This is a genomic window from Erythrobacter sp. JB1-7, assembly GCF_057365015.1.
The window spans coordinates 1,254,380-2,167,364 of record NZ_CP200291.1; the positions used below are offsets into that span (position 1 = coordinate 1,254,380).

Annotated in this window: 881 protein-coding genes, 9 tRNA genes and 21 pseudogenes (2 of these 911 cut by a window edge); 467 read left to right on the forward strand and 444 right to left on the reverse strand. The window is 57.7% G+C overall.

The genetic code is table 11. The annotated features are described in order from the left end of the window. Positions 1-82 carry the 3' portion of a hypothetical protein gene (locus AC0V6W_RS06015; RefSeq protein WP_486148147.1) on the forward strand. It extends 1,940 nt beyond the left edge of the window, so 82 of the gene's 2,022 nt are visible here — the last part of the coding sequence; its start codon lies beyond the left edge, outside the window; the stop codon is at positions 80-82. Here the strand turns inward: AC0V6W_RS06015 and AC0V6W_RS06020 are convergent. The 3 genes from AC0V6W_RS06020 to secE all read right to left on the reverse strand — a co-directional run bounded on the left by AC0V6W_RS06020 (position 75) and on the right by secE (position 1,105). Beyond that, positions 75-263 carry a hypothetical protein gene (locus AC0V6W_RS06020; protein WP_486148149.1) on the reverse strand — a complete coding sequence of 63 codons (189 nt, stop codon included), beginning with the start codon at positions 261-263 and terminating at the stop codon, positions 75-77. The genes AC0V6W_RS06015 and AC0V6W_RS06020 overlap by 8 nt on opposite strands. A gap of 34 nt (positions 264-297) precedes the next feature. Next, the gene (nusG, locus tag AC0V6W_RS06025; protein ID WP_486148151.1) at positions 298-834 is read right to left on the reverse strand and encodes a transcription termination/antitermination protein NusG; all 537 of its coding nucleotides are present in this window, start codon (positions 832-834) and stop codon (positions 298-300) included. A gap of 61 nt (positions 835-895) precedes the next feature. Continuing rightward, positions 896-1,105: a preprotein translocase subunit SecE gene (secE, locus tag AC0V6W_RS06030; protein WP_486148153.1), complete on the reverse strand. Its 210-nt coding sequence runs from the start codon at positions 1,103-1,105 to the stop codon at positions 896-898. Positions 1,106-1,768: 663 nt separating this feature from the next. Between secE and AC0V6W_RS06035 the strand changes: the two genes are divergently transcribed. Further along, complete coding sequence (locus AC0V6W_RS06035; protein WP_486148155.1) at positions 1,769-3,307, forward strand: alanine/glycine:cation symporter family protein; 1,539 nt, start codon at positions 1,769-1,771, stop codon at positions 3,305-3,307. A 94-nt stretch (positions 3,308-3,401) separates the two neighbouring features. Here the strand turns inward: AC0V6W_RS06035 and AC0V6W_RS06040 are convergent, their stop codons facing one another. The 7 genes from AC0V6W_RS06040 to AC0V6W_RS06070 all read right to left on the reverse strand — a co-directional run bounded on the left by AC0V6W_RS06040 (position 3,402) and on the right by AC0V6W_RS06070 (position 8,458). Then, positions 3,402-3,551: a hypothetical protein gene (locus AC0V6W_RS06040; RefSeq protein WP_486148157.1), complete on the reverse strand. Its 150-nt coding sequence runs from the start codon at positions 3,549-3,551 to the stop codon at positions 3,402-3,404. Positions 3,552-3,657: 106 nt separating this feature from the next. Then, positions 3,658-3,807 (reverse strand): hypothetical protein, encoded by a 150-nt coding sequence (locus AC0V6W_RS06045; protein ID WP_486148159.1) that lies wholly within the window; start codon positions 3,805-3,807, stop codon positions 3,658-3,660. 170 nt (positions 3,808-3,977) lie between these two features. Next, positions 3,978-4,967: a hypothetical protein gene (locus tag AC0V6W_RS06050; protein ID WP_486148161.1), complete on the reverse strand. Its 990-nt coding sequence runs from the start codon at positions 4,965-4,967 to the stop codon at positions 3,978-3,980. Positions 4,968-5,040: 73 nt separating this feature from the next. After that, positions 5,041-5,895, reverse strand: a complete 855-nt coding sequence (locus AC0V6W_RS06055; RefSeq protein ID WP_486148163.1) for a ricin-type beta-trefoil lectin domain protein — start codon at positions 5,893-5,895, stop codon at positions 5,041-5,043. Between the two features lie 106 nt (positions 5,896-6,001). Continuing rightward, complete coding sequence (locus tag AC0V6W_RS06060) at positions 6,002-6,808, reverse strand: hypothetical protein (protein ID WP_486148165.1); 807 nt, start codon at positions 6,806-6,808, stop codon at positions 6,002-6,004. A 44-nt stretch (positions 6,809-6,852) separates the two neighbouring features. After that, complete coding sequence (locus tag AC0V6W_RS06065; protein WP_486148167.1) at positions 6,853-7,611, reverse strand: hypothetical protein; 759 nt, start codon at positions 7,609-7,611, stop codon at positions 6,853-6,855. Between the two features lie 46 nt (positions 7,612-7,657). Next, positions 7,658-8,458 (reverse strand): hypothetical protein, encoded by an 801-nt coding sequence (locus AC0V6W_RS06070; protein ID WP_486148169.1) that lies wholly within the window; start codon positions 8,456-8,458, stop codon positions 7,658-7,660. A 134-nt stretch (positions 8,459-8,592) separates the two neighbouring features. On the opposite strand from AC0V6W_RS06070, the gene AC0V6W_RS06075 reads away from it, so the two are divergent. Continuing rightward, positions 8,593-10,386, forward strand: a complete 1,794-nt coding sequence (locus AC0V6W_RS06075; RefSeq protein WP_486148171.1) for a bifunctional helix-turn-helix transcriptional regulator/alpha/beta hydrolase — start codon at positions 8,593-8,595, stop codon at positions 10,384-10,386. A gap of 80 nt (positions 10,387-10,466) precedes the next feature. On the opposite strand, the gene AC0V6W_RS06080 is transcribed toward AC0V6W_RS06075, so the two are convergent. After that, a tRNA-Trp gene (locus AC0V6W_RS06080) sits at positions 10,467-10,542 on the reverse strand. A gap of 147 nt (positions 10,543-10,689) precedes the next feature. On the opposite strand from AC0V6W_RS06080, the gene AC0V6W_RS06085 reads away from it, so the two are divergent. Continuing rightward, a complete protein-coding gene (locus AC0V6W_RS06085; RefSeq protein WP_486148173.1) occupies positions 10,690-11,451 on the forward strand; it encodes a leucyl/phenylalanyl-tRNA--protein transferase in 762 nt (253 codons plus the stop codon). Here AC0V6W_RS06085 and AC0V6W_RS06090 read toward each other — a convergent pair. The 4 genes from AC0V6W_RS06090 to AC0V6W_RS06105 all read right to left on the reverse strand — a co-directional run bounded on the left by AC0V6W_RS06090 (position 11,388) and on the right by AC0V6W_RS06105 (position 14,003). Next, positions 11,388-11,966 (reverse strand): DUF2155 domain-containing protein, encoded by a 579-nt coding sequence (locus AC0V6W_RS06090; protein ID WP_486148175.1) that lies wholly within the window; start codon positions 11,964-11,966, stop codon positions 11,388-11,390. The two genes, AC0V6W_RS06085 and AC0V6W_RS06090, sit on opposite strands and share 64 nt — an antisense overlap. Positions 11,967-11,972: 6 nt before the next feature. Then, positions 11,973-12,413, reverse strand: coding sequence for an NADH:ubiquinone oxidoreductase subunit NDUFA12 (locus AC0V6W_RS06095; RefSeq protein ID WP_486148177.1), 441 nt, complete (start codon positions 12,411-12,413; stop codon positions 11,973-11,975). Between the two features lie 316 nt (positions 12,414-12,729). Beyond that, a complete protein-coding gene (locus tag AC0V6W_RS06100; protein WP_486148179.1) occupies positions 12,730-13,278 on the reverse strand; it encodes a DUF192 domain-containing protein in 549 nt (182 codons plus the stop codon). Beyond that, positions 13,275-14,003 (reverse strand): regulatory protein RecX, encoded by a 729-nt coding sequence (locus AC0V6W_RS06105; RefSeq protein WP_486148181.1) that lies wholly within the window; start codon positions 14,001-14,003, stop codon positions 13,275-13,277. The genes AC0V6W_RS06100 and AC0V6W_RS06105 overlap by 4 nt, the downstream gene beginning before the upstream one ends. A 243-nt stretch (positions 14,004-14,246) precedes the next feature. Here AC0V6W_RS06105 and AC0V6W_RS06110 point away from each other — a divergent pair. Next, positions 14,247-15,993 (forward strand): annotated as a pseudogene (locus AC0V6W_RS06110) (fatty acyl-AMP ligase). Between the two features lie 356 nt (positions 15,994-16,349). Here AC0V6W_RS06110 and AC0V6W_RS06115 read toward each other — a convergent pair. After that, a complete protein-coding gene (locus AC0V6W_RS06115; RefSeq protein WP_486148183.1) occupies positions 16,350-17,951 on the reverse strand; it encodes a TIGR00341 family protein in 1,602 nt (533 codons plus the stop codon). A 258-nt stretch (positions 17,952-18,209) separates the two neighbouring features. Here AC0V6W_RS06115 and AC0V6W_RS06120 point away from each other — a divergent pair, with 258 nt between their 5' ends. The 3 genes from AC0V6W_RS06120 to AC0V6W_RS06130 are packed head-to-tail and all read left to right on the forward strand — an operon-like array spanning position 18,210 to position 20,582. Then, positions 18,210-19,442 carry a toxic anion resistance protein gene (locus tag AC0V6W_RS06120; RefSeq protein WP_486148185.1) on the forward strand — a complete coding sequence of 411 codons (1,233 nt, stop codon included), beginning with the start codon at positions 18,210-18,212 and terminating at the stop codon, positions 19,440-19,442. A 9-nt stretch (positions 19,443-19,451) separates the two neighbouring features. Next, the gene (locus AC0V6W_RS06125; protein WP_486148187.1) at positions 19,452-20,273 is read left to right on the forward strand and encodes a hypothetical protein; all 822 of its coding nucleotides are present in this window, start codon (positions 19,452-19,454) and stop codon (positions 20,271-20,273) included. 6 nt (positions 20,274-20,279) lie between these two features. Next, positions 20,280-20,582 (forward strand): polyhydroxyalkanoic acid system family protein, encoded by a 303-nt coding sequence (locus AC0V6W_RS06130; RefSeq protein ID WP_486148189.1) that lies wholly within the window; start codon positions 20,280-20,282, stop codon positions 20,580-20,582. 56 nt (positions 20,583-20,638) lie between these two features. Here the strand turns inward: AC0V6W_RS06130 and AC0V6W_RS06135 are convergent, their stop codons facing one another. The 3 genes from AC0V6W_RS06135 to AC0V6W_RS06145 form a co-directional block, all read right to left on the reverse strand. Continuing rightward, the gene (locus AC0V6W_RS06135; protein WP_486148191.1) at positions 20,639-21,466 is read right to left on the reverse strand and encodes a class I mannose-6-phosphate isomerase; all 828 of its coding nucleotides are present in this window, start codon (positions 21,464-21,466) and stop codon (positions 20,639-20,641) included. Continuing rightward, positions 21,463-22,635 carry a mannose-1-phosphate guanylyltransferase gene (locus tag AC0V6W_RS06140; RefSeq protein ID WP_486151473.1) on the reverse strand — a complete coding sequence of 391 codons (1,173 nt, stop codon included), beginning with the start codon at positions 22,633-22,635 and terminating at the stop codon, positions 21,463-21,465. Before AC0V6W_RS06140 ends, AC0V6W_RS06135 begins: the two co-directional genes overlap by 4 nt. 99 nt (positions 22,636-22,734) lie before the next feature. Then, positions 22,735-23,469, reverse strand: a complete 735-nt coding sequence (locus tag AC0V6W_RS06145) for an energy transducer TonB (RefSeq protein ID WP_486148193.1) — start codon at positions 23,467-23,469, stop codon at positions 22,735-22,737. 200 nt (positions 23,470-23,669) lie between these two features. Between AC0V6W_RS06145 and AC0V6W_RS06150 the strand changes: the two genes are divergently transcribed. Continuing rightward, positions 23,670-26,831 (forward strand): ATP-binding protein, encoded by a 3,162-nt coding sequence (locus AC0V6W_RS06150; RefSeq protein WP_486148195.1) that lies wholly within the window; start codon positions 23,670-23,672, stop codon positions 26,829-26,831. Positions 26,832-27,342: 511 nt separating this feature from the next. Here AC0V6W_RS06150 and AC0V6W_RS06155 read toward each other — a convergent pair. From AC0V6W_RS06155 to AC0V6W_RS06165, 3 genes are all read right to left on the reverse strand, one after another. Continuing rightward, a complete protein-coding gene (locus AC0V6W_RS06155; protein ID WP_486148197.1) occupies positions 27,343-30,897 on the reverse strand; it encodes a TonB-dependent receptor in 3,555 nt (1,184 codons plus the stop codon). Positions 30,898-31,260: 363 nt separating this feature from the next. Beyond that, positions 31,261-32,214, reverse strand: coding sequence for an isopenicillin N synthase family dioxygenase (locus AC0V6W_RS06160; protein ID WP_486148199.1), 954 nt, complete (start codon positions 32,212-32,214; stop codon positions 31,261-31,263). A 41-nt stretch (positions 32,215-32,255) separates the two neighbouring features. Next, positions 32,256-33,509 carry a NupC/NupG family nucleoside CNT transporter gene (locus AC0V6W_RS06165; protein WP_486151475.1) on the reverse strand — a complete coding sequence of 418 codons (1,254 nt, stop codon included), beginning with the start codon at positions 33,507-33,509 and terminating at the stop codon, positions 32,256-32,258. 164 nt (positions 33,510-33,673) lie between these two features. On the opposite strand from AC0V6W_RS06165, the gene AC0V6W_RS06170 reads away from it, so the two are divergent. Continuing rightward, positions 33,674-34,465 (forward strand): queuosine precursor transporter, encoded by a 792-nt coding sequence (locus AC0V6W_RS06170; RefSeq protein WP_486148201.1) that lies wholly within the window; start codon positions 33,674-33,676, stop codon positions 34,463-34,465. On the opposite strand, the gene yihA is transcribed toward AC0V6W_RS06170, so the two are convergent. The 6 genes and pseudogenes from yihA to AC0V6W_RS06200 form a co-directional block, all read right to left on the reverse strand. Beyond that, a complete protein-coding gene (yihA, locus tag AC0V6W_RS06175; RefSeq protein WP_486148203.1) occupies positions 34,456-35,136 on the reverse strand; it encodes a ribosome biogenesis GTP-binding protein YihA/YsxC in 681 nt (226 codons plus the stop codon). The two genes, AC0V6W_RS06170 and yihA, sit on opposite strands and share 10 nt — an antisense overlap. A gap of 2 nt (positions 35,137-35,138) precedes the next feature. After that, a complete protein-coding gene (gene yidC / locus AC0V6W_RS06180; protein WP_486148205.1) occupies positions 35,139-36,965 on the reverse strand; it encodes a membrane protein insertase YidC in 1,827 nt (608 codons plus the stop codon). Positions 36,966-37,033: 68 nt separating this feature from the next. Beyond that, a pseudogene (yidD, locus tag AC0V6W_RS06185) lies at positions 37,034-37,242 on the reverse strand (membrane protein insertion efficiency factor YidD). A gap of 31 nt (positions 37,243-37,273) precedes the next feature. Then, a pseudogene (gene rnpA, locus AC0V6W_RS06190) lies at positions 37,274-37,639 on the reverse strand (ribonuclease P protein component); the annotation flags it as partial. A 557-nt stretch (positions 37,640-38,196) separates the two neighbouring features. Further along, positions 38,197-38,331, reverse strand: a complete 135-nt coding sequence (gene rpmH, locus AC0V6W_RS06195) for a 50S ribosomal protein L34 (RefSeq protein ID WP_082701027.1) — start codon at positions 38,329-38,331, stop codon at positions 38,197-38,199. A 194-nt stretch (positions 38,332-38,525) separates the two neighbouring features. After that, a complete protein-coding gene (locus AC0V6W_RS06200; protein WP_486148207.1) occupies positions 38,526-39,518 on the reverse strand; it encodes an alpha/beta hydrolase in 993 nt (330 codons plus the stop codon). A 249-nt stretch (positions 39,519-39,767) separates the two neighbouring features. On the opposite strand from AC0V6W_RS06200, the gene AC0V6W_RS06205 reads away from it, so the two are divergent. Both AC0V6W_RS06205 and AC0V6W_RS06210 read left to right on the forward strand, forming a co-directional pair. After that, on the forward strand, positions 39,768-41,264 hold the full coding sequence (locus tag AC0V6W_RS06205; RefSeq protein ID WP_486148209.1) for a YifB family Mg chelatase-like AAA ATPase: 1,497 nt from the start codon (positions 39,768-39,770) through the stop codon (positions 41,262-41,264). A gap of 67 nt (positions 41,265-41,331) precedes the next feature. Next, complete coding sequence (locus AC0V6W_RS06210) at positions 41,332-42,195, forward strand: hypothetical protein (RefSeq protein ID WP_486148211.1); 864 nt, start codon at positions 41,332-41,334, stop codon at positions 42,193-42,195. A 46-nt stretch (positions 42,196-42,241) separates the two neighbouring features. Here AC0V6W_RS06210 and recQ read toward each other — a convergent pair whose 3' ends face one another. Continuing rightward, positions 42,242-44,038 carry a DNA helicase RecQ gene (recQ, locus tag AC0V6W_RS06215; RefSeq protein WP_486148213.1) on the reverse strand — a complete coding sequence of 599 codons (1,797 nt, stop codon included), beginning with the start codon at positions 44,036-44,038 and terminating at the stop codon, positions 42,242-42,244. A gap of 240 nt (positions 44,039-44,278) precedes the next feature. Here recQ and AC0V6W_RS06220 point away from each other — a divergent pair, with 240 nt between their 5' ends. After that, entirely contained in the window at positions 44,279-44,779 is a 501-nt protein-coding gene (locus AC0V6W_RS06220; protein WP_486148215.1) for a hypothetical protein, read from the forward strand. 65 nt (positions 44,780-44,844) lie between these two features. On the opposite strand, the gene AC0V6W_RS06225 is transcribed toward AC0V6W_RS06220, so the two are convergent. Continuing rightward, positions 44,845-45,396: a winged helix-turn-helix transcriptional regulator gene (locus tag AC0V6W_RS06225; RefSeq protein WP_486148217.1), complete on the reverse strand. Its 552-nt coding sequence runs from the start codon at positions 45,394-45,396 to the stop codon at positions 44,845-44,847. A 176-nt stretch (positions 45,397-45,572) separates the two neighbouring features. Here AC0V6W_RS06225 and AC0V6W_RS06230 point away from each other — a divergent pair, with 176 nt between their 5' ends. Then, entirely contained in the window at positions 45,573-45,935 is a 363-nt protein-coding gene (locus AC0V6W_RS06230; RefSeq protein ID WP_486148219.1) for a DUF8200 family protein, read from the forward strand. Positions 45,936-46,243: 308 nt separating this feature from the next. On the opposite strand, the gene AC0V6W_RS06235 is transcribed toward AC0V6W_RS06230, so the two are convergent. The 3 genes from AC0V6W_RS06235 to galE form a co-directional block, all read right to left on the reverse strand. Then, a complete protein-coding gene (locus AC0V6W_RS06235; protein WP_486148221.1) occupies positions 46,244-46,852 on the reverse strand; it encodes an HAD family hydrolase in 609 nt (202 codons plus the stop codon). A gap of 95 nt (positions 46,853-46,947) precedes the next feature. Further along, complete coding sequence (gene ykgO, locus AC0V6W_RS06240) at positions 46,948-47,073, reverse strand: type B 50S ribosomal protein L36 (RefSeq protein ID WP_007165381.1); 126 nt, start codon at positions 47,071-47,073, stop codon at positions 46,948-46,950. 102 nt (positions 47,074-47,175) lie between these two features. Beyond that, the gene (galE, locus tag AC0V6W_RS06245; protein WP_486148223.1) at positions 47,176-48,204 is read right to left on the reverse strand and encodes a UDP-glucose 4-epimerase GalE; all 1,029 of its coding nucleotides are present in this window, start codon (positions 48,202-48,204) and stop codon (positions 47,176-47,178) included. 134 nt (positions 48,205-48,338) lie between these two features. Here galE and AC0V6W_RS06250 point away from each other — a divergent pair, with 134 nt between their 5' ends. The 3 genes from AC0V6W_RS06250 to AC0V6W_RS06260 all read left to right on the forward strand — a co-directional run bounded on the left by AC0V6W_RS06250 (position 48,339) and on the right by AC0V6W_RS06260 (position 50,973). Then, positions 48,339-48,974 (forward strand): DUF4136 domain-containing protein, encoded by a 636-nt coding sequence (locus AC0V6W_RS06250; protein ID WP_486148225.1) that lies wholly within the window; start codon positions 48,339-48,341, stop codon positions 48,972-48,974. 8 nt (positions 48,975-48,982) lie between these two features. Then, positions 48,983-50,119, forward strand: a complete 1,137-nt coding sequence (locus AC0V6W_RS06255) for a M14 family metallopeptidase (protein WP_486148227.1) — start codon at positions 48,983-48,985, stop codon at positions 50,117-50,119. Positions 50,120-50,298: 179 nt separating this feature from the next. Then, positions 50,299-50,973 (forward strand): DUF4197 family protein, encoded by a 675-nt coding sequence (locus tag AC0V6W_RS06260; RefSeq protein WP_486148229.1) that lies wholly within the window; start codon positions 50,299-50,301, stop codon positions 50,971-50,973. Here AC0V6W_RS06260 and AC0V6W_RS06265 read toward each other — a convergent pair. The 3 genes from AC0V6W_RS06265 to AC0V6W_RS06275 form a co-directional block, all read right to left on the reverse strand. Then, positions 50,970-51,401: a cytidine deaminase gene (locus AC0V6W_RS06265; protein ID WP_486148232.1), complete on the reverse strand. Its 432-nt coding sequence runs from the start codon at positions 51,399-51,401 to the stop codon at positions 50,970-50,972. The two genes, AC0V6W_RS06260 and AC0V6W_RS06265, sit on opposite strands and share 4 nt — an antisense overlap. Then, positions 51,398-52,045, reverse strand: a complete 648-nt coding sequence (locus AC0V6W_RS06270; RefSeq protein ID WP_486148234.1) for a glycoside hydrolase family 25 protein — start codon at positions 52,043-52,045, stop codon at positions 51,398-51,400. The genes AC0V6W_RS06265 and AC0V6W_RS06270 overlap by 4 nt, the downstream gene beginning before the upstream one ends. Positions 52,046-52,155: 110 nt before the next feature. Beyond that, on the reverse strand, positions 52,156-52,668 hold the full coding sequence (locus AC0V6W_RS06275; protein WP_486148236.1) for a UPF0262 family protein: 513 nt from the start codon (positions 52,666-52,668) through the stop codon (positions 52,156-52,158). Positions 52,669-52,814: 146 nt separating this feature from the next. On the opposite strand from AC0V6W_RS06275, the gene AC0V6W_RS06280 reads away from it, so the two are divergent. The 4 genes and pseudogenes from AC0V6W_RS06280 to AC0V6W_RS06295 all read left to right on the forward strand — a co-directional run bounded on the left by AC0V6W_RS06280 (position 52,815) and on the right by AC0V6W_RS06295 (position 56,928). After that, complete coding sequence (locus AC0V6W_RS06280; protein WP_486148238.1) at positions 52,815-54,323, forward strand: replicative DNA helicase; 1,509 nt, start codon at positions 52,815-52,817, stop codon at positions 54,321-54,323. Positions 54,324-54,425: 102 nt separating this feature from the next. Beyond that, the gene (gene rpoZ / locus AC0V6W_RS06285) at positions 54,426-54,770 is read left to right on the forward strand and encodes a DNA-directed RNA polymerase subunit omega (protein WP_486148240.1); all 345 of its coding nucleotides are present in this window, start codon (positions 54,426-54,428) and stop codon (positions 54,768-54,770) included. A gap of 218 nt (positions 54,771-54,988) precedes the next feature. Then, a pseudogene (locus tag AC0V6W_RS06290) lies at positions 54,989-55,719 on the forward strand (ParA family protein). A gap of 126 nt (positions 55,720-55,845) precedes the next feature. Beyond that, the gene (locus tag AC0V6W_RS06295; protein ID WP_486148242.1) at positions 55,846-56,928 is read left to right on the forward strand and encodes a DUF3667 domain-containing protein; all 1,083 of its coding nucleotides are present in this window, start codon (positions 55,846-55,848) and stop codon (positions 56,926-56,928) included. Positions 56,929-57,009: 81 nt separating this feature from the next. On the opposite strand, the gene ftsH is transcribed toward AC0V6W_RS06295, so the two are convergent. Both ftsH and AC0V6W_RS06305 read right to left on the reverse strand, forming a co-directional pair. After that, entirely contained in the window at positions 57,010-58,971 is a 1,962-nt protein-coding gene (ftsH, locus tag AC0V6W_RS06300; protein ID WP_486148244.1) for an ATP-dependent zinc metalloprotease FtsH, read from the reverse strand. A 101-nt stretch (positions 58,972-59,072) separates the two neighbouring features. Further along, entirely contained in the window at positions 59,073-59,717 is a 645-nt protein-coding gene (locus AC0V6W_RS06305; protein ID WP_486148246.1) for a TetR/AcrR family transcriptional regulator, read from the reverse strand. Between the two features lie 120 nt (positions 59,718-59,837). On the opposite strand from AC0V6W_RS06305, the gene AC0V6W_RS06310 reads away from it, so the two are divergent. Genes AC0V6W_RS06310 through AC0V6W_RS06325 form a run of 4 tightly spaced genes read left to right on the forward strand, consistent with a single transcriptional unit; the run spans position 59,838 to position 64,185 of the window. Beyond that, positions 59,838-60,953, forward strand: coding sequence for an ABC transporter permease (locus AC0V6W_RS06310; protein WP_486148248.1), 1,116 nt, complete (start codon positions 59,838-59,840; stop codon positions 60,951-60,953). 14 nt (positions 60,954-60,967) lie between these two features. Continuing rightward, positions 60,968-61,702 carry an ABC transporter ATP-binding protein gene (locus tag AC0V6W_RS06315; RefSeq protein WP_486148250.1) on the forward strand — a complete coding sequence of 245 codons (735 nt, stop codon included), beginning with the start codon at positions 60,968-60,970 and terminating at the stop codon, positions 61,700-61,702. Between the two features lie 38 nt (positions 61,703-61,740). Further along, positions 61,741-62,754 (forward strand): efflux RND transporter periplasmic adaptor subunit, encoded by a 1,014-nt coding sequence (locus tag AC0V6W_RS06320; protein ID WP_486148252.1) that lies wholly within the window; start codon positions 61,741-61,743, stop codon positions 62,752-62,754. 3 nt (positions 62,755-62,757) lie between these two features. Further along, complete coding sequence (locus tag AC0V6W_RS06325; RefSeq protein WP_486148254.1) at positions 62,758-64,185, forward strand: efflux transporter outer membrane subunit; 1,428 nt, start codon at positions 62,758-62,760, stop codon at positions 64,183-64,185. On the opposite strand, the gene AC0V6W_RS06330 is transcribed toward AC0V6W_RS06325, so the two are convergent. Next, positions 64,182-64,631 (reverse strand): MaoC family dehydratase, encoded by a 450-nt coding sequence (locus AC0V6W_RS06330; protein WP_486148256.1) that lies wholly within the window; start codon positions 64,629-64,631, stop codon positions 64,182-64,184. The two genes, AC0V6W_RS06325 and AC0V6W_RS06330, sit on opposite strands and share 4 nt — an antisense overlap. A gap of 5 nt (positions 64,632-64,636) precedes the next feature. Then, the gene (locus AC0V6W_RS06335) at positions 64,637-65,719 is read right to left on the reverse strand and encodes a CaiB/BaiF CoA transferase family protein (RefSeq protein WP_486148258.1); all 1,083 of its coding nucleotides are present in this window, start codon (positions 65,717-65,719) and stop codon (positions 64,637-64,639) included. Between the two features lie 111 nt (positions 65,720-65,830). Between AC0V6W_RS06335 and AC0V6W_RS06340 the strand changes: the two genes are divergently transcribed. The 4 genes from AC0V6W_RS06340 to wecB all read left to right on the forward strand — a co-directional run bounded on the left by AC0V6W_RS06340 (position 65,831) and on the right by wecB (position 69,346). Further along, complete coding sequence (locus AC0V6W_RS06340) at positions 65,831-66,289, forward strand: glucuronosyltransferase (RefSeq protein WP_486148260.1); 459 nt, start codon at positions 65,831-65,833, stop codon at positions 66,287-66,289. After that, entirely contained in the window at positions 66,235-66,768 is a 534-nt protein-coding gene (locus AC0V6W_RS06345; RefSeq protein WP_486148262.1) for a glycosyltransferase, read from the forward strand. The genes AC0V6W_RS06340 and AC0V6W_RS06345 overlap by 55 nt, the downstream gene beginning before the upstream one ends. Positions 66,769-66,899: 131 nt before the next feature. After that, positions 66,900-68,210 (forward strand): UDP-N-acetyl-D-mannosamine dehydrogenase, encoded by a 1,311-nt coding sequence (gene wecC, locus AC0V6W_RS06350; RefSeq protein ID WP_486151478.1) that lies wholly within the window; start codon positions 66,900-66,902, stop codon positions 68,208-68,210. Continuing rightward, positions 68,207-69,346, forward strand: a complete 1,140-nt coding sequence (gene wecB / locus AC0V6W_RS06355; protein WP_486148264.1) for a non-hydrolyzing UDP-N-acetylglucosamine 2-epimerase — start codon at positions 68,207-68,209, stop codon at positions 69,344-69,346. The genes wecC and wecB overlap by 4 nt, the downstream gene beginning before the upstream one ends. Positions 69,347-69,364: 18 nt before the next feature. Here the strand turns inward: wecB and AC0V6W_RS06360 are convergent, their stop codons facing one another. Then, positions 69,365-69,901: a hypothetical protein gene (locus AC0V6W_RS06360; RefSeq protein WP_486148266.1), complete on the reverse strand. Its 537-nt coding sequence runs from the start codon at positions 69,899-69,901 to the stop codon at positions 69,365-69,367. Between the two features lie 346 nt (positions 69,902-70,247). Between AC0V6W_RS06360 and AC0V6W_RS06365 the strand changes: the two genes are divergently transcribed. The 3 genes from AC0V6W_RS06365 (at position 70,248) to AC0V6W_RS06375 (ending at position 74,367) form a co-directional block, all read left to right on the forward strand. Continuing rightward, entirely contained in the window at positions 70,248-70,880 is a 633-nt protein-coding gene (locus AC0V6W_RS06365) for a polysaccharide biosynthesis/export family protein (protein WP_486148268.1), read from the forward strand. A 7-nt stretch (positions 70,881-70,887) separates the two neighbouring features. Next, on the forward strand, positions 70,888-73,101 hold the full coding sequence (locus AC0V6W_RS06370) for a GumC family protein (RefSeq protein WP_486148270.1): 2,214 nt from the start codon (positions 70,888-70,890) through the stop codon (positions 73,099-73,101). An 84-nt stretch (positions 73,102-73,185) separates the two neighbouring features. After that, positions 73,186-74,367, forward strand: coding sequence for a glycosyltransferase family 4 protein (locus tag AC0V6W_RS06375; protein ID WP_486148272.1), 1,182 nt, complete (start codon positions 73,186-73,188; stop codon positions 74,365-74,367). On the opposite strand, the gene AC0V6W_RS06380 is transcribed toward AC0V6W_RS06375, so the two are convergent. Beyond that, a complete protein-coding gene (locus AC0V6W_RS06380; protein WP_486148274.1) occupies positions 74,364-75,296 on the reverse strand; it encodes a glycosyltransferase family 2 protein in 933 nt (310 codons plus the stop codon). The two genes, AC0V6W_RS06375 and AC0V6W_RS06380, sit on opposite strands and share 4 nt — an antisense overlap. Next, complete coding sequence (locus tag AC0V6W_RS06385) at positions 75,286-76,656, reverse strand: O-antigen ligase family protein (RefSeq protein WP_486148276.1); 1,371 nt, start codon at positions 76,654-76,656, stop codon at positions 75,286-75,288. Before AC0V6W_RS06385 ends, AC0V6W_RS06380 begins: the two co-directional genes overlap by 11 nt. A gap of 152 nt (positions 76,657-76,808) precedes the next feature. Here AC0V6W_RS06385 and AC0V6W_RS06390 point away from each other — a divergent pair, with 152 nt between their 5' ends. From AC0V6W_RS06390 to AC0V6W_RS06415, 6 genes are all read left to right on the forward strand, one after another. Next, the gene (locus tag AC0V6W_RS06390) at positions 76,809-77,078 is read left to right on the forward strand and encodes a spike base protein, RCAP_Rcc01079 family (RefSeq protein ID WP_486148278.1); all 270 of its coding nucleotides are present in this window, start codon (positions 76,809-76,811) and stop codon (positions 77,076-77,078) included. A gap of 23 nt (positions 77,079-77,101) precedes the next feature. Continuing rightward, complete coding sequence (locus AC0V6W_RS06395; protein WP_486148280.1) at positions 77,102-79,093, forward strand: hypothetical protein; 1,992 nt, start codon at positions 77,102-77,104, stop codon at positions 79,091-79,093. A gap of 144 nt (positions 79,094-79,237) precedes the next feature. After that, positions 79,238-80,224 carry an oligosaccharide flippase family protein gene (locus AC0V6W_RS06400; RefSeq protein ID WP_486148282.1) on the forward strand — a complete coding sequence of 329 codons (987 nt, stop codon included), beginning with the start codon at positions 79,238-79,240 and terminating at the stop codon, positions 80,222-80,224. 70 nt (positions 80,225-80,294) lie between these two features. Continuing rightward, entirely contained in the window at positions 80,295-80,708 is a 414-nt protein-coding gene (locus AC0V6W_RS06405) for a hypothetical protein (RefSeq protein ID WP_486148284.1), read from the forward strand. Next, positions 80,705-81,484, forward strand: coding sequence for an FkbM family methyltransferase (locus AC0V6W_RS06410; protein WP_486148286.1), 780 nt, complete (start codon positions 80,705-80,707; stop codon positions 81,482-81,484). Before AC0V6W_RS06405 ends, AC0V6W_RS06410 begins: the two co-directional genes overlap by 4 nt. 11 nt (positions 81,485-81,495) lie before the next feature. Further along, the gene (locus tag AC0V6W_RS06415; RefSeq protein WP_486148288.1) at positions 81,496-82,227 is read left to right on the forward strand and encodes a glycosyltransferase domain-containing protein; all 732 of its coding nucleotides are present in this window, start codon (positions 81,496-81,498) and stop codon (positions 82,225-82,227) included. Here AC0V6W_RS06415 and AC0V6W_RS06420 read toward each other — a convergent pair. From AC0V6W_RS06420 to rfbB, 3 genes are read right to left on the reverse strand one after another with little or no spacing between them, the layout of a single operon-like run. Continuing rightward, a complete protein-coding gene (locus AC0V6W_RS06420) occupies positions 82,224-83,006 on the reverse strand; it encodes a hypothetical protein (protein WP_486148290.1) in 783 nt (260 codons plus the stop codon). The genes AC0V6W_RS06415 and AC0V6W_RS06420 overlap by 4 nt on opposite strands. Next, entirely contained in the window at positions 82,996-83,628 is a 633-nt protein-coding gene (locus AC0V6W_RS06425) for a class I SAM-dependent methyltransferase (RefSeq protein WP_486148292.1), read from the reverse strand. Before AC0V6W_RS06425 ends, AC0V6W_RS06420 begins: the two co-directional genes overlap by 11 nt. 3 nt (positions 83,629-83,631) lie before the next feature. Next, the gene (gene rfbB, locus AC0V6W_RS06430) at positions 83,632-84,699 is read right to left on the reverse strand and encodes a dTDP-glucose 4,6-dehydratase (protein ID WP_486151480.1); all 1,068 of its coding nucleotides are present in this window, start codon (positions 84,697-84,699) and stop codon (positions 83,632-83,634) included. A 219-nt stretch (positions 84,700-84,918) separates the two neighbouring features. Here rfbB and AC0V6W_RS06435 point away from each other — a divergent pair, with 219 nt between their 5' ends. Next, the gene (locus AC0V6W_RS06435) at positions 84,919-86,088 is read left to right on the forward strand and encodes a nucleotidyltransferase family protein (protein ID WP_486148294.1); all 1,170 of its coding nucleotides are present in this window, start codon (positions 84,919-84,921) and stop codon (positions 86,086-86,088) included. Beyond that, entirely contained in the window at positions 86,081-87,724 is a 1,644-nt protein-coding gene (locus tag AC0V6W_RS06440) for an ABC transporter ATP-binding protein (protein WP_486148296.1), read from the forward strand. The genes AC0V6W_RS06435 and AC0V6W_RS06440 overlap by 8 nt, the downstream gene beginning before the upstream one ends. On the opposite strand, the gene AC0V6W_RS06445 is transcribed toward AC0V6W_RS06440, so the two are convergent. From AC0V6W_RS06445 to AC0V6W_RS06470, 6 genes are read right to left on the reverse strand one after another with little or no spacing between them, the layout of a single operon-like run. After that, complete coding sequence (locus AC0V6W_RS06445; RefSeq protein ID WP_486148298.1) at positions 87,721-88,005, reverse strand: PqqD family protein; 285 nt, start codon at positions 88,003-88,005, stop codon at positions 87,721-87,723. The genes AC0V6W_RS06440 and AC0V6W_RS06445 overlap by 4 nt on opposite strands. Positions 88,006-88,007: 2 nt before the next feature. Then, positions 88,008-88,847, reverse strand: a complete 840-nt coding sequence (locus AC0V6W_RS06450) for a hypothetical protein (RefSeq protein ID WP_486148300.1) — start codon at positions 88,845-88,847, stop codon at positions 88,008-88,010. A gap of 56 nt (positions 88,848-88,903) precedes the next feature. Next, positions 88,904-89,086, reverse strand: a complete 183-nt coding sequence (locus AC0V6W_RS06455; protein ID WP_486148302.1) for a hypothetical protein — start codon at positions 89,084-89,086, stop codon at positions 88,904-88,906. Continuing rightward, positions 89,083-90,984 carry an asparagine synthetase B family protein gene (locus AC0V6W_RS06460; protein ID WP_486148304.1) on the reverse strand — a complete coding sequence of 634 codons (1,902 nt, stop codon included), beginning with the start codon at positions 90,982-90,984 and terminating at the stop codon, positions 89,083-89,085. The genes AC0V6W_RS06455 and AC0V6W_RS06460 overlap by 4 nt, the downstream gene beginning before the upstream one ends. 7 nt (positions 90,985-90,991) lie before the next feature. After that, the gene (locus AC0V6W_RS06465) at positions 90,992-91,696 is read right to left on the reverse strand and encodes a hypothetical protein (protein WP_486148306.1); all 705 of its coding nucleotides are present in this window, start codon (positions 91,694-91,696) and stop codon (positions 90,992-90,994) included. A 32-nt stretch (positions 91,697-91,728) separates the two neighbouring features. Then, positions 91,729-92,142, reverse strand: coding sequence for a methyltransferase domain-containing protein (locus AC0V6W_RS06470; protein WP_486148308.1), 414 nt, complete (start codon positions 92,140-92,142; stop codon positions 91,729-91,731). 157 nt (positions 92,143-92,299) lie between these two features. Between AC0V6W_RS06470 and AC0V6W_RS06475 the strand changes: the two genes are divergently transcribed. The 15 genes and pseudogenes from AC0V6W_RS06475 (at position 92,300) to AC0V6W_RS06545 (ending at position 104,532) form a co-directional block, all read left to right on the forward strand. Continuing rightward, positions 92,300-92,590 (forward strand): hypothetical protein, encoded by a 291-nt coding sequence (locus AC0V6W_RS06475; RefSeq protein WP_486148310.1) that lies wholly within the window; start codon positions 92,300-92,302, stop codon positions 92,588-92,590. Positions 92,591-92,959: 369 nt separating this feature from the next. Further along, positions 92,960-94,039, forward strand: a complete 1,080-nt coding sequence (locus AC0V6W_RS06480) for an O-antigen ligase family protein (protein WP_486148312.1) — start codon at positions 92,960-92,962, stop codon at positions 94,037-94,039. Between the two features lie 242 nt (positions 94,040-94,281). After that, on the forward strand, positions 94,282-94,659 hold the full coding sequence (locus AC0V6W_RS06485) for a hypothetical protein (RefSeq protein WP_486148314.1): 378 nt from the start codon (positions 94,282-94,284) through the stop codon (positions 94,657-94,659). Between the two features lie 193 nt (positions 94,660-94,852). After that, entirely contained in the window at positions 94,853-96,022 is a 1,170-nt protein-coding gene (locus AC0V6W_RS06490; RefSeq protein WP_486148316.1) for an acyl-CoA dehydrogenase family protein, read from the forward strand. Next, on the forward strand, positions 96,019-96,393 hold the full coding sequence (locus tag AC0V6W_RS06495) for a hypothetical protein (RefSeq protein WP_486148318.1): 375 nt from the start codon (positions 96,019-96,021) through the stop codon (positions 96,391-96,393). The genes AC0V6W_RS06490 and AC0V6W_RS06495 overlap by 4 nt, the downstream gene beginning before the upstream one ends. A gap of 5 nt (positions 96,394-96,398) precedes the next feature. Then, positions 96,399-96,767, forward strand: a complete 369-nt coding sequence (locus AC0V6W_RS06500; RefSeq protein WP_486148320.1) for a DUF6163 family protein — start codon at positions 96,399-96,401, stop codon at positions 96,765-96,767. Next, entirely contained in the window at positions 96,764-97,126 is a 363-nt protein-coding gene (locus tag AC0V6W_RS06505) for a hypothetical protein (protein ID WP_486148322.1), read from the forward strand. The genes AC0V6W_RS06500 and AC0V6W_RS06505 overlap by 4 nt, the downstream gene beginning before the upstream one ends. Continuing rightward, positions 97,123-98,730, forward strand: coding sequence for a carboxyl transferase domain-containing protein (locus AC0V6W_RS06510; protein WP_486148324.1), 1,608 nt, complete (start codon positions 97,123-97,125; stop codon positions 98,728-98,730). Before AC0V6W_RS06505 ends, AC0V6W_RS06510 begins: the two co-directional genes overlap by 4 nt. Before the next feature lie 55 nt (positions 98,731-98,785). Beyond that, positions 98,786-99,654 (forward strand): annotated as a pseudogene (locus AC0V6W_RS06515) (ATP-binding protein); the annotation flags it as partial. 60 nt (positions 99,655-99,714) lie between these two features. Next, on the forward strand, positions 99,715-100,641 hold the full coding sequence (locus tag AC0V6W_RS06520) for an acyl-CoA carboxylase biotin carboxyl carrier protein subunit (RefSeq protein ID WP_486151482.1): 927 nt from the start codon (positions 99,715-99,717) through the stop codon (positions 100,639-100,641). A 253-nt stretch (positions 100,642-100,894) separates the two neighbouring features. Beyond that, positions 100,895-101,422, forward strand: a complete 528-nt coding sequence (locus AC0V6W_RS06525) for a hypothetical protein (protein ID WP_486148326.1) — start codon at positions 100,895-100,897, stop codon at positions 101,420-101,422. Positions 101,423-101,492: 70 nt separating this feature from the next. Continuing rightward, positions 101,493-101,873, forward strand: a complete 381-nt coding sequence (locus AC0V6W_RS06530; RefSeq protein ID WP_486148328.1) for a hypothetical protein — start codon at positions 101,493-101,495, stop codon at positions 101,871-101,873. Between the two features lie 55 nt (positions 101,874-101,928). After that, positions 101,929-102,618, forward strand: a complete 690-nt coding sequence (locus AC0V6W_RS06535; RefSeq protein ID WP_486148330.1) for a C39 family peptidase — start codon at positions 101,929-101,931, stop codon at positions 102,616-102,618. After that, positions 102,618-103,127, forward strand: coding sequence for a hypothetical protein (locus AC0V6W_RS06540; RefSeq protein ID WP_486148332.1), 510 nt, complete (start codon positions 102,618-102,620; stop codon positions 103,125-103,127). The genes AC0V6W_RS06535 and AC0V6W_RS06540 overlap by 1 nt, the downstream gene beginning before the upstream one ends. A 43-nt stretch (positions 103,128-103,170) precedes the next feature. Beyond that, entirely contained in the window at positions 103,171-104,532 is a 1,362-nt protein-coding gene (locus tag AC0V6W_RS06545; protein ID WP_486148334.1) for a transporter, read from the forward strand. A 457-nt stretch (positions 104,533-104,989) separates the two neighbouring features. Here the strand turns inward: AC0V6W_RS06545 and AC0V6W_RS06550 are convergent, their stop codons facing one another. Beyond that, positions 104,990-105,622: an NAD(P)-dependent oxidoreductase gene (locus tag AC0V6W_RS06550; RefSeq protein ID WP_486148336.1), complete on the reverse strand. Its 633-nt coding sequence runs from the start codon at positions 105,620-105,622 to the stop codon at positions 104,990-104,992. A 115-nt stretch (positions 105,623-105,737) separates the two neighbouring features. Between AC0V6W_RS06550 and AC0V6W_RS06555 the strand changes: the two genes are divergently transcribed. From AC0V6W_RS06555 to AC0V6W_RS06565, 3 genes are read left to right on the forward strand one after another with little or no spacing between them, the layout of a single operon-like run. After that, positions 105,738-106,664 (forward strand): LysR family transcriptional regulator, encoded by a 927-nt coding sequence (locus AC0V6W_RS06555; RefSeq protein WP_486148338.1) that lies wholly within the window; start codon positions 105,738-105,740, stop codon positions 106,662-106,664. A 52-nt stretch (positions 106,665-106,716) separates the two neighbouring features. Next, entirely contained in the window at positions 106,717-107,115 is a 399-nt protein-coding gene (locus AC0V6W_RS06560; protein WP_486148340.1) for a DoxX family protein, read from the forward strand. Beyond that, complete coding sequence (locus AC0V6W_RS06565; RefSeq protein WP_486148342.1) at positions 107,112-107,558, forward strand: MarR family winged helix-turn-helix transcriptional regulator; 447 nt, start codon at positions 107,112-107,114, stop codon at positions 107,556-107,558. Before AC0V6W_RS06560 ends, AC0V6W_RS06565 begins: the two co-directional genes overlap by 4 nt. A gap of 118 nt (positions 107,559-107,676) precedes the next feature. On the opposite strand, the gene AC0V6W_RS06570 is transcribed toward AC0V6W_RS06565, so the two are convergent. Then, positions 107,677-109,027, reverse strand: a protein-coding gene (locus tag AC0V6W_RS06570; RefSeq protein WP_486148010.1) for an IS3 family transposase whose coding sequence is annotated in 2 segments (ribosomal slippage) — positions 107,677-108,691 and positions 108,690-109,027 — 1,353 coding nt in all. Because the reading frame shifts where the segments join, the coding sequence is not laid out codon by codon here. On the opposite strand from AC0V6W_RS06570, the gene AC0V6W_RS06575 reads away from it, so the two are divergent. From AC0V6W_RS06575 to AC0V6W_RS06590, 4 genes are all read left to right on the forward strand, one after another. Next, positions 109,002-109,712 carry an amidase family protein gene (locus AC0V6W_RS06575; RefSeq protein ID WP_486148344.1) on the forward strand — a complete coding sequence of 237 codons (711 nt, stop codon included), beginning with the start codon at positions 109,002-109,004 and terminating at the stop codon, positions 109,710-109,712. The two genes, AC0V6W_RS06570 and AC0V6W_RS06575, sit on opposite strands and share 26 nt — an antisense overlap. Further along, complete coding sequence (locus tag AC0V6W_RS06580; RefSeq protein ID WP_486148346.1) at positions 109,709-110,113, forward strand: RidA family protein; 405 nt, start codon at positions 109,709-109,711, stop codon at positions 110,111-110,113. Before AC0V6W_RS06575 ends, AC0V6W_RS06580 begins: the two co-directional genes overlap by 4 nt. Positions 110,114-110,149: 36 nt before the next feature. Then, a complete protein-coding gene (locus tag AC0V6W_RS06585) occupies positions 110,150-110,851 on the forward strand; it encodes a hypothetical protein (RefSeq protein WP_486148348.1) in 702 nt (233 codons plus the stop codon). A 90-nt stretch (positions 110,852-110,941) separates the two neighbouring features. After that, on the forward strand, positions 110,942-112,078 hold the full coding sequence (locus AC0V6W_RS06590; RefSeq protein WP_486148350.1) for a glutathione S-transferase family protein: 1,137 nt from the start codon (positions 110,942-110,944) through the stop codon (positions 112,076-112,078). Between the two features lie 89 nt (positions 112,079-112,167). Here the strand turns inward: AC0V6W_RS06590 and AC0V6W_RS06595 are convergent. After that, a pseudogene (locus AC0V6W_RS06595) lies at positions 112,168-113,031 on the reverse strand (SMP-30/gluconolactonase/LRE family protein). A gap of 3 nt (positions 113,032-113,034) precedes the next feature. Beyond that, on the reverse strand, positions 113,035-114,354 hold the full coding sequence (locus AC0V6W_RS06600; protein ID WP_486148352.1) for an oxidoreductase: 1,320 nt from the start codon (positions 114,352-114,354) through the stop codon (positions 113,035-113,037). 371 nt (positions 114,355-114,725) lie between these two features. Between AC0V6W_RS06600 and AC0V6W_RS06605 the strand changes: the two genes are divergently transcribed. Genes AC0V6W_RS06605 through AC0V6W_RS06615 form a run of 3 tightly spaced genes read left to right on the forward strand, consistent with a single transcriptional unit; the run spans position 114,726 to position 116,038 of the window. Next, on the forward strand, positions 114,726-115,067 hold the full coding sequence (locus tag AC0V6W_RS06605) for an ArsR/SmtB family transcription factor (protein ID WP_486148354.1): 342 nt from the start codon (positions 114,726-114,728) through the stop codon (positions 115,065-115,067). A 1-nt stretch (position 115,068) separates the two neighbouring features. Beyond that, positions 115,069-115,494 carry an SRPBCC family protein gene (locus tag AC0V6W_RS06610; RefSeq protein WP_486148356.1) on the forward strand — a complete coding sequence of 142 codons (426 nt, stop codon included), beginning with the start codon at positions 115,069-115,071 and terminating at the stop codon, positions 115,492-115,494. Next, positions 115,484-116,038 (forward strand): DUF4287 domain-containing protein, encoded by a 555-nt coding sequence (locus tag AC0V6W_RS06615; RefSeq protein ID WP_486148358.1) that lies wholly within the window; start codon positions 115,484-115,486, stop codon positions 116,036-116,038. Before AC0V6W_RS06610 ends, AC0V6W_RS06615 begins: the two co-directional genes overlap by 11 nt. Positions 116,039-116,184: 146 nt before the next feature. On the opposite strand, the gene AC0V6W_RS06620 is transcribed toward AC0V6W_RS06615, so the two are convergent. Beyond that, positions 116,185-116,685 carry an L-2-amino-thiazoline-4-carboxylic acid hydrolase gene (locus tag AC0V6W_RS06620; RefSeq protein WP_486148360.1) on the reverse strand — a complete coding sequence of 167 codons (501 nt, stop codon included), beginning with the start codon at positions 116,683-116,685 and terminating at the stop codon, positions 116,185-116,187. 644 nt (positions 116,686-117,329) lie between these two features. Between AC0V6W_RS06620 and AC0V6W_RS06625 the strand changes: the two genes are divergently transcribed. Both AC0V6W_RS06625 and AC0V6W_RS06630 read left to right on the forward strand, forming a co-directional pair. Continuing rightward, positions 117,330-118,520, forward strand: a complete 1,191-nt coding sequence (locus AC0V6W_RS06625) for a serine hydrolase domain-containing protein (protein ID WP_486148362.1) — start codon at positions 117,330-117,332, stop codon at positions 118,518-118,520. Between the two features lie 128 nt (positions 118,521-118,648). Further along, positions 118,649-119,146, forward strand: a complete 498-nt coding sequence (locus AC0V6W_RS06630; protein WP_486148364.1) for a hypothetical protein — start codon at positions 118,649-118,651, stop codon at positions 119,144-119,146. A 339-nt stretch (positions 119,147-119,485) separates the two neighbouring features. Here the strand turns inward: AC0V6W_RS06630 and AC0V6W_RS06635 are convergent, their stop codons facing one another. Beyond that, positions 119,486-119,746 (reverse strand): helix-turn-helix transcriptional regulator, encoded by a 261-nt coding sequence (locus AC0V6W_RS06635; protein WP_486148366.1) that lies wholly within the window; start codon positions 119,744-119,746, stop codon positions 119,486-119,488. After that, positions 119,676-120,167 (reverse strand): hypothetical protein, encoded by a 492-nt coding sequence (locus AC0V6W_RS06640; protein ID WP_486148368.1) that lies wholly within the window; start codon positions 120,165-120,167, stop codon positions 119,676-119,678. The genes AC0V6W_RS06635 and AC0V6W_RS06640 overlap by 71 nt, the downstream gene beginning before the upstream one ends. A gap of 348 nt (positions 120,168-120,515) precedes the next feature. Here AC0V6W_RS06640 and AC0V6W_RS06645 point away from each other — a divergent pair, with 348 nt between their 5' ends. Beyond that, a complete protein-coding gene (locus tag AC0V6W_RS06645) occupies positions 120,516-121,103 on the forward strand; it encodes a transglycosylase SLT domain-containing protein (protein WP_486148370.1) in 588 nt (195 codons plus the stop codon). A gap of 28 nt (positions 121,104-121,131) precedes the next feature. On the opposite strand, the pseudogene AC0V6W_RS06650 reads toward AC0V6W_RS06645, so the two are convergent. Beyond that, positions 121,132-122,348: pseudogene (locus AC0V6W_RS06650) on the reverse strand (tyrosine-type recombinase/integrase). Positions 122,349-122,514: 166 nt separating this feature from the next. Continuing rightward, positions 122,515-122,601 (reverse strand) — tRNA-Leu (locus AC0V6W_RS06655). A gap of 209 nt (positions 122,602-122,810) precedes the next feature. On the opposite strand from AC0V6W_RS06655, the gene AC0V6W_RS06660 reads away from it, so the two are divergent. Beyond that, positions 122,811-123,779 (forward strand): complex I NDUFA9 subunit family protein, encoded by a 969-nt coding sequence (locus AC0V6W_RS06660; protein ID WP_486148372.1) that lies wholly within the window; start codon positions 122,811-122,813, stop codon positions 123,777-123,779. Between the two features lie 12 nt (positions 123,780-123,791). On the opposite strand, the gene AC0V6W_RS06665 is transcribed toward AC0V6W_RS06660, so the two are convergent. Both AC0V6W_RS06665 and purU read right to left on the reverse strand, forming a co-directional pair. Continuing rightward, a complete protein-coding gene (locus AC0V6W_RS06665; protein ID WP_486148374.1) occupies positions 123,792-124,682 on the reverse strand; it encodes a dienelactone hydrolase family protein in 891 nt (296 codons plus the stop codon). Between the two features lie 90 nt (positions 124,683-124,772). Further along, positions 124,773-125,654, reverse strand: coding sequence for a formyltetrahydrofolate deformylase (purU, locus tag AC0V6W_RS06670; RefSeq protein ID WP_486148376.1), 882 nt, complete (start codon positions 125,652-125,654; stop codon positions 124,773-124,775). A gap of 158 nt (positions 125,655-125,812) precedes the next feature. On the opposite strand from purU, the gene AC0V6W_RS06675 reads away from it, so the two are divergent. Further along, positions 125,813-126,223, forward strand: a complete 411-nt coding sequence (locus AC0V6W_RS06675; RefSeq protein ID WP_486148378.1) for a UrcA family protein — start codon at positions 125,813-125,815, stop codon at positions 126,221-126,223. On the opposite strand, the gene AC0V6W_RS06680 is transcribed toward AC0V6W_RS06675, so the two are convergent. The 3 genes from AC0V6W_RS06680 to AC0V6W_RS06690 form a co-directional block, all read right to left on the reverse strand. Next, entirely contained in the window at positions 126,197-127,243 is a 1,047-nt protein-coding gene (locus AC0V6W_RS06680) for a GGDEF domain-containing protein (RefSeq protein ID WP_486148380.1), read from the reverse strand. The genes AC0V6W_RS06675 and AC0V6W_RS06680 overlap by 27 nt on opposite strands. Positions 127,244-127,476: 233 nt before the next feature. Further along, on the reverse strand, positions 127,477-128,205 hold the full coding sequence (locus tag AC0V6W_RS06685; protein WP_486148382.1) for a helix-turn-helix domain-containing protein: 729 nt from the start codon (positions 128,203-128,205) through the stop codon (positions 127,477-127,479). Positions 128,206-128,338: 133 nt separating this feature from the next. Then, positions 128,339-129,604 carry an aspartate kinase gene (locus tag AC0V6W_RS06690; RefSeq protein ID WP_486148384.1) on the reverse strand — a complete coding sequence of 422 codons (1,266 nt, stop codon included), beginning with the start codon at positions 129,602-129,604 and terminating at the stop codon, positions 128,339-128,341. 80 nt (positions 129,605-129,684) lie between these two features. Here AC0V6W_RS06690 and ubiG point away from each other — a divergent pair, with 80 nt between their 5' ends. Next, positions 129,685-130,434: a bifunctional 2-polyprenyl-6-hydroxyphenol methylase/3-demethylubiquinol 3-O-methyltransferase UbiG gene (gene ubiG, locus AC0V6W_RS06695; protein ID WP_486148386.1), complete on the forward strand. Its 750-nt coding sequence runs from the start codon at positions 129,685-129,687 to the stop codon at positions 130,432-130,434. Here ubiG and AC0V6W_RS06700 read toward each other — a convergent pair. The 4 genes from AC0V6W_RS06700 to AC0V6W_RS06715 all read right to left on the reverse strand — a co-directional run bounded on the left by AC0V6W_RS06700 (position 130,431) and on the right by AC0V6W_RS06715 (position 133,172). Beyond that, complete coding sequence (locus tag AC0V6W_RS06700; RefSeq protein WP_486148388.1) at positions 130,431-131,474, reverse strand: glycerophosphodiester phosphodiesterase; 1,044 nt, start codon at positions 131,472-131,474, stop codon at positions 130,431-130,433. The genes ubiG and AC0V6W_RS06700 overlap by 4 nt on opposite strands. Beyond that, positions 131,453-131,800, reverse strand: a complete 348-nt coding sequence (locus tag AC0V6W_RS06705) for an ArsC family reductase (protein ID WP_486148390.1) — start codon at positions 131,798-131,800, stop codon at positions 131,453-131,455. Before AC0V6W_RS06705 ends, AC0V6W_RS06700 begins: the two co-directional genes overlap by 22 nt. Further along, a complete protein-coding gene (ruvC, locus tag AC0V6W_RS06710) occupies positions 131,797-132,282 on the reverse strand; it encodes a crossover junction endodeoxyribonuclease RuvC (RefSeq protein ID WP_486148392.1) in 486 nt (161 codons plus the stop codon). Before ruvC ends, AC0V6W_RS06705 begins: the two co-directional genes overlap by 4 nt. A 143-nt stretch (positions 132,283-132,425) precedes the next feature. Continuing rightward, positions 132,426-133,172 (reverse strand): YebC/PmpR family DNA-binding transcriptional regulator, encoded by a 747-nt coding sequence (locus tag AC0V6W_RS06715; RefSeq protein WP_486148394.1) that lies wholly within the window; start codon positions 133,170-133,172, stop codon positions 132,426-132,428. A gap of 46 nt (positions 133,173-133,218) precedes the next feature. Here AC0V6W_RS06715 and AC0V6W_RS06720 point away from each other — a divergent pair, with 46 nt between their 5' ends. Further along, positions 133,219-133,959, forward strand: a complete 741-nt coding sequence (locus tag AC0V6W_RS06720; RefSeq protein WP_486148396.1) for a CPBP family glutamic-type intramembrane protease — start codon at positions 133,219-133,221, stop codon at positions 133,957-133,959. Between the two features lie 62 nt (positions 133,960-134,021). After that, a complete protein-coding gene (locus tag AC0V6W_RS06725) occupies positions 134,022-134,666 on the forward strand; it encodes a hypothetical protein (RefSeq protein WP_486148398.1) in 645 nt (214 codons plus the stop codon). Positions 134,667-134,669: 3 nt separating this feature from the next. Here AC0V6W_RS06725 and AC0V6W_RS06730 read toward each other — a convergent pair whose 3' ends face one another. Next, entirely contained in the window at positions 134,670-134,906 is a 237-nt protein-coding gene (locus AC0V6W_RS06730; protein ID WP_486148400.1) for a DUF2312 domain-containing protein, read from the reverse strand. 107 nt (positions 134,907-135,013) lie between these two features. Beyond that, entirely contained in the window at positions 135,014-135,337 is a 324-nt protein-coding gene (locus AC0V6W_RS06735) for a DUF1244 domain-containing protein (RefSeq protein ID WP_486148402.1), read from the reverse strand. An 82-nt stretch (positions 135,338-135,419) separates the two neighbouring features. Between AC0V6W_RS06735 and pyk the strand changes: the two genes are divergently transcribed. Next, positions 135,420-136,901, forward strand: a complete 1,482-nt coding sequence (pyk, locus tag AC0V6W_RS06740; protein ID WP_486148404.1) for a pyruvate kinase — start codon at positions 135,420-135,422, stop codon at positions 136,899-136,901. Between the two features lie 26 nt (positions 136,902-136,927). Here the strand turns inward: pyk and AC0V6W_RS06745 are convergent, their stop codons facing one another. From AC0V6W_RS06745 to AC0V6W_RS06775, 7 genes are all read right to left on the reverse strand, one after another. Then, complete coding sequence (locus AC0V6W_RS06745) at positions 136,928-138,103, reverse strand: hypothetical protein (protein ID WP_486148406.1); 1,176 nt, start codon at positions 138,101-138,103, stop codon at positions 136,928-136,930. 110 nt (positions 138,104-138,213) lie between these two features. Continuing rightward, positions 138,214-138,429 (reverse strand): hypothetical protein, encoded by a 216-nt coding sequence (locus AC0V6W_RS06750; protein ID WP_486148408.1) that lies wholly within the window; start codon positions 138,427-138,429, stop codon positions 138,214-138,216. Positions 138,430-138,474: 45 nt separating this feature from the next. After that, positions 138,475-139,542 carry a C1 family peptidase gene (locus tag AC0V6W_RS06755; protein WP_486148410.1) on the reverse strand — a complete coding sequence of 356 codons (1,068 nt, stop codon included), beginning with the start codon at positions 139,540-139,542 and terminating at the stop codon, positions 138,475-138,477. Then, positions 139,508-141,100, reverse strand: a complete 1,593-nt coding sequence (locus AC0V6W_RS06760) for a serine/threonine-protein kinase (RefSeq protein ID WP_486148412.1) — start codon at positions 141,098-141,100, stop codon at positions 139,508-139,510. Before AC0V6W_RS06760 ends, AC0V6W_RS06755 begins: the two co-directional genes overlap by 35 nt. Beyond that, a complete protein-coding gene (locus AC0V6W_RS06765) occupies positions 141,097-142,278 on the reverse strand; it encodes an FHA domain-containing protein (RefSeq protein WP_486148414.1) in 1,182 nt (393 codons plus the stop codon). The genes AC0V6W_RS06760 and AC0V6W_RS06765 overlap by 4 nt, the downstream gene beginning before the upstream one ends. A gap of 13 nt (positions 142,279-142,291) precedes the next feature. Further along, complete coding sequence (locus AC0V6W_RS06770; protein ID WP_486148416.1) at positions 142,292-143,965, reverse strand: hypothetical protein; 1,674 nt, start codon at positions 143,963-143,965, stop codon at positions 142,292-142,294. Positions 143,966-143,970: 5 nt separating this feature from the next. Beyond that, positions 143,971-144,576, reverse strand: coding sequence for a hypothetical protein (locus tag AC0V6W_RS06775; RefSeq protein WP_486148418.1), 606 nt, complete (start codon positions 144,574-144,576; stop codon positions 143,971-143,973). 319 nt (positions 144,577-144,895) lie between these two features. On the opposite strand from AC0V6W_RS06775, the gene AC0V6W_RS06780 reads away from it, so the two are divergent. Further along, a complete protein-coding gene (locus tag AC0V6W_RS06780; RefSeq protein WP_486148420.1) occupies positions 144,896-145,273 on the forward strand; it encodes a hypothetical protein in 378 nt (125 codons plus the stop codon). Positions 145,274-145,275: 2 nt separating this feature from the next. Next, complete coding sequence (locus AC0V6W_RS06785; RefSeq protein ID WP_486148422.1) at positions 145,276-146,472, forward strand: hypothetical protein; 1,197 nt, start codon at positions 145,276-145,278, stop codon at positions 146,470-146,472. 16 nt (positions 146,473-146,488) lie between these two features. Here AC0V6W_RS06785 and AC0V6W_RS06790 read toward each other — a convergent pair whose 3' ends face one another. Continuing rightward, complete coding sequence (locus AC0V6W_RS06790; protein ID WP_486148424.1) at positions 146,489-146,980, reverse strand: ECF-type sigma factor; 492 nt, start codon at positions 146,978-146,980, stop codon at positions 146,489-146,491. A 159-nt stretch (positions 146,981-147,139) separates the two neighbouring features. Here AC0V6W_RS06790 and AC0V6W_RS06795 point away from each other — a divergent pair, with 159 nt between their 5' ends. After that, the gene (locus tag AC0V6W_RS06795; RefSeq protein WP_486148426.1) at positions 147,140-149,605 is read left to right on the forward strand and encodes a serine/threonine protein kinase; all 2,466 of its coding nucleotides are present in this window, start codon (positions 147,140-147,142) and stop codon (positions 149,603-149,605) included. On the opposite strand, the gene gltX is transcribed toward AC0V6W_RS06795, so the two are convergent. From gltX to AC0V6W_RS06825, 6 genes are all read right to left on the reverse strand, one after another. Continuing rightward, a complete protein-coding gene (gltX, locus tag AC0V6W_RS06800) occupies positions 149,602-150,927 on the reverse strand; it encodes a glutamate--tRNA ligase (RefSeq protein WP_486148428.1) in 1,326 nt (441 codons plus the stop codon). The genes AC0V6W_RS06795 and gltX overlap by 4 nt on opposite strands. Positions 150,928-150,969: 42 nt before the next feature. Next, the gene (locus AC0V6W_RS06805; RefSeq protein WP_486148430.1) at positions 150,970-151,404 is read right to left on the reverse strand and encodes a DNA-directed RNA polymerase subunit beta'; all 435 of its coding nucleotides are present in this window, start codon (positions 151,402-151,404) and stop codon (positions 150,970-150,972) included. Positions 151,405-151,514: 110 nt separating this feature from the next. Beyond that, a complete protein-coding gene (locus AC0V6W_RS06810) occupies positions 151,515-152,222 on the reverse strand; it encodes a hypothetical protein (RefSeq protein WP_486148432.1) in 708 nt (235 codons plus the stop codon). A gap of 126 nt (positions 152,223-152,348) precedes the next feature. After that, positions 152,349-156,656 carry a DNA-directed RNA polymerase subunit beta' gene (rpoC, locus tag AC0V6W_RS06815; protein WP_486148434.1) on the reverse strand — a complete coding sequence of 1,436 codons (4,308 nt, stop codon included), beginning with the start codon at positions 156,654-156,656 and terminating at the stop codon, positions 152,349-152,351. 121 nt (positions 156,657-156,777) lie between these two features. Continuing rightward, positions 156,778-160,965, reverse strand: a complete 4,188-nt coding sequence (gene rpoB / locus AC0V6W_RS06820; RefSeq protein ID WP_486148436.1) for a DNA-directed RNA polymerase subunit beta — start codon at positions 160,963-160,965, stop codon at positions 156,778-156,780. A gap of 392 nt (positions 160,966-161,357) precedes the next feature. Beyond that, positions 161,358-162,032 carry a hypothetical protein gene (locus AC0V6W_RS06825; protein ID WP_486148438.1) on the reverse strand — a complete coding sequence of 225 codons (675 nt, stop codon included), beginning with the start codon at positions 162,030-162,032 and terminating at the stop codon, positions 161,358-161,360. Between the two features lie 213 nt (positions 162,033-162,245). Between AC0V6W_RS06825 and AC0V6W_RS06830 the strand changes: the two genes are divergently transcribed. The 7 genes from AC0V6W_RS06830 (at position 162,246) to rplL (ending at position 165,750) form a co-directional block, all read left to right on the forward strand. Then, positions 162,246-162,377, forward strand: coding sequence for a hypothetical protein (locus AC0V6W_RS06830; RefSeq protein WP_486148440.1), 132 nt, complete (start codon positions 162,246-162,248; stop codon positions 162,375-162,377). A 27-nt stretch (positions 162,378-162,404) separates the two neighbouring features. Then, on the forward strand, positions 162,405-162,950 hold the full coding sequence (locus AC0V6W_RS06835; RefSeq protein WP_486148442.1) for a DUF2975 domain-containing protein: 546 nt from the start codon (positions 162,405-162,407) through the stop codon (positions 162,948-162,950). Further along, positions 162,950-163,177, forward strand: coding sequence for a helix-turn-helix domain-containing protein (locus tag AC0V6W_RS06840; protein ID WP_486148444.1), 228 nt, complete (start codon positions 162,950-162,952; stop codon positions 163,175-163,177). Before AC0V6W_RS06835 ends, AC0V6W_RS06840 begins: the two co-directional genes overlap by 1 nt. Before the next feature lie 75 nt (positions 163,178-163,252). Beyond that, the gene (locus AC0V6W_RS06845; RefSeq protein ID WP_486148446.1) at positions 163,253-164,071 is read left to right on the forward strand and encodes a hypothetical protein; all 819 of its coding nucleotides are present in this window, start codon (positions 163,253-163,255) and stop codon (positions 164,069-164,071) included. Beyond that, a complete protein-coding gene (locus AC0V6W_RS06850; RefSeq protein WP_486148448.1) occupies positions 164,061-164,480 on the forward strand; it encodes a hypothetical protein in 420 nt (139 codons plus the stop codon). The genes AC0V6W_RS06845 and AC0V6W_RS06850 overlap by 11 nt, the downstream gene beginning before the upstream one ends. A gap of 290 nt (positions 164,481-164,770) precedes the next feature. Beyond that, positions 164,771-165,286, forward strand: coding sequence for a 50S ribosomal protein L10 (gene rplJ, locus AC0V6W_RS06855; RefSeq protein WP_486148450.1), 516 nt, complete (start codon positions 164,771-164,773; stop codon positions 165,284-165,286). A gap of 86 nt (positions 165,287-165,372) precedes the next feature. Continuing rightward, a complete protein-coding gene (gene rplL / locus AC0V6W_RS06860; RefSeq protein ID WP_486148452.1) occupies positions 165,373-165,750 on the forward strand; it encodes a 50S ribosomal protein L7/L12 in 378 nt (125 codons plus the stop codon). Positions 165,751-165,971: 221 nt separating this feature from the next. On the opposite strand, the gene AC0V6W_RS06865 is transcribed toward rplL, so the two are convergent. Together AC0V6W_RS06865 and AC0V6W_RS06870 are read right to left on the reverse strand one after the other, a co-directional pair. Continuing rightward, positions 165,972-167,057 carry a transporter gene (locus AC0V6W_RS06865; protein ID WP_486148454.1) on the reverse strand — a complete coding sequence of 362 codons (1,086 nt, stop codon included), beginning with the start codon at positions 167,055-167,057 and terminating at the stop codon, positions 165,972-165,974. A 57-nt stretch (positions 167,058-167,114) separates the two neighbouring features. After that, complete coding sequence (locus AC0V6W_RS06870; protein WP_486148456.1) at positions 167,115-167,486, reverse strand: hypothetical protein; 372 nt, start codon at positions 167,484-167,486, stop codon at positions 167,115-167,117. Positions 167,487-167,827: 341 nt separating this feature from the next. Between AC0V6W_RS06870 and AC0V6W_RS06875 the strand changes: the two genes are divergently transcribed. The 4 genes from AC0V6W_RS06875 to AC0V6W_RS06890 all read left to right on the forward strand — a co-directional run bounded on the left by AC0V6W_RS06875 (position 167,828) and on the right by AC0V6W_RS06890 (position 173,418). Further along, positions 167,828-169,219 carry an MATE family efflux transporter gene (locus tag AC0V6W_RS06875; protein WP_486148457.1) on the forward strand — a complete coding sequence of 464 codons (1,392 nt, stop codon included), beginning with the start codon at positions 167,828-167,830 and terminating at the stop codon, positions 169,217-169,219. 128 nt (positions 169,220-169,347) lie between these two features. Then, positions 169,348-169,635, forward strand: a complete 288-nt coding sequence (groES, locus tag AC0V6W_RS06880) for a co-chaperone GroES (protein WP_486148458.1) — start codon at positions 169,348-169,350, stop codon at positions 169,633-169,635. 122 nt (positions 169,636-169,757) lie between these two features. Then, positions 169,758-171,413 (forward strand): chaperonin GroEL, encoded by a 1,656-nt coding sequence (groL, locus tag AC0V6W_RS06885; protein ID WP_486148459.1) that lies wholly within the window; start codon positions 169,758-169,760, stop codon positions 171,411-171,413. Between the two features lie 160 nt (positions 171,414-171,573). Next, positions 171,574-173,418 (forward strand): DUF885 domain-containing protein, encoded by a 1,845-nt coding sequence (locus tag AC0V6W_RS06890; RefSeq protein ID WP_486148461.1) that lies wholly within the window; start codon positions 171,574-171,576, stop codon positions 173,416-173,418. A 105-nt stretch (positions 173,419-173,523) separates the two neighbouring features. Here the strand turns inward: AC0V6W_RS06890 and AC0V6W_RS06895 are convergent, their stop codons facing one another. Continuing rightward, positions 173,524-175,887, reverse strand: coding sequence for a DUF305 domain-containing protein (locus tag AC0V6W_RS06895; protein ID WP_486148463.1), 2,364 nt, complete (start codon positions 175,885-175,887; stop codon positions 173,524-173,526). A gap of 301 nt (positions 175,888-176,188) precedes the next feature. Between AC0V6W_RS06895 and AC0V6W_RS06900 the strand changes: the two genes are divergently transcribed. Further along, on the forward strand, positions 176,189-177,259 hold the full coding sequence (locus AC0V6W_RS06900) for a serine hydrolase (RefSeq protein WP_486148465.1): 1,071 nt from the start codon (positions 176,189-176,191) through the stop codon (positions 177,257-177,259). A gap of 109 nt (positions 177,260-177,368) precedes the next feature. Here the strand turns inward: AC0V6W_RS06900 and AC0V6W_RS06905 are convergent, their stop codons facing one another. Further along, positions 177,369-177,695, reverse strand: coding sequence for a hypothetical protein (locus AC0V6W_RS06905; protein ID WP_486148467.1), 327 nt, complete (start codon positions 177,693-177,695; stop codon positions 177,369-177,371). Between the two features lie 258 nt (positions 177,696-177,953). On the opposite strand from AC0V6W_RS06905, the gene polA reads away from it, so the two are divergent. Then, positions 177,954-180,797 (forward strand): DNA polymerase I, encoded by a 2,844-nt coding sequence (gene polA, locus AC0V6W_RS06910; RefSeq protein ID WP_486148469.1) that lies wholly within the window; start codon positions 177,954-177,956, stop codon positions 180,795-180,797. A 16-nt stretch (positions 180,798-180,813) separates the two neighbouring features. Here polA and AC0V6W_RS06915 read toward each other — a convergent pair whose 3' ends face one another. Further along, entirely contained in the window at positions 180,814-181,413 is a 600-nt protein-coding gene (locus AC0V6W_RS06915) for a hypothetical protein (protein ID WP_486148471.1), read from the reverse strand. A 20-nt stretch (positions 181,414-181,433) separates the two neighbouring features. Beyond that, entirely contained in the window at positions 181,434-183,737 is a 2,304-nt protein-coding gene (locus AC0V6W_RS06920; RefSeq protein ID WP_486148473.1) for a CDC48 family AAA ATPase, read from the reverse strand. Between the two features lie 590 nt (positions 183,738-184,327). Here AC0V6W_RS06920 and AC0V6W_RS06925 point away from each other — a divergent pair. The 3 genes from AC0V6W_RS06925 to AC0V6W_RS06935 are packed head-to-tail and all read left to right on the forward strand — an operon-like array spanning position 184,328 to position 186,183. After that, entirely contained in the window at positions 184,328-185,035 is a 708-nt protein-coding gene (locus AC0V6W_RS06925) for a CoA transferase subunit A (RefSeq protein WP_486148475.1), read from the forward strand. After that, positions 185,035-185,688 carry a CoA transferase subunit B gene (locus AC0V6W_RS06930; protein WP_486148477.1) on the forward strand — a complete coding sequence of 218 codons (654 nt, stop codon included), beginning with the start codon at positions 185,035-185,037 and terminating at the stop codon, positions 185,686-185,688. The genes AC0V6W_RS06925 and AC0V6W_RS06930 overlap by 1 nt, the downstream gene beginning before the upstream one ends. A 24-nt stretch (positions 185,689-185,712) precedes the next feature. Then, the gene (locus AC0V6W_RS06935) at positions 185,713-186,183 is read left to right on the forward strand and encodes a DUF2269 family protein (RefSeq protein WP_486148479.1); all 471 of its coding nucleotides are present in this window, start codon (positions 185,713-185,715) and stop codon (positions 186,181-186,183) included. 18 nt (positions 186,184-186,201) lie between these two features. Here AC0V6W_RS06935 and AC0V6W_RS06940 read toward each other — a convergent pair whose 3' ends face one another. The 7 genes from AC0V6W_RS06940 to hisS all read right to left on the reverse strand — a co-directional run bounded on the left by AC0V6W_RS06940 (position 186,202) and on the right by hisS (position 194,981). Next, positions 186,202-187,416 carry a hypothetical protein gene (locus tag AC0V6W_RS06940; RefSeq protein ID WP_486148481.1) on the reverse strand — a complete coding sequence of 405 codons (1,215 nt, stop codon included), beginning with the start codon at positions 187,414-187,416 and terminating at the stop codon, positions 186,202-186,204. 439 nt (positions 187,417-187,855) lie between these two features. Next, the gene (gene metK / locus AC0V6W_RS06945) at positions 187,856-189,103 is read right to left on the reverse strand and encodes a methionine adenosyltransferase (protein ID WP_486148483.1); all 1,248 of its coding nucleotides are present in this window, start codon (positions 189,101-189,103) and stop codon (positions 187,856-187,858) included. A 74-nt stretch (positions 189,104-189,177) separates the two neighbouring features. Beyond that, positions 189,178-190,848: an apolipoprotein N-acyltransferase gene (gene lnt / locus AC0V6W_RS06950; protein WP_486148485.1), complete on the reverse strand. Its 1,671-nt coding sequence runs from the start codon at positions 190,846-190,848 to the stop codon at positions 189,178-189,180. 3 nt (positions 190,849-190,851) lie between these two features. Beyond that, on the reverse strand, positions 190,852-191,496 hold the full coding sequence (locus tag AC0V6W_RS06955; RefSeq protein ID WP_486148487.1) for a DUF4167 domain-containing protein: 645 nt from the start codon (positions 191,494-191,496) through the stop codon (positions 190,852-190,854). A 224-nt stretch (positions 191,497-191,720) separates the two neighbouring features. Continuing rightward, positions 191,721-192,560 carry a peptide chain release factor N(5)-glutamine methyltransferase gene (gene prmC, locus AC0V6W_RS06960; RefSeq protein ID WP_486148489.1) on the reverse strand — a complete coding sequence of 280 codons (840 nt, stop codon included), beginning with the start codon at positions 192,558-192,560 and terminating at the stop codon, positions 191,721-191,723. Next, positions 192,557-193,624 carry a peptide chain release factor 1 gene (gene prfA, locus AC0V6W_RS06965; RefSeq protein WP_486148491.1) on the reverse strand — a complete coding sequence of 356 codons (1,068 nt, stop codon included), beginning with the start codon at positions 193,622-193,624 and terminating at the stop codon, positions 192,557-192,559. Before prfA ends, prmC begins: the two co-directional genes overlap by 4 nt. A 103-nt stretch (positions 193,625-193,727) precedes the next feature. Then, the gene (gene hisS, locus AC0V6W_RS06970) at positions 193,728-194,981 is read right to left on the reverse strand and encodes a histidine--tRNA ligase (protein ID WP_486148493.1); all 1,254 of its coding nucleotides are present in this window, start codon (positions 194,979-194,981) and stop codon (positions 193,728-193,730) included. 137 nt (positions 194,982-195,118) lie between these two features. Between hisS and ppa the strand changes: the two genes are divergently transcribed. After that, positions 195,119-195,646 (forward strand): inorganic diphosphatase, encoded by a 528-nt coding sequence (gene ppa, locus AC0V6W_RS06975; protein ID WP_486148495.1) that lies wholly within the window; start codon positions 195,119-195,121, stop codon positions 195,644-195,646. Positions 195,647-195,709: 63 nt separating this feature from the next. Here ppa and AC0V6W_RS06980 read toward each other — a convergent pair whose 3' ends face one another. Then, positions 195,710-196,105, reverse strand: a complete 396-nt coding sequence (locus AC0V6W_RS06980) for a hypothetical protein (protein ID WP_486148497.1) — start codon at positions 196,103-196,105, stop codon at positions 195,710-195,712. Positions 196,106-196,407: 302 nt separating this feature from the next. On the opposite strand from AC0V6W_RS06980, the gene lptB reads away from it, so the two are divergent. The 3 genes from lptB to ctrA all read left to right on the forward strand — a co-directional run bounded on the left by lptB (position 196,408) and on the right by ctrA (position 199,610). After that, a complete protein-coding gene (lptB, locus tag AC0V6W_RS06985; RefSeq protein ID WP_486151484.1) occupies positions 196,408-197,178 on the forward strand; it encodes an LPS export ABC transporter ATP-binding protein in 771 nt (256 codons plus the stop codon). 9 nt (positions 197,179-197,187) lie between these two features. Next, a complete protein-coding gene (gene rpoN, locus AC0V6W_RS06990) occupies positions 197,188-198,708 on the forward strand; it encodes an RNA polymerase factor sigma-54 (protein ID WP_486148499.1) in 1,521 nt (506 codons plus the stop codon). Between the two features lie 206 nt (positions 198,709-198,914). Continuing rightward, a complete protein-coding gene (ctrA, locus tag AC0V6W_RS06995) occupies positions 198,915-199,610 on the forward strand; it encodes a response regulator transcription factor CtrA (RefSeq protein WP_298305869.1) in 696 nt (231 codons plus the stop codon). Between the two features lie 221 nt (positions 199,611-199,831). On the opposite strand, the gene AC0V6W_RS07000 is transcribed toward ctrA, so the two are convergent. Further along, positions 199,832-201,067: a mechanosensitive ion channel family protein gene (locus AC0V6W_RS07000; RefSeq protein WP_486148502.1), complete on the reverse strand. Its 1,236-nt coding sequence runs from the start codon at positions 201,065-201,067 to the stop codon at positions 199,832-199,834. Between the two features lie 105 nt (positions 201,068-201,172). Between AC0V6W_RS07000 and trmB the strand changes: the two genes are divergently transcribed. Next, positions 201,173-201,877: a tRNA (guanine(46)-N(7))-methyltransferase TrmB gene (gene trmB / locus AC0V6W_RS07005; protein ID WP_486148504.1), complete on the forward strand. Its 705-nt coding sequence runs from the start codon at positions 201,173-201,175 to the stop codon at positions 201,875-201,877. A gap of 29 nt (positions 201,878-201,906) precedes the next feature. Continuing rightward, positions 201,907-202,659, forward strand: coding sequence for a DUF3592 domain-containing protein (locus AC0V6W_RS07010; protein WP_486148506.1), 753 nt, complete (start codon positions 201,907-201,909; stop codon positions 202,657-202,659). 37 nt (positions 202,660-202,696) lie between these two features. Here the strand turns inward: AC0V6W_RS07010 and AC0V6W_RS07015 are convergent, their stop codons facing one another. After that, entirely contained in the window at positions 202,697-204,958 is a 2,262-nt protein-coding gene (locus AC0V6W_RS07015) for an NADP-dependent malic enzyme (protein WP_486148508.1), read from the reverse strand. Between the two features lie 158 nt (positions 204,959-205,116). Between AC0V6W_RS07015 and mutS the strand changes: the two are divergent. Continuing rightward, a pseudogene (gene mutS / locus AC0V6W_RS07020) lies at positions 205,117-207,737 on the forward strand (DNA mismatch repair protein MutS). Between the two features lie 24 nt (positions 207,738-207,761). Next, a complete protein-coding gene (locus AC0V6W_RS07025) occupies positions 207,762-208,403 on the forward strand; it encodes a hypothetical protein (RefSeq protein ID WP_486148510.1) in 642 nt (213 codons plus the stop codon). Here the strand turns inward: AC0V6W_RS07025 and AC0V6W_RS07030 are convergent. The 4 genes and pseudogenes from AC0V6W_RS07030 to gluQRS all read right to left on the reverse strand — a co-directional run bounded on the left by AC0V6W_RS07030 (position 208,315) and on the right by gluQRS (position 210,977). Then, positions 208,315-209,184 (reverse strand): 3-hydroxyacyl-CoA dehydrogenase NAD-binding domain-containing protein, encoded by an 870-nt coding sequence (locus AC0V6W_RS07030; RefSeq protein WP_486148512.1) that lies wholly within the window; start codon positions 209,182-209,184, stop codon positions 208,315-208,317. The genes AC0V6W_RS07025 and AC0V6W_RS07030 overlap by 89 nt on opposite strands. A 95-nt stretch (positions 209,185-209,279) precedes the next feature. Then, a pseudogene (locus tag AC0V6W_RS07035) lies at positions 209,280-209,854 on the reverse strand (cob(I)yrinic acid a,c-diamide adenosyltransferase). A gap of 43 nt (positions 209,855-209,897) precedes the next feature. Further along, positions 209,898-210,131 carry a hypothetical protein gene (locus tag AC0V6W_RS07040; protein ID WP_486148514.1) on the reverse strand — a complete coding sequence of 78 codons (234 nt, stop codon included), beginning with the start codon at positions 210,129-210,131 and terminating at the stop codon, positions 209,898-209,900. Between the two features lie 24 nt (positions 210,132-210,155). Continuing rightward, positions 210,156-210,977 carry a tRNA glutamyl-Q(34) synthetase GluQRS gene (gene gluQRS, locus AC0V6W_RS07045; RefSeq protein ID WP_486151486.1) on the reverse strand — a complete coding sequence of 274 codons (822 nt, stop codon included), beginning with the start codon at positions 210,975-210,977 and terminating at the stop codon, positions 210,156-210,158. 149 nt (positions 210,978-211,126) lie between these two features. Between gluQRS and AC0V6W_RS07050 the strand changes: the two are divergent. Next, positions 211,127-211,719, forward strand: a pseudogene (locus AC0V6W_RS07050) (HNH endonuclease). A gap of 333 nt (positions 211,720-212,052) precedes the next feature. Here the strand turns inward: AC0V6W_RS07050 and kynU are convergent. The 7 genes from kynU to dksA all read right to left on the reverse strand — a co-directional run bounded on the left by kynU (position 212,053) and on the right by dksA (position 217,807). Then, positions 212,053-213,270: a kynureninase gene (gene kynU / locus AC0V6W_RS07055; protein ID WP_486148516.1), complete on the reverse strand. Its 1,218-nt coding sequence runs from the start codon at positions 213,268-213,270 to the stop codon at positions 212,053-212,055. Then, positions 213,267-213,893 carry an arylformamidase gene (kynB, locus tag AC0V6W_RS07060; RefSeq protein WP_486148518.1) on the reverse strand — a complete coding sequence of 209 codons (627 nt, stop codon included), beginning with the start codon at positions 213,891-213,893 and terminating at the stop codon, positions 213,267-213,269. Before kynB ends, kynU begins: the two co-directional genes overlap by 4 nt. Further along, entirely contained in the window at positions 213,893-214,684 is a 792-nt protein-coding gene (locus AC0V6W_RS07065) for a tryptophan 2,3-dioxygenase (RefSeq protein ID WP_486148520.1), read from the reverse strand. Before AC0V6W_RS07065 ends, kynB begins: the two co-directional genes overlap by 1 nt. Positions 214,685-214,724: 40 nt before the next feature. Further along, positions 214,725-215,108, reverse strand: coding sequence for a DUF4112 domain-containing protein (locus AC0V6W_RS07070; RefSeq protein ID WP_486151488.1), 384 nt, complete (start codon positions 215,106-215,108; stop codon positions 214,725-214,727). A 52-nt stretch (positions 215,109-215,160) separates the two neighbouring features. Then, a complete protein-coding gene (locus tag AC0V6W_RS07075) occupies positions 215,161-216,570 on the reverse strand; it encodes an ABC transporter substrate-binding protein (protein WP_486148522.1) in 1,410 nt (469 codons plus the stop codon). A 202-nt stretch (positions 216,571-216,772) separates the two neighbouring features. Further along, positions 216,773-217,150, reverse strand: a complete 378-nt coding sequence (locus AC0V6W_RS07080; protein WP_486148524.1) for a PilZ domain-containing protein — start codon at positions 217,148-217,150, stop codon at positions 216,773-216,775. 198 nt (positions 217,151-217,348) lie between these two features. Continuing rightward, positions 217,349-217,807 carry an RNA polymerase-binding protein DksA gene (gene dksA / locus AC0V6W_RS07085; RefSeq protein ID WP_486151490.1) on the reverse strand — a complete coding sequence of 153 codons (459 nt, stop codon included), beginning with the start codon at positions 217,805-217,807 and terminating at the stop codon, positions 217,349-217,351. Between the two features lie 316 nt (positions 217,808-218,123). On the opposite strand from dksA, the gene AC0V6W_RS07090 reads away from it, so the two are divergent. Then, positions 218,124-218,453 carry an SEL1-like repeat protein gene (locus tag AC0V6W_RS07090; RefSeq protein WP_486148526.1) on the forward strand — a complete coding sequence of 110 codons (330 nt, stop codon included), beginning with the start codon at positions 218,124-218,126 and terminating at the stop codon, positions 218,451-218,453. Positions 218,454-218,456: 3 nt separating this feature from the next. On the opposite strand, the gene AC0V6W_RS07095 is transcribed toward AC0V6W_RS07090, so the two are convergent. The 5 genes from AC0V6W_RS07095 to AC0V6W_RS07115 all read right to left on the reverse strand — a co-directional run bounded on the left by AC0V6W_RS07095 (position 218,457) and on the right by AC0V6W_RS07115 (position 221,682). Beyond that, entirely contained in the window at positions 218,457-219,593 is a 1,137-nt protein-coding gene (locus AC0V6W_RS07095) for a GNAT family N-acetyltransferase (RefSeq protein ID WP_486148528.1), read from the reverse strand. Beyond that, positions 219,590-220,249, reverse strand: a complete 660-nt coding sequence (locus AC0V6W_RS07100) for a glycerophosphodiester phosphodiesterase family protein (RefSeq protein WP_486148530.1) — start codon at positions 220,247-220,249, stop codon at positions 219,590-219,592. The genes AC0V6W_RS07095 and AC0V6W_RS07100 overlap by 4 nt, the downstream gene beginning before the upstream one ends. Positions 220,250-220,316: 67 nt before the next feature. Next, entirely contained in the window at positions 220,317-220,772 is a 456-nt protein-coding gene (locus tag AC0V6W_RS07105; protein WP_486148532.1) for a RidA family protein, read from the reverse strand. After that, positions 220,769-221,398 carry an HAD family hydrolase gene (locus AC0V6W_RS07110; RefSeq protein ID WP_486148534.1) on the reverse strand — a complete coding sequence of 210 codons (630 nt, stop codon included), beginning with the start codon at positions 221,396-221,398 and terminating at the stop codon, positions 220,769-220,771. Before AC0V6W_RS07110 ends, AC0V6W_RS07105 begins: the two co-directional genes overlap by 4 nt. Further along, positions 221,395-221,682 (reverse strand): DUF3572 domain-containing protein, encoded by a 288-nt coding sequence (locus AC0V6W_RS07115; protein ID WP_486151492.1) that lies wholly within the window; start codon positions 221,680-221,682, stop codon positions 221,395-221,397. Before AC0V6W_RS07115 ends, AC0V6W_RS07110 begins: the two co-directional genes overlap by 4 nt. Positions 221,683-221,739: 57 nt before the next feature. Here AC0V6W_RS07115 and AC0V6W_RS07120 point away from each other — a divergent pair, with 57 nt between their 5' ends. From AC0V6W_RS07120 to spt, 3 genes are all read left to right on the forward strand, one after another. Then, the gene (locus tag AC0V6W_RS07120; RefSeq protein ID WP_486148536.1) at positions 221,740-222,108 is read left to right on the forward strand and encodes a response regulator; all 369 of its coding nucleotides are present in this window, start codon (positions 221,740-221,742) and stop codon (positions 222,106-222,108) included. A gap of 137 nt (positions 222,109-222,245) precedes the next feature. After that, the gene (locus AC0V6W_RS07125) at positions 222,246-222,488 is read left to right on the forward strand and encodes an acyl carrier protein (RefSeq protein WP_486148538.1); all 243 of its coding nucleotides are present in this window, start codon (positions 222,246-222,248) and stop codon (positions 222,486-222,488) included. 14 nt (positions 222,489-222,502) lie between these two features. Next, on the forward strand, positions 222,503-223,750 hold the full coding sequence (gene spt, locus AC0V6W_RS07130) for a serine palmitoyltransferase (RefSeq protein WP_486148540.1): 1,248 nt from the start codon (positions 222,503-222,505) through the stop codon (positions 223,748-223,750). Positions 223,751-223,765: 15 nt separating this feature from the next. Here spt and AC0V6W_RS07135 read toward each other — a convergent pair whose 3' ends face one another. Then, positions 223,766-224,386 (reverse strand): YqaA family protein, encoded by a 621-nt coding sequence (locus AC0V6W_RS07135; RefSeq protein ID WP_486148542.1) that lies wholly within the window; start codon positions 224,384-224,386, stop codon positions 223,766-223,768. A 263-nt stretch (positions 224,387-224,649) separates the two neighbouring features. On the opposite strand from AC0V6W_RS07135, the gene AC0V6W_RS07140 reads away from it, so the two are divergent. The 18 genes and pseudogenes from AC0V6W_RS07140 to AC0V6W_RS07225 all read left to right on the forward strand — a co-directional run bounded on the left by AC0V6W_RS07140 (position 224,650) and on the right by AC0V6W_RS07225 (position 239,692). After that, positions 224,650-225,108, forward strand: coding sequence for a hypothetical protein (locus AC0V6W_RS07140; RefSeq protein ID WP_486148544.1), 459 nt, complete (start codon positions 224,650-224,652; stop codon positions 225,106-225,108). Then, positions 225,105-225,266 carry a hypothetical protein gene (locus tag AC0V6W_RS07145; protein WP_486148546.1) on the forward strand — a complete coding sequence of 54 codons (162 nt, stop codon included), beginning with the start codon at positions 225,105-225,107 and terminating at the stop codon, positions 225,264-225,266. Before AC0V6W_RS07140 ends, AC0V6W_RS07145 begins: the two co-directional genes overlap by 4 nt. Before the next feature lie 56 nt (positions 225,267-225,322). Then, the gene (locus AC0V6W_RS07150) at positions 225,323-226,429 is read left to right on the forward strand and encodes a DNA-packaging protein (protein ID WP_486151494.1); all 1,107 of its coding nucleotides are present in this window, start codon (positions 225,323-225,325) and stop codon (positions 226,427-226,429) included. Positions 226,430-226,470: 41 nt separating this feature from the next. Further along, positions 226,471-227,637, forward strand: coding sequence for a phage portal protein (locus AC0V6W_RS07155; protein ID WP_486148548.1), 1,167 nt, complete (start codon positions 226,471-226,473; stop codon positions 227,635-227,637). Next, positions 227,634-228,041: an HK97 family phage prohead protease gene (locus tag AC0V6W_RS07160; protein WP_486148550.1), complete on the forward strand. Its 408-nt coding sequence runs from the start codon at positions 227,634-227,636 to the stop codon at positions 228,039-228,041. The genes AC0V6W_RS07155 and AC0V6W_RS07160 overlap by 4 nt, the downstream gene beginning before the upstream one ends. 84 nt (positions 228,042-228,125) lie before the next feature. Continuing rightward, positions 228,126-229,298 (forward strand): phage major capsid protein, encoded by a 1,173-nt coding sequence (locus AC0V6W_RS07165; RefSeq protein ID WP_486148552.1) that lies wholly within the window; start codon positions 228,126-228,128, stop codon positions 229,296-229,298. A gap of 183 nt (positions 229,299-229,481) precedes the next feature. Further along, a complete protein-coding gene (locus tag AC0V6W_RS07170) occupies positions 229,482-230,033 on the forward strand; it encodes a head-tail connector protein (RefSeq protein WP_486148554.1) in 552 nt (183 codons plus the stop codon). A 167-nt stretch (positions 230,034-230,200) separates the two neighbouring features. Further along, the gene (gene gp17 / locus AC0V6W_RS07175; protein WP_486148556.1) at positions 230,201-230,587 is read left to right on the forward strand and encodes a tail completion protein gp17; all 387 of its coding nucleotides are present in this window, start codon (positions 230,201-230,203) and stop codon (positions 230,585-230,587) included. Positions 230,588-230,601: 14 nt separating this feature from the next. Beyond that, positions 230,602-231,009, forward strand: coding sequence for a phage major tail protein, TP901-1 family (locus AC0V6W_RS07180; RefSeq protein WP_486148558.1), 408 nt, complete (start codon positions 230,602-230,604; stop codon positions 231,007-231,009). Beyond that, positions 231,006-231,320, forward strand: a complete 315-nt coding sequence (locus AC0V6W_RS07185; protein ID WP_486148560.1) for a gene transfer agent family protein — start codon at positions 231,006-231,008, stop codon at positions 231,318-231,320. Before AC0V6W_RS07180 ends, AC0V6W_RS07185 begins: the two co-directional genes overlap by 4 nt. Further along, positions 231,317-231,514 carry a phage tail assembly chaperone gene (locus tag AC0V6W_RS07190; RefSeq protein ID WP_486148562.1) on the forward strand — a complete coding sequence of 66 codons (198 nt, stop codon included), beginning with the start codon at positions 231,317-231,319 and terminating at the stop codon, positions 231,512-231,514. Before AC0V6W_RS07185 ends, AC0V6W_RS07190 begins: the two co-directional genes overlap by 4 nt. After that, on the forward strand, positions 231,507-232,079 hold the full coding sequence (locus AC0V6W_RS07195; RefSeq protein WP_486148564.1) for a tail tape measure protein: 573 nt from the start codon (positions 231,507-231,509) through the stop codon (positions 232,077-232,079). Before AC0V6W_RS07190 ends, AC0V6W_RS07195 begins: the two co-directional genes overlap by 8 nt. A 14-nt stretch (positions 232,080-232,093) precedes the next feature. Beyond that, positions 232,094-234,418: a DUF2460 domain-containing protein gene (locus AC0V6W_RS07200; RefSeq protein ID WP_486148566.1), complete on the forward strand. Its 2,325-nt coding sequence runs from the start codon at positions 232,094-232,096 to the stop codon at positions 234,416-234,418. Next, entirely contained in the window at positions 234,415-235,221 is an 807-nt protein-coding gene (locus tag AC0V6W_RS07205; RefSeq protein WP_486148568.1) for a DUF2163 domain-containing protein, read from the forward strand. Before AC0V6W_RS07200 ends, AC0V6W_RS07205 begins: the two co-directional genes overlap by 4 nt. 3 nt (positions 235,222-235,224) lie before the next feature. Then, complete coding sequence (locus tag AC0V6W_RS07210; protein ID WP_486148570.1) at positions 235,225-235,647, forward strand: NlpC/P60 family protein; 423 nt, start codon at positions 235,225-235,227, stop codon at positions 235,645-235,647. A 203-nt stretch (positions 235,648-235,850) separates the two neighbouring features. Beyond that, positions 235,851-237,833, forward strand: a complete 1,983-nt coding sequence (locus AC0V6W_RS07215; RefSeq protein ID WP_486148572.1) for a phage tail protein — start codon at positions 235,851-235,853, stop codon at positions 237,831-237,833. A 16-nt stretch (positions 237,834-237,849) separates the two neighbouring features. Next, positions 237,850-238,314: a DUF2793 domain-containing protein gene (locus AC0V6W_RS07220; RefSeq protein WP_486148574.1), complete on the forward strand. Its 465-nt coding sequence runs from the start codon at positions 237,850-237,852 to the stop codon at positions 238,312-238,314. A 201-nt stretch (positions 238,315-238,515) separates the two neighbouring features. Beyond that, positions 238,516-239,692 (forward strand): annotated as a pseudogene (locus tag AC0V6W_RS07225) (OmpA family protein). A 1,587-nt stretch (positions 239,693-241,279) separates the two neighbouring features. Here the strand turns inward: AC0V6W_RS07225 and queC are convergent. From queC to AC0V6W_RS07255, 6 genes are all read right to left on the reverse strand, one after another. Then, a complete protein-coding gene (gene queC / locus AC0V6W_RS07230) occupies positions 241,280-241,978 on the reverse strand; it encodes a 7-cyano-7-deazaguanine synthase QueC (protein ID WP_486148576.1) in 699 nt (232 codons plus the stop codon). Between the two features lie 46 nt (positions 241,979-242,024). Continuing rightward, on the reverse strand, positions 242,025-242,450 hold the full coding sequence (locus AC0V6W_RS07235; protein ID WP_486148578.1) for a DUF3617 domain-containing protein: 426 nt from the start codon (positions 242,448-242,450) through the stop codon (positions 242,025-242,027). Positions 242,451-242,516: 66 nt separating this feature from the next. Further along, a complete protein-coding gene (gene hslO, locus AC0V6W_RS07240; RefSeq protein ID WP_486148580.1) occupies positions 242,517-243,443 on the reverse strand; it encodes an Hsp33 family molecular chaperone HslO in 927 nt (308 codons plus the stop codon). A gap of 82 nt (positions 243,444-243,525) precedes the next feature. After that, positions 243,526-244,482, reverse strand: coding sequence for an ornithine carbamoyltransferase (gene argF, locus AC0V6W_RS07245; protein ID WP_486148582.1), 957 nt, complete (start codon positions 244,480-244,482; stop codon positions 243,526-243,528). After that, on the reverse strand, positions 244,482-245,681 hold the full coding sequence (locus AC0V6W_RS07250; RefSeq protein WP_486148584.1) for an acetylornithine transaminase: 1,200 nt from the start codon (positions 245,679-245,681) through the stop codon (positions 244,482-244,484). The genes argF and AC0V6W_RS07250 overlap by 1 nt, the downstream gene beginning before the upstream one ends. A 143-nt stretch (positions 245,682-245,824) precedes the next feature. Next, complete coding sequence (locus AC0V6W_RS07255) at positions 245,825-246,610, reverse strand: cold-shock protein (RefSeq protein WP_486148586.1); 786 nt, start codon at positions 246,608-246,610, stop codon at positions 245,825-245,827. 353 nt (positions 246,611-246,963) lie between these two features. Here AC0V6W_RS07255 and AC0V6W_RS07260 point away from each other — a divergent pair, with 353 nt between their 5' ends. Further along, entirely contained in the window at positions 246,964-247,395 is a 432-nt protein-coding gene (locus tag AC0V6W_RS07260) for a protein tyrosine phosphatase family protein (RefSeq protein WP_486148588.1), read from the forward strand. Positions 247,396-247,402: 7 nt separating this feature from the next. Here the strand turns inward: AC0V6W_RS07260 and AC0V6W_RS07265 are convergent, their stop codons facing one another. Next, the gene (locus AC0V6W_RS07265; RefSeq protein ID WP_486148590.1) at positions 247,403-248,857 is read right to left on the reverse strand and encodes an amidohydrolase; all 1,455 of its coding nucleotides are present in this window, start codon (positions 248,855-248,857) and stop codon (positions 247,403-247,405) included. A 41-nt stretch (positions 248,858-248,898) separates the two neighbouring features. Here AC0V6W_RS07265 and AC0V6W_RS07270 point away from each other — a divergent pair, with 41 nt between their 5' ends. The 3 genes from AC0V6W_RS07270 to AC0V6W_RS07280 are packed head-to-tail and all read left to right on the forward strand — an operon-like array spanning position 248,899 to position 251,926. Next, positions 248,899-249,321 (forward strand): hypothetical protein, encoded by a 423-nt coding sequence (locus AC0V6W_RS07270; RefSeq protein ID WP_486148592.1) that lies wholly within the window; start codon positions 248,899-248,901, stop codon positions 249,319-249,321. A gap of 11 nt (positions 249,322-249,332) precedes the next feature. Further along, the gene (locus AC0V6W_RS07275) at positions 249,333-250,307 is read left to right on the forward strand and encodes a sterol desaturase family protein (protein ID WP_486148594.1); all 975 of its coding nucleotides are present in this window, start codon (positions 249,333-249,335) and stop codon (positions 250,305-250,307) included. 23 nt (positions 250,308-250,330) lie between these two features. Then, positions 250,331-251,926, forward strand: coding sequence for a GMC family oxidoreductase (locus AC0V6W_RS07280; protein WP_486148596.1), 1,596 nt, complete (start codon positions 250,331-250,333; stop codon positions 251,924-251,926). Between the two features lie 175 nt (positions 251,927-252,101). Here AC0V6W_RS07280 and amt read toward each other — a convergent pair whose 3' ends face one another. The 12 genes and pseudogenes from amt to AC0V6W_RS07340 all read right to left on the reverse strand — a co-directional run bounded on the left by amt (position 252,102) and on the right by AC0V6W_RS07340 (position 264,648). Then, positions 252,102-253,505, reverse strand: coding sequence for an ammonium transporter (amt, locus tag AC0V6W_RS07285; RefSeq protein WP_486148598.1), 1,404 nt, complete (start codon positions 253,503-253,505; stop codon positions 252,102-252,104). Between the two features lie 15 nt (positions 253,506-253,520). Further along, positions 253,521-253,859 (reverse strand): P-II family nitrogen regulator, encoded by a 339-nt coding sequence (locus AC0V6W_RS07290; protein ID WP_486148600.1) that lies wholly within the window; start codon positions 253,857-253,859, stop codon positions 253,521-253,523. 212 nt (positions 253,860-254,071) lie between these two features. Then, on the reverse strand, positions 254,072-254,632 hold the full coding sequence (locus tag AC0V6W_RS07295; RefSeq protein ID WP_486148602.1) for a pyridoxamine 5'-phosphate oxidase family protein: 561 nt from the start codon (positions 254,630-254,632) through the stop codon (positions 254,072-254,074). Positions 254,633-254,652: 20 nt separating this feature from the next. Then, entirely contained in the window at positions 254,653-255,522 is an 870-nt protein-coding gene (locus AC0V6W_RS07300) for an alpha/beta fold hydrolase (RefSeq protein ID WP_486148604.1), read from the reverse strand. Positions 255,523-255,559: 37 nt separating this feature from the next. Next, positions 255,560-257,092 (reverse strand): peptide chain release factor 3, encoded by a 1,533-nt coding sequence (locus tag AC0V6W_RS07305; protein ID WP_486148606.1) that lies wholly within the window; start codon positions 257,090-257,092, stop codon positions 255,560-255,562. Positions 257,093-257,111: 19 nt separating this feature from the next. Continuing rightward, positions 257,112-259,514: a phenylalanine--tRNA ligase subunit beta gene (gene pheT, locus AC0V6W_RS07310; protein WP_486148608.1), complete on the reverse strand. Its 2,403-nt coding sequence runs from the start codon at positions 259,512-259,514 to the stop codon at positions 257,112-257,114. Then, positions 259,511-260,662 (reverse strand): phenylalanine--tRNA ligase subunit alpha, encoded by a 1,152-nt coding sequence (pheS, locus tag AC0V6W_RS07315; RefSeq protein ID WP_486148610.1) that lies wholly within the window; start codon positions 260,660-260,662, stop codon positions 259,511-259,513. The genes pheT and pheS overlap by 4 nt, the downstream gene beginning before the upstream one ends. Before the next feature lie 65 nt (positions 260,663-260,727). Then, complete coding sequence (locus AC0V6W_RS07320; RefSeq protein ID WP_486148612.1) at positions 260,728-261,651, reverse strand: helix-turn-helix domain-containing protein; 924 nt, start codon at positions 261,649-261,651, stop codon at positions 260,728-260,730. Between the two features lie 189 nt (positions 261,652-261,840). Next, complete coding sequence (gene rplT / locus AC0V6W_RS07325) at positions 261,841-262,200, reverse strand: 50S ribosomal protein L20 (protein WP_486148614.1); 360 nt, start codon at positions 262,198-262,200, stop codon at positions 261,841-261,843. 142 nt (positions 262,201-262,342) lie between these two features. Next, positions 262,343-262,546, reverse strand: coding sequence for a 50S ribosomal protein L35 (rpmI, locus tag AC0V6W_RS07330; RefSeq protein ID WP_486148616.1), 204 nt, complete (start codon positions 262,544-262,546; stop codon positions 262,343-262,345). 399 nt (positions 262,547-262,945) lie between these two features. Next, positions 262,946-263,713 carry a preprotein translocase subunit SecD gene (locus tag AC0V6W_RS07335; RefSeq protein WP_486148618.1) on the reverse strand — a complete coding sequence of 256 codons (768 nt, stop codon included), beginning with the start codon at positions 263,711-263,713 and terminating at the stop codon, positions 262,946-262,948. Between the two features lie 129 nt (positions 263,714-263,842). Continuing rightward, positions 263,843-264,648, reverse strand: a pseudogene (locus AC0V6W_RS07340) (inositol monophosphatase family protein). An 80-nt stretch (positions 264,649-264,728) separates the two neighbouring features. Between AC0V6W_RS07340 and AC0V6W_RS07345 the strand changes: the two are divergent. The 4 genes from AC0V6W_RS07345 to AC0V6W_RS07360 all read left to right on the forward strand — a co-directional run bounded on the left by AC0V6W_RS07345 (position 264,729) and on the right by AC0V6W_RS07360 (position 267,955). Then, the gene (locus tag AC0V6W_RS07345; RefSeq protein WP_486148620.1) at positions 264,729-265,235 is read left to right on the forward strand and encodes a tetratricopeptide repeat protein; all 507 of its coding nucleotides are present in this window, start codon (positions 264,729-264,731) and stop codon (positions 265,233-265,235) included. Positions 265,236-265,436: 201 nt separating this feature from the next. After that, positions 265,437-266,369 (forward strand): helix-turn-helix domain-containing protein, encoded by a 933-nt coding sequence (locus AC0V6W_RS07350; RefSeq protein WP_486148622.1) that lies wholly within the window; start codon positions 265,437-265,439, stop codon positions 266,367-266,369. A gap of 280 nt (positions 266,370-266,649) precedes the next feature. Further along, complete coding sequence (locus AC0V6W_RS07355; protein ID WP_486148624.1) at positions 266,650-267,585, forward strand: ribose-phosphate pyrophosphokinase; 936 nt, start codon at positions 266,650-266,652, stop codon at positions 267,583-267,585. An 85-nt stretch (positions 267,586-267,670) separates the two neighbouring features. After that, positions 267,671-267,955, forward strand: coding sequence for a ribose-phosphate pyrophosphokinase (locus tag AC0V6W_RS07360; protein WP_486148626.1), 285 nt, complete (start codon positions 267,671-267,673; stop codon positions 267,953-267,955). A gap of 12 nt (positions 267,956-267,967) precedes the next feature. Here AC0V6W_RS07360 and AC0V6W_RS07365 read toward each other — a convergent pair whose 3' ends face one another. Beyond that, a complete protein-coding gene (locus AC0V6W_RS07365) occupies positions 267,968-268,627 on the reverse strand; it encodes a hypothetical protein (protein WP_486148628.1) in 660 nt (219 codons plus the stop codon). Between the two features lie 389 nt (positions 268,628-269,016). Then, positions 269,017-270,045 (reverse strand): class II fructose-bisphosphatase, encoded by a 1,029-nt coding sequence (gene glpX / locus AC0V6W_RS07370; protein ID WP_486148630.1) that lies wholly within the window; start codon positions 270,043-270,045, stop codon positions 269,017-269,019. A 166-nt stretch (positions 270,046-270,211) separates the two neighbouring features. Here glpX and AC0V6W_RS07375 point away from each other — a divergent pair, with 166 nt between their 5' ends. Continuing rightward, a complete protein-coding gene (locus AC0V6W_RS07375) occupies positions 270,212-270,796 on the forward strand; it encodes a hypothetical protein (protein ID WP_486148632.1) in 585 nt (194 codons plus the stop codon). A 26-nt stretch (positions 270,797-270,822) separates the two neighbouring features. Here AC0V6W_RS07375 and AC0V6W_RS07380 read toward each other — a convergent pair whose 3' ends face one another. Further along, positions 270,823-272,145, reverse strand: a complete 1,323-nt coding sequence (locus AC0V6W_RS07380) for a homoserine dehydrogenase (RefSeq protein WP_486148634.1) — start codon at positions 272,143-272,145, stop codon at positions 270,823-270,825. A gap of 175 nt (positions 272,146-272,320) precedes the next feature. Further along, the gene (locus tag AC0V6W_RS07385; RefSeq protein ID WP_486148636.1) at positions 272,321-273,145 is read right to left on the reverse strand and encodes a hypothetical protein; all 825 of its coding nucleotides are present in this window, start codon (positions 273,143-273,145) and stop codon (positions 272,321-272,323) included. 567 nt (positions 273,146-273,712) lie between these two features. Between AC0V6W_RS07385 and AC0V6W_RS07390 the strand changes: the two genes are divergently transcribed. From AC0V6W_RS07390 to AC0V6W_RS07405, 4 genes are all read left to right on the forward strand, one after another. Further along, a complete protein-coding gene (locus AC0V6W_RS07390) occupies positions 273,713-274,306 on the forward strand; it encodes an energy transducer TonB (protein ID WP_486148638.1) in 594 nt (197 codons plus the stop codon). A 75-nt stretch (positions 274,307-274,381) separates the two neighbouring features. Further along, on the forward strand, positions 274,382-275,170 hold the full coding sequence (locus AC0V6W_RS07395) for a MotA/TolQ/ExbB proton channel family protein (RefSeq protein ID WP_486148640.1): 789 nt from the start codon (positions 274,382-274,384) through the stop codon (positions 275,168-275,170). A gap of 142 nt (positions 275,171-275,312) precedes the next feature. Continuing rightward, positions 275,313-275,849, forward strand: coding sequence for an ExbD/TolR family protein (locus AC0V6W_RS07400; RefSeq protein ID WP_486148642.1), 537 nt, complete (start codon positions 275,313-275,315; stop codon positions 275,847-275,849). Positions 275,850-275,890: 41 nt separating this feature from the next. Further along, positions 275,891-276,334: an ExbD/TolR family protein gene (locus tag AC0V6W_RS07405; RefSeq protein ID WP_486148644.1), complete on the forward strand. Its 444-nt coding sequence runs from the start codon at positions 275,891-275,893 to the stop codon at positions 276,332-276,334. Positions 276,335-276,516: 182 nt separating this feature from the next. Here the strand turns inward: AC0V6W_RS07405 and AC0V6W_RS07410 are convergent, their stop codons facing one another. The 7 genes from AC0V6W_RS07410 to AC0V6W_RS07440 form a co-directional block, all read right to left on the reverse strand. Further along, positions 276,517-279,009, reverse strand: coding sequence for a ligase-associated DNA damage response DEXH box helicase (locus AC0V6W_RS07410; protein WP_486148646.1), 2,493 nt, complete (start codon positions 279,007-279,009; stop codon positions 276,517-276,519). 42 nt (positions 279,010-279,051) lie between these two features. Next, positions 279,052-279,945: a DUF2059 domain-containing protein gene (locus tag AC0V6W_RS07415; RefSeq protein WP_486148648.1), complete on the reverse strand. Its 894-nt coding sequence runs from the start codon at positions 279,943-279,945 to the stop codon at positions 279,052-279,054. 62 nt (positions 279,946-280,007) lie between these two features. Then, complete coding sequence (locus tag AC0V6W_RS07420; protein WP_486148650.1) at positions 280,008-280,631, reverse strand: hypothetical protein; 624 nt, start codon at positions 280,629-280,631, stop codon at positions 280,008-280,010. A 45-nt stretch (positions 280,632-280,676) separates the two neighbouring features. Next, positions 280,677-281,078, reverse strand: coding sequence for a DUF1801 domain-containing protein (locus tag AC0V6W_RS07425; protein WP_486148652.1), 402 nt, complete (start codon positions 281,076-281,078; stop codon positions 280,677-280,679). Between the two features lie 15 nt (positions 281,079-281,093). Continuing rightward, entirely contained in the window at positions 281,094-282,509 is a 1,416-nt protein-coding gene (gene pgmG, locus AC0V6W_RS07430; protein WP_486148654.1) for a phosphoglucomutase/phosphomannomutase PgmG, read from the reverse strand. A gap of 138 nt (positions 282,510-282,647) precedes the next feature. Next, the gene (locus AC0V6W_RS07435; RefSeq protein WP_486148656.1) at positions 282,648-282,980 is read right to left on the reverse strand and encodes a J domain-containing protein; all 333 of its coding nucleotides are present in this window, start codon (positions 282,978-282,980) and stop codon (positions 282,648-282,650) included. 4 nt (positions 282,981-282,984) lie between these two features. Next, on the reverse strand, positions 282,985-283,845 hold the full coding sequence (locus AC0V6W_RS07440) for a division plane positioning ATPase MipZ (protein WP_486151496.1): 861 nt from the start codon (positions 283,843-283,845) through the stop codon (positions 282,985-282,987). A 102-nt stretch (positions 283,846-283,947) separates the two neighbouring features. Here AC0V6W_RS07440 and panC point away from each other — a divergent pair, with 102 nt between their 5' ends. The 5 genes from panC (at position 283,948) to AC0V6W_RS07465 (ending at position 288,741) form a co-directional block, all read left to right on the forward strand. Next, entirely contained in the window at positions 283,948-284,835 is an 888-nt protein-coding gene (gene panC / locus AC0V6W_RS07445; RefSeq protein WP_486148658.1) for a pantoate--beta-alanine ligase, read from the forward strand. Between the two features lie 114 nt (positions 284,836-284,949). After that, positions 284,950-285,023 (forward strand) — tRNA-Gly (locus AC0V6W_RS07450). A gap of 135 nt (positions 285,024-285,158) precedes the next feature. Then, positions 285,159-286,061, forward strand: coding sequence for a sulfate adenylyltransferase subunit CysD (gene cysD / locus AC0V6W_RS07455; RefSeq protein WP_486148660.1), 903 nt, complete (start codon positions 285,159-285,161; stop codon positions 286,059-286,061). After that, positions 286,061-287,977, forward strand: a complete 1,917-nt coding sequence (cysN, locus tag AC0V6W_RS07460; RefSeq protein ID WP_486148662.1) for a sulfate adenylyltransferase subunit CysN — start codon at positions 286,061-286,063, stop codon at positions 287,975-287,977. Before cysD ends, cysN begins: the two co-directional genes overlap by 1 nt. Before the next feature lie 26 nt (positions 287,978-288,003). Then, positions 288,004-288,741, forward strand: coding sequence for a 3'(2'),5'-bisphosphate nucleotidase CysQ (locus tag AC0V6W_RS07465; protein ID WP_486151498.1), 738 nt, complete (start codon positions 288,004-288,006; stop codon positions 288,739-288,741). Here AC0V6W_RS07465 and AC0V6W_RS07470 read toward each other — a convergent pair. The 8 genes from AC0V6W_RS07470 to pepN all read right to left on the reverse strand — a co-directional run bounded on the left by AC0V6W_RS07470 (position 288,721) and on the right by pepN (position 298,572). Beyond that, positions 288,721-289,341, reverse strand: coding sequence for an OmpA family protein (locus AC0V6W_RS07470; RefSeq protein ID WP_486148664.1), 621 nt, complete (start codon positions 289,339-289,341; stop codon positions 288,721-288,723). The two genes, AC0V6W_RS07465 and AC0V6W_RS07470, sit on opposite strands and share 21 nt — an antisense overlap. A 28-nt stretch (positions 289,342-289,369) precedes the next feature. Then, positions 289,370-291,259, reverse strand: a complete 1,890-nt coding sequence (locus AC0V6W_RS07475; RefSeq protein ID WP_486148666.1) for a cation:proton antiporter — start codon at positions 291,257-291,259, stop codon at positions 289,370-289,372. A 78-nt stretch (positions 291,260-291,337) separates the two neighbouring features. After that, positions 291,338-291,889, reverse strand: coding sequence for an adenine phosphoribosyltransferase (locus tag AC0V6W_RS07480; RefSeq protein ID WP_486148668.1), 552 nt, complete (start codon positions 291,887-291,889; stop codon positions 291,338-291,340). Between the two features lie 140 nt (positions 291,890-292,029). Further along, complete coding sequence (locus AC0V6W_RS07485; RefSeq protein WP_486148670.1) at positions 292,030-292,884, reverse strand: cytochrome c1; 855 nt, start codon at positions 292,882-292,884, stop codon at positions 292,030-292,032. A gap of 48 nt (positions 292,885-292,932) precedes the next feature. Further along, positions 292,933-294,312, reverse strand: a complete 1,380-nt coding sequence (locus tag AC0V6W_RS07490; protein ID WP_486148672.1) for a cytochrome b — start codon at positions 294,310-294,312, stop codon at positions 292,933-292,935. A gap of 54 nt (positions 294,313-294,366) precedes the next feature. Continuing rightward, a complete protein-coding gene (gene petA / locus AC0V6W_RS07495) occupies positions 294,367-294,942 on the reverse strand; it encodes a ubiquinol-cytochrome c reductase iron-sulfur subunit (RefSeq protein WP_486148674.1) in 576 nt (191 codons plus the stop codon). 230 nt (positions 294,943-295,172) lie between these two features. Beyond that, positions 295,173-295,925 carry a peptidoglycan editing factor PgeF gene (gene pgeF, locus AC0V6W_RS07500; protein WP_486148676.1) on the reverse strand — a complete coding sequence of 251 codons (753 nt, stop codon included), beginning with the start codon at positions 295,923-295,925 and terminating at the stop codon, positions 295,173-295,175. Beyond that, positions 295,918-298,572 carry an aminopeptidase N gene (pepN, locus tag AC0V6W_RS07505; protein WP_486148678.1) on the reverse strand — a complete coding sequence of 885 codons (2,655 nt, stop codon included), beginning with the start codon at positions 298,570-298,572 and terminating at the stop codon, positions 295,918-295,920. The genes pgeF and pepN overlap by 8 nt, the downstream gene beginning before the upstream one ends. Before the next feature lie 52 nt (positions 298,573-298,624). Here pepN and AC0V6W_RS07510 point away from each other — a divergent pair, with 52 nt between their 5' ends. Continuing rightward, entirely contained in the window at positions 298,625-299,425 is an 801-nt protein-coding gene (locus AC0V6W_RS07510; protein ID WP_486148680.1) for a Rossmann-fold NAD(P)-binding domain-containing protein, read from the forward strand. Here the strand turns inward: AC0V6W_RS07510 and AC0V6W_RS07515 are convergent. Next, positions 299,402-300,322, reverse strand: coding sequence for a DMT family transporter (locus AC0V6W_RS07515; protein ID WP_486148682.1), 921 nt, complete (start codon positions 300,320-300,322; stop codon positions 299,402-299,404). The genes AC0V6W_RS07510 and AC0V6W_RS07515 overlap by 24 nt on opposite strands. Further along, complete coding sequence (locus AC0V6W_RS07520) at positions 300,319-301,338, reverse strand: threonine aldolase family protein (RefSeq protein ID WP_486148684.1); 1,020 nt, start codon at positions 301,336-301,338, stop codon at positions 300,319-300,321. The genes AC0V6W_RS07515 and AC0V6W_RS07520 overlap by 4 nt, the downstream gene beginning before the upstream one ends. 50 nt (positions 301,339-301,388) lie before the next feature. Between AC0V6W_RS07520 and AC0V6W_RS07525 the strand changes: the two genes are divergently transcribed. Next, positions 301,389-301,694 carry a GNAT family N-acetyltransferase gene (locus tag AC0V6W_RS07525; protein ID WP_486148686.1) on the forward strand — a complete coding sequence of 102 codons (306 nt, stop codon included), beginning with the start codon at positions 301,389-301,391 and terminating at the stop codon, positions 301,692-301,694. Between the two features lie 27 nt (positions 301,695-301,721). Here AC0V6W_RS07525 and AC0V6W_RS07530 read toward each other — a convergent pair whose 3' ends face one another. The 3 genes from AC0V6W_RS07530 to AC0V6W_RS07540 are packed head-to-tail and all read right to left on the reverse strand — an operon-like array spanning position 301,722 to position 305,055. Continuing rightward, entirely contained in the window at positions 301,722-303,323 is a 1,602-nt protein-coding gene (locus tag AC0V6W_RS07530; RefSeq protein ID WP_486148688.1) for a PH domain-containing protein, read from the reverse strand. Then, a complete protein-coding gene (locus AC0V6W_RS07535) occupies positions 303,320-303,850 on the reverse strand; it encodes a PH domain-containing protein (RefSeq protein ID WP_486148690.1) in 531 nt (176 codons plus the stop codon). The genes AC0V6W_RS07530 and AC0V6W_RS07535 overlap by 4 nt, the downstream gene beginning before the upstream one ends. A 32-nt stretch (positions 303,851-303,882) precedes the next feature. Further along, positions 303,883-305,055 (reverse strand): acyl-CoA dehydrogenase family protein, encoded by a 1,173-nt coding sequence (locus tag AC0V6W_RS07540; protein WP_486148692.1) that lies wholly within the window; start codon positions 305,053-305,055, stop codon positions 303,883-303,885. A gap of 110 nt (positions 305,056-305,165) precedes the next feature. Here AC0V6W_RS07540 and AC0V6W_RS07545 point away from each other — a divergent pair, with 110 nt between their 5' ends. Next, positions 305,166-305,816 carry a glutathione S-transferase family protein gene (locus AC0V6W_RS07545; RefSeq protein WP_486148694.1) on the forward strand — a complete coding sequence of 217 codons (651 nt, stop codon included), beginning with the start codon at positions 305,166-305,168 and terminating at the stop codon, positions 305,814-305,816. Next, the gene (locus AC0V6W_RS07550) at positions 305,816-306,580 is read left to right on the forward strand and encodes an SDR family NAD(P)-dependent oxidoreductase (RefSeq protein WP_486148696.1); all 765 of its coding nucleotides are present in this window, start codon (positions 305,816-305,818) and stop codon (positions 306,578-306,580) included. Before AC0V6W_RS07545 ends, AC0V6W_RS07550 begins: the two co-directional genes overlap by 1 nt. A 10-nt stretch (positions 306,581-306,590) precedes the next feature. Here AC0V6W_RS07550 and AC0V6W_RS07555 read toward each other — a convergent pair whose 3' ends face one another. Both AC0V6W_RS07555 and AC0V6W_RS07560 read right to left on the reverse strand, forming a co-directional pair. Further along, the gene (locus tag AC0V6W_RS07555; protein ID WP_486148698.1) at positions 306,591-307,889 is read right to left on the reverse strand and encodes a spinster family MFS transporter; all 1,299 of its coding nucleotides are present in this window, start codon (positions 307,887-307,889) and stop codon (positions 306,591-306,593) included. Further along, complete coding sequence (locus AC0V6W_RS07560; RefSeq protein WP_486148700.1) at positions 307,870-308,625, reverse strand: SDR family oxidoreductase; 756 nt, start codon at positions 308,623-308,625, stop codon at positions 307,870-307,872. Before AC0V6W_RS07560 ends, AC0V6W_RS07555 begins: the two co-directional genes overlap by 20 nt. A gap of 164 nt (positions 308,626-308,789) precedes the next feature. On the opposite strand from AC0V6W_RS07560, the gene AC0V6W_RS07565 reads away from it, so the two are divergent. The 3 genes from AC0V6W_RS07565 to AC0V6W_RS07575 all read left to right on the forward strand — a co-directional run bounded on the left by AC0V6W_RS07565 (position 308,790) and on the right by AC0V6W_RS07575 (position 314,161). Continuing rightward, a complete protein-coding gene (locus AC0V6W_RS07565; protein WP_486148702.1) occupies positions 308,790-310,079 on the forward strand; it encodes an aromatic ring-hydroxylating oxygenase subunit alpha in 1,290 nt (429 codons plus the stop codon). Between the two features lie 227 nt (positions 310,080-310,306). Continuing rightward, positions 310,307-312,754: a TonB-dependent receptor gene (locus AC0V6W_RS07570; protein WP_486148704.1), complete on the forward strand. Its 2,448-nt coding sequence runs from the start codon at positions 310,307-310,309 to the stop codon at positions 312,752-312,754. A 177-nt stretch (positions 312,755-312,931) separates the two neighbouring features. Further along, positions 312,932-314,161: an aromatic ring-hydroxylating oxygenase subunit alpha gene (locus tag AC0V6W_RS07575; protein ID WP_486148706.1), complete on the forward strand. Its 1,230-nt coding sequence runs from the start codon at positions 312,932-312,934 to the stop codon at positions 314,159-314,161. 61 nt (positions 314,162-314,222) lie between these two features. On the opposite strand, the gene AC0V6W_RS07580 is transcribed toward AC0V6W_RS07575, so the two are convergent. The 3 genes from AC0V6W_RS07580 to AC0V6W_RS07590 form a co-directional block, all read right to left on the reverse strand. After that, on the reverse strand, positions 314,223-315,806 hold the full coding sequence (locus AC0V6W_RS07580; RefSeq protein WP_486148708.1) for a sodium:solute symporter family transporter: 1,584 nt from the start codon (positions 315,804-315,806) through the stop codon (positions 314,223-314,225). 39 nt (positions 315,807-315,845) lie between these two features. Then, a complete protein-coding gene (locus tag AC0V6W_RS07585) occupies positions 315,846-316,094 on the reverse strand; it encodes a hypothetical protein (RefSeq protein ID WP_486148710.1) in 249 nt (82 codons plus the stop codon). Positions 316,095-316,276: 182 nt separating this feature from the next. After that, complete coding sequence (locus tag AC0V6W_RS07590; protein ID WP_486148712.1) at positions 316,277-317,224, reverse strand: SDR family oxidoreductase; 948 nt, start codon at positions 317,222-317,224, stop codon at positions 316,277-316,279. A 141-nt stretch (positions 317,225-317,365) separates the two neighbouring features. Here AC0V6W_RS07590 and AC0V6W_RS07595 point away from each other — a divergent pair, with 141 nt between their 5' ends. Together AC0V6W_RS07595 and AC0V6W_RS07600 are read left to right on the forward strand one after the other, a co-directional pair. Next, a complete protein-coding gene (locus AC0V6W_RS07595) occupies positions 317,366-318,367 on the forward strand; it encodes an NADP-dependent oxidoreductase (protein ID WP_486148715.1) in 1,002 nt (333 codons plus the stop codon). Then, positions 318,364-318,915, forward strand: a complete 552-nt coding sequence (locus tag AC0V6W_RS07600; protein WP_486148717.1) for a nuclear transport factor 2 family protein — start codon at positions 318,364-318,366, stop codon at positions 318,913-318,915. The genes AC0V6W_RS07595 and AC0V6W_RS07600 overlap by 4 nt, the downstream gene beginning before the upstream one ends. Positions 318,916-318,928: 13 nt before the next feature. On the opposite strand, the gene AC0V6W_RS07605 is transcribed toward AC0V6W_RS07600, so the two are convergent. Further along, positions 318,929-319,342 (reverse strand): PaaI family thioesterase, encoded by a 414-nt coding sequence (locus tag AC0V6W_RS07605; RefSeq protein ID WP_486148719.1) that lies wholly within the window; start codon positions 319,340-319,342, stop codon positions 318,929-318,931. An 88-nt stretch (positions 319,343-319,430) separates the two neighbouring features. Here AC0V6W_RS07605 and AC0V6W_RS07610 point away from each other — a divergent pair, with 88 nt between their 5' ends. Beyond that, on the forward strand, positions 319,431-321,023 hold the full coding sequence (locus tag AC0V6W_RS07610; RefSeq protein WP_486148721.1) for a fatty acid--CoA ligase: 1,593 nt from the start codon (positions 319,431-319,433) through the stop codon (positions 321,021-321,023). Positions 321,024-321,043: 20 nt separating this feature from the next. On the opposite strand, the gene AC0V6W_RS07615 is transcribed toward AC0V6W_RS07610, so the two are convergent. Continuing rightward, entirely contained in the window at positions 321,044-322,678 is a 1,635-nt protein-coding gene (locus AC0V6W_RS07615) for an FAD-dependent oxidoreductase (RefSeq protein WP_486148723.1), read from the reverse strand. 87 nt (positions 322,679-322,765) lie between these two features. Between AC0V6W_RS07615 and AC0V6W_RS07620 the strand changes: the two genes are divergently transcribed. Together AC0V6W_RS07620 and AC0V6W_RS07625 are read left to right on the forward strand one after the other, a co-directional pair. Further along, entirely contained in the window at positions 322,766-323,554 is a 789-nt protein-coding gene (locus tag AC0V6W_RS07620) for an SDR family NAD(P)-dependent oxidoreductase (RefSeq protein WP_486148725.1), read from the forward strand. Between the two features lie 142 nt (positions 323,555-323,696). Next, a complete protein-coding gene (locus AC0V6W_RS07625; RefSeq protein WP_486148727.1) occupies positions 323,697-323,996 on the forward strand; it encodes a hypothetical protein in 300 nt (99 codons plus the stop codon). Here AC0V6W_RS07625 and AC0V6W_RS07630 read toward each other — a convergent pair. After that, on the reverse strand, positions 323,993-324,811 hold the full coding sequence (locus AC0V6W_RS07630; protein ID WP_486148729.1) for an SDR family NAD(P)-dependent oxidoreductase: 819 nt from the start codon (positions 324,809-324,811) through the stop codon (positions 323,993-323,995). The two genes, AC0V6W_RS07625 and AC0V6W_RS07630, sit on opposite strands and share 4 nt — an antisense overlap. A 161-nt stretch (positions 324,812-324,972) precedes the next feature. Here AC0V6W_RS07630 and AC0V6W_RS07635 point away from each other — a divergent pair, with 161 nt between their 5' ends. The 3 genes from AC0V6W_RS07635 to mobA are packed head-to-tail and all read left to right on the forward strand — an operon-like array spanning position 324,973 to position 326,287. Next, positions 324,973-325,389, forward strand: a complete 417-nt coding sequence (locus AC0V6W_RS07635; protein ID WP_486148731.1) for a nuclear transport factor 2 family protein — start codon at positions 324,973-324,975, stop codon at positions 325,387-325,389. Positions 325,390-325,403: 14 nt separating this feature from the next. Continuing rightward, positions 325,404-325,745 carry a putative quinol monooxygenase gene (locus AC0V6W_RS07640; RefSeq protein ID WP_486148733.1) on the forward strand — a complete coding sequence of 114 codons (342 nt, stop codon included), beginning with the start codon at positions 325,404-325,406 and terminating at the stop codon, positions 325,743-325,745. 26 nt (positions 325,746-325,771) lie between these two features. Next, the gene (mobA, locus tag AC0V6W_RS07645) at positions 325,772-326,287 is read left to right on the forward strand and encodes a molybdenum cofactor guanylyltransferase (RefSeq protein ID WP_486151500.1); all 516 of its coding nucleotides are present in this window, start codon (positions 325,772-325,774) and stop codon (positions 326,285-326,287) included. 14 nt (positions 326,288-326,301) lie between these two features. On the opposite strand, the gene AC0V6W_RS07650 is transcribed toward mobA, so the two are convergent. Continuing rightward, entirely contained in the window at positions 326,302-327,300 is a 999-nt protein-coding gene (locus tag AC0V6W_RS07650; RefSeq protein ID WP_486148735.1) for an NADP-dependent oxidoreductase, read from the reverse strand. A 122-nt stretch (positions 327,301-327,422) separates the two neighbouring features. On the opposite strand from AC0V6W_RS07650, the gene AC0V6W_RS07655 reads away from it, so the two are divergent. The 12 genes from AC0V6W_RS07655 to AC0V6W_RS07710 all read left to right on the forward strand — a co-directional run bounded on the left by AC0V6W_RS07655 (position 327,423) and on the right by AC0V6W_RS07710 (position 339,508). Continuing rightward, the gene (locus AC0V6W_RS07655) at positions 327,423-329,561 is read left to right on the forward strand and encodes a molybdopterin-containing oxidoreductase family protein (RefSeq protein ID WP_486148737.1); all 2,139 of its coding nucleotides are present in this window, start codon (positions 327,423-327,425) and stop codon (positions 329,559-329,561) included. Positions 329,562-329,589: 28 nt separating this feature from the next. Next, entirely contained in the window at positions 329,590-330,603 is a 1,014-nt protein-coding gene (locus AC0V6W_RS07660) for an NADP-dependent oxidoreductase (protein WP_486148739.1), read from the forward strand. Continuing rightward, a complete protein-coding gene (locus AC0V6W_RS07665) occupies positions 330,600-331,376 on the forward strand; it encodes a ThuA domain-containing protein (RefSeq protein ID WP_486148741.1) in 777 nt (258 codons plus the stop codon). Before AC0V6W_RS07660 ends, AC0V6W_RS07665 begins: the two co-directional genes overlap by 4 nt. Further along, on the forward strand, positions 331,373-331,753 hold the full coding sequence (locus AC0V6W_RS07670) for a limonene-1,2-epoxide hydrolase family protein (RefSeq protein ID WP_486148743.1): 381 nt from the start codon (positions 331,373-331,375) through the stop codon (positions 331,751-331,753). The genes AC0V6W_RS07665 and AC0V6W_RS07670 overlap by 4 nt, the downstream gene beginning before the upstream one ends. Positions 331,754-331,842: 89 nt before the next feature. Further along, on the forward strand, positions 331,843-333,117 hold the full coding sequence (locus tag AC0V6W_RS07675; RefSeq protein WP_486148745.1) for a cytochrome P450: 1,275 nt from the start codon (positions 331,843-331,845) through the stop codon (positions 333,115-333,117). 4 nt (positions 333,118-333,121) lie between these two features. Continuing rightward, a complete protein-coding gene (locus AC0V6W_RS07680; RefSeq protein ID WP_486148747.1) occupies positions 333,122-334,204 on the forward strand; it encodes an acyl-CoA dehydrogenase family protein in 1,083 nt (360 codons plus the stop codon). 14 nt (positions 334,205-334,218) lie between these two features. Continuing rightward, positions 334,219-334,644, forward strand: coding sequence for a Zn-ribbon domain-containing OB-fold protein (locus AC0V6W_RS07685; protein ID WP_486148749.1), 426 nt, complete (start codon positions 334,219-334,221; stop codon positions 334,642-334,644). Further along, entirely contained in the window at positions 334,641-335,813 is a 1,173-nt protein-coding gene (locus AC0V6W_RS07690) for a thiolase family protein (RefSeq protein ID WP_486148751.1), read from the forward strand. The genes AC0V6W_RS07685 and AC0V6W_RS07690 overlap by 4 nt, the downstream gene beginning before the upstream one ends. A gap of 3 nt (positions 335,814-335,816) precedes the next feature. Continuing rightward, a complete protein-coding gene (locus tag AC0V6W_RS07695; RefSeq protein WP_486148753.1) occupies positions 335,817-336,587 on the forward strand; it encodes an SDR family NAD(P)-dependent oxidoreductase in 771 nt (256 codons plus the stop codon). 1 nt (position 336,588) lies between these two features. Continuing rightward, a complete protein-coding gene (locus tag AC0V6W_RS07700) occupies positions 336,589-337,344 on the forward strand; it encodes a ThuA domain-containing protein (protein WP_486148755.1) in 756 nt (251 codons plus the stop codon). 25 nt (positions 337,345-337,369) lie between these two features. Continuing rightward, positions 337,370-338,578, forward strand: a complete 1,209-nt coding sequence (locus tag AC0V6W_RS07705; protein WP_486148757.1) for an acyl-CoA dehydrogenase family protein — start codon at positions 337,370-337,372, stop codon at positions 338,576-338,578. A gap of 27 nt (positions 338,579-338,605) precedes the next feature. Further along, positions 338,606-339,508, forward strand: coding sequence for an SDR family oxidoreductase (locus AC0V6W_RS07710; protein ID WP_486148759.1), 903 nt, complete (start codon positions 338,606-338,608; stop codon positions 339,506-339,508). 198 nt (positions 339,509-339,706) lie between these two features. On the opposite strand, the gene AC0V6W_RS07715 is transcribed toward AC0V6W_RS07710, so the two are convergent. Both AC0V6W_RS07715 and AC0V6W_RS07720 read right to left on the reverse strand, forming a co-directional pair. Further along, a complete protein-coding gene (locus AC0V6W_RS07715) occupies positions 339,707-340,183 on the reverse strand; it encodes a hypothetical protein (RefSeq protein WP_486148761.1) in 477 nt (158 codons plus the stop codon). Between the two features lie 143 nt (positions 340,184-340,326). Beyond that, a complete protein-coding gene (locus AC0V6W_RS07720) occupies positions 340,327-341,949 on the reverse strand; it encodes an AMP-binding protein (RefSeq protein WP_486148763.1) in 1,623 nt (540 codons plus the stop codon). Between the two features lie 136 nt (positions 341,950-342,085). Between AC0V6W_RS07720 and AC0V6W_RS07725 the strand changes: the two genes are divergently transcribed. Beyond that, positions 342,086-342,895, forward strand: coding sequence for a helix-turn-helix transcriptional regulator (locus tag AC0V6W_RS07725; RefSeq protein WP_486148765.1), 810 nt, complete (start codon positions 342,086-342,088; stop codon positions 342,893-342,895). A gap of 258 nt (positions 342,896-343,153) precedes the next feature. Here AC0V6W_RS07725 and AC0V6W_RS07730 read toward each other — a convergent pair whose 3' ends face one another. Together AC0V6W_RS07730 and AC0V6W_RS07735 are read right to left on the reverse strand one after the other, a co-directional pair. After that, positions 343,154-345,205 (reverse strand): tetratricopeptide repeat protein, encoded by a 2,052-nt coding sequence (locus AC0V6W_RS07730; protein WP_486148767.1) that lies wholly within the window; start codon positions 345,203-345,205, stop codon positions 343,154-343,156. A 384-nt stretch (positions 345,206-345,589) separates the two neighbouring features. Then, complete coding sequence (locus AC0V6W_RS07735; RefSeq protein WP_486148769.1) at positions 345,590-346,126, reverse strand: VOC family protein; 537 nt, start codon at positions 346,124-346,126, stop codon at positions 345,590-345,592. Positions 346,127-346,232: 106 nt separating this feature from the next. Here AC0V6W_RS07735 and AC0V6W_RS07740 point away from each other — a divergent pair, with 106 nt between their 5' ends. The 3 genes from AC0V6W_RS07740 (at position 346,233) to AC0V6W_RS07750 (ending at position 349,025) form a co-directional block, all read left to right on the forward strand. After that, the gene (locus tag AC0V6W_RS07740) at positions 346,233-347,657 is read left to right on the forward strand and encodes an aromatic ring-hydroxylating oxygenase subunit alpha (protein ID WP_486148771.1); all 1,425 of its coding nucleotides are present in this window, start codon (positions 346,233-346,235) and stop codon (positions 347,655-347,657) included. After that, positions 347,657-348,427 (forward strand): SDR family NAD(P)-dependent oxidoreductase, encoded by a 771-nt coding sequence (locus AC0V6W_RS07745; protein WP_486148773.1) that lies wholly within the window; start codon positions 347,657-347,659, stop codon positions 348,425-348,427. The genes AC0V6W_RS07740 and AC0V6W_RS07745 overlap by 1 nt, the downstream gene beginning before the upstream one ends. Positions 348,428-348,560: 133 nt before the next feature. Next, a complete protein-coding gene (locus AC0V6W_RS07750; RefSeq protein WP_486148775.1) occupies positions 348,561-349,025 on the forward strand; it encodes a hypothetical protein in 465 nt (154 codons plus the stop codon). Positions 349,026-349,064: 39 nt separating this feature from the next. On the opposite strand, the gene AC0V6W_RS07755 is transcribed toward AC0V6W_RS07750, so the two are convergent. The 7 genes from AC0V6W_RS07755 to AC0V6W_RS07785 all read right to left on the reverse strand — a co-directional run bounded on the left by AC0V6W_RS07755 (position 349,065) and on the right by AC0V6W_RS07785 (position 355,234). Continuing rightward, positions 349,065-349,451, reverse strand: coding sequence for a nuclear transport factor 2 family protein (locus tag AC0V6W_RS07755; protein WP_486148777.1), 387 nt, complete (start codon positions 349,449-349,451; stop codon positions 349,065-349,067). Positions 349,452-349,479: 28 nt separating this feature from the next. Continuing rightward, the gene (locus tag AC0V6W_RS07760; protein ID WP_486148779.1) at positions 349,480-351,726 is read right to left on the reverse strand and encodes a M3 family metallopeptidase; all 2,247 of its coding nucleotides are present in this window, start codon (positions 351,724-351,726) and stop codon (positions 349,480-349,482) included. 342 nt (positions 351,727-352,068) lie between these two features. Beyond that, a complete protein-coding gene (locus tag AC0V6W_RS07765) occupies positions 352,069-352,299 on the reverse strand; it encodes a biotin/lipoyl-containing protein (RefSeq protein ID WP_486148781.1) in 231 nt (76 codons plus the stop codon). Next, on the reverse strand, positions 352,300-353,286 hold the full coding sequence (locus AC0V6W_RS07770) for an alpha-ketoacid dehydrogenase subunit beta (RefSeq protein WP_486148783.1): 987 nt from the start codon (positions 353,284-353,286) through the stop codon (positions 352,300-352,302). Continuing rightward, on the reverse strand, positions 353,286-354,254 hold the full coding sequence (locus AC0V6W_RS07775) for a thiamine pyrophosphate-dependent dehydrogenase E1 component subunit alpha (protein ID WP_486148785.1): 969 nt from the start codon (positions 354,252-354,254) through the stop codon (positions 353,286-353,288). Before AC0V6W_RS07775 ends, AC0V6W_RS07770 begins: the two co-directional genes overlap by 1 nt. A 46-nt stretch (positions 354,255-354,300) precedes the next feature. Further along, positions 354,301-355,065 carry an SDR family NAD(P)-dependent oxidoreductase gene (locus tag AC0V6W_RS07780; RefSeq protein WP_486148787.1) on the reverse strand — a complete coding sequence of 255 codons (765 nt, stop codon included), beginning with the start codon at positions 355,063-355,065 and terminating at the stop codon, positions 354,301-354,303. 94 nt (positions 355,066-355,159) lie between these two features. Continuing rightward, positions 355,160-355,234: transfer RNA gene (locus AC0V6W_RS07785), tRNA-Thr, on the reverse strand. Between the two features lie 91 nt (positions 355,235-355,325). Here AC0V6W_RS07785 and AC0V6W_RS07790 point away from each other — a divergent pair. The 9 genes from AC0V6W_RS07790 to AC0V6W_RS07830 are packed head-to-tail and all read left to right on the forward strand — an operon-like array spanning position 355,326 to position 363,225. After that, complete coding sequence (locus AC0V6W_RS07790) at positions 355,326-355,475, forward strand: hypothetical protein (protein ID WP_486148789.1); 150 nt, start codon at positions 355,326-355,328, stop codon at positions 355,473-355,475. A gap of 37 nt (positions 355,476-355,512) precedes the next feature. Then, positions 355,513-356,199, forward strand: coding sequence for a 2,3-diphosphoglycerate-dependent phosphoglycerate mutase (gene gpmA / locus AC0V6W_RS07795; RefSeq protein ID WP_486148791.1), 687 nt, complete (start codon positions 355,513-355,515; stop codon positions 356,197-356,199). Between the two features lie 13 nt (positions 356,200-356,212). Continuing rightward, positions 356,213-356,704, forward strand: a complete 492-nt coding sequence (purE, locus tag AC0V6W_RS07800; RefSeq protein WP_486148793.1) for a 5-(carboxyamino)imidazole ribonucleotide mutase — start codon at positions 356,213-356,215, stop codon at positions 356,702-356,704. Beyond that, the gene (locus AC0V6W_RS07805) at positions 356,701-357,777 is read left to right on the forward strand and encodes a 5-(carboxyamino)imidazole ribonucleotide synthase (protein ID WP_486148795.1); all 1,077 of its coding nucleotides are present in this window, start codon (positions 356,701-356,703) and stop codon (positions 357,775-357,777) included. Before purE ends, AC0V6W_RS07805 begins: the two co-directional genes overlap by 4 nt. A 31-nt stretch (positions 357,778-357,808) precedes the next feature. Further along, positions 357,809-358,306: a dihydrofolate reductase gene (locus tag AC0V6W_RS07810; protein WP_486151502.1), complete on the forward strand. Its 498-nt coding sequence runs from the start codon at positions 357,809-357,811 to the stop codon at positions 358,304-358,306. Positions 358,307-358,312: 6 nt separating this feature from the next. Next, a complete protein-coding gene (locus AC0V6W_RS07815; protein ID WP_486148797.1) occupies positions 358,313-359,251 on the forward strand; it encodes a bifunctional riboflavin kinase/FAD synthetase in 939 nt (312 codons plus the stop codon). After that, positions 359,248-362,292: an isoleucine--tRNA ligase gene (gene ileS / locus AC0V6W_RS07820; RefSeq protein ID WP_486148799.1), complete on the forward strand. Its 3,045-nt coding sequence runs from the start codon at positions 359,248-359,250 to the stop codon at positions 362,290-362,292. Before AC0V6W_RS07815 ends, ileS begins: the two co-directional genes overlap by 4 nt. After that, positions 362,289-362,822 (forward strand): signal peptidase II, encoded by a 534-nt coding sequence (lspA, locus tag AC0V6W_RS07825; RefSeq protein WP_486148801.1) that lies wholly within the window; start codon positions 362,289-362,291, stop codon positions 362,820-362,822. Before ileS ends, lspA begins: the two co-directional genes overlap by 4 nt. Further along, on the forward strand, positions 362,815-363,225 hold the full coding sequence (locus tag AC0V6W_RS07830; protein ID WP_486148803.1) for a DUF3035 domain-containing protein: 411 nt from the start codon (positions 362,815-362,817) through the stop codon (positions 363,223-363,225). The genes lspA and AC0V6W_RS07830 overlap by 8 nt, the downstream gene beginning before the upstream one ends. Positions 363,226-363,266: 41 nt before the next feature. Here AC0V6W_RS07830 and AC0V6W_RS07835 read toward each other — a convergent pair whose 3' ends face one another. Next, positions 363,267-364,568, reverse strand: a complete 1,302-nt coding sequence (locus AC0V6W_RS07835; RefSeq protein WP_486148805.1) for a hemolysin family protein — start codon at positions 364,566-364,568, stop codon at positions 363,267-363,269. A gap of 189 nt (positions 364,569-364,757) precedes the next feature. Between AC0V6W_RS07835 and AC0V6W_RS07840 the strand changes: the two genes are divergently transcribed. After that, entirely contained in the window at positions 364,758-365,450 is a 693-nt protein-coding gene (locus tag AC0V6W_RS07840) for a YiaD family glycine zipper/OmpA-like lipoprotein (protein WP_486148807.1), read from the forward strand. Between the two features lie 52 nt (positions 365,451-365,502). Here AC0V6W_RS07840 and AC0V6W_RS07845 read toward each other — a convergent pair whose 3' ends face one another. After that, the gene (locus AC0V6W_RS07845; RefSeq protein ID WP_486148809.1) at positions 365,503-366,285 is read right to left on the reverse strand and encodes a 3'(2'),5'-bisphosphate nucleotidase CysQ; all 783 of its coding nucleotides are present in this window, start codon (positions 366,283-366,285) and stop codon (positions 365,503-365,505) included. Between the two features lie 135 nt (positions 366,286-366,420). Between AC0V6W_RS07845 and sucC the strand changes: the two genes are divergently transcribed. After that, positions 366,421-367,635: an ADP-forming succinate--CoA ligase subunit beta gene (gene sucC / locus AC0V6W_RS07850; RefSeq protein WP_486148811.1), complete on the forward strand. Its 1,215-nt coding sequence runs from the start codon at positions 366,421-366,423 to the stop codon at positions 367,633-367,635. A 62-nt stretch (positions 367,636-367,697) separates the two neighbouring features. Here the strand turns inward: sucC and AC0V6W_RS07855 are convergent, their stop codons facing one another. Continuing rightward, positions 367,698-368,618, reverse strand: coding sequence for a DUF6265 family protein (locus tag AC0V6W_RS07855; RefSeq protein ID WP_486148813.1), 921 nt, complete (start codon positions 368,616-368,618; stop codon positions 367,698-367,700). 271 nt (positions 368,619-368,889) lie between these two features. On the opposite strand from AC0V6W_RS07855, the gene AC0V6W_RS07860 reads away from it, so the two are divergent. The 4 genes from AC0V6W_RS07860 (at position 368,890) to AC0V6W_RS07875 (ending at position 372,524) form a co-directional block, all read left to right on the forward strand. Beyond that, on the forward strand, positions 368,890-369,636 hold the full coding sequence (locus AC0V6W_RS07860) for an electron transfer flavoprotein subunit beta/FixA family protein (RefSeq protein WP_486148815.1): 747 nt from the start codon (positions 368,890-368,892) through the stop codon (positions 369,634-369,636). A 29-nt stretch (positions 369,637-369,665) separates the two neighbouring features. Continuing rightward, positions 369,666-370,598 (forward strand): electron transfer flavoprotein subunit alpha/FixB family protein, encoded by a 933-nt coding sequence (locus AC0V6W_RS07865; RefSeq protein WP_486148817.1) that lies wholly within the window; start codon positions 369,666-369,668, stop codon positions 370,596-370,598. A 100-nt stretch (positions 370,599-370,698) separates the two neighbouring features. Continuing rightward, positions 370,699-371,580, forward strand: a complete 882-nt coding sequence (locus tag AC0V6W_RS07870) for an energy transducer TonB (protein WP_486148819.1) — start codon at positions 370,699-370,701, stop codon at positions 371,578-371,580. A gap of 14 nt (positions 371,581-371,594) precedes the next feature. Then, positions 371,595-372,524, forward strand: coding sequence for an energy transducer TonB (locus AC0V6W_RS07875; RefSeq protein ID WP_486148821.1), 930 nt, complete (start codon positions 371,595-371,597; stop codon positions 372,522-372,524). Here AC0V6W_RS07875 and AC0V6W_RS07880 read toward each other — a convergent pair. The 8 genes from AC0V6W_RS07880 to AC0V6W_RS07915 form a co-directional block, all read right to left on the reverse strand. Further along, positions 372,505-373,224, reverse strand: coding sequence for a sigma-70 RNA polymerase sigma factor region 4 domain-containing protein (locus AC0V6W_RS07880; protein WP_486148823.1), 720 nt, complete (start codon positions 373,222-373,224; stop codon positions 372,505-372,507). The genes AC0V6W_RS07875 and AC0V6W_RS07880 overlap by 20 nt on opposite strands. A gap of 96 nt (positions 373,225-373,320) precedes the next feature. Continuing rightward, on the reverse strand, positions 373,321-373,794 hold the full coding sequence (locus AC0V6W_RS07885) for a hypothetical protein (RefSeq protein ID WP_486148825.1): 474 nt from the start codon (positions 373,792-373,794) through the stop codon (positions 373,321-373,323). A 61-nt stretch (positions 373,795-373,855) separates the two neighbouring features. Beyond that, a complete protein-coding gene (locus tag AC0V6W_RS07890) occupies positions 373,856-375,151 on the reverse strand; it encodes a DUF445 domain-containing protein (protein WP_486148827.1) in 1,296 nt (431 codons plus the stop codon). A 62-nt stretch (positions 375,152-375,213) separates the two neighbouring features. Beyond that, positions 375,214-378,705 carry an efflux RND transporter permease subunit gene (locus AC0V6W_RS07895; RefSeq protein WP_486148829.1) on the reverse strand — a complete coding sequence of 1,164 codons (3,492 nt, stop codon included), beginning with the start codon at positions 378,703-378,705 and terminating at the stop codon, positions 375,214-375,216. Further along, the gene (locus tag AC0V6W_RS07900) at positions 378,702-379,967 is read right to left on the reverse strand and encodes an efflux RND transporter periplasmic adaptor subunit (RefSeq protein ID WP_486148831.1); all 1,266 of its coding nucleotides are present in this window, start codon (positions 379,965-379,967) and stop codon (positions 378,702-378,704) included. The genes AC0V6W_RS07895 and AC0V6W_RS07900 overlap by 4 nt, the downstream gene beginning before the upstream one ends. A 278-nt stretch (positions 379,968-380,245) precedes the next feature. Beyond that, positions 380,246-380,515 (reverse strand): GlsB/YeaQ/YmgE family stress response membrane protein, encoded by a 270-nt coding sequence (locus AC0V6W_RS07905; protein ID WP_486151504.1) that lies wholly within the window; start codon positions 380,513-380,515, stop codon positions 380,246-380,248. 107 nt (positions 380,516-380,622) lie between these two features. Continuing rightward, positions 380,623-380,922 (reverse strand): CtrA inhibitor SciP, encoded by a 300-nt coding sequence (gene sciP, locus AC0V6W_RS07910; RefSeq protein ID WP_486148833.1) that lies wholly within the window; start codon positions 380,920-380,922, stop codon positions 380,623-380,625. Beyond that, positions 380,919-381,302: a hypothetical protein gene (locus tag AC0V6W_RS07915; protein WP_486148835.1), complete on the reverse strand. Its 384-nt coding sequence runs from the start codon at positions 381,300-381,302 to the stop codon at positions 380,919-380,921. Before AC0V6W_RS07915 ends, sciP begins: the two co-directional genes overlap by 4 nt. Before the next feature lie 203 nt (positions 381,303-381,505). Here AC0V6W_RS07915 and mnmA point away from each other — a divergent pair, with 203 nt between their 5' ends. Continuing rightward, a complete protein-coding gene (gene mnmA, locus AC0V6W_RS07920) occupies positions 381,506-382,690 on the forward strand; it encodes a tRNA 2-thiouridine(34) synthase MnmA (protein ID WP_486148837.1) in 1,185 nt (394 codons plus the stop codon). Here the strand turns inward: mnmA and AC0V6W_RS07925 are convergent. Next, on the reverse strand, positions 382,687-383,001 hold the full coding sequence (locus AC0V6W_RS07925) for a hypothetical protein (RefSeq protein ID WP_486148839.1): 315 nt from the start codon (positions 382,999-383,001) through the stop codon (positions 382,687-382,689). The genes mnmA and AC0V6W_RS07925 overlap by 4 nt on opposite strands. 113 nt (positions 383,002-383,114) lie before the next feature. On the opposite strand from AC0V6W_RS07925, the gene AC0V6W_RS07930 reads away from it, so the two are divergent. The 4 genes and pseudogenes from AC0V6W_RS07930 (at position 383,115) to rfbD (ending at position 386,675) form a co-directional block, all read left to right on the forward strand. After that, on the forward strand, positions 383,115-384,248 hold the full coding sequence (locus tag AC0V6W_RS07930) for a serine hydrolase domain-containing protein (RefSeq protein WP_486148841.1): 1,134 nt from the start codon (positions 383,115-383,117) through the stop codon (positions 384,246-384,248). An 81-nt stretch (positions 384,249-384,329) separates the two neighbouring features. Next, the gene (gene rfbA / locus AC0V6W_RS07935; RefSeq protein ID WP_486148843.1) at positions 384,330-385,229 is read left to right on the forward strand and encodes a glucose-1-phosphate thymidylyltransferase RfbA; all 900 of its coding nucleotides are present in this window, start codon (positions 384,330-384,332) and stop codon (positions 385,227-385,229) included. Then, positions 385,226-385,770: pseudogene (gene rfbC / locus AC0V6W_RS07940) on the forward strand (dTDP-4-dehydrorhamnose 3,5-epimerase). Before rfbA ends, rfbC begins: the two are co-directional and overlap by 4 nt. Then, a complete protein-coding gene (rfbD, locus tag AC0V6W_RS07945) occupies positions 385,767-386,675 on the forward strand; it encodes a dTDP-4-dehydrorhamnose reductase (protein ID WP_486148845.1) in 909 nt (302 codons plus the stop codon). The pseudogene rfbC and the gene rfbD overlap by 4 nt, the downstream one beginning before the upstream one ends. Before the next feature lie 6 nt (positions 386,676-386,681). Here rfbD and AC0V6W_RS07950 read toward each other — a convergent pair whose 3' ends face one another. Together AC0V6W_RS07950 and pdxH are read right to left on the reverse strand one after the other, a co-directional pair. Further along, positions 386,682-387,515, reverse strand: a complete 834-nt coding sequence (locus AC0V6W_RS07950) for a PhzF family phenazine biosynthesis protein (RefSeq protein ID WP_486148847.1) — start codon at positions 387,513-387,515, stop codon at positions 386,682-386,684. A 31-nt stretch (positions 387,516-387,546) separates the two neighbouring features. Continuing rightward, positions 387,547-388,218: a pyridoxamine 5'-phosphate oxidase gene (gene pdxH, locus AC0V6W_RS07955; RefSeq protein WP_486148849.1), complete on the reverse strand. Its 672-nt coding sequence runs from the start codon at positions 388,216-388,218 to the stop codon at positions 387,547-387,549. A gap of 265 nt (positions 388,219-388,483) precedes the next feature. On the opposite strand from pdxH, the gene AC0V6W_RS07960 reads away from it, so the two are divergent. Genes AC0V6W_RS07960 through fabI form a run of 3 tightly spaced genes read left to right on the forward strand, consistent with a single transcriptional unit; the run spans position 388,484 to position 391,452 of the window. Further along, positions 388,484-389,518, forward strand: a complete 1,035-nt coding sequence (locus AC0V6W_RS07960; RefSeq protein ID WP_486148851.1) for a DnaJ C-terminal domain-containing protein — start codon at positions 388,484-388,486, stop codon at positions 389,516-389,518. Between the two features lie 48 nt (positions 389,519-389,566). Continuing rightward, positions 389,567-390,598 (forward strand): YihY/virulence factor BrkB family protein, encoded by a 1,032-nt coding sequence (locus tag AC0V6W_RS07965; protein ID WP_486148853.1) that lies wholly within the window; start codon positions 389,567-389,569, stop codon positions 390,596-390,598. Positions 390,599-390,645: 47 nt separating this feature from the next. Continuing rightward, complete coding sequence (fabI, locus tag AC0V6W_RS07970) at positions 390,646-391,452, forward strand: enoyl-ACP reductase FabI (protein WP_486148855.1); 807 nt, start codon at positions 390,646-390,648, stop codon at positions 391,450-391,452. A 45-nt stretch (positions 391,453-391,497) separates the two neighbouring features. Here fabI and AC0V6W_RS07975 read toward each other — a convergent pair whose 3' ends face one another. From AC0V6W_RS07975 to AC0V6W_RS08015, 9 genes are all read right to left on the reverse strand, one after another. Beyond that, entirely contained in the window at positions 391,498-392,706 is a 1,209-nt protein-coding gene (locus AC0V6W_RS07975; protein ID WP_486148857.1) for a hypothetical protein, read from the reverse strand. Between the two features lie 11 nt (positions 392,707-392,717). Further along, complete coding sequence (locus AC0V6W_RS07980) at positions 392,718-394,775, reverse strand: GumC family protein (RefSeq protein ID WP_486151506.1); 2,058 nt, start codon at positions 394,773-394,775, stop codon at positions 392,718-392,720. A 96-nt stretch (positions 394,776-394,871) separates the two neighbouring features. Further along, the gene (locus AC0V6W_RS07985; RefSeq protein ID WP_486148859.1) at positions 394,872-395,642 is read right to left on the reverse strand and encodes a polysaccharide biosynthesis/export family protein; all 771 of its coding nucleotides are present in this window, start codon (positions 395,640-395,642) and stop codon (positions 394,872-394,874) included. Continuing rightward, positions 395,642-397,063 (reverse strand): O-antigen ligase family protein, encoded by a 1,422-nt coding sequence (locus AC0V6W_RS07990; protein WP_486148861.1) that lies wholly within the window; start codon positions 397,061-397,063, stop codon positions 395,642-395,644. The genes AC0V6W_RS07985 and AC0V6W_RS07990 overlap by 1 nt, the downstream gene beginning before the upstream one ends. Positions 397,064-397,160: 97 nt before the next feature. After that, complete coding sequence (gene fcl, locus AC0V6W_RS07995) at positions 397,161-398,129, reverse strand: GDP-L-fucose synthase (RefSeq protein ID WP_486148863.1); 969 nt, start codon at positions 398,127-398,129, stop codon at positions 397,161-397,163. 20 nt (positions 398,130-398,149) lie between these two features. Beyond that, positions 398,150-399,271, reverse strand: a complete 1,122-nt coding sequence (gene gmd, locus AC0V6W_RS08000) for a GDP-mannose 4,6-dehydratase (RefSeq protein WP_486148865.1) — start codon at positions 399,269-399,271, stop codon at positions 398,150-398,152. Beyond that, positions 399,271-400,029: a glycosyltransferase family 2 protein gene (locus AC0V6W_RS08005; protein WP_486148867.1), complete on the reverse strand. Its 759-nt coding sequence runs from the start codon at positions 400,027-400,029 to the stop codon at positions 399,271-399,273. The genes gmd and AC0V6W_RS08005 overlap by 1 nt, the downstream gene beginning before the upstream one ends. Before the next feature lie 70 nt (positions 400,030-400,099). Continuing rightward, positions 400,100-401,344: an O-antigen ligase family protein gene (locus AC0V6W_RS08010; protein WP_486148869.1), complete on the reverse strand. Its 1,245-nt coding sequence runs from the start codon at positions 401,342-401,344 to the stop codon at positions 400,100-400,102. Positions 401,345-401,364: 20 nt separating this feature from the next. Beyond that, the gene (locus AC0V6W_RS08015; RefSeq protein ID WP_486148871.1) at positions 401,365-402,795 is read right to left on the reverse strand and encodes a hypothetical protein; all 1,431 of its coding nucleotides are present in this window, start codon (positions 402,793-402,795) and stop codon (positions 401,365-401,367) included. Positions 402,796-402,983: 188 nt separating this feature from the next. On the opposite strand from AC0V6W_RS08015, the gene AC0V6W_RS08020 reads away from it, so the two are divergent. The 4 genes from AC0V6W_RS08020 to AC0V6W_RS08035 are packed head-to-tail and all read left to right on the forward strand — an operon-like array spanning position 402,984 to position 406,715. Then, a complete protein-coding gene (locus AC0V6W_RS08020) occupies positions 402,984-404,054 on the forward strand; it encodes a glycosyltransferase (RefSeq protein ID WP_486148873.1) in 1,071 nt (356 codons plus the stop codon). Beyond that, on the forward strand, positions 404,054-405,211 hold the full coding sequence (locus AC0V6W_RS08025) for a glycosyltransferase family 4 protein (protein WP_486148875.1): 1,158 nt from the start codon (positions 404,054-404,056) through the stop codon (positions 405,209-405,211). Before AC0V6W_RS08020 ends, AC0V6W_RS08025 begins: the two co-directional genes overlap by 1 nt. Continuing rightward, entirely contained in the window at positions 405,208-405,984 is a 777-nt protein-coding gene (locus tag AC0V6W_RS08030; protein WP_486148877.1) for a sulfotransferase family protein, read from the forward strand. Before AC0V6W_RS08025 ends, AC0V6W_RS08030 begins: the two co-directional genes overlap by 4 nt. Then, positions 405,981-406,715, forward strand: a complete 735-nt coding sequence (locus tag AC0V6W_RS08035) for a hypothetical protein (protein ID WP_486148879.1) — start codon at positions 405,981-405,983, stop codon at positions 406,713-406,715. Before AC0V6W_RS08030 ends, AC0V6W_RS08035 begins: the two co-directional genes overlap by 4 nt. 4 nt (positions 406,716-406,719) lie before the next feature. Here AC0V6W_RS08035 and AC0V6W_RS08040 read toward each other — a convergent pair whose 3' ends face one another. Both AC0V6W_RS08040 and AC0V6W_RS08045 read right to left on the reverse strand, forming a co-directional pair. Then, positions 406,720-407,532, reverse strand: coding sequence for an O-methyltransferase (locus AC0V6W_RS08040; RefSeq protein ID WP_486148881.1), 813 nt, complete (start codon positions 407,530-407,532; stop codon positions 406,720-406,722). Between the two features lie 39 nt (positions 407,533-407,571). After that, positions 407,572-408,831 (reverse strand): lipopolysaccharide biosynthesis protein, encoded by a 1,260-nt coding sequence (locus AC0V6W_RS08045; RefSeq protein ID WP_486148883.1) that lies wholly within the window; start codon positions 408,829-408,831, stop codon positions 407,572-407,574. A gap of 233 nt (positions 408,832-409,064) precedes the next feature. Here AC0V6W_RS08045 and AC0V6W_RS08050 point away from each other — a divergent pair, with 233 nt between their 5' ends. After that, positions 409,065-410,366, forward strand: coding sequence for an exopolysaccharide biosynthesis polyprenyl glycosylphosphotransferase (locus AC0V6W_RS08050; protein WP_486148885.1), 1,302 nt, complete (start codon positions 409,065-409,067; stop codon positions 410,364-410,366). A gap of 33 nt (positions 410,367-410,399) precedes the next feature. After that, the gene (locus AC0V6W_RS08055; protein WP_486148887.1) at positions 410,400-411,413 is read left to right on the forward strand and encodes an SDR family NAD(P)-dependent oxidoreductase; all 1,014 of its coding nucleotides are present in this window, start codon (positions 410,400-410,402) and stop codon (positions 411,411-411,413) included. Positions 411,414-411,423: 10 nt separating this feature from the next. Here AC0V6W_RS08055 and AC0V6W_RS08060 read toward each other — a convergent pair whose 3' ends face one another. The 9 genes from AC0V6W_RS08060 to AC0V6W_RS08100 all read right to left on the reverse strand — a co-directional run bounded on the left by AC0V6W_RS08060 (position 411,424) and on the right by AC0V6W_RS08100 (position 418,927). Beyond that, on the reverse strand, positions 411,424-412,137 hold the full coding sequence (locus tag AC0V6W_RS08060) for a hypothetical protein (protein ID WP_486148889.1): 714 nt from the start codon (positions 412,135-412,137) through the stop codon (positions 411,424-411,426). A gap of 91 nt (positions 412,138-412,228) precedes the next feature. Then, a complete protein-coding gene (locus AC0V6W_RS08065; RefSeq protein WP_486148891.1) occupies positions 412,229-412,750 on the reverse strand; it encodes a demethoxyubiquinone hydroxylase family protein in 522 nt (173 codons plus the stop codon). A gap of 4 nt (positions 412,751-412,754) precedes the next feature. After that, positions 412,755-413,222, reverse strand: a complete 468-nt coding sequence (locus tag AC0V6W_RS08070; RefSeq protein ID WP_486148893.1) for a disulfide bond formation protein B — start codon at positions 413,220-413,222, stop codon at positions 412,755-412,757. A gap of 18 nt (positions 413,223-413,240) precedes the next feature. After that, entirely contained in the window at positions 413,241-414,578 is a 1,338-nt protein-coding gene (locus tag AC0V6W_RS08075; RefSeq protein ID WP_486148895.1) for a S41 family peptidase, read from the reverse strand. Positions 414,579-414,712: 134 nt separating this feature from the next. Beyond that, entirely contained in the window at positions 414,713-415,978 is a 1,266-nt protein-coding gene (locus tag AC0V6W_RS08080; RefSeq protein WP_486148897.1) for a murein hydrolase activator EnvC family protein, read from the reverse strand. Between the two features lie 19 nt (positions 415,979-415,997). After that, positions 415,998-416,420: a 23S rRNA (pseudouridine(1915)-N(3))-methyltransferase RlmH gene (locus AC0V6W_RS08085; protein WP_486151508.1), complete on the reverse strand. Its 423-nt coding sequence runs from the start codon at positions 416,418-416,420 to the stop codon at positions 415,998-416,000. A gap of 27 nt (positions 416,421-416,447) precedes the next feature. Next, entirely contained in the window at positions 416,448-416,807 is a 360-nt protein-coding gene (rsfS, locus tag AC0V6W_RS08090) for a ribosome silencing factor (protein ID WP_486148899.1), read from the reverse strand. A 156-nt stretch (positions 416,808-416,963) separates the two neighbouring features. Beyond that, positions 416,964-417,620 carry a nicotinate-nucleotide adenylyltransferase gene (locus AC0V6W_RS08095; RefSeq protein WP_486148901.1) on the reverse strand — a complete coding sequence of 219 codons (657 nt, stop codon included), beginning with the start codon at positions 417,618-417,620 and terminating at the stop codon, positions 416,964-416,966. Positions 417,621-417,640: 20 nt separating this feature from the next. Further along, positions 417,641-418,927 (reverse strand): glutamate-5-semialdehyde dehydrogenase, encoded by a 1,287-nt coding sequence (locus tag AC0V6W_RS08100; protein WP_486148903.1) that lies wholly within the window; start codon positions 418,925-418,927, stop codon positions 417,641-417,643. Positions 418,928-419,270: 343 nt separating this feature from the next. Between AC0V6W_RS08100 and AC0V6W_RS08105 the strand changes: the two genes are divergently transcribed. From AC0V6W_RS08105 to AC0V6W_RS08120, 4 genes are read left to right on the forward strand one after another with little or no spacing between them, the layout of a single operon-like run. Continuing rightward, positions 419,271-419,579, forward strand: coding sequence for a hypothetical protein (locus AC0V6W_RS08105; RefSeq protein ID WP_486148905.1), 309 nt, complete (start codon positions 419,271-419,273; stop codon positions 419,577-419,579). 25 nt (positions 419,580-419,604) lie between these two features. Continuing rightward, positions 419,605-420,102, forward strand: a complete 498-nt coding sequence (locus tag AC0V6W_RS08110; protein ID WP_486148907.1) for a M23 family metallopeptidase — start codon at positions 419,605-419,607, stop codon at positions 420,100-420,102. A gap of 4 nt (positions 420,103-420,106) precedes the next feature. Continuing rightward, positions 420,107-420,355 carry a M23 family metallopeptidase gene (locus AC0V6W_RS08115; RefSeq protein WP_486148909.1) on the forward strand — a complete coding sequence of 83 codons (249 nt, stop codon included), beginning with the start codon at positions 420,107-420,109 and terminating at the stop codon, positions 420,353-420,355. Positions 420,356-420,395: 40 nt separating this feature from the next. Then, positions 420,396-420,797 carry a bactofilin family protein gene (locus tag AC0V6W_RS08120; RefSeq protein ID WP_486148911.1) on the forward strand — a complete coding sequence of 134 codons (402 nt, stop codon included), beginning with the start codon at positions 420,396-420,398 and terminating at the stop codon, positions 420,795-420,797. A 186-nt stretch (positions 420,798-420,983) separates the two neighbouring features. On the opposite strand, the gene AC0V6W_RS08125 is transcribed toward AC0V6W_RS08120, so the two are convergent. The 4 genes from AC0V6W_RS08125 to AC0V6W_RS08140 form a co-directional block, all read right to left on the reverse strand. Further along, the gene (locus AC0V6W_RS08125) at positions 420,984-422,690 is read right to left on the reverse strand and encodes a long-chain-fatty-acid--CoA ligase (RefSeq protein ID WP_486148913.1); all 1,707 of its coding nucleotides are present in this window, start codon (positions 422,688-422,690) and stop codon (positions 420,984-420,986) included. 132 nt (positions 422,691-422,822) lie between these two features. Then, the gene (locus AC0V6W_RS08130; protein WP_486148915.1) at positions 422,823-423,677 is read right to left on the reverse strand and encodes a cell cycle transcriptional regulator TrcR; all 855 of its coding nucleotides are present in this window, start codon (positions 423,675-423,677) and stop codon (positions 422,823-422,825) included. 122 nt (positions 423,678-423,799) lie between these two features. Beyond that, complete coding sequence (locus AC0V6W_RS08135; RefSeq protein WP_486151510.1) at positions 423,800-424,888, reverse strand: glycosyltransferase family 4 protein; 1,089 nt, start codon at positions 424,886-424,888, stop codon at positions 423,800-423,802. 14 nt (positions 424,889-424,902) lie between these two features. After that, on the reverse strand, positions 424,903-425,886 hold the full coding sequence (locus AC0V6W_RS08140) for a UDP-2,3-diacylglucosamine diphosphatase (RefSeq protein WP_486148917.1): 984 nt from the start codon (positions 425,884-425,886) through the stop codon (positions 424,903-424,905). Between the two features lie 269 nt (positions 425,887-426,155). Between AC0V6W_RS08140 and AC0V6W_RS08145 the strand changes: the two genes are divergently transcribed. Next, positions 426,156-426,758 (forward strand): hypothetical protein, encoded by a 603-nt coding sequence (locus tag AC0V6W_RS08145; protein ID WP_486148919.1) that lies wholly within the window; start codon positions 426,156-426,158, stop codon positions 426,756-426,758. Positions 426,759-426,786: 28 nt separating this feature from the next. On the opposite strand, the gene AC0V6W_RS08150 is transcribed toward AC0V6W_RS08145, so the two are convergent. After that, positions 426,787-427,818 (reverse strand): NAD(P)H-quinone oxidoreductase, encoded by a 1,032-nt coding sequence (locus AC0V6W_RS08150; RefSeq protein WP_486148921.1) that lies wholly within the window; start codon positions 427,816-427,818, stop codon positions 426,787-426,789. Positions 427,819-427,965: 147 nt separating this feature from the next. On the opposite strand from AC0V6W_RS08150, the gene AC0V6W_RS08155 reads away from it, so the two are divergent. The 6 genes and pseudogenes from AC0V6W_RS08155 (at position 427,966) to AC0V6W_RS08180 (ending at position 436,194) form a co-directional block, all read left to right on the forward strand. After that, positions 427,966-428,187 carry a DUF1192 domain-containing protein gene (locus AC0V6W_RS08155; protein WP_486148923.1) on the forward strand — a complete coding sequence of 74 codons (222 nt, stop codon included), beginning with the start codon at positions 427,966-427,968 and terminating at the stop codon, positions 428,185-428,187. A gap of 133 nt (positions 428,188-428,320) precedes the next feature. After that, the gene (clpA, locus tag AC0V6W_RS08160) at positions 428,321-430,669 is read left to right on the forward strand and encodes an ATP-dependent Clp protease ATP-binding subunit ClpA (protein ID WP_486148925.1); all 2,349 of its coding nucleotides are present in this window, start codon (positions 428,321-428,323) and stop codon (positions 430,667-430,669) included. A 129-nt stretch (positions 430,670-430,798) separates the two neighbouring features. After that, positions 430,799-432,898: a prolyl oligopeptidase family serine peptidase gene (locus AC0V6W_RS08165; RefSeq protein ID WP_486148927.1), complete on the forward strand. Its 2,100-nt coding sequence runs from the start codon at positions 430,799-430,801 to the stop codon at positions 432,896-432,898. 37 nt (positions 432,899-432,935) lie between these two features. Beyond that, entirely contained in the window at positions 432,936-433,967 is a 1,032-nt protein-coding gene (locus AC0V6W_RS08170; RefSeq protein ID WP_486148929.1) for a ligase-associated DNA damage response exonuclease, read from the forward strand. A 54-nt stretch (positions 433,968-434,021) separates the two neighbouring features. Next, positions 434,022-435,631 (forward strand): annotated as a pseudogene (locus tag AC0V6W_RS08175) (cisplatin damage response ATP-dependent DNA ligase). Positions 435,632-435,681: 50 nt separating this feature from the next. Next, positions 435,682-436,194: a DUF1993 domain-containing protein gene (locus AC0V6W_RS08180; RefSeq protein ID WP_486148931.1), complete on the forward strand. Its 513-nt coding sequence runs from the start codon at positions 435,682-435,684 to the stop codon at positions 436,192-436,194. On the opposite strand, the gene AC0V6W_RS08185 is transcribed toward AC0V6W_RS08180, so the two are convergent. The 4 genes from AC0V6W_RS08185 to AC0V6W_RS08200 are packed head-to-tail and all read right to left on the reverse strand — an operon-like array spanning position 436,187 to position 439,951. Next, positions 436,187-436,753 (reverse strand): gamma carbonic anhydrase family protein, encoded by a 567-nt coding sequence (locus tag AC0V6W_RS08185; protein WP_486148933.1) that lies wholly within the window; start codon positions 436,751-436,753, stop codon positions 436,187-436,189. The two genes, AC0V6W_RS08180 and AC0V6W_RS08185, sit on opposite strands and share 8 nt — an antisense overlap. Next, positions 436,750-437,298, reverse strand: a complete 549-nt coding sequence (locus tag AC0V6W_RS08190; protein ID WP_486148935.1) for a GNAT family N-acetyltransferase — start codon at positions 437,296-437,298, stop codon at positions 436,750-436,752. The genes AC0V6W_RS08185 and AC0V6W_RS08190 overlap by 4 nt, the downstream gene beginning before the upstream one ends. Next, on the reverse strand, positions 437,291-438,286 hold the full coding sequence (gene hemB / locus AC0V6W_RS08195) for a porphobilinogen synthase (protein WP_486148937.1): 996 nt from the start codon (positions 438,284-438,286) through the stop codon (positions 437,291-437,293). The genes AC0V6W_RS08190 and hemB overlap by 8 nt, the downstream gene beginning before the upstream one ends. A gap of 45 nt (positions 438,287-438,331) precedes the next feature. Continuing rightward, complete coding sequence (locus AC0V6W_RS08200) at positions 438,332-439,951, reverse strand: peptidoglycan DD-metalloendopeptidase family protein (protein ID WP_486148939.1); 1,620 nt, start codon at positions 439,949-439,951, stop codon at positions 438,332-438,334. A 209-nt stretch (positions 439,952-440,160) separates the two neighbouring features. Between AC0V6W_RS08200 and AC0V6W_RS08205 the strand changes: the two genes are divergently transcribed. The 6 genes from AC0V6W_RS08205 (at position 440,161) to AC0V6W_RS08230 (ending at position 445,699) form a co-directional block, all read left to right on the forward strand. Then, a complete protein-coding gene (locus tag AC0V6W_RS08205) occupies positions 440,161-442,845 on the forward strand; it encodes a helicase-related protein (protein ID WP_486151512.1) in 2,685 nt (894 codons plus the stop codon). Positions 442,846-442,883: 38 nt separating this feature from the next. Beyond that, positions 442,884-443,207, forward strand: a complete 324-nt coding sequence (locus AC0V6W_RS08210; protein WP_486148941.1) for a S4 domain-containing protein — start codon at positions 442,884-442,886, stop codon at positions 443,205-443,207. A 19-nt stretch (positions 443,208-443,226) separates the two neighbouring features. Further along, positions 443,227-443,565 (forward strand): ferredoxin FdxA, encoded by a 339-nt coding sequence (gene fdxA / locus AC0V6W_RS08215; RefSeq protein WP_486148943.1) that lies wholly within the window; start codon positions 443,227-443,229, stop codon positions 443,563-443,565. Between the two features lie 265 nt (positions 443,566-443,830). Then, entirely contained in the window at positions 443,831-444,364 is a 534-nt protein-coding gene (locus AC0V6W_RS08220; RefSeq protein WP_486148945.1) for a CarD family transcriptional regulator, read from the forward strand. 132 nt (positions 444,365-444,496) lie between these two features. Beyond that, positions 444,497-445,300, forward strand: coding sequence for a head GIN domain-containing protein (locus tag AC0V6W_RS08225; RefSeq protein WP_486148947.1), 804 nt, complete (start codon positions 444,497-444,499; stop codon positions 445,298-445,300). A gap of 66 nt (positions 445,301-445,366) precedes the next feature. Then, complete coding sequence (locus tag AC0V6W_RS08230) at positions 445,367-445,699, forward strand: hypothetical protein (RefSeq protein WP_486148949.1); 333 nt, start codon at positions 445,367-445,369, stop codon at positions 445,697-445,699. On the opposite strand, the gene AC0V6W_RS08235 is transcribed toward AC0V6W_RS08230, so the two are convergent. Further along, positions 445,696-446,649 carry an L-threonylcarbamoyladenylate synthase gene (locus AC0V6W_RS08235; RefSeq protein ID WP_486148951.1) on the reverse strand — a complete coding sequence of 318 codons (954 nt, stop codon included), beginning with the start codon at positions 446,647-446,649 and terminating at the stop codon, positions 445,696-445,698. The genes AC0V6W_RS08230 and AC0V6W_RS08235 overlap by 4 nt on opposite strands. Positions 446,650-446,738: 89 nt before the next feature. On the opposite strand from AC0V6W_RS08235, the gene AC0V6W_RS08240 reads away from it, so the two are divergent. Continuing rightward, positions 446,739-448,481: an acyl-CoA dehydrogenase family protein gene (locus tag AC0V6W_RS08240; RefSeq protein ID WP_486148953.1), complete on the forward strand. Its 1,743-nt coding sequence runs from the start codon at positions 446,739-446,741 to the stop codon at positions 448,479-448,481. Positions 448,482-448,493: 12 nt separating this feature from the next. Continuing rightward, complete coding sequence (locus AC0V6W_RS08245) at positions 448,494-449,324, forward strand: DUF815 domain-containing protein (protein ID WP_486148955.1); 831 nt, start codon at positions 448,494-448,496, stop codon at positions 449,322-449,324. A 9-nt stretch (positions 449,325-449,333) separates the two neighbouring features. On the opposite strand, the gene AC0V6W_RS08250 is transcribed toward AC0V6W_RS08245, so the two are convergent. Then, a complete protein-coding gene (locus tag AC0V6W_RS08250) occupies positions 449,334-450,824 on the reverse strand; it encodes a PQQ-dependent sugar dehydrogenase (protein WP_486148957.1) in 1,491 nt (496 codons plus the stop codon). A 100-nt stretch (positions 450,825-450,924) separates the two neighbouring features. On the opposite strand from AC0V6W_RS08250, the pseudogene AC0V6W_RS08255 reads away from it, so the two are divergent. Both AC0V6W_RS08255 and AC0V6W_RS08260 read left to right on the forward strand, forming a co-directional pair. After that, positions 450,925-451,421: pseudogene (locus tag AC0V6W_RS08255) on the forward strand (GAF domain-containing protein). Positions 451,422-451,590: 169 nt separating this feature from the next. Further along, positions 451,591-452,517 (forward strand): glycine zipper 2TM domain-containing protein, encoded by a 927-nt coding sequence (locus AC0V6W_RS08260; protein WP_486148959.1) that lies wholly within the window; start codon positions 451,591-451,593, stop codon positions 452,515-452,517. A gap of 35 nt (positions 452,518-452,552) precedes the next feature. On the opposite strand, the gene AC0V6W_RS08265 is transcribed toward AC0V6W_RS08260, so the two are convergent. From AC0V6W_RS08265 to hemE, 10 genes and pseudogenes are all read right to left on the reverse strand, one after another. Further along, the gene (locus AC0V6W_RS08265) at positions 452,553-453,476 is read right to left on the reverse strand and encodes a ParB/RepB/Spo0J family partition protein (protein WP_486148961.1); all 924 of its coding nucleotides are present in this window, start codon (positions 453,474-453,476) and stop codon (positions 452,553-452,555) included. Positions 453,477-453,579: 103 nt separating this feature from the next. After that, complete coding sequence (locus AC0V6W_RS08270; RefSeq protein ID WP_486151514.1) at positions 453,580-454,356, reverse strand: ParA family protein; 777 nt, start codon at positions 454,354-454,356, stop codon at positions 453,580-453,582. A 41-nt stretch (positions 454,357-454,397) separates the two neighbouring features. After that, positions 454,398-455,030 carry a 16S rRNA (guanine(527)-N(7))-methyltransferase RsmG gene (rsmG, locus tag AC0V6W_RS08275; RefSeq protein ID WP_486148963.1) on the reverse strand — a complete coding sequence of 211 codons (633 nt, stop codon included), beginning with the start codon at positions 455,028-455,030 and terminating at the stop codon, positions 454,398-454,400. Positions 455,031-455,032: 2 nt separating this feature from the next. Next, a complete protein-coding gene (gene mnmG / locus AC0V6W_RS08280) occupies positions 455,033-456,919 on the reverse strand; it encodes a tRNA uridine-5-carboxymethylaminomethyl(34) synthesis enzyme MnmG (RefSeq protein ID WP_486148965.1) in 1,887 nt (628 codons plus the stop codon). 72 nt (positions 456,920-456,991) lie between these two features. Then, positions 456,992-458,279 (reverse strand): annotated as a pseudogene (mnmE, locus tag AC0V6W_RS08285) (tRNA uridine-5-carboxymethylaminomethyl(34) synthesis GTPase MnmE). A gap of 38 nt (positions 458,280-458,317) precedes the next feature. Next, a complete protein-coding gene (locus AC0V6W_RS08290; RefSeq protein WP_486148967.1) occupies positions 458,318-458,590 on the reverse strand; it encodes a DUF6489 family protein in 273 nt (90 codons plus the stop codon). A 6-nt stretch (positions 458,591-458,596) separates the two neighbouring features. After that, positions 458,597-459,085 carry a BLUF domain-containing protein gene (locus AC0V6W_RS08295; protein WP_486148969.1) on the reverse strand — a complete coding sequence of 163 codons (489 nt, stop codon included), beginning with the start codon at positions 459,083-459,085 and terminating at the stop codon, positions 458,597-458,599. A 54-nt stretch (positions 459,086-459,139) separates the two neighbouring features. Next, a pseudogene (rho, locus tag AC0V6W_RS08300) lies at positions 459,140-460,403 on the reverse strand (transcription termination factor Rho). A gap of 236 nt (positions 460,404-460,639) precedes the next feature. Further along, entirely contained in the window at positions 460,640-461,083 is a 444-nt protein-coding gene (locus tag AC0V6W_RS08305) for a CopD family protein (RefSeq protein WP_486148971.1), read from the reverse strand. A gap of 7 nt (positions 461,084-461,090) precedes the next feature. Next, entirely contained in the window at positions 461,091-462,110 is a 1,020-nt protein-coding gene (gene hemE, locus AC0V6W_RS08310; protein WP_486148973.1) for a uroporphyrinogen decarboxylase, read from the reverse strand. Positions 462,111-462,455: 345 nt separating this feature from the next. On the opposite strand from hemE, the gene AC0V6W_RS08315 reads away from it, so the two are divergent. From AC0V6W_RS08315 to AC0V6W_RS08360, 10 genes are all read left to right on the forward strand, one after another. Beyond that, the gene (locus tag AC0V6W_RS08315) at positions 462,456-463,301 is read left to right on the forward strand and encodes a pyruvate, water dikinase regulatory protein (protein ID WP_486148975.1); all 846 of its coding nucleotides are present in this window, start codon (positions 462,456-462,458) and stop codon (positions 463,299-463,301) included. Beyond that, complete coding sequence (locus tag AC0V6W_RS08320; RefSeq protein ID WP_486148977.1) at positions 463,298-463,921, forward strand: Maf family protein; 624 nt, start codon at positions 463,298-463,300, stop codon at positions 463,919-463,921. Before AC0V6W_RS08315 ends, AC0V6W_RS08320 begins: the two co-directional genes overlap by 4 nt. Beyond that, positions 463,918-464,787 (forward strand): shikimate dehydrogenase, encoded by an 870-nt coding sequence (aroE, locus tag AC0V6W_RS08325; protein ID WP_486148979.1) that lies wholly within the window; start codon positions 463,918-463,920, stop codon positions 464,785-464,787. Before AC0V6W_RS08320 ends, aroE begins: the two co-directional genes overlap by 4 nt. 26 nt (positions 464,788-464,813) lie before the next feature. Then, on the forward strand, positions 464,814-465,416 hold the full coding sequence (gene coaE, locus AC0V6W_RS08330; protein ID WP_486148981.1) for a dephospho-CoA kinase: 603 nt from the start codon (positions 464,814-464,816) through the stop codon (positions 465,414-465,416). 71 nt (positions 465,417-465,487) lie between these two features. Next, complete coding sequence (dnaQ, locus tag AC0V6W_RS08335) at positions 465,488-466,192, forward strand: DNA polymerase III subunit epsilon (RefSeq protein ID WP_486148983.1); 705 nt, start codon at positions 465,488-465,490, stop codon at positions 466,190-466,192. A gap of 62 nt (positions 466,193-466,254) precedes the next feature. After that, positions 466,255-466,818, forward strand: a complete 564-nt coding sequence (gene hpf / locus AC0V6W_RS08340; protein WP_486148985.1) for a ribosome hibernation-promoting factor, HPF/YfiA family — start codon at positions 466,255-466,257, stop codon at positions 466,816-466,818. 160 nt (positions 466,819-466,978) lie between these two features. Beyond that, positions 466,979-467,440 (forward strand): PTS sugar transporter subunit IIA, encoded by a 462-nt coding sequence (locus AC0V6W_RS08345; protein ID WP_486148987.1) that lies wholly within the window; start codon positions 466,979-466,981, stop codon positions 467,438-467,440. Next, on the forward strand, positions 467,430-467,921 hold the full coding sequence (locus AC0V6W_RS08350) for a PaaI family thioesterase (RefSeq protein ID WP_486148989.1): 492 nt from the start codon (positions 467,430-467,432) through the stop codon (positions 467,919-467,921). The genes AC0V6W_RS08345 and AC0V6W_RS08350 overlap by 11 nt, the downstream gene beginning before the upstream one ends. A 7-nt stretch (positions 467,922-467,928) precedes the next feature. Then, the gene (locus AC0V6W_RS08355) at positions 467,929-468,270 is read left to right on the forward strand and encodes a DUF1491 family protein (protein WP_486148991.1); all 342 of its coding nucleotides are present in this window, start codon (positions 467,929-467,931) and stop codon (positions 468,268-468,270) included. 196 nt (positions 468,271-468,466) lie between these two features. Then, positions 468,467-469,138, forward strand: coding sequence for a cell wall hydrolase (locus AC0V6W_RS08360; protein WP_486148993.1), 672 nt, complete (start codon positions 468,467-468,469; stop codon positions 469,136-469,138). Positions 469,139-469,201: 63 nt separating this feature from the next. Here the strand turns inward: AC0V6W_RS08360 and xth (AC0V6W_RS08365) are convergent, their stop codons facing one another. From xth (AC0V6W_RS08365) to AC0V6W_RS08375, 3 genes are all read right to left on the reverse strand, one after another. Further along, the gene (gene xth, locus AC0V6W_RS08365) at positions 469,202-470,011 is read right to left on the reverse strand and encodes an exodeoxyribonuclease III (protein WP_486148995.1); all 810 of its coding nucleotides are present in this window, start codon (positions 470,009-470,011) and stop codon (positions 469,202-469,204) included. Positions 470,012-470,081: 70 nt separating this feature from the next. Next, on the reverse strand, positions 470,082-470,411 hold the full coding sequence (gene erpA / locus AC0V6W_RS08370; protein WP_486148997.1) for an iron-sulfur cluster insertion protein ErpA: 330 nt from the start codon (positions 470,409-470,411) through the stop codon (positions 470,082-470,084). 63 nt (positions 470,412-470,474) lie between these two features. Next, positions 470,475-470,906 (reverse strand): CBS domain-containing protein, encoded by a 432-nt coding sequence (locus AC0V6W_RS08375; RefSeq protein ID WP_486148999.1) that lies wholly within the window; start codon positions 470,904-470,906, stop codon positions 470,475-470,477. A 130-nt stretch (positions 470,907-471,036) separates the two neighbouring features. On the opposite strand from AC0V6W_RS08375, the gene AC0V6W_RS08380 reads away from it, so the two are divergent. Then, on the forward strand, positions 471,037-471,351 hold the full coding sequence (locus AC0V6W_RS08380; RefSeq protein WP_486149001.1) for a hypothetical protein: 315 nt from the start codon (positions 471,037-471,039) through the stop codon (positions 471,349-471,351). Positions 471,352-471,381: 30 nt separating this feature from the next. On the opposite strand, the gene AC0V6W_RS08385 is transcribed toward AC0V6W_RS08380, so the two are convergent. Genes AC0V6W_RS08385 through AC0V6W_RS08395 form a run of 3 tightly spaced genes read right to left on the reverse strand, consistent with a single transcriptional unit; the run spans position 471,382 to position 474,096 of the window. Next, positions 471,382-471,984, reverse strand: a complete 603-nt coding sequence (locus AC0V6W_RS08385) for a DUF2497 domain-containing protein (RefSeq protein ID WP_486149003.1) — start codon at positions 471,982-471,984, stop codon at positions 471,382-471,384. 34 nt (positions 471,985-472,018) lie between these two features. Then, on the reverse strand, positions 472,019-473,494 hold the full coding sequence (locus AC0V6W_RS08390) for a TolC family outer membrane protein (RefSeq protein ID WP_486149005.1): 1,476 nt from the start codon (positions 473,492-473,494) through the stop codon (positions 472,019-472,021). Continuing rightward, the gene (locus AC0V6W_RS08395) at positions 473,491-474,096 is read right to left on the reverse strand and encodes a protein-L-isoaspartate O-methyltransferase family protein (protein WP_486149007.1); all 606 of its coding nucleotides are present in this window, start codon (positions 474,094-474,096) and stop codon (positions 473,491-473,493) included. The genes AC0V6W_RS08390 and AC0V6W_RS08395 overlap by 4 nt, the downstream gene beginning before the upstream one ends. Positions 474,097-474,285: 189 nt before the next feature. On the opposite strand from AC0V6W_RS08395, the gene fumC reads away from it, so the two are divergent. The 3 genes from fumC (at position 474,286) to AC0V6W_RS08410 (ending at position 477,830) form a co-directional block, all read left to right on the forward strand. Continuing rightward, positions 474,286-475,719 (forward strand): class II fumarate hydratase, encoded by a 1,434-nt coding sequence (gene fumC / locus AC0V6W_RS08400; RefSeq protein ID WP_486149009.1) that lies wholly within the window; start codon positions 474,286-474,288, stop codon positions 475,717-475,719. Positions 475,720-475,822: 103 nt separating this feature from the next. Further along, positions 475,823-477,073: a sensor histidine kinase gene (locus AC0V6W_RS08405; protein ID WP_486149011.1), complete on the forward strand. Its 1,251-nt coding sequence runs from the start codon at positions 475,823-475,825 to the stop codon at positions 477,071-477,073. Continuing rightward, positions 477,063-477,830, forward strand: a complete 768-nt coding sequence (locus tag AC0V6W_RS08410; RefSeq protein ID WP_486149013.1) for a LytR/AlgR family response regulator transcription factor — start codon at positions 477,063-477,065, stop codon at positions 477,828-477,830. The genes AC0V6W_RS08405 and AC0V6W_RS08410 overlap by 11 nt, the downstream gene beginning before the upstream one ends. A 130-nt stretch (positions 477,831-477,960) precedes the next feature. Here the strand turns inward: AC0V6W_RS08410 and AC0V6W_RS08415 are convergent, their stop codons facing one another. Continuing rightward, positions 477,961-478,269: a UrcA family protein gene (locus AC0V6W_RS08415; protein ID WP_486149015.1), complete on the reverse strand. Its 309-nt coding sequence runs from the start codon at positions 478,267-478,269 to the stop codon at positions 477,961-477,963. Between the two features lie 239 nt (positions 478,270-478,508). Between AC0V6W_RS08415 and AC0V6W_RS08420 the strand changes: the two genes are divergently transcribed. From AC0V6W_RS08420 to AC0V6W_RS08430, 3 genes are all read left to right on the forward strand, one after another. Continuing rightward, positions 478,509-478,781, forward strand: a complete 273-nt coding sequence (locus AC0V6W_RS08420) for a hypothetical protein (RefSeq protein ID WP_486149017.1) — start codon at positions 478,509-478,511, stop codon at positions 478,779-478,781. Positions 478,782-478,899: 118 nt separating this feature from the next. After that, on the forward strand, positions 478,900-479,640 hold the full coding sequence (locus AC0V6W_RS08425; protein ID WP_486149018.1) for a metallophosphoesterase family protein: 741 nt from the start codon (positions 478,900-478,902) through the stop codon (positions 479,638-479,640). A gap of 138 nt (positions 479,641-479,778) precedes the next feature. Next, positions 479,779-479,967, forward strand: a complete 189-nt coding sequence (locus tag AC0V6W_RS08430) for a hypothetical protein (protein ID WP_486149019.1) — start codon at positions 479,779-479,781, stop codon at positions 479,965-479,967. 115 nt (positions 479,968-480,082) lie between these two features. On the opposite strand, the gene rpsI is transcribed toward AC0V6W_RS08430, so the two are convergent. From rpsI to AC0V6W_RS08455, 5 genes are all read right to left on the reverse strand, one after another. Next, positions 480,083-480,613, reverse strand: a complete 531-nt coding sequence (gene rpsI, locus AC0V6W_RS08435; protein ID WP_486149020.1) for a 30S ribosomal protein S9 — start codon at positions 480,611-480,613, stop codon at positions 480,083-480,085. Beyond that, entirely contained in the window at positions 480,613-481,092 is a 480-nt protein-coding gene (rplM, locus tag AC0V6W_RS08440; RefSeq protein WP_486149022.1) for a 50S ribosomal protein L13, read from the reverse strand. The genes rpsI and rplM overlap by 1 nt, the downstream gene beginning before the upstream one ends. A gap of 211 nt (positions 481,093-481,303) precedes the next feature. Beyond that, positions 481,304-481,981, reverse strand: a complete 678-nt coding sequence (locus AC0V6W_RS08445; protein WP_486149024.1) for a hypothetical protein — start codon at positions 481,979-481,981, stop codon at positions 481,304-481,306. 92 nt (positions 481,982-482,073) lie between these two features. After that, complete coding sequence (gene cutA, locus AC0V6W_RS08450; protein ID WP_486149026.1) at positions 482,074-482,403, reverse strand: divalent-cation tolerance protein CutA; 330 nt, start codon at positions 482,401-482,403, stop codon at positions 482,074-482,076. Next, positions 482,400-483,491, reverse strand: a complete 1,092-nt coding sequence (locus AC0V6W_RS08455) for a COX15/CtaA family protein (RefSeq protein WP_486151516.1) — start codon at positions 483,489-483,491, stop codon at positions 482,400-482,402. The genes cutA and AC0V6W_RS08455 overlap by 4 nt, the downstream gene beginning before the upstream one ends. Positions 483,492-483,632: 141 nt before the next feature. Here AC0V6W_RS08455 and AC0V6W_RS08460 point away from each other — a divergent pair, with 141 nt between their 5' ends. The 4 genes from AC0V6W_RS08460 (at position 483,633) to AC0V6W_RS08475 (ending at position 486,164) form a co-directional block, all read left to right on the forward strand. Beyond that, on the forward strand, positions 483,633-484,007 hold the full coding sequence (locus AC0V6W_RS08460) for a MerC domain-containing protein (protein ID WP_486149028.1): 375 nt from the start codon (positions 483,633-483,635) through the stop codon (positions 484,005-484,007). A 42-nt stretch (positions 484,008-484,049) separates the two neighbouring features. Then, entirely contained in the window at positions 484,050-485,036 is a 987-nt protein-coding gene (thiS, locus tag AC0V6W_RS08465; protein WP_486149030.1) for a sulfur carrier protein ThiS, read from the forward strand. A 103-nt stretch (positions 485,037-485,139) separates the two neighbouring features. Continuing rightward, a complete protein-coding gene (locus AC0V6W_RS08470) occupies positions 485,140-485,670 on the forward strand; it encodes a hypothetical protein (protein ID WP_486149032.1) in 531 nt (176 codons plus the stop codon). Further along, the gene (locus tag AC0V6W_RS08475; RefSeq protein WP_486149034.1) at positions 485,667-486,164 is read left to right on the forward strand and encodes a hypothetical protein; all 498 of its coding nucleotides are present in this window, start codon (positions 485,667-485,669) and stop codon (positions 486,162-486,164) included. Before AC0V6W_RS08470 ends, AC0V6W_RS08475 begins: the two co-directional genes overlap by 4 nt. Before the next feature lie 28 nt (positions 486,165-486,192). On the opposite strand, the gene AC0V6W_RS08480 is transcribed toward AC0V6W_RS08475, so the two are convergent. The 3 genes from AC0V6W_RS08480 to AC0V6W_RS08490 form a co-directional block, all read right to left on the reverse strand. Beyond that, on the reverse strand, positions 486,193-488,034 hold the full coding sequence (locus AC0V6W_RS08480) for an AMP-dependent synthetase/ligase (protein ID WP_486151518.1): 1,842 nt from the start codon (positions 488,032-488,034) through the stop codon (positions 486,193-486,195). 207 nt (positions 488,035-488,241) lie between these two features. Beyond that, positions 488,242-490,005, reverse strand: a complete 1,764-nt coding sequence (ggt, locus tag AC0V6W_RS08485; RefSeq protein WP_486149036.1) for a gamma-glutamyltransferase — start codon at positions 490,003-490,005, stop codon at positions 488,242-488,244. Between the two features lie 10 nt (positions 490,006-490,015). Beyond that, the gene (locus AC0V6W_RS08490; protein ID WP_486149038.1) at positions 490,016-491,080 is read right to left on the reverse strand and encodes a quinone-dependent dihydroorotate dehydrogenase; all 1,065 of its coding nucleotides are present in this window, start codon (positions 491,078-491,080) and stop codon (positions 490,016-490,018) included. 328 nt (positions 491,081-491,408) lie between these two features. Between AC0V6W_RS08490 and AC0V6W_RS08495 the strand changes: the two genes are divergently transcribed. The 13 genes from AC0V6W_RS08495 to AC0V6W_RS08555 all read left to right on the forward strand — a co-directional run bounded on the left by AC0V6W_RS08495 (position 491,409) and on the right by AC0V6W_RS08555 (position 502,402). Then, complete coding sequence (locus tag AC0V6W_RS08495; protein WP_486149040.1) at positions 491,409-492,440, forward strand: AraC family transcriptional regulator; 1,032 nt, start codon at positions 491,409-491,411, stop codon at positions 492,438-492,440. Beyond that, positions 492,437-494,281: a DUF885 domain-containing protein gene (locus AC0V6W_RS08500; RefSeq protein ID WP_486149042.1), complete on the forward strand. Its 1,845-nt coding sequence runs from the start codon at positions 492,437-492,439 to the stop codon at positions 494,279-494,281. The genes AC0V6W_RS08495 and AC0V6W_RS08500 overlap by 4 nt, the downstream gene beginning before the upstream one ends. 174 nt (positions 494,282-494,455) lie before the next feature. Next, entirely contained in the window at positions 494,456-495,379 is a 924-nt protein-coding gene (locus AC0V6W_RS08505; protein WP_486149044.1) for an AraC family transcriptional regulator, read from the forward strand. 77 nt (positions 495,380-495,456) lie between these two features. Then, the gene (locus AC0V6W_RS08510; protein ID WP_486149046.1) at positions 495,457-495,927 is read left to right on the forward strand and encodes an SUF system Fe-S cluster assembly regulator; all 471 of its coding nucleotides are present in this window, start codon (positions 495,457-495,459) and stop codon (positions 495,925-495,927) included. 37 nt (positions 495,928-495,964) lie between these two features. Then, the gene (gene sufB, locus AC0V6W_RS08515) at positions 495,965-497,428 is read left to right on the forward strand and encodes a Fe-S cluster assembly protein SufB (protein WP_486151520.1); all 1,464 of its coding nucleotides are present in this window, start codon (positions 495,965-495,967) and stop codon (positions 497,426-497,428) included. Beyond that, on the forward strand, positions 497,425-497,958 hold the full coding sequence (locus AC0V6W_RS08520) for an endonuclease domain-containing protein (RefSeq protein WP_486149048.1): 534 nt from the start codon (positions 497,425-497,427) through the stop codon (positions 497,956-497,958). Before sufB ends, AC0V6W_RS08520 begins: the two co-directional genes overlap by 4 nt. Then, a complete protein-coding gene (locus tag AC0V6W_RS08525) occupies positions 497,958-498,485 on the forward strand; it encodes a hypothetical protein (protein WP_486149050.1) in 528 nt (175 codons plus the stop codon). The genes AC0V6W_RS08520 and AC0V6W_RS08525 overlap by 1 nt, the downstream gene beginning before the upstream one ends. Further along, positions 498,472-499,239, forward strand: a complete 768-nt coding sequence (gene sufC, locus AC0V6W_RS08530; RefSeq protein WP_486149052.1) for a Fe-S cluster assembly ATPase SufC — start codon at positions 498,472-498,474, stop codon at positions 499,237-499,239. The genes AC0V6W_RS08525 and sufC overlap by 14 nt, the downstream gene beginning before the upstream one ends. A gap of 17 nt (positions 499,240-499,256) precedes the next feature. Further along, complete coding sequence (locus tag AC0V6W_RS08535; protein WP_486149054.1) at positions 499,257-499,565, forward strand: hypothetical protein; 309 nt, start codon at positions 499,257-499,259, stop codon at positions 499,563-499,565. A 2-nt stretch (positions 499,566-499,567) separates the two neighbouring features. Next, positions 499,568-500,323, forward strand: coding sequence for a SufD family Fe-S cluster assembly protein (locus AC0V6W_RS08540; protein ID WP_486149056.1), 756 nt, complete (start codon positions 499,568-499,570; stop codon positions 500,321-500,323). Further along, the gene (locus AC0V6W_RS08545) at positions 500,320-501,552 is read left to right on the forward strand and encodes a cysteine desulfurase (RefSeq protein ID WP_486149058.1); all 1,233 of its coding nucleotides are present in this window, start codon (positions 500,320-500,322) and stop codon (positions 501,550-501,552) included. The genes AC0V6W_RS08540 and AC0V6W_RS08545 overlap by 4 nt, the downstream gene beginning before the upstream one ends. Beyond that, entirely contained in the window at positions 501,549-502,049 is a 501-nt protein-coding gene (locus AC0V6W_RS08550) for an SUF system Fe-S cluster assembly protein (protein ID WP_486149060.1), read from the forward strand. Before AC0V6W_RS08545 ends, AC0V6W_RS08550 begins: the two co-directional genes overlap by 4 nt. Next, entirely contained in the window at positions 502,049-502,402 is a 354-nt protein-coding gene (locus tag AC0V6W_RS08555; RefSeq protein WP_486149062.1) for a HesB/IscA family protein, read from the forward strand. Before AC0V6W_RS08550 ends, AC0V6W_RS08555 begins: the two co-directional genes overlap by 1 nt. On the opposite strand, the gene AC0V6W_RS08560 is transcribed toward AC0V6W_RS08555, so the two are convergent. The 3 genes from AC0V6W_RS08560 to AC0V6W_RS08570 all read right to left on the reverse strand — a co-directional run bounded on the left by AC0V6W_RS08560 (position 502,399) and on the right by AC0V6W_RS08570 (position 504,617). Then, positions 502,399-503,373, reverse strand: coding sequence for a hypothetical protein (locus AC0V6W_RS08560; RefSeq protein ID WP_486149064.1), 975 nt, complete (start codon positions 503,371-503,373; stop codon positions 502,399-502,401). The genes AC0V6W_RS08555 and AC0V6W_RS08560 overlap by 4 nt on opposite strands. Before the next feature lie 76 nt (positions 503,374-503,449). Beyond that, the gene (locus AC0V6W_RS08565; protein WP_486149066.1) at positions 503,450-503,722 is read right to left on the reverse strand and encodes a hypothetical protein; all 273 of its coding nucleotides are present in this window, start codon (positions 503,720-503,722) and stop codon (positions 503,450-503,452) included. Positions 503,723-503,918: 196 nt separating this feature from the next. Further along, positions 503,919-504,617, reverse strand: coding sequence for an EI24 domain-containing protein (locus AC0V6W_RS08570; RefSeq protein WP_486149068.1), 699 nt, complete (start codon positions 504,615-504,617; stop codon positions 503,919-503,921). Positions 504,618-504,738: 121 nt separating this feature from the next. Here AC0V6W_RS08570 and AC0V6W_RS08575 point away from each other — a divergent pair, with 121 nt between their 5' ends. Next, positions 504,739-505,743, forward strand: coding sequence for an adenosine kinase (locus tag AC0V6W_RS08575; RefSeq protein WP_486149070.1), 1,005 nt, complete (start codon positions 504,739-504,741; stop codon positions 505,741-505,743). A 318-nt stretch (positions 505,744-506,061) separates the two neighbouring features. On the opposite strand, the gene purD is transcribed toward AC0V6W_RS08575, so the two are convergent. Beyond that, positions 506,062-507,339: a phosphoribosylamine--glycine ligase gene (purD, locus tag AC0V6W_RS08580; RefSeq protein WP_486149072.1), complete on the reverse strand. Its 1,278-nt coding sequence runs from the start codon at positions 507,337-507,339 to the stop codon at positions 506,062-506,064. Between purD and xseA the strand changes: the two genes are divergently transcribed. The 4 genes from xseA (at position 507,338) to AC0V6W_RS08600 (ending at position 511,243) form a co-directional block, all read left to right on the forward strand. Then, on the forward strand, positions 507,338-508,858 hold the full coding sequence (gene xseA / locus AC0V6W_RS08585) for an exodeoxyribonuclease VII large subunit (protein WP_486149074.1): 1,521 nt from the start codon (positions 507,338-507,340) through the stop codon (positions 508,856-508,858). The two genes, purD and xseA, sit on opposite strands and share 2 nt — an antisense overlap. Before the next feature lie 10 nt (positions 508,859-508,868). Continuing rightward, positions 508,869-509,072 carry a DUF2093 domain-containing protein gene (locus tag AC0V6W_RS08590; protein ID WP_486149076.1) on the forward strand — a complete coding sequence of 68 codons (204 nt, stop codon included), beginning with the start codon at positions 508,869-508,871 and terminating at the stop codon, positions 509,070-509,072. 11 nt (positions 509,073-509,083) lie between these two features. Continuing rightward, positions 509,084-510,019 (forward strand): M23 family metallopeptidase, encoded by a 936-nt coding sequence (locus AC0V6W_RS08595; RefSeq protein WP_486149078.1) that lies wholly within the window; start codon positions 509,084-509,086, stop codon positions 510,017-510,019. A gap of 162 nt (positions 510,020-510,181) precedes the next feature. Continuing rightward, on the forward strand, positions 510,182-511,243 hold the full coding sequence (locus tag AC0V6W_RS08600) for an esterase-like activity of phytase family protein (RefSeq protein ID WP_486149080.1): 1,062 nt from the start codon (positions 510,182-510,184) through the stop codon (positions 511,241-511,243). 2 nt (positions 511,244-511,245) lie between these two features. Here AC0V6W_RS08600 and rpmB read toward each other — a convergent pair whose 3' ends face one another. Then, a complete protein-coding gene (gene rpmB, locus AC0V6W_RS08605; protein WP_486149082.1) occupies positions 511,246-511,533 on the reverse strand; it encodes a 50S ribosomal protein L28 in 288 nt (95 codons plus the stop codon). A 150-nt stretch (positions 511,534-511,683) separates the two neighbouring features. Between rpmB and AC0V6W_RS08610 the strand changes: the two genes are divergently transcribed. The 3 genes from AC0V6W_RS08610 (at position 511,684) to AC0V6W_RS08620 (ending at position 513,754) form a co-directional block, all read left to right on the forward strand. Next, on the forward strand, positions 511,684-512,139 hold the full coding sequence (locus AC0V6W_RS08610) for a nucleoside deaminase (RefSeq protein ID WP_486149084.1): 456 nt from the start codon (positions 511,684-511,686) through the stop codon (positions 512,137-512,139). A gap of 90 nt (positions 512,140-512,229) precedes the next feature. Then, a complete protein-coding gene (locus AC0V6W_RS08615; protein WP_486149086.1) occupies positions 512,230-513,381 on the forward strand; it encodes a lipocalin-like domain-containing protein in 1,152 nt (383 codons plus the stop codon). Between the two features lie 220 nt (positions 513,382-513,601). Beyond that, entirely contained in the window at positions 513,602-513,754 is a 153-nt protein-coding gene (locus AC0V6W_RS08620; RefSeq protein WP_486149088.1) for a hypothetical protein, read from the forward strand. 30 nt (positions 513,755-513,784) lie between these two features. On the opposite strand, the gene AC0V6W_RS08625 is transcribed toward AC0V6W_RS08620, so the two are convergent. The 14 genes from AC0V6W_RS08625 to AC0V6W_RS08690 form a co-directional block, all read right to left on the reverse strand. Continuing rightward, the gene (locus tag AC0V6W_RS08625) at positions 513,785-514,495 is read right to left on the reverse strand and encodes a ribonuclease T2 family protein (protein WP_486149090.1); all 711 of its coding nucleotides are present in this window, start codon (positions 514,493-514,495) and stop codon (positions 513,785-513,787) included. Further along, the gene (locus tag AC0V6W_RS08630) at positions 514,492-514,935 is read right to left on the reverse strand and encodes a hypothetical protein (RefSeq protein ID WP_486149092.1); all 444 of its coding nucleotides are present in this window, start codon (positions 514,933-514,935) and stop codon (positions 514,492-514,494) included. The genes AC0V6W_RS08625 and AC0V6W_RS08630 overlap by 4 nt, the downstream gene beginning before the upstream one ends. A gap of 27 nt (positions 514,936-514,962) precedes the next feature. After that, complete coding sequence (locus AC0V6W_RS08635; RefSeq protein WP_486149094.1) at positions 514,963-515,412, reverse strand: hypothetical protein; 450 nt, start codon at positions 515,410-515,412, stop codon at positions 514,963-514,965. Then, on the reverse strand, positions 515,409-516,275 hold the full coding sequence (gene nadC, locus AC0V6W_RS08640) for a carboxylating nicotinate-nucleotide diphosphorylase (RefSeq protein WP_486149096.1): 867 nt from the start codon (positions 516,273-516,275) through the stop codon (positions 515,409-515,411). Before nadC ends, AC0V6W_RS08635 begins: the two co-directional genes overlap by 4 nt. A 186-nt stretch (positions 516,276-516,461) precedes the next feature. Next, positions 516,462-517,259, reverse strand: a complete 798-nt coding sequence (locus tag AC0V6W_RS08645; RefSeq protein WP_486149098.1) for a LytR/AlgR family response regulator transcription factor — start codon at positions 517,257-517,259, stop codon at positions 516,462-516,464. Next, positions 517,228-518,550: a sensor histidine kinase gene (locus tag AC0V6W_RS08650; RefSeq protein WP_486149100.1), complete on the reverse strand. Its 1,323-nt coding sequence runs from the start codon at positions 518,548-518,550 to the stop codon at positions 517,228-517,230. Before AC0V6W_RS08650 ends, AC0V6W_RS08645 begins: the two co-directional genes overlap by 32 nt. Positions 518,551-518,711: 161 nt before the next feature. Further along, a complete protein-coding gene (locus tag AC0V6W_RS08655) occupies positions 518,712-519,713 on the reverse strand; it encodes a M48 family metalloprotease (protein ID WP_486149102.1) in 1,002 nt (333 codons plus the stop codon). Then, positions 519,713-520,429 (reverse strand): DsbA family protein, encoded by a 717-nt coding sequence (locus AC0V6W_RS08660; protein WP_486149104.1) that lies wholly within the window; start codon positions 520,427-520,429, stop codon positions 519,713-519,715. The genes AC0V6W_RS08655 and AC0V6W_RS08660 overlap by 1 nt, the downstream gene beginning before the upstream one ends. A 45-nt stretch (positions 520,430-520,474) precedes the next feature. Beyond that, on the reverse strand, positions 520,475-521,860 hold the full coding sequence (locus AC0V6W_RS08665; RefSeq protein ID WP_486149106.1) for a M48 family metalloprotease: 1,386 nt from the start codon (positions 521,858-521,860) through the stop codon (positions 520,475-520,477). 90 nt (positions 521,861-521,950) lie between these two features. Then, positions 521,951-524,071 (reverse strand): PAS domain-containing protein, encoded by a 2,121-nt coding sequence (locus AC0V6W_RS08670; protein WP_486149108.1) that lies wholly within the window; start codon positions 524,069-524,071, stop codon positions 521,951-521,953. A 168-nt stretch (positions 524,072-524,239) separates the two neighbouring features. Continuing rightward, positions 524,240-524,680, reverse strand: a complete 441-nt coding sequence (locus AC0V6W_RS08675; RefSeq protein WP_486149110.1) for a DUF2141 domain-containing protein — start codon at positions 524,678-524,680, stop codon at positions 524,240-524,242. Further along, positions 524,677-525,453 carry a sterol desaturase family protein gene (locus AC0V6W_RS08680; protein ID WP_486149112.1) on the reverse strand — a complete coding sequence of 259 codons (777 nt, stop codon included), beginning with the start codon at positions 525,451-525,453 and terminating at the stop codon, positions 524,677-524,679. The genes AC0V6W_RS08675 and AC0V6W_RS08680 overlap by 4 nt, the downstream gene beginning before the upstream one ends. Positions 525,454-525,555: 102 nt before the next feature. Next, positions 525,556-526,086, reverse strand: a complete 531-nt coding sequence (locus AC0V6W_RS08685; RefSeq protein ID WP_486149114.1) for an MmcB family DNA repair protein — start codon at positions 526,084-526,086, stop codon at positions 525,556-525,558. A gap of 64 nt (positions 526,087-526,150) precedes the next feature. Further along, entirely contained in the window at positions 526,151-526,531 is a 381-nt protein-coding gene (locus AC0V6W_RS08690; RefSeq protein WP_486149116.1) for a hypothetical protein, read from the reverse strand. 165 nt (positions 526,532-526,696) lie between these two features. Between AC0V6W_RS08690 and AC0V6W_RS08695 the strand changes: the two genes are divergently transcribed. Then, positions 526,697-526,773: transfer RNA gene (locus AC0V6W_RS08695), tRNA-Arg, on the forward strand. Positions 526,774-526,976: 203 nt separating this feature from the next. Here the strand turns inward: AC0V6W_RS08695 and AC0V6W_RS08700 are convergent. Next, positions 526,977-527,837, reverse strand: a complete 861-nt coding sequence (locus AC0V6W_RS08700; RefSeq protein ID WP_486149118.1) for a helix-turn-helix transcriptional regulator — start codon at positions 527,835-527,837, stop codon at positions 526,977-526,979. 319 nt (positions 527,838-528,156) lie between these two features. On the opposite strand from AC0V6W_RS08700, the gene AC0V6W_RS08705 reads away from it, so the two are divergent. Genes AC0V6W_RS08705 through AC0V6W_RS08715 form a run of 3 tightly spaced genes read left to right on the forward strand, consistent with a single transcriptional unit; the run spans position 528,157 to position 529,606 of the window. After that, positions 528,157-528,564: a nuclear transport factor 2 family protein gene (locus tag AC0V6W_RS08705; protein ID WP_486151522.1), complete on the forward strand. Its 408-nt coding sequence runs from the start codon at positions 528,157-528,159 to the stop codon at positions 528,562-528,564. A 30-nt stretch (positions 528,565-528,594) separates the two neighbouring features. Continuing rightward, entirely contained in the window at positions 528,595-529,278 is a 684-nt protein-coding gene (locus AC0V6W_RS08710; protein WP_486149120.1) for a type 1 glutamine amidotransferase domain-containing protein, read from the forward strand. Further along, the gene (locus AC0V6W_RS08715) at positions 529,202-529,606 is read left to right on the forward strand and encodes a helix-turn-helix domain-containing protein (RefSeq protein ID WP_486149122.1); all 405 of its coding nucleotides are present in this window, start codon (positions 529,202-529,204) and stop codon (positions 529,604-529,606) included. The genes AC0V6W_RS08710 and AC0V6W_RS08715 overlap by 77 nt, the downstream gene beginning before the upstream one ends. Before the next feature lie 21 nt (positions 529,607-529,627). Here the strand turns inward: AC0V6W_RS08715 and AC0V6W_RS08720 are convergent, their stop codons facing one another. The 6 genes from AC0V6W_RS08720 to AC0V6W_RS08745 form a co-directional block, all read right to left on the reverse strand. After that, positions 529,628-530,506 carry a hypothetical protein gene (locus tag AC0V6W_RS08720; protein WP_486149124.1) on the reverse strand — a complete coding sequence of 293 codons (879 nt, stop codon included), beginning with the start codon at positions 530,504-530,506 and terminating at the stop codon, positions 529,628-529,630. 117 nt (positions 530,507-530,623) lie between these two features. Next, positions 530,624-531,475, reverse strand: a complete 852-nt coding sequence (locus AC0V6W_RS08725; RefSeq protein ID WP_486149126.1) for a hypothetical protein — start codon at positions 531,473-531,475, stop codon at positions 530,624-530,626. Positions 531,476-531,519: 44 nt separating this feature from the next. Beyond that, positions 531,520-532,170 carry a LamG-like jellyroll fold domain-containing protein gene (locus tag AC0V6W_RS08730; protein WP_486149128.1) on the reverse strand — a complete coding sequence of 217 codons (651 nt, stop codon included), beginning with the start codon at positions 532,168-532,170 and terminating at the stop codon, positions 531,520-531,522. A 105-nt stretch (positions 532,171-532,275) separates the two neighbouring features. Further along, complete coding sequence (locus AC0V6W_RS08735) at positions 532,276-533,949, reverse strand: MAC/perforin domain-containing protein (RefSeq protein WP_486149130.1); 1,674 nt, start codon at positions 533,947-533,949, stop codon at positions 532,276-532,278. A gap of 187 nt (positions 533,950-534,136) precedes the next feature. Continuing rightward, positions 534,137-535,282 carry a hypothetical protein gene (locus AC0V6W_RS08740; protein WP_486149132.1) on the reverse strand — a complete coding sequence of 382 codons (1,146 nt, stop codon included), beginning with the start codon at positions 535,280-535,282 and terminating at the stop codon, positions 534,137-534,139. A 102-nt stretch (positions 535,283-535,384) separates the two neighbouring features. Continuing rightward, on the reverse strand, positions 535,385-536,584 hold the full coding sequence (locus AC0V6W_RS08745; protein ID WP_486149134.1) for an RICIN domain-containing protein: 1,200 nt from the start codon (positions 536,582-536,584) through the stop codon (positions 535,385-535,387). A 461-nt stretch (positions 536,585-537,045) separates the two neighbouring features. Between AC0V6W_RS08745 and AC0V6W_RS08750 the strand changes: the two genes are divergently transcribed. From AC0V6W_RS08750 to AC0V6W_RS08770, 5 genes are all read left to right on the forward strand, one after another. Next, positions 537,046-537,693, forward strand: a complete 648-nt coding sequence (locus AC0V6W_RS08750) for a LuxR C-terminal-related transcriptional regulator (protein ID WP_486149136.1) — start codon at positions 537,046-537,048, stop codon at positions 537,691-537,693. A 1-nt stretch (position 537,694) separates the two neighbouring features. Beyond that, the gene (locus AC0V6W_RS08755) at positions 537,695-539,578 is read left to right on the forward strand and encodes a sensor histidine kinase (RefSeq protein WP_486149138.1); all 1,884 of its coding nucleotides are present in this window, start codon (positions 537,695-537,697) and stop codon (positions 539,576-539,578) included. A 269-nt stretch (positions 539,579-539,847) separates the two neighbouring features. Then, positions 539,848-540,054 carry a hypothetical protein gene (locus AC0V6W_RS08760; RefSeq protein ID WP_486149140.1) on the forward strand — a complete coding sequence of 69 codons (207 nt, stop codon included), beginning with the start codon at positions 539,848-539,850 and terminating at the stop codon, positions 540,052-540,054. A 354-nt stretch (positions 540,055-540,408) separates the two neighbouring features. Then, positions 540,409-541,602 carry a tyrosine-type recombinase/integrase gene (locus AC0V6W_RS08765; protein ID WP_486149142.1) on the forward strand — a complete coding sequence of 398 codons (1,194 nt, stop codon included), beginning with the start codon at positions 540,409-540,411 and terminating at the stop codon, positions 541,600-541,602. Then, positions 541,599-542,798, forward strand: coding sequence for a tyrosine-type recombinase/integrase (locus tag AC0V6W_RS08770; protein ID WP_486149144.1), 1,200 nt, complete (start codon positions 541,599-541,601; stop codon positions 542,796-542,798). Before AC0V6W_RS08765 ends, AC0V6W_RS08770 begins: the two co-directional genes overlap by 4 nt. Positions 542,799-543,003: 205 nt before the next feature. On the opposite strand, the gene AC0V6W_RS08775 is transcribed toward AC0V6W_RS08770, so the two are convergent. The 3 genes from AC0V6W_RS08775 to AC0V6W_RS08785 form a co-directional block, all read right to left on the reverse strand. Beyond that, on the reverse strand, positions 543,004-543,279 hold the full coding sequence (locus AC0V6W_RS08775; protein WP_486149146.1) for a hypothetical protein: 276 nt from the start codon (positions 543,277-543,279) through the stop codon (positions 543,004-543,006). Between the two features lie 384 nt (positions 543,280-543,663). Next, a complete protein-coding gene (locus AC0V6W_RS08780) occupies positions 543,664-545,169 on the reverse strand; it encodes a hypothetical protein (RefSeq protein ID WP_486149148.1) in 1,506 nt (501 codons plus the stop codon). Positions 545,170-545,239: 70 nt separating this feature from the next. Continuing rightward, on the reverse strand, positions 545,240-545,488 hold the full coding sequence (locus tag AC0V6W_RS08785) for a hypothetical protein (protein ID WP_486149150.1): 249 nt from the start codon (positions 545,486-545,488) through the stop codon (positions 545,240-545,242). A gap of 155 nt (positions 545,489-545,643) precedes the next feature. Between AC0V6W_RS08785 and AC0V6W_RS08790 the strand changes: the two genes are divergently transcribed. From AC0V6W_RS08790 to AC0V6W_RS08805, 4 genes are all read left to right on the forward strand, one after another. Then, entirely contained in the window at positions 545,644-546,867 is a 1,224-nt protein-coding gene (locus AC0V6W_RS08790) for an HlyD family secretion protein (protein WP_486149152.1), read from the forward strand. Positions 546,868-546,876: 9 nt separating this feature from the next. Then, positions 546,877-548,994 carry a peptidase domain-containing ABC transporter gene (locus AC0V6W_RS08795; protein ID WP_486149154.1) on the forward strand — a complete coding sequence of 706 codons (2,118 nt, stop codon included), beginning with the start codon at positions 546,877-546,879 and terminating at the stop codon, positions 548,992-548,994. 758 nt (positions 548,995-549,752) lie between these two features. Continuing rightward, positions 549,753-550,004, forward strand: a complete 252-nt coding sequence (locus AC0V6W_RS08800; protein ID WP_486149156.1) for a hypothetical protein — start codon at positions 549,753-549,755, stop codon at positions 550,002-550,004. A gap of 157 nt (positions 550,005-550,161) precedes the next feature. Then, complete coding sequence (locus tag AC0V6W_RS08805) at positions 550,162-550,488, forward strand: hypothetical protein (protein WP_486149158.1); 327 nt, start codon at positions 550,162-550,164, stop codon at positions 550,486-550,488. A 337-nt stretch (positions 550,489-550,825) separates the two neighbouring features. Here AC0V6W_RS08805 and AC0V6W_RS08810 read toward each other — a convergent pair. The 3 genes and pseudogenes from AC0V6W_RS08810 to AC0V6W_RS08820 form a co-directional block, all read right to left on the reverse strand. Then, positions 550,826-551,745, reverse strand: a pseudogene (locus AC0V6W_RS08810) (transposase); the annotation flags it as partial. Between the two features lie 65 nt (positions 551,746-551,810). Further along, positions 551,811-552,188: a serine hydrolase domain-containing protein gene (locus tag AC0V6W_RS08815; protein ID WP_486149160.1), complete on the reverse strand. Its 378-nt coding sequence runs from the start codon at positions 552,186-552,188 to the stop codon at positions 551,811-551,813. 44 nt (positions 552,189-552,232) lie between these two features. After that, on the reverse strand, positions 552,233-554,041 hold the full coding sequence (locus tag AC0V6W_RS08820; RefSeq protein ID WP_486149162.1) for a serine hydrolase domain-containing protein: 1,809 nt from the start codon (positions 554,039-554,041) through the stop codon (positions 552,233-552,235). Between the two features lie 164 nt (positions 554,042-554,205). Here AC0V6W_RS08820 and AC0V6W_RS08825 point away from each other — a divergent pair, with 164 nt between their 5' ends. Together AC0V6W_RS08825 and AC0V6W_RS08830 are read left to right on the forward strand one after the other, a co-directional pair. Next, the gene (locus AC0V6W_RS08825; RefSeq protein WP_486149164.1) at positions 554,206-555,804 is read left to right on the forward strand and encodes a winged helix-turn-helix domain-containing protein; all 1,599 of its coding nucleotides are present in this window, start codon (positions 554,206-554,208) and stop codon (positions 555,802-555,804) included. A gap of 323 nt (positions 555,805-556,127) precedes the next feature. After that, positions 556,128-556,955, forward strand: coding sequence for a DUF3626 domain-containing protein (locus AC0V6W_RS08830; RefSeq protein WP_486149166.1), 828 nt, complete (start codon positions 556,128-556,130; stop codon positions 556,953-556,955). 103 nt (positions 556,956-557,058) lie between these two features. Here the strand turns inward: AC0V6W_RS08830 and AC0V6W_RS08835 are convergent, their stop codons facing one another. Then, positions 557,059-558,174, reverse strand: a complete 1,116-nt coding sequence (locus AC0V6W_RS08835; RefSeq protein WP_486149168.1) for a DUF4238 domain-containing protein — start codon at positions 558,172-558,174, stop codon at positions 557,059-557,061. A gap of 771 nt (positions 558,175-558,945) precedes the next feature. Between AC0V6W_RS08835 and AC0V6W_RS08840 the strand changes: the two genes are divergently transcribed. From AC0V6W_RS08840 to AC0V6W_RS08850, 3 genes are all read left to right on the forward strand, one after another. After that, positions 558,946-559,353 carry a hypothetical protein gene (locus AC0V6W_RS08840; RefSeq protein ID WP_486149170.1) on the forward strand — a complete coding sequence of 136 codons (408 nt, stop codon included), beginning with the start codon at positions 558,946-558,948 and terminating at the stop codon, positions 559,351-559,353. Between the two features lie 78 nt (positions 559,354-559,431). Next, a complete protein-coding gene (locus AC0V6W_RS08845) occupies positions 559,432-559,968 on the forward strand; it encodes a type IV secretion system DNA-binding domain-containing protein (RefSeq protein ID WP_486149172.1) in 537 nt (178 codons plus the stop codon). A 91-nt stretch (positions 559,969-560,059) separates the two neighbouring features. Beyond that, positions 560,060-561,411, forward strand: a protein-coding gene (locus AC0V6W_RS08850; protein ID WP_486148010.1) for an IS3 family transposase whose coding sequence is annotated in 2 segments (ribosomal slippage) — positions 560,060-560,396 and positions 560,396-561,411 — 1,353 coding nt in all. Because the reading frame shifts where the segments join, the coding sequence is not laid out codon by codon here. 84 nt (positions 561,412-561,495) lie between these two features. On the opposite strand, the gene AC0V6W_RS08855 is transcribed toward AC0V6W_RS08850, so the two are convergent. From AC0V6W_RS08855 to AC0V6W_RS08870, 4 genes are all read right to left on the reverse strand, one after another. Then, complete coding sequence (locus AC0V6W_RS08855; protein WP_486149174.1) at positions 561,496-562,215, reverse strand: acylneuraminate cytidylyltransferase family protein; 720 nt, start codon at positions 562,213-562,215, stop codon at positions 561,496-561,498. A 49-nt stretch (positions 562,216-562,264) separates the two neighbouring features. Next, the gene (locus AC0V6W_RS08860) at positions 562,265-563,476 is read right to left on the reverse strand and encodes a hypothetical protein (RefSeq protein WP_486149176.1); all 1,212 of its coding nucleotides are present in this window, start codon (positions 563,474-563,476) and stop codon (positions 562,265-562,267) included. A gap of 122 nt (positions 563,477-563,598) precedes the next feature. After that, positions 563,599-564,654: a LacI family DNA-binding transcriptional regulator gene (locus tag AC0V6W_RS08865; protein WP_486149178.1), complete on the reverse strand. Its 1,056-nt coding sequence runs from the start codon at positions 564,652-564,654 to the stop codon at positions 563,599-563,601. Between the two features lie 161 nt (positions 564,655-564,815). Continuing rightward, the gene (locus AC0V6W_RS08870) at positions 564,816-566,021 is read right to left on the reverse strand and encodes a M20 metallopeptidase family protein (RefSeq protein WP_486149180.1); all 1,206 of its coding nucleotides are present in this window, start codon (positions 566,019-566,021) and stop codon (positions 564,816-564,818) included. Between the two features lie 224 nt (positions 566,022-566,245). On the opposite strand from AC0V6W_RS08870, the gene AC0V6W_RS08875 reads away from it, so the two are divergent. Both AC0V6W_RS08875 and AC0V6W_RS08880 read left to right on the forward strand, forming a co-directional pair. Further along, on the forward strand, positions 566,246-567,337 hold the full coding sequence (locus AC0V6W_RS08875) for a diacylglycerol/lipid kinase family protein (RefSeq protein ID WP_486149182.1): 1,092 nt from the start codon (positions 566,246-566,248) through the stop codon (positions 567,335-567,337). Positions 567,338-567,351: 14 nt separating this feature from the next. Next, on the forward strand, positions 567,352-568,251 hold the full coding sequence (locus tag AC0V6W_RS08880) for a hypothetical protein (protein ID WP_486149184.1): 900 nt from the start codon (positions 567,352-567,354) through the stop codon (positions 568,249-568,251). A gap of 9 nt (positions 568,252-568,260) precedes the next feature. Here AC0V6W_RS08880 and AC0V6W_RS08885 read toward each other — a convergent pair whose 3' ends face one another. Continuing rightward, positions 568,261-568,788 carry a DUF2141 domain-containing protein gene (locus AC0V6W_RS08885; protein ID WP_486149186.1) on the reverse strand — a complete coding sequence of 176 codons (528 nt, stop codon included), beginning with the start codon at positions 568,786-568,788 and terminating at the stop codon, positions 568,261-568,263. 263 nt (positions 568,789-569,051) lie between these two features. Between AC0V6W_RS08885 and rpe the strand changes: the two genes are divergently transcribed. The 8 genes from rpe (at position 569,052) to AC0V6W_RS08925 (ending at position 577,455) form a co-directional block, all read left to right on the forward strand. Next, the gene (rpe, locus tag AC0V6W_RS08890) at positions 569,052-569,714 is read left to right on the forward strand and encodes a ribulose-phosphate 3-epimerase (protein WP_486149188.1); all 663 of its coding nucleotides are present in this window, start codon (positions 569,052-569,054) and stop codon (positions 569,712-569,714) included. Further along, positions 569,672-571,606, forward strand: coding sequence for a heparinase II/III family protein (locus AC0V6W_RS08895; RefSeq protein ID WP_486149190.1), 1,935 nt, complete (start codon positions 569,672-569,674; stop codon positions 571,604-571,606). Before rpe ends, AC0V6W_RS08895 begins: the two co-directional genes overlap by 43 nt. A gap of 9 nt (positions 571,607-571,615) precedes the next feature. Then, positions 571,616-573,238: a bifunctional phosphoribosylaminoimidazolecarboxamide formyltransferase/IMP cyclohydrolase gene (purH, locus tag AC0V6W_RS08900; protein WP_486149192.1), complete on the forward strand. Its 1,623-nt coding sequence runs from the start codon at positions 571,616-571,618 to the stop codon at positions 573,236-573,238. Between the two features lie 267 nt (positions 573,239-573,505). Next, on the forward strand, positions 573,506-573,697 hold the full coding sequence (locus tag AC0V6W_RS08905) for a hypothetical protein (protein ID WP_486149194.1): 192 nt from the start codon (positions 573,506-573,508) through the stop codon (positions 573,695-573,697). Positions 573,698-573,700: 3 nt separating this feature from the next. Beyond that, positions 573,701-574,384 carry a peptide-methionine (S)-S-oxide reductase MsrA gene (msrA, locus tag AC0V6W_RS08910; protein ID WP_486149196.1) on the forward strand — a complete coding sequence of 228 codons (684 nt, stop codon included), beginning with the start codon at positions 573,701-573,703 and terminating at the stop codon, positions 574,382-574,384. Positions 574,385-574,416: 32 nt separating this feature from the next. After that, positions 574,417-574,917 carry a Fur family transcriptional regulator gene (locus AC0V6W_RS08915; protein ID WP_486149198.1) on the forward strand — a complete coding sequence of 167 codons (501 nt, stop codon included), beginning with the start codon at positions 574,417-574,419 and terminating at the stop codon, positions 574,915-574,917. A gap of 138 nt (positions 574,918-575,055) precedes the next feature. After that, on the forward strand, positions 575,056-576,993 hold the full coding sequence (gene dxs / locus AC0V6W_RS08920) for a 1-deoxy-D-xylulose-5-phosphate synthase (RefSeq protein ID WP_486149200.1): 1,938 nt from the start codon (positions 575,056-575,058) through the stop codon (positions 576,991-576,993). Positions 576,994-577,002: 9 nt separating this feature from the next. Next, positions 577,003-577,455 carry a hypothetical protein gene (locus tag AC0V6W_RS08925; protein WP_486149202.1) on the forward strand — a complete coding sequence of 151 codons (453 nt, stop codon included), beginning with the start codon at positions 577,003-577,005 and terminating at the stop codon, positions 577,453-577,455. Here the strand turns inward: AC0V6W_RS08925 and AC0V6W_RS08930 are convergent. After that, positions 577,448-578,626, reverse strand: coding sequence for an MlaA family lipoprotein (locus tag AC0V6W_RS08930; RefSeq protein WP_486151524.1), 1,179 nt, complete (start codon positions 578,624-578,626; stop codon positions 577,448-577,450). The genes AC0V6W_RS08925 and AC0V6W_RS08930 overlap by 8 nt on opposite strands. A 205-nt stretch (positions 578,627-578,831) precedes the next feature. Here AC0V6W_RS08930 and AC0V6W_RS08935 point away from each other — a divergent pair, with 205 nt between their 5' ends. Beyond that, the gene (locus tag AC0V6W_RS08935; RefSeq protein ID WP_486149204.1) at positions 578,832-579,629 is read left to right on the forward strand and encodes a crotonase/enoyl-CoA hydratase family protein; all 798 of its coding nucleotides are present in this window, start codon (positions 578,832-578,834) and stop codon (positions 579,627-579,629) included. A gap of 3 nt (positions 579,630-579,632) precedes the next feature. Next, entirely contained in the window at positions 579,633-580,457 is an 825-nt protein-coding gene (locus tag AC0V6W_RS08940; protein WP_486149206.1) for an alpha/beta hydrolase, read from the forward strand. On the opposite strand, the gene AC0V6W_RS08945 is transcribed toward AC0V6W_RS08940, so the two are convergent. Beyond that, positions 580,454-581,128 carry an NnrU family protein gene (locus tag AC0V6W_RS08945; protein WP_486149208.1) on the reverse strand — a complete coding sequence of 225 codons (675 nt, stop codon included), beginning with the start codon at positions 581,126-581,128 and terminating at the stop codon, positions 580,454-580,456. The genes AC0V6W_RS08940 and AC0V6W_RS08945 overlap by 4 nt on opposite strands. A 36-nt stretch (positions 581,129-581,164) precedes the next feature. Continuing rightward, positions 581,165-581,608: a PaaI family thioesterase gene (locus AC0V6W_RS08950; protein ID WP_486149210.1), complete on the reverse strand. Its 444-nt coding sequence runs from the start codon at positions 581,606-581,608 to the stop codon at positions 581,165-581,167. 98 nt (positions 581,609-581,706) lie between these two features. On the opposite strand from AC0V6W_RS08950, the gene AC0V6W_RS08955 reads away from it, so the two are divergent. Continuing rightward, entirely contained in the window at positions 581,707-582,051 is a 345-nt protein-coding gene (locus tag AC0V6W_RS08955) for a winged helix-turn-helix transcriptional regulator (RefSeq protein ID WP_486149212.1), read from the forward strand. A 35-nt stretch (positions 582,052-582,086) separates the two neighbouring features. On the opposite strand, the gene AC0V6W_RS08960 is transcribed toward AC0V6W_RS08955, so the two are convergent. Together AC0V6W_RS08960 and AC0V6W_RS08965 are read right to left on the reverse strand one after the other, a co-directional pair. Continuing rightward, positions 582,087-582,587, reverse strand: a complete 501-nt coding sequence (locus AC0V6W_RS08960; RefSeq protein ID WP_486149214.1) for an FKBP-type peptidyl-prolyl cis-trans isomerase — start codon at positions 582,585-582,587, stop codon at positions 582,087-582,089. A gap of 40 nt (positions 582,588-582,627) precedes the next feature. Further along, the gene (locus AC0V6W_RS08965) at positions 582,628-584,292 is read right to left on the reverse strand and encodes a peptide MFS transporter (RefSeq protein WP_486149216.1); all 1,665 of its coding nucleotides are present in this window, start codon (positions 584,290-584,292) and stop codon (positions 582,628-582,630) included. A 241-nt stretch (positions 584,293-584,533) separates the two neighbouring features. Here AC0V6W_RS08965 and AC0V6W_RS08970 point away from each other — a divergent pair, with 241 nt between their 5' ends. Both AC0V6W_RS08970 and AC0V6W_RS08975 read left to right on the forward strand, forming a co-directional pair. Then, entirely contained in the window at positions 584,534-584,872 is a 339-nt protein-coding gene (locus tag AC0V6W_RS08970; protein ID WP_486149218.1) for a GntR family transcriptional regulator, read from the forward strand. Between the two features lie 233 nt (positions 584,873-585,105). Continuing rightward, positions 585,106-585,387, forward strand: a complete 282-nt coding sequence (locus AC0V6W_RS08975; protein ID WP_486149220.1) for an integration host factor subunit beta — start codon at positions 585,106-585,108, stop codon at positions 585,385-585,387. 7 nt (positions 585,388-585,394) lie between these two features. Here AC0V6W_RS08975 and AC0V6W_RS08980 read toward each other — a convergent pair whose 3' ends face one another. Beyond that, positions 585,395-587,101: a cation:proton antiporter domain-containing protein gene (locus tag AC0V6W_RS08980; protein WP_486149222.1), complete on the reverse strand. Its 1,707-nt coding sequence runs from the start codon at positions 587,099-587,101 to the stop codon at positions 585,395-585,397. Between the two features lie 51 nt (positions 587,102-587,152). Between AC0V6W_RS08980 and AC0V6W_RS08985 the strand changes: the two genes are divergently transcribed. The 3 genes from AC0V6W_RS08985 (at position 587,153) to AC0V6W_RS08995 (ending at position 589,571) form a co-directional block, all read left to right on the forward strand. Then, a complete protein-coding gene (locus AC0V6W_RS08985) occupies positions 587,153-587,275 on the forward strand; it encodes a hypothetical protein (RefSeq protein ID WP_486149224.1) in 123 nt (40 codons plus the stop codon). Continuing rightward, positions 587,255-587,341, forward strand: a tRNA-Leu gene (locus AC0V6W_RS08990). Before AC0V6W_RS08985 ends, AC0V6W_RS08990 begins: the two co-directional genes overlap by 21 nt. A 208-nt stretch (positions 587,342-587,549) precedes the next feature. Beyond that, positions 587,550-589,571, forward strand: a complete 2,022-nt coding sequence (locus tag AC0V6W_RS08995) for an ATP-binding protein (RefSeq protein WP_486149226.1) — start codon at positions 587,550-587,552, stop codon at positions 589,569-589,571. A 54-nt stretch (positions 589,572-589,625) separates the two neighbouring features. Here the strand turns inward: AC0V6W_RS08995 and AC0V6W_RS09000 are convergent, their stop codons facing one another. Next, positions 589,626-589,874 carry a hypothetical protein gene (locus AC0V6W_RS09000; RefSeq protein ID WP_486149228.1) on the reverse strand — a complete coding sequence of 83 codons (249 nt, stop codon included), beginning with the start codon at positions 589,872-589,874 and terminating at the stop codon, positions 589,626-589,628. A gap of 446 nt (positions 589,875-590,320) precedes the next feature. Between AC0V6W_RS09000 and AC0V6W_RS09005 the strand changes: the two genes are divergently transcribed. Beyond that, positions 590,321-590,674: a hypothetical protein gene (locus AC0V6W_RS09005; RefSeq protein ID WP_486149230.1), complete on the forward strand. Its 354-nt coding sequence runs from the start codon at positions 590,321-590,323 to the stop codon at positions 590,672-590,674. Here the strand turns inward: AC0V6W_RS09005 and AC0V6W_RS09010 are convergent. The 10 genes from AC0V6W_RS09010 to AC0V6W_RS09055 form a co-directional block, all read right to left on the reverse strand. Beyond that, on the reverse strand, positions 590,671-591,186 hold the full coding sequence (locus AC0V6W_RS09010; protein ID WP_486149232.1) for a hypothetical protein: 516 nt from the start codon (positions 591,184-591,186) through the stop codon (positions 590,671-590,673). The two genes, AC0V6W_RS09005 and AC0V6W_RS09010, sit on opposite strands and share 4 nt — an antisense overlap. 1 nt (position 591,187) lies before the next feature. Then, the gene (locus AC0V6W_RS09015) at positions 591,188-591,694 is read right to left on the reverse strand and encodes a hypothetical protein (RefSeq protein WP_486149234.1); all 507 of its coding nucleotides are present in this window, start codon (positions 591,692-591,694) and stop codon (positions 591,188-591,190) included. A gap of 822 nt (positions 591,695-592,516) precedes the next feature. Continuing rightward, positions 592,517-593,158, reverse strand: a complete 642-nt coding sequence (locus tag AC0V6W_RS09020; protein WP_486149236.1) for a hypothetical protein — start codon at positions 593,156-593,158, stop codon at positions 592,517-592,519. Beyond that, entirely contained in the window at positions 593,151-593,708 is a 558-nt protein-coding gene (locus AC0V6W_RS09025) for a hypothetical protein (RefSeq protein WP_486149238.1), read from the reverse strand. Before AC0V6W_RS09025 ends, AC0V6W_RS09020 begins: the two co-directional genes overlap by 8 nt. A 274-nt stretch (positions 593,709-593,982) precedes the next feature. After that, complete coding sequence (locus AC0V6W_RS09030) at positions 593,983-595,404, reverse strand: DNA primase family protein (RefSeq protein ID WP_486149240.1); 1,422 nt, start codon at positions 595,402-595,404, stop codon at positions 593,983-593,985. Next, a complete protein-coding gene (locus AC0V6W_RS09035) occupies positions 595,404-596,435 on the reverse strand; it encodes a bifunctional DNA primase/polymerase (RefSeq protein WP_486149242.1) in 1,032 nt (343 codons plus the stop codon). Before AC0V6W_RS09035 ends, AC0V6W_RS09030 begins: the two co-directional genes overlap by 1 nt. Before the next feature lie 17 nt (positions 596,436-596,452). Continuing rightward, positions 596,453-596,707: a helix-turn-helix transcriptional regulator gene (locus tag AC0V6W_RS09040; RefSeq protein ID WP_486149244.1), complete on the reverse strand. Its 255-nt coding sequence runs from the start codon at positions 596,705-596,707 to the stop codon at positions 596,453-596,455. Positions 596,708-596,958: 251 nt separating this feature from the next. Next, positions 596,959-597,207: a helix-turn-helix transcriptional regulator gene (locus tag AC0V6W_RS09045; RefSeq protein WP_486149246.1), complete on the reverse strand. Its 249-nt coding sequence runs from the start codon at positions 597,205-597,207 to the stop codon at positions 596,959-596,961. A gap of 135 nt (positions 597,208-597,342) precedes the next feature. Continuing rightward, on the reverse strand, positions 597,343-597,687 hold the full coding sequence (locus tag AC0V6W_RS09050; RefSeq protein WP_486151526.1) for a DNA cytosine methyltransferase: 345 nt from the start codon (positions 597,685-597,687) through the stop codon (positions 597,343-597,345). A 32-nt stretch (positions 597,688-597,719) separates the two neighbouring features. Next, complete coding sequence (locus AC0V6W_RS09055; RefSeq protein ID WP_486151528.1) at positions 597,720-598,613, reverse strand: DNA cytosine methyltransferase; 894 nt, start codon at positions 598,611-598,613, stop codon at positions 597,720-597,722. Positions 598,614-598,696: 83 nt separating this feature from the next. Here AC0V6W_RS09055 and AC0V6W_RS09060 point away from each other — a divergent pair, with 83 nt between their 5' ends. Then, on the forward strand, positions 598,697-599,695 hold the full coding sequence (locus AC0V6W_RS09060; protein WP_486149248.1) for a PDDEXK family nuclease: 999 nt from the start codon (positions 598,697-598,699) through the stop codon (positions 599,693-599,695). Positions 599,696-599,768: 73 nt separating this feature from the next. Then, a complete protein-coding gene (locus AC0V6W_RS09065) occupies positions 599,769-600,716 on the forward strand; it encodes a trypsin-like serine protease (RefSeq protein ID WP_486149250.1) in 948 nt (315 codons plus the stop codon). A gap of 28 nt (positions 600,717-600,744) precedes the next feature. Here the strand turns inward: AC0V6W_RS09065 and AC0V6W_RS09070 are convergent, their stop codons facing one another. After that, on the reverse strand, positions 600,745-601,887 hold the full coding sequence (locus AC0V6W_RS09070) for a tyrosine-type recombinase/integrase (RefSeq protein ID WP_486149252.1): 1,143 nt from the start codon (positions 601,885-601,887) through the stop codon (positions 600,745-600,747). A gap of 350 nt (positions 601,888-602,237) precedes the next feature. Between AC0V6W_RS09070 and AC0V6W_RS09075 the strand changes: the two genes are divergently transcribed. The 4 genes from AC0V6W_RS09075 (at position 602,238) to AC0V6W_RS09090 (ending at position 606,985) form a co-directional block, all read left to right on the forward strand. Then, on the forward strand, positions 602,238-602,936 hold the full coding sequence (locus AC0V6W_RS09075) for a PilZ domain-containing protein (RefSeq protein WP_486149254.1): 699 nt from the start codon (positions 602,238-602,240) through the stop codon (positions 602,934-602,936). Positions 602,937-603,065: 129 nt separating this feature from the next. After that, positions 603,066-604,709, forward strand: a complete 1,644-nt coding sequence (locus tag AC0V6W_RS09080) for an NAD(P)/FAD-dependent oxidoreductase (protein ID WP_486149256.1) — start codon at positions 603,066-603,068, stop codon at positions 604,707-604,709. A 21-nt stretch (positions 604,710-604,730) separates the two neighbouring features. Then, entirely contained in the window at positions 604,731-605,177 is a 447-nt protein-coding gene (locus AC0V6W_RS09085; RefSeq protein WP_486149258.1) for a GtrA family protein, read from the forward strand. Positions 605,178-605,185: 8 nt separating this feature from the next. Further along, on the forward strand, positions 605,186-606,985 hold the full coding sequence (locus AC0V6W_RS09090; protein ID WP_486149260.1) for a hypothetical protein: 1,800 nt from the start codon (positions 605,186-605,188) through the stop codon (positions 606,983-606,985). A gap of 10 nt (positions 606,986-606,995) precedes the next feature. Here AC0V6W_RS09090 and msrB (AC0V6W_RS09095) read toward each other — a convergent pair whose 3' ends face one another. From msrB (AC0V6W_RS09095) to AC0V6W_RS09110, 4 genes are all read right to left on the reverse strand, one after another. Continuing rightward, on the reverse strand, positions 606,996-607,508 hold the full coding sequence (gene msrB / locus AC0V6W_RS09095) for a peptide-methionine (R)-S-oxide reductase MsrB (RefSeq protein WP_486149262.1): 513 nt from the start codon (positions 607,506-607,508) through the stop codon (positions 606,996-606,998). Between the two features lie 79 nt (positions 607,509-607,587). After that, a complete protein-coding gene (locus AC0V6W_RS09100; RefSeq protein ID WP_486151530.1) occupies positions 607,588-608,928 on the reverse strand; it encodes a cytochrome P450 in 1,341 nt (446 codons plus the stop codon). Between the two features lie 93 nt (positions 608,929-609,021). Next, on the reverse strand, positions 609,022-610,308 hold the full coding sequence (locus tag AC0V6W_RS09105; protein WP_486149264.1) for an ABC transporter permease: 1,287 nt from the start codon (positions 610,306-610,308) through the stop codon (positions 609,022-609,024). Further along, complete coding sequence (locus AC0V6W_RS09110; RefSeq protein ID WP_486149266.1) at positions 610,305-611,327, reverse strand: ABC transporter ATP-binding protein; 1,023 nt, start codon at positions 611,325-611,327, stop codon at positions 610,305-610,307. The genes AC0V6W_RS09105 and AC0V6W_RS09110 overlap by 4 nt, the downstream gene beginning before the upstream one ends. Positions 611,328-611,373: 46 nt before the next feature. Here AC0V6W_RS09110 and queG point away from each other — a divergent pair, with 46 nt between their 5' ends. Beyond that, positions 611,374-612,447, forward strand: a complete 1,074-nt coding sequence (queG, locus tag AC0V6W_RS09115) for a tRNA epoxyqueuosine(34) reductase QueG (protein WP_486149268.1) — start codon at positions 611,374-611,376, stop codon at positions 612,445-612,447. Here the strand turns inward: queG and AC0V6W_RS09120 are convergent. The 5 genes from AC0V6W_RS09120 to AC0V6W_RS09140 all read right to left on the reverse strand — a co-directional run bounded on the left by AC0V6W_RS09120 (position 612,431) and on the right by AC0V6W_RS09140 (position 621,387). Continuing rightward, positions 612,431-613,672 (reverse strand): NAD(P)/FAD-dependent oxidoreductase, encoded by a 1,242-nt coding sequence (locus AC0V6W_RS09120; RefSeq protein WP_486149270.1) that lies wholly within the window; start codon positions 613,670-613,672, stop codon positions 612,431-612,433. The two genes, queG and AC0V6W_RS09120, sit on opposite strands and share 17 nt — an antisense overlap. Before the next feature lie 64 nt (positions 613,673-613,736). After that, positions 613,737-618,455 carry an NAD-glutamate dehydrogenase gene (locus AC0V6W_RS09125; protein ID WP_486149272.1) on the reverse strand — a complete coding sequence of 1,573 codons (4,719 nt, stop codon included), beginning with the start codon at positions 618,453-618,455 and terminating at the stop codon, positions 613,737-613,739. Positions 618,456-618,633: 178 nt separating this feature from the next. Then, positions 618,634-619,629, reverse strand: coding sequence for an LLM class flavin-dependent oxidoreductase (locus AC0V6W_RS09130; protein WP_486149274.1), 996 nt, complete (start codon positions 619,627-619,629; stop codon positions 618,634-618,636). Next, on the reverse strand, positions 619,626-620,612 hold the full coding sequence (locus AC0V6W_RS09135) for a tetratricopeptide repeat protein (RefSeq protein ID WP_486149276.1): 987 nt from the start codon (positions 620,610-620,612) through the stop codon (positions 619,626-619,628). The genes AC0V6W_RS09130 and AC0V6W_RS09135 overlap by 4 nt, the downstream gene beginning before the upstream one ends. A 13-nt stretch (positions 620,613-620,625) precedes the next feature. Beyond that, a complete protein-coding gene (locus tag AC0V6W_RS09140) occupies positions 620,626-621,387 on the reverse strand; it encodes an alpha/beta hydrolase (protein ID WP_486149278.1) in 762 nt (253 codons plus the stop codon). A gap of 59 nt (positions 621,388-621,446) precedes the next feature. Between AC0V6W_RS09140 and AC0V6W_RS09145 the strand changes: the two genes are divergently transcribed. The 3 genes from AC0V6W_RS09145 to AC0V6W_RS09155 all read left to right on the forward strand — a co-directional run bounded on the left by AC0V6W_RS09145 (position 621,447) and on the right by AC0V6W_RS09155 (position 624,279). Beyond that, entirely contained in the window at positions 621,447-623,102 is a 1,656-nt protein-coding gene (locus AC0V6W_RS09145) for an alkaline phosphatase D family protein (protein ID WP_486149280.1), read from the forward strand. 90 nt (positions 623,103-623,192) lie between these two features. Beyond that, positions 623,193-623,885, forward strand: a complete 693-nt coding sequence (locus tag AC0V6W_RS09150; RefSeq protein ID WP_486149282.1) for a hypothetical protein — start codon at positions 623,193-623,195, stop codon at positions 623,883-623,885. 70 nt (positions 623,886-623,955) lie between these two features. Then, on the forward strand, positions 623,956-624,279 hold the full coding sequence (locus AC0V6W_RS09155) for a hypothetical protein (protein ID WP_486149284.1): 324 nt from the start codon (positions 623,956-623,958) through the stop codon (positions 624,277-624,279). Between the two features lie 82 nt (positions 624,280-624,361). Here AC0V6W_RS09155 and AC0V6W_RS09160 read toward each other — a convergent pair whose 3' ends face one another. The 3 genes from AC0V6W_RS09160 to AC0V6W_RS09170 are packed head-to-tail and all read right to left on the reverse strand — an operon-like array spanning position 624,362 to position 625,384. Further along, positions 624,362-624,553 (reverse strand): helix-turn-helix transcriptional regulator, encoded by a 192-nt coding sequence (locus AC0V6W_RS09160; protein WP_486149286.1) that lies wholly within the window; start codon positions 624,551-624,553, stop codon positions 624,362-624,364. Between the two features lie 13 nt (positions 624,554-624,566). Continuing rightward, entirely contained in the window at positions 624,567-625,211 is a 645-nt protein-coding gene (locus tag AC0V6W_RS09165) for a hypothetical protein (RefSeq protein WP_486149288.1), read from the reverse strand. Next, complete coding sequence (locus AC0V6W_RS09170) at positions 625,208-625,384, reverse strand: hypothetical protein (RefSeq protein ID WP_486149290.1); 177 nt, start codon at positions 625,382-625,384, stop codon at positions 625,208-625,210. The genes AC0V6W_RS09165 and AC0V6W_RS09170 overlap by 4 nt, the downstream gene beginning before the upstream one ends. Before the next feature lie 299 nt (positions 625,385-625,683). On the opposite strand from AC0V6W_RS09170, the gene AC0V6W_RS09175 reads away from it, so the two are divergent. The 3 genes from AC0V6W_RS09175 to AC0V6W_RS09185 all read left to right on the forward strand — a co-directional run bounded on the left by AC0V6W_RS09175 (position 625,684) and on the right by AC0V6W_RS09185 (position 628,381). Next, positions 625,684-625,854, forward strand: coding sequence for a hypothetical protein (locus AC0V6W_RS09175; protein WP_486149292.1), 171 nt, complete (start codon positions 625,684-625,686; stop codon positions 625,852-625,854). 138 nt (positions 625,855-625,992) lie between these two features. Beyond that, positions 625,993-628,008, forward strand: a complete 2,016-nt coding sequence (gene thrS / locus AC0V6W_RS09180) for a threonine--tRNA ligase (RefSeq protein ID WP_486149294.1) — start codon at positions 625,993-625,995, stop codon at positions 628,006-628,008. A gap of 22 nt (positions 628,009-628,030) precedes the next feature. Next, entirely contained in the window at positions 628,031-628,381 is a 351-nt protein-coding gene (locus tag AC0V6W_RS09185) for a hypothetical protein (protein ID WP_486149296.1), read from the forward strand. Here the strand turns inward: AC0V6W_RS09185 and AC0V6W_RS09190 are convergent. Both AC0V6W_RS09190 and AC0V6W_RS09195 read right to left on the reverse strand, forming a co-directional pair. Continuing rightward, positions 628,378-629,136 (reverse strand): DUF1223 domain-containing protein, encoded by a 759-nt coding sequence (locus AC0V6W_RS09190; RefSeq protein ID WP_486149298.1) that lies wholly within the window; start codon positions 629,134-629,136, stop codon positions 628,378-628,380. The two genes, AC0V6W_RS09185 and AC0V6W_RS09190, sit on opposite strands and share 4 nt — an antisense overlap. A gap of 267 nt (positions 629,137-629,403) precedes the next feature. Beyond that, positions 629,404-630,420: an agmatine deiminase family protein gene (locus AC0V6W_RS09195; protein ID WP_486149300.1), complete on the reverse strand. Its 1,017-nt coding sequence runs from the start codon at positions 630,418-630,420 to the stop codon at positions 629,404-629,406. Positions 630,421-630,466: 46 nt separating this feature from the next. Between AC0V6W_RS09195 and glnE the strand changes: the two genes are divergently transcribed. The 8 genes from glnE to AC0V6W_RS09235 all read left to right on the forward strand — a co-directional run bounded on the left by glnE (position 630,467) and on the right by AC0V6W_RS09235 (position 641,121). Continuing rightward, positions 630,467-633,226: a bifunctional [glutamate--ammonia ligase]-adenylyl-L-tyrosine phosphorylase/[glutamate--ammonia-ligase] adenylyltransferase gene (gene glnE / locus AC0V6W_RS09200; protein WP_486149302.1), complete on the forward strand. Its 2,760-nt coding sequence runs from the start codon at positions 630,467-630,469 to the stop codon at positions 633,224-633,226. Continuing rightward, positions 633,219-633,692 (forward strand): peroxiredoxin, encoded by a 474-nt coding sequence (locus AC0V6W_RS09205; RefSeq protein ID WP_486151532.1) that lies wholly within the window; start codon positions 633,219-633,221, stop codon positions 633,690-633,692. Before glnE ends, AC0V6W_RS09205 begins: the two co-directional genes overlap by 8 nt. Before the next feature lie 6 nt (positions 633,693-633,698). Then, the gene (locus AC0V6W_RS09210; protein ID WP_486149304.1) at positions 633,699-634,502 is read left to right on the forward strand and encodes a ferritin-like domain-containing protein; all 804 of its coding nucleotides are present in this window, start codon (positions 633,699-633,701) and stop codon (positions 634,500-634,502) included. A gap of 194 nt (positions 634,503-634,696) precedes the next feature. Beyond that, positions 634,697-635,401 carry a M23 family metallopeptidase gene (locus tag AC0V6W_RS09215; protein WP_486149306.1) on the forward strand — a complete coding sequence of 235 codons (705 nt, stop codon included), beginning with the start codon at positions 634,697-634,699 and terminating at the stop codon, positions 635,399-635,401. Positions 635,402-635,663: 262 nt separating this feature from the next. Beyond that, positions 635,664-637,202, forward strand: coding sequence for an acyl-CoA synthetase (locus AC0V6W_RS09220; RefSeq protein WP_486149308.1), 1,539 nt, complete (start codon positions 635,664-635,666; stop codon positions 637,200-637,202). Continuing rightward, positions 637,202-638,494: a cytochrome P450 gene (locus tag AC0V6W_RS09225; RefSeq protein WP_486149310.1), complete on the forward strand. Its 1,293-nt coding sequence runs from the start codon at positions 637,202-637,204 to the stop codon at positions 638,492-638,494. Before AC0V6W_RS09220 ends, AC0V6W_RS09225 begins: the two co-directional genes overlap by 1 nt. 193 nt (positions 638,495-638,687) lie before the next feature. After that, positions 638,688-639,347, forward strand: a complete 660-nt coding sequence (locus AC0V6W_RS09230; protein ID WP_486149312.1) for a YqiJ family protein — start codon at positions 638,688-638,690, stop codon at positions 639,345-639,347. Positions 639,348-639,459: 112 nt separating this feature from the next. After that, on the forward strand, positions 639,460-641,121 hold the full coding sequence (locus AC0V6W_RS09235) for a flotillin family protein (RefSeq protein ID WP_486151534.1): 1,662 nt from the start codon (positions 639,460-639,462) through the stop codon (positions 641,119-641,121). Between the two features lie 72 nt (positions 641,122-641,193). Here the strand turns inward: AC0V6W_RS09235 and galU are convergent, their stop codons facing one another. Next, a complete protein-coding gene (gene galU, locus AC0V6W_RS09240) occupies positions 641,194-642,072 on the reverse strand; it encodes a UTP--glucose-1-phosphate uridylyltransferase GalU (RefSeq protein ID WP_486149314.1) in 879 nt (292 codons plus the stop codon). A 196-nt stretch (positions 642,073-642,268) separates the two neighbouring features. On the opposite strand from galU, the gene murA reads away from it, so the two are divergent. Next, the gene (gene murA / locus AC0V6W_RS09245) at positions 642,269-643,552 is read left to right on the forward strand and encodes a UDP-N-acetylglucosamine 1-carboxyvinyltransferase (protein ID WP_486149316.1); all 1,284 of its coding nucleotides are present in this window, start codon (positions 642,269-642,271) and stop codon (positions 643,550-643,552) included. On the opposite strand, the gene AC0V6W_RS09250 is transcribed toward murA, so the two are convergent. The 4 genes from AC0V6W_RS09250 to AC0V6W_RS09265 form a co-directional block, all read right to left on the reverse strand. Then, positions 643,549-643,785, reverse strand: coding sequence for a ribbon-helix-helix domain-containing protein (locus AC0V6W_RS09250; RefSeq protein ID WP_486149318.1), 237 nt, complete (start codon positions 643,783-643,785; stop codon positions 643,549-643,551). The genes murA and AC0V6W_RS09250 overlap by 4 nt on opposite strands. After that, the gene (locus AC0V6W_RS09255; RefSeq protein WP_486149320.1) at positions 643,782-644,006 is read right to left on the reverse strand and encodes a TIGR03643 family protein; all 225 of its coding nucleotides are present in this window, start codon (positions 644,004-644,006) and stop codon (positions 643,782-643,784) included. Before AC0V6W_RS09255 ends, AC0V6W_RS09250 begins: the two co-directional genes overlap by 4 nt. 55 nt (positions 644,007-644,061) lie before the next feature. After that, complete coding sequence (phbB, locus tag AC0V6W_RS09260; protein WP_486149322.1) at positions 644,062-644,784, reverse strand: acetoacetyl-CoA reductase; 723 nt, start codon at positions 644,782-644,784, stop codon at positions 644,062-644,064. A 188-nt stretch (positions 644,785-644,972) separates the two neighbouring features. Further along, on the reverse strand, positions 644,973-645,656 hold the full coding sequence (locus AC0V6W_RS09265) for a hypothetical protein (RefSeq protein ID WP_486149324.1): 684 nt from the start codon (positions 645,654-645,656) through the stop codon (positions 644,973-644,975). A 454-nt stretch (positions 645,657-646,110) separates the two neighbouring features. Between AC0V6W_RS09265 and AC0V6W_RS09270 the strand changes: the two genes are divergently transcribed. From AC0V6W_RS09270 to AC0V6W_RS09290, 5 genes are all read left to right on the forward strand, one after another. Next, entirely contained in the window at positions 646,111-646,518 is a 408-nt protein-coding gene (locus tag AC0V6W_RS09270; protein WP_486151536.1) for a DUF3576 domain-containing protein, read from the forward strand. A 45-nt stretch (positions 646,519-646,563) separates the two neighbouring features. Next, complete coding sequence (gene leuS / locus AC0V6W_RS09275) at positions 646,564-649,071, forward strand: leucine--tRNA ligase (protein ID WP_486149326.1); 2,508 nt, start codon at positions 646,564-646,566, stop codon at positions 649,069-649,071. Next, positions 649,071-649,613, forward strand: a complete 543-nt coding sequence (gene lptE, locus AC0V6W_RS09280; protein ID WP_486151538.1) for an LPS assembly lipoprotein LptE — start codon at positions 649,071-649,073, stop codon at positions 649,611-649,613. Before leuS ends, lptE begins: the two co-directional genes overlap by 1 nt. Beyond that, on the forward strand, positions 649,610-650,650 hold the full coding sequence (holA, locus tag AC0V6W_RS09285) for a DNA polymerase III subunit delta (RefSeq protein WP_486149328.1): 1,041 nt from the start codon (positions 649,610-649,612) through the stop codon (positions 650,648-650,650). Before lptE ends, holA begins: the two co-directional genes overlap by 4 nt. A gap of 167 nt (positions 650,651-650,817) precedes the next feature. Then, a complete protein-coding gene (locus tag AC0V6W_RS09290; RefSeq protein WP_486149330.1) occupies positions 650,818-652,221 on the forward strand; it encodes a sugar transferase in 1,404 nt (467 codons plus the stop codon). A 16-nt stretch (positions 652,222-652,237) separates the two neighbouring features. On the opposite strand, the gene AC0V6W_RS09295 is transcribed toward AC0V6W_RS09290, so the two are convergent. From AC0V6W_RS09295 to AC0V6W_RS09305, 3 genes are read right to left on the reverse strand one after another with little or no spacing between them, the layout of a single operon-like run. Continuing rightward, positions 652,238-652,846 (reverse strand): LptA/OstA family protein, encoded by a 609-nt coding sequence (locus tag AC0V6W_RS09295; protein ID WP_486149332.1) that lies wholly within the window; start codon positions 652,844-652,846, stop codon positions 652,238-652,240. Position 652,847: 1 nt separating this feature from the next. After that, the gene (lptC, locus tag AC0V6W_RS09300; RefSeq protein WP_486149334.1) at positions 652,848-653,513 is read right to left on the reverse strand and encodes an LPS export ABC transporter periplasmic protein LptC; all 666 of its coding nucleotides are present in this window, start codon (positions 653,511-653,513) and stop codon (positions 652,848-652,850) included. 10 nt (positions 653,514-653,523) lie between these two features. Further along, positions 653,524-654,159, reverse strand: a complete 636-nt coding sequence (locus tag AC0V6W_RS09305) for a ribonuclease D (RefSeq protein ID WP_486149336.1) — start codon at positions 654,157-654,159, stop codon at positions 653,524-653,526. 84 nt (positions 654,160-654,243) lie between these two features. On the opposite strand from AC0V6W_RS09305, the gene AC0V6W_RS09310 reads away from it, so the two are divergent. After that, positions 654,244-654,930 carry a uracil-DNA glycosylase gene (locus tag AC0V6W_RS09310; RefSeq protein WP_486149338.1) on the forward strand — a complete coding sequence of 229 codons (687 nt, stop codon included), beginning with the start codon at positions 654,244-654,246 and terminating at the stop codon, positions 654,928-654,930. Positions 654,931-655,190: 260 nt separating this feature from the next. Here the strand turns inward: AC0V6W_RS09310 and AC0V6W_RS09315 are convergent, their stop codons facing one another. The 8 genes from AC0V6W_RS09315 to AC0V6W_RS09350 form a co-directional block, all read right to left on the reverse strand. Continuing rightward, a complete protein-coding gene (locus tag AC0V6W_RS09315) occupies positions 655,191-655,571 on the reverse strand; it encodes a dihydroneopterin aldolase (RefSeq protein ID WP_486149340.1) in 381 nt (126 codons plus the stop codon). Then, positions 655,568-656,398: a hypothetical protein gene (locus AC0V6W_RS09320; RefSeq protein ID WP_486149342.1), complete on the reverse strand. Its 831-nt coding sequence runs from the start codon at positions 656,396-656,398 to the stop codon at positions 655,568-655,570. The genes AC0V6W_RS09315 and AC0V6W_RS09320 overlap by 4 nt, the downstream gene beginning before the upstream one ends. Continuing rightward, the gene (locus AC0V6W_RS09325) at positions 656,399-657,730 is read right to left on the reverse strand and encodes a carbohydrate porin (RefSeq protein ID WP_486149344.1); all 1,332 of its coding nucleotides are present in this window, start codon (positions 657,728-657,730) and stop codon (positions 656,399-656,401) included. A gap of 279 nt (positions 657,731-658,009) precedes the next feature. After that, the gene (locus AC0V6W_RS09330) at positions 658,010-659,461 is read right to left on the reverse strand and encodes a glutamate synthase subunit beta (protein WP_486149346.1); all 1,452 of its coding nucleotides are present in this window, start codon (positions 659,459-659,461) and stop codon (positions 658,010-658,012) included. A gap of 102 nt (positions 659,462-659,563) precedes the next feature. Continuing rightward, entirely contained in the window at positions 659,564-664,228 is a 4,665-nt protein-coding gene (gene gltB / locus AC0V6W_RS09335) for a glutamate synthase large subunit (RefSeq protein WP_486149348.1), read from the reverse strand. Positions 664,229-664,502: 274 nt separating this feature from the next. Next, the gene (locus tag AC0V6W_RS09340; protein ID WP_486149350.1) at positions 664,503-665,951 is read right to left on the reverse strand and encodes a hypothetical protein; all 1,449 of its coding nucleotides are present in this window, start codon (positions 665,949-665,951) and stop codon (positions 664,503-664,505) included. A gap of 57 nt (positions 665,952-666,008) precedes the next feature. Next, a complete protein-coding gene (locus AC0V6W_RS09345) occupies positions 666,009-667,271 on the reverse strand; it encodes a TIGR04063 family PEP-CTERM/XrtA system glycosyltransferase (protein WP_486149352.1) in 1,263 nt (420 codons plus the stop codon). A gap of 2 nt (positions 667,272-667,273) precedes the next feature. After that, on the reverse strand, positions 667,274-668,017 hold the full coding sequence (locus AC0V6W_RS09350) for a class I SAM-dependent methyltransferase (RefSeq protein ID WP_486149354.1): 744 nt from the start codon (positions 668,015-668,017) through the stop codon (positions 667,274-667,276). A 152-nt stretch (positions 668,018-668,169) separates the two neighbouring features. On the opposite strand from AC0V6W_RS09350, the gene AC0V6W_RS09355 reads away from it, so the two are divergent. The 4 genes from AC0V6W_RS09355 (at position 668,170) to AC0V6W_RS09370 (ending at position 671,661) form a co-directional block, all read left to right on the forward strand. Then, entirely contained in the window at positions 668,170-668,406 is a 237-nt protein-coding gene (locus tag AC0V6W_RS09355) for a hypothetical protein (RefSeq protein ID WP_486149356.1), read from the forward strand. Next, positions 668,403-669,797, forward strand: coding sequence for a DUF5935 domain-containing protein (locus tag AC0V6W_RS09360; RefSeq protein WP_486149358.1), 1,395 nt, complete (start codon positions 668,403-668,405; stop codon positions 669,795-669,797). The genes AC0V6W_RS09355 and AC0V6W_RS09360 overlap by 4 nt, the downstream gene beginning before the upstream one ends. Before the next feature lie 125 nt (positions 669,798-669,922). After that, complete coding sequence (locus tag AC0V6W_RS09365; RefSeq protein WP_486149360.1) at positions 669,923-670,372, forward strand: MaoC family dehydratase; 450 nt, start codon at positions 669,923-669,925, stop codon at positions 670,370-670,372. Between the two features lie 107 nt (positions 670,373-670,479). Continuing rightward, on the forward strand, positions 670,480-671,661 hold the full coding sequence (locus AC0V6W_RS09370; protein ID WP_486149362.1) for an acetyl-CoA C-acyltransferase: 1,182 nt from the start codon (positions 670,480-670,482) through the stop codon (positions 671,659-671,661). Positions 671,662-671,777: 116 nt separating this feature from the next. On the opposite strand, the gene AC0V6W_RS09375 is transcribed toward AC0V6W_RS09370, so the two are convergent. Further along, on the reverse strand, positions 671,778-672,116 hold the full coding sequence (locus AC0V6W_RS09375) for a hypothetical protein (RefSeq protein ID WP_486149364.1): 339 nt from the start codon (positions 672,114-672,116) through the stop codon (positions 671,778-671,780). Between the two features lie 241 nt (positions 672,117-672,357). Here AC0V6W_RS09375 and AC0V6W_RS09380 point away from each other — a divergent pair, with 241 nt between their 5' ends. After that, a complete protein-coding gene (locus AC0V6W_RS09380) occupies positions 672,358-672,951 on the forward strand; it encodes a DUF4126 domain-containing protein (RefSeq protein ID WP_486151540.1) in 594 nt (197 codons plus the stop codon). On the opposite strand, the gene AC0V6W_RS09385 is transcribed toward AC0V6W_RS09380, so the two are convergent. Further along, positions 672,948-675,041 carry a PQQ-dependent sugar dehydrogenase gene (locus AC0V6W_RS09385; RefSeq protein WP_486149366.1) on the reverse strand — a complete coding sequence of 698 codons (2,094 nt, stop codon included), beginning with the start codon at positions 675,039-675,041 and terminating at the stop codon, positions 672,948-672,950. The genes AC0V6W_RS09380 and AC0V6W_RS09385 overlap by 4 nt on opposite strands. A 472-nt stretch (positions 675,042-675,513) precedes the next feature. On the opposite strand from AC0V6W_RS09385, the pseudogene AC0V6W_RS09390 reads away from it, so the two are divergent. Both AC0V6W_RS09390 and AC0V6W_RS09395 read left to right on the forward strand, forming a co-directional pair. Next, positions 675,514-675,666 (forward strand): annotated as a pseudogene (locus tag AC0V6W_RS09390) (TonB-dependent receptor plug domain-containing protein); the annotation flags it as partial. Between the two features lie 198 nt (positions 675,667-675,864). Further along, positions 675,865-677,118 carry a TonB-dependent receptor plug domain-containing protein gene (locus tag AC0V6W_RS09395; RefSeq protein ID WP_486151542.1) on the forward strand — a complete coding sequence of 418 codons (1,254 nt, stop codon included), beginning with the start codon at positions 675,865-675,867 and terminating at the stop codon, positions 677,116-677,118. Between the two features lie 3 nt (positions 677,119-677,121). Here AC0V6W_RS09395 and AC0V6W_RS09400 read toward each other — a convergent pair whose 3' ends face one another. Next, complete coding sequence (locus AC0V6W_RS09400; RefSeq protein WP_486149368.1) at positions 677,122-678,195, reverse strand: DUF1176 domain-containing protein; 1,074 nt, start codon at positions 678,193-678,195, stop codon at positions 677,122-677,124. Between the two features lie 55 nt (positions 678,196-678,250). Next, a complete protein-coding gene (locus AC0V6W_RS09405; RefSeq protein WP_486149370.1) occupies positions 678,251-679,522 on the reverse strand; it encodes a polyhydroxyalkanoate depolymerase in 1,272 nt (423 codons plus the stop codon). A gap of 362 nt (positions 679,523-679,884) precedes the next feature. On the opposite strand from AC0V6W_RS09405, the gene AC0V6W_RS09410 reads away from it, so the two are divergent. The 3 genes from AC0V6W_RS09410 to AC0V6W_RS09420 all read left to right on the forward strand — a co-directional run bounded on the left by AC0V6W_RS09410 (position 679,885) and on the right by AC0V6W_RS09420 (position 682,876). Next, on the forward strand, positions 679,885-681,615 hold the full coding sequence (locus AC0V6W_RS09410) for an ABC transporter transmembrane domain-containing protein (RefSeq protein ID WP_486151544.1): 1,731 nt from the start codon (positions 679,885-679,887) through the stop codon (positions 681,613-681,615). Positions 681,616-681,673: 58 nt separating this feature from the next. Continuing rightward, a complete protein-coding gene (locus tag AC0V6W_RS09415) occupies positions 681,674-682,531 on the forward strand; it encodes an undecaprenyl-diphosphate phosphatase (RefSeq protein WP_486149372.1) in 858 nt (285 codons plus the stop codon). A 90-nt stretch (positions 682,532-682,621) separates the two neighbouring features. Further along, positions 682,622-682,876, forward strand: coding sequence for a hypothetical protein (locus AC0V6W_RS09420; RefSeq protein ID WP_486149374.1), 255 nt, complete (start codon positions 682,622-682,624; stop codon positions 682,874-682,876). A gap of 44 nt (positions 682,877-682,920) precedes the next feature. Here the strand turns inward: AC0V6W_RS09420 and phhA are convergent, their stop codons facing one another. Beyond that, positions 682,921-683,859 carry a phenylalanine 4-monooxygenase gene (phhA, locus tag AC0V6W_RS09425; RefSeq protein ID WP_486149376.1) on the reverse strand — a complete coding sequence of 313 codons (939 nt, stop codon included), beginning with the start codon at positions 683,857-683,859 and terminating at the stop codon, positions 682,921-682,923. Positions 683,860-683,955: 96 nt separating this feature from the next. Between phhA and ppk2 the strand changes: the two genes are divergently transcribed. Beyond that, the gene (ppk2, locus tag AC0V6W_RS09430; protein WP_486151546.1) at positions 683,956-684,690 is read left to right on the forward strand and encodes a polyphosphate kinase 2; all 735 of its coding nucleotides are present in this window, start codon (positions 683,956-683,958) and stop codon (positions 684,688-684,690) included. 98 nt (positions 684,691-684,788) lie between these two features. On the opposite strand, the gene AC0V6W_RS09435 is transcribed toward ppk2, so the two are convergent. The 6 genes from AC0V6W_RS09435 to AC0V6W_RS09460 form a co-directional block, all read right to left on the reverse strand. Then, positions 684,789-685,628, reverse strand: coding sequence for an HTD2 family dehydratase (locus tag AC0V6W_RS09435; RefSeq protein WP_486149378.1), 840 nt, complete (start codon positions 685,626-685,628; stop codon positions 684,789-684,791). Between the two features lie 10 nt (positions 685,629-685,638). Further along, complete coding sequence (locus AC0V6W_RS09440) at positions 685,639-686,865, reverse strand: acetyl-CoA C-acetyltransferase (protein ID WP_486149380.1); 1,227 nt, start codon at positions 686,863-686,865, stop codon at positions 685,639-685,641. Further along, the gene (locus tag AC0V6W_RS09445) at positions 686,866-688,107 is read right to left on the reverse strand and encodes a CoA transferase (RefSeq protein ID WP_486149382.1); all 1,242 of its coding nucleotides are present in this window, start codon (positions 688,105-688,107) and stop codon (positions 686,866-686,868) included. A 214-nt stretch (positions 688,108-688,321) separates the two neighbouring features. Beyond that, a complete protein-coding gene (locus AC0V6W_RS09450) occupies positions 688,322-689,527 on the reverse strand; it encodes an acyl-CoA dehydrogenase family protein (protein ID WP_486149384.1) in 1,206 nt (401 codons plus the stop codon). Between the two features lie 134 nt (positions 689,528-689,661). After that, a complete protein-coding gene (locus tag AC0V6W_RS09455) occupies positions 689,662-689,904 on the reverse strand; it encodes a hypothetical protein (RefSeq protein WP_486149386.1) in 243 nt (80 codons plus the stop codon). Further along, positions 689,894-690,277: a hypothetical protein gene (locus tag AC0V6W_RS09460; protein ID WP_486149388.1), complete on the reverse strand. Its 384-nt coding sequence runs from the start codon at positions 690,275-690,277 to the stop codon at positions 689,894-689,896. The genes AC0V6W_RS09455 and AC0V6W_RS09460 overlap by 11 nt, the downstream gene beginning before the upstream one ends. Before the next feature lie 163 nt (positions 690,278-690,440). Between AC0V6W_RS09460 and AC0V6W_RS09465 the strand changes: the two genes are divergently transcribed. Genes AC0V6W_RS09465 through AC0V6W_RS09475 form a run of 3 tightly spaced genes read left to right on the forward strand, consistent with a single transcriptional unit; the run spans position 690,441 to position 692,660 of the window. Next, positions 690,441-691,394: a right-handed parallel beta-helix repeat-containing protein gene (locus AC0V6W_RS09465; protein WP_486149390.1), complete on the forward strand. Its 954-nt coding sequence runs from the start codon at positions 690,441-690,443 to the stop codon at positions 691,392-691,394. A 28-nt stretch (positions 691,395-691,422) separates the two neighbouring features. After that, complete coding sequence (locus AC0V6W_RS09470; protein ID WP_486149392.1) at positions 691,423-692,175, forward strand: hypothetical protein; 753 nt, start codon at positions 691,423-691,425, stop codon at positions 692,173-692,175. Then, complete coding sequence (locus AC0V6W_RS09475) at positions 692,175-692,660, forward strand: hypothetical protein (protein WP_486149394.1); 486 nt, start codon at positions 692,175-692,177, stop codon at positions 692,658-692,660. Before AC0V6W_RS09470 ends, AC0V6W_RS09475 begins: the two co-directional genes overlap by 1 nt. 6 nt (positions 692,661-692,666) lie before the next feature. On the opposite strand, the gene AC0V6W_RS09480 is transcribed toward AC0V6W_RS09475, so the two are convergent. The 3 genes from AC0V6W_RS09480 to xth (AC0V6W_RS09490) are packed head-to-tail and all read right to left on the reverse strand — an operon-like array spanning position 692,667 to position 695,046. After that, positions 692,667-693,194, reverse strand: coding sequence for a GNAT family N-acetyltransferase (locus tag AC0V6W_RS09480; protein WP_486149396.1), 528 nt, complete (start codon positions 693,192-693,194; stop codon positions 692,667-692,669). Continuing rightward, positions 693,191-694,261 (reverse strand): GTP cyclohydrolase II, encoded by a 1,071-nt coding sequence (ribA, locus tag AC0V6W_RS09485; RefSeq protein ID WP_486149398.1) that lies wholly within the window; start codon positions 694,259-694,261, stop codon positions 693,191-693,193. The genes AC0V6W_RS09480 and ribA overlap by 4 nt, the downstream gene beginning before the upstream one ends. Further along, positions 694,258-695,046, reverse strand: a complete 789-nt coding sequence (gene xth, locus AC0V6W_RS09490; protein WP_486149400.1) for an exodeoxyribonuclease III — start codon at positions 695,044-695,046, stop codon at positions 694,258-694,260. Before xth (AC0V6W_RS09490) ends, ribA begins: the two co-directional genes overlap by 4 nt. A 130-nt stretch (positions 695,047-695,176) precedes the next feature. On the opposite strand from xth (AC0V6W_RS09490), the gene AC0V6W_RS09495 reads away from it, so the two are divergent. Continuing rightward, positions 695,177-696,631, forward strand: a complete 1,455-nt coding sequence (locus AC0V6W_RS09495) for an alkaline phosphatase (RefSeq protein ID WP_486149402.1) — start codon at positions 695,177-695,179, stop codon at positions 696,629-696,631. 304 nt (positions 696,632-696,935) lie between these two features. On the opposite strand, the gene AC0V6W_RS09500 is transcribed toward AC0V6W_RS09495, so the two are convergent. From AC0V6W_RS09500 to pabB, 5 genes are all read right to left on the reverse strand, one after another. Further along, the gene (locus AC0V6W_RS09500; protein ID WP_486149404.1) at positions 696,936-697,634 is read right to left on the reverse strand and encodes a LolA family protein; all 699 of its coding nucleotides are present in this window, start codon (positions 697,632-697,634) and stop codon (positions 696,936-696,938) included. A gap of 105 nt (positions 697,635-697,739) precedes the next feature. Continuing rightward, positions 697,740-697,907 (reverse strand): 50S ribosomal protein L33, encoded by a 168-nt coding sequence (gene rpmG / locus AC0V6W_RS09505; RefSeq protein ID WP_007165948.1) that lies wholly within the window; start codon positions 697,905-697,907, stop codon positions 697,740-697,742. A 142-nt stretch (positions 697,908-698,049) separates the two neighbouring features. Next, positions 698,050-698,466: an alternative ribosome rescue aminoacyl-tRNA hydrolase ArfB gene (gene arfB / locus AC0V6W_RS09510; protein ID WP_486149406.1), complete on the reverse strand. Its 417-nt coding sequence runs from the start codon at positions 698,464-698,466 to the stop codon at positions 698,050-698,052. Continuing rightward, positions 698,456-699,250 (reverse strand): RluA family pseudouridine synthase, encoded by a 795-nt coding sequence (locus tag AC0V6W_RS09515; protein WP_486149408.1) that lies wholly within the window; start codon positions 699,248-699,250, stop codon positions 698,456-698,458. The genes arfB and AC0V6W_RS09515 overlap by 11 nt, the downstream gene beginning before the upstream one ends. Next, positions 699,247-701,076, reverse strand: a complete 1,830-nt coding sequence (gene pabB, locus AC0V6W_RS09520; RefSeq protein WP_486149410.1) for an aminodeoxychorismate synthase component I — start codon at positions 701,074-701,076, stop codon at positions 699,247-699,249. The genes AC0V6W_RS09515 and pabB overlap by 4 nt, the downstream gene beginning before the upstream one ends. A gap of 103 nt (positions 701,077-701,179) precedes the next feature. On the opposite strand from pabB, the gene AC0V6W_RS09525 reads away from it, so the two are divergent. Next, a complete protein-coding gene (locus AC0V6W_RS09525) occupies positions 701,180-702,754 on the forward strand; it encodes a helicase HerA-like domain-containing protein (RefSeq protein WP_486149412.1) in 1,575 nt (524 codons plus the stop codon). 4 nt (positions 702,755-702,758) lie between these two features. On the opposite strand, the gene AC0V6W_RS09530 is transcribed toward AC0V6W_RS09525, so the two are convergent. From AC0V6W_RS09530 to AC0V6W_RS09560, 7 genes are all read right to left on the reverse strand, one after another. Further along, positions 702,759-703,850, reverse strand: a complete 1,092-nt coding sequence (locus tag AC0V6W_RS09530; RefSeq protein WP_486149414.1) for a glutathione S-transferase family protein — start codon at positions 703,848-703,850, stop codon at positions 702,759-702,761. A gap of 78 nt (positions 703,851-703,928) precedes the next feature. Then, positions 703,929-705,440, reverse strand: coding sequence for a sensor histidine kinase (locus AC0V6W_RS09535; RefSeq protein ID WP_486149416.1), 1,512 nt, complete (start codon positions 705,438-705,440; stop codon positions 703,929-703,931). A 10-nt stretch (positions 705,441-705,450) separates the two neighbouring features. Then, on the reverse strand, positions 705,451-706,194 hold the full coding sequence (locus AC0V6W_RS09540; protein WP_486149418.1) for a response regulator: 744 nt from the start codon (positions 706,192-706,194) through the stop codon (positions 705,451-705,453). Between the two features lie 158 nt (positions 706,195-706,352). Next, the gene (locus AC0V6W_RS09545) at positions 706,353-707,102 is read right to left on the reverse strand and encodes an EF-hand domain-containing protein (protein ID WP_486149420.1); all 750 of its coding nucleotides are present in this window, start codon (positions 707,100-707,102) and stop codon (positions 706,353-706,355) included. 317 nt (positions 707,103-707,419) lie between these two features. Next, a complete protein-coding gene (locus AC0V6W_RS09550) occupies positions 707,420-707,815 on the reverse strand; it encodes a cupin (RefSeq protein WP_486149422.1) in 396 nt (131 codons plus the stop codon). Positions 707,816-707,823: 8 nt separating this feature from the next. Further along, positions 707,824-708,210: a VOC family protein gene (locus AC0V6W_RS09555; RefSeq protein WP_486149424.1), complete on the reverse strand. Its 387-nt coding sequence runs from the start codon at positions 708,208-708,210 to the stop codon at positions 707,824-707,826. Positions 708,211-708,380: 170 nt separating this feature from the next. Continuing rightward, positions 708,381-710,195, reverse strand: a complete 1,815-nt coding sequence (locus AC0V6W_RS09560; RefSeq protein WP_486149426.1) for an aminopeptidase P family protein — start codon at positions 710,193-710,195, stop codon at positions 708,381-708,383. Between the two features lie 110 nt (positions 710,196-710,305). Here AC0V6W_RS09560 and AC0V6W_RS09565 point away from each other — a divergent pair, with 110 nt between their 5' ends. Next, positions 710,306-712,534: a S9 family peptidase gene (locus AC0V6W_RS09565; protein WP_486149428.1), complete on the forward strand. Its 2,229-nt coding sequence runs from the start codon at positions 710,306-710,308 to the stop codon at positions 712,532-712,534. Next, the gene (locus AC0V6W_RS09570; protein ID WP_486149430.1) at positions 712,531-712,938 is read left to right on the forward strand and encodes an acyl-CoA thioesterase; all 408 of its coding nucleotides are present in this window, start codon (positions 712,531-712,533) and stop codon (positions 712,936-712,938) included. The genes AC0V6W_RS09565 and AC0V6W_RS09570 overlap by 4 nt, the downstream gene beginning before the upstream one ends. A gap of 11 nt (positions 712,939-712,949) precedes the next feature. Here the strand turns inward: AC0V6W_RS09570 and AC0V6W_RS09575 are convergent, their stop codons facing one another. Next, the gene (locus tag AC0V6W_RS09575; protein ID WP_486149432.1) at positions 712,950-714,548 is read right to left on the reverse strand and encodes a sensor domain-containing diguanylate cyclase; all 1,599 of its coding nucleotides are present in this window, start codon (positions 714,546-714,548) and stop codon (positions 712,950-712,952) included. Between the two features lie 344 nt (positions 714,549-714,892). On the opposite strand from AC0V6W_RS09575, the gene AC0V6W_RS09580 reads away from it, so the two are divergent. Further along, positions 714,893-715,999 carry a substrate-binding domain-containing protein gene (locus tag AC0V6W_RS09580; protein WP_486149434.1) on the forward strand — a complete coding sequence of 369 codons (1,107 nt, stop codon included), beginning with the start codon at positions 714,893-714,895 and terminating at the stop codon, positions 715,997-715,999. 21 nt (positions 716,000-716,020) lie between these two features. Here the strand turns inward: AC0V6W_RS09580 and AC0V6W_RS09585 are convergent, their stop codons facing one another. The 5 genes from AC0V6W_RS09585 to AC0V6W_RS09605 all read right to left on the reverse strand — a co-directional run bounded on the left by AC0V6W_RS09585 (position 716,021) and on the right by AC0V6W_RS09605 (position 723,344). Beyond that, positions 716,021-716,956 (reverse strand): sugar-transfer associated ATP-grasp domain-containing protein, encoded by a 936-nt coding sequence (locus tag AC0V6W_RS09585; RefSeq protein WP_486149436.1) that lies wholly within the window; start codon positions 716,954-716,956, stop codon positions 716,021-716,023. A 1-nt stretch (position 716,957) separates the two neighbouring features. Beyond that, positions 716,958-718,106, reverse strand: coding sequence for a 7TM domain-containing protein (locus AC0V6W_RS09590; protein ID WP_486149438.1), 1,149 nt, complete (start codon positions 718,104-718,106; stop codon positions 716,958-716,960). Next, positions 718,096-719,283: a hypothetical protein gene (locus tag AC0V6W_RS09595; protein WP_486149440.1), complete on the reverse strand. Its 1,188-nt coding sequence runs from the start codon at positions 719,281-719,283 to the stop codon at positions 718,096-718,098. The genes AC0V6W_RS09590 and AC0V6W_RS09595 overlap by 11 nt, the downstream gene beginning before the upstream one ends. Before the next feature lie 958 nt (positions 719,284-720,241). Then, on the reverse strand, positions 720,242-722,632 hold the full coding sequence (locus tag AC0V6W_RS09600; protein WP_486149442.1) for an FtsK/SpoIIIE family DNA translocase: 2,391 nt from the start codon (positions 722,630-722,632) through the stop codon (positions 720,242-720,244). A 136-nt stretch (positions 722,633-722,768) separates the two neighbouring features. Then, positions 722,769-723,344: a thiamine phosphate synthase gene (locus tag AC0V6W_RS09605; RefSeq protein ID WP_486149444.1), complete on the reverse strand. Its 576-nt coding sequence runs from the start codon at positions 723,342-723,344 to the stop codon at positions 722,769-722,771. Here AC0V6W_RS09605 and AC0V6W_RS09610 point away from each other — a divergent pair. Together AC0V6W_RS09610 and AC0V6W_RS09615 are read left to right on the forward strand one after the other, a co-directional pair. Further along, positions 723,328-723,990, forward strand: coding sequence for a YggS family pyridoxal phosphate-dependent enzyme (locus tag AC0V6W_RS09610; RefSeq protein WP_486149446.1), 663 nt, complete (start codon positions 723,328-723,330; stop codon positions 723,988-723,990). The two genes, AC0V6W_RS09605 and AC0V6W_RS09610, sit on opposite strands and share 17 nt — an antisense overlap. Further along, entirely contained in the window at positions 723,987-724,442 is a 456-nt protein-coding gene (locus tag AC0V6W_RS09615; protein ID WP_486149448.1) for a hypothetical protein, read from the forward strand. Before AC0V6W_RS09610 ends, AC0V6W_RS09615 begins: the two co-directional genes overlap by 4 nt. A 56-nt stretch (positions 724,443-724,498) precedes the next feature. Here the strand turns inward: AC0V6W_RS09615 and AC0V6W_RS09620 are convergent, their stop codons facing one another. The 3 genes from AC0V6W_RS09620 to AC0V6W_RS09630 all read right to left on the reverse strand — a co-directional run bounded on the left by AC0V6W_RS09620 (position 724,499) and on the right by AC0V6W_RS09630 (position 731,981). Continuing rightward, positions 724,499-727,207 carry a TonB-dependent receptor plug domain-containing protein gene (locus AC0V6W_RS09620; protein WP_486149450.1) on the reverse strand — a complete coding sequence of 903 codons (2,709 nt, stop codon included), beginning with the start codon at positions 727,205-727,207 and terminating at the stop codon, positions 724,499-724,501. A gap of 256 nt (positions 727,208-727,463) precedes the next feature. After that, on the reverse strand, positions 727,464-730,223 hold the full coding sequence (locus AC0V6W_RS09625; protein WP_486149452.1) for a [protein-PII] uridylyltransferase: 2,760 nt from the start codon (positions 730,221-730,223) through the stop codon (positions 727,464-727,466). Positions 730,224-730,262: 39 nt separating this feature from the next. Next, positions 730,263-731,981 carry a class I adenylate-forming enzyme family protein gene (locus AC0V6W_RS09630; RefSeq protein ID WP_486149454.1) on the reverse strand — a complete coding sequence of 573 codons (1,719 nt, stop codon included), beginning with the start codon at positions 731,979-731,981 and terminating at the stop codon, positions 730,263-730,265. A gap of 210 nt (positions 731,982-732,191) precedes the next feature. Here AC0V6W_RS09630 and lgt point away from each other — a divergent pair, with 210 nt between their 5' ends. From lgt to AC0V6W_RS09645, 3 genes are all read left to right on the forward strand, one after another. Then, positions 732,192-733,103 (forward strand): prolipoprotein diacylglyceryl transferase, encoded by a 912-nt coding sequence (gene lgt, locus AC0V6W_RS09635; RefSeq protein WP_486149456.1) that lies wholly within the window; start codon positions 732,192-732,194, stop codon positions 733,101-733,103. Continuing rightward, positions 732,998-735,121 carry a class I SAM-dependent methyltransferase gene (locus tag AC0V6W_RS09640; protein WP_486149458.1) on the forward strand — a complete coding sequence of 708 codons (2,124 nt, stop codon included), beginning with the start codon at positions 732,998-733,000 and terminating at the stop codon, positions 735,119-735,121. Before lgt ends, AC0V6W_RS09640 begins: the two co-directional genes overlap by 106 nt. Positions 735,122-735,197: 76 nt before the next feature. Beyond that, the gene (locus AC0V6W_RS09645; protein WP_486149460.1) at positions 735,198-735,629 is read left to right on the forward strand and encodes a DUF2147 domain-containing protein; all 432 of its coding nucleotides are present in this window, start codon (positions 735,198-735,200) and stop codon (positions 735,627-735,629) included. A gap of 21 nt (positions 735,630-735,650) precedes the next feature. Here the strand turns inward: AC0V6W_RS09645 and AC0V6W_RS09650 are convergent, their stop codons facing one another. From AC0V6W_RS09650 to AC0V6W_RS09660, 3 genes are all read right to left on the reverse strand, one after another. Continuing rightward, positions 735,651-737,189 (reverse strand): ABC transporter permease/substrate-binding protein, encoded by a 1,539-nt coding sequence (locus tag AC0V6W_RS09650; RefSeq protein ID WP_486149462.1) that lies wholly within the window; start codon positions 737,187-737,189, stop codon positions 735,651-735,653. After that, positions 737,189-737,959, reverse strand: a complete 771-nt coding sequence (locus AC0V6W_RS09655) for an ATP-binding cassette domain-containing protein (protein ID WP_486149464.1) — start codon at positions 737,957-737,959, stop codon at positions 737,189-737,191. The genes AC0V6W_RS09650 and AC0V6W_RS09655 overlap by 1 nt, the downstream gene beginning before the upstream one ends. Positions 737,960-738,064: 105 nt before the next feature. Continuing rightward, entirely contained in the window at positions 738,065-739,498 is a 1,434-nt protein-coding gene (locus AC0V6W_RS09660; RefSeq protein WP_486149466.1) for a sensor histidine kinase, read from the reverse strand. A gap of 173 nt (positions 739,499-739,671) precedes the next feature. Here AC0V6W_RS09660 and AC0V6W_RS09665 point away from each other — a divergent pair, with 173 nt between their 5' ends. Both AC0V6W_RS09665 and AC0V6W_RS09670 read left to right on the forward strand, forming a co-directional pair. Continuing rightward, positions 739,672-740,301, forward strand: coding sequence for a lysophospholipid acyltransferase family protein (locus AC0V6W_RS09665; protein WP_486149468.1), 630 nt, complete (start codon positions 739,672-739,674; stop codon positions 740,299-740,301). Positions 740,302-740,379: 78 nt separating this feature from the next. Next, positions 740,380-741,048: a hypothetical protein gene (locus AC0V6W_RS09670; RefSeq protein WP_486149470.1), complete on the forward strand. Its 669-nt coding sequence runs from the start codon at positions 740,380-740,382 to the stop codon at positions 741,046-741,048. Positions 741,049-741,068: 20 nt separating this feature from the next. On the opposite strand, the pseudogene AC0V6W_RS09675 reads toward AC0V6W_RS09670, so the two are convergent. The 5 genes and pseudogenes from AC0V6W_RS09675 to AC0V6W_RS09695 all read right to left on the reverse strand — a co-directional run bounded on the left by AC0V6W_RS09675 (position 741,069) and on the right by AC0V6W_RS09695 (position 747,564). Next, positions 741,069-741,856: pseudogene (locus AC0V6W_RS09675) on the reverse strand (M50 family metallopeptidase). A 2-nt stretch (positions 741,857-741,858) separates the two neighbouring features. After that, on the reverse strand, positions 741,859-743,043 hold the full coding sequence (locus AC0V6W_RS09680; RefSeq protein ID WP_486149472.1) for an AI-2E family transporter: 1,185 nt from the start codon (positions 743,041-743,043) through the stop codon (positions 741,859-741,861). Between the two features lie 77 nt (positions 743,044-743,120). Continuing rightward, positions 743,121-745,691, reverse strand: a complete 2,571-nt coding sequence (gene gyrB / locus AC0V6W_RS09685) for a DNA topoisomerase (ATP-hydrolyzing) subunit B (protein ID WP_486149474.1) — start codon at positions 745,689-745,691, stop codon at positions 743,121-743,123. A gap of 174 nt (positions 745,692-745,865) precedes the next feature. Continuing rightward, the gene (locus AC0V6W_RS09690) at positions 745,866-746,471 is read right to left on the reverse strand and encodes a hypothetical protein (protein ID WP_486149475.1); all 606 of its coding nucleotides are present in this window, start codon (positions 746,469-746,471) and stop codon (positions 745,866-745,868) included. 247 nt (positions 746,472-746,718) lie between these two features. Then, the gene (locus AC0V6W_RS09695) at positions 746,719-747,564 is read right to left on the reverse strand and encodes a PIG-L family deacetylase (RefSeq protein WP_486149476.1); all 846 of its coding nucleotides are present in this window, start codon (positions 747,562-747,564) and stop codon (positions 746,719-746,721) included. 118 nt (positions 747,565-747,682) lie between these two features. Between AC0V6W_RS09695 and AC0V6W_RS09700 the strand changes: the two genes are divergently transcribed. Next, complete coding sequence (locus AC0V6W_RS09700) at positions 747,683-749,248, forward strand: class I adenylate-forming enzyme family protein (RefSeq protein WP_486149477.1); 1,566 nt, start codon at positions 747,683-747,685, stop codon at positions 749,246-749,248. 596 nt (positions 749,249-749,844) lie between these two features. Here the strand turns inward: AC0V6W_RS09700 and AC0V6W_RS09705 are convergent. Next, on the reverse strand, positions 749,845-750,171 hold the full coding sequence (locus AC0V6W_RS09705; protein ID WP_486149479.1) for a UrcA family protein: 327 nt from the start codon (positions 750,169-750,171) through the stop codon (positions 749,845-749,847). Between the two features lie 225 nt (positions 750,172-750,396). Between AC0V6W_RS09705 and guaA the strand changes: the two genes are divergently transcribed. The 8 genes from guaA (at position 750,397) to AC0V6W_RS09745 (ending at position 756,675) form a co-directional block, all read left to right on the forward strand. After that, entirely contained in the window at positions 750,397-751,983 is a 1,587-nt protein-coding gene (gene guaA / locus AC0V6W_RS09710) for a glutamine-hydrolyzing GMP synthase (protein ID WP_486149481.1), read from the forward strand. A 98-nt stretch (positions 751,984-752,081) separates the two neighbouring features. After that, on the forward strand, positions 752,082-752,696 hold the full coding sequence (locus tag AC0V6W_RS09715) for a YceI family protein (RefSeq protein ID WP_486149483.1): 615 nt from the start codon (positions 752,082-752,084) through the stop codon (positions 752,694-752,696). Between the two features lie 18 nt (positions 752,697-752,714). Then, positions 752,715-753,242, forward strand: a complete 528-nt coding sequence (locus AC0V6W_RS09720; protein WP_486149485.1) for a metal-dependent hydrolase — start codon at positions 752,715-752,717, stop codon at positions 753,240-753,242. Continuing rightward, positions 753,220-753,558 carry a hypothetical protein gene (locus tag AC0V6W_RS09725; protein ID WP_486149487.1) on the forward strand — a complete coding sequence of 113 codons (339 nt, stop codon included), beginning with the start codon at positions 753,220-753,222 and terminating at the stop codon, positions 753,556-753,558. Before AC0V6W_RS09720 ends, AC0V6W_RS09725 begins: the two co-directional genes overlap by 23 nt. After that, on the forward strand, positions 753,524-753,934 hold the full coding sequence (locus AC0V6W_RS09730) for an endonuclease III domain-containing protein (protein ID WP_486149489.1): 411 nt from the start codon (positions 753,524-753,526) through the stop codon (positions 753,932-753,934). The genes AC0V6W_RS09725 and AC0V6W_RS09730 overlap by 35 nt, the downstream gene beginning before the upstream one ends. Further along, positions 753,928-754,584 (forward strand): endonuclease III domain-containing protein, encoded by a 657-nt coding sequence (locus AC0V6W_RS09735; protein ID WP_486149491.1) that lies wholly within the window; start codon positions 753,928-753,930, stop codon positions 754,582-754,584. The genes AC0V6W_RS09730 and AC0V6W_RS09735 overlap by 7 nt, the downstream gene beginning before the upstream one ends. A 105-nt stretch (positions 754,585-754,689) precedes the next feature. Next, positions 754,690-755,664 carry an NAD(P)H-dependent flavin oxidoreductase gene (locus AC0V6W_RS09740; protein WP_486149493.1) on the forward strand — a complete coding sequence of 325 codons (975 nt, stop codon included), beginning with the start codon at positions 754,690-754,692 and terminating at the stop codon, positions 755,662-755,664. Between the two features lie 321 nt (positions 755,665-755,985). Beyond that, positions 755,986-756,675 carry a hypothetical protein gene (locus tag AC0V6W_RS09745; protein ID WP_486149495.1) on the forward strand — a complete coding sequence of 230 codons (690 nt, stop codon included), beginning with the start codon at positions 755,986-755,988 and terminating at the stop codon, positions 756,673-756,675. A 181-nt stretch (positions 756,676-756,856) separates the two neighbouring features. Here the strand turns inward: AC0V6W_RS09745 and AC0V6W_RS09750 are convergent, their stop codons facing one another. Beyond that, on the reverse strand, positions 756,857-757,312 hold the full coding sequence (locus AC0V6W_RS09750; RefSeq protein WP_486149497.1) for a hypothetical protein: 456 nt from the start codon (positions 757,310-757,312) through the stop codon (positions 756,857-756,859). A gap of 97 nt (positions 757,313-757,409) precedes the next feature. Further along, positions 757,410-757,628 (reverse strand): zinc-finger domain-containing protein, encoded by a 219-nt coding sequence (locus AC0V6W_RS09755; protein ID WP_486149499.1) that lies wholly within the window; start codon positions 757,626-757,628, stop codon positions 757,410-757,412. A 94-nt stretch (positions 757,629-757,722) separates the two neighbouring features. Here AC0V6W_RS09755 and AC0V6W_RS09760 point away from each other — a divergent pair, with 94 nt between their 5' ends. The 12 genes from AC0V6W_RS09760 to AC0V6W_RS09815 all read left to right on the forward strand — a co-directional run bounded on the left by AC0V6W_RS09760 (position 757,723) and on the right by AC0V6W_RS09815 (position 770,287). Then, positions 757,723-758,676 (forward strand): ABC transporter ATP-binding protein, encoded by a 954-nt coding sequence (locus AC0V6W_RS09760; RefSeq protein ID WP_486149501.1) that lies wholly within the window; start codon positions 757,723-757,725, stop codon positions 758,674-758,676. A 50-nt stretch (positions 758,677-758,726) separates the two neighbouring features. After that, positions 758,727-759,710, forward strand: a complete 984-nt coding sequence (locus tag AC0V6W_RS09765; RefSeq protein WP_486151548.1) for an MBL fold metallo-hydrolase — start codon at positions 758,727-758,729, stop codon at positions 759,708-759,710. Between the two features lie 310 nt (positions 759,711-760,020). After that, complete coding sequence (gene nadB / locus AC0V6W_RS09770; RefSeq protein ID WP_486149503.1) at positions 760,021-761,676, forward strand: L-aspartate oxidase; 1,656 nt, start codon at positions 760,021-760,023, stop codon at positions 761,674-761,676. Further along, on the forward strand, positions 761,673-762,422 hold the full coding sequence (locus tag AC0V6W_RS09775) for a hypothetical protein (RefSeq protein ID WP_486149505.1): 750 nt from the start codon (positions 761,673-761,675) through the stop codon (positions 762,420-762,422). The genes nadB and AC0V6W_RS09775 overlap by 4 nt, the downstream gene beginning before the upstream one ends. Positions 762,423-762,447: 25 nt before the next feature. Further along, positions 762,448-763,383 (forward strand): TraB/GumN family protein, encoded by a 936-nt coding sequence (locus tag AC0V6W_RS09780; RefSeq protein WP_486149507.1) that lies wholly within the window; start codon positions 762,448-762,450, stop codon positions 763,381-763,383. Between the two features lie 61 nt (positions 763,384-763,444). Next, entirely contained in the window at positions 763,445-764,359 is a 915-nt protein-coding gene (locus tag AC0V6W_RS09785) for an alpha/beta fold hydrolase (RefSeq protein WP_486149509.1), read from the forward strand. Positions 764,360-764,852: 493 nt separating this feature from the next. Next, the gene (locus tag AC0V6W_RS09790; protein WP_486149511.1) at positions 764,853-766,934 is read left to right on the forward strand and encodes a ribonucleoside-diphosphate reductase subunit alpha; all 2,082 of its coding nucleotides are present in this window, start codon (positions 764,853-764,855) and stop codon (positions 766,932-766,934) included. A 156-nt stretch (positions 766,935-767,090) separates the two neighbouring features. After that, positions 767,091-767,438, forward strand: a complete 348-nt coding sequence (locus AC0V6W_RS09795) for a PilZ domain-containing protein (protein ID WP_486149513.1) — start codon at positions 767,091-767,093, stop codon at positions 767,436-767,438. 121 nt (positions 767,439-767,559) lie between these two features. After that, the gene (locus AC0V6W_RS09800; RefSeq protein ID WP_486149515.1) at positions 767,560-767,745 is read left to right on the forward strand and encodes a hypothetical protein; all 186 of its coding nucleotides are present in this window, start codon (positions 767,560-767,562) and stop codon (positions 767,743-767,745) included. A 30-nt stretch (positions 767,746-767,775) separates the two neighbouring features. Further along, positions 767,776-768,066 carry a hypothetical protein gene (locus tag AC0V6W_RS09805; RefSeq protein WP_486149517.1) on the forward strand — a complete coding sequence of 97 codons (291 nt, stop codon included), beginning with the start codon at positions 767,776-767,778 and terminating at the stop codon, positions 768,064-768,066. Positions 768,067-768,276: 210 nt separating this feature from the next. After that, positions 768,277-769,320 (forward strand): ribonucleotide-diphosphate reductase subunit beta, encoded by a 1,044-nt coding sequence (locus AC0V6W_RS09810; RefSeq protein WP_486149519.1) that lies wholly within the window; start codon positions 768,277-768,279, stop codon positions 769,318-769,320. 13 nt (positions 769,321-769,333) lie between these two features. Continuing rightward, positions 769,334-770,287, forward strand: a complete 954-nt coding sequence (locus AC0V6W_RS09815) for a BstA C-terminal domain-containing protein (RefSeq protein ID WP_486149521.1) — start codon at positions 769,334-769,336, stop codon at positions 770,285-770,287. Positions 770,288-770,422: 135 nt separating this feature from the next. On the opposite strand, the gene AC0V6W_RS09820 is transcribed toward AC0V6W_RS09815, so the two are convergent. Together AC0V6W_RS09820 and AC0V6W_RS09825 are read right to left on the reverse strand one after the other, a co-directional pair. Continuing rightward, entirely contained in the window at positions 770,423-770,779 is a 357-nt protein-coding gene (locus AC0V6W_RS09820) for an endonuclease domain-containing protein (RefSeq protein ID WP_486149523.1), read from the reverse strand. 61 nt (positions 770,780-770,840) lie between these two features. Continuing rightward, entirely contained in the window at positions 770,841-771,524 is a 684-nt protein-coding gene (locus AC0V6W_RS09825; protein ID WP_486149525.1) for a hypothetical protein, read from the reverse strand. Positions 771,525-771,867: 343 nt separating this feature from the next. Between AC0V6W_RS09825 and AC0V6W_RS09830 the strand changes: the two genes are divergently transcribed. Then, positions 771,868-772,137 (forward strand): hypothetical protein, encoded by a 270-nt coding sequence (locus tag AC0V6W_RS09830; RefSeq protein WP_486149527.1) that lies wholly within the window; start codon positions 771,868-771,870, stop codon positions 772,135-772,137. 15 nt (positions 772,138-772,152) lie between these two features. Here the strand turns inward: AC0V6W_RS09830 and AC0V6W_RS09835 are convergent, their stop codons facing one another. The 4 genes from AC0V6W_RS09835 to AC0V6W_RS09850 form a co-directional block, all read right to left on the reverse strand. Continuing rightward, entirely contained in the window at positions 772,153-772,518 is a 366-nt protein-coding gene (locus tag AC0V6W_RS09835; RefSeq protein ID WP_486149529.1) for a DUF4870 family protein, read from the reverse strand. A gap of 108 nt (positions 772,519-772,626) precedes the next feature. Further along, positions 772,627-773,154, reverse strand: a complete 528-nt coding sequence (locus AC0V6W_RS09840) for a thermonuclease family protein (protein WP_486149531.1) — start codon at positions 773,152-773,154, stop codon at positions 772,627-772,629. Positions 773,155-773,235: 81 nt separating this feature from the next. Further along, the gene (locus AC0V6W_RS09845) at positions 773,236-773,415 is read right to left on the reverse strand and encodes a hypothetical protein (RefSeq protein WP_486149533.1); all 180 of its coding nucleotides are present in this window, start codon (positions 773,413-773,415) and stop codon (positions 773,236-773,238) included. A 152-nt stretch (positions 773,416-773,567) separates the two neighbouring features. Continuing rightward, positions 773,568-773,918, reverse strand: coding sequence for a BufA1 family periplasmic bufferin-type metallophore (locus AC0V6W_RS09850; protein WP_486149535.1), 351 nt, complete (start codon positions 773,916-773,918; stop codon positions 773,568-773,570). A gap of 188 nt (positions 773,919-774,106) precedes the next feature. Between AC0V6W_RS09850 and argB the strand changes: the two genes are divergently transcribed. From argB to AC0V6W_RS09875, 5 genes are all read left to right on the forward strand, one after another. Continuing rightward, the gene (gene argB / locus AC0V6W_RS09855) at positions 774,107-775,027 is read left to right on the forward strand and encodes an acetylglutamate kinase (RefSeq protein WP_486149537.1); all 921 of its coding nucleotides are present in this window, start codon (positions 774,107-774,109) and stop codon (positions 775,025-775,027) included. A gap of 122 nt (positions 775,028-775,149) precedes the next feature. Then, positions 775,150-775,440 carry a YggT family protein gene (locus AC0V6W_RS09860; protein WP_486149539.1) on the forward strand — a complete coding sequence of 97 codons (291 nt, stop codon included), beginning with the start codon at positions 775,150-775,152 and terminating at the stop codon, positions 775,438-775,440. Positions 775,441-775,446: 6 nt separating this feature from the next. Then, complete coding sequence (gene folD, locus AC0V6W_RS09865; protein ID WP_486149541.1) at positions 775,447-776,340, forward strand: bifunctional methylenetetrahydrofolate dehydrogenase/methenyltetrahydrofolate cyclohydrolase FolD; 894 nt, start codon at positions 775,447-775,449, stop codon at positions 776,338-776,340. Beyond that, a complete protein-coding gene (locus tag AC0V6W_RS09870; protein ID WP_486149543.1) occupies positions 776,337-777,101 on the forward strand; it encodes a hypothetical protein in 765 nt (254 codons plus the stop codon). The genes folD and AC0V6W_RS09870 overlap by 4 nt, the downstream gene beginning before the upstream one ends. A 59-nt stretch (positions 777,102-777,160) precedes the next feature. Continuing rightward, on the forward strand, positions 777,161-777,787 hold the full coding sequence (locus AC0V6W_RS09875) for a MarC family protein (RefSeq protein WP_486151550.1): 627 nt from the start codon (positions 777,161-777,163) through the stop codon (positions 777,785-777,787). 4 nt (positions 777,788-777,791) lie between these two features. Here AC0V6W_RS09875 and AC0V6W_RS09880 read toward each other — a convergent pair whose 3' ends face one another. Both AC0V6W_RS09880 and AC0V6W_RS09885 read right to left on the reverse strand, forming a co-directional pair. Continuing rightward, complete coding sequence (locus tag AC0V6W_RS09880; protein ID WP_486149545.1) at positions 777,792-778,403, reverse strand: LON peptidase substrate-binding domain-containing protein; 612 nt, start codon at positions 778,401-778,403, stop codon at positions 777,792-777,794. A gap of 18 nt (positions 778,404-778,421) precedes the next feature. Next, positions 778,422-779,348, reverse strand: a complete 927-nt coding sequence (locus AC0V6W_RS09885; RefSeq protein ID WP_486151552.1) for a tetratricopeptide repeat protein — start codon at positions 779,346-779,348, stop codon at positions 778,422-778,424. 235 nt (positions 779,349-779,583) lie between these two features. Between AC0V6W_RS09885 and AC0V6W_RS09890 the strand changes: the two genes are divergently transcribed. Continuing rightward, positions 779,584-779,658 (forward strand) — tRNA-Gly (locus AC0V6W_RS09890). Positions 779,659-779,709: 51 nt separating this feature from the next. Here the strand turns inward: AC0V6W_RS09890 and AC0V6W_RS09895 are convergent. The 3 genes from AC0V6W_RS09895 to AC0V6W_RS09905 are packed head-to-tail and all read right to left on the reverse strand — an operon-like array spanning position 779,710 to position 781,143. Then, positions 779,710-780,222 carry a hypothetical protein gene (locus AC0V6W_RS09895; protein WP_486149547.1) on the reverse strand — a complete coding sequence of 171 codons (513 nt, stop codon included), beginning with the start codon at positions 780,220-780,222 and terminating at the stop codon, positions 779,710-779,712. Positions 780,223-780,224: 2 nt separating this feature from the next. After that, the gene (locus AC0V6W_RS09900; RefSeq protein ID WP_486149549.1) at positions 780,225-780,521 is read right to left on the reverse strand and encodes a hypothetical protein; all 297 of its coding nucleotides are present in this window, start codon (positions 780,519-780,521) and stop codon (positions 780,225-780,227) included. Between the two features lie 46 nt (positions 780,522-780,567). Next, positions 780,568-781,143 carry a hypothetical protein gene (locus tag AC0V6W_RS09905; protein WP_486149551.1) on the reverse strand — a complete coding sequence of 192 codons (576 nt, stop codon included), beginning with the start codon at positions 781,141-781,143 and terminating at the stop codon, positions 780,568-780,570. A gap of 552 nt (positions 781,144-781,695) precedes the next feature. Here AC0V6W_RS09905 and AC0V6W_RS09910 point away from each other — a divergent pair. Next, positions 781,696-783,780 (forward strand): TonB-dependent receptor, encoded by a 2,085-nt coding sequence (locus tag AC0V6W_RS09910; protein WP_486149553.1) that lies wholly within the window; start codon positions 781,696-781,698, stop codon positions 783,778-783,780. An 84-nt stretch (positions 783,781-783,864) separates the two neighbouring features. Here the strand turns inward: AC0V6W_RS09910 and AC0V6W_RS09915 are convergent, their stop codons facing one another. Continuing rightward, on the reverse strand, positions 783,865-785,040 hold the full coding sequence (locus AC0V6W_RS09915; RefSeq protein WP_486149555.1) for a saccharopine dehydrogenase family protein: 1,176 nt from the start codon (positions 785,038-785,040) through the stop codon (positions 783,865-783,867). Between the two features lie 583 nt (positions 785,041-785,623). On the opposite strand from AC0V6W_RS09915, the gene AC0V6W_RS09920 reads away from it, so the two are divergent. Continuing rightward, complete coding sequence (locus AC0V6W_RS09920) at positions 785,624-787,486, forward strand: vanadium-dependent haloperoxidase (RefSeq protein WP_486149557.1); 1,863 nt, start codon at positions 785,624-785,626, stop codon at positions 787,484-787,486. Positions 787,487-787,557: 71 nt separating this feature from the next. Here AC0V6W_RS09920 and dcd read toward each other — a convergent pair whose 3' ends face one another. The 4 genes from dcd to putA form a co-directional block, all read right to left on the reverse strand. Then, positions 787,558-788,112, reverse strand: coding sequence for a dCTP deaminase (dcd, locus tag AC0V6W_RS09925; RefSeq protein WP_486149559.1), 555 nt, complete (start codon positions 788,110-788,112; stop codon positions 787,558-787,560). An 88-nt stretch (positions 788,113-788,200) separates the two neighbouring features. Then, positions 788,201-789,583 (reverse strand): YncE family protein, encoded by a 1,383-nt coding sequence (locus AC0V6W_RS09930; protein WP_486149561.1) that lies wholly within the window; start codon positions 789,581-789,583, stop codon positions 788,201-788,203. Next, a complete protein-coding gene (locus AC0V6W_RS09935; protein ID WP_486149563.1) occupies positions 789,529-790,068 on the reverse strand; it encodes a hypothetical protein in 540 nt (179 codons plus the stop codon). Before AC0V6W_RS09935 ends, AC0V6W_RS09930 begins: the two co-directional genes overlap by 55 nt. Before the next feature lie 40 nt (positions 790,069-790,108). Continuing rightward, the gene (gene putA, locus AC0V6W_RS09940; RefSeq protein WP_486149565.1) at positions 790,109-793,264 is read right to left on the reverse strand and encodes a bifunctional proline dehydrogenase/L-glutamate gamma-semialdehyde dehydrogenase PutA; all 3,156 of its coding nucleotides are present in this window, start codon (positions 793,262-793,264) and stop codon (positions 790,109-790,111) included. 155 nt (positions 793,265-793,419) lie between these two features. Between putA and AC0V6W_RS09945 the strand changes: the two genes are divergently transcribed. Continuing rightward, positions 793,420-793,716 (forward strand): YciI family protein, encoded by a 297-nt coding sequence (locus AC0V6W_RS09945; protein WP_486149567.1) that lies wholly within the window; start codon positions 793,420-793,422, stop codon positions 793,714-793,716. 17 nt (positions 793,717-793,733) lie between these two features. Here AC0V6W_RS09945 and mtnP read toward each other — a convergent pair whose 3' ends face one another. Together mtnP and AC0V6W_RS09955 are read right to left on the reverse strand one after the other, a co-directional pair. Further along, on the reverse strand, positions 793,734-794,597 hold the full coding sequence (gene mtnP, locus AC0V6W_RS09950) for an S-methyl-5'-thioadenosine phosphorylase (RefSeq protein ID WP_486149569.1): 864 nt from the start codon (positions 794,595-794,597) through the stop codon (positions 793,734-793,736). A 51-nt stretch (positions 794,598-794,648) separates the two neighbouring features. After that, complete coding sequence (locus AC0V6W_RS09955) at positions 794,649-795,368, reverse strand: glutathione S-transferase family protein (protein ID WP_486149571.1); 720 nt, start codon at positions 795,366-795,368, stop codon at positions 794,649-794,651. Between the two features lie 190 nt (positions 795,369-795,558). On the opposite strand from AC0V6W_RS09955, the gene AC0V6W_RS09960 reads away from it, so the two are divergent. The 4 genes from AC0V6W_RS09960 to AC0V6W_RS09975 are packed head-to-tail and all read left to right on the forward strand — an operon-like array spanning position 795,559 to position 800,467. After that, a complete protein-coding gene (locus AC0V6W_RS09960) occupies positions 795,559-796,986 on the forward strand; it encodes an aldehyde dehydrogenase family protein (RefSeq protein WP_486149573.1) in 1,428 nt (475 codons plus the stop codon). Positions 796,987-797,016: 30 nt separating this feature from the next. Next, positions 797,017-797,790 (forward strand): M48 family metalloprotease, encoded by a 774-nt coding sequence (locus tag AC0V6W_RS09965; protein ID WP_486149575.1) that lies wholly within the window; start codon positions 797,017-797,019, stop codon positions 797,788-797,790. Positions 797,791-797,796: 6 nt separating this feature from the next. Continuing rightward, on the forward strand, positions 797,797-799,170 hold the full coding sequence (locus AC0V6W_RS09970) for a phosphotransferase (RefSeq protein ID WP_486149577.1): 1,374 nt from the start codon (positions 797,797-797,799) through the stop codon (positions 799,168-799,170). A 10-nt stretch (positions 799,171-799,180) separates the two neighbouring features. After that, positions 799,181-800,467, forward strand: coding sequence for an acyl-CoA dehydrogenase family protein (locus tag AC0V6W_RS09975; RefSeq protein ID WP_486149579.1), 1,287 nt, complete (start codon positions 799,181-799,183; stop codon positions 800,465-800,467). On the opposite strand, the gene AC0V6W_RS09980 is transcribed toward AC0V6W_RS09975, so the two are convergent. The 6 genes from AC0V6W_RS09980 to AC0V6W_RS10005 all read right to left on the reverse strand — a co-directional run bounded on the left by AC0V6W_RS09980 (position 800,464) and on the right by AC0V6W_RS10005 (position 805,780). Continuing rightward, entirely contained in the window at positions 800,464-801,189 is a 726-nt protein-coding gene (locus tag AC0V6W_RS09980; protein WP_486149581.1) for a sigma-70 family RNA polymerase sigma factor, read from the reverse strand. The two genes, AC0V6W_RS09975 and AC0V6W_RS09980, sit on opposite strands and share 4 nt — an antisense overlap. Then, the gene (locus AC0V6W_RS09985; RefSeq protein ID WP_486151554.1) at positions 801,186-803,309 is read right to left on the reverse strand and encodes a flagellar biosynthesis protein FlhA; all 2,124 of its coding nucleotides are present in this window, start codon (positions 803,307-803,309) and stop codon (positions 801,186-801,188) included. Before AC0V6W_RS09985 ends, AC0V6W_RS09980 begins: the two co-directional genes overlap by 4 nt. Before the next feature lie 355 nt (positions 803,310-803,664). Next, positions 803,665-804,435, reverse strand: coding sequence for a transglycosylase SLT domain-containing protein (locus tag AC0V6W_RS09990; protein ID WP_486149583.1), 771 nt, complete (start codon positions 804,433-804,435; stop codon positions 803,665-803,667). 153 nt (positions 804,436-804,588) lie between these two features. Next, complete coding sequence (locus tag AC0V6W_RS09995) at positions 804,589-804,870, reverse strand: flagellar protein FlgN (protein WP_486149585.1); 282 nt, start codon at positions 804,868-804,870, stop codon at positions 804,589-804,591. A gap of 64 nt (positions 804,871-804,934) precedes the next feature. Further along, a complete protein-coding gene (locus AC0V6W_RS10000) occupies positions 804,935-805,237 on the reverse strand; it encodes a flagellar biosynthesis anti-sigma factor FlgM (RefSeq protein ID WP_486149587.1) in 303 nt (100 codons plus the stop codon). A 78-nt stretch (positions 805,238-805,315) separates the two neighbouring features. Beyond that, on the reverse strand, positions 805,316-805,780 hold the full coding sequence (locus tag AC0V6W_RS10005; protein WP_486149589.1) for a flagella basal body P-ring formation protein FlgA: 465 nt from the start codon (positions 805,778-805,780) through the stop codon (positions 805,316-805,318). Between the two features lie 270 nt (positions 805,781-806,050). Here AC0V6W_RS10005 and AC0V6W_RS10010 point away from each other — a divergent pair, with 270 nt between their 5' ends. Continuing rightward, the gene (locus tag AC0V6W_RS10010; protein ID WP_486149591.1) at positions 806,051-807,166 is read left to right on the forward strand and encodes a GGDEF domain-containing protein; all 1,116 of its coding nucleotides are present in this window, start codon (positions 806,051-806,053) and stop codon (positions 807,164-807,166) included. Between the two features lie 31 nt (positions 807,167-807,197). Here AC0V6W_RS10010 and AC0V6W_RS10015 read toward each other — a convergent pair whose 3' ends face one another. Then, a complete protein-coding gene (locus AC0V6W_RS10015; protein WP_486149593.1) occupies positions 807,198-807,629 on the reverse strand; it encodes a hypothetical protein in 432 nt (143 codons plus the stop codon). After that, entirely contained in the window at positions 807,626-808,324 is a 699-nt protein-coding gene (locus AC0V6W_RS10020) for a MotA/TolQ/ExbB proton channel family protein (protein WP_486149595.1), read from the reverse strand. The genes AC0V6W_RS10015 and AC0V6W_RS10020 overlap by 4 nt, the downstream gene beginning before the upstream one ends. Before the next feature lie 308 nt (positions 808,325-808,632). On the opposite strand from AC0V6W_RS10020, the gene flgB reads away from it, so the two are divergent. From flgB to AC0V6W_RS10095, 15 genes are all read left to right on the forward strand, one after another. After that, complete coding sequence (flgB, locus tag AC0V6W_RS10025; protein ID WP_486149597.1) at positions 808,633-808,977, forward strand: flagellar basal body rod protein FlgB; 345 nt, start codon at positions 808,633-808,635, stop codon at positions 808,975-808,977. Positions 808,978-808,980: 3 nt separating this feature from the next. Then, positions 808,981-809,391 (forward strand): flagellar basal body rod protein FlgC, encoded by a 411-nt coding sequence (gene flgC, locus AC0V6W_RS10030; RefSeq protein ID WP_486149599.1) that lies wholly within the window; start codon positions 808,981-808,983, stop codon positions 809,389-809,391. Between the two features lie 2 nt (positions 809,392-809,393). Next, positions 809,394-809,798: a flagellar hook assembly protein FlgD gene (locus tag AC0V6W_RS10035; protein ID WP_486149601.1), complete on the forward strand. Its 405-nt coding sequence runs from the start codon at positions 809,394-809,396 to the stop codon at positions 809,796-809,798. 33 nt (positions 809,799-809,831) lie between these two features. Next, complete coding sequence (locus AC0V6W_RS10040) at positions 809,832-810,644, forward strand: flagellar hook-basal body complex protein (protein ID WP_486149603.1); 813 nt, start codon at positions 809,832-809,834, stop codon at positions 810,642-810,644. Positions 810,645-810,657: 13 nt separating this feature from the next. After that, positions 810,658-811,407, forward strand: a complete 750-nt coding sequence (locus AC0V6W_RS10045; protein WP_486149605.1) for a flagellar basal body rod protein FlgF — start codon at positions 810,658-810,660, stop codon at positions 811,405-811,407. A 25-nt stretch (positions 811,408-811,432) separates the two neighbouring features. Further along, positions 811,433-812,224 carry a flagellar basal-body rod protein FlgG gene (flgG, locus tag AC0V6W_RS10050; RefSeq protein WP_486149607.1) on the forward strand — a complete coding sequence of 264 codons (792 nt, stop codon included), beginning with the start codon at positions 811,433-811,435 and terminating at the stop codon, positions 812,222-812,224. Continuing rightward, on the forward strand, positions 812,224-812,943 hold the full coding sequence (locus AC0V6W_RS10055) for a flagellar basal body L-ring protein FlgH (protein ID WP_486149609.1): 720 nt from the start codon (positions 812,224-812,226) through the stop codon (positions 812,941-812,943). Before flgG ends, AC0V6W_RS10055 begins: the two co-directional genes overlap by 1 nt. Before the next feature lie 20 nt (positions 812,944-812,963). Continuing rightward, on the forward strand, positions 812,964-814,076 hold the full coding sequence (locus AC0V6W_RS10060; protein ID WP_486149611.1) for a flagellar basal body P-ring protein FlgI: 1,113 nt from the start codon (positions 812,964-812,966) through the stop codon (positions 814,074-814,076). Beyond that, on the forward strand, positions 814,076-814,393 hold the full coding sequence (locus AC0V6W_RS10065) for a rod-binding protein (RefSeq protein WP_486149612.1): 318 nt from the start codon (positions 814,076-814,078) through the stop codon (positions 814,391-814,393). The genes AC0V6W_RS10060 and AC0V6W_RS10065 overlap by 1 nt, the downstream gene beginning before the upstream one ends. Before the next feature lie 9 nt (positions 814,394-814,402). Beyond that, entirely contained in the window at positions 814,403-815,743 is a 1,341-nt protein-coding gene (gene flgK, locus AC0V6W_RS10070) for a flagellar hook-associated protein FlgK (protein ID WP_486149614.1), read from the forward strand. A 20-nt stretch (positions 815,744-815,763) separates the two neighbouring features. Further along, entirely contained in the window at positions 815,764-816,681 is a 918-nt protein-coding gene (locus tag AC0V6W_RS10075; protein ID WP_486149616.1) for a flagellin N-terminal helical domain-containing protein, read from the forward strand. Positions 816,682-816,733: 52 nt separating this feature from the next. Then, on the forward strand, positions 816,734-817,597 hold the full coding sequence (motA, locus tag AC0V6W_RS10080) for a flagellar motor stator protein MotA (protein WP_486149618.1): 864 nt from the start codon (positions 816,734-816,736) through the stop codon (positions 817,595-817,597). A 14-nt stretch (positions 817,598-817,611) separates the two neighbouring features. Next, entirely contained in the window at positions 817,612-818,580 is a 969-nt protein-coding gene (locus AC0V6W_RS10085; protein WP_486149620.1) for a flagellar motor protein MotB, read from the forward strand. 64 nt (positions 818,581-818,644) lie between these two features. Continuing rightward, positions 818,645-821,074: an HAD family hydrolase gene (locus tag AC0V6W_RS10090; protein WP_486149622.1), complete on the forward strand. Its 2,430-nt coding sequence runs from the start codon at positions 818,645-818,647 to the stop codon at positions 821,072-821,074. Beyond that, positions 821,071-821,886, forward strand: coding sequence for a class I SAM-dependent methyltransferase (locus AC0V6W_RS10095; RefSeq protein ID WP_486149624.1), 816 nt, complete (start codon positions 821,071-821,073; stop codon positions 821,884-821,886). The genes AC0V6W_RS10090 and AC0V6W_RS10095 overlap by 4 nt, the downstream gene beginning before the upstream one ends. A gap of 238 nt (positions 821,887-822,124) precedes the next feature. Here AC0V6W_RS10095 and AC0V6W_RS10100 read toward each other — a convergent pair whose 3' ends face one another. Beyond that, a complete protein-coding gene (locus AC0V6W_RS10100) occupies positions 822,125-822,943 on the reverse strand; it encodes a flagellin N-terminal helical domain-containing protein (protein ID WP_486149626.1) in 819 nt (272 codons plus the stop codon). Between the two features lie 361 nt (positions 822,944-823,304). On the opposite strand from AC0V6W_RS10100, the gene AC0V6W_RS10105 reads away from it, so the two are divergent. The 18 genes from AC0V6W_RS10105 (at position 823,305) to AC0V6W_RS10190 (ending at position 839,640) form a co-directional block, all read left to right on the forward strand. Then, on the forward strand, positions 823,305-824,732 hold the full coding sequence (locus AC0V6W_RS10105) for a sigma-54 interaction domain-containing protein (RefSeq protein WP_486149628.1): 1,428 nt from the start codon (positions 823,305-823,307) through the stop codon (positions 824,730-824,732). Beyond that, complete coding sequence (gene fliE, locus AC0V6W_RS10110) at positions 824,729-825,082, forward strand: flagellar hook-basal body complex protein FliE (protein WP_486149630.1); 354 nt, start codon at positions 824,729-824,731, stop codon at positions 825,080-825,082. Before AC0V6W_RS10105 ends, fliE begins: the two co-directional genes overlap by 4 nt. Before the next feature lie 3 nt (positions 825,083-825,085). Continuing rightward, positions 825,086-826,807 carry a flagellar basal-body MS-ring/collar protein FliF gene (gene fliF, locus AC0V6W_RS10115; protein ID WP_486149632.1) on the forward strand — a complete coding sequence of 574 codons (1,722 nt, stop codon included), beginning with the start codon at positions 825,086-825,088 and terminating at the stop codon, positions 826,805-826,807. Further along, a complete protein-coding gene (gene fliG / locus AC0V6W_RS10120) occupies positions 826,804-827,862 on the forward strand; it encodes a flagellar motor switch protein FliG (protein WP_486149634.1) in 1,059 nt (352 codons plus the stop codon). The genes fliF and fliG overlap by 4 nt, the downstream gene beginning before the upstream one ends. Beyond that, entirely contained in the window at positions 827,849-828,502 is a 654-nt protein-coding gene (locus AC0V6W_RS10125) for a FliH/SctL family protein (RefSeq protein ID WP_486149636.1), read from the forward strand. The genes fliG and AC0V6W_RS10125 overlap by 14 nt, the downstream gene beginning before the upstream one ends. Positions 828,503-828,510: 8 nt before the next feature. Further along, a complete protein-coding gene (locus AC0V6W_RS10130; protein WP_486151556.1) occupies positions 828,511-829,860 on the forward strand; it encodes a FliI/YscN family ATPase in 1,350 nt (449 codons plus the stop codon). After that, positions 829,850-830,290: a hypothetical protein gene (locus AC0V6W_RS10135; RefSeq protein WP_486149638.1), complete on the forward strand. Its 441-nt coding sequence runs from the start codon at positions 829,850-829,852 to the stop codon at positions 830,288-830,290. Before AC0V6W_RS10130 ends, AC0V6W_RS10135 begins: the two co-directional genes overlap by 11 nt. A gap of 71 nt (positions 830,291-830,361) precedes the next feature. Next, complete coding sequence (locus tag AC0V6W_RS10140; RefSeq protein ID WP_486149640.1) at positions 830,362-832,443, forward strand: hypothetical protein; 2,082 nt, start codon at positions 830,362-830,364, stop codon at positions 832,441-832,443. Further along, positions 832,392-832,976: a flagellar basal body-associated FliL family protein gene (locus tag AC0V6W_RS10145; protein ID WP_486149642.1), complete on the forward strand. Its 585-nt coding sequence runs from the start codon at positions 832,392-832,394 to the stop codon at positions 832,974-832,976. Before AC0V6W_RS10140 ends, AC0V6W_RS10145 begins: the two co-directional genes overlap by 52 nt. Next, entirely contained in the window at positions 832,973-833,959 is a 987-nt protein-coding gene (locus AC0V6W_RS10150; protein ID WP_486149644.1) for a FliM/FliN family flagellar motor switch protein, read from the forward strand. The genes AC0V6W_RS10145 and AC0V6W_RS10150 overlap by 4 nt, the downstream gene beginning before the upstream one ends. Beyond that, the gene (fliN, locus tag AC0V6W_RS10155) at positions 833,956-834,378 is read left to right on the forward strand and encodes a flagellar motor switch protein FliN (RefSeq protein ID WP_486149646.1); all 423 of its coding nucleotides are present in this window, start codon (positions 833,956-833,958) and stop codon (positions 834,376-834,378) included. The genes AC0V6W_RS10150 and fliN overlap by 4 nt, the downstream gene beginning before the upstream one ends. Beyond that, positions 834,375-834,755 carry a flagellar biosynthetic protein FliO gene (locus AC0V6W_RS10160; RefSeq protein WP_486149648.1) on the forward strand — a complete coding sequence of 127 codons (381 nt, stop codon included), beginning with the start codon at positions 834,375-834,377 and terminating at the stop codon, positions 834,753-834,755. Before fliN ends, AC0V6W_RS10160 begins: the two co-directional genes overlap by 4 nt. Beyond that, entirely contained in the window at positions 834,685-835,518 is an 834-nt protein-coding gene (gene fliP, locus AC0V6W_RS10165) for a flagellar type III secretion system pore protein FliP (RefSeq protein ID WP_486149650.1), read from the forward strand. The genes AC0V6W_RS10160 and fliP overlap by 71 nt, the downstream gene beginning before the upstream one ends. A 14-nt stretch (positions 835,519-835,532) precedes the next feature. Then, positions 835,533-835,805: a flagellar biosynthetic protein FliQ gene (locus AC0V6W_RS10170; RefSeq protein ID WP_486149652.1), complete on the forward strand. Its 273-nt coding sequence runs from the start codon at positions 835,533-835,535 to the stop codon at positions 835,803-835,805. A gap of 34 nt (positions 835,806-835,839) precedes the next feature. Continuing rightward, on the forward strand, positions 835,840-836,640 hold the full coding sequence (locus tag AC0V6W_RS10175) for a flagellar biosynthetic protein FliR (protein ID WP_486149654.1): 801 nt from the start codon (positions 835,840-835,842) through the stop codon (positions 836,638-836,640). Continuing rightward, on the forward strand, positions 836,637-837,776 hold the full coding sequence (locus AC0V6W_RS10180) for an EscU/YscU/HrcU family type III secretion system export apparatus switch protein (RefSeq protein WP_486149656.1): 1,140 nt from the start codon (positions 836,637-836,639) through the stop codon (positions 837,774-837,776). Before AC0V6W_RS10175 ends, AC0V6W_RS10180 begins: the two co-directional genes overlap by 4 nt. A 30-nt stretch (positions 837,777-837,806) precedes the next feature. Beyond that, the gene (gene fliD / locus AC0V6W_RS10185) at positions 837,807-839,243 is read left to right on the forward strand and encodes a flagellar filament capping protein FliD (RefSeq protein ID WP_486149658.1); all 1,437 of its coding nucleotides are present in this window, start codon (positions 837,807-837,809) and stop codon (positions 839,241-839,243) included. Between the two features lie 19 nt (positions 839,244-839,262). Beyond that, positions 839,263-839,640 (forward strand): hypothetical protein, encoded by a 378-nt coding sequence (locus AC0V6W_RS10190; protein ID WP_486149660.1) that lies wholly within the window; start codon positions 839,263-839,265, stop codon positions 839,638-839,640. Between the two features lie 16 nt (positions 839,641-839,656). Here the strand turns inward: AC0V6W_RS10190 and AC0V6W_RS10195 are convergent, their stop codons facing one another. Further along, a complete protein-coding gene (locus AC0V6W_RS10195; RefSeq protein ID WP_486149662.1) occupies positions 839,657-840,565 on the reverse strand; it encodes an alpha/beta fold hydrolase in 909 nt (302 codons plus the stop codon). A gap of 48 nt (positions 840,566-840,613) precedes the next feature. Then, the gene (nhaA, locus tag AC0V6W_RS10200) at positions 840,614-841,759 is read right to left on the reverse strand and encodes a Na+/H+ antiporter NhaA (protein ID WP_486149664.1); all 1,146 of its coding nucleotides are present in this window, start codon (positions 841,757-841,759) and stop codon (positions 840,614-840,616) included. 244 nt (positions 841,760-842,003) lie between these two features. Between nhaA and AC0V6W_RS10205 the strand changes: the two genes are divergently transcribed. Then, positions 842,004-842,558, forward strand: a complete 555-nt coding sequence (locus AC0V6W_RS10205; RefSeq protein ID WP_486149666.1) for a flavin reductase family protein — start codon at positions 842,004-842,006, stop codon at positions 842,556-842,558. 110 nt (positions 842,559-842,668) lie between these two features. On the opposite strand, the gene AC0V6W_RS10210 is transcribed toward AC0V6W_RS10205, so the two are convergent. Both AC0V6W_RS10210 and AC0V6W_RS10215 read right to left on the reverse strand, forming a co-directional pair. After that, a tRNA-Leu gene (locus AC0V6W_RS10210) sits at positions 842,669-842,755 on the reverse strand. A gap of 160 nt (positions 842,756-842,915) precedes the next feature. After that, a complete protein-coding gene (locus tag AC0V6W_RS10215) occupies positions 842,916-844,064 on the reverse strand; it encodes an MJ0042-type zinc finger domain-containing protein (RefSeq protein WP_486149668.1) in 1,149 nt (382 codons plus the stop codon). A gap of 166 nt (positions 844,065-844,230) precedes the next feature. On the opposite strand from AC0V6W_RS10215, the gene ftsE reads away from it, so the two are divergent. Genes ftsE through AC0V6W_RS10235 form a run of 4 tightly spaced genes read left to right on the forward strand, consistent with a single transcriptional unit; the run spans position 844,231 to position 847,180 of the window. Beyond that, positions 844,231-844,977: a cell division ATP-binding protein FtsE gene (ftsE, locus tag AC0V6W_RS10220; RefSeq protein ID WP_486149670.1), complete on the forward strand. Its 747-nt coding sequence runs from the start codon at positions 844,231-844,233 to the stop codon at positions 844,975-844,977. A 3-nt stretch (positions 844,978-844,980) separates the two neighbouring features. Then, a complete protein-coding gene (locus AC0V6W_RS10225) occupies positions 844,981-845,952 on the forward strand; it encodes a cell division protein FtsX (protein WP_486149672.1) in 972 nt (323 codons plus the stop codon). Between the two features lie 10 nt (positions 845,953-845,962). Continuing rightward, a complete protein-coding gene (locus tag AC0V6W_RS10230) occupies positions 845,963-846,493 on the forward strand; it encodes a YdcF family protein (RefSeq protein WP_486149674.1) in 531 nt (176 codons plus the stop codon). A 30-nt stretch (positions 846,494-846,523) separates the two neighbouring features. Continuing rightward, entirely contained in the window at positions 846,524-847,180 is a 657-nt protein-coding gene (locus AC0V6W_RS10235; RefSeq protein WP_486149676.1) for a lysophospholipid acyltransferase family protein, read from the forward strand. 30 nt (positions 847,181-847,210) lie between these two features. Here AC0V6W_RS10235 and AC0V6W_RS10240 read toward each other — a convergent pair whose 3' ends face one another. Next, positions 847,211-848,119 (reverse strand): prephenate/arogenate dehydrogenase family protein, encoded by a 909-nt coding sequence (locus AC0V6W_RS10240; protein WP_486149678.1) that lies wholly within the window; start codon positions 848,117-848,119, stop codon positions 847,211-847,213. Then, positions 848,116-849,216 carry a pyridoxal phosphate-dependent aminotransferase gene (locus tag AC0V6W_RS10245; protein WP_486151558.1) on the reverse strand — a complete coding sequence of 367 codons (1,101 nt, stop codon included), beginning with the start codon at positions 849,214-849,216 and terminating at the stop codon, positions 848,116-848,118. Before AC0V6W_RS10245 ends, AC0V6W_RS10240 begins: the two co-directional genes overlap by 4 nt. Before the next feature lie 84 nt (positions 849,217-849,300). On the opposite strand from AC0V6W_RS10245, the gene metX reads away from it, so the two are divergent. From metX to metW, 3 genes are read left to right on the forward strand one after another with little or no spacing between them, the layout of a single operon-like run. After that, complete coding sequence (gene metX, locus AC0V6W_RS10250) at positions 849,301-850,398, forward strand: homoserine O-acetyltransferase MetX (RefSeq protein ID WP_486149680.1); 1,098 nt, start codon at positions 849,301-849,303, stop codon at positions 850,396-850,398. Beyond that, positions 850,395-850,829, forward strand: coding sequence for a GNAT family N-acetyltransferase (locus AC0V6W_RS10255; RefSeq protein WP_486149682.1), 435 nt, complete (start codon positions 850,395-850,397; stop codon positions 850,827-850,829). The genes metX and AC0V6W_RS10255 overlap by 4 nt, the downstream gene beginning before the upstream one ends. 2 nt (positions 850,830-850,831) lie before the next feature. Next, positions 850,832-851,419 carry a methionine biosynthesis protein MetW gene (gene metW / locus AC0V6W_RS10260; RefSeq protein ID WP_486151560.1) on the forward strand — a complete coding sequence of 196 codons (588 nt, stop codon included), beginning with the start codon at positions 850,832-850,834 and terminating at the stop codon, positions 851,417-851,419. A 4-nt stretch (positions 851,420-851,423) separates the two neighbouring features. Here metW and AC0V6W_RS10265 read toward each other — a convergent pair whose 3' ends face one another. Both AC0V6W_RS10265 and AC0V6W_RS10270 read right to left on the reverse strand, forming a co-directional pair. Continuing rightward, positions 851,424-852,122, reverse strand: a complete 699-nt coding sequence (locus AC0V6W_RS10265) for a hypothetical protein (protein ID WP_486149684.1) — start codon at positions 852,120-852,122, stop codon at positions 851,424-851,426. 77 nt (positions 852,123-852,199) lie between these two features. Continuing rightward, positions 852,200-852,592 (reverse strand): VOC family protein, encoded by a 393-nt coding sequence (locus tag AC0V6W_RS10270; protein ID WP_486149686.1) that lies wholly within the window; start codon positions 852,590-852,592, stop codon positions 852,200-852,202. A gap of 84 nt (positions 852,593-852,676) precedes the next feature. Between AC0V6W_RS10270 and AC0V6W_RS10275 the strand changes: the two genes are divergently transcribed. The 5 genes from AC0V6W_RS10275 (at position 852,677) to AC0V6W_RS10295 (ending at position 857,464) form a co-directional block, all read left to right on the forward strand. After that, the gene (locus AC0V6W_RS10275; RefSeq protein ID WP_486149688.1) at positions 852,677-853,039 is read left to right on the forward strand and encodes a hypothetical protein; all 363 of its coding nucleotides are present in this window, start codon (positions 852,677-852,679) and stop codon (positions 853,037-853,039) included. Positions 853,040-853,113: 74 nt separating this feature from the next. Beyond that, a complete protein-coding gene (locus AC0V6W_RS10280) occupies positions 853,114-853,599 on the forward strand; it encodes a hypothetical protein (protein WP_486149690.1) in 486 nt (161 codons plus the stop codon). Positions 853,600-853,695: 96 nt separating this feature from the next. Beyond that, complete coding sequence (locus AC0V6W_RS10285; RefSeq protein WP_486149692.1) at positions 853,696-854,367, forward strand: glutathione S-transferase family protein; 672 nt, start codon at positions 853,696-853,698, stop codon at positions 854,365-854,367. 297 nt (positions 854,368-854,664) lie between these two features. Beyond that, positions 854,665-855,078, forward strand: a complete 414-nt coding sequence (gene msrB / locus AC0V6W_RS10290; protein WP_486149694.1) for a peptide-methionine (R)-S-oxide reductase MsrB — start codon at positions 854,665-854,667, stop codon at positions 855,076-855,078. Between the two features lie 118 nt (positions 855,079-855,196). Then, positions 855,197-857,464: a transglycosylase domain-containing protein gene (locus tag AC0V6W_RS10295; protein ID WP_486149696.1), complete on the forward strand. Its 2,268-nt coding sequence runs from the start codon at positions 855,197-855,199 to the stop codon at positions 857,462-857,464. A 57-nt stretch (positions 857,465-857,521) separates the two neighbouring features. Here the strand turns inward: AC0V6W_RS10295 and AC0V6W_RS10300 are convergent, their stop codons facing one another. From AC0V6W_RS10300 to hflK, 3 genes are all read right to left on the reverse strand, one after another. Continuing rightward, positions 857,522-859,057: a Do family serine endopeptidase gene (locus AC0V6W_RS10300; RefSeq protein ID WP_486149698.1), complete on the reverse strand. Its 1,536-nt coding sequence runs from the start codon at positions 859,055-859,057 to the stop codon at positions 857,522-857,524. Between the two features lie 184 nt (positions 859,058-859,241). Beyond that, on the reverse strand, positions 859,242-860,078 hold the full coding sequence (gene hflC, locus AC0V6W_RS10305) for a protease modulator HflC (protein ID WP_486149700.1): 837 nt from the start codon (positions 860,076-860,078) through the stop codon (positions 859,242-859,244). A gap of 2 nt (positions 860,079-860,080) precedes the next feature. Beyond that, positions 860,081-861,274 carry a protease modulator HflK gene (gene hflK / locus AC0V6W_RS10310; protein WP_486149702.1) on the reverse strand — a complete coding sequence of 398 codons (1,194 nt, stop codon included), beginning with the start codon at positions 861,272-861,274 and terminating at the stop codon, positions 860,081-860,083. 95 nt (positions 861,275-861,369) lie between these two features. On the opposite strand from hflK, the gene AC0V6W_RS10315 reads away from it, so the two are divergent. The 4 genes from AC0V6W_RS10315 (at position 861,370) to AC0V6W_RS10330 (ending at position 867,247) form a co-directional block, all read left to right on the forward strand. Beyond that, positions 861,370-862,377, forward strand: coding sequence for an Mrp/NBP35 family ATP-binding protein (locus AC0V6W_RS10315; protein ID WP_486149704.1), 1,008 nt, complete (start codon positions 861,370-861,372; stop codon positions 862,375-862,377). A gap of 3 nt (positions 862,378-862,380) precedes the next feature. Next, positions 862,381-864,666 carry a molybdopterin cofactor-binding domain-containing protein gene (locus AC0V6W_RS10320; RefSeq protein ID WP_486149706.1) on the forward strand — a complete coding sequence of 762 codons (2,286 nt, stop codon included), beginning with the start codon at positions 862,381-862,383 and terminating at the stop codon, positions 864,664-864,666. 79 nt (positions 864,667-864,745) lie between these two features. Then, positions 864,746-865,780 (forward strand): ferrochelatase, encoded by a 1,035-nt coding sequence (hemH, locus tag AC0V6W_RS10325; protein WP_486149708.1) that lies wholly within the window; start codon positions 864,746-864,748, stop codon positions 865,778-865,780. Between the two features lie 60 nt (positions 865,781-865,840). Next, a complete protein-coding gene (locus AC0V6W_RS10330; RefSeq protein ID WP_486149710.1) occupies positions 865,841-867,247 on the forward strand; it encodes a cytochrome P450 in 1,407 nt (468 codons plus the stop codon). Positions 867,248-867,479: 232 nt separating this feature from the next. On the opposite strand, the gene AC0V6W_RS10335 is transcribed toward AC0V6W_RS10330, so the two are convergent. Then, on the reverse strand, positions 867,480-867,650 hold the full coding sequence (locus AC0V6W_RS10335) for a DUF1674 domain-containing protein (RefSeq protein WP_486149712.1): 171 nt from the start codon (positions 867,648-867,650) through the stop codon (positions 867,480-867,482). Between the two features lie 55 nt (positions 867,651-867,705). On the opposite strand from AC0V6W_RS10335, the gene AC0V6W_RS10340 reads away from it, so the two are divergent. Then, positions 867,706-868,953, forward strand: coding sequence for an RsmB/NOP family class I SAM-dependent RNA methyltransferase (locus tag AC0V6W_RS10340; protein WP_486149714.1), 1,248 nt, complete (start codon positions 867,706-867,708; stop codon positions 868,951-868,953). Here the strand turns inward: AC0V6W_RS10340 and msrA (AC0V6W_RS10345) are convergent. After that, positions 868,950-869,495 carry a peptide-methionine (S)-S-oxide reductase MsrA gene (gene msrA / locus AC0V6W_RS10345; RefSeq protein ID WP_486149716.1) on the reverse strand — a complete coding sequence of 182 codons (546 nt, stop codon included), beginning with the start codon at positions 869,493-869,495 and terminating at the stop codon, positions 868,950-868,952. The genes AC0V6W_RS10340 and msrA (AC0V6W_RS10345) overlap by 4 nt on opposite strands. Positions 869,496-869,657: 162 nt before the next feature. On the opposite strand from msrA (AC0V6W_RS10345), the gene AC0V6W_RS10350 reads away from it, so the two are divergent. The 3 genes from AC0V6W_RS10350 to folK all read left to right on the forward strand — a co-directional run bounded on the left by AC0V6W_RS10350 (position 869,658) and on the right by folK (position 872,785). Continuing rightward, positions 869,658-870,503: a class I SAM-dependent methyltransferase gene (locus AC0V6W_RS10350; RefSeq protein WP_486149718.1), complete on the forward strand. Its 846-nt coding sequence runs from the start codon at positions 869,658-869,660 to the stop codon at positions 870,501-870,503. Between the two features lie 919 nt (positions 870,504-871,422). Further along, positions 871,423-872,301 (forward strand): N-carbamoylputrescine amidase, encoded by an 879-nt coding sequence (gene aguB, locus AC0V6W_RS10355; RefSeq protein WP_486151562.1) that lies wholly within the window; start codon positions 871,423-871,425, stop codon positions 872,299-872,301. A 16-nt stretch (positions 872,302-872,317) separates the two neighbouring features. Further along, on the forward strand, positions 872,318-872,785 hold the full coding sequence (gene folK, locus AC0V6W_RS10360; RefSeq protein WP_486149720.1) for a 2-amino-4-hydroxy-6-hydroxymethyldihydropteridine diphosphokinase: 468 nt from the start codon (positions 872,318-872,320) through the stop codon (positions 872,783-872,785). A 92-nt stretch (positions 872,786-872,877) separates the two neighbouring features. On the opposite strand, the gene AC0V6W_RS10365 is transcribed toward folK, so the two are convergent. Continuing rightward, positions 872,878-873,387 (reverse strand): PEP-CTERM sorting domain-containing protein, encoded by a 510-nt coding sequence (locus tag AC0V6W_RS10365; RefSeq protein WP_486149722.1) that lies wholly within the window; start codon positions 873,385-873,387, stop codon positions 872,878-872,880. Positions 873,388-873,688: 301 nt separating this feature from the next. After that, the gene (locus tag AC0V6W_RS10370) at positions 873,689-874,198 is read right to left on the reverse strand and encodes a PEP-CTERM sorting domain-containing protein (protein ID WP_486149724.1); all 510 of its coding nucleotides are present in this window, start codon (positions 874,196-874,198) and stop codon (positions 873,689-873,691) included. A 222-nt stretch (positions 874,199-874,420) separates the two neighbouring features. Between AC0V6W_RS10370 and AC0V6W_RS10375 the strand changes: the two genes are divergently transcribed. The 8 genes from AC0V6W_RS10375 (at position 874,421) to AC0V6W_RS10410 (ending at position 884,092) form a co-directional block, all read left to right on the forward strand. Then, on the forward strand, positions 874,421-875,971 hold the full coding sequence (locus tag AC0V6W_RS10375) for a tetratricopeptide repeat protein (protein ID WP_486149726.1): 1,551 nt from the start codon (positions 874,421-874,423) through the stop codon (positions 875,969-875,971). Between the two features lie 173 nt (positions 875,972-876,144). Further along, a tRNA-Lys gene (locus AC0V6W_RS10380) sits at positions 876,145-876,220 on the forward strand. A 479-nt stretch (positions 876,221-876,699) separates the two neighbouring features. Continuing rightward, positions 876,700-877,314: a DUF1826 domain-containing protein gene (locus tag AC0V6W_RS10385; RefSeq protein ID WP_486149728.1), complete on the forward strand. Its 615-nt coding sequence runs from the start codon at positions 876,700-876,702 to the stop codon at positions 877,312-877,314. 76 nt (positions 877,315-877,390) lie between these two features. Beyond that, positions 877,391-879,583 (forward strand): TonB-dependent siderophore receptor, encoded by a 2,193-nt coding sequence (locus tag AC0V6W_RS10390; protein ID WP_486149730.1) that lies wholly within the window; start codon positions 877,391-877,393, stop codon positions 879,581-879,583. 18 nt (positions 879,584-879,601) lie between these two features. Next, positions 879,602-880,327 (forward strand): ABC transporter ATP-binding protein, encoded by a 726-nt coding sequence (locus AC0V6W_RS10395; protein WP_486149732.1) that lies wholly within the window; start codon positions 879,602-879,604, stop codon positions 880,325-880,327. Next, on the forward strand, positions 880,324-881,754 hold the full coding sequence (locus AC0V6W_RS10400) for a DUF3526 domain-containing protein (protein WP_486149734.1): 1,431 nt from the start codon (positions 880,324-880,326) through the stop codon (positions 881,752-881,754). Before AC0V6W_RS10395 ends, AC0V6W_RS10400 begins: the two co-directional genes overlap by 4 nt. Then, positions 881,751-883,025: a DUF3526 domain-containing protein gene (locus tag AC0V6W_RS10405; protein WP_486149736.1), complete on the forward strand. Its 1,275-nt coding sequence runs from the start codon at positions 881,751-881,753 to the stop codon at positions 883,023-883,025. Before AC0V6W_RS10400 ends, AC0V6W_RS10405 begins: the two co-directional genes overlap by 4 nt. Further along, entirely contained in the window at positions 883,022-884,092 is a 1,071-nt protein-coding gene (locus AC0V6W_RS10410) for a M14 family metallopeptidase (protein WP_486149738.1), read from the forward strand. Before AC0V6W_RS10405 ends, AC0V6W_RS10410 begins: the two co-directional genes overlap by 4 nt. A 63-nt stretch (positions 884,093-884,155) precedes the next feature. Here the strand turns inward: AC0V6W_RS10410 and AC0V6W_RS10415 are convergent, their stop codons facing one another. From AC0V6W_RS10415 to AC0V6W_RS10425, 3 genes are read right to left on the reverse strand one after another with little or no spacing between them, the layout of a single operon-like run. Beyond that, positions 884,156-884,284 carry a hypothetical protein gene (locus tag AC0V6W_RS10415; protein WP_486149740.1) on the reverse strand — a complete coding sequence of 43 codons (129 nt, stop codon included), beginning with the start codon at positions 884,282-884,284 and terminating at the stop codon, positions 884,156-884,158. Then, positions 884,281-884,646 (reverse strand): DUF6702 family protein, encoded by a 366-nt coding sequence (locus AC0V6W_RS10420; protein ID WP_486149742.1) that lies wholly within the window; start codon positions 884,644-884,646, stop codon positions 884,281-884,283. The genes AC0V6W_RS10415 and AC0V6W_RS10420 overlap by 4 nt, the downstream gene beginning before the upstream one ends. Continuing rightward, entirely contained in the window at positions 884,643-887,105 is a 2,463-nt protein-coding gene (locus AC0V6W_RS10425) for a M1 family metallopeptidase (RefSeq protein ID WP_486149744.1), read from the reverse strand. The genes AC0V6W_RS10420 and AC0V6W_RS10425 overlap by 4 nt, the downstream gene beginning before the upstream one ends. 178 nt (positions 887,106-887,283) lie before the next feature. Between AC0V6W_RS10425 and AC0V6W_RS10430 the strand changes: the two genes are divergently transcribed. Together AC0V6W_RS10430 and AC0V6W_RS10435 are read left to right on the forward strand one after the other, a co-directional pair. Continuing rightward, positions 887,284-887,589: a DUF4212 domain-containing protein gene (locus AC0V6W_RS10430; protein ID WP_486149746.1), complete on the forward strand. Its 306-nt coding sequence runs from the start codon at positions 887,284-887,286 to the stop codon at positions 887,587-887,589. 12 nt (positions 887,590-887,601) lie between these two features. Then, positions 887,602-889,377, forward strand: coding sequence for a sodium:solute symporter family protein (locus AC0V6W_RS10435; RefSeq protein WP_486149748.1), 1,776 nt, complete (start codon positions 887,602-887,604; stop codon positions 889,375-889,377). 42 nt (positions 889,378-889,419) lie between these two features. Here AC0V6W_RS10435 and AC0V6W_RS10440 read toward each other — a convergent pair whose 3' ends face one another. Beyond that, entirely contained in the window at positions 889,420-889,848 is a 429-nt protein-coding gene (locus AC0V6W_RS10440) for a VOC family protein (protein ID WP_486149750.1), read from the reverse strand. A gap of 354 nt (positions 889,849-890,202) precedes the next feature. Here AC0V6W_RS10440 and AC0V6W_RS10445 point away from each other — a divergent pair, with 354 nt between their 5' ends. The 3 genes from AC0V6W_RS10445 to AC0V6W_RS10455 are packed head-to-tail and all read left to right on the forward strand — an operon-like array spanning position 890,203 to position 893,322. Then, complete coding sequence (locus tag AC0V6W_RS10445; RefSeq protein WP_486151563.1) at positions 890,203-890,862, forward strand: glutathione S-transferase family protein; 660 nt, start codon at positions 890,203-890,205, stop codon at positions 890,860-890,862. A gap of 40 nt (positions 890,863-890,902) precedes the next feature. Continuing rightward, the gene (dapE, locus tag AC0V6W_RS10450) at positions 890,903-892,060 is read left to right on the forward strand and encodes a succinyl-diaminopimelate desuccinylase (protein ID WP_486149752.1); all 1,158 of its coding nucleotides are present in this window, start codon (positions 890,903-890,905) and stop codon (positions 892,058-892,060) included. A gap of 5 nt (positions 892,061-892,065) precedes the next feature. Next, on the forward strand, positions 892,066-893,322 hold the full coding sequence (locus tag AC0V6W_RS10455; protein WP_486149754.1) for a dicarboxylate/amino acid:cation symporter: 1,257 nt from the start codon (positions 892,066-892,068) through the stop codon (positions 893,320-893,322). Between the two features lie 3 nt (positions 893,323-893,325). On the opposite strand, the gene AC0V6W_RS10460 is transcribed toward AC0V6W_RS10455, so the two are convergent. Genes AC0V6W_RS10460 through dapB form a run of 4 tightly spaced genes read right to left on the reverse strand, consistent with a single transcriptional unit; the run spans position 893,326 to position 896,177 of the window. Further along, positions 893,326-893,583 carry a hypothetical protein gene (locus AC0V6W_RS10460; RefSeq protein WP_486149756.1) on the reverse strand — a complete coding sequence of 86 codons (258 nt, stop codon included), beginning with the start codon at positions 893,581-893,583 and terminating at the stop codon, positions 893,326-893,328. After that, entirely contained in the window at positions 893,583-894,233 is a 651-nt protein-coding gene (gene nth / locus AC0V6W_RS10465) for an endonuclease III (RefSeq protein WP_486149758.1), read from the reverse strand. Before nth ends, AC0V6W_RS10460 begins: the two co-directional genes overlap by 1 nt. Before the next feature lie 10 nt (positions 894,234-894,243). Then, positions 894,244-895,416, reverse strand: a complete 1,173-nt coding sequence (locus AC0V6W_RS10470) for a M48 family metallopeptidase (protein WP_486149760.1) — start codon at positions 895,414-895,416, stop codon at positions 894,244-894,246. Positions 895,417-895,439: 23 nt separating this feature from the next. Next, on the reverse strand, positions 895,440-896,177 hold the full coding sequence (gene dapB / locus AC0V6W_RS10475) for a 4-hydroxy-tetrahydrodipicolinate reductase (protein ID WP_486149762.1): 738 nt from the start codon (positions 896,175-896,177) through the stop codon (positions 895,440-895,442). A 34-nt stretch (positions 896,178-896,211) separates the two neighbouring features. Here dapB and AC0V6W_RS10480 point away from each other — a divergent pair, with 34 nt between their 5' ends. Together AC0V6W_RS10480 and AC0V6W_RS10485 are read left to right on the forward strand one after the other, a co-directional pair. Next, entirely contained in the window at positions 896,212-896,943 is a 732-nt protein-coding gene (locus tag AC0V6W_RS10480) for an NAD-dependent deacylase (protein WP_486151565.1), read from the forward strand. An 18-nt stretch (positions 896,944-896,961) separates the two neighbouring features. Next, positions 896,962-897,288 (forward strand): hypothetical protein, encoded by a 327-nt coding sequence (locus AC0V6W_RS10485; protein ID WP_486149764.1) that lies wholly within the window; start codon positions 896,962-896,964, stop codon positions 897,286-897,288. A 66-nt stretch (positions 897,289-897,354) separates the two neighbouring features. On the opposite strand, the gene yaaA is transcribed toward AC0V6W_RS10485, so the two are convergent. From yaaA to mutM, 5 genes are all read right to left on the reverse strand, one after another. Continuing rightward, positions 897,355-898,143, reverse strand: coding sequence for a peroxide stress protein YaaA (yaaA, locus tag AC0V6W_RS10490; RefSeq protein ID WP_486149766.1), 789 nt, complete (start codon positions 898,141-898,143; stop codon positions 897,355-897,357). 54 nt (positions 898,144-898,197) lie between these two features. Next, positions 898,198-898,971: a HesA/MoeB/ThiF family protein gene (locus AC0V6W_RS10495; RefSeq protein ID WP_486149768.1), complete on the reverse strand. Its 774-nt coding sequence runs from the start codon at positions 898,969-898,971 to the stop codon at positions 898,198-898,200. Between the two features lie 213 nt (positions 898,972-899,184). Beyond that, positions 899,185-900,645: a chromosomal replication initiator protein DnaA gene (dnaA, locus tag AC0V6W_RS10500; RefSeq protein WP_486149770.1), complete on the reverse strand. Its 1,461-nt coding sequence runs from the start codon at positions 900,643-900,645 to the stop codon at positions 899,185-899,187. Between the two features lie 445 nt (positions 900,646-901,090). Further along, positions 901,091-901,351, reverse strand: a complete 261-nt coding sequence (gene rpsT / locus AC0V6W_RS10505) for a 30S ribosomal protein S20 (protein ID WP_486149772.1) — start codon at positions 901,349-901,351, stop codon at positions 901,091-901,093. A 161-nt stretch (positions 901,352-901,512) separates the two neighbouring features. Beyond that, positions 901,513-902,328 carry a bifunctional DNA-formamidopyrimidine glycosylase/DNA-(apurinic or apyrimidinic site) lyase gene (mutM, locus tag AC0V6W_RS10510; protein WP_486149774.1) on the reverse strand — a complete coding sequence of 272 codons (816 nt, stop codon included), beginning with the start codon at positions 902,326-902,328 and terminating at the stop codon, positions 901,513-901,515. Positions 902,329-902,511: 183 nt separating this feature from the next. On the opposite strand from mutM, the gene AC0V6W_RS10515 reads away from it, so the two are divergent. Then, entirely contained in the window at positions 902,512-903,267 is a 756-nt protein-coding gene (locus AC0V6W_RS10515) for a class I SAM-dependent methyltransferase (RefSeq protein WP_486149776.1), read from the forward strand. A gap of 49 nt (positions 903,268-903,316) precedes the next feature. Continuing rightward, positions 903,317-904,882, forward strand: coding sequence for a 2-polyprenylphenol 6-hydroxylase (gene ubiB / locus AC0V6W_RS10520; protein ID WP_486149778.1), 1,566 nt, complete (start codon positions 903,317-903,319; stop codon positions 904,880-904,882). An 8-nt stretch (positions 904,883-904,890) separates the two neighbouring features. Here ubiB and AC0V6W_RS10525 read toward each other — a convergent pair whose 3' ends face one another. Next, the gene (locus AC0V6W_RS10525; RefSeq protein ID WP_486149780.1) at positions 904,891-905,301 is read right to left on the reverse strand and encodes a DUF4345 family protein; all 411 of its coding nucleotides are present in this window, start codon (positions 905,299-905,301) and stop codon (positions 904,891-904,893) included. 203 nt (positions 905,302-905,504) lie between these two features. Between AC0V6W_RS10525 and AC0V6W_RS10530 the strand changes: the two genes are divergently transcribed. Together AC0V6W_RS10530 and dut are read left to right on the forward strand one after the other, a co-directional pair. Continuing rightward, complete coding sequence (locus tag AC0V6W_RS10530; RefSeq protein WP_486149782.1) at positions 905,505-907,223, forward strand: bifunctional phosphopantothenoylcysteine decarboxylase/phosphopantothenate synthase; 1,719 nt, start codon at positions 905,505-905,507, stop codon at positions 907,221-907,223. Continuing rightward, complete coding sequence (gene dut, locus AC0V6W_RS10535; RefSeq protein ID WP_486149784.1) at positions 907,220-907,678, forward strand: dUTP diphosphatase; 459 nt, start codon at positions 907,220-907,222, stop codon at positions 907,676-907,678. The genes AC0V6W_RS10530 and dut overlap by 4 nt, the downstream gene beginning before the upstream one ends. A gap of 96 nt (positions 907,679-907,774) precedes the next feature. Here the strand turns inward: dut and AC0V6W_RS10540 are convergent, their stop codons facing one another. The 4 genes and pseudogenes from AC0V6W_RS10540 to secB all read right to left on the reverse strand — a co-directional run bounded on the left by AC0V6W_RS10540 (position 907,775) and on the right by secB (position 911,892). Continuing rightward, entirely contained in the window at positions 907,775-908,470 is a 696-nt protein-coding gene (locus tag AC0V6W_RS10540) for a DUF4136 domain-containing protein (protein WP_486151567.1), read from the reverse strand. A 217-nt stretch (positions 908,471-908,687) separates the two neighbouring features. Further along, complete coding sequence (trpS, locus tag AC0V6W_RS10545) at positions 908,688-909,707, reverse strand: tryptophan--tRNA ligase (RefSeq protein WP_486149786.1); 1,020 nt, start codon at positions 909,705-909,707, stop codon at positions 908,688-908,690. A 1-nt stretch (position 909,708) separates the two neighbouring features. Continuing rightward, positions 909,709-911,324, reverse strand: a pseudogene (gene murJ / locus AC0V6W_RS10550) (murein biosynthesis integral membrane protein MurJ). A 43-nt stretch (positions 911,325-911,367) separates the two neighbouring features. Continuing rightward, positions 911,368-911,892 (reverse strand): protein-export chaperone SecB, encoded by a 525-nt coding sequence (secB, locus tag AC0V6W_RS10555; RefSeq protein ID WP_486149788.1) that lies wholly within the window; start codon positions 911,890-911,892, stop codon positions 911,368-911,370. A gap of 289 nt (positions 911,893-912,181) precedes the next feature. Here secB and AC0V6W_RS10560 point away from each other — a divergent pair, with 289 nt between their 5' ends. Further along, positions 912,182-912,838, forward strand: coding sequence for a Tim44/TimA family putative adaptor protein (locus AC0V6W_RS10560; protein ID WP_486149790.1), 657 nt, complete (start codon positions 912,182-912,184; stop codon positions 912,836-912,838). A 63-nt stretch (positions 912,839-912,901) separates the two neighbouring features. Then, positions 912,902-912,985, forward strand: the beginning of a protein-coding gene (mltA, locus tag AC0V6W_RS10565) for a murein transglycosylase A (protein WP_486151569.1). It continues 1,125 nt past the right edge of the window; only the first 84 of its 1,209 coding nucleotides appear in the window; it begins with the start codon at positions 912,902-912,904; the stop codon falls past the right edge of the window.

Sequence of the window (912,985 nt, forward strand, 5' to 3'; positions counted from 1 at the left end):
AGTGAGGCCAGGTGGCGGCGTTGCCGAAGGGTATGACGACACCAAAACCTTCGAGATTCTGCTGCGCGCGCGGATCAAGTGATCCGCTGCAATTCATGAGCGGGCGTCTTCATCCCCTTGGTACGGCTGGTGAGATGGAATTTCCCGCACAGCTCACAGGTATAGGCGCGCAGTTTGAACGGCGCTTTGCCCGCCGCCAGTTCAGCCGCCTCGCGCGTGGCGAAACGTTTTTTGCGATTGCAGATGCCGGGCCGGGTTTTCATCAGGGACGGGTTTTCACTCGGCCCGCATCCCCGCTTACTTGACCAGTTCGACCTGTTCAAAATCAAGCTCAACCGGGGTGGCCCGGCCAAAGATCGACACGCTGACTTTGACTTTCGCTTTGTCGAAATCGAGCTCTTCGACCACGCCGTTGAAGCTGGCAAACGGACCGTCCAAAACTTTGACCTGATCGCCGATTTCGTAATCGACCGTGATGTCCTGCTTGGGCGCGGCTTTCGCTTCCTCGACACCGCCAAAATAGCGCGCGGCTTCTTTTTCGCTGATCGGTTGCGGCTTGTTGTTATTGCCCAGAAATCCGGTGACTTTGGGCGTGTTTTTCACAAGGTGATAGACATCGTCGTTCATCCGCAATTTCGCCAGCACATAGCCGGGCATGAATTTGCGTTCGACCTGAACCTTTTTGCCGCGCTTGATTTCGGTGACGGTTTCCACCGGCACTTCAACCTCTTCAACGCCTTCGGACAGGCCAAGCCGCTCCGCTTCGGAAAGAATGGCTTCTTTCACTTTGTTTTCGAAGCCCGAATAAGCGTGGATGATGTACCAGCGAGCCATGTTAAGTCCTTGAAATACGTTTTGATATTATGTGTTTGATGAGGTTGCCGGGATCTGCCGATCAGGCCAGCGTCAACAGCGTTTTGACAACAAAGTTGAACAGGCTGTCGACGCCCAGAAAGAACAGCGACAAGATCACCATCAGGATGAACACGAAAATCGCGGTGCGCACCGTCTCTTCGCGCGTGGGCCACACGACTTTGCGCGTTTCAGAGCGCACTTCGTTGACGAATTGCGGAACGCTCGTCTTGGTTTTCTTCTCTTCGGCCATGGGCGCCGCCTTTGTCCTGTCAGTCTGTCGTGCTCACCGGCAGCAAAGCCTGTTTGCTGCCAACACCACCAAAGTCTTCGAGGTAGGGTCCATCGCCGCCGGGGACAAGATCGCCGGGTGGCTTTAAACGCTACCAATGTCGGAATTGAGCGCCGTAATATGGCGCGCAGTGCCGGAAAGCAAGATGTGTTTTGCGGGCGTTAGCGTTTGAGTTCGCTTCGCGCGTTTTTGTTTAGTGTTCGCTTCGGCTCACGAGCCGGGGCGTTCTTGTTTCTGTTCGCTATTGCTCACGCCAGACCACCCCGAGTTTTTGTTGGGTGCGCCCTTGGCATCCGCCAAGGGCTTGCCGGGCCGCCCCACCTCCCCGCCCGTCCACCAAGGGTTCCATAGGATATGGTGGACGGGCGGGGAGGTGGGGTGGCCCGGTCGTGAGCGATAGCGAACACTAAACAAAAAAACGTCCGGCGTGAGCGTAAGCGAACACAAGCAAGAACACCGACCCAACAAAAATGTAACACCGCCCTTCGCGTCACGCGCTGCGCAGATTGAGGGCTGGTCAAGCGCCGCGACCCGCTTTAGCGTGCAGCGCTTTCAAACATACCGCGCCTTAGACGCGGTTTGCTAAGCACTTTAGGGTCAGCATTTTTCAGGGGACTTCAAACAATGGCAGCCAATCCAGCGGAGGCGATGAGCCTGATTGACCGCGTGACCAATATCTCGGACTTTATCTGGGGCGGCACGTGGAACGGGGAAGCTCTGCCATGGCTATCAATTGGCGGCCAACCGATCCCGCCCATGGTCCTGATCCTTTTGGGCATTGGCCTTTACATGATGGCCGGCCTCAAATTCTATCCGCTGCGCCAATTGGGCGGCGCCTTTGCCGGCCTGTTCAAAAGCCGCAAAGGTGATGGCGACGGGGAAATCTCTCCTTTTGCCGCGCTTTCCACCGCGCTTTCGGGGCAAGTGGGCACAGGCAATCTTGCAGGGGTTGCCACGGCCATCGCTCTGGGCGGTCCGGGTGCGATTTTCTGGATGTGGATCACCGCGCTGATCGGCATGGCGCTCGCCTTTGCCGAAGGGTCGCTGGCGATCCGCTACCGCGAAAAAACCTCCGATGGCACCTATCGCGGCGGCCCGATGAGCTACATCATGCTGGGCCTTGGCCCCAAATGGACATGGCTTGCCATCCTGTTTTGCATCGGCACTTTGTTCTCCGCATTGGTGACCGGCAATTCGATCCAGGCCAATGCGGTCGCCGATGGCCTGAACGAATTGTTCGGCATTGAAGAAGCCGTGGGCGGCGCAATCGTTGCTGTGGCAGTGTTCGTCGTGATTATCGGCGGGATCAAATCCATCGGACGCGTCGCAGAAAGCGTCATTCCGTTTATGGCTGCCGCCTATATTGTGATGGCGATAACCGCGTTGCTGCTGAATTTTCAGGACATTCCTGCAACATTCGGCCTGATCTTCCACGGCGCTTTTAACTTTAAATCGGCCACTGGCGGGTTCCTTGGCGCAGCGATCATGCTGGCCATCCGCGCAGGGGTGGCGCGCGGGCTGTTCTCTAACGAAAGCGGTCAGGGTTCCACCCCGATCGCTCACGCTGTGGCGCAGACCAATGATCCAGAACAGCAAGGCCGCATGGCGATGCTCGGATGTTTCATCGACACCATCGTCATCTGCACCATGACAGCTTTGGTGATCCTGACCGTTCAGGGCGATTTCACCGGCGGCGGCCAGGCGGTCGCGCATGCGTGGAATTCGGACCTGGAAGGGTTCGCCATGACCAGCGGCGCCTTTGCCGCGGCATTCCCGGTTGAGATCGCCAGCATTCCGCTGGGCACTTTAATCGCATCTGTCGCGCTGATCGTCTTTGTGTTCACCACGCTGCTTACGTGGAGCTATTATGGTGAGCGCGCGATCACGTTCATCTATGACCGGGTGCCCGGATCAACCCGCGGCGGTGAGAAAATCCTGCACATCATCTGGCGCGTGCTGTGGTGCGTGGTGATTTACCTGGGATCAACGCTCGATCTGACACTGGTTTGGCGTCTGGGCGATATCTCCAACGCGGCAATGGCGCTGCCGAACCTTGTCGCACTCGTCCTGCTGTCGGGCGTGGTGTTCAAGCTGGCGCAGGGCGACAAGAAAGCGGGCAAGGATTTCCGCGCTGACACTCCGGAGGAGCCGCTCGAATATTAACCCGCTCCTTTGAGCAGCAGGCACAAAAAACGCCGGGGCCTTTCGCAGGCTCCGGCGTTTTTCGTCGGGGGTGACTGTAAAATTTGAGTGGTGGTCAGCTCCGGCCAAACCAGCGTTCGAGCAAGCCTGGCTCTGCCATCGGGCGCACGCGGCCATGCTTGAGGCGGCGGATGGTGGCATCGGTGTGCGGGCGCGGCTGATTCCAGCGGTCTGGCGCCGATGATCGGATCGTGGCCGATGTCATAGCGTTGATTCCTTTGCGTTTTAGCGTTTAATCACTTGCTAGGTACAAATACGCTGGCGAAATTTGGTTCCGAAAAAAGTGCCGCCAAAGCGTTTCCTGTCCGCGATCAGTTGCGGCGAAACAGGCGCTCCAAAAAGGTCGGCTGATACATGGATTGCACTTTGCCATAAGCGCGCAGGCGCAGTGCAGGATCAACCGGCGGGCGCGGGCTGTTCCAGGTGTGCGGGCGCGAAGAACGAATGGTTGCTTGTGTCATGTGCAATTCTCCATTGGCAAGATTGCCGGATCACCAAAGGCTGCCCTTCGGTTCGGCGATGATTATGCACGGGTGGTCTGGCGTAAAGCTGAGCGAGGTGGTTAGCCTGCGTTCAGGTTTGTTGCAGATTGCCTGAATGGAAAGGCGGCGCAGACGCGCGGTGCAGCGCGTCAGGACGTCAATCGGCCCAGCAGATTGTAATGCAGGCGTTTGGCAACATCGCTCGCATCGCGATTGGCATCGGACACGGTGGTGTGCACGATCCCCCCGGCGCGCGGCGTTACGATATGGATATAGGTGCCAAAATCCGAAGGCGCTTTGCGCAAATAGTGCGTCTCGCCATTTTCTTCGAAGGGCTCATAGCTTGAATATTCATGCTCTGATTTTTGGCCCGGCACTGGTTTGAAAATGTTGAACGCAGCGGTCCGCCGGCCTGCAACGCCGTCCTCGATCATTTCCCACGCGCAGGTCGATAGACCGCGCGCGCCTGTCATGGCGCTGGCGGCAGATCCTGCGCCAAAGGCCAGCTTGATATCGCTCTCGCTCCACACCTCGCACGCTTTGAAAGGCACCGCCAATTCGCGCCTTTGCGCGGTGATTTGCGGCATATCGCCCATGCGCCGCGCGATTTCATCAGCCGCAGGGCGCATAATCGCGGCATTGGTTTTGAAGCCCGTATAGCTCATAAAAACGAGCTTATCGTCTTGCTCAAAACTGTAGGCAAAGGGCAGCGGATTGCCAAAAGCGGTGTCATTGAGCACCGCCGCATTCGCGCCGGGGCCGCTTTGCGGTTCAAGCACGGGGTCGATATCCATATTATAGCGGCGCTGGGACACAGGCCGGGCATCGGCCAGATCTTCAATCGTCACCTCGATTGCAAATCCGGCATTGTAAGCCCAGCGGCATTTGGTGTTGGAAACCTCGCGCCGGGTAAGCTCATAACTGGTGCGCACACTGGCAATGATCGTTTCATCTTGGACAAAGGGGCATGGGCCAACTTCGCGCATTTCAGAATTGTCTCCGACGGCATCGGCAAACGCGATCGGCGTGTCTGTCAATTTCGCATCGCCAGAGGATGACGCGTTGGACGCATTGGCAGATTGGTCCGAACCGCAAGCAGCAAGGGCCATGATGAGAAGAAGGCTAAATCCTGCGCGCATATATTGTCTCTTTTTTGGTGTTTGAAAAATGGGATCAGCCGCCCATCAACAGCCGCCCATCAACAGGGAGGCATCAAATCGCGACGCACATTTCACTGGGAAGGCTTTTGGTGCCGCGTCGCCGGTAGAAGTTTTCTCCGACGCCCGTCAGGTTTGACAGGTTCACGCTCAAAACCTTGGGATCGCGCAGGCAAATATACCCCGCGCCAAGCGAATGCAGTTTTGCGGTGAGCATCATGGTGCCATGCGCGTCTTTGCGAATTTTGCGCTTCATCGTGACATCGGCGCTGATGGTGGCAGTGCAGCCATTGGCAAAAACCGATGTGGCCCGGTGCATGACAAGCGTTTTGCGGCGATTGATCTTGTCCGCATAAGGCAGGCGCTGGTTGATCATGTCGGTGATGAGGCCCAGATTTGGCCGCACCAGGCCGTCAAAAACCGCACAATCCTGCTGATCCTTGCTCGTCATCCGCCATGTGATCATGTCGGAATTTGACCGGCAATCGGCATTGAGCGAAATGACCGATCCGCTTTCGATAGTGCTCCCCTCTATTCGGAAACACATCCCTGCATTTTCGCGCGCATTGATAGTGCCAAAGGCCGTATCGCGCCGCCAGGTGCGCATTTCGGTGCCCCCTGCCCCGCAGCTCCACAAATGAATGCGATTGCCCCGCCCCCAGCCGCCGCTGGCCTTGTGCAGGCATTTGCTTGGAAAAGCTTCATTGGAAATCTCGCCCGTGCGCGCATTGTAATTCCATTGCTGCTGCGCCCGGCCGCCCGGATCGCAGTTTTCAATCCGCACCCGCGTGCCATTATTGCCATCGGGCACGCCAAGGCATTTCGACATATCGAACGCGCTGCGGATGTAATCCGCCTTGGCCTGATGCGCGGTGGCGGCAGGGATGGCCCCAATTGTGAAAAGAGCCATGCCAGCAATTGCTGCGGTTCTAAGGCTTTGGATCATCCGGTTACCCTTTCGAATGTGACGTCTGGTTTTGGCGCTTGGATTTGGCGCGCAGGCTGCGCAATGCTGATTATTGGACGGCAGGCCGCCGGACGGTGCTGGCGATACAGATGTCGGCGTTAAACGGCTGAAGGCGCGGGCCGCCTTTTTTGTAATCAATCCCGCCAATCATCGTTCGGCTGCTGGCGTGGGATGAAATGCTGGTGTCTGACAGGCCGCTGATCTGAATATCGCCATCCAATTTTTCGAGGCGAAAGGTGTTGTCAGGCCCGCAGCGACTGGACGGCGGCGAGGCGAATTCAGGGATCCGCAAGCGCACGGTCACGCCGCCCGTGCTGCGCCGTCTGCACACGCGCTGCCCGGCGCAATCCAGTTCCTGCGCCCAGACATGGAGCGAAACCATCGCGCCTTTCCCATCGGGAAACCGCGCAGTGTATTCGGCATCATCGGGGTTGGCATAGACATGCACCCACAGCTGGGTTTCGTCAGTGGGGCGCCTGTCGCGGGCGGTAAAGACATGCTGGCCCGCCTTTACCGGGAAATTGCGCCTGCCGCCCACAAGGCCGCCTTTGTTGATCCCGTACAGTTCCGTGCCGCTGAAATTGTGGCGATGATATTGCCGCCCTTTGGCAAGGTCATGCGCGCTGAGTTCAATATACATTGCGTGCAATTCGCCCACGCCGTCCCTGTCGCCTGCTTCCAGCACTTCAAGCCGGTTGAGATTGCGCACTTCGATCCGGTAAATATGCTCGCCCGAACCCAGAGTGTGATTGGAGCTTTTCTCTCCTGAAAAAGCGGGCAAAGGCGCAAAAGCAAGGCTGGCCGCCGCCGCTGCGAGCAGGCTGCGCGGTGCAAGATTGGGCTTTACGGCGATCATAAACGCCTCCTGTTGAATGCTGCTGGGCTGTACGGGGCGAGAATTTACCGAGTGGTCGACGCGACGCAGATCTGGCCGCTTTGCATCGACAGGCGCACCGCATCTTTTGCGCCGCGAGCGATCAATTTGCCGGAATGGCTGTTGCTTGCCTCGCTATTCACCGGGATCCTGCCGCGCCCCCCGCCTCTATTGCGCGGTTGCAGAGCCATTTGCGCCCCGTTCACCGCCGAGATTTGATAGGTATTCTGCGCCGAGCAGCGATTGGAACGCCATTCAGGAACAGGCACGCTGACATTGTAGGTGAGCGTGCCGGTGCTGCCCCTGTTGCAGACGCGATCTCTGAAACAATCCAGTTCGCGCGCGGCCACGGTTATCTGAAAATTGAGCATCCGTTCATCCGAACCGGGCGCGCGTGATGGGCGCGTGTGGATCCACAGATCATAGGTATCGAGAGTTTCCGGCGACAAACGATCAAGCGAAACCCTATCGCCCAGCTGCACATTGATCGTATTGCGAAGCGATCGCGGACCGCCATTCACCTGGAGGAACGGATTGACCTCGCGCACTTTGTGAAACTGGCTGTTTGGCCCGGACAAGGTGATGTCGATATAATACAGCTCGCTCGTGCCTTCGTCATCGCCGACCGACGTGGTGAGAAAATTCTCAAGCGTGCGCAGTTCAATCCGCCACACATCCTCGCCCGACGCCATCGTGTGATTGTGCGTTTTTTCCTGCGCATTGGCGGGAGACATCAGCGCCAGGATGCATGAAGCTGCAATCCATTTTGCGGTTTTGCCAATCATCGCTGTATTCTCCTGATGAAATCTATGAAAACTGGGAGGCACGCCCTCATTTGCTGGTCGAAGCGATGCAGATCTCGCCCGATTTGAGGAACATTTGCGGGGCTCTGCGAGCGGACGCGCGCTCTATGTTCCAACCCTCGGCAGGTTCGCCGGTGGCGCGGGCGCGCACTTCGATTTCATCCGCTTGCGCTTCGAAATCAAACGTGTTGGCAGCCACACAGTGAGAGGAGCGGACAGAGGGAGCAGGAACGGTGAATTGATAGGTGTATTCGCCGTAATATCCGCGCTTGCACACGCGTTTGCGAAAACAGCTCAGCTCGCGGGTTTTGACCGTGACTGTAAAGAAGATCATCGGCGGCAAATCCGCGCTTTCGCGAAATTGGCGGGTGTGGACCCACAAATTGTAAGTTGAGCTGGGACGGCGGACCAGTTCGACCTTATCGCCGCGGCGCGCCGGCACATAAGCGCGGTTTCCCGCCCGATCATTGACCGCCAGATTGATCGCGGTTTCTTTCACCGCATCGTATTGATTTTCAGTCTCGACGGGCCGCCTTATCGCTAAGCGACTCGATTCAAAATATTCGTCGGCGAGAATGATTTCGACCGAATGCAATTCGTCCTTGTCATCGGAATCCGCGTTTTCGATCAGCAGCACTTCGTCATAATTGCGCAGTTCCACTCGCCAGACATCGATCCCAGAAGGCATGGTCTGATGCTCGGTCTTTTCCTGCGCAAGCGCCGCCCCCGATGGAATTGCCACCGCAAGACCCGCTGCCGCTGCTGCCCCCGTCCAAGCCGAAGCCAAAGCCAATTTGTGAAAGATCAAATGTCCAACTCCCCCGGTCACGGCGCGATGTAGAACATGATTGAATTAGGCCCGCATGCCCCAATTGGGGTATGACGTGCAGGCGCGATGCGCGTATTTCAGCATAGGAAATTGAAACAAATAGGTTTTCAGGTTCGCAAATTGGGGGCTCAGGGGTGCATAGCGCAGAGAAAAGCGGTTATTCGATGCTGATCGATGCGATTTATGACACGGCTCTGACCCCTGAAAATTATCTGAAATTTGCCGAAGTTTGGGACGATAATATCGTTGAGCCCATGCTGGCCGCGAATGATCTGGACGCAGCGAGCGAAGTTGATCTGGACATACTCAAACAGCACTTTGAGCGGGCACTTAAAGTGTTTGAAAAAACCAAAGTGAAACGCGAAGATCTGGTTCAGGGCTTTCTTGATGACCAGAAATTCGCCGCTGCTGTCACGCGGCTGGATGGCAGTCTGATCGCTGGCAACACCGCGTTCAAACAGCGTTTTGGGCTGGAGATTGGCAAATCGCTGTTCGACCATGCGCAAAAATTGCAGCCTTCCAGTGAGAGCATCGCGGCGGGCCAAAGTAGATCCGGCCAAAGCAGTTCTCGTCAAAGCAATTTGGGCGACATTGAAACAGCCGGGCACACGTCTTCGCGGCCGGTCACAGCTGCGCTTTACCTGCTGCCCGATGGCAAAGAGACCATCATCATCATCGAGCATCTGAAACGGCATGAATTTGCTGATATCGAGGCGGAAACGGTGTTGCTGGTCAAATCGTGCCATGCCGAATGGGCCAGCAGCGGCGCGCGGGTGCTGGAACAGTCCTTTGGCTTTACCAAAGCGGAAATGGACATCGCCCGCAGCCTGTATGAAGGGCGCAAAAGCAGCGAGATTGCCTCGGAACGCGCGCGATCAATCACGACTGTCCAAAAACAGATCAAATCGCTTTTGAGCAAAGCGCAGGTTTCCAGCCAAAGCGAATTTATCAGCCTTGCCATTGGCCTGATGCATGTGATCGACATCGCGCCAAAACTCCACCGCGACAAGGCCGAGCAAGGCCATCACGAGGACAGCTTCAGGAACATCGCCCTGTTAAGCGTGCGGCGCGATCGGTTGCTGCAATTTGCCCATTATGGGCACAATGATGGCGATCCGGTGCTGTTTTTGCACGGCCACACATCATCGGCCGTGCCGACCGATGCGATTTTCAAATCCGCAGTCAGCCATAACCTGCAAATCATCGCACCGTGCAAGCCAGGCGTGGGGCAATCATCAGCGGATGATGGCGCGTTCCGCCCCATGGCGTTTATCGAGGAATGCCTGCATCTGCTTGACCACTTGCAGATCGACCGCGCCGCGCTGGCAGGGCACGCCATGTGCGGGGTCTATGCCGTGCATGCAGCAGAGCGGTTCCCGGACAGGTTCAGCGCTGCCGGCCTGTTTGATACCGGCATCCCGATGACAGTGCAGGCCCAGTTTGAAGATATGCCAGAGGCCAGCCGCCGCATTTTCCTCGCAGCAAAAAACACGCCCGATCTGCTTTACGCGCCGTTCGCTTTTGCTGCGGCATCGGCGACTAAGGATGATGCAGGCCACCGCGCTTTCATGAAAAGCCAGTTCGCCGAATCGCCCAATTGCACCGCATTGCTAAAGCATCCGCATATTTACGAGCCTGCCAGCAAAGCGATGTCCGATTATATGAGCACACCGCGCAGGTCAGTGGATGAACTGATTTACTGGACAAGCGACTGGACCCGGGCAGCACGCAATGTCGCGGCGCAAATGCCTTTGTCCTTCATCCAGAGCGAGCTGCACGAATGGATCAGTTTTGGCCGCATTGCCGCTTTTTGCGAAACCGTGCCGGGCGCGCAATGCCGAGTGATCGCAGGGTCTGGCGAATTGTTCACCTTTGATCGGCCAGCGGCCTTTTGCAGCGCGCTCGCAGAACTGACCCGCGCAGGCTAACCTTAACCCATCAAAGCCTGCAAGCGGGCATTCCCGGCGCGCAATGCGGGTGCCAACAGAAGAGAAATATGAGTGGTTGGTGGCAGGGGCACAGAGACTCGAACTCTGGACCTTCGGTTTTGGAGACCGACGCTCTACCAGCTGAGCTACGCCCCTACATTGCGGCAGCGCTCTATAATGCGGATGCGGCTGTGGCAACACTTGTTTCGCGCTGGGCTTTGCAGCTGAGCGCGTTTGGGATCAGCGCGGCCATAGCAAAAGGCCCCTAGCCGCGCCCGGCCAAGCTGATACACTCGCATTACCATGCATGCCCCCGTGAACGCTGCTATCCCTGTTGAAACCCTACTGCTTGCCTATCGCAGCGGGATTTTTCCCATGGCCGATGCGCGCGATGATCTGGAAGTGTTCTGGGTGGAGCCGCGCGACCGCGCGATCCTGCCGCTGGACCGGCTGCATGTGTCCAAATCTCTGCGCAAGGTTGTGCGCTCAGATCGCTATATCGTCACGATGGACACCGCATTCGAAGCCGTCATGCGCGAATGTGCAGCGCCGCGTCCCGGCCATCCCGACACCTGGATCAGCGACCGGATCATTGCGAGCTATTCAGCATTGCACCGCGCCGGGCATGCGCATTCCATCGAATGCTGGATAAACGAGGATCGCGGCCCAAAAGCACGTGGCGGCGAAGAAGGCGCGCCCGAAGAAGATGGGGCCCCGCCCCGGCTGGTCGGCGGATTGTACGGCGTATCGTTTGACCGGGTGTTTTGCGGCGAAAGCATGTTCAGCCGCGCAGACAATGCCAGCAAGGTCGCTTTGTGCTGGTTGGTGGCGGTGATGCGGCGCGCGGGATTTGGCCTGCTCGATTGCCAGTTTATGACCGATCACCTTTCGAGCATGGGCGCGGTGGAAATGCCGCAGCAAATGTATCTGAAAGGCCTTGCGCGCTGCCGGGGGGAGCCGATTTTGCAGCTGCGGCAGGCATTTGATGAATTTTCGCGGGCTCAGCCAGAAGGGGCTTCATCGCCCGGAAAACGCATCGCGCAATCCTTAACCCAGACATCGTAAATCGGGTGCTCAACCACATTAAGGCTGGGCGAATGTTTGAACAGCCAGCCTGAAAAAGCGCGCGTGCGCTCCTGTTGCCCGCGTTCGAGCACATCGACCTGAACAAAAGCGCCGGTTTCCTGCGGCATTTCCCAAGGCGCGGTGCGTTCGCATGCGGCCAGAGTGATGGAGACGGGGCCTTCCTCGCGGGTTTCGCCCGGGCTCATTTCCAGATCGATGGAGACATTGTTGCGCTTGTTCAAAAGGCCAATGGTGGCAACCCGCTCTGCCATCGGGGTCGCGCCATCGCTGGCAGCAATCACATCGGGGGCGGGCTCTTCATCATCGGATGGTTCTGCACTGGATGGTTCTGCATCGGCCGCAGAAGTTGCAGCCGGTGTTTCGCCAGTGGCCTCCGGGGTCTCAGCCTGTGCTGCTTCAGTTTCAGCCTCAGGCGCGTCGTCTGAACAAGCGGCCAACATGCCCGCAAGGCCCAGCATCGCAGCGAAAGGGAAGTAACGCACGCGCATCGTCATCACGCTTTAGGCGTTGCCGCCCGCTGCATCCTCATCAGGCGACCACGCTTCGTAATCGCCCACAGCGCCCGCGCGTTTGCCGCCGCGTTCCAGCGCGCCTTGCGGCCGGTAGGCAGATGCCGTCCCGGTTGCGTTGGGAGTGTAATCCACTTCCCAGATTTTCGCAGGCGGCAAATGGCTTTCAGGTACATCATCAAATGCGCCATGCAGCCAGCCATGCCATTCAGCCGGCACGCGGCTGGCATCATTGGCGCCGTCATACATGACCCAGCGGCGTTCGCGCTGAATGTAAGAGCCATTGGCAGGCGCGCCCGATTTTGTTTTCGCGCGGTAATATTTGTTGCCCTGCGCATCAGTGCCGACATGCTCGCCATTGCGCGAAGACCACAAATGCGTGCCGATGGTTGCCCCATCCCACCAGGTGAAGATTTTGCCTAAGATTCCCATGAGGAGCGGTTAGAGCGATTTGAGTTCAGCTTCAAGCGCGGGAATTGCGGAGCGCGCAGTTTGGGAGATCATCTGTGTGCGCATGCTTTCCCAGCCGGGAGTCTTTTGTTTTATGTTCGCTTCGCTCACGCCGGACCACCCCGCCTCCCCGCCCGTCCACCATATTCTATGGAACCCTTGGTGGACGGGCGGGGAGGCGGGCGGTCCGGCCAAGCTCAGGCGGATGCCTGAGCGCACCAAACAAAAAACTCCCGGCAGTGAGCGTTAGCGAACTTAAAACAAGAACACCCCCTGCGCTAACCAAACAAAACGCGCCCTACCCCTCGGGCGCATCCCACGTCACGGTATCGCCGGGTTCAATCCCAAGCTCTTCTGCCAGCCCGCCGCGGATTTCCAGCACTGCTATCGCCAGGCCGGCCGATGGCACCGAATCGAGTGAATAGGGCACCGTGTTGGCGGCGATATTGGTGATTTTGCCATCCGGACCAACAAAGATAATGTCGAGCGGCAAAGGCGTGTTTTTCATCCAGAAACTGCGCTGCTGCGGCGTGTCTGTGGGGAAAATCATCGCTTCATCATCGGCCAGTTCGGTGCGGAACATCAGCCCGCGCGATTGCGCCTCTGGCGTGTCGGCCAGTTCGGTCTCAAACGTGATGGTCTCATCGCCGCCTGTCACGGTGGCAGGAATGATGCGCAGGTTCGACACCGGGTGGCGGCGTTCTTCGGTGGTGGCGCTATTTTCAGCGCCAGCGGCCTGTGTGCTTGATGAAGTCTGCGACAGCGCAGCGCCGGTCTCAGCGGGCGAACACGCGGTCAGCGGACCTGCGGCAAGCGCGAGGGCTGCGATTGCTCCTGCCAATTTCACCACAATCCGCTCTCCTGTCCTTTTTCTTGCGCTTCCAGCGTTTCTGCCTCGCTCAGCCATTCTTCAATATCCTCAATCCGCGATGCATCCAGAATGAACCGCACATGGTCAAACACATGGCCTGCGCGCAGCATCGCCGCAATCTGTTTATCGCGCAGTTTTTGCGCCGCCTGCATGCTTTCGTGGTCGCGCGCGCTCTCATCCTCATCCGCGCGCGCATCAGCCGAAAAGGGGCCAAAGCGGCGTTTTTTCGCCAGCAAGATTGCGGCTCTGCGCGCTTCGGCTTCGTGCGGGGCATGCGCCTCGCGCACGGGTTCTTCAACGCCTGCCGCCCACAAAGCCTGCTCCACGCGCCGCGCGCCATATCCGCGCCCTGTCAGATCGCGCGATTTGGCCCGGGCATAGGCATCATCATTGACATAGCCCAGCTCAATCAGCCGGGTGACAAGCCCCGTCACATCCAGATCAAGCGTGCGCCCATCGCCATCGTCCGCCACCCCGCGCTCCCGAATTTTGCGCGCGAGATAGCTTTCCAGCTTGGCTCCCGTTGTCGCAAACCTGGCTGCATAGGATAGCCCCAGATCGCGCAAGGCGGTTTCATCAAGGGGTTTGCGTTTCTTGGGCGTTTGGGAACGGCGATTGGTCTTGCGGCCTGCCGCCCTGCCAGCTCCCGCCTTACCATCTGCGCCATCTGCGCCAAATCCGCCGCTTTCCTCATCATCCATCGCGTGGTTCCTTACTCGCGGCCAGACCCCAGAACTGACCATCCAGCCATGGCCGCATCGCCCAGACACGCGCTACCAAACGAAGACAAATTGCTTTTATGTGAAACCATTTCGCCTTATTCGTGCCACAGTCCTTCTGAAATGGGAGGATTAAGGATCGCATCGCGCCATTATGGCGCGGGAAAAAGAGATAGGATAGGGCGCTCTTGGCAGCGTCGTAAGCTACGGGTATCGTTAGATAAAATGACCGACGCCGCATTGAAGCCGACGCCGAACGATTGCGATTTGCCGCGCATCCGCGCCAAATTTGCGACCTTTAACGACGCGATAGATTACGCCGCGCGCTCTCAAAAAGGGCTCAATTTTCACGACATGCGTGGAAAACTTGAACGGGTCTATCCCTTTGCCGAATTGCGCGAAGATGCGCTGGAAATGGCGCGCCGGATGATTGCCGCGGGCATCAAACGCGAAGACCGCGTGGCGCTGATCGCGGAAACCGGACCGGAGTTTGCCGCCTTGTTCTGCGCCTGCGTCTACACAGGCGCATGGCCCGTGCCGCTGCCTTTGCCCACCACTTTCGGCGGCAAGGACAGCTATATCGATCAATTGAGCGTCCAGCTGGAAAGCTGCGATCCCGTTATCCTGCTTTACCCCGAAGAAATCGCCGATCTTGCCGGTGCAGCGGGCCAGCGTCAGGGATGCCAAAGCGAGACGTGGGAGCAATTTGCAACCCGCGATGCGCCCGCTTGCGATCTGCCTGCCGCATCTTCAGATGATATCTGTTATTTGCAATATTCCTCCGGCTCCACTCGCTTTCCCCAAGGGGTCGCGGTGACGCATGAAGCGCTGCTGCACAATCTGTATGGCCATTCCACCAGCATGCAATTGCGCGACAATGAACGCTGCGTCAGCTGGCTGCCGTGGTATCACGATATGGGGCTGGTCGGCTGTTTCCTGTCGCTGATCGCCAATCAGGTGTCGGGCGATTATCTCAAACCCGATGCCTTTGCGCGCCGCCCGCTCGCATGGCTTGATATGATCAGCGCCAATGAAGGCACAACGATCTCTTATTCGCCCACATTCGGCTATGACATTTGCGCGCGCCGCATTTCCAGCCAGTCCAATGTCGCAGAACGCTTTGACTTGTCGCGCTGGCGGCTGGCGGGCAATGGCGCGGATATGATCCGGCCCGATGTCATGCAAAGCTTTGTCAACGCCTTTGCCGATGCCGGGTTCAAAGCCGCGGCTTTTACTCCCTCTTACGGTCTTGCCGAAGCGGTTCTGGGCGTCACCGTAATGCCGCCGGGCGAAGGGATCCGGGTGGAACTGGTCGAAGAAGAGCGCCTCTCCGGCACTCCGCGCGATCTGTCGCGCCCCGCCCGGTACCGCGCCATCGTCAATTGCGGAAAACCCATGCCCGATATGGTCGTCGAGATCAGAGGCGAAGACGGCGCACCGCGCGGCGATCACCAGATCGGCAAGGTCTGGTGCAAAGGGCCAAGCGTGATGCACTCCTATTTCCGCAACCAAGAAGCTACCGATGATTGTCTGGTCGCTGATGATGCGGGACAGACATGGCTGGACACCGGCGATATGGGTTATCTGGCCGATGGCTATCTGTTCATCGTGGGCCGCGCGAAAGATATGATTATCATCAATGGCAAGAACCATTGGCCGCAGGATATCGAATGGGCGGTGGAACAATTGCCCGGCTTTAACCACGGCGATATTGCCGCGTTCTCAATCGAGACCGACAATGGCGAAGAAGCGCCCGCCGTGCTGGTGCATTGCCGCGTATCGGACCCGGAAGAACGGGTGAAACTGCGCGAGCAGATCTCCGACAAAGTCCGCTCTGTCACCGGCATGAGCTGCGTTGTCGAACTGGTCCCCCCGCACATTGCCGCGCACATCATCGGGCAAGCTGAGCCGCGCAAAAGCGAAAAAGCTGTATCTGGCCGGTGAGATTGTGCCGCTGGAGCTTGCGGCTTAGTTTTCTGCGCACCCCGGCGGGGTGCGATTTCCTCGCTCATTGCGATCATAGATCGCATCGCTGCGGGCGGGCCGTCGCCCTTTGGCTCGCTCGCGCTCGCGTTTCTTTTTGCGCACCCCATCCGGGGTGCTGTTTCCTCGCATAAGCTCGGGCGGGCGGTCGCCCTTTGGCTCGCTCGCGCTCGCGTTTCTTTTGTGCGCACCCCATCCGGGGTGCGATTTCCTCGCTCAGTGCGATCTTAGATCGCATCGCTGCGGGCGGGCGGTCGCCCTTGCGGCCCTTTGGGCCGGGATGGTCTTTTTGCGCACCCAATCCGCGGCCTCCGGTTTATTCGGCGAAAGCCGCTTGGCTCAGCCTCATTCCCCCAGCTCGCCCCATTCGGCGCGCAAGGGGCCAAAGCCGGGTTCAAACTCCACAGACACCCCGCGTTCGGCAAGGATCGCGCTCGCGCGTTCGGCTGTCTCTGCATCGCCTACAAGCACAATCGGCACATCCACACGGGCACTTGCCCATTCGATGACGCTTAGCGCCTTGGCCCCGTCCATGCTTGGCCCCTCTTCGCCAAATGCAATCACATCCGGCAGGCTCGCCAGCGGCGGAAGCAATTCGACCGTCCATTCCGGCTCTGTTGCCGCAATCCGCATTTCCAGCGCGCGATAGGCGGCCAAGGTTGCGCCTTCGAGACGCTGCGCGCGCACCATGGCCTTGCGCCGGGTCCGGTCAACCAGCACATCATCCTCGCTGACCCCGGCCACCAGAGCGAGGCGCTGCGCCAGATCTTCTGCCCGCGCGAGCGCCGCCTCTTCCTCATTCGCGCGCGCGGCGGAAAGCTGCGCTTGCTGCGCGGCAGACGCGCTGGTGCCGACCTGAAACTGGCTCAATGTCAATTCAACCGGGCGGCCCAAACGCTCTGCCAAAGCGGCTTCGATCTCACCTTCAATTTCGGGCTTTACCGCAGGGGTGTAGATCGTAGAGCCGACCAGCAGCGGATCGCTGCGAAAATCAACGTCCACGCGCGACACTTCGGAATCGGTGGCAAAGCGTTCGGTAATCTCGCTGCGCACGATGCGCTGCGCGTTGGCTTCCCATGCGATTTGTTGCAGCGAATAAGCAAGCGGAACGGCCAGCGCTATAAACACGACGATCACGGCAAGGCTTTGTGCCTGCGTCTGCCCTTTGGAAAGGCGGGTGCGAAACCCATACAGCCGCGCCATCGCCAATGCGGTGAGCGCGATGGTGATAAGGTTGGTCACATAAAGCAGCAGCGCGCCTGAAAACACCGTCCAATTCAGCGTCGCAAGGCCAAATCCAACTGTAGCGAGCGGCGGCATCAGCGCGGTTGCAATCGCCACGCCCACAATGGTCCCTTCGCGCCCGCGGATCATCGCATAGGCGCCGGCAAGCGCGGAAAACAGCGCGACGAACAAATCGAACAGATTGGGCTGCGTGCGCGCCGCGATTTCCGGCGTAATCGTCTGAATGGGCGAAACAAACACCAGCGCACCTGTCAGCAAAATCGCCAAAAGACTGCCCCACAGCAGGCTGCGCGCGGATTGTTTGAGCCATTGGAAATCGCCAATCGCCAGCGCAAATCCCAGCCCCATAATCGGGTCCATCAACGGCGATAAGAGCATCGCCCCGATCACCACGGCAGGCGATGAAAGCAGCAGACCCAGCACCGCAATGCCGGCGCTCATCGCGGTCATGAACAGGTATCGTTCGGACAAAGCGCATTCGGCGCGGCGTTTCTCGATCACTTCGCCCTGATCAATCGCGCCGATAACTTCTTCGTGCCACCAGCTTTTGAGTGATTTAGCGATCTTCTGATACGGCGATTGCTCGCCCAGCGCCGCCGCCGCCGATGCACCTGGCGTGCCGTTTGACGGGATCGGCGTGTATCCGGATGATGAAGGCACGCGCGGGGCGGCCTCAGGCGTGGTGTCGGTTTTGTCAGTCACTCAAATTGTCAACCATGTGAGCTGCTGGAATGGATGGCGTAATCATCACACTTAGCCGCGCGAAGGGGCAAAGGCCAACAGTTACGCGCGTTGCCACCGGCCAAGCTCCATTCGGGCAGCGCAATCAACAATGGACGCAGCCCCGCCTTCCGCGCTAGTCTCACTTGAAAGCTGTGTTTTAGATACCTAATACAGCAATATAGGTTGAGCGCCGCAAAGCATGGCCACATGACGCGCGGATAAGGGAGCCAAAGCTGCATGACGAGTGAGACATCGCCAGATCTGAACATCGCGACAAAAACCAAAACCGCGACCGATTTTGAGCTGACCCCGCCCGATCCGGTGCCCGTGGTTGCGCCTGAACAGGCGGCAGGATTGGTCCCGGTTTCAGCGGAAGAGAAATCCAAGCTGGACGTGAAAGTCGATGCGTTTGTCACCGAGCTTATCTCGCAAGATGCCAATTCGCCCGCTTTTGGCGAAAAGGTCGATCAGATCACGCGCATGGGTCAGGAACAGATCCGCGCCGCCGCCGCGCATTCAAACCGCTTCCTTGATCGCCCGGTGCGCGCGATGGACTCAGACAGCTCTGTCGGCAGCGATCTGGCGGAACTGCGCCGCACCGTCGAAGATCTTGATCCAGGCCGCAAAGGCAAATTGCTATCCCCGCGCAAGCTGTTCGGCATCATCCCGTTTGGAAGCAAGCTGAAGAATTATTTCGACAGCTACACCTCTGCGCAGGGGCATATTCAGGCGATCCTTGAACGGCTGGAAGGCGGCAAGAAAGAGCTGCATCTGGATAACGCTGCGATCGACACCGAACGGCAAAAGCTGTGGGAAGCGATGGGCGAATTGGAACAGATGATCCACATCGCCAAGGCGCTGGACGCAAAACTCGAAGCCAAAGCGCTGGAGCTGGACGCTTCCGATCCTGAAAAGGCGAAAGCTTTGCGGGAAAGCGCGCTGTTCTATGTGCGCCAGCGCACGCAGGATTTGCTCACCCAGATGGCGGTCAGCGTGCAGGGTTACCTCGCGCTTGATCTGGTGAAGAAGAACAATGTTGAACTGGTCAAAGGCGTTGACCGCGCATCCACCACCACGGTTGGCGCATTGCGCACTGCGGTGACCGTGGCGCAGGCGATGACCAATCAGAAACTTGTGCTTCAGCAGATCACTTCGCTCAATCAGACAACGTCGGACATTATCGACAGCACCAGCACGCTGCTGCGCGAACAGACCGGGCAAATCCACGAACAGGCGGCCGCTTCCACAATCCCGCTGGAAACGCTGCAACGCGCATTCCAGAACATCTATGACACGATGGATGAAGTGGACGAATTTAAAGTCCGCGCGCTTGATAGCATGAAGCAGACGGTGAATGTGCTGACCGATGAGGTGGAGAAATCCAAAGGCTATATCGCCCGCGCAGAGGGCCAGGCGCAGGCACAGGCCAAAGTGGCAAGCGAACCTTCGCTGCTGGCGCTGGATAGCTAGGCCCCCATTATGCCGGACAGCACGCGGGACAGCGATCAGATATTAAGCGCAGCGGGCACATCCTTGCGCACCCAGCGCGATGAAGGCGGCACGCACCGCCCCGGTGTAGGCGGCAAGAGCATTGGCAAGGGATCGGCGCAGGCCAAGATAAAGCACTGGATGAAACGCGGCGCTTATCTGGCCGCTGCGCTGATGGCGATCTTTGTTGCGACTGGAGTGTTCGCCTCGATTTTCGGCGCGATCGGTTTTTGGGGCGTGATGGCCCTTGTGCTTGCTGTTATCGTCGCGTTCGGAGTGTTTGCTTTTGCTCCCACACCCAAACCGCCAAAACGATCTGAGCTTAAAAAAGGCAATCCCAAACAAATGGTTGCCCGCGTCGAACTGTGGCTGGAAGCGCAGCGCGATGCCTTGCCCGCCCCCGCCGCTGCGATTATCGATCAGATGGGCATTCAACTGGATGCGCTGGGCGCTCAGCTTGAAAGCATGGACGATGCGCACCCCGCCATGGCCGAAGTGCGCGAGCTGGTTGGCGAATACATCCCGGAGACGATAGACAATTACCTTAAAGTCCCTGCGCATTTGCGCGGCGAGGACCATGCAGGCGGAACCGCTGATGACAGGCTCACCACAAGCCTCGCCAAAATCTCGGGCGAGATTGACCGGGTGACCCGGCGGCTCGCCGAAGGGGCGCTGGATGATCTGGCGATCAAATCGCGCTATCTCGATTACCGCTATGGCGGGGACGAGCTGATCGCCGATATGACAGGTTCGCCCGACACCGGCGTGCCTTTGCCCGATTTCTCCGCCACGCCGACCAAGCAGCCGCGGTAGGCCTGTATGCGCGTCACCCTCCCCCATTCGCTTGGCCGCGAAGAAGTGCGCCGCCGTATGCACGCCCACGCGCATGAAATCGCCGATCACTTTCCGCGCGGCATGGCAACGGTGGAAACCGACTGGCAAAGCGAAGACGTGATGGCGCTGCTGATTACGGCGGCGGGCCAGCGCATCCCCGGCACCATTGAAGTGTTTGACGAAAGCGTCGCGATAGAAATGGAATTGCCGCCCATGCTGGGTTTCCTGCGCGGCACATTGGAACGCGCGGTTAAAAGCAATGGCGGCAAATTGCTCGAAAAAGACTGATCGTTTTGGCCGGTCGTCTTGTCCGGTTGTCTGGGGCACCCTTATGAGGATTACGCCTAAGCGGTCCAGCTCAGCAAAGTTACCCTCGCGCGGGTGAAATCGACCGCTGCAAGGCTGGGCGCATAAAGACAGTGGCCTGACCCAGCAGGCGGCTCTTCACTGCCCGCAATCCCAATCTCGCCTTCCAAAGGCAGCACCAGAACGCCGCCGCGATAATTTTCACGCAAAGCCTCGCTTGGTGTGCCCACCACCCGGTCCAGCCGGAAATGTGCTTCATTCACAAGGCATTGTTCATCGCGTGTCACGCGGCCGCGATGGCGCTGGGCGTAGGGACCGCAATCGGCGACCGCCATCGCGCGGTCCAGATGCAGATCGCGCGGGCGGCCATAATCATAGAGCCTGAACGTCGTGTCGCTGTTCTGCTGCACTTCGACCAGCGATAGCCCCGGCCCGATGGCGTGAACGGTGCCTGCGGGCAGATAGAACACATCGCCTTTGCCTGCATCGTGCCATTCCAGCAGCTGCTCGATAGAGCCATCAAGCGCGGCGGCGGCCACAGCATCAGGCGTATATTCCTGCTTGAACCCAATGGCCAATTGCGCGCCCGGCTCTGCATCCAAAACCAGCCAGCATTCCTCTTTCCCCGCTTCACCCGGCAGAGCGTTTGCGCTGCTGGGGTGGACCTGAACGGAGAGTTTTTCGCTGGTGAACAGATATTTGACCAAAAGCTGATCGCACTGTGGGATGGGATCAAACCAGATCTCGCCAATGCGTTTGCCCGGCGGGGCGGCAAAAGGCGCGGGCAAGGCATCTCTGCCCCACACCTTTTCCACCTGGGTGGTGTCCAGCCACCGGGCTGATGTATCGGCGGGCACGCGGGTCACTTTGATGGCGATCCTGCGGGGGATTTAACTCCGCTTGCACCCGGTAATTTGCCCACACGCTGCGCGCCATCGCGGGTTGTGACGAGCACTTCGCCGCCCGACACAATGATGCAGATATCCTCCAGCCCCACGGCAGAAACCCGCGCGCCATCGCTATAGGCAAGGACATTGCGGCACCCATCAAAATCCGCTGGGCCGCGCGCGGTGTTACCGTTTTCGTCGGTGCTAATATCGTTGCTGGCACCATTCGCGGCACCGCTCGCGCCATCTTCGCTTTTGGAAAGCGCATCCTGCATCGCGGCCCAATTGCCGATATCCGACCAGCCCATATCGGCAGGCACCATGGCCGCGCTCTCGGTGTTTTCCATGATGGCATAATCAATGGACTCGCCCTTAATCGCTTCAAATTGCGCCCTATCGGGGTGAACTTGCGCGCCGTTACGCTCGGCCCCGGCAATCGCGGCGGTGACGCGGCGCGCCATTTCGGGGCGGTGCCGGGCGAGCTCTTTCATCAAAGTGCCCGCCTGAAAGGCAAAGATACCGCCATTCCAGCTGTATTCGCCGCTTTCCAGATAGCTTTTGGCGCGCTCCAGATCGGGCTTTTCAACGAATTGCGCAATCTCATATCCGCCGGGAAGTTCCCCGCCGCGGCGCAAATAGCCATAGCCTGTTTCGGGATGCTCCGGCGTAATCCCGAACGAGACAAGCCGCCCCTGACGGGCAAGCTGAGCCGCCGCGTGCGCCGCCTCTCGAAAAGCAGCCGTGTTGGCGATGTGATGATCGCTGGGGCACACCAGCATCACCGCTTCATCAGGCAGCATGGCAGCCGCCAGCGCAATCGCAGGCGCGGTGTTGCGCGCGGCGGGTTCGACAATGATGGTGTGCCCGGCCCCGTGCATTTGCGCAGTGATCGCATCGCAATGCTGGCCGCCTGCCACCACGATAGGCTGCGCGAAATCAGCAGCATCGCCTGCCCCGCCCGCTCCCGCCATTCCCGCTCCAGCCCCGCCTGCTCCGCCCACGCGCGCAATCGCCTGTTTAAACAGGGTCGCATCACCGATCAAAGGCAGAAACGGTTTGGGATGCGCAGGGCTGCTAACCGGCCACAGCCGGGTGCCGCTGCCACCGCACAGGATAACAGGATAGATCGCATCCGCGTGCGCGCCCATATCGAGCAGGCCCATATCCGGCGAACTGTTCACATGCTTCTCCTGAATGTGTGAACGATATCAGCAATTTGCAAAGTTTTTGCTAAGGTCTTCAAAACACTAAAACCATCTTTGGCGCCAGTAATAGGGCGCTGGAACCAGATTGCCAGCCCGATCGGTGGCGGGGCGGAACCGCAGGCGTTCTTCAATCAGGCGGCAAGTGATCGCATCGGCTTCTGCATCAGGGCTGGCGCGGTAGACAGAGCATTGGCTGGCCCGGCCATCCACGCTCACAATGACGCGCACGATCACCTCTGTCCCGCGCCGGGCGCTGCGACCGCCCGCTGGTACGGGATAATCGCGCGCATTGTTGATGCTGCCAGAAATATGCTCCGGTTTGGAGGCAATCGCATTGCCCTGCCCGCTGCCGCGCTGGCCGCTTCCCGTGCCCGTCCCGCGGCCATCAGCGCCGGTCCCCACACCCGCATCGCGCGCGCCCGATCTGGTCGCGGTTCCGGTGGAGGATGCCTTGGGCGCAGGCTTGGGTTCAGGCAGGCGCACTTTGGGCGGAGGCGCGGTGACAGGCTGGGGCACAGCTTCCTTGCCCGGATCGCCCTGCGCGCCTTCGTCAGGTTCAGGCTCAGCCGGAGGAGGCGGCGGGGGATCAGGCTCTGCCACCGAGACAGTAACGGTCAATGCCGATGCAACCTGCTGCTCAACCGAGGCGGTCATTTCAGGAGCAAAGACCCGCGCCAGCCCATAAAGCGCCGCGACATGCACCGCCAGCAGCACCAGCACGAGCGGCCAGCGAATGCGCTTTTTGCGTGTTCCATAGCGTGTGACGCGCTTTGCCAACCTTGTGCCTCCTATCCCTTGGCGCTTTGCCTAACCGTGGGCCTGACCGTGTGCCCAAAATGTGGGCCGGATTTGCCCGGCTTATCGCACAGCGCAGACCCATCCAATCCAATTCGGACCAAAACGGCGGCACTTGCGCCCGAAACCTAGCCGGACTGTCTATACAAAGGGATGCAAGTTTATCGATGGAGCGTAAAATCGTGCTAAGACACGATAAAGATACAGACCCTCTGGACCGCGATCTCGTGGTTGCAGATAGGCCGCCTTATGGCGGATATGCTGGCCCGGTCTATCAGGCCTCCCGGCACGGCGGATATGACACCGGGGCGAGATATGCGGGCGCTCCGGCTGGCAAAGGCGCGCTGATCGGCCTTGGCCTTCCCGATGCACGCAGCATCCTTATCGCGATTGTCTGCGCTTTCGTGAGTTTTGCGCTTGCATCAATTTCTTTAAGCGCGGCGCGCGTTGGCGATGGCTCTCTTGCCACGGTATGGCTTCCGGCCGCGGTTGCCGCTGCGTTCCTGCTGCGATTGCCGCTCAAGAACGAGCTGCCATTTTTTGCAGGCCTGTTTTCCGGTATCTATTGCGCCGATGTGATGGCCGGTTTCAGCTCCCTCTCATCGGCTGTTTTCGCATTGGCCAATGTTGCAGAGGCAGTGGTCGCTGTCAGTTTGATCCGGCGATTCTGCGGTCCCCATCCTGCCGTCACCAAAATCCGCGATCTTGGGATGATCTTGTGGTTCGGCGCATTGATAAGCCCGCTTGCATCCACTGCCATTGCCGCGGCCAGCATGGCGGTTGATCTGGGACTTACAGGCCCCGCGCTTATCAATCAGGCGATCAATTGGTATCTCGCCCATGGGCTGGGCATTGTTTTGCTGGTCCCGGCGATCCTGCTGCTGGGTGATCTGTGGCGGCGGCGGTTTGTGCTGGGCACTGCTGAATTGTTCGAGGCTTTGGCGCTCATCACCTTTGGCCTTGCAGCAAGCTATGCCGTCTTTGCCCAGAACGCCTATCCGCTGCTGTTTGTGATCCCGGTCATCACTTTGTTCCATGCCTTCAGAGTGGGCGCGCTTGGCACGGCCTTGTTCGTGGGCGCCCTGTCTGTTCTGGCATTTACCATGACGTCGATGGGGCTTGGCCCCATTTATGAGGCAAGCGGCTCACCGGCATTGCGCAATCATGTGCTTCAGGCATTTATCGCGGCCAATTTCCTCACCGGCCTGCCTGTTGCGGCGGCGCTTGCCGGGCGCAAACGCATGATTGACCAGCTGGAACACGGCAAACAGCAGCTTGATATTCTGGCAAACAATATCTCCGATGCGGTCTTGCATTACGATCTCGATGGCATTTGCACCTATGCCTCGCCATCGGTTCGCGGCGTGTTGGGGGAGGATCCCGCCCGCTTTCTCGGCGCGCGCTTTGCTGACAATATGCACGAGGATGCGCGCGATCGGATCGCCAAAGCGGAACGTCAATTGCTATCAGGCGTATCGCAGAACGAGCGCTTTACCTATCGCCGCTTCCTTGACAGCGAAGATGGCAGCCCTGTCTTTATCGAGGCGGAATGCGCGATTGTTCAGGGGCGCGGCGGTATAACCCGCGAAGGCATGGTGATTGCCGCGCGCGATGTAACCCAGCGGGTGGAACTGGAATTGCTGCTGACCCGTGCGCGCCGCCATGCTGAAAATGCGGCGCGGTCCAAATCAGAATTTCTCGCCAACATGAGCCACGAAATCCGCACGCCTATGAACGGCGTTCTGGGCTTTGCAGAATTGCTGCTGCAATCCGAGCTGGAAGAAGACCAGAGGCGTCAGGCGGAAATGATTGTCCAGTCGGGCCGCTCAATGATGATGCTGCTGAATGATGTGCTTGATCTGTCGCGGATCGAAGCGGGGCAGATCGCGATTGATAACGCGCCGGTGGATCTGGATGCCACAATCGCCGAATGCGCGGCCCTGCATCAGCCGGCTGCGCTTAAAAAAGGGCTGGAGATTGCGCTCGAATGGCCTGACGTTGCGGCCAATGATTGCGATGACACGCCCCGCGCGGTCATGCCGTGGGTGATGACCGATGCCTTGCGGCTGCGCCAGATTGTCCTCAACCTCATCGGCAATGCGATCAAATTCACCCAGTCGGGCACTATCACGATCAGCTGCCGCAGCGATGGCGATGAATTTTCGATCAGCGTTGCAGATACAGGGATCGGGATCAGCAACCAGCGGCTCGATATGATTTTCAATCCCTTTACCCAGGCCGAAGGGGACACCGCGCGCAGATTTGGCGGCACCGGGCTTGGCCTGTCGATCAGCCGCCAGCTGGCTGATTTGCTGGGCGGACGGATCGAAGTCACCAGCGAAGTGGATGTGGGATCATGCTTCACTCTGGTGCTGCCCGCCTCGCACGCGGAACCATCGGAAGAACCAAGCGAGCCTGAGCCGGAAACAGAGTATGACGTACTCGAAGAATTGCCGCATCACGCGCGCATCCTGCTTGCCGAAGATCACGATGTGAACCGCATGCTCGCGCGCGAAATGCTCGAACGCTGCGGCCAGACGGTTGCAGTGGCGCATGATGGCAATGAAGCCATATCCATGGTGATGGACAGCGTGATGCGCGGCTCTCCCTATGATCTGGTGCTGATGGATATGCAGATGCCGGGCTGCGATGGCTATGATGCGACGCGCGCTATCCGCGCAGAGGGGATAACGCCGGATCAATTGCCGATTGTCGCGCTGACGGCCAATGCCTTTCCCGAAGATGTTACCGCCGCACGCAAAGCGGGGATGCAGGCGCATCTGGCAAAACCGATGGTGTTTTCAGACCTCGCGCGGGTGCTGCAGCGGTGGCTGCCCACGCGCATTGTGGAACCCGGCGAAGAAAATGCAGAGAACATGGAATACGGCCCACCATCCAGGCCGCGCGACGAAGCAAGCAGCGGACCGGACAGATCCGAAGTGATCGATCTGCTCCATGCCTCGCGCGCGGAAAACCGGGCGAAATCCGCTGCTGCTGAGCAGTCTGCACGCAAGCATTCGCCCGCTTTGATCAAACGCTGGGTGGAACGCCGCGAGGAAGCGGTGGAGGCGGTTCGCGCAGCCCTCACGCATGACCACCTTAATGGAGAGCCAAGCGAAGCGCCCGCGCGCGAAGCTTTGGCAAAACTGATCCACAAACTGGCCGGAACCGCCGCGATGTTTGATGAGCCTGAACTGGGCGATCAGGCCTCGGCCTTGGAAAATGCGCTCAGGATGGAGCTTGATCCGAAAATTCAGGAAGCGCTGGCGTTTGAACTGCTGAGCCTCGCTGATGATGCGGCAGAGGATATGGCGCAGTCCAGCGCGGGCAGCGGGGCGCCCTAGGCTGGCCGGATGCTGCCTTGGTGGGTTGCAAGCGGGGCCGGTCGCAAACTGGGGCGGTGGCGTTCTTCGCCGGTGGCAAGCTCAGAGCGGCCAGCAGAGGGCATTCGAAGGGCCGCCGCCGGGGCTCGCGGGTTTAGACAAGCCGCCGCCCGCGCGTGCCTAGCAGCGCGCTTTACCGCCAATCGCTTTTGCAGGCCCTTTGCGCTGGCCTTTGACTGGATAGCTCCGCGCGCGGCCTCACCTACCCTCACAGCCAGACGGCTAGCATGCCGCATCACGGCCAAACACAACGCCCAATTGCGCATTGGCCCATTGCGCTTTGGCCCGTCGTGCCTTGGCCCATTTCGCCCCGGCCCATTACACACCGGCCCATTACACACCGCCCCATTTCGCACACCCAAAACAAAGCGGCTCCAAAACAGGACCGCCCAAAACAGAACCGCCCAAAACAAAAACGGCGAGGCCCGCTAAGGCCTCGCCGCTTGTGCTCGGTCAATCGAAACGCGCCGAATTAGAATTCGTAGCGAACGCCGATTTGAATGCGCCATGCCGATGGGTTGATCGCGATGAAGTTCTGATCATCGGGGTTGAAACCGCCGATTACATATCGACCCTGCGCATCAACATCATCAACAGTGATTGTGTCTCCAGGGTTGTCGGGATCATCAACAGTCAAGCCAAAGTCTGCAACGTCCACAAGACCATTGAAGCCGCCGCGCGAACGCAGAATGTTAGCACCATCATCGATGAAGTTCAGGAAGTTCGCAAAATCAGCGAACACTTCGAGCCGGTCATCGGCGATGCCGGTCAGGCTGCCAATGAAGGGAAGTTCCTGGCTGAAGCGCCAGTCCAGATCAATGTGCCAATCATTGCGGCACGTGTTGCGCCGGATTGTCTCGCCCGGAGTGAAATCACAACCTGATGCTGCAACGTAGTCGATCGTATCCTGGACCGCCGCTGCCTGGCCAGCCTGAAGAGCTGCGATTTGAGCGGCGCTGAAACCCTGTCCGCTAAAGTCAGTCAGATTGGCATCATTCACACCAGTCGGCACATAGAGCAGGGCGTTGTCATTGCCCGATGCGCTGTCAGCGAACACGCCTCCGCCATCGAATGTCAGGCTGTAAGGACGCCCTTCGCGTGCCCGGAAAAAGATGCCGAGGCTGGTGTCGTATCCGTCAAAGAATTGCTCCCGGAAATTGACCGCCGCTGTGAAGTTGTGGCGGGTTTCTGTGGTTGCAGTCGATACTGCGGGATCCTGACGATCAAACGCGGCGGTTGCATCGAACGATGATGTCGCGGTTGATGACTGGTTGTTGCGGGCATTGCTCGAATCGGTGAAGGCATAGCCGAACTGCACCCGTGTCGAACCGCCGCTGGTGATCAGACCGCTGTCGAACTGCTTGCTCAGCGCGATTGACACTGAGTGCGATTCTGCACGGCGGCCATTGGTCAGCTGGATGTTGTCATCGCGGCTGGTGTTAAAGCAATCCGCCGTCAGGCCCGTGTAAACAGGCGGCGTTCCGCCCGTGCCTTGCAGCACCGCGTTACACCCTGCAGCGGTCGCATCAACAGCCTGATAGATCGGACGACCATCGACGGTGAAGCCGCCATTGGTGCGAATGTCCGGTGCCTGGCTGAGATCGACAAAGTTCAGCGTGTTGTTGAAGCGCGAATAGATATAATCGAGCTGCAAGTCCCAGTCTGAGAAAAACCCGCTTTCCGCGCCGAATGTGGTTTGGAACGCCAGGCTGGCGCGCGTCACAGTCGGGATGTCGAAATCGGGATCGGTGGACTGAATGTCAGCGCCGCCTGCCCCTGCAATCGCAGCACCGGCATCAATCGCGCATTGCGGGAAGCCGATGAACTGGCCGTTCTGCACAACTTGCAATTGGCCGGTAACCGGATCAACCGGCACTGCGCCTGCGCATTCCGGGCTAAAGCTGCTGCCATTGGCAGAAGAGAAGCCATTGTTCGAAAACGCGTTTGAGAAATAGACCACCGGATCGCCGCCAGAAAAGACGCCGACGCCGCCTGTCAGACGGCTGTTTGAGAAGAAGCCGTCATTGTCGAATTCATAGGTCGCCGACAGACGCGGCAACACAACCGGGCCAAGCCGGCCGAACGAATTGGCATTGGTAAAGCCATACCGGTCGATAAAGGCCTGGTTCGCGCGCGGTGCATCGCCGTCATACAGCTGGACGCGGACACCGGCATTGACTGACAATTGATCGGTCGCTTGCCATTCATCCTGCGCGTAAACCGAATAGATCCGGCGGCTGAATGTGGCTGCTGCGTTGTTGATATCGCCATCAACGCCCGCTGCGATGGTGAAACCACCCAGCGCGCCGCCGGTGGACAAATCATCGCGGTTGCCAAACACGCTTGAGAAGAAGCCGGGCGCAACCAGACCTTGTTCAAACGCATCGAGATTTTCAAAGAAGATCGTGCCGGTCGCGTTGATTGCGAACAGGTTGAACACTTCCAGATCGTTGACCTCGGCGCCGAATTTCAGGAAGTGGCCGCCGCCTGCTTCGTAATTGACCTGGAACCGGGCCTGATCGATTTTCTGGTCGAGCTGGTTGGCCGAACGGAAAATGCCGGGGCCTGTTGCAAGCGCGCCGAATTGTCCGAGGCCATTGCCGTTGGCATCGGTTCCAAATACCGTGCTGCCTTCGTTATCCAGACCAACGACCAGACGCGGGGTCGGGTTGTCTGATTGCGCTTCGCCAAAGCCAAGCGGGCCTTGAACATCGCCAACTTCTGACCGGCTGACGCGCAGTTCGGTGGAAAGGCTGTCGCTCCACTGCGAATACAGACGCACCGAGTAATAATCGGAGATTGTACCCTCGTCCTCGAACGAGTTGATCCCGCCCAATTCGCCGCCGCCAAAGTCAGCTTCGATATTGGTTTCTTCAAGCCGCTGATAGGTTGCCTCAAGCCGGTGATCGTCAGAGATGATGGCATCGAGACGGCCGAAATAGCGCACATTGCCTTCGGGCAGAGTGGTCGGATAAGCACCGATGTCCTGGCCGTAAACGTCGCGCGCGATTTGCGCGAAACGATCAAGCTGAGCGGTGGTCGCGAAGTTGGCCTCGTTGGTGAAACCGCCGCCAAAGGGACCGAAATTGTTGCCCTGCGTAAGGTCAGCTTCTTCATAACCGAACGAGAAGAACAGGCGATCAGGGATGATCGGGCCATTCAATGTCACGCCCCAGCGCTTTTCTTCGCTGGCGTTCAGCGGTGCGCCGTCAATTTCGTTGGCGAACAGGCCATCATCGAAATAGGTGATGAAAGCCGAACCATGAAATTCGTTCGAACCCGCTTTGGTGACGGTGTTGATAAGACAGCCGGTGAATTCGGAATATTCCACGTCGAACGGAGCGAACTCAACCGAGATCTGCTCAATCACGTCAAATGGCAGCGGCAACGAGTTGCGCGCGGCAAAGGGCGTGCCGTTCAGGCCGAAGGTGTCGGACTGGACGATGCCGTCAACGGTGAAAGTGTTGGTCCGGTCATTGCCGCCAAGGCAGGAGATACGGTCAACATCGTTGTTCTGTTCAAGGCTGACACGCGGGTCGATGCGGATGATGTCGCGCACGTCGCGCGTGATCGAAGGGAAGGATTCCAGCGTTTGCGTATCAAACGCGGTACCCGGACCCACAGCAACCTGGCTGGCGCGGGCGCGCGCGCCGGTCACGATGATGGTGTTGCCTTCCGCGCTTTCGTTCAGCGTAAAAGTGTAGCCGACATTGCCCGAGATATTGGTGAAGACGTCTTCGATGGTCTGGCCTTCAAAACCCGGCGCAGTGACAGTGACGGTGTAAGGACCGCCCGGTTGCAACGACTGGATACGGAATGTGCCGTTGCTGCCGGTGCTCGATGTGCGCTCTGCCCCGGTGCGGGTGTCAGTGACGACGACGGATGCATCGGCAAGCGGATTGCCACTGGCGTCAGTGACTGACCCTTCGACGCCTGAAGTAATCTGCTGCGCTGCTGCGGGAGCAGCGATAGTGGCGGCGGCGGTGAGCGATACGACGCTGGCTGCCAGGAGGTACTTAATTTTCATGTATAGGCCCCTAAACACGATGGAGAGAGAGTGTGATGCAGCCCCCCTAGGAGCGCTCCGCTTCGGAAAAGCGACGGTTTTGTGACAAGTGTGTGACACTCGCCGGGGCGCGGATTGAGAGCGGGTCGCAATACCAATCCATCCACAGGCTAAGGCTTGGATTCCCGTGGGTTATTGGCCCTGTGTTGCAGCCGCGCCACGAAATAAGGATATTTGCGCAGGGGCTGATCTGGCAGCGATGGACCGTTGCCAACGGGCGGCGGGGCGAGAACAGACCGATTTTGCGCCGATTTTGATGCAGCCGCGGCCCTTCAGCTTGCTGGAGTCGCAAACTTATATCCGCCGCGATTCGCCCACGGGGGTTTAAGCCAGATTGATCTCGCGCAGGCGCTGCATCAGGAAATCGTGCGAACTGATCGCTTCAGGCGGTGTGTCCCAGCAGCCATCGCCGGTGCAATTGGGCAGCGGATCAATCCAGAAATCCGGACGGAAATGGAGGAAGAACGGCATCGAATAACGCGACCGCCGCGCCGCATCACCGCTGGGGTTCACCACCCGGTGCGTGGTCGATACCAGCCGGCCATTGGTCAGCCGTTCCAGCATATCGCCCACATTGATAACCAGCGCGCCTTCCTGCGCTTCTACCGCGTGCCAATCGCCCGATTTGGTGAGCAATTCGAGGCCCGCCTCTTCTGCGCCCAGCAGCAATGTGATCGTGTTGATATCGCCATGCGCTGCCGCTCTGATCGCGCCATCGGGCGCATCGGGGCCAAGCGGCGGGTAATGCAGCAGGCGCATCACCGAATTGCCGTCTTGAACCGTGGCGGCAAAGAAATCGCGCGGCAGATCCAGATGCAGCGCTATCGCTTCGAGAACGCGCGCGCCTGCAGCTTCAAAGGCAGCGTATAATTCGCGGAAAATCGCTTCGAACCCGTCAATCTCGTCTGGCCAGATATTGGGAGCCATAAATTCGGACAATTCGTGGCCATGGGGCAGGTCGCGCCCGACATGCCAAAACTCCTTCAGGTCAAATACGCTCGCATCCTTGGCCTTTTCGGTGCCGAACGGAGTGTATCCGCGCGCGCCGCCGCCGCCATCCAGCTTGTAACTGCGTTTGAGCTGGTCAGGCAGCGCGAAAAACTCTTTCGAGGCGGCCTCTGCTTTGGCGATCAGATCGGCAGGGATGCCGTGATCGCGAACCACGGCAAAACCGACATCGGCAAAGCTGCGGCCCAATTCATCGGCAATATCTTCGAGCGGACGGTTCAGCGAGACGCTGGCGATTTGCACAGAAGGGGTCTGGGAAGATGCAGTCATAAGTGTCTTTTAATAGAGAGGCTAACCTTCTGCAAATAGGTCTAAAACGGCAGGAATAAACTGGCCAGCGCCGCGCTCATCAAATTGGCAAGCGAACCTGCGGCCAAGGCTTTCAGCCCCAGCCGTGCAATGACCGGGCGCTGATTGGGCGCGAGCCCGCCTGTCACCGCCATCTGGATCGCGATGGAGGAGAAATTGGCAAAGCCGCACAGCGCAAAGGTGATGATATTGCGGCTGCGCTCCGTCAAACCTTCGACCGCGCCCAGTTCGATGAACGCCACAAATTCATTCAGCACAATTTTCGTCCCGAACAATCCGCCTGCGATCTGCGCCTGCTCCCAATCCGAAATGCCGATCAAGAACATGACAGGCGCAAAGACAAAGCCGAACATCTGCTGGAAGGAGATATCGGGATAGCCGAACCAGCCGCCGATCCCGCCCAAAATACCGTTTGCCAGCGCGACGAGCGCGACAAACACCATCACCATCGCGCCAACGGCCACAGCCAGTTTGACGCCGGTGGTGGTGCCTTGCGCGGCGGCCTCGATAATATTGGCGGGCTTTTCGCCTTCTTCGAAGGTTTCCGATACGGTCACGTCTTCAAGCTGTTTGTCATGAGCTGCGGCCTCGACCGGATCATCGGGCATGATGATTTTGGCCATCAGGATGCCGCCGGGCGCTGACATAAAGGCAGCCGCGAGCAGATAGGGCACGGCCTCATCACCCAGAAACGATGCGTATCCCGCCAGAATGGTGCCTGCCACGCCCGCCATGCCGACGCACATCAACGTGAACAGGCGCGAAGGCGGCAAGCTGGCGAGGTAAGGCCGCACGACCAGCGGGCTTTCCGATTGGCCGACAAAGATATTGGCTGCGCTGCCCAGTGCTTCGACTTTGCTGATGCCGGTGATCCAGCCAATCGCCCCGCCCAGCCAGCGCACCAGCCGCTGCATAATGCCCAGATAATAAAGGATCGACACCAATGCTGCAAAGAACACGATGACGGGCAGCGCCGCGATCAGGAATGTGTTGGCAAACGGGTTTGCGCCCATTGGGCCAAACAGCGTCTCTATCCCTTTCACGGAATAGCCAAGCAGCGCGATCACGCCGTCAGACAGGAATTTGATCACAAGCGCGCCAATATCGGTGCGCAGCACCAGCGCGGCCATCACAACCTGCAAGGCAAAGGCGGATGCGACAACGCGCAGATTTATATTGCGTTTGCCCGATGACAGCAGAAACGCGATGGCAAGGATCGCTGCGATCCCCGCGATAGAATTGAGATAGGGTAGAATGGCTGTGCTTCGCCGCCCGTGCGGGCCGCGCCCCCGATATTGTGTATCCCGAAGGCGCAGGGGTGGCATTTTGGGGCGATGCTGGCAAGCATATCGTCGTGCAAAGCGGGATGAAGTGTTGTTGGCCGCTTTCTTTTTCGCAAAGCTCTGCCTAACCTTGCGCGATGAACGAACCTTCTAACGTGCCTGCCAGCGGGCCATCCAGCGGCTCACCCAATGACCCCTCTGGCGGCACGACCGCCTTTGCCCCTTATGACAACACAGATGGCCCTGTGGTCCATGTGCCGGCGGGTCTGTTTGCCTTTTTAATCCTGTATGGCGGGATGACAGTGCTGGCAGGTGTGGTTGCCTTCAAACAGGTGCAATTGGTACCGAGCGAGCTGGCCGTGGAATCGGGCATTTTCCCGTTCCTGCTGCTGGTCGTTATCTCCAGCACAATCTCGCAATTGTATGGCCGCGCCATGGCGACCCGGCTGGTGTGGTGGGGATTTGTGCCGCTCGCCTTGTCAGCGGCGCTGATCTATCTGGTTTTGAGCCTGCCTGCCTCTGCTGAAATGCTCGAATTTCGCGCCGAAGATCTTGCCGCGTTTGAACGCGTGTTGGGCCAGACCCCGCGCATTTTGATGGCAGGTCCGGCGGCATACATCACGTCACTTTTGCTCAATATCTGGATATTTGACCGGCTGCGCGGCAGCGGGGATGCGACCACATTTGGCCTGATGATCCGGGGCGCGATTGCTTCTGCGCTCAGCCAGGCATTCGATTCGGTGATTTTCATCACGCTGGCGTTTTACGGCGAATTTGACATCACCAATCTGATGATCGGCCAAGTGCTCGCCAAAGTGACGCTGTCGATTGTGCTGGTGCCGTTCCTGATTACATTCGGCGTGCGGCTGGCGCGGTGGCTGGATGATCGCCAAGCCGCATCGCAGCAACGCGAAAGGGATCAGGGCTGATCGAACCACCCCTCGCCCAGGGCATCGGCTACCAGAGCGGCTCTTAACGCCTCGATGCCCATGCCTTTTTCCGCGCTGGTCAAATGGAGCTGCGGAAAAGCGGCGGGATGCGTTTTGGCTTCTTCTGCGACTTTGCCTGCGACCCGTTCCAGATCAGACGCTTTGATCTTGTCCGTCTTGGTCAGCACCACGCGGTAACCCACGGCGGCCTCATCAAGCATTTTCATCATCTCGCGGTCGACATCTTTAAGCCCGTGGCGGCTATCAACCAGAACCAGATTGCGCGCCAGAACCTGCCGCCCGCGCAGGTATGATCGCACCAGCTTCTTCCATTTATCAACGACCGATACCGGCGCCTTGGCAAAGCCGTATCCGGGCATATCGACCAGCCGGAACTGGGTGGGTTCGCCCACTTCGAAGAAATTGAGCTCCTGCGTACGGCCCGGCGTAACCGATGCGCGCGCGATAGCCTTGCGCCCGGTCAGCGCGTTCAAAAGAGAGGATTTGCCCACATTGCTGCGCCCGCAAAAGGCGATTTCGGGCACGGTGGGATCGGGCAGAAATTTAAGCTGCGGCGCGGACAGCAGGAAATCCACTCGCCCTGAAAACAGGCGCGAGGCACGCTTTTCGCGCAAAACCTGCGCGCGCTCTTCATCCGCCTCGCCCGTCATGCTTACGCCTTGCTGTCCGCTTCGTCGGCATCCGACTTTGCTTCAGGCTTTTCCTCAGACTGGGCCTCAGCCTTGGCCTTTTCAGCCTCGCGGGCTTTCTCCGCCTTCTCTTTTTCCGCCGCCGCTTTCAATTGCGGGTGCTTGGAATAAAGATAGGTTTGCTGCGCCAGCGTGAGGATGTTCGAGGTCACCCAGTAAAGCAGCAGGCCGGATGCGAATGTCGCCATAACGAACATCAAAATCCACGGCATGATGTTGAAAATCTGCTGCTGCATCGGGTCCATCGTCGATGGGTTCATCTTGAACGTCAGCCACATCGTCACGCCCAGCAGCACTGCCAAAACGCCAATGCCAAGGAAGCCGGTGACCTCAAACGGCAACAGGCCAAACAGGTTGAGCAAAGTCGCCGGATCAGGCGCGGTCAGATCGCGGATATACAGGAACGGTTCGTGCCGCATCTCAATCGAGAGGATCAGAACCTTGTAAAGCGCAAAGAAGATCGGGATCTGGATAATCAGCGGCAGACAGCCCGCCAGCGGATTGACCCCTTCATCCTTGTACAGCTTCATCACTTCTTGCTGCTGCTTTTGCTTGTCGTCCTTAAAGCGTTCCTGGATCGCTTTCATTTTGGGCTGCACGGCTTTCATCTGCGCCATGGAAGAAAATTGCTTTTGTGCAATCGGGAACAGCGCCCCGCGAATAATGAATGTGAGCGCGATGATCGCAAGGCCGAAATTGCCGATCAATCCGTGCAAAGTGGTGAGCAGCCACAGCAGGGGCTTTTCAAACCATTCAAACCAGCCCCAGCTGATTGCTTTGCCGAAATAGGTGATGCCGGTCTCTTCGTAGGCATCAAGGACCGAGCTTTCTTTCGCTCCGGCATAAAGCTGGGTGGATTGCTCAGCCGAACCGCCCGCTGGCACTGTCTCCGCCTCATATGTGACCCCTGCGAGGAACAGATTGTCACCCAGCGAACGGAAACCGTAACTCGCCACATCGCCTGCCCCCGGCACCACCGCGCCCAGCCAGTAATTGTCCGAATAGCCGAGCCAATTGGGCATTCCTTCGGGCTTCCAGCGGCCAAGCTCTGTCAGTTCTTCGTAAGTATGCGGGTCTTGCAATGTCCCGCCGAACACTCCGATCGGCCCAGCATGGGCGATAATCTGATCGGGCGTCGCGGTTGTGCTGGTGCGAGTGATATAGGCAGAAGGCTGCACAATCACCGCGCCCTCGCCTGCATTCTCAACCTTTTGCGTGGCCGAGATCATGAACTGATCGTCAATCTCATAACGGATCGACAAAACCGCGCCGCTGCCTGTGGTATGAGTAAGCGTAACGGGCGTTTCCGGTGTCAGCGTGTCGCCATCGGCCTGCCACAGCGTGTCGCTGGGCAAACGCTCACCTTCGACGATAAAGCCGAATTCAGCGAAATACTGCCCCTTGGTGCGCGCCGGGCTGAACAATTGGACGGGCGGCGCGTCTTTTTCGACTGTCTGGCGATAATCAATCAGCGTGATGTCATCAATCTGCGCGCCAACCAGATTGATTGAGCCTTCGACGCGCGGCGCTTTGATCTTTACGCGGGTGTCGCTGGTCAGCGCCGTTTGCAGATCCACCGGCCCTTTGGGCGCGCCAGCTGCATCCAGATCACCCCCCGGCAGATCACCGGCAGCCGTCGCATCGCCCGATTGCGCGGCACCGGCGTCTTCATCAACCACCGCAGCGGTCACCGATGCTTCGGGATAGAAGAAGCGCATGCCCAGATCCCAGCCCAAAATCAGCAGGCCGGAAAGCACGACGGCGAGGATAAGATTGCGTTGATTGTCCAAGATTGAGCCCGTTTATCTGTAGCGCGTGAGTGTATTATATAGGTATGACAGCTGCCATTCCCAACCCTTTATGGAACCGGATCATGCCCGCTTCCCCCCAAGGGTGACAGCGCCCTATACGCTTTGCAGCCAGCCATCCACCCTTGATCGCGCCATGTTTCTGCAAAGCCTGAATGGCGTATTCGCTGCAAGAGGGGGCAAAGCGGCACGTTGGCGGGATAATCCGCGATGGGCCAAGCTGCCAGCCGCGCGCAATCCAGATAAGAATGTGCTTCATGTGTCGGTCTTTTTGGGGCGCGATTGCCATGCCGGGGTCGGCGTGGCCGGCTTCGGGGACCATCCCCCTTACCCTCACCAGCGCGCACCAATGCGGCGGCCAGTTCATCGGCCAGCTTCGCAAAATCGCGCTCCACCCCGCCAGCCCGGCCAATCAGGACATGATCGTGGCCCGCCAGCCCCTTATCCGGCAAAGCATCGCGCAAAAGCTCGCGAAAGCGCCGCTTCATCCGGTTGCGCACAACCGCATTGCCGATCTTCTTGGTAACCGTGATACCGTAGCGCACCCCCGCCCCGCCATTGCGCCGGGTCAGCAGCACAAAGCCAGGCCGCGCATTGCGCAGGCCCTTATTGGCAGCAAGAAAATCAGCGCGTTTGGTAAGAACAACGGGTGTCATGGCGAACAGGTAGCGCAAGAATGCGGTGATAAGGGAGTCATTAGTTTGGCGAAGGCGCATCCGGGCGTTTGTTTGTTTGAGTCCCTCAAGCGCCGGGCGCGGGCCATCCGGCCCGCTTGGCTACGCGGCATAAGCCGCGACGGGCGGTCGCCCTTGCGGGCCTGCGGCCCGAACCATTCCAAGCCAACGATAAGAGCGCCAAGAACATTGGTGTTTTTGTTTTGCGAAGGCGCATCCGGGCGTTTGTTTGTTTGGCCCCTCAAGCGCCGGGCGCGGGCCATCCGGCCCGCTTGGCTACGCGGCATAAGCCGCGACGGGCGGTCGCCCTTGCGGGCCTGTGGCCCGAACCATTCCAAGCCAACGATAAGAGCGCCAAGAACATTAGTGCTAGCGATTGGCCCGGGTGGCGGAGCACGGCGCGTAGCGCCGCAAGGGCGACCGCCCGCCCGCAGCGGGTGCAGCTTGCTGCACGTCTAGCGAGGACGCGCGCCCGGATGGGCGTGCGGAAAACGAAAGATTCACCGAGGACGAAAGCGCGGATGCGCTTTCGAAAAAAGTTACGCCGTCAGTTTTTTACGGCCGCGGCGGCGGCGGGCGCGCAGCAATTTACGGCCACCCACTGTGGCTTTGCGTGCGAAGAAACCGTGGCGACGTTTGCGCACGAGATTGCTTGGCTGGAATGTCCGCTTCATTTCGTCCTCGAATATCTGGTTCGATACCGTCACCTTGCACACGGGTGCAAAAGGGCAAGTACCGGGAAAAACGACCGCGCAGCAGGCCTGCCAAAACGATCAAATCAGGTGCGCGCGGTTATGGGATGGTTGGGGCAGAGTCAAGCAATAGGTGAAGCAGGAGCGCGTGCATTCCCCCCGCATATGCGCGCTTTTCAAAGCGGGCGTGCCGCCGCGATGTGAGCGGTGAACAAGTGTTCGTAGCTGATAACAGGCGCAGAGACAGCCACGAATACAGGCGCGGCGGCGTTCTTGGCCCCGGCTTTCTGGACTTCAGATTTCTGGACCTCAACCTTTTGCGCAACGCTTTGATCCCAGGCACTGCCTGTGTTCCGGCGTTCCTTCACCCAAGCGCGCATTTCATCGCCATTCAGCCATAAAGCGCTGTTATGCGGCACCGAATTGGTCATCGCGTAAAAATCGCGCGCGCGCCGTTCGCTCATGCCCATTTCGACATAATAATCGAGATAAAGGCGGTTTTCCGGCGCGTTGGGAGCGAAATCATCAGGCTCGCGCCCATAGGCATCGCGCCAGGAATGGACCGCAAATTCGGCCCTGTCGTCAATTTTGCGGGTTGCACCTGCAAGGAACAATTCCACCGCGCCAGACCGCACCGATCCGCCAGCGGGCACATGGGTGGAAATTCCGGCGGCTCTGATCCGGCGGCCCAGCGCCAGATTGGCCAGATCATGGCTGGTGCCCGGTGCCTCGATCAGCTCAAGCACTTTGAGATCGGGAAAATCGCGCAGCATGGCATCAAAATGCGCAGGCGCGGCGGCATCGGTTGATCCCATCATTGCTGCGCGGGTGTTATCGAGAACCTGAAACGGGCCATATTGCGCAGCAATCTGCGGAGCCCGGCGCGGCGTAACTGGCGCGCTGTAACGGGCCGCATCGCGCAGAACGGTGGTGGTCTGCGTGGTGATAACACCGCCGATAATCTCGGTTGTGGTGGTGGTGATGGTGGATTGCGGCGCGCTTGCCGACAGCAAGCTGCGCGGATCGGCATCTTCCACCCGCACCCAGCTTTGCGTGGCCGCGTCCCATTCTTCGACCCAGCGTTCGGAATGCAGCGTGCGCGCGCCGGCCCGATTTTCACTGGCCTGAATTGCGCTGTCATGAACTGCGTCGTTTTGGGCCGAAGCCAAAGAAGACGGCAGCATGATCGCAAGACATAGAAAAAGGCGAGTGAGCGTTTTCATCAAGGGGACAATGCCCCCGCGCCCTTTTAAGAAGAGCGAAGTTTTATGCTTGCGAATGTATTACGGCATTGTGCCTAATGAGGCGTTTACGATTGCTCAATTAACCGCCGCCGCCTTTCAATAACATGATGTTAATCGCGCGATTTGCGCGGGCGCGGCTACACGGGACGGAAACGGATAAGGGGGCAAAGCCACGTGGTAGCGCTGGTGGAAACGGTTGCGTATCTGGGCCTTGAGGCGCGCCGGGTCGAAGTGCAATGCCAGGTTGCGCCCGGAATGCCGCGATTTTCCATCGTCGGCCTGCCCGATAAAGCGGTGAGCGAAAGCCGCGAGCGCGTGCAGGCAGCGCTGGCGGCGATGGGGCTGGCGCTGCCGCCCAAACGGATCACGGTCAATCTGTCGCCTGCCGATCTGCCCAAGGATGGATCGCATTATGATCTGCCGATTGCGCTGGCTTTGCTGGGCGCGATGGGGATCACCGATGCGGAGCAATTGGGCGATTGGATCGCGGTGGGCGAATTGGCGCTGGATGGCAGAGTGGTCGCATCCCCCGGCGTTTTGATCGCTGCGCTGCATGCAAGCGAGGCGGATAAGGGGCTGATTTGCCCGCTGGATCAGGGATCAGAAGCAAAGTGGGCAAGCGGCGTGCCCGTGCTGGCGCCGCGCGATCTGTCCGGCTTGCTCGCGCATCTGAAAGGCGACAGCGTGCTTGCCGAGCCAGAACGCGGCGCGGTAAAAGATGGCCCGCCTGCGGCCGATCTGAAACAGGTCAAGGGGCAGGAAAGCGCCAAAAGAGCCCTGGAAATAGCAGCAGCAGGCGGGCACAATCTGCTGATGATGGGGCCGCCGGGATCGGGCAAAAGCCTGCTCGCATCCTGCCTTGCCGGGATCCTGCCCGAGCTTACCCCGACAGAAGCGCTGGAAGTGTCGATGGTGCAATCGGTGGCGGGCACGCTGGAAGCGGGCACGATCAGCCGCGCGCGCCCGTTTCGCGCGCCGCACCATTCAGCCAGCATGGCGGCGCTGACAGGGGGCGGGTTGAAAGTACGCCCCGGCGAAGTGAGCCTTGCGCATCTTGGCGTGCTGTTTCTTGATGAACTTCCCGAATTCCAGCGCCCCGTGCTCGATTCGCTGAGGCAACCGCTGGAGACGGGCCAGGTCGATGTGGCGCGCGCCAATGCGCATGTGACGTTTCCCGCACGTGTCCAATTGATCGCCGCGATGAACCCGTGCCGCTGCGGCCATGCGGGCGAAGCGGCCAATATCTGCGCGCGCCATCCGCGCTGTGTGGGCGAATATCAGGGGCGATTGTCTGGCCCGCTGCTCGACCGGATCGATTGCCATGTCGAAGTGGCAGCCGTCAGCGCCATGGACCTTGCCATGCCGCCCCCGGCAGAAGGCAGCGCGGACGTTGCGCGCCGGGTTGCAGCTGCGCGGGCGCTGGCTACGGCGCGCGGGGTGCGCTCCAATGCGGAACTGGAAGGCGATGCGCTCGAAACCCATGCCGCCCCCGATGAGGAAGGGCGCGCTTTGCTGATGCGCGCGGCGGAAAAGCTGCGCCTGTCCGCACGCAGCTACACCCGCATGCTGCGCGTGGCGCGCACGATTGCCGATCTTGCAGGGGCAGACCAGATCGCCCGCGAGCACATTGCCGAGGCGCTGAGTTACCGGCAGCGCGCCGCTGTTCGGTAACACTGCCCGGCAAACCGCCGCATATCCGCTGCCATTTCCTGCGCGCATGGTCTAAGCCCGCGCCGCCATGCCTGCGTCTTCTTCACCCGCGTCCTCTTCACCCATTCCCTTGCCGGGCCAGGCGTCCTCATCAAGCCCCGCATCCCGCGACGCGCGCCCAGACACGCTCAAAAAGCGCGTCATCGGCATCACCGCCACGATCATCGCCGAAGTGCTGGTGATTGCGCTGCTGTTCACGCTCAGCTGGAATTTGGCAGGCGGCGAGGAGGAAAGCGCCAAGGTCACCACCATTGCGGCCAGCAATATCTCCAGCGAGACACCCGAAGAGGCTGCCGAGCCTGAGCAAGCCGCGCAGCCCGAAGAGCAATCAGTCCAGCAGCCCCAAAACCAACCGCGACCGCAACCTGAGCCGCAACCCAATCCGCTCCCGCTATTGCCCCTTCCCCGGCCAACACCCACGCCGGCACAAGCAGCGCCCCCACCGCCGCGCGCCCAGCCGTCTCCACCCTCGCCGCCCCCTGCGCCAAAACCTGCGCGAAAACCTGCTCAGGGCCCGCCCGCGCGCACTTATGGCCCGCCCAATACCGGCGGCTCCAGCGCCAATGACAGCCGCCGCGTTGGCACTGCGCCCAATGGCGAACCGCTTTATGCCGCGCGCTGGTACCGCGAGCCCACACGCCAGGAACTCGCAGGCTATCTCTCCACCGCCACCGGCCCTGCGACCGCGCTGATCGTGTGCAGGACCGTGCCCGATTTCTATGTTGAGGATTGCCAATTGCTCGGCGAAAGCCCGCGCGGTTCGCAAATCGGTCGCGCAGTGCTGGCCGCTGCATGGCAATTTCGCGTGCGCCCGGCGGTTGTGGGCGGGCGCAGCCAAGTGGGATCATGGGTGCGGATCAAGATCGACTACACCCGCGCGGTTTCTCGTTAAGAGGCGCTCGTTAAGAGGCTCTCGCCAAGCCCTAAACAGCGCCGCCCTAGACAGCCTGAGCGGCAAAATCGCGTACCACTTCGACGAACGCCCCGCCCCAATTGTCGAGCTTTTTCGCGCCCACACCGGAGATTTGCCCCATCTCGCGCAAAGTCTCTGGCCTGCTCGCCGCCATATCGCGCAGCACGCTGTCGTGAAAAATCACATAAGCGGGCACATTGTGTTCCTGCGCGAGGGATTTGCGCCGTTCGCGCAAGGCATCAAACAGCGGATCGCCCACCGGATTGGCGGTGTTTTCTCCGCGCGCGCCTCTGCTCTTGCGCTTTTTCTTGGGCGGCTCTGCGATCAAGACGGGCCGCTCGCCTTTCAGAACATCGCGCGCATCCCCGCCCAGCGCCATGCCGCCATGCTCGGTTGGCACCAGCATTTCATGCGCCATCAGCGCGCGCATAACCGGGCGCAGCATCGGCGCATCCTCCCCGCTCAGAATGCCGAACACCGACAAAGCATGATGCCCGCGCTGCATCACTTTTTCATCATCGCGGCCCAGCAGAACCTTTTCGACATGGCCGATCCCGAAACTCTGCCCGGTCCGGTAAACCGCCGAGAGCAGCTTTTGCGCAATCTCGCTCACATCCAGAACGCGCGGCGGATCAAGGCAATTGTCGCAATTGCCGCAAGTCTCACCGGGCTGCTCGCCGAAATGTTTGAGCAAAATGGCCCGGCGGCAGCTGGCTGCTTCCACCAATCCCGCCAGCGCATTCAACCGCGCGCGTTCAGCAGGCAGGCGCGCTTCCTCGATATCGGCCAGCCATTGGCGCGCGCGCGAAAAATCGCTCGCTCCCCAAAATAACTGCGCGATTGCCGGGTCGCCATCGCGGCCCGCGCGGCCCGTTTCCTGATAATAAGCCTCGATGGATTTGGGCAGCCCTGCATGAACGACAAAGCGCACATCGGGTTTATCAATCCCCATCCCAAAGGCGATGGTGGCGGCCATCACCATATCTTCAGAGCGCACAAATTCCGCCTGCACGCGCGCGCGTTCCTCTGGCGGCAGGCCTGCATGATAAGCGCCCGTTGGCCGCCCTGTTGCCGCCAGTTTCGCGGCCAAATCCTCAGCCGCTTTGCGGCTGTGCGTATAGACAATGCCTGCACCCGGCGTGCGGCTGACGAAATCGGCGATTTGGCGCGCGGTGTTTTCGCGCGCGGCAATGCGGTACGTGATATTAGGCCGGTCAAATCCGGCCACCACCATACCTTCATCAGGAATGCCCAATTGTTTGAGGATATCCGCGCGCGTCACTTCATCCGCTGTCGCTGTCAGCGCAAGGCGCGGGACGGTTTCAAACGCATCAAGCACCGGGCGAAGACCGCGGTAATCGGGGCGAAAATCATGCCCCCATTCCGATACGCAATGCGCTTCATCAATGGCGAACAGGCTGATGGGAACCTCGCCCAAAAGCGAACGGAACGAAGGCGTCGTCGCGCGTTCGGGCGCGACATATAACAGATCAAGCTCGCCGCTGCGCAGCCGGTCCAGCGTTTCAGCGCGGTTGTTATCTGCCGAAGTGAGCGATGCGGCGCGAATGCCCACCGCGCGCGCCGCGCGAATTTGATCGTGCATCAGCGCAATCAGCGGGGAGACCACAATGGCCGTGCCCGGCAGCGCGAGCGCGGGGATTTGATAGCACAAGGATTTGCCCGCCCCTGTCGGCATCAGCGCCAAAGTGGGCGCGCCCGCCACGATCCGCGCAATCACCGCCTCTTGCTGGCCGCGAAATCCGGGAAACCCGAATGAATCGCGCAGGATTTCGTGAATTGAAGGAAGAGTGCCTGCATCCATCGCGCAAGCCTATCCGATCCGCCCCGCCATTACAGCCGGGCGATGCGATGAAAAGCGAGTTATCCCGCCGCTTTTTTTGGGAGGGGTCGTCATTTTGAGGGAGGCAGGCGCATGGCGGGCACCGGGCGGGCACCGGGCGGGCGCGGGGCGTATCAGGCGCATTGGCCAAACAGCGCATTGACTTGACCAATGCGCCTGATCACAACCGAATTTACATTTTTGTAAACGTGGGGCGGGGCGATGAAATTTCTATTTTTGGCCGTATGTGCGGCTTTGCTTGCGGGAATATCTCAGGAAGCATCGGCATCAACACGGCTCAAATTCTGCAACGAGACGGGTTCTTCCATCTGGATTGCCGGGGCCGAACAGCAACCGCCAGAATTCCCCAAACCCGGGCAGGACAAAAACTGGCGATTGGTCGGGTGGATGAAACTGGACACTGGCGATTGTTCCGGCACGCACTTTCTAGTGTCGACTGGCTGGGATTTCTGGGTGTCTGTTTCAACCATGCGCAATGGGAAACTGGTCGCCAAGAATTACAATCGATCTGATTTTATCAAGCGCAAAGACCCGTTGAAGAAAATGTGCTTGAGCCCTTCGACACGCCGGTTCAACTGGTTGATGACCACAACTGAATTGCAGACATGCCGAAAGGGCGACCAGATGGTAGCGACATCGTTTGGAATTGTCGGAGGCGGTTCACTGTTTAAAACGCAGGATGCGACAATAACGCTGGAATAGGCATCACGCCGGAATAAACGCGGGCCATAATATTCCCGCTGGCTAGATTAGCCGGGTAGACCGGCCTAGCCCGCTGCTTTTTTCGCTTTGCCCAGTTCCACCACATCGCCATTGCCGCTGCCTGGCAGCGGGACAGCGATGGTGCCGTCGGCGCGTTTGCCCAGATCTGCCTTTTTGATGAGGTTGAGATCGGTGTGTTCCAGAATGCGGCCATCATGCGACAGGACCGATACCGATGATATTGGCAGCCGGTCCTGATCGTCGACCAGAACGGGGTCTTCGGCAACAAAATCGCTGCTGTATTTCTGGCCCCACAACCGCAAAGCGATCATCGAGGGAAGCAAATCGAACCCTTTTGCAGTGAGGCGGTATTCCACTTTGCGGCGATCATCTTCGCATGGTTCGCGTTTAAGGATGCCGTGATCGACCAGTTTGGCGAGCCGGTTGGACAGGATATTGCGGGCGATTCCCAATTCGGTCAGGAATTCCTCGAAATGTTTGAGCCCGTTAAAGCTGGCGCGCAGGATCATAAATGACCAGCGTTCCCCCATAACTTCAAGCGCTTGCGGCAGACCGCATTCGCACAAATCGCGCAGTGGCTCTCTTATTTCACCCATAATAATCCTTTCCCCAGCGTAAAGCTTAACCTGTTTTCCGGGGCGCATGCAAAAAATATTCAGTTTTAGGTTGCAACTTAAAACCCAATCACATAGGTAGTGATTCGCAACTGGTTTTGATATGAAACCTTTTGTTCAAAAGTTCAATGCTCCCCCTTGGAATAAAGGAAAACGTGATGTCCCTCTCCCCCTCACTCCCCCGCTCCCTGCCGTCGTTTGGCCGCGTGCTGATCTTTGCTTCGGCTCTGGTTTATACCGGCGCGACCTTTGGCGTGGCGACCAGTTCCACTGCCGCCATCGCGAAATCGGATGGCCCCTATTACACCGCAATGCTGGCGCAGCCTGCAGGCGAAAACCGCGCTGTGGCAGGCGGCGTTGCCTGGGCGTGCAAAGACAATATGTGCGTCGCCAATAAAGGCACCTCTCGCCCCATGCGCATCTGCCGCGGCCTGGCGCGCGAATTTGGCGAAGTGACAAGCTTCACCGCCAAAGGCAAAACCTTGGAAGCGGACAAGCTGGCGAAATGCAACGGCAATTGATGTGACCGAGTGCTGACAAACGGCCGCTCGCTTCTCTCCATCGCGAACGGCCGGCCATGACCCCGGTGCGCCCATTCCCCAGATGCGCACCGGGGTTTTTTGTGCGCGCTGACAGGTGGGCGATGGTTGGTGAAGGAGCGCTTGGGGGGTGTGAACGGTGTGGGATGTGTAAGCGCGGGGAGCGTGTGAGCGCTTGGAGGCGTGTTCTTTTATTACAAATGTAGGAAATTTTCAGGCAGCCAAGGTTTGCGGCCAAAGCCGTCATTCCCCACTCCAAATTGGGGCCTGATTAGAATGTGTTTGGTCAACTAAGAAACCAGAAACCCCGCCTCTACAAGCTGCCTCTCCAGCGCCTTTGCCGAGGTAAAAAGATGCGCATCCCAGCCGCGGTTTTTCGCCGCTTTGATGTTGTCGGGATTGTCATCGGTAAAGAACAATTGCGAGCCTTTTCGCCCACTTCGGCTTTCGGTGATTTCGTATATCCTGGGATCAGGTTTCGCGACCTTTTCAGTGCCCGAAACAATGATATCATCGAACAGATCAAAGACAGGCTGAGAGGGGCGAAAACCGTCCCAGAACTCCTCGCCGAAATTGGTGAGACCAAACAGCGGAACCCTGGCATCAGACAAGCGCTGCACCAGCTCAAGACTGCCGGGAACAGGCCCCGGAACCGTCTCGTTAAAGCGCGCAGCATAGGCGCGAATAAGCGCTTCGTATTGCGGGAAAAGCGCGATACGCTCAGGCAGCATATCCGCCAGAGAGCGGCCGCGATCATGTTCGAAATGCCAGGCTTCGGTGACGACATTGTCGAGGAACCAATCAAGCTGTTTTGGATCATCAATCAGCTTTGCAAACAAGTGGCGCAGGTTCCATTGAAACAGCACCCGGCCCACATCAAAGACAACCGCTTTATCCATTCCGCTCCCTCAAACAGCGACGGCCCGCACTCCGGTAAAAGGAGGCGGGCCGCTGAAACCTGAAACCGCTTATCCAAGCGGCCTTTCGCGCTCAATTATCCCTGACGGGCTTTGAAGCGGCGATTGGTCTTGTTGATGACATAAGTGCGCCCACGGCGGCGGATCACGCGGCAATCGCGGTGGCGGTTTTTCAGCGACTTGAGGCTGTTGCGGATTTTCACAGGGCTTACCTTTTGCGAATGGGTCAAATAAAAAAGCGCCAAGCAACCGGCCCGGCGCACTTCAATCTCAGCTGGGCCAGTTAGGTGCTCTGCCAGAAATGGTCAAGCATTCTCGCGGATTTCGGTCAATTTACGCTCCCAAGCGAGAGCATGCGCAATAATCGTATCAAGATCGGCGTGTTTTGGCTCCCAGGGAAGGGTCGCCCGGATACGCGAAGGGTCTGACACCAGCGAATCGGGATCGCCTGCGCGGCGCCCTTCGATGCGGCGGTCGATCTGTAAATTGGTCACGCGGTCCACCGCATCGAGAACTTCAAGCACGGAGAACCCCCGGCCATACCCGCAATTCATGGTGAGCGAACGCTGAGGCTGATCCATCAAAGCCTCAAGCGCAAGGACATGAGCGGCGGCCAGATCGCTCACATGGATATAATCGCGCACACCCGTGCCATCGGGGGTGTCGTAGTCGGTTCCGAATACGCTGACACTGTCCCGCTTGCCCAGCGCAGCTTCAACGGCGACTTTGATAAGATGCGTCGCGCCAGCTGTTGATTGCCCGCTCCGCGCGCGCGGATCAGCGCCGGCCACATTGAAATACCGCAAGGCGCAGAAATTGAGCGGATGCGCAGCGACCGTATCGCCCAGCATCTGTTCAGTCATAAGCTTAGACCAGCCATACGGATTGATCGGCTGGCGCGGCGTGTCTTCCGTTACGGGAGAAACTTCGGGTATGCCATAAGTCGCAGCCGTCGATGAAAATATGAAATGCGGCACACCCGCTTTAACCGCAGCCTCGATCAAAGCGCGGCTTTTGACGGTGTTGTTGTGGTAATATTTAAGCGGGTTCTCGACGCTTTCCGGCACCACAATTGAGCCTGCAAAATGCATCACCGCCTTGCAATCATGCTTGGCGAAGATTTGCGCCAGCAAAGCTGCATCCTCAATATCGCCTTCATAAAGCGGCACTGTGTCAGGCACCGCAAACCGAAAGCCTGTGGTAAGGTTGTCGATCACCACGACGGGCCAGCCCGCATCGCTCAAGGCGAGGACGGCATGGCTGCCAATATAGCCCGCTCCGCCAGTAACGAGGACACAGGGCTTGGTGGATTGCGTGTTTGAATGTGTCGTCATGCGGAACCGCTTATCAGAAATGCACTGCAAAAGAATGAAAGCCTTGGAAAAACATGTAATGTTTGGGATGCATTATACGGTTTTGCGGCGGGCCTGTGCTAGTCTTAAAAGACCAACAGAAAGGGATTCGCACCATGTCCTTCACCAAGAAACGCCCCTTGACGATCTTCGCCGCAATCGTAGCGACCGGATTGGCAGGCTGCGTCAGCACTTACACCGGCCCTGTCGAAGTCACCCGCTTTGTGGCTGAAAACCCCGCAGGGCTTGGTCAAGGTCCGATCCGCATCGAGTTTGCCAATGACGAACTCAAGTCGGAAACCCGTCAGGCCTTTGCCGCTGCGATAGCGCAGGAATTGTCGGAGCAGGGATATGATGTGCAACTCGTCACTCCGCCTGAAGGTATCGGCGCAGCGCACGTGGCAAGCGTTGATACGGCGCGCAATTCCATTGCCTCGGCAGGCAGGTCGCGCGGTCCCGTCAGCGTGGGTGTCGGCGGGGGAACAGGAGGGTTTGGCGGCGGTGTTGGCCTCGGGCTGGGGATCAATCTGGGCGGCGGCCAGCGCGGGCCCAACGCGGTTACTGATCTGTCCGTGCGCATCACAAATGCAACCGGGGCAACCCTTTGGGAAGGCCGCGCGCAGCAGGCGATCTCGGTCAATTCAGACTATGCCGACGTCGACGCCAGTGCACAGGCCCTAACCAAAGCCTTGTTCCGCGATTTCCCCGGCGGTAATGGCGAGACTATCAGCGTCGACGTCGACGACCTTTAAGGGACATTATGACCGCTATTGCCATCGATGCCGCTTTTGACAGCGGCAATATCGAAGTGCTCTCAATCGAAGGCAGCACCGCTCACCTTGCCATCTGCAAGGACAACTTGTCGCAATTTGCACAGTGGTTTCATTTCCGAGTGACAGGCGGCGCTGGCGAAGAGCTGGAATTGAAAATTACAGGCCTCAACAAATCCGCTTATCCTGGCGGCTGGCCGGGCTATGATGCGTGCGTATCGGAAGATCGCGAATATTGGGCGCGTGCAGCCAGCAGCTTTGACAAAGACGAAGCAGAAGGCACACTCACAATCCGCTACACGCCAGCCTCAAACATTGCCTATTTCGCTTATTTTGCGCCTTATCCGATTGAGCGTCACCACGATCTGGTGGCAGAGGCAGCGGCAAGCGAAGGGGTGGAGGTTACCCGGCTTGGCACAACGCTTGAGGGCCGTCCGCTTGATATGCTGAGCATGGGCGAAGGTGAGACAAAAGTGTGGCTCTATGCTCGCCAGCACCCTGGCGAAACACAGGCCGAATGGTGGATGGAAGGGGCGCTGGAATGCCTCACCGATCCCACCGATCCGGTGGCGCGGGCATTAAGGCACAAATGCCGGCTGTTCATCGTGCCCAATTGCAATCCTGATGGGTCTGCCCGCGGACATTTGCGCACCAATGCGATCGGCACCAATTTGAACCGCGAATGGGCCAATCCTTCTGCTCAGAAATCTCCCGAAGTGCTCGCAATCCGCAACGCCATGGACGACAGCGGCGTTGATTTCGCGATCGATGTGCACGGCGATGAAGCCATCCCCGCCAATTTCCTCGCAGGGTTTGAAGGCATTCCATCATGGAGCGAGGAACAAGGCGCACAATTCTATCGCTACCAGCGCATCCTTGATCGGCGCACGCCCGATTTTCAGACCAAGTTGGGCTATCCCAAGACAGCTGCGGGCAAAGCCAACTTGGGGATCAGCACCAATCAGGTGGCAGAACGTTTTGGTGCCTGCGCCATGACACTGGAAATGCCTTACAAAGATCTGACCGATTTCCCGGAGCCGGAGCAGGGATGGTCACCGGAGCGCTGTAAAATGCTGGCGCGCGACTGCCTGGCGGCATTGGCCGAATGGCTTGAGGCAAGCGAATAGACCAGCAACACAATTTACCATTTCTGGCAGGCGATGTTCATACTGGCGGGCTGGCATTGTGATATAGCACCTCTTGAGAAGATAGAGGGAGAGACGCTGTGCCACATTCAAAACTACACACACCAATTCACAGGCGAGCCATTCTGGCGGGCATTGGCATGGCAAGCGGAGCACTTGTGATGCCCGCGGCCGCCCATGCCCAAAGCCTTGGCGACATTTTGGGTGGCAGCAAATCGAAAGGCGATAGCGGGCTTGGCCTGTCGTCGCTGCTGGGCAAGGCAACTGACAATGCGCTTGATGATTTGGCGCAGCCCGGCGCCTTTTTCAACGATCAAGATATTCGTATCGGTCTGCCTTTGCTGGGCAAACTGGGCGGCGGATCGAAAGCCGGCGGCGGGGGATTGCTTGGCACTGTCCTTGGAGCAGGCTCGAAGCTGGCGGGCCTTCCGGGACTTGATGGCATTATCCGCGGCATCAATGATGGCGCAGGCGTAGCCGCTGGCGAGGCCAAACCGATCTTTCGCGAGGCAATTGACGGTCTGTCGTTCAGCGATGCCCCCGGCATCATCAAGCAGAACGACGGCGGCACGCAATATCTGAGGCAATCATCGAACGACAGCCTACTCGAAAAGCTTTTGCCACTGGTCGACAGCGCTCTTGGCGATGCGGGCATTCATGGCCAGATCGAGAAACTGGGCGCACAGTCCAGCCTTATCAGCCAAGCAGGGTTGAACCGCGAAAGCGTCAATAAAACTGTCACCGATCAGGGTTTGGACGGCATTTTCAAATATGTCGGCAAAGAAGAAATCGCCTTTCGCAAGAACCCGCTAAAAGGTCTTGGCGGCATTTTCTAAGCGAGACTTTCGGGGCCAAAGGCATGCGGGAGCAGGTCGGACAAATGCACTGTGCGCACTTGATCTGCGCCCACACAGAATATGACCGGATCGCTCCCGCCTAATGCCGCCAATTCATGCAGGATCTGGCGGCATCGCCCGCACGGCGTAATCGGTTCACCAGCGCCTTTATCATCCGGTCCAATGACCGCAACGGCTACCAGCCCGCCACGCCGACCTTCCCCAAAAGCGCGCGAAACCGCCACCGTTTCCGCGCATAGCGCAAGCCCATAGCTGGCATTTTCAACATTGCTGCCAGTAATCACTGCGCCATCGTCGAACAACAAAGCCGCACCCACCTGATAATCGGAATAGGGCGCATAAGCATTATGCGAAGCATTGCGCGCTGCTGCAATCAATGCGTCGCGTTGACCGATATCAAAGCTCATTTTTGCACCACCACCCATTCAAGCGGCTCATCAGCCGCAGCGCTATGATATTGACTGTTCGCACTCCATAAGAGCCAGGGCCGCCCGGCGTAATCCGGCCGCGCCCTGTCGCGCATCAGCCATAAATCACGCTCAATACTGCGCGCGGTGCGATGACGCTGTTCAAACGCTTCGCCAATTTTCAGAATTACGGGTTTTCCCGCATGCATCTCGATCTGATTGACCAATGTCATCAGCTCGCTTTCGACCGCAGCATCGCTAACCGCTTTGGGGCAATCGCTTGCCAATCGTTTGAGCTCGATGGCAGGCGGCAACAATTCTGGGCTGCGCGGGACCATCTGAGTAAAATAAGCGCTTTGCATATCGGCAGAAATGCAAGGGTTAAAGGAAACGACAACGCCAATTTTCACCTTTGTGCGCGATGCCCGCGCGTATCTATCGGCAAAATCATCATCCAGCGCGCGTGATTGTTGTTCAAGGCGCAGATACACAAATTGTGCGCCAATGGCCGAAAGCGCGGCGTATTGCATGCCCTCCGGCTCTGATGGAATGACGACACCCTGCTCGGGGTATAATGCGGTGTCAGGCCGCCATTCGCGCATGTCAATCCACAGCCATGCTGCAAAAATGATCGCAACAAGCACTCCCGCAGCAATGGTCAGCCAGATTAGCCTGAACCACCGGCTCTGAGTTGTTTTGCGCTTGGAACGCGCACGAGGGCGCTTGGTTTGGGAAGAAACAGCCAAAGCCCGCCCTACCCTTTGATATGAAGAACGCAGATCAGCGTGAACAAACGGCGTGCTGTTGCGAAATCAGTTTCGACCTTGCCCTCAAGCCGTTCCAGCAAAAGCCCAGCAGAGCTGTTGTGTATCCCTCGCCGGGCCATGTCGATCGTCTCGATCTCCGCCGGTGTGGCTTTGCGGATGGCCTGGTAATAGCTGTCGCAAATAGCAAAATACTCGCGGATCGGACGGCGGAACCGCGCCAATCCGATCAGCAACGTCTCGAGCGGCTCTTCGGCTTCACTGCTGATATCCATGGCCAACCGGCCATCGGTTACCCCAAGATGCAGCCTGTAGGGTCCATTGGCACCGCGCTCTACACTTCGCACAGGTTTGAAGGTGTTTTCCTCAATCAAGTCATAGATCGCCACACGGCGTTCTTGTTCGACATCCGCGTTGCGCCAAAGGATCGTCTCTTCGTCAAGAGCGATATGAGCAATCCGGTGCGTTCCGGCAGCAGAGGAATCGGGCGGCAGAGTGGCCATGGACAAAGCTCTTCGCAGATCGGGTGGCCACACTTCAAGCTCTTCGCGAAACCATCCCCGCAATCCACAAGGTTTTGGCCGAGCGAAAAAATAAATTCTCTGCCTTTCCCTTGCATCAAACGACTGGCTGCGCGCATCAAGAGCGAATGCCTGAAACCGAAATTCTATCGATCGTCCCGGCCGAAAATGACGCCGTGCGCAAGCTTCCCTCCAATCTTGAAGCGGAAGCTGCGTTTTTGGGCGCGGTGTTGATCGACAACCGTGTGATCGAGGAGCTTCAAGCGCCGATTCGCGCTGATCATTTCTTCGAACCGCTGCATCAACGCATTTTTGAGCGGGTTTTGACTTTGCTCGAACGCAACGCGACCGCATCGCCTGTAACCTTGCGCCCCTATTTCGAAGCGGACGAAGCGTTGAAAGAGCTGGGCGGTCCAAGCTATCTGGCGAAACTCACCGCAAGCGGCGCTGGCCTGCTTGCCCCGCGTGAACTTGCCCAGCAGATTTACGATCTGGCGTTGCTACGTGAATTGGTGAGCGTCGGGCGCGGGCTGGTCGAAGGGGCGCTTGATACGTCGGAAGAAACCGATCCAATGGACAGGATCAGCCAAGCCGAAGCCGATCTGTTCAAAGTCGCAGAAGGCGCTGCCACAGGCAAAGAGGCATCAAGTTTCCGCACTGCCGCGCTCGAAGCCATCAAAATGGCCGAAGCTGCGATGAATTCAGGCGGCGGGCTTTCGGGCAAGACGACCGGGCTCGATTCGATTGATCGCAAGACCTCGGGCCTGCATAATTCCGACCTTATCATCCTTGCTGGTCGTCCAGGCATGGGCAAAACATCTCTTGCGACCAATATCGCATTCAATTGCGCTGAGGCGCATTTGAATTGGCAACATGATGGCGGCGATCACAATTACGGCGCACCCGCGGCCTTTTTCAGCCTAGAGATGAGCGCAGACCAACTCGCCACCAGGATTTTGGCGGAGCAAGCGGAAATCAGCTCAGAAGCGCTGCGCAGCGGTAAAATGAGCCGAGAGGATTTTCAGCGTCTATCTTTCGCCAGCCAGCGATTGTCCGATCTGCCCTTGTACATTGATGATACGCCGGCGCTTACCATTGGTGCGCTGCGCACGCGCGCCAGGCGGTTGAAGCGGCGGCATGACATAGGATTGATCGTGGTTGACTACCTCCAGCTGTTGCAAGGCTCTGGCCGCGCAAACGACAACCGCGTAAACGAGATTTCAGAAATTAGCCGGGGGCTGAAAACCCTTGCGAAAGAACTCAGCGTACCGGTTATCGCGCTATCACAGCTCAGCCGGGCCGTGGAACAGCGAGAAGACAAGCGCCCGATGCTGTCCGATCTCAGGGAATCAGGCTCGATTGAGCAGGACGCTGATATGGTCTGGTTCGTCTACCGGGACGATTATTATCTCGAAGCGATCAAACCCGATTTCCCAACTGAGAATTCCAGCCCCGATTCGGTTGAGAAATATCGGGCCTGGGAAGAAAAATACGAGGAGCTGAAAAACCGCGCCTCGGTCAATATCGCCAAACAACGCCATGGCTCAACCGGCAACGTCCCACTGCATTTCCAAAGCGAATTCACCAAATTCACCTCGCCCAATCTCAAAGACTATTCCGAATGGGGCTTTGAATGATAGGAAACAAGACTGGCCGCCTGAACGCGGCATTTTCTTGACTTTTCCCGCCGATATCATAGTTGAGGCTCTCTCCTAAAGTTTCAGAAAGACATTTCGCCCATGGCACGCGTTACCGTTGAAGATTGCGTCGACAAGGTTCCAAACCGTTTCAACCTTGTGTTGCTGGCAGCCCAGCGCGCACGCGAAATCTCGGGCGGAAGCGAGCTGACGATTGATCGTGATCGCGATAAAAACCCGGTTGTGGCCCTTCGCGAAATTGCCGATCAAACGGTACGGCCGAAAGATCTGCAGGAATCGCTCGTCACGGGTCTTCAAAAGATCCTCCCTGATGATGAAGATGATGCCGATGAAATCGGCTCGCTCAGCCAGTCGGCCGAAGCTTTGCGCATCACAGCATCCGCACCCACTCGCTCAACGTCGATTGGCGCTGATTACGAAGGTTGAAGGATCACGACACGCCGGATCATTTCGGCATGAAAGGCTGCCTGACCGGGCGGCCTTTTTCATTTTGGGACGCACACGCTTTTTTGTGCAACATCTTTCGGTTGTTGCTTAGTAGCGTGGCGATGAATAGCGGAACGGCGGCCTCTTGATCTAGCGCGCTGCCAATATCCGCCCAAACAACGTCACACTTCACGCAAAGGACTGAGCAGCTAAATCCCATGGCATCGATTGCGGTCTACAGTGTCAAAGGCGGCGTGGGTAAGACCACTTTTGCAGTCAATCTAGCCTGGTGTGCCGCCAACATTTCCCGCCGCAAAACGCTGTTATGGGATTTGGATGCGTCAAATGGATCAGGATTTCTGCTCGGAATTGACCCCCAGAAAAAACGCGCTGCAAAGTCTGTTTTTTCTGGGCAGCGCGATCTAGCCAAATACATCCAACCAACGCAATACAGCAACCTTTCCCTGCTCCCCGCCGATGAGAGCATTCGCACCTTGGATCGTCAGTTCAACAAGCTGGGCAAAAAAAACGACTGGCAAAGCTGAACTCTGCGCTTGCAAAAGATTACGACAGGATCATTTTCGATTGCCCGCCTGTGCTGAATGAAATCAGCGGTCAGGTGATGCGTGCGGCAGATTTGGTTATCGTTCCTCTGCCCCCCTCACCTCTGTCCACCCGGGCATTTGAAATGGTCGTTGCTGAAGTCCGCGGCAGCGGCAAAAAACACCCGCCGATCCTGCCTGTGCTATCCATGGTGGATATGCGGCGCAGCCTTCACAAGCAGGCGCGAGAAGAAAATCCCAGTTGGCCAATCATCCCTCTTGCCAGCGCGATTGAGCAATGCGCGGTCACACGCAAACCGGTTGGCGCTTTTGCACCGCGCTCAATAGCCGCACGCGGTTTCGCCCAATTGTGGACTGCGATTGAGCGCAAATTGGCGATAGGCTGAGACTTGGCTGTACAGATTGCGGCTGATTAAAACCATCCATCGACTCGCGCGGTCTGGATAAGCTCGTAGCCTCCCCCTATACCGCGCACGTGCGTGAACATCGCACAGGGGCAAGGGCGCAAAGAAATGGCTGATATTGCAGAAGGTGTTGGCGGCGTTGCCGAAGGCGCACTCTTAAGCGCGGCAGTTGAACCCGATAACGGTGATCCAACCTCGCCTGAAGGAACCGAAACCTGTCCGAATTGTCGGGCTAACGCCGGCGGCGCGTATTGCTGGAACTGCGGCCAGAAGCTGCACGTTCATCGCACTTTGCGGGCAATCGGCCATGACCTGATGCACGGTGTGCTGCATCTGGATGGCAAGCTGTTTACGACGCTGCCGGTACTAGCTTTCAAGCCCGGTGAGCTCACGCGGCGATACGTCGAAGGCGAGCGTGCAAAGTTCGTCAGCCCCATCGCAATGTTTCTCTTCAGCGTTTTTGCGATGTTCGCTGTTTTCCAAATGCTCGGCCTGTCGGTTCCAGCCGACTTGGATGGAGACCTTGGTGCCGAGGGAGTGAGTCAGTATCCTGAGCAGTTTCTGGTGCAACAGGAAAAGCAGCTGAAAACCGAGCTGGCTGAGCTAGAGCCGGGCGCAGAGGGCTATGAAGCGAGCCGCCAAGAAACAGAAGCTGCGCTCGCAGCTACCCGGGAGTTTCTCGAGCAAGTGCAGAGTCCTGCGACCGATCCAGGCGACAATTCGATCAATCTACGCGACATGGAGGTCAACCTTACAGGGATTGAGCAACTGGATAGGGGGCTCATCGAAAAGTGGCAGAGAAATCCGAGCCTTATGCTCTATAAATTGCAGGCAAACGGATACAAGTTCAGCTGGTTGCTGATCCCACTCTCGCTGCCCACCATGCTTCTCCTATTCTTGTGGCGACGACAATTTCACGCTTACGATCACACGGTTTTCATCACCTACTCACTGAGCTTTATGTCTCTGTTATTTATTGCGCTTTCGTTCGTCGGCGCAGCTGGTCTTGATTTGAACTGGGTGCTGACTGCCTTCGCCATCATCGCGCCGCTGCACATCTACAAGCATTTGCGCAATGCCTATGGCTTGTCCCGATTTTCCACCATGTGGCGCTTTGTCGGCCTTTTGTTCGGAATAATGTTCGTGTTGATCGGATTTCTGCAGGTGCTGTTTCTCCTCGGCGCTTTCTGACATCTGTGCAGTCGCCGGAAGCGTCCAAAGAGAAAGGCGCCGGATCACTCCGGCGCCTTTCTTACCTTTTCGAAATCTCGACTAAGCGCCCTGAGGGGCTTCGTCGCCGTTTGAGCCAAACCGCTTGCCTGCCTTGGGTATAGCTGACCCATGTGTTGGAATGCTTGAAACCGGACCAGCGGGCGCATCAGGACGATCAAATTTCCCTGTGTCCAGCAAGACCTTGATCTCCTCGCCCGACAAGGTCTCGTATTCAAGCAGCGCTTGAGCCAACAATTCAAGCTGATCGCCGTGTTTCTTCAGCAAATCGGTCGCACGCTTATGTGCGCTTTCAACCAAGTCTTTGATTTCGGCGTCAATCATCTTGTTGGTTTCTTCGCCGGCCATTGTGCGCGCGGTTTGCCCCATGCCGAGATAGCCTTCTTGGCTCTGCTCATATTGCAAGGGACCCAGCTTTTCAGACATGCCCCATTTGGTGACCATGTTCCGAGCAAGATCGGTGGCGTATTGGATATCGGAAGACGCGCCCGAACTAACCTTGTCGTGGCCGAAAATAAGTTCTTCAGCCACGCGTCCACCCATGCTGACCGACAGGTTCGCGTGCATTTTATCGCGGTGATAAGAATAGCTGTCGCGTTCCGGCAGACGCATGACCATACCCAGGGCGCGACCGCGCGGGATGATCGTGGCCTTGTGAATTGGGTCTGACGCTTCTTCGTGGACAGAGACAATCGCATGGCCAGCCTCATGATAGGCGGTCATTTTCTTCTCATCATCGGTCATCACCATGGAGCGGCGCTCTGCGCCCATCATGACTTTGTCTTTTGCATCCTCAAACTCTTGCATCGCCACAAGACGCTTGTTCCGGCGCGCAGCCAGCAAAGCAGCCTCGTTCACCAGATTGGCCAGATCAGCGCCTGAGAAGCCCGGTGTTCCGCGCGCAATCGTGCGCGGCTTCACATCCGGGGCCAACGGCACTTTTTTCATGTGTACGCCGAGAATTTTCTCGCGGCCTTCAATATCGGGAATGGGCACCACCACTTGGCGATCAAACCGGCCGGGACGCAGCAAGGCAGGATCCAAAACATCTGGCCGGTTGGTGGCCGCGATGATGATGATGCCTTCATTGGCTTCGAAGCCATCCATTTCGACGAGCAGCTGGTTCAAGGTTTGCTCACGCTCATCGTTGGAATTGCCGAGCCCGTGGCCACGCGAACGGCCAACTGCGTCAATCTCATCAATGAACAGAATGCAGGGCGCGTTTTTCTTGGCCTGTTCGAACATGTCGCGCACACGGCTTGCACCAACGCCAACAAACATTTCAACAAAATCGGACCCTGAGATGGTGAAGAAGGGGACACCCGCTTCGCCGGCAATAGCGCGGGCCAGTAGTGTTTTACCGGTACCAGGTGATCCAACCAACAAAGCGCCCTTGGGAATTTGACCACCCAGTTTGGAAAACCGCTGAGGATCTTTCAAAAACTCAACAATCTCCTGCAATTCCTCGCGCGCTTCATCAATACCTGCAACGTCATCAAATGTGACGCGTCCCTGGCGTTCGGTGAGCATTTTTGCTTTCGATTTGCCAAAACCCATAGCGCCGCCACCGCTGCCCTTTTGAACCTGACGCAAAGCGAAAAAGGCGATCCCAAGGATTAGGATAAAGGGCAGCGAATTAATGAGTATGTAGGCGAGCAGGCTGGTCTGTTCCCGGGGACGCCCGGTAAAATCGACATTGTTTTTTTCCAGCAGCCCAGTCAGCTCGGTGTCGGTCGGAACTGGGATCGTCTGGAAAGGCTCATCATTCGTGAGAGTCCCGGTGATCCGATCCTCACCCAACTGCACATCTTTCACTCGGCCCTCAGTAATGGCGTCACGAAACTCAGAATAGCGAATTTCCTGCCCAGCGGGCTGGCCTGAATTGGTGAACAAGGAAACTGCCAACAGCAGAGCGAGGAATATACCGCCCCAAATCATCAGCTGTTTCACCCACGGGTTCTGGCCCTCAGGAGGTTGCTGGTTCGGATCGTTCTGGTCGCTCATCTAAAGTGATTCCTTTCTCAGAACATCAATGTAGGATTAGGCGCGTGAATGGCAAGATAACGTGACGTATCCGTTAGGGGGCGGTTTCCGTCAAAGCAGACCTATTTGCCGCCATAGGCAGCCAAAAACACACTCACCGCGCCTGCGATCCTGCGGTCTCGATCCTTTTTTGAGATGGTCTCGCCGAAGCGATATTCGAGATCACCCATGCCTTTGCATAAAGAGACAAACTGTTCAGCAGCAAGCGATGGATCATCAATATTCAGCTCGCCAGACGCATCAGCATAGGCCAACAATTCGCTAAACGCGGCTTTCATGCGCCAAGGTCCTGCTTCCAGAAAAGCACGGGCAATGTTCGGATGGTCCTGCGTCTCGGCGGCAATACGATGTTCGAATCGGCGCATTTCCGGGCGCATCAGAAAATCGCACATGCTTTCGCCGATCACCTCTAAACGCTCGCGCATACTGCCTGGCGGCAAAGCATCAAGCGAGAAAAGCCCGCTCATCCTCGCGCATTCCAGTTCGACAGCGGCAGCGAACAAAGCCTGCTTATCTCCAAAGTGATTGTAAACCGTTACTTTAGAAACGCCCGCATCTGCAGCGACTTGCTCAATCGCGGTGGCAGCAAATCCGTGCTTGAAGAAATGCTGTGCCGCTGCAGCTATAATGGCACGCCGTTTGGCGCTATCTACAGGTCGGCCAAGCTTTTTAGCAGGCGGCAGGGATACATTCTGAGACATGGTCATTGACAAACTGTACGGCGGCGTTCAATTAAACGCTTCCGTTCAATAATAGCATTTGCTCCTGCGTTCTCAACCCCAACCCTTCGCCAAAGGTTCCCCGTCGTGCTCTGGATCGCCATTAGAATGCTTACAGGAGATCCGCAGAAATTCTACGGGCTCCTTTTCGGCATTGGCTTTTCAACGCTGTTAATCACCCAGCAGCTCACGATCTTCGTAAATCTTATCGAACGCGGCGCGAGCGGTGTGTACAACGCTCCAGAGGCAGAAGTGTGGGTTATGGACCCGGTCAGCCGCACGACCGAGGTGAATTATGCCATGCCTTCGACCGCTCTTGATGAAGTTCGATCGGTGGAAGGGGTGGAATGGGCTGTGCCGCATTTGCGCGCGACGGCGTCAGTTCGAACCAGCACGGGTGATTTGGAAGGCGTGAACATCGTCGGCGTGGATGACTCGACGTTGATCGGATTGCCCGAACGGCTGATCGAAGGCGACCGGCTGACCCTTTCCCAGCCAGACAGTGTCTTGATTGATGATACAGGCATTTCGAAGCTGTTCGAAAACGGTGAAGACCCCATTGGTCAAAGGCTGGAGTTGAACGACCAGCGCGCAGTTATCCGCGGTATCGCTGACTCAATCCCGGCATTTACGGGGCAGGTGACGTTATACACTAAATATAGCCGAGCGCTTAACTACGTGCCGGGAACCCGTAACCGGCTGACGTTTGTCCTCGTGGGTGTCGGTGAGGGAGAAACGCCGGAAAGTTTGTCCAACCGCATTTCGCAGCAAACCGGATTAAAAGCTCTGCCTCGCGAAGATCTGGCAAGGTCAGGAGTTGATTTCATTATCGAGAATACAGGGATCCCGCTCAATTTCGGGATCACGGTGGCTCTTGGATTTATAGTCGGCGTCGCGATTGTTGGCCTAACTTTCAGCCTATTCATTCGCGACAATATCAAACAGTTTGGTGCGCTAAAAGCGATCGGTGTCACCAATTCGAAGATTGCGACTATGGTCGTGGCACAGGCCGCATTGGTCGGATCTGTCGGCTATGCGATGGGCGTCATCGGCACCGCAGTTTTTGTCTGGGGCTTTTCGGGAGACCCCACTTTCAAAGGTTTCTATATCCCATGGCAAATCCCCTTAATCAGTCTGGTCGCCGTTGTTGTTATCTTGGCGATGACTGGTTGGATTTCTCTTCGTAGCGTTATGCGAACAGAACCTGCCTCGGTCTTCAGGTAAAGATCGCAGAGCATATGCATACGCCATCAGACAATCCCGCTAAAACAGCATCCTCAGCGATCAGCGCGCGCGCGATTGTGCGCGATTTTCAAGCTGGGCAATCAACTATTCGGGTTCTGCACGGGATTGATACCGATATACGCTCCGGCGAAATGACGTTTGTCGTTGGCGAAAGCGGCTCTGGCAAAACCACGCTCATTTCGATCATGTGTGGAATTTTGTGGCCTACTGAGGGCGAAGTGCAGGTTTTTGGTACGGATATCTATGCCCTTTCCGACACGCAATTGGTCAATTTCCGTCTCGAAAATATCGGCTTTATTTTCCAGCAATATAATCTCATCCCAAGCATTGATGCCGCCGCAAACGCGGCTGTTCCGCTGATCGCAAAAGGCATGGAAATCGGGCGCGCGCGGCGCAAAGCCACGGAATTGCTCGATGCGCTGAATATTGCCGATCAGGCAGACAAGTTGCCGCGCCAGCTTTCGGGTGGTCAACAGCAACGCGTCGCCATCGCCCGTGCGCTGGTGCACGAACCCCGATTGGTGGTTTGCGATGAGCCAACTGCTGCGCTCGATGCGCGGTCTGGCCGGAAGGTCATGGACCTGTTGCGCGATGTGGCGGTTTCACAAGACCGCGCCTGCATCATCGTCACGCATGACAACCGCATCTTCGATCTGGCGGACCGTATTCTGGTGCTCGAAGATGGGCGCATCACGCATGATGGTTCAGATATGCCCGATGGCCACTAAATCCCTTCCATTTATCGCCAGCACCTCTTGAGGACACCATGTCGCTTCTTCCCCAAAATCTTAGCTTTTCCAGGCAGATCTTGCCCGTTCTCGCATTGATCGGTCTTGTCTTGGCGACGTTATACGTTTTGTCTGGACTGCCCGACCGGGAAAACACCCAGCCGCAGGCGGAGCCTCCCAAGGCATCCGGCTCTCTGGCCAATTCGGCGCGGGTTGCTGGTGTTGGTCTGGTCGAACCATCGAGCGAGATCATCGATATCGGCAGTGCTTTGTCGGGACTTGTCACAGATGTGCGCGTGGAACCGGGGGATAGAGTGGAGAAAGGCCAGCCGCTATTTGTTGTTGATGATCGCGCAGTACGATCTCAACTGACAGAAGCGAATGCCGCCATTGAAGAAGCAAAAGCAGCAATTTCAGAAGCACAAACCGCGCGCAACACTGCACGGCGCCAATTGGCACTCTATCGCGCCCTCGACGATCCGGCCGCTGTCAGCCAGGCAGAAATCATCCAAGCAGAGGGAGAGGAGCGCGCTGCAGCCAGCCGCCTCAATTCTGCACGCGCGCGCCTGTCGGCAGCCCAAGCTCGATCTGGCAGCGCCAAAACAGAGCTGAGCCGACTGACTGTCCGCGCTCCGATTGCCGGCGAAATCCTGGCGGTCAACATTCGCGCAGGCGAATTTGTCGCAACACAGGGCGGCGCGAGCGCGCCCTTTATTCAGATGGGCGAGACAATGCCGCTGCATGTTAGAGTCGATATCGATGAAAATGAGGCGGTTCGGGTAAAAATTGGTGCACCTGCCACTGTGTCACCGCGCGGCGCGGCTGACTTGCAGATCGAAGCTGAATTCGTGCGTGCAGAGCCGCTAGTGGTACCCAAGAGGCAGCTGACCAACAGCGCGGCTGAGCGTGTTGATGTCCGTGTCCTCCAAGTAATTTATGCTCTCCCCCAAACCGATAGCTTCCGTGTAGGCCAGCAGGTTGATGCCTTTATCGCTGCCCGCGAAACAAGCAGGTCCGGCAGCGATGCATCCAAGCAAAGCGGGGACGAATGAGTCATGCGCACGCTCGTAATTTTGCTCGCATCAATCAGTCTTGCCGGATGCGTCGCGGGGCCCGCGCCCAAAATCGCGACACCTGCGCCAGATCTTGGCACGGAGTATTACTTCAGCGTGCCCGCCGATACCAATGCAACACTTGCCGATCTCTTGCCAGGCGGCGATCCTGCGTATCAAGCGCTTTCCAGCGCAGCACTAGAAGGCGCGCCTACACTGGCAGAGGCGGCAGGCCGCGTAGAGGCAGCGAGAGCGGGTGTGCGCGGCGCGGCGGCGGCGCGTCTGCCTAATATCACAGCCGATGCCTCAGTTACGGGCAACCGGATTAACCCCAATCAGTTTGGCGCAGAGAATCCCTTCGCCTCGCAAATCGATACCGAACAGCTTATTTATGGAGCTAACCTCACTGCGAGCTGGGATGCCGATCTGTTTGGCAGACTGAAAGCAAACGAACGAGCGGCGATCGCAAGAATAGACAGCGCAAGCGCTGCAGCTCAAAGTGTGCGCATTGCACTGCTTGCCGAAATCGCTGGCAGCGTCGTTGACTGGCGCGTTCTGGCCGAACGCACAGCGGCTTTGGAAGCAGATGTGAGCGCCGCTGAGCAACTCGCCCAGCTCGCCAAAGTGCGCGAAGATGCTGGCATTTCCCCAGGGTTTGACCGGTTGCGGGCTGAAGCGGCGGCAAGCAGCTCGCGCGCGCGGCTCGCGACTTTGCAAAGCGAGCGCGTTCGGATGATCGGGCGTTTAGTCACGCTGACAGGGCAACCAGCCAGCCTGGTTGCGCAGGCCTTGGCATCTGAAGGTCCAGCGCTTGCGCAAAACCCCCTGCCGCGATCTTTGCCTTCTCAATTGCTTGCCAATCGTCCTGATGTGTTGGCTGCGGGCGCTGAACTTGCTGCGACAGATCAGGATTTGGCTGCGGCTGCGCGGTCACGATTTCCGCAGCTGAACCTTTCATCGGTTGTAGGTCTGCTTGCCTTCAACCCGGGCGATGTTTTTGACAGTGATTCCCTCGTGGGCGCGCTCACCGCTGGAATTGCCGGGCCCATGTTCGATTTTGGCCGTATTGAGGCGCAGATTGATAGTGCTGCCGCGAATAAGCGCATCGCTTTTGCAGCCTATCGCGGCGCCGTGTTTCAGGCGCTCGGGGATGCAGAGGCTGCGTACGGCCTGATTGAGGCCAGCGATCGCGAAGCCGACCTGTCGATCCAAGAACGCGATGCTTTGCAGCGGGCCGCATCGCTTGCCGAGACTCGATACCGTGCCGGTTTAGCGAATTTCCTCGAAGTGCTCGAAGCCCGCCGTGCTGCTGATGCGAGCGGCGAGCGCGCCGCAGCCGCACTAGGCCGCGCGATGCGCGCGCGCATCATTTTGTGGCAAGCACTTGGCGGGGACACGAAGCCGTCTGCAGCTGATGATGCGAGCACCTAATTGGATAGCCTTAGCAATGCGGCCCGCTCACACCGGCACACGACATCATCACGCTGATTGAGCAGTTCGTGAGTGAACGTCACAATCCCTGCTTCAGGGCGAGATTTGCTCTCCCTGAGCCCCGTCACCTCGCTTTGGGCGCGCATAGTATCACCGATGAAAACAGGCTTGGGCGTCACCACTTTATCGAAGCCCAGATTTGCGACCAACGTGCCCAAAGTGGTGTCGCCAACTGACAGTCCGACAAGCAGCGAAAAAGTGAAAGTCGAGTTCACCAGGATTTGGCCAAATCCGCTTTCTTTTGCAGCCTCGATATCTAGGTGCAGTGGCTGCGGATTGTGTGTCATGGTTGAAAACAGCAGATTGTCCGTTTCAGTTACTGTTCGGCGGATTTCGTGCTCAATCCGTTCGCCAAGCTGCCATTCATCGAAGCATTTGCCCGCCATGTCTGCTACCCCTGCTTTTCCCAAGACGCGACCACATCGCGCCCTGCATCATCGCTCGAACGCACTGCGCCGGGTGTCCGGCTGAATCGCGGTGCAGGCGCTGTGTGCCAATCCCCATCATGTTCAACAAATGCACCGCGCGCTTTCATATGGGGGTGATGCCGAGCTTCATCGAGGTCAAGCACAGGGGCAAAACACGCATCTGTCCCTTCAAGCAATTCGCACCATTCGTCTCGGTTTTTTGTCTTGAACAAAGCCGCGACCTGCTCAGCATTGTTATCCCAATTGGCCGGGTTCATCTGCCCTTCTGCAAGGCCTGCTGGCGCGCCCGCTTTGGCCAAAAACTCTGCGTAGAATTGCGGTTCGATCGCGCCTAGCGAGATGTCTTTGCCATCCTTGCATTCAAAACAGCGGTAAAAATGCGCCGCGCCCCCCAGCATGCCCATGCCGCGTTCGGTGGTTAGAAACGGACGATTGCGCACTCCGAAGAAAAAGCTCATCAAACTGGTCGCGCCATCGACGATGGCTGCGTCAACCACTTGACCCTTCCCAGAGCGTTCACGCTCATAGAGCGCTGACAAAATTCCGAACGCGCAATACATCGAGCCCCCGCCAAAATCGCCGACGAGATTTTGCGGCGGTACAGGCGGATTGCCTGCTTTACCCACGGCCGACAAAGCGCCTGTAAGGGCGATATAGTTGATGTCGTGTCCTGCCGCCTGCGCCAATGGGCCGTCCTGGCCCCAGCCAGTCATCCGGGCGTAGACAAGGCGCGGATTTTGGCTGAGCAATTCATCAGGTCCCAGCCCTAACCGCTCCATCACGCCGGGCCTGAATCCTTCGATCAGAACATCCGCTTTACTCGCCGCATCAAGGCAAAAAGCGAGCCCTTCTTCCGATTTCAGGTCAAGAGCAATCCGGTGCCGTGCGCGTTCGACCACTGGATTGCTTGGCGCGCTGCCAGGCCTTTCTATTCGCACAATTTCTGCGCCCAGATCGGCCAGCAGCATTCCGACATGAGGTCCGGGGCCGATACCGCTAAATTCCACAACCTTCAGCCCTTCTAGCGGGCCTGTTTGATTAGCCATCCTTATGTGTCCCTCTCTATCCTTTAACAGCGCGGCCCCGGCCGCCAATTGACTTGGCCATGGCGCTCTTTCAAGACCTTTACCGCAACTGAGACGGCGGGGTAGCTCAAATTGAATAAGTCTCCAAAACGTGTGCTTGCGGCTGCATCTGGAGGCGGGCATTGGGAGCAGCTTATGCTGCTGCGCGGAGCGTTTGAAGGGCAAGATCTAAGCTATGCAACAACGGATGCTGCGATGCCCCAACTGCACTGCATCGAAAACGCGGCATTGCTACCCGATTGCAACCAGCACCAGCCATTTCGCGCTGTCTGGTGTATGTTCGCCGCTTGCTGGTTGATCTTGAAGGTTCGCCCAGATGTCGTTGTGTCAACTGGCGCGGCGCCGGGCTTTTTCTGCATCCTGATGGGCCGCCTTGTTGGCGCGCGCACCTTATGGATCGATAGCGTTGCCAATGCCGATGCCATGTCAATGTCTGGCAGATTATCGAAGCGGGTGGCCCATGAGTGCCTGACGCAATGGGAACATCTGGCTGCCGAGCCTCGTCCAAGTTTTCGCGGGGCAGTGCTTTGATCCTGGTAACGGTCGGGATGCAACTTGGCTTTGATCGTTTGATCAAAGTGATGGATGAACTTGCCCCCACCCTTGAACAGCCACTGATCGCACAAAGCGGCAAGGGTTCTTTTAACGCCCGGCATATGGAACAGCGCCGCACATTGGCACCAGATCAGTTTGAAGCGCTGGCCAATACTGCGGATCTAATCGTGAGCCATGCCGGAATAGGCACGGTCCTCACCGCAAAGCGGCTTTCCAAACCGATTGTGCTGTTTCCGCGCCGAGCGAGTTTGGGCGAGCACCGCAACGACCATCAATTGGCCACTTGCCGGCAATTGGGACAAAGGCCTGGAATTCAATGCGTTTTCGAAGAGTGTGACTTGCTTTCAGCCATCCAATTGGGGCTGAAGACCAAGGCGGGCGCGGCCTCAAGTCCACCTGCGACCGCCCAACTTGAAGCCGCCATTGTCACCTTTATCGCGACCGGGACTATCTAAGCATTGCTCGCGCAAAATGTAAAAACTGGATGCCAAGCAGGTTAAATCGGCTAAACCCCATTCAAGACTAACACGATTTTAAGCTAGATCACCTTATGCAGCCGCGCAGCAAGAAAATGGATGATCCTGCAATGAATGCACCTTTTGATACAGCCTTAGCAACTGGCCCTAATGCAGCGGTGCAACCAGCACCTGATCACCAGATTGCCGTTATAGGACTAGGCTATATCGGGCTGCCAACTGCAGCCGTTTTAGCGAGCTATGGCTGGAATGTGTGCGGTGTCGATGTGTCGGAAGATGTGGTTAATACAGTGAATGCTGGAGGCGTGCATATAGAGGAACGCGATCTCGATCAGCTGGTCCATGACGCCATTGCGTCAGAAAAACTGATTGCCTCTACCGAAGTGCCCGCTGCGCATTTCTATATGATCGCAGTGCCGACGCCGCTCGCAAAAGATAACACACCCGATATCGGCTATGTTGAGGCAGCCGCCCGCGCAATTGCTCCCAAAATCCTCCCCGGCGCATGCGTGATCGTTGAAAGCACATCTCCGGTCGGAACGACAGAAAAAGTCGCAGAGATTATCGCGGAGCAACGCCCTGATTTGAACGTTCCGCGTTTCGGCCAAGCTGCTGATGCACCAGCCGATATCGCGCTCGCTTATTGCCCTGAACGCGTGCTGCCAGGCAAAATCGTGCACGAACTGGTAGCCAATGACCGCGTAATCGGCGGCATCACCCCCGCCTGCGCTGAACGCGCCGCAGCGATGTATACAAGTTTCGTCAAAGGTGATTGCTTACAAACCAATGTGCGCATTGCCGAAACGGTCAAGTTGGTTGAAAATAGCTTTCGCGATGTGAACATTGCGTTTGCCAATGAACTGTCGATGATCGCCGATGAAATCGGCGTCGATGTCTGGGATGTTATCCGGCTCGCTAACCGGCATCCGAGAGTTAATATACTCCAGCCTGGTCCCGGCGTGGGGGGGCATTGTATAGCGGTTGACCCCTGGTTCCTGGTGGCTTGCGCCCCTGCTGCCGCTAAGCTTGTGCGAACAGCGCGTGAAGTCAATGATTACAAGGCTTTGCACACTCAAAACCGCATCCGCTCGCTGCTGAAGGCAGCTCCGGGTGGGAAAGTCGCATTGCTGGGTCTCGCGTTTAAGCCTGACATAGATGATTTTCGCGAAAGCCCGGCACTCGAAATCGCCGAAAGCCTTGCTCCTGAATTAGGCGAGAAAATGCTGGTGGTTGAACCATTTGCGGATGCTTTGCCGTCCGGCTTTGACGGCACAGGTGCCCGGCTGGTCGAACTTGACGAAGCCTTGGCCGAAGCCGAGGTCATCGTAATTCTCGTAGACCACACAGCTTTCAAGCATCTGGTGCCAAGCGATCTTGCGGGCCGGATTGTTTTCGATACGCGCGGAATGCTTAAACGATGAGCAATGCTTCGCGGCGACCGCGCATTTTGGTAACATTTGGTACGCGGCCTGAAGCCATAAAAATGTTCCCGGTTGTGGCCGCTCTCAAGGCCGCAGACCGGTTCGATGTGCGCGTGGCAGTGACTGCGCAGCATCGCGAGATGCTCGATCAAGTTCTTGAAATTGCCGATATTAAGCCCGATGTCGATCTCGACCTGATGGAGCCTGGGCAAAGCCTTGATGCGCTCTCAGCGCGCATCGTTACTCGCTTTGGTGAAGCCCTTGATAGCGAAAAGCCGGATAGGGTTTTGGTGCACGGCGATACACTCACAACGATGATGGCAACGCTCGCCTGCTATTTTCGCCGCATTCCCGTTGGCCATGTCGAAGCAGGCCTCAGAAGCGGAGACATCTATTCGCCTTGGCCTGAAGAAGTGAACCGCAAAGTGACAGGCGCTGTGGCCGATCTGCATTTTGCCCCAACCAACAATGCCGCCGCTGCCTTGAGGGCAGAAAATGTGCCGGCCAGCTGCATCCATGTGACCGGCAACACGGTGATCGATGCGCTGTTTTCCGCGCGCGAGAAAATCGCACAAGAGCCCGATCTTGCGCCTGAAGTGGCAAAGCTTGCCCAGCGTTTTGCGGGCAAGCGTATCATCGCAGTAACAGCTCACCGGCGCGAGAATTTCGGACACGGAATGGAAGAGATTGCCGCTGCTCTTCGAGAACTTAGCGAACGAGATGATGTCGCAATCATCTATCCCATGCATCCCAATCCGAATGTCGTTAAGGTGATGCAGCCGGCGCTGGAAGGGCGCGAGAACATCGCTTTGATAGAACCGCTGGATTACCTTGGCTTTGTTGCGATGATGGAGGTTTGCGACCTGATGCTTACCGATTCTGGCGGCATCCAAGAGGAAGCCCCAAGTTTAGGCAAACCAGTCCTCGTGATGCGGGACACGACCGAGCGACCAGAGGGCGTAGAAGCAGGCACATCCACGCTGGTGGGCGCAGACAAGACGGCGATATTACACCACGCTCAGCGCCTGCTTGATGATCCTGATGCGTATTTTGCGATGGCTCAAGCACACAATCCATACGGAGACGGAACGGCGAGCCAGAAGATCGCTCAGATCATCGCAACTGGGCACGATTAAACCGCTGGGATCGTTATCCTATTTCAGAAGCTTACAGTACCATAGCGCCGCCAAAAATGTCAGAGCGCTCATTCCCAAGTCAGCAAGCCAATTCAGTTTAAGAGGCCCGAACAAAAGTTCATCAAGCCCGTGCAATGACGTGATCCTAAGAGCCAATAATCCGATCATTCCAACGCCAGCCGCTAGGGCGAGCGCAACGGTTAAATCCAGGCGGTTGCGGGCTTTGCGCGACCATTGATTAGCCGCTGCGAATGCGGTCAAAGCTCCAATCGCCGCCAACGCGGCTACGATCGCGGCCTGCCAATCGCGTCGTTCGTCATAGCTTTCATGCCCCTTTATCAGACTGCGAAGCTCGTCACGCACAAGCTCTTCCAAGTTTAGCAACCGCGCAAGCGCCAAGGCTACAAATAGGATCGCTAGAGCTATCCAAGCGCGGCGATGCCATAAAGGCGCCTTGGCTATTGGCGCGCAGCGGGATGCTGCGACGCAGCTGGCCAAGACGATGCCGTATAAACCACAGGCGAACAGACTTAAGATTGATGGTCCGCCCGCCATTCTGCCTCCTTTTGTCTGGCCCCAAAACACCCCAGAGGCCGCGAAGTTTCTGGCTTTTGAACCGCTCAAGCTGCTTGCGCAAGAAAGCACCGGAACTTTCTGCCGGCGAGCCAACGCCAGACCAAATGGCGTTACAATTTCGAAATAGAGCGGCAACAACGCAACATCAGGCTGAGATCGGGCAAGATCGTATCATTCTGGCACGGATCCGTGTTGCGCGCCCAGTTTTGAGGCTCTAGGCAGGACACCGGGCGGGGAGGATTTCATGCGTGTTCGGTGCAAACAGATTGGGTTGACCTGCATAGCAGGACTTTACCTGACTGCTTGCGCGTCGACGCCTGAACCCGTGATTGGGGCAGCGGCCTCTCAGCCAGTAAGCGCACTTGGACAGGAACGTTTTAGCTATTCGCGCTCCACGATTTACCTGATGCGCCCATCAGACAAGGTGTCCGTCAACGTATTTCGCGAACCCGATTTCAGCATTGAGGATGTGCAGATCGGGGTGGAAGGCAATGTTTCTCTTCCATTGCTCGGATCAATCCCGGCCGCTGGTTTCACCGCCGCTCAGTTCGAAAAAGATGTCACGCAACGCCTCATTCAATCTGGCGTAAAAGCGCCTTTGGTGAACGTGAACATCACCGCTTATGCATCTCATCTAGTTACCGTAGAAGGAGCAGTCAGGCAGCCCGGCGTTTACGAATTTGTCCCAGGCTCCAGATTGTCGTCCGCCATTGCGCAAGCTCGCGGACCGGAACGGACAGCGAAAATCGATCAAGTTGCGGTTTTTCGAGAGACTTCAGAGGGGACCTTTGTCGCCAAGTTTGACTATGGGAAAATGCGCCAAGGATCGATGCTTGATCCGATCCTTGAACCTGGTGATCGTGTCGTCATGGGCACAGATGGCCTCTCGGTTTTCTGGCAGGACTTTTTAAGAGCCCTGCCGGCTTTCGGCATATTCGCCAACGCGACGTCTTTGTGATGCTTTCATGAATGATAACACTTTGATCAAGCGCCCCGAGCATGGGAATGGCGGCATGTGGCTCGAGACGTACCTGCCCGAACAGAAATTCGGACCGGACGAAGCGCCCAAACCATTTATCGACATCGCATCGATCCGCGGCATGATTTTTCGCCAGCGATGGCTGGTTGCAGCTGTCCTGAGCGCCGCCTTATTGGGCGGATTGGTTCTGACTTTGCTGGCAACACCCATGTACGAGGCTGAAGCCACAGTGCGTGTTGAACCGTTCAGCAATTATATCTTGCCCGGTCAGGACATCGATGCGGGGATCGCTTCCAATCAAGTCTATGATTATCTGTCCACTCAGGTCGACATCATAAAAAGCCGAAAGCTGGCTATGAGTGTAGTGGAAAATCTGAACCTGGCAGGACGAAACGATTTGTTGGGTAAGGACACTGATGAAAGCCGCCCACCAAATCTGAGCGATGAACAATGGCTTGAAGAAAAGAAGAGCATCGCAGCCTCTATATTATCGGCTGGGGTCTATGCCGAAGTTCCGAATGATAGCTGGGTTCTTTCGATCGCTTATCTGGATGCCAACCCGGTACTCGCTGCAGAACTGGCCAATGGCTATGCTGATGCGTTTTCGAGCACCGACACGGAAGTCTCGATGAGCAACAATCAATACGCTCAGGACATCCTGAAGAAAGAAATTGGGAGCCTCAGGGAGAAAGTGAGAGAGGCGGAAAACGCGGTCAACACATATGCCCGCAACAGCGGGATCATCGTGCAGCAATCCGCTCCAAACGCAGATGGCTCAGGTGGCGGCGGAACAATCACGGGGTCAAATCTGGCCAGCATCAACGAACGCGTCTCTGCCGCGAGAGCAGCGCGTATCGAGGCGGAACAAAGATGGCGCTCGGTACAGAACCTACCAGCGGCGCAATTGCCCGAAGTGCAGCAAAGCCCGGTCCTTCAGGGCCTTGTAACGGAGAAGATCGCCAAGCAGACGCAGCTTATTGACCTGCGCCAGCGCTACAATGACAATTTCCCGCAGATTACGAATTTGGTCGCACAAATCAAAGCGCTTGAAACGCAGATTGAAGCATCAAGCGCGAATATCAAAGCCACCGTTCGCAATGATTTCATCGTGGCGCGGAATCAGGAAGAAGCACTCTCCAAGGAACTGGCATCGTTAACCGGGCAAACTTTGGCTGAACAGGACAGGCAGGTTCAATACGGCGTGCTTGAACGCGAGGCGCAAGCATTACGCAATCAATTGGGCGTATTGCTGGACAGGTTCAATCAGATCAGCAGCGCAGCCAATGTTGAAAGTGGATCGATAACACCTCTGGATGCAGCATTGGTGCCGGACACGCCGTATTCGCCAAGTCTTTTTCGCAATATGTCCTTTGCCCTGATATTCGGGCTTGCTCTTGCTGGCGGACTGGCGATCTTGCGTGAGACTTTTGACGATCGTATCCGCTCGCTTGACGAGGTGGAAAGCAAGATCGGTCTACCACTGATTGGCCACACACCGTTTGTCGCTGAACGCGACCTGGAATCCGAAGGCACTGACCGGTTTAGCGCATTGATGGAAGCCTATGCATCCATCCGTTCTACAATCGAATTTGCATTGCCCGGTGACAGCAATGTGATCCAGCTAACGAGCAGCCAAGCATCAGAAGGCAAATCCACAACGGCGGTTATCTTGGCCGAATTGTTCGCCAGCATGGGCCGCAAGACACTTCTGATTGATGGTGATTTAAGGCGCCCTTCAGTTGCCCAATTGTTGGATATTGATCGTCCTTCTTCAGGCCTAATCGAAGTATTGCTGGGCAAGGCGGATTTGCAGTCTTCGGTCATTCGTGGGGTCCATGAAAACTTGGACATTCTGCCCGTCGGGGAAGTCCCACCAAATCCCACCGAAGTATTGGCATCGCCGCAATTGCGCGAGTTTATTGAAATCAACCGTCACGAATATTCGTTGATTATCTTCGATTCCTGCCCGGTGATGGGGTTGGCTGATGCGCCTGTTTTGGCATCATTGGTGGATCGCACGATCTTTGTCCTCGAAGCCAATAAAGTGCAATTTGGCCAGACCAAGGCGGCGCTGCGCAGAATGCGCTATGCCGGTGCCAAAGTCATGGGAGTCATCCTCACGAAATATCGCGCTTTAGAGGCCGGACAAGCCTATGATTATCAATACGGTTATTACCAATACGGTCAGGATCGCACGTAATCAGACAATGCCGCGCAATGATCGTGTAATCGGCATGGATGTTATTTCACCAACACCACCCTCCTCCAAAACGGGTAACCTGCCTTGCAGCGTCAACGCATTATCCATCTGACAGGGGATTTTCCAGACCCCATCGAATTTTCGAAAACACGGGTGATCGAGAGTTTGGTTGACCTGACCTCAACGGGTTTTGACCATACCGTTTATTCGATCAATCGTACTTCAACCTCGCCTCTGAAAATAGCGCAGCAAATTTCAGGGCAGGCAAAAATGGCCATTCAGTCGCAGTCATTTGGGTATGGCACCGCGATTGCCTATGAGGCGCCGGCAAAGGGATTGCTGCACAGGAGGCGGTTGATCGAATTGGGTGATTGGCTGGCCGCGAAGATTATTCAAAGCAATTATGATCCAAAATTGTTGCTTGGTCACAAGCTGACAATCGAAGGAATAGCGGTGCAGCACGCTGCGGAAAAGCTTGGGCTTCCCTATGCCATTACGATTCAAAGTCACACCGACGACAAAATTCTTCGAGCGCGACCAGACTTGAAAGCAATTTTCGCGCAAATCTATCACAATGCCGCGATGGTGGTGGCATTCACGCCAATAGCGCGCGAGAAAATCGAGGCGAAACTGAGGCCACGAACGGGGCCAACACACATCATCCCTTGCCCCACCGATCTTGACACACCGCTTGAGCCAAGGAAATCGCAAGCCAGCTTATTATCGGTTTTCCATCTCAAAAATCACGTCACAAAGAACCTGGCCAATGTTGCGAAAGGCTTGGGCCTTGCAAAAAAAACGGGCGCAGATCTAACTCTCGAATTGGTTGGAGGCGGAGATACAAACGACATTTTGGCGTGCCAGAAGATAATAGGCGCAAACTTGCCAGTGCGTCTAGCAGGTTCGCGAGATCGTGACGGAGTGCGCAAGCTCATGAACGAAGCGAAAGCGTTCGTGATGCCTTCACTGAGCGAATCCTTCGGCCTTGTTTTCATCGAAGCTTTATATGCTGGCTTGCCCATCATTTACCCAGCCGGACATGCTGTGGATGGCTACTTTGACGGCTTGGATTTTGCGATACGCGTCAATCCCCGCGACCCAAACGAGATCGCAAAAGCGATGATTTTCGCAAGCGAAAATGAGATGAGGTTAAAGGAAAGTTTGGCACACTGGCAAAGAGGCGACCAAGCTCGGAAATTCTCTAGGCCCGTAATTTCGCGTGCCTACAGCCAAGCCTTGGATGATGCTTGCTCCAAAACGGATTAGCCATAGCCCTGCATCCATTGCCGCCGCGCGGTCCAAACTTTTTGCCACTTTTCGCAAGCCCGGACGTCGTTACCACATATAGCTTTTATCGCCGAACCCGCTCGCCGATTGGCGATCCAACACCACAACAGCACTAGGCCAAACCGCCGCGAAACCGGCCCCCAGTGATCTTTGATCAATGTTGATTTCGCGCGCATCAACCGAATGATCTTGTCGTGGCTGACCTTTTCGGATGCTCCCACCAAATGCATGATTTGCGCATCAGGAGTTATCATAGGTCGATAGCCGAGGCGATGCGCTCTCAGGCACATGTCGGTTTCCTCACCATACATAAAATACTTGGTGTCAAACCCTTGGAGCTCGTTCCAAAGATCGCGTTCTATAAGGAAAAAGCACCCCACCACGATATCAACTTGCCGAACGGTGTCGCGCTGCCAATCGCCCATACTTTCAGGATCGAAAAAAGGCGACTTTGCAAACAAGGTAGACAAACCGAAGGCCTGACAAAACAGGCTCCACAGCGTCATCTTCGCCCAGCAAGATGATGGGTTGAGCGAACCGTCAGGAAAAACTGTTCGTCCTCCGACGATACCAGCCTGAGGGTTTCCCTTCGCAAAACGCAACAGGTTTTCAATTGCGCCAGGATGAGTTTCTGTGTCCGGGTTAAGCAGCAAGACCCATTTCGTATCAACCAGTTCAACAGCGCGATTATTGGCTGCGGCAAAGCCAAGGTTTTCGTCATTGGCGATCAAGCGAACATGCGGGAACCGCTGAGCGATTGCGTCAGCAGAGCCATCGCTTGATGCATTGTCAAAGACGACAACATCGAGCTCAACTTCGCCAGCATTCCGAAGCAGCGTTTCAATCGCCTTCAGAGTCAGATCACGCGTGTTGTAGCTGACAATTATGACCGAAAGCTCAGCTGGCATTGCGAACCGCAATTCCAGCTTGGGGAAAATCGCGTCGATTTGAATTCATCGCAATTGAAATGGCAATCGCCAAGAGCATAGTGAACCATGTTAAAATGCCGCCGAAAAATGCGACGGAGAAGCCGAGCAAAGCAAAGCTGAAAAGGGACGCCGCAAGCGAAACGCAAAGCTTGCGCTGCAATTCATCGCCGCTACGAGACTTGAGGCACAGCAACGTGATCGCAGCGACAACTACAATTCCCATGCCAATGGCAGGAAGTAATCCAAATCTCATGGCCAATAAGAGCCAGTGATTGTCGACGGATTCTGGCATCCAAGATGGCCTGTCAAAACCTGCATACCCAATCCCAAACCACGGATACCTCGAAACCGAGATGCTTCCATATTCCCAGATCAACTGCCTGAAATATCCAGTCTGAGGATTCAAAGTGAAGCGAATGATGACATTCACCAATCCGTTTTGGCTGCCTAGGTGCAGTAAGAGCAACACCACCCCGGTCACAGGTAGAATTATCTTCCAGGAAACGAAGGAAACAACGCGCTGAAACCAATCAACGACCAACAAACCGGCATTGATAAAAAGCAACAAGATCGGCGCGGAACTTGCCGAGAAGATCGACAATGCACTCGCACCGATGCCTGCAAAAAGAGGCCAGCGCCTCAAACCTGAATAAAGGTAAAGGGGCAAGAAACTGGAGAGAAATAGGCCTGCGAGGATGGGGTGTGAGAACGGACCCGAAGCTCGTAAAATACCGAGGCGCCGCTCAAAAGAAGCGCTGTTTGCCACTCCCACTGCATCGCCGCCCTGATAGAGCGGCAGAGGGCCAAAAATACTGGCGAAGAATGGACGGATTAGCGAGCGTGCCGCCACTACCTCTGCAAGCATGCTAAGCCCTGCAAGCAAAAGACCTGGCGCAATCAGCACCAGCAAGCGCCTTAAATCTTTGCCATCGCGGATAGCAACACGAGCAGCCAGATATGGCACGGCAATATCAAACGCGAGAATGCCCCCGCGCACCAGACCCGTCATCGGTCCATAATTGGCCATAAAGGCGATCACCATCCACAAGGCCGAAAACGCAAACAGCGCATCCCAAACTACAAACCTTCCCTGAGTTTTGGGCAGCTTCAAAAGGATCCACGGCAAGACGGCGAAAGCTGCGACGCGCGGCGGATAAAGCGTTTGATCGGCGATCGTTATCCGAATTTCAAATGGCAAGAGCGCCGAATATATAAGTATAGCTGCGGGAATAATCCGGGTCATCGCCTGCGCAACGGCGTCGGACCTGCTAGGATGCGCAGTCGGCGCTTGTGGCCGATGCCGGTTCATAGGTCGAATGGGAAAAGCCGGATTAGCCATATTGCGCACCATAGAATTGTGTGGAGCGCACGCAAACCTATTAGGCGCATTTAACAGCGCCGGTTCGCACGCTGTGCCTTTTCGCAATTCACTTTCCTACATGGATCCGAATCAGTATTAAATGTTCTCTTTTTGTTCGAACAGGAGTGAACATGTTCCAAGATCCATTCAAAGACACCGCCAATTCCCTCAGTTCTCCAGCAGCAGAATGTTTTGAGATTGAACCGCACAATTCAGCCGACCTGCCACGCGCAACCAAGGCTATTTATGTTGGCACGGGTGGCGATCTGGTTCTTCGCCCGATCGGTTCAGAAACTGATGTCACATTTGCGAATTTTCCTGGCGGAGCGATCTTGCCAGTGCGGGTACAGGCAATTCGCGTCAACGGAACGACAGCATCTGATATTATCGGGCTGATCTGATTATGGACATCAACTTTGATGTGATGTCGACTTGGTCACGGCCAAGCATGATTGGAGGGCTAGCCAATATTGAGCCGCCCTCCATTGCGCCCAGTGCCGCCTGGACGGGAACGGCTTCGAGCGGATTTGGAACCCTGCCCAACGATCCGGCCCGCACAACCGCAAAGCCGGTATTGCGCATGCTTACCGCGCCTAAGCTTACCGTCACCGACACGCTTGTGGTCGGCGCAATGGCTCTGGCTAACAATGCCGGAACTCTCATAGGAGGCATTGACAGAGTACGCTTCCGGTTTGAGGGAAATGTTATCGATGTCGTCGAGCCCACTTTACAAACCTTCGTGCGTCACGATGGGTCAGCATACAGGCAGCTTGGCTATTGGGTAACACTAAGCAAGGAAGCGCTCAGCGGCATCGCTCAACTCTACATCGAAGCCATCCCAGCAGATGTAACCATGCAGAACCGAGTGATCGGCCCGTATTCGTATGTCTTGGCTGACACAGAATTCGAATATGAGGTAACAATCGATCTTTCTCAACCAAGCGTCGTTGGCGAAAACTATCACGATCTACGTCGCGCTCTTTCCTATATGCGCAGTGTGAACGCAACGACTGGGCGCGTCTTAGGCAAAGGCCCCGCGCTCGATCTGAGCGGCTATCTCAATAACTACGACTTTGAACCCGATGGACGCATCGTCATCGAATGGGATGAGCCGGTCACCGTTTCAAAAACGCTCGAGGATGCGGGCACGTTTATTTCGCGGATCGGCGGGCTGCACTGGCGCGGGTCCAACATTACGTTCGATATGCGCTATTTGGTCGCATTTGGGGGAAGGTCAGGCCAAACCCAGCCGCTTTTCGACGGAGTGCGATTCACCGATACGGGCGGGTTTGATGACCCCACGTTGTTCCGCGGACCGAAAACTGTCCAATATCTGTTTGAGAGTATTGGCGAAGATGGCGCATGGCTGACTGATTGTTCGTTTGACTTCCTGCTTGACGCGGGCATGCGCGGGATTGAATTGGTGCGTGGCTGCATTTTCGAAAACGTCGCCAACGATCTGTTCAGCCGCGCGCATTGTGTTGCAAGCAATATCGTCAAAGTCCACGACAGCAGATCATTTTCAAGCGAAATTGCCTCACTGACTGTCACCGGCCCTACTGGTGCTACATTGTCTTTGTCAGGCGCGAATGATGTCAACACTCGGACTTTCACGGCCAAGGAAAATGGCGCCACAGTCGGATCATTCAGCGTCGGCAAATCCGGTTCTGATCGTACAAACGGCTCATTCACTGTTCAAGCGGTAGCCGACTGGATCAATGGCATTTCTGGCTGGTCTGCCGCAGTTCTTGATGACACTCGCAGAGCCACAGCGCTAAGCTTGGCTAACTCGTCTGGTGGCTCGTTTGGCGATACAAATGTTGAAGGCGGGCTGACGCTCGTGACCCAGTTTGATCTTCATGCTGATTGGTATCAAGGCAACACCACCAACTCGACCCGTGAGAATGTCTTGGTCTATGGCAACAGAAGCTGGGATTTGTTCGGCCAGACCATTTTCTTGACTGAGAATGGCAGTCATCAGGACTTCGCGATCGTCAACAATGCCTGGCATCAAAGCGTTGATACAGACGGTGTGTCGCAGTTGGATGGCACGCACAGCCATCTGATTTTTGCTCACAATTCAATGCCCAACCAAGGCTTGACGGTGAGAGCGAATTTCGCCGCCGACAGCTATCTTTTGATGAGTCATAATGTGCTTGAAAGCGGTGGATCGGAGAGCGGATCAAGCTTTGCAGGCACGGTCACCTCGAGCCACTACGCCGCAGGCGGAACGGCATTCTCGGTTGAAACCAATGCTACGATTGGCGGAACAATGGAGACATTGTTCGACAATGCCGCCAATGGCAGTTTTGCCCCTCAAGGCCAACTCGCGACCCAATCAAAGCCGCCCATTTTCGGCTTTGATCTGTTTGGCAAAAAACGCATCGGGCTAGCGGCAGTTGGCGCGATCAAATAGCGAAGTCAGCGCGTGATGGTTGGTGCCTCGACAAACCATCACGCGCGTCCTTTGCCTTGTTACAGATACCTACAGCCGGAGATTGCCGACATTTAAGTCGCAGAGAATTTGCGGATTGCCTTCCAGTGCGGCAAACCGCCTAGTATGGGTGTCAAACGAAACACTGCATACAATTTGGGCGGGACGTTTGCACCCGCCTTGCTAATGCTGATCAGCGTTCCTCTCTATCTCGGCTGGGTTGGAGATGTACGGTATGGCCTTCTTGCAATTGTGTGGCTGCTGACGGGATATTTCGGCTTTTTCGATTTCGGTCTGGGTCAGGCAACTGCTTACAAAGCCGCTCGTTCGACAAATGACGATGATGGCCAAAGTGAGCGGATTTTGTGGACTGCTATCGTCCTAAATCTAGGCTTTGGCCTTGCTGGTGGCGCCCTCGTCTACGGGCTCGCTCCAGTGCTGTTCGAGCATGTTTTCAACACCCCAGATGATCTATTGGCAGAGCTTGAGACGACTTACATTTGGATCGCGCTCGCTATACCGATCACAACTTTGGAAGGCGTGTTTGCCGGAACCCTTATGGGAAAAGGCAAATTCTTGGCTCTCAATATCAGAGCCCTAACTGGCGCAGTTCTCGTCCAGTTTCTCCCATTGATCGCAGTGATCTGGATATCACCAACGCTTGATGTCGCGGTCCCCGCTACTGTTGCTGCCAGAGCTTTGGGGTTAAGCATTTTTGCGGCGATGGCCTTTCGCGCCATGGACGCCACGCTTATTCCGCGGCTGGGTGACGCTAACTTGTTTAAAGAGATGCTGGGTTATGGCGGCTGGGTCACTTTGGGCAAATCGATCCTTCAATTTGTCGGCAATCTGGATCGTTTCGTGATTGCGGCGCTGCTCACGCCTATCGCCGTCACATATTATGCAATTCCCTTTCAGCTCATTTCGCGAGGCGGGCAGATCCCCCGCGCGCTTGCCAGTGCTATGTTTCCCGATTTTGTCAAACGCAGCGCGCCACAGGCTCGGGATCTTGCTGTTCGGGCAATTCGGGCGAGATCTTGCGATTATGACTATTGTTTGCCTGTTGGCGATTGTCTTGTTCCGGCCATTTCTCTCGCTCTGGATCAGTGCTGATTTTGCAGCGGAAGCAGGGCTCGCAGCCAGCCTCGTCACTCTTTCCTTGTGGGTCAATGCCATCGCAATAGTGGCGATTATGCTGCTAGAGGCCCAAGGGCGGCCCAAAGCCACCTTTATGGTGAGCGCATGGCAAGCACCGCCTTATGCGGTTTTGGTGGTGATCGGGGCACTTTTCGGCGGAATTGTTGGTGTTGCGCTGGCACGCAATGCCCGCTCCGTTCTGGATGCGGCCCTGCTTTGCGGGTTCGGCAAATTGCTGAGTGATGTGCTGCCAATTGCCTGGCTTCCTGGGTTCGCCCTGATTGCCTCCGTTATCTGGAATGCCCTCATGCTGGATCCGTTGACCTTGTGGGCTGGTAATGGACTTTTGTTTGCGGGTTGCCTTGTGATTGCCCATCGCCTGTTCCCTGAGGGTTTGCGGATGATTTTCGACAGCCTCCAGGCCACGTTTTCCAAGCCCACCAAAAGGCAAGAACAATGAGGCGCACCCAATTCAACATTCTGGCCGAGGACGTCAAACGGCCAATTCGCAAGATGGCGCACGCACTGGGGATTAAACGCCAGCTTTCCAATGAAGAACTGGTCGCCAAACATGGCCCTGTGGTGGAGTATGAAGGAAACCTGTTCGATATTCATCACCCGCGCTGCAATGCGCTGATCGGCGGCTCCATTCTCAAAAACTCCTATGAAAGGATGGAAATCGAGATGATCCGCGATCTTATCAGCAAAGATGATCGCGTTATTGAATTGGGCGCTTGCATGGGGGTCACATCGCTCATCCTTTACGATTTGCTCAGTCGCGAACAGCATATTGTGATCGAGGCAGACCGCCGAAACCTTGCGATGGCCAAGCATATGTTTGACCTGAACGGCAAAGATGTGCGCACACAGTTCGGTATTTTGGCGGCTGGCGATAACATTGAACGGGAAATGCAGTTTTCGTCCAACGCAAATGCCAGTTCCTCATCCATGTATGACCGAGATGGCGGCGAAATTGTTGAGGCTGTCCCATGCCTCCAATTCGAAGATGTTATCGCTCAAGAGCAAGCCACTGCTATTGTGCTTGATATTGAAGGCGGGGAATATGACCTCTTCACAAAGGCCACGTCGTTTGGCGCATTACGAAAGCTGATCCTGGAGGCGCACCCTGCGATTTTGGGAGACGCAAAAATGGCAGAAATGATGGCTGTCTTTGATCGAGAAGGGTTCAAAGTCCACTTCAATATCGACGATCAGTTCCTGGTTTTGACCCGCTAAGCTTGGCCAAAATGACCGATATCATCGTCTATACTTGCATCACAGGCGGCTACGACCAAGAACTGATGCATGCGCCAAGCGAAACCGGCATTTCCTTTGTGTGCTTTACAGATCAGCCGGCCAAAATTCACTCAAGCGGCTGGGATGTCCGTCCCTTGCAAAATCCGCTAGCCTTGACTCGCGGCCACGACATCAATCGGTTCCACAAATTCTTCGCTCACCACCTTTTCCCCACTGCCCGGTGGTCGATCTATATGGATGGCAACATCCGTTTTGACGGAGAATTTATAGATCTAGTGGAGCAGATCAGGTCAAAAAACGCCGATATTGGCGCGTTTTGGCACCCGCACGGACATTCGCTTTCAAAAGAGGCGGAGATCTGTGCCCTAAGCAAATTCGATAGCTGGGATTTTGCACGGGTTGAAAAGCAATTGGCGACCTATGCAAGCGACGGGATCGATCTCAATGCTCCCATTCCCGCATGCTACGTTCTGGTCCGTGATCACAAAGCAACCAGGCTGGCCCCGGCGATGAGTTTGTGGTGGTCGCAAATCTTTGAATACACGAAACGCGATCAAATGAGCTTTTCGTGGATTCTGCACCAGACCCAGCTCAAATTTCACGCGCTTGATGGCGACAACGGTATCGATCCAGCCCGCATCGACCGAGTCGCGCATCGGCGGCGCTCGTTCTGGAAACGCGCCATTACCAAGGTCAAACGCGGATTTGCTTCGCGCGATTAGCCCGTTTCGTATCCAGCTAAATGAGCAAGTTCACGCACATCGGCCAGTTTATGATCTTCGCGGCTTTTGACATGTCGCCTGCGCCAGCGCGCTCGTAGCAAGGGCAAGGGGTTTTTGGAAAGCGAGCAAACAGTGGTGTGGATTGGCAGGTTCACGCGCCATTTATCGCGCGCATAACGATAGGCATCCGCATAACCCCCGCCCAGAGAGTCCCATGGCCGATTGTTGTGCACCACGGGCATTTCAATTGCGAAAGCGCCGCGCCCCATGGCCCGCGCGCTTTGCACCAAATCGGTACCGTAGAGGTGAAAGTGCGGGAGCGCTTCATCAAACACAAAACGATCTGTCCGCCTGAGGATCAAAAGCAATTCGTCCAAAGAGCCCACGCGTTGAGGGGCGAAATCAGGAACGCCCAATTCGCGCTTCATATTCGCATCCCATACGCGTCCCACATGGCGGCCATCATCGCACACCCCGTAAGGGCCTGCGACCATCCAACTTGGCTGACTTTCTGAAAGAGCGTTCAGCGCAGCAATTGCCTGATCCAGCCAACCGGCTGGCAAATAGACATCCTGATGCACCAAGACACAGATTGGCCGGTCTGTTTGCATCAGCCCTTGATTATACGCCTCCGGCATTGATTGAGCGTGCTTGATAACTGTCAGCGGCAAGCGGGCCTTAGCGATATCAGGCGAAAGCGCCAGACAATCGCGCAAGATTGCGTCGTCATTGACAGCAGCAATCGCGCAAAAATCATCAGGACAAAGATCAGCGTTCACGCTTGGCTCTAATCAAATATTGGAGAGTAAAGAACGATGATGCAGCGCCGATTGTCATCGCGTTTATCAAACGATGTTTGCGATTGGTGATGGCTGTGCCGATCAATTTATCGACGGCAAATCCGTCGGGCTCCATCAATTTTTTGGCTGTATCTTTAACGAAAAAGCGCAGGTGAGTGCGATCAAGCAGTCCTGTTTTAGCGTAGGTCCATTCGTTCTTTAGCAGCAAAGGCCCAAGTGCAGATACGTGACGAATATTGGGTACGCTAGCGATTAAAACGCCTTCCGCAGAGAGATACCGAGAAGCTACTTGCACCAGCCTCCAAGGGTTGATCAAATGTTCCAACACATCGCAAAACAAGATTGCATCTAGCGGTGCCACGCTTTCAAGAAAGGCCTCGACAGCGTCATGGTCATCAAGGTTGGCCGACGATGCGAAATCAAGTCCTCCGCGATGTTCATCTGCCACGGCATCGACAACACCGATTTCTTGGGCAAGACCGATCTCCTTCAGGTGGCGCGCTGTTGCACCTGTTCCTCCGCCCACATCGAGCAAGCGAACTACCGGAGGAACCAGCGGGACTATATCGGTGCGAACCTGCGAATGATATTCGATGCCCATGCCTCAGACCGGCTGATTTTTGCGCATAAGAGGTTTCCACCAGTGCTCATTATCCAAATACCAGCGCAACGTTTGCCGCAGCCCCTCGGAAAAACCAAGGCGCGCTTGATAGCCCAATTCCTGCGACGCCTTGGCATCGTCGATTGCATAGCGCCGATCATGGCCTGCGCGATCCGTGACGTGGGTTTTCAGACTTTCACTCTTTTTACCCTTAGCGGCAGGCGCATCGGGATAGCGGCTGGCCAAGCCTTCAATGTCTTCAAACGCCTGATCGACCTCGGCGCAGATTGATTGGATGACGTGCATGTTCGGCAACTCGGCTCCGCCGCCAATATTGTACGTTTCACCCGCTTTGCCGTGGGAAAGGCACGCTTCAATGCCGCGGCAATGGTCAGCCACATGCAACCAGTCGCGCACATTCAGGCCATCGCCGTAAATCGGGAGCGGCTTGCCGGTTAGCGCGTTCAAAAAGAACAAAGGAATCAATTTTTCAGGATACTGAAAGGGTCCATAATTGTTTGAACAATTGCTGGTTGTCACGTCCAATCCAAAGGTGTGGTGATACGATCGTACAAGATGATCTGAAGCGGCCTTTGACGCCGAATAGGGCGAATTGGGTGCATAAGGCGTGCTTTCATGAAAGGCCGGATCATCAGGCCCCAGAGAGCCAAAAACTTCGTCTGTTGAGATATGATGGAAACGGTGCGGCTGGCCCGATCCGCTATCCAGCCAAACCCTCCGGGCGGCTTTTAAAAGGCTATGCGTTCCGATGATATTGGTATCGATAAAAGCATCGGGTCCGATGATTGATCGATCAACATGGCTTTCAGCTGCAAAATGGACAATCGTGTCGATTGATCGGTCTTGGAGCAGACGTTCAACCAGCGATGTGTCGCGGATATCGCCTTCGACCAATTCTACACATTCCGCACCCGTTAAAGTCGAACGGTTGCCAGCATAGGTCAGCGCATCCAAAACAGTGATTTCATTGTCAGGATGGGATGCAGCCCAGTGGTGCACGAAATTGCCGCCAATAAAGCCGGCACCGCCGGTTATGAGCAATTTGGTCAAAGTGGTTTGTTCCCGCACTGATCAGCGCCGCTCATCATAGCGTCTCCTCCCGTCTTCGCATCGCAGCAAGCAAACCTGCGGTCAATCGGCAAGCGGGGATGGATGACAGCATGTTCACCGCTGAACTGGAAAATCAAGACAGGCTGAGCCATGCTGGGCATCGATGTATTCGCAACGCCCATTTACCTTCTGTCCGCACGCAATTGCGGCGATCCTTTCATGATGGATACTGCTGCGATTGATGCTTTTCTGGCCGCAATGATGCGCCCGGCCTGCCAATCGCAGAGGTTGGTTTCAAGAAAGCTGGACTGGGAAGATGCTGCTTTCACCGAAGAGGTTTGGAAGCGGATCGAATTTCACGGCCTTCAACCCTTTCTATTTGGCCACGGACAAGGAGCCCACATTTGGCCAGCCGCCATTTGGCAACGCATTTGTGACGAGGCCCGCCTGGCTGGCCTGTGGGAAGCAACACATCAAATCGAAGTATCACGCGCGGTGGAAGGCCTAGGTGCCGCTGGGATTGGTTGCCTCCTGCTGAAAGGTTCGGCGCTTGCCTATTCGGTTTACACGAAACCTGAAATCCGGCGACGCGGCGACAGTGACCTGTTGGTGCGGGCTTGCGATCTTGAACAAGTGCGCGAGAAACTAAACGAGCTTGGCTGGTCGCGATCCAGCGATCCGCATGGGCTGTCTTTTCAAGAAGGTTGGCAGCGTCAAAGCGGTGGCGGATTTGTGCATATGATCGACCTCCACTGGCAAATCAGTGACAGACCGATCGTGCAATCGATCATGGATGTGGAGGAGTTTTTTGCCAGCGCGCAGCCCTTACCCGCCTTCTTTAGCAATGCGCGCTGCCCTTCTCCTGCTTTCACCTTGGTCCAATGTTTGTTGAACCAACATTGGCACTTTGTGCACGGCTATCAGGTCGGCCCAGACCGCGTGGACGGCGCCTATCGCCTAATTTGGCTGTATGATGTTGATCGCATTGTCCGCCATGCGAGCGAAGCGTTTTGGGAAGAGCTTGTCAGCCTGTGCCAGCAGAAGAAAATTGGGCTGTTTATCGCTCAAAGCTTAAGGCGGATGGCCGCGAGTTTGGATACTCCACTGCCCGAAAGCCATATGGCTGAGCTTGAGACGATGCGACTTGGCAGCGATTTTGCCACCTATCTGTCACTGCGAGACAAGATGGACGAGTTTTGGATGGATCTGCGCACGACGTCTTCGTGGCGGCTGCGCGCGCGGATGGTGGCCTCGCGCGCTTTGCCTCCACGTTCGCATCTGGCCAAAAAATATCCCGCGGCGCGAGGCTGGCCAAGGCCTGTTCTGCAGTTGCGTTTTTGTGCCGAAACTGCGGCACGGATGTGCCGCAAGGTTCTTACAAATGATTGAGTTCATTCTCGATTGGGCAAAGCGATTTAAGGGAGAGCTCGCCGTCATCGCATGCCTTGGCATTTTTAACGCAATAGGCACGCTCGCGCTGCCCTGGCTTGCAGCGCAATTTCTTGGCGATGTCTTCAGCAGAGACGCAGCAGCCCCTGCCTTACTTGTCGCGGTAATCGCCGCCGCGCTAATCGGGCTTGCTGGCCTCAATGTGGCGACTTCAATCGCTTCAGAGGCTGCTTCAGGGAAAATTCTCAAGACACTTCGCAAGAATGTCTACGATCACCTTCAGCGTTTGCCGATGCAGTTTCACGATCAAAACCGCCATGGCGACCTGCTGGCTCTGATGACCTATGAAGTTCAGCATCTAAGCGGATTTTTGGCCTCCACCCTCGCCAATGTCCCAGCTCAGATTTTGACGGCTTTGGGCGCGATTTTGGCGTTGATCTGGATTGACCCTGCCATGGCCATCATCGTTCCTTTGCTCGTGCCCATCTTCTTTATCATCGCAAAGCTGTTTGGCAGACGCTTGCGGGTGACGACAAGCAAACTGCGCAAAGCAGAAAATGACCTTGTCGAAGGGGCAAACACTGACCTCAATATGGTGAGCGCGATCAAGACGTTTGCGGTCGAGGAGCCCCAAAGCCAACGCTTTGCACAGATCGCGGAAAAAGCGCGGCAAACGGCTCTTGCACAGGCTCGCCAAGAAGCATTTCTTGCCCCGACGGCAACGCTAATCGCTGGTTTGGGAGCGATTGGCCTGCTGGTCTTAGCGAGCGCGCGATTAGGCGGCGAGCAAAATTCGCCAGAAGAGCTGTTCTCCTTTATCCTTTATGCGGCATTGCTAACTCGGCCAATTGGCTCGCTGGCCAATATTTATGGCAATTACCGATTGGCAAGCAGCACGCTCGCACGGCTGAGAACGGTACTCACGAAACCGGAGGAACCTGGCTATGCGCGCGGAAAAATTCTGACCGATACAAAAGGTGATATCGCTTTTGATAATGTGACATTTGGATATGCGGGCAGGCCGAATGTCCTCTGCGCCTTTTCGCTCAAGATTGATGCGGGCAGCGTGGCTGCCATTGGCGGGGATAATGGCGCTGGTAAGTCCACATTGGTGCACCTGTTGCTTGGCCTTTATCAGCCGCAGGCAGGCAAAATCACTCTTGATGGTCAAGACATTGCCGATATTCAGATACAATCCTTGCGGCGGCAATTCGGCTATGTCCCGCAGCGCGCTTTGCTGTTCGATGGGACAATCAGGCAGAATATCGCATTTGGTCTCGGGGACGACTTTGCCACCACAGATCCGGCAGCTGTCGAACGGGCAATCCGTCTTTCACAGGCCGCTGCGTTCATTGATGCTCTTCCATCTGGTCTCGACACTCAGATCGGTGACAATGGCATCAGGTTATCCGGCGGTCAGCGGCAAAAAATAGCGATGGCGCGGGCGCTTGTTCACAACCCCGCGATCATAATTCTGGATGAAGCAACCAGCATGTATGACACCGATAGCGAAACAGCGTTTGTTGAGGCCAGCCTCGATGCCTTGCAAGGAACAACCGTACTTTTGATAACGCACCGCCCAGCCAGTCTGGCTTTGGCCGACCGCGTTATATCACTGGACAGGCATCAGCCTTAGTCTTCCATTGAGACGATCAGTTTCTTGTCAGCCAACTGCTTGGCAAGGTTGGCGATATCTGCGTCGATGGTGCTGCGAGGAGCATCGAATTCGGCGTAGATTTGGGAACTCACATCACGCAATGTCCGGGGTGCCTCTTCAAGCAATTCCCATACCCTTGCGCCCACCGTGTCGAGGCCAAAATACTGGCCACTTTCCAAATCGAGCAGCACCATGTCCTCACCCACAAGTCGCGCGACCACCGTTTCAGCTGGACTTACTACAGAATTATCTGAGGGCATTTCTACATCTTCTCAACGGATTGGACGATTGCGGTGATCACCTGCGGGATCCTCGCGTAGTCGCGCGGATAGTCAAGCGAAAGAACCGGTACAACGCGCGCCATGTCAGCTAGCTTTTCGAAGTGCTTTCGCAGCAATCCTTTGTCTTCAACATCAAGAATGAAAGCGTGAGGCATAAGCGCTGCCAAGGCATTCTGTTTGCTCAATCGGCGCACTTGCAAAGGCGCCAAATGGTCAGACCCAAGCACGAACAAAGCCTGAAGCTCAGCGTCATTCTGCGCAAAAGGCAATTCAGATGGGCAGGCGATTGACCGCTTGCCCTCGTCCTCGTCATGCGCCTCTTGTACGCCCAGAAGGAACTCAGCACTATCGCAGAAAAGCCTGAGAGAGGTTGGCTTTGCAGCGGCCCAGTAACGTTCGCGGTTGTGCGACAGGTCGAGCACATCTTCTGTCAGCAATTGAAAGCCGTTCTTGGCAAAACTTGCTGCCAATGTGGTCTTACCGCTGCGCGATTGCCCAAGAAAACCGATGGCTTTTCCATTTACGCAGGCAGCGCTTGCGTGAAGAAAAAGGCCGCCTCGATAATTACCCAAGAGCGGCGCGATGGAATTGTGCGCTATTGCCGCAATGTCATCATCACGCGTGCCAATTGCGGGCACTGCGCGAACGCTAAGATCCTCGTGGTTGATTTGAAAATCAGCCCTACCATCAAAGCGGACCAGAAACCCTGTTTGAGTGCGATAAAACTCAGCGATGCAATCGCCGCCAGGTGCCAGCCAGCTATCATAGGGTTCTTCTGATAAAAGGCGCTGCTCGCGCGAAGGGCAAAGCGTCCATTCCATATCGTGCTTGAAATGTTGGGTAATGGGCACAGAAGCGCCCATTACTCAGCTCTCCATCACATGCCGCCCATCATGCCCATATCGAGGCCCATTCCAAGCATGCTTCCCGACATCAGGATCATGCCGTCATTCTCTAGACCCAGACTGCCGCCCGTGAGGTTTCGAACCGAGCCGAAATGGATGAGATTTGGCGTTTTATATACGGATTTGGCATCCGAACGCCCGGTTGTGCACGTCATAGATTTTCCCCCTGCAAACCGCTTTTTGGTTGATCTGAGGACAGAAAAGCCGCGCTTGCATAGGTTCCCCATAAGTTCCCCGCGAGCCTTGTGTCAAATGACGTGAGCCCGTCTGCCTCTGTGATCCGTCGGAGACCATTTTGATCGCACAGATCCGCAGATAAAAGGCTAGTATGATGAGCGCAGAATTCGCGAGCTGCATCAATCAGGTCTGCGGCGGGAAAGGCAGCTTTCGTGTGCCGGTCCAATACAGCGTCAGGACAGATACCGCGCATCGCTTCGCGGTGGACCCATTTTGTCACGCCGCCTCGATACCGGATATGCTCAGGCGTTGCCGCGCTGAATTCGATAAATTCGCGAGCGAACATGGGGCTGCGCGATTCCACATGCCCGCGCGCATATTGGCGGTTCATCAGATCAAAGGCCAATTGGGCATCAGCGCGTTCGAGGCGCAGTGTTTTGCGCGCGTGTTCCGGCGCTTGGCCGCTGTGTTTTTGGGCGAGCCGTTTGAAGCCTTGATCCAAGCTCAGCTTTGAGGAGTTTGAAAGCCAATCGAGGTCAGCCAGATCGCCAACAAATTCGCCTATCGTGCGCGCGCGCAACATGTTTGCGATGCGTATCGGCAAAACGGCTGCGATCGCCTGTCTTGCGGCAAACCAATACGTGTAGCGCGCACCCCATTCAGCTTTGTCCCGCGCAATGGCAGCCGCAAATCGCGGCAAATCAAGCGACCTGATATGCTGTACATAATAATCCAGCGTCCCATCCAGCCATTGATCCCCGCCTGTCCCACCCAGTATTGCGCGGCAGCCATCGGTTTTTGCCGCTTGCTCCAGCCCCATCGACATCGCGCCATTGGTGTAGGTGGGAATATCCTGCTCAAGTGCCGCTTGCTGGGTGAACCAATCAAGCGGTGGTTCGAACAGCGGGATTTCACGCAAAGTGCCGCCAACATGGCGCGCCGCAGACCTTGCATATTCCACTTCATCAGAAGCAGATCCTGGCACGCCCTTAAGTGTGTAGCCGCGTATGCTAGGCGCAGGCAGCTTGCCGCTTCGATGCAGATCGTGCGCAAGGCAAAAAGTGGCGGACGAATCCAGCCCGCCGCTCACTTCAAGTGCCAGAGTACGATCCGTCCGCGCTGATCTTGTTACGCAACGGGTCAGGACCTCCCGGTAATGCTCAATGTAATCGGCATCATTTCGGTACCGGATCGTCACGCCAGTCTGAAGGGTCCAATACCTTCTGTGTGTGACCGCATTGGACGTGACCCAGTAGAAATGTGCGGGCCTGAACCTGAAAACACTGCGCACGGCGGTCTGCTCGGGTGCATAAAACTGGGCGGCGGACAATTGCGCCAGGTATTCGAAATTGGGCTTAGGCCTGCATCCAAGCCCGGCATTGATCGTGCGCTGATCGGAAGCGATGACAACCCGGTCCTTCAGCTGGATGTATAGAAGCGGGCGAAGGCCCTGATGGTCGCGCGCGCACAATGCTTTTTGCGCCCGCCCGTCCCACAAAACAAATGCAAATTCTCCGTCGCAATGCTGGACACAATCCTCACCCCACCGGTCATACGCGGCGAGCACAAGCTCCGCATCGCTCTGGCTGCGCAAGATGGTACCCCGCTCTAACAAATCGCGGCGCAATTCTGAGTGGTTGGTGAGCAGGCCATCCAGTATGATCGCGCACCGACCATCGCTGCTTGCCAGGGGTTGCTGTGCCGTCCGAGATTCGCCTGTGGTGTGCAGTGTGGCATGGGCGAGAGTGGCCGTGCCATCGCTCCAGCTGGTCGTCCCATCGGCCCCCTTGTGAACCATCGCAGCTACCATCCGGCCCATGCCGGCACGATCTGCCGGGCCGCCATCTGTCCGGATAATTGCCGCCAGCCCGCTCATATCAAAGCTACAGCAAAGCGCCCGAAGTGCAGTCCCGCTTTATAACGCCTTCGACAAATTCGCGGATCGCGGCCTCGGTTGGTAGCAGGTCAGGCCGCTCAGCCAGAGCAATTGCCGTGATATCCTCGCGCGTGCGGCTTCCATCGACCAGCCCGAGAATATAACGACGAGCCTCGCCCTTTTTAGACAAAGTAACCGCCTGATCGGTGGGCTTTGCAAGATCGGTGGGAGCCAGAACCGCGCTACCAAAAGTGGACAGCTTTTGCGGACTGGCGCGGCCCTTCTCGTCAAGAGGCGGCGTAATAGTCCAGGCAATCAAGTCGCCGCTTGAATTAAACCTCAGCGACACGCCGATCTGATCTCCCGCCTTCACATCAAACGGTTTCAAGGCAGGCAAGAACGCCTGAGGCCGTTCAATACCGCGTGTCTCAACGGGTGAATTCGTCATCCAAACACCGCCACCCAAATGGCAATCAAACCAGCCTGCTATCCCATCGAATTGCCCGCTCTCTTCGACAGTGAGAATGGTGTCTAGCGACAGAAATCGGGGCGTATCCGCGTTGAGCACAATATCTGCGATAACGCTCGGTGCCGAGCAAAGATCTTTTCCAGTCAATTGCGTAGAGAATTTCTGGTTGCGATTTTGCTCATCCAGCCAGCGATATTGGTCTGGCACATGCTCTGCGTTCCAAGCGGAAGCGAGGTTCCGCATTTTTTGGGATGACACCGCCGCGACGTGAAGTTTCAACCGGTCCGGCACAATAACACCCCCGGCTTCAGCATACGCGAAGCAGCATCGCGGATCATGTCGATCAAGCCGTAATCAAATCCGAAATACCCAATGTGGTCACACACCAGCGCATCGACACGGCAAGGCAGTTCAGTGTCAAAGGTGGATCCGGAGATGCAAGTGTATTGGCCGCTTAATCCGGCGCGCTGCATTGTTTCGCGCGCAAGATAGATAGCATCGCTCGCATCAATCCCATAGACGTGCGATGCGCCTGCTTTCAGGCATTGCAACCCCAACACACCAACACCGCAGCCCAGATCGGCAACTTTTGCGCCTTCATGGATAACGTTGGCCAACGCAGTTTCGAAAAGGCCAAACCGTCCCTTTATGGACAGATATTCGATATGTTCCTGAAGCGCTGACGACACAATACCTTGCGATTAACAGGCTGTGCCCTGTGAAGTCCAGCAGAGGCGCGCTTACAAAAAAGGCATCGGGCTCGCGATGAAAAGTCGTTGATTGCTTGTTTAACTACCCCCGTTGCATTAAGCATTTTTACGTAAGGTCTGCTTTAGGGGTGCGGATATGAATACTCGATCACGTCTGATCTGCACGATGGCAGCGATTGGTCTGGCATTTGCGCCCATTGCTGCACAAGCCAACACGCGCGCTAGCGATAGTGGGAACATCTACGCTACGAATGCGAACGACGCAGATGGCAATGCGGGGGCTTTGCTTGATGGTGAAGCGGCCGGCGCCGGGCTGGCAAGTGATTTTTCAAATTTTTTCATCGCACTCTTGGTTGGTTCGTGGTTTACGGGAGTGGTCTTTATCATTGCCGATGATGGCAACAATCAATCACCTGGCGGTAACTGACTGCACTTGCGTTTCGCCGAAACGATGCTGATCAGAAAACGCGTGGTGGTTTATGCCTCGCGCTTTTTTTAGGCTGGCATTATGGGCATCCATACCTCTAACGCGCCCCATAGGACCACGATTGCTCTCTGCGTGATTTTGGCCATGGCGTTTGTTTTTGGCGGTGGAGGTGTTCGTTATGGCCTTGCCAATTTGGCAGTGCAGTTGTCTGCTTTGGCCTGCCTTTGCTTAAACCGAGACGCGTTCTTTTGCGGGGTAAAAAAAGCCCCCTTGGCGCTTACAGCGCTGGTTTTTGCTAGTCTGGCCTTACCTCTGTTGCATGCCATACCTTTGCCGCCCGCCATCTGGACATCGCTGCCCGGAAGGCAGGTGGTTCTAGATTCCTTCGCATTGATCGGCGCGCAAGACGATTGGGCAGCGATCAGTGTCGATCCGGCACGAAGCCTGGTCGCGTTAAGCGGTCTGATTGTGCCGGTCACTATCCTTGCCTTGGGCTCGGCATTGCGGCGCGATCATCTTATCTGGCTCGGCTGGGGCCTCGCAATCCTTGGCGGCATCACCCTGCCGATTGGCGCAGTCCAGATTTTGAGCAATGGCGCGACTGGGCTGTTCTATCCTGAAAACCCTATGCCAGGCGTATTGTTTGGAACATTTGCCAACCGGAATTCGGCCGGGATTTTCTTGGTAAGCGCATTGACCTGCGCAACCCTTTTGCCCGCACCAACCCCGCATCGCCGCATATGGATGGTGCGAATTGGCCTGTGTGTGCTGCTGATTGTCGGGATCGTGCTGACACGCTCTCGCAGCGCGCTGGTATTGGCCGCCATTCCGGCAGGCCTGGCCATAGTCCGCATGTTTTTTGCTTTCAGACACGCCGATCGTACAACAGCGTGGCGGACCCCATTTTTGATATCAATAGTCGGCGCCGCGGTCATTGTAACCGGCGTGATCGCCGCAATCGGATCTAGTCCAACTGGGCGCATCAACGACACGCTGTCCCGCTTTGAGGCGACTGGCGATGCGCGCTCATATATCTGGGAAGATGCAGCCTATTCGGCGAAGCGATATTGGCCCATTGGATCGGGCATGGGGACGTTTGACGAAGTTTTCCAGATCGATGAGTCGCTGGAGAATATCACAGAGCGGCGCGCTGGCCGCGCGCATAATGACTATCTTGAATTATCGATTGAGGCAGGCCTGCCGGGCCTCGTCATCCTTGCTGGTTGGATGCTGATTTGCGGGTGGTATGCGATAGGCCTGCGCAAGGCCGCCGACCCATGGACAGGGCTGGCCGGCCTTTCCATTCTGTTTGTGTTGGCCGCGCAATCCGTCACCAGTTTCCCGCTCAGAAATCAGACTTTGCTGGCAACCGCGAGTATTGCTGTTTTGCTATTGATCCGCTCTTCGCTTGACCAGCGTGAGCTCCCGCAGAAGAGAGTCAGCCGATGATTAGCCGGGCGATTTGGATCATTGCACTTGCCGTGCTTGGGTTGGGTACAGCAGGCTTGCAATTGGACCGGCAATCGCGCGTGACCCCTGCGCTTACACCCTATGTGCCTGAGCCCTTCAGAGCTTTCGCTGCGGCGCGGCTCACAGCCTCTGCGCTCGCCAATGACCAGCACAGTGCGGCTCTGATGCATGCTCAAAACCTCGTTCGGCGGAGGCCCATGCCTGCGCAAAACCTGCGATTATTGGCCGCCGCGCAATTTCGGGCAGGGCAAGTGGCGAGCAGCGCGCTTTCCATACAACACGCCGCCCAGCGCGGCTGGCGCGATCCCCTGGCTCAACATGCCATGATGGGCATTGCCATGGACGCTGGCGATGAGAAAGAAGCCGCCCATCGTTTTGTCGCTTTAATGCTGCAAAAACAGACCAGTGATGAAATCCTGACCAACACGGGAAAGCGTCTCTTTGCAGCGAACAGCGATAGCAGTGCAGCACTGATTGATCTGGTTTCGGGCACAAGCAGATGGCACCCCGCCTTCGTTCAGCGCGGCCTGAATGTTTTGCCGGCAAATATTTATGTCGAAACTCTGTCGGAAGCAGAATCAGCGCGGCATCGTGTTTGATTGCAATCAGTTGCAGTTCTCAATGCAATCCTTCGCAAAGCGGGAAGACACATATAAGCAGGCTGCGGCGCTGGAGGAATTGATCAGACGCCAGTGCCGCTAGCAAAGCCAGCAAGGACAAAGCCACCACAAAGACTTATTGCATTAGTGTGCTATGGCGACATATTGTTGCTTTAGATTTTGAGGAGAAACCATGCGCGCGACCCCGGATTTTGACTTTCAACTTGGCGAGAGCGCCGACATGATCCGGACAAACGTTGCGCGTTTTGCCGATGAGCAGATCGCACCGCTGGCCGAAAAGATCGACCGGGAAGACTATTTCCCTCGCGCGGAGTTGTGGGCCGCTATGGGCGAGCTTGGTTTGCACGGGATCACAGTGGAAGAAGAAGATGGCGGGCTGGGTCTTGGCTATCTCGAACACGTGATTGCCGTTGAAGAGGTCAGCCGAGCCAGTGCATCGCTTGGCCTATCTTATGGGGCGCATTCCAATCTGTGCCTCAATCAGATCCGACGCTGGGGCAGTGATGAACAAAAAGCCAAGTATCTGCCAGGACTGATTTCCGGCGAGCATGTCGGTTCGCTCGCCATGTCAGAGGCATCCGCGGGTTCTGATGTGGTTTCCATGAAATTGAAGGCCGACGCGGTTCAAGGCGGCTATGTCCTCAACGGCACCAAATTCTGGATCACCAACGCGACATATGCCGATACCCTTGTCGTCTACGCCAAAACCGATGGCCAAGCCGGATCACGCGGGATAACAGCTTTCCTAATCGAGAAAGGCGACGAAGGTTTTTCAATCGGCCAGAAAATCGAAAAAGTCGGCATGCGCGGTTCGCCGACAGCTGAACTGGTGTTTGACGATTGCCATATCCCCGAAGATCGCGTCATGGGCCCGGTCAATGGCGGGGTAGGCGTGCTGATGAGCGGCTTGGACTATGAACGCGTAGTCCTGGCCGGATTGCAGCTAGGCATTATGCAGGCGTGTTTGGACACCGTTATTCCTTACCTTCGCGAACGCACTCAGTTTGGAAAGCCCATCGGTTCCTTCCAACTGATGCAGGCCAAAGTTGCCGACATGTATGTCGCCCTGCAATCGGCGCGGGCCTACACCTATGCTGTGGCGAAGGCTTGTGATGCCGGTCAGACGACGCGTTTCGATGCAGCGGGCGTGATCCTGCTGTCGAGCGAAAACGCCTTCCGCGTGGCGGCCGAAAGCGTGCAGGCACTGGGCGGCGCGGGCTATACGCTCGATTGGCCAGTGGAGCGCTATATGCGCGATGCGAAGCTGCTCGACATTGGCGCTGGGACGAACGAAATCCGTCGGATGTTGATCGGGCGAGAGCTTATTGGGGCGGCGGGGTGAACCTCGCGCTGCTGCGCTTCCTCGGCGCTGGGCTTGGCCTATCGCTGATGGTCGGAGAGCTGATCCGCAGCTCGGGTGCGGGACGCCCGATTATGTTCATCCTCGACGACTTCTTTTGGGGCGGGCTCTTGCTTCTCGGCGCGATCCTGATGGCTCAACCGTCGCGATTGCGTTGGGGCGTCCTCGTTGCCGGATGGGGAGCCTGCATAGGCATGCTTTACGGTAGCTTCTTCGGCAAAGTCTTTGCGCCCAAGACTGCCAATTCGGGCAATATGGAGCTTGGCTTCCTCACCGCGATAATCGGGCTGGCCTTTGTGGTTTCACTGATCGGTCTGGTCGGTACACTTCTCTGGAAACCCACCGAGGAGTAGATCCGATGCCCACCATCGCCAAGATCATCTGGACCGTCGGGTTTACGATTGGGACGATCACGCATTTGCTCGACTTCTATTATGGTGGTTGGCTGCCCTATGACTTCCGCCCGCTGCGATTCAACATCTACTGGACCGCTCTCACTGTTCTCGATCCGCTAGCTGCGGTCCTGATCTGGGTGCGCGAGCGCTGGGGCGTGGTGCTCGGGGTCGCGATTATGGCGTCAAATGTGCTGGTGAACGGCAACACCTATTTGCTGGGCTTTAACGATTTTCTCCCCTCGCTGATCCTGCAAAGCGTGTTTGCCGCATTTGTGTTCTTCGGAGCTTGGACGCATTGGCAGAGCTCGAAGACAAACGGCGTTTCGCAATGATGGGCACCTCGGTTTGGCTTTGGTTGTCCGGACTGGTCATGGTTGTCGTGGCGGTCGCGCATTCCACCGGCGGGGCGAGCAGCGTGCTCGGGCCTATCCTTTCGCAAGGCAATCCGCATCCCAACATGGAGAATGCGCCAGTGCTGCTGCGCTATTTGTGGCATTCGCTATCCGCTTTCATGGTGCTAAGTGCGGCGGTGATTGTCTGGCCTGACACCCCGCGCGGCGTCATCATTTTAATCGGAATATTCTGGATTGCGCTTGGGCTAGCCGATATCGCGACGTCGCAATTTAAACATCCCGGCTGGATTCCGATGGGCGTTGCCGGAATTCTTGCTCTGATTGGGGCCTATAGATGACTGCACCTGTTCTGACTTCCAAGCTTGATCACGAAGCGCCGGATGCAAAGGCGCGTTTTGAGCACAACAAGGCCCTTGCAGCAGACTTGCGATCAACCGTCGCAGAGGCCGCGCTCGGCGGTCCTGAGCGGAGCCGTGAACGCCATGTGTCGCGGGGTAAACTCCTACCGCGCGAGCGGGTGGAGCGGCTGCTCGATCCGGGCTCCCCATTCCTCGAAATCGGCCAGCTTGCCGCGAACGGCATGTATGAGGGCGATATCAACGGCGCCTCGCTCATTTGCGGAATTGGGCGGGTGTCGGGTCGCCAAGTGATGATTGTTTGCAATGATGCGACGGTCAAAGGCGGCACCTATTATCCCATGACGGTCAAGAAGCATCTGCGCGCACAGGAAATCGCACAGGAGAACCGGCTGCCATGCATCTATCTGGTCGATAGCGGCGGCGCGAACCTGCCGCATCAGGCCGAAGTGTTCCCAGACCGCGATCACTTTGGCCGCATCTTTTTTAATCAAGCCAATATGTCCGCGCTGGGCATTCCGCAGATCGCCTGCGTCATGGGAAGCTGCACCGCGGGCGGCGCCTATGTCCCGGCCATGTCCGACGAGACAGTGATTGTACGCAATCAAGGTACAATTTTCCTTGCCGGCCCTCCCCTTGTGAAAGCCGCGACGGGCGAGGAAATAACCGCAGAGGATTTGGGCGGCGGCGATCTGCATGCAAAGAAATCCGGCGTCGTCGATCATCTCGCGGAGAGCGATGAACACGCGCTCACCATTGTGCGCGATATTGTCAGCCATCTGGGCGAAAATACCGGCGCGGCTGAGAACATCGCTCTCAAAGACCCCCGCCCACCCAAATTCGAGGCGGATGATCTTTATGCGATCATTCCGGATGATGTGCGCGCGCCTTATGATGTGAAAGAAGTGATTGCGCGGCTGGTCGATGGCAGTGAGTTTCACGAGTTCAAAGCGCAATATGGCAGCACCCTCGTCTGCGGTTTCGCGCATATCTGGGGCATGCCGGTCGCGATTTTGGCGAATAACGGGGTACTGTTCTCCGAAAGTGCGCAAAAGGGTGCGCATTTTATCGAATTAGCGCAGCAGCGCCGTATCCCGCTGCTGTTCCTCCAGAACATCTCCGGCTTTATGGTTGGCGGCAAATACGAAGCGGAAGGCATTGCCAAGCACGGCGCGAAGCTTGTGACAGCTGTTGCAACCGCTACCGTCCCCAAAATCACCGTGGTGATCGGCGGCAGCTTTGGCGCGGGCAATTACGGCATGTGCGGACGCGCTTACTCACCGCGCTTCCTCTTCACATGGACTAATGCGCGTATTTCGGTGATGGGCGGCGAGCAGGCAGCTTCTGTTCTGGCGACGGTCCACCGCGATGCGCAAAAATGGTCTGAGGAAGAGGCCGAAGACTTCAAAGCCCCGATTCGCCAGAAATACGAGGATGAGGGCAACCCCTACTACGCTACGGCGCGGTTGTGGGATGACGGAGTGATCGACCCCGTACAGACCCGCGATGTGCTGGGGCTGGCCTTTGCTGCAACGTTGGAGGCGCCGATACCCGAGCGGCCTTCATTCGGCGTGTTCAGGATGTGATGCTATGATTTCCAAGCTCCTTATCGCCAATAGAGGCGAGATCGCCTGCCGGATCATGCGCACCGCGCGCGAGATGGGAATCGCAACGGTCGCGGTCTATTCCGATGCCGATGCCAAGGCGCTGCACACCCGCTCCGCCGATAAGACGGTGCATATCGGCCCCTCGCCCGCAGCCGAGAGTTATCTGGTTGGCGAAAAGATCATCGAAGCGGCCAAGGAAACCGGCGCGGAAGCCATCCATCCCGGTTACGGCTTTCTGTCGGAGAATGCCGATTTTGCAAAGGCCGTAATCGATGCGGGGCTAATCTGGGTTGGGCCTAAGCCCGAAAGCATCCGCGCAATGGGTCTGAAAGACGCGGCCAAGACGCTGATGATGAAAGCTGGCGTGCCGGTCACGCCGGGCTATTTGGGTGAAGATCAATCGGTGGAGCGTCTGGCCAAAGAAGCAAGCGCCATAGGCTATCCCGTACTGATAAAGGCTGTCGCGGGCGGCGGCGGTAAGGGTATGCGCAAGGTCGATGCAGCGGAGAACTTCGCGGCTGACCTCGAAAGCTGCCAGCGCGAGGCCAAGGCGAGCTTTGGCAATGATGAGGTGCTGCTGGAAAAGTGGATCACCTCCCCCGACACATCGAAGTGCAGGTGTTCGGGGACTCACACGGCAATGTTGTCCACCTGTTCGAACGCGACTGCTCGCTCCAACGCCGTCACCAAAAAGTAATCGAGGAAGCCCCCGCACCCGGAATGGACGAGGCCACTCGGACACAAATCTGCGCCGCCGCCGTGCGCGCTGCGAAAGCCGTCGATTACGAGGGCGCAGGCACAATTGAGTTTATCGCCGACGCCAGCGAAGGCCTGCGCGCCGACCGCATCTTCTTCATGGAGATGAACACACGGCTTCAGGTCGAACACCCCGTGACGGAAGAGATCACCGGGGTCGATCTGGTGGAATGGCAGTTGCGGATTGCGTCGGGTGAGCCGATTCCCGTGAAGCAGGAGGAGCTCTCCATCAACGGCCACGCCATCGAAGCGCGGCTGTATGCCGAAGACCCGGCGAAGGGCTTTTTGCCGAGTACGGGGCGTTTGGAGTGGCTCGACCTCAACCAAGACCATTTAGACATTTGGCCGGATGCAAAGGTAAGGATTGATACGGGCGTAGAACAAGGGGACGAAGTCTCACCATTCTATGATCCAATGATTGCGAAGCTTATTGTTCATTCTGAAACGAGAGAGAATGCAGCAGACTCGTTATCCTCTCTTGCCGGATTGACTGAAATTTGGCCGGTGAGATCAAATGCCCCATTCTTGATGGAGGCTCTGGGTCACGTCGACTTCGTCGATGGGAAGCTCACCACGTCATTTATCGCGGCCAATGAAGAAGAGCTTCTCCCTACTGTCGAGCCTGAAGATAGCCATTGGGAGATGGCGGCAAGGCTCTACCTTGATCCCTATGGCGATGAGGAAGATCGCGACCTTATGGGGCTGGGCTTTCGTCTGAATGCTCCAACTCGTGAGACCGTGGTTCTTCAGCACGGCTCTGAAAAGAGGGCGCTGGACCGCACAAGCTTCAAACGCGAAGATGCTGTTTTGCACTTTAACACCGGCGAAAAAGTGGCCGTGTTTTGCGATGGTATGTACTTCGAGTTTCGAAAGGACATCCGCGGCACCGGCACCGCTTCAGCCGCAGACGGAGCCATCCTCGCCCCCATGCCCGGCAAGGTCATCGCCGTCGATGCCACCGATGGCCAAACCGTCACCGCCGGCCAGCGTCTTATGGTGCTCGAAGCGATGAAGATGGAGCATGCTCTTACCGCGCCCTTTGATGGGACCGTCACCGAACTCGCAGCCTCCGAAGGCGGGCAAGTGCAGGTCGATGCTGTGCTTTGCGTCGTTGAACCCATAACGCAAGACTGATCCCAGCCGGGCCTCCCGCTCGGTTCAGCCGGCCCCGCAGCATAATCACGCAAGGCCTGGGCGCACCGCGCTGCCCTACCCAGTCTATAACCTCTAACTGCCGCCTTAAGAAGGCTTGCCCCCGTTTACCCCGCGGTAACCATGCGTGGTGACCCATCGCTAGGCACGCCTTTTTCCAAATATGAAGAGGTTCATCCGTAATTACACCAAGGCGAACGAAACAGAAATTCAATAAATCGCTTTGGAGACCATCATGAAACTGACCAAAATTGCTATTCTCGCAGCGCTCGTATCAACTGCACCTGCTGCTTACGCTCAAGATGCTGACCTCACGGGCGGTGATGTGACGGAAATCGACGCGTCGACCACCATCGAAGACAGCTTTGATGACAATTCAGACCGCGTGTTCAACGATAGCTTTGATGACAACTCGGAAGTCTTCAACGACAGTTTCGATGACAATTCCGAGCGCGTTTTCGAAGACAGCTTTGATGACAACTCGCAGGATTTCTCATCCGGCACCGGCATCAACAGTAACAGCGTGTTTGGCGACAACGCTATTGTGGCTGAAACAACCTTGTCCAATGTCGTGACCGGTGTTGACGTGAACTTTGGCGATGTCGAAGATTCCGCAAACTTCAACACCCAGCTGCGCAATAACGGCAATGCGTTCCGCAACTATTCGGGCATGAACGCGCTTAACCAGAACACAGGCACTGGCGCTGCGCAAAATGCCAGCGTGACGATTGCTGTGTCGGGCGACGGGTTTGACGCAAACTAACCAAATGAAGTGACTATGTGTGCCATTCATAACCTGAATGGCACATAACTTTTCCTTCAACGAGGTACAAATGGCCAAAATCCAGATCATAACCGCGCTTACATGCGCCTTGCTAGCCGCTCCTGTGGCTGCGCAGGACGCAGCGCCCGCAAAGGCACAGAAGGCAGCAAGCCCCTTTGCCCAGGCCGAGCCTATTGCTGAGAGCAAGCTTGCCAAGATTGCTGGGCGAGAAGATGTCAACCAAGTAACCAATGCGGAACAGAAAAACGCGGTGAACGGCAATGATGTCGGCGACAACTCCGTCACAGGCACGATCAGTGTCAGTGATCAGGCATTCAGCAACACGAACGGCTTTGTCATTCTGAATGCCAACACCGGGAACAATGTCGCGATCAACGCCTCAATCCAGGTCAATGTCGCATTGCCCGCAGTGAGTGCTCCTGGCCAGTAACGGCTGGATTTTTGATCCAATGCACCGCGCAATCCGCCCCCTTCGATCCCTCGCAATGGCTGCGATCGCTGGCACATGTTTGTCAGCATGCGCAGCCGTACCGATGGATGATGCGCGGTTTGCCTTGGGAACGCATCAGGGGCTGTTTGCGCTTGATACCGCCCCGCGCACGATGGTGGAGACAAAATACGACACCGTCATCCGGCAGCAATTTGATTTCAGCTGCGGATCGGCTGCGCTCGCGACATTGTTAAGCTACCACTACGATCTTTCCCGCGGTGAGAACGAAGTGTTTCAGGGCATGTGGCGCGATGGCGATCAAGAAGCCATTCAGCGCCTTGGCTTCTCGCTGCTCGATATGAAACGCTATCTCGCCGCTGGGGGGCTCAAAGCCGACGGATACCGCGTTGATCTCGAGCAAATCCGCGCTTCCAAAACACCCGGCATCGCTTTGATTGCCCCCGATGGCTATCGCCATTTTGTCGTCGTCAAAGGGGTAGAGGATGACTTTGTTCTGGTCGGCGATCCGTCACTTGGCCTGCGCCGGATGGATCGCAAATCTTTCGAAGAAACCTGGAACGGCGTCTATTTCGTCGTCACCAATGGACCAAAAATTAACCACACCCTGCTAAACGCAGACGCGCAATGGAACCGCGTCGCCGCATTTGGCGTGGATCATGGCGCCTTCGAGCCGATCAGCCAGCAAGCGCTGGCCTTGACCGCGCCGGGCTATGGAGAGTTTTGATGATGCGACTTGTTCGTCTTTGTCTTGCATGTCTTGCCGTTCTGGCATCCCCTGCGGCTGCGCAATCGCCTTTCGGCGATGCAGTGGCCATGGATGATGCAGAATTGGCAGAGGCGCGCGGCGGCTTCATAATGCCTGGCGGGATCGACCTGGATTTCGCCATTTTTCAGGAAACCAGCGTTGATGGAGAGCTCGTTTTGCGCTCCTCTTACGTGCTGGCAGAAACCGGACCCGTTGTATCCGTAGAGCAAGTGTCAGACACCGGCAGTGTCGATACAGCGAAGGATCCAAAAGGCAGCGTTGTCACAATCGAGATGGAGGGATCGCAGATCTCTCACCTCGCAGGGCGCGTAACCGGAAGCTCCATAGCCAATGTGGCGGACAACCGCACCATCACCACTGTCACGACCGTCGATATTGACCTGTCCCGCACCGCTGTGGGCGAGGTTGGATCGCTGATCCCCACTTTGGGAACACTTGCCCGAGAAACAGCAAGCTTCGGTTTTTAGCGGAGAGCTCTCCCGCCTCCGAAGCCCGATTGGGTGATGATATATGCGCAAGTTTTTGCGTGGTTTGATTTTGGGTCCGGTTTTGGGCTGCGCATCGTTGCTCGCGGCGGCCGCGGCCGCTCAGGACGTTGTCGAGGTGGAAGCGGCGACCAGCGAAACGGTTGCGCAGCCTTCACCGCCTAGCGACACTCAAGACCTCGCCCAATTGCGCCGCGAGGTTGCAGCAGAACGCGCCGCACTGTCGGAGCAGATCGCATCGCTTCAGGCTCAGCAAAAGCGGCTGGGCGCGCTAGAGCGCCGTTTGTCGATCGCGCTCGGTGAAGAACCAGCTGCTCCTCAAAACACGCCGCAACCCCGACTGGCACAGCCCTCACCCACACCGCAATCCGCGCCGCAGCAAGCTTCTAATCAATCTTCCCAGCCCCAAGAGGCTGTCGGCGTGGCGCCCGAAGATGATGGCCGCCAGCCAGAGATCGCAAGCCTTGGCCGTCAGGGAAGCGCAATCACTCAAAAGGGGCGCCTCAGCGGCGAGGTTCAGTGGAGCTATGCCCGCGCAGATCGCAATCGCGCTCTATTTCGCGGAGTCGAAGTGGTCGAATCTGTGCTTGTCGGCGTTTTCGATATCAATGAAAGCCGCCAGGATGTCTTCACTAATACAATTGGCCTGCAATATGGCCTGACGAGCGATATCGAGATTGGTGTCGATGTGCCCTTCGTTGCACGCTGGGACACATCCATCCTGACCCCGGTAGCGGCATCAGGCGATGATGCCCGCGAAATCGACAACAGCGCCAATGGCTATGGCCTGGGCGATGTACAATTGTCAGCGCGCAAGCAGCTGCACGCGCCGCGCGGCTTTGGCCCTTATTTGGTTGGCAATGTGCAGGCGACAGTGCCAACGGGAACAGGCCCCTTCGAAGTCGCTCGCAATGAATTTGGCGAAGCAGCAGAGGCCGCCACCGGATCTGGCTTTTGGAGCCTGACAGGCGGGCTGACCGCTATCCTGCCCAGCGATCCCGGCGTGCTGTTTGGAAGTATCAGCTACACCAAGAACTTTGCCGGCACTGTTGATGCACAAATTCCCCCCGTCACCATCGTACGTGTGGATCCGGGCGATTCGCTGTCCTTCAGCGGAGGCGTAGGCTTGGCCCTAAACCCGCGGCTATCCGTCAATTTCGGCTATGCGCACACATGGGGTTTTGGAACCGAGACAACCACAATTAATGGCGATGACGAAACAACTTTGGCAACCCAGCGATCACGCGATCTGCAAGTGGGCCGCTTTCTGTTCGGTACAACCTATAAGGTCGATAAACGAACGAGTGTGAATTTCGGCCTTGAAGCCGGCCTAACCGACGATGCGACCGACATGCGTGCAGTCATAAGAATACCATTCGTGTTCTGACAAATGCCCCCAAACGCGACCCCGAAAACCTGACCCAAATGTTGTTGGAGCCGATTAATCGGCGCAAATAGTACAGAAGAGGACTCGAATTGATCGCTTAGAGCCCTGAAAACGTGCGATTAAATTAAAACGACTTCCTAATTAGCCCTCAATTAAGACCGCTCGCCCAGAACAGGTGCCACCAAAACGCAGCAGTGACCGCTACTTTTAGCCCCAGATAGCGCGCCAAAATATGCGCTAGAGTAGCTTGCTTGCATCATCATTCGCAGGTTCCAGCTAGCTTGACTCGCATCCCCAACCGCGACTGACCGGCCGCTCCCGAAAGCCGACCTTCCGCTCTCGACCCACTTTCGGACATTGCAATTCCCAACGTGAAGTCCCTCGCGGTGAGCCAACACTCAAGCCAATGGGTGAGGTTCGCACTCTGCCTAAAGCGCGAACCTTCGGCCCGCGTCCCCTATTCGTATCCAAGAACAGGATGAGCATTGACCCATTCCCGATTTGTTAGCTCCTCCACTACGAACCTGGCAGCATCCACAAAGTGAATTTGGAAATTACCGCGCCCAAGCCGACGATCTTCAACTATGAAGGGTTTTGACGGGCCTTTGCGAAGGTATGTGAGCCGCACGCTAGTCGATTCCAGATCGTCGCTTTCTTCTAAGATTGTCTCCATCCGAGCCATGTCTGTGTATGTGTTGAGGAGATAACGCCGAAGCAGCTTCGTGTAGAACCAAGGTGCCTGTGTATCTTCGACTGTTCCACCAGAAGAAAGCACAAGGATGCGCTTGACCCCTTTTGCTCGCATTGCAGCCCGAATTGCGCGGGCGCTGTCACTGTAAAGCGTTGTGAATTTGGACGCAGCCTTCACACTGCCGTGACCAAGAGCGGAAACAACAACATCAGCGCCCTCGATAGCGTTCTCCAAAGATGCCTGATCGGTCATATCGATCTTCCGGACGACGATGCCCTCAAGGTCGTTGAGCGTTTCCGGGCGGCGAACTGCGCCGATCACTTCGTGCCCTGCAGCAATTGCTTGTTTTGCGATTTCCTGCCCAGTTGTTCCATTTGCTCCAAAAATTACGATGCGCATTGTCTTTCTCCAATTCTTGCGAAGCGGGGTGCCTCGCTGTCTGGAAATGGAAATGATCGACAACTGACATAATTTCCAATAATGGAATTTACCTCTATCATAAGCTAGAGTTATTATGAGAGATATCGATCTCAATTTGTTGATTGTCTTTGATGCTGTGATGTCAGAGCGAAATCTGCGCAAAGCAGGTGAACGCTTGGGGCGGTCGCAGCCGTCGATCAGTCAGAGCGTTGCACGCCTTCGTGATATCACACGTGATCAGCTCTTCGAAAAAGCTCCAACAGGCGTCGTCCCAACTGCTCGCGCTGAGGTCCTATGGACAGAGATTCGAGACCCCTTGGCCTCCCTTCGGATGGCGCTCGTGCAAAAAGAGTTCGATCCGTCTGCGATGGTTGGAGAGCTAGTAATCGGACTTTCGGATGATGTCCGTATTTTGTTCTGGCCCGCGCTTGCAGGGGAAATCAGTCGGCAGGCCCCAGATGTAACTCTGCGCCTGCTTGATACCAATCACTTGAGCGTTTGGGACGATCTTCGCAGTGGCAGGTTGGATGTTGCCCTGACGGTGGCCAGTCAACCGCCTCCGGGAATGGGGGGAAGGATCATTCACCAAGACGATTTCGCGCTGCTTCACACAGCGGATCAGACGCCGCCCAAAACCGCAAATGACTATGCGAAAATGAGGCAATTGGCTCTTGTTTTTGGTGATGAGCAGCCAGCCTATGCGGACGAGGCATTGGGCGCTGAGGGGCTGGATCGGAAGATCGTAGCCCGAGTTTCGCGTTTTGATGCGCTGCCCGATATGGTCATGGAGCTCGAAGCTGTCGTTGCATTACCGACATTGATCGCCAAACACTTTGCCAATCGTGCCGGTCTTGTTTGCTCGGCATTACCAGTGGCGTTCCCGCCCGCCATCATTAAGCTCTGCTGGAACGAGAAATCGCGCAACGATCCGCGCATCTCGTGGCTGCGTGCGCGCGCTCTCGATTGCATCGCAAGGCAGATCAGGAGGAAGTTAGAAACGCCGCAGCTTCGGCGGTCTTGATTTAATACGAAGTTCGAGTAACTTTATACGCAATTCGTATGGAGTTTATTTCATGACCAGAAACTGGGCCACGCCGGCAGTCTTGCTCGGACGCATCGGATTAGCATCACTCTTTTTGCTCGGCGGGGTCAACAAAGTGCTAAACTACGGCCAAGTTCTTATACAGATGGTCGGCGAAGGGTTGCCCGTGCCGGCCCTGCTTCTACCGGTTGTCATATTGCTTGAAGTCGCGGGCGGCCTAGCTGTTGCAGTCGGTCGTTTTTTGTTGGTCCCATTCGCATTGGCTCTGGCGCTATTCACCGTTGCGGCCAATTTTGTCTTTCACGACTTTTGGAACATGGCTGGCGCGGTCGCGCAACTTGAGCTTGCGCTCTTCTTCAAGAATGTTTCGATCGCTGGAGCCTTAATTCTCCTAGCCGGATTGACCTACGAGAAGGTTCAATCCCAATGACTTCTCCCGCCGAGCAGCTTCTTGTAGGCATCAAAGAGTTGCTCAATACATTCACGGTTGATGAAACCCGTTTTCCGCCGGCCGAAGGGCGCGTCAAGTACAACGCACTTGATTTTCAAGCTTTCTATTTCATTCATGAGCACTCAGGCAGCCTGGCTTCAGAGCTTGCTCGGTCGCTCGGAATTTCGGCGACGACCGCGCAATCTGTGTGCGACAGGTTGGTCCGACGAGGGTTTGTTGACCGAAGCAGGCATCCAGCGGATCTGCGCGCAGTATCACTTAGTCTGACTGAAGCGGGAAAGCAGATTGCGCAATCTATCAAACGTCAGGATTTGTCGAACTGCGAGATTATGTTGAACCAGCTTCCTTCTGATCAACGCGTCACATTTGTGAATCAAGTAGTGACAATTGCTAACGCTCTTTCCGGTCACAAGGGTGCGTAAGATGAGCTCAGATCATATTCTGGAATTGCTTGAACCTGAACATGTCCGTCGTCAGATAAATTGAGACTCGCTTGGGTTTTGGCTTAGCGAGTGTATGGTCTCATCTGGTTGATGTGTTTTAGGCGGCTAGCTTTCGGTGAAGCAAGCGCCGATGTTTTAACGTCTGTCGTTTGATCCTTTCTCTTCGTTGGATGATGGTTGCGGCCCTGCCGAAGTAGGCGTCGGCAGGTGTGACGTTGTCGAGGCTCTCATGGTAGCGCTGATGGTTGTAATGCTCGACGAAGGCCTTGATCTGACATTCCAGATCGCCGGGCAGGAAGTAGTTCTCCAGTAGAACACGGTTCTTGAGTGTCTGGTGCCAGCGTTCGATCTTGCCCTGGGTCTGCGGGTGGAACGGCGCACCACGCACATGATCCATGCCGTTCTTGCCGAGATAGTCGGCTAGTTCTTCAGCAATGTAGCTCGGCCCATTGTCGGATAGCAGTCTTGGCCTGTGCTTGACGTGGGCGTGGTCGCAGCCCGATGCTTGCAGAGCCATATCCAACGTCTCGGTGACGTCTTCGGCCTTCATGGTCGTGCATAGCCTCCAGGCGATGATGTAGCGCGAGTAATCATCCAGCACGGTCGATAGATACATCCAACCCCATCCGATGATCTTGAAGTAGGTAAAGTCTGTCTGCCACATCTCGTTCGGACGTGTTGTCTGGGTGTGGAACTGATCAGCAGCCTTGATCACGGTATAGGCAGGGCTGGTGATCAGATCGTGCGCCTTAAGCAGCCGGTAAACCGTGGCTTCAGACACGAAGTAGCGCTTCTCGTCGGTGAAGCGCACCGCCAGCTCTCTGGGCGATAGCTCGCTGTACTCCAACGCCATATCGACGATCTGCTGCTGGATGGTCTCAGGGACACGGTTCCATGCGCGCTGTGGTCCGGGCTTTTGATCCTCCAACGCCGCTTCACCGAAGCGCTGATAGAGGTCGTACCAACGATAGAAGGTAGGACGGGCAACGCCCAGCATGTCCAGTGTCTTCTTCACTGGTAGATGGGATCGCTCGACCAGCCTGATGATCTCCAGCTTCTCAGAGGCGGGGTATCTCATTCTTCGTCTCCCCCATCCCCGATTGTGCTTTTTTGAGCAGACGCAACTCCAGCGCCTGCTCAGCCACAACCTCCTTCAGATCACGCGCTTCCCGGCGCAGGTCCTTCACCTCGTCAGTGGTCGCCGCACGCGAAGTATCGCCAGCAAGCCTGCGCTTGCCTGCCTCCATGAACTCCTTCGACCAGGTGTAATACAGGCTCTGGGCTATGCCCTCCTTGCGACACAGCTCGGCAATACTGTCATCGCCGCGCAGGCCCTCAAGCACGATCCGTATCTTCTCTTCCGCTGAAAACTGACGCCGCGTTTTGCGCCTGATATCCTTCACCACCCGCTCAGCAGGTGCTTTGGAATTTGCTCGTTTTGATCTCATCTTCGTTCCTTACAGTCACTACGATGAGACCAAAACACTCCTCTATCCAATCACCTCAATCTGTCTCACAAACGCTGACGGGGAACAGCTGCTTCAGGATATGGGGCATGAGATTGTCGAGATTTCACTCCCTCAGAATCTGACCGAAACCATAGCAGCCACGACCGTTTTGGCCGGCATGGGTGTCCAACGTCTTTTAGCATCCGTGCAAGCGCGTACTGGACAAAGCACTGATCCTCAAAAACTAGAGCAATTGACACGCATCTTACTTGCACAAGCCGACAATGTGAGCGCGCTAGACCTCGCCAATGCCCAAACCGCGCTGGCCAAAGCAGAGCACATTGTGAGCAGTTTGTTTGACGATATCGATGTGTTTGTTTCGCCGGTACTAGCGCAACCACCCCTCTCACTTGGCACATTGCAAACGGATTCGCCTAACTTCGATTTTGAGACCTTTTTCAATCAGATGCTGGCCTTTGGACCCTATACAATGCCCTTCAACGTCTCTGGTCATCCGGCGATGTCAGTACCTTTGCACTGGACCGATGATGGGCTTCCGATCGGCGTACAGTTTGCGGGGCAAAGATGGGGTGAGGCGGGACTTTTCCAGTTGGCCTATGCTTTGGAAGAGGCAAGCCCTTGGCAGCACAAAAGGCCACCCGAACATAATCTGGAGACGCCATGACAAAACAAATCGTAGTACCGCCTGGCAAAGAGGGGCTTTATGCTGAGTTCGGATATGTTCCAGCAGTGACCAGGAACGGTCTAATCTATGTTTCTGGCCAAGTTGGAGTGCGCGATGATGGTTCAATTCCCAGTGACATGGCGGAGCAATTTAATCTTGTATTCGAGAATTTGCGATCGGTTCTTAGACTTGCTGGATCAGATTTTGATCACTGCATTGAATGCACATCTTTTCATGTCGGATTGCAAGAGCACATGCCGGCCCTGCTTGCCGCGCGATCTCGGGCAGGAATGCATCCAAATTTGGCATGGACAGCCGTCGGTGTGACCGAACTAGCTATGCCTGGCCTCATGCTCGAAATCAAAGCGATTGCAGAGGCTCCCGCTGCCGCGGCACAATAACTCACAACGTAAAACAATTTGTCTCTAGGAACATTGATGCCTCAATCTGAAACCGATTTAACGGGTAAGAACATTGCAGCCTTCTGCGCGTTCTTATCGGTCCCAGCAGCGTGCTTTGCGCTTTACATGCTCTTTAGCGCTGCGGGCGGAGATATGGGTCTATTCTATCGAGCGAGTGATTTGCTGTCTGTGAGCCCAGAGCGAGCGAGCACATTCTACTATGCGTTTTGGGTGGATATTCTGGGATTTTATCTGGTGTTCGTGCCAGTGATGATATTCCTTTGGAAGTGGCTGCGACCGATTAATTCAGGGATCGCCGATATTGGTGCCGTCTTCGGGATTATATACTGCGTTATGGGAGGTATGGGTGCAGCAACCATGGCTCCATCATTCCTTACGCTTCATGAGATCTACAGCACAGGATCTGAAGCTCAGCGCATGGCTGCAGGTGTTGCCTGGCAGACTGTGGTCAACGGCCAATGGCAAGGTATCTGGGTTTTGGAAACGCCGATGGCTGCAATTTGGGCTTTTTGCATGGGTCGCCTTTTATGGTTGAAAGAACTCAAGGGCTTGGCGATCCTCAATTTCTACCTGGCCATTGGTTGGACAATCCACTTCGCGACAAAACTTGCCGGTATAAATGCGCTCTCCGACACGATCTTGACTTTGACGATCATTGCACAACCCGTCTGGGCGATCTGGATCGGTTTAAAACTCTTGAAGCTCAAAGATCATTAGCGCCTTTCAAGGCGCGCTAGCGTCTGGTCTTTTCAATATTTATCAAGGTCTCAAGGGCCGTTGATTCGCTTTCAATGAGGGCACCTTTTCATGGCACGCCAGCACCATCTGTACGCAGCGCCGCTGTCTTACTATTCTGCAAAAATTCGGTCTTATCTGCGTAAGCAAGGGATTGGTTATGTTGAAAGGTTGCCGTCACACCCGGATTTTGCACAGCGAATTCAACCCGTCGTTGGACGCCGCGTAATCCCCGTTCTGGAAACTGTCGATGGGGACATCATACAAGATACCGCAGACATCATCGACCATTTCGAAGGTCTCGAGCTCGCGAGGTTCCCTGCGTATCCGCCAGATCCGATCCTGCGTGTACTCGCGATATTGCTGGATTTCTTTGGGTCGCAAGGATTGAGGCGTGCCGCTATGTACTATCGCTGGTCTTTCCCAAAAGAGCATGACCATTTTCTGTTGCGCGAGTTCAGTCAAAATGTACCTGCATTAGCTGGGGAAGACCATCGCGCCATCGTATCAGGCCTGATGCAAAAATATGCATCCTATCTCCCCGTCCTAGGCGTCATACCTGAAGTCCATCAAGAGATTGAAAGACGCTATGAAACCCTATTAAGACTGTTGAACGAGCACCTTCAGCGCCACGCATACTTCCTCGGCAGCGTGCCGTCGCTTGCCGACTATGGGATGTTTGGGCCTTTGTACGCGCATTTGGGTCGCGATCCGGTTCCTTCGATGTTGATGAAAACAAAGGCGCCGGCACTCTTTCGCTGGACCGAGCGTATGATGGCACCAGATCTTGATGCGCCTGAGTTCTCGGTGCCGGCTTCGCAACATCTAGCTGACTTTCAAGAAACACTTGAACCGATATTGAATTGGTTCGGTCAAGATATGGAGAGCGAAATCCGAGTTTGGTGTCACGAGCTGCAGAGTGAACTGGACAGCACTGATCCTTCGTCTGGATCGACTTGTTTTGAAAATAGCGACTTGGGTGGATACAAGGTCGCTAGCGTAACAATTTATGGGCGTGAGCAATACACTATGGTCAGCCCCTACTCGTATCTCCAAATCCAGAAGATTCAGCGACACCTCGATGAATTGGGAGAAAGCGATCGCGGCAAGATTTGTGCAATTCTGGAAGCGACAGGGATAAACTTTATCTCAGAGCTAAGATTGTCGCGCTCCATAGCACGTCAAAACTTCAAGGAGGTTTGGGCGTAGTCAGCAATCAGTCTTTACGATCGCAAACATCAATTGCTGTGCCTAGTCGTAGTTATTGAGACGTAACCCGGACTGCTGCCACTCCATTCTCAGCAACTTTCCGCTGGCTGAGAGCGTGATGATGCGGTCTTCAGGTCGTGTCCCGCAAAACAGATGTTCGTAACCAAGGGGTCCGGCAGCGGGAGAAAGGTTGATTTAGCCGCCAAAGTGTCAACGATGGTGATCCCCCCTCCTACACATGAGCCGAGACAAACCGACCCATCAGCTTGAACGGCTACAGAGTCAAAAATCCTGTACGCATCGTGATTGTAAAGTAGCGTCCCTGGCGCGAATGGTGAAATCGGCTCGATCTTCCCCGGGGCCTTTATCGAATACTCCCAAAGGCGAGCAGTCATAGATTCAACGACAATCAGTCGCTTTTGATCGGGGCTCAACCCGATGCCGTTTGGCGTAAGCAAAGGCTTGGCAAGCTCTTTGATCTAGCTTCCATCGGTCAGCGCATAATAGAGCACGCCGTGATCACGATAGTGTTCAAAGGAACGCCCAAAGTCGCTGAAATAGAACCCGCCATGGCTATCCATCACGATATCATTAGGGCTGTTCAACTGGGCTGATCCGCAATGCGAATAGAGTGTTTCAACCCGTCCTGTCTCCAGATCCACGCTCTGAATTGAGCCCCCGGCGTGGTCTGCGCGGTGGTTTCCGGGAAATAGTAGGCCGTTTTGCTCTGCAAATTCAAAGCCGCCGCTATTACAAATGATCAATTGGTTGTCCGGGCCAAGGGCAGCACCGTTCGGACCCCCTCCTGTTTTAGCAAAAACTGATACTCCGCCAGAGGGCGAAATACGGCTTAACTGACCTGCTGCGATCTCACAGACGATGAATGATCCATCAAGCAGCGCGACTGGGCCTTCAGGGAATTTCAAGCCTTCAGCAATGATATCCGTAGTCACTAACTATCCCTGCGCCAGGTGACTTTTGACAAACTCTTTGCGGAGCTCGATCTGTGCTGCCTCAAATTCAACAAAAGCTGTCCTTGCCTTGTCGAGAGGATAGTCATCGGGGTCTGAGACATCATTGCTCATGCTGACTAGTCGCATGGCTCGCCAGGCATGAGTTGTTTGCAAAATAAGCTGAAATTTTTCGATTTCTGACAGATCGCGGGGTATTATCTGGCGCGCTTGCCTTTCCAGCGAAGCATCAAGGCCAATCGCATCCTGAGCCGTCCCATCAATAAGTTTCGAGATGCTCATAATGTCGTCACAGAATGGTCGGGCAATCCCGATCAGATCCACACCCCCCTCCGCGATCGAGGCGTTCATGAGTTCTTGCGTCCTGAACCCGCCGGTCACCATAATCAGAATGCGCGCTTGTCCCTTTATATCCTCGATGAAGTCGAGGAAATAGGCTTCACGATTCGTGGTTGAGTCCGGCAGAAATTGGTCAGACACCGCGCTTGTCATCATTGCCATACTTTCGGCATTGCCGCCGGAAAGCTCGACCAAGTCCACTCCTGCATTTTCGAGCTTTGCAACAACCTGAGCTGCATCAGACGGCTCAAATCCGCCTTTCTGGAAATCGGAAGAGTTAAGCTTGACCGACACAGCCGCATGCGGACTGAGCGCTCGGACCCGGTGAACGATTTCCATCAGCAAGCGGCTTCGATTTTCTAGCGAGCCGCCCCATTGATCCGATCGTTGATTGGTCAACGGGGAAAGGAACTGAGAGATCAAATACCCGTGGGCCGCATGGATTTGAACACCATCGAAGCCAGTCTCCAAGGCAATTTTTGCCGCAAGTTCAAATCGTCCTATGACGAGTTCTATTTCAGCATGCGTTAGTGGCCGCGTGGGTGAAAAGCGCTCAGGGTTAAGGGAAATATTGGAGGCAGAAACTGATTGTGGAGTTGAACCTTTGGTCGCTTGGCGACCAGGGTGGCTGAGCTGCATCCACACTTTGTTGCCGCGTTTCTTGGCCGCTAGTGCCCAATTGATCAGCCCCTCACGATCGACAGGCGCCCACGCCGGGTCAATAATGACATTGCCGGGCTTCTCCAGGTGGCGTCCATCGATCATCACATTACCAGTGATCAACAACCCCGCACCCGCATCGGACAATTTTTCATAGAGACATGCATGTGCGGTGGTTACCGCGCCGTCTGGCCCAGCTATACCTTCAGTCATTGCCGTTTTCGCAATCCGGTTTTCGAGCCGCTGGCCGCGAGACAACTGCAAGCTGTGTTGAAGCGATATTCGTTTGGATGATGGTTGTGTCATCACCCGCGTTTAGTTGAGGCTGGCCGCTGGACAAACCTTGGGCAGAGCAACGTTCGCATAAGCGAAATACTACACTCGCGTTGACAAAAAAGGTTAGGAATTCGCGGTCCAAATCACTTGATGTGAATGTCCGCTTGCACCCCCACAAACGGACTGAGTTCTCGGAGCCTTTCCCGCCTATGAGCGGTCTGTCCGCTTAGTCAGGTCGTTACCGAAAAGCCGACCGGCTGGTCACGACCCATTTGCGGACTTTGAACCAGCCTTTCTGATCTCCCAAAAGCAATCAACGTTTGAGCTATCTACGAAAAGCATCTTGACTCATAAGCATTGGCTTATATGTACTTATAAGTACAAACTTATGAGTAAAGTTCGTGGTTAAAACTGCAAGCTCTTCGGTATCGTGGGTGGACGATGTTTTTCATGCGTTAGCGGACTCCAATCGGCGCAGTGTGTTGCAAGTCTTGCGGCACGGTGATTGCACGGTTGGCGCGTTGTCCGAGCAATTCACGATTTCTCAACCTGCTGTCTCGCAGCACCTCAAAGTGTTGCGCGCAGCCGGCCTTGTTCGGCGTCGCCAGAATGGGCGGTCGGCAATTTACAGCCTCGATCAAACCGGTTTTCGCCGCTTGTCGGATTGGCTCTCTCACTACGATAATTTCTGGGACGAGCGCCTTGGAAAGCTCGAAGCTCACCTGACGCGAAAGGTAAACTGACATGGGGACGATCAAGAAAACCGCTCAACTCGCTTTTCCTTGCGCAGTTGTATGGGAAGCAATCTCAACCAGTGAAGGTCTGGCGGCATGGCTTATGCCGAACGATTTCGTTTTAACAGACGGGCACGAATTCACGCTCAAAACCGATCCTGCTCCTGGATTTGATGGGACGGTGCGTTGCAAAGTTCTGGGATTTGAGATTGAAAGAATGCTGTCATTCTCCTGGCGAGGAGGCGGGATCGACACCGTCGTGACCTTTCATCTTGAGGAACACGGAGAGGGGACCCGTCTCGTACTAATACACGAGGGTTTCTCGCTGCGTCAGCTTCCCATCCGCGGGATATTGTCAATCGGTTGGAAAAAGTTGCTCGGAAAAAAGCTGCCAACTTGCCTCGCTTCATCGAGAGCGTTTGCTCATGGCGCTTGATCCTGGAACGATGCATTCGCGCATCATTGAAAACCTCGCAGCGAAAACTGGTAAGCCGCTTGGTCACTGGTTGGATGTTCTGGAACGCGGTCCAGCGGACCGGAAACAACAAATTGCAATGCTAAAGATTGAACATGGCATCGGGCATCACACTGCTGTCGCAATTGTGCGGGAGGAAGAGGGAAATGTTCCATGGGCAAATGGCGAAGCTCTCGAAGTCGAACTCGCAAATGCAGTTCCGCAGGAATACCGCTCTGCCTTTGTTCAGATCAGAAGTTACGCTGCCGAGCTGCCCGATGTGAAGCTCATTCCTTGCAAGACCTATCTTGGGTTTACTGCAAAGCGCCAGTTCGCTGTGCTCAAGCCATCGCAGACGCTAGGCTTTGTCTTGGGGCTGGCCCTGCCAACCAGCGAAATATCGATCCTCGAAAAAGCTGGCAGCTTGGGAAGCACACGCATTTCGTCAAAAACGAGCCCCGTAGTTGGGATGCCAGAGATGAAGGCCGCGCTCAATCGTGCTTGGGAAATGGACGTCAGCCAATGACGGCTATAGTTCAAATAGCGAACCGTCCCCTTCCACTCCCAACAGCGGCCCAATATCGGGCTAGCACCGAAACCCGCTAGCTGCTGTCTGCTAGATCGAGGGGCTATCCACAAGCAGCCTGACGGGCAACGACCCAATTGCTGCCGTCATACAGACTCACCGCGCTCAAACTCGAAACGACAAGTCTTTTCGCCAAACGCCTGCGTTGTTGGGCGGCTGAATCGAATGCTCCTGGGTAGCGCATCAATCCAGAGGCGATCCCATTCACAAAAAAGGTCGAGTAGATCGAGCGCGTTATGTCTTTGTAGGAATGTTCGGTAGCCGCAAACTTTCACTTTCGAAATAAACCCATTGTCAGTCTCTTCAAAGCCAATGGTGAAGCTTGGCCCGTAGGATGTGGGTGTTCGCTTTTTCGTATGGCGCATTATCGCCTCAAACTTGTCCTTCGCAAACATTGTACTCAAACGCGTAAGTAGGCTTGTCGTCCATTTCCAAAGGGTTGACGTCGAGCGCCTAACCTTGGCTTTTGCAGTAGCCGCGTCGAGGCCATTTGCTAAGGCTGCACGATACGCACTTGTCGCGCATGCTCCGATCAGAATATGCTGCTGAGTGGCTGGATCGGTGCAAAATTCGATCTCCGACTTCATGATCTCCAGAAATGACACGTCAAAGGAAGCACGGGCATTGGCCGCACCCCCTTCTAAAATGCCGAATTGTCAAACGGTCTGTCGCGGTAAGCGGGAAGGCAAACTGATGCATTCCATATCTCCAAGAAAAAAGGATGCAGCATATGCAGATGTCCGGCCTGCATAGCGAACCACGCCAACCAAATGACGGCGCAGCCTCCCCCTCCATCCTAAGTCAATTGCTCCTGACCGCGGCGCGGTGAAGCTAATTCCAAGCCAAAGAGAATGCAAACGAGTATCGGAGCCACTTGAATGAGAGATAGCTGCCTCCACTCCCTGAAACAGCCGCTCAGGATGGATTGGTAATTTCCGAGAGCAGATTGGCCGCTAGTTCGATTGACGCAGTAAGCGGCTATTCTGCTCACGACCCAGATTTAGCCAGCGCTCAATGGCCTAAATTGGGGGTGAGAGCAGAATGCCTAATTCAGGCTTGAAAGGTACGAAAGCCGAAGCACTTTCATCACAGCTCTACTGATAGCTATTTATCCAGATTTGGCGCGAGGTTCGTTTGGTAAAGGGCTGACAACTGCGCTTGATTAGACTGGTTCAACAATGCGATGGGTCGCAAAACGATTTCTTCGCGAAGTATACGTTGGGAAGTAGCTATGAGTCGAAAACTGATTGCGGTCTTGTTTTCAAGTTTGACACTGGCGTCATGCGTGAATGGGGTGCGGACGACAGAAGTCCGACCTATCCAGAACGAAATGCTCGAAAGCCTTCATGCACAATTGAAGGACGACGTTGTTGGCTACGCATTCGCATTGGGGACGAACACACAGATTGTTGGTGCCGGTGGTCTTGCCCGCACTGTCGCAGACGGTGGGCCTCGGCGGTTCTCACCCGATACACCGATAATTACTGCCAGCGTATCTAAACTCATAACCGCGATCGCAACAATGAAACTGCTCCAAGATCAAGGGCTCAAAATCGAGGACCCCATTGGCCCTTACTTCCCAAGTGATTGGCGCGTCGATCCATATCTGCAAGCAATCACGTTCAAACAACTGCTAAATCAGACAAGCGGCATCAAAGACTTCGGAAATGGCCCAATGCCCCATGAACGCCTGAAGGCATTCTTTGAGCAACGCATAGACCCGGAAGCAACCGTCGCCTGCAAAGACCCGATCGATGAGACGCAAACTGCTCGGATTACGCCAAGCGACCTGGACTTTTGCTATTCCAACTTCAACGCTGGCGTTCTTCGCGTGTTGCTGCCCAAACTTGCGGGATTTGAGGAAGAGGCGAACATCGCGGCTCGGCCAGAAGTCCTAGCCAAGCAATACGAACAGCTTGTTCGAGCCAAGGTATTCGCATCTGTCGGAGTGTCCGATGCAGGGTGTGCGCCAAATGGCGAGGATCATGCCTTATCCTACATCTACGGTATCGATGCGCCGGGAAAAGACTGGGGCGGACAGTATGACCGTTGCGCGGAAGGCGGTTGGTATATCTCAGCTCGTGGCCTTGCAGCGGTGCTGTCCAGCATTGTCAACAAAGACGGTCGCATTCTTGCGGAGACCCAAGAATACTCCTCGTTCGGAGAAATGCGAGAATTTGGATTAGGCCTCGATAGAAATTGGCCGAACTCAATGGAGAAAGGCGGCGTACTTGGTGATGATCCTGGTGTTCTCGCCACGTCGGCCATGATCTTCGCGCCTGATAGCGACAATCCATTGCCAGCTGTGCTTTTCATCAATTCTACAAACGCAGCGGGGAGCATTGCGCACCCGCGCCATTACTTGCAAAAGGCCTATGAGGATGCTAATTTGGCAAAGGATTATTTGGCCGACGGCGAGTAGGGAACGGTCAAACCCTCTTCAACAGATGTAGGGCGAGCCTCCTTAAAGATAAGCATCATCCTTGATTGATGCTGTTGATCGCTAGTTCGATTTGCCCTGCTTTCACTTCGGTTGAATAGCCATTCTCCATGTTGGTTGATCGCGAAGCTGATTTCCTTACCGCGATCTTTGCCAGCCTGAAGGCCGTCCTCGATAACAGCGTGGTCTTGCTCATTTGGGCCGTGCGCATCGCCATTCTGTTAGCCTTGGCGTTCGCATCGGCCTTTCTTGGCATGTTGGTCGTGGTCCCGGTGCTCGGCCATACGACTTGGCACTTGCACCGAAGAACGATTGCTACAATGCCACCGACGGATGAAGTAGCCTGGAAGCTGCTTTCACCCCCATTATCGGTCATTTCGCAGCTTCGATTAGTCACCCGAAACCAGACGCACGAGTCAAATTGGCTGGAAACAGCATTTATTCAAACTCTAGCCTTGAGCGCCAAATTCTACCCATCAGGCATTCAACAAAGTGTGGCGATAGCGGGACGAAGAAGCTCAGGAACTTCAAGCATTTTTCGATCCAGGAAGGCGGAATTGTGGGTTCGGAAGATCGCGTTTGGCCAGTATATCAGCCGAAACGTTTAAGTTGAGATTGTCACCAATGCGAGAGGCCAAAGGGCGAGCCAGATTGAGATCAGTTTGGCGCCCACCATTTCTGTCTTCAGCCAAATGAGCGCGCACGGAGGCTCAAACGTGAATGTGAAGTGTCGGAGGGACTATCGAGGGTCAAGCGCACTCCTTGGGGGTTGGTCGTGGCGGTATTCGCTTAGCCTCTTCTTGCGAGTTTCAATGCTGATCAGTCTTTTGATGAGAGCTTTGAGGAAGTCGAACAAGATCTAGAAACTGACATGCAAGACCAGCAACCTAAGCTGGACTCGACAGAACAGCGAGAGGACTAATCCTAAATGCTATCAATCCTTGCTCTTATCCACTCTTCACGTCCGCCTCTTTCCAACCGACAGCACGACTGCCTAGGGAAATTGGCTTGGGAAACTGACCTTCAGACATCCAGCGATAGATCGTGGAGCGACCAAGACCAGCACGGTTCTGCACCTCGGGCAAGCGGATAAGCCACGTCGCGCGGCAAGGTTGAGTGTCGGATTTCGATGCCTGTTCACCCATGATGTGTTTCACCGGAGTCATTGATGACGTCGCCAAGAAGAACGTCCTTCCGCTCAAGCTCATCGATATGATCAGACAGCAAGCGTGCAACACGGTGCGCGGTGCCTTTTGCCCATCGCGGCCTCACTTCTTGCAATCGACTTCCAAGCTCGCACGCCAATGCGGTCGGCATTGCCGTGAGGAAGTCCTCAAGAAAGCGCCCAATCTCGGTTCCCTGCCATTCGGCTGACTGGTCGGCATTGGTAAGCATGAACATTGTCAGGGCCTGCTGTGGTCGCACCCCGCTGGCCTGAAGGATCCGCGAAGCTTCACCCAACGTTGCCGAGCGTTTTCCAGTCAGAACTCTGCGCAAGGCGTCTTTATGGATCTGCGCATCGCAGGCGATGTCGCATCGCGTGCGGCCGCATGCTTCAACCACTCCGGTCAGCAGCCGCGCCAGATCAGCGCGGATTTGCTCTTCAGAGAATTTCACCATGTCGGTCATTGCCGATTCCTTTCCTCTTCAATTTTGATTTCGGAATCGAGCTATCGACCTAGGATGAGTGTAGGAAATAGAAAAGAACAAATAGAGAACATGAAGGAAGGAACGAATCAGGGTGAACTCTTGATTCGCGCAGATTTCGGTCGGCTCTACTCACAAGCTGGCAGCGCGCGCGCAGCATCCGGCAGATTGCGCTCTCTTCAAGGTGCAGCTTGCGCACTTTCCGGCTTTTCGACCTCCCATTGTCGTTTTTTTGCTTGGTGCGTACCTGCCGATCTCAATTTCGCTTTTCCTACACCCTAATGTTCCATTTATGTTCTGTTGTCGATCGAGGCAAGATAAGAGAACGCAATGAGACGAAATTGTTTAACTGGCGTGTGTTGCGGGCTTGCAATTGCGGTCCCCACCATCGCTCAGGCCCAGGAGTTCCGAGTTTTTGATCACCAACTGAGCAGAGTCGAAAAGCCAATAGACAAAGAAACTAAGTACGATCCTTCACTTGCGGTCATTGGGATCGAAAGAGGGAACCCATCCCCCGCTCATCGAAGTTTCAAAGAGACGCTCTACAAACCCCTCATCCGACAAGCTGAAGCAAAGTATCGATTGCCGCCTCGCTTGCTACAGGCATTAGTCTGGCAAGAATCCCGGTTCAATCCAATGGCGATCAGCCCGGCTGGTGCAGCCGGTCTTGCGCGGCTCATGCCTGCAACCGCACGAGAACTAGGCGTAACCAATCGGCACGATCCAGTCCAAAATATCGATGGTGAAGCACGGTATCTAAGGCAGATGCTCGACCGATTTGGTGCGATCCATCTTGCACTGGCGGCCTACAATGCGGGGCCCGGTGCGGTATCCCGTGCAGGAGGGATACCGAGGAATCGAGAAGCCCCAGGATATGTGAGAAATGTTCTCCAGCGATGGATGGCATACGCCAAGTAGTGGACGTGGTCTCGGCGAAGTTCGAAAATTAGCCCGCTTTGAGCAATACTAGGTCACCACCCAGATTTAAGCGATCAAGGTAATCACTCCACCATTGCGCCATCTTTACGCGTTCAGACCAGTGCTTGCCTCGATGATAAGCACCACGAATTGCATTGCTGTCTCCGTGAGCGAGCGCGCGCTCAATCGCGTCTGAGCTCCATTTTCCGCTTTCATTAAGCAGGGTAGATGCAGTCGCCCTCAACCTATGCGCGGTGACCTCCTCCTTGCTAAACCCCATCCTCCTAAAGGCTGCGTTCAAAGCGTTTTCACTCATGGGACGTAGACTGGAGCGGGCTTACGGAAACACGTACCCTGATTTACCCATCATGGTGCCGAGCTCTTCGAAAAGGCTGATGACCTGCTTTGAGAATGGGACCGCGTGCGCGCGCCGCGCCTTCATCTTGCCTGCTGGGATCCGCCAGACGCCTTCATCAAGGTCAAACTCCGCCCAATCAGCATGCCTCAGTTCACCAGGACGCACAAAAACATGTGGGGCAATCTTCAACGCAAATTTGTGAGAGTGTAACCTTCAAAGTCGTCCATAGCTCTCAACAGCCCGCCTAGCTTCTCTGGATCAAGAATGGCGGCGTAGTGCGTCGGCTTTGGCGTGATGAGCGCTCCCTTCAACAGCGCAGTTGGATCAGATTTGCACCGAGTTGTAGCCACCCCATAGCGGAACACCCGTCCTGCAAATGATCGACATTTTTTTGCCGTCTCGTGTTTCCCGGTAGCTTCAAGACGCTTCAGAGGCGCGAGCACTTCGAAAGGTTCGATCTCGTGGATTGGCCGATTTCCGATCGCTGGTGCCAGCTTATCAAGAAAGTAGTTCGCCTTGACGATAGTCGCTTCAGCGCGGCCATTCTGAACCATGATCTGCTCTATGTACTCGCGGGCGACCGCATCGAAAGTACTCGCCGAAAGAAACTCATTTCTTATCTTCTGTTTGCGTTTCTCTACGGCCGGGTCGCCTCCAGAAGCTATGGTCTGCCTTGCTTCGATGGCTGCTTCTCGCGCATCCTTGAGGCTAACCACCGGGTAGCTGCCGAGCGAAACCTTCTTTTGTGCTTTCCCAATTCGATATCGGAAACGCCAGTGTTTGCCGCCAGCGGGCGTGACCTCGATATACAGGCCTCGCTCGTCGGCGACTTTTTACGGCTTAGTTTTCGGTTTGAGGGCTCGGAGTCTGGTGTCCGTTAGAGGCATGTGTGGGCCTTTTCATCAGAGCCTTTTGCAAAAGGCCCACAAAAGGCCCGCAAAAATGTCTGGAACGGCCGAGGACAGGTGGGACGATCCGGAACGATCCAAGGGCCAAATCCCTTGGATTTCTGCGGTTTTTATAGATTATCTGAGAGAACAAGGAAAGAACAAATGGTGCCCAGAAGAGGACTCGAACCTCCACATCCTTGCGAATACGTGCACCTGAAGCACGCGCGTCTACCAATTCCGCCATCTGGGCACACACATCAAAGCGCGCAGCGTGCGGCTTTGGGTAGGCGCGGGCCAATAGCGAGGCGTGGGGCGCTCTGTCAACGCAAACCTCGCTGCTTGCACGCTAATGGCATCAATTCGGAACAAAGGAACTCTTGCCCAAGCTGGCTCATTGACGCATGGGGCAGGCAATCCTTCGGACCTCCTTCGTCTCAACCGTGTTAAGAGCGTATCGACATGACCAGCACCTCTCCGCTTTCAAACAAACTCATCACCGTTTTCGGTGGCAGCGGCTATATTGGTCAATATGTCGCGCAGGGCCTGCTGTCGCGCGGGGCCAGACTTCGGATCGCCAGCCGCAATCCTGAAAAGGCACATGCGTTAAAGCCGCTTGCCAATCTGGGGCAATTGCAGTTTGCGCGCTGTGACATCACCAACGAAGACAGTGTTCGTGCAAACCTTCACGGCGCTGATTATGTGGTCAATCTGGTAGGCGCTTTCGCTGGCAACCTTACCGAGCTTATGGGTGAAGCGCCTGGCAGGATGGCGCAAATTGCCGCGGACAATGGCGCCGCAGCGTTTGTCCATGTCAGCGCGATTGGTGCAGATGCCAATTCCTCTGCCGAATATGCGCGGGGCAAAGCCCTTGGCGAGGCGCGCGTGCTGGATGCCTTTCCCGAGGCAACAGTGCTGAGGCCATCCATCGTCTTTGCCAAGGATGACAATTTTCTTAATATGTTTGGCCAGATGATCGAGACATTGCCGGTGCTGCCCGTCTTTGGTCCGGATGCCAAACTGCAATTGGTGTATGTTGATGATGTGGCCGAGGCGATTGCTGCCGCGCTTGAGCAGCCTGAAAACCATGGCGGGGCCACTTATGAGCTGGGCGGGCCAGAGCAGCTTTCCATGATGGAGATCAATGAGAGGATTGCGGCGGCCCAAGGGCGCGAGCGGACCTTTATTGCGATGCCGGATGGGCTGTCATCTTTGTTTGCCGCCATGCCGCTTACTCCGATGAGCCGCGATCAATGGACGCTTTTGAAACCCGGCAGCACAGTATCGGGGAAACATCGTAGCTTTGCAGATCTTGGGATTGAACCCAAACCGCTTGGACTGTTCCTTGATGATTGGATGCTGCGGTTCCGCAAGCATGGGCGGTTTGGCCCGATCAATGAACGGGAAAAGCAGCGCAATTCGGCGGGATAGACCGGAGGAACGCTAGAGATTGGCCTCATAAAGCGTCAGCAGGTCGGTATACGCGATGGCAGCCGCTTCGCCGTCGTAGGACGGCGTATCAGGCACAGTCCAGCCGTGATTGCCATCATAGACTTTCACATCCGCTGAAAGGTTTGCTGCATTGGCTGCGGCTGCGAACTGCGCCTTTTCATCGGGCGCTTTTTCATCATCGTCCTTTGCGACCGCGATCAGCAGCGCGGCCTTCGCAGAATCGAGCAGTTTGTGCGGGCTTTTATCGTAATCATCGCGCACCAGTCCCCCGCCATGGAAGCTGGCCGCAGCCTTGATCCGGTCTGGCACTGCGGCTGCGCTCCAGATGGTGAAGGGGCCGCCCATGCAATAGCCTTGCGTACCGATGCCTTTGGATGTGTCGACCGCGTCTTGCTCATCGAGCCAGGCCGCAGCCGCCAAAGCATCGCGGCCAATGCTGTCGGCGTTGTGCTTTGCGCGATAAGGCGCGACCGCTTCCAATGCGCCGCCATCAATCCAGGCGGCGAAGTCTTCATATTGCTGGCCTGCGACATCGCGGTAATAGGGGTTGAGGACGAGCACGGCATAGCCTTCGCCCGCGAGCCGCCGGGCCATATTGCGCTTGGCTTCTCGCAGAGACGCAATATCGGGCCAGAAGATGACAGCGGGGTGTTTGCCCTCTTCCGGATGGACGAAGAAGGCATCCATTGTGCCGTCAGCTGTGTCGAAGGTTACGCCGGATTCTTTTACTGCCAACGCCTCTGGGCTGGTGTTTCCCTCCGCGCTTGCGCCGGTTTGTGCAGGCGCACAGGCCGCAACCGCACCTGCGCCTGTCAGAACCCCAAATTGGCGCCGGCTTACGGTGTCTTTGGCCCAGGTTTTGAGATCAGCGTCTTCGCACATTTCAGCGGCTCCTTACTAGCGTCAGTTGGAAGGTTAGAGGCCGCACGCAGGCTTGAAAAGAGAGAATAAATGGTGCCCGCGACCTGAATGCTAGTCCCGAAACACCACGGTGCGATTGCCGTTTAGCAAAACGCGTTCCTCAACGAACAAACGCACCGCTTCTGCTAGCACACGGCGTTCAATATCGCGCCCTTTGCGTACCAGGTCAGAAGGGCTGTCGGCGTGACCGATGCGCTCGATATCCTGATGGATGATCGGACCTTCATCCAGATCAGCGGTGACGAAATGGGCGGTCGCACCGATGATCTTGACCCCTCGGGCATGCGCCTGATGATAGGGCCGCGCGCCTTTGAAACCGGGCAGAAAACTGTGATGGATGTTGATGCAGCGCCCGGCAAAATACGCCGATTGTTCATCTGAGAATATCTGCATGTAACGCGCCAGCACAATTAGTTCAGCATCCGCTTGCTCTGCGATCGCGCGCAATTGCGCTTCTGCCTCGGGCTTTGTCCCTTTGGTCACGGGCACGTGATGAAAAGCGATATCGCCAATATCCATTCGGATCGCAGTATCGCGCGGATGATTGGAAACGATTGCAACCGGATCGATGTTCAATTCGCCCGTGCGCCAGCGATAAAGCAGATCAACCAGGCAATGATCGGCTTTGCTGACCATGATGATAGTGCGGCGCGGCCGATCACGCTGAGCGATCTTCCAGCGCATTGCATAGCTTTGTGCGAAACCTGCAAACTGGCTGCGCAAATCGCTCGGGCCGGCCGTATCGTTATCGCCCTCAGCAGGTTCAAAAACCACGCGCATAAAGAACCGGCCATCCCCGTCTGCGCTGCCGCGATCATTGAATTGCTGCGCATCAAGAATGTTGCAGCCGCGCTCAAACAGAAAGGCGGTTACCTTTGCAGTGATGCCGGGCTGATCGGCACAATCCAGCGTAAGAACAAGAGGGCGCATCATAATGGCGAGGCGCTAAGGCGTTTGGGTGGGTGTGGCCAGCCATTTCGTTCGGCTTCCCTGCCATCGAGCGGCGTGAGCGTGATGCCAAGGTAAGCAATGCGTAATCCATTTCTGCCAAAGCGGCTCACCCTACCAATTCTTGAAAGCCGCCCATTCAAATGCCCGCTGACCAAACCAATCCAGCACAATATCGCTTTGCACGCATCTGCTTGGCCGCAAGCCTTGCGGGCATGGCGATGGCATCGGGCAGCGCCGTCCATGCTTCCTCTGATGAAGTGCGCCGCGATGATGCAGGGTATAAGGCGGTACGGGTTGCTTTTCACACACTTGATCTGACACAGCGAAGCCAGCGCGGGATGCTGGATCGGCGATTATACGGCGCCGTGCGCGAAGTTTGCGGCAGGCGCCCGCTGGTCCGGTTTGGGCAAGGCCACCGGCAATATCGCACGTGCAAACAGCGGGCACGCGCAAGCTATAAATTGCAGCTCAGAGTGGCGCTGAACAATGCCAATGCGCGCCGGGTTGCGGCTTTATCTGACAGGCTAAGCGTGGTTGGTATGCGATTCTAGGCTGGTACCGATGTGCCCCGCTGCCAGCCGCTCAAACGGTTTGGCTTGATACTCGCATTGCCCAACCTGTTTGCCCCCGCCAGCCCGCGCAATCACGAGCGCAAGTTCGGCCTGACGCAAAGTCCAATCCACCGTGGATTCCAGCCGCGCGATCCCGGCACTTGCGCTTAATCGGGGCGAACGCTGCGAGGAAGCCATCGCGATGTCAGAAAAGGTGGCAAGCACATCCTGCGCCCAAGCCCGCGCATCAGCCAGAGTGAGATCGGGCACCATCACGGCAAACCTTTCCCCGTCTAGCTGCGCAAGTTCGAAACCCGGCTGGATCATCGCTTCGAGAAATTTGGCAAAGCCCCACTGGATTTCATCCGAAGTGCGCTGGCCGTATTGCAGCAACATCGCGCGCATCCGGTCAACGGCGAACACCACAACCACTTCTTCGCTGCCGGCTGCCAGCTTGCGGCGCATCTGAGCGCAAAAAGCGGGACGATTTGCGAGCCCCGTGAGCGGATCGGTGACCGCGCGCGAATGCAGCTCACCTTCGAGGCGGCGCAGATGCTGAACCGAGCGCAGCAAACCGACCGCGCCGATGATTTCACCTGGCTTCGACGAAGCTGCCCGATGCGTTAGATTGGGATAGTCAATCGCGGCTGGCAGGCCATCGCTTTCACCGCCAACAATCGGGCGCAGACTTAAGGAATACCAGCGCTGCGATGCTGATGGCAGGCAATCATCGCCATTGTCATAAACCAGCACCGGAAATTCGACGCATTCGGCGTGCGCCTGCTGAGTAAGTACATCCTCAGCATAGGCGGCAACGAGGTCGCTGTGAGCAGGTTCGGACAGATCGCTGATATGCGGCATCAGCAATTGCGCGTTCAAGTCTTCGCCCAGCTGCGCGATATTGGCAGATGCGTGGATGATAAACCCATTGGCATCCAGTTTGACGACAATGTCGCCCGATGCCTCTTCAAGCAATCCGTGGAGCACTTGCCCCTCAACTATATTCAAACCAAATCCCATGCCGAAAGCCCCCGGCTAAAAACACCCTGTTGTTCTCTTCGAATCTCTGTGAGTCTTGTAAGCTAAAAATCAGCTTTTATTTAGCATGAATTCGCCCTTATAAGGCAATCTACTAAGTATTTCTGTTTTTACTAAACTAACTCAACTAATATTCGAATCGAATTATTATTCAATTTACCATGTAAAACATGTGTGTCAGGGATTCGATTTCGTTTTTATCGGATTTTACACCCTCACACCTCAATCATGATACGGATGTTGTGGGGATCTGTTCCGTAGGCCATAGCAATGCGTAACCGGCATTCCTCGATCAGAGCCGCACTGTCGCCTGCACCGCCTGACACACGCAATTCATCCGCCGAAACACCCAGAACCTGTGCGATTGCGTCCAGTCGTTCGGGGATTGGCTTGGCCTTGCCCTTCTCCCAGGCCCAGACCGTTGGCTTGCTCACGCCTAACGCCTCGGCAACATCGGCCAAGGTCATTGACCGTTCGCGGCGCAGCCGGTTGAGCCTAATGCCAAAGGGTTCACCGCGATGAGCTGCCGGTTTGGTCGCAGCTGTTTGATGACCCTGCGAGGACGCCGAAGATGGTGCGGACGATGATCCCAGGGGAAACACCGGGTCCAGCGATCCAATCACAGTGCCGCGCAGGGCTGCTGCAGCCAACGCCGCTTCGCTCAAAATCCGGTCAAAGGCGCAGCCATACAAATCGCCGCTGTGCCAGACGATCGCAGCGGAAACGCCGCCGATTTGCGGCAGATCGATATCGATGACCTCGCCCTCGTCCAACTCGGCATCGGTTTCCAGCAGCAGACCTGCAACCGACAGGTTGTGGATCGTGACATTGGCCTCAGCGCCGCCCGGAATTCGCCCGCTGGTCTCCAGATACATCGACCTGCGCGGATGCTGCCGATTTTCGTTGGGATTGGACGGCTGTTCAAGGTGGGCTTTGATCGCCATAATTGATCGCTCCAGTTGGGAACGACCATAATCATCGCCAGAAAGTTAAGATGGGGTTAGCGGATGGCCCTTACTTGCGAGAGATTGCACCGCCTATGCGGCCTGGGGGCAGAGATCGAGGCGGCGTGGCCGCCTAATCTTCTGCATCAAGGCCATAAGCGGTGTGAAGGACGCGCACAGCCAATTCCGTCTCGTCCCGGTCAATAATCACGCTCACCTTGATTTCCGAGGTTGAGATCGCCTGAATGTTGATCCCGCGATCTGACAAAGCGCGAAACATGGTGCTGGCCACACCGGCATGGCTTTTCATGCCCACACCGACAACGCTGATCTTGGTGATGTGGCTGTCAGTGATGATCCGGTTGAAACCGATATCCTCGCGCCGATCCTCCAGCAAAGCCTGCGCACGCGCCAGATCGGCCTGCGGCACGGTAAAGGTCACATCGGTTTCGCCTTTATCGCGCCCGACATTCTGAATGATCATATCGACATTGATCGAGGCATCAGCCAGCGGCGAGAAAATATCAGCCACCGCGCCGGGTTTATCAGGCACGCGGGTCAGGATGACTTTCGCTTCCTTGTTGTCATGCGCGATACCTGTCACGAGCTGGCGTTCCATTTCGCCTTTCTCCACCAATGCGTTCATTTCTTCTTCTGAGACAATCAGCGTGCCCGGCAATTCATCCGCAGGCAGCGCATCATCGCCGCCAAAACTGGAAAGCACCTGAATGCGCACACCTGCCTTCATGGCGAGGCCGACTGAGCGCGTTTGCAACACTTTCGCGCCGACACTGGCAAGCTCCAGCATCTCTTCATACGTCACCGCTTTCAGCTTGCGCGCGCGGGCAACGATGCGGGGGTCTGTGGTATAAACGCCGTCCACATCGGTGTAGATATCGCACCGGTCCGCGCCCACAGCCGCGGCAACCGCCACCGCCGATGTGTCGGACCCTCCGCGCCCCAGTGTCGCGATGCGGCCTTCGGGCGAAATTCCCTGAAAACCCGGCACCACGGCGATCTCACCATCTTGCATGGCTGCGACCATTTCAGGCGCGTCAATCGTATCGATCCGGGCTTTTGCGTGCGCTTCAATGGTTTTGACAGGAACTTGCCAGCCCAGCCAGCTGCGCGCTTTGCACCCCAGCGATTGCAAAGTGAGAGCCAGCAATCCGCTGGTCACCTGTTCGCCGCTGGCGACCACCACGTCATATTCGGCCGGATCGTGCAGTGCGTTGGCCTCGCGGCAGAAGTTGATGAGGCGATCGGTTTCCCCGGCCATCGCGCTGACGACAACAGCAACCTCATCGCCGCCATCCCCGCGCGCAGCCTGAGCGCGCACAATGCCTGCGACGCGGCGAATGCGTTCGGTCCCCGCCATCGAGGTGCCGCCGAACTTCATCACAATTCTTTGCTTGGTGCGCGCCAAAGCGATCACACTCCTTGCTGGTTTGCCCGTGCGCGCGCTGCTAACGAGAGTTTATGACAAACGCAAACCCAACCACTGCTGCAAACGCAACCATTCGCCCCGATGAAGCCGCATTCTTTTCAGATCTTGCGCGCGACTGGTGGAATCCGCAAGGCAAAATGGCCAGCCTGCATCAGGTGAACCCGGTGCGGCTCAGCTTTATCCGCGATTGCATGGATGCGCATTGGCCCGATATGGCCGGCGCGGCGAAGCCTTTGGCGGGCAAGACGGCGCTTGATATCGGCTGCGGGGCGGGATTGGTGTGCGAGCCGCTGGCGCGATTGGGCGGCGATGTGACAGGCGTGGACGCCGCCGCTGACAATGTCGCCGCCGCGAGCGCGCACGCGGAAAGCACCGGGCTCAATATCCGCTACATAGCAGGCGAAGTGGCTAGCCTTGATATCGGAACCTTTGATCTGGTGACCTGCCTTGAAGTGGTGGAGCACGTCGCGGACAAAGAGCAATTTCTGGCCGATGTCGCAGCCAGGCTTTCTCCCGGCGGCCTGCTGGTCATGTCCACTCCCAATCGCACCGCTGCCAGCCGCGTGCTGCTGGTGGGGGCGGCAGAGGCTGTGGGCTATGTGCCCAAAGGCACGCATCACTGGCGCGATTTTATCCAGCCAGAGGAGCTGGAAGAATTGCTGGACGCAGTGGGTCTGGAGGTGACAACCACGCGCGGGATCGCTTTCAGTCCCGCCAAAGGCCTGCACCTTTCCGATGATGACACACTCAATTACATTCTGGCTGCGCGGCTTAAGGGTTAATTCGCGCCCCTTACCAGAGCGACAAATTCCGCGACATTATCGGTAAAGAACCCGTCCGCACCGCTCGCAATGGCGGCTTTCCATTGGCGCTCATACTGACCATCTACAGACGGGCCGCCTTCCATTTGCAGACTGGCAGGCAGGAACCCGTTTTCCTTGCGCATGGTCCAGGGATGCACTTTTAGCCCGGCCGCATGCGCATTTTGGACAAGGCCCGTGGGCGCAAGGTCATCATTGATCACATGGCCAAGCCAGGGGCCGATACCGTCGGCATATTGCGCGATTTCTTCCAGGCCTGTGGGCGACATCATATCGTCCCAGCGCATCTCAGGTTCGTCATAAGGGCCGCCTGTGGGCCGGATCAGCAGGATAAGCGGTGTATCAATCCGCTTGTTGAGCCGCTGCAAGGGACCAACCTCGAACACTTGCACAAACACCCGTGCATCCGCGCCATCCAGCCCAAGCTCGCGCAGTTTGACGACCAGCAGATCGACCATGTCGATGCCTTCCTGCTCAAGGATCCAGGTGGGATGCTTTAGCTCGGGATAAAGGCCGATTGTGCGCCCGGTCTCTGCCTCTTTCGCGCGGACCAATTGCACGATCTCGTCAAAGGTTGGCACTTGGTACAATCCGTTGAAGGCGGTGTTGGCCGGGCGGATTGCCCCGACCCTCTCTCGCGCGCGCAGTGTGCGCAGCTCTTCAAGAGTGAAATCTTCAGCAAACCATCCGGCGACTTGCTGGCCTTCGATGGTTTTGGTGCGGCGGCGGTCTTCAAACTCTTCGCGGCTCGCCACATCAGTGGTGCCAGACAGCTCGTTTTCGTGCCGGGCGACCAGCGCCAGATCCTTGGTCACCACCAGATCAGGCTCGATGTAATCCGCGCCCTGCTCTATCGCCAGTTCATAGGCTGCGAGCGTATGCTCGGGCCGGACACCCGATGCGCCGCGATGCGCGATAATCAGCGGATCAGACTGTGCCATTGCGACCCCCGGTAATGACAGCGCGGCTGCGAGCGCGACTAAGAAAAGTGTGCGGACCATTCATCTTCCTTAAAACCAACCAGAATGCCTTCGGGTGTTTCGACCACTGGCCGCTTAATCATTGAAGGGTTGTGAACAAGCAATTCTACAGCCTTGTGACTGTCTGATGCGTCCGCCTTTTCGCTTTCGGAAAGCTTGCGAAACGTGGTGCCGCGCTTGTTGAGCACGGTCTCTACGCCTTTATCAGCGATCCAAACGGCAAGTTTTGCAGGGTCTGCGCCTTCCTTTTTGTAATCGTGAAACGTGTAGGCGATGCCTTCTGCATCGAGCCATACACGCGCCTTTTTCACCGTGTCGCAATTGGGAATGCCGTAAATGTGGTTCATGGTTTGTGTCCTTGTTTTGGGGCCAGATGCGCATCGGCAATCGCGGCGGCAAGCGCATCGGCGGCATCTGCTCCCGCTGGGTTAGAGCCCGGCAGCAGCACTTTGACCATGGCGGCGACCTGCGCTTTGTCTGCGCCGCCTGTTCCTGTGACCGCCTGTTTGACCTTGCGCGCCGCATGCTCGTTCACTTCCAGCCCCGCTGCCCCGCATGCGGCAAGCACCGCCCCGCGCGCTTGGGCGAGTTTCAAAGTGGATTGGGGGTTTTTGTTCACAAACACCTCTTCGCACGCCGCCCGGCCAGGCGCATGCGCGGCTATGACCTCGGCAATGCCCGCCTGAAGCACAGCAAGCCGCGCGGCCATGGGTGCTTTGGCATCGGTCGGGATCTGGCCATTGGCGAGGTGAGAAATCCGCGATCCTTCTACGCGCACCGCGCCCCAGCCGGTGCAGGACAGCGAAGGATCAAGGCCAAGGATAATCACAAGGTCCGCCCGCTCAGCAAAGCCATCACCCCAGCCCCACGGTCAAACCCAGCCGCCATGCCGCCGCCAGCAAAAAAGCAGATCCCAAAGCGGCCGCAAAAGCCCATTCGCGCCAGCTCACCAAACACACTCATCGTGCGCGATCAAACGTCGAGCTTTTCCATCACCGCATCGGGAATCTCGTAATTGCCCCACACCGTTTGCACATCGTCATCATCGTCCAGAGTGTCGATCAGCTTGAGCAATGTGCCTGCGCCTTTTTCGTCCATTTCGACCGTAATGTTGGGCTTCCACGCAAGTTTCACTTCCTTGGCCTCGCCCAAAGCCTTTTCCAGCGCGGAGGATACTTCGTGCAAATCCTCAGCAGCGGTCCAAATCTCGTGGCCATCAGCGGAGGATGCAATGTCTTCCGCGCCCGCTTCCAACGCGGCCTCCAGAACCTTTTCCTCATCGCCCGCTTCTGCGCCGTATTCGATAAAGCCGAGCCGCTCAAACCCGTGCGCAACCGATCCTTCGGTGCCCAGATTGCCGCCGTTTTTGCTGAAAGCGGTGCGAACCGCAGTGGCGGTGCGATTGCGGTTGTCGGTCAGCGTTTCGACAATGATTGCGCTGCCGCCGGGGCCGTATCCTTCATAGCGGACCTCTTCGTAATTCTCGTCATCGCCCGCGCTCGCTTTATCAATCGCGCGCTGGATGTTGTCCTTGGGCATGGATTGCGATTTCGCAGTGTTCACCGCGAGCCGCAGACGCGGGTTCATATCGGGATCGGGCGTGCCCATTTTCGCTGCCACGGTGATCTCGCGGCTGAGCTTTGAAAACAGGTTGGAGCGCTTCTTGTCCTGCGCGCCCTTGCGGTGCATGATGTTTTTGAATTTGGAATGGCCTGCCATGGGTATCTCTTGCCTTGGGCTAAATGGAATGGATTTCGCTTAAGCAATGGCAGTGCCGCAAGCAAGCTTGCCCCTCACTTTCGGTGATGTTTTTGGTCTGTACCGCGATGTCGCGCGCTTTGCGCTGCGTCCGGCGATGGCGGCGGCGACCATTCCGATGGGTGCGGGGTTCGCCATCTTGTTTGGCGCATTGTTCGTGCTCGATTGCTCGCTGGTGATCGGGCTTGAAACTCTCACCGCCAGCATTGCGGCGGCTGGCCACGCCTTTCCCGATCCCATTCAAACCGAATTTTCATTCAGCCAGGATTTTCTCACCATGGTGCTGATCGCGCCGGTGTTGGAGGAAGCGCTGTTTCGCGGATGGCTGCGCGGGCAATTGGCGGCTTTACGATTTGCCGGGATTGCGTGGATCGCCTTTGCGCTGGTGCTGGTGTCTGAATGGCTGGGCTGGGCGATGCTGGGCAGCGTCACAGGCATCGCGTTCATTCTGGTACTGATCGGCCTGTTCCAATGGATCGCCACGCGCAAAACTGAAACTGAGGTGCCCGCCTGGTTCAAACGGCATTATGGCAAGCTGGTATGGGGCAGCACCATTGCTTTTGGCCTTTCGCATCTGGTCAATTTCGAAAGTGTCGCCAGCCCGGTGGATGCAATGCTGGTTGCATCGCAAACGGTGGGCGGATTGCTGCTCGCCTACACTCGCACGCGGCTGGGCCTTGGCGCTGCCATAGCCCAACACGCTGCGTTTAACCTGCTGATTTTAAGCGATGTGGCGATGTGGGGGTGAGGAGTGGAGTGATTGCAAGGCATTGAGCAAATTGGATATATAGCCGCAAATTGGGGAACAGAATGAAAGTCTCAAAATCTGAAAAGACCCTAAATCTCGCACGGATTTTGATAGCCGATGTAGGAGTTGCACAGGAAAGGCTCACCGATAACGATGATAGCGAAGCTCGCAGATCGGTCATTCGCGCACAGTTTGCAGCGATTGAAGGCTTTGCATGGATGTTTCGGCAGGAAGTGATCGAAGCCGCGTCTCAATTGGACTTGATTGCGGAAAAAGAAACCAAAGCCCTGTCCGAGGTAGTGCATTCGGTCAGCGCGAGCGGCAAGATATCCACGCAGGAAAAATATGTACCTACGTTGTCGGCGTTCCGCTTGTCTGCACGTATCGCCCAGCGCATTTGCAAAGGCAAGACGATAGATTTCGCCGGTGTAGGCTGGTCTTCACTCAGGCAAGCAATGCAAATCAGGAACCGGATCACTCATCCAAAACTGGATACCGATCTAGAGATATCGCGGATCGAACTCGACCAGTGCGACCTCGCCTTTCTTTGGTTTGTCGATACCGTTCTTAATACTCTTGAAGCAGTTTTCGCCGTTTTGCGCGATGAAGTCGCCGGCTTTACCCAGCTGTGCTCACTTCTTGAGAATAATGATCCGGTCGCTTGGGGTTACTACCAATCAGCTATGCTCGATATCATAGACGAGTGAGGGTTACCCCATCCCGATCGCAGCCTTGTAGGTTTCCAAGAGCATTTCCATTTCCTCTCGATCATGCGGCTTCATCTTCCGAAGTTTTATTAGCTGCCGCATCATCTTGGTGTCGTATCCGACCGCTTTACCCTCCGCATAGACATCGCGAATATCATCGGCGGTGCCTTTCTTTTCTTCTTCAAGGCGTTCGATGCGTTCGATCAAAAGGCGCAGGCGGTCATCGGTGGCTTCGGCCATCTGGGAATGTCTCCGGTCAAAATGGGGAATCGGTTGAGCGGGCGATAGAAGCCCTTTTTCGCCTGCGGAAGCCTCAATTGTGAATAAGGCTGTGGCTAGCCAGCAGCTTAGTGCAAATCAGGATCGTTTTTCGCCACGCTGGCTTTCATCGCGGCCAATTGTTCATCACTTGCAGGGGTCTGCCGGGTGGCTTTCCATGTCTCTTGAGGCATGCCGTGAATAAGCTCGCGCGCGGCGGCTTTGTCGCCGTCAAATCCGGCATCGCGGATCCAGTCAGCAAGGCAATTGCGGCAGAACCCGGCAAGCCCCATCAGTTCAATATTCTGCGCATCGTGGCGGTGCTGCAAATGCTTGACCAGACGGCGAAAGGCAGCGGCGGCCACTGCGTCATCGAGCTGACTAAGACCGGCTTGTGGATTTTCATCGGGCATGGTTGGGCTTTTCCTTGAGTTGAAATTTTGATGTGCCATAGCCGCAGACGAACGAGCCACCCAGAAGGGATCACGCGGCGGCATGACAAAAAGCGATCACACACGAATTGACCCGCGCGGGCGCAAGGTCAAGATTTTGGCGACAATCGGCCCGGCCAGCCGCTCGCCCGAAATGCTGCGAAAGCTGTTCAAAGCGGGCGCGGATGCGTTTCGCGTCAATATGAGCCACGGCAATCACGCCGATCACACCGCCGCTATCACCGCGATCCGCGCGCTGGAAAAAGAATTTGCCCGGCCCATCGCGATCCTTGCCGATTTGCAGGGGCCAAAATTGCGCGTCGGCACATTTAAGGATGGCAAAGCGGTGATCCGGCATGGCGGACATTTCACGCTCGACAGGGATGATACGCCCGGCGATGAAACCCGTGTGTGCCTGCCGCATCCTGAATTGTTCGGCATTATGGAACGCGGGCAAAGGCTGCTGATCAATGACGGCAAAATCCGCCTGATTGTGAAAGAGGCGGACGATAACCGCATCTTTTGTTCAGCCGAAGTGGGCGGGGTCATCTCGGACCGCAAGGGCGTGAATGTGCCCGATGCCGAAGTGCCGATCCCCGCGCTTACCGAAAAAGACCGCAAGGATCTCGCTTTTGCAGTGGAGCACGGGGCGGACTGGATCGCCCTGTCATTCGTGCAGCGGCCCGAAGACATTGCCGAAGCGCGCAAACTGATCGCGCAGCACGGCTCTATCGGACCGTCTTTGTGCGCCAAGATTGAAAAACCCCAAGCGGTTAAACGGCTCGATGCGATCATCGAATTGTCAGACGGCATCATGGTCGCGCGCGGTGATCTTGGGGTGGAGCTTGAGCCGCATGAGGTTCCCCCGCTGCAAAAGCGCATCGTCAATGCCAGCCGCAAAGCGGGCAAGCCGGTGATCGTGGCCACCCAAATGCTCGAAAGCATGATCGAAAGCCCGATGCCCACGCGCGCAGAAGTGTCCGATGTTGCCAATGCCGTTTATGATGGCGCGGATGCGGTGATGCTGTCTGCGGAAAGCGCGGCGGGCGATTGGCCGGAAGAATCGGTCACCATGATGCACCGGATCGCAACCCAAGTGGAAAGCGAAGAGGGATACCGCGAACGCATCCGGTTCCTTGACACACCGCCCGATGCGACCACATCGGATGCTCTCGCGCACAGCTGCATGACGATTGCTGACACCGTGCCGATCAGCGCGATCACCATTTTCACCGCCAGCGGATCAACCGCGCGGCGCGTGGCGCGTGAGCGGCCCGGCACACCAGTCCTCGTGCTCACCCCCAGCATGCGAACCGCGCGGCGCGTGGCTTTGCTGTGGGGCACGCACGCTGTTGCGACCAAGGATATTGGCAGCTTTGAAGAGATGATCGCCAAAGGCAAACGCATGGCCCTGCGCCACGGATTTGGCACGGCGGGATCGAAACAGGTGGTGCTGGCAGGCGTGCCGTTTGGAACGCCGGGCGCGACCAATTTGCTGCATGTGGTTACCTTGTCGGGTGATGAGCTCGACAAGCATAAGGGGTGAGATGGCAGCCCGCCGGGCCCACCCTGTTAATAAACCACTGATGTTCCGTAATCATTGCCAAACAGAAGATCGTAGTTGAGCTCCTGCATCCCCAAAAGAAGATTCGACTGCGTCATTGCGTAGGTTTGCGCGGCTTTCATTTCGAAGTATTTGGTCGCCGCTGCCTCGTAAAACTTGGTCTGGCTGGAGAGAGAGCCGCGCGCAATGCGGCTACGTTCGTTTTTCGGAAACACATCCATACTCGGCAGTAGGCCTCGAATAACTATCATGCGCGCAGCCCCGCCCCATTCGACAAACGTCTCTCGCGGCATTTCGAACACATTCATCGCAAACTGGTCGCTGCCTCTGTTCTTTTTCGCGAGCACGAAGGCAACGCCATCCACTCCGTTCAAATCTGTCGGGGCAAAAGCAATGCGAAAATCGCTTCCGTCGAGCGATTGCCAGGCTTCGATCTTCTCATATCTGGGGCGCGACTTGAACTTTACGCCAAAATATTTCTCCATCGCCCCAATAGTTCCTGCGAAATTTGTGACATCATATTTTGGCCCGGTCTGACCTGATGCAAATCGCGGCGATGCCGGATCATTGGGCTTTTGCGTCGCCCACCATTGCCCCTTCTTGGGCCATTTTCCCGCCACAGAAAGATTAGCGGGCGGTGTGTAGCTGCCTATTTTAACAGAAGATGCTCGCTGGTTCGATGAACGCGATTGTTGTTCGCTGTTAGCCGCCAATTGCCGGGCCGGCGCATTGCCTGATCCGCTCCAATTGGCCGAAAGAAGAGCATCCGATTTCGTCAGACCGGCCGCATTGCGCGCGAACAGGACATGCACCGCATCACCCACGGCGCGTGCAGCAAAGACGACATCCCCATTTTCGTTCATGCCAGTGCCGCGCATAGTCGCGCGCGCGCCAGTGCCGCGCATCTGGTACTGATCAACATCCACCCACATGATCGCCAACGCTTCGAGCAAAGCCTCCTCACCCCAGGATGCGCTTTTGATGGGCAGTTTGCATGAACAGCCCGCCTCAAGCTCGGCCCGGCTTGCAACGCGCATGGTCGCGCCATTCGGTCCGCTGTACACATCGCCTACATCGTTATTGGACACAGCCTGCCAACCTGATGGCGGCGCTGCCTCCGCGCTTGAACAGGAAGCAAGAGCGAGCGATGACGCTGCGAAAAGCGCGGTGCAGAATTTTGGCATGATTTGATCCCCTGACCTCGATGTGACCTAAGTGGTGGTCTGAGTTTGGCTGCAGAATCAAGGAAATGCACTGCTATGATCTGCGATAGAATATCCCGGCGGCCACCGGTTCATTCTATGAGACGAGACGCGCGGCAATGCGAGTCCAACAATTCAAGTGCCAATCGCCGCACGGCCAGCGGCTGTGCGACACTGGCAATTATGGCCGCGGTTTGATCCCTATCTGGCGGCTTGTCTGGCGCATCACCTTGGCTTGCGCCGTCCTGCTCCAAGGCCCATTCGAACAGGTCCATCGCATTCACTTCGGGTTTGAGAGGGGATTGCATCGCAGGCTCATGGGTTGGCGGGATAGCGCGCTTGTCTACGCCGCTTCAATTGCCGCGCAAGCGGCTGCGGAAACCCTGTTTCGCGCTGGCGAGCCGGGTGTCCATCTCTTTGGCCACACTGGCTGAGAACCTCGACAAATCCTTGACCCTTGGGCTGGCAGCAGCGGCCACCATGCCTTCGACGCTTTGCGCGACGCTGCGGCCCAGCAGTTCGAGACCCGGCGCACCGTTCAGAGCGCCGATCGCCCATTGCTGGCCCGCCAGGCTGGCATGGTCAAAAATCGCCATGGGCATATGGAAATACCCATCCTTGGCAAAGCGCGTCCCCCAGCTGTTGCGCACCAGATAGGTCTTGGTTTCAAGGTCATAGCCAACCACCAGCATCGCATGGCGGCCATGCTGATGCGCGGTCCCGCCGGGCGAAGAACCGCCCTCAGGCAAAGCCATCACATCTGTGCGATGCGCCGATATGTAAGCCTCCCGCGGCAATTCGACCGCGATGATAACCGGAACTTCCTGCGCGATGATATGCGTGAGCGGAGTGCCTTTTTGCACCTCAGCAAATTCGATCCCGCGATAACTCTGCGCGTTCTCATAACACGCCTGTGTGGGCGCATCATTGATAGTGGTTTGCGAAAACGGCCACATACGCGCCTCGCAGATGCCCTGCGCGAGCAAAGACGCGACGGCGTAATGGACAAAGGTGCCCTGATCCTGCGGCTCTTGCCCGTGGAACAGCCGGGCATTGTAATAATTGAACAGACGCGACAGATCCTGGACCGAATGGCCTTCTTTGCGCTGGAGCAATTCAAGCGCGCCCACCACGGCATTGGCAACGCAGCTATTGGTACGCTGTTGATCTTCGACAGGGCTGCAATATTTGCGCAAGTCCACGCGCGGCGGCAGGGATCCGCTTGGCGCGCTGGCTCCAGTCGCTCCCATCGCATCACTGCCGCCAAGGCTGCGCAATTGCGGCGCATCATTGTAATCGGGATCAATCAGGCACCCTGTCAGGCTGTAATCGTCAAATTCGCTCATCATATCTCTCCCATCATGCAAGGTGGCTGCGCTGATGCTGTCATCGGTTGAATTTTTCAGGGCAAACATCGGCATCGGGCGGGTGATCGAGATGCAATTGCTGCGGCCGCGCCACCCCGTTCGCGTCCATAAGGGTGAAATTGATGTGGCACGCGCCATCCCACCGCATATTGGCAGACGCGCTGCCGAACTGGTTGGAAAAGGTGAACCGCTGCTCGGGTAGATTGCCGCTTAGGGTGACGGGATTGCCCATGTCATCGGTGTCGCTTGTTTCGAACGATCCATCGGGCGCGACATAAACCTGCGTGCCCTCGCCTGTATCATCGATCCACATGCCGCCCAGATATTCATACCCTTCATAATCCGGGCCATCGCCGCCTGATGTGCTGCTGGTGAAATCGCCAGAGGAACCGCTAGAAGAGCCGCTGGATGTGGTGGTGTCGCCGCCCCCATCATCCGAAGGGCCAGGCAGAGCGATGATCAGACCCACAAACGCCACCAGCGCAAGACCAGCGCACCCGCCCACAACCGCGGGCACGGGGATGTTCGTGGGCTCAGGCGGGGGCGGGATATGCTTGCCTTTGTCGATATCCTTGGGATCGGGGCGTTTGCCGCCCTTGCGCACATTGCCGCCCGCCCGGCCGCCCGCTTGCTTTAGGGCCTCATCCAAGGCAGCGCGATATTGCGCCACTGTTTGCGGGCGAGAACGCGGGCTGTTGGCCAAACCCTTGCTGATAAGGGCTGCCACACCATCGGGCACATCGCCGCGCGTGCCGCCCAGATCGCGCCCCTCATCGCGCGGCAGCACTTCCATCAGCATTTCGTAAAACATCACCGACAGCGAATAGAGATCAGCTGCCGGACCAGCGCCAGCAGCATTGGTCTTTTGTTCCTGCGCCATATATTCAAATGAGCCCATCGGCCCAGAACCCGTCGTCAAGGCAGGGCCGGGCGCGCGGGCAATGCCGAAATCGAGGATTTGCAACGGCGCAGCATCCGCGCTGGGTTCGCCTGTAAAGATCACATTTTCCGGCTTCAGATCGCGGTGAATGATGCCCAGCTCATGCGCGGCTTCCAAACCGTTCAGCAGCTCTTTGATGATTTTGGCGACCACCGGAAAAGGAATGTCGGCTTTCAACCCTTCCCCATCGCGAAAGTTAAATTTGCGCCGCAGCCATTCGCGCATGGACAGCCCATCGACAAATTCCATCGCAACAAACGGCTGGCTTTCAAACACGCCCACATTGTGAACCGCAACCACGTTTTTGTGGCGGATGGTCTGGGTCAGCACGCCTTCTTGCACCAGCTTGTCGCGCGCGGCGTCATTGACCAGCAATTCTGACCGGATCAGCTTCAACGCAATGTCGCGTTCCACCCCGCCGCTTGGCCGATCTTTCGCTTTATAGACGACGCCCATGCCGCCTTGTCCGATCTGTTCGGTAATCTCATACCGGCCCGCAAACACTTCGCCCGGCTCCAAAAGCAGCCGCTTTTGTTCTTTGGGCATCATGCCTTCGGGCAGAGCGGTGCCGATGCTGCCGACCGTATCGCGCGAACGAAAAGCGGTGTTGCACTGGGTGCAGAAATTCGCGTCATCGTCGTTCTGAGTCCCGCATTGGGGGCAGGTCTTCATGGCGTTTGCTCCTTTGCGGCAGGAATGCGGGTGAACATCACGCGGTTGATCGTGTTGCGCTGGCGGCGCATGGAAACCTTCAGCTTGAGAGCGCCGGGCTGGCTCACAATCGGAGTGATCACGTCACCTTCAGCCAGCGGCACCAGGCTATCGACGGTGTGGGTTTGATCGTTCACTTTCAGGCCAAACTTGGCCGCGACATGCAGGACCAGCCGTTCGTTCTCGATATAGACCTCGAAATGCCGCCGCGAGATTGCGCGCGAGAGGTTTTCATCAATCGCGCCGTCTGCATCCATCGCCAGCAGCCGCAGATCGGTATTGCCGCCCTCACCCCGGCGATAATCGCGGCCAAACACCAGCATGGCATCGGGAGTGACGATTGGCTGGCCACTGGCGGGGGCGTGCGCTTTGGCAAAGCCTGCAAATTCAAATCTGGCAGAGCGCGCAATATGCTCGCGCCCATCAATTCCGCGCAGGCCCATGCGGCGTTCCTCGATCTCCTGGCGTTCAACTTTCATATCGATGGCTTCGATTGTCCGGGACATGCCGCCGCGCCCTTCATCGGGCAGTTTCACCTGAATGATCGCGCCGCGTTGATCCTCGCCATTGATCTGGATGTTTGAACCGGGTTGATGGCTGGTATCGGGCACATCGAGCAAAACGCTGGTGGCATAGGCAAATTGCTCCTCGCGCGCGCCATATTGCGAGGCGACGACCCACATGATTTCAATCTTATGCAGGCCGTGGCGTTCAATCTCGCAGGCGGTAACCGATGCTGATTTGCGCTCTTCGGGGTCCAGCCCTGCCCAGCCCAAACGTTCCTTGCGCCATTCGCCGCCTTCACGGCTCCACAGGCTGCGGACATAGATTTTGCGATCGACCAGCGATCCGTTGACCAGTTCAAACGGGACAGTCACCGATCCGCCGACGCTGGCTTTCATCTGCGCGCCCACCGCGATCTGCAATTGCGGGTGGACACAGACGGGGCAGTGCCCGCTTTCATTGACGATCCCGCCGCATTTGGAAAACGCCATACAGCGCAGCAGCGGCTTGCCGCATTGGATGCAAAACGTCGCCTCGCTGTCTTCGAGCGCGCTGCCAATACAGCACGACCGCCCGCGATTGTGAGAGCCCGGGTTTAGGCCAGGATGCGCCGCAGGATCGCTCAAGGATGGCATCGCGCTGCTCCCCTCAATTTCTGAGCTGGGTGCCGCAGGTTTTGCAGAACTTGGCTTTGGCCGAATTGACCGTTTTGCAATTGGGGCATTCAATGCTGGCTGCATCCGCGCCGCCGCTGCTGCTGCCGCTGCCTGCTTCGCCTTTCCCGCCCAGCCCTGCTGCCATCGCGCCGCCGCCTTTCATGCCGGTGGCAAACATGGCGTGTTCATGATCGCGGCTTTCCGAGGTTAGCTCGCGCGCCAGTTTGATCATCTCATCGGCATTGCGGCTTTCCGCTTGCGCTCTGGCGATGGCAACTTGCGCTGCGCTTTCGGATACGCCGGGCATATATTGCGCCAATTGTTCGGGCGTCAGGCGGCCAGCGGCCATCATCTTGTTGATCTCGTTCTGAGATTCGGCCTCCTGCTCCATCATGCGAACGCTGGCTTCGCCTTTGGCTTTGGCGACTTCTATCTCATTGAGGCGTTCCAGATTGCGCGCGGCCAGATCCTGATAATCGCGCGTTTCGTCAATTTTCTGATCGTGATCTTTGCCCTGCGTATCCCGATCGATATCTTTGACGTCCGCTGCGTGCTTGGCGTCCTCTTTTTCCTTTTTGCGCCGGGCATCATCCTCGATATCCTGACGTTTGAGCCGGAAATCATCTCTGAGAACAGTCAGTTCCTGCTCGGCCTTCGTCTGCGAAATTTTCGCTTCGGTTTTGGCAGTCGCATCCTCAATTTCGCCCAAAGCGATCTTGGTCTTTGCAGCGTTTTCAGCCAGCACCACGCTCGCCTCATGCTCCAGCGCTTCCATTTCCTGCCTGCGCGCATGGGTTTCGCGCGCATCGATAAAGCCCGTTTCGCTATCGAGCACCATTAACCGCAGCTCGTCATCATTGGCGCGTTCAAGCTTCGCCAGATCAAGCTCGTTATTCAGCATGAACGCGGTGGAATCCGCCTCGCGCTCAACCTGACGCTTTAAAAGGGCAAGTTGATGGTCCTTCATCACCTCATCACGCTTGACGCGGGCGAGTTCAAAGTTTTGCCGTTCCACTTCATTGGTGGCGAAATTGGCTGTCGCGCTGCGGGCCATCACACCAAGATCGCCCAGAATGCGCTCCGCCTCTTTCATCATGTCGGCCTGGATCTGATCCTGCATCCCCCGATTGCCGCGAATTTCATCAGCGTTGTGGCGGCTCAAAATGCTGCCAAACACCCGCTCGCGAAATTGCGGTTCAATCCGGGCGACAACATCACCGACAAGCAGCGCCTTGCGCCCTTTGGAAGCATAACCGCCTTTTTCATCCGGATCGCTTTCATTGCGCGCAACCCCGCGCATAAGGCCCAGCGCATTGGTGGGCATGTCGGGATTGATCTGCATTTCGAACGTGGCTTCGCCGACAATCTCGACATTGTCTTTCGACATGCCGCGCACCGGGATTGTCGCGGTGAAGGGTTTGAGATCAACCAGCATGATCTCATAATGGTGCGATCCGCCGATCACGCCTTTTAAGTTTTCCCACACCCCGCCAATGGAAAATTGTGTGCCTTTATAGCCATCCACGATTCCGCCATCGCGAAACAGGATCGCGCCAAGATCAGCGGGCGCAGCAAAGCGTTTTTCAAAAATGGTTTTCAACTGGCTCTGCCGGACAAATTCGGCGAGCATATTCGGGTCGGTCAGGACAAGCGGTTGCGATGACATAGAATTTACGCCTTTTTCCATTTCTTTTCAGCGATAAAGCGCCAGATCTGGTAGCCGATAACAAAGGCCACAATGACACAGCCGAGCGTGTGTTCGGTGAGGAGGTATTGCACCTTGCCTGCGGTGCCGGCCTGTTCGAGCTGACCGCTGATCCGGCCAACACCCAGAACCGCGCCGGAAAACCCGGTGACGAGCGTGATAAGCGACATGACGAAAGTCGCCGCCGATGCGAGCCTGCTGGCGAGCGTCATGGGCTCCTTGGCCGCTTTAAGTGCAGCCAGAGCCTCTTCACGCTCACGTTTTTCCAGCACATCTTCGTGGCGTTCGCCCGCTTTGATCTGCTCTTTGCGTGCCTTTTCATCGACACTGAGAAAATCGGGCTGCGCCTTTTTGTTGCGGCCTGCCGATGCCGCAACGGTCAGATTGTAAGCGCGCCTGCGCCACCAGCCGATCAGCGCGAGCACCACCCACAAAACCGCAAGCGCGATCACGATGCGGAACAATATGTCGATAAAGGGCCATGCATCGGGCGGGATGCGATCAATCGCCTGGCTGACGCCATCTTGCGCGGCGCGAAGGCCCTCTGCTGCCTGATCCTGCATTGAACTCAAAGCCCCCTCCTTCATTGATTGGCGTTGCTAACGGTGTTTACATCATCTGTAAAGTATTATATCCGCATTTCATGATCTATTGTTTGTCTTGCTACAAATATGAGTGCGGATGCAATAGAACTAATTCACGTTTTATTTGGATTGGCGCGCAGAATTACTGCTCCCAATTCTTCATTGGGAGGGAACAATGGCTCCGCCACTAACTTCGAACGACATAAATGCCTTCAATCCTACAAAGCGTAAGGGGAGCGGAAACCGGCTCAAATTTTTTTCAGATGTGTTTCCGTACCTGCTGGTTCCGGTGATTGTGTATTGCGCGATGGCCGCATTTGCGGGCGATCAGATCAGCTCTGGCGCTCCGGCCATGGCCCAGACTTTGGATGGCGCCGCGATGACAATTCCGATGCTGTCGGGTGTCACCATGCAGATCACCTGGGGCGAATTGATGGTGATTTTTGCGGTCGCGTTTCTGTTTGTCGAAGTCATCAAATCAACCAACACCGCCTCTGCCGGCATCGTGAACCACATCTTGTCGATGCTGTTATTCGTGTTTTGTCTGATGCTGTTTTTGATGCTGGAAAGCTTTGCCACCGGCACTTTCTTTATCATCACCGCCATGGTGCTGGTTGATGCGCTGGCCGGTATGGTCGTCACTATTATCTCTGCCCGCCGCGACTTTGGTGTGGAGGGCTTTTGATTATGGCACGCTTTAGGGGGAAAGCCGCACGCACTGCCATAACGGCGATAGGTGCGGCCATGCTTGGGCCGGTGCTCGGGGGGTGCGCGTTCACTCCCCAGCTGAGCCGGGTTGCGGTGGATCACAACCGGATGGTCGCCCAAAGCGCAGATGAGCTAACCTTGCTCAACATTGTGCGGGCGAGCAGGCGTTATCCGCTGCATTTCACCACTGTCACCGAAGTGCAGGGCAATGCGCGCCTTGCGCTGAATGCAGGCTTGGGCGTGACCCTCAGCCCCGGCAATGATCCGGTGGATGCGAGCGCTGGCACGGGGATTTCGACCAATCCCAATTTCCGCGCAACGGTGCTTGCCACCGATGAATTCCAGCGCGGCATTCAGGCGCCTATCCCGTCAGAGCTCGCGGCCTATTACCTTGATGCAGGCTGGCGCGATGAACAGCTGATGGCACTGATGGTGGAACGGGTGGAGGCGTACCGCGATCCGGGTGACACGGTGCCCGCTTTCACCATCATCAACGATCCGTATCGCGGGGGCGAATTTGCGCGATTGCTATGCACGCACGGGCTGGTGTCAGAACCGACGTCATCGTCCGTCCCGCTCGCTCAGTTTGGCGAATTGTTCGACAAGGACACCGTCAATGACAAGGACACAAAGCCAAGCGACAGACGCGCTGAAATTGCCGAATTGCTCAAATTGATATCAAGCGACGGGGTAAAGCTGACAGGCGACACTCTGGTTATCGAAGGGTCCACCAATTCGGTGCGCATTGCTCAGCGTGACAGGCCGCGCTGCGATGGCATTACCGCTGATCCCAAGCTTTCCGGATACATTCTGCGCCCCCGGCTGCGATCAACGCTGGGGCTGATTTATTTTCTGGGCGAATATGTCCGGTTAAGCCGCGAATTGGGCGCAGATGCGGTGTACCGTGTGCCGTCCTGCTATGGCGATTGTTCGCCCAGCTCGATCCTGTCGCGCCCGATTATTGATCTCAAACAAGGCGGCGGCAAAGCGCTGATCGCGACCGAATTTCGAGGCAGCCGGTTCTTTATCAGTGCAGCCGAGGAGGCGGCCGATCCGCCATCGGGCGAAGCGCAGGCGCGCAGCCTTCAGGTGATCGCGCTGGTCCAGCAATTGGTGAACCTGCAAAAAAGCGCCGACACTTTGCCCGCCTCGCTCAGCGTTACGGGCGTGAATTGATGGGCTGCAGCTTCGTTTACCCCACCATTCGCTTATACAGCCATGCGCGCGTCGCGGTCCATCGCCGCTTTACAGTGGCGGGCGAGCTGCCGGTAACCTCGGCGATTTCATCGATTGTCATGCCGCCGAAAAAGCGCATTTCAACGAGCTGCGCCCGCTCGCGGTCAACCTCGGCCAATTCTGACAAAAGCAGATCAAGCTCAATCAGATCAACCGGCGGATCCTGCGCCAGACCCGTGACAAGGGTGACCTTTTGGTGCGCGCGTTTATCCGCAAGCTTGCGCCGAGCATGATCGATCAGGACATTGCGCATCACATGACTGACCAGCGCGAGCACACGCGCGCGGGTCATCGTGCCCATGCCATCCAGATTGATGATGCGCACAAATGCCTCGTTCACCAGATCGAGAGCGGCAAGCGAACAATTGTGCTCCATCGCCAGCCGCGAAGCCGCGATCCTTTCCAGATCGGGCTGGATTGCGCTCAAAAGCGCTTCGTCAAACTGCACAAGCCTCCCCTTGGCCTTTCCCCCGTGCCCAGCCCCGATTTGACGCTGGCGGTGCAAAAGGTAGCATGGAGAGGATTTGCGGCAAGGGGGCAGCAAGTGAGGCAGCGAGCAGCCAGCGGGCCATAGGGTCCACGCGGTGCTGCAAGCAGGGGGACAGATATGACCGAAGCATCGCGCGATATTGAAGCGATGGCGCTGATGGAACAGGCGCTTGAGCAGGCCAAAGGCACGCGCCGGGCATGGATCGAGGCGCAGGCCGGGACCGATCCGGCGATCAAAGCGCGCGCGCTCGAATTGCTGGACGCCAGCGAAGCGGCATCGCAGCGCCTTTCCACTGGCGCTGTGGGCGGGTTGGATGATGATGCTGACACCGCCCCCATGCCGGAACGCATTGGCGCTTACAAAACCATCGAAATGCTGGGCCAGGGCGGTATGGGCGCGGTGTTCAAAGCGCAGCGCGATGCGGGCGATTTTGACCATCTGGTCGCGATCAAGCTGGTGCGTCCGGGCATTTTGTCCCCCCGCTTTATTGAGCGATTTGAACGCGAACGCCAGATCCTTGCTGGGCTTTCTCATCCCGGCATTGCGCGGCTGTATGATGGCGGCACGACCGATGCAGGCGGGCCGTATATCGTCATGGAGTTTATCGATGGCGTGCCGATTGATGATTGGGCGCGCAGCAATGCGCTTTCTCTGGAGGCGCGGCTAAAACTGATCCGCGATGTGTGCGCTGCGGTAGGATTTGCGCATCAGAACCTGATCATTCACCGCGATCTCACTCCCAATAATGTGCTGGTGACACGCGAAGGCGAACCCAAGCTGATCGATTTCGGCATTGCAAAACCGCAAGAGGATGGCGGCGGGGGTGAGGCCCCCTCATCATCTGCCGCATCCTCCTCACTGTCTTCGCTCAGCCTGACACCGGGCTATGCCGCGCCAGAACGGTATGCGGGCGCACCTGCGACCACGTTGAGCGATATTTACTCCATCGGAAAATTGCTCGCCAAGCTGGCCGAACCCCATCGGCCAGACGCCGATCTGCGCGCCATTATCGACAAGGCGGCAGCCAATGATCCGGAACAGCGTTATGCCACCACCAGCGATCTGTCGCGCGATCTGGACAGATATGCGCGCAATTTCCCGGTCAGCGCCCGCCCCGCCAGCCGCCGCACGGTGATGGCAAAATTTTATGAACGCAACCGGCTGCCCGTGCTCGCCAGCGCGGCTGGCCTTGCTGTGCTGCTGGGCGCGCTTGCCACGGCAGGCACCGCCTATTTCCGCGCAGAAGCCGCCCGCGCAGCCGAGGCAACCCGCGTTGAGCAATTGCGCGAACTTGCCAATTACATGCTGTTTGATCACAATTCCAAGCTCCAGACCGTCGTCGGCAACAGCGCCGCGCGCGCGGACCTTGTCGGCAAAGCGCAAAGCTATTTGCTGACGCTTGAAGCGTTAAGCGATGAGGATCCCAGCCTTAAACTCGATGTGGCGCTCGGCTTTATTGAAATCGCGCGCATTCAGGGTGTGGCGGGCTTTCCCAATTACGGCGATCCTGACAGCGCGCTTGAAAATCTGGGCAGGGCCAAGGCGTTGCTGACCGAAATCGATCAACCGCGCAAAGCAGAGATCGCCGCAGGGTTTGGAACATTGCAAGCGTTCACATCCGTCACTTTGCTCCACGGCAAAGGGAAGCCCGAAGAGGCCAAGGCGGCATTTGCACAAGGTCTAAGCGCTTTGGATAAAGTGCCGGAAAGCAGCCGGAACGAGGCCTGGCTGCGCGCGCGTGCGGAATTGCGCCGCGCCCAATTGGAGAACGCAGATCTGGGTATGGACCGCACATCGATGGAAGCCGCGCTTGATGCGTTTGGAGACGAGATGGCGGCCTGGCCCGAAGACCTGCGCAATTCGCGCTTTGGCGATTTTAACGCAGCAATTTTCGCCTATTACGCAGCCACCCGGCATTCCTTGGGCGATGATGCGGATTACGGGCGGGCGGTCGCGGAATTTTTCGAAACGCTGGACAAGTTTGATGCCGTACTAAAACGCGAACCCAATGATCCGATTGCGCTGTATTGGAAAGCGTGGGCGGCTTATTACGGGGGTGCCATCGCGCGACAAACCGGGCGAGAACCTGATGCGATCAAGCTTTTGGAAACCGCAACAGGCACCATTCGCCAATTGCGCCTGATCGAGGAAAACGACGAATCGCTGGTGTTTTTCGCCAACACTTTGACGCAGGAACAGGCCGCTCTTGATGCGCGGCTGGGCCGATTTGATGAGGCGATTGATCGCCAGCAAAAAGTGATCGACCGGCGCGAGGAAGTGAGCGCGCAGACCAATCGCTCGCTCAGCAATCTGCGCGATCTGGCCTATGGTAGAATGGTCCTTGCCGATATTGCCCGGCAAGCGGGGCGGCGCGCCTTGGCCTGCGACAATTACACCAAGACGCTTGAAGCGATGAATGAAATTGCATCGCGCGGACAGCAGCTTGGCTATGTCGAGGATTTGCGGCTGCATCTCGAAACCAATGTGACGTTGTGCGATGCGGGCGCGGCGGTGAGCGAGTTTAAGGGGCCGGATTATAATCCAGGTCCGAACGCATCTGATGCCGAAAGCGAAACGCCCTAACCTGCCGCTTTGCCAAGCCGCGCGCGCGCCTCTTCCTCTCCGATCAATGGCAGCAATTCGCCCATATCCGGCCCGTGGTTCATACCCGTCAATGCCTGACGCAGCGGCAGGAACAGCGTCTTGCCTTTGCGCCCGGTGCTGGATTTGAGCGCGCCCGTCAGCGCGGCCCACGGATCATCGCCCCATTCCAGCGCGGCAAGCGCCTGCGCGAGATATTCGCGATCTTCCCCGGTAAATTCGGGCTGATCAATCGGGCCTGTGACCAAACGCCACCATTCGCCCACTTCACCAAGGCTTGCGATATTGGGCTGGACTGCGTGCCAGCCTGCCTCATCCATCCCGCCGGGCAAGCGGTCCTTCACCGCATCATAAGGCATCGCATGGACAATCGCGGTGTTCACCCGCTCCAGCTCAGCATCATCAAACTTGGCAGGCGCGCGGCCAAAGGTGGACAGATCAAATGTGTCGAGCAACACGTCCCTGTAAGCAATCGGCTCCACCGGCAGCGATGTGCCCAGCCGCGACAGCAGCGCGATGATGGCTTCGGGTTCAATATGCTTTTCGCGAAACGCATCGCAGCCCAGCGATCCGAGCCGTTTGGACAGCTTGCCCTCTTTACCCACCAGCAAAGCTTCATGCGCAAAATCGGGCACCTTTGCCCCCATGGCGGTGAACATCTGGATTTGGACCGCCGTGTTCGACACGTGATCTTCGCCGCGCAGCACATGCGTGATGCCCATATCGACATCATCGACAGTGCTCGGCAGCATATAGAGCCACGATCCATCCGCGCGCCGGATCACAGGGTCTGAGAGCAAAGCAGGGTCAAACCTGGCGGCCCCTCGCACGCCGTCATTCCATTCGAGCGGCTCTGCATGATCGAGCTTGAACCGCCAATGCGGCGCAGTCCCTTCTGCCTCTTTCGCCGCGCGCTCCGCGTCGCTTAATGCCAAAGCTGCACGGTCATAGATGGGCGGTTTGCCCCGGCCCAACTGAACTTTGCGTTTCAGCTCCAGTTCCTGCGCGGTTTCGTAAGCCGGGTAAATGCGGCCCGCATCGCGCAGGGCGTCAAAGGCGGCCTCATACCGGTCAAGCCTTTGCGACTGGCGTTCCTCTCGGTCCCAATGGATGCCGAGCCAGTCCAGATCAGCGCGGATCGCCTCTACATATTCTTCTTTGGAGCGCGCAGCATCGGTGTCATCAATGCGCAGGACAAATTGCCCGCCCGCTTTTTGGGCAAGCATCCAATTGTGCAAAGCGGTGCGGATATTGCCGACATGCAGGCGGCCAGTGGGAGAAGGGGCAAATCGTGTGACAGTCATGGCCGCGAGCGTTAGAGCGCGCAGGCCCTGCCCGCAAGCGGTTCAGCCGCCGGAAAACTCTGCCGCAACCAGATCGGCGCTGGCGTCCCACAGGGCATCGATCCGCTCAGACCGGATAAGGCCGGTTAATGCTTGATCAAATCCGGTGCGATCGCGGCGGGCCGTGCACGTGATCATTGCGCCGAGCGCTGCCTCATCATGGCTCATCAATCCGCAGCAGAACCGCGAGACATGGATGTTTTCAGGCCATGAACGCATCACGGTTTTCGCCAGCGCGAGCGATTTTGCCGCCGCATCCATGCTGCCCAGCCTGTTTGCAAGTTCAGGCACGGGATCACGCTTGGCCCGTTCATGCAGCGCGATGATGCGCACCGAATAGACAAACCGCGCAGCGATCGGATGAAGCGCGCTGATGCGGGGCGGCTCGCTCAGCTTGGCGATGATTGCATGGGCGGTGGTAGAACGGCTTTGAGCCATGATGTGCGGGCCTTTTATTGCGTATCGATTTGTTTCGCATCGACAGGCACACCATGACTCAGTTGCAAACGCTTCGCAATAGCTAAAACCGGCTCTACCCAGTAATGATGCTATTTCGGGCGGATCGAAAAGCTGTGATCGATATAGATGAACACCTCGGTCTCGCTCGATTGCTGCCAGTACAGATCGCCATCAAGCCCGGTGATATCCACGCCGTAATCGCTGCCAAACATAGAGGCATAGCTGGTGGCTTCCTTCGCGACATGGCGGACCACATCGGAGCGGTATTGCTCAGGATCATCAATCGCGAGGCCGGTTGTGCCGATATCAATGAATGACCGCCCGGTTGCAGGCACCGATTTGACGAACGCCTGGATCGCCTCTGCGGTGGACCGCACCGATGGATCACTGCCGCGCAGGGGAATGCGGGCATAGATCTGCACGCGGTTGGTGTCGGGCCGGTTGCCCCCCATCAAAGGCAATTGCCGCATATTGGCTTTGGTGACAGGTTCAAGCTTGTACCGGCCAGCGACCATGGTGATCCCTTCGGCATCAGCCCGGTCGAGTGTCGCGCCCAGCATCTGGAACAATTCTTCAACCCGCGCCTCGCGGTCGCGCGAATCGGAACTGACGAACAGAGGCGTGACGAAATAATCCGCCTTGCGGGTCACGCCGATGGCAGCGGGGCCATTGTTGGCTGAGAAATAGGCATTGCCCGCCGAACGATCCTGACGCGCGCCAGTGACGACAATAGTATCCTGCGCAAAGACCGGCATGGCAGTCGCCATTGCCGCGATAGTGATGATGAGCTTTTTCATGAATTTCCCCTTTTTCCCTAATTCCAGCCTCAGCCTATTGATTTGAAACCGACTGCAGGCTGAACAAAGAAAACCCCGCCAAAGCGTCTGCCTTGGCGGGGTTATTCATTTAGCGGTGCGACAGGTTTATTCAGCCGCGGGCGTATCATCCGCCGGGGCAGAGTCGCCGCCTGAACCGCCGCTCATAGCCGCTTTCATCGCATCTTCGCTCGACACAGGATCAGCAGCAGGTTCAGGCTCAACCGCATTGGCAGCTGCGAGTGCATCCTGTTGCTTTTTCCATTGCGCTTTCAGCGCTGCATCGCGGCTGGAAGCGGTCACACGCATGCGGTTCATGCCTGCGCCCGTACCTGCCGGGATCAGACGGCCCACGATCACGTTCTCTTTCAAGCCGATCAGCGTGTCCTTCTTACCCTCAACCGATGCCTGAGTGAGAACGCGCGTCGTTTCCTGGAACGATGCGGCCGAAATAAAGCTGCGTGTTTGCAGCGAAGCTTTGGTGATACCCAGCAGGATCGGCGTGCCTTCAGCGGGCTGTTTGTTGCGCCCAAGCTTGCCGTTGATTTCCTGCATTTCAGCGAGATCGACCTGTTCGCCCGGAAGCAAAGTCGTATCGCCGCCTTTGGTGATCTCAACTTTTTGCAGCATCTGGCGAACGATCACCTCGATGTGCTTGTCGTTGATTTTCACGCCTTGCAAGCGGTACACTTCCTGGATCTCATTGACGAGATATTCAGCCAGCGCCTCAACGCCCATCACCTCAAGAACATCGTGCGGGTTCGGCGCGCCGGAAACAAGGGTATCACCCTTCTTCACGAAATCGCCTTCCTGCACGTCGATCACTTTGGTTTTTGCGATCAGATACTCGACTGCATCACCTTCCTCAGGCACAATCGCGATTTTGCGTTTCGCCTTGTATTCGCGGACAAATTCAATCTTGCCCGAGATTTTGGCAATGACCGACATGTCCTTGGGCAGACGCGCCTCGAACAATTCGGCCACACGCGGCAGACCGCCCGTGATGTCGCGGGTTTTGGCAGCTTCGCGGCTGGCGCGGGCAAGGATGTCGCCGGCTTCAACCGTCTGGCCATCTTCCACCGACAAGGTCGTGCCAGGGGCCAGCATGTAACGCTGTGCCTCTGTCTCGTCCGCATCGGTTTGCCCTTCACCAAGCAAGGTCATGCGCGGGCGCAATTCCTCTTTCTTCTTGCGGCCTGTTGCCCGGTTTTCAGTCACCACACGCTGAGCGATACCGGTGGCATCATCGGTCTGTTCTTCCAGCGTCGTGCCTTCGACCAGATCCTGATAGCGCACCACACCCGACTGCTCGGTGATGATCGGCAGAGTGAACGGATCCCATTCCGCCAGACGGTCGCCTTCTTTGACTTTCGCGCCGTTCTTAAACTTGATGACCGTACCATAAGGCACTTTGTGCATCTCGCGTTCGCGGCCCTCGGCATCGATGACGGCAATCTCACCATTGCGGGCAAGCGAGAGGATATTCCCCTTCTTATCCGTAATGGTCGGCATGTCGCGCAGTTCAACTTTACCAGTTGAGATCGATTCGAGATGGCTGGTTTCATTCAGCTGAGCAGCGCCGCCAATGTGGAAGGTACGCATGGTCAGCTGGGTGCCCGGCTCACCGATGGACTGCGCAGCGATAACGCCGACAGCTTCACCGATATTAACAGGCGTACCTCGCGCCAGATCGCGGCCATAACACGTCGCGCACACGCCTTGATCCGCCTCGCAAACCAGCGGTGAGCGGATTTTGGCCGATTGCACTTCGGCAGCTTCGATGGCTTTGACCATTGGTTCATCCACCAAAGTGCCCGCTTTCACGATCACTTCATCGGTGGCGGCATTGACGATGTCTTCTGCGACCGTGCGGCCCAGAATACGCTCACCCAAAGAGGCAATGACGCTGCCGCCTTGAACGATAGCGCGCATTTCCAGCGCATTTTCGGTCTTACAATCCTGCACCACAATCGTGCAGTCCTGCGATACGTCAACCAGACGCCGCGTCAGATATCCTGAGTTCGCCGTCTTGAGCGCTGTATCCGCCAGACCCTTACGCGCGCCGTGCGTGGAGTTGAAGTATTCGAGAACCGACAGACCTTCTTTAAAGTTCGAGATGATCGGGTTTTCGATAATCTCGCCCGAAGGTTTGGCCATCAAACCGCGCATCCCGGCAAGCTGTTTCATCTGCGCTGGCGAACCACGCGCACCCGAATGGCTCATCATATAGATCGAGTTGATCGGCGCTTCTTTGCCGTCCTTGTCGATCGGGGTCGCTTTAATGCGGTCCATCATGGCATCGGCCACCTGGTCACCGCAGCGGCTCCAGGCGTCGATCACCTTGTTGTATTTTTCCTGCTGGGTGATCAGGCCGTCCTGATATTGCTGTTCGTAATCAGCCACCAGCGCCTTGGTCTCTTCGACCAGACCTTCCTTGGCATCGGGGATGATCATGTCATCCTTACCAAAGGAAATGCCCGCCTTAAACGCGTGGCGGAAGCCCAGCACCATGATCGCATCAGCGAACAGCACCGTGTCTTTCTGGCCGGTGTGGCGGTACACTTCATCGATCACATCACCGATGTCCTTCTTGGTAAGAAGGCGGTTGATGATGTCGTAGGGCACCTTGCTGTTTTTGGGCAGACATTCGCCGATCAGCATGCGGCCCGGCGTGGTTTCAAACCGGCGCATCACGATATTGCCATCATCATCGGCCTGCGGAACGCGGGCGAGGATTTTGGTGTGCAAAGTGACAGCTTTGGTCTCAAGCGCCTGGTGCACTTCGGCCATATCGGCAAAGCGCGGCAGTTTCTCGACCTTCGTGCCATCTTCGTTTTCGAGGAATTCGGGCGTTTTCTCCTGCCGCTCCATCGAGAGGTAGTAGAGGCCCAGAACCATATCCTGCGACGGAACGATGATCGGCTTACCATTGGCGGGTGAGAGGATGTTGTTGGTAGACATCATCAAAACGCGCGCTTCCAATTGCGCTTCGAGCGAAAGCGGCACGTGGACCGCCATCTGGTCACCGTCAAAGTCAGCGTTAAAGGCCGAGCAAACCAGCGGGTGAAGCTGGATCGCTTTACCTTCGATCAGAACGGGCTCAAACGCCTGAATGCCAAGACGGTGAAGCGTTGGCGCACGGTTCAAGAGAACGGGGTGCTCACGGATCACTTCATCGAGGATGTCCCAAACCTCTTTGCGCTCTTTCTCGACCCACTTTTTGGCTTGCTTGAGGGTCATCGAAAGACCCTTTGCGTCGAGACGCGCGTAGATGAACGGCTTGAACAGTTCGAGCGCCATCTTCTTGGGCAGACCGCACTGGTGCAGTTTCAGCTCAGGGCCGGTCACGATGACCGAGCGGCCTGAATAGTCGACGCGCTTACCAAGGAGGTTCTGACGGAAGCGGCCCTGCTTACCCTTGAGCATGTCAGACAAAGATTTCAGCGGGCGTTTGTTCGCACCCGTAATCACGCGGCCGCGGCGGCCATTGTCGAACAGTGCGTCCACGGCTTCTTGCAGCATACGCTTTTCGTTGCGGACAATGATGTCCGGCGCGCGCAGTTCGATCAGACGCTTCAAGCGGTTGTTGCGGTTGATGACGCGGCGATAAAGATCGTTAAGATCGGACGTCGCAAAACGGCCACCATCCAGCGGCACCAGCGGGCGCAGCTCTGGCGGGATCACTGGGATCACTTCAAGGATCATCCACTCGGGGCGGTTGCCCGAATCGATGAAGCTTTCGACGACTTTGAGACGCTTGATGATTTTCTTCGGCTTGAGCGTTGACTTGGTCACCGCCAGCTCTTCCATCAGATCGTCGCGCTCTTGCTCCAGATCGAGGTCCATCAGCATGACTTTGACCGCCTCAGCGCCAATATCGGCAGAGAACGCGTCTTCGCCGTATTCGTCCTGCGCTTCGAGCAGCTCGTCTTCGGTAAGCAGCTGGAATTTCTCAAGCGGGGTAAGACCCGGCTCGATCACAACATAGCTTTCGAAGTAAAGGATGCGCTCAAGCTGTTTCAGCTGGATATCGAGCAGCAGGCCGATGCGGCTTGGCAGCGATTTGAGGTACCAGATGTGCGCAACCGGAGCAGCAAGCTCGATGTGGCCCATGCGCTCACGGCGCACTTTGGTGACGGTAACCTCAACGCCGCACTTTTCGCAAACGACGCCTTTGTACTTCATGCGCTTATACTTGCCGCAAAGGCATTCGTAGTCCTTCACCGGACCAAAAATACGCGCGCAGAAGAGGCCGTCACGCTCTGGCTTGAACGTGCGATAGTTGATCGTTTCCGGCTTCTTGATTTCGCCAAAAGACCACGAACGGATGCGCTCTGGCGAGGCAATGCCGATCTGGATCTGGTCAAAGGTTTCCGGCTTAGCAAGCTGGTTGGTGAATTTGGTCAGTTCGTTCATTTTTCTCTTCCTTTATCCCCCTCCCGCCTGCGGGAGGGGTTAGGGGTGGGTCTGGTATGGGTGAGCCGATCTGCTTTCGCGCCCACCCCCGGCCCCTCCCGCAAACGGGAGGGGAGAGATATTATTCCGCTGCTATCGCGCTGAAATCGTCGTCATCCTCGCCATCGCCGATGGAAGTGAGTTCGACATTCATGCCCAGCGAGCGCATTTCCTTGACGAGAACGTTAAAGCTCTCTGGAATGCCCGCTTCGAAGGTGTCGTCGCCTTTGACAATGGCTTCGTAGACTTTCGTCCGGCCAACCACGTCATCCGATTTGACAGTGAGCATTTCCTGCAAGGTGTAGGCAGCGCCGTATGCTTGCAGTGCCCAGACCTCCATCTCACCGAAGCGCTGACCGCCGAACTGCGCTTTACCGCCCAGCGGCTGCTGGGTGACGAGCGAGTAGGGGCCGATGGAACGAGCGTGGATTTTGTCGTCAACCAGGTGGTGCAGTTTGAGCATGTAAATGATGCCGACTGTCACCTTACGGTCAAACGCTTCGCCTGTGCGGCCATCATAGAGCGTTGACTGGCCAGAGCTGTCCACACCGGCTTTCACCAGCATATCCGACACGTCAGGTTCGCGCGCGCCGTCAAACACAGGCGTGCCCATCGGGACACCGGCGGACAGATTGGTCGCCAAATCGACGATCTGTTCTGCCGAGCGGCTTTCAAGGTCCTCGAAATACTGTTCGCCGTAAACATCCTTCAACCGGTCCACGACCGCTTCGGGTGGTTTGGCATTGGCATAATCATCCGCCGCATTGGGATTGGCGCGTTTCCAATCTTCCAGCTTGTCAGCGATGTCCATGCCCAGCCCGCGTGCAGCAAAGCCGAGATGCGTTTCAAAGATCTGCCCAACATTCATGCGGCTTGGCACGCCCAACGGGTTCAGAACGATATCGACCGCGGTCCCATCTTCGAGGAATGGCATGTCTTCAACCGGAAGGATGCGAGAGATCACACCCTTGTTCCCGTGACGGCCCGCCATCTTATCGCCTGGCTGCAGCTTGCGCTTAACCGCGACAAAGACTTTAACCATTTTGAGAACGCCCGGTGCCAGCTCATCGCCGCGCTCCAGCTTTTCCTTGCGGTCTTCAAATTTCGCATCGATCAGGCCGACCGCATCGTCATATTGCGATTTGATCGCTTCGATCTGCTGCTGACGATTGTCATCGGCAACCGCGAATTTGAACCATTCGTGCTTTTCAACATCGTGAAGCACTTGCTCGGAAATCTCGATGCCTTTTTTGATGCCCTTGGGCGCTGCTGAAGCGGTTTGGCCCATCAGCATGTCTTTGAGGCGGTTATAGGTCGCCCGGTTCAGGATGGCGCGTTCATCAGCGGCATCCTTGCGCAGGCGCTCAATCTCCTCGTTCTGGATCGCACGGGTCCGGTCATCAATCTCGATCCCGTGGCGGTTGAACACCCGGACCTCAACGATGGTGCCAGCAACACCGGGCGGCAAACGCAGCGAGGTATCGCGAACATCGGACGCTTTCTCACCAAAGATGGCGCGCAGGAGTTTTTCCTCCGGCGTCATCGGGCTTTCGCCTTTTGGTGTGATCTTGCCGACCAGAATATCGCCCGGATGCACTTCTGCACCGATATAGACAATGCCTGCCTCATCGAGATTGCGAAGCGCTTCCTCGCCAACATTCGGGATGTCGCGCGTGATGTCTTCCGGCCCAAGCTTGGTATCGCGGGCCATGACTTCAAATTCCTCGATATGGATCGAGGTGAAGACATCATCCTTCACGATGCGTTCGGAAATGAGGATGGAATCCTCATAATTGTAGCCATTCCAGGGCATAAACGCGACGAGGCTGTTTTTGCCCAGCGCCAATTCGCCCAGATCGGTCGAGGGGCCGTCGGCGATAATATCACCCGGCTCAATCGTTTCGCCCACTTTCACCAGCGGGCGCTGGTTGATGCAGGTGTTCTGGTTGGAGCGCTGGAACTTTTGCAGCGTGTAAATGTCAACGCCGGACTGGCCCGCCTCGACATCGCCGATTGCGCGGATCACGATGCGGGTTGCATCGACCTGGTCGACGATACCGCCGCGTTTCGCCGCAATCGCAGCGCCGCTATCGCGCGCCACGGTTTCTTCCATGCCGGTGCCGACCCAGGGTGCCTCTGCCTTAACAAGCGGCACAGCCTGACGCTGCATGTTCGATCCCATCAATGCGCGGTTGGCGTCATCGTTTTCAAGGAAGGGGATGAGCGATGCGGCCACAGACACAAGCTGTTTCGGCGAGACGTCCATCAAAGTGATCTGATCGCTGGGCGCCATCAGGTTATCACCCGACTGGCGAGCGGAGATCAGGTCTTCAACAAACGTGCCGTCTTCGGTCAGCTCAGCAGAAGCCTGCGCAACAGTGTGGCGCTGTTCTTCCATGGCGGACAAATAGATCACATCGCCAGAGACTTTGTTGTCCTGAACCTTGCGATAAGGCGTTTCGATAAAGCCGTATTTGTTCACCCGGCTGAACGATGCCAGGGAGTTAATGAGGCCGATATTCGGACCCTCTGGCGTTTCAATCGGGCAGATCCGGCCATAATGGGTCGGGTGAACGTCGCGGACTTCAAAGCCTGCGCGCTCACGCGTCAGACCGCCCGGGCCAAGCGCCGATACGCGGCGTTTGTGGGTCACTTCGGACAGCGGGTTGGTCTGATCCATAAACTGCGACAGCTGCGAAGAGCCGAAGAATTCGCGCACGGCTGCTACAGCAGGTTTCGCGTTGATCAGATCGTTGGGCATCACGGTTGAAACATCAACCGATGACATGCGCTCTTTAACCGCACGCTCCATCCGCAGCAGGCCGACGCGGTACTGGTTTTCGAGCAATTCGCCCACCGAACGCACCCGGCGATTGCCGAGGTTGTCGATGTCATCAACATCGCCTTTGCCGTCTTTCAGGCCGACCAGTTCCTTGACCACGGCTAGAATGTCTTCCTTGCGCAGGGTCGTCACCGTGTCTTCTGCATCAAGGTTCAGACGCATGTTCAGTTTCACACGGCCAACCGCGGACAAGTCATAGCGTTCGCCATCGAAGAACAGGCCTTCGAACAGAGCGTCTGCGGTTTCCTTGGTCGGCGGCTCACCCGGGCGCATCACTTTATAGATCGCCTCAAGACCTTCATCACGGTTTTCAGCCTTGTCGACTTTCAGCGTGTTGCGGATCCACGGGCCGGTGTTGACCTCGTCAATGTCGAGCAGTTCGATCGAGTCGATCCCGGCCTCGTCAAAAGCTTCGATGTGCTCAAGCGTGATTTCATCGCCTGCCTCGATATGGATGCGGCCGGTTGCCTCATCGATCATATCATAAGCGGCATAGCGGCTGACGATTTCTTCGGTGGGGAGCAGCAGATGGGTCAAGCCATCCTTGGCCGCTTTATTGGCCGCACGCGGGGAGATTTTCTGACCCGATGCGAACATTTCCTCGCCGGTTTTGGCATCCACCAGCGCAAAAGCAGGTTTCTGGCCGCGCCATTGTTCAGCGACAAACGGGATTTTCCAACCGTCTTTTGCCCGCTCCCACGACATGGTGTCATAGAAGTGATGCAGAATGCCTTCGCTATCGAGACCCAGCGCATAAAGCAGCGCGGTCACCGGCAGCTTACGCTTACGGTCGATGCGGACATTGACGATGTCTTTGGCGTCGAATTCAAAATCGAGCCATGATCCGCGATAGGGAATGACGCGGGCAGCAAACAGCAGCTTGCCCGAAGAATGCGTTTTGCCGCGATCATGATCGAACAGCACGCCAGGCGAACGGTGCATTTGCGAAACGATCACACGCTCTGTGCCATTGACGATGAACGTGCCGTTCTCCGTCATCAGCGGCATATCGCCCATGTAAACGTCTTGCTCTTTAATATCGAGGACCGAGCGCGTTTCGGTTTCCTGATCGACTTCGAACACGATCAGGCGAAGCGTTACTTTCATCGGGGCCGCATAAGTGATCCCGCGCTGACGGCATTCGGTGGTGTCGTATTTGGGCTCTTCAAGCTCGTAATGAACAAAGTCCAATTCAGCAGTGCCAGCAAAATCGCGGATCGGGAAAACACTGCGCAAGGTTTTCTCAAGGCCTGAGACATAGCCCGTTTCCTTGTCGGAACGCAGGAACTGCTCGTAACTTTCGCGCTGAACCTCAATGAGGTTGGGCATATCGACAACTTCGTGGATATCGCCGAAGATTTTGCGGATACGCCGTTTTGCCGTGCCTTTTGCTGCGCGGCTGCGGGTTGGTTTCGCCTTGGTCGCCATGGAGGAGATGTGCCTCTTTACAGGTGGTGCACACGCGAGCGAACGCCCGCGCGCTTGAAAAATACGCTCATCACGGGATCAATTCACCATATCAACGCGCAAAAGCCGCCTCCCCATGAAGCTCTCTTGTGAAAACCGGGGTGCAGCCATTGTATCGTCGCGATTATGGTGAGCGAGATTTCTATTCTGGAACCGATCCCCGCGTATGAATCGGACTGTCTCGAAACTCGTCTGGACAGGCATGTAGGAACACAGTCGCACGCTGTCAAACCCCTTGGGCCTGACAAATTCCAAGGCTGCGCCGATCTGATCAAATAGCCCGGCTTAAAGCCCGCCCGCCAGCTTGCCCCGGCCGGATGATTATCCCGCGGCCAGGGCAGCTTTGTTGGCGATTACTGTTTTGTCAGATCGTACCGCGTGGCGCGCACTTTGGTGCCGCCGGTTGGGCTTTGCGGCTTGATTACAAAGCGCTCTTTGCCATTGCTGGTATCATAGGTCGCGCTGTCTATAGTGTATCCTGCCGCAAGCGCTGCATCGCGGTAGAAATCAAGAATGGCCAGCGGCTCTTCCTGAACCCGGAAGATGACCATTCGCGATCCGCTAGACCGGTCTCTCACATCGTAATCCGCTTCTGCGACATTGGGATAGACCGGGAAACCTGTGCCGAATTCGGTGGTTACCTCGGCAGTGACGCTGTCCTTTTTGGGGCTGACATGCACCATAGTGCGCTCGCCCTCGTTGAACACCTGAACATAGCCGCCTGTGCCGGGCTGATTGCCTTCGAACATGAGGATCGCGGTCGAGACGGTGCTATCCGTCCCGGCGAAATATGCGCGGTAGAATTCATAAGCGTCGGCCACAGACCCCTTGGCCATATATTCGATTTCGTGCTTACCTTTTTCGGCATCGATTTCCTCACCGACCAAGTCAGTCTCTGCGAAACCTGAAACAGCCGGCGCGCCATTGGCGAGCGTAACGGCGTCCTCAACACTGGCGCCTTCACTCCCGGAACAAGCCGCGAGTGCCAAACTGGCTGCCGCAGCGACAATAATCTTGCGTGTAATCAATGCAATTCCCCCTTCTCTATCCCCCGCCCTAGCTGACCGGACAGGGATTGCAATGCACGCGCGGCGAGGCGGCTCAAACAGAAACACTCGCGGGAAGACCGCGTCAGGCATGGTTGCTGCATATTGTTTTTCGATATTATTGATTGACAATAAACTTCGAATCACTCATATGATCCTTATTGAATAACAATATGCACCTTATAGGAGAACGATATGACAGACCTTTTCACTCAAACCCTCGCCATCTGCGCTGCGGCTATCCTCGCTTTTGGCTCGATTGGCGCCATCGTTGCGGTTCCGCCTGCCCATGCGGGTGCGCCGCTTGTGGCCGCTGAACTGGCCTGATCGCCTCCAATTCAACAGGAGCAATCCATGACTGACAAACCCAATGATCTTTTGCTGCTGGCGGCAAAAGTGCTGACCATACTGATGCAGATCGCAATAGCCTTTGGCGCGGCGGCGGTGGTTCTGGCCATTCCTTTGATGCTAATTTTTCAAGGGCACATCAATGCGGAAATAGCCGAAGAATTTGGCAATGCCGTTGGCGCATTTCCGGCCTTTTCTGTGGCCGGGATCCTCGGTCTTGCTTTAGGCCTGATGGCACTGGGTTTTGTCTTTTTCGGCAAATTGCGCGCCATTATTGGCACGGTGGGCGAAGGCGACCCATTCGCTCCGGAAAATGCGGCGCGATTGCAGCTGATGGGCTGGCTGGCTCTTGCCGGGCAAGTGATCCTTATCCCTCTGGCCGGCCTCGCGCTGCTGGTGGCGAAATGGGCCGAGCCAATGGAGAACGCCGATATCACAATAGATGCAGGGTTTGATCTTGAAGGGATTTTGCTGGTGCTGATCCTGTTCATCCTTGCCCGCGTTTTCAAACATGGCGCAGCGATGCGCGATGATCTGGAAGGGACCGTGTGATGCCAGCCGATGACGAAGGAGCCGTAATCATGGTCAAACTGGATGACCTTTTGCACGAACGCCGCATGACGCTGACTGAATTGGCCGACAGGGTCGGGCTGACACTGGCCAATCTGTCGATCCTGAAAACGGGCAAAGCCAAAGCGATCCGGTTCACAACCCTTGCCGCGATCTGCCGCGAATTGGACTGCCAGCCGGGCGATCTGTTGGAATACGAAGCGGATTAAGGCAAAGTTAGCGCGCCAAACCATAAGGCCTGCTGGTACCTTGGTGCCGGCGGGCCTTTGCTGTAAAGTGCGGTGATGACGTTCAAATCGCCCAAACTGATGCTGGCCGCCATTGCACTGGCAAGCTGCGGATTACTGGGCTGCGGCAATGACGATGCATCCGCGCCCACATCCATGGCAGCGCCCACGCCCACTCCCTCACCCATGGCTTCCCCATCCCCGCCAGCACCAGTAACCGCGTCCATTCCCCGCCTTGCCGCTGGACCGCATCTGGGCATGATTACAGGGTTTGAGCCGCTCAATGCCCAACGCGCGGCGGTGGCAGACAGGCTGTATCAAGAGGCCGCCGCATCGGGCGCATCGATTGGCCGCGTTCAAATCGACTGGGCCGAACTGGAAACATCTGAAGGGATTTATGACGAGCAGGCGCTAGCTGATGCTTTTGATGACGCAAACCTTCAGGGCATGAATGTGATCGTGCTGTTGTCCACGCTCGACAGCGAAGGGCTGACGGTGCCTGATTATCTGGGTGATGCGGATGGCTTGCGCGATGGGTTGACACTCGCCTCTGATGAAGTGGTCAGCGCCTTTACCGATCTTCTTGACTGGCTCGGCCCGCAATTGGTTCAGCGCGATGTCTGGGCCATTTCAATCGGCAATGAAGTGGATCTCGCCCATCGCCGATGGTTTGGTGGCCCAAGCAGATGCGATCGCATTTTTCGAAGCAGGCTTTGCCCGCTGGAATGCGCAAGTGCCCGAAATTGCGGCGACCATCACGCTCACTCTCAGCGCGATCCAGAACACCCCGGACCTGCAGACACGGCTGCGCGATGCAGCCGATATGGTGACGTTCAATTATTATTGCCTCGGCGGCGAACTCACCGTGACAGATGAAACGCAATGGGCCGCTGATCTGGGGACCATGAAAGACGCAGCTGGCACGCGCGATATCTTCATTCAGGAACTGGGATGTCCGGTGGGATACTCGCCGCAGGGGCAGGCAACGTCGATTGGCGGATCGCATGACAGGCAGGCGGCGTTCTTTGAATTTTTCACCGAGCAATTCGCCACAGACCCGCAATTGCGCGCCGCCACAATGTTTCAGCTGTATGATTGGTCGCCGCAGCTTGCCGCAAGCTTTGCCCAGCCCCTTCGCGATGAAGGCGAGCCGGTTGCAGCAGATCGGTTTGAGGAATGGCTCGCCACCAGCGGTTTCGTGCGGTGGGATGACAGTTTCGAACGTCCCGCATGGCAGGCATGGCTGGACGGGCTGGAACAGGTTCGCACCGCCCGCGAACAATAGACGCGGGGCAAGGTTCTGCTTGACTTTCCCTTGCCGCAAAGTAATTGCGCCCACTGGCCGCCACGGTGGTCATCCGTCCGAGACAGTTGCTGAGCGGGATCTGCCCGTTCTTAATTTGCAGCCTAGGCGGGGAAAAGAGATTTCTGGCCAGCGCTTCTTGCTGGCCCCCTGGTGCAGGTTGCACCCTCCTTCCCTTGTCAGCGGACTTTGGTTTGTCGGTTAGCGGCAGGCCGAACTGTGAGCCGGTCGCGCAGCCTCATGCAGCGCGACCATATTGTAAGGAGTATGGCATGGATCGTTCGCAAAAAGCCGATGCGGTTGCCCAGCTTAATGCAGCCTTCCAAGATGTTGGTGTGGTCGTTGTGACTCGCAACCTTGGCTTGACGGTGGATCAATCCACTGACTTGCGCGGAAAGATGCGTGATGCAGGTGCAACGTATAAGGTTGCGAAGAACCGTCTTGCTAAGCTTGCTCTGAAAGACACCGATTACACCGGGATTGATGAGTTTCTCACTGGTCCCACAGCTTTGGCCTGGTCATCTGACCCGGTCGCAGCAGCGAAAGCGGCTGTTGAGTTTGCCAAGTCAAACGACAAGCTGGAAATCGTCGGTGGATCGATGGGCACGCAGGTTCTTGACGAAGCCGGGATCAAGGCGCTTGCCTCGATGCCGAGCCTTGATGAACTGCGCGGCACAATTGTTGGCCTTGTTAACGCCCCTGCGACGAAAATCGCACAGGTCGTCAACGCGCCCGCAAACAAGCTGGCCCGTGTGTTTGGTGCTTACGGCGCCAAAGACGCTGCGTAAGAGCACGCACAACAAGACGTTATTCGTACAAAAAACGGAACATTTGGGGCGCATTTATCCGCCCTGCCAATTTGGAGTGAAACATCATGGCTGATATTGCCAAACTTGTAGAAGAACTTTCAAAGCTGACCGTCCTTGAGGCAGCTGAACTGGCCAAAGCGCTTGAAGAAGAGTGGGGCGTTAGCGCCGCTGCTGCTGTTGCAGTTGCTGGCCCTGCTGCTGGCGGCGGCGGCGAAGCTGCTGCTGAAGAGAAAGACGAGTTTGACGTCATTCTCACCGGCGATGGCGGCAAGAAAATCCAGGTCATCAAAGAAGTCCGCGCCATCACCGGCCTGGGCCTCACCGAAGCCAAGGGTCTCGTCGAAGGCGCGCCCAAGCCTCTCAAAGAAGCTGTCAACAAGGCAGAAGCCGAAGAAATCAAAGGCAAGATCGAAGCAGCCGGCGGCACCGTCGAGCTCAAGTAAGCTTGGCTTAGAATTTTGCGAGTGTCTTGAAGCGCTCGCAGATGGGGGGCGGCGTCAGCAATGGCGCCGCCCTTTTCCATTTGTGGCTGGTCTGGTCGCCTGCCGCCCCCCAACTCAGATTGCGCGGGTTGGAGCTTATCTCTTGGGCCGGGCAAGTAGGGGCAAAAGGGGGCAAGAAGGGGTGCGGGCGAGCGCAATGTGTGCGCCCGCCTGCGCCCGTTTCAAAACGCTTTTTGCCACCCGATTGTGGCAAACCACTGGCCTTTCATCTGCGGGCCGTTGAGATCCTGATAGACCGGCGCGCCGACCTCTATGCCAATCCGGTGACCCGCAAGAGCGCCATGCGTGGCAACGAAATTGGCACCGCCGATCAGATCGGCGCGCTCGCCGCCTTGAAAGTCGGGATTGGCGGTTTGAACAGGCCCCATAATATTCGCATCAAACCCTTCGATCCGGCCCGTGGTCCGCGCGCGCACGCGGCCAGACAGGCTTACCCATTGGGCAGGCCGGTAACTCACCCAGGCGCTGCCTTCATAGACATCGCCAAAGGCATAGCCTGCATCATTATCGCCTAGCCTAATCGAGCCGGACGCCTGCGCGCCAAATCCGATCTTGCCTCTGCGTGCCTTGAAAGTCAGCGCCGGTTCAAGATCCCATGTGCCCGTGCCGGTTTGCATCATATAGGGAACCCTGACGGTGGGCGTTCCTCCCATGGGCGTGAGAATATCGTCTGTCTGGCTGATTGAGCCTGTCGGCAGGCTGACCCCTGCTTTTAATGTAAGCTCATTCCTCACATCATCGGTTGCATCAGGAATGCCAAGCAGAGGAAACAGCGCAGCAACCTTTGTGTCGCCCAATGCCTTTGGATTGGTCGTAAAAGTGCCGAGGCGATCTGTGCCCATCCCGCCCTGGAAAGTGATGTGTTCCATTTCCTTTTCGATGTAATTGCCCATCACCATCAAAGTGACAGCATCGGATGGAGCATACATCATGCCCAGCATATACATATCGGTGCGCATTTCAGTGGGCACGATCCGCAAGGTCGGCGGCTGCATCGGATTGCCGAAAAAGGTGTTGGGTATGGTGGTGACGATTGTCTCTGGATCTACGCTGTCAGTGCCGATCTGATTGCCCTGCATTTCCATGTGCATGGCCCGAAACGAGAACATGATCTCGCCCTTTTTGTGAGCGTGATCTGCCATCACTCCAATAGGCGCATGGTCATCTGCATAAGCATCATGCGCGCCAGCCGTGGTCGAAAGCGCGAGCGCCGAAGCGGCACCCGCAACAAAAATTGCGTGTCTCATTGGGAAAGTCCTGTTTGTGTAACCTGTTGCCGGAAAAAGGCGGGATATCGGTCTTGGTTACGCGGCGGGCGGACCTGTCGCCGGAGGCATTCTGGGAGGGTAAATGGCCGTCAGCACAGCGAGCCTGCACTGCTGCATTACGGTTTCTTGCACCGCGCATTGGGCGATTTGCGGGGCTTCGGGCAGGCTCGCAGCCACCGTTACGGCGTAATTGCAGCGCGCTTCGTGGGGGCCATCGTCATGCTCGGCATGGGGACCGCTTTGCCCATCATGCGTGGTCTGGGTGGGAGAGGCCTGCGTGTGATCGGCTTGCTGGTGCGTTTCATGCCCCGGTGTCTTATCCGGCACTTGCATGGTCCCATCACAAATGCGCAGGATCACACTGCCATCATGCGCGAGGGCGGGCATATATCCGAACGGGACCGTCATCGAAGAGACGATTGCCAAACACGCAAAAATGAAAGTGGCCCTGAACACAGCGGGGCGATACCTTCGCTTGCGGGGCATGGCCAGCAAAACCGGGTTTTGACACAGCTTTGATCGATGGGCCGTCCAGCCCATCGGATCGGTGTTCATAAACCGTGCCTCGGGCAGCCACCTGCGCCAAGCCGTCGGCTCCTTTGCCGAAACGCTTTGCTTCCCAACCAAAGTGACCCGCTTGGGTTTGGTTGAGTTTCCGCAATAAGGCAGCCTTTCACAAAATAGCGCTTTGCCTGACTCGCGCACGCGCCTATTCGGGCTGGCTTGCCTGATGGTGAGCGAGACGCACCATGAGCAACACGCAACCTCTTCAAACGCCAAGCTGGGGCGGGGAAATACGGGCCACTTTGTGGCTCGCGGCTCCGCTTGCCCTCGCGAATATGCTTCAGATGCTCACCTATGCGGTGGATGTGATTTTCATCGCGCGGCTGGGGGAAGCGGAGCTGGCGGCATCATCTTTGGTGATGGCGATATTCGGGCTGATCGTGTGGTCGTTAAATTCGCTCACCGCAGCTGTTGCGCCGATTATTGCGGCCAATCTGGGCGAGAACCCCAATGCGGTGCGCCCGGTCAGGCGGGCGGTGCGCATGGCATTGTGGCTGGCCGTTATGTCGGGCGCAGGCGGCATGGCGCTCGCGCTGGTGACAATCCCTGTCATGCATGCAACCGGCCAACCCCCCGAGGTCATTGCGTTTGCCATTCCCTATCTGCTGGCGGTGGTCTGGTCGCTGATCCCGATGGTGATCGGCAATGTCCTGCGCACTTATGTCTCCACCCTTGGCCGGCCCATTTTTGCAACCGCGATCACCGCGCTTGGCATTGGAGTGAATGCGCTGGGCAATTACGCGCTGATCTTTGGTAATTTCGGCATGCCCCGGCTGGAACTGATCGGCGCAGGCATTGCGACCATCATCACCACCAGCGTGACGATGCTGGCCTATATCGCGATCATCCGGTTTGACCGAAAGCTGCACCGCTACCGCATTTTCGGCAAGATGTGGCGGCCCGATTGGGCCAAGTTTCGCGAGATCATCGCTATCGGCACACCCATTGCGCTCACCGTTATTGCAGAGGCAGGCATTTTCGGTGCGGCTGCTTTTTTGATGGGGCGGTTTGGCGCATCCGAACTGGCCGGGCACACCGTCGCGCTCAACATCGCAGCCTTTGCGTTTCAGATACCGTTCGGCGTGGGGCAGGCCGCGACCATCCGCGTGGGGTATTTTTACGGCGCGCGCGATGCCCAGGGGATCGCGCAGGCCGGGTGGGTCGCGATTGCGCTGGGCACCGGCGTGATGGCGCTGACCGCCAGCGCCATGGTGTTTGCGCCTTATGCTTTGTTGTCGATCTATCTTGATCCTTATGCGGCCAAGAACGCAGCCCTTGTGGGCTTTGCGCTGCAATATCTGGTGTGGGCCGCCGCGTTCCAGATTGTCGATGGGATGCAAGCGGTGTCGCTTGGTTCGCTAAGGGGCTTGCAGGATACCCGCGTGCCGATGTGGATTGCGGTGTTCAGCTATTGGGTGCCGGGATTTGGGCTCGCAGTGGGGCTTGGCTTTTACACCCCGCTTCAAGGGATCGGCGTGTGGATTGGCCTCGCCACAGGATTGTTATTTGCCGCCATTTTGCTGACCTGGCGCTGGATGCGGCGTGAGGATCTGGGGCTGGCCGCGCGGCCCACCTAAATCATTTCAAAATTTTTAGGCGGTGCACGCTTGACTCGCGCCATCCGCGCAACCACATGCCGCGCACTGGCACTCTTATGAGGAGAGTGCCAATCCTTGTTTCAACCCTTATAGAAAGGTCATAAACTATGGCATTTCGTCCTCTGCACGACCGCGTTGTGGTCCGTCGCATTGAAGCCGACACCAAGACCGCTGGCGGCATCATTATCCCTGATTCAGCACAAGAAAAGCCCAGCGAAGGCGAAATCGTCGCCATCGGCGAAGGCGCCCGCGATGACAGCGGCGCGCGCATCGCTCTTGATGTGAAAGCGGGCGACCGCGTTCTGTTCGGCAAATGGTCGGGCACCGAAGTCAAGATCGACGGCGAAGACCTGCTGATCATGAAAGAAAGCGACATCATGGGCGTGATCGGCTGATTAGCCTTGTGAGTCGTCACCCCAGCGAAAGCTGGGGCCGCTGGCCGATCTGACCGGCGGCTTTTTACCAAGAACAACCCGATCCCAGCTTTCGCTGGGATGACAAAAATGGAGAATATCCCATGGCTGCTAAGGACGTAAAGTTCGGCCGCGATGCCCGCGAAGGCATCCTTAAGGGCGTCGATACGCTCGCAAATGCTGTCAAAGTGACGCTTGGCCCCAAAGGCCGCAATGTTGTCATCGACAAAAGCTTTGGCGCACCGCGCATCACCAAAGACGGCGTGACCGTTGCCAAAGAAATCGAATTGACAGACAAGTTTGAGAATATGGGCGCGCAAATGCTCAAAGAGGTCGCTTCGAAAACGAACGATCTTGCAGGCGACGGCACCACCACCGCCACCGTTCTGGGCCAGGCGATCATTCGTGAAGGCATGACAGCGGTTGCAGCGGGCATGAACCCGATGGATCTGAAGCGCGGCATTGATGCAGCGGTTGCAAAAGTCACCGCAGACCTCGTTGCTCGTTCCAAAGAAGTCGCTGGTTCATCCGAAGTCGCGCAAGTTGGCGTGATCTCGGCCAATGGCGATAAAGAAGTTGGCGAGAAAATCGCTGAAGCCATGGAAAAGGTCGGCAAAGAAGGCGTCATCACCGTCGAAGAAGCCAAAGGCCTCGAATTTGAGTTGGACGTTGTCGAAGGCATGCAGTTCGACCGCGGTTACCTCTCACCCTACTTCATCACCAACCCCGACAAGATGACGGTTGAGCTGGAAAACCCGTACATCCTGATCCACGAGAAGAAGCTGTCGAACCTGCAAGCTATGCTGCCGGTTCTCGAAGCGGCTGTGCAATCGGGTCGTCCGCTGCTGATCATCGCAGAAGACATCGAAGGCGAAGCGCTTGCAACTCTGGTTGTGAACAAGCTGCGCGGCGGCCTTAAAGTTGCCGCTGTCAAAGCCCCCGGCTTTGGCGATCGTCGCAAAGCGATGCTGCAAGACATCTCGATCCTGACCAAAGGCGAAATGGTGTCCGAAGATCTCGGCATCAAGCTTGAAAACGTCACATTGGGCATGCTCGGCGAAGCCAAGCGCGTCACCATCGACAAAGACAACACCACGATTGTCGACGGTGCAGGCTCAGAAGAAGACATCAAAGCCCGCGTCGGTGAGATCAAGGCCCAGATGGAAGCCACAACCTCTGACTATGACCGCGAAAAACTGCAGGAACGCCTGGCGAAACTGGCTGGCGGTGTTGCCGTGATCAAAGTTGGCGGCGCTTCGGAAGTCGAAGTGAAAGAGCGCAAGGACCGCGTCGACGATGCGCTGCACGCAACCCGCGCAGCCGTTGAAGAAGGCATTGTCCCCGGCGGCGGCACAGCATTGCTGTACGCGTCCAAAGTGCTCGAAGGCGTCAAAGGCGAAAACGATGACCAGAGCCGCGGTATGGACATTGTCCGCCGCGCGATCCTGGCACCGGTTCGCCAGATCGCTGAAAACGCGGGCCATGACGGCGCGGTTGTTTCCGGCAATCTGCTGCGTGAAGGCGACGAGACCCAAGGTTTCAACGCGGCAACCGATGTCTATGAGAACCTCGTCGAAGCCGGCGTGATCGACCCGACCAAGGTTGTGCGCACCGCTTTGCAGGACGCAGCTTCTGTCGCCGGCCTGCTGATCACCACCGAAGCAGCGATCACCGATGCTCCGGAAGACAAAGCAGCCGGCGCGCCCGCAATGCCCGATATGGGCGGCATGGGCGGAATGGGAGGCATGGGCGGCTTCTAAGCCAGACCAAGCTTACCAACGCTAACAATAAAGGCCCCGCCGGAGCAATCCGGCGGGGTTTTTTGTGTCAAAGCGGCTTGGCAGTCGCGCGATCCTCCCGCATTAGGCTGTGCATTGCAAAAAGCTGCGCACCAGGATGCGCGGCAATAAAGGACTTAAGATGAAAACCAAATTTGCCGCCATATTGCTGGCTTCAGTGGCTTTGACCGGGTGCGAGGGATTGATGGGGTCGGCCGCTGCAACAATCGAATGCACCACCACTCAGGGCGAATGCCTGAATGACTGGTTCGAGACCAAATTCGAAGAGGAGCTGGAATTTTCCCCCATCCGCCAAACCGCATTGGGGATGAAAACCAATTACGACAAGATCGACGATATCAGCCGCGAAGCGCAGCTGGAACAGATCACTTGGTGGACGCAAGCGCTCGCCGATATGGAAGCCAATTTCGATTATGACGAACTGTCAGCGCAGGATCAGATTTCCTATGACATGTTCAAATACCGCGCGGAGCAAGCGATCAAATCGCGCGACTTTATGGATCAGCAATATATCCTGCACCAAATGGGCGGATTGCATACGGGTCTGCCCAGCTTTCTGCTGAGCCAGCACACGGTTGAAAGCGAAAGCGATATGGAAGCCTTCATCGCGCGGCTTTCAGGGATTGGCACCGCGATGGATCAGGCGCTCACTCTGGCGCAGACCAATGCCGAAGCGGGCACGCGCCCGCCGCGCTTTGCCTATGATGCGGTGATTGCCGAATCGCAGAAGATTATCTCAGGCGCGCCCTTTGGCGACGATGGCGAACCATCAGCCCTTTGGGCCGGGACCGAAGGGCATCTGGCTAAACTGGTCGAGGATGGCACCATCACGGCAGAGCGGTCCGAAGAATTGCGCGAAGAAGCGCGTAGTGCGCTCACCGAAACGCTTGCGCCTGCTTATCAGCGGACCATCGATTGGTTCACCCAGGATATCGAGAACACAGCCGAAATCGCGCAAGGCGTAACCAGCCTTCCCAATGGCGATGATTTCTACGCGTTCAGCCTCAGCCAGATGACGACGACCGATCTCACCGCTGATGAAATTCACGATCTGGGCCTTGCCGAAGTTGCGCGCATCAGAGGCGAGATGGAAGCGATCATGCAGAACACCGGATTCGAAGGGACATTGCCCGAATTTTTCGTGTTCACGCGGGAAGATCCGCAATTCTTCTTCTCGCAAGACGAAGCCGGCGCGCAGGATTATATTGACCGCGCAACCATGCATATCGACACTTTGACGCAGCGCCTGCCGGAATTCTTTGGCCGTCTGCCCAAAGCCAAGCTGGAAGTGCGCCGGGTCGAACCCTTCCGCGAACAGGATGGGGCCGCACAGCACTACCGCGCGGGCACGCCCGATGGATCGCGCCCCGGCATCTATTACGCGCATCTGTCCGATATGAGCGCGATGCCGATCCCGCCTTTGGAAGCGATTGCCTATCACGAAGGCAACCCGGGCCATCACATGCAGGTCTCGATCGCGCAGGAGCTGGAAGGCGTGCCCAAATTCCGCGCGCAAGGCGGCTTTCTGCCCGCCTATGGCGAAGGCTGGGCGCTGTATAGCGAGGCGCTGGCCAAAGAGATGGGCGGGTATGAAGACCCCTATTCCGACTTTGGCCGCCTGCAATCCGAAATGTGGCGCGCGATCCGGCTGGTGGTCGATACCGGCATCCACGCCAAGGGTTGGACTGAGGATGAGGCGGTTGCCTATTGCCTCGAAAATTCGCCCAATCCCGAAACGGTCGCCCGGTCAGAAGTGCAGCGTTATTTCGTGCTTCCGGGCCAAGCGACATCGTACAAGATCGGCATGATCCGCATTCAGGAATTGCGCGCGAAAGCCGAAGCAGAACTGGGCGATGATTTCGACATTCGCGGCTTTCACGACACGGTTCTGGGCGGCGGGGCGGTGCCTTTGCCGATCCTTGAGACAATGGTCGATAACTGGATCGCCTCTGTAAAAGAAGCCTAGCGAGGGCGCGGTAAGCCAAACAAAAAACCCAAACAAAAGGGCCGGGACAGCGCGATGCTTTCCCGGCCCTTTTTATCGCCCGAAGGCAGAACGGCTTAGACGCGTTTACCCGCCCTTGCGGCTTTGCTCGGCCGCTTCGATCACCGCTTCATCCCAGGTCACCTGCGTTTGGGTCTGCGGGTTAAACCGGGTGTTGGCATAGCTTGCGCTTTCTGCCGCTGCGATTTCCTCTGCGGTCAGATGCTCGCTGGGTTCAAGCGCGAACACATCGACACCGCGCGTGATCTCGGTGCCGTAAATGCGGCCATTATACCAGTAAGACGACCAGAAACCGCCCACCACCAATTGCTCTTCGCTGATGGGACCGCGATCAAAGAAGGCGATTTCCTTGGGCGCAGAACTGTCGGTGAAATCCATCACGCTGATGCCGCCCTGATACCAGCTTTGCACGAAGATATCGCGCCCCGGCACAGGAATGATCGACCCATTATGCGCAACGCAGTTTTCATGCTCGGATTGGGGGCCAGGCATTTTGTAGTGGCTGCGAAATTCCAGCTTTCCATCGACAATGTCGTAAATCGCATTGGCGCCCCAGGTCATCGGGTCAGACGCCTTGCAGCGCGGGCGGCCGCCTCCGCCCCATTCATCGGTGAAGATCACTTTGGTGCCGTCATTGTTGAATGTGGCCGAATGCCAATAGGCAAAGCCTTTATCGAACACAGAATCGGTGCGCACCGGGTTATAGGGATCGGAGATGTCCATAATGATCCCATTGCCCGAACACGCGCCTGCCGCGATTTTGAGCGACGGGAACACGGTGATGTCATGGCACTGATTGGTCTGGCGGGTGTATTGCGCGCCGTCTTCGCTTTCGCCGCCTTTCCAAAGACCGGCAATCTCGCCCGTTGCCCCGTCTGCGAACACGCGCGGGCTGCTGGTGATGCGCGATTTTGACGGATCGGCCAGCGGGATTTCGATCACGTCAATGCTGAACAAAGCGGTGCGCGTATCAACCGGATTGTCGATGCAGCGGGCCAGCTCTTCGGTTTTGCGCACGCGGCTGGTGCCCGAATTGTAGACGATGATCTTTTCATCATCGGCGCTGACGATGGAATGGGTGTGGCTGCCCCGGCAGGTTTGCACCTGACCAACCTGACGCACCGCAGCAAGATCGGAAATGTCAAAGATACGAAGCCCCCGGAATCGCTCTTCGCTCACATCGCCTTCGACCCCTTGCAGGCCGCAATCCACGCGCCCGCGCGTTTGTTCAACGCTCATAATCAGGATGTCGCCCACAACAGAGACATCGCCCTGCCCGCCGGGGCATACAACCGAGCTCATCAATTGCGGCGCGCCATCTTCGACGAGTTTGTAAATGTTGAACCCGTGATAGCCGCCCGCCACCATGATATCGCCAAAGAACGCCATATCGGTGTTGGCAAAATCAAGCAGCGGTGATCTTTCAGCAAACTGCGTGAGGCTTTCGCCTTCCTCTTCCCCGCGTTCGGGCGTGTCACCAGCAGCAGCCGCAAGCGCATCAGCGGCCGCCTTTTGCGCGGCGGCCAGAACCGCATCGACGGCAGCTTTAGCGGCATCTTCACTGCCTGCGTCTGCCTCTTCTTTTTCGCGCGGGGGTACAGGCACGCGCAGATCAGCCGGGTTATCGGGATCGAAGAAACCGGCAGGCTTGGGCAGGCTGACAACCTTACGCAGGTTCGAAATTGCCTCTTCTGCATCGGCAAAGCCTGCTTTCAGACCAGCTCGCGGATCGGCGGAAAGCCCTGCGAGCAATTGATCCATGCGTTCAATTTCGGCCTGCTGGTCGTTTTCAATATCGCCGACAAAACGGAACAGGATGGGGTCAGAGGCGCTGCCGGGCTGGCGCAGCAATTCTTCAACCATATCAATCGCGCCTTCGTGATGGGCGATCATCAAAGTGAGGAACTGGGAATCAAATTCGGTGCCTTTTGCCTTTGCCAAAGCTTTCATCTGCGCAGGGGTGGCCATGCCTGCCATTTGCGAATGATCGACCATGGCGTGTTTGGAATGGTCCATCTTGGAATGATCCATCCCTTGATGATTTCCGGCCATGACCATTTTTTCGCCGCGTTCATCCAGCCAGTTGTTCATGAAGACGATTTCATCCGCCTGGCTCGACAGAATGCGTCCGGCAATCGCGATGACATCTTCATTATTGGTGCGATCCGCAGCCAGCTCGGCCATATCGACGGCCTGGCCGTGGTGCACGATCATGCCTTGCATGAACATCACATCGGCATCGGTGTATTTGGAACCGGCCAGTTGGCTCGCCTCTGTCGCGGTCAGGGTTTTGCTATCCTGACCGGGCGCGCCGGGCTGCACGATGGGCGCGGTCTGGGCGAGAGCAAGGCCAGAGGTGCCAAGCATGAGAGCGGAAAAGGCGATGCGCGTTGCGCGCAGCGAAGTGCGATTGGTGATAAGAGGCGTCATAAGGGTGGTCCTGTTAACTGCGTATTGCGGGGGAAACTGCCCGTCTCACCGCGCCAGTCAAGTGCAAACCGGGCACAACCGGGCCACAAATCGCTCTGATTGTGCCAGTAAAAGCAATTCGCGCGCTAATTGCGCCCAGTGTGTTGAGAAAAGCGCACTTTCGCGGGCCGATTAGGGGATTAACCGTAGCAGGCGCACATCTCGCCGCAGTCGGTGAAATGAGCGCTTGCCGCGACGAATCGTGCGCACCTACAGATGTTCATTCAGTCCTTGGAAACCGGAACACTGTAACAACGCCCCTATGGCTATCTTTTCTCGCACCCCCTTCATCGCCGCTTTGGCCGCCTCGCTCGCCTTGTTTTCAGCGCCTGCCGCCGCGCAGAGCAATGATCTCGAAGCCAGCTTTGACCTCGCTTTGGGCACCGAAATGCGCGAGCCGCAATCGTTTGAAGCGATTTACGAAAGCTCGTTTGAACAGCGCGTCGCCGAATTGGCCGATGGCAATCTGGGCCGGATCGGGGTCTATGCGGTTGATCTGGCATCAGGCGAAGAAGTCTCCGTGCTGGGCGATCAACGCTTTCCCATGGCTTCGACCAGCAAAGTGGCAGTCGCTGCGACGTTCCTTGCAGGCGTCGATCAGGGCCGTTTCAGCCTGTCGAGCGAATATCCGCTGCTGATCCCGGTGCGCTCTAAAAAATACTCGAGCGAACGCGCGCCCGTGCGCACGGGCAATTATGTCCCCGCGCATGAACTCATCAGCCTGATGATCAGCAAAAGCTGCAACAGCTGCACCGATGCGCTGCTGCGCGTTGTTGGCGGGCCTTCGGCTGTGAATGCGTGGATGCGTCAGGCCGGGCTTAACGAATTTGAGCTGTCGCGCGATATTGCGACATTGGTGCGCGATGATGGCGAATTTGATCCGGTTGAATGGATTGATCCGCGCGATTCGGCCAGTCCGCGGGCGATGGGGCAATTGCTTGCCGGGATTTATCAGGGCCGCTGGCTCAGCGTGAACAGCCGCAATCTGCTGATCGGCGCGATGGAAGAGACAACCACAGGCCGCCGCCGGATGAACGCGGCTCTGCCGCAGGCCGCAGCGCTTGCGCACAAAACCGGCACACTCAGCCGCACTGCCAGCGATATCGGCATTTTCCGCCTCGCAGATGGCCGCGCGATTGTGGCGGCGATCTATGTCACCGGGCAAAGCACCAGCCTTTCTGACGAATCGCGCAACAAACGCGCCGCGCGAGCCAAGCGTGATGCGCGCATCGCAGAGATTACGCGCGCTTTGTATAATGGATTTTCCGCCAAAGCCGGATTGTACCGCGATCCCACTCGCAATTGGGCCCCTGCCCCGCGCAATGGCGGGTAAGCTCCAGGGCTTTTAAGAGTTGCGTGAATGACGCAACAAAAAAGGCGGCGCCGATCTGGCACCGCCTTTTCTATTTCAGACCCGCCAAAGCGGGCTGAGGCTTAAACGATTACTCGTCGCCAGCCATCATTTCTTCAGCATTGTCGCCAGCAGCTTCAACAGCGCCTTCGACAGCAGCGGTGCCATCAGCAGCAGCGCCTTCGACAGCAGCAGCACCGTCAGCTGCAGCGCCTTCAACAGCAGCAGCGCCGTCAGAAGCAGCGTCGCCTACAGCAGCAGCGCCGTCTTCGGCAGCAGCGGTTGCATCGTCAGCGATTGAACCGGCGTCTGCAGCCATTGCATCAGCAGTTTCGCCAGCTTTTTCAGCAGTTTCGCCGCAAGCAGCAAGGCCAAGAGCCGAGGTAGCCACAGCAGCGGCAAGAACGATCTTACGCATAATAGTAATCCTTATTCAGCGTTTTGTTACGCAGGCATTTTCAAAACCCCCGCGTCAGCCGGCTTTTGACCCCCGACTTGCGCTCTAGATAATGGCAAGAATGTGGCAAGGCAAGTCAAATAAGGCAGGTTCGGCCGCTTTCGCCTCAATTACGCCTCATTTCGGCCTGATTTTACAAGTTTGAACATATCAGCTTGGCAAGGGGGTATTGTGCCAAAGCGGCTTACGCGGGCTGCCTGCGAATGCTAGCAGATCACCATGTCAGATCAGCAGCACCTCTATCTCGTCGATGGCTCGTCCTATATCTTCAGAGCTTATCACCGCCTGCCCCCGCTCACCAATCCTGCAGGCACGCCGGTGGGCGCGGTTTATGGTTATACGACGATGCTGTGGAAGCTCGCTGATGATCTCGATACAGCAGCTGGCCCCACCCATCTTGCGGTCATCCTTGATAAAGATTCCAAGAGTTTTCGCAACGATATCTACCCCGAATATAAGGCGAACCGTCCCGAACCGCCCGAAGATCTGCGCCCGCAATTCCCGCTGATCCGCGATGCGACTCGCGCTTTCAGCCTGCCCTGTATCGAGGAAGCCGGGCTGGAAGCGGACGATCTGATCGCGACCTATGCGCGCGAGGCGCAGCGCAAGGGGTGGAACGTCACCATCGTATCTTCCGACAAAGACCTGATGCAATTGATCGGAGAGGTCGAAGGCCCCCATGGCCCGGCGCGCATCGACATGCTCGACACGATGAAAAGCGCGCGCATCTATATCGAGGAAGTCGAGGAGAAATTCGGCGTCAAACCCGAACTGGTCGGCGATGTGCTCGCGCTGATGGGGGACAGCGTTGACAATATTCCCGGCATTTACGGGGTCGGCCCCAAGACCGCGAGCAAGCTGATCGCCGAACACGGATCGCTGACCGCCGCGCTGGATCAGGCGCCGGAGATGAAGACGTCCAAGCTGAAAGAACGCCTGATCGAAGGGCGCGGGGATGCAGAGATGAGCCGGGTGCTCGTCACGCTGAAAGAGGATTGCGATCTGCCCCAGCCGCTCGATGAAATGAAGCTCGATGGGATTGCACCCGAACCGCTCGCCGCATTTCTCGAAGAGCATGGCTTTACTTCGCTGTTAAAACGCCTCGGCCTTGGCACGGGCAGCCCTGAACGCGCGAACAATCTGCACCCGGCCAAAGCGGATATGGCAGGCGATGCCGGCGATGCGGCGGGCAACCGTCAGCCGCTGCCCGAAATGCCCAAGGTTGATCGCAGCGCCTATGAAACGGTGCAGACATTGGAGCGGCTGGAGGCTTGGACCGCCCGCGCTAGTGCTGCGCAATATGTTGCGGTGGATACTGAAACCTCCTCGCTCAATGCGATGCAGGCCGATCTGGTTGGCATCAGCCTGGCGCTTGGCCCCAATGATGCGTGCTATATCCCGCTTGCCCATGGCGGGACCGATCTGCTGGCCGAAAAGCCCGAACAGATCGCCACCAAAGACGCGCTGGCGGCATTGAAACCGCTGTTTACCAATGAAGCGGTCCTCAAAATCTTCCAGAACGGCAAATACGATCTCAATGTGCTCGAACGCGCAGGCGCAAGAGTGACCCCCATCGAAGACACCATGGTCATGAGCTTTGACCTTGATGCAGGCCGGGGAGAAGGCATGGGCGGCGGGCACGGCATGGATGAATTGTCTGAGCGTCACCTTGGCCACACGCCTTTATCGTTCAAGGAAGTGTGCGGGACGGGCAAGAAAGCCATCCCCTTTGGCGAAGTGCCGCTGGCGAGGGCAACCGAATATGCCGCCGAGGATGCCGATGTCACTTGGCGGCTGTATCAGATGCTCAAACCGCGCCTCGCGCAGGAAGGCGGCACGCGGATTTACGAACGGGTTGATCGCCCGCTGATCCCGGTGGTCGCCGCGATGGAGCGCGAAGGGATCAAAGTGGACCGCGCGCAGCTGGCCCGGCTGTCCGAAGAATTCGCCACTGAAACCGCCCGGTTGGAAAGCGAAATTCACGAGCTTGCAGGCCAGGAATTTTCCGTTGGCAGTCCCAAGCAATTGGGCGAAATTCTGTTCGAAAAAATGGGCCTGAAAGGCGGGCGCAAAGGGAAAAGCGGGGCCTATTCCACCGATCAGGCAACTTTGGAAAAGCTGGGCGGCGAAGGCGCGCCGATTGCGAAAAAAGTGCTCGAATGGCGGCATCTATCGAAACTCAAATCGACTTATACCGATGCTTTGCAAGCGCAGATCAATCCCGTTACGGGCCGCGTTCACACCAGCTATTCGCTCGCCGGGGCGCAAACGGGGCGCTTATCCTCCACCGATCCGAACCTGCAAAATATCCCGATCCGCACGGCCATCGGGCGGCAAATTCGCGAGGCGTTCGTGCCAGAGGCGGGCAACACTTTGCTGGCCGCCGATTACAGCCAGATCGAACTGAGGCTGGCCGCGCATATGGCCAATGTCGACACGCTGAAAGAAGCGTTTGCCAATGGCGAGGATATCCATTCGCGCACCGCCACAGAAATGTTTGGCGAGGTGACCCGCGACACCCGCGCGCAGGCGAAAACGATCAATTTCGCGATCCTGTACGGCATATCGCGCTGGGGCCTTGCGGGCCGTCTGGAAGTGGAACCCGATGAAGCGCAAGACATGATCGACACCTATTTCCAGCGTTTCCCCGGCATCCAGCGCTATATCCTCGAAACGCTGGAAACGGTGAAAGCCAAAGGGTATTCTGAAACCCTGTTTGGCCGCAAAACATGGTTCCCCCGGATCGCGTCCAAAAATCAGGCCGAGCGCCAAGGATCAGAACGCGCGGCGATCAACGCGCCCATTCAGGGGACCAGCGCCGACATCATCAAACGCGCCATGGTGCGCATGCTGCCAGCGCTTCGCGATGCGGGCCTGAATGATGTGCGCATGCTCTTGCAAGTGCATGATGAATTGGTGTTCGAACTGCCCGAAAGCGACGTCGCCGCTGCATCACCGATTATTGAGCGCGTGATGGCAGAAGCAGCTTTGCCCGTAGTGACGCTGGACGTTCCATTGGCGATTGATATTGGCACAGGGCCAAGCTGGGATGCGGCGCATTAGACCCGATAAGGCGAGATTATTTGGGTTTTCGGCGAGCCATATCTGCCCTCACTCGCCTTTCGAACTGGTCCAAACGCGCGCCATGTCTGCGGTGATCGTCTAGTTCCCGCGCTAAATCAATCAGCGCTATAGTTTCGTCCCAACTTGTCCGCTGTTCAGGTTCCTCAAGCAGAATACCTGTGGGCCATTCGTGGTCGGCATAGTTCATCCAATTCAGCAGGCAGCGAAGAAATGCGGCTCGGTACTCCCCATTTTTTGTTTCTGTGCGGTACGCATATTCAGCAAGCTGATACCCGGTCAGGTTACCGATACGGTTCCAAAGAGAGGTCGCACTGTAAAGGTTCTGGGAAAGCACCGACAACCGGAAATAGCTCTCTGGCTCGCCCTTGGAAAAGCCTGCGTAAAGGACTGGAAAAATAAGCTCATCAAAGATCTCATGCCGGATCCGAGCATGGCGATTACGATCCAGTTCATTCCAGTTTTCATCGACCCAGTCCCTCCGGTCTGCCTCGCTATCGAAGGAATTCAGAAACGTGCGAAGAGCTTGCTTCGCTTCTGCCTTTAGACCTGCAGATTGCGCATTGAGATAAGCTGTGTAACTGCGCGCCCTGTTCATAGACTTAATTCGCTTGCACTTCAGTCATGCTTTTTCGCATTCGTTGGCTGAAGGTTTTCCGGTTGGAAAAACCCGATGGGCTGGGCTTCGGCGGCGCGTTTTTTCAATTCGCCGCGCATTTTGCGGTATTCCGCTTCCATTTTGGAAGTGACGGTGGCGCGGCTGTCTTTGAGCGCCTCGGCGAAGTCCTCGGCGGCCACTTTGCTCACATCGCCGCCCATGCGCCGCAGCGCGTTAAGGCCGGCGCGGCGCACCACGTCTTCCAGATCAGCGCCGGTAAACCGTTCGGTTTTGGACGCGACATCGGCGAGGTCCACATCATCCGCCAGCGGCATCGCGCCAGTGTGAATGCCCAGAATATGCTCACGGCCCGGCGCATCGGGCGTGCCGACATAGACAAGCTCATCGAAGCGGCCCGGACGCAGCAAAGCAGGATCGACCAAAGTGGGGCGATTGGTTGCGCCCACCACGATGACCGATTGTAATTCCTCCAGCCCGTCCATCTCAGCCAGGATCGTGTTGACGACCCGGCCCGTCACTTGCGGTTCGCCCTGACCAGAGCCGCGCGCGGGGACAAGGCTGTCGATCTCGTCAATGAACACCACGCACGGCGCGACCGAGCGCGCGCGCTGGAACAGGCGGGCGATTTGCTGTTCGCTTTCGCCATACCATTTGGACAAAAGGTCTGAGCTTTTCATCGAGATGAAATTGGCCTCAGCCTCTTTCGCGACCGCTTTGGCAAGCAGGGTTTTGCCGGTGCCGGGCGGGCCGTACAGCAGAAAGCCTTTGGCCGGGCGGATGCCCAGACGGCGGAACGCTTCGGCGTTTTTAAGCGGGAGTTCGATGCCCTCTTTCAGCTTGTCGATCGCATCGCCGACCCCGCCAATATCATCCCAGCCGACATTGGGCGCCTGCACCATCACTTCGCGCATGGCCGATGGCTGGACGCGTTTGAGCGCGGACATGAAATCATCGCGGGTGACGCACAGATCTTCGAGCACGTCCTGCGGAATTTCGCGCGCATCCAGATCGAGCCGCGGCATGATCCGGCGCACCGCATCAATCGCCGCCTCGCGTGCAAGCGCGGCGATGTCTGCTCCGACAAAGCCGTGCGTGACCCGCGAAAGCTCGGCAAGGTCAACGGTTTCTTCCAAAGGCATACCGCGTGTGTGGATCGCGAGGATTTCGCGGCGGCCGCCCTGATCGGGCACGCCTATCACGATCTCGCGGTCGAACCGGCCGGGCCTGCGCAAAGCTTCGTCAATGGCATCGGGCCGGTTGGTGGCGGCGATCACGACAAGGTTCGCGCGTGCTTCCAATCCGTCCATCAAAGTGAGCAATTGCGCGACCAGCCGCTTTTCCGCCTCGCCGGGCACGCCGCTGCGTTTGGGAGCGATGGAATCGATCTCGTCGATAAACACAATGGCAGGGGCGGCGCGGGTCGCTTCTTCGAACACCTCGCGCAGGCGTTTTTCGCTTTCGCCATAGCCCGAGCCCATGATCTCTGGCCCGTTAATGGAGAAAAATTCCGCATCGCTTTCATTGGCGACAGCCTGTGCAAGGCGCGTTTTGCCGGTGCCGGGCGGGCCATGGAGCAGAACGCCCTTGGGCGGATCAACGCCCAGCCGGGTGAACAATTCGGGATAACGCAGCGGCAATTCGACCATTTCGCGCAAAGCCTGAATGGTCTCTTCCATCCCGCCGACATCGTCATAATTCACCGTGCCGCGCGCATCGCGGGGCTCTTCGAATTCGGTGCGCAGTTCAACTTCGGTGTTCTCGTCGATATGGACGATGCCCTTGGGCACAGTTGACGCGACCGACAGTCTGATCTGCGTCAGCGCATAAGCGGGCGCGCGCAGCAATTGGCGCACATCGGGCGGCATGTTTTGCACCGGCTGCTGCCCTGTGGTCGCCACCAGATCGCCTGCGACCAGCGGCTTTTTGAAGAAATTGCGTTTGAGCGCCTGGCTCGGCCCTTGCAGCCGCATGTCGCGCTGTGCCGGCGCAAACACCACGCGGGTCGCGGGGCGCGTTTCGGCACGCACGATTTTCACATGCTCGCCCGATCCCGCCTCGGCATTGCCGCGTTGGAGGCCGTCAAGGCGCACCACATCCAGCGTATCATCCTCGGCATAGGCGGCCATCGCGATTGCGGCGGTGCTGCGTTTCCCTTTGATCTCGACCACGTCGCCTTCGGTGATACCCAAAGCCTGAAACGCCGAGCGGGGCATGCGGGCCAAACCCTGGCCCGATTCTTCCTGCCGGGCGGGGGCAACCTGCAATCTGACGGTTTGAACAGGAGCGTCCTGAGTGTCGCTCATTGTGGTGATCTCCAATTAACGCATTCGTTAGCTAGGAGCCCAAAGGTGGCATTGCAATTGCCTGTATCTGCGGTCCGCAAAGAACCATAGGCGCCGATGCCGCGCCCCATCCGCAATCAGGGCAAGAAAAAGGCCCGGTACACCTAAGTGCGGCCGGGCCTGAAAAGTTTGGGAGAGGATGCCTGTAAGGCACGAAGAGATATGCGGGCGCAGGCGATTCTTCGCAAGTGCGAAAGCCGCATAGCAAGTTGCAAAATGCGCAATATTTACCCCTTCAATGACGGAAATATGTCAAATTACGCAAATTGTCTGTGCAAATAGTGAGCATTTGCCTAATTATTAGGCACTTAAACGCACGCGGCGCATGTTGCGGCGCAGCATTTCCTGCAAGACAGAAAGGGGGCGCAGCGATCACTTGCACCCATTCCTCATCGCTTGGCAGGTTTTCGTGACATCATTTGATGACAGGGCCCCCGCCAATCTTTATCGCCAACCTTTATCGCCAACCTTTATCGCCCTGCCCTAACGACGCCCGGCCTGAAACGATCCCGCGCGTTCCTGCTCAAGATCACACATGAACACGGACTGATATGACAAAGCTTTACCCCAATGCCGCCGCCGCACTGGACGGTGTTATCGCCAATGACATCCTGATCGCCAGCGGAGGGTTTGGCCTGTGCGGTATTCCTGAAAGGCTGCTCGATGCGATCCGCGATACAGGCGTCACCGGGCTTACCTTTGCCAGCAACAATGCCGGCATTGACGATGAAGGCATCGGCAAACTGCTGCGCACCCGGCAAGTGAAAAAAATGATCTCTTCCTATGTCGGGGAGAACAAGGAATTTGAACGCCAGTTCCTCTCCGGCGAATTGGAAGTGGAATTTTGCCCGCAAGGAACGCTGGCTGAACGTATGCGCGCAGGCGGGGCTGGCATTCCCGGTTTCTACACCAAGACAGGCGTGGGCACGCAGGTGGCAGACGGCAAGGACATCAAGAGCTTTGACGGCGAGGATTACATCCTTGAACGCGGCATCTTTGCCGATCTTGCCATCGTGAAGGCATGGAAGGCCGATGAAACCGGCAATCTGATTTTCCGCAAGACCGCGCGCAATTTCAATCAGCCGGCTGCCACTTGCGGCAAGGTGTGCATTGCCGAAGTGGAGGAAATCGTGCCTGCCGGATCGCTTGGGCCTGATGACATTCACCTGCCCGGCGTCTTCGTCAATCGCATGATTGTGGGCGCGCCCTATGACAAGAAAATCGAATTTCGAACCACTCGCAAGCGGGAGACAGCATAATGAGCGATGCAATCGGCTGGACCCGCGACCAGATGGCAGCGCGCGCGGCGCGCGAATTGCAGGATGGGTACTACGTCAATCTGGGCATTGGCATTCCCACGCTGGTCGCCAATCATATTCCGGGTGGCATGCATGTGACACTGCAAAGCGAAAACGGCATGCTGGGTATTGGCCCTTTCCCTTATGAAGGAGAGGAAGACCCCGATCTGATCAATGCGGGCAAGCAAACCATTAGCGAGCTGGAACACAGCGCCTATTTCGACAGCGCCACCAGTTTTGCAATGATCCGCGGCGGACATATTGACCTTACCGTGCTGGGCGCGATGGAAGTTGCCGCCAATGGCGATATCGCCAATTGGATGATCCCGGGCAAAATGATCAAAGGCATGGGCGGCGCAATGGATCTGGTTGCCGGCGTTAAAAAGATCATCGTGGTGATGGATCACACCAGCAAAGCGGGCGATCCCAAATTTATCCCGGCCTGCACTTTGCCACTGACGGGGCAAAATGTGGTCGATATGATTGTCACCAATCTGGGCGTGTTCCACCGCCCGGATAAATCATCGGCTTTTCGCCTGATAGAGCTGGCCCCCGGCATCACCGAGGAACAGGTCGCGCAAAGCACCACGGCGCATTATGAGGTTGCGCTGTAAAGCGAGCGCGCTAATCTTGGCCGCGTGGGATCAATCTTCGCTTTTAAGTTCCTCCATTATCTGGGGTTTATTCTGCTGGCCGGGAACATCACGGTCACCGCAGTGTGGAAAGTGTTTGCCGATCGCAATGGCGATTGGCGCATCGTCCAATTTGGCCAGCGCCTGGTAACAGGCACCGATTTTGGCCTGACGATACCCGGCATTATCCTCACGATGACCGGCGGATATGGCGCGGCATGGGCGATGCGATATTCGCTGTTTGACCATGCCTGGCTGGTGTGGAGCCAGATCCTGTTTGTGATTGCCGGATGCATCTGGCTGTTTGTGCTGGTGCCGATCCAGATCAAGCAGGCGCGGCTGGCCAATGCCTTTACCGCGCAGGACGGAGTAACCGATCAATACAAACGCCTGTCGCGGTTGTGGATCACATGGGGCCTGATCAGCACCGCCCCGCTGTGCATCATTTTGTGGCTGATGGTGGCCAAACCGATTTAGGGGCACATAGCGCAGGCGCTAAAGCGCGTCTGAGCTGATTTCGACCTCGTCTGTGTCACCCCAGGTTGATGCCGCGCTGACCCGCCGATTGGCGTTGATGATTTCCAGCACGCGCTCAAACGATGGCAGACGGTTTTGCGAGACGTAATTGATCCGCTGGCTATCGGTGATGACTGATATTGAAAACGATGGTTTCTTTGATTTGGCTTTGTCATCCATCAGCAATTGCGCGCCCCAATCAGGCCCAACCGACACGCCGATGCCGCTATCATTCAGCGCGATGATATAGGAATCCTGCGAAGCATCAGCGCGGTAAGCGACCTGCATGGCGCTGAGCGAACCATCGCGGCACCATGTGGGAGGAGGCGGCGGCGGGGCCGTATCATCGGCTTGCTCTTCTTGAACCTCTTCCAGCGCCATGCCGCCAAGCAATGCACCAATCAGTGCAGCGCCGGCGTCCTGTTTGGCATCCTTTGCCTTTTTCTTGAATTGCAGCTTGGCAGCGCAATCTTTAACCGGAACCGCCGGGGCCTGCGCAAATTGCGCCTCGGGCGGGGTGAGCTCGGCAAATGCCTCGTTCATCAAATCGCGCAATTGCTCAGGCGAGCGGTTTTGCGATGATGCGCGCATTTTCACAAACCAGCCATCAACCGAAAACAGTGCGACCGCCGTGCTGCTGATCTGCGAGCCTTTGGGCATATCATAGACAGCGCGCAGGCCTTGCCAGCTTTCCGCACCCGGCCAGCCAAACGGTTCTACACCAAAAGCAAGGCTCGCCCCGGCATAGGCATCGCGCACAGCAATAGCATTGCGCGATTGTTCAAACCATACGGGCAGCCCGGCATTGGTGTGGCGATAGATATAAAGCGAGAGTTCCTCGTAAGGCTCATCAGTGCGGAATGAAAAACCCAGATTGAGGAAATCGGGCGCGAATTCGGTCGCCTCTCCGCGCGGCAAACCGCCAAGGGTATCGGGAACAATTATGCCGCTGTGGGGATGGGTCCAGCTGGCACCGATTTCAAGCTCAATAGGCTGCTGCGCATGGGCGGCAGGCGCGGTGATGGCGGCGGCGGCGGTGATGGCGCAGGCGATGGCGGCAACCGGCGCAGCGCGTGCAAGCGGAGCGGTGAATGGAAGGCGGCGCGGGTGTTGGCAGCCGGATTTTTGCCTGGGTGACTGCTGGCGGCTCGATAGGTGGCCGCATGACTGCTGGCTGCGTGATGGTGCGAACATGGTGATCCCCCTCAAGTGACGGCCCGATGATGGCAGGGTATCGGCCAAGGTCAATGGGTTAGCGAACCGGGGGGCTGGCTGCGCGGGCTGGCGGGGGGCCTTATGAGGCATGGGCTGGAGCGTTTTGGAGCGCGTTGGGCGCGCGGTGCGTGAGCGGCGGGTGCATTGGGGCGCGGCGGGGAGAATTGGGCGCGGGTGCGGGTGCGGGTGCGGGTGCGGGAGGGATAACGCGGGCAGGCAAAAAGCAGGCGGGAAAAGCCATTTTCCTACATGCTCATGCTCTGCTACTTTTTCTTTGCCGCCGTCTTCGCCCGCTGCGGACCGCTCGGACAAATGAGGGCGCCCTCCCCCACTCCTGAGACACCCTTTCCCAGCATGTGTTTCATGAACGAGGAAAGGGGCGAATCAGCGATATTCTTGTGCGCAAAAGCGGCTTTGATCAGGCCAAAGAAGCCTTAAGATCATCCACCAGATCAACCCGTTCCCAAGGAAAGAAATCGCCGTCCGCAATCCGGCCAAAATGCCCGTAAGCGGCGCTTTTGCGATAGATCGGTTTGTTCAGCCCAAGGTGCTCTCGAATAGCGCGCGGGGTCAAACCGCCCAGCTTGTCAATCGCAGTAATCGCAGCCTCGATCTTGGCATCATTAACCCCCTCAGCCGCGGTGCCATGGGTATCAACATAAAGCGACAAAGGCTGCGAGACGCCAATGGCATAAGCGATCTGGATCGTGCACCGCCGAGCAAGGCCAGCCGCCACCACATTCTTTGCTAGATAGCGTGTGATATAGGCGGCGCTGCGATCGACCTTGGTCGGGTCTTTGCCACTGAAAGCCCCGCCGCCATGGGGCGAGGCACCGCCATAGGTATCGACAATGATCTTGCGCCCGGTCAGGCCTGCATCACCATCAGGTCCGCCAATTTCAAACGCGCCAGTGGGGTTGATATGCCAGGCGGTCTCGTCAGTGATAAATCCTGCGGGCAAGATCTTGGAGACCACACCCTTGACATAGGATTTTAGCTCCGCCTCTTTCTCGCCTTCGTGATAGCCGGGGGCGTGCTGGGTCGAGACCACGATGGCGGTGCAACCAACAGGCTTGCCGCTTTCATAACGCAAAGTGACCTGGCTTTTGGCATCCGGCTCAAGGAAAGGCGCCGCGCCCGATTTGCGATCGGCAGCGAGCTGCTCGAGGATTTTGTGACTGTAATCAAGCGTCGCCGGCATCAGGTCAGGTGTTTCATCGCAGGCAAAGCCGAACATGATGCCCTGGTCTCCAGCGCCCTCGTCCTTATTGGACCCGGCATCGCCTGCATCCACACCCATGGCGATTTCCGCCGACTGGCCATGCAGGTGATTCTCGAAAACGAGGCTTTCCCAGTGAAAACCTGATTGCTCATAGCCAATTTCGGCGACCGTCCGGCGAACCGCACTTTCGATTTCATCACGCGCGCCAGGTGCCCAGTAATTGTTGTATTTCCACTCTTCGCGCGACAGATCATACATCGGCTTGCACCGAATTTCGCCCGACAGAACGACGCGCTGAGTGGTGGTCATGGTCTCACAAGCCACACGCGCCTCGGCGTCCTTGGCAAGCATCAGATCAACAATGGCATCCGAGATTTGATCCGAAACTTTGTCGGGATGGCCTTCGGAAACGCTTTCGGAAGTGAACAGATAATCGCTGCGCATGGATGCTCCTGAGCAATAGCAAACGGGTCGGCCTCCGTATGATATAAGGAAACCTTTATGTCTTTCGCAAAGCCCTAGCTGCGTGCTGCGCGCAGCGCAAGCAGTCTTGGTATGCCCAAGCCCATCAGCAAAAACAGCGCCGCCCAACCCCATGTCAAAACGTGCCCGAAACGCGCGAAGAGTGTCGGTTCATGTGCGGCTGGTATCAGGCCATCCAATCGCCCTGCTTTGCCCGATGGTACAGTTTTAAGCACTATTCCCGAGGCGTTGATCACCGCGCTGATACCGGTCGTGGTTGACCGCAAAACAGGCAGACCTTCTTCAAGCGCGCGCATCCGGGCCTGGGCCAAATGCTGCGGAGGGCCCCAAGTGCCAAACCAGCCATCGTTTGAGGGATTAAAAATGTAATCGGGCCGATTTTCCCGATCGACCACATGCCCGGAAAAGACAATCTCATAGCATATCTGGACCCCCGCCTTGCCGAAATTCCCAAGGTCGAGAGTTTGCGGGCCGGGGCCTGGCATATAGTCAATTGTGCCAGAGGTTAGCCGGGTCAAACCGATTGGCTCTAACACCCAGTCAAGCGGCAAATACTCGCCATAAGGCACAAGATGCGCCTTGGCATAATGGTGAGTGATGTCACCCTCACCATTCAAACCGAGAACCGAATTGCGCGCAGTGACGGCAGTGGGAAAGCCAGCGCTGCCCATTCCTATATCGAGATTGACTACCCCTGTGAGAAGGGCAGCATCCGGTCCAATCACGCTGCCAATGCGCCCGCGCGCAAATTTGGGATCAGCGCCCGCTGTCATCCTGGCATAATAACGCTGTGGATAGCCATCTTCGAGGTAGTCAGGAATCGCGCTTTCTGGCCACAATACTAGCCGCTCCTCACCGCGTCCCGGTAATGTCAGATCTGAAATGCGCTGAAACTGCTCTTCGAATTTTGTGCCATCATTGATTTCATCTTGCGGGATAAGAGGTTGGATGAGAGCGTAACGAATGCCTTGCAATGGGGGCTTAGCGGGTGCGGTGAGAGGATGCAGCATCCCGCCCACGATGACCAGCACCCACAATGATCCAAACAACCAACGCCGCGCCGCAAAGATGCCCCTGCTGGCCGCTGCCAGCAGGATCGTCAGACCAGAAAGGGCATAAGTTCCCATCCATGGCAGAAGACCACCAATACCTGAGGTTTGCCAGCCGCCCAAAAGCAATAACCCAAGCGGCGGCCAGGGGTAGCCGGTGAACATCCAGCCTCTTGCCCACTCCATGATGATCCAGGCACCGGCCAGCGCGGCGGCAAAAGCCAGAAAACCTGCTTTATCGCCTATCCATTTTCGGCTCAGCAGATGCCCTGCCAAAACGGCAATAGCTGGATAGATCGCCAAATAAATGCACAGCAGAGGTACAGCGAGCCAGCCAAGAAATTCCGGCATGTTCGCCTGATGTGTGAAAGCGGTTGCAATCCAATTGTTGGCGAGCGTCAAATGCGCCCAGCCAAAGAGAAATCCGCGTCCCCATGCCGCTTTCCATGAAGGGGCGGCATGCCAGTGTGCAATGGCCGCTGCCAAAGCGGGAATGGCCAGCCACCATGCGTGGAATGGAGGATACCCAAAGGCGGTCACCAGCCCGAGCAGCAAAGCTGTCAGCTTGGGCCATGCCTGAGCGAACTCTACAATTGGCCTGAGCGGGTTGTTCGTAAGCTTACGGTTCATTGCACCCACACCTGTGCGGGCTGTCATGAATTAACCGACGGCCTCAAGACTGTCGTCGCTGTCATCATCTGAACCGATGGCTGGCGGAAGAACAGATTGGTCAAGTTCACCAGAACTGTCATCCTCATCGCGCGGTTTAGACACCCGTGGTTTGCGGCGCGGAGTTCTTGCCTCGGTCTTGGTTTCGCTGCGCCCTTCACCGCGAGGTTTGCGCGGCCTGCGCTTGGGCTCTTCGCTTTCGTCGCCCTGCGCATCGCCGTCATTCGCGGCTTCACCTTCGCTGCCCATTTCACCTTCGGCAATCGCGTCTGCATCATCGCGGCGTGAGCGTCCTCGGCGGTTGTTGTTGCGGCGGCGATTGCCGCTGTCTTCGCCATCTTCGCTATCGTCACTGGCATTTTCGCCGCGTTCTTCGTTACGCTTGGCCCGCGCCTCGTCCTGACGCGCTTTGTTATCGGCGATGACCCGGAAATAGTGATCGGCAAACTGCAGGTAATATTCAGCCTGAACCCGGTCGCCATTGTGCTGAGCGTCCTGCGCCATTTTCTTGTACTTATCGAGCAATTGCGGCGCATTTCCGCGCGCACGGCTGTCGATCCGGTTCTGACTGTGTGCGCCGCCCTGATTGTTGCGATTTCCGCGACCACGACGACGATTGTTACGATTGTTATTCAAAGGAAAATGTTCCTCACCAACGGCCCGGCGCACCTGATGGCGCGCAACCGGCCTAAAGACCCCAAAAGAGCACGCTCCGCGCTATGCTGGCCAAGGGCATGCCCTGACGGCCGTTCTGAGCGAGATTTGGAGCTTGGTTCAGCGATTTGCGCTTGTCGCTAATCGTGACCTGATTCTTTGCTAGCGAGCATCGCCCGCTTTGCCAAGCCCTAGGCGCGTTTTCCTTAGGAAAGGATAAGAACGCGCGGTCTGCCTGCCAGATCACGGCGCATCTCAACAGCAAAGCCTGAATCATAGGCCAAATGTGTCACGGCATCGGCCTGTGTGTGTCCAATTTCGAACAGAGCGGTGCCCCGATCCATCAGCAATGCGCGCAGTCGAGGGATCAATATGCGGTAGTCATCAAGCCCGTCAGCTCCAGCAAACAAAGCCGATGCTGGCTCAAAATCGCGCACGTCGCGATCAAGTGGCGCCGACGTTTCGACATATGGGGGATTGCAGAGGATCAGATCGAACGATCCGAGACCATTCGCCCAATCAGGCTCAGTCCAATCAGCTTTTTGAAAAAGCAGAGGCGCCGCCAGCGCTAAATCGCCTGCAGTTTCGAGTTTACCTGCATTGTGCTGTGCAAATTCGATCGCCGCAGATGATGCATCCACGCCCAAACCTGATGCGCCCGGTTTTTCGCACAAGATTGTGAGTAAGAGCGCTCCCGACCCTGTTCCCAGATCCAACACTTGCTGCGGATTTGGGCACACTTCCAGTGCCGCCTCGACCAAGACCTCACTGTCGCCGCGCGGGATCAGCACACCCGGCCCTACATCAAATCGCCGACCATAAAATTCGGTCCATCCGGTAATGTAGGCGATGGGCTCGTATTTCAGGCGCCTTTGCGCAAGCTCAGCAAATCCAACTGGCGCAGGCTTATCAGTGTGCCGCAGCAGCATGTCTGATCGGCTGACATCCAATGCATGCGCCATGAGCAATTCAGCATCAAGGCGCGCGGTGTCAGAGGTTTCGGACAGCTGAGCCGCCGCTTCTCGCAGCGCGTCGGCGATCTTCATTGCGCCAATGCCGCCAGCCGCTTTGCCTCGTCCTCGGAAATAAGCGCATCTGTCAATTCCAAGAGCCCCGGACCTGCGAGCACCTCTTCAAGCTTGTGCAAAGTCAGACCGATACGGTGATCGGTCACGCGGCCTTGCGGAAAATTGTAGGTCCGGATGCGTTCTGAGCGGTCGCCTGATCCGACCATAGCCTTGCGCGCCTCAGCCTCCGCGCCTTGCGCCTCATCGCGGGTTTTCTCGAACAATCGCGCCCGCAGAACCTGCATCGCTTTTTCCTTGTTCTTGTGCTGGCTGCGCCCGTCCTGACAGGTCACGACTAAACCTGTTGGCCCATGCGTGATGCGGATCGCGCTGTCAGTTGTGTTGACGTGCTGGCCGCCTGCCCCGCTTGCACGATAGGTATCAATTTTCAAATCGCCCGGATCAATCCGCACATCCACATCATCGGGTTCCGGCAGAACCGCCACAGTCGCAGCCGATGTGTGAATACGCCCGCCGCTTTCGGTCACTGGCACGCGCTGGACGCGGTGCACGCCGCTTTCGAATTTGAGTTTTGCAAACACACCTGCGCCCGTCACGTTGGCGACAATCTCTTTAAATCCGCCAACTTCAGAAGCGTTCATGCTGACAGGCTCAACCTTCCAGCCATTTTCAGCGGCAAAGCGTTCATACATCCGGTAGAGATCACCGGCGAACAAAGCCGCCTCGTCCCCGCCTGTGCCAGCGCGAATTTCGAGCATGGCAGGCTTGCTATCAGCGGCATCGCGGGGAAGCAATGCGATCGCAAGCGCGCGTTCCTTGTCTGGCAGGCCCGCGCGCAGTTCAGCAAGCTCTTCTTCTGCCATCGCTTTCATTTCAGGATCGGCGAGCATATCTTCGAGGCCGCCAATCTCTTCGCGCATGGCCTTCACGTCAGCCGCAGTTTTGGCGACTGGCTCCAACTCTGCATAATCACGGCTCGCGCGGACAAATTCATCGCCCTCAAGCGTGCCCGACGCCATGCGCGCTTCAAGCTCGGCAAAGCGATTGGCGATCTGATCAAGGCGTTCGGGTGGGATTTGCATTCTTACTCTCTACGTCATTCCCGCGAAGGCGGGAATCCAGCCTACGGATGTCGCTGCCATTTAAAGCTTCTTGATCCCCGCCTTCGCGGGGATGACAAATGGGCTATAGGTGCCGCGAAAAAATCGCGGAAATTCGTTCGTCGTCTTGTTCGTTCAATCCACCCTTCGAAAAATACGATGGTTCGTCATTCTGTCTGCGTAAGGACGTTAAGACAGAGGCATCCAATTTTGCCGCCCGGTCAAATCTTTTGCGCGGAGAATTGGTGGCAAGTAGCTCCACGGAAAATCCAGCGCCGCGAAGGTCGCTTACAATGCGTTGTGCGTTGGCAAGAAGCGTATCGTCTTCCAAAGCAATCGCGACGTCCAGTTTTGCCTCGCCCCGCTCCCCAACCAGCATAGCGAGCCGCTCAATACCCGCAGCCCAGCCGACCGCAGGCGTCGCTGGCCCGCCAAGGCTTTCCATAAGTCCGTCATAGCGCCCGCCGCCCAGTACCGTGCTTTGCGCGCCCAAAGCCTCGGCCGCTGCGGAACCCTCATCAGGGATAAATTCAAACGCGGTGTGCCGGTAATAATCGAGGCCGCGCACGAGGCTTTCCGCGCGTGTCCATTTTACGCCAGCCGCATCCAGACCGCTTGTCACGCTTTCAAAAAAGGCAAGCGCTTCATCGGACAAGAATTCGTCAATCTTGGGTGCGTCGGCCAAAAACACTTTGTCTCGCGGGTCCTTGCTATCCAGAATGCGCAAGGGGTTCTTCTCCAGCCGCTCTTGGCTGTCTTCGGACAAATCGCCGCGAACTTTCCCAAAATATTCGATCAGGCCAGCGCGCCACGCCTCACGGCTATTTGCATCGCCCAATGTATTAAGGTGCAAAGTCACGCCTTCGATGCCAAGCTTGCGCAGCAATTGATCCGCCATGGCGAGTAGTTCGACATCCGCTTGCGGTTCGCCTGCGCCGACAATCTCTGCATCGATCTGGTGAAACTGGCGATAACGGCCCTTTTGCGGGCGTTCGTAACGGAACAAAGGGCCGTGCGTTGCCAGCTTTAACGGCGCGTATTGCTGCCAGCCATTGGTCAGATAAGCGCGCGCGATCCCGGCGGTGAATTCCGGGCGCAGCGTGAGAGAAGTGCCACCGCGATCATCGAAAGAGTACATTTCTTTCGACACAACATCGGTCGTTTCTCCTAGAGAGCGGGCAAACACCTCGGTTTTTTCGAACACCGGAAATTCCGCCCGGCTGAAGCGGTAAAGTTTGCGCACTCGTTCAAAAGTCTCGACGACAAATGCAAACGCCTCTGCATCCGCGCCGAATATGTCCTGCGTGCCTCTGATTGCTTTGGGTGTGTTCTTACTCATAAGGACGAGCGATTACGACCAAGGGAGGTCTTTCGCAATCCTCAACACTCCGCTAAGCGCCAGCCGAAGCCTTTTGGGAGAGGGGCAGACCGTCAACTCACGCTGGCCCGAAGAGCCATGCAACACAGGATCCTATTATGCGCATCGACAAGATTCCCACTGGCGAAAACCCTCCTGAAGAACTCAATGTCATTATCGAAGTGCCCACGGGCGGCGAACCGGTAAAATATGAATTCGACAAAGAATCAGGCGCATTGTTTGTGGACCGCATTCTGCACACACCTATGCGCTATCCCGCCAATTACGGGTTTGTGCCCCATACTTTGAGCCCGGATGGCGATCCGCTGGATGCGCTTGTGATTTCGCGCTCTCCCTTCATCGCAGGCTGCGTTGTGCGCGCGCGGCCCATCGGCGTGCTTAACCTTGAAGATGAACATGGCGGCGATGAAAAGCTGATCTGTGTGCCGGTTGATACAACGTTCCCGTATTATTCGGACGTAGGCGAGACCAAGGATTTGCCGTCGATCATATTCCAGCAGATCGAGCACTTCTTTACCCACTACAAGGATCTGGAAGCAGAAAAATGGGTGCGTGTCGGCAAATGGGGCGATGCCAATGAAGCGCGGCAAATTGTAGTCGAAGCAATCGAGCGCGCAAAAGGGTGATCAAGGGATCGCGGCAGGTTTAGCGCGCGCTTGAGGAATAAGCCCTCCCAGCGCGCAGCCCGCTTATCCTGCGGGGAAAACGGCCTTGAATATGGCCGTCAAAGCAAACGGCAGACCAATCGCGAGCAGCCAGAGGGCAATCACATCGCGCCGGAAAGCGCCGCCAAAAGCAGGGTCAATTGCATCATCGTCAGTCAAGCTGGCCCAGCGGCGTTCAAACCAGCGGCAAGCCGGGATAATCCCCGCGACAAGAATGATAAGGGCAACATAAGGCAGAATTGATGCGGATCCTTGCGCCAAGGCCTTGACTGTCACGAAAATCTGCAAGCCTGTGTAAACGAGGAGAGCATAGGCGACATTATCGCTCATCGAGCGACGCCAATCGCGTTCCCGCCGGGATTTCTCTCCCGCCATTTGCGCTGTCTGGGCAAACTTTGTGTCTTGCACACGATTGTTCATTGCACCGCTCCCCAACGGAAATTAGTCGATGAGAGTATCTCAAAGACAACGCCGAGTTGCAAGCGCAGTAACCAAATTCTCAGAACCTTGCGTTTGGCGCAATTCAAACCCCGCAATGAGCTGGATTATCGAGCTTTTTGAAGTGCGCCTTAGCGACGCTGCACAGTGACCTGATAAAATTTGCAAAGCTCGTGCAGCTCTCTCGCAACGGCAAAGCAAAAATCCTGCCAGAATCGGTCAATAGGTAGCTCTGCACCCTTTTCTGGTAAGGTATAGGTGCTAAGAGGGATCATATGAACGAGATGGCTGCCTCTGCTGATACCCTTACCCCGCAGGAAAGCGTCGTGGCCGACGGCGGGCTGGAAGTTATCTCAATTGCCAAAAGTTATGACAAACGCAGCGTCCTAAGCGACATTTCCTTGACCGTCGCCAAAGGTGAGGTTCTGGGCCTGCTTGGTCCCAATGGCGCTGGTAAGACCACCTGCTTTTATTCGATCATGGGCCTGGTCCGGCCTGATTCCGGTCGCATCCTGATGGATGGCGAAGACGTAACCAAATTGCCGATGTATCGCCGCGCTATCCTGGGATTGGGCTATCTTCCGCAGGAAACCAGCATCTTTCGCGGAATGACTGTTGAGCAGAATATCAATTGCGTGCTCGAAATGGTTGAACCCGATGGCGAGACCCGCAAAGCAGAATTGGAGCGGCTGCTGAGCGAATTCGGCCTTACCCGTCTGCGTGACAGCGCCGCCATGGCCTTGTCAGGCGGTGAGCGCAGACGCTGCGAAATTGCCCGTGCGCTTGCGGCTAAACCGTCCATCATGCTGCTTGATGAACCCTTTGCCGGGATCGACCCCTTATCCATCAGCGATATTCGTGATCTGGTAAAAGATCTAAAACAACGCGGCATTGGCGTGCTTATCACCGATCACAATGTCCGCGAGACGCTCGATATCGTCGACAGGGCCTGCATCATTTATGGCGGGCAAGTGCTGTTTGCCGGCTCCCCGCAAGAGCTCGTCGCGGATGAAAACGTACGCCGGCTTTATCTTGGTGAGAGCTTTACGCTCTAACGGATATTTATGGCTCTAGGTCCGCGCCTCGACCTCAGGCAATCCCAATCGCTTGTGATGACGCCGCAATTGCAGCAGGCGATCAAGCTTCTGGCTGCCTCCAACCTCGAAATCGAGACCTTTATTGGCGACGCATTGGAAGCCAATCCGCTGCTGGAAGTGGGCAACACGCAAAGCGAAGCCTCGGATGCACCGGGTGATGGCGACGATATCCCGCGCGAAGAATTTACCGCAGACCAATTGATAGGGCAGGCCCAAGGCGAAAGCGAAGCGCCGCTTGATCTGGACACTGGCGCATTGGACCGCGACGTGGATACTGGCGATGGTGCGCGCATCGGCGATGCCGCTGCTCCCAGCAATGACGCGGATTGGAGCGCGGGAGCAGCAGGCGGCGTCGCTGGCGGCGATAGCGAGCTACCAGACCTCGAAGCCACACAGTCCGCAGACATTACTTTGGGCGATCATCTGCGCCAACAAGTGGGAGCTGCCTCGAGCCATGAGCGCGAGGCATTTATCGCCAGTCATCTGATCGGTATGCTTGATGATACAGGCTGGCTACCGTTTGATCTGCGCGACATTGCTTATGATCTGGGTATTGATCTGGCTTCTGCAGAGCGAGCTTTGGCGGTCGTCCACACACTTGATCCCTCCGGGGTCGGCGCGCGTGATCTGGCCGAATGCCTCGCCATTCAGGCGAAAGAAGCGGATCGCTATGATCCCTGCATGGCTCGCCTGCTTGATAATCTGGAATTGCTTGGCAGGGGCGAGGTTCAGCGGCTAAAACGGATTTGCAAGGTGGATGATGAAGATTTCGCCGACATGCTGCGTGAATTGCGGCAATACGATCCCAAGCCAGGCCTCGCTTTTGCTCAAAACAGCGGCGGAGCCATCGTTCCGGACATTCTGTTAGCTGACAATGGCAAGGGCGGATGGGATATAAAGCTCAACGAGGAGACCCTGCCGCGGCTGGTGGTTAATCGCGATTATTACGTCGAAGTGGGCGCAGGCAGCCAATCTGCCGAGGCGCAAGGGTGGCTTAAAGAAAAGCTGGCGGATGCGCATTGGTTGATCCGCGCATTGGACCAACGTCAAAAGACAATCCTGAAAACCGCTGCCGAAATCGTAAAGCAACAGGACGGGTTTTTCCGAAAGGGCGTGTCTGAATTGCGTCCCTTGACCCTGCGCGAGGTTGCTGAGCAGATCGAGATGCATGAAAGCACTGTCAGCCGGGTGACCAGCAACAAATTCCTGTCTTGCGACCGGGGTTGCTTTGAACTGAAATACTTCTTTTCCAGCGGCGTGGCATCAAGCGATGGCGAAGGCGCATCATCTGAGGCGATCAAGGCGCGTATCAAAGCGCTGACAGATGAAGAAGATCCGAAAAAAGTGCTGTCGGATCAAAAACTGGTCGACCTGCTTAAAGGTGAAGGGTTCGACCTTGCTCGCAGAACCGTTGCCAAATATCGCGAGGCCGCAGGAATTGGCTCCAGCGCTCAAAGACGGCGCCAAAAGAAGCTGGACGGCATTTGATCGATGCCATGAATGGGCAGATAGCGGCTCCAACGGCCCTACGTGTTAACCCCTGCGACTCGTGGGAAACCCTTGGTTTACGCTAAATTAACCTTTTCCGTTCAGAACTTGTGTGGTTAATACATGACAACACCTCTTACCGAGGGGTTACCAAGTCAACCGATTGCCAATTTTTCGCCTAACACAGGGCAAATAGGGGACCAGCAATGCGAGTGCTGTTGATTGAAGACGAGCCGACCACAGCAAAAGCCATCGAGCTTATGCTGACGACAGAAGGCTTTAATGTTTACTCCACCGATCTGGGCGAAGAAGGCCTCGATCTGGGTAAACTGTATGATTACGACATCATCCTGCTCGACCTGAATCTGCCGGATATGCACGGCTATGATGTGCTCAAAAAACTGCGCGTCGCCAAAGTGCAAACGCCTGTTCTTATCTTGTCTGGCATTGCCGAAATGGACAGCAAAATCCGGTCCTTCGGTTTTGGCGCTGACGATTACGTGACCAAACCCTTCCATCGTGAAGAATTGGTTGCCCGCATCCATGCTGTTGTGCGCCGATCGAAAGGTCACAGCCAATCGATCATTCGCACGGGCAAACTGGCAGTCAATCTTGATGCGAAAACTGTCGAAGTGGACAGCGCACGGGTTCATCTGACGGGTAAAGAATATGCCATGCTTGAGCTGCTCAGCTTGCGCAAAGGCACGACCCTCACCAAAGAAATGTTCCTCAACCACCTTTACGGCGGTATGGATGAGCCGGAACTCAAAATTATCGACGTCTTCATTTGCAAGCTGCGCAAGAAATTGAGCCATGCTTGCGGCGGGGAAAACTACATCGAAACCGTTTGGGGTCGCGGATATGTTCTGCGCGATCCGCAAGAAGAAGTCGAAGCGGCTTGATCCGCTCGCCTTCGGGACGCCTCATGCGTCCTTTGATCCGCGCCCGAAGGGGTTTTCTGCATGCGATCAGAACGGCTGATCGCCTGCGGTCCGAATTTCACGAATTCGGTCTTCTGTGAAACAAACGCCCGGAGCCCCACGCTTCGGGCGTTTTTCTTTGTGTTGGCGCAAATGGTGCGATTTGCAGAACGTGGTTGCTCCAGCCCTTAGGTCAGCCCTTTCTAGGCCCCATCCTGATCTTCCGTCACCATTTGGGCAGCCTTCGCAAAATCGCCCCCGGTTGGCTCCTGGAACAGCTTGAGACCGAATTCCGGCACGATAGCAATCAGATGATCGAATATATCCGCCTGGATCGTTTCAAACTCGCTCCAATTGGTGGTGTCGGTAAAACAATACAGCTCCAAAGGTGTGCCCTGCGCGCTTGGCGGCAATTGCCGGACCATCATCGTAAAATTGTTCGGTTCAAGCCTTGGATGCCACGCCAGATAGGCGCCGACATATGCGCGGAAAGTGCCAAAATTCGTCAAACGTCTGGCGTTCACGGGAGCATCTTCGCCGGATAGTTCGCGCGTGTTCCACTCCGCAATCTCCTCGCGCTTGGCGACGAGATAGTCCTTCAGCATCTTGAACCGTTTGAGCGCAACGACCTCATCATCGTCCAGAAAGCGGATCGAGCTTTGATCAATCATCAAAGACCGTTTGATTCGGCGACCACCCGCGTCGGTCATACCGCGCCAATTGCGAAAGGCATCTGAAACGAGCCGGTGCGTTGGAATGGTTGTGATCGTCTTATCGAAATTCTGCACTTTCACCGTGTGCAAAGAGATATCGATCACATCCCCATCAGCATCCATACTGTTCATTGTGATCCAGTCGCCTACTCGCAGCATGTCATTGGTCGACAGCTGCACGCTCGCCACAAGGCTGAGAATGGTGTCTTTGAACACCAGCAAAAGCACTGCCGTTATCGCGCCCAGACCCGACAGCAGGAGCAGCGGCGACTGATCGATCAGAACTGAAATCAGAATGATCGCAGCCCCGCAAAGAATAATGATCTTCAGAAGCTGGACAAAGCCTTTGATCGGGCGGTCACGGGCACGCGGCTGGCGTTCATAGAGCTCGTTGGCGTAGGTAAGTCCTTTCACGATTGCCATCGCAAAGGACATGACGATCAGGGCCTGTGCGACATTCCTGATTACAGTGCTTATGTCGGCTGCAAGGTGCGGCACCGTTTGAATGCCGCGTGAGATGATCAGCAAAGGTATCGCTGTGGCAAGCCACGCTGCAGCTTTGTCTATCGTGTCGGTTTTTTCGTCCAACCACGGCTTTGCTGCCCGCAGGATCACGTGTTTCAGCACGTAGTTAACTACCACTGCCGTCAAGATAAGGATGGTCAAACCGATAGCGGTCTGCGCCCAGATGGGCTGCGCGGAGAGAAATGTGTTAAATTGGTCCATTACTTGGCGCGATAGCGGTAAGCAGTGCTATCGCTCAACCCTTGGCTGCGACGACCTTGATGGGACTGGACAAATTTTAAGCGCTCGCGCAAGCGGCTTGGCGTTATGACTGCATTCAAACAAGGCGACCCCACCACTCTCAACCGGCTGTATGGCCGAAGCATTGGCAAGCCTTTGCGCGAACGCCAGCAAGGCCTGATCGACAATCTTTTGCCGCAGATTTCGGTGCCTCAAGATGGAGATGTCACAGCGCAAGCCTTGTTCGGAGAGCCCTGCCCACTGCATTTCGAGATCGGTTTCGGCGGAGGAGAGCATCTTGCCTACCGGGCTGATATGCTTCCTAATCATGGGTTTATCGGCGCAGAACCCTATGTAAACGGCGTCGCGCAAGCTTTGGGCCATATTGAGGAGCAAAGGCTTGCCAATGTGCGCCTGCATCATGGCGATGCGCTGGAAGTCTTGAAACGCGTGCCTGACGGCGCACTAACGATGCTGTATTTGCTGCATCCTGATCCCTGGCCCAAATCGCGCCATGCAAAACGCCGAATGGTGAATGATGGGCCGGTGCAGATGATCGCAGACAAATTGAAACCAGGAGGCGAATTTCGCTTTGGCACCGATCACGCGGTGTATTTACGTCATGCTCTGATGGTGATGCAGCGTTTCACTGATCAATTTGAATGGGTCGCGGATGGGCCGGCGAGCTGGCAAAATCGCCCCAGTGGATGGTGCGAGACACGCTACGAAACCAAAGCGCGCGAGACTTTCGGTCATGAAGTTTGGTATTTCAGATTTCGCCGTAAGGCCTAGTCTGCGAAGACTTTGCAAAGGCGAGAAAGATGAAAAGCCTTGAAAAAAAGGGAATTTTCGTCGCTGTTTTTGGCGGTTTTTTTGCTTCTATTGGGCTCTGGTTTTTTTGGTCGGATCATCAGTTTGCCGCGGCAGGAACTTCAACCGTGGGAACAGTCATCGAAGTTGAGCGCCGCACAGATTCTGATGGCGATGCCATGTTTCGCCCAAGAGTTCAGTATCGCGACGACCGCGGCGTCCGCCACGTATTTTCGAGCGATGTCAGCAGTTCGAATTCTCAATATGCTGTCGGCGAGAGGGTCACGGTTATCTATGATCCAGAAAACTCCAACTCTGCAATTATCGACTCGTTTTTCGACCGGCATCTTCTGCCGATGATCTTTGCCGCAATGGGAGGCCTTTTTGTGGCGATCGGCGCTATTTTGGCAGGCCTTCCAACCTGGAGCCGGTATCGGATCAAGCAACTTAAATTGCACGGGATCGCAATTGAAGGAACAACCACTTCGGTAGCTAAAGACACGCGGATAACCATCAATGGGTCCAATCCATGGAGAGTGAAAGCGGCTGCCAAACACCCCAAAACGGGGACCATAAAGACATACAAAAGTGAGATGCTTTGGGAACGGCCTCTTACTATCCAGAAGGGCGATAAAGTCACAGTTTATGTCGCGCCCACCAAACCTTCGAAGGGGCATGTGGATGTGGCGAGCGCCCGCCATTCAAACACGCATCACCGGCAACAAGCGCCGTGGATACCACCGGGGCGCGGGCTGCCGCGTTGATATTCGCAATGAAACGAGCGACCTTGCGCGCTGTAGGTTAGCCCACAACGCCCGCGCTTGCCAAAACGGCCAGAGTTAGAACATCGGGCGCAATCGCGGTCATTGGCGCAATTTGCACTGGTTTTTCCATTCCTATCAACATCGGGCCCACAGTCGTATTGCTGCCCAATTCCCTCAGCAGTTTTGCGGAAAGATTGGCCGATTGCAGCCCCGGCATAATCAACACATTGGCAGGCGCAGAGAGACGGCTGAACGGGTACAGCTCCATGACTTTGGTGTTCAAAGCAGCATCAGGTGCCATCTCGCCTTCATATTCAAAGCCGGGATCTTCTGCATCGAGGATCGCCACAGCCTCGCGGATATTGGTCAGCCACTGACCCGATGGATTGCCGAAAGTGGAATAGGACAGAAACGCAACACGCGGTTCATGGCCCATCCGGCGAGCAACTGCTGCCGTTTCTTTCGCGATATGCGCCAATTGCTGCGCATCGGGGCGTTCGTTGATGGTCGTGTCAGCCAGAAAGGTCGTATGATTTTTGCCAAGCAGCATGTGAATGCCAAATGGCAGGGCCTCAGGCTTGGGATCCAGCACCATGTTCACTTCGCGCACTGTCTGCGCAAATGTCTTTGTGAGCCCGGAAATCATTCCGTCTCCATGTCCAAGCGCCACAAGTAGCGAAGCAAAGATATTGCGGTTCTGATTGACCATTCGCCGCACATCACGTTCGGTGTATCCGCGTCTTTGCAGGCGTTCATACAGGAAATCCACCATTGCGGGCACATGCTGGCTGTCTGCGCTGTTTTGAATTTCAAAGCTGCCGGGATCGGAAACCGAAAGCTGATGGAGCTTGTCGACCACTGCTTTGGTCCGGCCAACCAGGACCGGTGTCCCATATCCGAAATCGCGGTATTGAATGGCCGCGCGCAGTACCACGTCTTCTTCAGCCTCGGCAAAAACCATCCGCTTGGGATGAGCCTTGGCCTCGTTGTATACCCCGGTCAGCACTGACGTCGTTGGATTAAGACGAGAGCGCAATGCTGTTCGGTATTGTTCAAAGTCTTCAACGTGAGATTGTGCAACACCCGAATCCATCGCAGCCTTGGCAACTGCCGATGAAACCACTTCGATCAAGCGAGGATCAAAAGGTGCAGGAATAATATAGTCGGTGCCGAATTTCTGGTTCTTTCCATATGCGCTCACCACTTCTTCAGGCACCCGTTCCCGCGCGAGCTCGGCAATGGCTTTTGCCGCGGCAACTTTCATCTCTTCGTTGATCGTGGTCGCCTGCACATCAAGCGCACCGCGGAAGATGAAAGGAAAGCCAAGAACGTTGTTAACCTGATTGGGAAAATCGCTGCGTCCGGTCGCGATGATCGCATCAGGACGAACCGCCTTTGCCTCGTCAGGCATGATTTCGGGCACTGGATTGGCCATTGCGAAGATAATCGGCTTGTCCGCCATCTTGGAAACCCATTCCGGTTTCAGCGCCCCTGCTGCCGAGAGCCCCAGAAAGATGTCAGCCCCGTCCAGCGCTTCTTCAAGAGTGGTTGCGGCTGTTTTCACCGCATGCGCGCTTTTCCATTGGTCAACATTGTCGCGGCCAATTGTGATCGGCCCCTTGCGATCGCACATGATGACATTGTCGTGGTGCACACCCATCGCTTTGATCAGCGCGGTGCAGGCAATGGCCGCAGCGCCCGCGCCATTAACGACAACTTTCACATCCTCAATCTTGCGGTCTGTAAGGTAGCAGGCATTGAGTAGGCCGGCCGCTGTGATGATCGCTGTGCCGTGCTGGTCATCGTGCATGATCGGAATATTCATCCGTTCACGCAGCGCCGCCTCAATGATGAAGCATTCAGGCGCTTTGATGTCTTCTAGGTTTATGCCGCCAAAGGTGGGCTCCATCAGGGCAACAGCGTTGATAAACGCTTCGGGATCTTCGGTGGCCAATTCGATATCAATGGAATCGACATCGGCAAAGCGTTTGAACAAAACCGCTTTACCCTCCATCACGGGTTTCGAGGCCAGCGCACCCAGATTTCCAAGACCAAGGATCGCAGAACCGTTAGAGATAACAGCCACCAAATTGGACCGGGCAGTGTAGCGCGCGGCAAGCGAAGGGTCAGCGGCGATCGCTTCGACAGGTACTGCCACACCGGGCGAATAGGCGAGGCTGAGATCGCGCTGCGATGTCATCGGCTTGGTTGCGACGACTTCAAGCTTACCAGGCCGGATCGTTTCGTGATAGAATAACGCTTCGCGCGCGGTAAAACCGCCTTTGGGTTCTTCTGCCATTTGTATGTCTTCCTTCACGCGGGGTATGCTCGCCACCTTTTGGGCGCTTAACCCGCGCCCAGCTCAGATGATAGGGGAAACACACATGCCCGCCGTTTCCGAATCGTTCGCATGCTGTCTAGTCCTGACGAATGCCTAGTTCCACCACCCCAACACCAATGATGCAGCAATACCTTACGCTTAAGGAGGCAGCGCAAGGTTCTCTCCTGTTTTATCGTATGGGCGATTTTTTCGAGCTTTTCTTTGATGATGCGGTTAAGGCGGCACAAATCCTCAATATCGCTCTGACGACTCGCGGCGAACATGACGGCGAACCTGTCCCAATGTGCGGTGTGCCGGTCCATTCAGCCGAAGGATATTTGGCTCGGTTGATAAAAGCAGGCAGCCGGGTCGCAATCGCAGAACAGGTTGAGACACCAGACGAAGCCAAAGCGCGGGCCAAACGCGAGGGCCGTCCTTCATCGAAAGCTTTGGTTGCTCGCGATATTGTGCGTTTCGTCACGGCCGGCACGCTGACCGAAGAAGCACTATTGGAGCCGCACAAAGCGAATGTGATCGCAGCACTCGCCGATTTGCGAGGGATAATCGGCATTGCCAGCTGCGATATCTCTACCGGCCAGATGGTGCTTGGAGAATGCCCTGCTGATGGACTGCAAGCGGAATTGGCCCGCATCGGCCCCACCGAAGTGGTTGTGCCCGAAGGGTTTGAGCACGATATCATATCGCACGCCGCGCATGACAAACGCGCATTTTCAAGCGAACGCGGCACCGAGCGGCTTTGCGCCGTGCACAAGGTTGCAACGCTTGACGGGTTTGGCGATTTTTCACGCGCCATGCTCGCTGCGGCCGGAGGACTTATTGCCTATCTTGATCATGTTGGCCGCGGCAATCTGCCCTTGCTTCTTGCTCCCACATTGCATGCAGGCACAACCAGCATGGCAATGGACGAAGCAACGCGGGTAAGCCTCGAAATCCTCGAAAGCGCCAATAGTGGTTCGGCATCGGACAGATCGAGCACTCTAATTGGTGCAGTCGACCGCTGTGTCACAGGCGCAGGATCGCGGCAACTGGCGCAGGATCTCGCAGCACCTTTGTTTGACCAGCAATTGATCGAAGACCGATTGGCCCTTGGTCAATATTGGCTTGATCGGCCGATTGAACGAGCAGATTTACGCGATCAACTGCGCCAATTGCCTGACATCGGCAGAGCTTTGGGCAGAATTGCGGCAGGCAGAGGAAGTCCGCGCGATCTTGGCCAAGTGCGCGACGGGTTGCGCGGAGCGGAAACCATCTCAGGCTTGCTTTCATCTGTTTCCGATCAACCCGGTTTGCTGCGCGAATTGCTGCCGCGCTTGTCGGGGCATGGGGCACTGAAAGATCTGCTGGCCCGCGCCCTTGTCGCCTCCCCCCGACCGATAGATCTGGCGGCGGATACATCGCAGAAAATTATGACGCGAGCCTGGATGAATTGCGCGCGACATCTGGCAATGCGCGCAAGGCCATTGCAGCGATGGAAGCGAGGTACCGCGATGAAACCGGCATTTCCTCGCTCAAAATCAAACATAATGGGGTGCTAGGCTATTTCATCGAAGTGCCTGTGCGCCATGCCGACGCTCTGATGGAAGCTGAAAGCGGGTTTACCCATCGTCAGACAATGAAAGGCGCGGTCCGGTTCAATTCCCTGGCTCTGCACGAGGAAGCTGCGCGGATTGCAGAAAGCGGCGGGCGGGCTTTGGCTGCCGAAGAGGCCCATTTCGAGGAATTGTCCCAAGCGGTTTCGCAGGCCAGCCAGGCGATTGCGGGCACAGCCTCTGCGCTTGCCCGGATTGATGTATCCGCCGGGATTGCCGAACGCGCCTCCGAAAGCGACTGGTGCCGCCCCAATATCAGCCCCGACACCATGCTGGATATCAAAGGCGGCCGGCATCCAGTGGTCGAGAACGCTCTTGCCAAAACCGGCGATCGCTTTGTCGCGAATGATTGCGGACTCCACGAAAATGATCGGCTATGGCTGATCGGCGGCCCCAATATGGGCGGTAAATCAACGTTTCTGCGCCAGAACGCCTTGATCGTAGTGCTTGCGCAGGCGGGATGCTTTGTGCCCGCTCAAAGCGCCGAAATCGGTCTGGTCGACCGTCTGTTCAGCCGTGTTGGCGCGTCGGACAATCTGGCACGGGGGCGATCGACTTTCATGGTGGAGATGGTTGAGACTGCTGCCATTCTTGCCCAGTCCACCAGCCGAAGTTTTGTGATACTGGATGAAGTGGGGCGCGGCACGTCAACATATGACGGATTGGCGCTGGCGTGGGCGGTGGTTGAAGCGGTTCATTCCCAGATTGCCTGTCGCTGCCTGTTTGCCACCCATTATCACGAACTGGCGCGGCTCGGTGAGCAGTGCGATGCGCTTTCACTGCATCATGTTCGCGCGCGCGAATGGAAAGGGGATCTGGTGCTGCTCCATGAACTTGCGAGCGGGCCGGCGGATCGCAGCTATGGGCTGGCAGTGGCGAAACTTGCCGGTGTGCCTGCGCCAGTGGTCGCACGCGCCCGCCAAGTGCTGGAAAAGCTTGAGGATGCAAGAACGCAAACGGGCGGGATTGCGGCAGGGCTTGGAGAGCTGCCTTTGTTTGCTGCGAGTATGGCAAGCGAGAACGAGGACGCTGGCAAGGACGTGCTGGAGGAACGATTGAAAGACACGGAACTGGACAGCCTATCCCCCCGCGACGCTCTGGATTTGCTCTATCAATGGAAACGAGAGATTTCGGCTACGAAACCTTAACCGCTCATGGGCTAGAAACCTCGTATGTCTATTGCGTTTCTTGAAAAGTATAAAGTGATGCTCAGCATCCTAGCCGTCATCGCGATTGGCGGAATTTTGCTTGCATCCAACATTCGAACTGATGCCAGCAGTGACGGTGATGCTGAACAGCTATCAAACGAAGAAACTGCGGAGGACGACTCAGAGCAGCTTGCCAAGGCGGATAATGCTGGCTGGGCATCGGCCACCAGTTTCGATGATATGCTGGGGGATGAGGCTGAAGACGAGAGCCTTGATGACAACGGCTTTGCCCGAACAAACCCTAACGAGATTGATGGTGAACTAGACAGTTCTGATGGTGATGGTGATTTCACAGAAAACACACAGAGCGCCGGCCCGTCACCTTTTGCCAGCGCCCCTGCACCCTCAAGTGGCAGTGCAAAATCCAGCTCGCCGCCCAAACGCATCGTCGTGGCAGCTGAGGGGGCGAGCACGCCCCTATCCCTGTCGATGCGAACCGCATTAGCCCTTCCGTTGGTGGCAAAGGCAAGGGAGATGCTGGCGAGGTTGAATAACCTGCCAAGCATCCCAGCGCCGGTCATCGCGTTGGAGCGGGCTGATCACCTGAATAGTCGTAAAAGCCGCGGCCTGTTTTGCGGCCCAACCACCCCGCTTCAACATATTTGACCAGCAATGGTGCGGGGCGATATTTGGTGTCGCGGGTGGTTTTGTAGAGAACTTTGATAATGTCGAGACAGGTGTCCAAGCCCACGAAATCGGCCAGTTGGAGAGGGCCCATGGGATGATTGAGGCCCAACCGGCAGCCCTTGTCGATGTCTTCAATGCCTGCAGTTGACTGACCCAGCACAAACACTGCCTCGTTAATCATCGGCAGCAGAATGCGGTTCACCACAAAACCGGGTTCATCCTGGCTCAGGACCACCTGCTTGCCAAGACCTTCGGCAAAGGCGGTAACTTCATCAGTGGTCGCTTCAGATGTAGCAAGGCCCGGAATAACCTCGATAAGTCCCATCACTGGGACAGGATTGAAGAAATGCAGTCCAATAAATCTCTCTGGATCGGGCGAATGATTGGCCATCCTGGTGATCGGAATAGAGCTTGTGTTTGAAGCCATCACAGCGTTTGGCGCCAACACCTTTCCGACATTCTCAAAAATGGCTTGTTTGATGGGCTCCTTTTCCGTCGCTGCCTCAATGATCAGCTGGGCATCGGCCATGGGAGCATAATCGGGAACGGGGGTGATCCGGGAAAGCAAGGCTTCTGCCGCATCCGCCTCTATTTTGCCGCGACCGACCAGCTTGGAAACAGCTTTCTCAATTCCCGCCTTACCAGCCTGCGCGCGGGCCAGATCCACATCCGAGATCAAAACGGCCATTCCGTTTTGGGCTATGGTCTGGGCAATGCCAGTCCCCATTTGCCCGGCACCAATCACAGCTATTGTCCGCATCAACCTCATCCCTTCGCAAGTGCAACATATTGCACGTCACGCGGCAAGTAGCGTCGCACTTTGCGATTGGCCAGCAATTTAGCTTAAGATGTCGCCTATCGGCTTGACCCCGGCACCCACTTCACATCAGCCTGCCCATAATCATTGAGCACCCGCGCCATGACAAACAGTAGGTCCGACAAACGGTTGATATAAGTGAGCGCAGCAGGGTTTACTGGAACTTCAGCTGCCAGGGCGGTCATAAAGCGTTCAGCAGACCGAACGGCCGCGCGAGCGACGTGCAATCGGGCAGCTGCCTCCCCCCACCTGGCAGGACAAAGCTTGAAAGAGGCTCCAGCTTCTCATTAAGCGTATCAATCTGGCGTTCGATCCAATCGCTTTGTGGAGGGACTATTCGCAAGACCATCTTGGAAGGGCGAAAATCACCCTTCTCGGCAGGTGTCGCAAGATCAGCGCCTAGGTCGAACAGATCATTTTGCACTCTGGTAAGCAGCGATTGGTGAGCATCACTCTCAACCGCGCATATGGCGAGACCTATCGCGCTGTTCGCTTCATCAACCGCCCCAATTGCAGCGATGCGTTCTGAATGTTTTGGTGTTCGAGACCCATCAACAAGACCAGTGGTCCCATCATCGCCAGTACGCGTGTATATTTTGTTCAGTTTGACCATGGCTACGCAGTATGAACTGCGATCGCGCGTGCGTCCAGAAAGCTCAGTTCTGCGCCACCAGGAATATGATCGCAACAACCACAATGGCCAGAGCCTGGTATTTAATCCGAGCGAACATCGCTTTGTTTTGCGCGAGCTGCATATCTGTTGCAGTCTCTCCTTCACCTGTTTCAAGGTCGATCTTAGTCGTTTTCAAAAATGCGACCACACCTCGGATCAAAGACACAACCACAAGGACGCAAAGGACAATCAGCACGGGGATAAGGAAATAGTTCATGAAGGTGAAATGGGCAGCCTTCGCCTAAGTTCCAAGAGGAAAATACCTGTCACGCAATTGTGCCGCCAACGCTTTCCCGTCCTCACCGGCATTCCGCCTATTTATAAGCGGCGGCGAATTGCGGCTTTTGGCCAACTTTTTACCTTCTGGATCAAGGATTAAGGGGTGATGATGCCAGTGTGGTACGGGCAAGCGCAGTATCTCCTGCAAGATTCGATGGATATGTGTGGCGACAAAGAGATCCGCTCCACGCGTTACGTCGGTCACTCCATCACGAGCGTCATCTAATGTCGCAGCCAAGTGATAGCTGGCTGGCAAGTCTTTGCGAACAACGACCACATCGCCAAATTCACGCGGATCGGCCACGACGCTTCCTACTTCCTCATCGGTCCAAATAAGATCGCCAAACCGCGCCATTGCGGCATCAATATCAAGCCTTAAAGCCGCTGGTTCCGCAGGATTGTTGCAACGCCCCTTGCATGATCCTGGATAGACTTGCCCGTCTTGTGCCACTCGGACAGGCAACGCCTCCACTTCTTTGCGAGTGCATGAACACGCATAAAGCATTCCCATTTCTGCGATTGTTTGAGCCGCTGTTTCATAAGAAGCTAGGCGTTCTGATTGGGGAGCGACTTCTAGCCATTCCAACCCCAACCATTCCAAATCGCGCCTGAAATTATCCGCAAATTCACGGCGGGATCGCGGCCCATCAATATCTTCGATGCGCAAAAGAAAGTCACCGCCCCGTTCGCGCGCGAAATCGTGTGCAAAAATGGCAGAGAAAGCATGGCCAAGATGCAAATTGCCATTGGGGCTGGGCGCGAAACGGGTGACTGTCTTCACAATGTGCTTAACGCCCACACGGTTTCTTTGTTTCGAGCACAATGAAATTGACCATGACTGTGGATAGCGGACAAGATAAGCTTTGACTCTCTCAAAGCGCGCGGCATGTTCACGTCAATCAGGGAGGAGCGCCAAGCGTGTTCAAAGCCGAACTGGTCGAAGAAGCTGCACGGTTTCGCAGTGCAGAGGAAGATCCGACGCGCAATTTGTCTGCGTGCCCAGCACTTGTGCTGAATGCCGATTATACTCCCCTGTCCTACTATCCGCTGAGCCTTTGGCCATGGCAGACTGCCATAAAAGCAGTCTTCTTGGACCGGGTCGATATCGTCGCCAATTACGAACGCGAAGTGCATTCGCCCAGCTTGGATATGAAAATTCCCAGCGTTATCGCACTGAGGCAGTATGTGAAACAAAGCGAATTTCCCGCTTTCACGCGCTTCAACGTATTTCTGCGCGACCGCTTTCAATGCCAATATTGCAGCGCAAGGGACCATTTAACGTTTGATCACGTCATCCCGCGCCGATTGGGCGGAAAGACAACCTGGGAAAACATCACCACCGCCTGCGCATCGTGCAACCTAAAAAAGGCGGTCGCACGCCTAAACAAGCCAATATGCCAGTTACGATCAATCCCATCCGTCCGACTAGCTGGCAATTGCAGCAATACGGCAAAATGTTCCCGCCCAACTTCCTCCATGAGACATGGCGAGATTGGCTTTATTGGGACATCGAACTGGAAGCGTAACCTGCGCCTTTTGCTGGCACACACTCCGTCACAGTTCACAAACATGCACGATCAAAGGCCGCGCCGAAAAATAACGCGGCCTTTGGCTGTTGCAGACCAGAACCAGTCCAATCCAGCAGTTTTTTGTCAGTTCATCTGTGAGATCTCGATGATTTTTACAACAAGCATCGAAAATGCAATGCAGACCATCGCGATAGATACAATAATAGAATAGTCCATATTCACCTCCCCTGTAAAAAACCAACAAAACGTCGGCCCTTCCATAGCTATAGACTAATTATGCCAGGATTTGAGTGAATTAGAACCGTTTTGGATGTATTGAGAGAGCCAGTTTCAGGTAACTGCGTTTATTTCCGAGAACTTATCGCGAACCCAATCAATGTTCTCGATAACTTGAAGAAGTTTGTTTGCAGCCTGCCACATATCTTCAAATCCCAAATATGCCGGCGCAAATCCAAGCCGCAGGATGTCAGGGTGACGAAAATCACCCACGACACCCTGTTCGATCAAGGCCTGACATATCGGATACGCGTCTGGGTGCCGAAACGAGAGCTGACTACCGCGATTATGAGCCTTTAAGGCTGAAACTAGCTCCAAATCGGCTGCATCTATTCCCAGACACTCCAGAAAAAACTCAGAAAGCGCCTGCGACTTGGCGTTTAGCCGATCGACTCCAATTTCCGCGATCAACTCTACACCCACTTCCAAGGCCGTCAGACCGAGGATCGGCGACGTGCCGCATTGCAGCTGCTCAATACCTGCGGCCGGCTCATAATCGTCAGAGAATTCGAAAGGTCTCGCGTGACCGAACCATCCCGTAAGCGGCTGTTTCAATTCCGAATGATGGCGCTCGGCAACGAAAGCAAAAGCAGGCGCACCAGGGCCCCCGCACAAATATTTATAGCCGCAGCCAGTGGCGAAGTCTGCAGCGCAGCCATTCAGATCAACAGGGAGTGCTCCTGCGGAATGAGACAAGTCCCACAAAACCAGAGCCCCCACCTTATGTGCGGCTTTGGTCAAAGCCGACATGTCGAACAGATCGCCCGTTTTGTAATGAGCATGTGTAAGCATCAACAACGCAACATTGTCATCCAACGCCTCGAGAAGAGCCTTACGATCTGCAAGCCGCCGTTCGGCAAGTCCCTGTTTTTCTAACCCTTCGATCATGTAGACGTCAGTCGGAAAATTGCCGGGTTCAGAAAGGACAACGGTGCGCCCCGGCCGCATCTGCAGCGCCGCAGCAATCAATTTGAATAGGTTCACGCTCACGCTGTCGCATACGATCACTTCATGGTCTTTGGCCCCGATGAGCGGCGCAATCTTGCCTCCCACTCGCGCGGCCATATCGAACCATCCAGCGCTGTTCCAAGACCCGATGAGGCCGTTGCCCCACTCATGCTCGACAGCGCGCTGCATCGCGGCGGGCGTGGCCTTTGGAAGGGCTCCCAGTGAATTACCATCAAGGTAAACGATGCCTTCAGGCAAGCTGAACCGATCACGATAGGATGCGAGCGGATCGGCAGCGTCGAGTTCGCGAGCTCTTTCGATCATGGCAGGTCTCGCAAGATGGCGCGAACAGGTGAAGCATCGCCGCCTTCAATTGAAAGAGGTAATGCGATGAGCTCGTATTGCCCTGCAGCCACACCATCCAAAATCAAACCTTCGAGCACACGCATATCGTGTTTCAGTACGGCCTTGTGCGCTGCCATCGTGAGGGAAAATTGCGGATCGATCGAGGGGCCATCAATCCCGACCAGCCGAACGCCTTGCGATGCAAGCCAGTCAATCGTTTCAGGCGCGATTGCGGCGGTTTCAGCAATCCAATCTTCGAGTGGAAAGCTCTTGAATGTCCGAAACAAAACACGCTGCACGCCTTGGACATCAGGCACGTCGCCAACCTCCACCAACGCCTCTACCGAACTGGCATCGACCACGAGACAACGACCCAAATAGGGCTCCAAATCGACCTGTGCGATGTCACGGGCACCAACTGCGTAATGCAGCGGGGCATCTGCGTGCGTGCCCGAATGCGTCGACAATGTCAGCGCCGACACATTGACCGCAGAACCTTCCTCCATTTTCCAGGTCCGTGCATGCTGAAAAGCTGTATCGCCGGGCCAAACAGGCAGATTGGGGCGAAGCCTTTGAGAAATATCCCAAATGCGGCGCGCCATCAGATTGCAGTCCTGACACTGAGCAATTCTGGGAAGAAGGCCTGCTTGAGCACCCCCTCTAGGTAAGGCACGCCAGGCGTTCCCCCTGTTCCGCGTTTGAAGCCGATGATGCGCTCAACCGTTTTCAGATGGCCAAATCGCCAGCGTTGGAAATGGTATTCAAGATCGACCAGCTTTTCGGCCAATTCATAAAGATCCCAGTGTTTCGCTGGTTCTTTATAAATTTCGGCCCATGCGGCTTCGACGCGTGAATTATGCGCGTAAGACTTGCTGGCCGGTTGCTCAAACACCTCTGGATCAATTGCAAAGCCTCTCCGTGATAACAAAGACAAGGCTGCTTCATACAAGCTGGCGCGCGCCGTTTCAGCTTCCAACCGCGCAGACCAATCCGAGTTGTCACGATGCAGCTTAATGTGTTTTTTGTCACGGCCTCCAAGCATGAACTCCATCATGCGGTATTGCGGTGACTGAAACCCGCTTGAGCCTCCCAGAAATGGACGGATGCGCGAATAATCATGGGGTGTCATTGTGCTCAAGACATCCCAACTTTGGATCAGTTGCTGCTGAGCGCGAGCGACGCGCGAAAGCATTTTGAACGCCGGCCGAAGATCATCTGTTTCGATTGCAAGGCGCGCTGCGGTCAATTCATGAAGACACAATTTGAGCCACAGCTCGCTGGCTTGATGGACGACAATGAAGAGCATTTCGTCGTGTGCGTCCGATGAGGGATGCTGAGCGGATAATATCCGATCTAAATCAAGATAGTTCGAATAGGTGATTTCAGCAGGCATGCCATTCAGTTTCCCAGAAATGCACTTAAATTCTTGGCAATCACCCTTCGATGATCCGGCTTTGGGGGTGATGCTTGTCCAAATGCCGTTTGATGATGCGCAAATTCCGCGTGTTAGATCGGAACACAAAATCAGCCGCATCGCCGACTAAGGGGACCAAGCCAAGAACCATGTCGAATGCAACATTGCCGCCCATTCGCATGATCTGCCACCGCGACAATCCAAGGTTCCGTGCCTCCCAGACAATGTAAGCGCCGAGTGCAGTGGTGACAAAATCTCCCAGTACCGGCACAAGACCGATAAGCGCGTCCAAACCGATCGGGACATTCACGCCGGGTACGCGAAAGCTTCGCTCGAGCAAGTATTCGAGTGCCTTAACGCGGGCTCGAACTGATTCCGGGTCAGTACCTGTCGTTAAGTTCATTGCAGCGGGCTGAAACGGCTCAGGGCGGTCCACACTTTTTCTCCTTTACTGCCTAATTGGTGGCTTGAGAGAGCGGGAACAAGGGGTGAAGGCCCCACGGATTGGGTTCAAACGACGCAATCCTGCCACGAACCAAAGCCCAACGCACAGGTGCACCGAACGGAATAAACACTTCTTCGGCCACTAACGCGTCATGTGCATCTGCAAGCAAGCGCCGCTTGGCACCAAGGTCACGAAGATCGAGAGATGCCCCTACCAATTCGTCTGCTTGCTTCGAACATAGGCCTTGGCTCACCCCGCAATTAAACTGGTTTAGAAACCACCTAGGCGAAGAATATCGCGCTATAGCGTCGCGTAGTTCCAAATCAGCGAGGCCATTACCAGTCACTCGATTGGCTTCCAGCCCAATAGCCTGCCATGATTGCCTAAGCTCGTTGAACAGCTGGTCATTGCCTGGCCCCGGTGCCAACCGCACTCGCACCACCGCATCAGCACCCGCCGCGCCTTCCCACTGGGAAATTCGTCTTGCGGCAATAGACCTGCGCTCTTCCAAGCTCAGATCAGGCCAGCGAGACTCGGTAAATCCAGCACCCTCAATCATCGAGGACGACACGATAAGATCACTGGGCTGCCAGCCGCCAAGGCCAAATGGCTCTATCAATGCGTCTCGGTCGATCGCCATCGACAAGGCTTCTCGTCTCGCTGAATCAGAAAGCACACCGTTTGAATTGAGAAACGCCAAGCCGAAAATGCCCTGCGTTGGATCGACCTGGATTGTACCGCGCGAAAGCGGACCTAGATCGACGCGCGGAAGATCTGCCAAAGTGCCATTGAGCAACACGTCAATGCTGCCTTGCGCAAACTCATCAACCGCATCAGGCGCAGGCAATACTCGCAGCGTGAGGGGGCGAAAAAAGCGCTCCCAATTTTCTCGTGCTGGCAGCCCTCTGCGGTCCGGAGGTAAGGCACTTAGCTCTAGCAGCTGGTTATCATCACCGCGGATAGATACCATTGGACCAGAACCCATGGCGTTTTGCACCAGTCCAAGTTCTGGCTGAGCCAGGACACGAAGGAATTCAGGCATCGGGCTGGACAACCGCAATTCCAAAACGCGCCCTGTCATCGCACGTATCTCTTGAAGCTTGGCCAAATCTAAACCAAGCGTGGTTCCATCCAACTGATCCACTGTGACACGAAGAATTCGCCTGACCTCTTCAGCTGTGATGGGCTCATCATTCGACCATGAGGCGTCGCGCAGTTTGAAGGTGTAGTATAGTCCGTCAGGCGAAACATGCCATCGCTCAGCGAGCCCGGGTAATATCCTTCCTGACTGATCAAGGGCAACCAGTCCCTCATTGGTCGAACCCCTTAGATGTTGCGCCGCCACAGACAGTCGGTACCCACTCTGATCAAGGCTCTCAGGGTCTCCAATAACTGCCACCGCAACGGGGCCTTCTTGCACCGAGTTACCGCAAGATGACAAAGCGAAGGAGCCAGCTGCCAGCAAAAGGGCAGTCCAAAGCCTCGACCAGAAACTGAGGAGTTCTTGATTTGAGCAAACACGCATCGCGCCGCGAGCAATAGCAGGTCTTAAGAGTAGGACCACACCATAGCGTGCGTCAAAACGAAAACCTCAACGATTTGGGTTTTCGGGGGCGGCAAACCTAGATTTTTCTGACCTTGCCCGCTTCCGGAGTTTTTGGAGCGCGGTGCGCCCAAGAACCCTCCGGACCGGAACTCTCGGGTCTTTCGTCTGAATCCGGGGACTGCCTCGCAAGCTGCGAGTTGATTTCTTCATCGAAAGCAATACCAAAACGATTGTCCTGGACCCAAGCGACACTGCCATTGACTGACCCAACATTACGCAATTCTATTTCGAGTCGGTTGCCGCGTTGAACTCGCAAAGAACCCTCAGCCATCATTCCGCCGTCCGAGAGATTTCGGACGCGCACTCTGTGCGACTCTTTTTGCTGCTCAATGCGAATAGTGGCGAGCAGAAAAAAGCTGTCGCGCGACACACTTCTTGTTTCCAAACTCGTCATTGCCGGACCGCTCCTATTTTTGCCGGCCGAGCGATAGCGTACCCGTCCGGATAAACCTTTCGACTGGACAAACCTCAATCGAAAGACGAGATCGAGCTAACTTTTGGCAGTTAACGGTGCGTTAAACCGTTTTCTTCGACCCAATACAAAAATACTGCGTCCCAAATTGAAACGCAAGGCTATGCCTTTCTTTATGCCCTAATTGTCGCGCGAGATCTTTTCGCGCCGTTCATGGGCCTCCTGTGCCTCGACCGTCATCGTCGCCACAGGGCGAGCAATCAAGCGCCTCAACCCAATTGGGTCTCCTGTGACTTCACAGAAACCATATTCGCCTTCATGAATCCGACGAAGCGCTGAATCAATCTTTGATATCAACTTGCGCTGCCTGTCACGGGTGCGCAACTCGATACCCCAATCGGTTTCGCTTGAAGCGCGATCATTCAAATCAGCTTCTCGAATAGGGCCGTCTTGAAGCGATTGAAGGGTTTGGTCGGCTGCGTCATGAATCGAACGCTTCCATTCGATCAGCAGCATGCGGAAATAGTTCTGCTGCGGCTCACTCATGTATTCCTCGTCTTCGCTCGGCAGATAATCTGGCCCGAGCAAGCGCTTGGCTTTTTCAAGGATATCAATTTCTTCAGAGGTGGCGCTGCCCATGTGGTTTTCTTGTCCCAAAAATATCCCCTCGAGACCGTCCCGTCCTGACGCTTACACGTTTCAATTTCGATCTGCTCCCCAACATGATCGATCGCATGTGCGGCGCTATAGGCAAGGGGTGACTGCCGCACAAGCGGCTAAGCTCATTTCGCAGTATTGCGGCGCCATAAAATTTTCGTTTCCAGCTTTGGCCGCACTTTACTCTCCAGTTGTGAGTTAAGAATATCAAGCTGCGTTAACCATTTGTTGACCATGATCTTGGAAATCTCCTTTCAAGCGATGCGCGGGGGGCGGATCGACGAACGGGGAATAACAAATGAAACTGACTCAAATCGACACAACCGACGCGAAAAAACTGGGCAGCACTGACGACGACATCCTTATCGCCACGCGTCTGGCAGCCGCTTCGCGCGGCGACATCTCAGCTTTGTTCGATTTGGGCATGGCCTACTCGACCGGCAGCAGCGGATTGGACGCTGATCTGATCGAAGCGCACAAATGGCTTAATCTTGCTGCATCGCGCGGGCATGACGAAGCGGCATGGTCACGTTCCGACATATCGGAAGAAATGACAGCCCGCGAAATTGCAGAAGCCCAACGCCGCGCACGGCAATGGCTGGCTGATGAGCGCCGAAAAGCAGCTTGAGCCTTACCGGGTCAATTTGAACGGCGTGCGCTGACCCAGAAAAATCTGATCAGCCGCCACGCCTTCGCGCTCACGCTCGAGAAAATCGGCAATAGCAGCCTTGAAGCCAGGATCAGCGATCCAGTGCGCAGAATGAGTTTGGACAGGTTCATACCCGCGAGCGAGTTTGTGACCGCCCTGCGCTCCCGCTTCGACCCGGCTCAACCCAAGCTCGATTGCGATGTCGATGGCCTGATAATAACACAGCTCAAAGTGCAGGAACCGCACTTCTTGCGTGCAGCCCCAATATCGGCCGTACAAGGCATCTGAGCCGATGAAATTCAATGCGCCTGCTATCGGAGTTGCATCATCATAGGCCAAGATGAGGACCAGCCGTTCTCCCATCCGTTCGCCGAGCAATTCAAAAGCCTCGCGAGTTAAATAGGGGGCTCCCCATTTGCGCGCGCCGGTATCTTGATAGAACACCCAAAAGGCGTCCCAGTGTTCAGGTCTGATATCGTCACCAGAAAGGCGACGTATCTTCAATCCTGTTTGGGCTGCTGACCTCTCTTTACGAAGATTTTTGCGCTTGCGAGACGCCAGTGCTGCCAGGAAATCATCAAAAGTTTCATATCCCGGGTTCAACCAATGAAACTGAATATCGTTGCGGATCAGCCAGCCCTCTTGTTCGAACAAAGGCACCTGTTCCGGCTCGATAAATGTCGCGTGAGCGGATGAAAGCTGGTTTTGGAGGCAAAGCGCCTGCGCGCCTTGCAAGAGATGCGAGGCCAAGGATGGATCAGACAAAAGCAATCTTGGGCCATTGGCAGGAGTAAAGGGCGCTGCGATTTGCAGTTTGGGGTAATATTGCCCGCCCGCCCTCTGCAAAGCGTCGGCCCACGAATGGTCAAATACATATTCGCCCTGGCTATGCCCCTTGGCATAGCTCGGAACCGCAGCGAGCAAAGTGTCGTTTTGGTCGGTCACAACGATTGGCGCTGGTTCCCAGCCGGTTCCAACACCGACACTGCCAGAATCCTCCATCGCCGTCAGAAACTCATGACTGACAAAAGGATTGCGGTTGCCGCCCAGCGCATTCCATTGGCCCGCGTCAAAACCCCTAACCGACGGCGCAATCCGGACAGTAAGCTCGGCGCTCATGCCAACCCTTCACCCTCAGCGATCAGCGCATCGGCATGTCTGAGAGCTCGCTCTCGCGTGTCTTTCGCGTTTACTGTCCACGTGAGGATCGCAAGACCACCTTTGCGCAGATCAGCCACCCAGTTATTGGGCAAAGCTGCAATATGATAGGCGAGAAAATCGGGATCGGCGCAGGCCAACGCATCCTTTCGCTCTGACTGCGTCTGGGTGTGGCCGTGCTCATCCTCGCGCATAACCAACCCCCGCAAGGTTGTGGCGGAATGTTTGGCGAACCACCGCGAGACCCGCGGATCAAAGCTCATTACCGCGTGCCGGCCTGAATACGATTGAAGTTCCGAGCGTACCACTGCGCAGGTCAATTCAACGTTATATTCAGGCGTGGACTTTATTTCGATAAGCAGCGGCACGCGCCCGCTAACATGTTGCAAAAATCTCCTGAGACGAACCGGATATTGGTCGGTGCCGAGCAAAGTGAACTTCTCTTCAAGTGCGTCTGCGACCAGTTGTTCTGTTTCAGCATCCGCGCCAGCCAGTCGTTTCAAATTCCAGTCATGAAACACCATTGGAACATCATCGAGGCTGCGCTGGATATCGCATTCAATCCCCAGGCCCGCAGCGATCGCGGCATCTGCACCAGCCAACGAATTTTCAGGCACCGCCCCCCATGCAGTCCGCGATGCGCGTATTCCCACGCAGTCAACCAATCAGGAACACGCCGTCTGCTCACTCGCTAACTGCGATCACAGCATCAACCTCCACCGCGGCGCCAAGCGGTAGCACTGGCACACCCACTGCAGCCCGTGCGTGACGTCCTTTTTCGCCAAAAACCTCATACATCAAATCAGAAGCCCCATTCGCAACTTTGGGCTGATCCGTAAAATCACTAGTGGAACTGACAAAAGCGCCCAATTTAACGACGCGATCGACCCGTTCCAGCAAGCCGGCGGCTTTCAATTGCGCGAGGATCATCATCCCGCATGCTCGCGCGGCCTCGGCACCCTGCTCTAAGCTGACATCTTCTCCCAATCGCCCGGTCATGACTTTGCCATTGTGAAATGGAAGTTGACCGGAGATATGCGCAATACCGCTGTGGTGAACGAGCGGCTGATAGCTTGCGACCGGGGCGGCAGCTTCAGGCAGCACTATGCCCAATTCATTAAGTCTCGATGCGATTGTCATTGTGACTGCACCTCCAATTGATTAATTATCCAAGGCAAAGCTTCGGCCCACTGATCGATCCGCGCATCAGCGTGCCCCGCTTTGTGCGCGCAGTCGATCGATCCGGCGATCAGAGGTTCGCCGCACAAATGCAATCGCACCGTATCCGAAACCGTTTCCGCTGCTGAATGGTGGTGTTGCGGTAAATCGTCGATAAAGACAGCCCTGCTAGGCGAATACTCTTCGATTATCTTCTTGAGTGCAGGGCCTTTCGGCCCCTGGTTGGTGTACACTGGCGCCGAGAGGCCGTGCGCCAACAATTGCTGAGCTCGCTTTTCCCGATTTTCGTCAACCAAATTGGTCAGCACAACCACATCAGCGTGCTCATTCAAAACAGCCAAAGCCTCTATCGCGCCTTCGATAGGTTGCTGGCGCGGCATCTCGGTCTTGAAGAAATCGCCAAGTTTGCGCCAAACATCCACCGCCTGAAGCAATTCACCTGTCTTCTGCCAACGCAGTGCCTCGCCAAAATTTGCGCCTTCCAGATTAAAGTCGACGCCTTGAGATTCCTCCAGCCATTCCTTGAAAGGCGCGACCATATGCAAAATCACTTCGTCACAATCGCTGATAATAAGAGGGCGGTTCATTGAGAAAGTTCCTGATGGGCTGCGACCAGATCTTCTGGTGTTACGGCAAGAGCTTCTGACGCTCGGACCAGATCTGGTTCATGGTTGACGAGAAATTCCAGGCTTGAGGCGAGAATTTGTTCGTCACCAAGACCTGCACGCAAGGTCTCTGGACTTAAACCCGTCAATGAAAAGTAACGTTCAGCACGATCTTGATCCTGCATGATCCAGCCGATCACGGCAAGGGCAAGGGTTGGCGCTGATGGGGCGCTGGAATTGTGTGATTGTGCGGGAGGATGTGGGATTGTGAAGAGCCTTGGGTAAGAGTAGTTGAATTCGCATAAGCAAAGGCGGGGCGAGACGTGACCAAGCGAATTATGGTTGTTGAGGACAATGACCTCAACCGCAAATTGTTTTGCGATGTGCTTAAAGCCAATGGTTTTGATGTGCAGCCAGTAGCAGATGGCGCATTGGCGCTTGATCAAGCGCGTGAAACATCGCCAAACCTCATCATAATGGACATCCAGTTACCGGGTATCTCTGGAATTGATTTGATAAAAGCTGCAGGCGAGGACGCTGCCTTGCGCGAAATTCCAGTGCTGGCTGTTACGGCATTTGCGGCCAAGGGCGACGAGGAACGCATCCGATCGGCGGGGGCCTCGGGCTACCTTTCAAAGCCAGTTTCCATCCTGCCTTTCATGAATGCTGTGAAAGCGCTGATTGAGACCTGAACCGCCGTGATGCTTGCAATTGAGCGGTAAATGACCATTTTGCCGGTTAATATTTTGAAGCGATAAAGAGCGAAAGACCCGGCCCACACTCAATCGCCGGCATCCCAGTTCTTGCAACAATGAAAGAGACCCTGATCATGGATAGCGCCGAAGTTGACACGCGCATTCGAACGCTAATTGAACCGTTCAACAAAAAAGGCGTTGAAATCACCGAAGGCACGACGTTTGCCAATGATCTGGAATTTGACAGCCTCACTGTCATGGATTTCGTTGCGGAAATTGAGGACGAATTTGACGTCATCATAAGCATGAATCAGCAGGCCGAAATTGAAACTTACGGGCAGCTGGTAAGCGCCGTGCATAAACTTCAAGATAGCTGATAAGAAGCAATCCAATGAACGACATTGTTAGCCCGCCCGCGACCGAATCAGCTCCCGCTAAAGGTGATCTTTTTTCCAAATTCGATGGTATGATCCAGTTGCGCGAGACCATTCTCGCGACTGGTGTCGAAGATCCATACAATCTCGTGATGGAAAAGGTGCTGTCACCGACCCGCGCGGTTTGTAACGGGCGCGAAACGATCCTGCTTGGAACATACAATTATATGGGCATGACGTTTGATCCAGAAGTGATCGAGGCAGGCAAGGAAGCTCTTGAAAAATTCGGTTCGGGCACAACCGGAAGCCGCGTTCTTAATGGCACGTATCAGGGGCACAAAGAGTGCGAGGATGCGCTAAAAGAATTCTACGGAATGGATCACGCCATGGTCTTTTCCACCGGTTACCAAGCCAACCTTGGAATCATTTCCACTATCGCTGGCAAAGGCGACTATGTTGTTATCGACATCGACAGCCATGCATCGATCTATGATGGCTGCGCTATGGGCAGGGCCGAAATTGTCCCTTTCAAGCACAACGATATCGAAGCGATGGAAAAACGGCTGAGGCGCATACCAGCGGACGCTGGCAAGCTCGTTATCCTCGAAGGCGTGTATTCCATGCTTGGCGATGTTGCTCCGCTAAAAGAAATGATCGCAGTTGCAAAAAGCTATGGTGCAATGGTTTTGGTAGATGAAGCGCATTCCATGGGCTTCATCGGAGAAAACGGCCGCGGGGTGTGTGAAGATCAAGGTGTGATCGATGATGTCGATTTCATCATTGGAACGTTTTCGAAGTCTGTGGGAACTGTTGGCGGCTTTTGCGTCTCCAATCACCCCAAGTTCGATATCATGCGCCTTGTCTGCCGCCCTTATGTGTTCACGGCAAGTCTGCCTCCCAGCGTTGTAGCGACCGCTGCCACCTCCATTCGAAAATTGATGCACGGATCGAATAAGCGCGCTCATTTGTGGGAGAACTCTAAAACGCTGCACAAAGGCCTTAAGGGCTTGGGGTTCTCACTTGGTACAGATGAGCCGCAAAGCGCAATTGTAGCGGTCATTATGCCTGATCTCGAACAAGGCGCCATGATGTGGGAGGCGCTTTTGAAAGAGGGCCTCTATGTCAATCTCGCGCGGCCACCGGCTACGCCTGCCGGAATGACTTTGCTGCGTTGTTCATTATGCGCGGAACATTCAGCGGATGAGGTAAAGACCATTCTGCAAATGTTCGAACGGGCAGGAAAAGCGGTTGGAATTATCGCCTAGACCCAAGTGCTCTGGCTAATTTGACTGGTCGGGAACAACCTGGCTTGAAGTTGCAGCGCACGGATCGTCATCCTCTCCCTCACCGGCAAGCTGAGTTATGGCGAGGAACCCTCCTACGACCAGAATGACAAACACCGTGGTCACTGTGCCCAGATATTGATCAATGATCCGCTTGATTGGGCGTCCGAAGACCTGAAATAAAACTCCAACGGTCACAAAAATGAGCGCTCGCCCTGCAAATGCAGCAAGCGTGAATGGCAGCAGGTCCATGCTGAGAAACCCTGCGGTGATCGTCAGAAGCTTAAACGGCACCGGCGTCGCAGCGGCGATTGTTACCGCATAAACCCCGTATTCGTTGAAAGTGCACTCAGCAGCAGGGACGCTGTCCAAAAGGCCGATCAGCGCCAACAGAGGCTCGCCGACAGATTCGCGCAAGTAGAACCCAATCGCATAGCCAAGCAGCCCGCCCGCAACCGAAGCGAGTGTTGCTATGACAGAAAACCGCAAAGCCTTCTTTGGCTCTGCGAGGCACATCAATCCCAAAAGGGGGTGAGGCGGGATCGGGAAAAAGCTGGATTCGATGAAGCAGAAAAACGCGAGCCACCAAACCGCTTTGGGATGGGCAGCCTTAGCCATAGTCCAATCATAAAGTGCGCGAAGCCAAGCCAATTCGAAGGCCCTCATTCCATCTGTTGTCGGCGGCCTAGGCGACGGGAGCTCTGCGCGCAAGAGGGAGGGAAATAACCTATTTGGCACTTTTGTATTGACAACGTCACGCTCTTTGGTTAGTAAAGGGCATCATCGAAAAAGTGTGAGTCGTTTTCTGGCGGGCTATTCTGACTATCCTATCGGGTTTTCAGAACAGGCCGCTGCCGCCTTGCCTCGCCTGGAGAACAAACATGACCAATCGCGGCAATCCGTCAATGCCCTGCACTCAACGCAAGACAAGCCCACATTGGCGCAAGGAATTCCTCGCTCATTTGGCTGAAAGCTCAAATGTCACCAAATCTGCGGCACTGGCTAAAGTCACACCGTCACGGGCTTACAAAGCAAGGCGCGAAGAACCCGATTTTGCGCGGGACTGGCTGGCTGCCCTTTGGGAAGGATATTCCCATCTGGAAATGGAAGTTTTGCGCCGCCTGCGCGAAGGCGATCAGACCGCAACTGACAACAGCAAGTACGACTTTGCCAATGCCATTCGCTTATTAACCGCGCACCGAGACAACGTAGTGCATGCGCAAGCGCAGCAGCGCAATGTTAGCGCCGCCGAGGTGCGTGCTTCGATCGACCGAAAAGTCGAAGATATTCGGTTGAAGTTGAGACTTGAAAAAGCACAGAGCCAAAAGTCACCAGCATGATTGGCGGCCTGGACTGGCTTGGCGATGCGCCTGTCAATGCACGGGACATGATTGTCTCTTCGCTTAGCAAGAAGGAGCGAGCGGAATTCGGTTTTCACTGGGGTAACTTTGCTCGCGACAGCCAACTCGCCCCCCGGGCGATTGGCGAATCTGGCTAATCATCGCAGGCAGAGGCTTTGGCAAAACACGAGCCGGTGCCGAATGGGTCAGGGCAATTGCTGAAAGCGATCCAGCCGCGCGTATTGCGCTGGTTTCATCGTCTTTGGCCGAAGCAAGAGCCGTCATGGTCGAAGGAGAAAGCGGATTGTTAGCGTGCACGCCGCCAGAAAGCCGGCCCGCTTTCGAACCATCGCTAAGGCGGTTGAAATTTCCTAATGGAGCGCAGGCACAGCTTTTCTCAGCGGCCGAACCCGAAACACTGCGCGGGCCGCAGCATAGCCATGCCTGGTGCGATGAAATCGGAAAGTGGCCCTTGGCTCACGACCGCGCAACGCGGTGTTGGGACAATCTTTTGATGGGATTGCGTGTGGGAAATGATCCCCGCGTAACAGCGACAACAACTCCGCGTTCCGTGCCCTTGGTCAAGCGTTTGCTCAACCAAGAGCCAAGCGCTGATGCGGTCGTCACTCGCGGATCGACCTATGACAATGCTGCCAATTTACCTGAGCGCTTCTTATCGGCCATCGAAAGCGAATTCGAAGGCTCTAGGCTGGCAAGACAGGAGATCGGCGGAGAGCTGATCGAAGACATCGAAGGGGCGCTATGGTCCCGAAGCTTGATCGAAAGCGTAAGAGAGACCGGCATTCACGCCGATCATGTTCGCGTGGTTGTCGCAGTCGATCCGCCCGCTTCGACCAATGGCGATGAATGCGGCATTGTAGTCGCGGCGCTTGGCAGTGATGGGCTGGGCCGAATTTTGGCCGATTGCTCCATTGCGGGTGCACAGCCCAATGAATGGGCAAGAGCAGTTGCTCAGGCCTGCGATGCCTGGGAAGCAGACCGTGTTATCGCCGAGGCCAATCAAGGCGGCGCCATGGTCGAAAGTGTGTTGCTTGCTGCAAATGAAACGCTGCCTGTGAAACTTGTCCACGCAACTCGGAGTAAGACTGCCAGAGCTGAGCCCATTGCAGCGCTGTATGCATCGGGCCGCGTGCGTCATTGCGGGAACTTTCCGCAGCTCGAAGACCAATTGTGCGGTCTTATTGCAGGCGGCGATTATGCAGGCCCCGGACGCAGCCCTGATCGGGCTGATGCTCTTGTCTGGGCGCTGCACGAACTCATGCTTGGCCCGGCATCGCGCCCTAGCGTGCGATCTATCTGACCTTCGAGAATTCTCGAATTTCAATCTAAAAAGGAACACTCATGGCGTTGTTCGACACAATGCTCGCTGCTTTCAAAAGCGGCGAGCAAAACCGCGTGCCGCTTTCACAAGGGATTTGGCCAAGCTGGCTTTCCGCTTATGAGAGCTCAGCAAGCCCGCGCAATTATGAATATTCAAGCGCGGTGCAAGATGGATTTCTCACCAATCCTATCGCCCAAAGAGCCGTTAGAATTGTAGCAGAAGGCGTGGGCCAAGCTCCGCTGAACAGCAGTGAGCCGCGGATTGCCAATCTGGTCGCCGCCACAAGTGCGGGGCAATCCCTTGTCGAAACCCTCGCCGCTCATATCCTGCTTCACGGAAACGGATATGTGCACATTATCAAGGATGCCAGCGGGCAACCGGTTGAGCTTTTCGCGCTGCGACCTGACCGGGTCAAAGTGGTTGCGGATGCCTCGGGCTGGCCATGCGCTTACGAATACACAGTCTCTGGCAATACGATGACAATCGCCGCCGAGGACGAGGATGGCTGGCCCGGTGTCGTACAAATCAAAGCCATGCATCCGCTTGAGGATCACTACGGTGCAGGAGCGCTCGCGGCAGCTCACCGTGCCATTGCGATCCATAATCTGGCGTCGCAATGGAACCGGACACTGCTTGAAAACGCCGCCCGCCCTTCCGGTGCGCTCGTGTATGACACAAGCGATGGGGCCGGATTATCGACTGACCAGTTTGATCGCTTGCGCGTTGAATTGGAAAACGCGTTCTCAGGAGCAAGCAATGCAGGTCGTCCCATGCTGCTTGATGGCGGCCTCAAATGGCAAAGCATGGCGCTTTCGCCTGCCGACATGGATTTCGCTACGCTGAAAAGCACGGCGGCACGGGAAATTGCCTTGGCTTTCGGTGTTCCTCCAATGTTGCTTGGCCTTCCGGGCGACAACACATATTCGAACTACCGTGAGGCCAACCGGGCTCTTTGGCGCCTCACACTGCTCCCGCTCGCAGACAAAGTCTTTTCCGCATTGAGCGAAAGTCTCGAGCCCTGGTTCCCTGACGCTGCGATCACTGTTGATCTTGACCGCATCACGGCTCTGTCAGAGGATCGCGAACGTCTTTGGAAACAGGTTTCCGATGCCGAATTCTTAAGCCGCGCGGAAAAACGCGAATTGTTGGGTTTCCCGGCTGAAGAAGCCTCTGGTGCAGGCCAATGAACGCTCATCCTTCTATCCGGTTTGCAGGCTATGCCGGGCTGTTCGATATAGCAGATGCAGATGGTGACACCATTCGCAAAGGGGCTTTTGCGGAAACTCTGCGATCTCGCACAGAACCTCTGCCGCTTTTGTGGCAGCACCGGCCTGACCAACGCATTGGCACAATTGAAATCGCTGCTGAAGACAATCGCGGCTTGCGTGTTGTCGCTCAAATTGACTGCCCCGGCAGCCGAGCAGCTCATCTGCTTCAAACAGCCTCAGTAAACGGGCTCAGTTTTGGATATCGAGCGCGAAATGCGCGCACATCCGAAGCGGGCAGGGAGTTGCTTGGAATTGACCTGTTCGAGGTCAGCCTCGTCACTCACCCACTGCAGTTCGGAGCGCGCGTCCACTTCGTGCTCTGACGCATATACCTACATCAAATTTTGTATTCCGACCGGCCGCCATTGGGCGGCCTTTTTCATGCCCAAAGAAAGGCCAAATGCCCTATGGATACCTCCAATAACACTCCAAATTCCGCGGTCACTTCGACCACCGAAGCACTTGATCCGCTGGATCAGAGCTTCGACATCGTGGCTCGCCAAGATCAGGCCGAAGCCGACATCCAAACGCTGCAAAGCGACGTTGAAGAAGTCAAAGCACGGATGGATAAAGTCGCCCGAGCAGCATCGCGTCCTGCGATCGGCACATCGGTGGCTGGCAGCGAAGAAGTCAAAGGCTTCGTCAATGGCTATCTGCGCCGCGGTCAAGAGGCGGAGATCAAATCAATGAATGGTGCGACACCAAGTGATGGAGGCTATGCCGTTCCAAAAGCAATCGACGTGATGATCGCTCGGGAGCTAAAGGAGATCAGCCCAATCCGATCACTCGCCCAGGTCGTGCAAACTGGCACTTCGGGTTATCGCAAGCTGGTCGCAACTGGCGGTACTGCATCCGGCTGGGTCAGTGAAATTGCAACGCGCCCAGAAACAGCAGCGCCCAACTTTGCCGAAATCGCCCCGCCAAGCGGCGATCTGTATGCCAATCCCGCTGCAAGCCAAGGCATGCTCGATGATGCGGCTTTCAACCTTGAAGACTGGCTCGCTAGCGAAATTGCCATGGAATTTGCCCGCGCCGAAGGCGCCGCATTTGTCTCTGGCACTGGCTCAGACCAACCTGAAGGCTTTCTGACGGCCACCACGAGCATGGCAGTGGACGGCACTCGGGCATTTGGATCGGTACAGTATATCGGATCGGGCGATAGTGATGGTTTCGACAGTGCGCCTGATGCAAAGCTGATCGATCTCATTCACTCGCTTAAAGCCGGCCACCGCCAGGGCGCCAGCTTTGTGATGAACTCAGCGACTTTGGCCACTGTGCGCAAACTCAAAACCAGCGATGGCGCTTTCCTTTGGCAGCCTGGAATGGTCGAAGGCCAACCAGATCGCTTGCTTGGCTATCCGGTGGTTGAAGCAGAAGATATGCCGGACATCGCAGCGGATGAATTCCCCATCGCGTTCGGCAACTTCCGCCATGGCTATCTGATCGCAGAACATAGCGCGACCAATGTCCTGCGCGATCCGTTCAGCAACAAGCCGTTCGTCCACTTCTACGCAACCAAGCGCGTCGGCGGCAAAGTGCTCGACAGCAATGCCATCAAACTTCTGAAAATCGAAGCTTAATCGGCAGTCTTTTGAGTAGCCTTTCGCATTAGCGGGAGATTGCTCAAGCCCTCCCGGCCGGGTTGAGTTCCCCCTTGCTCCCCGGTCGGCACCTCGCACCCGCGCCCCCTCAGGCGGCCCACTCGCCCTGTGTGGCGGCGCGGGTGCACCCTTTTTCAATTCTCGCAAATCCGGGAGAACGCAATGCGTCCGACGATCGTGCAAACCTCTGATGTTACCGGCCCTGCACTCGCTGATCTGAAAGCCTGGCTTGGTGTTAGCCGCCCAAATGAGGACGCGCTGCTTATCGATTTGCTGGCAGCAAGCCTTGCAACCTGCGAAGAGACGATTGCTCAGGCGCCTCTGAGGAAAACGGTTGAGGAACGAATTCCTGCAAAGATGGGATGGCATTGCCTCGCTAGTGCCCCCGCCATCGCTTTGGCGAAAGTCGAGACCATATCAAGCGATGGCACACGCAATGTGCTCGCTGATCAATCGAGCAATTTTGATTATGACGCGTATGGCAATGCTCGGTTCCAGATAACCGAAGCCGGCAATACCGGATCCTTCGCGATTCAGTTTGACGTCGGGATCGCGAACATTTGGGAAGATCTTCCACCTGCATTGAAGCAGGGAATTATCCGTCTCGCCGCGTTTTACTTCCGCGAACGCGATCAAGCCAATGCAAAGGTCATGCCTCTACCGCACAGTGTGGCCATGCTCTGGCAGCCATGGCGCAAAGTCCGACTTACATGATCGAAGTAGAAACGAATTCCAAAGCGTTGGTTGAGCGACTGTCACGCTTGGGAAAACGCTTAGCAACAGATCACAACAAGCGATCGGTAGCCGGGATTAGCTCCAAGGGGCACCCCTGGCGCTCACCCCAATATCTTTGGCCCACTTTTGAACGGGACTGATAGCCAATGGAAAATGAACTGCGCGCGCATCTGATTGATTGGCTGCGCGCTGATCCCGCACTCACCACCATCAATGCGATTGAGGAGGAAAGCCCCCTTCGTTCTGCCGTGCCCTGGTTGGGCATTGCAGCGAGCGCTTCGACTGACTGGGGCACAAAGGACCGCCGCGGCCGAGAAGTGCGCATCGCGCTAGAGCTTGAAACGCGGACCGATGAAGCGGGCGCGGATGGAAGTTTAGTAAACGCGATTGAAACGCGTGTTATCGACCTTCCGCGCTTTCAACCAACTTTCGAAATCGCCTCAATCCGCTTTCTGCGCGCACGAAGCGAAGCGCGCGATGTCAATCTTCGCGGAGCACTTCTCGAATTCCGCATCCGTATATTTCAAAGCTAACCCTGGAGAAAGCCATGTCTGCCCAAAACGGCTCAGCCTTCCTGCTTAAGATCAGTGATGGTGCCGCTACCCCTGCTTACGAAACAGTAGCAGGCCTTCGCACAACCCAATTGACCATCAATGGCGATAGTGTTGTCGTCACACACAAGGAATCAGGTGGCTGGCGCGACCTTCTTTCAGGTGCGGGAACCCGATCGGTTTCGGTCAGCGCCGCCGGTATTTTTCTCGGCAGCGGCGCCGAAGATGCCGTCCGCGCTCATGCGCTTGCCGGCACCCTTGATGACTATGAGTTATCATTCGAAGACGGCGCGAAACTGCGAGGCCGCTTTCTGGTTCAGCGCCTCGACTATTCGGGCGATTTCAATGGCGAACGCAATTACACGTTCCAATTGGAAAGCTCCGGTCCGGTCATCCCAGCGTGAGCCAATCGGCCAATCCCTTAAGAGGGGAAACTTCGATCAAGATTGGGACGAGCGACTACGTCCTTCGTCCCAGTTTTGAGAACCTCATTCTGGCGGAGGAGGAGCTGGGTTCGCTGTTCGCCCTCGTCGAACGCGCTTCTAGCGGGTCAATGACGATCGCGGAAATGGCGGGCCTGATTTGGCACTGCATTCCTGACAGCGGCAGGCCATCACGCGAAGACTTGGGTGCCGCTCTGCTCGCAATGGGCTTGGTCAATGCGACCAAACCCGTTCGCGCGGTTCTTGCTCAAGTACTGCAAGGCAAAACGTGAGCGATCAATTCAGCGAAAGCGCGCCGCGTTGGTGCAGCTTGGCATCGCGCCTGCTGGGATGGCGGCCAAATGAATTTTGGCAAGCGACACCCAGCGAACTTGCCATGTCTCTAAGCGATCCTGAGCAAACCGCAGTCGCCCCGCCAAGCCACGACCTCATTGAAAAAATTATGGAGCGCGACGCAAATGGATGACAATTTTGAAGAACTCGTAATTGATGTTCGCGCAACAACGGATGGCTTCTCGGCTGACCTTGAGACTATGCGGCAAACAGTGGACTCCTCGCTACTAGACGGTTTTGGCCGCGCTGGTGACACGTTGGAGCGCGGTTTACGGTCCGCTTTGCGCAGCGGCAGCATGGGGTTTGATGATCTCAAACGCGTCGCATTCAGCGCACTTGATGAAATCGCGTCCCATGCGCTTAGCTCCGGCTTGAATTCGCTTTTTGGCGGTTCTGATGGCGGTTTTGGGGGATTTCTACAGTCAACCTTGAGCGGGCTGCTTGGCCTGCCAGGCCGCGCAACAGGCGGTCCAGTTTCGCCAGGACGTGGATATGTCGTTGGCGAAAGGGGCCCGGAATTATTTGTTCCCACAAGTGCAGGCCGGATTGAAACAGGCAGCAATGCAATTGGTGGCAATCGCGATGTACGGGTCGCTATCCAGCTGGCAACCCCTCGCGGAACCGCCGCGCCCACAGCCATGCAGCGCTCGTCCAGACAAGTCGCAAGCGCCGTTCGCCGTGCTCTTCAAGATAGCTGAAGCGGAGAAATTTAATGGCTTTCTGGCTTGCGAAAATACGCCATTCACAAGAATCGAGCTACATTCAGCGCTTTGACCCGCGTTTTTGGACCGTCAATTTCCCGCGTCCCGCAATGGCTTCCGTTGTTTCGACCGGGCCGGATTCTTTGCAGGTCGATCTTGAACTCCACCACGAAGGTGAATTGGTGGGTCTGATTTGGGAAAGTGTGGATACGCTTGACCATCCCCTTTTGGCTTACACAACCAGCAAAGACTACTCGCACACCACGCTGAGTTTTCGCTGGCAGTCCACCAATACTGTACCACTCGATCAACCATTCGGTCCGACATTGACCATTGAAGGGCGCGACGCACAAGGTCAGTCGCAGACCTGGTATGTGAGGCTTTGGAACTACGCATCTGGTGACCCAGAAAACGCCATCGTTACGCTTCCGTTTTCACAACTTGAAAGCGGGTATGGGCTTCCCGGTATACCGATAAACGCTGCTGATATTGATCGGATGTTCATTTCGATTGTCGCCCCCGGTTATGTCGCTGGAAGCGATTTGCCATTGAGCCAGCGCGCAAATGGACGCGTCACCATCTCTCAAATCAATGCCGACGGCAAAAATGCCATGATCGAAATCGGTGACGTGCGCACACCCGTGCACGGCGAACGCATGGCAACGGCGTTTGACGACGCTTACAATCAAACCCCGGCGCGTTTGGTGCGAAACACCATCGGACTGGGATACAGGGAAGACATCGTTCACTATGTTGGGATGAGCCATTTTATGCGGCTCGAGCGTCAAGGAGATGGATCTCTATTAGCGGATCAAGCAGGCACGCTTTGTGAGCCGGCTCGTGTTTGGCACGCGCACTTGTTTGAAGAGGCGCGAGTGTTCGATCTGGAAGTGATCGCTTCGATTTCTTACGAGCTCTTCAACGCGTATTGCCCAGATAGCTGGAAACAGCGGACCGCAAACGGAGATCCCGCTCTTACTGGATGGGTTCCACCATCAAGCTTGTTATCGCCTGCGAATAGTGATGCGATGAGTTGGGTTGCAAACAGTGCGGCAGAATTTGTCGACTTGCTGGAAAACGCCGGTCAGCCAGTTCGCTTTCAAATAGGCGAGCCCTGGTGGTGGGTTACAACAGCAGGCGAGATCTGCTTGTACGATGATGCCGCAAAATTGGCTTTTGGCGAAAACGCACCAGCGATCAATGACATGCGGGCCGCGCTATCACCGCAACAGATGGACTTGCTTGACAGTGCCGGGGCAATGCTCGCGCAGTCGACAGCGGATCTAACCGCTTCAATCCGCAGCGCAGCCACCAATTCTGCGGAGATATTGCTGCTGGCATTCACGCCCACAATACTCGATCCTAAAATGCCCGAATTGCACCGCGCCAACCTTCCGTTAGGTTGGGCAAAGCCCGCTTTTGATAGGCTGCAACTGGAAGACTATGATTGGCTCACGGCGGGCGCGGCAGCTTCCAGAAGAGATGCCTACGCTTTTGTCGATGACCGTCTCGGTTATCCCCTTGCCGATCAAGATTACCTGTCGGGATTTGTCCTCAATGCCCAAGATGCAGAGCCATATTGGGCTCACATCGATCTTGGCCTCGATGAGGCAGCCGCGCGCGGCGTGTCGCGCAGATATGTGTGGGCCATGCCGCAGATATGCCGCGATGGATACACCCGCCTAGCTCTCAGTGAGGAAGAAAATATGCAAGCCATTGATGACGTGCTTTACCCTTTCGCCCTTGGTAGAGGCACGGCAGTTGCCCCGGAATTTTCAACGTCTGTTTCTGTAACAGCGTCAGGTCACGAACGACGCAATTCCTTGTGGTCGGATGCGCGGATCCACTTTGACGTGGGACCAGGCATTCGGTCCGAAGCAGAGCTTGCAGAGCTGATCGCGTTCTTCCGCGCTCGCCGCGGCGCTGCCAAAGGGTTTTTGATCAGCGACCCCTACGATCACAGCTCCAATGGTATGACGGGTTCTCCTACGATGCTGGATCAAAAAATCGGCACCGGCGACGGGCACAAAACAGATTTCCAATTGGTCAAAACGTATGGATCAGGCGAGGATCCTCAGCTGCGCCCCATAACCCGTCCAAGGCATAGCACCGTCAGCGTGAGCATAGATGGTGAACAGGTGACAGGGTGGACGATTAGCCCGACAGGTGCACTCAGGTTCAACGCCGCTCCCGCATCAGGAGCCGACATACGCGCTGGCTTTCTTTTTGATGTGCCGGTTAGGTTTGCAGAGGACCGGATAGACATCTCCGGGGTCAATTTCACAGCGGGCGAAGCGCCGAGCGTTCCCTTGATCGAGCTGCGGGAGGTTGCATGACCCGTGTATTTTTTAATCGGGAGCTGGATACAGTCGCTATGATCTGGCGCATCTACCGGCCAGACGGGGTTGCGCTCGCATTTACAAGCCATGATCGAGACATTGTGTTTGATGGAATACGCCATCACGCTGCACCCGGAATGGTGCCGGCAGCCATTCGGCTGACATCCGACTTGACCGATGACAATGCTGAAGTGGAAGGCATGTTGACGCACGATGCCATTCGCGAAAAGGATTTGTCTGCAGGGCTGTTTGACAATGCGTCGATTGAGGTTGGCGCGGTTGATTGGGAAACTCTTGAGAACCGAATTCTCTATTCCGGGAAAATCGGGTCAATCAAAGATGATACTCGCGGCTTCACAGCCGAACTGCGCTCAGCAAAGTCTGTGCTTTCTCGCGACCTTGTACCTCGCACTAGCCCAACCTGCAGGGCCGAATTTTGTGGGCCAAGATGCGGCCTTTCAGCACAGCGTTTTACGACTATCAGAACGCTTTCAGCCATCGACTTTGATGCCAACAATATCGAATTCGATAGCTTGAACACAAGCGATTATGCCGATGGTCAAGTTCGGTTTTTAGATGGACCGCAAACAGGCATTGTCTTCGGGATCGTTGCAACCGACGGAGCGAGCCTGCTGCTCGACAGACCCTTAAAAGAAGGCACGCAGATCGGAACCAAAGCCGAGATCAGAGAAGGCTGCGATCACACCCACTCAGCCTGTGCATCACGATTTGACAATATCCTCAATTTTCGCGGTGAGCCTCATCTGCCGGGCAATGACCTATTAGCGCGGCACGGCTAGAATTTGACAAAATCAACCACCGATGGGGAGCACCTCGTAGCTGCCGCGAGGGAGCTTATCGGGACACCCTTTCGGCTTCAAGGCAGAGACCCGAAAACGGGCTTGGATTGTGTAGGATTGGTGCATGCGAGCCTCCAAGCAATAGGAATACACCCCTCACCCATTCACGGCTACCGTTTCCGAAACACGGCGGTAGAAAGTTGGTTAGAGCAAGCGTCACAATGCGGCCTTGTCCCGGCTTGTGACGAAATTCGGGCCGGGGACGTCCTATTGATCAGCCCTGGTCCCGCGCAGCAGCACCTCATTATCTGCAACACGCAGAACACTTACATTCACGCGCATGCCGGATTGCGACGAGTCGTCGTTCAATCTCTGGATGTTTCTTCACTCAACTTGATCATGTCGTGGCGACTTGCTCAGAATTGAAAGGTTTGACCTTGGCAACTCTAGTTCTTTCAGCTGTCGGATCTGCCGTTGCGGGCCCCTTTGGATCTGCGATCGGTGGCCTTATCGGCCGACAAGTCGATCAAGCGGTATTTGGAGGCGGATCAATTGAAGGGCCGCGCCTCACCGAGCTATCGGTGACTACGTCTAGCTATGGCCAAGCAATCCCGCGACGCTTTGGTCGAATGCGCGTTGCTGGCACGATTATCTGGGCAACCGACCTCGCCGAAAGTTCAGAGACCCAAGGCGGCAAGGGACAGCCATCCAGAACCAACTACAGCTACACAGTCTCATTCGCCGTTGCCATTTCCAGCACTCCGATCTCCGATGTTGGACGAATATGGGCCGACGGCGATTTGCTTCGCGGTGCGCAAGGTGATCTTAAAGTCGGAGGATCAGTTCGTCTTTATCTGGGCAGCGGCGACGACAACGCCGACCCTTTGATAGAGGCGGAGCTTGGCGCTGATGCTCCTGCATTCAGAGATTGCGCTTATATTGTCTTTGAAGACTTGCAGCTCGAAGAATTTGGCAATCGCATTCCAGCACTGACCTTCGAAGTGTTTGGGCTGGATGATGCGCAAGTCTCACTTTCAGATATCGTGCCATCAAATCAGGATTCGCAAAACCATGCAATCCTTGAGCATGCGCTCGGTTTCGCCGACGAAGGCGGCCCCGTATCAAGCGCGCTAACGGCAATTGATCGCGTCTACCCACTTGTTGCTATCAGCAGTTTAGACGGAGTGACCGTGCAATCTCTGGGTGCGGCTGCTGAATCAGTGCCAATTTTGCCCGAGCAAATGGCTTTGGACGCCGCCGACGCTGACGAAAGGCACCGACAACGCGGGGAACTTGCCGCTCGAGAACCAATCTCACTTCGTTATTATGATGAAGAACTCGACTACCAACCAGGCGTTCAGAGGGCATTGGGCCGGCGAGGCGGTGGGAGTGAAGTCATGATTGATTTGCCAGCCACGATCACTGCTGAGGGCGCAAAGCAATTGGTCAATTCAAAGGCGCACCGGTCAAGATGGCTTCAGGAACAGATCACATGGCGCACATTTGAATTGGATCCCGCAATCGGCCCAGGTGCATTTGTTAGACTCCCGGACTATTCGGGTATCTGGCAAGTGGTCGCTTGGGAATGGTACGAACGCGGCATTGAATACACCCTCCAGCGCGCGGCGCCTGAACTCGCTAATGCCGTCGGATCCGCTTCCGGAACCGCAAAAATTGCGGCCGACATCGCGCTGACCCCGACCATATTGCGCGCGGTCGAAGTGCCCCAATCCGCAACCGATAATTCATCGCAGCGGGTCATTTATGCAGCTGCGACGTCATCAGGTTCTGCGTGGCCTGGCGCGTCATTGTATGTTGAGCAGAACGGATCGCTGATCCCAATCGGGACTTCAGGGAGTAGACGAGCGATTTCCGGCTCGCTGGTCACTGCGCTTTCTAGCTCACAATCGTTAATGATCGAGCCCTCCAGTTCGTTGGAAGTCCAACTGCCCGCGAGCGATTTGAACTTCGAAGAAACCAGTATCGCAGGATTGGCATCTGGAGCCAACCAGCTGTTAGTTGGCGCAGAAATAATGCAGTTTATGCATGCCGAATCAATAGGCGGCAACCGCTGGAGATTGTCAGGGCTGCTGCGCGGGCGGGCGGGTACCGAGGACTTTGCGTTAGCTGGTCACGCGATAGGGACAGATATAACTCTCTTGGACAACCGCATCACATCGCTGAACCCCGCACTCGTGCCAGCCGATCAGTCCACTCGTATAGCCGCGATTGGCCCGGCCGATACAGACGCAGCAATCACCGAATTTCAAAACCCTGGACTGTCGCTTAGACCGCCGACGCCCGTCCACCCGCGCGCTTCAACCGAAAGCGATGGCACAATAACCTACTGCTGGGCTCGGCGGGCTCGGGGAGCGTGGCGCTGGGAAAATAGCGTTGAAACGCCGCTCGTCGAAGAACAGGAATCATACCTGATCGGCTTCGGGCCAGTTGCTACGCCGCACGCAACTTGGAACTCACAAACTAATAGATTTTCCATTTCCGGCCCGGTGAACGATCAGCTCATCGCCGATTTCGGGCCTAGCGATTTGTGGGTCAAACAAATCGGCACTTACGCCCAGTCACCAGCGCTTTTGCTAGACAATCTCGCCTAAATCCCAGGAGACCATAATGTCTGAACCATTCTCATTCGCTTCTGAAAGCAGAAATTTCTCGTTTCCGCTTCTCTTCTCTGGCCAAGCGCAAAAAGAGCCCTTCGTGAACGAGACGTTCACGATGATTGATGCCCTGCTGCCAAGAACGATCAATGCGTCCAGATCCGTGCCGCCATCAAGCTCAAGTGATGGCGATAGTTTTCTTGTATTGAACCCTGCGGCAGGTGATTGGGCCGGACAAGACGATACGCTTGCGTTGCGGATCGCGGGTGCATGGCGATTTATTGATCCGATCGAAGGTATGTCAGTATTTGATCGTGAAGCTGGACAGTACGCCTTTTATCGTTCGTCTTGGGAATTCGCATCCGAACCGAGTCCACCCACTGGCGGGAGCGTAGTAGACGTCGAAGCACGAGCCACTGTGAACCATCTTATCGAAGTTTTAAGAGAGGCTGGTGTTTTTGCTGATACTACGCCTTAGCCGTGTGTCGAAGATACTTCGCCAGCGGTTTTAAAGCCACTAAACAACCTGAGACCTACCGGTTTTCCGTCGTTTTTTCTCAGCGAGCAAGGGTTAGCGGCAAAGATGCAACAGTTTGGACAGAATGTCCGCTTGCCACTGCGGTAGGGAGAAGTTAGAGGACCATCGAGCCTCCATCTAAATAAAAGGGGAATTATAAAAATGCGCAATTTCGTCATAGGTATGGCGATGGCCTCCACCGCGCTCACCGCGCCAGCCATGGCCCGTGAAGGGCAATGGTATATCCAAGGTGACGGCGGAGCCATGATCGTCGAAGACGTTGATTTCGATATCGCGGGAACATCAGGCGGAGCTGCATTCGAAGCCCCCGGTGATGCAATCGCCGATTTCGATCCAGGTTATGATTTTGGTGCTGCTGTCGGTCATGACTTCGGCTCCTTCCGCTTGGAAGCCGAAGCCAGCTATCGTGCTGCAAACTTGGACGAACTGTCCGCTGGTTCTGCCGGACTGCAAATTCTTGCGCCAGGTACGACCACTACAACGTTCCCAACAGGGGCCTTTTCTGGCACCACACTTCCCGCAGCTGGCGAATTCAACGCGTTGAGCTTTATGCTCAATGGCTTGTTTGATTTCGGTCCAGATGACGGCGTTCAGGCTTTTGCAGGCGCCGGTATCGGTGTCGCGCGCGTTGACGTGAACGGAACTGCTTTCTTGGGCGGGCCCGGAGCGTTTGACGATTCGGACACAGGCCTTGCTTGGCAGATCCTCGCAGGCGTACGCGCGCCGCTGAATGACAGCTGGGATGCAGGCTTGAAGTATCGCTACTTTAACGCTGACGATGTGAATATCATCGATACGCGTGGGTTTGATCTCTCGTCCGGAATCAGCTCGCACTCATTGATGGGTTCGATCATTTACAACTTTGGCGGCGAAGCACCTCCACCGCCTCCGCCGCCACCGCCACCGCCACCGCCGCCACCGCCGCCGCCACCGCCGCCACCGCCGCCACCGCCGCCGGCTCCGGTTTGCAACACAAGGTCCCTACATCGTGTTCTTCGACTGGGATGAGTCGGTGTTGACAGCGGATGCTACAACAGTGCTCGACGCAGCTGTGACAGCCTACGCAAACTGCGGTAATGCAAGCGTTATGCTTGCTGGCCACGCTGATCGTTCGGGCAGTGTAAGCTACAATGTGGGCTTGGCAGAGCGTCGTAACGCTTCTGTTCGCACTTACCTTACTGGTAAGGGCGTTCCAGGAACTCGCATTAGCGCTAACGCGTTTGGCGAAAGCCAACCTAAAGTTCCGACAGCAGACGGTGTGCGCGAGCCGCAAAACCGCCGAGTTGAAGTTTCCTACGGTCCGGGCTCCGGAATGTAAGAACACGAAACTTTGTTGTAACAAAGAAGGGGGCCAAGTTAATCGCTTGGTTCCCTTTTTTGTGTTTGGTTTAATGGGCGAAATCACAAAGAAAGGCGTTGCCTTCATCATAGGTAACGCCAAAAAATTCTTGAGCTGAAATCAGATGGGCTCACCTGAAGACCGAGCTCGCTCCAACATTGTCTCGATTGCCTTTGGCACAAGCTGAAGAGCAGGGATGAATAGAACCACGACAACCAGGCTTGGTAGAACCCCTCGTGACAAATCGTCACCACCTGTGGCGGATACGTATCCCACCATACACGAGCCAAGACCAAGGCTAAAAAGTAGGGTTGCAAGGAAAAAAGTAACCGTAACGACCCCGCGCATACGCGGCAAAACCAACGCTTGGTTGCTTGCGGCAGCTGCACCAAGCGCAGAGCCAATCGACAGATTGGCCAAGAAACTTGTACATCTAAACCGGCCTAAGCTATCTTACGTGACGGCTATGTAAATTGCCGGCAATGGAGCAAGTAGGCCAAAGATGATCACCCATATTCTGGCATTTGCACGTCTCTTCAACACGCGATCCTCCGGTCAAACGAAAAGTCGCTAGATCTCTGGCTTTCAACCCGGGAGCCGAGCTAAGAACCGCTTAGTAACCAACCGCAAGAAACAGCCATTAGTCAGATACCCAGCCAGGCAAATGTTAGCCGGTGAAGCACAATATTGGTTAGAGCGAACGCGGCGAGCGCAAATCCCACTATTTCTATAACGTTTGCAGCCGGCGCTACAGGTCCCCGCATGAATGCACCGAAGATCGTAAGTGCTCGAATTACTTGGATTAGAACTCAAAAGAGACCGTTGAACGGTCGCGGATCTTCAGGCGAGGAGGCTTCATCTATTACACCTAGTACTTGCTCCCGCAGCGTCAAAACACAAGTAGCTCGGACAATTCCAGGAGGCCCAACCGATAGGGAGGCCGATTGCCAACCAACAATTCCGAAAGGCCCGCTCGCGGGATACGCAGCATTCCAATTTTCGAGAATCAAGGCCCCGATCAGGATCGCAAGACCGCCGCCCAGGTAAAGTCCGGACGAATAGATCGCTCACGCCGTTGCGCGTACACGAGCGGGAAGCTAATCAGATGTCATGGAATAGGCAGATGGACTTGCAGTCGCCTCTCCCACGCCGACGCGTAGTCTAGCGACAGTCAAAGCGGTGGCATGCTTTGCCAATCCGGACAAAGCAGTCATTGCTGACCATAGAATTAGGCCTATTGTCAACAAACGAACCCCGATTCCAACCATCGGCCAATTTTCCGAGGGGGATCCCAAATAGAGAATAAAATACGACGAAAGCGTTGCTTTAGAGGAAACTAAGATAGGAAACGTCAACGCCGAGATCCGCCTTAATGTCATTCGCCAGGACCAGAAGAATCTGCCGATCTACAAAATTAAGCACGTTAACCCGCACGAGCACGCTTAAGGCGTGCAAACTGTAAGCTGGCACAGGCTGATCTACTTGAGCAGGCTCCGGCATTGCTTCGTCAGACCAAATTATTTCACACGCATTCCGCTATTCATGCGATCGCGGACCGGCCTAGCGTCAGGCTGAATAAAGTGCACTATCCTTGATTTGCGCTTCAGCAAAACCCTTTCTGCGCAATCGGCACGAATCGCACAGGCCACAGGCCAGACCTTCTCGGGTAGGATCGTAACATGACCAGCTCCAGGCGGGGTCTAAACCAAGCCGCTCCGTCTCTTTTGCAATATCAGACTTAGTATGATGCTGAAGCGGCGCATGGATCGAAAAAGGTTCACCTTCAACGCCTGCTTTGGTGCCCAATCGCGCAGTTTCCGCAAAACTTGAAATAAACTCCGGTCTGCAGTCGGGATAGCCTGAGTAATCGAGTGCGTTGACGCCGATGAAAATATCCCTCGCTCCAGCTGCTTCCGCACAAGCTGTCGTCAAAGCAAGAAACACCAGGTTTCTTGCCGGCACATAAGTGACCGGAATATCCTCCCCCACTCCAATTTTTGGCACATCAATCGCATCAGTCAGTGCAGAGCCTCCAAAGGCTCTTAAATCCAGGTTGAGTTCGGTGTGATTTGCCAATTTGAGCTCTTTGACGATGCGCTTGGCCGCACCTAGCTCTCGCCTGTGGCGCTGGCCGTAGTCAAGCGTTAGTGCATGCACCTGAAAGCCCTGTTCTTGGGCGAGCGCGGCCGTTACCATTGAGTCCAGCCCGCCTGAAAGCAGGACGACGGCTATGGGCGGAGAGTGTGTCGATATCTGTTCGGTCATTGCGCACCCGGATTAGCCGGGTATGGGCAACTTACAATGCCCAAAGTTATTGCGCGCAATTACCCGTCCGGCGTGCTTCGGCAGCGAACTGGAAGGGAGCGCCGCCAGCAATCCCCTGACTTTCTACCTGCACCAGATCGCGACTTTCACGGCGCAGATCCGTGCGTCCATAGCCATCGCCGCGGCAGGTGTATTGGACTGTTGCTCGCGATGCGCTGTCATTCACCACAAACTGGCTGCAATCTGAACGGGTGTGGCGCAGTTGGATCAATTCCTGACCCGTTTTGACGCAAATCTTGCGATCTGCCGAGCCATCTCGAAATTTGATCGTCCATTCGCCCTTGGCCAGGCTCCCAAGCATTTCCAGCTCCGCGTCCGCGCCTTGTGCGACAGCCGCAGCCGTGCCTGAGCCCAATACGAGCCCGGCACCAATCGCCGCGGTCACAAGAAATTTTGGCTGTTTAAAGAACATTCGGTTTCTTTTGCTCAAAAGCCCCAAAGATGATTGCATATCTTAGCGTGTATCGGCGAAGCGTTCTTAATTAACGATGAATTGAGCTTCACCCAGTTCAAACACCTTTGAACAAAACGCGCAATCCACTGCGATGATCCCTTCATCGTTTCGCATTTCTGCTCGCTCAGCTTCGGGAAAACGGGCGAGGACTGAGGCGTAATAGTCCGCGCTGCAGCGGCATCCGCGCGTCAGGCTCGCGCCCGGCTGGATGCGCACCTCGTCCTCTTCGTGGAACAATCGCCACACGATCCCTTCCATGGATAGGCTTTGATCGACCAGTTCATCGTGGCTGATTGATGCCGCCATGGTCGATGCATGCTCCCAATCGGGATGGTCCATGCGAACATGCAGCCGCTCGCGCCCCTCTTCGCCGTCGGCCAGATGCTGGATCAGCAGCCCTGCCGCCAGCCGCCCTTCGCCGCTCGATTGGCTGGCGACGCGCACCAAAGTCGGCAATTGTTCTGACTGACTGAAATAGGTCTCTACGGCCTGCGCCAAAGTGTCCCCTTCGAGCGGGACAATCCCCTGATACCGCTGATCTGCGCCAGTTTCGAATGTGATCGCCAGGTATCCCTCCCCAAACAGAGCAGAAAGCGGCGGGTTTGCGCCCAGGTTTTCGAGCGCTATTGCGTCGAAATCGGCATAGCCGCGCATTTCTCCGCCGCGAAAATCGCACACCAGCAGCGATACGGCGCCCGATTGCGTTTGCGCTTGCATGGTCAATTGCGCTTCTTCCCCCTCGCCTTTTAGCAGGCCGCCCATCAGCGCGCCCAGCACCAGCGCCTCGCCCAAGAGATGCGTTATGGGCGCAGGGTAATCGTGCGCTGACAGCACATCATTGACCAGGCCATCCAAACGCACAGCGCGGCCGCGTACATTGCGCGATGGGATCGTGAAGCCGAGCAATTTATCGGCGAAGGTTTCTGTCAGGGTTTCAGATGGATTTGCCATCGCGGCAATATGGTGACGAGGACGGCGAAGGAGAAGGGGCTTTCACCGCTTCTCCCGCACCCCGCCTCGCCAAAACCTCTGCCTACAACAGGCCAAACGCCCAAAGCAGCACCGATTTCTGCGCGTGAAGGCGGTTCTCAGCCTCGTCAAAAACGAACGATTGAGCGCTTTCAAAAACCTCCTCGCTCACTTCCTCGCCCACATGGGCAGGCAGGCAATGCAAAAACGCCGCATCCGGTTTCGCCAGTGCCATCAGCGCGCTGTTCACCTGAAAGGGCGCCATCGCCGTGCGTTTTTCGTCGGCATCGGCCTGACCCATCGAAATCCAGGTATCTGTCACCAGAACATCGGCCCCGCGCGCAGCAGCAGCGGCGTCCTGCGTGATAGTAACTAGGGATCCGCCCGCGCGCGCTTTTTCAACAAATTCAGCATCCGGTTCAAACCCGGCTGGCACGGCCACGCGCACGTTGAATTTGAACAGTCCCGCCGCTTCCAGCACCGAATGCAGCACATTGTTCCCATCGCCAAACCACGCCAGCTCCAGTCCCGGCAGCGCTTTGCCATGCTCTGCCAGCGTCAAAAGATCAGCGACGATCTGGCAGGGATGCGATCGGTCTGTCAGGCCATTGATGACAGGGACGAAAGAATGCTCGGCCATCTGCTCGATCTTGGCGTGATCATCGGTGCGCAGCATGATGCCATCGACCATGCGGCTCAGCACGCGGGCAGTGTCCGCGATGCTTTCCCCCCGGCCCAGCTGGCTTGATCCGGCTTCCAAAATCAGCACGCTGCCGCCCAATTGGCGCATGGCGATATCAAAGCTGACGCGGGTGCGAGTGGAATTTTTCTCAAACACCAGTGCCAGAACGCGGCCCGCCAAAGGCGCGTCTTTGTCAGCGGCACCCTTGGGCATGCCCTTACGAGCCGCTTTGCGATCAATTGCATCGGACAGCATGGCCGCGAGCGCATCCGCGCCTGCATCTTCCAGATCAAGGAAGCTTTGCACATTGGGCGCCAGATCCATCGGTTCGCTGGCCATTATGCAGGCTCTGGCACAGTAAAGCTGGCTGCCCCTGCGGATAGCTTGTCGAAAAACTCGTCAATTTCCGCGTCGTCAATTACCAAAGGCGGGATCAACCGCAGGGTCTGATCGCCGGCGGCCACAGTCAGCAATTGATGATTGTCGCGCAGATGGACAAAGAACGGGCGGCTTTCGACTTTCATCTTGATGCCCAGCATCAGGCCTTTGCCCCGCACCAACTCAAACAGATCGGGATAATTGCCGATAAACTGTTCCAGCCGTGTGCGTATCCGTTCGCCCTTGTCGCGAACCGAGGCGAGAAATTCTTCATTTCCAACCGCATCCAGCACTGCGCTGCCGGCCGCCATGCCGAGCGGATTGCCGCCATAGGTTGATCCATGCGTGCCAAAAGTCATGCCGCGCGCGGCTTTTTCCGTGGCCAGCAATGCGCCCAGCGGAAAGCCGCCGCCCAACCCTTTGGCAGAAGCGAGGATGTCGGGCTCAATCCCGTAATGTTCATGGGCATACAGCTTGCCTGTGCGGGCCATGCCGCATTGCACTTCGTCAAGGACGAGCATCAGATCATGCTCATCACACAAAGCGCGCAAGCCTTTCATAAAGCCATCGGATGCAGGCCTGATGCCGCCTTCGCCCTGAATCGGTTCGACCAGAAAGCCTGCGGTGTTTGGCCCCATCAGCGCCTTAGCGCTTTCCAGATCATCAAATTCTGCATATTTGAACCCGTCAAGCAGCGGGGAAAATCCGTGATGCATTTTCGTCTGGTTTGACGCGCTGATGGTCGCCATGGTCCGCCCGTGAAAGGCATTGGCAAATGTAATCAGTTCAAACCGGTTGGCATCGCCTTCATCGCCCACATTCTGATGATAGGCCCGCGCGCATTTGATCGCCGCCTCGACCGCTTCCGCGCCCGAATTGGTGAAGAACACAGTGTCTGCAAAAGTGTGATCGACCAATTGCTGCGCCAGCTTTTCGCCCTGCGGGCTACCATACAGGTTGGACACATGCATCAGCGTGCTCGCCTGATCCTGGATCGCAGAGATCAGCCCTTGGTGCGAATGGCCAAGCAGATTGACCGCAATGCCGCTGGCAAAATCGAGATAGCGTGTGCCGTCCTCGTCAATCAGGTGGCAGTGATCCCCGCTTACAGGCCGAACGCCGCAACGCGGGTAAACAGGCATGAGAGGCTTAATCGACATGAGTGATCCAATTCAATTGAGTAAATTTGAGTTCGCCTGATCCGCAAAAGCAAATGGCGACCCTTTTTGAAAGAGCCGCCATCGCTAATTTTGTATGGCCGCTCTCAATTCGGGTGAAACGGCCTGTCTGGTGAGTGTTCGTTTTAGCTTTGAACAGGCACCAGATTGACCGCAGAGTGCTTGCCCCGTCGGTCGACTTCAAGGTCAAATTCAAACCGTTCGCCTTCGTTGATGGCGGTCAGGCCAGAGCGTTCGACCGCGCTGATGTGAACGAACGCATCCGGCTGGCCATCATCACGCACGAGAAAGCCGAAACCCTTCATCGAATTGAAGAATTTAACCGTGCCTGTCGCTTTTTCGCCGGTCAGCTCACGCTTGGGCGGGCCAGCGTCAGCAGCGGGGGCCGCGATCACGTCGCCAACGATCTGAAGATCTTGTGCAGACACTTTGCCGCCGCGATCAACCAGGTTGAATTCCAGCTCTTGTCCTTCGGCCAGACCTTCAAGCCCTGCGCGTTCAACCGCGCTGATGTGCACGAACACATCTTCGCCGCCGGTTTCTTGCGCGATAAAGCCGAAGCCTTTTTGGCCGTTGAAGAATTTCACTGTGCCTTTGCCGGTGCCGACAACCTGGGCGGGCATGCGGTTGAAACCGCCGCCTCCGCCGCCGCCGCCGCCGCCAGGGCCGCCGCGACCACCACCGCCGCCGCCGCCGAAGCGATCACCGCCTCCGCCGCCGCCGCTGTAGCGATCACCACCGCCACCGCGAGAGCCACCGCCCCCGCCGCCATAGCGATCACCGCCGCGATCATTTCCAAAGTCGCTGGGCGGTGAGTATCCGTCCATACCGCCACCAAACGGATCAAAACCGTCTTCGCCGAAACCGTCGCGCTTATCCTTGCCGCGCCGACGTCCCCTATCGTAACCCATAACGCACTTCGTACCTTTAACCCTGTCCGCTTTCAAATGCGCCGGTGTCGGGGACAGTGCCGCGCCGGTCGCCGGTAATACGCTCAACGAAACCGAGCATAGCCGATGCTGGAAGGCATAGCGCACAAAGCACAGCTTTGCGAACGATTTAGCCTGCAAACCAAAGATGGCGCGAATATGTGACAATTTCGAACCCAATAGAGGGGTTTTAGGGGGTTTTTAGGGGGCTTTATCGCATCAAATGGTCTTTGCGACCTGTCCATTGCCTCCCTTGATGGCTGCGCGCATGGTGCAATGAAAGCGGGCGATTCGCTGAAAGGGGCGCGGCCCTCAACCATGAAAGTGCATATGCGATGAGCGATTTTAGACAATTGGCCGAGACTATGTTTGCAAGCCCGCAGCTCACGATTGCCGATATTGCCGCGGCGAGCGAGGCGGGCATCGCGCATATCGTCAACAACCGCCCCGATGGCGAGGAACCTGATGCGCCGCAAGGCGATGCGATTGCGCAGGCGGCCAGTGATGCCGGCATCGCTTACACCGCGATACCCATCGGCCATTCCGGCTTTAGCGAGGCGCAGATCGGCGCAATGTGCGACACACTTGCAGCAGCAGATGGCCCGGTGCTGGCCTATTGCCGGTCGGGCACGCGTTCGACCTTCCTGTGGGCGCTGGCGCAGGCGAAATCAGGCGGATCGCCCGATGAGATCACCCGCGCGGCCATGCAGGCTGGTTATGATATCAGCCCCATTCGCCCCATGCTCGATATGCTCAGCGGCCAATAGGCGCGCGTCATTTGCGATAATCGAGCGGCGGATTGCGATCCCCCAAAAGCGATTTGTACGTGTAATCGGCCCCGCGCGCGGCATCGAATTCCGCCCGAGCCGCCTTGCGCAATGCGGGATTGGTGTAAAGCTCCACCGCCATCAGCGTCATCGCCTTGGCCGCGACCTGCGCGCCTTTGTGCCCGATCGAGTGGCCGCTGGCTGCCACGGCCTGCCAGCTATGCGCGCTGGTGCCGGGCACCCAGGCGGCGGTGCGAACGCCCACCGTTGGCGTCGCATAAGACACATCCCCCACGTCAGTTGAGCCATAGCCCAGGCTTTTGCCATAAGCGCCAATCGTCTGCGCGCTGGACAAGGGTTTTGCCGCATCCCCCAGCGATTTCTGGATGTCGAGCGCCCATGCGCGTTCAGCCGGTGTGTATTCCACCCCGCCCACCATGCGCAATTTTGCATCCATCACTTTGGCCAAAGCTTCATTGACGAGCAGCGGGTTGTTGCCGTGGATGACTTCCCATTCGACCTTGGTGCCCGTGCCTGTTGCCGCACCGCGCGCCGCGTTTTCGAGCCGCGCCCACAATTGTTCGACCCCATCAGGATCGGGATGGCGGACATAGTAGAACACTTCCGCAAAATCGGGCACCACATTGGGCGCATTGCCGCCGCTGGTGATGACATAGTGCATCCGCGCATCCTGCGGCATATGTTCATGCAGCATATTTGCCATCATGTTCATCGCCTCCACCCCATCAAGCGCGGAGCGCCCGCGTTCCGGTGCGCCGGCTGCATGGGCGGAAATGCCTGAAAAACGAAACTTGGCCGAACGATTGGCGAGGCTGGTTTGAGCCGCTGCGCTGTTTTCATCATCGGCGTGCCAGTGGATCGCGATATCGACATCATCGAACATCCCGGCCCGCGTCATATAGACCTTGCCCGATCCGCCTTCTTCAGCGGGCGTGCCGTACAAGCGTACCCGGCCCGGCGTGCCGGTGGCCTCCAGCCATTTCTTGACCGCAATCGCCGCCGTCAGCGATCCTGCGCCAAACAGATTGTGCCCGCAGGCATGGCCTGCATGTTTGCCGTCAATCGGATCGCGGCTGGCCGATGCGGATTGGTTGATGCCGGGCAGCGCGTCCATTTCGGCAAGGATCGCGATCACCGGGCCGCCTTCGCCCCATTCCGCGACAAAGGCTGTGGGGATATCCGCAATCCCCGCTTCTACTGTGAACCCTTCGGCGGAAAGCTCTGATTGCAGCAATTGGGTGGAGCGGTTTTCAAGATAGCCAAGCTCGGCAAAATCCCACAGGCTTTGCGCAACGCGCGCAGTGCGGCTGGCCTCTGCCGACACCAGCATAACAGGATCGGGCGCCAGGCTGGCTGAATGATTGTCAGCGGTCAGCGGGGCGGCTGTCGCCGTTATCGATACCAAAGCAGCGGCGGCGCACAGGCGGGCAAATGATTTCATCGGTCTCTCCTTGCCCGGCAACTTGCCGCAATTGATCCGCCATGCCAATTGGCTTTGTGATGAACATCCCGGCGCCTTTGTTGATATTCGCCGGATCGCTTGCTGCGATCCTTGCGATTTATGGGCTGGCGCGCTGGCTGGGGCTTGGGGCAAAGCCTGCGCTTGATAATGATGAGGTCGTCCGCCGCGCCGCTGGCGAGGTTGAGGACGGATTTGACCCTGTTCGCATATCTGTATCGCGCAAAGGCGATGCCGCCTTGGTCCGCGATGAAGCCGGGCGCATCATGGTGATCAAACGCCATGGCGGGCAATTTGCAGGCCGCGTGCTGACAGGTGCTGCGCAGGCGCGCGAAAAGGTCGATGCGCTGATCGTCGATCCGGGCCGGGATGAAGCGCGCTTTGGCCCCGTTTGCCTTCAGCTTGATGATGCGGCCATTTGGGCCGATGCCATCAATCGGTTATAACGCCTGCGTACATGCCTGATTTTTCGCCCACTCAGATCGCCGTGCCGCTGTTCGTGATCGCCATTCTGGCCGAGATGATCTGGGCACGCCTGCGCGCGCCTGATGCCTATGAACCTATGGATACTCTGGTCAGCCTTGCTTTTGGTTTGGGATCAACGGTCGCGGGCGCGCTGTTTGGCGGATTGGCAGCGGCGCTGTTTATTGAGGCTTATGAATACCGCCTGTTTGATTTTGGCAGCGAGTGGTGGGCGGTGTGGTGGGCTTGGCCGGTTGCCTTTGTGCTGGATGATCTCAAATATTACTGGGTCCACCGCGCAGGCCACCGCATCCGCTGGATGTGGGCCGCGCATGTGAACCACCATTCCAGCCAGCATTACAATCTGTCGACCGCGCTGCGCCAGACATGGACGGGCGCGTTCACATTTGGATTGCTGTTTGCGCTGCCGCTGGTTCTGCTTGGGTTTCACCCCGCCATGCTGGCCTTTGTTGGCGGGTTTAACCTTGTCTACCAATTCTGGATCCACACCGAGGCCATCGGCAAAATGCCGCGCTGGTTCGAAGCGGTGATGAACACGCCCAGCCACCACCGGGTCCATCATGCGACCAATCCGCGTTATCTGGATCGCAATTATGCAGGCGTCTTTATCATCTGGGATAAAATGTTCGGCACATTCGAGCCGGAACGCAGTGACGAAGCGATCCGCTATGGCATCGTCAAACAATTGGGCAGTTTCAACCTGATCTGGTCGGTCTTTCATGAATGGATTGGGATGGTGCGCGATATTGCGCGCGCGCCGTGGCGGCACAAATTGTCCTATTTGCTGCGCGAGCCGGGATGGAGCCATGATAACAGCCGCGAGACATCAACCAGCATTCGCGCGCGCTGGATGAACCGCCAATTGGAGGCGCGAAATCCCGCAAGCCAGCACGGCGAGAGACCAGTGGCCGATCAAAACCCGATTGCGGACAGCGCCAAACCTGCTTAACCTTCTGGTCCAGAGGAGAGGTTATGGAGAGTTTTGATTACATCGTCATTGGCGGTGGCAGCGGCGGCAGCGCGTCCGCAGGCCGTTTGGCCGTCGACGGAACGCGGCGTGTGTGCCTGATTGAGGCAGGCGGGCGCAATGATAACATGCTTATCAAAACGCCCGGCTTTATGCCGTTCATTCGCAATTCTTCGAACTACAAATTTGATACGGTCCCGCAAAAGGGGCTGAATGGGCGGATCGGCTATCAACCGCGCGGCAAAGGGCTGGGCGGATCATCCGCGATCAATGCCATGGTTTATATTCGCGGGGCTGCCTGGGATTATGACAATTGGGCCGCGATGGGCTGCGATGGCTGGTCCTATGACGATGTCTTGCCGTATTTCAAAAAGTGCGAAAGCAACGAACGCGGCGCCGATGATTATCACGGTGCAGGCGGGCCGTTATTCGTTTCTGATCAGGTCTCTCCCAATCCCGTTAGCGATGCTTTCGTCACTGCGACGCAGGAATTGCAGCTGCGATCCAATGAAGATTTCAACGGCGAACGCCAGGACGGTTTTGGCCAATATCAGGTGACCCAGCGCAATGGCGAACGCTGGTCTGCGGCGCGCGGCTATGTCGAACCGATCCGGGATCAGGGCAATTTTGCCGTGCGCACGGGCACTCTGGTTGAACGGCTTATGATTGATAATGGCCGGGTGACAGGCGTTGTCGTGCGCAAAGGGAAGCGCACCGAAACATTATATGCCCGGCGCGGGGTGATCCTGTCAGCGGGCGCGTTCAACACGCCGCAAATCCTGATGCTGTCGGGCATTGGCCCCGCTGCGCATTTGAAAGATCACGGAATTGATGTGGTGCTGGACAGGCCAGCGGTCGGATCAAACCTGCAAGATCACATCGATTATGTCTCAGCCTGGGAAACGCAAAGCGATGTGCCCATTGGCGGCACGTTAAAAGGAACGATGCGCATGGCGGCTGCGATGGTCGAACATCGCCGCAAACGCACTGGAGCAATGACGACTTGCTACGCCGAAGGAGGGGGCTTCTGGAAAGTGATGCCCGATGCGCCAAGCCCCGATGTGCAATGGCATTTCGTGCCCGCCGTGCTCGAAGATCATGGCCGCGAGCAGGTGAAGGAACATGGCTTTTCGCTGCATGCCTGCGTGCTGCGGCCCGAAAGCCATGGGACCGTGCGGCTGGGATCGGGTGATGCCGCCGATGCGCCGCTGATTGATCCCAACTTCCTTGATGATCCGCGCGATATTGCGGTGCTGCGCGAAGGGGTTCGGTTGTCACACCGGATTGCAGAGGCACCGGCTTTGCAGGCCTTTGGCCCCAAGGATCGCCATCCAGTTGATCTGGATGATGACGATGCGCTCGATCATTTGCTGCGCGAACGATCGGATTCGGTGTATCACCCCGTTGGGACATGCCGCATGGGCGCGGACGGCGATGCGGTGGTGGATCCTACATTGAAGCTGCGCGGGCTTGATGGGCTGTGGATCGCTGATGCAAGTATTATGCCAAAACTGGTGAGCGGCAACACAAACGCGCCAAGTATCATGATAGGCGAACGCTGCGCCGACTTTGTAAAACAATCCGAAAAAGAATTCGCATAAGGGCCTTTCCGCCCTCCTGAGAGCCCCTGAAACGGGGGGCTTTGTGAATGTACTTGCGCAACAAAAAAGGGGCCGAAGCGCTGTGCTCCGGCCCATCATAAGGTGTTTGTTCGCAGGAGGAACAAGGGTAGGCGGGGAAAGGGGAGAGGCTCTTCCCCCGCCAATTCGTTTGCGCTCAGGTTCGAGCGAATTCAGGATAGGCTTCAACACCGATCTCAGCTTTATCGAGACCGTTCACTTCGTCTTCTTCGCTTGGACGCACACCGATGGTGTATTTCAGCGCCAACCAGACAACAGCCGAAGCAGGCACAACCCACAAGGCGGTAAGAGCAACACCAACCGCCTGGCTGCCAAGCTGCTCCATCACGGAAAGGGTGTATTCGTTGGCTTCGCCTTCGTTGAAAGTGGTCTGTGTGTGTACTGCGACAACCAGAGTGCCCCAGATGCCAGCAAACAGATGCACCGGAATGGCGCCCACAACATCGTCGATCTTGAACTTGTCAAGCAGCGGAACGGTGAAGACCACAATGGCCCCGCCAATCGCGCCGATGACAATCGAAGCGCCAACAGATGGTGCAAGCGGTTCAGCCGTGATTGAAACGAGGCCAGCCAATGCGCCGTTCAGCGCCATGGTAACGTCAGCCTTTTTGTAAAGCACTTGGGTCAGGATGATCGCAGTCACCACGCCGCCAGCAGCAGCCATATTGGTGTTCACGAAAATCTTGGACACATCGCCAACATCGCCGACACTGCCCATCGCAAGCTGCGATGCGCCGTTGAAGCCAAACCAGCCGAGCCACAGGATGAATGTGCCAAGCGTTGCCAAAGGAATGTTGGTGCCCGGGAACACATTGACTTTGCCATCAGGACCATATCGGCCAATGCGCGAACCAATGATGATCGCGCCGACCAATGCGGCCCAACCGCCTGTTGAGTGGACCAAGGTGGAGCCAGCGAAGTCGCTGAAGCCGTGCACGTTATCAAGGTAGCCGCCGCCCCATTCCCAGCTGACCACCACAGGGTAGATCAGGCCGGTCAGGACCGTGACAAAAATGAAGAACGGAACGATCTTCACTCGCTCTGCCACAGTGCCAGAGACGATCGACGCAGTGGTTGCACAAAAGACCATCTGGAAGAACCAGTCAGAAGCGACTGAGTATCCAGCAACTTCGTCGCCGCCCTGAAGGATATCGGCGCCGACGGCTTGCATGGTGTATGATCCAGAGGTGAGCCCCCCGATCAAACCAAGGCTGTCCTCGGCGAATGTCGGATAGGCAATATTGTAACCGCACACCCAGAACATCAATCCTGCAATCGAATACAGGCCGATATTCTTAAGGCATTGTGTGGAAGTGTTCTTGGCACGGACCAGGCCCGCTTCAAGCATGGCAAAACCAGCCGCCATCCACATGACCAGAAATCCGCCGATCAGGAACAACAGCGTGTTGAGAATGAACCCGGTCCCGCCCGATACCAGTTCGGCGCCTTCGGGGATAACGGGTGCAGCGGCCAGCGCTGGCTGGGCAATGATGCCCGCGCCCAGTGCCACCACTGCACTTTTTATGAGTGAAAATTGCATTGTCTGATCCCCTCTCTACAGCGCTGTTTCGCCAGATTCGCCGGTGCGAATGCGGGTTGCCGATGCGAGATCGAGCACGAATATCTTGCCATCGCCGATTGCTTCGGTGTTGGCGGTTTGCTGGATTGTCTCGACCACTTGCGCGGCGATCTCATCGCTGGCTGCAATCTCAAGTTTCACTTTTGGAAGCATGTTGGTCGAATATTCTGCGCCGCGATAAATCTCGGTCTGGCCTTTTTGACGGCCAAACCCTTTGACTTCGGAAACGGTCATCCCGGCAACGCCGATACTGCCCAAAGCCTCGCGGACCTCGTCAAGCTTAAACGGTTTTATGATGGCGATGATGAACTTCATCTTTGCCCCCTCTTTGCGCGCCGGACGACCCGGCAGGATCAAGAGAGCAAAAGGCGTGCCATAATTTTGTAATATCGCTGACGCAGCGGAATCAGCGGCTTGCACAGCACCCCTGCAATGGTACCTGCGCAAATTTTAATCTTTTGCTTACTATTTGGGCAGTTCGGGTTGGATTCTTTCGTGAAAAGGTCCAAGGCCTTTGCGAACATTCTCTATTCTTCACCCGCAATATAGCGATCCGTCGCGCGCGTCGGCAGGCCATCAATACTGCTGGTGCGCTTCGCCATCTTGGCCTCCCATGCATCGGGCTCAGTCTGACGATGTGCTTTTTTGAGCGTTTCGCGTTCGCCCTCAAGGCTCATAAACGGCACACCCCAACCGCACGATGTCTGAATGCTGTCGATGTCGATCACAAATATCTGGCGAGTGCCCGGCATCATTGTGAAATGCTCAGCGAGGCTTTGCCATTCATCGTCTTGCGCCAAAACCGGCCGGCCCTTTCCATAAATGCGCAAGATCAAGGCTGGACGATCGAAATTGGTGAACATCACGGTTATCCGCCCATCCGCTATTAGATGCGCGTGCGTTTCATTTCCTGATCCGCCCAGGTCGAGATATCCAACCTGCGTGGGCGAGAGCACACGAAACGCGTCATAGCCTTTGGGACTCAGATTGATCCGCCCATCAGACGCTGCCGTTGCAACGAAGAATACGGGCTGTTTTTCAATCATCGCCACGTGCTTGGGCTCTAACGCATCGAAAAAGTCAGCCATCGTAAGGTCTCCGTCAAGCTCTAGAGGAAATCGCGCAGTACCGCGATAAAGCGATCAAACTGGTCGTGATGCAGCCAGTGCCCCGCTTTCTCGAATTCGATCACTTTTGCGGTGTTGAAATGTTGCTGGCGGCCATCCTTTTCGGGATTGGAAGCCCAGCTATCTGCACCGTAAAGCAATAGCGTTGGGCAAGTGATCGCGCCCCATGTCGCTTCCACAAAATCGTCCGCGACATCTTCCACACCCCAGACATTGAGATGCGGGTCAAATTTCCATGTATAAGTGCCATCTTCGTTGCGATTTACGCCGTGAATGGTCAGATGGCGTGCTTGCTCCGGGGTGAGATATGAATTTTCCTCAATCATCCGGGCAAAAGCGGCCTCAATCGTGTCATATTTGCGAGGGCTTCGCCCGGCGGCTTTGCGCTTTTTCTCAATCCATTCGCGCATGCGTTCAGGATAAGGCGTTTGGCGCTGCTCTGCTTTCCATTCCGGTGATGGGCCAAGCCCTTCAATCGCGACTAGTTTTTCGACCATTTCCGGGAACATGCCAGCATAGCGAAGCGCAACATTGCCGCCCATGGAATGCGACACGATACTAACTGGTCCGCGGCCCAATTGATGGATCAATTGCGCCAGATCATAGACCATGTCGTTGGAATTGTAGTTGCCATCCGACACCCAATCGCTGTCGCCGTGCCCGCGATGATCCATCGCGACAATATGATAATCATCGCGCAAAGCTTCTGCGGTCCAATCCCAATTGCGCGCATGATCGCGCCCGCCATGCACCAAAACCAAAGGCGGTTTTTCAGAATTGCCCCAGTCAAAAAAATTGAGCTTGAGCCGCTGCGAAATGAAAGTCTGTGAGGTGGGTCCGGCGATAGTCATGCCCCCGCATTGCCCCGAACTTACGCCCCTCGCAAGCCTAGCGTTCTTTGGTAACCGAAAAGGTCAGCTCAGGGTTCTTTTCCATCTGGTAGTTCACGTCCCACGGGCTTTTGGCCATAAACACCAGATCCCCGTCGCGGTCTTTGGCAAGGTTTGGCCGGTTAAAGCTTTCAAACTCGTCCATCGCTTTGGCATCGCCTTTCAGCCAGCGCGCGGTGGCAAAGGGGGCCGCTTCAAGTGCCGCTTCGACCTTGTATTCGGCTGACAACCGCGAAATGAGCACATCGAGCTGCAATTGGCCGACAACGCCCACAATATGCTGCGCGCCAATTTCGGGATAGAAAACCTGGATCACCCCTTCTTCGGACAGATCATCGAGCGCTTTTCTCAGCTGCTTGGTTTTCGTCGGATCTTTCAACTGCACCCGGCGAAGGATCTCTGGCGCGAAATTGGGCAGGCCTGTAAAGCGCACCTGATCCTTTTCGCTCAAAGTGTCGCCCACCCTCAAAGTGCCATGGTTGGGAATGCCGATAATATCGCCAGCTTCGGCTGTATCGGCAATCTCACGATCTTGAGCAAAGAACAGGATCGGTGAATGGATCGCGATGGGTTTGCCAAGACCCGAAGGCGTCAGCTTCATCCCGCGCTTAAACGTGCCCGAAACCTGCCGCATAAATGCGATCCGGTCGCGGTGATTGGGGTCCATATTAGCCTGGACCTTAAAGATGAAACCAGTGACCTCGTCATGGTCGGGCGCGATCTGATCATCGCCTGCAGATTGCGCGCGCGGCGGCGGTGCATGCTGCGCAATCGCGTCAATCAGATCGGTAACGCCAAAGTTTTTGAGCGCAGAGCCGAAGAACACCGGCGTCAAATCGCCATTGCGATAAGCCTGTGCGTCAAATTCAGGATAGCCGACCTGCGCCAATTCGGCTTCTTCGGCAAAGTCATCAGGGATGACGGGGTTTTCCTCGCGCCTGCCCAGAAATTCCTTGGACGCGCCTTCGGGGCGAGCGACGGTGCCATTGGCAAAGTCCAGGATGCCTTCAAATTGCCCGCCCATGCCAATTGGCCAGTTTTGCGGGCTGACATCCAGCGCAAGCATGTCGGCAACCTCGTCCAGTGTCTCAAACGGATCGCGGCCTTCGCGGTCCACCTTGTTGACAAAGGTGATAATCGGCACACTGCGCAGCCGGCACACTTCGAACAATTTGCGCGTCTGCGGCTCAATGCCTTTGGCCGCATCGATCACCATCACTGCGCTGTCGACGGCTGTCAGAGTGCGGTAAGTGTCCTCAGAAAAATCCTCGTGACCCGGCGTATCGAGCAGGTTGAAAGTGATTTTCTCCCCGTCATACTCCTTCTCAAATGTCATCACACTTGACGTGACAGAGATCCCGCGCTGCTGCTCAATCTTCATCCAGTCAGACCGCGCGCGCCGCGCATCGCCGCGCGCTTTCACTTGGCCGGCCAAATGGATTGCGCCGCCTTGCAAGAGCAGCTTTTCAGTCAGCGTCGTTTTACCCGCATCAGGGTGCGAGATGATGGCAAAGGTGCGGCGGTTTGACATAGGTTTTGCTTAGCAGCGCTTACCCGCGCAGCTGCGCTCCCACTTTATCGGCAGCTGCAACAATCACATCGGCAATCGCTTTCAATTCCTTGTCCTTGAAGCTCTTCTCGCGCGGTTGCAGTGTCACTTCAATGGCGAGCGATTTCTGACCTTCGGGCACGCCCTCGCCGGTAAACACATCGAAGATGCGCGCCGCTGTGATATTGGTTTTGTCGCTCGCGCGGACTGCTTTGAGCAGATCCTCTGCCGCCAAATCCTCAGGTACCAGAAACGCAAAATCGCGTGTTACCGCTTGAAGAGCGGGCGGCGTGAAACTGGGACGGGCAAAGCTGATAGGGCCTTTAGCCGCTTTCTTTGCAGGCAGCGCATCAAGGAACAATTCAACCGCTGCAACCGGGCCGTCCATATCGAATGCTTTCAAAGTCGCCGGATGGATCATCCCGAAGCGGGCCAGCACCTTCTTGGGGCCAAGCCTGAGTGTCGCTGACTGGCCGGGATGGAATTGCGGTCCAGCCTCACCCATGACCAGCAGCTTATCAATCGGAGCTCCTGCAACGCCAAGCAATGCGCGCGCGAGCGATTTTGCATCATGGGCATCGAAAGAGGTAGCTTTGCCTGATTGCCAGCCGCGCTGCGTTTTTTCGCCCGCCAGCACCGCGCCCAAAGTCGGGCGTTCATCGCTGGCGCCGCCTTCTCCCTTCAAATAACGCCGCCCCAGTTCGAAAAGCCGTGTCGTCTCAGCCCCGCGATCCGCATTGCGTTTGGCTGCCATCAGCAAACCTGGAAGAAGCGAGGGGCGCATGGTCTTCATGTCTTCGCTGATCGGGTTGGCGAGCGACCACAACTGCACACCCTCTGGCGCGAAGTGCTCCGCCTCACTCGCAGGGAGGAAGGACCATGTGATTGCCTCGTTAAGCCCAACGCCTGCCGCAGCGCGGCGCACGCGGCGTTCGGTAATCTGCTCCGGCGTCGCTGTCGCACGCGCAACGCCGTCCGCGCGCGGCAAAGCCACACTTCTCACATTGCCTAGACCGTGAATGCGCACGATCTCTTCGACGAGATCGGCAGGCCCTTCAATGTCATGGCGGCGCAGCGGACACGTGACTTGCCAGCTCGCATCCACAGCAAAGTCGAGGCTTTCGAGGATGCGTTTCTGCTCTTGGGCTGGTACCTCGACGCCGCCCAACTTGGCTGTCAGTCCAGTGTCAAACGCGACCATTTTGGGCTCAGCCGGAGGGGAGCCTGCGCGCACCGCCTCGCTCGCGCTGCCGCCTGCCAGTTCCACAATAAGCCCGGTGAGAAGGTCCAGCCCGTCATCCAGAAACGCCGGATCAACCCCGCGTTCAAACCGCGTGCGTGCATCTGAGGCCAGTCCCAGCTTACGGCCCGTCACCCCAATGCGAGGTGGGTCGAAATAGGCAATCTCCAGCAGAATATCGCGCGTATCATCCTGAACGCTCGAATGTGCGCCGCCCATGATGCCTGCAATGTCGTGGACTTCGCTCTCGTCTGCGATCACCACCATGCTTTCATCAAGCGTATAGGTCTTGTCGTTGAGCGCCGCCACCTGCTCGCCATTTTTGGCACGCCGAGCGACAATTGCGCCTTGCAGCTTTGCCAGATCATAGACATGCGCCGGGCGGCCAAAGGCCAGCATCAGGTAATTCGTGAGATCCACCAGCAGCGAGATCGGACGCTGGCCTGCACTTTTCAGCCGCTGTTGCAGCCAATCGGGCGAGGGGCCGTTGGTGACCCCTTTGATAACCCGGCCATAGAATGCGGGGCAGCCTTCAGCATCGTCAGTGCGGATTTCAACTGGGCAAGCGCCTGATGCATCGAATTTGGGAAACGCGATCGGCTTTAGTGTGCCCAATCCTGCGGCGGCAAGATCGCGCGCAATCCCATAAACGCCCATGCAATCGGGGCGATTGGGCGTGATCGCAACGTCGATGACCGGCGATGATCCCTGATAGTCGGCAAAGCTGTGGCCGGTGCTCGCATCACCGGGCAGTTCGATGATGCCATCGTGATCCTCACCCAAATCAAGCTCCCGCGCAGAGCACATCATGCCAGTGCTCTCAACGCCGCGAATGGCCGCTTTGCGCAGCTCCATCCCGTTGGATGGCACCACTGCACCGGGCAGGCCCAGCACGCCTTTCATTCCAGCGCGCGCGTTGGGAGCGCCGCACACGACTTGCAGAGGGTCACCCTCGCCGGTGTCGACTTGCAAGACTTGCAGCTTGTCCGCATCGGGATGCTTTTCAGCGCTTATGACATGCGCGACTTTGAAGCCCTTTAGCAGTTCGGCAGGGTCTTCAATCCCCTCGACTTCAAGCCCGATGGCAGTCAGGCCCCCGGCGATCTCTTGCAGACTTGCGTCTGTCTCGAGGTGATCTTTGAGCCATGTGATCGAGAACTTCATGGCCGCACTCCCACGCCGCCGGACAAGGTGGGCTGTTCAACCGAAGCAAAGCCATAATGCGACAGCCAGCGCGGATCTCCGTCGAAGAATGCACGCAGGTCGTTCATGCCATATTTGAGCATCGCGATCCGGTCGATCCCAAGGCCAAAGGCGAACCCTTGATATTGGTCTGGATCAAACCCTGCAAATTCCAGCACGCGCCGGTTCACCATGCCGCTGCCGCCCAGTTCCATCCAGTCATAGCCCGGCTCATCACCGTGCCCGCCAACCACGCGGCGGTCGCCTTCATTGGAATAGCCCACATCCACTTCGACCGATGGTTCGGTGAACGGGAAGTAGGATGGGCGCAGGCGCAGAGTGATGTCTTCGCGTTCGAAGAAGGCCTTGAAGAAGGTCTCAAGCGTCCATTTGAGGTGCCCCAGATGGATTTCGCGATCGATCACCAAGCCTTCGACTTGATGGAACATCGGGGTGTGCGTTGCATCGCTATCACTGCGATAGACTCGGCCTGGCGCGATGATGCGGATGGGTGCGCCGCCTTTGTGGCTAGCGCTCAGCGCTTTCATCGAGCGGATCTGCACAGGGCTGGTATGGGTTCGCAGCAGCATCGCGCGTTCTTGTTGGCTTACCGCTTCGCTATTTGAAGCCCCATCTTCAGCCTTATCCGGGAAGTAGAACGTATCATGCATCGCGCGCGCGGGATGGCTTTCATCCATGTTGAGCGCGGTGAAGTTGTGCCAGTCATCCTCAATCTCAGGCCCTGTCGCCACGGCAAAGCCCAAATCCGCGAAGATCTCCGCCAGTTCATCCATCACCTGACTGACAGGATGGATCGAGCCGCGCGGAAGCGGCCTTGCGGGCAAGGTAAGGTCAATCGTCTCTGCTGCCATTTGCGCTTCTAACGCGGCAGCTTCTAGTTGCGCTTTCTTCGCTTCAATCGCCTCAGCCACCTCGGCGCGCACGGCCTGAATGGCGGGCGCAGCCTCTGAGCGTTCCTCTGGTGACATCTGGCCCAGCGTCTTGAGCATCAGGCTGATCCAGCCTTTCTTGCCCAAAGCTTCCAGCCGGGCCGCTTCCAAAGCCTCCAGCGTTTCAGCCCCGGCAATCGCTCCAAGGCTTGCGTCTTTCTGTGTCGTCAGGTCAGTCATTATGAGCGCCCGCTAGCGCTATTTGGCCCTCCATGCAAAGCCTTTGCCCCGCCCTGCGGCTGCGATCAGCCCTTCGGCGGGTCAAGCGTCTGCGCGGCTGAGCCCCAAACCCGCGCTCGCGCTTCGACAAACGCGGCGAGGATCGGGTGATCGAGACTCGCATATTCGCTTGGGTTCATTGTCATGAACTCGCGGAATTCGCGCGTGAACTGCGCCTGATCGTGATAGTGTTCATCCATTGCCTCAGTCCAATGCGAACCCTGATGCAGCATGAACGTCGTCAGACTTCGCATAAAGCGTTGGCGCCGCATCAACAGCTTGGGCGTGAACCCAAAGTAGCGGCGGCACACCCGCTCCAGCGTTCGCACGCTCATCCCGCTTGCATCGGCCAGCTCGCCCACTGTTACTAGATCCGCATCGACCAGCGCAGTGTGCACTCGCAGGATCTTGGGCTCATCACGGCTTGGCCGCATCAGCCTGCCCATCTGCTCCACGATATGCGCAAATTGCGCCTCTTCATCGGCGGTTTCATCGCACAGCACGTCCGACATGCAGTCGAACTTGGCAAAGGCCGGATCAGCAGAGCCATCACGAACCTGGTTCACCCGGTCGCTGGCATCCACATCCATGAACCGCGCCCAGCCCAGCGGCAGCAATCCGATGCCCCACATCCGCGATGTGCCAAGCTCAAACCGGCACGGCAGCGCGCTTGGTCCGGTGGCGCTGAACCGGGGGCCTTCGACGCGCGAGCCTCCGATCTCAGCCAAAGGTCTGCCGCCTGCGAAGAAGCGGATATTGGCCCATTCGGGTTGTAGATAGTCCTCGACCCGCGTGCCTTCATCCGCATCAAGCGCCAATTGGTAGAACGATGTGAAACACCCATCAAACTGCGCCGGCGGAGCGTAGAACCGGCTGCGCACGCTGGGGCGATGCTCTCCGGTCGCCGCCTGCGCATCCGCTGCGCTTCCCCTGTTACTGTCCTGACCCATTGGTCCAGTTTGCGCGGTGTGGCGCGATTCTACAAGTTTTGCGGCGTATTCTTACAAGCCCGCCCGGTCCCTGCGATTGCCAAACACAAAAGGGGCGGCCTTTTTGCAAGGCCGCCCCATTGATGTCCCGCGCCCTGACGAATGCAGTGATAACCGCCCGCCAAGGTTGTAGGAAAGCGTTTTTATGCCTTACGCGGGAAGCGCGGCTTTCGCTTGTGCGATGATCGTTTTGAACGCTGCTTCCTCGTTCATGGCAAGATCGGCCATGACTTTGCGATCCAGCTCAATCCCGGCCAGTTTCACGCCATGCATGAACTGCGAATAGGTCAGGCCTTCTGCGCGAACAGCCGCGTTGATGCGCTGAATCCACAGCGCGCGAAAGCTGCGCTTTTTGGCTTTGCGATCGCGGTATGCGTATTGGCCTGCCTTTTCGACGGCCTGGCGCGCGATGCGAATGGTGTTCTTGCGGCGACCGCGATAGCCTTTGGCTTGATCCAGGATCCGCTTATGTTTGGCGCGAGTGGTAACTCCGCGTTTGATGCGTGGCATGTCTGTATATCCTTCTTTGTAAGTCGGGGCCGTAGCCTCCCGCGCCCTCCAGCCTTCCACCCGGATTTTCACACCGGAGTATGATCCGGGTGGAAGGGTGGAGGGCGCGGGAGGCTGCGGCGGGCGGCGCTAGCCGTCCCTCTTAGTCAAGCCCGTAGGGCGCCCATTTCTTGATGGTCTTCGTGTCGGCATCGGACACGACCGTGGTGCCGCGGTTTTGGCGGATATACTTCGCATTGTGGCTGATGAGCCGGTGACGCTTACCCGCGACGCCGTGCTTGATCTTGCCGGTTGCGGTGATTTTGAAGCGTTTCTTCACACCGCTTTTGGTCTTAAGCTTGGGCATTTTCATCTCCTAGATAGAGACACGTCAAACCGGCCCTGGCAGCCCTTGTAGCCAGGCCGATCGCTTGATTCGTGTCGTTGAAGCCGCCGCTCTTAGGGGCGCAGGCCCCTGTAGGCAAGCGATTTGACGGAGCCGCTAAGCCTGCAATGCACCCCATCGCCCCCGATAGCCCGCGCCGTTCAGGTTTCCACCTCGAAGTCTGAAGCATGGACCGCATGTTACACGGTCCTGGCGAAGAAAAGCGCTGGGGGCAGCGACACGGTGCTGTGCATCCATCATGCAGCGATTGTTGCGAAAATAGCGTAGAAAGGTGGGCGCAAGACATACCTTTGTTCATGCCATTTCCATCGCCTGTAGGAAAACGCTCCCTGCCTGCTGAAATCCTCGCATCCTTCCAGATTATTCGATGGCCCGCTCCTTCACCAATTTCAGGGGCACAGGCAGCGCACCGCTTTTCAGGGCGATTGCAAGGCTGTTGGCCTCCGCATGAGTAAAGCCGCCCGACAGCTGCAATTGGCCGCCGGTAATCGGTTCGACTATCATGGGAGCAGAAATGATCTCTCCATCTAAAATCATCGCCATCGGACTGCCCACATTGTCGCGCGTCAACTGCGCCAGTTTCAAAGCGCCAGCATTATCAAGACCGATTAAGACAACGGGCTGGCCCGAAGCCTCATCAATCTCTACCTTTGCATCAATAATGTTGCGGCCTCGCAATCCTCCAAGGCGGTACACCGCCATCGGAGGGCCATCGCGTGAAGGAAAAATCGCGCGGCCGGGCTCAGCGATGCCCTTCTCGATATCCTGCCAAGAAGCGGATTGATCGACCAATTGAAAGGTCATTTCCCCGGTCATGCCGATAACCGATTGCACCGCCTCAGACGCATCAGGGCCGGATACATCAAGCACAAGCCGTCCACCGGATGTCAGGTCGATATTATGAAGTGTAACCAGCGAACCAGCACCAAGCCTGGCCGCAATCACTTTGCGCGTTGCGTCGGCCAGTGCATCGCGGTCGGCGTTTTCGGGAATAGCCTCATCATCCACTTCATACACAATTTGATGCGTGGGTTTTGAAAGCCCTGCGGTTTCGCTGCATGATACAAGACCAATTGCTGCGATGATGCACCAGAACCAATTGGCGCGTCTTTGTATCGTTCGGCTCATTGAATATGCCCCCTTCTATTGCCAAGCCTGTTTCCCGGTGAATTCTCAGGCGATTTGAAGATTGCATAGCGCTGGGCGCGTACTGGAACAGCGGTGGGCGATTACGATGGTTCAGCACCCGCCCCCCGGTTAGCCCCCCGGTGTGCCCATCGCCTCAAGCACATCATCGAGCCGCGCCGGATCGCCAAGCGCAATCACCCTGCCGCCTTCGGCATCGGCAGACCCTGCATCCAGCGGATTGCCTTGCCAATCGCTCATCACTCCGCCTGCTCCTTCGACGACGGGGACAAGCGCTGCGTAATCGTGCAGTTTCAGGCCCGCCTCGCATACGATGTCGATATGGCCACTGGCGAGCAGGCCGTAATTGTAGCAATCCCCGCCATAGATAATCGGTGCCTGCGCGCGATTTCCGCCAATCGCCGCGGCCAGTTTCATATAGGCATCGGCATCTTCAGCGCTGAAATAATGCGGGCTGCTGGTCGCCAGTGTAGCCTCGGTAAAAGGCCGCCCTGTGCGCGTGGTGACAGGATTGCCGTTAAAGGTGGTGCCCACACCGATCTGGCCTGCCCAGCGTTCGCTCGCGATCGGCTGGTCAATGACGCCCAAAAGCGGCCAGCCATCCTGACACAGCGCGATCAATGTCCCGAATATCGGGCGGCCCGCCATAAAGCTGACTGTGCCATCAATCGGATCAAGCACCCATTGCCGCCCCGCAGCTTCATTGCGAGTGCCATATTCCTCGCCGATTATGCCGTCATCGGGGCGGTGCTCTTCGATTAAGGAGCGCATGGCAGCCTCTGCCGCGCGGTCAACTTCTGTCACGGGAGAGGCATCTTCCTTGCGGTGCTCTTCCCAATCCCCCTGAACAAAGGGCGAATAGCCCGGCCAGCGGCATCGGCAAGTTTGTGCGCAAAAGCGAGATCGGTGTCAGTCATAAAAGCCAGCCTGTAACGATCCGCGCTGCTTTTGCGAAGCTAACTGTGCGTTTATGCTTTGCAACGGAGAAACAGCCATCGTGACAGCCCGTAAGATCATCACCGCTTTTGCGCTTGTTGGCGCATCAACTGGCCTGTTGCCCTCAGCCCACCCGCTTGCCCACGCACTGGCGCACACACGGGCCCACACATTGGCCCAGCCTCCGCAGGATCAATTGATCCGCGATCAATTGGGCGCGCGCGATTGTCCGGCTGGCTGCGACAATCGCGCGGGCAATGAACAGGCAAGTGATGCGGCCGCAAACCGGCTGTTTAATCGCGGACTCAAGCAATTGCAGGCCATGGACTATGATAAGGCAGGCCGAACCTTTGCAAAAGCTGTCAGCCGCTCGCCCGATAACGGGGTGTTTCATTATATGGCGGGGTCTGCCTTTTTCCTCGCAGGTGATCACGATAAAGCGCGCGGTTTCCTGACGCGGTCCATTGCACTGGGCAGTCAAGACGAGGCGCACGGCGCGCAAACCGCGCTACGTATCACCACCGAACAGCGCCAGATTGCCACGCAGATGATCGCGGAGATCAGATAGATTGCCAGTCATGGTCATGTGCAGTTGACCGATCCCCAAGATTTACTCGAACGCGCTCATCCAAATCTCGCTGTTATTGCTTCGATCACGATGATTTACGCCTGCCTGTGACGCAAATCATGCAGTCTTTGTCTCCAACATGTGTTAAGCATAAATCGTCTGGATAAAGACGGGTCAGTATTAGATCGGGCATTGGGGGACATGAAGAACACGAAAGAGGGGGTGGAGTCGCGCTCGGGTACGACGCGTTCCGGCATGCCCCTGTCCCTCAATCGCGCGCCGGCGCCCGATCTCGATCCCTGGATCGCGCGCATTGTCGTGGCAAAAGTCGACGCTCCGGCAGAATTTGAGGTGGATTGCGGGATTTGTAACGACCTCGCGTTTCAGCGTGTGTTGCTGGATGGTGAATGGCTGGCCCAAACCAAAGAAGGACCGGTGCATTTGGGCCGCGAAGCGGTGCTGCTCGGTCCGCATTCGCGTCATATGAAAGTCCTCTGCAAAGGCGCGATATCGACCGTTAACATCGCATTCCGACCCGGAGCAAAGCGGCGTTTGTTTGGCGTAACAGCAGCGGAATTGGTCGACCGGATTGTGCGCAAGGACTACTTTGGCTTTATGGGCGATGACGGCGCTCCAATTTTCGCAATCAATGGTGAGCCGGTGGAATGGGCGCGTCAATTGGAAGAACGCGTGCGCGAATACATCCTGAAACACGATCCCCAGCCGCCCGATCCGATCAGCGCAGCGTTTGAACTTGCCAGCTTTGCTGATCCCAATATCGCGCCGGGCGAATTTGCCGAAGCCAATGATATCAGCCTGCGCCAGTTGGAGCGCGTGGTGCGGCGCGATTTTGGCCTCACGCCCAAAACGGTGCTGCGCAGGGCGCGCGCGCTCGATCTGGCCGCGCAGATGCTGGGGCTTTCGGATGAAGCGGAAGAAGAAGAGTTTCTGCTGCGCTATTTCGACCAGTCGCATCTGATCAGAGAATTCCAGGCTTTTTTCGGGACAACTCCGCACGCTTTCCGATCAAAAGAGCGGTTGCTGCTTACGATCAATCTGGAGACCCGCGCAGCCCGGCGGCTGGAAGAGCTGAAACGATTGGCACCAGGTGGGAAACGTCCCTGGCAGAAGTGAGACTGCGGGGTGCTTTGTTCTAGGTTCGCTGGCGCGTGTTTTTGTCTGTGTTCGCTACGCTCACGCCGGACCGCCCCGCCTCCCCGCCCGTCCACCATATCCTATGGAACCCTTGGTGGACGGGCGGGGAGGCGGGGCGGTCCGGCCCTGAACAAGAAACACCCGGCCAAGGATTGCACGGATGTGCAATCCGCACCCAACAAAATCGCCTCATCTGTTGCGTTTTCATGACGCTGGGCTAGGCGATCCATAAAGCTGTTTGGTGAGGGGATTCGCAACCATGAAAATCATGTCCGGCAATTCAAACCTGCCCCTGGCGCGCGCGATCGCCGCCTATCTCGAAATCCCATTGACCGATGCCAGCGTCCGCCGGTTTGCCGATGAGGAAATTTTCGTCGAAATCCACGAAAATGTCCGCGGCGAAGATGTGTTTCTGGTTCAGCCGACCAGTTTTCCGGCCAATGACAATCTGATGGAATTGCTCATTTGCATCGATGCGCTGCGCCGCGCCTCTGCCAAACGGATCACCGCTGTTGTTCCCTATTTCGGCTATGCGCGTCAGGATAGAAAGCCCGGCCCGCGCACGCCCATCTCGGCAAAGCTGGTGGCGAACCTTATCACCGAGGCTGGCGCTGACCGAGTGCTGGCGGTTGATCTGCATGCGGGGCAAATTCAGGGCTTTTTCGATATCCCAACCGATAACCTGTATGGCGCGCCCGTCATGGCAGCGGACATTCAGGCGCGTTATGGCGATCAGGATTTGATGGTCGTCAGCCCCGATGTCGGCGGCGTGGTGCGCGCGCGGGCTTTGGCCAAACGGCTCGACAATGCCCCGCTCGCTATCGTTGACAAACGCCGCGATCGCCCGGGCGAAAGCGAGGTCATGAACATTATCGGTGATGTGTCAGGCCGCCACTGCGTGCTGATTGATGACATCATCGATTCCGGCGGCACCTTGTGCAATGCAGCCGATGCGCTGCTGGAAAGCGGGGCAAAATCGGTCGCCGCCTATATCACGCACGGCGTGCTGTCAGGCGGAGCGGTCGCGCGGATCGACGGCTCGCAATTGAAAGAGCTGGTCATCTCCGATTCCATCCGCCCGACAGAGGCAGCGGAACAATCAGGCAAAATCCGCATCATGACCATCGCCCCGCTGGTGGGCGAGGCGATCCGGCGGATTGCCGATGAAAGCTCAGTCAGCTCACTGTTTGATTGAGGGGTCGTAAATCTTCGACCCTACCGAAATTCGCGAAACGCTGATCGGGGCAGCGCGCGCTCGCAATGCGCTTACCTATTCGCAAATGCTGAACCTACTGGGATACAGCTTTACCCGGCCCAAAATGCGCAGCCTGTGTGCAGCGATGGACCGGATTGATGAAGCGGGGCGGTTGGCAGGGGAGCCGGGTTTGGCGGTTCTGGTGGTGCGGCAATCGGATGGATTGCCCGGGCAGGGGTGGTTTGTCAGCCGATCTCATCTAGCAGATGATTTGCCGGGCGAATGGCCAATGGACTGGGAAGGGGCCGAGGCGCGGGCCTATGTCGCGCTGCATCAGAACATCGCGTTTGAGTATTGGGGTGGGCGCTGAAGCCCTGACCCTTCAATCCTCATACGCAAAGCTGATCTGGTCCGCATCCTCGACCAGCACCCAGGGCTGATAATACCCTTTTTCAAATTCGCCGCGCTTGTTGCTGCTGCGCGATCGCAGGCCGAAACTTGCATCGATCCATTGCAGGCGGATGTCGCCTTCCACCACGATCCGGCGTTTGTGCAAAGCCTGCATCATGGTGAACATGTTCACATCCTTGATGCCGCGCCCGCGGCACCCTTCGACCGTAATCTCGCCCTTGACCAGAGTGCCCCCGCAAATGCGCGCGCGGCGCAGCAGATTGCGCAGAACGCGCGCCTCAAACGCGATGGTGAGCGTGCCAAATTCGGCATAATCGGGATGCGAGCTGACGAAGAACAATTCGCCCAGATTGCCAAACAAGCTTTGCCCGCCTCCGCTCACATCAAGCAGAAACCGCCCGGCGCGCGGCTGGTCCGCGCCTGCGGTGAAAGCAAGCGCGACCGCTTCTGAGGGCGTAAGACACCCGTCCTCGCAATCGATCAAGTTGGCTTTGGCAGCAGTGAGCGCGGGATCGCGTTCACCCAGCAGAGCAAGCTGTTGGAGCACTTGCGCATCGGGTTGGCGAGCAGCCTCTTCGGCAGAGGCAGGCAGGGCTGTCGCAAGAAGGAAAAGGGCGGTTGATATGCGCAAGGGGGTCTGCCCTGAAGTCAAACGAGACGGCCACTAACACGCACCCAGATGAACGGACCTTGAGCGAGCCAGCGGCGAGGCCCCCGTTTCAGGACTGCGTATCAACCGCGATGCGGCGCAATCCGGTGCTGGCCCTTTATCCAGCGCGGGTTCTGATTGGCCGTGCGAGGACCGCTGCGTATGCATCCGCCCTTGGCTCAGCTATGATGCGGCGCAATTCTGTGCTGGCCTTTGATCCAGCGCACGTTTGTATTTGCCGTGCGAGGACCAGTGCGCGTGCATCCGCCATTTGCTCAGCTATGATGCGGTGCAATCCTGTGCTGGCCTTTGATCCAGCGCACGTTTGTGTTTGCCGTGCGAGGACCAGTGCGCGTGCATCCACCCTTGGCTCAGCTATGATGCGGTGCAATCCGGTGCTGGCCTTTGATCCAACGCACGGTGCCCGATGAAGCGCGCATGACGACGCTGTCGGTTGTCATGATCGTGGCGCCTGTCGATTTCTTGCGGGTTTTTACCCCATCGAGAAGCGAGCCTGACGTCACGCCGGTTGCGGCAAAGATGCAATCGCCTTTGGCCAGATCTTCCAGCTTGTAGATGCGATCAAGATCGGTGATGCCCCACTTTTTGGCGCGGCCTTTTTCATCGTCATTGCGGAATGTCAGCCGGCCGTTGAATTGTCCGCCCACACAGCGCAAAGCGGCTGCTGCCAGAACGCCTTCGGGTGCGCCGCCTGATCCCATATACATATCAATACCGGTGTCCTGATCGGTCACCGCGATCACGCCGGCCACATCGCCATCGCCGATCAAATGCACGCCGCATCCGAGGCTGCGCAATTCGCCAATCAAATCGGCATGGCGCGGGCGATCGAGCACGCACACATTGATATCGGCAGGTTTTTTACCCTTGGCATCGGCCACCGCTTTCACATTCTCAGTTACCGATTTGGCAAGGTCGATCACGTCTTTGGGCAGGCCCGGGCCCACGGCCAGCTTGTCCATATAGACATCGGGCGCGTTCAAAAGGTTGCCTTCTTCCGCCGCCGCCAGAACAGCGAGCGCGTTGGGGCCGGCCTTGGCCGTGATGGTGGTCCCTTCAAGCGGGTCCAGCGCAATGTCGATTTTGGGCCCCTTACCCATGCCAACCTTTTCGCCGATAAACAGCATCGGCGCTTCATCGCGCTCGCCCTCGCCGATAACGACAGTGCCATCCATGTAGAGATTGTCGAATGCACGCCGCATGGCTTCGACCGCAGCGGCATCGGCGGCTTTCTCATCGCCGCGCCCGATCAATTGCGCCGCAGCCACCGCCGCAGCTTCGGTGACGCGCACCATTTCAAGCACCAGAACGCGCTCAATTGAGTTTTCATCATCTGTCTGCTTGTCAGCAAGAATGTCCGTGGTAGGTGCAGTGTTCATGCGAAATTCAGTCCTTCTCCGCATTGGATATGTGCCCGCGTCTAGTCCCAAGGAGGCAGGCTTGTCGAGCGATCTGAATGCCTTTCTCCGTAATACCCGCCAGAATGCCCGCCTGAATGCCCGAAAGCTATCCTTTCGGGCAGGGGGCGCATTTGCGCTGGCTTGCATGAGCGTTCCTGTGGCCGCGCAGGATGACGCAGGCGTGACGGATGATGCAGACGCAGCCTTAGATGAGGCTGGCGGCGTATCGCAGCCTGTTACCGCGCCCGCCCGGCCTGACCCTGTTGATATTCTCATCACCGTGCCGCGCGGCGATGTTAATCAGGCGCAGGCGCAGGCATGCGAAGACCGCGCCGATGCCGCCACCTTAAGCGGCGAGATCATCGTGTGCCGCCAATTGGGCGAAAAAGGCGAAAACTATTATTCCGGCAGCCGCGAAGAAGCGCGCAAACGCTATGCTGAGGAAACCGCGTTTCAGGGTGAGAACACCTCGCTTGATGTGTCAGGCGCGGGCATTTTCAAAGGGCCGGCGACGATATCGGGCGCGTGTATCATTCCGCCCTGCCCGCCAGAGGCCGCAATCCTGATTGATGTCGAAGCGCTGCCGCAGGCACCTGAGGGATCAGATGCGGACCGGATCGCCCGCGGCCTGCCGCCGCTCGGCAAAGACGAAGATCTGTCGCCCGAAGAAATCAAGAAACGCCGCGAGGCATTGGGCCTGCCGCCGCCCAAATATGAAAAGAGCGAATAGAGTAAGCGGTCGCGGCCACGGGAAACCTATCCCAAAATCGGCAGCACCAGCGGTTCACCCGTCAGGCTTTCGGACCCGTCGAGCAATTCGAGCGCACGGCGCACATTTGCCTCTGGCCCTTCATGGGTGACAATCGCCACCAAGACTTCGCCGCCATCGCGTTTGCGGCCCTGCTGGATCAGGCTTTCAATCGAGACATCGCCATCGCGCATCGCTGCGGTGATTTCCGCCAGCACGCCGGGCCGGTCATTGACAGTAAAGCGCAGATAGGTGCGCTCCAGCCGCTGGCCGGGTTCGGCCGGGGGATAAGCTGTCAGATCGCTGACGGGCATGGAGAACGGCGCGCCCACATCGCCGCGCGCAATATCGATAAGGTCTGCCACCACCGCGCTGGCGGTGGGGCCATCGCCCGCGCCCGCGCCCTGAAACAGCAAGCGGCCTGAAAAATTGCCTTCTGCCACCACGGCATTGGTGGGGCCATCGACCGCGCTTAAAGGGTGATCCTTGGAGACAAGGCATGGCCGCACCCGTTGCAGCAGGCTTTGCGCGCCATCTTCTCCGCTCAGATCAACCTCTGCAATCAGGCGGATAACATAGCCCAGCCCATCGGCCTGTGCGATGTCGGCGGCGCGCACAGCGGTGATCCCGGTGGTGCGCACAGCGTCGAAATCAAGCTGAGCGCCAAAAGCGATCCCGGCGATGATGGCCAATTTGTGCGCGGCATCGACGCCCTCGATATCGAAAGTGGGGTCCGCCTCGGCATAGCCAAGCTTTTGCGCCTCGCTTAAAACCTGCGCAAAATCTGCGCCTGTCGCTTCCATTTCGGACAGGATGTAATTGCACGTCCCGTTGAGAATGCCGTAAACCTTGGTCAGCGCGTTCGCGGCGGTCCCTTCGCGCAGGCCTTTCACAACAGGGATGCCGCCTGCCACAGCCGCTTCGAATTTGAGCGGCGCGGCCATTGCCTCTGCCCCATCAGCCAGCGCCAATCCGTGATGCGCGATCATCGCCTTGTTGGCGGTGACAAGCCCCTTGCCCGAATTGACGGCTGCCCGGCTAAGCGCAAGCGCAGGCCCATCGGACCCGCCGACCAGTTCGACCACCACATCAACGTCATCACGCTTGGCCAGCGCGCACATATCGTCTTCCCAGGCAAAGCCGCTGATATCGACCCCGCGATCCTTACCCCTGTCGCGCGCAGAAACCGCGGCCACTTCGATCATCCGGCCTGCGCGGACAGCGATTAGATCGCGGTTTGTCTCAAGCAGGCGGATGACGCCTGCACCCACCGTGCCAAGTCCGGCAATGGCAATGCGCAAAGGAGCGGGAGGGGTTGGCGTGTTGGACAAAAGATGCGCTCCGCAAATTGAGTTTTGTGGGTTCGTGTTTTGTGGCGTGTCCGTATTGGGTGCGCCTCTGGCATCTGCCAAAGGCTCAGGACTGGGCGACAAGCGCATAAACGTCACGATCTTTCCGTCAAGCGGCGCTTTTGGTTGTTTTGTTACAAACAGCCAGCAAGAAATCTTACGTGATGCGGCGCTCACACGGGCCAAGCTGCTCTTTCACAAACGCATAATCGCGCGCGGTCAATTGCCGGGCGCTGGCATCGCGCGCCAGATTGGCATTGCTGGGGAGCACATCAGGCAGCGCGCAGGCGAGGCGATACCATTGCAAGGTCTGCGGCTGCGGCGGGCGCGAGGACGAATCGATGATTTCGCCCCATGACACACCCCATTGCGCAGGCTGGCCCGGACGGCGAAGCACGCTAATCGATACAGGCGATCCATCTGCGGTCGCAAGGAACACCTGCGTTTCCGATTCGCCCACCAGATTACCAGGCACGGCAAGCGCGTCGGAAATGCCGGTGATCGCAGGCGGCACATCGCCCGCTGCAAAAGCCGTCAGGATAGGGCGCAAACGGGCCTCCAGAGCGGGACTGTAATCAAGCTGGCCCTGTTTGCCCGCCAGCTGAAGGGCGGTTGCCTTACCCGTTGATCCATTGCCGCTGCGCCTTGCAAACAACAGCATTTCGCGCTTTTTCAGCTTGGGAGGCTTTCCCTTCGCGGTGAGCGGCACGTCCACCAGATAAACAAGCGATTCGCCCAAAGAACGCTGGCCTGCGATCAGCGCCAGTGTGCGCGCCTCTATATAAAGCCGCGCATGACCGGGGGCGAGGCCGGGCGCTCTTTCGGGTTTGACCGTGGTCTGACGGCGAATCTGTGCACGCACGATCATATCGCTGGATTCAGCCAAAGCGGCCAGATCGGCATAGGTTGGGGCATTCGCGAAATTTTCAGGCTGGCCGGCTGAGGCTTCGCTTGAAAATTGTGCAAAAGCGGGAACGGACAAAAATACAAGCGCTGGTGCGAAAATTGCCACTCGCATCAGACCTCTGAATTTATTCATTAAAATAGCGTTAACATCCATCTTGGAGGCTTTCTTTGGCGGCGCGCAATCGCTCCACAGTTTTCGTCAGACCGTTCCAGCGCTGGGACAGTGAATCAATCCTGAACCCATAAAGCGTTTGATTGACTAAACGTTGACCGTTAAAGCGAGAATGGTTCGCAGGCGTTTTGGCGACAAAGCCTTTGCGAAACAAGCTGAGCGGTTGCAGTGGGAGCTGCATGTTCGGCAAGCGGGGATGGCTGATCTGGGTCGCGGGGCAGCCGAACCGGTCTGGGAGGCCAGAAATTTGAGTTTCACATTGGCGGTCTGTTCTAAGACGGTCCGAAACGGAGCTATCTGATTCGGACCTGACCATGGTTCAGGCGCGATGTGATGAATGTGTCGGCGGATGCGCTGACGTGAAGATGGAGAGTAAACAGCCGGATGGCCTACGTTGATCAAGGAATGACCGGTAGCAAGGCTACCGCTCTCATAATTGCGATTGGCATCGTGGCGGCGATCGGTCTTGCAATGGTTATTGGTTTGACCATTGATGCCGTGAAGAAAGAGATCGAGCGTGTCTCGATGGTCGATGTCGCTGAAGAAGAACCGCCAGAGCCTGAGGAAGAGCCGCCGCCACCCGAAGAGGTGCCGGAAACAGCGCCGCCGCCGCCTGTGGCGCCGCCTCCGCCGATCAGTATCTCACCTTCGCCGCCTGATATTCAGGTGCAGGACACGATTCCGCCACCAGCCCCGCCGGCGCGCATTATTCCGCCGCCTGCCCCTGTGGCTGCGCCGGTACCGCCGCCTCCGCCTCCGCCGCCATCACAGGCACGCGGTGCAACGACCAAGAACGAACGTCGTTGGGCAAGCCGGATCCAAGGCGACTATCCTTCGCGCGCATTGCGTGAAGAGGTCGAAGGAACCGTGGGCGTGCGTGTTACCGTAGGTGCCAATGGTAGGGTGAGCGCATGCAGCGTGAGCAATTCAAGCGGATCAGATGTGCTCGATAAAGCAGCATGTCGCGGGATGCAGCGTTATGCGCGCTTCAACCCAGCGCTTAATGATGCGGGCGAGCCGACCACGGGTTCCTATTCCACCCGGATCACATACCGTCTGAATTAATCGAATTTCGGATCACGCCTCTTTAAGAGAGCGAGGCGCGGTCCACGGGGAAACTTTTCAAAAGGACTATTCGCAATGAACCTCATGTATCTCGCAGCAGTTGCCGGTGCTGAAACCGAAGCACCTGAAAACAAGTTCGGCTTTGTCGAAGCCATGAAAGAAGGCGGCCCGGTTGCCTGGGCCATCCTCGCCGTCATGGTGATTATGAGCATTGGCTCATTCTACATTCTGTTTTCCAAATTGTTCGAACAGAACAAAGTGATGAAGCAGTACAAAGACGTCAAAGGCGCATATTGGCGCGCAGGCTCGCTGCGTGAAGGCGCGGCCAAGCTGGAAAAGAACAGCGCATGGCGTCAGCTTGCTGATGATGCTGTCACCGCACAGGATCATCACGGCAAGATGGAAGGCGCTGGCAACGAGATCCACTTCGTCGAAGAAGAGCTCGCCCATTCGCAAGACACCATCAACCAAAGCCTTTCGGGCGGCCTGTCCTTCCTCGCATCGGTGGGTGCTACTGCACCGTTTATCGGTCTGCTGGGTACGGTGATCGGTATCTACCGCGCGCTGATTAATATCGGTATCGCAGGTTCTGCGTCGATCGATAAAGTTGCTGGCCCAGTTGGTGAAGCGCTTATCATGACCGCTATCGGCCTGCTGGTGGCTGTGCCTGCCGTGCTTGCCTTTAACTGGCTGCAATCGCGCAACCGCCGCATCTCGGCGTTGATGGTTGAATTTTCCAACGACATCGTTGCCTATATCGGTTCGAACGGTGCGGTTAAGCCTGCTGTTGGTGCCGGCCCTGCCAAAGCGATGAAAAAGCCCGCCGCAGCGCCCAAGCCTGCAACGGCTCCGCTGAAGAAGTAAGCTGATCTGTGCGGGAGCCCGCCCGGCGCATCCGCGCTGGCACCGGGTTCCCGCCGATCCTCTGATGAGCTGGGCCGCAACGCGCGCCATGCCAGCAGAGCTTACGCAACGAACTGTCGCTTTACTAAGTTAGGAAAAGACAATGGCGATTTCGATGGGAGGCGGGGAAACCCCGATGTCCGACATCAACACCACGCCGCTGGTGGACGTGATGTTGGTGCTTCTGATCATCTTCCTGATCGCGGTTCCGGTGGCCATTCAGACGATTGAGAAACTGGAAGTTCCCGTTTTCCGATCCGAAGAATCCAAGGATAAGGTTGAAAACCTGCTGCTCACCGTCAGCACCACCGATGCCGCTGGCACGACCGCTGGCACGATCAACAGTGGTTTTGGCGGCGCGACTCGCACGGGCGAATGCCGCGTGTATTTCAACAATATCACCCCGGTGACTTCCGAAGAACTGCGCGATCAGGCGTTCAAACGGCTTGAGGCGATTGTGAACGCCTATCCGGGCGGCGCTGAGGCAATCATGCAGGATCTCGAAGCCATTCCGCAGGTCCACATCCGCGCTGACAAAGAAGCGCCGTGGAAATGCGTGGCGGGCGCGATCTTCAACGTGCAGGCTGCGGGTTATCCCACGGTTGGCTTTATCTCAAACCCGGTCGATCCGAACGGCTAAGCGCATTACCAAAGCGCTAAGAAATTTAAGGAGAATTTGACATGGGTATGTCCGGAGGCAAACTCGACGGCGAGCCGATGCTCGACATGAACATGACGCCGCTGATCGACGTTTTGCTCGTTCTGCTGATTATGTTCATCATCACCATTCCGGTGGCCACGCACTCGGTCGATATCGATCTGCCGCAGCCGCCCGTTAATCCGCCACCAGTGACTATCGAACCGGACAAGAACAAACTCTTGATCACGGTTGATGATACGCTTTTGTGGAATGGCGAGGCGATCACCGAAGGCGATCTCGTCTCGATCCTCGGTCAAACACTGACCATCTCGCCCGAGCCGGAGCTGCAATATGAGCCCGAAGCTCTCGCCAGCTATGACAAATCGGTCCGTGTGCTGAATATCATCAAAGGATCAGGTGTGACCAAATTCGGCTTCGTCGGGAATGAAAAATACCGGCAGTTCGGATCAGGCGGCGGCGAGTAATTCCCACGCATTGATCTGGTGAATAGCCAAATAGACAAACGCCGCCGGGAAACTGGCGGCGTTTTTGTTTTGGATGTTGGTGTTTCGAACCCGCATCCGCTGCTTCATCGGCCTTGCGGTCACTTCGCCACCGATTGGGATGGTGCCAACCCCCGCGGCCGGCGGCAGGGGAGCCGAGCGCGCTAATCCCCTTCCAGCGCGCGCGCCGTATCATCGGGACCGATCCGCATCGCTTCGCCTGCGAGGCTCTCTGCCTCCAGCAAAAGCTCATCATCCACCGCGCCTTGCGGCACCGCTTCGCGACCGATCATGGTCATCACCGGCACTGCGAGAGGCGAGACCCGGTCCAGTTCGACGTGCACCAATTCGCGCTGTGACCGCTCCAGCAGATCAGCCAGCCGCCCCACATCCGTCATCCGCGCGCGCGCATCGGCCCAGGCCGCTTCGAGCAGCACGTGATCGGGCTCATATTTCTTGAGCACATCGTAAATAAGATCGGTCGAGAACGTCACCTGCTTGCCCGTCTTCTTTTTGCCGGGATGCTGGCGCTCCACTAGCCCGCTGATAACCGCCACCTCGCGAAAAGCACGCCGCAGCAAATGGCTTTCGGTGACCCATTCGACAAATTCATGAGTCAGAATATCAGGCGACAGCAGCGGCGCGGGCTCTGTCACAGGCTTTAACCCCCACACCGCCAGACAATAATCATTCGCCACAAATCCGCCCGGCATCAGCCCGCGATCCTCCATCCGGCGCGTGATCAGCATGCCCAGCGACTGGTTCGCGTTCCAGCCTTCGAAGGTGTAATAGGTCGCATAATGCTTGCCGCCGTGGGGGAAGCTTTCGACCAGCAATTCGCCCGGCGCTGGCAGGCGGCTGCGGTAATCCTGCACTTCTAGCCATTCGCGTACATCATCGGGAAACCGCGCCCAGCCCGCACGGTCATCCAGCATCGCCTGCACCCGGCCTGCCAGATGCGCCGTGATCGGCAGCCGCAGCCCGCCATAAGAGGGGATCGTCGCGGACTTCTTGGCCGCGCGCACGATCACGTCCATGTCTTTGACGCTTTCCACCTCAAGGCTCATGCCGGCGAAAAAGAACGTATCGCCCGCAGACAATTGCGCGGCAAAGCGTTCCTCAACCTTGCCCAGCTTGCGCCCGTTTTTGAACCGCACGGTGAGCATTTCACTATCGACGATGATCCCGGCATTCATCCGGTGGCGCTGGGCCTGATTGGGATGCGCAAGCCGCCACACGCCCTGCTTGTCCCGCACTATCCGCTTAAACTTGTCATAGGCGCGCAGGGCATATCCGCCGTTCTCGACAAAAGCCAAAACGCGCGCCAACGCCGCCTCATCCACCCAGGCGAACGCCAGGCTGGAGCGGATTTCGGCCAGCAAATCATCCTCGTGAAACGGCGCAGCGCATGCGCAGGCCATGACATGCTGCGCGAGCACATCAAGGCCCCCTGCCCGAAAATCCTCGCCGTCGCGCTGGCCTTCATCGACCGCATCCTTGGCCGCCATCGCTTCGAGAAATTCAAACCTGTTGCCCGGCACCAGCACGGCCCGGCTGGCGGTATCAAGCCGGTGGCCCGCGCGACCAATGCGTTGCAGTAGGCGCGATGATCCCTTGGGCGCGCCCATTTGCACCACCAGATCAATATCGCCCCAATCGATCCCCAGATCGAGGCTGGCCGTGCACACAAGCCCGCGCAATTGGCCTGCCGCCATCGCATCTTCGACGCGGCGGCGCGCTTCTTTCGACAGGCTGCCATGGTGGACGCCAATAGGCAGATTATCCTCGTTCACATCCCACAGGCACTGGAAGATAAACTCAGCCAGAAAACGCGTATTGGTGAAGACAAGCGTCGTGCGGTTCGCCTTAATCGCCTCATACAATTGATCGACCGCCCAGCGCCCTGCATGCCCGCCCCACGGCACGCGCTGTTCTTGTGGTAGCAGGATTTCAAGATCAGGCTCTGCGCCCTTTTCCCCCAGCACCAGATCGGCGGCGCATATCTCGCCTGTGCCATCAGGTATTTGCGGGGAAAGCCATTCCTGAAAGCTCAAAGGATTGGCCAAAGTCGCCGACAGTGCGACCCGCTGCATATCGGGTGCGAGTGTCTGCAATCGCGCCAATGCGAGCGCCAGAAGATCGCCGCGCTTGCCCGTGGCAAAGGCGTGCACTTCATCAATCACCACTCGCTTGCACGTGCGAAACAGGTCGAGGCTTTCCGGGTAGGACAGCAGCAGCGACAAGCTTTCCGGCGTGGTCAACAGCACATGCGGCGGCTTGGTGCGCTGGCGTTTCTTGCGATCTGCCGATGTATCGCCGCTGCGCGTTTCGACGCGGATTGGCAGGCCGATCTCTTCGATAGGAGTGACAAGGTTGCGTTTTACATCATGCGCGAGCGCTTTGAGCGGGGATACATAGAGCGTGTGCAGGCCGTCCTCGGGCAGCGCTCTCTCGACAGGGGCAAAGTCGCACAGTGTCGGAAGAAACCCAGCGAGCGTTTTGCCTGCGCCTGTATCCGCGACCAGCAAAGCATCGCGCCCTTCGCGCGCTTTCGCCAGCATCTCTGTCTGATGGCGCCGCACACGCCACCCGCGCGCATCGAACCATTGCTGGATCGCGGGCGGTATTGCAGGAGCGGCGGTGTTTTGCGTTGTCACGGATGCGAGATGGGGCCGCGCCGCTCAAGCCGCAAGCGCGGATTAGCCAGCGTCAGCAGCCTCTTCGGTCGCTGCATCTTCCACCACGCCTTCTTCAGCGCTTTCATCATCCCAATCGGTGTTCCAGTCATCCTCTGGTTCGCTCACAGCCAGATCTTCGAGGCTAACTCCCAAGAGCGCGGACAATTGCTCTTTTTCCGCATCGTTCAGCGCGGAAAACTTGCGGCCTTCGGGATAGTCTTCAGCCAATTGGGCAAAGCTTTCCATCATGCCCGGCATCGCTTCCATGACCAGCGGCATCATCTCGTTCATGGCCGACATGACTTGCGGGTCGGCAAAGATCAAAAAGCTCTCCGCTGCGTATTTGCTGCCGACAGGCGTGGCGAAGTAAGCATCAAGATCAGCGAGCTCGCTATCCGTAAAGCGCACCGCATAAGCGCGCGCCAAACCGCTGCGATAGGCGGGTTCGATCTGGGTGGTGATGTCGCTCATCATATCGAGAGTGACCTGCGTCATCGCTGCATTGCGATCTGCCGCTTGCGGATCGAGCAGCGCGAGGGCCTCTGTCAGCTTGGCCTCTTCAACATCGGCGAAATCAAGCGGGCTAAGCCCTGTCAGCTTGCTCAGTGCGATGGCCGGTGTGCCGCCCATTTCGCCCATGATCCCTTCGAACATGGGAGCCATGCTTTCGTCCATCATCTTGGCATAGGTGCCTTCGGGAAACAGCTTGGTCACCACCGAACGGGCGGCAGGCACGCGCGCTTCCTGTTCGGGATCCAAGGGCTCTGCCGTGCCGAACATATCGCCGAACATGTTTCCAATGGCCGCGAATTCCTCCGCAGTGGGTTCATCACTGGCAACAGTTTGCGCAGCAGCAGGCACAGCGCTGAAAGCAAGCGCAAAGCCCGAAGTGGCAGCTAGGATGAAGCGTTTCATGGCAAGAGTGGTCCTTTATCTGATCCGGGTATTATGGCCGAGAGCTCGGGCGTTTGCCAGACCTATGCACTGCAAAAGCTCAACAGCACAAAAGCGCCAGCGACATAGAAAAAGCCGTATTTCTTGATCGGGTAGCGTTCGAAAAAGGTTTTGGTGTCGTCAGCGATTTTGGCGACGATTTCATCGCCCCAGTCATCGGGTTTTTCGTTGTCCTGCTCGGCCGGTTGCTCGAACACCTGCACTTGATCGGGAGTGTATTTGCCAGCGTGCGACCATTCCTCGTCAGGGTTGGGGTTGAGGCCGATCGGCGGCTCTGGTTCAGGCTCCGGCTCCGGCTCCGGTTCTGGCTCTGGTTCTGGTTCTGGTTCTGGTTCTGGTTCTGGTTCTGCGGGAAGTGCACTTTGCGCAGTCTTCGCGTAAAGTTCGGCAGCCAGCGGCCCAGGATGCTCCAGCGCGATCCCCTTGCGCTCCAATTCACGCTGGATTTCTGAGGCTAGAAACAGCGCTTTCTCGCGCGCTTCGGTCAATTCAGCAAAAGCTGAAATACGCATGGTTGCGCTATCAAGCTCTTCGCGTTTGACCGTGTAGGCGGCATGGATCGCGGCCTTGTCGCTCGTTTTTGACAGGCCCAGCGCGGACCACGGCCAGCCTTCTGACCCGCCTCCATTGGTTGCTGTTGTGTTCACCGCCATCCCCACATGTCAGTTACGGTTTGTGGATCTGCGATGCAATCATGCATGCTTCTTTGCACTGTGATAGGTCAAAGCCATCGCGATACAATGCCGCAACTCTGTTTCGGGGAAAGGCGCGTTCACATTGATCAGGACGGCGCGATTCCCCTCGAAACTCAACGTATCTGCATATAGATCGCGCCATTTTGCCACCAGATCGGTCTGGCAATGGACATACAGCGCAAAAACCTGCGTATTGCCGCGATGTGCATTGACGCGAATTGTCGTGCCTGAACCTGTCTTCTCAGTCAAAAATGCAGGTTCGTTCCATTTGAGCGTTTCAGTCAGCGGGCCGATTTCCGGCTCGCTTAAAGCCACACTCACGATAAGACCCCTCAGCCGCTCAAGGGCCGAACGCATTTGGGGGGGATGCGGTTCAAGCGCGGCTTCGAAAGGTGTCATATCGCAAAATGCCTTTCAGTGCCCAACGCTTTCCCCGCGTTCGAGGCCGGACAGCGCCAATTGCTCGTCAATCTGCGCCATCAAGCGATCGAGGCCTTCTGGCGTATCGCTTTCCGCGCGCGCGACCAGCACGTCCTGGGTGTTGGATGCGCGCAGCAGCCACCAGCCATCGGCGGTGTTGACGCGCACGCCGTCGGTTGCGTTGACTTCTTCGACCTGCGGGCCGGGATTGGTGGTGAGCCGCTCTGTCACCTCGGCGATAGCGGGGAACTTGCGCGCTTCATCCACCTGAAAGCGCATTTCGGGCGTGTTGAGCATATCAGGGATCGCGCCGCGCAATTCGGTCACCGATTTGCCCAGCCGCGCCGATGCAGCGAGCAGGCGCACACCGGCATACAGCGCATCGTCAAACCCGTAATATGTGTCGGCGAAAAACACATGGCCGCTCATTTCGCCAGCCAGCGGGGAACCAGTTTCCTTCATTTTGGACTTAATCAGCGAGTGCCCAGTCTTCCACATTAGCGGCTTTCCGCCATGGGCTGCGACATGGTCGAACAGTGCGCGGCTGGCCTTAACATCGGCAATGATTGTCGCGCCTTGGTGGGTTTTGAGGACATCTTCGGCGTAGATCATCAGCAATTGATCGCCCCAGATCACCCGGCCTTCGCCATCAATTGCGCCGATCCGGTCGCCATCCCCGTCAAAAGCCACTCCGAAATCGAGGTTCTTCTCCGCGACCAGAGCTCGCAAATCGGCCAGATTGGCTTCCACAGTTGGATCAGGATGGTGGTTTGGAAAATGCCCGTCAACGTCAGTAAACAGCAGATGATGCTCTCCGGGAAGCTTCGCGGCAAGCGCCTCCAGTGCCGGCCCCGCAGCACCGTTCCCCGCATCCCAGCCGACTTTGATACCTTCCAGGGCGGCGGGCTCTATTCCGACGAGACCCTCGAGCATGCGCTCGACATACTCGCTGAGGAGGCTGCGCTCGGATACGTTTCCGGTTCCCTCGCTCCAGTCCCCGGCAGCCGCGATTGCCCCGAGCTTCTGAATGTCTGCCCCAAAGAACGGACGGCCCTGAAATACCATTTTGAAGCCGTTGTAGTTGGGGGGATTGTGGCTGCCAGTTATCTGAATGCCGCCATCCACCTCATCGCTTGACGCCTCGGCGTAATACAGCATCGGGGTCGCGCTCATGCCGATGCGCACCACATCGCAGCCGCTTTGAGTGAGCCCTTCGACCAATGCCTCTTCCAGCATGGGTGAACTGGTGCGGCCATCATAGCCAACCGCCACGGTTTTGCCGCCTGCACGGCTGAGCAAAGTGCCAAAGCTGCGGCCGATCGCACGGGCATCATCCGCGCGCAGGGTTTCGTCGATAATCCCGCGAATATCGTATTCACGCAGCACGGTGGGATCGAATTGATGGCTCATAAACTGAAACGTCCTGTCTTTGGGTGTCTTTGTGTATCTTTTGCGGCCAATAGCATGCTGATCTTTCAGCTTTACCAATGGCGGATGCGACCCCTCAGATGCGCGTGAATTGTTTCAATCGCGTGTTCTAGGTGTGGTTCAGGGATGCGGGCCGGCCTCGTCGTCTTGATTGCTTGCAATGTCCGCGCCTGTATCGGGCAGCTCGCTCAAAAGCAGATCGCGCGCATCATTGGCATCATGAACCTGCGCATTGCTGCCGCCCTTATCCGGATGGACCATCGCGACCAGCCGTTTATGCGCGGCTTTGATATCGGCGCGGCTGGCGCCCTGCTCAACGCCCAGCAATTTGCGCGCGTTAAAGATCGCCTGTGAACGGGTCGGCTTGCCCATCAGACCCGCCCAAGGCCATTGACCCAGCGCATAACGATAGACGAACACCGCCAGACCCAGCAGAATTGCGAATTTTACCATGCGCTTATGCTAGCTCCATTTCATCAGCGCTGCGAGAAAATTCGGGCAGTTTCAGCTGTAGCAGAAGCGCGCGCAATTCCTGCCTTGCGATCAGATGGCTGGTACCAAGTTCGCCCAGATGCTTTTTATCGAGCAATGTAAGGCCCGATGGAAACAGCTCGCGGTAAATCACGCGTTCGGACAAACCTTTGGTCACGCGAAAACCGACGCGCTGCGACATTTCTTTTAAAGCCCGCTCAATCCGGCCCTGGTTGCGCGCTTCGACATGTCCGGTCCGATTGCGCACGACGATCCAGTCCATTTCGGGCCGCTCGTTTTTAAGCGTCACTTTGCTGCGCGTCATCCGCGCTTCCCATACCAGCTCGGCAAAGAAAGAGAGCTTTTTGACTTTGAACGTTTCCCCATCGACCTGCCCGATCAGATCGAAATCGACAAAGCTATCATTCAGCGGAGTAACCAGCGTATCGGCGTTTTCCACCGCCAGCCGGGCGAGCGGATCATCGCGGCCCGGATTGTCGATGATGAGAAAGTCGCAATCCTGCTCCAACCGCTCAATCGCGGCGAGCAGACCTTCTTTGCTGCCGCCTGCATAAACCTCGGCGGCAGGCGTGGGCAGATCAAGCCCGCGCCGGTTCATCGTCGTCACCCGGTTTTCCAGATAGCGAAACGTCGTGCGCTGGCGCGGATCAAGATCGAGCATGGTGACGCGCGCACCTTTGTAAGCGAGCGCGACCGCCACATGCACCGCCGTGGTGGATTTGCCCGTGCCGCCTTTTTCATTGGCGAACACGATCCTGTGGGCGGTGTTTGAAGCCGCGGTTTCCACGGCGGCTGCATGAGGCGTTGGAGCGGACCCGGTTTTCATCATTGTATAAACTCCGCTCAAAGGAATGTTGGGTTGCCAGCTTGTGAAGCAAGGCGGCGCTCGGTTAGAAGCATATGGCATTTTATCCAAGGGGAGGGCCGGGTGCAAACTGCGCATAAACTGGATGTGTTGAGAACGCAGATTGGCGCGCTGCGCGGCAAGGCAGGACAAACAGGGAAAAGCGGGCGCTCCACTATTGGTCTGGTGCCGACTATGGGCGCTTTGCATGATGGGCATTTAACTCTGGTGCGCCGCGCGCGTGAGGCATGCGATCATGTCGCGGTATCCATCTTTGTGAACCCCACGCAATTTGGCCCGAATGAAGACCTCGATGCCTATCCGCGCCAATTGGCAGAAGACGCCGCCATGTTGGAGGCGGAAGGATGCGCATTGTTGTGGGCACCCGAACCCGGCGCAATGTATCCCGGCGGCGCGGCCGATTTCGCCACCAGCATTTCGGTTTCCGGCGTATCAGACGGGCTGTGCGGCGCGGATCGGCCCGGCCATTTCGATGGGGTGGCAACGGTGGTTTGCAAATTGTTCAACCAAGTGCAGCCCGACATGGCCTTTTTTGGCGAGAAGGATTTTCAGCAGCTCGCCGTGATCCGCACCATGGCCCGCGATCTTGATCTCACTTTGCCCCATGCAGACCAGATCATGGGTGTTCCCACCGTGCGCGAGGCGGATGGCCTCGCCATGTCGAGCCGCAATCGGTATTTGTCAGACACCGACCGGGCAGCCGCAGCCGCTTTGCCCCGCGCAATGAAGGCGGCCATTTCGGATATGGAAAGCGGCGGCGATGTGGCCCGTGCGCTCACCCAATTGCAGCAGGCATTGGTAGAGGCTGGTTTTGCGAGTGTCGACTATGCCGTGCTGGCGGATGCCGCATCGCTTGCACCGATGGGCACCCTTTCCCACGCGCCCGCCCGCCTGCTGGTCGCAGCGCGCATTGGCGGCACGCGCCTGATTGACAATATGGCGGTGGGCTAAGGGTCTATAGTTGGGGCTGCGGCGTCCGCCGCCGTCACCCGGCACGGCAATTGGACAAACCTCATCGTTGACGAAACCGCTTAAATCATGCCAATGGCGCTGCCTACCACGGTCGCGGGTATAGCATAGTGGTAATGCTCCAGCCTTCCAAGCTGGCTAGGGGGGTTCGATTCCCCCTACCCGCTCCACCGCGTTGCCAGTCCGGGCTTCGCTCACCACCCCTTTCGAGATGCAACGTGCCCTTTATGGGCCGCAAGACATGCTTTGGTTGATGGCCGAAAAGCGGGGTTGTTTTGTGCGGTGCAACGTCTAGCTGCACTGGAATGCGCACTCTCACACATCTTGAACGCCTCGAAGCCGAGAGCATTCACATTTTTCGCGAAGTCGTGGCTGAAGCTGAAAAGCCGGTTATGCTTTATTCGGTCGGCAAGGATTCGTCCGTCATGCTGCATCTGGCACGCAAGGCGTTCTATCCCTCGCCGCCGCCTTTCCCCATGCTGCATGTTGCATCGGGTTGGGATTTTCAGGACCTGCTCGATCACCGCGACAAGACGGTCAAAGAATACAATCTTGAACTGATCGTTTCGCAAAACGAAGACGCGGAAGAACAAGGCATCAATCCGTTCGACACTGGCAGCGCGCTCTATTCACAAGCGCAGCTGACCGATCCGTTAAAGCGCGCACTGACCCAGCACGGATTTGACGCGGCCTTTGGCGGCGGGCGGCGTGATGAGGAAAAAGCGCGCGCGAAAGAGCGTGTGTTTTCGTTCCGCACAGCATCGCACCGCTGGGACCCAAAGAACCAGCGGCCCGAGCTGTGGAACCTCTACAATGCGAAGAAGAACAAGGATGAAAGCATCCGCGTCTTCCCGATCTCGAACTGGACCGAGCTTGATATCTGGCAGTATATTGCGCTCGAAAAGATCGACATTGTCCCGCTTTATCTGTCGCAAAAACGCCCCACGGTGGAGCGTGATGGCATGATCCTTGTGGTCGATGATGACCGCTTCCGCTTTGAAGAGGGCGAAAAGCCTGTCGAACGTTCGGTCCGTTTCCGCACTCTGGGCTGCTATCCGCTGACAGGCGCGACGGAAAGCGATGCGACCGATATGAACCTCATCATTCAGGAAATGCTGCTGGCCACCGGCTCCGAACGTCAGGGCCGCGCGATTGACAAGGGGCAGTCCGCCTCGATGGAAGACAAGAAACAAGAGGGGTATTTCTAATGACCACTCAAGATTCCAGCTTCCAGGTCGACAGCCTCATCGCAGAGGATATCGACGCCTATCTCGATCAGCATCAGCACAAGAGCCTGCTGCGCTTCATCACATGCGGCAGCGTGGATGATGGCAAATCAACCCTGATCGGGCGGCTTTTGTACGATTCCAAAATGATCTTTGAAGATCAGCTCGCCAATCTTGAAGCGGACAGCAAGAAAGTCGGTACGCAAGGCGAAGAGATTGACTTTGCGCTGCTCGTCGACGGGCTGGCCGCAGAGCGCGAACAGGGCATCACGATTGATGTTGCCTACCGGTTTTTCACCACCGAAAAGCGCAAGTTTATCGTCGCGGACACTCCGGGGCACGAACAATATACGCGCAATATGGTCACCGGCGCATCCACCGCTGACCTGGCCGTTATCCTTGTCGATGCGCGCAAAGGCGTGCTGGTGCAGACGCGGCGGCATTCTTATCTGACGCATCTTTTGGGCATCAAACATCTGGTGCTCGCAGTGAACAAGATGGATCTGGTTGATTACGATCAGGCCACTTTTGACGCCATCGTCGACGATTACCGCGCCTTTGCCAAAGAGGTCGGGATCGAAGAATTCACCGCGATCCCGCTTTCCGGGTTCAAGGGTGACAACATCACCACCGCCCCGTCTGCGAACACGCCGTGGTATGGCGGCCCTTCGCTGATCGAACATCTTGAGACGGTCAAACTGGCAAATGAAGCCGCTCAATCGCGGTCTTTCCGCATGCCGGTGCAATGGGTGAACCGCCCAAATCTCGATTTCCGCGGCTTTGCCGGACAAATCTCCAGCGGCACCATCAAACCGGGCGATGGCGTGCGCATTGTGCCTGCGGGCAAGACCAGCACGGTGAAAACCATTGAGACCTTTGACGGCCAGCTGGACGAAGCGGTCGCAGGGCAATCGGTAACGATCACTCTCAATGACGAGGTAGATTGCAGCCGGGGCGATGTGATCGCCGCCGCTGATGATCCGCCAGAGGCTTCCGATCAATTCTCCGCGACCATCGTCTGGATGGATGAAACCGCGATGAAGCCGGGGCGCGGATACTGGATGAAGCTGGGCAGCCAGATGGTCACCGCGACCGTCCAGCCGCCCAAGCACGAAGTGGATGTGAACACTTTCGATCACCTCGCGGCCAAAACGCTTGAGCTCAATTCGATCGGCGTGTGCGAATTTGCGACCGACAAACCGATCACATTTGAACCCTATGACACCTCGCGTGCACTGGGCGGGTTTATCCTGATCGACAAATTCACCAACGCCACTGTTGGCGCCGGGATGATCGATTTCTCGCTTCGCCGGGCGCAAAACGTGCATTGGCAGCCGACTTCAACATCGCGCGAAGAACATGCGCTGATGAAGAACCAGACCCCGCGTGTCCTGTGGTTCACCGGGCTTTCGGGTTCGGGTAAATCGACGATTGCCAATGAGGTGGAAAAACAGCTGGCGATCATGAACCGCCACACCTTCCTGCTCGATGGCGACAATGTGCGTCACGGCCTGAATAAGGATCTTGGCTTTACCGAGACTGATCGGATCGAGAATATCCGCCGGATAGGCGAAGTGGCCAAGCTGATGACGGATGCGGGGCTGATCGTGCTCACCGCGTTTATCTCGCCTTTCCGGGCAGAGCGGCAGATGGTGCGCGATATGCTGGGCGATGCTGAGTTTATCGAGATTTTCGTCGATACCCCGCTGGATGTTGCGGAAAAACGCGATGTGAAAGGGCTTTATAAAAAGGCGCGGGCCGGTGAGCTTAAAAACTTCACCGGGATCGACAGCCCGTATGAAGCGCCCGAAAACGCGGAAATTACCGTGAATACGGTCGATATGACCCCGGTTGAGGCGGCGGAATATATCATCAAACAGATCCTGCCGCTGAAATGAGCGAGGCGATGAACTCAGCCGCCGATATGACCGATGCACAGCTTGCGGCGCATCTTGCCGAAGTGGCGGGCCGGATCCTGCTCGATGTGCGCAGCTCGGGCATGTTTGAAGGCAAAGCTTTGGGCAAAGCTGGCGATGCGACCGCGAATGAATTTTTGTGCCACGCTCTGCGCGCTGCGCGCCCGGATGATGGGCTTTTGTCCGAAGAGGAAAAGGACGATACCGCGCGCTGCTCGATGAGCCGGGTGTGGATTGTCGATCCGGTCGATGGCACCCGCGAATATGGCGAGCAGCGGTCTGATTGGGCAGTGCATGTCGGGCTGGCGATTGATGGCGCTGCGCATACGGGCGCTGTGGCATTGCCGGGTTTGGACGGGGGCACCATCCTTCGAACAGACCAGATAACAGACCTTAAACCCGCAGCCGATGCGCCGCGTTTCCTGGTCAGCCGCACGCGCCCCGCCAAAGAAGCGGTCGCGGTGAGCGAGGCGATGGGCGGCGAACTGGTCGGCATGGGCAGCGCGGGCGCAAAAGCGATGGCCGTGGTGCGCGGCGAGGCGGAGATTTACCTCCATTCAGGCGGGCAATATGAATGGGACAGCTGCGCGCCTGTCGCAGTGGCTCAGGCCTTTGGCCTGCATTGCAGCCGAATTGACGGATCACGGATCCGCTATAACCGCGAAGACACGTATCTGCCCGATCTGCTGATTTGCCGCCCCGAATATGCGGACAAAGTGCTGGAACTAGTCGCCGCTCTCGACTGACGCGTCCTCTCCGGATGCCGCCTCAGATGGAGGAGGCGCGATTTCGTCTTCGGGCGGGATCAGTATCTCAATCTCCACCCGCCGATTGGCTTTCCGGCCTGCTTCATTGGGAGAGCCATCGGGCAAAGCGTTGGGCTGGGCCGGGTTCTGTTCACCGAACACGATCACTTCGATGCGGTCATCCTTCACGCCCTGATCGATCAGCCAACCTGCCACGGCCAACCCGCGCGCTTCTGATGCGTCTTCATTGGCTTTGTCAGTGCCGGCCGAATCGCTGTGAGCGCGCAATATGATAGGCCCGCCAAACTCGATCTGCGGGGAAGCAATCACCTTTTCAAGCTCTCCCACCGCATCCGCATCAAGCGCTTCATCTCCATCGGGAAATCCGATGGTCACTTTAAGCGGATCAAATGTCTCGGCCCGCTCCTCGGGCGTCGAAACCTCGGACCGCAGGATCGACACCGCGCCGGTTTCTTCGGCCTCTGGTGCGGTCTGATCGGAACCGGCAGGTTGGTCGGCATCCGAAGCGCGGCGCTGATCGCACGCCGAAACGGCCAGCAAAGCGGTCAAAACAAAAGCGGTTGATGCAGATTTCATCATGGGCTGGCGAGTGTCCTTTGGTGCCATTTTATGCGGTTTGTGCGCCCGATGCGGCGCTGCTGCCCGGTTTTGGGTCGGGTTTTTCGGCGGGTTTGCCCTCGGGGTTTTTCAACTGCGGCGGCAAGAATGAAATGATGGTATCGCCCGCGCGCGGTTCGGGCCTTGCGGCATGGGTGAAGAAGCGCAAAGCGCCATCAGCGCGCACCAGCAACAGCATATTGGCGCTGTCTGGCAGTTTTTCCTGCGCTTGTTCAAAATCGAACTCTTCAGACAGTTTGGTCTTGCGGAAAACCCATCCTGCCAATTGACGATCATTCACGTCATTCACGCCAAAGCCGCTTTCAAACAAAGCGCGCCCGCGAATGCTCATCGGCAGCGCGTGGCGGTCTTCTTCATCCGCGCTTTCGCCCAATTGATAGACGCTGTCGCGGCCGATTTCATGCGCGAATTCATTGCAAACCAGCGCATTATACGCCTCGTTATCGGTGGCAGCGACAAGCACCTGAAAAGGCGAGAGATCCAAATTGTGTTCGGTTGCCTCGTTCAGGATTTCGCCGTGATAAAATGGCAGCCCCTCGCGCCTCGCAGCGCCCAGTTTCTGCCACGAGGAATCGACCACCATGACAGGCGTTTTGAGCGCTTTCATTTCCTGAGCCAGTGCAATCGTCCAAGGCGTGGAGCCCACGATCAGCAGGCCGGGCCGCGATGTGCCTTTCACCCCCAGCCAGCGCGCAACAGGTTCAATGGTAAAGCCATGCGCAATCACCGTGATAACGACCACGGCAAAGCTGAGCGCGGTGAGCAATTGCCCGCCTTCGATGCCAAGATCACCCAAACGCAGCGCGAACAGGCCCGAAATTGCAACAAGCACAATACCGCGCGGCGCGATCCAGGCGACAAACAAACGCTCATTCCACGGGACATTGGTGCCAATAAGGCTGATGAGGACAGTCGCGGGGCGGACGAGGAACAGCAGCGCTAGCAGGAAAGCGAGCAGGCGCTGCCCCACTTCCTCGCGCGGGTCGAGATAGGCCAATTCCTCCCATTTGAGCGAGGAGGCAAGCAGGATGAAAATGCCCGATACCAGCAGGATCGCGATGTTTTCCTTGAACGGATGAATAGACCGGATGCTGGCGACATCCCGGTTGGCCAGCGTGATGCCCATCACTGTTACGGCAACAAGGCCCGCTTCGTGCTCGATCGCATTGGTCGCCACAAACACCGCGATGACCATGGTGAACAGGACGGGGACTTTAAGAAATTCAGGGATAGCCCCGCGCGGGAACAGATAGACCACCAGACGCGCTGCGGCATAACCCACCAGCCCTGCGAGGATCGCCGCGATGATAAGCGGGGGGACCACTTCAAAGATCGACGCTTCGGGGAAATCCTGCCGTCTGCGGAAGAACTCATAGGCGATAACCGCGCACAATGCGCCGGTCGGATCGTTGACGATCCCTTCCCATTTCAGGATCGAATTGGGCCGGGTTTGGATATTCGATTGGCGCAGCAGCGGGATCACAACCGTTGGCCCTGTCACAATCAGAATGCCGCCGAACAACACCGCGACGGGGAATTGCAGCCCGGCAATGTAATAACACGCCGCAGCGCCCAGCGCCCAGCCAACGGCGACCCCGATGGTCGCCAATCGCCACACCGCGCTGCCTGAATGTTTAAGCTCTCTTAGATCGAGGCTTAATCCCCCTTCGAACAGGATCAGCGCCACGCCGACGCTGATCATCGGCTCCAGCACATCTCCAAAAGCGATCGTGGGATCAATCAGGCCTGTGACAGGCCCAGCAAGAAAGCCAGCGGCCAGCATCAGGACAATCGCGGGATAGCCAGTGCGCCAGGCGATCCATTGCGCGCCAATACCCAGCGCGCCCACAGTCGCGATCACAAGTGCCTGGCTTTCCATTTAGAGTTTTCGCGCTTTCACAAAGGACCAATGATCGGCGAGTGCACATAGTTCCAAGGCGTCATCCATCATGCCCCCTCAATCGCCCTCGAACTGCATCAGGATTTCAACCTCAAGCCCATCTTCACGCAGTTTTTGCGCGCCGCCCAGATCGGGCAAGTCGATCACAAACACGGCATGGCTGACCTTTGCGCCTGCATCGCGCAGCAATTGCGCGGCCGCAATCGCGGTGCCGCCCGTGGCGATCAGATCATCGACGATCACGACACGCTCGCCATCCGCCACAGCGCCGGGGTCCATTTCCAGCCGGTCTGTCCCGTATTCGAGCGCGTAATCCACTCCGATGGTTTTAACGGGCAGCTTGCCCGGCTTTCGCACCGGGACAAAGCCCACGCCCAGCGCCACGGCGACCGCCGCGCCAAAGATAAAGCCGCGCGCTTCCATCCCGGCGATCTTCTGCGCGCCCGCCGCTTTCGCGCGCTGCGCCAGCAGATCGACGCTCGCGGCGAAACCTTGGGGGTGGCCGATCAGCGTGGTGATATCGCGGAACTGGATACCGGGCTCGGGGAAATCGGGCACGGTTCGGATCAGCGATTTGAGATCATCGGGGACAAGCTGCGGCGCGCTCATAGATATCCTTCAAATTGGCCAGTTCGGCAGGACGCGGTCTGCGCCCACGCACCAGCCCGCCCCACAAAGCAGAGCGCCCCACCATCTGCAAGCAGAGGATGAGGCGCTCGGATATAAGACCAAGTTTTACAGGAGTGAGATCAGGCTTTTTTCTTCTTCGGCTTCGCGCCGGCCCAGATCTGTTTGTACGACATAAACGCAAGGAACGTCGCAAAGGCGAGGAAGCCAATGACAAACCAACCCGTTTGCTTGCGCGCAATCAGCGACGGTTCTGCGGTCCATGTGAGGAACGCGGTGACGTCTTGCGCCATTTGTTCAACCGTGGCTTCTTTGCCGTCTGCATAGGTGATCAGATCGGGGTAAAGCTGCGGCGGCATCGCGATGTTTACGTTGTAAAAATACTCATTAAAATAGAGGCCCGATGGCGTTTCAAAATCAGGCGATTTTGCCACGTCTTCGGGATCAGGCTCGTTATAGCCCTGCATCAACGAATAGACATAATTCACCCCATCAGGGCGCGCTTTGGTGATCAGCGACAAGTCCGGCGGCAGAGCGTTGTTGTTGGAAATGCGCGCCTGCACGTCATTCGCGTAGGGCGACGGGAAATGGTCGGTCGGCTCTGCCGGGCGCAAAGCTTCCTCGCCGGTTTCCGGGTTAATGCCGGGAACGTTCCAGGTGGCCGCCTCTGCACGGACTTCGGCATCGGTGTACCCAAGCTGTTCAAGATTGCGGAACGCAACATATTTCAGGCTGTGACAGGCCGAGCAGACCTCTTTGTAAACCTGATAGCCGCGCTGCAATTGCGCCACGTCCCATTTGCCCAAAGGCCCATCGAAAGAGAACCCACCCTCAGGCGAGATATTGTCTTCCTGAAAAGCGTAGTAATTCGGCTTTTCCGGGGTCGAATATTTGAGCGTATCCGGGACCAAGGACCAGAACACCAGAATACCGGTGAGGACCAGGCCGAAAAGAATGGCTCCAAGGCGGATTGTCATGACCGAACTCTTTCTAATTATCGGATCAAATGGATAGAGCGTGCGCGCTTATTCAGCCGGTTGCAGTTCGCCGCCGGGCAGATCGCCTGCTGGCCTGCCAGCGGCAGCCGGTGTGCCACCAGAACCTGTCCCACCGGAACCCGGCTTGTCATTGTCAGAACCCAGCACCGCTTCGGTGATGGAAAATGGCAATGGCTTGGGTATCTCGATCTGACTGATGATCGGCAGGATCACGAGGAAGTGCAGGAAGTAATACGCGGTGAAGATCTGGCTGAGCAGAACGTAAGGCTGTTCCGCCGCCGCGCCGCCGCAATAAGTCAGCACAGCCATGGTCGGGATCAGGCCGAACCAGAAGAACTTCTTGAACAGCGGACGGTAAGAACCCGAACGCACCGGGCTTTTGTCGAGCCATGGCAGGAAGAACCACACAAGGATCGAACCGAACATGCCGATCACGCCCAAAAGCTTTGCTTCGATGAGAACGATGCCTGTGAACGGGATTACCAGATCGCCGGTAAAGGCGCGCAGGATCGCGTAGAACGGCAGGAAGTACCATTCGGGCACGATGTGTGCGGGCGTCGAAAGCGGGTTTGCTTCGATATAGTTATCCGGGTGACCCAGCACGTTGGGCAGGAAGAACACGAAGAACGAGAAGATGATCAGAACCAGCCCCAAGAACCAGCCGTCTTTGGCGGTGTAATAGGGGTGGAAGGGCACCGTGTCGCTTTGCTTTTTCACTTCAACGCCCGTCGGATTGGACGATCCGGGAATGTGAAGCGCCCAGATGTGGAGGATAACCACACCGGCAATCACAAAGGGAAGCAGGAAGTGCAGCGAGAAGAACCGGTTCAGCGTGGAATCGTTGGGAGCATATCCGCCCACAAGCCAGATTTGCAGCGGCTCACCAATGAACGGGATCGCACCGAACAGACCGGTGATCACTTTTGCACCCCAAAAACTCATCTGACCCCAGGGAAGGACATAGCCCATAAACGCGGTTGCCATCATCAACAGGAAGATAACCACACCCAAAAGCCAGATCATCTCACGCGGGGCTTTGTAAGAAGAATAATACAGGCCGCGGAAAATGTGCAGATAGATGACGATGAAGAAGAAACTGGCGCCATTGGCATGCGCGTATCGCATCGCCCAGCCGTAATTCACATTGCGCATAATGTGCTCAACCTGAGCAAAGGCAACGCCGGTATTTGACGCATAATGCATCGCGAGAATAACGCCGGTGATGATCTGCACCATCAAGAAGAACCCGGCGAGCACGCCGAAATTCCACATATAGTTGAGATTACGCGGCACCGGATAGCCAGCGCCAATGGCGTTATAGACCATGCGCGGCAGCGGCAATTTTTCGTCAATCCACTGTGTGAAAGCCGATTTTGGTTCGTACTGTTTTGCCCAGGCGAAACTCATGACGTTCTCTCAACTAATATTCTTTGGCACGATAGCTTGATAAGATACGGCTTCTTATCCGACCCGGATGACGGTTTCGGACGTAAATTGGTATTCGGGAACTTGCAGATTGGTTGGCGCAGGCCCTTTGCGGATGCGGCCAGCCGTGTCGTAGTGCGATCCGTGGCAAGGGCAGTAATAGCCGCCAAATTCGCCTTTATTCTCGCCATCAGCAGCGCCCAGCGGCACGCAGCCGAGATGGGTGCACACGCCCATAGTGACGAGCATGTCTTCATTGCCCTCTTTGGTGCGCTCAGCCAGGGTTTGCGGATCGTTGAGCGAGCCGACATCGACCTGGTTGGCTTCGGCGACTTCTTCAGCGGTCAGTTTGCGAATGAACAAAGGCTGCCCGCGAAAGACAGCCTTGATTGCCTGACCCGGTTGGACCGAGGCGACATCGACAATGGTGGTGGATGCGGCGAGCACATCTGCGGTTGGGGCCATTTGCGCTGCCAGCGGGAAGACCACAGCCGCCCCGCCCACACCTGCGGTACTGACCGCGGCAATGTGGATCCAGTCGCGGCGGCGAACGCCGTCTTCTGCGTTGAGACTTGCTTCAGGCGCTGTTGCCACGCCGTCGATATCAGCCATCGCTTTAATATCCTGCTCGTTTAGCCGCACTCGCGCATCGCCAGTGCGTTCAATCCATTGTTCAACACTGCTTTGCCGAAAAGCCTTGCGTTAATCCCCGGCAACCAAGAAATCCGCGTAAATGCGTTGTTTCGTAGTTGCGCGCAGGGCGCATAGCCAACTCGCTCGATAAATCCAACAGTGTTTTAAGCATCCCGTGTTCGCTTGCGCGCAAGAATGTCTGCCCTGTTTCAGCTGATCGCGATCAAACTGATCTGGCGTCCATATCCCGGTTCGGCGGCAAAAGATGCTCGTCTGTACGAGTGGTAACGCTCGGCCTGTGCAAAAGTATCCCGTGCGATGTCATGAATCTTCGAAATCCCTGATTTTCCAAGAATTTTAGCAGTGTATCCGGGCAAATCGAACAGCCATCTGGCAGTGTTATCGCGCATGGGTGCGGGTTTGAAATGCGCATCATCGCCGGGGGTAAAATGCGCGCGGAAAGGCGCATCCACCTCGTAACTCGACTGCGCGATGGTTGGTCCGATAGCGGCTGAGATTTGCGTGCGTTTTGCTCCCAAAGCTTCCATCGCAGCGATGGTGTTTTCCAAAACGCCCCCATGCGCGCCGCGCCATCCGGCATGAGCCGCACCCACAATACCCGCTTGCGAATCGGCAAACAGGACCGGCGCGCAATCGGCAGTGACAATTCCGATGGCGATGCCCGGCACCGCAGTAACAAGCGCATCTGCCACCGGGCGGCCTTCTGGGTCATCGGCCCAAGGCTTGGTCACTGTGACAACATCGGGCGAATGGACCTGATGCGGCATGGCGATCTGGCTTTGCGGCGCGGTGGCGTGCGCGGCGGCCAAGCGCAGCTTCGCGATCTTGGCCGGATCGCCCGGCCCGCCATAGCCAAACTGATGCGCGCCGCCGCCCGATCCGAAAAATCCGTGCGGCACATCGCCCAACGCTGGCGAACGTTCAATATCAAACTCAACCATCAAGCGAGCGCGAAACCTGCTCAAATGTATCGCGCGACAGATTGTCCGCCGCAGCAATCCGTTCCAGCTCTCCCTTCATCAGCGCGGCCCGGCCCGGCTCTATCCGCCGCCATTTGCCAAGCGGGGATACAAACCGGGCTGCGGTTTGCGGATTGATCGGGTCCAGCGCCAGGATCACATCGGCAATCATCCGATAACCAGCGCCCGATGCATCGTGGAAGCCTTTCGGATTGCCTGCAAACGCCATGTAAAGCGAGCGCACGCGGTTCGGATTGCTCATGGTGAAATCGGGGTGACTGGCGAGATTTTGGACCTGATCGATCACATCATCGTGCAGCGACAGCGCCTGCAAAGTGAACCATTTGTCGATCACCAGATCATTGCCTTTGAACCGGTCATAGAAGCTTGCGAGCCTGGCGGAGCGTTCGGGCACATCGAGACCTGCGAGCACCATCATCGCGCCCTGCCGATCGGTCATATTATCGGCATTGTCATATTGCCGCGCGGCAAGCTGGCCTGCAAATTGAGGATCGCTTGCGGCGAGATAGACGAGAGCCTGCGTTTTGACCTTGCGCGCGCCGCGCCCGGCCGGATCGGTGAAAGCGGTGGTCTCACACCGCCCGTAAAGCTCGCCCAATTCGCTGGCGCACGCGGCGGCTATGGCAGCTTTCAATGTCTGGCGCGCAGTGTGGATCGCGCCCGGATCAGCCTTGCGCGCGCCCGTTGCCATAGCTTCAAATAGATAGGTTTCGCTTGGCAGCATCATCAGCTCGCCGCGCATGGCATCGTCCAGCGCCTCATCGGTCAAGATCCCGCGGAAAGCCTCGATAATGGCCGCCTCGCTTTCGGCATTTGCTACGCCCTCAGCCGCCTCAATCAAATGCGCTACGGCCAGTTCCTGCATCGCTTCATAGCGGGCGAAGGGATCATCATCATGACCTGCCAGAAACACCAGATCATCCCGCGCCAATTCGCGCGACACGGTGATGGGCGCGGTAAAGCCGCGATTGATGGATAAGACCGGATCAGGCCCGGCAAGCGGCAGATCAAACGACTGCTCTGCCTCGTTCAGCACAATCAAACGCTCTTCGCCCAGCGCCCGTGCCTGCCGTGAATGCACGGCCACGCGAAGCGGGATGGGCATGGGGCTTTTGTCGGGCTGGCCGGGAGTGGCGGGGACCGTCTGCGAAAGGTGCAGGGTGAGCGTATCGCCTGACACGTCCTGGCGCACCGTAAGCGTGGGAGTGCCCGCCTGACGATACCACAGGCGGAACTGTTCCAGATCAAGGTCCGCACCTTCTTCGATGGCTTTGATAAAGTCCTCGCAAGTCGCGGCCTCGCCATCGTGGCGGTCGAAATACAGGTCAGTGCCTTTACGGAAGGCCTCTTCGCCCGCCATGGACCGCATCATGCGGATGACCTCGGCGCCTTTGTTGTAGACAGTCGCGGTGTAGAAATTGCTGATCTCGCGGTAGCTATCGGGCCGGATCGGATGCGCCAAAGGGCCTGCATCTTCGGGGAATTGCGCGGCGCGCAGGATGCGCACATCCTCAATCCGCTTAACCGCCTGCCCGCGCATATCCTGGCTGAACAATTGATCGCGCAGCACGGTAAAGCCTTCTTTCAGGCTCAGCTGAAACCAGTCGCGGCAGGTGATCCGGTTGCCTGACCAATTGTGGAAATATTCGTGCGCGATCACCCCCTCGACGCCGTCAAAATCATCATCGGTCGCCGTGTCGGGATCGGCCAGCACATATTTGGTGTTGAAGACGTTGAGGCCCTTATTCTCCATCGCGCCCATATTGAAATCGGATACGGCCACGATGTTGTAGAGGTCCAGATCGTATTCGCGCCCGAATGTCTCCTCGTCCCATTTCATCGACCGGTGGAGCGATGCGAGCGCGTGATCGGTGCGCTCCATATCCTCTGCGCGCACCCAGATATTGCATTCCACCTCGCGGCCCGATTGCGTAGTGAACGGGCCGGATTTTGCCACCAACTGCCCGGCGACCAGCGCGAACAGATAGGATGGCTTGGGCCAGGGATCGTGCCATTCGGCAAAGTGGCGTCCATCTTCCAGATCGCCTTGCGCCGTTTTGTTGCCATTGCACAGCAGAACAGGGAAAGCGCCCCTGTCACCTTCCATCCGCACCGAATACGTGGACAGCACGTCCGGCCTGTCCGGAAAGAACGTGATCCGCCGGAACCCTTCGGCCTCGCACTGAGTGCACAGCATACCGCCCGATGCATACAGCCCCATCAAAGTGGTGTTCTGATCGGGGCAAATGGTGGTGGTTATGGTAACTTCGTGCGCGTCGCCGGCCAATGTGAGGACAAGGTCAGGCCCATCCATTTCCCAATCATCTGTGGGCGCGCCATCAACTTGCACGCTGTCTGCGGTCAGACCATCACCGTTCAGGCGCAGTTTGTTTGTAGGCTTGGCAGCTGGATTGCGTGTCAGCGCTAGAGTGGCAGTAACGCGCGTGGATTGAAGACCCAGATCAAAATGCAGTCTGGTCGCTGGCAACAACCATCCAAAGGGCTGATAATCTTCCCGCAGGATCACCGGCGGCTGCTGCGGACCCCGCGCAGCATCGGCGATTTCGGGGTTGCCTTCGGGGTTTTGCGGTGTTGTTGCGATATCCATGTCTGCGGATTTAGGTTGATTTCAGCCCACGTCCAGCGGCACAGCCCCGCCCATGGCAAATTTGTTGATATTTGGCCTTGGCTACACAGCAAAACGGATCAAGGCTGCGGTCGAGGCATCCGGGTGGAGCGTAGATGCAACGGGCAGCGACGGCGATCTCGAGTTTGCTGACCGCGATGCGGTGCTCGGCGCTTTGGACAAAGCCACCCATATCCTTTCCTCGGTCCCGCCAGATCGGACAACAGGAGATGATCCAGTGCTCGCTGCCTTTGGCACGGAGCTGGACGGGCGCTCTCTTTTCTACCTGTCCTCGACCGGGGTCTATGGCGATCAGCAAGGCGCATGGGTGGATGAGGCAACGCCCACGGTGGCACAAACAGGCGCTGGCCGCCGGAACGCGCGGGCCGAGGCGGACAAAGCTTGGCTGGAGATGGGCGCACACGCATTTCGTTTGCCCGGCATTTACGGACCGGGGCGCAGCGCGCTTGACCGGGTGAAAGACGGCAAAGCGCGGCGGATTGACCTGCCGGGCCAAGTGTTCAGCCGCGTTCATGTCGATGATATTGCGAGCGGAATTGCCCGTGCGCTGATCCAGGACGCACCGCCGGGCGCTTACAATCTGGGCGATGATTTCCCCGCAAGCGGCAATGCGGTCACCGAATATGCCTGCCAATTGCTGGGGCTGGAGCCTCCTAGGCTTGAAACTCTGGAAGAGGCAAACCTGTCAGAAATGGCGCGCGGATTTTATGCTGAGAACCGCCGGGTTGCGAATGGCAAAGCCAAACGGGTGCTGGGCTGGCAGCCTCAGTATCCGACCTATGCCGACGGATTATCGAGTTTGCTTCGCCCTTAGCGCAAGCACCATGCCCACCACCGCCAAAACCATTCCGGCTGCCGTGAGCCACGTCCATTCATAACCCTCAAACAGGGTCGACAGGGCCATCGCCACCGAAATCGTCAGGATCGAATTGTACGCAGTGCGGCCTGCTCCAATCTCGCGCACCAGATTGTAATGGAGCGGGAACGTAACCACTGAACCGATCAGCGCCAGATAGACAATGCCAGCCCAATATTGCGGCGAAGTCGGCAAAGGCGGCGGGCCTGCGGTGAGGTATGCAAAGCCCAAATCAAACATCGTCCCATACAGCATTGCCCATGCAAGCAGGCTGACCATCGGCACGCCGCGCCCTGTCGGATTGGCCTGAATGACATTGGCAACAGAGGCCGCGACAATGCCCAGCATCGCAAGCACAATACCAAGTCCCGGATTGCCGCCAACAACGCCCGCCTGCGGGTTGCTCAGCCATTCATGCGCGAGCAGGAACGACACGCCAACGATCGCGACAGCGCTGCCGATAACAAATCCGCTTTGCACCCGCTCCCCCAGAAACAGCCGCCCAAGCAGCGCATTGGGCACCATCAGCAAACCGAACATCATGGCGACGATGCCTGATGTCACATACAATTCCGCGTTGTAAACAAACAGAAAATTGCCGCTGAACTGGAAAATGCCAATCAATGCGGCGAGATAATGTTCAGGCCGGGTGAGCTTCAGCCGCCGCTTCATCACAAAGGCCACAAGAAACAAAGCCGGCGTCGCAAGGGCAAACCGGTAGAACACCGACCATGCAGCAGGCACGCCGTCAATCTGGCCAGTAATCACCAGCCAGGTCGAACCCCAGATTGTGCCGGTCAGCAGAAACGGGATGATAACGCGCGGGCTCAGCAATGTCGCTGCGGTCGCGCTCATAGGTTTGCGATTGCCCTGGCAAGGGCGCGCGCATTGTCTTCGCGCGTGTTCCATGCGGTGACAAACCGCGCGGCATCCGCGCCCCAATCGTAGAATGCGAAATCTTGCGCGCGCAAAGTTTCGCGTTCGGCTGGCGTCAGGCGCACAAACAGCTCGTTCGCCTCGACCGCGTGCATCAATCGCTCACCGCATGCGCCCGCAATCTCGGCTGCCGCGGCATTTGCATGGCGCGCATTGGTAAGCCACACATCATCCTCGAGCATCGCAAGGATTTGCGCGGCGAGATAGCGCCCCTTGCATTGAAGGTGGCCGGCGCGTTTGCGGCGATAGCGCACTTGCGCTGCGTGTTCGGTATCGAACAGCACCACCGCCTCAGCGCTCATGCCGCCGTTTTTGATAAAGCCAAAGGCGAGGCTATCGGCAGGGCCGGCAGCTTTTCGCGCCGCATCTTTCGCATCGCCGCCCAGAAACGCTGCCGAATTGGCAAAGCGCGCGCCGTCCATATGCAGACTCAGCCCGCGTGTCTTGGCAAACTCGCCAAGCGCGCAAAGCTGACCCGGCGTGTAAGTCCGGCCATATTCACTTGCCTGCGTGATGCTGATCGCATGAGGCTGCACCTGATGCACATCATCGCGAATGGGGTCGATTACGGCTGCGATGTCATCTGGCGAAAGCAGCGCGCCTTGCCCGCATGCATGGATCAGCTTTGCGCCGTGCAGGTAAAATCCGGGCGCGCCGCCTTCGTCCACTTCGATATGCGCCTCTTCGTGGCACACCACCGCGCCGTGCGGCGGGACCATAGTGCCAAGCGCGAGACAATTGGCCGCTGTCCCCGTTGCCACCCACATTGCCGCGCATTCGCGTCCGAACAGATCGGTGAAACGCTCATCCAACCGGGCGGACAAGGCATCGCCATCATAAGGGTTGTCAGCGCTGTCAGCGGCACGCATCGCTTCCCACACGGCGGGGTGGACGGGCGCAGCGTTATCGGAGAGGAAAGGCTTCACATCAGTCATCGCAACCGCCTCTAACCCCGATAGAGCCAAGTGCAAGCAGGAGAACAGATATGAGCGGCACGCAAACGGACGTCACCATTACCCATGAACGCCGCGGTGCCGGCGGCAAATACACCGCGAAAGTGGCAGGAAAGAGCGCGGCCGGACATCTCGAATGGGAGCCGCGCGGCGATAATGTTCGGGTCGCAACACACACGATTGTGCCCGATGAAATTGGCGGACGCGGGGTTGCTGCACGGCTGGTCGAAGCGCTGATCGCCGATGCGCGCGAACAGGGTTTCAAAATCGATCCGCAATGCTGGTATGTCGCGCGCAAATTTGATCGCAATCCCGATTGGGCTGACTTGCGGGTCTAACTAGAAGAGGTCGCTATGGCCCGGCACCTAAGCTTCCAACCTCGAGAAATCCGTCCCGGCAATGGTTTCGAGCACTTCGCGGCGGACTTCTCTTGCACGCTCGGCAGGGATGCCGGGGATCGACAATTCACCCCCTGCAAGCCCCAAATGCAAAGTCGCATAGCCGCGTAGCCGCGCAATTGGTCCGCGGGAAATCTCAGCAGAATGCAGTTTGACGCGGCTTGCATATTGGCTTTTGGGGGCAAGCACGCCGTTCATCACCATCACCTGGCTTGCATCAAGACTGTGCCGCTTAAACCGCCAGGCAAAGCCTGCAATCGCGGCAGATATGGCTGCCAGAACCAAGGGCACAGCAATCGCAAGCGGCGTCCATTCCGGCGCATAAAAGCTTGAACCGATCCCCGCTGCAAAGGCTGCCAATATAAAGAGCAGCGCATCGCCGATCATGCTGTCCGTTCGGTAAGCGCGCGTCGCGCGGTGCCAGTGCGCATCTGTATCGGGCAGGTGAAAGCCTGCTGCGGCCACAATCGGGGCGATTTCATCCAGCTTTGCAAAAGGGGCAACCACATGGCTGGCCGCGCCTGCATCCTGGGCGAGGCTGACGAATTTCAAATTGTGCCAGCCGAACCGGTAGCGAAACCAGCGCGTGCCCACTTTCACGCCCTGCACCCGGTGAACAGGCATCACCACATCCGTTTTTGTAAACAGCCCGCGCCGCCGCCGAAACCCGCGCGCGGTGCGCTCCAGAGTGTATCCCCATTCGCGGCTGAATGTGCGCAGCAGGCCCGTGACAGACCCAATGACTATCACCGATAACAGCCCCAAAACCGCGCCAATCGCGGCCATGTTCGAACCCAGTTCAAGCAGCCAGCCGCCCTGTTCTTCAGCCAAAGCGCGCCAGTAATCCACTTCCCAAAAATCCACGCCCAGAAAGTTGTCAGCATATTGCAGCAGGCCCAGCACCACCGCAAACGCGGCCAGCGAAAATTCAAACAGACCAAAAGTGAACAGGCGGCCTGTGTCCATGGCGAACAGGGTTTCAGATGGCGTCTCAGATGGCGTCTCGGGCGCGCCAGCCGCCGCTCCTTCACCGCTTTGCCCGGCCATCTCAGCCGCCGCCGATGTGATTGAACCGGGATCATCGCGGCGTTCGCGCACAAGTTCGCGCAGCGCCTCGCCATCTTCGAGCTTAAGGAAAGCCAGCGCCAGATCATCCCCTCCGCCAGCGCCAGTTTCAAATTTCACAGATGCAAGCCCGAACACGCGTGCCAGTAAAGCTTGCTCAAGGCTCACATCCTGTATCCGTTCATAGGGGACAGAACGCGCGGTGCGGCCGAGAATGCCGCTTTCTACCCTGATATCGGCTTCCCCGACGGTGTAAGTGAGTTTGCGCCAGCGCAGATAGCTGGCAAGCGCGCCCATCGCGATGATGAACCCGCCAATGCCCAGCCCGATGATAAGGCCATAGCCATCAATCCCGCTGCCAAACGCGGCGGCGAGCGCGGGAAAGATCGCATTGCGAATGCCCGATAACGCGCCCACCAGAACGCTTAACGGGGCGGTGCGCTGTGGCTGCGTTTCAGGGTCAGCGGCGGCGGAATTGGGAACGGGCGGAACGCTCTCGCTCACAGGGTTTCCCGTTTGATATGAGCGCGAATTTCCTCGCGCATGTCTTTGGCCAGATCATGATTGAGGCCGGGCAAATGCACCGAGGCATTGTGATTGCCAGCGGTATGGACCGTTAGCGTGGCGATGTTGAAAAACCGTTCAACCGGGCCTTGATCAACATCAATATGCTGGACGCGGCCAAACGGCACGACCGTGTCGGAATGCCACAAAATCCCGCGCACCACGCGGAGCCGGTCAGCGCTGATCTGATAGCCGCGCGCGGCATAGCGGCGCGCAGGCACGCGGATGATCCAGAACGCGCACAACAGCAAAGTGACGCCGCCCACCACGCCCGGCGGCATGCCGGTCTCAGGCAAAATCGCGCTTTCGGCCACCAGAGCGCCAATCAGCAGCACCAGCGAGGTGAGCATGGCCGAAACCCGCAAAGCGTTCACATAATTGGGATCAAGCTTGGTCAGATCCGCGCTATCATCAACGGTGCCAGGGATGGACGGCGCAGCAGCATCGGCAGAAAGGGGTGTTTCCATGCGGCTCTATGTGGACAAGGCGGCAGGTCAGATCAAGACGCGCGCTGGTTAAACCGCCGCCCGATCATCGCGCTGGCGATATTGGTTTTCTGCACATCAATAGCGCCGCCTGCGATCCCCCAGGCATAGGCATCGCGCAGACGCTGCTCCATCCCGTATTCGGTGTGATAGCCATATCCGCCCATCACCTGCATGCCCAGCGCTGCAACATCGCGCACGATTTCATTGGCAAAACATTTGGCCAGGCTGCTTTCATAGACGGTGGGCAGGCCATCATCCTGCGAAGACGCGTTGATCGCAGCCCGGTGGATCAGCAGGCGCGCGGCATCCACTTTCATCGCCATATCAGCCAGTTTCAGCTGCACCGCCTGAAAATCGACGATGGGTTTGCCAAAAGCTTTGCGTTCCTGCGTGTATTCTAGCGCCTGTTCGAGCGCGCCTGCCGCAACGCCCAGTGATTGGGTGGCATTGCCGCAGCGCTCGAGCCCGAACGCGCTCATCAATTTGCCGAAACCGCCTGCGCCCACGATCACATTTTCGTGCGATACTTTCACATTGTCGATGGCAAAATCGGCCGTGGGAATGCCGCGAAATCCCATCAATTCCTCGCGCTTTCCGAAATTCATGCCCTCCATGTCGCGTTCCAGCAGGATCGCGCCGATCCCCTTTGCGCCCGGATCGTCGGAGAACCGCGCATAGGTGACGTAATAATCGGAATGCCCACCGCCGCTGGTCCAGCGCTTGTATCCGTTGACGACATAGCCATTGCCGTCCGCTTCGGCTTTGGTCGTCAGATCGGTCAGCGCGGTTCCTGCATCGGGTTCCGACATTGACACCGCGACGATTTTTTCGCCTTTGATAACTTCGGGCAAGATACGCGCTTTCATTTCGGGAGAGCCAAAACGGTCGATTGTGCGCACTGGGCCGGTGAGCGCTTCGAACACGGGAAACGCCACCGCATTGGATACTTGCGCAAATTCTTCGAGCACCAGCAAAGCTTCGAGATGACCAAGGCCCAGCCCGCCATATTCGGCTGGCAAGTTCACACCGAGAAAGCCCATTTCGCCATAAGTGCGCAGCATGTCATGCGGGACCGGATAGTCCTTAACCTCCATATCGCGCGCGAGATCTGTCAGTTCGCTGCGGGCAAATTTGCGCGCGGTCTCTTTCAGCTCGCGCTGGTCATCGGTCAGTTGGAAATCCATGTCAGCATCATGTCCCTGTCAATTTACCCGCGTCCCCTAGCGCATTTGTGAGGGCGACGGGCAAGCTTCAAAAGCATAGGATCGCGCGCAATTTCAAATTTAGGAGAGTGATGATGACGAAACTCCATTCCAGTCTGGGGCCAAACCCGCGTCTTGTGCGCATGTTTATGAGCGAAAAGGGATTGGAAGAGGGCAAGGACTTTGAACGGGTTCACTACGACATCATCACCGGCGAAAACCGGCAAAGCGCAGACTATCTGGCCAAAAACCCGCTAGGCACGATCCCCACGCTGGAACTGGACGATGGCACCTGCCTTACTGAAAGCTGGCCTATTTGCGAATTTATCGAAGAACAGCACCCCGCCCCCAATCTGTTTGGCGAGACCGCAGCCCAGCGCGCCGAAGTGCGCAAATGGGCGCGATTGTTCGATCAGGAAGTCGTTGTGCCAATGACCATGGGCTTTCGCGCCGGCGCAGGCCGCCCGATGTTTGAGCCCCGCATGAGCGTGGTGAGCGCAGAAGCAGGCGCAGAATTGTCGGCCATTTCTGACGAGAAGTGGCGGATGTTCGATGGCGTCTTGGGCGATAGCAACAATCTTGCGCTTGGCCGGTTTACATTTGCCGACCTCCTCATGTTTTGCTTTGCCAATTTCGGGTTCACTGTCGGGTGGAAACTGCCAGAGGGGACAGACAATCTTGCCCGCTTTGTCGAAACCCATAACGCGCGGGCCAGCGCTGCGGTTTGGCAAGAGGCGGAATAATGCCGGACCTTTCGAGCAAGGTCGCCATAGTCACTGGCTGCGCGAGCGGGATTGGAGCCGCCACAGTCAAACGCCTCGCCGCAGATGGGGCAGATGTGCTGGGCACAGATGTAAACCCGGATGGCAGGCCCGTTTGCGAAAAGGTCGGCGCAGGCTTTGCGGTTCAGGATGTGGCAGACACCGCGCTTTGGCCGCAGATAATCGGGCAAGCGGTCGAGATGTTCGGCAGGCTCGATATTCTTGTCAACAATGCAGGGATCATCTCGCAGGCCTCGATCGAGGACGTGACCGATGAGCTTTGGGATCAGACCTACGGCGTCAATATTAAAGGCACGATGGCGGGATGCCGCGCGGCCATTGCTGCGATGAAAGCCAATCCGGGCGGGTCAAAAGGGGCGCTCATCAACATCGCGTCCACGTCTGCTATGGCCGCATTGCCGGGCGATGCGGCCTATTGTTCGAGCAAGGGCGCGGTGGGCGTGCTTTCCAAAAGCATCGCGGTCCATTGCGCGCAAAAAGGGTATGATATTCGCTGCAACACCGTAATCCCCGGCGCGACCGAGACGGGCATTTTGAACGCGGCAGAACAGGCCGTGCCGGGCCTGAAAGCTGCTGTTGCTGCAACGTCTCCGATGAACAGGCTGGGTGATCCGGCAGAAACGGCGGCGGCGATTGCTTTTCTCGCCTCGGATGAATGCCCATTTATGACCGGCGCTGAAATGCTGGTGGATGGGGGCGCCTTGTCGATCCATCCCGGTTTCTAAGGGCAGACTTTCATTCCGATTGCATCCGCTCCAGATACCCGCTGGAACGCATTTGCGCAGCCGTCCAGGCAAACACCGCCATGGCGATCACGCCTGATACAAGGCACACGCCGAACACAGAAATCGTCAGCGACAGTGACCCTTGCGTGGGCGCGAGCCAATCGCTGACCCACCCGATCACAGCAAGACCCAGGGCCTGACCCACCAGATTGTTGAAGAACAGCGCAATCGCGACCGCAAATCCGCGCTGGCCCGGCTCCACCGCCGCCTGAATGCCGGACAGGATCGGGGCCTGGCTCATCACGTAAATCGCATATGCAACCGCGAAAAAGCCAAGGAACGGCCAGAACCCGCTTGATGACAGGCTCAGCGCGAGCGGCACCACGCAGCCAAGGCTGACAATGCCCGGCATCCAAGCGCGCCAGCGTTCATCGCGCCGGGTCAGCCAACCTGCGATATATCCGCCCAATATCGGCCCCGGCACGCCGCCGATAAAGAAAGCAAGGCCGAGATAAAGCCCCACATCCCCGCTGGAAATGCCGAAATTGCGGATCATCACAGCCGCCATCCAGAAAGCGAGCGCATAGCCGATCATGATCTGCACCGCCCAACCGACCGCCAGCCCCATAAACACGCGGTTTTTCGCAAGTGTCTTTGCGGTTTCCAAAAGCGGTTGCTGCTCAATCTTGGCATCATCAGGGGCGAACCGGCCGCGCAAAGGTTCACGCACGGTGAAATAGACGATCGCCCCGATGATCATGCCGGGCAGCCCCATCAGCACAAACGCCCAGCGCCATCCAAACAGCTCGTTCAACTGTCCGCCCACAATCAACCCGCCCGCTGTGCCCATGGTCGCGCCGATAGTGAGAAACCCCATAGCCTTGGCCAATTCTGCCCGCGGGAAATAATCGGCCACCAGGCTTTGTGATGCAGGGCCAGAGCACCCTTCGCCAACGCCCACACCTGTGCGCGCGGCAAACAATGTCCAGAACCCTGTCGCAAGCCCGCACAGAGCGGTCATGGCGCTCCAGAACGTGATGGCGGCAGAGACAATGTTCTTGCGCACCGATCTGTCCGCCAGCCGCGCGGCGGGAAAGCCTGCGATCACATAAGTCAGCGCAAACGCCAGACCGCCAAGCAAGCCGATCTCGCCATCGGAAAAAGCAAACTCTGCCTTGATATCCTCAAGCAGGATCGAAAAAACCAACCTGTCAGCGATGGAAAACATGCTGACGAGCGTCAGCAGGGCCAGTACGAGCCAGCTGCTGCGAGATGCTGTCTCAGGCGGTTTAGTGGTGGGGTCTGGCATCAAGGCCATTGTCGACAGGGATCGTAAGACCGTTCAAAAACCGCGCATCATCGCTTGCCAGAAACAAAACGCAGCCCGCCACATCATTGGGATGGCCCAGCCCATCCATGGGCAGCGGGCCTGCGGGTATTTCCATTGGCGCTTCGCCCGCCCGGCCTGACACTTCCATCACCATCGGCGTTTCAATGCCGCCGGGCGCAAGCGCATTCACACGAATGCCGTATCCTTCATCCTGACAGTGCAGCGCGATGGAGCGCGTCATCGAAGAAATCGCGCCTTTGGCCGCAGTATAGGCGGGGATCATCGGATATCCCATCAGGGCAGCGGTTGATGCCATATTGACGATGGAAGAACCCCCGCCGCCATTGGTCTTGTGCCGATGCTTCATCAAAGGCAGCGCATATTTGCACCCCAGAAATGTGCCGTTGACATGAATATCAAGGTGCAGCTTGAAATGATCGAGCGAACAATCCTCGATATTCTCAAAGATCACATTGCCTGCATTGTTGACGAGGATATCAAGCCCGCCATGGCGTTCCTGCACCGCCTGCATCACGTCGATCCATTGGCCTTCATTGGTCACATCCAGCGCCATGGCATCGCCGCCGATCTGGTCGGCGACTGTATGCGCCAGTTCCACCTCGCGGTCGGTTACGATAACCTTTGCACCTTCTGCGGCAAGCCTTTCGCAATCCGCTTTGCCCAGACCCATTGCGCCGCCTGTAACAAGAGCCACGCGCCCCTCAACTCGTCCTGCCAATTGCTCTCTCCCAAAAGCCTGCCTCTTTCTTGCGCAGACTAGGCAGGCGAGCGGCGCGCGCCACTCACTAAAGCGATGAGAAAAGTGTGAGGTGCATCCCTGTGCGCTTCGCGTAAATTTGCAGGCGGGAGAACACGCCAATGATCGACGCTGCTGAAATTGCGCGCCTTAAAGCTCTGATGGAATGGGAAGGGAAGCGCACTGCCCCGCCTGAAGGTTTTCCAAAGCTGCCCGATATGCCCGCAGCCCGGTATACGAGCGCAGAATATTACGCGCTCGAACAGAAACATATCTTTCGCAAAAGCTGGCTGTTTGCAGGCCATATAGACGAGATCCCCGAACCCGGCTGCTATATGCGCTGGCACAATGCGGGCGATCCGATTGTCATTGTGCACGGCATGGACGGCGAGGTGCGCGCGTTTTACAACACTTGCCGGCACCGCGGCGCGCCCGTTGTCACACAGGATCGCGGCAAATCATCGCGGTTGATGTGCGGCTATCACAATTGGACGTACAAAACCGATGGCACTTTGGTGGGCGTGCCCGAACGCCAGGATTTCCCCGAAGATTTTGACATGAGCTGCCGGGGGCTGATCCCGGTCCGGTGCGAAATGCTGGGCAATGTCATCTTTGTGAACTTTGACGATGACGCGATGCCGCTCACCCAGTGGCTTGGCCCGCTGATGCAGGAATGGGATGAATTCGCGTTTGATAAAGTGCGCCTTGCCGCGCGCTATTCGTTCGATCTCAATTGCAATTGGAAAGTCGCGATGGAAGCGAACATGGAAGTTTACCATGTCCCTTTTATCCATCCCCATACGGTTGCGCCGCTCGTTGATCCCAAGCGGAATTACAACACGCTCTACCCCAATGGCCATGCGCGCATGCTCGCCCCTGCACCCGAAAACACAGACCGGGAACATGTTCGCGCGCTCGACAGCCCGCCTGAATGGCAGGAAATTGAGACCGTGGGGGAGCTTGGCCGGACATGCACACAAAGCTATACGTTGTTTCCCAATTGGGTGTCGCCTTTGTCGAATTATTTCGTCCCCCCGCTGGTGTTCTGGCCAACATCGCTGACCACCACCCGGCTTGAGCTGGTGACGATGGCGCCCGACTGGGGTGATGGGCCGCCGCCTGATCTTTGGACGGTGCCTGACCCGGCCTCTCCCAATGGCCGCAATATGAGCCCGATCATTTTGGAAGACACGCAATTTGGCGAAGCAATCCAGCAATCGATGCAAAGCGCTGCGTTCAGGTCCGTGCCGCTATCCTATCAGGAAGCGCGCATCTATTCCTTCCACCAGAGCTGCGACAACATGATCGGGACCGACAATGTGCCTGCTGATTTGCGCGTTGAGCAAGTGATTGGCGATGACTGGGTGCACCCCAATGATCCGCGCCGCGGCGAGTTGCAGGCGGCGCAATAACCGCCACTCACGCCTTCCGTTTACGTAAGATGACGCTACGGCATTGAGTATAAATCGCGCTTTGTGGCCAAAATGACGCATTTTGCAACTCTGCCTAGCGCTTTTGCTAGATGAGCGCGCTCTTGGTCCTCCATACACTCCAATCATAGCTTCACCGTTGCATCTAAAGCAGCGGCGGCTGGGGAAATGGGTCGGCGTCACGCGCCGCTCACAAGGGAGAGACACACATGATCACACTTCACGCCCGCAATGCCTCTGGCAATCTGACACGCACCGCGCGCCGCGCTTTGATGGGCAGTGCAGCGGCCACGGCGCTGGTCGCAATGCCCCAAGCTGCTTTTGCGCAGGATGCCGAAGTGATCGAGGCATCCGCCACAGACGAAGCGGAAACGCCTGTGATCATCGTTCAGGCGCGGCGGCAGAACGAAACCCTTCAGGAAGTGCCCGTGACCGTGACCGCAATCGGCGGCGAAGTGCTCGAGCAATATGGCGTTGATCAGGTCGCCGATGTTGTGGGGCGTGTGCCGACACTGAACGTGCAGGTCGGCGGATCGGGTTCGGGCGGTCAGCTGTCCTTGCGCGGAGTTGGCTCTTCCAACATCTCCGCCGCTTTTGACAGCGCGGTCGCGTTCGATTTTGACGGAGTGCAAATCTCGACCATGCGCCTTGTGCAGGCTGGCTTTTTCGACACCCAGCAGATCGATGTCCTAAAGGGTCCGCAATCCTTGTTCTTTGGTAAATCGGCATCCGCTGGTGTGTTTGCGATCCGCTCCGCTGATCCGACATCAACCTGGGAAGTGGGCGGTCGCGCGCAATATGAATTTGAAGAAAAAGGCTACACGCTCAACGGCTATATCTCTGGCCCTGTCACCGATACACTGGGTATTCGGCTGGCGGCGCAATGGAATGACATTGATGAATATGTCGAGCTGCAGGAGGGCACGCCAGCAGCCAATGGCCGGTTCCGCGGGACTGACAATCTGATCATTCGCGGAACGCTCGATTTTGAACCGAGCGATATGTTCGATGCTAACCTCAAACTGCAATATGTGAAAAACACCAATGATGGTGCAATCCAGCATTCAGATCTCAATTGCGGCGCGAACGGCGTAGCTGATCCGATCTCCCTGCTAGGGGGCGGCATCCTGATTGATCCGGGCTATGACTGCAACGACACCGATCAACGTTATTTCCTGCCCGATTCCGCAGCGCCCCTGGCGCCCGGAGTTCCCACACCATCACCGGCAGCGGGGCGCAATGGGGTGCCATTCGGCGAAACCGAGATTTTCTTTGGCCGCCTGCTGTTTAACCTACAACTGTCAGACAGCTTGAAACTCACTTCTACCAGCGGTTTTCTGGATCTCGATGCGGTCGATTTTGATTGCTATTCCTATGGCGGACAATTCCCCGATGGCGCAGGCGGATTTGTCGCTGGCGGTGTGGGCTGTTCTGACCCTGAAAACCAGCTTGAACAATACACACAAGAAGTCCGGCTGACGTCCGATTTTGGCGGGGCATTTAATTTCATGCTGGGCGCATTCTACGAGGACCGCACTTTTGTCTTCGACACCGCGCAGCAAGCCGTCAACATATCCTTCCTCGGCGCCGATCCCATCACTGGCTTCACCTATGACTGGGACAAACGCCACGTCACCAAAACCGAAGCTTTGTCAGTGTTTGGCTCTGTCTTCTTTGATCTGACAGACGATCTCGAACTGTCCGGCGGGGTCCGGTACACAGATGAGAAGAAAACCCAAACCATCAGCGTGCCATTCCTGCATCTGTTCCTGCAAGGCCCGGGCTTTGTGGCTCCTGGGTTCTTTTCTGGTCCCATCGATTTTGCCGATGACAATATCTCACCCGAAGTGACGCTGAGATATCAGGCCGCCGATGACATCAATATCTTTGCCTCTTTCAAAACGGGCTTTAAATCGGGCGGCATTGATAATTCTGCGCTGCCGTCTTCCAGCTTGAGCACAGCGGCATTGTCCGGCGATTTCTCCGCTCTTATCTTCGATTCTGAAACAACAATCGGCGGCGAGATTGGCGTTAAATCGCAATGGGCAGATCGCACAGTCACATTGAACGCGACGGTGTATCATTACGTGTTCTCTGATCTTCAAGTGCAAAACTTTGATCCAGTAAACATCCAGTTCCTTACCTTGAACGCTGGCGAACTGACTTCGCAGGGTGTGGATCTGGAATTTAGCTGGCGCACTCCTGTCGAAGGTCTGACCGTATCGAGCAATATTGCTTATCTCGATGCCTCATTCACTGACAGCTTCGTGACATCGGCGGGCATTGATCTGGATGGCCGTGATGCCGCCCGCGCGCCGACATGGTCAGGCAATGTCGCGTTTGACTGGATGATCCCTGTCGGCAGCAGCCTTGAACTTGGCCTTGGCGGAAATGCAATTTTCTCAGATGATTACATCACCAATGAGGATTCGCTGAACGACTTTGTCCAAGATGGCTACGTCACATTTGACGCGCGCGTTTCGATCGGAGATGCTGATGGCAAATGGAAGCTTGCCGTGGTTGGCAACAATCTGGCGGACGAGATCTGGACCAACACATCTGCCGGACGGCCATTCCTGCCCGTAGGCGGCGATGATATCATCCTGACTCAAAACCGCGGGCGCCAAATCTTTGCGGAGGTTAGCTTCCGCTTCTGATGAGGCTGGCGGAATAATATTGTAAAAGAAGGCGGGCTTTCGGGTCCGTTTTCTTTTTTTCACAGGGCCATGGCCGCCCGCTCCCTCCACCCTTCCACCCGGATTTTCACACCGGAGTATGATCCGGGTGGAAGGGTGGAGGGAGCGGGCGGCCATGGCACTGCAAGGAGCGCACAGATGTCACGCGAACAACTCATCACTATGACTCGCAGCCTGATTGATCACGGCGCGGCTGATACGATGGAATATGCCGACGAAGTTGTCAAAATCCCGGCCAGCACTTACACCGATCCTGATCTGTTTGACCTGGAAAAGCGCAACATTTTCCGCCGACTGCCGCTTATGGTCGCGCCATCATGCGAATTGCCTGAGCCCGGCGATTACAAAGCGATGGAAATTTGCGGAGTGCCGCTGCTTTTGACCCGGCAGCGCGATGGGAAAGTGGGCGCATTTTTGAACATGTGTTCGCATCGCGGCAATCCGGTGGTTGAGGCAGGGACAACCGGAAATGCTTCGCGGTTCATGTGCGGATATCATGGCTGGACGTTCAAGAATGACGGCGATCTTGTGGGTGTCGCGTCGCCCAAGGATTTCGGCGCGGTTGATAAGGCGGCTTTGTGCCTCAAACGGTTTCCCGTGTATGAAAGCGCCGGGCTGATCTGGGCCACTCTCGATCTCAATTCCAAACTGTCGATCCCGGACTATCTGTGCGGCTATGACGCGCTGCTTGATGCGTTCGGGTTGGATGGGTGGACCCTGTTTGCGCAGCGCACATTGGCAGGGCCGAACTGGAAGACGGCCTATGATGGCTATCTCGATTTCTACCACCTGCCCGTGCTGCACAAAGACACCTTTGGCGCGGATTTCTTCAACCGGGCCAATTACTTTTTCTGGGGTCCGCATCAACGCCTCTCCAGCCCCTCAAAATTCGCGCAGAAAACGGGCAGCGATGAAATGCTTGATCTGTCTGAAATGAGCGATGAGCAATTGCCCGATGACGCGCTGACACAAGGGGTGTGGACGATCTTCCCGCATATCTCGATTGCCAGCTTTTATGGCGGCGGACAGCGCGGAGCGATGATATCGCAATTGTTCCCCGGCGAGAGCGTGGGGGAAAGCTTCACCACGCAGTTCTATGTGATGGAAAACCAGCCCGAAACCGAAGCCGACATCAAATCAGCGCATGAACAATTTGACTTTCTCGAAGTCGTTGTGCGCGATGAGGATTACGCGACCGGCAAACGCCAACACGAAGCTCTGCAGTCGGGCATGATGGACCACGTATTGTTCGGCAAGAACGAACGCGGCGGGCAGGTCTTTCACCAATGGGCGGCGAAATTGACCCATGCCTCAGACGAGGAATTGGCCGAAATATTCGCCGCTCAGGCGCAGCAGGCGGCTGAGTAGACCGCCTCGCGCAGCGGACCTGGATAAATCGGGGAGCGGGCCTGTATCAAACCCTCTCGCTTCACCACAGCCACACATAAAGCCCTGCGAGTATAACCACGGTGATCGCGGCCAATGTGTTGAACAAGGCGCTGGTATCAAAGCGCATATCGCCAAGATCAACCACGCGGTCTTGATCCGGCGACCGCGTCATCCGCGAGACAATCATCGCGGCAACCACTCCCACCATGAACACAATCCAGATGCGAACGACGAACGGCAATTCGGGCAAAGCAGCATTGACGATCAAATTGAGCGCAACCGAACCGATCAAAGCGGTAAATGCGCCTGCAGAATTCGCTCGCCTGTCGAAAAAGCCGAGCAGGAAGACAATCACGATGCCCGGTGCGATATAGCCTGTGTATTCCTGCACAGTCTGGAACGCGCTTTCAAACCCGCCCAAAAACGGCCGCGCCAGCACCAGCGCGATAATCATCGCGGCAAAAGCGGTTAGGCGCCCGACAGTGACATAGTGCTTCTCATCGCGCTCAGGCTGCCAATGGCGGTACAGGTCCATCGTGAAAATGGTGGAGATGGAATTCATCATTGATGCAAGCGAGGACACAATCGCAGCGATCAGGGCTGCAAACACCAATCCGCGTAGGCCCGCGGGGGCAAAGCCCATCAATTGGCCGTAAGTCCGGTCAGACTTTTCGGCCAAGGCTGCTCCGTCAAGCATTCCCTGCTGCGCCAGAATAACCGCGGCGATGCCGGGGATGACGACAATAAAGGGAACGAGCAGCTTAAGGAACGCAGCAAATGCGAGGCCCTTTTGCGCCTCGCCAAGGTTTTCCGCGCCGAGCGCGCGCTGGATTATGTATTGGTTGAAGCCCCAATAGCTGAAATGCAGCACCCACAACCCGCCGAGCAGCGTCCAGATCCCCGGCAATTTGTCATAACCCTTATCGCCTTCATCGAGGATCATCTCGAAGTGGCCGGGCATCTCTTGCATGAGATAGCCAAATCCAGCGAACGCCCCGTCGGCAGGGAGCGCATCAAGCGCAAACCACGTGATCGCGAGCCCGCCAATGATCAGGATCACGACCTGAATGATGTCGGTCAAAGCGACGGCTTTCAGCCCGCCATAAAGCGAATAGAGCGCCGCAAAGGCCGCAAGGGCCATCATCGCGGGCATCACGCCCCATCCGGTCAGCGTGTCAACCGCAAGACCGCCAAGCCAAAGCACCGCCGTCAAATTCACCGCTGTGTAAAGCGCCACCCAGAAAACGCTCATCAGGTTTTTGACGCCTGTGCCATAGCGCTGCTCTAGGAATTGCGGCATCGTGTAAATCTGGCGTTTCAGAAAGATTGGCAGGAAGTATTTGGCCACGATCAGCAGGACAATCGCGGCCTGCCATTCATAAGCGGCAATCGCGATGCCAATGGCAAACCCTTCGCCCGATTGGCCGATGATTTGTTCAGCCGAAATGTTGGATGCAATCAGCGACGCCCCAATCGCCCACCACGGCAGCGCGCGCCCGGCCAGAAAGTAATCTTCGGTGTTTTTGGCGTGCCCTTTGGGTTCGCGGCTGACGAACAAGGCGATGCCCAGCAGAGCCAGAGCATACCCTGCAATAATCACAATATCGATTGTCTCGAGCGTCACTGCCACTCTCCCCTCAAAGTGTTTTGCGCAGCCGCTCTTTTAGAACGAGCACTCCGCACCGTCAGCTGCGTTGTTTTGTGCAATGGCCGATATCTGGATCGAGAAAGGCGCCTCTGATTTGATTGTCAGCGCGTTGTTCAACCCTTCAAGGCATTGCCGCGTCACTATCATGTCGCGCCAGCCCTTGCCATGAGCGAGGGTTAGTTCCCGCGTGATATCCAGATGGCTGCCGCCGCTTGAAAGCACGACCGATCCCGTTTTGACCGCCTCATCAGACCATGCTTGCAAGCTTTCCTACATGGGCGCAGGGCTGTAATCCTGCCCGCCGCACACAGGCCGCGATGCAGGAGATTATGCTTCGGAACAAAAGGTTACGCATCTGCCCCGCTGGAAACGCGCGGTGGCCCGGATTTTCAGCGCTTTGCGGGTTTACCGAACTTTTGCAAAAACCCCTCTCAGCGGTCCATGTCTCACCCAAAGGCAGGGCGGAAATTGCTTTCGCCCCAATCCTGCCGCTTGGTCCAATCGCCCAAAGTCTCCAATTTGCCGTCAAGCTCGGGAAAACGTTCATAGACGTGATCCATGTCCACTTCGAAAGGCCGCGTGGGCGCATCGTTGTTGTATTCGTAAAACGCCTGAATGCCTTTGGCGAAGTCTTCGCGCATTTCAGCCGGCATGGTGTCGCCCGCGGCTTCAACAAGATAGCGGCCAAACTCTTCTGGCGAGCATGGATCGTAGGTGATCTCCTTGCCCAGGGCATCGGTCAGATATTGGGTGACCTGTTTGCCCACCAACCGCTCTGGCCCGCCAATGTTGAGCCATGCGCCTTCCATATCAGGGCGATCAAGGCTGGCGAGCATGAAGCGCGCGACATCATCCAGGCTGATCCAGTTGGCATGCAATTCCGGGTTGTGCGGGTACACATAGCGCCCCTCATCCACGATAAACGGGCGCGCCCAATTGGTCAGCAGATTGTCCATGAAGAGCACGCTGCCAAACACGGTGCCGGGACAACCCGAACGCCACAAAGCGTTGATCCCCTTGGTGTTCTCGCCATAGGTGAAGGGATCGCCGGGACGATCAGGGATCCAGCTCGACGTGTTCCACACCAGCCGTTTGACACCCAGCTCAGCGGCGGCTTTGCCCAGATCGCCGATCAGCACGGCGCGGTCCGCGCGGGCCTGAAGGGGGTGCGTGTAAAAGACGTAGTCGGTCCCTTCGAGCGCGGGCTTGTATGTGGCGGCATCATACAGATCCATCGCGCGGACTTCGACGCGATCAATGCCATCGATCTTGGCCCCGCCAAACGGATCTCCCTGACGCGAGATAGCGCGCACGTCATAGCCTGCTTTCAAGGCCTGACGGACCTGTGCCATGCCCTGACGACCCGATGCGCCGATTACTGTGATAAGTGCCATGCTTGTGTCTCCCGATATGTGCTGCGGGAATAGCCAATTAGGCAGACTGAGCGCACCGCGCCAAAGTGATAGCGCGCGCGCATTTGCCCCTAGCAAAAGCGAGGGCTTGCCCCAGCGTTCCCCACCCCGGACAGTGCGCTGATGCAAAACACGTTCTGGCGCATCGAGCGCCGCCCCCATGGCACTGACTTTGCCAATGCCCTTGCATTGGTGGATGCGCCTTTGCCCGCTTCGGCCGATGGCGAGATCCGTATCCGCAATGCGATGCTGTCGATGGATGCGGGCACGCGGCTGTGGCTGACGGACAGGGAAGACGGCTATCAGCCGCCATTGCCCGTGGGCGCGCCGATGACTGGGCTGGTCGTGGGCGAAGTGATCGAAAGCCGCGCTGATGGGTTTGCGCCGGGCGATCTGGTGCGCGCCTTTGGCGTGTGGGGCCGTATCAGCCAAGTGGATGCGGCGGCCAGCGGGGCTATCACGCTCGACCCAGCTGTTGCGGACAAACGCGCATGGTTCGGGCCGCTGGGTATGAATGGGTGGACTGCGCTTTGGGGCATTGCCGAGACAGGCCAGGCCAAAGCGGGCGAGCGCGTGCTGGTATCTGCCGCAGCGGGCGCAACCGGCATTCTGGCGGTGCAGGTGGCAAAGCTGATGGGATGCGAGGTGTGGGGCATTGCGGGCGGCGCGCAAAAATGCGCATTCCTCACTCAGGAAATGGGCTGCGCGGGGGCTATCGATTACAAGGCTGACAATGTCGGCGCGCAATTGGATGAGGCGGGCGGATTTGATGTCTATTTCGACAATGTCGGCGGCCCGATCCTTGATGAAGTCCTCACCCGCATGAACCATTATGGCCGCATCGCAGTGTGCGGATTGCTGTCCGATTATGCCAGCGGATCGCGCACTGCGCCTGCCGAATTCGATCAGGTGCTGATGCGCCGTTTGCGCGTCGAAGGGTTCTTCAGCCCCGACTTTATGGATCAGGGCGAGCGGCTGACCGCGCAGCTTAAAAGATGGCTTGATGCAGGCCAATTGACCATGCCCTATGATGTGACACGCGGCCTTGAAAACACACTTACCGCCTATGCCAAGCTGTTTACCGGCGGAAATATCGGGAAAGTTATCGTGGAGCTTAACCAATGACCAACAGTCTTGAAGACCGCGAAGCTATTCGCGATGTGCTTGCCGCTTATGCGCATGCGATTGACCGGCGGCGCTGGGGCATGATGGAGCGATTGTTCCACGATGATGCGATGTTCCGCTTTGGCGAGATTGAAGGCGATTGGCGTGAGTTTGTGAGCCAGGCGCGCGCGCTGATTGATCCGTGCCTCGCAACCCAGCATCAGCTTGGCCAGACCATGTTCGCATTTGAAAGCGGAACTGTGTGCCACACCGAAACCTATATGACAGCGATGCACACCGTGCCCGCAGGATTTCCCATGCCTGATGTGTTCCCCGACAAGGGGGTGATCTATTCCGCCGTGGTTGCGGGCCGTTATGTTGACCGGTTCGAAAAGCGGGGCACTGGCACAGGGGCTGAGTGGCGGATCGCTCAGCGCACAGGCTTGTATGACTGGCGCGAGTTTCGCGAGGTTGAAGGCACCGATCTGTCCGACACGCCGCAAGGCGCAAGCGGATATCACGACGAACGCGATCCATCGACACCGGTGGCCGCGCCGTGGATGGGTTAAGGCGCGTTCTCCCTCAGCGCTTGATTGCAAAAACGCCTGAGATCGTGGCGATCACTTCATCTGCGCGCATAACCGCGCCGCTGGTATAGGCCAGCCGCCCGCCCAGCCTGTCAATCCTGACATCGCCGACCAGCCAATCGCCCCGTTTTGCCCCGCCCAGATAATTCACATTCAGCGTGACCGTAGACGGCATCAATCGGGGGCGCTGCGCATCATAGACCGCAAAGCTCAAAGCGACATCGGCCATGGTCGCAATCACTCCGCCATGGGCATTGTCTGCAAAATTGATGTGATGCGCGGCGATCCGCAGGCCCACCAGACTGGGCGCATCATCGCGCGGCATCAGGAAATACGGCCCGCCATGATCCAGAAATCCGGGTGAGAACTCGGCCGGGCTAAAGCCTTCGGGGATGTCTGCCTCATGCATATCCGGGTCTTAGACCAAGCGCATGCAATCGCGCGGCTATGAATAGTGCCAATCCACCCCGCCCGCTTGTGCGCGTAGCTTCGCCCATATGACCCAGCAAAGCGCCCCGCAGCCCGCCTCCTTTTGTGAGATTGTCGCCAATCATGCCCGGATGACGCCCGACATACCCGCTTTCACCTTTGGCGAGGAGACGCTGACATTTGCGCAGCTGGATGAAGGGGCCAACAAAGTGGCTCACGCGCTCACCGCGCTTGGCGTGGCCAAGGGTGACCGGGTCTCTTATCTGGGCAAGAACCACCCGCTTTATTTCGAAGCGTTGCTGGGCGCTGCCAAAATCGGTGCAGTGATGACGCCGGTGAACTGGCGGCTCGCCCCGCCTGAAATTGCCTATATCCTTGGCAATGCGGGATCGCGCGTGGTGTTTGTGGGTGAAGGTTTTGCCGACATGCTCAGCCAGGCAAGCGGTGATACGGGCGCGGCGGAACACATCATCGGGATCGATGCGCCCGATTGCGATGGGGCCGATTACCGCACATGGCGCGATGCGGCCCCCTCCGCAGCGCCCGGCGCCGCGATCACCGCGCAAGATGACGCGCTGCAACTTTACACATCAGGCACCACAGGCAGGCCCAAAGGCGCGGTGATGACGCATGGATCACTGCTGCAAAGCCTTGATCCGGCAAGCCACGGCGACAATATCCGCGACTGGCAAAAACGCAGCGAAGGCGATGTTGCGCTGCTGGCTATGCCGTGTTTCCACATCAGCGGATCGGGCAATGGCCTCAGCACCATGATCGCGGGCACAACGTCGATTGTGCTGCCCGAATACGATCCGACCAAAGCGCTGGAGCTGATTGAGAATTACAATATATCCAAGATCTTTCTGGTGCCCGCAGCGATCCAGATCCTGCTCAATCACCCGCGCGTTCGAGACGTGGATTTCAGCGACCTTACTCACATCACTTACGGCGCATCGCCCATCCCGCTCGAACTGATGCGCGAGGCGATGGACGTGATCGGCTGCGGGTTTATCCAGATGTACGGGATGACAGAAACCAGCGGCACAATTGTCGCGCTGGACCCCGAAGACCACGTGCCCGAAGGGTCTCCCAAAATGCGCAGCGTGGGCAAGCCTTTGGCAGGAGTTGAGCTGAAGATTATCGATGCAGCAGGCAATCTGGTCCCGGCAGGCGAAGTGGGCGAGATAGCGACGCGGTCCAGCCGCAATATGAGCCGGTATTGGAACCTGCCCGAAGCGACCGCTGAAACCATCGATGCCGATGGCTGGCTGCGCACAGGCGATGCCGGGTATCTCGATGAGGACGGTTATCTCTACATCCATGACCGGGTGAAGGACATGATCATATCGGGCGGCGAAAACGTCTATCCCGCTGAGGTTGAAAACGCGCTTTATTCGCACGCAGCGGTTGCCGATGTCGCGGTGATCGGTGTGCCGGATGAAAAATGGGGCGAAGCGGTCAAGGCCTGCGTGGTGATGAAGCCGGGCCAGGCATTAAGCGAAGCGGAACTTATCGCCCATGCCCGCCAGCATATTGCGGGATATAAATGCCCCAAATCTGTGGACTTCATCGATGCTTTGCCGCGCAATCCCTCGGGCAAAATCCTGCGCCGCGAACTGCGCTCGCCCTATTGGGAGGGCAAAGCGCGGGCGGTGAATTAACCGGCGGCTTGGACAGATAGCTAGATATTCGCCCGCGCCGCCGTTCTGCCTGCGATATAGCCAAAGGTGAGCGCGGGCCCCAATGTACCGCCTGCGCCTGCGTAAATGCCGCCTGTGGGGCAGGCGATAGCATTGCCTGCCCCATAAAGGCCGGGGATCGGCTGCCCATCGTGGTCCAGAATGCGCGCCTGCCCATCGGTGCGCGCCCCGCCATTGGTGCCCAGCATGCCCATATGGACAGGCACAGCATAAAACGGAGCCTGATCGAGCGGCCCCAATGTTACCGCTGTGCCTTTGCGTGTGCGGTCGCCATAGAAATGATCATAAGCGGAGGTGCCGCGGTCAAAATCGGGATCGCGGCCCTCGCGCGCATGGGTGTTGAACCGCGCAATTGCGGCCTCAAGCGCATCTTTGTCCACCGCCATCGCGCCTGCCAATTCGGCCACGCTGCCGCCGCGCAGCACGTGATCTGGCAAAGGCTGCCCCGGCATTCTGGTGCCCAGCGGATAGCGCGCTTCAAACTGGGCATCGAACACCAGCCAGGCGGGCTGATTGGGATAGGAATAGGTCTGCGGATCAAACGCATGAAACGCGCCGGCAAGCGCGGAATAATTCGCCGCCTCGTTGCAGAACCGTTCGCCTTTGCCATTGACCATGATCGAATGGGGCACGGTTCGCTCGATCAACATCGGAGCAGCGCGCTTTTCTCCATCAGCCCACGGCGCATCGGGCATATCAAGCGTGGGGGACCACCAAGCGCTCGTCATATTGCCCAGCATTGCCCCCGCCTGCATCGCCAGCCGCAATCCATCACCGCGCGCTGTGGGCGGGGATGCGGGCGCAGGCGCTGGGCCGCGCAGGAATGTCTGGCGCATCTGCGCATCCCATTCAAACCCGCCTGTCGTAATGATAACGCCAGAGCGCGCGGTAAGCTCAAACGGCTTGCCCCCGCGCTGCCCAGCAATGCCGATCACGCGCCCGCCCGTCTGGATCAACCGCTCCGTTTCAACCCCCAGAACCGGCTCAATCCCGCGTTTGAGGCACGCCTTAAGCAATCGCCCGATCATCGCCTGGCCAAATCCGCGTTCATTCGCCGCCATGCGCCGCTGCAATTCTTCGGGCTCCACAATTCCGCTGCCTCCGCCCAACGGGGTTTCGCGCAGCATCATCGGCTTTGCTTCTTCGATCGCGGTGATACGGCCCGCCCAATCGCCCAGTTCATCTAGAGAAAACAGATCGTGATCGAGCGCGCGTCCGCCTTCCGGCTTTGCGCCGGGGCGGTCGAGATAATAGTCGGGATAGCCGTCGAGCAGCGCAGTTTTGAGCGCGCCAGTGTCTTCCAGAAAGCCAAGCGCTTCTGGCCCCATATCGACAAAAGCCTCCAGCGTTTCATCGACAAGATCGCCGTGATCCAGCGCTTTGAAATAAGCGAGCGCTTCGTCCCGGCTATCTTTCATTCCCGCTGCGCGCTGGCGCGGATTGTCCGCGACCCAGATCACTCCGCCTGAAACCGCGCCCGTGCCGCCGATGCGGTCAAACCGTTCGATTATCGCGGCACTCGCGCCTGCTTCATGCGCGGCCAATGCCGCTGTCATTCCCGCAGGGCCGCAGCCCAGGACGATAATATCCGGTTTGTCCATTGTTCCATCATCCATCTGGGAGCTCGCCGGGCAATTGCTTAATTTAGCAAGGTGCACGTTCGCACGCAGACAGCTACACCGTCACTCAAAGGAGAACGCGCCATGAAACTTGAAGGAAAAGTCGCCGCCATCACCGGAGGCACCGCAGGGCTTGGCCGAGGGATCGCGGAAAAATTCATGGCTGAAGGCGCAAAAGTCGCCTTGTTTGCGCGCAACCGCGAAAAAGGCGACCGGGTCATCGAAGAATTGCGCGTTGGCCGTCAGGGCGCAGATCGCGCGATCTTTGTCGCAGGTGATGTGATGCAGCAAAAAGATGTCGAATTTTTCATCGACACTACTATCGATCACTTCGGCACGATTGACATCCTCGTCAACAATGCCGGCGGCGCAGGCGATTTGCAGCCCATGGTGGCGCTGTCGGATGAAGCGTTTGACGAAGCGATGAAATGGAATGTCTATTCCACGTTCTGGGCAACAAGGCGCGCTTTGCCCGAAATGATCCGCAAAGGCGATGGCCGGGTGATCAATATGTCATCAATGGAAGGCAAGCATGGAAAGCCTGTCTTTACCGCTTACACCGCTGCCAAACACGCCGTGAACGGGATTACCAAAAGCCTTGCGCGCGAAGTGGGCGAAAACGGGATCACGGTCAATTCGATCTGCCCCGGTCTGGTTGTCACCGATATCATCAAGAACAACGGCCCTGACACCGCCAAAGCGATGGGCATGGAATTTGATGAGATGATCACGATGTTCGCGCAGGAAGCCGCGATCAAACGCCCCAACACGGTTGAAGAAATTGCGGCAATGGCCTTGCTGCTTGCATCACCCGAAGGGGCAGGGATCACGGGCGCTATGCTCAGCGTGGATGGCGGAACCGCGCAATATTGACAGGGATTGCCCCTAGGCTGCTTTTGCCCAATCTTTAGACCGCGCCGCTTAAGCGGGACCGATAAATAATCGGGCCGCAGACATGTATTCCATAACAACCAACAGGGCGAAAAGCCGGGTCACTCTCGCCTTTTCGGGGCCAATGCAACAAGACCCAGCCCAGCTGTTTGAAGAGCTGACACATGCGGCAGGCCGGATGCGCAATGCGGATGGCGAATGGGATGCGCTGGTCGATTTTTCCCAAACATCCGTAATGCCGCAGGACCGGGCGCAGAACACGGCCAACATCTATGCATGGGGCATTGCCAATGGCCTGCGCAAAGTCGCTTTCGTTTTGAACTCCGCCATACTGCGTATGCAAGTGGCGCGAGTAACCGAAAGGGGCGACAATACGGGGCAATTTGACAGTGTTCAGGACGCAGCGGCCTGGCTCGATACTTAATCGTCTTGCGACTGAGCCTTTGCCATGGCGGCCCCCACGGCGGCCTCAATATCCTTTGCCTGCGGATTGCCTCTTATGGTCACCCCGCCATTGGGCTGGATGTTCTGGCCGGTCACAAATGCAGCATCGGATGAAAGCCACAAACACGCCTCTGCCACATCCTGCGATGTGTTAAGCCGCCCCAGCGGATAACGTGGCAAAAACGCATCGACAATGCCGGGCGTTGCGAACGCGCCCTTGGTCATCGGGCTTTCAGTGAAAGCGGGGGAGACGCTGTTTGCCTTGATCCCCAAATGGCCAAAATCATTGGCGACGCATTCAATCATCGCCTCGCCCGCGCGTTTGGACCCGATATAGAGCGCGTGATTGTTAATCAGCGCCTTGGTCGTCGCCGATGAGAGCGAAATGATCGAGCCGCCTGTGGGGGCCTGCTCTGACATGGTTTTGACAAACGCTTGCAGAAAATGGTGCACGCCTTTGAATTGCAGGTCTGCGATCATATCGACCTGTTCCTGCGTTGTTTCCAGCAAGCCTGCCAGCAGCCCTACGCCCACGCAATTCACGGCGGCATCGACGCGGCCAAATTCATCGCGGGCCTTGTCCGCCATGGCGTGAACCTGCGCGTGATCGGTGATGTCGCACAAGGCATAAGCGCCGCCAATTTCGCTAGCGAGCGCTGCCAAAGGTTCTTCCTTACGCCCCGCGACCATCACTTTCGCGCCTTCGCTGGCAAACAGCCGCGCGATCACTTGCCCCATATTGCCCGGCGTTGCAGCGCCCAGAATTACCGCGGTCTTGCCATCCAGTTGGCCCATTGATCCTCTCCTGTGTTACCTCACCGCTTATCATGGCGCGCCGCCTTTGCCCCCTTGCCAAAAATGGGCATTGCCCGCAGCACCGCACGCGCGGATAGCTTGGCCCGCCACAATAAAAGACGGCATAATAAAGAACGGCACAATCAAGAGAGGCAGGCCGCATGTTTTCAGGACCGATTGAAGATCGCCTTGCGATCCGCGAATTGAGCGACACCTATGGCGACGGCGTGGTGCGGATGGATGCCGAAACATGGGGCTCTGTCTGGGCTGAGGATGCGACATGGGATTTCATGGGCCAGCTGATAGAGGGGCGCGAGGCAATCGTCGCGCTGTGGAACGGCGCGATGAGCCAGTTTGACGCGGTCAGTTTCTGCGGAGTGCCCGCTTCGATTGAAGTGGATGGCAACACCGCCAATGCGCGCATTCAGACGCAGGAAATTCTAAAAGGCAAAGACGGATCCACCCGGCATATTGGCGGGCTCTACACAGATCGCCTCGCTAAAGTGGACGGGCAGTGGCACTTCACTCACCGCGCCTTTGCCATCATCGCAGAATTTCAACCCGCAGACGCGGCGTAAAGGAACGCAGGATTATGGCCAAAATCGTTATTTCCGCGCAGATTGATTTGCCCGCCGACAAGCGCGACGAAGCGCTTCGCACAGCGCAGCCTTTTATCGATGGTGCGCTGTCGCAGGATGGCTGCATCCATTACGATTGGAGCGCGGATCTCAATAACCCGAAACGCGTCAATGTGTTTGAAGAATGGGTCAGCGAAGAAGCGCTCGCCAGCCATTTTGCAGATAAGCATTATGCGGGAATGCTGGGCCATCTGGGCGGCTTTGGAATCGAAAACGCCGTCAGCCGCAAATACCGCGTCGATGCCGAAGGCGAAGTGTACGGACCTGATGGCAAACCAACCGAGCAATTTGTCTGAGCAGCAGCGGCCTAATTCTCGGGGCCATTCTCGCAGGGGGCCAAGCGCGCCGGTTTGGCAGCGACAAGGCGCATGCCCGTTATAATGGCGTTCGCCTGATTGACGCGGTGGCCGATGCGCTGGGCGCGCAGACCACCGCCTTGATCGTGTGCGGCCGTGATGAGCCGGGCTATGGCTGCGTCCCGGACAAGCCGCAGGCGGGGCTTGGCCCTCTTGGCGGGCTCCATGGCGCGCTTTGCTTTGCCGAGGAAAAGGGGTTTGCGCATGTCCTTTCAGCAGGGGTGGATGTGCCCAACCTTCCGGCCGATCTTGCGCTGCAATTGGCCGAAGATGGCGATGGCGGTGGCGGCGGCGCTGCGATTGTAGATGCGCAGCCGGTTGCCGGGCTGTGGCCTGTGACCGTGACAGCGGATTTGGCCGAGTTTATCGAACAGGGCGGACGCGCGCTTTATGGCTTTGCCGACAAAGTCGGCGCGCGCCGCGTCACCATCCAGCCGCCGCTGATGAATGTGAACCGGCCCGGCGATTTACCGCCCGCCTGAAGGGCACACCGCGTTTACAGCTTGAGCAATTGCTTGCCCCGGTTCTTGCCCGAAAACAGCCTTTGCAACGTGTCAGGCGCGTTTTCAAAACCGGATTGCACGTCTTCCTGATAGGTCAGCCGCCCGTCCTCGATAAACCCTTCGAGCCGTTTGCGGATGCCGGGAAATTCGCTCATCCAGTCGATCACGATAAAGCCCGCCATGCTGGCCCGGCGGAACACGAGGTTAAAGTAATTTTCCGGCCCCGCTGGCAGATTGCCCGTTTCATACCGGCTGATCCCTCCGCAGATTACCACGCGCGCGCCGGTTGCGATCTGGCTGAGCATATCGTTGAGGATCGTGCCGCCGACATTGTCGAAAATCACATCAACGCCGCGCGGGCAATGCTGCTTGATCTGGTCTTTGACCCCGCCCGCTTTGTAATCAATCGCCGCGTCATAGCCTGCCTTATCGACCAGCCATTGGCATTTTTCAGGCCCGCCCGCGATGCCGACCACGCGGCACCCTGCAATCTTGGCAAGCTGACCGACAATTGATCCGGTTGCCCCCGCTGCGCCGGATACCAGCACGGTATCGCCCGCCACCGGCTTGCCCACTTTGAACAGGCCGCAATAGGCCGTCATCCCGGTCGTCCCCAGCACGGACAGGACGGCAGTCGGCGATAAGGCGGTTTCCACCTTGGTCAGCCCCTCGCCATTATGTACAAGATGCTCTGCCCAGCCCGTGCTGCCAAAGACAATATCGCCCACGGCAAATTTGCCGCCATTGCTTTGGGTCACTTCGCAAATGCCGCTGCCGCGCATCACATCGCCAATATTCATCGGCGCGACGTAATCCGCGATGTTTTCCATCCACCCTTTTTGCGCCGGGTCAAAGCCCAGATATTGCGTCTTCAGCAGCATCTCGCCTTCGCCGGGTGCAGGCAGTTCGGTTTCCACCAGTTTGAAATCATCAGGCGCAATGCCGCGTCCGCGCGGGTGTCCGTTCAATAGCCATTGGCGAGTGGTTGTCATCGCAGGTTCTCCTTTGCCCAGCGTAATGCAGGCCGAAACTCGCCCTTCCCACGGGCAAAAGTGTCAGTCGAAGCGCTGGGTGCTTGTGGTAATCTCTTGCGGGGATTGAGGAGAGCACTGTCATGGGTATTGAGACCAAACGCACATTCTGCCGGTTCTGCCACGCGAACTGCGCGATGGAAGTCGATGTTGAGAATGGAAAAGTGCTCGAAGTGCGCGGCGATCCGGCTGACCCGGCTTTTGGCGGATACACCTGCATGAAAGGGCGCGAGCTGCCCGATTCGCACAATGCATCCCACCGGCTGACCTCTTCATTGGTGCGCGATGATGCGGGCGAATTTCAACAAACGCCCATGCCCGCAGCGCTTGCGCATGTGGGCGATGAGATTGAGCGCATTATCGCTGAATACGGCCCCAATTCGGTTGCCGTGTTTATGGGGTCGGGCGGCTATCAGAACTCGTCCGCCATGGCGGCATCGCTGAGTTTTGCGCAGGCCATCGGGACGCGCAATTTCTATACGTCCGTGACGCTCGATCAGCCGGCCAAAGTGTTCACCACCGCGCGTTATGGCAAATGGGCGGGCGGGATGAACACGTTCAGCGAAAGCGATGTGTCGCTGCTGATTGGCAACAATCCTGTTGTCTCGCACTATTCCCCGCCAGGCGGAGTGCCGCCGTTCAGCCCATCGCGCCGGATCCGCGATGCGAAAGAGCGCGGCATGAAAGTCATCGTCGCTGACCCGCGCGAAAGCGACGTGGCGCGCCTGGCTGATATCTATCTGCCTGTGAAACCGGGCGAAGATCCCGCGCTGCTTGCCGGCATGCTCAATGTGATCATCGAAGAAGGACTTTATGATCGCAATTTCGTTGCCGCCCATGTCGATGGCTTTGATGAACTGGTGGAAGCGGTCAAACCCTTCACTCCCGAAATCGCCGCAGAACGGGCGGGCGTGGACGGCGATCAACTGGTTGCCGCAGCCCGCATGTTTGCAGGCGGATCAAAAGGGTGCGCTGTTACCGGCACGGGCCCGGAAATGGCAGGCAATGGCACGCTGACCGAATATCTTGTCACGTGCCTCAACACAGTGTGCGCCCGGTTCAAGCAGGAAGGCGAGAAGGCCGCGATCCCCGGTGTCTTTACCAATATCAATCCCGAGCGCCGCGCGCAGGTCGCGCCGCCCGTCCCGATGTTTGGCGCAGAAGGCATGGCGCAATCGCGCTTTCGCGGGCTGGGACAATTGGGTTTTGAGATGCCTTGCAATGTGCTCGCCGATGAAATCCTGACCCCCGGCGATGGGCAAGTGCGCGCGCTGATATCGGTGGGCGGCAATCCGGTTGTGGGTTTTCCCAATCAGCAAAAGATGGTCCGCGCGCTCGATGATCTGGAACTGTTCGTGCAAATCGACCCGTGGATGAGCGCAAGCGCAAAACGCGCCACTGTCGTGCTTGCCCCGTCGCAATGCCTTGAACGCGAAGACATCACCAATCTATCCGAATGGTGGCACGAAGAAGCCTATGCCCGCTATACCGAGGCCATGGTGCCTGCGCCCGGCGATGTGATTGATGAATACGAAATGTTCTGGACACTCGCCAAACATCTGGGCGTGACGATGCAATTGGCAGGCGGGAGCGTGCCGATGGACGAAAAGCCATCGAAGGAAACCTTCCTTGATCTGATGACAGCAGGGTGTCTTGTACCGCCCAGCACCGTGCGCAAGGACGCGCGGGCCGCAGACGGCGCGGCGGTGGTTTATGAAGACGCGCATCCCGTGGTTGCTCCGGTGGAGGAAAGCGAATTTCACCGTTTTGACCTGGCCGCAGGCGCGATGCCCGATAGCCTGACGGCTTACATTGCTGATCCGCTGAGCAGGGATGGGTTTGATTTCAAACTGATCAGCCGGCGGTCCAAGACCCGGTTCAATTCCATTGGTCATCCGCTCGAAAAACTGCGCGCGAAAACCACCACGAACCCGGCTTACATCCACCCCGATGATATCGCGGCGCTTGGTTTACAAGAGGACGCGATTGTCGAGATTACATCGCCCCATGCGACCATTCACGGGGTTGTGAAACCCAGCGATAAAGTGCGCCGGGGCCTTGTTTCGATGGCGCATGCTTATGGCGATGCGGATGCATCAAAAGATGATGTGCGGGAACGCGGTTCCTCGACCAACCGCCTGACCAGCGATGAGACAGACTACGATCCGATCACCGGTCAAGCGCTTCAAAGCGCGATCCCGGTCAAACTTGTCGCCGCGTAAAACTGAGAACGTAGCTTAAGGAAATTTCATGCCAGACAATCGCCGCTTTCTTTTGCAACGCCGCCCCGATGGGGAACCTGTGCCCGGTGATTTTGAACTGGTGGTGCAGCCTGCGCCGGAGCTTTCCGATGGGCAATTTCTGGTGCGCAATCATTATGCCTCGCTTGATCCGGCCATGCGCGGGTGGATGGATGCGGGCGGAAATTACATGCCGCCTGTCCCATTGGGCACCGCCATGCGCGCCAGCACAATCGGCGTGGTCGAGGAAAGCAAGGCAGATGGTTTTGAAGCGGGCCAATGGGTAATGGGGCTGAATGCGCTTGAAGATTATTCGGTCAACGAAGCGGGCGGATTTACTCAGCCGATCGACCCTTCGCTGGTGCCCGAGATCACCAATTATCTGTCAATCTTTGGCGCAGTCGGGATGACGGCCTATTTCGGCTTTCTCGAAGTGTGCAAGCCCAAGGAAGGCGAAACCGTTCTGGTCACTGGCGCTGCGGGCGCGGTTGGCAGCCTTGTGGGACAGCTTGCGAAAATCCATGGATGCCGCGCGGTGGGCATTGCAGGCGGGCCGGAAAAATGCGCCAAGCTAACGGGAAAATACGGGTTTGATGCGGCGATTGACTATAAGGGCAAGGATGAGGCAGCTCTGACCAAAGCCATTGGCGAAGCGTGCCCGGACGGCGTCGATGTGATTTTCGAAAATGTCGGCGGGGCGATCCTTGATGCGGGGCTGATGAACCTTAACCTATATGCGCGCGTCGGGCTGTGCGGGCTTATCAGCGAATACAACACCGATGCGGTTGGCGCGCGCAATCTGTGGAATCTCATCGTCACCCGGTCTTCCATTCAAGGATTGCTTGTCATGGACTATGTTGAACGTTTCGGCGAAGGCGCGGCCAAAATGGGCGAATGGGCCGCAGCGGGCAAACTCATGAGCGAAGAGCACATCGACGAGGGTCTTGAAGGAGCATATGACAGCTTCATGCGCCTGTTCGCAGGCTCCAACCAAGGCAAAATGATCCTCAAAATCGCGCCATGAAACGGCTGCTCGTCCTGTCCGGCGGGCATCCTTACGAGGCCGAACCCTTTGGCGAGTTGATCCACTCGCTGGGTGATTGGGACGTGACGCACCTCATCCACCCGGAGGCGGAAGATGAGGTCGCCGAAGGGGCCGCCGATGAGGCGGATGCGCTGCTCTTTTACGATATGGGTGGGTACACTTTCGCTGATGGAGCGGTAGTCTCGCGCGCCCCTTCGCAGGAATTTCGCAAAGCCATCACCCGCCGATTTGCGCACGGCAAAGGCGCGGTCGCCATGCACCATGCCATTGCAGGGTGGTCCGAATGGCCACGGTGGCGTGAATGGTTGGGCGGGCGCTTTTTCTATCAGCCGGGCGAATGGCGCGGGTCGCCCGTTCCCGATTCCGGATACCGGCACGATGTCGATTACACCGCCAAGATCGAATGCGATCACCCGATCACAGCGGGCATGCCGCATGAGTTTCCCGTTTGTGATGAGCTGTACCTTTGCCCCATTGATGAAGGTGCCGTCACGCCCATAATCCGCGCGCAAGGTTTCGATTTTGACCGTGACAATTTCTATTCCGCTGCGCGCGCTGTTGCTGGCGAAATGTTTAGCCGCGATGGCTGGGACCATCCGCCCGGCTCTAACCTCATTGGGTGGGAGACCCGCGCTGAGCAAGCACCGCTTATCTATCTGCAATTTGGTGACGGCCCGCAAACCTATGCCAACCCCAATATCCGGCGCATTCTAGCCAATGCCCTTCTATACACTTCAGGAGAAAGCCCATGACACCCACCCAAACCATCGGCGCCTTCATTGCCGCGTGGGACGAATACGATCTGGAGAAGATCTATTCGTTCATGGCCGACGACATTGAATGGACCGATATCCCGCTTTCAACCGTCAATGGTATCGGCGCGGTGCGCGCCAAGATGGACGGATTTCCCGGCGTTGAAGCGTGCGGGTTCGACACGCATCATATCGCGGCCAATGGCAATGTTGTGCTGACCGAGCGCACCGATTGGTTCGAAATGAAAGGCCGCAAACGCACGATCCGAGTGATGGGCGTGTTTGAGCTTAATGAGGCCGGTAAAATCGCGAAATGGCGCGATTATTTCGACAGCGCGGAATTTGTCCGCGAATTTGGCGATCTTGCTCCCTCTTAAATCTGGGAGGATGCAATAGCTGCAATCCTAACACATTCGCGCATCGCGCCGCGGCGGCTCCTTTGGCTAGAAACAAGGCTGCAATTGTTATGGGATGGGAGCCCGCCGCGATGAACAAGCCAGAAGCGATCAAGGACACATCAGTCTTTGCGCCTGATACACTGCTTGAGCCGTGGGATTATTACACCGCGATCCACGATGCCGGGATTGATATCGAACACATCGCGGAAATGAACACGTTCGTCGTTTACGATTACGATCTGTGCAGCGAGGCGACGGGCAAGCCTGAGATATTCTCAAACGATTTCACCGTCCTGATGGGCCGCGAACAGGATGAGGAAATTCAAGCCATCCTGAAAGAAGGGTGGGACGATGTGCCCACTCTGCTAACCGCCGATCACCCCGTCCACACGCGCAATCGCAAACTGGTCAATCTCGCGTTTTCGATGAAGCGGGTGAACGCCATCGAAGAAGAAATGCGGGCCAAATCAATTGAACTGATCGAAAAGATGGCAGCAAAAGGCAGCGGCGATTTTGTCGCCGACTTCGCCATTCCTCTGCCCGTTCACATGATTGCGGGCCAGATCGGGCTCGATAAGGATATGGAGCAGGTCAAGAAATGGTCTGATGCGGCGGTCGACCGGTTCAGCCAGATGGTCGATCATGAACGCAAAAAAGAATGCGCGCGCAGTCTCGTTGAATATCAGCATTACATGAAAGGCAAGATCGACGAGGCGCGCAAGCATGGCGGCGATGATCTGCTGACCGATCTGGTCGAAGCACGGATCGAAGGGGAAACGCCGCTTACCGATGCCGAGATCATGTCGATCATGCAGCAGTTTATGGTTGCGGGAAATGAGACGACAACGTCCACCCTTGCCGGGTGCATGCTTCAATTGATCCGCAATCCCGATCAAATGGCCAAAGCCAAAGCGGCAGCGGGCGGGCGCGATCCCAAGCTGATTATGAATATGGTCGAGGAAACTTTGCGCTACGAAACGCCCACCTCGGGCATGTGGCGCATCGTTAAGCAGGACACCGAATTGGGCGGGACGAAAATCCCCGCAGGCGCCATTGCTCAATTGCGGTATGCTGCGGCCAACCGCGATCCCAAAAAGTTCGAAAACGCCAATGCCTTTGATGTCGAGCGCAAGAATGCGCGCGCGCATCTCGCCTTTGGCAAGGGGCCGCATATGTGCGTTGGCAATATGCTCAGCCGCAAGGAAATGCTGGTTGCTTTTGATGAGCTGTTTGAACGGCTCGATAACTTCGCAATCTCAGATGAGAGCGGGATCGAAGTGCTCCAGAACATCCTTTTGCGCGGCATCATCAAGCTGCCCATCACTTATACGGCAAAGGCATAAAGCTGTGAATTTTGACCTTACCGAAGAACAGGACATGTTCCGCGAAAGCGTGTCGCGGTTTTGTGCGCCTGTGGATGTGGAAGCGCGGCGCAAATTGCGCTTGTCCCCCGCTGGCTATGACCGGGCGCGCTGGCAGCAATTGGCTGAGCTCGGCCTGATTGCGCTCGCGGCAGGCGAGGAAGCGGGCGGAATGGGCGGCACGCCTACCGATCTGGCGCTGGTTGCCGAAGCGATAGGCGGGGCAAACTCGCCCGATCCGTGGCTGGAACTGGGCGCCGTGCCCGGCTTGCTGCTCGATAAAGCAGGCGCGGCTGATGCGCTTGAGGCGGTGCTGTCTGGGGAGCAGATCATCACGCTTGCCTGGGCCGAACGGGCCAAACGCTACTCCATCGATCCTGCGCATATGGTCGCCGAAGGCAGCGCAGACGGGTTCGTGCTGTCGGGGGAGAAAACTTTCGTCATGGGGGCGGTGCTGGCGGATCAGTTCCTGGTGACTGCCAAATGCGATGGGCAGGCCACCTGCTTTCTTGTCCCGCGTGATGCGGGCGGGGTTGAGGTTCGCCCTTACAGGCTGGCCGATGGCAGCATTGCAGGCGAGCTGAAATGCACACGGGCCAAACCGTCTGCTCGCCTCGATCTTTCACAAAGCGCGCTGGCGCAGGTCATCGATGCTGCGCGGCTGTATGCGGCAGCCGAAATGGTCGGGCTTGGCCAGCGATTGCTTGATGACACGCTCACTTACGTGAAAGAGCGCGAGCAATTTGGCGTTGCCATTGGCAGCTTTCAGGCGCTCCAGCACCGGCTCGTCGATTGTTATTCCCGGATCGAACAGTCGCGTTCCATGCTGTACCGCGCCGCGATGATGGACCCGTCCGATACGGCAGGGTTTGGACGCGCCGCAGCAGGCGCGAAAGCCTTTATCGGCGAACAGGTCGATGCCACCGCGCGCGAGGCGGTGCAGATGCATGGCGGCATGGGCATCACCGATGAGCTGGCAATTGGCCATGCGATGAAACGCGTCATGGTGCTGGCCCGCATGTTTGGCGACACCGACACGGTGCTGGCCGAATATGCGGTGGCAGCTTGAGGAGGACGCAGGCGATGGGCAAAAAAATTGATCCCGATCTTTGGAGCGATGATGCCCAGCCGCATCTGATGGGCGGGCGGCTGCCATCGGGTGAGATTGTGTTTCCCATGCCGCAGGGCGATGCCGCGCGCGATGTCGAACCCTACAAGCTTTCGCGCACCGGCACTTTGTGGTCGTGGACGACGCAGGGCTTTTTGCCGAAAGAACCCTATGAAGGCCCCGGCTCTGGCCCTGATGAAGGCCCGCCTGATTTTGTGCCATTCCTGCTCGGCTATGTTGAGCTTCCCGGCGAAGTAATTGTTGAGACGCGCATCGTCGATGCCGCGCTGGACGATCTGACGCTGGGCATGCCGCTCGAATTTTGCATCGTCCCGTTTAACGCGGCCCATGACACTTACGCTTTCCGCCCCGTGGCAAGCGCACAGGAGCAAGCCGCATGAGCGAGAATGTCTATATCGTCGGCGCCGGCATCCACCCATTTGGGCGCACCGAAGAACGATCGGGCCGCGAACAGGGCGTTTACGCCGTGCGCGAGGCTTTGGCCGATGCAGGGCTAGAATGGACCGATATGGAGTGCGCCTATGGCGGGTCTGCGGCGGCGGGCAATGCCGATATCATGGTCAATGAGCTGGGGCTGACCTCGCTTCCCTTTACCAATGTCGCCAATGGCTGCGCGACAGGGGGCAGCGCATTGGTCGCCGCGCAGCAAGCGATTGCAAGCGGCATGTATGATCTGGCGCTGGCAGTGGGTTTCGACAAACATCCGCGCGGCGCGTTCAATGCAAAGCCATCCGATTACGGCCTGCCTGAATGGTATGGCCAAACGGGCATGATGCTGACGACGCAGTTCTTCGCGCTCAAAATTCAGCGGTACATGCAGCTGCACGGGATCAGCCGGGAAACACTGGGCCGGGTCGCGGTGAAAGCCTTTCAAAACGGCACCAAAGCGCCCCATGCATGGCGGCGCAGCGAGATTGATCTGGAAACGATCATGAACGCGCCGATGATCAACGATCCGCTCACCAAATTCATGTTCTGCGCCCCTGCCGAAGGCGGCGTTGCGCTGATACTGGCATCGGAGAAGAAGGCGCGCGAAATGGGCGCGCTGGATGCGGGCAAATCGGCAAAAATCGCGCATATCGCCGTGCGCACGCGCCCGCCGGACAGTTTCGAAGTGTTTCAAGCAGGCGTATCGGTCAAAGAAGGCGGCAAACCCACCGTGCTTGCATCCAAAGCCGCCTTTGAAGGCGCAGGCATCGGCCCCGGCGACATCGACGTTGCGCAATTGCAGGACACCGAAAGCGGCGCTGAAATCATGCATATGGCCGAAAACGGCTTTTGCGCCGATGGCGATCAGGAAGAATGGCTGGCCAATGGGTGGTCGAACCTCGATGGCAAATTGCCGATCAACACCGATGGCGGATGTTTGGCATGCGGAGAGCCAATCGGCGCATCGGGCCTTCGCCAGGTTTACGAAAATGTCGAACAATTGCGCGGGCGCGGGGGTCAGCGGCAAGTTGCTGGCCGCGATGGGACGGGTCCGAAAACAGGCTATTCCCACGTCTACGGCGCGCCTGGCCTTTCCGCAGTCGCGATATTGGAGCGTTAGAATATGGGCAAAATGACGGGTAAAGTCGCGCTTGTCACAGGCGGCGCAGAAGGGATCGGGGCGAGCGTTGGCCGCATGATCGTGGCCGAAGGCGGCAAAGTGCTTTTGTGCGATGTGCAGATCGATAAAGCCCAATCTCTCGCCAAAGAACTCGGGGGCAATGCAGCCGCATTTGAGCTGGACGTGCGCAATCTGGACCAGTGGCACGAAGCGGTAAAAACCGCGCAGGACCATTTCGGCAAGCTCAATGTGCTGTGTAATATTGCGGGCATTTCAGAGCCCGGCAATGTGGTGGATGGCCCGCTCGATACGTGGGAGCGCACCATCGATATCAACCTCAATGGTCCCTATTTCGGCATGCGTGCAGCTCTTCCGGCGATGGAAGCGGCAGGCGAGCCGGGCGCGATTGTCAATATCGGTTCCATGATCGCGATGCGCGCGGCGGCATTTGTTGCGGCCTATTCTGCATCAAAAGCCGGACTGCTTGGCCTAACACGCTCAGTCGCGCTTGATTGCGCGGAACGCGGCGTTCCGATCCGCGCCAATATGGTCCATCCCGGCGCAATACGCACACCGATGTATGACCGCTACAAATTTTCAGGTGCGGACGAACCGGACAATATCGAACGCGATTTTGCCGCAACCCATCCGATGAACCGCATTGGCGAACCCGAAGAAGTGGCCAAAGCGGTCGTCTTCCTCGCCAGTGACGAGGCAAGCTTTACCACAGGCTGCGATTTCACTGTCGATGGCGGCGGATCGATCAGGAGCTGACATGACCAAGCAACCTGCAACCCGGATCGATGCGCATTTTATCGCTGCGGGCAAATATCACGATATCGATTATCCGCGGCTCGAAATCCTAAAATTGCTGGCTGAACACCCGCATATTCGCACCAGTGTGGCCGCGGATTATTCGGGGCTGGAACGGCTCGATCAATGCCGGTTCCTTATCACCTATACCTGCGACCTGATGCCCACCGAACAGCAGGCGGCGCAGCTTCGCAAATGGGTTGAAGGCGGCGGCAAATGGCTGGCGCTGCACGGCACCAATTCGATCCTTGTGTTTACCGAGGAAGGCCTTGTCGATGCGCCCGAAAACCGCCCAGATGTGTTCGAGATGCTGGGCACCCAGTTCAAAGCGCATCCGCCGATTGGCCAGTTCGAGGTTGAAGTGGTCAACAAGACCCACGAGCTGACGCGCGGCATTGAAGATTTTGAAGTGGTGGACGAGCTGTATCTGTCCAAAACAACAGCCCCCATCGACACGCTGATGCAGACGACATTCGAAGGCGAAGCGACCGGATTTGTCGAGGCCGCTTGGCCCGAAACCAAAGTGCCAATCCTTTACACCCGCGATTTGGGCAAAGGGCGGATCGTCTACAACACGCTGGGCCATTGCCGGGGGCATTACGACTTGCCCGGAATGCAGGATTTCTACCCGCACAAGGAAATGTGCGCGTGGAATTACGATGTGTATTACGACATGCTGCGCCGTTCCATCGGTTGGGCGATGAGAGACGGCACATGAAAAGGCGAATAAGGGACGCTCGCTTATGGATATGACATTTTCCCCCGAAGACCTCACTTTCCGCGAGGAAGTGCGCGAATTTTTGGCTGACAAATTGCCGCAGCGGCTGCGCGATGGCGCGCGGCGCACGCCCGGCGTGTTTGTCGAACCCGATATCGGGCTGGAATGGCACCGTATTCTGGATGAGAAAGGCTGGGTCGCGCCGCTTTGGCCGCAAGAAGATGGCGGGACGGGGTGGAGCCCTGTTCAAAAGTTCATCTTTGACAAGGAATGCGCGCTCGCAGGCGCACCTGCGCTCTCGATCCTTGGCCTCAAACTGGTTGGCCCTGTCATCTGCGCCTTTGGCACGCCTGAACAAAAGGCGCGGTTTCTGCCGCGTATTCTCTCGGGCGAGGATTACTGGTGTCAGGGTTATTCGGAGCCGGGCTCAGGCTCCGATCTTGCAAGCCTGAAGACTTCCGCCCGCCTCGATGGCGATGAATATGTCATCAATGGCTCCAAAATCTGGACCACGCATGCGCATCACGCCAACTGGATTTTCGCACTGGTGCGCACCGATACGACAGTGAAAAAACAGGCCGGGATCACATTTTTGTTGATCCCGATGGACCAGCCGGGCGTTGAAGTGACGCCAATCCATTCGATGTCGGGCGATCATGAAGTGAACCAGGTGTTCTTCAGCGATGCGCGCACGGGCGCAGACAACCGGATCGGCGAGGAAGGTCAGGGCTGGGCAATTGCCAAATTCCTGCTCGAAAACGAACGCGGCGGGTCATGTTTTGCCCCGCGCCTTCTCCAAAGCATCGACAAGCTTGCCGAAATGGCGCAAGCTCAACCTTCAGGCGTGAACGGTGCGATGGCGCATGATGCACGCTTCCGCGACCGGCTCGCGCGCGCGCGATTGGAAGCCGAAGCGCTGGAATTTACTGAACTGCGCATTTTAGCAGAGCTGGCCAAAGGCAGATCGCCCGGCCCGCAAACATCCCTCGTCAAATTGCTCGCTTCCAATATTGGGCAAGAGGTCGATACGTTAAAGCTGGAACTGCTCGGCCCGGATGCGCTGCAATTGCCGCTGGAACGCCCGCTTTACGGCAATGAAGCACCCGAACCTGTCGGCAGCGAAGCGGCGCAAACCGCGATGGGCCGCTATTTGAACAACCGCGCCGCAACGATCTTTGGCGGCTCTGACGAAGTGCAGAAGAACATCATTGCAAAGACCGTGCTCGGTCTTTGATCTCCCACAACTGAAAGAAGCGATAATATGGACGTATCAAAGCTGATGTTCCGCGATGGCCTGATGGACGGCCAGCGTATTCTTGTAACAGGCGGCGGCACAGGCCTTGGCAAGGAGATGTCCGAGGCGTTCCTGAAACTGGGCGCGGCCGTTTATATTTGCGGGCGGCGGCAGAACAAGCTGGATGAATGCGTCACCGAGCTCACCGAAAAGCATGGCGGCAAAATGGTCGGCCATGCCTGCGATATTCGCGATCCAGATGCGATCCACGAAATGGTCGATGCGATCTGGGCCGATGGCGGCGCATTAACGGGCGTTGTCAACAATGCAGCGGGCAATTTCATCAGCCGCACAGAAGACCTTTCGGTGAATGGCTTCAACGCAATCGCCGACATCGTGATGCGCGGCACGTTTTATGTGACGCTTGATGTGGGCAAACGCCTGATCGCTGAGAAAAAGAAAGCGAGCTTTCTTTCGATCCTAACCACCTGGGTGTGGTCGGGCAGCGCGTTTGTGGTGCCCAGCGCAATGTCGAAAACCGCGATCAATGCGATGACGCAGAGCCTGGCGACCGAATGGGGCCGGTATGGTTTGCGCTTTAATGCGATCAATCCGGGGCTTTTCCCTACCAAAGGCATGAGCGCGCGCCTGCATCCCGGCGGTGCCGGAGGCAATTCAGGGAATAATCTCAACCCGATGGGCCGCGCGGGCGAAATGCACGAGCTTGGCAATCTCGCGGTGTTTCTGATGGGGCCGGGCGCTGAATATGTGAACGGGCAGACTTTGGCGATTGATGGTGCGGGCTATCAGGCCAATGGCGGCACATTCTACCCCATGCTCGAAGGATTGGGCGATGCTGAATGGGAGCAGATGCGCGCCATGATCAAAGGCACCAATGCCAAGGATAAGGCCGACCGCACGGCGGGCTGAGGCTCGCCGCTTTTTTCGGCCCCAGCAGACACCGGCTGAGCAGAAACAGTTTTGGACCGATTGCAGGCTGGGTACTGCCTGCAACCGGCCCACACGGTGCTGGGAACGAAATTTGCGTTTCGGCACCTAACTGGTTGGCGTAAGGCGCGCGCGATCGGACCATCGCCGCGCGCGCCCCGCGCCTTTGCTTTTATGCGATCACTTCAAAGTGATCCGGCGCAATGTGTATTGGCCGGTCAGCTCGCGAATGTTGTTGTAAACCTCGCGCACGGTTTTCTGGCCCGCTTCTTCGCGCTGTTTGCCCCATTCAGCCATGAACGCCTGATACTTTTCCCGGCTGGGCGCGAGATCGGCAGTATTCGAATATTTGATCAGCAGGATCATATCGAACGCTTCGCCTGCGCCATTGGTGTTAGCGTAGATGAAGTAATCCTCGATATGGCCAAGCCGCTTGGCAAGATCGTTGCTTTTCACCCAGGTTTCTTTGAGGTTTTCGAGATAGGTCTCGAATTCTCCCGGCTGGATATCGACCGTGACCATATCCCAAACCGCTTCGGAGGGTTCGTAATCTTCGAACACCTGCATCTGGGCAGAAGCAGGCGCGGTGATCGCAAATGCGCTTGCGGCAATGGCGAGCGTTTTTGCGCTGCGTGAAAATGTCTTTGCAAACTTCATTTCTAGTTCCCCTTGTTCAATCGCGTGCTGAATGTGTGAAATCAGCGAGCGAGCAGCCCTTGATTGGGCGGCGAAAAGGGTGATCGCAGGCGTAAGGTGCGAAGTCTTGATGCGGTTCTGATGTTTTTCTTAAGGCGGGGCGGTCAGCCTGATTGCGCGGCCATTTCATCGGCCAATCGCTGCGCGGTTTTGTAATCCGGCTTGCCGTTGTTCAGCCTGAGTGACTGGTTTGTAAACACATAGACCCGGGGTATCTTGTATCCGGCCAGCCCTTCGCGCGCACAGGTGTCCAATGCGGGTTCCAGCGCGGGCCCTTTGCCCGACTTCACAACCGCGACAATCTTCCTTCCAAAGCGCGGATCGGGAAGGCTGACGACGCGGGCATCTTCGACCGCTTCATGCTCCATCAAAACCGCTTCAACCTCTTCGGGGAAGACTTTTTCGCCGCCTGTGTTGATGCACATATTGTCGCGGCCCAGAAAATCGAGCGAGCCGTCTTCGGCCCAGCGCGCCTGATCGCCTGTCATCAGATAGCGCACGCCATCAATAACGGGGAAAGTCGCCGCGTTCTTTTCATCCTCGCCCAGATAACCCAGCGGCAATGGCCCCGCACGCGCGACAATGCCGATCGCGTCGTCACCGGACTTGATCTCATTAAGGTCTGTATCAAACAGCTTGGTCTCGCGTCCGGGTAGCGCGGAAAACTTGCCGCCCCCTGTCGATCCTGCCGCCGTGGTGATCGTGACGGCTGTGCCCGAGCTTTCGCTCGATCCCAAAGCATCGACAATCACCATTTGCGCATGATGGCCGAGCAAGCGCTGTTTGACTGCGGCAGAAAACACCGCGCCCGATGACACGATCTGGCGCAGGCTGGCCAGCTTTTCCCCGCCATCGCCGCGCGCATCCATCCGGTCCGCCAAAGGCAAAGCAAAGGCATCGCCAACGATGAAAACTCCGCGTGCGCCCAGCCGCGCAATCTCATCAATCGCCAGATCCGCATCAAACTTGTCCGCCGGCAGCAGCGCCAGCGTGCCGCCTTTGAGCAAATGGATGACAGCGGTAAACTGGCCGGCTCCGTGCATAAGCGGGCTTAACAACAGCATGGGCGATGTGCTGGCGGGGTGATCGGGGCTGATCTTTGCCGCCTCGGCCACCTGGCTTTCCAAAGATGCCGCGACAAAAGGCGGCTCGCCCATGCCGCGCTGCCACACCGATATGCTGAAGGCTTGCCATGCTTCTTTCATGGGCCACATCACCGCTTTGGGCATGCCCGTTGTGCCGCCTGTTGCGGTGAGGAACAGTGCATTGGCGTCTTGATGAATAGCGAAATCCGCCGGCACATCATTGGCCAGCATGGCCTGCCAATCCGCCCCGCTGACATCCACGATGCGCGTGTCATCATGCGCCGCCGCCTTGGCAGAATTGACGAAATCGCTTTCAACAAACAGCGCTTTCATTCCGAACCGCTTACAGATGTCGGATAGCTCGCGGTCTTTGTAATGGTAATTCACATTCACCGGCGACACGCCCGCTTTGATGCAGCCGAAATATGCGAGCATGTAATCAGGCGTGTTGCGCAGCATCTGGCCCGCAATGTCGCCGGATTTCAGCCCTGATGCGCGCAAATCGGCAGCGATGCGGTCGCTTTGGCGGTCCAATTCACCCCAGCTGAGCACTCTTGTCCCATGCACAATCGCCGGGCGTGCGGGACCAATGCCTTCGGCAATCGCCTTTAGCGCAACTCCGAAATTTTCGCCCTGCCACATCCATTATGCTCCCTCGTCTAGATCGTTTGGCCTAACCAGCCTCAATGCCATTTTCCCCTACGTAAAGTATGAGGCGTTTGGCCAAAGATAGGGTAGTATCGCGACTCGAGGGACCAATACAGGGAGGATGCCGCACATGGCCAATAATGTTGTAGAGCTCAAAACAGCTCCGACGCGCGACCAGATCGAACGCTTGCTGGAAACGGTCACGATTACGTGCCTTGAAGACATTCACGATGCAGCGGTCAATCTGGCTGATATCGCGATGCAGCGCGGCATGCAGATTGCGGTGTGCGATGACATTTCTTCCAAAGAACCCATGGTCGATGCCGAAGGAACCATCCTGAATGCCGATATCTTTCACTGGCTGGATGATGGCGCGCGCTGGTGGGAAGATCACCGTCTGGCGCTGCATTCCCCGTTGCCGCGCGCCTGCCGTTATGAAAGCGAGCCGTTCTGGGTGAACAGCCAGGGTTTCAACACACGCTGGCGCAATTCCTATCTGGAAGAGATCGACCTGAATGATTTCGAAAAGCGCTCGCTTTGCAAGGCGGCGATCGTGATCCCGGTGCATTTGCCGTTCGGCCAGATTTCGGCCAGCAGCTTTATCAGCATGGACCGCGAAAAAGAGGATCTGAGCGAAGATTTCGCCACGCACGGCGTGTTGTTTTCGCAGATCACGCGCCGCTTTGTCGCAGGCTATGTTCAAGCGCACCGGACCAAACGCCGCATCCCATCCGATTGCGTGCTGTCAAAACGCGAAGTGGAATGCCTGCGCTGGGCAGCGATTGGCAAAACGGACAGGGAAATCAGCATGATCCTTGAACGCAGCCACGCAACGATACGCTATCACATCCACCGCGCTGGTGAGAAACTGGACAGCGTAAACCGCGCGCAGACGATCTTTAAGGCAGGGCAATTGGGGTATCTGGGGGCGAGTTCTTAAAGGGACGGGCATCCGGCCAAAACCGACCGAAACGACAGGGTCTCAAAGCCTTATCCCAGACGAAAGAAAAGCCCTGACCCGCGACCGGTGCTTGGATCGGAAGTGGAAGTGGGTATGGCCATGAAGCCAGCACTCCCGCTCGTCCTGCACTAAATCAAACCACCCGGCGCCGTATCTGCTGCAAGGCAGCGAGCTAGCGCGTGGCGGACACTTTCCAAACTGTGCCATGTTGATCGCTCGTTACTTCCAGTGACGCCCCTAACTGCTCAACCAGATCGTCCACAAGCGACAGGCCGAGCCCCCCTTTTTTCGATCGTCTGGTTTATGATCGAAACCGCCGCCATTGTCGGAGATCGTCAAGTGGAAACCTGATGGGCGCGATTCTAAGCGGACATCAATGATCCCCGTCAAATCGCCAAAAGCATGCTTGTATGCATTGGTCACGAGCTCGCTGATGATCAAACCAATTGATGTTAGTTCGCTGACATCAATCCTATCGCTATCAGTGTGCCAGATCAGTTCCACGCCGTCGCGGCCAAGGCTCTGTTCCAAAAGGACAAGCAGGTCGTCAACGAAATCGTTGGCGTCCACCATAGTCGTAGCTGGTGTTTCCTGCGCATAAATATGGTCATGTACCAAAGCCATCGTACGCGCCCGGTTGGAGGCATCAATGTGCGGCTTTGCTCGCTCTTTAGCGTTCGTTTCACGGCGCGCATCAAGGTTTAGGATGCTGGTCAGCAATTGCAGGTTGTTTTTAGTCCGATGGTGGATTTCCGTCAGAAATACGTCTTTGACTTTCGCTTCGCGCTTTTGCGCAATGTATGCCCGGTATCCCGCCACGCCCAGCAGTGAGATGGCAAGTGCCGCGGCAATGGCGGTGAAAAGCTGCAATCGCGACTGCTCTAGCTTCAAATCCGATATGGTGGCCTCATTTTCCATTCTTTCGAGGCGAAGATCACGGTCGCGGACTTCAAACAAAAGCTCGCTATTCACCACCGCGCTCATTTTCTCCCTTTCAAACCGTTCATTACTAAGCTCGAGAGCAACATCGAGATAGCTTGCGGCTTCATCCCGGCGACCTAGAGCGATAAGCAGTGATCCCATACTCTGAGCGTACTCTTGCGCCCAATACGTATTGCTGGGATTGGCGAGTAAGCCTTCCGCGCCAGTACCTTCTGGCTCCATAATAGCGCGGGCCTGCTCAAGCGATTTTTGGGCAGTGGCCAGATCGCCATCTTCGAGATAGCGCGCAGCAAGCCAATTCAGTGCAGTTGCGGCCTCTGAAGGATCGCGGTGCTCGATGATTTGATCAATTGAGCGCTCAGCCATCTGGATCGACTCAGCACGGCCTCCCGTTTCAAAAAGAGCCAACGCCTGCTGATAATTGATCAGCCCATCTAACCGGCGAGTTTCCAGTCTGTCGCTGTATTCCCGTGCCTGATTGAACGCGGTATTCGCCAGATCGTATTCACCGGCATTCGAGTGAGCAGAACCGAGATTGGTGTACGCTGTTGCCAAACGCTGAGTTTGTTCAGGGGAATACCGAAGATAAATCTCAATCGATCTGCGATACATTTCAATGGCTTGTCTATTGTCACCCAAATCTGAGAATATGTTACCGATGGAACCATAAGCGATTCCCGTTGACCCCAGGTCTCCGGTGGCTTCGAACTGTTTCAGGGCTTCGCGATACCGCAAGATTGCGACGTCATACTGACCGTCTACTTTCGCCCGAACTCCGAGCAAATTTGTGAGATATGGCGTGAGACCAGTCGCCCCGGTTTTCTCCGCCAGTGCCAACCCGTTCCGAATGTGCTCTTCCATGACGGCATTGTCACCGCCGCTGCTAAAAACACGCGCAGCAAGCAGAAATTGTAGGTGAGCCTTGGCAAGGTCATCGCCAGTCTGATTGGCTTGGGTGACTAACGCATCAACTTGCCTTGCGCGCTCGTCCCCCGGCCCAATCGCAGAATATCGCGCGGCATATGCTGCGAGTGGTAAAGCGATATCCTGCGGTATGCTTTCAACAACGCTCTCTATTTGTTTAGGGTCGATGTAATCTGGCAGGTCTCTGGCATATTGCCGCACTATTCGTGTTTGTTCTGCTCTGGATAGGACAGGCAGTTCCTCAATACATTGCTTACCTGCGGCCAAACGCTCTGGTCCTCGGGGGGGCATGTTTTCGAGGAGGCGGTCACATGCTGAACGTGCCAACGCAATATCAGGCGCCAGGGCGAGTTGTAACAGTGCACTCCATAGCACTAGCGTTAAAAATCGATTGGGCCAAAAAAGATAGACGAGCTTCTTCACACACTCCCCTATGCAACGAGTCCAAGCAATGTCCGGACAAATTATCGCAGCCATTGAATTGGCTTTCAATATATTTGTATGAATAAATTAGTGGCCCATTGAGCTGAGCGTTTCACAAGAAAGCCGGAACAATCCCCTAGCCATGCCGCGGGCTTACTCAATTGCTAGAACAAACAAAAAGTAGCAAGCAGCAGGCCGTCACACCAAGGGGATGCTGGTCTTGAGCCGTGAGCGGACCGTTCGTTGCTGGGCATCTGCGACTGCCGTGAACTTCGGGCAGCTTCTTATTTCGTCATCGAAAACGCAGCGCCGCAATCCGGAGCCGCTTATTGGCACGCTTTGGATTGCGGCGCCGTCTGCGGTCTATCGCGATAATGAAGACAGTTAGCCCAATGTCCTCAGCGGCTCTGATCCGTCCCAATTTTCGCCAGCCGCTTTGATCATGCCGAACAGGTCTGGCCCATCGGGGTCTTGCTCCAGGATTTCCACCAAGGAACCCGGCCCCGCGCCCGGATCGACATAGATCACTTTGGTCGCGCCCAAAGTGCCTTCGATCACGATCTTGGCGCCTTTATCAGCGCACACTTTGCGCGCCTTCTCCATATCATCGACCAGAATGCACACATGGTGCAGGCCGCCGCCAACATCGGCGTATTCGCCGCGGTAGATTGAGGGGTGATTATCGCGCGGGCGGATCAGTTCGATCTGGATATCGCCCCAGTATGCGAGCGCCAGATCGAACACCGCATCAGTGGGCGCGCCTTTGTACTTCATGCCGTCCAGATGAATGCCCTCCATCAGGAAAAATGGCCCCACGCCCATGACCTGCGTCCAATGCGCGATTGCCGCGTCAAAATCATCGGGCACAAAGGCGAGCTGCATCACCTCTCCCAATGCTGAAATTCCCATGGCGTGCGTCATCGCATCCTCTCCAATCCGCTAGTGTAAGCTTGCGGCCAAATTGTGTGATATTCATCGCTTAGAACACTGCGCAAAGTGCGAGTATTGGGATCAAAAGAGGCAGCCAATGAACGAAGTCAAAAATGTCGCCCGTGAGGATCGGTGCCCCGGCATCAGCTACACCGACATGCTCGAAGGGGACACGCGCACGCCGCCCGATTATCTGTTTGAGGAAAACACTCTCGACATGGGCAATGATCCGCTGCCGGTTGAAGCGTATATCTCCGAAGAATACGCCCAGCTTGAGCGCGAGAAGATGTGGCCCAATGTGTGGCAATTTGCCGCGCGCGAAGATGAAATGCCCGATGCAGGCGACACGGTTGTCTACAATATCAACGACAAGAGCTTTCTGCTGGTCCGCCAAAAGGATGGCAGCGTCAAAGCGTTCTACAATGCCTGCCTCCACCGGGGCCGCAAATTGCGCACCGAATGCGGGCCGGCGATCCAGCTGCGCTGCCCGTTCCACGGGTTCACCTGGCGCAATGACGGCAGCCTGAAAGAGATACCCTCCAGGTGGGATTTCAAACATCTCGAAGGCAAGGACATGGACCTGCCCGAGGCGCGCGTGGAGCTGTGGCAGGGCTTTATCATGGTCACGGAAAACCATGATCTGCCTGATTTCAAAACATATCTCGGCCCGGCGGCGGAGCATTATGAGCGGTATGATTTCGAAAACCGCTATACCGGCATGTGGATCCAGAAGAAGTTTCCGGCCAATTGGAAAGCCACTGCCGAAGCGTTCATGGAAGCCTGGCATTCGATCACCACGCACCCGCAATTGCTGCCCTTTCTGGGCGATGCGAACACGCGCTATGATTTGATCGGGGATCATTTCAACCGCGCGATCACGCCGTCCGGCGTTCTCAGCCCGCATGTGAAGGGCAAAGGATCTGATTATGTGCTGGAGAAGATGAACGAATTTTCCGGCGGAGAAGATGCGGACACCAATCGGCGGTTCTCTGCGGGCGATGGCGAAGCTGCGTTTGATCCTGCAGACCCCTTGGGCGCGCGCAAAGTGTTAGCGCAGGCGAGCCGGGATGGTTTTACAGAGCAATATGGATATGATTACACCGAGGCCTCTGATACAGAGATGCTCGACAATTTCACCTACAACATCTTCCCCAATTTCGCGCCGTGGATCGGGTATTTGCCAACGCTGACCTATCGCTGGCTGCCGGGGGAGACATGCCACGAATCCATTATGGAAATCCGCCTGCTTTTCCCCACACCCAAAGGCGAAGAGCGCCCGCGTTCGGTGGAAATGACTTACATCCCCGATGATGAACCCTTCGCGTGGGCAGCGGACAAGATGGGGCCGCAGCTTGCCAATGTGTTCGATCAGGACATGGCGAACCTGCCCTTTGTGCAGGAAGGGATGCGCACGATGAAGGATGGGTTGATGGAGCTTGGCTCCTATCAGGACAGCCGCGTTCGGCATTTTAACCTGACCATGCAGAAATATCTGAATGGCGAATTGCCTGCGAAGGCTTGATGCCCCAGGAAAGCGCCATGACTTTATCGGTTGATCTATCGGGGCGCACAGCGCTGATTACGGGCGCGTCTTCGGGCCTGGGGTCGCGCTTTGGCCGCATTCTGGCTGCCAATGGCGCGAAAGTTGCGCTGGGAGCGCGGCGCAAGGACCGGCTTGAGGCGCTGGCAGGCGAAATTGGCGCCTGCGCCGCCGCTGTCACCATGGATGTCGCGCGCGAGGCCGATATCATCGCGGGTTTCGATGCAGCCGAGGCAGCGCTGGGTCCGATCAATACCGTGATCGCCAATGCGGGCGTGGATGGCAATGGCATGGCCACCGAGGTTTCCGAAGAGGAAATCGAGCACACTCTCGCCATCAATCTAAAAGGCGCAATCCTGACCGCGCGCGAAGGCGCAAAGCGGATGATCGCAAACGGCGTGACCAATGGCCGGATCGTCATGGTCGCCTCTGTCACCGCGTTTGAGCCGTCCCCCGGCCTTGTCGCCTATTCCGCCAGCAAAGCAGGCGTTGTCCAAGCCGCGCGCAGCATGGCCCGCGAATGGGCGCGCGCTGGCATTTGCGTGAACACCATTTCCCCCGGCTATATCCGCACCGCCATTAATGATGAATGGTTCGACACCGAACTCGGCAAAAAACAAATCAGCCGCTTCCCCAAGAAACGCCTAATGGGCGAAGAGGGGCTGGACGGGCCGGTGTTGTTCCTGTGCTCAGATGCCGCAGAATTTGTGACGGGCGCGGATTTTGTGCTGGATGATGGGCAGACGTTGTAAGCTACAAACACGTTTTCAGGGCGTTATCTCAACCAATCCGACACATTTTTGAATTGCATCGGCTGCCCCCAAAAGCTGACTTCGGCAATCGACCCATTTGCGGTTATAGCCGAAATGAGTAATCTTTGGGACAATGAAAGCGTATAGCATCTTCCCGCTTATTGAAGCATCGAGCAACGACGAACCTATCGGTCACAATTGCCATGCGATAATAACATCGCTGGTTTGCGACTGCCTTCGCGCTGACGGCGACAGGTTCCATGTTGCAGTTGACTGGCGTGATCCAGATGGAGAGGCATGGGTCCTTTGTACCGAGGACATTGCCAAACCTGCGGTAGTGCACCTTGATTCATACGAGACCCTGCGGGAATTGGTGCATTTGTCGACTGATCCAATTTCCAATCGAGGTGCGGCGATCATCAGATCGATGGCAACGTGCCGAGCAGCGACCTTTGGGCACGACGGACAAGCGTTCCTCTGCCTGCGTCATGAAGATAATCCGCCAATCTCTCCCAATGCAAAGTTGATTGAAGTTCGGGAAAGTCCTGAGCTACTCCTCGATTACGACTATTTCGATGGGGTGATTGTCAGTCCATGATAACCACTCCCCACCTAAACAGCGATCGCTCCACACCCCTCAAACCTTTGCCGCAACCTCTGCTGCATCGAAATAATGGATGCGCAGCTCGCGCAGCAGGCCGTCCTCAAAACTCCCGCATTCGTTCACGGTCTGGCTAAACGTCTCGCCCGTGCGCTTTGATGTCATCGTTAGCGTCAGCACGGTCACCGCATGGGTATCGCCGCCGGTTATGTCGTGAATGTCGACCTTTGCCTCTGCCCATGTGCCGTACATCGCCTCCGCGCAGCGTTTTAGTGCGTCTTTCCCGCGCCATTCGCCGCCAAAGGGCAGGCATTCGGCCTCATAGAGCACGAAATCGGGGTGGAGGAGCGATTCCACTTTAGCCCAATCGCGCGCGCCTGCTGCTGCATAGACAGCCGATAACATTTCACGCGGTGTGCTCATCGTTTTATCGCTCCCCTTGCCCCAAGATCTATTCAGACCCGCCTGTCAGCCCCAATGCCTCGAGCATGTATTTCACATCGGGATCACGGTCAGCGAAATTGCGGTACATCACATCGTAATCCATCGTGCCCCCGCGGCTCAGCACGGTGTCGCGGTAATGCTGGCCTGCCTTGCGGTTAAGCCCGCCATTGGCGCGGAACCAGTTGCGGCTGTCGTGATCGAGCATCTGCGTCCACAAATAGCTGTAATACCCGGCCGAATATCCCGCCGGCGATGAAAAGATGTGGTTGAAATAGGTGCTGCGATAACGCGGCGGAACCAGATCAACTTCGAGGCCCAGATCGGTCAGCGATTTGCGCTCAAACGCGTCCACCGCATCTGGATCGCCAATCAGCGCGCGCGCTTCATCGGGTGACAGAGCGTGCCATTTCATATCGAGCAGCGCGGCTTCCATCACCTCGCCAAAATCATACCCCTGGTTAAACTTGCCCGCCGCTTCGATCTTTTCGATCATTTCAGCAGGGATCGTCTCGCCCGTTTCGTAATGCTTGGCATAATTGGACAAGACAGACGGCCATGTCGTCCACATTTCGTGGACCTGGCTGGGATATTCAACGAAATCGCGCGCGGTCGCGGTGCCTGACAGGGTTTCATATTTCTGATCGGCAAAGAAACCGTGCACCGCGTGGCCAAATTCGTGGAAGGTGGTGTTCACCCAGTCAAAGCTGACGAGTTGCACTTCGCCTTCGGGCGCTTTGGGAATGTTGAGCACATTGTAGATCACCGGCTTATTGCCGGTCGCATAGCTTTGATCGACAAAATTGCCCATCCATGCCCCGCCGCGTTTGGATGGCCGCTGGAAGGGGTCAAAATAGAACAGGCCCAGCTCTGATCCGTCTTCTTCGAACACGGTGTAAACCCACACATCCTCATGATAGGTCGGCAGATCGGTGCGGCGTTCAAACGTGATGCCGTAAAGCTCTTTCGCCATGAAGAACACGCCATCTTCGAGCACGTTTTCGAGCACGAAATATTCCATCACGGCGTCTTCATCGAGGTCGTATTGCTCTGCCTTGATCTGATTGGCATAACGATACCAATCCCACGGCTCGACCGTGTGGTTTTTGCCTTCGGCGGCAATCGCTTCGTTGAGCAATCCTGCCTCGCGGCGCTGCGTTGCCGCGAGCGCTGGCACCATTTGCTCCATAAAGGAAAGCGCGGTTGCAGGCTTTTTCGCCATCCGGTCATACATGGTGTAGCTGGCCCAGTCCGGCTCCCCGAACAGCGCGGCTTTTTCCGCGCGCAAAGCGGCGATTTTGGCAATCAGATCGCGGGTATCGACCCCGCGCTGGCCATCGGCGCGGTGATAGCTCAGTTTGAACAGTTTTTCGCGGGTTTCGCGATTGTCGAGCGTCGGGAGCAGCGGCTGCTGCGTGGTGTTTTGCAGCGCGATGGCGAATTTGCCCGGCTTGCCCAGCTTGGCCGCAAAATCGGCAGCCGATTGGATATCGCTGTCCGACATTCCGGCAAGTTCTTCTGCGCTGTCCACGATCAGCGGCTGATCGGCCATGGCATTGCGCGCAAGCTGGCCAAATTCGGTGGTGAGGACAGAAAGCTGGGTGTTCAGTTCTTTCACCTGCTCACGCTGATCGGCGGTCAGCAGCGCGCCTGCATGCACCATGTTTTCGTAAGTGCCTTCGAGCAATTTTGTATCTTCGCGGTCAAGGCCCAGCGTATCGCGCGCATCGTAAACCGCCTTTACCCGCGCGAACAGATCAGGGTTCAGCGTGATCGAGGAGGAATGGGCGGAAAGCTTGGGGCTGATTTCAGTGTTGATCGTATCAAGGCCCGGCGTGGTGTTGGTGCCGGTCAATTGGAAGAACACGCGCGAGACGCGGCCCAGCAATTTGCCCGAATTTTCAAGCGCGACAATCGTGTTTTCAAATGTGGGCGCATCGGGATTGGCCGTGATCGCTGCAACCTCGGCGGTGTGGATCGCCATGCCTTGCTCGAAAGCGGGCATGTAATCGGCTTCTGAAATTTGGGTGAAATCGGGCGCGTGGAACGGCAGCGCGCTGTCAGAGGCAAAATAGCCGGTAGCCTCAGGGATAAGGACAGCGGTTTGGGTCGGCGCTTCTTGGGGGGAGCGATCGGTCATGGCGGTCTCAGGCGAAGTGGTCGCGCATCCGGCAAGCAGCGCAATGGCCGAAGCATTGGCAGCAAGAGCAGCGATTTTGGAAGGGCGGGCGAAGGGGGTTGCGTTGTGTTTTTTCATGCAGCCGTTCTGGCGATTTTGGCAGCAAGGTTCAATAGGGCGCTGAAATTGCGGCGGCGAGAGCTGGGCGGTTTTGCTCGGATAAGCGGGGGTATGGGCGTTTGGGCGTTTGAGCCTTGGGGGCTAATGGGCGAGCGGGCGAGCGCGCGAGCGGGCCTTGGGGGCGAATGGGCGCGCATTTTCCTACATGCAAATGCGCTGTTATGTTCACCGGAAACGTTGGTGCGCCAAGGTGCAACGCGCCGCAGAAACGCAGACCCGATTTCACCTCATGACCCCCGCTTTTCAGTATGTGTTTGGTGAACGAACCGGGGGTATTAAAGGCAAGCGAATCGGACCCGATTATTCAATCGTCCCGATCAAATCGCCAACCTTGTAAACCCCGCCTTCTTCGCCGGTAGGGCGGATGACACCGCTGGCCTGAGCTTCGATCTCGGTGGTCGATTTGTCGGTTTCGACAGTGTAGATAATCTCGCCTTTTTCGACCTGCTCGCCATCACCGAACATCCATTCGGTTAAGGTCATTTCGGTGGCTGACATGCCGAGTTTGGGGATGCGGATTTCTTCTGCCATTTACGCTTTCCCTACCGAGGCTTTGATTTGGTCGACGATGTCCGCCTTGTTCGGGATCCATGCTTGTTCAAGGTGCGTGGCAAACGGAACCGCAGCAAAGGTGCCGCCAATCCGGCGCACTGGCCCCTTAAGGCTGTCCCAGCATTTTTCCTGAATATTGGCGGCGATTTCAGCGCCTGTACCAAACGGGCGAACCGCCTCGTGCAATGTCAGTGCCCGGCCCGTTTTGTTGACCGAGGCCAGCACCGTTTCCTCATCATAAGGCGCGATGGTGCGCAGGTCGACGACCTCAACGCTGATACTCTCTTTCTCCAGCTCGCCGGCCACTTCCAGCGCATCCAGCACGGTGCGGCCATAAGTGATGAGCGAGATGTCATTGCCTTCTTTGGGGATAGCCGCTTTGCCCAGGGGTACGCGGTAACCGGGCCCTGGATCTTCCGATTTCAGGCCGTAGCAAAGGATGTTCTCGATAAAGACGACAGGGTCATTGGCATCAATCGCGCTGCGCATCAGACCGCGTGCATCCGCCGCATTGGACGGGGTGACCACATGCATCCCTGCGACATGGGCGAACCACGCCTCCAGCATGTCGGAGTGCTGCCCGCCAAAGCCAACGCCCACACCTGTCGTGGTACGGATGACGATCGGGCACGGTGTTTGCCCGCCCGACATATAACGCAATTTGGCCGCGTGATTAACGATCTGGTCCATGCAAACGCCAACGAAATTCATCAGCATAATTTCGGCAATCGGACGCTGGCCGGCCAAAGCTGCACCCACGGCGGCGCCAATAATGGCGGTCTCAGAAATGGGCGTGGCGCGAATGCGATTTTCGCCGTATTTCTCGGTGAGCCCGCTTGTGACTTTGAAAACGCCGCCGCCTTGTTTGGCAGAGACATCCTCGCCCAAGCAGAATACGCCGTCATCTTCGGCCATGGCTTCATCGATGGCTTTGTTCAAAGCCTCTGTCATGGTGATTTCGGCCATCAGTTCACCTCCTCAAGCACGTCTTTATAAATCTCGTCAGTATCCGGCAGCGGAGCATCGAGTGCGTGCTGAACCGCAGCATCAATCTGAGCGTCGATATCGCCGACAATCTTGTCGAGCTCTTCTTCTGTGAATTGCCGTTCAAGCATAACCTGCCGCAATTTGGGCAAAGGGTCTTCGGCCTGCATTTCGGCCAGATGCTCATCGGGCATGTAAGAGAAATCGGCGCCGAAGAAATGGCCCATCATCCGGTAGCACATGGCTTCGACGAGAACGGGGCCTTTGCCGCTGCGGGCATGGTCCACCGCGTCGGCCATGGCTGGATAAATCTCGTTCACATTGTTGCCGTCAACGGTCACGCCTTTCATGCCGTAACTGGCGGCGCGCGATCCGATATTGGGGCTGTCAGTGTGATCGGCATAAGCGGTGTGTTCGCCGTACCGGTTGTTCTGGCACAGGAAGACCACGGGCAGCTTATACAGCTGCGCCATATTCATCGCCTCGTGGAAGCCGCCGATATTGGCTGCACCATCGCCAAAGCTGACAAGCGTGACTTTACCATCCCCATTGTTCTGGCTCGCCATGGCAAGGCCGTTGGCGATCGGAAGGCCGCTGCCCACCACACCCGTTGTCACCATGATCCCTGTATCGGGATCAGTGATGTGCATGGTGCCGCCTTTGCCTTTGCAGGTTCCTGTGGCTTTACCGAGGCACTCGCCCCACCATTTCTCCATCGGGATGCCTTTGGCGGTTTGTTCGCCTTGCCCGCGATAAGTGCACACCACGTAATCGTCTTTATCAAGCGCAGCCATTGCCGCGCCCGAGACGAGTTCCTGACCCCGCACGCAGTAATACATCACCGCCACTTTCCCCTGCATCAGCAGTTCGCGGAATTTCTCGTCCGTGCGGTTCACTTTCATTGTGCGCGTGTAGATGTCGAGCAGAGTATCGCGATCTATTTCAGCCATGCTTTTGGGGCCTTTTTCTGGATGAATGGTTGAGGCTAGGAGCGGCTTAGAACTGCACTCTTTGCGTAAAGCCGCCATCGACCACGATGTTCGATCCGGTCATATACGGCACAGCCGGGCTGGCGGTGAATACGATGGCCTTGGCGACCTCGGTGTCATTGCCAAACCGCCCCATCGGCATTTTGGCGAGAGTGCCTTCGTACAGCTCGGGCATCATGCCTTTGATCGCTTCCCAATTGCCGCCGGGATATTCAATCGCGCCGGGAGATACACAATTCACGCGAATGCCTTGCGGAGCAAGCGCTTGGCTGAGCTGGGAACCGTAAGTGATAAGCGCGGCTTTCAATGCATTGAAAGCTTGCGGGGCGATAAAGGTTTCGAGCGCTGCTGTGGAGCTCATGAAAACAATCGATCCGCTATCGGAATTGACGAGATGCGGAGTCAATGCCTCCACCCCGTTCACCGCTCCCATAATGTCCATATCGAGGCCCGCTTGCCAATCGGCAGTGCCGCCTGTGCCAGAGGTGGATGCTGTGTGGACGAAGATATCGCACCCGCCAAGCTCGCTGGCTGCTTTTTCAAGCCAAGCTTTATACGCATCCCCGCCATCATTCATGTCGAAGACTTCAGCAAAGACCTTGCCCGGGCCCGCGGCATCAATCTCTGCGGTGGCAGCCTGGATCTTGTCATCCTTGCGGCTGAAGAACGCGACATCTGCGCCGCCTTCGGCAAACAATTTGAGCGATGCAAGGCCAAGCCCATGCGCGCCGCCATTCATGATGACTTTCTTGCCTTTAAGTCCCAGATCCATCGTTCGCTCTCCCAGCTGTGTGATTTACCGAGCAAGGGATAGGAGCCGATGCGCAATGGCGCACTCGTCAAAAATGTTGGTTGGAAGAAGAAAATGGTGCCACGAGAGAGAATTGAACTCTCGGCCTCGTCATTACCAATGACGCGCTCTACCACTGAGCTACCGCGGCACACCGTTCAAGTGGCGCGCCTATCCATTGGGGGCGCGCTGTTGTCAAGCGGTGCTTGAATGCTTGCGCTAATATCGCCTAGGCGTTTCGCATGAGTGAAGAGATGCACAAGAATATGTCGCGAGAGGATCGTCTCGCGGCAAAACTGCGCGAAAACCTGCGCCGCCGTAAAACGCAGGTCCGCGAAATGAAGAGCGAATCGCCCAAAAGCGGGGTTTCCAAGGACGCCAGCGAAAGCTAACGCGTGTGCTCCCAAACCATGAGGAGCAGACGCGCCAGTGCCTAAATTGATTTTGGTCCGCCACGGTCAGAGCCAGTGGAACCTTGAAAACCGCTTTACCGGATGGTGGGATGTAGACCTCACCGACAAGGGCATCGCCGAGGCAAAAGCTGCGGGCGCATTGTTGCGCGAAAAAGGGGTTATCCCGAGCACTTGTTTCACATCGCTGCAAACGCGCGCGATTAAAACGCTGAACCTGGCATTGGAAGAGGCAGGGCTGTTGTGGCTCCCGGTTACAAAAGACTGGCGCCTTAATGAACGCCATTATGGCGGCCTAACCGGCCTCAACAAGCAGGAAACCCGCGACAAGCATGGCGAAGAACAAGTGCATATCTGGCGCCGCAGTTTCGACACACCGCCACCGCCCATGGAGCCGGGCACGGAATATGATCCGGGTGCGGATCCACGCTATGACGGGATCCTTGTGCCGTATACAGAGAGCCTGAAGCTGACGATTGAGCGGGTGCTGCCCTATTGGGAAAGTGATATTCTGCCTGTGCTTGCCAGCGGTGAAACAGTGATCATCTCTGCGCACGGCAATTCATTGCGCGCGCTTGTGAAATACCTTTCGGGCATTTCTGATGAGGATATTACCGGGCTCGAGATCCCAACCGGTCAGCCGATTGTTTACGAATTTGACGCAGATATGGTGCCGGGGACGCGGTATTACCTTAAAGACAGCTGAGGGCGGGTGATCAATGGCGGGCGATAAAGCCTCAAGAGTTGCAGTTGTGATGGGCAGTCAGTCTGACTGGCCAACGATGCAGCTTGGATGCGAAATTCTTGACGAACTTGGTGTCGAGTATGATGCCCGGATTGTCTCGGCCCACCGCACCCCCGATCGGATGAATGCCTTTGCCAAAGGCGCCGTAGATGATGGCTATCACGTCATCATCGCCGGGGCTGGCGGCGCAGCGCATCTGCCGGGCATGATTGCTGCTATGACACATCTGCCCGTGCTCGGCGTGCCGATCCAGTCCAAAGCTCTCTCCGGCATGGACAGCTTGCTTTCTATTGCGCAGATGCCTGCCGGCGTTCCTGTTGGCACTCTGGCGATTGGCGATGCGGGCGCTAAAAATGCAGCGTTGCTGGCTGCCGCGATTCTTGCCAATGGCGATAAAACTCTAGCTGAGCGGCTCAAAGCATGGCGCCAAGCGCGCAGCGATGCAGTGGGCGAGGTTCCTCAATGACCACTCCATTTGCCCCCGGATCAACAATAGGCATTCTTGGCGGAGGCCAGCTTGGCCGCATGCTTGCGATGGCAGCTGTGCAGCTTGGCTACCGCGTTATCGGATACGGTCCTGAAGGCGACAATGTGGCGTCTGATGTTTGTCAGGATTTCTTCGAGAATGGGTGGGGCGACACAGCGGCGCTCGCCGCATTTGCCAGCCAGTGCGATGTGGTCACATGGGAATTTGAAAGCGTACCCCTATCTGCCGTGGCCGCGATCCCTGACAGACTGATCGCAGCACCCGCCAGATCGCTTGAAACCGCACAGGACAGACTGGCTGAGAAACTCTTTGTGGAACAATTGGGAGCGACGTGCGCGCCCTATGCCCGCGTTGAGAGCGAGGATGATTTCGCGAGAGCCATTGAACGCATCGGCGCGCCCGGCATTTTGAAAACCGTGCGCGATGGCTATGACGGCAAGGGACAATGGAAGATCGCGTCAGCTCACGATGCAGAAGGAGTGCGGTTCCCTGGCCAGCCATGCATCTACGAAGGGCTGGTTCAATTCGAAGCGGAGTTTTCGGTCATTCTGGTCCGCGCGCCCGTTGGCGCGATCCGGTTCTGGGATTCCACCGCCAACACGCATCAGGACGGCATGCTCGCTTCCTCAGTCTTACCCGCAGGCGCTTTGATCGAAGAGCAGATGGAAAAGGCGCGCGATATCGCGACGCAAACCGCCGATGCGCTGGGATATGTCGGCGTTTTAACGCTCGAATTCTTTGCAACCAAGCAGGGGCCGATCTTCAATGAAATGGCACCGCGAGTGCACAATTCGGGGCATTGGACAATCGAAGGGGCGGCCACGAGCCAGTTTGAGAATCATATCCGCGCGATTTGCGGACTGCCCTTGGGCGGGACTGAAACCCGTTTTGCCAGCATTGATATGCGCAACATCGTAGGAGCGGATGCCCTTGATGCGCACACTATGCTTGCCGAAGAAGGGGAGCCGCATTTGCACCTTTACGGCAAACGTGAAGCGCGAAAGGGGCGAAAGATGGGTCACGTGACCCGGGTTAGCCATCAAGCGATTTAACGCAAACGTGACCAGTCCGCTCACAATCACGATGATCTATGCCCGCGCGGCCAATGGCGCGATTGGCACAGAAGGGCGTTTGCCGTGGAAATTGCCCGCAGACCTTCGCCGATTTAAATCGCTCACCATGGGAAAACCCATGATTATGGGCCGCAAAACCTTTGAGAGCCTGCCTGGCATCTTGCCCGGTCGCCGTCATATCGTTCTGACCCGGCGGGAACGTTGGGATAGCGAAGGGGCTGAGATCGCGCGCTCTCAATCAGATGCGCTGGAATTGGCCGCGCAGGACAATCAGGCAGGCGAAGTCATGATTGTGGGCGGCGCGGCAATCTATGATGTGTTTATGCCTGCGGCTCACAAAATTGAACTCACGCAAATTCATGAAGAGTTTGAGGGCGACACCTTTATGCGCGCGCCGGGGCCGGAATGGACCGAAGTCGCACGGGCAGATTTCGGTGCGAGTGAGGTGAATGGAAAGGTGCGCCCTGCTTATTCCTTTGTCTCTTTCGAGCGCGCCGCTACAGACTGATGCGATATGCGCTGGCTAGATCATCGAAAACCTGTCCCTGACCCCTTGCGCGGTGCAGTGATTGCGCTGGGCAATTTTGATGGCTTTCACACAGGGCACCGGGCTGTGGCAGGCGAAGCGATTGCATGGGCCCATGCCGAGGGGCGCCCTTCGATCATCGCAACATTTGACCCGCATCCGGTGCGATTCTTCCGCCCGGATGTGCCGCCATTTCGCCTCACAACTCTTGAACAGCGCCAGGAATTGTATCTCGCCGCTGGCGCAACCGCGATGATGGTGTTCCATTTCGATAGGGTACTGGCAAACACATCGGCCGAAGATTTCATCACCGATATTCTCATCAACCGGTTCGGCGCGCATGGCGTGGTGACAGGCGGTGATTTCACCTTTGGCCAAAAAGCGAAAGGCAATGTCGATCTGCTGCGCGGGTTCGGACGCGCGCAGGGCTTGCAATCGCGTGTTGTTGATGTGGTTGAAGCTGGCGAGGAAACCGTCTCTTCCAGCCGTATCCGCGCCGCTTTGCGCGATGGCGATCCGCAATTGGCAGCTCAGCTTCTTACCCGGCCTTTCGCCATTCGCGGCATTGTGGAGCATGGCGACAAGAACGGGCGCAAACTTGGCTATCCCACCGCCAACATTGCCATCGACACCTATTTGCGGCCCAAATACGGGGTTTACGCCGTGACTGGAAAGGTTCTGGCCACTGGTCAGGAGCTCACGGGCGCAGCCAATATCGGCATTCGCCCGCAATTCGAACCGCCCAAGGAACTGCTTGAGCCGCATTTCTTTGATTTTGACGGAGACCTCTATGGCCAGGAAATCGAGGTCGCGTTTCACCACTTCCTGCGCGGCGAGGCGAAGTTTGATAGCCTTGACGATCTGATCGTTCAGATGGACAAGGATTGCGCCGAGGCCCGCCGCCTATTAAGCGCGGCTCCGCAATGACAGACGATAGCAAACAACGCGATTACAAAGACACGGTCTTTCTGCCCAAGACCGCGTTTCCCATGAAGGCTGGCCTCCCGCAAAAGGAGCCGGGCATTGCGGAGCGTTGGGAGACAATCGACCTTTATACCAAGCTGCGCGATGCGCGGCTGGGGGCGGACAAATTCATCCTGCATGATGGCCCGCCTTACGCCAATGGCGATATGCATATCGGCCATGCGCTCAACCATATCCTCAAAGACATGGTCTGCCGCACGCAGAACCTGATGGGTAAGGACGCTCCTTATGTGCCGGGGTGGGATTGCCACGGCTTGCCCATCGAATGGAAGGTCGAAGAGCAATATCGCAAGAAAAAGAAGAATAAGGACGAGGTTCCGGCCAAGGAATTCCGCGCCGAATGCCGTGCCTATGCGCAAAAATGGGTTGATACCCAGCGCGAGCAGCTGAAGCGGCTGGGCATTCTGGGCGATTGGGACCGGCCCTACCTCACCATGGATTTCCAGGCCGAGGCGACGATTGTTGCCGAACTGTGCAAGTTTGCAGAGGCTGGCAATCTTTACCGCGGGTCAAAGCCGGTGATGTGGTCACCGGTTGAAAAGACTGCGCTGGCAGAGGCTGAGGTTGAGTATGAAGACCTCACTGACAGCCCGCAGATTGATGTGGCGTTTGAGATTTCGGAAGCTCCGAACTGCAAGCCGATACAGGATCTTCTTGATAGCGGCGAAGCAGTGCATGCGGTCATCTGGACCACCACGCCTTGGACGATCCCGGTGAACCAGGCTTTGGCCTACGGGGCTGATGTTGAGTACGGAATCTACCAAGTTTCTATCGCATTCGCCAATGCCGAAGATAGCGTGGCGTTGCGTGAAGCACTGGGATCAGAGCCGGACTTTGGTGATCTTGTTGTGATCGTCGCTAAAGACCTGTCCTCGAAGGTTGCGGATAGACTTGAAAGCCATCTCAATCGAAAGCTAGCGGTGTCAGGAAGCGCTGCAAAAGCCGTGGTTACTCTGGATGGTGGAATCCAAAAATTAAACGGCTCCGATCTAGCCGGAACCAAAGTTCGCCACCCGATGCACAAGCTCGGAGAATTCTACGCGACCCCGCGCCCGATGCTCGAAGGCGACTTTGTCACCACCGACAGCGGCACCGGACTTGTCCATATGTCGCCTGACCACGGCGAGGATGATTTCGCGCTGTGCAAAGAGAACGGCATCAACCCCGTTTTCGCGGTAATGGACGATGGCCGTTATCGCGACGATTGGCTGTGGCTGGGCGCGGATGACAAAGACGCAGACGGCAAAGAACGTCGCCGCAGCGTCATCAACAAACCCTTCAACGCGCCCGACGGACCGATTTGCTCGGACTTGCGCGAAGCAGGCGCTTTGCTCAGCGCTTCTGCGGACTACCAGCACTCCTACCCGCATTCATGGCGCTCCAAAGCCAAGGTGATCTATCGCTGCACCCCGCAATGGTTCGTGCCGATGGATAAAGAGCTGACAGGCGGCGCTGCCCCATCCTCGCTGCATGACATGCCCCTAGAGGATATCGAGGCGGCAGCCTCCAGCGGCGCGTCCCCGCAAACCGAGCGCGATACGCTCAGAACCCGCGCCACATCCGAAATCGAACGCGTCCAATGGATCCCCGAAAAAGGCGCCAACCGCATCGGCTCAATGGTCGAAGGGCGGCCCGATTGGGTGCTCTCGCGCCAGCGCGCATGGGGCGTTCCGATTACTTTGTTTGTGCGGCCCGATGGCACCTATCTGCAAGACCCCGAAGTGAACGCGCGCGTTGTCGCAGCGGTCGCAAAAGAGGGCGTGGATGCATGGGAAGAAGCGCGCAAAGCCGAATTCCTGGGCGATGCGCATAATCCCGATGATTTCGAGATGGTTACCGACATCCTCGATGTGTGGTTCGACAGCGGATGCACCCATGCCTTTGTGCTCGAAAGCGGGCGCTGGGGCGATCTGCAATGGCCAGCCGATCTCTATCTCGAAGGGTCAGATCAGCATCGCGGGTGGTTCCAATCCTCCTTGCTCCAATCCTGCGCCACGCGGGGCCGCGCGCCTTATGACCAAGTGCTGACCCATGGCTTCACAATGGATGCCAAGGGCAAAAAAATGTCGAAATCGCTCGGCAATACGATCAGCCCTTTGAAAGTGATGGAGCAAACCGGCGCGGATATCATCCGGCTGTGGGCGCTCAGCGTTGATTTTACCGAAGATCACCGGATCGGCGATGAAATCCTGAAAGGCGTGGGCGATCAGTATCGCCGCCTGCGCAACACGTTCCGCTATCTGCTCGGCGCGCTCGATGGATATGAAGGCGATGCGAGCGATCTGGGCGAAATTCCGGAGCTGGAATTGTATGTCCTGTCGCTGCTGGGCGATCTTGACGCGAAGCTTAAACAGGCGGCGATCGAATACGATTTCAACACCTATACGCGCATGCTGGTGGACTTCTGCAATGAAGACCTGTCCGCCTTCTTCTTCGATATCCGCAAGGACACGCTGTATTGCGATGGCCCTGACAGTGTTTCGCGCAAGGCCTACCGCGCAGTGCTCGATCTGTTATTCCATGCGCTTGTCCGTTATGCTGCGCCCGTGCTGGTGTTTACCGCTGAAGAAGTGTGGCAAACCCGCTATCCCGATGCAAAGGACAGTGTCCATTTGCTCGATTGGCCGACTGTCCCTGCGGTGCCCGCGGACGCTGCCAAATGGGAACAATTGCGCGCTCTCCGCGAACGCGTGACCGAAGCGATTGAGCCGCTGCGCCGCGAAAAGACGATCCGGTCAAGCAATGAAGCGGTCGTTGCTGTACCCGCCGATGCGGTGCCCGATGGCGTAACCGACGAACAGCTCGCGGAATTGTTCATCACCGGGACAGTGACGCGCGGCCAAACGGACGACGTGATCGTCACCAAATCAACCGACCATAAATGCGGGCGCTGCTGGCGTTTGCTGCCCGATGTCAGCGAAGATGGCGCGCTGTGCGGCCGGTGCGATGATGCCGTGGCTGCAATCGATGGAGCGGCGGCGTGAGCGCGCTTTTTACTCGTAACCGGGTTATCGGTCTGGTGATTGCTGCGATTATTTGCGCGGTGGACCAACTGGTGAAGTGGTGGGTCGCGGGGCCTCTGGGACTGAAACAGCCGGGCGACAAAATGGACCTGTTGCCGTTTTTCGATCTCACCCGCGTACACAACAAGGGCATCTCGCTTGGCATGTTTCAGGCTAATAGTCCCGAAATGAGGTATGGTTTGATTGCTGTCACGGCTGCGATAGCATGCGTCGTGCTCGTGTGGATTATGCGTGAACGCAAGATGGGCGATATTTTTGGCCTATCGCTCATTTTGGGCGGAGCGATCGGCAATATCTATGACCGCTTCGCTTTGGGTTATGTGCTCGACTATGCCGATTTTCATATCGGGGACTTTCGCCCGTTCCTTGTTTTCAATATTGCCGATGCCGCAATCACCATCGGCGTCGTCATTATCCTTGCTCGCAGCCTGTTTGTGCGCGACACAGATGAAGAAGAGGCCAATGCGCCTTCGGAGACCAAAAATGCGTAACGTAACCAAAGCCATCATTCTGCTGTCGGGCACAGCCATGCTGAGTGCATGTGGGGGAAGCGGGATTTTCAATCGTGACCGTCCCGATGAATTCGCCGTGCAACGCCAGGCGCCTTTGGTCGTGCCGCCTGATTTCTCGCTCACCCCGCCAGCTCCCGGTGCTCCGCGCCCTGCAGAAGGCACGGCGAGCGAGCAAGCGCTGGAAGCCCTGTTTGGCGGACCATCGCCGCGCAGCTCGGTTGAAACGAGCACACTAGACCGCGCAGGCAGTTCAGCCCCCGGCATCCGCAGTCAAGCGGGCGATCCGGGCACCAACACCGTTGCCAAAGGCACAGTAACCCGCGATATTATCGCTGCGCCCGAAGGTGATGGCGCGAATGCGCAAACGCTCATTCCGTCCTGAGCTAACCAAGCAGCGCTAGCCAGCTAGACGTTTTCGGACGTTTACTGGTTGTCCTCACGCGTCACCAGGATTTTGTCGATCCGGCGGTGGTCCATACCGGTAATTTCAAACTGCCAACCCTGATCTGCAAACCGCTCTCCTGGCAGAGGTAAATGCTTAAGCACAGACAAAGCGTAGCCTGCTGCTGTGCCGAATTCGCGGCTTTCTTCATATTCAATCGAAAGCCGATCCGCGAGCGCGTCCGCCGACAAAGCCCCTGACACTAACAGAGAACCGTCGGGCCGCTCGACGATCAAAGGCTGATCGCCTTCGTCCTGATCGCTGGCGAAATTGCCGGCGATTGCGGTAAGCAAATCAACGGGCGTTACGATCCCTTCGAAATGGCCATATTCATCGTGAACCACAGCCATTGCGATATCGGCTGATTGAAGCACGCGCAGTGCATCCATTGCATCAAGCTGATCGGGAACCACTTCGCCCCGGTGCATCATATCCCGGATGATTACAGGCTTGTTTGCAACCAAAGCCCCCAACACTTCACGAACTTTGACGATACCAAGGATCGTATCAGGTGAACCTTCCGCGACAGGCAGCAGCGAGTGCGGGCTATCGTCAATAGTCTGCTTGATCTGATCATGATCAGCATCAGCCTCGATCCAGTCAAGCTCGGTGCGCGGGGTCATCATATCGCGCACGGGGCGCTCCGCGAGGCGAACAACGCCAGTCAGGATCTGGTGCTGTTCAGCCTCGATCACGCCAGACCGGGTGGCATCAGCAAAGATCATCTGGAGCTCTTCTGCCGTGACGCTGCTGCTCCCTTTGGAGCGGATACCAAACAAGCGAATGATCCCGGCCGATGATGTGTCGAGCACCCAAACAAGCGGCGCAGCGATCGCGGCGAGAAACGCCATTGGCCGCGACATGATGAGCGATATCGGTACTGCGGCCCGCAATGCCAGCTGTTTGGGAACCAGTTCACCGACGACAACACTGAAATAGGTCGTCAGCGCGATCACCATGATGAACGCCGTTTGCCGCGACACGTCCTCCGGCACGCCAATTGCAGCCAGGCGTTCTCCAACAGGCGCTTCAAGACTTGCGCCAGACAAAGCGCCTGTGATGATAGCGATCAGCGTGATCCCTATTTGCACGGTTGAAAGAAACTTACCGGGTTCTGCCGCCAATCGCAGTGCGATGCGTGCGCCAACAGAATCTTCTTCGGCTTTTGCCTGAAGCGTGGCGGTTTTGGCCGAGACAATGGCGAGTTCAGACATCGCGAACACGCCATTGAGCACAATCAGCCCAAATATCAGGATGAGGTCAGACCAGGGAAACGGTGTCACGATCAGACCGCTAGCACAAATGCGCAGGGATGGAAGCAGCGTGGTGAAACATGGCTAACAAATCGTTACATCGCATTCATGGACAGGCAAAGCGATTGGCAGCACATCATGTCCGACTTGGCGCGGTCAACTTGCATATGGAACGATCTGTGTGCGACAGCGCTATATGTTGAAAAGGAGATCAACACCATGAACCGATCACGCATTCTACTTGCCGGCACAGCTTCGTTTGCGCTTTTAACGACAAGCGCTTGTGTCACCGATCCAAACACGGGCGAACAGAAGGTCTCCCGAACAGGCATTGGCGCCGCATTGGGCGGTACTTTGGGCTATTTGCTCGGCGGCGCGATTGGCGGCGATGCAGCGCGGATTATTGGTGCAGGCATTGGCGGCACTGCTGGCGCGGTGGTCGGCAAGCAGTTTGACGACCAGATTAAAGAATTGGATGAACAAACTGCGGGTAGCGGCATCGATATCGAAGAAGTTGGCGATCAAGATGCCATTTTGGTCCGTCTTCCTGATGGCGTGACCTTCGCAAGCGGCTCCGCTGCGATCAATCCTGGCTTTAACTCGACACTAGATACGGTCGCCGAAAGCCTGATCAAGTATCCCAATAGCCTGATCGACGTTTACGGTTTTACGGACACCACCGGATCGAATGCACTCAACCAGCGCCTGTCTGAGCAACGCGCGCAGGCCGTGGCCGATTACCTTGCCGCAAAAGGAGTGGCTCGCGGGCGTCTTGCGACGCGCGGATTTGGCGAAAGCTACGACCAATTGCGCGTCAAAACCGCAGATGGTGTGAATGAACCGCTTAACCGGCGGGTCGAGATCAAGATCATTCCGATCAGCGAAGACGATGTGGCTAACGCGCAGGGCTAATCAACCAAAATCTTAGAACAGCAGTGCGGGCTCCCGGATTGGGAGCCCGTTCTCATTTGCCTTTCAAGACTTGCGCCAAATGCTTGATCCGCGCCGCGGCCTCTTCGTGGATTGCAGGCGATGACACCAGCACTCCAAAATCGCGCGGGTCGCGCTTGTTAAAGCTCAGTGGTTCGCCAAAGGCCTGCGATACCCGCGCACCAGCTTCGCGCGCAATCAAGGTCGCAGCGGCCACGTCCCATTCAAACCCCCATCGCAAAGTTGCCACCACATCAGCCTTTGCGCTGGCGACCATGGCTATTCTCAAAGCAATCGAGTTGGGCTTTTCAACCATTTCCCAGTCTCTGATCGCGCGCGGCAATTGGTCAGCGGGAATACGCGCGCCTGCCAGAACCTTCCGCTTTGATGCGGTGATTGGCTGACCGTTTAGCCGAGCTCCCTGGCCCGCCACGGCCACAAATTCTTCGCCTCTGGCAGGAGCAAACAAGGCAGCGATCAAAGGTTTGCCCGCACTGATCAGCGCAACGGACACGGCCCAGCCGTCCCGGCCTCGGATAAAATCGCGCGTCCCGTCCACCGGATCGACCATCCAGATCAGACCTTTGTCCAGCCGCGCCTCGTCATCCGCTGTTTCTTCGGACAGCCAACCGGCAGATGGCAACAACGCGCCCAGTTCGCGCTTTAGAAAGGCATCCACTTCAAGATCCGCCTCGCTAACTGGATTGCCCGGTGTCTTATCCCAACTGGAAAGCACATGCCCTGCGCCCGGCCACCGCGCGAGCGCCATTCTGCCCGCTTCGCGGACGATCAATTCCAAGCGATTCCTATCAATCATGCCAATTCCATCCGTGACGGTGCGAGAGGCACTTTTCAAGCGCTTCGATACATGCTTAGGCACAACAAACTTTGGCGCCTGTGTGCAAACGCAGCGGCGTCGCGGGCAAATTCAGTTGAATAGGGATCAAACGGCATGAATGTGCATGAATATCAGGCGAAAGAGCTGCTCAAAGAACACGGGATTGCGATCCCGGCAGGGCATGCGGCGCTGACGGTCGACGAAGCTGTTGCTGGCGCTAAAAAACTGCCTGGTCCGCTTTATGTGGTCAAAGCGCAAATTCACGCCGGTGGACGCGGCAAAGGTAAATTCAAAGAATTGCCCGAAGATGCCAAAGGCGGCGTGCGGCTCGCATTTTCGCTGGATGAGGTGGAAAGCCACGCCAAAGAAATGCTCGGCAACACGCTTGTAACGATCCAAACCGGAGCAGAAGGCAAACAAGTCAATCGCCTTTATGTTACGGACGGCGTCGATATTGAAAGCGAATATTACCTCGCCATGCTGGTTGACCGGGCATCGGGACAGGTCGCGATGGTTGCATCTACCGAAGGCGGGATGGACATTGAAGATGTCGCCCATGAAACCCCGGAAAAGATCACAACGATCACGATTGATCCCGCACAGGGCTTTATGCCGCACCATGCCCGCGCGGTGGCATTTGCGCTTGAGCTTTCGGGCGACCTCAACAAGCAGTGCCAAAAACTGGCAAAGCAGCTTTACACCGCCTTCATCGCTAGCGATTGCGACATGCTTGAGATCAATCCGCTGGTTGAGACCAAGCCGGATGAAGATGGCAAAGCGCACTTGCTAGTGCTCGACACCAAGATGAGTTTTGATGGAAATGCGCTTTACCGCCATCCCGCCATCGAAGACATGCGTGATGAAACAGAAGAAGACCCAGCCGAGGTTGAAGCGAGCGAGTATGATCTGGCTTACATCAAATTGGACGGCAATATCGGCTGCATGGTCAATGGCGCAGGCCTTGCCATGGCAACGATGGACATCATCAAGCTGAACGGCGCATTCCCTGCCAACTTCCTCGATGTGGGCGGCGGCGCGACGACCGAAAAAGTGACAGCGGCGTTCAAGATCATTTTAAAAGACCCGGCTGTTGAGGGCATTCTGGTCAACATCTTTGGCGGCATCATGAAATGCGACATCATTGCAAATGGCGTGGTGCAAGCGGCAAAAGACGTAAACCTTCAGGTTCCGCTGGTGGTTCGCCTCGAAGGCACCAATGTTGAGGCTGGCAAGGAAATCCTCGCCAATTCGGGCCTCGCTATCGTGCCTGCTGATGATCTTGGCGATGCCGCCAAGAAGATTGTCGCTGAGGTGAAGAAAGCGGCGTAAACTTCGCCAAAACTGGTTTGAATGGGCCGCTTGGGAGTGATCCGGGGCGGCCCATTTTTCCATTACTGACTTGGCCCCGGTTCCGGAAGGATTGGAGCGCTCGAATCCTGATATGTCAGCCAATTGCGCCAGATCGTGTGCGTGCGTTGATCGATCAGCCGGATGGAGCAGCGCAGGCTCATCGCATTGCGGATCGTGCCCGATTTCCAGAACTCATAGACCGCGCCGCACTCTTGCACACGGTGTTCGGCCGCAGCGGCTTGCGATGCGCGCATAAGCTTGTGCAATTCGTTTTCCCCTTCGGTCAAACCGCTCTCACCCAGTGCAGTTTCGAAATAGAGTTGCTCACGCTCCTCAGCCCGATTGCGGATCGCAGCAAGACAGGCGTTCACCGCGACTGTCGTTCCGTCGCAATCGTATGAGCGCGGATTTGATCCCGCAGCGGGGCGGAAGCGGAACACCAACTCCCCACCCTCCTGCATCCGCACTGCCGCGACCAATCCCTCACCTGGCTTTTCCGGATCGGCGCAGCGCAAAGTCAGCGCGTTGAAATAGGCCGCGCATTCCTCAATCGCGACAAGGCGGAAGGTGAGCATATCATCCTTTTCCTCCCACCCTGTGAGGTCGGCGTTGAAGTGCTTCAATTTCAGCGCGAGCGATCCGCCATCGGCCATGATATACATATGCTCAGTGAACATAATCGCGCCGACTTCAGTCTCTTGGACAAAAGTACCAACCATCGTTCCGCCCATGGGCTCAAGCCAGCTTTCCATCGCAGGCGCCCCGCCAATCCCTTCGCCCTGCCATTGGCCAACAAGCCAATCCAATTGCGCCAAAATGGCCGGAGGCGATTCGAATTGCGCCTTGTCCGCCGCCGCGATCACGCGCGTTTCAAGCGGCGCTGGCTGTTTGTCTTGTGCCATGAGTGGCTGACCGAAAACGATCCCCAAAGCTGCCACTGCAAATCCAAGCGTTTTGTGCATCCTTCCGCCTCCTTCGCCCATGTGTATCGCAACAGATGCAATAAGGGGGCAAAAATTGCATCATTCTTGGCAAAAACGAGGCTTGACCTTGGCTCTGCGCAAAGCGAGGAAACGCCTCTTAGTTCAGCAAGTACATCCTTATGGGCCATCTCATTTTTCAACCCTGCGGTGAACTTGACGTTTACGTAAACGCAAGCTACGGCTTAGAACAAATCACGGTCGCATCACGCGATTCTTAGGCCAAAGATCAAAGGGAAAGGACACTTACGTCATGAAAATCCTCGTCCCCGTCAAACGGGTGATCGACTACAACGTAAAGCCGCGGGTGAAAGCTGATGGCACAGGCGTTGATCTTGCCAATGTCAAAATGAGCATGAACCCGTTCGATGAAATCGCTGTCGAAGAAGCGATCCGCATTAAGGAAGCTGGCAAGGCTGAGGAAATCATCGCTGTGTCTGTCGGCCCTGCAAAGGCTCAGGAAACGCTGCGCACTGCGCTCGCCATGGGTGCAGATCGCGCCATTCTGGTTGAGACCGACGAAGAGGTTGAACCGCTCGCCGTTGCCAAAATCCTCAAAGCGATTGCCGAGGAAGAAGGCCCCGGCCTCATCCTGCTTGGCAAGCAGTCTATCTCGGACGATTCAAACCAGACCGGCCAGATGCTCGCAGCCCTCATGGGCCGCCCGCAAGGCACTTTTGCCAACACGGTTGAGGTTGATGGCGATGCTGTGACCGTGAAACGTGAGATTGATGGCGGTCTGGAAACGGTCAAGCTCACCATGCCTGCGATCGTCACCACCGACCTTCGCCTGAACGAGCCGCGCTATGCTTCGCTGCCCAATATCATGAAAGCGAAGAAAAAGCCGCTCGACACCAAAGCGCCTGCCGATTTCGGCGTAGACATCGCACCGCGTCTGACCACGACCAATGTCAGCGAGCCTCCGGTTCGCCAGGCTGGTGAAAAGGTCGAAGACGTTGCGGCTCTGGTAGCCAAGATCAAGGAACTGGGGATCGCGTAAGCGGCCCAGCGAAAGAAAAGGACAGACATATGAATACTCTCGTTCTTGTAGAACACGATAATGCCGCTGTGAACGACGCCACTCTTGCCGTCGTCACTGCCGCAGCGCAGCTTGGCGAAGTCACCGCGCTGGTCGCTGGCCATGATTGCGGCGCAGTTGCAGAAGCCGCTGCCAAAATAGTTGGCGTTGCCAAAGTGCTGAAAGCCGACGATGCCGCTTATGCCAATGGCCTTGCTGAAAACGTCGCCCCGCTCATTGCAGGCCTGATGAACGGCTATGACGCCTTCCTCGCGCCTGCCACAACTTCGGGCAAGAACATCGCTCCGCGCGTCGCGGCGCATCTTGACGTCATGCAGATCTCGGACATTCTTTCAGTCGAGGGGCCAAAGACGTTCACTCGCCCGATCTATGCCGGCAACGCGATTGCAACCGTCGAATCGGCCGATCCCAAGCTGGTTATCACTGTGCGCGGCACCGCTTTTGCCAAAGCCGAAGCAGAAGGCGGTTCAGCCGCAATCGAGGATGCAAGCGGACCCGGCGATGCGGGCATCTCCAGCTTTGTCAGCAGCGAAATCGCATCCAGCGACCGTCCCGAGCTTGCCAGCGCCAAAGTCATCGTATCAGGTGGCCGCGCGCTCAAGGACTCCGAGACATTCGAACAGATCATCAACCCGCTGGCTGATAAGCTGGGCGCTGCCATTGGCGCATCACGCGCAGCGGTGGATGCGGGCTATGTTCCCAATGATTATCAGGTCGGCCAAACCGGCAAAATCGTCGCTCCCGAGGTCTACATCGCCATCGGCATTTCAGGCGCGATTCAGCACCTGGCCGGCATGAAGGATTCCAAAGTGATCATCGCGATCAACAAGGACGAAGATGCGCCGATCTTCCAGGTGGCTGATATCGGTCTTGTTGCGGATCTCTATAATGCCGTGCCCGAATTGACTGGCGCGCTGGGGTGATAACGCAGTAAATTCGACATTGTGCCGCGATAAAACTGCACAATTTCCGAAGGTTGAAGAAACCCTCCGCTAAGCTAAAGTGCTTTGCGGAGGGTTTTTTATGCGGCTTTTACTTTTCGCTATTTCCGGTGCGGCCACAATTGGTTTGCTCACTACGCCTGCTCCGGCACATGCGAAGACAGTCGAGCTTGAAGCTTCGTCGCAATGGATTGTGGATTTCGGTCCGGAGAAATGCCGGCTTGCGCGCACATTTGGCGAAGGCGAAGACAAACATCTTCTTGCGTTCGACCAATATGGTCCCAGTGGCGGCTTTGGCCTAACCGTCACCGGACCCAGCTTTAATCGGTTCAAGAGCCGAAAAAGCACCAAGCTTCAATTCGAGGATGGCATCGATGCTGAGATAGGCAGGCCCTTCAAAGGTGACACCGATTCCTATGGCCCCGCGATCATCTATAGCTCGGTATCGCTGCCCATTGATCCGGCAAGTGTTGCCCGAAACGAGGGCGCTTTTCCTCAGCTGGACATTACCCGCGCGGCACAGGTTGAGTTTGTATCTTTGACCCAAGCGGGCAAAACGGTCGTGTTCAAAACCGGCCCGTTGGCACAGGCTTTCAAAGTCATGAACACTTGCACACAGGACATAGTCAAGGACTGGGGGCTCGATGTCGAAAAACACCTTACAGCCACACAGCTCCCGCAATGGACCAATGTATCCAAGATCGCGGGCGAAATTCAGCAGCGCTATCCAATCGCAGCGTTGAACCGGGGAGAGCAAGCCATTCTCCGAATGCGCGTCATTATTGCTGCAGACGGCGCGGTTGAGCAATGCATTCTAAATGAAGCGACACAGACTAAAAAGCTCCAATCAAAAGCCTGCGATCCAGTGATTAGAAAGGGTAAGTTCACACCCGCCTTGGATGCAGATGGCCAGCCCTTCAGATCATATTACGCAACCTCACTTACGTACAGAATGGGCCGGTAAGAAGAGAAAGCGAGATGAACAGACTAAAACAATTTGTATTCGCTGGATGTGCCGCCACTACGTGGATCTTCACCGCCTCCGCACCCGCCCATGCCGCAACACTCGACCTTGCGCCTTCCTCTGATTGGAAGCTGCGCGAATATGACGACAAATGCCGCCTTTCTCGCACCTTTGGTGAAGGAGAGGAGCGGGTGACCCTATGGATGGATAAAGCGGGTGCCGGGCACTACTTCAATGTTACTCTTATCGGCCGACCATTGCGCAATCCTTATGGCTCGCGTATTACTGTCGGCTTCAGCCCGGATGAAAAGCAGAACCGAGGCTATATCTCAAGCGTTTCGAGCAAGGGCAATCCGGTGCTCAGCATGTTTGGAATAGCCGCCATAAACCTGGAAAAAGAGGACACTGACCCTCCCGAAGCAGATGAAGCAGAAGACAGTCCTTTCAGATGGGAGGACAGCAATCTGGCCGAGCCCGAAACGCTGGATGAACGTTATGCTTCGGTTCAGTCTATGGAACTTTCTGGAGCGCTTGTCCAAAAGGTATCTCTTCGAACGGGCGGTTTGAAGGAGAGTATCGCCCGGCTTCGCGAGTGCACCGACGAATTGCCAATGCGTCAGCGCAAGCTCGAAACGCAGCAACCGCTTTCGGGTCAAGGCCCCCGTTCGACGCAAGAGACCGAGTGGGCACAGCGCATCCAGGTCGACTACCCCTCCTATCTCCTGCGCGAATCCAAGCAAGGATCAGTCGGTGTGCGGGTGCAAATCAATCCTGAGGGGCGCGCTACATTCTGTGAAGTTGTGCAGTTTAGCGGCGCACCGGGCTTCAAAGATGCCGCCTGCCTAGCGATGATGCGATATTCACGGTTTCGACCCGCTCTTGATGACAAAGGAGATCCGACCTGGGGGTCATATCAAACCCGTGTCACCTACCAGTTGAATTGAAGCCTTTTCCCACCTTAGAATCCAGAACCGTGCTAAGTATGACTTTCGAGCAATTGCGCAGAGTTCGGCGCACGATCTGGCGACGCTGCTCGGCCGTTTTCTGACTGGTACCTTTCACCGAATTTGAATTGCCGCGGATGTGATCGAACACAATGGCGCGCTCTTCGCTGGGCGCGTTGAGCCGGTTGAGACAGGTGTTCAACGCCGTTATCGCCATTGCATCGCTCGCGCCACTTTCGGTTCGCTCGCAGGCGCGTTCATCGACGATCTCGAACGGTGTGCCCGCGCCATCTGCTGTAAGAGACAGGGCATCCAATGAAACGGTCGCGATGCCGGCTGTGCGGGCACTGCGGCGTTGATCAATCCGCATACGGTGGCGCAGGCTCTGCAATTCGCCGCGGATCTGCCATGTGACATGGGTGGAAAAAGACGCCTTTTCGCGATCATAGCTGGATAGGGCACGGCACACCCCGATAGCCGCCGCCTGCTGGGCATCATCGCCCATATCGCCAAGGCCGTACTGACGGATCAGACGGCCAATTCGCGGCTCCAGCACTTTTAGCAGCGCCATGAAGGGGCGGCTTTGCACACGTTCATGCGCGCTTATATCGGCGGCCAGCCTTTCGATCTGGTCACCGATATTGGTGGAACCCGGTGCCTTGGCAGACACAGGGTGCAGGGCCGCTTTTCCTCGGTTCATGAACCAAGGTTAGCCGCTCGCCATTAGAGCGATATTGGGAAGGGGATATGGTTGAGCGCGTAGCTGGCCTTGCCCGGCCTTACGCCTTTGGACGGGTTACCGCACGGCAATCTCTTGCTGACGGCGCGCCGCTTTGCGCCCGGGGATCTTGCGCGCTGCTCCGTGAGGATGAGCCGTTATGGCACACAGGCGGGAGGCGCTTTCGGTGGCTTCTTGAACATCGCCCGCAATGATCGCGGCTGCACATAAGGCGCATTCGCGCTGCGCCTGATAGCTGCGATCGCGGGCAACCACTTCGCCCAGCAATCGAAACAGACGAAAACGAGCCTCGTAAAAGCTATCCGCGTCGATGCCTGCTTCGAGGATTGAAAAATACAGCTCATCGCAAGGGTGACGCGAGCCTGGTTTTTCGCGCCACAAGGCGCGCCCTTTGAGAACGAACGCGCCCGCGCTTACATCGAACACGCAATGATCTCGCGCCGTTACCAAAGCGCCATTGATGATCGCCTGCGCGCCGGGGACTAAATGCACTTCATGGGTTGCAGGAGTGGGATTGGATTGTTTGGCCATCTGTCTGTTTTAGACGAAATATGGCCAGTTCGGGCGGGTTAGGGGTTCATACCGATGGGCGTTACATAAGTGAGGTAATGAAATGCAGCGTCATGCCCACCAGCCCGCCCACCAGCGTTCCGTTGATCCGAATGAATTGCAAGTCACGCCCAACCGCGTTTTCAATCCGGCCCGTGATCGTCGTTGCGTCCCAGCGCTTGACCGTTTCTGATACCAGTGTGACAATCTCTGACCCATAACGCGTTGCGACACCTGCGGCTGTGCGCCGAGCGAAACGGTTTATTTGAAGCTGCAGGCGGTCATCCTGCTTGAGCGCCTCGCCAAGGTCGGCAAGGCCTTTGCGCATTTCCACGCCCAGCCCGCTTTGCGAATCGCGCGCGCGGCGGATAAGCGACCGGCGAATGCGCTCCCATACGCCCATCCACCATTCCGCAACCGCAGGGTTGTCGATCACATCGCGCTTCATCTTTTCCACCCGCTCACGCATTTCAGGATCGTGCTGCAAATCGCGGGCAAGCTGGGAAAGCCCCTCTTCGATTTTTGAGCGCAAGGGATGCTCTGGGTCGACAAGAACTTCGGCGAGCAGCTTATAGAGGCCATCCAGAACGCTGGCGGAAATCCGTTCATCAAGGCCCGTCCAGCGCAGCACGCCATTGGCGCGTTGGTGAATGATGTCGCGCACGGTTTCTTCGTTGTCTTCAAGGGTAAGACCGGCCCAGCGGATAAAGCCATTGATCAAAGGCAAGTGGCTGCGGTCCGCCATTGCGCTTTCGAGCATCCGTCCGGCAAGCGGCGACACGTCAATCTTTGCCAGCTGGCCAGCCAGCCCCGAACGCACCTGATTGCCCAGCCTGTCCGGATCGAGCGATTCCAGCACTTCAGCCAGCAATTCCGCTGCGCCTCCGGTGATCCGCGATCGGGCATCCTGATCCGATGCGGGATCAGAGCCCGCCACCAGAAAATCGCCCACTGCGCGCGCGACATTCATTCCCGACATGCGGCGCGCGACCACGGAGGGGATCAGGAAATTCTCCTGCAGAAAGCTCGCCATGGTGTCAGCGATCCGGTCCTTGTTTTCTGGAATGATTGCGGTGTGCGGAATGGGCAAGCCAAGCGGGCGGCGAAACAGCGCGGTCACTGCAAACCAATCCGCCAGCCCGCCGACCATGGCCGCTTCGGCGAAAGCGTTCACATATCCCCATGCGGGATGGCCTGAAACGGCAAGGGCATGCGTGCTGAAAAAGACGGCGGCCATCGCGGCAAGCAGGCCGGTCGCGCTCCAACGCATCCGGCGCGCGCGATCATCGCTGAGCGGCTCACCGCCGAACATCATGGGTTTCGAACGCAAATCGGACATTGGGCGCGGCTTTACCGACATTCCACCATCACTGCCACCTGCGCGGGCAAAGGCTGCGCGGGCTATTCAGCAGGTTGCGCTCCACCGGGACGCGGCAGATCATGATCAGTTGCAATGTCACCTTGGCCAAAGGGGCGCGTATCATCGCCCGGCTTATAGGTCAGCATCTTATCTCGCAGCCATGGTCCCACACGTTTCTCAAAGCCATCAGCAAGGCTGAAGCCAGCCGGCACAATCAGCAGGGTGAGCAAGGTGGACATGATCAGCCCGCCGATCACCACAATTCCCATAGGTTGGCGCCATGCACCGTCCCCGGTGAGCGATATAGCCGTGGGGATCATGCCCGCTGTCATCGCAACGGTTGTCATCACGATTGGCTGCGCGCGTTTGTGCCCTGCTTCCATGATCGCCTCAAATTTGTCGGTTCCGCGCGCCATTTCCTCAATGGCAAAATCAATCAGCAGGATCGAGTTTTTGGACACGATGCCCAATAACAGCAAAGTCCCGATGTAAACGGGCATGCTTTGCGGCAAACCTACGAGCCAGATCAGCATGATCCCGCCAAGCGGTGCCAGCGCCAGCGATGTCATGTTCACCAGCGGGCTCATCAAGCGTTTGTAGAGAAGGACAAGGCAGGCAAACACCAACAAGACACCGGCGGTAATCGCGACGCTGAGATTGGACAGCAATTCCTGCTGAATTTCATCATCGCCAACTTCATCGCGGATCACGCCGGTGGGCAATTCCTGCAATATCGGCAAAGCATTGATCTGCTCGATCGCATTGCCTCGCAAAACACCGCTGCCCAGATCAGCGCCGACAAGCACCCGGCGGTTTTGATTAAACCGCTGAATGGCCGTTGGGCCGGACCCAAACTCAATGCTTGCAACCCGGCTCAATGGCACTGTGCCGCCACTTGACGTTTGCACAGGCAGGTTTTCAATCGTAGTCAAATTGGCGCGGTCATCCTCGCTTAACCTCACCCGGATCGGGATCTGACGGTCAGACAAAGAGAATTTCGCCGTGTTCTGCTCAATTTCGCCAAGCGTCGCAATGCGGATGGCCTGACTGATAGCCAAAGTCGACACGCCAAGCTCTGCGGCGATCTGCTCATTGGGTTTGATCAGGATTTCAGGCCGGCTGAGATCTGCGCCAATACGCGGCGCGACAATCGTGTTGATACCCTTCATTTGCTCGACAAGGGTGGTGGCGGTTTTGTTGAGCAATTCCGGATCGGACCCGGCAAGCATGATCGTGATGTCTCGGCCGGAACTGAACCCGATGGAATCGGCGACAAACCGAACCCGCGCATCGGGGATCTGGTTTAAGATCGGTCCCATCTCGCGCTGAAAATCGATCGAGGTGCGTTCACGGTCGTCTTTCAAAGTGATGTAGATCGTCGCCTCGCCGACCCGGATGCGTTCCAGCATCAGTTCAACTTCTTGTTCTTTGTAAAGGATTTCGGCGACCTGATCGGTGACCCGCTTGGTCCCTTCAAGCGTGGTGCCGGGCACCATCTCAATCGCGATTTCACTGTTGGAATCGTCAATATCGGGCTGGAATTGTCCCGGGACAGTCGACATCAAAACCAATGTGACCAGCAGCGACATCCACCCCGCACCCAACATCCAGACACGGTGGTCGTAAAAACGAGCGGTGAGGTATTGTGTGCTCTGACCATGCCGCGATCCGACATGAATGAACAATTCGCAAAACTTGAACACCAACCAACCAGCGGCAAACGCAACCAAGGATGCGAACACCAACAAAAGCACTTCGACCATCTTTGCTACGACGAAAAACGCAGTGCCATATTCATCGTCGGATATTGTGCTGGCGATGCCTTTGGGTATCTCCAGCCCGCCCAGATAATCCCAGACAGAAAAGATAACTGCGCCTGTGACGCCCAACAAGGTTAGCGACAGCAGCAACAGGCTCGGCACGTAAAGCCAGCGCCAGCGCGGCCCTTCAATACCTTCGCGGCGCGCTGCCATCTTGCTCGAATCGAGAGTCCAGGCGAGCACCTTGCGATAAAGGTTCATCATCGGGCCTTCGCCGTGTTCGGCATGCCCTTTGGCCGAAAGGAAATAGGCCGCCATTAACGGCGTGACCATGCGCGCGACGGCAAGGCTCATCAAAACGGCGACAACCACGGTCAGGCCGAAGTTTTTGAAGAACTGGCCGGTAATGCCCGGCATCAAACCAACGGGCAGGAAGACGGCCACGATACAAAAACTGGTTGCCACCACGGGCAGACCGATTTCATCGGCGGCATCAATACTCGCCTGATAGGCGGTCTTGCCCATGCGCATATGGCGCACGATGTTTTCGATCTCCACAATGGCATCGTCAACCAGCACTCCTGCAACCAGCCCCAGCGCCAGCAGCGACAGGAAATTGAGATTGAAGCCGAGCAAATCCATGAAGAAGAATGTGGGGATTGCCGAAAGCGGAATGGCAACCGCGCTGATGAAAGTCGCGCGCCAATCGCGCAGGAACAGGAACACCACAACCACCGCCAGCACCGCCCCTTCGATCAGGGCCGACATCGAGCTTGTGTATTGGCTTTTGGTGTATTTGACCGTGTTGAACAGCGGGAGGAATTTCACGTCAGGGTTTTCGACCTGAAGCTCGGCAATTTTTTCCTGCGCTTCTGTGAAAACGGTTAAGTCAGATGCTCCGCGCGCGCGGCTCATAAAGAAATTGACCACTTCACGGTCGCGCACTTCGCTAATGGAATTGCGTTCGGAATAGCCATCGCGCACCCGCGCAACTTCGCTCAATCGAACAGTCCGGCCGCCGCCCAATTGAAGTTGCCGCTGTGACAATTCGTAAGCGGTCTCATTGTTGCCCAGCACGCGCAGCGATTGGCGCGTGCCGCCCACTTCGGCCAATCCGCCCGCGGCATCGACATTGGCCTGACGCAGCACATTGTTGATGTCAGAGGCGGTGATGCCATAAGCTTGCATCTTGGCCGGATCGAGGATCACTTCGATCTCGCGGTCTACCCCGCCAAACCGGCCCACTTCTGCCATTCCATCAATAGTCAGCAACCGTTTGCTGACCGTATCGTCGATAAACCAGCTCAGCTGTTCAATCGTCATATCGCTGGCTTCGACGGCATAGATGCCCAGAAATCCGCCGGAAATTTGGGCCTTGATCACCTGCGGTTCCAAGATGCCATTGGGAAGGCTGCCGCGCACCCGGTCAACCGCGTTCTTAACCTCTGCGACAGCGGTGTCGGGATCGTTGCCGATCTCGAATTCTACAAAGGTCCGGGAGCTACCCTCGCTTGCGGTGGACGATACCTGTTTGACCCCGTCAATCGATGTCACCGCGCTTTCGATCTGCTGGGTGATCTGGTTTTCGATCTCTGTCGGCGCAGCACCGGGCTGAGAAATCACCACCTGGACAGCGGGAAATTCAACTTCGGGATTGTTGACGACATCCATTCTCACAAAGCTGACCACACCCGCCAAGGTTACGGCGATGAACATCACCAGCGGAATGATAGGATTGCGGATCGACCACGCGGAAAGGTTGCGAAAATTCATGAGGTTGTGGCTTCTTCGTCAGATTCTTCGCCAGTGTCTTTCGCTGAACCGGATGACCCGGCTGCACCTTCGCGCCTTGGCTGAACGGTTTCGCCAGGATTCAAGAACCCGCCAGAACGCAGCACAATGGCCTCGCCGCCTGCCAATCCCTCTGTAATCGCGATCCCATCGGGCGTTACCATGCCGGTTGTAACCGAGCGGCGTTCAGCAGTGTTTTCATCGGTAACGACGTAAACAAAGCTGCCTTCGCTATCGGCAAGAACAGCGCTTTCAGGAAGAACGGTTGCGGTTATTGTCCCGCTTGCGATTTTGGCAGTCGCAAAGCCGCCAGGCCGCAATTCAGGGGCGAATGGCAAAGCAATGCGCGCCGTCCCTTGCCGGGTGTTTGTGTCAACCACGGGGGAAAGCTGCCAGACTTGGCCATTGAAACTTTTCCCAGATCCGGCTGGCGTTACACTGGCGCTGACGCCTTGCGAAATCCCTGCAAGCTGTGTTTCGCTGACCTGGGCGAGCATTTCCATCTCGCCGCCGCGCGCGATGCGGAAAAGCGCTGGTGATCCTGCGCCCACCGTTTGGCCTGGCTCCACATTGCGCTCAAGCACATAGCCCGCAGCAGGTGCAACAACACGAAGCCGCGCGTTTCGGGCACGCAATTCTGCCAGTTGAGCCTCAGCCACACGGACACGGGCGGTCGCCGCATCGCGGGTTGCCGTCAAGCGGTCAACATCAGCTTTTGAGACAAAGCCGCGCTCTACCAATTGCAAGGACCGATCAAGATTGGCCTGCGCAAGCTTTGCATCCGCTTTTGCCACGGCGATCTGCGCAGATTGCGCCTGCGCCTGTTGCGCCTGAACCGAACGGTCTATCACGGCGAGCACTTGGCCCGCGCCGACCCATTGGCCAGCATCAACCGGCACGGATAAAACACGCCCACCTTCGCCTTCAACGCCAACAGGCATTTCGCGGCGGGCGGCAATCGTGCCGGGAACTTCAATCACACCATCGACAGTGGTTTGGCCAGCAGCCACCACCGTGACAACGGGCGCTTGAGAGCTGTCATCAGCCGCTTCTTCGGTATCGCCGCCTGCAAATGCGAAGTAAGCGACCAGCGCAGCGCCCAAAGCCAGCACGGCAAACACGCCAATCAGCAACCCGCGCGACCAGCCTCGCTTGCTGGGCCGGTTGGCGTCGTGAACATCGCCTGGCGCAGTGCCGGGGACATATTCCACGTTCTCATCAGTGATTGTTGACTCGTAATTCATCCTGTCGCCTCGCTGCGGTCAAACAAGAATTGCTCGTTCACCTGCCCTGAAAGTGTGTTATCGGCATAACTCACCTCGCGCAAGGGCCATACGCCTCTACTTACTAACGCGCAATGCGCGGTTCGACTGATGACTTTGGCTTTAGACGAAAGCGTTTATTGCAAAATTCGCTCTCAACGGCTGCAAAGCAACAAAAAACGGCGCAACCCAAAGGCGCGCCGCTTTTTATACTGCCAAAAATCGAGGCAAAAACCCCGATTTTCAAGTCCATCGCGCATTTAGCCGCGAACACGGCCACGCTGAATGAGGTTCACGATGCCGAGCAGCACAACCGCGCCCACCACCGCAACGATCAAACCTGTGATCGAAAACTCCTGAACGCTGCCGCTGATGCCGAGCAAAGGGCCGACAATCATATTGCCGACGACCGATCCAACGCAACCGACGACAATATTCCAAAAAATGCCCATCGAGGCATCGCGGTTCATCACCAGACTAGCGAGCCAGCCAGCGACGCCGCCTACGATCAATGCGATAATCCAACCCATGTTTTCCTCCAAATTGATTGTCTTCATGCAATCAACGGGGGGTTCTAGGGATTGTTCCGATAGCGCACAATGCGATCAGGTGCGAAAGTCGGTATGGATTAGTGAGATCAGTACTTAAGCTGACGCTCGTAAAGGTCGCGGTAATGCTGAATGCGCGTCACGCGCAAGCCCTGCATGCCAGAACGATCAACGGCGCGCTGCCATGAAGCAAACTCTTCGAGTGTCAGCCCATAGCGTTCGAGCACTTCATCAATGGTCAACAGCCCGCCATTCACGGCGGCGACCACTTCGGCCTTGCGCCGCACTACCCAACGCTTGGTTGAAGGCGCCGGCAGATCATCCAGCGTCAAGGGTTCGCCGAGGGGGCCGATCACTTGTGCGGGGCGTATGTCCTGATTCTCAATCATTCACTGTCTCTCGCATCGCCTGTTGTCGCCTCATCCTTGATTTGAAGGATATTGCACTGCGATGCTTTTCGAGCCTCTAAAGCATCAGGGTTAACGGGGCGTTCGTTCTCCGATTGGTCGCGAAAATAGCGCGCTGCAGCGTCACCAAAGCTGGCAGCGCCCGTTCCAATCGTCTTTCCATGATCCCGGTGAAGCAAAAGGCGCAGCTCGCGCGCAGCGTTCAACCGGCTTGTCAATTCGCTCCAGTCAAGTGCCCGCAGCGCATCGCCGCCTTTCGCAAAGGCGGCTTCGGAATCGCCGCGCGCTGTGCCGATCATCAGATCGCCTGCCGCTAACCCAACCGATGCTGAGCCGCGAAAATCGCGATTCGCAGTGGGCACAATAGAAGAAGCTTTTTCAAACATGCCCGACTCACTACAGCGCGGTCGTCAAGATGTGGTAAAACCCGGCTTTACTGTCTCTTAGGATTAGCGCGCGGCGATCCGCTAACCAAACGGGCCATTGAAACGCGCCTGAGACGCACACAAATGTGCCTCTGGCTTATCTGGCCGGGTGCACCTATATCGCCCAGCGGAACCCCGCCATGACTGCAACTGCCTCTCTCGACACCCCATCGCCTTACGGGCTCGACAGCGCCGCGCTGTTCGATTTGCCGCGCTCGCCCGAAGATTGCCGCATCGTTGTCGCGATGAGCGGCGGGGTGGATTCATCGGTCGTTGCCGCGCTCGCCCATGATACAGGCGCTGAGGTTATCGGGATCACGCTGCAACTCTATGATTATGGCGCGGCGACCGGGCGCAAGGGGGCGTGCTGCGCCGGCGATGATATTGCCGATGCGCGGGCTGTATCGGACAGGCTGGGGATTGCGCATTATGTGTTCGATCATGAAAGCGCGTTTCGCGATAGCGTAGTCGATCAGTTTGCCGATGAATATCTGGCCGGGCGCACTCCTGTGCCCTGCATACGCTGCAATATGGGGCCTAAATTCACCGATCTGTTCCGGATGGCGCGCGAATTGGGCGCAGATTGTCTGGCTACGGGGCATTATGTCCAGCGCGTGAAAGGGCCGCAGCAGAGCAATTCCGGCCCGGAGCTGTACCGCGCGGTCGATCCGGCGCGCGATCAGTCCTATTTCCTCTACGCCACCACGCAGGACCAGCTGGATTATATTCGCTTTCCGCTTGGCGGTCTGGAAAAAAGCGTCGTTCGCGAGTTGGCTGAAAAGGCTGGCCTAAGAAACGCGGCCAAACCAGACAGTCAGGACATCTGCTTTGTGCCCGATGGCAATTACGCCAAGATCGTCACCGATCTGCGGCCCGAAGGCGGCGTGCCAGGCGATATCGTCCATGCGGCAAGCGGCGAAGTGCTGGGCCAGCACAAGGGGATCGTCCATTACACTGTGGGTCAGCGCAAGGGCCTGGATATTGGCGGCCAGCCAGAACCGCTTTATGTGATCGCGCTGGATGCGGGAACCCGCACGGTGCGGGTCGGCCCCAAACGCATGCTGGCAGTCGAAAGCGCGACGCTGATCGAAACCAATCGCATTGGCCCAATGCCCTTGGGCGAGAAGCTGACGGCGAAAGTGCGAAGCCTGGCAAAACCTGTGCCGATCACACTGGAGGGACCCTTTGGAGAAGGCGCGGCCACGCAAATACGCTTTGCCGATCCCGAATTCGGCGTCGCGCCGGGGCAGGCTGCGGTTATCTATGCAGGTGAGCGCGTGCTGGGCGGCGGGTGGATTGATGCCGCTGCATCTGTCCAGGCTTAAGGCTCCCACGTCTCCAGAACGCAGCCATACCCATCGCGGTGGCTGGCAGTGGCAGAAGTAACCAAGGGAAAGCGCGCGGTGACGCTTTTGGCGTCTGCATCCTCGACCAAAGTCACCAATTCCATCCCGCCAAGTTTGTCTTTGGCACAATCATCAAGCGGGCGGCCTGCGACAAAGCGGCACGAACAGGCCACACGCGCGGCATAGCTGGTGCCGACTTCGGCATAGCCGCCAATCGGTTCGCGAAAGACATAGAACGCCGCCGCAAAAGCCGCAGCGACAATGATGATAAGCCAAAACGCTATGCGCAAACTTCGGGAATTTCGCGGATTTGCCATTGCCAACCTTTGCCGGGTGCGAGAATGATCGCAGGATGTTCGACCACAGGGCTCTCTTTAAGCGTGCAATAATACGCCTGCCAAGCGTGCTTGGATTAGGCGCGCTGATTTTGGGCAGTGTGACAATCGCTTCGTGCAGCGGCGAAACCGATGGCGCGCTCATGCCGCTTTCCGATGAAGCGATTGCAGCCGTCACTCAGGATGCAGGCGCGCCCCGCGCACAGGTGGCGCGCGCGATGGACGAATTGTTCACAAAAAAAGGCCTTGGCGAAACCCGAGCGGTTGTTCTGATGGCCAATGGCAAGATTGCAGCTGAACGATATTCGCAAGGGTATAATGCGGACACGCGGTTCTTAAGCTGGTCCATGGCGAAAACGGTCACTGCGGTGCTGATCGGAATGCTGGTTGCTGATGGCAAGTTAAGCGTGAAAGAGCCCGCCCCTGTGCCTTTATGGCAGCGCCCTGGCGATCCGCGCGCGGAGATCACTCTGGAGCATCTTCTTCAGATGCGATCTGGATTGCGCCACACAGAAGCAGGCGATCCGCCTTACGAATCGTCAGAAGTGCGCATGCTGTTCCTGGATGGGCGCGATGATATGGCGCGCTGGGCAATGGAACAGCCTTTGGAAGCCGAGCCCGGTGAGACTTTTGAATATTCATCCAACACCACAGTCATTCTGGCCGATATCGCCGCGCGCGCTCTAACAGACAGCGATGATCCCGAAACGCGCCGCGCGGCTGTGGCAGGCTTTCTTGAAGAACGGCTGTTTGAACCGCTTGGCATGACATCGATTGTGCCGGAATTTGACGCAGCGGGCACATTGATCGGCGGCAGTTTGATGCATGCGAGCGCGCGCGATTATGCCAAATTTGGCGAGTTTATGCGCACTGGCGGACAAGCGCCCAGCGGCGAACAATTGGTGCCATCAGGCTGGATTGCGGCGATGACAGCCGCCAGCCCGGCCTCTGAACATTATGGCTATCAAACCTGGATGAACCGGCCCGATGATCGGCTGCAATACCCCCACCCCCTTTTCCCTGATCGCGCGCCGGAAAGCCTCTTCGCGCTGATAGGGCATATGGGGCAATATGTGCTGGTTTCCCCTGAGCAGAATGTAACTTTGGTGCGGCTGGGCCATTCGACCAGCGATGAACGTCCGCTAATGCTGCAAGAGGCTGCTGATGTGATAGCGCTTTATCCGGCGGCAGGGGAGCCATAAGGGGCCAGCGGCGGTGTTCGCTTACGCACCAGAGTCTGAGTCAGGGTCAGGGGCACCTTATAATATGACGGGGCAGATGTGATGGGGCAGCGCAAAGGCATTATTCTGGCCGGCGGATCGGGCACACGCCTTTATCCGCTGACCCGCGGCGTTTCGAAACAGCTGATGCCGATCTTTGACAAGCCGATGATCTATTACCCGCTGAGCACTCTGATGCTGGCGGGCATTCGCGATATCCTGATTATCACAACCCCGCAGGACAGCGAGCAGTTTCAGCGCGTTTTGGGTGACGGGTCCGATTTCGGAATATCGCTGAGCTACGCAGTGCAGCCCCATCCCGAAGGGCTTGCCCAGGCATTTCACATTGGCGCCGATTTTGTGCGCGGAAAGCCAGCGGCGCTGATCCTTGGTGACAATATCTTTTATGGCCACGGCCTGCCGAACCTTTTGCAGCATGCCAACGCCAAGGCAGATGGCGCGAGCATATTTGCTTACCGCGTCACCGATCCTGCCGCTTTTGGAGTGGTGGAATTTGACGATGACGGCCGCGCCATCTCAATTGAGGAAAAGCCGCGCGCGCCCAAATCAAACTACGCAGTAACAGGTCTCTATTTCTATGATGAAACAGTGGCGGATCGCGCACGCGATCTAACGCCATCGGCACGCAGGGAATTGGAGATCACTGATCTTAATCGGCTCTATCTGGATGAAGGCGCGTTGTCGGTTGAGATCATGGGGCGCGGTTTCGCCTGGCTTGATACAGGCACGCATGCATCGCTGCTTGATGCGGCGACTTATGTGCGGATCACTGAAGAGCGGCAGGGTCTGAAGATCGCTTGCCCTGAAGAGATCGCATGGCGGCTGGGGTTTATCACCGATGACGAATTGGCGCGGATTGCGCAGCCTTTGCGCAAATCGGGTTATGGCGAATATCTGCTTGGCCTGCTTGAACAGCCCACCGTTCCCGGCCAGCAGCGATGAACGTTACGCCAACCAAGCTTGATGGCGCGGTTATCATTGAGCCAGCTGTGTTCGGCGATGATCGCGGGTTTTTCACAGAGAGCTGGAATGCGGACAGCTTTGCCAAAGCCGAGCTTGATCTCAGCTTTGTGCAGGACAACCATTCGCACTCGCAAAGGGGGTTTTGCGCGGGCTCCATTTCCAGAACCCGAACCCGCAGGGCAAGCTGGTGCGGGTCACGCGCGGGGCGGTGTTTGATGTTGCGGTCGATCTGCGGCGGTCCTCTGCGACGTTTGGGCAATGGGAAGGCGTGCATCTGTCGGCCGCCAATCACCTGATGTTCTATGTGCCAGAGGGGTTTGCGCATGGATTTCTCACGCTCGAGAATGACACCGATTTCCTCTACAAGTGCACCGCGCCCTATGACCCGCAGGCAGAGCATTCGGTCCGCTGGGACGATCCGGCCATCGGCATTGACTGGCCGCTGGATGGAACCGCGCCCATCCTGTCTGACAAGGACCGGGCGAGCGTCCCGCTTGCCGATGCGCGGGTGTTTGCATGAGAGTTCTCATCACCGGGGCGACCGGGCAGCTTGGCGGAGCCTTGCAGCGCACCGCGCCCGCTTCCGCTGAGATCAACGCCATCAGCAGCGATGACGTCGACCTTGCCGATCACGCCATGCTGCGCGCGCGGCTTGCGGTTGAAGCGCCCGATATCATCATTAACGCCGCCGCCTACACCGCCGTCGATGCTGCCGAGGCGGATGAGGACACCGCCCGCGCCATCAACGCCGATGCGGTGGGCGTTATGGCTGAGGCTATGTCAGGCTCGGGGTCAGGCTCGGGGTCAGGCTCGGGGTCAGGCTCGGGGTCAGGCTCGGGCGGCAAGCTGGTGCATGTCTCAACCGATTTCGTCTTCGATGGCGCAGCCGCCCAGCCCTATCCGCCTGATGCCCCGCGCAATCCGCTATCCGCTTATGGCCGGACCAAGGCAGAGGGCGAGGATCACCTTGGCGCGCGCGACCTGCTGATCCGCACGTCCTGGGTGTATGAGGCGGGCCACTCAAACTTCGTCAACACTATGCTGCGCCTCATGCGCACCCGCGATGGGATCGGCGTGGTTGCCGACCAGACCGGCTCCCCCACATGGGCCACGGGCCTTGCTCGCACCATTTGGGCGCTGGTCGCGAAAGGCGCGTCTGGCACGTTTCACCATAGCGATGAAGGCATAGTCAGTTGGCACGATTTCGCGCAGGCCATTGCCGAAGAGGCCCATGCGCTTGGCGTGATTAGGCGGATCCCACAGATCAATGCAATCACAACGGCTGAGTATCCGACCCCTGCAAAGCGGCCTGCATTCTCAGTGCTGGATTGCAGCGCAACCCGCGCCGCCACGGGCATTGCCGGGGTGCCATGGCGCGATCACTTGCGCGAAATGCTTGCCGTCGAAGCGGAGCGCATGGGTTAGCTCGCGCTATCCCAGTAGGAAAGTGCCTTCGACAACAGTGGTGCATGGCCCGCCCAGCCACACCCTGTCGCCGTCCAATCGGCATGTGAGATCGCCGCCGCGCTCGCTTGCCTGATGCGCGGTAAAGCTGTCTCGGCCCAATCGCGCGGCCCAGAACGGGGTTAGCGCGGCATGCGCTGAGCCCGTGACGCTGTCCTCGTCCACACCTGCACCGGGTACGAACACGCGGCTGACGATGTCGGACGCTTCACCCGGTGCGGTGCAGTCGAACTGGTCCGTCCCCAATTCAGCCAGAGCGCGCAGGTTCGGCGCCAAGGCGCGCACTTCAGCTTCGGTTTCGAACAGGAACAGGTTGTATCCGATCTGCTCCCCGCCAGAGCGGTAGGTCGCGACGGGACTGCCGCCGATTAGCGCTGCGGCCTCGGGGTGGTCTTGCGGAGCCGTCTGGATCGCGGGCAGAGCAACCTCATATCCGCCATCTGTCCGGCGCACTTCAAGCACGCCCGATTTGCGCGTGCGGAACGTCACCCGATCGCGCGCTTTTCCATCTTCGCCCAGGCCCCAATCGTGATGGCTCAGCAGCGCATGCCCGCTTGCCAGCGTCGCATGACCGCACAGCGCGATCTCGTAGGTTGGCGTGCACCAGCGCAGCTCCCAATCCGCCTCGCCGCTCGTGTCGCGCACGACGAAGGCGGTTTCAGCGAACAAGTTCTCTGCTCCAATCGCCACAAGCTGATCGTCGGGCAGCCATTCATCGAGCACCATGACAGCGGCCTGATTGCCGCCAAAGGGCGAGGCGCTGAATGCGTCGATATGCCAATAGGGGATGCGCAGGGTCATGCTGGGTTCCTTAGGGGTAGAGCTAGAGCGCTCACGGATAGAGCAGCGTATCTGACCACGCCGCATCCGATGATGCGCGCGTGAAGACGCGGCGATCGTGCAAGCGGTTGTCACGGTCCATCCAGAACTCGATTGCACGCGGGTCCAGCGTAAAGCCTGTCCAATGCTGCGGACGCGGCACTTTGCCCTCCCCCTCATGCTCATCCCACAGCGCTTTCACCCGGTTGATATAGGTCTGGCGCGCATCCAGCGGGCGCGACTGGTCCGAGGCGGCGGACCCCACCTGGCTGTTGTAAGCGCGCGAGTGGAAGTAGGCGTCTGCGCGCGCTTCATCCACTGGGATCAGAGGGCCGGATATGCGGATCTGGCGGTTGAGGCTTTTCCAGTGAAACAGCAGCGCCGCCTGCGCATTGGCGGCGATGTCGCATCCTTTGCGGCTGCCGGTGTTGGTGAAGAAGGTGAAGCCGCCGCCGCTCACTCCGTATTCGCGCCCTTCATCACGGCCATGCCCTTTGAGCAGCACCATGCGAACCGAAGGCACTGCATCCCCATCAGCGGTTGCCAGCGCCATCGCATTGGGATCATTGGGCTCGCTCGCGCGTGCTTCATCCATCCACTCGTCGAACAGGCGGTAAGGATCAGCGCCCGCCGCGATCTGGCTATCGGCCAATTGGGCATCACCCAGAGTTGCGGGTTGGTTCATCCTGGCAGACCTCAAACTGAATGATGGACCGCATGTTACACGGTCCTAAGACTAAAAACCGCAACATCCCCAAGGCACCCTGTGGCAGCAAATTCGGGCATAAAGCGGCAACGGTGAACATGCCGCGAGAGATAGGGATTTCGCCGCGCGTAGGAAAGGGGGCACTGATTGCACGCCTTACACAAAGCCACGCTTTTGCGTTTCATACCGGGCCAGTCTGACAGCGCCCTTGCACGGGGCAACCGTCTCACCTAGCTAACACACGATGGCCGATCCTTACAAAACCCTTGGCGTTGCCCGCACCGCGTCTGAAAAAGACATCAAAAGCGCCTATCGCAAGCTGGCCAAACAGCTGCATCCTGATCGCAACAAGGATAATCCAAAGGCCGCCGAACGCTTTAGCAGCGTCACCAATGCCTATGATCTGTTAAGCGACAAGGACAAACGCGCGCAATTTGACCGCGGCGAAATTGATGGCGATGGCAATCCCATGAACCCCTTTGCCGGAATGGGCGCAGGGGCTGGCGGCGGTATGGGCGGCGCGCGCGGCGGATATGCACGCGGCGGCGCAGGCGGTTTTGGCGGCGGCTTTGGCGGCGGAGGCCCGCGCGGCGGCGGCGGATTTCGTGACAGTGAATTTGGCGGACAGCACCCCGATGATATGGATCTGGGCGATCTGTTCGAAGGGCTGTTTGGCGGCGGCGCGCGCAATCGCGGCGGACCACCACCCGGCAGCCGGCGCGGATTTGGCCAGCGCCCGCCTGCTTCCCCGCCCAAACGCGGCGCGGATATTCAATACAAATTGAGCGTCCCGTTTGAAGATGCTGCAACCTTGCGCGATCAGCGGATCACGCTGGCCGATGGCAAAGCGATCAATCTAAAACTGCCACGCGGGCTGGATGATGGCACGCAGATGCGCCTGAAAGACAAAGGGCATAGCGGCCCGGGCGGCAATGGCGATGGCATTGTCGAGATCAACATCGCCTCGCATCCATTTTACCGCCGCGATGGCGATCATATCCGCATGGATTTGCCGATCACTCTGGATGAGGCGCTGCGCGGGGCGAAAGTCAAATGCCCCACGGTTGATGGCGCGGTTATGCTGACGATCAAACCGGGCACCCATGGCGGCACAATCATGCGTCTGGGCGGCAAAGGCTGGTCAAAGAAAGCCGCAGGCGCGCGAGGCGATCAGCTGGTCACTTTGGAAATACAGCTGCCTGAAGACCTTGAAGCGCTTGATAAAAAACTGGGTGATTGGACCGATCCGGCTAGCCCGCGCGCCAAGTTTGACGCATAAGCCTGAGCGCGCACCGAGGCGCTGCAAGGAAAGGGGCTTAACCGCAGCATGACAGGAGCAGATCAGCCCGCATCGCCCCACCGCGCGGTCCGCTCACTTTCTCCTGAGGCGCGGCGGCGCGATGCGCTGAAGACGCATAAGCCAGATGGCGATATCGAACCTGCCGGATTGCTGGGCGCGCACGAAAGATCGCGCAATCCCGGCCTTGCAAGCACGGTGCTGGGATGGTTTCGGTCAGGGTCACGCCCGTTTGAGGTTATCCGCCGCACCGTCAGCGGGACGTTTCAGGATGGCTTTATCTATGCGGGCAATCTTGCCTACCTGGCGATGCTTTCAATCTTTCCCTTCTTTATCTTTGCCGCCACTTTGTTCCAGCTGGTCGGGGAAGTTGAAGAGCGCGCGATGGTGATCGATACCGTTCTGATGGCGATGCCGCCCACAGTTCGCGGAGTGATCGAACCGGTTGCCAACGACGTGATCGACGCGCGCAGCGGTTGGCTGGTGTGGTTTGGCGCGGCGGCGGCCTTGTGGTCTGTTTCCAGCCTGATCGAAACCATCCGCGATGTGCTGCGGCGCGCTTATGGCACTGTGGCGGAACGCGCATTCTGGCAATATCGCTTGCTGTCAGCGGGGCTGATCGTGGGCGCAGTGTTGCTGATGCTGATCTCATTTTTGGCCCAGGTGCTGATCGGCACTGCACAGGAATTTATCGGCGCGTTTATCCCGCAATTGGGCGAAACAATCGAAACCTTGCAGATCACGCGGATTGTGCCCGCTTTGGGCTTGTTCGGATCCCTGTACCTGCTCTTTTTCACTCTCACCCCTGCACAATATCGCGGCAAGGCTTTTCCCAAATGGCCCGGCGCGCTGTTCACGGCCTTGTGGTGGCTGGCTGTCACGACAGCGCTGCCCAAAGTCCTCAAAGAGTTTTTCACCTACAGTCTTACCTATGGCAGTCTGGCAGGAATTATGGTTGCGCTGTTGTTTTTCTGGCTTGTCGGGCTCGGCCTCGTTATCGGCGCTCAATTGAATGCGGCGCTGGCCGAACCCGGTGTGGACCCTGAACAGGCTCAGGCTTGATTTGGCGGTTCAGCACAGCGACAGACACTTTTGAGGAGAATGCCGATATGCCCAAACTCATGGAACGCAAACGCGGGCTCATCATGGGGCTTGCCAATGATAAATCACTCGCCTGGGGCATTGCCAAGCAATTGGCAGAGCACGGGGCGCAGCTGGCCTTTTCCTATCAGGGCGAAGCGCTGGCCAAGCGGGTGAAGCCGCTTGCAGAGCAATTGGGCAGCGATTTCACTTTCGAATGCGACGTGTCGGATATGGATGCGCTGGATGCTGCTTTTGCAACATTGAAAGAACGTTGGGACACGCTTGATTTCGTGGTCCACGCCATCGGCTTTTCCGACAAAGCAGAATTGCGCGGGCAATATGTCGACACCTCGCTCGACAATTTCCTGAAGACGATGAACATCTCGGCCTATTCGCTGGTTGCGGTGACCAAGCGGGCGGCGGAAATGATGCCCGAGAACGGCGGATCAATCCTGACGCTGACCTATTACGGCGCGGAAAAAGTCATCCCGCATTACAACGTGATGGGCGTTGCAAAGGCCGCTTTGGAAACCAGCGTGCGCTATCTCGCCAATGATCTGGGACCGAAAAACATCCGAGTGAACGCGATCAGCGCTGGCCCTGTCAAAACCCTGGCTGCCAGCGGGATTGGCGATTTTCGCTATATCCTCAAATGGAATGAGCTGAACACGCCGCTGCGCCGCACGGTGACGATTGATGATGTGGGCGGATCGGGGCTGTATTTCCTGTCTGACCTGTCATCAGGCGTAACCGGCGAAGTGCATCATGTGGATGCGGGCTATCACGTGGTGGGCATGAAACAGGAAGACGCGCCGGATATTGCTCTCGATTAGGGCCCTCGATTAGGGTGCCCGGTTAAACCAGCGCGGTTCTAAGCTCTATTGCCGGGCGATTGTAATGGGCCCCAAAGTCGCGCGCACGGTCGGTTCGCCGCGCCACGCCCGCACATTCACGCGCAGTAGCATTTGCGGGCAATTGTCCGGCACTGCGTCCACCGCAATAGTGTTGGCCCCTTGCGCCAAAGCTTCATCAACGAAAGGCGGCGCACCCACGGCGCAGAACAGCTGGATGCGCGTGTTGTCCGACCGCGTCGGGCTTTGCGCTTCGTATGTGGTGGTGATGGCAAAGGGGCCATCGGGGGTCAGCTCGATCAATTCGGCAATCGCGCCGCCTTCGCCTGATCGCGCGAAAATCTCCAGGTTTTCGCCCTTGCGGTCAGGCTGGCTCCGGAACCGGCTTTCATCGGACAAGCGCCAATCAAACGGGGGGAACTGATTGTCCCAATTGCTCGCAACCTCGCGCTCCTCGCCGCTTTCTTCGGCCGTCTCATCAGGCACCTGGCGCGCTTTCACAAAATCATAGATCTCTTTTGATTTCACCACTTCGCCCTGCACCGCCAGACCCGTGATCAGGCGGCGGTCAACCTCGGTGTCGTCGTAATTCAATTCCTTACGGATAGACGCCATGGCAAGCCGCGATGCAGGCTCTCGCATGGCGAATTTGAGAAAGTTTTCGTGCCAGGCGGCCGGCCCGTTGAGGATATCAACGAACAAAGGCGCAGCGCCGGGCGCGGTCAAGGCTTGGCGCAGGACAGGGAAAAACTCCTGCTCACGCTCAGGATGGACGCGCAGGATCTGATCGAGCGTCGCAATGCTGGCGCTGTAATCTTCCTGCGCAAGGCGCTGTTCAAGCACCAGCGCCTGAAGCGACAAATCGCGGCGATTGAGCTTGTTGGCGGCGGTCAGAATGGCCGATTTGGCGGCCGGATCGGTGGTCGCCATGGCGATGACCGAATAGGATTTGGGCGTCAGCGGGTCATGCGATGCGGCAGCCCGCGCGAGCGGCTGCGCATTTGTTGCAGCTTCCAGCAGATCGGTGCCTTGGGCTGCAGCGGTTTGGAAAACCTGGAACGCATTTTGTTCAGCCGCCAGACCATTCCAGCCAAACAGCGAAACCGCCGTCGATGGTGCGGAGCGTGTCAGGGCGGAACTGAGCGCCTGGACGCTCAAAACGCCCGCGAGCACCACGCCAATCGCGATCACGATCAACAATCGGGGCCATTCCAGCGCTGCAAGGCGTTTAGCCATAGACATCGGGCTTACATCCGGTCCGTTTCGGCCTTGGGATCGTCATTCCCGTAATTATAGCCGTAGCCATAACCATAGCCGTAGCCATATCCGTATTCAGCGGCGCGCTCATCCAGCTTGGTCAGAACACCGCCATAAATCGGCGCGCCGGTGGCCGCCAGACGGCGAACCGAGGTTTCGATGACCTTGGCTTTGATCCGGTTGGCTTCCATCACATAGATAACGCCTTCGGCCACGCGCGCGGTTTCAATCGCATCGGCGAGCGACAGCATGGGCGCGCAATCGATGATGATCTGGTCATAAGTGCCTTTGGCTTCATCCACGACTTGCTGCAGCCTGTCCGATGCAAGCAAATCAACCGGATTGGGCGGTTTGTGGCCAACCGGGATGTAGTCGAAATTCAATCGCTCCACCCGCATCGCCTGATCGCGCACCGCGCCGCCCTGATTGGTGAGCAGCGCCGCCATTCCGCCAACGCCGGTGATATCGAGATCGAGCGTTTTGGGCAGTTTGGAATTGCGCAGATCGCAATCGAGCAGGATCGTATCCTTGCCCAATTGCGCAAAGTTTGCAGCCAGTGCGACCGAGGATATCGACTTGCCCTCTGACGGCGCGGTCGATGTCAGCATAATCACGCGCGGCGCGCCATCGGCGGTAAGGAACGCCAAATTGGTGCGCAGCGAGCGGTACGCCTCGCTCGTTTCCGATGATCGCTGCGCCAGCGCATCGACCATATCGACATCCTTGGCCTTGGGGATCACGCCCAGCAGGGTGAGGCCAGTCTTGTCTGTCACCTCGCCCGGCTCGCGCACTGTCTGGCTCATCATGACGCGGGCATAGACCAGCGCTGCCGTCAGCATCAGGCTGGCGATAAAGGCCACCGCCATATTGCGAATGAGGGACGGTTCATAAGGCGCAATCGGCGCGATGGAGGCGTCGATCAGCTTGATATTGTTCTGACCTGCGCCCGATGCCTCAAGTTCTTTGAAGCGCTGGAGCAAACCATCATAAATTTCGCGATTTGTTTCGACCTCGCGTTTCAAGATGCCGTATTGAATGCCCTGGCTTTGCTGGCCGAGGAATCTTGATTTCGCCTCGTTCAGCCGTTCGCGCAATTCGCTTTCGCGCAATCTGGCGGAACGCAAGGTTGCGCTGCCTGTCACATTCAAGGCCTGACGCAAGGTTGCGACCTGCGCTTGTTTCTGACGAACGGCGGGATATTCGGGGCCGAAATTCTCTTGCAGAATCGACAATTCGGATTGGGCCAGCGCCAGTTCAGACGCGAGGCGCGGATCGCGATTGGGGCCGCCCCGCTCGCCAGCGCGCACGGCGGCCTCTGCCGTGATCCGTTCGGTTGTCGCCTGTGCCAAAGCCGCGTTGAGCGCAGACAGATCAGCCGCGATCAAGGTTTGCGCTGCGGTCGCTGACCCTTCGCCATCGGTGCTTGTTTCCAGCACCAGAATCTCGTTCGCATTGGCATATTCAACCAATTCCTGTTCAGACCGCGAGAGGCTTTCGCGCAGTTCATCGATCTGGCTTTTCAAGAATTCGCGCGCCTCGATATTGGTGCCGAAGCGTTTTTCGTAATTGGCCGCGATAAATTCTTCGGCCCACAAATTGGCAATGCGCGCCGACAGGGCTGATGAACCGCTGGAGAAATAGATGTCCACGAGGCTGGAATTGGCAATCGCTTCAATACTGACCTGATCGAGCAGCAATTCTTCGATATCGCGTTCGGAAAGGTCTTCTTCCTCGGTCAGCGCGAAGGTTTCGATAAACTCTTCGTCGCGCATCAAATTGCCCGCTTCGGCAACGCGCGATGCCATAAAGCGCGATTCCAGCAATTCGTACTGAGTGTTAAGATATTGCAGCTCAGACACCCGGCCATCCGCATCGAGCGTTTCGATATCGGTGACGTTGGTCGCGACCTGCGCCACTTCGAGCCGCGCATTGGCGCGGTATTGCGGCTCTGTCAGCAAAGTGATGACCAGCCCTGCAAGCAGGCAAAGCACAATCAGCGCGGCGATAAACCAGCGCAAAGTGCGCGCTTCGTGAACGAAGCGTTCCAGATCGAGGAAGAAGTTATCCCCCCTTCGCCAGCATCCTGACCGTTTGCGGTGCCAGCCTTGGGCGGCGAAAGGGCAATATCTGCGTTCATAATTCTATCAAATGCCCACGCGATCAATGACAATCGCTGCCGATGTCAGCAGCGGCGCAAACTGGAGAATATTGTCGAGCCGGCGGCGCGCTGGCGAATCCCCGACCATCACGATATCATCCGGATAAAGCGCAGGATCAGGGTAATTGCCGCGCTGAATCGCCGCGATATTATAAAGGCCAATATAGCGCTGGCCATCAACCGTGCGCATAATCAGCACATCTTCAAATTTGGCATATTCCGCCAGGCCTTCAGCCATATTGACGACGCGCAGCAAGGTTTCGCGCCCCGTTGCAGGATAAGCGCCGGGCCGGTTCACCTGTCCGCCGATCGAGATGGAAGGCGGGGTGAACTCTTCGGGGATCACGCGCACTTGCGGATCGACAATGAACCGTCCGCGCAGGCCATCGGCGATCATCTTGGACGCATTAGTTGGCGACTGTCCGCCGATTGCAACTTTGCCGACAAGCGGAAAATCGAGATTACCATCTTCATCGGTGAGGTAAACGCCAGTCAATTCCTCGGCGCCGACAACGCCAATTTCCAGCTTTTCCTGAGAGCCGATGGTGTAGAAAATCTCGCCGCGCGGGGCGGGCAGCGTTTCCAGTTCGGTTATCTCATAGCTTGGATCGGCGCCAAAGGTGCGATCGGTCGCGCATCCGGACAAAGCCGCTGCGGCCAAAGCCAATGTCACGCAAATTCTAAACGGCACTTTTTTACCCTTTTGACCAATTCCCGCTCCATAGCTCATATCGGTGAAACTCCAAGAGCGGGCCATTATTTGCCCCGTGATCCCGCTGAGCGGGTGGCATTTTTGCCAGAATTGCCAATCGGCGCGATTTCCATTGCCAAAACAACCACCAACCACACAGCCATGGCTTGAAACAACGGCGCGCGCAGGGGATAATCAACCACCGATGCCCCGCATATGATCGCCGCTGTTGATCCCCAGAAAAGCAATTTGGCAATATAAAGCTCGCTTGTCTGCGGGGCTTTCAGGACGGCGCGCACGCCCCATGCGATGAACAGCGCCAGCAGAGCGACCATGGGCAGCCCGCCTTCAATCACGATTTGCGCCCAGTCATTATGCGCCTGATTGACATAGACAGGCAGCAGCAGATCGCTGGGTTCATAGATGTGATACAGCTCCTCAAAGGTGCCGAACCCTGCGCCAAACAGGAAATGGGTCTGCACCATTTGTGTGATTGTGGGCCACAATTTCCAGCGCAGATCCTCAAATGTGTTCTGCGTGAAAATGTCATCGACACCCGGCGCGCGCTGGGCGGAAAAGAACGCAATCAGCAGTACTGCGATCAGCCCGGCAAATACGCCCAAAAGCAGACGCGGGCGCGCGGTGATCCATTGCTCAACCTTGCTTTGGCGGCGATCCGTATTGCTCGCGGTAAAGCCCAGCCAGACCATCACCACTGTCACCAGCAGCGCAAACGCCGTCAGCGCAAGGCCAGCGCGCGATCCGCTGAGCAGCACGGCCAGCAGCACAATCAGGAATGTCGGCGGATAGCACAGACGCAGCCAGCGCGGTTCGTTGATAGCCTGAGGCAGCGATTGCAGCCGGGCAAGGATCACCAGAACAAGCGCGGAAAAGACCGCCGAATGGTTTTCATTGGCGAACAGGCCGACAGGCGATCCGGCATTGGTGATCGCGTAAAAATAGAGCGGGCTTTTGCTGCCATCGACAACCTGCATGATACCAAGCACCGCATCGACCAGCCCGACAGCGGCGATAATCACCATCAGCATGCGCGGCGATGCCCGCATGGCGAGCGCAATCAGCAAAGCGGTAACCGGCACGATCAGCGCGAACAGCGCGTTCCAGCCCCTGCTTGGCACCAGTGATATCGGCCTCCACGTGCCATCCATTCCGGTGGCTGCATCCAGCTGCGCGATCACTTCGCGGCCGGGCAGGGATTGCCAAAGTCCCGCGGGCAGCGGCATCAATTGCAGCGCCATCCACCCTGCCAGCAGCGCGAGCAACACCACAAGACTGCGCGCTTTGGCGATTTGTTCGCGCGATATGAAATAAAGCGCCGGGATCAGCATCAGCGCGGTAAGCGGGCGCAAAGCGGCAATCTGGATCGCATCGGGGCGCGATGATCCGCCCAATGTCGCCACCACCAGCGCAAACAGCCCCAGCACAAACCAGGGCAGATTTGAGTTCGATTTCAGTCGGCTGCTCATCGCCAAGGGGGCCTTTTACCGTCTAGGTCACAGCAATTGCGGCGCGCTTTGCCCGCGCAAAGCACAACCGCCAATGAACCGGATGCATAATTCAGTTTCATGCGCGCAGTTCCGCTTGTGAAGCAAGGAACCAGCGATAGGTTTCCTCAATCCCGGCTTCCAACCCAATCTGAGCGCGCCATCCCATCGCCGAAAGACGCGAGACATCCATCAGTTTGCGCGCTGTGCCGTCAGGCTTGGCCGGATCGGTGGCGATGCGGCCTTCAAACCCGGTTATGCGCGCAACCAACTGCGCGAGTTCCAAGATGGAGATATCCTCACCGCAGCCCACATTGATATGGCTGAGCATGGGGCGCGTGTTCGCGTCATAAACGGCGCGGTCGCACTCCATCACGAACAGGCTGGCCTCAGCCATATCATCGACATGCAGAAATTCGCGCCGGGGTGTGCCAGTGCCCCAGATGACGACTTCATCCGCGCCTGCCTCAGCCGCTTCGTGGAAACGGCGGATCAGCGCTGGCAGGACGTGGCTGTTTTCAGGGTGAAAATTATCACCCGGCCCATACAGATTGGTGGGCATACAGCTGCGATAATCGGTGCCGTGCTGGCGATTATAGCTTTCGCACAATTTGATCCCGGCAATCTTGGCAATGGCATAGGGTTCGTTGGTCGGCTCCAGGGTGCCCGTTAACAGCGCGTCTTCGGTCATGGGCTGAGGGGCGTGTTTGGGATAAATGCACGATGATCCCAGAAACAACAGCCGGGTGACGCCTGCTTTGAACGCCTGATGGATGACATTGGATTCCATCATCAGATTGTCGTAAATGAAATCAGCGGGATAGGTGTTGTTGGCGTGAATTCCGCCCACTTTGGCCGCCGCCAGGATCACCGCATCGGGGCGCTCTTCGGCGAAAAAACCGCGCACGGCGGCCTGATCGGTCAGATCGAGCTGCGCGCGTGTACGCGTGACAAGCTCTACCGCCTCACCGTCATCAGCGCGCGCGGACAGTTTGCGCGCAATGGCGCTGCCCACCATGCCGCGATGTCCTGCGAGAAATATCTTCATGATGCTGCGATGCCCCGCGTTCAGTTTTCGACACTGACAGGCATGGCAAACCCGTTTGCTTTGAGGAAAGCATGACGCTGCGCATCGGCAAGGTCGGTCGCAATCATTTCAGCGCACATTTCGCGCGCGGTAATCTCCGGCTCCCAGCCCAGCTTTTCGCGCGCTTTGGTCGGATCGCCCAGCAGGGTCTCTACCTCGGCAGGGCGGAAATAGCGCGGATCAATCCGCATGATCACATCGCCCACTTTCAGCGCGGGCGCCTTGTCCCCGGTGATCGCCGCGATAGTGGCAATCTCGTCCACTTCGCTCCCCGAAAATTCAAGCGTGATGCCCAGTTCCTGCGCCGACCAGGTGATGAATTCGCGCACCGAATATTGCTTGCCCGTCGCGATCACGAAATCATCGGCAGCGTCCTGTTGCAGCATCATCCACTGCATCCGCACATAATCGGCCGCATGGCCCCAATCGCGCAAGGCATCGATATTGCCCATATAGAGGCACGGCTCCAGCCCTTGCGCAATATTGGCCAGCCCGCGCGTGATCTTGCGCGTTACAAAGGTTTCGCCCCGGCGCGGGCTTTCGTGATTGAACAGAATGCCATTGCAGGCATACATTCCATAAGCTTCGCGGTAATTTACTGTAATCCAATAGGAATACAGCTTTGCCGCAGCATAGGGAGAGCGCGGATAAAACGGTGTTTTCTCGGTTTGCGGGGTTTCCTGCACCAGTCCATACAGCTCTGATGTGGACGCCTGATAAAACCGGGTGTGCTGATCCATATTGAGCAGCCGGATCGCCTCAAGCAGACGCAAAGTGCCCAGCCCATCAACATCGGCGGTGTATTCGGGCGCTTCGAAACTGACCGCGACATGGCTTTGCGCGGCAAGATTATAAACCTCGTGCGGCTCGACCTGCTTGATGATGCGCGTCAAGTTCGATGTGTCCGACAGATCGCCATAATGCAGCGTCAGCTTGGGATCGGGGGCGTGCGGGTCTTCGTAAATGTGATCAATGCGCTGGGTGTTAAAAGATGATGCACGGCGCTTTATCCCGTGAACTTCATACCCCTTGGCCAGCAGAAATTCAGCGAGATACGACCCGTCCTGCCCGGTAATGCCAGTAATCAGTGCCCGCTTGGTCATTATTTCTCGTCACCTTTGCTCAGCCATTGGCCCAGCTTACTCAAATTCTTGGCCGCCAATGTCGCGGCCCCGCCGACGCGATTGGCGCGAAGGGCGCGCAAATCTTCGCGGCTCTTGCGCGCAATGCGTTCAATGGAACGGTTGCTTTCGCCGCCCACTCGCATTTTGACAAGCACTCGGGGAATATAGGCTAGGGAAATCTCTCCCTTGACCAGATATCGCAGCATCGCATCGTAATCAGCCGCAATCGAATAGGACGTGTCGTAAAGGCCATATCTGTCAAACACCTCGCGCCGCAAATAGAGCGTGGGATGCGGCGGCATCCACCCCCGTTTGAGCAATCGCGGATGGTATTCGCCCGATTTCCAATGGCGGATAACTTTGGTCAGATCATCGGCGGCAACATATTGCAGATCGCCGTAAACCCCATCAACCGATGGATCAGCCATTGCCGCCGCGACATCGGCAATCACATCCGCATCGGCGAACACATCATCAGAATGCATCAGCCCGACAATATCGCCCGTGGTGCGCCTGATGCCGCGATTGATGGCGTCATAAATTCCATCATCGCGTTCTGACAGCACCCGGGTCATATCCTTGGCGAGCGCCTGCACCGCTTCCAATGTGCCGTCATTGGACCCGCCATCCTGAATGACATGCTCGATATGAGGATAGGTCTGGCGCTGCACGCTTTCCATCGCTTCACCAATGGTGCCCGCGCGATTGAAAACAGCGGTTACGATGGAGATTTTCATGATTGGGTTGGCACCAGATTGGTTGGGGTCTTGAAGAAGGGATACAGCAATGGCCGCTTGCGCGGCGCGATCAGCGGACCGGAGTGTAACCCGGACTGGAAGCGAATGCCGGTTTAAGCGGCGGAGGCAATGCAGGGTTTGGCGTGCGCGCGGCTTTATCTTGTGAGGGCGCTCCTTCCGCCGCGGCGTCGTCAGAAAGGCGCGCCCGCATCACGCCTGCGCACACCATCAAAACGGGCACAGCCAGCGGGATAAAACCCCAATTGGTGAGCAAGGTGTTGTTGAACACACCGGGCATGAGCGAGAAAAATCCGAGCAATTTCAACTGAAAGCTGACCGGGCGGATCACCAGCCGATAGACCAGAAACGCAATCAACGGACCGCCCAGCACAAATCCGAACATCGCCAGAACCTCAATAAAGAAATTGTGGCTGGGTTTGAGGCCAAACACATCAACGCGTTCGCGCAAGGCTTCGATACCGACGCCGAAATAGGGGTTGTTCGCGATAAACTGGATGTATTGGTTGAGCGCATCCAGCCGGACGACATTAGATTCCTCGCGCAGCAAAACCAGTTCATTCAAAGCGTTGAACGCGGGCAGAACCATCAGCGAGCCAAAGCCAAGCCCCGCAACCACCATCGCCGAGCGCGAAGATCGCAAAGCCAGCAGCCAGGCAAAGACTAGCGCTGCAATAACCAGGATAACGCCGCGCCCACCTGTCAGCAGGATCAGCCCCAGCAGCAGGCCCATCACTATCCAGCTTTGCCGTTTGGGCATGGGCGACACATAATTCACCGCGATAAAAGCCAGCAGCATATAATAGACCGCATAGGCCGCCGCATTGGCGTTGTAATAGGAATAATACATCCGCTGAAGCTCGCGCCCATAAGTCACGAACGGGTCGACCACGCCCAGATCAGATGCCGCCGCGATGAAATATCCCGGCACGAAGGTAATGATCGCGAAATTGACAAATAGCAGGCCAATCGAAACGAAAATCACTTTTCGCAAAGCTTCGATATTCATCTGGAACACCGTGGAAGCCACCAACAATCCCGACACAAGCTGCGCCATCATCACCCACAGATAATTGCCAATCCTGCCAAAGATGAAATCCAGCGCAATCGCGACCGCTACCATCACAAACAGCGGCATGGCTTTTACAAAAAAGCGCCCCGCTTGCTGCCCAGATGTTGCGAAAATGACCAAGGCCAGCAGCAATCCGCGACTTGTGTCGCCGATGTCGTAGAGGACCAGCCGGTACGAGGCTGTCACAAAGACGGCGACCAGCACAATCTGTATCCAAGCTCGCATGGCGTCCTCAAAAAAGCCGTTTAGGCAGGGGTCCAGCGTTGCCCATCGAACATTGCCCGGCGCATGTCAAAATCGCTGCACATTTCCGCTTCCATCCCGCGAAACGCATTGCCCTTGTTGATTGCGCCGAGCTCCTCAAGCGAGAACACTCCGCGAAAAGCGATGCGGTTATCGGTTTGGCTGCGCTGATTGTCGAAGGCGACCTGGCTGGCAGCTTTGCGCGGAACATGAACCGTATTGCCAGACGCTTTGGCTGAAATGGTGCAGATGCCGGACAGAATGCCAGAATTGATGGTGCAATTGCGGCAATCCTCCAGCGCCAAGGCGACCGTATCCGCGCCCGCGCGCAGCCGCGAGCCTTCCTCGATCACAAACCCGTCAAGCGTTTCACCGCCTGCACCCAAAACAACGCCGAATTGCCCGCGCGGAACGGTTTGGAGGAACAGCTTGGCAGAGCCTTCGACCCCGCCTGCAATGCGAACCCCGTTGGCGTATTGCCCGTTAATGGTGGCGCAAAATCCGTTGATCTGACCGCTGGCGATATCCAGGCCCCACTCGCAATTCTCGCCGCTAGCCCCGACAATCTCCAGATCCCCGCGAAGTTGAGCGCCATCCGCGCGCATCCCGCCGCCTTGCTGCTTGCCGACGCCGCGAATGATCCCGGTCACCTGCCACCAGCCTTCTCCTTCGAGAATGACACCCCAATCATCGGATTGCTCGCAAGCAAAGGTGACGATCCCGCTGACTTTTCTGCTGCCGGTTGAATGCAGGAACGTGCCGCAATCATGCGCGAACACATCCAGACGCAGCTCATCAGGTGTGGTTTTGTCATAGCCCAGAATGGCAACGCCCGTATCGCACCCTTCGGCATGGGCGCTGATGGCGCAATATTCGCTTTGCCCGGTGATGCTGATTCCGGTGGTGCAATCCTGCGCGGCAGCCGTCAGCGTGCCGAGCGCTTTTTTCAGCTTGCCCACCGCAATTCCCGTTACATCCGCGCTATTGGCGGCGCGATTGCCATCGACCACAATGGTGGTGGCCGATTGCAGTTTGGATTGCGAATTGCTGATCGCGATGCGCGCAACCTCATCCAGCTGCGCGCCGTCTGCCTGCCGGATAAGAGCCCCGCCCAGATCGCACACGGCATCGTGATTGACTGTCAGTGTGCGCGCGGTCGCATAGGTGATGAATTCAGGCACAATGCGCGCACCGCTCTGCAATGCGGCAGCGATGGCCGCGCCATCATCGCTGACCCCGTCGCCGATGGCGCCGAAATCTTCAAACCGCACAATTCCGGCACGCGGCTCTGTTGGCTGAGCGCCTGCGGCAACACCATTGGCGGCCTGCACCGCGATCATTGCTTTGACCGGAGCGCCGCTCATCCGGCCAAGCGCAGAACGCCGGTCGAGGGCGTTTCCGCCTGTCATTTGCGGCTTCGGTTTGTCGGTCACAATGCGCTATCCTGAGGGGTAAGGCCTACACCAACGGTGGCAAAGAGCATCATCAATCCTTCCCTTTTGCCTGCGCGGCGCTAGTAAACCAAAGCGATCCCGCTAATCCTGTGGGCCTATACACGCGGTGAATTGAATGCTGCAAACGGCCCCTTTTTCCTGCAACCCGGAATTGCGCCACGCCTGATATGACATCCAAGCCGCAGAAAGTTTTGCATGTCATCGCGCATCTGGAAAAAGGCGGGGCTGAACGCCAGGTCCGCTTGCTTGTGGAAGCGTCCAGGCACGATCATGTCGTCGCGGTTCTTGCAGGCAATGAAGCGACATGCGCAGCGCCCGTGGAAACCATTGCGGACCTCGGCTTTGGCACAGTCACGCGGCGGATTGCTCAGCTGATTACAAAGCATGACATCACCATTGCGCAAATGTGGCTGCCTGCGCGGCTCACTCTTCCAGCGGCCATTGCGGCGCGGCGGGCGGGCGTGCCGATTATCAGCGGCGACCGGCGCAAACCGCGCAGCGCGGGAATGGCCGCAATCAAGGACCGGTTGACCTACGGCGTGCACCTTATGGCAGACCGGATTGTGCCCAATTATCCTTATATCCTTCCCGCTTTATCGCTGCGCCGCTTAACAGGCATGCCCGCCAAATTGCAGGTCATCCCCAATGGCATGGAGTTTGACCCCGCCGCGCCATTAGCAAATGCTTTATCGCCCGATCGCTTGCTGTTTGCCGGGCGGCTGGTTGAACAAAAGAATGTCGATCTGTTGCTGGACGCCATGGCTGCACGCCCGGTTATGCAGCGGATCAAAGCGCTCGACATCATTGGCGAGGGGCCTCTGGATGCTCCGCTGCGAGCCAAGGCTCAGGCGCTTGGCCTTGCGCAGCGGGTGACATTTCACGGCTACCGCTCTGACTGGCACACGCAGTTTTCACCGGGCTCGCATATGCTCATCCTGCCAAGCGGTTCGGAAGGTATGTCGAACACCCTGTTTGAAGCGATTGCCCATGGCTTTATGCCCATCGTCACGCGCAGCGCGGAGCTGGATGCAATGATAAGCGATTGGGCGGCAAAGCCCGCTTACATCGAGACGCTGAACGCCAGCGGTGTGGCAGAAGCGATTGCCATGGCCGCCGATTTGCCGGGTGAAGCAATGGCCGCAAGGGTGGCAGAAATGCGCGCCGGGCTGGAGCAATTTTCGGTCCCCTCCATGGCGGCGCAATATGATGCGCTGTATGATGAATTGGGCGCGCGGTGATGGCCGGCGAACCGCTTATCCTATTCTTCGTGCCCGTCCCCACACGCGAAAAGGGCGCGACAGGCGCGGTCATCGGATCACAAACCGTGATTGAGGCAGCGCGCCAGCAATATGATTGCGTGACTGTCCCCGTGCGTCACACTGCAATTCGCGATGCCGATACGCGGCTAAGCCCTGCCAGCATCATGCGCCTGATCGCCGATCACCGCGCGTCTTTGTCGGACCTTAAAACCGCGATCCGGGATGCAAAGGAGCGCCCTTTGACACTTTATATGGCCCCCAATAGCGGACTGGCCGCCAGCATTCGCGATTTCTGGACGATGCGCGCCGTTCTTGCCCTGCGGCCTGATGCAAGGATTTGCCTGCACACGCGCAATGGCAATTATTTCTATCCCGGCAACCGCCTGCTCAAAGCTTTGCGCGGCTGGATGCTGGCGCGCGCACACCGGGTGATCTGTCTGTCGCAGCGGCTTACTCCGGGCCGCGACGCGCTTGAGGCTCTGTCGCGCGGAACAGCGGACAAATTGCGCGTCATCCCAAACACCATTGATGCCGCCATGGTGCCCGATGCGGACGATCTTGCCCGCAAATCCCGCAGCGATGGGCCTGTGACCGTGCTCTACCTCTCCAATTTCATCGCGAGCAAAGGGTACGGTTTGCTGGGCGAGGCCGCGCGCATCCTTGATGATCGCGGTGTGCTTGACCGGTTTCGGTTTGTTTTTCGCGGCAAATGGCTCGGCGCGGGCGACAGATCTGCATTCGAAGCCGCGTTCACCCCCGCTCAACTGGCAAGCGGGCATATCGACATTGGCGATGCCGTCTGGGACAGGGCAGAAGTGCGCGCTTTGCTTCTGAATAGCGATGTGTTCTGCCTGCCCACGCGCTATCCGGCAGAAGCGATGCCCCGTTCGATCATCGAAGCCATGGCCAATGGCTGCGCGATCATCACCAATCACCACGCGGCAACACCGGACCTTGTGATCGACGGAGAAAGCGGCCTGCTGCGCAAGAACATCACCGCCCGCGATATTGCCGATTACCTCGAAACGCTTACGCCGGAGACCTTGCAAAACCAGCAATCCGCCTCGCTTGAACGGTTTGCGGCGCATTTTTCGCAAAGCCGCCACGATGCCGCCGTGCTGGAGGTGCTGGCGTGAGCTTTGTCAGCATTATCGGATTGCCGCGATCAGGTACGACTTTACTGGGGCGCGTGCTCGCAGCGGGCGATCAAACGCGTTATTTCGAAGAGCCAAACCCCGCATGGCGTTTTCGCAACCGGCGGGCTCTGGGTCATGAGGAATTCACCCCCGAACACGCCGCGCCCGAAGTGAGAGACTATATCCGCACCGCTCTTGCGGCAGGCAGCGCCGGGCCAATTGTCGAAAAGACACCCGCAAACTGTCTGCGCACAGGATTTGTCGAAGCGGTTATTCCAGAGGCCAAGATCATTTTCCTGCGGCGCGATGCGTCATCGGTGCGCGCGTCTTTTTTGCGAAAATGGCTGGAATGGGATGATGCAAATGCGGCTTTGCTCTCTGACAATGCCGCAATGCACGATGTGAAAGGGCAATTGGGCAAGCTGGGCTTTGTCCACCGATCTGAATTGCCGCATTATGTGATCGCGGGACTGCGCGGGCGCATCGCGCGAACGCTGCGCCGCCCGCCGCCTTTCTGGGGGCCGGAATTTGAAGGCTGGCAAAAAGTCTCAGGCGAACCGCCCGAACAGGTCGCGGGCATTGCAGTTAAGCGGCTCGAAGCTGCCCTCGATCACGGCATTGCCCAGTGCAAGGCGGCGCATGTGACGCTTGATTACGATGCAGTGCGCGCAGACCCCGAAGGGCAGATCGGTGCTGCCTTGCAGGATTTGGGTGTCACAGACCTTACGCCAAATTACACCCTTGTGGCCCCGCGCAAAGGAGCTGCGAAATGAGCGGGCTGGTCGTCTATTACATCGTAGGACAACCACGTTCGGGCAGCACATTTGTGGGCGACTGGATCGCACGCCAAACCCGCGCGGTGAATGCCGGTGAAGTGTGGCAGACCTTTCGCGCGACCGACATGATTGAAGACAGCAGCTATGCCGCGCGCGGGGGATATTGGGCGGACCCGGCCCGTAAAGCCGCCCGCCGCGCCGAGATAGAAGCCGACCCGTTCTGGGCCGATGTGCTGACGCGCAGCGATGCTGGCGAGGATCCGTTCAACGCATTTACGGGCAAAGTGAGCGAGACATCCGACATCCTGATCGATTGTTCAAAAACGGATGCAGGCGCCGCGCATTATCAGCGGCTGGGATGCCGGGTCATCGTGATCCACACCATCCGCCCCTTTGGCAGTTGGGCGCAATCCATGATGCGCTATCAGGAAAAGCTTGGCCTGAAACGCGAAGGGGCGATGCGATTGGCGCTTCCTTATGTTCGGCTCAATCGGCGGCTGCATCGCGCCTGGCGGGCATCGGGCGAATATCGCATGGTTCGGCAAGACCAGCTGGGCGAGCTTGATACGGTGCTGGATCTGCCGTTCACCGCCAATCGAACAGGGGCTCAATATCAGCGGCACGAAATGTTCGGCACGGGCAGCTTCACCCAGAATTATTCGCAAGACCGCGCCAAACCGCGCGTCACCCTGCTGGACCGCGCGCTTCTCAGGCTGATCACGGTCTAGGGTTTCAGGATCCGCCGCTTTCCATTTGCTTGGCCCGTTCAAACGCGGATTTAGGCAGTACCGCGCGCATTAGATTGGCAATCGCGCCGCGCATGGGCACTGCAGACAGGCTGGCATCGGTGAAAGTCATCGACCGGTAAACGCCCAGCACATCATCGGGTGAAACATCGGCAAACCGCGCATCACCCTTTGTCCCGAACCAAGTATCTGCGCCGAACAAAGCGCCTTCATCCAGCAATCCATGCTGCTGAAACAGGTTGAGAAACCGGTATGTAAGCCGGTGTTTCTGGTCGACTTTCAATTTCTGATTGAGCCGCTGCATCCCGTTCTTCTTCACCCGAGTGCGGTCCTGCACATCATCGAGGATCACCGGAGCCCCCAGTGTCACCCGGTCAAAAAACAGTGCGAAATCCCGGTCAATCGCGCCATCCGCATCAAGGCATAACAGCCCCAAAGGCGCAGTGTCCGGCACTTTATCGGCGTGATCATTCACATCGCCAATGATCAGTTCAATCCGGTCATCGACGCCAAATTCAGCAAAATTGCCTTTTATGATCGCGGTGTTTTTCTCAATCGAGCCAAACGCTTCGCGAGTGCCGCCAAGGATTTTCTCAAATGTGTAGACGGTGCCCTCGCGCCCGCTATCGCGCAGGCCTGCGGCCATGCAGACCGTCGCCGCGCCGTGCGCGCAGCCAACCTCGACAATATTGCCCGGCGGTGCGGCGAAAGCGGTTTCGTAGATGCGCTGATACACCTCTTCGGGCAGCATCCCGTTGCAGCGCTGTTTGACTTTGGCAGGGTCAATCGATTGGGTCATGGGACAGGATCAGGTTCCGTATCAGTTGCCAGCAAAAAGCTAGGATTGCTCGCGCTGCTTGAACCGCGCTGTAACCCTGCGGCGCAAACTTGTCATCATGCCGAGACTGTAAATCGGCATAACCGCCGCACACCACAAGACATTGCCCCATGTGCCAGCAATCAACAAAGCGGCTGCAAGAAACACGGTAGACACCAGAGTGATGCGCAAGACGCGAGGTTCATCATCAAGCAGAATTGCGGTCAATTGCACCGGACCAAACCCCGCCGCCGCAAGGCGCGATAATCCCGCGCACAAAAACACCGCAATCAACAGGCGGGTATCAGTAAAGCTTGCCAAAGGCCCGGTATCCCACTGCATCAATACCAGCACGATCCCTGCAATCCCAACAGCGGCGAGCACCGCAATGGCGAGCGAAAATCGCGCTGCAACGCGCAGCAGACGCTTTGCCCCTGCCAAATCATCGCCTTTGATCCGCGCATTGATCTTGGCCGAAAAATAAGCGCGCGCTGCCACCAGGCCAAACTGGATCGCCACCGTCAATTGGACCGCGATGGCTAGATAAGCGACCTCGGCAGGCGGCAGAAACAGCCCGGCGATAAAGACGGGGAGGAAATTGGACAGGCTTTTGGTGATAGAGACCTGGAAATGCGCAGGGTCCGATTTGACTTTGGCGACAGGGCCGCTTGCGCATGCATACCGCCATGGCAGCACGCCCAGAAACGCAATGCCGCCCACAAGGCCCGATGCCGCGTATAAAACGAGATAGCTTTCAGGATCGCTCACCGCATTGGCCGCCAATATCAGCGCCGCGCCCGCCAAAATACCGGGCCGCAGCAATTGGCTGGCGATATTGGCGCGCAAGCCCTGATCGGCAGCACGCAGCACCGCATCGGCAATCGCGGCCGAGGCAAGCGCACATCCAATCGCGAGGGTCCACACAGCTTCTGGCCGGGCAAAAGAGGCAAGCGCATCGCCCCAATAGGCCGCCACCGCAGCAACAATCGCCGTGGCGGCAAGCCCCAGACCCATGTAAAATGTTACTGTGCGCGCCACGGGCAGGGCAGCGTTCGATGTCAGATCAAGCGGCGCAAATTGCTTTACCAGCGTGGTCGGCAAGCCATGCTGGATAAACAGCGCCAGAATGCCGCCACCTGCGACCACCCAGGCATACCGCCCGAACGCCTCTGCTCCCAAAGCGCCGGTAATGACCAGCACCGATCCAAATAAAAGCGCCGCGCCAATGCCTTGCAACCCGACTATAGTCATAAGAGCAGGCGGTATGGGCAGCTTGGACATGGTTTGAATTCTTTGCATCCGGCAAGGGTGCTAAATCAGCAGCGGCCTTGTGTTGCCCAGTCTTAATGGGTGGGTCAATGCGCACACGGTTGTGATGGGATTTGACCGCGATCTATACCCGGTTTTACCGGTTTTGTTTACCGACTTGCACTTGAGGCCATGGGGCTATAGCGCTGCGATCAATGGCGGGGATTGGTAACCGATATGGCAAGCTTCCATCCAGGCAATCGCAGATGAAGGCACATGACACCTTTGTCGCGCCCCCTTTATGGCGGCGCGTTTTGCAAGTGAACAATGTACAAATGGTGCTGCAATTGGCGGCAGCCATCTGTGTGCCCGCTTTCGTCTGGATCGTGATGCGCGAGCGGGCAGCCAATGATCCGCTGATGGTCAACACATTGTATGTGCTGGCCCTTGGCGCTGGGGTATCCGCTTATGTCCTCACGCGGCTCAGGATTTATGCCAAAGCGCGCCAGCTATCCTATTTCGTGCCGGTCAATTTCCTGACCTATGCCTCTGTTCTGTCTGCAATTGCCGTATTGCGGACCGAGTATTCCGCCTCTCTGTTCCTCTACGGCGTGATAAGCGCAAGCACAGTCAGCTATCTGCTGCTGGTCATCACACGCGGAGTTCAACGCGCGCAATTTGTGGTCCCAGGCGGGCGGTCTGACGAGATTGTGCTGGCAGACCATTTCATGCCCGCTCCCAATGTCGAGGAAATGCAAAGCCTGGTTGAAGCGGACCGGATTGACGGCGCGATCATTGCCGATTTGCACCACGATCACCCCGATGAATGGGAGCGATTGTTCGCGCGGGCATCGTTGCGCGGCATCCCCGTCTATCATTACCGCCAGATCGCCGAAACGCAGAGCGGGCAGGTGAAGATTGATCATCTAAGCGAAAATGACCTTGGCTCGCTTATCCCCAATGTCCCCTATATGACGACCAAGCGGGCGATTGATATCATCGGTTCGTTGATCCTGATCCCGCTTTTGCTGATCCCGTTTGCGGTGATTGCTCTTCTTATCAGAATGGATTCGCCCGGAAATGCGATCTTTATTCAGGAACGCATGGGTTTTCGCGGGGAAACCTTTCGCATGATCAAATTTCGCACCATGCGCGAACGCGCCGTTACCGATGAGGAAACAGCCCAGCGCAATGATGCGATGACGCAGGCGGATGACAACCGGATCACCCGGCTGGGCCGGTTTATGCGGCAAACGCGCATTGATGAATTGCCGCAAATTTTCAATGTCTTGAAAGGCGAAATGAGCTTTATCGGCCCACGCCCAGAGGCAAAATCGCTGTCGCGCTGGTATGAAAGCGAATTGCCGTTTTATTCCTATCGACACATCGTTCGCCCCGGCATCACCGGGTGGGCACAGGTCAATCAGGGGCATGTTACAGACGTGGCCGATGTTAACGCGAAATTGCGGTTCGATTTTTACTACGTCAAAAACATCTCAATGTGGCTCGATTTTCTGATCGTGCTCAAAACCGCGCGCGTCATCCTTACGGGGTGGGGCGCAAAGTAAGTTTCCTCATCTTTCAAGCAAAAGAGCTTTCCCTTGCGCACTGTCCTTATCACCGGCGCGGCCGGATTTATTGGTTACCACCTCGCTGATCTGCTGCTGGCCGAAGGGTACAGAGTTGTCGGTTTTGACGGGATGACCGATTATTACGATGTCGCCTTGAAAGAACGGCGCTATCAGATGCTCAAGCAAAACCAGCATTTTACTGGCCATATCGGCATGCTGGAAGACTTTGACGCGCTGCACAAACTGGCCATGGATGAAAAGCCCGATGTGATCGTCCATCTCGCCGCACAGGCGGGCGTGCGCTACAGCCTTGAAAACCCGCGCGCATATCTCGATTCCAACCTCGTTGGCACGTTCAATGTGATGGAGTGCGCGCGCGAATTGGGGGTTGATCACCTGCTGATGGCGTCGACCAGCTCGGTCTATGGTGCGAATGAGGAAATGCCCTTTGATGAACGCGAAAAGTGCGACACCCAGCTGACATTTTACGCGGCCACCAAAAAAGCCAATGAAAGCATGGCGCATTCCTATGCGCATTTGTGGAACCTGCCGACCACCATGTTCCGGTTTTTCACGGTTTATGGTCCATGGGGCCGCCCGGATATGGCTCTGTTCAAATTCACCAAAGGCACGCTCGAAGGCACACCGATTGATATCTACAACAATGGCGATATGTACCGCGACTTCACCTATGTAACCGATTTGGTTCGCGGACTTCGTCTACTGGTCGATGTGCCGCCCATGCGTCCTGACAGCGCAGAGGACATTCCCGAATGGGATTCGCTATCGCCCGCTGCCCCGTGGCGCGTCGTCAATATCGGCAATTCGGACAAGGTGCGCCTGATGGATTTCGTCACCGCGATTGAACGCGAATGCGGGCGCGAGGCGGTGAAGAATTTCATGCCCATGCAAAAAGGCGATGTGCCCGCAACCTGGGCCGATGCAACGCTGCTGAAAGAGCTGACCGGATACACGCCGCAAACCAATGTTGATGAAGGCGTAAAGCGCTTCGTCACCTGGTATCGCGATTATTATCAGGTGTGAGTGAGCCGGTTTAGAGCGGCTGCTCTTCCGCCGGCGGCTCTTCCAATGTCGGCCCAACGACGGGCTGCGAAGAAGGCTGCGGCTGCGCGGCGGATTGGCCGGGCGCAGGCAAAGTCGCCCGGTAGGGCGCATCGCTGGCGGACGGGGGAGCAGACGCCTCACCCTCTACCGCTTCGCCCCCGCCTGATACTTCGCCCGGCAGCGGTGCATCGCGTTCGCGTTCAAGCCGTTCGAGATAGGCGCGCTCTATCTCCTCAACCCGCGATTGTTCATCGGCGGCATCCTGATCGATAGTGGAAAGCCGCGCCTGGCGCTCTTCCTCGATCAATTGAGCAAAGCGGACATTTTCGCCTTCGGCCCGGTCTTTATAGGCTGCATCAATAAATTGCTGGGTGCACCCGGTGAACCCGCCTGCGCCTGCAGGGCTGCAAGACATGGTACCAAAGGCGCCGACATAACGGATTTTTTCAACGCTGCGCACGGGCGAGACATTTTGCGGAGAATCGCTGGTGCGCAGGTTTGACGGGATCCGGTACCGCTCGGCTTCCACCAGAATTTCGCACACGACAATCTCATTTGCATCAGCCGCCTCAGGGCATTCATCCTCGCTGTAGGCGATGACCATGTTGATCCGGTCTCCGCCTTTATCCTGCGCGGCAGCGGGCGCGGCCAAAGCAAATGCGGCAATCGATGCGAGCGCTGCTGAGCGGATGGAGCTTGGCATTGTGTGTCCTTCGTAGGGGCGCGGAGAACCTTCCGCGCAATTGTGCAATTTTCCGCTAGCGAGGCCAGCGTGAATGGTGACTGAAGCGGCGTTAAACCCGCTCGCTCACCTTGATGGCAATACGGCAACCGAGCCGGATCGCACCCGACAGCAGCGGATAAGCGGGGGCCTGTTCTGCGCCATTGGCCAAAGCGGCATCGCGGTGCTCGCGCTCATCTTCGCGAAATTCAGCAATCATTTCGGCCAGTTCAGGCTCAGCGCTGGTTTCAGCGAGACGGTCCAGCTGCTCCGAATAATGCTTGTCGATTTCCTCTTCGACAGCGGCCGTGCACGCCATCGCCGCTTCGGGTCCGAGCAGAGCCGTGCCGGCCCCCAAGGCGTATCCCGCCGCCGACCAGAACGGTTGCAAAGCGGTGGGGCGAACGCGGCGCTCTGCCATAAAGGCATCGAATTTGGCGCGGTGGCCTTCTTCCTGTTCGGCCATGTGGCGTATCTCAGCGGAATGCGGGCCGCGATCGCCCATGACAGCCAACTGCCCTTCGTAAATCTTGGTCGCACCAAATTCGCCGGCCTGATCGACCCGGATCATACGGTGCAGTTCATCGCGGTCCATTGTGCTATCCCTTTTTTCCGTTCGGCTTCTTAACGCTCAAACCCAAGATGGTGATCCCGCCCAGAACAGAAAAGAGGAAATTGTACCCTGCGAGCGAAATTCCAAACAAGCTCCACGGGGCGACATCGCAGCGGATCAGGGGCGCAGCGGCTGGGTCCATCACGTCGATGGCGCTGGGCAGGGTAGAGCAACCCGTGATCCCTTCCCACCAGCCATATTCAACCCCTGCATGAAACCCCCCGATAACGCCCGATGCTATGATCGCAAAGGCTGCCAGCACCGTCCACATACGCTGCGGCGGTGCAATGAACGCAAGAATTGCCAATCCCAGCGCGGCAAAGTGCGGCCAGCGTTGCCACCAGCACATCTCACAGGGGTACAGGCCAAAACCATATTCAGAAATATACGCGCCGCCCAGCAGCCCGGCAGGAAGCGCGAATGCCAGAATGCGTGCTAAGTTTGAACCAGCCATGTGAGCGCTTTAGCGCGCTTATTTACGCAGAGCTACCGAGCTTTTGGTGGTCCGGCGCAAAGTTTCCAGCGCATAATGCAGCTGAAAATCCTTGATGCCTTTTTCTTCCAATTGTTCAGCGGTTTGCTGGAAGCGCGGATCATCAATCGTGTCGCCTTCCAATTCCTCATCCTTGATGCCGAGTTCATTGATGAGATGCCCGCGCAGATCGCTTTCGCGCGTCTGATACTTCTGGCGCTGGGCCAGATCGGGATCGGACAATTGCGGCACATTGATATCGGGCTTGATCCCGCCTTCCTGCACCGATTTGCCCGCCGGAGTGAAATACCGCGCGGTCGTCAATTTCAGCGCAGCATCAGATCCCAGCGGCAAAAGCGACTGAACCGAGCCTTTGCCAAAGCTGCGCTCACCCATGATGAGCGCGCGGCGATGGTCCTGCAATGCGCCCGCGACAATCTCGGATGCGGAGGCAGAGCCTGCATCGATCAGGACGATCACCGGAATATCCTCGGCCATGTCCCCGCGGAAAACGGTTTCCGCATCATAAAGCAGCGTTTCGCCGCGTGCGCGTCCGCGTTGCGAAACGATCCGGCCCTTATCAAGGAACAGGTCAGACAAGGCGACCGCTTCATCAAGGCTACCACCCGGATTGGAGCGCAAATCGAGCACCAACCCGCTGACGCGGCCTGCGGCTTCTGTCTTGATCGCTTCAAACGCCTGATAGACATCCGCGCCAACATCGGCGGAAAATTCGTTGACGGTGATGACCCCGATATTGCCCGCTGACAGTTCATGCGTGACAGGCTCAAGCTCAATCACGCCGCGTGTTACGTCCACTTCGAACGGGCCATCGCGGCCGGGCCTGAAGATTGTGAGCTGAATGGATGTTCCTTCCTTGCCGCGCATCCGCGCAACCGCATCATCCAGTTCGCCGCCGTAAATCAGATCGCCATCCAAATGCGTGATGAAATCGCCAGCTTTCAATCCGGCCTCATCCGCCGGGGAACCCCGGAAAGGCGAAATGATTTTCACCGCTCCATCTTCCATCACAACCGACAGTCCAAGCCCAGAATAATTGCCATCGATCAGCGTTTCGAGCCGCTGCAGGTCGCTGCCATCGAGATAGCCGGAATGCGGATCAAGCGATGCGAGCATCCCGTCAATCGCGCCGCGCACCAGCACTTCGTCTTCCACTGGCTCTACATAATTGGCCTTGATCCGCTGATAGGTTGCAAACAGCTTGGCAAATTCAGGGCCGGCGCGGCCATCGACCTGCGCCATGGAGCTGGTGGTGACAGGGATCAGCGCGACCGCAGTGACAAGAGCGGCTGTGCGAGCGAAGGCAGCGATTTTCATGAGCGTGGACGGCTCCTTTCGTATCGCATTGGTATAGGCATAAAGGGATGAACACCAGATTATTGCGCTGATGCGTTTAAGCGAAGGCTTGTTGCGGATGACCTTCGTGCGCTTTTTCAAAGCGGCAGCTGGGATTAGGTCAGAAATTCCAGAGGGTTAACCAGCTCACCATCACGGCGCAATTCAATCGACACCACCGGTTCGCTGCGCGCCGCTACGCCCACGGGGCTGCCAGAGATGACATTGGCACCGACATCAACGTCAATCCGCCCAAGGCCTGTGACAAGGCTGGTCCAGCCATCATCGTGTTCGATAATCACGATTCGATCGTATCCGCGATACGGCCCGGCAAACACGATCCGCCCGCTGGCTGGCGCGACAATCTGTGCGCTGGGTGCAGGGACCAAAACGATGCCATTATTGCGCAATCCGCTGTCGCGCGCTTCGCCAAATCCGGCGATTGTTCGCCCTTGCACAGGCAGCTGAAAAGGCTTCGGAGGGGTGCCTGTTTTTGGCCCATTGTTGAGGGCAGTGGCGGCCGGGATTTCACTGCCGCGAGCTTTGCCCTTCGCAAAAGTGTCGATATTGGCTGGCCGCATTGTCGGCCCGGGCAAAGCAGCGAGATCCCGGCGGAGTTTCGCATCATCATCCAGCCGATCAATCAGCCCATCAAGATCGCGAGCTTCTTCTGCCAAGGCCAAAGCGCGCTCATTCTCTCGCACTGCATTGGAGCGCGCCGTGCGCGAGGCAAGGCGCTGCCCCTCCTCCATCGCGGCAAGCTCGGCTCGGCGTGACGACAGATCGCTTTCGCTGGACCGCACCGCGTTGATCGCAATCGCCGCATCTCTTTCGGCTGCGCGCACACGGTCAAGATCGCTGCGCAAATCGCTTGTACGCGCACGGATTTCGGGCACGGCGGACGCAAGCACCGCGCGCACATAGACCAGATCTTTAAGCGATCCGGGTTGCAGGGCAGACAGCGCCAAGGGTCTGCGCGATGTGGTTTGCAGCGCGCTGGTCAATCGCACCAGCGGCTCTCGCCGAGCGGCCAATTGCGATGTGATCGCGCCGCGCCGCGCTTGCGCCAAGGAATACTGCGCCTCGGCAGCGGTGATGTCCGCTTCGGCCTGCTGGATTTGGGCGGCAAGCGCTGCTGCTTCGCGCGCGGTTTTGTCGGCGGCCTGCGTCGCTTCTGCGGCCTCGGCCTGCAATCGCTGGGCGCGCTCCTGTGCCTTTGCGCTTTCGCGCGTTGCGCGGTCCAGTTCAGCTGCTGCGCTTTCAGGGTCAAGCAAAGTGACACTGCGCTGCGACCATCCTTCCGGAATGGCGAGCAAAAACAGGCCTGCGGCCGCGACAGACAGCGCCAAGAAAGTCGGCAAAGGCAGGTTAAACCGTGTCATCCGACACCTTAATGCCCCATCACCCCGCGCGATGATAGGGGTGGCCTGCAAGGATGCTGGTGGCGCGGTACAATTGCTCCATCAGCATCGCACGGGCCATCAGATGCGGCCATGTCGCCGGGCCAAAGGCATAAAGCAGATCGGCCTGCGCTCGGTCGGGCGCAGCATGGCCATCGGCAGCCCCCAAGACAAAGCGAGCCTCGCGAATGCCATCATCACGCCAGCGGCCAAGCTGATCCGCCAAAGCTTCAGACGGCAGCGCCTTGCCCCGTTCATCCAGCAGGATCGTGCGGTGCGGATTGGCCGGTTCAGGCACACGCCCGCCGGTCTCTGGCAATTCTGTCAGCCGGGTGGGCCAGGTTATGCGTTTATCATAGCGCGCGACCAGCTCAGCCTCGGGCGAGCGGGCAATTTTACCGCGAGCGATGACATGGAGAAGGATTGCGAATATCCCCGTGATTGGCGCTGTTCAGCTGGCTTTGACTTCCCCGCCTTCAAACGACCACATCCGTTCGAGGTTATAAAAAGTGCGCACTTCGGGGCGGAACAAATGCACCACGACATCGCCTGCATCGACCAGCACCCAGTCGGCGGCGGGCAATCCTTCGATACGCGCGGGGCCGTGGCCTGCCTGTTTTACCTTTTCGGCCAGTTTCTGAGCCATCGCGGCAACTTGGCGCGTGGAACGGCCGCTGGCGATCACCATGTGATCGGCGATCGAGCTTTTGCCCTCAAGCGGTATGGAAATGACGTCCTGCGCCTGGTCATCATCCAGCTGCGCAAGCACAAGATCGTGTAAGGTCGTATCGTTCATAGAATGGGCACTCATAGCGGGTTTCTTGGCAAAGTGCGATGACTGCGTTTCGGGGGCGCTTGAAAGCGGTGTCATAAAGCTGAAAATCTCTCCTGATTGCCGGGTTTTGCAGAGCTCGAATGTGCTTTGAGGGAGCCTGTTTGAACCTGGGCGAAACGCGCATTAGCCGCATCATTGCTGTTTGTCGCGCGATTCGGTGATGGTGCGCCATGTCAGCCGGTCGCGTATCGCCGTATCGCCAAAGGCATCGGCCCAATGACTGTTCGCGCGGCGGATGGCTGTCGCTGACCTTGTGTCGGGATCAAACCGCATGAAAACCAAAGCCGGGGCGGTCCAATTGCGCGCGGTGCGCAGGCTGCCGGCTGTCACGCGGTAGCGCCGCAGCCACGCCATCGCCGGGCTACGCATCGCTTTTGCATTGTAACCGGGCCGCGCGATGACCGCGATCGGCATGGTCTGCGCGATGGCGCGCCAGTCTTTCCACAAATGAAACTGGGCAAGATTGTCTGACCCCATCAGCCACACAAAGCGCCGCTTGGGATAGCGGCGGATGAGGTGTTGCAAAGTCTCCACCGTGTACCGCGTGCCCAATTGCTGCTCGATAGCGGTCGGCACAATGGGCGCCCGGCGCGCCATTGTTTGCGCGGATTGTAGCCGAGCGGGCAGGCGGGCCATACCAGCGCGCGGCTTTAACGGATTGCCGGGCGAAACCAGCCACCACGCCTCATCCAGCGCAAGTTCGCCAATCGCGCAGCGAGTTATATGGCGGTGACCGCCATGGGCCGGGTTGAAACTGCCACCCAAAAGGCCGGTGAAAACTGGCGTCATCGATTGGCGGGCGCGCAAAATCAGGGCCGAACCTGACCCGATCCGCGCGCGATCCATTTGTATGTGGTCAGCCCCTCCAAGGCGACAGGCCCGCGTGCGTGCAACCGCCCGGTTGCGATGCCGATTTCAGCGCCGAGGCCAAATTCGCCTCCATCCGCGAATTGGGTGGATGCGTTATGCATGACGATTGCGCTATCGACTCGGTTTAGAAACTCAGCCGCCGCATTCTCATCTGCGGTGATGATCGCTTCGGTGTGGTTGGAAGAATGGCGATCAATATGAGCGATCGCCGCTTCCAGACCGTCAACCATTGCAGCGGAGACTATAGGGGCGAGATACTCGGTGTCCCAATCATTCGCGCTGGCAGGAATGATCGTGGGATCAAGTTCGGCAATGCGCGCATCGCCGCGCACTTCGCAGCCCGCTTCAACCAAGGCCTTGAGCAGCGCGGCAGGCTCTGGGTAAGCTGCATCAATCAGCAATGTCTCCATCGCGCCGCAAATCCCGGTGCGGCGCATTTTGGCATTGACCGCGATGGCGCGCGCCATACTCGGGTCCGCACGAGCGTGGATATAGGTATGACAGATGCCGTCCAAATGCGCGAGGACGGGGACGCGCGCATCGTTTTGCACCCGCTCCACCAGACTGCGTCCCCCGCGCGGGATAATCATATCAATCGCCCCGTGCGCAGCCAGCATCGCCCCTACGGCGGCGCGGTCCTGTGTTGGCATCAATTGCACCGCATCGGCGGGCACACCGGCTTGCGTCATGCCGCGCATTAAGGCCGCATGGATGGCGTGGTTGGAATGCACCGCCTCGCTTCCCCCGCGCAGCAGAACCGCATTGCCGCTGCGCACACACAAAGCGGCGGTGTCGGCGGTAACATTAGGGCGGCTTTCATAGATGATCCCGATCAGCCCAATAGGCACGCGCACCCGGCTTAACTTCAAACCATTGGGCGGCCGGGTCTCGTCAATAATCTGGCCGACAGGATCTGGCAGCGCGGCAATCGCATCAAGGCCTGCGGCAATTGCCGACACCCGTTCCTCATCAAGCTTCAGCCGGTCGAGCATTGCGGGCGAGAGGCCGCGAGCCGAGCCTGCGTCCAAATCCTCCCGGTTGGCTGCCAAGATCGCAGCACAATCCTCGCGCAGGGCGGCGGCGGCAAGGGTCAGGGCCTGCGCCCGGTCAGCCGAGGGTAGACCCGCCAATTGCTTTTGCGCGGCGCGGCCTTTTTGGCCAAGCGATGCAATCAAGGCGCTTGGATTGTCGGCGTTTTGGTTGGTTTGCAGGGTAGATAAAGCCATTGCTCAGGAGAATAGCAGGATCAAATGCGCATGTCAGGCCATCCTTGCGGGGTGGTGGGTATTTTCAATGAGGGACCGATTCGCGCCGCCTTAGGTTATCGACATTATGACGCCAAAATGAACGTTTCATCGCGATTCTAAATCAGTTCGACTGTTCCGCTCTGGCTTGGATTCGACCGCGCCTATGCAGCTCGCTAGCTAGACGCGCAACAAAGCTAGAACAGTGTCCGGGGCTCTTTTGTCGCAATCTCCTTCCAAGAAGCCGTTTTTAGAACGGCTGCAGGATCGCTTTCCTGAGCGTGAGTTTTTCATGCGCTCGCAGGGGAATATGCGGTTCTTGAAGGTGTCGACGAAGCTTCAGGTTTCGGTTGTCGCGGTGGCTGCGGGTGCGGCGCTGGTTTGTACGGCAGCCATGGGCGCGATGGCGTTTGGCCAATATCGTGCTGAAGCCAATCTGGCGTCATTTCAGGAAAAGTCAGCCCATATCGCCTCAACCGAGGAACGGATTGATGCCTATGGCAATGATCTGGAGAATGTGGTCGCAGAATTGCAAGCCAAGCAGGAGTTTCTGGATGAGACCCTGCAAATGCTGCCCGAAGATATCGTTGATCCCGGTACCAATGTAACCGATTCTGAGTTCGGAGACAGCTGAGACGGTTGAAAAGATTGGTGCGCTTTTGCCTCAGGCACGCGGGCTTGCGGAGATCGAGGCACGCCAGATTGCATTTGTTGAGCGGCTAACCCGATTTGCCGATGCACGGGCCCAAAAGGCCGAAGCCGCGATGCGCAAGCTCAACCTTGATCCCGGCCTGATGGCGCGCAATGCCAAGAGCAGCGCAAATGCGGCGACAGGTGGTCCGTTTGAAATGCTGGCAACGGCGGCTGACGGGTCGATTGATCCGCGTTTCGAACGCTTGGGGTTAAGTTTGTCGCGGATGAACACTCTGGAACGGGCGCTGCAGGGCATTCCGCATGTTGTCCCCGCCGCACAGGACAATATCACCTCAGGCTTTGGCTATCGCCGCGATCCCTTCAATGGGGGCGGCGCGATGCATAAGGGCATTGATTTTCGCGGGCCGGTCAATTCACCGATCTACGCCGCGGCGCAAGGCGAGGTGGTTTTTGCCGGGTGGAAAGGCGGATATGGCCGCACCATAGAGATCTCGCCACGATAACGGCATGGTTACCCGCTACGCGCATTTGTACCGTATTGGTGTTGCAGTCGGCGATGAGGTGGCCGCTGGCGATACGATTGGCGGGCTTGGGAGTTCAGGACGCTCAACCGGTCCCCATCTTCATTTTGAAGTCCGCATAAACGGCGAAGCGGTTAATCCGCGCCCATTTTTGGAGAGTGCCCCCGATGTTCTCAAGGAAGTCAGAGAAACAAGCGGAGCATCATCGCCCCGCACCGCCCAATCCAAGCGATAGCTCGCAAGGTAGATCTCACGGAAGAGCCCAAGGAAAAGCTATGCCCTCTTCAAATTCGACATTTTCAGTGCTGGGTTCCGATGTTGTTATCAAAGGCAATATCAGCGCTTCTGCTGATCTGCACATTGACGGTACGGTCGAAGGGGACATCAAATGCGCCTCGCTTGTTCAGGGTGAGGGCAGCCATGTGAGCGGCGGCGTGATCGCGGAAACCGCGCGCCTTTCGGGGCGCGTTACAGGTTCAATCACGGCGCGCGATCTCGTCATTTTGAAAACAGCGTTGATCGAAGGCGACGTGCATTATGATGCGCTGACGATCGAGCAAGGCGCGCAGGTGGATGGCCGGTTTGCCCCCAATTCGCAGCGTCAGGCCAAGAACGAAACACCAGCGGTCGCCAAAAAAGCGAAGCCTGGTGAAGAGGCCCTGCAAATCGCCAGCTAAGCAGAATTCGATTGCAGCGCACGCGCAGCAGGTGGGATCAGGATTAACCGAAATTATAGTGTGTTAGTCGTCATGACTATCGCTTGAAAGTGCTTCTGGGAGCGCTCACAGTTTTGGGCTCTTACGGGGTTTTGCGTATTTGTGTGATCGCTCACATTGGCGATTGGCGTCCAAGTGTTAGGCGCGTCATAAAACCTCGGCGCGCAAAGCTTTGCGATCCAGTTTTCCGATGATTGTTTTGGGCAAAGTCTCCCGGATAACGACCTCATCCACGCGTTCATGCTTGCCAATCTTGGCATTGAGCCAGTCACACAATGCCTCAGCGCTCGGCGGTTTTGCATCCGCACCGCCATCTTCCAACGTCACATATGCACGCGGCACTTCACCGCGATAATCATCAGGCACTCCGATTACGAGCGCCTCTTTGACTGCATCATGCTCAAGGATCACATCCTCCACCACGCTGGGAAAGACCTTGAACCCGGCGACCGCGATCATGTCCTTGATCCGGTCCACGATGGAGAGAAATCCATCCTCGTCCATCGTCGCAACATCGCCGGTGCGCAAATACCGCTTGCCCTCGCGCACCACAAAGACATCGGCTGCGGTTTCGGGACGGTTCCAATATCCGCGCATCATTTGCGGCCCATGGATGGCGAGCTCTCCCGGCTCTCCTGCGGGTGCAAGTTTTGCCGGGTCTTCCTTGTCCAGCAGCACAATCTCGGTGCCAGCCACCAATTGACCGATAGTGCCTCGCTTGCGCGTACCCGCATAGGGATTGACTGAGACCACGCCTGAACTTTCGGTTAGCCCATAGCCTTCGACCAGCCGCACGCCCGTTTCTTCCTCAAACCTGGCATGAACCGGCGCGGGCATCGGCGCGCCGCCGGATATACAGACGCGCAAGGAGGAAAGGTCGGTGGATTTCAGCTGCGGATGATCGAGCAGCGCCTGAAACATCGTCGGCACGCCCGGAAAGCCGGTGGCTGCGTATTTCTCAATCGTCTCAAGCACCTGCCCCGCATCAAAGCGGGGTACCATCGCAATCGAAGCGCCGCTGGCCACCGCGTGGTTGAGCAAGCTGGTATTGGCGAAGACATGGAAAAAGGGCAGCGCGCCCATGAACACCTCTTCGCGAGGATTGCCAAAGGGGTTAATCGCTGCGACCTGCCTTGCGTTTGCGGTTAGTTGGTCGTGGCCAATCATCGCGCCTTTGGGCCGCCCGGTCGTCCCGCCGGTATATTGCAGCAGCGCCAGATCGCGTTCGGGGCTGAGCTGCGGGAAATCACCGGCAGCACCGCTCAGCCAACCATCCCAGTCCCATCCGGCCAGAACCTCATCCCATTTGTGCGTTTGCGAGCCATACCGAACCTTTGCAATCTGGCTGCGTTTGAACAATCTCAAACCCAAACTCTTGGCAAAAGGCAGCATATTGGCGAGCGAGCCCACCACCAGCGTTTCCAGTTTCGAGGCTTTGAGCACTTTATCAGCGGTGCCGTACAATTCGGGCACATCGACCGTCACCAGCAGCCGGGTGCCGCTGTCCTCAACCTGCCAGGCCAGCTCCTCAACCGAATAAAGCGGTGAGAAATTGACAGCCACTGCGCCAGCGATCATCGCGCCGTAATAGGCAGTGGCATAAATCGGCACATTGGGCAGGAACAAGCCCACGCGGTCGCCTTTTTGGATGCCCATCGCGATGAGGCCCGCAGCAAACCGGTTCGCTTCTTCGAAGATATCGCGATAGCTGTAAGTGCGTCCCAGAAAATGCAGAAAAGGCGCCTGCGGTGCCGCACGAACGGTAGTGCCGAACATCTCCGGCACTGTCATAGGAGCAAACGCCGTATCCCATGGGGTGGGATGATGATAGCTGCTGGCCTTGTTGACACTCATGTCAATGGCTTTGCCGCCTTAAGCCATAACGCACAAGTAAAACCATGCCGCGCGCCAAGCACAGGTCTTTGATTTTACAGAATCTTGCCAATGCAAACAGGCGCAGGTGTTTTCGCGCCTTAATAGCTCCGACTATTCAGCGTTCGGCTTTGCCTCATCGGCATCGTCGCCGGCTGCATTGTCGGGTGCTGGCTCGGGCGCGGGCGCTACTTCGGGCTCTGCGGCTTCAGCCGGAGCGGTAAAGGCCGCTTCGGGATCTATTGCGGCAGCAGCAGCTTCCTCTACGTCTTCAGCCTCGCGCCGCGCGGCGAGCCATGCTTCGGCTTCGGCTTCTTGCGCGGCGGCAGCAGCAGCTTTTTCGTTGGCGGCGCGTTCGGCGCGCAATTCCTCGATCAGCTTGTCTTTATCAGAGCGATTGTCGCCCTCTTCAACGGGGACAGCCTCAGGCTCAATCCCTGCCCGTTTGGCGGCTTTCGCCACAACCGCATCAAGCTCGCGCTGCGAACACAATCCCAAGGTTACAGGATCTTTGGGCTGAATGTTTTGAATATTCCAATGCGTGCGTTCTTTGATCGCGCCGATTGTGTTGCGCGTAGTCCCAATCAGCTTGGAGATTTGCGCGTCGGAAACCTCTGGATGATTGCGCAGTACCCACGCAATGCCGTCAGGTTTATCCTGGCGTTTGGACACAGGCGTGTAACGCGGCCCCTTGGTGCGGGTAACCTCAACCGGGGCTTTGTGCATTTTGAGCGCGTATTCCGCGTCCTCTTCGCCCAGCTTGATCTCTTCCAGCGTCAATTCGCCCGCGTGAACCGGATCGCGCCCGGTGTATTTGCTGCCCGCCAGATCATCGGCCATTGCCTGAACTTCGAGGATATGCAGACCGCAAAACTCGGAAATTTGTTCGAATGACAGGCCTGTGTGATCGACCAACCAGGTGGCGGTCGCATGCGGCATGAGCGGTTTGGGCTGGTCTTTGGCAGCCATGAGGAAATCTCCGTCAAAAATAAGAAGGGCCGCCCCTTATCGGAGCGGCCATTGCGCGTCAGCAGATAGGGCAAGTGTCTGCAAACAGCAAGGCAATCTGCGCTTTGATCAGAAAGAGCCGCTCAAAATTCCAGCAAAGTGGTGGTTTGAAGCGCTTCGCAATCCGCCTCGCTCAGAGTTGCGAGGGCATTTACGAACTGCCCGGTTGCTGCCTCCCAGCTGAATTGCGCGCCATATCGCGCACAGGTTTCCGGATCGCATTGTGACGCCTGCCGGATCGCGCTCGCCAAATCATCGTGCATTGCGCCAACGTCAGGCGTCACGATATCAACTGGCCCTGCAACGGGGAAAGCCGCCACAGGCGTTCCGCAAGCAAGCGCTTCGATCATGACGAGGCCGAACGTGTCCGTTTTGCTGGGAAAGACAAACACATCCGCACCGGCGTAACATCCCGCCAGTTCGCGCCCTGTGCGTTTGCCAAGGAACAGCGCACCGGGATATTTCGCCTCAAGCGCCGCGCGCGCCGGGCCATCACCGACCACAACCTTTGTGCCGGGATGATCGCATTCGAGAAACGCCTCGATGTTCTTTTCAACCGCGACCCGCCCAACATAAAGCAGGATTGGCCCTGCAAGATCGCTATATTCGGCTGGCAAAGGCGCGCCGGGCGAAAAACAGGCAAGATCAACGCCGCGGCTCCAATGGGAAAGGTGAGAGAGGCCTTTCTCGCGCAATTGCGTGCGGATCGTCTCGGTCGCAACAAAAATGCTTTGAGATGGGCGGTGGAACCACCGGATGTACGGCCAGAACAGGTCCGCAGAAAGCCGGGTGCGGCGCGCGAAATAGTCTGGAAATTGCGTGTGATAGGCGGTGGTGAAGGGCACTTCGCGCTGGAGACAATAGCGCCGCGCGGCAAATCCTAGCGGGCCTTCGGTTGCGATATGGATTGCGTCTGGCTGCGCCTTGGCAAGCTGGCGTCCCACTTCGCCGGGCCAGGTCATGGCGAGCCGGATTTCAGGATAGGTCGGAGCCGGGAAGGAGTGATAGTCCTGCGGCGATATGACAGTGACGTCGCAGCCCCATTGGCGCAGCACTTCGCATGTTGTCGACAGTGTTCGCACGACCCCATTGGTTTGCGGGTGCCATGCATCGGTGACAATAGCGATGGCGCGCGGGAATGGCGGCACGGTGGTGGTTGATGGCGAACCGATTGACTGAACTGACGTCACGCGGCCTCTTTGTTTGACCGTGATGCGGCCCGATGACCGGCCTGCAGCGCGCCTTGCGCATGGCGCGCACGAATTTCGTCAGCCCAATTGAGGATTTCCATCCGGCCATCTTGATGTTCGACCAGCGCGTTGCACCCCTCGACCCAGTCGCCATCATTCCAGTATTCAACCGATTTGCCAGCAAAGTTGAACTCGCGAAATTCGGCGTTGTGAATGTGGCCGCACACCACCCCGTCAACGCCGCGTTCGCCCGCTGCCTTGGCGACGACCTTTTCATATTTGCCAATAAATTCGACCGATTTCTTGACCTTGTGCTTGGCAGCCTTTGCGAGTGACCAATACGGTTTGCCAAGCATTTCGCGCACCGCATTCACCAGCACATTCAATTGCATAGCGGCGCGATAGGTCCAGTCTCCGACAAAAGCGAGCCAGCGATGCGATTGCATGACCGCGTCAAATTCGTCGCCATGCACAATCATCAGGCGGCGGCCATCGGCGGTGTCATGAAAAGCGGCGCGCTTGATTTCGATGCCGCCAAAATTGAGGCCGGAAAACTGGCGGAACATCTCATCATGATTGCCAGGTATGAAGATGATGCGCGTGCCGCGCTTTGCGCGTTTCAAGATCCGCCAAACGATGTCGTTATGCGCTGCAGGCCAATAAAACTTTTTCTTCAGCCGCCAGCCATCCAGAATATCACCGACCAGATACATGGTTTCAGAATCGGTCGTATCGAGGAAATCGATCAGCATTTCGGCATTGCAGCCCTTGGTGCCCAGATGGACATCGCTGATCCAGATTGTGCGGAATTTGCGACGTTCCGGGCCGCCCGCTTCGGGCGTGTCTGGCTCGCGAATGCTTGGCTTGTTCAAGCGGATATTGGCGACATTTCCGAATTCTGCCTCGAATCCGGCGGCATCGGACAATTCGGCGCTGCGAACAGTGTTCGGCAAAACGGCAGATGTTTTCAGATCGGTCATCAAAAGTCCCTCGACCCTGTGGCTGTCTGAGCACAAGCCATAGATGCCGATTGTTACAGGGGATTCACAACTGCGTGACGCTTTTGCGAAAACCCAAAACTTAAACACAAATGTTGCCTTGCAACAGGCGCGTGCGACTTATCTAGCGGCGGAATACAACAGATTTAAGACCAGTTGCAAGTTTGCCTCGCGCGGGCTGGCACAGTGCGCGGTTTCGAATTTATCAAGGATTGCCCGATATTTGCCATCTTCAGAACACAGGGGGCAGCATGGAAAACTGGGGTAAACTGGGTATCATCGGCGCGGCATTGTTCGGCGGCGGGTATGCGATTTCGGGTGAGCGGGACTTTGAAGTTGTCGTCCACCGGCCTGCAGATCAGGTTTATTCCGCCTTTTCGTCAGCGCGCAATTTCAATGGCGGGTTTCGCAATGCAGGCTATGCCGAAGTGCGCGTGCGCACCGAGCGGCCCGCAGACAATGAGATCATTTATCTGTCGGGCGAGCCGGGCGATGAAAAATCCATGCGGATCGCTTTGACAGTCACTCCCGGCGATACGCCCAAGCAAACCATCGTGACCGCCGCCATTGATGTGCCGCCTGTGCGTTATGAGATCGATGGCGAGGATTTGGTTCTTTCCGAAACCAAGGTCGAAAACGTGCTGGAGGAAAATATCGCGGCGATTGCGCAAAAACTGTCGATGGGCCGCGATGCGCAAAGCGAATTTGGCGAATTTCGCAACACCCTCGATATGGTTGCGCTGGCCACAGATTCCGACGCGGTCGAGCGGTTTGAGAACCAGCGCACATCACAGCAGCCTTCAGGCCAGAGCTGGGAGCCGCAGTCAGACTGGGAACAAGATCAGGGCTGGTAAAGGCTTACGCCAGCCCAAGGGCGCGGTACTATTCCTCGATCTTGAGCACAATCTTTCCGATATGCTCGCCCGCTTCCATACGGGCATGCGCTTTCGCCGCATCCGCCAGATCAAAGGTCTGATCCATGATGGGCGCCAGTTCACCATTTGTGAACAGCGGCCAGGCCGTATGCGCGATCTCATCGGCCAAAGCTGCCTTGAACGCATCGGACCGGGGCCGCAGGGTTGACCCCGTCAGCGTCAAACGCCGCATCATTACCATGGGCATGAACAGTTCCGCTTTCACCCCGCCCAGCACTGCGATCGTCACATGCCGCCCATCTTCGGCAAGGCATTTGAGATTGCGCGCGACATAATCACCCGACACCATATCAAGCACGATATCGACGCCTTTACCGCCCGTATGCGCTTTAATCGCCTCGACGAAATCAGCTTCGCGGTAATTGATCGCAAGATCCGCGCCCACTTGGCGAGCCGCTTCGCATTTGGTTTCATCGCCGCATGTAACAATCGCCTCCAGCCCGAATGCCTTGGCCAGCATGATCGCCATTGTCCCAATGCCCGACGTGCCGCCATGCACCAGCAATCTTTCGCCGTCGCGGGCCATGCCGCGCTCGAACACATTGTGCCACACGGTGAACAGGGTTTCAGGCAGAGCCGCCGCCTTAGCCAAATCCATTGCATCGGAGATTGGCAGACAATGTTGCCACGGCGCGGCGCAATATTCGGCATATCCGCCGCCCGGCGTTAATGCCGCGACCCGGCTGCCGAGCATTTCTTGAGGGACATTCGCGCCAATCGCCACAATCTGTCCCGAAACCTCAAGGCCAAGCACAGGCGATGCCCCCGGAGGCGCGGGATAATGGCCAGCGCGCTGAATGCAATCGGGCCGGTTCACTCCTGCAAACGCGGTTTTGATAAGCACATCATGCGGGCCGATATCAGGCAGCGCAATTTCGCCTATCGCTAGCACTTCCGGACCCCCGGGCGCATCAAATTCGATGGCTCGCATGATTTTTGGTAAAGCTTCCTGCGTGCTCGTAACGTGCGTCGCGACCATTTTTACCCCCTGCGGTTCGGCGCTGCCCCTGAAAATCTAAATCTCAATCTCATTTTCAATGTGGCTTTTTGTATGCAGTTCACATTGTTCTGGGCGAATACCGCTCTAGCCGATTGACAGCAAGCGCGCGTGCTTGCGATGCTGTAAATGATGGATAACGATGATCTGCCACGCCCACGGGGCGATGCGGCCAGCAATTTGGCCGCAGAAGATCTTGGCCCCTATTCGCAAGATGAGCTGGCCGTGCGGATCGCGCTGCTGGAAACCGAAATCATCCGCGTAAAAGCGCACCGCGACAAAGCGCAGGCGCATCGTAGCGCGGCGGATGCTCTTTTCGGGGCCAAGAGCGGTAAAGATGGCAAATCGTGATTGATCCGGTTTGCCCCAAATCCCTCTCGCAATTGTGCGCAGCAGGCCCATATAGAATTCACGACGCTTTAACAGCTTGCCCCCATGCTCCTTCTCCCGGAGCCCCACTAGACCGCTGACAGAGACCCCTTTCATGCCCAGTTTTGCCCAAAATCTTGAACGCACTCTTCACAACGCGCTTGGCCATGCGTCAGAGCGGCGGCACGAATATGCAACATTGGAGCATTTGCTGCTTGCGCTGATTGATGATGAGGATGGCGCGCAGGTCATGGCCGCATGCGGAGTGGATCTGGCGGAGCTGAGCGAGGTGGTGAAGCAATATCTCGATTCAGAATATCAATCGCTCAAAACCGAAGAAAACGCCGACCCTCAGCCCACCGCGGGCTTTCAGCGCGTGATCCAGCGCGCGATCCTGCATGTGCAATCATCGGGCAAAGATACGGTCACAGGGGCCAATGTGCTGGTTGCGCTGTTTTCTGAGCGTGACAGCTATGCGGTCTATTTCCTTCAGCAACAGGATATGAGCCGGCTCGATGCGGTAAGCTATATCAGCCACGGCATTGGCAAAGGCGGACGCCAGATCGAAGGCAACAAAGCCCCCGAAAGCGGCGAGGAGGGTTCGCCCGAAGGTGACGCGGAAGCGAGCAAGGATGGCGGCAACAAGAAAGAGACCGCACTCGATCAGTTTACGGTCAATCTGAATGCGAAAGCCGAAGCAGGCAAAGTCGATCCGCTGATTGGCCGCGGCCCCGAAGTGGATCGCACGGTCCAGATCCTGTGCCGCCGGTCAAAGAACAACCCGCTTTATGTTGGCGATCCCGGCGTTGGCAAAACCGCGATTGCCGAAGGTCTGGCGCGCAAGATCATCGAGGGCGATGTGCCAGAAGTTCTCAGTCCTGCGGTCATCTATTCGCTCGATATGGGCGCGCTGCTGGCCGGCACGCGCTATCGCGGCGATTTTGAGGAGCGCTTGAAACAGGTCGTCACCGAATTGGAAGCGATGCCCGATGCGATCCTGTTCATTGATGAGATTCACACGGTAATCGGTGCAGGCGCAACCAGCGGCGGGGCGATGGATGCCTCGAACCTGCTGAAACCGGCGCTTTCCGGCGGTACGATCCGCTGCATCGGTTCGACCACGTACAAAGAATTCCGCAATCACTTCGAAAAGGATCGCGCCCTGCTGCGCCGGTTCCAGAAAATCGATGTGAATGAGCCGACGATTGAGGACACGATCAAAATCCTAAAAGGTCTCCGCACAGCGTTTGAGGAGCATCACGGCGTGAAATACACGCCCGATGCCCTGAAAACGGCGGTGGAGTTGTCCTCGCGCTATATCAATGATCGCAAATTGCCCGACAAAGCGATTGACGTGATCGATGAGGTTGGCGCGATGCAGATGCTTGTGCCGCCTAGCCGCCGCAAGAAGAAAATCACCGCGCGCGAGATTGAGCAGGTCATCGCGACCATGGCGCGCATCCCGCCCAAATCTGTCAGCAAAGACGACAAGAAAGCGCTGCAAAACCTCGACCGCGATCTGAAACACGTGGTGTTCGGTCAGGACGAGGCGATTACGCGTCTTTCCACTGCGATGAAGCTGTCGCGCGCGGGCCTGCGTGATCCGGACAAGCCGATCGGCTCGTTCCTGTTCTCCGGCCCCACCGGTGTCGGTAAAACCGAGGTCGCGCGCCAGCTTGCCTCGATCATGGGGATTGAGCTTAAGCGGTTCGATATGTCCGAATATATGGAGCGACACAGCGTTTCGCGTCTGATCGGTGCGCCTCCCGGATATGTCGGATACGATCAGGGCGGATTGCTCACCGATGCGATTGATCAGAACCCGCATTGCGTGTTGCTGCTCGACGAGATCGAGAAGGCCCATCCGGACCTGTTCAACATCCTGCTGCAAGTCATGGATAATGGCCGCCTGACCGATCATCACGGCAAGACGGTCGATTTCCGCAATGTCGTGCTCATCATGACAACCAATGCGGGTGCATCAGACATGGCGCGTCAGGGCATCGGCTTTGGCGATGTGTCGAAAGAGGATGCAGGCTCCGAAGCGGTGAAGAAGATGTTCACGCCGGAATTTCGCAACCGTTTGGATGCCATCGTGCCATTTGCCTATCTCGGCAAAAGCACTGTGGCGCGCGTCGTTGACAAGTTCATCCTTGAGCTTGAGCTGCAGCTGGCCGAGCAAAACGTCCATATTCAGTTCGACAGCGATGCCCGCGATTGGCTGGCCGATAAAGGCTATGATAAACTGTATGGTGCGCGCCCAATGGGCCGATTGCTGCAAGACAAGATCAAGCAGCCGCTCGCCGAAGAATTGCTGTTCGGCAAGCTTGCCGATGGCGGCGAGGTTCATGTGAGCGTCAAGGATGGCAAGCCCAGTTTTGAGCTGTCGCCTGCCCCCCGAAATCTTCGGCCAAACGCAAATCGCCAGCCAAGAAAAAGCCTGCGGCCAAAAACCGGAGCCTAAGGGAGGCTCAGGCAGCAAACCCGAAGCATCGGGCAGCGCAGCAGAAGGCTAGGCCTAGATAAAACTGGCCTTTGGCTCACCAATATGATTGATCGGGCTCCTGTCATTCCAACAGGGGCCCGATTTTTCATGAAGCATCTTTTTCTGGCATCCGCCGCCGCCGCGCTTTCGCTGGCGGCCTGCACCCAGCCGCTTTTGGCTGACGATCACACCGATACTGAAACCGCCGTTGATCCAGCAGAGCAAGCGCGCGTTTTTACAGGCGCGGATATCTTCAATCTCACCGTGGGCAGCGATCCGCAAATCAGCCCGGATGGCTCCCAAATAGCCTATGTCCGGCGCGCCAACGACATTATGACCGATGGGGTGAACAGCTCAATCTGGCTGATTGATGTTTCAAGCGGAACTGAAACCCCGCTCATTGCAGAGGGCGGTGCACATTTCAGCCCGCGTTGGTCAGCGGATGGATCGAAACTCGCCTATATCTCAACCGCCAGCGGGGGCGGGCCGGAATTGCATGTTCGCTGGATGAAAAGCGGCGCGAGCGCGAGGATCACCGCGCTTCCCGAAGGACCAAGCGGCATTGCCTGGTCACCCGATGGGACGCAGATCGCCTTTACAGCGCGCGTACCGGGTGAAGGCCTCACCTTGGGCGCAGCCCCTGCGAAGCCCGAAGGAGCAGAGTGGGGTAAGCCGCTGCAAGTCATAGATAAGGTGACGTACAGGCGCGATGGCGGCACCTATGTAAAGCCGGGCACAGTGCAATTGTTCATCGTGGGCGCAAAAGGCGGCGCGCCGCGGCAATTGACCTTTGGCGATTATGACAATGGCGGCGCGGTGGAATGGTCGCCCGATGGATCAAAGCTGTATTACAGCGCCAATCGCCGGGAAGATTGGGAGCTAGAGCCGCTGCGCGATGACATTTACGCGCTTGATATCGCAAGCGGGTCCATCACGGCTTTGACGGACCGCGTGGGTGCGGATTACGGGCCGCAAGTGTCGCCGGATGGCAAGCAAATCGCGTATCTTGGCATGGACGATGTCGGCAATGCTTTTGATCAGACCAATCTGTATGTGATGAATGCTGATGGCAGCGGATCGCGCCAATTGGCAACGGCGCTGGATCGCGGGATTGACGGGATCGAATGGACCAAAAGCGGCCTTTACGCGAGCTATGAGAGCGATGGCGAGCACCGCGTTGCCAAAGTGAGCCTGAGCGGCAGCGTATCCGCGCTCAGCCCCCGGATCGGCAGCACCTATTACGCGCTCCCTTATACGGGCGGGCAATGGTCCGTCAGCCAAGGCGGCGCGATTGCCTTCACCACGGCCAGCAGCACGCGCCCGCCAGACATCGGCGTCGCATCGCGCGGGCGCATTCGCACTTTGACAGCTTTGAACGAAGTTAGCCTGGGCGCGAAAAGCTTGGGCGAAATTCGCGAATTGGCGGTGACGGCTGCTGATGGGACAACAATCCCGGCCTGGATCCAATTGCCAGCCGGATACAAACAAGGCGACAGGATCCCGATGATCCTTGAAATGCATGGCGGGCCTTATGCCGCCTATGGCCCTGAATTTTCGGCGGATTATCACCTTTACAATGCAGCGGGCTACGGTGTTGTGTTCTCCAATCCCGGCGGCTCAACCGGTTATGGGGAAGCCTTTGCAGACCGGATTGAGGACAATTATCCGATTAGCAACCATGATGAGCTCATGGCGGTTGTCGATGCGGCAGTGGCAGCGGGATATGCTGACCCTGACAACCTTTATGTCACGGGCGGTTCAGGCGGCGGCATCCTTACAGCCTGGGTGGTCGGCAAGACAAATCGGTTCAAAGCGGCAGCAGCGCATAAACCCGTCATCAACTGGGTCAGCCAAGCCTTGATGGCGGATGCGGTTCCCTATTTCGGTCGGTACTGGATGGGCGGACAGCCATGGGAGCGGCCCGATCATTACTGGGAACGCGGTCCGCTTTCCATCGTCAACAACGTCACCACCCCAACGCTCGTATTGGTGGGCGCGGATGATTACCGAACGCCGCGCAGCGAGGCGGAGCAGTTCTACGGTGCGCTTAAATTGGTGGGCGTGGATACCGCTTTGGTGGTGACGCCCGATTCCAGCCACAACAATCTCAGCCAAACACCCAGCCAGCAGGCCGCCCGCACGGCCAGCGTCATAGCGTGGTTCAACAAGTATCGCGGCGCAGATGGGGCGGGCAAAGCGCAAGAATAATGGGAACGGGCGCGCGGGCATTGGGGTTTGACCTGGTATGAGCGCGCCCTTTTCCTGGATACAGCCCGAGCCATGGGGCGTGCATATCGCCCCTGCGGATGTGTGGATTGATCCGGGCCGCGCGGTTGATCATGCGCTAGTCACTCATGGTCATGCCGATCATGCGCGCGGCGGGCACGGGCAAACCACCGCGACGCCCGAAACGCTGGCGATTATGGAGCTGCGTTACCGCACCGGAGCGGCCGACGATGCGGGCGCGGTCCCGCATAAAGCGGTGCCTGCGCAATATGGGGAAACAGTCCGGCTGGCGGGCGGGGTTGATGCGACGTTTATCCCTGCGGGGCATGTGCTGGGCTCTGCGCAAATCCTGCTTGAACATGCCGGAGAGCGAGTGGTCATCACCGGCGACTATAAGCGCCGTCATGATCCGACCTGTGCGCCGTTCGAAGTGACGCCGTGCGATGTCTTTATCACGGAGGCGACCTTTGGCTTGCCCGTGTTTGAGCACCCTCCCATTGCTGAGGAAATGGCGAAATTGCTGGGCGCGCTGGAGGCCAACCGCGATGCTTGCATCCTGGTGGGTGCCTATGCGCTGGGCAAAGCGCAGCGCGTGATCGCGGAACTGCGCGCCGCCGGGCATCACGATCCGATTTATCTTCATGGCGCGATGGTGAATATGTGCCGCCTGTATGAGGAACATGGCGTGGACCTTGGGTCGCTGCTTTTGGTGAGCGATCATACCAAAGAGGATCTACGCGGCTCCATCGTTATCGCGCCGCCTTCGGCGCTAAACACCACATGGGCGCGCCGCTTACCTGATCCGGTTACGGCCATGGCGAGTGGCTGGATGAGAGTGCGGGGGCGGGCACGGCAAAGGGGAGTGGAGCTTCCCTTGGTAATCTCGGACCATGCCGACTGGCGCGAATTGACCCAAACCATCGCGGAGGTGAACCCGGCGGAGACATGGATCACCCATGGCCGCGAGGAGGCGTTGCTGCGCTGGTGCGAGCTGGGTCAACGCAAAGCGCGAGCCTTGGCTCTTGTGGGGCGCGAGGACGAGGATGAGTAACACGCCCGCGCTTCGAATGGGCATCATCTGCTCGGTAGGAATGGGGCGGCGGGGATGAAAGCCTTTGCCCAATTGCTCGATACATTGGTCTATACGACCAGCCGCAATCGCAAGCTTGCATTGATCGCTGACTATCTGCGAAACACGCCCGATCCTGATCGCGGTTGGGCATTGGGAGCGCTCACAGGGGAGCTGGATTTCCCCGCGGTCAAATCGTCCACCATTCGCGCTTTGATGAAGGAGCGCGTGGACCCTGTTTTGTGGACCCTCAGCCGCGATTTCGTTGGTGACACTGCCGAAACGGCGAGCCTTTTATGGCCGGATAACAATAAGCTACGTAGTGATACGGTGTCGGTGACGGATGCCGTTGATACCCTTTCAGCGCTCACCCGTGGGAGCGCTCCCAATAAGCTGGCGAAAATGCTCGATCAGCTTGATGCCAATCGGCGTTTTGCACTGATAAAACTGGCCACCGGCGGGATGCGGATCGGCGTTTCCGCGCGGCTGGCAAAAACGGCATTTGCGCAGGCATTTGACGTGTCGCTCGATGATGTCGAGGAATATTGGCACGCTTTGGAAGCTCCCTATCCAGAGCTGTTTCGATGGGCAGGCGATGGGGGTCCGCCGCCCGACATTGCGGGGCGCCCAAGGTTTCGCCCTTTCATGCTCGCGCACCCATTGGAAGATGGCACAGTCGATCTCGCGGACTATGCAGCAGAATGGAAATGGGACGGCATTCGCGTGCAATTGTGCCGAGTGACTGGCAGCGAAGGCACCGCTCAAACGCGGCTGTATTCGCGCTCTGGCGACGATATCTCGGCCACGTTCCCCGAATTGATTGATGCTCTCCCACTGGATTGCGTGCTGGATGGTGAATTGCTGGTCCGCGGGAATACGCAAGGGGGGCAAGCGGCGGCGCGGCGAGCTTTAATGCCTTGCAGCAAAGGCTGGGGCGCAAAACCGTTTCAAAGAAAATGCTGGCTGAGGCTCCTGCCTTTGTGCGGCTTTATGATGCGCTGCTGATCGGGGCGGACGATTTGCGCGAGCAAGGCTGGGCTGAAAGGCGCGCTGCACTCGAAGCTTTGATGCCGCAGCTGCCCGCCAGCCATTTCGATCTGTCGTCACTGGTTGAGGCGCGCGATTTCGAGCATCTCGCCGAGATTCGCGAGAGCGCCCGCGACGAAGCCATCGAAGGCCTGATGCTCAAACGGCGCGATGCGCCCTATCTTGCAGGGCGCAAAGTGGGTCTGTGGTACAAATGGAAGCGCGATCCGCTGCTGATCGACTGCGTGCTTATGTACGCACAGCGCGGCAGCGGGAAGCGGTCGAGCTTTTATTCTGACTACACCTTTGGCTGCTGGGACGGCGATCCCGATGCGGGGGCCGAATTGCTGCCAGTGGGAAAGGCCTATTCAGGCTTTACCGATGCCGAGCTTAAGAAGCTGGACCGATTGGTCAGAAAGACAACGCTGAACCGGTTTGGTCCGGTGCGTGAGGTCGAGCGAACGCTGGTTTTCGAAGTTGCCTTTGACAGCGTTCACACCTCAAAACGGCACAAATCGGGCCTGGCCATGCGGTTTCCGCGCATCCACCGCATCCGCTGGGACAAGCCAGTGCATGAGGCCGACCGGATTGAGACGTTGCGAGGTCTAATCAGAGATTAGGTTGCAAAGTGCAACGCATATGGTAGATCGCTCTTTGAGGAGATACCAAAATGAATCTGTATGACCAATCCATCGGCGTCTATCGTTCGCGCATCGACACACTAAGCGGCCTATTAACGAAAGCGGCGGTGCACCCTGAAGGTGATGCCTTGCTCGAAGCCCGCCTTGCAGACGATATGCACCCGCTTGCGACACAGGTTCGGTTTGTTACCAATCTGCCTGGTGAAGCACTGCCTCGTTTGACAGGCCGTACATTTACCTCGCGCGACGACGATGAAACCACGATCGAGGGCGCGAAAGCCGCGCTGGCTGAAACGGCAGCGCTGCTCGATACGGTGACAGCCGATGAGATGGCCGCCGCAGACGAGAAACTGGTGCTAAATCTGCCCAATGGGATGGAATTTACGATGACCAGCGCGGAATATGTCCGCGATTGGTCATTGCCCAATTTCTATTTCCACCTGACGACCGCCTATGCGATCCTTCGAATGCAAAGGCTGGATATCGGGAAGATCGATTTCATGCCGCACATGATGCGTTACATGACCAAAGGGCCTAGCTGACGGACCGGGCGATCGCCTCTGCGTGATGTTTGGCGTTTTCCGCATAATGTGCGGTGCCCATTTTCATGCCTGCAATCGCCGCATCATTTAAGGTTTTGAGCATTTTGGCGGGCCGTCCGGCCCACAATTCGCGCGTCCCCATAACCTTGCGTTCGGTCAGCATAGCGCCTGCGGCCAGCATGGCATCGGACCCGATCACCGATTTGTTCATCGCAATAGCGCCAAGCCCCACAAAACCGCGGTTCTCAATCGTGCAGCCGTGGACCATCGCCATATGGCCGATCAGCACGTCATCGCCGATAATCAGCGGGCACCCATCTTCGTCGCCAGGTTTTGGCCCATCGCAATGCAGAACCGAGCCATCCTGCACATTGGTCCGCTCTCCAATACGGATGTGCGAGACATCGGCGCGAAGCACGCAATTGTACCAGATCGACGAACCCGCCCCGATCTCAACATCGCCAATGATCGTAGAGCCGGGCGCGACAAAAGCGCTTTCGTGGATTTTGGGCGTTTTGCCGTGGATCGGGATGATGTGTACGCCGGGGTGAGCGGTCATTGAGTTTGTTCCCATTGTTCGCGGGTGATGGAATAGACGATCACGCTTTCGGTGCCAAAAGCGGTGCTTTCAAAATCAAGATCAGCGCGCCGCTGCATGCCAAGGCGCTTCATCAGGCCCCAGCTTGGCGTGTTCTCCTGAACGGTTAGCGCGATAATATGCGGCGCGCCAAACCGTTCAAACCCTATTGCTAGCGAGGCCATCGCGGCTTCTTTGGCGTATCCTTTGCCCCAGGCATCCTCGCGCAGCCGCCAGCCAGCTTCGAAATCGCCGAAGGGACCGTCTTTGTCGGTGCAGCGTTTGAGCCCGCAAAAGCCGAGGATTTCGCCGTCATCCCTGCGCTCCACCACCCAAAAGGTGTGGCCAAAGTCGCGTCTGTACCGCTCAACCCGCTCGCGCGCGGCGGCCATCACGGCTTCGCCCGCTATCCCGCCGAGCCATTGCATGACGGCGGGCGTGTTGGTCGCCTGCCAGAACGGCGCCCAATCCTCTTCGCGCCAATCGCGCAGGATCAGGCGATCTGTCTCGTGGCGAAAATCAGCCATTCAAAAGCCGCGCGGCAATAGGCGCATGATAGGTCAGGATACCGCTGCACCCGGCGCGTTTGAAAGCGAGCAGTTTTTCCATCAGCAATGCGTCACGGTCCCCAGCGCCAACCGATTGCGCCGCTTCGATCATCGCGTATTCGCCGCTCACCTGATACGCGAAAGTTGGCACGCCAAATTCCTGCCGCACGCGGTAGATGATATCGAGATAGGCAAGGCCCGGTTTCACCATGATGCTATCGGCTCCCTCGGCGATATCGAGAGCAACTTCGCGCAAAGCCTCATCACCATTGGCCGGGTCCATTTGGTAGCTTTTCTTGTCACCCTTTAGCAGTCCGCCAGATCCCACCGCATCGCGAAACGGGCCGTAAAATGCGCTCGCATATTTGGCGGCATAGCTCATGATCTGCACATTGGTGTGCCCGCCCATTTCAAGCCCGCGGCGGATCGCGTGTATGCGCCCGTCCATCATGTCTGATGGGGCGATAATGTCCGCACCTGCCTCTGCCTGATTGACCGCCTGATCGACGAGCACTGCGACGGTTTCATCGTTGAGGACATAGCCGGTCTCATCCAGCAAACCGTCCTGTCCGTGCGCGGTATATGGATCAAGCGCGACATCGGTGAGCACGCCGATATCGTCCCCGCACGCATCCTTGATCGCGCGGATGGCGCGGCACATCAAATTGTCGGGATTGAGCGCTTCGGCGCCGTCATCTGACCGTCTGTCCGCTTGCGTGTTGGGGAACAAGGCGATCACCGGAATGCCCAGCGCTATTGCCTCTTTTGCCCGCGTGACTATCCCATCGACCGACCAGCGCGATACGCCGGGGAGCGAGGCGATGGGTTCTTCCACGCCTTCGCCCTCGGTCACAAATAGCGGCCAAATGAGATCCGCAGGTGTTAGCAGATTTTCGCGGTAGAGCGAACGGCTCCAGCCGGTTGCGCGGGTGCGGCGCAGGCGAGTGTTGGGGTAATGTCCGGTCATATCGCGCCATGCCCTAGCCGGATTGGGCCATCAAGCGCAATTGGATCAATCGAGGCTTTGCGTGCTCTCGATCTTTTCGATCTCGCGCTCTGGCTCTTCGCTTTCCGGCGTGTCGGGCACCAGATCTTCCAAAGCCGCGCCCGGCACCACCTGTTTCAGCGCCATCAATTGCTCTTTGAATTTGATCAGCTCTGCCCCGGAAAGCGCGGCCCGCGTGACATAGCGGACGCTGGCGGGGTTCACCGCGCGGCCATTGCGGTACATTTCATAGTGAAGGTGAGGGCCAGTGGAAAGGCCGGTTGAACCGACATATCCGATGACCTGACCCCGCCGCACCTGCTGCCCGCGCGAGACAGACATGCGGCTCATATGGCAATACCGTGTCTCCAACCCGCCGCCATGGTTCAGCCGCACAGCGATGCCGCATCCGCCCATCCGGCCTGCGCCTGTTACGCGGCCATCGGTGACGGCAACAATCGGTGTGCCTGTGCGTGCGCGGTAATCCTGCCCGGAATGCATCCGGCGATAACCGAGAATAGGGTGGCGGCGCATCCCGAAGCGCGATGAAACAGGGCCGTTGACCGGTTGAAGCAATCCGCGCCGCTGTTCGCCAACGCCGGAGGCTTCGAAAAACTGATCCTTATCGCCCCAGCGCATCAATTGCGTGCGCGGTTTTCCATCGCGATCAACGCCTGCATAAAGGAGCTTTCCAGCCTGGCGTTCGCCTGTCGCAGCGCGGCGATAGGACACAATGATGTCGAACGTATCGGTGGAGCGGGTTTCACGGTCGAGGTCGATCTGGTTATCGAGCGTGCGCAGATATTCCTGCACCGCGCTGGCGGGAACACCGGCTGCGCGCATGGAACGATAAAGGCTGGAGCCAATCTCGCCGCGCACGCGCAGAGGCGTGTCATCAACTCGGATCACATTGCGCACCAAGGACAGCGCGCCGCCCTGGCCGGTTTCCGGATCCGCGCCGCTGCGTTCAACAGCTAGCTCAAGGTCAAACTTGGCCCGAAAGCTGAGCGCATCGAGCGGACGCGGCGCGCCCGGCCTCGCGCGGCGGCCCAGAACAATGTTCATCTGCGTGCCGGGTGTGATCGCAGAAATTGGCATGGCACCGCCGATGAGCGCGCTGACCGATCCGATATCGCCAGATGAAAGACCCGCGCGCCGCAGCATGCGAGCAAAGCTATCCCCCTTAGTCAAGGTCGTGATGAGTTCAATTTGCGGGCGCTCCGGCGCGCTCTTCAGCGGTTTGACAAGCGCGGTTGGACCCATGCGCCGTCCGCTATCCGCGCCCAGAGCCAGCGGCATGATCATTTGGGCCCGGCGTTCATCGCTGACGTCTTGGCTGGTGGGCATCGCTGCGCGCGCTTCGAATGCGGCCATTCCGGGCCACAGAACCAGTGCAAGAATGCAAAGGGCCACCAAGGTAGCAACTCCGCGAACCCAGCGCAGCGACCCAACATTGTGCGCAAGGTCAGGCGCAAGGTCGATTGCGGCGAGGCGGCGGCTTAGCCAATCGCGCACCCGGTCATAGCGCGCGGCAAATCCCTTGGCCGGGGGATGGCGCATTACGCGGTAACTGCGCGCACCGGCAGCATCGCTCGCAGCGCGATTGGTGCGCTGATTGACGTCTGGGATGGGGCGGGCCTGATTCAATGCGAACTTTCAACAAGCGTTTGGTTTGGGTTCAAAGCCGGGATATTGGCGGTTTTCCTGCCCGAACAAGGTAAACTGGAGCTTAATTTTTTGGTTTTGGACCGCGAAGCGCGATAGGGCGTTATACCTGTAAGGCGCAATGCAGGCGGATTGTGTCTCACCTGATTTGCCCATCTTCTTGGTGAAGAGCCTCGCCCACCCCATTGCCGATGCGGGCAAGGCCTGACAGGATTGTAAGCGTGACCCAATTGCCCCCGACACGTTCTACAAACGGCAATATTCGCGCAGTGCTTGGCCCCACCAATACGGGTAAGACGCATCTCGCGATTGAACGCATGTGCGCCCATTCCAGCGGGATGATGGGCTTTCCTTTGCGGCTGTTGGCGCGCGAGGTTTATGACCGGGTGCGCGCGATCAAAGGGGACAAGGCCGTCGCTCTCATCACCGGAGAGCAGCGGATTGAGCCGCCCGATGCGCGCTATTTCTGTTGCACAATGGAAGCGATGGAGCGCACCGGCGGCGGGCATGCCTTTGTCGGCATAGACGAAGCGCAAATCGGCGCTGACCCAGAGCGGGGGCATATCTTTACAGACCGATTGCTGCATGCGCGCGGCCGCGAAGAAACGATGATCCTGGGTTCGGCGACCTTGGAGCCTATGGTCAAATCCTTGATCCCCGAGGCTGAGTGCGAGGAACGCCCGCGATTTTCCACGCTTAGCCATGTCGGGCCAGCAAAACTGTCACGCCTTGCCCCGCGCAGCGCAGTGGTCGCATTTTCGGTTGAGCAGGTTTACGCCATGGCAGAGGCGCTTAGGCGGTTTCGCGGCGGGGCGGCGGTGGTGATGGGGGCGCTTTCACCAGAAACGCGCAACAAGCAGGTTGAATTGTTCCAAAATGGTGAGGTAGACTATATCGTTGCGACCGACGCGATTGGTATGGGGCTCAACCTTGATCTGCATCACGTCGCATTCGCTGCGCTTTCGAAATTTGATGGGAAACGCAAACGCCGCTTGATGCCGGCAGAAATGGCGCAGATCGCGGGCCGCGCCGGGCGGCATCAGCGCGATGGCAGTTTTGGCGTGCTGACAGGCGGCGGCGACCGATCCGGCGCTCCGATTGAATTCACCGATGAAGAAGTCTTCGCCATTGAAGAGCACAAATTCCAGCCCATCACCAAGCTGTTCTGGCGCGAGGCTGAACCCCGATTTGACACTCTGGCCGTTTTGATCGGCGATCTGGAGCATCGCCCGGGCGAAGAGGCTTTGCGCGCCGCGCCCGAGTCGATTGATCTGGCGGTGCTGAAACGTTTGGCCGCAGAACCCTTTGCCAAATCGATCAAGGGTTCCGGGCTGGTGCGGCGGTTTTGGGAAGCATGTTCGCTACCCGATTTCCGCGGCCTCGGGGTTGAGCCGCATTCACGCTTTGTCGCGCGGCTGTGGCAGGATCTATCAGCCGGGTATTTGGGTGCGGATTTTGTCGCTGCGAGGATTGCGGAACTTGACCGGACTTCGGGCGACATCGATACGCTGCAAGGACGGATAGCCGCCATCCGGTCCTGGGCCTATATCTGTCAGCGGCCCGATTGGGTGCTGGCCCGTGACGAAATGGCAGCGCGTGCGCGCGGTGTTGAGGCGAAATTGTCCGATGCGCTCCATGCGCGTTTGACCGAAAGATTTGTAAACCGAAGGACGACCATTTTGATGAAATCTCTGGGGCAGGATGCCTCCGCCTTGCCAGTGACTTTGGAGCCTGATGGCCGTTTGACAGTCGAGGATGAGAATATCGGGCGGCTCGATGGTTTTCGGTTTGTCGTCGATCCAGATGCGACAGTCGCGGATCGCAAGATGTTGCTCGCTGCGGGGGAAAAGGCACTGCCCGGCATTTTGGCAAAGCGCGCCGAATGGCTCATGGGTGACGGGATTGCAGAGCTTTCGATTGAGGATGGCGCGGTTCAATGGCAGGATCGCATCCTTGCCGATATCAGTTTTGGGGATGATTTTGCCGCGCCGCGCCTCGCGCTTTCGAGGGAGATATCTTTGCTGCAAGATGGTCCGCGCGCGGCGCTTGAACAGGGGTTGGCAGATTGGCTGAAAGCGCGCCTTGAACCGCTCGCGCCCTTGCAAAAACTCGCCGAAGCGGCCCGCGACCCCAATGCCGGAAGCGAAGCGCGCGCGCTGCTTATCACGTTGATCGATGCACGCGGTGTGGTGAGCCGCGAACAAGCGGGTCTACAACATTTGCCCAAGGAAATGCGCCCCTTTCTGCGCAAGCTCGGCGTAACCTTCGGCGCGCTCGATATTTTTGCAGGGCCGCTGCTCAAACCAGCGCCGCGCGGTTTGTTGCACGCGCTTGCCCTCGACAAAAGGCCCCTGCAGGAAGCGATGTTGCCGGTTCTGGCAGAAACCAAAGCCATGCCCGCTGGTTATCGGGCCGCAGGCGGACAAGCCATCCGCGTCGATTTGGCCGAGAAGATTTTGCGCGCCGCCTTTGATGCGCGCGGCAAAGCGATGGACGCCAAAAAAGCGGCGGCAAAGGAACGCGCGCCCCGGTTCCGGCTTGATCTGGCGCTGGCGGTCTCGATTGGGCTCGAGCAAGAAAATGCGCAGCGATTGCTGGGCAGTGCGGGTTTCCGTTTGCACCGTGCGCGCGTGTTGGCAGAAGGCGCACATGGCCCCATCGCGCCCGATTTTTGGACGTGGCGTCCGCGCCGAGCTGGCGATCCTGACAACAGGCGCGGCCAGACACAAGGCGGCAAGCGCCGTCGCAGCGATCCAGCGCGAAAAGCAGGGGCTCGCCAAAAGCCAAAAGGGAGGGATCGTCCCAAGAAACCCGATACTGGTCCCGCCAAAGCAAGCGGCGCGTTCGATGGACTGGCAGACCTGCTGCGCAAATGAGCCATATTGCATGAGGCTGGCCAAATGAGAGCGGCCAAATGAACGGGGGCGCAGCCGAGCAATCTCAGGCCAAGCTGCGAATTGACCGCGCGCTTGTCTATTTGCGGTTCGTCCGCACACGCTCAGCTGCGCGCACTATGATTGAGACACGCGCTTTACGCCGCAATAGAAAACATGTGCAGCGCGCAAGCGAGAACATTTGTATCGGCGATGTGCTGACTTTGGTAACAGGCGGGGAGGTAAGGATCGTCGAAATTCTCAGCCTGCCCCAACGCCGATTGTCGCCCGCTGGTGCCAAGTGTCATTATCGCGAGCTTGACCGCGCGCAAAGTGACCGTAAAGCGCATAGCGCGAACGAATGAAAGCAATGAAAGCTGCCCAATGACTTACGTCGTCACAGATGACTGCATCAAATGCAAATACACCGATTGTGTCGAAGTGTGCCCCGTCGATTGTTTCTACGAAGGCGAAAACATGCTCGTGATCAATCCGAGCGAATGTATTGATTGCGGCGTCTGCGAACCGGAATGCCCGGCAGAAGCGATTTTGCCCGACACCGAAGATGGCCTGGAGAAATGGCTGGAGCTGAACACGAAGTTTTCAGCCGAATGGCCCAATATCACCAGCCAAAAAGACCCGCCCGAAGATGCGGACGAGCATAAGGGTGAAGAGGGCAAGTTTGAAAAATATTTCAGCACCGAGCCCGGCGAAGGCGACTAACTTACAAACGCGGTTTGCATGAGCAATCGCAGATTTTCGTAGCGTCCCGCCTGCGACTCGCAATTTTGTTGCGATTGTGTTATAGGATGTTTCAGCCGCTGCATTCGGGTCTCGATCGCGGCATGACAATGAGAAAGGCCGACAACCCTTACGATCTTGCCGACAAGCTGGTTTTAACCGGGCGGTTCTCTCATCGCGGGGAAATCGCCGGCGAAAGACCGTTTGCTTAGACGAGATTGGGTTAGGCTTAGCGAAAGGAAAATGCATGGCTAGCAATGAGCCTGCTTTCACCGTTGGTGATTATGTTGTTTACCCCAAGCACGGCGTTGGCCGTGTGATTGAGCTTCAGAACGAAGAAATCGCTGGCATGCAGCTGGAACTGTATGTGTTGCGGTTTGAAAAAGAGCGCATGACCCTGCGCGTTCCCATGAACAAAATCGAATCGATCGGCATGCGCAAGCTGTCCTCGGACAAAACGCTGAAAGAGGCGATGGAAACGCTCAAAGGCAAGCCCAAGGTCAAGCGCACCATGTGGTCGCGCCGGGCGCAGGAATACGAAGCCAAGATCAATTCAGGTGACCTGGTATCGATTGCCGAGGTAACCCGCGATCTTTTCCGGCCGGATGATCAGCCCGAGCAAAGCTATTCAGAACGGCAAATTTTCGAAGCCGCCTCCAGCCGCCTCGCGCGCGAATTGGCAGCGATGGAAGAAACTGATGAGCCGGCAGCGCTGGAGAAAATCCTCGATGTCCTGCGCGAACATGCGCCGCAATATTACGAAGATACCGAAGACAGCTGATAGAGGCCGTTTTTGATAAGAAGCGAAAAGGGCTGCCCTCGTTTGGGCGGCCCTTTTTGTTTGCGACCTTGCGGCATGCGATTTAGTGTATTACATCAACAATACGCCCAGATATCCTGTTGGAGAATACCCATGCTTAGCCGAGTTTTGAAACATTCCTTGCCGCTTGTCGCACTGAGTTTGGGGGCGACTCTTTCAGGGTGCTATGATGTCGATGTCACGATAAACGGCGAAGAAGGCGTGCCGCTTGCCGATCTCGATATGAGCGGTTCAGCACCTGATGAAATCCTCGTGACAAGCGGCGACAAGGTGATTGTCACGGAAGGCGATACGTTCGATATCAGCGTTGAAGGCGACGAAGACACAGTCAATTCGCTACGCTTCGTGCGCGATGGCGATTCCATTGGGGTAACGCGCGAGGAAAGCTGGAGCGATAAAGGCACGGCCATCATCCGCATCACAATGGCCATCCCAAGCGAAGTGACCATCGGCGGAAGCGGTGAAATCGAAACCCCGGCCCTGGCCAGCAATGCGGATGCGAATATTGGCGGGTCAGGCACGATCCGCATCGGCAATCTTGACGCAGAAGAGCTCGACATTTCGATCGGCGGCAATGGCGAAGTTATTGCAGCTGGAAGTGTCAAAGAGCTCGATATAACTATTGGCGGATCGGGCACGGTCAATTTTGCAGACGTGATGGCTGACAATGTCGATATATCGATCGGAGGCTCAGGCGATATTGCATTGCAATCGAACGGCACAGTAGACGCGTCAATCGGCGGGTCGGGCGACATTAATGTTGTCGGCAGCGCTACCTGCAACCTGTCGAGCTTTGGTTCAGGAACGCTCACCTGCACGCCAGCCGAAAATGGCGCCTCTACACCCTCTGTTGATGCGGAAAGCGCGGCCAGCGAAAGCGAAACGGGCGAGGAATAAGACCAGCCGAGCGCTTAGCATTTATCCCGACTTGCATTGATGCGTGACGCGCGCGACAGTCACGGCATGCGCGCTGTAGCTCTTATTGGCCTTGTTTGTGCCTCCCTCGCCCTTTCCGGTTGCCTTGTCCGCACGGCCGCCAATGTCGTGACGGCCCCTGTTCGCGTCGCGTCGAAAGCGGTGGATGTCGCCACCACCAGCCAATCCGAAGCGGACGAAAACCGCGGGCGGGAGATTCGCAAACGCGAAGAAAGATTGGGCAAGCTGGAACGCGAATACGCCAAGCAGAGCGCGAAATGCGAAGATGGCAACAGCAGCGCATGCCGCGACGCGCGCGAAACACTGGATGAAATGCGCGCTATTATCCCAACGATCCCGGCCGAGCCGGACGACAACTAATCCCTTGGCGCCGCAGCCCGGCGCAGGCGATCATTGATCGCGCGACCTATGCCCTCTTCCGGTATGCCGCCAACCGCAATGCGCGGCTTGTCTGAAGAAGCAGCATGGTGGAGAGCGTCATAAAGGCGTGACGCCGCCTCACTCAAATCTGCCCCCGGTGATAGGTTGAAATCAGCCACAACGCCCCCAAATCCGACAAAGAACTCATCAGGCTCTGTGCTATCTGCGTTCAGCCGCACCGGCTTACCCGGCGAATAGTGGCTGGCCAATTGGCCGGGAGCCTCAATGTCAAATCGGGCGGGCTTGCTATTTTGAGCCGCTGCGCTGCGCAAAGCGCCAAGCGAAACAGGGCCAGGTCGCAATTCTTCCCACATTTGACCATCACGCAATGCCGCGATTGTCGATTCGACACCCTGCTGTGTTGCCCCTCCATCCAGCAAAAGATCGATGCGGCCATCCAGCGATGCGAGAACATGGACTGCACTGGTCGGGCTGATAAAACCACTGCGATTGGCAGAGGGCGCGGCGAGCGGGAAATCAACTTGGGCGAGCAAATCCTGCATCACCGGATGCGCAGGAGAACGCACCGCAATGGTTTCAAGCCCTGCGGTCACAGCGGGCGCCAAGTTCGCATCTAGACGCCTGGGCAAGACCAAGGTGAGCGGACCCGGCCAATATTGCTGAGCGGCTTCGTCAGCGCTTGCACTCCACTCAGCAAACCGCGCAGCCTGCGCCGCATCGCGCACATGGACGATCAGCGGGTTGAAATCAGGCCGCCCTTTTGCCGTGTAAATCTTGGCGACAGCCGCAGGCGAATCGGCGCGCGCGGCCAGCCCGTAAACGGTCTCTGTCGGAACCGCGACCAGTCCGCCCGATTCGAGGATCTGCGCTGCTCGCGCGATACCGTGTGCATCTGCTAAGACCACTTCCGTAGCGGGTTTGTCGCTCATGCGAAGTTCGCTATAACCTTGTGCAACCGGTGCCAAGGGGCACCCGTATCTTCTACGCGCGATTGAATACTAAAGGACGAGAACTGCCTGTGAACACTTACACGCCCCCCATCCAAGAACAATTGCTCGCCATTCGCGTGAATGCAGGGATTGAAGAGCTCGCCCAATCGGACAAATTTGCCCATGCCGAAGCGGATCTGGTCGAAGCCATTGTCGAAGGGGTCGGTGCCTTTGCTGCTGGCGAATTTGCGCCGCTTAACCGTATCGGTGATGAAGAAGGCGCGCGGCTGGAAAACGGGGTGGTTCGCCTGCCTGACGGGTTCAAAGCGGCCTATGACAGCTATGTCGAACAGGGTTGGAATGCGATTGCGTCGCCCACTGAACATGGCGGGCAGGGCTTACCTTTTACGCTGTCATGCAATGTGCTGGAGAATTTGGGCGCGGCGAACATGGCATTTAACCTGCTACCCATGCTGTCAGTCGGCGCGATTGAGGCGCTGGAACATCACGGGTCAATGGATCAACAGGCGAAATATCTGCCCGATCTGGTCAGCGGGAAATGGTCCGGCACGATGAACCTCACCGAACCGGCCGCAGGTTCGGATGTGGGCGCGCTGCGCTCCACCGCTGAGCCGATTGAGAGCGGCGAACATGCAGGCAAATACAAAATCGCCGGGCAAAAGATCTACATCACGTGGGGCGAGCATGAGCTCGCTGACAACATCATCCACCTGGTGCTGGCACGACTTCCTGGCGCGCCGGAGGGATCACGCGGTATCTCGCTGTTTTTGGTGCCCAAATATCACGTCAATGAAGACGGCTCGCTTGGCAATCGCAACGATCTGCGCTGCGTGAGCCTTGAACATAAGCTTGGCATCAATGCCTCGCCCACTTGCGTGATGTCTTACGGCGACAATGGCGAATGCATAGGCGAGCTGGTTGGCCATGAGAATAAAGGGCTCGCCGCGATGTTCACGATGATGAACAATGCGCGGATCAATGTGGGCAATCAGGGCAACCAGATCGCGGAACGGGCGACGCAGCAGGCGCTGTATTACGCGATGGACAGGGTGCAATCTGCGCGCGCGGGCTCGCCTGATAAAGCACCCGTCGCGATTATCGAACATCCCGATGTGCGCCGCATGATCCTGCGGATGAAAGCGCTGACCGAGGGCGTGCGCGCGCTGCTTTATTACTGCGCAGGCCAGGTCGATCGCGGAACGATCGGCGATGAAGCGGCCCAAATGCGCGCGGATGTCCTTGTTCCGCTGGTCAAGGCATGGGGCACCGATGTGGGTGTCGAAGTTGCTGGCATTGGCATTCAAATCCACGGCGGCATGGGCTTTGTCGAGGAAACAGGCGCCGCGCAGCATTGGCGCGATTCGCGCATTGCTCCGATTTACGAAGGCACCAATGGCATTCAGGCGGCGGATCTTGTGACGCGCAAGCTGGGCCTTGATGGCGGCGAGGCGATGATTGGCCTGTTCGAGGACATTGCAGGCGATGCATCGGGCGAAGCAGGACTGGCGGCACTTGCCAAGGAGTGCGCCGGGATTGCGCGCTGGATGCGCGACGAGGCAAGCCTGGATGACAGGCTGGCTGGCAGCGTGCCGTTCTGCACCATGGCCGCCATAGCGGTCGCCGGGTGGCAATTGATGAAGCAGGCGCAAGCCGTGGCCGAAGGCGCGGCGCCTTCGCTGGCTGAGAGCAAACCTGTGACTGTGCGCTTTTTCCTCGACCGGATTGTGCCGGAGGCGTTCGGGCACAAAGCAGGCGCTGTGGGCGGATCAGACCTTCTCTATGCTCTGCCCGCCGAAAAGCTGGCTGGATAGACGCGGCTTGGCATGAGCGATCCGCACAGTGCACCTTGGGAGTGGATCGCCGCCGCGCTTGAGCGGTTGGCCCCTGCCCCGTTTAAGGAACCGGATTGGCTAAGCGCCCCGGCTTTTCTGTGGGAGGGTGCGCAAGCCCGGGAAATCGACGTTTTGGCCGCAGAACCGCTTGATCGGCTGCGCGGGATTGAGGCGCAGAAAGTTGCGCTGCGCGACAATTGCCAGCGTCTGGCCGCCGGAGCAGCTGCACACGACATGATTTTGTGGGGCGCGCGCGGGATGGGGAAATCCGCGTTGGTCCGCGCAGTTTTGGCCGATATTCAGCGCGAACATACGGACGCTATTGCCTTGGTGCAGGTGCCAAAGAAGGCGCTGGAGAGCTTGGCTGATTTGCTCTTGCAGCTTGCCAATCAACCGCGCGCCTTTGTGATCTTTTGCGACGATTTGTCATTTGATGAAAGCGACACAGCCGCCGATCAGGCGCTGCGCAGCCTGCTCGATGGCTCGGTCGTAAAACGCCCGCCGCATATCCGCTTTGCCGTCACATCCAATCGCCGCGCGCTTACCAAACAGGTTCAAACCGATGACACAGCCAATATGCATGCTTGCGATGAGCGGGACAATTTCCTCGCACTGGTGGACAGGTTCGGTCTTAGCTTAGGGTTCCATCCTTGCGATCAGGAAACCTATCTCGAGATCGTGCGCGCCTATCTTGACCCTTTGAGCGTGGGTTTTGATGTAAAAGAAGCGCTCGCCTGGACCATTGCGCGCGGCAACAGGTCGGGCCGAACCGCTTATCAATTCGCGGTCGAAATGGCAGGACGAGCGGGGAAAGCGCTCTAACCGCAGCGTTTACGGGCTCGGGATCAAACCTTCGGCGGCCTGTTCGCGCAGATATTCCTCTTCATAAACGCGCCGCGGATCGGTCAATTCGCGTTGCGGAGGTAGGCTTTCGCCCTCCAGCCGCTCAATCCCCGCACCCGGTTCAGCGCCGGGTGCATGGGTGCGCCAGATAATCCCGGCGGTGTCATCCGATACCAAAAGCGACCCATCGCCTGCCCATTCCACCCAGGTAGGGCGACCCTTGGTGGTGCCGTCATCCTTGAGGAAACCGGTCAGGACCGGGACAGGCTTGCCCTGCGGATTGCCGAGCTCGTCAAATGCGACATAGACAACGTCATATCCCGATGGCGGTTTGCGGTTCCACGATCCATGGCGGGCGATAAAGGCGCCGCTTGCCATTTGTTCGCCCATTGTGTGCCCCTCAGCAGTAAAGACCAGCCCCAGAGCCGCCACATGCGGGCCCAAAGCATATTGAGGATTGCGCGTGTATTCCTCGATAAATTGCGGCTTGGGCGCTTCGACCCGGCGGTCAGGATTGTCTTTATAATACAGCCACGGCCAACCATATTGCGCGCCCACAGGAACATTGGTGAGGTAATCGGGCACAAGGTCTGATCCGAGCATGTCGCGCTCATTCACGGTGGTCCACAATTCGCCGCTCCATGGCGAGAAATCGAGGCCATTGGGATTGCGCAAGCCGGCTGCGTATTGGCGTGCATCGCCCGTTTCCAGATTGTATTCCCAGATCATGGCACGGCCCTCTTCGACCTCCATGCCGGATTCGCCGATATTGCTGACCGAGCCGACCGCGATGTAGAGCCGGTCGCCATCGGGATGCACTTCCATATTGCGCATCCAGTGCCCGCCGCCGGGCGGAAGATCCATGAGCTTGCGCGGCTCGGAGGTTACCGCGTCGCTGCCCAAAGCGTATTCATAGGCGAGCACTCCGTTGTGATTGGCCACATACAGCACACCCTCATGCCAGCTCATACCTGATGGCGAATCGAGGCCCTCTTCAAGAATGACAGTTTGAGTTTCGGCCACACCATCGCCATCGCCATCGCGCAGCAACACGATCTGGTTGGCCGATGCGCCCGCCGCGCCAGCCTCGGAAAACAGATAGCTTGCGACCCAGCCGCGCAACGTCGCCATAAATCCGCTCGGTTCTTCTTCTGCCGCAGGCGCTCTGGTTAGCGTGACGAGCACATCACCATTGGGTAGCGCATAAAGCACGCGGGGGTGGTCCAGCCCTTCAGCAAAGCGATTGACGGCAAGACCATCTGCCGCCACCGGCGCATCTCCCGCTTCCCAGCCCACTGGCTTGGCAATCTGGACGGTGGGAAAGCTCTCTGCACTGGGCTCTTCGAGGGTGGGATCAGTCCCGGCAACATCCGCGACAGCCAAATCGGCGGTATCACCGCGCGTCAGGAAAAACAGCGCGGTCGCAATAAGGGCAATGATGACGAGAACGGTGATTGAAAGCTTGCGAAGAATAGACATGCTTCGGCGATAGAGGCGCGGAGTGCTTGCGGCAATATGCGAAGCGATGCATGGACCGGATCGTTGCCGATTTCGAGATCAGAAAGCCCCGATAGCCTCTATGTTTGATTTCAAGCCAGATAGTGCCCTTCCCCCCGCGAAAGGTACCGCCAGCTGGTGGATGCAGCGGATGCGCTAACCGGTGGAGAGCCGGACCCGGTCGCCAATATGGCAAATGTCGCGGCGCTGATCTGGGAATTTGTGCCAGGCCTTAATTGGGCAGGCTTTTATCGCATGGCCCCTGCAAAGACCGGCGGTGAGGAATTGGTGCTTGGCCCGTTTGTGGGACGCCCGGCATGCATCCGCATACCACTGGGTCACGGCGTATGCGGTGTCGCCGCAAAAGACGGTGTGACGCAGCTGGTCGAGGACGTGCACGCCTTTCCCGGACACATTGCGTGCGACGCGGCCAGCCAATCGGAACTGGTTGTGCCCGTCATACGCGCTGGCAAAGTCATTGCAGTAATCGACCTCGACAGCCCTGAAAAAGGGCGATTTACGCGGGAAGACGCTGACGGGATCGAAAGCCTAGCGCAATTGGTAAACAATCGTATCTGAAAGCCCCCATTCAGTTTCGCGCCTCGATAAGAACGGCCAAGGTTAACGACCCGAAACGAAACATCATGAGCGCGCGATTAGGAGTCTCAAAAAGAGACTGGTAAACAGATCGCTAACGCAATGACTTGTGATGAATTCGAGTCGAACACGCCGATTGAGAGGGAAGAAAATGCAGAACACTCTTACGATAAGAGCAGCCTTGGGCTTTTCATGCGCATTGGGCGCAGCCAGTATATCAGCCGCCGCCGCTGCGCAGACCCCTCCTGACCGGGTGCCATCACCTTCCATAGCGACGCAATTGCCCGCGCAGCTTCCAACTGAGACGGTTGAGACTGTGACGGGGCCAGATGGTGTTGAAACAATTACGCGGACGCGCCGGATCCCCGCACGCACGCCAGCAGCGCGGGAAATTCCTGCACAATATCAATACCCTGCACAGCAGGCTCAGCCTGTTCAAGCCGCTCCCTATCCGGGCGGCTATTATGGCCAGCCTTATCCAGCGCCTGTCTATGCCGCGCCGCCCGCTTCGGCACAGGTTGTGGTTCAGCGCGAACAATGGCTTAATGAATGTCGCCGGCGGATCGCGGGCCGCTCCAACAAAGAGCGCAGTCAAATTCTCGGCAGCCTCTTGGGTGCAGCTGTCGGCGGCATCGCCGGCAATCGTATCGCCGATGGTGAACGCCTGGGCGGAACGCTTATCGGGGCAGGCGCCGGCGGCCTGGCGGGAGCAGCATTGGGCAATGCGCTGGGACGCGATAACAAAGATGAAGTGTACAATTGCGAAGACGCGCTCAACAATTATTTGAGCCAGACCCCAGTCCCGGCCAACCGGGTTGCTGCGCGAACGATCCCGGCACCGCAGGGATATCAACCCTACCCGGTGCAATATCAGCCGCAATACCAACATCAATATCAATATCAGCCCTATGGCTATCAACAGCCATCTCAGGTGGTTTGGGTGCCTGTTGAAGTTGAACAGCCTCAACGCGTAATCGTCCGTGAGACTGTGCGCGAAGAAGGTGTGCCTGCGCGCCGGGTTATCCCTGCACCGCGTTACGTGAAGCAGCCCGCAGGCTCAAAGCTGATCCAAGAATAAACGCCTCACCGGGTGCGGTTCAAACCGTATCCCGGTCAGATATCGCCTCCGGTAAGGCGCTGGCACACCAGATCAAGCTGATCGAGAGTGGTGTAACGAATGGTGATCGCGCCTGATCGCGGGTCAGCATCCGCCTTGATCCGAACGGGAAGGCCAAGAAACTCTTCAAGATGGTTCTGAACCGCTTGAATATCAGCATCTTGGCCCGCATCGGCCAATGGCTGCGGCGGCTTTGGTTCGCGTGAGACCGATTTGGCCGTCTTTCGAACCAGTTTTTCGATCTCGCGAACAGACAGGTTATCATTCACCGCACGTTGAGCGAGATCTGAGGCATCGTCCTGGCCGATAAGGGCGCGAGCATGCCCCATGGAAAGCTGGCCACGCTCCACCAGATCGAGCACCGCTTCGGGCAGGTTAAGCAATCGCTGAATATTGGCGACGTGGCTGCGCGACTTTTCAACCATGCGGGCGATTTCTGCCTGGGTCATGTCCTGCTCTTCGGCAAGCTTTTGATACGCGCGCGCCTCCTCAACCGGGTTCAGGTCTTCGCGTTGGAGGTTCTCTATCAGCGCCAGCGCCATGACCTCGCGGTCATCAAGGTCGCGAACCAGCGCCGGGATTTCATGCAACCGCGCCTTTTGTGCGGCACGCCACCGGCGCTCGCCCGCAACCAGCTGATACGCGCCCTTTTTGGCCGGGCGCACAATGATCGGTTGGATCACGCCGCGTGCAGCGATTGACGACGCGAGTTCATCAAGCGCATTTTCGTCAAAATGCTTGCGCGGATTGCCAGGAAGAGGCGAAATCGAGGCAATGTTGACCATTCTCAGAGGGGAATTGGCATCGACGGCGGCGTTATTCTCGGCCGGCCCACCTACAACTTGTTCCGCGCGATCAGAAGATGTCGGCGCGGCATTGGCGCCGCGGACGAGGGGTTCTTCCCGTTGCACTTCGCCCATCAACGCGCCCAAACCCTTACCGAGGCCTCTGCCAAGTTTTTCTTCGCCGGAGGAGGGCTGCTCTGCGCAACGCCGGTTTTGGTCTCTTCTAGTGCTTTCTTACTCACGCTGCTTCCCTCTCAGCTGGAAACCGACCGATCAATTCACGCGCCAGTGCGATATAAGCGCGGCTGCCGACACAGGAATGATCATAGACCAAAGCAGGCAGCCCATGGCTTGGCGCCTCAGACAGGCGAACATTGCGCGGGATGACGGTTTCAAACACCAATTGCCCCAAACAATCGCGCACATCATCGGACACCTGATCGGTCAGCCGGTTGCGCCGATCAAACATGGTGAGCGCGACCCCAATAATGTCGAGGGAGGGATTAAACCGTTCACGCACCCGTTCAACCGTTTGCAGCAATTGGCTGAGCCCCTCGAGCGCAAAAAATTCGCATTGCAATGGCACAAGCAGAGTATCAGCTCCGCACAACGCGTTCAAAGTCAGCAATCCAAGCGATGGCGGACAATCAATGAAGCAAATGTCGTGATCAGTGTGGTTTTCGAGCGCTTTTTTCAAACGGGCGGTCCGCTCATCAACTGTGACCAATTCAACCTCGGCACCGCTTAAATCAACGGTGGCTGGCACAAGATCGAGACCGGGAATGCTGGTTCCAACCACAGCATCGGTCAGGGGAATTTCATCGACCAGCAGATCATAGCTCGAAAGCTCACGGTCAGCCGCATTAATCCCGAGGCCCGTCGATGCATTTCCCTGCGGATCAAGGTCTATCAGCAGCGTCCGCCAACCCGTGGCAGCCATCGCTGTTGCAATGTTGATCGCCGTGGTGGTTTTGCCCACCCCGCCCTTTTGGTTCGCAATCGCAATGGTCAGCATTTTTCGTCTCTCCATGGGAACTTTCCAATCGCGAATGGGCCTTATGCGCTCACAATGATTCCTGCCTCGCTGTCGGTCAATGACTGTTTCACGTGAAACATGCTTCGAATCGGTTTTTTCTGCTGTGATAATTCGTGCTCTGCCGAACGCCCCTTAGGCAAGAGGTAGCGCGTTGCCTTTGTGGAGAAGGGTGCGGATAAGCGGAGGAGTTTTTCAAGCGGCGCAAATGCGCGGGCAGAAATGATGTTGGCCGGGAAAGGTTCCACTCGCTCCAATCGCTCGCCCAGCACCCGGCAATGCGACAAGCCAATTGTCTGCGCGCATTCCTCCAAGAACGCTGCCCTGCGCTGCCGCGATTCCACCAGGAAAACAGGCCATTCGGGGCGCAAAATGGCGATAACAAGCCCAGGAAATCCGGCTCCAGTGCCGAGATCAAGCCAAGTGAACTCAGAGCGCCCCGGCGTTTCACGTGAAACATATTTGAGAAGCTGAACGCTGTCAGCGATGTGGCGCTGATAGATCTGCGCCTCAGATGGTTTGCTGATGAGGTTTTGCCGCCGGTTCTCAGTCAGCAACAATTCGGCAAACCGATCCAGACGATCTATGGCCGAGGCATCGCCCCATTGCGCACAAAAGGCACGGGCATCCGTTTCGGAGGCTATTTGTGGGGGCATCGTCAAGCTGCGTACTGGTCAGCAGGCGCCGGGCCAGAATTTTTGGCCAGTTCGCGCCGGGCATGAACCAACAAAGCAGACAATGCCGCCGGGGTCACTCCCGGAACGCGCCCGGCTGCCGCAAGAGTCGCCGGAGCAGCGGAAGTGAGCCGTTCGACCATCTCGTTCGACAGACCCGGTACTTGGGCATAGGGAAAGTCGCTCGCCAGAGGGAGGCCTTCGCTAGCCCGCAAATCACGCAGCTCTGCGTCCTGCCGCGCCAGATAGGGAGCGTATGCCGCATCCTCTGCCATCTCTTGCGCAAGCGTCGGATTACTAACCGTCACTTCGCCCAGCCAAGGCGACAGAGCTTCAAGCCCGATCCCATCATGCCTGAGCCATTCCGCCAGGGGCTTAACCCCGCCATCTCGCCGAACATTGAGGCCGCTTTCAGCCAAGTCGGACGCGGGTACGGTAACATCGAAGGCGGCGGCCAACTGGGCGCGATCTTTCTCGCGCTGATGGAACCATGCGGAGCGTTCTTCGCTGATACAGCCCGATTGGATACCTAGCGGCGTCAACCGCGAGGCCGCGTTATTTGCTCTCAGCCGCAGCCGATATTCCGCCCGGGCAGTCAGCATCCGGTATGGTTCGGTAACCCCTTGAAGGGTGAGGTCATCGATCATAACGGCGAGATAAGAGTTCGCGCGGTCAATGGCGGGCGCAGTTTTGCCCAGCACCGCAGCAGCGGCCCCCAACCCGGCGACCAGACCCTGTGCCGCAGCCTCCTCATAGCCGGTCGTGCCGTTGATTTGGCCCGCACAATACAGACCCGGGATCTGACGACATTGCAGATCACTTGTCAGCGCGCGGGGATCGATGTGATCGTATTCCACGGCATAGCCGGGCTCGACAATCGCCACATCTTCAAGACCCGGCATAAGGCGCAGCATCGCATCCTGCACGTCCACCGGAAGGCTGGTGCTGATGCCATTGGGGTAGACCAGATGCGTGCTCAAACCCTCAGGTTCGAGGAATATTTGATGCCCGTCGCGGTCTCCAAACCGGTGGATTTTGTCCTCTATCGACGGGCAATAGCGCGGCCCCGCCGCATCAATCGCGCCCGAAAACAAGGGTGAGCGATCAAGGTTTGCGCGAATGACATCGTGCGCAGCCTGAGTGGTTCGGGTGATCGCGCAGAATACTTGTGGATTGCGGCGGCCCTGGGTGAGGGGAGACATTGTCCACTCCTCCCCATCAGAGGGCTGCTCTTCCAGCTCAGCCCAATTGATCGTGCGCCCGTCGAGCCGCGGCGGTGTCCCCGTCTTCAATCGCGCCATTGGCAGGTCTGCACCGCGCAATTGCTGTGCGAGCTTGTGGGCGGCATTTTCGCCCATGCGGCCGCCTTCGAACCGCTCCTCGCCGCGGTAGAGCACTCCGCCCAGAAATGTCCCGGTGCACAAAATTACGCGCGGTGCAGTCAGCCGGGTTCCATCGGACAGTTCTAGACCAGCGACGCAGCCGCCCGAAAGCATGAGAGAGGCGGCCTCCCCTTCTATAAGCGAAAGTTTGTCCTGGCGTCCTACCGCCGTTTGAACATAGGCCTTGAGCAATGAGCGATCCGCCTGGACACGCGGACCCCACACCGCGCTGCCCTTGGAGCGATTGAGCATCCGATAATGGATTGCGCCAGCATCGGCGGCGCGGCCCAGAATGCCATCAAGTGCATCCACCTCGCGCACCAGATGGCCCTTACCCAATCCCCCAATCGCGGGATTGCAGCTCATCGCGCCAATCGCTGACAAGTCAAAGGTCACAAGGCCCGTGCGCGCACCCATGCGGGCCGATGCCAAGGCAGCTTCTACTCCGGCGTGACCGCCGCCAATTACAAGAACATCATATCCGTGCATGCCCGGCGAAATAGGCGCTCCATGCTGAACAGTCAAAGCTGTTTCACGTGAAACACTTCAGCCGATCGCGGGTTATTTTCCGATACAAAACCGGCCAAACAAAGCATCGAGCATATCTTCGGTCGTCGCCCTGCCGATTAAGCGATCAAAGCCAAGCCTTGCCCTGCGCAGCTCCTCCGCAACCAGCAAGGGATCACGCAGCTCTTGCGCCGCTTTCAAAGCGTCATGCACTTCGCTGAGCAGGCGATGCTGCCGCTCATTCAAAGCCGCTTCGCCCGGTTTCGGCAAGCTCGCCCTTGCCTTTGTGACGAGCGCTTCTTTCAAAGCGCCAACGCCTTCCCCGGTTTGCGCAGACACGCGGTATGCTTTGTCGCCCTTCTCGGTAAAATCAGCCGCATCCAAGCGTGGGGCAACTTCCCATGCACCTGGCGGGCCCTCACCCTCATCGCCCAGCCACAGGACAATGTCCGCGCTATCCAATGCGTGTTGAGCGCGCTTTATGCCGATGGCTTCAATCGTGTCATCGCTGTTATCCCGCAAACCAGCGGTGTCGGCAAAAACAAAGGGCACCCCGCAGATCCCAACACCGCGTTCGATGACATCGCGCGTTGTCCCTGCAATCGCTGATGTGATCGCCGCTTCACTTTCAACCAGTGCGTTAAACAAGGTCGACTTTCCGGCATTGGGCGGGCCTGCCAAGACAACGCGAAAACCATTGCCGAGCCGATCAGAACGCGGACGGGAAAGCCAATGCGCTATCGCTTCGCGCAGAACTGAGACGGAGCTGGCGAATGCACTAGGCAAGGCATCGACATCATCTTCATCGGAAAAATCGAGCGCGGCCTCTACCTGAGCAGAGAGCTGCAGGGTCCGTGTCCGCCATTCTTCAACCTGCCGTGATAAAATCCCGCCCACAGACGCCATAGCCGCGGCGCGCTGAAGCTCGGTCTCTGCCGCAAGCAGATCCGCCAAACCTTCCGCCTCGGCCAGATCGATGCGCCCATTGGCAAAGGCCCTGCGCGTAAATTCGCCCGGCTCGGCGCGCCGCAGGCCCGGCAATTCTTCGAGCGCCGCTTCAACTGAGGCAAGGACCGCCCTGCCCCCGTGGCAATGAAATTCAGCGCAATCTTCACCTGTCGCGCTGTTTGGACCAGGGAACCAAAGCACTACCGCCTGATCCAGCACGACACCGGCACGATCTCGACAATGTAGCAAGACTGGCGCGGCGCGGCGTAAATTGCCTACCTGTCAGCGCCTTTAACGCGGCAGCGGCGTCCGGTCCGCTAACCCTGACGATCCCAATCGCGGCGGGCGCAGCTCCGCTGGAAACCGCAAAAATTGTGGCATTGTGTGAGTGCATAAGTCCGGCCGGTAAGGATTTGCAGCAAGGAATGCAGGCTATTTGCCCTTATCGCTGTCCTTTTTGCCTCCACCCGAAACGCCTGCGCTGCGCATGCCGCCTTCGACAAAGCTCTGAAACAGCTTTAGCCCCATCTGACCCATCGGAGCCAGGGCCTGCGCATATTGCTGCATTTGTTCAGGGTTGCTCACACCCTTCATCGCATTGGTGATGTTATCGATGTAGACCGAGTTTGCCTCGCTCACATCGGGCAGACCCAAAAAGTCGCGCGCTTCTTCGGGAGTGCATTCAATTTCGACATTGATTTTCATCGGGCATCACCTCTCAAACCTTGCATAACATACATGATTTGGGGCCCGCATAGGCAATGCGCAATGAGCAGGGCCAATCGTATCCGCAAAGCCGGGCCTTTCTAGTTCAAAACAGCGAAATTCATGATGATCTCGCCGAAAGTTCTCATCGAGCTGATTGGGCAGCTGTTCACTCAGCATTTCGCGCCTGTTTTCAACACTTTCGGCAAGCAATACCCGCTTCATGGCCCAATCCGCGCATGCACGCTGTTTGCCCGATTGACGTTCAAGCACTGAAATGCCGCTGTGGCGCGGATCATGCGTGATGCGCACCATAAGTGTCACCAATTCCGCCTCTTCCCCCTCAAGAAATTGGAGAAAATTGCGCCCATTATAGATTAAAAGACCAGTGATACCTGCCACCGGATTGTTGCGCGTGCTGCTCTCCATGATGGAATCGACCTCACCGCGCGACAAGCTCGGCGCGGTGCTGATATAGAGATATTGGCTAACCATGATGCAGATGTTCCCCCTGCAACTCTTATGATCGAGTTCTGAGGCTCTCTTACATCACTGATTCATCGTGTCGAAGAAATCTTCGTTGGTTTTGGAATCTTTCATCTTGTCGAGCAGGAATTCCATCGCATCGACCGTTCCCATCTGCATAAGGATCCGGCGCAGCACCCACATTTTGGAGAGCTTGTCCTTTTCGACCAGCAGTTCTTCCTTACGCGTGCCTGATTTGCCGACATCGAGCGCCGGGAAGATGCGTTTATCGGAAACCTTGCGATCGAGCACGATTTCAGAGTTACCGGTGCCTTTGAACTCCTCAAAGATGACCTCATCCATCCGGCTGCCAGTATCGATCAGCGCGGTGGCAATAATGGAGAGCGAGCCGCCCTCTTCAATATTGCGCGCCGCGCCAAAACCGTTTGGGCCGCTGAAGCGCATTGGCATCCACACCGCCGGTAAGCACTTTACCAGAGCTGGGAACGACAGTGTTGTACGCCCGGCCAAGGCGCGTGATGGAATCGAGCAGGATCACCACGTCATTTTTGTGTTCAACCAGACGTTTCGCCTTTTCAATCACCATTTCAGCAACTTGCACGTGGCGATTGGCCGGTTCGTCAAAGGTTGAAGAGATTACCTCGCCTTTCACGCTGCGCTGCATGTCGGTGACTTCTTCCGGGCGTTCATCGACGAGCAGAACCAGCAGAAACACCTCGGGATGATTATCCGTGATCGCTTTCGCAATGTTTTGCAGCAGCACCGTTTTACCTGTGCGCGGCGGCGCAACGATCAGAGCGCGCTGGCCCTTGCCCTGCGGCGATACGATATCGATCACGCGCGCAGATTTATCCTTCACCGTGGGGTCGAGCGTGTCGAGATTGAGTTTCTGTTCGGGATAAAGCGGAGTGAGATTGTCAAAATTGGTCCGCATACGCACGGCATCGGGTTCTTCAAAATTGACCGTAGTCAGCCCGGTGAGCGCAAAATAACGTTCGCCCTCTTTGGGCGCGCGGATCTCACCTTCGACTGTATCGCCGGTGCGCAGGCCCCATTTGCGGATTTGATTGGGAGAAACATAGATATCACCCGGCCCCGCCAAATAATTCGCCTCGGGTGAACGCAGAAAACCAAAGCCGTCCTGCAGCACTTCAATAGTGCCGATGCCCATGATTTTCTCTTCGTATTCCTCATCCTCGGCAAGCTCGCGCAGGATGCTGAACAGCAAATCCTGACGGCGCATGGTTGAGGCACCTTCCACGCCCAATTCTTCGGCCATGGCGACCAGTTCGGCCGGGGCTTTTACTTTTAAGTCTTTGAGATGCATTGTATTTTCGTATCCAGTAATCAAGAAAAAACCGGGACCGTCAGTGCCTCTTGAATGAAAGAGGTGCCCTACGCTTCAAGTGGATGAATGGTGGGGCTGGGCTTGGAGAAAGCAGACGCAATCGCTTGAGAAAACCGTGCGATTTATCCGGTAAGAAGAAGCATTAGACTAAGGCTGGCAAAGGGCAAGGTCAATCCGCGCCGCGCCCCTTGCCCGCCCCGTCCTGCACAAACCGATCAGAACGGTTTGATATAAACCAGCACCACAATCAGCACCAGCAGCAAGCCCGGAACCTCACCAAACATCCGCAGCGATTTTTCTGACAAAGGCCGCTCACCTCGGGCCATTTTTTTGGTCTGGGCAACCAGCCAGCCATGATAGCCTGAAAGCAATATCACCAGCACAAGCTTGGCATGGAGCCAGCCCGCACCGACGAAATATCCGCCCGGAATGGCGATCGCAAGACCAAGTACCCACACGATAATCAGGCTGGGTGTCAGAATGATCTTGCGCAATTTGCCCATCCGCACCGCCCATTTCGCTTCACCTTCGCTGCCCGGCGCATGATCGAGCATGTAGATGCATTGGCGCGGCAACATGAACAGCCCGGCCAGCCAGAAGACGATGAAGATCACATGGCCAGCGCGCAGCCAATCACTGATGGATAAAAGTGCATCCATTACCGCGTCACTCGCCTCTTAGCGCGGTGAGCAATTGCTCGACATGCTCAATCGGAGTGAACTGGCCGATACCATGACCCAAATTGAACACGTGCGGGCGATCCTCAAAAGCTTCGATGAGAAATTTCACCCGTTTCGGCAAAGCCGGTCCGCCTGCTTCAACCAAAAGCGGATCGAGATTGCCCTGAACTGGCATCCCAGAAGGCAGCGAAGCATGCACAGAGGCCGGATCGAGCGTTTCATCAAGACCAACCGCATCAACCCCCACTTCGCGCGCATAGGCCGCCAATTTGGAGCCTGCACCCTTTGGAAAGCCGATCACAGGCGTAGCAGGGTGCGATTGTTTGATTGCCGCGGTGATTTTGGCATTCGGCGCGATAACCCAGCGTTCAAATTCATCGGGAGCAAGACTACCCGCCCAGCTGTCAAACAACTGCACCGCTTCGGCGCCTGCATCAATCTGCCCGCGCAGATAGCCAATCGTCACATGAACAATCGCATCAAGGATCGCCTGCATGCGCTGCGGGTCTTTGTAAGCCAAAAGCCGCGCCGGGCCCTGATCTTTCGACCCTTCGCCCGCGATCATGTAAGTTGCAACCGTCCAGGGCGACCCTGCAAAGCCCAGCAAGGTCACATCATCGCTGATGAGTTTGCGGGTCAGGCGCAGGGTTTCATAAATCGGGTCAAAGCGTTCGGGCGCCTGGGTGAAATCTGCCAGCTCGCTTTCCAGCAAGGTCGGGCTTAATTTCGGGCCTTCCCCGGCTAGAAATGCAAGACCTTGTCCCATGGCGTGGGGCACAATCAGAATATCGGAAAACAGGATTGCCCCGTCAAAACCAAATCGGCGAATGGGCTGCACCGTAATTTCAGCAGCGGCCTCGCTATCGTAAACCAGTTCGAGAAAACCGCCCTTTTCTGCGCGCAATTCGCGATATTCGGGCAGATAACGCCCGGCCTGACGCATGAGCCAGACAGGCGGTACAGGTTGGCGTGAACCGTTCAAAGTGTCGAGCAATGGGCCCGGCATAGTCTCTCCTAAAAACAATATAATATATATTATTAAAGATTGATGGTGTTTGTTGGCCCTGTGGAAAGTGGGAATTACCAGCCCCTGCCCGATTTTGGGGAAAGATCAAAGTGTTTTGCCATGATGCGAATCCGCAAAAGCCCTGAGTCAATCGGAAACTATCCCCACTATACCCAGACTGCGCAAAACGGTTAACGCGTGTCGATAAATGCCCCTCGAGCTATGCCGATAATGGGCATGAAATCTCCTCCCATGCTTGTCGACCGTTTCCTCCCGTGGTTTATGCCTAGGTGTTTCCACAAGGCCAGACGTTAAGAAGGGCCGTATCCAGCAAGACCTTTTATCATGAACCGAATAAACCTTCATCTTGTCTCGGATTCAACCGGGGAAACGCTGGAAATGATCGCCAAGGCTGCGTTGGCGCAGTTCGATGATCCCGATGTAAGCCGCCATTTCTGGCCAATGGTGCGCTCCAAACAGCATTTGGACCGGATTGTGCCTGATCTGGCGGATAATCCGGGCCTTGTGCTTTACACTCTGGTGAACCCGGAAAGCCGCAAGCGTTTGGAAGAGCATTGCCGCCACCTTGGCCTGCCCGCGGTGCCGGTGCTTGATACGGTCACCGCCGTGCTCGAATCCCAACTGGGTCAGGAAGCGCACGGACGCCCGGGCCGGCAGCATTCGATGGATGATGCCTATTTCAAGCGGGTGGATGCGATCCAATACACCATCGCGCATGACGATGGCGTCGCGCATGAGGACTGGGAAGAGGCTGATATTGTGCTCGCCGGAGTGTCGCGCAGTTCCAAAACGCCCACGTCCATTTATCTGGCCAATCGCGGGTACAAAACCGCCAATATCCCGCTTGTCGTCGAAAGTCCGCCGCCAAAGGGGCTGTTCGGCCTGCGCAACCCGCTGGTTGTGGGTCTGACGACCGCGCCAGAGCGGCTCGTCCAGATCCGGCGCAATCGGCTTTTGTCGCTGAACGAAGGCACCGAAACCTCCTATGTCGATAATGAGCGGGTTAAGGCAGAGCTGCAATTTGCCCGCCGGATGTTTGCCGATAATGGCTGGCCCGTAATCGATGTGACGCGCCGTTCGATTGAGGAAAGCGCAGCCGCCATCATCCGGTTGGTTCAGGACCGTCAGCGCCGCGACAAGCCAGTGGGCGGTGTGGGCAAACCGATATGAGCAGTGATACGGGCACCGATACGGGCAGCGTCCCCGATTTGATCCTCGCGTCCAAATCAGCCTCGCGCCGAGCTATGCTCGATGCTGCGGGCGTACCCTACAAAGCTGTCCCTGCCGATATTGACGAACGCGCGATTGAAGCGAGCCTTAAAGGCGCCTCCCCTGCCGAGATTGCCGAGGCGTTGAGCGTGGCCAAAGCCGCTGCGCTCGCGCCCGACTGCCCAGGCGCGCTTGTTCTTGGCAGTGACAGTCTTGTGGTGGCAGGCGGCCAAAGGTTCGACAAACCCACATCGCGCGGCAATGCGGCTGAACATTTGCGCTTTTTCTCTGGCAAAGCGCTCGAATTGCACAGCGCAGCAGCCCTGGTGCGCGATGACACATGCGAATGGAGCGCCACTTCAAAAGCGGTTCTGCATGTGCGCGAATTGTCGGGCGACTTTATCGAACATTACCTCACGCGCGAATGGCCCTTAGTGGGCTTTACCGTGGGAGTTTTCCGCATAGAGGCGATGGGCGTGCAATTGTTTGACCGGATCGAAGGCGATCAGTTTACCGTGCTGGGCATGCCGCTTTTGCCATTGCTTGATAGTCTGCGCGATCAGGGCGTTCTGCTTTCATGAGCGATACAGAGTTAAGCCCGTTTGCCGAAGTGATCGGTGATCCGATCATGCAGTCCAAATCGCCGCTGATCCATGGGTTCTGGCTTAAAAAGCTGGGAATTGACGCGCGCTATGGCGCTCGCAGGGTGACGCCGGATGGGCTGCCCGCCTATATCGAGGCTGCGCGGGCCAATCCGCTCTGGCTGGGGTGCAATATCACTATGCCGCTTAAACAGGCGGTTATCCCGCTGATCGATGAGCTGGAACCGCAAGCTGCGCGCATTGGTGCGGTTAACACTGTGTACCGCAAGGCTGATGGCGCCCTGATTGGCGCGAACACCGATGGCGCGGGTTTTCTTGAACCGCTTTGCGATGTGCTGGCGGAAAAGCACTTGTTTCGCATGGCCCGTATCATTGGCAATGGCGGGGCTGCTCGCGCGCTGGTGGCCGCTTTGAGCGAAGAGGGATTTACGGTTGTTTTAGCCGCCCGCAATGAAGGCAAAGCGCGCGCTTTGCTCAATGATCTTGCGCCCAAGGGTGAACATTACACAGCGCCGCTGGCGCATTTTGCCGCGCCAACTGATTTCGCCTTTGATGACCGTGAAAGATGCCTTGATCTCATCGTCAACGCATCCCCGCTTGGTATGAAAGGCAACCCGCCGCTCATGTTCGATTGGAGCCATGCACCGCCGGGCAGCATCGTCTATGATATCGTGACCAGCCCGCCGCACACCGATTTTCTGCAATCGGCTGGAAAAGCAGGTTTTGCCACCATCTCCGGATCGGGCATGCTGATCGGTCAGGCGGCGGCGGCGTTTGAAAAGTTCTTTGGCGAAAAACCACCGCGCGAATTTAACGATCAACTGAGCGAGATGTTGGAAGCATGAGCGCCTCTCCACCTAGCACGCGGCCCATGATGCTTGGCCTTACTGGCTCGATTGGCATGGGCAAATCGACCGTCGCTGCGATGTTTGCCGATTGCGGTGTGCCGGTGTTTGATGCCGATGCCGAAGTGCGCCGTCTGCAAGGCGCAGGCGGCGCTCTTATCGCGCCGATTGAGGAAGCGTTTCCCGGTTCAACCGGCCCAGACGGCGTAGACCGCGCGAAATTGGGCGCGTTGGTGTTTGGCAGCGCGGACAAACTCGCCCGGCTCGAAGCCATCGTGCACCCTGCTGTTGGCGCAGCGCGCGCGCAGTTTCTTGAAGATAATGCTGATGCGTCCATGCTGTTGTTTGACATACCCTTATTGTTCGAGCGCGGCGGAGAGGCCGGCTTTGATGCAGTGATTGTTGTGTCGGCTCCGGCGGATATTCAGCGCCAGCGCGTTCTCGCCCGGGACGGGATGACGAGAGAAAAATTCGAAGACATCCTGAAATTGCAAGTGCCCGATGCCGAAAAGCGCAAGCGCGGCGATTATAGCATTGATACCTCAACCAGCCTTGCCGAAACGCGCGCGCAGGTGGAGCAGCTGGTAGAGAAACTAGAGGGACGATTGGCTCAAAAACCTCAGCCATAGCGGTGTTTTCATCTGTCCATGCGTGATTGCCCCTCTTGCGCTGATCGTCGCTTGGGTGAATAACATCACCAATGCGCGAAGTGGTATTTGACACAGAGACGACCGGCCTTGACCCTAAAACGGGGGACCGGATGGTGGAAATCGGCTGTGTTGAGATGATCGGCAGGGTCGAAACCGGCGAGAGTTACCACGCATATTACAATCCCGAACGCGACATGCCCTCTGCTGCTGAAGCGGTGCATGGCCTGTCCGCCAGCTTTCTTTCCGCAAAGCCATTGTTTTCCGACACCGCCGATGAATTGCTCGAATTTCTCGGCGATGCCCCTCTGGTCGCGCACAATGCGAGCTTTGATTTTGGTTTTCTCAATGCCGAGCTCGAACGCATTGGCCGCGCGCCGATTTCGCTGGACCGGATGGTGGATACCGTCGCGATTGCGCGCAAGAAACATCCCGGCGCAAAGGCTTCGCTTGATGCTTTGTGTACCCGTTACGGCATTGATCGCAGCCACCGGGTGAAACACGGCGCGCTGCTTGATGCGGAATTGCTCGCTCAGGTTTATGTTGAGCTGACAGGTGGGCGGCAGATTGGCCTTGAACTGGCCGCCGATGATGCTGGCATGACAGGTGAGACGCCCGGCCAGCCTGCGAAATTCGCATCCGCGCCCGCCTCTTCGCAGCAGCGGCGCGAACCACGCCCGCATGCTCCTTCATCTGAAGAACTGACTCGCCACTCCGCCTTTATCGAAGGTATCAAGGACGCGATTTGGGCGCGGTAAAGGGGCGCGAGTGAACTATCTGGCCAGAGCATTGGCCGCACAATCAGGAGGACTGCAAGCAGATGGACATCAGGATTTCGGGACATCAGGTCGAAACGGGCACCGCTTTGCAGGAACACGCATCAGAGCGTTTGGGCGGGATCGTCGACAAATATTTCGACCGCGCTTTGTCGAGCCATGTGACTTTTGGCAAAGGTCCGGCGGGCGCGTTTTCATGCGATATCGTGACCCATGTCTCGCAAGGTCTGATCCTGAAAGCGCAAGGCAATGCGCATGATGCGCACCAGGCGCTCGATCAAACCGCGACCAAAATCGAAAAGCAGTTGCGGCGCTATAAACGCCGTTTAACCGACCGGCATGAACGCACCGCCCATGCACGCGCTGAGGAAGAGGCTGCCTACACCATTCTCGCCACTGAAGAGCCCGAACAGGAAGTTGTCAGCGACGCTCCGCCCGTCATTGCGGAGACCAGCGTTCAGGTGCCGACCGCCACCGTTGCCGATGCCGTGATGATGCTCGATCTGCGCGATACGCCAGCTTTGTTTTTCAAAAATGCTGGCACTGAGAGGCATAATATGGTTTATCGCCGCACGGATGGCTCAATTGGTTGGGTCGAACCGCGTTAGGATCTTGAAAACATCACCGCGCTATGTACGGCGCGAGTGAAAACAACGGTCCAGCTCATGATTGATGGTAGCCAGCGGCGCACCCCTTTATTGCGCCTGGCTCTTCTTTGATGAGTGAAAGCCCTAAGAGGGGCTCAATAAGTTCAAATTTGGGATTATCATGGACGTGAATATCGTGTTGGTGCCGCAGGCGGTCTCTATTGCTCGCCTTGCAGACAAGCATCACGCTTTGCAAAACATCGCTGCATTGATTGCCGACGTGTACGGCATTGATGAGGCTGCGATTTGTGACGGGCTCGAACAGCGCGAGGCGCTTGGCAGTACCGGCTTTGGCCGCGGCGTGGCCATTCCGCATTGCCGCAGCGCCGAAGTGCGCCGCCCGACTCTGGCTATTTTGAGATCAAGCGAACCGGTGGATTTTGCGGCAGCAGATGCGATGCCTGTGTCACTGTTTTTCGCATTGGTCTCGCCAGAAAATGCCGGGGCAACCCATCTTCACGCGCTGGCCGCCATTTCGCGGTTTGTGCGCGATGATGCGCGGTTGCAAAGCCTGCTCGATGCACCCGATGTCGATGCAGTCTATGCGATGTTGACCAATCAATTCCTGCGCGATGCCGCCTAAGACCGCAGCTTCTCCTCCGGTCGATGGGGCGGGCCTTCATTATCGCGCGCTTGAACGGCTTTACGCCTCAGCGCCTGTCAATGCGATGTTTACGTCCTCGCTTGAGATTGTGGGCGAGGGCGCTTCGCGGCTGGTGTTCGACATCACCGAGGATGTGTACCATGCGGCGGGCGCGGCGCATGGCACGATCTATTTCAAAATGCTCGACGATGCGGCCTTTTACGCCGCGAACACTCTGGCGACCGATCGTTTTCTTCTAACCACCAGCTTCAACCTGCATTTTACCAAGCCTGTCAAAACCGGCCAGGTCGTGGCCGAAGGGCGCTGGGTCAGTGGGAAACGGCGTGTTTTCGTGGCCGAATCGCGGCTGGTTGATGCGGAAGGGGACGAGATTGGCCGCGGCACTGGCACTTTCATGCGCTCTCGTATCGCCCTGTCGAGCCTCGCGGGATACAGCGCTGAGGCGGTTGAAACGCCGTGATCGGCGCATGACAGGCGATACGCGGCTGCCCGCTCACCTCGAAATTGGCGCGATGGTTAGGCTGGCTGAGACCAAGGGCGGCATGGCAACGGTGCTGGCCAAGGGGGAGCGGGATGCGGGAACAATCCTGCTTATAACAATGTGTCGGGGCGAGGCGGCGCAGCTTTACGAAAGAATGCCGCAATTGGATGGAACGCGCGCTTTTGTTCCTACAAAATCACAAGACACTGAAAAGCCTTATGAATTTTCCGCGTATCTGTCGCGAAGGCAGGGCCAAGACAGCGATATCTGGATTTTGGAGGTGGATATCGACGATCCAGAACGCTTCATCGCAAGTCTGCCCATTTAACTTGACCTAAGCGTCAACCAGCCTATTTCGCACCGAGCTTCCAGGTGCGCAGGCTGACACGTTAGCAATACGGCTAACAGGTTAGCACGCAGACGGGGGGCAGCCGGCAGGCTTTTTGAACCATAAAACAATTTGCGAAAACGCAACAGGTTCTCTCCTGCGTCGGAGCTCGCTCACCGCACAAAAGTGAATTTTCATGAGTCGTAAGACTTATTCGTTGAGTGCCATGGCTGTCATGGCAACCGCTGCTCTCAGCTTGTCGAGCGCCGATGGCGTTCAAGCTTGGGCACAGGATCTGGGACAGGCCGATACGGCTGACGCGGCTCCCACGATCGAAGAAACAACCAATGACGATGCCGAAGTCGTTTCGCCAGAGATCGAATTCGTCTCACGCGAAGTGGTTCAGCCGCTTCCCGAAGAGCCGGTTGAAGAAACACCCCAATTAAACGCTGGATCGCTGCGCGAACTGGTTTCGCAAGTGGACGGTGCCGATAATCTAACCGATGAAATGCGCTGTCTTGCCGGCGCCGTTTATTTCGAAGCGCGTGGTGAGCCGCTTGCTGGTCAGCTGGCTGTCGCCAATGTTGTCATCAACCGGTCCGAAGATCGCCGGTTCCCTGCAAGTTATTGCGGCGTTGTGTATCAGCGCGCGCAATTTTCGTTTGTGAAAGGCGGCAAGATGCCGCGTATCCGCACGGGATCTTCGGCTTGGACGCGCGCAAAAGCCATCGCAAAAATCGCTCACAACGATATGTGGGACTGTGAAGCGGGCGATGCGGTGTATTTCCATGCGAAATATGTCCGCCCATCATGGAGCCGCCGCAAAGAGCGGACCGCGCAGATCGATACGCATATTTTCTATCGGTAAGCTCGCGCTTGCCAAACAAGACACAAAGCCCTCGCCCTGATCGGCGGGGGCTTTTTTGTGCGCTTAATCAGCGAAAGTGGCCCATACAGGTGCATGATCGCTGGCTTTTTCGCGCCCGCGATGTTGGCGATCAACGCCCACTGCGCTTAATCTGCCCGCCATTTCGGGTGACAGCAAAATGTGATCGATGCGGAAGCCGTGATCGCGCTGCCATGCGCCCGCTTGATAATCCCAATAGGTCCAGACCCCGCCGCGCGGGTTCAATGTGCGCACGGCATCGGTCCAGCCATCGGCCAGCAACCGGGCATAGGCAGAGCGGCTTTCCGGCTGAGTGAGCGCGTCATTGGCCATGGCTTTCACCGAATAGGTGTCATCATCGAAGGGGATGACGTTGTAATCGCCCAAAACCGCGGCAGGCACTTCTTCGGCCCAGATGTCCGCCATGCGCGCGCGCAGTTTTTCCATCCAGGCGATTTTGTAGTCAAATTTGGGCCCTGGCTGCGGGTTGCCATTGGGCAGATATATGCACACGATCCGCGCAGTTCGCCCATCTTCGCTGGTAATGTCCGCTTCGAGATAGCGCGATTGTTCGCCCTCGCCTTCTTTTGGGCCGTCTATGCCAAGGCCGCGTTGCACTTCGTCAATCGAATATCCCGCCTTGGTATCGGCAAGGATCGCGACGCCGTTAAAGCTCTTCTGCCCATGCCAGATCGCCTGATAGCCAAGCTCTTCAAATTCGCTGGCGGGAAAGCCTTCATCTTGGCTTTTAATCTCTTGCAGGCACGCGGCAGACGGCCGGGTTTCGGCCAGCCATTCCTTAAGACGCGGCAGGCGGGCTTTGATCCCATTGATGTTGAATGTGGCGATTTTCATGGGCGTGAGCATGCCGGACGAAAGGGCCCGCGTCTATCGCGTCAGGCCGAAATACCCCCCGAGGGAGATCCTAAATCCCGAAGCTCGATCCGCATCCGCAGCCGGCAGCGGCATTGGGATTTTCGACCCGAAAGGCTGCACCGCCCAGCGATTCGACGTAATCTACCACGCTGCCGCTGACGAGATCGAGGCTGATGGGATCAACCACCAGGCGCACGCCATTGGTTTCGCTGACCAGATCATCGCTTTCCGCCGCGCTTGCCAGATCAAACTTGTATTGAAAGCCGGAGCAGCCCCCGCCTTCGACCGAAAGGCGCAGGATCGCAGGTTTGGTCTGCTTCTCAGCGATCCACGCGACGCGCTTTGCCGCCGATTCGGTCAGAGTGAGGGTGTTGGCCATAAGGTCTATTTAGGAAGAGCCGCTCGCTTGCTCAAGGTGCGCGGTGATTTAGCGTCCCGCGCCTCAGACCGTTTGGATATAATCCCGCATCGCAGCCGCTTCGTGTTCAACCTCGTCAAACTTGCTTTTCACAAGGTCGCCGATTGAAATGAATGCGACAAGCGCGTCCCCTTCGATCACAGGGAAATGGCGAAAGCGGCGCTTGGTCATCAAAGACAGCGCATCATCGATTTTCATGTCCGGTGTGATGGTGATGGCGGGCGACGTCATGATCGCTTCGACAGGTTGGTCAAGACATGCGCGCCCTTGTTCGGCCAGGCGGTAGATCACATCGCGCTCTGAAACAATTCCGACCACGGCTCCACCGCGCAAGACGGGAAGCGCCCCGATGCGCTTGCCTGCCAGCATCGACACCGCCTCAGAAACCGGGGTTAGGACGTCACACGAAATCACGTCATTGGCGGAGCGGTCGGCGAGAATCTTTGCGATTGTCATGAAGCACCTCTCTTTCTCTCAAACACAAACCTGCCATTCCTTTGCACGAAAAGCGAATCCGCATTTCTGTGAGGCCAAAGGGTGATTTCGCGGATTGCAAAGCGATCCGGCAACGCGCATGGATGCGGGCATGGCTGAAAAATCACCTCTCGATGATCCGGAAAACGCTGCCTATGCCTGGGGCCGGTTTCGCCAGATCATGAAAGTTCTCATGGCGGTCACCGTGCTAATTGTGATTGTCGCGCTCAGCGTGCTTTATGCCTTTAATGGCATGATATCCGTGCATTTCTATATCGCTGTGGCGCTGGGCATCAGCTTTACGATGCTGCTTGGTGGCGGGCTGATGGGGCTGGCGTTTCTGTCCAACGGGACAGGCCATGACGAGGCGGTCGACAATCGTTTGCCAAGCAGCGAAGAGCTGTTTGGCCGCAAAGACGACGACTAGATTCGGCTCAAGCGGCTTTTCCCGCTAACTTCAGCGACGCTTGCCCGCGATCCGCGCGATTTCGGCCTGAACCATTTTCTCGACCATGCCAGGCAGGTTTTTGTCGAGCCATTCGGCCAGCATAGGGCGCATCAATTCGCGCGTCAGCCCTTCGAGCGATGTTTCGCCAGACCGCACAATCTGCGGTTTTGCGCCCGGCTCTGCCAGCATGGCAAGAGCGGCGAGGTTTTCCTGCATAGCGCCGCGCACTTCGTCGTTGATTAGCGGGGCTTCGTGATTGGTTGTCGGCACGGTTTCTTCGCTTTCCGAGTCAAAAAAGGCATCTGCATCGTCATCGCTGGCATCATCCGCGACGCATTCCATCGCGCCCAGATCGAGCACTTCGTCAGAGGATTGATCGGCATTGTCATCAGCGCTGGTGGTTTGGACCTCTTCGGTCAATTCCATCGCATCCAGTTTGGTTTCGCTGCCCGTCTTGCTTGCTGTGTCCATGTCGCCCTCTGCCTCGCTGTCATCCGATACGATCTGTTTCTTGCGCCGGGCTTCAATCGCATCGCTGCGGTTGTCGCGGGCAATCACTTTTTTGATCGAATCAAGGATTTCCTCGACCGAAGCTGCGTTATCTTGCGCCATTGGATGCCCCATTTCCCCGAATCACTTGGTTAATTTACTCACTCGGTGTGAGTTCGGGGCCAATTGATGCCTCTGGCGTATCAATGTCAACGGTTCTGGTTGATTCTGGTGCAGGTTTTGGGTCGCGATCCCAGTCCCAGATCTTGCCTTTGACCCGGTCAAAATTAACCATAGGATCGTATAAAGGCCCGCCTGTATCGAGGTTAAGATCGCGCGCTTCAGCGCGTCCCATGGCTGCTAGCAGAGTGAAGCCAGCGACATAGGCATTGCGCCGCGCGGTCACCAATTGGGCACGGGAAGAAAGCAATTCCTGTTCGGCGTTGAGAACATCGAGAATGGTCCGATTGCCGATCGAATTTTCTGCGCGCACCCCTTCGAGTGACAGCTCTGCCGCCTCAACCGCGGCTTGCGAGCTTTTAATCACCGCGTTGGATGCCTGCCAGCTGGCAAAGGCCGATCTGGTCTGCGCAATGATATTGCGTTCAGTGGCGATCACATTTTCAAGCGCGGCGCTTTCGCGTGCGCCGGCCTGCCGTTGGCGTGCTGCAGGCAGACCCCCTTGAAACAGCGGAATGGTGACCCTTACGCCCAGATTGGCTGTCGTTTCTGCCTGCACAAAGTTCTGCGCAATCGGACCGCCAAGCGTCCCGTAGAAATCGCTGTAATCGCCATTGGCGAACAGCCCGACAGTGGGCAGACGCCCCGATCCTGCCACCTTGGTGTCAAAACCTGCGGCATCTGCGCGTTCTTTTGCGGCGATAAGGTCGGGATTGTGTTTCAGCGCAGTATCGACCGCCAGACCCACTGTGTCAGGCAGTCCGGGCAAAGGCGGGGGCGCTTCAAGGTTCATCGGCGCTTGTCCGACCAATTGGATATAGCTTTGCTGCGCGCCGATCAGATTGGAGGCAGCGCCTCGCAAATCCCCCTCAGCCAGAGCCAGGCGCGATTCCGTTTGCGCGACGTCGGTGAGCGTTAGATCGCCAATTTCAAACCGGTCGCGCGTGGCCTCCAAATTGACGCGCAGTACGTCGACCTGATTGGCGGCAAGCCCTGCAAGCGCCTCGGTGCGCAGCACGTCCATATAGGCGGCGACCGTCTGGCTGAAGATCGAGCTTTCCGTGGCGCGCAAATCGGCCTGCCCTGCGGCAACGCGCTCTTTGGCTGCGCGGATGCCGTTTTTGACCGCTCCGCCTGTGTAGATCGGCACGGTCACCGCCGCATTGACGCCCAAATTGCGCGACGGTGCGGTGAAGGCGTTGGAGGATTGGCGGACAAATTCGATATGCGTTGCAGTGACCCGCACGTCGGGCAGGCCCGGCGCGCGGTTGATTGGCACCTCTTCATCGGTCGCGCGCTGGCTGGCGCGCTGACCGGCAAGTGTCGGGTTCGTGTTATACGCCGATGCCAAAGCTTCGCGCAGGGAATCGGCCTGAGCGGGCGCGCTGATGACACAGCCCGCCGCCGCTGCGCTGAGCAATACCGCGCGGATAGAAGAGGTGCGAGCGATCAAGTGAATGTCCAGGGCTTGGCTTTGTTGAACGCTGCGAGAACAGGGATGCCAATATCCTCGCGCGTTTGCAAAGCGGTTTGCCCCGCGATCTTGCGGCCGATGGCCAGCCGCGTGACTTCGCGAAGCAGCAGACCGGTCACGATCCGCCCTTCTTCGGCAAGCGCATCGGCAAGCTGATCGGGCATGTGTTCAACCGCGCCATCTACAAGGATCAGCGAATAGGCCCCCGCATCAAAACCTTTGCCCGCGACCGCATCAGCGGGCGTGATCGCCGTGACCGTGCTGACCAATGGGCGCACCAGTTCGGCCAGGTAATCCGTGCCGCCTGTGACAATCAGAACGCCGTCATGTTTGTGCGGTGTCGCCGCAAGCAAAAGCTTTCCGTAAAACAGCGGCGAAGCCAGATGCGCGCCGCCATCCAGCGCGATCGAGCGATCAATATAGGCCAGGGACGCTTTGTCAGCGGGCAGGAAATCCTCACGCGGGACTGCCATCATTCGTGAAAGGACGAATTCCTCGTTCACGCCGCTGGTGCGCAATTGGCTATCGATCATGGCCTTTCGCGCGGTGGCTGTATCAAGGGTGAGGGATGCTTCGGTCATTTCTACTCCACAAGAGCTGTATTAAGTGAACAATACAGTGCGTCAAGCCTTACTGTGCGGCCATAGAGCCCGCCCGGCCAGACGCCCCGCAGGCTCTAGACTTTGAAAGGTTTGCAGCCAAGGCCTTTGACGTGGGCCAATTGCGGTGCTTATGGGAGCCGGCATTCGACCGGGATAAGGAACAATTCGATGAGCGACGTGGTGAACGATGGGGCCATTTTTGGCGCGACAGGCAAAGTGCGGATTGAAAGCGATTCGCTTGGTGATGTTGCTGTCCCTGTAGACGCGCATTGGGGCGCTCAAACGCAGCGCAGCCTTGCTAACTTTGCCATCGGCGTTGAAACCATGCCCGCCCCGCTGGTGAAAGCGCTGGGCATTCAAAAGCAATCAGCAGCAAAAGCGAATATGGAGCTGGGCGTGCTGGCTGATGAGCTGGGCAATGCCATCGTTCAGGCAGCGGGCGAAGTGATTGACGGCACTTTGGCGGCGCAATTCCCGCTATCGGTGTGGCAGACGGGGTCTGGCACGCAGTCCAATATGAACGCCAATGAGGTTATTGCGAGCCGCGCGAACCAGATCCTGACCGGCAAGCATGGCGGAAAAGAGCCGGTTCACCCGAACGATCATTGCAATATGGGGCAAAGCTCCAACGACACATTCCCCACTGCGATGCACATCGCAGCGGCGTGCGAGACGATTGAACAATTGATCCCGGCCTTGCAGCATTTGCACGGCGCGCTGGATGCGAAAGCGGGCGCTTTTGCCGATATCGTCAAAATCGGCCGCACGCATTTGCAGGATGCGACCCCGCTGACACTGGGCCAGGAATTTTCCGGCTATACCAAGCAGGTTGAATATTCGATTGTCCGGCTGGAAAACGCTCTGCCGCGCGTTCTGGAATTGGCGCAGGGCGGAACGGCCGTTGGCACCGGGATCAATTCGAAAATCGGCTTTGCTGAAAAGTTTGCAGCTCAGGTCGCCGATGCGACCGGCCATGCCTTTGTGACGGCGCCCAACAAATTTGAAGCGCTGGCCGCGCATGATGCCTGTGTCGAACTGTCAGGCGCGCTCAATTCCGCCGCTGTTAGCTTGCTGAAAATAGCGAACGATATCCGCTTGCTCGGTTCGGGCCCGCGTTCTGGCCTTGGCGAAATTGCTCTACCTGCGAATGAGCCGGGTTCATCCATCATGCCGGGCAAAGTGAACCCGACCCAGTGCGAGGCGCTCACCATGGTGTGCGCGCAGGTTATGGGCAATCACACCACCGTCAGCGTTGCCGGATCGCATGGGCACTTGGAACTGAACGTGTTCAAGCCTGTGATGATTTATTCGGTGCTGCAATCAATCCGCCTGCTCTCCGACAGCGCGGTAAGCTTTACTGACAATTGCGTTACCGGGATCACGGCCAACACGGACCGCATCGACAAGCTGATGAATGAAAGCCTGATGCTCGTCACCGCGCTCAATCCGCATATCGGGTACGATAATGCGGCGAAAATCGCGAAGAAAGCGCATGCCGATGGCACCACGCTGAAAGAGGCGGGAATGGAGCTGGGCCTGATGACCGAGGAGCAGTTTAGAGAGTGGATTGTGCCCTCGGAAATGATCAAGCCAAAGGCGTAAAGGGCCGTAAGCAGCTATTCGACCAAGGCCTGATGCGGGTCGATGATCGCGTCTCGCGCCTCTTCCATCACGGGGCTGTGCCGCTTAGGTCTGCTGGGTAGATATGGCCATTTCTCAATTCCTGGAAACCAAACCCACCGTTGAACTGCGCACGATTGTGCTGTCGATCCTTGCGCTGTGGTCGGTGTATTTCGTGCTGTTGACTTTGCGCGGCGTGATTGTCGGCATGGGTGTTGAAATTGACATCCTGTGGCGCCGGGGTCTGGTCTGCACAGTGGGCGTGGCCGCCACGCTTATTATGTGGAGCGTGCTGCGCCTGTTCGAAGGGCGAAAACGCTGGGTGATTATGGCGGTTGCGCTGGTGGCTGCCATGCCCACCGCGATCCTGATCGCTCAGGTCAATCAGGCGCTGTTCAAACCCCTGTCGCAAAAGGTGCAGGAAGAATTCGCCGAAAAGCGCGGCTTTACCCTTCGGCGCGATGCATCGGGCAATTTGCTCGCAGAAATTGAACAGCCGCGCGGCTGGGTTCCCGAAGACGGTGAGAACGTCGATCCCGATGATCCCCCGGTGCTGACATTCACGCTGCAGGATGCGAACGACAAAAGCGAATATTGGTATTCGATGCTCGATGCTGCGCTGAACCGGTATTATATCCTGCTCACCTGGGCCGCTCTGTACATTGCGATGCTCGCGATTGCGCAGGCGCGCGCGGCGGAACGCAGCCAGCAGCAATTGCGATCCGCTGCCAAGGCGGCGGAATTGCGCAGTCTGCGTTATCAGGTCAATCCGCATTTCCTGTTCAACACGCTCAATTCGCTATCGGCCTTGGTGATGACAGGCAAAGTGGACCGGGCTGAACGCATGATCCAGACCATCAGCCGCTTTTACCGCCATTCGCTCGCCGATGATCCGACGAGCGATGTGACATTGCGCGATGAATTTGATCTGCAGCGGCTGTATCTTGATATCGAAGCGGTGCGTTTTCCTGATCGTCTGCGCTGTGTGTTCGACCTTCCTACGGATCTGGAACAGGCGCGGGTGCCGGGCATGATACTTCAGCCACTGGTTGAAAACTCGGTCAAATACGCGGTCTCCTCGGTCGTGCGGCAAGTGACAGTAACTCTGGCCGCGCGCGAGGAGTTTGATCGTTTGGTGGTCACTGTCAGCGATGATGGGCCGGGCGTGCCCGAAGGCAGCGCGCATGGATTTGGCATTGGTCTTGCCAATGTGCGCGACCGGTTGGAGGCCCGCTTTGGGTCCGATATCGTGCTGTCGTCCGCTCCTGTCCAAGGGGGTTACATAACGGAAATGCGCATCCCTCTCTCTCGCAGAAAGACACGCCATGACGGATAGCGAAAACAAAGATACAGCTCTTCGCACTCTGATCGTGGATGACGAACCGCTGGCGGTGGAACGTATTCAAGTCATCTGCGCGGAAATCCCCGCGATCAATGTCGTGGGCACGGCGAGCGATGGCGCGGCGGCTTTGCGTCTGGCGGAAAAGCTTGAGCCAGATCTGGTGCTGCTGGATATGACCATGCCGGAATTGGATGGCCTCGGCGTTGCGGCAAAATTTTCGGAAAGCGACACGCCCCCTGCCGTCATCTTTGTCACCGCGCACGATGATTTTGCGGTTGAGGCGTTTGATTTAGAAGCGGTCGATTATGTCCTCAAACCCGTTGCAGCAGACAGGCTTGCGCGCGCGATTGAACGGGCCATAGTGCGCCGGGGAGAGCGTAAGGAACGCGCGAGCGAATGGCTCGATGAATTGTGGGTGCCGCACCGGTCCGAATTGCTGCGCATCGCGGTAAGCGAAGTGCACCAGATCGATGCAGAGCGCGATTATGTCCGCCTACATGTGGGCAAACCGAATGACCCAGAAAGCGATTCGCGCTCGTATCTGCTGCTCCAGACTATTGCCGGGTTAGAAGCGCGGCTTGATCCCGATGAGTTTATCCGCATCCACCGTTCCACCATTTTGCGCCGGGATAATATTCGCGGGCTGCGTCATGATGGTTTGGGTGTTTGGTCCGCTGAGCTGATGAATGGCGATGCTCTGCGAATTGGGCGGACATATCTTGCCAAAGTGAAGAAGATGGCGGGCCGTTAAGGCTGCTTAGCCAAGTTCACAATCCCTCGATAAAAATGGCCCGGACCCAGGGACTAAGTGGATCCGGACCAAAGTTCTTGCGCGTACCGGGTCGTGGTAAATGGATACGCCCAAGAGGGTACCTCGTAGATCAGCCGCCGCGGCGCTGTTGGGCGACAATGGCTGCGGTCTGACGTTTCGCGCTGGTCCGGGCCTTGGCGAGGCATTTTTTCGCAGCTTGCGCTTCGATCAGTGATCCTGTGCGGACATGGCCCACACGGCAGACGGATTTTGCTGCGCGCTCGATGCGCTCATCGAGCATTTCCTGCCCCTCGGTGGTGGCGAGATCGAGACCGCGGGTGGAGACTTTCATCGATTCGGCTTCTTGCGGCGCGGCCATGGCTGGCACGGCAGAAACGGCAAGACTAAGGGCGGCTGTGGTAAGGGCAATCATCTTCATTGTATCTCTCCTTGTATCGCAGCGCCCAGGTTCGAACGGGTTCAAATCGGGGAGTTCAAACGGGGTTGCCGGGCGCTCCGATAGATAAAGAGATACCTGCTTGATTGCGGGTGCGCACGCGGTGCTCGACCAACCCGGCCACGTCGCTCGATAGGCGCAGCGCTGTGCTGACCGAATGCATAAGACCGCCGACAAATGGAGGATTTCGCCCGACCGGCGTTTACGCCATAATGTCATCTATGTGGATTGTGGTTGGATTCGTGTTTGTATTGGGTGTGGGGAATTTCGCCTTGCACCGCGCCGTGGTGGAAAGCGGGCACGAATTGATCGATTCTATGCCGGGCTTTGCCTCTGTGCTGGGCAGACGGCTCGCGCTGGTGGCTGAATTTCTGGTGCTGCTCGCCGCGATGGCGCTTGCGGCGAATGGCTGGACGAGCCTTGCGATTGCCTATCTCGCCTACACCGCTTTGAATGGCGGGTTTGCGTGGTTGATTTTGAGCGGCCGTATTTAGCGGGGCTGGGATAAGTTGTCTGGCGCAACTATTTGGCCAGCGCTTTTGCAGCGAATTGGATTTACAGCCATTTTGCCATTGCGCATTGCCAATAATACGGCTTCACACGTTCGCGATCATGCCAACACGCCTGTTTCATATCAGCGACGTCCATTTCGGCGCCGAAGATCGCGCTGCACTGGATGCAGTCGCGCAAGCCATTGCGGCCGAGCGGCCCGATGCGCTGGTGTGCACTGGCGATCTGACTCAGCGTGCCAAGCACAGCGAATACCGTGCGGCGCGCGAATGGTTTGACGCGATTGATGTGCCGGTCCTGCTCGATCCGGGCAATCACGACATGCCTTATGTGAATATGCTGGAGCGTGCGATTGCCCCCTATCGCCGGTTCAACCGGCTGCGTGATGCCGTGGCGGTCGATGGGTTTGAAACGCAGGATTGCATTCTGGTCCCGCTCAAAACAACCGTGCGCATGCAGAGCCGCTTTCCATGGGTGGACGGAGTGGTCACTCGCGCCGCATTGGCAGACACTGTCGAGCAGCTTGAAAAGGTGAAGGATGATCCGCGCAAGAAGCTGGTGACGGGCCATCACCCCTTGCTGGGGCCTGAGACAAAGCCGGGCAATCCCACGCTGTCGGGCGAAAAGGCGTTTGCCGCGCTTGTGGGGGCGGGCGCGCATGCGGTGCTGTCGGGGCATATCCATGTGCCGTTTGACCGGCTGCGCCAGGTGGGCAGGCGTTCGATGCGGATGATCGGGGCGGGCACGTTGTCCACCCGGCTGCGCCGAGGCGCGCCGCCATCCTATCAGGTCATCACGTGCGGGCCGACACGCATCACAACCCAGCTGCGCACACTCGGCTGATCGCATGTACTTGCCAGTATCGCGCGCTTAACCCTAACCCTAAGCATCCGCTTAAGACATTCCTGACGAAACACGCGCATTAAGAGCGCTGGCTGTCGTTGTGACGGTTTGATTGTCTGGAGCGGAATGATGGACATAATGAAGTCTGCGATGTTGGGCGCGGTGCTTGCGTGGACGGTTTCCGTGGTGATCGGCGCGCAAGGGTCAAGCGGGGGCCAATTGCTGGTCCATCAAATGACTGTCGGAGATTTCAAAGTGGCTTGGTCTTGGCCCTTGTTTTTGGGCGGGACGGGCATTTCCTATGCGCTGATGCTGTTGCAGCGTTAGGATGCGGCTTTAAAATTAGTACCCGGCGCGCTTCGGTCTGCGAACGCGCACATAAAAAGGGCGGCGCTTCCGGATTGGAAGGCCGCCCTTTTTTGCAGCTGAACAAAAGCGCGGTTTAACGCTTCGAGAACTGGAAGCTGCGACGCGCTTTGGCGCGGCCATACTTCTTCCGTTCCACAACGCGGCTGTCGCGGGTGAGGAAGCCAGCGGCTTTCACAGTGGCGCGCAGTGCGGGCTCATATTTGGTAAGCGCCTGGCTGATGCCGTGCTTTACCGCGCCGGCCTGACCTGACAGCCCGCCGCCTTTGACAGTGGCAACCACATCATATTGGCCCTGACGATCGGTGATCGAGAACGGCTGGTCAATGATAAGGCGCAAAGTGGGGCGTGCAAAATACACTTCCTGATCGCGGCCATTGATGGTCACTTTGCCCGTGCCCGGTTTCACCCAAACGCGTGCGGTCGCATCCTTGCGGCGGCCCGTGGCGTATGCCCGGCCCTGCGCGTCAAGCTCTTGCTCACGCAGAGGCATGGCCGGCGCCTGAGCGATTTCTGCCGCATCTGCTGCGGGGGCATCACCGGCGATGTCTTTCAGATCCGACAGATCAGAGACGGTGTTTGTTTCTTCGGGGGTTTGATCAGCCATTATGCTGTCACCTTGTTCTTACGGTTCATGGAGGCAACGTCGATCACTTGCGGCTTTTGGCCGTCATGCGGATGCTCGGTGCCGTTATAAAGGTGCAATGCGCGCATTTGATCGCGGCCCAGCGGACCACGCGGGATCATGCGGAACACGGCTTTTTCAAGAACGCGGTGGGGAAACGCCCCTTCGAGCACTTTGGCAGGCGTGGTTTCCTTGATGCCGCCGGGGTGCCCGGTGTGCTTGTAATAGATCTTCTTCGTGGCTTTGTTGCCGGTGAAGCGGACCTTGTCGGCATTGATGACAATCACATGATCGCCGCAATCGACATGGGGGGTGTAGCTTGGCTTGTGCTTGCCGCGCAGGATGTTGGCGATAATTGATGCGAGGCGGCCTACGACAAGACCTTCGGCATCAATGATGTGCCATTTCTTTTCGACCTCGGCCGGTTTGATCGACCGGGTCTGTTTGCTGATCGCCTTCATGGCAGAATGTCCTTAAACGAACGAATGATACAGTTGCGATTGTGCGGGTGCTGAGCACCCCAATCGAATCGCGCCGCGGCGGGTGCCCGGACACGAAAGAGCCGCGCATGTGTTCGTTTTACCCCATTTAGTCAAGCAAAACGGGGCCTTTGCGGAGAGGTAAAATAATACCGCCTGTTTTTGAGCGTTGCCAAAAGAGCGTCAAAAGCGCCTATCGGCCCGCATCACTCAGCGTTTCAAGCGTCCATTCCTCAACAGATCGCCTCGCTTCACCGCCGATCCGGGTGATCACTTCGCGCAAAGCCCGGTGCAGCCAGGGTGCGCCGGCGCGGGTGAAGGCGTCATAGCGCATTTCAAATTCACCGATCAGCCCGCCCGGCAGGCTAATCTCACGCGTGGACCGCAAAGGGGTACCACCGGGAAAGAACAGATCTGGCGGCATTTGATCGAGCAAAGATGCGCCGCTGCGCTGCAATTGCGCAAGGAACAGGCTGTGCTGCGCCTTTTCATCATCAGGGATGCGCGTTTGCGCCAGGATCGTCTGCGCCTTTAAGACGGCGTAGTTTAAATCCACATCGCGCATCGACGAGCCTGCTGCCAGAATGATCCCGCCATCCGATAGCAGAATGGGGAACATATCGCCTGTCTCGCGTTGCTGTTCGATTGCGGCCATTTGCGCAAGACCGGGCGGCGCATCGACGCGGGCCGAAAGCTGGGCGCCTGTGATGGCAACCCCGCGCCCTTGCGGCGCAAATTGGACCTGCCAATCGCGGGCCACCTGCAACACTGCCCCGCCGCGCAAATCGCGCGTCAGAACCCGCGCCAGACGCATGGGCTGTTTGGGATATTCAAGTGCCAGCGCGCCGGCACTCTCGGATTGAGCAGACACAAATTGTCCGCCCAACAGCACAGGCGCGGCTGCCAAGCCCCGAAGGACCGTTCGCCGTGTTGACCCTGTGCTGTTCATGGGTGAGCCCTGTTTTAATTGCTTTGTAAGCTGTGTTTTAGCCAATCCAGCGTTGCAGGGTAAGCTTTATCACAATGCCAGCCAAGAATAACGGGCGTTTCATAGGGGTGCAATTCGCCAATTCGCGCGATCAACGCCTCCAATTGAGAGGCCTGTGTCTTGAAAAGCACGCCGCATTCCTGGCCTGATTGCACTTTACCTTGCCAGGTAAAGATCGATTCCATTTCGCTCACAATATTCGCGCAGGCGATCAGGCGCGCATCGAGCAGTTTGGCCGCAATCGTGCGCACCGCTGCGCGATCGGGAAAGGTGCTCCAAACCAGCGCTGCGGCATTATCCTTCATAAGGTCGCCGCATTCTGCCGCGCCGCGCCGTCTGCATGCATGGCCCACGCGGTGGCGGCGACCAGCAAGGCGCCTGTTAGCTGATGCGCAGCCGCGATCCACAATTCAACCTGCGAAAGGACCGTCGCTATGCCCAAAATGACCATGATGCCAAATGCGCAATTGAGCGCAATCGCAGCGGCCCGGTCCGCCTTGCGGGTTCTGCGCGCTTGCCATACCAAGGCTGCGACTGCGATCCACGCCCACCAGCGGTGGAGGAAATGCAGCACGAACGGATCATGCGTCAATGTCCAGAAAAACCCTCCCGCCCCGTTCATCTCGGGGATCAGACGGCCATTCATCATCGGCCAGTCATAGGCAGCATGGCCCGCATTAAGCCCCGCCACCCATGCGCCCAGCAAAAGCTGAACGAACAGCACGGTCGCCACCACGCCCGATTGCCATGTCATGGGCGCAGGCGCGGCCGCCGGATTGCGGGCGATGCGGCGCATATCGCGCGCGGTCCACACCAGACACGCCAGCAGCAACAGCGCGGTAAGCAGGTGGAGCGAAAGACGGAAATGGCTTACATCGGTCATATCGCCGACTAGCCCGGATTGCACCATCAACCAGCCAAACAGACCCTGCAATCCGCCCAGCGCCAGCAGGCCTGCCAGCCGCGCCTTATATCCGTGCGGGATCATGCCTCGCACCCAGAAAAAGACCAGCGGAAGTGCAAATACCGCCCCAACCAGCCGGGCAAGCAGGCGGTGAAACCATTCCCAGAAATAGATGAACTTAAATTCTGACAGGGTCATGCCCGACAGGCTCGCCTCAAGCCTGTATTCGGGCGTTGCCTGATATTTGGCGAATTCGGCCTGCCATGCGGTGTCGTTTAATGGCGGCAAAATGCCGGTTGCCACATCCCATTCGGTGATTGACAACCCGCTTTCGGTAAGCCGCGTGATCCCGCCGACCAGCACGATGACAACCACAAACGCCGCCACAAATTCCAGCCACCGCGCCAGCAATAAAGGCCGCGCACTGTTCTGATCAGCGGCATGCCCATGCGCGGGCGGGGTGGTGGGGGATGAAGATAAAGTCGCCATATTCGCCCGGTTAGATGTAACGCGATTGCCAGCCTTGCAAGCGCGATTGTCGAAAGCAGCTACGCGGTTCATGCAAGATTGGACGTATTGGGCGGGATCGGCCCTTGCCAAATGATACAATATCACATAGATGGACGACCAATGGGTGACAGCACCAACAAACTTCGCCGCCGGATGGACCGTGCGGGCATTGCGATTGCAGGACTGTGCGCTGTGCATTGTCTTGCCACGATTGTCTTTGTCAGCGCGCTGGGCGTTGGCGGGCACTTCTTCCTTGCGCCCGAAATCCACGAAACCGGCCTTGTCCTGGCCTTTGTTTTCGCTGCAGCTTCTATTGGCTGGGGGGTCTATCTCCACCGCAAGACAGGGCCAGCCGTGTTTGCAATTGCGGGGCTGGCTGCAATGGGCGCGGCGCTGTTGGTGCCGCATGGCACCGGCGAGGTTGCCCTGACGATCACCGGCGTTGCCCTTGTCGCGCTGGGCCATATTCTCAATTTGCGCAGCGCCGCGGGATAAACTCACGCTTGCGCAGCGGATGGGAGGCTCTATCTCCCCCTCATGACTGCAACGAAATCGATCACCCTCAATGGCGAACCGCGCCAGACGAGCGCCGCCACCATTGCCGCCCTTGTGCGCGAGCTTGAGCTTGAGCCTGCCAAAGTCGCGGTGGAGCGCAATGCCGAAATTGTCCCGCGCTCCACATTGGAGACAGCTGCGCTAAACGAAGGCGATACGCTGGAAATCGTCCACTTCGTAGGCGGCGGCGACAATACGCCCGCGGATACATGGAGTGTTGCCGGGCGGACATTCAAATCGCGCCTGATTGTGGGCACAGGCAAATATAAAGATTTCGAGCAGAACGCCGCAGCAGTAGAAGCGAGCGGGGCAGACATTGTGACGGTCGCAGTGCGCCGGGTGAATGTTTCTGATCCCAAGGCCCCGATGCTCACCGATTTTATCGATCCCAAGAAAATCACCTATCTGCCCAACACCGCCGGATGCTTTACCGGCGAGGATGCGGTGCGCACTTTGCGTCTTGCCCGCGAGGCGGGCGGCTGGGATCTGGTTAAACTGGAAGTTCTGGGCGAGGCGCGCACGCTTTACCCCGATATGCGCGAGACATTGAAAGCCACCGAGGTGCTAGCCAAGGAAGGCTTTTTGCCAATGGTGTACTGCGTCGATGATCCGATAGCGGCCAAGCAATTGGAGGATGCAGGCGCGGTTGCCATCATGCCGTTGGGCGCGCCGATTGGATCGGGGTTGGGCATTCAGAACCAAGTGACGATCCGTCTGATTGTCGAAGGCGCGAATGTCCCTGTGCTGGTCGATGCGGGCGTGGGCACAGCCTCGGATGCCGCCGTAGGCATGGAATTGGGCTGTGATGGCATTTTGATGAACACCGCCATTGCCGAGGCGAAAGACCCGCTGCGCATGGCCCGCGCAATGAAACTGGCCGTGGAGGCAGGGCGCGAGGCGTATCTGGCGGGCCGGATGGGGCGGCGCAAATATGCTGATCCGTCCAGTCCGCTTGCCGGGCTGATTTAACACGGCACGGCATCGCTGGCGGGCTTATCACTTTCGCCGCGTTATGCTTACGCAGAATTAACCAAACTGGCGCACAAGGTTCTCCCGTTTCGGAGAACCCAGAATGCCGACCACCCAATCTGTTTCCATGGCCATCGGCGAGATGCGCGAATTTGCCAGCTTTACCGCAGCTGAGCAGCGTTACATCAAGCGAAGCTTGGATATCGGCCTTGCGCGTCAGGACGCGTTCAAGCTGTGGGGCCGGGGCGAGCGTGATTGCATCGCGATTCGCCGCCAATATGTCGCTTACCGCGATGTCGCGGGTTTGCGCGGGCTGGTGCCGAACCAAGGCGCGCCCAGCGAGATCGAAGGCTTTATGGGCACAGCGGTGCGCATGGCGGCGTTCGATCTGGGGCAGGAACAGCTCTCCAGCTTTTCCGCTTTTCGGTTCCTCTATGAACGGTTGATCGGCGCGAATGTGCGCGGCTATCTGCCGGCTGTGTTCTGCGCGGCAGCCGCTTTGCCGCAGATCGAGCCAGACACGCGCAAAACCCTGCTGCAAAGCTTAAGCGAAGCCGCCGCCACCGCCGCCGGCTGGTCAGGCAGGGCGCCGGTGTTCTATCCCGAGTTTGTCGAGGATGTTGAGGCGGTTTGAGCGAAGCACTGCCCATTACCGCCGACAATTCGCATCAGTCCATAGCGCAGGCTCAACAATGGCTGGCGCGGGTGCTGACAAATTTTGCCAAAGCGGAACAAGCCATCGGTAGCTTGTGCATTGCGCTTGATCTTCCAATCAAGAACGGAGCGCTGACAAGCATAAAAGACCTGCGCGGTCGTTTGATCCAAAGCGGTGATCGCCGGTGCAAAAACCTTGAGCGGCGTATTGGGCGCTGGCAATCTCTGCGGCCGGTGCGTCATGTGCTTGCTCACTGCACGCTTCAGGTTCTGTATGACGTTGAAAACAGGCTTCTTTTTGTGACTCGCCACTTGCCCTTGGACAGGGACGACGTAACCCCGGATAGGGTCTGGAGCAACGACGAGCGGCACGAATTGGTGCGTGCGACCGATGCCGATGCCCGTTCAATCCACGACCAAGTGCGCAATATCCTCGCGAATGCCGCTCTGGTTGCGCGTTTGAAAGTGGCTTAAATCTGGCTGCACCGGGGCTTTCGCCCCCTCAATACATCCCATCAATCCGCGCCTGATACCGGTCGCGGATTTTGTGGCGGCGGATTTTCATGCTTGGCGTCATTTCCTCGTTCTCGATGGAGAACGCCTCGTCTGCAAATTCAAACTTGCGCACTTTTTCGGTGACGGACAGCTCTTTATTGGTCCTATCAATCGCTGCGCGGACGGCTTTTTTAAACTCGGGCCAGTCCTGCAAGGCTTTCATATCGAATTTCTCGCCGTTCTCGCGTGACCATTCCAGTGCCCATTCCGCATCGGGCACGATCAGGCCGACCACATAAGGCCGCTTGTCGCCGGACACCATGGCCTGCGCAATCTCGGGCTGCAGGGTTAGCATCCCCTCGATCTTTTGCGGGGCGACATTGTCGCCTTTGTCGTTGACGATCATGTCTTTCTTGCGGTCGGTGATGACGATCCGGCCTTTGTGATCCAAGTGCCCGATATCGCCTGTGTGCAGCCATGGGCGGCCATCCGGCTCATTCGGGTCAAGCTGCAAAGTGCGCTGCGTTTCTGCCTCGTTGCGCCAATAGCCGTGCATGACCAGCTCGCCCCTGCACAGGATCTCGCCATCGTCGGCAATTTTCACCTGCACATGGCGAAGCGGCGGGCCCACAGTGTCCATTTTCAGACCCGCAGCCGGGCGGTTGCAGCTGATGACAGGGCCAGCCTCTGTCTGGCCGTAACCCTGCAGCATGGTCAGCCCCATCGCATCAAAGAAATTGCCGACATCCGGGTTGAGCGGCGCGCCGCCTGACACGAGCGCTTTCAATCGCCCGCCAAATTTCGCACGGATTTTGGGGCGCAGCGCTTTTTCGATCACCAGATCGAGCGGACGGTCGCGCTTGCGCTTTTTGCCCTCAGCCGAATTTTCGCTGATTTTCACAGCGCTGCCCATCATAAAGCGGGCCAGTTTGCCCTGCTTTTCGACCTGCTTCATGATCCGTGTGCGCAGCACTTCGAACAGGCGCGGCACGACGACCATGATGGTGGGGCGCACTTCTTCGATATTGGAGGCGAGCTTTTCCAGCCCCTCGGAATAGAAAATCTCTGCGCCGACCGAAATCGGCAGATATTGCCCGCCCGAATGTTCGTATGCGTGGGACAAGGGCAGGAAAGAGAGGAACCGTTCATCCGTGATGCCAAAATCATTGATCAGCACTTCGGCAGCGCCTGCCGCATTGCACAGGATCGCGCCGTGGTGCTGCTTTACCCCGCGCGGCGCGCCGCCAGTGCCGCTGGTATAGATCAGGCAGGCGGTCGCCTCGCGCGCGATGCCGCCAATGCGATCATCGACAGCCTTGCGAGCCTTGGCGTAGTCGCCCGTGACTAAATCGGCCCAGGAATGATATTCAAAGGCCGATGACTGCTTGCGCTGCAAATCATCGATCCCAATCACATGTTCGATCATCCCGGTGGACGCGATGGCTTCGACCAGGGGGCCAAGCAGTTTTTCGGTGGAAACGATCACCGCGCGCGCGCCTGAATTATCGAGGATATGGGCATGATCGCGGCGCGTATTGGTGATATATGTTGGGACAGAGATACAGCCCGCCGCCATTATGGCGAGATCGGCAATGCACCATTCGGGACGGTTTTCTGAGACAAGCGCCACCCGGTCCCCATCGCCCAAGCCCAGCGCGCGCAGGCTTTCGGCAAAAATGCACACTTGCTCAGCCACTTCGCGCCAGCTTTGCGTGGTCCAATTGCCATCCGTCTTGCGCCCCAAAAACGGGGTATCGCCTTTGGCGTCGGCGCGTTTGAGGAACAGATCAACCAGATTGCCTGCCCTATCTATGTCTTGCAAAATCGGATCATCGTTCGGGTTTACGATGGGGCGATCGCTGATCGGAAGGCTGCTTTGCGTGGTGGGGGCGTGCACGGGTTTAGGATCCTCCTGAGACCTTCTATCCAAGGTCTCCTGCGCCCGGACAGGCCGGGCATTCTCAATATCTGCTGGCCAAAATAGGCTTTCCTTGCCGTAGCGGCAAGCATTGCCCGCATTGATGCCGGGATGGCGGCCGTGTTTGGGGCCTGCGCGTTAGGGTTGATCGACCGCCGGGCCTGTGCTGGCCGCCTCATAGCTTAGATTGGGCGCGACGCGCGGGTCACCGGCGGCTTCCCAGCCATTGGCCGTGCGCCGCAAAGCGTTGGTTTTGCCGCGCGGGTCGATAAACCGGATGGGATTGTGCCCGCGCGCTTCAAATTCGCCGCCCATGCTTTCAATCACGCTGCCTTTTTCCGAGATGACCGTATCGCCAAAGGCCATGACCAGCGGCAGGGCCAGCGCGTCCTCAGCGCTCATCCCGAAATCGAGCACGCCGATGATCGAACGCGCGACCTGCACCGGAATGGTGGGCCCGCCAGCCGCGCCGATCACCAGCACAACCTCGCCCGTTTCATCCAAAACAATCGTCGGCGCCATGGAGGAACGCGGGCGCTTGCCGCCTTCGACCCGGTTGGCGACAGGTTTGCCATCAATTTCGGGCGAGGAGGAGAAATCAGTGAGTTCATTGTTGAGGAAGAACCCGGCAAAAAACAGGCCCGATCCCCATGCCCCCTCAATCGTGGAGGTATAGCTGATCGCATTGCCTTCGCTGTCTGTGACAGAGAAATGCGTGGTGCCATTTTCGGGCGGCTCATCGCCATCAGCGCGCGCCAGCGGAGCGCCGGGCGGGGTGCCGGCCTGCGCTTTTTCCAGCGCCTTGGCAGGGTCGATCAGTGCAGATCTGCCAGCGACATATTCGCGGTTGAGTAGGCCCCGTGCTGGCACTTCGACGAAATCTGTATCGCCGATATACAGTTCGCGATCAGCATAAGCGATCCGCTGCGATTCGAGGAACAGGTGCCAGAACTGCGCGCTTTCAGGCCCCATTTCAGCCAGATCAAAACGTTCCAGCTGGCCCAGCATCTGCGCCACGGCCACACCGCCGGATGATGGCGGGCCCATCCCGCAAATCTTGTAGGTGCGGTAATCATAGCAAACGGGCGCGCGTTCTTTGGCTTTATATCCTTTGACATCGCCGATGGTCATCTTGCCGTCCTGCGGGGTTTCCGCTGCGACATAGGCGGCAATCTCGCCGGCCAGCCAATCATACATGGCCGATGGCCCCTGATCGGCAATCGCGGTCAGAGTGCGCGCCAGCTGAGGCACTTTTATCGTAGAGCCGACGGGCAGCACTTCGCCGTTCTGATCAAAATAGATCGCGCGGGCCGCCTGCGTTTTGCCAGCGCGTTCGCTGCGGGTTTTCACCGAATTGTGCAAGCGGCGGTTCATTTTGAAACCGTCGCGGGCAAGCGCAATGGCGGGCTGGAACAGATCGGCCCAGGGCAGCTTGCCGTGCGCTGCATGCGCTTTTGCTGCCAGGGCAATATTGCCCGGCACACCGACGCTCAATCCCGACAGAACCCGCTGATCGCGCGGCAGGCGCTGGCCGTTTTCATCGAGAAAGCGCGTGCCGGTGGCCGCAGCGGGCGCGGTTTCGCGGCCATCATAGGTGGTGATGCCATTTTCGCTGGCGCGGACCATAAAGCCGCCTCCGCCAATGCCGGAGCTTTGCGGTTCAACCACAGTCAGCGCGATCATCACCGCAATCGCTGCATCGGTGGCAGAACCGCCCCGTGCAAGGATCGCTTCGCCAGCGGCGGCGGCGCGCGGATCGGCGGCGCTGACAGCGCCTTCGAGCGGCATTGATGACGCGCTTTCGACCGCGGTTTCGGGTGTTTGGTTTGGCGCGCAGGCCGACAAGGCGGCTGCGCCAAGGCTGGCAGTCAGAACACTGGCAATCAGAACAGAGGCTTTCATGGCCGCCGTGCTATTCGCTTCCAACCGCATCGGCAAGCCGCGTGAACCCCTCGCGCTGCATCAATCGCTCAACCCCCTTGGCAATGCGCGCGCCAAGGGTGGGTCCGTGATAGACCATGGCGGAATACAGCTGCACCAGACTGGCGCCCGCCTTGATGCGTTCCCATGCGTGATTTTCATTGGCGATGCCGCCGACCCCGATCAGGGGGATGGCGCCGCCCGTTGCTTTGCGAAAATCGCGCACCCGCTCAAGCGCGAGTTTGCGCAAGGGCGCGCCCGACAGGCCGCCTGCCTCGCCTGCATGGTGCGAACGCAAAGGCGGGCGCGATATCGTGGTGTTCGATACGATCAGCGCGCCCAGCTTCTTATCCAAGGCAATGCGGGCAATCGCATCGACATCGGCGGGTTCAAGATCGGGCGCGACTTTCAAAAAGATTGGCGGGGCATTGGCGGGGCACACATCACCGCGCGCTGCGATAACGCCATCGATCAAAGCGGTCAGCGCGCTTTCATCCTGCAGCGCGCGCAGGCCGGGCGTGTTGGGGGAAGAGACATTGACCGCCAGATAGCTCGCCAAAGGGGCCATGATCCTGGCCATCTGGGCATAATCGGCGATCCGGTCTTTGGACGTTTTGTTGGCGCCGATATTGATGCCCACTATGCCGGGGCGGCCCTTGCGGGATTGCAAACGCGCAAAGGCTGCATCCGCGCCGGCATTGTTGAACCCCATCCGGTTGATGACAGCGTCATCTTCGACCAGCCGGAACAGACGCGGCTTGGGATTGCCTGCTTGGGCAAGCGGGGTGACCGACCCGACCTCAGTAAAGCCGAACCCCAGCCCAAGTAGTGCATCGGGCACTTCGGCATCCTTATCAAATCCGGCGGCGACACCAACAGGGTTGGGGAAATGCAATCCGGCGATTTCAATGGCTAACGGGCCGCTATCACTGTGCGGATTCGCATGCGAAACGGCGCGGGAGCGATTCGGCAAAAGCTTTAATCCGGCCAAAGCGAGACGGTGTCCGGTCTCCGAATCGAGCGCAAAAAGGGCTGGTTTGAGCAAATTGAACAGCATGGCCTCAGCCTATGGCAAATATTTTGCCTGTGTCGAGCGAAAGGAATTCGCGGCAGTCAGGCCCGCTAACCCGCTAACTTCCGGGACATGCATGGTTTGCAAGTGTGGTTAATCAATCGTGGCATTACCCTAGGTAACCAACCTTGTCGTTTGCATACAATTATCCGGCATATCCCTTCGTTACATCATCTCCTGCGACCCGAAGGGCTCGGAGCAGCAATGCGAAGAGTTCCTCAACTCAAATGGGCGGTCCCGACATGGGGCCGCCCTTTTTTTGTGTCAAAACAAGACAAAACCGCTTAATGCTGCCCGCAAAAGAGCAAGAGCGATGAAACAGCCACAACCTGAGCCGAAGTTAAAGCCGACACAATCGGGAAGCAAAAGCACAAATATCGCAAAGACTGCGTCCGCGTCAGACTTTGAGCTGACTTCCTCGTCGCTGATCGACATTGATTATGTCGCGCCGCCTGTGGCGCTGAGCGACTATATCACCACGCTTTATCACTTTCGCTGCGATGAAAAGATCATTCGCGACATTCAACCCTCGTCTATCGGGCACTTATCGCTGTTTGCGCGCGGCAAGGGGCATATGCATTTTCGCGATGGGCGGCAGGAGCCCAATCCGCCCGTCGCGCTGCTCACGCCGCTGTCCGATGCAGCGCCGATTGTTGTGAACGGCCCGTTCCACGTTATCGGAGCCGCGCTTACCCCGCTGGGCTGGGCGGCGCTGACCGGCTTGCATGCAGGTGAATATGGCAATCGCCTCGTCGAGGCACGTGATGTGCTGGGCGAAGATGTGGTGACATTGGGGGAGCGGCTGATCGCGGAGTATCTCGCGGGGACGCAAACCGGGCGCGAGTGCGCTTTGCAGCTGGGTAGCTATATTGGCCAAAAGGCTCGCCCCATCAATCCGCGCCATGGTGAGCTTATCAAGCTGGTTAACAATTGGCTCGGTTCCTCCTTTAACCCCGATGTCGGCGACCTGATGGCGCAGGCGGCCTATTCAGAGCGGCAGGTGCAGCGCCTGGTTGAACGGTATTTCGGTCTTCCGCCCAAGGATATCGCGCGCAAATATCGCGCTTTGCGGGCAGCCGCGCTGCTGTCATTCCCCACGCTAACCCCCGATTACGAGGCGGCCTTGGGCGAGGCATTTTTCGATCAGTCGCATATGATCCGCGAGATCAACCGGTTTGTCGGGCGCACGCCTGCGCGCCTTGGTGCAGAAGACAGCCCGTTCCTCAATGAAATGATAGCCCCGCAAAATCTGCGCGAACTTGACCCGCGCTGGGGGCGCGAGGCAGATGTGCTGCGACCGCTGGTGGAAATCGGCAAATCAACACCCGAAAAGGACAATCCATGAACCGTCTGCTGTTTGCTGGCATCAGCGCCTTTGCCCTCGCGGCAACATCCCCTGCGGCCCTTGCGGAGCATCATCAGGAAGGCGGTGATCAGCCTGAAAAAGCCGCGCCCGGTGATGAGCAAGCATCGCTTGCGCTGGCGGAATTGTTTGAAACCTACAACACCGCCTTGCTTGCAATGTCGCCCATTTCCAAATCCTACCGGGGCATTCGTGATGAGGATTATGGCCGCTGGGGTGACCCGTCCGATGCGGCAGAACTGGCGCAGTACCGTTTGACGCAGGATGTGGCCGCGCAGATGGAAGAGCGCTTTGATCTGGATGCTCTGACGAGCGAGGATGCGCTTTCCTACCGGCTGTTTGTGCAATCAGCGCAGCTTTCCAAAAGCCTCCATCCGTTTCGCGATCTGGGCTATATCTTCGATCATCGCCGCGGCCCGCACACGCAGATGCCGGCGTTTCTGATCAATATTCACCGGGTGAGCGAGCCTTCCCACGCCGATGCCTATGTGAATCGCATCCTCGGGATGGGGCCGCAGCTCGATGCTCTGACCGCGCAAGCGCGCGAACGCGCCGATGCAGGCGTTATGCCGCCCGATTGGGTTTATCCCTACATTATCGCTGATCTCGAAGCGTTGATTGCGGCAGGCAATGACAATGCGGTGCTGAAAGATTTCGAAGCGAAAGTCATGGCTTTGCCCGTGGGCGAAGGGCAAGCGCTGGAAATGGCCGCCTCTGCGACAATGTGGCTGGGCGCTGCTGAAGAGGCCTGGAACACATCTGCCCTCCCCGCTTATGAGCGGCTTTTGGCCGAGATGAAGGGCCAACAGGCCATCGCCCCCACCGATGATGGCGTGTGGCGGCTGCCCGATGGCGAGGCGTATTATGCCGCGCAATTGAAACGCTACACCACCACCGATCTATCGGCTGGTGAGGTTCACAATATCGGCCTTCGCGAAGTTGAGCGTATCCACGGCGAAATGCGCGCCATCATGGCCAAGGTTGGCTTTGAAGGCACTTTGCAGGAATTTTTCGAGTTCACCCGGACAGGCGATCAATTCTTCTACGAAACGCGCGAGGAATATCTGCGCGATGCACAGGCGAAACTGGATGCGATGGAGAAGAAGCTGCCTGAATATTTCGGCCGACTTCCCAAAGCTCCCATGATTATCAAACCGGTTGAGGCATTCCGCGAAAAAAGCGCGGGCAAAGCGTTTTATCAAAGCCCGGCCGCCGATGGATCGCGCCCCGGAACCTATTATGTGAACCTGTACAACCTGCGCGATATGTCGAAAAATGAGCTGGAAGCGCTCGCCTATCACGAAGGGTTTCCCGGCCACCATTTGCAGCGCGCGCTTCAAACCGAGCTTGGCGATCTGCCGCCGTTTCGCCGCTATGGCGGGTGGACAGCCTATACCGAGGGATGGGGCCTTTATACCGAGGAACTGGGCAAGGATATGGGTTTCTATGAAGATCCCTATTCCGATTTCGGGCGGCTTGGCATGGAATTGTGGCGCGCTTGCCGATTGGTCGTCGATACGGGCCTGCATTCCAAACGCTGGACCCGCGAAGAGGCGATTGATTACCTCAAAACCAACACGCCCAACCCGCAAGGCGATATCGTCAAAGCGATTGAACGCTATATCACCACGCCGGGCCAGGCGACCGCCTATCTGATCGGCAAATTGAAAATCATGGAATTGCGCGCGATGGCGCAAAAAGAGTTGGGCGAGGATTTCGATTACCGGGGTTTTCACGATGCGGTTTTGCTGTCTGGCCCGGTGCCGCTTTCGATCCTCGAAGAGAATGTGAAAGCCTGGGTGGAGGCGCAGAAGGGCGGCTGACGAGCCGCCTTTTTTCCGTGTCGCTGGAATACAATGGGCTTTGTGCCGATGCATCTAAAACCTGCCACAGGGCCGATTACTCCCGGCTTCGCAGAGCCTTACCCTATGGGCGCTGGGGGCGATTGAGCTGCGATATGTTGCCAAAACGGCTTGATCGCCCCACTTGCATAAACAATGGTTGCTACGTCGAAACTCACGCTCGCCAATGATGCCAGTAACGCGCATTTTGAGCTGAAATACTTCGACCCGCCTCAAGGGTTGGAGCGATATGTTCTGGCTTTATTTGAGCTGCGTCTTCGCAGTGGCCCCGTTCAAGATCGCCATCCCGGCGCGATGCCGCACCTGTTTCTCACCATCCGCGGCAGTGCATCGGGCCAGTTTGGCGACCGGGTTGATACAGTGGATAGCCGGCCCGCTTTGTTCAACGCGTTCGAAACTGCCGTCCCGTATTCGTATGACGGGCCATTCTGGTGCTTGGGTGCGTCCTTTTCGCCGCATGGCTGGGCTGCGCTCACACGGGCTTCGGTCAAGGAATATGGCAACCGGTACATGCATGCGAGCGAGCTGCTGGGCGCAGATATCGACCATCTTTCCGATGATTTGGTGCCGCGCCGTCTGTCAGGCGAAACCAGAACGCAGGAGGCCTGTATTGAAGTCGCTGACTGGATCAGGCCGCGTCTGAGGCCTGTCGCCGCGTCGCACGAAAGGGTCATGGACAAGGTTTTGGCCTGGCTCGGTTCCTCGCTTAACCCGCCGATTGAAGAATTGGTGGACGATGAGCAATATTCGCGCCGGCAAATGGAGCGGCTGGTGCAGCGATATTTTGGCTTTGCACCCAAAGGCCTTGCGCGCAAGTTCCGCGCCATTCGCGCTGCCAACCTATTGGCGCAGCCTGATCTGACCGATGAAGGGGAGGCCGAGATTGCCGAAGCGTTCTTTGACCAGCCCCATATGATCCGGGAAATCCGCCATTTTTGCGGATACACCCCGTCGCGCCTTGGCGGAACCAGTGGGTCCATGTTTGAAAGGCTCACGCATTTGCAAAGCCTTGAGCGAATGCCTTCCTACCGGGCCATAGGGAAACCAGAGCGCACTTGAAATCGGACCAATGCGCGCGTATTTGAAATCCGACTCAATTGGTCCGATTTAAGAATAACTCGCAATAAGCGGAATTTATGCGCCTTTCCAACCTTGCCGATTATGCCGTGATCACCATGGTTCAGGCCGCATCCCATTGCGGTGATGGGCGTGTGAGCGCGGCTGAATTGGCGAGCGAAACGGGCCTTCCGGTGCCAACGGTCCAGAAACTCGTCTCGAAACTGACCTCTGCCAGCCTGCTGCGTTCTGTGCGCGGAGTGGGCGGGGGCCTGCAATTGGCGCGGCCCGCTGCGGCGATCACCGTCGCTGACATCGTTGAAGCCGTCGAAGGGCCGATTGCGCTGACGGCCTGCGTCCACGGCGAAGACTGCGATTATGAGGCCGGCTGCACGATGAAACCGCATTGGCCAATCATCAACACCGCCCTGCGCGGCGCTCTTGCTGGCATCACGCTTAATCAATTGCGCACCGCGCCTGACGCAGCACATGCGATTTCCCCTCTCTCCAAGCCAAAGAAGAAGCGGCATGACCGACAATCTCGATCTTGAAACCCCTGCGGCGCCTGAAACGCTCGATGCTCCCGAAATGGACGCGGATGCAAAGGCGGCAGCAGCGGCCAATGCGGCTGAATATGAACATGGCTGGTCATCCGACATCGAAACCGAATTTGCCGAAAAAGGCCTCACCGAAGACACGGTGCGGTTCATTTCAGGCAAAAAGGGCGAGCCGGAATGGATGCTTGATTGGCGGCTGAAAGCGTTCCGCCTGTGGCAGACACTCGAAGAGCCCGATTGGGCCAAAGTCGGCTATCCAAAAATCGATTATCAGGACGCATATTATTACGCCGCGCCGACCAAGAAGGTGGAACTCGATTCGCTTGATGATCTCGATCCAGAGATTAAGCGGGTTTATGACAAGCTGGGCATTCCGCTGGGCGAACAAGAAGTGCTCGCCGGTGTCAAAGGCGCGCGCAAGGTTGCCGTGGATGCGGTGTTTGACAGCGTCAGCGTTGCGACCACATTCCGCGAGGAATTGAAGAAAGCGGGCGTGATCTTTCTCTCCATTTCAGAAGCGCTGAAAGAGCATCCTGAACTGGTGCAGAAATGGCTGGGCCGGGTTGTGCCGACGCGCGATAACTACTTTGCCTGCCTCAACGCTGCGGTCTTCTCGGATGGGACGTTCGTTTACGTGCCCGAAGGCGTGCGCTGCCCGATGGAGCTTTCGACCTATTTCCGCATCAATGCAGAAAATACCGGCCAGTTTGAACGCACTTTGATCGTCGCGGAGAAGGGTTCGTATGTGTCCTATCTCGAAGGGTGCACCGCGCCGATGCGCGATGAAAATCAGCTGCACGCAGCGGTCGTTGAACTGGTCGCGATGGACGATGCGGAGATCAAGTATTCAACCGTGCAGAACTGGTATCCCGGAAACAGCGAAGGCGTGGGCGGGATCTACAATTTCGTGACCAAGCGGGGGCTGTGCCAGGGTGACCGCTCTAAAATCAGCTGGACACAGGTGGAAACGGGCAGCGCGGTGACATGGAAATATCCCTCCTGCGTGTTGAACGGCGAAGACAGTGTAGGCGAATTTTATTCGGTCGCGGTGACCAATAATTTCCAACAGGCCGATACCGGCACCAAGATGATCCATAACGGCAAGGGATCGCGCTCAACCGTCATCTCCAAGGGGATTTCAGCGGGCAAATCGAACAACACCTATCGCGGGTTGGTGCGGGTCGGCCCAAACGCTGACGGGGTGCGCAATTTCACCCAGTGCGACAGCTTGTTATTGGGCGATGAATGCGGGGCGCACACGGTGCCTTACATCGAAGTGAAGAACCCCAGCGCACAAATCGAACACGAAGCAACAACTTCCAAAATCTCTGACGAACAAATGTTTTACGCGCAGCAGCGCGGACTGGATGAAGAAGAAGCGGTAGCCCTCATCGTAAACGGCTTCGCTAAGGATGTACTTAGAGAACTGCCAATGGAGTTTGCCGTCGAAGCGCAAAAGCTTTTGGCGATCTCACTTGAAGGGAGCGTGGGGTGACCGAACGCAAGACCCTTGGCCTGAAAGAGACGGCCGAGATTGATCCTGAAACCCTCAACAAGAAGGGCCGGGGATGGAAAATTTCGGACAAGCGGCTTGATGAACTTCACAATCAGGCGCGCGAGCGGCGGCGGTTTTCGTCCGAAGCGCACAAGGCGCTCGCCAAACGGTTCGCCACCGCTGATCTGGGCCGCCACACCTTCAAGCGCCATGCCGTGATCGGCAGCGCGATTGTGGACTTTAACTGCCACTCGCTAGGCATGGCAGTCGATATCTTTGAAGAGGGCGATAACGAACAGCTCGCCGCGCGCCGCGACAAAAGCCTGGAGGCGGTTGGCATCAAGGTGATGCGGATCAAAGCTTCAGAAGTGCTCGACAATATGGAAGGCGTGCTCACCCGGATCACTTTGGGAATGCGGCAGCGGATCGACGACAAAAAGCATCGCCGCGCCGAACATCATCGCAACTCCGCCCCGTCGCGGGGGTCCGAAGAGGTTTTGGCGGATTCTGACGCGCCGCAGGAGGATTGATGCCAATGTTCCTGACCTTGACCACCGCAGCTCTGCTCGCCGCCGCGCAATCGGATGAAAGCGTGCTCGGCGGCACCGAATACACCAAGCTGCCCGAAACGTGGGAGCTGTCTTACGACGTGGCGATGACGCCTTACATTGAAGATTATAAACGGTGCCTAGAGCACACAAACTTGATCTTTAATGGCACGCCGAATGTTGAGTTGCAGCATCGCGCAGCCATCCCGCGCTGCGCTGACGTTCGGGCAGAATCGATTGCGCAGTCAAACGCTGCTGTAGCGCGGCGCGGGCGCACCGAAACGATGCCGCCAGACAAGGTGAGCGAGGCGTTCGATACGCTCGGCTATATTCATATCCAGCGCGGCCGAAACCTTGATGCGCAATTCCAGCTGCAAGTGCGCGCGGCCCAAGAACGCCAGCGCCAATATGATGCCCAAATAGCGGCCCGTGATGCTGCTTTGGCGCGAGAAACCCAAACGGGCGAACCCAATTCCACCAATCAGGAACCGACCAATGTTGGCTATTAACAATCTTACTGCCCAAGTTGGTAGCGCCGATGGCGCCAAGACCATTTTGAAAGGCCTCAATCTTGAGGTTGCGGCCGGCGAAGTGCACGCAATCATGGGCCCTAATGGCGCGGGCAAATCGACCCTTGCGAACGTGCTAGGCGGTAAGCCGGGTTATAACGTAACCGGCGGATCGGTCTCGTTCAAAGGGTCAGACCTGTTTGGGCTCGATCCGCATGAGCGCGCTGCATCAGGCCTGTTTCTCGGTTTTCAATATCCAGTCGAGATTCCCGGTGTCTCCAATGTCCAATTCCTGCGAGAAGCGCTCAATGCGCAGCGCAAATATCGCGAAGAGGAGCCTTTGTCCGGCGGCGAATTTCTGAAGCTTGCCAAAGAGAAAGCCGCTCTGCTCAAAATGGATATGGAAATGCTCAAGCGGCAAGTGAATGTCGGTTTTTCCGGAGGTGAGAAAAAGCGCGCAGAAATGGTCCAAATGGGAATTTTGGATCCCAGCTTTGCGGTGCTGGATGAAACCGATAGTGGGCTTGATATTGATGCGTTGCGGATCGTTGGCGAAGGGATCAATGCGATTATGCGCAGCGGCGACAAAGGCGTGCTCCTCATCACGCATTACCAGCGCCTGCTCGACGTAGTCAAACCGGACCGGGTGAGCGTTTTGGCAAGTGGCCGGATCATCGAAACCGGCGGGCCTGAGCTTGCGCTGCGGCTTGAAAAAGAAGGTTATGACGCGGTTATGGCCGAGGCAAGCGCATGATGTTTGCGCTGCTCTTTATGGCTGCACAAGCCGAGCCTCTTGCCGCCCAAAACGCACAACCGGCGGCCAAGCCCGTGCCTGAAATCGTTGTTTTGGGCAATTTGCGCAGCGTCCAAGTTAGCGTTGGCCAAGACCCGCAAGGCGAATGGCATTGCTCGATGAACAAATCGACCGGGCGGCCCAAACTCGATCACTCTTTCTGCAAAGCTGTAACCAAGTGCGTGCGTAAGGGTGCAGACAATCAGGAAGCTGTCGAAAGCTGCATTCGCAAGACGCGCAGCCGGCTTGTGCGCAAGGTTGAAAAATCCCTGGCAAAAGGCTCTTGACGATGGCCACTCAAACCCTCCCAACCCGGCGCGATGAAGCCTGGCGGTATGCTGATATCTCAGCCGCTGAGGCCATAGGCGCTGCCACGCTCGCTGAGTGGGACATTGTTGATGTGGCTGCAGGTGACACCGCGCGGCACGAATTGGTCCTGGATGGAGACATGGCGCAATTGCGCCGCGTCCGCGTGACATTGGGTGAAGGCGCGCGCGGCGAGTTTTTCGCGGTTTTGTGCGGCTCTGCCTCTATCCGGCTGGAAATTGAGGTGACGCTCGGGAAAGGGGCTCACTTCGAACTCGGAGGGGTCACGATTGGTGGCGGCGAAGTCACGCGAGAAATCGTTACAACAACCTTGCACAGCGCGCCGGATGCGACCAGCAACCAAACCGTGCGGGCCGTACACTGGAACACTGCCATCGGGAATTTCCTTGGTGAGATCAAAGTCGCTCGCCATGCCCAGAAAACAGATGCAGCTCAGGATTTTAAAGCGCTGCTGCTGGAACGCGGCGCGAGCGCGAACGCAGTCCCGCAATTGGAGATTTACGCCGACGATGTAAAATGCGCGCATGGTGCCACAATGGGTGAGCTTGACGAAAACGCTCGCTTTTACATGGCCGCTCGAGGGCTTTCGCCAGAAGCGGCGCAGCGCCTGTTGGTGCAGGCCTTTATCGGCGATGCCTTTGTGGAGCTTGAAGATGAAGCGGCGCACGAAAAGCTTCTGGACGCCGCGCTTGGGCCTCTTGAGGGCGCAAAGCTGTGAACGCGACGATCACTCTTGATCCTTTTCCGGATTTGCGCGGTGATTTTCCCGGCCTTGTCACGGGCGACGGCGCGCGCTGGCATTATCTTGACACCGCTGCCACATCGCAAAAGCCGCACGCCGTGATCGGCGCGATGGCGCGCGCAATGGGTGAGGATTACGCGACCGTTCATCGCGGGGTCTATGCGCGCTCCGCTGATATGACACTGGCGTTTGAGGCGGCGCGGCGCCGGATTGCCGCGTTTGTTGGCGGCTTAGACAATGAGATTGTCTTTACCCGGGGCGCGACAGAAGCTATCAATTTGGTCGCCAACAGCTGGGGTAGAGCAAATCTGAAGCCCGGCGACCGCATCCTCTTGTCTCAGCTGGAGCATCACTCGAATATAGTGCCTTGGCAAATGCTGGCAGAGGCGACAGGCGCGCATATTGATGTGTGCCCGCTAACGCACGACCATCAAATAGACCTCGACGCAGCCGAAGCCATGCTGGGCGAACAGCACAAGCTGGTTGCTTTTGGTCATGTATCGAATGTGCTCGGATCCGTGTTAGATGCCCCGCGAGCTGTCGCATTGGCGCATAAGGTGGGCGCCAAGCTGCTCCTTGATGGCTGTCAGTCCGCCCCGCATATGCCGGTCGATGTGAAAGCTCTGGACTGCGACTTTTACGTCTTTTCCGCGCATAAGCTTTACGGGCCCACAGGTATCGGAGCCTTATGGGCGCGCAGCGATATCCTTGCCGAAATGCCTGCATGGGAAGGCGGCGGCGCGATGATTGATCGCGTAACTTTCGAGCGGACCACTTATGCACCTGCCCCGCAGCGTTTCGAAGCTGGCACGCCGGCTATTGCCGAAGCTATCGCCTTTGCTGCGGCCGCCGATTTTGTGAGCGCAATCGGTTTGGGCCGCCTGCACGCTCACGAAGCGAAACTGGTGGCGCGATTGCGCCATGCGCTTGGCGAAATGAACGATGTGACGCTGTTTGGCCCCGCTGACAGCGCTGGAATTGTCAGCTTTGCAATTGACGGCATTCATCCGCATGATCTGGGCACCATCCTTGACGAAGCGAACGTTGCCATCCGTGCCGGACACCATTGCGCACAGCCCCTGATGGATTATCTTGAAGTTCCCGCGACTGCCCGCGCCAGTTTTGGGGCTTATTCCAGCGAGGCGGATGTTGATGCGCTGCTGGAAGGTATCATCCGCACCAAGCGGATTTTTGGAAAAGCATGATGAACAAGCCAGACAACACAAGCGAATTTGTCGCAGCCCCTGCTCCCAATGACGATGTGGTTAAACCGCCGCGCGCGCGCGTGTCCGATGCGGTGGATGATGCCCCCGCAGAGCCCGCGCCAAAGCGCGAGCGTGACTATCTCGATGGTTTTCTCGCAGCCGCGCCGCAAGGCGATGCGGCAACGGGTGATGGCGGTGAATTGCAGCAGGCCGTTGTCGATGCGCTCAAGGAAATCTACGATCCTGAAATCCCGGTTAATATCTACGATCTGGGCCTGATTTACGGTGTCGAGGTGGATGATGACGCTGATGCAACGGTCACTATGACATTGACCACCCCGCATTGTCCGGTCGCGGAAACCATGCCCGGAGAAGTGGAGCTTCGCGCTTCATCAGTGCCGGGCATTCGGGATGCGGAGGTAAATCTGGTGTGGGATCCACCGTGGTCGCCTGAAAAGATGTCGGACGAAGCGCGGCTTGAATTGGGGATGCTGTAATGACAACCACTTTGAAACAACGTCCCGCAGCCGTCATACTTACGCCCGGCGCAGAAGAGCGGATCGCGCATTTGATGCGTCAAGCTCCAGCAGATGCGATTGGCGTAAAGCTGTCGACCCCTCGGCGCGGGTGTTCGGGCCTTGCCTATTCGGTCGACTATGTCACCGAGGAAGCCAAGTTTGACGAGAAGATCGAAACACCTGGCGGCACTTTCTATATCGATGGCGCTAGTGTGCTCTACCTCGTTGGTTCAACGATGGATTGGGTCGAAGACGATTTCACCGCAGGATTCGTGTTCGAAAACCCCAACGCCAAAGGCGCGTGCGGTTGCGGTGAGAGCTTTATGGTTTAGGCGTCGTCCTCAAGCCGCCGGACCAGACGCTTCTCAAGATCGTCCAACTTACCATCGGCTGCGACCATGCTATCAAGCCAATCCAGCTCACTCTCTGTCACCTTCGCACCTTCAGCAGCGCGCGCATTGATCTGCTCGCCCGCATATTCAGAGACTGCGCCGCCTTTGCGCTTGCCGAACACAACGCCCATCACATTGCCAAGATTGCTTGCAGCTTTGGGAGCCTCGCGCACAACCGCTCCCATAAAGCGGCCAACATTGGCTTGGTTGTCAGCAATGAAACGCTCAAGTTCCAACCGTCTGCCATGGTCCAGTTGGGCATTCGCCATGGTGAAGCCTGTGATGTAGTTGGCGACCCCATCGACAAACAGATCGGCCCATTCGGGCGCATTATCGCTTGCAAGCGTCGCGTCCTTCAAACGAAATAGCAATTCTGCATCAAACCGAGAGACCGCCGCCGGACCATACCCGCCACTGGCGAAGATCACGCGGCGCAAGATGCGGCATTCGGCGGTGCTGATATGCGTCGCTGACAGATCCCCGCCGCAGCGTGTGGGCCCGGTTCCTGTCATCACTTCGCGCTCTATCTGAGCAAGCACATAGTCTTTGAGCGCAGTAGGCACGTTTTCTGCACGTTCGATGATGCGCACCATGGTTTCCAGCTCAACCATGCTTTCCAAGACGCCATCATGATCAATCTGTGCGATCAACCATGCTGCCTCCTGTGCGTCGCATTGGAGTCTTGGATGGGTTCCGTTTAGCACGAATTCGCCAATCGCCTCGACGAAGAAGTCGCACCATTCCTCGCTGCGATCATCCAAACTGTTGTTCAAGGCAAACAGCGCTTCGGCTTCATCACGAGCGATAATCCCATCGCCCCAGCCCTGACGGCGCAGCGCGAGCACTTCCTCGCTTGAAACGGTGCCATCTTCAGCGGCGCGCTTGGCGATATCGGTAAAATGTGTGGTCATATCGGAACGGTTCCTCTGGTCCCTGCTCAATTCCTGGCTGTCATGGCACAAACACGCTTAAGACCGGGTTACCGGCTTACCCTTGCGCGGACCTTGCGATGTCAGCCGCGCAGCGCGCGCGGTCTATGGCAGATCCGTTGGAGGGATTGCGAGCCTCCACATGGGCGGCGACCTGCGTGCGGCTTTGCCCTGAGGGGTAGAGGTAGATGTCGAGCACGCAAGTTTGCCGGCGGAACTGCAGTTTGCGCACATCGCCCTCTGTGCCATCAAGCCGGGCTTTGCCAAACTGCGCCGTCAGCGCCTCTGCCGGTTTACCGATGATCCCTTCAAGCCCCGCCTCCTGCATCATTTGCGGCTGTGTAGCGGCGGTGGCAGCGGGCGCCTCTGGCGGTCGGCTAGCGGGCCTCGCAGGGGCGCTTCCAGGCCGCACGGGCAAGGAGACGCGCGGAATGCTGGCGGACGGCGCTTTTGAGCCCGCCCCAGGCGATGTTGTGCAAGCACCCACCAGAGCGAGGGTCAGTATCAGGAACAGCTGCCGCACGGTTCTAATCCTTCTCTCTTCCATGACGCAGGGCATGATGCATCAGATGGGTGCCTGCCGCCGCCCCCACAATAGGGGCAACCAACCCGGCAAACGGCACCAGCATCAGCGCGGCAATTGCTGTGCCCAAGGCAAACCGCTGCCCCTTTGAAGCCGGATTGGCACCAGGCGCATCACCGCAATGGCGCAGCCAGGCCATATCGGTCAGCTCACGCCCCAGCAGCCAGCCATTCACCGCAATAAGCGCCAGCGCCGGGCCAATGCCTGTCACGACCAGCGCAATCACCACGGGCAGCGCCAGGAGGTTGGCTCCAAGTGCGCGGCCCATGCCGCGTAGCGCATTGGCCAGATCACGCGCAAATGGCAGCTTTTGAGCACTGCGCGCCGCATCTGGGTAGTGCGCGCGTTCAACCGCTGCGACCACCTCATCTGCAAAGAACTGCAACACCGCGACTGCAACGACTCGCAGCCACAGCCATATGCCAAGCCCTGTGAGCAAGGCAGCGATCACGCTCGCAATTTCTGCGCTGCTGTTCGTCACGTCCCAGGCGACCAGCACGCTATAGACACCCCACCCCAGCAACCCGCCGCCCAGCGCGAACAGCGCCAGAGTGATCGCGATGGTTTTGACGAGCAGCCGGAAGATCGCCGGATCGCGCAATTGGCCGAACGCTTTTGCAAGGGACTGGATAACGAGTTGCATAGCTGGGGTTCCGCATGGTCTTGCAGGAGGGCTAAGTCAAACGGCGTGCTCAAACGGCTTGGCTTGGCGGTCACGTGTCGCTACCCAGCGCGCACCTCCCTTGAATGACAGGAACACCCTAGTGACCCAGCCGACTTCTGATCCGCGTTATGATGTGCTCGCCATTGGCAATGCCGTGGTCGATGTGATCGCGTCTTGCGAAGAGGAGCTGATCGCCGAATTGGAGCTCAATCGCGGCGGGATGACCTTGATTGACGACGCGCGGGCAGACGCTCTGTACGATGCCATGCCGCCCGCCAAGGAGCTGTCGGGTGGATCGGCGGCGAACACGCTGGCGGGCCTGTCCACGCTTGGTTTGCAATGCGCATTTATCGGACAGGTTGCCGATGATCAGCTGGGTCAGGTCTTCCGTCATGACATGCGCGCCACAGGCATCGACTTTGATACGCCCGCGCGTGAGGGTGAACCGGCGACGGGCCGTGTGCTCATCTTCGTGACCCCAGATGGAGAGCGCACGATGAACACCTTCCTTGGTGCAGGCCAGTATCTGCCCGCCGCCGCGCTTGATGAAGGGCTAATTGCCAGCGCGGGCATCCTCTATCTCGAAGGGTATCTGTGGGATCCCGAAGAGCCCCGCCGCGCCATGCGCCGCGCGATTGAGGTGGCGCGCGCCGCCGGTCGCCGCATCGCATTCACTGCATCAGAGAGCTTTGTGATTGAGCGTCATGGCGATGACTTTCGCGCTATGATCGAAGACGGCGTGATCGACATCCTGTTTGTCAACGAAGGTGAGCTGGCAACCTTGACGGGTGAGGCGGATTTCGAAGCAGGCATTGCTGCCATTGCAGGCAAGGTGCCGGTTCTGGTCGCGACCAAGGGCGAACAGGGCGCGGTCGCGGTTGCGCATGGCGAACGCGCCGAGGTGACCGCCGAGCCGGTGGCCAAGGTGGTTGATACGACAGGCGCAGGCGATCAGTTCGCAGCGGGCTTCCTGTCAGGCTATGCCAAAGGCGCGCCGCTGGAGGTGTGCCTCAAACGCGGCGCGATCGCGGCAGCCGAAGTGATCGCGCATTACGGCCCCCGCCCCGAAGCCGATATGCAGGCGCTGATGGCAGACAAGCTGTAGTGTGAGGACGGCCTATCGCTGATCCCGTTCAGCTTCAGCCCGCGTAAGCTGAAGCATGGACCGCATGTTACACGGTCCTGGGACTAAAAACCCACCGGATCGCAATTCTGCAAAACACGTCCAAAACGAGCGTGAAAACGCCGGGGCTGACGATGTGAAAGAGCAGCTGGGGCAATAGCGAAGAGCGCGCATGTAGGAAAATCTGGCGCGCGCTCTTATCCCTATTTCCGTCATCCCGGACTTGATCCGGAATCCACTCTAGTGATGAGACGGCCAGCAGCACCCCGGATCAGGTCGGGGCTGACGATGTAATCCAGTCTACCGCCCGCCCCTCTCACGCTCAACTTCCCGCCAGCCAATATCGCTGCGGTAGAAACCGCTGGCAAAGTCGATCTCGGCAACCGCTGCATACGCCGCAGCCTGCGCCTCAGTCACTGATCCGCCCGTCGCTGTTACGCTCAGAACGCGGCCGCCATTGGCCACCAGCGCGCCATCTTTCAGGGCAGTGCCAGCGTGAAAGACCTTTGCGCCTGACGCTTCGGCCTTGCCCAGATCGATGCTGCCGCCTTTGTCGGGCCGCACCGGATAGCCGTTTGCCGCCATCACCACGGTCAGCGCCGTCTCCTCGGCAAATTCAGCCTCGACACCGGCCAATTCTCCGTTTGCGCAGGCCAGCATTATGGCCGCCAGATCGATTTTGAGCCGCATCATCAGCACCTGGCATTCCGGATCGCCAAATCGGCAATTGTATTCGATCAGTTTCGGCCCGTCTGCCGTCAGCATCAGCCCTGCATAAAGCACGCCGGAATAGGGCGTGCCCTCGGCCCGCAATGTGTTCACCGTTGGCTCGATAATTTCGGCCATGGCGCGCGCTTGCAGCTCCCGTGTCAGCACTGGTGCGGGCGAATAGGCGCCCATGCCGCCGGTATTGGGCCCGGTATCGCCTTCGCCCACGCGCTTGTGATCCTGCGCGCTGCCAAAAGGCAGGATAGCGGTGCCATCGGTGATGGCGAAAAAGCTCGCCTCTTCGCCTTCCAGAAATTCCTCGATGACCACTTCGGTGCCCGCATCGCCAAATTCGCCTGCGAACATGCCGTCTAACGCGGCGAGCGCATCCGTGTGGTTTTGCGCGATCACCACGCCTTTGCCTGCTGCGAGGCCATCGGCTTTGAGCACATAAGGCGGTGTGAACCGATCAAGCGCGCTGATCGCAGCTTCCAGGTTTTCGGTGCGAACATAGCCGCCTGTGGGGATCTTGGCGCGCGCGCACAGATCCTTGGTGAACCCTTTGGAGCCTTCCAATTGCGCCGCGGCCTTTGCAGGGCCAAAAACGGGCACGCCATCTGCGCGCAGGCTGTCTGCCAGCCCATCGACCAGGGGAGCCTCTGGCCCGATCACGACCAGCCCAATCGCATTCGCGGCGCAATAGGCGGTCACGGCTGCGTGGTCTTTTGCATCCAGCGATACGCACCGCGCGCATTCGCCAATGCCGGGATTTCCGGGGGCAGCGTAAAGCTGGGTTACGCTGGGGGATTGCGCCAGCTTCCAGGCTAACGCATGTTCGCGGCCACCCGACCCCAATAACAGGACATTCATGGCGCGCACTCCTTCCTCATCTGGCGATCCATCAGGGCTGGTAGCGCGCGTTGCGCCGAGCGACAACGACCAGCCGCTTTCGATCACCGAATTGTCACAAGCGCTCAAACGCACGGTGGAGGACAGGTTTGGCCATGTCCGGCTGCGCGGGGAACTTTCGGGGGTTAAGCGCGCGGCATCGGGGCATATGTATTGCGCTTTGAAAGATGAAAAGGCCGTGCTCGATGGGGTGATGTGGCGCGGCAATACCGGGCGGCTGAGCTTTGTCCCCGAAGACGGGCTCGAAGTGATCGCGACGGGCAAGCTGACGACCTATGCGGGGCGGTCAAAATACCAGATCGTGATCGATCAATTGGAACTGGCGGGCGAAGGGGCACTCCTGGCGCTGCTCGAAAAAACGCGTGAGCGATTGGCGGCAGAGGGCCTGTTTGCTGAGGGGCGCAAGCGGCGCTTGCCCTACCTGCCGCGCATGATTGGCGTGGTGACGTCGCCGACGGGATCGGTGATCCGCGATATTCTGCACCGGTTGGCAGACAGGTTTCCCAGCCATGTGCTTGTTTGGCCGGTGCTGGTGCAAGGCGAGGGCGCAGCAGAGCAGGTGGCAGGCGCGGTGCGGGGATTTTCTCAAATGCCAGCCGATGGCCCGGTGCCCCGGCCTGATGTGGTGATTGTCGCGCGCGGCGGCGGCTCGATTGAGGATTTGTGGAGCTTTAATGAGGAGATAGTGGTTCGCGCTGTGGTAGAAAGTACCATTCCGGTTATTTCAGCCGTCGGTCATGAAACCGATACGACGCTGGTCGATTACGCGTCCGACAGGCGCGCGCCCACTCCCACGGCAGCGGCGGAAATTGCTGTTCCGGTGCGCGCGGATTTGGCGGCGACCCTGGGCGATCTTGCCAATCGTCAGAGCCGCGCGGTGCTGCGTCCGGTTGAGCTTGGCCGCGAAAGACTGGCAGCGCGCATGCAGCGCATGCCCAAGGCGCAAAACGTGCTTCAACCTCAGGCTCAGCGGCTTGACGAGCTGACCGACCGCTTGCGCCGGGGGTTAAGGGACCGGGCGAGCAAGGGGCGTGAACGGCTCGCCGGGACGGCTGCGCGCCTGTCGCCTGCCATGCTGGAGCGGCGGCGCGATATGGCGGCCGAACGGCTTACGCGGGTGCGGTTGGTGCCGGATCTGGTGGAACGGCCGATTAAGGCGCGGCGCGAACAATTGGCGGCGCTTGCCCGGCTGGCAAGCCAGCTTCACCCGGAAAAGCCGCTGGAGCGCGGCTATGCGATTGTGCGCGATCAGGCTGGCACAGCTTTAACTTCGCGCGGGGCGGCGGCAGCTGAAGCGCGGCTTACCCTGCAATTTCGCGATGGGGGATTGGATGTGCGCACCGCTGCGGGCGCTGAGCCTGCGCCTAACCCCACCCCCCGCACCCCCAGGGCACCGCTCCAAAACACCCCCGCCAAAAACGCGCGTCTAAACCCTCCAATCCGGGCCAAGATGATTTATTTGGCTGACCGCCTGTGCTAGGCCAGCGCTCATGTTGATGTCTCGAAGCGATAACGCTGCCAAACTGTATTACGGCCCCTCCAGCTTTCGCGTCCTGCGTTCAGGACAGCACGTTGTGTGCGCGGTGAGCGGGGCGACCATCCCGCTTGAAGAATTGCGCTATTGGAGCGCGGAGCTTCAGGAACCCTATGCCACCTGCGAGATCGCGACCAAACGGCTGCTTGAGGCAGGTTGAAAGTTCGATTGATGAAACGCCTTGGCCTGTTCGCCGCCATAACCGTGCTCGCATCGTGCAGCGGGAGCGAAGCCGCCGTGCCAGGCAGCGTCAGCACGGCGCCCGCCCCGCAAGACACCGAAACGCAGCAGGCGGCCCCAACGCCATCAGCCATTCGGCAGGCGCAAACCCAAGACCCGCCGGAACCCGTCCGCGCTGAGTTTACCTTTGCCGGCGAACTCACTCAGGGCGGTTTTATCCGCGGCACAGTCCCTGCCGGCACCATCCGCGCCTCGCTGGGTGACGCCCCGCTTGAATATGCGCAAGATGGCACTTTCTTTGCCGCTTTTGACCGCGATGCACCTGCTTCGCTCACCCTGCTCGCTACGCTCAATACGGGTAAATTTGTGCGCAAGGACATCGCCATTTCCCCCCGCGATTGGCAGATTGAGCGGGTCAATGTCGCACGCGGCACGGGCCGATCAAGCGAGGCGTGGTGGAAAAAGCGCGAACCGGAATACAATGCGATTGTTGCCGCGCGCGCCATGGAAACCGGCGCGCAAGGGTGGCGGCAGGACTTTATCTGGCCGGTCGTCGGGCGGATTTCGGGCCGCTTTGGCCGTCAGCGCATATATCGCGGTGAACCCGGCAGTTATCATTCGGGCATCGACATCGCGCCCGGCAACGGAGTGCCTTATGTATCGCCCGCTGATGGCGTGGTGGTGCTGGCGCGCACGGGTTTCAGCCTTGAAGGCGAGTTGATTATCATCGACCACGGAGCAGGCCTCAACAGCGCGTTCCTGCATTCCTCCAAGCTTGCCGTGAAAGAAGGCGATGTGGTGAAACAGGGTCAGTATATCGGCAATGTTGGTTCCACAGGGCGGTCTTCGGGGCCGCACCTGCATTGGGGGCTGAAATGGAACGATGCGCGGCTTGATCCGCTGTTGTTTGCAGGCCCGATGCCATAAAGGCGCTCACATCGTTCTCGCACTGCACGGCTCGCTGCAAATCCTTAACCTCGCGCTAACCACAAATCGCGCATAGCCCATTGCCGATATCATGCGCCGGGTATTCAGCGCATTGACGCTCGCTTTTGGCCCTCTTTCGCCCGCTGGGAACGCTTTACCATTATGCGCCGCCTTTTCCTGATTGTGCTCATCGCGCTTGGCTTTGCGCCGGGAACATGGGTGCGTTCTGCGCCGCAATTGTCGCTGGAGGGGCGCATGGTCGAAGTCACGCCGCTCACCCTGTCGCCAAAGGTGGCCGAAGCCGTCAAAGGGTCGTTTGCCATCAAAGGCGCTTGGCAGCTTACCGGCGATCATCACTTTTTCGGCGGCTTTTCTGCGCTGGTGGCGCGCGGTGATGGCACGTTTCTGGCGGGCAGCGATCGCGGCTGGGGGCTGACAATACCATTTGCGAACACAGCTACAGATTCCGGGCCGCGCTCTGGCCCTTTGGCCTTGCGATTGCTGGGCCGCGAAAAGCGCGACGGGTTTGATCTTATTGATCTCGAAGCGATGAGCTGGGACGTACAGCGCCAGCAATTATGGGTCGCTTACGAACATGGCAATGTAATCGAGCGGATCGATGCGGGCGGCACTCGGCGCGAAATTCGCCCGGTGGCGATGAAGGACTGGACCAACAATCGCGGCGCCGAAACGCTGGCGCGGCTTGGCGATGGCCGGGTCTTGGTCATTGCAGAGGCCCCTTCGCGTGATGGCGGGGGCATTCGTTATCACAAGGCCTTGCTGTTCCCGCGCGGCCTGCTTGATCCTGATAACGAACCGATGCCGTTCCGGTTCGTCTCGCGGTCCGATTACCGGCCCGTAGATGCGACTTTGCTGCCTGATGGCAGGATCGCGATATTGCTGCGGCGGCTGGACTTTACCCTTCCCCCCACTTTCGACACTGCGATCATGATTGCCGATCCTTCCCTGATCGCGCCAACGCGGGCGTGGACGGGCGTGATCGCGTTTGAGATGACGGGCGGCACTCTTACCGACAATTACGAAGGGCTGACCTGGGTGCCAGCAAAGGCAGAAGCGCAATCCGGCATTGCCGAAACCACGGATGCAGACGCAAAGAACGCGCCGCCGGAAGATGATCTTCGCAGCGGCGCGCTTTATCTTATCTCGGATGATAACTTTGCCAGCTTCCAGCGCACCTTGATGCTGCGGCTGGAGCGGCAATAAAATTATGCGGCTTCGGCAGCCTTCTTCAGCTCACGCTTCACTTTGAGTGCGCGCGGCGAAAGCTTGTCGTCTTTGGTTTTGAGCAGCCAGTTATCCAAACCGCCATTGTGCTCTACCGAGCGCAGGCCGTGAGTAGAGACGCGAAATTTGAACCCGCGATCAAGCTTTTCGCTCAACAAGGTCACATTTTGCAGATTGGGCAGAAAAACCCGCTTGGTGCGGTTGTTGGCGTGGCTTACATTGTTGCCCGTAAGGCGGCCCTTGCCGGTCAGTTCGCAAATACGCGACATGCTATCTCTCATCTGATCAAAGTGGTGGGAGCGCCGCCCTGTTTGAGGCGGACCCGGCAATGCGGGCATCCCAGAAAGCGCGCCGCATAACCTCGCATGGGCGAATCGTCAATTGATATGTGCACCCGGTGCGCTTAGCTGGCGGATGCAATGACCCGCTGGCCGATCCCTGAACCAATGCAACACGCACTGCAAGCCGCGCGCGAAGCAGGAGAGGCGGGTGAGGTGCCCATCGGCGCTGTTGTCGTGAAAGACGGCGAAGTGATCGCTGCGGCAGGCAATGCCACCCGGTTGCCGCCCGATCCCACGGGCCATGCTGAACTGCGCGCGATTAGGGCGGCGGCGCGAATTTTGGGTGAGGAACGCCTGACCGGCTGCGATCTCTATGTCACGTTGGAGCCTTGTCCGATGTGCGCAGGCGCAATTGCCCATGCCCGCATTGCACGGCTGTATTATGCTGCCAGCGATCCCAAAGGCGGCGGCGTGGAACAGGGCGCGCGCGTGTTTGAGCAGGATCAATGCCTGCACCGGCCCGAGATTTACAGCGGCATGGGCGAAGAGGAGGCCGCCGAGCTCCTGCGCGCTTTCTTCAAAGATCGCCGCTGATCGCCGCACGCACCTTTTGCTTCATCGCAGGTGCATGGAACAGGGCTGATTGTGTGGTAGGAAATGCAAGGGCAAAAAGGGGCGGTCACCATGAACCTCAAAGCTTTCACCGCAATGGCTGGATTTTTCGCAGCCGTATTGGCGCAGCCGGTGTCTGCCGATCCCGCAGCGATTGCGCCCGCTGGCTGGCAGCGCTCTGAAAGCAACGGCCTCGCGGTGTATCAATCCCAAACTGCTGGCGAAGTTATGGTGTTCCGCACGTTTGAAGCGGGCAGCGATCTTGGTGAGAAAGTCGCGCTGTTTGCTGATATTGTGACGGCTCGGGCGGACCGGGTTTTGGCATCCGATGTCTCGGCGAAAGGGCCTTTGCAGATCAAGCAGGTTGATTATGTTCAGCGCAAGGCGACCATGCGCTGCACAGTCATGGGAGTGCGCCAGGGGGATGGGACCGTTTTGGTGATGGCCTATCTTGCGCAAAAATCGAACGCCGCATCGCCTGCGCGGGTCAAGCGGGCGAGCGAACGGATGGCGGCGCTTGGCGGGAGTGCAGCAGTGCCTCCACCCGCAGCAGCGCCGCAAACAGCGTCTTCAAAGCCGCCGCCTATCACTCAAACCACTGGGGCCGGGCCAAAGGTTGAGCGCGTTCTGTTCGACCTCAAATACAGCTACGGCGTGGGCGGCGCTGTATATCCGACCTATCATCTCGTCGCTTTGCTCGAAGGCGGTCAGGCCGTGCGGCTTGGCAGTTATGCGACCGATGCGATTGATGTTGCTGCGATTGGCCGGAAAAAGCGCGGCCATGTCGGCACTTGGCTGCGCACAGGCGGGCAGTATGCGGTGCGCTGGGCAGACGGCAAGACGTCTGAAGTGAAGCCAAGCGTCGGCCCGCCTGCCCCCTTGCCGTCAGCGCGTCAGCTGTCCGGCACGTATCAGGCGATTGGCGGAGGAGGAAACACCGCATTGGGCGGGCAAACATTGGCGGCCGAAGTGAAGCAGTTCACGTTCCGGAGCGATGGGACATTCGTTCAATCAAGCAGCAAAACCGCCAGCGCCCCGCGCGTTGCTGCGGGGTCGCGGTCAGGCACGTCCGGCCGGTGGAGCCTCAATGGCGCGAACCTCACGCTGACTTATGGCAATGGCCGCGTGGTGCGCACGAGCGTCTTTTACAGCGCCAAGCGTAAAGGCTCGGATCAATACGGTGTGTTGTGGATCGGCGGTGAGGATTACCGGCGCAAACGTTAAGCTGCGAATCGTCTTGGGCCGGTGATGGCCCGCAGAATCCCGGCAAAAGGCCCCAGAATGGGTGTTTTTCCGGATGGTTATCGAAATAAAATCAGCCAAAAGCACGTCAAGCGCCGACTCATCCCCCTTTGATAACGGTTGGTCGGTTAGTGCGTGATTTTGCGGATGCACAGTGTAATGCTGCACCGCAACAGGGAGAGCAACATATGGAGCCGCTTAAATGATGTTGTCACCCCGCAAGCCTTACACAGCCCCCCAAATGCAGCGAAGCACTTTTGATGGTTCTACGCGCCCGGTTTCTGCCGATTTCGACGGTTTGAACCCGGCAGAAGCTGCGCGATTGTTCAGCGACCTTATCAAAGCGCACAGCTGACGCTGCTTGATTTAGCGCGCGGCTGAAAGGTTATAAGCCGCGCCAGATTTTAGCGCTTTGCGTGTCTTTCGCGCCGTATCGTGCTGCATTGCAGCGCGACGGTCTGAACCGCTTTGAATAGCAGATACGCAATTCCTGCAGCCAGCCGCGCGCATTCAGCTTTACCCCCACAGCGCTGGCGGAAAGGCCTGGGTTGGCATCGGCAAAAGCCTGGCGGATACGCCCTGCGGTAAGGTTATCCTCACGGCTGATCCGGTCATATTCGGGCACGCGCAGGGCCTCCCAAAGAACCCGCGTTATCGCAAAATAGGTTTCGGGTTTTTTCGTCATGCATGAGCCATGTTTGGCCCATTGTTTCGCGACCAGCCGGGCAGAGGGAAGCGTGCACAGATTGCGGCGGACTTCTTGCGGGGTGAGCCTGTTTTGCGGCGTGCACCATTGCGGCCATGTGCTGCGCCCGCCCGTTTGGGTATGCGGCCAAAGCCCATGCACCACGAAGGCAAACCGCCCATGATCGCCCGAGCATTGAAGGCGGTGCGAACGCTGGCTTTCCCGCCCTTTGCAAAATTCCGGCGACCAGCTCAGCGCGAGTGTGTAGCCGGTTATGGGCAGCGAGCGCACGGGGCCATCGGGCGTGATTGTCGGCACGGACCGCACCTGCGGCGAGCGGCATTGATAGGCCTGTGCGCTGGCGGTGGCGGGCAGCGTGAGCGCAAGCAATAGAACCGCGGACTGCTTCATTCAAAAGCCTTGATATCATCTGGCCCGCCCACGCGGCCATTGCGAAACCATGCATTGGAGCCGGGTAGGAAAAGCGCCACAATTGTAGCGATAGAGAGCGCTGTGAGAATTGATGAGGCTACCACTTCGATTGCCGATACATCGAGCAAACCTAACGGCGTTGAAATGACACCTAAACCAGTAAAAAGGGAATAGATCCAGCGCGCGGCATTGCTCGCTTTCATCGATGCAAAGAACCAGAGCAGAACGGACAAACCGTACATCATCGCAGCGATGGCAACCGCTCCTACTATCATTGCGCTGAACAGCCCAGGTTCGCCCTCAAACCCAGCGCCAAGATCTTGTTCCAAATAGAAAAAGCTCAATGCAATTATTGCGGCGCTTGCTGCCATTGACGCCCAGAAAAGGCGATCGAACCAAATGATCGATTTGGGTTTCATACGCTCCTTTTCTATCGCTCTTTGGCGCTATTCGAAAACAGCGCTCTCTTTCGTCTCGATCTTTGTAAACCAATGCCTGCTTGACGGCAAAAAGAGGCAAATGAGCGCAAAGGCGAGCAGAGCCGGCTCTAGAAAATAGGCCCAGCTCGCGGCTCCGCCTACAGATAGAAATGCTGAAATCATATTGGGCACATTCAACAATTTGATAACGGTGAAAATCGTCACCAAACCCCAGGCGATGCGGCTGGCAAAGCCAAAAATCCATGCGACTGGGATAAGAGCAATGGTGAATTCGCTGAACACTCCGGTGATCGCCAGGTCCGCATTCCAATTAATCCACGGCATCCATTGGCTATAGCGCAGCATGGGGAAGTACCAATTGCTCAGCCCTTCGGCCAGACTGACCAACGCGACAGTGACAAAAGCGATGGCAAACACCCAAATCGTCCAGGGCCGCGGCCCCTTGCGCCATTTCATAGCGGGGTGAAGTCCAATCCGACATCTGCGGCAGGCGCGCTTTGGGTTAGTCTGCCGACCGAGCAGTAATCGACGCCGCTGGCCGCTTTGGCGGCGATGGTGTCGAGATTGATCCCGCCCGACGCCTCGGTTTTGGCGCGGCCTTTGACCATGCCGACTGCTTCGCGCAGCGTCTCGGGGCTCATATTGTCGAGCAACAGATGATGCGCGCCGGCATCCAGCGCGGGTTCAATCTGGCCGAGCCGGTCCACTTCGCAAATGATGGGCGCAACACCTGCATCGCGCGCGCGGCGCACCGCTTCGCCCACACTTCCGGCGACCGCGACGTGGTTGTCCTTTATCATTGCGGCATCCCACAATCCCATACGGTGGTTTTCCGCGCCGCCCTGCCGAGTTGCGTATTTTTCCAGAACACGCAGGCCGGGCAGTGTCTTGCGTGTATCGAGCAAGGTGCAGGTTTTGCTGCCTGCGCGCATCGCCGTCACATAATCGCGCGCCATGGTGGCGATGCCCGACAGGTGCTGGACGATGTTCAATGCGCTGCGTTCTGCGGTCAGCAGCGCGCGCGCATTCCCCTCAAGGCGCATGACATCGGTGCCCGCTGCCACGGCGTCACCGTCTGCAACCAGCGTTTCAATCTCCACATCGGGATCTAGATGTCGGAAAAATGCTTCCGCCAGGGGCAGGCCAGCGATCACCACGGCATCGCGGCTATCCATAACCCCGGAAAACCGCGCATCTACCGGAATGACGCTGTCAGACGTCACATCGCGCCCGCCGCCTTCAAAGCCAGCGCCCAGATCTTCGGCAAGGGTTTCGCGGATGAAGGTGCCGAGGTCGAAACCGGGGAGTGTAAAGGTCATGGAAGCGGGTTTGAAGGAGTCGTTTGTTTTGCGCAAGCGCATCCGCACTCGCGTCCTCGCTAGACGCCTTTCGCTTCGCTACAGGCCCGCTGCGGTCGGCCAGTCGGCCTCTGACTGCGGTGACCAAGAACCGGTGAAACCTTCAGACGTTTTATTGGAGTTCGCCCGGATGGGCGAACACAAACATCAATGCACGAACCGTGCGACCACATCGCGATAGCTGCGTGACACTTTCACCTCAGCACCCGAATCGAGCACAAGGAAGCATTCGCCATTGGTATGCGGTTTGACCTGGCGGACCTGATCGAGATTGACGATCCAGCTGCGATGCACACGTTGGAACACGCGCGGATCCAGGCGGCGCTCCAGATCTTTCATGGTCTCGCGCAGGATCAGCGAATTTTCGGCGGTGTAGATGCACATATAATCGCCCGCCGCCTCGATCCGCTCAATCGAATCGACTTCGACCCGGAAGATTTGCCCGCGATCTTTCACATTGATGAGTTTTTCAAAGCGTTCCGCGCTTTCGCCCGTATCATCGCCAAATTCGATGGCGCGATCGGGCGCGACTTCGGACAGCACGCCGAGCAATTGTTCCGCATCGTCGGTTGATTTCTTCTCCGCAATGCGTTGGCGCACACGCTCGATAGTGTCGGCGAGTTTATCTTCATCGACAGGTTTCATCAGGTAATTCACCGCATTCGCCTCAAACGCGCGGATTGCGTGCTCTTCATAAGCGGTGACGAACACGAACAGCGGGGGTTCGATCTCCATCACGCCTTTCACAACCGAAAACCCGTCAAATCCCGGCATTTGAATGTCGAGGAAAACAAGATCGGGTTTCTCGGTCTTGATCTTGCGGATCGCTTCGCGGCCATTGGAGCAGGTGTCGATTATTTCGACATCTTCAAACGCCTGAAGCCGGATTTGAAGGCCTTGAATGGCAAGTTTTTCATCGTCGACGAGGATTGTTCGAATGGTCATTGTGTTTGTCCAATTGGGCGGGGGGATTGAGGATATTGGTGATGTCGGCTGCATTTTCAGATGAATTCTCAGGCGCGTTCTCGGGACGTTCCTGTGGCGCGTCATCTGCGATTTGGGATGGAGGCTCAGAATTGCCGGAAAGCGCTCCTTCCAGCACGGATGGTTCCGGCTCTCGCGCAGGCTGGAAGGGAATTTCGATAGTGACGCTGAACCCGCCGCCCGGTTTTGAGCTGGTGTCAAAAATATGCTCATCACCATAGGCCTGTGTGAGGCGATTGCGGATATTGGCGAGGCCCACGCCCGTTGATATGGTGTTGTCGCGTCCGGTGGGCTGCGCCGTCAGATCGAGCAGGTTGTGCTGCAAGGGGCCGTCAATGCCGGGGCCTGTATCCGATACGCTCATCCGCAAACGCGACCCCACCACCTTGGCGGAAAGCGAAATGCGCGCGCCTTCTTCCTGCGGGCTCACCGCATATTTGATCGCGTTTTCGACCAGCGGTTGCAACAGCATGGATGGAAGGCAAGCCTCCAGCGCTTCGTCCTCGACATCAAAATGGGTGCGCAATCGCTCTTCAAATCGCATGCGTTCAATATCGAGATAGAGCTGGAGCGTTTCAATCTCCTGTTCCAGCGTCACTTGGCTGCCCGGTTCGGTGATCAGCGTATGGCGCAAAAAACTTGAAAGCCTGGTGAGCATCGCATTGGCAGGTTCTGTCTGCTTCAGCAGCACGAGTGTGCTGATCGAGTTTAGCGTGTTGAACAGGAAATGGGGGTTAAGCTGATAGCGCAGCATGGCAAGCTGCGCGGCGGTGGCTTGCGCTTCCAATCGCACGAGGCGATCCTGTTGCCGCTCCACCGTCAAAAAGTAATTGATCGCGAAGTAAAGCGCGCTCCACGCGCCGAGCAGAGTGAGCGGAATATAAGTGATGCCGATAAAGCGCTGGGCAAAGGTCGTCTCGCGGCTGATGCCGTAATAGATGCCCTGCACCCAAGCATCGAGCGAGGCGTGAATGACAACCGCGCCGATCAGCACCAGCACAGTGCCGCCCCAGGTGATGAAAGGCTGGCGCGCGATTAGCTGGCGATAAACGACCGACAGCACCAAAGTGATCGAAAAGCCCGTGATCGTGTTGACGAGGATAACCGCGAGCAGATCAAGTGGCCGCTCATTCGCGAGTGCTGCTGCAGAGCGCAGCAGAAATGCACCGCCCCAACCGGCAAACTGGAGATACCAGAAGGCGCGGTTCTTACTGGCGAAAAACGGTGCTGGCTGAATTGGAAGCACGGCCATAGCGAACCCGTATAGCGCAAAATCACAAGGTTAGGAGGGGGTAAGCGCATTCCGGGCGCGAAGGGGCAACCATTGGGCGCAAGTTCGGCGGAAAAAAGCGTGCGCCTAACGGGGTGCGCTGGCGGCGAGCGCGAAGTCGTATGGCGCAACTTTTGCGTATCCTATAGCCCTTTGTCAGGATCGATTGCCCGGCGGAAATGGGTGCGCCAGTCCGCTTTTCCGGTGGCCTCCATCAATTGCTTGATCTGCGGAATTTCTGCCGCGATGAATTCTGCGCGTTCATCCCAGCCATCATGCGTGCGCGCGCGAAATAATCCGCCATCATGGCGCGGACCCCAGGTTTGCATGAAAGTGACCGCAGCCTGCGGGTCATATCCCGCATTGGCGAGCAGCCACGGCATCAACCGATCCGCTTCCCGTTCAGTCAATCGAATATGGCGGCGTTTGCGTTTGTTTTGGTCAAGCCATGCGCGGTGAGAAAGCAGATTGTGCGCCAGTTCATGCGCGATGGCGGCTGCGAACAGCTCCTCTGCATAGCTGAAGCCGACAAAGCGCGTGCCGATCACCACGCGCCTTCCTTCTGCAACGGCTTTCGAATTGCCGCCTGCCAGTTCAAATCGGGTGGCGCAGACGGGTTCGGCTTTGACCGTGGTGGCGGCTCCATCGGCAAAGCGCACCGCGATGGCGCCGCGCTCAGCCAAATGGCTATCGATAAAGTCGTGTGCGCGCGTAAGGCGGCGCCAATCCATCCGGGCGTCTGCATCCCATCCATTGGGGTTGGCCGCGCCCAGCGCCGTGATCTCGCGATTGGCTGTGAAACCGCCGCTGTTCGCGGCCGGCGATCCATGCGCCGCGGTCTGTACGGCAAAATCACCGCTTAGCCCAAGCGCTGTGCGAGCCGCGTCTGGGTCTGAATAGCTGGCAAGATCGTGGAGTTGGAGGCCGATGGAAGGGATCGCGCGCTCGCAAAAACCGGCATTGCCGCGAACCAGTTTCCAGCCGACATCCTGCAACAGCTGATCCTTGGCCTGAAATGCGAGGATCGCTGCGCGTTCTTTGGACAAGTCTGCCGGCGGGTCTGCGGCATTGCCGGGCGCGATTGCTGCCAGTGCAACCGCGAGCGCCCCGACCAGAGAGGCCCGCCGGGTGGAGGCGCGCTGCATCAGCTGTCGCTGGGCGCGCTAACCGGATTGTCGAGCGCTTCTTTCAAGGTATCATACCCAACTGCGCCATTGAGTGTTTTGCCGCCCGCTACCCATGCAGGGGTTCCATCAAAGCCCAATGTCCGGGCAAAGCTGAAATTCTTGGCCAGTTCGACAGTCACGGCTTCGGATTTCGCGTCCATTTCCGCTTTGGCCATATCAAGCCCCGCTGCGGTTGCTGCGGCGGCAAGGCTTTCCGGGGTTACAGGGCTGCGCGCAAACATTGCGAGGTGAAATTGTTCAAATTTGCCCTGCATCCCGGCGGCCATGGCCATGCGCGCGGCCGCTTCGCTGCCTTCGAACAGGGGCATTTCTCGCACAATCACTTTCAAATCAGGGTCTTCGCGGACCAATTGGTCAACATCGGCAAGGCTGGCTTCGCAATAGCCGCAATTGTAATCGGTGAACTTGACCAGAGTTCTTGAACCATTGGGGTTCCCGCGCACAACTCCAGCTGCCGGGGTGTAAAGATCATCGCCCAAATCGGCGAGGCGCTTTTGACCCTCTTGAGCTTGATAGGCTTCGGCCATTTTCGGCAGCATGTCAGGGTTTTCGAGCAGAAACGCCTGCGTGCGGGCATCAGCCAGACCGGAATAGGACCAGGTTGCCGCTCCCAAAAAGCCAAAGGCCAGCGCCAAAAGCGCGGTTAAAAGCGAATTGCGAAAAGCTGCGGGCATGGGGTGAACCTATCTGAAAAAGTCGTTGGCCGGTGCGCTTGCGCCCTAGCGGCGATCGCGCAGAGCTTCCAGTTCGGCGCGCGCTTGCAGGCTGATATCCTGCGCGCGGATCCAATCAGGGGTGCCGCGCGGCAAGCCAGCCTCTGCCGCCTGCGCGCTGCGCAAAGCTTGGGGATACTGGCGCGCCATCACCTGCTGTTCTGCGCTGGCGAGTTTGGCGCGCGGGATATCGCCGCGTTCGGCATAGACCACGCCCAGCTGATACCACGCAAAAGGATTAAACCGGTCTTTTGCCACCGCTGCACGCAGAACACGCTCCGCCTCTGGATAGTTTGAGGTATCCTCAGTCGCGATCAGTGCGTGGCCAAACATGGATGCAATCAGCGGCTGGTTGAGTGTAAGCTCGGTCGCACGGCGCAGGGGGGCGAGCGCTTCCTGCGGGCGGCCCGATTCGAGCAGAACTTGCCCTTGCAATTCAAGGAAATACGGATTTTCCGCTTCCAGATCGAGCAGCGCCTGCGCCTCCGCCAGAGCTTTCTCCACCTGCGCATCCTTGTGATAGGCATAAGCGCGCGCATATCGCGCTGCCGCGCTGGTATCGCTTTCCGGATAGAGGTTGAGCGTCTGCCACGGTTCAGCCAAATAGCCATACAGCTTGGCCTGAACGCGGGCGAAGCGTTCCTGCAATGCGGCATCATCGGGCGTGTCCCAGGCGGGATCTTCTTCAAGCAAACCGCGCAGGGTCGAAATCCTGTCGCCTGAAAGTGGGTGGGTGCGTCCATAGGCAGCTTCGTCCGCCTGGCTGAAGCCGCGGCGAATTTCGAGATTGCGCAGTTTTTCAAAGAAGCTGATCATGCCGCGCCCGGAGATACCAGCGCCTGAAAGATAGCGCGCGCCGGCGAGATCGGTTGCGGCTTCCTGATTGCGGTTGAAGGCGAGAAAACTGCCCAAAGCCGCCTGTTGGCCCGCCATAATCGCGCCCAGCGCCGCATCGCCCGCGCCTGCAAGCGCCGCGCCCACACCCAGCAAAAGCGAAAGGATCGTGATGCCATTAGCCGCGCGGGTGCGTTCGTTAAAGCGCACCACGTGGCCTGCGGTGATGTGACCCAATTCGTGCGCGATCACGCCTTGCACTTCGTTCGCGGTGTCCGCTGCATTGAGCAGTCCGGCATGGACATAAACGACTTGCCCGCCCGCCACGAAAGCGTTGATGGAAGGATCGTTGATAAGCACGATATCGACATTGCCGGGTTCAAGCTCGGAGGCTTCGATCAGCGGCGCGCTCATATCGATCAGCAATTGTTCGGTTTCCGCATCGCGCAGCACGCTTTGCGCAAATGCAGGTGTAACAATGGTGGCAAAGCACGCGATCAACGCGAGGCAATAGGCAGCCATTTTGTAAGCGGATTGATAAGCGGCGCGCATCCCCATGGCGTAGCGGGTTTTGACCTGAACGGGAACTGAAACCGCAAATTTCGCAGCGCTTTAATGCGTTTTATTGGGTCCGGCCTATGCCAAAGATCACCCAATCAGCTTTTTCGCCGCGCGTTCAATCATGGGCGCGTCATCGCCGATTTCGCCCAGGATTTCGACCCCGCCATTGCCATCACGGCGCACCATGACAAGTGCAAATTCCGGGCCATCGGCTGCGATCTCTTCAATCGCCTGCCCTTCAAGCTTACGCAGTTTTTTGGCCAATGCGGCACGGGGTGTGTGTTTCGCTTCGACCGGTTTGCCGCTCTCTTCGCGGCGCAGGCGGCGCTCGGCCTGAACGACCCCTTTAAGGCCGCCATCCGCATCGGCGAGGAATTGCGCAAGTGCGCCATAACCCAGTTCATGCCGGTGTGCATGGGCCAGAACGGCAGCATATTCGGTGAGGCGCGTTTTGTCGTAGTCGCGGCCAAACACAAGTTTAACAATCGGTGTCATCGGCGCCCGGTCCTGCGCGGAAAGGCCGTTTTGTGCGATGAGCTTTTCGTAATCAGCCGGCGCTTTTTTGGCTTCGAGAGAGAAGTCATAAGCGCGGCTGACCGCGGCATAGAGCGCGCTGCGGCTCCGGTCTTCCGCTTTGAGCGCGGTTTGCACCAGCTCGCGGGCCGAGGCGAGGTAGATTTGCAAGCTGGAATTGCCAAGGGCTGCGGCTTGCGAATCGGCGTCAGCATTATCGGCATGATCGTGATCGGCGTAATCGTCAGCCAGATCATCACTTACGTCGTTATCTGCCGGAGTGTCTGTTACGTTTTCTACAGACGCGCTTTCATCGCCAGACGCATCACCAGCTGCGCCGACCAATACGGGCGTATCCGATACAGGGGTATCCAATACTGGCGTGTCATCCGTTTCAGCGTCTTCGATTTCAAACGCGCCGCCCAGTTCGAGCGGAGCCTCTTCAACACTGTCACTTATGGCCGTGTCTTCAGCGCTCGTATCGCTATCGCTATCGGCATCGGCAAACTCATCGCGTATATCGTCGCTGTTGCTGTCGCCTTGGTCTTCGGCGCCTTGGCCCTCACCAGCTTGGTCTTCCGTATGAGGAAATGCGTCACGATCAATTTCGTCTGGCACTTTCATCTCGGCATCGAGATCGATCGCCTTTTTGGTTGGTGTTTCCAGATAATCGGCAAGCGACGCGAAATGATAGGCCGCCTCGTCTTCGCCCGATTCGAAGTCATCATCGAATTCTTCTTCTTCGGGGTCTTCAAGCTTGTATTGCGCGAAATCCGGCAGATCGCTATCAGCGCCCAGCTCATGATCAAACGCGGCATCGCAGCCGCCCAGATCGAGCAGGCTTGCGGTCTTGCTTTTGGTTTCAGCGGGCAATTCGGGTTCATCGCCAGCGTCTGTTTCGTCGATTTGATCCAGGCCAAGCTCAAACACATCATTGGCGGCCTCCGCTTCAACTTCGAGCACCAAAGGCGGTTCGATATCGTCTTCATTCGCCGGGGTCAGATCGGTCAGCTCGTCAAAATCATCGAGCGAGGACGCGGCCCATTCGGTCACGGGATCGCTGGGGTGCTTGTGCGCCTCATCCTCTTCCACCGGCTCCGCCTCAAGCGCCTGGTCAATTTCGAGCAGCAGCTCATCGGCGGTCGCCTGGTCGGCCATTTCCTTCCAGTTGATCACGCCATAGATGAAATCGATGGTTTCATCATCGCTGGAATAGGGCAGCAGAATGCCACGATACAGGATCGCTGCGCCTTCGCGATTGACGAATTCGGCCTCAAATCCAATCGGTGCCTCATTGGCCAGGATTTGCATGTAATGATCGGTGATTCGGCTGAGCAGCGAACGAGCGGGCACATCGGACAGCTTGTTAATCTCGCCTGTCGCACCGCATTCTTCGGCCAGCTTGTCGCCAAGATATTGCACTGCAGGGTCTTCAATCCCGACCGAGAAATCAAGCAGCACCGAATTGGGGCCAAAGTCCGAGATGTCTTCGGGATGGAGTTCTTCTATCGAAGGAAAGCTGCGTTCGCCCAAAAGGCTGGCCCAGTGATTGTAGGCGCGCACCTGCATGCGCCGCTCATCCTGGCCAATCGCAGCGGGAGGGCCATCATGCGCAGCGTCAGCATCGGGGGTTGCCCAATCTTCAGTCTGGTCAGTCTTCTCGTTGGTACCGAAAGTGCCGCGCACATCGTCCATGGCCCGCATTGCCCCTTGTTAAACGGTTGCAGATTTGGTTTTGGACGGTCGTGGTAAACATTGCGTTAAGTTGCGCGGAAAAGTCGCCTCGGTTGCAGCAAAAGCGAGATTGAGCGCATTGCCCACGTCAAAAAAGCGCCGGATAGGGCGTGCCTGCGCGCGCGAGTTCTAGAGGAAATACCGCATCTTTATCTTAAGTTTTTGCGGCGCATCGCCCACTTCGAATACGGCATCTTTAAACTTGGGCGGGGCCATGCGCACTTTGGCGTCCCGCGAAAAGCCATAGCCTTCTTTGGGCATCATGCCGAGCGCGCGGTCAGCTTTGCCATTGTCATTCTCATCATGCAGCAATGCGATGGCATAATCGCCCGGCTTCACATCCTTGAATGTGATCGTGACAGTTTTGCCCGCAGGCACGACGGTCCGGTGCGAGGCGGGATCTTTGCGGCATTTGGGAAAGATTGCCTCTTTCGTCGTCATGCACGCGCGCACCACGCCTTTGTCTGAGCGCAGATCAGTGATGGTAATCTGGACCTCGTTCGCAGCTGCCGGGCTAGCCGCGGCAACGCCCGCATACAATCCTGCGCCAATCAGCGCCGCGCGCTTCACGAAAGATCCGCCGATGCGCGGGGTGGCGGGGTTGCTGTCATCCGCTTTGATAGGCCGCGATCTGTCCCGCAAACGCGATCCCAAAAGCGAAAATACAGGCCAAAATTGCATCGATATTCCTCGTGGTGTTTTTCGTGATGGCTCGCTGTTATCAGCCAATGTCCCAATGGAGAATGAACAAGCCAGCGCGGAAACGCTTCCCAGCCCATATGATTGGTAACCCCCATGATCGTCGCGATGGTGAGCACAATGCCGACCATGGCGATATGGATCGGCACTACAAATACAAGCAGGGGCACGACAATCGCGCCGGTCACCGCTTCGATAGGGTGAAAGCTCATCGCGGACCATGCGGTGGGCGGGCGGCTGTCGTGGTGGACGGCGTGGGCCAATTGGAACAGGCGTTTATGGTGCATTGCCCGGTGGCTCCAGTAAAACCAGCTGTCCTGCACAAACAGATAGAGCAGCACCGATAGCGGCATATACCAAACAGGATAGGCGCTGATATCAGTGTAGAGCAGCGTCCAGCCGTGATGGTTCCAGCCCCAAAAGACGATGCCCGCAGGGCTGCCGTAAATCAGCGCTGCGATCATTGACCAACGGATTTCGCGGCCGATCTGGCGCGATTTGCCCGCGTATAATCCGGGCCGCAGCCGCGCTGTCACCCAGGCAAACAGTCCGCTCGCGAGAAAATAACGCAAAGCCACAATCGCCGAAACCGCAAGGCTGACAATCAGCAGAGCAAGCGGAACGGGCATATTGGGACTGAGCATGAAGCGTATATGCCGCAGTTCGGAGGCCGCGGATAGAGGGGCGTCTCCAAATTTGCCTATCCGCGTGTAATACTCAAGACGGCTGCTTGCCTACGCGCCTTGTCACTCAGCCACGCCGGGGGGCACGCATTCCGGATCGAGAGCCATGGTGTGCCGGCGCAAGGCGGCGCGTGCCAAGTGTTCCACTTGAGATTTGCGCCGAGCCGGTGCCAGCGGATTGAGGCTGGCGTGACGGATAATTTCACCATCATAGCCATCAGCCACAATCACACCGCATTCATCGGGGCGGTACGCTTCGCTCGCCAAAGGTTCCCGGTTGAGGCCCGGGGGAACGCCCCAGAAGAACCGGTCACAAAAATCGAGGTAATCGGGCCATTTGGTATCGCCCAGCAGATCAGCGCGCGCGACTTTGATCTCAACAATCACAATCAAGCCCTTGGCATCGATCCCCATCAGATCCGCCCGCCGCCCATTTTTGAGTGGCATTTCTGGAAGGCACCAGATGCCATTGCGCGCAAACAATCGGGCGATCCCGCGCGCAACATCGCGCGACGATGTCGCAGGCGGCACTTCGTTATCGGATGAAGTGATTGACGGTGCCTGATCGGGCCGAGAGAGAGCTGCGGATGCCATGCTCTCTTGCTGGAACATTGCACGAACATGGTCAAGTGAATTGTGCCCAAATGGGACGAAAACCTCAGCCGTCCGCGCCCTGTTTGGCCAATTTCATCACGGTGCCGCGAGCGGAATGAAATTCGCGCCACAGCGCGAGCGCCGGAGCGTTTACGTCCTGCCCGCGCGCGCTGATAGAGCACAAGGCAACCATGCCCGGCTGCATCATCGCATCGATATCCTCAATCGTCTGCCAAGCCAGCTCGCGCTGCCACTCGGTCGCCTTGTTCAGCATGGTGGGGATAGCAGCCAGATCGCCCTCAAATGGCTCATCCGAAAGCTGCGCCAACCGCGCCAATTGCGCGGCCTGACTGTGCAGATCCTGCCAGCGCTCGGTTAATGAGCCAGCGGGTTTTGCGGCGGTATTGCGCATGGCGCGCATCTGTTCGGGGGGAAGGGCAGACATTGACTTATCTTATCGGCGCAGACTTGCCGAAGGGTTAAAGTGGAGCTTGCCATTTGTGCAATTAGGCTGGCCGAGAGTGCGCGAGCAGCAAGGCCGCGACATTAGTGTGGCAAAGCATCGCAGGTCTTGCTAAAGCGCGCCCCCGGCATAGGACAAAGCTGGCCCGCACCCGTAGCTCAGCTGGATAGAGCGCTGCCCTCCGAAGGCAGAGGCCAGAGGTTCGAATCCTCTCGGGTGCGCCAATTTCACCAAGCAAAACAGCGCCTTACTGTTTCGTGCATTAGTTAGATCGCTGCTTACGCGCTGCTTACTTGAGTTGCCATTATCGGGACTGGGGAGCAAGGTCGGCATTTTCTCTGCCCTACTAACCCAAGTGTTCCCTCGTGCGGCATCTACTGGGTTGCACATTGTCCGGAACTAATCTTCATCTAGTCGACGAGCCGACTCAAAATCGATATCGACGCAGCTTCTGAGGTGTCATTCCCATATGTCGGCGTATAGTGTCAGACATGTGGCTCTGGCTGGAAAAACCTACTGCGACTGCAATCTTCGCGAGTGGTTCATCGGTATCACGAATAGCTGCGCATGCTTTGTCGACACGCCGGGATACGACGAGGCGATGGGGTGTCATCCCAAAAGACGCTTTGCACGCCCTAACCAGATGAGCTTGCGACATGTCGATTAGGTCGGCCAATTCTGAGAGGCGAATAGCGTGACCGAGGTTGTCATTGACGTACTCTGTCAGGATTCTTTGCTGACGTGACGAGAGCAGAGCGCCTCGTAAGGGTTTTGCGGGTGATCGAGCGGCTGCCGCCAATAAGCTTAGAATGGTAACAAAGATCGAGTCAGCAACGATATCAGCAGACAAATGACCTGTTGCGGCTTCCTGTGAGATAACTGGAAGTAGCGAGGCTAGGGCGTCGTTCCGAAATGTACCTTCATGGAGGGAGGCCAGATATTGCGCTCCGTCTCCGTCGAAGAAATGGTCAACCGAAGACGCCGGAAACGCCAATCCTACATAGCCCAATGGGCCATCTACCGTATATTCGGCCAATACGTTTGGAGGTGCAAGGCCGAGCGTGCCGGGCATACAGCGAGCTGTAGTCCTGCGTCCACCGTAACCAAAATGACTTTGCGCGGTGCCCTTTGTGATAGCGAACAGGGCAAACTCCGGCATGGGCGGATCGGGGTAGTCCCCTCGTGGGTGGACTACATCGAATACGGTGAACGGCGCTGCACCCAGATCGCTGATGTGCGACACGAACTCGGCGTGCGGCCCTGACGCGTAGTATTCCTTGTATGTCATGCGTCACCTCATAACCGGCAGCTCGAGTTGACCGTGATCCGTGTTCCTGCGCGAATGCTGGTATCCGGCGCAGATCATAGAAGACACGTCATAGCAAAGAAAATTAAGGTGATGAAGATTTCTGATTGGGGCAGAAATCAACGCGAGATTGATCTACTCTAAAGAAGCGGAAACGGACAAAGCGAATTTTATACGTCGAATACAGAAGACTTACTTTCAAGAAGTGAAGCGGCTTCCGAAATTTCGAATTTAGGTTCTTGGTCAACTGGCATCTGAAAGGACGGTAGATACGACGAATGATGAATCCTCAGTTATCAAGATAGCACGGGAATTTTTTGTGCGATACAACAGGCAAGACGTGCCATCGATGGTTGACTTGTTTGAGCCGCAAGGAGTTGTGGAATATGTTCTTTTCGAGCTCTCGGGGCCAGTTGAAGAAGTAGGTCCAGGAAGTTGGGGCGTTCTCATCGATGCTTTCCCAAATCTGAAGAATGAAGTTCGATCGATCCGTCAAAGCGGGGATGATCGGTTTGCGTTTGTCGATGTCGACATAATGGGTACTCAAGAAAAAGAAGCCTTTGGAGTGGCCAGCAAAGGTCGAACCTACAATGTGCGCCATTTCTTTATTTTCGAGTTCAATGACGCAGGTAGAATAATACATACAACCAGCTTTTGGGATAACGCGAAATGGTACCGCGAGCTTGGTAAGACAGACCTATCTGACTGAAGCTCAGATCGACAAATGAAAGGTGCCACCATGCCAAAGAACATCCTAATCGTGCTGACTTCCCACGACCAACTGGGAGAGACAGGAGAGAAGACAGGCTTCTGGCTCGAAGAGTTTGCAGCCCCCTATTACGTCATGAAGGACGCTGGCCACGAAGTGACGTTGGCTTCCCCGGCAGGTGGTCAGCCGCCCCTGGACCCGAAATCGGATCAACCTGACTTTCAGACCGAAGCGACGCACCGTTTCCAAGCGGATGACGAAGCCAAGGCTGCATTGGCCGCGACAAAGAAGTTGTCGGATGTGAGGGCCGAAGACTTTGATGCTGTATTCTATCCCGGCGGTCATGGGCCTTTGTGGGATCTTATTGACGATAAAAATTCAATCGGTTTGATCCAAGATTTCTGGAAACAGAGCAAGCCAGTTGCCGCCGTTTGTCACGCACCGATCGCGCTAGTGAACGTCCTTGACGAGTTGGGACAGCACCTAGTGTCCGGCCGCAACGTAACAGGCTTTACGAATGGTGAAGAGGACGCTGTTGGATTGACCGATGTCGTGCCCGCACTTGTCGAAGACACGCTGATACAGCGTGGTGGTAAATATACGAAGGCTGACGATTTCTCGCCATTCGTCTTGCAGGATGGCAATCTCATCACTGGCCAGAACCCAGCATCATCGGCCCCAGTCGCAGAGAAACTGCTGCAGGCGCTTAGGTGATCTGCGCGGAGGAGCTGTTAATATAAGCCGCGAGCAGAACATAAACAATCCCACCAACAGCTTAGAAAATCACGGCGTCAGGTCGGTGATCAGTCAAATCAGCGCAAGAGATTTGGAGATATTGCTTGCCGTTTCTGAGACTACCAGCTTTCGCCAAGCAAGTTTAAAGCTCGGTGTGGGTCAATCTGCCATTTCGCGACGCATAGGGAAACTCGAAGATCTTCTTGGGGTTTCGTTGTTCGAGCGAAAATCGACCGGCGCCTTTCTCACAATTGCTAGTTCCGAATTCGTTGCGTGCTCGACGTTGATCTTTAATTGGCAAACCTGAGCCAATATTTCCGTGTCTCTGTCAGCATTGCTCCACTAGGCCCGAAAAAGGTCCGCTCGCACCTTTCAAAGAGGTCCGAATTTTTCCTCTGCCGCTGCTCGAACCCATTTGCCAATACGCCCACTCTCCACCCGCTAATTCGCCAAGGACAGGGTCGCTTGCTGGCAGGCGGAGGTTAAATGCAACGCCGTCCCCGTAACTCTCTCCCGCTACCGTGTAAGAGCGAACGGGATGGCCCTCGACTTCAATCTTAAGGCTTTCCGTCATGCCAATTTGCGGCTCGCGGTCATAGAGCATCACAAATGCCGATACGCCTGAACCTTCGCATAATGCGGAAAAGATGGTGTCGTCTGTCTCGGGAACGCCCAAAGACGCATATGCGCCGCCATCAGCAGAAGCGCCGCCCATCCATTCATAGCGGGCAGGAATCTGTTCAAACCCATTTGCGCTCCATTTATATGACAATGGAAAATCAATCGGATCAGTCTCCGAAGGGCTGTCATCATCAGGATTGTCGACGTCTTCTTTGGTCAGGAGGGCATTGGTGAATTCTCCTGGAGTGATGGTGAAGCTGGTATCACCATGGCAATGATTTGCAGCCAATTGCCCCTTCTCGGCGTCCTTGAACGTCACGATGAAAGTGTTTTCGCACGATATGCCCGTATCGTCTGACGCGATGAGCACTTTCGCGGTTTTGCCCTTGCTGTCGATCAGGGCTGTGGCCGGCTCCCCATTAAGGAGGATAGCAGTCGCCTCCCCATCGAAAGCGAGCGTTACGATCGCATCTGTATCCCGCCGTTTTTTGCCGTCCCACTCAGCGACTGAAGTCGAGGAAGACTTGGCTTCATCATCAGGTGCATCTGGTTCGCTCGTGGCGCTGTCTTCCGGTGCTTGTGACACCTCGCCGCACGCTGCGATGGCCAACCCGAGCGACAAAGGTACCGTCCAACCCGCGCACAATCGAAATGTTGAAATTTGCACCATAAATTCCTTGTCTGAAGAGCCCGAGCCTCGATCCTAGAATGCCATCGGTTCACCAGCTTGCTGATAGGCATTTTGAACGACAGGTCCGCGATTTACGATAGTGCCGCCTGCGGCATTGGGCTGACCATTTGCGGCGGCCGCCGCTGCGCGTTGAGCTTGCTGTTGGTTGAACTGGCGAACAAGGGTTTGCGATGCCGACTGGGCAAATCCGCCTGCGCCTTGAACCGACACGGCTGCGCTGTCGACACGGGCAACAGGCCCTGGTCCGTACATCTGCCGAGGAGCGGGCGCTCGGTCATACGAAGACATGGGCCTGACGAATTGGGCCGGGCGATTGGCAAATCGCGGCTGCCCTGCGCGCGCAGGGCGGTTTGGCAAACCTTGGGCCGTGCGCGCAGCATTCAAAGCCTGTTTCTGGAACCCTTCAAGCTGCGTCACTCTGGATCGTTGTGCTTGCAAAGCAGAAAGAGCATTCAGATGCTGCTGACGTATCGGCAAATAGGCATTCGTTGCAGATTGCCATGCTTGCTGATTGCGGGGAGTGGGGTTGGTTTGATACGCCAGACGAGCAGTATCCCAGCGCCCCTTTGCCTCCAACCTCAATGCACGATTGCGTGCTTCTGATCGGGTTACTGCCACCAAATCGCGGCGTGCAGTCTTCAGCGTAGCCTTGCCGCGTTTATGTGCAGCCTTAGCAGTGGCCACCATCTGCTTGCGCGATGTGTGCGTTTTGTCCTTCTTGCTTGAAGCGCGAACGCTAGTAGGCTGTGAAATGGTCACGGGCCGTTTGCCTCTGGCACCGCCTTTCTGGGCTTCAGCGGGCTGCGGGATCATAAGCGCGAAACCAGCAAGTGCAGCGGCAATAAATTGTGCAGTGATTTTCATGATCTGTCCTCTTCGCAACTATGCCTTAGAAAAAACGCATTTCATTATGGGCGAGCAGCATCAAAGTCGCTGTCGTCGAATTCTATTGGCTCAGCTGTTGTGTTGATGTCATCTTCATCGCCAACCAACACGAACCCTGAGCTTTCGGCGTTACCAAAAGTCGATGCTCCCACCAGTGCATCAATGTCGGGGTGTGCATTTGGCCCCTGCGTTTGAATTGGACGCCAGCTGTAAAAATTGAGCACATCCTGATCGAGCGGTTCGTCCCAGATACGCACTTGCCCAATCAACCCGATAAACGGCGAGAATTCTCCGATTGAGCCGATACTGAAAGTGCTTGCAGGAACATCTGCAAAGCCATAACCCAACGTCGTTAGGAATTGACCGTCGATGTAAATGTCGATGCTATCGCCAACTGTGACGATGGCAACGTAATGCGGTTTGCCATCACTGAAATCGAATGGGACGCCTTCAAAATACTCGCCTGCAAAAACGCCCAATCCCTGACGATTACCGGCAATATGGATCGCAAAGCGCGCGCCTTTAGGTCCGGAATAAGCGATCACAGCGGGATCATAATCAAGCTCGCCATTCCATTTCGCCGCCACCCAAAACTCAATGGTACCTGCTCCATTGATCGAAAGAGCGGATGCTGGTGGCATAATCAGCGATCCCTGCCCTGAAAAAGTCGCCATAACGGGGGCGAAAGGTTCCTGGGAAGGCTGCGCGGCAGCTTGGCAGGCTAACAATAGCGCCATGCCAGCGAAAAATTTGGATATAAATTGCATCGTTTCGTGCCCCTATTGTAGCCGTTCAATTGTGTAATCGACCACAATTGTCGGGCTGTTGCCGCCGCCAATCCGCCATATGCCGTTTAGTCTTTCGCCTTTTGGGATACTCGACACGCTGCGGAATGTGTTGTCCCATGGCTTGATTTCGCTTGAAGCCTTGAGTTGAATTCTCTGACGATCGCGCTCGGCTATTTCGCCCCCTTTGCGGTTTGGTTTGAAGATACCAACAATACCTTCTGCTACATCTTGTGCAATTGACTGCCGAAAGCGATCCTCGGAGTTAAATTCAGGTTTTGTGTAGTCGTAGAGCTTTATCGGAGCGACGCCAAAACTGACATTCACCGGGCTTTGCAATGATTTGACAACAACCATCTGTTTATTGCTCAGCGCAAACGGATAAGCGTTCTGGCCGCAATTGACTGTCTCGGTTGGGGCGGATTCATCCGTCACCGGTTTCGATATCAATTTGATTTCACGATTAGCGCCCAGGGAATCGTTGAACCTTGCAACTATCTCACCATTCAATTTGACAGATCTGCGCGGACGACTGCCCGAAGACAGGCAGCGCAGCTGAGAGAACGTGATACGGTAGGCCTCAGGGCCCTTGGGCCGCAATGTCGAGAGACGCGGCTTGCTGCGTTCCCGCGCTGATATGCGATTTTGCAGGGCTTGGCGCACTTGCAGCAATTGCCGGATCGTGTTGCCGGAGCCTTTGGTGTCAAACAATGCGGGATTGATAAGCTCCGATATTGGGCGCAGGTCATAGAGGATCGGCGCGACCGAGTCCTCATTGACCGTGTAACCCTGCTCGCTCATTGAGCCACTGCCGCCGACTGCGCGGAAAGTCTTGTTGCTCGTGCTAAACCCGCCGCCTGAAGAATTGCTAGAACCTCTTGAATTACCAATGCTGCCACTGCCAAGCTGCTGGCCAGTTTTGCTGGTGGCTGTGGCACTCAGCCCGCTTGAATACTTGCGTGAGAGACTCTCGGCCGATTCCAGCGTCGAGGTTGTCTCCTCTGCAAATCCCAGACCGCCATATGTCACAGCAGCTGGGTAATGCGTGCCATATTTGTTGAGGAACGCGTCGTAATTCCCGCTGCCCCTCATCAAATCCTCGACATCGTTCTTGAAGAAGTAATTGATGTCCATATTCGGCAAATCCATCACCAGCGTATAGCGCGGGATCCGTGCAAGGGTGATGTCGATTGATGTGCCCGAACGCTGGTTTGCAGAGCGAGCTTTTTCGCGAGCAAAATTGTACCCAATCCCCGCAACGCTTTGCCCCATGGACATCGCCATTTGTTGCTGGGTTTCTGCCTCACTTGTCACCGAAATACGGTTGTTTTCAGCCAGTGAAGTGTTGGTTAGGATTGCGCGAAGCCCATACAGGACGTTCTTCGATACCTGGGGATCGAACGTGTAATACTGCATCTCGTGCCGCTCAAACAACTGCGCTTTTCGTCCGCTGTTAGGGTCCAGCAGATTCATCGCGTAAGGATCATATCCCACCAGACTGGGCTGGAAAACTCGCGTGAGATTGGCAAACTGATCTGAAATCGGGGGGCGATTTTGCAGCACCTGGGGGTCTTTGCGATCGCGGCTCAGCAGCAATCCATCACTGGTCGTTGCCCTGCGATACTGGCCGGACATATGGCTGAACGCACCGGGGAAACTCGCATTCATAAGATCTTGGCGTGCAATAGGGCCTGGCCGTATTGAAAAACGCGCACCCGAACCTGAATAGTTGTTCTCTCCCCCTTGCGCATGGAGAATTGGCCATTGCCCATCACTGGGCCGCGGTCCGCTTGACGCCGGGTTATGTTCACATTTTCGAGCACCAGTGAAGTCGCAGATGTGCCGGTTACCCGGATCATGCGCGGCGGGATGTAGCGACTTTCCCAAGCTGCGCGCTGCGGTGAATTGAGCGGCGGTTCAGGTTGTGCGCGGCGATAACTTTCGCCGACTGCAACCCAAACTCCGTCAAATTTGGTGGTAGGATCGTTGATCTGATCGCCCGGCCCGCCGGGATTGAACGGCGGATCAAAACCAGGGCCTCCTGGCGCTTGAGTGCCCGGACGCCGGGCGGGGAATGAGCCATTGCCCTGTTGAGAAAACGGATCGGACGATTGCTGCGAACTTTGAGCCCAATCGGGTGGTCCAGAAGGCGCATTGGTGCCTTGTCCAAAAGGATTGCCTTGTGGCTGCTGCGGGGGGCGTTGTCTGAAGATCGCGAAAATGGATTGCCTTGCGGGGAAGGCGGCGGAGCCGATGCCTGTTGCTGTTTGCCCGTTTGCGCAGCAAGCCAAGGCGCATTGGGGTCAAATGCAGGCTGACGCTGATTTTGAGCTGAGCTTGCGCCTTGCGAATTAGCGCCACCGGAAAAAGGGTTAGAGCCGCTGCTTGGCGGCGGGCTTCCCTGCCCGCTCCCTAGCCCGCTCCCTGGCCCAGTGGATTGAGAAGGGCCGACGGCAAAAGTGGGCCGTTGGGGCGCACCGGAATTGGTTGCCACCGCAGCGCCGGGGCGAAAGCCTTGATTGGGGTCAAAACGCTTTGCCCATTGAGCCTTCATCCATTGCGGCTGATCGGCTGCGATCCGCGGCAAGGCGACGCGCGGCATATCACCGCGCGGTGCGACCGAAGTGATCTTGGCGAATTCTGTCAGAACATTTGTTTGCGGATCAGTCTCCGACACCGCGTTACGAAGCGTATCGATAGTCGCATAAACGTCGTTTTGGCTGTCTCTAAACTCTGCAACCCACTCATCACGAGTGACCTCGACATATGTTCTGACCAAGGTGCCATCACTATCGTAGCGAGCCCATTCGCGTTCACCAATCATCTGGTAATAGCCGCCAGGAAAATCGGCCCGCGCCACGTTTTTGCCGTAAACTCCAGTGTCGTTGACCACCTGACCTTGCGCGAAAGCCGGCGTTTGTGGCCCCCCGCCCAAAACTGCCGCCGTGCCAAGCGCGAGTGCCACTTTGAATGCTGAAATCGGTTTGCTGACAGTTTTCATATTACCCCCTCATACCCATAGCTCGCCATCACTGTTCGTCCCGTCACCGTTCGTCCCGTCACCGTTCGTCTAAATCGTATTTTTAGCAAATAACACAGGTACTTACTGCTCATAGCATGGTCGCTGGGACTTCACGGTAGGGTTGGTCTCGCAATAGATTGACCACCGCGCCGACAGATCATCGTCATAGACCGCGCTTGCGGTCAGCACTTCCCCCTTAACGTGCAAATGCGCTTCATTATAGCGACTTACGAGACGGACATTGCCATCTGTGCTTGGCTCAATACTCCACATGGAATCAGTGGTTAAACGGCCTGGATCGGCAAGTTTGGGCCCTTCCCTACCTGCGTGAACAAGGTATAGGCCGTTTTGAACATTCTTGAGGCGGAAATATCTCTCTGGGTTTTTGCCGATTTTTACACGCTCAAATTCCCAGATATTCCCATGCTGAGCAGCGGCCCCAAGGCGTGGCTGCATCTCTACATTGCGCAGTTCACCGCGCGCCATGACATTGGAAGGCGGAGGCGAGCTTGATTGCGGGCCGTCTGTCACAGAACGCATTGGCGCTTGGCCGGCAGGGGACGACGAAACAACATCGCTGCCACGGCTCGTAGGTTGGCTTTCGGTCACGAACGTTGTGGGAAGGTTGTCAGATACACTTTGCCCGCTGCTCACGAACCTTCCGGACGGCCGAACGGGGGTTTGCTGGGTTTGCTGCGCGGGCCGCGGTGCTCGCGGCGGCGCTGGAGGACGCGCAACAATCGCGCTGTTCGCTTTTGAAACAACCGGATTGTTAGCCCAAGCGGGGTGACTCGATGGATTAGCCGGATCAACAACGATGATGCCCAAAGCAAAAATCTGCTCCCCATCAGTCCGTGCGACAAATCCGCCAAACACAAGGCCTGGATCGACTTCGATAACTTGGATGCTGTCATACTTGCGGGAAAAAATCCCGTTGGTGGAATTCTTCCCTCGCAATTGGACGCCTGCCAGCGGACCATTGCGCCGGGTCCAAAGCGTCATTTTGTTGATGCTTGCCTTGGTGCCAAAATTGACAAAAGAGCGAAACCTCTTGCCCTTTTTCTTCCCTATCAGAGGAGTCCACACTGGCTTTGCCCCAGGCGATCTCTGATACATAAGTTCGATCCCGTAGATGACGCGATCGTCTGAGGAATGGTCAGCGTAAATCACCATTTCGCGGATGAAAGACCCAGCAGGAACCGTAACCGTTCGGTAATCGCCGAGTTCGGCGCCCACAGGCTTAGCGAGATTTATCATGGTCGGGGACAGTGATTGCGCCATCAATGGCGATGACGCCACCAACATAGCCATAGCAAGCAGCTTGCCCCACCACCTCAAATTACCGCGCTGATGCCGCAAGGCAATGTCATCAAGGCTTTTTATCATAGTGCCCCCCTGACCTATAAAATAGAAGTCCCGTAATCAGTGCAAGCATATTTCGTACTTACGTCGTTATCGAACTGGCAGTTCTGCGGCTACTCCAGCCGCACTCGGACGACTGCGAACGCCCCTGCAATGCATGCGCGGTTTGCGGCGCAGCTGATATGCCCATGGCCACCGCGGTGGTCGCTGTGGCTGTCGAAAATACGTTACGCATTTAAACTCCTACGGTACCGACCGAAAAACTCTTTCGATTAATTGGCGCAGGGGCACCTGTAACACCATACCGCGATCGCGGTATGGTCATCGGTGATCAGTAGGGTATGCAGGGCGAGATTGAGCGTCTTACAAGGTACCGCCACATGATCCGGGTTGCCATTATTGAAGATGATCCCGCCATGGCCGATCTGCTGTCCCATGCGGTCAAGGAGACTGCGGATATGATCCTGACCGGCACAGCGGAAAACTGCGTAGCTGGATCGGGCATGATCGAAGCGGGCGGTTATGACGTGTTGCTGTGTGATTTGGGCCTGCCCGATGGCAACGGTGTGGATCTGATCCGGGAAGAGGTTTTAACCGGCCGCGATACCGACATCTTGGTGATTACAATCTTCGCCAACCAATCCAAGGTTTTGGACGCGGTGCGAGCTGGCGCGCGCGGATATCTGCTGAAGGACGAACGGATTGAAGATTGCATCGCGGCGGTCCGAAATATCCGCAAGGGCGGCTCCCCCATCAGCCCGGTGATCGCGCGGCAATTGCTTGGGGAGATTAAGCCTGACCCGGCAAAGGCGGCGGTGCCGATGGCTTCGCCTTTGTCAGAGCGCGAATTTGAGGTGCTAAACCTGCTCGCGCGGGGATTTTCCAATGCGGAATGCGCGGATATTTTAAGCGTATCGGGCCATACCGTTGGAACACACGTCAAAAACATCTATCGCAAGTTGGAAGTCAACAGCCGAGCGGAGGCCTTGTTTGAAGCTTCATCACAGGGGCTGCTCGAACGCGACTAGAATGGGGATGTCTGCATGGGCGATGCGGATCGCCTTACTCTGCCTTGTGCTGCTCGCATCGCCGGGCGCCCTGCTGGCACAGAGCACCGACCCCTTCAAAGTCATCGAGACGCCGACCGGCCCGGTCATCGAATTTACCGAAGGGGAGTATATCCTCAAAGATGGGATCCAGTTTCCCAAAGAAGGCTGGGAACGCCGCGAAAATCCGGCGATATACCGCATAAACGAGGCCAGATGGCGGATCGGTGACGAACACAGCCTGAGCGGACGATTTCGGTTTGACCGCAGCGCGATTGGAGCAGCCCCCATCGCGCTTTACACGATCAGTACGCGCAACAACTTTACCGTGCTTGTGAACGGCGAAGAGGTTTACCGCAACTTTGCACAAACCTCAGATCAAATGAACACTTGGTACCGGCCCATCTTAATTCCGATCCCAACCGAAATCCTGAAATCCGGGCAGAACGAGATCATCTTTCAGGTGTTTTCCCAGGAATCATTGGGAATTGGCCGAGTGCTGCTTGGGCCGCAAATCACATTGCAGGAGTTTCACGATTCGCGTTACCTGTGGCAAATCTCAGGCCCGCGCACCGTGAATTTCGCCATGCTATTGATGGGAACGCTGGTCTTTCTGTTTTGGCTAGGGCGCAGGCAAGAGATTGAACTGCTTTGGCTATCAATCTCCACGGTCCTGTGGTTCCTCAGAAATTACCAGTTCTACGCTGCGCAAGCGCCATTCGAACTCAGCCCGTTCGGTCTGACAGTGTTCACGACATTGCCGGTTTATGCGTCCTATTTTGCCAGCGCAGCAACTGCGGCATTCTATCTTTGCTTTACCAAAACAGCGCATCGGAAAACCTGGATATGGGGCATGTTCGCCGTTGGCGCCGCATTAATACTGATACATGCAATGCTCGGCACTTCAGACCTGACGCTGTATGGGCCTTCTGCAATCATCGTGTTTGGGATATCGACCCTCGGGTTCATAAATTTGAATCGCCATCGCAATATTGAACACGGCGTGCTCGGTTTTATGATGATGGCTACGCCGATTTCGACCCTGTATGATCTCTACATTGCGATCGCTCACCAAGGCGACGGCAGCGCGACCTACGTCACGATTTTCGGCGGGCTGCTGTATACCGCCGCCTTCGTCATCTCCTTCGGCAAAAGGGCGCTTGATGCCTTTGTTGATCTGGGCAAATCCAACGTGCGGCTGGCCCAAAGTATAGCAGAGACGCGCGCAGAATTGGCAGCAAGTGAAGCGGCCCGGCAAGAGTTGCTGGTTGAGCAAGCCCTGGCCGGAGAGCGGGGCCGCTTAATGCAGGAAATGCACGATGGGATCGGGTCCAATCTCATCACTGCCTTGGCCGTGGCGCGGCGACAGGACCAGCCAGAAACGACCATCAAAACTCTCAGTCGCGCGCTCAATGATCTGAAGATAACGGTCGACTCATTGGAGCCGATTGAAGGCGATTTGATCGCACTCATTGGCAATCTTCGCCACCGCATGGCGGGCGATTTGCGTGATGCTGGGATTGCCTGCAAATGGGAAGTAGAAGAGTGTAAGAAGCTCCCGTGGCTCGATGCGAGCAATGCGCTGCATTTGCTGCGGATCATGCAAGAAGCGATTGGCAACGTGTTGGTTCACTCACAAGCCACCGAACTCACAATTGGGTGCAAGGAAAAGACCCATAAGGGCATCGAGGGGATCACCTCCTATGTGATCGACAATGGCTGCGGTTTTGACGCGGACATATCCCATCACGGCAAGGGGCTAAGCAATATGCAATCAAGGGCACAGTCTTTACACGGCAGCCTCACATATCATTCCCGGCCCGGTAGAGGTTGCGCGATCAACCTCTGGCTGCCCTACACAAGATAATTCTGACAAGGCTTTGCTTTGAGGCCCCGCAGTTGACGCCTTAAACAGCGCCGCCAGCACCAGATCGCGGCAAGAACAGCACTTCGGAAAACGTCAGCTTTCACTCCCAGGTTTGGTCATTTGGCTGCTGCGATGAGTCGACCGCAACCGGACATGGGAATCAAGTTTGGCCGGGATCAGCTAGCCACAAACATTCCTCCACCCACCTCAAACCTTCATCTTCCACGTCTGCGCAATTCGACCTATGCTTCAGCCAGAGGAGCTATCTAATGACCACACCAATCGATCCGGTAGAAATAGATCTTGCTGAGCAGTTCGCGAGCATTCGTCGACAAATGGCGCAAATCGGTCAGGATCAGTGGGAGGTCACGCGGTTTGTATCGGAGCTCGATCCATGGAAGACAGTGGTCAGCGGCATGGTGTTTGGCGCGAGCCTAGTCGCGGCGACAATAGTGTTCACCAAGCTTTTCCTGTAGGTTTATGCAAAGGGATCATAAGTGGGCGGCGCGGGAGCGCGCCGCCCATTTTTTATGGTACAAGCGCTCAGATGGGGGGCTAGGCGGGTTGATTGTGGTGTGGCCTAGCGGCCATCGGAATACGTCCGGAAGAGCCGTTTAGGGATCATCCAGGAAGCCGATGAGCGCGATAAATAGCTAGGGCCAAAGTGCCTGTAAAAAGTAAGCACACCCTACGCGGCAGAGCCGCACATCATGGGAAAAAGTGCAGTAAAATCAGCGCAAGAAGCATCTAGTGCGCTTCGGAGTATGGTAGCTGGTGATGGCTATTTGTGCCCCGTAAATTACCGGAATAGCGCGACTTTTGGCACCAGTTTGAGTATATCCGATGGCCATATGGTCCCCATAGCACGCAAACGAGGTCGCAGGGCCTTTCTTGACGGCAATTTTGCCCGCCGCAAACTGCCGCACAAGACTAATGAATACTGCATCTGGGACACCGAGTTAGCTGGCTTCGGACTGCGCGTGCGGCCTAGCGGCAACTACTTCTGGTTTGTGCGCCTGAGGCATCGCGGCAAACATCGTCGGATCACGCTTGGCAAGACAACCGATCTCGATGCTGTACTTGCGCGATCGCAGGCGAGGCGACTGCTTGCGGAAGCGGCACTCGATGGCCTTCCTAAGCGGGTCGTCGTTAAATCGACGCCGACCATGAGCGATTTTGTCGCAACCCATTTTGACGATCTTGCCCGAACCTGGAAGCCATCGACCGCAAAGCGCAATGCGGATGCATGGAAGAATGAGTTGGTCGCCCATTTCGGCGATATTCTGGTGGCTGATGTGAGCAAGGCAGATGTGGTTCGCTGGCGAGATGCCTGTGCTGGCGAGCGGGAAGCACGTTTCAATCGCGCGGTGCCAGTCCTGGCAGCACTGCTCAAATATGCCGAGGCTCTCAAGATGCGTCGCAAGGGCTCCAACCCCTGTCGAGGTATGCCCCGCTATAAGCGACAGGCTATGGAGCGCTATCTTACGCCTGTGGAGTATGCCCGCGTCGGGAGGGAGCTTTGCGCGCAGCAGGCAGAATTCCCGCAACAGGTCGCTGTCGTTCGACTATTGCTCTATACCGGTGCCCGGCGCAGTGAGATCGAGAAGCTGCAATGGAGCTGGGTCAAGCCGCCACGCCTGATGCTACCGGACAGCAAAACCGGTCCCAAGACGATATGGCTGAACAGTCAGGCGCTGGCGATCCTTGAAGGCATTGAGAAGTGCGACGGTTCACCATTCGTCTTTCATGGCTTCCGACCTGGGCAGCCTATCAACATCCACGGATGGTGGACCAAGTTCCGAAGCCGATGTGCGCTTCCCGACGTTCGCTTGCATGACCTTCGCCACAGCTTCGCATCAACAGCGATCATGGACGATGTGGCGCTCGCAACGATCGGCAAGCTCCTTGGTCATGTACTTCCGGAAACAACCGAAAAGTACGCGCATCTGGCCGATGAGATTGTGGCCGAAGCGGCGCAGCGTGTGTCCGGCTCCCTCGCCTCTGCGATTGGTCTGCGAACATGACGGCGCTCTCGCTCAAGCAAGTCGTCGAAGAAGCCCTCGCCAAGGTCGGAGCAGAAACAAGCTTCGTCCGCATCCCCAGGGGCAAGCCGCGCACGACGACCTGGCTGTCGATCGAGCACGGTTTTGGCATCCGTCACTATGCAACCGGCAGGAATGTCTACATCGTCCAGACGCGGATGGGAGGGAAGCTGCGGACGATAACGTTGGGTCCTGCCTCGGTGCTGACTCGGTACCAGGCTACTCAGGTAGCGCGGATGGTGCTGGCCCATGCGCGAATGGGCGAGGACCCGGCGAGTGAGAGAAAGCGGATACGCTCCGCTCCGCGCTACACCGACTTTCTGGATGAGTTCTGGGAGAAATGGGCGCCGCGGTGGTCTGCTAAGACGTGGGACATCAATGGCGGTTATCGCAGGCTATATCTGCAGGATGCCTTTCCAGGTCTGTGTATTGATGAGCTAAATGAAGAGCATGTCACCAAATGGTTTGCTGAGGTCAACAGGCAGACCGGCCCCGGCGCTGCCAATATGGCGTTCGGCCTTATGCGGCTGTTGCTCAACAAAGCCGAAGACTGGGGCTACCGGCTCGAAAACACCAATCCCTGCCGTGTCGTCAGACCCAACCGCAACCGTCCGTGCGAGCGTTTTCTGACACACGAAGAACTCAGGCGACTTGGCAAGGTTCTCGCCAAAGAGCGGGAGAGCGACAACGCCATGCGTTCGCTCGCTGCAAAAGCGGCCACCCTATTCATCCTAACCGGATGCAGGCGAGGCGAGATCATGGGGCTTCACTGGAAGGACATACGTGGCAACCGGATCAAGCTGCGCCATGGCAAGAGCGGTCCCCGCATGGTTTGGCTTGGGGATGACGCGCGGACGATTATCGATACGATCCCGCGTTATGACAAGATACCCTGGGTGTTCTGGAATACGCCCTACCGGCGCCCCATGACGACGATAGATACATACTGGCGGCAGTTCCGCGAAGAGGCCGGACTTTCCGGCCTTCGGGTTCACGACCTACGGCACACCTTCGCCAGCCATGCGGCGATGAACAGGGAGACTCTCCCGATGATCGGGCGGCTTCTCGGCCATGCCAATGCTGGATCAACTGCGCGCTACGCACATTTCGACGATGATCATTTGCTGGAAGCGGCAGAGCAGATCGGGGCGGCACTCGCGAGGCTATTAAGCGACTAGTACGGTCTCGAAAGTAGATGGCCTGCTTCGCTAAGCCATGCGGGTTCTGCCGAGTAGCTCACAGGTGCAACCGCGCCATTGCACAACAAAGTTGCTGGCCTCTAACCGCCACAGGAGGATAGCGGCGGAATAGCTCAGATTCCTAACATCCGATTTCGACGCGATACGGCATGCAATGACGAGGAGCCGAGTGACCGTTCGGGCATTAGCTATTTGGATCGGGAGAGGGCGCGGGAGGCAGAATATCCTCGCGCAGTTTTTCGCAGTCTCCGCCCCTGTTAAGATTACCGGCGACTAAACACCCATCCTCGCCCTGCTGTTCGCGGGCAATCGTTTCGTCGAGTGTTTCTACCGACCGCGGATGGAAAACTGTATCGGGATAATCTTTAGGCTTGATATTGAACGTACTACAAGCGCTCAACCCAAAGCCGATAGCGCAAATGACTCCAACTCTTGTGGCATTGGCCAGTTTTTCGAACATCGGTTCAACTTACCTCCAGTAGCTTACGGCTCTAAGCCATGCGTCCAATAGAGAATATTGTTCGTTTCTGGGTTTATGCTGACATCCCAGAAGTCGATCAAATTGTGGTCTCCACCCACAACCATATGCAGAGCACCCTCACAATCATTCGCCGACATCATGCCGGCAAATCGTCTGGTTCGGTCTATTGGTGTGATCCGGTCTTCAGTGCCGTGGATAAGCCTGAAAAAGGTGTCGCCGCAACGCGCGACCTCCTGCTCGGTGAGGCTATCCGATGTCCTAAAAAATCTGCTAAACGAACTACATCGTCGTCGTTTTCAAAGAAATATGCCGCAGAGATGGCTATCACTTCATCTACTAGATTTGGTTCGGCAAGGGCGGTTTTCAAAGCAAGCCAAGCGCCAGCGCTACCCCCCGCAGAACCACCTTACCATCTTCCACCAGAATCTCGTTTCTTGCGGCCTTCACAACATCGATAAGTGCAGAAACAGTTTCTGCTCGATCAGGCGAACGGGCGGATGCCGCTGATTGCCAGCCCAGATTACCATCACCAGGCAAAATCGGATAAAATACTGCAACACTCTTCAGTCGTTCCGATTGTAGAAAATCGTTGGGAGTTCCTAGCGATGTTCGCAGCAGTCCGCTCGCGCCGTAAACGTCGATGATGAGTGTCGTAATTCGGCCTTCGGATTGTCGAAGAAGAATACCTTGAATCGTGTTCCCATCGGATACATCGAAGTCGCGCGTTTCCTCGACCCATCCTGCGGGAAATGTTGCTCCAGGTATTGAGAGGTCTTCAATTATTGTCACTTCTAAATCAGAGCATGCGGTTCCGCCCAACCTCTCGGAAGCGCTCTGCTCGAATCTCACATAATCAAAAACCTCTTTCTCTCCAGGTCGGCGAACACGAACGACAAAACCGTCCCCTAGGCCGCCACCTAAGACTTTTACTTCAGCGAGGATTGGGTAGGAGCGCAGCAATTTAGTGGTCTGCATAGCCGAGCCGCCGCCGTTTCTGTTGCTGCACAGCGTTTCGAGGTTCAAAGCCTCGCCGGTTGCCGAAAGGCCAACAACGTGCCCGGCCCGGTCAATCTTGAAGTTCTCTGTAGATGGCAGAGATTGCGCGGGAAGCTGGAACTCAAAAGTATCAAACGGGCCTTCGAGCCTGTCGGTTGCGGCACGTGAATAGGTGCGGCGCCAGATAACGGCTCGATCCAGTCCGTCCGGATACTTTTGAAACAGGTCATTGGCTCCGAAGACGTTCTTGGCGCTAGAACTTCTTCCAGAGCTAATGCCTCCTACGACTTGCACCACAGTTGAGTTATCAGGAAATCTAACTGTGTCCGCGTTTATCGCGAAGACAGGCTGAAGCGAGCCGTCAATTGGAAGCAACTCGAAATTTTCGCCAGCGCGGACCACGCCCGTCAGCGTGACTTTTTGTGTTCGTGCGTCGACACTAAATATGCGTCGAGCCTCGCCCGGTTCGGTGCGGGAAATGTAAACCTGATTTGACGATGCGACTGCGACAACATGATCCAATTCAACGGATGTCACGGTCAATTGCTCATTTGTGGTATCCAGCAAGCCTAGAACTTTGCGGCCATTCTTGCGGAGAGCCAGGACGCAAATGCCCTTCCCATCTGCACTGCATATCAGCCTGCCATCGAAACTTGATGCGTCTGGGCTTACTACAGTGACCCAGTCGGAACCAACCGAAGATCGAGGATCAAGGATCAGCAAACGCAAACGGTCATAATAAACTACTTTCCCACCAGCGGGTATAATGATTCCGGGGGCTTTGGCCGCAAAGACCGGTTCCTCTGCGTGAGCGGGCCTAGGCATCAAGCTCGCGCAGAAAATTGCTGCAGAGAAAATAAGCGCTCGCATCATCACAGCATGAACCTCGAAAAATATCGTCGGGGCAACCGCCCCGACGATATTGATGACTTTGTGAACAGTCTCAGAATTTGATGGTCACGGTGATATTCGCTGACCCATTCGTGCTTCCACTAACGCTAACAGTTGTGTTGCCCGATGTCGTGGACAAGCTACCGCTCACGTCACCGGTATCGGTGTCGACACCAACTGATCCTTGTACATCCCCAAGGTCGAAATCAATATCGAGGATTTCACCGCCAGAGACGGCGTCAATCTCTGCATCCGAGAGAGTGGCGAGACCTTTGTTTCCGAGAATGTTAGTATGCAGCATAAATCACTCCAGCTATTATTGCACGCACCTTGAGATGCATAATCGAGGTGGCGCGAGAAAAACCTCGATTAATTGTTTAACGCCAGTATTGAACTGGACTATACAGCGTTTATCAGTATTGAAAAGCAGTAATCGACAATCCAATCGGGGGGCCTGTGTTCCGTAGTGAGGCGATCAATCGTCATCGTGACAGACTTACTGGCGATGTGGCTGTAGCGATTCCAGTATCGTGGAGCGCTATCACATATTTTATCTTTGGTAGCATTCTCGCTGCTTTTCTGTTTATCTCCCTCGCTAATTACTCCCGTGTCGAAACTGCTCTCGGCACAGTCACACCTGATAAGGGCGTCTCCTCTATCCTCCCCACCCGCACTGGAACTGTTGTCGAACTCGCCGTGACGGATGGACAGCGCGTTGAAGCGGGCGACCTTTTGGCGCAAATCCGCACCGAGGAAGATAGCGGCCAAGGCATCTCCTCGGCTGAGCAAATCGAGCAAGCTATTGCGCGTCAAGATGCAAGCCTCGCCTCTCAGATTGATGCTGCAAATGCAGCCGCGTCAGCGCAGCAAAGCCAACTCGCGGCACAGCAAGCAGGTCTGCGCTCGGAGATTGGTCAGATCCAGTCGCAAATCACTATCCAGCAAAACCTCATCGAGACGGCACAAGCCGACTTCGATCGTGCGCTTGAAGTGGCCGAACGTGGCTTTGTCAGTCAGCGCGATTTGCAGATACGCGAGGAGACCTTGCTTGCTCGTCAGCAGGGGCTTTCGCAGCTCAATCAAGGCCTGTCAGCCAAACGCGCAGCTCTTACGGAATCCGAGCGCTCGTCGGCGCAGATTGCTGCCCAAGCCCGTGCTGCAGCCGCAAACCTTGCTGCCGCCCGTGCGCAAGTGGGGCAGCAAGCGGCAAGCACAGCAGGTTCGCGTTCCTATGCAATACGTGCGCCGATTGCTGGCACAGTGACAGCACTCACAGCCCGCGTTGGACAACCCGCCAACTCACAAGCTCCGCTTATGATCATCGTTCCCGCAGGAGTTGAGCTACAAGCTGAACTGGCCGTCCCCAGCTCGGCCATTGGTTTCGTGGAGCAGGGGCAAGAGGTCAGCCTTGCAATTGATGCCTTCCCTTATCAGCGTTTTGGAACGGTCAAAGGTGAAGTGCTGACCGTCGCAGAAAGCGCGCTCAGCCAGCAAGGCGCAGATGGCGCAGTCGTGGCTGTCTATCCCGTGCGCGTGAAGCTCGATGCCGATGCTGTCACCGCCTTCGGTCGCAGCGAACCCTTGGTGTCGGGTATGACGCTCTCAGCGCGTATCGTGACCGAAAAGCAATCTCTTCTCGAATGGCTGTTCGAGCCTCTCTATGCCGTAAGACGGCGGTAGGGAAATATCATGCTGGATTTGGGGTTCTTCACCCGCTCACGGGTACGGCTTGTGCGCCAGACCGAGATTGCCGAATGCGGTCTCGCATCTTTGGCAATGGTCGCCAATTATCACGGTCTCGATATCGACCTTGGCACGCTGCGCCGCCGCTTTGCTCCCTCACTGCGCGGTGCGCCCCTACGTTCCCTCATCGGCCTTGCCGACAAGATTGGGCTAACGCCCCGTGCGGTTAAACTTCCGCTTGAGGAGCTGAAGAACCTTCACACACCCTGCATCCTGCACTGGAATATGAACCACTATGTGGTGCTTGAGCGGGTCAAAGGTGACAAAGCACTCATCCATAATCCCGATGGTCGCTCGACAAATATGCCATTGGAGGAAGTGTCCAAGCACTTCACAGGCGTTGCGCTCGAACTTAGGCCAAGCGACGATTTCGATGAAGGCAAACACCGTGAGCGTTTGAAGCTCTCGCAGCTTTGGCGGCGTATGACAGGGCTGAAACGGGCGATAGCCCAAGTCCTCGTGCTGACGCTCGTTCTGCAAGCCTATGTGCTGGCTTCGCCCTATTACATGCAGGTAGCTATCGACAATGCGCTGCCAGCCTTGGATTTGGACTTGCTGGCCGTGCTGGCCATCGGGTTTGGCCTATTCACCCTCATCAATGCAGGAGCATCGTTACTGCGCTCCTTCGTGCTGCTGGTGGCGGGGACAACGCTCGGCTTTACCCTCGCCTCCAACGTGGCTCGCCGTCTGTTCCGCCTGCCTGTTGATTGGTTCGAGAAGCGGCACACAGGTGATATCCTGTCGCGCTTCCAGTCCATCGGTCCGATACAGACCATGCTCACTCAAGGCGCGGTAGCAGCGATTGTCGATGGACTGATGGCCATTCTGACGCTCGCGCTCATGTTCTGGTACAGTCCGCTCCTTGCTACGATCGCGATAGTCGCTTTCGTGCTTTACGGCATCGTTCGCGCCGTCTCGTTCTCGTTCGAGCGCGAAGCGCAGGAAGCTTCCATCATTATGCGCGGAAAGGAACAATCCACGCTCATCGAAACGCTGCGCGGCATGACCACGCTACGCCTGTTTGGGCGCGAGACGCTGCGCCATGCGCTTTGGCAAACCAAGCTGACCGATAGCATCAATGCCAATGTGCGTATGGCGCGTGTTGGCATCTGGCAGACCACTGCGAATACGCTCATTTTTGGGTTGGAAAACATTCTTACCATTTATGTTGCGATCAGCTTCGTCATCGAAGGCAGCGGGTTCAGTGTCGGTATGGTGTTCGCCTACATGGCCTACAAAAGCCAGTTCATCGGCAAGGCGGCGGCTCTCATCGACAATGCCATAGCGTTCAAGATGCTTGGCCTACATCTCGAACGCCTGTCCGATATTGCAATGTCGGACGAGGATAAGAGCTTTGACGACAGCCTCGACCGCGAGACCGAGTTGAAAGGCCGCATTGAGCTGCGCGATGTGTTCTATCGCTATGCGCCGAGCGACCCCCTTGTGTTGGAAGGCGTGAACCTGATCGTCGAGCAAGGCGAGTTCGTAGCCATCACAGGGCCATCGGGAGGCGGTAAGTCTACCCTCGTGAAGCTGCTGCTTGGCCTAGTTGAACCTGAGAGTGGCGAGGTGCTGGTCGATGGCCTCCCGCTCCATCGGTTCGGCTATAAGAGCTTTCACAGCCAGATTGCAGCCGTGTTGCAAGAGGATAGTCTGTTCGCAGGGACGCTCGCCGACAATATCGCCCTGTTCGACGAGAGCGTCGATATAGAGCGGGTTGTGGGGGCGGCGGTGGCTGCCTCGATCCACAACGATATCGCACAAATGCCGATGCAATTTGAAACCCTTGTTGGCGATATGGGGTCGACCCTATCAGGCGGGCAAAAGCAACGCGTCCTGCTTGCCCGTGCGCTCTATCGCCAACCCAAAATCCTCGTGATGGATGAAGGCACCGCACATCTCGACACTGATCATGAGCGGGCGGTCAATGAGGCCATATCGGCTATGGGCATTACTCGCATCATCATCGCGCACCGCAAAGAAACCATCGAAGCAGCCGAGCGCGTGTTGGCAATGATTGGTGGGAAGTTGCACGACGCCGAAATAAGCTCACCTGGCCGTTAACTATATCAAGATTCTGTGAGTGAGCGCCCACCAATTTCTTGGGACTTTGTTACGCGGCATGTGCGATCAATGGGCACCCTTCGGACGCCAGCGCCAACTTGTTGTTGCTCCAAGATCCAGCGCGATGGCACGGGCGAATGACGCAACCGACCGCGCGGACGCATCCAATGTAACGACGCGGTGGCAACTATGAATCGCTCGTCAAAACAAACGACATGAAGCAGGCGCGTGACGTTCAATTTAGCTCGTATGCGCTCGATGGCTATTTGGTCCCTATTTCGGAACATTGCCAAAACAATGGTCGCGTTTGGATCGTAGTCTCACGGCCGCATGGCCACGCAGTTCCACCAGAAAACCCCGGAAATCTGCCATTTAAAGCGGTGCCTAGAAATGGTCTGGATCGATATCTGCAGTCCCTCTTGACAAAGCACACCCTATACGGCAGTCCCGTGGACTAAGTTGCTGAAATAAAACGATGTACACGATCGTTAACGGTATACCATCGTTTACTTGGGCTGTGCACCATGGTGCACAGCCTGACTTGTGCATGTATTCAGTGTACTAGCGGGCATTGAGCGCTTGCACATATGTGCACGCGGTGTTTTTAGAAATTCTAGAAATTGGCCCCGCGAAACTGGAACTTGTCAACCCAATGCTCGCCCTATATTTATGGCGATGCGATAACTCAGCCACGAAACTCCAATAGGAGATTTCATGTGGTTATAAATAGACTCATCAGCACCGGCGTTAGATTGCCGTTGACCGTCCTTGAGCAAGTTGATGACTTTGCAGCAAGCCGAGGTATCAGCCGCACAGAGGCGTTGCGCATATCTGCGATGCTTGGCCTGCCTCTGCTCAAAGCGGGCGTCTCACCAGACATCCGACGCCTCATCCTTCTGCTCGAGAATCTGAATTTGGGAATGACCCTACCGCTTGAGAAAGAACACTCCCACCTGCTCGATAGGATGGCCGAGCTGGCCGAAGAGAATGTAGAGCGATTCCACGAATGAAGCCGCCCGCGAAACGAAACCCGCTTCAATTGAAAGAGGGCCATCGATAGCGTCTACCCGCCCGGAAGGCGTTCGTAATGTGTGGTTGGTGATCGCTCACGATCACAAGGAAAAACAGCTCAAAAACTAGATTAGAACCGAAAAAGGCCGTTTGCCGTTGAGCTCAAAAGGTCTTGGGCGCCTTTCTGTACACAAGCTTGGCAATAAAACTGATCTGATTACCCGTTCCGAGGGCGAGCCGGAGGTTGTGGTCCGGATCGACTGGAATACGATGATGGATCACGAGTTTCTGGATGATGCGGAAGTGGTCATCGAAGAGCGCGAGCCGAAGGTCTTCGACAATGATGCGACGGGTACGGCAATCAGGATATCTGAATTGCGGGACGAGCACTGGACGCGAGGAGAGATCCGTCGCCTGTACCGTCAGATAACGTCCATATCATCACCATTTGGGAACCCGATTATCCCCTTAACGCATGTATGATTGGTGCGCGATATAATGGGTATGACGAAAAGCCCATCTGCCTCCCCTGAATTTTCAGTTCGTGAATTCTTCCAGCGCTTCAATTCAGAGCAAGCCTGTCTCGATCACATTATGGATGTGCGTTTCGGCGGCACTCGCTTTGACTGTGAGTGTCCGTCGTCAGATAAATTGAGACTCGCTTGGGTTTTGGCTTAGCGAGTGTATGGTCTCATCTGGTTGATGTGTTTTAGGCGGCTAGCTTTCGGTGAAGCAAGCGCCGATGTTTTAACGTCTGTCGTTTGATCCTTTCTCTTCGTTGGATGATGGTTGCGGCCCTGCCGAAGTAGGCGTCGGCAGGTGTGACGTCTTCGGCCTTCATGGTCGTGCATAGCCTCCAGGCGATGATGTAGCGCGAGTAATCATCCAGCACGGTCGATAGATACATCCAACCCCATCCGATGATCTTGAAGTAGGTAAAGTCTGTCTGCCACATCTCGTTCGGACGTGTTGTCTGGGTGTGGAACTGATCAGCAGCCTTGATCACGGTATAGGCAGGGCTGGTGATCAGATCGTGCGCCTTAAGCAGCCGGTAAACCGTGGCTTCAGACACGAAGTAGCGCTTCTCGTCGGTGAAGCGCACCGCCAGCTCTCTGGGCGATAGCTCGCTGTACTCCAACGCCATATCGACGATCTGCTGCTGGATGGTCTCAGGGACACGGTTCCATGCGCGCTGTGGTCCGGGCTTTTGATCCTCCAACGCCGCTTCACCGAAGCGCTGATAGAGGTCGTACCAACGATAGAAGGTAGGACGGGCAACGCCCAGCATGTCCAGTGTCTTCTTCACTGGTAGATGGGATCGCTCGACCAGCCTGATGATCTCCAGCTTCTCAGAGGCGGGGTATCTCATTCTTCGTCTCCCCCATCCCCGATTGTGCTTTTTTTGAGCAGACGCAACTCCAGCGCCTGCTCAGCCACAACCTCCTTCAGATCACGCGCTTCCCGGCGCAGGTCCTTCACCTCGTCAGTGGTCGCCGCACGCGAAGTATCGCCAGCAAGCCTGCGCTTGCCTGCCTCCATGAACTCCTTCGACCAGGTGTAATACAGGCTCTGGGCTATGCCCTCCTTGCGACACAGCTCGGCAATACTGTCATCGCCGCGCAGGCCCTCAAGCACGATCCGTATCTTCTCTTCCGCTGAAAACTGACGCCGCGTTTTGCGCCTGATATCCTTCACCACCCGCTCAGCAGGTGCTTTGGAATTTGCTCGTTTTGATCTCATCTTCGTTCCTTACAGTCACTACGATGAGACCAAAACACTCCTCTATCCAATCACCTCAATCTGTCTCACAAACGCTGACGGGGAACAGGCGTCACATATTGCGACAGGCTTCGGTTTGATATTATCTGACCACCGAACAGACTGCGCTGCCATTTCAAGAGATCCGTCGTCGTAGAGTAGAGCGCTCCAGCTCCAGTTGGAATGCCCATATAGACATAATCAGCGTTCACTATTCCATTTGGTGAAGGCGAGTATCCCGACGCCCGGTGCGGCACAATCGTGGAGGAAACATCTATCGCAGTGTCGGTTATGCCAGCTGGTTCAAGCAAGTTTGCCTCAATAAACTCAGCATAGGTTACACCGCTGACTTTCTCGACAATTCGAGACAGCAGGACATAGTTTGAGTTTGAGTAAGCCCATGCGCTCCCTGACGCAAACTCCAATGGCAGATCGGAAGCGATTCAAAGCAAGATTAGGGCGCTCCGGATCAGTTAAGCGCAGCAGGCAGAATGAACTCTCCCATCAGGCGATCTCGCCACCTGGCGCGGGTGCGTCCATCGCTGTAATTGCCTGCGTTCATCTGCACGACGAGCTCGAGCTCTGGCACGACAAATGTCATTTGCCCTCCATTGCCGCTCGCATAGTAGGTATCAATGGTCTGTCCATCGACCTCATACGCCTGTCGCCACCAGGCAAAGCCGTAATCGTCTTCTGAGTTCAAAGAGGAATGCGGTGCAGCGGATGCCCTGACCCAGTCTTCCGAGACAAGACGCCTGCCATTCCACACACCGCCATCAAGATAGAGCTGTCCCAGCTTCATAAAGTCACGCGGGCGAAGGCGAATGCCGCCCCCCATATATCCCTCATAGGTCGGCGAAAGGTTCATGTAGTAGTGGCCAAAATCAAGCGGCTCGGCAAAGCTCTCATGAAAGTAGCGCGGCAGGCTCATACCGGATTTTGCTTTCAAAGCGCCGCCGATCAGATTGATGCCTGCGGTACAGTATGCATCGTTGGCTCCGGGCTCAGCTACCATCGGCAAATCGAGCGTATAGCGATACCAGTCAGGTTGGTCAGACTGGTTTTGCATGGTGTCTTCATTGCCGGGCGTATCATAATCATCGTCGTTGCAATCGAACCCCGGCGACATGGTTACTAGATGACGCAAGGTCATTTGTTCTTTGCGCGGATCAGGGTTTGCAAAGGCCTCTAAACCGCCGAAGAAGGAATACACCGGTTCATCAAGGCTTGAGACTAGCCCTTGCTCTAGTGCAACGCCCAACAATGCCGACGCTAAGGATTTTCCAGCCGAACGAGAGTCATGCGGGGTGTCTCTATCGAAGCCATGAAAATACTCTTCCATCACCAGCTTGCCGCGATGGGCAATCAGAAGTCCATGGATATAGGGTTGTCGCAGCCCTGTCGGTTCGAATGTGGCAAGCTCGCCAATCATATTGAGCAGCAATTCGCCATTAAGCCCGCTCTCATCCGGCGACGCTGTGCGCCAACCGTCATCAGTCTCCGCAGGCCGCAACAAAGCGGATGGGACTTCAGTAGAACGTCTCGGGTAAAACCCGGCAGCATCCTGCCGCGATCGGCGTGTGAAATCGAACAGGTCGCCTCCTCGCCGAAGACGGAGGCTGAATTGCTGTCCTGGGACAAGACTGTTTCCAGTGAACCGCACATCTCCGTCCGCGTTCTTGAACTGAATCTCATCACCATCGACCGTTGCGGATACGATGCGAAAGAAGACACCAATATTACGCTCAGGATTGCGCAGGAAGGTGCGATACTGCTGTGGGTCTGGATCCGTGTCGCTGCCCTCTCGAATCAGCGGAATATTTAGCGAGAGGGTTTGCGGAAATGGTCTGATTGTTCCCGAAAACGCGTCACGGCCTGCGGGCAACATACGCAATGGGGAGGCAAATGGATTACCTTGTATCGCGCCAGGAGATTGAAACCAGTGCCCGGTGAGAGGCCCGCCAGCCGCCGATTGGCGGCCGACAAAGTAACCCTGGCCCAGAACAGAAAACGCCCAGCGCCGCGTGCCGTCTTCGTCAGTGCTCTGCTCCACCGGGACGCTCTCACCCTGAATCCGCGCAGTCCAATGATCTCCTGAGCGCTGCAAGGTCACGGGCCCCTTCAGATCGGGACCATAGCTTCTCTCGGCTACCCAAATGCCTTCCCAATTGACTGATGCTTCTGTCGGTGTTTCTGTTTGAGCTGCCAAATTGCTTGGCACCAACCAACCCGCTGCAATCAAACAAGTGGAATACAGCCCAACGCCAAAAATCCTCATCTTACATCCTACTCCAAAACCTTGGGCCACAATGTGTATCTGGCTCTTATGCGAACGCAGTGCCATGATAGGCCGCGACAAAATCGTGCTCCGCCTTGCAGCGCACGTCACGTGAAGTTTTCTGAAGAATCTTGAAAGCCAGGGTTCCACTAGGTGTTTTGAAGATGAATGCGATTTTTGAGATTAGTGACCTGATCGTTGATTGTGAAAAGCGCATTGTCACCAAAGAAGGTGTGCCGCTTAAACTTCCCGATCTTAGCTTTGATCTTTTTTCGGCCCTGCTTGTGTCCGCACCAGCACCCCTCAGCGCAGAGGAAATGTCCGCGAGGGTATGGGGTGCGTCTCATGTGAACGGCGAAACAATAGCTCAGCGCATTGCTCTTCTTAGAAAGGTAATCGGTGATGATCCTAAGGCCCCTCGTTATATCAGGACAGTTCGAGGATCGGGTTATGCGATTGTGGGGTCTGTCATTCGGCGGACTGCAAGGGAAGACCAACCGCAATCAAATCGAATGATGCGGTCTTTGGTGCCTGCATTTGCTGTTTTGGCATGCATATTGGTGGTCGTATCGAGCCTCGCGATCGCAGGATCGGCTGACCGGATGAACACTGCAGCTGAGGCTCGGGCTAGCGGACAGCCCTATACCAATGGAAGCCGCGCCAGCCTGTTGGTTGATCGGGCCAACGCGCAACTTAGTCTGCATCAACCGAAGGAAACCGAACGCGCGATTGAAATGCTGAGAACAGCATTGGTCCAAGAACCAAACCAGTTTGATGCGCGTCTGACACTGAGCTTTGCGTTGACTACATATGCAACAAAGTTTCGCGGCGATTATGAAGAGAAACGAGAGGCTGAGCAGCTAGCTCGCGCATTGATTGACGAACAACCATTCAGCAGTGACGCTTGGTCAGCGCTCGGTTATGTTCTGGGCTCCCAGGCGCGGCCAGATGAAGCGCTTGCTGCCTATCGCCGGGCGTTTGAAATCGACCCCGAAAACGCATCTGCTATATCAAGCGCGGCCCACCTACTTCTCCTGAGAGGCGACTTGCAGCAGGCCCTGCTGCTTGAGGCGCAAGCACGTGAAATTGGAGGCCGTTCGCGTTACGCAGAAATCCAGATCGCGCAAATTCTGGAACTTTTAGATGACCCTTCTGCCGTGTGGTGGAGGCAGCAAGCTCTCACCCTGAATCCAGGGCAGGTCGTGGTCACATTGGCGATCGCGTCAGGTCACCTTCGAGACGGACGGTCGAATGAAGCCTTGGAGGCCATCCGGCGATATGATGGCGAAGCTAAATCATCACCGCAGCTCTTGGCACTGAAAGGGCGCATACTCATCGCATTGGGCCGCGAGGAGGAGGCTGAAGATATCCTTACTGGTGCAGGATGGCGCGGGCATTACCTTCTCGCCGCAATGGCAGCGTCCGATGGAGATTCGAGCGTTGCGGAGAGGCTCTTTCCGCAAGACAAGCGCGATGCAATTATTGGTGGAACAGAAGCCTTGGCGCTCATTCAATTGGCCGAAGTGGATGCGGCTTTGGGCAATTCCAGCGAAAGTGCCAGTCTGATTTCGCAAGCAGTCAGCCTTGGCTGGCGAGACAGGAATTGGCTCAAAAATTCTCCTTATCTGGAGATTGTTATGGCTTCCGACGCCGGCCAGAGAATTGATGCTCGGATCGCCAGGGAACTTGCAGCCCAAAGCGAGCTGATTGCTACCACAAATGAGCTGCAGGCTTTATTGGCTTTACCCAATCAGGAAATCTAAGCGCAACCATTCGGCAGAGTATTGTCAGGCTAACAAGGCGTTCTGATTTGAGGTGTTGCCGGCTAGGCATGAGTCGCAAGTAGAGAGCTATGCCGCCATGCCCTTTCAGGCTCTTCTATTCATCGCCGGTGATCATTCGCCTTGTAGCCATGACGTGTGCTCGCTTTCCGCTGAGCTTGATGAATGTCCGATTTTGGGTCGTAAGCTGCCCGACCGCTATGGGGCGGGATGCTGACAGTCCGCTTTCGAACGCTATAGTGGCGAATCTAGCTGCCATTGGACCGAGGTGGCGCAGTGCTCTTTTAATATTGAGGCATCTGGAGATGACCGACTTTGTTCAGCGCGCTTTGGATTACCTCCGGCCGAGGTGTCCGCAAGGCCCGGTCGATCATGGTTTGCCTGTCACGCTGAACTTCCATCCCGACCTCGTGGTGGCTGGCTCATTGGTGATTGATCGTTTGGTTGCGGATGGAGTCTACCGTTCGCAGTTTGAGACGGGTACGAGCAGTGGTGGTTTGACCGCCTACCGAGGAGGAGACCGATGGCATTGGGAAAGCAGGATATTTGGTGGGGCCTATGACGAGGCCGATCCATCGCTTAGGCCAAAGTATGGGTCGCTGAACCATCGGAACGAGCCCGTCGGGGGATCGCGCCGCTTTGGGTCCGCGCACTTTCGTTTGCGTTCGCATGCTCTTGCGAGGACCACTTTCAGCTATCCCGACAGCCATTTGGAGCCGGATGACTTTGCAGTAGAAGACGTTCGCGAGCTAATTGCGCTGGCTGAAACGAATGGACTCTCTCTAGATCCTTGGCTCGATAATTACATTGAGGCGCACGTTCATGGCCCGCTCGTTATTGCGCAGGACGTCGAAACGCTGATCCTAGACCCTTCGTTCAAGGGCAGCCGCATCGAGGATGCCGCCCTGTCGCTTGGTTGTAAGGTCGACTGGCACGCAGGTTTCTGCCTGTCGGTCGACCGGCTTGCGGAGTGCCGAACCTATCGAGGGCAAGAAGCAGCCGATGCGATTGTAAGGGTCGCTGAGGAAGGTTGCTTGACGCCGGCACGATTGTGGCGTGCTCGTGGAGCCGAGCTTGATTACCAAACAGCGAAGTGGGTTTGGCACTGCATTGCACGCTTTGGATACGGGTAAACAAATGGCGGCTTTGCAGCGTGCGGCAAGTGCCATTCAACGTCTCTATGTAGGGTCGATTGAAGACAGCAAGCGACAAATGGTTCGAAGGCCGCTTGTTGGGCTAGTGCCCACGCCTCTCCGTAGTCGGTTTGCCCATCTTTGTAAGGTCAGCTTCAGGAAAGTACTTCGCAGCGAGATTTTCCCGTTCAGCCGCTTGTTCGTCCTGTGCAACCGATTTTCTCTCGCCAATCATGTCGCGTGCAACGGTAAAGCTATCGTCAGGATCGATCACGAACCTATGTGCAAAGAATGCTTGCAGTGAATTGTAACACTCGACCTGTTCGGGACCGACCGCAATCGGTTGGCCAGTTCTAATGGCCTTTATCATAGCCGCCACCGGATCGAGGTCGCGAGCAGCATCAACAGCTTGCTTCATCTGCTCGCGGGAAATCTCTCCGGCCATCAGCTTGGACAGCGCGTATCCCGCTACCTCCTTGTCGCGGATTTCGTCAGACGCTTTCATCATCTTGCCGAGCACTGCTTTGTCATAGGCGCAGAGCATCACGTCTGACCCGAGCGGCAAATAGATCTGGATATAGGCGGCCCCAATGCCCAAGTGGCCAGTATGCATAGTCCTTGGCTCGTCATTGTGCAGTACCACGGGATGATCGCCAATATAGAAAGAACGCCCATCCGGCGGCGTCATTAGGAAGAATTCCTTTTCGGCCATGATCTCGGCATACTTTTCGAGATTTTGCACCTGATGGCGGATGTGCTCTTTTTTGAGCCCTTCCTCGTCGAGGTTCGTCAAGCCATCAACCTTTACTGGGTCGAAGCCCATCCTCTTCACATGCCGACGCAGTTGATCATCTAGCCGCTCTGGCATTAACCGCATGCCCTTGGTTCTTACGAACTGGAAGGCCACTAGAAACGCGAGGTTTGCGACCTCCTCAGGTGTGCGTTCCAGCGTCTTCTCCGCCCTGATCCGTTCGATGATGGGGGCAAGATGCGCCTCAATGAGACCTGTCCATGGCTCGATGGTCGCAAGCACATCATCATCGACCCAAAATTCGTTGAAGCGACGCTCGCCCATGATGTTGTCGATGGCCGTTGGGAAGAATCTCTCCGCTTCGAGATCTAGAACGTGAACTTGCTCTTTCGCAGCGCGCTTGGGGTCACAGCTGAGGAAGCCGCGAAGAAGGAGCTTTGGAACGTAATGTTGATGCTGCGCAGCCATACTACAAAGATGGGCGACAACGTCTCAAAATCCAGACTTGTCGACGTCAGCGCAGTAAGCTTCCACTGGCAAGATAGCGTCTGCTTTCGGGAGCAAGTAATCCGGCAACCTACGTCTTGGATTGGGGTCGGCAACAGACTGTCGGCTTTGAGCACAGGTTAGCTGAAGAGTGGACTGACCGCCCGGCCGAAGTGCCCTAGTTTAACTGCTCATAGAACGGACATTGGCCGGAACTGCCAACTTGCTGAGGATTTCATTGCAAATTGCGGGCCTTCGCACTAATCTACTGAAGCATTTGAGATTGCTATAGTAATCACCAAGGGACGCACCGCTGCTACGGTTGCGTCCCTTTTGCATTCGAGTAAGGCCTGACTGATCTCGCTAGCGTGCTTGATGGCCGCGCGTCAGTCAGCAATGAGGACGGCCACGTTCCGGCCCCGACCCTCGACATCCGTTTCCGCAAGATAGGCAATTGGAGGAAGGCGAAACTAAAGGCCCATCGCAGAGCGATGGGTCCGGGCGGCAGACCGTTATCATACGCTAGGGCAGGTTCAGCGCTGCGCTAGATTGAAAAGCTCCACGCTGAACCTGCCTCCGGAACCGAGTCAACCAACACGACATTCTGGAGTCACACGAACTCGGAGAACTGAGTCAAAAGAATTGGCGTCAATAAACACACTCAGCTTGCGCTGTCTCTCATCTTGCAACGCGAGTATCCCAAAGAAGCAGATCGGATACTCATAACTGCCGCAGAAAATGTGCGAGAGCATCATGGCTGAGGACATTCGCACAAGCAAAAAAGCAGCCACTCTCGTCCATCAATCCGCACGCGGACAGATCAAGAGAAACGCGAACAATTTCACACGCGGATCACAGCTCTTTCATCACGAAGTTTGGATGACTTGGGCAGGTGTTAGACTGCCTCTCTTTTTCTGGCTTTCAACAGCGATCATTTTGTTCGTCACGCTGGGCTATTTCAACTTCAAAGATCACGAATTGCAGCTCGTGCTTATGCGGGGCCTCGCGACCTTTTGGGATTGGATAAATCTCAACGCCAACAAGCTAGTGAACCTCACCGTTCCAAGTGGCCATGTTGTGCGTACAACAATGGAAATGGTTCTCTATCATCCAGACGTTCAAGCCGCATGGGATCGCGCATTGCAGATCACTGCAACTTAAATGATCGCAGCGGCCTTTATCTGCGTTCCCATCACAGTCTGGTAAGTTGATTTTTCTCGCCGCCGTGGATCGGAAATCTTGACCGAACGCCATGAGCGCGGAGCTATCCTTGTCGAGCGTCTTTTACTCATAAGGGCTGTCGAAGATTACAATTGGGAAAAACACTCAGAGGAATGCGCAGCGTGTGATCCCAAAGAGCATCCCACCAATATCCTCAAAACTTCCATTCGTGAACGCACAAAACAAAAAATTCACGTTCCCTATCGCATGGCAACTGTGCCCGTTCCATGGCGTCTCGAGCAAAGCCACACCATGCTCATTGGAACGACCGGCGCGGGTAAGACCACAGAGCTTAAAAAGATAATCGTGCAAGCACGCGAGCGCGGCCATCGCTGTGTCATCTTCGATCTCACCGGCGGCCTCGTTGAAAACTTCTTTCGTCCTGAAACTGATGTGATCTTAAACCCAATGGATCAACGCTGCGAAGCCTGGTCCTTGTTCAATGATTGCGAAAGCTATGCAGACTTCATAAGCGCCGCAAGCGCGCTCGTCCCAACCGGCCATAATGCCGAAGATGATTTCTGGCAAAAGTCAGCGCGCGGTTCGCTTTTCTAAGAGCTGTTCCCCGTCAGCGTTTGTGAGACAGATTGAGGTGATTGGATAGAGGAGTGTTTTGGTCTCATCGTAGTGACTGTAAGGAACGAAGATGAGATCAAAACGAGCAAATTCCAAAGCACCTGCTGAGCGGGTGGTGAAGGATATCAGGCGCAAAACGCGGCGTCAGTTTTCAGCGGAAGAGAAGATACGGATCGTGCTTGAGGGCCTGCGCGGCGATGACAGTATTGCCGAGCTGTGTCGCAAGGAGGGCATAGCCCAGAGCCTGTATTACACCTGGTCGAAGGAGTTCATGGAGGCAGGCAAGCGCAGGCTTGCTGGCGATACTTCGCGTGCGGCGACCACTGACGAGGTGAAGGACCTGCGCCGGGAAGCGCGTGATCTGAAGGAGGTTGTGGCTGAGCAGGCGCTGGAGTTGCGTCTGCTCAAAAAAAGCACAATCGGGGATGGGGGAGACGAAGAATGAGATACCCCGCCTCTGAGAAGCTGGAGATCATCAGGCTGGTCGAGCGATCCCATCTACCAGTGAAGAAGACACTGGACATGCTGGGCGTTGCCCGTCCTACCTTCTATCGTTGGTACGACCTCTATCAGCGCTTCGGTGAAGCGGCGTTGGAGGATCAAAAGCCCGGACCACAGCGCGCATGGAACCGTGTCCCTGAGACCATCCAGCAGCAGATCGTCGATATGGCGTTGGAGTACAGCGAGCTATCGCCCAGAGAGCTGGCGGTGCGCTTCACCGACGAGAAGCGCTACTTCGTGTCTGAAGCCACGGTTTACCGGCTGCTTAAGGCGCACGATCTGATCACCAGCCCTGCCTATACCGTGATCAAGGCTGCTGATCAGTTCCACACCCAGACAACACGTCCGAACGAGATGTGGCAGACAGACTTTACCTACTTCAAGATCATCGGATGGGGTTGGATGTATCTATCGACCGTGCTGGATGATTACTCGCGCTACATCATCGCCTGGAGGCTATGCACGACCATGAAGGCCGAAGACGTCACCGAGACGTTGGATATGGCTCTGCAAGCATCGGGCTGCGACCACGCCCACGTCAAGCACAGGCCAAGACTGCTATCCGACAATGGGCCGAGCTACATTGCTGAAGAACTAGCCGACTATCTCGGCAAGAACGGCATGGATCATGTGCGTGGTGCGCCGTTCCACCCGCAGACCCAGGGCAAGATCGAACGCTGGCACCAGACACTCAAGAACCGTGTTCTACTGGAGAACTACTTCCTGCCCGGCGATCTGGAATGTCAGATCAAGGCCTTCGTCGAGCATTACAACCATCAGCGCTACCATGAGAGCCTCGACAACGTCACACCTGCCGACGCCTACTTCGGCAGGGCCGCAACCATCATCCAACGAAGAGAAAGGATCAAACGACAGACGTTAAAACATCGGCGCTTGCTTCACCGAAAGCTAGCCGCCTAAAACACATCAACCAGATGAGACCATACACTCGCTAAGCCAAAACCCAAGCGAGTCTCAATTTATCTGACGACGGACAATTTCGGTCTAAGCCGCTATCTCGGGATATGCTTGATGCATATCGTCTAAGCCATCTTCGGCATATACTGCGTATAGCGCCTGTGCGATGCGGTAGTCTTCGATGTAGTCGATATCGATCCCGGCCAGTTTTGGCAGCTCAAACAAGTGTGGGCTTTCTCCCAGAAAGTATTCTCGCTCCAGCATTAGCGAGCGCGGGGCCATATAGAGGCTGTTGGTGACGCGGTGCCAATTGGGCAGATCTTGCGAGATCGTGTGATTGCGGCTCGCTTCGTAATTGAGCGCGCCAGTGTCGGACCAATAATAGTCCTTGGCCGGGTTTACGCCCACGAGTGAATCTGCGCAGCCGTTCACCGCATGCGCTTCATAAGCGCGAAACGCCGCTGCATATTGGGCAGGCGACATCAGCGGGCATACGACTGTTGCCCAGGCGATGTGTTCATGCGGGATGTGCTGCACAATGCCCGTGATAACATCGCAAAACGGCGCATCATGCCCGGTCGCAAGCGCGCGGTCGCGATGGTGGCGCGAGACGCCGAAGCGGTGAGCCAGCTGCAAAAACTCCTCATCTTCGCTGGAGAGATAGATCCGATGCGGCTCGATCACTTTGATCAGCTGGGATAGCTTCCATTCGATCAGGCTGCCTTGATCGCCAAAGGGCAGCAGGCACTTTTCCTTGATGCGGGAGCTTCCGCGCCGTGCGGGGACAACTATGCCGAGATCAATCATGGTGCAGGGTTCCTTGGGTGAGGCGCATAGGTCAGGCGCATAGGTGAGGTTAAGCGGCGGCCTTTGGTGCAAATTGCGCGCGGTATTTCTCGATCACTTGTTCCCACCTATCGGGGCGGTGCGGGCGCACCGCGTAGTCGGCAATCATCGCGGCGCTGAGCGCAGGGTCGCTGGGGGCAAACACGCAATTGGCGTAGTGATAGGCAAACCAGCGCCGCGTCATTTGTGCATCGGGCACGCGGGCGCTTGCCGCGCGGATATCGGCGATCATTGGCTCTACCGCGTCATAGGCGTTGATCCATTCGCCGGACTGAAACGATGACAAGCGGGCCACCGAATTGCCGAAAGCGGCGCATGGGGCCCAGCTTTTTGAATTGCTCACAATCATTCCGTCGCAATGCAGGCTTAATTCCAATGTCCGGCGGCCTTGCGATGGACCGCTTTCCAGCAGGACGACGCGTTCATCCTGGGCGGCAATCGCAGCGTTGACGGGCAGGATATTGGCATAAAGCTCGTTCAAAGGATGCTGCGTCACTGCCAGCACGCAATCATCGGGAATACATTGTGCGATGGCAGTCACCATGGCTGCATTGTCGGCAAAGGGCAGATGCTGGGTGAAGAAGTTTTCCGGATGCTCATATTCCAGCGGCAGCGCGATAATCTTGCGATCCTGCGGCAGGCCATTTTCGGCGCAGAATTGCGCGCGGCTGGGGAGCGACCGGATCAACGGTTCCACCTGATCGGCCCACAGCGTATCGCCGATCGCATCGAGCCGCGCTGCTTCTTCGGATGTAAAATCCGGCATCAATCCGTAATCGAACAAAGTGTCTGCCAGCCTGATCCGATTGACCCCGCTTTTGAGCGGCGGTGCAGCCCCTTCCATCATATGCTTGACCACGCCGGGAAAGCGCGCGGGCGCCTTCATATCGGCAGAGCGGCACAGGGTAAGATCGGGCGCCAATTCGTTGACGAAATCCAACAGCGCAGCATCTTCGCTCGCATCCACGCGCAATTGCGGGTGGCTTGGCCCGTCAAGCAAATGCCAGAACACGCCGCGGGCTTGCTCAATCAAGGGAGCTTGCCCTGCTCCCAATCCTGTGCCGCGCCATTGCGGGGGCGCCATCACGTGCACTTCGTGCGCTTTGGACATGGCCTGAATGAGCGGGAAGATCACCTCGGCAAACCACCACGGGGTCACGACGGGAATGTAAAACATCACGCGGGCGATTGCGGGATGCGCGGGTTGCGGGGTAAAAGGCATGAAACTGATGGAGCAAGAGCCATGCCAGCATCAGATTTCCGCCATAGCAGGGTTTTTATGAATGGGCGCGGGGCCAGATCATGCCGCTCCGGCAGCATTTTGCCGGGCTGCAGGCTTGCCAATTACCGCCCGCGCGGGGCGCTGGTGACGCTGGCGCGTTCAATCAGGGCGAATCCATCATCGCGCGGCATATCCGCGTCTGGATCGCCGGTTTTTTCGACCCGTTTCATCAACCGGCTGCACGACTCCGCAAAATGTTCGGCATAGGCCTGATGCAGCACCGTGAGCGCCGGCTGAGCCAGCGCGAGGCCCGGCTGATCATCCAGAACCAGAACCGACAGGTCATCTGGGACTTTGATTGACAGCTGCTCAGCCGCTCGCAGCACAGCCAGCGCGGTTTCCTGCGTTTCGGCAATGATCGCGGTCGGGCGAATGGTTGGTGTCAGCCAGGTGCGCGCCATCTCGAGCGCTTCGTTAAAGCGCAACGGCACATCGGACATAAAATGGCCATGCGCGCGGCTGGCGACTTTGACCAGCGCGCGGCGATATCCGGCCAGCCGTCTGCCGGAGCGCACTGCATCATGCAGGCCGCTGAGAAAACCGATCTGACGGTGGCCGCGGGTGAGCAGATGTTCGGCTGCGGCTTCGCCAAAGGCTGCATCATCAAGGCCGGGTGTCATTCGCCCAAATTCGCTGCGTTGCCCCAGATAATCGGCTGCAATGCCGCGCTCAGACAATGCATTGCGAATATCGACATTCTCTTCAAGCGAAGGGCACAAAATCACGCCATCGGGTTTAAGCGAAGTAAGCGCGCGGATGATTGTAGCGGCTTGATGGGCGCTGCCGGAGCCTGGCGCAACTTCTTCAAACAGCAGGCTGTACCCATGCGGGGTGCATGCCCGCATACCTTCCAGCATCATGGTATCGAGCGGCAACCGTCCCATGTCCCGGCCCACGGCATCGCGTTCAAATGCGGCAAGGATGACATAGCTGCGCGCCCCGCCCATTCGCCGCGCCGCAAGATTGGGAACATAGCCGAGCTGCGCAATCGCTTCTTCCACCCGCTTGCGCACAGCGGGGCGAACATTGGGCTGGGCATTGATGACGCGCGACACTGTCTGGCGGGAAACCCCCGCCGCTTTGGCGACATCTTCGATTGTGATGTTGCCCGGCTTCATTGGCGGACAGCCCCCTTCGCACGCTGCGTGATTGCACGGTGCCGTATGGGCGCGCCAAATTGAAGATTGCTTACCGCATGACTGGGGTGGATTGCGGCAATATCTGTGGATTGTCAGTTCTGCGCGGGCCAGCCTGAACGCTGGCAGTGCCCCGCTTGCTGTCAAAAGCCGTTTTCAAGAAACTCGGCCGCGCATCCTGCCAGCATCGCAGCGCCGTGCGGCATGGCGCTTTCATCGACATGCATGCGAGGATTGTGGAGCGAGCAAGCGCAGCGCCAATCGTGATCGCCCTGTTTTGCAACGCCGAGGAAAAACATTGCACCCGGCACTTTTTCAAGCACGTATGAGAAATCTTCTGCCCCCATGATTGGGTCTTCCAGATCATTCCATCCGGTTTCATCGCCCATGGCGCGCACGACTTTTTCGCCCAATTTCACCGCGCGCGGATCGTTGAGAGTGACGGGATAGCCATGGTCAATTTCGCATTGGGCCGAAACGCCGTGGCCTGCCGCAATGGCTTTGACGGTTTGGGTAATGATCTCGTGCGCTTTGGCGCGGTGCTTTGCTGACAGGGTGCGGATTGTGCCTGCAATCATAGCGCTGTCGGGGATGATATTGTGCGTTGTCCCTGTATGGATTTGGGTGACAGTTACCACCACCGCGCTGGTCGCTTTGAACCGGCGCGTCACCATTGTTTGCAATCCCGATATGATGGCGGCGGCAGCCGGAACAGGATCGGCGCAATCATGGGGCATGGAGGCATGGCCGCCTTTGCCGGTCACCGTGATCGTGAATTGATCGGCCGCCGCCATAAGCGGCCCTGGCCGTCCTCCAATCACCGCAAAAGGCGCATTGGGCATGATATGCAAGGCAAAGGCGGCATCGGGCAGCGGATCAAGCAGGCCATCATCGATCATATACCGCGCGCCGTGAAAGCCTTCTTCGCCCGGCTGGAACATGAAATCGACCGTTCCGGCAAGATCACCTTGCCGCTCGCACAAAATGCGCGCGGCCCCTGTTAGCATGGCCGTGTGCGTGTCGTGCCCGCAGGCATGCATCCGGCCTGCAATTGTGGAAGCAAAGGCGAGGTCTGTCTTTTCCTCCATCGGCAGCGCATCCATATCGCCGCGCAGCAGCACGCGGCGGCCGTGCGCGCCTGCTTTGCCGCCCCTCAGGGTCGCAACCGCGCCCGTGGTCGAGCTGCCTTCGCGCCATTCCAGTGGCAGATCGGACAGGGCATCGCGGACTTTCGCCATAGTCAACGGGCATTCGAGGCCCAATTCGGGTTCGGCATGGATTGCCCGGCGCAAAGACGTGATCTGATCGGCATGGCCGCGCGCGGCGTCAAGGAGCGTTTGTGTGAGCATGCGTTTAGTTTAGAGCGCAGTGATCGCTTGTAAAAGGGAGAATTGAATTGGCCCTCTCAAGTGCAATAATGTCACGTTGGTTAAATTGCAGGCGTGCTACCCGCCTAAAAACGCAGCTTAGCGGTTGGAACTTGCGTTTTACCGAACATATATATGACAGAATTCCGCAATTGTGTCATTGGCGCGCTGCTGATTGATGAACAAAGGATCTTTTGAGGACCGCTATGTCCAGCACAATCTACGACTTTGCGCCGCTGCCTGTTTGGCAGATGAGCGGTCGTATTGTGCGCGGCCATACGCCTGAGACAACGCAGCGCGGCCCGGCGCGCGGCGCGCCTGATTGCGAAACAGCGCCGAAGGTCGGAGTGATCTACAATCCGCGCAGCCATCGCAATCGCAATTGCCCCGAGGCTGAGGCGAGGCTCAAGCAGGATCTGGGAAGCAATATCCATATCGCGCAGCCTGACAATCGATCAGCCTTGCCCGAAGCTTTGGCAAATTTTGCCGCGCAGGGCATTGATCTGCTGGTCATCGATGGCGGCGATGGAACCGTGCGCGATGTCCTCACATGCGGCCATGCGGTGTTTGGCGCCAACTGGCCCAAACTGGCTGTTCTGCCGCGCGGAAAGACGAATGCCCTGGCGCATGATCTTGATATTCCGTCCGAATGGGGATTGGCCGATGCAAAAGATGCTTATTGCAAGGGGTCTTTCGCCGAACGGCGTCCGTTGGCGATTACTCGCAACGCCAAGGGTGAGAACCCCGTCTTCGGCTTTATTTTAGGGGCAGGCGCGTTCACCAAAGCTACGCAGGCCGGGCAATCTGCCCACCGGCTGGGCGCATTCAACAGCATGGCGGTGGCCAGTACCGCGCTGTGGGCGCTTATTCAGTCCTTAACCGCCAGCCGCGCCAATGTGTGGCGCAGAGGCGCGGTGATGAAAATCGGCCTTGGCCCGGACAAGGCACCTTTGGGCCATAGCGGGCATGGCGATGAGAAAAGGCGGCAATTGCTGTTCGTCTCCAGCCTTGAAAACATGCCTGCAGGCATCAACCCGTTTGGCAGCGTGCAAAAGGCTGGTGCCACTCAGTTTAAACTGGTCGCGATTGATCAGATATCTCGCCGGACGACCGCACTTATTCCGTTTGTTCTTGCAGGCTATATGACCAAGGGCCTGCGATCGCGCGGCATCCACCAATTGGCAGCGTCCAGCCTTTCTCTGTCGCTCGAAGAGCCGTTTGTTATGGATGGCGAATCCTTTCCGGCGGGTGATTACACGCTTGGATCAGGGCCTGACCTGCGCTTCGTGACCCCTTAAGCACGCTGTTCGCCATGACAGACGCATCGCCTCTCTCCGCCCGAATTGCCGGGCAATTGGATATATCGGTGCAAGATCAGGCGGCGCAGTTTGCGCATGTTCTTGCGGAGGAACGCGGCGCTGTAGCGGTGCTGTTTTACGGATCAAACCTGCGCACGGGCGAGCTTGAAGGTGTGCTCGATTTCTACCTGCTTTATCGAGGCGGCGATGAACCGCGTATCTGGCCACGCGTCAGCTATCATGAGCGCGCTATCGCCGGGCATGATTTGCGCGCCAAAGTCGCGGAAATGACGCTCGATACCTTTGCGAAAGCCGCCGCGGGCGAGCTGATCGATACGACCATCTGGGCGCGTTTTGTCCAGCCATCGGCGTTGATCTGGGCAGCGGATGAGAAGGCGCGCGGATCGGTCGCCGATGCCATTGGTGCAGCCTGCCAGACAGCGGCGCGATTGGCAGCGGCTTTGGGGCCAGCATCAGGCGGGGAAAGCGCGTTTTGGCGCGCGCTGTTCCAGGCGACTTACAAGGCGGAATTGCGGGTTGAAAAGCCGGGCCGCGAGGAGGACATCCTCAGCAAGAACGCGGCCCATTTCGATGGGCTTTTGCCCGAGGCGCTTAATGCGGCGGGCATTGGTTTTGAGGCCGATGGCGCGCAGATCACTCCGCACCTTTCAGCGGGTGAGCGGCGGGACATTCTCAGCTGGTGGAAGCGGCGCCAGCGGCTGGGAAAACCGCTCAATCTTGCCCGGCTGGCTAAGGCGACGACGACATTTGAAGGCGCCGCGCGCTATGCTGCATGGAAGATCAAACGGCATACCGGACGCGAGATGAAAGTCGGCCCAATGGCAGAGCGTTTTCCGATCCTTGCTGCACCCAGTGCGGCGCGCGCGCTGTGGCAGCACCGCCGCAATCGCTGACCGGCTGGATCAGCCCATGTAGAGCATGTTGATCGTCATCTTCTTGACTGTGTCGCCAACATTAAATCGGGTTTTGCTGACCGACGGCTTGCCCAGATTGAAGATGTTGATCGAGGGATTGTTCGACATCGCGCCGCCATCCGATGTGATATCGGTTTTGCCATTGCCATTGGCATCGTGGCGCGCGGCAATGGCGTAGCTGCCCGCTTTGGGCACGGGCATACAGATCGTCATGGTGCCTTTGCGCGCAGGCACTTCGATCCGGTTGATCCAGCGCCCTTTGGCCAGCCATTCCGACTTGTTTGCGCGGTAGCTTTGCAGGCGCACTTTGCCTGATGAGCTTTTAACCCCGCGAATGGTTACGCGCACAGCCGGCCCCGCGCCGGGAGAGCAGGCGCGCAGATTGTTGCTGATTTTCTGGCCGTATTGGACCTGTGCATTAGCCGAAGCAGGCATTGAAAGCACAGCAAGGCCAGCCATGAATGTTGCCGCCAGTTTGGCGCCGCTGATGCGGGAGGATATAAGTTTCATCATCATTAGTCCGTTAGGTAACTTCACTGTGCAAGGCGCAGGCATTTTGGCCGAGCCTTCATCAATCTGCGTGCTTTATGCGCAAAAGTGCGTGAATTAACGCTGAATTTTATCGTGTGGGGCGTTCACACACCCGCCAAACGCTTTCATAAAGCTGTAGCATCGTGGAAAACCTGCAGAAATATGCTCAGCCCGCCTGTTAGCGCAATTGGCGCTGCCGTATGGAAGGGTGCGCACGAAAGGGCGCTCCAACCCATGCGAATTATGTCATGCCAGCACCGCTGATCTCACCTTCCATTCTTTCAGCCGATTTTGCGCGGTTGGGCGAAGAGGTGCGTGCGATTGATGCCGCTGGGGCGGATTGGGTGCATATTGATGTGATGGATGGGCATTTTGTGCCCAATCTCACCATTGGGCCGGATGTGGTGAAGGCTTTGCGCCCGCATTCTGACAAGCCGTTTGACGTGCATCTGATGATTTCGCCGGTTGATCTCTATCTTCTGGCCTTTGCCGATGCAGGCGCGGATATCATCACCGTCCATCCCGAAGCGGGGCCGCATATCCATCGCACAGTGCAAGCGATCAAGGCTTTGGATTGCAAAGCGGGCGTGGTTTTAAACCCCGGAACGCCGGTGGATGTGCTCGATAACCTGATGGATTTGGTTGATCTGATTTTGGTGATGAGCGTCAATCCGGGCTTTGGCGGGCAGAGCTTTATTCGCTCTCAACTGGGTAAGATTTCAGCGATCAGACAAATGATCGATCAAACAGGGCGCGCTATTCACCTTGAGGTTGATGGCGGTGTCAACAAACAGACCGCGCAAGAATGCGTGGCAGCGGGCGCAGACGTGCTGGTCGCAGGATCAGCCACATTCAAAGGTGGGCAAGAATGTTACGCGGCGAATATCGCGGCGTTGAAGGGAAAAGCGTAATGCAGGGGCTGTTCCGCGAAAAAGACCAGGAGGCGGCGAATCCAGCCGAATTGGGATCGGCACAGGCTGCCGGTGATAGCGCGCTGCCATTGGGCGGTGATGACGAACCCCAAGCATTAACAGGTGAGGCCATCGAGCAAGAGGGCGAAGCAGCAATAGAACCCTCGCGCGCGCTGGCGATCACTGATGTGGTTGCGCCGCGCGCAAAGCCGGGGGAGGCGCTGATCCGGTTGGCTTACCGGCTGGGCGTTCCGCGTCAGGCGCTGGCGGCTCCATTTCGCCGCGCTGCGCCGCTGCGATTGCTGGCCACAGTTACGAGCCCCAATACAGGCGACCGCGCTGCCGGTGTCGCTTTGCGGGCCGGGCATTTTCTGGTTCATTCGGTCAAAGCGCCGATTGGCCAGGTGGACTTTTCCGGTTCCACCCGGCTCAGCCCCGGCATCGAGCGATCGGTGCACAGTTTTGGCTGGTTGAGCGATCTTGCGGCGAGCGCGCCGCGCGGTGATTGCATTCCTGTGGCTGAGCGGGTGACGGGATTGTGGCTCGATGCCAATCGCCAGACGGGCAAAGGCGCGGCGTGGGAAGTGGAGCGCACCGGGCTGAGGCTGATGGCCTGGCTGGTTTATGCTCCGCTGATCCTGGGCGGCGGCAATGAAGCTCTGCGTTCGCGCCTGCTTAAAGCCATTGATGAAACCGCCACCTGGCTTGATCGCAAGACCTCGCGCGCCAGCACGGGTTTTGGCGAAGTTGCAGGCTGGGCCGGGATCACCGCTGCAGGGCTGCTCCTGCCCGAAGGCAAACCACGCAAGCTGTATGGCGAGGCGGGATTGATCCGCGCCTTGGGAGATCTGATTGGTGAAGATGGCGGCGTTTTGTCGCGCTGTGCATCGGTGCAGATGGACACGATTGCGCTGCTGAATGATCTTATCGCTTGTTATGAAGCGGTGGATGAGGACGTGCCGCAAGCTTTGATTGTCCTGCGCGAATTGCTGGTTCCCCCGCTTTTGGCGCTGCGGCACGGCGATGGCGCTTTGGGTAATTGGCAGGGCCAGAACGCGATTGCGGCAGACCGGGTTTCCGCTGTGATTGCGGCCAGCGGTGTGCGCACTCGCCCGCTTGCCGAAGCGGGGCAATGGGGTTTTCAGCGTATGCGCGGGGGTGAAACTATGGTGCAATTTGACACCGCCCCGCCGCCGCGCGCGCGGTTTGCGCGGGTCGGGTGCGCGTCCACGCTGGCCTTTGAAATGTCCGATGGGCCCACCCGCATCATCGTCAATTGCGGCGGATCAGCGCTGGCTGGCGGGCAAGTGCCTGCGCGCATCGGCCAGGGTTTGCGCGCCACGGCGGCGCATTCCACACTGGTGCTCGACAATGCCAATTCGACCGCTGTGCTGCTGCATGGCAAGCTTGGCAAAGGGGCAGAGACGGTCGATGTCGAACATCGCTCGCTGCAAAAACACGGGCGCGAGGCGGTGCGGGTTTCTGCTTCGCATGATGGCTATGTGGCGCGCTTTGGATTGACGCATAGCCGCACATTGTCGCTGCGCGCTGACGGGAGCGAGCTTGCGGGCGAGGACATTTTGCTGCCCGCATCGCGCAAGGGCAAGAATGGCAAAGTGGGTTTTGCAATCCGCTTTCATCTGGGCGCGGGTGTCGAGGTGCATATGTCCGAAGATGGACGCGGAGCCAGCCTGCTGCTGCCCGATGGCCGTCTATGGCAATTCCGCCTGCGCGCAGATGTGGCAGGGGTTGGCGATGTCGAATTGTCGAGCGAAGACAGTCTATGGGTCGATAGCGAGGGCCGTGCGGTTTCCACCGAACAATTGGTGATCGAGGGGCTGACATCGCGCGGCGGCGGGCAGTTCTCTTGGCTTTTGAAGAAGATGGGATAACCAAAACGCATGGGTGATATGGCGATCAAACGGGCGCTGTTGTCAGTGTCTGACAAATCGGGCTTGGCCGAATTGGGTGCAGCCTTGGCAGCGCGCGGCGTCGAATTGGTCAGCACGGGCGGCACGGCGCGCACCCTGCGCGAGGCGGGGCTTGATGTTCGCGATGTCTCGGACCTTACCGGCTTTCCCGAGATGATGGATGGCCGGGTTAAAACGCTGCACCCTGCGGTCCATGGCGGGCTTTTGGCCCTGCGCGACAATTCTGAACACGTCGCTGCCATGCAGGCGCATGACATCGGCGGAATCGATCTGGTGGTGGTCAATCTCTATCCGTTTGAGGCGACCGTCGCAAAAGGCGCAGGCCGCGAGGAGATTATCGAGAATATCGATATTGGCGGGCCTTCGATGGTGCGCTCTGCTGCAAAAAACCACGGTTTTGTGACGATTCTGACCGACCATGCCGATTACGGCGCTTTGCTTGAAGAATTGGACGCGAATGATGGCGCGACGTCCGATGCTTTTCGCATTCGGATGGCGGGCAAGGCCTATGCGCGCACCGCTGCCTATGATGCAGCGATAGCCAATTGGTTCGCATTTGGTGATGCCTTCACGCATCCGCTTGGCGCAGAGGCTTTGCACGCGACCCCGTTTACCGAAACGATGCCGCTGGCGTTCAAGCGGGCGGACACGTTGCGCTACGGCGAAAACCCACATCAATCTGCTGCCATTTATGTGCCGCAGGTTGTTGGCGGAGCAGGCGTGCCGCAAGCCCAGCAATTGCAGGGCAAAGCGCTCAGCTACAACAATTTGAACGATGCAGACGCCGCGTTGGAACTAGCGGCCGAATTTGCAGGGCAAGACCCGGCGGTGGTGATTGTCAAGCACGCCAATCCATGCGGAGTGGCACAGGGTTCCACTTTGCTGGACGCATGGACCCATGCGCTGCAATGCGACAGCGTGTCAGCCTTTGGCGGGATCGTGGCGGTCAACACCGAACTGGACGGCGCCACAGCCGAAGCGATTGCAGAGATTTTCACCGAGGTCGTCATTGCGCCCAAAGTGAGCGCGGATGCGCGCGCGGTTTTTGCCAGAAAGAAGAATCTGCGCATTCTGGAATGCGGCACTCTGCCGGATCCGCGCCGGGGCGGGTTTGCGATGAAGTCCATTGCAGGCGGGATGCTGGTGCAAGGCCGCGACAATGGCGCGGTGTCTGAGGCTGATCTCAGAATCATGACCAAACGCGCGCCCACGCCGCAGGAATTGAAAGACTGCCTGTTTGCTTGGACGGTCGCTCGCCACGTCAAATCAAACGCGATAGTCTATGCCAAAGATGGTGCCACCGCGGGGATAGGGGCCGGCCAGATGAACCGGCGCGATTCGGCGCGGATTGCTGCGATCAAGGCGGCGGAAGCCGCCGAAACCTATGGCTGGGATGATCCGCGCACTCAAGGCAGCGCGGTCGCATCTGATGCGTTCTTCCCCTTTGCCGATGGCCTGCTGGCCGCCGCCGAAGCGGGGGCGAGCGCTGTCATTCAGCCGGGTGGTTCGATCCGCGATGATGAAGTGATCGAAGCAGCGGACGATGCCGGTCTTGCCATGGTGTTTACCGGGATGCGGCACTTCCGCCATTAACGCCACGCATGTCGCATTAAGCGGCCAAATGCCTCCAGCATTGCGCAAGACCGGGCTCACTGTGGTCGCACCGTAAACACGCTCCTGCGGCATTGCACGTAAGGGTGCGGCTGCAGCTTTTTACGCGATTGCCCGTAACTTTTTGAGCGAATGCCGCGAAATGCATCACAGGTACGGGCATTCATTCTTGCGTAAGCTCGATGGGTGCAACGGCCTGTTAAGCATATTTTGACATAGAGACGAACCGCAACCAACCGAGCAGAGACAATGCGCCTTTTCGCCCCCGACCTTTACCGCCTTCTTGGCTTTGGCTTTATCGCCGGAACACTGCTCGTTGCAGCGGCCAATGCGGATGCGTGGGCGGATAACCTGGCGCCTCCTGCGGCGGCTGCAGAACCTTTGCAAGCGCCCCAGGCTTCGGATGAATTTCGGATCGTCGACGTCCCTACGGAGACTTGATCAATGCGGAAAATTGCGCTGGCCTGCGCGGCTGGATCGCTGGTGGTGAGCGGATGCGCTTCCCCTGCTCTGGCTGCCGAAGAACCGGTAAACGCTCCTGCGCCCAAGCGGATAGCCAAAGAAGGCAAAGGCCTTAAAACCGCGATTTTTGCAGGCGGATGTTTTTGGGGCGTCGAAGGAGTGTTCAGCCACGTCAAAGGCGTGAAATCGGCTGTCGCTGGTTATCACGGCGGCGCAGCGGGCAATGCCAGCTATTCCAAGATCATCGCAGGCGGCACCAACCATGCCGAAGCGGTCAAGATCACTTACGACCCTTACGTGGTGCGCTATGACGAATTGCTGCGCATCTTTTTCTCAGTCGTCGCTGACCCAACTTTGAAGAACCGCCAGGGTCCAGATGTGGGCGCGCATTACCGTTCAGCTTTGGTGCCGCTTAACGCGGAACAGCGCGCCGTTGCCAAATCCTATCTGGCGCAAATGGGCCAGTCAGGCGTGTGGAAGCGGCCTATCGTCACACGCATTGAAAAGCACCGCAAATTCTTTGTCGCGGAAACCTATCATCAGGATTTCATGGCCAAAAACCCCCGCCACGGATACATTCTGCGCTGGGACAAACCCAAGGTTCGCTCGCTAAAAGTGATGTTCCCGAACGATTACCGCGCCCAATTCCTGCGCGATAGCGCCTGACAATCGCCCTGCGTGTCGCTATAGTCGGCGGTATGACAGACACACAGACTGCATCCGCTCAGGTGGAGACCCAAGCTGAAGCACACTCGCATTCAGACCTTGAAGGCGCGCAGCTAATCCAATCGGCCAAATCCGTTTTGGTCGCGCAGGGTGAAAAGTGGACTTCCATGCGCGAGGCTGTTTTTACTGATCTTGCCGAACAGGACCGCCCGACGTCTGCCTATGATATCGCAGACCGCTTGACCGCCGCGCGCGGCAAGCGGGTGGCGCCCAACAGCATCTACCGCATCCTCGATGTGTTTGTGACGAACAATTTGGCGCTGCGCGTGGAAAGCTCCAACGCCTTTCTCGCCAACACCCATCCCGGCTGTGTGCATGATTGCATTTTCCTCGTCTGCGATGAATGCGGGGAAGCCAAGCATGTCGATAATGAAGAGATCAGCGCGACCTTGCGCTCGCTTGCCGCTGCCAATGCGTTCAAAGCAGAACGACCCGTGCTCGAAGTGCGCGGGCTTTGCCATTTGTGCACCTGAGCAACTCAGTTTGCGGGCAAGCGGGCCTTACAGGCAAAATTGTCACACAATTCAGTCACCCACAGCCGCACTGCCCGCAATTCCAAAGGTTAACCGTTCATCGACAGGCACGTTTTTGCCGTGTAGAGCGGGCTTGATATGACTCAAACGCCCGAAACTCCGCTGCTCGATACGGTCCCGACACCCGATGAGCTCCGCCAGCTCCAACCGGAGCAATTGCGCCAATTGTCCGATGAATTGCGCACCGAAATGATCGATGCTGTCAGCGTGTCTGGCGGGCATTTGGGGTCCGGCTTGGGCGTTGTCGAACTGACCGTCGCTATCCATTATGTGTTCAACACGCCCGATGATCGGTTGATCTGGGATGTTGGCCACCAATGCTATCCGCACAAAATCCTCACCGGCAGACGCGACCGGATCCGCACCTTGCGCCAAGGCGGCGGATTGTCCGGTTTCACCAAACGGGCGGAAAGCGAATATGATCCGTTTGGCGCGGCGCATTCCTCGACCTCGATCTCGGCAGCGCTTGGCTTTGCCATGGCGAACAAGATGAATGATAGACCGGGCCGGGGCATCGCAGTCATCGGCGACGGCGCGATGAGCGCCGGGATGGCCTATGAAGCGATGAACAACGCGGCCCAAGCGGGCAATCGGCTCGTCGTGATCCTCAACGATAACGATATGTCCATAGCGCCGCCCGTTGGCGGATTGTCTGCCTATCTGGCGCGGATGGTGTCCTCTTCGGAATATCTCGGCCTGCGCAGCCTCGCGTCCAAAGCGGTCAAGAAAATGAGCCGCCGCATGCATGAAGGCATGCGCAAGGCCGAAGAATATACGCGCGGCATGGTGACTGGCGGCACTTTGTTTGAAGAGCTTGGCTTTTATTATGTCGGCCCAATTGATGGACACAATCTGGATCATCTGGTGCCCGTGCTCGAAAATGTGCGGGACACATCAGAAGGTCCGGTGCTGATCCATGTCGTGACGACAAAAGGCAAGGGCTACAAACCCGCCGAAGAAGCGTCCGACAAATATCACGGCGTGCCCAAATTCAACGTGGTGACAGGCGAAAAGCAGAAAGGGTCCGCTGGCCCGCCAGCCTATCAGAATGTGTTTGGCGACACTTTGGTCAAGCTTGCGAACGAAGACGACCGCATCTGCGCGATCACAGCGGCTATGCCATCAGGCACCGGGGTGGACCGTTTTGCCAAGGCGCACCCGGAACGCAGTTTTGATGTTGGCATTGCCGAACAGCACGGCGTGACTTTCGCCGCTGGCCTTGCTGCCCAGGGCATGCGCCCGTTCGCGGCGATTTATTCGACCTTTCTCCAGCGCGCTTACGACCAAGTGGTCCACGATGTCGCGATCCAGAACCTGCCAGTGCGCTTTGCGATTGACCGGGCCGGCCTTGTCGGAGCGGATGGCTGCACCCATGCGGGCAGCTTTGACATCACCTATCTGGCAACTCTGCCCAATATGGTGGTGATGGCGGCTGCGGATGAAGCGGAACTGGCGCTGATGACCTATACGGCTGCCCAATATGACGATGGCCCGATTGCGTTCCGCTATCCGCGCGGCAGCGGCACCGGCGTGCCGATCCCTGAAACACTGCACTCACTGGAAATCGGTAAAGGCCGCGTGGTGCGCGAAGGGTCCAAAGTAGCGATCCTGTCACTTGGCGCGCGTTTGGAAGAAGCCAAGAAAGCGGCTGACACGCTTGAGGCCAAGGGGCTTTCGACGACGGTTGCCGATTTGCGTTTCGCCAAGCCATTGGATGAAGATCTGATCGAACGCCTGATGCGCGAACATGAAGTGGTGGTGACCGTCGAGGAAGCCGCGATTGGCGGTTTGGGCGCGCATGTTCTGACATTCGCCAGCGATGCAGGGCTAACCGATAACGGGTTGAAAGTGCGCACCATGCGCTTGCCCGATACTTTCCAGGATCAAGATTCGCCCGACAAGCAATATGACGAGGCCGGATTGAACGCCCCGCAGATTGTCGAGACGGTTCTGAAAGCGCTGAAACACAATTCAGCAGGCGTTGATACAGGCGGTGTTGAGGAAGCGGCGGGGTAAACTACCGAAATGGGGGCGCTGCTCGGCTTGCCCGAATGGGCCTTTGCGACCCTGTTCGTTCTTGTTTTCGTGGTGTTTGTTGGCACGCTGGCGTGGCGCAATACGAGGCGCCAAATTCAAGATACTCTCGCAAGGCGTCCAAATCCTAACCGGTCTGATTTCCTTGAGCTGATGTCAGTCGATGTGTCCTCAGAAGCCGCTGCGTTTATTTTCGATAATGCGGATGAGCTCTTGAGTATCTTTAAGCCTCGGATCACTTGCCACCCGGTTGATGATTTTATCGCCGATCTTCCAATCGATGAAGAGGAGTGGTTCGAATTCTGGCCCACCGAGTGGGCCAAGCAACAGGGAATTGGAGAGGGTAGTTATCCAGATTGGCCAAGGGAATGGTCTACGACGGTGCGCAATTATGGCCGTTGGCTCGACCTCTCAGTGCACGGTGCGTCAAACGACTCTACCTGATCTGCCCGGCCATCACTTCGCCGCGCTCAAAATTCAGGCTGAGCGGTGGTGTTTGCGATTGTGCGCCATCCCCGCCTTCCGCGTCCTCAAATTCTTCCGGATAATCATCGCCCGGTTCGATCACGCCTTCAACCTCCAGCAGGATCAGCGGCGGCTTTGGTGGTTCCTCGCCGCGTAACAGCGCAATCTCGCGTTCGCGGCGAGCCAGATACGTGTCACGGCGCGCGGCATAGGGGTCAACCGTCTGGTCAATCCGGGCAAGCTCTGCATCCACTTCCAGCCGGGCATCGAGCGAGTTCACCACGAAATAGGGCAGCGCATATTCGGGCGTGTTGAACGGTGCGCCGACCGCGACAGGCAGCACAAGCTGGTCAATCCCGCTGCCGATCAAATCGCGCACGCTGGTCGCGCCGGTGAACGGCAGATAGAGATATGCGCCCGCCTCCACCCCATAAAATCCCAGCGTGTTGGCAAAGCCATTGCGCCGGTACGGAATGCCGATGCCGGGCTTTTCCGCCATATCAAACACGCCGCCAAGACCGAGAGTTGAGTTGATCAGCAGCCGGGTGAGCGAGCCCAGCGCTTTGCCAAATTTGCCTTGAAGCAGAAAGTTGAGCGCATTCACCGGCTCCCCCAGATTGCGCACGACATTGCCCAGACCATCGCGAATGGGGGTCGGCAGGCCATCGCGATAGGCATAGGCAACAGGCTCGACAAAGGCATCGTCAACTGCCTGCGTGATCCGGTAACTTTCGAAATTCAGCGCTTCGGCCGGGTCGTTTCGCGGCGGGCCATATTCGCCTTCCACGACGATTTCGTTGCCTTCGTCTTCGCTGCTTTGGGCGCTGGAACCCTGTGATGGATCATCCAGCGATGCGCCGCTTTCCAGCTCGTCGGTGACGATAGCATCATCGCCAGACGCAGGCGGCAGGGAGGATTGCTGTTCTTCCGATTGCTGCCCCGCAGATCCCTGTACCGCTGTTTCCTGGCCAGACTTCAGTGACCAGTTGAGCGACAGCAATTGCCCGCTCGTCTGCTGCTGACCTGCTTGGACGCTGGCAAAAGCTGCTGTGACCGACGACGCCGGACGTGCCGCATTCTCCCCCGTTTCCGCCTGTGCGGGCGCTGCGATTACGCCTTGCGCAATCAAAAGCAGTCCAGCCGCAAACATCAGACGCACAGGTGGTATAGCGAATCTCCAAAATCTGCGAAGCCACGTGTTAGCACATTGCAACAAGATAGCGGCCGGGGAACAGGCCTCTGCTCTATGACGTGCCTTGTAAATCAGGTGGGTTGAACGCCCGTGCAATTCAAGTGCGGGAGCAAGCGCAATATTGCTGGTCGCATTCGCGCAATACGTGGACTATCAGGCGGATATGTCTCTGATTAATCTTGACCAAAATGGCCCGGTCACAACGCTGACGATTGACCGGGCTGACACGATGAACCCACTTGGCGCGCCGGGGGACGGCGATGAATTTCGCGCCATTTGTGATGCGATTAATCGCGATTTGTCCGTGCGCTGCGTTATCTTAACGGGCGCGGGCCGGGCCTTTTCAGCCGGCGGCGATGTGAAAGCCATGCGCGACAAGACGGGCGCATTTGGCGGCACCACCCCTGCCATTTCAGACGGCTATCGCGACAATATCCATCTTATCCTACGCGCGCTGTATGGCCTGCGCGTGCCGGTAATCGCGGCGGTCAATGGGCCTGCGATTGGGCTGGGATGCGATGTGGCCTGCCTTGCCGATATGCGCATTGCGAGTGAGAAAGCGAAATTCGGCGTCACTTTCCTGAAACTCGGCATAATTCCGGGCGATGGCGGGACTTGGATTTTGCCGCGGATCATTGGTGATGCGCGCGCAGCGGAACTGTTTTTTACAGGCGATGTGATTGACGCGCCGACCGCGCTCGATTGGGGATTGGTCAGCCGGGTGGTCGCTGCCAATGATCTGATGGCACAAGCGCATAAGCTGGCAGAAAAAGTCGCCAAATTGCCGCCGCACAGCCTGCGTCAGGCCAAAACATTGCTGCGGCAGGGTCGCGAATTGAGCTATGATAGCGCGCTCGAACTGGCGGCCAATACGCAGGCGATGATGCATTCCACTGCGGATCATGCCGAAGGGGTCGCAGCCTTGATCGAAAAGCGCGATCCGGTTTTTCGGGGCGAATAAATCATGGGCGTTTTGGCGTTTCGCATCCTTGTCGCGATTGCCGTTTGTTATCTGACGGTGCTTGCGATCTTGTTCGCTTTGCAAGGACGGTTTATCTACCCTGCTCCTCAGGAAAGCCGCGATCCTGCGCCCGGATTTGAAGCGGTGAAACTGCTAACGCCTGATGGCCTCGATCTTGTCGCGCATTGGCGGGAGCCTGAATTGGGCCAGCCGGTTGCGGTGTGGTTTCATGGCAATGGCGGATCGCTGGCAGGCGCTACAATCGAGACCCAAGCGATCGCGCGTGCAGGATATGGCGTGCTGCTCGCTTCTTATCGCGGATATGGCGGCAATCCGGGAGAGCCATCGGAGCAGGGGCTGTATGATGATGGGCGCACCGCAATGGCATTTCTGGCCGAGCAGGGATTTTCGCCTGACCAGATCATTATTGGCGGCAATTCGCTGGGGTCGGGTGTTGCTGTGCAAATGGCCAATGAGAATTGGCCCGCCGCGCTGATTCTGGTCTCGCCGTTCACATCGCTTACTGATGCGGCGGCCGATGCTTTGCCGATGTTTCCGGTGCGGCCCTTGCTGAAAGACACCTATGACAATGCGAGCAAGCTTGATGGCATGCAATTGCCGCTGCTGATCCAGCACGGCACGGCGGACAATGTGGTGCCCTTTGCGCATGGCAAAGCGTTAAGCGAGCGGGTTGAAGGCAGCGCGTTTCAGGCGTTCGAAGGCGCTGGCCACGACCTGACCTTCACCGCCGATGCGCAGGACGCGCAGGTCCAGTGGTTAGAGGCGCAGGGTTTTGGCGCTGAGACCGTTACGCCGCCAAGCCGTTAGAGCCAGCGCCAGATACCAGCAGCAATCCCGCCAATCGGCAAATGCGCCCAGCTGAGCGCGGCGAACAGAACAATCCCAATCACCCATGGCACTGGGCCTGCGGACGCAAAGCCTGTGAGGCGCGGCCAAAAGCTGGTGCGCTGTTCCCATTGCTCCCACGCATCCCCCATCAGCGCGCGTTTCTTAACGTCCTGCATATGCGCGCCGACCAGCGCGAGCAGCCCCATCGCAAAAGCGGTGATCATGGTGCGCCAGCTCCAGAAAAGGACCATGTGTGACAGCGCCCACAGCGCAAACCCCCACATCATGGGATGGCGCGTAATGGTGAAGACACCCTTGGGCGCGGCGCGGGCCATATCCTCTGATCCCGGCATGCCCAGCGCAGGATTGCCGATCATGGAGCCTGCATAAAGCACAGCCATCGGCAAAGTCAGCGCGGTTGCGATGATCCAGCCAGCCGTGCCCGATCCCGGTAAATCAGCCGGCGGCGATGCGGTGAATGCGAAATAGATCCACACGAGCAGCGCCAGACTGATGGCCGAATAAGCGATCTGCTGCCCGGTTTCGTCCAGCGCTTTGACCATGGGCGCGCGCAGCGGGTGCGACATGATGAAATGAGTCGCGACAAACGCCGCATTGGCTGCGATCAATTGGTAAAGCTGCGCGTCCATATACAATCCCTCCCCAGAGCAGTCCGGAGAAGTCTATCATTTCACTTGGCCGGTGGGAATAATGGTTGCCTGCGCGGTCGCGACATGGATGGGATCGGTGCCCTTGCTTTCGGCCCAAACATCGCTGCGGACGACCACTTGGCGTTTGCCTGGTTTGATGACCTCGCCTTTGGCTATCAGGCTGTCTCCAAGGGCAGGGCGCAGAAAGTTGATCGTGTATGACCCCGTGACGACATCGCCTGCGACCGATGCTCCGGCCCATGCGCATGCATTATCGGCCATCAAGCCGACGATTGCGCCGTGGGCAAAGCCGTGGTGCTGGGTCATTTCAGGGCGCAATACAAGGCGCAGCTCGCTCGCGCCTTGCCACACGAGATGCGGTTCAACCTGGAGCCAATTTGAGAACCCTGATCCTTTCACCGCGACTTTCTTCATATAGGCAAGCGAGGCTTCGGGGCTGTCGAAACGGGATTGGGTCATGAGGAGGCTCCGCATAAAGTCTGAAAAGCAGATGTTATGCAGCTTGCGCGCGCTGGAGGCAAGTCTGTATTGCAGATTGACCAGGAGCCAATGCCAATATGAAAACCTATCGTCCCTCAAAAGCGCCATGTCCGATTGGTCGATCTGCCAGATTGCTGGGTGATCGATGGGTATTGTTGATCTTGCGCGAAGCATTCTTGGGCGCGAGCAAGTTTGAACAATTTGTCGAGCGATTGGACATCAATCGCGCCGCGCTCACATCGCGGCTGGCAATCCTCCAAGAAGCAGGGCTGTTGGTGCGCGACCCGCCAGAGGGAAAGCGTGCAACCTATATTCTAACGGAAAGCGGGCGTGCACTGGTCCCGCTATACCGTGAGATGGCGAAGTGGGGGGCAGAGCATTTGTTCAGTGATGGAGAAGCGTTGCGACATTGGCCTGATTAGCGGCTGGCAATTGAGCTTAAATTGTTTCGGGTTGCCTAACCGCCGATATCGAGCAGCTCAATCTTGAAAATCAATGTCGCGCCGCCCGGAATTGGGCCGCTGCCTTGCGGGCCGTAAGCCAGGTCCGCAGGGATCGCGACTTCGATCGCTTCGCCAATGCCGATTTGAGGTATGGCGAGCTGCCAGCCCTTGATCAGGTTGCTCAAAGGGAATTTAGCCGGTTCGCCGCGTTCATAAGAACTGTCGAACACGGACCCGTCGATCAATCGGCCCTCGTAATGAACCGTGACAGTGTCGGACACCGCAGGCTTTTGCTGCGATCCGGTGTAGGTGAGATATTTATAACGCACCCCGCCCGGGATGAAATACCAGCCATCTGCCGAGCTCAGATTGAGCAAGTAGAGCTGCTGTTTCGAATGCCACGCGCCATCGCGCACTACGGGCGCGTCGCCAGATCCAGCCTCATCCTGCGCGGTTGCGGGATATGCCGACAGGATCAGTCCGCCCATGATCGGGGCCAAAATGAGACGTTTCATACGCGTGTTCTCCAAAGTGGTTTGAAGCCCTGGCGGCCGATTATTCGGCGATAGGTGTCGCGGGACGAACGCCCGCCTGCTGAGCATTTGCGCCAGCTGCCTCTGCCTGATCATCGTCATCTGTCAGCGTATCGAGATGCATCAGCTTTTTGACCAAGGGCGAGACAATGATGACAGCAACGCCAATTCCGGCAGCGACCAGACCCATTGTCCAGTAAACTTCCAGCGCTCCTTCGCGCGTCATATTGCCGCCTTCGCCTTCGCCCATCAGCGATCCCATAAAGCCTGCAACAAACTGCCCGCCTGCCGTGCCAAAGAAGAAAGCTGCCATCATCAGGCTGGCCATATGCTTGACCGAAAGCCGGTTCATCGCCGACAGGCCAACAGGCGACAAGCACAGTTCGCCCGTGGTCGAAAGCAGGTAGAAGATAAACAGGAACAACACCGGCATCATGATCGCGCCTTCGGCGTTGGTGGTGCTGAAATTGTTCGCGCCCCAGACCATGACAATAAACGCAAGGCCCATCTGGACAATGCCCAGACCCATCTTGGCAGGCGTGGACGGTTCGATATTGCGCGCCGCCATCATCTGCCATGCAATCGCAAATAGCGGTGCGAGCAGGATGATGAAGATCGGATTGATCGATTGGAAGAATGTGGTTGGGATGGCTCCGCGATCAACGTGACGGTCAGTGAACAGGTTCACCGAGCCGCCTGCCTGTTCAAACAGCCCCCAAAACACCGGCATCAGCAGGATAAAGAAGATCATTGCAAACACCCTGTCGCGCGCTTCCTTGTCGAGCTTGAACGCTTCGATAAGGACATAGACCAGCAGGGCGATGCCAGCGACCGCCAGCAATCCGCCAACAAGGCTTTGGTATTGGATCAACACCCAAATCACCGCGACACCGGCAAGACCAACACCGTAGAGCAGCCATTCAAAATTGATCCCGGCGACTTTTTCTTTGAGTTTGTGCGGGACGGGCGATTCGCCATTGCCCTTGAGCAGAGGCTTGCCGACGATAAACACAATAAGGCCCACCAGCATGCCGATGCCCGCCAGACCAAAGCCAAGCGCCCAGCTGACCGTTTCGCCAAGGAACGCCGCGATAAGAACGCCGGTCGCCGCGCCCAGGTTCACACCCATGTAGAAAATCGTATAGGCCCCATCGCGGCGGATATCGGTGCGCGGGTAAAGCTGGCCAACCAGCACGGAAATGTTTGCTTTCAAAAAGCCCGAACCAACAATGATGAGCGCCAGTGCAAGCCAAAAGACATTGAGCGTGGGGTCGTTCTGGAAACCTGATCCATCGCCTTCGAACGCCATGAAGATATGGCCCAGCGTTAGCAGGATTGCGCCGAACAACACCGCTTTGCGCTGGCCCAGATACCGATCAGCCAACCAGCCCCCAAGTACGGGAGTGATATAAACAAGCGTGCCATAAGCACCGTAGATCAGGTTGGCGGTTCCATCAGAATACAGCCAATGTTTCGTCAGATACAGGACGAGCAATGCGCGCATCCCATAGAACGAAAATCGCTCCCACATTTCTGCAAAGAACAGCATGTACAGGCCTTTGGGATGGCCCAGCACTTCTTCTTGCGGGCGGGTGATCGCCCATGCTCCGGCTGCCAGAAAGACAAACAGCACCACACTTGCTGCTGTTGCGGCCCATTCTCCATAGCCCCAGGCTGAGATATCCATAAACGTGTGCTTCCCCGATGATCCCTTTGGCCGCGTTGTCGCCAGCCTTGTTTGAAGCTCCGCACCCTAACGGCCAAATCGCAACTGTGAAGACTTAGTTACAGGCGAAACCGCGCTTCATGGTTTGTGTCGCATCTGTGCACTGGGGGATGTGCAGCCCTTTTTGGCAACACAATGTAACCGGACGCGAGCTTGACGCGAATGGCTGTATTATGGCACTGCATCACCTAGCGAGGATATAATGAGCCAAAGCCGACCCGTTTACTTGAAATTGCGCGATCAGATCGCGGCTGCCATTATCGATGGCGATTATGCCGAAGGGGCAATGCTGCCATCGGTTCGCGCTTTGGCAGCCCAGCAGGGCGCCAATCCGCTGACTGTGGCAAAAGCCTATCAGCAGTTTCAGAACGATGGCCTTGTCGAAGTGCAACGCGGCGTTGGCATGTATGTGGTGAAAGGCGCAGCGCAGCAATTGCGCAGCCGGGAACGCGACCAGTTCCTGCGCGAAGAATGGCCCGAAATCCGCGCGCGGATGGACCGTTTAGGCCTTTCGCCAGCGGATCTGACCGAAACCGGCTAAATCGGATGCATTTGCTGCATCTGCCAATTGGCTTTAGAATCAATGACCTGCCGTAACTTCCTCTAACTCAATGAAATTTTCGCGTTCGCACAGCTTGCGCAAAACGCGATGGTCTGGCACGTAAATGTAACAGGGGGCGTTCATCGGGTCGGGACGCTAAAATTCTGGCGGGGATTTTGCCGTCGACGACGCTAGCGACGCGCGAGGTATGCGCGGGCTATGGGGAGACTGAAATGATCAGATCCGAGCTGCTCCAAGAGCTCCACAAAGACAATCCGGAACTGCGTGCAGAAGAAATCGAGCAGGTGGTGGACATCTTTTTCGACGAAATTGCCGGGCGTTTGGCCGAAGGCGGGCGGGTTGAACTGCGCGGCTTTGGCGCGTTCTCCACGCGTGAACGCGAAGCGCGCACCGGGCGCAATCCGCGCACCGGCGAAGCGGTGGAAGTTCCGGCAAAGCGCGTGCCCTATTTCAAAGCGGGCAAGGAAATTCGCAAACGCTTAAACGGCGATTGATCCCCGCTTAAGCCGCGATCAGTTTCGCATCTTCATCATCGGCAAGACCCGGCACAGGGTAGGCGCGTTCCTGATCGAGGGCTGCGAACACGGCGTTGATAATCTCTTCGGTCCCGCCTTCAGCGGTGACGTCGATGGGCATCATGCCAAGGGTCGCAAATTCATCCATAGGATCGCTGCCGGACAGGGCGATCACGCGGGCGATGCCCGGCAGGCGTTCTTGCACGAGCGGGGTTAGCTCGCGCGATATCGCGACATTGCCTGTGGCCACCAGCACAACCTTGCGCCGCTCCATCCCCAGGGCATCCCAGCTGCGCGGATCGGCGGGATTGGCGCTGTGGACATGGTATCCATCAGCAAGCGCGCGTTCAAATCGCGGTGTGTCAGCTTCAACCGCAAGATAGCCGATGCCGTTATAGCTCAGCGCATCGGCCACCGCCCGTCCGGCAGGCGCAAGCCCGATAATCACCACGGGCGCGTCATCGCCCGCCAGTTTCTGATCGGGCGGCCCCGCGCGCAATTTTCCTGCGAGGGATCGGCCCCAATTTGATACGAGCGGAGTGACGGCCAGACTGATCGCGATGGCTGTGACCAGGATCGACACCAGTTGCGGTTCGACCATTCCTGCAAGGGCGGGCAAGGCCAAAAGGACCAGCGCAAATTCGCTGCCCTGTCCAAGCAGGAATCCCAATTGAATAGAACCCGGCACAGACCAGCGATTGGCAAGGCCGGCTGCCACATTCATCGCGCATTTGATCGCGATAAGGCCCGCTGCAGCCATGATGGCAACCAGCCAATTGTCCGCCAGAGTGGCAGGATCAATCGACAGGCCAACCGAGATGAAAAAGAAACCAAGAAACAGGCCTTTGAATGCGTCAATCTCGGTTTGGACCATGATCCGGTAACGCGAATCTGCCACCGCCATTCCGCCCAGAAACGCTCCCAAAGTCAGCGATAGGCCCGCCATGCCCGCCGCCCAGCCCGCCGCAAGAGCGATGAACAAAGCGGTCGCGGTGTAGACTTCTGCGCTTCCGACCTTTGCAATCGCGCGGAACACGGGCTCGGTTAGGTAGCGGGCAAACAGCACCGCAATGGCAAAAGCGCATAAGGCTTTCACCCCCGCCATGCCCAGCGCCGGTGCCAATGTGCTGCCGCTGCCCAAGGCGCCCACCGCGACCAGCAAAAGGATCGCGGCGATGTCTTGAAAGATCAGAATCGATTGGGCCGCTCTGCCAACGGGGCAATCTTCCTGGCCCCGTTCTTTTACAAGGCCAATCACCACCGCGGTGGAGGATAGCCCCATGGCAAGACCAGCGATAATCGCAAACTCGATCGGGATCACAAGATTGCTAAGTGCGCCCACCGCCATAAACAGCCCGGCAAAGGCGCCGCCAGCCACCAGCATTTGCAAGCTGCCAAATCCGAATATGTTGGCCGCTTCTGCCCGGATGCGCCCGAGCGAGAAATGCAGCCCCAGATTAAACAGCAAAAACATGATTCCAACTTCTGCCAATGCGACAACGATCGGGCCTGAAAACGCATCGGCATAGCCGAGAATGGAGAGAGCGAGCCCAAGTCCGAGATAGCCAACAATCGGGTTCAATCGCGCCATTCGGGCCAGCACCGCAGCACCAATGCCCAATCCCAGCAGCGTTATTGCGGGCTGGATTGTTGCGACCACCGAATGGCCATCGTGAAGCGCATCGCCTGCCATGTTGTCTGTGTCCCATAGCAGCGGGCATGAACGCGCGCTGCTATCAGTTAAGTGGGCGGAGATTATGCTGATGACAAGGGCTTTGGCGCAAGAGTGACAGCAGCGGTTGCAGCGGCGCTTTGGGCTGGCTATCGAACCGGCAGGTCAGTGCATGCGGGTGTGGCGGAATGGTAGACGCCGGGGACTTAAAATCCCCTGATCCTATAGATCGTGCGGGTTCGAGTCCCGCCACCCGCACCATGAAATCGTTGGACTTTCTCGAGGAATCGGTGACAGTGTGTTTCGTTGAGGATGGCATCTAGGCCCGAAATAGACCCGACGTGTTTTGCGGCTCCTGGTTTCTGACGAGCGGGGAAGGTATGGGAATCGAATGGGCCGGGCTTAGTAAGAGGGGGAGCGGTAGTTCAACGAGATGGCATTTGTACTTGAAATGTTCTAGAGCCAGTTGATGGCGGATTCCCACTTCAAGGTAGAGGTCCAAGGCGATCACTTGGAGAAGCTCGCGAGCGCGCGGCCAATTCAGGCGTTGGCCGAACTCGTGTGGAATTCGCTCGATGCTGACGCGACGGATGTCCAGATAGAGGTCCAGTCGAACGAGTTCGGCATGCAGTCGGTCACTGTGCGTGACAACGGTCATGGCATCCCCCACGAGGACGCCGGGCCCCTCTTCGGAAAGCTGGGAGGATCGTGGAAGGCGCACGGGAGCGTCTCCAAGACCAAGTCGCGCATGCTTCACGGGAAAGAGGGCAGGGGCCGGTTCAAGGCACTCGCGCTCGGGCGCGTCTCAGACTGGCTGGTAACGTACGGTGCTCAGGATGAACTCAAACGCTACAAGATCACACTCCTCCGCGATAATCTGATCGACGTACGTGTCACCGAGCCCACGGGAGTTAGGGCCGGGCAAACAGGGACCGAGGTTAGGGTGACAGAGCTACACCGCGACTTCCGGTCATTAGAGGGCGAGAGCGCAGTCCAAGAGCTGTCGGAGATCTTCGCACTCTACCTCAGCGACTATCCTGACGTTTCCATCTCGCTCAACGGCGAACAGCTAGACCCCGCCAATGCCATCGCGACCCGAGAAACCTTCGCTTTGGACCCAATCGTAGACGATGGGGACGAGCATGCGCTCGTTCTCGAACTGATCGAGTGGAAAGCCAACACCGAGCGTGTCGTCTATCTCTGCACTGAAAGCGGCTTCCCGCTTCAGCGTCGGCAGCCGCGCTTTCACACGCCGGGCTTCCAGTTCTCCGCCTATCTGAAGTCTCCCTACATCTCACACCTTCATCAGGCCGGGGCGCTCGAATTGGCGGAGATGAACCCGGCTCTCCAATCGGCCTACGAGGCTGCTCAAGACCGGATAAAGGAGTACTTTCGGGCACGCGAAGCCGACGCCGCAAGGTCCGAGATCGAACAGTGGAAGGCCGAGCAGGTTTATCCCTATGTCGCAGAGCCGGAGACCAGCGTGCAGGAAGCGGAGCGCAAGGTCTTCGACATCGTGGCGCTAAACGTGAATCGGCATCTCCCTGAGTTTTCAGAGAGCAGCCGCAAGACCAAAGCCTTCCAGCTAAGGATGCTGCGGCAGGCGATCGAGAGCGGCCCCGAGGATCTGCAGCTCATCCTTACCGAGGTTCTCGATCTGCCCGAAAGGAAACAAAAGGAGCTAGCGAAGCTTCTTGAGGAGGCCTCCCTCGCAAACGTCATCAGTGCATCCAAGCTTGTCGCAGATCGGCTTAAGTTCCTGACGGGGCTGGAAGCACTGCTCTTCGACCCAGAATACAAGACACGGCTCAAGGAACGCAGTCAGCTTCACCGGATCCTCGCGGACAACAACACTTGGCTCTTCGGTGAAGAATTTAGCCTGAGCGTCGACGACCAGTCGCTCACCGAGGTACTGAGAAAACACCGTAAACTGATCGGGGAAGAGACCGCGATCGACAAGGCAGTGACTAGAGTGGACGGCAAGAAGGGCATAGTCGACCTCATGCTCTCTCGCTCAATCCCTCAGAGCCGAGCAGAAGAGCGCGAACACTTAGTGGTGGAGCTGAAGCGGCCAACTGTGAAGATCGGGAGCGCCGAGATCACTCAGGTCAAGGACTACGCTTTCGCCGTCGCTGAAGACGAGCGGTTCGAGGCGCTCAAAACACGTTGGAGCTTCTGGGTAGTCTCCAACGGATTCGACAAAGCAGGTAAGCGTGAGGCCAGGCAAAGCGATCGACCGGCAGGTCAGGTCTACAAAGACGAGAAAATCGAGGTTTGGTGCAAGACTTGGGGCGAGGTTATCGAGGAGGCCAAGTCTCGAATGAAGTTCGTGGAAGATCATCTCAAAGCAAACATCGATAAGGATGCTTCGCTCAAATACCTTCGGCAGACGTATGATAAGTATCTCTCTGGTGTGATCGACGAGACGGACGAGGTCGAGCAAGACGAAGATGAGAACCAAGCCGATGATGGTGAAGTGGCTGCAAGCTGAATGCGGTTCCTGCGCCTGCAGGAACCGCATCGAAGGGGGCTCGGACTATTTTGTTCAGTGGATTACTTCCGTTTCGAGTTCCTTCACGCCCGGTTCGTCACGCAGGGCTCCCAACAACCCCATGGAAGCGCTTATTAGCTCGAGCGTCTCAACGTAGATTTCGGATGCTGGCTGAAGCATGAGCTGCCGCTCCGCCTTTCCGATGATCTCTTCCAAGAGCGCGATTTCGCGTTCGCTGGGTCTTCGCGCCACGCCCCATTCGAGCTCCTCAAGCGCTCGCTGCCTGCTGATAAGGTTCATCATGCCGCCTCCCTGAAAATTGGAGGTAAACTGTCGAAAAAGCCCATACGAACCAATGTGCGCCCAAGATCTTCGGCTGACTTAAGCGGAGGATGCCCGGCGGCCAAGAGACGATCTAGTGTCCCCTGCATTACAGTGTTGCAAAGCCACTCCGTGAACTCCTTCTTGTCATTTGAGGCCCACGCCTCCAACCCCCTCGCGATCGCGGTTCCCCTTCGACAGTGTCGAGCCAGAACTCTGCGATTTCCCTAGTCAGAGGGTCGGAGAGGTCCAGGTTTGCAGCTGTGGCTGAAGCGCTCGTTGTATTGTGTGTCATCTATTGCTTGCTCCTTCTGTTTGGACTAGGAGCACGAATCATGTGCCGTGCATCCGGTACACCGTTTTGCACAACTCATTGCGGGACGCAAGGAAATTGTGTGCCCGTACACCAATTTTCTCAGGAGACCTCTTTGGCACGCTCATTCAGGATGAACCTCTCACTCCCCGACGACCTGCACGAGGCGGTTGAGGCGAAGGCCACCGACGAGCGCCGTGCGCTTGGCGATGTGATCCGCGACATACTTAGGGAGCAACTGCTGGGCCCGGACGCTGAACCGGCAGTTCGCGGCGTGGGCGACCTGGCGCGTCGCCTCATAAGGGACGGCCTTCCAAACGAGGCGGTGCTGGAGCGGGTTCTGGAGGAGTACCCGGACGCGTCGACATCGCTGGACAGCGTCTCATGGTACAGGTCTGCGCTTCGCCGAGAGGGCGAGGACGTGCCCACCTCCCTAGAGGCGGAACGCCGGATGCCCAAGGGAGACTAGCCCCCGCCGACCTCGGCCTTCACGATGTCGATTGCGCTGACCAGTGAAACGAGCCTACCCGCCTTCGCCTTCTCGATCTGGGTCTGCTTGGCGTGCTCGATGACCTCACGGTCTGATGCCCTCCGCGCCAGACTCTCGTCGAGGGCCTTGCTCAGGCTCGGCGCTGCGGTCTCGATGCGCTCAGCAATGTCCAGGATGTCGGCGAGCGCCGAGCCTACGTCGGTGGCCTCCACCGCGTGCTCTGCGGCGGCACGGGTCATCGCGGGGTCGGCGTCCATCACGCGCGACACCATCGACTCGCGGCGCTTGCGTGCGGCGTCCGCCAACGCCCCGGCGAGCGGCTGGAGGTCGACCTCGCCGCCTTCGGCTTGGTGCGTCGCCACGTCCTCAGCGGCCTTGGCCAGCAAACCCCAGCCGCGCTTCTCGGCGTTCGCCGCGTCGTCGTGGACCATGAGGATCGCGTCCAGCAGGGGCTCGCGCGTCCGGCCCACGGTCTTCTCGAACAGGGTCATCTCACTTCTCCTTCGGCATGGTGTAAAGGTCGGCCAGCGGGCGAAGGTTCCTCCGGCTGCCCGGCACCGCCGAGAGCCTGAGGCGCTTCGCGAGCGGTCGGGCCACGTGCCACACGGCCGCGACGATGGCACCGGTGCGGGCGTGTCCGACGACCAGGGGTCGGGCGCCGTCGCCCTCACCGGTCGCTTGTTCCAGCGTCGCCGCGCGGTTCGCGAGCGTCTCAAGCTCCTCGAAGGCGGCGCTCGCCTGTGCCAGCGCGCGGTCGAACTTCTTGGCCTGCTGGTGCTGTCTCGTGCGGACCTCGCGCAGCTCCTTGGATGCGGCTGCCATCGCCTCGGCCTCGGCGCGTTCCTGCGCCTCACGCTCCTCGCGTCGGCGTTCCTCCTCGGCGAGCCGATCGAGCTCCGAGTCCAGGTCTTCCGCATCGTTGCGCGCCATCTCCTCGACGAGCGCCTTCCGCGCCTTGGCACGGTCCCTGAGCACGAACTCCCTCGCTGCCTCGAACATCGGTCCATCTCCTGCTTGGTGTCTGTGGTCCTCGCGCATCGTGCGTGCCGAGGGTGGCAATCGGCACCCTCGTTTGACCTCGGGGGCCTAACGGCGGTGGAAGCGGGAGTGGGGTCGGTACTGCGGCAGCGCTCGCTCGTAGGCCCGGCCCGACTCGTCCGGCAGGTCGCCAGCGCGCATCTGAACGGCGTACCAGCGAAGGGTGGCCGGGGAAGTCCGGTCGTCCGGTCGGAGCTCGGCGCGCACGTCTAGGATCGTGGAGTAGGTCAGGCCGACCGAGCGACCGTAGCCGTTCGTACCGACCGTGTGTTCGAGAAGGAGGGCGCAGGTGTGGCGGCTGGCCGGTCGCCAGAATGCCGCCCACCGGTGATCCCTCAGCTCGCACGGTAGCTCGCGGTGTCGCGGCGGCTCCGCGCTCGGCTCGCCCGCCACCGAGGTCTGCCTGCGCCTGTGCTCCGCCTGCCCGCTCACGTCGTCAGGCCCTCAACGGGATGGAGCCGACCCTCGACGTCCACGGAGATGCCGCACCGCTTGAGACGCCCGGCGAGCCTCATCCTTCTCATCGGCAGACGGCCGTAGGTCCGCACGTAGTGCCCGTGGAGCTCGTCGAAGTCGGCGACTGGGCCCACCCGGTCCAGCCAGGTCACGAACGGGTCGGTTGTCTCGCTCTGCATGCGTCGGCAGTGCCGCGCGTCGGGGCCTCCTTCACGCCAGCGTCTGGACCATCGTTTCGGGCCCGGCGTCGGGTCCGGGATGGGGCGCCCCGCAGCGCGCTGTAATTGCTGGACAAATCCGGCCGTTTCGGGGGAAGGGGATCGGCGGTCACTGGACGCGCCGCGGGAAGGTGCCCCCGAACAGCTCCACGACGTTCGACTGGGCGTCCGGTCCGGGCTCCGCTGGCGCCTCCTCGGGTGACGGATCGGGCGGATCGCCCTCTTCGGCGGTCTCCGTCTCGACCGGCCCTTCGGCCTTGGGCAGGTCGGCGTCAGGCCAGGTGCAGTGCGGGCCGTCCCCGCCGATCGGCGTGTTTGCGACGCGCGCAGCGATGTCTTCGAGCCTATTCCTCAGGCACCAAAGCGCACACTGCCGGCGGTTCTCTTCATCGGCGAAGGGGGCTCCAACGCAGTCCATTACCGCGGCGCCGTCGACTAGCATCACCTTAGACGTGAACACCGGATGGACCGTGCCTGTCGCCTCGCTCCAAAGCGCCTGGCCGAAGCGGTCCCAGTCGGGCGGCGCGACGAAGGTAATAACGATCTGGCCTTCACTGCTTGGAGCGACGACTTCACGCTCCACTATTGCCTCTGCGGCATCGCGATCCCCATCGGAAAGAGCACGCTTCGCGGCAGCGAGCCGCGCGCCTTCCGTTAGAAAGGGTAGATCTTCCCTATCACCCAGTGCGTCCGCTTCGATGCCTCCGACCAGCGCCGTGGCATCCTCGAAGACGACCGCTAACCTAGTCATCCTCACCCTCGCATTCTGCCAACTCAGCCTGCAGTGCGTCCAGGTCGATGGGTGCGCCCCTCTCGACCTCGGCGGTCGGCGCGACCACGTTGTTCTGCACGGCCACGAGCGGCGCCGTCCTAGCGTTGAGGTCGCGCATCCGCAGCGCCATGAGCTTCACCGCGATCCGCGGGTCCACGTTGGAGCAGTCGAAGCGGAACAACGGCTCGAAGTCGTCGTCGAGCTCGGGCTCGCCGGTGTCATCGTCCAGAGCGGGCACCCAACGACCGGTGCCCATGTGGAGCGCTGTCTGGATGACCCGCGTGGTCAGCGTCTCCTCGAAGGCCTCTACTGCGTCGTCCCACCGCGAGGCGAAGTCTTGGTCGCGCCGCCTGCGGTCGTACAGCGAGCGCCGCGCCAGGCCACTTATGTTCGCCGCGTATGTCACCTGCCCGAACTCCTCCAGCGCCGCGAGGAAGCGGTCCTCTACGTCGGAGGGTATCACGGCACGGGTGTGGTATCGGCTGGGCGCGTCGGCCACGGCCGGGGGTCTGATCTGCATGGCGCCCATGTTCGCTCTCCTGATCGGCGCGGGCCGGGGAATCCGACCGTGTCCGTCGCGCGCTCGGGACAGGTATGCCGCGCCTTCAGGGCTTTCAGCCGCCAGCGTTGCTCATGGGGCGTGAGGCTCCCATTCGTCCATAGCCACGACCCCATATCTCTGGTGACAGGGCGGTCAGGGTTCTTTGCCAGTAGGCTCTATATGCGGCGTCTGGAACATGATTATCTCTATACGCATAACCTCAGAATAACCCTGACCGGCCTGACCAATCTCGTGACCCGACCTAATCAATGCAATCGAAGTCGGGCATCTCGGGTATCGCCGTGCGGTCCACACTAAGCCCTTCCACCACCAGCTTGCGCTCCCCTTCGATGCGCAGCCTCCTGACCATGGAATCCTGGAACTTGCCGGACGAACGGAGGTCACGCCAGAATATGTTGTCCGAGACACGGGGTCGACCGTGGCCGATGCAGTACCGTTCGTATGCCGCGTATACGTTTTCCTTGGGCGTCTTCGCGTCCGCCTGCTCCGTGAGACATTCGTTCGCGAAGCCCGCGACCGTGGAGGCGTCCCGCACGATCTCGGCCTGTCGGTCGCGGATTGAGGTCGGGGTCAGGAAACGCCCCCTCTTGGCGAGACGCCTCGCTCCGTCCAGACAACGGTTCAGGACGGCGGAGGCTTCCGGCTTGAGGTCGCGCTCGAACAGATCGGGATCCTCCTGTCCATAGAAGCCGCGGCGCGTTTCCAGTAGGACCATCCGCTTCGCCACTGTTCCGGTCAGGTCAGAAAGAAGGATTGGCTCGTTGGACATGAGCAGCCACTGGGCGCGGAGGTAGCCGACGAAGTCGTCCTTCCACTTTCGTTCAATGGTCTGGATGTCGCCGCCTGACGTCGTGAGCATGATCTCCGTCAGGGCGGAGGTCTGTTCGCCACGGTCGAGCCGGGCGTCGGTGACCATAGCCACCGACTTCCCGATCAGCGACTGCAGCCCGAAGCCCCCCTTGGCGATCTGCCTTATCTTCGGCGATGCCACCGCGCCCATGCCGATCAGCTCGACAAGCATCCGGCCTATGGTTCCCTTGCCGGACCTCGTCGGGCCGAAAAGCTGGAAGACCTTCTGGTACTTGTGCTGTCCGGTCAGGATCGCTCCAAGCACCTCGTGCAGCAGATCGATCTGCTCGCTGTCACCGTCGAAGATCTCATCGAGGAACATGTCCCAGCTGAACGGGTCCGGCGCGAAAGGATCGAATTCCACCGCTGCGCAGTTGGTGGTGACCAGCCTTCGCGTCGGCGGCAATAACTCTCCGGTCTGCCAGTTCAGCAGTCCGTTCGAGACGGGAAGCAGGCTTGCCGGGTGGGGGACATCATCGCCATCCACATCGTCAGCGGGAAGCCAGAACGGCAGCTCTTCCGCGTCCTCGACCAAGCAGAGGTGGATCATGGCCTCGCGCACGTTGGCCGACAGCTTCGTGTCCATATAGAAGGTCGCCGGTTCGCCCTTCTTGTCTGTGCACGACCTTGCGTCCAGAGTGTTGTAGATCGTCGCGGTGAGGGCTTTCTGGTCGATCTCGACGTAGTGGCGCTTCGATGGGCGGTACTCCATCCACATGCCCAAGGCGTAGACGAGCGGTCTTGCCTTGAGCACCTCTGCCGCGAGGTGGCTCGGCGCTAGGTTGGTCAGCGGTTCGCGTTCGTCGAGGGCCATCACTGCGCTCCCTCAAACTCGTCGGCTGGCACCAGGCGCGGCCGCCGGTCGATCAGGTGGGCCGCGCGGTGCAGCTTGAGGTAGTGGATCAGCGTGCCGACGCCGGCGCGCCTGCCGTCGTAGTCGCCCAGCGTGTCCCACCTATAGCGAACCAGATCGTCTTCGGCGGAGTAGAGCGGGTCACCGGCTGACCACTCGACGAACTCCTCGCGGGCGAGGCCACCCGACGCGTGATGCATGGCGCACATGAGCGCGAACCATTCGTCGTGGTCAGCGAAGTCCTCGACGGGCAGGCGGGCGAGCAACGTCTCTATCTCTTCGGGCTCGAACTCCGGCTCGGTGGTCCGCTGCGGCGGCAGGTCCGGCATGCGCAACGCGCGGAGCAGCGACGATGGCGCGCACGGCGCGCAGGGCCACATGGTCTCCACAGGGTCGGTCGCCCAACGGTACTTCGGGCCGTCAGGGTGCCTGGAGCCGGGCGCGACCACGAAGCGGCCCACCGACAGGAAGTCGATGCCGGGGTAGTCGCTCAGACCCTTGCGGATGCGCGCGGGCTCCCTCGGCTTGCTGAGGTAGACGTGCACGCCGCCGCTGCCCGTGCGGACCACCGGGCTGTTGCTGAGGTCTATGCCGTGGTCCGAGCAGAGCCGCCGCAACGGGTTGCCCTTGCTGTTCAGTGTCTGACCGTCGGGGAAGTTTCTGGGGTCCACGTCCACGATCAGGTCGGTGGCTCGCAGTCGAACCCCGATGTTCAGGCCGTGACCGCGGCAGGTGGCCGCCACGTCGAGGCCGTCCGGGTAGCGCTTGGTGGTCCACTCCCTGTCGATCGGCTGCTTGCCGGTCCGCACTGAACGGTCCGCGCGCCAGAGCCTGCCATCGTGCTCCCAGTGGTCGGTGCGCTTGGGATCGGCAGCCAGCGCCTCGTCGAACTCCTCCTGACTCACCCTGACGGTGCGGACTGCATCCCACCTGCGGAGCGGAATGAGGCAGTGGCCGTCTTCGATGAGCGGGTGCAGCGGTTCGTTGGGCACCGCGTGCCTCGCCGGGCTCATGGCCGCGCTCCGGGGTGTGAGCTCCGGGAGTCGAGCCAGTCCAGTACCTCGTTCAGGCTGTAGACTATCCGGTGATCGACCCTGTGGAACGGCGGGCCGAACCGCCTCCCGCGGGTCGAGCGGTAGTCGCGCAGCGTCGCCACGCTCAGCCCGCTCATCTCGGCCACCTCGGCGGCGGTCAGGCGCCGGTCGCCATCCTGCAACGCTGGCATCTCGGCCAGTCCGGTTGCGGCAGTGTTCTTCTCAGACATTCCTTCGTTTCTCCTTCAACTCGGTGCGAAGTTTTGTCGTGTCATGGTCTGGCCCGTCGCGTCGGTAGGTCGCGGCGGGCCAACTCGTTTCTCAAGACTGATCGTAGCCTTCGACATCGAAGAAGAATGCCAGCGCTTACCGCCCCTTGGCTATAAACGTTTCGACCCCGCCGCGTCGGACAGAATTCCATTGTTTCAGTGGGTTATCGATTCGACATGCGCGCGGATCGCGCGGATTCGCGGGAAACGACCTAGTCGAGCGAATCGGAGCGGTGCTGGTCCATGAAGGTTCTGAGGTCATTCAGCGAGTACAGCACACGTCGTCCGACACGGTGAACCGCCGGGCCGGTCGCTTCCATACGCCACCTGTCGAGCGACTGACGGCTGACGCCGATGAAGTCGGCCGCCTCGTCGATGTTCAGGTACTCGCGTGGTGCTGGGCTTGCACGGTTCGAGAGTAGGCCTTCGATGCGCTCCAACCGGTAGATGATCTGTTCCACGCTCAAACTCCTCACCAATTCGCTCATGGCGGCATCATGGAGGGTAATAGCGGTGCCGCTGACCATTATTCGGTCTGATCTGGAGCCGAAGACCTGGGAATCCGCGCGGGCAATTCTTGGGGGACGGAGCGGTGCTTACTTTGCTGAGTATGCAAGTTCGGACGCCTTAGCTCCTGCAAAGACCTCGCCAGCTTTGAACCACTTTCGGGTTCGCACATGCGACTTGATATAGACCTGACGGAATCGTTCGTTCGCAGTTGCTTTGCCCTGCCCGCTTGACGCCAGGAGATCCGAAACAACCTGTGCTGCGACACGTCCTAACCTAACCGGCACTGCATTGCCGATCTGCTTGTACTTTTCCGATGTCTTGCCGCAGAATACCCAGTTGTCAGGGAACTCCTGAACTCGTGCATACTCTCTGACTGAAAGCACGCGCACCTGTTCTGGATGACACAGCGATGTGCTTGCGTGGTTCGGCATGGTCACCAGAGTTGGGCACGGAAAGTCCCAGCTTAGCCGCCTCCACCAGCCAGAGCGCCCCCCTTTGCATACCAAGCCCGGCCCATACCTTCTTTTTGCTTCTCTTCTGGCAAAGTGCGCCAATTACCACCCTCGGGGACAAGCGACAAAAAGCTCTTCTTCCGTTTACTAAAATCCATCAGCTCGAGATCGTTCTCGCGCAGGTCGCCAATGGCATCGCGCAAAGTCGCCCATGGCTTGAGTGCTTCCCGCTTCTCAAAGAACATGTTCGATTGCGGTTCTTGCTTTTCAACGCCGTGGGTAGGCTCGGGAAATTCGGCCTCAACACCCATGCTATTTCCGATGAACACGACTCGCTCGCGTATCTGCGGCGCGCCGTAATTGGCCGAGTTCACCTCAAACGCGTCAACGTGATACCGCCCATCCGTGCGCTCCCACAAGTCATCGACGAACGTGCGGACAACTGATCCCGGCTGCTCATCATCTGAGAGCTCTGGGCCACCTTTTTCCGGCCTTTCTGCGATCGGCCTGTGCTGTAAGGCGGCGGACATAAGGCCGCGCACATTTTCCATTACGAACATCTTGGGACGCAGCGCATCTACAAAGTCGAGATAGCGCCAAAGCAACGTCCCGCGCTCATCTTGAACAGATTGCCGCCTTCCGGCGGTGCTGAATGACTGGCACGGAGGTCCGCCGATCAGGACGTCAAGTTTACCCGGTTTGATGCCGAGGTCCGCCATCAACTCGTCTGGTGGCAAGTCGAACAGATCGCGGCAATAGACCTTTGGGTCGCCGGCGAAGTTTCCAGCCTCCGCGTTCGCTTTGATCGTTTCGCAGGCGGCCTTTTCAATCTCGACACAAGCGAGTATCTCGAAGTCGCCCTGCAGTTCGAAACCCAAATCCATGCCGAGTGCGCCCGAAAACAGTGAAACGACGGACTTTTTCTAGACTTCGGCAACTGGGTATGCCTCCTTAGGCGCATTATTGTTCACCTTATGGGCTTACCGCATTGCCGCCTGCAACTAAACGCTTCGATTTCTCCACGCTCAATCGGCCGGTTTTGCTGACTCGCGCCGAAGTACAGGAGTTTCTCACAAATGCGACCGCACCGGATCAGGCAGACCGAATTGCAAGGGTGGGTGAGCTAGAAACCGCTCTCGAAGATCGAATGCGCCTTATTAACGCTCGTTCGCCAGCGATTGATGGAAAGTCGACTAACCCGTTCGTCCTCGCAGCTTATGCGCACCTCTTCGACGTTCAGCACCTCAAACAGGTGGATGACATTGTCGCCGCGGCGAAGGTCTTTTCGAGTATCGAGACCGCGGCCGGTCGCGTGGTCGAAGACGTAATACCACCTTTCTACGGGTGGGAGCAGATCGATTCTCCTGGTCACACGGTCCTATCGGAGATTGATAGCGCGCGCGTCGCAGGGGGAACTGCCGAGCTCGTGGCTCTGAAGAGCGGCCCCATGTGCATCAATGACTCGATGGTGTCTCAAATCGCCAACGCGATTTCTACCCATTGGCTGGCCTGGGCCGATCACTGGGGGGTCGACAATATCCGCTACATAGTCGGCATGAATTACTCGACTGGGAAAAACAGTAACAAGAAGGATTGGCACATCGTGCGCCTTGCAGAGGAGCGCGCGCGCGTCGACGGCCTCGTGGTTACATCGCCAGGAGTGGAGACTGCTTGTAACAGGCCACGCGCCGTCCCCTTCTTCGAAGGCAATCAGAATGGGAAAACGTTGCGCGTCGAAGTCCAGCAAGGGCGCGCGCTTTGGGCGCATATTGGCGGCTCGCCAGATGCGTTTCTTGAGATCTGCTGGGCGATGGCAAAGTGCATGGACGCGCTGGCCGTGCCCCCCGGCAGTAACTTCACGACGGGTGAGCTTGCCAAGATTGTTGAATTCGCAAATCAAATTGATGTGCCTGCAGTTTCGAATGCCGAGAAGCAGTGGCTCGTTATGTTCGCTCGCCACTTTGTTGATCAGATGTCTCCGGTTTAGAAGTTGATTTATTCGACACAATAATCGAACGCTTAGTATGCGATAGATTTAGCTTTTCATTTGGGGGATCGATGTGAACGAATTGACCGAGGAAGATGAGATCATTGCTCTAAATTATCTGGCACGTCAGATTTTAGATAATCCGGAAGTCTACGCAATAGATAGCGATGAGGACGAAAATGGAACCTTGTTTATTGTTCGAAGCACAAGTGCACTGAACGACACTCAAGACGAAGTTACGATCGAAGTTGACGGAAGGTTTGTTCCCATCCGGCTTGTCTACGAGGTGGGCGACGGGATTCGGACTTATGAATTTGACTTGGAGAAAGACAAAGAGCTTGATGGAGAAGAGCTGATGTTCCAGCCAGGCGGACAGAGGATTAGCAGGCGCGGCGCTAGCACATATGGGACACTAGGAATGTCGTTTGCATCTTTTGAGATGGAAGCAAGAGGCAAAAAGTGCAAAGGGAAGAATGTGATCCTGTCTAACAATCATGTCATCGCAGACAATAATGCTGCTCCGATTGGTACAGACATATTACTTCAAGATCGAAGCACTGGACAATGGAAGCATTTCGCCGATCTAAAGTGCTTCATGAAGGTCAAAACCCGTGATTCTCATGACTTCGCAATTGCAACACTACGAAATCCGGAGCCAAGCACTTATTGGACCCTTGTTGGCTTGCCAAAGACGAAGTCCATTGCGACTGCAAAGAAAAATACCACCGTGAGAAAGTCAGGCGCTCGGACTGGGGTGACAAAGGGGACGGTTAAAAAGAGGTCAGTGATTTCGGTAGCTGGCGGTTCCTTCGGATGCATGCGAGTTGTGGGCAAACCTTTTGCTCTTCCCGGTGATTCAGGTTCTGCCGTCGTTAGGAAGCAAGCAATCGTTGGATTGGTCTTTGCAGGTGACAAAAAATACAGACCCGGCAAATCTCACAACTCATACATTCAGACTTGGGACAACTTTTTGACTTCAGGTGTTTCGGACTTTTCATCAATAGAGATTGTTGCCGAGTGACCCTGACGGTATGCATTGCTTTCCTTTTTTAACTTGGATTGTATCCTCTGTATGAGGCCAAACGTTCGCACACTTGCTCCTGGCACTCGCGAAGGTGGCCGGTTAGGTGGGCGCGGGTCACGTAGTTGAACGAGACATGCGTGTTTGCGTGGTCCATCAGCATCGTGACCGACTGGAAGTCGATGCCAGCCTCTAGCGCGTGGGTGCGGTATGTATGGCGCATCTGGTGCGGCGCGTATGGGAACTCCTTGGTCCGCGCCATCCGTTCAATGTAGCCTGACCTTGAGGTTGAAGACGGGAATATCTGCGGGCTCTCCAGCGGCGCGGTCAGCTCCTTCACCTCACTGAGCTCCTGAATGACCAGTCGGGGCAGGGGCACATGGAAGCTGCGCCCCGACTTCGCCTTGGGCACAAACAGAACCCCGTCCGCCTCCAGGTGCTCCCACCGCGCCGAACGCGCGTTGGTCGACCGTAACCCCGTCGTAAGCATCAGCAGCCAGCAAGTGCGCCGGACTCTGTCCTCCATGGTGTCTAGCCTTCGCCACAATAGCGGCATCTCCTGCGGCCCGACCGCCCAGTCGCGCGGCTCCTCCTTGTTCATGCGAACGCCACGCGAGACGGGGTTGGGGTCGAGGTCGTGGGTCCGTGCCACGTCATTCAGTAGCAGCTTGAGCACCCGCATGGCGCCGTTGGCACCGTACGGTCCAGCCTTCCGCGTGATCTTCTCGTGGAGCGTGCGGACCGTCTCGCGGTCGATGCGGTCGACGGGCAGCTTGCGCAGCGGCGCCAGCGGAACTTCGACCTTCTTGCGGTACCATCTCACGGTCTCGGCGCTGAGGTCCGGCCTGCCCGCCAGGTATCGCTCCATCGCCTGCTCGATGGTCGGCACATTGACCTTCGGACGCCTCGGGTCCTCGCCGCGCCGCAGCGCCAGCCTGAGCTCCGCCGAACGCTCCCTGGCCGTCCTGAGCGACACCTCGTCGGTCCTGCCGATGGTCACGGTGACGTACCGGTCGGTGCCGTCGTTGATCCTGCCGACGTGCTTGTACGAGGTGCCCGTCTTGCCGACGACGAGCCTGAGGCCCTTCGCCTCGCTGTCGTAGACCTGCGTGCCCGGCTGGCACTCGTCGTCGAGCCGCGAAACCGCGGCCTGGGTAAGTCTGGTGGTCATCTGCCTCATCCTTCTGGACCCAATCTCAGGCCCGGTTTCGATGATGCCCCAGTAGGTCTGGGGGCGTCGGATGAGGTGATGATGTCGTGTTCTCCTGACTGCGCGGACCCTGATTAGGCGGCAATAGGTCGCCAGATATGGCTCGCCGAGCTACTTAAAATCCCCTGATCCTATAGATCGTGCGGGTTCGAGTCCCGCCACCCGCACCACCACCTTTCGCGCGGCCTCGTTGAATTACTTAGACCGATCTTATTCGTGATTTAACCCCGTTTTGGCAATTGTCTGGCCAGAGATAGGCGCTGGCGCTCTTCGCGTTCGAGGGGCAAATGGAGCGCGGTTAGGCGAGACATATGGATCATCCAGCAAGCCTTCCAAAGGCCAATCCCGATGCCAGCACACAGGCCCTTAAGCCCATCGTTGCGGGGACCGATGACGCGGCTGGCTCGCCGAACGATGTCGGTCCCACCAGGCGAAGTGCTCCACGGGTCACCATGCTGATCCGGTCGGCCAAACTTATCACCAAACAGGGCGAATTTGTCTGCGTCGTGCGCGATGTGTCTCAAACGGGCATCCGCGTGCGGTTGTTTCATCGTCCGCCTGACGAAGCGCAAATGTGCCTCGAAATGCCGAGCGGCAATTCCTACGAACTTACGACCGTGCGCCGATCAGATAATGAGGCCGCGTTCGAATTTGCCGAGCCCATTGATGTTGAGCAGCTCATTGTGGAGGCGAGCGATTATCCCAAGCGGGCACCGCGCTTTGGAATTTTCATGCCCATCGCGGTTTCGGCGGGCAGCGAAGTTTGGGAAGGGGTCGTCGAAAATATATCCCAACAGGGCGCGCGGTTCGAATGCGAAGGGCTGTTCGCTATCAATCAGACGGTTACGCTCGCTGGCGGCGAAGGGGCCGAGGCGCTGAACACCATTCAGGCTAAAGTGCGGTGGCGGCGGGATAACTTGTATGGGGTTGTGTTCGACAACACATTTACGCTCGCTGATTTCGCATTGCTGTGCGCGCGTGTGCAATCGCCGATCTTAATCGCCAGCTGATCGTTCTGACGCGAGAAAAATTGCCGGCTTTAGTCCGGAATTTACATTTCGCTAACCATTTTCCTTCACTCCCGATGTCGACGTGGCTCGCTATCTGTGGCGGGCTGAGCGCTTCAAACGGGGGCTACCATGACGCAGCACTTTGCTGGTTCGAAAACGCAAATACACGATGGCATCCTTGATGTCGATGTCGCCATTATCGGTGCAGGGCCTGCTGGCCTGACTGCAGGATACTTGCTGACTAAGCAGGGCAAGACCGTCGCGATCATCGAAAAAGATGAAACCTATGTCGGCGGGATCAGCCGCACGGTTGAACACAAGGGCTATCGCTTCGATATTGGCGGGCACCGGTTCTTTTCAAAGTCCCAGCAGGTTGTGGACTTGTGGAATGAAATTCTGCCTGATGATTTCATCCAGCGCCCGCGCATGAGCCGCATCTATTATGAGGGCAAATTCTACAGCTACCCGCTGCGTGCGTTCGAAGCATTGTGGAATCTGGGGATTTTTCGTTCTACCGTCTGCATGGCGAGTTACCTCAAATACAAGCTATTCCCGATCAAGGACGTGAAAAGCTTTGAAGACTGGACCACCAACCAGTTCGGCAAGAAACTCTATTCGATCTTTTTCAAGACCTACACTGAGAAGGTGTGGGGCATGCCGTGCGATGAAATGAGCGCGGATTGGGCGGCGCAGCGGATCAAAGGTTTGTCGCTTTGGGGCGCTGTGACCGACGGGCTGAAACGCTCGCTTGGCCTCAACAAGAAACCCAATGACGGGCAGGAAGTGAAAACCCTGCTGGAAACCTTCCGCTATCCGCGGCTTGGCCCCGGCATGATGTGGGACGCTGCGCGCGACAAGATCTTGGCCACAGGCAAAGGTCAGGTGCTGATGGGGCACGGGCTCGATCAATTGGCCAGCGATGGCCAGGGCGGCTGGTCGATGACCGCATCGGGCGCCAATGGCAAAGTGCAAATCCGCGCTAAAGACGCGATCAGTTCAGCGCCGATGCGTGAATTGTCCAAACGCATCCACCCGCTGCCGCAATCCTCGCTTGAAGCGAATAAGCTGCGATATCGCGATTTTCTCACCGTTGCTTTGATGGTAAAATCCGAAGATCTGTTCCCCGATAACTGGATTTATATCCATGACGACCGGGTGCAGGTTGGCCGCGTGCAAAACTTCCGCAGCTGGTCACCGGAAATGATCCCGGATGATGAAATGGCGTGCGTGGGGCTGGAATATTTCTGTTTTGAAGGGGACGGGCTGTGGTCTTCCTCTGACGAAGACCTGATCGCGCAAGCCACCAAAGAAATGGAAATCCTGGGTCTGTGCGAACCCAAAATGGTCGTTAGCGGCGCGGTTGTCCGTCAGGAAAAAGCCTATCCTGTCTATGACGATGATTACGAAGCCAATGTGCAATCGATGCGCAGCGAACTCGAAGAGAAACACCCCAGCCTGCATCTGGTCGGCCGCAATGGCATGCACCGCTATAACAATCAGGATCACGCCATGATGACGGCGATGCTAACGGTTGAGAACATCCTTGTCGGCAACCGTGTCTATGACACGTGGTGCGTCAATGAAGATGCTGAATATCACGAAGCGGGCGATGAAGGCGAAGAGACCAAGATCGCTGACCGCGGCGTTGCTGAAAAGGCACCCTCCAAGCCTTTGACCGACGATCAGGTTGCAGCGCTTACGTCGCTTCGCGGTGTGCCAGAGCGGATCAAGGCTGATGATGACGCCGCCGTACCGCAGCGCAAATCCGCTTAAGCAAGCCGCCTGGAGCTTATCATGAGCGACACTGTGCCTTCTAACCCATCAATCCCTGCAATCATCGCCAAACTGCGCGATGTGCAATTGGCGCGGTATCTGCTCGCCAGTGTTGGGGCACTGTGCGTCGATGTGGGATCGTTCCTTGGCTTTATGGCCCTGGGCATTGCCGCAGCGCCTGCATCGGCCTTGGGCTATTCGCTGGGTATCCTTGCGCATTGGCTGTTATCCAGCCGCACCGTGTTTCAGGATACGGTCGCAAGCCACGGCACAGCCCGCACACGGCAAAAGGCACTGTTTGTCATTTCTGCTTTGGTTGGGCTTGGCCTCACCACTGCGATTGTGGGTATCGGCGATTGGTCGGGCGGTGATCCGCGCCTTGCCAAAGGTCTCGCCATCCTTGTCAGCTTTACCGCGACGTGGCTGCTGCGCAGCCGCATCGTTTTCCGCGCGCAAGAAAACGCCTGAGCCGGCGGATGAATGACATGTTGATCGAGCGCCGTCTGAAGGCCTTTCCGGCTGAATTTATGATCCGCGTGGCCGCCGGTTGGATGATAATCTCTGCCCTATTAATGGCGGTGCATTTCACCAATATCGTGAACTTTGCCTCGATGGGGCCGGATGATGCCTTGCGCCTTGTCCAAGTGCGCGATTTGCTGGCGGGACAAAGTTGGTTTGACACCGCGCAATACCGGATTGACCCGGCTGGCGGCGGTGTGGGGATGCATTGGTCGCGGCTGGTTGATCTGCCGCTTGTGATTGTCATTGCTGTGCTAACACCGGTGCTAGGCCAATCAGTGGCTGAGAGTGCGGCAGCCGTGCTGGTGCCGCTCATGACTATGGGCATTGCATTGATGCTTGCGATGCGGATTGCTTGGCGTTTGATGGGACAGCAGGCGGCCAATATCACCTGCATAGTGATGGCATTGTCGATCCCTGTGATGTTTCAGCTTGGCCCAATGCGGATTGATCATCACGGCTGGCAGATTGTCTGCATCCTAGGAGCGGTTAACGGCCTGATGGCCCGGTCTGCGCGAGCGGGCGCGGCGGCTATCGGAGTGAGCATGGCTGTGTGGCTGTCGATCTCGATTGAGGGTCTGCCTTTGGCGGCCGCGATATTCGCGGTGCTTGCATGGCGCTGGATTTGCGATCGTAAGGCGCGCATCTGGCTCCAAACTGCTATTCAATCGCTTGCCATATCCAGCCTTGCATTGTTTGCGCTTACCAAAGGCGCATCTGATCTGCGTGTCTATTGCGATGCTATTGGTCCTGCGCATCTGGCGCTGTTTGGTTGGGGTGCGATTGTCTTGACCGTCATGGCTAAGATTGAACCTATTCCGCGCGGCCTTTTGCTTGCAGGCTTTGCAGTGGCTGGCGGCGGTGCTGTGGGCATTATGCTGATGTCTGCACCGCAATGTGTGACTGGCGGTGGGTTTGCTGATCTTGATCCGCTGGTGGCCAAATACTGGCATGCCAAAGTGCACGAAGGCCTGCCGATCTGGCATCAGGACATCCGCGTCGCTGCGCAGTTTGCGATCACGCCGTTGATTGGTCTTTATGCCGCAATCAATCTCACGCGTCAGTCGCGCGATTGGTTGAGCCGTTTCTGGGCGGACTATGCGCTGATTTTGGGCGCCGCGTTTCTTATCTCTATGCTGGTAGCCCGCGCGGGCGCTGTGGCCTGCGTGCTCGCGGCCCCGCCGCTCGCATGGCAAATTCGCGCATGGTTTCGCAAAATCCGGTCCATGGATCGGCCCGCTTACCGCGTGTCTGCCATGGTGGGGGTTGCGTGCGCATTGTTGCCCGTTCTGCCATTGTCAGTCCTGACCAGCGCGGAAAAAGCGCACGCCGCGATGGTTGGCAGCGAACTAAAGCCTAAAAAGCGGATCAAGTCTGAATGCGGTATCAATGACAACGCTCAGCTGTTGAACACAATTGCGCCAACCGAATTGTATGCAGCGCTGGATATCGGACCGCGCATTCTGCTCGACACCCATCACAGCGTTGTTGCCACGGGGCATCACCGCGGCAATGATGCGATGAAATTTGTGATCGAGACGGCCATGGCCTCCCCTGAACAGGCGCGCAAAAACTTGCTTGCTCGCGGGACGACGCATGTGGTGTTCTGCACTGATCTTGGCGAACCCAAGCTTTATCGCAGGGCATCTCCGGATGGATTTGCCGCCAGCTTGATGGGCGATGACGTGCCCGATTGGTTGGAGCCGGTTGATCTGGGCACCGATGGGACACTCAAAGCATGGCGGGTTAAACGCTAAGCTACGGACTTTAAGCGGGGACGAAATCCATCGCTGTGCCGTTGATGCAGTGGCGTTTGCCAGTTGGGCGCGGGCCATCGCCAAAGATATGGCCCAAATGCCCGCCGCAATCCGCGCAATGCACTTCGGTTCGGGCATAGCCGATCTTGTAATCCGTGCTGGTGCCAACTGCGCCTTTGCCGATGGCCTTGTAAAAGCTGGGCCAGCCTGTGCCGCTGTCATATTTGTGCGCAGAGGAATAGAGCGAGTTTTTGCAGCCCGCGCACACAAAAGTGCCTTTGCGTTTTTCCTTGTCGAGTGGTGAGGAATAGGCCCGTTCTGTGCCCGCTTCGCGCAGAATGTAATATTCCGATTTCGTCAGCACGCGCCGCCACTGGGCTTCGGTCTTGGAGACGCGAAATTTGCCTTTCGCCTGCGCAGGGGTGGCGCCGCACGCGCTGAGAAAGGGCAATGCAATGCCAAGGCTGGCGGCCCCTGTAAGGAAGCGGCGACGTTGATCAGAATGCTGCTGTGTGATCGGCATGACTGAGTTCTCTTTTTCGGTGTCTCACCTGTGAATACGCGAAAAATGCCCGAAAAGTTTCACCGCTGGTGCGATCCGCTCAAAACTCGGTGATTTCCACTTCCAGCCTGCGAAAGCCATGAACAAAGTTCGCGCGCACCCGTTCTACATCGCCTGCGACATGCACCCGCATGCGGCGTTTGTGCATTTCTTCCAAAAGGATACGCAGCTGCAATTCGGCCAGCCGTGCGCCAACGCAGCGGTGAATCCCGTAACCAAAAGCGATGTGCCGTTTGGCATTTTCGCGAGTCAAATCGAGTGTGTGCGGATTGGGGAAAATGTCTTCCTCGTGATTGGCCGCAAGATACCACAGCACGACTTTGTCGCCTTTTTTGATGGTCTGGCCGAAAACTTCCGTTTCTTCGGTACAAGTCCGTCTCATATGCGCAAGCGGCGTTTGCACCCGCAGCATTTCCTGCACCGCATTGGGGATGATGTCGGGGTTTTGTTCGAACAATTTTCGCTGATCGGGGAATTTGTCGAGCGCATGGATAAACCCGCTCATGGAATTGCGTGTGGTGTCATTCCCGCCAACGATCAGCAGCACCAGATTGCCGATAAATTCTTCTGGACGCATCTGGTTCATCGCTTCGGAATGGACCATCATGCTGATGAGGTCATTGCCGGGCTCCTTGTCCTGTGTGCGTTCGATCCAGAGCGACTGGAAATAGGCTGCCATTTCGTGGAGAAATTCCCAGCGCAGTTCATCCAGTTCGCGAATGCCTCCGATTTCGGTGTCGCCTGACCAGTCCGACCAGAAAGTGAGCATGCGGCGGTCTTCCCAGGGAAAGCCAAACAGTATGGCGAGCATGCCTGTGGTCAGTTCAATCGAGACTTTATCGACCCAGTCGAACGTTTCTCCGCGCGGCAAACTGTCGAGCGTTTCGCCGGTTCGAGCGCGGATTTCCTCTTCCATATCTTTCATGGCCGAAGGGGTGAATTTGGGAGCCACTGTGCGGCGCTGGCCGGTGTGCTGTGGGCGGTCCATCGCGATAAACATCGGGAGTTCGCGGCGGTCTGTGCCCTCTTTGGCGATCTGTTCATCGCTTAACCGTTCAAGGATGGTGATGCCGCCATATTCCCAGCTGGACGAGAAAATCTCAGGCTGTGCCTCAATATGTTGGATCGCCTTGTGCCCGACGACAGCCCAATAGGGGCCGTAAGGGCTTTCGGGGATGTAATGCAGCGGGCCTGCATCCTGCATCTCTTTGAAGATCGGCTGCCACTTGTCCTCGAAGTAGATATCCGAACGGCTGACATCCCATTTGTGGGGGTGCTGCGGGCGTTCTTCGGGGTGCTTTTCGAAATGCTCTTTTAGCGCTTCGTGTGCCTGCGGCGAATTGCGGACCTTTGGCCGTGCCGGTGCTGCAATGGTTGCCATCATTTTCTCCCGTCTTTGGACTTTCGCGTCCATTTAACGGGGTGCATCCTGCCTCAATTGACACCAATGTCAATACGGGTTGCGATTGGCTACCTATTCGGCGGGTTCAGCCATGGGTGAGGGCGCTTTTGGCGCGAACATTTTGCGTTTCTTTCTCTCGCGCCCAGCGCCGCCCGATTTCATCACACGCTTTTTAAACAGGATAGATCCGCCTTTGACTAGCAGGCCAACCCACACGGCCTGCCATGCGAGCGCTGCGGCGTGGATCCAAAGCGTTTCGTCCATCGCTGCGCGCGCCAGCATGGCGAAGGGAGAGGATAGTGGGAAGGCCATGGCATAGGGTTCCATCCACGCACCGCCGGGGGTGAGAGTGAAAGCGGCGATGAAGAACACCATCAGCTGCATCATGGTGACCGGCATCGACATGGTCTGCACTTCGCGCACGGTGTTCGCCATGGCGCCAATGGTCAGGAACAGTGAGCCGAGCAGCAGATACGCCATCGAGAAATAGGCAACGCCCAGTGCGAGGAACATCGGCCAACCCAAAGCGGGGCCTGGCAGATTGCGGTAATCGGTTTGGGTGACGGTGACGATGGCGTCCTCAGCAATTGCCCAAAACGCCCAGCCGACAGTGCCCCAAACGGCGATGCCGACAAACGACACACCCAGCATCGCGAACAATTTGCCCATAAACACGGCATCCATCGGAATAGCGGCGGCAAGGATTTCGATGATCTTGTTGCCTTTTTCCTCTGCTAGGTTCGACAGCACCATCCCGGCCAAAAGCATGGTCAAAAGGAACAGCACCATTTGCGCAGCTTGCGCGGTTTTGATCCGGCTGGACCGCTCTGATGCCGCGCTGCTGGCAACGGTTTGGGTTGCGACAGCGGGGAAGCTTTGCGGCGTAGTGCTGGCCCCGGTCGACGCGATCAGGCTGATCGGCCCTTTCCAGCGCGCGACCTGTCCTTCGGTCCCGACCAATTCGGGCGCGTCAATTGTGCCCGTGACAATCGCGACATAGCTGCCTTTGCGCTGTTCTAGAAAGCCGCGCGCGTCAAATTCGGGATCGCTTGCAGCATCGGGAATAATCGCGAGCGCAGGCACCGCGCCGCCCAATTGCGGGCGCAATGTCTCCGCGCCGCGCAGCAGGGCCGCTGCGTCATCGGATGGCATCGCAATGCCAATTTCAGCAATCGCGGCCTCGCGCGACACTTGCCCGCCAATGCTGCCCGCAAGTCCGCCGACGATGACGGGAAAGAGCGGGCCAAGCAGAAAGAACAGAAATGCGCGGCTGAACAGCACCGCGACAAAATCGCGCCGGGCGATGACCCAAGCGGCCTCCAGCCGGGAAAGGCGCGGTTTGACATCAAGCGTGCTCATGCATCGGCTCCCGCCTGATCGGCTTCAAGCTGCCGGGCCGCGGCCTCGCCCGCGATCGCGACAAAGGCATCGTGCAGGCCTGCACGCTCAATCGAGAGAGACAATATGCCCGCTTCACCCGCGATCAGGTCTTTGAGCAAAGGTTCAACGCCGGTTTCGGGCAGCGAGAAATAGAAGAAATCCCCTTCGCGCCGGGCATCATCCGGCAATGCTTTGGTCCAGCCGCCCGTCCGGGCACGGGTTTCCAGCCGAACCTGCGCAGGGATGCGGTCGCGCGCGGTTTCGACGCTGCCCGCATAGGGCACTTTGCCGCCCGCAATAATCGCGACGCCTTCGCACAGGCGTTCGGCATGGTGGATGACATGGGTGGAAAAGATCACCGTGACGCCGTCTTCGGCGAGCGAGCGGATCATCCTCTCCAGCTTGCCCTGATTGATCGCATCAAGGCCCGAAAATGGCTCATCCAGCACCACCAGGCGGGGGCCGTGCACCAATGTGCCGAGCAATTGGACGGTTTGCGCCATGCCTTTGGACAGCTGCCGGATTTGCCGGTCGGCGGCGTGGGATAAGTCGTGGCGTTCCAGCAGTTCGAGCCCGCGTTTGCGCCCTTCAGCCTTGGGCAGACCGCGCAGCGCGCCCATAAACGCAATCGCCTCAATCGCTTTCATCGCCGGATACAGCCCGCGTTCTTCGGGTAGATAACCGATCAACCGGCCCACATCATGCGGCCGGTCATGGCCAAACACGCGGCGCACGCCTTCATCAGGGTCAATAATCCCCAAAAGCATGCGCAATGTGGTCGTTTTGCCCGCGCCATTGGGGCCAAGAATGCCGTAAATCGCACCTTCGGGCACGGCGATATCCACGCCGTCAACCGCGCGGGTGCCGTCAAAGCTTTTGACCAGACCGCGCGCTTCGATTGCGAGCGGGCGCGCATCGGCAATGGGATCTTCATCCGCCGCTGCACCGGCCTGTGTGTGATTGTGCGAAGCCACAGTTTCGCTTACCGCCATATCCATGAAAAGGCGAGTTAACGGGTGAGACTAAACGGGAGTGCCCCCAAGCATGGTTAATTCAGGGGTAACACTTGGCTCGCAAAGCCCGTTTGAAACGCGGCTCGAAGCGGCTGCGCGCGATCTTGGATTTGTGGCTTGCGGGATTGCCAGCGCTGCGCGCGATCCGGTGCGCGTCCAACGGCTCGAACACTGGCTGGGCGAAGGGCATCACGGCACGATGGAGTGGATGGAGACCCGCGCGGCCGAGCGCGGCTCCCCCAAGGATCTATGGCCCGAGGCAAACAGCGTCATCGCGCTCGGCATGAGCTATGCACCGGCGCGCGATCCGATGGAGCTTGAAGCCTATCCTGCCCACGCGCGAATTTCGGTGTATGCGCAGGGCAAGGATTATCACGATATCGTCAAAAAGCGGCTGAAAGCGCTGGCCCGCTGGATGATCGCCGAGCAGCCCGAGGCCGAGGTGAAAGTTTTCGTCGACACCGCCCCGGTGATGGAAAAACCGCTGGGAGAGGCGGCGGGGATTGGCTGGCAGGGTAAGCACACCAATCTGGTCAGCCCCGATCATGGCAGCTGGCTGTTTCTGGGCGCGATTTACACGACATTGAAGCTTACGCCGACAGGGCCGCAACGCGATCAATGCGGATCGTGCCGGGCCTGTCTCGACAGCTGCCCAACCGATGCCTTTCCCAATGCCTATCAGATCGATGCGCGGCGGTGCATTTCATATCTGACGATTGAGCATAAAGGCCCTGTCGAAGACAATTTGCGCAGTGCGATGGGCAACCGGATTTACGGCTGCGATGATTGCCTTGCGGTGTGCCCGTGGAACAAATTTGCCTCCGCTGCTCATGCCATGCGCGAATTTCTCCCCCGTGCAGAATTGGCAGCGCCCAGGCTGGCAGAATTGTTGGCGCTTGATGATGCAGGGTTTCGCAGCCTTTTTTCAGGCTCTCCGATCAAGCGGATTGGGCGGGACCGGTTTGTGCGCAATTGCCTTTATGCGGCGGGCAACAGCGCCGACACCAATCTGCTTGCAATGTGTGAGGCGTTAAAGGCTGATCCCGATCCCGTGGTTGCCGATGCGGCAGAATGGGCGGCAGCGAAGCTTACATCATCTGTTTAAGCTGAACTTCGGTATCGGCCAAAAGATCAGGGTCCACCCGTTCCACGCCCGCTTTGAGCATTTTCGAGCCCTGCACGTAATCTTTCATCGTGTTCACGCAATCAAAGGCGATGGGCCGGCCTTCTTTCAGATAGACAATCGTAAACTTGCGTGCTCCCGGATCGCCGCGCAGCACTGTGGCATCATAGCCTGTGTTCAGCCCTGCGGTTTGCAATTTGAGATCATACTGGTTTGACCAGAACCACGGCAGCGCTTCGTATTTTTCTTTCTCGCCCATAATGGCGCGGGCGACCGTGTTGGCCATATCATGCGCGTTCTGGACCGATTCCAGCCGGATCACCGCGTTATCGGCATATGAATTGGCATGCGCGGCGCAGTCACCAATCGCGTAAATATCATCAAGCGTGGTGCGGCAGACATAATCCACGTCAACACCGTTTGACCCTGCCGCCCCTGCGGCGATCAGGGGGCCAACGGCGGGCACAATGCCAATGCCGACAACCACCATATCGCATGCGATATTTTCGCCCGTATCCAGCGCCACTCCGGTTACTTGTCCATCGGTGCCGACAATCTCGGTCACCGCTTGGCCAAGGCGTACATCCACACCGTGTTCGCGGTGTTCATGCGCGTAAAATTCTGACAATTCTTCGCCAGCCACTCGCGCGAGCAAACGGTCAAGCGTTTCGACCAGAACCACTTCGCAGTTCAATTTGCGCAAGACCGCAGCCGCTTCCAATCCGATATAGCCGCCGCCGATGACAACCGCGCGCCGTGCGCCTGCCTCAATCGCAGCCATCATCGCATCGGCATCGCGTTTGTCGCGGACGTAGAACACGCCTTTTTGATTGGCGCCTGTGGTGGGCAATCTGCGCGGATCGCCGCCGCCTGACCAGATAAGCTTGCGGTAGCCAATGACGCTGCCATCTGACAAAGTGACCGTGTGCGCCATCCAGTCAATATCGGTGACAGCACTGCCGAGTGCCAGATCGATCCCTTTATCGGCCCAGAATTTCTCGGGCCGGATCATGATCCGCTCAAACGGTTTGTCGCCGGACAGATATTCTTTGGACAAAGGCGGGCGTTCATAGGGGGGCACCGCATCGCGCCCGATCATCAGGATTGATCCCTCGTGCCCCTGCTGGCGCAAAGCAATCGCAGCCTGCGCGCCGCCATGGCCTGTGCCGACAATGACGATATCCGCCTCGCGTGCCTGTCCTGCCATGTCTTTCGCCCTTATCGCAAATAAGCCGCGCCTGACTTGCGCCAATTGAGCGCAAGGTCAAGTCTTAGGGTTCAAGCAGATTGCGCGCTTGGCTTGCAATTTGCGCGAGCACAGTGGGCACAACCGGGTTCTGGTTCTGCGCTCGTTCAACCATGCTTTTGAACTGGCGAATGGCGGCCGCATTGTCATCGGCCCATTGCTGGATCGCGGCTTCGGGATCGGTGTCTTTTCCTGCGAGAAGTGCGCGCAAAAGATCGAGCCGCATCTGCTGGAAATCGCGGGCAAGGCCCACGACCAGCAATCGCTCCCACACATCGGATGGCTCCATCATGGCAGCGGTGCGCTGTGCCCAATCGATGCCGAGCCGGGCGCCCAGATCGGTGAAAGCGGCGGTTAGCTTGGTAATGCTGACTTCGGAATTGCGCGACAGGCGGGCAAGACCGGCGGCTCCGTCCATTTCGAACAATTGGACGATTTTGCCGGCCAGACCCCCAGGCGTTCCCGCCTCTTTCAGCTCGTCGCGCATCGCATCGGATTGACGCCGCGTCTCGCCCATGACGAGATCATGCGTGGTCCCTGCCAATTCCTTGATCCCCGGTGCCAATTCGCCTGCAAGATCGCTGGGCTGCTGGCGTGCGGCCCCTGCGCGCAGCAGGTCGCCCATATGCGCGCGCAAGGCCTGGCCGGTGCGTTCGAACAATTCGATGCGGGTGGCCTCGCTTACTTTGGCATCGTCAATTTCGGTCCACAAAGTGCGCATGTCGAACAAAGTGTCCACCGCGACAAAAGTGGAAGCAATCGCTTCCAGCATCGCGCCTTCTTCCTCGGCCAGTTCGAACACGGCCAGCGGCCCCATGGAATTGACAATGCGATTGGCGAGCTCGGTTGCGATCAATTCACGGCGCAAGCGGTGATCGGTGATCGCGCCTTTGAAACTGCCGCGCATCGGTTCGGGGAACATCGCGATCAGATCAGTTTCGAGCGCGGGATCACCGGGCAGATCGCTGGCTTCGATCGCGTCTTGCAACACCAGTTTGGTGGTCGATAGCAGCACCGCGAGTTCGGGACGGGTCATCCCCTTTCCATCGCTCGCGCGGCGTTTGAGCATCTCGTTATCAGCGAGCCCCTGATTTTCGCGATCAAGCGCGCCCAGTTCTTCGAGCCGTTCAATGAGGCGGATATAGGAATCCATCGCCTTTGCCCCGCCCGCCTCTGCAATCGACAAAGCGAGCGCTTGCAGCCGGTTATCCTCCAGCACAATCGCGGCGACTTCATCGGTCATTTTCTCAAGCAGATTGTTGCGCTTTTTCTCTGTGAGATCGCCATCGCGCACGGCAGAAGCGAGCGCGATTTTGATGTTCACTTCGTTATCGGAACAATCAACGCCTGCCGAATTGTCGATGAAATCGGTGTTAATCCGCCCACCTCTAAGCGCAAATTCAATGCGTCCTGCCTGCGTGATGCCCAGATTGGCGCCTTCGCCGATAACCTTGGCTGACAGATCGCGCGCATTGACGCGCAAGGGATCATTGGCGCGGTCACCGACATCCGAATTGCTCTCGCTTTCCGCCTTGATATAGGTGCCAATCCCGCCAAACCAGATGAGATCAACGCGCGCTTTCAAAATGGCGCTGACCAGATTGTCAGGTGTGATTTCGGTTTCATCGAGGCCCAACATGGTGGCAGCCGTTTTGGAAAGGCTGATGCTTTTGGCACCGCGTTCAAAAACGCCGCCCCCGCGCGAGATCAGGTCTTTGCCATACTCATCCCAGCTTGAGCTCGATTTATCGAACAATCGTTTGCGCTCTTTCCAGCTGGCAGCAGGATCGGGCGTAGGATCGATAAAGATGTGGCGGTGATCGTAAGCGGCAACCAGTTTGATTGCTTTGGATAGCAGCATGCCATTGCCGAACACATCGCCCGACATATCGCCGCAGCCGACAACTTCGATGCTGTCTTCCTGCACATCCACGCCCATTTCGAGGAAATGGCGCTGAACGCTGACCCACCCGCCGCGTGCGGTGATGCCCATGGCTTTGTGATCGTATCCGTTGGAACCGCCGCTGGCGAAGGCGTCGCCCAGCCAGAAATCCTGTCCCCGCGCAATGCCATTGGCGACATCGGAGAAGCGCGCAGTGCCTTTATCGGCGGCGACCACGAAATAGGGGTCTTCGCCATCATGGATGACGACATTGTCAGGGTGGACGACTTTGCCTTTTACGATGTTGTCCGTGACCGACAGCAAGGTGCGGATGAACACTTCGTAGCTTGCTTGCCCTTCGGCGGCCCAGGCATCGCGGTCCTGCGCTGGGTTGGGCAATTGTTTGGGGTAGAAACCGCCTTTTGCGCCCGTTGGCACGATCACTGCGTTTTTAACGCGCTGCGCTTTCATCAGGCCGAGAATCTCAGTGCGGAAATCATCGCGCCTGTCTGACCAGCGCAGCCCGCCGCGCGCGACCGCTCCGCTGCGCAAATGGATCCCTTCGACCCGGCGCGAATAGACGAAAATCTCGCGCCATGGCACAGGCTTTGGCAGGTCGGGAATGCACTCAGACTGGATCTTGAACGCGAGCGCTTCGTCTGCGGCATCGGCAAAGGCATTGGTGCGCAGCACGGCATCAATCACCGCGCGGTACAATCGCAGCAGCCTGTCATCATTGATCGCGGACACTTTGGCGAGGCCTTTGTCAAAGGCATCTTTGGCGGATTTGACCGCTTTGTCCCGGTCGCCGTCAAAGTCTGGATCGTGGTGCGCGATAAACAGATCGATAATCGCGCGGGTCACACCCGGCGCAGCGCTGAGCGCATCGACCACGGTGTAAATGGTAAAGCCCATGCCCGTTTGGCGCAGATAGCGATAAACCGCGCGCAGCCACATTGCCTCGCGTGCGCTCAATTCCGCTTCGGTGACAAGCCGGTTGAACGGATCATCCTCGGCGCTTTCATTTAGCACTTCGGCAATTGCGCCTTCGATAATGTCCGCGCGTTTCAGCAGCGCATCAGCATCCGCGCCGGGAGCCAGCGCCAGTTTGAAATCATGCAGCGTGCCAAGCTGTCCGCCATCCAGTACAATGTTGCGTTCCGATCCCACGCGAAAACCGAAATTCTCAAGCGCTGGCACAGTGTCAGACAGGGTCAGTGAGCCGTCCACATGCGCAATTTTCAGCCGTAAGTGACCCTCCGCGCCTCCTTCATCAGCGCTATCAAGCCGGTACAGCCGTGCATCACGTTTTTGCGTTTCGCCCTCCTCGCCAGAGGCAAGCGCGCGCAGCCGGGCGATATCGCGCGCAGCTTCGCCTGCGCCATATTCGGCGCGGTATTCGGCCGGGAATGCATCGGCATAGCGCGCAGCAATGGCATTGGCGCGGCCTGCATCTTCGGTTTGGGAAAGTTCTTTTTCAACCGCTTCGCCCCAGCCGCGCAGCAATTCTTCCAATTGCGCTTCGACCTCATCGGCATCGGGCACTGCGTCGGCTGTGCGGGTGTCGATCAGGAATTGCAGCATCGCCAGCGTGCTGCCTTCAACCTCAAGGCTCCAATTGAGAACCGCAGCGCCGGGTGCCTGCGTCAACAAATCTCGGATTTGCAGGCGGGTCTGCGTGTTCAGCATATCGCGCGGCAGCCAGACAAAGGCAAAGACATGGCGGCGCAATGCCGAATTGACCAGCACCAGCCGGGGCCGGGGGCGATCGACCAGGCTCATCATGGCCGTGGTCAATCGGCGTGTGTCTTCGCTGCCAAATCCGATTAGCAGATCATGCGGCAATGTGGTGAATGCATGGACGAGCGCTTTTCCGGCATGGCCGCTGCGGTCAAATCCCAATTGGGTGGTCAACTGTGCAAGCGATCCGCGCAAAACCGGCACATCTTCGGGCCGCGCGGCCAATGCGGCGCTGGTCCAGACGCCTGTGTGAACGGACAGGCTGGCGGTTTTTCCGTCTTCGCGATTGGGCACGATGAACAGGTCAAGCGGGACGCGGCGATGCACCGATGACATGCGGTTGGATTTTATCACCAACAGATCGCGCGGCGGGCCATCACCGCCGTTTTCATCGAACCAATCGAACGCCAGATCGTAGGAAGCATCGGATAAAAGAGGATCTGTGTTGCGGCGGCAAATGCCAAGCGCTTTGCTGTTGGTGCCATCGCGCTGGCGCGTGAGGTGACCCAGCTGGGTTAGCATGCCATTGTTGAGCCATGTCAAAAGGGCGGCTGCTTCGGGGCTGGCCGCGCCCATGCTGGCGGCATCGCGTTCCATCGCCTTTTGCACTTTTCGCCAATCGGCAACCGCTGCGCGCACATCACTTAGGGTGGCGCGCAATGTGCTGAGCAGATCTCGCCGCTGGCGCGCATCAATGCGCGGCGTTTCGATATAGATGAAGCTTTCGGCAAGGCTGCCTTCTGCATCCTCATCCGGTTTTGCAAGGCCTGTCAGTTCGCCATCATCATCGCGCGAAATTTCGATGACAGGATGCACTAGGCAATCAATGTTCAAAGAATGCGCGGTGATCGCCCCTGCAATGGAATCGACCAGAAACGGCATATCATCATTGATAATGGCGATTTGCAGACGGCGGCGTTCTTCGGTGGTGGATTCCAGTTTGAGCGCGCTTTTGCCCGGCGTGCGTTTGGCCGCGGCGTCCAGCAGGAACCGGGCGGCCTCATCCAGTTGCGCGTCGTCCATCGGGGTGTCGCCCGGTAGCAGGGACGCTTCAAGATGCTGAATGAGCGGCTTTGCAAATTTGGTGTTGGGGGCTTTGGATTTCGCCGTCTTCGTGGCCATCAAGTGCGCTCCTGACATCCTGCGCGCGGGCAATATTATTGTCCCGCTTTGTTGTTATCATGCGAGCAATAGGCGCTTTGATGGGGGGACTGCAAGCACGTTTGAACCCGGATGAAAGGCAGACCAAAGGTTTTACGCGGGCGTTATAGCAGGCAATCTCGCAGCAGGGCGCGCGGATTTAGGCCGGAAGCGGCGCTTTCATTGCTTCCAGCGTCAATTCCAGCGAAGAAATACGCGCATCGGGATCGTAGGTTGATCCGCACAGCATGATCTCATCGGCCCTGGTCCGCTCGACAAAAGCAGTGATCTGATCGCGCACCATTTCAGGCGTGCCCACCGCGCTCGCCTGCCCGACATGGGCGAGCATGGCTTGATGCTGCGCGGGCAATTGATCGAGGTAATCGGGGATCGGCGGTAGCAGCTTGCCCGGCGTGCCCGATCGCAATTGCACAAAGCTTTGCTGCTGGCTGGAGGCGAGCGTTTTTGCGTGCTCATGCGTTTTCGCGGCAAAAACATTCATTGCCACCATCACATAAGGCTGACTGAGCGCGGCAGATGGCTGGAAATCGCGGCGGTAAATTTCCAGCGCTGCATCCAGATGATCGGGCGCGAAATGCGCAGCAAAAGCATAAGGCAGGCCCAGTTTGGCCGCGAGCTGCGCGCCGAACAGGCTGGAGCCGAGCATCCACATTTCGGGCTTCGCGCCAAAACCTGGGGTGGCTTTGAACGGCAGATCGACATCGCCTGTCAAAAGCGCGCGCAGTTCGGCCACATCATTGGGGAAATATTCCGAGGCCCGGGCCAGATCTTTGCGCAAAGCGCGCTGCAATTCGGGCCCTGCGCCCGGCGCTCTGCCAAGGCCAAGGTCAACGCGCGCTGGAAACAGCGCATCCAGAGTGCCAAATTGTTCGGCGATCTGAAAAGGGGTGTGATTGGGCAGCATGATGCCGCCCGATCCAATGCGGATGGTGCGGGTCGCATTGCCGATATGAGCGAGCACCACCGATGTGGCGCCGCCTGCAATGCCTTCCATCGCGTGATGCTCTGCCACCCAGAAACGGTTGCAGCCAAGGCGCTCAGCAGCCTGGGCCAAGGCGGTGGCGGCTGCGAAAGCGTCGCTGATCGTGCTGCCTTCGCGCACGGGGACAAGATCAAGGACGGAGAAACGGGTCATGCGCCGGGCACCTCATAGGGGATTGTGGGCGATGTGGGTTCAGCGGGCGCAGTTTCAGCGGGCGCGGTCTCAGCGGGCGCGGTCTCAGCGGGCGCGCGTTCGGGGGCGGTTTGAGTGGGGGCAGGTAAGGCCCGCGCAGGAGCGGTTTCAGCCGGGCCGATCTGCGCCAGATACCCTTTTGCGGTTTCGGCAAAGGGCGTGCCCGCTTGCGTATCCACCACCGATTGCCAGCTTTGGCGCGCGGCATCCTCGCGCCCGGCCAGCACTGCGATCACGCCTGCTTCCAGCCCAATTTCACCGTTTTGCGGCGATAAGGCAGACGCGCGCTCTATCGCGGTTTGCGCACCCGCCAATCGGTCCATTCGGCGCAGCAAAGTCGCTTTAAGCAGCCAGCTTTCAGCAATGCCGGGTTCGAGCACTGTCGCGCGTTCGAGCGATGCCAGCGCCTCGTCAGGACGCTCCAATGCAACCAGCGCGCGCGCTTTATCGTTTGCAGCAAGAGCTTCCAATGTGGCCGATGCGGCGCTGCTGGCATCGCGCTGTGCAATGGTTAGCAGCGCCAGCGCTCCGCTCGCATCGCCGCCTGCCAAAGCTGCATTGCCTGCCATGGTCCCAAACCGTGCGCGTGCGCGGGTGTCATCGCCGGGGGAGCCGTTGCGCGCGGCGAGAAACGCGGTGCTGGCATCGGCCCACAGGCCAAGCTCAGTGGCAGCCAGCCCCCGGCAATGCTGCGCGATGACGGTGTCTTGTGCGCTCAACGCTTCGGTCAGGCGGATTTGCGCCTGCGAATGAGCGCGCGCCGGATCTGTCTCCAGCTGCGTGAGGCATTCAGCCAGCCATTTGCTGGTGGGATTATCCGGTTCCTGATTGTCCAAACGCGCAGGCCGGTCGCGCAATTCATCATGCGGGTTGATCGGCGGCAAAGCGCTGGGATTGGGGCCAACCTGCAAAGCGGCAGCAATAAGCGTTGAGGTCAAGAGCACGGGAGAAGGTCCATCAATAAAAGCCGCGCACCGCTGATTGTAACAAAGCGATATCCGCATCGCGCGACAAGCGGTGATCGCCGTCCTTAATCAGCGTCACCTGTATATCATCCGAACGCAGCGCCTTTGCCAGCCTCAGCGATATGTACCACGGCACATCTGTATCGCGCTGGCCATGCAGCAAGCGCACCGGGCAGGTGATATCAATGTCGCTTTCAAGCAGCAGATTGGCCTCTGCATCGCGAAAGAACAGCGGATGCGTGGGGGTGGGATCGGGGCCGTAAGGGTTGTCTTCATAAACGGTCTTGCCCGCGGCCAATTGCGCGCGGCGAGCGTCATTAATGCCCCAGCGGGTGAAATCGGGCGCTGCGGCGATCCCGATCATGCCTGCCAGCCGGTCTCCCAAGGCGCGCCCTATCAGCAACATCAGCCATCCGCCCATTGACGATCCGACAAGCAGGACGGGGCCATCCACCTGAGCGCCGATTACGGCGAGCACTTCATCGCGCCACCGCGACAAGGCGCCACCTGCAAAATCGCCCGAACTTGCCCCGCAGCCGGAATAATCGAGCAGCAGCGCAGAGCGGCCCTCAGCCTTGGCATGCTCGAACAAAGCGGTCGCTTTGCCGCCAGACATATCGGACATATAGCCGGGCAGAAAGACCAGCGCCGGCCCTTTTCCAGCAGGCCCTTTCCCAGCCGGCCCTTTCCCATGCGTACGGCGAAAGGCGATGCGGCGGCCATCTGCCATTTCGTGGAATTGAATATCGCTCATGCGCAGGCCATGCCATTGGTGTCACACACTCGCAATCCCGCCAGCTTAATGAGACGCGCATGGTCACACCCTTCACCGCTCAGCCCGCCCGTCCGCAGAACCAATCAGCCGCAAATGTTTCGCGGCGCGGTCTGTTTACTTTTGCAGGAGCAGGGGCGGCATTGGCGGCAACGCCGCTTCATGCGCGCACTTTTGGGACAGGTTTCACTCATAATGTCGCAAGCGGGGAGCCGGGTCAGGACCGGGTGCTGCTTTGGACGCGCTACGCTGCTGATGCGCCTGTAACGCTCGAATGGCAGGTGAGCGAAAGCGCGGAGTTCACCTCCACCATTGCCGCTGGCTCCGTCACTGCATCGCCTGCGCGCGATGGCTGCGTTAAACCGGTGGCCACCGGGCTGCGGCCTGATAGCTGGTATTATTTCCGCTTTATCGCGCCCGGTGGCAGCATGTCGCCCGTGGGCCGCACTCGCACTTTGCCGCAGGGCCCTTCTGCCGCGTTCAAACTGGCGGTGTTTTCGTGTTCGAATTATGGGTTTGGCTGGTTCAACGCCTATGCCCATGCCGCCCAAGCGAATGATTGCGATCTCGCCGTGCATCTGGGCGATTACATCTACGAATATGGCGCGGGCACCTATCCTTCACCCGGCCAGACCCATCCCGATCGCAGTGCGCTTTCTCCTGGTACAGAGATCATAACGCTGGCCGATTACCGCCTGCGTTACGCGACCTACCGCGCGGACCCCGATCTTAAGCGGCTGCATCAGGTGCTGCCGATGATTGCCATCTGGGACGATCATGAAAGCGCCAATGACAGCTGGCGTGATGGCGCGCAAAACCATCAAAGCGCTGCCGAAGGCGATTGGCAGACGCGCAAAGCCATCGCCAAACGGGTCTACCGCGAATGGATGCCCGTTTCTGATGAACCTTACGCCGCCTATGATATTGGCGATCTGGCGACTTTGTTCCGGCTAGACACGCGGCTGGAAGGGCGCGAGGAGCAATTCAGCGTTGAAAAGCTGTTGAGCGGCCAATCCGATCCCGATGCCATGACCGCTTCTTTGCGCGAATTTGCTAGCGGAGATTACCTCGATCCTGATCGCCAGATGCTGGGCGCGCGGCAAGAGGCGTGGCTCGCGCAGGGGATGGCATCGTCAAAGAAGCGCGGCGCGCGCTGGCAGGTGCTGGTGCAGCAGGTGTTGATGGGCAAAGTGCAGGCCCCGCAATCGCTGTTCGAGGCCCTGCCGCAAGGCCTGCCCGATTATCTTAAGCGCCGATTGGAAGCGGGCGCGCTCGCGCGGCAGGCGGGTCTGCCGCTCAATATGGATGCCTGGGATGGGTATCCCGCCGCGCGCGACCGGCTGTTCCAATCCGCATTGGAAGCGGATGCCAATTTGATCGTGCTCGCCGGTGACACCCACAATGCTTGGAATTTCAATCTGGCGCATAAAGGCGAAGCGGTCGGGGTGGAATTTGGCGTGGCGTCGGTAAGCTCGCCGGGGTTCGAAGGGTATCTCTCGATGATCCCCGCCACCACAATGGCGGGAGCGTTAACCGCTGAAAATGCCGAGCTACAATGGTCTGACACATCGCAGCGCGGCTATATGATGATCGGACTCGGCCCGGACCGCGTTGTCACCGAATACCGGTTTACGGACGGTGGAAGGACGCGCTCAGCCAAGCTTGCTGGCACGAAAAGAATCGTGACCGAGGCTTGATAGCGGCGTGATCGAGCGTGCTGGGGGCCTCAATAGCGGTGCCGGTATCCTCGCTCGACTTTGCAGAGCGGTTCGCTCAAAGCACGTCCCATGAATTCTGAAATCACGGTTCAACCGCCCAAATGGCCGCTTGCCGCCTGGCTGAGTGTTGGTCTTGCAGGCGTCGCCGCACCGCTGGCTGCTTTGGCGTTGCTGGACATATCTGATGGAGTGCCGCTCGGTTTAACTCTCGCTCTTATGGGGGCGGGCATGATTGGAGCGGCCGCTTCTGGCAGGTTATGGATCGGCGTGACGCTGGCTGCGCTCATCGGTCTTGCCCTTATCGCAGGCGCATTGGCGATAGGCAGCGGCGCTGCCTTCAGCGCGCTTGTTATGGTGCCAGCCATTGTCATCGCGGCTTTCAGCTTTGCGGCGCGCGGCGCTTTGTTTGCACGGTCCATGCCGGGTCTGGGCTGGTGCATGGCTGTCTTTGTGGTGATGGGCGAAGCGGCGATTATTCTCACCGCTTTTGCGATGCCCGGCACATTGCCGGATTGGCTGCTTGTGCTTTTGCCAGCGCAATGGACGAATGCCGCGATCCAGGCTGCGTTGGCCCTCACATCGCCTCAAGCGGCGGGCATATCAGGGCCTGCTCCCGTCCTCATTGCGCTTGCAGGAACGGCGGCGACCACTTTGTTTGCAGCCGAAATGCTGCCGCGCAAATGGCCCTATCTCATCATGTTTTCGGCATGGCTGAGCGCGTCCGCGCTGGTCTGGTATTGGCCCCAATTGATTGCAGCTTAGCGTTTTTCGCGCTTTCAGTTTTTTGGAACACCCTGCCATCCTGCTTGTAAGCGGGATGAAGGAGACAACAATGCTTAGCAAAATCATCGGAGCCGCACTTGGCGGAAAACTCGCGCAGCAATCCAAATCAATGGGCGGCACGACCGGCGCTATGATTGGTGCTGCTGCGCCATTTGTTCTGAGCCGGATCAGCCTTCCTGCAATGATCGCATTGGGCGTCGGCGGCTATGCAGCGAAGAAGTATTTTGGCAAGTCCAGCGACGAGCAATCAGGCGATGCCGCCGAGCAAAAGCCGCTGAAAAATGCTGTGCCAACAAAGCCAAAGCCAGCCAAGTCAAAGCCGGCAAAAGCGAAACCCCCGGTCGCATCAATCCCGCAACCTGCAACGAGCTAACACTCAGCCGGTTGTTCCGCCAGAACAGCGACACTGAACAAAGCCCTGCCGATTGCGGCGGGGCTTTTTCGTTTGGGCGGGATTATTCGCGGCTAAAGATCGCCTCAATTGGCAATTCGAACACTTCGGCAATTGTGAACGCCAGCGGCAAAGATGGGTCATAACGCCCTTTTTCAATCGCATTCACAGATTGCCGCGAGACGCCGAGCCGGTCGGCGAGGTCTTGCTGAGACCAATCGCGCTCTGCACGAAGGACTTTGAGGCGGTTTTTCATGTCTGCCACCCCGTCATACCGCACCCCACGTGCCGTGCTGTACCCGGTTCAAAACGGCGCCAATAAACAACCCCACGAACCATGCTGCAGCCCACCAATACGCGTCCAGATGCGGGACCAGGGCTGCGTATTCCAGAAACCCCCAGACAGACGCAAGGCTCATCGCAAAACCTGAGGCGATAAGCGCTTGGCGAACCACCAGCATGCGTATGAATTCATCGGCTTCCTCAACAATCAGCCGTGCAATGGACCAGAACACTCCGATAGTGGCAAAGCCAGGTACCAGCGCTGCGAGAACTTGAATGGATTGCGGCGCGGCCCATTCGCGCTCGACGAATGTGATGGCGGCAAATCCTGCCAAATACAGCGATGTAAAGATCGCCACGCGCTTGATGTAGCGCTGCTGCGCGGCTCCTTTGGGGATGCAATCAGAGCCATTGCCGGAAGGCTGATCGCTGCTGGCAAAGGTGTAAGCAGATCGCATCATTGCGCCAAATGTCGCGATCGGCAGCAGCAAAAGCAGCAAAGCCGGTGTGCCTTCAATAGCCTCAGTCACGCCGAGTGCGACCACTGTCGCCGTTGAAAGCAAAGTGAGCGTCCCCCAGAACAAAGGCCCGCGACCAAACACGCCGTTGCGATTTTTTGTTTGCCTGTTCACCGAAGGTACCCCTTACCGCAGCCCTGATCGAGATTGAGCGCGGCCCATGCGCCACCTGAAAGCCCGGTGATTATGGCAAAGCTGGCAGCATCGCTCGCATTCATTGCGGACGTGATGACAGCGGCGATAAGGATCAATGAAGCCCAAAGAAGTGCGGTTTGAGTTCGTGTCACTAGGAAAGCTCCCTTTCTAATATGGAAAGGACACTTGCCACCAATGGGAAGGAATGTCAAGCTTGCTTTCCATCCAGCGCATCCTGCTTTCCTACTAAGGTGGCGAATTGCTAGGTTGGTCAGTGCGCTTGTCATTCGCGCTTTTTATGCCCTGTGGCGGGGCACGGCGGGGCGTGATGGGGCGTGATGGGGCGGGGCGGGTCCGCGATGGTGCGTTGCGAATTGGAAAGGTTACACTTGGGTTTTTGTTTTGCGAAACAAGCGACTGAAATTGAACATGTCCTGCGAAACTCAAACTTTTGCAAAAACCCCCGTCACCGGTCCATGTCCAGGCCACCACGCAGCAGCGAAGTGGGCGTGACAGCGGCGATTGCAATCGCTATGGGATCGCCATGGCAAAGCTGCTCACCACGACCACTATCACTACCACCACGACCTCGGATGATCCGGGGCGGGTCGCGGTGCGCTAAACCAGGCACCCCGCCGCCCGATCGAAGGGCGGCACGGCGGCCGCCTTCGCAATCGGTCAAAACACAACACTCGCCGCTTCAAGCGCGCGCCGCGCTGTGCCATGGCGTGCATCAGAATTGGAAACGGACAAGACCGCGATGACCGAACTGCTCAAGATAAGCCTGCCCGATGGCTCCGTGCGCGAGATGGAACGGGGAGCCACGCCCTATGATGTGGCAGCCGCAATCGGCCCGGGGCTGGCCAAGGCGGCTTTGGCTGCGCGGGTCAATGGCGAAGTGCGCGATATTGGCCGCCCGTTCGATGGCGATGCCGAGCTGGCTCTGATCACGGCGAAGGATGAGGCCGACGCGCTTGAGCTGGTGCGCCACGATTATGCGCATATCCTGGCTGAGGCGGTGCAGGCGCTCTATCCCGGCACGCAGATCACCTTTGGCCCGGCAACCGATGACGGGTTCTACTATGATGTGATGGCGCCGGAATCGCGCGAACCGTTCAGCAGCGAGGACTTGCCCGCAATCGAAGAGAAAATGCGCGAGATCATCAAAGCGGACAAACCGCTTCGCCGCGAGGTGTGGTCGCGCCAGCAGCTTATCGACAAATGGCAATCCGAAGGCGAAGCGTTCAAGGCGGAATGGGCCGAGGGGCTGCCCGAAGGCGAGGAGCTGACGGTCTATTGGTCGGGTGATGACTGGCTGGATATGTGCCGGGGCCCGCACCTTGCCTCCACCGGGAAACTCGATCCGCAAGCGTTCAAGTTGATGCGGGTGGCGGGCGCATATTGGCGCGGTGACCAGAACAACGCGCAATTGACGCGGATTTACGGGACGGGCTGGCTCAACAAAAAGCAGCTTAAACAGCACCTCCACAACCTTGAAGAAGCCGCCAAGCGCGATCACCGCAAGCTGGGCCGCGAGATGGACCTGTTCCACTTGCAGGAAGAGGCGCATGGCAGCGTGTTCTGGCACCCCAAGGGTTACCGGATCTGGCGCGAGCTGGAGGCCTATATGCGCCGCAAGATGGACGCGAGCGGCTACCGCGAAATCAAGACGCCGCAGCTGATGGATGTGCGCCAGTGGGAGCAATCAGGCCATTGGGGCAAATATGCTGAGAACATGTTCGCCGTCCCCGATATGGTGCCGCAAGTGGACGAAGACGGCGATGGGGCGGCCAAGCCTTCGGTGGAGAAAGACGCCGACTGGATGGCGATCAAGCCGATGAATTGCCCGGCGCATGTGCTGGTCTTCAAACAGGGGATCACATCTTATCGCGATCTGCCGATCCGCCTTGGCGAGATGGGGTGCTGCCACCGCAACGAACCCCACGGCGCGCTGCACGGATTGATGCGCGTGCGCCAGTTTACGCAGGACGATGCGCATATCTTCTGCACCGAAGAACAGGTCGTCGAAGAGGTCCGCGCTTTTTGTGAACTGGCCAACAGCGTCTATCAGGACTTCGGCTTCACCTATCATGTCAAGCTAGCCTTGCGACCCGAAAAACGCTTCGGATCAGAGGCGGACTGGGACAAGGCGGAACAGGAATTGCGCGATGCCGTGGCAGAAGCGGGCATGGCGAATGAAGATTATGGCTGGGAAGAGCTGCCGGGCGAGGGGGCGTTTTATGCGCCAAAGCTTGAATGGCACCTCACCGATGCGATTGGCCGGACATGGCAGGTTGGCACAATCCAGGGCGACCGCGTTTTGCCTGACCGTTTGGATGCGACCTATGTGGGCGAAGATGGCGGAAAGCATCGCCCCGTCATGCTGCACCGCGCGATTTTCGGTTCTTACGAGCGCTTTATCGGCATCCTAATCGAACATTTTGCCGGACGCCTGCCTGCATGGCTTGCCCCAGAACAAGCCGTGGTCGCGCCGATTGTGTCTGACATTGATGGCTATGCTGGCGAGGTCTTGGCGAAGCTGGAAGCGGCTGGAATTCGCGCCAAGGCAGATCTGCGCAACGAGAAGATCAACTATAAGGTGCGCGAACACTCACTCGCAAAGGTTCCGTATATGCTGGTGGTCGGCAAGCGTGAGCAGGAAGAAGGCACTGTTGCCATCCGGACGCTGGGTGAAAAAGAGCAGCGCGTCCTGCCTTTAGAAGAAGCGATTGCAATGCTGAAAGAGGCGGCAACGCCGCCTGATTTGCGTGGGTGAACGGCTAAACCAGGGGTTTGACATGAAGATTTTGACCGTGTTTTCGATGCTCCTCAATATCTTCGTGTTGGTGCCAGTGACCTTTGGTATCGCGACCAATGCGGATTGGACAGGCGCAGCCTATGGCTCCGATAGTCCCGCCCGAGGAATCGTGCTCGCTTTCTACTTGGCCATTCTGATCGCTTCGGCGGGGTTCCTGTTCAAACCCATGCCCGAAGCTGTCACGGCGATGCTTGCCCTCCAGATCATCTACAAGGTGCTCACCCCGGTCACTGTGGGCACCGTTTCCAACCCCGTGGTTATGAGCAATCTGGGGATCGCCGCGTTTCATGCGATTACGTTGTTCGTGATCCTGTTTCGAGCCGACGTTTAGTCAACCCAGCGCGCGGCCAAGACAGGACCTCCGCCGGGTTCGCGCAGGACAAGCGCGTATTTATCGGCGCCCGGCAGCCGCAATTGCGACGCTTTGAGCGCGTAGCTTGCCTTGCCGCCATTCCATGTTGCGATGCGCTGTTCGCCAATCAGGACATTGGTGTAGGTCACCGTGTGGCCGCCATTTTCGCCGCGGCCAATCGCCACATCTTCGCGTGTGGACACACCAAGAAGCATGAGCTCAGCCGCCTTCTCGCTAGAGCCATTGATACCGACGCCGAACCCGCCATTGGCTTTTTCCAGTCTGATAACAGCGCGCATTGAGCCGCGTGCGCGCTCTACCAAGGTGCGAACCGCGCCTTCTTTGGAACCCACTTCGCCCAGACGTCCGGCCACCACGCTTTGCGGAGTGTAGACACCGTTATATCCGGCAAGGCCGCGGCGCGCATAATCGCGTTGCAGCTCCGTGTTCGATGGCTTGGCAAATGTGTCTTTCCATCCCAGCCTGTCCCAATAATCAACGGGGCGCGAAACCACGATCAAATTGGCCTCGCGCGCCAGTTTTGCAGCGAGCCGGTCAGCCGGGGGGCACGATGAGCAACCCTGACTGGTGAACAATTCGATCAGCACAGGCTCATTCGCCAGAGCGGGCAAGCCATTCGGACCAGATTGCGCGTTGGACGAATTGGGCAGGAGCAGCGGCGCTGCTGCAAGGATGATAAACACCGCAAGGGCGGCAGCAATCTGGCGTTTCACACTCAACCTCGCAATTCCGGACGCATTTCAGGCGCAATTGTCCTGAGAAAAGGAATACGTTCAAAAATCGGGATTGGTTACGCGGACACTCCGGCCGTTAGAAAGGCAGAACGGGCCCCGCCAAGATCAACGCCAGCGCGCAGCCCAAAACTATCACGCAGCGCGCGGCATCAATCGGGCGTGCCGGTAGCGCTGCATAGGCGGCTTGGGAAAGGGCGAAGGCTTTGCTCATAGCCTGCACAATGGGGAGCAAGTCCTAACGAAGCGTTAAGCAGCGCCAAGCGAGGGCATTTGCTGGCTGGCGCAATGAAAGCCGCCTCCGCCCGCCAGCACCGCATCGGCGGGCAGGCCGATACAATCGCGATCCGGGAACAGCGCGGCAATGGCTTGCACGCCTGCTTCATCAAAAGGCGAGCCGAATGTTGGCACCACGACCAAATGCGTGATGATCGCGAAATTCACATAGCTTGCAGGCTCAATCACGCCGCTGCGTTTTATCAAACCGGGCGAAGGAACGCGGATGATGTCCAATCCGAAAGTCTGTGCCCGCCGGGCAGCGTCATCGTAAATCGCGTGATTGGGATCATCCGCGCCGCTCGGCTCAGGCACGATCATACGGCCCGGCGCGGCAAAGCGGGCAAGATTGTCGATATGGCCATCGGTGTGATCGTTCATGAGCCCGTCCCCGAGCCACAACACCCGGTCAAACCCGAGCATTTCGCGCAGTTCTTCTTCGATATCAGCGCGGCTCAAATCGGGGTTGCGATTGGGATTGAGCAGGCATTGCTCTGTTACGGCGACAAGGCCGGTGCCGTCGCTTTCAATCGCTCCGCCTTCAAGGATCATGGCCGAAGTGCGCAGCTCCAATCCCGCATCACGCGCCAGTTCTTCGCCGATGCTCTCGTCACCCGCCATCTGATATTTGCCGCCCCAGCCATTAAAGCCGAACCGGACAGCGCGGCGCATGTTTGCATCGCTCACCATTAGCGGACCCGTGTCGCGCAGCCAGATATCACCATAGGCGCGCTGCTCCAGCGTGACTGACCCGCTCACCAATTCGCGCGCCCTTGCGGCGTTGGCCTGATCGCGCACAAGTAAGCGCACCTCTTGCCCGCTTTCAGCCACGGCATTGGCAAAGGCTGCAATCTGTTCCTGCGCGCGTTCAAGGTATCCCGGCCATTCTTCGGCCAAATGGGGAAATCCGATCCACAGCCAGTCCTGCGGCGCCCATTCGGGCGGCATCCGGGCAGGTGTGGCTGAGAGCGTATTGGCGCGCGCGGTCATGGCAATGCGTCTTGCAGAAGCTGGGAAGCAGCGTCAATGAAGCGGGATGGAGCCAGGGCACACAGCGGATTGGGATGAAGCGCTTGCACGGGCCCGTGCGCATTCGCCATTTCTGGCTCGCGCGCTTGATAAGCAGCCAGACCTCGAAGCGCTGCTGGCCAAAGGCGATGCGGAAGCTGCGCTCCTATGGGCCAAAGCGCATGCCGATAACCCCGATACATCAGCGGCGCTGCGGCGGGAACGTTTGGCGCTGGCGGCAGCGCTTGCCATCGGTGATCTGGCGGGCGCTTTGCCGCTTTCGCGCGTCGTGAGCGAGCTTACAGGATTTGCCGATCGCGCGATGGACCGCGCCATTCGCACGGCGATTGAAGAGCGCACGGGTGTTGCCAGCACCGCTGGCTTTATCGCTTTGGCATTGGGAAAGCAGGGGGCCTGTGAACTCAACTATTCCTCTGACATTGACCCCATCTGGCTTTATGATCCGGCGGCGCTGACATGCCGCAGCAATGATGATCCGGGCGAAGCGGTCCAGCGTTACGCCCGCCGCGCGGTGGCGCTGTTATCTGACACCACGCAGGATGGATACGCGCTGCGCGTTGATTTGCGGCTGCGGCCTGCTTCCGAAATCAGCCCGCTAGTCGTGCGGCGCGGGGCCGCGCTCACTCATTATCAAAGCGCCGCACTGCCGTGGGAACGCGCAGCATTCACCAGAGCGCGCGCCGCGTCTGCCGATATCGCGGCGGGCGAGGCGTTTCTGGAAGATATCGCGCCGTTCGTGTGGCGCCACGGGCTGGATTTTGGCGCGGTGGACGAAGTGCAGGCTTTAACGGAACGCATCCGCAAGAGCCATGCAGGCGCGATGAGGCCCGGACCGGGCTTCGATGTGAAAAAAGGGTTCGGCGGCATCCGCGAGATCGAATTTTTCGTTCAGACGCATCAGCTAATTCATGGCGGACGCGATCCCTCTTTGCAGGTGCGCGGGACACGTGCGGCGCTGGACGCGCTGGCGGCAGCCGGGCGTATTGAACAGGCCACGGCGCAGGATTTGGGTGCAGCCTATGACCGATTGCGAGTGATCGAGCACCGGTTGCAAATGGTCCATGATCGCCAGACCCATGCGCTGCCCGATGGCGCGGCGCTTGATAATGTGGCGCGCTTGGATCACCTTGAAGATGGCGCAGCGCTGATTGCTGATCTTGAGTTGGTCACGGGCAAGGTTGCGGCGACTTACGAAGCGCTCATTCGCCCCAGTCCCGTTCTTGCTATTGTGCCAGAGGCGCACAGCGAATGGGCAAAAGCGCTTAGCGAATATGGATTTGCCGAACCCGCCGCGCTTGCAAGGCGGATCGAGGGATGGCGCGATGGCCGCTATGCTTGCCTGCGTTCTGAGCAGGCTTTGGAGGCGTTTGAGCGGGTTTTGCCGCCGCTTTTGCGCGCGTTTGGGCAAAGCGATGATCAGGCGCGGGTTCTGGCCCGGTGGGAAGCCATCCTTGATTCTGCGCCTTCTGCGATCAATTTGTTCCGCCTGCTGGATGCGCGGCCCGATGTGCTGGAGCGTCTGGTCGCAGCGCTTACTCTTGCGCCTGCTTTATCGGACGAACTCGCGCGGCGGCCTGAATTGCTGGACACGCTGCTGGACCGGACAGCGCGCCAATTGCCGGGTGCGCCCGCTGAAATTGCTCAGCGATTTGAAGAATGCGCCGCAAGGCCGGATTACGAAGCTTTGCTCGATTCGATCAGGCTCGTAACCGGCGAAATCCGCTTTGCGCTGGGTGTGCAGATGATTGAGGGGCAGGCAGATCCGCTTGAGGTTGCCGCCGCATTATCTCGCACCGCTGAGGCCGCTATCAGCGTCGCAGTGCGCGAGGCTGGCCGCGAATTTGCTGCCAATCACGGCGCGATTGCCAATAGCGAACTGATCGTTTTGGGGCTTGGCCGCTTTGGCGGCGGGGCGCTTACCCATTCCAGCGATCTTGACACCGTATTTCTATTCACCGGCCCGTTTTCCGCCCGTTCCGATGGGCCAAAATCGCTCGGCGCGACGCAATATTACAACCGCCTTGCCGCGCGAGTCATTGCCGCTTTGTCGGTCCCCACCGCTCAGGGCGCTTTATACGAGGTCGACACTCGGCTGCGTCCGCAAGGTGCGCAGGGTCCGCTGGTGGTGAGCATGGATGCCTTTGCCAAATATCAGGAAGAAACCGCCTGGACATGGGAGCATATGGCCCTGTCGCGCGCACGGGTTCTGCAGGGCTCTGCACACAGCCGGCGGTCGGTTGCGGCCATAATGCAGCGCGTGCTGGCGCGAAAGCGGGATAAGGATGCCTTAGCGACATCGGTCACCGCGATGCGCGCAGAAATGGCGCAGCATAAACCGCCCGCTGGTATACTCGATGCCAAGCTCTTGCGAGGCGGGCTGATCGATTGCGAATTTCTGGTGCATTTCCTCCAATTGCAGGGGATCAATGCGAGCGGGCAGGCGCTGATTGATACCCATCCCAAAGCCTATTCCCCTGACCTTGCCGAAGCGATACCTGCGTTGATTGATGCAGGGCATCTGCCGCCAGGCTTTCTTGCCGATTATGATTTGATGAGCCGGATATTGGTCGCCGGGCGCCTGCTTGCCCCTGACACGAAAGAACCGCCACATTACGCGGCATCTGCGCTTGCAAGCGCATGCCAACAGCCCAATTATAAAGAGCTCTTGCAAGCCTTTGCGCAGACAAGGCAAAGAGTGGCGCAGATCTGGTCGAGTGTGCTTGGCGAGACCATCCCACATAGCGAAATGGAGCCGAATGATGAGTGATTTTCCCGGTATAGGTGATGCAATGCCCGATATTGCCATGGGCACGCCGGATGGCGGCGAAGTGAAGCCATCGGATTTTGCTGGCAGGAAACTGGTCGTATTTTTCTATCCGAAGGACAACACGCCGGGCTGCACCACCGAGGCAAAGGACTTTACCGCTCTCAAAGCCGAATTTGATGCGGCAGGCACTGAATTGCTGGGCGTATCGAAGGATAGCGCGAAAAAGCATCAGAACTTTATCGCAAAGCATGATCTGACAACGCCTCTGGCAACCGATGCAGCAGAAGATGGCTTGTCCGATGCGCTTGGTGTGTGGGCAGAAAAACAGATGTACGGCAAAACCTATATGGGCATGGTCCGATCCACCTATCTGGTCGGTGCCGATGGGAACATCGCTGCGGTCTGGCCCAAAGTGAAAGTCAAAGGCCACGCCGAAGAGGTTCTGGCGGCAGCAAAAGCGCTGTAAGCTGTGATGCAAATCGCGGCTCAAAATGTCTCAGAGGCCATTCGGTCGGTCCTTTTGACCGGCAATCCGCGTGCGAAATGCATGGCGGCGCGCGAAGCCGCGCGAGATTGGCGTTTGGGGCGGCTGGATTGCAGGTTTGACGCCGCGATGCCTGACCAGCCCGCTTGGCCTTCTGCTCCTGAGCTGCTGCCTCCCAACCAAATGCCCAAACGCGGCAAGTTTGGATCACCGCGTGCGCGGATCGCTTTGTGGCACAGCCTTGCGCATATAGAATTTGTCGCGATTGATCTGGCGCTTGATATGGCGGGCCGGTTCGGTGCGGAAATGGGCGAGGCGTTTGTCAGCGATTTTCTTGGTGTTGCCGCAGATGAGGCCATGCATTTCGCGCTGCTCGCCCGAAAACTGGAAAGCCTCGGCAGCCATTATGGCGCTTTGCCCGCTCATGCCGGGTTGTGGCAAGCGGCTCATGCAACCCGTCACGACGTCGCGGCCCGGTTGGCGGTTGTGCCGATGGTGCTGGAAGCGCGCGGTCTTGACGTCACGCCTGCAACTTTGAAGCGGGTAAAGGCTGCGGGGGATGCCAATGGTGCAAAAATTTTATCGCGCATTCTTGACGATGAAATCCGTCATGTCGCGATTGGCACCAAACACTTTTTGCATTGTGCAGAATCAGCCGGGCAAACCCCTGCAATTATGTGGCAGAACCTAGTTTCGCGCTACTTTCGAGGGTCTGTTAAGCCGCCATTCAACGACTCAGCCCGTCTTGCAGCCGGTTTATCGCGAGACTTCTATGCAGAGATTGCGCTTTAACGACTCGCGTTCATACCTCTCAATGTAACAAGTCGAAACGCCAATGTTATTGGCTGACCGGCAAAGTCTACCGGGCTTATTCGCGGCGCAAGATCAGCGAAAAGTGAGGCGGAGGCTTGGGTATGAGATAGCCCGCTGATGAAGCAGGCAGGTGTTCTTTAAGATAGAGCGCCAACACAGAGGAACCGGTCGCAATGATTACGCTCTTAAAGCGTCCTTTCAAAATTCTTGGCGCGGCGTGCGCGGCTTCGCTGCTTGCTGCCGCTGGTCCGGCTCTCGCCAACACCAACGCCAATACGGCGACCACCGCAGCTGACGTGACCGAGCCTTTGCGTGAAGCGCAGGAAGGCAAGTTGGCCAAAGGCGATCCGCGCTTTCGTCAGCTGTTTGCCAATTGGCGCACGCTCGACAAAGCAAAACCTGGCGCGCCAGCGGAGCGTGCGGCTGTCGCTATCCCTTCGCGTATGCCGGTTGATACAGGCCGGATGAGCAGCGGCTATGGAATGCGCAACCATCCAGTGCTGAAACGGCGCAAGCGCCACAATGGCGTTGATATTGCAGCGCCTACGGGCACACCTGTTTACGTAACAGCCGATGGTTTGGTGGGCCGTGCCAATTGGTTCTCAAGCTACGGGCTTTACATCAGCATCGATCACGGCGCGGATCTGGAAACGCGCTATGCGCATCTGTCGCGCCTTGCGGTTGCTGCCGGCGATACCGTTCGCAAAGGCGACATCATCGGCTATGTCGGCTCAACTGGCCGTTCAACCGGCCCGCACCTTCATTACGAAGTTCGCGTTGATGGACTTGCGGTCAATCCAATTCCTTATATGGTGGAATCGAACGCGCAGGCTCAGCTTGCGGCAGCCGATGAAAATGCTGGCCGCGGCGGTCAGTAAGTCTGCTGAAAAGGGTCTTATTTGACGGCCCTGAGGAGTTAGCCCGCCTGGAAGCGGGTTCGGACATTGGAGAGGGTGTCCGATCATAGGCGGCGGGTTTTCCCGCCGCCTTTTTTTATGCGCGATCCTGAACAAGCATTTCGCCAGTTAAAGGCTGTCCTTCGCTTTTCGCTTGAGTGCGAGCACCTGAACGCTAGCATCCCGAATCCAAGAGGCAGGCGCCCGCATTGGACGGTCGCTGCGAGAGAGGGAAACACCAGCCATGCACCCCATTGCCCATGCGGCGAGCAAACCTGATCACCCCGCCGTTATTATGGCAGGGTCTGGTCAGCACATGACCTATGGCGAAATGGACGAGGCGGCGAACCGCTTTGCCCAATTGCTACGATCGCGCGGGCTTGCGCCTGATGATGCGTTTGCGGTGCTGCTTGAAAACCGGATCGAGTATTTCAAGATCGTGTGGGGATCGCAGCGCGCGGGCACTTTGCTCGTGCCAATTTCCACTCGCCTCACTTCGCCTGAAATCATCTATATCCTTAAGGATTGCGATGCGAGAGTGCTGATCACATCGCATGTCTATGACGGTGTCCTGGCAGATATCCGCCGCGAATGTCCGGATATCGAAGTGCTTTTGACAGGCGATGATGGCGCGGAAAGTTTCGATGCTGCTTTGGCAGAGCAGCCTGCCGTACCCATTGCTGACCAGCGTGCAGGGCTCAATATGCTCTACAGTTCGGGCACGACCGGCAGGCCCAAGGGTGTTCGCCCTGCCCCGCCAGAGGATCCCGATCCGCAAGCCATCATCCCCTTTCTGGGGCTTGCCACTATGGGTGCGGGAATGCCGGCGGATGGATCAATGATCTATCTGTCCCCTGCTCCGCTTTATCATGCAGCTCCGCTGGCATGGTGTTCAGCAGCGCAGCGACTGGGCGGAACAGTCGTGGTGATGGAGAAATTCGATCCCGAAGCGGCTTTGGCGGCGATCGAGAAGTACAAGATCACCGACAGCCAATGGGTGCCAACGCATTTTGTGCGCTTTCTAAAGCTGGATCCCGCGATCCGCACCAAATACGACCTCTCCAGCCACAAACGCGCGCTTCACGCAGCCGCTCCTTGCCCTGTCCCGATAAAGCGGGAAATGATCGAATGGTGGGGACCAATCGTGAATGAATATTATGCCGGATCAGAAGGGATCGGCATGACAATGGTGGGGGCGGCCGATTGGCTGGAACACCCCGGCACAGTGGGCAAAACCATCTATGGCCAGCTGCATGTCTGCGGCCCCGATGGCGAGGAAGTGGAGGCAGGCGAAGACGGCCTGATCTATTTCGAAAACGTGCTGCTGCCCACTTATCACAACGATCCGGAAAAGACCGCCGACGCGATGCATCCCGAAGGCTGGATGACTTTGGGCGATATCGGTCATGTTGATCAGGATGGATATCTGTTCCTGACCGACCGGAAAAGCCACATGATTATCTCTGGCGGGGTCAATATCTACCCGCAGGAGATCGAAAACCTGCTGGTGACCCATGACAAAGTGATGGATGCAGCCGTGATTGGCGCGCCCGATCCTGATCTGGGGGAGAAAGTTGTCGCGGTTGTGCAGCCGCTCGACATGGGGGATGCAGGCGACGTGCTTGAGGCGGAATTGCGCGAATTTCTGGCGCCGAATCTTGCGCGGATAAAGCTGCCTAAATTGTTTGATTTTCGCCCCGACTTGCCGCGAGAGGCCAATGGCAAGCTGTATAAGCGCGAGCTGCGTGATGAATACGAAGCTGCCGCGAAGGAGAGCGTGTGATGCCGGCCAATGCGATCACTTTGTCTTCAGACATCGGGCGCAAAATCATTGCGCCTGAAAGCTATGCCGAGTGGGATGGGCTGCTTGATACCTTTGATGATCTGCGCACAACGTCACCTGTTGCCAAGATCGTTGCCGAAGACGATTCGTTTGAGCCGTTCTGGCTTATCACGCGCTATGATGATGTGATGCGCATCTCAAAGGACAACAAAACCTTCCTCAACAATCCCAAACCTGTCGTGTTTTCAACGCGTGAGGCAACCGCGTTCTCCCGGGCGGCGACCGGGTCCAATATGTTGGTGGATTCACTGGTGGTGTTCGATGCGCCGATCCATCCCAAATACCGCAAATTGACCCAGGACTGGTTTATGCCGCGCAATCTGGCGCGGTTGGAAGATGAGATCCGCGCCCTTGCGACCTCAATGGTCGATGCAATGCTTGCAGCGGGGCCCGAAGTGGACTTTGTCGAGGCGCTGGCCGGGCCTTATCCTTTGCGGGTGGTCATGCAGATATTGGGTGTCCCGCCAGAGGATGAACCCCGCATGCAAATGCTGACCCAGCAATTGTTTGGCGGTCAGGATGCAGATCTCTCGGGCACCGGCATGGAGAATATGACCCCCGAACAGGTCGTCCAACTGGTCGCAGGCGCGGTCAAAACCTTTGAAGATTACTTCGCCACACTGGCGCAGGATCGCCGCGCCAACCCAACCGATGATGTCGCCAGCGTCATCGCCAACGCGCTGGTCGATGGAAAGCCGTTGCCGCCGCGCGATATGGCGGGATATTATATCATCATGGCGAGCGCAGGACACGACACGACCAGCGCATCGACCGCGGGCGCTATGCTGGCCTTGGCGCAAGACCCTGACCAACTGGCGAAAGTTAAGGCCGATCGTTCACTGCTACCCGGTATTGTCGAAGAAGCGATCCGTTGGACCAGCCCGGTCCAGCACTTCATGCGCACGGCGGCGGAAGATGTCGAAGTGGGAGGGCAGCTTATCCGCGCGGGCGATTGGATGATGATCAATTATGTCGCGGCCAATCACGATCCGGCGCAGTTTGATAATCCGCGCGCATTTGATGCCGCGCGCTCGCCCAATCGCCATGCTGCATTCGGTGCCGGTGCGCATCAATGCCTTGGCCTGCACCTGGCGCGGCTGGAAATGCGGATTGTGTTCGAGGTGTTGCTTGACCGGATAGAAGCGGTGGAGCTGGCCGGAACACCTGCACGCGCAAACAGCACATTTGTTGGCGGCTTGAAGAAGCTGCCGATAAAGATAACCGCAGCGTAAGCTTCTGATATGGGAAAGCAGCGCAATAAAACAAGAGTGGCGCGCAAATATACATTCAAAAACGGGTCTATCGCAACTCCATACCGATTTTTCTGTTCTTTTCGCGCAATATATGTTAATACTCCATTCATGGGAAAAACCTGGAATTTGGCATGCTGCGCTTTTGCGGCAGGATTTGTTGAGGGGGATGCGAATGGACTTGCTTGATGTAACATTGCTTCAACCGCACAATCTGCCGTTTGCAGGCGCGGCGATCCTGCTTGTCATGATTGTGCTGCTCCAACTGATTGGAGCGGGCGATTTCTTTGACAGCGGCGACGTCGATATCGACTTGGATGTTGACGGAGCAGCTGACGGACTAGAACCCAGCGGCTTTTTGGAAAGCGCGTTCAGCCTTCTAGGGATAGGCCGGGTGCCGTTCCTCATCTGGTTCATGGTCTTGCTGTTCGTCTTTGTGATGATCGGCGTGTCGGGCCAGGAATTGGCGATCAGCCTTTTGGGCGCGCCTTTGCACCCGGCTTTGGCGGGCGTGCTGGCGGGAATTGGCGCTTTGCCAGTGAACGGAGTGCTGACCCGGCCCTTGGAGCGCATCTTGCCCAAGGATGAAACAAGCGCGGTGGGTCTTGATAGTCTGGTGCGGCGCGATGCTGAAATTCAAACCGGCACGGCCCGCACCGCGTCACCCGCGCGGGCGAAAGTCAAAGACCGCCATGGCCATCCTCATTTTGTAATGGTCGAACCGCATGATCCCGATGCGCAATTGAATGAAGGGGACACTGTTTTGCTGGTGCGGCGCGAAGGGGAGACATTCTTCGGCGTGCATTACGAAAGCAAGCTGCTGGGCCTCGATTAAACACACACAACGCGCGCTGGGATCCGCAGCCGCGCGATACACGATAGGAGACATTATGAGTTTGATTGATCTTGCGATTTATCTAGGCATTGCTGTTGCGGTTCTGCTTGGCATGGTGGTGTTGCTCACAACACTTTACCGACGCGCCTCCAAAGAAATCGCTTTCGTTAGGACGGGTGTTGGCGGCGAAAAGGTCGTGATGAATGGCGGCGCGCTGGTGTTCCCGGTGTTCCACGAAACCATGCCGGTCAATATGAACACATTGGTGCTCAGCGTTGTCCGCAAAGATGGCGAGGCGCTCATTACGCTCGACCGGTTGCGGATTGACGTGAAAGCGGAATTCTATGTCCGCGTTCGCCCCGATGCAGGCGCGATTGCGATGGCGGCGCAAACACTTGGCATGCGCACGATGCAGCCCAACCTATTGAAAGATCTGGTTGAAGGTAAGTTCGTTGACGCGCTGCGCTCGGTTGCGGCGGGCATGAGCATGAACGAGCTGCACGAGCAACGCGCAGACTTCGTGCAAAAAGTGCAGCAGGTTTCCTCCAACGATCTTGCGATGAACGGCTTGGAGCTGGAATCGGTTTCGCTCACTGGCCTTGACCAGACGAGCATTGAGCACTTCAACGCCAACAACGCATTTGACGCAGAAGGTCTGACAAAGCTTACCGAGCAGATCGAAGCGCGCAAGAAACTGCGCAACGATATTGAGCAGGACACCCGCGTCCAGATGGAGACGAAGAACCTCGAAGCGGACACGCGCAGCTTTGAAATCGGCCGCGACAATGAATATGCGCGCCTGCAACAAGAGCGCGAGGTTGAAATCCGCCGCGCTTCGCAAACCTCGGAAATCGCGCGTGAACAGGCTGAGCGTGAGCGCGAAGCTGAAGCGGCTCGGATCGAGGCGAAGAAGCAGGTTGATGCCCAGCAAATTGAGGCAGACCGCCTGGTTGAAGAGGCCCGGATCGATCAGGGCCGAGCGCTGGAAATTGCGCGTCAGGAACAGCAGATCGCGGTTCAAAACAAATCGCGTGAGGAAAGTCAGGCGAAAGCCGAAGCTGACGCTGCCCGCGCCAAAGCGGTCGCCGCCGAAGAGCAGGTTGCAACCGCTCGTGAAAGCGAGATTGCCGAGCGGCAGAAAATGATCGAACTGATCGAAGCGGCAAAGCAGGCCGAACGCGATGCGATTGGCATCAAGGTCGAAGCCGAAGCGGAGAAAGACGCCGCGACCAACCGCGCGGAAGCGTCACGGCTCGAGGCGAAAGGTGAAGCGGACGCAGAAATTCTCCGCGCCGAAGCAGACAGGGTGCGTTTCGAAGTCGAAGCCGCCGGTCAGCAAGCGGTGAACGAGGCGGCCAATATCCTCTCGATGGATCAGATCAGCCTTCAGACCAAACTGGCTCTGCTCAAAGTTCTGCCAGAAGTCGTGCGTGAAAGCGCGAAACCGATGGAAGCGATCGACTCGATCAAGATCGTTCAGGTCGATGGGCTTACGCAAGGCGGCGGATCTGGCGGCGCACCTGCTGGCGCAAATGGCGCGGGCGGCGGTTCGGGCAATCTGGCGAGCGACGCTGTCTCAGCAGCGCTGGCCTACCGCGCGCAGGCCCCGGTGCTCGATGGTCTGATGAAAGAGCTGGGCCTTGATGGCTCCTCGCTTGGCACTTTGGTGCAGGCGGCAACCGATGATCCCAAGAGCGTTGAGGAGGCTTTGGAAAAGCTGACCTTTAACGATGACGGCCCTGTTTCAAAGGATGATGCCGACGCCGCTGAATAAGCGATCAGACTCAATAAGAAAGCCCCGCTGTGCTCGCCGCGCAGCGGGGCTTTTTTATTCCTTGCGGCGTAATTATCCGAGCAATCTGTTTGCCATGGCGCGCACATCTGCGCCCATATCATCGCGCTCCAGCGCCAGCGCCAATGTCGCCTCGACAAAGCCTAGCTTGCTGCCGCAATCATAGCGGTTCCCGTCAAAGGTTACCGCATGGAACGGCTGGTCGCCGATCATCCGCGCCATCGCATCGGTCAGCTGAATTTCGCCGCCAGCGCCTTTGCCCTGCGTTTCCAGTGTTCGCATGACTTCGGGTTGCAGGATGTAGCGGCCCGAGATGATCTTGTTGGAAGGCGCTTCATCCACTGGCGGTTTTTCAACCAGGCCCTTTACCTCGGTCAACGCTCCATCGGCCGCGCCGGGATCAATCACGCCGTAGCTCGAAACCTCGTCATGCGGGACTTCGAGGACGCTGATAAGATTGCCGCCAGTCTGGTTATAGGCATCCACCATCTGCTTCATGCAGCCGGTTCCGCCTTTTTTGCCGACCATTAATTCATCAGGCAGGAAGATCGCAAAGGGCTCATCGCCAACGATCGCGCGCGCGCACCAGATTGCATGGCCAAGGCCCATCGGCACTTGCTGGCGCACAGTGATGATATCGCCCGGCGTTGCGCGGGTTGGTTCCAGCACGCCCATGTCCTTGCCGCGTTCGGACATAGTGGCCTCAAGCTCGTAGGCCACATCGAAATGCTCAACGATCGCGGTTTTACCGCGCCCGGTGACAAAGATCATCTGTTCAATGCCAGCTTCGCGCGCTTCGTCGACGGCATATTGTATCAGCGGACGATCCACGATGGGGAGCAGTTCTTTCGGGATCGCCTTGGTCGCTGGCAAAAAGCGTGTGCCAAGTCCGGCGACTGGAAAAACGGCTTTCTTAATCGGCTTGGGGGACATGAATTTGTCATCCTGTCTTTAAGGCACACACGTGCTGATGGTGGCTCACCTGCCGTTTGGCCTGCGCAAAAGCAATGGCAATAGAGGTGATTGTCCCGATGGGGTATTTTTGCGGGGAAGCGCTGGTTCTAAAGGGTAGGTTGAGGCGGCGGCGCGGCGTGTTTGCGTGACAGGCCGGATCGGGTAAGGGGCATGGATGGACAAACTGATTATAAAAGGCGGCAATCGCCTTACGGGCACGATCCCCATTTCGGGCGCCAAAAACGCCGCGCTTACGCTTATCCCATGCGCTTTGCTGACAGAGGAACCGCTGACGCTGCGCAATCTGCCGCGGCTGGCGGATATTGACGGGTTTCAGCACCTGATGACGCAATTTGGCGTCTCGACCGAAATCCATGGCAAGCGGCCTGAAGAATTTGGACGGGTGGTCACATTCGAAGCATCGCGGCTAACCTCTTCGGTTGCGCCCTATGATCTCGTTCGCAAAATGCGCGCCTCGATCCTTGTGCTTGGCCCGCTGCTTGCCCGCGCGGGCGAAGCGACCGTATCCATGCCGGGCGGGTGCGCGATCGGGAACCGCCCGATTGATTTGCATTTGAAAGCTTTGGAAGCGTTCGGCGCGGTGATTGAGCTTGCCCAGGGCTATGTCAGAGCGATCCAGCCCGATGGCGGTATGCAGGGCGGCGATTTTGACTTTCCTGTCGTTTCGGTTGGCGCGACGGAAAATGCGCTGATGGCGGCGGTTTTGGCGCAGGGCACGTGCCGCCTGTTCAACGCTGCTAGGGAGCCTGAGATTGTGGACCTTTGCAATCTGCTGGTTGCCATGGGCGCAGAGATCGAAGGCATCGGCACTGGCGATCTGACCATCCATCCGGTCAAACGACTGCACGGCGCGACTTACCGCGTGATGCCCGACCGGATCGAGGCGGGATCTTACGCCTGTGCGGCGGCAATCACGGGCGGCGATGTGCGGCTTGAAGGGGCCAAGGCAGACGATATGCAGGCCACAACGCGCGCTTTGCAAAGCATGGGCGTGCATGTCGAAGAAGATGCCAAAGGCATGCAGATAACGACCAATGGAGCGATTAAACCGATTGATCTGACGACAGCGCCTTATCCCGGCCTTGCCACCGATATGCAGGCCCAATTGATGAGCCTGCTGTGCAAGGCAGAAGGCAAAAGTGTCCTTAAAGAAACGATTTTTGAAAACCGTTTCATGCATGTGCCCGAACTCAGCCGCATGGGTGCAGACATCGCGACCGAGGGGCGCACCGCGATTGTTTCGGGGCCGGTGGACCTTACCGGCGCAGAAGTCATGGCGACCGATCTGCGTGCTTCGATGAGCCTTGTGATCGCAGCGCTCGCCGCTGAGGGTGAAAGCCAGGTTCGCCGCATCTATCACCTTGATCGCGGCTATGAGCGGCTTGAGGAAAAACTGCAGCTCGTGGGCGCAGATATTGAGCGGGTCGGAGACGATTAGGACAGGCGCGCAACCAGCCACACCCTGATCGCGCTTGCCAATCCGGGCGGGGTTTCAGCCTTGATCCGTTCTGCATCAATCCGCGCGACCAAGGCGTTTATCGCCACACCTTCGCGCGCCGCAACATCGCGCAGCATGTCCCAGAACACCGGTTCCAAAGAAATGCTGGTCTTGTGGCCTGCGATCTGGATCGAGCGTTTGACAGGCGGGTGAAAAGGGGCGGGCGGGTTCACTTATAATGCTCGCGCCGATCACCAAATTCGCGCACACGTTTGCGCCAGGTGCGATAGCTTGACGGCTTCAGGTTATCGCGCATCAGCACTTTGACCTGTTTATCGGACAGGCCAAATTGCGCCTCAATCTCTGCAAAGGCGATATGATCGGACAGCGCCATTTCGATCACGGCGCTGATTTCGGCCTCGGTGAGTTTTGATTGCTGCACGTTTGGTTCCATTGCGGTGTGTAGCGGCGCGGGGCGTCAATGCATGAGTTTTGGGCGAACCTGGCCCTCAATACATATGCTGGCCGCCATTGATGCTCATTGTGGAACCGGTGACGAATTCGCCTTCGTCAGAGGTCAGGAACGCGACACCGCGCGCGATTTCGCTGGCTTGGCCCAAGCGGCCCACCGGGATTTTGGCGACAATCTTTTCCAGCACTGGTTCGGGCACGGCCGCAACCATATCAGTGTCGATATATCCCGGCGCAATCGCGTTGCAGGTCACGCCGACTTTCGCGCCTTCCTGCGCGAGCGCTTTGGTGAAGCCGTGAATGCCCGATTTGGCTGCGGCGTAATTCACCTGGCCATATTGTCCGGCCTGCCCGTTGATCGATCCGATATTGACGATCCGGCCCCATTTGCGGTCCCGCATTCCGGGAAAGCAGGCCTTTGCCATATTGAAGCATCCGCCAAGATTGACCCGCATAACCTCGTTCCAGTCATCAAAGCTCATCTTGTGCAATGTGCCATCGCGGGTGATCCCGGCATTGTTGACGACGATATCGACAGAGCCGAATTCTTCGGCGACCTCGCCGCATCCTGTAATACAGGCGTCGTGGTCACCCACGTCCCATTTGCGTGCGGCAATTCCGGTGCGCTCGGTAAAAGCGGCAGCTTTTTCGTCATTGCCTGCATAATTGGCGATGACGGTGCGGCCCTGATTTTTGAGCGCCACGCTGATGGCTTCTCCGATGCCGCGTGTTCCGCCTGTGACGATTGCTACCTTGCTCATAAATCTGTGCCTTTCAACGAGTCGCTTTGCTCTGCTGGCATAGCCGTGCCGTAACGTCAGGCAATAAAAAACCCAGCCGAAGCTGGGTCTTTTAACGGTTGCAACCGATCAACGGTTAGAAACGGATTTGCGTGCCTACATACACGGCCTGGCTATCCTGCTGCGAAGTGGTGAGAGGCGCGAGGCGTTCACGTTCCTGCGAATAGCGCACGCCCGCTGTCACATCGAGATTGGGCGACAAGCGGAAAGACCCGCCAACACCCACGGTTTGCGAACCAAGCGAGATCAAGCGTGTTGGGCGAACGGCCAGCGACCTGTTCGTCTTCAAGCTCGATCCGAGGCTGGAGACGGCTGGGTTCTTTTTCAGCGCGCGGGCCTGCCGGTTCAAATTCAGACAGATCGGGCACTGTTAGGCTGCGGACATTGTCGGGCAATTCCACCGTGGTGCGCGCAAAGCTTTGATAGCCGCGCGCGGTGCCCAGATTAAAGCGGCTGGTTTGCAGTTTGCTGATCGCTTTGCCAGCTCCCGGCGCGGCGTCGATCGCTTTGCGAACAGAGATTGCCTTGGCCGTCTGCCCATCGATTCGCACAGCGACAGTCACCGTGCGTTCGCGTTCCACCGCGCTGCCGCCTGCAGGGGTAAACCGCATCGAATCGTCCGCTGCAACGCGTGCAAAACGAGCTGCCAATTCAGGGTCAACAGAGGCCGGGGTGAAAATATCGAAGCCATTGGCAGCGAAGGAGGCTGCATTATCGCCGGCTTTCACGAGGGCAAGCCCCGCCGTGGGCAAGGCGAGCGTCACCGCGCAGGCTGCCATAACAAGCGGCAGCTTGCGCTGCTTGATCGCTTGAAAGATGCTGCCACGTGCCATTATTGCCCTGTCGTCCCCATTCTGCGTGCCGGGTGCTGATTGTTCAAAGTTCTGAGCGAACTTATACAAATCGCACCTGAACCCTAGGTGAGTCCCGGACGGCACGCAAAAGTGATACAATGATGAAGCGGGTCATGGCAATCTTTTCCACATCATCCCAATAGGTGGATAGAGCTTTTGTTGGGCACCTGTTGCACGCGGCGCACACAGTTTAAGCGGATGTAAACCCGGCCTTGCCGCAGGGTCATTCAGCGCGGATCAAGTTTCAGCCTGCTCAGAGCAATCCGTTAACTCTGCTTTGCCGTGCAGGTTTGAGCGCTTGCGACAAGCCATGCGCAGGTTATAGAGCAGACAGTCAAGAAATACGCCAATTTATCGTAAGGAACGCATCGCAGTGACATCGGCCAAAAAATCAGCCTCTGGCTTCTCCTTCCGCCCGGCGGCCAATATCGCGATGGCAGGCGTTGCGGCGGTGGGACTTGCGGCGTGCGGCGGCGGTCAGCGCCCCACAACCGAACTGCAATCCGCGCAGATCAACACCATTGGCGTGAATGCCTATTTGTGGCGTGCGGCGCTTGATACGGTCAGCTTTGCCCCCTTGCTCAGCGCAGACAGCTCTGGCGGGGTTATTGTCACCGATTGGTATGCCAATCCCGGCAATCCGGGAGAGCGGGTGAAGATGACGATCACCATCCTCGATCAGGATTTGCGCGCTGATGCCTTGCGGGTTGCCGCCACGCGGCAGGTTTCGCAAAGCGGGGCATGGGTCGATGCGCCTGTTCAGGCCGCGACAGTGCAAAAACTCGAAGACATTATCCTGACCAAAGCGCGCGATCTGCGCCGCAAAGCGATCTCAGGCTAAAATTGCCTCTATGCGCCGCGCGGCAGGCACGTTAGCGAGCGCGCTATGACTGATATTCGTTTCGATCCATCGCAGGCCGATGCGCGCTGGCAAAGCGTGTGGGAAAAAGCGGGCACATTTGTCGCCGATTCTAATAGCGACAAACCCAAAAGCTACATCCTTGAAATGTTCCCCTATCCCTCGGGGCGCATTCATATGGGCCATGTGCGCAATTACACGATGGGCGATGTGCTGGCGCGGTATCACGCGATGCGCGGGCGCGAAGTGCTGCATCCGATGGGCTGGGATGCGTTCGGGATGCCGGCTGAAAACGCCGCGATGGAGAAAAAGGTTCATCCCGGCAGCTGGACCTATTCCAATATCGAAGCGATGAAAGCGCAGCTTAAAGGCATAGGCTTTGCGCTCGACTGGACGCGGGAATTCGCGACTTGCGATCCTGAATATTACGGCCACGAGCAGGCGCTTTTCCTCGAACTGTATGCCGCAGGCCTGGTCTTTCGCCGATCATCGGAGGTAAACTGGGATCCGGTCGATATGACCGTGCTCGCCAATGAGCAGGTGATTGACGGCAAAGGATGGCGTTCAGGCGCGGAAGTGGAAAAGCGCAAGCTCGATCAATGGTTCTTCAAGATCACCGATTTTGCCGAAGACCTGCTCGAAGGGCTTGGCGAGCTGAAAGACTGGCCTGATAAGGTTCGGCTGATGCAGGAAAACTGGATCGGGAAGTCCAGCGGGCTTGAGTTTGCTTTCGATCTGTCGAACGGGGAAAAGCTGCCCGTTTATACAACCCGGCCTGACACGATCTTTGGCGCAAGTTTCTGTGCGATTGCCGCTGATCATCCGATTGCACAAAGCCTCGCGGATGATGCTGATATCGCCCGCTTTATCGAGCAATGCAAAAGCGGCGGCACAACGGCGGCAGAGCTGGAAACGGCTGAAAAGCTGGGCTTTGACACTGGCATCACTGCGAAACACCCGTTCACTGACGCGGCTTTGCCCGTCTTCATCGCCAATTTTGTGCTGATGGATTACGGCACCGGCGCGGTGATGGGCGTGCCGGGGCATGACCAGCGCGACTTTGAGTTTGCGCGCAAATACGCGCTGCCGATTGCGCGGGTAGTCGCCAGCGATGCCTCGCAGGCCGATGCGCCCATGGGCGGCGAGGCGGAAAGCGGCGACGGAGTGATAGTCAACTCCGACTTCCTCGATGGTAAGCCGGTTGAGGATGCCAAGGCGGATGTAATCGCGCGCGCCGAATCCGGCGGTTGGGGCGAGGGCACCACCGTTTGGCGGCTGCGCGACTGGGGCGTTTCTCGCCAGCGTTATTGGGGCACGCCAATCCCCTTCATCCATTGCCCCGCCTGCGGCATCGTTCCGGTGCCTGGGGACCAATTGCCGGTGACTTTGCCTGAGGATGTCGAGTTTGAAACGCCCGGCAACCCGCTCGAACGCCACCCCACCTGGAAGCATGTCGCCTGCCCTAAATGCGGCGGCGAAGCGACACGCGAAACCGATACGCTGGACACTTTCACCAATTCATCGTGGTATTTCCTGCGCTTTGCCAGCCAACCAGTGGATGCGCCGTTTGACCCTGCTGAAATCGCCAAATGGCTGCCCGTGCAGCATTATATTGGCGGGGTAGAGCATGCGATCCTGCACCTGCTCTATGCCCGTTTCTGGACGCGGGCGCTGGCGCATATCGGCAAGATCGACGTAACAGAGCCGTTCGCCGCGCTGTTTACGCAAGGCATGGTGACGCATGAAACCTACAGCCTTGGCGATGGCTCCTGGCTGTCACCGGGCGAAGTGACCAAGGATGGCGCGGACTGGGTCACCCTCGAGGGCGGACAACCCGTCACCGCTGGCCGCGTTGTCAAAATGTCGAAGTCGAAGAAGAACGTCGTCGATCCCGATGCCATTATCGCGCAATATGGCGCGGATGCGGTGCGCTGGTTCATGCTTTCCGATAGCCCGCCAGAACGCGATCTGCCCTGGTCGGAAGCGGGGATTGAGGGGTGCTGGCGGTTTGTTCAGCGGCTGTGGCGTCTGTTCAATGCGTATGATCCCGCCGCGACAGGCGAAGACAAGGCGCTTTTGCGAAAAGCCCATCAGACAATCGTCGCAGTGGCAGATGATATTGAGGCATTGAGCTTTAACAAAGCGGTCGCGCGGCTGTATGAGCTTACCGCAACTGCCGAAAAAGCCCCGCCCAGCGGCGCGCGCAATTTCGCCATTCAGGCGATCCTGCATATGGTCAGCCCGATGATGCCGCATTTGGCCGAAGAAGCCCACGCAATGATGGGCGCAGAGGGCCTGATCGCGGATGCGGCCTGGCCAGAGCATGATCCTGCCTTGCTGGTGGAAGATGAGGTGACCATCGCGGTTCAGCACAAAGGCAAGCTGCGCGACACTTTGACTGTGCCAAAAGGCGCGTCCAAAGATGATCTTGAAGCGCTTGCGCTCGCGTCTGATAAGGTTCAGCGTTCGATTGATGGAGCGCAGGTAAGGAAAGTGATCGTGGTGCCCGACAGGCTGGTCAATATCGTCACATGATGCGCCTTTTTGGCATTATCGCCCTCGCTCTGGGGCTGGCCGGGTGTCAGCTCCAACCGCTTTATTCAGGCGCCGGCGGACAGAATATCGCCAGCGGTCTTGCGGCTGTTGATGTCCCGTCCATTCCGGGGCGCGGAGGGTGGCTTGTGCGCAACGCTCTTACCGAAAGGCTGGGTGCAGGCGGAGATGCGGCGAGCGCCAATGCAAGCGCGCGTTACAGGCTGGACGTGCGCCTTGATGATGCTCTCGAGGCGCTCGGGGTTCTCAACGATGACACTATCAGCCGCGAACGGCGGATTTTGCGTGCGCGCTATCAGCTGGTCGATCTGGTCACGGGAGAGATACTGCTTGATGCAACCGCGGGGTCTGATGCCGGGATTGATGTGGTCTCGTCCGAATATGCGACCATTGCTGCGGAACAGACCGCGCTTGAAAACCTTGCCAAGGAAGTGGCCGATCAGATGACGACGCGCATCGCGCTCACCCTGCGCGAGAAAGAGAGCATTGCGCCAAGCGATGCCGGCGCGATTGCGGATCGGTGAAAGCGAAAAACTCCGACTTTGCCCGCGGATTGCCGCGTTCTGCCGCTCAGGCCAATGTGTTCTTTTTTTGCGGTCCCGACGAAGCGGGCGCATCTGCTGCGGCAGGCGCAGTGGTCGAAAGCCTGAGCGATCCTGGCGAGCGGGTCGAATTATCCGGCAGTGATCTCAAACGCGATCCCGCGCTGCTGGGCGATGAAGCGCGATCTTCCTCTCTGTTTGGCGACAAGCGCCATATCTGGGTGCGGGCGAGCGGGGATGAGGCGCATGATGCGCTCAAAACGCTAATCGAAACGGGTGATGCGGGGGCGGGCGATGCTGCGCCGGTGATTGTGGTCGCCACGTCTGCAACCGACAAATCACGCTCTGCAAAGCTGCTGGAAAAGCGGGGCGATGCGCTGGTGGCGATGTTCTATCCGCCCGATCTGCGCGCCGTTTCCACCTCTGTAAGAGCGATGGCGGATAGCGCAGGATTGCGCCTCGGCGGCGATCTGGCAGAGAGGATCGCGCGTGCTGCGGGCCTGGATGTGCGGCTGGCACAATCTGAGGTGACCAAGTTGGCGCTGTATTGCGGCGCTGATCCCTTGGAGCCGAAGACCGCGAGCGTGGAAGAATATGCCGAGATTGGCGCCGCGACCGAAGAGGACGGATTTGGCCCGATCGTCAATGCCGTGATGGGCGGCGAATTGCCAAAAATCAGCCGTGAAATTGCCCGCATGCGCGAGCTTGGGCTTAATCCGGTTGGCCTTTTATTGGCGATGGAGCGGAGGGCGGCGCAATTGATGCAGATCAGCGCAAAGCTGGGCCCGCGCGGATCGCTGGATGACTTATCCAAAGGCGAAAAAGCGCAATTGGGCATTTTCTGGAAGGAAGAGCGCGATATCCGCCAGCAATTGGGGCGCTGGCATCGCGGCAAACTGGAACGCTTGATCCCGCGCCTTGTTGCTCTGCACCGATCCTTGCTTGCCAATAGCCAGGCTGCAGAATTGCTTTTGGCACAGGATCTTACCCAGATCGCGCGGTTTGCATCGCGCCGTTAATCGTGCGCGGTGGCCCCGTACCTTGCCGGATCAATGTTGCGTGCCGGGCATTTGCTGACGATTAAATTGCGGCAACGGCTACCCTTCAATGTCCGGCATGCTACGTGTTAGTACGGGGTCATAAACGGGGGACAGCGCTGTCGGCGTTGTGGGTGGGGCTACACCGAGTGAACGAACAAACAGGGTTTTTGCTAAACGCATCGGGCAAAGCCGATCTTGCGCAGGGGACAACCCCATCGCTCGAGCGGCGCCGTTTGCGAGCCTATGCGTTGATGATGATCACGGATGCGGCTCTGGTGCTTGGCTGTTTCGCGATTGCATCTTTGGTCTACGAAAACCAATGGTGGGAGCCGCGCACAATGCTGCCCGCCCAGACATTGCTGCCGGTGTTTTTCACCATTGCCTTGTACAACAAGGCCTACAGCACCCATGCGTTGTCGAGCTGGGTTTTTGGTGCGAAAAAGGCGGTGTTCGCACTGCTTTTGTCGGCAGCCTTGCTCAATTTTCTGGCATTCTACACCAAATCCAACGCGCAGTTTTCGCGCGCTTCGGTGACAATTGGATTGCTGCTGACGGCCATGGCATTGATCGCTTTTCGCCAGGCGGTGCCTGCCATTATTGCGCGGGTCTGGAAGGGACGCACGCGCAACGAATTGGTCATCCACGATAACGGGTCGCCTTTTGTCATACCGGGCTCGGTCAGCATTTCTGCGCGGGATTTTAATCTTGATCCCTTCAGCAATGATCCGGGCATGTTTGATCGGCTTGGCACTTTGCTGCGCGATCAGGATAGAGTGGTGGTCACTTGCCCGCCCGAAAAGCGTCAGAAATGGTCGATGCTGCTCAAATCCACGGGTGTCTATGGCGAGATTGTGAGCACAACCGCGCATGAGCTGGGCGCGCTTGGTGTCCATCATTATGGCGCAACAGATCAGACAACCTTGGTCGTATCCAATGGCCCTCTGGGAATGCGCGCGCGGGTGACCAAGCGCTTGTTTGACACAGTCATCGCTGCCGCTGCGCTTATAATATCATGCGTGCCTTTGCTGATAATCGCCGCCTTGATCAAGCTGGAGGACGGGGGCCCGGTGTTCTTTTATCAGCGGCGACTGGGACGCGGGAATCGCTATTTCGACATGATCAAGTTCCGCTCCATGCGCGTCGATGCTCAGGACGATGATGGCGCGCGCTCGACCTGCCGGGGCGATAGCCGTGTGACCAGAATTGGCGCATGGATGCGCAGCAACAGCGTTGATGAACTGCCGCAACTGCTCAATGTGCTGAAAGGCGATATGTCGATTGTAGGCCCGCGGCCGCACGCATTGGGGAGCATGTCGAACAACCAGTTCTTCTGGGTGGCGCATCGCAAATATCTGCTGCGCCACAGTTTAAAGCCGGGACTTACAGGTCTTGCTCAGGTGCGCGGTCTTCGCGGGTCGACAGAGCGTCCGCAGGATCTGGCGGATCGGTTGGATGCTGACCTTGAATACATCTCTGACTGGTCGTTGCCGCGCGATATCGAGATTATGGCGCGCACGCTGCTGGTGCTGCGGCATGAAAACGCGTTCTAGCGCGCTGTCATCGCGCCTAGTCCTGAGGGACGGTGAATGTGCCTGTCACTCTGCCGCTGGACCCTGCTTCGCCCGCTTCACCCGGAGCGGCTCCGCCTCCGCTGGCGCGGCCATCAACGCTTGATACGCCGGTATCCAGATTGATCGTCAGCCGCCCGCCATTCAGCGTATCGCCGCCGCGCGCCAGCTTGACATTGCCTGCCATGGTGATGATCCGCCGGTCCAGATCATAGACCGCGACATCGCCGCTGGCGCGTTCATTGCCGCGCACAAAGCTGACCCCACCGCTCGCTGTGATCCGCTGAATGGCGAGCGAACCTGCATCGGTGTAATTGACCAGCATCCGGTTGGACCGCACGGTCAGACCTGCCTGCGTCACGATCACCCCGCCTGAGAACACCACCCTGTTCGCCCGGTCATCCCATGCCGCAGCGCCCGCATCGTAAGTCACCGGCGCGCGAGTGTTGTGTGCGGCAAAGCTTTGCGCGCTGGCGCCCAAAGTGCCCATAACGCCGGCTGTCAGGATGAAACTGCCAACGCCCCAACCAAGCGCAATGCGCGTGAGGCTTTTGCGGCGTTTGGCCGCTTGTGCAGGCTTACCATCGGGGCTTGGGGTTGTCGTCATATCAGGGAACTCTCAATTTGCCCGGAACCATGGTCAAGCGGACATTGCCAGTCAATGTGACAGTGCGATCATCCAGCGAAGCGCGCATGGTGTCGCCTTTGAATGTGCCTGCAGGGATCTCGCCTTCGACCCCGCCGCTGCCTGTCATCACGCGGTTTTCCAGATTCACTGCAACCCCGCGCGCAGTCATCGCATAGCCATCTGCCGCAGTGAAACGCACGGCATTATCGACGGTGACGGTCTCGTCCTCGATGGCATAGACGCCGCCTTCTGCGCGCAGCCTGGCAGGGCCATCTTCCATCAATAGCTGCGCGATCACATCGTCCATCCGCACCAGCCCTTCGGCGCTCGACCTTTGCACCGCTTCGCCTGCCGTGATCGAGAACGGGCGGCCCGTATCATCGCGCCCGCGATACATTGCATTGTCGACCCGCAGCCGCTCATCAATCACCGCGACCTTGTTGCGGTCCAGCAGAAAGCTGATCTCTCCGCGCGGCGATAACGGGGTGACAATCATCAGCGCCGCCATCACGCCCACGCCCACGGGCAATGCCCGCGCGAGGAAACCAACCAGCCGATCATGCGATCCGCCCGGGCTCGCAAACACCTGACGGCGGGAGCGCAGATTGGCAGCTTCGCTGGTTTCGATGCGGCGTTTGATGACCATAGTGGGCGCTTTAGGAATGCTTTCCTTCGCTATGGTGGAAGATGTCGCGATCTTCCCACCCGGCGATATCGAGCACCGCGCGTGTCGGCAGGAAGTCAAAGCAGGCCTGCGCGATCTCGGTGCGCCCTTCGCGTTCCAGCCGAACCGCCAGCTCATCGCGCAGGGCATGGAGGAAGCGCACATCAGAAGCCGCATAATCGCGCTGCGCATCATTGAGCACCGGCCCGCCCCAGTCTGAGCTTTGCTGCTGTTTGGACATATCCGCGTTCAGCAATTCGCCCACCAGGTTCTTCAGACCGTGGCGGTCGGTGTAAGTGCGCACCAGCTTGCTGGCGATCTTGGTGCAGAACACCGGCGCTGCCATCACGCCCAGATAATAATGGATCGCCGCCAGATCGAAGCGCGCATAATGGTACAGCTTCACCCGGTTTTCATCGCTCAGGATTTTGGTGAGATTGGGCGCTTCATAATCGCTGCCCGGCGAAAAGCGCACCAGATGCTCATCGCCTGATCCATCGGATATCTGGACAACGCACAGCCTGTCGCGGTGCGTCACCAGCCCCATTGTCTCGGTGTCTACGGCAAGCGCGCTGGTGCCTTCGAGCACGCCAGCGGGCAGGTCTTCTTCATGGAAATGCACTGTCATCGTGAGCGCTCCTACGATGATTGGGGATGGAGGGGAAGAGCCATGTGGCGCGCGGGCCGCTGGCGAGTGTAGCTTCCTGCGTTGATGACAGCCGATACCATCCCTGAAAGCTGGCGCAGCGCGCTTGAACCTATCTTGAAGAGCGCAGAAGCGCGCCGGCTTGGCGGGTGGCTGCGCGCTGAGGAAGCGGCAGGCCGCACCGTATACCCCCCGCGCGGGCAGCGATTGACTGCGTTTGAGCTGACCCCGCTTGAGCAGGTGCGCGCCGTAATCCTGGGTCAGGATCCCTATCACGGGCCGGGCCAGGCGCATGGGCTGGCGTTTTCGGTCAAAGACGGGGTGCGAGTGCCCCCTTCGCTTGCCAATATCTTCAAAGAGCTTGAAGATGACCTTGGCCTTGCGCGCCCCCAAACTGGCAATCTCACCCCTTGGGCAAAGCAGGGCGTGCTTCTTTTGAACAACACGCTTACCGTTGAGGAAGCGAAGGCGGGCAGCCATGCCGGGCGCGGGTGGGACGCGGTCACCGATGCAGCGATTGAGGCTGTCGCGCAGCGCGATCACCCATGCGTTTTCATCCTGTGGGGCAGCCATGCGGCCAAGAAGGCGGGCCGGGTACGCGGTCTTTGCCAAAAGCCAAATCACCTGATCCTCAAATCCGCGCATCCCAGCCCGCTGTCTGCCTATCGCGGGTTTTTCGGCTCCAAACCGTTCAGCGCGGCCAATGCCTTTCTGGAAAGTCATGGCAGCAAGCCGATCGACTGGTCGCTTTAGAACGCAGCCGCCGCCGGGCGCAAAGCGAGACATGGACCGGTGAGAGGGGTTTTTTCAAAAGCCGCGCGCCTTGCCATATCGCCCGAAAACCGGGTCGAATGCGGCAAAAGCGGCGTTGGATGTTTAACCTTTGATATCTGCGGCGGATTGCGGGCTTTTGCACTTGCCGGACAAGCAGGATGGCTCACCCTTCTGGCTCGGCTTTCGTTATGCCCCATCAGGCATATTGTAGGAAAATGGCGATTGGACCGCGTGCCGCTTTAGCCAAGCAATGCATCCAATTCGTGTCTGTCCATGGTCAGCCTTACGCCCAGCTTTCCTGACCCGCTGAGCACCAGGCCTTTATACGCCATCATCGAAAGACCCATGATCTCAGCATAGGCCGCGCAGGCCCGGGCAATGCGCGTCATCAGCCATTCCTGCGTTTCATAATGGCCATCGCGCGCAATCCGATCAATTGCGGCCATCAGCGGATCATAGTCGAACACATTGGCCATATCATCGCCAGCGACCAACACCATGTGCGGATCGAGAATGAGCGAGAGGTCCAGATAATGCGCATCGGGCCGGACATCGCCCGGTCCATAGGTGCCAAGATCAATGTCCAGTTTCAGACCGGTGAGCTCAATACTGGCTTTCATTGCGGGTCGGGCTGGGTTTCAGGCGTTGCGCCCGATTGTTCGCGGTCCATGGGTTTGTGCGCTGACGGTTTTGCGGGCATTTTGCGCAGTTCCAGCGGCCACTTCCCGCCTGTCAGTTTCAGCATGCCGTCTTTTAGATAGCCGGTCATTCCGGTGAAATCGGCCACACCCAGATCATTGCGGTGAAAAGCAAATCGCACCGTGGTGCCCGGTTCCCATCCCAGCTGTTTGAGATCAAAGGGCTTGGAGCGGATGTCATGCGTGGTCTGTGTGAGCACCACTTGCCGTGGCGTATCGCACGATTGGCGCGGATCGCCGCCGGGCGGCGGCGGATTGGCCCACTCTTTCTCGCTTTCAGATGGGTAGCCATCGCTCCGCACCTGGCCAGAAAAGACCTCGCCGTTCTCACACCGCACGGTCACGCTGGCATATCGAAAGGGCTCGCCGCTTTCAGCCCACACGACCGTGATGAATGGCGTTTTCTCAGGAGCCGCGCCTGTGCTTTCCAGCCCAGACCAGCTGAATTCAGGCGCAACCGGCTTTGGTGTGCTGGTCAGGTGGAGAAAGCCGTCTCGCTCCTCCCATGTGCCAATCGCGCGCATGTCCAATCCGCCAACCGACAGGCCCCAGCCCCACGTGCCATCGGCGCGCACTTCCATCCCCATCGCCGTTTCGAACGAACTGCCGTTATAACGCCCGACGAATTGGGAGGTTTCCTCCGGGTTTTCCTCCGGGGCAACGCTCTTCTCTGCGGCCTGGTCGGGCGCTGGCGGCGGGCCATTGGCGATTAAGGCTGCGGCAAAGCCGCATGCAATCAGGTGCTTCATTCAAAAGCTTGTAGTCAGCCGCGCTCCCACTGTCACGCCGGTGTCGCGAAAGGCGATGGCGCTGTCGACGACCTGCACGTTTGCGGTCATCTCCCAGCCTTTGGCGAAGCCATAGGTGTAGAAGGCTTCCACGCCGCGCTCATCTTCAAGAGGCAAACGGAACGCGATGTCATCGACCAGTTCATCGGTGAGTGAATAGACAAAAGCGGCGAGACCAAAGCGGTCCTGTGGGCGTTTGGCCGGATTGCCGGAAATGCCGACAAAGCCCGAATAATCAAGGAAAGTGGGATCGCCCATGGATGCCTGGAACCGGGCGAAAATGCCCAGCCCTTTGCCGCGTGCGCGCGGGTTCAGTTTGAGATATTGAAACCCTGACAATTGCAGCGCCAACTCGCCTTCTTCATTGCCGAAATTGCCGCCGGGGGGCGGGGTTAAGGCGCGCGGTAAAATGTCGAATGCTGGGCCAGACCGGGTCGATCCGACAACCGCAAAATTGTAAACGCCCGGCTTTCCGCCGAAATTGGTGCGGGCCGCCGCCGATGCGAGGAAAGCGACGCCGCTTTCAAATGCGGTTTCAAATCCGGTGCGGTTATATTGGCTGTCAGGATCGAACACCCAGAGGCGATAGATAACTTTCTTTGTCGGAATTTGCAGTGCGGCCCCGGTCAGCGTGTTGGGCACGACTGCGGTGGGCGGAAGCGCGATGCCAAGGTTCTGGAACCCGAAATGCCCATTGCTGCCCACAATCGGCAATTCGCCCGAAATATCGAGCACGTTGATTTTGCCCACTTCAAGGCTTGCGCCCGATTTCCATTGCTTTTTGATCGAGAGGGAGAGGTCGTAATCTTCCGATCCCTCTGGCCGGAACAAAGCGGTGTTGCCGGGGATCAGCCCAATTTCGCCGTTCGAAGTTTCGCCCCAAGTGAATTCAGGCCGGACATTGATCGTCCAGCTGTCATCTGCGCCCCACGTGCTGCCGCGCAGCTTGATATAGGCATCCGCGCGCCCCGAATACCGCACGGTGCCCGGCGCGCTGCCTGCAACTGGCACATCGACAAATTGGGAGACCACGAGTTTGACAGGGTCAAAGGGCGGACGCTGCGGGGCCGGTTTGGGCGCGGGCGTTGTTGCAGGGGCGGCTGATTGCAGGGCTGCCATGGTTTCAGGCTTGCCTGTTTCCGCTGCGCTTTCTTCGGTGAGGACCGCTGCTGCGGTTTTGCTCAAAATGATGGGCACAGCCTTATCTGATGAAGTGTCTTCAGATGTTTCCGCCAAGGCCGGCGCGCCCAATCCGGCATTTATCGCGGCGGCAAAGCCAAAACGTAAGAGCATTGCGCGCGCGCGCGATCCTTGTGACGAATGTGCCATGGCTTATGCGTGTCCCCGTACCGATTATGCGGGCCTTCAATATGGCCACTTTGTGATTGCGGTTTGAGCTTTGAAAAATCCAAAGTCAAACCAAGACGCAAGTAATAGAACACTTCGGCGATGAGGTGTGCTGTTGGCGCGCCGCTTGCTTTAGCTATCCCGGCCCATTGCAATAGTATTGGTCCGACATTTTCGCTTTGGTACAAAGGTTTTGTTAAGTATATCAGAGATCTAAGCTAGGGGTTAGCGCGGTAGTTCGGTAACCCCCATCAGCGCTTCATCCACGCTGGCAGCGCATTGGCGCCCCTCGCGAATGGCCCATACGACAAGGCTTTGGCCTCTGCGCATATCGCCGCAGGCAAACACGCCCGGCTCGCTGGTGGCATAGCTCACTTCGTCCGCTGCAACCGCGCCGCGCGGCCCTAGCTCAACGCCAGATTGCTCAATCAGGCCCGCTTTTTTCGGCCCGGTAAAGCCCATGGCGAGCAGGATCAGATCGGCTTTCAGCGTAAATTCGCTGCCGACAATCTCGCGCATTTCGCGCTTGCCCGTTTCATCAGCGACCCATTCAACCCGCGCGCATTCAAGGCCGGTGACCGTTTCGCCATCGCCAATAACGCGCTTGGTCAGCACCGCCCAGTCGCGGTCCACGCCTTCTTCGTGGCTGGAGGATGTGCGCAATTTCACCGGCCAATCGGGCCAGGTCAGCGCTTTGTTTTCCTTTTCAGGAGGCTGCGGCATAATCTCAAGCTGGGTGACGCTGGCCGCGCCCTGACGGTTGGATGTGCCGACACAGTCAGAGCCCGTATCGCCGCCGCCGATTACGACGACATGCTTGCCGGTGGCTTTCAATGTGCCGCGCGGGGCGGCCCGGGTTTCATCATCGCCGGCATTGCGCTTGTTCTGCTGAGTTAGGAACTCCATCGCGAGCCGCACGCCCGGCATTTCCGCGCCTGGTATCGCCAAAGCGCGCGCATCCTCTGCGCCGCCGGACAGGACAACAGCATCGTAGTTTTCCTGAAGGCTTTTGAACGAGACATCGACGCCCACTTCCTTGGACGTTTTGAACTCCACCCCTTCGGCTTCCATCTGGAGACAGCGCCGCGCGATCAGGTGTTTTTCCATTTTGAAATCGGGAATGCCGTAACGCAGCAATCCGCCGACGCGGTCTGACTTTTCAAACAAAGTGACAGAATGGCCAGCGCGCGCCAATTGCTGGGCGCAGGCCATGCCGGCAGGGCCGGAACCAACCACCGCGACCGATTTTCCGGTTTTCTTTTCCGGGATTTGCGGGGTGACCCAGCCCTCTTTCCATCCGCGATCCACAATCGCACATTCGATTGATTTGATCGTCACAGGCTGATCGATGATGTTGAGAGTGCACGATGCCTCGCACGGGGCGGGGCAGATGCGGCCGGTAAATTCGGGGAAATTGTTGGTCGAATGCAGAACGTCCAAGGCGTTCTTCCAGTCGTTTTCATAGACCAGATGGTTCCAGTCCGGGATCATATTGTTCACCGGGCAACCATTGTGACAATAAGGAATGCCGCAATCCATGCACCGCGACGCCTGGCTGGCGAGCACATCATCAGCCGGCTGCACCACAAATTCGCGGTAGTTTTCGAGCCGCTCTTTGGGATCGATATAATCGCGCTCGCGCCGGTCCAGTTCGAGAAATCCGGTGTCTTTGCCCACGAGGTCAAATCTCCGATTTGGCCGAAGCCCTTGCGAAAGCAGGGGTCGGTCTGAGGTGAGAGAGATCCCAGCTTTCGCTGGGATGACGAATGAAACTGCTCATTATTCCGCTGCGACGGTTTCTGCTTCTTTGCGCTCTGCTTCCAGAGCTTCCAAAGCGGCTTTGTAATCGCGCGGCATCACTTTCACGAATTTGCCCAAAGCCGCCTCCCAGTCGCCCAGCAAATCAGCCGCCACCGCGCTTGCGGTGTGCAATTGATGCCGTTCGATCAAGATACGCAGCCGCTCGCCATCATGACGCAGCATATCGCCCATGCCGAAATCGTGAACCGAACGCCCGCGTTGTTGCGGGCGGCCTGTTCCCTCATCCAGATCAGCATCCGCGGCAATTGGCACCAGATCGACCTGCGCATGATTAACCCGCGATGCAAACGACCCATCGGGATCATAGACATAGGCAACGCCGCCGCTCATCCCGGCAGCAAAATTGCGGCCCGTCTGGCCCAGCACCACGACCACGCCGCCGGTCATATATTCGCAGGCGTGATCGCCCGCGCCTTCGACGACAGCGATTGCGCCTGAATTGCGAACGGCAAAGCGTTCTCCGGCGACGCCGCCAAAATACGCCTCGCCCGCAATCGCCCCGTACAAAACGGTGTTGCCGACAATGATGTTCTCATCAGCTTTGCGCGGGGCGTTTTCGGGCGCGCGCACGATGATGCGGCCGCCGCTCATACCTTTGCCGACATAGTCATTGGCATCGCCGACCAGGTCGAGCGTGACGCCGTGGGCGAGCCATGCGCCAAAGCTTTGCCCGGCAACGCCTGTCAGATTGATGCGGATCGTTTCTGGCGGCAGACCTTCGTGGCCATGCGCTTTTGCGATTTCGCCTGAGAGCATGGTGCCGACCGTGCGGTTCACATTGCGGACCTCGTAATCGAGCTGCACAGGCGTTTTCGCCTCGATCGCATCCTGGCAATCGGCAATCAGCGCATTGTCCATTGCTGCGCCAAGGCCGTGATCCTGCCCTTCGGTGTGCTGGAGCGATGTGCCATAGGCGAGCTCTGGCATGTGCAGCACACGATCCAGATTAATGCCGCGCGCTTTCCAGTGGCGATGCACACGCGTCATATCGAGGCGGTCCACGCGTCCGATCATTTCGTCCAAGGTGCGAAAGCCCATGTCTGCCATGATCGCGCGCAATTCTTCGGCGACAAAGAACATGTAATTGACGACATGCTCCGGCTGGCCGGTGAAGCGCGCGCGCAGCACAGGGTCTTGCGTCGCCACGCCCACGGGGCAAGTGTTCAAGTGACACTTGCGCATCATGATGCAGCCCGCCGCTATCAAAGGTGCGGTGGCAAAGCCAAATTCATCCGCCCCCAGCAATGCGCCAATCGCGACATCGCGCCCGGTGCGAAGGCCGCCATCAACCTGCACCGCGATGCGGCTGCGCAGATTGTTGAGCAGCAAGGTTTGCTGCGTTTCGGCAAGACCGATTTCCCAAGGGGAACCGGCATGGGTGAGCGAGGTGAGCGGCGATGCGCCGGTGCCCCCGTCATAACCAGAAATGGTGACATGATCCGCGCGGGCTTTGGATACGCCGGCGGCAACCGTGCCCACGCCCACTTCGGAGACGAGCTTTACCGAAATGCGCGATTCCGGTTGTACGTTTTTCAGATCGTGGATCAGCTGCGCGAGATCCTCAATGGAGTAGATATCGTGGTGCGGCGGCGGGGAGATCAGCCCCACGCCCGGCGTCGAGTGACGCACCGCGCCAATGCGCTTGTCCACCTTGTGCCCCGGCAGCTGACCGCCTTCGCCCGGCTTTGCGCCTTGGGCCATCTTGATCTGGATATCATCGGAATTGACGAGATATTCGGTCGTCACGCCAAAACGGCCGCTGGCAACCTGTTTGATCCGGCTGCGCATGGAATCGCCATTGTCCATCGGGGTAAAGCGGAACGGTTCCTCGCCCCCTTCGCCCGTGTTCGAACGCCCGCCAATGCGGTTCATCGCCAGCGCCATGGTCGAATGCGCTTCGTGGCTGATCGAGCCCAGCGACATCGCGCCCGTGCTGAACCGTTTGACGATTTCGCTGGCGGGTTCGACGTCTTCTATGGGGATGGCGATGTCGGATTTCTTAAACTCCAGCAGGCCGCGAATGGTGAGCAGCCGTTCGGACTGTTCATTCACCGACTTGGCAAAATCCTCGTAGTTTTTCGCATCGCCTTTGCCATCATTGCCGCGCACCGCATGCTGCAATTGGGCGACGTTTTCAGGGGTCCATGCGTGTTCTTCGCCGCGAAGGCGATATTGGTAGATGCCGCCCACATCGAGCATGCTGGCATAAAGCGGGTTGTCCCCGTAAGCCTGCGCATGGCGAGCAATGGTTTCCTGCGCCACTTCGGCAAGGCCAATGCCTTCGATTGTGGTCGCGGTGCCGGTAAAGTATTTCTCGACAAAAGCGGATGACAATCCAACCGCATCGAAGATCTGAGCGCCGCAATAGGATTGGTAGGTTGAGATGCCCATTTTGGACATGACTTTGCGAATGCCTTTGCCAATCGCCTTGATATAGTTTTGTTCAACATCGCCCGGCGGCACATCGGAGTGCTTGCGCGCGCGGATATCTTCGAGCGTTTCGAACGCGACATAGGGGTTGATCGCCTCGGCGCCGTACCCTGCCAGCACGCAGAAATGGTGGACTTCGCGCGGCTCGCCGCTTTCCACCACAAGTCCCGTCTGCATCCGCAGGCCCTGACGCACCAGATGGTGATGCACCGCCGCTGTCGCCAGCAAAGCGGGCATGGGCACGCGGTTTTCGTTTTGCGCGCGGTCGGACAGGACGAGGATATTGTGATCCTGCAGCACCGCTTCTGTCGCGGCCCAGCACATTTCTTTCAGCGCCAGCTCAATCCCCTCAGCGCCGCTTTCTGCATCCCACGTGATGTCGATGGTGGCGCAGCGGAAGGCCCCGTCCAATGCGCTTTCCACTGACCGGATTTTGGCAAGATCCTCGTTTGTCAGGATCGGTTGCTGCACTTCCAGACGTTTGTGCGTGCCGGCATCATGGCCCAGCAGATTGGGGCGCGGGCCGATCATCGACAAAAGGCTCATCACCAACTCTTCGCGGATGGGGTCAATCGGCGGATTGGTGACCTGCGCAAAGTTCTGTTTGAAGTAATCATACAGAACGCGCGATTTGTTCGACAGAACGGCAAGCGGCGTATCGGTGCCCATCGATCCCAGCGGATCATCGCCTTTGATCGCCATGGGTTCGAGGAACCGCGAGAGGTCTTCCTGAGTGTAGCCAAACGCCTGCTGAGCTTGCAGCAAAGTTGGCGTTTCCTGGTTTTCGTCCTGCGGCAGTTCTTCAAATTCAGGATCAACAACCGCTAGATCGTCCAGCTTGTATTGCGCTTCCTCCAGCCATTTGGCGTAGGGTTCTGCGGCAGCGAGATCGGCTTTCAATTCGCCGTCTTCGATGATGCGGCCCTGTTCCAGATCGATTAGCAGCATTTTGCCCGGTTGCAGGCGCCATTTGCGCGTGATGTCTTCTTCGGCAAAGGGCAAAACGCCGCTTTCCGATGCGAGGCATACGATATCATCCTTGGTCACGCAGAAACGCGCAGGGCGCAGGCCGTTGCGATCCAAAGTCGCGCCGATTTGGCGGCCATCGGTAAAGCACACGGCTGCCGGGCCATCCCACGGCTCCATCAAAGCAGCATGATATTCGTAAAACGCGCGGCGCGCCGGGTCCATCAGCGCGTTTTGCGCCCACGCCTCTGGCATCAGCATCATCATCGCGTGAGCGAGGCTGTATCCGCCCGCCAGCAGCAGTTCGAGCGCGTTATCAAGGCACGCAGTGTCCGATTGGCCATGCGGGATCAGCGGCCACATCTTATCCAGATCAGCGCCCAGCAAAGGCGATTCCATCGTTCGCCTGCGCGCATTCATCCAGTTCACATTGCCGCGAACCGTGTTGATCTCTCCGTTATGCGCAATCAGGCGAAACGGATGCGCCAGCCGCCAGCTGGGGAAGGTGTTGGTGGAAAATCGCTGGTGAACCAGCCCCAGCGCCGACACGCATTCAGGATCGCGCAGATCATCGTAGAAACTGCCAACCTGGCTGGCGAGCAGCAGGCCTTTATAAACAATCGTGCGGCTGGAAAAACTGGGCAGATATGTCTCGGTCAGCCCGTCCAGGCCATGCTTTTCAGCCAGTTTGGCAAGCGGGTTTTGCACCTGCTTGCGGATCACCATCAGCTTGCGTTCAAACGCGTCTTGATCGGCGCATCCCTCGCCCCGGCTCAGCACGGCCATCTGGATGACAGGCATCGATTCGATAACCGCATCGCCCAGCCCATCCAGAGTGACGGGCACATCGCGCCAGCCGATAAAGCGCTGGCCTTCTTTCACGGTGAAGGTTTCAAACCGCTCGGCGAAGAACGCGCGCGATGCTTCGTCCTGCGGCATAAAGCACATGGCGACCGCATAATCGCCGGGCTGCGGCAGGTCGTGGCCCTTTTCATCCGCCCAGCGCCGAATCAGCGCATCGGGGATCTGCATCAACAGCCCCGCGCCATCGCCCAGCAGCGGATCAGCGCCCACCGCGCCGCGATGATCGAGCTTTTCGAGAATCTCCAGCGCCTGGCCAACGATAGCGTGGCTTTTCTCGCCCTTGATATGGGCGACCATGCCCACACCGCAGGCGTCATGTTCATTGGCGGGGTCGTACAGACCCTGGGAATTGGGGTATCCCATATTGCATATCCATCCTGTCAGATGCCTTGTCAGGATGCGCCGTCCCCTGGTGAAAGGGGAGGCCAGACCCATGCAAGGCAGGCAATGGGTGTGAGACTGTCAGCGTGTCGCCCGTCTCCCATGCCTTCGCCACCCTCTTGCCGACGCAAACGCGTTTTTGCAATGGGGAATAGCGTAGCTTTATTTCACAGGTGGATATTTTCGCTTTAGTTTGATTGCGCAGGCATGCCTTTAGGCACCGCCGGTTGCATAGGGCGCGGCAAAGCGCCCAAGTTTATGCAGCGCCGCGCAAGTCACCCAATTGGTCAAGCGCATCACGCAGCTTGGCATTTTCCCGTTCGACCCGTTGTTCAGGTTCCAAAAAAGGCTCTTTGTCGCTCGCGGCCATATCAGCCTCGCCGGTGAGCCCTTTTAAGGTATTGGCCAAAGCCTGTTTGCGGGCCGGGCTGGTGGTCACCTCAGGATCAGCGACTCTTGCGGATTTGCGATCTTCAAGCGCGGCGGCAAAGCGTTCGATCATCTGGACCATGCTGAGGTCTTCGATGGGCTTTGCCCGCAGCTGGGCAAGCGCAGTGGGGACCGTATTTTGCGCGGGCGACGGGGCGGGTTGTTCGGGTTCGGGTTCGGGTTCCGGTTCGGGCGCGGGCGCGGGCGCGGGCTCGGCCTCGGCTCCCTCCTCTTCGACCCAATTGCCATTGCGGCCCGCCAAAGCGCCAAATTCTTCCAATTCCATTTCAACCGGGGATGCCTGCGCACTGAGCGGTTCGACAGGCTTGGCCGAGGCAGTTTCAATCAGTGCATCGAGAGCCGATTGCGCCCCGGCTGCATCGGGCAGTCCGGCAGGGCGATTTTCTGTATGCGGGTCTTGTTCAGGCTCATCGGCGAGAGCGCGGGGAGCGGGTTCTTCGGAAACTTCTGCTTCAGGCTCTTGCCCGTTTTCGCTTTCTTTTTCGGGGTCAGCTTCGCCAGCAAGCTCGGGCTCAAGCTCGGGTTCGGGCGCGTCTTGGGGCAGATTGTCCCCGTCGCTGGCCCCATAACTGGCCCCATAACTGGGTTCGGACAATTGCGGGTCGTTTGCCATCGCCTCGGCCCGCGCGAGCTGCGCCAAACCTCTGCGGCGGCCAGATGTCGCTGGTAAATCAGCCTTCGGTTCGGGTGCAGGTTCGGGCGGCGTTTGAGGCGCTTCTGCTTCGGCTTCGCCCAGCTCTTCGCCAAATTCTTCGGAAGCACATTCCTCAAAATCCGCTTCTTCGATTGGCGCATCGAGATATTCGCTGCCCAATTCGGTCGCGGGATCAATCGGGCGCACGCCGTCATCCTCCCAATCGGCCTCTTCAAATTCGGCATCTTCGATCGCATCAGCCGCTTCGTTGCCGGCCCCATCATTGCCAGCTGCAGCATCAGCGTCATAGCTGGCAGTGCGGTTCAATTCGCCTTTCAGCAGCCGCGCGAGACCATATCCGATGCCTGCGCCCACAAGGCCCGCAATCACAGCCAGCGCGAACCGGGCAAAATCGCCCAGAATTTCAAGTCCGCTCACCATTGCAAGCCGCGCAATCAGCGATGCTGGCAGCACCAACACAACCAGCGCAAGAATGGCCGCAGCCCATCCGGTCAGCGCAGGGGTGAAGATCGGATGCGAAGCAATCGCCAGGCCGCCCGCTTTGCGGCTGCCTGATCGAGGCGTGTCCTCGGTTTTTGTCTTGCGAGAAAATGCGCGCATAACCCTGATGTGCTCCCCGTGCTGCCGATGCGCAAGGGGGCAGATGCCCCAATGCGCCTATTGTGCGGCAGCGGGCTGGGAGGCCGCGCTTTGGCCGCTTTGGCTCTCAGCTAACAAGAGTTGGTAAACAGAGGCATAACGCTCAGCATTGATAGCCCAGTCATGACGGCTGCGCACATGCTCCGCCGCGCGGGCGCGCATGGCATCCCACCCGCTTTGGTTGTCTAGCAAGTCCGCAAGGGCGTGCGCGCAAGCCGCCGGATCATCGGGCGCAAACAAAGTGCCGGTTTCGCCATGCGTCATCAATTCGCGGTGCCCGCCAACATCAGAGGCCGCGACCAGGCGCCGCTGCGCCATCGCTTCCAAGGGTTTGAGCGGAGTGACCAGATCGGTCAGCCGCGATGCCTTGCGCGGATAGGCGAGCACATCGATCAGCGAATAATACCGCTCAACCTCGGCATGCGGCACGCGGCCTGTGAAGATAACCGCATCCGGATCGGGCAGGCCAGCAGCAGCAGCGCGCCATTCCGCGTCCATTTCGCCCCCGCCCACCAGCAGCAATTTCGCACTCGGGTGGCTTTCGCGCAGGATCGGCATGGCCGCGATCAGGCCATCGACACCTTCATAATCATAGAAACTGCCGATATAACCGATGACAGGCGTGCCCGCATCAAGGCCCAATTCGGCGGCCAAGCCGTCATCGCGCGGCGGCGGATCGCCAAACAGCGATAAGTCCACGCCATTGGGCATTACGCCGATTTTGCCGCCTGAAATTCCGCGCGCAATCAGATCATCGCGCAGCCCCTGGCAGATGGTGAACACGGCATCGGCGCGTTTGACCACTTGGGTTTCCAGTGAACGGGTGAGCCGGTATTTGGCCGAGCCTTCCTGGCCAGTGCGATTGCCAACCGCTGCGTCTTCCCAGAATGCGCGGATTTCATAAACCAGCGGAATGCCCAGCGCGCCCGCCGCTTGCAGCGCGCCTGCGCCGTTCAAGGATGGCGAATGCGCGTGCAGGATATCGGGCCGCCAATCGCGCGCGGCCGCTTTGATACTATCGCTAAGCCGTTTGATCTCGCGCATTTCAGACAGGCCCGTGGGCCCTGTGGGCGTACCAGCGGTGCGGTAAAAGGTAAGCCCATCGCAGGTGTCCACCGCGCCCGGCGCGGATGGTTCGGGCGCGTCAATCTCGTGCCGCTGGCCGGTGACCCCGCGCACTTCGATGCCGAGGCCTTCCTGCGCTTTCAGGATGGCGCGCGTGCGAAAAGTGTAGCCGGAATGGATCGGCAAGGAATGGTCAAGAACGTGGAGAACACGCATGGTTACACAGCCTTTTGGGTTGGCGCCAAGGGGCGCTCGACAACGCAATAAATCCAACCCTGCAAGGGCTGGGTGAGGTCGAATTTCTCAATTGCTTTTTGATAGACACTGCCGATCCAGAACAGGACGCGGCTAAACATGAAATAGCTGGGATATTGGCCCAGATACCGCCCTTCGCGCACATTCAACCCGGCTTTGCTGGTTTGCGCGTCCAGTGTGCGCAAAGTGTTGCAGGCATAGACGGTGGGGAACACGTCTTCTTCGGCCCGGCCTTCTGTCATGCGGACGATTTTTGCATGGAAGCGATTGGGCACGATCCGCGCGATCAGCGTGCCGTAATCATAAAGGCTCGGCGTTACAAAGATATACACCCCGCCCGGTTTCAGAACCCGCGCAATCTCGCCAAAAGCTTCGTCAGGATTGTCGATATGCTCCATCACAGCGCGCGAAAAGGCGATGTCGATGGCGTCATCGGGAATATCGCGCATGGCGCCGATATTGTTGGTGTAAAGCTTAAGACTGGGATCGGACACGGTGAAATCGACAAGATCAATGCCGTATAACGCGCCGGCTTTACCGATCAGTTTGCGCAAGTTAGGCGCGGTGCGTCCGCAGCCGATATCAAGCACCGTGCAGCCGTGCGACAGCCGCCGCTCCACCTCAGCTTCAAGGATCTGATTGGGATGGGTATCGGCAGGAAACCACGCGCGGCGCTGCTCGGATACAGATGTCCAGAACCCAATCATCAAACTCAATCGCCTCGCTTCGCGCTTATGCTAAACGCTCAAACCATGCTAAAGATGGCGAGCGCTTAGGAGCCTGTTAAACGAAAATCGTTACCACTCCCTATGCGGGTCAGAGCATGATTTGCACCAGCTGAGAAGACCAAGGCCCACCGATGGTAAACATTCTTACAATTGCCTTTGTGCATGCGATTTTGTTTATCGCGGCGTTTCGCTTGATGCTGCGCACCGATCTGGATGCCGATCCGGATTTGCCCGAAAGCGGTGGCGAAGCGGCAAATGGCGCAGATGCTGGAGCGGCGGAAGAGGCGGCCTTGTCCCCCTCCGCACGGCGGCTGGCGCGCCGGCGCGCGCAAATGCAAGCGCAGAGTAATGCGGAGCGCGGTTCATGACAGAGCTGTTTCTTCTCGCCTTTTTCGCGGTGCTTTTGCTGTTTGGCCTCAGGCAGCCATTCGTCTGGGTGCTGCTGTATCTCTATGTAGAGATCGTCTCCCCCGGCAAAGTCGGCACAAAGATCCTTGCAGACCTGCAAATGTCGCTGATCGCATTTGGCGTGATGGTGGGCGGCTGGCTGCTGTTTGACCGCACCAAGGGCAAAGCGCGCTTTGGCATGGCGCAGGCGCTGATTATGGCGCTGCTGCTCTATTGCTACATCACCACAGGGATGGCGGATTTCCCCGATTCGGCGGCAGAGAAATGGGCCTGGGTGTGGAAATCGCTTATCTTTGCAGCTTTCCTCCCGCTCACTCTTACATCGCGAATGCGGATAGAGGGGGCGATCTTGTTCTATGTGCTCGCGCTGGCTGTGATTGTCATCAATGGCGGGGTAAAGACGTTTCTGGGCGGGGGCGGATACGGCACTTTGCGGCTGCTGGTGGATGACAATTCGGGCCTTTATGAAAGCTCGATCATCGCCTGCGCTGCGATCACGGCGATCCCGATGATCTGGTGGCTGGCGACCCATGGCAAAGTGTTCCCGCGCGATTGGCGGACCAAGGCGTTTGCGCTTGGCTACACCTTTGCCGCCATTCTGATCCCCATCGGCACCAGCGCGCGCACGGGTCTTGTGTGTCTGGCGGTGTTTGGATTGTTGCTGCTGGTGCAGATGAAGAACCGGGTTTTGTACGGCGCGCTGATGGGATTTGCGCTGATTGTCTCGATCCCGTTCCTGCCATCTTCTTTCACCGACCGGATGGCGACCATCCAGAATTACGAAGGCGACCAATCCGCTTCCAGCCGCCTTGCGGTGTGGGCATGGACGTTTGACTATGCGCTCGACAATCCCATGGGCGGAGGATTTACCGCCTATCGCAGCAATTCGATTGAGGTTGATCTGGTCAAGGAAAGCCAGGGCGCCAATTCATCGGTCACGCGCGAAAAGACGGTCGTCGATAAAGCGCGCGCTTATCACTCCAGCTATTTTGAGATGCTGGGCGAACAGGGCTGGCCGGGGCTTGGCCTGTTTGGCCTGCTGCATCTGATCGGGCTGTTCCATATGCGCAGGCTGTATAAGGGCTGGAAAGGGCGCACAGGCGACCATGACAGTTGGATCTCGCCGCTCGCCATGGCTTTGCAGCAATCGCATATCATCTATCTGGTCGGCGCGCTGTTTGTCGGCATTGCCTTCCAGCCATTCATCATGCTGATCCTGGCGTTTCAGGCGGGGCTGTGGAGCTATACCCGGCTGCTCGATAAACAGGCCGATCACAGCGCATCGCCGCCCCGTCGGCATCGTCGCCGCCCCAGTGCAGATGAGCCAAGCGAGGATGCCGTAACGGCATAAACCGCTCCTTACCTTTATCATTGCGTTCTGCTCAATCGCCTGCCAATAAGGTGGCCAGTTAACGTAAACGTAAACCGGCTTGCGCGGCGCGTTGCTTGCAAGCGTAAGGGTAGAGGAGACACAGCATGAACGCACAGGAATTGGCCGCCAAGGTGGGCGAGAATATCGGCACCTCAGAGTGGACCGAAATGACTCAGGAAAAGGTCAACATGTTCGCTGATGCGACAGGCGATCACCAGTTCATCCATATCGACGAAGAAGCCGCCAAGATGACCCCGTTTGGCGGCACCATTGTCCACGGCTTCATGACGCTTTCGATGATCCCCTATCTTGGCGCGAACAGCGATATGCCCAAGCTTGACGGGGTGAAAATGGGCGTGAATTACGGCGGCAACAAAACCCGCTTTATCGCGCCTGTTCGTGTGGGCAAGCGCATTCGCGGCCACTGGAAGCTGGTTGAAATGATCGAAAAACGCCCCGGTCAGTGGCAGCAGACCGCTGAAATCACCATTGAGATCGAAGGCGAGGAAAAACCCGCTCTGATCTGCGAATGGATCACGCAGTATTTCGTTTAACTCCTCTGTGAGTTTCTGCGAAGGCAGGAGCCTCTATCAACCACGCGCCAGATTGAAAAAGGTCCCCGCCTTCGCGGGGACTCATGCGCGAATAAAAGGAATTTCATATGTCACGTGACGCAGTCATCGTCTCCACCGCCCGCACGCCCATTGGCCGCGCGTATAAAGGCGGATTTAACGCCACACCGGGCGCAACGCTCGGCTCATTCTCTTATAAAGCTGCGGTAGAGCGCGCCGGCATCGAAGGCGGCGAAGTTGATGATGTTGTGTGGGGCGCAGTCCTTACCCAAGGCACGCAAGCAGGCAATATCGGCCGCCAGGTCGCGCTGCGCGGCGGGGCGCCTGTTACCGTTGCAGCCCAAACAATTGACCGCCAGTGTTCATCGGGCCTGATGGCGATTGCGACCGCTGCAAAACAGATTGTGGTCGACAATATGGATGTTGTCGTGGGCGGCGGTCAGGATTCCATCTCGATGGTCCAGACGCCTGAAATGCGTGTCGCACCCGATCCATCGCTGATCGCGATGCACAAGGATGTCTACATGCCCATGCTCAGCACTGCCGAAACGGTTGCTGCGCGGTACAATATCAGCCGCGAAGTGCAGGACGAATATGCGCTGCAATCGCAAATGCGCACCGCTGCTGGTCAGGAAGCGGGCAAGTTTGACGATGAAATCGTGCCATGCACCACCACTATGGGTGTGAAAGACAAAGAGACCGGCGAAATCTCAATGGTCGAGCACACTCTGACCAAAGATGAAGGCAACCGCCCCTCCACCACATTGGAAGGCCTGCAAAGCCTCAACCCGGTTATGGGCCCTGATAAAGTCATCACAGCGGGCAATGCCTCGCAGCTTTCCGATGGCTCGTCGGCCAGCGTTTTGATGGAAGCCAAGCTTGCCGAACAAAAAGGCCTCGAGCCTTTGGGCCGCTATGTCGGCATGGCGGCCGCGGGCACAGAGCCTGATGAAATGGGCATTGGCCCCGTTTTCGCGATCCCCAAATTGCTCAAGCAAACGGGCCTGAAAATGGACGATATCGGTTTGTGGGAACTCAACGAAGCGTTCGCTGTCCAAGTCCTTTATTGCCGAGATAAGCTGGGCATTGATAACGATATCCTCAACGTCAATGGCGGCTCGATCTCCATCGGCCACCCTTACGGCATGACAGGCGCACGCTGCACCGGCCACGCTCTGATCGAAGGCAAGCGCCGGGGCGCGAAATATGTCGTCGTCACCATGTGCGTCGGCGGCGGCATGGGCGCTGCTGGATTGTTCGAGGTTTTCTAAGCCTTATTTCGCTCCAGAGCGTAAGATACAAAAAGGGCCGAACCAGTCTTGGAGGTTCGGCCCTTTTTTCATGTGTGCGATAAAGCGGAGTTATGCTCCGCTCAGCACTGGCATGTTTACAATACCGGCTCTTCTTGGAAATCGACCACGCGGTAACCGCGCTCAGTCATTTCTTCGCGGTAATCGCTTTTCGCATCGCGAATTTCGCTGTAATATTCCGCATAGGCTTCGCGGCGATCTTCTTCATCGCTCGCGCGTTCAAGGTCGCTTTTCAGCTCACGCTCTGCCTCGCTGATATCGGTTTTGTAATCGAGCCAGAAGCTGTTTGAGTCGTTATTGGGTGCTTCTTCGAGCACATCCGCACGAACAGTAATGCTGGGCTCATCGTCGGCGGCGGCTGGTGCAGCAATAAGCGCAATCGCAGCGGCGGCGGCGGTGGTGAATGTCTTTGTCATGGTCATTCTCCTTTCATTTCGTGTGACCTTACCAAACCAACAGGCGCCATTGGTGATCGTTCAATTGAATAGGGCGAGCCGTGCTTCGTGTTATGACCAACGGTTGCAAGTGTGCATGAGGCGCGACCAATCGAGGGCGGTCAATGCCTTGAGCTCAGAAATTTGACTATAAATCAGATACTTTCGATGTTTGTAAGCGCCGGCTGGCCAAACCGTGCGCGATATCGCATTATCGAAGACCATGGGCATCATGGAAATCATCGGCATTGCAGGCAGCGTCAGCCTTTTGTCGGGCTGGCGGCTGTATCTGTGCGTTTTCGCCACTGGTCTGGCGATGCGATTGGACGCGTTGCCTGTGCCCGAACATCTGGCCAGCCTTGCCGTGCTTGAAAACCCGTGGGTGATGGGGATCGCGCTGGTGGGGGCATGCGCGGAGTTTTTTGCCGACAAGGTCATGTGGCTCGATAGCGTGTGGGACGGCGTGCACACCTTTATCCGTCCTGTTGGCGGCGCTTTGCTGGCATTGGCGATTGTTGACCCATCTGATCCTGCAACGCAGGTTATTGCATTCCTGCTAGGCGGCGGGGCGAGCTTTCTGGCGCATGGCGGCAAAGCCTCCGCGCGTGCAGTGGTCAACACCTCGCCAGAGCCGGTAAGCAACCTGGTCACTTCCAGCGCAGAGGACGTGGCGACCGTGGGGCTGCTTTATGTGGCGTATGAATATCCCACTGCCGCCGCTGGGGTTGCAGCGGTTTTGTTGGTGCTAGCGCTGGGGCTTTTGTGGGCCGCGAGTAGGGTGGTGAAGCGGGTGTTTTTCAGATCGCCCAAGACCTAGTTGCCGCCAGCCTCCCCGCTCTCCTCCTCGCGCATCGCGATGATGTAATCCGTGATTGCGTCAATCTCGTCTTCGGTCAGCACGCCTTCCCATGGGGGCATCAGGCCCGACATGCCCACGGCCTCTCCGCCGCCCACGATGGCGGTGCGCACATGATCGCGGCTGCGGCTTGCGAATTCGTCTGAGTGGAAGCTTTTCGGCCGGGCGCCCGCTTCTTCCAGCATGTCTGCATCGGGGCCGTCGGCATATCCATCCACCCCGTGGCAGCGCGCGCAATTGGTGATGTAGCTTTCGCGGATGGCGGCTGAGGAAAGCGCGCCCTCGGCCACGCCTGCTGCCTCGCCGCCGCCGCCAATGCTGGCCTCAGCGCCCGCATCTTTGCGCACCAATTCCACAATCGCGCCATTGGGCGAGGAGGAGGAACCCATCACCGTTATCAAAATGCGATCATCAGGCGTCTGGATAAGCGAGGTAAAGCCGCGCTGGGCGTATTTGGTTGCCTGTCCCAAAGTCTCGGCGACTTCGGTGACTTCGTTCACCGCCGGGATCGCCCAGAACGTGCCCGAATAATTGTCGCCGAAAATGTATTTCCCGTCGAGGTCCGGCCAGCGCGATCCGCGATAGACGATGCCTCCGATGACGGAGCGATCATAGGCGGTGTGGCGATAGGTGTAGACCGGGCCTTGCTCGGTCCCTTCGACCTTATCGGGTTTGGGAACGGTGGTCGCCTCGCGTCCTTCGACGAACGGGAATTGGTAGTTCTTGCCCGCCTCGATGACATTGACTTCTTCCCACACGGTTGAGCCAACTTCGCCCACCCAGATATTGGCATTGGCCGGGTCAAAGGCGAAGCGGAACGGATTGCGCAGGCCGTGGGCGAAGAACTCGCCCAGCACATCGTCTCGCCCGGCATAAGGGTTATCGAGCGGGATCGAATAGCCCTGTGTCACGCCGTTTTCGGGCTGACGGGTGATTGGGCGTGATACTTCGCCGCCCTGGTTCATCACGTCGATACGCATGATCCCGCCTGCCAAAGTGGTGTCGATGGTCTGATGGCTGTCCGCAATATCCAGCTCTCCAATCGCGAGATAAAGCATTCCATCTGCGCCAAATTCAACGTGGCCGGCATTGTGATATTGCGTGGGCGGGCGGCCAATGGCCATCAGATCATACTGCGTGGCAAGGATCGCGTCGGCATCGCCTGCCGACAGATCAAAGCGCGAAAGGTAATTGGTCTGCGCATCGGCCGTGAAACTGGTGAAATAGAGATAGACGAAATCGTGCTGTCCATCGCCAAAACGCGGGTCAAAATCAAAGCCAAGCGCGCCATTTTCCAGGTTCACCTCGCCAACCTGATCGGCGAAATCGATCAGCAATTCCTTGGTCCCGTTATCGGGATAGCCCATCCGGTAAAGCCGCCCGGCGCGTTCGAGCACCAGCATGGATGCATCGCTGCCCGGCTCCATCCGGATCATGATGGGTTGGAGCAATTGGGTTTGCGTGTTGACCGGTACTGTCATCCAATCGCCATCAACCGAGACGTTTTGCTGGATACGAAATTCTGCCACCGCGTCGCGGAAATCCTGGCTTTTCACATACATAAACGCAGCAATCAGCGGGGCGAGCGTGATGAGAATGGCGAGCCAGGAAAGCGGCTTTGCCAAAAGGCCAAACAGCGCGCCGATAACGCCAAAGGCGCGGCCAAAGATGGGCGCGGTGTGATCGCGCCCAAACACGCCATATCCGATGATGAAAAGCGCGACGCCAACGACAAACGCGCCGACCAGCAATTGATGGGGAAAGACGCTTGCGCTCATAAAGAACAGCGCTAGCGATCCGCTGCCCCACGCCGCGCCCCAGGCAAAGATCTGCACCGCTGTGCGCCGCGCGCTGTCAAACAGGGGCGCAGGATTGAAGACAGACACCAGCGCGAACACCGCAATGCTCGCCCCCACAAGGTATTTGACAGTCGTAATCAGATCCTCGCCCGACACGGTCACCGATGGCAATGGCAGCACCACGCGGATCACTGTGTGCACCAGATCGGCGGCGAAATGCCCCACAGCCAATGCCAAGGCAGCGATGGCCACGCTGATCGCTATTGTCAGAATTCTATGCATAAATCGGCCCGGATCGTAAAATTTTTGCGGCATTAACCGTCTAATCTGATTAAGCAATTAAACCATTCCTGCGCCCCTGCCAAAAGCGAATATCACCCGTTCAAATGTTAAATCTACCAAAGCCGCTTGTCCGCGCCGCTATGGCCGCCTCCTTTGTTGCCGCACCCTTCCCGGCACAGGCACAGGAGCAATCTTCGGAGCAGGCCCCGAAGCAAGCCCCGAAGCAAGCCCCAACGCGAGATGGCGCAATCGTGGTTGAAGCCAGCCTTGATGATCCGGCGCGTGACAATCCGGCCTCTGTCAAAACGCTTGGGCCTGACCGGCTGGCGCTGGCGGGCGCCCTATCGGTAACCGAGGATCTGTCGCTGCTGCCCGGTGTGGTGGCGTTTGAAAATGGCGGGCCGGGAGCGGGTTCCTATGTTGCGATAAGGGGGGAGAGCCGAATTTCGCGCTTGTCACGATCAATGGCGTGCGTGTGGATGATCCGCTCAATTCGAGCGGAGGCGGGTTTGATTTCACGCTTGTGCCGCCTGAATTGGTGCGCAGCCTCACGGTGATCTCCGGCCCGCAATCCACCGCTTACGGCGCGGATGCTTTATCGGGAGTGATCGCGCTGGAACTGGGCGCGCGCGCGGATGGATTATCCGCTTATGCAGGGCTTGGCAGCGGGGGCCGTTACCTGTTGGGCGGCGCTGCGGGATTAAGCGGCGATGCTGGTACGCTGAGCATTGCGGCGGAATATTCCGACAGCGCAAATCTGAACCCCGGCAGCACGCTTGAACGCACGAGCGTGATGGCCGCAGCCAGCCCCGATCTGGGCGCGGATGCGAGCCTTGATCTGTTTGCGCTTTATGCCGCTGGCAATTCCATCGGTTTTCCCGAAGATAGTGGCGGGCCTGAGCTTGCGGTGATCCGCGAGCTCGAGCCGCGCGAGCGCGAACAGGTGGCGCTGGGCGCGGCAATGGCGGCGCGTTTGGGGCAAGGTGTCACCGCGAATATGCGGCTGGGCTTTTCGCAAAGCAAGCTTGCCTCCGCCTCACCCGGTATCGGCACATCCGCCGCGATCGGCGCGCTTGATCCGGTGCCGCCGATTGTGACCGATAGCCGCCTCAAACGCTATGAAGCGGTGGCGAGCATCGAATACGCATCGGGCAATTGGCTGATCATCGAAGGCGGCGCGTCTTATTCGCGCGAGGATGGGGTCAGCGAAGGGACGCTCGATTTCGGAGTGCTGATCCCGACGGCTTTCACCATTGAGCGCGATATGCCCGGCCTGTTCGTAACCGCCAAAGCGGAAGCCTTGCGCGGATTTGAGCTGTCCGCCGGATTGCGCGCGGACTGGCCCGAAGGCAGCGATGCGCGCTGGACCCCGCGCCTTGGCACCGCCATCGCTTTGGGTAGGTCTGGCGCGTTTCTGCTTGCCAATTATGCCCGCGGGTTCAAACGGCCCAGCCTGTTCGCGCTGGGATTTCCGCTGATTGCCAATCCTGATCTTGAAGACGAGCGCAGCGAAACTTTTGATGCAGGCATTTCTTATGGCGAGCCGGATGATCCGCTGGCTGTGTCGGCCACCTATTTCCGCTCCACTTTTCGCGATTTGATCGATTTTGAGCCTGCGCTGTTCACCAATGTCAATCGCAACCGGGTCGAGGTGGAAGGGGCGGAATTTTCCGGCACCGCGCGGCAAGGCGATATCACCGCGCGCGCGGCTCTGACGTATCAGACATCGCGGTCTGATGATGGAGCGCTGCTGCGGTTTCGGCCCGAATGGACCGGGCGTTTGGCGGTGCGTTGGCAGGCCTCGGCGCGGCTGGCGATCACGGGGCACGCGCAATTTGTGAGCGCGTTCAATGACAGCTCTGTGCCAACCGGACTTGTCCGCAATCCGGGATTTGAGACGCTGGGTCTGGATGCAAGCTGGTCTGTCTCAGACGGCCTTGAGCTGTTTGGATCGCTGCGCAATGCGGCCAATGCCGATTTCACCCGCGCTGCCGGTTTTACCGAGCCGGGGCGCAACGTATTCGCCGGGCTGCGCGCGAAAATGTAGCGATTATTGCGAGCCGGGTTCGGCAGCGTTCTGCGTTATCCAAAGCGAGGGCCAATCACCCGGAGGAGTGCCGCGGCATTCGCGCATTTCGTTGTACCGGGCGAGGCGAAACATTGCCCCATCCCACGCCCATGCCGCGCTGTCTCCGCAATCGGCAAGCCCGCGATATTTTGCAAATCCGGAAAGCATACGCGTCTCGCTGGCGAAATCTGCCGTGGTCACACCCGAAACCATCCACGGTTCAACAGGGCGAAAATCCTCGCGCCAGGCGCGTCCCTGTTCGAGCGGGGCAAAAGACCAATCGCCTGCCTCATCAATCAGGACCGCCATCGAATATCCCTGATACGCGCCCAGATTGCACGGGATAAGCCCCAGACTATGCCCTGCATCCAGCCGGAAAAATTCGCTCTCGCCCGGAGCATAGGAACATTCCGCAAGCTCTTTTACCGCAGCGATGCCCGCATCATCGAGTGTGCGGGCCGGCGCGGCGGAGGGGGCTGGCTGGTCAATCACGGGCAAAGGGGGCGCTGAGGGAACCGCATCTGCCGGCTTTCGCCCGGTTGCAAGAATGGCGGTTACTGTCCCTGCGCGTTGCTGCTGATCATCCATCCAGCGCAAAGCGGCAGTGGCGCCCATGACGGGCAACCTGCCGACCACTTCGCCGTCAGCTGCCACAACCTCAGCAGAAAGAGCGCGGGCGATGGCTTTGAGAAATGCGGCCGGATCGCCCTCGGCATAGCCTGCATCATTGAGCGTAAAGCGGGTCATCACGCCATCCACACGGATACGAGCGGGCTGGCTGTAGACTTCGAAAGCGGGGGCCGCGCTGACAATGGGTGCGGCATCCCCGTCAGCGCCGCGCACCACGGATAAGGTCCAATCGAGGGCTGCGCCGTTTTCCTTGCCAGCAGAGGCTTCGCAATGGCGCACATTGTTGCACGCGATGATCCAGTCGCGAAACTCGGCTGGCTCAGGGATGCTAGCAACCGGATAGGCATCGGGCGCAGCGGCACCGGACGCACTGGCATCGGGCGAACTGGCAGCGCCAGCAAGGCTTAAAGCGAGGATAATCGACATTGCATGAGCCTAGCAGATGCAGGCTTAATGCGCCGCAACTATCCCGCGCACCCGATCAGCTATTGGCTTCGATAAATTCCTCGACCACGGGCGCAACCTTGTCGCGCCAGCGGCTGCCGTTGAAAATGCCGTAATGCCCGGCCCCTTCGGCCATGTAATAGCGCTTTTTGCTCTCATCGAGATTGGGCGTGAGTTTCAGCGCAGCTTTGGTCTGGCCAATGCCGGAGATATCGTCCCGCTCGCCTTCGACCGCCAGCAAGGCGGTGTGCGTGATCCCGCCCAGATCGACGATTTCGCCGCGATGTTCGAATGTGCCGTTCGGGATTGAGTGTTTCTGGAACACTTCCTCGACCGTTTGGAGATAAAACTCCGCTGTCATATCGCAAACCGCGCGGTATTCGTCGTAGAAATCCTTGGTCGCCTGCGCGCTTTGCGCATCGCCAGCGGTCAGATGTTTGAACATCTCGTAATGGCTCATCATGTGGCTTTGCAGGTTCATGCTCATAAACGCAGAAAGCTGCATGAAACCGGGATAGACCCGGCGGCCCGCACCGCGATAATTCATCGGCACGGTCGCGATCACCGTTTGGCGGAACCATTCAATCGGACGGTTCATCGCGTGATCGTTGACAGTCGTGGGGCTTTCGCGGGTATCAATCGGCCCGCCCATCATAGTGAGTGTATCCGGGCTGGCGGGTGATTTTCGCTGATTTAGCAGAGCGGTCGCTGCAAAAGCGGGCACCGATGGCTGGCACACCGCCATCATGTGCGGCCGGCTTGCCTTGGCCCGGCCTTTGCCCGATTGCGCGGCGATATATTCTAAAAATTCAATCAGATAATCAATATAATCATCCAGATCGAAATGCCCCTCGTGCAGGGGAACCGTGCGCGCATCGGCCCAATCGGTGATGTAGACCTCGCACGATTGCAGCATCCGCTCCACCGTGCCGCGCAGCAGAGTGGCGTAATGGCCCGACATCGGCGCAACGATCAGCAATTTGGGGCGCGCGCTGGTGGCTTCGCCGTCCACTACATCCACCCCTTCGAGGCGGAAGCGTTTCAGATCGCCAAAGGGCCGGTTGAGCACAGTGCTTTCAATCACCGATACCGGCGCGCCGTCCTGTTCGATTTCGGTGATGCCAAAGGCGGGCTTTGCATAAGGCGCGGTGGCATGGGCAAACACATCAAGCGCATTGGCCGCCATAGAGCTGAGGCCCATATAGCCCATCGGATTGGCCGGGTTGGACAGCATGGATGATCCAATCGCAGCCAAAGAGCTGGCGCTGTTCATCCAGCTGCGTTGAAGTTCATAGGCGTGGTAAAGCATTGCGTGCCCCTTTGTGCGCCGCACCAAAAGGCGGCCTGACCGTGCGGTTCGCGTCCGGATTACGCGCGAAACCTTAAATAGCTTGCCTCGTAAAGTGGGCGCTTTATCGCCATTGTGCAATGCACAATTTGTATCTGTTCCCTAAATGGAACGGGGACGAGGCGCTTTTTGCACGTGAAATTTGGCCGCACTGTCCTTAAGTGAGCGCTGAAATGGCTAGCGAACCCCAAGACATATCTGGCGTTAAGGCCGCTGGCACTGGCACTGGCACTGGCGATACGGTTGTCGCTGTCGATGGCGCTGGGGACGCGGCTGAGAAAAACCCGCCTGTAAAAAAGCCCCGCTCGCTCGCCCCGCTGACAATGGTGTACCGCGAGGCGGGCAAATATCCGGCGCAAATCGGCTGGGCGCTGCTTGCCTTGATAGTCACCGCAGGCGCGACTTTGGCCATACCCTGGCGCTTCAAAGTGATTGTGGATGATGCCTTTGGAGGGGGTGCGGGGCCGGAAGAGATTGCCACCGCGTTCCAATATCTGCTGATGATTGTCGTGATTTTGGGCGTTGGCACCGCCTTGCGGTTCTATTTCGTTAGCTGGATCGGTGAACGCGTGGTCGCCGATATCCGCGCCAAGGTGCAGCGCAACCTGCTGCGCCAGTCGCCCAGCTTTTATGAGGATAACAGCCCCAAGGAAATCTCCAGCCGGATGACATCGGACACCGCCATTATCGAAACGGTGGTGGGGACGACGGTTTCGGTGGCTTTGCGCAATATGCTGACCGCGATAGGCGGCACTGCGCTGCTGTTATATCTTGCGCCGACGCTGACTTTGGGGCTGCTTATCGGCATTCCGCTGGTGCTTGCGCCCATCGTCTTTTTTGGCCGCAAGATCAGAGCTATATCACGCTCCAGCCAGGACAGGGTCGCCGATGTGGGCGCGTATGTCACCGAAGTTTTAAGCGCGATGAAAGTCGTTCAGAGCTTTGGCCAGGAGGACCGCGAAGGCGAACGGTTTGCAGGCGTGGTTGAACGCACATTTGAAACCGCTCGCCAGCGCATCATGCTGCGCGCGGCGATGACGTCGATTGTGATTGTGCTGATTTTCGGCGGGATCACTCTGGTGATGTGGCGCGGGGCGACCGCCGTATCCGAAGGGGTGATATCCGGCGGAACGATCACCGCATTCGTGCTGACGGGCGGGATCGTTGCGGGCGCGTTTGGCGCTTTGACCGAAGTGTATGGCGATTTGCTGCGCGGGGCAGGCGCGGCCAGCCGCCTTGCCGAATTGCTGGAAGCGAAGCCCGATATTGCCGCGCCGCAGCGTGCTGAAAAACTGCCCGATCCCCCGCGCGGCAGTCTGTCGTTCCGCAATGTGACTTTCCGCTACCCTGCGCGGCCCGAAACGCCCGCATTGTCCGATTTCAGCCTTGAGATTGAACCGGGCGAAACGATTGCGATTGTCGGGCCATCAGGCGCGGGCAAATCCACTTTGTTCCAGCTGGTTGAACGGTTTTACGATCCGCAGGGCGGCACGATCCGGCTGGACGGAGTGCCATTGAAGCAGGCTGACCCTGCCGATATCCGCGCGCGGATCGCTTTTGTCCCGCAGGAAGGCGTGCTGTTCAGCGCCAATGCCCGCGACAATCTGCGCTATGGCCGCTGGGATGCGGGCGAGGATGCGATCTGGGATGCAGCGCGCGCAGCCAATGCAGAGACGTTCCTGCGCGATCTACCGGAGGGGCTGGACACATATCTTGGCGAAGGGGGCACGCAATTGTCGGGCGGCCAGCGCCAGCGCGTTGCAATTGCGCGCGCTTTGCTGCGCGATGCGCCGATCCTGCTGCTGGACGAGGCGACCAGCGCGCTGGATGCCGAAAGCGAACAATTGGTGCAGCAGGCGCTCGATGTGCTGATGGCGCAGCGCACGACTTTGGTGATTGCGCACCGGCTGGCGACAGTGCGGGCAGCGGACCGGATCATCGTGCTTGATAAGGGCCGCATCGCCGAACAGGGCACCCATGCTGAACTGACGGCGGCAGGCGGATTGTATGCGCGGCTGGCAAAGCTGCAATTTGGAGAAAGCGAGCCGGTTTAACGGCCATTTGGTATAGACGTATTGACTTGACCCGCGCCCCTGCCATTGCGTGCGCACCATGACATTGCTTCAATTGCTCATCATCGCCGTGGTGCAGGGGATCACCGAATTTCTGCCGATATCATCGTCAGGGCATCTGATCCTGATCCCGACTTTCACCGATTTTCCCGATCAGGGCCCGCTGATTGATGTCGCGGTGCATGTCGGATCTTTGCTCGCGATTATCGTCTATTTCTTCAAAGATGTGCTGGTTCTGGCGCGCGGTGGCTTTGCCAGTATCGGGGTGGGGGCCAAAGCGCCCAACGCCCCGTTCGAACGCCGTCTGTTCTGGTGGATTGTGCTGGGCACTATCCCCGCGGTCGCTTTTGGCCTGTCGATCAAGATGGGGCTGTTCAACGGTATCGCGGCCAGCGTGTTCGGCGTGGAGATTATCGATGGCGATCTGATGAGCTCCATTCGCTTTACCGATCTTATCGCTTTCAACCTGATCGTTTACGGGCTGCTTTTGGGGCTGGCCGATTATCTCGGGCGCGAGGTTAAGGTGTTTGAGGATATGACCTGGCGCGACGGTTTGATTGTGGGCCTTGCGCAGGCGCTCGCCATTATTCCGGGCACCAGCCGATCCGGTGTGACGATGACGGCGGCGCGCGCTTTGGGGTATAAAAGGGTGGAGGCAGCGCGGTTTTCCTTCCTGCTTTCCATTCCCGCCGTGGCAGGCGCAGGCGTGCTGATTGTGCCGGAGATTTTCGAGGCCGGAACGCAGCTTGCGCTGGACGCGCTGATTGCCGGCGTTTTCACCTTTATCGCGGCCTTCCTGACGATGGCGTTCCTGATGAACTTCCTTAAGCGCGCATCAATGATGGTATTCGTAGTGTACCGGGTGGCCATGGGTATTGCGCTGTTATACCTGTTTTAATCCGTAGCTCGTCCAAAAGCTGCGGAACCAAGTGCGCGTGTCGCTGGTAGTGAGAGTGACTCTCATTTTTCAAAAGGCGACGCGCATCCCATGGCACTTATGGTGCTCATTCTGATTGGACTTGTATTTGGCTGGCTATCTTCGATCCTTGGCCGGACCGAGGCTGCGCGTCAGATCTTGGGCCAAATGGGATTGGCGCTGATCGCATCGTTGACGGCCGGTTTGATCGTCAATGATTTTACCATGCTGGGCGGAGTTTCTTTAAGCGCGCTGGGCTTTGCCGGGGCGGCTGCGGCACTGGTGCTGGCGGCATACCACCTGTTGATCCTGCGCAGAGCCGCTTAGCCCGCTTAAATGGGCCGCCTAAACAGCCCGCCTAAATCAGGCGCCTAAACCGGAACCGCCCCACTGCCGCGCCCGCCGCGCAGGTGATATTCCTGTGTGCCGCGATGCACCACATTATCAACGTCGATCACAGCTGAATTGGCATAGGTAAAGCCTGCGCTCAGGTTTCGGTACAGCCGGTCAAAATCACGCTCCACCGTCTGCCGGTACAGGTCATCAAAGCTTTCAATCACGAAATAGGTCGGTTGCAGATCGCTGATGACATAATCGGTGCGCATCACCCGGTCCACGTTCAGCATGATACGATTGGGGCTTTGCGCTTCGGTGGCGAACACGGCCTCTGCCGGGCCGGACAGGATGCCCGCGCCATAGGCTTTGATGCCGTCTGCTTCTTCGATGAGGCCAAATTCAACCGTGTACCAATACAATGCGCCCAGCGATTTCAGCCTGTTATACCGCATCGCTTTCCACCCTGCGCGGCCATATTCGGCCATGTAATCGGCGAAGACCGGATCGGTCAGCATCGGCACATGACCAAACACATCGTGGAACACGTCGGGTTCCTGAATGTAATCGAAAGTCTCGCGCGTGCGGATGAAATTGCCTGCGGGAAAACGGCGATTGGCCAGGTGCCAGAAAAACACGTGATCGGGGATCAGCATGGGGACGGGCACCACGCTCCACCCTGTTAGGCTGCCCAGTTCTTCGGACATCGCGGCAAAATCAGGCACGCCGCCGCGCGCGAGATCAAGCCGGTCGAGCCCTTTCAAAAAAGCGCTCGCCGCGCGGCCCGGCAGCACATCCATCTGGCGCGCAAACAGATCATCCCAGATCGCGTTTTCTTCCGAGGAATACACTGTTTGCGCAGGCTCCAGCCAATCGTCTCCGATATGGGCGGGTTTCGCCAGCGGCGCAGTGAACACATCGCCCGGCATTTCGGGAAGTGTGCTAAAATCGGTTTCGGTCTGGGGAAGGGTAGCCATACGGTATCATGTGATACTACAATCGGCCTGAGACAAGCGAAAAGGGGCGCAGACGTGGGTTTGAAAGGCAAGGAATACCGCAAATTGCTGGAGCCGATGACGGCAGAGCTCGTCGGGATGGCGCGCTGGGCGCGGACAACGGGCGCGCGGATTGTGGTCTTGTTCGAAGGGCGCGATACCGCCGGCAAAGGCGGCGCGATCCGGGCTGTGCGCGACAAATTGAACCCGCGCCAATGCCGCACGGTTGCCTTGGGCAAGCCTACTGAGGCTGAACAGACCCAGTGGTATTTCCAGCGCTATATCCAGCATTTGCCCAGTGCGGGTGAGATCGTGCTGTTTGATCGCAGCTGGTACAACCGAGCAGGCGTTGAAGCGGTGATGGGCTTTGCCGAAGAGGATCAGGTTTCGCTGTTCCTTCAGCAGGTGCCTGTGTTTGAAAAGCTGCTGACAGATGACGGTATTCACCTGTTCAAATACTGGCTGACGACCGATCAGGAACAGCAGGAAGAACGTTTGGCAGAGCGTTTGGATGACCCGCTCAAACGCTGGAAACTCTCTCCCATAGATCTGGCCGCGCGCGAGCAATATGATGCCTATACAAAAGCGCGCGAGGCGATGCTGAAAGCCACGCATTACGATCATGCGCCGTGGACTTTGGTGGATTTCAACGATCAGAAACGCGGGCGGCTAACTCTGATCCGCGACCTGCTGGACCGCTTGCCCGATACGCATGTTGAGCCGCCGGAAATTGAATTTCCCAAGTTTGAGGGCAAGCTGCTTGAGGAAAGTTATGGCGTGTTGAAGCCGATCAAGGATTTTCCGGTGGGCTGATATGCGGGCATGGTGCCCACCCCGCTGCGGGTAAGCGCGCCTTCGGCTTGCTAAGTCTCGCTCCCCTCCCGCCTGCGGGAGGGGCTGGGGGAGGGAGATTATGCGGCACTCGCCTTCGTCACTTGCCGTCCATCATCAGCGAATGCCGCGAGGTCATACCCTTCATCCGAACGGCGCATCACCAGATGCAGCGGCTCATCAGCGATGGCGGGCGAAACCCCGCGAAATTCGAATGTGCGAAGGGCGTTCTCGCCCAGCTTGCTCGCGGCCAATTGCAGCAGCAGCGATGCGGTAAGCGGGCCGTGGACGACCAGCCCGCGATACCGCTCAACGTCCTGCGTATAAGGCGCATCGTAATGGATGCGGTGCGTGTTGAATGTGAGCGCGGAATAGCGAAACAGCAGGCGCGCATCGGGGGTGATCGCGCGGTGCGTGTCCCAGTCTGCTGGATCAAACTTGTCTTTGCCCAAAGGAGGCGGGCTAAGCGGCGCATCAGGCGCGGCGGCATCGCGGTAGACGAGCGTTTGCGTTTCCAGCACAGAGAGCGTCCCATTGGCGCGGGTTTCATGATCGACATTGACGAAAGCGAGCTTGCCCGATCCGCCCTCTTTTTCCGCGATGGAGGCAATGCGGCTGGTGCGCTCAATCACCGCGCCGCTGGTGAGAGGCGCGCGAAAAGTAACCTTGGATGAGGCCCACATGCGGCGCGACATGGGAAATGGAGGCAGAAAGCTATCGGCGCTGTCATCGCGCGCAGGATGGCCATCTTCGCCCAGCGCGCTTGTGAGTGCATCGGGCGTGCACAGCGCGAAATGAATGCCCTGGGGCAGCGGATTGGACGGGGGCAAATCAAAAGTGAAGAGCCACCGCGCCGCCAGCCCTTCATCGAGCCGGTCGCTGCGCCGTTCCTCGCGCCCGATCCACGCATCAAAACTCACGTCTTGGTCCTCATTTGGCTCGCTCAAACACCGCTGCAATGCCCTGGCCCCCGCCAATGCACATCGTCTCAAGCCCGTATTGGACGCCGCGCCGGTGCATTTCATGCGCCATATCGGCCAATATCCGCCCACCGGTCGCGCCGATGGGATGGCCCAGCGATATGCCCGAACCGTTCACATTGAGGATGTCGCGGCGGCTGTCATCCGCGCTCCAGCCCCAGCCTTTCAGCACAGCCAGAACCTGCGGGGCGAAGGCTTCATTGACTTCGATCATGCCGATATCATCCCAGCTGTAACCGCGCCGTTCAAACAGGCGCTCGGTTGCAGGGACAGGACCAATGCCCATGCGCGAGGGGTCGCAGCCTGCCGCTGCCCAGCCTCCAAACCAGAGCATGGGTTTAAGGCCGAGCTCTTCGAGCTTGTCTTCCGCCACCACCAGACAGGCAGCCGCCGCATCGTTTTGCTGGCTGGCATTGCCCGCAGTGACGATGGCCTGCGCATCGCGCCTCCCATCGATGGGGCGCAGTTTGGCAAGGCTTTCGGCGGTGGCATCGGCGCGGTAGCCTTCGTCGTGATCGAAGGTGACAGGGTCGCCGCGCCTTTGGGGGACATCAACCGGTACCAATTGCTCGGCAAATTTGCCGTCTTTCCAAGCCGCCGCCGCATTCTGGTGAGAGCGCACTGCAAACGCATCCGCTTCTCCGCGGGTAATCTCGTAATCCTTGGCGAGGTTTTCTGCCGTTTCGATCATGCCCGTGATCACACCAAAACGCTCAATCGGCTGGCTCATCAATCGCCCGCGCGACAGCCGGTCATGCAGAGTGATATCGCCCATCCGCGCCCCGCCGCGGCCCTGCAAGGTGTAGTGTTCAACATTCGACATGCTCTCGCACCCGCCAGCGACCACCACATCGGCCATGCCGGTTTCCACCATCATCGCCGCATTGGCGACCGCTTGCAGGCCCGATCCGCAGCGGCGATCGAGCTGATAACCCGGCACTTCCAAAGGCAACCCTGCGGCGAGCCACGACCAATGCCCGATCGCGGGAGCCTCTGCATTGCCGTATCCCTGGCTGAAGACGACATCGTCGACCCGTTCAGGATCAATCCCGCTGCGCTCCACCAGCGCTTTCAGGATGATCGCGCCCAATTCGCCTGCATTAAGGCTGGACAAGCCGCCCAGGAATTTCCCCACTGGCGTTCGAAGGGGCGATACGATGGCTGCGCGTCTGGTCATTTATCGGTCCTTATCTGAAAGCGCGACGGTGCCCGCATCCACCAGTTTGCCTATCGCACCTGATGACAGCCCCAGCCTTGTCGCCAGAACCTCTTCGGAATGCTGGCCAAGGTAAGGCGCGGGCGCGGGATCGCCGGCAGAGTGTGCAGGCAGGTTCGCAAATGAACGCGGCGCGGGATATTCAAAGCCTGACGGGTTGTTTGTGGTTTGGGCAAACATGGGATTGTCCCCGACAAGCGCCGGATCATTCGCCGCCTCATGCGCGGTGCGGTATTTTTCAAAAGTGCAAGCGGACGCTTTCATCCGCGCCTCCAGCGCTTTGTAATCATGGCTGCCCGCGACCCGCTGGAAGATGTCAAACAAGGCCTCACGGTGTTTGAAGCGCGGATCATCGCCATCGGCGAATTTTGCGCCCGTTTCGGCTTCCAATTGGCCGATGGGGGTGGCGACACCGAACGCCTCGACGAGGCCTGCCCATTGCTTGCCCGTCAATGCTGCGACCATAAAGCGCACGCCATCTTTTGAGCGGAAATCGCGCCCAAACGCGCCCCAGATTGCATTGCCCAGCCGTTGCCGGTCGCTGCCACGATAGAGCATTTCGGCATACATGCCGGCATTGGCCGCTGTGCCAATTGCGACATCGCCAAGGGGCACGCGCACTTCGCTGCCTTCGCCTGTCGCATCGCGGTGGCGAAGCGCCGCCATCAGCGCAAAAGCGCAATAGGCGCCGGTGATGAAATCCCATGCGGGCAGCACTTGGTTGACGGGAGGTGCGGCGGCCATGTCCCAATCATCCGGCCCGGTCATCAGCGGATATCCGCTGGCCGCATTGACAGTGAAATCCATCGCCTGCCTGCCATCGTGCCAGCCCAGAATGCGCACCGATGTCATATCGGGCGCGCCCTCAGATTGGGCGGCCTTCATCGCGGCGTGGCTCATAAAGCTCTTTTCAGGCAGGTTGGTGATGCACTGACCGGTCTTTGCCGCCAGCTCCACACACAATTCGCGCCCTTCGCCAGATCGCAGATCAAGCGCGACCGATTTCTTGGCGCGGTTGAGATTTTCCCAAGAAAGCGAACGCCCCTCTTTGGTCAGCATATACCGGTCATAATCAAGCCCGCCCGCCTTGTGATCGACGCGGATAACTTCGGCTCCCATCTGCGCGCAGTACAGGCCTGCGGTGGGGGAAGCGACGAAGCTGGAAACCTCGATGATCGAGAGGTCGGATAGAAGTTTATACATTTTTGTCCTTGCTCATGTTCGCTTCGCTCACGTGCCGCAGCCACCCGCTCCCTGCTTTTGGGAGAGGAAGGAGTCCGGGGGACTGCTTCCCCGGAAGGCCTTCCACCCGGATTATCACACCGGGTTACGATCCGGGTGGAAGGGTGGAGGGAGCGGGTGGCCACGGCACCCAGAACAAAATCGCGGGCGGCTAGGTCATAAGCGTCAGCGGATATTACCCATTCAAACTCTCCCACTCCCTCAGCATATGTTTGGCAATCTGGAGCTGGAGGATTTGGGTGGTGCCTTCGTAAATGCGGTAAATGCGCGCATCGCGGTAAAAGCGTTCGGCATCGTATTCCGCGAGGTATCCCGCGCCGCCATAGATCTGCACGACCCTGTCGACCACGCGCCCGCACATTTCTGAGGCAAAGACTTTGAACGCGGCGGCTTTGCCGATCACATTTTCGCCCCGGTCGGCGCGCGCTGTCACATCGCGCATCATGCATTCTGCGGCGTAAATCTCGGTTTCGCTGTCGGCCAGCATGGCCTGGATCAGCTGAAAACGGGCAATGGGCTCGCCAAAGGCCTGCCTTTCATTGGCGTATCGCAGCGCGGAATCGAGCGCGCGGCGCGCATAAGCAGTGGCAGAAGCTCCCACCGAAATGCGCCCATTATCAAGGCTCTGCATGGCAAAACGAAAGCCCTTGCCGGTTTCCCCGCCCAGCAAAGCTTCGCCCGGCACTTTCACATCATCGAGCATAATGTCCGAGATATGCGCGCCCTGCTGGCCCATTTTCTTGTCCGGTGATCCGGTGGAGACACCCGGCGTGTCCATCGGCACCAGAAACGCGCTGACATGGGCGTTCTTGGGCAGGTTTTCTTTTTCGGTGCGCGCCATAATCAGCGCGACTTTCGCATGCGGTGCGTTGGTGATGTAGCGTTTGGTGCCGTTCAAAATCCAGCCATTGCCATCAGGATCGGGCACGGCGGTTGTGGCAAGCCCGGCCGAATCGCTGCCTGAACCCGGCTCTGTCAGGCCAAAACAGGCAATGTCGCCTTCGACGAGCCTGGGATACCAATGCGCTTGTTGTTCGGGCGTGGCCCCGTTTTTAAGCGCGCTCGCAAACATGCCGATATTGATCGAGAAGATGGAGCGAAATGCAGGCGCGGCATAGCTCATAATGTTCACCACGCGCGCATATTGGCTGGTGTTAAGCCCTGCGCCGCCGTGATCTTCGGGCACGGAAATGCCAAACAATCCCATATCGCGCATTTCCTGCACAATGTCGGCGGGCACTTCATCCTTGTCGATCACATCAGGCTCAGCCGGGATCAGCCGTTCTTTGACATAACGCTCCAGCTGCTCGGCAAACTGCTCAAAGCTTTCTTGGTCCATGCCGGTGTTGAACTGGTTCGAGTGCGCGGGCGCGACATTCATACAGGAAGGCTTTCATAATGGCGCGGCGGGACCGCGGGGGCATAATGGCGCGGCGAGGCCGCGGGGGGTGGACCACTTTATGGGCCATGAGGCAGGCCGGGGTCGCCTGTTTATTGTGATCTGTTTTTCTGTTGTTACTCTGCCTCAGTTTCGCCCGCTTCATCCGCGCCGGGCGGCGCAATCGCATCGATGGGCGCAGGCGTTTCGTCAAGCATAGCGGCGGCATCATCAAGCGCCGCCGCCTCGCCCTCGCTCACGGCGCCAGCGGGCGCATCGCTATCTGCCGAACACGCGGCAAGCGCTGCGGCGAGCAGCACCGCAGGTAGGGCATGCCTTCCTGCCGCGCTTTTCGATGCGATCACCTGTTTAGTCGCCAAGGTCGTCCGCCGTATCGATCAGCGCATCGATATCGCTCGCGGCTTCAGCGGCTTCGGCTGCCTCTGCGGCTTCTGCCGCTTCGATTGCATCCAGCGCGCTTTGCGCATCAGCTGCAACAGATGCGCCTTGTTCAGCCGCCTCGGTCGCCACTTCTTCGGTGACAGCGGGCGGGCCTTCGATCTCTTCAGAGGGTGTTGCCGCCGCCGCGCTGGCATCTTCAACGGGCACTTCGGTGACATCTTCGAGCGCCTCTTCGGCAGGCGCTTCGACTGTTTCAGCTCCCGCATCATCAGAGGCATTGTCGCTGCCGCTGCACGCTGCAAGCGCGATGCTGGCGCCAAGGGCTGCTATAAGAGTGGTGGATTTTTTCATCAGGTGGTTCCTCCTTGCGATCCCAAATCACATTTCTGCAGGCACAATAGCCCGGCTCGTGCCCCCTCGCCAAGCGCAATTCGCAGTAAAGCGGGCCTGTCCCGCGCTGGGCCGAGTTAACCGTTAACACACATGGGCTGATTTGTGTGCTAAACCGTGTGTCATGAAACGTCGCACATTCTTCGCCGCAAGTGGCACCGCTGCCGCTGCCATCGCTCTCGCTTCTGCAGGTTTTGCGCAGGGCGCTGCGGGCAGCTTTACCATCACCGAAACCGGGCAAAGCTTTTCCACTTTGCAAGCCGCCGTCGATGCGGTGGGAAATCGCACTGCCACAATCGCGATTGCGCCGGGCACCTATCGCCAATGCGCGGTGCAAAAAGCGGGCGTTATCACCTTTGCAGCGCAGGAATATGGCACCGCGATCTTTTCCGGCACAGCCTGCGAGGGCAAAGCGGCGCTGGTGCTGCGCGGCGAAGGGGCAGAGATACGCGGGCTGACCTTTACCGGGATCAGCGTGCGCGATGGCAATGGAGCAGGGATCAGGCTTGAGAAGAACAATCTCAACATCGCCTTCACCCGGTTCCTTGATAGCCAGCAGGGCATTTTGACAGCTAACGACCCTGAGGGGCGCATTTACATCACCCGCTCCACTTTCAGCCGGCTTGGCACTTGCGAAAATTCCGCCGGGTGCGCGCATTCGGTCTATGTCGGCAAATATGGATCGCTCACCATCACGCAAAGCCGGTTTGAGCGCGGCACGGGCGGCCACTACGTCAAATCGCGCGCGCCGAGCAATGCCATTGAAAACAATAGCTTTGACGATGCGCAGGGCCGCTCGACCAATTACATGATCGACCTGCCCAATGGCAGTGTGGGCACGATTGCGAACAATTGGTTCATTCAGGGCCGCGATAAAGAGAATTATTCGGCGCTGATCGCGCTGGGGGCCAAAGGCACGCAAAATTCATCCGACGGGCTGGCTATTGTGAACAACAATGCCCGCTTTGTCCCCGGCTTGCAGCGCAAGACCGCCTTTGTCGCGGATTGGACAGGGGAGCGGATTGTGATGGACAGCAACACGCTGGCCGCAGGGATTGAAATGTTTGACGCGCGCTGACTTTTAAGACGGACATCGACTTTAGAGAGTGTGGGGCATGCGTCAGTTATTGTTGATCATGATCGGTATATTAGGGTTTGTTGCAGGTTTCGGCCTAGAACCCGCATTAGCTGATAGCTGGGCACCTCCTTCAACTAAAACCTACACATCGCAGAACGGTCAATTTCGTTTCACAGTTGAGCCTGCGCCGATTGGCAGCTCGCTTGATTATTTTCGCGATGAAATCGAGGCTCTCGAGGAGGGCCGTGAAGTGGAGCGCCCTGCACCTCTCGGTATGCTAGAAAAGCGTCTGCCTAATGGTGAGTGGAGGCCCGTTTGGGCAAAGCCCCTTGCAAATGCGGTTGCGCCGGTAAGCGCAATCATGGCTGATGATGGCGCTTATGTAGTGACCTTCGACAATTGGCACTCGATTGGACGGGGCGAAAACGTAATCGTCATTTATGGCGCGGAAGGTGTGATGATCCGCTCAATGGCGCTGAGTGATGTCTTGGATGAAGTGCACATCGCAGCTTTGCCGAGATCAGTTAGTTCAACAAGCTGGAATGGTGGCACACGAATCTTAGCTGATGGTGTGACATTGGAATTGGATATCCTCATTCCCGAGCCCGATGTGCATCCGCGCAAGGGTGAGATCGTACCTTTGCAAATCGCGCTGGAGGATGGCTCTGTAGACGCCAAAACTGGCGCACTTTGGGAACGAGCGCTCGTATCTGCGGCGAATGTCAATCATTTGCGTGAAGTGGCGCAGCGCAAGCGGGAGGCTTTTTTCGAGAACCGTTAGTGGCACCTTCCACTTGTGATCGCCGCCCTTGGCATGACTATTTAAATGAGGCGTTTTTGCGATTGACGCCCGGCAATCCCTACTCCGATTTCACTTGGCGAACGGTTTTATTTCCGCGCGATCACGAGCGGTATGAGGAATCGGTAGGATGGCTTCGCGAGAGGTTGGAAGATGCGTGGAGCGAGCCCCGCAACGAAGCTTTTGCGTCGCCCTGCGATCCAGACGGTTTGATCCAAGCGGTACGCGTGATTGCAAAGGATGCAGAACGCAATGCGTGGACATATGCCTCCTTTTATGTCGCGGCTCCAGAAGGCACTTTTAATGAGATATCTCTTCTGCTGAAATCTACCGGTGCTAGAGTGATCTGGATTGATCCTTCGCGCGCTATCCCTCAACGACCGGAGCGTATCCTTGGAACGCCAGAGCAAGAGGCTGCGATTGAGGCTGAAAACAAAGATTTCATGCGACTTTTGGACGGCCTGTAGTTAGCCTCAGCCGAAACCGGGCGCATAGGTCACCACGCCGCTGGGCAGGTCGCCGTCCAAAAGCAGCGCCTGGAAATATTCCGCTGGCGGCCCGGGATAGGCGAGCCGGGGCTCATGGCGAAATCCGAAGCGGCTATAATAGTCGGGCGATCCCAATAGGATAATGCCTTTCGCCCCGCGCGCGCGCATATCGGCGATGGCGCGGGTTATCAGCGCGCCGCCAATCCCCTGGCCTTGCAGGTCCGGCCAGACCGATACCGGGCCAAGGGCGTACCAATTGTCGCGATCATTATCGGGCGGGCCGCCGCTTATGCGCACAGGCGATATCGCGATATGGCCAACAATGCGCGTGTCATCTTCTGCCACCAGCGACAGCGTCAAATCGCCATCTTCGCGCAGGCGATTGATGATGTGCGGCTCTGATCCATCGCTGAACAGCATGTCGCGAAAGGCGGCCTTTGTCAGGGCAAAGATCGTGTCTTCATCGCCCTTTGCCTCGGGCCGCAAAGTGATGGCGGTTTCGGGGCCGATCATGTGATGAGATGTCCTGAACGGTCGCGCTTGGTCGCGAGGTAATGGGCGTTATGCGGATTGTCAGGCAATTGATGCGGGACACGCTGCGTCACTGTGATGCCGGCTTTTGCCAAAGCGGTGACTTTGGCCGGGTTGTTCGTCAGCAGGCGAATTTTCTGCGCGCCGATCAGTTCGAGCATGCGCGCTGCCACGGGAAAATCGCGCGCTTCATCAGGCAGGCCGAGGCGCTGATTGGCATCGACCGTGTCAAACCCCTGATCCTGCAAACGGTAAGCGCGCAGCTTGTTGATAAGGCCGATCCCGCGCCCTTCCTGCCGCAGATACAGCAGCGCGCCCCATCCGCCATCTGCCGCCGCGTGTTCAGCCATGGCATGCAAAGCCGCGTTAAGCTGAGGGCCGCAATCGCATTTGAGCGAGCCCAGAATATCGCCTGTCAGACATTCAGAATGAAGCCGCACCAGCGGTTCGCGATCACCCGATTGTTCTCCCACAATCAGCGCGACATGTTCGCGCGTGTCATTGGTGGAGCGAAAGGCGATGATCTGCGCGTCTTCACTGGCCGAAACGGGCAGTTTGGCCCGCGTAATGATATTGAGCGCGCCCGCCTCAGTGTACGATGCAAGATCGCTTGCTTCGAGAAAATGCGCCTCGCCCGCATTGCCGGGATTGACCAGAAAGGCAGGCAGAATGCCCGCAATGCGCGCCAATTCCATCGCGGCGTTTGCGGTATCCTCCCAGCTGATCCGTTCAGCGGCAAAGGGGCCTTTTAACGGATTGCCTAGATCAAGCGCGGGATCAGCGATTGGCAAAGCGGCGCGCATGTCAAAATGTTCGCCCCCGCGGATGAGAACAGGCGCGTGCGGGCTGGCGGCCTCGCGCTGATTGGCGAGTTTCAAAGTGGCCGCGCGCGCGGCGGATATCAGCATTTGCGGCGCTGTCGCCTGCGCAGCTATCGCGGTTTCCACCGGGAGCAGAACCGGCCCGCTGCCAAAGGCAAGCGGCCAGCCGTGGCGCAAGGCATCCACCGCCTGCGCCGCGCGGCGGGCCGGGGATGGGTCTTGGCTCAAATATCGAACTCGGTTGTGAGCGGAATATGATCAGATGGTTTTTCCCAGCTGCGCGCGTCTTCGTATATGTCATGGCGCACGGCTTTGGCTGCCAGATCGCTGCTGGCCCACATATGATCGAGCCTGCGCCCGCGATCATTCTTGCGCCAATCGGGCGAGCGATAGGACCACCAGCTGAAATAGCGTTCGGGATCGCGCACATATTCGCGCCCGATATCGACCCAGCCATGCGCGTTTTTGAACCGCTGCAACGTGTCCACTTCAAGCGGCGTGTGGCTGACGACTTTGAGCAATTGCTTGTGGCTCCACACATCGCTTTCCAAGGGGGCAATGTTGAAATCCCCGACGATCAAAGTGGGACGATCCAGCGCCTGGGCCCACTGTGTCATCCGCTCTAAAAAATCGAGCTTCTGGCCAAATTTCGCATTCTGATCGCGGTCCGGAATATCGCCGCCAGCGGGCACATAGACGTTTTCTATCGCCATATCCTTGCCGACAATTTCAACCCCGACATGGCGCGCTTCGCCATTGGCCTGCCAGTCATACCGCGATATTTCGCGGATCGGCACGCGGCTGATGGTGGCGACCCCGTGATAGCCCTTTTGCCCGCAGATCGCCTGATATTCATACCCCGCATCGGCCAGCGCTTTCGCCGGGAATTGCTCCTCCTGACATTTTATCTCTTGCAGGCAGAGAATGTCGGGTGATTTTTCATCGAGGAATTTGAGCACCTGTGGAAGGCGCAGGCGGACAGAATTGATATTCCAGGTGGTAACAGAAATCATGCCGCAATGCTTAGGACGCAGCAGCCCGCCAATCAAACCAAACCTTTCGCTTTCCCGTCACATTCGCGTCCGATAGGCAGATTTGATGCCGCGCGCACCCACCTTCGCGCAAAAGCCATTGGAGACCGCCATGAAACACCTCGTCCCCCTCAGCCTTGCGGCATGCACCGTCTTTTTGGGCGCTTGTTCGGCCGCTGACAATCAACGGATCGCCAGTGCATCTACGACTGCATCTGCGGTTGAAGCGCAGGCGGAAAAGCCGAAAACTGCGAAAAATGTGATCCTGTTTATCGGCGATGGCATGGGCATTTCGACCATCACAGCCGCGCGTATCTATGCGGGGCAAAAACAGGGGCGCACAGGCGAAGAAACGGTTTTGAGCTTTGAGACATTTGACAATGTCGCTTTGGTCAAAACCTACAACACCAATGCACAAGTCCCCGATAGCGCGGGCACGGCCACCGCGATGCATTCCGGCAAGAAAACTCGTATCGGCGTGCTGGGCATCGGCCCTGATGCGGAGCGCGGGAATTGCGAAAGCGCGCTGGCAAATCCGCTGCCCTTGATGGGCGAAGAAGCGACTCGGCGCGGGCTGGCACTGGGCATCGTTTCCACCGCGCGGATCACGCATGCGACCCCTGCCAGCGTCTATGCCCGCAGCGCTGATCGCAATTGGGAAGCCGATGCGGCGATCCCCGAAGATGAGCGCGGCAAAGGGTGCAAGGATATCGCGGCCCAGCTGATTGAGGCGGATTGGGACGTGGCCCTTGGCGGGGGGCTCGGCGCGTTTTACGGCGGCGGCGCGGATGATACAGGCCGCCGGTTGGACGCGGATGCCAATCTGCCTGCACGGTGGGCGCAGCGCACCGGCGGCACTTTTGTGCGCAGCGCAGAGGCATTGAAAAATGCCCCGAAGGATAAACCCGTCTTCGGCCTCTTTTCGCCCAGCCATATGACTTATACCGCTGACCGCGCGAAAGGCAAAGGCGAGGGCGAGCCGTCGCTCACCGAGATGACGCGCCAGGCCATTGCGCGGCTCAAAACCGATCCCGATGGGTTTTACCTGATGGTGGAATCAGGCCGGATCGATCATGCGCACCATATGGGCCAGGCGGGTTATGCGCTGGAAGATACGGTCGAATTTGCGCGCGCGATCCAATATGCGATTGACAACACTGATCCGGCTGAAACGCTGATTATGGTGACCGCCGATCACAGCCACGTTTTCACCATTTCGGGCTATCCGCGGCGCGGCAATGATATTCTGGGGCTGGTCGTGCCGCCATCGGGCGATATCTCCAACACCGAAGAACCCACCAAGGCGCGCGATGGAAAGCCATACACAACGCTTGGCTATGCCAATGGGCCGGGCGCAGTGGAACACGATCATGACAAAGGCCGCCCCGTGCCCGATACCGGTATTGATGCGCGTCAGCAGGCGCTGATCCCGCTATCGAGCGAAACCCATGCGGGCGAGGATGTGGCGCTGTATGCACAGGGGCCGGGCGCTGACAAAGCGCGCGGCGTGATTGAGCAGAACGTGATTTACGACATCATCACGGGCGCATTCGGCTGGGAGGACTAGAGCGCGCCGCTGCCTGCAAATCGGCGCCATTCGCAGGCCAGCACAATCCGAGCGGGCGGGCGAAGCGCAACAAAAAACCCCCAAAAAAACAAAAAAACCCCTGTCTCGGGGGCGATGAGACAGGGGCTTCCTTGTTAGCGTTCGTCACGCTTGTTCAAGACGGTCTTTCACGAAGGATAGGGCAACAGGGGGGAAACCCACCTTCAACCGGCTTGAGCACTCAAAATAGGCAAATGCAGCTTTCGTGTATATGAATATCGCGCGAGGTTTGTCGCAAAGCTACAACCGCTGAGAGGCGAAGCGTTCAGCGCGGTCGACGAGAGGATCGGCGCGGATCGCGGAACTTAAAAGTGCTTTCAGCAACCGACATACCATAGCGGTGATTCGAAAGGCTGACGCGGGTCCGGTAATTCTGCGCATCCAGCGCCACCCACTGCGCAAGCTGCAATCCGCCCGGCGCTTTTGGATTGCGCACGAAAATCAGATTGATGACGCCAAATTCAGGCTTTTTGGGATCGCGCACTTCGATGCTGATGACGCGGCTGTCATTGGTGGGGATCAAAGTGCCGTATTTCTTCACATCGCGCGCCGGATCAAGCAACGCGCCCAGCGGCGAGTTTTTGATCGGCCAGCGCTGCACCTGGCGCACTTCGTAATCGACCATATACAGCGATTTGCCGTTCGAGACGACCAGCAGATCAGCGTTCTTGCCGTAATCAAAGCGGATTTTGCCGGGCCGTTTCAGCGTCATCACGCCGCGCACATTCTGGCCGCGTTGATCGGACTGGATAAAATCTGCGCGCATCGTCGAAATGCCGCGCAATGCGGTGACCGCTTTATCAAGATCGCCGGAGGATTGCGCGATCGCAGCCGGCGCGAGGGTAACAGGACTTTGCCCCGGCTGACCGAGGGTGAAGCCCAGCGCGATAGCGCCTAGGGTGCCAGCCAGCATTGCTGCTGTGCGCCCTGTTTTGCGGGCGGTTTTGCGAAAGATATGTCTCATAGCCATAGCCCTGTCGCTAATGTGAAAGCGTTGAACTGAGGCTGAATTGAAGCAAGCGCAAGCGTTAAGTCGCGCCATTACGCGTTCACGTCCGCGCTGCGGCGATCACTTGATCTTGGCTTCTTTGAATTCGACGTGCTTTTTCGCGACCGGGTCATATTTGCGGAACACCATCTTTTCGGTGATGTTGCGCGGGTTTTTCTTGGTCACGTAATAAAAGCCCGTGCCCTCGGTCGAGACGAGCTTGATCTTGACGGTTGCGGGCTTCGCCATGGCGGTTTCCTAAGATCGGGTGGCGGCCATTGATGGCCTGAAACAAACGAGCGGCGCGTGCCCAAACGGGAAGCGCCGCCTTACAAAGGCGGGCCATTGGGTGATTCTGGGGTAAAAGTCAAGCGAACACGGCCCCTTTGGCTCACCAATCTTTGGCGCTGGGCTTGCTGCGGTTCGCCTTTACCGCGCCGCGCGCCTTTTTGGTTTTGAGCCGCTGGGTTTTGCCCACTCGGTTGATTCGCGTCTTGGCGCGCCGTTTGGGCTGGCGGTGGGCCGCCTCCAGCAGCTCTTCCAGCTTTGCGCGCGCGGCCTGACGGTTGGCTTCCTGAGTGCGGTGCTGGCGCGCTGTGATGAGCAGATCGCCTGCGGTGGTCAGCTTTGATCCGGCGAGTTCGCGCAGTCTTGCAAAAACGGGCGGGGGCAGGCGCAGCGCGTAAATATTGACGCGCAGCTGCACTTCGGTGGCGACTTTGTTGGCGTTCTGCCCGCCGGGGCCAGATCCTGCGAGAAACGTCTCCTGCGCCAGAGCATGGGCGCGGTCTAAAAGGTTATTGTCCATCGTCCGGACCAGAGGCGGGTTCGGCAGCGGGAGCGCTTGCGGGATCAGCTGCGGGCGCGAGTTCGGGTGCGACTTCAGGCGCAAGTTCAGGCGCAAGATCAGGGGCTGCGGGCGCGGTTAATCCTGCGCGCACGAAATCTTCGTGAAACGGCGCAAAGGCGGTGATCGCAGGCTTGCCCGCGCGTTCAACCGTGATCGTTTCAGCATGCAGCATCGTGCGCGGTGCGCCTTTGTTTTGTCCGCGCACCGGGCCATAAACGGGATCACCCAGCAAAGGCGCGCCAAGGCCCTGCAAGGCATGAACCCGCAATTGGTGCGTGCGGCCCGTTTCGGGACGGAACCGGATGAGCGAGCGTTTACGCTCCCCTTCGCCGATCACTTGGAGCAGCTCCCAATGCGATATCGCAGCTTTGCCCTTTTTGGCCGCAATCATCCGCCAGCCTTTTTCTGCCGAGCTGATTTTGGACAGCGCCAGCTCAATCGTGCCCGATTGCTGAGCCGGTTCCATATCGAGCACTGCCAGATAGGTTTTGCCCACCAGCCGATCCTCAAACGCTTTGTTGAACCGTTTGAGAGATTTGGGATTGCGCGCCAATAACAGGCAGCCGCTGGTATCGGTATCGAGCCGGTGGACAGCGGTGGGGCGGCGCTGAAAACCCAGTTTGAGGGCGTCCAGATGATCGTCCAGACATTCCCCGCCGCGCCGGGGGCGATCAACCGGAAGGCCTGCTGGCTTATCAATCACCAGCGCTTCGCCGTCTTCGAACAGGATGGGTATCGTCATATCAGTGCTGCCTTTGAAAGGCCGCGCAGAGCGTTGCCGATGAGAAATCCATTTGCCAGATCATCCAGCGTCAATTCGGCCTCCTGCGCGCGGCCCTGCGCGATCAAATCTTCGCGCAAAATGCCGGGCAGCAGCCCCAATGCGGCAGGAGGGGTCAGCAATTTGCTATCCCGCTCTACAAAGATATTGGTGAAAGTTCCCTCTGTCACCAAGCCATCGGCGCGCACCAGAACCGCCTCTTTTGCGCCATATGTGCGGGCCGCTTTCAAAGCGTCCTCGTAAAATCCGCGATCCGATGTTTTGTGCGCAAGGCGCCAATCGCTGGGCGCGACCGGGTTTGGCAGGGCTGCCACAGGAACAGGCGCGTCAAAGGAAGTGGGCAAAGGCCCGGCCTCAAGCGCAATCGCGCCGCTGCGCGCGGTGAGCAGCCGCAATTTTGCCGGGCTTTCCAGTTCAAAACACAAAGCCTGAATTTGATTGCGCGCGCTGTGGGAATCAAATTCAAACCCCAATTGCGCCGCGCTGCGTTTCATCCGGGCAAGATGCAGATCGAGATGCGCTATCCCCGTTTCCGGTTCAAACCGCATGGTTTCGATCAAATCGCATTGCGGCGCGGGAAAATCTGCCCCCATGCGCCGCGCAAAGCCCGCTTTCACTTCGCATTCGCGGCGTTCATCATGCGCATCGCTATCCGCCACAATCGCAGATCCGACCCCCAGCACTGCGGTGCCGGTTTCGTTTTCGACAGGGGTTAGCCGCAGCGTTCTTATCGCGACATTGAACGCGGCATCGCCGTCTGCGCTGATCCGGCCAATCGCCCCGCAATAGGCCCCGCGCGCATCGCGTTCGGCAGTGTCAATAAGCTCCATACTGCGAATTTTGGGCGCGCCCGTGATCGAACCGCACGGAAACAAGGCGCGCACCAGATCGGCTGCGCTGCATCCGGGTGCCAAAACCGCGCGCACGGTGGAGACCATTTGGTGCACCGTGGGATAGCTCTCAATCGCGAAAGGGGCATCCACCGCAACGCTGCCCGGCACCGCGACGCGCGACAGGTCATTGCGCATCAGGTCCACGATCATCAGGTTTTCCGCGCGGTCCTTGGCTGAGCTGGCAAGCTCCTCAGCCATAGCTATATCTGCCTGCGGGTCCGCCATGCGCGGGCGCGTGCCTTTCATCGGTTTGACCTTGGCGTTTTGTCCGTCCAGCGCCGCGAACAGCTCTGGCGAAAAACTCAGCAGCCAGTGCGCGCCATCAAACAGCATGCCGCCATAACCCGCGCTGGCGGATGCGCGCAGATCGGCATACAGGCCAACCGGATCGCCTTTGTAAGAGCCTGCAAGCGGATAGGTCAGATTGGCCTGATAGATATCGCCTGCGTGAATGGCGCTGCGCAGTGTTTCAAACGCGGCCGCATATCCGCCGGGCGACAATTGCGGATCAAGCGGACCGATAGAGGCCGCGCCGCATCGGCGCTGCGCCAGCCAATCAGGCACCTTGTCAGCGGGAATGCGCACAGGGTCATCTTCAAACAGGCCAAGCCACACAAGCGGCCCCGCCGCCCCGGTGCGCGCATCTGCCAAAGCGTGCAATTTCGGCTCAAGCGCAAGGCCCGCTTCATACGCGATATAGCCTGCCAGATGTCCGCCACCGGCCGCGCCAGCGCGGGCCGCATCAAGCGCGCCGGTCACATCGGCAGCGCGGTGCGCGGTGAAAACCCGCGCGGGCGCTTCGTATAACAGGGCATCGGCAGCGCCTTCGCCGCGCGCATCATCAAGCAGCACGAACGGCGCATTAGAGAGTGTATCTGGCAGTCCCGAACCCATGCATTCTGCCTTAGCGGATGCTGCGTCCAAGTCGAGAGCTTGACCGCTCCGCTTCGGCTCTTCACTAACCTTACCCGAACACGATTGAGGAATTTGGGCGGTTATGAGCGATATCTTTCTGGGCCTTGGCGGCAATGGCGAAAATCAAAATCTGGCCTTGTCGCGCGCGAACCGGCACGGCCTGATTGCAGGGGCGACGGGCACGGGCAAAACGGTCACCCTTCAAGGTCTTGCTGAAAGCTTTTCTGCGCAAGGCGTGCCGGTGTTTGTGGCCGATGTGAAAGGCGATCTGTCCGGCATTGCGATGCCGGGAAGCCCCAAGTTCAAACATGCCGACAAGCTGGAAGCGCGGGCCAAGGAATTGGCCATGGAGGATTACGAATACTCTGATAATCCAGTGATTTTCTGGGATCTGTTCGGCAAACAGGGCCATCCCATCCGCACCACGATATCCGAAATGGGGCCGCTATTATTGGCGCGCCTGCTTGATCTCAACAATACGCAGGAAGGTGTGCTGCAGATTGTGTTCAAGCATGCCGATGAAAACGGCCTGCTGCTGCTCGATTTCGGCGATCTTACCAGCCTGCTGCAATGGGCCTATGAAAATTCCAAAGAGCTTTCGGGTGTCTATGGCAATGTTTCCAAGCAATCGGTTGGCGCGATCCAGCGGCAATTGCTCAGTTTCGAAAGCCAGGGCGCGGATTTCTTCTTTGGCGAACCAGCTCTGGAAATTGACGACTTTTTGCAAGTTGATGATACGGGCCGCGGATATGTGAATGTGCTGGCCGCTGATGAGCTGATGCGCTCGCCCAAACTGTATGCGACATTCCTGCTGTGGCTGCTGGCTGAATTGTTCGAAAGCCTGCCCGAAGTCGGCGACCCGGAAAAACCCAGCCTCGTTTTCTTTTTCGATGAAGCGCATCTGCTGTTTGATGATGCACCCAAAGCTTTGCAGGACAAGATTGAGCAGGTCGTGCGCCTGATCCGGTCGAAAGGCGTGGGCGTGTATTTCGTGACGCAAAACCCGATCGACATTCCCGAAGAGGTGGCCGGCCAATTGGGCAACCGCGTCCAGCACGCTTTGCGCGCGTTCACCAAACGCGATCAGCGCGCAATCAAGGCGGCAGCAGAAACGTTCCGCATCAACGAGGATCTCGACACCGAAGAAGTCATCACTGAGCTGAAAGTGGGCGAGGCGCTGGTCTCAACGCTTGATGAAGAAGGTGCGCCGACAATCGTGCAGCGCACTTTGATCAAACCGCCGCGTTCGCGCCTTGGCCCGGTGACAGCCAAGGAACGCGCGATCATTCAGTCGATCAGCCCGTTCGAAGGCAAATATGATGAAGCGGTGGACCGCGAAAGCGCAGAAGAAGTGCTCGCCGCCAAAACCGCCGATGCCGCTGAAACCGCGAAAGAGGTCGCCGACAAGGGCGAAGAAGAAGTGCGCAAACGCCCGCGCAAGACGAAATCAATGTGGGAAAAGGCTCTGGGACGCGGCACAAAGGTTGCCGCAGGCGGCATGGCGGGCGCAGCAGCGGCGGCAGTTTTGGGCAAGAAATCGCGCGCCAATCCGGTCGCATCGGGCATCACATCGGCAGCAGGCTCCATCGCGACCGATCTGGCAGGGCCAATTGCCGGGCGGTTTGTGCGCAATCTGATCGGCGGGCTGATGCGGTGAGCGGCTAGGCCTGATCCGCCACGCCAAGCGTGTGGTTTTCATATGTCAGGCGCACGGGCATTTCAAAAGCGATAAGATCATCGCCGCCGCATGCGCGAAGCATCGCCTCGCACCGTGCGCGCCCATCCCCGGATAGCGAGCCAAGATAATCCAGCGCGCGCTGGAGCATCCACAGCCCAAAGGGAAGCGCTGCGCGCTCGCCGGTTACGCCTTCTATGGTGAAAGATGTCATGCCCAGTGCGCGGGGCAATTCGCCGCGCGGGTTCGCGCTTGCCCAATCCCCCAGCATCGCGGCGGTTTTCGCAAGATAGGGCAATTGTTCTGCCATCATCCGGCGCAGCACATTCATTACTGGACCCGGCACCGCGTCCTCTTCCAGAAAATCGCCGGATAGCGGCGTGGGCGCGATCATTCGCTCCACCCACCTGGCAACCTCCGGCGCAAGGCGGCGCATCATTTCGCCGCTTTTGGGATCGCGATAATTGTGCGCGTAAAGCGGGCCGATAAGGCCGTAATCGCCAATGCTTGGCCGGGTGCCAAACAGGAACGGGCGCTGCGCAAAATGGGTGTTGAGATCGCCCAGCAGCGTTTCGTAAGATCGCTCAATCGCAGGGATCGTGACAGGATTGATCCCCAGCATAGGGACAAACCCTTTGAACATCGCGCCGCGCGCTTTTCCGGCGGCATATTGTTCTTCCCGTGCAGCACCGGGCAGAGCGGTCTTGCCGAACTCTGCGTAAATCCATTCCTCATTATAATGCCAGCGGTAATGCATGGCCGGGATCACCAGCCATTCATCGCCAAAGGTTTCCAGCAGCAAAGCGGCAAGTTTCTGGCGGGCCGTCGCGGGGTAGACCGATGGCCCCGGCACAGCCGCTTCGAAATGGTCAATGATGAGGCTTGTATCTTGCAGCAAAGCGCCATCATCCAGCTCAACCACCGGGATTATCTGGCGGCCAATGGCGGGCACGATGTCTGATTGAAACCGCGCATCTGATGGCAGTTTTTCGGTGTAATCCACGCCTTTCCAATCGAGATAAGCGCGCGCTTTTCCGGAAAACAGCGACGGGGGCGCGCCGTAAAGTGTAACGCTCATACTTGTCTCTCCGACTTAAATAGGTGTGCAGGCTGCACGTTCTTTTGGCCGCACGGTCTTGATGTTCATACTTGATGTTCAAAGCGGCAGATGGAGTTCGGCGCGCAGGCCTGTCCGGTTACTCGCTCCGTTTGCATCGCTCTCATCGCTCAAATCGCTCAGATTGGATAACACCAATTTCCCGCCATGCTGATCCGCGATGGCGCGCGCCAGCGTCAGGCCCAGCCCTGTGCCGCCAGTTGCGCGGTTGCGCGATGCCTCGCCGCGCGCGAAAGGTTCGAGCATGGCGGCGATGTTTTCTTTCGGGATGCCCGGCCCGTAATCTTCGACGCGCAAAACCGCGTGCCCGTCTTCTTCGAACACAGTGACATCGGCCCGCTCACCATAACGCACCGCATTGGCGATCAGATTGCGCAGCGCGCGCTTTGCCCAGGTGACGTGCAGCGGGGCGACCAGGCGGGGTTGATCGGCGCCGGGATGATCGGCAATCGAAACCGGCTCGTCCAAATCTTCAAACTCCTCCACCACGCTGGTGGCAAGCGCGCTCACATCGGTGGCTTCTGGCGCAGGCGCGCCGTGCCCGATCCGCGCGAGCGATAAGATGTCATCGAGCGTTGCGGTGATATCCTCGATCGATTGCGCCATGCGGGTGCGCTGGCAATCATCGGGCACGCTTTCAATCCGCACCCTAAGCGCTGCCAGAGGCGTTTTGAGATCGTGCCCAATCGCGCCCAGCATCACGTCTTTTTCATCGAGCAAAGCGGCCACGCGGGCTTCCATGGCGTTGTGCGCCGCGATCAATCGGCGCGTGTCGGACGGTCCGGTTTCCGCCAATTTCACAGCGCGGTCAGGGTGAGCGGAAAAATCGCTCACGCGCCTCGTCAGCTGCGCCAAAGGCTGGGTGATCCGCCTGAGCACTGCGTATAACAGCGCCACCAGCACTGCAAAAATCACCAGCGTTTGAAACGCGATGACAAACGGACCTTGCCCAGAGCGTTTGGGCTCAGCCACGCGCACGGTCAGCCATCCGGGCGCATCTGCACGCTCTATCGCGGCAACAAGGATGCGGCGATTTTCCCAATCGGGCTGACGGGCGCTCAGACGCGGGCGGCGATCCATCATGCGCTGGACGAACGGATCGGCCCCCGCCAATCGCTGCGTTACGGCAATCTCGCCAACAGTGACGCCCTGCCCTTCGAGCACACCGCGCAAGGCGGTTTCATAATCGGTAAGACGCGGTTCGCCTGCAGATATTGCCAGCCTATTGCTGCGCTCCACTCGCATCGCGAAAGGCCGGCCAGGGGGCCTTGCACCGGGAGGAGGCGTTGGCCGCGCATCCGTGCCGCCTGCACGATCACGTCTGCCATCGCGGTTTCGCCCAGCTCGCCGGTCCTGCTGCTCGCTTGCTTCCTCGGTTCGCGCAAGTGCGCCGATCACCCGGAAAGCGAGCGAATTGACAAGCGCTGCATCGCGGCGCTGCTCGGATGCCTGATACAGCAGGACAGCCGAAATGATCTGCGCCGCCAGCAGCCCAATGGCGAGCACCGTCATCACCTGGCCCAAAAGGCTGGAGGGAAGGAGGCGTTTCACCGCAGCCAGCTCAGCCCCGATCCTCAGCCGGCGCGCGCGTCACGCTGGCGGCGAAGCGGTATCCCCCGCCGCGCACGGTCTGGATGAAATGCGGGTTGCGGCTGTCGGTCTCGATCTTGCGGCGCAGGCGGCTCACCTGATTATCGACCGCGCGGTCAAACAGATGCGCGGTGCGCCCCTGCACCCGGTCAAGCAGCATGTCGCGATCCAGCACGCTGCGCGGGCTATCAAGAAAGACGCGCAGCAGGCGAAATTCAGCCGTTGAAATGGGGACCGTGACACCGCTGGGATCGGTCAATTTGCGTTTCAGGGGATCAAGCTGCCAGCCTTCGAACAGGTAATGCCAATCCTCGGCCTCTTGCTGGGGTGATGGCGCGCGAGCGGCGCGGCGCAAAACCGTGCGGATGCGCGCGACCAGCTCGCGCGGCTCGAACGGTTTGGTGATGTAATCATCCGCGCCCAGTTCGAGCCCGACGATCCGGTCAGTTGCCTCTGCGCGCGCGGTCAAAAAGATGACGGGCAGTTTTTGGGTTTCGACCAGATGGCGGCAGAATGACAATCCATCTTCGCCCGGCATCATAATATCGAGCAGCACGATATCGGGCGTGTTGCCGGCCAGATGCGCGCGGGCCGCGGCGGCGCTTTCCATTTGGGTCACGGCAAAACCTTGCCCCGTAAGGTAATCGGCGAGCGGTTCGCGCAAGGTGGCTTCATCATCGACAAGCAGGACGCGGGTTTGGGCGGTTTCGGTCATAATCGGTCAGTGATTGGTGTGGGGCGCATGAGCTGGTGTCAGGTTTCATGGAAGGCGAGAGCGCTGCTGGCAAGGTTTGCCGGGTATGAGAAAAGGGTGATCCGGCCGCGCGGGGGAGAGATTCGCGGCCGGATCGGTTTGCCAATTATCTGGCGCGGTTATTGGGCGCTTTGACGATCGCTGGCCTCCTCACCGCGCCTATCACCCCGGCGCTCACCGCGCCTTTCGCCGCGCATATCTCCGCGCGCCTCGCGCTTTGCCATGCGCTCCTCGCGGGCGGCGGCGTGTTCTTCGGCTGTGACTGTGCCGGACTTGTCGGCATCAAGACGGGCAAAGCGGGCTTCGACAGAGGCATCGAATTCAGCGCGCGAAATCGCTTTATCGCCATTGGTGTCCGCGCGCGCCATCATGCGCATGGCGCGATCCCCGCGCCCGCCGCGCCGGCCTTTGCGTGCTTCGCCTTTGCCGCCGCGTTTGTCACCGCGAGCATCTTGTGCGGCCATCATTTCCGCTTCGCTGATCCCGCCAGAGCCGTCCTGATCGAGCCGGGCAAACCGGGCCGCGCGCCGTTCGGCATTGGTATCAGCGCGCTGCGCTTTGCGTGCCTCGCGGGCGGCCGTCATTTCTTCAAGGGTCAGTTCGCCATTGCCGTCGGTGTCAGCCGCGGCAAAGCGTTCTGAGCGTTTGGCTTTGCGGTCTTCCATATTGAGCACGCCATCATTGTTCGCGTCGAGCTTGGCAAAGCGCTCATCGCTGTGCGCTTTGGCCTCGGCCAGAGTGATCGCGCCGTCGCTGTTGCTATCGGCTTTCATGATGCCGCGATCGCCAGCTTGGTTAGCAGCGAGGGCAATAGCCCCGCCGCCCAGCATCAAGGCAGAAGCGGTGAGAGTTATTGTGAGTTTACGCATGGGGGTTCCTTACAGGTGTTCATGTTCATCAAAAGAGCTGCGGCAAAAAACGCAACCGGAAAGCGATCAGGCTTGGCGCCCAAAGGGGGAGGGCAGATCAGCCTTTGGATCGCAGGAGGGGAGCATTGCCAGAAGCGTTCTCACCGCAGCTCATGACAGATGGTCTACACGCGCTATGTCGCACAATTATGCCGCGCGCGGGCTATTGTGTCGCGGATTGTATCAGGCAGACAGCCGCGTTCAGGCGGGCGCAAGTATTGCGCAGGCGCGGGCGGGTAATGGGCGGCGCGCGGGCAGCTTCGTAGAGCGAAAGCGGGTCAGCGCGGGCGGTGCTGTGTGCCTTCGCCTGCGGTGATAAAGATCGCGGTCGCTTCGCTTTCAACATCAGCGGTGTGCCACACGCCGGGGGGATTGATCGCATATTCGCCAGATTTCAATGGCACCGAGGTGCGTGAACCGTCGGCGCTTTCCTGAATAAGCGTCATCGCGCCTGCTGTGCAGATCACAACTTCGCTGCCGGCAGGGTGCATTTCCCACACGTCCCAGTTTTCCGCGAAGGTGTATTGCGACACCAGCCGCCCTTCGGCCCCGTCATCGCCGTGGCGCGCGCCGTATCCTTCATACCAATCCATTCCGGTAAAAGGCGGCTGGGCAATGGCGGACGCGCCAAGGCCAAGATGCACGAAGCTATCGGCGAGTTTATGCGCGGTCATCCCGCGTCTCACTCAGCAGGAGGGACCATGCAGAACACGTTCAATTTGTTGCCATCGGGATCGCGGAAGTAGCCTGCGTAAAAGCCATCATCGCCGCGCGGTCCCGGCGCGCCTTCGTCGCTGCCGCCTTGGGCGATGGCGACGTCATAGACCTCTTTCACTTTATCAGGGTCTGCCACCATAAGAGCAGCCATCACGCCATTGCCGACGCTGGCGGGTTCATCATTGAACGGCTTTGTAGCGGCAATGCCCGCCGTGCCGTCTTCAAAACTGCCCCAGGCGATAAATTCGCCCTCTTCCATCATACGGCCATAGCCCATGGCGCCTGCAACAGCGTCGTAAAACGCAGCGGCGCGGGGCAAGTCATTGGTTCCCAAAGTAACATAGCCGATCATCGGTAATCCTCCCTGTGGTTTGCGACTCGCAATAAAGGAACATTACAGGAACATCAGCATGGGTGCAATTGTGTTATGGTTCAGAGCTCCCACCCGGCCCCTCCACCAATGAAACCTGTCAGGATTTGGTGGACGGGTGGGCAGGCGGGGTGGGAGGCTTGATAAACGAATTAAAGCGGGGCGGTTTCCCGCTCGACCCAAGCGCGGTCATCGCCGTCCAATTGCGGGACCAGCAAATCGCGCACCTGGCGGTGGTAATCATCCACCCACGCGATCTCGCTATCTGTCAAAAGGGCTTTATCAATCAGGCGGCGATCCAGCGGCACGAATGTGAGCGTGTCAAAGCCAAGATAGCGGCCCTCTGCCCCCTCAATGTCGCGCTCTACTGTCAGAACAAGGTTCTCGATCCGGATGCCGAACGCGTCCGGCTTGTAATAGCCCGGTTCGTTCGAGCAGATCATGCCTGCGTGCAATTCCTGCGATGTGCCCGCCTGCCCGCCGGATGGTTTGGCGATGCGCTGCGGCCCTTCGTGAACGCCCAGAAAGCTGCCGACGCCGTGGCCGGTGCCATGCGCGTAATCGACGCCTGCTTCCCACAGATATTGCCGCGCTAGAATATCGAGCTGTCCGCCATTGGTCCCCTGCGGAAAGCGCGCGCAGGCAATCTGGATATGCCCTTTCAAAACGCGGGTGTTGCGGTCTTTCATCTCAGGGGTTGGGGCAGAGCCGCCGGGCGTATCGATCCACACGGTGCGGGTGATATCGGTGGTGCCTGCGGGATATTGGCCGCCCGAATCCACCAGATAAATCGAGCCAGGAGGGATCGGGATATTGCTGTCCTCATCCACTTTGTAATGCGGCAGCGCGGCGTGGCCTGCGGCTGCGGAGATGGTGTCGAAGGATGTATCGCGCAAATCGCCATGTTCGCGCCTGAACCCTTCGAGTTTTGCCGCTGCTGCCAGTTCGTCGATTGCGCCTGATGGCGCGGTTTCCTCAAGCCAGCGCAGGAACCGCGCAACCGCTGCCCCATCGCGCGCCTGCGCATCGCGGTGGCCGGCGATTTCTGCCTCGTTCTTGATCGCTTTGGCCAGCACAGTCGGGTCTTGTTTGAGCGCAACTTTCGCGCCCGCCGCCTTAAGGCCCTGCGCAATCGCGGCCACGCCGTAATCGGGGTCCACACTCACCGATTTTCCTGCAAGGTCTGCAAGCGCGCTTTGAAATGCGCTGCGCGGCTTGATCTCGACCGCATTGCCCAGATGCTGAGTGAGTTCAGGCGTCACTTTTTCCGGAGCGATGTAAAGCTGCGCGCGGCCATCTTTATGCGCGATCACATAGGACAAGGCGACAGGCGTATGCGCGACATCCTGCCCGCGCATATTGAGCAGCCATGCAATGGAATCGAGCGCCGGGATCACCACCGCATCATGCCCCTCGCGCGCCAGCCAATCGGCAATCGCGGCGCGTTTTTCCGCTGAAGACTGCCCCGCCAGATCATTTTCATGCACGAAAGCCTGCGCATCAGATGGCGCGGGCTGATCGGCCCACACTGCGTCGAGCGGATTGGTGTCAGCTGGCACCAGCTCAATCCCGTCTTTGCCCAAAGCGCGCTCCAGCCCGCTTGCCCATTTGGCGGTGTGCAGCCAGGGATCATAAGCGATTTTTTCGCCGCTTTGCGCGACCTCTTTCAGCCAGCCTGCCAAAGTATCGCCGGGCACGCTGCGATAATCGAACAGATTGCCATCCACCTGATCGCGCACTTGCACCGTATAGCGCCCATCAACGAAAATCGCGGCATGGGTCAGCGTGACCGCGGCAAAGCCAGCTGATCCGCCAAAACCTGTCAACCATTCCAGCCGCTGCGCGTATTCGCCGACATATTCGCTCATATGCTCATCCGAAATGGGAATGACAAAGCCTGCCAAATCGCGCTTTTTCAGCTCTTCGCGAAGAGCTTTCAATCGGGCTTCGTGGGTTTGCATCAACATATGATCGATCCTTGACTTGCGGTGCGCAGCTTTCGGGTTACACGGCGCATATAAGCTTACCATTGCGCGCTTTCCAGCGCTGTCCATCCTGACCCTAAGGATTGCTTCTGATGAAAACCGCCATTCCAGCCCTACTTATCGCTTCAGCCGCGCTGGCCCTTGCGCCTGCGCTTGCCGCCAACAACACCACTCAAGAGGATATGCCCAGCGTGACAACGCCATCTGATGCCATCCCGACATCCCCGCCCACCGCTGAAAAGCGCGAGCACAGCTATACCCATCACGGCATCACAATCAGCGATCCGTATGACTGGCTCTATGACAAAAGCTATCCGACCATCGATGACGAAGACGTTCTCGATTACGTCAAGGCTGAGAACGCCTGGTTCGAAGCGCAAATGGGCGAACGCGAGGCGGTGACCGAGGCGCTGTTCACCGAAATGCGCGCGCGGATCAAGGAAGATGACAGCACGGTGCCTCAGCGGCGCGGCGATTACCTTTACTGGTCCGAATTTGACGAAGGCGAGCAATATCGCAAACATTACCGCAAACCAGTGGGCGCGGCTTCGGATGCGGCTGGCACGTTGATCCTCGATGAAAACGCGCTGGCTGGCGATCTGGAATATTTCCGCCTCGGCGCGGTTGCGATCAGCAAAAATGGCCGGTTCATGGCCTATTCGACCGACACCAATGGGTCAGAGCGTTACAAGGCCGTTATCAAGGATTTGGAAACCGGCGAAATGCTCGCCGATGAAATTCCCAACCTGCGCGGCGGGCTGACATGGGTGATGAATGACACTGCGCTCGTCTATGGCCCATCGACCGAGCAATGGCGCACATTGGAAGCCAAATTGCACGTGATCGGCACGGGGCTCGAAGAGGATGTGACGCTTTACAAAGAAGAGGACCAAAGCTTTGGCGTGGGCGCGGGGCTTACCGCGCAGGAAGATTACCTCATCATTGCCACAGGCGATAATGAAACGAGCGAAGTGCGGTTTGTGCCTGCCGACAATCCAACCGCGGCGCCCGTGCTGGTGAAGGCGCGCCAGAAAGGCACCGAATACAGCGTCGATATTCGCGATGGCGAATTGTGGGTGCACACCAACGACGATCACATCAATTTCCGCCTGGCCAAAGCGCCGCTGGATGCGCCGGGCGAATGGGAAACGGTGATCGGCGGCGCTGATGATTTTTATCTGACGGGTTTTGATCTGTTCAACGATTTCTTCGTTATAGAGGGGCGCGAGAAGGGGCTCGATCAAATCGAGCTTCGCTATTACGACGACCTAGAGCGGACTACCCCTATCGCCTTTCCCGAAGCGAGCTATAACGCAGGCCTGTCGAACAATCCCGAATATGATCAAACCGCGCTGCGCCTGACTTATGAAAGCATGGTCACGCCTGACACTGTCTATGATTATGATGTCGCATCGGGCAGCCTTACCAAACTGAAACAGCAGGAGATTCCAAGCGGATATGACGCCAGCCTGTATGTGACCGAGCGGCTGGAAATAGAAGCGCGCGATGGCACGATGGTGCCTGTCAGCGTGGTCTATCGCAAAGACCGCGACCAATTGAACGGCGGGGAGGGCGGCCCGCTGCATCTTTATGCTTACGGCGCCTATGGCTATGCGGTTCCGCCCGGCTTTTCGACCACACGGTTGAGCCTCGTTGATCGCGGCTTTGCCTATGCGATTGCGCATATCCGGGGCGGCGATGATCTGGGGCGGCGCTGGTATCTGCAAGGCAAGCTGAATGAACGCACCAACACGTTTAACGATTTTGTCGATGTCGGACGCGGCCTGATCGCCAAGGGATACACCGAGGAAGGCAAAGTCACCGCGAGCGGCGGATCGGCGGGCGGCGAATTGATGGGCGCAATCGTCAATCAAGACCCCGCGCAATATGGCGCAATTGTTGCGCATGTGCCGTTTGTCGATGTGCTGAATACCATGCTCAACAAAGACCTGCCGCTGACACCGGGCGAATGGCAGGAATGGGGCAATCCGATCACCGACAAACAGGCCTTTGCCTATATCCTGTCCTATTCGCCCTATGATCAGGTCAAAGCGCAGGATTATCCGCCCATGCTGGTCACCGCCGGTTTGAATGATCCGCGCGTCACCTATTGGGAGCCTGCCAAATGGGTGGCCAAGCTGCGCGATACCAAAACCGACGACAATATCCTGCTGCTTAAAACCAATATGGGCGCAGGGCATGGCGGCAAATCGGGCCGGTGGAATTCGCTTTATGAAACGGCTGAGGAATTCAACTTTATCCTGTGGCAGATGGGTATGGGCGATACCGTTGAGACAGATAGAGAGCCAGCGTCCGAGTGAGCGAGGCGGCGCGTTTCACCAAAACCTTCGTGGCTGAGCCTCATCATATTGATGAGCTTGGCCACGTTAACAACACGGTGTGGGCGGGATGGATACAGGATATCGCCACCGCGCATTGGGATGCCGCCGCGCGCCCGCAAGATCACGAACAGTTCTTCTGGGTCGTGATCCGGCACGAGATTGATTATCGCGGCAATATCGCCAGCGGGCAAAGCGCGTTGGGTTCAACGTGGATCCCGGACGGGGCGCGCGGGGCAAAATCCGTACGGTTTGCCGAGTTCACGGATGAGGCCGGCAAAGTGCTGGTGTCTGCGCAAACCACATGGGCAATGCTCGACAAGGAAAGCCAGCGGCTGGCGCGGGTGCGGCCAGAGGTTTTGGAGCCGTTTCGAAGCGAAAAGTGAGGACCGGCGGCTTACGCTGCGCGGATCAGCGGCCTGCGGGCAGGCGGGGCATGATCGAACACGGTGAGTTTTTCATAACACATCCGGTTTCGCCCGCTTTCCTTTGCCTGATACATCATGGCGTCCGCGCGCCCGTACAGATCGGCGAAATTGGTCACATTGCCGCCCATTTTTGGCAGCACGATCACGCCCATGCTGGCAGTGACGGGCCGATCCAATCCGGGTACCGCTGCGGCGATGCGCATGGATATGCTTTGGCGCAAAGCTTCGGCGCGTTGCAGCGCGCCGCGCCCGCGAAGCAGGACGATAAATTCCTCGCCGCCCATGCGCACGCCGATGGCGCTGCGGTTGTCATTGCCGCGCAGCGCATTGCCCACCGCAACCAGCACATCATCCCCAACCCTATGGCCAAACTGGTCATTGATGTCTTTGAAGTGATCAAGATCAACCAGAGCAAAGGTGTGAAAACCGGCAGCGTGCAGTTTGTCAAACCGCGCATCAACCGCGCGGCGATTGAGCAATCCTGTCAGCGGATCGCGTTCTGACAGATGTTCCAGCGTCTCTGCCTCTGCCACGGCCTCATCGCGTTCGCGTTTGATCGCCAGGAACCGGTCGGCGACAGCCAGCGACATGATGATGACTTCGAAACCTGTTGCCAGATACATCGCCTGATCGAGCGATGATGGCCCTTCATAAACGCCCAGCCCGCGCATCGTGCGCTCTATCGCGGCGATCATGATGGGAAGCCATGCCGCAGCGGTGAAACGCGCAACGCGGCTGCCTTTCATCAGCGCTTTGACCACCGCAAAGGTGTAGATGATGATGGATGGCAGGAAGGCAAAGAAGAACAATCGGTCATCAAACGGGTGCAGGAATGCGAACTGGAACGAACAAATCCCTGCAACGCTCAGAGTGAACATGGCGGTGCCAATCGTCAGACGCTTCATCATGGGCGATTGGATGCCGTCTTCAAGGAATTCGGCCAGAAACCACGCGGCAATGGCCGATCCGGCGGTCCATGATAAAGGCGCGGCGATGGCAAGCAGGGTAAGCGGCAATGTGGCAAACACCGAAATCAGCCCGCCTGCAAACAGCACATAGCCCATCATCGCGATGACAAGCGCGGCGTGCAGCATCACGAATTTTTCGCGCAGCACAATGTAAAAGCTCACATCGAACAATAATGGCAAAAGCAGCATGCCGACGATCATGGCAAGCAGCATCACTTCGAATTGCGACCAATCGCCATTTTCGGGCAACGCGCTCAGCCGCGCTTCGGTGAGGAGCGGGATGGAATGCGGGCGCTCTATCCGCACGAGCACGGCGGCGGTGTCCGAAGTGATCTCGGGCAGATCGAGCTGAAACACCGGACCTGCGGCAAAGGGTTTGCCGTCTTTTTCGGTATAGCTGGCTGTGCGCATTGCTCCATCTGCGTCAATCGCGGCAAATGAAATGCTGCCAAAGCGCGCAGTTCGGGTGAAAAAGTAGCGCGGGCGGGCTTTATCCTGCCAGTCGCTTGCCTCAAATTTCAGCCATCCAACCGGCACATTGGCGCGCCAGACCTTGTTTTCGCACTGCCAGACCGAGGGATTCTCTATCGAATCGCGCATTTCGGCGAAACTGGCGGCGCTACCCGAGGTGGAAATACAGGCAGGCGCGGCGTTTTTAACCGGTCCATTGGTCGCGAATGCTGACGCGCTCCCTAAAGAACTCGCAAGTATCGCGATGAATCCAAATAAAAATTGTAAAATAACCCTGCCCATATCGAGCTTTACTAGGGGGAAGCTCTTATGATGGTGTTAAATTTGTTTACAAGTGCGACCAAGCAGCCGCCGGATTACGCTCTTTTCACTCACACCCGGCCGCGGCGCTATGGTGGGGCAATCGCCTGCGCGCAGAGCCTTCACCGTGGGCGCGTCATTCAGTTGTCACAGACACCATTTAGCGCCCCGTCATGACCAACACCCACCCAGATACGAAACCCATGCGCCTTTTACTGGCGGGATGCGCCGGAATGGCGGCGCTTTTGCTGTCTGGCTGTGATGCGGGCGGTTCGGGAGTGCGCGATTCCATCCGGGCAGTGGGATCATCAACGGTCTATCCCTTTGCCAAGCAAGTCGCGGAAAGCTTCTCGCGCTCCAACACCGATTACAAATCGCCGCTGATCGAATCCACCGGGTCAGGCAATGGCATCCAGCTGTTTTGCAAAGGGCTTGGCGCGGACAAGCCTGATATGGTCAACGCATCGCGCCGGATGAAAGTCAGCGAATTTGACAAATGCTCCGCCAATGGCGTGAAAGACATCATCGAATTGCAAGTCGGCCTTGATGGCATCGCGTTTGCCTCGGCCTCGGGCGGCATCATGCTCAACCTGTCGCCGCGCACCGTGTATGAAGCGCTGGCTGCCCGGCCTTATGGCCGGGAACAAACCGCCAAGACATGGGCCGATGTCGACCCGTCGCTGCCCAATGAGCCGATCCTGGTTTACGGCCCGCCCAGCACATCGGGCACGCGCGATGCGCTCAAAGAATTGGTGCTGGAAGCCGGGTGCGACACCAATCCCGCGATGAAGGCTCTCAAAAGCCAAGATAAAGACCGCCACCAGCAGGTCTGCACCGAAGTGCGCAGCGATGGCGCTTATGTCGATCAGGGCGAGCAGGACAATCTGATCGTCCAGAAAATCGAAGGCAATCCGCGCTCTGTCGGCGTGTTCGGCTTTTCCTATCTCGATGAAAATGCCGACAAGGTGCAGGGCCTGCCGATGAACGGGGTGGACCCGACTTATGAGAATATCTCAAGCTTTGCCTATCCCGGCGCGCGGCCCTTATATGTCTATGTGAAAAAAGCACATATGCGCGCCATTCCCGGCCTTGATCTGTATCTGGCTGAATGGGTCAAGAACTGGACAGCCGATGGCCCGCTGGCAGCCATTGGGCTGGTCGCATCCCCGGCTGATGAAATGGCTTTGAACGAACGCCGCGTGCGTGAGCAATTGACGCTGACCCGCAGCGACCTGACCGGCGAAAGCGCGGCTGAGCCCGCAATTGCGGCGGCGCAGTAATCGCGTCCCTTTTCGAGAGCTTTACCGGAAATCCTCGCCCACAGCGGCCATTTGCGCTTTCAGGCCAAGCTGGCAGATATTCTGAATTTCAATGCCGGGATGCGCGTTCACTTCGATAATCAGCGGCCCGTCATTTTTATCGAGCACAATGTCTGACCCGCTATAGCCCAGCCCAATCGCTGGCCCGCATTTGCTCGCAAGTTCCAGCACCCGGTCCCATCCGGGCACCTGATACCCGATCAGCCGCGTGCCCGTATCGGGATGATGCGTGATCGCCTCGCCCTGCACCAGAGCGCGCGTAATCTGGCCCGTTTCCAGCGACACGCCTGCGCCAATGGCGCGCTGGTGCAAATTGGCTTTGCCGTCAGAAGCATTGGTGGGCAGCCGCAGCATCGCCATCAGCGGTTCATCATGCAGGCAGATAACGCGCAGATCGGGCAATCCTTCGGGCACCAGATCGGCAAGGCTGGGATCAGCGATAATCAGCGGCTCAATAAGCGCGGCATCCTCGCTTGCTGTGTCGCCGGAAAAGCCGCCATCCACCACTTTTTGAATGTGGTGCATCACATCGGTTTCAGTGAGCGGCGTGCCAGACCCTTTATACCAGACATCGCCTTCGCGCCTGACAGCCAGCAAAATACCGTCCCCCTGCGATCCGCGCGCGGGTTTGATCGCCCAGGCATCGGGCATATCGCGCGTGGGTTTGAACGCGTTCAGTTTTTGGTGATCGTCAATCACCGCGATGGTGCCGGTGCATGATATCCCCGCCGCTTCCAACGCCACCTTGGCTGCAACCTTGTCGCGCGCGCGTTCGATTGCGCTGCGCGGATTGTATTTCGCGATCAGCGCATTGCGCATATTGATGCCGAGGATTTCCTCAATCGGATTGACCGGCGACGGCCTGAGCGCTGCGAGCGCGTCGGTTGATGCTCGTTTACGGCGAAACATTGAAAACATCTCAGACGTCCTCCTGCGAACGGATAATCCAGGCGTTGTAAACGGGCGGCTTTCCAGATGCGTCTAAGCGAGGCTCGAACTGAGCCTCGCTATTGGGTGTGACCTTATGGCCGTCATCTGCCTGTTCGTGCCCCGCTTTGTGCCTGGCTGTGTGCCTTTTGCGGCGCGCGGCTGCGGCTGCGGCTGCCGGTTCAGGCTCAATGGGCTGAGGCACTCGCCTTCGCCTGCCCGGTTCCAGATCGGCAGACGAACTGATGACCCACATCCCTTCGATGGGCGGCGCACGCTCGCGCGCTTCTTCCTGCGTTGGAAAGACAAATTCCATTTCAAACTGATCGGGGTTCGCAGCGTTGCGCGCGACCCTTCGCCGTTCCAGCCAGATCGGCATGAAACGGTGAATTTCCATCACCCGCAATCCGCGATACCGGCCAAGGATCGCAATCGCGACGCCGGTAAGCGCGGGCATCAAAAGCGGCGACCATTCAATCAGCGCAAGCGCAAAGTGCGACACCATCACAAACTGGATGACGACCGAAATCATGAATGTGCTGAACGCCTGTTTGGCCGCTTCTGTGGGCCCATCTTTTTCCCATTGCCGCCACCAGCGTTCCACCACCAGCGCGCAGACAATAACCGGGAAAGCATCGACCTGAAGATTGGTATCCAGAATGATCTGCAAAGCGACCAGAACCAGCACAATCAGCGATATAAGCACGCCCAAAAAGCCGACACGCGTCATGCGCAGTTTGAGCAATGCCGGCGTCACCAGCATGCCCGCCAGCACCGATGATCCCAGCACAACCGGCCCCATGACAGGGCCGATCTGAAGGAATGCCAGCGCGATCAGCATGGGCGTGAACAGGCCAAAGGCTTTAAGCCCAATAAAGCTGCGCGCCAGCACCACCAGAAACGCGCCCAGCGGCAGCACCATCAGCAGGTTGGATGGCTTCAGGCCCCAGATCGCCTGACTGGTCGCCTGATCCCCGAACGAGGATGGCATGGCGACAAAACTGCCCGTGTTGAACAATCCGGCCACCACCAGGGCAAGCAGCACAAAGGCCACCGCGCCCCCAATATAGATGGGGCGGCGAACCTGGGGCGTGGCTCTGGACCACGCCAGTTTGAGCCGGGCGCGGAAGCTAGAAAGCATACCCCACCGAGAGTGTCAGGCGGTATCCCTCGCGCTCTCGCGTCATCAGGTTGCTGCTTGAAAAGATATATTTTGCTTCGGCTTCGACGCGCAGGCGGCCGGGCCAGTAATGCACTTCAATTTCGGGCGCGATCAGCGTGTCAGAACGCCTCTCGGCATCGCTGCCAAGCCGGTTGTCGAACCGGGTTTTGAGCACTTCGATAGCCGGGCGAACGCGCAGGTCCGGCGTGATAGGCTGGGTGTAGGACGCTTTGGCCGATTGCCGCTCATATCCCCGGCGCGGATCATCGGAATCGATGTTTTCGGCGCGCAGATCGAAAGTGGCATAGTGATACCGGCCAAAACGGCGGCGATATTGCGCATCCACGCGCGGGCCGGAGCCATCTGTTTGGGCAGCGGGGCCATTGTCATATTCGCGCATCCGCCAGCTGGCACGAACCTGCACGCGGTGTTTGCGATCCTTTTGGTAGCGCACGCGGACAGAGCCCTGAAGCTCATCGGTATCGGCGGATTCGGCGGTGACCAGATCATCGGTGTAGCGCGCGCGGGCCTGAACCTGCCAATTGTCATCCAGATCCTGTTCAAACAAAGCGGTCAGACGGTCGCGATTGGTGTTGCTGCGATCATCATCCAGCCGGATCACTTCGATCCTGTCAGCCTCAACGCGAAAACGCGAATTGCTGTCTTCGTAATCGAGGCCGACCTGTGCGCGCACCGTGAAGGCATCGCCATTAACGATAAACTGATCATCGCGCGTGGCGGTTTGCGCGCTGACCGCGCCCAATTCGATGCGGGCATCAGGATCGAGCCGCCAGCCTGTGTCCTGGGCATGGGCAGAGGAGGGCGCGATGAGGGCGGTTATGAGAGTGGTTATGAGGGCCGCTGTGACGGCTGCGATGGGGGCGGGCCGGGGGGCTGCGGTGCGGGCTGCGGTGCGGAGGGCTGATGGGGCGGGGCGCAATGCGCTGGGCCGGAATGCCGCGGCTGGTGCCGTGGCTGGGGTTGTTGCCGGGGCGCGGAGCGCTGACGGCGCGGGCGTTGCGGGGGCCAGTGCGGCGGGCGGTGTGTGGCGGTCTGCGGGGGCCGGTGCGGGGCGGCCAGCGGGACCAGATGCGGGCTGGAATGCGGGGAGCACTTTCAGGGTGGCTGCCGGGGTGCGCTTGATGGGTGCCGCCACAGGAGCTGCGGGGGAGGCTGCTATGTGGGCTGGTGCGCAGGCTGGTTCGGGGGCTAGCGAGGAGGCTGGTGCGGGGCCAAGTATGGGGATGGCTGTCACATGGGGCGCGGCGCAGGGCGCTGCAGAAGCCAGTGCGGGTGTCGCTGCGGGGGCCGGTGCGGGTGTCGCTTTTGGGCGCGCGGCGGACAAGAGCCTCCGAGTGGCAGCGGTGAAGGCAGCCGAGAGGGCGGCCAGACATGCGGCGCATAGATTTGCAAGTAGGTTAAAGGCGCGGTGCGATGGCACAGTTTTAATCCCCCAGGTCATATGCGGGAAATACCTAGAGGGCGTTTAGAAAGTGCTAACTCTAACTGTTAGTTACATTGCCTGCCAAACAAGCACGGGCCGGGCATCAGGGGCGATCTCCGGGTTGAGCCGGGGGGTGAGCCTTGGGGCTGGTCTGCTGGCTGGCCTGCTGGCTGACCAAGAATCGACAAAGGGACGGCCACGGGGCCGAGCACGGATCGACGAAGAGCCGACCGCAAGGCTGACCACGGGCAAACCACGGGCCTGACCAACGGGCCAACTGCGAGGCTGACCGCACGAGCCATCCCCCCGAGCCATCCCCCCGAGCCGCCCCGGACCGACTTTATGGCCGCATCCGTCTGCCACCAGCCTTCCTCCAGCCCAATACGAGCCTTCCGCCAGCCTTATTCAGCGCGCACGAGCTGGCTGTTTTGTTAAGGAATGCGGAAATAGTGGGGAGTTTATCGCCGATATGGTGATACTGGAAGCAGCTTATAACCAAAAAGCAGCTTTCTCACGCAAGAATAATTCCAATGTAGGAAATTTAGCTGCGCGGCGCGGGCAAGATAAAGGCGTGCTCCCCCACACTCAAACACCCATCCTCCAGAATGTACTTCGTCAACCAAACCCGCTTTGAAACAGGATCACAAACGGTGATTTTTCGTAAGCTCGATCAGATCGGATTGCCATCCTGATCACGGAAAATCTCGCGCCGTCCAACATGGTTCGCAGGTCCCACCAGACCTTCCGATTCCATCCGCTCAATCCACTTGGCAGCGGTGTTGTATCCCACGCCCATCTGCCGCTGAAGCCAGGAGCCCGAAGCTTTCTGGTTCTCCACCACGATCTGGCAGGCCTGGCGATATTTGCGCTCATCAGGATTGTCCGAAGCGGTGAGATCATCCTCGAAAGTCAGCCCGCCGCCATCCTCGGGTTCCTCGGTGACCGCATCAACATAATCCGGTGTTCCCTGCGCCCGCCAGAAATCGGCAACCGCTTCCACTTCCTCATCCGACACAAACGGACAATGCACCCGGACCGTCGCCCCGGTGTTCGGTTTGTAAAGCATATCGCCCTTGCCCAGCAATTGCTCCGCGCCCTGTTCGCCCAGGATGGTACGGCTGTCGATCCGGCTCGTGACTTTGAAACTGATCCGAGTGGGCAGGTTGGCTTTGATAACCCCGGTGATGACATCAACCGACGGGCGCTGCGTTGCCATGATGAGGTGGATACCAGCGGCGCGCGATTTCTGGCTGAGGCGCTGGATCAGCACTTCGATTTCCTTGCCCACCGTCACCATCAAATCGGCCAGTTCATCGACGATCAGCACGATCTGCGGCAGCGGTTCATAATCGAGCTGTTCTTCCTCGAACAATTGCTCTCCTGTGTCAGGATCAAAGCCTGTTTGCACCCGGCGGCCGAGCGGCTTGCCCTTGGCAATCGCAGCGCGCACTTTGTCGTTGAAACCGTTGATGTTGCGCGATCCGACTGATGACATCATCCGGTAACGCTTCTCCATCTCCTCCACCGCCCATTTCAACGCGCGAACCGATTTGTGCGGTTCTGTCACAACCGGCGAAAGCAGGTGCGGAATATGATCGTAACTGGCCAGTTCGAGCACTTTGGGATCGATCAGGATCATCCGGCATTCGGCGGGGGTAAAATGGTAGAGCAGACTGAGGATGATGCAGTTAAGCCCCACCGATTTGCCCGACCCCGTGGTCCCCGCCACCAGTAAGTGCGGCATAGCGGCCAGGTCGGCGATAATTGGTTCGCCTGCAATATCCTTGCCCAGAATGATCGGCAGATTGCCTTTCGCCTCCGCAAAGGCGGCGCAAGCGGCGAGCTCTTTTAAGAGGACCATCTGGCGGTCCGCATTGGGCAGTTCAATTCCCATGACAGTCTTGCCGGGAATGGGCGACACGCGCGCGGAAATCGCGCTCATATTGCGAGCGATGTCTTCGGCCAGGCCCACAACCCGGCTGGCCTTGATACCCGGCGCTGGCTCAAGCTCATACATGGTCACCACGGGGCCAGTGCGCACAGCGGTGATCTCGCCTTTGACGTTGAAATCATCGAGCACGTTTTCGAGCAGCCGGGCATTGCGTTCGAGCGCCAGCTTATCGAGTTTCGGTACTGCATCGGTGGATGGATTGGTGAGCAGGTCGAGGCTCGGCAGGTCGTAGGTTGCGAACATGTCGCGCTGGGTTGCTTTGGTCGGTGCGGCGCGTTTGGGCGGCGCTGTCGGGTCGCTGATTTCAGGGGCACGGCGCTGTTCGGGCATATCGAGAACACCCGGCGTAGCGGTCCTTTCGGGACGCTCACGTTCCTGCGGTTCGTCGGCAGATCCCTGAGGATCATTCACCAACTCCGGCTCGCTTCGCAGCCATGGCAAGCGCGATGCCACCGCACCGCCCACCGCGCTGCTCGCGATGAATTGCGGAACGGTAAGCAGCGCTCGCCAGTCAATCGCGAAAATCCGGGTTAGCAATCCGACACTGACCGCAAGGAATACCAAAGCGATGAGCAAAATGACCCAACCCGACGCGGCCGCGCCGAACAGTCCGCCCACTCCCTCAACCAGGCTAGCCCCCAGAAGTCCGCTAATCCCGCCCACTTGAGCAGGCATATTGCCGCCTGGCCCTGCAAAGGCGAGCGTCAGCACTGTTGCCATCAGCACCATCGCCAGTAGCAAAAGGCCAGCTGGCAGCCACCAGCGCGTTGTTTCAGGCTCATCACCATTTTCAACATCGCGCCACAGCTTCATTGCAGAGACATATAGCAGCGGCAGCAACAGGTAAGCGGGCAGGCCAAACACGAACAACACGCGGTCTGCGGCATAAGCACCCCACGATCCCATCCAATTGCCAACGCTTTCGGCAGATGCTGCGGTTGAGGGGCTGGGATCGGTCTGCGTGTAAGTCACCAACGATACGGCCAGAAATCCCATGGCGACAAACAGCACAATCGCGCCCGTAATCTGCGCGGTGCGCCGAAGTGAGCGGCGCAGTCCAGCGCGCCATTCGGCGGTCGATTTTCGAGTGTGCACTGCGCGGCTGGCCATCGTAATGTTCCTAGGGAAGAAGGGGCGGAACACACCATGAATCCTGTGCGCAACCGGGTCAAGGGCAGTGCGGTGTGTTGGGGGATGATTGGGCGCGGTTTGTCGGTTAGCTTCGGCTCGTTCAGCGCGCTCGCCGTCAGCTTAATCCGTCAATCGCCGCCCAGCGGCTCCATCGCAGTATGCGCGCCTGTCCGTATGACATACCGCCCAGAGCGATCACCGGCATAGCGGCCTTGCGGGCGAGGAGCCGAAAACGCGCTGGCCCAAGCACTGCGCCGCCCGGATGCGAACGGGTAGGGAAAACTGGTGAGATCAGCGCTGCATCTACACCAAATCGGTTCGCAAATGCCAATTCGCGCATGTCATGCACGGTCGCAAACCGCAGCAGGCCACGGCGCCGGGGATATAATGCACGCGGCGCGCCATATATGCCATCTGCGCCCCATTCGTGCGCGGTAAGGCCGCTATCGGCGAGGATTATGCAGTGCCCGCAGGCCCGCGCTATACCTCGCAGATCCTCAAACCTTGCCCACCTTTCGGAATCGTTCAAATGGTAATGGCGATAGATGAACCCGCTGCCGCGCGGCATTGTGCGCAATGCCCGCTCAAGGCTTTCGTCGTTTCGTTCATCCGAAATCAGCCACAGGGAAGGGAGGGTCTGGTCTTGTCGCACGCCCGCGTTATAGCGCTTGGCCATGGAAAATGCAGCCACCCGTCTCGCCAGCGTCAAAGAGAACATCGCGCGCATTTGCAAACCTGCGCGGCGCAAACCTGAAGAGGTTACGTTGATCGCGGTGAGCAAAACGCATGCTGCAGAGAAAATCGCGCCAGTGCTCGAAACTGGTCACCGCATCTTCGGCGAAAACCGCGTGCAGGAAGCGCAAAGCAAATGGCCAGCTTTGCGTGAGCGTTTCCCCAGTACCCAGCTGCACCTTATCGGCCAATTGCAATCGAACAAAGCGGACGAAGCGGTCGCGATGTTCGATGTGATTCACTCCTTGGACCGGCCCAGCCTGCTTAATGCGCTCGCCAAGGCGATGAATAAAGCTGGCAAGCAAGTGCCCTGTTTTGTTCAGGTCAATATTGGAGATGAGGACCAGAAAGGTGGTTGCCGCATAGCAGATCTACCCCAATTTCTGACGCAAACGCGCGATGCTGATGTGCCGGTTGCAGGTCTCATGTGCCTTCCGCCCGCAAGCATTGAGCCTGCCCCATTCTTTGCCTTTCTTGCCAAGCTTGCACGGGATAACGGGGTTGAGGGCCTCTCGATGGGAATGAGCGGCGACTATGAAACCGCGGTCCAATTGGGCGCGACTCATGTGCGCGTGGGTACCGCGCTGCTTGGCGAACGCGGGTGAGCGATCCGTTTGAGCGGTTTGCGCAAAAATGGCTCCCACCATTGCGCGATCATGCGAGCACGGCATTTGAATATGCTGCGCTTACCGAGCGCGGCGGCACGCATTGCGATGTGGCGGACCGGTTTGTTGTCTTGCTTGGACTCAAACCCATAGGGTTCAATTGGGAATTGCTGGACGCGTCAGGGGATCTTCATCAGCGCCGGTCGGCGGCGGCGCAGATTACTGAGGCGCTTTCCCATGATATCCTCAATCCATCGCAGCCCTGGTTAGCGAGGGATGCGGCTTACACTTGTGCACGCGCATTTCTCGACCTGTTTGATCCGGCGCAATTGACCGTCATCTCAAATCGCTATGACGGGTTATGGAACCCTATCAGCGGAGCATCGAGCGAATGGGGCTTTGTTGGCTATGACGATAAATGCATCGCGCTTTTGCTGATCGCTGAACCATAAAAAAGGGCGCCCGCATTGCTGCGAGCGCCCTTTTTCAATGTCTAGTCTGCGACGTTTTAGAATTCGCCAGTGAGGCCCACAGTGAACAGCGCGCCGCGCGGATCATGGACCCGGCTGTCAAACCCGCCATTGGTTGCAACGCGCGGCGCGGTCACATCAAAGATGTTGCGCGCACCAACGGTCAATTGAAGCAACCTGTCGCGATCAAAGAACTCGTTGATCGCAACGCTGTATTGCACATCGACCCGGAAATCGCTGTCGATATCCGCGCCGCCGTTTTGGTCGTCCTGATAGCTGTCGATATAACGGCCAAAGATGTTGAGCGCATGAGCGCCCGCTTCAAATTGCAATCCGGCGTTAAAGCGCAATTCTGGTGTGGGTGAGCCGAAATTGGTGAAGTTGCGATTGCCCGCGCCTTCGATAATCGGACCGCCAACGGTGGTTTGCAGATTATAGTCGAACACATAATTGCCCTCAAAGCTGGGCGTGATCGTCGCAAAGTCTGCATCGATCGCATAGCGGACCGAGAAATCGACGCCCGATGTTTCAACGCTGGCTGCATTCACATAGCTGTTATTGACCTGAATGATCGTGCCAGCAGGGCTGCGGATGACGTCGGGGCCATTCGGATCAGCATTCACGATGGATTGCGGTGCCGTTTGCACAATCGCGCCGTCGAATTCGAAATTGTAGTAATCCGCGCTGATTTCGAGACCGCCAAGCGGGCTCAAAGTGAAGCCAAGATTGTAAGCGGTGGAATCTTCAGGGACGAGGTTCGGGTTGCCCACTGCACGAACCGCTACAAACGCGTTCGCGCCGCCATTATTGGGGTCAGACACTTGCTGAAGTGTTGTTGATTGCCCTTGCAATTGGAAGGTCGACGGCGCGCGGAAGGATGTTGCAAATGATCCGCGCAGCGATATCCAATCGGCCGGGCGAAGAAGCAGGGCAATCTTGGGATCGACCGTGCTGCCGCCCTGATCGCCATAATCTTCATAACGCAGGGCCAGCTGGACATCAGCCCAATCAGCCACCGGGATATTCATCTCGCCAAACACGGCATAAACGTCCTGGCCGCCGTCAAAGGCTTGCTCACCGATCAGGAAGGCAAAACCATCATTGGCAGAGATATTGTCGAAGCTGGCTGAGATACGCTGATCACGATATTGCGCGCCAATCGCGATGCCAACCGGGCCAGACGGCAATTCAAACAAGTCGCCAGACACGAACCCTTCAACAACAAACAGCTCGGCTTCGCGGTTGGAAACGGAGAATTCGGTGATGTAGTCAAGCAAGGCTGCATTGGTGTTGCCACCACCTGCCAACGCAGAGGCAAACGGGTCAAAGAACGTGCCATCAGCCGGGATGGTCGCACCATTGGCAATCAGGAATGGATTGTTGGCCGTACAATCAAGACCGGTTGCCGCGTTAAAGGCGGGCGACGCGTTAAACCCGCGCAATGCGCAGGCGAAGCGATCGCGCACCGTGTCTTCTGTGTTTCCAGAAAAATCATTGTCGGCGAAAGTCAGGCTGACATTCCACAAACCGTTGGCAAGAAGCCCATCAAAATCGCCTTCCAAAGTGCTGGAGACGCGGAATGTTTCCGAAGTAAACAGTGCAGGCGACACTTCGCCGCCTGTACCGCTGGCCCGGCCAAAAAAGACGACATCTGCGCCAAAAATGTTGTTCGGGTTAAAGGTTGGGACGACCGCCTGACCCAATTGCAGGAACGGGAATGTGGGTGAGTTGCCGCGCCGGGCTTCGTTATCGGCATAGCTTATCTCGGCGCTGAAACGCACGCTGTCGGACAGATCAGCTTTTGCTGAAACAAATGCGGTGATGCGCTCTTCTTCTGGCACAAGGTTGAAAAACTCTCCGAAATCAAAGCGGCACAGACCCACATCGGGTACGCCGGCCGGGGTGGCGGAGATCACATCGGCGATACCGCCTGCCTGTGCGCAGCCTGGATCAAGCACGGGGGCGCTGGCTGGAAAGCCGGGCACACCAAAGAATGAACCGGGATTGCCAAGCGCAGATGTGTCATCGCCCAGGAATGTTGGCGTGCCATCTGCTGCAAATTCCGGGCCGCGCGACAACCGGCGCTCGGCTGTCGTCAAAGGGGAACGGTCCACGTAGCTGATCGCACCCACCAGATTGAAATCGCCGACTTCGAAACCGGCAAGCGCCTGGATGTTGTATTCCGAATAATCGCCTGTGCCCAAATGTTCGGTGTATTCGCCCGAAACGAGCAGACCTTCATAGTCGCTGCGCGTGATGAAGTTTACCACGCCTGCAACTGCGTCCGAGCCATAAAGCGAGGATGCGCCGTCTTTCAGGATCTCGACCCGCTCAACTGCGATCAGAGGCACGAGCGAGCTGGTGTCGACAAAGTTGATGCCGTCATTGGTGGGGGCAGACGAAAGCGTTTGACGTTTGCCATTGAGCAGGATCAGCGTGGACGCCACACCAAGACCGCGCAGGTTGATATTGGATGTGCCGGTTGTGCCGCCTTGCGTAAAGGCATCGGGGTTGTTTTGCGCGCCGCTGTTGATGGTGAGTGATTGAGCGATCTCACCAATGTTCTGCGCGCCGATATCGGAAATCGCTTCGCTGCCGATCGTGGCAAGAGGCGATGCCAGATCACCTTGAGACTGACGACGAATGCGAGAGCCTGTGACGAGAATTTGATTACCGCCATCATCATCGCTGGCCTGTGCATCGCTGGTGATCGTTTCCTGCTGCTGCGCAAGAGCGGGAGCAGACATGACCAGCGCAATCGAAGCGCATGACAAACTAAACGCAGATTTAGCGTGAACCATCAGGGTATCCTCATCCGTAGTGTTGCAAGTTCCACACTTTGTGTGGTGACTTAAAGGTAGGCTTCTTCCGCTCGTAACCTTAACAAGCCTTTACAAAACTACGCGCACTGGCTGAATCGCGCCAGTTCATTGGCGGTGTGACCGCCGAATGCCGTAGCTATGTATCCCTTTTGCAACTTACTTTAACCGCGCAGTATCTGGTTCACGCCTGCTCCAATTCTTCCTGCTTTTCATCGCTTGCCGCGTTGATGAGCTCTGCCTCTATTTCGGCAAGTCGGGCTGGCGCTGTTACCTTTGCACCTGTCAGGTCCGTTACATAAAACGTATCCGCCGCGCTTTCGCCATAGGCGGTGATATGAGCGGACTGGACGATCAGGTTCGATTGATACAGCGCATAGGCAAGCCGGTTGAGCAGCGCAGCGCGGTCCCGCGCAGTTACTTCGATCACGGTGTAGTGATTGCTGGCGGTGTTATCGAAATTGACGCGGGTTTCGACATCGAAAGTCTTCGCGCGTGAATGGCTGAGCGGCTTGGCGGCCAGTTTGGGCACCAATTCGATCTTGGCCATTAGTGCATCGGCAATGGCTTTCTTCAGCCGTTCAATCTGCGAGGCCTCGCAGAAGGGTTGGCCGAGCTGGTCCTGAACCAGAAAATTGTCGAACGCATAGCCGTTTTGCGCGGTGTGAATGCGCGCATCCAGAATGTTGGCGCCCGCCAGATGAATGCCGCCGGCTATCCGATAAAACAAACCGGGGTGATCGGGCGCGATGATGCTTACCAAAGTGGCGCCGCGTTCTTCATCGACATCGCAATGCACGGAAAGGTGCCCATTCTCGCGCTGGGCGGCTTCGTATTGAACGAGGTTGCTGGAGATAATGTCTTCAGGTTCCGCAATCCAATAGGCATCGGCCATCAAATCGCCGATATCGCTGACAAGGTGTGACTGCGCGCCAAGCGCCTTGGCAACCGCGGCTTTCTTGGCCGCCACATTTTCATCGCGCCCCCGCCGCATATGACCAAGCCGCAGCCGTTCCTGCGCTGCGTCATACAATTCGCCCAGCAATTGCCCTTTCCAGCTGTTCCAGGTGCCGGGACCAACGGCGCGGATGTCAACCGCAGTCAGCAATGCTAAATTGCGCAGCCGTTCGAGCGTTCGAACTTCTGCGACAAAATCCTCGATGGTCTTTGGATCGGTCAGATCGCGTTTTTGCGCGGTTGAACTCATCAAGAGGTGGTGCAGCACAAGCCACGCAACCAGATCGGTTTCCTTGGCATCCAGGCCAAAGCGAGGGCACAATTTGTAAGCCACCTCAGCGCCCAGCACCGAATGATCCCCGCCGCGCCCCTTGGCGATATCGTGCAACAGAACCGCGACATAGATTGCTCTGCGTGACGCCACTTTGTGGATTTGCTTCGCACCGCGCGGGTGATCCTTATTCAGCAGGCCCCGCTCTATCTGAGACAGCAAGCCGATGGCACGGATCGTGTGTTCATCCACGGTGTAGTGGTGGTACATATCGAACTGCATCTGCGCATTGACGCGCCCGAAATCAGGGACGAAGCGCCCGAATACGCCCGCCTCGTTCATCCAGCGCAGCGCCGTTTCAGGATCCTTGCGCCCGGCCAGCAGATCGAGAAACAGAGCATTGGCGCGTTTGTCTTTGCGCACTTTGGCTGTGATAAGCTTGGTATCCCGACCTGCTTGCCGCATCGTATCGGGATGGACTTCGAGGCCTTCTGCCTCGGCGAGCTGAAAAACCTCGATCAACCGCACCGGATCATCGGCAAACCAGCTGTCGCCCGGCGCGCGGATACGGCCAGCCTCAACAACATACCCCTTAAGCTTGCGCGGCTTCTGGTTCCACCCAGCGAAGAAACCGCTCATCACCCTGGGCTTGGGCATGGCCTCATCGAGATGCGACAGAAACACTCCTGTCAGGCTGCCCACGCGCTTTGCCTGCATGAAGTAATATTGCATGAAGCGTTCAACCGCGCTTTTGCCGGGGCGTTCGGCAAAATTCATCGCTTCGGCGACTTGCCGCTGAAGATCAAATGTCAGGCGGTCTTCTGCTCGGTCAGTGATGATGTGCATATGGCAGCGCACCGCGAGCAAGAACCCTTCTGCACGGCGGAAACTGCGGTATTCTGCTGGCGTAAACAGGCCGATATCGACCAATTGCGCAGCTGTTTCTGCCCGGTGAGTGTATTTGCCGATCCAGTAAAGCGTTTGCAGATCGCGAAGGCCGCCTTTGCCTTCTTTCACATTGGGCTCCACGACATAGCGGCTGTCGCCCATGCGTTTGTGGCGCTGATTGCGCTCTTCCAGTTTTTCCGTGAGGAACTGGCGTTCGCTCCCGCGCGCAATCTCGCTCCAGAAACGCTGGCGCGCTTCTTCATAAATGTCAGCGTCCCCCCAGACGAGGCGCGATTCCAGCAAAGCGGTCCGGATCGTCAGATCTTCTTTCGCCATGCGCGTGGTATCGGCGATAGTGCGGCTGGAATGGCCCACTTTCAGGCCCAAATCCCACATAAGATACAGCATCGCCTCGATCACCTGTTCGCACCAGGGCGCGCGCCGCATCGGAGTGATAAAGGCGATATCAACATCAGAATGAGGCGCCATTTCAGCGCGGCCATATCCGCCAACCGCAAGAATGGCGAAACGTTCGGCTGCGGTGGGGTTGCTGGCAGGAAACAGGTAACTCGCCGCGTAATCGTAAATCAAGCGGATAAGCTGATCGGTCAGGAACGAATAGCCAAGCGTGCATTCATGGCCCGTCGATGGTTTTTGCGAAAGCCGGTGCGCCAATTCCTTGCGCCCCGCATCAAGCGCGCCGCGCAGCAATTCGAGTACGGCCGGGCGGGCGCCATCCTTTTGAGCCGCTGCGATTTGCGCGATCTGTTCGACCAAAGCGCGCCGGTCAATGATTGCCCGCTGACGGGGGACACGGGTTATTGCCATCTATGGTCCCCCTTATTGAAGCGGAAAATGCGGGCGAGATTACGCCGAAGCGAGCTGTTTTGTGTAAGCTTCGCGCAGGGATTTCTTGTCAATCTTTTGCGTGCCCAGGCGCGGCAGAGTTTCGGTCACCACCCAAATATGCTCTTCCAGCGGCACTTTAAACGGGGCAATGCGCGACAATAGAAATTCGCGCAGATCAGATGCTGCCATTGCATCGCGGCCCTCTTTCACGCGGAACACAGCAGCGGGAACTTCGCCCATTCGGTCATCGGGCAGGCCGAACACGGAACATTCGGCGATGTCATTGTGGGCATAGACGGCGTCTTCCACTTCGATGCACGAAATGTTCTCGCCGCCGCGGATGATGATGTCTTTCTTGCGATCAACGATGAACAGATAGTCGTCCTCGTCCAGATAGCCCAGATCGCCGGTGCGGAAGAACTGATCGGCAGTAAAGGCGGCAGCGGTCGCTTCTTCGTTGTTCCAATATCCGCGGAAATTGGCGACGGAACGGATGCAGACTTCGCCCACGGCGCCCTGCCCCAGCTGATTGCCATCATCATCAAGGATCGCCACTTCGACGATAGGCTGTGATGCGCGCCCGGTTGATCCCGGTTTGGCCAGATAGTTTTCGTTAAAATTGCCGCAGCCCACTGCATTGGTTTCGGTAAGGCCATAGCCCAGCAGCGGGAAGCCGCCGGGAAACGCCTCTTTGATCTTGGTTACATGCTCAAGCGGGCGCGGCGCACCGCCTGCGGCAAAGCTTTTGCAAGCTGACAGGTCGTATTTTTCGCGGTTGGGATGAGTCGCGATTTCATAGCTCATCAAAGGCACACCCACGAAATAAGTGACCTTTTCCTCCGCCATCAATCGCAGCGCTTCTTCGCCATCCCATTTGGGCATCAACACCAGTTTGCGCGCGATCGCATAGGACTGGAGGAACAATGGCACTTCGCCTGTGACATGGAACAGAGGAACGGCAACCAGCGCGCAGGGCTGCGCGCTCATATCTTCACCTTGTTTTTCCAGCAGGACCTTGGCCATGGCGCTTTGCGCGACATAGCTCATCACGCCTGCAACAACGCCGCGATGATCGGACCAAGCCCCTTTGGACTGGCCGGTTGATCCTGATGTGTAAAGAATGGAGGCCAAATCATCAGGGCCAAGCTGGCCCAGCATGGCCATTGCTACAGAGGGATTGTCTGCATCCGGCATAGCCCAGACATTGGCCAATCCATCAGCGGGCGCGGTGTGATCCATTATCACCAGCTGCGCGGAATGGTCCTGACCTTCGAGCCGCTTGGCCCGGCCCGCATCGACCAGCACTGCTTTGCATTCAGCCAGGCGAATACCGTAAGCCAGCTCCTCGCCAGACCAGAAACCGTTAAGCAGCGTGGCGCACCCGCCGGCCATCACGATGCCCATGTAAGCGATCATCCAATTGGCTGAATTGCGCGCGGCAATCCCGACGCGGTCACCTTTTTGGATGTCGTGCTTGATGGCCAGTCCCTGCGCCACGCACACGGCGGCTTGATAAGTTTCGCCAAATGTCAGGCGGATATCGCCATCCACCAGAAACGGCACATCCTTGTGTTCATTACAGAAATGCGCGAAATAATGCGCCATTGTCGGCGGAGCCATCGCAAAAGCGGGCACGCTGGTGCCGTCCCGATCAAACGGCACTGTGGCAAACGGCATGCCTTCTTTCGTCAATTCGCCAATGATTGCCTCAAGCGCATTATCCAGCTGAGTGGGCATATGTTTCTCTCTCCTGTAAATCCCATATGTGCTTGTGTGCTTTTTGGCACATTTGCACTGACACCTTGTGCTTACGTTATCTTTATTCAGCAGGCCCGTGCGCCTGCCTTGGCAGAGGTGGGCTTTCCCCTGGCTTCATGCTGTGCCAAGAGCCAAATTAAAGATCACGCTGCAAATGCCGCGTTGCCAAGCTAATAAGAGGTAATATCAGTGCTGTCACTACTTGCTGCAAGCGCGGATGCGGCTGCCCCGCTGATGTGGTCGGATTACAGTTTGGGACCGGCTTTGTTCAAAATCGGCTGGTTTGAGCTTAGGTATTATTCGCTCGCATATCTGATCGGGGTCGTATTTGCCTATTGGCATCTGTCGAAATCGATCAAGGCACCCGGCGCACCCATGGCGCAGCGGCACGCAGATGATTTGTTTTTCTATTGCACTTTGGGCGTGATTATCGGCGGTAGGCTGGGTTATGCCGCCTTCTACACGGGCGGGGCGGCTGACACCCCAAGCGTCTTTACCGATTTTACCGGCGACAGCTTCCTTAAATGGAAATTGCTCGAAGTGTGGGAAGGCGGCATGGCGTTTCATGGCGGCGTGATTGGCGTTGTTCTGGCCATCACCTTTGTCTGCTGGCGCGGCAAATTGTCGTTCCTGCGAGTCTGTGATTACATCGCGATCACCTATCCGCTGGGCCATTTGCTGGGGCGGCTTGCCAATTTCAACAATGGCGAATTGTGGGGACGCGCAACCGATGTATCCTGGGCCATGGTCTTTCCCAGTGGCGGCGACATCGCGCGCCATCCCAGTCAATTGTATCAGGCCACTCTTGAAGGCTTGATACCGTTTCTTGTGTTGATGTTTATGTTTTGGAAAACCCGCGCACGCTATCGTCCCGGATTGCTGGTGGGGGTGTTTACCCTGATGATGGGCATTGCCCGTTTCGTGAATGAATTCTTCCGCGAGCCTGACAGTCAATTGTCAGACTTTGCAGTGCAAACCGGACTATCGATGGGCCAATGGCTGACAATACCCCTGATCTTGATTGGATTGATTGTAACGCTTTACGCGCTGACCCGCGGGCCGGTGGGGACGGGAGCGGCGAGCAATCCGCACACGGCGTAATCAGCGCTTTTGCCGGAGCCAAAGATGATGCCCATGCGTGGGCGCCACCCGGTCTGTGCCTGATTGAGCCAGACGGGAGCGTCACCGAAATCCCGCTGGAGCCGGCTTTCGCAAATATTAGTCCACAGGCTGGATCGGCAACCAAGAAAGCCGACAAAGACAAAGACGCGCGGCTGAAAGGCGAAGCGGCAGCAAAACGCGAGGCTGAAGAGCAGGCGAAACGCGAAGCCGAGGCCAAAGCCAGGCGGGAGGCTGAGGAAAAAGCGGAGCGAGAGGCTCAAAAGAAGGCCGAGGCCAAAGCCAAGCAAGAAGCCGAAAGGCGCGCGCGCGAGGCGGCGGAAGAAGAAGCTCGCCGGGCTACTGAGGTCAAAGCAAAGAAAGAAGCCGAGGAAAAAGCCCGCCTGAAGGAAGAGGCCGAAGCTGCCGAGAAGGCTCGCCGCGAGGCTGAAGAAAAAGCGCGGCTTGAAGCAAAAGAGAAAGCGCGCATAGCGGCGGAAGCTAAAGCTAAAAAAGAGGCGGAAGAAAAAGCGAAGCGCGAAGCAGAAGAGCGCGCCCGCAAGGAAGCTGAGGAAAAAGCACGCCGCGAGGCGGAGGAAAAAGCCAAACGCGAAGCTGAAGCCAAGGCCAAACGTGAAGCCGAAGCCAAAGCCAAGCGCGAGGCCGAAGCGAGGGAGCGCGCTGAGAAAGAGGCAGCTGCCAAGGCGAAAGCTGAAGAAAAAGAGCGCAAGAAAGCGGAAGCCGCTGCAGCCGCCGCTGCCGCGGCCAAAGCGGCGGAAGAGAAAAAGGCCAAGGAGGCCGCCCGAACTGAGGCCGCCGCCAAGAAAAAAGCCGCCGCTGAGGAGAAGGCCCGGAAGGAGGCCGAAAAGGCCGCTGCGGAAAAAGCTGCGGCAGAAAAGGCCGCCGCAGAAGAGGCTGCCCTAGAAAAGGCCTCGCTAGAAAAGGCCAAGGCAGATGAGGCCGAAGCCAAAGCGAAAGCCGAGAATCTGGGCGATACGTTCCGCCGCCTGATCCGCGAAACCGGTCCCATCAGCCTTGCGCATTACATGGCCGAGAGCAATGCGCGCTATTACACCAGCCGTGATCCGCTGGGCGAGACAGGCGACTTCATCACAGCGCCCGAAATCAGCCAGATGTTTGGCGAGCTCATTGGATTGTGGCTGGCGGATCTGTGGGTCAAAATGGGCTCTGCTGAGCGCATTCATCTGGTTGAGCTTGGCCCTGGGCGCGGTACTTTGATGAAAGATATTTTGCGCACTTCGAGCCGCTATGGCTTTAACCCGCAATTGCATTTCGTTGAAACTTCGATGGAACTGCGCAAAATTCAGCGCGCCGAATTTCCGCAAGTGCAGTTTCACAATGATTTGTCGAGCCTGCCTGAGGATCGCCCGCTGCTGATTGTCGCGAACGAATTTTTCGATGCGCTGCCGATCCATCAGCTGGTGCGCTCTGCACAGGGCTGGCATGAACGCATGGTGGGCCTTGATGATGACCGGCTGGTGTTTGTTGCCGGCGACAAGCCGATGGACGATGTTGTCCCTCCAAGCTGGAAAAGCGCAAGCCAGGGGACCATGATTGAAACCAGCCCGGCGGCAACCGCCGTTATGACCGAAATAGCGACCCGCTTGACCAATCAGGGCGGGGCCGCGCTAATCATCGATTACGGCTCGCTTGAACTGCGCGCGGGGTCGACCCTGCAAGCGCTCAAGGAGCACAAGAAAGTCGATCCGCTCAATCATCCCGGCCTTGCTGACCTGACCGCGCATGTCGATTTTGAACTTTTGGGGCAGGTTGCGCAAAAGAACGGCGCCGAAGTTATGGGCCTGCAAATGCAGGGCGAATGGCTGCGGCAAATGGGGATTGATACCCGGACCGAAGCTTTGCAGCGCAAAAATCCCGGCGAGGCTGACAAAGTGCAGCGCCAGCGCGACCGCCTGGTCGAAGATGGCGGCATGGGAGTGCTCTTCAAAGTGCTTGGCATATGCGGCAGGCGCTGGCCTATTGGCCATGGCTTTGACTAGGGGCGGGATGGATCCGGTGTAACCCACCGTGCCAATTGCGCGTATATGAGCCGGAACACAAAAAATGAGGTGATGAATGCGCGCGCGATTATTGGCTGGATTTATGAGCGCAATGGCGGCGTTCTTCCTAAGCGCTGTTCCCGCTTTGGCGGCGGAACCGATAAATGGGCGCTGGGTGACGCAGGACAAGGATGCAGTGGTCGTTATCTCAAAATGCGGCAAAACGAACTGCGGCAAGATCGCGCGCTTTCTCATCACACCGCCCGATGGTCAGGACCAGCGCGATATCTACAATCCCGATCCTAAGAAGAAAAAGCGCAAATTGCTCGGATTGCCTGTCCTGAGCGGTTTCAAAGAAGAAGCAACGCTTTGGCGCGGTCAGATTTATGATCCCAATACCGGCAAAAGCTATCGGTCTGTCCTGCGCCGTAAGGGGCCGAACACACTCGAGGTAAAAGGGTGCATTGGGCCGTTTTGTCAGACGCAAATCTGGCGCCGGGCGAAATAGTTCGGCTGTAAAGGCTGCGCGCTAAAGGCCGATCCGCGCGGCCAGTTCCTCCGCTGCGCTTTTGGGCGACATCTTGCCATCATCTTCGCGGTCCACGGCAAAGTTTGCCTCGCGCATGGCTTCTACCGATATTGCGCCGATCAGCGGCTCTAGCGCTGCGACCAGCTTTTCATCCTCGGCGATGCGGGGTGACATCATCAGCATCGCATCATAGCTGGGCAATGCCTCACGTGGGTCGTCCAGCACAATCAGCCGATCAGCGGCAATCCGCCCGTCAGATGTGTAAGCGCTGATTGCGTCAGCTTCGCCCGATTTCAGCGCATTATACATGAAAGTGGGCGAGAAATTGCGGGTTTCGCCCACTTTGAGGCCGTAAGCATCGCGCACATTGATCCATTCGGGCCGCTCAAAAAATTCGGGATCGCCGCCTATCGTCAGACGCCCGGCAATCGGCACCAGATCTTCGAGCGAAGTGACGCCCAGTTCAGCTGCCCGGTCCTGCCGCATCGCAAAAGCATAGGCGTTTTCAAACCCAAGCCTGCCCAAGACACGCACGCCATTGGTTTCGCGGTCCCATTGGACAATCGCTTCATACATTTGATCGCGCGGCACCTGATCGGTGCGCTTCATCTCGTTGGTCCAGATCGTGCCGGTATAATCAACCGAGATATCGATATTGGAAGAGGCAAGCGCGGAATGTACGACGGCTGATCCCAGCCCATCGCGATATTCAACGGCGTATCCCGCATCCTCCAACCGCGCGCCGATCAATTGGGCCAGGATATATTGCTCGGAGAACTGCTTAGACGCGATCACGATGGCATCATCATTTTTGCTGCCTGATTGATAGGCAAAGGCTGCGGCAAGCCCAAGGGCCACGGCCAGCATGCCGCCGTAATATTGCCATTTGCGGCGGGCGGCGAGGCCCTTTTCAACGATGCCCAGCAGCATATCCGCAATAAGCGCCAGACAAGCGCTGGCAAAGCATCCTGCCAGCACCAGCGCCCAGTTTTGCGTCTGCAACCCTGCAAAGATCGGATCGCCAAGGCTGGGCTGGCCGATTGTCGTTGAAAGCGTCGCGGCCCCGATGGTCCATACGCTGGCTGTGCGAATACCGGCCATGATGAAAGGCGCAGACAATGGCGCTTCGACCAGAGTGAGTTTTTGCCAGCTTGTCATGCCTACGCCGTCGGCTGCTTCGAGCACGCCGGGATCAAGATTGGCCTGCGCGGTGACAGCGTTTCGCAGGATCGGGAGCAGCGCGTACAGCGCCAATGCGAGAAGAGCAGGCAAGAATCCCAGAGTTGGCAGACCTTCACCAAACACCGCGCGAAGGGACAGCAGGATTGGGAAGAACAACGCCAGCAAAGCCAGAGCAGGGATCGTTTGCACAAGGCTGGCAAATCCAAGCGCGATGCGCGCCACTGCTGAAGACCGGCTGGCCCAAACCGCCAGCGGCAAAGCCACCGCAATGCCAAGACCAATCGCGCTTGCTGCCAGCACGATATGCGCTGCCAGTTTATCGCCCAAGCCCAGCAATATCTCGCCAAAGCTTTCCACTAGGCGCCGCTTTCCATCAATTTGAGCTTGGCCGCTTGTTGCCGCGGGACTGCGACGAGGCCTTGGGCGATATCGCCGCCTTTTCCGGCGAGCAATTCGCGCGCGGTGCAATCGGCAACCAAATGGCCGGCATCCATCACCAGCACTCTGTCTGCCAGCAGCAAGGCCTCAGCCATGTCATGCGTGACCATGATAGTGGTGAGGCCCAATGTCTCGTGCAGTTCGCGCACTTTTTCGCCCAGAGCATCGCGGGTGATAGGATCAAGCGCGCCAAAGGGTTCGTCCATCAACAGCAGTTCCGGATCACCTGCCAGCGCGCGCGCAACGCCGACGCGCTGGCGCTGGCCGCCGGACAGTGCATCGGGCATGCGGTGCGCCATCGCAGGCTCTAACTCCACCAGTTGCAAAAGCTCAGCGATACGCGCGTCTGACAAGGTTTCGCCTGCCAGTTTTGGCCCTATGGCGATGTTTTCGCCCACGCTGAAATGCGGGAACAGGCCGATCCCCTGAAACACATAACCCACGCGGCGGCGCAGCTTGGATGGGCGAAAACCTGTCACATCCTCACCTGCGAAAAGCACGCGTCCACCGGTGGGCACAACCAACGTGTTCACCATTTTGAGCAAAGTTGACTTGCCTGATCCTGATGCGCCGACAAGCGCAACAAACGATCCCTTTTCGATATCGCAGGATATGCCGCCAACCGCGATGACGTCACCTGCCGGGCCATAGCGCCGCTCGGTTTGGTCAAAGGTCAAAAGGGCGGGCATTGAAGGTTTAGCGCTCTATTCGGTCGCGCGGAATTGTGATGGAGACATGCAGGCCTCCCTCTTCCCATTCGCGTTCGATGATCCCGCCCAATTGATTGCCAATCGTCATTTCGATGAGCCGGGTGCCAAATCCTTTGGACAAGGGCGGCTTAAACGCTGGCCCCCGCTTTCGCGCCAATGGATGGTGACAGCGTCGTCGCCCGTCTTGCTAACAATGTCGCCCTCAATGTTGATTGCGACCTGGCCTTCAGGCGCGCTGAACGCGCCATATTTGGCGGAATTGGTCGCCAATTCGTGGAACACCAATGCAAGCGGAGTGGACGCTTTGCGGCCCGCTTTTATGTTTCCGCCGGAAATGGTCACAACATCAGAGCCCGGCACGCCATAAGGTGCCATTAGCAATTCCAGAAGGCTTGTGAGCTTGTAATCGTCGAGCTGTTCCGCCTTGAGCGAGAAATCCTGCGCGCGGGAAAGGGCAAGGATATTGTCCGCCATGTCTTTGCCAAACGCTTCGACCTTGTCATCGCCGCGCGCGCGCAAAGTGATGAGCCCGGTGACGACCGCAAAGATGTTCTTGATCCGGTGGGCCAACTCGCCTGCCAGCAATTCGCGTTCTTGCGAGATCCGGTAGCGATCATCAATATCAGTCAAAGTGCCAAACCAGCGCGCGGTGGCGGGATCATCGGTTGATGGCACCGCGCGCGAGATGACCCAGCGATAGCTGCCATCGGCTTGGCGCAATCGCCATTCATCTTCGAAGAAAGAAGCGGTTTCAAGCGCTTCCCCGAATTTGACCAAGCTCGCTTCGAAATCTTCCGGATGGATGACTTCGCGCCAGTCTTCGATTGTTTGGCGCGGGGGCAAGCCGGTGACTTCGGTAAAGCGGGCGTTGAAGTAATCCCATTTGGGGCCGGGCGCTGCTGACCAGGCGATATCGGGCACGCTATCCAGCATGAATTGCAGCCGATCAGCGCCGGTCTTTATTTCAGCGATTGAGCGTGCCGCTTCGCGGTGGGCCTCGATGCGGCGTTTGACGCTTTGCGCCAGAACCCACAAGCCTTCGCGTTGCAATTCGCTCAGGCCTTCCGGGCGGGGTTCGACATCGGTTACGCATAACGCGCCCAAAGGTGCGCCTTCGGTCGATATCAGCGGGGCGCCTGCGTAAAAGCGCAAATGCGCGTCGCCAGTTACCGATGCGAATTCGGCAAAGCGAGGATCAGCGGTGCAATCGGGCACTTCGAGAATGTCGCCCCCCGCCATGGCATGCGCGCACACGCTGATGGAGCGCGGAGTTTCATTGCTGCTCATCCCTTCATGCGCGATGAAAACTTGCCGCTCGGCTTCGACAAGGCTGACTGCGGCCGATGGCGCATCGCACAAATGGGCGGCAAACTGGCAAAGCTGAGCAAGCTCCGCATCGCCGTGCAGAACATTCAATTCATAGCTGCCAAGGACGATCAGCCGATCATCTTCTGCACACAAAGCTGGATTGGGTGCCGCGCCTATTGGCCATGGGGTGGACGAAGGACGATCAAGCATGGCTTGTGACCTATGGCCATACAGGATTGCCTGAAGCGGTCAAATGTAGCGGGCTCGTTTGCAAATTTCGCATGAAAACGGATTGCAAAGCGTCACTGCGTTTGGGCAGCCAAACCGCTTTCCCTTGCGTAACTTGCGCTCTTAGGGCCATTAGAGAGGCCGGGGAGAGAAACTTGCTGCTTAATGAAACTCGCAAAGTGACTTTGCTGTCGCGGATTGTGCGCCGGATCATCATTGCCATCTGGCATTTTCGCGGGTGGCGCATCGAAGATCGCTTTCCCACTCACATCAAGAAATGCGTGATTGCAGGCGCTCCGCATACGACGGGGTGGGATTTTGTGTTCTTTGCCGGCGCGACGCATGAAGAAAAAGTGCGACCCAATTTCATGGGCAAGCACACTTTGTTCGAAGGGATCATGCGCAATTTCATGCTCGATATGGGCGGCATCCCGGTGGACAAGACCAAACGATCAAGCGCAGTTGAGCAAGTGGCAGCGGAATATTCCAAACGCGAAGAGCTATCACTGGTGATCGCGGCTGAGGGCACACGCAAATCGGATGGCAAATGGAAATCAGGGTTTTATCACATTGCTCAGGCCGCAGGGGTGCCGATTGTGCCTGCCTATGCTGACAATGAAAACCGGGTCATCGGATTTGGCCCGCCCATGATCCCAACGGGCAATTACGGCGAAGATCTGCTCAAGCTTGCCCAGTGGTTTAGGTCAAAACTGCCCGATTATGAGCGGTATAAAGTGCTCGAACAACAAGCGCTCGCCATTATTGCGGGGCGCAACGACATCTAGGTTTAGGTTTGGGCTGCGCGACATTGCAGCGCACAAAAAAGCAGAACATGCCACTTTAAGCCTGCAATCAAGGCTCCTATGTACGAAGCACAGGAGGGTTCAGGCACGATGGCGCTGAGCGAACAAGACCGGCTGGAAGAACGCGCACGGATCGCCCAAATGGTGCTCGATCTGGTGAAAGAGCGCGGCTCAGAGGTGACCTACACCATGGCCGCATCTGAAAGCGGCCTGACGCGCGGACGGTTTGATCAGATTTTCGCTGATTATGACGATCTGTTCGATGCCATTGCCCAAAGATGGCTCCAACCGCATATCAGCATCATGGAGGATGTGGTCGCCGCTGACTTGCCTCCGCCGCGCAAAATGTATGAGTTTTTCTGCCAGCGCTTTGTCATTTCACGCGAACGGTTTCGCGCTGACCCGGAATTCTTCGCTATCGTGAATGAGATGGGAGCGGCCAATTTCGAACGGGTGCGATCCTATGTTGATCTGGCCGATCACTACACAAGCGAGATTATTGCGCAGGCGAAGGCGGACGGATATTTTGCCGGGCTTGAAATTGATGAGGCACTGTCGCTGATCAATCAGATGCTGGGCAATTACACCATGCCCGATGCGCTGTTGCATCTGGGTGATAAGCTGACCGAACAAAAGCTGGCGCGTATTATTGATACGGTCTTTATCGGATTGTCCGGCGAAACGGGCGATGGCTGTGTGGGTGTGAACACGCTAAAGGTCGCCTCCTGACCCGGAACTCAAGCGGGCATCTAACGCGGCGGGCTTTGTTTGAATTGCAGCACATTGGCGGGCAGCTTGGTCGGCAATCCGCGCAGGCGTTTTTCGTTGAGCGCGTATTTCAGGCTGGCGAATACGCATGCAGCCGAAATCAAGACAATTACACCTGCCCAAAACCAGTGAGGCAGGAACAGCGCAGCCTCAATCTGGCCTGTGTCGGACAGCATTGCCTGACCGCCGATCACGGCGCGCTCAGTGAACAGATAGTTGAAATCGCGCAGCATGCTCATCGCGGCGAGAACGCCCAGAAATTGCAGCGTGAACCGGGTCACCCCGGCAGGCGCGCGCCACGCAATGATGCAGAGAGCCACCGCGACCAGCGGCAAGACGGCATATCCGGTGGCGGAGCGAACATAGAGGATGACCGATGCCAAAATGGCGATTGCGGCAATCCACAAGGTTGGCCGCCACGCTTTGCGATGGGCGCTCGCCATGATCAGCGCGCAACCTGCGTGCACTGGCGCTAGCGGACCGCCAGCTGCAATAGCCGCGCCGACAAAGGCGGAACTATTTGCGTCCATCCGGCTAGTTGCAACGCCTGACCCATTTGAAAAATCTCAAGCCGCACAAATTCTTGACCCAATGCAAGCGCGGTCAGGCCGTGGCCCATTTCGTGAAACCATGTTGTGAGAATGGCGAAAGGATAAATAAGGTAAGTGCCAAACGGCAATGCCGGCAATGCCAGCACCACCACGACCGCGATCAGCAAGCGGCCAACCGCTTCACCCTGACTGCCCGGTTCTACCATGGATCCAGGCATTGTCAGGCGCGCTCGGTCTCGGCTGCCTGCTCGAAATCTTCGGTGCGTTCCTCGCGCGGCTCCTTGGGCGCTCTGCCGTCGGAATCAACGCGCAATCTGTAGCGTTCGGCGGCTTCTTCATCTTGCGCGCGATGTTCTTGCAAAATGCCCCAGCTGGCAAGGAAAAGGCCAGCGACCAGCGGACCCAGAACGATGCCGGAAAACCCCGCGATGGAAATGCCGCCAAGAGTGGTGACCAAAATGATCCAATCGGGAATGCCCGTATCGCGGCCAACCAATATGGGGCGCAGGACATTATCAACCGAGCTGATAATCACTCCGCCGCCCACAAGGACGAAAATCCCCCATCCGGTCTCGCCTATAAACAGTAACCAAAGCCCGGCGGGCACCCAGACCAGCGCCGTGCCAACCGCCGGGATCAGGGCAAGAATGGCCATCAGAACGCCCAGCAGCAAGGGGGAAGGCACGCCGGCAATCCACAACATGATACCGCCCAAAGTGCCCTGAACCACTCCGACGACGCCTGATCCTTTGATGACAGCGCGCACAATGCCAAGAAACCGGTCTGCCAGCCGGTCTGCTATTTCGCGTTCAATCGGGGCGGAATGAAGGATGGTTTCGCCAATACGTTTGCCATCGCGCAGCAGGAAGAACAGCACATATAGACCGATCGAAAAGCTCAAAACGAAACCCAAAGCGCCGCTGCCAATGCTGACGGCCTGGCTGGCGATCATGCCAGCGCTTTCGCCCAGCACACCTTGCAATTGGTCCTGCAGAACGGAGATGTCGGTCCAGCCATTATCCTCAATAAAACTTTGCGCACTGGCGGGCACCATCGCGTAGAAGCTGTTGAAGATCGCAACCAGATCAACAGGGTCTTGGCGCAAGGCGTTCACCACGCCCAGCGTTTCATTGACCACAATCGCGCCAATCCAGAGCGCTGGCAGCAGCACTGCGACAAAGATGATGAGGAGCGATAAAATCGCTGCGGGATTGCGGCGACCGCCCAGTGTTTTCAAATTCCACCGATAGAGCGGCTGAAACATGATCGCAGCCAGCGTCGCCCACATCACTGGCCCAACAAATGGCCAGGCGACCCAGATAAACAGAACGGAAACGCCAGCAAGCAGAAGCAGAAAGCTCCAATGCTCCAGCGCGCTTGTATCGTTGGGTTCTTCAGCAGACATAGCGTGTTATTTCGGGCGCGCGATGGCGAAGATCAAGTGGCGATCATCCATCCTGATTTTGGCGTGCGATAAACTGATTACACATCAAGGTTCGCCACATTGAGAGCGTTGTCCTGAATAAACTCGCGGCGCGGTTCGACGATATCACCCATCAACCGGGTGAAAATCTCGTCGGTTACATCGGCGTCTTCGACTTTCACCTGCAACAAAACGCGGTGTTCGGGATCAAGCGTGGTTTCCCACAATTGCTCGGCATTCATTTCGCCAAGACCTTTGTACCGGCTGATGGCCAGACCTTTGCGTCCGGCGGCGAAGACTGCATCAAGCAATTGGGTAGGCCGGGTGATTGCATCATCGCTGCTGATTACGGGGGCATCGTCGCCATCATCATTCGCGTCGTCTGCGGAGTTTTCAGCAGATGTCTCGGCGGGGGCTCCGCTGCCTTTGACAAGTTGCACGGGCCCTTCATAGGCATCGGCTTGCGGGCCTGCGAGGCCGTGCAATTTCAACGCTTCGGTGCTGGAAAGGAAGCGCGCTTCGATCTCGTGCACATCGGTGACGCCGCGCCAGATCCGGCTGAACCGGACACCGCCTGTGCTTTCGCCGCTTTCGATCATCTCGACGCTCCAGCGGGCTTCGGGATCGCCCATCTGCATGCGTGATGCGGTCAGCTCCAGAGCTGTGAACCGGTCAGATGGCGACAAAGCAGGATCAAGCGCGCCAGCCAGCGCCATCTGCTCAACGATTGCAGGGTCGTAACGCCGCGGGACAAAGCCAATCAGACTGCGCAATCGCAGCGCAGAATCGACCAAAGCGCGCAAATCTTCGCCCGATCGCGCGCCGCCTGCGGTTTCAAGCACGCGGCCCTGCAATCCGGCATCAACCAGATAGCGGTCCATCGCAGCTTCATCTTTAAGGTAAACCTCGCTGCGGCCCTTGGAGACTTTATACAAAGGCGGCTGAGCGATAAACAGATGCCCCGCTTCGACCACATCGGGCATTTGCCGGTGGAAGAATGTGAGCAGCAATGTGCGGATATGCGCGCCGTCAACATCGGCGTCGGTCATGATCACAATCTTGTGATAGCGCAGTTTTTCCAGATCAAATTCTTCGCGAATGCCCGTACCCATCGCCTGGATCAGCGTGCCAACCTCTTTGGACGAGATCACCCGGTCAAGCCGCGCGCGTTCCACATTCAGGATTTTACCCTTAAGCGGCAGGATCGCCTGAGTTTTGCGGTCACGCCCCTGTTTGGCAGAGCCGCCCGCGCTATCACCCTCAACCAGAAACAGTTCAGATTTCGCCGGATCACGCTCCTGGCAATCGGCCAGTTTACCGGGAAGCGAGGCAATGCTCATCGCGCCCTTGCGGCTCATTTCGCGAGCGCGCTTGGCCGCTTCGCGCGCGGCAGCGGCGTCGATGATCTTTTGGACGATGGATTTTGCATCAGCCGGATTTTCTTCCAGCCATTCGCTCATTTTCTCGCCCATCAGGCTTTCCAGCGGAGAACGCACTTCGGAGGAGACCAGCTTGTCTTTGGTTTGCGAGGAGAATTTGGGATCAGGCAGTTTTACACTGACAATCGCGGTCAACCCTTCGCGCATATCCTCACCCGACAGCGACACTTTCTCTTTTTTCAAAAGACCCGAATTGGTCGCGTAATTGTTGAGCGTGCGGGTTAGCGCCGCGCGAAACGCCGCCAGATGCGTGCCGCCATCGCGCTGCGGGATGTTATTGGTGAATGTCAGGACGTTTTCGTAATAACTGTCATTCCATTGCAGCGCGACATCAATGCCGATCCCGTCCTTGTTCGCCGAGACCGAAATCGGCTCGGGGATCAGGGGTGATTTGTTGCGGTCAAGATATTTGACGAACGCGCCAATGCCGCCTTCGTAAAACAGATCATGTTCCAGCACATCTTCGTGGCGTTTGTCGCGCAAAAGGATGCGCACGCCTGAATTGAGAAACGCCAGCTCGCGATAGCGGTGCTCCAGCTTGTCAAAATCATATTCGGTGACGTTTTTGAATGTGTCATTCGAATGGTGAAAGGTGACCCGCGTGCCTTTCTTAAAACCGTTTTCATCCGGGTTCTGATCGACTTTGGGTGCAGGCCCGCGCACTTCGAGGCTGCCGACCGCGTCGCCATGTTCAAACCGCATCCAGTGCTCTTTGCCATCACGCCAGATCGTCAGTTCCAGCCATTCCGACAAAGCGTTGACGACAGACACACCCACACCGTGCAATCCGCCCGACACCTTATAGGCGTTGTCATCGGAGGTGTTTTCAAACTTACCGCCTGCATGCAGCTGGGTCATGATAACTTCAGCAGCGGACACGCCCTCTTCCTTGTGCATGCCCACCGGAATGCCGCGGCCATTGTCTTCAACGCTGACGCTGCCATCCGCGTTCAGTTCGATCAGCACCAGATCGCAATGCCCCGCCAAAGCTTCATCGATGGCGTTGTCGGACACCTCAAACACCATGTGGTGCAGGCCAGAGCCATCATCGGTGTCGCCAATATACATGCCGGGCCGCTTGCGCACCGCATCAAGGCCTTTCAAAACCTTGATAGAATCCGCACCATATTCGCCCTGCATTTTCTCGTTCTGAGAGGCGTTTTCAGAAGCTTGGGAAGTGTTCTCGTCCATACTCAGCATATAGGCGCTGAGCGGCGATTTCCCAAGCTCTACGCGGTAGTCCGCAAGGGTTTTCCACCCTTTGTGGGCGAGGGGTGGTTTTGGTGGGTGCTGTGGGCGCGATGGACGCGGTGACAGTGCACCAATTGCATCTGGCGGACGGCCCGCGCTGCAATTGGTGCACTGTCACCGTAATCGAGACAAATCCGATAGCAGCTTTTTATAGTATGCAATCGCCCGTTCAATTAGGCCGCCTGAATCTCGTCGTAAGCCCTCCACCCGTGCCAATTCACGCTTAAGGACCGAATATGCCTCATCAAGCTGACCAGCATGAAACAACGCTGGCCCTCTAAAACTATCGTGGAGCAAGAATGGCAATAAGTCGGGTAAAGCCCGTATGCTATCGAGATAGGGTAAAGCGGTGCCTTTTATTGCTGGCTCAACCCTTCGATCCCAGTGATCGTCTATATTTTCGAAAGAAGAGCAAGGAAATAGCCATTGACCATTGATCCCCAAATCATCTGTCAAATAGCAATTTGGGGCAGTCGGGATGGAAATATTATCAGGGAAATTAACGTCAAAATCAAAGTCGATTAAAGGTGATGTTGCTGTCACTATTATATCGAACTTCTCTCGGTTAGATAATTGGCTGAAAATAATCACATGCCAAATTTCTTCAGAGAACTTACGAAAATACACCAGGTTTTGAGATCTAGACAATGAGAATCCACCGCCTTCCGCAAGTTCGGCGAATTTCTTTATGATCCTATCTTGGAATTGCTTGCTATTCATCTCGGACGAAACACTTCTTGAGTGGGAGCCAAGAACCGGGATTACGGTGACATTGCACTAATCGCATAGCGCGCAATTCAATAATCCGTACTGTTCTTTTCTGCAACTAGCGCACTGTCACCTGAGCCCATCAACACGCCCAGAATGAGCCTTGCGGCTCGATCCCGCCCCTCAATCCACTCCCTTGAAAGGGAGGGGAGGCGGTGCGTTTCGGCGAAGGTCAACCGCTACGCGCATTGGCGCGCCCTCATTCGATATCGGTCGAGCGCGGCAGAGCCAGTCTCATATGCACCTGTCCGCGCCACAGCTTTTGGTTGAGCGCCTCGATCAATTGCGCAGCTGTGCCTTCGTCAAACCGGCTTTCATAGCATTGCAGCGCATCCCCCGAGGCGGCGATATCGCTCGGTTCAAAAGCGATACGATCGGTGATGAAAACCGGGTTCACCGCGGCCCAGCTTTCAAAACCGGGCAGGTCGGGCTGACCCTTAGCAGGCAAAGCGATGTAGAGAAGGTCGGGCCGGCCGCCATCCATGGCTTGCACCACTTGTGTGGCAGCGGCGGAGACCATTCGGTGATCGGCATGGCCCGATGCGCCGTCAGGGCCGAAGGTGAAGATGACATTGGGGCGGGTCTGCCGGATCGCTTGATCGACAAAGGTGATCAATGTGCGCGCTGTGCTGTCAGGTGCATCCGTGTCCACTGCCAAACTGCCTTCGCCCAATTGCCAGAATTGCGGCACCTCAAGGCCTAGCGTGAAGGATGAGCACCGAGCCTCTTGTTCGCGAAGGCTCGCCAGTGGCGCGCCTTGGTCTGCATCGCTCAGCCCCGGGGAAGCATCGCCGCTGGTGGCATAGGCAATGGTCACGGTCCCACCGCTGCGCGCGATCCGCGATAAGGCGGGCATCAACAGCACTTCATCATCGGGATGGGCCAGCAGGACAAGAACCGATGGCCCCTCCAGTCCCAACCTTGGGGTTTGTGCTGCTTGATCTGGCGCGCGCTCGTCCTGTGCTGACGCAGGTGCGCCAAGGGTCAATCCCCAAACACCGCCATATATCAGCGCGGCGCGGCCAATTTGTGATAGCGCGGTCATTGCATTCTCCTGTGCCAGCCCGGTAAGCCTTACTTGCGAGCCTAACTTGTGAGCGGTAAGCGTAAACAAATCGCCACGCACTTGCCCTAGCGCCTATCGCGCGGCATCGTGCCCGGCGATGACAATGCCCGGCACAAAAGACGCTATCGCAGCCTTGCTCGCTGAGCCATTCGGCTCTTTCCCCGCCATCCTTCGCGAATGGGCGATGGCGCAGGGCGATACGATTGCCCTGGTGGATGACACGCGCGATTGCGCATGGGCAGAGCTTATCGGTGAAGTGGAGCGGATCGCGGCTCGCCTGATTGAGACAGGGTTGGAGCGGGGGCAATCGGTCGCGATCCTTGGCACTTCCAGCGTCAATTACGCGCTTGTCTTTTTGGCTGCAGTGCGCGCAGGGGGTGTGGCAGCGCCGTTGACGACCGGCGCTTCGCCTGAGCAATTGGCAGGAATGCTGGCGGATTCGGGCGCGCGGCATCTGTTTATTGATGCTGGCAAGGCGGGCGAATTGGGCGCGGATTTTGCTGCTGATCTGATGCGTGTTCCGCTTGAGGATATTGCGCAATGGATGGCTCCGCCGGGCAGCCGCGCGCCTGATTTTGACCCTGCGCCTGGCGATCCGTTCAATATCATCTATTCCAGCGGCACCACCGGCATTCCCAAAGGGATCGTTCATTCGCATCAAATGCGCTGGCGCCAGTTTGGGCCGACTGCGATGTCCTATCTGGAGGCTGGCCTGCCTGTGCGCTCGCTGGCTTCCACTCCGCTGTATTCCAACACCACCATGGTCGGCTTTCTGGCGCCGCTGTTCGCAGGCGGAACGGTGCGGATCATGGGCAAGTTTGATGCCGCGCGCTGGCTTGCCCATGCGCAGGCGGACCGATCCACCGTCACGATGCTGGTGCCGGTGCAATATCAGCGGCTTATGGATTTTGCCGGGTTCGGCGATTTTGATTTGTCATCATTGACGCTCAAATATTGCACATCCGCGCCGTTTTCCGCTGAGTTGAAACGCGATGTGCTTGCCCGGATGCCGGGCGGATTGGTGGAGATTTATTCCATGACCGAAGGCGGAGTGGTGTGCCTGCTGGAATGTCACAAGTTCCCCGATAAACTTCACACGGTCGGGCGGCCTGCGCCGGGCAGCGCTATGCGGGTGCTGGATGATGAGGATGCCGAAGTGCCGGCGGGAACCCCCGGTAATCTCATCGGGCGGTCGCACACAATGATGTCCGGCTATAAAAACCGCCCCGACAAAACTGCCGAGGCGCGGTACACCGATCCTGAAACCGGCGAGGTATGGATGCGCATGGGCGATATTGCCCGGGTGGATGAAGATGGCTTTGTGGAATTGGTGGGCCGCGCCAAGGACATGATCATTTCAGGCGGGTTCAACATTTATCCCAGCGATCTGGAAAGTGAATTGTTGCGCGAGGCCGGCGTGCTTGATGCCGCAGTTGTCGGTGCCTCCTCGCGCAAATGGGGGGAAAGCCCGGTGGGTTTTGTCGTGCTTGACGACAATGCGCAGGCGCCAGATGCGATCATGCAGGCGGTGAATGCGCGGCTTGGCAAAACGCAGCGGCTTGCTGCGCTTCATGCGGTTGATGAATTGCCGCGCAGCCATATCGGCAAAATCCTGAAAAGCGATTTGCGCGAAAAAGCGGAGCAATTGGGCGGGGTCGAATAGCAGCCTGCGCGCTAACCTCGGGCGTTTTGGTGAAAGCCGCGATTGGAGACGCGGCCACGCTTTGGGAGAGGGGGAGAGTGTGGCCGCGTCTCGCGGATCGCTGCGCGCTCGTTTTAGCCGGTAGGCAAAGAAACCGGACCGCCGATCCCAGCACACCCCTTTTGGGGCACTGGACGGTCCTGCTTCTCTGCCTGCGGCTCAAAGCATCCGAATGGCATCAACGCGGGGAACGCTGACGAAAGAGCGCGGCGAGGGGGAGGGGCAAAGCCTGAGTGCTGGAAGACACCCGGCTTTGGGTTGCCGACGCTCTCTTTTATGATCGGACGCTTGCGAGCGGCAAGCGAATGGCATCCAATGTATCACCCGTGTCCGGGATAGATCGGTTGCCTGTATGCGCCCGGTGAAAGAGGAGAGAGAAACCTTTCGCCCGGGAACAGAAGCCATTTGGTGTTCGATTGCATGAAACTCAAATGCGAAAACGTCGATTTTATTTGCGCTTTATGCAACATAGTGCGGAAGCCCTCTGCGCCGTAACGCAAAGCGGCTGCCCGACCATATCAGGCAGCCGCTCAGCAAATCAAAAAAGCTGAGATTGTTCAGTTGGCAGAGGCCTGTCCGCTGCCGCGTGCTTCGTTGGCGGCAAACTTGGATACGGCCTGCATGGCCGCGGCGCGCGCATCAGCGACGCACTTTTCGTCTACAATGGTGCGTCCAAGAGCATAACGGGCATTGGTTTCAACCGTGCAGGCCTTGCGCAGCTTGGCCTCGATGCGCTGCTCCAACACGGCGCGGTCAGCGGCGTTGCCAAGGTCCACATTTTCAAGCGAAACGCGCACGGGGACGGTGGTGATGTTGTCTTTTGCCACAGCACTTGCAGGCAAAGCGATGGCAGCAAGAGCGCAAAGCGGGAGATAAAAACGCATGGGAGATTTCCTTTGAAAAGCGGGTCAAGACATTGTGCAGCGCGCAAAGATAATTGTGCAAACGCGAAGAACGCTACGTTTGTTCCAACAAGCTGGATGCAAAATTTTCGTTTCCGTATGTACAAGCTCAACAAAGGATGTTGCAGCGCAGCGATACAGGCCGCCTGAAAACTTGTCCCAACCCCGCTGGACAGTGCGCCGCGCCTTGCCGTAACGCGCGTGGCCATGGACGACACGCACATCCCCGATTCCATCCTTATCGTCGATTTCGGCAGCCAGGTGACCCAGCTGATCGCGCGCCGCGTGCGCGAGGCGGGGGTTTATTCTGAAATCGCCCCATTCAACGCCGCCGAAGACGCTTTCAAACGGATGAAGCCCAAGGGCATCATTCTGTCAGGCTCGCCCGCCAGCGTGCCCGAAGACGGCAGCCCGCGTTGTCCGCAGAGCTTTTTCGAAGCGGGCATCCCGATCCTTGGCATTTGTTATGGCCAACAGGTGATGAGCCAGCAATTGGGCGGCGAAGTGCGCCCCGGTCATGAAACCGGCGGCGATGGTTCAAGAGGCGGCGAATTTGGCCGGGCTTTTCTGACAGTGACCAAACCCTGCGCCTTGTTTGATGGCCTTTGGAAAGAAGGCGAGCGCCATCAGGTTTGGATGAGCCACGGCGACAAAGTCACGCAGTTTGCTCCCGGCTTCGAAATCGTCGCAACGTCTGATGGCGCGCCATTTGCTGTAATCGCGGATGAAAAGCGCAAATTTTACGGCACCCAGTTTCACCCCGAAGTCGTCCACACGCCCGATGGCGGCAGGCTGCTTGCCAATTTCGTGCGTCATGTCTGCGGACTGAAAGGCGATTGGACGATGGCGGAATTTCGCAAGACCAAAATTGCCGAAATTCGCGAACAGGTTGGCACCGGCCGGGTCATTTGCGGCCTGTCAGGCGGAGTGGACAGCGCGGTTGCCGCGGTCTTGATCCACGAAGCAATCGGCGACCAGCTCACCTGTGTCTATGTCGATCACGGCCTCATGCGGCTGAATGAAACCGAGCAGGTCGTCAGCCTGTTCCGCGATCATTACAACATCCCGCTTATCGCGGTGGATGCGGAAGACACGTTCCTAAAAGGGCTGGCCGGGGTCACCGATCCTGAGAAAAAGCGCAAATTTATTGGCGGCGCGTTCATCGACCTGTTTGAAGCCGAAGCCAAAGGCGTGGGCGGCGCGGATTTCCTCGCCCAAGGCACGCTCTATCCCGATGTCATCGAAAGCGTGAGTTTCACTGGCGGACCGTCGGTGACCATCAAAAGTCATCACAATGTCGGCGGCCTGCCGGAACGCATGAATATGCAGCTGGTCGAACCTTTGCGGGAACTGTTCAAGGACGAAGTGCGCGATCTGGGCCGCGAACTGGGCTTGCCCGAGGCTTTTGTTGGCCGCCATCCTTTTCCCGGGCCCGGCCTTGCGATCCGCATCCCGGGCGAAGTAACCAAAGAACGCTGCGATATCTTGCGCAAAGCGGATGCGATCTACCTCGAAGAGATCCGCAATGCCGGGTTGTATGATGCCATTTGGCAGGCTTTTGCGGTGCTATTGCCCGTTAAAACCGTGGGCGTGATGGGCGATAGCCGCACCTATGACTGCGTCTGCGGCCTGAGGGCTGTGACCAGCACCGATGGGATGACGGCCGATGTCTATCCGTTCGATGCAAGCTTTTTGACGCAGGTCGCAACGCGGATTGTGAATGAGGTTCAAGGGATCAACCGGGTGGTCTATGACTACACTAGCAAACCGCCCGGAACGATTGAGTGGGAATAGACCGCGCCGCGAAATCACCGTGCAACTTTCGCGCTGGTTCAAGCGTATCATCAGGGTAATCAATGATACAGAAGTCAACGAAAAGCCGAGCATTTTTCATGAGCAACATCACCCGCATCGCCTTCGCATCATTGGCCGTGTTCTCCGCGGCAGCCTGCGCGCCTGACGCTTCCCAGCCCGAAGCGCTAACAGCAGGCGTCTGGACAATTGATCCTGACGCCTCATCGCTTTCCTATGTCTCGGTGAAATCGGGCGATGTTGCAGAGCCGAACACGTTCAGCGCGCTGTCCGGCACCGTGTCTGAGGCGGGTGAGGCAGCGATCAGCATTGATCTTGCCAGTCTGGAAACGGGCGTTGATATTCGCAACGAACGCATGCGCGATGTATTCTTTAATGTGGCTGACAATCCCACCGCAGACATCACTGCGACGATTGATCCTGCAGCTTTCGAAGCGCTGAATGTGGGAGAGAGCACAAGCCAAACGCTTGAAGCTAAGCTCACCATCAAAGGCGTTGAAGCCCCCATCAAAGCCAAAGTGCAGGTCACCCGCGCGGGCGCTGATCGTGTTTTGGTCGTTAGCGAGGCGCCCATTATCGTCTACGCCGATGCGCTCGAATTGTCAGAAGGGCTTGCCCAATTGCAGGAACTGGCCGGCCTTGATGCAATCACGCCGGCTGTGCCTGTCACCTTTTCGCTGACATTTGAGCGATAAAGGGCCGATCTTGGTCATATGCCTACCATTTTCACCCATGCTGTCGTCCCGCTTGCCATAGCGGCCGCAGCAGGGCGCGGGCGTATATCGCCCAAGCTGGCGGTTGCCGGCGCGGTGTTCGCGATTGCGCCTGATGCCGATGTGGCGGGCTTCAAGCTGGGCGTTGAATATGCCGATGAATGGGGCCACCGCGGTGCGACCCATTCGCTAGCATTTGCATGCATATGCGCCGGTGTGCTGGCGCTGGTGTGGAAAGAGGCGCGCAGCGGTTTAGCGCTTGCATTTTTGACATTCGCGATGGCCAGTCACGGTCTGCTTGATACCCTGACAAGCGGCGGGCTGGGCGCGGCGCTGTGGTGGCCATTCAGCGAAGCGCGCATTTTTGCCCCATACACGCCCGTGAGAGTGTCCCCGATTGGCTTGGATTTTTTCTCCATGCGCGGGCTGGAGACGGCTTTGTCTGAATTTCGCTGGATTTGGCTGCCTTGCATTGGTTTGGCTGTGGCAGGATGGGCAATACGCTATGCAGCTCGATCTAGGCTCTGATCCGCGCAGCGATACTTTGCGCGCGTTACAGGGCGCTTTGATTGGCCAATTTGGGCGGATCATCCGCCCCGCTGACAAACGCCGCAGCCCTGAATGGGTACTGGTTCACGGCGTAATTGGCGCGCAAACGAAAACCGCCGCCTCCAACGCATCGACCGATGGACTATTGGAAGCATTCGGCGATTGGGATGCGGTCGCCGATGTGGATGCCGAGACACTCGAGGCGTATTTGCAGCGCCAAACTTTCCCAAGCTGTTGCCGCCCGGCGGCTGAAAGACTGTTTGAGCGCGATCAAAACGATGCGCGGCAGTGTTGATCTGCGCCATCTGTCGAACCTTGAAACCGCAGAAGCGATGGTGTGGCTTGAAACATTGCCCGGTGTGGCGCGCAAGAATGCCGCCGGGGTAATGAATGCGAGCACGTTTGAGCGGCGCGCTATGGTGATTGATGGCCATCATCGCCGGATCATGCAGCGCATGGGGCTGGTTCCTGCCAAAGCGGATACGGCCAAAACCTATGATGCACTGATGCCGATTGTACCCGAAGAATGGTCCGCTGCTGATATGGACGAGCATCATTTGCTGCTGAAAAAGCTCGGCCAGACATATTGCCGCCCGCGCAAGGCGCAATGCGGCGACTGCCCGGTGCGCCGAGACTGCAAGACGGGGCAACAAGGCAGCCCGGCATGCTGAGCGAGCGCGAGGTCGAGGAGGTTTACCGCCGCTTGTCAAACGCGATGCCAGGGCGAACAAAGAACGCCAAGGGGCCAAAAGGGCAGCCCGATGCGTTTCGTTCGTGCATATCGTGCATGCTGTCTGCGCAATCGCTGGACCGGAACACGGCGGCAGCAACCAAGGCTTTATTCAAGCTTGCCAAAACCCCCGAGGCTATGCTGGCGCTGGATGATGAGGCTATTGCGCAGGCGATCAAGCCATGCGGGCTATACAACAACAAGACGCGCAATATTCGCAATTTCTGCACGGCGTTGATCGCTGAGTATGATGGCATCGTGCCGGATACGCGGGAGGGTTTGATGGGCCTTCCCGGAATTGGCCGAAAATGCGCGGACATCGTGATGAGTTTCACCTTTGGCAAAGCCGTGATCGCGGTCGACACTCATGTACACAGGGTGGGCAATCGAATGGGCCTGACTGCGGCAAAAACAGCGAACAAGACCGCGCAGCAATTGGAGGATCGCAGCCCGCAATGGGCGCTTGATGATGGGCATTTCTGGCTCATCCAGTTTGGCAAACGGGTCTGCCGCGCGCGTATTCCCAAATGCGATATCTGCCCGGTTGGCGATCTGTGCGAGACTGGTCCGATCGTTCGCGCCGGCAGCTGACGTTACGGCGCGCTGCGTCTGGCAGACCCTCCCTAAATCGGCGCTTGCATGGATTGTGAAACTCGGCTTGTCTCGCATTCAAACAGCAATTGAGGGAGACGACCAATGAAAACCGCCATCACCGAAATGTTCGGCATTCAGCATCCGATTATTCAAGGCGGCATGCATTATGTCGGCTTTGCCGAAATGGCAGCGGCTGTTTCCAATGCTGGCGGGCTGGGGATCATCACCGGGCTTACCCAGGGCACACCGGAAAAGCTCGCCAATGAAATCGCGCGGTGCAAGGATATGACGGACAAGCCGTTTGGCGTGAATATCACCATCCTGCCAACGCTGACCCCGCCCGATTATCCCGGCATTGTCAAAGCGGTGATTGATGGCGGTGTGCCTGTGGTGGAAACCGCTGGGCGTAATCCTGTGGAATTGCTGGGTCCGCTCAAAGATGCTGGCATCAAAGTGATCCACAAATGCACAAGCGTGCGGCATTCTTTGAAAGCGCAGGAAATTGGCTGTGATGCGGTGAGCGTCGATGGTTTTGAATGCGGCGGGCACCCGGGCGAGGATGATGTTCCCAATTTCATTCTGCTGCCGCGAGCTGCTGATGAGCTGGAAATCCCGTTCGTATCGTCTGGCGGTATGGCTGATGGCCGCAGCCTTGTCGCGAGTCTGGCAATGGGCGCGCAGGGCATGAATATGGGCACGCGCTTTATCGCCACCAAAGAAGCGCCAGTGCACGACAATGTGAAACGCGCGATTGTAGAAGCATCAGAATTGGATACCCGGCTTGTGATGCGCCCCCTTCGCAATACGGAGCGTGTGCTGGCCAATGATGCGGTGGATCGCTTGCTTGAAAAGGAAAAAGAGCTGGGCGATGCACTCACCATTCAGGATATCCTGCCCGAAGTTGCAGGGGTCTATCCCTCGATCATGATGGAGGGCGAAATGGACAAAGGTGCGTGGAGCTGCGGAATGGTTGCAGGCCTCATCAGTGATGTTCCCAGTTGCCAAGAATTGATGGACCGGATCATCACCGAAGCCGAAGACATCCTTGCCAAAATGAATGCGATGGCGCGCGGTTAAGCGTCTCAATCCGCGCGTTTTTTCGAGAAAGACCGTGATGTATGCGGGCGGCGGCGCAACAAAGCCGCCGCCTGTAGTGAATGCCATGTTCCAGTGCATGCTTAACGATTGTTACCGCCCACATACGTAACGATACGGATAAAAAATCCCTCAAAACCCCGGTAAAGATACGCATGTTGTGATCGCTGCTGTTCGATCTTTGATCGGGTTCGAATGGCGGATCGCAGCCTCTGAAATGTGCCTGTTATTCCGCTGGTGGAATAAGGGGCAGCATAAGAGTTCAGCGTTTGGGAGGCGTCGCGCTCGACAAAGGGAAACGGTGTGGAACAAGTGATTGCAGTAGAAGTTTGGATGGCCTTGATCGGTGCGTCCTGCATAACAGGTTGGCTAATTGGTGACTGGAACGGATCAGAGCGCATGCGCAAGCTGATCGGGGCAGTCGATACAGGCGGATTGTATGAGTACGAACCGTTGAGCTTGCCGAGCAAGCCGGGCGCTGAACGCGCCGCGGCAATATCCGGCGCACGAGCGGGTCACGATGCAAAACAACCCAAGCGAGGATTCTTTGATCAGATGCAAGGTTGCAGGTTTGATCAGGATGACCGCCGCGCTGCACTTCACTTTGGAATGAGGGATTTTGAGCACAGGGATCTTGAGCACAGGGCGGGCGATCTCCGGCTCGTGCCTGCAGCGTACTCGCCCGCCATCGATGCGCCAAAAACGCCCGATGCATGGATCGGTCGTTCAAATACTGAGCGCAAAAATGCTGGAGACCGGGATCAAAAGCAATTCGATGTCTTGGCTGCCATACCCACATCGCGCCCTTTGTCTGAATTGCCCGTTTTGTCCGAGTTGCACGCGAAAGCCGAAGCGATCCGGCGCACTGAAGGTGTTTGGGATCATTTTGAAGTGGGGATGGACCTGGATTGCGTGGATTCAACCAGCGCAAAGGTTCTGGATCATTATCAAAGCTCCATTGATAGCCTGCAACGGATCAACAGCGCGTCGTAATTGCGCTAATCCCAAACCCACGTGGCTGGCACGCACACTTGCTTAGCCTGTGTTTACAAGAAATTGGGAGCGGACCTGCATGCAGTGTCCGCCCTAAATCTGGCTGTTCATTGCGCGGCTTCAGCAATCTTTCAAGATTCAGGCTGGCAACATTTGGCCACCTAAGTTCAGCTGGCCAAATTCAGCTGGCCTCCGCGTCCTTCTTTTCGCGCGTGTAAGGCACAAAGTCCTCAAAGAAAACTGCGCCACTGAAAAAGCCTGAAACGCGATCAATTGTCGTGACTACATCAAGCCGGCACAATTGAGTTGCATTGAAACGGCGCGACACCAGCACATCATCGCGGTCGATCCGGTCCGGGTTTTTCGTGCGCTGCACGTAAATGGTGTTCCCGCTCCCATAAACATAAGCGGTATCGTCAATGACTGTCAGGCGTTCGCTTGGCCGCGTGCGAATGCAGCGCACAGGTTCACCAGCAACGCGGCCTTCTGTTAATTTGGCAAGGCGTTTCTCGCCTTTTGTCATTTCTACCGCATCATCCGATTGCGCGGTCTCAATATCAGCATCCTGCGCCATAACAGCAGGGCTTGCCGCGAGCGCGAGGCCCATGGCGGCTCCAAACATAGCGGATCGTGTCATGCCTTTATTCCTTCTGCCATCCCCATCCACATCGCAACATTAGGTTTACAATGCTGAATGGGCTGTGACTGGCTCAATGGTGTAAAGCCGAGGGGCCTTATGCATCCGCCGCGCCGCCTTTCAAAACGAACCTACGGTCGCAATAGCCGCATTCGGCAAATCCGCTTTCATCAATCTCAAGATAGACGAGCGGATGCCCCAGAGCGGACGGGCGATACCCTGCGCCTGAACGGATCTGGCTTGCGCCATCGCAGCTGACGCGGCGGGTTTCGACAAAGACGGTTTCGGGTGCGGTTTGAGATTGGGCTGTTGTCATGGCCGCAGCGATAAAAGGCAGACCTTAAAAATTCAATCGCTGTTTCATGGCTCCTGCTTGGCGCGAGGCGGCAGGATCGTTATGGCATCCGCCTATGACCAATGCCCCTGCCATCCGTATCGACAACATTGTCAAACGTTATGCCGCCCCCAAAGGGGCCAAAGGCGAGGACACGCAGGGCAAGCTGGCGCTTGATGGGGTCAGCTTTGATGTGCCCGAAGGATCAATCTTTGGTCTGCTTGGCCCCAATGGCGCGGGCAAATCGACGCTGATCAACATCCTTGCGGGCATCGTGATGAAAACGAGCGGGCGCGCGGATATCTGGGGCTTTGATATTGATGAACAGCGCCGCAATGCCAGCCGAGCGATTGGCATTGTTCCGCAAGAGATCGTGTTCGATCCGTTCTTCACCCCGTTTGAAGTGCTGGAGAATCAGGGCGGCTTTTACGGCATCCCTGCAGCTCTGCGGCGCAGTGAGGAATTGCTCGCCGCTGTCCGATTGGCAGACAAGCGCGATGCCTATGCCCGCACTTTGTCCGGGGGGATGAAACGGCGGCTGCTGGTGGCTAAGGCGATGGTGCATTCCCCGCCCATTCTGGTGCTGGATGAGCCCACCGCAGGGGTTGATGTCGAATTGCGCCGTCAATTGTGGGAGCTTGTCACTGAGCTCAACCGCGAAGGGGTGACGGTGGTTCTCACCACCCATTACCTCGAAGAAGCCGAGGAATTGTGCGACCGGATCGCGATCATCAATCACGGCCAATTAATCGCGAACAAGCCCACACGCGAGCTGGTCGACATGGCGCGCGAAAAGATCGTTGCGGTAACGGTCGCGAATGACCTTGCCGCACAGCCGGCGCATGATGCCTTTGCCAAAGTGGTCCAAACGGGCGAGCGCGGGGTCGAAGTCACCTATGACAAGGATCAGATGAGCGCGGGCCAGGTGCTCGCCATTCTTCAGGATCAGGGGTTGACGATTGAGGATGTGACCACGCGCGAGGCGGACCTAGAGGATGTATTTGTGCAGCTGACGGGCACTGGCGCGTGAGAATTGCGGACATAAGGATTAGGCGCGCGGTGCGCCCCGCTTTGTCTGCAATGGCCGCGGTCGCATTGGGCGGATGCGGCTGGCTCGCTTTTGAAGATAACACCGCAATGCCTGAAAACAGCCCGGCAGATGCCGCAATGGCGCTGCCCCGCGCGGAGCAATCTGCCGAATGCCCATCTAAGGGGGCGGCTCTGCAAGTGCTGGGCAGCGGGGGGCCTATAGCAGAAGGGGGCGATCAGGCGCGCGCGGGCACATCCTATCTGCTCTGGATTAATGGCGCGGCGCGTTTGCTGATCGATGCGGGATCGGGCAGTTTCGTGCGCTTTGCCGAGGCTGGTGCCAGCATCGCTGAGCTGGATGCGATCCTGCTCACCCATCTGCATGCTGATCATGCAGGCGATGTGATTGATGTGCTCAATTCCGGCGGGTTTGAGGGACGCAACACGCCTCTGCCTGTCATCGGCCCGGGCAGCGCACCGCGATTTGCTGGGACGAGCGAGTTTCTCGCGCGGCTGATGTCAAAGGATACGGGCGCTTTCGCCTATAATGGCGGATTTCTGGACGGCAGCGAGAACAAGCCAATTTTGCAGCCGCGCGATATTTCCACAGGCGAAGGTGCCGCCGCGCCAACAGGGCTGGATATCTCCAACGATTATTCGGTGATGGCGCATCCCGTTCATCACGGCCCGGTGCCCGCGCTGGGATATGCCATCCAGCTGGGCGGCCAAAGCATTGTGATTACGGGCGATCAAAGCTTTTTAAGCGAGCGGTTCCTGTCTGACCTTACAGGGACGAAGCCCGCCATCCTGTTCGCCCATCACGTGATCAATGGCGAAGATGGTCAGCCGCGCGGGCTGCACCGAACGCCCGAGCAGATCGGCGAATTGGCAGGCGCTTTGGAAGCGGAAAGGTTGGTGCTGACGCACAATATGCAGCGCTCGCTCAGCCGGATAGGCAGCGGGTTGGAGGCGATAAGCGGCGAATACAAGGGGCCTGTCAGTGTTGCTGATGACCTTGATTGCTACGCGCTCTAGCAGCGTCGAGCCCGTCATCAAGCTGCGCGCGCCAGACCTTATGCGCGACCCGGTAAAGCGGCTTCTTGCAGTGCTTGCAATTGCCCACATAGCGCCGTCCGTCCCAAACAACCTTGCCGCGCTGGGGCGCATGACGGCCAAAGACGCATAGCAACCTTTTGATGGGGTGATGCAAGCGGGACATGCGGCCTTGGTGTCCTTTGCTGATAAGCGTTGTGGTCGCCGTGCAGGCGGGATTCGCGCCAATTTACAAGTCACCCGCAGGTGCGCCATGGCCCTAACCATTAAAGGGCTGTAACGCGGCCGCTTTATGGTTGGTGCCAATCTGCTTGCCCCTGCACGAATTGGGCGGCATTGCTCTGATGATGAGCACCTCAACGACCAAGAATTCTCTTTTGACGTAATCGTAATCGGATCGGGAGCCGCTGGCCTGACCGCTGCGCTGGAATTGGCGGAAAGCAAACGTGTGCTGGTCTTGGCCAAGGGATCGCTGACCGGCGGCTCCACCGCTTGGGCTCAGGGCGGGATCGCCGCCGTGCTGGATGCGGGCGATACCTTTGAAAACCATGTGCGCGATACGATGGTGGCTGGCGCGGGTTTGAATGACCGCGACACTGTCGAATTTGTAATCGAAGGCGCGCCCGCCTCGATTGATCGGCTGGTTGAACTGGGCGTGCCGTTCAATCAGGATTCGGGCGATCTTCATCTCACGCGCGAAGGCGGGCATTCGCATCGCCGGATTGTGCATGTCGATGATGCGACAGGTTGGGCAGTGCAATCCGCATTGCTCAAAGCAGCAGAGGCCAATCCCAACATTACCATGCTGGGCGGGCGCACCTGCGTCGATTTCATCACTGACCGGCATGGCGAGAAGTTCTCTGCCGCAGGCCGGGTTTGGGGCGTTTACGCGTTGAACGAGGACACCGGACGGGTTGAGCGCCATATCGCCCGCGCGACTATTCTGGCCGCTGGGGGAGCAGGGCGCGTCTACCAATTCTCAACCGCGCCGCGGGGCGCGACGGGCGATGGTATTGCGATGGCATGGCGGGCAGGCGCGCGCGTATCCAACATGGAGATGATGCAGTTCCACCCCACCTGCCTTTACAATCTCGAAGTCAAAAACTTCCTCATCACAGAGGCCGTGCGCGGCGAAGGGGGAAGGCTCTACCATCCCGAAACGGGTCACCGGTTCATGGCGGACTATGATCCTGAGCGCATGGAGCTGGCCCCGCGCGATGTGGTGGCGCGCGCGATTGATGATCAGATCAAACGCTTTGGCCTTGATTACGTGTATCTCGATATCAGCCACGAAAGCGCCGACTTCATCCGCAGCCATTTCCCCACGATTGATGAAAAGCTCATCGGGCTGGGCATTGATATGACGACCGGGCCGATCCCGGTCGTCCCTGCGCAGCATTACACCTGCGGCGGGGTGGTGGTGGACCTTAACGCGCGCACCGATTTGCCGGGCCTGTGGGCTGCTGGCGAGGTGACCGAAAGCGGCCTTCACGGCGCAAACCGTCTGGCGTCAAATAGCCTGCTTGAATGCTTTGTCTTTGGCGAGGCGGCAGCAGAAGACATCCTCGCAAATTGGGGCACTTTGGCGGAACCGCCCGCAATCCTGCCCTGGGATGAAAGCCGCGTGACCGATTCCGATGAGGAAGTCGTCATCAAACAGAACTGGACCGAAATCCGCCGCTTTATGTGGAATTATGTCGGCATTGTTCGCACAACCAAACGACTGGAACGTGCCAAGCGCAGGATCGAATTGCTCCAACAAGAGATCGAGGATTATTACGGCGCTTTCCGCGTGACGACTGATCTTATTGAACTGCGCAATCTGGTGCAGGCGGCGGAGTTGATCGTCAGGTCTGCACTGGAGAGGCATGAGAGCCGGGGGCTGCACTACACAATGGACTACCCGGAAACAGGCGAGACGGTCGAAGACACCGTGCTGGTCCCATGACGACATATCCACTCAAAGCCGCCATGGCTGCTATTGCCCTGTTTATGGCTGCGCCTGCCTCGGCAAGTCCGGATGTCTTCATCGACTTTGTCGAGGAGCCGATCGGGGTGAGCGAGAAACATCTGTTTTTGCTGCGCGTGTCGACTGACAATTTGGGATATTACGAAGCTTCCCGCGTTGAGGTTTATTTTGTGCAGATCGAATGGAAAACGGGCGCCGAAACTGCGCTGGTGGTCGACCGTTTCGTCAATTCGATGGATTACGGTGAAGACGGCGCGCCCCAAGGCTATTCGATCAAGCGCGATGACGGCGTGGAACCGCGCAGTCCCCACATCATGATGACCGAGCGCGGCGGCATTCCGTGGATTGCCGCATCGCGGCCTGCCAGCCTGTCTGGCCCTCCTGTCGTCAGCGATCAACCCGACGGGATCACGGTTACGTATGGCGGCACGCATAGCATTTCGCGCGATGCGGTTCAGGACAGGCTGGAATCGCAGAAGGCCTTTTTTGTCGCCAATGTCGCCGAGCATCCGCGCTCATCATCCATGACAACGCGGCAGTATTTTGAACAGCGGACGATCTCTGCTGCCAAATGCGTATCCGATGGCGTTTATGATTACTGGGCTCCGGGCAGAGCGAAACTGCCTCTGCTGATGCGCCTGCGCTGCGCGTATGATGATGACAGCGAGCAAACTTCATTGATCGTTCAGTTGCGGCCTGCTTCGAATGAGCAAGAGGGGCAATAAAGCGCCGGGCAGGAAAGGCACCTTTATGCGCCGCTTATCAATATTTGTCGCATTGTCCGTTGCCGCCCCCCTCGGAGCCCAGGAGCCGCCCACCCCCAACCAAATCGTCGTCACCGCGCAGCGCTCTGGCGCGCCGATGTGGACGATTGATACCGCGAGCGGGACAATCATTCTGGTCGGCGAAATCCGCGCCGTGCCCAAATCCACTCCTTGGCAGCCGGACAGGCTCAAAGAGGCGACTGCCGAGGCGAGCCGCGTCATCATTCGCGCTGCGCCCAAATTTTCGCCCGGTGATGCCTTTCGCCTGATCTTTAGCGGGGGCAAATTCACCAAGCTTCCCGGCAAAACGGTCGCATCCGACTACCTCTCGCCCGATCAGCGGAGGCGGTTGGCGGCTCTCGAAGAGACATATGACAAGGATTATGATCGCGGCAGTTTTCTGATGACAGGCTTTGACCTGCTCGCGCGGCGGCTCGACTTTGATGACGAGACTATCAAAGACGCGACCGACATCGTCAAGAAGGCCGCGAAAAAGGGCGACGTGCCTGTCACCCGGCCCGAACGCTTCCGGGGTGAAGATTTGCTCGACAATCTCGCAGAGGCCCCGCCCGAAAGCCATATTGCCTGTCTTGAAGCGGCCATGACGGCGACTGAGCAAGGTCAGGCCATTATCAAAAAACGCGGCAATGACTGGCGCAAATTCGATGTGCCTGCCGTTATGGCCAATCCGCTGGAGCAAGCACTGGGGCAATGCTGGCCGTGGGCCGATGATGAATTGGGCGAAGACATCCGCGCGCAGTGGACAGGCATGATCGAAGATGCGGCAGACAAAGACGGAGTGACCCTCGCCGTTGTGCCGCTGCGCGTTCTGGCAGAGGATCAGGGGGTGCTCGACCAATTGGAGGCACGCGGATACGAGATTTTCGGTCCAGCCTGGCGCCCCCTTTCCTCGGCGCCTTGATCGAATGGCCCAGGCAAACTAGTCTCAAAATCGAACTCAATTTTCACAAAGGCTGCGCCCCATGCCCACCATCACCACCACCACGACCGGTTTAGAGCTGTTCTATGATGAGCATGGCGACCGGGCAAATGAGACCATTTTGCTGGTGATGGGGCTGGGCGCGCAGATGACTTTGTGGCCCGATGATTTTGTCGCCGCTTTGGTGGATCGCGGGTTTCATGTGGTGCGCTATGACAATCGCGATATCGGTCTCAGCGAGAAAATGGGCGATGCCCGCGCGCCCGGCATCGCCTGGCAAGTGCTGCGCAAACGCTTTGGCTGGCCTGCGGCGGTGCCTTATTCGCTCAAAGATATGGCGGATGATGGCGCAGGGCTGCTGACAGCGCTCGGCATTGAAAAAGCGCATGTGGTGGGCGCGAGCATGGGCGGGATGATCGCTCAGTTGATGGCGGTGCATCACCGGCATTTGCTGTTGTCGCTCACCTCGATCATGTCCACCACCGGAAATCCCAAATTGCCGCAGGCTGACAAGGAAGCGATGGAGGCGCTGGTCGCTCCGCTGCCTTCGATGGAAGAGGATGATCTGCTCGCGCATGGGCTGCACATTCGCGCCAAGATTGGCTCGCCCGGTTTTCAAGGCGATCCTGAGCGGCGGCGCGATCTGGTGCTCAAAGGTATTCGCCGCTCGGTCTATCCCGCCGGACTGCCGCGCCAATTGGCCGCGATTATCGATGATGGCGACCGGCGCAAACGGCTGGAAGGGATCACCACCCCCACGCTTGTGCTGCATGGCGAGGGCGATCCTCTGGTCAAGGTTGAAGCAGGGCGAGAGACGGCCAAACATATTCCCGGCGCGAAGCTGGTGACCATTGCGGGCTGGGGCCATGATCTGCCGGGCGAATTGACCGAGCAACTGGCCGATGAAATCGCTGCCCACGCAAAATCCGCGAGCGTTTCTGAATTCGCTGCGACATAGGGCTTTCTCAGCCCCCTTGCGCGCTCCTGAGCAATAGAATTGCCGTTACGGATTCGATTGCTCCACAGATTGATTCACACCTAACAATCACCATATTTTTCTTCACAGATTCAATTTGGGGCTTGCGCCCCTCGCGACTCTAGCTTTCTCCACGCGTCGCGGTGGTTGATTGGGGTAACACACCGCCGATTTCATCCGATTTAGGGTTAATCACTGGTTGACCCGCAATCCTCTCTGATTCATCATCTAGTGGTTCGGTTCGCATTGGACCCCCACAATTAGGTGATTTGCCGTGGCCGCTGATTGCAGCGGGATGGAGAGGGAGTCGCTGAGATTTGGGCGTGGCAAGGCGAGTTGGGGGATAAAGGACGGATAAGTCTGTGGCCATCATGGGGATGGGTTGTGGGCAATCAGTCGACAAAGAGAGACGGAACAGAATTGGAACATTTGCGCTTGCGCAAGCGTTCAATTCCGAGGACAATACGGGGCTTACATGGATTTTAAAGCGAGTGATGGCGTGCCAGTAGAAAGCAATTTGGATTTGCTGAATGACAGCGATGCGAACAACGCCCCAGTGGCAGATGATCGATTGGCAGATGGCCAGTCGGCGCAGGCAAAGCCAGAGCAGGAAAAGGCAATGACAATGGACAAATCCGATCCCGGCAGCGAAGAGCTGATCGCGGCCAAAGGTGCACAGGCGCTTGGCAATGCGGTTGCTGCTGCGGCCAAGGAAGCAGCCATTCCTGACAGCAAAAAGGTCAATGATCGCCGCTTTACGATCCAAACCGATGAAAGCCGCGATGCCAATCTCACCGATTTCGGCAAGGAAACGCTGATTGATCGCTATTTGCTGCCCGGTGAGAAATTTCAGGATCTGTTTGCGCGGGTCGCAGATGCCTATGCCGACGATCAGGAGCATGCCCAGCGGCTCTATGATTACATTTCAAACCTGTGGTTCATGCCCGCAACTCCGGTGCTGTCCAATGGCGGCACATCGCGCGGCCTGCCGATTTCCTGCTATCTCAACTCGGTCGAAGACAGCCTTGGCGGGATTGTCGGCACCTGGAATGAAAATGTCTGGCTAGCCTCCAAAGGCGGCGGCATTGGCACCTATTGGGGCAATGTGCGCGGCATTGGCGAACCGGTTGGCCTTAATGGCAAAACCAGCGGCATCATTCCATTTGTGCGGGTTATGGACTCGCTTACTCTGGCAATTTCGCAAGGGTCGCTGCGGCGTGGTTCGGCGGCGTGCTATCTTGATGTCTCGCACCCTGAAATCGAAGAATTCCTCGAAATTCGCAAACCGTCTGGCGATTTCAATCGCAAAGCATTGAACCTGCATCACGGCGTGCTGCTCACCGATGAGTTTATGGAAGCGGTGCGCGACGGGGCCGAATTTGAATTGAAATCGCCCAAGACCCAGGAAGTGCGCGGCAAGGTTGATGCGCGCTCTTTGTTCCAGAAACTGGTCGAAACGCGGCTGGCCACGGGGGAACCCTATATCGTGTTCAACGACACGGTGAACCGCATGATGCCAAAGCATCACCGCGAACTGGGCTTGAAAGTGTCCACGTCCAATCTGTGCAGTGAAATCACTTTGCCAACCGGGATCGACCACCTTGGCAATGACCGGACGGCGGTGTGCTGCCTGTCTTCGCTCAACCTTGAAAAATGGGACGAATGGAGCGGCGACAAGCAGTTTATCGAAGACGTGATGCGCATGCTCGACAACGTGCTTCAGGATTATATCGACCGCGCGCCTGATGAAATGGCGCGCGCGAAATATTCAGCCGAGCGTGAACGTTCGGTTGGTCTTGGCGTGATGGGCTTCCATTCCTTCCTCCAGCAAAAGGGGCTTGGTTTTGAAAGCGCGATGGCGAAAGCGCTCAACCTGAAAATGTTCAAGCATATTCAGGCCAAAGCATCCGAAGCCTCCATGCTGCTTGCGCAAGAGCGCGGGCCGTGCCCGGATGCCGCTGAAATGGGCGCGATGGAGCGTTTCTCATGCAAAATGGCGATTGCTCCGACCGCGTCGATTTCGATCATTTGCGGCGGGACAAGCGCGTGCATCGAACCGATCCCGGCCAATATCTACACGCACAAAACCTTGTCGGGCAGCTTCATCGTCAAGAACCCGTATCTTGAGAAGATCCTCGACAAGAAATCGAAAAATTCCAACAATGTGTGGAATTCGATCCTCGAAAAAGGCGGCAGCGTCCAGCATCTCGATTTTCTGTCGGATGAGGAAAAGGCGAGCTTTAAAACCAGCTTTGAAATCGATCAGCGCTGGCTGCTGGAATTCGCAGCCGACCGCGCGCCCTATGTCGATCAGGCGCAATCGCTGAACCTGTTCATCCCGGCGGATGTCGATAAATGGGATCTGATGATGCTGCATTTCCAGGCATGGGAAAAAGGCATCAAATCGCTCTATTATCTCCGCTCAAAATCCGTGCAGCGCGCCGGTTTTGCAGGCGGCGTCGAAGCGGACAACACCGCCAATGCACCCGAGATCGAACTGAAAGCGGAATTGGGCGAACAGCAGACCGATTACGAGGAATGCTTGAGCTGTCAGTGAGATGCTGTGAGTTACCGCTGATGATCGCTCATTATCCCGAAAACCCCGCGGGTCACGCCGGCCTGCGGGGTTTTCTTTGCTTCAAAGCCAAGCCTCTATTCCTAAATGGTAATTCTGAAAGACTTTGGTAACCACAAACATGGTACGCGGACCGTCATGAAAGCTCGCCAATCCAAACGCGTCACCACTTCGGCTGCAGGCTCTTATCGCACGCCCAAGGGCATGCAATGGGATGTGGAATTGGCCGATCTGTCGCATGGCGGGTGCCGGGTGCATGATCCGCGTTCGGGTTTGCGGCTGGGCGAATATGTCCGCTTTTTCATCGCAGGCACCGGGCCGCATATGGCCGAGGTTGTCTGGCGCGCTTCGGGTCAGGCGGGGCTGGCGTTTTTGCGTCCGCTTCCCCCGCGCCTGTTCGGGCATTTGGCCGAAGCGGATTGGGATGCGGCCGGCACCGCTTTTCACGAAACCCGCTCAGAAGGCATGGTTCGCCGCTTCGTTTGATGCGCTTGCTGGCCGGGCTGAAAGCGCCGCGCGGACAAGCCTCTCGCGCTTGACGCATCTGTGTGTCATACTGTCCTTACAGCGCTGCGGGATCGGCGCTAAGTAAAAGGACGAAGCTCAAATGAACCTTCCTGTTATTGCCGGTATTTTCGGCCTTATCGTATCGCTGGTCTATCTGTTGAACGCTGCCCGTGTGCTGAAAACCGAAGGGGTTGGCCACACGCACAACGCCGCCATGATCCATGCCGGGATGGCGGGCCTGTTTTTGCCGGCCAGCCTGCTGATCATCTTTGCCTATATGGGCTAAGGCGCGCTTGGACTGAGTGAGACCGGACTGATGAAACTTCGCCAGATCGCGCTTGCCCTTGGCCTTGCCCTGTTGGTTTCCGCCTGCGCCAGCCAGATTGATGCCGGCGTCAGCGAAGCGGCCAGCGCGCCCGGATTTTTGTGGGGCCTGTGGCACGGTTTTATCTTCCCGTGGAGCTTTATTGGCTCGCTGTTCTCACCCGATATCGCCGTTTACGCGGTGCCCAATTCGGGCGGATGGTACGATTTCGGCTTTTTCCTCGGCATCACCGTGCTGGGCGGAGGCAGCTTTTTCGGCTCAAAGAAAAGCCGCGGCGGATAGACCGCATAAGGGCAAATGCGCAGGCTGTTGGGCGCGCCAAAGGTTAAGATGATGAGAGGCGTGCAACACACCCCTTCACTGGCCCCACGCGGACTCAGTTCGACTCAGATTTTACACGGTCTATCCCCGGCAAATCATCCCCCCTTGCCTGTCGCTTCGTAGTTTGTTCTCCTATAAGGACAACCGCACTCAAACACAGGGAAACACAAGATGTCGTTGCTCGAAGCCCGTAAGACCTACAAGCCGTTCCAATACCCTTGGGCTTACGACTTCTGGAAACGCCAGCAGCAAATCCACTGGATGCCCGAAGAAGTGCCTCTGGGAGAGGACTGCCGCGACTGGGCGCAAAACCTCACCGATCATGAGCGCAATCTGCTCACCCAGATCTTCCGATTCTTCACTCAGGCCGATGTCGAAGTGCAGGATTGCTATCACGACAAATATGGCCGCGTGTTCAAACCGACCGAAGTGAAAATGATGCTCGCCGCGTTCTCCAATATGGAGACGGTGCACATCGCCGCCTATTCTCACCTGCTCGACACGATCGGCATGCCCGAATCGGAATATTCCGCTTTCCTTGATTACGAGGAAATGGCGGACAAGCATGATTACATGCACCAGTTCAGCGTCGATTCCGACGAAGACATCGCGCGCACGCTCGCCATGTTTGGCGGCTTTACCGAAGGGCTTCAGCTGTTCGCATCCTTTGCCATGCTGATGAATTTCCCGCGCCACAACAAGATGAAAGGCATGGGACAAATCGTCAGCTGGTCAGTCCGCGATGAAAGCTTGCACTGCGAAGGCATCGTCAAGATGTTCCACACATTCTGCGAAGAGCGTGATTGCCTGACCAAAGCGGTCAAGGAAGACATCATCGACATCTGCCAGAAAACCGTTCGGCTCGAAGATGCGTTTATCGATCTCGCTTTCGAAATGGGCCCGGTTGAGGGGATGACCGCGAAAGAGATCAAGAAATACATCCGCTACATCGCCGATTGGCGTTTGAAGCAGCTGGGCCTCACAGAGATCTACATGATCGACGAACACCCGCTGCCATGGCTCACCCCGCTGCTGAACGGTGTGGAGCACGCCAACTTCTTCGAAACCCGCGCCACCGAATATTCCAAAGGCGCCACCACCGGCGACTGGAACACCGTGTGGTCAAGCTTCGACAACCGCCAAAAGGCGAAAGCAGTGAACGAAGATGCCCCTACGCCTGAAGGCGATGCGGATATGTTTGAAGCTGCGGAGTAGCGGGAGCGAGAAGATGGTGTCAGTCTTTCGGCTTCCAGCAAGCCTTAAACAGGATGATACTCAAGGTCAGCTTGATCTTGAGGAGCTGGATGGCGCGAGGTTGAACACCTTTGGGATGGGGATTCTCAGCGATGAGACCCCGTTCCTCACGCAACGGGGTCTCGCAGTTCTCTGTGGAGTGGAGAACGCCCACATTGGGACGATCAGTTCACAGTGGACAGAGGCGATTCCAAAGCCCCGGATTAGTAAGATACGTGACATTCTAGCGAGGAACGGCCATTCGCTTGATGAGGCGCATGTGACAGTCAAAGTCGGTGGCCGCATCTTGTATGCTTACCGAGAAGAAATCTCGCTTGCCGTTATAGAATACTATGCATTCGAGGCGGGTCAGCATTGCCAAGAAGAAGCCCGAGATAACTTCCGTGTATTGGCGCGGAAAGGCTTTAGAGATGCAATTTACGAAACATTAGATTATGCTCCGAGCAGAGGCGTCAATGAGCAATGGCGTCCATTCCATGACCGTATTTCACTTGTCTACAACAGCGCACCAGATGGTTACTTCAGCATCTTCAAAGAAAGTGCTGAGGTGACGGTAACGCTAGGGGAAGGCGGCGTGTTTACCAACGATGGAGTAGTCCCGGACATCAGCATCGGTCGCTGTTGGAGTGATCATTGGCGCAAGCGAAAGCTAGCTGAGAAGTTCGGGGAACGGCTCGACTATGAGCATCACTACCCAGCCTACTATCCGCAGGCAGCATCTAACCCGCAGACACCGTGGGCGTATCCCGAACCTGCCCTTGGTGAATTTAGGCGTTGGCTGAGAGAGGATTACATCCGTGGAGGTAAGCTGACGAATTACATTACAGGGCAAGTCGCGAAGAATACTATCACTGCCAAAGCAGCAAATGCCGCTTTGGCAGCGTATGAGCTACCCGCATTGCCAAAGCCCCGACGTGCAGCTGGGTGAAAGATCCCCCTCCCGCTTGCGGGAGGGGTTAGGGTGGGCCTGGCCTGGTCTGGTTCTTCGGATACGCGCCCACCCCCGGCCCCTCCCGCAGGCGGGAGGGAGAAGTGGAGAACGCCCACCCGCAGGTCAGTGGGGTCAGATTGCGCGCAATTCTTTGATCTTCTCGCTGATAGCGGTGACCACGCCTTCTAGATTGCCTCTGACATCTGCGTTCGTAAAGCGCATGACTGTGTAACCTTCGCGCCTCATCCACGCGTCGCGGGCGCGGTCACTTGCTGGCGAGACATCGTGGCTGTGGCCATCGAGCTCGATCACCAGTCTCAGCTCGCTGCACAGGAAATCGGCGAAATACTGTCCAAGCGGCATCTGGCGGCTGAATTTCGCGCCGATCTGGCGGCGGGACAGGTGCTGCCAGAGCGCGCGCTCGTCAGGGCTTGCCTCGCTTCGAAGTTTGCGGGCTCGGGTGGTGTTTCGCGGCTGCCAGTTCGGCATTTCATGTTTGTGCCCACCCCCAGCCCCTCCCGCAAGCGGGAGGGGGCTGCGTTGCGCTTTCTTAATCTTCCCAGCCCCAAGCAGGCGGCGGCGCTTCCACTTCTTCGCCCAGGTCAAACTCAACCCGAAACAGGCGGTCTTCTGGCGCTCCGCCTTCGGCCGTGCGTTTGAGTTGGTAGGCGAATGTGCCGCCGGGCGCGCTGGCGGGGGCCACTTCCACGCTCCACACATTGGTGACAGAGGCGCTCAGTCCCTCGCGCTCAAACATTTCTATGCTGAAATCATCGACGGGAAACGCCTGCATGCGCTGCGTGCCGCTGTCTGCCGTGTCGCCGCCATACATTGTCACCGCGTCGGGCTCGCCGTCCTTGTGGCGGTGATCGTGTTTGAGGCGCAGGCCTTTTTCGCTGCCGTCATCTGTGCGCGTGATAAGCCAGGTGCGCGATCGGTCCCATTCGCCGTCCAGTTTGACATGGAAGGGGATGGCGATTTGCTTATCCGAACACTCAGCCACATGCATGACCATCTCGGCGCCTGCAAAATCGGCATCGGCGGCATCCTCGCTTACCAAGCTGCCCGAATAGGCCAAGCCGCAATGGCTGGTCAGCGCCTGCCAGAACATGTCCTGCCCGTCTGGCGTCGGATCTGAATCGAGATTGGCCTGCGCCAAGTCAGGCGCATCGCAGGCAGCCATAAGGGTGAGCGGTAGAGCGAAAAGCAGCGAGCGTGCGCAGTGTGTCATCATGGCGGTGATGCTAGAGCAGGCGGGCAGATTTGTCGCGCATTTCCCGCGCGGTTCGTTTTCATGCAAAATCTGATCTCATCCGCATTTTCCTACATCGCCGCAGCGCGCTAAAAGAGCGGCCATCATGACCGCCCATCCGTTTCCTACATGCGCTCAGCGTGCCGCTATGCGAAAACGGCAGAAAACCGACGGTTTTTTAACACTAGGACCGTGTAACATGCGGTCCATGTCTCATGCGGGATTGGGGGCTTGTCGGCGCTTTGACCAGCCCATCAAGGCGAGCGTTCTTGGAACCGTCAGCGGCGCTGCGGTGTTGCTAGGGGCAGACACACAGGAGAACGATATGCGTACCCTTTCCAAACTCGCCGCCCCTGCGATCGCCGCGGCCGCGCTGGCTTTGACGGCCTGCGGGGCCGAGCAATCCGCTGGCGATAGCGCGCTTGAACCGCAAGAGGCTGTCAATGACGGCGAAGCTGCAACAGGCGAGGAAATCGAGGAAGCTGTCCCCGGTATCGAGGAAGCCGCTCCCGAAGGCGATACGCCCAACACAGCCGACATGCAGGAGCCGGGCAATGCTGACTACGCCGAGATCGACGATCCGGTGGACCAGTGAGCTGAGGGGTAGGCTCTAGAACAGCAGCGTCTTGGGCTCTGGCATGGGCTCACGGCGCTGCGCTTTGATGAGGCTCATGACGCTGCGAACGCCGACCCAGATCGCGATCAGGGGCAAAAGCAGAAAGCCGATGAGCACGAACATCAGAACGCTCGCGACGATTGAGGCGAGAAAGCCGACCCAGAACGTGGTGATGAGATAGGTGAAATGGGACGCGGCCCAATCCTCCCCGTTCTCGCCCTGCCAGACATGAGCGAGGACAATGCCAACAAGGCCGGAGAAACCAGTGATGAAGCTCCCCAGATAGCAAAGCGAGATGATCGTGGGCTGGTTGAAGTCAAAACCGGAATTGGTGTCTGGTCGCTCAGTTGGCTCGTTCATGGCATATCCCCTGTATTGCCGTGCGTGATGCGGGTGTAGACTACGCAAACAGGTGCATAGGGCAAGGGGGCTTGTGCAAAAGGGCCGATTGGGCAGGCGTTGGGAACGCTATGGGCACCAATCGACCGGCGCTTCGCCCCAGCCGCTGCCGCCTGCCAGGCCGCGTGAGATCATGGTGTCGGCGAGGTGTTCGTGGCTACCATCGGGGCGCGTGCGGCGGACAGCGCGCAGTTCGCGGCCATATTGGTCATAGGGTGGGTCATCCGCACCGTCCCACTCAAACGGCCCGCGCGCCAGCCAGTCGCGCAAAGCGGTGCGGGCGTTGATCGCGGTTTCGCGTTCGGCGGTGCATTGGCCGTCAAGCTCTGGCGTGTCAAAGCCAGTGAGGCGGATGCGGCGGCGGTCTGGGCCGAAGCCGATGATGAGGGTGTCGCCGTCAGCGATGCAGCCCTCGGCCCCTTTGGAAGCCGAGCCGCAAATGGGGAAGGTCTGGTCTATCCGAACCCAGCCCTGCTCTGCGGTGAACGGGCGGATGCTATACCACCACCCGCCCATGACGATGAGCGCGATGATAGGCACGCGCCACAAGAGCCACCAAGAGAGCATGCGGTTGGATTTGCGTGAGCGTTTGAGCATGACTGGCGACACGTTTACTCAAGCAAGGGTGATCTGCACAGCGTGTTGAAAGGCGTTGGCCGGGGACCAAAGGAGGTGGTTTCAATCAGGCCCCTCGCCCCGCCGGTCTATTCCGGAACGCCGCTCATTCTTGCGCCGTTCTTCGCCAGAGCGCCGATCAGCCTTGCGCCGATCTTCGCCATCGAATGGCAGCTGCGCCTTGCGGCGATCGCCTTGGCGGCGTCTACCAGCTGTGTCTGGTTCATCCTGCGTGTCGTTCATCGTCACCTCCAGACCAGTTTGCGGGTGACTGTGTACCATTACAGCGCGGACGTGACTATGTACCAAATTGTAAACCATACAAAAAGCCGCGCAAGGCCAACCCTGCGCGGCTTTGAGTTCCAGTTATCACCGCCTTGACGGTGACGGCCAAATTAGACGTTTTCGGTCTCTTCAAGTGAGCCGAAAGTGCCGTTGGGACGTTCAATCTCAAGGCAAGTGCCTGCATCGACATAGGTCCAGGCATTCCCTTGGTAATCGATTACGCTGGTGCCCGCGCAGCTGGTGCCGGGGCCGGCTTCGCAGCTGTTTTTGCCTGCGAGCGAGACGCCATAGCATTTCTCTTTTTCGCCGCCGCCAGCATCGGCGAGCGCTTCGGCTTCGGTTCCAGCGTCAGCGCCTGCTTCTGCTGCTTCGGTTGGGGCATCAGCGCCGCCTGAACATGCGGCGGCCAGGCCAGCTGCAGCGGCGAGAGCGATTGAGCCCTTCAAACGAGTCGTGTTCATAACAATCCTTCCACAAGATGGTCCTGATGATGCGGATCCCGCGCCACCTTCAAGACGATTCGTACAAGACAGGCATTTGAAGTCTCTGCCAAGTGCAAAAGTGTCAACCTGCCTCAATTCAAGGGTCGCGCGCCAGCGAAGGGGCTTGGCTTTTGCACTCGTGCCGCGAAATGGCTAGACGCGCGGGCATGAACAGCACATCTTCTGCTAATACAGGCGATACTGATCGCGCCCCCAGCCTTGCCAAAGCCGAAGTGCTGATCGAGGCCCTGCCTTATTTCCAGCGTTATGCCGGGCGCACTTTCGTGGTGAAATATGGCGGGCACGCCATGGGTGAGCCTCAGGCCGCGCGCGATTTCGCCGAGGATATTGTGCTGCTGAAAGCGGTTGGGATCAATCCGGTTGTCGTTCATGGCGGCGGCCCGCAAATTGGCGAGATGCTGACCAAGCTGGGTGTGGAGAGCACTTTTGTCGATGGCTTGCGGGTCACGGATGAGGCTACAGCCAAGGTTGCTGAAATGGTCCTGTCGGGCGCCATCAATAAAGAAATCGTGAGTTGGCTGGGCAAAGCGGGCGGCAAGGCGCTCGGCATTTCGGGCAAGGATGGGGGGCTGGTCACCGCGCGTAAAGTCAGCCGGACCGCGCGCGATCCTGAGAGCCATATCGAGCAAGTTGTCGATTTGGGGTTTGTGGGCGAACCCGCCGAGGTTGATACCAGCGTGATCGATACCGCAGTCAACGCAGGCATGATCCCGGTCATCGCCCCCATCGCGGCAGGGGATGATGGCGCGACATATAATATCAACGCGGATACGATGGCGGGCGCGATCGCTTCTGCATTGGGTGCGGCGCGCTTGTTCCTGCTCACCGATGTGGCAGGCGTGCTCGATGGATCTGGCAATTTGGTGACCGATTTAACCCCTGCCGACATCGCAAAATTGCGCGAGGATGGTGTCATTAAAGGCGGGATGGTGCCCAAGCTTGAGACATGCGTTTCCGCTGTGCAATCGGGCTGCGAGGCTGCGGTTGTGTTGGACGGGCGGGTTGCTCATGCGATGCTTCTGGAATTCTTTACCGCGCGCGGCGCAGGGACGCTGGTGCGAGCATAGGCGGAGTGCTAGGCGTTCAGACCAAGGCTCTTGACGATCCTCAAGGGCGTATTAGTTAAGCAATACGCCTCGAGATAATGAACCATGCCGCACAAGCGGTCGCGACCTAGGAAAACGAATACATGGCTGGTCTGGAAGTTCTGTTTGATATTTTGTCCATGGTGGTGAACGTCTTTGTGATGCTCATCATCATCCAGTTCGTGATCGGACTGCTGTTTGCATTCAATGTAGTCAGCCCCACCAATCAGTTTCTGATGGCGTTCTACAGCTCGATCAATTCGCTGCTCGATCCGATATTACGGCCCATTCGGCGGATTATGCCAGATACAGGCGCGATAGATTTTTCGCCGATTGTGCTGATTTTGGCCCTGCGCGCGGTGCTGATCGTGCTTTCCGCTATAATTTACGGGTAAGAAACGATGACGGCGACCCGGATCGACGGCAAAGCTTTTGCTGCAAAACTGCGTGAACGCGTTGGGGTTTTTGCTGCGGGTTTTGCTGATGCTTCCGGGCGAAAGCCGGGGCTGGCCGTGGTGCTGGTGGGCGAAGATGCGGCGAGCGAGGTTTATGTCCGCAACAAGGGCAAAGCGTGCGTGGCTGCCAATATGGCAAGTTTTGAACACCGCCTGCCCGCCGATACACCAGAGGCCGAGCTGCTCGCTTTGATCGATCAGCTGAACAAGGATGATAGTGTCGATGGCATCTTGGTGCAGCTGCCTTTGCCTGGCCATCTCGATGAACAATCGATCATCGCCTCGATCAGTCCGGACAAGGATGTCGATGGCTTTCACGTTATCAATGCAGGCCGTTTGAGCGTGGGTCAAACAGGCTTTGTCCCGTGCACACCGCTTGGCTGCCTGATGCTGCTGACCGATCGTTTGGGTGATCTATCGGGGCTTGAGGCGGTTGTGATCGGGCGCTCCAATATTGTGGGCAAACCAATGGCCCAATTGCTGGTGGACGCCAATGCAACGGTGACCATTGCGCACAGCCGTACCAAGGATCTGGCGGGCGTCGTCAAGCGAGCAGACATCGTGGTCGCGGCAGTGGGCCGGCCAGAGATGATCGGCAAAGACTGGCTGAAAGAAGGTGCAACAGTGATCGATGTGGGCATCAACCGGCTGCCGCCTGAACCGGGCAAGGATAAGGGGCGGCTTGTCGGCGATGTGGCCTTTGGTGAGGCGAGCGAGGTCGCCAGCGCGATCACGCCTGTTCCCGGCGGCGTTGGGCCGATGACCATTGCGGTCTTGCTCAGAAACACTCTGGTCGCAGCCTTCCGCAATGCGGGCCTGTCCGCGCCGGAGGGTTTGTGAAATACGCGGGCACCTGGCTTGTCTTGGGCGTTGCAGCGCTAACCATTACGGCGTGTTCAGGCGGTCAACGCCGCGGCCCTCCGACCAAGGTTATCAACCGTGTGCTGGCGACCGCGCCGGGTAAAGCGCAGCCAAGCGCGATTGTCGCGCGCGAAATTGAATATGCTCAGGCCACGAAAACCGAAGGCGTAGCGGCGGCGAGCGACAATTTCGCCGTGCCGGGCGCGATTTGGCATTCACCATCCGGCCCGGGTGATGCTGCGGCAATAGCTGGCACGTTCCTGACCACAGGCAATATCGGCGAATGGAGCACGCGCACCGTTGTGATGAGCTGTGATGGCTCGCTTGCTCTTACCCAAGGGCGCTATCGCGATGCGCAGGGGCTGTTTGGCAATTACGTCTTCACGTGGGTCAGGCAGGCCGACAACAGCTATAAATGGAGCTATAACACCGCGATCCTCGACAATCCGCAGCCTCCACCGCGCAAACAATTTGAAGATGGCGATATTGTTGTGACCGCGATTGATGCGGTGCTTGGGCTGGTGGCGACCTGTCCGCGCGCTGGCGATGCTGTGCCGCCTCCGCCTGCTGTCTCCATTGGCGGGGATGAAGCGGGCGATGCGCACTTGTCGCGCGATGGCACCTTGCGTTGGCGCTGGGAACCCCAGGCCAATGGCAATCCTTATGTCGTTGCAGACTATTTCTACGATGGCGAATGGGTGACGGCGATTGAAGAAGGGCTTGCATCCGGCGGCGAATGATGATGAGGGCGCGGGCCTGACTCCATTCGACTTTGCCTGATTGCTGCCTGACCATGATGCTGCCCGAACTTTTTGTCTCTGCCTTTATCACGCTGTTTGTGGTGATCGACCCACCAGGCTGCGCACCGATCTATGCCGGGCTGACAAAAGAGGCCAGCGCTGCGCAGGCGCGCAACATGGCTTTGCGCGCTGTCGGGATCGCAGCAATCATTCTAACGATCTTCGCCTTTTTCGGTGAGGCGCTCTTGGGCGCGCTGCATATTGAGCTTGATAGTTTCCGCATTGCAGGCGGGCTGATGCTGTTCTGGATTGCTTTTGAAATGGTGTTTGAAAAGCGCACCAAACGCCGGACCGAACGCGCTGACAAGGTCAATGCCAATCCCGAAGTTGAAGACGTGTCGGTGTTCCCCATGGCAATGCCTATGCTGGCGGGACCAGGCGCGATTGCGGCGGTCATGCTGCTAATGAATGAAGCGGAGACTCCTGCTCAGACGATAGAAGTGTTTGTCGCATTGGGAGCGGTGCTGGTCATCACGGCCGCAGCGTTGGTTGCCGCTGGCCCGTTGATCCGGATTTTGGGCGATAATGTCGAAGCGGTCGTCACACGGCTGCTGGGCGTGCTGTTAGCAGCGCTTGCGGCGCAATATGTCATTGATGGCCTGCGCGGCGCGTTTTCGCTAGCATAGGGGCCTATTGGAACGTCGTGATTTCTTCGGTGCCGTCGCCGCGGCCGAAGAACTGCATCAGCTGAACAAGCAATTCGCACCGGTCTGACAAGGTGGGCGCTTCGAGCAAGGCCTGTTTCGATGCCGGATCAAACGGCGCGATCTGCGATACGCCATTGATAAGCGATTGATCGTCCAACCGCTCAACCGAATCCCAATCAACTTTGTAACCCTGCATATCGGCAAAAGCGCGCGCTTCGCTTTCAAAACCGCCGCGCTGTGCATGGCTTAGTGTTTCGTTTTCATCGTCTTCGATCAAGTCCCCTTCGACCTGACGAAACGCGCTGGTCACATCCAGTTCGCGCAGCAGTTTAAACCGCGATTCGCCTTCAAGGATGAGATTGTACCGGCCATCTTCCATCGCCTCGATTTCGCCAATCCGCCCGACACAGCCAACTGAATAGAGCGGCGCGTCATCGGTGGACATTTGCGGCTGAACCATCGCGATGCGCCGGTCGCGCACAAGCGAATCGCCAACCAAGGCTCGGTAACGCGGCTCAAAGATGTGCAGCGGCAATTGCAGGCCGGGAAACAGCACAGCGCCGGTTAGCGGAAAGATCGAAAGGCGAGTGGGCATTTTCGGGTGTGTCCTGTCTTAATCAAACAGGATCTTGGATAGCCGGCGGCGCGTGGCAACCACCCATTCATCCTCAAGGCCGGTCGCCTCAAAAATCTGCAACAGCTTGGCGCGCGCAGCCCCGTCATTCCATTCGCGGTCGGCCTTGACCATGTCCAGCAGCGTTTCGGCCGCTGCATCGCGTTCGCCCCTTGCAAAGGCTGCTTCGGCATAGGCCAGCTGTGCATCCATATCATCAGGCGCAGCGTCAGCAGCAGCTTTGAGCCCGGCAAGCTCGCCATCATCCACTTGTGTGCCAGCAAGCTCCACCGCGCTTCTCGCAGCCGCGATTGCGGGGTCGGCGGATAGCTTGGGATCGGCGCTGATCGCCTCGAGGACTTTGCTTGCCTCATCAACCTGATCCAATTGCACCAGTGCACGCACAAGCCCGGCATGGGCGGGCGCGTTGTCAGTTGCGAATTCGGTCACCTGCGCAAAGATACCGGCAGCACGCTGCGCGTCGCCTGCTCCCAGCGCTTCTTCGCCCATGGCGATGTATTGTTCAATTTCTTCTGCTGAAGGGCCCTGCGGGGCATCGCTCGCCGCCTCAGCAGTGATTGGCAGTTGTTCAAGCAATTGATCAAGCATCTGCTTGAACTGCGTTTCAGTGCGCGCGCTTGTCAGATCAGCGACCGGTTGACCCTGAAACATGGCATAGACAGTCGGTATCGATTTGACCTGAAACTGACCAGCGATGAACTGCTCTTCATCGACATTGAGTTTCGCCAGAACTACGCCCTTATCCGCATATTCGGCGGTCACTTTTTCCAGCATCGGGGCGAGCGCTTTGCACGGGCCGCACCATTCCGCCCAAAAGTCGAGGACGACAAGTTTCGTCTGCGAAGGTTCAACCACCTCTGTACGAAACCGTTCAACAGCTTTCTGCTCGTCAATATTAAGACCCATACTGGCCAATGCTCGTGCTCCTTTGGGCGATTGTGTCGTCACGCATGCTTGCGCGGATTGCTGGCTTCATCATGTGGGGTTTGCAGGCGGTTTGTGAAGCGTATTTCCTCGCTGAAGCCTTGGCCGCATAGGATCAAGCAATATTTGTGCTTGAAAGGTACGAGGAGCGCTGTTACTTGCGCCGCCTCCCCAGCAGAGATGTGCGAATTTCGCCAATCTGTGGAGACGTCAGTGAGCGGGCGTAGCTCAGGGGTAGAGCACAACCTTGCCAAGGTTGGGGTCGGGCGTTCGAATCGCCTCGCCCGCTCCATTTATCGAAGCCTGGCGGATGCTGATTTCCCGCCAAGCGGCTTTGCGACAATCAGTATTCTTCCGCTTCCCTCGCGAGTTTTCGGTACTCGTCATATTCCTTGAACGGAACCCAGTCGCGATCAAATCCGCGCGAAAACAGCCGCGCCCGGTGGAACACTAAGCCGACAAGCAGAAAGGCGATGGCTGCGATTGTCGGGACCGATTTAAAATCAGCATAGGATTGGCCGATCATGGCCTGAAATCCATGCGTAAAATGCGCCATAACGCTGACCAACTGCATGGCCGCTGCAAATAGCGGCCAGCGCCGATCGGCTTTCAACGCGATAGCGGTAAAGCCAGCCAGACCAATCGCGTCCGATGTTGCTGCGACAGCATCGACATCCTCAAAGCGAGGGTCGCCGAAAACTGAATACAAGGCGACTTGGGCGATGAACATTCCGGCGAGCGTGTAAACGCCTGCCCGTTCAGGTGCACCGCCCAGCAACCAAGCCAACATCAACACAGCGCCGTAAAACGCGAAGAATACGGCAACTGCGGGGATCGCGAGGTCTGGCAAATACATTTTTAACTGTCGCCCACAGCACGCAGATAAGGTGTCTCAAGCGAAGCAAAGTCCGGGCAAGTGAATGGCAAATCGGCTTTGGCAGCGTCTTTTTCCGACGAACTGTGCGCCAAAGTGAGGCTTTTGCGCAGTTCGGTAGCGCGCGAAAGAGCATCTGTCAGGTGTGCGATGGTCCGCTGGCTTTCAACGCCGGTCATGCCAGTTTCACGGCGCACTTGCGTGGCGTTTGCCAATTGGCCGGACAGGCTTTCGATCAATGTGTCGAGCTCAATCGTCATGGAATGGAACTCATCGCTCATGTGTTGAACAGTGGTGTGCAGGGTCATACTTCGTCTCCGATTGCGGTTACGAAGGCTGTTCAGCATGCCTTTCATCCAGAGCGTTAGCAATCACCAATGAACTGCCCACCAAGAGCAGCGCTGTGACAGCTATCATGACAATTGGTATCAATCGCCATGCCGACCCAAACTGGGCATCCCAAGCCTTCGGGCCGCTGCCGCGGAGGTCTTTCACAAAGTCTTTGAACTCAGGTGAAGTCCAAAACTGGTGGCTGACATCCGAAGGCAACGCCCGAGCCAGTTTTTGGACGACAGCCTCACCCAATTCGAGGTCTCCAAAGCCCCACGTGGGGTCTTTCACAAGCGCTCTGGCCATCACAAATTCGACGATGGCATCGTCAATCGTCTCCGCGCCCATTTTGATTTTCGCGCGAGTCAGATGCTTTTCAACCATGCTGGGGGATATCGCACCGCCAGCAACGCTGCGCCCAATCTCCTTGTTCGAAGGGGTGGGCCGGCGCGACTTAAGCTCAAGCACTTCTTTCTGGCGCGCGGATAGCGATGCAAGCATGCTTTTTGCATCTTCGCGGACGCCTTCGAGAGGATCAGCAAGTTCGGGTTCTAGGATTTCGGCCATGGTCATTACTATACGAAATTTCACGAATTATTCAAGCAACAGAATCGATCAAAACACTCGTCACTTGGGCAATTCAGAAGAATTAGCGAGGTTTAGTCTTTCCTTTTAAAATTCGCTTCCAATGAAGTCAAAGTAAAACGGATAAGTCGTTTGATTTACTAGAAAATTTTATCATCAATTTCGCGTGCCAGTGGTTCGCAGCAGTATTGAAGCACAGTCTCGCCAATCAATATGACGCGCCCGCAGAAGCGAAATCGGCCATTCCCGCGCTCTAGGCTGGAGCAAGCGAAGCACCGCAGGTAGCGCAGCCAGATTGCACCGAGCCCTTGGTTTTGCCGTCTGTCGGTGATCAGTGTGTCCTTCGTGCCGCAGGTACAGCGCCAGTTTGGCTTTAGCGCCCGCGCAAGCATGAAAAAGGCGTTAGCCCCCTTGCGCTGCGAACCCACCACGTTAGATGGATGATATATTATCACACGGATTTGACGGGAAGCTATAATGACTAGCCTCAAAGTAAATGGTGCCTCGCGCTTTGCGATTGCGACAGTATTTTTGGCCGCAATGGGCGCTACTCCCGCTCTTGCTAACGAGGAAAATGAAACGGGTGATGGTGCCGAAGGCCGTGACCGGATCATCGTCAGCGCAGAAGGATTAAAGGAGCTCGATTTCCTTGCTGGCAAATCGGTTGTCGATGAAGAGGACATTCAGCGCGATCTTAACGGACAGGTCGGCGAAGTGCTGGCCAAATTGCCCGGTGTTTCGGCCAGCGGTTTTGCCCCCGGCGCATCGCGGCCAATTCTGCGCGGATTTGACGGGGAGCGTGTGCGTGTCTTGATCGATGGGCTGGGCACCGCAGATGTGTCCAACACATCAGCAGATCATGCCGTCACTGCCGAACCGCTTACCATTGAACGGATCGAAGTTCTGCGCGGGCCTGCGTCTTTACTTTACGGTAGCCAGGCAATCGGCGGCGTCGTCAATGTGATCGACAAACGCATCCCGCGCGAAGTGCCCGAAAACGGGTTCAGTGTTGATGCCCTTGCCGCCGCAGACACTGCAACCGATCTCATATCAGGCGGCGCATCTGTGGATTTCGCTGTCAGTCCCAACCTGGTGCTGCATGTCGATGGCAGTTGGCGCGATACGGGCAATGTCTCCATTCCCGGTTTTCAACTGACCGATGATTTGCGTGCTGATCTGCTCGCAGATGCCGCCGAAGAGGAAGAAGAAGGCGAATTCGAAGAAGCCGAAGAACTGCGCGAAACCGCCGATCAACGCGGGTTCCTGCCCAATAGCGGGACCGAAACCTGGACGGTCAATGGCGGGTTTACCGCCTTCCTCGGCGAACACAGCATTGGGGCCTCTGTCGGCTATTACGATACCTTTTACGGCTTGATTGGCCGTCCGGGCGGTGAACATGCGCACGGCGAAGAAGGTGAAGAAGAAGGCGAAGAGGAAGAGGGCGAAGAAATCGTCTCAATCGGCCTTGAGCAATTCCGTGCCGACATGCGCGCTGAAATCGTGCTGGGCGGCGGGTTCTTCTCTGCATTGAATGTGCGTGCAGGCTATTCCGATTACACGCACACCGAATTTGAAGGCGATGAAGTTGGCACCGTTTTCGACACCGAAAGTTTCGAAGCGCGTGCTGAACTGATCCAGCGCGAAGGCGGCGTTATTGGCGCGCAATACACCGCGCGCGATTTTTCCGCCGTGGGCGAAGAAGCGTTCGTGCCGCCCAATTTCACAACTCAATTTGCGGTGTTCACGGTGCAGGAATTTGACCTTGGCGGCGTGCAGATCGAGGCAGCGGGGCGCTATGAGCATGTCGATGTCAGCTCTGATGCCCTTGCGCTCGATCGTGATTTTGACCTGTTCTCCGGCGCATTGTCCGCCATCCTCGTTACCGAAGGAGGCACCCGCTTTGGCCTGACCGGTTCGCGCGCCGAACGCGCGCCCGCTGGTGAAGAGCTGTTCGCCAATGGCCCGCATATTGCAACGCAGGCGTTTGAAATTGGCGATCCCGATCTCGACACCGAAAGCGCCTGGGGACTGGAAGCGTTCGTAAGCGCAGGCCTTGGTGATACCCGGTTTAATCTTGCGGTGTTCTATCAGTCATTTGATGAATTCATTTTCCTGTCGCCCACAGGCGATGAAGAAGATGATTTGCCCGTGTTCCAGATCCTTCAGGAAGATGCGTCCTTCTTTGGGTTTGAGGCCGATTTGATCGTTCCGCTGGTTCAGCAGGACACGTTTGCCCTAACCGCCGATTTGCGGGCTGAATATGTTTCGGCTGATCTCCATGGCGATCCGGCGATGGGCGGGACAGATGGGTCTGTCCCGCGTTTGCCGCCGTTCAGCCTGCTGGCCGCGCTTGATGCGGAAATGGGCGCGTTTGGCGTGCGCGGCGAAGTGGAATGGTTTGCCGAGCAGAACGATGTGGCCGCGTTTGAGACCACCACTGATGCGTTCACTCTCGTGAACCTTGGCGCGTCCTGGCAGCCGATCCCCACCAATGACAGTGTGACTGTGCTGGTGAGCGCGGACAACATCTTTGATGTGACCGGCCGCCGTCACACCAGCTTTACCAAGGATTTTGTGCCTTTGCCTGGACGCAATTTCCGCGCAAGCGTGCGGTTCAGTTTCTAATAGCGGACATCGCTTCTCAAGTTCCCAAGCGACCCGGGAGCAGGGCGGCCATTCATCCCCCCGGAATGGCCGCCCTTTTTTCGCCTAGTTCTCTAACGCAAAAGTCAGATCGGCGTGTTCTTCGAGGCGCTTGACCAGCGCTTCACCCAGAAACGCGCCAGGTGTGCCAACGCCGCCTTCTGCTTTGCTTTCCAGCAGCGCCATGCCTGTTTCTGCGATCATGCGGCTGGTTGATCCATAGCCCGGATCATGTTTGCCTTTGACTCCGTAATGCAGGTTTTCACCATCCGCGCCTTCGGCGACAAACAGCACATCATAAAAGCCGTTTTCGCGTTCTTCCTTGGATGGGCCTTCACCCGGCTTGGGTGGTTTTGAACCGAACGGGTTTTTCATCATGTCAGCCGCCGCCTCGGCCATTTTCTTGCCCGCTTCGCCGGGGCTGGTCAGCATCATTTCATCATACTGGAAATCCTCACCATAAGGATGGCCAAGCAGGAAATTGGTGCGGTGCACGTTTTTGGTGTTGATTGGCGCCATCACGAACGGCGCGGCCCATTTGTCGAGGTCTTTTTCATATTGCGGCACCATGCCGCTCGGCTGGCTTGGCCCGTCAAAGCCCGGTGTCAGCGCAAAGGGGCTGGCAAGCGTTTTGAAGATCGAGGGGTTTTTCGCCGCCGCTTTCATCGTTGCCGTCAGGCTGGCTGCGGTGCCGCCTGAAAATGTGCCGGCCATTGCCCGCACGCGCCCGCGCACGCGGTTTGCTGGCGCACCAAAGCGTTTTGCCGCTTCCTTTTGCGTCATCATGACGCCCAGATCGAAGGGGATGCTGTCGAACCCGCTGGAAAAGCAGATGCGCGCGCCGGACGCTTTGGCGGCATCCTGATGCTGAGCGATCTTGTCCGCCATCCATGCAGGTTCTCCGCACAGATCGGTATAATCGGTGCCCGTGGTTACGCAGGCCTGCACCAGCTTATCGCCGTAAAGCTGGTAGGGGCCGACCGTAGTAATGACGACGCGTGTGCGCTCGCACATGGCTTCGAGTTCGCCCAAGTCGTCGGCGTTAGCCACCACCAGCGGCGTATCAGCAGGCGCGCCAATTTCGGCGCGCACTGCTTCCAGCTTATCCGCCGAACGCCCGGCCATCGCCCATTTGGGCGCGTTGCCCGATGCGCCGTAGTGGTTGTGCAGATATTCAGCGACCAGCCGCCCGGTATAGCCGGTTGCGCCATATACGATGATGTCGAATTCAGTGTCTGCCATTGTGTGTCTCCTTTGCCTCTCCCATGCGCGCGGAGCAGGCCTGTGTCAAAGCCCGATCTGCCGCTGCCACAAGCACTCGGTTCATCGTGCGTGAGGAACACATGGACCGCATGTTACACGGTCCAGAGGGTAAAACCGCCATTGCGTCACTCTTGCCCCAAAACCGTCACCAATTTGCGCAAAGCGTCACTGTAGCCGCGCGCTGTGTCACCCAAAACGGCCAACATGCCACCGTAGTGCGGCGCACTGAGCCGCTTTTGAAGCGCACACCTTGCCCCTTGTGCCGAGACCACAAACACGCCCGACAAGAGAGCCAACACAGGAGAGATTTCAGCATTCATCCGCGCGTTTAAAGCAAAATCCGGTTCTGTAGGAAAATGCGCGGCGCAAAAATCCCTCAACCCATCGCGTTTTCAGAACCGCCTGCCATCAATATTATTCACATTACCTAATATTAGTCCGTTTTTAGTAAACGCGTAAATTAAAGTCGTATCCGTACAAATATTTATTCGAAAAGGCGTCTATCTATCCAAATCATAGACGGGTCGCATAGTCTGTTTCTTAAATGAATAAGGATAAAGCGATGCCTCTTAACAATGACCGTAGAATAGAAGCCAAGCGTTTCCGTGAACATGCTGCGGAACTCGCCTTTAATCGCGCCCACCCCGAACACAAAGCCAATGGCGATGAACAGGCCTTTGCCTCGTCCAAGTATTTGATGAGCTTTACCAAGGGGCTTGATCACTGCAAGATCACCGGGCTGATTATAGATAAGAACCATTTCGAGGCGTTCCGCCATGCCATCGACGTGGGCGAAATCGAGGCATTCACCACCCGCGTTTGCGTTCCGATGGAGCAGCCGCGCCGTCTGTGGGAAGCGCCCACAGCAGGTCTGGTCTTCGATTTGGAAGGGCCCGATGCGCAAGCTGTCACCATGGCACCTGCGCCGCGTCTTGGCAGCGATGAACTGACTTTCGAAATGGCGGAGGTTTATGAACTGGCGCTGGTGCGCGATGTGCCTTTTGCGCAGTTTGACGACCATGGCGATGCGCCTGATCTCACAGCGTCCATCGACCAGTTAAACGCTATGGAATACATCCAGCATGTGTCTGATTGCTGTGAATTTGAAGGCCGCCCGCGCAAACTGGGCAGCGGCAACGCCTTGGATGCGCAAACCATCTTTCGCGGATCTTCTCCCGGCTCTGATAAAGGCCCCTATCTCTCCGCCTTCATGTTGATGGGCAATGCGGATCGGACGGGCAATCGCGACGTTCTCGATGGCTATATTGGGTACGGCGCGCAGAGCGTGGATCAGCGAGTGCCCGCAGCGCCTGTGCGCGATGATTACATGATCGACTTTGGCGATTGGCTCGAAGTGCAACAGGGTTACGGCGTGACCGCATCTGATGGTTCGCCATCGGGGCAGGCATTGAGGGGAGCGACACGCCGCTTCATTCACACACCGCGCGATCTGGCGACCTATGTGCATTTTGATGCACTGTATCAGGCTTATCTCAATGCGTGTCTTATTCTGTGGTCTGCGGGCACAGCAACCGATCCGGCGTTTGACAATCTGTCGGGTGGCAGCGGCTTCAGCGTGCTGACCAATGCGGCAACTGGCGATATGAAAACCAGCAATGCAGGCGGATTTGCGCTGTATGGCGGGCCGCATATCCTGACGCTGGTCACAGAAGTGGCAACGCGCGCATTGAAAGCGGTGCGTTATCAAAAATTCAACAATCACATACGCTTGCGCCCCGAGGCTTTGGCAGGCCGATTGGAAAAAGCGTGCGAGATTGAAAGCGCTTATCCCAGCGTTTGCGGCGCGCTGACGGGCACGCTTGCAGGATTGAACCCGACAGCGGCCGCTATCCGCACGCATAACAGCGCCATCGGCGGCAAAGGCAAGGACACCGACACGATCCTCTTGCCTATGACCTTTGCCGAAGGGTCACCCATGCACCCCGCTTATGGCGCAGGCCATGCAACGGTCGCGGGCGCGTGTGTCACTGTGCTCAAGGCGTTTTTCGACACATCGGCCATTCTGGTCCAGATCGACACCACGCAAAACGGCGACACCACCAGCGAAACAGGATTTTTCACCGCAGAACAGATCGCGGGCAAGACGGCGGCCCAGAAGGGGACGAAATTTGCGGTGAAATACATCAAGATCGTCACCGATGAGACGGGCGAAAATCTGGTGGCGCATCAGATCGAATGCCCGCTGACACTCGAAGGGGAATTGAACAAGCTGGCCGCGAACATATCCATCGGGCGCAATATGGCCGGCGTTCATTACTTCACCGATTATTACGACAGCGTGCGAATGGGAGAAGAGATCGCGATTGGCATGCTGGAAGAGCAAGCCATTGGCTATCCCACCGATCCCTTTGTGATGTCAGTGCCAACATTTGATGGCCCCGTTGAACGGATCGGAGTGCGTTAAAAGGCGGCGTGCTGAATTGGCTTTTTCTGTTGCGACTATGCCCAGTGAAGCACGCCCCTACAACCCCGGCCCTATAACCGAGGGAGCGTCACGCCTTTTTGGCCCATATATTTGCCCGCGCGGTCGGCATAGGTCACTTCGGGGCGTTCATTGCCTTGTAGGAACAGGAACTGGCACGCGCCTTCATTGGCGTAGATTTTGGCAGGCAGCGGAGTTGTGTTTGAAAATTCCAGCGTCACATGACCTTCCCAGCCCGGCTCCAGCGGAGTGACATTCACAATGATGCCGCAGCGCGCATAGGTTGATTTGCCAAGACAGATCACCAGCACATCTTCGGGAACGCGGAAATATTCGACCGTGCGTGCCAGGGCAAAGGAATTGGGCGGGATGATGCACACATCGGTTTCGCGGTCGACCAGGCTGCCGGCATCAAACGCTTTGGGATCAACGGTGGCTGAGTTTACATTGGTGAAAATCTTGAATTCGGGCGCGACGCGCGCGTCATAGCCGAAGGAGGACAGGCCATAGGAAATCACCCCTTCGCGGCGCTGCGCTTCCACGAAAGGTTCGATCATGCCGTGGTTCTGCGCGCGGTCGCGAATCCATTTGTCTGAAAGAATTGCCATGAGGACACGTTCTCGCAAGGCGCGGCTTAGGGCAAGATGCGGGAGGAACTTTGTTGGGGGTGTCTCGGCGCATTGGCGCTGACACGCTTTACTCTGCGCGCTCTTTCAAACGGTAAAGCACTACGCGTTCGGCGCCCGGCCCGCCTTCTTCATATTCGCCCATGACAGCAATCAGCCCGCCGCGCGCTGCAATGGCTTTGCCAAACCTGCCATAGGCCGGGCCGCTTTCGTGTGCATATCGCAGCAATTGTTCGCCGGTCCGTTCATCAAAGACGATAAAGCCGCCCTGGTTTTTCTGCGCCCCTGACCAATCGGGAAGGCCTGATATCAGATATGGCCCATCCGCGCTGATCGCATTGCCAAGGCCCCAGCCTTCTTTGCCGGCACCGATATCGGTTAAAGTCTCGGGTGCTCCGGTATCAGACAAAGTGTATTCAAGCGCCCCTGTTGCCAGATTGAAGGCGTGCAGCTTGCCCACCGGCCAGTTTATATCGCCGCCGCTCGCTGCGCCTTCGGGATCGAGTTTTATCTCATCCAGCCCGGTTACAAACAGGCGTTCCTGCGACATCGCAAGACCAGCGCCAAACAGGCTGGCTTTGGGTGATCCGGGTGATGTGAGGCGGTGAAGCAGCGATCCATCGCGCGCATCAAAAATATAAACGATGCCCTTGGCGTAAAGGCCGCCGCGTCCTGTCCGGCCATTGGCTGCCACCGCGATATATCGGTCATTCATTGCCACGCTGCGGCCAAAGACGCTGCGTCTTGGTTTGCCAAGCCTGGGATCGGGCAGGTCAGGCTCGTCAATCGTCAGCAGCACTTTGCCGGTCGCTGCATCAAACACCCAGGCAGTGGAGATATTGTCATTGGTCTGCGGGACAGCAGCAAGAATGCGGCTCCCCACAAGCGCAATTCCGGTGCTGGCGAAGTAATATGATGCGGCGGCGCGCGGGTTTCTGATGCGGTGCAGCAGTTTGAGAGTGGCCGTGTCATAGACCAGCAATTCACCCCCGCGCCCAAATTGCGCTTTCCCGCTGATCGCGGTGACTGTGAAGCGCGCATTGGCAGCGATATTGTCGCCCAGCCCTTCAAACGCTTCGCCGTCAGGATGCTGGATCACCGCGCCCGGCCTGCCGTCGCGGGTGCCGAATGAACGCACGATTTCGTGATCCCGTGTTCCTTTGGGCACCATGGCATCGATGAAGACTGTCTCGGGTGTAATCGCGATAGTCGGGTCTATTTTTCGCTTGGAGCCATAGGGGCCGCCAGTGATGGTCCAGACCTCTTCCAGCTCTAGCCTATCGGCCTCCGCTTCGGCATTTTGCGCAGCAAGGGGGAGCGCGGGCGAAAGCCCAAAAGCGAGCGCCGCAGCCGCAGCCAAGGCAGAAGCAGAGACAGAGGCAGGGGCAAAACGTATCGTCAAATCGCCTTTGCGCCCAATTTGGGGTTCAGCGCGGTGATATGGTTCAGCCACTTTTTCGGGCGGCGCAGCATCTTTTTGGGATATTCGACTTTGAGTCCCAAAAGCTCGCCCATGCGGCCCACGAAATGGATGCAATTGCGCGTGTCGAGGTCGTAATACTTGCCCGGCGCGTTCTGCCATTTCTTCACCTCGGCAATGATCCGGCGGTATTGCGCATCGGTGATTGTCATGGAGAAATGACGATTGGTCTTCTTCACATTCTTATCGCTTTCCGCCAGCACCATATGTTCAACCGGGCCATTGAGCACAGACATATTCGCCTTGCGCGCGGAAAAGCCGTAATTTTCCTTTATCACCTCGCCCGTGGCATCAAGCGTCCCTTCGAGCACGATGAATGTGTGCGGATAGCGGCCAAACAGGACAGAGCCGTTAAAGCTGTGAAAATGGATCTGGACAGCGGCAAAGGCGGTCCCGCTCCAGGTGAGCGCAAACAAAGTGACGAGCAAAGTGGCCGCATGGCGAAGGCGTTGGGTCATGGCGGAGCGTTTACCGCGCTAACGTTTGCTCGCCAAGGGGTCAGCTTGCTAACAGGCTCGCATTGCCGCCAGCTGCGGTTGTGTCGACACAGGCCACCCGTTCGGTCGCGAACCGGGCAAGGTAATGCGGGCCGCCCGCTTTGGGGCCAGTGCCTGATAAGCCTTCGCCGCCAAAAGGCTGACTTTCCACGATCGCGCCGATCTGGTTGCGGTTGACGTAGAAATTGCCGACCCGCGCGCGCCTTTGCACAAATCGGCGCGTGGCAGCGATCCGGCTGTGGAGGCCCAAAGTGAGCCCATATCCGCAGGCATTGATATCATCGATCACTGCGCCCAGCTGATCGCCTGTAAAGCGCGCCACATGCAGGACAGGGCCGAAATTTTCGCGCTTCAGATCCAGAATGCCGTCAATCTCGATTATGGTGGGCGCGACAAAGCAGCTTTGGCCATAAGCGTGAACAGGGTCAGATCCATGTGCATGGCGCCAGATCGTGCGGCCTGATTGCTGGCGCCGGGCGATATGGCGTTCAAGCGCGGCCTGCGCGTCTTCATCAATCACAGGGCCGACATCGGTGGAAAGCTGCGCAGGATCGCCAACCGATAGCGCCTCAAACCCGCCGCGGATCATCGCGAACATATCGTCATAGACATCATCTTGAACATAGAGCACGCGCAGCGCCGAACAGCGCTGGCCGGCTGATTGAAACGCGCTTGCCAGCACATCGCGCACGACCTGTTCGGGCAAAGCTGAACTGTCGACAATCATCGCGTTCTGCCCGCCTGTTTCCGCAATCAGTGTAGCAATCGGCCCATCGCTCGCGGCCAGTGTCTGGTTGATTGCCCGCGCCGTTTGCGTGGAGCCTGTGAAAGCGACGCCTGCAAGGCGCGGATCGGCGGTGATCATTTGTCCAACATCGCCTGCGCCTGGCATCAGTTGCAAGGCTTCTGGCGGGATGCCTGCCTTGTGGCACAATTCGACCGCAAAGGCGGCGATCAGCGGAGTTTGTTCAGCAGGCTTTGCAATCACGGTGTTGCCCGCTGCCAGCGCTGCCGACATCATGCCTGTGAAAATCGCAAGCGGGAAATTCCACGGAGATATCGCCGCAAACACGCCGCGCCCATGCAGGCTCAATGTGTTTTCCTCGCCCGTCGGGCCGGGCAGTATCACCGGGGCGGCAAATTGGCGGCGCGCCTCTGCAGCGTAATAGCGCAGAAAATCGACCGCTTCGCGCAATTCGGCAACGCCGTCGACCAGCGTCTTGCCTGCCTCGCGCGTGCACAGCGACAGAAATTCTGCTGTGTGCGCTTCGTAAAGATTGGCCGCTTCTTCAAGCAGCACCGCGCGTTTTTCGCCGCCTAACGCGTCCCATCCGGGTTGAATTTCAGCAGCGCGCGCAAAGGCTGCCTCCACTTCCGCCTGCGTCGCATCGCGGCGCGTGCCGACTGCCGCTGCGCGATCATGCGGCATCGTGATGGGGGCAATTTCGCCCGGATCAGCTTCGCAAAATGTGGGGGCGGCATGCCACTGGCGCGTGGCCAGCGCATCAAGCTGCGCCTGCAAAGGGGCTGTCACCAGCGGATCAGATAGGTCCACGCCTGCTGAATTCACCCGGTCTGCAAAGATATCGCATGGCAGGGGGATCGCCGGATTGCGGCGCGGGGCAAGCGCGTCAAGCTCTTCCACCGGATCGCTCACCAAGTCCTGAGCGGGTGTCCCTGCATCGCCCATCCGGTTGACGAAACTGGTATTGGCTCCGTTTTCAAGCAGGCGGCGCACCAGATAGGCGAGCAATTCCTTGTGTCCGCCAACAGGCGCATAAATTCGCACTGGGGTGGGCGCGCTGCCTTCAAGTTTGCGCAGCGCATCATACACTTCTTCGCCCATGCCGTGCAGGCGCTGAAACTCGAATGGTTTGCCGCCGCTCATCTGTTTTACCGCCGCAATCGTGTATGCATTATGCGTGGCAAAGGCGGGGCGGATTGCATCGTCATGCTCAAACAAGCGCGCTGCGCAAGCAAGGTAGGATACATCGGTGGCAAGCTTGCGCGTGAAGACGGGATAATCGGTAAAGCCGCCAACCTGCGCCAGCTTGATCTCCGCATCCCAATAGGCGCCTTTTACCAGCCGCACGAACAGTTTGCGCCCATGACGGCGAGCCAATTTCGCGGCCCAATCGCACAATGGCACGCCGCGTTTCTGATAGGCCTGCAGCGCCAGGCCAAACCCATCCCAGCGCGAACCATCGGCGCGAGTGAACAGGGTGTCGTCTGCAACCAGTGCCTCGATTATATCAAGGCTGAGTTCCAGCCGCTCTGCCTCTTCGGCATCAATGGTGAAATGAATGTCGGCATCGCGGGCCTTGATCGCCAGATCGCGGACCACAGGCACAATATCGGCGCGCGCCTCGCCCGCGTGCAGAAAGGTGTATTTTGGGTGAAGCGCGGACAGTTTCACCGAAATGCCCGGTGATGGGCCAACGCCGCCTTTGGCCTCTTTCGCCAGTCGATCAAGCGCGCCCTCATAAGCAGCGCGATATTTGGCCGCATCGGCGAATGTCATCGCCGCCTCGCCCAGCATATCGAATGAATGGGTCAGCCCTTTGGCGCGCTGCGGTGCGGCGCGTTTCAAAGCCTCTTCGATTGAGCGGCCATAGACAAACTGTCCGCCCAAAATGCGCATGGCCTGCAATGTGGCGGTGCGGATGACGGGTTCGCCCATGCGGTTCATTGCCCGTTTGAGCGCTGGCCCCATGCCTTTCTGCTTTTCTTCGGGCGGATCGAGCACTTCGCCTGTCAGCATCAGCGAAAAAGTCGCCGCATTGACAAAAGTTGAGCTGCTTTCGCCCAGATGTTCGCCCCAATCGATATCGCCAATTTTGTCGCGGATCAGCGCGTCAGCGGTCTCGGCATCGGGTACGCGCAACAACGCTTCGGCCAAGCACATCAGCGCAATGCCTTCTTCGGTGTCGAGACCGAATTGCTGGAGGAAAGCATCAATGCCGCTCGCTTTCTGTCGGCGCGCGCCCTCAATCAGATCAATCGCAAGCGCGGCCGCGCCGGCGCTGACCCGGCGTGCGGGCGCTGCCTGTTCGAGACGCTCGGCAATGCAGGTGTCTTCGTCGGCGCGATAGGCCCGGCGCAGGGCTGCGCGGTCAATCTGGTGGGTGGAGCCGGATGGCAAATCGGGCGTGGTCACAGGCGTGCATGATCCTTTGCTGGCGCGACTCGAATAGTTGCAATTGCAACTTGCGCCTCACCGCGTGCCGGATCAAGCCTTACGCACCTTGATAGCGCATCACTGGCTGGCTAGACGGTACACGCATCGAGGAAGCGAAAAGGAGCGTACAAGCCATGCCCATGTTCTGCTTTCACTGCCGCGATGGTGAAATGGGCGCGAAATTGCGCATGGTCCACCGCGCCGCGCATCTCGATTATGTTGCCAGCCTCGAAGACAAATACGCCGTGGGCGGGCCGTTGAAACGCGGCGGTGAAATGATCGGTTCGCTGCTTGTTATCAAAGCCAAAGACGAAGCCGCAGCGCGCGCCATTTTCGAAGCAGACCCCTATTACACCGGCGGCGTGTGGCAAGCGATCAGAGTGGACGAATTTGAACCGCTCAAAGGCGATTGGGCAAAGCGGATTGGGTAGGCAGAACCTGCGCGCCGTTACAATATGCGCCGCGCCACTGCATCCAGTTTGGCAACCAGCGCGGGATCATGTTCGCTGGGCGCGGTGATGACGGCATCATCAAGAGCGGTATCAATCGGGGAGGCTTTGCGCTTTTTGGGCAGGCTGGCCACGAATTTGCCAACCATTTCGCGCGCCAATGCGCCGTTCTCGCTCATCTGCGCGATGACCTGCGCGACATCGACCGCGTCGCCTTCTCGCCAGCAATCATAATCTGTCACCATGCCGACCAGCGCATAAGGCAGCTCTGCCTCGCGGGCGAGCTTGGCCTCGGGCATGGCGGTCATCCCGATAATGTCTGCGCCCCATTGGCGGTACATCCGGCTTTCCGCGCGGCTGGAAAATTGCGGGCCTTCCATGGCAAGATACGTCGCGCCGGTGGCCACTTTGCCTTTGCACGCCGTAATCGCTTTTGCTGCCATTTCAGACAGGCGCGGGCAGACGGGATCAGCCATGGAAACATGCGCGACAAAGCCGCTGGTGAAAAAGGTGGAAGCGCGGTGCACGGTGCGATCAATGAATTGTTCGGCAATGGCAAAGCGGCCCGGCTCAATCGCCTCTCGCAGCGAACCTACCGCAGAAATCGCCAGAATATCGGTGCAGCCAGCGCGTTTGAGCGCATCAATATTGGCGCGCGCATTCAGATCTGTCGGGCTGATCGGATGGCCTCTGCCATGGCGAGGGAGAAACCGCACTTTCACCCCGTTCAAAGTGCCGCATAAAATCTCGTCGGACGGATCGCCCCAAGGCGTTTCAATCGCGATCCATTGTTCATCCTCAAGGCCCTCTATCTCGTAGAGCCCTGAGCCGCCAATGATCCCGATGCACCAGTCGCTCGCCATGGTTATCCCGCGTGCCTTCAATCTGTATCTATTGAGTTAAACAGCAGCGCTTTATGCTAGGACAAAGCGTTCGGGCAAGGCTTTGCGGATAAACCTGTCTGCCATCGCATAGGGTTGAGCGATTGCCGGGCGCGCGCTTAGCCTTTCGAAATATTCCTTGAATGCAGGCCAATTATCAAGCGGGGTTTCGATCACAAGGCTTGCCTGCATAAAACACGACACCACCGCGATATCGGCAATCGAAAACGCATCCCCTGCCAAATATTGCGCGCCGGTCAGCGATCCTTCGAGGTGATCAAGGACGGGCGGCATCTGCTCTTCCCACGCCTTTTTGGCGGCGGCCACATCTGGCTCAGCGCCTTTCATAATCGCGAAAAAGATCGGGCGGAAAATGCCCAGACCAACCGCTGCGGCCAGCGCGGTGTCGCCATATTCTTCGAAAAACAGCGCGCGGCCATGGGCGAACGGTTCTGCGGGATAAAGCGGGGCGGCGGGGTGCTTTTTCTCAATATAGCCTGAAATCGCGCTGGAATCGGCGATTGTCCCGCCAATGCCTTCGCTGGCGATGGACCGGTCGCGCATCACTGGGATGCGTTTCATCGGGGAGATTTCGGTGAACCAGCTGGGCGGATTGAACACATCGACCGCTTCAATTTCAAACGGCACATCCTTTTCAAGGCAAACACCAGCCACTTTGCGCATGAAAGGCGAAACGGGGCTGCCGTAAAAGACGAGATCGGCTTTATTTCCCGGCATGGGGCTATCTGACATATCTGCGGTTCTCCTGCTGACGCGTGCCATACGCTGCCATGACAATAGCGCAACCAGTAGCGCCAGTTTGCAAAGGCACCTATTGAATGCGCAGTTGCGTTTTAATCTGCAACACGCCACCTTTATCCAGCAAACAGCAACTCTGCGCGGCCGCGATGCTGCGACCATGTTTTTTGAGAGGAAAAACCCCATGGCGACACAGTACAAAAACCTCATCAATGGTGAGATGATCGAAACGGGCAATTGGCTCGACGTGGTCAATCCGGCCACCGAAGAAGTCATCGGCCAGGTGCCCGCTTGCGGGGCGGGTGAGCTGGATAAAGCGGTGGCCGCAGCGCGCGCCGCGTTTGAAAGCTGGAAGAAAACTCCGATCGAAGAGCGCCGCAAGGCAATGATGGCGATCTCTAAAGCGATATCGGACAACACCGAAGAATTGTACCGCCTGCTGACCGCAGAACAGGGCAAACCGCATGCTCAGGCCAAAGGCGAAATCATGGGCGCGGCCTATATGATGGCGACGCAATCAGAACTCGACCTTGATGATGAAATGAACAAGGATGACGACAAGGAATCCATCCGCACCCGCCGCGTGCCCGTTGGCGTTGTGGGCGGGATTGTGCCGTGGAATTTCCCTGTTTCCATGGCGGTGCAAAAAATCGGCCCTGCAATTCTTTCGGGCTGCACGATCATTTTGAAACCTTCGCCTTTCACCCCGCTCACAACTCTGCGCATTGCCGAACTGATCGCGGATGCGGCGCCTGCCGGCGTTGTGAATATCATCACGGGCGAAGACAGCCTTGGCCCGCTGATCACCGCGCATCCCGATATCGACAAGATCACATTCACCGGCTCCACCGCGACCGGCAAAAAGATCATGGAAGGCGCATCGGCTGATCTCAAACGCATCACGCTGGAATTGGGCGGCAATGATGCCAGCATCGTAATGCCCGATGCTGATCCGAAAAAGGTGGCCGAACAATTGTTCTGGTCCAGCTTCACCAATGCAGGCCAGATCTGCATCGCGGCAAAACGGGTCTATATCCACGAAGATATCTATGACGAATTGAGCCAGGCCATTGCCGATTACGCGAAAAACGTGACCGTTGGCGATGGCAGTGAACAAGGTACCGGCGTTGGCCCGATCCAGAACAAGAAACAATATGACCGCGTTCTGGAACTGATCGAGGATGCCAAGGACAAGGGATATAAATTCCTCACCGGCGGCGACACCGATCCATCGGGCACCGGCTATTTCGTGCCGCTCACCATTCTCGATAACCCGCCCGAAGACGCGCGGATCGTAGCCGAAGAACAGTTTGGCCCTGTCATGCCGCTCATGAAATTCTCAAGCGAGGATGAAGTGATCAGCCGCGCTAACAATTCCGAATATGGTCTGGCAGGCGCTGTTTGGTCAGCGGATGAGGACAAGGCGGTGGAAATCGCCGAGAAACTGGAAACGGGCACCGTGTGGGTCAACCAATTCCTCAAACTCACCCCGCACACGCCCTTTGCCGGGCACAAGCAATCCGGGTTTGGCGCGGAATATGGCAAAGAAGGCCTACTGGAATTTACCTATCCTCAAGTGATTATGGTGAATAAACAAAACGTTCCGGCGTAAACCGGATCCTATTGTTTGCATGAGGGCACTATGAGTAAGCACGATTATACCCCATCGCGGCGCGAATTTGTCGCGATGGCCACTTTGTTTGGCGGGATGAGCATTGCAGCCCCCGCCAGCGCGCAGAGTTTTGGCAATATCATGAAATCGGTAGAGAAAGTCGCCAAGGCGGCGAGCTATTCCGATGCCGAAATGAAAGTGTTCTTCGACCAGATGAGCGAGGACATGGATAACAAAAACCCGGTTGCTGGCATGGACAATCCTTATGGCCAGCGCATGGCGGCGTTGTCGCAGGGGCTGGAAAGCTATGACGGGCTGAACCTTGATATCAAAGCCTATCTGGTGCGCGATGTGAATGCCTTTGCAATGGCCAACGGGACCATTCGCGTGTTCGCAGGGTTGATGGATGAATTTACCGATGACGAGGTCCGCTATGTCATCGGCCACGAAATCGGCCATGTGAAACGCGAACACACCAAGAAACGCATGCAAGGCGCGTTGCAGCGCGATGCTGCGCTGTCCGTCGCGCAAACCGCTGATGATCGCGCGCGGCAATTGTCCAACACCGAGCTTGGCAAATTCTTTGGCGATGTGATCAGCGCGCAGCACAGCCAAAAGCACGAAAAACAAGCCGATGATTACGCTTTCGAATTTATGCAGGCCAACAGCTATGACGCGAATGCCTGCGTGACGGCGCTTGAAAAACTGCAAGCCATGGGCGGTCCCAGCGGCGGGCTGGCATGGACCAAAACGCATCCCAGCCCGAAAGCGCGCGCAAAGCGGATGCGCAAAAAGCTCAGCTAAATCGCGGTGGGGGATGCCGCCGCCGATGACCTGTTAGAAGGCCTGGCACGTGTATGCGCGCGTGCTGGCCTGTCTGCCCCCACCGGCCTTGCGCGCTTGACCGGCGGCGCGACAATGGAAAGCTGGCGGTTTGAAAGCGGCGGCAGCGCGTTTGTGCTGCGCCGCGCGCCGTCGGCGGATTTCATGAAAGATCGCCCGTTCGGCCACGATACCGAAGCTGCGGTCATTCGCGCCGCAAAGGCCGCCGGGGTTTCAGCGCCTGTTGTGGTGGCAGAATTGGAGCCGGGCGACGGCATCGGCTCGGGCTTTGTGATGGAGGCGCTGCCCGGCACGCCCAATCCCAAACAGATCCTCGAAACAGATGAGCCAGACCGGCTCATCGCTGAATGCGCGGCCAACCTTGCCAGCATTCACTCGATCAAACCGGGTGATGTGCCCGGTTCAGTGCCCGAATTGAACACGCGCGATGCCATCGCCGATTTTCGCAAGCAATTTGACGAAGCAGGCGGCGACCGCCCGATCATCGCGCTGGGGATCAAATGGCTGGAAGACAATTGCCCGCCGCAGGCCGATGACCCTGTGCTGATCCATGGCGATTACCGGATGGGCAATCTGCTGGTAGAAGATGGCTGGCTCACTGGCGTGCTCGATTGGGAGCTGGCGCATTTTGGCGATTACCACGAGGACTTGGCGTTCGGCTGCATGGCCGTGTGGCGCTTCCACCGATATGACAGGCCTGCTTTGGGGCTGTCCAATCTGGAAACCTATTTCGAAGCCTATGAGGCAAATGGCGGACGCAAAGTTGACCGCAAGCGCTTCCGCTATTGGCTGATCCACCGCACCGTTTGGTGGGCGCTCGGCTGCCTCAAAATGGCAGCGATTTGGCGCAGCGGTGAGGATCGAATGCTGGAGCGCGTGGTGATCTCGCGGCGGACAAGCGAGCAGGAATTGGACTTGCTGATGCTGTTGGAGGAGGAATGGCCAGAGCACGACCGAGCCGATCCGGTGATCGACTATCCGTGTGAAGAGACATTCGAAGAAGGCGAAGCGGTTGGTTGGGAAGTTCTAGATACGGTGACAGAATGGCTTTCAACATTGAAGGACAAATTGAGTGGTCACGACCGGTTCCAGCTCGCCGTTGCAAGAAATGCGTTGGGCATAGCGAAGAGAGAATTGCTCGATGGTGGTTGGGATCTTCACTTTGACGACAAGCTCTCGCGCTGCCTCTTGAGCGGTGAGTTCGAGATCACCGATGTCGATCTTGCCACTCTGCGTCGACGCGTTCTCGACAAAGTGAGGATAGACTCCCTAAGTATCCCGCGCTCAAAGTGGCGGAAGAGAATTGGCCGCTTGTTGGCTGGAACGGCAATCAAAGATTGAGAGAAGAATAATGGACTTCGCAATTCCCGCCGATCTTCAGGCCTATTTGCAAGAACTCGACGCGTTTATCGAGGCCGAGATCAAGCCGCTTGAGCAGCAAGATGACAATATCCGCTTCTTCGATCACCGCCGCGAACATGCGCGCACCGATTGGGACAAGGGCGGCCTCCCGCGTGAGGAATGGGAGGCGCTGCTGCGCGAAGCCACCGCGCGCGCTGACAAGGCGGGGCATTGGCGGTTTTCCGCACCGGGGCGCTATGGCGGCAAGGATGGCTCAAACCTTTGGATGGCGGTGATCCGCGAGCATTTTGCGAGGAAAGGTCTGGGCCTCCACAATGATCTGCAAAACGAACACTCCATCGTCGGCAATTTCCCCTTCGTCGCCATGTTCGATCAATGGGGCACCGAGGCGCAGAAACAGGAATTCATCACCGGCGGGTTCGAACGCACCCGCCGCGTTGCCTTTGGCCTTACTGAACCCGATCACGGTTCGGACGCGACCCATATGGAAACCACCGCCGTCCGGCAGGAGCGCGATGGCGAGGACGGCTGGCTGATCAATGGCGAGAAGATGTGGATCACCGGCATGCACACCGCCACTCATTGCGCCATGTTTGCGCGCACGGCAGGTGAGGCGGGGCAGGCGAGCGGCATCACCTGTTTCCTTGTCCCCAACCCCACACCCGGCATCGAGATTGAGGAATGGATGTGGACGTTCAACATGCCCACCGATCACCCGCGCCTGTCTGTCAAAGACGTGTGGGTGCCCGATGAAGCTGTGCTGGGCGTAGAAGGCCGCGGCCTCGCGCTGGCGCAAAGCTTCGTCCACCAAAACCGCATCCGCCAGGCCGCCTCCAGCTGCGGGGCGGCGCTGTTCTGCATCGATGAAAGCGTCAAATACGCGCGCAAACGGAAACCCTTTGGCGAAGCGCTCTCCAAGAACCAGGCGATCCAGTTCCCGCTGGTGGAACTCGCCACACAGGCAGAAATGCTGCGCCTGCTCATCTTCAAAACCGCATGGGAGATGGACAATATGCCGCACGAAGAGATCGAACGCACGATCAGCGACAAAGTCTCCATGTGCAATTACTGGGCAAACCGGTTGTGCTGCGAAGCCGCCGACCGCGCGATGCAGGTGCATGGCGGCATCGGCTATTCACGCCACACGCCGTTCGAACACATCTACCGCCATCACCGCCGTTACCGGATCACCGAAGGCAGCGAAGAAATTCAAATGCGCAAAGTGGGCGCCTATCTGTTCGGGTATTTGGGGCCGAAGCGGGGGATGTACGGCTAATCCCCCTCCAGCAGCCCGCGCAAATCCTTCAGCGCTTTGGCGCGCAATTGGTGCACGCGCGGTACGCTCACTTCCAGCACGGCCGCGATTTCTGTGAGGTTCAGCTCTTCGACAAAGAACAATTGCAGCACCAGTTTGGCGCGGTCGGGCAGTTTGGTCATGGCCGCGATCAGACGGTCGCGATCCTCTTCGCCTGACAGAATGTCGAACGGGTCAGGCTCCTGCGCGGCAAAGGCAGAACTGGTTTCATCATATTCGTCCGAGATTGACGAGACAGAGACGTTGGAATTTTCAATCTCGAGCAATTCCGCATCCGAGATTTGCATGGCCTTTGCCACTTCATGGCGGGTGGCATCGCGGCCCAATTGCCCGCGCAAAATCGCCGCTGTCCGTTCAAACGCGGCGCGTTTTTTGCGCGCGGTGCGGGTGTCGTTCATCAACTTGCGGATCTGGTCCAGCATCGCTCCGCGCACGCGCAATTTGGCATAGGCTGCAAAGCCATCTTCGACAGCGCCGGTGTGTTTCTGCGCGCATTCGGTCAGCGCAAGAATGCCCGCCTGGATCAGATCTTCAATCTCCAGCCCTTCGCGGCCAGAGCCATAGATATGCCAAGCCGAACGCCTGACCAGCGGCAGAAACTGGCGCACGCGCGCTTCGACTTCGGCGCGCGAGGTGGATGCATAGGGCGACGCCTGAGCAAAGCTTTTGGGATCGTGCTTCATGCCGCGATCGCCGGATTGGTGGGTGCCCCACCTGAGTTTTCAGAACCGCCCGCGTTTTCGGAACCAGGCGTGCCGCCGATCAGGCCGATCACTTCGACAGGCTGGGTCGCGGGCAATTCATTGATTGACAGCACCATGCAGCGCGGTGCGCGGGTCTGCAAAAGCTGGGCGATGGCGCGGCGCGCGGGCGGCTGAACGATCAGCGCAATCGGCCCGCCAGCCTCTACTGTGTAGTCAGAAGCGCTTGACGCGATAAGGCTTGCCAGATCAGGTTCGATCATGGGTTGGCCCGTGGCAGGATCAGGCATTCCGCCCAGCACGGCAGCTTCCAGCCCTGCATCCAGAGTGATGACTTTGAGCTTTTCAGACGGGGTGCAAATCCGCCCCACCAGACGCGCGCCCAGATCCACGCGCACCGCATCAACCAGCGCATTGAAATCCTGCGTCGATTGCAGTGCAATGGCAAGCGAAGTGAACACGGGCTGGGGATGCGAAAGGCCGATCCCATCAGCGATCAGCGCGCGGAAAATGCGCGTGACAGCGGCAAGCGAAAGGGGTTCAGGATGGACCGCTTCCACCAGAGCAGGCGCGCGTTCTTTCAAATCATCAAGCAGCGCGCGCACTTCTTCGGGGCCAAGCAATTGGTCGCACATCCCCATCAAAGCCTGATTGGCATGAGTGGCGATCACAGTGCTGGGATCGACGGTTAAAAACCCTTCGGCAATGGCGTGATCGCGCGTGCCGGGATCAATCCACACAGCAGGGCAATCAAAGCTGGGATCGCGGGTTTCTTCGCCCACTACGCCCAGCTGCGCATAGGGGCCGGGGCGCACATCGCCTGTATCAATGGCGAGCAATTTGGCAGGCTTGGCAGCGCCGCTGGCAATGGTGACCCCGCCCAGCACGACGGCATAATCATTGGGGCCAAAATCAAGCGAATCGCGAATGCGGAATTGGGGCAGGACAAAGCCCATTTCGCGCGACAATTGCTTGCGAATGCCAGTGATCCTGGTGAGCAATGGCGCGCCTTTGGCCTCGTCCACCAGATGCACAAGGCCATAGCCAAGCTCTATTGTAACCATGGTCGCATCGCTGACATCGGCGATGTCGATGCGGTCCGTGGGGGTTTCTTCGGCGGTGATGGGTTCGGGTTCTGGCTGACCCGTGCGCGATTTGAGCGCCCACCAGATCCCGCCCGCAATCGCGGCAGCGGGCAGGAATACGGTTTGCGGCATTGCAGGCACAACGCCAATGGCGAGCAGAATGACTGCCACCGGCAACCAGCCGCGCGGATCGGAAAACTGTCCGCCAATCTGTCCAGTCAGATCGCGCGTATCCGATACCCGGGTGACAATCGCCGCAGCCGCAATCGAAAGCAGCAAAGCGGGCACCTGCGCCACCAAAGCATCGCCAACCGCCAGCGTGATGTACAATTCGCCCGCTTCGGCTGGCGATAGGCCGTGGCTAATCATGCCAAGCGCAAGCCCCGCGATCACATTTACAGCCAGGATCAGCAAGGCGGCAATCGCATCGCCTTTGACGAATTTCGATGCGCCATCCATCGATCCATAAAAATCCGCCTCCACCGTGGTTTCGCGGCGGCGTTCGCGGGCTTCTTCGGCGGTGATCAGGCCAGCGGCGATATCGGCGTCAATCGCCATCTGTTTGCCGGGCAAAGCATCGAGCACGAACCTTGCAGACACTTCGGACACGCGCCCTGCGCCTTTGGTGATGACGATCATATTGATGATGAGCAGGATGGTGAAAACGAACAGCCCGACAGCAAAATTTCCAGCAACAAGAAACTGGCCAAACGCCTCGATCACATTGCCCGCTGCCGCGCCGCCTTCGTGGCCGTTCACCAGCACGATCCGGGTGGAGGCGACATTAAGCGCGAGCCGCAGCAGGGTTGCGAACAGCAAAACGCTGGGGAAGGAGGAGAAATCAAGAGGGGTGCGCGCATTCAGCGCCACCATCAACACCGCGACGGCTATCGCGATGTTGAGCACGAAAAACATGTCGAGCAAAAGCGGCGGGATCGGCAGCACCATCAGCACGAACAGCGCAAAGATGCCAACCGGCAGTGCCATGGCCGCAGGGGCTGCGCGCAGGCGCTCCATCAGTGGGCTTTGGGGCAAGGCGGCGGGGCCGCTTACATTACCGCTCACATTACCGTTCACAGGCCGAACGCCCGGAATTGTTTATAGGCGCGCTCAATTTTGGCCGCGCTTTGATCAGCCCCGCCGTCTCCTGTGCCTCCGCTTGTGCCTGCGCCAAATGTATCGCGCAGAACATTCGAAATGGGCAGGCGAGAGGCAGAGCCAGCCGGGGACTGTGATGGAACAGGGGGCGCTGATAGCGGTGCGGACAGCGAACGGCGGCCGCGCATTTTGATTGCCGCAGCATTGACAGGCGCCGATGCTGCGCCGTTTACTATGGAGTACGGGGTCGGTGCAGTGATCGCGGTGGCCGCCTTCAACCCCCGGCCTGCATCCCCTCAGCCTGAATTACAGCGCGCTCCATCTTGCTATCGAGGACATTCATCACGCCTGCCAGACTGCGCGGGTGTCCGCCGCGTTTGTAAAAGATCGCGCGATTGGCAGCGGCTGGCCGGGCAAATAGGCTCGCCGCGCTTTGATCGGGATTGTCAGCCATGGCCGACAGAAACCGCCCCGCGCCGCCCGCGCCCAGAAAATGCGCCAGATACAATTCGCCATGATCAGGCTGCCGGCCAAGGATCGGGGTCAGATGCGCGCGATTGTCCTCCGCCAGGCCGGCCGCCATGAACGCAGCGGTTTGCGGATCGGACCGCATGGCGAGGATCGCGGCGCGCTGCGCGGGGTCTGCGACCTGCGCTCGTCCGCGCGCATCGCTGCTGATCTGGCTCGCGACATCGCCAAGGCTAAAACGGCCCCCGTGGCGCTGCATGGTTTCCAGCCATGTGCTTTCGATAAATTGGTAAAGCCCCATCGCGCTGGATGTGCGGGCGCGGGCATGGGGGTCCATTGAGGATTCCACTTGTGCCTGCGCGACCAGAAAGTCGAAATCGACACTGGTGCGCCGGGCGGCATCGGCGATGGCGCTTTTGACTGACGGTGCGGGGCCTGCGGACGCGGCTGGGCCTGCCAGCACCGGCTGGGCCGTGACCCGGCGCGCCTGTGGGTTGGCCTGTGGGTTGGCCCGCGGATCTGTATCCAACCGGATCTGCGGCAAAGACGGCAGATAAAACGGCGATGGCTGTGTCATAAATGGCAAGGCCCTGTTGCTTGGCGTGCTTGGGTTTCCCCCAGCAGAGCAATTGGCGTGCCAGTTATGGTTAAGGTGTATTACGTAGGGCGTGCCCCCGTGCCGGTATACCGGCGTGTTGCGGGGCGTTGGGGGCGCGGGGAGAGGGCGCGCTTATCCCAACGCCGTTTGCGCGGTGTAAGCGCTGCGCGGGGTTCCGCCCAAAGCTTCGATCCGCGCAGACACATTCGCTGCCAGCAGATTGCGCACCCGGCGATTGACATCGTTGAGCTGCCGCGCAGTCTCTGCCAGTTCACGCGCCTCTGTGTGAAGCGGGGCGGCTGAGAATGGCTGGAGCGCATCGCACAATGCCTCTTTCGCATGCGCGGCCTCAAACAGATCATCGGCATCCAGCCCGGCAAGCGCCTGCCGCTCGCGTTCCAGTACGGCAACCATTTGCCGCAAATTTGCCGTAAGGGCAGCGTTATCTTGAGAAGCGGGAAAGCTCATGGGTTCGGGCTCAGTTTGCGATGGTGGGGCTGATGCGTGCGGCAATTATCGCATCGGCGATTTTTGCAGGCACCAATGGATAGCTGCCATCGCGCAGAGCATCGCGGATCTCGGCCACGCGGTCGCTGTCAAAGGGCGGCTTTGCAACGTCTATGCCGGCGCCAATTTCCAGCGCCACACCCGGCTCGCCTGCGCTTTGCGAGGCGGCCTTTGAGGCGGTTTGGGCAGAGGCATTAAGCTGTGTCTGGTCGCTTTCGGACAGCGCGCGCGCGGGAGTGGCCGCTTGCAATTTGCTCAGTTCGAAAGAAGGCATTTCGGGTCTCCAATTGGCCGTCTCAACTACAGAACGGCATAGGTGCGGATTGTTTAAGGGGCAGAAAGTTCAAGCCCGTCAGCTTGCCGGAATGGTCGCGATACCGGGCCGTTCAATACGTGCGCGCACCGGATCGGCCTGGCGCGCGGTGCGGATCGTGATCCAGTCGCCGATTGTGCCCGCTTCCAAAGCTTCGCCGGTTTGCTGGACGGAAAATCCTCGGCCCTTGATCACTACGGTAACTGGATCGCCGCGTTTGACAGTCTGAGCAGCTTTGGCGGGCTTGGGCAGCGGGCGGGTCGCGATAAAGATGCGCCAGCCTTTAGGGCCAGCGCATTCGACCCGCACAGTGCTGCGATTGGTGCCGTGCCATGCGGTCTGCAAAGGGGTTGGACATGCGGCCAGTTGCAAGCGGTGATCGGCCGGCAAACGCGCGCCCCCAATCTCACCGATTTGTGCGCCGGTAAACTGCGCGACAGCGGCATCAATGGCGCGCGGTTCAGTGCGATCTGGCGGCGCGGCACAAACGGGCTGCGATGCCAAGCATAGCGTTGCTGCAACAGGCACCATGAAACATTTTTTGAAACCAAAGTTAACTAACAATTCCACCGCTTTATCCCTATTGTTAATGCATGGTTTTCAGCCAGAGCATTTTCGATTAAACAGTGGGACAGCAGCAAGCCTCGTGCCAAGCTGCGCGATTCGAAAAATGTGGGCCGCAACTAGGTGGAATCCGTTACCGCGCTTAGAGTAGTACTTTAAGTGTCGGATGCTTATGGGATTTTTTCCCAGTTCAGACGCAGGGTTTTTGCAATGCCTTCATATTACGGCCTCGATCAGGAGGACGACAAATTCAGCCCTTCCAAGGGCACAATCCTTGATGAACAGGGCCGGGTAAAAGACACCGGCACCGCCCCGCGCGTGCGTGAAGCGCGTCAGGATCTGTTAGCGCGGATCAGCCAATTTTCGATGCGCCATGATCTTGAGATCAATTCGATGAATCTCGCCGCGATCTGCGGCGCGCTTTCGGGGTCCAATGCCGATCTGGCAGAAACATTTGCCACGCGCGAAATTTCAGGTGAACCGATCGATCAGCGCTGGCTGGATGAGGTTATCCGGCAAGACCCTGAAGTCACCAGCCGCATTGGCGAGCTTGAAAAGCTGATGGACCAGCTTGAATACACTTTGATCCGCTTTGCTCAGACCGCTAAATCGGCGCAGAATGATACGGGCGATTACCGGGCATCGATTGATGCCGAAATCCGATCCATGACAGATATGCATCTGCCTGAGGAAGGCCCGCGCGAAATATCGCGGGTGGTGGACCTGTCGCGGTCTGTGATTGAACGCATCGAACAGGTCGAGGCAGCCATGGCTAAAAGCCGCAGCGAAACCGATCAATTGCGCGAAAATCTGGCAAAAGCGCGGATGGAAGCGGATATCGACCACTTGACGCATCTGCCCAATCGCCGCGCATTCGAACGCCGGCTGGTCACCGCGACCGAACGCGCACAATCGCGCGATGAGCCTTTGTGTGTAGGGTTTTGCGATGTCGATAACTTCAAGCTTATCAATGATCGCCATGGCCATGATGCAGGCGACAGAGTGCTGTGCGCGATTGCCGATATCCTGAGCGACAACGCCGATGATCAATGCTTTGTCGCGCGCCATGGGGGCGAGGAATTTGTGCTCTTGTTTTACGGTCTCGATAAAGAAGCTGCGCATCTCAAACTCGACCGGATCCGGCGTGCGCAGGCGGCCAAATTGCTGATGAACCGCGAAACCGGGCGGCCGTTTGGTAAGGTTACCTTTTCCGGCGGTATTGCTCAGGTGGAAAAAGGCACGGACACCCGCGCCGCGCTCGCGAGAGCGGATGCGGCCTTGTACGAAGCGAAAGAAGCCGGGCGCAATCGCGTCATCTCTGTGTAAGCGGATCGTCTTGTAGGCGGTGGGGGCCGCCTTATCGCTGCTGCAATTGCGGGGGCGTGTCAAAAGCGATGCTGGCATAGATATCATCGCGCGAACCCGGTGCGATCACCACTTTGGGGCTGAAGCCAGCGCGCCGCGCATCATCCGCCATGGCCCGCGCGCGCTGCCATATCTGCGCCTGCGAACCCTCAGCAAAATTTGCATATATCGTCACTTGCGCGCGCGGATCATTGGGTTGATCGGCCAGCCAAACGCCGAATGCGTCCACATCGGGTGAAGGTCGGTAAAGCGCTTGCACCGGCGCTGTCACCGCCTGACCGGTGGATGACTGGCCGGGCAAGGCATTTTCAATCGCAGCGCTGCGCTCGCTCGTCCCCGCAAGCGCGGCCAGCGTCACCAGAAACAGAATGAGCGCAAGGTCGGCCAGGATCAGCTGCCAGCTTGCGGTAAGGCGGTGGTTCATGCAGCGTCTCGGCCAGTGGGGCGATCCTGAAAGGGCGCACCCGCGGGTGTTTTCGCCGCCATGCGCGCGCCGCCTGCCAGGCTGATGCTGAGCCATTCGAGTAGTTCATCGCGCTGCTCCTCTTCGCGCGTGGCTTTGCGCTCAATCGCGCGGGCAATCGGCAGGCAGATGAGATGGGCAAGCAGCATGCCATACAGCGTCGAGAGCACAGCGGTGCCAATCGCGGCCATGGCGCTTTCAACCGGGCCTTCGCCGCCCAGGGGGCCAAGCTGGCTGATCGCAAACAAAGTGCCCACCAGACCAAAAACGGGCGCAAGTTCGCCGGCATATTCGAACGTACGCACCGCGCGGTCGGATACGCATGTGCGGCGCGCTTTTTCAGATCGGCGCGTATCGTGCAGCGCGTCAAGCGAGCCCGCGCGGGCAAAGGCGATCAGCACTTTGGCTAGCGAGCGATCCGGCGGCAGGGGTATATCGGTGCACATCGGGCCGCGCCGCTTTATCTCAGCGAGAGCGGGGGCAAGCGCCATGCGGTTTTCATCGGCCGCAAAATCGGGCGTGCCAATCCGTGTGAAGGTGCGCAGCGCAAGCGTCAGATCGCGCCACCCGCAGCGCGCTAAAGTCGCCAAAGCGGTGCCGGCAAGCACAATGACAAGCGCGCCAGGATCAATCATCCCCGGCCAATCATACCCCATTTGTGCGTCCTTTGATTGCGGTTCATGCTTCAAGTTGAGAACGGCACGAGGCGGGGAAATTTAAGGCCGCGCACCTGCTGCCCGCATCCCGGCCAAACGCTCTAAGGGCAGCTTTTTGCCAAAGGCGGCAGCGCTTTGCCGCTTTGGCCCTTTGCGCGGGCGCTGTGTTGGCCCGCTGCACCGCTATGCGCCGGTCAAAGGCCATGTTTGGCACACTTTCTGCAATCTGGTCCGCACACATTGATCCGCACACTTTGAATCGCACAGGCGCAAACCCGCTGCGTGATAATCGAAAAAGGCCGCCGCAAATGAACCAGAACATCTTTGGCATTCATGCTGACGCACTGACATTGAGATCGCAGCGTATGGGAGTGCTTGCCTCTAACATCGCGAATGCGGCGACGCCCGGATACAAGGCGCGCGATATCGACTTTACCAAAGCGCTGGATGCGCGCTTATCGGGTGATCGCACGGCCAGCGCGGATGCGCACATGGTCTATAAAGTGCCCACCATGCCATCCATGGATGGCAATACGGTGGAGCTGTCGCGCGAACAGATCGCCTTTGCTGAAAACGCGGTCGCTTACAGCGCAACGCTCGCTTTTGTAAAAGGCAAAGCGGCGGTGATGACGCGCGCTTTGAAAGGGGAATAGGCCATGCCCGACGGCAACCGGATGACCCTGTTCGGCATGACCGAACGCGCCATGTCCGCGCAATTGGTGCGGATGAACACCGCCGCTTCCAACCTCGCCAATGCCGGATCGGTCACCACGACCGAGGCCGAAGCGTACCGACCCGTTCGCGCGGTGTTTGAAAGCGAGCTTGACCGCGCATCGGGCCTGTCGAGCGTGACCGCAGACACGCTGGTCCGGTCAGAAGCGGCACCAACCAAGAGATATGATCCCTTCCACCCGCTCGCCGATGCAGATGGCAATATCTTCGAGGCCCCCGTCGATGAGACCGCCGAAATGGTCGAGATCATGGAAAGCGCGCGCCAGTACCAGAACATGGTCCAGGCGTTGCAAACCGCCAAACAGCTGATGCTGGAAACCCTAAGGAGCAATTGAACATGACTGCGACCCCTGTATCAGGCACGCAAAATGCCACGCTGGAGGCGACGTTTGACCGGCTGAACACGCCATCCGTTCTGCCCAATTCGGGCGGATTGGGATCGCTGGATAGCGGCGATTTTCTCACTTTGATGACCACGCAATTGCAGTTTCAGGACCCGCTGGAGCCTGCGAATAACGAGCAGCTTTTGGCGCAGATGGCGCAGTTCACATCGCTTGCCCAAACCGAACAATCGGGCGCGACCTTGGGCGATATCTCGGCCAAGCTGGATGCCCTGATCGAAGCGCAAAATGCCGCCGCCGAAGCCGCGCAGGCCGCCGCCGAGGCTGCCACGAACGCGGCAGGCGGGGCAGGTTCCGGCAGCATCACGCCGGCAGCGCCCAGCATTTCTGTCCTTTCTTAAAACACATCCCATTCCCAACAGGAGACTGAACTCATGTCCTTTGCAACTTCGCTTTCCGGTATGCGCAATGCCGAAACCGATCTGCGCGTTATCGCGAACAATATCGCCAACGCAGAAACCGTCAGCTTTAAGAAAAGCAACGCGGCCTTTGCCGACCTGATTGCGTCCGGGTCCAACACCGATCCGCGCCGCACGCCCGGCATTGGCGCGACCGTTCAGGCGATCACGCAGGATTTCTCGCTCGGCGCGATTGAGCAGACCGGACGCGGGCTGGATCTGGCAATCAATGGCGATGGCTTTTTCGCCAGTGTCAGCCCGAACAATGGCGCGGAAACCTATTCGCGCAATGGCAATCTGCGGATTGATGCGGGCGGGCAATTGCTCGATAGCAACAGCAATCTGGTCCAGGCCTTTCCGGTCGATGCGACAGGCACTGCCACATCGACCACGCCTGCCACCATCGCCATCCCCACAACCAATGGCGCAGGGTCTGAGCTCGCCAGCGTGTCGATTGAAAATGATGGCGTGCTGACGGCGGTCTATGCCGATGGATCAGCTGAGCCTGTAATGCAGGTGGCGCTTGCCAGCTTTGCCGCGACCACAGGCCTGCGTCCAATCGGGCTTACCCAATACGAAGCGACCGGCGAATCCGGCGGCGCTGTCTTTGGTGAACCGGCCAGCGGCAATTACGGCGATTTGTTCTCCGGCGCGCTCGAACGCTCCAATGTCGATCTGGCGGGTGAGCTTGTCTCGCTGCTGGGTGCGCAGCGGAATTTTCAGGCCAATGCGCGGGCATTGGATACCGCCACAGCCATTTCGCAAACCGTCCTGAACCTCCAGCGATAGGAGGGCTTAAACGATGGACCGTATGATCTACACCGCATTATCAGGCGCAGATGCCGCGATGAACCGCCAGCGTATGGTGGCCAACAATCTCGCCAATGCGTCCACGCCCGGCTTTCGCAGGGAAGTGTTTGCGGTGAAGCCCTCGGTCCTTCGCGATGGCTCTTTGGAAGCGCGCGCGCCTGCTCGCGGAAATGTGCGCGGGGCCGATTTGGCTCCGGGCGAGATTACGCCCACGGGCAATCCAATGGATATTGCGGTGCAGGGCGACGCGCTGATCGCGTTTCAGGCGCCCGATCGATCAGGCGGGGAGGTTTATTCGCGCCGGGGCGATCTGCGCATTGCGGCATCGGGCCTCATCGAAAATGGCGAAGGGCTTGCCGTGCTGGGCGAAGGCGGCGGGCCGATCACGGTGCCGCAAGGCTTCCCCATCACCATCAGCGGCGATGGCACTGTGCTGGCGCGCGATCCGGCAGCGCCGGGCGCCGAGGCCCAGCAGATTGGCCGGATCAAGCTGGTATCGCCCGAAGGCAGCCAGGTCGCCAAAGGGATCGACAGTTTCCTCAAAGTGCCCGGCGGCGGCGTCTTGCCAGCCGACCCCACCGCAAGTGTCACCGCAGGCGCGCTGGAGCAATCCAATGTCGAAACCGCAGAAACGCTGGTCGCCATGATCGAGGCGCAGCGCAGCTTTGAACAGCGCCTCAAAGTGATGAGCACCGCAGGCGATCTGGATGAAGCCAGCGCGCGGCTGATGTCGCTCACATAAACGCCTATTCAACAAGGAATTTTCCATGCCAACATCCGCATTGCAAGTCGCCCGCACCGGGCTGGAAGCGCAGGATATGCGCATCCGCGTGATTGCCAACAATCTCGCCAATGTCTCCACCACCGGGTTCAAACGCGACCGGGCTGATTTTTCCACGCTGACTTATCAGGAAATGCGCGTGGCGGGGGCCAATTCCACCAACCAAACCGCCTATGCCGTGGGCCTTAATCTGGGCACGGGCGTGCAGGTGCAGGGCACATCGCGCATTGAAAGCCAGGGCACGCTCAACACGACGGGCAACAGTCTTGATCTGGCGCTGGATGGTCCGGGATATTTCCAGGTGGAGCTGCCGCCCGGCGGGCAGATCGCCTTTACCCGCGCGGGCAATTTTACTTTGTCACCGCAAGGCCAGCTGATCACATCAGAAGGGTTTTCGGTATCTCCGCCTGTGCAGATCCCGCAAGGGTCTGAAAGCATCTCGATCTCTCCCGATGGCACAATCAGTGCGGTCCAGCCGGGCCAGGCGCAGCCGGTCCAATTGGGCCAGCTGCAAATCGCCAATTTCGCCAATCCGCGCGGGCTTCGCTCTATCGGCGATAACTTTCTGGTGGAAACAGGCGCGAGCGGCCCTGTCGAATTGGGTGTGGCAGGCGAATTTGGACGCGGCAATGTGCGCCAGGGAATGCTCGAAGGCTCCAACGTCAATGTGGTTGAGGAACTGGTTGAGATCATCGAGGCGCAGCGCGCTTATGAAATCAATTCGCGGATGGTCAGCGCGGTGGATGAAATGCTCCGCAATGCGAACCAGACGCTGTGATGGGCGCGCATTCCATGGGCCGCGCCGCGCGCGCCGCTGTTGCCGTATCGGCTGCGATGCTGGTGTCTGGTTGTTTTGGCATGGAAGGCAAAATGGCGCCCGGCTTTACCGCGCCGCCGCCGCCTGCATCGCCCCTTACCGCGCAGACTGTGCCGGCGCCTGCTGACCCCGCTATCAGCGATAATCGCGGGTCAATCTATCAGGCATCGGATGGTTATGCCGGGCTGGTCACAGGCACCCGCGCGCGCAAGCTGGGCGATATGGTGACTATTGTGCTGGTGGAAAATATCACCTCTTCCAAAAGCACCACCGGCGATACGCAGCGCGATGGATCGTTCTCGATTACGCCGCCTACGTCCGGCCCGCTGGGCTTTCTCAATCCCAATGCCCTTAATCCTGCGGCGCAAGGGTCGTTCTCTGGTGGAGGAAGTGCAGCCCAGCAGAGCCAGTTGAATGGCACTGTCGCTGTCACCATCGCCGCCATTTACCCCAATGGCACCGCCGAAGTTGTCGGAGAAAAGCAGATGTCGCTGAGCCAGGGCAATGAATGGATCCAGTTCGCTGGCCGCATTCGCCTTGTCGATGTGGATGCGGATAACCGGCTGGCATCATCGCAGGTCGCCAATGCGCGGATCATCTATTCGGGCAAAGGCGCGGTGCAGCAGGCATCGCGGCCCGGCTGGCTGTCGCGGTTCTTTGGCATGATTTCGCCGTTTTGATCGGCTGAGAGGATTTGGCGATGGCTTCCTATTTCAGAATATTGTTCGTGCTGACTTTGGCTGCGGCCATTGGCGCTTTGATCCCCGCGCCCGCATCGGCCGAACGCATTCGCGATCTGGGCCAGTTTGAAGGGCTCAGGTCAAACCAGCTGACAGGATACGGCGTGGTCGTTGGCCTTCAGGGGACAGGCGATGACAACCTTGCCTATGTCACAGAGGCGATGCGCGGTGTATCGGGCAGGCTGGGTCTGCAATTGCCGCAAGGGGTCAGCCCCAATCTGCGCAATGCCGCTGCTGTCATCATCACCGCTGAATTGCCTGCCTTTTCCAAGCCGGGCCAGACCATCGACATCACCGTATCCACGCTTGGACAGGCGCGGTCTTTGCGCGGAGGGGCTTTGGTGCTGGCGCCGTTAATGGGCGCAGATGGGCAGATTTATGCGATGGCGCAGGGCAATGTCGCAGTCGGCGGCCTGGGCGTATCGGGCCGTGATGGATCGCAGCTGACAGTCAATGTCGCAACCGTTGGCCGGATCGCAGATGGCGCAACGGTTGAACGGTCGGTCGCGACCGGGTTTGATCGGCAGGGAACACTCAAATTCAATCTGCACGAGGCCGATTTTCTGACCGCCAGCCGGGTGCGCGATGCTATCAATGCGCGTTTTCCCGGAACCGCGCAAATCGCTGACGGGGTCAGCATCGAACTGGCTTTGCCCTTTGGCAATAATGAACGCGCGGCGAAATTGGCCGAGATCGAAATGCTGAATGTCAGGCCGGCCCCGATGGCGGCCAAAGTCATTGTGAACAGCCGCACCGGCACAGTCGTCATCAATGAAGCGGTGCGCTTGTCGCCCGCTGCTGTCAGCCACGGCAAGCTGGTGATCCGCATCGACGAAGCCCCGCGCGTGGTTCAGCCTGCGCCGTTCGGCAACGGGGTGACAGCAGTGGAGGAGCAATCCCAGATCACTGTCGAACAAATCGACAGCCGGGTCGCCCTGATGCCGGGCGCAGCATCTCTCAGCGAGATTGTCGATGCGCTCAATCTGCTGGGCGTGGGCGCGGCTGATCTGGTGGTGATCCTTGAGAGCCTCAAACAGGCAGGCGCGCTGCAGGCCGAAATGGTGGTGCTGTGATGCAGGTCACCTCCGCCCCTTCCGCGCACACAAAATCAGAGGCTTTATCGAACGAACAGCAGGATTTGCGCAAAGCGGCCAAGGGGTTCGAGGCGATCATGGTGCGCCGTCTGCTCGAAGCGGCGCGCGCCACCAGCTTTGCCAAGGATGACACCCCGTTCGCAGGCGGCGGCATGGAAACCTTTGCCAAGATGCGCGATGAACAATTCGCTGAAATCGCCAGCAATTCCGGCTCCTTCGGGTTTGCCCGGAGCATAGAGGAACAGCTTGCGCAATATCTTCCTGCGACAAGCCCTGATGAAACAGAGCGGCGATAGGAGCTCCCCATGCCGATGGCACTTCTCAATATTGGCGCGAACGGCGCAAAAGCGTCGCGCGCGGGTCTGGAACTGACCGCGCAGAACATCGCCAATGCGTCCAATCCCAATTACGCCCGGCGCACTTTGGGCCAAAGCGAATTGGTGATGACGGCAACCATCGGGTTTAATTCCGCTGATTCGCTGGGCGGGGTCCGCATCGGGTCGATCAATCGCGGCGCAAGCGAGCTGGTGCAGTTTCAGGCGCGCAATGCCGCCTCTGATCTTTCGCGCACTCAGGCTTTGCTCACAGGTTTGCAAAACAGCGAAACCGCGCTCGAACAATCCGGGCTTTATCCAGGCCTGGTCAATTTTGAAGCGGCTTTGGTGCGATTGGAAAGCGACCCTGTTAACGCGAACCTGCGCACCACCACGCTGGAAACCGCGCGGCAAATGGCGAACACGTTTCAGCTTGCCAATCAATCCTTGTCCGATGCGCGCACCGTGATGCAATCCGATCTGACGGCTGAGATTTCATCGGTGCAGTCCAATCTGGATGAATTGGCAGAGATCAACGCCGATATTGTCGCCGCTCGCGAAGGGTCCGCTGGGCTTGCCGCTTTGCTTGACCGGCGCGATGCCGCTTTGCGCGGGATTGCGGAAGAATTGGGCGTGACCGTGTCCTTCACTGCGAAAGGCGTTGCCGATGTGCAACTGGCCGGCACGCCTGCTGAAACACTGGTGTCCGGCGCCACTGCCAGCTCATTCACCGCCAGTCTTGCGGCAGATGGCACGGCCAGTTTTGCCGTCAATGGCACGGCGGTTGCGCTTAACAGCGGCGCGATGGCAGGACGGGCGCAGGCTTTGCAGGAACAGGCCGGATTGCAAAGCGATCTTGATGCCATTGCAGGCCAGGTCATCACCGCTGCCAATGCCGCCCAGGCAAGCGGCGTGGATGTTGATGGCGCTGCAGGGCAGCCGCTGTTTTCCGGCAGCAATGCAGGCGATATCGCGGTCGCTTTGGCATCTGGGGCGCAGCTTGTCTCCGCGCCCACCGGGTCGCCCGCAGGCAGCCGCGAGACAGGCGCTATCGCCGGACTGATCGCAAGCATTGGCAGCGATACCGGCCCTGTCATATCGGCAGACACTCTGCTGCTCGGCCTGTCCAGCCGCACCGCTGGCGCGCAAACACGGGCCGATGGGCTGGCCGTTGTATCGCAGGCGGCCGAGGCGCAATTGCTCGAAGAAACCGGCGTTAATCTCGACACCGAAGCAACCGATCTCATCCGGCTCCAGCAATCCTTTGAAGCCAACGGGCGCGTCATTCAGGTCGCGGTCGAGGTGTTCGACACGCTGCTGAGCCTGAGATAATTCGCAGGAGCATTCAAACCATGACCACCGTCAGCACATCGACAGGCGCCTATTACACGCGCTCGCTCGCCCAGATGAGCGATCTGCGCACGTCGCTGGAAAGCCTGCAAACGCAGATCGCGACGGGCCAGCGGATCGAGCGCGGATCGCAGGATCCTGCCGCCGCGGCGCGGCTTCGCGCGCTGACCCGGTTGGAAACTCTGTCCGATATTCAGGAAGACAACGCGGCCAAGCTTGCGCAGGATCTCGACTTTTCCGCGGATCAGGTGGGCGCGGTGGGCGACATCCTGATCCGCGCGCGCGAACTGGCTGTGCGCGGCGGCAATGACACTCTGGATGATGCCGCCCGCGCTGCCATTGCCGAAGAACTGGAGCAATTGGGCGAGGAATTGTTCACCCGCGCCAATGGCGTGAGCGTTACGGGCGAGGCGTTGTTTGCCGGAACCGTTGCTGGCCCCGCCTTTATCCGCGATGCCGCAGGCGTTGTCACCTATAACGGCAATGACCAAGTGGGCGCGGTTTCGGTTGCCCCTGCCACCGATATTGAGCGCGGTGTGACAGGCCGTCAGGTGTTCGAATTTGATGTGGATGGCACCGCCACCGATGCCTTTGCCGTGTTTGCCAATCTGGTCGATGCTTTTCGCACAGGCGGTCCGGGGGCCGGCGCGGCGGCTGTTGCGCAGATCAGCGGGCTGGATGCCGCGATTGATTCTGTATCGCGCAATCAGGCCGTGTTGGGCACTCGTCTTGCATGGGTCGAAGTGGTGCAGGACAATCAGGCATCGCGCGATATTGCGGTCGCTGAACGGCGCAGCCAGGTGGGCGATACGGACCTTACAGAAGCGGTCGCCCGGCTTCAGCAAACTCTCACCGCATTGGAAGCAAGCCAGGCCAGTTTTGCCCGCCTCAGCTCGCTTACTCTGTTTGACGTGATCTAACCGGGCGGCGGCCAACGGGCCGCTTTATCCCGAAACCCAGGAGTGTAACCCAGTGTTTGCCGCGATCGGTATCGTTGTCCTTATCGCCATGGTTTTTGGCGGGTTTACGCTTGCGGGCGGCTCTATGGGGCCGATCCTCGCAGCGCTCCCGCTGGAATTCATGATGATTGGCGGCGCGGCCACAGGCGCGATCCTGATCGGCAATTCCATGCACGAGGTGAAATTGCTCGGCGGCGGGTTCGGCAAAGTCTTCAAAGGGCCCAAATATTCCGATCAGGATCACATTGATGTGATATCGCTGACCAGCAAGCTGATGAAATTATTGAGGTCCGAAGGGGCCGTGGCGCTGGAAAGCCATGTGACCGAGCCTGAAAATTCCACCATTTTCAGCGAATATCCCAATCTTCAAAAAGACCCGGTTGTGTGCGGATTGATCTGCGATCCGCTCACATTGATGGTGGTGTCCAGCGGCACGCTGGAAACGCATGCGGTCGAAGAGATTATCGACCAGTCGATCAAATGCCAGCTGCACGAAATGCACGAGCCTGAACACGCGATCCAGTCGATGGCGGATGCCTTTCCTGCGCTTGGGATTGTGGCGGCTGTGCTTGGCATTATCAAAACCATGGGCGCAATCGATCAGCCGCCTGCCATTTTGGGCAAGATGATCGGCGGCGCATTGGTTGGCACGTTTTTGGGCGTGCTGCTGGCTTATGGTTTTGCAGGGCCAATGGCGAACCGGCTGAAACAGGTGAACGCGCATGATGCGCAGATTTTCCAGTCGATCAAACAGGTGATCGTGGCGAGCCTGCATGGCTATCCTCAGCCTATGGTGCTCGAAGCGGCGCGCGCAGGCCTGCCGCCAGCGCATCGGCCCAAGCTCACCGAACTGCTCGATATGATGCGCGGCAGGTAGAGGGAGCTGCCGCAATGTCCGATGTTGATACAGCGCCAACTCCGCTCGCGCCGATTATCGTCAAAAAAATCACGATCGAGGACGCTGGCCATCACGGCGGCGCGTGGAAAGTCGCCTATGCCGATTTTGTCACCGCGATGATGGCGTTCTTTCTGCTGTTATGGCTGCTGGGCGCGACCGAGGAAAACCAACGCAAGGGCATTGCCGATTACTTCACACCGACACTGGTCAAAACCCGCCAGCAAAGCGCGGGGTCAGATGGATTGCTGGGCGGTTCATCGCTGACCGATGTCGACAATTATCCCAATGCCGGCGGGCAGACGGGAACCAAAGCAATCACCATCCCGCGCGATGCCAAAGGCGGCCCGGTTGAAGGCGGTGGGCGCGGCGAAAGCGACGCGCAGCGGGTCAAGGATTTGCAAGAAGAGATCGCGAACCAATTGAAAAAGCGCGAGGATATCTCGCATTTGGTCAAACAGGTGCGCGTGATGCGCGCGCCCGATGGCATTCGTATTGATCTGGTGGATGATGCGGATTTCTCGATGTTTTCGCTTGGCACCACTGTTTTGACTCAAGAAGCGCGCGGGCTCATCGAAGTGATCGGCGGCGTGCTTGAGGCGCAGAATGTGCCGCTGATCCTGCGCGGTCACACAGATTCGCTGCCCTGGCGGCCCGGCATTGTTGCCAACAATTGGTCGCTATCGGCGGGCCGTGCAGAGGCGACGCGCCAATCGCTTATTCGCAATGGCCTTGCCGCAGATCGCTTTGCCCGGATCGAAGGGGTGGCCGACCGCGAACCTCTGGTGGCGGACAATCCGGCAGATCCGCGTAACCGGCGCATTTCGCTGCTGTTGCTCGAAGATCAACCCGGCCAGCGCATCCAGCGCCGCCGCACGCCGCAACCGCTCAGCGCGCAGCCTCCGGTGGCCGCTGCGGATATTTCCTTAAGGGATAAGGCTGAGGGCAGCGCGCCGGGCTCATAAACCATGCAAGGGTTAGCTCTCTTTATCGATCCCGCAGGCGCGATTGGATCCAATGGAGAGCGTAATGACCGAGACAATCTGGCCGCATGAATTGCCCACCGCGCTTGACCGGGCGCCCGGCGGGATAAAAGTGCTGTCGCTCGATTGTTTTGACACGCTGTTATGGCGCGATTGTCATACGCCCAGCGACGTTTTTGCAGGGCTGGATACGGTGCTGCCAGCACAGCGCGGCGCGGCTGAAATGAATGCACGCAAAGCGCAGTTTACGATGCGTCGCCGCACCGAGGTGAGCCTCACGCAGATTTACGCGCAGGCCATGCCGCATGCAGACGGGGCCAAAATCGCGCAGGCTGCCGGGGCGGAACACGCGCTAGAAGTGCGCAGCTGCTTCGCTTTTGAACCCACAGTTGCTTTGATGCGGGCGGCCAAAGCGCGCGGGATCAAGGTCATCATCGTCTCCGACACCTATTTGGATGTGCGCGAATTGACCGACCTTATTGCAAAGGCGGCAGGCGAAGAGGTCGCGGGCCTGATTGACCGTGTGTTTGCTTCGTCCCAGGCGGGCCTGTCCAAAAGCGAAGGACTGCTGGCCAAAGCGCTCAAAACGATGAAATGCAAAAGCCAAGAGGCGCTGCATATCGGCGATAACCCGGCGGCGGATTACGATGCATCGCGCAGCCTGGGCGTGCCTGCACTGCTGCTGCTGCAATTCACCGATGAAGCGCGCCAGCGGCTGCGGTTTGAACGCGCATGCGGAGCGATAGGCAGCGCCAATGCGTCTGGACCGGGCGTGACCGGGCTGCAAATGCAGCGCGCTTTGATCGCTGCCCATGAAGCAGCGATGGACGATCCGGCTGAGCGTTTGGGTTTTTGTGTGCTTGGCCCGGTGTTTCGCGCCTATCAAAACTGGCTGAGCGATGAGGCAGAGGCGCTGGCGAGTGAGCGCGGCGGCAGGGTCCACTGGCTGTTTATGCTGCGCGATGGGCATTTGCCGCAGCTCGTCCATGCCGCTTGCGACCGCGCAGACAGCACCGCGCGAGTGGAAATCAGCCGCTTTACCGCAACCGCTGCCGGGCTGGCATCGCGCGAAGCCTATGATCGGCATGTGGCGCTCGAACATGGGCTAAACCCCAGCACTTTAGCGCGGCAATTGCTGTTCACTCCGGAAGAGATCACCGATTGCATCGGCACGCCGCGATCAGATGCGGATTTGAGCGCGGTGGCAGAAGCGTTGCTTGCAGAATTGCGCACCGGAAAACGCCAGAAAACAACATTGCGGCGCGCGCGCGGCTTTGCGGAAAGGCTGATCGCGCATGTCCGCAGCGCCGTTGATCCGCAACCGGGCGATACGCTGATGCTGGTGGATCTGGGCTATAACGGGTCGGCGCAAAACCAGGTTGATGGCCTGTTAAGCGATGTTTTTGATTGCCATGTGGCGGGCCGCTATTTGCTGCTGCGCGAAATGACGGCGAACGGTTTTGACAAGAAAGGCCTGATCGACACGCGCCATTTTGATCCCGGACATCTGGAATCCCTGTGCGGCAATGTCGCGGTGATCGAGCAGCTGGCGACCTGCGAATTGGGATCGGTTGTCGATTACACCGATCACGGCGAACCCGTGCGCAATCAGAGCGGTTTCAAAGGTCAGCAAAGCGATATTCGCGATGCGGTGCAAAAAGGCGTTGTCGCTTTTGCAAAAGCCGCGATGAAGCCCCCCATTATCCGCACCAGCGCGGTGCACGATCAGCGCGGCTGGCGCGAAACCGCTGGCAATGCGCTCACCCGGTTCCTGTTTCTGCCGCAGCCTGATGAACTCAGCGTGCTTAAAGGGTTTGAGCACGACGTTAATCTGGGCAGTGAACGGATTGTGCCACTCTTTGATCCTGACTTTGGCCATGAAGGGATCAGACGGCGGGGATTGTTCTACATGAAAGGGTCTGCCCGCATGTTCCTGCCTGCCGAATTGGCGGGAGAGGACATGAGTACGCGGCTCGCGCTGCTGTTGCAAAAACGCTTTGGCCTGGGGCTGAGCTATGTCGATTATGCCCCGCAGACGATCACGCTTGATGCCTATTATGTCGGCACTACGGGCAGCGCCGCGCACCAGATCGAAGCGCGCGCAACCCATGATGGGTATTTCACCGCGCAATTGCCGATCAGCGCTGCCCCCAAAGCGATAGCCATCGGGATTGGCGCGGCGTTTGAATGGTTGGAAGTTGTCTCGATTACTCGCGCGCCGGTCGATGGCCTGCGCGGCAGTCTGGACAATGACGACCGGCCCGTGCCTCTTACCGCGATTGCCGATGGTCTGACCGAGCATCAAACAGGCTTGTATGAGTGCCCCGATCCTGCGGGCGTGCTGTTTATTGCGCCCGATCAGTTGGGCCCCAACAGCACGGTCGATATGGTCGAAATTGTCTTTCGCCCAATCCGCCAGCGGCCAGCACCCGGTGCATCAAAACCCAAAGCCCGCACGCAGGAGATCGCCGCATGAGCGAGCTTTTGATCCATTCAATGTCCGAATTTTCCCCGCTGATCCTGCCCTGTCTGGATCTGGCGAAAACCCGGTCCATCACCGAAATTGGCAGCGAACATGGCGGCATGTCCAAAGTGCTTGCCGAACGCTGCGCGCAGAACGGGGGCGAGCTCACTTGCATTGATCCCGAACCCGAAACAGGTTTTGCCGCATGGGCGGATGAACAGTCCCATGTGCGCCATATCGCAAAGCCAAGCCTGGATGCGCTGGCTCATTGCACGGCGGCGGATGCGTGGTTTGTTGATGGTGATCACAATTATTACACCGTCTATAACGAGCTGAAAATGATCGATGCGGCGCAGGTCGCGGGCGGCAAGCCGCTGCTTGCTTTCCTGCACGATGTGTCATGGCCGTGCGCGCGGCGCGATTTCTATTATGCGCCAGCGCGCATTCCTTCTGGCTGGCGGCATCCGCACAGTTTTGACCATGGGGTGAAACTGGACATGGACACAGCCACGCGCGGGCGGGGCCTGCGCGGTATGGGCAATTTCGCGGTTGCGCTGGCATCGGGCGGCGAGCGCAACGGCGTGCTGACCGCGGTGGAGGATTTCCTGCGCGAAACCGACAGCGATGATCGCGGGCTGATGTATGTGCATGTGCCCGCCGTTTTGGGCCTGGGCATTGTGTTTGATGCCAATGCGCCGTGGTCTGAAGACTTGGCGCAGTTCCTGCTGCCCTATCACGCGAACCCGCTGATCGCTCGGATCGAAGAGAACCGTCTGCGCAATTACCTCGAAGTGATCGAATGGCAGGACCGCAGCGCGGGTTGAGGGTGAGGCTTTTTTGGGTGGTCCGGCAGTGAGCGAAGCGAACACTCAACAAAAACGCCCGGCGTGAGCGATACCGAACCCTCAGCAAGAACGCCCCGGCCCGTGAGCCGAAGCGCCCAATCACAAAACGCCTCCCCCCTGAAAACAAAAAACCCGAAAGAGCGCCTCAGCCTCTTTCGGGTTTTCCTGTATCCAGCCCGGCCATAACCTGCCGGGCTGGATGGTCTTCATGGTAAGCTTACCGCAGCAGGGAAAGGACGTTCTGCTGTGACTGGTTCGCCTGAGCGAGCATCGCCGTGGATGCCTGACCAAGGATCTGCGCTTTGGCCAAAGCGGTCGATTCCGATGAGAAATCCGTATCTTCGATCCGCGAACGCGCATCGGTCAGGTTGGTCGATGTTGTGGTCAGGTTGTTGATCGCGCTTTCCAGACGGTTCTGGCCTGCACCCAATGATGAACGCGCGCTGTTCACAGCCTGAAGGCCGGCATCCACATTCGTGATCGCGGTGGCGGCGTTGGCCGCTGTGCTCACATCAAGGCCGGCTGCATCAAGGTTGGTGTCATCAATGCCGGTGCTCGTGAGAGTGACATTACGAGTTGCGTCGATCTGAATGTTCACAGAAACGTCGGTGCCGCTGGTCGTGCTGAACAGTGTTACGTCGTTGAATGTTGTGTTGGTCAGAATGTCGTTGATCTGAGCGGCGAGTTCGGTGACTTCGGTGTCGAGGAAGCCGCGATCTGTATCATCCAGCGTACCGTTTTGTGATTGCACGGCGAGTTCACGAACGCGCTGAAGCATGTTGGACACTTCATCCAAAGCCCCTTCGGCGGTTTGCGCCAGCGCAATGCCGTCATTGGCGTTGCGGATGCCTTGGTTCATCGCGCGGATGTCTGAGGTAAAGCCAGTGGCGATGGACAGGCCAGCGGCATCATCAGCGGCTGAGTTGATGCGGCTGCCGGTTGACAGGCGCTCCATCGCATCGCCCAATTGCTTGTTGGCATACATGCTGGCGTTCTGAGCGCGCAGGGCTGAGATATTGGTGTTGATTACGGACATTGGTCTAAAACTCCTAGCGATCGTAAAGTGATCTTGTGTGATCTTGCAGAACGAATTGCTTCGCCGCTGCTGAGACTAAGAGCGACCACTTGGGAGAAAGTTTAAGGGCTGGGTGATGGACCCATGCGAAAAAGCGAACGCAGAAGCGCTTTTGCCCAGAGCCGGCCCGCAGCTTGCCACCCCGGACCAGGCAGGCGTCGCCGAGTATCCTGCACGCTCCTGCATAGAGCCCGGCCAGAAATTGCAGCGCTTAGGTGCGACTACGGGGGCTTAACTTACGGCTATCTTGGCTGGCCGGGCGCCAAACCAGCATCGAGCCATTCATAAGCCCTCAGAAAAACAAGCAAATCGGTGCCGCAACATGCCTAACCCGCCTCAACCGCAATCAGTGCCGCGACCGGCTGAGCGCTGCCGCGTATCCCAATCTGCGCCTCAACCGCTCACCAAACCGGGCGCAGCCCGCGCAGATGTAACCGCGCGTCACTCTGCGCTGCTCGACCCGGTCTTGCCTTTGCTCGCGCATAAATGGCAGCGCGCACGGTTGGTGATGGGCGAAGAGGGGCGCTTTGATTTGCCTGCGGGCGGGCGGCCAAAGGATGCCATTGAGCTTGACCTTGGCCTTGCCCATCAACCCAGCCTGACGCGCAGTTCGCCAGCGCGGGTCGCTTTGCGTTACACCGCGCAATCACACGAAGCCGCGCGCGCTGCGTTTCTGGCATGCTGCGCGCAAGGCGGCTGGCCGATTGCCGCTGATGAGCGCAGCCTTGCATTGCTGACTTTGGCAGAGCGGATTGCGGGCAGCGAAATCCCCGTCTTGCTTGAAGGGCCGACGGGCACAGGTAAAGAAGTGCTCGCCCGGTTTGTGCACCGACTATCCGCGCGCAGCAGCGGGCCATTTGTCGCGGTCAACTGCGCCGCCATGCCCGAAGCGATGCTGGAAGGCCTGCTGTTTGGCCACCGCAAAGGCGCATTTACTGGCGCCGCCGAAGCGCGCGAGGGTTTGTTTCGCGCGGCAGATGGCGGGACATTGCTGCTGGATGAGATCGGCGAATTGCCGCTCGCGCTTCAGGCGAAATTGCTGCGCGCTTTGCAGGAAGGCGAAGTTTTGCCGCTGGGCGCGACCAGTCCGGTAGCCATTGATGTGCGCATCATCGCTTGCACCAATCGCACTTTGGCCGATGAAGTTGCGCTGGGATCTTTCCGCGAGGATTTGCTGTACCGGCTGAATGTGTTCCCGCTCGAAATCGCGGCTTTGCGCGATCGCAAAGGGGACATTGCGCCGCTCGCTTTTGGTATGTTGCTGCGCCATGCCTGCGCAAAAGCGGATGACGCGCGCGGTGCATCGCTGCCAAAGCCGAACTGGATCAGCGGGCACGCGCTCGGCCTGCTTGAAGGGCATGCATGGCCGGGCAATGTGCGCGAATTGGAAAATGTGATCCGCCGCGCAATTCTGCTCGCAGGGGATGCTGCGATGATCGGGGCGGACCATATCGTGTTTGATCAACCGGTGCGATGCATGGGCGCGGCGGGCGATGCGCAGGCCGCCTCTGCGCTGCCAGCACTCACTCCATCAGCACCTGCTCCATCAGCATCCAGCCAGCCCGGAGCCGCCTCGCTGTCTGATGTCGCGTTCCGATCCGAAGCGGCCGCCATCATCGATGCGCTCAATTCGAACGGCGGACACCGTGCGCGCACCGCCCGCGCGCTGGGCATATCGGAGCGAACCCTGCGTTACCGGCTGGCATCCATGCGCGAGACCGGTTTGCTGCAACAAGGAGGCGTATCATGAACGCGATATCTTCAGGATTTGGCGTTTCCGATGTGATGGCGCTGCGCAAAGAAATCCTTGGCCGCTCGCAAGCATTGCAAGATGTGCGCGCAGCCAGCGGGATTGCCCCGGAACCGGGCGAACGCGCGGGCAGTGGCTTTGCCGATACGCTGCAAAATGCGCTGCAATCGGTCAGCGCGGTGCAGAAACATTCGGGCGAAATGCAAGCCGGATTTGAACGCGGCGAAGTGACCGATATCGCGCAAGTGATGGTCGCTCGCCAGGAAGCGGGCATAGCGTTTGAGGCGACACTGCAAGTGCGCAACAAGCTGCTTTCAGCCTATCAGGAAATCATGCGGATGGGGGCGTGATAAGTGGCTGAAAGCACTCTTCCAGCCGCCTCGCCAATAGGTGATGGCACCGCTGCTGCGGCAAGCCAGCCGGGCGGATGGCGATCCATGCTGCCGGATGGCGTGGCCGATTTCACCCGCCAGCCTGCCTTTGTGCGCGCTTTGCCTGCATTGATCGGATTGGGCGCAGTGGTCGCGCTGGCGGCGCTTTATATGATGATCGCATCGGGTCCGCAGCGGATTTTGTATTCCAGCCTGTCCGATGGCGAGCGCGCACAGGTGGTCGATACGCTGGAACGCGGCGGGATCAGCTATTCCATCGACAATGGCACAGGCGCGATGAGCGTGTCCGAAGATGATGTCTACCGCGCGCGCATGCTGGTCGCATCCGATGCCGGATTGGCAGCGCCCGAAGGGGCCAGCGAAATGCTGGACGCGATCCCGCTGGGTTCCAGCCGCACATTGGAAGGCGAGAGACTGCGGCTGGCGCGCGAGCGCGAATTGATGCTGACGATCCGCGAGATTGACGGGATCGAAGCGGTGCGCGTGCATCTCGCCACGCCTGAACGATCGGTGTTTGTGCGCAATGCCAGCCCGCCCAGCGCCTCTGTCATGGTGCGGCTGGTGGGCGGGCGTTCGCTGAGTCAGAATCAGGTCGAGGCCATCGTCAATCTGGTCTCAGCCTCGGTTCCGGGAATGACATCGGATGCGGTGCGCGTGGTGGACCAAAATGGCCGCCTGCTTTCTGCCGCCCGTGATGCCGCGATGGACGGGCTGGTTTTGCAGCGCGAATTTGAAACCAAGCTGAGCGAGCAGATCGCCGGATTGCTGACGCCTTTATTGGGAGAAGGCAATTTCTCCAGCCAAGTGCAGGTCGAACTCGACACCAAGGATGTGACAAGCGCCACAGAAAAATACAACGATCCCGGCGTGGTCCGATCAGAAAGCGAGCGCACATCGGTGCGCGTTGCAGGCAGCGGCGGTGTGGGCGGTGTGCCGGGTGTAACGGCAAACACGCCTCCGCCTGATGCCGAATTGGTGGACGAAGCGCCCAATCCCGAAGCCGCTGCTGCAGACACCGAAGCCGCCGCCGAAGATGGCGTGCCCAAAGACACCGAAAGCGCGACATCGCGCAATTACGAAGTGGGCCGCGAAGTGGCGGTGACTTCGACCCGGCCCGGCGGATTAACCAAGCTTTCGGTCGCAGTCGCGGTCAGTGATGAAGCATTGAAAGCCGCCGCCCCGATGACGGCGGAGCAATTGCAAAGCCTCGTCAGCGCGGCTGTCGGCGCGGACACGGCGCGCGGTGATATTGTCGAAGTGATCCCCAGCGCGTTTGAAACCGCAGTGATGGAACCGCCTGCCTTTTACGAACAGCCCTGGTTCGCGATGGTGGTGCGTTATGCCACCGCACTGATCGCAGTGCTGCTGGTGCTGTTCCTCGCCGTGCGCCCGCTGATCGGGCGAATCAAGAAAGACGGCGCGGCCAAGGAAAGCGCGGATGGCGATGATGATGTGCCCGTTCTGATTGATGGCGATGACCCGCTTGCGGGCGCAGCGATTGGTGCAGGCGGGGCTGGTTTGGCAGGGCAATCGCAAACAGCGCCAAGCACCTTTGCCGATCTGTCGAAACAGGTTGAGCTCGCCCGGCAGCTTGCCGTTAGTCAACCGGAACGCGCGGTCGAAGCGCTTCAGCGCATGTTAGAGCCGCCATCGGCCAAAGATGAGAAAGCGCCGTCTTCATGAGTGATGCTGATGTGAAAGAGGCTGATCCGGAAAGCGCATCAGACGCGCCTGCGATCCCTGAACCTTTGCTGGGCCGGGTGGACCGGGCGGCGGTGTTCCTGATGCTGCTGGGCGAGGATGAAGCCGCAGGTCTGCTTGGTCGGATGGAGCCTGTTGAATTGCAGGCGCTGGGCGCTGCCATGTGCGCGCTGGGTGATATCGATCAGGCGCGCATAGCTGAGGCGCTGGAAGATTTCGCAGGCGAAGCGGCGCGCGAAATTCTGCCCGCACGCGGCCGCAATGAACAGGTGCGCCTGATGCTTGAACGCTCGCTTGGCCCGACCAAAGCGGAAAGCATGATGCTGCGCATCGAACCAGCGCCGCGCCCGCGCAGCATCGAAATGGCGCGCTGGCTGGCGCCCAGTGTCGTTGTCAAACTGGTCGCGGATGAACACCCTCAAGTGATCGCGGCTTTGCTGTTGCTGCTGGAGCCGGAACCCGCTGCCGAAGTGCTTTCATCGCTGAATGAGACCAAGCAATCCGCCGTGGTGGAACGGATCGCCAAGATGGGCCCTGTATCGCAGCAGGCCATCGGCATGATCGATCAATTGCTCTCGCACCGCATCGGCGCGAATTTCGGCGCAAGTGCATTGGCCATGGGCGGCCCGCGCGAAGCGGCGAACCTTATCAACCTGTCCGAAGGCGAATTGCGCAATGTTGTGCTGCCCGCCATCGCCCAGCGCGACGAGGAACTGGCGCAGAAAATCGAAGACGAATTGTTCACGTTCGAAATGCTGCTCGAACTGGACCCGCAAGGGATGGGCCGCTTGCTGCGCGATGTGGATAACGAAGCGCTGATTGATGCGCTCAAAGGGCTTAGTGAAGAAGATCGCGAACCCTTCTTTGCCGCCATGTCAAGCCGCGCTGCTGATGGGGTGCGCGATGAGATTGAACTGCGCGGCAGATTGGCCATGGCCGATGTGAAACTGGCCCAGCGCAAAATTGTCGATCTCGCCCGCTCGCTGGCCGAAGAAGGCGAAATCTCCATAGGGACAGATGACAGTGAATTCGTCTGATTGGATCGCTGATGCGGCCGCGGCCGGGGCTTTGTCAGCCGGTGGTGCATCCGGCGCCGCCGTGCCCGATTGGATCGCGGCGTTCAGCGCGCCGAGCGAGTTTAGCGCGGCATCGCCCTTCGCTCAGGTGCAGCCGGCAGAGGAGACCCCGGAAACATCCCGGCCCAGCGAGCCTGCCCAGCCGCAAACCGAATGGGATCGCGGATATGCGCAAGGCGAAGCCGCCGCGCACAAGGCGCTGGAAGAAAAGCTGGCCCTGATGGACGATGAACGCATGGCTTTGCGGTTTGCCTTTCGCCAGCTCGATCAGGCGGCAATGGATGCGCTGGCGGCAGAACTGTCGGAGACGGTTCTTTCGCTGTGCGATGCGGCTTTGGCAGATCACGCTGCCGATCCCGATGCTCTGCAAAAACGCGCGCGCGCGGCAGCCACACGGCTTGGGTCCGCAGCGCAATCGTGCACTTTGCATCTGAACCCGGATGATCTGGCGCTGCTGGAAGAAGGCGCTTTGGCCGAATGGGAGATTGTGTCTGATCCGGCGCTCGAACGCGGCTCTATCGAACTTAGCGGACCCGAAGGCGGCGTGCGCGATGGCCCGGCGGAATGGCGGCGCGCGATTGCCGCTGCGTTGCGCGGATAGCGGCCTTTATGCTGGCCGAAATGCAGCTGGAATGCGCACGGATGCGGCGCGCGCATGTTGAATGCGGCCCTGTGATAACGGGGCGAGTGGCGGCGTGCGATGGCGGATTGGTCGAAGTGTCCGGATTGCCGCTGCCTATCGGTTCACTTGGAGCCATCGAGGCAGAGGATGGCACCGAAAGCCTTGCCGAAGTGATCGGTTTTCGCAGCGGACATTCTTTGATGATGCTGCTGGGCGATGCGGTGCTGCTGCGCCCCGATGCCAGCGTGCGCGCTTGCGGCAGGCCGGGCGAAATGCCCGTGGGCGATGCCGTGCTTGGCCGCGCCTTGGACGGGCTGGGCGCGCCGATTGATGGCGGGCCGCCGATTGATTTTACCCAGCACTGGCCGTTGGCCGGACACCGCGAAAGCGCGCTCGAACGCGCGCGGGTCAGCCAGCCGTTTGATTGCGGCGTGCGCGCGATCAACGCGCTTACCACGATGGGTGTGGGCCAGCGTATGGGCGTGATTGCCGGGTCCGGCGTGGGCAAATCGGTTCTGATTGACACGATTGCGGGCCATGCGGTCGCCGACATCACGATTGTTGCTTTGATCGGGGAACGCGCGCGCGAAGTGTCCGATTTTGTCGCGCGGCATATGGCAGGCCCGCAGCGCGGGCGCATTGTTGTTATCGCTGTACCTGCCGATCACGCGCCCAATCTGCGGCTGCGCGCGGCGCAATATGCCACCGCCTTATCAGAATATTTCCGCGCGCAAGGCAAAAGCGTGATGCTGATCCTCGACAGCCTGACCCGCGTTGCCCATGCTGCGCGCGAATTGGCGCTGGTGCTGGGCGAGCCGGGAGCTGCGCGCGGCTATCCGCCTTCGGCGTTAGCAGCTGTTACCAAATTGGTGGAACGTGCTGGCAATTCGCAGCGCACCGGCGGGGCTGTCACGGGCCTTTATACGGTTCTGGCCGATGGCGATGACACCGCTGATCCGGTGGTTGATACCGCGCGCGCGATCCTGGATGGGCATATCGTTTTGTCGCGCGATCTCGCGCAGCGCGGGCATTATCCCGCGATTGATGTGCCCGCATCGCTGAGCCGGGTGATGGATGAACTGGTGCCGCCGACGGTTGCAAAAGCGGCGCGCACAGTGCGCGGATTGATGAGCGTGCGCGAGGACAATCGCGATCTTGTTATGATGGGCGCTTACCGTGCAGGATCGGATGCGATGCTGGACAGGGCGCTTTCGCTGTCTGAGCGGATCGATGGCTTTGTCACGCAGCGCCGGGGCGAGGCGTTTGACCTTGAAGACAGCCAGAGCGCTCTGCTTGACCTTGCCGCAGCGGGGCAAGAGGCGATCCTTGCCGAATAATCGCAAGCTGAAACGCGCAGAGCGGCAATTGCTTTTGGCGCGCATTGCACGGCGCGATGCAATGACCGCGCTCGCCGATGCCATCGCGCAGGAACAACGCAGCGCCAGTCTGGCACAGCGCAGCCGCGAGCTTGCGCGCGGTTATGGCGGACGAACAGGCGCGCAAACGGGCAGTACGTTAAGCCATCAGACTCTGTTCGCAGGCGAGCTGGCCGCATTGGCGCGCAATGCCGATCAGGCGCGCGGTGATGCTTCGCGTCAGGCGCGCTGGCAGGTCGATAAGCTGGCGCAAAGCGAACAGCGGATCGAGCGATTGAGCGCGCGGGCCAAGGCCGCGCTTCGTGAACAGCGCGATAGGCAGGAACGCGTAGATCAGCCCATCGCCGCCGCCATGGCACGCAAATTGCAGTCCAATCCCGACAAAAGCTGAGCGCTGCGTTTTGGGTTTCGGCCCAAAGCGGATCTGAGCGCGGTTGAGCGTGTATTTTCAAGGATGATGCTATGATTTCCGGCTCCAATTCTGCGATTTCTGTTGGCAAAGTTTCCGCCGTAGCGGACCTGCCGAGCAGGCAAGGTCTGCCGAAGGGATCAGATTTGCCGGGTTTGCCCGCGCTGCCCGGACTGGCCAGTGCGCCCGGTCTGGCCAGCCCGCGAAGTCTAAAAGCCGCGCCCAATCCTGCCACGCCTCGCCCGTCCACCGATATGGCTGCGCTGCTGGGCGAGGGGGTTTTGGCTAAAGTGCATGGCGCTGGGGCTGGACCCGTTGCCGAGCCCACTATTGGCCGCGATTTTGGCTCCGGCGCTGGCAATGCGCCTTTGGACAAGGGCGGTGCCCTGTTTGATGGCCCGCTCAATGCCCCGTTCGATGCTAAGTCTGATGCTGCGCCCGATACTTCGTCCGAAAGCCCGGCCGATGCCTCGCCGATTGCGGATGCTGCCTTGCCCGGTAAGCCTTCCGAAATGCTTGCTCCCAGCGGAGTGCAGGCGGGCGGGTCGGCGGATGCGCCCCTTGGTCAATTCCCCATCACGCAGCCCGCAATCGACATCCGCGCGAAATTGGAATTTGCCAGTGCCCCGTCTGATTTAGGGCCTGATTTGAGGCCTGCTTTGCCGGGCGAAACTGAAGGCGCGCAGCCGATTGCGGATGCGAAATTGCCAGCAAAGGGCGTGCAGGATGCAATGCCCCGCGCGGTTGCAAAAGGATCGCAGGATCGGCCTGTTCCAATGCAGCATCAGGCTGAAACGCTTGCCGCAGCTGGGCTGCCGGATGTTGCAGCGGTGGTTCCTGTTAAAGCTACACGATTGGAAAAGGCGCGCCCGGCCGAGATGCCGCGCGATCCAGCCGCAGCGGGAGCTTTGCCAGCGCTTGAACCTGCCGCGCCGGATGCGGCCGATAGACGCGCGCGCGGCGAACCGGCCGCCGCACCCAAAGGCGGCAAAGCCTTGCAGGCAGGCAAGGATATGCCGGAAGCGAATGCCGCGCAGGCTTTACCGGCAGCGCAGGCTGCACGGTCCGGACCAGAAGCGGCCAAGCCCCTGCCGCAAGACCCCGCCGCTGCTCAATCGGCCGCATTGCCAAAGGGGGCGCAGCGCCCGGATAATGGCGCAGCAGACCTTAAGCGAGCTGTGCTTAATACGCCCGCACCAGATATTCTGCCGCAGCTCACCCGCGCGCGCCAGCAGGAGCAGCAGCCCCAGCTTGATCTGGCTCGCCTACAGGTCGCAAGCCCGCTTGCTGGCATTGGGGCCGCTGAAACTGCGGATGAGGGCAAGCTGCGCACGCTTCCCCAGACCCGCACCGATCCGGCCAAGCTTACTGCCGCCGCCCGATTGGCCGAAGCGCAGCCGGGCCATGACCCGATCGCAGAGCGGCCCGGTGCCGCATCAACGTCAGCCGCCAGCGCTTACGCTGCAGCCAACCCATCGGTCAGCGCCCCCACGAGCGCCGCCGCTCCCAACACACTCTCAGCCGTTCCGGCTCCCGACAAAGCGATCGCCCCGCAAGTTGAGCAGGCGATCGACCAATTGACCCAGACGCGTGAGGCATCGCGGTCTGCCCGGCCCGAATTGACCGTGCGCCATGCCGAATTTGGCGCGGTCAATATGCGGCTGGAGGCATCGGGCGCGGATTTGCGCGCCGTGCTGACCAATCGCGATCCCGGATTTATCCCGGCAATCCATGCCGCTTTATCGGATCGCGCGGTCATCGCTGCAGTTGAAACCACCAGCCATGCAGGCAACCAGCCCGGATCGCGGCAGCAGGAAAACAGCCAAAACGGTGCAAACAATGGGGCCCATTCCGGCGCGCATAATGCGGGCAGCGGCGGGTCTGCGGCAGGCGGAAACCCGCGCTACGGGTCTTTCCTAGGGGAGGGGGAAGCGGCTCTCAACCATCTTTGGAGCATTTGGACGCTGACAGGCAGGACAGCCTTTTGCGCGGTGACGGCGGGGCTGATGGCCTGGCGGGCGCCAAGCGCAATGGCGGGCTGTTCGCTTAAACTTGCCACGCACGCTCGGGGAGCTGAAACACAATGGCCAAGACCGAAGATAAGGACGACAAAGCCTCTGGCGGGGGCGGGGTGATGATGAAAATCGTCATCGCGGTTGTGCTCACGCTCGTCCTCGCAGGGGGCGGGGCTTACGGCGCTTATGCCGCCGGTTTGTTTGGCGGCGGGAAAGACAGCGGGCCGGACTTGCCCGAATATGTCAAAAAGGGCGAAGATGATCCCTATGCCATGCCGGCAGAGGGCGGCGGCAAGGATGAATTTACCGTCGTTCACGGCGAAGGCGGCAGCGAATACCGCACCGCATATTACAATTTCGAAGACAGCTTCACGTCCAACCTGGCCGGTTCGCCTGCGCTGGTACAAACCGAGCTGGCCGTATCCACGCGCCGCGATGGACGCGTTTTGCAATGGGTCAAAACACACGAGCTGGCGATCCGATCAGCAATCCTGGCGCAGCTTGCCGCAACGACAGAGGCGGAATTGTACGATGTTGAAGGCAAGGCTAAGCTCACCGAGCGCCTGACCGATGCGATCAATGCTGTGCTGGAGGAAAACGAAGGCTTTGGCGGGGTCGAAGCGGTGCATTTCAGAGGGCTGCTGGTCCAATGAACTTGTCCCCCAACATGGCAGACGCCTTTGCCACCGCGCGTCCGCAGGCGCAGCACTGCGATGATCTCATTCGCACTGGCCCGCGCCCCGAAGAACGCGCGGAAAACCTTGCCGCATGGCAGCGCGATATTGCGCGCGAATTGTCGCAGGATCTGTCCGAATTGCTCTCAGGCGCAAAGTTGACCGTTGAACTGTCAGCGCCTGAAACAATGGCCGGGTCCGATGTGCTTGCTCGGATTGGCCCAATTGCCGCGAACAGCCTGCTGCGCTGCGGGCAGGATGATCACACGCTGCTGTTGTCCTATGATTTTGCCACTGCGATTGCGCTGACGGATCGCTCGTTCGGCGGGGATGGCAGGCCGAGCGAAGATGATCTGCCCGAACAATTGCCGCGTTCTGCTGCTATGCTGACCGACACTGCGGCCAAGATTATCGCCCAGACCATCGCGCGGGTTAGCATGGAAGGGCAGGCTGGTTCGAGCAGCGGCCCCGGCAACGGCGGCGCGGTGCGGTCGATCAAAGCGGATGTGATAGTCCGCAGCGAAAGCGCAGGCAGATTGAAACCGTTTGATCAGGACACACCTTGCGCGGTCTTTACCCTGGAATGCCGCGAGGAAAGCGCCTCGGGCGATCCGCTTATCTGGAAAGCGCTCATCGCGCTGCCCGAACAGCGGCTCGACCGATTGCTGCCGGGCGCGGCCAGCAATGATGCGCGCAGCGATAAGGCGGCGAAACGGCGCGGGGGCAATGATGCACCCTTTGCCCATATCCCTCTGTCAATCGAAGCGGTGCTGGCGGAATTTGACCTCTCGCTCACCCGGCTCGAACGGCTTAGGCCCGGCGATCAGATCCCCTTTGCCATGCCGCGCGAAGTGCCGCTGCGCATGGGCGAGGACGTGCTGGCGCATGGCCGCCTTGGCACGATTGACAATCGGATGGCGGTGCGCCTCACCCGGTTTCACCGCAGCGGGGTGGCGGCATGAACGCGGTCAGCCCTGCTTTGCAGCGATTTGGCGATGTCAGCGTAAGGCTGGCGGTGGAATTGGGCCGCAGCGATATGCCGCTGCGCGATGTTCTGGCGCTGGGCGAAGGCAGCGTGGTGCCATTGAACAGGCTGACCGATGAATTGCTCGATATCACCGCCAATGGCCGCGTTATCGCGCGCGGCGAAGTGGTGGCGCAAGATGGCCGATTCGCGCTGCGGATTGTCAGCCTTGCGGGTCATGATGAAGGGCCGGGCCTTGCCGCCCCACCCTCTTCAGCGCCTTCCGCCTCCCTTTCTGGCGGGGCAATGGATGATGCGTCATCAGCACAGCCGCCGCCCATGGGCGACACCGTTGGTGCGCCGAAAGACGCCCTGAAAGACACTTTAAAAGACACTCAGAAAGACATTGGCCAATGATGGCCGAATATCTTGTGCGGCTGGCGATTTTGCTGCCGCTTTTGGGGCTGCTTATCTGGGGCAGCTTGCGCCTGACGCGGTTTTTGCAGACCCGTTTGGTAGGCATGCAATCAGCATCGCGCGCGGTCAAGCTGGTTGAAACCAGTCTGGTGGCGCCGGGTTTGAAACTGGCCGTTGTCCGCTTTCATGACCGCGAGATTTTGCTGGGCTGTTCGCGTCAGGGGCTGGTGCGGCTGGCCGAAAGCAATCCAATTCCCGATGCGGCAGAGGCAAATACCGCTGAACACTCCAATCCAAACCCCCGGCATGAGCGGTGTTTTCCGCCTTGTCCTTGGCGCCATCGGCCTTGCCGGGTTAACCATATTTCTGGGCCTTGATATGGCCCATGCCGCAGCGCCCCAATTGCCGCCCCAGACGCCCGATCCGGGGGAAACCGGCGCAGGCATTGGCAGCGCCATTGAACGCGCGCTGGGCGGTGAAAACGGCAGCGATGCTGCGGGCGAGGGGGATGCGCCTTTAAGCCTGTCCTTGCAGGTTCTGCTGGTGATGAGCCTGCTGACGATCCTGCCCGCGATCGTTTTGATGATGACCAGTTTCCTGCGCATCCTAATAGTTCTGTCGATCCTGCGCCAGGCGTTGGGGTTGCAGGGTTCCCCGCCCACTCAGGTGCTGGTGGGGCTGTCGCTGTTTTTGTCGCTGTTTGTCATGGCCCCCACGATTGATGTCGTGAACGCCACCGCGATTGAACCTTATGCGGCGGGCACTCTGGATGCTGATGCTGCCATTGCGAGCGCGGGCGAGGCGTTCCACGCTTTTATGCTGCGCCAAACGCGCGAGGCGAACCTTGTGATGTTCACCGATCTGGCGGGCGGGGGATTGTTTGAAAATCCATCGGACATTCCATTTTCGATCCTGTTGCCCGCTTTCGTCACTTCCGAATTGGAAACCGCATTCCAGATCGGTTTCATGCTGTTTCTGCCGTTTCTGGTGATCGATCTGGTGGTGGCCAGCGTGCTTATGAGCCTGGGCATGATGATGCTGTCACCCACGATTGTGTCGCTGCCGTTCAAGCTTTTGCTGTTTGTGCTGGTTGATGGCTGGGTGTTGTTGATGGGCAGTCTGGCGATGAGCTTTGCCTGAAGGAGCACGCAGCCATGCAGGATGATGTCCAATTGCTCGCGCTGGCGGATCAGACCTTGTGGACGGTCGCGCTGATTGCTGGCCCCGTTTTGATCGCCGCGCTGACAGTCGGGCTGCTCGTCGGGATCATTCAGGCAGCGACATCGGTCAACGAACAGACGCTGACATTCGTGCCCAAATTGATGATTGTCGCGCTGGTTTTCGTTGTGCTGGGCGGCACGATGATCGGTTTACTGGGCGATTTTCTGATCGAGATTTTCGCTCATATCGCGCAGGTTTCGGCCTGATCGGGCCGGACCTTGCCTATCTGGTGCGCGCGCGATGAACACGCTTGATTTCGGCTTTGCCAATCTGGATGCGCAATTGTGGCAATTGCTGCTCTTATCGGTGCGCTGTTCGGTGGCGATATTGGCTGCGCCCATGATCGGCGGATTGACCGTACCTGTGCAGGCGCGCGCCATGCTGGGCATTGCTTTTGGCGTGTTTGTGGCGGTGTGGATGCCGTTGCCCCCGCTGCCCGATATGATGAGCTTTGCCGCCATTTTGGCCGTCGTTCAGGAAGTGTTGATCGGGGTGGCCATGGGCTTTGTCTTGCAGGTTGCCTTTGCTGTCCCCCTGATCGCGGCAGAACAGATCGCGGGCACGATGGGCCTTGCGATTGCGACCAGCATTGATCCGGCCAGCGGCGCGCAATCGGGCGCGCTTGGCACGTATTTTTCGCTGGTGATGACTTTGTTGTTCTTTGCCATTGGCGGGCATTTGCTGTGGTTTGAATTGCTGATCGAAAGCTACCGCATTCTGCCTGTAGGCTCCTTTGCCTTTGGCGAAGTGCGCGCGCGCGCTTTGGCGGAATTTATGGGTTATGGATTTGCGCTCGCCGCAGCGATTGGCTTTCCCGTGGTGCTGGTTTTGCTGGTGGTGCAAATGGTGACAGGGATGATTTCGCGCTCTGCACCGGCGCTTAACCTGTTTGCGCTGGGCTTGCCGGCAGGCGTGTTTGCCGGGATTGCTGCGCTGATACTGGCAATGCCGATCCTGATTGAGCAATTTACAACCGCATTGTTCGTCGCGCTGCAACAGGCAGAGCTGGTGATTGCGCCTGCCGGTGGGGCGCAGTTATGAGCGAGGAAACCGCAGGCGAAAAGACCCTAGAACCCACGGACAAAAAGAAACGCGACGCGGCGCAAAAGGGCAATGTCCTGCGGTCGCGCGAAGTCGCTAGCGCAGCCGCCGTGGCGACAGGCGTGTTCGTGCTGTCACAAGTGGGCGGTTGGCTGTTTTCCGGGCTGGATACCGTCGCCAATGCCAGTTTCCGGTTTGACCACCGGACTTTGGAAGCGTTGGAGCCGGGGCGCTTATTCAAACTGGCGGGCGCGCAATTGCTTCCCCCCATTCTGGTGATCGGTTTGTGCGTGATGGCGATGACGCTGGCGGCGCAATTACTGCTGGGGGGCGAAGGGCGATTTGTGCTCAAAAATCTGGAGATGAAAGCGACGCGCGTCAGCCCGCTGGCCGGGATTAAACGGATTTTCGGCATTCAGGGCCTGGTGGAACTGTTCAAGAGCGTTTTGAAACTGGTGCTGATGGCATCGCTTGCCGCGTGGTGGGCGGCGGACAATCTCACATTGCTGCTGGGGCTGGGGCGCGGCAGTTTGGATGTGCAGATCGCTTATGCGCTGGAAGCTCTATCATCGCTGGTTGGGCTGCTGGTGCTGGGCCTTATCATCATCGCGATGGTCGATTTTCCGCTCCAGCAATTCCAGCGCAACAAAAAGCTCAAGATGAGCCATCAGGACATGCGCGATGAAACCAAGCAATCCGAAGGGTCGCCCGAAATGAAAGGCGCGCGCCGTCAACGTCAGCGCGATATGGCGCGCGGCGGCGTGGCAGGCGCGATGAAAGAAGCACAGTTTGTGGTGGTGAACCCGCTGCATTTCGCAGTTGCGCTAACTTATGATCCCGATCTGGCACCGGCCCCTGTCGTGCTGGTCAAAGGGCGCGGGGAAACCGCGCTCGCCATGCGCGAAATTGCAGTCGAAGATGGCTTGCCCGTGCTCGAATATCCAATCCTGGCGCGCGCGATTTATTTCACCACACAGGCCAATCAAATGGTGCGCGAAGATTTGTATGTCGCGATCGCGTCGCTGGTTGCCTTTGTGCTGTCGCTGAAACGCGGGGGAAAGCCAGCGCTGCCCACAATCGAAGTGCCCGAAGACTTGCGCTTTGATGGCGATGGCAAACGCGAAATTCCGGCTTAAACCTGCTTCAAAAGGACCGTTCTATCCACCATGGACAATCCCGGCTCATCAATCATTTCCGCGCTCGGCGCAGGCAGCGGCGTCAATTTTGTGCAATTGGCCAATGACATTTCCGAGGCCACGTTTGCCGCCCAGCGCCAAAATCTCACATCGCGCAACGAAACGCTCACCGCGCGCATTTCGGCAGCGGCAAACCTGCGCAATGTCCTCACAGAGCTGTCTTCGGCATTGGGCGACCGTATCCGCACCGGCGATCTGTCGCCTGAAGGCACAGTCGCTGACCCAAGCGTTGCCAGCGTCTCCACTCCGACAGGCTCCACGCCCACGGGCACATATTCGCTCGAGGTTAGCCAATTGGCGCAAAGCCAGACATTGGTGTCCCCCGCTTTTGCCGATGCGAGCGATCTGGTGGGCGAAGGCACGCTGACCATAAGGTTCGGCACGGTCGCAGGCGGCGGCTTTACCGAAGACACGAACCAGACCGCACTCGATATCACGGTCGATGCGGCTGATACGGTGGAAACTCTCGCTGCCAAAATCACCACCGCCAGCGATGGCGCGCTGACGGCTTATGTGGCGCAAGGCACCGATGGCGCGCAATTGGTGATCAAGGGGCAGGACGGCGATGTAAACGGCTTTACTCTTGAAGGAAGCAATGCCTCCATCCTGCCCATCGGCGGCGGCGGCCCCGGCGATCTGACTTATCTGTCATGGGATCCGGGCAGCGATGCCGGCCAATTGCGCCAAACCGCGCAGGATGCAGTGTTCGAACTGGACACAGTCGAAATTCGCAGCACCAGAAACACTGTCACCGGCCTTCCCGAAGGGATGACGCTGGAGTTGACCGGCACCAATCCGGGCGCGCCCACCACCATCAGCTTTGTCAGCAATACAGGCGCGATTTCCGCTGTCATGGCCGATCTGGTCGCGGCGCTGAATGATGTGGCGGGCATCGTCAACGAAGATGGCAATGCACTGGGCGGCGCGCTGGGCAATGATCCGGGCGCGCGCGCGCTTAAGGGTGATCTGGGGCGGCTTACCAATGAAGTGATCATGCCCAATGCCGAAGATGATGAACCGCGCACTTTCGCCGATCTCGGCGTTTCGCGCACGGCTGATGGCACGTTTGTGCTGGATGCAGAGCGGCTGAATGAAACGCTCAGCGCCTATCCCGATGCCACCGCAGCCATGTTCACCACCAGCGTTTTCGGCGTGTTCGCCACTATCGACAATCTGGCGCGCGACAACACCACGACGACCGATCCTGGTTCGCTGGGCGGTTCGGTGGATCGGTATGAAAACCTGATTGAGCGCAATGATGAACGCCTGGAACGCATTGCCGATCAACAAAACCGCCTGCGCGAAAGGCTGGTGCGCGATCTGGTTGGCGCGGAAAGCCGAATTGCCAGTTCGCAATCCACGCTCAGCTTTTTGCAGCAGCAATTTGACCTGTCGAACAACAATTAAGCGCGCCGCGATCCCCCCTATGCAAAGCTTTTCCACCAATCCTGCCGCGGTTTATCGCAAGGTTGATCTGGATGCCCGGATTGAGGCTTCCGGTGGCAGCGATCTGACGCGCATCTGCCTTGAAGAGGCGATCTCTGCGCTGGGTCAGGCGCTGGTCCGGCTGTCGCAAAACCCCGATGCGGTGCCGCGCGATGCGCTGGTTCGCGCGCACAGCATTGCATTGTGGTTGATGCGCACGGTCGCGCCGGACAATCCTTTGCGCGATGCGCTGCTGCAATTTTACGGCGGGCTTGAAAAAACCATCCGCAGCAATCTGGTAAAGCCGCGGCTCAGCGAATTAAACAGCGCGCGGCGCGATTATCAGGATTTACTCGAAGCGGCGAAAGCTGCCGCCTAATCCTCAAGTGCTGGCCTTACTCCGCGGCGATTGCCCGTGCGATGATCGCGGCGGCATCGGCCGGGTCTTCGAAAGCATGAAAATGCGTCCTGTCTGACCGATCAAGATCCGTGCCGTTTGGCATAATATCTGCCAGCCCCGGCCATGTGGGCGAGCTTTTGAAATCCATCAAATTGGTGCGTTTCGCGCGCACGATAAGTGCAGGCGTTTTGCAGGACCGGGCGGCATCAAAAATGCCGGTATTGCTCCGGCTGGAGGCGTAAATGCTGGCTTCCATTTGGGGCGCGCAGGCGAGCTCGAACCCGTCGCCGCCCAATGCTGGCAGCAGGCCGTGGCGGCAATAATCCTCAAACACACGGGGCGAAAAAATCGCATAGGGATCACGGCTTTTGAACCGTTCGATCATCGCCTCGGCTGAGGCAAAATCACGCTTTCGCTTGGCTGTGGGGTGCGGGTTGTCAGGGGTGAAAATGGTTTCTGGCGCCTCGTAATATTCCGGTTCCAGGATCACCGGATCAAACAGCACCAATTGGCTAAAGGCAGCCGGCAATTCGCTGGCTGTATTCAGCAGCACATGCGCGCCCATGGAATGGCCTACGGCAACCGCGCCTGCCAAATCCAGGTGCAGGGCGAGCGCTTTCATATCATCAATCAACACGCGCCAATCGGTGATCGGATCGCCCGTGCTGCGGCCATGCCCGCGCTGATCGACCCCGATCACGCGGTGATGGGGGAAATGTTCTATAATCGCGTCATAACAGCGCGCGTGAAATCCAGTGGCATGGGCGAACAACAAGGTCGGCAGAGCGGCTGAATGGCCCGCCCGTTCGTCTTGTGCCGGCTCATCAGGGGCCCAATCGAAAAAGCACAGATTGATGCCGTTCACATCCGCCGTTCGCTGAACAGGCGCGGACCTAACTGGCATGTGCATCGCCTTGCGCCGTGTCCGCTTCTTCGAGTGGCAGAGCCGATTTTAACAGGAAGAACCCGGCAAAGGCGGCCACCAGGACCCGGCCAGCACGCCCACTTTCACCGCATCAATCTGCGCCTGATCGGTAAAGGCAAGATTGCCGATAAACAGGCTCATCGTGAAACCAATCGCCGCGAGCAGCGACAGCGCGTGCAGTTTGCGCCAGGTCACCTTTTCGGGAAGCGTCGCCAGCCCCAGTTTTACCGCGACAAAGGCAAATCCGAAAATCCCGATCTGCTTGCCGATAAGTAGCCCCAACGCAATGCCCAACGGCAGCGGTTGGAGCAGATCAGCCGGCGACAATCCGATCAGTGTCACGCCCGCATTGGCAAATCCGAAAATCGGGATAATCAAAAACGCGACCCAGCTGTGCAGGCCGTGTTCCATATGTTCAAGCAGGCGAGTGCCATCCTTGGCCGCCATTGGCACCATCATCGCCGCGGTCACTCCGGCCAAAGTCGCGTGAACGCCTGATTTCAGCACAAACACCCACATGATAACCGTGAGCACGACATAGGGGATGGACGATGCGATGCGCGCGCGGCCCACTGCAAAAAGCAGCGCCAGCATGATGCCGCCGCCGATCAGCATATCAACCTTGATCTCGCCCGAATAAAACAGCGCAATCACCGTGATCGCGCCAATATCGTCAATCACAGCAATCGCGAGCAGCAAGGCCTTCAAAGCCACCGGCACGCGCGGGCCAAGCAGCGACAGGATGCCGAGCGCAAAGGCGATGTCGGTCGCTGCCGGAATGGCCCAGCCGCTGATCGTGTCGGGCGAATTGAGATTGAAGGCGACAAAGATCAGCGCAGGGATGGCCATGCCGCCAATCGCAGCGGCAAGCGGGAGCGATGCCTTATCCAGCGTGGACAATTGCCCCTCGATAATCTCGCGTTTCACTTCCAGCCCGATAAGGAAGAAAAAGATCGCCATCAGGCCATCATTGATCCACAAAATCAGTCCCTTATTAATTTCGAAATTTCCGAAAGAGACATTCAGTTTGGTCTCAAGCGTGCCGAAATAGAGGGGCGCAAGCGGGCTGTTGGCGATGATCAGCGCGAGCAGCGCCGAAATGATCAGAACAATGCCCCCTGCGCTTTCCTGTTTGAGGAAATCTTTAAGCGCGGCGCCCACCCGGTTGATCATGATTAAACGTATCCTTTGGCCAGTTTTGGCGATGTCACAATACTGAACGTGCAAAGAGTGCATCGGTGCCCGAAATTCGCGCAATTGCAAATAGGGCGGCGTGCGGGATTGATTGGGGATCTGAACCGGGGGCAGGCGCGGGGGAGAGCGGCAGGAGGACCGGATTGATTGACATTCCCGTGCGTATCGGGAAACGCGCTGGCAAGCCTCTTGGTTTTTTGCGTTTATCCTCGGAGAATTTTGTTTGCCCGATCATCCCTCACACGAAACGGTTCTGCCGGTTGATGAGGGTGCGTTTCGCGCGCTGATGAGCAAATTTGCCACCGGCGTGTGCGTGGTGGCGGCGATTGGCGATGACGCGGATGCCGGCCTGAAAGCAAGCCCGGTGGGGATCACGGTCAATTCGTTTGTGTCGGTCTCGCTTGATCCGATGCTGGTGTGTTGGAGCCTTCACAATTCGTCCAGTCAATTTGATATCTGGACAGGCAAACGCGCGTTTTCGATCAGCATTCTGGCGCAGCACCAACAGGCGATTGCGCTGCGCTATGCCGCGCGGGACAAAATTGCGGACCCGGCCGATTTCGTGATTGGCAAGAGCGGTCTGCCGCATATTGGCGGGGCGCTGGGCCATTTGGAATGCCGTCCCTACCAGACCTATCCTGCAGGCGATCACACAATGATCCTAGGCGAAGTGACGGGGCTCTATCTTGATGGCGATAGCGGCGGGAAAGAGGCCAGAGATGAAAGCCAACCTCTGCTGTTTTTCAAAAGCGGGTTTCGCTCAATCGCCGCGGCGTAAGCAGCCCCTTTTTGATTCAGACTTAAAATGTATGCTGGCGAAGAATTTGAGAGCCCACACTCCCTCAAAAATCAAAAAAACCTGCATATCAGATAATTGAATACAAGTAATGGTGCGGTCGAGAAGACTCGAACTTCCACGGGCGTTAGCCCACAACGACCTCAACGTTGCGCGTCTACCAGTTCCGCCACGACCGCACGTGTAAGACCGGAGCAAACCAACGCTGCCCCTCGGTAGGAGCGCGCCACTAGCAACCTGTCTGATAGCGCGCAAGGCTTTTGCGAGATAAGCGCGCGCTTTGCGTCAGAGACTTGCCCAAGAGACTGGGGGTAAATGGCAACCGCCCTCGCGATTGGGTCAGTTCGGGGCCCAGCCCAATTCAGCTTCGCGCGCGGCTGCCGGTATGTCGGAAATGGCTTCTGTGACATTCAGGCTTTCGCCCGGCGCCAGCTCACTTTTCGCAGGGGCAACCGGCCATTTGCCCACTTCGCGCCCGCGCTCATCAAGGAAAACGACCAGCATGCTCGGCACGGCGATCGCTTCTGCTCCGGTGTTTGAGATCGTCCCGCGCACACGGAAAATCTCTTCGCCTGTTGGCAGGGTTTCGGTGCGTTGCTGTTCACGCGGGAAATCGAGCACCAATTCCGGCTTGTTCACGCCAAAGGTGGGCTGATTAACCGGGAACCAATCGGGCAGACCATAATAGCTGACCGCAAGGACGGTGGCGCTGGCCAAAACGGCAAAGGCAATAGCGGCCGCAGTCCACATTTTGAGCGGATTGCGCCGCGCAGTGAATGGCGGGCTGTATTCGAATTGCGAGATGCCGTCTTCGTAATCCTCTTCGGGATTTGACGAATAGTCCTCTTCATCGAAGCTGTGATCGGCGAGCGGATCGCTGTCAGAGACAAAGTCCGGCTCGGCATCGAAATCGGGCACGTCATCGCTATCGGGTGCGTCTGTGAAAGGCTCATCGTCAGCGAAGGCGTCGGTTTCGCTTACCGCCTCCTGCGTGCTGGTTTCTTCATCAGAGGTATCGCGACCGCGCTGAAAGACGCCGCCAAACATGGGCGATTTGGTTTCGCTTGCGGGCGCATCGGCCTCTGCATCTTGCACAGGGTCGCGGCGCGCCATGCCATTGCGGAACGCGCGCGCGGCAACAGAGGAACTTTGCGCCTCTGCGCTGCGCTGCGCATAGGCGGGCTGGGTTTCGCCGTCGGGCGCATCGGCGGGCGCAGGCGCATCGCCGGGCGCATCAGATGTCCGCCAGTGATTGACCGAGGGGCCGGCATCGCTCGCCGTCTCTTCGGCTGCGCGCTGCGGCGCAGACTGCGGCGCTGGTCTGGACGGCTCATCAGCGCTGGTAGTTTCTTCGCGCGGGGGGAGCGGGGCTGCATCCTGATGCCAGCTGTGCTTGCATTTTGCACAGCGCACAGTCCGGCCATCGCCGCCAATCGCAGCGTCCGGCACAACATAGCGCGTGGCGCAGGCAGGACAGGATATAATCATGGTCACACTTGCAATACGCCTGACACTCAAAGGCACAAGGGCTGGCGCCGCTTACATGAACAATTCGGGGGTTTTTTCCACAAAGGGTACAATTATCGTTCTGTAATGCAGGCAGAGCAGCCAGTGGGGCTTTCCCCATTCGCGCCGCGCTGATAGGACGTTTCCCATGACCGAACGCGCGTCCGAAATTGTGAAATTTGACAATGTCGGGCTGCGTTACGGCGCCGATCCTGAGGTGTTGAGCGATCTTAGTTTTACGCTGTTTCCGGGCAGTTTCTACTTTCTGACAGGGGCAAGCGGGGCTGGCAAAACCAGCCTTTTGAAATTGCTTTACCTAGCGCAAAAACCATCGCGCGGCTCGATCAGCTTGTTCGGCAAGGACATGATAACGCTGCCCGCCCCTAGCCTTCCCGAATATCGCCGCAGGCTGGGCGTTGTCTTTCAGGAATTTCGCCTGATTGAGCATTTGTCTGCTTTCGACAATGTCGCTTTACCGCTGCGCTTGTCTGGCACGGATGAGGGTAAAGTGTTCAAAGCGGTGTCTGACATGCTCGAATGGGTTGGTCTGTCGCACCGGGCGCAGGCCAAACCGGAGACATTGTCGGGCGGAGAACAGCAGCGCGTCGCCATTGCGCGCGCGGTCATTGCTCGCCCACGCATGCTGATCGCGGATGAGCCGACAGGCAATGTCGATCCGGAAATGGCGCTGAAACTGCTGCGCTTGTTCGAAGCGCTCAACAATCGTGTGGGCACAACCGTGGTGGTGGCGACCCACGATGTGCATTTGCTCAAGAAAGTTCCGGAATCGCTGATTATGCGGCTGAATAAAGGGCGGCTGTCCGATCCCACTGGCGCGCTGCGTTATCCGCCAAAGCCGGGCGGCGCATCCAGCACGCAGCGAGGGCGAGGGTAAAAGATGGCCCAAGCGCGCGCGCCTGATACGGCAATCCCTGACGTTCCCATTCCCGATGCGCTGCCCGCCAGTGGCAAAGTGCCCAAGCCCAAACGGGCGGGCACAGGCGCAAGCGATTTGCTGCCCAAGGCGCGGTTCGGCGGGCCAATCCCGTGGGTGATCGCCATCCTGATTGCGCTGGTTGTGATCGCGGCAGCGGGCGGGCTGGCGCTGCGCAATCTGGCAGAGACCGCGCGCGCCGATATCTCCAATGCGGCAACCATCCAGATCCTAGAGCCCAATCCAGAGCTGCGCATTGAACGTGTGGCAGGCGCGGTTGGGGTGCTGGAAAGCGACAATCTGGTGCGATCCTTGCGCGTTGTGCCGGATGAAGAGCTCACTCAATTGCTCGAACCATGGCTGGGCGCGGGCGCGGCGAGCGAGGATATCCCGATCCCGGCATTGATCGATGTAGAATTGTCGCGCGCGGCGTCGCCTGAAGAAATTGCCCGGTTGCAGGACGCTTTGACGGCTGTTGTGCCGCAGGCGCGCGTTGATGCGCAATCGGAGTGGCTAGCGCCGGTTTACGATGCTTTGTCGGCGCTGCAATATCTGGCGCTGGGGCTGATTGTGCTGATCGCTTTGGCCACCGCTGCGGCAGTGTGGCTGGCCGCGCGCAGTGCGTTCAGCGCGCATAAGGATACCGTTGAGATCATCCATCTGCTTGGCGGCACCGATGCGCAGATCACGCGCGTGTTTCAGCGCGCGGCCATGCGCGATGCGGCCTTTGGCGGGGTGGTTGGATTGGTGCTGGGGACCGCGGCGGTTTGGCTGCTGGGCCAGCAATTCAGCGCGCTTGACAGCGGCATGGTGAGCGGAGGCGGATTGGGCCTTGCCGATTGGCTGGCGTTAATCCTGATCCCTGTTGCAGGGGTTGCGCTTGCTTTTGTCACTGGCCGGATCACCATTGCATTTGCGCTGCGATCCATGTTGTGAGCGCCCAGTAATGTTACGACGGATTTTATCAGCTGCGTTTCTCGTATGGGCGCTGGGGTTCTTGTGGTTCACCATCACATTGCCCGGCCCCGGCGGCGCGCAAAAAACCGATGCGGTGATTGTCCCAACAGGCGGCGCGGGCCGCATCGCGCAGGGTTTGGCGGTGATGGACGAGGGCCTCGCCCCGCAAATGCTGGTAAGCGGAGTGGACCGCGATGTGAAACCAGGCGAATTTGCTGCCGAATTCGAAGTGGATGACGTGCGCATGCAATGCTGCGTTACGCTTGGGTTTTCCGCTATCGACACCCGCACCAATGCCTCTGAAACCGCGCAGTGGGTCGAAGCCAACGACATCGCTTCGCTGCGCCTTGTGACAACCGATTGGCATATGCGCCGCGCGGCAGGCGAGCTTGACCGGCAATTGCCAGCTGGCATCACGGTGGTGCGCGATGCGGTGGCATCGCAGCCCAGCCTTGCGACACTGTTCCTTGAATACAACAAGCTGATTGCCAGTTCGGCGGCCAGCCTTGTCAATCTGTAAGATCAGAGCGTGGCAATAGTGCGAAGCCTTTTGTTTTACCCCCTTTTCTACGGGTTCAGCGCGCTGCTTGTGATCGCATCGGTTGCCGCCAGTTTGATGGGGCGCGATGCCGTTGCGGGGGTGGTCAATCTGTGGGGGCGCTGGCACCGCTGGTGCGTCATCCATGTGCTGGGCATCACAATCGTGGTTGATGGCAAAGTTCCCGAAGGCGCGTATCTGATCGCGGTCAAGCATGAGAGCTTTTTTGAAGCGATTGACATGCCGTTCCTCTTCAATTTCCCCGCTGTCTTTGCCAAACGAGAGCTGTTTTTGATCCCCGGATGGGGGTATTCGGCAAAAGTGTACGGTCTGATCCCTGTTGCGCGTGACAAGGGGGCAAAGGCGCTGCGAGAAATGATCGCAACGGCCAAATTGCGCGTGGGCGAGGACCGGCCGCTGGTGATTTTCCCCGAAGGAACCCGCGTCGATCATGGCGATAATCCGCCGCTGCAATCAGGATTTGCGGGTCTTTACAAGCTGCTTGCCTTGCCCGTCGTGCCGGTCGCAGTGGATAGCGGGCCGCTTTACCATGGCTTTATCAAACAGCGCGGCACGATCACTTACCGCGTGGGCGAGACGATCCCCGCAGGCCTTGCCCGCGGCGAGATTGAAGAACGGGTGCGCCGCGCGATCAATGCCTGCAATTAAGGGCTGATCTTGGCGGCGGCGTTTATGCGGCTACGAATGATCCTCGCGCCCGAAATCGGGCCGGTCATCATCTTGGCCCTGCTCAATCACTTGCCGCCGGATCGCGCGCGTGCGGCTGAACAGATCATGCAAAGTGTCTCCGTCCCCTGATCGGATAGCGCGCTGCAAAGCGGTGAGATCTTCGCTGAAACGGCCTAGCATTTCGAGCACTGCTGTCTTGTTCGACAAGAACACATCGCGCCACATGACAGGATCGGATGCCGCAATCCGGGTGAAATCGCGAAAGCCGCCGGCTGAATATTTGATAACTTCAGAAGCTGTGACTTCTTCCAGATCGCTTGCCGTGCCAACAATCGTAAAGGCGATAAGGTGCGGGATATGGCTGGTGACAGCCAGCACCAGATCGTGATGCTCGGCATCCATAATTTCAATGCGCGCGCCAAGCTGGCTCCAGAATGCCGACAGCGCTTTTACAGCATCTTCATCCGCGCCAGTTGGCGGGGTCAGGATGCACCACCGATTGGTGAACAGCGAGGCAAAGCCTGCCTCTGGTCCTGATTGTTCGGTCCCTGAAACAGGGTGCGCGGGGACGATGTGCCGGCCTGGCAAAGTTGCGGATAGCTTTTGCGCCAGCCCCGTTTTGGATGACCCGACATCGCTGATAATCGCATCAGCTCGCACCGCATCCGCCATGGCAATCGCGGCGCTTTCCATCGCGCCCATCGGCACGCACAAGATCACGAGGTCCGCATCATGCACGGCGTCCTCGATGGTGTCGGCGACCGCGTTCGTAAGGCCCAAAGTGCGCGCTTTTTCGCGGACATCCGGGTTCTGGTCAAAACCGGTCGTCACAATCCCGGCTGCGCGCGATTTAACCGCAAGGCCAATCGATCCGCCCAGCAGACCCAGTCCAATGATCGCGACGCGCTGAATTGTCATGCGGCCTCTCCGCATAGCGTGCGCAAAGCGGCGATCACGCGGTCCATATCGTCAGGTTTGCCGATGGTGATGCGCAAGGCATGGGGCAGTCCCTGACCCGGCAAATGGCGCACGGCGTAACCGGCTTTGTCCAAAGCGGCGAGAGCGGTTTCGGCTTTCACATCGCCTTCGAACAGGACGAGGATAAAGTTTGCCTGGCTGGGAATGGCGCGAAGGCCGTGATTGCCCAGCGCCTCTATCGCGCGTGTCAGTTGCGCGCGCCCCTTTGCATTCACATCGCGCGAGCGGGCCATGAATGCCTGATCGCCCAGCGCAGCCATTGCTGCCATTTGCCCCTGAGCGGACACATTGAATGCCCCGCGCAGCCGGTTGAGCGCACCAATCAGACCGGGCGCGCCCGTTGCCCAGCCAATCCGCAAACCGGCCAGCCCGTAAGCTTTGGAAAATGTGCGCGTCACCAGCACATTGTTCGCCGATGCGGCAAGGTCCAGACCGTCATCGGACAGATCATCCTCGACATATTCAGCATAGGCCTGATCGAGCGCCAGCAGCACGTGACCGGGCAAACCCTGATGCAGGCGGCGCACTTCATCGCGGCCAATTGCAGTCCCGCCGGGATTGTTCGGATTGTCGAGCAGCACCACTTTGGTCTTGTCCGTGATGCTTGCCAGAATTCCGTCGACTGATGCTGTGAAATCATCATCGGGCGCAAACACCGGCGTGGCCCCCACTTTGCGCGCAATCAGCGGGTAGAGCGAAAAGGAGAAAGCGGAAAACACCACCTCATCACCGGGCCCAGCAAAGGCTTGCACTGCGCAATGGAGCAGCTCACCAGAGCCTGTGCCGCATACGATGCGCGCAGGATCAATGCCGTGCAATTGGCCCAGTCTGTCCGTGAGAGCCTGCGCGCCCGGATCGGGATACAGCTCGGGCTGGCCCGGCTCGCTCAGCGCCTGCAATGCCGCCGGGCTGCACCCAAGCGGGTTTTCATTGGCCGAAAGCTTGATCAGCGCGCGCCCATCATCGCCCTTGGATTTGCCGGGGACATAGGGACGGATCGCGTTGATCCATGGCTTGAGTTCAGGTTGCATCGGCATAGTTGCTGCGCGCATAACCGCTCTTGTCATGAAAAAACAGCGCAATTGACAGCCGCGCTGCCGTGGCCCAATCCGCGTGCCCTGATGACTGCCGCTTCCGCCTCGAAATGCTACACGCTGCCTGCCGCTTTACCGCTTGATAGCGGGCAGGAGCTCGATAGCGCGCAAATCGCGTACGAGACTTATGGAACGCTTGCGCCGGACAAATCCAACGCCGTTCTGATCTGTCATGCACTGACCGGCGATCAATATGTCGCGAGCGATCATCCCGTGACAGGAAAGCCTGGCTGGTGGGTGCGGATGGTCGGGCCGGGCAAGCCAATTGATACAGATCGCCATTTTGTCATCTGCGCCAATGTCATCGGGTCTTGCATGGGCTCCACCGGGCCTGCGAGTGCGGACCCAGATGGCGCACCTTACGCCATGGATTTCCCCGTCATCACCATACGGGATATGGTGCGCGGGACTATGGCTTTGCTTGATGGCTTGGGAATTGAACGGCTGCACGCAGTGGTCGGCGGCTCCATGGGCGGAATGCAGGCGTTAAGCCTTGCTGCCAATTGGCCGGATCGGGCAGAGCGCGTTTTGGTGATAGCATCAACCGCGCGCCATTCGGCGCAGAATATCGCTTTTCATGAGCTTGGCAGACAAGCGATTATGGCCGATCCTGCATGGGCGGGCGGCGATTATTATGGCGGGGATACCAAACCCGACAACGGCCTTGCCGTTGCGCGCATGGCCGCGCACATCACCTATCTTTCCGAAGAGGGGCTGACCGAAAAATTTGGCCGCCGCTTGCAAGATCGTGATGAGAAAAGCTTTGGGTTCGAAGCGGATTTTCAGGTCGAAAGCTATCTGCGCTATCAGGGCAGCGGCTTTACGCAGCGGTTTGATGCCAACAGCTATCTCTACATCACGCGCGCGATGGATTACTTCGATCTTGCCGAGGAACATGGCGGGCGGCTGGCCGATGCGTTTGCCAATGCGTCGACGCGTTTTTGCCTTATCAGCTTTGACTCAGACTGGCTCTATCCCACCGCCGAAAGCCGCCATATCGTTCATGCCTTGAACGCAGCAGGTGCAAAGGTCAGCTTTGTTGAACTCACTGCCAATGCAGGCCATGACAGCTTCCTGTTGGAGCACGACCAGCTGGACCGCGTGGTGCAGGGGTTTGTCGAATGACCGAGGTGCTTTCCCAAGGATACGAACTGACTTTTGACAAGGCAGCGATTGACCCTGTTGCGGCGCATAAATTTCTCTCAGGCTCGTATTGGTCACGGAATATTCCGCTTGAGACTGTGAGTCGTGCAATCGCGAACAGTGTGTGTGTGGCGGTTAGGCATAAAGGCATACAAGTCGGTTTTGCTCGCGTTGTAACGGACAAAGCGACCTTTGCTTATCTGGCCGATGTTTATGTCCTTGAAGAACACCGGGGGCAGCGGTTGGCGTTTTCCATGGTCAAGGCTCTGCAAGAACACCCTGATTTGCAAGGCTTGAGGCGTTGGCTATTGGCTACGCTTGATGCGCACGCGCTCTATGCAGAATTGGAGTGGGAGCAATTGCCGGAACCGGAAATTATGATGCAGCGCCATTTTCCAGACATCTACCAATGACCATGGCGCTTCGCCCTGACCTTGCGACCATCGCCGCCCAGATTGCGCCGAACACGCGTCTACTTGATATTGGCTGCGGCGATGGCGCGTTGATGGCCGAGCTTGAGATGTCCAAAGGTGTCGATGCGCGCGGGATGGAATTGGACCCTGCTAAGGTTGAGCGCTGCGTCGCGCGCGGGCTTTCTGTGGTTCAAGGCGATGCTGATCGCGATCTGGCTAACTATCCCGATAAAACATTCGACTACGCCGCGCTCAGCCTGACGCTGCAAACATCGCAGCGGCCTGACAAATTGCTCGATGAATTGCTGCGCATCGGACGCACGGTGTTTGTCAGCTTTCCCAATTTCGCCCATTGGCGCACGCGCACCGCGCTGATGTTTGGCGGGCGCATGCCAGTCACAAGGACTTTGCCTGTCAGCTGGTATGCGACCGAAAACATCCACCACGTCACTATTCCCGATTTCAAAGCCCTCGCGCACGAAAAAGGCGCGCTGATCAAGCGCGCCTGGTATTTCGCTGATGAGCGCGCCATCGGCCCTGCGGGGGCCAATTGGCGCGCTCAATTCGCGGTGTTTGAATTGAGCCGGTAAACGGTCAGGATGGCACCAATCCGTCCCTAACGAGCGTTGTTCCGTCCGTCTTCATCGTGACAGAGCCAGTTTCCTTCACATTGTTGGCTTCCAGCTTTCCGGTCAATGTCGCTTTCAATGTGTGATTGCGTTCCATCATGCCGGGCGAATTCAAAGTGATGCCGCTCCATGCGTAATCGCTATAAACTTCGTCCAAAGCGGCCTTTTTGCTATCCATAAATGCGCCAAGTCCAGCGATGTTCACGTCTTTCAAAGGCATGACATAATCTTCGATCCGAAATTCAGACGCATTCCCGCCGATGACGGTGATCTCAAGCTCTCTTGGCTCTGAAAACTCACCGGTTGAATTGTCGAATTTAACCGATAGCATTTTCTTGGGATCAGACGGATCCTGATATTCAACGTCGCAGCCCCACATCATTCCGCGCGGGTTTACCTGCATGCTGTCAATCTCGCTGCCCGCACTGAACAGCGTGCTGATTTTGCTCACCATCGCATCATCGCCCAGAAGCTGGCTGGTTTTTTTGAAGCAAATGTCAAAGCCATCATCGATCGTCAGAGCATTGGCGTTGGCATCGGCCTGCATGTCCGCCACCATCTGGTCGACGTCAGCTTCTCCGCCTCCGCATGCCGCAAGCATAAGTGCAAGGGATGCCCCAGCCGCAGCTTTGGCCGCAACCCTGCTACCTGATTGAAATAACATCGCAAATTTCTCCTAAAAAAAGGGCCTTCCCACAAGAAAGGGTGTGTGGGAAGGCCGGATAAAACGCTTGCGCCGAATTAACCGGGGCGATGAATGCCGCAGATTTTGTGGCCATCGGGATCAGTGAAATAGCACAGATACATAGGGCCCATCGTGCTTTCACGCTTGCCTGGCGGGTCTTCGATTGAAGTGCCGCCATTGGCGACAGCGACATCGTGCAATTGCTGGATTTGCTCTGGCGAATTGCAGACAAACCCGATGGTAGAGCCGTTTGAAGGTTCTACGGGTTCGCCATTGATCGGCTCGCTTACCGAAAAGGTGCTGCCATCATGGATGTAGAACAACCTGGTTTGGCCGGTGTCGTTGACATGCGCCATAGGCTCGCCCGCACCCAGCACGCCCAGCACGGCGTTGTAAAAGGATTTGGACTTTTCGATATCATTGCTGCCGATCATGATGTGATTGAGCATTGCGGTTGTTCTCCTTGTTAAAAACGGATTCGCACGCAGTCCGGTAGCATGAGGTTCATGCATGGGGCTATATGCGGCAGCGCAATGATTATACATTCTCTTTTGGCCGTATTGATGGCGGCGCAAACCCCGGCAGCCAGCACTGCTGCTTCTGAAACGCAGCTCTCTTCCGAAAGCCGCGGTTTGCTGCGCTGTTCAGCTGCCTTTGCGCTGGTGGCGCAGGGTCAGGAAAATGGCAATGAGGCAGCCCTGCGCTGGCCCGATCTGAAAACGCGCGGACGCGAATTTTTCGTGCGTTCGATCGCGAGGTTGATGGATGAAACAGGGCTGGACAGGGAAGGCATTGCGCGCTTGGTTAGCACAGAGGCGCAGAACCTGTGGGACACAGGCGAGATAGAAGCGATCATGCCCTCGTGCCTTGTGATGCTAGAGGGATCAGGGATTTAACATCTGCGTTCAGAAACAGGCCATGGGCTTTGGGCTAGGGTCCGCTTAATTCGTCACAATTGAGGGGTTTTTCCATGCGCGCTTTGCCTGCTGTTGCCGCTGCCACATTTATTCTTGCCGTGCCATCGGGCGCCTTGGCGCAGGACACTGCCCCGCCTGAAGACCCGCCGGCCGAAGCCCCTGTGAGCGAGACCGCATCGGGTGAAGAGGCTTTGGCTAAGATATCTGACAAACTGGCCGATCCTGATTTTCAGGATCAGATCACTGCGGTGGCAGGCGTGCTTGTTAACGCCATGCTGGACTTGGAAATTGGCCAATTTGTCCAGGCTGCCGATCAGGCGAGCAATGGCGAAGCAGGGATTGAGGATGCCGATATCGATGCCGACACACGTGTGCGCGACCTCATGCGCAATCCCGATGATCTGGGTGAGGATATCGAGGAAAACTTGCCCCAGGCAATGAACACGATGAGCGAAGGCTTTGCTGCCATGCTGCCCGCGCTTGAGGCGATGGCGAAACAGATGGGCGATGCAGTTGCGCGGGCGCGAACCGCTGACTAAATCAAAGGCGCGCTGCACACGGCCCGATCAAGCGGTGCCTGAGCGCGATTTGGCGGGTGGATTTTGGCCCCGTGATAAGGCAAAAGCACCTGCATAATGTGGTTCCTCTATCAATTCCCCCTATGCCCTTTCAGCCGCAAAATCCGGCTGTTGATGGGCGAAAAAGGCATCGCCTATGATCTCGTCCGCGAAGATCCGTGGACGGGGTCTGATATGTTCTTCAATCTCAATCCGGCAGGCCGCACACCGGTTCTGACCGATGAAAAACGCAAGGTCGTGATCGCTGACAGCCGCGCAATTGGCGAATATTTCGAAGAAACCGAAACACGCGCACCAATGATCATGGGCACCGCAGATCAGCGCGCGGAAATCCGGCGGCTTACCGCTTTGTTTGATGAAAATTTCTACGCCGATGTGACAGAGCCATTGTTGTCAGAGCGGATGAAAAAACGCCTCATCCTGCGCCAGCCGCCCGATAGCAAGCGCCTGCGCGAAGCGATGAAAATGGCGCATGGGCATCTCGATTATCTCGACTGGTTGATCGACACGCGCCCCTGGGTTGCAGGATCGACGATGAGTATGGCGGACCTTGCCGCAGCCGCGCAGATTTCGGTCGCCGATTATCTGGGCGGGATCGATTGGGCAGGCCACGACAGCGCGCGCGGCTGGTATTCGGTTTTCAAAAGCCGCCCCAGCTTTCGCCCGCTGTTGACCGAACGAATGGATGTCATCAAACCGCCCGCGCATTACGCTGAGGTTGATGGATAGCGAAATGCTTGCCGGGTTCGCTGGCGCGGGTTTTTTGTTTTCTCGCTCACGCCGGACCGCCCCGCCTCCCCGCCCGTCCACCAAGGGTTCCATAAGGATATGGTGGACGGGCGGGGAGGCGGGGCGGTCCGGCGTGAGCGAAGCGAACACAAGATAAAACTCGGGGTGGCCACCCCCGCCAAGGATCACGCGGAAATGCTATCCGCACCCGCCAAAAAGCCGCACGCCTTACAAAAACTCCGCCTTGCGCATTGCCTTTTCCCATCCGATATCAGGTGCGTAAAAAAGGCACGCATCATGACAAATCCCGATCCCAAAGCAATCAGCGAAGAAGAATGGCGCGCGCGCCTGTCGGCTGAGCAGTTCCACGTCCTGCGCGAAGCGGGCACAGAACGCGCGTTCACGGGCAAATACGACAAGTTCTATGAAGAAGGCGAATATGTCTGCGCGGGCTGCGGGACGCGGCTGTTTATCAGCGCGGCCAAATATAACAGTGGTTGCGGCTGGCCCGCCTTTACCAAGCCCGCTGATGAAGACACGATTGATGAACACCGCGATGTTAGCTTTGGGATGATCCGCACCGAAGTGACCTGCGGCAAATGCGGCGGTCATCTTGGCCATGTCTTTCCCGATGGGCCGCCAGACGAAGGCGGACTGCGCTATTGCATCAATTCAGCATCGCTCGAATTTGTTGCAGATGGGGATGATTAAGCGCTGGTTTGGCCTTTGCCACTCTTTTGCCATATTCACGCCCTGTTACAACTTGGCTAGGCATTGTTAAATGGCCTTGGTGGATGCCTTGGTAATTGGCGTGGGGTAGAGGCACACAATGTCAAAACGCGGTGATCGTCTGCAAAACAAGGGCAAGCGCGGTTCTCGCCGGGCCGCGTCCGAGCGGGCATCTGCATCCAAGAATAGCCGCAGCAAACGCCCTGCATCGGGCAATAGGAAAGGCGGCGCAAATGGCGGCGCGATAGCAGCGCAGCCGTCTGCCTTGTGGCGTTGGACCAAGCGGCTAACGGTATGGGGTCTTGGGCTTGCCATTTTGGCCGTCATCTTTCTGGCCTGCGCAGTGGGATTTGCCGCGCGCGAAATTCCCAGTTTCTATCAGCTGAAGACCACAACCAATGCCCAGACCATTCTGGTGCGCGCGCGCGATGGCAGCGAGATTGTGGAGCTTGGCCCAAGCTTTGGCGAATGGCTCGATTACGACACCATCCCGGCCAATATGAAAAACGCCATGATCGCGGTGGAGGACAAACGCTATTTCGATCATTACGGCGTCGATCCGGTGCGTACCACAGGCGCTGTGATCGAAGGTTTTACCGGCGAGCGATCAAGGGTTGGCGGCACATCCACCATCACCCAGCAATTGGCGCGCAATCTGTTCCTCAATTCCAATCGCACCTTTGATCGTAAAGCGCGCGAGGCGGTTCTGGCGATGGCGCTGGAATGGAAATTCTCAAAAGAACAGATCCTCGAACTCTATCTCAATAAAGTGTATTTTGGCGGCGGTGCATACGGGATCGACAGCGCCAGCCGGAAATTTTTCAGCCACCCGGCCAATGAGCTTTCCATTGGCGAGGCATCCATCATTGCAGGGCTGGTGAAAGCGCCGAGCAAATATTCGCCCACTGCCGATGTGCAAAAAGCGGTGGACCGGGCGGCGGTTGTTTTGCGCCTGATGCGCGAACAGGGATATATCACTGCCGATCAGGCCAGCGTTGATGTGGATGCGGTGCAGCTGAAACAGCAGGCGGGGCAAAATTCGGTGCGTTATTTCACCGATTGGGCTTTGCCGCAGCTTGATATCCTGCTGCCTGAAACCAACGAGCCGCTGGAGGTGTGGACCACGATTGATGTGGGCATGCAGCGCGCGGCCACAGCATCGATTGATGCAAACACACCCGACGGGGCGCAGGGCGCGCTCGTCAGTCTGGACCGCGATGGCGCTATCCTCGCGCTGGTGGGCGGGCGCGATTATGTCGAAACCAATTTCAACCGGGCCACAGATGCGATGCGCCAGCCGGGATCATCGTGGAAATTGTTCGTCTATCTCGCCGCATTGGAAGCGGGTTACACGCCCGGCGATACGGTGAAAGATGTGCCTGTCACCATTGATGGGTGGAGCCCGCGCAATGCCAACGGGCGCAATATTGGTGAGACGACTTTGCGCACATCCTTCGCGTTCTCGATCAACACTGTGGCCGCGCAATTGGGCAACGAAGTGGGCTTTGGCACGGTTGCATCCATGGCGCGCAGGTTTGGGATCACCAGCAAAGTATCCACTTTCCCATCCATGGTGCTGGGATCATCCGAAGTACGCTTGCTGGAAATGACCCGCGCCTTTGCCTCGGTTTCTGCCAAGGGGATGGGGGTTGAACCTTACGGCATCACGAAGGTTGTAACCGCGAGCGGTGAAACTTTGTATGAGCGCGAAAAACCGCGCCAGTCGCAATTGGTGCCAAGCTATGTCGCTGCCGGGATGACCGACCTGTTGCAAACAGCGGTGGCGACGGGAACTGGGAAAGCGGCGCAGATCGGGCGCCCTGTGGCAGGCAAAACCGGGACGACATCGTCCAACAAGGATGGCTGGTTTGTCGGGTTTTCCTCCGGCATTACAACAGGGGTCTGGATGGGCCGCGATGATGCGAAAACGGTTCGCGGGCTGCAAGGCGGGCGCGCCCCGGCATCGGCCTTTGCCGCCTATATGCGCTATGCCGTGAAAGACCGCGCGATTGAGAAATTCGACACCGAACTGGATCGGCCTGCATGGCAGTTGGAGCCGGATGAGGAATATCTGTATGACGATCCCGATGAGTATTACTTCATCGATGAACAGGGCAATCTGATCGAGCCCGGGCGGCGCAACCCCGACGAAGGGCTGATTGGCCCGGATGGCGATGGCGGCACCGGCAACACCAGCGAGCCGCCGCCAGCCGTTAGCGAGGATTTTCTGGAGCAAGCGACCGGCGGCGCATTGCCGGCAGAAGGCAGCCCGCCTCCTGCGCCTCCAAGGCCGCCGCCCGCACAGCAGCGGCAATCTCAGCAAAGACCGGCACAACAAACCCCGCAAGCACCGCCGCTGCAACAATAGCGAGCGGCGATGCCAGCGGGGTTTTAGGCTGAGTATTACTCAGAGTGTGATGGAAGCCTAGCGCAAACGCACAGGCACAAAACGCGGCGGCTGGCCGCGGCGCTGCACCCGCAGCAGCACGGCATCGCGATTGTCGCTTTCAGCCGCTGCGATTTGTGCATTGAGCGCTTCGACGGAGCCAACCGTTTCATAGTTGGCAGAAAGGATCACATCGCCCCGGCGCAGACCTTTGCGGCCTGCATCCGAATTGGGGTCAACCGCGCCAATCACCAGCCCTGTTACATCGTCATCAAGACCCAGCGAATTACGGATTTGCGGAGTGAGCGTGAGCACTTGCAGGCCCAGCTTTTCCTCAATGGTGCCATCGGATTCCTCCGGGCTCATCGGCTCATCGGAATCGGGATCGAATGTTTGCGCCTGTGCGCGCAGCTCAGCTTCCGAAGGACGCTTGCCCAGAACCGCAGTGAGAGCAACTGTGCGCCCATCGCGCAGCACTTCGATCGGCACGCTGGTGCCAGGCGCAAGATTGGCGACGAGGAAGGATACGGTCTGTTCCGAGGTGACGGTCTTGCCGTTCACTTTGGTGACGATATCGCCTGCAGACAGCCCGGCTTTCTCGGCGGCGCTGTCACCTTGCACCGATTGCACCAATTCGCCGCGATTGCGCGCGAGCCCGAGGGAATCGGCCATATCATCGCTCATCGGTTCAAGGCTGACACCCAGGAACCCGCGCTCAATCTCGAGGCCTTCTTTCAATTGGTCAACAATCGGCGCAGCAATCTCAGCTGGGATCGCAAAGCCAATGCCGACGCTGCCTCCCGATGGGGAGAAAATCGCATTGTTGATGCCGATCACATTGCCCTGCATGTCGAACAACGGCCCGCCCGAATTGCCGCGATTGATGCTGGCATCTGTTTGGATGAAGCGGTCATAGGGACCGCCTTGACCGGTGTTACGATAGACGGCGGAGACGATGCCGCTGGTGACAGTGCCGCCAAGGCCAAAGGGATTGCCGATGGCAACCACCCATTCGCCGACACGAGTCTGCGCCGAATCGCCAAATCGAACGAACGGGAATGTCCGTTCGGATTTGATCTTAAGGACTGCGAGATCGGAGGCAGCATCTGCGCCCACCAATTCAGCCTCGTATTCGGTGCCATCGGGCATGGTCACCGTGATCTCTTCCAAAGTCGCGCGGTTGTTGGGAGTGACAACGTGATTGTTGGTCACCACAAAGCCATCGGCCGAAATGATAAAGCCGGAACCCAGCGACTGCGCCTCGCGCGTTTGCGGTTCCTGATTTTGTCCGCCGCGGCGGCGGTTGAACATTTCGGCAAAGGGCGTGCCCGCAAATGGGTTGCGCTGCACTTCGACCCGCTGGCGCGTTGCGATATTCACCACCGCAGGCTGCAATTGTTCGGTCAAGTCGGCAAAGCTGGACGGGGCACCGGCGCGCGGCACCATTTCGTTCATCACGCCTGCATCGTTTTGCGCGACCTGTGCGCCTGCCGGGTGACCTGCCATGAGTGAAACCGCAGCGCCGCCTACCAAAAGGGCGCTGGTGAGACCGTATACATACCGCACGTTTTTCACGTCCTTCAATTCCTCAAGTTATGAGCCAGCTCCGATTAGAACCGCCTCGCTTAATCTGTCATTTGCCCTCGCATAATGACCCACCTTGCGCTGAACAGCGTTTGAACACGCTCACCAAGCGCATGGCGTTGGCAGGAGCCCGTCAACGCTTGGTCGGGGCTATCCGCCAAATGCGCCTGCCCAGTCAGCGGCGACCGCGAAACTGGCGCAGATATTCATTTTCAGGCGACAGTATGATCGAGCTTTCGCCCCGGCCTTCGCCTTTGGCAAAGCTTTGTTCGTAGCTTTGCATGGCGCGGTAAAAATCGTAGAAATTCCCGTCCTGACCAAAGCTTTCGGCATAGATGCGAGCGGCCTCGGCGTCCGCCTCAGCGCGGATCACGCGGGCATCCCGGGATCCGGCTGCGCGAATGGTGCGCGCTTCGCGTTCCCGGTCCGATTCCATCCGTTGAAACGCCGATTCCAGCGGGCGTCCGGTGGGAAGATCGGTCCGTTTGATCTGCACATCGATCACTTCTGCGCCGTATTGCCGCGCCTCACGATCAAGATTGGCGCGCACATTGGCCAGAGCATTGCCGCGTTCTGCGGTCAGCATGGCCGCAAAAGTGCGGCGGCCCAGTTCCTGACGCACGGCTGAGTTCAAGATTGGCTCCAAAGCGGTCGTGACGCCTTCGGTCGTGCCAGCGCGTTCGACCATGCGAATGGGATCGACGATCCGGTAGCGGGCATAGGCATTGACAAGCAGACGCTGCTGATCGTTTGACAGCACTTCTTCATCGGTCATTTCCAGATCAAGCACACGTTTTTCAATCCGGCGCACCGACTGGATGATCGGGACACGGATTTTGATGCCCGGTCCAGTGCCATCGCCTGCCATGTTGATCGTGCCAACCGGCCGGCCTGTCTGAATGATGACGACCTGTTCTTCTTCATTGACGACAAACAGGCTCATCGAAAGCGCGACGACAATCAGCGCGATGATGACGAGGGGAACGCGAAATGTGGTCCAGAAACTGTCCATGATCACTGTCCTCCTTGTTGGGATTGCGCGGCGGGCGCTGGCGCTGGCTCTGGCGCGGGCGGCGCAGCTGCGGCCCGTTTGCGAATTTCAGGCAGCGGCAGATAGGGCGTTACGCCTTCTGCTTCGACAATGGTTTTGTCTGTCACGGCCAGCACTTTTTCCATGGTCTCATAATACAGACGCTGGCGAGTAACATCGGGCGCAAGCCGGTATTGTTCGTACACTTTGTCAAAGGCCTCCGCCTCACCTTCGGCGCGGGCGAGCGTTTGCTGCGCGTAACCTTGCGCCTGGTTGCGTTCGGCATCGGCGTTTTGTTCGGCCACAGAAACATCGCGGAACGCATCGACCACTTCGCTGGGCGGGTCAGCTTTGTTCACTTCGACACCCAGAATATTGATGCCCGCTTTGTATTCATCAAGCACCGCTTGCATGCGTTCGCGCACTTTGATCTGGATTTCCGAACGCCCTTCACCGGTGAATGTTTCGTTGAGGGTTTTTTCGGCGACCGATGCGCGCATGGCGGCTTCGGCCACTTCGTTCACAGTTTCCACCGGATCGACCAGTTCGAAATTGAAATCGCGCAAATCCTTGATGTTCCAGCGCACGATATAGCTCAAATCAACGAGGTTCTGATCGCCTGTCAGGATCAATTTCGCGCTTTCACCTGTGCCGGGGATGACCAGCGGGCGCACGGTTTGCACATCTTCGATATCGACCGTTTGAATGGGGAAAGGTGCGGTTAAATGCAGGCCCGCATCCAAAGTGCTGGAATAAGCGCCCAGTGTTTTGACAACGGCTTTTTCTTTCGCCTCGACCTGATGCAGGCCTGTGCCCAAAATCCACACGGCCAATGCGCCAACTATAATCAGCGGAGCCCAGCTGCGCCCACCGGGCAGTTGCGGCATGCGAAAATTGGGGCCGCCGGGGCCGCCGCGCCGCGGACCTTCGGGGCCTCTGTTTTTGAAGATATCTTCGATGCTGGCAGAGCGGCGCGGTTCACCGCCGCCGCCAGGCAGCCACGGATTGCGAGGGCCATTGCCGCCCTTTTTCTCGCCATCATCACCAGAACCATCGCCGCCCGAATTGTCGCCGGACGGTTCATCACCGCCGCCGCCCCAGGGGTTCTTTTTCCCAGCCATGGCAAGACCTTTTCCAGCCAAGCCAAGGCGCTCTTTCAAACCGTCAAAAAACTGCATGAAACTCTTATAGGTATGCAAATCTGCAAAAAACAGGGGTGGCGCCTGAAATTAGGACAGGCCAAGGATGATTTTGGTGTTAAGGGCGGGCGCGAATGACCCAAAAGACTGAACTGACAGCTCAGGAAAGCGCATTATTGGCTGCATTGCCAGCGGATATTTCATCGCGGGTGCAGTCTGTAAAAGCGACTGGCGCGCGCGCCATCGTTGTGGCGGATGCTGGCGATTTGAACGGCGCGCAGCGTGACGCATTGGAAGGTGCGATTGCTGATGCGTTGAAATCGGTGCCCGATATCAATCCTCAGATCACAGATGTGCACATCGCGCTGACCGCTGATCGCCGCCGCCGCCGAGTGATCGCGATTGGATCGGGCAAAGGCGGAGTGGGCAAATCGACCTTAACCGCCAATCTGGCCGTCGCGCTGGCCAAAATGGGCCACAATGTCGGGGTGATTGATGGCGATATCTATGGCCCCTCGCAGCCCAAATTGCTTGCCACTGAAAATCGCAAACCGGCCGCCGATGAAGACAGCAAGAAACTGATCCCGCTGGAAAGCCCGCATGGGGTCAAAGTATTATCGATGGGGCATTTGGTCGCGCCGGGTAAAGCGCTCGCATGGCGCGGACCGATGGCGGGAAAAGCGCTGGGCCAGCTTGTCGATGCGGAATGGGGGGAAACCGATCTGTTGTTGATCGACCTGCCGCCGGGTACAGGCGATGTACAATTGTCGATGATGGCGGACAACAAACCCGATGGGGCGCTGCTGGTGTCTACGCCGCAAGATCTCGCTTTGATTGATGCAGCGCGGGCCGGGCAATTGTTTGAACAAGGCAATGTGGCGATCATCGGCCTGGTTGAAAATATGGCGGGTTACGCCTGCCCGCATTGCGGCGAAGTGAGCGATCCGTTTGGTCAGGGCGGGGTGGAGACATTTGCAAAAGCCCTGGAGATACCGTTCTGGGGCCGCATTCCGCTGGCTATGGCGGTGCGGATCAGCGGCGATGCAGGCACTCCGCCAGCAGCAGGCGATGGCGAGGAAGCTGCCGCTTTTCATGCCATCGCTGGCAGGCTGTCCGATTGGCTTGCCAAGGAGGCAGCGTAAAGGATGCAGGTATCGCGCCGAGGCCTTGTCACAGGCGCTGCTGTGGGCGGCGGTTTGCTGGTCGCGTGGTGGCTGGTGCCGCGCCGCTATCCCAATCCGCTGATGGCCGCTGATGGGGAACATGTCTTTGATGCCTGGCTGAAAATCGCAGAAGATGGCGTGGTGACAATCGCGGTGCCGCAGACCGAAATGGGTCAGGGCGTGACGACATTGCTGCCTCAGATCATTGCGCAGGAAATGGGCGCGGACTGGCGGCAGATCGCTGTGGAGCCAGCAGGCATATCGGGCGCGTATCCCAATGTGCCGCTTGCGACCAAATGGATGGCTTTGTGGGATCCGGTGGCAGGCGGATTGTCTGATGCAAGCGATGCCTATCTCGCTAAGAACTTTGCTGAGCGTTCCCGTTTCAGCGCGACTGCCGATGGCACGTCGGTGGCCGCCTATGAATTGCCCTGCCGCGAAGCGGGCGCTGCTGCGCGCGCCGTTCTAGTAGAGGAAGCCGCCGCCAGGTGGGGCGTTGATCCGCAGGGCTGCACGGTTGCCGAAGGCGTTGTCTCTTATGGCGAGGAAAGCTTTACCTTTGGCCAGTTGGCGAAGGCCGCGGCGCAGCGATCAGCCCCCGGCACCGCGCCGCTTAACCCTGAACCTTATAGCGAGCCGATGATACCGGGCCAGCCGATCAGCGAGATGGCCTTTCCCCGGCTTGACCTGCCATCAAAAGTGGATGGATCGCATCAGTTTGCCAGCGATATCCGCTTGCCCGGCATGGTCTATGCGGCGATCCGCCATGGCCCCAATAATGGGGCGGAGCTGGGCGAATTTGACGCTGACAAAGCCGCATCGGTCAAAGGCCATATCGCCACAATCAAAGGCAAAAGATGGCTGGCGGCGGTGGCAGACAATTGGTGGAGCGCGAGCAAAGCGATCGACGCGATGGACCCGCAATTCACGGCCGAGTATCCGGTCAACAGCGATGACATCGCCGCGCGGCTTGATACACAGGTGGATGGCGGCGCGTCCTTTACAATGGCGGAAACGGGATTTGGCAAAGAGGCATTGTCGCGCGTCGATATTGCCCGGCGGTATGAGGTGGAGGCAGCCCACGCTGCCCCGCTGGAAACTGCCAGCGCTGCGGCGCGGTTTATCGACGGGCGGCTTGACCTGTGGATCGCGGCCCAGGCACCCGAAAGCGCGCGGGCAGCTGCAGCCAGAGCCATCGGGATCCGCACAGAGGACGTCGCGCTTTACCCCATGCCGGCAGGCGGCAGTTTCGATTGCCGTCTGGAGCATGATCACGCCATCGAAATCGCTGTGATCGCGCGTGAGCTTGCCAAAGACGGGCCTGTCCCCGTGCAGCTGACCTGGTCGCGGCGCGATGAGATGATCCGCTCGCGCCCGCGCACGCCTGCCTGTGTGTTGATGGGCGCGCAAACCTCAACTGCGGGCAGCGGCGCAATTGATGCGATGCGGATGCGGATTGCTTCCCCGCCCGCCGCCGCCGAATTTGGCAAGCGTTTGTTCGAAAATCTCACCCCATGGGCCGCGATCGCATCAACCGAAGGCGCGCGCGATCCCTTGACGTGCGAAGGCGCAGTGCCGGCCTACACCATGCCCAGCATGGTGGTGGAGCATATCCCCACCGAAATCGGCCTGCCCGTGGGCCGGGTGCGCGGCAATGCGCACAGCTACACGGCTTTTGCGATTGAAAGCTTTATCGATGAAATCGCCCATTCCGCCGGCCGCGAACCGCTGACATTTCGCATCGGCATGCTGGGCGATGATATCCGGCTGGCTGCTTGTCTTCAGCGCGCGGCGCAAATGGCTGAATGGGATGGCGGGATCGACCAGAGCGGGCAGGGCATTGCCTGCCACCGCATCGGCGATCCCATCAGCGGCGCGCGCATTGCGTGCGTTGCGACCGCCCGGCGCAGCGAAGGCGGCGTGCGCGTGACCCGGTTATCAGCTGCGGTTGATATTGGCCGGATCATCAACCTCGATATCGCCCGCCAGCAAATCGAGGGCGGCCTGATATTCGGTATCGGCATCGCATTGGGCCGCGCCGTGCAGTATCGCGGCGGGCTACCGGCAAGCTTTGACTATGATGATCTGGCGCTGCCGCAATTGGCCGATTGCCCCCGGATTGATGTGGATTTCCTGCCGAGCGAAGCGGCCCCCGCTGATCCGGGCGAATTGGGCACAGTCATCGCGCCGCCTGCTATTGCCAATGCGCTGTTTTCAGCCACGGGCTTGCGCCTGCGCCGTCTGCCCCTACTTTCCAGCGGGTTATGATGCGCCGCACGCTTCCTCTCAACCCGCTTTCGCAGCCAAAGCCTAGGATATTCTGGCGCTGCGGTGCGTTGGTGGCGCTATGACCTGGGAAAAGCAGCTGCTGCCAAACGATCATCCGCCGGTAAAAAGCGGCAGCGTTGGCGTGCTTGTCATCAATCTGGGCACGCCCGATGCGCCGGAGCCGGGCGCGGTTAAGCGGTATCTGAAACAGTTTCTGTCCGATCCGCGCGTGATCGAAATCCCGCCGATTGCCTGGCAGCCGATCTTGCGCGGCATCATCCTCAACACTCGCCCGCGCAAAAGCGCAGAAGCCTATGCCAAAGTCTGGACCGACAGAGGCTCTCCGCTGGCTGATATCACTGCCAGCCAGGCCGAAGCGGTCGCGCACGATCTGGGTGAACATGCGATTGTCGATTATGCGATGCGCTATGGCTCGCCTTCCATCGAGCAAAGGCTGACGCAGCTGATGGCCAAAGGTTGCGACCGGATATTGGTGGCGCCCATGTATCCGCAATATTGCGCCGCCACGACCGCAACCGTGTTTGATGAGGTCGCCCGCGTTCTTAAAGAAATGCGCTGGCAGCCAGCCTTGCGGTTTTTGCCGCCATATCATGATGATGCGGTTTATCTTGATGCGCTCGCAAAAGACCTGACCCGGCAGATGGATGGATTGCCGTTCAAACCCGAAGTGTTCTTGATGAGCTTTCACGGCATGCCGCAGCGCACGCTTGAACGCGGCGATCCCTATCACTGCCATTGCCACAAAACCGCTCGCCTGCTGCGTGAGAGGCTTTCCGCCGTCCCGCAATTTGACGGGGTGCGGTTTGAAACGACGTTTCAGTCGCGTTTTGGCCCTGCGGCATGGCTGGAACCGGCCACTGATGCGACACTGATTGCCGAAGGCGAAAAAGGGACCAAAAAACTGGTGGTTGCCGCGCCCGGATTTGCCGCAGACTGTGTGGAAACGCTTGAGGAATTGGCACTGGAAGGGCGCGATGAATTTGTGGAAGCGGGCGGCGAGGAATACGCCGTGCTTGATTGCCTCAATGTTTCTTCCAGCGGCATTGCCATGCTTGAGGCGCTTATCCGGCGCGAGCTTTCCGGCTGGATTTAACCTTTCGTTCTGGTAGACCACCTATCAGTTGCAAAAGCGAACCAGATAGGGATGCAGGACATGGCCAGCGCGGCTGAGGCACAAACGCAGGAACCGGTTTTCGCCCATTGGAGCGAGGGGCTGCCGTCTGATGATGATCTGGCGCATATTCCCGGCGAACGCGGACTGCCCTTGGTTGGCAACACATTCAAACAGCTCGCCGATCCGCATGCTTACACCGCTCGCATGGTCCAAACTTACGGCAAGGTTTACAAAACGCACGCCTTTGGCGGGTGGAATGTTTCGCTGATCGGCGCGGATGCCAATGAATTGGTCTTGTTCAATAAGGACAAAATTTTCTCCAGCGAACAAGGCTGGGGCCCAGTGCTCGATCAATTGTTTCCGCGCGGTCTTATGTTGCTCGATTTTGACCACCACCGGATGGACAGACGCGCTTTATCAATCGCATTTAAACCTGGCCCGATGCGGCATTATTCGGGTGCGCTGAATGCTGGAATTGCGCGTGAAGTGTCAAAATGGGCGGGGTCGATGCAATTCCAGCCTGCTATCAAGCAATTGACGCTGGATCTGGCTGCCGACAGTTTTCTTGGTATTCCATGGGGGCCAGAAGCGGACAAGATCAACACGGCCTTCGTTGATATGGTGCAAGCCTCGGTCGCGCCTGTGCGCAAGCCATTGCCGTTTACAAAAATGAAAAAGGGCGTCGATGGCCGCGCTTTTATGGTCGATTTTCTAACCCGCGAAACCAATCGCAGGCGCGCAGAAGGCGGCGGGCAAGATATGTTCAGCCAGTTTGCGACCGCAACGCGCGAAGACGGTTCGCTACTGCCGGTCGATCAGGTGGCGGACCACATGAGCTTTTTGATGATGGCCGCACATGACACCATTACGAGTTCTGCGACATCGTTCCTCTATTATCTTGCTACAAATCCCAAATGGCAGGAAACCCTGCGCGAAGAAGTGATCGCGGTCACAGGAGGTCCGGATGGATCAGGCGCGGCGCGCCCGCTCGAATATGACGATATGGGCAAGCTTGAAATGCTGGAGATGGCATTCAAGGAAGCGTTGCGGATGATGGCGCCTGTCCCGTCAATGCCGCGCCGCGCGCTTAAGACATTTGAATTTGAAGGATACCGGGTTCCGGCGGGTCAACTGTGCGGGATCAACATTCAATGGACCCATTATTCGGATGAATATTGGGATGATCCGCGCATGTTTGATCCCATGCGCTTTACGCCTGACAAGGTGAAAGCGCGGCACAAATATGCCTGGGTGCCGTTTGGCGGGGGCGCGCATATGTGCCTGGGACTGCATTTTGCTTACATGCAGATAAAGGTTCTGCTGGCGCAGCTCTTGCAACGTTACCGGATCGAACCGACCGAGGGCGCAGGCTATGCTCCTGATTGGCAGCCATGGCCCATCCCGCAGCCCAAAGACGGGCTGAAAGTGACCTTCAAACCTCTTTGAAGCTTTCCTACACCGTGCCTGCGGGGTAAAATTCGCCCCACGTGCCCCGGAAAAAGTGTGCGAGGCATATCGGTATCAGCCTGTTGGCGCGGGCAAGGGTTTTTTGTCCCAGGACCGTGTAACATGCGGTCCATGCTTCAGGCTTTGGCCCGTGAAACTGAACGGATTGGGCGTTTGGACGGATTGGAAGGTTGGCTGTGAGTTACCCCGGTGTTGGGGCGGCGTTGGGGCGTCAGAAGTCCCAGGCGATCCCGTCCTTCTCCCAGTCGCCATAACGCGTGGGAGAGATGTCGCGCGGCTCATCCTTGAGCGGATCGACCGCTTTGGGCTTGGGCGGCGGATCGTTGGTCCAGTGGGCCGGTTTGGTGAAAGCCTTGGCAGCGGCGGATTTGCGTTTGGTCATATGAGAGGCAACGCGCATGCTGGCGCTTGGTTTCACATGCGGCTAGGGGCGGGTGATGGCTCAACCGACAGGGATATACGCGCGCCGCGCTGCATTGAAGATGTGTGATGCAGTTTTGCGCCGGGGGGAAACGCTCGAACAGGCCGCGCCCGCCGCCCTTCGCGATGTGCGCGGCGCTGCCGATCAGGCGCTGGCGCGCGCGATTGCAGGCGAAGCGATGCGGTGGCTGACCGATCTCGATGCGCTGATCGATGGCGCGACCCGTCAGGTTTTGCCGCATGATGCAAAACCGCGCGCGGTCCTGCGCCTGATGCTGGCCCAAGCGTTGCGGCTGGAGACACCCCCGCATGCGGTGATCGCGACCGGCCTGCCACTGCTGTCTGGCGGGCCGCGCCGATTGGCGCACGGGGTGTTCGGCGCGTTGATGAAGAGCGGGGCAAGCCTGCCCGATACGCCCACTCTGCCTGCGAGTGTGCAAGCGCGCTGGGACGGCCGGTCCGCGGTGATCGCAGCAGGGCTGATCCACCCGCCCGAGCTCGATCTCGCGGTTAAGGAGCTTGCCAAGACAGGCGAATGGCAAGCGCAGCTGGGCGGTGTCTCACTTGCCCCCGGTCATATCAGAGTGCCGCGCGGCACCGCGGTTGAGGCGCTGCCCGGCTATGCGGACGGCGCGTGGTGGGTGCAGGATCTGGCAGCGCAGATACCGCCATCGCTTCTGGGAACAGGTGAGGGCCGCCATGCGCTCGACCTGTGCGCCGCACCCGGCGGCAAGACGATGGCGCTGGCCGCAAATGGGTGGAACGTGACCGCGCTCGATCTGTCAAAGCGGCGGCTGGATGTGCTCAAAAGCAACCTCAAACGCACAGGTCTGAAGGCATCAACAGTGCGCGCAGATGCTCTCAATTGGGAGCCCAAGCATCGCTATGATGCGATCCTGCTTGATGCGCCGTGCACCGCAACTGGCACCTGCCGCCGCCATCCCGACGTGCTCCACCGCATCGGAGAGCGGCACATTGGCGAGATGGGACAATTGCAGCGCGCTCTGATCGACCGCTCGGCGGGATGGCTAAAGCCGGGCGGGACGCTGGTCTATGCGGTGTGCTCTCTCGAACGCGAAGAGGGAGAGGCGCAGGCGGAGTGGGCGGCGGAAACGCTTGCTCTCACGCCCGCACCGATAACCGCAGACGAATTGCCAGAAGGCATTGCGCCGACATCCGAAGGCTGGCTGCGCACTCATCCCGGCATGCTGCCAGAACAAGGCGGGCTGGACGGCTTCTTCGCGGCGAGGTGGCAAGCGCCCTAGGCTTTCACCTTGTTTTGAAAGCTCTTTCGCAGTTTCATCAGTTTGGGCGGGATCACGGCGAGGCAATAGGGATTGCGCTGTCCTTCGCCTTCCCAGTATTCCTGATGATAGCCTTCTGCTGGATACCACGGCTTGACTTGCTCGCCATTTTCCAAGCCTTCTATTGTCGTCACCGCTGTGCCCGCATTGCCTTCATTCCAGCGTGCAATCGCGGCCTGCGCTTCTGCGCTCTGCTCGTCTGACAGGGGAAAGATTGCACTGCGATATTGTGTGCCGACATCGCCGCCCTGCCGGTTAAGCTGGGTGGGGTCATGCGTGCCAAGGAACATGTCGTAAATCTCTGCAAGGCTGGTGATCGCGGGGTCAAAAGTCACGCGAATGCCTTCTGCATGCCCCGTGCGCCCTGTGCACACTTCCTTGTAGGTCGGATTTGCGTTGTCGCCGCCAATATAGCCGCTTTCAACTTCGCTCACTCCAACCACATCGCGGAACACGGCTTCGGTGCACCAAAAGCATCCACCTGCAATGATCGCTTGTTCCATGTCGTATTTGTCTCCTGTTCGACAAACGACATAGGAAGGCCGACAAGGATTGCCAGTGCTTGGCCCACTCAAAGCCTTGGGTCTTGTCATTGCAGCGTCACGGCGTAAGACCATGAACAGATCAATCCCAAGATGACCACCTGAACACGAAGGACCACACCGATGAAACCTGTTCTGCTTGCTCCGCTTGCCGCAATTGCTCTTGCCGTTCCCGCACTGGCGGATGACCATAGCGAAGGCGCGCCTTCGATTGAGGAGGTTCTGGCATCTGACAAACGCGGTGATGATGGCGCGCGCGATCAGTATCGCCGGCCTGCTGAAACGCTTGAATTTTTCGGTGTCGAGCCAACGATGACAGTGGCCGAATACGGCCCCGGCGGCGGTTGGTACACCCGTGTGCTTGCGCATTACATGATGCCCGCTGGCACATATATCGCATTTAATGGCGATAGCGATGGGCGAACCTATCGTGACCGCGCGCAGGAGGCCCGCGCCAAGGGTTGGACCGAGCGGTTCAAATCGAGCGTCGCTGAAATGATGGGTGTAGACGCAGACGCTGTCACTGCTTTTGAAATTGATGAGATGCCCGAAGAGGCAGCCGGGACAGTTGATCGGGTGGTGATCTTCCGTTCAATGCACGGGCTCAATATCGGTAACAGCGCTGATGATGTGCTCAAAGCTGCTCGTATGATGTTGAAAGATGATGGCATGGTCGGCGTGGTCCAGCACCGGGCGCCTGAAGGGGCGAGCTATGACGATTATGGCGCTCGCCAGCGCGGTTATATGCGCAAGCAGGATGTGATCGCCATTTTCGAAGCAAACGGATTTGAGCTTGCCGCAGAAAGCGAGATCAATGCCAATCCCAAGGATACCGCCGATTACGAAGGCGGCGTGTGGACCCTGCCGCCCTCATTTGGGTTTGGTCGCCAATCCGAAGAGGAAATGGCCAAGCACCGCGCGATTGGCGAAAGCGACCGGATGACATTGCTGTTCAAGAAAGCCGACTGAGCCTGATCCTGGCACTAATGAACATGGGAGAGAGAAAATGAGATATTCTGTAATGGCGCTTGTGAGCGCTCTGGCGCTTGCCGCTTGCAGCCCCGAAGCGGGTGAAAGTGATGCACCTGCAACGCAAACAGAGGCTGAAAACTCTGCTCTCTCCGATGTTCTTGCCGCTGATCTGCGGGCCGAAGATGCAGCGCGCGATGCGTTTCGCAATCCGGCTGAAACGCTCGCATTCTTTCAGGTTGAACCCAGCCACACCGTGATCGAATACGCGCCCGGCGGCGGTTGGTATACGCGCATCCTTGCCCCATATGTTTCGGAAGAGGGTCAATATATCGGTTCCGGTTTTGAGCCTGAAGCGGGTTCATCACTGGGCGATGAATTTGTCGCACGCGTGCGCGAAGGCAGCGAAACTTTCTCTGCAAGGCAGGCTGAAAGCACCGGCATCGCCGCTGAAAAACTGCCATTCTATTTTGCCAATGCCATCCCCGATGATGTGAAGGGCACGGCCGACCGCGTGCTGGTTTTCCGTATGATGCACAATCTGAAACGCTGGGGCATCGCCGACAGCGAAGCCGAAGCTTGGTTTGCTGCACTTAAGCCCGGCGGGATGCTTGGTGTGGTGCAGCACCGGGCGAAAGCCGACGCGCCAGATGAATATGCCGATGGCAATATGGGCTATCTTAAACAGGATGAGCTTATCGCCTTTTTCGAAGGGAAAGGCTTTGAATTGGTGGACACGTCCGAAATTAACGCCAATCCCGATGACACCGCCAATTATGAAGGCGGTGTGTGGACCCTGCCGCCTTCATTCGGGTTTGGTGCCCAGTCGGAAGAAGAAATGGCAAAATATAGCGCCATCGGTGAAAGCGACCGGATGACACTGCTGTTCAAAAACCCGAATGAAGCTATTGGGCGGCGCATGAGTAAACTCACTGTCGCCGCCCTTCAACTCGCGCTTGGCTCTGATGATGAAGCGGCGAATATCGCTGCCGTTTCAGCCATGGTTGAGCAGGCCGCAGCGGCTGGCGCGAAACTGATCCTGCCGCCTGAACTGTTTTCGTCGCCCTATTTCTGCCGGGTGGAGGATGAGGCTCTGTTCGCGCTCGCCCGCCCCGCAGCCTCGCATCCCAGCATTACCACCATGCAGGAACTGGCGGCGAAGCTGAACGTGACCATCCCCACCAGCTTTTTTGAGCGTGACGGCCACCATTATTACAACAGCCTCGCGGTGATCGGGCCCGATGGCGAGATCATGGGCACTTACCGCAAAAGCCATATTCCCGATGGGCCGGGTTATGAGGAGAAATTCTATTTCCGCCCGGGCAATGATGGGTTCAAAACCTGGGACGTGCCCGCCGATGATGGCGCGGTGGTGCGGGTTGGCGTCGGGATTTGCTGGGACCAGTGGTATCCCGAAGCGGCCCGCGTAATGGCATTGAACGGGGCCGAAGTGCTGCTTTATCCCACCGCCATCGGGTCTGAACCCTATGATGAGAGTTTAGATACCAGCCGGATGTGGCGGCGCGCGATGGTGGGGCATGCGGTGTCCAATTGCATGCCAGTGATTGCTGCCAATCGTATTGGCCGCGAAGGGCCAGAGGATGGCGCGCAGACCTTTTATGGCCATTCCTTCATTGCCGATGAATGGGGCGATATGGTCGCTGAATACAGCGCAGAAGACACTGGCGTTTTGTTCGCGACACTTGATCTGGCGCGCGCGGCAAAACACCGGGCCGGCATGGGCTTTTTCCGCGATCGCCGGCCTGATCTTTATGGCCGGATTGCGCAGGATATTTGATCCGGGCGCCTGGATTTTGAGCAGTCTTTATCTGATCGCGCTTGGGTCCAATCGGCGCCATTTTCGCTATGGCCAGCCGCGCGCCGTCGTGCATGCGGCGATGGAGGAGCTTGCGGTTCTTGGCACCGTTAAAGCGCGTTCTGATGTCATCACCAGCGCTCCTATTGGGCCTGCGCAGAGGAAATTTGCGAACGCTGCCTGTGTGTTAGAGAGCGAGCTTACACCGCCAGATTTATTGGCGGGCCTGAAACGGATGGAGCGCGCTTTTGGCCGCCGGCGCGGACAGGCTTGGGGCGACCGAGTGCTCGATCTCGATATTGTGCTGTGGAGTGGCGGGGTTTTCGCCTCGCGCGCGCTCACCATACCGCACTGCGAAATGGCCAAGCGCCGATTTGTGCTCGATCCAGCCTTGATGGTTGCAGCAGACTGGCGCGATCCCACAAGCGGCCTCACAATCGCGCATCTTGCAGCCAGAGCGAGATAGGATCGGGCTCAATGGGAGGCACACGAAAAAGCGCTCTGCCGGGAATATCGACAGAGCGCTTCGATCACGCAGGAGACCAATCCTGAATTTGTTTAGGCAGCGCCCAGCTTGCGGCGACGACGGCCAAGGCCGAGTGCCACAAGCGCCAGGCCGAACAGGCCGAGCATGCCGGGTGCGGGAACTTCGGTGTAGCCTGTGTTCTTGCGAACGAAATCGCCTGCAACCACTGGATCGCCCCAGGTTGCCCAAAGATTCCATTTGCGCCCATCATGCTTGGTTTTCAGCATTTCGGGGTGGCGCGGATCGCTTTGCAAGCCAACGACATGGCCGTTGACGATGCGAGTGCCTGTCATGGAAGTGAGAGTCGCCATCAAGGACGGAAATTCGCCGCCTTGGAAGTTGGCGAAATCAGGGCTGGTGAAATTGGCATTGACGATCGAACCCGTGACAGAGCCGGTTTGGGTGTCAGTGTCGATTGTCAGCGTATGAGCGCCATCATGGCCTAACCGATATTCAAAAATGGTGGCTGACGCAGGCGAAGCAGCTGCCATGGTGGTTGCGGCAATCGCGATTGCGGCGGTCTTGGTAACGTTCTTCATCATATTCCCCGTCTGGTGTTCAATACGTGATTGGCGAAAGCGCTGTTGCGATGACGCCGAAAAAGAAATTCAATGTGGTGAACACAGTGGGTGCAACTGGCGTGCCAAAATCGCTCGAACTCAGCGTTCCTGCATTATTCGATAGTTAACGCAGAACTGGCGATTTGCGGGTTTGTCAAAAAGCTCGACAGATTATTCGATTAACCAAACTTGCGTTTATCGCGGGCCGATTAGCCAAAAAAACGCCCCTCCGGTTTCCCAGAGAGGCGCCTTTCTGTCTGTTTTGAAGCAGCCGGCTGGTCGTTTAGGCCGCCGCAAGCTTGCTGCGACGACGACGGCCAAGGCCGAGAGCCACAAGTGCGAGACCGAACAGGCCGAGCATGCCAGGAGCGGGAACTTCCGTTGCGGTAACGCTCTGGATAGTGCGACGGAAATCGCTGGCAACAACCGGATCGCCCCAGTTTACCCAGAGGTTCCACTTGGTGCCTTCACCGCGAGTGTTCAGCATTGGCGGGTGGTTGGCGTCCACTGACGGATCATAATAAACGCCATTGATGCGGCGTGTACCAGTGATCGAGCTGAGGGTGGCTGAGAGGCTGGGCAGTTCGCCGCCTTCGAAATCAGCGAAATCGGGGCTGGCGAACGTCACGTTGAGACGTGACCCGCTCCAAGTGCCGGTGCCTGCATCGGTGTCGATGGTCAGGATGTCGCCGCCGCTCAAAGTGTATTCAAAAATGGTTGCCGATGCTGGCGCTGCCGCCATCATCCCACCGGTTGCAACAGCAAGTGCGGCTGCTTTGGTGATGTTTTTCATTGTTATCCCCCTTGTTAAGGTTTCAGCGAAAAGTCTGGTTAAAAATTAACAACCAAACTTGGTAAAGATAGAGTAAGCAACTCGCGTGCCAAAAGCTCGAAAACACCAGTTTTCAGCGATTCTTAGGGGTTAACGACTATGAGCGATCCGATAGTTTGTAAAAATGCCCGACAGATTTTTAGAACAACCCGCCGTTAAACAAATTTAGCTAGAGCGATCACTATGACCAGAACCAGCCGTTTCCTTCGATCAGGCGCCCTTTTGGCGCTTGCCCTTACGCCTCTGACCGCTGCCTGTGACACCGGGCCAAGCGATCCGCTTGCCGCTGCACAACAGGCCATCGCCGATGGAGAGCCGCGCAGCGCGCTTGATTACGCGACCGCAGGGCTGGAACAGGATCCGGGCAATCCCGATTTGCTGATGGTCGCCGCTGATGCGGCGTTGGCAATTGGTCAGCCCGACCGCGCGATCACCGAGTTGGGAAAGGTGCCATCGGATGCGGCCCAATACAAAAAGGCGCGCACAAAGCTGGCTCAGGCTCAGATCGAAGGCAGTTACATGCAAGCGGCCGGGCAAACGATTGAAACACTGGAAATTGATACGCCGCTCGCGCATCGCGTTTTGGTGATGTACCGCCTGGCGCAAGGCGAGGTTTCCGACGCGTTTGACGCGCTCGATGCAGGGCTGGCTGAATTTCCGGAAGATCCGGTGCTTGTCACCTATGATGCAGACCGGATCTGGGCGCAGGGCCGGGTGGATGACGCTTTGGCGCGGCTGGCGCCCGCATTGAAAGTCACCCCGGTTGTTTACGAGGCGCATCTGTTTGCGGGCAAAGCGATGCTGGCATCGCGTGACTTGACCGCGTCTGAAAACCACTTCAAAAAAGTGCTGTCTGTTCGCCCCGTTGACCAGACCGCAATGCTGGCCATGGCTGCGATTGCCAATGATCGCGGTGATAAACAGGCGGCCAATAACTGGCTCAACAAAATCGGTGAAAGCGTTGAACCTTCTCCTGCTTGGGCCTTGTTTGAGGCGCAGATGGCATATGAAGCAGACGATCTGGATCGCGCTTTCGGGATGATCGAAAAAGTCCCTGCAAGCCTGGCGAGCGAGCCCGAATTTGTGCGCCTGCGCGGCCTTATCGATGCGCGCCGCGACCAGCATGCGATGGCGGCTTTGTCGCTGGGCAATTATGTGAAAGAGACAGGCGGCGATGTGCTGACCCGCCAATTGCTCGCGCGCAGTCTGGGTGAAGAAGGTAAGTTCAGCGAAGCTTGGGCAGCGATTGCTCCGATTATTGATCATCCGCAGATGGATGGCGCGGGCCTGGTGATGGCGTTGCAACTGGCCGAGCGCGCCAGCCCTCAAAATGTTGACCGGATCACGGCTCTCTTAAAAGAGCGTCAGGCAGCGCCATCGCTCAACGCCGAAATGGTTGAAGCGGGTAAAGCCATTCGGGCTGGTGATTGGGCAAAGGCCGATGCGATCTACACGCCTTTGGTGGCAGGTAAGGGTAAGAATGATCCGGCTCTTTTGAACAATGCCTCGGCTGTGAAGTCGAAACTTGGCAAGCACGAGGAGGCTGTGGCGTTGGCGCGGCGTGCTTTGGCGCAGGCTCCATCGAGCCCAGAGATTATGGACACGCTTGGTTGGGCCTTGTGGCAACAGGGAGGCAATGTCGCCGAAGCGCGCTCAATCCTTACCAAAGCGCGCGACAAGGCACCGCGCAATCGTGAAATTGCCGAACATTGGGCTATCGCGCACGCAGAGTAGTACTGGTGGGCGGCTCGCCAGTTTGCGGGTCCGTTCTGCCGCCATTCGGCGAAAGAATCTGCCTTTCGTGCAAACAATTGCGCTGATTGGCTTGACCCATGGCGCAGCCCTGCCTAGTTGAGCGCTTCCGCGCGCGGTTCCGATTCCGCAAACGGTGCCTCACACACTTTTGGGGGTCCTTAGCTCAGTCGGTAGAGCAACTGACTTTTAATCAGTAGGTCGCTGGTTCGAACCCAGCAGGACTCACCATTCATTCCTATCGAACATCGGTTTCTGGGGTCTCCGCCGAGGAGGCCGAGATAGTGCTGGCAATTCCGGGTCTTTGCGCCAGTGGGAAATTGCTACCGACAATGCAGACGCATTGACCCCCTTAATCGCTCCCGAAATGCGCTTAGTTTCCTGCGGCCGATTTGAAGTTGGGTAAGCCAAGTGTCTCGCGCTGATCTGCGAAGCGAACTGGCAGGTTCCCCGTCCGCTAACGGCTACGGGTCTTAAGGTTCTCGGCCAGTGTACCCTTGAGGATGCATGGGATGACCTTGGGATCAAGATAGCTCAGCCTTGCAAGTTGCTGAAAGTGAAGCAACTTGGTGGTTTTGACCGGTCGAGCGGCGGCTTCGTCTATGTCGTGTGGCTTCTCTCGCCCTCCCCAACTTCGCGCTTGCCACAAAACCATGCATCCGTTAGTCAACATGTTATGTTGTAACATCTAATCTGCGCGCCTCCCTCTTATGAATACGCTCTCCCTCTATTCCACTTCCCACTCGCAATCGCTCGATGATTTGCGCGACATTCGCGATCGGGCCTGTTCGCTTGGCGTTTGGCAGCGTGATGCACTGCCTGAAGGTTTGTCTGGTGTCGCAGCACTGTTGAGAGATCAGCCGCGCGATGTGCGCTTTGCGGCTCGCAAAACGGATTTGGCCCGGGAGCTTCCGTTTCAGTTGGCCGAAGCTGGCTTTCCTGCGGGCGAGACATGTGATGCGCTCATTGCTGATATTGCGGCGCTGTCCGACAATTTTTGCGCCATCCTGGATATTGATGCGCTGGAAGTTCGGCTTGAGATCGTGACCGGCAATTCATGCCGCAAATGGCATGCCGATTACGTGACGGCGCGTCTTATCAGCACGTATGTGGGGAGCGGCAGCCAATGGCTTGATGCTCGCGATGCGGACCGTGTTTCGCGTGGGGGTGAGCCGGCACAGATCAACCAATTGCCTGCTGGCCATGTGGGTCTGTTCAAAGGGCGGCTCTCGACCCAGACGCCGATCATACATCGCTCTCCGCCGATTGAGGGGACGGGAGAGACCCGGTTGCTCCTGGTGCTCAATCCGGTCGATCCGGCATGAGCAAGCGACCAAATCCACACTTTTACAAATAGCAAACGCGCACATCCAACACACAACAAAACACTGGGTCACATTCATGCTAAAAATTCGTCTTATCGCCTCCACATCTGCCATTGGTCTGTTTGCGCTCGCTGCGCCCGCTGCTTTTGCCGAGACATCAGAAACGGGCGCTGCGGGCGAGGACGCTGGCAACGAAATCATCGTGACGGATCGCCGCGCTTATCGCGGTGATTTTGATGCGCTGGAGATTCCGCAAAACGATCAGATCCTGGGCGAAGACCTGCTGCGCGATGCCAATGCGCTGGATCTTAACCAAGCTCTCGATTTGTCGGCGTCGGTCGCACGCCAGAACAATTTCGGCGGTTTGTGGAATGCCTTTTCGGTGCGAGGTTTTTCGGGCGATATCAACCTGCCATCGGGCTTTCTCGTCAATGGGTTTAACGCCGGGCGCGGATTTGGCGGGCCGCGCGATCTTTCAGGCATCGAAGCGGTGGAAATACTCAAAGGCCCGCGCTCTGCCCTTTACGGACGGGGTGAGCCAGGTGGCACAGTCAATCTCGTCACCAAACGCCCGCAATTTGAAACTTCGGGCTATGTCCAGTTTCAAGGTGGATCATTCGATTTTTATCGCGGCGATGTCGATCTGCAAACGACACTTGGCGACAATGTCGGCGTGCGTATCGCTGGTTTTTACGAAGATGCCGGAAGCTTCCGCGAAACGGTTGAGACCGAGCGGTTCGGATTTTACCCCTCTATCACGGCCAAGCTGGGCGAAGACACCCGTGCGACTTACGAATTTGAATACACCAGTCAGGATATTCCGTTTGATCGCGGTGTGATTTTCTCTGAACAATTTGGCTTTAGCCCGCGCCGCACATTCACAGGTGAGCCGGGCGATGGTCCGATTGAAACCGAAGTGACCGGCCATCAATTTGAATTGCAGCACGATTATTCGGACAATTGGAGCCTGCTCGCTGGAGTGGGCTACCGCGAGACATCGCTTGTCGGCAATGCGTCGGAAAACAATTTTGGAAGCCGCCAGCTGTTTCTGCGCGATGGTGACACGATAACGCGCTTCTTCCGTTTCCGTGATTTCAATTCCGATTACTTCGTGGCGCGGGCAGAGCTTGCTGGCGAATTTGAAACGGGGTCGCTTAACCACCGGCTGATTTTCGGGGCAGATTATGACCGGTTTGAAAACAGCCTGTTTATCTTGCGCTTCCGCCCTCCCTTTGTGCCAGCTGATGCAGATCTGTCGCTGCTTGATCCGGCGACTTATCTGTCATTAAGCGCCAGCAATCCGGTCTATGGTCAATTCCCGATCCCGACGCCCGGTCCCAACACCGACCGCGAAGAAGTGCTGAAAGGCTTTGGTTTTTATATTCAGGACCAAATTGAAATTACCGAAAACCTGCAAATCCGCATCGGCGGACGGTTCGATGATTTTGAGCAAGACCTGACCAATCTTCGCGCCATCCCTGCCACAACGACATCGTCCAATTCTGATCGCTTCTCGCCGCAGATTGGCGCGGTTTATCAGGTGAATGACGGGCTTAGCCTCTATGCCTCTTACGGCGAGGGGTTCCGCCAGCAAACCGGTTCTGATTTTGAAGGCAATCAGTTTGCGCCCAATATCACCGAGAGCTTTGAATTTGGCGGAAAACTGGATGTGGGCACCATTTCAGACAAGGTTGATGGTCTTGTCACGCTGACATTTTTCCAGGTCGACCAGAGCAATATCCTCAACAATGATGATCGCCCTGAAGCGGTTGCTGCTGGCTTCTTCTTGTTCACCGCAGGCGAGGCGCGCAGCCGGGGAGTTGAGTTTGATGCCAATCTGGCATTCCAGACCGGGTTCAACCTTTACGTCTCCTATGCCTACACCGACGCTGAGTATTTAACGACAACGCTGGATGAGAGCGGATTTGGCGCGACAATCGAAGCGGGTGACCCGCTGATCAACGCGCCCGAACATCAATTGAGCATTCAGGCGAGCCAGGAATTTGCCATTGCCAACATTCCTGCTGAAATCGGCGGCGGAGTGCTGCATGTGGGATCGCGCAATGGATTTGCCGGGGTTGATTTTGACTTGCCTGCATATACGACCGTGCGCGCTTTCGCCGAGGTTGAAGTGGCGCAGGGATTTGTGCTGAGAGCAGATGTCGACAACATCTTTAACGAGACATTCTACACCAATTCCTTCGCCGATGTCTGGGTGCAACCGGGCGCGCCGACCTCTGCGCGTTTTACCGCTCGTTTCAGTTTCTAAATTGGAAGGATCAGCGAGATGACATCGCCATTGGAAGCCCGTTCGTTATCGCTCGTGCGCGAAGGAAACTCTGTGCTGGATGGAGTATCCTTCAGCGTTGCGCGCGGGGAGATCTTTGCCTTGCTGGGCGGCAATGGGGCCGGCAAATCATCCACTTTGCTCACGTTTCTGGGTTTTCTGGACCCTGCCAGCGGTGAAGCTTTGGTGGATGGCAAATCGGTTGCCAGCGATGTTGCAGCAGCGCGTTCGCTGATTGCCTATCTGCCTGAGGCTGCTTCGCTTTACGGGCATATGACCGCTTATGAAAATCTGAGCTATTTTCTCGATCTTGCCGGAAAAAAGGTGAGCGATGGGGATTTGGATGCGGCGCTTGACCGGGTGGCTTTGCCTGCAGAGGCACGCACGCGCCGGCTGCAATCCTATTCCAAAGGCATGCGGCAGAAAACCGCGATTGCCTTGGCGCTGCTGCGCGAGACGCCGATCCTGCTTTTGGATGAGCCGACTTCTGGCCTTGATCCGGTGGCGATTGATGAATTCCATGATCTTGTCACAACCTTGGCGAAAGGCGGGCAAACCATTTTGATGGTAACGCACGATGTTTACGGCGCGTGTCAGGTCGCGGACCGGGTGGGATTGCTGCGAGGCGGCCAGCTCGTGGGCAGTTTCGCTGCAGAAAATGGCGAGCGCATCGACACAGAAATGGTCCACGCTGCTTTCGCGCAGCGGGAAATGGCGCGGCCATGATCGCCCGGATCGCGCGTGAAGAATGGCGGTTGTGGCTGCGTTCAAGAGTAGTGGTTGCTGCATCGCTGATTGTGATCGTGCTGCTTGCCGCGACAAGCTTTTTGACGATTGAGCGGATCACCAGCGAACAATCGCAGCGGCACCAGCAGCAGGTGGCAGCCGAACAAACTTTCTTTGCTCAGCCTGACAGGCACCCGCATCGCATGGTCCATTATGGCCATTACGCGTTTCGCCCGCCGCCTCCCCTCGCCATGTTTGAACCCGGAGTGGACGCGGTCACCGGCCAGTCGATCTTCCTCGAAGGGCACCGCCAGAACACCGCCATGTTCGCCGATACCAAAGCGGCAGCCGACTTGGGCGGGTTTGGCGCGTTGACCCCGGCCAACTTGTATCAGGTGCTGATGCCGCTTTTGCTGATCGTGCTTGGCCATGCAATGTTCCTGCGCGAGCGGGAAAGCGGTACTTTGGCCGTTATGCTGGCGCAGGGGCAGTCGGGTGTGTCGCTTGCTGCGGGCAAAGCGGCCGCGTTGTTGGTGGTTATTGCGGCGTTTATGCTGCCGCTCGCCGGTGTGGCGGCGTTTTCGATCAGCGCGGGCGAGAGCGTGCTTGCCGCTGTCATGCTGGTCCTGGGATATTTTACCTATCTTTGCGTGTGGGGCGCGATTGTGCTGGTCGCTTCGATTTTGCTGAAACAGCGCGCTGTGTCGCTGGGCGCGTTGATCTTTGTCTGGCTGTTTGCCGCGTTGATTGTGCCGCGTTTCGCTATCAATGCCAGCAGCGCAGCGATCGATGCGCCAGGCAAAATTGAAAGCGATCTTGTGATGCTTGCCGAGCAGCGCAAGCTGGGCGATGGCCACGATGCTGCCGATCCCGCTTTCCAGCAATTGCAAGCGCAGGTGCTGGAACAATATGATGCCGAGACAATCGAGGAATTGCCGATCAACTGGCGCGGCGTTGTCGCCTCTTATTCCGAGGCGGAATTGACTGATCTGCTCAATTCATACGCCGAGGACCGGATGGGCAAGGAGGCGAGCCAATCGCAAATGTTCAATCTGTTTGGTATTGCTTCGCCTACAATCGCCATAAGCGCTGCCTCGCGCACGCTATCGGGCACCGATCTGGCGACGCATCACCGGTTCCTGCGCGAGGCAGAAGACTTGCGCTTTGCCTTTGTTCAGGCGCTCAATCAGGCGCACGCGGATGATCTGGATTACGCGGCTGATATCAATCGCAACGCCGATGCCGCTTCATCCAAAGCAGCGCGGATCAATGCAGGGGCGTGGCAAGTGCTTGATGAGTTTCGCTTTGCCCCTGACAGCGCGGGCGAGCGAGTAAGCCGCGCCGCTTTGTCGCTTGGCGTGCTGCTGGCGTGGCTGGCGGGCGCATTGGCTGCCATATGGTTTGCTGCGCGGCGGGTGAGGCTGTGATTGCGCGCGCACTTATTCGTGAAGCGCGGTTCCTGATTCGTGATCGCGGCGCGGTGTTCTGGCTGGCGCTTGCGCTTTCATTGTCAGTGATCGCAGTCAGTTTTGGCATATCCGAAGTGCGCGAACAGCGCGCCACTATTGCAACTTTGATCAAAGAGGATGCTGCCGACCGCCAAAACGCTCTGAAAGGGCATGAAGAATGGGGCTCGGCTGCCTATTACGCATTCCATTTCACTTACGCGCCGCCCTCTGATTTCGCCTTTGCAGCCATGGGGCAGCGCGATGCCAGCCCGTGGAAACACCGGGTGCGCATGCTCGCGCTCGAAGGGCAAATTCACGAAGCGGACACTCGCAACGCTGATTTTGGCCTAGTGGGACGGTTTGATTTTGCGTTCCTCGCAGCGTCGATTACGCCGCTTTTGCTGATCTTGTTATTGTACGATCTGCGCGCTTCTGAACGCACGGCGCGCCGGCACGATCTGCTGGTTGCAACCGCAGGATCATCTGGATCCTTGTGGTTCGCGCGCGCGCTTGTCCGGGTGGGCCTGCTGGCTTTGGCTTTGCTTGTCCCGCTGTGGGCTGCGGCGTTGATTGAGGGCGCACCGATTGCGTTGGTGATGCAGGGAAGCGCAATTGTTATCGGCGCGCTTGCGATATGGTGGCTGATTGTTGAGCTTATCAGCCGCATCAATGCCTCGCCATCAGTGCTGCTTACAAGTCTAATCGGCGTCTGGCTGGCCTTGGCAATCGTCGTCCCTGCACTATCCAAAGCCGCGATTGAGGCGCGCAATCCGGTGCCGGATGGCGGCGAGATATTGCTGCAGCAGCGCGAAGCGGTGAATGATGCCTGGGACTTGCCCAAAGAAGCCACGATGGAGCCATTCGTCGCTGAGCATCCAGAGCTGGCCGATCATGCCACCATTGAAGGGACATGGGCGTGGAATTGGTATTACGCGTTCCAGCAGGTGGGCGATCAAAAGGTTGCGCCTTTGGTTGAGCAGTATCGCAATGCGCGAATGGCCCGCGATAAAGAAGCGCAGCTTTTCTCGTATCTCTCGCCGACATCCTTTGTTGAACGCGCGTTTGAACATCTCGCTGGGACCGATGCGGCATCCATGATCGGCTATGAAAATGCCGTGCGCGATTTTCATGGGGAATTGCGCGCATTTTATTATCCGCTGATGTTTCCCGAACAGCCCTATGACGTCAAACGCCTCGATGATCTGCCCGCCTTTTCGCCGCCTTCGGCACATGGCGCTGCCTCATCATGACCCGCTGGCTTCGCCTATGCCTGACAATGCTGCTGGCTATTTGCGCGCCCGCGCTATCTGCTGAACCGGCGCAGCGGTTCGTGATCGGGGAGCATAGGGTCGAACCCGGAAAGCGCGCCGATATCCGCTTGAACGTTCCGGCAATAGGCGATGATCCGGGCACGTTTATCCCTGTCACAGTTCTTCACGGGGATGAGGAAGGACCAGTGCTTGCCGCTGTGGCCGGGGTGCATGGCTATGAATTTGCGTCCATTTTGGCAGCGGACGCGCTGGCAGACACAATTGATCCTGCTGACCTTAAAGGCACGGTGATCCTTGTGCGGGTCGCCAATATCCCCGCATTCGAAGCGCGCTCGCCTTACGTGAACCCGGTTGACCGCAAAAACCTCAATCGCAGCTTTCCCGGCAGCGCGGCCGGAACCTTGACCGAGCGGATTGCCGATGTCCTCTCGCGCGAAGTGGTGGCGCGCGCGGATTTCCTGATGGACATTCACAGCGGCGATGGCGCGGAATTTCTCGAAGCTTTTGTGGGCGTTTATGGCGGTCCATTGTCGAGCGATTTTGACACTGCCTTGGAGGTCGCGCGCGGGTTCGGGTTTCCCAATATCGTGCGCTATAAAATGAACACGCAGGCGCAGGTTGACACAAGGCGCTCGCTCAATCGGCAAGGAGTGGCAGCGGGCATTCCGACTGTGCTGGTGGAGATCGGCCAGAACGGCAGCCGCGATAAAGCGCATGTCCGTGCGATTGCCACAGGGGTTAAAAACGCACTTGGCATTTTGGGGATTTGGGAAAAGCCGCGCATCAATGTGCCGCCCGCGCTTCGCCTGTTTGAAAGCACAAAGGGCGTTACCGCATCGCATTCTGGCCTTTACACGCCTGCCGATCCGGACAGGCGTTATCTGTTTAAAGACGACCTGATCGGCACGATCCGCGATTACACGGGCAAGGAAGTTGAGCGGCTATACGCGCCGATTGATGGTTATGCGCTGTATGGGCTGAGAGGGCCGCCGGTGCGCGCAGGCGATGGAGTGGTGACAATTGGCCGCCCTGTCAGCAGCTTTTAAGCCGCTCGGTTCAAGCGGCGAGCCAGCCGCGCATTTCAGAAATGGGCGCTTGGGTCAGGACGCCTAAGGCAGAGCAGCGCTTTTCGCCCGGTCGCCTGCGCGAAACACCAGCGTTTCCACGTCTGTGCCTGCACCGATATTCACCCGGTTCACCTGGCGCGCCCAGATATCGGTCAGGATTTGCGAGTTCACACGAAGCTCAGCGCCCGGTCCGGGGAGGGGGCTTCCTGATAAATCAGCAAAGTGCGCCCTTCAATCTCGGTCCCCAGCAGATTGAGGGGCAGGGTATCGCTGCCCCGCTCGACTTCAAATCGCTCCGCGACATAGGCAGCAAAGGCGCGGCGGGCCTCAATGCCGCCCAGAATATCGTGGGTTTTGACGCCAAAGGTGCGCAGAGCGTGTTCGGCATCATGGATCGGCACCCGGTGCACCACTTCGATCATGTCGGTGCGCGGATTGTGCGCGATGACGGAGATCGACGCTTTCTGCTGGTGCGCTGCTGCTGGAACCGCCAGCAGCAGCGCCATCAAAAAGACGAGCGCGCGCCGCATCATTCGGTTGCGGCTTCCTCGGCTTCGGTTTCGGTTTCGCTTTCGTCGTCTTTCACCAGCACTTCGGCCATCAGATCGCGGCCTGCGCGCGAAGAGGGATCGGGGCGTTTGAACGCTTCAATCCGGCTCTCGATCATTTTGCGCGGATAATGGTTGTTGCCCACATCCGCATCCGCCGTTTCCCAATCAGGATCGACGACGACCTCAGCCAGTTCCTTGCCTTTGGGATAGACCAGCAATTTGGAGACATTGCGCGAATTGCGCCGCCAAATTTCGGCCGGGATGTTCATTTTTTCAGTGGTCCCATCGGCAAAGGTCAGGCCAAGAATGATCGGCATCACCAGCCCGCCTTTGTTTGAGAAACTCAGCACATAATAATTGGCGTCTTCCTCAACCGCGCGGTCAAAGGCTGCGCGCTCCCAATCGTCCAAACCTTCAAGGAAGCTTTCATACTTTTTCGTATCGCGCGGGGTGACGGTGAAGCGGTCGTTTTCGTCGTAGAAATCGGTCACGCCGGGATTTTCCAGCACCCAGATCGGCAGACCCTGTTCGCGGTTCAGACGCACGCCGACTTTCTCAGGCTCGCCGGCCAATTCATCGCGGCGGCGGGCAAGGTCGATATCGGGATTCTTGGTATCCAGCCGCAGCTTGTGGATGGTATCGAGTGAGATATCGACGTGATCGGTGGTGTAGAACCAGCCGCGCCAGAACCAATCAAGATCGGTGCCCGATGCCTCTTCCATGGTGCGGAAGAAATCGGTGGGCGTGGGCCGCTTGAATTTCCAGCGGCGGGCATATTCGCGAAGGGCAAAATCAAACCGCTCGCGCCCAATCACCGTATCTCGCAGGATATGATAGGCAGCTGATGGCTTGCCGTAAGCATTGGGGCCAATGTTCAAGATGCTGTCTGATTGCGTCATGATCGGCACCTGATTGCGCGATGTCATATAGGGGATCAGATCGCGCGGCAGCGAACGGGTCCATTGCACATCGGGATCCCATTCATAGCCTGCAACGCTATCGAGGAAGGAATTGATCCCTTCATCCATCCACGTCCATTGGCGCTCATCCGAATTGACGACCATGGGAAAATAGATGTGGCCAATTTCGTGGATCACCACGCCAATAAGGAAGATCTTCTCGCTTTCTGAATAGGTGCGCGTGCCATCGTCCTGCAGAGTTGTGCGCGGGCCATTGAACGTGATCATCGGGTATTCCATCCCGCCGACAGGGCCGTTTACGGATTGCGCGGTCGGATAGGGATAATCAAAGCTGTATTTGGAATAAACCTCCATCGTGTGGACCACAGCGGCGGTGGAATATTTGCGCCACAATTCGCCGCCTTCCTTGGGCCAGAACGACATCGCCATCACGGTTGAATGCTGAGCGCCGGGCTGTTTGTGTCCCTGCGCATCCCACATGAACTTGCGGCTGGTCGCCCATGAAAAATCGCGCACATTCTGCGCGGTAAATCGCCATGTCTTGTTGCCTGTGGGATTGGAGGCCTCGTTCGCTTCTGCCTCTTCAGGGGTCACGATGAACATCGGTTCGGTAGCGTTGCGCGCGCGCGCCAAGCGTTGACGCTGCGCCGACGTAAGCACGGCTGCCGGGTTTGCCAGCACGCCGGTGGATGAGACGATGTGATCATTGGGCACCGTCATCGACACATCGTAATCGCCAAATTCGAGCGTAAATTCGCCGCGGCCCAAAAACTCTTTGTTATGCCAGCCTTCATAATCGGAATAGGCGACCATGCGCGGGAACCACTGCGCAAACAGGAACAGGTCATTGCCCCCTTCGCGCGGATCATCGGGGAAATGTTCATAGCCGGAACGCGCGAAAATCACGTTTTCTTCGACAATGTTGAACGCCCAATCGACATTGAAAGTAACGCTGGCACCCGGGCGCAGGGGCGTTGGCAGATCAATCCGCATCAGCGTGCCGACAATGGTGTGATCGAGCGCGCGCCCGCCAGCCAGGCTCACCCGGCCTATGTCATAGCCATAGGCCTTGTCCGCCATGGCCTGTTGGCGGCGTAATTCTTCAAGCGACAATTTGGGAGGCTCGCCCCCGCCGCCCGCGCTTACCGCAGGCCCGCGCCTGCCGGGGCCGCCAAATGTGTTGGTGAGCTCTGCCATGGAATCTTTTTTGAAGATGTTCTGATCGAGCTGCATCCAGATCCATGGCAGGGTATCGGGCGAGTTGTTTTTGTATGTGATCGTCGCGTTTGCCGTCAGCCGGCGCGCGTCTTCATCGAGATTGGCGCGGATGCGGTAGTCGGCTTCTTGTTGCCAGTATTGGTGGCCCGGCGCGCCTGATGCGTTGCGGTAGACATTGGGATCGGCCAGCACTTCATCCAATTGGCGAAACTTGTCTTCGAAATCGCCTTTCGTCTGCTGGATACCTTGCGCAAAAGCGGGGACGGCGAACAGGAAAGCGGCGATAAAGGCGATCAATCTCAAAGGGATTTCCTCTTGGGTTTAGTGAGATAGGGTGAGCTTATACGGGGCCAGACCGGGCTGCAAAGGGCCAAATGGCAAAGCGCCGCACAAGGAACTTTTCGAACACCGCGCGCCACAAAGATTGCAAATGCTCTCTTGCCCGCGCAAGGTTGATGCGCATGATTAAAGGGGGGAACAGATGGCTGGCGAACCAGACGATATCGCAGAGGGTATCGCAGATGATACGCAGGCCAAGAGCGCGGTGCAAAGCGCGTATTGGCGCGAAAACATTCGCCTGCTTGCCGCGCTGATGACGATCTGGTTTGCCTGTTCCTTTGGCGCAGGCATCCTGTTTCGCGATTTTCTCGATCAGTTCAGCCTTGGCGGGTATCCGCTGGGATTCTGGTTTGCGCAGCAGGGTTCGATCTACATCTTCATCGCGCTCATTTTCATCTATGTTTTCCGGATGAAAGCGATTGAGCGCAAATATGATCTTGACGATTAGGCGCGCGCCCTAATGGATACGCAATCTCTTATCTATCTGTTCGTTGGCGCGAGTTTCGCGCTGTATATCGGCATCGCCATCTGGAGCCGCGCGGGTTCGACCAAGGAGTTCTACGTCGCAGGCGGCGGGGTCCATCCGGTTGTCAATGGCATGGCGACAGCGGCCGATTGGATGAGCGCTGCGAGCTTCCTATCCATGGCGGGCCTCATTGCGTTTATGGGATATGACGCCAGCGTCTATCTGATGGGGTGGACGGGCGGCTATGTGATGCTGGCACTGCTGCTTGCGCCGTATTTGCGCAAATTTGGCCAGTTCACAGTGCCCGATTTTATCGGCACACGGTACTATTCCAAAACCGCGCGCGTGGTGGCGGTTATCTGCCTGATATTTATCAGCTTTACCTATATCGCAGGGCAGATGCGCGGGGTGGGAATTGTGTTTTCGCAATTCCTTGATGTGTCGATTTTCTGGGGCGTTATCATCGGCATGGGGATCGTCTTTATCTACGCCGTTTTGGGCGGGATGAAGGGGATCACCTATACGCAGGTCGCGCAATATTGCGTGCTGATCTTTGCCTATATGGTGCCCGCATTCTTTATCAGCTTTATGCTGACAGGCACGCCTTTGCCGCAGATTGGGCTGGGATCAGTCGTGCAGGATGGGTCGGGGCAATATATGCTGGAAAGGCTCGATAATGTGCTGGTTGATCTGGGTTTCAATCAATACACCGCCGGGTCCAAATCCATGATCGACGTGTTCTGCATCACCATGGCGCTGATGGTGGGCACAGCAGGTTTGCCGCATGTGATCGTGCGGTTCTTCACGGTGCCCAAAGCGTCCGATGCAAGGCTGTCGGCAGGGTGGGCGCTGGTCTTTATCGCGCTGTTATACACCACCGCGCCTGCCATTGGCGCGTTCGGCATGTACAACCTCATCAACAAAGTCGACGGGGTCGCTTACAGCGAGGTCGAGCCGTTCTTCACCAATTGGGAGGATGCAGACCTTTACGCCTGGCAGGACAAGAACGGCGATGGTGTTATGCAATATCGCCCCGGCACAGCCTTTGAAGGCAAGCCTGATTTTACCGGGAAACGCGGCCCATCGGGAGAGCGGCTGGTGGCCAATGCGCCCAATGGGGAAAGCGAAAACGAGATCTATGTTGATCGCGATACATTGGTGCTCGCCAATCCGGAAATTGCCGGTCTGCCCGGTTGGGTCGTCGCGCTGATGGCAGCGGGCGGATTGGCAGCGGCGCTTTCCACCGCGGCGGGTTTGCTGCTGGTTATCTCAAGTTCGGTTAGCCATGATTTGCTCAAAAGCACCTTTGCCCCCAAAATTTCTGCCAAGGGCGAATTGCTGGCCGCGCGTATTGCGGCAACGGCGGCGATTGTGGTGGCGGGGTATCTGGGTATCTATCCGCCCGGCTGGGTCGCGCAGGTCGTCGCCTTTGCATTCGGTCTTGCCGCATCCAGCCTGTTTCCTGCGATCTTTATGGGCATATTCTTTAAGGGCATGAACCGCGAAGGCGCGATTGCGGGCATGGTTTCGGGGCTTGTTTTCACCTTTGGCTATATCGTTTATTTCAAGCTGGTGAACCCGGCGGCGAACACCGCGGACAATTGGCTGTTTGGTATCTCGCCCGAGGGGATCGGAGTGATCGGCATGGTGATCAATTTTGCCGCAGCGATCGGCGCGGCAAGCGTGACGGCCAAGACCCCGGCGCATATTCGCGCATTGGTTGAAACCATCCGGGTGCCGCGCGGGGCGGGGGATGCGGCAGAGCATTGATGGGATGCTCAAATAGTAAGCAGGGCCCCTGGCGCGGTTTGCTTAGGTGGCGAACAATTGGGCAGGGTCAGCAAAAGCCTTGAATTCCAAAGCATTGCCGGATGGATCGCGCAGGAACATCGTGGCCTGTTCGCCCGGCTTGCCTTCAAAGCGCACTTTGGGCGCGATGATAAACTGCGTGCCAGCCGCTTGCATTTTGTCAGCCAAAGCGCGCCAATCCTTCATTGATAAGACCAGGCCAAAATGCGGCACGGGCACATGATCGCCATCGACCTTGTTCCCCGCCACGCTGTCTGCATTTGCATGCGCATTATCGGCCAGATGCGCGACAATCTGATGGCCGTGAAAATCAAAATCGATCCATTCATCTGAGCTGCGCCCTTCATCGCATCCCAAAAGATCGCCGTAAAAGCCGCGCGCGGCGGCCAGATCATGGACGGGAAAAGCGAGGTGAAAAGGGGGCAAGCTCATAAGCGGACTATCTGCCTCAATTTGCTTCCCAGCGCCAGATCGTCATCCGCCGATCCATCTGCATGATTGCGCGCATTTTCCTACATGCGCGCAATTTGCGATGGCGATAGCCTTATGCAAAAGAAACCTGAAATCACCCGCAAAACCGCCCCGAACACTGATCCGAACATTGGCCCGAAAACTGTGCGCGCAAAGACGCCTGCTGAGGCTCGTCTTGATGCGATCATCGCCGAGCTGCTCGCAATGGACAATTTATCCTCTGGACCGTGTAACATGCGGTCCACCATTCAGCATCGACAGCGAAAGGATGAACGGATAGGGCGATCCTCGAACGCAAGGTGGAGCGGGAAACGCATGAAGCTGATCATCGGTAACAAGAACTACTCAAGCTGGTCCCTGCGGGGCTGGCTCGCGGTCAAACAATCGGGATTGTCGTTTGAAGAGATCCTCGTTCCCATGCTCGGGGAGCAGTGGAACAGCCGCAAAACCAACGAGCAGTTCCAGCCTTCCAGCGGCAAAGTGCCCATCCTGTGGGATGGTGATGATGTGATCTGGGATAGCCTCGCGATCATGGAGTACATGGCCGACAAGGTGGGGCGCGACCGGTTCTGGCCCAAGGACGATGCCCCGCGCGGCATGGCGCGGGCAATGGTGGCCGAAATGCACTCATGCTATCTGGCATTGCGCACCGAAATGCCAATGAATGTGCGCCGCCGGATACAGCTGGAAAGCCTTTCTGATCAGGCAAAAGCCGATGTCGTGCGCATTCTGGGCCTATGGGCAGAAGCCCGCGCGCGCCACGGCAGCGCCGGACCGTTTCTGTTTGGCACTTTTGGCGCGGCTGACATCGCCTATGCGCCCGTTGTGTCGCGTTTCATCACCTATGGCATTGGCGTGCCCGGTTTTGCACAAAGCTATATGCAGGCCATCTGGGAACATGACTGGATGCAGGAATGGATCGCCGCGTCTGAAGAAGAGCAATGGGTGATCGAGCAATATGAGGCGGTGACTTGATCGCTTGCGCCCGCGCTGATGCGTGCTACCCCTTCGCATTATGAGTGATGCTCTGGAATACGCCAAAGCGCTGATGGCTGCGCCCAGTGTGACCCCCGCAACCGGCGAGGTGTTCGATGTAATGGAAGCGGCGCTTGCCCCGCTGGGCTTTGCTGTCCACCGCTTTCAGCGCGGCGATGGGGACGAAGGGTCAGACGAGGCCCCGGTTGAAAACCTGTTCGCCACCCGCAAAGGGCCGCAAGGCAGCGGGCACTTTGCCTTTGCAGGGCACCTTGATGTGGTGCCGCCCGGTGATGGCTGGTCAAGCGCGCCGTTCCAGCCCGAAGCACGCGGAGAGCTGCTCTATGGCCGCGGCGCGGTTGATATGAAGGGTTCGATCGCTTGCATGATCGCTGCTGTAAAGGATGTTCCGCAAAAGGCGGGCACCATCAGCTTCATCATCACAGGCGATGAAGAAGGGCCAGCGCTGCACGGTACGCGCGCTTTGATCGACCATATGCGCGCTGAGGCGTGCGAGCCTGATCTGTGCCTAGTGGGCGAACCGACATCGGTGAACCAACTGGGCGATATGATGAAGATCGGCAGGCGCGGCTCTGTCAACATCTGGATCACAGTGGATGGCACGCAGGGCCATGTCGCCTATCCGCATCTGGCTGACAACCCGTTGCCAAAGCTTGTGGCGATCCTGGCAGAGCTGGACGCTTTGACGCTGGATACAGGCACGGACTGGTTCCAGCCTTCCAATCTGGAAATCACCGATATCGAAGTGGGCAATAAAGCGCACAATGTGATCCCCGCACAGGCAAAAGCGCGCCTCTCTATCCGGTTCAACGACCTGCACACAGGCGCAAGCCTGTCCGAAAGGGTATCCGCGATTGCGCAAAGGCACGGCGGGCGCGCTTTGCCGATCATATCGGGCGAACCCTTCCTCACCCAGCCGGGCGCATTCTCATCCATGCTTGCAGACGCGATTGCAGCGGAAACGGGCCTTAAGCCGGAGCAATCAACAACCGGCGGTACATCGGATGCACGGTTCCTGCGCAGCGTTTGCCCGGTCATCGAATTTGGCCTGTGCAATGCTACCATGCACAAACGCGATGAAGCGGTCGCCATGGCCGATCTCGATGTGCTCACGCGGATCTACACCCGTGCAGCCCTTAGCGCATTGGCTCTCAAGACAGAACAAAAAGAGGCGTAACACCCATGCAAACTTGGTTCGCAATCCCCCTTTGGCAGCGAGTGATCGGTGCGTTGGTGCTTGGCATCGCGCTTGGTCTGGCGTGGGGGCCTGAGGCGGCAAGCATCAAGATCATCGGCGATGTGTTTATCGCATTCATCAAGATGCTGGTCGTGCCGCTGATCTTCTTCAGCCTTGTGGCGGGCGTTGCGAGCATTGGCGATTTAAGGAAGCTTGGCTCTGTCGGTTGGCGCGCATTGCTGATCTTCATCGTAACGGGGCAAATGGCCGTGTGGTTGGGACTTGGCATTGGCACTCTGGCCAAGCCGGGCGCGGGACTTGATCCGTCCAAGATGGCGCTCGATGCAGCAGCCTTGGAAAAAGCAGAAGCACGCAAGGAAGAAGCGGTGTCGTTCACCGACATGGTTCTGGAAGTCATCCCGTCGAGCCCGGTTCAGGTGATGGCGGATGTGAACGTGTTGCCGCTTATCGTGTTCTCGCTCCTCATCGGGATAGGCATTCTGATGGCCAAGGAAGAGGGCGAGCCTGTGCTCAAGATCTTCGAATCTGGCAGCGTTGTCATGCAGAAGGTGACCATGGTGGTGATGGAGCTCACTCCGTTCGGCGTCTTTGCGCTGATGGCGTGGGTTGCGGGCACCTTGGGCGTGGATGCGCTCAAGGCGTTGGGGCAGGTGGTGTTCCTCAATTACCTAGGATGTTTCCTGATTATCGGGGTGATCTATGCAGGGATGATCAAGTTCATCGCGCGCCTGCCGGTAATCGACTTCTTTCGTGGCATAATTGACGCGATTGCAGTGAGCTACTCAACCGCGAGTTCAAACGCGACATTGCCGGTAACCCTGCGCTGCGCACGCCGCAATCTGGGTGTGTCGAACTCGGTCGCAAGCTTTGTCATATCGCTTGGCGCGACGATCAATATGAACGGCACCGCGATGTATCTGGGCCTTGCGACATTATTCGGCGCGCAGGTTTTCGGCGTGGATTTGAGCTGGGGCGATTATGTGACGATCTCGATCCTCGGCACTTTGGGAGCGATCGGCGCGGCGGGCATTCCGGGATCGGGCCTGATCATGATGGTGCTGGTGTTCGGCGCGGTTGACGTGCCCTTAGCGACCATCGCGCTGGTCGCTGGCATTGATCGGATCATGGACATGATGCGCACGACGACGAATGTGTCAGGTGACGCGGCGGTGGCGACGACCGTAGCGAGCTTGACCGGTGAGATTGATACCGAGGAGATGATCTCGGCGGATGATGTGTAGAAACTACCCTTCGTCGATGAAGCAGCGAAGTAATGGCAGCAGCTCTCGATAGGTTTCGACAAAACCGGAATTGCCTTGGTGGTTGGCAGCTCGATAAGCGAAGAACAACTCGTTACGCACAGCTACCAGTGAGTCTCTCGATTGGGCTTTTGCCGCGTCAGCGCATGCAGCGAACGAGCCATAGTGCTCATAGCCATTAAAGCTCGCTGCAAATTCGCGGACCGCGTCTGTATCGTACGGATCGGGAAGTTTGATCGCCATTACCGCCCCTTAGGCACCTCCAGCACCTTTTTCCTTAAACTGCACAGATCCACTTGGCTGCACCGCCAGCATTCCGGCGTTCGCGCTTTGCATACATACCGCCCATGCAGGATCAGCCAGTGATGCGCGTGCAGGCGGAAGGGCTGGGGCACGCGCTTTTCGAGCTTTGCTTCGACCGCTTCTGGCGTCTTGCCTTTAGCAAGCCCCGTGCGGTTCCCCACGCGCAAAATGTGCGTGTCGACCGCAAAGGTCTCCTGTTTGAACCAGCAATTCAGGACCACATTGGCCGTCTTGCGGCCCACACCGGGCAACCGCACGAGGTCGTCGCGCGTATCGGGAACCTCGCCGCCATACTCGTCAATCAAAAGCTGCGAGAGCGCGATGACGTTCTTCGCTTTGGAGTTAAACAGACCAATGGTCTTGATATGCTCAATCAGGCCTTCGAGCCCCAGATCGAGCATTTGCTGCGGCGTTTTCACCTTTGCAAACAGCGCGCGGGTCGCCTTGTTCACGCCAACATCAGTCGCCTGTGCAGACAAAGCGACCGCCACGACAAGCTGATAGGCATTGCCATATTCCAGCTCGGTCTCTGGCTCAGGATTGCTCTCTGCCAAACGGCGGAAGAACTCAAAAATTTGGTCTTTGGTCATGCGCCTGGCGTCATTCCTCAGCACTGGCGGGCGGGTTTGCCGCTTTCCATTCCATCGCGGTGCGCACCCTGTTTTCGACCGTGGGATGGGTATAGAACACGGTCTCCTCAATCGGGCCAGCCAGCGGATAGCGGTATTCGACTGTCTTGATCAGCGCCCCGGCAAGCGCATCGGGCAGGTTCACGCTCTCCAGCGAATAACGGTCCGCCTCGCGCTCTCCGATACGGACAATCCCGTTAAGCAGCGGCTGTGCCAAAGTGAAAAACAGCCCGAAAGCGAACAAAAACACGGGTATGCCGCGCACATCTGCCAGTGCCGCTTTGCTGCCAAACCGGCGTGCAAACCAGCCATAGGTTTTGTCAGTCAGGAAAAACACGATCAGCGCCGTCACGCTAATCACCGCGATCATGCGCCAGACATGGCCAAGAACATAGTGGCCAATCTCGTGCCCGGTCACCGCTTTCACTTCATCCAGCGAAGCCTGGTCCATCGCCACATCGGAAATCGCGATGCGAGCGGATGAACCGATGCCGGACACATTGGCCGTGAAATTGTTCGATTGGCGCGATCCGTCAAACATAAAGATGCGATCTGCCGGGATACCTGCCTCAGCGCCCAAAGCGTGAACCGCATCGCGCACTTCGCCTTCGGGAATGGGCGTATAGTCGTTGAAAATCGGTTCGATCACAGCAGGCGACAACAGCAAGGCGAAGGAGGCAAAGCCGGCCACAAGACCGCCAGACCACAGCCACCACAATTTGCCTGCACGCCGGATCAGGAAATAGACGCCGACAAACAGCACGGCGGTCATCACCGCGCCAATCCCTATACCGATCGCGCCTTGGCTAAGATAATCGGCCAGAGGTTGCTGCGTGCGGCCATATTCGGTTTCGCGCCACCAATCTTCGTAAATGGAGAACGGCAGGGTCAACAGGGCGCTCAACACGTTAAACACCAGCGCCACTGCAAACACGCGCAGGTTCTGCCACCGTTCGCTTACCTTGCCAAAGACCCGATCAAGCACGCCGGTCCTCACCACCACAAAGGTGACGATAGCGCTGACGATGATCCCGGCCAAAATCAGCCAGTGATTGCCAGTGGTATAGGCGCGAGACAATTCGAGCGTTTCTGCCCCTAGAGTGTCGATATAGCCGCGGGTCGCTGCGGCTGGATCAAATGCCATTCCAATTGCTCCTGAAATGCCTGTTATTTGCGCGCCAGTCCAAGCACATCTTCCATGGTGTAGCGGCCCGGTTTTTGACCAATCAGCCATTCGCCTCCACGAACAGCACCGCGAGCAAAGATGCGGCGATCCGAAGCGGAATGCGACAGGGTGATCGTTTCCTGCTCACCTGCAAATATGACGCTGTGATCGCCGACAACGCTGCCACCGCGCAAAGACGCAAAGCCAATCGCGCCTTTCCCGCGTTTGCCGGTATAGCCATCGCGCACTGCTTCGCGATTGCTTGCAAGGTCAATGCCGCGCGCTTTTGCGGCGGCTTCTCCCAGCAATTTGGCTGTGCCAGATGGCGCATCCACCTTGTGCCGGTGATGCATTTCAAGCACTTCGATATCCCAATCAGAGCCAAGCCTTGATGCTGCCTCTTCCACCAAAGCGCTGAGCAGGGTCACACCCAAAGATGTGTTGCCCGTTTGGATGAGCGGGATCGTGCGTGACGCCGCTTCTATCAGCGCAAAGTGCGGTTCTTCCAGACCGGTTGTTCCTGTTAGAATGGGCGTTCCTGCATCGCAGGCGGCTTTCAGGTTCGCCTCCAAAGCCGCAGGCGCGCTGAAATCGACCAAGACGGCGCATTGATCCGCGATCAGCGCGACATCATCGCCCGCATCCACGCCCACTGCGCATTTGTGCCCGGCTTCCTCTATTGCATCTGCTAAAGCCCGGCCCATACGGCCTGCACTGCCAATAATTCCGAAATCCGCCATTGCGTCCCTTAACGTGGAAGTGTTTGAAGATGCCATGGCAGGAATTGAGCGCATCGTCATCCTTACAGGGGCAGGGATATCCGCAGAAAGCGGCATCGACACGTTTCGCAATGCTGGCGGCCAGGGGCAGGGATTGTGGGAAAAGCACCGGGTGGAAGATGTCGCAACGCCCGAAGGGTTTGCGCGCGATCCTGATCTTGTCCTTGGCTTTTACGATATGCGGCGCGCGGCATTAGCACAGGTCCAACCGAACCAGGCGCATGAAGCGCTTGCCCGTCTGGAGCGCGAATTGGCCAAAGTTCCGGGGCGCGAATTGCTGCTTGTTACGCAGAACGTTGATGATTTGCATGAACGGGGCGGATCGCGCCAGGTGCTCCACATGCATGGTCAACTGAAATCCGCGCTTTGCACATCATGCGGCGTCCGCACGCCTTGGGATGGGCCCATGCTGGACCGCCCAAAATGCCCAGCCTGCGGGATGCGGGCACTGCGTCCGGATGTCGTGTGGTTTGGCGAGATGCCCTATCAGATGGAGCGGATTTACGAATCGCTGTCGCGGTGCGATCTGTTTGTCAGCATCGGCACATCAGGCGCGGTCTATCCCGCCGCAGGCTTTGTGCAAGAAGCCAGCGCGCAAGGTGCGGAAACACTGGAGCTAAATCTGGAGCCAAGCGAGGGCAGCCATTTCTTCGGCGAGGCGCGCCATGGCCCCGCGGGGAAGCTGGTGCCGGAATGGGTGGATGAGATTTTGCGAACCTCATCTTAATCTAGTTCAGATAGCTTTTTGCGCATGACTAAACGCGTGCTTGTCAGTGTGGCGGTCTTTGGACCTATCTATGCCTATCTCGCCTTTTCGTGGACGGGGTGCCTTGATGGCTCGTGCTCACCCGATAGAGCTTCAAACACTGCCGTGGCCGCGCTTACAGCATTCGTATTGATCTTGCTGCTTGTGGGTTTGGGTTCAGCCATTGCGGGTTCAAAAAATCTGCGCGAGGCGGCTGCGTCAAAACAGGCGGATAAGGCCGCGATGGGCGGCATTGATCTGTGGCTCGGTTTTCAGCTGCTCTTGCTGGCAATTGGCGGCGGGCTTGCAGCGTTCAAGCTGCTCTGAACCTGCCAAAAATTCTAAGCCTGCGAGCAATCTCGAACCAGTAGGCAAAATGCCAAAGCATGGCTCCTACTTCTTCTTCACCGGCGGCTGTTTGCGGCTGAAAACCAGCTCGCTTTCACTGGAAGCGCGGGAATCATAACGATACCCTTCCGCATCAAATCCGCGCAGGTCATCGGCATTCTCGATGCGGTTTTCCATGATCCAGCGGGCCATCAATCCTCGCGCGAATTTGACGTGATACATCAGCCGCCGCGCCTCGCCGTCTTTCACATTGAGAAAGCTTGCCTCGATCACTTGGCCGGGCAGAGCGCTTTTGTCGACGGCTTTGAAATATTCGTTTGATGCGAGGTTCACAACGGTTTGATCGCTGTGCTCTGCCAGATCTTCGTTCAATTGTTCGCCAATTCGGCTGCCCCAGAAATCATAGAGCGATTTGCCGCGTGGGTTGGTCAGTTTGGTGCCCATCTCAAGGCGATAGGGTTGAATGGCATCCATGGGACGAAGGAGACCGTAAAGCCCTGAAAGAATACGCAAATGATCTTGCGAATAAGCCAAAGCGGCATCATCCATGCTTTTTGCTTCAAGGCCCCAATACACGTCGCCATCAAACACGAGCCCGGCAGGTTTGGCGCTGTTGCTGCGTCCATCTAAATCAAAGGACTTGAACCGCTGGGCATTCAACTCTGCCAGATTGTCCGAGATGTGCATTAAGCCTTTGAGATCGTTTGCTGATTGCGCTTTGGCGACTTTGGCTATCTCCCGCATATCCTCGTCCAGGCGGGGCCGAGTGACATCCAGCGAAGTGGGATGGGCATCAAAGTTGAGCTTTTTTGCTGGCGAGAGAAGCGTGATCATAGCTGGAAGTCCGGAGTTTTCGTAAGTGAACTAAGGTGAAGCTTTGTTGATGTGTTAGCCGCAGCCTTTGCATGAGGGGTCTTTGGAAATACGGATTGTGCGCATCCCCGGCTGCATCCCGTCCAGCACGTGTAATTGACCGAACAAGGGCTGGCCAAACGCGCTCACCCCTGCAAGCAATACGCGCACGGCTTGCATGGCCGCGAATGTCCCTGTCCACCCGGCCATAGCGCCCAGCATGCCATCTTCGGCGCAGGTGTCGCAGTCCTCTGCATCAAAGGCATCGCCGACAAAGCAGCGATAGCAGGGCTGCTCTGGCAAGTGTCCCGCAAACGCGCCGACCTGCCCTTGAAACCGGCCCACCGCTGCAGAAAGTAAAGGCGCGCGTTCGGCAACGCAGGCATCGGAAACCGCGAGGCGGGTGGCGAAATTGTCAGTGCCATCAAGCACAAGATCAGCGCCAGCAATAAGGTCTCCGGCATTATCAGGCGTGATGCGGCTGTCAGAGATGCTGACATCCAACGCATCGTCAAAATTGGCCAGCCAGCGCCGAGCGGAGGTAGCTTTGCCGTGACCAATATCGCGCGTGGTGAAAAGCGTTTGGCGTTGCAGATTGCTCACATCAACAGCATCGTCATCGACCAGAGTGAAGCGTCCTATTCCGGCCCCTGCCAAATATTGCAAAGCGGGCGAGCCAATCCCGCCAAGACCAATCAGCGCAATGTGCTTCGACGCAAGCGCAGCCTGCCCAGCGCCGCCGATTTCGGGGATAACAATGTGGCGCGCAAACCGGTCCAGTCTTGCAGGTGAAAGCGGTGATGGTGCCATATGGGCGCCATCACGCGCCTGAGCTGTGGAAGCCGCTGTGGAAGCCTTTGGGGGCGTGTCTGTGAACAACCTGTCGACCATGATGGCTCTGTTTACAGGCTGGGGACGCCCTGTGAATAGGGTGTGGATGGCTTTGGGGCTGCCGCATGTACATACTCAACAGCTAATGCAAAACAGGCCCGGCAATGCGCCGGGGTCGTTCACCCGGTTTTCTTAGCTTTCCAGCTGACGCAGCAAGCTTCGCACATCGCCATCCATGTCGGCATCGCGCTCCCTAAGATCTTCGATCAGGCGCACCGCATGGATCACAGTTGAATGGTCACGTCCGCCAAATTTGCGGCCGATCTCAGGATAAGAGCGCGGCGTGAGAACTTTTGACAGATACATCGCCACTTGCCGCGGACGGACCACAGCGCGAGCGCGGCGTTTGGAACTCATTTCGCTGCGATCAATCCGGTAGAATTGGCAAACCGTGCGCTGAATTTCGTCAATGGTGATCCGGCGGCGGTTGGCCGAAAGAATATCGGTGAGCTGTTCCTCTGCCAGTTGCAGTGACACTTCCTGTCCCGTCAACTGCGCATAAGCGATCAGCTTGTTAAGACCGCCCACCAGTTCACGCACATTGCGAGTGATCGTACGGGCGAGGAAATCGACCACATCTTCTGGCACGCTCAACGGAGCAAACCGTTTTAGTTTCGATTCCAGTATGGTCTTGCGCAATTCGATATCAGCCGCCGCAATATCGGCGACCAATCCCATGGAAAGGCGGCTGAGCAAACGTGGTTCAACCCCGTCCAAAGCTTGCGGCGCTCGATCAGCAGCGAAGACGAGTCGCTTGCCTTCAGCAAGCAGAGCATCAATTGTGTAAAGCAGCTCTTCTTGAGCAGAAGCTTTGCCAATGATGAACTGGATATCGTCGACCAATAGCAGATCAAAGCTGCGCAAGCGCGCTTTGAACTCGATCATTTGATTGGCTTTCAGCGCTTGGACAAATTCCACCATAAACCGCTCTGCCGAGCAGTAGAAAATGCGAGCGCGCGGATGCGCTTGAAGAAATGCGTGACCAATGGCGTGAAGCAGATGTGTCTTGCCCTGACCAGTGGCGGCTTTGAGATAAAGCGGCGAGAACTGCGGCTGTTCGGTTGCCGCCATGCGCTGTGCGGCATTGCAAGCGAGCACATTCGCTTCGCCAGTGACAAAGGCGGCGAACGTCAAAGAAGGATCAAGACCGACGCTGGATGTAAAGCCCGCTTCACCAATCGTACCGGCGGCCACCGCAATCGCGCTCGCGCCGTCATTGGCGGGCCTGCGGCCGTCATCAAGGCGCAATTCGGGCAATTGGCGCCGGCCCGGATGTACCTGAATATTGACACTGCGCACTTCGCTGCGCGCGATTTTCCAAGCGAGCTGCAACCGATCATGAAAACGGTCTTTCACCCAATTGGCAGAAAATTCTGTTGGCAAGAACAGATCGAGCGTGCCCGATTCCTTGTTGATCGCGCCAACTTGGATCGGTTTTATCCATTGGCTGTGCAATTGATGGCCAAGATCTTTGCGAAGGCCCTGACTGATATCAGACCAGTCAGCGGCGAGGTTTACGGCTTCAGCATCTTCCATCAAATCATCATCCGAGCTGCGGCGCGTGGTCCGCGCCTTGTCAATTTTGTGCACCATTTGCTCCCCAATCCCAATACTTCTTCTATCTCGGAATCCCAGGCCGAGATCAGGTTTCAATTTTTAAAACAGGCAAAACTCTCCCGAGCTCGAAAAGCTAAAGCTTCGCGAGCACCCCCTATCGGCTAGACTGTAAAAACCCGAACTGTCCCGCTCCGGGTGAGACCTGAATTAGGGGCGCAATGGCTTCAGAAGCAAGGATCAAATTTTAAGAAAAGTGCAATAATTCGGTTGACTCAACGCAACCCCGCAGGCCTCCGTTCAAGTCCCTGAATTGGCTTAAAATTCACAAAATGGCCGATGCGAATCGGCAGAAAAGCTGACATTGTGAAATGCTTCATTTGCCCCATCGGGCTCAAACGACAAGGGCTTCGCCAATTCGGCGAAGCCCTTAGAAGTCCTCACAAAAATTACCTAAGGGAAACCCCTTAGACAAGTCCGCGAATCAGAGACTCGCCACGCGTTTGCTGAGCCGCGACATTTTTCGTGCGACAGTATTTTTGTGCATGACACCGCGAGCGACACCGCGGGCCATTTCGGGTTGTGCGGCTTTCAAAGCTTTCGCGGCAGCATCTTTGTCACCTGCTTCGCATGCCGATTCGACTCGCTTCACAAAGCTGCGGATGCGGCTCATGCGGGCGGTGTTCACTTCAGTGCGGCTGGCATTTCGGCGGATACGTTTGCGGGCTTGCGGCGTGTTGGCCATAGGTCTGTCTGTCTCGCGTTGTGTGCTGGCCGCTGGTCGCGACCGAATTGATACGGCGTGTTCGAAATAGAATGCGGCGCCGCAGATCCGATCCGGGCGTCAAGAAACGCGGCACATATGCTCAAGACCGCTGAAGGTCAAGGATTCGCTGAGGTTGGCGCTTACCTTTGGCAAACCGGGCAATACCAGGTGCTGCGACCGCCCTGTGCGATTCGCCGAACCTTTCCTTCGTCCGCGCGGTGGCAAGGTTCCCCTGTGCGGCCATAGACATTGAAGCTGGTGGCGAAATACCCCAGCTTCCCGTCGGGCGCAGAATAGTCCCGCAGCGAAGATCCGCCGTCGCGAATAGACGCCTCAAGTACATCTTTGATAGCAGGAACAAGCCTCGCAAGTTGAGGTTTGGTGACTTTGCCGCCTTTCTTGAGCGGATGGATACCGGCGCGCCATAAGGCTTCGCAGACATATATATTGCCAAGCCCGGCCACCAACCGTTGATCGAGCAGGCATAGCTTGATGGCTTGCACTTTGCCTCTAAGTGCCTCCCTGAGATGGCCCGGCGTAAAGTCTGGCCCCAAGGGTTCTGGTCCCAAGCTGGCGAATTGGGGCCATTTGTCTTGTTCATCACTGGCCACAAGATCGACAGAGCCGAACCGGCGCGGGTCACACAGGGCAAACTGGTGCCGCGCGGTTTCAATAATCCAGTGATCGTGCTTGTCGGGTTCTGCTGGATCAATGCGAAACCGCCCGCTCATACCCAGATGAAATATCACCGATTGCGCGCGATCGAGATGGATAAGGCCGTATTTCGCGCGCCGCGATAGGCCGATAACGCGGGCGCCTGTCATCACCTGCACAAGATCGGGCGGGAAGGGGCGGCGAAGATTTGGCCGGTTGAGAATTACGCGTTCAATCCGCTCGCCTGAAAGCAATTTGGCAAGGCCGCGCACGGTTGTTTCGACTTCAGGCAATTCAGGCATGACTGTTTTGTTCGCTATGGCTTGGCGGCCCGCCATGACCGGCGCTGGCGAGCAAGTTGTTCGCTCTTTCGATGCGAGAATATGCAACGTGGCGCAAGTCAGCAGGCATCACGCAATAGCTTGTGCGGACCATGCAATAAACGCCCCTTTGCCTCCACGGCAATTCCCTCTAGGGCCTCGTGGATGAGCAAGTCCACTGATGAAACCGTTTCTTTCGGTTACGAGAATGTCTCCCCCCAGGAGAAAACCCGGCGCGTTGGCGAAGTGTTCTCCAGCGTAGCGTCAAAATACGACATCATGAATGATGCCATGTCTTTTGGCATGCATCGCGGATGGAAGGACAAATTCGTCAAACGCGTTAAACCGCGGCCTGGCGAGGCAATTCTCGATATGGCTGGCGGCACGGGCGATATTGCCTTCCGGATGGCCGATCGGGGCGCGGATATCACGGTGGCTGATATCAATCAGGAAATGCTTGATGTCGGGGCCGAACGGGCAATGGACCGCACCGAAAGCGCCGATACAGGAAGCCTCGTATTCTCCCAGCAAAACGCTGAGGATGTCAGTTTTTCCAGCAACACATTCGATGCTTACACTATCGTGTTCGGCATCAGGAATGTGACTTTCAAGGATAAAGCGCTCGCAGAAGCGCACCGGGTGCTGCGCCCGGGAGGCCGTTTTTTCTGCATGGAGTTTTCAACGACGCAGTGGTCGGGCTTCAAAGAAGCCTATGACCTTTATTCCAACCAGATCATGCCGCGTATGGGGCAAGTGATCGCGGGAGACGCAGACAGCTATCGCTATCTGGTCGAATCCATTCGCAAATTTCCCGCCCTTCCTGAATTTGAGCGCATGATTCGCTCGGCTGGATTTGTGAACACAAAGGTTGAGAGCATTTTGGGCGGGGCAGTGGCAATCCATTCGGGCTGGAAAATTTGATGATATCAGCCACCGCGCCTGCGCAATTTTTGGGTAGGCAAGCTCCCAAATGACAGCTCCTATAGTCCATCTTTCTCGGTTGGCGCGCTGGGGCATTACTCTTGCTCGCCGGCGCGCACTTGTCGGGATTGAAAATGATCCCAATGCGCCCAACCAGATCAAACAATTGGCGAAATTGGCGCGCTGGGCGACTTTCACCAGTAAAAACGGAAAGCCTGATTATGCAGGCGCATTTCGCGCGATCGGTCCTGCTGCAATCAAGCTTGGTCAATCGCTTGCGACCCGGCCTGATCTCGTCGGCGAAGAAGCTGCGCAAAACCTGCTAAGCCTGCAAGACAGTCTGCCGCCTGTTCCCTTTGCGGATATCAAGGCGGCGATCGAGGCGAGTTTTGCTCAGCCCATCGAGTCGCTTTTTAGCGAAGTCGACCCCAATCCTGTCGGTGCAGCTTCCATTGCCCAGGTCCATAAGGCGGTCACTACGGACGGGCGAAATGTCGCAATCAAGGTTTTGCGGCCGGGTATCAAAGAAAAGTTTGCACGCGATATTGCCACATATGAATGGGCGGCGGCTCATGTAGAGGCGATGGGCGGCGAAGCGGGACGTTTGCGCCCGCGACTGACCATTGCGAATTTTAAGCGCTGGACCAATTCTGAACTCGATCTGAGGCGCGAGGCAGCCTCGGCCAGCGAATTGGCAGAAGATATGTCTGGCATTGGCGGCTATCGCATCCCGGAAATTGACTGGGACCGGACCAATGGCCGGGTAATGACGATCGAATGGATCGACGGCGTAAAAATCTCGCGCAGCGAGGAGCTGGCCGCGCGCGGGCATGACCTGAGCCGAATTGCCGATAAACTCGTAATCAGTTTTCTGACTCAGGCCATCAGCGCCGGTTTCTTTCATGCAGATATGCATCAGGGTAATCTATTCGTCGAAGATGACGGTACGATTGTTGCAATTGATTTCGGGATTATGGGCCGGATTGACCGGCGTGCGCGGCAATGGTTGGCAGAAATCCTCTATGGGCTGACCACAGGCAATTATCAGCGCGTTGCAGAGATACATTTCGAGGCGCAATATGTGCCGAGCTACCATTCGGTAGGTGAGTTCGCGACCGCTCTTCGCGCGGTCGGCGAACCGATGCGCGGAAAACCGGTGAGCGAATTGTCCGTGGGGCAGATGCTGGATGGGCTGTTCGCCATCACGCGTGATTTTGACATGCAGACACAACCGCATTTGCTGTTGCTGCAAAAGACGATGGTCATGGTTGAGGGCATTGCGACACAATTGAACCCGCAGATCAATATGTGGGACACCGCTGCGCCTTATGTCAGGGATTGGATCCGCGATGAGCTGGGTCCGGAATCTGCGCTTGCTGACAGGATCAAAGAAGATACCGAAACCCTGCTTCGTCTGCCTGGTTTGGTCCGCCGGATCGAAGATCAGTTTCCCGCCAAGGGAGGCGCGCCAGAAGCGCCGCCTTTGCCCGAAATCAAGCTGTTGACCGATCGGCGCACAACAGCAGGCGGGCCGGGCTTTCTTGGCTATTTTATCGCTGGGCTTGGCGGTGCTGGGGCGATGCTGGCATTGATGATGAGCGGTGCGCTTGGTTAATCAGGCGGTTAGAGCGCATTGGCGATTGAGCTTTTGCGTTTTCCGTTGGCTGCCGACTTAACTGCGCAGAGAAGAGCTGCACCACCCAGAACGGCTTCAACCACCATCGGCGCCATGTAGCCTTCAAAATTCCCGTTCACGATCAGGCCGACAAGCCGGGCAGCTAGAGTGACCAGCATCAATGCCGCGGCAATAATCAAGGGCGCGCTTTGGCGCGTAAGCGCACCCCAGATCAAGCACGCGCCGCTTACGCCGAAAAAGGCTGTGAAATCTGCGCGCATTGACGTGAGGCCATGTGCGCCTTCTGCGACGAGGCCAACGTCAGCCCCCGCCGCTGCTGGATCGATCAGAAAACCGCCCGCCATATATAAGAGGAGCATCCCGCCGAATATGAGTACGATGCGCAAAGCGATTATCATTATGGATCTCCCGTTTCACTGAGACCCTATGCGGCATGGGCGCATCGCAATAGCGAAAAGTTTACCATTGTGCCGCAAGGAAGCAGGCAGGCCTTGGCCGCGGCGCGTGGGACGGCTAGGCTGAGGGCAACGCTTGTTCAATTGGGCAAAATGGCGCACCGCGCGCTGGGAAAGCCCGCTAAAGAGGCAAAAAGAGACCGCTAGTGACCGCGCCCGACAAAACCCCCAAAATCTTGCTGGTAGTAGGCGGCGGTATCGCAGCCTACAAATCATGCGAGCTGGTCCGGTTGATGCGCAAAAGCGGCGCCGATGTCACTTGCGTCGTGACGCGTGGTGGCCAGCACTTTGTCACTCCGATGTCGCTTGCAGCGCTAAGCGAAAACCAAGTTTACACGACCTTGTGGGATCTCAAAAACGAAGCAGAAATGGGCCACATCCAGCTGAGCCGCGAAGCTGACCTTATTGTAGTTTGCCCCGCGACAGCAGATCTGGTTGCGAAAATGGCCAATGGCATTGCTGATGATCTTGCCACCACTCTGATCCTTGCCACAGATACGCCCGTCATGGCGGTGCCTGCGATGAATGTACGCATGTGGGAACATGCATCGACTCAAAGCAATATCGCCCAATTGCGCGAAGGCGGCACCATTGTGCTTGACCCTGATGAAGGGCCAATGGCGTGCGGTGAATTTGGCTATGGGCGCCTGCCTGAGCCAGATGCGATTTGGCGCTATGCAGCTCAGCAACTCGGCATCGAAGTGCCAGAAACGACCGCATCTGCTCGCGTTGTTGGTGATACCGCCGGAGATATTGCAGCAGAAGCGCTTGAGCCAGAAGAAGAGGAAAGCTCAGGCGGGGGGCTGGGGGGTCTGCTTTCGCGCATTATTCCCCGATCAACTCCCAAGCGTGAGCCCGAAGAGATTGACGGCGATGACATGCCTGATGATGAGCTTCCCGAAGTTGAAGAGGAAGAGATTGAGTTCAAGCCCGATCTTGGTGGGCCGATCCTCGCATCCAAAGGCAGCGCAGGCGCTGCTCCGCCGATAGACCCTGATGCGATCAATCATGAGTTTAATGAACGGCAATCGGCACCTGAAGTGATTGAGGAGCTGGAGGGCGATGCGGATTCAACCGACGAGACGGCTCCTGCAAAAGATACGGCGAAAGTTGCGGCAAAAGCCGCACAGGATGCGGCGCCCACAGAGGCGACCACCGCCGCTGTCGGCGAGTTTGTCAGTGACCCGAGCTATCAACCGCTGAAAGGCCGTTCTATTCTCATCACCGCTGGCCCGACGTGGGAAGCGATTGATCCTGTGCGCTACATCGCCAATCGTTCCAGTGGGAAGCAAGGCTTTGCCATTGCGGGTGCGGCCGCTGCCCTGGGTGCGAATGTAACCTTGGTCGCCGGCCCTGTCTGGCTTCGAACGCCTGCCGGTGTCACGCGCGTGGATGTTGAAAGTGCAGCGGAGATGAATGACGCTGTCAAAGCCGCTTTGCCCGCAGATGTGGCCGTGATGGTGGCAGCGGTGGCCGATTGGCGCCCTAAGGAGTTCAAAGATGAGAAAATCAAGAAGCGCGGCTCTGCCCCGCCAGCTTTGATGCTTACCGAAAATCCGGATATTCTCACCAATGTGGCCGCTGGAAACAAGCGGCCTGAATTGGTGATCGGCTTTGCTGCAGAGACCGAGAACCTCATCGATAACGCCCAGAAAAAGCGCAAGCGTAAGGCGGCTGATTGGATCATTGCTAATGATGTTTCGAGCGATGAGCACGGCGAAGGCGTGATGGGCGGCGATGAAAACCGCGTGCACATCATTTCCGCTGCGGGTGTCGAAAGCCTGGATGAAATGCCCAAGCATCAAGTGGCTATGGCGTTGGCTGAACGGATTGCCGCTGCGCTTCAGAAGGAGGCAGCTGAGTGACGGGCGCGGTCAAAGTTGAAGTGAAACGGTTGGCGCATGGGGCAGGGTTGCCATTGCCAGCTTACGCAACCGCAGGTGCAGCGGGCATGGATGTCGTGTCGGCTGAAGATGTGGCAATCGCTCCGGGCGCGCGCCACGCGGTAGCAACAGGTTTAGCGGTCGCAATCCCTCAAGGTTTTGAGATTCAGGTGCGGCCCCGATCTGGCCTTGCGTTCAAGCACGGCATAACCGTGCCCAACACGCCGGGTACAATCGACAGCGATTACCGGGGCGAATTGAAAGTCCTGCTTATCAATCACGGCACATCCGACTTCAGCGTTGCGCGCGGTGACCGCGTGGCGCAATTGGTGCTTGCGCCGGTGGTGCAGGCTGCTTGGGACGAGGTCGAGGAGCTCGATGACACAGCGCGCGGCGCTGGCGGGTTTGGATCCACGGGCGGGGCAGCCGGCCTTTAGAATTGCCTCAAAAGCTAACACCAAAAAGGCGGCGCTGATCCCTTGCGCCGCCTTTCCGTCCCATCCAAAAGGTGGGTAGTGTTTTGTTTGGACCAATCAGTCGATCGGCTTAACTTTAGTTCCTTCGTTCTTGATCGTGATCCGCAGCGTTTCACCAGAATTGCCGGGAAAGTCCGTAAATAAAGCCTCGACGAGGTTAGGAACCAATTTGGGCAAGCGGTTGGAGCGCGAAAGCGCCTGCGCTTTGCCTTCGAATAGGCGTTCCCCTGTTGCAGTGCTGTCGATCTTCAGATCAATTTCGCTGGTATATACTGTAAAGCTTCGCACATCGGGACCAGCGAGGAACGGATCGTAAAACCCGAATGCAAAATTTCGGCGGAAGCCGAAGCCTCGCCCGAAGCCTCGACGAAAACCAATGCCTGGACCGAAGAATGGATCACCTGCAAAACCACCGCCAACTGTGCGGACCCGTTCACGGCCAGTGTCCACGTCATAGTCAAAGCGCACGAGTAGCGAAGCATCAGCAGCGTTTGCCGCGCGGGTGTAGCCAAGCTCAGACATTTCTGCAGCGACGCGGTCCGCATAAAGTGCAAATTCCAGGCCGCCATCCAGCTTAGGATCATCCGCAACAATAGCGAATGTTTCGCCCTGCGGTGCGGGCAACTGGCTTTGGAAGCGTGAAACGTCCGCTTTAAAGGCGGGCGCACAGGCAGAAAGGCCAGCGGCTAGTGCTAGCGGAAGCGCGATCCGAGCCAAGTGGCTGCGGGCGTTTGTGCGCGGTTTTGAGGTCATTTCTTGTTTATACATGGCATACCCTTTGCGTAATCACCAGAGTCCAACGCCAGTGACACGTTAAGCGTTCCCCACGCATTACACCGGCCATCAAGTGGAATAGACGCGAACGGGCGATCCAAATGGCAGGTGCCTGACCTCAACGAGCAAGGCGCCACTGTCTGGCGGAAGACTAGAGGTTGGGTGTGAACGGCGATTGAACGTGCATGATGAACGATTAGCCGCGCACCAATCCCAAGGCCTTATAGGCGTTGGACAAAGTCAGGGCACTTGCCTCGCGTGCCTGGGCGGCTCCGCGTGCAAGAATTGCATCTAGCGCTTCTTCGTCCTGCATCAAATCGCGGAACCGCGCATTAATGGGGCTTAGCGTTTCGATCATCACTTCGCCCAATGCGGGCTTAAATTCGCCAAAACCCTTTCCGCCATGCTCTGCGAGCACATCGGCCGGCTTAGTGCCGGAAAGAGCGGCATAAATACCAACGAGATTGAGAGCTTCTGCGCGTCCTTCCAGACCCTTTTCCTCACTCGGCAATGGTTCAGGATCGGTCTTTGCCTTTTTCACCTTTTTCATGATCGTGTCTGCATCATCAATCAAATTGATGCGCGCAAGATCCGATGGATCAGACTTGCTCATCTTTGCAGTACCATTGCGCAGCGACATGATGCGCGCTGCCTCTGGCGGGATTATGGGATCAGGCAGTGTGAAAATGGGTGCCTCTTGCGAGCCAAAATCCGTGTTGAATTTCTGAGCGATATCGCGCGCCAATTCCAGGTGCTGCTTTTGATCTTCACCGACCGGCACATGAGTGGCCTGGTAAAGCAGCACATCAGCCGCTTGCAGCACGGGATACGTGAACAGAGCTATGGATTGGCCCTCGCGGTTTTTGCCTGCTTTGTCTTTCCACTGCGTCATGCGATTAAGCCAGCCCATGCGTGCAGTGCCGGATAAGAGCCATTGCAATTCGGCATGCGCGGGAACTTGTGCCTGATTGAACAGCACGGTTTTTGCTGGATCAACGCCGCACGCAACCAGCGTGGCGACCATTTCGCGCGTTGTTGCGGACAGTTCAACCGGATCATGCGGCATCGAAATGGCATGCAGATCAGCCAGGAAAATAAAGCATTCTCCGCCCGCCGCATGCGCTTCATCCTGAAGCTTAACGTAATTGACGATAGCGCCAAGATAATTGCCAAGGTGCGGTTGGCCAGTGGGTTGAATACCGGAGACGACGCGCATTTTAAGAAGCCTTCTTGGTAAGAGTTGCGATGCGTTGGCGGTCGATTGCGCCAACGGCAAAAGCCAGGCCGAAATAGACGATGGCAGCCGCGCCAACCAGAACGGCCAATGCGCCAAGCCTTGCAAACAATCCGGACGTGTACCACCCAGCCAGCAGATCGTTTGCATATATCAGCGCTGCGCCCATGGCAGCGGCGGCTAGCACTTGGCGGGCAATTCTGAACAGCAAGATGTACGGAATGCGGTAATGGCCGCGCTGTGCGAGGATGGCGATCAGCACGAAAGCGTTGATCCATGCACCAATTACGCTTGCAAAGGCGATGCCGGGTACGCCGTAACCTAAGCCTGCAAAAGTGAATTCTTCGCCCAAAGACACTCCAAGATTTAGAATGCAGAACGAAACAAAAACCCCGAGCGATATAAAGGCAGCGATTACGGGGGTCTTAGTATCGGACCGCGCGTAGAAATTGGGCACGAGCACTTTCACCAGAACATAGGCGGGCAGACCGAGAACGAGCGCGGCGAGCACTTTGCCGGTTGCCCGTGCATCGGTGATATCAAATCGCCCCCCTGAAAAATCATCGTCACAAAAGCCTCCGCGCAAATCGCCAATGCGACCGCAGCAGGGATGGTAAGCAGCATGGCCAGTTCGATTGCATCGGATTGGATGCGGTCAGCGCCTTCTTTGTTATCGCTGCCGACAAATTTGCTGAGCGTTGGCAGAATGGCCGTCGAAAGCGCGATGCCAATAATTCCGAGAGGCAGTTGATTCAATCGATCAGCGTAGTTCATGTAACTAACCGATCCGTCTTCAAGCTGGTTGAGAAAGTACAGCTGCACCAGCGTGTTTATCTGATACGCTCCTCCGCCAATTGCTGCGGGCAGAGCGATGATCCCTAGCCGTTTCACTTCCGGAGTTATTCGCGGCCACAACAGCTTTGGCCGAAACCCTTCGACGCGGGTCCAGTAATACAGCCATGCCAATTGCATCAGGCCCGCCCCGGTTACCGCCCAGGCAATGCCGTAAGCAATCTGTTCGACACTCGCTCCAGAAGTGGCGGCGAACCATTCGCCTGTCAAAAGCGCTGCGATCAGAACCAGATTGAGGATGATGGGAAAGCTCGCGCCCGGTGCAAAGCGGGAGACTGAATTGAGCATGCCAGTGAATAGCGTCACCAGGCTGATTAAGATTATGTAGGGAAACATAATGCGCGCAAAATCTACAGCTAAATCAAAGCTTTGCGGGTTAATCGGTTTGTCCGCAAGCAGCCAGATTACGCCGGGCATCGCGATTTCAAACGCCGCCACAAGCGCGATCAGCACCGGCAGAAAAACGCTCAGCACATCGGCGCTGAAACTCCGCGCCTCTTCCATTCCTTGTTCAGGAGTATTTGAGCCATGCAACCTTTTCGAGAACATCGGGACAAAAGCTGCCGAGAACGCCCCTTCAGCAAAAAGGCGGCGAAACACATTGGGTATGATGAACGCCTGAAACCACGCATCGGTCACTGCATTGGCGCCTAGCACGCGCGAGAAAATCATCTCGCGCGCCATACCGGCGATCCGGCTGAGCATTGTCAGCGATCCGATTGTCCCGATGTTTTTCAGCAGGCTCATATGGTCTTGCCCGCGCCTTTGCTCAAAGGGTCAACGCGCCCGCTCAATTTGGAGCGGGAGCATCGCCGCCAGCGCCATCAGCTTCGCGCTTGGCCTGCAATTGCTGCACATACAGCCCGTTAAAATCAATCGGATCAATCATCAATGGCGGGAAGCCTGCATCGCGCACCGCATCCGCAATCACTCTGCGAGCAAACGGGAACAGGATCCGCGGAGCTTCCGCAAACATAAACGCATGCGCCTGTTCTTCGGGAATGTTGCGAATACCGATCAGGCCGCAATAGGCCAATTCAACGATATAGGCCTGACCCTTTTCAGCAATGGCTGCGATGTTCACTTTCAACGTCACTTCGTGGACATTTTCACCCAGATTATCGGCAGCGATATTGAACTGAACGTCAATCTGCGGATTATCCGTCCACTGAAAAACGTCGGGCGCATTGGGGTTTTCGACCGAGAGATCTTTGACATACTGCGTGATGATGGCCGCGGCTGGCCCGTTGTCTGCGCCATTGGCGCCTGCTGCGGGATTGTCGAGATCGGTAAGTACGTTGTTGTCATCAGCCATGCGGGTCTATCTTTCGATCTTTGGTAATTCTGAGGTTCATCTTGCCAAGAATAAGATGGCAAATGTGTTCGGCGCGCGCCTAGCAGGGTGGACCATGGCTCGCAACTGCGGCGAAGGCAAATGGCCACGCCCGTCAGCAGCACTTGCGCTGCTTGCGACCACTTCGGCGCAGGATGCAACCAAAAGAGCGTTGCCGAATTGTATTTGATGCCTAATTAAGGCAGTGAGAGTTTTGTAAAGGTATCGCGGTTAACCCTGCGGCCATCAGCTGATTTATCGGATATTGGATGTGATTGAGATTGTAATCCTCGCCCTGTTTGCCGCTTTTCTGGGCTATCGGCTGTATTCTGTGCTGGGCAGCCGGGCTGAACATGAAGAGGAATCGATCCCGCATCGTTTCGATTCTGGCGCGAATCAGCAGCCGCAATCGGCGCAGCCTTCTGCGGTAAATGCACCCGCGCCTGCACGCTCGCTCGAATTGGAAGGCGTTATGCCTGCAGTTGAGCGCGGCATTCGCGATATCGCCAATGCGGATGCAAAATTTGATCTGCCCATCTTTATGGACGGCGCAAAAGCGGCTTACGAAATGGTGCTGGAAGCATTTTGGAATGGTGACCGCGAAACGCTCAGTGATCTGTGCGACGACGATGTTTATGAAGGTTTCAGCTCCGCGATTGATGCACGGGAAAAAGCGGGTGAGACGCTCGATAACTCGCTGATCCGCATCGAAGAGACCCGTATCCATTCGGCATCGCTCGATGGCCGGCTTGCCCGGATTTCGGTGCTGTTTGTTGCCGATATTGCTGCTGTCACCCGTGACAAAGATGGCAATATGATCGCCGGATCGCTCGATGATGCGATCGAAAGCCGCGATGTGTGGACTTTCTCGCGCAATACGGCGGATCGCGATCCCAACTGGGTTCTTGACGAAACCGACGAAGGTTAAGTCAAACTGCGGCGGACGCGATTGCGCCGCTGCGTTTACGCGCATAGACAGGCGTGTATGAAAATGCGCCTGACCTTTCCCATCCTTGCCTTCCTGATGCTGGGCGGTTGTCTCCGGCTGATCCCGGACAGCACACCGCCAGTATCC

Coding starts and splice junctions, on each gene's coding strand:
- AC0V6W_RS07320 (WP_486148612.1), bottom strand. CDS start 261,651: ATGGGTCAGGACAGTAACAGGGGAAGCGCAGCGGATGCGCAGGCGGCG.
- AC0V6W_RS07810 (WP_486151502.1), top strand. CDS start 357,809: ATGATCTATGCCCGCGCGGCCAATGGCGCGATTGGCACAGAAGGGCGT.
- AC0V6W_RS10445 (WP_486151563.1), top strand. CDS start 890,203: ATGAAGCTGATCATCGGTAACAAGAACTACTCAAGCTGGTCCCTGCGG.
- AC0V6W_RS06130 (WP_486148189.1), top strand. CDS start 20,280: ATGCGCGTCACCCTCCCCCATTCGCTTGGCCGCGAAGAAGTGCGCCGC.
- fliP (WP_486149650.1), top strand. CDS start 834,685: ATGAGCGGTGTTTTCCGCCTTGTCCTTGGCGCCATCGGCCTTGCCGGG.
- wecC (WP_486151478.1), top strand. CDS start 66,900: ATGAATGCACCTTTTGATACAGCCTTAGCAACTGGCCCTAATGCAGCG.
- AC0V6W_RS08755 (WP_486149138.1), top strand. CDS start 537,695: ATGGGGATGTCTGCATGGGCGATGCGGATCGCCTTACTCTGCCTTGTG.
- AC0V6W_RS06050 (WP_486148161.1), bottom strand. CDS start 4,967: ATGCGCGCAGGATTTAGCCTTCTTCTCATCATGGCCCTTGCTGCTTGC.
- AC0V6W_RS07280 (WP_486148596.1), top strand. CDS start 250,331: ATGGAGAGTTTTGATTACATCGTCATTGGCGGTGGCAGCGGCGGCAGC.
- pheT (WP_486148608.1), bottom strand. CDS start 259,514: ATGAAGTTCTCGATCACATGGCTCAAAGATCACCTCGAGACAGACGCA.
- AC0V6W_RS08470 (WP_486149032.1), top strand. CDS start 485,140: ATGCCGACCACCCAATCTGTTTCCATGGCCATCGGCGAGATGCGCGAA.
- ggt (WP_486149036.1), bottom strand. CDS start 490,005: ATGAAAGCCTCTGTTCTGATTGCCAGTGTTCTGACTGCCAGCCTTGGC.
- AC0V6W_RS08235 (WP_486148951.1), bottom strand. CDS start 446,649: ATGAGCGACAAACCCGCTACGGAAGTGGTCTTAGCAGATGCACACGGT.
- AC0V6W_RS07105 (WP_486148532.1), bottom strand. CDS start 220,772: ATGACAATCGCATCGAGACTTAATGAATTGGGCATAGTGCTGCCTGAA.
- AC0V6W_RS10055 (WP_486149609.1), top strand. CDS start 812,224: ATGGGCGCGCATTCCATGGGCCGCGCCGCGCGCGCCGCTGTTGCCGTA.
- nth (WP_486149758.1), bottom strand. CDS start 894,233: ATGACCAAAGACCAAATTTTTGAGTTCTTCCGCCGTTTGGCAGAGAGC.
- AC0V6W_RS10395 (WP_486149732.1), top strand. CDS start 879,602: ATGACATCGCCATTGGAAGCCCGTTCGTTATCGCTCGTGCGCGAAGGA.
- AC0V6W_RS08780 (WP_486149148.1), bottom strand. CDS start 545,169: ATGATGCGAGCGCTTATTTTCTCTGCAGCAATTTTCTGCGCGAGCTTG.
- galU (WP_486149314.1), bottom strand. CDS start 642,072: ATGTCCCCCAAGCCGATTAAGAAAGCCGTTTTTCCAGTCGCCGGACTT.
- AC0V6W_RS06555 (WP_486148338.1), top strand. CDS start 105,738: ATGAGAGATATCGATCTCAATTTGTTGATTGTCTTTGATGCTGTGATG.
- coaE (WP_486148981.1), top strand. CDS start 464,814: ATGATGCTTGGCCTTACTGGCTCGATTGGCATGGGCAAATCGACCGTC.
- AC0V6W_RS07465 (WP_486151498.1), top strand. CDS start 288,004: ATGACCGATGCACAGCTTGCGGCGCATCTTGCCGAAGTGGCGGGCCGG.
- AC0V6W_RS06260 (WP_486148229.1), top strand. CDS start 50,299: ATGCCCGCGGCCGCCCATGCCCAAAGCCTTGGCGACATTTTGGGTGGC.
- AC0V6W_RS07550 (WP_486148696.1), top strand. CDS start 305,816: ATGCCGGACCTTTCGAGCAAGGTCGCCATAGTCACTGGCTGCGCGAGC.
- AC0V6W_RS08070 (WP_486148893.1), bottom strand. CDS start 413,222: ATGGCTGGTTCAAACTTAGCACGCATTCTGGCATTCGCGCTTCCTGCC.
- AC0V6W_RS06160 (WP_486148199.1), bottom strand. CDS start 32,214: ATGACTGCATCTTCCCAGACCCCTTCTGTGCAAATCGCCAGCGTCTCG.
- cutA (WP_486149026.1), bottom strand. CDS start 482,403: ATGAAGGATAATGCCGCAGCGCTGGTTTGGAGCACCTTTCCCGATCGC.
- AC0V6W_RS10245 (WP_486151558.1), bottom strand. CDS start 849,216: ATGCCGATGCAACCTGAACTCAAGCCATGGATCAACGCGATCCGTCCC.
- AC0V6W_RS09920 (WP_486149557.1), top strand. CDS start 785,624: ATGCCTCTTAACAATGACCGTAGAATAGAAGCCAAGCGTTTCCGTGAA.
- AC0V6W_RS10460 (WP_486149756.1), bottom strand. CDS start 893,583: ATGGCGATCAAACTTCCCGATCCGTACGATACAGACGCGGTCCGCGAA.
- AC0V6W_RS06315 (WP_486148250.1), top strand. CDS start 60,968: ATGCATACGCCATCAGACAATCCCGCTAAAACAGCATCCTCAGCGATC.
- AC0V6W_RS09480 (WP_486149396.1), bottom strand. CDS start 693,194: ATGATCGGCCCCGAAACCGCCATCACTTTGCGGCCCGAGGCAAAGGGC.
- AC0V6W_RS08270 (WP_486151514.1), bottom strand. CDS start 454,356: ATGCTGACCATTGCGATTGCGAACCAAAAGGGCGGGGTGGGCAAAACC.
- AC0V6W_RS07815 (WP_486148797.1), top strand. CDS start 358,313: ATGCGCTGGCTAGATCATCGAAAACCTGTCCCTGACCCCTTGCGCGGT.
- AC0V6W_RS07655 (WP_486148737.1), top strand. CDS start 327,423: ATGGGTATTGAGACCAAACGCACATTCTGCCGGTTCTGCCACGCGAAC.
- AC0V6W_RS06390 (WP_486148278.1), top strand. CDS start 76,809: ATGTTCCAAGATCCATTCAAAGACACCGCCAATTCCCTCAGTTCTCCA.
- gp17 (WP_486148556.1), top strand. CDS start 230,201: ATGGAAAATGAACTGCGCGCGCATCTGATTGATTGGCTGCGCGCTGAT.
- xseA (WP_486149074.1), top strand. CDS start 507,338: ATGGCGCGCACTCCTTCCTCATCTGGCGATCCATCAGGGCTGGTAGCG.
- AC0V6W_RS09815 (WP_486149521.1), top strand. CDS start 769,334: ATGGTGTCAGTCTTTCGGCTTCCAGCAAGCCTTAAACAGGATGATACT.
- AC0V6W_RS08150 (WP_486148921.1), bottom strand. CDS start 427,818: ATGGTCGCGACGCACGTTACGAGCACGCAGGAAGCTTTACCAAAAATC.
- AC0V6W_RS09645 (WP_486149460.1), top strand. CDS start 735,198: ATGCGCGCGCGATTATTGGCTGGATTTATGAGCGCAATGGCGGCGTTC.
- rsmG (WP_486148963.1), bottom strand. CDS start 455,030: ATGCCCCCACAAATAGCCTCCGAAACGGATGCCCGTGCCTTTTGTGCG.
- AC0V6W_RS08130 (WP_486148915.1), bottom strand. CDS start 423,677: ATGGCTGCCAAAGACCAGCCCAAACCGCTCATGCCGCATGCGACCGCC.
- prmC (WP_486148489.1), bottom strand. CDS start 192,560: ATGAAGATCGCCGACGCGCTGCGAGAAGCGGCGGCTCAGCTGTCCGAA.
- AC0V6W_RS10315 (WP_486149704.1), top strand. CDS start 861,370: ATGACCCAAAAGACTGAACTGACAGCTCAGGAAAGCGCATTATTGGCT.
- AC0V6W_RS08550 (WP_486149060.1), top strand. CDS start 501,549: ATGATGAACAAGCCAGACAACACAAGCGAATTTGTCGCAGCCCCTGCT.
- nusG (WP_486148151.1), bottom strand. CDS start 834: ATGGCTCGCTGGTACATCATCCACGCTTATTCGGGCTTCGAAAACAAA.
- ubiG (WP_486148386.1), top strand. CDS start 129,685: ATGACAAACGCAAACCCAACCACTGCTGCAAACGCAACCATTCGCCCC.
- rpmH (WP_082701027.1), bottom strand. CDS start 38,331: ATGAAGCGGACATTCCAGCCAAGCAATCTCGTGCGCAAACGTCGCCAC.
- AC0V6W_RS08875 (WP_486149182.1), top strand. CDS start 566,246: ATGTCCAGCACAATCTACGACTTTGCGCCGCTGCCTGTTTGGCAGATG.
- AC0V6W_RS08080 (WP_486148897.1), bottom strand. CDS start 415,978: ATGACACGGTTTAACCTGCCTTTGCCGACTTTCTTGGCGCTGTCTGTC.
- AC0V6W_RS10065 (WP_486149612.1), top strand. CDS start 814,076: ATGCAGGTCACCTCCGCCCCTTCCGCGCACACAAAATCAGAGGCTTTA.
- AC0V6W_RS09790 (WP_486149511.1), top strand. CDS start 764,853: ATGGATTTTAAAGCGAGTGATGGCGTGCCAGTAGAAAGCAATTTGGAT.
- AC0V6W_RS08535 (WP_486149054.1), top strand. CDS start 499,257: ATGGCTGCACAAGCCGAGCCTCTTGCCGCCCAAAACGCACAACCGGCG.
- AC0V6W_RS06980 (WP_486148497.1), bottom strand. CDS start 196,105: ATGAACAATCGTGTGCAAGACACAAAGTTTGCCCAGACAGCGCAAATG.
- hemE (WP_486148973.1), bottom strand. CDS start 462,110: ATGCCGGGCCCATTGCTCGACACTTTGAACGGTTCACGCCAACCTGTA.
- AC0V6W_RS09805 (WP_486149517.1), top strand. CDS start 767,776: ATGAAACTTCGCCAGATCGCGCTTGCCCTTGGCCTTGCCCTGTTGGTT.
- AC0V6W_RS08040 (WP_486148881.1), bottom strand. CDS start 407,532: ATGACCCAATCGATTGACCCTGCCAAAGTCAAACAGCGCTGCAACGGG.
- AC0V6W_RS09400 (WP_486149368.1), bottom strand. CDS start 678,195: ATGTCGATTATCCTCGCTTTAAGCCTTGCTGGCGCTGCCAGTTCGCCC.
- AC0V6W_RS10170 (WP_486149652.1), top strand. CDS start 835,533: ATGCAGGATGATGTCCAATTGCTCGCGCTGGCGGATCAGACCTTGTGG.
- hflK (WP_486149702.1), bottom strand. CDS start 861,274: ATGCAGTTTTTTGACGGTTTGAAAGAGCGCCTTGGCTTGGCTGGAAAA.
- ftsE (WP_486149670.1), top strand. CDS start 844,231: ATGACCGAACGCGCGTCCGAAATTGTGAAATTTGACAATGTCGGGCTG.
- AC0V6W_RS08610 (WP_486149084.1), top strand. CDS start 511,684: ATGACCCGCTGGCCGATCCCTGAACCAATGCAACACGCACTGCAAGCC.
- AC0V6W_RS09075 (WP_486149254.1), top strand. CDS start 602,238: ATGGATCATCCAGCAAGCCTTCCAAAGGCCAATCCCGATGCCAGCACA.
- mtnP (WP_486149569.1), bottom strand. CDS start 794,597: ATGGCGAGCGACTGGTGCATCGGGATCATTGGCGGCTCAGGGCTCTAC.
- AC0V6W_RS09445 (WP_486149382.1), bottom strand. CDS start 688,107: ATGTATAAACTTCTATCCGACCTCTCGATCATCGAGGTTTCCAGCTTC.
- AC0V6W_RS09835 (WP_486149529.1), bottom strand. CDS start 772,518: ATGAACGAGCCAACTGAGCGACCAGACACCAATTCCGGTTTTGACTTC.
- AC0V6W_RS06395 (WP_486148280.1), top strand. CDS start 77,102: ATGTCGACTTGGTCACGGCCAAGCATGATTGGAGGGCTAGCCAATATT.
- rpoB (WP_486148436.1), bottom strand. CDS start 160,965: ATGGCGACCAAGGCGAAACCAACCCGCAGCCGCGCAGCAAAAGGCACG.
- AC0V6W_RS08995 (WP_486149226.1), top strand. CDS start 587,550: ATGGCGGATTCCCACTTCAAGGTAGAGGTCCAAGGCGATCACTTGGAG.
- AC0V6W_RS08395 (WP_486149007.1), bottom strand. CDS start 474,096: ATGACCGAAGCATCCCTCACCCTTGATACAGCCACCGCGCGAAAGGCC.
- AC0V6W_RS10160 (WP_486149648.1), top strand. CDS start 834,375: ATGATGGCCGAATATCTTGTGCGGCTGGCGATTTTGCTGCCGCTTTTG.
- AC0V6W_RS06225 (WP_486148217.1), bottom strand. CDS start 45,396: ATGGGTGAAATAAGAGAGCCACTGCGCGATTTGTGCGAATGCGGTCTG.
- hslO (WP_486148580.1), bottom strand. CDS start 243,443: ATGGCAAATCCATCTGAAACCCTGACAGAAACCTTCGCCGATAAATTG.
- AC0V6W_RS10180 (WP_486149656.1), top strand. CDS start 836,637: ATGAGCGAGGAAACCGCAGGCGAAAAGACCCTAGAACCCACGGACAAA.
- AC0V6W_RS10215 (WP_486149668.1), bottom strand. CDS start 844,064: ATGATTATATCCTGTCCTGCCTGCGCCACGCGCTATGTTGTGCCGGAC.
- AC0V6W_RS08700 (WP_486149118.1), bottom strand. CDS start 527,837: ATGACATACAAGGAATACTACGCGTCAGGGCCGCACGCCGAGTTCGTG.
- AC0V6W_RS08895 (WP_486149190.1), top strand. CDS start 569,672: ATGTTACGCGGCGAATATCGCGGCGTTGAAGGGAAAAGCGTAATGCAG.
- AC0V6W_RS06020 (WP_486148149.1), bottom strand. CDS start 263: ATGAAAACCCGGCCCGGCATCTGCAATCGCAAAAAACGTTTCGCCACG.
- kynB (WP_486148518.1), bottom strand. CDS start 213,893: ATGGCGCGCCGCATTTGGGATATTTCTCAAAGGCTTCGCCCCAATCTG.
- AC0V6W_RS06305 (WP_486148246.1), bottom strand. CDS start 59,717: ATGACCATGTCTCAGAATGTATCCCTGCCGCCTGCTAAAAAGCTTGGC.
- AC0V6W_RS10270 (WP_486149686.1), bottom strand. CDS start 852,592: ATGCTCAATCACATCATGATCGGCAGCAATGATATCGAAAAGTCCAAA.
- AC0V6W_RS08500 (WP_486149042.1), top strand. CDS start 492,437: ATGAACCGTCTGCTGTTTGCTGGCATCAGCGCCTTTGCCCTCGCGGCA.
- AC0V6W_RS08145 (WP_486148919.1), top strand. CDS start 426,156: ATGGAAAACTGGGGTAAACTGGGTATCATCGGCGCGGCATTGTTCGGC.
- AC0V6W_RS09160 (WP_486149286.1), bottom strand. CDS start 624,553: ATGAAAAACCGCCTCAAAGTCCTTCGTGCAGAGCGCGATTGGTCTCAG.
- AC0V6W_RS09140 (WP_486149278.1), bottom strand. CDS start 621,387: ATGAGCGATATTCAATTCCACGAAATGGCAGATGGCCGCCGCATCGCC.
- AC0V6W_RS10190 (WP_486149660.1), top strand. CDS start 839,263: ATGCAAAGCTTTTCCACCAATCCTGCCGCGGTTTATCGCAAGGTTGAT.
- AC0V6W_RS09985 (WP_486151554.1), bottom strand. CDS start 803,309: ATGGAGCGCCTGCGCGCAGCCCCTGCGGCCATGGCACTGCCGGTTGGC.
- AC0V6W_RS06785 (WP_486148422.1), top strand. CDS start 145,276: ATGGCACGCTTTAGGGGGAAAGCCGCACGCACTGCCATAACGGCGATA.
- AC0V6W_RS10365 (WP_486149722.1), bottom strand. CDS start 873,387: ATGATGAAGAACGTTACCAAGACCGCCGCAATCGCGATTGCCGCAACC.
- rfbD (WP_486148845.1), top strand. CDS start 385,767: ATGAGAGTTCTCATCACCGGGGCGACCGGGCAGCTTGGCGGAGCCTTG.
- AC0V6W_RS09420 (WP_486149374.1), top strand. CDS start 682,622: ATGGCACTTATGGTGCTCATTCTGATTGGACTTGTATTTGGCTGGCTA.
- AC0V6W_RS07405 (WP_486148644.1), top strand. CDS start 275,891: ATGGGTATGTCCGGAGGCAAACTCGACGGCGAGCCGATGCTCGACATG.
- AC0V6W_RS06615 (WP_486148358.1), top strand. CDS start 115,484: ATGGCGCTTGATCCTGGAACGATGCATTCGCGCATCATTGAAAACCTC.
- AC0V6W_RS09905 (WP_486149551.1), bottom strand. CDS start 781,143: ATGACCATGGCCGAAATCCTAGAACCCGAACTTGCTGATCCTCTCGAA.
- AC0V6W_RS10470 (WP_486149760.1), bottom strand. CDS start 895,416: ATGGCATTTGATCCAGCCGCAGCGACCCGCGGCTATATCGACACTCTA.
- AC0V6W_RS08010 (WP_486148869.1), bottom strand. CDS start 401,344: ATGCGAGCTTGGATACAGATTGTGCTGGTCGCCGTCTTTGTGACAGCC.
- AC0V6W_RS08460 (WP_486149028.1), top strand. CDS start 483,633: ATGGGTGACAGCACCAACAAACTTCGCCGCCGGATGGACCGTGCGGGC.
- AC0V6W_RS06490 (WP_486148316.1), top strand. CDS start 94,853: ATGCGCGCGACCCCGGATTTTGACTTTCAACTTGGCGAGAGCGCCGAC.
- AC0V6W_RS06745 (WP_486148406.1), bottom strand. CDS start 138,103: ATGCCAAAATTCTGCACCGCGCTTTTCGCAGCGTCATCGCTCGCTCTT.
- AC0V6W_RS06715 (WP_486148394.1), bottom strand. CDS start 133,172: ATGGCAGGCCATTCCAAATTCAAAAACATCATGCACCGCAAGGGCGCG.
- AC0V6W_RS08305 (WP_486148971.1), bottom strand. CDS start 461,083: ATGGATGCACTTTTATCCATCAGTGATTGGCTGCGCGCTGGCCATGTG.
- AC0V6W_RS06835 (WP_486148442.1), top strand. CDS start 162,405: ATGACTGACAAACCCAATGATCTTTTGCTGCTGGCGGCAAAAGTGCTG.
- spt (WP_486148540.1), top strand. CDS start 222,503: ATGAACGACATTGTTAGCCCGCCCGCGACCGAATCAGCTCCCGCTAAA.
- prfA (WP_486148491.1), bottom strand. CDS start 193,624: ATGCAAATCCCACCCGAACGCCTTGATCAGATCGCCAATCGCTTTGCC.
- AC0V6W_RS09150 (WP_486149282.1), top strand. CDS start 623,193: ATGAATTCTGAAATCACGGTTCAACCGCCCAAATGGCCGCTTGCCGCC.
- rpmG (WP_007165948.1), bottom strand. CDS start 697,907: ATGGCGAAGCCCGCAACCGTCAAGATCAAGCTCGTCTCGACCGAGGGC.
- AC0V6W_RS07040 (WP_486148514.1), bottom strand. CDS start 210,131: ATGAACTATTTCCTTATCCCCGTGCTGATTGTCCTTTGCGTCCTTGTG.
- AC0V6W_RS07760 (WP_486148779.1), bottom strand. CDS start 351,726: ATGAAAAAACACAACGCAACCCCCTTCGCCCGCCCTTCCAAAATCGCT.
- AC0V6W_RS09910 (WP_486149553.1), top strand. CDS start 781,696: ATGGGCGCTACTCCCGCTCTTGCTAACGAGGAAAATGAAACGGGTGAT.
- AC0V6W_RS08120 (WP_486148911.1), top strand. CDS start 420,396: ATGCCCTCTTCAAATTCGACATTTTCAGTGCTGGGTTCCGATGTTGTT.
- AC0V6W_RS07395 (WP_486148640.1), top strand. CDS start 274,382: ATGAACCTCATGTATCTCGCAGCAGTTGCCGGTGCTGAAACCGAAGCA.
- AC0V6W_RS06720 (WP_486148396.1), top strand. CDS start 133,219: ATGGCAGTGCCGCAAGCAAGCTTGCCCCTCACTTTCGGTGATGTTTTT.
- purU (WP_486148376.1), bottom strand. CDS start 125,654: ATGATGCGCCCTCTTGTTCTTACGCTGGATTGTGCCGATCAGCCCGGC.
- AC0V6W_RS06730 (WP_486148400.1), bottom strand. CDS start 134,906: ATGGCCGAAGCCACCGATGACCGCCTGCGCCTTTTGATCGAACGCATC.
- AC0V6W_RS08065 (WP_486148891.1), bottom strand. CDS start 412,750: ATGGACCGCGATGAACTGCACCGTATGATCCGGGTCGATCAGGCCGGC.
- AC0V6W_RS08645 (WP_486149098.1), bottom strand. CDS start 517,259: ATGACCATTCGAACAATCCTCGTCGACGATGAAAAACTTGCCATTCAA.
- AC0V6W_RS09755 (WP_486149499.1), bottom strand. CDS start 757,628: ATGACAACAGCCCAATCTCAAACCGCACCCGAAACCGTCTTTGTCGAA.
- AC0V6W_RS06425 (WP_486148292.1), bottom strand. CDS start 83,628: ATGGGCATCGAATATCATTCGCAGGTTCGCACCGATATAGTCCCGCTG.
- rpsT (WP_486149772.1), bottom strand. CDS start 901,351: ATGGCCAACACGCCGCAAGCCCGCAAACGTATCCGCCGAAATGCCAGC.
- AC0V6W_RS08860 (WP_486149176.1), bottom strand. CDS start 563,476: ATGCCTTTTACCCCGCAACCCGCGCATCCCGCAATCGCCCGCGTGATG.
- AC0V6W_RS09495 (WP_486149402.1), top strand. CDS start 695,177: ATGAAACACCTCGTCCCCCTCAGCCTTGCGGCATGCACCGTCTTTTTG.
- AC0V6W_RS09080 (WP_486149256.1), top strand. CDS start 603,066: ATGACGCAGCACTTTGCTGGTTCGAAAACGCAAATACACGATGGCATC.
- AC0V6W_RS06915 (WP_486148471.1), bottom strand. CDS start 181,413: ATGAACAGGGCGCGCAGTTACACAGCTTATCTCAATGCGCAATCTGCA.
- AC0V6W_RS09370 (WP_486149362.1), top strand. CDS start 670,480: ATGTCACGTGACGCAGTCATCGTCTCCACCGCCCGCACGCCCATTGGC.
- AC0V6W_RS07780 (WP_486148787.1), bottom strand. CDS start 355,065: ATGGATCTGGGACTTAAAGGCAAGAAAGTCATCATGAATGGCGGCGCG.
- AC0V6W_RS08100 (WP_486148903.1), bottom strand. CDS start 418,927: ATGGCTTTATCTACCCTGCAAACCAACCAAAACGCCGACAATCCAAGC.
- AC0V6W_RS07990 (WP_486148861.1), bottom strand. CDS start 397,063: ATGAGCAGCCGACTGAAATCGAACTCAAATCTGCCCTGGTTTGTGCTG.
- thrS (WP_486149294.1), top strand. CDS start 625,993: ATGACCGAACTGCTCAAGATAAGCCTGCCCGATGGCTCCGTGCGCGAG.
- mutM (WP_486149774.1), bottom strand. CDS start 902,328: ATGCCTGAATTGCCTGAAGTCGAAACAACCGTGCGCGGCCTTGCCAAA.
- yaaA (WP_486149766.1), bottom strand. CDS start 898,143: ATGATCACGCTTCTCTCGCCAGCAAAAAAGCTCAACTTTGATGCCCAT.
- xth (WP_486148995.1), bottom strand. CDS start 470,011: ATGAAAATCGCCACATTCAACATCAATGGGATCAAAGCCCGCCTGCCG.
- AC0V6W_RS07300 (WP_486148604.1), bottom strand. CDS start 255,522: ATGACTATCGCCGGACCCACCTCACAGACTTTCATTTCGCAGCGGCTC.
- AC0V6W_RS06530 (WP_486148328.1), top strand. CDS start 101,493: ATGGCCAAAATCCAGATCATAACCGCGCTTACATGCGCCTTGCTAGCC.
- AC0V6W_RS07390 (WP_486148638.1), top strand. CDS start 273,713: ATGGTTATTGGTTTGACCATTGATGCCGTGAAGAAAGAGATCGAGCGT.
- AC0V6W_RS09915 (WP_486149555.1), bottom strand. CDS start 785,040: ATGGCAGACACTGAATTCGACATCATCGTATATGGCGCAACCGGCTAT.
- AC0V6W_RS10255 (WP_486149682.1), top strand. CDS start 850,395: ATGACCGAGGTGCTTTCCCAAGGATACGAACTGACTTTTGACAAGGCA.
- AC0V6W_RS09740 (WP_486149493.1), top strand. CDS start 754,690: ATGAAAACCGCCATCACCGAAATGTTCGGCATTCAGCATCCGATTATT.
- AC0V6W_RS09515 (WP_486149408.1), bottom strand. CDS start 699,250: ATGACGATACCCATCCTGTTCGAAGACGGCGAAGCGCTGGTGATTGAT.
- AC0V6W_RS08385 (WP_486149003.1), bottom strand. CDS start 471,984: ATGGCGCAAGATAACGCAGCTTCGGTCGAGGAAATCCTTGATTCGATC.
- AC0V6W_RS09355 (WP_486149356.1), top strand. CDS start 668,170: ATGGTAAACATTCTTACAATTGCCTTTGTGCATGCGATTTTGTTTATC.
- AC0V6W_RS10435 (WP_486149748.1), top strand. CDS start 887,602: ATGGATACGCAATCTCTTATCTATCTGTTCGTTGGCGCGAGTTTCGCG.
- AC0V6W_RS06210 (WP_486148211.1), top strand. CDS start 41,332: ATGCCTGCGTCTTCTTCACCCGCGTCCTCTTCACCCATTCCCTTGCCG.
- AC0V6W_RS10230 (WP_486149674.1), top strand. CDS start 845,963: ATGTTACGACGGATTTTATCAGCTGCGTTTCTCGTATGGGCGCTGGGG.
- AC0V6W_RS08170 (WP_486148929.1), top strand. CDS start 432,936: ATGAGCGCGCCCTTTTCCTGGATACAGCCCGAGCCATGGGGCGTGCAT.
- AC0V6W_RS09900 (WP_486149549.1), bottom strand. CDS start 780,521: ATGAGCGATGAGTTCCATTCCATGACGATTGAGCTCGACACATTGATC.
- AC0V6W_RS10285 (WP_486149692.1), top strand. CDS start 853,696: ATGTGGTTCCTCTATCAATTCCCCCTATGCCCTTTCAGCCGCAAAATC.
- AC0V6W_RS07155 (WP_486148548.1), top strand. CDS start 226,471: ATGGCGTTGTTCGACACAATGCTCGCTGCTTTCAAAAGCGGCGAGCAA.
- AC0V6W_RS09070 (WP_486149252.1), bottom strand. CDS start 601,887: ATGACCACCAGACTTACCCAGGCCGCGGTTTCGCGGCTCGACGACGAG.
- AC0V6W_RS09295 (WP_486149332.1), bottom strand. CDS start 652,846: ATGACGACAACCCCAAGCCCCGATGGTAAGCCTGCACAAGCGGCCAAA.
- AC0V6W_RS08975 (WP_486149220.1), top strand. CDS start 585,106: ATGATCAGATCCGAGCTGCTCCAAGAGCTCCACAAAGACAATCCGGAA.
- gltB (WP_486149348.1), bottom strand. CDS start 664,228: ATGGGATACCCCAATTCCCAGGGTCTGTACGACCCCGCCAATGAACAT.
- AC0V6W_RS07690 (WP_486148751.1), top strand. CDS start 334,641: ATGAGCGAGAATGTCTATATCGTCGGCGCCGGCATCCACCCATTTGGG.
- AC0V6W_RS07090 (WP_486148526.1), top strand. CDS start 218,124: ATGAAACTGACTCAAATCGACACAACCGACGCGAAAAAACTGGGCAGC.
- AC0V6W_RS07080 (WP_486148524.1), bottom strand. CDS start 217,150: ATGACGAGTTTGGAAACAAGAAGTGTGTCGCGCGACAGCTTTTTTCTG.
- hisS (WP_486148493.1), bottom strand. CDS start 194,981: ATGAGTAAGAACACACCCAAAGCAATCAGAGGCACGCAGGACATATTC.
- AC0V6W_RS06275 (WP_486148236.1), bottom strand. CDS start 52,668: ATGGCCACTCTGCCGCCCGATTCCTCTGCTGCCGGAACGCACCGGATT.
- AC0V6W_RS08775 (WP_486149146.1), bottom strand. CDS start 543,279: ATGTTCGAAAAACTGGCCAATGCCACAAGAGTTGGAGTCATTTGCGCT.
- AC0V6W_RS09600 (WP_486149442.1), bottom strand. CDS start 722,632: ATGGCCAGCCGCGCAGTGCACACTCGAAAATCGACCGCCGAATGGCGC.
- AC0V6W_RS08510 (WP_486149046.1), top strand. CDS start 495,457: ATGCGCCTTTCCAACCTTGCCGATTATGCCGTGATCACCATGGTTCAG.
- AC0V6W_RS06690 (WP_486148384.1), bottom strand. CDS start 129,604: ATGAAGTTCGGCGGCACCTCGATGGCGGGGACCGAACGCATTCGCCGC.
- AC0V6W_RS06280 (WP_486148238.1), top strand. CDS start 52,815: ATGCCTGAAACCGAAATTCTATCGATCGTCCCGGCCGAAAATGACGCC.
- AC0V6W_RS06645 (WP_486148370.1), top strand. CDS start 120,516: ATGAGACGAAATTGTTTAACTGGCGTGTGTTGCGGGCTTGCAATTGCG.
- AC0V6W_RS08955 (WP_486149212.1), top strand. CDS start 581,707: ATGAAAACCTATCGTCCCTCAAAAGCGCCATGTCCGATTGGTCGATCT.
- AC0V6W_RS09885 (WP_486151552.1), bottom strand. CDS start 779,348: ATGGGTCTTAATATTGACGAGCAGAAAGCTGTTGAACGGTTTCGTACA.
- mnmA (WP_486148837.1), top strand. CDS start 381,506: ATGACTGCAACTGCCTCTCTCGACACCCCATCGCCTTACGGGCTCGAC.
- AC0V6W_RS09980 (WP_486149581.1), bottom strand. CDS start 801,189: ATGAAGCACGATCCCAAAAGCTTTGCTCAGGCGTCGCCCTATGCATCC.
- AC0V6W_RS07975 (WP_486148857.1), bottom strand. CDS start 392,706: ATGGCTAAACGCCTTGCAGCGCTGGAATGGCCCCGATTGTTGATCGTG.
- AC0V6W_RS08620 (WP_486149088.1), top strand. CDS start 513,602: ATGATGTTGTCACCCCGCAAGCCTTACACAGCCCCCCAAATGCAGCGA.
- AC0V6W_RS08660 (WP_486149104.1), bottom strand. CDS start 520,429: ATGCCCGCAGCTTTTCGCAATTCGCTTTTAACCGCGCTTTTGGCGCTG.
- groL (WP_486148459.1), top strand. CDS start 169,758: ATGGCTGCTAAGGACGTAAAGTTCGGCCGCGATGCCCGCGAAGGCATC.
- gltX (WP_486148428.1), bottom strand. CDS start 150,927: ATGACTGTCACACGATTTGCCCCTTCTCCCACTGGCCGCCTGCATGTC.
- AC0V6W_RS08380 (WP_486149001.1), top strand. CDS start 471,037: ATGGCTGAAAAATCACCTCTCGATGATCCGGAAAACGCTGCCTATGCC.
- AC0V6W_RS10385 (WP_486149728.1), top strand. CDS start 876,700: ATGAATACGCTCTCCCTCTATTCCACTTCCCACTCGCAATCGCTCGAT.
- AC0V6W_RS09850 (WP_486149535.1), bottom strand. CDS start 773,918: ATGAACACGACTCGTTTGAAGGGCTCAATCGCTCTCGCCGCTGCAGCT.
- AC0V6W_RS07885 (WP_486148825.1), bottom strand. CDS start 373,794: ATGGCCAAACAATCCAATCCCACTCCTGCAACCCATGAAGTGCATTTA.
- cysN (WP_486148662.1), top strand. CDS start 286,061: ATGACCACTCAAGATTCCAGCTTCCAGGTCGACAGCCTCATCGCAGAG.
- AC0V6W_RS06345 (WP_486148262.1), top strand. CDS start 66,235: ATGGGAACATCTGGCTGCCGAGCCTCGTCCAAGTTTTCGCGGGGCAGT.
- AC0V6W_RS06830 (WP_486148440.1), top strand. CDS start 162,246: ATGACAGACCTTTTCACTCAAACCCTCGCCATCTGCGCTGCGGCTATC.
- AC0V6W_RS08405 (WP_486149011.1), top strand. CDS start 475,823: ATGGCCATTTCTCAATTCCTGGAAACCAAACCCACCGTTGAACTGCGC.
- AC0V6W_RS06600 (WP_486148352.1), bottom strand. CDS start 114,354: ATGACACAACCATCATCCAAACGAATATCGCTTCAACACAGCTTGCAG.
- AC0V6W_RS07650 (WP_486148735.1), bottom strand. CDS start 327,300: ATGACAACCACTCGCCAATGGCTATTGAACGGACACCCGCGCGGACGC.
- folD (WP_486149541.1), top strand. CDS start 775,447: ATGACGGCGACCCGGATCGACGGCAAAGCTTTTGCTGCAAAACTGCGT.
- phbB (WP_486149322.1), bottom strand. CDS start 644,784: ATGAGCAAGGTAGCAATCGTCACAGGCGGAACACGCGGCATCGGAGAA.
- AC0V6W_RS07260 (WP_486148588.1), top strand. CDS start 246,964: ATGAGCGATTTTAGACAATTGGCCGAGACTATGTTTGCAAGCCCGCAG.
- murA (WP_486149316.1), top strand. CDS start 642,269: ATGGACAAACTGATTATAAAAGGCGGCAATCGCCTTACGGGCACGATC.
- AC0V6W_RS08495 (WP_486149040.1), top strand. CDS start 491,409: ATGAAACAGCCACAACCTGAGCCGAAGTTAAAGCCGACACAATCGGGA.
- AC0V6W_RS06760 (WP_486148412.1), bottom strand. CDS start 141,100: ATGAAGACCTGCCCCCAATGCGGGACTCAGAACGACGATGACGCGAAT.
- AC0V6W_RS06925 (WP_486148475.1), top strand. CDS start 184,328: ATGACAAAGCTTTACCCCAATGCCGCCGCCGCACTGGACGGTGTTATC.
- AC0V6W_RS07855 (WP_486148813.1), bottom strand. CDS start 368,618: ATGCACAAAACGCTTGGATTTGCAGTGGCAGCTTTGGGGATCGTTTTC.
- AC0V6W_RS09590 (WP_486149438.1), bottom strand. CDS start 718,106: ATGCTTTCTAGCTTCCGCGCCCGGCTCAAACTGGCGTGGTCCAGAGCC.
- rpe (WP_486149188.1), top strand. CDS start 569,052: ATGCCAGCACCGCTGATCTCACCTTCCATTCTTTCAGCCGATTTTGCG.
- AC0V6W_RS07660 (WP_486148739.1), top strand. CDS start 329,590: ATGCCAGACAATCGCCGCTTTCTTTTGCAACGCCGCCCCGATGGGGAA.
- AC0V6W_RS09185 (WP_486149296.1), top strand. CDS start 628,031: ATGAAGATTTTGACCGTGTTTTCGATGCTCCTCAATATCTTCGTGTTG.
- metK (WP_486148483.1), bottom strand. CDS start 189,103: ATGCGCAGCGATTATCTGTTCACTTCCGAAAGCGTTTCCGAAGGCCAT.
- AC0V6W_RS09935 (WP_486149563.1), bottom strand. CDS start 790,068: ATGACCCAACGCCTTCGCCATGCGGCCACTTTGCTCGTCACTTTGTTT.
- AC0V6W_RS09695 (WP_486149476.1), bottom strand. CDS start 747,564: ATGACCGCGCTATCACAAATTGGCCGCGCCGCGCTGATATATGGCGGT.
- AC0V6W_RS06585 (WP_486148348.1), top strand. CDS start 110,150: ATGCCTCAATCTGAAACCGATTTAACGGGTAAGAACATTGCAGCCTTC.
- AC0V6W_RS08035 (WP_486148879.1), top strand. CDS start 405,981: ATGAGCGGGCTGGTCGTCTATTACATCGTAGGACAACCACGTTCGGGC.
- AC0V6W_RS10275 (WP_486149688.1), top strand. CDS start 852,677: ATGATTATACATTCTCTTTTGGCCGTATTGATGGCGGCGCAAACCCCG.
- AC0V6W_RS10140 (WP_486149640.1), top strand. CDS start 830,362: ATGATTTCCGGCTCCAATTCTGCGATTTCTGTTGGCAAAGTTTCCGCC.
- AC0V6W_RS08540 (WP_486149056.1), top strand. CDS start 499,568: ATGGCCACTCAAACCCTCCCAACCCGGCGCGATGAAGCCTGGCGGTAT.
- lnt (WP_486148485.1), bottom strand. CDS start 190,848: ATGACAGCCCGCACAGGTGTGGGTGCAATGAACCGTAAGCTTACGAAC.
- AC0V6W_RS10375 (WP_486149726.1), top strand. CDS start 874,421: ATGACCAGAACCAGCCGTTTCCTTCGATCAGGCGCCCTTTTGGCGCTT.
- xth (WP_486149400.1), bottom strand. CDS start 695,046: ATGATTTCTGTTACCACCTGGAATATCAATTCTGTCCGCCTGCGCCTT.
- AC0V6W_RS07635 (WP_486148731.1), top strand. CDS start 324,973: ATGTTTTCAGGACCGATTGAAGATCGCCTTGCGATCCGCGAATTGAGC.
- AC0V6W_RS07665 (WP_486148741.1), top strand. CDS start 330,600: ATGAAACGGCTGCTCGTCCTGTCCGGCGGGCATCCTTACGAGGCCGAA.
- AC0V6W_RS09020 (WP_486149236.1), bottom strand. CDS start 593,158: ATGACTAGGTTAGCGGTCGTCTTCGAGGATGCCACGGCGCTGGTCGGA.
- AC0V6W_RS08930 (WP_486151524.1), bottom strand. CDS start 578,626: ATGTTTGCGGCTGGACTGCTTTTGATTGCGCAAGGCGTAATCGCAGCG.
- AC0V6W_RS08375 (WP_486148999.1), bottom strand. CDS start 470,906: ATGACAATCGCAAAGATTCTCGCCGACCGCTCCGCCAATGACGTGATT.
- AC0V6W_RS07400 (WP_486148642.1), top strand. CDS start 275,313: ATGGCGATTTCGATGGGAGGCGGGGAAACCCCGATGTCCGACATCAAC.
- AC0V6W_RS09205 (WP_486151532.1), top strand. CDS start 633,219: ATGAGTGATTTTCCCGGTATAGGTGATGCAATGCCCGATATTGCCATG.
- AC0V6W_RS07675 (WP_486148745.1), top strand. CDS start 331,843: ATGGGATGGGAGCCCGCCGCGATGAACAAGCCAGAAGCGATCAAGGAC.
- AC0V6W_RS06890 (WP_486148461.1), top strand. CDS start 171,574: ATGAAAACCAAATTTGCCGCCATATTGCTGGCTTCAGTGGCTTTGACC.
- AC0V6W_RS06795 (WP_486148426.1), top strand. CDS start 147,140: ATGACCGAAGCATCGCGCGATATTGAAGCGATGGCGCTGATGGAACAG.
- AC0V6W_RS06105 (WP_486148181.1), bottom strand. CDS start 14,003: ATGGATGATGAGGAAAGCGGCGGATTTGGCGCAGATGGCGCAGATGGT.
- AC0V6W_RS07830 (WP_486148803.1), top strand. CDS start 362,815: ATGCGTAACGTAACCAAAGCCATCATTCTGCTGTCGGGCACAGCCATG.
- AC0V6W_RS07895 (WP_486148829.1), bottom strand. CDS start 378,705: ATGAATTTTCGCAACCTTTCCGCGTGGTCGATCCGCAATCCTATCATT.
- AC0V6W_RS10295 (WP_486149696.1), top strand. CDS start 855,197: ATGTCAAAACGCGGTGATCGTCTGCAAAACAAGGGCAAGCGCGGTTCT.
- AC0V6W_RS08880 (WP_486149184.1), top strand. CDS start 567,352: ATGACAGACGCATCGCCTCTCTCCGCCCGAATTGCCGGGCAATTGGAT.
- AC0V6W_RS06725 (WP_486148398.1), top strand. CDS start 134,022: ATGAAAGTCTCAAAATCTGAAAAGACCCTAAATCTCGCACGGATTTTG.
- AC0V6W_RS10045 (WP_486149605.1), top strand. CDS start 810,658: ATGGACCGTATGATCTACACCGCATTATCAGGCGCAGATGCCGCGATG.
- AC0V6W_RS07135 (WP_486148542.1), bottom strand. CDS start 224,386: ATGGCTAAGGCTGCCCATCCCAAAGCGGTTTGGTGGCTCGCGTTTTTC.
- AC0V6W_RS07425 (WP_486148652.1), bottom strand. CDS start 281,078: ATGACACCTTTCGAAGCCGCGCTTGAACCGCATCCCCCCCAAATGCGT.
- AC0V6W_RS07670 (WP_486148743.1), top strand. CDS start 331,373: ATGACACCCACCCAAACCATCGGCGCCTTCATTGCCGCGTGGGACGAA.
- AC0V6W_RS09340 (WP_486149350.1), bottom strand. CDS start 665,951: ATGCGCGCATTTTCTCGCAAGACAAAAACCGAGGACACGCCTCGATCA.
- AC0V6W_RS09655 (WP_486149464.1), bottom strand. CDS start 737,959: ATGCCCGCCCTTTTGACCTTTGACCAAACCGAGCGGCGCTATGGCCCG.
- AC0V6W_RS08680 (WP_486149112.1), bottom strand. CDS start 525,453: ATGCTCAGTCCCAATATGCCCGTTCCGCTTGCTCTGCTGATTGTCAGC.
- purH (WP_486149192.1), top strand. CDS start 571,616: ATGGGTGATATGGCGATCAAACGGGCGCTGTTGTCAGTGTCTGACAAA.
- AC0V6W_RS09610 (WP_486149446.1), top strand. CDS start 723,328: ATGGAAAATGCAGCCACCCGTCTCGCCAGCGTCAAAGAGAACATCGCG.
- AC0V6W_RS10015 (WP_486149593.1), bottom strand. CDS start 807,629: ATGAACCACCGCCTTACCGCAAGCTGGCAGCTGATCCTGGCCGACCTT.
- AC0V6W_RS08785 (WP_486149150.1), bottom strand. CDS start 545,488: ATGCTGCATACTAACATTCTCGGAAACAAAGGTCTCGCCACTCTCTCG.
- AC0V6W_RS09580 (WP_486149434.1), top strand. CDS start 714,893: ATGACCAACACCCACCCAGATACGAAACCCATGCGCCTTTTACTGGCG.
- glnE (WP_486149302.1), top strand. CDS start 630,467: ATGGAGCCAGGGCACACAGCGGATTGGGATGAAGCGCTTGCACGGGCC.
- AC0V6W_RS06330 (WP_486148256.1), bottom strand. CDS start 64,631: ATGGCGGGCAAATGCTTCGATGAATGGCAGCTTGGCGAACGGATTGAG.
- AC0V6W_RS08600 (WP_486149080.1), top strand. CDS start 510,182: ATGCGCCGCCTTTTCCTGATTGTGCTCATCGCGCTTGGCTTTGCGCCG.
- pgmG (WP_486148654.1), bottom strand. CDS start 282,509: ATGAGCCATCAATTCGATCCCACCGTGCTGCGTGAATACGATATTCGC.
- AC0V6W_RS06415 (WP_486148288.1), top strand. CDS start 81,496: ATGACCGATATCATCGTCTATACTTGCATCACAGGCGGCTACGACCAA.
- AC0V6W_RS09995 (WP_486149585.1), bottom strand. CDS start 804,870: ATGGTTGCCGTACTGGAACGCGAGCGGCAGGCGCTTGCCGGGCTGGAT.
- AC0V6W_RS07725 (WP_486148765.1), top strand. CDS start 342,086: ATGGCCAATAATGTTGTAGAGCTCAAAACAGCTCCGACGCGCGACCAG.
- AC0V6W_RS09030 (WP_486149240.1), bottom strand. CDS start 595,404: ATGGCCCTCGACGAACGCGAACCGCTGACCAACCTAGCGCCGAGCCAC.
- AC0V6W_RS09120 (WP_486149270.1), bottom strand. CDS start 613,672: ATGGCAGGACAGGCACGCGAGGCGGATATCGTCATTGTCGGCACAGGC.
- AC0V6W_RS07375 (WP_486148632.1), top strand. CDS start 270,212: ATGAGCGTTCCTGTGGCCGCGCAGGATGACGCAGGCGTGACGGATGAT.
- rpmI (WP_486148616.1), bottom strand. CDS start 262,546: ATGCCCAAGCTTAAGACCAAAAGCGGTGTGAAGAAACGCTTCAAAATC.
- AC0V6W_RS07590 (WP_486148712.1), bottom strand. CDS start 317,224: ATGGCACTTATCACAGTAATCGGCGCATCGGGTCGTCAGGGCATGGCA.
- AC0V6W_RS06040 (WP_486148157.1), bottom strand. CDS start 3,551: ATGACATCGGCCACGATCCGATCATCGGCGCCAGACCGCTGGAATCAG.
- AC0V6W_RS08970 (WP_486149218.1), top strand. CDS start 584,534: ATGAGCCAAAGCCGACCCGTTTACTTGAAATTGCGCGATCAGATCGCG.
- sciP (WP_486148833.1), bottom strand. CDS start 380,922: ATGATTGAGAATCAGGACATACGCCCCGCACAAGTGATCGGCCCCCTC.
- rplL (WP_486148452.1), top strand. CDS start 165,373: ATGGCTGATATTGCCAAACTTGTAGAAGAACTTTCAAAGCTGACCGTC.
- AC0V6W_RS06865 (WP_486148454.1), bottom strand. CDS start 167,057: ATGAGACACGCAATTTTTGTTGCGGGTGCCGCTTCGGCGCTCGCGCTT.
- AC0V6W_RS08740 (WP_486149132.1), bottom strand. CDS start 535,282: ATGAAAACTGTCAGCAAACCGATTTCAGCATTCAAAGTGGCACTCGCG.
- AC0V6W_RS06660 (WP_486148372.1), top strand. CDS start 122,811: ATGACCAGCACCTCTCCGCTTTCAAACAAACTCATCACCGTTTTCGGT.
- nadC (WP_486149096.1), bottom strand. CDS start 516,275: ATGACCTTTACACTCCCCGGTTTCGACCTCGGCACCTTCATCCGCGAA.
- dxs (WP_486149200.1), top strand. CDS start 575,056: ATGACTCAAACGCCCGAAACTCCGCTGCTCGATACGGTCCCGACACCC.
- ftsH (WP_486148244.1), bottom strand. CDS start 58,971: ATGAGCGACCAGAACGATCCGAACCAGCAACCTCCTGAGGGCCAGAAC.
- AC0V6W_RS06045 (WP_486148159.1), bottom strand. CDS start 3,807: ATGACACAAGCAACCATTCGTTCTTCGCGCCCGCACACCTGGAACAGC.
- AC0V6W_RS07490 (WP_486148672.1), bottom strand. CDS start 294,312: ATGAGTTTCGCCTGGGCAAAACAGTACGAACCAAAATCGGCTTTCACA.
- AC0V6W_RS10130 (WP_486151556.1), top strand. CDS start 828,511: ATGCTGGCCGAAATGCAGCTGGAATGCGCACGGATGCGGCGCGCGCAT.
- AC0V6W_RS09255 (WP_486149320.1), bottom strand. CDS start 644,006: ATGGAACCAAACGTGCAGCAATCAAAACTCACCGAGGCCGAAATCAGC.
- fliN (WP_486149646.1), top strand. CDS start 833,956: ATGAACGCGGTCAGCCCTGCTTTGCAGCGATTTGGCGATGTCAGCGTA.
- AC0V6W_RS08690 (WP_486149116.1), bottom strand. CDS start 526,531: ATGTCTGCCCTTCCCCCCGAACAGATGCGCGCCATGCGCAATACCGCC.
- AC0V6W_RS09735 (WP_486149491.1), top strand. CDS start 753,928: ATGCTGAGCGAGCGCGAGGTCGAGGAGGTTTACCGCCGCTTGTCAAAC.
- AC0V6W_RS09845 (WP_486149533.1), bottom strand. CDS start 773,415: ATGAACGACACGCAGGATGAACCAGACACAGCTGGTAGACGCCGCCAA.
- AC0V6W_RS07845 (WP_486148809.1), bottom strand. CDS start 366,285: ATGATTGATAGGAATCGCTTGGAATTGATCGTCCGCGAAGCGGGCAGA.
- AC0V6W_RS06545 (WP_486148334.1), top strand. CDS start 103,171: ATGCGCAAGTTTTTGCGTGGTTTGATTTTGGGTCCGGTTTTGGGCTGC.
- AC0V6W_RS09325 (WP_486149344.1), bottom strand. CDS start 657,730: ATGCTCTTACGTTTTGGCTTTGCCGCCGCGATAAATGCCGGATTGGGC.
- AC0V6W_RS10145 (WP_486149642.1), top strand. CDS start 832,392: ATGGCCAAGACCGAAGATAAGGACGACAAAGCCTCTGGCGGGGGCGGG.
- trpS (WP_486149786.1), bottom strand. CDS start 909,707: ATGCGCGTCGTCTCCGGTATTCAACCCACTGGCCAACCGCACCTTGGC.
- AC0V6W_RS09780 (WP_486149507.1), top strand. CDS start 762,448: ATGCGCCGCTTATCAATATTTGTCGCATTGTCCGTTGCCGCCCCCCTC.
- AC0V6W_RS10225 (WP_486149672.1), top strand. CDS start 844,981: ATGGCCCAAGCGCGCGCGCCTGATACGGCAATCCCTGACGTTCCCATT.
- thiS (WP_486149030.1), top strand. CDS start 484,050: ATGACTGCAACGAAATCGATCACCCTCAATGGCGAACCGCGCCAGACG.
- pdxH (WP_486148849.1), bottom strand. CDS start 388,218: ATGAACCAACCCGCAACTCTGGGTGATGCCCAATTGGCCGATAGCCAG.
- AC0V6W_RS08295 (WP_486148969.1), bottom strand. CDS start 459,085: ATGGTTAGCCAATATCTCTATATCAGCACCGCGCCGAGCTTGTCGCGC.
- AC0V6W_RS10340 (WP_486149714.1), top strand. CDS start 867,706: ATGGCTCAACCGACAGGGATATACGCGCGCCGCGCTGCATTGAAGATG.
- AC0V6W_RS07880 (WP_486148823.1), bottom strand. CDS start 373,224: ATGAACCGAGGAAAAGCGGCCCTGCACCCTGTGTCTGCCAAGGCACCG.
- hflC (WP_486149700.1), bottom strand. CDS start 860,078: ATGGACAGTTTCTGGACCACATTTCGCGTTCCCCTCGTCATCATCGCG.
- AC0V6W_RS08665 (WP_486149106.1), bottom strand. CDS start 521,860: ATGGGGATGCGCGCCGCTTATCAATCCGCTTACAAAATGGCTGCCTAT.
- AC0V6W_RS08770 (WP_486149144.1), top strand. CDS start 541,599: ATGACGGCGCTCTCGCTCAAGCAAGTCGTCGAAGAAGCCCTCGCCAAG.
- pgeF (WP_486148676.1), bottom strand. CDS start 295,925: ATGGTTGAGTTTGATATTGAACGTTCGCCAGCGTTGGGCGATGTGCCG.
- sucC (WP_486148811.1), top strand. CDS start 366,421: ATGAATGTGCATGAATATCAGGCGAAAGAGCTGCTCAAAGAACACGGG.
- AC0V6W_RS06525 (WP_486148326.1), top strand. CDS start 100,895: ATGAAACTGACCAAAATTGCTATTCTCGCAGCGCTCGTATCAACTGCA.
- AC0V6W_RS09585 (WP_486149436.1), bottom strand. CDS start 716,956: ATGTTTTCAATGTTTCGCCGTAAACGAGCATCAACCGACGCGCTCGCA.
- AC0V6W_RS08320 (WP_486148977.1), top strand. CDS start 463,298: ATGAGCAGTGATACGGGCACCGATACGGGCAGCGTCCCCGATTTGATC.
- AC0V6W_RS06435 (WP_486148294.1), top strand. CDS start 84,919: ATGATGGATACTGCTGCGATTGATGCTTTTCTGGCCGCAATGATGCGC.
- pabB (WP_486149410.1), bottom strand. CDS start 701,076: ATGGGTTCGGGACTGCCAGATACACTCTCTAATGCGCCGTTCGTGCTG.
- AC0V6W_RS09620 (WP_486149450.1), bottom strand. CDS start 727,207: ATGTCTGCTCCCGCTCTTGCGCAGCAGCAGGAAACGATCACCAGCGAT.
- AC0V6W_RS07145 (WP_486148546.1), top strand. CDS start 225,105: ATGATTGGCGGCCTGGACTGGCTTGGCGATGCGCCTGTCAATGCACGG.
- AC0V6W_RS06410 (WP_486148286.1), top strand. CDS start 80,705: ATGAGGCGCACCCAATTCAACATTCTGGCCGAGGACGTCAAACGGCCA.
- AC0V6W_RS07470 (WP_486148664.1), bottom strand. CDS start 289,341: ATGATGAAATCTGCATCAACCGCTTTTGTTTTGACCGCTTTGCTGGCC.
- AC0V6W_RS10075 (WP_486149616.1), top strand. CDS start 815,764: ATGACCACCGTCAGCACATCGACAGGCGCCTATTACACGCGCTCGCTC.
- rplT (WP_486148614.1), bottom strand. CDS start 262,200: ATGCCACGCATCAAACGCGGAGTTACCACTCGCGCCAAACATAAGCGG.
- AC0V6W_RS08655 (WP_486149102.1), bottom strand. CDS start 519,713: ATGCAGCGCGCCTCCACCCGGCGGGCCTCTCTGGTCGGGGCGCTCGCG.
- AC0V6W_RS06560 (WP_486148340.1), top strand. CDS start 106,717: ATGACCAGAAACTGGGCCACGCCGGCAGTCTTGCTCGGACGCATCGGA.
- AC0V6W_RS08795 (WP_486149154.1), top strand. CDS start 546,877: ATGCTGGATTTGGGGTTCTTCACCCGCTCACGGGTACGGCTTGTGCGC.
- AC0V6W_RS07000 (WP_486148502.1), bottom strand. CDS start 201,067: ATGGACCAATTTAACACATTTCTCTCCGCGCAGCCCATCTGGGCGCAG.
- AC0V6W_RS09125 (WP_486149272.1), bottom strand. CDS start 618,455: ATGGCCACGAAGACGGCGAAATCCAAAGCCCCCAACACCAAATTTGCA.
- AC0V6W_RS09215 (WP_486149306.1), top strand. CDS start 634,697: ATGATTACGCTCTTAAAGCGTCCTTTCAAAATTCTTGGCGCGGCGTGC.
- AC0V6W_RS08360 (WP_486148993.1), top strand. CDS start 468,467: ATGAGTCGTAAGACTTATTCGTTGAGTGCCATGGCTGTCATGGCAACC.
- AC0V6W_RS08245 (WP_486148955.1), top strand. CDS start 448,494: ATGAGCGATCCGCACAGTGCACCTTGGGAGTGGATCGCCGCCGCGCTT.
- fabI (WP_486148855.1), top strand. CDS start 390,646: ATGCCCAAACTCATGGAACGCAAACGCGGGCTCATCATGGGGCTTGCC.
- AC0V6W_RS10150 (WP_486149644.1), top strand. CDS start 832,973: ATGAACTTGTCCCCCAACATGGCAGACGCCTTTGCCACCGCGCGTCCG.
- AC0V6W_RS06295 (WP_486148242.1), top strand. CDS start 55,846: ATGGCTGATATTGCAGAAGGTGTTGGCGGCGTTGCCGAAGGCGCACTC.
- AC0V6W_RS06840 (WP_486148444.1), top strand. CDS start 162,950: ATGCCAGCCGATGACGAAGGAGCCGTAATCATGGTCAAACTGGATGAC.
- AC0V6W_RS06700 (WP_486148388.1), bottom strand. CDS start 131,474: ATGGTCCGCACACTTTTCTTAGTCGCGCTCGCAGCCGCGCTGTCATTA.
- AC0V6W_RS09825 (WP_486149525.1), bottom strand. CDS start 771,524: ATGATGACACACTGCGCACGCTCGCTGCTTTTCGCTCTACCGCTCACC.
- hpf (WP_486148985.1), top strand. CDS start 466,255: ATGGACATCAGGATTTCGGGACATCAGGTCGAAACGGGCACCGCTTTG.
- AC0V6W_RS09765 (WP_486151548.1), top strand. CDS start 758,727: ATGGCCGCGGTCGCATTGGGCGGATGCGGCTGGCTCGCTTTTGAAGAT.
- AC0V6W_RS08950 (WP_486149210.1), bottom strand. CDS start 581,608: ATGACCCAATCCCGTTTCGACAGCCCCGAAGCCTCGCTTGCCTATATG.
- msrA (WP_486149716.1), bottom strand. CDS start 869,495: ATGGAACAAGCGATCATTGCAGGTGGATGCTTTTGGTGCACCGAAGCC.
- AC0V6W_RS08615 (WP_486149086.1), top strand. CDS start 512,230: ATGAACCTCAAAGCTTTCACCGCAATGGCTGGATTTTTCGCAGCCGTA.
- AC0V6W_RS07290 (WP_486148600.1), bottom strand. CDS start 253,859: ATGAAGTTCATCATCGCCATCATAAAACCGTTTAAGCTTGACGAGGTC.
- AC0V6W_RS10095 (WP_486149624.1), top strand. CDS start 821,071: ATGAGCGAGCTTTTGATCCATTCAATGTCCGAATTTTCCCCGCTGATC.
- AC0V6W_RS07255 (WP_486148586.1), bottom strand. CDS start 246,610: ATGGGTTACGATAGGGGACGTCGGCGCGGCAAGGATAAGCGCGACGGT.
- AC0V6W_RS08265 (WP_486148961.1), bottom strand. CDS start 453,476: ATGGGCGAAGTGCAACGGGAAGAACCCCTCGTCCGCGGCGCCAATGCC.
- AC0V6W_RS08490 (WP_486149038.1), bottom strand. CDS start 491,080: ATGCTGTTCAATTTGCTCAAACCAGCCCTTTTTGCGCTCGATTCGGAG.
- AC0V6W_RS06770 (WP_486148416.1), bottom strand. CDS start 143,965: ATGTCATCGCAACCGCTTGTCCTGACCGACCCGAATATGCTCGCCGAA.
- aguB (WP_486151562.1), top strand. CDS start 871,423: ATGAGTAAACTCACTGTCGCCGCCCTTCAACTCGCGCTTGGCTCTGAT.
- dnaQ (WP_486148983.1), top strand. CDS start 465,488: ATGCGCGAAGTGGTATTTGACACAGAGACGACCGGCCTTGACCCTAAA.
- AC0V6W_RS08685 (WP_486149114.1), bottom strand. CDS start 526,086: ATGGCATCCGCAGCTCTCTCTCGGCCCGATCAGGCACCGTCAATCACT.
- cysD (WP_486148660.1), top strand. CDS start 285,159: ATGCGCACTCTCACACATCTTGAACGCCTCGAAGCCGAGAGCATTCAC.
- AC0V6W_RS08745 (WP_486149134.1), bottom strand. CDS start 536,584: ATGGCGCAATCACTGTCCCCGACCATGATAAATCTCGCTAAGCCTGTG.
- polA (WP_486148469.1), top strand. CDS start 177,954: ATGTCAGATCAGCAGCACCTCTATCTCGTCGATGGCTCGTCCTATATC.
- rsfS (WP_486148899.1), bottom strand. CDS start 416,807: ATGAGTGCCCATTCTATGAACGATACGACCTTACACGATCTTGTGCTT.
- AC0V6W_RS09725 (WP_486149487.1), top strand. CDS start 753,220: ATGCAGCTCGATCTAGGCTCTGATCCGCGCAGCGATACTTTGCGCGCG.
- dapE (WP_486149752.1), top strand. CDS start 890,903: ATGAGTGATGCTCTGGAATACGCCAAAGCGCTGATGGCTGCGCCCAGT.
- AC0V6W_RS07750 (WP_486148775.1), top strand. CDS start 348,561: ATGAAAGCGTATAGCATCTTCCCGCTTATTGAAGCATCGAGCAACGAC.
- msrA (WP_486149196.1), top strand. CDS start 573,701: ATGCGGAAAATTGCGCTGGCCTGCGCGGCTGGATCGCTGGTGGTGAGC.
- AC0V6W_RS10175 (WP_486149654.1), top strand. CDS start 835,840: ATGAACACGCTTGATTTCGGCTTTGCCAATCTGGATGCGCAATTGTGG.
- AC0V6W_RS06140 (WP_486151473.1), bottom strand. CDS start 22,635: ATGGGCGCGCACGCGGATGCGATCTATCCTGTTATCCTGTGCGGTGGC.
- dcd (WP_486149559.1), bottom strand. CDS start 788,112: ATGGCAATTCTTTCAGACAAATGGATTCGCGACCGCGCGCAGAACCAC.
- AC0V6W_RS07350 (WP_486148622.1), top strand. CDS start 265,437: ATGAAGAACACGAAAGAGGGGGTGGAGTCGCGCTCGGGTACGACGCGT.
- AC0V6W_RS08885 (WP_486149186.1), bottom strand. CDS start 568,788: ATGATGATGAAACTTATATCCTCCCGCATCAGCGGCGCCAAACTGGCG.
- mnmG (WP_486148965.1), bottom strand. CDS start 456,919: ATGCACGGATATGATGTTCTTGTAATTGGCGGCGGTCACGCCGGAGTA.
- AC0V6W_RS08825 (WP_486149164.1), top strand. CDS start 554,206: ATGAATGCGATTTTTGAGATTAGTGACCTGATCGTTGATTGTGAAAAG.
- AC0V6W_RS06455 (WP_486148302.1), bottom strand. CDS start 89,086: ATGACGTGCACAACCGGGCGTTCGGATGCCAAATCCGTATATAAAACG.
- AC0V6W_RS06625 (WP_486148362.1), top strand. CDS start 117,330: ATGAGTCGAAAACTGATTGCGGTCTTGTTTTCAAGTTTGACACTGGCG.
- kynU (WP_486148516.1), bottom strand. CDS start 213,270: ATGATCGAAAGAGCTCGCGAACTCGACGCTGCCGATCCGCTCGCATCC.
- metW (WP_486151560.1), top strand. CDS start 850,832: ATGGCGCTTCGCCCTGACCTTGCGACCATCGCCGCCCAGATTGCGCCG.
- gmd (WP_486148865.1), bottom strand. CDS start 399,271: ATGACCAAGCGGGCACTGATTACTGGCATTACCGGGCAGGACGGGTCG.
- AC0V6W_RS07270 (WP_486148592.1), top strand. CDS start 248,899: ATGCCAATTGGCTTTGTGATGAACATCCCGGCGCCTTTGTTGATATTC.
- AC0V6W_RS09105 (WP_486149264.1), bottom strand. CDS start 610,308: ATGAGCACGCTTGATGTCAAACCGCGCCTTTCCCGGCTGGAGGCCGCT.
- AC0V6W_RS08715 (WP_486149122.1), top strand. CDS start 529,202: ATGGCAATCTCATCACTGGCCAGAACCCAGCATCATCGGCCCCAGTCG.
- secE (WP_486148153.1), bottom strand. CDS start 1,105: ATGGCCGAAGAGAAGAAAACCAAGACGAGCGTTCCGCAATTCGTCAAC.
- AC0V6W_RS08290 (WP_486148967.1), bottom strand. CDS start 458,590: ATGAAAATCAATGTCGAAATTGAATGCACTCCCGAAGAAGCGCGCGAC.
- AC0V6W_RS09525 (WP_486149412.1), top strand. CDS start 701,180: ATGAGCGATATCTTTCTGGGCCTTGGCGGCAATGGCGAAAATCAAAAT.
- purD (WP_486149072.1), bottom strand. CDS start 507,339: ATGAATGTCCTGTTATTGGGGTCGGGTGGCCGCGAACATGCGTTAGCC.
- AC0V6W_RS06685 (WP_486148382.1), bottom strand. CDS start 128,205: ATGGCGATCAAAGCCCACCTTGAACAGCCGTCCAATCCCAACGAAAAT.
- AC0V6W_RS07435 (WP_486148656.1), bottom strand. CDS start 282,980: ATGGTAAAATTCGCAATTCTGCTGGGTCTGGCGGTGTTCGTCTATCGT.
- AC0V6W_RS06500 (WP_486148320.1), top strand. CDS start 96,399: ATGCCCACCATCGCCAAGATCATCTGGACCGTCGGGTTTACGATTGGG.
- dnaA (WP_486149770.1), bottom strand. CDS start 900,645: ATGGTGCACAAAATTGACAAGGCGCGGACCACGCGCCGCAGCTCGGAT.
- AC0V6W_RS07205 (WP_486148568.1), top strand. CDS start 234,415: ATGACCCGTGTATTTTTTAATCGGGAGCTGGATACAGTCGCTATGATC.
- AC0V6W_RS09460 (WP_486149388.1), bottom strand. CDS start 690,277: ATGAAAAAATCCACCACTCTTATAGCAGCCCTTGGCGCCAGCATCGCG.
- AC0V6W_RS08935 (WP_486149204.1), top strand. CDS start 578,832: ATGTCTCTGATTAATCTTGACCAAAATGGCCCGGTCACAACGCTGACG.
- AC0V6W_RS09945 (WP_486149567.1), top strand. CDS start 793,420: ATGCCCATGTTCTGCTTTCACTGCCGCGATGGTGAAATGGGCGCGAAA.
- recQ (WP_486148213.1), bottom strand. CDS start 44,038: ATGGATGCAGGCACTCTTCCTTCAATTCACGAAATCCTGCGCGATTCA.
- AC0V6W_RS08225 (WP_486148947.1), top strand. CDS start 444,497: ATGCTTAGCCGAGTTTTGAAACATTCCTTGCCGCTTGTCGCACTGAGT.
- AC0V6W_RS06540 (WP_486148332.1), top strand. CDS start 102,618: ATGATGCGACTTGTTCGTCTTTGTCTTGCATGTCTTGCCGTTCTGGCA.
- AC0V6W_RS08945 (WP_486149208.1), bottom strand. CDS start 581,128: ATGGACGCGCAGCTTTACCAATTGATCGCAGCCAATGCGGCGTTTGTC.
- msrB (WP_486149694.1), top strand. CDS start 854,665: ATGACAAATCCCGATCCCAAAGCAATCAGCGAAGAAGAATGGCGCGCG.
- yihA (WP_486148203.1), bottom strand. CDS start 35,136: ATGACGGGCGAGGCGGATGAAGAGCGCGCGCAGGTTTTGCGCGAAAAG.
- AC0V6W_RS08560 (WP_486149064.1), bottom strand. CDS start 503,373: ATGACCACACATTTTACCGATATCGCCAAGCGCGCCGCTGAAGATGGC.
- wecB (WP_486148264.1), top strand. CDS start 68,207: ATGAGCAATGCTTCGCGGCGACCGCGCATTTTGGTAACATTTGGTACG.
- AC0V6W_RS08455 (WP_486151516.1), bottom strand. CDS start 483,491: ATGGCGACTTTATCTTCATCCCCCACCACCCCGCCCGCGCATGGGCAT.
- AC0V6W_RS10350 (WP_486149718.1), top strand. CDS start 869,658: ATGAAACCTGTTCTGCTTGCTCCGCTTGCCGCAATTGCTCTTGCCGTT.
- AC0V6W_RS08125 (WP_486148913.1), bottom strand. CDS start 422,690: ATGAGTGTCAACAAGGCCAGCAGCTATCATCATCCCACCCCATGGGAT.
- ileS (WP_486148799.1), top strand. CDS start 359,248: ATGACAGACGATAGCAAACAACGCGATTACAAAGACACGGTCTTTCTG.
- AC0V6W_RS08045 (WP_486148883.1), bottom strand. CDS start 408,831: ATGTCCAAGCTGCCCATACCGCCTGCTCTTATGACTATAGTCGGGTTG.
- AC0V6W_RS06450 (WP_486148300.1), bottom strand. CDS start 88,847: ATGGAATGGACGCTTTGCCCTTCGCGCGAGCAGCGCCTTTTATCAGAA.
- AC0V6W_RS06870 (WP_486148456.1), bottom strand. CDS start 167,486: ATGACGGTCCCGTTCGGATATATGCCCGCCCTCGCGCATGATGGCAGT.
- AC0V6W_RS06370 (WP_486148270.1), top strand. CDS start 70,888: ATGAATGATAACACTTTGATCAAGCGCCCCGAGCATGGGAATGGCGGC.
- hemH (WP_486149708.1), top strand. CDS start 864,746: ATGACCTGGGAAAAGCAGCTGCTGCCAAACGATCATCCGCCGGTAAAA.
- AC0V6W_RS07740 (WP_486148771.1), top strand. CDS start 346,233: ATGAACGAAGTCAAAAATGTCGCCCGTGAGGATCGGTGCCCCGGCATC.
- phhA (WP_486149376.1), bottom strand. CDS start 683,859: ATGGCTACCCTTCCCCAGACCGAAACCGATTTTAGCACACTTCCCGAA.
- AC0V6W_RS06090 (WP_486148175.1), bottom strand. CDS start 11,966: ATGACGATGCGCGTGCGTTACTTCCCTTTCGCTGCGATGCTGGGCCTT.
- AC0V6W_RS06810 (WP_486148432.1), bottom strand. CDS start 152,222: ATGAAAAAGCTCATCATCACTATCGCGGCAATGGCGACTGCCATGCCG.
- AC0V6W_RS07195 (WP_486148564.1), top strand. CDS start 231,507: ATGGATGACAATTTTGAAGAACTCGTAATTGATGTTCGCGCAACAACG.
- AC0V6W_RS09450 (WP_486149384.1), bottom strand. CDS start 689,527: ATGAATGTCGCGCCCGCGCACTCGAACCAGTTCAACACCGGCATGGAC.
- flgC (WP_486149599.1), top strand. CDS start 808,981: ATGCCCGACGGCAACCGGATGACCCTGTTCGGCATGACCGAACGCGCC.
- AC0V6W_RS08865 (WP_486149178.1), bottom strand. CDS start 564,654: ATGAAGCCGGGCAACATCACAATCGAAGATGTCGCCAAAGCGGCGGGG.
- AC0V6W_RS09235 (WP_486151534.1), top strand. CDS start 639,460: ATGGTGGTGTTGCTCACAACACTTTACCGACGCGCCTCCAAAGAAATC.
- nhaA (WP_486149664.1), bottom strand. CDS start 841,759: ATGATCAACCGGGTGGGCGCCGCGCTTAAAGATTTCCTCAAACAGGAA.
- AC0V6W_RS07875 (WP_486148821.1), top strand. CDS start 371,595: ATGAACAGACTAAAACAATTTGTATTCGCTGGATGTGCCGCCACTACG.
- AC0V6W_RS07140 (WP_486148544.1), top strand. CDS start 224,650: ATGACCAATCGCGGCAATCCGTCAATGCCCTGCACTCAACGCAAGACA.
- AC0V6W_RS09625 (WP_486149452.1), bottom strand. CDS start 730,223: ATGGCAATAACCCGTGTCCCCCGTCAGCGGGCAATCATTGACCGGCGC.
- AC0V6W_RS07960 (WP_486148851.1), top strand. CDS start 388,484: ATGGCCGATCCTTACAAAACCCTTGGCGTTGCCCGCACCGCGTCTGAA.
- AC0V6W_RS09345 (WP_486149352.1), bottom strand. CDS start 667,271: ATGCGTGTTCTCCACGTTCTTGACCATTCCTTGCCGATCCATTCCGGC.
- AC0V6W_RS08050 (WP_486148885.1), top strand. CDS start 409,065: ATGAAGGCACATGACACCTTTGTCGCGCCCCCTTTATGGCGGCGCGTT.
- AC0V6W_RS08425 (WP_486149018.1), top strand. CDS start 478,900: ATGCCAACACGCCTGTTTCATATCAGCGACGTCCATTTCGGCGCCGAA.
- AC0V6W_RS09410 (WP_486151544.1), top strand. CDS start 679,885: ATGGTGTACCGCGAGGCGGGCAAATATCCGGCGCAAATCGGCTGGGCG.
- AC0V6W_RS09310 (WP_486149338.1), top strand. CDS start 654,244: ATGACAGCCGATACCATCCCTGAAAGCTGGCGCAGCGCGCTTGAACCT.
- AC0V6W_RS10240 (WP_486149678.1), bottom strand. CDS start 848,119: ATGACAATTCAGCGCGTCGCGATCATTGGACTGGGTCTGCTGGGCGGA.
- ppk2 (WP_486151546.1), top strand. CDS start 683,956: ATGACGGCAGAGCTCGTCGGGATGGCGCGCTGGGCGCGGACAACGGGC.
- AC0V6W_RS09090 (WP_486149260.1), top strand. CDS start 605,186: ATGAATGACATGTTGATCGAGCGCCGTCTGAAGGCCTTTCCGGCTGAA.
- AC0V6W_RS09195 (WP_486149300.1), bottom strand. CDS start 630,420: ATGACCGCGCGCGCCAATACGCTCTCAGCCACACCTGCCCGGATGCCG.
- AC0V6W_RS09810 (WP_486149519.1), top strand. CDS start 768,277: ATGTCGTTGCTCGAAGCCCGTAAGACCTACAAGCCGTTCCAATACCCT.
- AC0V6W_RS09010 (WP_486149232.1), bottom strand. CDS start 591,186: ATGACCCTGTTCGAGAAGACCGTGGGCCGGACGCGCGAGCCCCTGCTG.
- rpoN (WP_486148499.1), top strand. CDS start 197,188: ATGGCTCTAGGTCCGCGCCTCGACCTCAGGCAATCCCAATCGCTTGTG.
- AC0V6W_RS08960 (WP_486149214.1), bottom strand. CDS start 582,587: ATGAAACGTCTCATTTTGGCCCCGATCATGGGCGGACTGATCCTGTCG.
- AC0V6W_RS07025 (WP_486148510.1), top strand. CDS start 207,762: ATGTCTATTGCGTTTCTTGAAAAGTATAAAGTGATGCTCAGCATCCTA.
- AC0V6W_RS08230 (WP_486148949.1), top strand. CDS start 445,367: ATGCGCGCTGTAGCTCTTATTGGCCTTGTTTGTGCCTCCCTCGCCCTT.
- AC0V6W_RS06805 (WP_486148430.1), bottom strand. CDS start 151,404: ATGGCTCAAAGCCGTTCTACCACCGCCCATGCAATCATCGCCAAGCTG.
- AC0V6W_RS06230 (WP_486148219.1), top strand. CDS start 45,573: ATGTCCCTCTCCCCCTCACTCCCCCGCTCCCTGCCGTCGTTTGGCCGC.
- AC0V6W_RS07705 (WP_486148757.1), top strand. CDS start 337,370: ATGGATATGACATTTTCCCCCGAAGACCTCACTTTCCGCGAGGAAGTG.
- queC (WP_486148576.1), bottom strand. CDS start 241,978: ATGACCGAACAGATATCGACACACTCTCCGCCCATAGCCGTCGTCCTG.
- gyrB (WP_486149474.1), bottom strand. CDS start 745,691: ATGGACGAGAACACTTCCCAAGCTTCTGAAAACGCCTCTCAGAACGAG.
- AC0V6W_RS08840 (WP_486149170.1), top strand. CDS start 558,946: ATGGCTGAGGACATTCGCACAAGCAAAAAAGCAGCCACTCTCGTCCAT.
- AC0V6W_RS06845 (WP_486148446.1), top strand. CDS start 163,253: ATGACGTTCAAATCGCCCAAACTGATGCTGGCCGCCATTGCACTGGCA.
- petA (WP_486148674.1), bottom strand. CDS start 294,942: ATGGCTGATATCGACGGCGTGGCAACAGCGCCTGAAGCAAGTCTCAAC.
- metX (WP_486149680.1), top strand. CDS start 849,301: ATGACTGCCGCTTCCGCCTCGAAATGCTACACGCTGCCTGCCGCTTTA.
- AC0V6W_RS09130 (WP_486149274.1), bottom strand. CDS start 619,629: ATGACCCGTTTCTCCGTCCTTGATCTTGTCCCCGTGCGCGAAGGCAGC.
- AC0V6W_RS08525 (WP_486149050.1), top strand. CDS start 497,958: ATGCCAATGTTCCTGACCTTGACCACCGCAGCTCTGCTCGCCGCCGCG.
- AC0V6W_RS06565 (WP_486148342.1), top strand. CDS start 107,112: ATGACTTCTCCCGCCGAGCAGCTTCTTGTAGGCATCAAAGAGTTGCTC.
- AC0V6W_RS09880 (WP_486149545.1), bottom strand. CDS start 778,403: ATGCCCACTCGCCTTTCGATCTTTCCGCTAACCGGCGCTGTGCTGTTT.
- AC0V6W_RS07735 (WP_486148769.1), bottom strand. CDS start 346,126: ATGACGCACGCCATGGGAATTTCAGCATTGGGAGAGGTGATGCAGCTC.
- lptB (WP_486151484.1), top strand. CDS start 196,408: ATGGCTGCCTCTGCTGATACCCTTACCCCGCAGGAAAGCGTCGTGGCC.
- AC0V6W_RS07790 (WP_486148789.1), top strand. CDS start 355,326: ATGAGTGAAGAGATGCACAAGAATATGTCGCGAGAGGATCGTCTCGCG.
- AC0V6W_RS08565 (WP_486149066.1), bottom strand. CDS start 503,722: ATGATGCAGGAGGCGGGGCTTGAAGGGATCATCGGTAAACCGGCAGAG.
- AC0V6W_RS08410 (WP_486149013.1), top strand. CDS start 477,063: ATGACGGATAGCGAAAACAAAGATACAGCTCTTCGCACTCTGATCGTG.
- AC0V6W_RS10335 (WP_486149712.1), bottom strand. CDS start 867,650: ATGACCAAACGCAAATCCGCCGCTGCCAAGGCTTTCACCAAACCGGCC.
- AC0V6W_RS10525 (WP_486149780.1), bottom strand. CDS start 905,301: ATGATAATCGCTTTGCGCATCGTACTCATATTCGGCGGGATGCTCCTC.
- aroE (WP_486148979.1), top strand. CDS start 463,918: ATGAGCGATACAGAGTTAAGCCCGTTTGCCGAAGTGATCGGTGATCCG.
- AC0V6W_RS09860 (WP_486149539.1), top strand. CDS start 775,150: ATGGCTGGTCTGGAAGTTCTGTTTGATATTTTGTCCATGGTGGTGAAC.
- AC0V6W_RS07720 (WP_486148763.1), bottom strand. CDS start 341,949: ATGTGGCAGGGCGAAAATTTCGGAGTTGCGCTAAAGGCGATTGCCGAA.
- AC0V6W_RS10020 (WP_486149595.1), bottom strand. CDS start 808,324: ATGGGGTATGATTGGCCGGGGATGATTGATCCTGGCGCGCTTGTCATT.
- AC0V6W_RS07010 (WP_486148506.1), top strand. CDS start 201,907: ATGAAAAGCCTTGAAAAAAAGGGAATTTTCGTCGCTGTTTTTGGCGGT.
- AC0V6W_RS08190 (WP_486148935.1), bottom strand. CDS start 437,298: ATGGCTGATTTTCGCCACGAGACAGATCGCCTGATCCTGCGCGATTGG.
- flgK (WP_486149614.1), top strand. CDS start 814,403: ATGCCGATGGCACTTCTCAATATTGGCGCGAACGGCGCAAAAGCGTCG.
- AC0V6W_RS08555 (WP_486149062.1), top strand. CDS start 502,049: ATGACAACCACTTTGAAACAACGTCCCGCAGCCGTCATACTTACGCCC.
- AC0V6W_RS09100 (WP_486151530.1), bottom strand. CDS start 608,928: ATGGCAACCATTGCAGCACCGGCACGGCCAAAGGTCCGCAATTCGCCG.
- AC0V6W_RS08835 (WP_486149168.1), bottom strand. CDS start 558,174: ATGGCTGCGCAGCATCAACATTACGTTCCAAAGCTCCTTCTTCGCGGC.
- AC0V6W_RS08710 (WP_486149120.1), top strand. CDS start 528,595: ATGCCAAAGAACATCCTAATCGTGCTGACTTCCCACGACCAACTGGGA.
- AC0V6W_RS10515 (WP_486149776.1), top strand. CDS start 902,512: ATGAGCAAGTCCACTGATGAAACCGTTTCTTTCGGTTACGAGAATGTC.
- AC0V6W_RS06220 (WP_486148215.1), top strand. CDS start 44,279: ATGAAATTTCTATTTTTGGCCGTATGTGCGGCTTTGCTTGCGGGAATA.
- AC0V6W_RS08730 (WP_486149128.1), bottom strand. CDS start 532,170: ATGGCGACTTTTTCAGGGCAGGGATCGCTGATTATGCCACCAGCATCC.
- AC0V6W_RS07605 (WP_486148719.1), bottom strand. CDS start 319,342: ATGCATGAGGCAGACATCCCCGAAGGCTTTAGCCCGGCCGAGTTCTCA.
- AC0V6W_RS06750 (WP_486148408.1), bottom strand. CDS start 138,429: ATGCAATCCCCTCTCAAACCCGAAGTGAATGCGATGGACCTGTTCGAA.
- amt (WP_486148598.1), bottom strand. CDS start 253,505: ATGCAATTTTCACTCATAAAAAGTGCAGTGGTGGCACTGGGCGCGGGC.
- erpA (WP_486148997.1), bottom strand. CDS start 470,411: ATGGCCAACACCCTCACTCTGACCGAATCGGCGGCAAAGCGCGTCGCG.
- AC0V6W_RS07480 (WP_486148668.1), bottom strand. CDS start 291,889: ATGAGCGCGCCGCAGCTTGTCCCCGATGATCTCAAATCGCTGATCCGA.
- AC0V6W_RS07545 (WP_486148694.1), top strand. CDS start 305,166: ATGATGACGAAACTCCATTCCAGTCTGGGGCCAAACCCGCGTCTTGTG.
- AC0V6W_RS08345 (WP_486148987.1), top strand. CDS start 466,979: ATGGACGTGAATATCGTGTTGGTGCCGCAGGCGGTCTCTATTGCTCGC.
- AC0V6W_RS08760 (WP_486149140.1), top strand. CDS start 539,848: ATGACCACACCAATCGATCCGGTAGAAATAGATCTTGCTGAGCAGTTC.
- nadB (WP_486149503.1), top strand. CDS start 760,021: ATGGTTGGTGCCAATCTGCTTGCCCCTGCACGAATTGGGCGGCATTGC.
- AC0V6W_RS09715 (WP_486149483.1), top strand. CDS start 752,082: ATGAGCAACATCACCCGCATCGCCTTCGCATCATTGGCCGTGTTCTCC.
- AC0V6W_RS07165 (WP_486148552.1), top strand. CDS start 228,126: ATGGATACCTCCAATAACACTCCAAATTCCGCGGTCACTTCGACCACC.
- AC0V6W_RS10410 (WP_486149738.1), top strand. CDS start 883,022: ATGACCCGCTGGCTTCGCCTATGCCTGACAATGCTGCTGGCTATTTGC.
- AC0V6W_RS07510 (WP_486148680.1), top strand. CDS start 298,625: ATGGCAAATTTGTTGATATTTGGCCTTGGCTACACAGCAAAACGGATC.
- AC0V6W_RS09720 (WP_486149485.1), top strand. CDS start 752,715: ATGCCTACCATTTTCACCCATGCTGTCGTCCCGCTTGCCATAGCGGCC.
- AC0V6W_RS08415 (WP_486149015.1), bottom strand. CDS start 478,269: ATGAAGATGATTGCCCTTACCACAGCCGCCCTTAGTCTTGCCGTTTCT.
- trmB (WP_486148504.1), top strand. CDS start 201,173: ATGACTGCATTCAAACAAGGCGACCCCACCACTCTCAACCGGCTGTAT.
- AC0V6W_RS06125 (WP_486148187.1), top strand. CDS start 19,452: ATGCCGGACAGCACGCGGGACAGCGATCAGATATTAAGCGCAGCGGGC.
- AC0V6W_RS09640 (WP_486149458.1), top strand. CDS start 732,998: ATGGCTGACAATACCCCTGATCTTGATTGGATTGATTGTAACGCTTTA.
- AC0V6W_RS08915 (WP_486149198.1), top strand. CDS start 574,417: ATGACAGACACACAGACTGCATCCGCTCAGGTGGAGACCCAAGCTGAA.
- lptC (WP_486149334.1), bottom strand. CDS start 653,513: ATGGTCATCAAACGCCGCATCGAAACCAGCGAAGCTGCCAATCTGCGC.
- flgB (WP_486149597.1), top strand. CDS start 808,633: ATGAACCAGAACATCTTTGGCATTCATGCTGACGCACTGACATTGAGA.
- AC0V6W_RS06255 (WP_486148227.1), top strand. CDS start 48,983: ATGACCGCTATTGCCATCGATGCCGCTTTTGACAGCGGCAATATCGAA.
- AC0V6W_RS06900 (WP_486148465.1), top strand. CDS start 176,189: ATGGCTATCTTTTCTCGCACCCCCTTCATCGCCGCTTTGGCCGCCTCG.
- queG (WP_486149268.1), top strand. CDS start 611,374: ATGGTTAATTCAGGGGTAACACTTGGCTCGCAAAGCCCGTTTGAAACG.
- AC0V6W_RS06460 (WP_486148304.1), bottom strand. CDS start 90,984: ATGAGCGGGCTGGCGGCAATTATCCGGACAGATGGCGGCCCGGCAGAT.
- AC0V6W_RS10455 (WP_486149754.1), top strand. CDS start 892,066: ATGCAAACTTGGTTCGCAATCCCCCTTTGGCAGCGAGTGATCGGTGCG.
- AC0V6W_RS06535 (WP_486148330.1), top strand. CDS start 101,929: ATGGCTGCGATCGCTGGCACATGTTTGTCAGCATGCGCAGCCGTACCG.
- AC0V6W_RS08115 (WP_486148909.1), top strand. CDS start 420,107: ATGGTTACCCGCTACGCGCATTTGTACCGTATTGGTGTTGCAGTCGGC.
- AC0V6W_RS10430 (WP_486149746.1), top strand. CDS start 887,284: ATGGCTGGCGAACCAGACGATATCGCAGAGGGTATCGCAGATGATACG.
- AC0V6W_RS08205 (WP_486151512.1), top strand. CDS start 440,161: ATGCGGGCAAGGCCTGACAGGATTGTAAGCGTGACCCAATTGCCCCCG.
- AC0V6W_RS09775 (WP_486149505.1), top strand. CDS start 761,673: ATGACGACATATCCACTCAAAGCCGCCATGGCTGCTATTGCCCTGTTT.
- AC0V6W_RS06465 (WP_486148306.1), bottom strand. CDS start 91,696: ATGCGGAACCTCGCTTCCGCTTGGAACGCAGAGCATGTGCCAGACCAA.
- pyk (WP_486148404.1), top strand. CDS start 135,420: ATGACAAAAAGCGATCACACACGAATTGACCCGCGCGGGCGCAAGGTC.
- AC0V6W_RS06875 (WP_486148457.1), top strand. CDS start 167,828: ATGAGCAACACGCAACCTCTTCAAACGCCAAGCTGGGGCGGGGAAATA.
- AC0V6W_RS09395 (WP_486151542.1), top strand. CDS start 675,865: ATGGCCGCAGCCAGCCCCGATCTGGGCGCGGATGCGAGCCTTGATCTG.
- AC0V6W_RS09700 (WP_486149477.1), top strand. CDS start 747,683: ATGACAATGCCCGGCACAAAAGACGCTATCGCAGCCTTGCTCGCTGAG.
- AC0V6W_RS06445 (WP_486148298.1), bottom strand. CDS start 88,005: ATGCCCTCAGATAATTCTGTAGTAAGTCCAGCTGAAACGGTGGTCGCG.
- secB (WP_486149788.1), bottom strand. CDS start 911,892: ATGGCTGATGACAACAACGTACTTACCGATCTCGACAATCCCGCAGCA.
- AC0V6W_RS08940 (WP_486149206.1), top strand. CDS start 579,633: ATGGGCGTTTTGGCGTTTCGCATCCTTGTCGCGATTGCCGTTTGTTAT.
- AC0V6W_RS09210 (WP_486149304.1), top strand. CDS start 633,699: ATGCAAATCGCGGCTCAAAATGTCTCAGAGGCCATTCGGTCGGTCCTT.
- AC0V6W_RS07620 (WP_486148725.1), top strand. CDS start 322,766: ATGAAACTTGAAGGAAAAGTCGCCGCCATCACCGGAGGCACCGCAGGG.
- AC0V6W_RS06780 (WP_486148420.1), top strand. CDS start 144,896: ATGGCCGCATTTGCGGGCGATCAGATCAGCTCTGGCGCTCCGGCCATG.
- clpA (WP_486148925.1), top strand. CDS start 428,321: ATGCCCAGTTTTGCCCAAAATCTTGAACGCACTCTTCACAACGCGCTT.
- AC0V6W_RS07065 (WP_486148520.1), bottom strand. CDS start 214,684: ATGCCTGCTGAAATCACCTATTCGAACTATCTTGATTTAGATCGGATA.
- AC0V6W_RS10090 (WP_486149622.1), top strand. CDS start 818,645: ATGACCGAGACAATCTGGCCGCATGAATTGCCCACCGCGCTTGACCGG.
- fdxA (WP_486148943.1), top strand. CDS start 443,227: ATGACTTACGTCGTCACAGATGACTGCATCAAATGCAAATACACCGAT.
- AC0V6W_RS09705 (WP_486149479.1), bottom strand. CDS start 750,171: ATGCGTTTTTATCTCCCGCTTTGCGCTCTTGCTGCCATCGCTTTGCCT.
- AC0V6W_RS10000 (WP_486149587.1), bottom strand. CDS start 805,237: ATGCCTTCTTTCGAACTGAGCAAATTGCAAGCGGCCACTCCCGCGCGC.
- AC0V6W_RS09315 (WP_486149340.1), bottom strand. CDS start 655,571: ATGAAAGCCAGTATTGAGCTCACCGGTCTGAAACTGGACATTGATCTT.
- fliD (WP_486149658.1), top strand. CDS start 837,807: ATGGACAATCCCGGCTCATCAATCATTTCCGCGCTCGGCGCAGGCAGC.
- pepN (WP_486148678.1), bottom strand. CDS start 298,572: ATGGATATCGCAACAACACCGCAAAACCCCGAAGGCAACCCCGAAATC.
- AC0V6W_RS07295 (WP_486148602.1), bottom strand. CDS start 254,632: ATGGCTGACTTTTTCGATGCGTTAGAGCCCAAGCACGTGGCGATGATT.
- AC0V6W_RS08025 (WP_486148875.1), top strand. CDS start 404,054: ATGGCCGGCGAACCGCTTATCCTATTCTTCGTGCCCGTCCCCACACGC.
- AC0V6W_RS06505 (WP_486148322.1), top strand. CDS start 96,764: ATGATGGGCACCTCGGTTTGGCTTTGGTTGTCCGGACTGGTCATGGTT.
- pheS (WP_486148610.1), bottom strand. CDS start 260,662: ATGACTGACCTGACGACACAGAAAGACGCAAGCCTTGGAGCGATTGCC.
- AC0V6W_RS08185 (WP_486148933.1), bottom strand. CDS start 436,753: ATGACCGCTCACCCCGGCGTACACATCATCCCGATCCACGGCAAAACG.
- AC0V6W_RS08590 (WP_486149076.1), top strand. CDS start 508,869: ATGTTGATGTCTCGAAGCGATAACGCTGCCAAACTGTATTACGGCCCC.
- AC0V6W_RS06310 (WP_486148248.1), top strand. CDS start 59,838: ATGCTTACAGGAGATCCGCAGAAATTCTACGGGCTCCTTTTCGGCATT.
- AC0V6W_RS07360 (WP_486148626.1), top strand. CDS start 267,671: ATGCTGAACCTACTGGGATACAGCTTTACCCGGCCCAAAATGCGCAGC.
- AC0V6W_RS09050 (WP_486151526.1), bottom strand. CDS start 597,687: ATGCCGAACCACGCAAGCACATCGCTGTGTCATCCAGAACAGGTGCGC.
- AC0V6W_RS07700 (WP_486148755.1), top strand. CDS start 336,589: ATGACCAAGCAACCTGCAACCCGGATCGATGCGCATTTTATCGCTGCG.
- AC0V6W_RS07070 (WP_486151488.1), bottom strand. CDS start 215,108: ATGAACTTAACGACAGGTACTGACCCGGAATCAGTTCGAGCCCGCGTT.
- AC0V6W_RS08925 (WP_486149202.1), top strand. CDS start 577,003: ATGGGGGCGCTGCTCGGCTTGCCCGAATGGGCCTTTGCGACCCTGTTC.
- AC0V6W_RS06170 (WP_486148201.1), top strand. CDS start 33,674: ATGAACGAACCTTCTAACGTGCCTGCCAGCGGGCCATCCAGCGGCTCA.
- AC0V6W_RS06610 (WP_486148356.1), top strand. CDS start 115,069: ATGGGGACGATCAAGAAAACCGCTCAACTCGCTTTTCCTTGCGCAGTT.
- AC0V6W_RS09820 (WP_486149523.1), bottom strand. CDS start 770,779: ATGCCGAACTGGCAGCCGCGAAACACCACCCGAGCCCGCAAACTTCGA.
- leuS (WP_486149326.1), top strand. CDS start 646,564: ATGACTGATATTCGTTTCGATCCATCGCAGGCCGATGCGCGCTGGCAA.
- AC0V6W_RS07110 (WP_486148534.1), bottom strand. CDS start 221,398: ATGAACCGCCCTCTTATTATCAGCGATTGTGACGAAGTGATTTTGCAT.
- AC0V6W_RS07235 (WP_486148578.1), bottom strand. CDS start 242,450: ATGTTCTTTAAACAGCCAAAATTTCTTGTGACCGCGGCGATTGGTGCC.
- AC0V6W_RS08570 (WP_486149068.1), bottom strand. CDS start 504,617: ATGCAACTCGTTATCCAGTCCCTTGCAAAAGCGTTCGGCCAATTGCGC.
- lptE (WP_486151538.1), top strand. CDS start 649,071: ATGCGCCTTTTTGGCATTATCGCCCTCGCTCTGGGGCTGGCCGGGTGT.
- AC0V6W_RS08965 (WP_486149216.1), bottom strand. CDS start 584,292: ATGGATATCTCAGCCTGGGGCTATGGAGAATGGGCCGCAACAGCAGCA.
- AC0V6W_RS07095 (WP_486148528.1), bottom strand. CDS start 219,593: ATGAGCGCCGAGCTTACTGTCCGGATTGCGCCGTCGGTTAGGGGTTTT.
- AC0V6W_RS10195 (WP_486149662.1), bottom strand. CDS start 840,565: ATGCCAGTTAGGTCCGCGCCTGTTCAGCGAACGGCGGATGTGAACGGC.
- AC0V6W_RS06400 (WP_486148282.1), top strand. CDS start 79,238: ATGGGTGTCAAACGAAACACTGCATACAATTTGGGCGGGACGTTTGCA.
- AC0V6W_RS10495 (WP_486149768.1), bottom strand. CDS start 898,971: ATGGCACCATCACCGCTTTCACCTGCAAGACTGGACCGGTTTGCGCGC.
- AC0V6W_RS06440 (WP_486148296.1), top strand. CDS start 86,081: ATGATTGAGTTCATTCTCGATTGGGCAAAGCGATTTAAGGGAGAGCTC.
- AC0V6W_RS09380 (WP_486151540.1), top strand. CDS start 672,358: ATGGGCATCATGGAAATCATCGGCATTGCAGGCAGCGTCAGCCTTTTG.
- AC0V6W_RS09110 (WP_486149266.1), bottom strand. CDS start 611,327: ATGGATATGGCGGTAAGCGAAACTGTGGCTTCGCACAATCACACACAG.
- AC0V6W_RS09760 (WP_486149501.1), top strand. CDS start 757,723: ATGACCAATGCCCCTGCCATCCGTATCGACAACATTGTCAAACGTTAT.
- AC0V6W_RS07535 (WP_486148690.1), bottom strand. CDS start 303,850: ATGGAAACACCCCTTTCTGCCGATGCTGCTGCGCCGTCCATCCCTGGC.
- AC0V6W_RS09965 (WP_486149575.1), top strand. CDS start 797,017: ATGAGTAAGCACGATTATACCCCATCGCGGCGCGAATTTGTCGCGATG.
- AC0V6W_RS06640 (WP_486148368.1), bottom strand. CDS start 120,167: ATGACCGACATGGTGAAATTCTCTGAAGAGCAAATCCGCGCTGATCTG.
- rplJ (WP_486148450.1), top strand. CDS start 164,771: ATGGATCGTTCGCAAAAAGCCGATGCGGTTGCCCAGCTTAATGCAGCC.
- AC0V6W_RS06320 (WP_486148252.1), top strand. CDS start 61,741: ATGTCGCTTCTTCCCCAAAATCTTAGCTTTTCCAGGCAGATCTTGCCC.
- AC0V6W_RS07985 (WP_486148859.1), bottom strand. CDS start 395,642: ATGGCCCGCTCTTGGAGTTTCACCGATATGAGCTATGGAGCGGGAATT.
- dksA (WP_486151490.1), bottom strand. CDS start 217,807: ATGGGCAGCGCCACCTCTGAAGAAATTGATATCCTTGAAAAAGCCAAG.
- AC0V6W_RS09405 (WP_486149370.1), bottom strand. CDS start 679,522: ATGCTTTACCACGCCTATGAACTTCAACGCAGCTGGATGAACAGCGCC.
- AC0V6W_RS07900 (WP_486148831.1), bottom strand. CDS start 379,967: ATGAATTACGAGTCAACAATCACTGATGAGAACGTGGAATATGTCCCC.
- AC0V6W_RS06265 (WP_486148232.1), bottom strand. CDS start 51,401: ATGAGCTTTGATATCGGTCAACGCGACGCATTGATTGCAGCAGCGCGC.
- AC0V6W_RS08020 (WP_486148873.1), top strand. CDS start 402,984: ATGACATCCAAGCCGCAGAAAGTTTTGCATGTCATCGCGCATCTGGAA.
- AC0V6W_RS09365 (WP_486149360.1), top strand. CDS start 669,923: ATGAACGCACAGGAATTGGCCGCCAAGGTGGGCGAGAATATCGGCACC.
- AC0V6W_RS07355 (WP_486148624.1), top strand. CDS start 266,650: ATGAAAATCATGTCCGGCAATTCAAACCTGCCCCTGGCGCGCGCGATC.
- AC0V6W_RS07865 (WP_486148817.1), top strand. CDS start 369,666: ATGAATACTCTCGTTCTTGTAGAACACGATAATGCCGCTGTGAACGAC.
- AC0V6W_RS08650 (WP_486149100.1), bottom strand. CDS start 518,550: ATGGCCGTGCTTCCAATTCAGCCAGCACCGTTTTTCGCCAGTAAGAAC.
- AC0V6W_RS09785 (WP_486149509.1), top strand. CDS start 763,445: ATGCCCACCATCACCACCACCACGACCGGTTTAGAGCTGTTCTATGAT.
- AC0V6W_RS09840 (WP_486149531.1), bottom strand. CDS start 773,154: ATGCTCAAACGCTCACGCAAATCCAACCGCATGCTCTCTTGGTGGCTC.
- AC0V6W_RS07805 (WP_486148795.1), top strand. CDS start 356,701: ATGACCACTCCATTTGCCCCCGGATCAACAATAGGCATTCTTGGCGGA.
- AC0V6W_RS09955 (WP_486149571.1), bottom strand. CDS start 795,368: ATGTCAGATAGCCCCATGCCGGGAAATAAAGCCGATCTCGTCTTTTAC.
- AC0V6W_RS09690 (WP_486149475.1), bottom strand. CDS start 746,471: ATGAATAGCAAGCAATTCCAAGATAGGATCATAAAGAAATTCGCCGAA.
- AC0V6W_RS10085 (WP_486149620.1), top strand. CDS start 817,612: ATGTCCGATGTTGATACAGCGCCAACTCCGCTCGCGCCGATTATCGTC.
- AC0V6W_RS09085 (WP_486149258.1), top strand. CDS start 604,731: ATGAGCGACACTGTGCCTTCTAACCCATCAATCCCTGCAATCATCGCC.
- AC0V6W_RS08735 (WP_486149130.1), bottom strand. CDS start 533,949: ATGAATGCGAGTTTCCCCGGTGCGTTCAGCCATATGTCCGGCCAGTAT.
- AC0V6W_RS07515 (WP_486148682.1), bottom strand. CDS start 300,322: ATGAGCGCGACCGCAGCGACATTGCTGAGCCCGCGCGTTATCATCCCG.
- AC0V6W_RS10400 (WP_486149734.1), top strand. CDS start 880,324: ATGATCGCCCGGATCGCGCGTGAAGAATGGCGGTTGTGGCTGCGTTCA.
- AC0V6W_RS09230 (WP_486149312.1), top strand. CDS start 638,688: ATGGACTTGCTTGATGTAACATTGCTTCAACCGCACAATCTGCCGTTT.
- AC0V6W_RS09220 (WP_486149308.1), top strand. CDS start 635,664: ATGCACCCCATTGCCCATGCGGCGAGCAAACCTGATCACCCCGCCGTT.
- AC0V6W_RS07415 (WP_486148648.1), bottom strand. CDS start 279,945: ATGAAACGCTTCATCCTAGCTGCCACTTCGGGCTTTGCGCTTGCTTTC.
- AC0V6W_RS09040 (WP_486149244.1), bottom strand. CDS start 596,707: ATGTCTGAGAAGAACACTGCCGCAACCGGACTGGCCGAGATGCCAGCG.
- AC0V6W_RS06630 (WP_486148364.1), top strand. CDS start 118,649: ATGTTGGTTGATCGCGAAGCTGATTTCCTTACCGCGATCTTTGCCAGC.
- AC0V6W_RS06895 (WP_486148463.1), bottom strand. CDS start 175,887: ATGACGCCTCTTATCACCAATCGCACTTCGCTGCGCGCAACGCGCATC.
- AC0V6W_RS09750 (WP_486149497.1), bottom strand. CDS start 757,312: ATGACACGATCCGCTATGTTTGGAGCCGCCATGGGCCTCGCGCTCGCG.
- AC0V6W_RS08210 (WP_486148941.1), top strand. CDS start 442,884: ATGAACGGGGGCGCAGCCGAGCAATCTCAGGCCAAGCTGCGAATTGAC.
- AC0V6W_RS08005 (WP_486148867.1), bottom strand. CDS start 400,029: ATGAAAATCTCCATCGTAACCGCTGTTTTCAATCGCGCGGGCACCATT.
- AC0V6W_RS09895 (WP_486149547.1), bottom strand. CDS start 780,222: ATGTATTTGCCAGACCTCGCGATCCCCGCAGTTGCCGTATTCTTCGCG.
- AC0V6W_RS09265 (WP_486149324.1), bottom strand. CDS start 645,656: ATGGCACGTGGCAGCATCTTTCAAGCGATCAAGCAGCGCAAGCTGCCG.
- AC0V6W_RS10010 (WP_486149591.1), top strand. CDS start 806,051: ATGCCTTCATATTACGGCCTCGATCAGGAGGACGACAAATTCAGCCCT.
- AC0V6W_RS08165 (WP_486148927.1), top strand. CDS start 430,799: ATGAAGCATCTTTTTCTGGCATCCGCCGCCGCCGCGCTTTCGCTGGCG.
- rpoZ (WP_486148240.1), top strand. CDS start 54,426: ATGGCACGCGTTACCGTTGAAGATTGCGTCGACAAGGTTCCAAACCGT.
- rpmB (WP_486149082.1), bottom strand. CDS start 511,533: ATGTCGCGTATTTGCGAACTGACCGGCAAGGGCCGCCTTACGGGCAAC.
- AC0V6W_RS09500 (WP_486149404.1), bottom strand. CDS start 697,634: ATGAGACATATCTTTCGCAAAACCGCCCGCAAAACAGGGCGCACAGCA.
- AC0V6W_RS09015 (WP_486149234.1), bottom strand. CDS start 591,694: ATGTTCGAGGCAGCGAGGGAGTTCGTGCTCAGGGACCGTGCCAAGGCG.
- AC0V6W_RS06920 (WP_486148473.1), bottom strand. CDS start 183,737: ATGAGCGACACTCAGGACGCTCCTGTTCAAACCGTCAGATTGCAGGTT.
- AC0V6W_RS08350 (WP_486148989.1), top strand. CDS start 467,430: ATGCCGCCTAAGACCGCAGCTTCTCCTCCGGTCGATGGGGCGGGCCTT.
- fliG (WP_486149634.1), top strand. CDS start 826,804: ATGAGTGATGCTGATGTGAAAGAGGCTGATCCGGAAAGCGCATCAGAC.
- AC0V6W_RS09375 (WP_486149364.1), bottom strand. CDS start 672,116: ATGACAAAGACATTCACCACCGCCGCCGCCGCTGCGATTGCGCTTATT.
- AC0V6W_RS06085 (WP_486148173.1), top strand. CDS start 10,690: ATGCATGCCCCCGTGAACGCTGCTATCCCTGTTGAAACCCTACTGCTT.
- AC0V6W_RS07220 (WP_486148574.1), top strand. CDS start 237,850: ATGTCTGAACCATTCTCATTCGCTTCTGAAAGCAGAAATTTCTCGTTT.
- AC0V6W_RS07305 (WP_486148606.1), bottom strand. CDS start 257,092: ATGTCAAACCGCCGCACCTTTGCCATCATCTCGCACCCTGATGCGGGT.
- AC0V6W_RS08595 (WP_486149078.1), top strand. CDS start 509,084: ATGAAACGCCTTGGCCTGTTCGCCGCCATAACCGTGCTCGCATCGTGC.
- AC0V6W_RS09440 (WP_486149380.1), bottom strand. CDS start 686,865: ATGACCAGACGCGCAGCCATCGTATCGCCCCTTCGAACGCCAGTGGGG.
- AC0V6W_RS09025 (WP_486149238.1), bottom strand. CDS start 593,708: ATGGGCGCCATGCAGATCAGACCCCCGGCCGTGGCCGACGCGCCCAGC.
- AC0V6W_RS10100 (WP_486149626.1), bottom strand. CDS start 822,943: ATGTCCGTAATCAACACCAATATCTCAGCCCTGCGCGCTCAGAACGCC.
- AC0V6W_RS09800 (WP_486149515.1), top strand. CDS start 767,560: ATGAACCTTCCTGTTATTGCCGGTATTTTCGGCCTTATCGTATCGCTG.
- AC0V6W_RS10265 (WP_486149684.1), bottom strand. CDS start 852,122: ATGTTATTTCAATCAGGTAGCAGGGTTGCGGCCAAAGCTGCGGCTGGG.
- AC0V6W_RS06475 (WP_486148310.1), top strand. CDS start 92,300: ATGAATACTCGATCACGTCTGATCTGCACGATGGCAGCGATTGGTCTG.
- AC0V6W_RS07640 (WP_486148733.1), top strand. CDS start 325,404: ATGGCCAAAATCGTTATTTCCGCGCAGATTGATTTGCCCGCCGACAAG.
- argF (WP_486148582.1), bottom strand. CDS start 244,482: ATGGCCAGCGAACCGATGGATCTGGCGCCCAATGTGCAAAGCTTCCTT.
- AC0V6W_RS07765 (WP_486148781.1), bottom strand. CDS start 352,299: ATGGCAGAAGAAATCCGCATCCCCAAACTCGGCATGTCAGCCACCGAA.
- AC0V6W_RS08220 (WP_486148945.1), top strand. CDS start 443,831: ATGGCTAGCAATGAGCCTGCTTTCACCGTTGGTGATTATGTTGTTTAC.
- AC0V6W_RS10480 (WP_486151565.1), top strand. CDS start 896,212: ATGGCAGGAATTGAGCGCATCGTCATCCTTACAGGGGCAGGGATATCC.
- AC0V6W_RS06325 (WP_486148254.1), top strand. CDS start 62,758: ATGCGCACGCTCGTAATTTTGCTCGCATCAATCAGTCTTGCCGGATGC.
- AC0V6W_RS07755 (WP_486148777.1), bottom strand. CDS start 349,451: ATGAGCACACCGCGTGAAATGTTATCGGCTGTCTATGCAGCAGCAGGC.
- AC0V6W_RS06120 (WP_486148185.1), top strand. CDS start 18,210: ATGACGAGTGAGACATCGCCAGATCTGAACATCGCGACAAAAACCAAA.
- AC0V6W_RS06735 (WP_486148402.1), bottom strand. CDS start 135,337: ATGCCCGATGAAAATCCACAAGCCGGTCTTAGTCAGCTCGATGACGCA.
- AC0V6W_RS10390 (WP_486149730.1), top strand. CDS start 877,391: ATGCTAAAAATTCGTCTTATCGCCTCCACATCTGCCATTGGTCTGTTT.
- AC0V6W_RS08155 (WP_486148923.1), top strand. CDS start 427,966: ATGATGGATAACGATGATCTGCCACGCCCACGGGGCGATGCGGCCAGC.
- AC0V6W_RS09630 (WP_486149454.1), bottom strand. CDS start 731,981: ATGCCCACTCAGCTGGATAATGCGCTTGAGGCAATCATTGGCGAATTG.
- rplM (WP_486149022.1), bottom strand. CDS start 481,092: ATGAAGGCGATCAGCAAACAGACCCGGTCGATCAAACCGGCCGAGGTC.
- AC0V6W_RS07570 (WP_486148704.1), top strand. CDS start 310,307: ATGATCACACTTCACGCCCGCAATGCCTCTGGCAATCTGACACGCACC.
- galE (WP_486148223.1), bottom strand. CDS start 48,204: ATGACGACACATTCAAACACGCAATCCACCAAGCCCTGTGTCCTCGTT.
- AC0V6W_RS09305 (WP_486149336.1), bottom strand. CDS start 654,159: ATGACAGTGCATTTCCATGAAGAAGACCTGCCCGCTGGCGTGCTCGAA.
- AC0V6W_RS08355 (WP_486148991.1), top strand. CDS start 467,929: ATGACAGGCGATACGCGGCTGCCCGCTCACCTCGAAATTGGCGCGATG.
- AC0V6W_RS07745 (WP_486148773.1), top strand. CDS start 347,657: ATGCCCCAGGAAAGCGCCATGACTTTATCGGTTGATCTATCGGGGCGC.
- AC0V6W_RS06930 (WP_486148477.1), top strand. CDS start 185,035: ATGAGCGATGCAATCGGCTGGACCCGCGACCAGATGGCAGCGCGCGCG.
- glpX (WP_486148630.1), bottom strand. CDS start 270,045: ATGAACACTGCACCTACCACGGACATTCTTGCTGACAAGCAGACAGAT.
- AC0V6W_RS06235 (WP_486148221.1), bottom strand. CDS start 46,852: ATGGATAAAGCGGTTGTCTTTGATGTGGGCCGGGTGCTGTTTCAATGG.
- AC0V6W_RS07695 (WP_486148753.1), top strand. CDS start 335,817: ATGGGCAAAATGACGGGTAAAGTCGCGCTTGTCACAGGCGGCGCAGAA.
- AC0V6W_RS07625 (WP_486148727.1), top strand. CDS start 323,697: ATGCAACAAGACCCAGCCCAGCTGTTTGAAGAGCTGACACATGCGGCA.
- argB (WP_486149537.1), top strand. CDS start 774,107: ATGAACAGCACATCTTCTGCTAATACAGGCGATACTGATCGCGCCCCC.
- AC0V6W_RS07475 (WP_486148666.1), bottom strand. CDS start 291,259: ATGGAAAGCCAGGCACTTGTGATCGCGACTGTGGGCGCGCTGGGTATT.
- guaA (WP_486149481.1), top strand. CDS start 750,397: ATGGACGACACGCACATCCCCGATTCCATCCTTATCGTCGATTTCGGC.
- AC0V6W_RS06590 (WP_486148350.1), top strand. CDS start 110,942: ATGGCACGCCAGCACCATCTGTACGCAGCGCCGCTGTCTTACTATTCT.
- AC0V6W_RS07540 (WP_486148692.1), bottom strand. CDS start 305,055: ATGGATTTCCAACTGACCGATGACCAGCGCGAGCTGAAAGAGACCGCG.
- ctrA (WP_298305869.1), top strand. CDS start 198,915: ATGCGAGTGCTGTTGATTGAAGACGAGCCGACCACAGCAAAAGCCATC.
- AC0V6W_RS07275 (WP_486148594.1), top strand. CDS start 249,333: ATGCCTGATTTTTCGCCCACTCAGATCGCCGTGCCGCTGTTCGTGATC.
- AC0V6W_RS09960 (WP_486149573.1), top strand. CDS start 795,559: ATGGCGACACAGTACAAAAACCTCATCAATGGTGAGATGATCGAAACG.
- AC0V6W_RS07575 (WP_486148706.1), top strand. CDS start 312,932: ATGTCACGCGAACAACTCATCACTATGACTCGCAGCCTGATTGATCAC.
- AC0V6W_RS07440 (WP_486151496.1), bottom strand. CDS start 283,845: ATGAAAACCGGGTCCGCTCCAACGCCTCATGCAGCCGCCGTGGAAACC.
- AC0V6W_RS09660 (WP_486149466.1), bottom strand. CDS start 739,498: ATGCTTGATCGTCCTTCGTCCACCCCATGGCCAATAGGCGCGGCACCC.
- AC0V6W_RS09350 (WP_486149354.1), bottom strand. CDS start 668,017: ATGATTGGGTTCTGGACATCTGTATCCGAGCAGCGCCGCGCGTGGTTT.
- AC0V6W_RS07685 (WP_486148749.1), top strand. CDS start 334,219: ATGGGCAAAAAAATTGATCCCGATCTTTGGAGCGATGATGCCCAGCCG.
- AC0V6W_RS07890 (WP_486148827.1), bottom strand. CDS start 375,151: ATGTCCGATTTGCGTTCGAAACCCATGATGTTCGGCGGTGAGCCGCTC.
- AC0V6W_RS09560 (WP_486149426.1), bottom strand. CDS start 710,195: ATGTTGATGCAAACCCACGAAGCCCGATTGAAAGCTCTTCGCGAAGAG.
- sufC (WP_486149052.1), top strand. CDS start 498,472: ATGTTGGCTATTAACAATCTTACTGCCCAAGTTGGTAGCGCCGATGGC.
- AC0V6W_RS08060 (WP_486148889.1), bottom strand. CDS start 412,137: ATGCCAAGCTCCATCCGCTCAGCAGCGCTCGCATCGATTGCCGCATTT.
- ppa (WP_486148495.1), top strand. CDS start 195,119: ATGCGCATCGACAAGATTCCCACTGGCGAAAACCCTCCTGAAGAACTC.
- AC0V6W_RS09670 (WP_486149470.1), top strand. CDS start 740,380: ATGTACGAAGCACAGGAGGGTTCAGGCACGATGGCGCTGAGCGAACAA.
- dapB (WP_486149762.1), bottom strand. CDS start 896,177: ATGGCGGATTTCGGAATTATTGGCAGTGCAGGCCGTATGGGCCGGGCT.
- AC0V6W_RS06580 (WP_486148346.1), top strand. CDS start 109,709: ATGACAAAACAAATCGTAGTACCGCCTGGCAAAGAGGGGCTTTATGCT.
- AC0V6W_RS08670 (WP_486149108.1), bottom strand. CDS start 524,071: ATGGACGATGTGCGCGGCACTTTCGGTACCAACGAGAAGACTGACCAG.
- AC0V6W_RS08905 (WP_486149194.1), top strand. CDS start 573,506: ATGCGCCTTTTCGCCCCCGACCTTTACCGCCTTCTTGGCTTTGGCTTT.
- AC0V6W_RS09680 (WP_486149472.1), bottom strand. CDS start 743,043: ATGTCTGCTGAAGAACCCAACGATACAAGCGCGCTGGAGCATTGGAGC.
- AC0V6W_RS07250 (WP_486148584.1), bottom strand. CDS start 245,681: ATGTCGATTAAGCCTCTCATGCCTGTTTACCCGCGTTGCGGCGTTCGG.
- AC0V6W_RS08420 (WP_486149017.1), top strand. CDS start 478,509: ATGTGGATTGTGGTTGGATTCGTGTTTGTATTGGGTGTGGGGAATTTC.
- AC0V6W_RS06055 (WP_486148163.1), bottom strand. CDS start 5,895: ATGGCTCTTTTCACAATTGGGGCCATCCCTGCCGCCACCGCGCATCAG.
- AC0V6W_RS08095 (WP_486148901.1), bottom strand. CDS start 417,620: ATGACGCCAGTTTTCACCGGCCTTTTGGGTGGCAGTTTCAACCCGGCC.
- AC0V6W_RS10420 (WP_486149742.1), bottom strand. CDS start 884,646: ATGATGCGGCGCGCGCTCGTCTTTTTGATGGCGCTGCTGCTGGCGGTT.
- AC0V6W_RS09320 (WP_486149342.1), bottom strand. CDS start 656,398: ATGAAGCACCTGATTGCATGCGGCTTTGCCGCAGCCTTAATCGCCAAT.
- AC0V6W_RS06095 (WP_486148177.1), bottom strand. CDS start 12,413: ATGGGAATCTTAGGCAAAATCTTCACCTGGTGGGATGGGGCAACCATC.
- hemB (WP_486148937.1), bottom strand. CDS start 438,286: ATGACCGGACATTACCCCAACACTCGCCTGCGCCGCACCCGCGCAACC.
- AC0V6W_RS06705 (WP_486148390.1), bottom strand. CDS start 131,800: ATGAACCACATTTACGGCATTCCCAATTGCGACACGGTGAAAAAGGCG.
- AC0V6W_RS08855 (WP_486149174.1), bottom strand. CDS start 562,215: ATGATTGATCTCGGCATAGTTGTCCCCGCACGGCGCGGAAGCTCCCGC.
- AC0V6W_RS09415 (WP_486149372.1), top strand. CDS start 681,674: ATGACATTGCTTCAATTGCTCATCATCGCCGTGGTGCAGGGGATCACC.
- AC0V6W_RS06060 (WP_486148165.1), bottom strand. CDS start 6,808: ATGATCGCCGTAAAGCCCAATCTTGCACCGCGCAGCCTGCTCGCAGCG.
- rfbA (WP_486148843.1), top strand. CDS start 384,330: ATGGGGCAGCGCAAAGGCATTATTCTGGCCGGCGGATCGGGCACACGC.
- AC0V6W_RS07840 (WP_486148807.1), top strand. CDS start 364,758: ATGAACCGATCACGCATTCTACTTGCCGGCACAGCTTCGTTTGCGCTT.
- AC0V6W_RS08870 (WP_486149180.1), bottom strand. CDS start 566,021: ATGCTCACACAAACGCTCCTTGACGCCGCGCGCGGCCATGCCGATCAG.
- AC0V6W_RS06510 (WP_486148324.1), top strand. CDS start 97,123: ATGACTGCACCTGTTCTGACTTCCAAGCTTGATCACGAAGCGCCGGAT.
- AC0V6W_RS08505 (WP_486149044.1), top strand. CDS start 494,456: ATGGTTGCTACGTCGAAACTCACGCTCGCCAATGATGCCAGTAACGCG.
- AC0V6W_RS07615 (WP_486148723.1), bottom strand. CDS start 322,678: ATGGATGATGGAACAATGGACAAACCGGATATTATCGTCCTGGGCTGC.
- AC0V6W_RS07180 (WP_486148558.1), top strand. CDS start 230,602: ATGTCTGCCCAAAACGGCTCAGCCTTCCTGCTTAAGATCAGTGATGGT.
- AC0V6W_RS06755 (WP_486148410.1), bottom strand. CDS start 139,542: ATGCCGATGTTTGCCCTGAAAAATTCAACCGATGACAGCATCAGCGCA.
- AC0V6W_RS07870 (WP_486148819.1), top strand. CDS start 370,699: ATGCGGCTTTTACTTTTCGCTATTTCCGGTGCGGCCACAATTGGTTTG.
- AC0V6W_RS09145 (WP_486149280.1), top strand. CDS start 621,447: ATGGTCACACCCTTCACCGCTCAGCCCGCCCGTCCGCAGAACCAATCA.
- AC0V6W_RS07860 (WP_486148815.1), top strand. CDS start 368,890: ATGAAAATCCTCGTCCCCGTCAAACGGGTGATCGACTACAACGTAAAG.
- AC0V6W_RS07905 (WP_486151504.1), bottom strand. CDS start 380,515: ATGGGTTGGATTATCGCATTGATCGTAGGCGGCGTCGCTGGCTGGCTC.
- AC0V6W_RS08140 (WP_486148917.1), bottom strand. CDS start 425,886: ATGACCGATCTGAAAACATCTGCCGTTTTGCCGAACACTGTTCGCAGC.
- arfB (WP_486149406.1), bottom strand. CDS start 698,466: ATGGACAATAACCTTTTAGACCGCGCCCATGCTCTGGCGCAGGAGACG.
- AC0V6W_RS06385 (WP_486148276.1), bottom strand. CDS start 76,656: ATGGCTAATCCGGCTTTTCCCATTCGACCTATGAACCGGCATCGGCCA.
- AC0V6W_RS08315 (WP_486148975.1), top strand. CDS start 462,456: ATGAACCGAATAAACCTTCATCTTGTCTCGGATTCAACCGGGGAAACG.
- AC0V6W_RS09795 (WP_486149513.1), top strand. CDS start 767,091: ATGAAAGCTCGCCAATCCAAACGCGTCACCACTTCGGCTGCAGGCTCT.
- AC0V6W_RS08260 (WP_486148959.1), top strand. CDS start 451,591: ATGCAGAACACTCTTACGATAAGAGCAGCCTTGGGCTTTTCATGCGCA.
- purE (WP_486148793.1), top strand. CDS start 356,213: ATGGCGGGCGATAAAGCCTCAAGAGTTGCAGTTGTGATGGGCAGTCAG.
- AC0V6W_RS07125 (WP_486148538.1), top strand. CDS start 222,246: ATGGATAGCGCCGAAGTTGACACGCGCATTCGAACGCTAATTGAACCG.
- AC0V6W_RS09000 (WP_486149228.1), bottom strand. CDS start 589,874: ATGATGAACCTTATCAGCAGGCAGCGAGCGCTTGAGGAGCTCGAATGG.
- AC0V6W_RS09225 (WP_486149310.1), top strand. CDS start 637,202: ATGCCGGCCAATGCGATCACTTTGTCTTCAGACATCGGGCGCAAAATC.
- AC0V6W_RS07775 (WP_486148785.1), bottom strand. CDS start 354,254: ATGGCTGAAATAGATCGCGATACTCTGCTCGACATCTACACGCGCACA.
- AC0V6W_RS07215 (WP_486148572.1), top strand. CDS start 235,851: ATGCGCGTTGCTGGCACGATTATCTGGGCAACCGACCTCGCCGAAAGT.
- AC0V6W_RS09465 (WP_486149390.1), top strand. CDS start 690,441: ATGAAACGTCGCACATTCTTCGCCGCAAGTGGCACCGCTGCCGCTGCC.
- AC0V6W_RS07555 (WP_486148698.1), bottom strand. CDS start 307,889: ATGCCAGACCCCACCACTAAACCGCCTGAGACAGCATCTCGCAGCAGC.
- AC0V6W_RS10035 (WP_486149601.1), top strand. CDS start 809,394: ATGACTGCGACCCCTGTATCAGGCACGCAAAATGCCACGCTGGAGGCG.
- AC0V6W_RS09530 (WP_486149414.1), bottom strand. CDS start 703,850: ATGAGCGTTACACTTTACGGCGCGCCCCCGTCGCTGTTTTCCGGAAAA.
- AC0V6W_RS07610 (WP_486148721.1), top strand. CDS start 319,431: ATGACCCAGCAAAGCGCCCCGCAGCCCGCCTCCTTTTGTGAGATTGTC.
- AC0V6W_RS08180 (WP_486148931.1), top strand. CDS start 435,682: ATGAATCTGTATGACCAATCCATCGGCGTCTATCGTTCGCGCATCGAC.
- AC0V6W_RS07965 (WP_486148853.1), top strand. CDS start 389,567: ATGACAGGAGCAGATCAGCCCGCATCGCCCCACCGCGCGGTCCGCTCA.
- AC0V6W_RS08250 (WP_486148957.1), bottom strand. CDS start 450,824: ATGTCTATTCTTCGCAAGCTTTCAATCACCGTTCTCGTCATCATTGCC.
- AC0V6W_RS10330 (WP_486149710.1), top strand. CDS start 865,841: ATGGCCAGCGCGGCTGAGGCACAAACGCAGGAACCGGTTTTCGCCCAT.
- ubiB (WP_486149778.1), top strand. CDS start 903,317: ATGACAGCTCCTATAGTCCATCTTTCTCGGTTGGCGCGCTGGGGCATT.
- AC0V6W_RS09545 (WP_486149420.1), bottom strand. CDS start 707,102: ATGCGTAAACTCACAATAACTCTCACCGCTTCTGCCTTGATGCTGGGC.
- AC0V6W_RS07710 (WP_486148759.1), top strand. CDS start 338,606: ATGGACGTATCAAAGCTGATGTTCCGCGATGGCCTGATGGACGGCCAG.
- AC0V6W_RS06620 (WP_486148360.1), bottom strand. CDS start 116,685: ATGAAGTCGGAGATCGAATTTTGCACCGATCCAGCCACTCAGCAGCAT.
- AC0V6W_RS07525 (WP_486148686.1), top strand. CDS start 301,389: ATGAGCGGCACGCAAACGGACGTCACCATTACCCATGAACGCCGCGGT.
- AC0V6W_RS06665 (WP_486148374.1), bottom strand. CDS start 124,682: ATGTGCGAAGACGCTGATCTCAAAACCTGGGCCAAAGACACCGTAAGC.
- AC0V6W_RS08075 (WP_486148895.1), bottom strand. CDS start 414,578: ATGAAAATCGCTGCCTTCGCTCGCACAGCCGCTCTTGTCACTGCGGTC.
- AC0V6W_RS06680 (WP_486148380.1), bottom strand. CDS start 127,243: ATGGGATTTGGTTTGAATATAGTTGAGGGGCAAGTGCTCCACGGATTG.
- AC0V6W_RS07200 (WP_486148566.1), top strand. CDS start 232,094: ATGGCTTTCTGGCTTGCGAAAATACGCCATTCACAAGAATCGAGCTAC.
- AC0V6W_RS07600 (WP_486148717.1), top strand. CDS start 318,364: ATGACCAACAGTCTTGAAGACCGCGAAGCTATTCGCGATGTGCTTGCC.
- AC0V6W_RS09550 (WP_486149422.1), bottom strand. CDS start 707,815: ATGACCGCGCATAAACTCGCCGATAGCTTCGTGCATCTTGGCCTTGGC.
- AC0V6W_RS10320 (WP_486149706.1), top strand. CDS start 862,381: ATGCAGGTATCGCGCCGAGGCCTTGTCACAGGCGCTGCTGTGGGCGGC.
- AC0V6W_RS07335 (WP_486148618.1), bottom strand. CDS start 263,713: ATGAGCCGAACGATACAAAGACGCGCCAATTGGTTCTGGTGCATCATC.
- AC0V6W_RS08630 (WP_486149092.1), bottom strand. CDS start 514,935: ATGAAACCCAAATCGATCATTTGGTTCGATCGCCTTTTCTGGGCGTCA.
- AC0V6W_RS06360 (WP_486148266.1), bottom strand. CDS start 69,901: ATGGCGGGCGGACCATCAATCTTAAGTCTGTTCGCCTGTGGTTTATAC.
- AC0V6W_RS09975 (WP_486149579.1), top strand. CDS start 799,181: ATGGACTTCGCAATTCCCGCCGATCTTCAGGCCTATTTGCAAGAACTC.
- AC0V6W_RS07015 (WP_486148508.1), bottom strand. CDS start 204,958: ATGGCAGAAGAACCCAAAGGCGGTTTTACCGCGCGCGAAGCGTTATTC.
- AC0V6W_RS07770 (WP_486148783.1), bottom strand. CDS start 353,286: ATGGCCGAAATCACCATGACAGAGGCTTTGAACAAAGCCATCGATGAA.
- fcl (WP_486148863.1), bottom strand. CDS start 398,129: ATGAAGATATTTCTCGCAGGACATCGCGGCATGGTGGGCAGCGCCATT.
- AC0V6W_RS06765 (WP_486148414.1), bottom strand. CDS start 142,278: ATGCCATCCTTGAGCGATCCTGCGGCGCATCCTGGCCTAAACCCGGGC.
- AC0V6W_RS09540 (WP_486149418.1), bottom strand. CDS start 706,194: ATGACCGAAACCGCCCAAACCCGCGTCCTGCTTGTCGATGATGAAGCC.
- AC0V6W_RS08750 (WP_486149136.1), top strand. CDS start 537,046: ATGATCCGGGTTGCCATTATTGAAGATGATCCCGCCATGGCCGATCTG.
- AC0V6W_RS07520 (WP_486148684.1), bottom strand. CDS start 301,338: ATGACTGATGTGAAGCCTTTCCTCTCCGATAACGCTGCGCCCGTCCAC.
- AC0V6W_RS07630 (WP_486148729.1), bottom strand. CDS start 324,811: ATGGGCCAACTGGATGGCAAGACCGCGGTAATTCTGGGCGCTGCAACG.
- groES (WP_486148458.1), top strand. CDS start 169,348: ATGGCATTTCGTCCTCTGCACGACCGCGTTGTGGTCCGTCGCATTGAA.
- AC0V6W_RS06335 (WP_486148258.1), bottom strand. CDS start 65,719: ATGGCTAATCAAACAGGCCCGCTAGAAGGGCTGAAGGTTGTGGAATTT.
- AC0V6W_RS06380 (WP_486148274.1), bottom strand. CDS start 75,296: ATGCCAGCTGAGCTTTCGGTCATAATTGTCAGCTACAACACGCGTGAT.
- AC0V6W_RS06550 (WP_486148336.1), bottom strand. CDS start 105,622: ATGCGCATCGTAATTTTTGGAGCAAATGGAACAACTGGGCAGGAAATC.
- AC0V6W_RS10060 (WP_486149611.1), top strand. CDS start 812,964: ATGGCTTCCTATTTCAGAATATTGTTCGTGCTGACTTTGGCTGCGGCC.
- AC0V6W_RS07160 (WP_486148550.1), top strand. CDS start 227,634: ATGAACGCTCATCCTTCTATCCGGTTTGCAGGCTATGCCGGGCTGTTC.
- fliE (WP_486149630.1), top strand. CDS start 824,729: ATGAACGCGATATCTTCAGGATTTGGCGTTTCCGATGTGATGGCGCTG.
- AC0V6W_RS09270 (WP_486151536.1), top strand. CDS start 646,111: ATGGCAGGCGTTGCGGCGGTGGGACTTGCGGCGTGCGGCGGCGGTCAG.
- AC0V6W_RS09830 (WP_486149527.1), top strand. CDS start 771,868: ATGCGTACCCTTTCCAAACTCGCCGCCCCTGCGATCGCCGCGGCCGCG.
- AC0V6W_RS07950 (WP_486148847.1), bottom strand. CDS start 387,515: ATGACCCTGCGCATCCCCTATTGGCATATCGACGCATTCAGCGCCTCG.
- rpsI (WP_486149020.1), bottom strand. CDS start 480,613: ATGGCTGATCAAACCCCCGAAGAAACAAACACCGTCTCTGATCTGTCG.
- AC0V6W_RS09565 (WP_486149428.1), top strand. CDS start 710,306: ATGAAAACCGCCATTCCAGCCCTACTTATCGCTTCAGCCGCGCTGGCC.
- AC0V6W_RS07030 (WP_486148512.1), bottom strand. CDS start 209,184: ATGCGGACAATAGCTGTGATTGGTGCCGGGCAAATGGGGACTGGCATT.
- flgG (WP_486149607.1), top strand. CDS start 811,433: ATGCCAACATCCGCATTGCAAGTCGCCCGCACCGGGCTGGAAGCGCAG.
- AC0V6W_RS06065 (WP_486148167.1), bottom strand. CDS start 7,611: ATGATTGGCAAAACCGCAAAATGGATTGCAGCTTCATGCATCCTGGCG.
- AC0V6W_RS10440 (WP_486149750.1), bottom strand. CDS start 889,848: ATGAGCTTGCCCCCTTTTCACCTCGCTTTTCCCGTCCATGATCTGGCC.
- msrB (WP_486149262.1), bottom strand. CDS start 607,508: ATGCCGATCACACAGCAGCATTCTGATCAACGTCGCCGCTTCCTTACA.
- AC0V6W_RS08430 (WP_486149019.1), top strand. CDS start 479,779: ATGAAGTCTGCGATGTTGGGCGCGGTGCTTGCGTGGACGGTTTCCGTG.
- AC0V6W_RS07565 (WP_486148702.1), top strand. CDS start 308,790: ATGATCGACGCTGCTGAAATTGCGCGCCTTAAAGCTCTGATGGAATGG.
- AC0V6W_RS07595 (WP_486148715.1), top strand. CDS start 317,366: ATGCAAAACACGTTCTGGCGCATCGAGCGCCGCCCCCATGGCACTGAC.
- AC0V6W_RS10540 (WP_486151567.1), bottom strand. CDS start 908,470: ATGACCTCAAAACCGCGCACAAACGCCCGCAGCCACTTGGCTCGGATC.
- AC0V6W_RS09360 (WP_486149358.1), top strand. CDS start 668,403: ATGACAGAGCTGTTTCTTCTCGCCTTTTTCGCGGTGCTTTTGCTGTTT.
- AC0V6W_RS09575 (WP_486149432.1), bottom strand. CDS start 714,548: ATGCGCGATTCGATAGAGAATCCCTCGGTCTGGCAGTGCGAAAACAAG.
- AC0V6W_RS06155 (WP_486148197.1), bottom strand. CDS start 30,897: ATGAAAATTAAGTACCTCCTGGCAGCCAGCGTCGTATCGCTCACCGCC.
- AC0V6W_RS08980 (WP_486149222.1), bottom strand. CDS start 587,101: ATGGCAGGCGATGCGCTTCACGATGGCCATTCGGTGGTCGCAACAATC.
- AC0V6W_RS06250 (WP_486148225.1), top strand. CDS start 48,339: ATGTCCTTCACCAAGAAACGCCCCTTGACGATCTTCGCCGCAATCGTA.
- AC0V6W_RS06940 (WP_486148481.1), bottom strand. CDS start 187,416: ATGTTCGCACCATCACGCAGCCAGCAGTCATGCGGCCACCTATCGAGC.
- AC0V6W_RS10105 (WP_486149628.1), top strand. CDS start 823,305: ATGCCTAACCCGCCTCAACCGCAATCAGTGCCGCGACCGGCTGAGCGC.
- AC0V6W_RS10370 (WP_486149724.1), bottom strand. CDS start 874,198: ATGAAAAACATCACCAAAGCAGCCGCACTTGCTGTTGCAACCGGTGGG.
- AC0V6W_RS08725 (WP_486149126.1), bottom strand. CDS start 531,475: ATGAAAATCACTGCACAATTTATTGCCGCTGCACTTGCTGGTTTCGCG.
- rpoC (WP_486148434.1), bottom strand. CDS start 156,656: ATGAACGAACTGACCAAATTCACCAACCAGCTTGCTAAGCCGGAAACC.
- fumC (WP_486149009.1), top strand. CDS start 474,286: ATGAGCGACGTGGTGAACGATGGGGCCATTTTTGGCGCGACAGGCAAA.
- AC0V6W_RS06675 (WP_486148378.1), top strand. CDS start 125,813: ATGCCCGCTGACCAAACCAATCCAGCACAATATCGCTTTGCACGCATC.
- AC0V6W_RS07170 (WP_486148554.1), top strand. CDS start 229,482: ATGCGTCCGACGATCGTGCAAACCTCTGATGTTACCGGCCCTGCACTC.
- AC0V6W_RS09990 (WP_486149583.1), bottom strand. CDS start 804,435: ATGACACAGCCATCGCCGTTTTATCTGCCGTCTTTGCCGCAGATCCGG.
- AC0V6W_RS09155 (WP_486149284.1), top strand. CDS start 623,956: ATGCTTAGCAAAATCATCGGAGCCGCACTTGGCGGAAAACTCGCGCAG.
- AC0V6W_RS10280 (WP_486149690.1), top strand. CDS start 853,114: ATGCGCGCTTTGCCTGCTGTTGCCGCTGCCACATTTATTCTTGCCGTG.
- AC0V6W_RS08820 (WP_486149162.1), bottom strand. CDS start 554,041: ATGAGGATTTTTGGCGTTGGGCTGTATTCCACTTGTTTGATTGCAGCG.
- AC0V6W_RS07715 (WP_486148761.1), bottom strand. CDS start 340,183: ATGAAGTTTGCAAAGACATTTTCACGCAGCGCAAAAACGCTCGCCATT.
- sufB (WP_486151520.1), top strand. CDS start 495,965: ATGGACGCGGATGCAAAGGCGGCAGCAGCGGCCAATGCGGCTGAATAT.
- AC0V6W_RS07485 (WP_486148670.1), bottom strand. CDS start 292,884: ATGACAATCCGCCTTGGAGCCATTCTTTTCGGCCTGGTCCTCACCGGT.
- AC0V6W_RS06035 (WP_486148155.1), top strand. CDS start 1,769: ATGGCAGCCAATCCAGCGGAGGCGATGAGCCTGATTGACCGCGTGACC.
- AC0V6W_RS06905 (WP_486148467.1), bottom strand. CDS start 177,695: ATGCGTAAGATCGTTCTTGCCGCTGCTGTGGCTACCTCGGCTCTTGGC.
- AC0V6W_RS08830 (WP_486149166.1), top strand. CDS start 556,128: ATGACCGACTTTGTTCAGCGCGCTTTGGATTACCTCCGGCCGAGGTGT.
- AC0V6W_RS09555 (WP_486149424.1), bottom strand. CDS start 708,210: ATGATCGGCTATGTTACTTTGGGAACCAATGACTTGCCCCGCGCCGCT.
- AC0V6W_RS08635 (WP_486149094.1), bottom strand. CDS start 515,412: ATGAAATGGCGCAAGGGGCCGCGGCCCTGGACGATTTGGGTGTTTGCC.
- AC0V6W_RS10040 (WP_486149603.1), top strand. CDS start 809,832: ATGTCCTTTGCAACTTCGCTTTCCGGTATGCGCAATGCCGAAACCGAT.
- AC0V6W_RS08625 (WP_486149090.1), bottom strand. CDS start 514,495: ATGAAGCAGTCCGCGGTTCTATTGCTTGCGCTCACGCTGCCCGCCACC.
- AC0V6W_RS07265 (WP_486148590.1), bottom strand. CDS start 248,857: ATGAAATCATTTGCCCGCCTGTGCGCCGCCGCTGCTTTGGTATCGATA.
- AC0V6W_RS06635 (WP_486148366.1), bottom strand. CDS start 119,746: ATGAGCTTGAGCGGAAGGACGTTCTTCTTGGCGACGTCATCAATGACT.